Here is a 726,810-nt window from a genome sequence, read left to right as displayed (position 1 = left end):
GGACCATATCGAAGCCTTCCGGGCTGGCTTCGGTGCAGACCACCAGGGGTTTGGCCGAGACGCCAACAGCGACACTCAGCAACGCGGCCGCGATGGCCGCACGTAGGGGAAGCATTTTCATCAAGAACCCTCTGCAATCGGTTGAACAGGAAAAAACCGAACGGCCGACTCTTCATGAGTCAGCCGTTGGGCGGTGTTTTTACAGAATGTTGAACGGGATGGTGGTCACGAGACGGAACTCGTTGATGCTGCCGTCAGCCTGGTTTTCGCTGGCACGGTGAGCGGTGTAGGTCGCGCGAACAGTGGAGGCCTTGAGCGGGCCGCTCTGCACGGCGTACGAAGCACCGATGCCGTATTCGTAGTGATGCTCGCCGTCCATGTTTTTCACGTCATACGCAGTGCCGGTGTAGTGAGTGCCGTCGATGCCCCAGCCGCGAGCCTGGTAGATGTTGAACTTCAGGCCTGGCACGCCGTATTCGGCCATGTTCAGACCATAGGCAATCTGGAAGGATTTCTCGTTCGGGCCGTTGAAGTCCGACAGCAGGGAGTTGGCCAGGTAGATGCCGTTGGTTTCATGCAGGTAGTCGAAGTACTCGTTGCCGTTAATTTCCTGGTACGAGAAGGTCAGGCTATGGGCCTGGTGAGTCAGGCCGAACGACAGGGAGTAGGCGTCGTTGTCGATTTCACCCATCTCTTTTTTGCCGGTATCGACGGTTTTGTAGTAGTTCAGGCCAGTGGTCAGGCTCAGGACATTGCTGTCGCCCAGTTCGTGGGTGGCGCCGAAGTAGTACTGGTTCCAGAAGTCTTCGACTTGGGATGCGTAGAGGCTGGTCTTCAGGCTTTTCAGCGGCTGGTAGTTCAGGCCGACGATGCTCACGCGATCGGTTTCAGCGCCGTTGTTGGTGTACTCGGAGCGGAATTTCGACAGGCTCTCTTCGGTACGCGGCGATACGCGGTCGAAGGTGCCGGCGTCGAACGACAGGTTGTTCAGCTCTTCGCTGTGCAGGCTCACACCTTCAAAGCTCGAAGGCAGTGGACGGTTGCCGATGGTGTCGACGATTGGCGTGCTGAAGTTCTGGCGACCGGCGGTCAGGGTGGTGTTCGACACGCGGAACTTGACGTTGGCCAGGCCCAGTTTGCTCCACTGGCCTTCAGCGTCGCCGCCTTCGGTGGTCAGGGTACGGTTGTTACCGGCACCTGGACGGGAACCCGGTGCGCCACCGTTGTTGGCGGCCAGGCTCTTGCGATCACGCTCCAGGGCAACGGCGTTGTACGCGGCCACTTCGGTGCTGACACCGACGGTGCCCTGAGTGAAACCGGAGGTGAAATTGACGATGGTGCCCTGAACCCAGTTGATCCGGCGATCAGTCGGGGTTGCTACACCGTCTTTACGGTAGGTGAACTTGCCGCCACGTTTCAGTTGCTCGTTGGCGTACCAGTTACGGGTGGTGCCTTTGACGGTTGTACCTTCGACAAAGCCAGGTGCATCGGCCTGGGCGCTGGCGGTGTTGACGGTCACCGGGGTGAAATCCTGGCTCTGGGTTTCCGCATACGCCGTGGCGGTGATGCTGCTGATGGCCAAGGCCAGGATCGCGGTGCTGCTCAGTTTCATGGGTGAAGCTCCTTTACTTTCTTTTTTTTAGTGCCGGTTTTTTTGTGGCCCGGCTATTGGTTTTGAACTCATTCAGCGCTTCGCAAACGTTTGCTGTAGGCCTGATTGACGAATTACGGCAATACGCTTGCGTGAGGGCGAAATCCGCCCCCAGCGTTTTTGGCTTATCGGTTATTGATCGATACTGACACCCGAGAACACGTTGCGACCGAAGGGGCTCACCTTGAACCCTTCGATTTTGGCGCTTAACGGCTGGTTGACCGTCGAGTGAGCGATGGGCGTGATCGGCACTTGCTGCTTGAGCAATTGCTGCGCCTGTTTGTACAACACGGTGCGCTGGTCACGGTCGGTGACGACCTTGGCCTGCTTGACCAGCTTGTCGTATGCCGGATCACACCACATGGAGTAGTTGTTGCCGCCAATGGCGTCGCAGCTGTATAGCGTGCCGAGCCAGTTGTCCGGGTCCCCGTTGTCACCGGTCCAGCCGATCAGGCTGATGTCGTGCTCGCCATTCTTGGTGCGCTTGATGTACTCGCCCCATTCGTAGCTGACGATCTTCACTTTGAGACCGATCTTCGCCCAGTCAGCCTGGAGCATCTCGGCCATTAACTTGGCGTTAGGGTTGTACGGGCGCTGGACCGGCATGGCCCAGAGGGTGATTTCGGTGCCTTCCTTTACGCCGGCAGCCTTGAGCAGCTCTCGGGCTTTTTCCGGATCGTAGGCGGCATCCTTGATGGTTTCGTCGTAGGACCACTGGGTCGGCGGCATGGCGTTGACCGCCAACTGACCTGCGCCCTGGTACACGGCGTTCAAAATGCTTTGCTTGTTCACCGCCATGTCCAGCGCCTGACGCACTTCGAGCTGGTCGAACGGTTTGTGCCGCACGTTGTAGGCGATGTAGCCGAGGTTGAAGCCAGGCTTCTCGATGAGCTTGAGTTTCGGGTCGTTCTTCAGTGCGGTTACATCGGCAGGGCGAGGGTGCAGGGTGATCTGGCATTCGTTGGCCTTGAGCTTCTGCACGCGCACCGACGCGTCGGTGTTGATGGCGAAAATCAGGTTGTCGAGCTTGACCCGACTCGGGTCCCAGTACTGCTTGTTGCCGGTGTAGCGGATGTTGGAGTCTTTCTGGTAACTCTTGAACACGAACGGCCCGGTGCCGATCGGCTTCTGGTTGATCTCGCTCGGCTTGCCTTCGGCTAACAGTTTGTCGGCGTATTCGGCCGACAGGATGGCGGCGAAGCTCATGGCGATGTTCTGGATGAACGCGGCGTCCACGCTGTTGAGCGTCATGACCACGGTCAGCGGCCCGGTCTTCTCGACCTTGGCGATGTTCTTGTTCAGGCTCATCCCGTTGAAATACGGGAACTCGGTTGGATAAGCCTTACGGAAAGGTTGTTGCGGGTCGAGCATGCGATTGAACGTGAACAGCACGTCATCGGCATTGAAATCACGGGTTGGCGTGAAGTAAGGCGTGGTGTGGAACTTCACCCCTTCGCGCAGGTGGAAGGTGTACGTGAGGCCGTCTTCGGAAATATCCCAGTTCGTTGCAAGGCCCGGTACGACATTGGTCGCGCCTTTTTCAAACTCTGCCAATCGGTTGTACAGCGGCTCGGCGGCGTCGTTATCGGTCGCAGTGGTGTACTGCGCCGTGTCGAAACCGGCGGGACTGCCCTCGGAGCAGAATACCAGGCTGTTGTTGGCGGCCTGGCTGATGGCAGTGGCGGCCAACAGGCCGGTGCCCAGCAATGCGGATAAAACCAAGGTATGGCGCATGACGCTCCCTCTTTTTAGTGTTTAACAATGAGCCGCCGTCCCGTCCAGGGACGTGGGGCTTCATTGAGCTCAAGCCATTGCATGCAGCAAACCGAGGGCCCACGCATGCACTGGTCAGATCCCGACGGTATGAGCCGCGGGTCTGGCAGTAAATGCGCAAAGGCCTGAAATACTCGCAGGAAAAGCCAACACGTCCGAAACCTCTGCCGGGGGTGCGCAGTGGATTTGGCTGTCAGAGAATTCCTACTTTCCAGGCAGGTAAAGCAACGGCGACGTTAAAAACGTCGCCGTTGCCAAACCTTATTTGCTGACGCTGACGCCGTAGAAGGAGTTCAAGCCGAATGGGCTGATCTTGAAGTCCTGCACGTTGGCGCGCATGGGTTGATACACCGTCGAGTGTGCGATAGGTGTCATTGGAACTGCATCTTTGAGGATGTGTTGTGCCTGTTTGTACAGTTCGATGCGCTTGGCCTGGTCAGGTGTAGCCTTGGCTTGCTTGATCAGGGCGTCGTACGGCTTGTCGCACCATTTGGAGAAGTTGTTGCCGTTCAGCGCATCGCAGCCGAACAGGGTGCCGAGCCAGTTGTCCGGGTCCCCATTGTCACCGCTCCAGCCGATGATCATCGCCTGGTTCTCGCCACCTTTGGAACGCTTGATGTACTCGCCCCATTCGTAGCTGACGATGTTCACGTTCAGGCCGATTTTCTTCCAGTCGGACTGCAGCATTTCAGCCATCAGTTTGGCGTTCGGGTTGTACGGACGCTGAACCGGCATGGCCCACAGGGTGATCTGGGTGCCTTCCTTGACGCCAGCTTCCTTGAGCAGCTCTTTGGCTTTCTCAGGGTCGTACTTGGCATCTTTGATGGTGGTGTCGTAGGACCACTGGGTCGGTGGCATGGCGTTGACGGCCAGTTGGCCGGCGCCCTGGTAAACCGAGTCGATGATCTGAGGCTTGTTGACGGCCATGTCCAGCGCCTGACGGACCTTGAGGTCCGCCAGCGGGTTTGGAGTGGTTTGGCCTTTGAGCACTGGCATCACGTTGTAGGCGATGTAACCCAGGTTGAAACCGGCCTGGTTTGGCAGTTTCAGGTCTTTGTCTTCACCCAGTGCCTTGAGGTCGGCTGGACGTGGGAACAGCGTGACCTGGCATTCGTTTTTCTTCAGCTTCTGAATACGTACCGACGGGTCGGTAGTGATAGCGAAGATCAGGTTGTCGATCTTCACGTCTTCAGGCTTCCAGTAGTCCTTGTTCCCGGTGTAGCGGATGTTGGAGTCTTTCTGGTAGCTCTTGAACACGAACGGGCCAGTGCCGATCGGCTTCTGGTTGATGTCGCCCGGCTTGCCTTCCTTGAGCAGCTTGGCAGCGTACTCGGCGGACTGGATGGACGCGAAGCTCATCGCCATGTTCTGAATGAAAGCCGCGTCAACGGTGTTCAGGACAAACTTGACCGTGTGATCGTCGACCTTCTCGATCTTGGCGATGTTGGTGTCCATCCCCATGTCGGTGAAGTACGGGAATTCGGTCGGGTACGCTTTGCGGAACGGATCATCCTTGTTAATCATGCGATTAAAGGTGAACAGCACGTCATCAGCGTTGAAATTGCGAGTCGGGGTGAAATACGGGGTGGTATGGAACTTCACACCTTCACGCAGGTGGAAAGTGTATTCCTTCACGTCCGGGGAAATATCCCAGCTGGTCGCCAAGCCAGGAATCACGGCGGTGCCGCCGCGCTCGAACTGGGTCAGGCGGTTGAACATGGTTTCTGCAGAGGCGTCGAAGTCGGTTCCGGTGGTGTACTGACCAGGATCAAAACCGGCCGGGCTCCCTTCGGAGCAAAACACCAGGTTAGTCGCCGCTTGGGCGAAAGGTGCGCTAGCTAACAAGCTTGCGCCGACTAAAAACGGAATGACCGCGTGTTTAAGCATGGTGGCCTCATGATTTGTTGTCATTTTTGGAATTAGAGGACGACCTCGTGAGTCGTGCCTGCGGATACTTATGCAGGGGCCATACCCATTGCAAGATCCAGAGCGGCCACAAGTCTTAAACAGTGGCACGAACGTACCTTAATGTCGCATATGTATAAATACTGACGCATTTGACCGTTTGCGCACGTTTTTTACGGTGCAAATGGCGCCCCACAAGAGGGCATTCGGGGCGCCTGGTGCACCCGGTTGGCGCGCGGTGTTACTTATTTATACCCACGCCATAGAAGGGTGTGAGGCCAAAAGGGCTGATCTTGAAGTCGGTCACTTCCTTGCGCAAAGGCTGGAACACCGTCGAGTTGGCGATCGGGGTGATAGGCACTTGTTGCTTAAGGATTTTCTGCGCCTGTTGGTAGAGTTTTATCCGCTCGTCACGGTCGGTTGAAACCTTGGCTTGCTGAACCAGTTTGTCGTACGCCGGATCACACCACTTGGCGTAGTTGCTACCTTTCACCGCAGCGCAGCTGTAGAGCACGCCGAGCCAGTTATCCGGGTCACCGTTGTCGCCGGTCCAGCCGTAGATCATCGCGTCATGCTCACCGTTCTTGGCGCGCTTGATGTACTCGCCCCACTCGTAGCTGACGATGTTGGCCTTGATTCCGACCTTCTCCCAATCCTGCTGGATCATCTGTGCCGACATCCGCGCATTCGGGTTGGAGGCGCGCTGCACGGTCATCGCCCACAAATTAATCGTCGTACCGGGTGCAACCCCGGCTTCTTTGAGTAGCGCCTTCGCTTTGGTCGGGTCGTAGGGCGCGTCTTTAATCGTCGGGTCATACGACCATTGCGCCGGGGGCAGGGCGTTCTGCGCGAGTTGACCAGCGCTCTGGTACACGGCTTTGATGATCGCCGGCTTGTCGATGGCCATGTCCAGGGCCTGGCGGACCTTGAGCTGGTCCAGCGGTGGATGCGTCACGTTGTAAGCCAGAAAACCGAGGTTGAATCCGGCCTGCTTCAGTACCGTCAGGTTCGGGTCTTTCTCCATCACCTCGATGTCGGCCGGGCGCGGGTAGCCACTGACCTGGCATTCGCCGGTCTTGAGCTTCTGCAAGCGCACCGCGGCGTCCGGTGTGATCGAGAACACCAGGTTGTCGATTTTCACATCCTCGGGTTTCCAGTACGCCTTGTTGCCGGCGTAGCGGATCTGCGAGTCCTTCTGGTAGCGCTTGAACACGAACGGGCCAGTGCCGACCGGCTTCTGGTTAATGTCCGCGGCTTTACCTTCCTTTAATAGCTGCGCGCCGTACTCGGCGGACTGGACCGAGGCGAAGCTCATGGCCAGGTTCTGGATGAAGGCAGCGTCGGTGTTGTTCAGGCTGAAGCGCACGGTGTGCTCGTCGGTCTTGTCGACGCTCTTGATCGTTTTGTTCAGGTCCATGTCGGTGAAGTACGGCGATTCGGCGGGGTAGGCCTTGCGGAACGCATTCTGAGGATCGAGCAGACGCTGGAAGGTGAACAGCACGTCGTCGGCGTTGAAATCCCGGGTCGGGGTGAAGTAGTCGGTGGTGTGGAACTTCACACCGTCGCGCAGGTGGAAGGTGTAGCTGAGGCCGTCCTTGCTCACGTCCCAACGGGTCGCCAGCCCCGGTTCGACTTCGGTGCCGCCGCGTTTGAACTGGGTGAGGCGGTTGAAGACGGTTTCCGCCGAGGCATCGAAGTCGGTGCCGCTGGTGTATTGGCTGGGGTCGAAACCGGCGGGGCTGGCTTCGGAGCAGTAGACCAGGGTGGTGGCGGCTTGGGCGAACGGGGCGGTAGTGGCTAAAGCGAGGGCGAGCAGCAGTGGTTTGACGGTGGTTCTTTCCATGGAGTCCCCGGGGATTTGGGTAGCGGTGTATTCCTGAGAGTAGCGTTGTTGACGGGGTGGGCGGAAATATCGTTTTTTGAGGGGGACCCCTCTGTCTGGGCATAGTTGGCCGTTTTCCTTCGGATGTACTCGGTCAAAAGTGTAGGAGCGAGGCTTGCCCGCGAAGGCGGCCTGACAGCCGACCTATCTCTACCGGATGTACTCGGTCCAATTGTGGGAGCTGGCTTGCCTGTGAAGGCGGCCTGACAGCCGACCTGTTTCTCCCGGATGTGCTTGGTCCAATTGTGGGAGCTGGCTTGCCTGTGAAGGCGGCCTGACAGCCGACCTGTTTCTCCCGGATGTGCTTGGTCCAATTGTGGGAGCTGGCTTGCCTGTGAAGGCGGCCTGACAGCCGACCTGTTTCTCCCGGATGTGCTTGGTCCAATTGTGGGAGCTGGCTTGCCTGTGAAGGCGGCCTGACAGCCGACCTGTTTCTCCCGGATGTGCTTGGTCCAATTGTGGGAGCTGGCTTGCCTGCGATGGCGGCCTGACAGCCGACCAATCTCTCCCGGCTGAACTCGGTCCAACTGTGTGAGCGAGCCTGCTCGCGAAAGCGGCAGATCAGTCACCACAAACCTGACTGCTTTACGGCGGGCAATAAAAAACGGCGATCACTTCAGTGATCGCCGTTTGTGTGTCCGGGTCTATAGCATCAAGGCGTCATCAATACTTCAATCGACCCATCCGCCGTCATGCTGACCTGGCTGGTGCCGGCTTCAACATCCGGCGTTACCGGTGCCGAGTCCATGCCTGCTGCCGCTTTCATCATCATCGGCGCGCGCATGAAGGGTTGTGGATAACCGTTGCTGTTCAAATTCAGGTTAACGATTTTATAGCCCTTGCCACCCAACGCATCGGTGGCCAGTTGCGCGCGGGCCTTGAATGCGGTGACGGCTTCTTTAAGCAGCGCGTCTTCGCTGGCCTTGCGGGTCGGGGTGGCGATGGCGAAGTCCATGCCGCCCATTTTCAGGTCGGTCAGCAGTTCGCCGGTCAATTTCGACAGGGCGGCGAAGTCGGAGCTTTCCAGGCGCAGTTCGGCGCGTTCACGCCAGCCGGTGATTTTCTGGCCCTTGGTGTCGTAGATCGGGTAGCTGTTGCGGCTGCCCTGGCGCAGGGTGATGTCTTTGACTTGTTTGGCCTGGGCCAATGCCTTGTTCATGGTGGTGCTGACGTCGGCGGCGAGTTTGGCCGGGTCGGTGTTTTGATCTTCGGTGTAGAGGGTCACGATCATCAGGTCGCGGGCCACTTCCTGACTGACTTCGGCGCGCAGGGAGATCTGGTTGTAATGCAATTCGTCGGCGGCCAGGGCCGGGAGGCTGGCGACGGTGCCAACGCTAAGGGCGAGGAGGGCGGCGCTGCGGCGAAGTGTGTGCATGGAAAGCTCCTTGAGGGGGCGCAGGGGTTAAGGTCCGAGCCTGCGTGAAACCATCAGACTCTAGCTTTTATGATCCGGTTCGCCCAGTTACAACTTCTATACAGGTAATCAGGGGCTTGTAGCAGCTGCCGAGGTACGAGGCTGCGTTCGCCTGTAGCAGCTGCCGAGCCTGCGAGGCTGCGTTCGGCTGCGAAGCAGTCGTGAAACCTGAGTGCACGGTATGGCAGGAATACCGCGGTGTCTGATTTCACGACTGCTTCGCAGCCGAACGCAGCCTCGTACCTCGGCAGCTGCTACAGGCGAACGCAGCCTCGTGGGCTCGGCAGTTGCTACAGCCGGGCGGGGGCAAGCTCCCTCGCCACAGGGGAATTCGTTGGCAAGTGTGGCTGTTTGCCGCACTTTTGCCTGCCAGCCCCCGTGCTTGGTTATACTCCCTGCGATCCGCCTGGAGCGCTCATCAGGAGAGCTCATGCTCGCCCCCGTTCAAATCACTTCCGCGACTCGCCAGAATCTCTGGCGGCTGACGTTCATCCGCACTTTGGTGTTGGCCGCTCAGGCCGGTTCCGTGGGGCTGGCCTACTGGTTCGATTTGCTGCCATTGCCCTGGTTTCAACTGGCAATGACCCTCGCGTGTTCGATGCTGCTGTGTGCCTTCACGGCCATTCGCCTGCGCACCTCGTGGCCGGTTACCGAACTCGAATACGCCGTGCAACTGGCTTGCGACCTGTTTATCCACAGTGCCTTGCTGTATTTCTCCGGTGGCTCGACCAACCCCTTCGTCTCTTATTACCTGGTGCCGCTGACCATCGCCGCCGTGACGTTGCCGTGGCGTTTTTCGGTGATTCTATCGGGCATCGCCCTGGCCATGTACACCCTGCTGCTGGCGCGGTTCTACCCGTTGCAAACCTTCCCGATCGCTCGGGAAAGTCTTCAGGTTTACGGGATGTGGCTGAGTTTCGCCCTGGCTGCCGCAGTGATCACGTTCTTCGCCGCGCGCATGGCCGAAGAACTGCGCCGTCAGGAAGAATTGCGCGCGATCCGCCGCGAAGAAGGCTTGCGCGATCAGCAATTGCTCGCCGTTGCGACTCAGGCTGCCGGCGCCGCCCATGAACTGGGCACGCCGCTGGCGACCATGAGCGTGTTGCTCAAAGAGATGCAGCAGGATCATCCAGACCCGCTGTTGCAGGATGACCTGAAGGTGCTGCAGGATCAGGTCAAACTCTGCAAAGAGACCTTGCAGCAACTGGTGCGCGCCGCTGAAGCCAATCGCCGCTTGGCGGTAGAGATGCAGGACGTCACCGACTGGCTCGACGAGGCGCTGAACCGCTGGCACCTGATGCGTCCGGAAGCCAGTTACCGCTTCCAGCGTCTGGGCCAGGGCGCGGTGCCACGCATGGCGCCGCCGCCAGATCTGACCCAGGCACTGCTGAATTTGTTGAACAACGCCGCCGACGCTTGCCCCGAAGGGCTGCAAGTGACGCTGGACTGGAATGCCGAGGACTTGACCATCAGCATTCGCGACCACGGCGCCGGTGTGCCGCTGGCCATTGCCGAACAGATCGGCAAACCGTTTTTTACCACCAAGGGCAAAGGTTTCGGCCTGGGCCTGTTTTTGAGCAAGGCCAGCGTGACACGCGCCGGCGGCTCAGTGAAACTCTACAGTCATGAGGAAGGTGGCACGCTTACCGAGCTGCGCCTGCCCCGTGTCGCCCGAGGAGACGAACATGAGTGACGAGATCCAAGTAGAAGGCGAAGAACTGCCGCATTTGCTGTTGGTAGACGATGACGCCACGTTCACCCGTGTGATGGCCCGCGCCATGGCCCGCCGTGGTTTTCGCGTCAGCACCGCCGGTTCCGCCGAAGAAGGCCTGACCATCGCCCAGGCCGACCTGCCGGACTACGCCGCGCTCGACCTGAAAATGGACGGCGATTCGGGTCTGGTGCTGCTGCCAAAACTGCTCGAACTCGATCCGGAAATGCGCGTGGTGATCCTCACCGGTTACTCGAGCATCGCCACCGCCGTCGAGGCGATCAAGCGCGGGGCCTGCAATTACCTGTGCAAACCGGCCGACGCCGATGACGTGCTGGCCGCGCTGCTGTCCGAGCACGCTGACCTCGATACCCTGGTGCCGGAAAACCCGATGTCCGTGGACCGCTTGCAGTGGGAGCACATCCAGCGGGTGTTGACCGAGCACGAAGGCAACATCTCCGCCACTGCCCGCGCCCTGGGCATGCACCGCCGCACCCTGCAGCGCAAACTGCAGAAGCGCCCTGTTCGTCGCTGAACCTGTGCTGAACGAATGCAGGCCACGCCTCGCGACAAACCGAACCGATCATCTATGATCGGTTCGTGCGTGTTCTTTTCTTTATCGAGCCTTATCCATGAATCAGAACGCTGAATATTCCGCGGTCAATGATGCTGTGCGCGGGCAGTTTTTCCGCAAAGTCTGGGCGATGACCACGCCGTATTGGTTCAGCGAAGAGAAGGGCAAGGCCTGGACGTTGCTGATCGCTGTGATCGCGCTGTCGCTGATCAGCGTCGGCATCTCGGTGTGGTTCAACACCTGGTACAAGGATTTCTACAACGCCCTGCAAAAGAAAGACGAGGCGGCGTTCTGGAAGTTGATTCTGTATTTCTGCGCGATTGCCGCCGTGGCGATTGTCGGCGCGGTGTATCGGCTGTACCTGACGCAGATGCTGACCATCCGCTGGCGGGCCTGGCTGACCGAGAAATACTTCGACCGTTGGCTTGGCGACAAAAATTACTATCAGTTGGAGCAGGGTGGTTACACCGATAACCCGGACCAGCGGATTTCCGAAGACCTTAACAACTTCACCTCCAACACCCTGAGCCTGGGCCTTGGGTTGATCCGCAACGTCGTCAGCCTGGTGTCGTTCTCGATCATTTTGTGGGGCGTGTCGGGCAGCATCGAGGTGTTCGGCTATGAGATCCCCGGCTACATGTTCTGGTGCGTGCTGGTGTACGCGGCGGTCGGCAGTTGGCTGACGCACTTGATCGGTCGTCGCTTGATCGGCCTGAACAACCAACAACAACGCTTCGAAGCTGACTTGCGTTTCTCCATGGTGCGGGTGCGCGAGAACGCCGAAAGCATCGCGCTGTACAACGGCGAACCCAACGAGAACCGTCGCCTGAGCAACCGCTTCGGGATGGTCTGGCACAACTTCTGGGACATCATGAAGGTGTCCAAGCGTTTGACGTTCTTCACCTCCGGTTACAGCCAGATCGCGATCATCTTCCCGTTCATGGTCGCCGCGCCGCGTTACTTCGCCGGCAAGATCGAACTCGGTGAACTGATGCAAATCAGCTCGGCGTTCGGCAACGTGCAGGAGAGTTTCAGCTGGTTTATCAGCGCGTACTCGGACCTCGCCTCGTGGCGCGCCACCTGCGATCGTCTGCTGAGTTTCCGCCAGGCCATGACCGAAAACGAAGAGCGTGCGCCAGCCATCGACGTGCAGAATCAGGGTTCGGACCTGAAAATCCACAACCTGGGCCTCGATCTGGCCGACGGTCGCCACTTGCTGACCAGCGGCAATATGACCGTGGAGGAGGGCGAACGCGTCATGCTCAGCGGTCGTTCCGGCAGCGGCAAATCCACCTTGCTGCGGGCGATGGGGCATCTGTGGCCGGCGGGGCACGGCAACATTCGACTACCGGCGGCACGTTACCTGTTCCTGCCGCAGAAGCCGTATCTGCCGATTGGCAGCTTGCGCGAAGCCTTGAGTTATCCACAGCCCGGCGATACGTATACGCCGCAGCGTTATGTGGAGGTGTTGGAAACCTGCCGGTTGCCGCACCTGGTGTCGCGCCTGGACGAAGCCAATCACTGGCAGCGCATGTTGTCGCCGGGTGAACAGCAACGTCTGGCCTTCGCCCGGGCGCTGCTGTATGCGCCGCAATGGCTGTACATGGACGAAGCCACCTCGGCAATGGATGAAGAGGACGAAGCGTCGCTGTATCAGGCGTTGATCGATGAATTGCCGGGGCTGAGCATTGTCAGCGTCGGCCATCGCAGCAGCCTGAAGCGTTTCCACCCACGACACATCCGTATCGACAATGGGCATCTGGTGGATCAAGCCGTGACCGCCTGACCACCACAATCCCTGTAGGAGCTGCCGAAGGCTCGGGCCGCGTTCGGACGATCTTTTGACTTTGATTTTCAAGATCAAAAGATCGTCCGAACGCGGCCCGAGCCTTCGGCAGCTCCTACAGGGGTTGAGTGTGATCCATAGCTCAACGGTGATCGTACAACCCGCTTGCGCTATGATGCGCTTTCAGCCGAATTTTTCGAGACAGACGTTCACCATGGAAAACCCGATCGACGCACCTCGCCTCCCTCGCAAGCGCCGCAGCCTCGCTCAGGAATTGGTGACGGTGCTGTCCGAGCAGATCCGCGACGGTCAGCTCAAGCGCGGCGACAAGTTGCCCACCGAGTCGGCGATCATGGATGCCCATGGCGTCAGCCGCACCGTGGTGCGCGAAGCGATTTCCCGTTTGCAGGCCGCCGGGCAGGTTGAAACCCGTCACGGCATTGGCACCTTCGTGCTCGACACGCCGAGCCCGAGCGGTTTTCGCATCGACCCGGCCACCGTCGTCACCCTGCGTGATGTGCTGGCCATTCTGGAGCTGCGCATCAGCCTGGAAGTGGAGTCCGCCGGCCTCGCCGCCCAACGCCGCAGCGCCGAGCAGTTGGGTCTGATGAGGGCAGCGCTCGACGCCCTCAACGAAAGCGCTTCCCACGCCAGCGATGCGGTGGCCTCGGACTTCCAGTTCCACCTGCAAATCGCCCTGTCCACCGGCAACCGCTACTTCACCGACATCATGACTCACCTGGGCACCAGCATCATTCCACGCACGCGCCTGAACTCCGCGCGCCTGGCCCACGACGACCAGCAGCACTACATGAACCGCCTGAGCCGTGAGCATGAAGAGATCTACGACGCGATTGCCCGCCAGGACTCCGATGCGGCGCGGGCGGCGATGCGTTTGCACCTGACCAATAGCCGCGAGCGGCTGCGCCACGCGCATGAAGAGGCTGAGGCGCAGCGGGGGTAGGTTTCCAGGTTAGAAGGTTTGTCGCCTGACAGACCGCCTTCGCGAGCAAGCCCGCTCCCACATTTGATCTGCGGCGTTCACAAATAGTGTGTTCACCGAAGATCCACTGTGGGAGCGGGCTTGCTCGCGAAGAGGCCAGTGGCCGTGACGCAGTAACCTCAGCCAGCCTTCAGAATCGACCGATCCACCCGCACCGCCAATTCAGCAGCCCCAGGCAGGGCATCAAAAACCACTTGTCCCTGAGCATCCACCACCGCCCGTGCAATCGGCACACCCTTGGACAACAACTCCAGCGGTGCACCCTTCAGTGATTGGCCCGAGGCCAGTTCCAGTTTCAATTTAATTGTCATCTTTTGATCTCCTTATCAGGCAACGTTGCCAGTTGGGTGGTAGTCCTTGAGCAGCAGATAAGTGCTCCAGCCCCACCAGTCATCGACGGTGGCGGTGTCATTCAAGTTGTTCACATCCTTGCGTCGCAGCACTTTACTGCCCTCGAGCCGGAACAGCGGCGAGAAGTTGGTCGCCAGGTTCTGCACGGCTTGCAGGTCAGGCAGTTGTTTCAGCGCCGCAAAGCTGCTGGATGCTGGAACAGTCCCGCTGAGGTAAGTCGCGAACACCTCATCCACTGACACCTGAACCGCTTTGTTGACGTGAATACGGTTGGCACTGTCGATAGCATCGAAGTAGCGCTTGTCCCCATACGCACGCCATTGCTCGCCGTTACCATTGCGCACATTGAGGCCGAACTTGCTGTCTTCGTCGTGCATGAAGCGGGTAATCAGCGAGCCCAGATCACTCGGCGTCACCGCTGCTGCCATTGCTTTACGCGGCACCCGCAAGTGGCCGGCGGAAAACAGGTCAGTCAGGAAGTGATCGGCAAAGGCATTCATCGCATAGGCGACTTCCAACTGTTTTTCATCTTGAGCGGTGCGGGCCGCTGCGGCGTGCTGAAGCGCGGCGGTGTGGCCGGCGATGTAAGCCTGCTGCGCCCATTCGCCAAAATGGTCGGCGTTGTTCGCCGCCAGTTTCAGGTAACGCCCCAACGGGATCAGTGCCGAGACAAAACTGCCGCCACCGGTGATTTTGTTCCACTCTTCCGACAACGTATCTCCGAGGGCGTCATAGGCTTCGTGGGGCTGTTTACCGTCCTTGATCGCCTGGTTCACGGCGTCGATTTCTTTTTGCATCACGGCGAGGATGTTCACCGCCTCGACTTTTGAGGCGGACAACACTGCCAGCGTGTCGAAAGCGGCGATAAAGCGGTTCAGGCTATCCGCCGGGGTGGTGCCGTCGCTGATCGGGCGATCCGGGACGCCATAGAAATCACCACCCAATGCCAGCACCTGGCCGTAAGTCGGCGCCAGCCCGTTGGTCAGATGCAGTTGCACGTTGTGGGCGAGGATCGGTTCGGCATTTTCGGCGAAGCGCAGCAGGGTGTTGTCGCCAATGGCGGTGTGTTCGCCGCCCTCGAACTTCAGCGGTGGCTTGCCGATCAAGGCTTTGCCTGCGGCAGAAGTTGGCTGCTGCGGATGACCGTGATGCTCGGCAATGTGCAGCACCAGGTGATCGTTGTCCCCGGTAATGGCGATGCCGTGTTCAGAAAAAAGATCATCAAAACGGGCGATGACCTGCTTCGGTTGGTCCTGCGGTTGCGTGTGTAGACCTGACATTTCTAGCTCCTTGATATGTCGTAGGTTGATTTCAATTTAACTGTATATATATACAGTTAAGCCACCTTAGATCGAGAATATTCCTACGTCAAGGGATTACCTTTCCTGGCTCAAATTCGACGATGGCGATGAAATGCAGTTGACGGTTATATTTTAAGTTGTACGATGACCTACAACTTCAGCGAAGGCTGAACGGCTTCCTCACACGCACATACGTTGCTATCCAGGGTGTTCGAATAATGAATCCACAAGAACTGAAGTCCATCCTCTCCTCCGGACTGCTGTCTTTCCCGGTCACCGATTTCAATGCCCAGGGCGATTTCCATCGCGCGGGCTACATCAAACGTCTTGAGTGGCTGGCCCCATACGGCGCCACGGCACTGTTCGCCGCGGGCGGCACCGGTGAGTTCTTCTCTCTGGCGGCCAGCGAATACTCGGAAATCATCAAGACCGCCGTCGACACCTGCGAAACCAGCGTGCCAATCCTGGCCGGTGTGGGCGGTTCGACCCGTCAAGCCATCGAATACGCACAAGAAGCCGAGCGCCTGGGCGCCAAAGGCCTGCTGCTGCTGCCGCACTACCTGACCGAAGCCAGCCAGGACGGCGTTGCGGCCCACGTTGAAGCGGTCTGCAAATCGGTAAAAATCGGCGTCGTGGTCTACAACCGCAACGTCTGCCGCCTCACCGCGCCGCTGCTGGAACGCCTGGCCGAGCGCTGCCCGAACCTGATCGGCTACAAGGATGGTCTGGGCGATATCGAATTGATGGTGTCGATCCGTCGCCGCCTCGGTGATCGCTTCAGCTACCTCGGTGGTTTGCCGACCGCCGAAGTCTATGCCGCTGCTTATAAGGCACTGGGCGTACCGGTTTACTCTTCGGCGGTGTTCAACTTCATCCCGAAAACCGCGATGGATTTCTACCACGCCATTGCTCGCGACGATCACGCCACCGTCGGCAAGATCATCGACGACTTCTTCCTGCCGTACCTGGACATCCGCAATCGCAAAGCCGGTTATGCGGTGAGCATCGTCAAGGCCGGGGCAAAAATTGCCGGTTATGACGCAGGTCCTGTGCGTGCACCGCTGACCGACCTGACCGGCGAAGAGTACGAAATGCTTGCCGCGCTGATCGACAAGCAAGGTGCGCAGTAACAATCCCGATTAAACAAGGCCGCTGCAATCAGCGGCTTTTTGTGTGAGGTCTTTTTGTTTCGAGGGTAAGCCAGTGACAGATGCAAAGCGTTTTGATAACTACATCAACGGTGAGTGGATTGCGGGCAGTGAGTACTGCGCCAACATCAACCCGTCCGAACTGACCGATACCATCGGCAACTATGCCAAGGCTGATCTGGCTCAGGTCCACGCCGCCATCGACGCCGCGCGCGCCGCGTTCCCGGCCTGGTCGACCTCGGGCATCCAGGCTCGCCACGATTCGCTGGATAAAGTCGGCACTGAAATCCTCGCCCGCCGCGAAGAACTCGGCACCTTGCTGGCCGGGAAGAGGGCAAGACCCTGCCGGAAGCCATCGGCGAAGTGACTCGCGCCGGCAACATCTTCAAGTTCTTCGCCGGTGAATGCCTGCGGCTGTCCGGCGACTACCTGCCGTCGGTGCGTCCGGGCGTCAACGTCGAAGTCACTCGTGAAGCGCTGGGCGTGGTCGGTCTGATCACGCCGTGGAACTTCCCGATCGCGATCCCGGCGTGGAAAATCGCCCCGGCCCTGGCCTACGGCAACTGCGTCGTGCTGAAACCGGCGGACCTGGTTCCAGGGTGCGCCTGGGCCCTGGCTGAAATCATCTCCCGCGCAGGCTTCCCGGCGGGCGTGTTCAACCTGGTGATGGGCAGCGGTCGTGTGGTTGGCGATGCGCTGGTGCAGAGCCCTAAAGTCGACGGCATCAGCTTCACCGGTTCCGTCGGTGTCGGTCGTCAGATCGCCGTCAGCTGTGTCTCGCGCCAAGCGAAAGTCCAACTGGAAATGGGCGGCAAAAACCCGCAGGTCATTCTTGACGACGCGGACCTCAAGCAAGCGGTCGAGTTGTCGGTACAGAGCGCGTTCTACTCCACCGGCCAGCGCTGCACTGCCTCGAGCCGCTTTATCGTGACCGCGGGCATTCACGACAAGTTCGTCGAAGCCGTGGCCGAACGCATGAAGTCGATCAAGGTGGGTCACGCGCTGAAAACCGGCACCGACATCGGTCCCGTGGTGTCCCAGGCTCAGCTTGAGCAAGACTTGAAGTACATCGATATCGGCCAGTCCGAAGGTGCGCGCCTGGTCAGCGGCGGCGGCTTGGTGACGTGCGACACCGAAGGCTACTACCTCGCGCCAACGCTGTTTGCCGACAGCGAAGCCGCGATGCGCATCAGCCGCGAAGAGATCTTCGGCCCAGTAGCCAATGTGGTTCGCGTGGCGGATTACGAGGCGGCTCTGGCCATGGCCAACGACACCGAGTTCGGTCTGTCGGCGGGCATCGCCACGACCTCGCTTAAGTACGCCAACCACTTCAAACGCCACTCCCAGGCCGGGATGGTGATGGTCAACCTGCCGACCGCCGGCGTGGATTACCACGTTCCGTTCGGTGGCCGTAAAGGTTCATCCTATGGCTCACGTGAGCAAGGTCGTTATGCGCAAGAGTTCTATACCGTGGTGAAGACCTCTTACATCGGTTCCTGATACATCGCGGTAACCGGCGCCACCTCGGTGGCGCCGACACCGCAACCCCCCGTAGGAGCTGCCGAAGGCTGCGATCTTTTGATCTTGATCCCGGTGCCCGTGAAGGCGCTAAAGATCAAAAGATCGCAGCCTCGTTTCACTCGGCAGCTCCTACAGGGAACACCACGTTTCACCCGCGCATAAAAATAATCAGTGGGAGTACATCTACATGCCATCGACCAAGCCGACTCACGTCCGCTATTTGATCCTGCTCATGCTGTTTCTGGTGACCACGATCAACTACGCCGACCGGGCTACGATCGCTATCGCCGGCTCCAGCCTGCAAAAAGACCTCGGCATCGACGCGGTCACCCTCGGCTATATCTTCTCTGCGTTCGGTTGGGCCTACGTGGCCGGGCAAATTCCTGGTGGCTGGTTGCTCGACCGTTTTGGCTCGAAAAAAGTCTACGCACTGAGCATCTTCACCTGGTCGCTGTTCACCGTGATGCAGGGGTATGTCGGTGAGTTCGGCGTCTCCACCGCCATCGTCGCGCTGTTCATGCTGCGCTTCCTGGTGGGCCTGGCTGAAGCGCCATCGTTCCCTGGCAATGCGCGCATTGTGGCGGCCTGGTTCCCGACGGCGGAGCGCGGTACGGCTTCGGCAATCTTTAACTCGGCGCAATACTTCGCCACGGTGATCTTCGCGCCGCTGATGGGCTGGATCGTCTACACCTTCGGCTGGCAGCACGTGTTCGTGGTCATGGGCGGCATCGGCATCGTGTTCTCGCTGATCTGGCTGAAACTTATCCACAGCCCGCGCCAACACCCGATGATCAACAGCGCCGAGTTCCAGCACATCGCCGACAACGGCGGCCTGGTGGACATGGATCAGGACAAAGGCAAAGGCCAAAAGGTTGATGGTCCGAAGTGGGACTACATCCGCCAGTTGCTGACCAACCGCATGATGCTTGGCGTGTACCTGGGCCAGTACTGCATCAACGGCATCACCTATTTCTTCCTGACCTGGTTCCCGGTGTACCTGGTGCAAGAACGCGGCATGACCATTCTCAAGGCCGGTTTCATCGCGTCGTTGCCGGCGATCTGCGGCTTCATCGGCGGTGTGCTCGGCGGGATCATTTCCGACTACCTGCTGCGCAAGGGCCACTCGCTGACCTTCGCCCGCAAGGCGCCGATCATAGGCGGCCTGTTGCTCTCGACCACCATCGTCGCCTGCAACTACGTGGACGTGGAATGGATGGTCGTCGGCTTCATGGCCCTGGCGTTCTTCGGCAAAGGCGTCGGTGCGCTGGGCTGGGCCGTGGTGTCCGACACTTCGCCGAAACAGATCGCCGGTCTGAGTGGCGGCCTGTTCAACATGTTCGGCAACATCGCTTCGATCACCACGCCGATCGTCATCGGCTACATCATCGCCACCACCGGTTCGTTCAAGTGGGCGCTGGTGTTTGTCGGTTGCAACGCGTTGGTGGCGGTGTTCAGTTATCTGGTGATCGTCGGCCCGATCAAACGCGTCGTGTTGAAAGAGCCTCCCGTCAATGGTCCTGAAGTGACCAACAAATTATCTCAAGCGCATTCCTGAGGAGCGGCGTCATGCAGTTGATTGAACATTCCGACTCGCCGCGCTACATCCGCCTGCACGAGCGGGACAATGTGGTGATCGTGGTCAATGACCAGGGCGTGCCGGCCGGCACCGAGTTTCCCGATGGCCTGGTGACGGTGGACTTCGTGCCGCAGAGCCATAAAGTCACCCTTGAGGACATTCCCGAGGGCGGCCAGGTGATTCGCTATGGTCAGACCATCGGCTACGCCTTGCAGCCGATTCCGCGCGGCAGTTGGGTCAAGGAAGATCAACTGCGCATGCCCACTGCGCCACCGCTGGACAGCCTGCCACTGTCCACCGAAGTGCCGGCGGCGCAGGCACCGCTGGAAGGCTTTACGTTCGAGGGTTATCGCAACGCCGACGGTACCGTTGGCACGCGCAATATTCTCGGGATCACCACCACTGTGCAGTGCGTCACTGGCGTGCTCGATCATGCGGTCAAGCGCATCAAGGACGAATTGCTGCCGCGCTATCCGAATGTCGATGACGTGGTGGCGCTGACCCACAGTTACGGCTGTGGCGTGGCGATCACTGCCACCGACGCGTACATTCCGATTCGTACCGTGCGCAACCTGGCGCGTAACCCGAACCTGGGTGGTGAAGCGCTGGTGATCAGCCTCGGTTGCGAAAAATTGCAGGCCGGGCAGGTGATGCACGAGAACGACAGCTCGGTGGATTTGAGCGAGCCGTGGCTGTATCGCTTGCAGGATTCGAGTCACGGTTTCACCGAGATGATTGAGCAGATCATGGCGCTGGCCGAAATCCGTTTGAAGAAACTCGATCAACGTCGCCGGGAAACCGTGCCAGCGTCCGAGCTGATCCTGGGCATGCAGTGCGGTGGCAGCGATGCGTTCTCCGGCATTACCGCCAACCCGGCGCTGGGCTATGCCTCGGACTTGCTGCTGCGAGCCGGTGCGACGGTGATGTTCTCCGAAGTCACCGAAGTGCGCGACGCGATTTACCTGCTGACCTCCCGGGCGCAAACCAAAGAAGTCGCCGAGGAACTGGTGCGGGAAATGGACTGGTACGACGGTTACCTGGCCAAGGGCGAAGCCGATCGCAGCGCCAATACCACGCCGGGGAACAAGAAGGGCGGGTTGTCGAACATTGTCGAGAAGTCGTTGGGCTCGATCGTCAAATCCGGCAGCAGCGCGATCAATGGCGTGCTTGGCCCTGGCGAGCGGTTCAAGCGCAAAGGCCTGATCTTCTGCGCGACCCCGGCCAGTGATTTTGTCTGCGGGACGTTGCAACTGGCGGCGGGGATGAACCTGCATGTGTTCACCACCGGGCGTGGCACGCCCTATGGTCTGGCGATGGCGCCGGTGGTGAAGGTGTCGACCCGGACCGAGTTGGCGCAGCGCTGGCCGGACTTGATTGATATCGATGCCGGGCGGATTGCGACGGGCCGGGCTTCGATTGAAGATTTGGGCTGGGAGTTGTTCCACTACTACCTGGATGTGGCCAGCGGCAAGAAGCAGACGTGGGCGGAGCGGCATAAGCTGCATAACGACATCACCTTGTTCAACCCGGCGCCGATCACGTAAGACCGCGTCGCCTGTAAAAGATCGCAGCCTTCGGCAGCTCCTACAGGGGAGTGCGTACTCTGTAGGCGCTGCCGAAGGCTGCGATTTTTTGATCTTAAAGCGTTCCCGGTGGCTTATCATTCGCCCCTTAATGACGCCCACCCAAGGTTCCTCCCGGCATGCTGGCAATTTTCCTCGAAACCCTGAATATCACCGCGCCGGTGTTTGCCATGCTGTTTCTGGGTGTGCTGCTCAAGCGCATCAACTGGATCAACGACAACTTCATCCATACCGCGTCGGCCCTGGTGTTCAACGTCACCATGCCGGCGCTGCTGTTTCTGGGCATCCTGCACGCGGATCTGCACGCCGCGCTGCAACCGGCGCTGCTGATTTACTTCTGCGTTGCCACGCTGGTGTGTTTCGCCATCGCCTGGGGCTGGGCGATCTGGAAGTGTCCGCGCGAAGACCGGGGCATCTACACCCAAGGCGCGTTTCGCGGCAATAACGGTGTCATCGGCCTCGCGCTGGCAGCGAGCATGTACGGCGACTACGGGATTTCCCTCGGGGCGATTCTCGCGGCGCTCGTCATCCTCTTCTACAACACTCTCTCGACCATCGTGCTGGCGGTGTACAGCCCGGTGATCAAGTCTGATCCGTGGAGCATCTGCAAAAGCGTGATGGCCAACCCGCTGATCATCAGCGTGATTGCGGCGGCGCCGTGCGCCTATTTCAAGATCAGTTTGCCGGGTTGGCTGGAGGCGTCCGGTCAGTACCTGGCGCAAACCACCTTGCCGTTGGCGCTGATCTGCATTGGCGGCACGCTGTCGCTGGCGGCGTTGCGCAAAAGCGGCAACATGGCGCTGAGTTCAAGCCTGGTGAAGATGATCGGCCTGCCACTGCTGGCGACCGCTGGTGCCTGGCTGTGGGGCTTTCGTGGGGCGGAGCTGGGGATTCTGTTTCTGTACTTCGGCAGCCCGACGGCGGCGGCGAGTTTTGTCATGGCGCGTCAGGCCAATGGCAATCATGAACTGGCGGCGGCGATCATTGTGATCACCACGTTGATGGCGGCGGTGACCACCAATCTGGGGATCTTTGTGTTGCAGTGGGGCGGGTGGATGTAGGAGCTGCCGAAGGCTGCGATCTTTTGATTTTCGGCGTGCTCGAAGGTGGTAAAGATCAAAAGATCGCAGCCTTCGGCAGCTCCTACAGAGGCTGCGATCTTTCAAAGCGCCAAATTTATTCCGGCTTCTGGTACGTATCAATCACTTCCTGCGCCGCCCGAAACGCATCAATCGCCGCCGGCACCCCTGCATACACCGCGCAATGCAGCAGCGCTTCACGGATCTCTTCCACGGTGCAGCCATTGTTCAGCGCGCCGCGCACGTGACCTTTCAGCTCTTGCGGGCACTTCAACGCGGTCAGCGCGGCGAGGGTGATCAGGCTGCGGGTTTTCAGCGGCAGACCTCCACGATTCCAGACGCTGCCCCAGGCATGTTCGTTGACGAAATCCTGCAGCGGTTGACTGAACTCGGTGGCATTGCCCAGCGCCCGGTCGACGAAAGCATCGCCCATCACTTGGCGTCGAACTTCAATGCCGGGCTTTTTGTGGTCGGTCATGGCACATCCCTCTTGTGGTGTTGGCGACGCCAGGCGCGCAGCGACGTGAACAGCAGGAACGCCAACAGCGCCGGCAAGACGAAAAACAGCATCAGGTGTTCAAGCTTGCCGGCCAGTGGCATCCCGGTGGTGAACGACACCATGTGCAGGCCGTACGCCAGGTACAAACCCAGGCACAGCAATCCTTCGGCCCGGGTTATCCGGTAGCCGGTATAAAACAGCGGCAGGCAGAGCACGGCGACGCCGAGCATGACCGGCAAATCGAAGTCCAGGGCATTGGGCGAGACCGACAGCGGCGATGGCGCCACCAGCGCGGTAAAGCCGAGTACGCCCAACAGGTTGAACAGGTTGCTGCCGATCACGTTACCCACGGCGATGTCCCGTTGGCCACGCAGCGCGGCGATCAGCGAGGTGGCGAGTTCGGGCAGGGAGGTGCTGATGGCGACGACGGTCAGGCCGATGATCCGCTCCGACAGCCCGAGGTCGCTGGCGACGGAAACCGCCGCCCCCAACAACAAGTGACCGGCGTATACCAACATTGCCAGCCCGGCGAAGATCATCAGCAGGCTGCTGAACCACGGGGCTTGTGAAGTGGCTTCGTGGCTTGTTTGCGGACGGGCCGAGTGCCGTGACTGGCGCAGCAACAGGCCGAGGTACAACACCAGCGCGGCCAGCAGGATCACGCCGTCGAGGCGGGTCAGTTTTTCGTTCCAGGCCAATACGCACACCAGCAGGCTGGCGCCGATCATCAGCGGAATGTCCAGACGCACCAACTGACGCGACACCCGCAACGGAATGATCAGTGCCGACAGGCCAAGGGTGACGAGGATGTTGAAAATGCTGCCGCCGATCACGCTGCCGACGGCAATGTCGGCGTTTTGCGCGAGCATGGCTTGCAGGCTGACGGCCATCTGCGGGGCACTGCTGCCGAGGGCGACGATGGTCAGGCCAATGATCAGCGGCCGCACATGCAGGCGCGCGGCCAGGCGCACGGCGGCGCGCACCATCAGTTCGGCGCCGACGATCAATAGAAACAGGCCGCTGAGCAGTTCGATCACGCTCAGCAGAGGGATGTCGGCTAATCCGTAGATGGTCGGGGCTCCATCAGTTATCGAGGGCTTGCACGCGAACCCGTGCGGTGCCGCTGCTGACCATGCCCAACTGCGCGGCGGCGGCACGGGACAGGTCGATCAAGCGTCCGCGAGTATGCGGGCCGCGATCATTGATGCGCACCACGCAGGATTTGTCGTTGTTCAAATTCGTGACCTTCACCCGTGTGCCGAACGGCAACTGGCGATGGGCGGCGGTCAGGGCATTCTGGTTGAACGGCTCGCCACTGGCGGTCCGTTTGCCGTGGTGCTTGGCGCCGTAATACGAGGCTGTGCCGGTCTGGTCGTAACCGTGCGGGTCGATGATGTCGTTGCTGGCGCAACCGGCCAGCAGAGAGAGCAGGGCGCAGGCGCCGAGTAGACGCTTCATAAAAGATTTCCCTGAAACAAATGTGGGAGCGGGCTTGCTCCCACAGGGAATGGAGCCAGGTTTGAGATCTGGCCCCATGGCAATCAGCCTTCGAGCTTGCTTTTCAGCAGTTCGTTGACCTGTTGCGGGTTGGCCTTGCCTTTGGAGGCTTTCATGGCCTGGCCGACGAAGAAGCCGAACATCTTGCCGCGTTTGGCTTCGTCTGCCGCGCGGTACTGTTCAACCTGTTCGGCATTGGCCGCGAGCATTTCGTCCAGCACCGCGGAGATCGCACCGCTGTCGGTCACTTGCTTGAGGCCGCGCTTGTCGATGATCTCGTCCGCGCTGCCTTCGCCGTTGGCCATCGCTTCAAACACAACCTTGGCGATTTTGCCGGAGATGGTGTTGTCGGTGATGCGCAGCAGCATGCCGCCCAGTTGCTCGGCCGAGACCGGCGACTGCTCGATGTCCAGGCCCTGTTTGTTCAACAGGCTGCCCAGCTCAACCATAACCCAGTTGGCCGCCAGCTTGGCGTCGCCGCCGATGCTCGCGACTTTTTCGAAGTAATCGGCTTGCTCGCGGCTGGTGGCCAGGACGCTGGCGTCATAGACCGACAGACCGAACTGCGCCTGGAAGCGCTCGCGTTTCTGCGGTGGCAATTCTGGCAGGGTGGCGCGTACGTCATTGAGGAACGAGTCCTCGATCACCACCGGCAGCAGGTCCGGATCGGGGAAGTAACGGTAGTCGTTGGCTTCCTCTTTGCTGCGCATCGGACGGGTCTCGTCCTTGTTCGGATCGTACAGGCGGGTCTGCTGGATCACCTTGCCGCCGTCTTCGATCAGCTCGATCTGACGACGCACTTCGCTGTTGATCGCCTTCTCGATAAAGCGGAACGAGTTGACGTTCTTGATCTCGCAGCGCGTGCCGAATTCAACCTGGCCTTTCGGACGGATCGACACGTTGCAGTCGCAACGCAGCGAACCTTCGGCCATGTTGCCGTCGCAGATGCCCAGATAGCGCACCAGCGCGTGGACGGTCTTGACGTAGGCCACGGCTTCCTTGGCGCTGCGCATGTCCGGCTCGGAAACGATCTCCAGCAGCGGCGTGCCGGCACGGTTCAGGTCGATGCCGGTGGCGCCGTTGAACTCTTCGTGCAGGCTTTTACCGGCGTCTTCTTCCAGGTGCGCACGGGTCACGCCGACACGTTTGATTGTGCCGTCGTCCATGGCGATGTCCAGGTGGCCCTTGCCGACGATCGGCAATTCCATCTGGCTGATCTGGTAGCCCTTGGGCAGGTCCGGGTAGAAATAGTTTTTGCGGGCGAACACGTTGTGCTGGCCTATCTCGGCATCGATTGCCAGGCCGAACATCACCGCCATGCGCACTGCTTCCTGGTTCAGCACCGGCAGTACGCCGGGCATGCCCAGGTCTACCAGGCTGGCCTGGGTGTTCGGCTCGGAACCGAAGGTGGTGGAACTACCGGAAAAGATTTTCGACCGGGTGGTGAGCTGGGTATGAATCTCCAGCCCGATCACGACTTCCCATTGCATATGTTTCTCCTCAGAAGCCGGTTGGGGTGCGGGTGTGCCAGTCAGTGTGTAACTGATACTGGTGGGCAACGTTCAACAGGCGACCTTCCTGGAAATACGGGGCGAGCAATTGCACGCCGACCGGCAGACCGTCGACAAAACCGGCTGGCATGGACAAGCCCGGCAGACCCGCGAGGTTGGCGGTGATGGTGTAGATATCTTCCAGGTACTCGGCGATCGGATCGTTTTTGTTGGCGCCAATCTTCCAGGCCGGGTTCGGCGTGGTTGGGCCGAGGATGATGTCGACCTCAGTGAAGGCGGCCATGAAGTCGTTCTTCACCAGGCGACGAATCTTCTGCGCCTTCAGGTAGTAGGCGTCGTAGTAGCCGGCCGACAGCGCATAGGCGCCGACCATGATCCGGCGCTGCACTTCCGGGCCGAAACCTTCGCCACGGGAGCGCTTGTACAGGTCTTCCAGGTTTTTCGGATCGGCGCAGCGATGGCCGAAACGCACGCCGTCGAAACGTGACAGGTTGGAGGACGCTTCTGCCGGCGCGATCACGTAGTACGCAGGAATCGCGTGCTGCATGTTCGGCAGGCTGATTTGCTTGATCACGGCGCCGAGCTTTTCCAGCTCCTTGACGCTGTTGTGGATCAGCTCGGCGATGCGCGGGTCGAGACCGGCGCTGAAGTATTCCTTCGGCACGCCGATGCGCAGGCCTTGCAGCGACGTATTGAGGCTGGCGCTGTAATCCGGAACGGGTTCGTCGATGCTGGTGGAGTCATTCGTATCGAAACCGGCCATGCCTTGCAGCAGGATTGCGCAGTCTTCGGCAGTACGCGCCAACGGGCCGCCCTGATCGAGACTGGAGGCGTAAGCGATCATGCCCCAGCGCGATACACGACCGTAGGTCGGTTTCAGGCCGGTGAGGTTGGTGAACGCTGCCGGCTGACGGATCGAGCCGCCGGTATCGGTGGCAGTCGCGGCAGGTAACAGACGAGCGGCAACCGCGGCTGCCGAACCACCGGACGAGCCGCCCGGTACGTGTTCGAGGTTCCACGGGTTTTTCACCGCGCCGTAGTAGCTCGACTCGTTGGCCGAACCCATGGCGAACTCGTCCATGTTGGTCTTGCCCAGCGTCACGGCGCCGGCAGCGGCCAGTTTGGCGACCACGGTGGCGTCGTACGGTGCCTTGAAGTTGTCGAGCATCTTCGAACCGCAGCTGGTGCGGATGCCTTGCGTGCAGAACAGGTCTTTGTGGGCAATCGGCGCGCCGAGCAGGGCGCCGCTCTCACCATTGGCCCGGCGTGCGTCAGCGGCTTTCGCCTGCTGGAGCGCCAGGTCTTCGGTGAGGCTGATGAAACTGTTGAGCTGTGGATCGAGCTGGGCGATACGCGCCAGCAGGACTTTGGTCAGCTCTTCGGAAGAAAACTTTTTATCGGCGAGACCGCGGGCGATCTCGGCCAGAGTCAATTGATGCATTGCAGGCTCTTTCCCTTTAGTCGATGACTTTCGGAACCAGGTACAGGCCGTTTTCGACCGCTGGTGCGATGGACTGATAGGCCTCGCGATGATTGGTCTCGGTCACGACGTCTGCACGCAGGCGCTGGCTGGCTTCCAGTGGGTGGGCCAGCGGCTCGATACCATCGGTATTGACCGCCTGCATTTCGTCGACCAGCCCGAGAATGCTGTTCAGGGCCGAAGTGATGTGTGGAAGATCGGCATCATTCAGGCCAAGACAGGCCAGATGTGCGATTTTTTCCACGTCGGAGCGTTCAAGCGCCATTGCGATTCTCCAGTGGAAAACAGAACGGACGGCGTCCGTGTGTTAGATTGTCGGAACACTACCGCATTTCTACGGTCATAAGGCCGCGATTGTGGGGGTTGGTGCACAGAAAAGCGGCCAATTTAACATATTGGCGCCTTGCCCAAAATCCCTGTCGTTGTTAGAGTTTGCCGCACTTTTTTACCCACGCGTTGCCTAGGGTCCCTTTCCCATGTTCAAGAAACTGCGTGGCATGTTTTCCAGCGATCTTTCCATTGACCTGGGCACTGCCAACACCCTTATTTACGTGCGCGAGCGCGGAATCGTCCTGAATGAGCCCTCCGTTGTGGCTATTCGGACACACGGTAACCAGAAAAGTGTCGTTGCTGTCGGCACCGAAGCCAAGCGCATGCTCGGCCGTACGCCGGGCAACATTGCTGCCATTCGTCCGATGAAAGACGGCGTCATTGCCGACTTCAGCGTTTGCGAAAAGATGCTGCAGTACTTTATCAACAAGGTTCACGAAAACAGCTTCCTGCAGCCTAGCCCTCGTGTGCTGATCTGCGTTCCATGCAAATCCACCCAAGTGGAGCGTCGCGCCATCCGTGAATCGGCCCTCGGCGCCGGTGCTCGTGAAGTGTTCCTGATCGAAGAGCCAATGGCTGCTGCGATCGGTGCTGGCCTGCCAGTTGAAGAAGCACGCGGTTCGATGGTTGTCGATATCGGTGGCGGTACCACTGAAATCGCGTTGATTTCCCTGAACGGTGTGGTTTACGCCGAATCCGTACGAGTTGGTGGCGACCGTTTCGACGAAGCGATCATCACCTACGTGCGTCGCAACTACGGCAGCCTGATCGGCGAATCCACCGCCGAGCGCATCAAACAGGAAATCGGTACGGCCTACCCGGGCGGCGAAGTGCGTGAAGTCGACGTTCGTGGCCGTAACCTGGCCGAAGGCGTTCCACGTGCATTCACCCTGAACTCCAATGAAGTGCTGGAAGCTCTGCAAGAGTCCCTGGCCACCATCGTTCAGGCTGTTAAAAGCGCGCTGGAGCAATCGCCTCCGGAACTGGCTTCCGATATCGCCGAGCGTGGCCTGGTACTGACCGGTGGTGGCGCCTTGCTGCGCGACCTCGACAAGTTGCTGGCCCAGGAAACCGGTTTGCCGGTAATCGTTGCCGAAGATCCGCTGACCTGTGTGGCTCGTGGCGGTGGCCGTGCCCTGGAAATGATGGATAAACACACCATGGACCTGCTGTCGAGCGAGTGATCTCGCCTGATGCATCTATGCTGTGAGCGCGCAGGCAGCACTTTGCAGTGCTGCCTGTTGCGTTTATCTTCTGTCAGTCTGCATCCAGGCCGGTCTGCCGTATGATTAAAGAGAACATATGCCTGGGAGGAGCGGCTTATTAAACCGCTTTTCGCCAAGGGCCCCTCACTGGGCGTGCGCTTGTTGGTGCTGGTCGTGCTATCGGTCGCGCTGATGGTGGTCGATGCCCGCTTCACACTGCTCAAGCCAGTGCGTAGTCAGATGTCGCTGGTGTTGATGCAGTCTTACTGGATCACCGACCTGCCACAGCGGCTATGGCAAGGTGTGGCCAGCCAATTTGGCAGCCGGACCGAGCTGGTTGCCGAGAACGAAAAACTCAAGACCGAAAACCTGCTGTTGCAGGGCCGCATGCAAAAGCTTGCCGCCCTCACCGAGCAGAACGTTCGGCTGCGCGAGTTGCTCAATTCCTCCGCGCTGGTCAACGAGAAGGTCGAAGTGGCCGAGTTGATCGGCATGGACCCCAACCCCTTCACCCATCGCATCATCATTAATAAAGGTGAGCGCGACGGTGTGGTCCTCGGTCAGCCGGTGCTCGATGCCCGTGGCCTGATGGGCCAGGTGGTGGAGTTGATGCCGTATACCTCCCGCGTATTGTTGCTGACGGATACGACCCACAGCATTCCGGTGCAAGTGAACCGTAACGGTCTGCGGGCGATTGCCAGCGGCACCGGCAATCCGGAACGCCTGGAACTGCGTCATGTCGCCGACACCGCCGACATTAAAGAAGGCGACCTGTTGGTCAGCTCCGGCCTCGGTCAGCGTTTCCCGGCGGGTTACCCGGTAGCAACGGTCAAGGAAGTGATCCACGATTCCGGCCAGCCGTTTGCCATCGTGCGGGCCGTACCGACCGCAGCCTTGAACCGCAGCCGTTATCTGCTGCTGGTGTTCAGCGATGGGCGCACCGCAGAAGAACGCGCCAACGATGCAGCCCAGGCCCAGGAGGCTCTGGATCAGCACGGCGGCGGGCCGATCATCCCGGCAACCGTGCCGAAGCCGATTCCTGCGGTCGTGCCAGCTCCAGCCGTTGCTGCGCCGGTCGCCGCACCAGTGGTCACAACGCCTGCCAAGCCTGCGGCAACCACCCATCCGGGCAAGCCTGTCGCCAAGCCGCCTGCTGTGAAACCTGCTGCCAAACCGCCTGTCTCTGCACCGGCCACCACTGGGGGACGAGAATAATGGCCGGTGCGACTGCATCCCGAAACGTCTGGATCGTCTGGCTGACCTTCGCCATCGGTCTGTTGCTCAGCGTTTCGCCGTTGCCACAATTCATGGAAATCCTGCGCCCACTCTGGCTGGCCTTGCTGCTGGCATTCTGGGCCCTGGCCATGCCGCAAAAAGTCGGCATGGTGACCGCTTTTTGCCTGGGGCTGGCTGAAGACGTGCTCTATGGCACATTGCTTGGCCAGAACGCGTTGATCCTGACACTCATCACCTTCCTGGTGCTGTCGCTGCAACAGCGTCTGCGGATGTTCCCGATGTGGCAGCAGTGCCTGGTGCTGCTGGTGATCTTCGGCCTGGCCCAACTGGTTCAACTGTGGCTCAGCGCCCTGACCGGCAACCGTCAGCCGACCTTGGCGCTGGTGCTGCCGGCGTTGGTGAGTGCGTTGCTCTGGCCGTGGGTCAGCTTCGGTTTGCGTGGTTTGCGTCGACGTTACAAAATCAATTAATACGGTCAGGCATTAGCCCGCACGGTGCCTTGCCTCGCAAATACGTTTCTTTTTTGGCGAGTGGCTGTTGTTGCCAGACAAGGCGCCGCGACGAGTCATAGCTGGCTATGGCGAGGAGCGGCAACGCAGTATGGCAACAACGGACGCCGCCAAAAAGGAACAGTATTTGTGAGGCAGGGCACTAAACAGGGAGATGTCTTGATGAAAAAACTGTATCTGGCCTCAGGCTCGCCACGCCGGCGTGAACTGCTCACGCAGATCGGCGTGCCGTTCTCCGCCATCAGTGCGGACATCGATGAAACCCCTTTGAACGACGAAACCCCGTCGGCTTATGTCGAGCGCCTGGCGCGCGGCAAGGCCGAAGCCGGGCGCGCTACAGTCGTGTCTGATGCGTCGTTTTGCGTGTTGGGCGCCGACACGGCGGTGGTGCTGGATGGAAAAATTCTCGGCAAACCGGTGGACGAAGCCGACGCGTGCGCCATGCTTGAAATGTTGTCCGGTCATGAACATGAAGTCCTGACGGCCATCGCGCTGCTCGACGGCGAGCGCTGTGAGTCTTTGGTGGTGCGTAGTCTGGTACGTTTTCGCCCGATCAGCGCCCAGGAAGCGGCGGCCTACTGGGCCAGCGGTGAACCCCGGGACAAGGCCGGCGGCTATGGTATTCAGGGACTGGGCGCAGTGTTTGTCGCCGGGCTCGATGGCAGCTATTCGGCGGTGGTCGGACTGCCGCTGTGCGAAACCGCAGAACTACTCGGCCGTTTCGGCATACCCTGTTGGCAAACCCTTAACGCGCGCTAAGCGTCGTACTGACAAGATGCGGCCATTATCGTGAACATGCCTGAACGAGACCCTGCCATGAGTGAAGAGATTCTGATCAACATCACGCCGATGGAATCGCGCGTGGCGGTGGTCGAAAACGGTGTTCTGCAAGAGGTTCATGTCGAACGCACGCAAAAGCGCGGGATCGTCGGCAACATCTATAAAGGCAAAGTCGTACGTGTTTTACCGGGCATGCAGGCGGCCTTCGTCGACATCGGCCTGGACCGTGCAGCGTTCATTCATGCCTCGGAAATTTCCCTGCGTGAAGGCCCGGCTGTAGAAAGCATCAGCAGCCTGGTGCACGAAGGCCAGAGCCTGGTGGTGCAAGTCACCAAGGACCCGATCGGCTCAAAAGGCGCGCGCCTGACCACGCAGCTGTCGATTCCGTCGCGTTATCTGGTGTACATGCCGCGCACGGCCCACGTCGGCATTTCCCTGAAGATTGAAGACGAAGCCGAGCGCGAACGCCTCAAGCAAGTGGTCACCGACTGCGTGGCCACAGAAGGCATCAAAGAAGCCGGCGGCTTCATTTTGCGTACCGCCGCCGAAGGTGCCGGGGCCGATGAAATTCTCATGGACATCCGCTACCTGCGCCGTCTGTGGGACCAGATCAACGCCCAGATCCAAACCATCGGTGCCCCGAGCGTGATCTACGAAGACCTCGGCCTGGCCCTGCGGACTTTGCGTGACCTGGTGAGCCCGAAGATCGAAAAGATCCGGATCGACTCCCGGAAACCTTCCAGAAAACCACGCAATTCGTCGCCGAGCTGATGCCGGAAATCGCTGATCGCCTTGAGCATTACCCCGGCGAGCGGCCGATTTTTGACCTGTACGGCGTCGAAGATGAAATCCAGAAAGCCCTGGAACGCAAAGTACCGCTCAAGTCCGGTGGTTATCTGGTGGTGGACCCGGCGGAAGCCATGAGCACCATCGACGTCAACACCGGCGCATTCGTGGGCCATCGCAACCTCGAAGAAACCATCTTCAAGACCAACCTCGAAGCCGCCACCGCTATTGCCCGTCAGCTACGCCTGCGCAACCTGGGCGGGATCATCATCATCGACTTCATCGACATGGAAGACGAAGAGCACCAGCGTCAGGTGCTGCGCACGCTTGAGAAGCAACTGGAGCGCGATCACGCCAAGACCAACATCATCGGTATCACCGAATTGGGCCTGGTGCAGATGACACGCAAGCGCACCCGGGAAAGTCTCGAACAGGTGCTGTGCGAACCGTGCAGCAGTTGCCAGGGGCGCGGCAAGCTCAAGACCCCGGAAACGGTCTGCTACGAAATTTTCCGCGAAATTCTCCGCGAAGCCCGCGCCTATCAAGCGGAGGGCTATCGTGTCTTGGCGAATCAGAAAGTGGTGGATCGTTTGCTCGATGAAGAGTCCGGCAATGTCGCCGAGCTGGAAGGCTTTATCGGTCGCACCATACGGTTCCAGGTAGAAACCATGTATTCCCAGGAACAATACGACGTGGTGCTGCTCTGAATCTCCAGGTTTCACCGCTACTAGAACGGCTGGCCTCAGCTTTTTGCAGTATTTATGCCATGGGAGCCAACTGACATGGACCGTCTGACACGCATTTTGGCTGCAATGACCCGCTGGGGGCTGGGCCTGTGTGCGTTGGTACTGGTGCTGATGGCGTTGTACGTCAGTCTCGGTCGGGAACTGACGCCGCTGGTGGCCGAATACCGCGCCGACATCGAGACCAAGGCCAGTGACGCGTTGGCCATGCCCCTGCAAATCGGCAGGCTGGAAGGTAGCTGGAGCGGTTTTGCGCCGATTCTGCTGGCTCACGACGTGACGGTCGGCGAGGGCACCAATGCCCTGCGCCTGGATAACGTGCGCGCCGTGCCGGACCTCTGGGCCAGCCTGATGGCCCGGCAAGTGCGCATTGCTCACCTGGAACTCAATGGTCTGAAGATCAGCCTCAAGGAAAGCGAGGACGGTCAATGGGCGCTGGAAGGTTTGCCGGTGCAGCAGGACCAGCCGCTCGACCCGGAACAACTGCTCAATAGACTGCAAATGATCGAACAGCTGTCGGTACTCGATAGCCAGATCACCTTGCAGCCCGTGGACCATGAACCGCTGACGTTGACCTACGTCGGCCTGAACCTGAAAAGCGGCGCTTCCCGCCAGCGACTCGACGCGCGCCTGACCTTGCCCGATGGTCAGCCAGTGGCAATGAGCCTGCGTACCCGCGTGCGTGCCAGTGGGTGGAAGGACGGCGAAGCCGAGGCTTACCTGAGTCTGCCGCAAAGCGACTGGTCGAAATGGTTGCCGGGCGCCTGACCCGGCAATGGAATTTCTCCGAGATCAAGGCCGGCGGCGAGCTTTGGCTGAGCTGGGGCGAGGGCGCGGTGCAAAGCGCGGCGATTAGCCTCAACGCCCCGCAACTCAAAGGCGCCTACGCCGAGCGCAAGCCAATCCAGATCAACAACCTGGCGCTGAACGGTTACTTCCAGCGCAGTAGCGAAGGCGCCGTGGTGACCTTCGATTCCCTGGCCATGAGCCTGGGCGACACTCGCTGGGAAACCCACCTGCAACTCAAACAAAGCGAAGCCACCGACAAGACCGAAGAGCTTTGGCATCTGCAAGCCGATCGTCTGGACCTGGCGCCGCTCACGCCGCTGCTCAATGCCTTGGGGCCACTGCCTGAAGGTGTGGCCACCGCTGTCGAGAAGCTCAAGGTCACGGGTGCATTGCGCAACGTGTTGATCGACCTGCGGCCCAATGCCACCGATGACAGCCAATTCAGTTTCGCCGCCAACCTGGAACAGGTCGGCTTCGATGCTTATCACGGTGCACCGGCCGCGCGTAATGTCAGCGGCAGCATCAGCGGTGACCTCGGTCACGGCGAGTTGCGCATGGACAGCAAGGATTTTGTCCTGCACCTGGACCCGATTTTCGCCAAGCCATGGCAGTACATCCAGGCCAATGCCCGGCTGACCTGGACACTCGATAAAGAAGGCTTCACGTTGATCGCGCCGTACCTGAAGGTGCTGGGCGAAGAGGGCAAGATCGCCGGCGACTTCCTGATTCGCCTGCATTTCGATCACACCCAGGAAGACTACATGGACCTGCGGGTCGGCCTGGTGGACGGCGACGGCAAATACACCGCCAAGTACTTGCCCGAAGTCCTCAGCCCGGCGCTGGACGAATGGCTGCGCACGGCGATTCTCAAAGGTGCCGTGGACCAGGGTTTCTTCCAGTACCAGGGTTCGCTGAACCACGGCGCGCCTGAGCACGCTCGCAGCATCAGCCTGTTCTTCAAGGTTCATGACGCCGAACTGGCGTTCCAGCCGGGTTGGCCGCACGTCAGCAAGGTCAGTGGTGATGTGTTTATCGAAGACAGCGGTGTGCGGATCCTGGCCAGCAAAGGTCAGTTGCTCGACACACAGGTCAGCGATGTCTACGTCAACATCCCGCATACCCCTGCCGGGCAAAACGTCCACCTGTTCCTCGACGGTGCGTTCGCCGGAGGCTTGGGCGATGGCCTGAAAATTCTTCAGCAGGCACCGATCGGCACCGCCGACTCCTTTGCCGGTTGGGAAGGCGATGGCGACCTGCAGGGCAAGCTGAAGCTGGACATCCCGCTGGCCAAAGGCGATCTGCCGAAGATTCTCGTCGACTTCAAGACCGCCAAGGCCCGGCTGAAATTGGCCGAGCCGACCCTGGAACTGACTCAGCTCAAAGGCGATTTCCGCTTCGACAGCAGCAAGGGTTTGAGCGGTCAGAACATCAGCGCGCGGGCCTTCGACAAACCGGTGACCGCGCAGATTTTTGCCGATGGCAGCCCGGCAAACTCAACACCCGGGTCAGCGCTTCCGGTCAGGTCGAGGTGAAGAAACTCACCGACTGGCTCAACGTGACCCAGCCGTTGCCGGTGTCCGGCGTGGTCCCTTACCAATTGCAACTGAACCTCAATGGGCCGGACAGCCAATTGATGGTCAGCTCCAACCTCAAAGGCGTTGCCGTCGATTTGCCGGCACCGTTCGGCATGGCCACCGATGTGGGGCGTGACACGGTGTTCCGCATGACGCTGCAAGGGCCGGAGCGGCGTTATTGGGTCAGTTATGGCGACCTGGCGAATTTCACTTTCGCGGCGCCGCCGGGTAATTTCGGCGACGGTCGCGGTGAATTGTTCCTCGGTGGCGGCAATGCCGTGCTGCCGGCCACCAAGGGCTTGCGCGTCAGTGGGGTGCTGTCGGAACTGGACGTCGGCCCATGGAAAGACCTGGTGGACAAGTACGCCGGTCAGGACCCGGGAGGTAGCGCCAAGCAGTTGCTTAGCGGCGCGGACTTCAAAGTCGGCAAGCTCAGTGGCTTCGGTACGACACTGGATCAGGCATCGGTGCAGTTGACCCGCCAACCGTCAGTCTGGGCCTTGCAACTCGACAGTCAGCAGGCCAAGGGCAGCGTGACTATCCCGGACGCGAAAGCCACGCCGATTGCGATCAATCTGCAATACGTGAAATTGCCGGCCCCCGACCCGACCGTGCTGGCCGATGAAAACTCGCCGGACCCGCTGGTCTCCGTGGACCCGACGAAAATTCCCGCGCTGGATATCCTCATCAATCAGCTGTTCCAGGGCGATGACCTGGTCGGCGCCTGGTCGCTGAAAGTCCGCCCGACGGCCAAAGGCATCGCTCTCAATACGCTGGACATGGGCCTCAAGGGCATTCTGTTGCAGGGCAACGGGGGCTGGGAAGGCACGCCGGGTGCCACCAACAGTTGGTACAAGGGCCGAATCAGCGGCAAGAACCTGGCCGATGTACTCAAGGGCTGGGGCTTTGCCCCGAGCGTCACCAGTCAGGACTTTCACATGGATGTCGATGGCCGATGGCCGGGATCCCCGGCCTGGTTGGCCACCAAGCGCTTCTCTGGCAGCCTCGATGCATCGTTGAACAAAGGTCAGTTTGTCGAAGTCGAGGGCGGCGCCCAGGCATTGCGGGTATTTGGTCTGCTTAACTTCAACTCGATTGGTCGGCGCCTGCGCCTGGACTTCTCCGATCTGTTTGGCAAAGGTCTGAGCTACGACCGGGTCAAAGGCCTGTTGGTGGCGAGTAACGGGGTTTATGTCACTCGCGAGCCGATCGTGCTGACCGGTCCGTCGAGCAATCTGGAGATCAACGGCACGCTGGATCTGGTGGGCGATAATGTCGACGCCAAGTTGCTGGTGACGTTGCCGCTGACGAACAACCTGCCGATTGCCGCACTGATTGTCGGCGCGCCAGCCATTGGCGGTGCGCTGTTCCTGATCGACAAACTGATCGGCGACCGCGTGGCGCGATTCGCCAGCGTCAAATACACCGTCAAAGGCCCATGGAAGGAGCCGAAGATCACTCTGGATAAACCTTTTTGATGCTCTTTTTCAAAAGCCACTCTCAAGAGCTATGGAGTAGCATGGCCGTAAGTCCCCTGTAGGAGCTGCCGCAGGCTGCGATCTTTTGATCTTGCTTTTGATTTTGCAAAGATCAAAGTCAAAAGATCGCAGCCTGCGGCAGCTCCTACGAGTATGTGTTGATTCCAGATAAGGAAATGGCCATGTCTGTAGCGGTGATTCAAATGGTCAGCCAGAGCGATGTGCTGGCCAATCTGGCCCAGGCCCGTCGCTTGCTTGAGCAAGCGGCGAACGCTGGCGCTCGGCTGGCGGTGCTGCCGGAAAACTTCGCCGCCATGGGCCGTCGCGACATCGCCGACATCGGCCGCGCCGAAGCCTTGGGCGAAGGTCCGATCCTGCCGTGGTTGAAACAGACCGCCCGCGCCCTCAAGTTATGGATAGTAGCCGGCACCTTGCCGTTACCGCCGGCTGACCAGCCGACGGCGAAAGTGCATGCCTGCTCGCTGCTGGTGGATGATCAGGGCGAAACCGTTGCACGGTATGACAAGTTGCACTTGTTCGACGTCGATGTGGCGGACAATCGCGGGCGTTATCGCGAATCCGATGACTATGCTTATGGCAGTGGGGTAGTCGTGGCAGACACACCCGTCGGCCGAGTCGGCCTGACGGTGTGTTATGACCTGCGTTTCCCGGAGCTCTACAGCGAATTGCGGGCTGCCGGTGCGCAACTGATCACCGCGCCATCGGCCTTCACCGCCGTGACTGGCGCAGCCCATTGGGATGTGCTGATTCGCGCACGGGCTATTGAGACCCAATGCTACCTACTCGCGGCCGCTCAGGGTGGCACCCATCCGGGGCCGCGAGAGACTTATGGACATGCCGCCATCGTCGACCCGTGGGGGCGCGTGCTGGCGCAACAGGATCAAGGCGAGGCCGTGTTGCTGGCCGAACGCGATAGCAGCGAACAGGCGTCCATCAGGGCGCGGATGCCGGTGTCCAGTCACCGGCGCTTTTTCTCGCAGGGCGCGCAGCGACCTGCCTCAGAACGATGAATTTAAGGCGTAAAGCATATGAGCGAGTTGTTGTCCTCAGTCAGTGACCACCTGTTAGCGCCCGGCGGCGTGACCATCGAGAGCCTGCAAAGTGTGCTCGGCGATCTGGCCGGCCGGGTATCGATGCTGCCGACCTGTATTTCCAGGGCCAGATCTCCGAGTCCTGGGCGCTGGAAGACGGCATCGTCAAGGAAGGCAGCTTCAACCTCGACCAGGGCGTCGGCGTGCGGGCGCAATCGGGTGAGAAAACCGGGTTTGCCTACAGCAACGCCATCACCCTCGAAGCACTCGGCGCGGCGGCTCGTGCCGCGCGTTCGATCTCCCGCGCCGGGCAGAACGGCACAGTGCAAGCGTTCACCACCCAGGATGTTGCCCAGTTGTACGGGCCGGACAACCCGCTGGAAGTGATGACCCGCGCCGAAAAAGTCGAACTGCTCAAGCGCATCGACGTCGCGACCCGCGCCCTCGACCCACGCATCCAGCAAGTCACCGTGAGCATGGCCGGTGTTTGGGAGCGCATTCTTGTCGCCTCCACTGACGGCAGCCTGGCGGCGGATGTACGGCCGCTGGTGCGCTTCAACGTCAGCGTGATCGTTGAACAAAACGGTCGCCGCGAGCGCGGTGGTCATGGTGGCGGCGGTCGTACCGATTACCGATATTTCCTCAGCGACGACCGTGCCATGGGTTATGCCCGGGAAGCGCTGCGTCAGGCACTGGTGAACCTGGAAGCGATTCCGGCACCGGCCGGTACGTTGCCGGTGGTGCTGGGTTCGGGCTGGTCCGGCGTGCTGTTGCACGAAGCCGTCGGCCACGGCCTGGAAGGCGACTTCAACCGCAAGGGCAGTTCGGCCTACAGCGGGCGCATGGGCGAGATGGTTGCGTCCAAGCTCTGCACCATCGTCGATGACGGCACCCTGGCGGGTCGTCGTGGCTCGTTGAGCGTCGATGACGAAGGCACCCCGACCGAGTGCACCACGCTGATCGAAAACGGCGTGCTCAAAGGCTACATGCAGGACAAGCTCAACGCGCGCCTGATGGGCGTGGCCCGCACCGGTAACGGTCGTCGCGAATCCTACGCGCACCTGCCGATGCCTCGGATGACCAACACCTACATGCTGGCGGGCGAAAGCGACCCGGCAGAAATCATCGCCTCGGTGAAACGCGGCATCTACTGCGCCAACCTTGGCGGCGGTCAGGTGGACATCACCAGCGGCAAGTTCGTGTTCTCCACCAGCGAGGCGTACCTGATCGAAGACGGCAAGATTACCGCCCCGGTCAAAGGCGCGACGTTGATCGGCAATGGGCCGGAAGCCATGAGCAAGGTGTCGATGGTCGGTAACGATCTGGCGCTGGACAGCGGCGTGGGGACGTGTGGCAAGGATGGGCAGTCGGTGCCGGTGGGTGTCGGCCAGCCAACGCTGAAAATCGATGCGATCACTGTGGGTGGCACAGGGTCTTGAGGATATCCTCTGTAGGAGCTGCTGCAGGCTGCATCTTTTGATCTTGCTTTTGATTTTGCAAAGATCAAAGTCAAAAGATCGCAGCCTGCGGCAGCTCCTACACGGGATGCCGTTGGACGTTAACGCAGACCGCGTTGAGCCTCGTCCAGCTCACGGATGTACTTGAAGATTTTACGGCTCGATGCCGGTGGCTTGTTGGTCGCCAGTTCGTGCTGGGCCTGACGGATCAGGGAGCGTAACTGTTGACGATCAGCCTCCGGGTAATCGACAACGAATTTCTCCAGGACGCCGTCGTCGCCTGCGATCAATCGATCGCGCCAGCGTTCCAGGCCGTGGAAACGTTCGTTGTACTGCCGGGTGGAGGCATCAAGTTGATCGAGCAAGGTCAGAATGGCGTCAGTGTCCTGGTCGCGCATCAGTTTGCCGATGAACATAAGGTGCCGTTTACGCGCGATATTCGCGGTGTGCTTGGGCGCATCGGCCAGGGCCCGGCGCATGGCGTCGGTCAACGGCAGTTTTGCCAGCAAGTCAGGCTTGAGCGTTGTAAGGCGCTCGCCGAGGTCAACCAGAGCATGCAGCTCGCGTTTAACCTGGGATTTGCTTTTTTCTCCCGTATCGAGGGAGTCGTCGTAAGAATCAACCATGGTGGCCGTCCGCAAAGAAACGCCGCCATGATAACCAGTCGGGGGCCGCTTGTCCGGCCCGGTCGCTCGAAGGCCCTAGCCGAAAGCAGAATTTGAGTGGAGAACAGCATGAGTGCAGTTGAAAGCGTCGGCCCACAAGCGTTGCCGGCACTGCAAGAGCAAGTCGAGCAGATCATTGCTGAAGCCAGGCGCCAGGGCGCCAGCGCCTGTGAAGTCGCGGTATCGCTGGAGCAGGGCCTGTCGACATCGGTGCGTCAGCGGGAAGTCGAAACCGTCGAATTCAACCGCGACCAGGGCTTTGGCATCACCTTGTACGTTGGCCAGCGCAAAGGCTCGGCCAGCACATCGGCCAGCGGTCCGGAAGCGATTCGCGAAACCGTCGCTGCCGCACTGGCCATCGCCAGGCACACCTCGGAAGACGAAGCCTCGGGCCTGGCCGATGCAGCGCTGATGGCCAGGGATCTGCACGATTTCGACCTGTTCCACCAATGGGACATCACCCCTGAGCAAGCCATCGAGATGGCCCTGACCTGTGAAGCGGCGGCGTTTGCCACCGACAGTCGGATCAAGAACGCCGACGGCACCACCCTCAGCACTCACCAGGGCTGCCGCGTCTACGGCAACAGCCACGGCTTTATCGGCGGTTACGCGTCTACTCGCCACAGCCTGAGCTGCGTGATGATCGCCGAGGCCGAAGGCCAGATGCAGCGCGATTACTGGTACGACGTGAGCCGGCAGGGTAACTTGCTGGCCGACCCGGTAAGCATCGGCCAACGTGCCGCGCAACGGGCGGCGAGCCGTTTGGGCGCGCGTCCGGTGCCGACTTGCGAAGTGCCGGTGCTGTTTTCGGCCGAGTTGGCCGGTGGGTTGTTCGGCAGCTTCCTGTCGGCGGTGTCTGGCGGCAGTCTGTATCGCAAGTCATCGTTCCTGGAAGGCACGCTGGGGCAGAAACTGTTCCCGGAATGGCTGACCCTTGATGAGCGTCCGCACTTGATGCGCGCGATGGGCAGTTCGGCGTTCGATGGCGATGGCTTGGCGACCTATGCCAAACCGTTCGTCGAGAACGGTGTGTTGGTGTCGTACATCCTCGGCACCTATTCCGGACGCAAGCTGGGCATGCCGAGCACTGCCAACGCGGGCGGCGTACACAACCTGTTCGTGACCCATGGCGATGAGGATCAGGCCGCCCTGTTGCGTCGCATGGGGCGTGGTTTGCTGGTCACCGAGCTGATGGGCCACGGCTTGAACATGGTCACTGGCGATTATTCCCGTGGCGCGGCAGGTTTCTGGGTCGAGAACGGTGAAATCCAGTTCGCGGTCCAGGAAGTGACCATCGCCGGCAACATGCGCGACATGTTCAAGCAGATTGTCGCAGTGGGGAATGATCTGGAACTGCGCAGCAACATTCGCACGGGTTCGGTGTTGATTGAGCGGATGACGGTGGCGGGTAGCTAAGCCCTACCGTTACACAAAAGGCGCGCCACCCAATCGGGTGGCGCTTTTTTTTAAGATCAAAAGATCGCAGCCTTCGGCAGCTCCTACGAGAGCAGGGTAGGAGCTGCCGAAGGCTGCGATCTTTTGATCTGTGTGTCCGGGGTTGTCTTGGTTATCATTATCATATAATAATAAATCTCATTATCGAATGAGCCCGGATCATGAGTCCTGCCTTGCATGAGCAGCCTTACCTCGAAAGCTGGCGCTGGATGAGTCGTCAGATCCGTTGCGCGATGGATCCCGATGAGCCTCGCCTGATCGACCATTACCTGGCCGAAGGCCGGTATCTGGCCTGTTGCACGGCAACGTCTCCCTGGACCATCGCTGAAACCTCCTTCCGTTTGTTGCTCGACACCGCCGCCGATGTCGCACTGCCGTGGCACTGGCGCACCTTCTGCCTCGACCAGGCCTGGCGCCCCTTGCGCGAGCTGGAACGCCTCTCCTTGTGTAAGTGCCGCCTCAAGCGCTGGCAAAGCTACACCTGGCAACTGGCGGCCTGCGAGTTGCAGCCCTCGATTCCCCTCCTAGAACTGGTGCAAGGATTTCCCGATGAGTAACACGCGTATCGAACGTGACAGCATGGGCGAGCTTCAAGTCCCGGAAGACGCCCTCTATGGCGCGCAAACCCAGCGAGCAGTGGATAACTTCCCGATCAGCGGCAAGACGATGCCGGTGCAGTTCATCCGTGCATTGATCCTGGCCAAGGCCGCTGCCGCCGGGCCAACGTCGAGCTCAAGCAAATCAGCGAATCCCAGGGCAAAGCCATCGTCGACGCGGCGCAAGGGCTGCTTGAAGGCGACTTCATGCAGCACTTCCCGGTGGATATTTTCCAGACCGGCTCTGGCACCAGCTCCAACATGAATGCCAACGAAGTGATTGCCACCCTGGCCAGCCGACTGCTCGGCGAGCCGGTGAACCCCAATGATCACGTCAACTGTGGCCAAAGCAGCAACGACATTATCCCGACGACCCTCCACGTCAGCGCCGCACTGGCGCTGCATGAGCAATTGTTGCCGGCGCTGGTGCATCTGGTGCAGGTGATCGAGCGCAAGGCCGAACAGGTTCATCACCACGTCAAAACCGGTCGTACACACCTGATGGACGCGATGCCGGTGCGCATGAGCCAGGTGCTCAACGGTTGGGCGCAACAGCTCAAGGCCAATATCGGCCACCTGCAAGACTTGCTGCCGAGCCTGCAATCCCTGGCTCAGGGCGGCACCGCGGTGGGCACCGGTATCAACGCGCATCCGGAGTTCGCGGTGCGATTCAGTCAGCAGTTGAGCAAACTGACTCAGGTGCAATTCAAGCCGGGCAAGGATCTGTTCGCGCTGATCGGCTCCCAGGACACGGCGGTCGCGGTCTCCGGTCAGCTCAAGGCCACCGCCGTGTCGCTGATGAAAATCGCCAACGACCTGCGCTGGATGAACTCCGGCCCGTTGGCCGGCCTCGGCGAAATCGAACTCGAAGCCTTGCAGCCTGGCTCCTCGATCATGCCGGGCAAGGTCAACCCGGTGATCCCGGAAGCCACCGCGATGGTTGCCGCGCAGGTGATCGGAAACGACACGGTGATCACCATCGCCGGCCAGTCGGGCAACTTCGAATTGAACGTGATGCTGCCGATCATCGCCCAGAACCTGCTGAGCAGTATCGAGTTGCTGGCCAACGCCAGCCGTCTGCTGGGTGACAAGGCCATCGCCAGCTTCAAGGTCAACGAGGCCCGGCTCAAGGAAACGCTGTCGCGCAACCCGATTCTGGTTACCGCACTCAACCCGATCATTGGTTACCAAAAAGCCGCTGAGATCGCCAAGCAGGCTTATCAGCAGGGTCGCCCGGTGATTGATGTCGCCCTGGAACACACCGACCTGACACGCAGCCAGCTTGAGGTTTTGCTTGATCCAGAAAAACTCACCGCAGGCGGCGTGTAATCACCGCTACCGCTTTGGAGGCTCACCATGGAGCACTGGAAACGCACGATCGAAAGGGCTAATCGCTGTTTCATGCGGGGCGAATTCGTCGATGCCCGCGAGGCTTACTTGCAGGCACTGGCGCTGGCCCAGGTGTTGTTCGGGCGCTGGGCGGATGCCGACGAAGCGGTGGCTGCTTGCGTGATTTCCCACCATAACCTCGCGGACCTGCACCTGCGCCTGAATCAGCCGGAGGAAAGCGCCGAGTACCTGTGCGCCATCCATCAACGGTTGTTGCAGACCCTGCAGGACACGCGACTGGCTCCGGCGCTGCGCGAGGCGGCGCTGCGCCAGAGCAGCAAAACCTATGTCGAACTGCTGAATTTCATCAGTGAATACGGTGAATACCCACGTACTCATCGGCTGTTGCACATGGATGCTGCATCGCCCCGGCATCCGCCGGCCTCTCATCAACATGGAGTCCATTGAACATGGCTTTTACCTTGCCTGCCTTGCCCTACGCCTACGATGCCCTGGAACCGCACCTCGATGCGCAGACCATGGAAATCCACTACACCAAGCACCACCAGACCTACATCAACAACCTCAACGCGGCCGTCGAAGGCACAGAGTTTGCCGAATGGTCGGTGGAAAAACTGGTGGCCAGCGTCCAGCAACTCCCGGAAAAGCTTCGCACCGCGGTGATCAATCAGGGCGGCGGCCATGCCAACCATTCGCTGTTCTGGGAAGTCATGGCGCCCAACGCCGGCGGCGCGCCTGACGGTCTGTTGGCCAAGGCCATCGATGAACAGCTGGGCGGTCTCGACAGTTTCAAAGAGGCGTTCACCAAAGCCGCACTGACGCGTTTCGGCAGTGGCTGGGCATGGTTGAGCGTCACGCCGCAAAAGACCCTGGTCGTGGAAAGCAGTGGCAACCAGGACAGCCCGTTGATGAATGGCAACACGCCCATCCTCGGTCTCGATGTCTGGGAGCACGCTTATTACCTGCGCTATCAGAACCGTCGTCCGGAATACATCAACGCGTTCTACAACGTGATCAATTGGCCCGAAGTCGCAGCACGCTATCAGGCTGCGCTGGTTTAAGTCATCGATAACAAGAATCCAAGGCCGATTATGGGCACTGAAATACTGGCGATCGGCAGCGGACGAATGTTTCGTTACGCGCTGGGATCGTTGTTACTGCTGGCGGGTATGACGTTGCTGGCAGCCCAGGGATTGGCATGGCTGGACCTGGAACCGAAGCTGTCGCGTGCCCTGCAAGGAGGGGCGATCTGCGCCTTGGGCACCGCGCTGGGGGCGGTGCCGGTGCTGGTGATTCGGCGCATGCCACAGACGCTCAGCGATACCCTGCTCGGTTTCGGTGCCGGGGTGATGCTCGCGGCGACCGCGTTCTCGCTGATCGTCCCGGGTATCTCTGCGGCCGAAAGCCTGGGGCTGACGCCTTGGGCGGCCAGTGGTCTGATCAGCTTCGGTATCATGCTCGGCGCGTTCGGGTTGTTTCTGGTGGATCGCAAGGTTTCCGGGGCCTGTCCGCAAATGCTGGCTGGCACCTTGGAACGGCCGGTGATCCCTGCGCGGATCTGGCTTTTTGTGTTCGCCATCATCGCCCACAACATTCCCGAGGGCATGGCGGTCGGGGTGTCGGCTGGCGGTGGTATGCCCGACGCCGACAGCCTGGCCATGGGCATTGCCTTGCAGGATGTGCCCGAGGGCCTGGTGATCGCATTGGTGTTGGCCGGGGCCGGGATGTCGCGGATCAAGGCGTTCCTGATCGGTGCTGGGTCAGGGCTGGTAGAGCCGGTCTTCGCACTGTTGTGTGCTTGGTTGGTGAGCCTGGCTGAATTGTTGTTGCCATTGGGTTTGGCGCTGGCGGCCGGGGCGATGCTGCTGGTGGTGACCCATGAAATCATCCCTGAGTCGCGGCGTAATGGTCACGACAAACTGGCGAGTCTGGGGTTGCTGATGGGGTTTTGTTTGATGATGGTGATGGATACGGCGCTCGCCTGAAAATCAAAAGATCGCAGCCTTCGGCAGCTCCTACATGGATCGCGTTCCCCTGTAGGAGCTGCCGAAGGCTGCGATCTTTTGATCTTGATTTTTACTCGCCTTCGCCGAAGTAGTCGTTGATCAGTGCCACCAATGCCTGCAGCGCCTCCTCAGCCTGTTCGCCTTCAGTGCTCAGGTGGATCCTGGTGCCCTTGCCAGCCGCCAACATCATCATGGCCATGATGCTTTTACCGTCGACTGTGGATTCCGGCGTGCGCCCTACTCTGATCGAGCAATCCTTGAATTCACCGGCAACGCCAACGAATTTCGCTGAAGCACGGGCATGCAGGCCCAGTTTGTTGATGATTTCAATTTCCAGAGCAGGCATCGCGTTGTGAATCCTTTAGCTGAGGTCGCGGTGGCGAACCTGGACGTTCTTCAGGGATTGTTGCAGGGCCTGGCCCAGACGCTCGGTCAGGTAGACGGAGCGGTGATGACCGCCGGTACAGCCAATGGCGATGGTGACGTAAGCGCGGTTGCTGGCAGCAAAACGCGGAAGCCACTTGAAGAGATAACTATAAATGTCCTGGAACATTTCTTCGACGTCCGGCTGCGCTGCCAGGTATTCGGCCACCGGTTGATCGAGCCCGGACTGAGCGCGCAGCTCCGGTTTCCAATAAGGATTGGGCAGGCAACGCACATCGAACACCACGTCGGCATCTACTGGCATGCCACGCTTGAACCCGAAAGACTCCACCAGGAACGCCGTGCCGGGCTCAGGCTGATTCAACAGCCGCAGCTTGATGGTGTCGCGCAGTTGGTACAGGTTCAGGTTGGTGGTGTTGACCTTGAGGTCGGCCAGGTCTGCAATCGGCCCCAGCAATTGGGTTTCGTCTTCTATCGCCTCGGCCAATGAGCGGTTGGCGCTGCTCAGCGGGTGACGGCGGCGGGTTTCCGAGAAACGCTTGAGCAGGGTTTCTTCATCGGCGTCCAGATACAGCACATCGCACTGGATATGCCGGCTGCGAACTTCTTCAAGTAGTTCGGGAAAACGCGTCAGGTGGCTGGGCAGGTTGCGGGCGTCGATGGACACGGCGACCAGCGGCTGGGCCAGTTCTGTATGAATCAGTGCGCGTTCAGCCAGCTCCGGCAGCAGGCCGGCCGGCAGGTTGTCGATGCAGTAGTAGCCGTTGTCCTCAAGGACATCGAGTGCAGTGCTTTTACCTGAGCCGGAACGGCCACTGACAATGATCAAACGCATGATTAGTGACCGTTTTGCTCGCTCAGGACAACCTGATACAAGGCTTCGTTGCTCGGGGCACTGCGCAGTTTTTCGCGTACTTCCTTGCGATCAAGCATGCTGGCGATCTGGCGCAGTAATTCCAGGTGCGCATCGGTGGCGGCTTGCGGGACCAGCAGCACGAACAGCAGGTCAACCGGAGCGCCATCGATGGCGTCGAAATCGATAGGTGCGTCAAGGTGCATCAGGGCACTGATGGGTGAGGTGCAGCCCTTCAGGCGACAGTGGGGGATAGCAATGCCGTTGCCAAAACCGGTGGAGCCGAGTTTTTCACGGGCAATCAGAGCCTCGAAGACATCTTGCATCTCCAGATCCGGGACTTCCCGGGCGATCAGGTTGGCAATTTGTTCGAGGGCTTTCTTTTTACTGCCGCCCGGCACGTTCACGAGGGAACGGCCGGGGGTCAGGATACTTTCAAGTCGGATCATGGGTTGGGAGTGTTAACGACCGGTTGCGCCCTGAAGGAGGCTCTGGGTCTTTTCCTTATGCTTTTTAAGTTGGCGATCCAGCTTGTCGGTCAGTAAGTCAATAGCGGCATACATGTCGTTATGCTCGGCATTGGCGACCACTTCTCCGCCGGGGATATGCAGCGTGGCTTCGATTTTCTGCAGCAGCTTCTCGACGGTCATCGTGACTTGCACGTTGGTGATCTTGTCGAAATGCCTCTCTAATCGGTCGAGTTTTTCGCCGATGTAGGTGCGCAGGGGTTCGGTCACTTCCAGTTGGTGTCCACTGATGTTGACTTGCATACAGCTTCTCCTTCGTTGCCAGTGCATAAAGCGGCAGGTAAAGGTACCTGCCACTGGAACGCTGTGGCGTGGCTTACATCAACCGCTTGCGTTCGCTCGAAGGCGCGATCCCTAAGGACTCGCGGTACTTGGCGACGGTGCGGCGAGCCACCTGAATGCCTTGTGCCTCCAGTAAACCAGCGATCTTGCTGTCACTCAACGGCTTTTTCTGATTTTCCGCGGCAACCAGTTTTTTGATGATCGCGCGGATCGCTGTGGACGAGCATTCGCCGCCTTCAGAGGTGCTGACATGGCTGGAGAAAAAGTATTTCAGTTCATAAATGCCCCGTGGGGTATGCATGAACTTTTGGGTGGTCACCCGTGAAATCGTCGATTCGTGCATGCCCACCGCTTCAGCGATGTCATGCAGGACCAGCGGTTTCATGGCTTCGTCGCCGTACTCCAGGAAACCGCGCTGGTGTTCGACGATCTGGGTGGCCACTTTCATCAGGGTTTCGTTACGGCTTTGCAGGCTCTTGATGAACCAGCGGGCTTCCTGCAACTGATTGCGCATGAAGGTGTTGTCGGCGCTGGTGTCAGCGCGGCGCACGAAGCCGGCGTACTGGGCGTTTACCCGCAGCTTGGGCACCGACTCCTGGTTCAACTCCACCAGCCAGCGCTCGTTGTCCTTGCGCACGATCACGTCGGGCACGACGTATTCGGCTTCGCTGGATTCGATTTGCGAGCCCGGACGCGGGTTGAGGCTCTGGACCAGTTCGATCACCTGGCGCAGTTCATCTTCCTTGAGCTTCATGCGGCGCATCAACTGGCTGTAGTCGCGACTGCCGAGCAGGTCGATGTAATCGCTGACCAGGCGCTTGGCCTCGGCCAGCCAAGGTGTCTTGGCGGGCAGTTGACGCAATTGCAGCAACAGGCACTCGCCCAGGTTGCGGGCGCCGATGCCGGCCGGCTCGAATTGCTGGATGCGGTGCAGGACGGCTTCGATTTCGTCCAGCTCGATGTCCAGTTCCGGATCGAAGGCTTCGAGGATTTCCTCGAGGGTTTCGTCCAGGTAGCCCTGATTGTTGATGCAATCGATCAAGGTCACGGCGATCAGGCGATCGGTGTCGGACATCGGCGCCAGGTTCAGCTGCCAGAGCAGGTGGCTTTGCAGGCTTTCGCCGGCGGATGTACGGGTGGTGAAATCCCACTCGTCGTCATCGTTGCTCGGCAGGCTGCTGGCGCTGGTCTGGTAAACGTCCTCCCAGGCGGTATCGACGGGCAGTTCGTTGGGGATGCGCTCGTTCCAGTCACCTTCCTCGAGGTTATCTACCGTCGGGGCGGTTTCCTGGTAGGAGGGTTCCTGAATATCGGCATTGGGTGGTTGTTCGGCTTTGTCGGCCAAGGGGTCGGCGTTATCGAAGTCGTCGCCTTCTTCCTGGCGTTCGAGCATCGGATTGGACTCCAGGGCCTCCTGGATTTCCTGTTGCAGGTCCAGGGTCGACAATTGGAGCAGGCGGATGGCCTGTTGCAGCTGAGGTGTCATCGTCAGCTGCTGGCCCATTCTCAAGACTAGCGATGGTTTCATGGCAGGGGCTTAACACCTTATTCGCCGGCGCGCATGCGCCATCCACTACAGGGCGCCGAAGCGCCAAACTTAAGCAAATTATATGCCTGAAACTGAAGTGTTTGCCTAGAGCGCCGTAACAATAAAAAGCTTTATCGGTACTCACGCTTAGGCAACTGCCAGGCACTCAGTGCTTACAGGCGGAACTCGTGGCCCAGATACACTTCCTTGACCAGTTCGTTGGCCAGGATGGTGGCGGAGTCACCTTCGGCAATCAGTTGGCCATCGTTGACGATGTAGGCGGTTTCGCAGATATCCAGGGTTTCACGGACGTTGTGGTCGGTGATCAGCACGCCAATGCCCTTGGCCTTGAGGTGATGGATGATCTGCTTGATGTCGCCTACCGAAATCGGGTCTACACCGGCGAAAGGTTCGTCGAGCAGGATGAATTTCGGGTTGGTGGCCAGGGCCCGGGCGATTTCCACCCGGCGTCGTTCACCGCCGGACAGGCTCATGCCGAGGTTGTCACGGATGTGGCTGATGTGGAATTCCTGCAGCAGGCTTTCCAGCTCTTTGCGGCGAGCGGCCTTGTCGAGTTCCTTGCGGGTCTCGAGGATGGCCATGATGTTGTCGGCGACCGAGAGTTTGCGGAAGATCGACGCTTCTTGCGGAAGATAGCCGATACCGGCCTTTGCACGACCGTGCATCGGCTGGTGGCTGACGTCCAGATCGTCGATCAGTACGCGACCCTGGTCGGCCTGTACCAGGCCTACGATCATGTAGAAACAGGTGGTCTTGCCGGCGCCGTTCGGGCCAAGCAGGCCGACGATCTGACCGCTGTCGATGGACAGGCTGACGTCACGTACGACCTGGCGGCTCTTGTAGCTCTTGGCCAGATGCTGGGCTTTCAGAGTTGCCATTACTGGGCCTTCTGCTTCGGCGGGATCACCATGTCGATCCGTTGGCGCGGCGTGGTGATCGGCGAGCCAGTGGCGCGGCCGGCCGTAGCCACCTGTTTCACCGTGTCGTAGACGATTTTCTCGCCTTCGGTGGTGCTGCCATCGTCGCTGATGACTTTGGCTTGGTCGATCAGCACGATGCGGTTTTGCTGGGCATGGTACTGGACAGTCTTGCCATAGCCTTTGACCGGCTGTGGAGAGGTGGTTTTTGCAACTGTTCGAAGTACGCCAGGTTGCCCACCGAGGTGACGACATCGATCTGGCCATCCTTTGTACGAGTGATGGTCACGGTGTTGCCGGTGACCTTCATCGAACCCTGGGTGATGATCACATCACCTTTATAGGTGGCGATACCTTGCTTGTCATCGAGCTGGGCATCGTCGGCCTGGATGCGGATCGGTTTCGTACTATCGTCCGGCAGAGCCCAGGCGCTCACGCTTCCCAGTGCTGCGCCCAGACTGAGCAAAATAGGGAGGGTTTTAACGAGCCTCATACTGTCCTCTTACGTTCGATAGCAGGTGTATCCTGCTTTCTTTCAGATACGCTTTCATTCCGTTGCCAGTCGATACACCGCCAGCGCCGTCGATTCTAACGGGTTGCTCGGTCTGCGCATATTGCTGCTGCGGGAACACTGTCATGCGAGTACTGGTAATAATCATCTCGCGATTCTTTTCATCGGTCCGTGCGATACGTACCGAGTCGATCAGCTCTACCTGAGTGCCGTCCGGATTCACCTCGCCACGCAAGCTGGTGACATGCCACGGAAACTCGGTGCCGCGGTACATGTTCAGGTCAGGGTTGGTCAGCAGTGACACATCGCTCGCCTTGAGGTGTTCGACCTTGTCGGACGTCAAGTCGTACTGCAAACCGCCGTCCGGCAGGTACTGCACGCTGTGGGCGTTGAGTGCGTAATAGTCGATCTGGCTGACATCGACCTTGGCCACTGGCTTGTCGAGGAAGCGTTCCGGGCTGATGTTCCAGTAGCCGACCGCGGCGAATATCGCGGCGATGCAACAGAACATCAAGAAATTGCGAAACTTTTTGCTCAGCATAATGGGCTCACAGGTACGCGGCGTTAGCCGCATCGAGGCGGCCCTGGGCGCGCAGGATCAGTTCGCAGAATTCGCGGGCAGCACCTTCGCCGCCACGGGCCAGGGTGATGCCGTGGGCGTGTTCGCGCACGAAACTGGCGGCATTGGCCACCGCCATGCCCAGGCCGACGCGGCGAATCACCGGCAGGTCAGGCAGGTCGTCACCGAGGTAGGCAACTTGTTCATAGCTTAGGTTGAGTTGGGCAAGAAGCTCGTCGAGTACCACCAGTTTGTCTTCGCGACCCTGGTAGAGGTGTGGAATGCCGAGGTTTTTTGCCCGCCGTTCGACCACCGGGGTCTTGCGGCCGCTGATGATAGCGGTCTGCACGCCGGCTGCCATCAACATCTTGATGCCTTGGCCGTCGAGGGTGCTGAATGTCTTGAATTCACTGCCGTCTTCGAGGAAGTACAGGCGCCCGTCGGTCAGGACGCCATCGACGTCGAACACGGCCAGTTTGATTTGTTTGCCGCGTTGCAGCAGGTCGTTGCTCATTACATTACTCCTGCACGCAGCAAATCGTGCATGTTCAAGGCGCCGACCGGACGGTCTTCGCTGTCGACCACTACCAGTGCGCTGATTTTGTTGTCTTCCATGATCTTCAGGGCTTCGGCGGCAAGCATTTCGGCGCGTGCGGTCTTGCCGTGGGCGGTCATCACTTCATCGATGGTCGCCCGGTGAATGTCGATGGTGCGATCCAGGGAGCGGCGCAAGTCGCCGTCAGTGAAAATCCCGGCCAGCTTGCCGTCGGCTTCCAGAATGACGGTCATGCCCAGGCCCTTGCGGGTCATTTCCATCAGGGCATCCTTAAGCAGCGTGCCACGCTGGACTTGCGGCAACTCTTCGCCAGCGTGCATGACGTTTTCCACTTTCAGCAGCAAACGTCGGCCGAGCGCACCGCCGGGGTGGGAAAATGCGAAGTCTTCCGCGGTAAAACCCCGGGCCTCGAGCAGCGCCACGGCCAGGGCATCGCCCATGACCAGCGCGGCGGTGGTCGAGGAGGTCGGCGCCAGGTTCAGCGGGCAGGCTTCGTGCTCCACGTGAACGTTGAGGTTGACCTCGGCAGCCTTGGCCAATGGCGAGCCAGGATTGCCGGTCATGCTGATCAACTGGATGCCCAGACGCTTGATCAGCGGCAGCAGCGTAATGATCTCATTGGTAGAGCCGGAATTCGACAGCGCCACGATGATGTCGTCGCGGGTGATCATGCCCATGTCGCCATGACTGGCTTCGGCCGGGTGTACGAAAAACGCCGTGGTGCCGGTGCTGGCCAGGGTGGCGGCAATTTTGTTACCGATATGCCCCGACTTGCCCATGCCGACCACAACTACGCGGCCTTTGCTGGCCAGAATCATCTCGCAAGCGCGTACGAAATCTGCGTCGATATGGGGCAGCAAGCCTTGTACGGCTTCCACTTCGAGGCGGATGGTGCGTTGTGCCGATTGAATCAGGTCGCTTGATTGGCTCATGTCAGAATCGTATAGCCCGATGAAAAGGCGGCGATTATAGCGGTAATGATCGAAACCCTCACGTTAGTTCGTCGTGCTTTGTTAATACCTGTTACCGAAATACTCCAAATGCGGCTTTTTGCCTGTCCTCTTGCTGAACATGCCCCGGCTTGGGCCTTGGGCGCTTGGCTATTGCAGTGATATAGTTCGCCGCCAGTTCGGCCTGCCCGGGGAGGTATGTGCTTTCGTCAGAAAGCCAGGCGTCCGAGTGAGAGGCTGCATCGCAAGGAGTTTAGATGAGTGCCGATAACGCCTACGCGGTCGAGCTGAAGGGACTGACCTTCAAGCGCGGTGCGCGCAGCATTTTCAATAACGTCGATATCCGTATCCCGCGCGGTAAGGTCACCGGCATCATGGGGCCCTCCGGGTGTGGCAAGACCACCCTGTTACGGCTGATGGGCGCACAGTTGCGACCTAGCAGCGGAGAAGTCTGGGTCAACGGTCAGAACCTGCCTAAATTGTCACGCAGCGACTTGTTCGATGCGCGCAAGCACATGGGTGTGCTGTTCCAGAGCGGGGCATTGTTTACCGATCTGGATGTGTTCGAGAACGTCGCCTTCCCGCTGCGGGTTCATACCGAGCTGCCGGAAGAAATGATCCGTGACATCGTCCTGCTTAAATTGCAGGCCGTTGGCTTGCGCGGCGCCATCGATCTCATGCCCGACGAACTGTCCGGTGGCATGAAGCGTCGTGTCGCGCTGGCGCGGGCGATTGCCCTCGATCCGCAAATCCTCATGTATGACGAGCCCTTTGTGGGGCAGGACCCGATCGCCATGGGCGTGCTGGTGCGCCTGATCCGCCTGCTCAACGATGCGTTGGGCATCACCAGCATCGTGGTCTCCCACGATCTGGCAGAGACCGCGAGCATTGCCGATTACATTTATGTCGTGGGTGATGGGCAAGTGCTGGGGCAGGGCACGCCTGACGAATTGATGAATTCTCAGGAACCGCGTATCCGTCAATTCATGACAGGCGATCCCGATGGTCCGGTCGCCTATCACTTTCCAGCGACGGATTACCGCGCAGATCTTCTGGGAAGCGCTGATGCGCAAGATTTCACTGATAGAAAAAGTGCGCCGGTTCGGCCAGGGGGCCATCGATGCCGTCGGGGTGTTCGGGCGGGCGACGATTTTCCTGTTTCACGCATTGTTTAGCCGCGGCGGTATTGGCGGTGGTTTCGGTTTGCTGATCAAACAATTGCATTCGGTCGGCGTGATGTCCCTGGTGATCATCGTCGTCTCCGGGGTGTTCATCGGCATGGTGTTGGCGCTGCAAGGCTTCAATATCCTGTCCAGCTACGGTTCGGAACAGGCGGTCGGGCAGATGGTTGCCCTGACGTTGCTGCGTGAACTGGGGCCGGTGGTGACCGCATTGCTGTTTGCCGGGCGTGCAGGTTCGGCCCTGACTGCCGAAATCGGCAACATGAAGTCCACCGAGCAGTTGTCCAGTCTGGAAATGATTGGGGTCGACCCGCTCAAGTACATCATTGCCCCGCGCCTGTGGGCCGGTTTCATTTCCCTGCCGGTGCTGGCGATGATTTTCAGCGTCGTCGGGATCTGGGGTGGTTCGTGGGTGGCAGTCGACTGGCTGGGTGTCTATGACGGCTCCTACTGGGCGAACATGCAGAACAGCGTGACGTTCAACGGTGATGTGCTCAACGGCATCATCAAAAGTATCGTCTTCGCCTTTGTCGTGACCTGGATTGCCGTATTCCAAGGCTATGATTGCGAGCCTACTTCCGAGGGGATCAGTCGTGCCACAACCAAGACCGTGGTGTATGCCTCTTTGGCAGTACTCGGCCTGGACTTTATTTTGACCGCCCTGATGTTTGGAGATTTCTGATGCAAAACCGCACCCTGGAAATCGGTGTCGGCCTTTTCCTGCTGGCTGGCATCCTGGCTTTGTTGCTGCTTGCGCTGCGGGTCAGTGGCCTGTCCCCGACCGCAAACACCGATACCTATAAACTTTATGCCTACTTCGACAATATCGCCGGTTTGACTGTCAGAGCTAAAGTGACCATGGCCGGTGTGACCATCGGCAAGGTCACGGCGATCGATCTGGATCGCGACAGTTTCACTGGTCGGGTGACCATGCAATTGGAAAAACGCGTAGATAATCTGCCGACTGACTCCACTGCATCTATCCTGACGGCTGGCCTGTTGGGCGAGAAGTACATCGGTATCAGCGTGGGCGGGGAACAAGCCTTGCTCAAGGATGGTGGAACCATCCACGACACCCAGTCGTCGCTGGTGCTCGAGGACCTGATCGGTAAATTCCTGCTCAATACCGTTAGCAAAGACGCCAAATGAGGAGCTTTTGAATGATTTCTACCTTGCGACGTGGCCTGCTGGTACTGCTTGCAACATTGCCGCTGATGGGCAACGCCGTGGCGGATTCTTCCGCGCACGCGCTTGTGCAGGACACCACGACCCGGATGCTTGCTGACCTGTCGGCCAATAAAGAGAAGTACAAGCAGGACCCGCAGGACTTCTACACGGCGCTGAACACCATCGTCGGGCCTGTGGTGGATGCCGAGGGCATTTCCAAAAGCATCATGACGGTCAAATACTCGCGCAAGGCCACGCCTGCGCAGATGCAGACCTTCCAGGAAAACTTCAAGAAAGGCCTGTTCCAGTTCTATGGCAACGCCTTGCTGGAGTACAACAACCAGGGCATCGTCGTTGACCCTGCCAAGGACGAGTCGGGCGACCGCACCAGCGTTGGCATGACGGTCAAGGGCAGCAACGGCGCGATTTATCCGGTGCAGTACACACTCGAGAAGATCAATGGCGAGTGGAAGCTGCGCAACGTGATCATCAATGGCATCAACATCGGCAAGCTGTTCCGCGATCAGTTTGCCGACGCGATGCAGCGCAATGGCAACGACCTGGACAAGACCATCAACGGTTGGGCCGGGGAAGTCGCCAAAGCCAAGGAATCGACTGAGAAGCCATCCACCCAGAAGCAGTCTCAATGAGTGTCTCGGCCATTCGCATGACCGAGTCCGGCGAGCTGCGCTTGAGCGGCATGCTGGATTACCGCACCGGCCCGGGTCTGCGCAAGCAGGGCCAGGCGCTGATCAAAGCCAGTGCGGCCCCGGCCGTGGTGGTCGATTGTTCGGCAGTGTTGAAATCCAGCAGTGTCGGCTTGTCGCTGCTGCTGTGTTTCATGCGTGATGCAGAGGCGGCCGGCAAGGCCGTGAGCATCCGCGCAATGCCCGAAGACATGCGCGAAATCGCTCAGGTCAGCGAATTGACCGAGCTGTTGGCGCACCCCTAACCGGCATCTATAAAGAAGCCCCCGTCAGAGTCCTGTGAATGCGGGGTTCGCAGGCGCGGGGCTTTTTTGTATGATGTCCGACCCGCGCGCACAGGGCGCCGATTGAGGTTGAGCATGCAGGCCACCGAAGTGAAGAGCTTTCTCGAAGGAAAGCTGTCCGAGACTTTTTTATCAGTACAGGTTGAAGTCGAGGGCGAAGGCTGCAACTTTCAGCTGAACGTGATTAGCGATGAACTGGCGGCGTTGAGCCCGGTGAAGCGTCAGCAGCAGATCTATGCCCATTTGAACCCATGGATCACCGATGGCAGCATCCATGCGGTCACTATGAAATTTTTCAGCAGCGCGGCCTGGGCCGAGCGCACCTGAGCCCAAGGGCGTCGAGATTCTTATGGATAAATTGATTATTACTGGTGGCGTTCGTCTTGATGGCGAAATCCGCATCTCCGGGGCAAAGAACTCTGCCCTGCCGATCCTTGCTGCGACCCTGCTGTGCGACGGCCCGGTCACCGTGGCCAACCTGCCGCACCTGCATGACATCACCACCATGATCGAGCTGTTCGGGCGCATGGGCATCGAACCGGTGATCGACGAGAAGCTGAGCGTCGAAATCGACCCGCGCACCATCAAGACCCTGATCGCGCCGTACGAACTGGTGAAAACCATGCGTGCGTCGATCCTGGTGCTGGGCCCGATGGTTGCCCGTTTCGGTGAAGCCGAAGTCGCGTTGCCTGGCGGTTGCGCCATCGGTTCGCGTCCGGTTGACCTGCACATCCGTGGCCTCGAAGCCATGGGCGCGATCATCGACGTCGAAGGCGGCTACATCAAGGCCAAGGCACCAGAAGGTGGCTTGCGCGGTGCGCACTTCTTCTTCGACACCGTCAGCGTGACCGGTACCGAAAACATCATGATGGCCGCCGCTCTGGCCAAGGGCCGCAGCGTCCTGGCTAACGCCGCGCGCGAACCTGAAGTCATCGACCTGGCGAACTTCCTGATCGCCATGGGCGCCAAGATTACTGGCGCCGGCACCGACACCATCACTATCGATGGCGTTGAGCGTCTGCACCCGGCCACCTACAAAGTAATGCCGGACCGTATCGAGACCGGCACCTACCTGGTGGCAGCTGCCGTGACCGGCGGCCGCGTAAAGGTCAAGGATACCGATCCGACCATCCTCGAAGCCGTTCTGGAAAAACTCCGTGAGTCGGGTGCCGAAATCACCTGCGGCGAAGACTGGATCGAGCTGAACATGCACGGCAAGCGGCCGAAAGCCGTCAACGTGCGTACCGCTCCATACCCGGCGTTCCCGACCGACATGCAAGCGCAGTTCATCTCCCTCAACGCCATTGCCGAAGGCACCGGTGCGGTGATCGAGACGATCTTCGAAAACCGCTTCATGCACGTGTATGAATTGCACCGCATGGGCGCCAAGATCCAGGTCGAAGGCAACACTGCCATCGTGACCGGCACCGAGAAGCTCAAAGGCGCGCCAGTCATGGCTACCGACCTGCGTGCTTCGGCCAGCCTGGTGATCTCGGCGTTGATCGCTGAAGGTGACACCCTGATCGACCGCATCTACCACATCGACCGTGGTTACGAGTGCATCGAAGAGAAACTGCAGATGCTCGGCGCCAAGATCCGCCGCGTACCGGGCTAGTTTCTGCTGCATGGGCGCAGGGACGCGCCCGTTGGTTTTGTTCCAAATCGAGCCTTTTCAGGCTCGATGTGTGTCCGGCGCCGTTTGCGACCGGGCATGAGTACCTTGATAAGGACTGACGTTTCCCATGTTGACCATTGCACTGTCCAAGGGCCGCATCCTTGACGACACCCTGCCGCTTCTGGCTGAAGCAGGCATCGTGCCGACCGAGAATCCGGACAAGAGCCGCAAGCTGATCATCCTCACGACCCAGCCCGACGTACGTCTGCTGATCGTTCGCGCCACCGATGTGCCGACTTATGTCGAACATGGTGCCGCGGACTTGGGCGTCGCCGGTAAAGATGTGCTGATGGAATACGGTGGCCAGGGTCTCTACGAGCCACTGGACCTGCGAATTGCCCTGTGCAAGCTGATGACTGCCGGCAAGGTCGGTGCCGTCGAGCCCAAGGGCCGTCTGCGCGTGGCTACCAAGTTCGTCAACGTTGCCAAGCGTTATTACGCCGAACAGGGTCGTCAGGTCGACATCATCAAGCTCTACGGCTCGATGGAACTGGCACCGCTGATCGGTCTGGCCGACAAGATCATCGACGTGGTCGACACCGGCAACACGCTGCGGGCCAATGGCCTGGAGCCACAGGATTTCATCGCTGACATCAGCTCCCGGCTGATCGTCAACAAAGCTTCGATGAAAATGCAGCACGCCCGTATCCAGGCGTTGATCGACACCCTGCGCAAGGCAGTGGAGTCTCGACACCGCGGCTGATTCACCTGCGCGACCTTAAGTCGCGCCCGTCTATCCGCCTCATAGCCAGAATTCTCAGGTGCCCAAGCGGATCGAATGGTAGCTTCGGGCGCCTGAGTTTTTGCCAACCTATGAGGCTCTCGCTATGACCGCACCGACTGCAATTCGCCGACTCAACGCTGCTGACCCGGACTTCGCACATCATCTGGATCATCTGCTGAGCTGGGAAAGTGTGTCTGACTACTCGGTCAATCAGCGGGTGCTGGACATCATCAAAGCCGTGCGCGAGCGTGGCGATGCGGCGCTGGTGGAGTTCACCCAGAAGTTCGACGGCCTGCAAGTTGCCTCGATGGCGGACCTGATCCTGCCGCGCGAACGCCTGGAACTGGCCCTGACCCGCATCACCGCGCCCCAGCGCGAAGCATTGGAAAAAGCCGCGGCCCGAGTGCGCAGCTACCACGAAAAACAGAAACAGGACTCCTGGAGCTACACCGAAGCCGACGGCACGGTGCTGGGCCAGAAGGTCACGCCGCTGGATCGCGCCGGCTTGTACGTGCCGGGCGGCAAAGCGTCGTATCCGTCGTCGGTGCTGATGAACGCGATTCCGGCCAAAGTCGCTGGCGTGACCGAAGTGGTCATGGTCGTGCCGACTCCGCGCGGTGAAATCAATGAGCTTGTGCTGGCAGCCGCCTGCATCGCCGGCGTGGACCGCGTGTTCACTATCGGTGGCGCGCAAGCGGTTGCCGCGCTGGCTTACGGCACCGAAAGCGTGCCAAAGGTCGACAAAGTGGTTGGCCCGGGCAACATCTATGTCGCCACCGCCAAGCGCCATGTATTTGGCCAGGTCGGCATCGACATGATTGCCGGTCCGTCCGAGATCCTTGTGGTCTGCGACGGCCAGACCGATCCGGACTGGATCGCCATGGACCTGTTCTCCCAGGCCGAGCACGACGAAGACGCCCAGGCGATTCTGGTCAGCCCGGATGCCGAGTTCCTCGACAAAGTCGCCGCCAGCATCAGCAAATTGCTGCCGACCATGGAGCGCGCCGAGATCATCGAGACTTCGATCAATGGCCGTGGCGCGCTGATCCTGGTCCGCGACATGGAGCAAGCCATCGAAGTGGCCAACCGCATTGCGCCGGAGCACCTGGAATTGTCGGTCGCCGACCCGCAAGCCTGGCTGCCGCAGATCCGCCACGCCGGTGCGATCTTCATGGGTCGCCACACTTCTGAAGCATTGGGCGATTACTGCGCCGGTCCGAACCACGTCCTGCCGACCTCCGGCACCGCGCGCTTCTCTTCACCGCTGGGTGTGTACGACTTCCAGAAACGCTCGTCGATCATCTTCTGCTCCGAGCAGGGCGCTTCGGAACTGGGCAAGACCGCTTCGGTACTGGCCCGTGGCGAGTCACTGACCGCTCACGCGCGCAGTGCCGAATACCGCATCGTTGACGAAGACTTTCTACAAGGGCAGGGGGAATGAAGATGAGTAAATTCTGGAGCCCGTTCGTTAAGGATCTGGTGCCTTACGTGCCGGGCGAGCAGCCGAAACTGGCGAAACTGGTGAAGCTCAACACCAACGAAAACCCTTACGGCCCATCGCCCAAAGCCTTGGCCGCGATGCAGACCGAACTGAACGACAACCTGCGCCTGTACCCGGACCCGAACAGCGATCTGCTGAAAAATACCGTCGCCACTTATTACGGTGTGCAGGCGAACCAGGTGTTCCTCGGCAATGGCTCCGATGAAGTCCTGGCGCACATCTTTCACGGCTTGCTGCAGCACGATAATCCGGTGCTGTTCCCGGACATCAGCTACAGCTTTTACCCGGTCTACTGCGGGTTGTACGGCATTGCGTTCGACGCGGTGCCGCTGGACGCACAGTTCCAGATCAACCCGGCGGACTTCGCCAGGCCGAACGGCGGGATCATTTTTCCGAACCCGAACGCACCGACCGGTTGCCTGTTGGCGCTGGACGCCGTGGAGCAGATTCTCAAGGCCAGCCCGGATTCGGTGGTGGTGGTCGATGAAGCGTATATCGACTTCGGCGGCGAAACCGCCATCAGTCTGGTGGACCGTTACCCGAACCTGCTCGTGACCCAGACCCTGTCCAAGTCCCGTTCTTTGGCGGGCTTGCGGGTCGGTCTGGCGGTGGGGCACCCGGACCTGATCGAGGCGCTGGAGCGGATCAAGAACAGCTTCAACTCCTACCCGCTGGATCGTCTGGCGAATGTCGGGGCTGCGGCGGCGTTCGAAGATCGTGAGTACTTCGACAAGACTTGCCGGTTGGTCATCGATAATCGCGAGAAGGTTGTCGCGCAGTTGGCGGCCAAGGGCTTTGAAGTACTGCCATCAGCGGCCAACTTCATTTTCGCCCGGCATCCGCAGCACGATGCGGCCGCTCTGGCAGCGAGGTTGCGTGAGCAGGGTGTGATCGTTCGGCACTTCAAGCAGGAGCGGATTGCCCAGTTCCTGCGGATCTCCATCGGCACGCCGGAGCAGAATCAGGCGTTGATCGACGGCCTTGGCGACCTGTAATCCAGCACCGATCCTGTAGGAGCAAGGCTTGCCCGCGAAGAACGATAACGCGGTTTGCCTGTTGCACCGCGGTGTTCCTATCGCGGGCAAGCCTTGCTCCTACAGGGGGTTGTGGTGTCTGTTTATTCTTCTTCCTTGACCGGTGCCGGCGGCGGACGCAGGCCAATCTCTGCGCTCAGCTTCAACTCCTTGCCGTTACGCATCACCTGAATCGAGACCTTGTCGGTCGGTTTGATCCGCGCCACCTGGTTCATCGAGCGGCGGCCATCGCCAGCCGGTTCACCGTCGATGCTGAGGATCACATCACCCAGTTGCAGGCCGGCCTTCTGCGCCGGACCGTCACGGAAAATCCCCGCCACCACAATTCCCGGACGTCCGGACAGGCCAAACGATTCCGCCAGTTCCTGAGTCAACGGCTGCACTTCAATCCCGAGCCAGCCACGAATCACCTGGCCGTGCTCGATGATCGACTTCATCACTTCCGTGGCCAGTTTGATCGGGATCGCGAAGCCGATGCCTTGCGAGCCGCCGGACTTGGAGAAAATCGCCGTGTTGATGCCGGTCAGGTTGCCGCTGGCATCCACCAGCGCACCGCCGGAGTTGCCAGGGTTGATCGCGGCATCTGTCTGGATGAAGTCTTCGTAGTTGTTCAGGCCCAACTGATTGCGCCCGGTGGCGCTGATGATGCCCATGGTCACGGTCTGGCCGACGCCGAACGGGTTGCCGATGGCCAGCGCAACGTCGCCGATACGAATGTTGTCGGAACGGCCAATGGTGATCGACGGCAGGTTCTTCAGGTCGATCTTCAATACCGCGAGGTCGGTTTCCGGGTCGCTGCCGATCACCCGGGCCAGGGTCTCACGGCCATCCTTGAGCGCCACCACAATCTGGTCGGCCCCGGTGGTCACGTGGTTGTTGGTCAGGATATAGCCTTCCGGGCTCATGATCACGCCGGAGCCCAGGCTCGACTCCATACGCTTCTGCTTGGGCGAATTGTCGCCGAAGAAGCGGCGGAACTGCGGATCTTCGAACAGCGGGTGATTGGGTTTGTTGATGACTTTGGTGGTGTATAGGTTGACCACTGCCGGCGCGGCAATGACCACGGCATCGGCATAGGACACTGGCCCCTGTTGCACGCTGGTGGTTTGCGGAGCTTGCTGCAGGTTGACGTCGAGGCTCGGAAGCCCGACCCACTGCGGGTAACGCTGAATGATCAACATAGCGATAAGCACGCCGGCCAACAACGGCCAGCCGGAAAAACGCAGCGCCTTAAGCATTAAACAAGTCCTACAGAGGTTGCAGGTGGTATGAGACCGCCCATAATGTCGCGCATTATAGAGGTCGCGCGTGCCTCTGAACGGGATATTTAGGAGTCTTTTATGGCCGTCGCCCTGAGCACCCTGGTCGAAGAAGCCGACCGTTACCTGAACAGTTCAAAAATTGCCGACTACTGCCCCAACGGGTTGCAGGTCGAAGGCCGCCCGCAAGTGATGCGCATCGTCAGCGGCGTTACCGCCAGCCAGGCGCTACTGGACGCTGCGGTGGAAGCCAAGGCCGATCTGGTGTTGGTGCACCACGGCTATTTCTGGAAAGGCGAGAACCCGTGTATTACCGGCATGAAGCAACGCCGGTTGAAAACCCTGCTCAAGCACGACATCAGCTTGCTGTCTTATCACTTGCCGCTGGATTTGCACCCGGACGTCGGCAACAACGTGCAGCTTGCGCGTCAGTTGGACATCACCGTCGAAGGCCCGCTGGACCCCGATAACCTGAAAGTCGTCGGCCTGGTCGGCTCGCTGAGTGAGCCGTTGAGCCCGCGTGACTTCGCCCGTCGTGTGCAGGAAGTCATGGGCCGTGAGCCGTTGCTGATTGAAGGCAGCGAGATGATTCGTCGGGTCGGCTGGTGCACCGGCGGTGGCCAGGGTTATATCGATCAGGCGGTGCTGGCGGGTGTCGATCTGTACCTGAGCGGTGAAGCGTCCGAACAGACCTTCCACAGCGCCGGGAAAACGACATCAGCTTCATCGCCGCCGGCCACCACGCCACTGAGCGCTACGGCGTACAGGCGCTGGGGGATTACCTGGCACGGCGGTTTGCCCTGGAACACATCTTCATCGATTGCCCGAACCCGATCTGATTGAAACGCTATGCCTTGTGTAGGAGCTGCCGAAGGCTCGGGCCGCGTTCGGACGATCTTTTGATCTTAAAATCAAAGTCAAAAGATCGTCCGAACGCGGCCCGAGCCTTCGGCAGCTCCTACAGGGGTGGGTTCCAATTGGTCAGGGGTAGTTGTGGCCAAACGAGGGGGTATATTCATATACCCTTTCGATCTAGTTGGCGTCCTGATTAGAAGGGGGCGCTGTGCTAGGATTCCCCGCTCGAACACGGCCCGCTGGCCGTCCATAAGATCGTTTTCGTGAGTAGCCATGGTCGACAAACTGACGCATCTGAAACAGCTGGAGGCCGAAAGCATCCACATCATCCGCGAGGTCGCCGCCGAGTTCGATAACCCGGTGATGCTGTACTCCGTCGGTAAAGACTCCGCCGTGATGCTGCACCTTGCGCGCAAGGCATTCTTCCCGGGCAAGCTGCCGTTCCCGGTCATGCACGTCGACACCCAGTGGAAGTTCAAGGAGATGTACACGTTCCGCGACCGCATGGTCGAAGAACTGGGCCTGGACCTGCTGGTGCACGTCAACCCCGATGGCGTTGCGCAGGGTATCAACCCGCTGACCCACGGCAGTGCCAAACACACTGACATCATGAAAACCGAAGGCCTCAAGCAGGCCCTCGACAAGTACGGCTTCGACGCCGCATTTGGTGGTGCCCGCCGTGACGAAGAGAAATCCCGTGCCAAAGAGCGCGTGTATTCCTTCCGCGACACCAAGCACCGCTGGGACCCGAAGAACCAGCGCCCGGAGCTGTGGAACGTCTACAACGGCAACGTCAACAAGGGCGAATCCATTCGTGTGTTCCCATTGTCGAACTGGACCGAGCTGGACATCTGGCAGTACATCTACCTCGAAGGCATCCCGATTGTGCCGCTGTATTTCGCCGCCGAGCGCGACGTTATCGAGATGAACGGCACCTGGATCATGATCGACGACGAACGCCTGCTCAATCACCTGAGCGATGAAGACAAGGCGCGCATCGTCAAGAAAAAGGTCCGTTTCCGTACGCTGGGCGACTACCCGTTGACCGGTGCGGTCGAGTCCGAGGCCACCAGCCTGACCGACATCATTCAGGAAATGCTCCTGACGCGAACTTCCGAACGCCAGGGCCGGGTCATCGATCACGATGGCGCAGGCTCCATGGAAGAAAAGAAACGTCAGGGTTATTTCTAAGGGGTTGTCATGTCGCACGTATCTGATTTGATCAGCGAGGACATCCTCGCCTACCTGGGCCAGCACGAACGCAAGGAAATGCTGCGCTTTCTGACCTGTGGCAACGTCGACGACGGCAAGAGCACCCTGATCGGGCGCCTGCTGCACGACTCCAAGATGATCTACGAAGATCACCTGGAAGCCATTACCCGCGACTCGAAAAAGTCGGCACCACCGGCGATGACATCGACCTGGCATTGCTGGTCGACGGCCTGCAGGCCGAGCGTGAGCAGGGCATCACCATTGATGTCGCTTACCGCTACTTCTCCACCGCCAAGCGCAAATTCATCATCGCCGATACCCCTGGCCATGAGCAGTACACCCGCAACATGGCCACCGGTGCGTCCACCTGTGACCTGGCGATCATCCTGGTCGATGCCCGTTACGGCGTGCAGACCCAGACCCGTCGCCACAGCTTCATTGCCTCGTTGCTCGGCATCAAGCACATCGTGGTCGCCATCAACAAGATGGACCTCAATGGCTTCGACGAAAGCGTGTTCGAGTCGATCAAGGCCGATTACCTGAAGTTCGCCGAAGGCATCGCGTTCAAGCCGACCACCATGGCGTTCGTGCCGATGTCCGCTCTGAAGGGCGACAATGTGGTGAACAAGTCCGAGCGCTCGCCGTGGTACACCGGCCAGTCGCTGATGGAAATCCTTGAAACCGTCGAAATCGCCAACGACCGCAACTACACCGACCTGCGTTTCCCGGTGCAGTACGTCAACCGTCCGAACCTGAACTTCCGTGGTTTTGCCGGCACCCTGGCCAGCGGCATCGTGCACAAGGGCGACGAAGTCGTGGTGCTGCCGTCGGGCAAGAGTAGCCGCGTGAAATCCATCGTCACCTTCGAAGGTGAACTGGAGCACGCAGGTCCAGGTCAAGCGGTAACGCTGACCATGGAAGACGAGATTGATATCTCTCGCGGTGACTTGCTGGTGCACGCCGACAACCAGCCGCAAGTGACTGATGCTTTCGACGCCATGCTGGTGTGGATGGCTGAAGAGCCGATGCTGCCGGGCAAGAAATATGACATCAAGCGCGCCACGTCCTACGTGCCGGGTTCGATCACCAGCATCGTCAACCGCGTTGACGTGAACACCCTGGAAGAAGGTCCGGCCAGTTCGTTGAACCTGAACGAGATCGGTCGGGTCAAGGTCAGCCTCGATACAGCCATTGCGCTCGACGGCTACGCGAGCAACCGCACCACCGGTTCGTTCATCGTCATCGATCGCTTGACCAACGGCACCGTCGCCGCTGGCATGATCATCGCTCAGCCGTTGAGCCACGACAGCAGCACCCATCATGGCAAATCGGCCCATGTAGCCACCGAGGAGCGTGCCCAACGCTTCGGCCAGCAACCGACCACCGTGTTGTTCAGCGGCTTGTCGGGCGCAGGCAAAAGCACGCTGGCCTATGCGGTTGAACGCAAGCTGTTCGACCTGGGTCGTGCGGTGTTCGTGCTCGACGGTCAGAACCTGCGTCATGACCTGAACAAAGGTCTGCCACTGGATCGCGCCGGCCGTACCGAGAACTGGCGTCGTGCGGCGCACGTTGCGCGTCAGTTCAACGAAGCCGGTTTGCTGACCCTGGCGGCGTTCGTTGCTCCAAGCGCCGAAGGTCGTGAGCAGGCCAAGGACCTGATCGGCAAGGAGCGTTTGCTGACGGTTTACGTCCAGGCCTCGCCAACCGTGTGTGCCGAGCGTGATCCGCAAGGGTTGTACGCTGCCGCTGGCGATAACATCCCGGGCGATGCCTTCCCGTACGACGTGCCGCTGGACGCCGACCTTGTAGTCGATACCCAGTCGCTGTCGCTGGAAGAAAGCGTCAAGCAAGTGCTGGATCTGCTGCGTAGCCGCGGCGTGATTTAAGTAGAGGAGCAGCTACAAGCATTGAGTTTCAAGCTGCAAGAAAAACCCGCCGATGGGTGATCATCGGCGGGTTTTTTGTATCCTTCGGACCGTCAAGATCGCAGCCTTCGGCAGCTTCTACAAGGGCATGTGTACACCCGTAGGAGCTGCCGAAGGCTGCGATCTTTTGATCTTAAATGCCGGGATATTCCCGATGCATCTGCTCCAGCAATGCATCCTTGTCTTCCCACAACCGATTGATCCAACCCTGAAACTCCAATCGGTATTCCCCGTCCTGGTCGTAATTCTTGCCAATAAACTGCGCAGGAATCTTCAGTTCCTGAAAATGCACCACCACATCGGCAACATTTCCACAGAGCAGATCCCAATACCCCGGACGCCCCCGGATAGTGAATGGTCACATTGACGATGGATTCCAGCTGCTCACCCATCGCATCCAGTACAAACGCAATGCCGCCAGCCTTGGGTTTCAGCAGATAGCGAAACGGTGATTTTTGCTGGGCATGCTTGCCCTCGGTGAAGCGCGTACCTTCGACGAAATTGAAAATCCCCACCGGGTTGCTGCGGAACTTGTCGCAGGTCTTGCGGGTGGTTTCCAGGTCTTTGCCTTTCTTCTCCGGGTGTTTTTCCAGGTAGGCCTTGGAGTAGCGCTTCATGAACGGAAAGCCCAGGGTCCACCAGGCCAGGCCAATCACCGGCACCCAGATCAGCTCTTGTTTGAGAAAGAACTTCAGCGGTTGGATACGTCGGTTGAGCACGTATTGCAGCACCATGATGTCGACCCAGCTCTGGTGATTACTGGTAATCAGGTACGAGTGTTGGTAGTCCAGCCCTTCAAGGCCCGTGAGGTGCCAGCGGGTGCGGCAGACCAGGTTCATCCAGGCCTTGTTGTTGCTGATCCAGGCTTCATGGGTATGGCCCATCACCCAGCGCGTGAAGCGCTGGGTGAGGGCGAAGGGCAACACCTTGAAAATCGCCACGCAGAACAGAAACGAGCACAGCAAAATGGTGTTCAGTGCCAGCAGCAGCGAGGCGATCACGCCGCGCACGGGTGCAGGTAGGAATTGCAGCATTTAAAGATCCAGAGGTCGGTTGGCAGCTTGAATCGCGGTCAACGCGATGGTGTAGACGATGTCGTCGACTTGCGCGCCGCGCGGCAGGTCGTTCACCGGTTTGCGCAGGCCTTGCAGCATCGGCCCGAGGCTGACGCAGTCGGCGCTACGCTGCACGGCTTTGTGGGTGGTGTTGCCGGTGTTCAGGTCAGGGAACACGAACACCGTGGCGCGACCAGCCACCTGACTGTTCGGCGCCAGTTGCCGGGCCACGGTTTCGTTGGCGGCTGCGTCGTACTGCAAGGGGCCGTCGATCAGCAGCGAGTTTTGCTGTTCGTGGGCGAGCAACGTCGCTTCGCGGACCTTCTCGACTTCTTCGCCGCTGGCCGACTCACCGCTGGAATAGCTGATCATCGCTACCCGTGGGGTGATGCCAAACGCGGCGGCCGAGTCGGCACTTTGCAACGCGATCTCGGCCAGCTCGGCGGCGCTCGGGTGTGGGTTCATCACGCAGTCGCCGTAGACCAGCACTTCTTCCGGGAACAGCATAAAGAACACCGACGACACCAGCGTGCAGCCCGGCGCGGTCTTGATCAGTTGCAGGGCCGGGCGGATGGTATTGGCGGTGGAGTGGATGACCCCGGAGACGAGGCCGTCGACTTCATCCAGCGCGAGCATCATGGTGCCGATCACCACGGTGTCTTCCAGTTGCTGCTCGGCCATCGGCGCGTTGAGGCTTTTGGTCTTGCGCAGGGCAACCATCGGTTCGATGTAGTTACCGCGAATCAGGTCCGGGTCAAGAATCTCCAAACCTGGCGGTAACTCGATGCCTTGGGCGCGGGCAACCGCTTCGACGTCGGCCGGTTTGGCCAGCAACACGCAACGGGCGATGCCACGGGCCTGGCAGATCGCCGCCGCTTGCACGGTCAGCGGTTCGCTGCCTTCGGGCAACACGATGCGCTTGTTGGCGGCCTGGGCGCGCTGGATCAGTTGATAGCGGAACACGGCGGGCGACAGGCGCATTTCCCGCGGCGTACCGCAACGCTGGTGCAGCCATTTGGCGTCGAGGTGGCTGGCAACGAAGTCAGTGATGATTTCCGCACGCTCGCGGTCGTCGATCGGGATTTCCTTGTTCAGGCCGTTCAACAGGTTGGCGGTTTCATAGGAACCGGTGCTCACCGACAACACCGGCAGGCCCGCCTGCAAGGCACCGCGGCAGAGGTCCATGATCCGTGGGTCGGGCAGGGTGTCGCTGGTCAGCAACAGGCCGGCCAGCGGCACGCCATTCATGGCGGCGAGGCTGACGGCGAGAATGATGTCGTCACGATCGCCGGGTGTCACCACCAGCACTCCGGGCTTGAGCAGCTCCACGGTGTTGCGCATGGTACGGGCGCAGATGATGATTTTGGTCATGCGCCGGGTTTCGTAATCACCGGCATTGAGAATTTGCGCGCCCATCAGGTCGGCGACGTCACGGGTGCGCGGGGCGTTCAGTTCCGGCTGGAACGGGATGCAGCCGAGCAAACGGAAATCGCCACTGCGCAACAAGGGCGAGTGTTCTTTCAGGCGCGAGGCGAAGGCCTCCATGCTTTCGTCGGTCTTGACCTTGTTCAGGATCACGCCGAGAACTTTCGGGTCTTTCGGGCCGCCGAACAACTGCGCCTGCAATTCCACCCGGCCGGAGAGTTCGCTCAGGGCTTCGCTTTCCGGTGCAGAGACCAGGATCACGTCGGCATCGAGGCTCTTGGCCAGGTGCAGATTGACCCGGGCGGCGTAGCTGGCGCTGCGGGTGGGGACCATGCCTTCGACAACCAGCACGTCTTTGCCCACCGCAGCCTGTTGATAAAGGGTGATGATTTCTTCGAGCAGCTCATCCAGCTGGCCGTCGCCGAGCATGCGCTCGACGTGGGCCAGGCCCAGCGGTTGTGGCGGCTTGAGGCCGTGAGTGCGCGCCACCAGTTCAGTGGAACGCTCAGGGCCGGTGTCGCCCGGATGCGGCTGGGCAATCGGTTTGAAAAAGCCGACTTTCAGCCCGGCTCGCTCAAGGGTACGCACCAGCCCGAGGCTGATGGAGGTCAGACCCACACCAAAATCGGTGGGCGCGATAAAAAAAGTTTGCATGCGGATTCTCTGGAGGTGCATGTGGGCAGCCCGTGTGGCCTTTGCTGTCAGTCAACTTAGGCGCCTGAAATCCATACCCTGCGTTGCTGCTCTTCCCCATAGCGAGCTATGACTCGTCGCAGCGCCTTGGCTGTGGACTTCAGGCACTCGAATTTGATCTGACGCAAAGGCCGTACGGGCCGCCAGGCGGTGACCTATAACGGGTTACCTGCCGAAATTCAGTGGCCAAGGTTATCGCTAACCGAGCCTTGAGCGCACCAACCGCAGTCAAAGGGCTGGCCTATTTTTTCAATACGTTGCAATGGGTCGAGGACCCAGGCCCGGGATTGCCAGGGCGGCTGGTGGCGCAGGTGCTGGGTGTGACCGCAGGAAAGCTCGGCCACCCAGTGCCCATCCTCGTCCTGATGAAAGCCTGTGGCCGTCGAGATCTGCGCCGCAATCCGTCTGTCCGGGTTGTGTTCGCTTTCGGGCGATTGCTTCGCTAAACTTGGTCTTTCTATATTCTTCTGCAAAAGGTCTCGCCCCATGCTGATCGCCGCCAATAAGGCTGTCTCCATCGACTATACCCTGACCAACGACGCTGGTGAGGTCATCGACAGCTCCGCCGGCGGCGCGCCGCTGGTTTACCTGCAAGGCGCAGGTAACATCATTCCGGGCCTGGAAAAGGCGCTGGAAGGCAAGAAAGTCGGTGACGAACTGACCGTCGCCGTAGAACCTGAAGATGCTTACGGCGAATACGCTGCCGAACTGGTCAGCACCCTGAGCCGCAGCATGTTCGAAGGCGTCGACGAACTGGAAGTGGGCATGCAGTTCCACGCTTCCGCGCCGGACGGTCAGATGCAAATCGTTACCATCCGTGACCTGGACGGCGACGATGTCACCGTCGACGGCAACCACCCGTTGGCCGGTCAGCGCCTGAATTTCCAGGTCAAGATCATCGACATCCGTGACGCCAGCCAGGAAGAAATCGCTCATGGTCACGTCCATGGCGAAGGTGGCCATCACCACTGATTTCTGCGCTAAGCTTTCGAGTACTGGAGAGGCGCCCGAGGGGCGCCTTTTTAGTCCGCGGCTGTCCCTGGCGGCGCCGCCAAGTGGCTGTTTCGAGAAGAACACGGGAATTTGGAGTTCGTCATGAGTGCTTTCCACGACCTTAAATTGACAGCCCTGGATGGTCAGGAGCTACCTCTGGCGCCCTTCAAGGGGCACGTCGTGCTGGTGGTCAACGTTGCCTCCAAATGTGGTTTGACCCCACAGTACGCGGCGCTGGAAAACCTCTATCAGCAATTCAAGGGTCAGGGCTTCAGCGTGCTGGGTTTGCCGTGCAACCAGTTTGCCGGACAAGAGCCAGGCACCGAGCAAGAGATCCAGGAGTTTTGCAGCCTCAACTATGGCGTGACCTTTCCGTTGTCCAGCAAGCTGGAAGTCAACGGCCACGATCGTCATCAGTTGTACCGTTTGCTGGCAGGCGAGGGCGCGGAGTTTCCGGGCGACATCACCTGGAACTTCGAGAAATTCCTGCTGGGTAAAGACGGGCGTGTGCTGGCGCGGTTCTCGCCGCGGACGGCGCCGGATGATCCGACGATCGTGCATGCGATCGAAAAAGCGCTGAGCTAAGCAGCAAGATCAAAAGATCGTCCGATCGCGGCCCGAGCCTTCGGCAGCTCCTACAGGTGTTCACATTCCCGCGTAGGAGCTGCCGAAGGCTCGGGCCGCGATCGGACGATCTTTTCGTTTCTAATCCTTAATCACCCAAATCAATAGTGCTGTTCACGCCTTGCGACTCTCCATATTATCGCCGTCATAAAGCCTGTTCTTCCCGTGGAGCGTCCCATGCCCGTAAAAGCCCTGTTCAAACCGTTCCACCTCGGCACCCTCGAACTGCCGTCCCGCGTCGTCATGGCGCCGATGACCCGCTCCTTTTCCCCAGGCGGCGTGCCTAATTCCAAGGTGATCGAATACTACCGTCGCCGCGCCGCCGCCGGTGTTGGTCTGATCATCACCGAAGGCACCACCGTCGGCCACAAGGCCTCCAACGGCTACTCGAACGTGCCGCATTTCTATGGTGAAGCAGCGTTGGCCGGCTGGAAAAAAGTCGTCGACGCGGTGCACGCCGAAGGCGGCAAGATCGTTCCGCAGTTATGGCATGTGGGCAGTGTGCGCCGCATCGGCACCGAGCCGGACGCCAGCGTCCCGGGTTACGGCCCGTCGGAAAAACTCAAGGATGGTCAGGTCGTGGTTCACAGCATGACCCAGCAAGATATCCAGGACGTGATCGCTGCGTTTGCCCAGTCTGCCAAGGACGCGCAAAGCATCGGCATGGACGGCGTGGAAATCCACGGCGCCCACGGCTATCTGGTCGACCAGTTCTTCTGGGAAGGCACTAACCAGCGCACCGACGAATACGGCGGCAGCCTGGCCAACCGTTCGCGGTTCGCCATCGAGTTGATTCAGGCGGTACGCGCGGCGGTAGGCGAAGGTTTCCCGATCATCTTCCGTTTCTCCCAGTGGAAGCAGCAGGATTACACCGCTCGTTTGGTGCAAACCCCTGAAGCCTTGGGCGAATTCCTCAAGCCGTTATCCGACGCTGGCGTGGATATTTTCCACTGCTCTACGCGGCGTTTCTGGGAGCCGGAGTTCGACGGTTCCGATCTGAACCTGGCTGGCTGGACCCGCAAGCTCACCGGCAAACCGACCATCACCGTGGGCAGCGTTGGCCTGGATGGCGAGTTCCTGCAGTTCATGGTCAACACTGACAAAATCGCCCAACCGGCCAGCCTGGAAAATCTGCTGGAGCGTTTGAACAATGAAGAATTCGACCTGGTGGCGGTAGGCCGTGCCTTGCTGGTGGACCCGGACTGGGCGCAGAAAGTGCGTGATGGTCGTGAAGAAGACATCCTGCCGTTCAGCCGTGAGGCGCTGATGACACTGGTTTAAGCGGCGACTGTACTGACGCCATCGCGGGCAAGCCTTGCTCCTACGGATTTGAGTCGTGTCGACATTTTGTGACCGACGCATGCCCCGTAGGAGCAAGGCTTGCCCGCGAAGCTTTTAAGGCAACAACGCTGCATCAGGCAAGACTTGCTCTTGTGCACAAGCCCCTCGCAACTGCCCCTCGAACTGCTCGATAATTGCCCCCCACCCCTGACGACTTGCATGCTGGCGCGCATTGAGCCGTACGCAACGCAAGGTCTCGTCCTGCTCCAGCAACCAGCGTGCCGCCTCACAGAACGCCGCCTCATCCCCCGGCATCGCCAGTACCCCGTTGTAGCCGTGGCGAATATGCTGACCGGCAGCCGCCAGATCGTAGGCCACCACCCCCAGCCCCGAGGCCAGAGCCTCAAGCACCACGTTGCCAAAGGTCTCGGTCATACTCGGAAACAGAAACACATCCCCCGACGCATAGTGACTGGCCAGGGCTTCGCCGCGCTGTGAACCGCAGAAAACGGCCTCGGGCAATTCCTTCTCCAACGCCATGCGCAACGGACCATCGCCAACCACGATCAACTTCAGGTTTCGCTGTGGGAATGTGCTCTTCAGCGCGTCGAAACTGCGCTTGAGCAACCCCAGGTTCTTCTCATGCGCCAGACGTCCCACATGGATAACGGCGATGTCATCTTCGCCCAATCCCCAGTGCTCACGCAGCGCGTTCAGACGCTTGCTGGGGTGAAACAACTGGCTATCGACGCCGCGGGACAACAGCGCCAAACGCTCGAAATGCCGACGTTCCAACTCCAGCCGCTGGCTGACGCTGGGCACCAGGGTCAGGGTCGAGCGGTTGTGAAACCAGCGCAGATAGTGGGTCAGCATTCGCGTCAGCAGGCCGAGCCCGTACTGGCTGGAATACTGCTGGAAGTTGGTGTGAAAGCCGCTGACCACCGAAATCCCCAGACGTCGCGCGGCGCGCAACGCCGACAAACCCAGCGGGCCTTCAGTGGCGATGTACAGCACGTCGGGGCGATGGCGTTTCCAGCGCCGCAGCAGTTTGTGCATCGACGACTGACCCCACTGCAACCCGGATACCCCGGCAACGGCCAGCCGCGACAGAGCAACAATTCATCGTCACTGCCCAGTTGCCGATCACAGCCCTGGCGCGGTCGCACCAGTTCCACCTGATGCCCGCGCGCGCGCAAACCGTCGTACAAGCGGCCAAGAGTATTGGCCACGCCGTTGATTTCCGGAGGGAAGGTTTCGGTGATCAGAGTGATATGCAGAGCTGTCGTCATGACCTCAGTGTCGGCTGAGGCCATGTCGTCATTGTGGCGTTTCGATGATGGATTTGTGACCGGCTCAGCGTTGGGGCACCAGGCTCTCTGCGCCGCGTTCGCGCACCCAGAACAAGGTCGCCCCGGCCACGGCCGCCGGCATCATCAAAATGTTGACCACCGGAATCAGCAGTGCGAGGTAAACAATCCCGCCAAAACTCATGCTCTGCCAGCGTTTCTGGCGCAGCCAGGCGAGCATTTCGTTCCAGCCGAGTTTGTGGTTGTCGGCCGGGTAGTCGATGTACTGGATCGCCATCATCCACACCCCGAACAGCAGCCACAGCGGCGCGGCGATGATGTTCACCACCGGGATGAACGACAGGATGAACAGGCCGATGGCCCGCGGCAGGAAATAGCCGAGTTTGCGCATTTCCCGAGCGAGGGTACGGGGGACCATTTCAATCAGTTCGGCCCAGCTGAAGGACGGGAAGTCGTCGGTGCCACGCACCACCACTTCGACTTTCTCCGCCAGGAAGCCGTTGAACGGCGCAGCGATGACGTTGGCCAGCATGGTGAAGGTGAAAAACACCATCAGCGCCACCAGCACCACAAAAATCGGCCAGAGGATGTAACTGAGGAAACTCAGCCAGTCGGGCAGGGACGGCATCAGCGTGTCGACCCACAGACTGAATTGATGGCCAGCCAGGTAAATCAATCCGACGAACAGCACCAGGTTGATCGCCAGCGGCAACAACACGAACAAACGCAGGCCCGGGCTCAGGACCAGCTTGAGGCCTTCGCGCAGATATTGCGGGCCGGACAGAACAGGGGCGGGCATAACGTGCTCCGAGCAGAAGGGAAACGCGCCGACCTTACCGACTTTGCCTCAAGGGGGAAAGCGCGGTCGCAGCATCGACATTCACTGTAACAAAGGCGTCTATAAAATCATCGCTTAGGGATAGAGACCGCCTATGAGCTGGATTGTTAAACCGTATTTCCTTAATCTTCGCCCCCTCGATACGCTGCACCCATTCTTTTTACAGGACTGTCGAGCTCAAGCCTTCCCCAAGTGCTTTCAACAGTCCTTTTTTATTCCCGCCGGCAATCCGGCGTTCCGCGCCAGGAGTTTCGGGCCGGTTAACAGGAGCAGGTCATGTCTGAAGTCCGTCATTCGCGAGTGATTATTCTCGGTTCCGGCCCTGCCGGTTACAGCGCCGCGGTCTATGCCGCCCGTGCCAACCTCAAGCCACTGCTGATTACCGGCATGCAGGCCGGCGGTCAACTGACTACCACCACCGAAGTCGACAACTGGCCGGGCGACGTCCATGGCCTGACCGGCCCGGCGCTGATGGAGCGGATGAAAGAGCACGCCGAACGCTTTGAAACCGAGATCGTGTTCGATCACATCAATGCCGTGGACTTCGCCGCCAAGCCGTACACCCTGACCGGCGACAGCGCGACGTACACCTGCGACGCGCTGATCATCGCCACCGGCGCCAGTGCTCGTTACCTGGGCCTGCCGTCGGAAGAAGCTTTCATGGGCAAAGGCGTTTCGGCCTGCGCAACCTGCGACGGTTTCTTCTATCGCAACAAGCCAGTGGCTGTGGTCGGTGGCGGTAACACCGCTGTCGAAGAAGCGCTGTACCTGGCCAACATCGCCAGCACCGTGACCCTGATCCACCGTCGCGAAACGTTCCGCGCCGAGAAGATCCTGATCGACAAGCTCAATGCCCGGGTTGCCGAAGGCAAGATCATCCTCAAGCTCAACTCGAACCTGGACGAAGTCCTGGGCGACAACATGGGCGTGACCGGTGCTCGCCTGAAAAACAACGACGGCAGCTTCGACGAGCTGACAGTCGACGGCGTGTTCATCGCCATCGGCCACACCCCGAACACTTCGTTGTTCGAAGGCCAACTGACGTTGAAAGACGGCTACCTGGTTGTGCACGGCGGCCGTGAAGGCAACGCTACTGCGACCAACCTCGAAGGCATCTTCGCCGCCGGTGACGTGGCTGACCACGTTTACCGCCAGGCCATCACCTCGGCTGGCGCTGGCTGCATGGCGGCACTGGACGCCGAGCGTTACCTCGACGATCTGCAGAACGCTTCGTTCTGATCGCGTTGAAATGAAAAAACCGGCTTCGGCCGGTTTTTTTGTGCTCACAACAAATACGATGAATCCTGTAGGAGCTGCCGCAGGCTGCGATCTTTTGACCTTGACCTTTTAAAGCAAAGTCAAAAGATCGCAGCCTTCGGCAGCTCCTACAGGGGATGTGTGATCAGGTCAGTTTGGCCAGGCACGCCTCAAGGATATCCAGGCCTTCCTCCAGTACATTGGCCTCGGTGGTCAACGGCGCCAGCAGCCGAATGATATGTCGCGACTTGCCGCTGGGCATCAGCAGCAAACCCGCGTCGCGGGCCAGGGCCAGCAACTGCGTCAACTGCGCCGCTGCCGGTGTGCCGTCGGCGTTGCTCAGCTCAATGCCGCGCATGGCGCCGACGCCGGTCAAGCGGCCCAGATACGGCGAAAGGTTGTGGGTACGCCAAGCCTCGTAGCGACTGACAATCGCTTCTTCCTGCTGCGTACCCCAGGCGTGCAGGTGCGCGTCAGTCATCTCGTCCAGCGTCGCCAGTGCCGCAGCGCAGGCGATCGGGTTGCCCGAATAGGTGCCGCCCAGTCCGCCCTTGGGCAAGGTGTCGAGCAACGCTTTGCGCCCGACCACCGCACCCAGCGGTACGCCGCCGGCGATGCTTTTGCCGAGCAGGATCAGGTCCGGCTCGATGCCCAGTCGCGAGAACGCAAAACGCTGGCCGGTACGACCGAAACCCGACTGGATTTCATCGGCAATCAGCAGGATGTTTTTCTCGTCACAGAAGCGCCGCAGTGCTTGGGCGAACGCCACGTCCATGGCGAGGAAACCGGCTTCGCCCTGCACCGGTTCGACGATAAAACAGGCCACGTCATCGACATCGACCTCGACGCTGAACAACCGATCCATCGCCTTCAGCGCCTCGGCACAGGTCACGTCGTTGTCCTTGCTCGGGAAGGGCAGGTGAAACACCGGGCCCGGCAGCACGCCGACTTTCTGCTTGTACGGGGCGACTTTGCCGTTGAGGTTGAGGGTGGCGAGCGTGCGACCGTGGAAGGCGCCGTCGAACGCGATGACGGCCGTGCGCCCAGTTGCGCCACGGACGACTTTCAAGGCGTTTTCCGCCGCTTCCGCGCCGCTGTTGGTGAGCATGCCGCTGACCGGGTAATCCACCGGAATAAACGCTGTCAGGCGATCCATCAGTTCGATGTAGGGCGCATGTGGGGCGGCGTTGAACGCGTAGTGAGTCAGCCGGGTGGCTTGTTCTCGAATGGCGTCGACGATGCGCGGATGGCAATGGCCGAGGTTCAGCACGCCGATGCCACCGACGAAGTCGATGTAGCGTTTGTCATCGGTATCCCAGACCTCGGCATTTTTGCCGTGGCTGAGCGTGACGGGATGAACGATGTTGATCGACCGACTGATGTTTTCGCTGCTCATGGATGCCTGACTCAGAAGAAGGGTTGCTTCTTTTTATCTAAGCCGCGAGCAGCGGTGCCCGGCAAACGAAATAAAGTCGCCGGGTCAATCTTAAAAGTCGGGATGTGCCGTAGAAGCGAAAAGATCGCAGCCTTCGGCAGCGCCCACAGGCGCGTAGGAGCTGCCGAAGGCTGCGATCTTTTGATTGTGATCCTCCGTGAATCAGCGGCGATTCAGCGGTTGCTGCGAGAACTTCACGCCGGCCAGACCATGGGCAATCAACGCGCGGATATTGCCGTGATCGCTGCCTTCAGGTGTCGCCACTACCGAACGATAATGTTCGCCAAACGCCAACAGCGCTTCTTCATCGCTCAAGCCTTCCAGCAGCGCCAGGCCCAGGGTCTTGCACGAACCTTCGTTCTGCCCGGCGGCGTTTTCCACACCACCGTTGTTGAAGGCCTGTGGCTGATAGTCGTAACCGGCGGCAATGAACGCCAGGGTGTCGGCAAAAACGTGTTCGCCGCTGTTGAGGCTGGCGCGCAGGGTGTTCAAATCACTCATTGGGTTTTCCTTTGGCAAACGCCGCTTGCTGTTCGGCACTGGCTTCTTGCTGGTATTGGGCTTTCCATTCGGCGTACGGCATGCCGTAAACCACTTCGCGGGCGTCGTCGAGGCTGACCTCGATCTGGCGTTCGTCGGCAGCGGCCTTGTACCACTTGGACAGGCAGTTGCGGCAGAAACCCGAGAGGTTCATCAGGTCGATGTTCTGCACGTCCTTGCGGCTGTCCAGGTGGGCGACGAGTCGGCGGAAGGCGGCGGCTTCAAGTTCCAGGCGTTGTTGATCGTTCATGGTTGTCTCTGCGAGACAGCTTTGAGCGGCAAGCTTCAAGCTGCAAGTTGGGTTGCGGTGGCCGTTAGCTTACCGCTTGAAGCTTGAAGCTTGAAGCTTGAAGCTTAGCGGCTCGCCGCCAGCGTAATCGACACCGACTCGGCAAAACGCAGGGCGTGGGGTTTGTCGACTTCGACTTCGGCGTACAGCACCGACTCGTTGGCCATGACCAGGTCCAGCAACTCCTGGGTCAGGCGTTCGAGCAGGGCAAAGCGATTGCCCTCCACGTGAGCGATGATCGCCTTGGTGATGGTGCGGTAGTTCAGCGCGTGATCGATGTCGTTGTCGCGCACCGCTTCTTGCGCCGCATACAGGATGGTCAGGTTGATCAGCACATCCTGCTTGTTGAGGATTTCGTCCTCGTTGATCCCGATGAAGGTGCGCAGGCACAGGTCCTTGACCCGGATGCGCGCCATTCCTGGTTGAAGTTGTGGCATTGCTACTTGCTCCGTCCAATCAATTGCAGGAACTCCTGGCGGGTGTTGCTCGACTCGCGGAAGGCGCCGAGCATCACCGAGGTGTTCATGGTCGAATTCTGTTTCTCGACACCGCGCATCATCATGCACATGTGCTTGGCCTCGATCACCACAGCGACACCGGCGGCGTCGGTGACTTGCTGCACGGCGTCGGCGATCTGCCGGGTGAGGTTTTCCTGAATTTGCAGGCGCCGGGCGAACATGTCCACCAGGCGTGCAATCTTCGACAGGCCCAGCACCTTGCCGGTCGGAATATAAGCCACGTGCGCTTTGCCGATGAAGGGCAGCATGTGGTGTTCGCACAGCGAGTAGAGCTCGATGTCGGCGACGATGATCATCTCGTCGGTGTCGGACGAAAACAGCGCACCGTTGACGATTTGTTCGACACTTTGCTCGTAGCCATGACACAGGTACTGCATGGCTTTGGCCGCGCGCATCGGGGTGTCTTGCAGCCCTTCGCGGTCGGGGTTTTCACCAAGGCCGACGAGAATCTCCCGATAGCTCTGGGACAGGGCGTTCTGGGGCAGGAATAACGTCATGAAATATCCTCGCGGGGCGGCTTACTTGACGTGCCGTCCGCCGTTGACGGTCAGGGTCGTGCCGGTGACATAAGGGTTGTCGAGCAGATAGCGCAGGCTCTGGTAGATCACTTCGCTGCCGGGTTCGATGCCCAGCGCGGACTTGGCCAGGGCCTTGGCGCGGTACGCTGCGTCGTCGTCGGGATTGAACAATAGCAGGGCTGGCGCGATGCCGTTGACCTTGATCGTTGGCGCATATTTCGCGGCGAACGACAGGGTCAGGCTATCGAGCCCGGCTTTGCTGGCGCAGTAGCCGATGTGCTGGCTGCTGCCCTTGCGGGTCACGTCGTCGCTGATGTGCACGATGTCGGCGGGGCTCGAGCGTTCGAGCAAGTCGGCGCAGTGCAGGTTGATCAGGTAGGGCGCGAGCATGTGCACCGTGAACATCCGGGTAAATGCCTGTGCGTCGGTGTCCGGGGTTTCGGCCAGCCATTCGGAGGCGTTGTGGACAATCGCCCGCAGGCTGTCGGTGTGGGTTTTGAGTTCGGTGATGAACGCGAGGATACCGGCTTCGCTGGAGAAATCCGCGAACACCGCCGTCGCGCCCAGATCGCGTAATGTTTGCACGCCCGGACGCTCACTGCGGTAGCTGAAAATCACGCGCTGGCCGTCTTCGAGCAAACGTTGCGCACAGTGCAGGCCGACACGCTGGCCGGCACCGGTGATGAGGATAGGGGCTGCGGAAGAGGTCATGAACGGCTCGCGTCGCGGTTAGAGCAAAACTATACCAGCGACGAAGCGTGAGGTGGCTTTTGTAGGAGCGGGCAAGCCTCGCTCCTACAGAGATCAGCGGTTTTGGGTGGTGGTGGCAGCAGGCAACGGCCGCGTCGGCGCGCTGTGCAGCCAGTTCGCCAACAGATGGGTCGACAACGGAATAAAGAAATAAACCATCAGCGGTGTCAGGCACAGGGTACTGATGAACACCCGAGGCAACAGGCTCATTTCGCCGAGCAACGGCCCCAGCACAAAGTTGAACAGCAGCGACACCGGGAAGAACGCCAGCCAGATCGCCACGGCTTGTTTCCAGCGTGGCGGACGTTGGCCGACCGCGCCGAACCAGCCTTCGATACCGCTGACCCGATGTTCTGTCGGATGGGCGAATAAGTCGCTGCCGCGTCCCAGCCAGGCGGTACGCGAAGCGGAGTGCTCCCAGGCGTGCAGGGTCTGCTCGTCGGCGAAGCGGAAGATAATCTGGAATTCGTTATCATCGGGCGGCGGAGCGAGCACGCCAGAGCCGAGATAGCCGGGAAAGTCGGTGGCCAGTTGTTCGCCTTCACGCAACCAGGCGATCAGGTCCTGATAACGCCCATCGGCAACGCGGCGCGCGACCATCAGCGTGACGGGGAGGTAGACATTTTGTATCTCCGAATAACAATTGCGTTACTCCGGGTAGGAGTTTCGCCAGGCACAGCGCCGGGGTGGTGGGCTGCGTCTTTGGACAAGCAAGGATTATTCCTGAATATGAAAATTACACCAGAGGCATTCGTCGTCCATCAACAAACTTGAGTGATTACTGGGGTTAAGCGCTAGAATGGGATCCAACTTGCCCGTGGACGATCGACGCTAAAATGCCTGTCCTGACTGACGTTTCCCTTGGTTTTTTGCCTGTGGCTTCCCTCGATCAGGAAGAACTTTTTCCGATCCGGGAAGTGTCACGCCTGACCGGTATCAACCCGGTCACACTGCGGGCATGGGAACGTCGTTATGGGCTGATTCAACCGACACGCACCGAAAGTGGGCATCGGCTGTATTCAATGGCCGATATCGAGACGGTCCGCAGCATTCTGGGCTGGATCGAGCGTGGTGTCGCGGTGAGCAAGGTCGGCAAGATCCTGGCGAAGACCGAGCCGCTCAAAGCGCTCTCGCACATCATTCCCAATGAACTTGTGCTGGCGGATTACACCCAGTGGCAGCAGCAGGTTCAGGCCGCTGTCAGTGCCTTCGACGATCTCCAGCTGGAACGGGTCTACGGGCAGATTTTTTCCAGCTACTCACTGCCTGTGGTGTTCCAGGACATTCTGATGCCGCTCTGGAAGCTGCTGCTGCAGCGACAGGATACGTTCGGCCAGACCAGCGAATGGTTGTTCCTCGATGCGTTCCTGCGATCACGGGTGTCGCAGCGCTTGTTGCTGATACGTGATACATCGCCGCGCCGGGTCGTTGTCAGCGCCCTGGCCGGTCAGTGCCGTGAATTGGAACTGCTGGTGGCCGCGCTGTTCCTGAGCGGGGCCGATTCAGGCGTGCGTGTGCTCACGATCGGCCAGCCATTTGATGAGCTGACCCTGGTCTGTGAAAGAATCAAACCCCAGGCACTTGTGTTGTTTTCCAATCACGTGCCTTCACCTGAACTGCCGAGGCGCCTGAACCGCTTGACCATGAGTCTGGATTGTCAGTTGATGCTGGCCGGTGATGCGTCTGACCTGGCGCAGGAAAGCCTGGCCGGATCATCGATCGGTTGTCTGGGTAATGAAGGTTTGTTGATGCGTCAGCGCCTGAAGCAGTTCCTGGCAGGCAATCTGGATACTTGAACTTCAGGCGTGCAGGGCAGGATGAGTCAGGCGATGTTGCTGAAGGATGAACTGACGCAGGCGTTCGGTTTCGTCTTTGTCGCTCTGACTGAGCTGATAAGCGAAGAAGCCTTGCTCGGTTTCCCGCTCGAATGTGCCGCGCAACGCGATTCGCTCATAACCTGACGGGCTGAACCACAACGCGAAATGCTTCGGTGGCTTGGTCTTGTTGCGGACCTCCAGCAAAACCCCTTTGAACGACACTTCGTGGACCCACATCGTGCCGGGCTGCCCCTTGGCATTCTCCAGCGCAACCGGTTCCTCAAGTGCCAGGCGCCAAGGTCGCACCATCGGTCCGTCTTCAAAAATGCTCGGCACGCCCAGGCGCAGATGCAGCGCGTGGAACTCGTCCTCGACCAGATGCAGCGGGAAGGTCATTTGCTGGTTTTCGAAGTTGGCCTGGATGGTGACTTGCTCATGGGCTGCCAGGCGCGTGAGCAGGTCACGGATTTGCGAACCACCGTTAACGAGCAGGCTCGACGTTGCATCCCGCACATTGAGCTGCGGGTTATGCTGCATGGTCTGGATAAAATCCAGCTCATCCTGGGTCAGGAGTGCGTCGCGTTGCATGGCTTGCTCGAAAGATATAGTTACAAAGTCATTGGTGATTGTAGTTAATGACATCTAGTTCGCTGTTTTGTTTGTGCCGTTCGTCGCTTTGAGTGCAGCAAGTTCAGCCTGCAATTCTGTCACCTGCGCTTCCAGTTGGGTGACCCGCTGCAGCGCCTTGACCTGAACCGTTACGTCTTTTTGTACACCGACGAAATACGTTTGTCCGTCGCTTTCGTTTTTAACCGTCGAAAGGGACAGTTCATTCCAGAACGGAGTGCCGTCCTTGCGGTAGTTGCGCAGCACTTGCCGACACGAACCGTCGCTGCCCAACGCTTCACGAATCAGCCCCAGCGCTTCTTGATCGCGATCTCCGGATTGGAGGAAGCGGCAGTCCTGGTAGAGGATTTCTTCGCTGGTGTAACCGGTCAGGCGTTCGAACGCCGGGTTGACGTAAATCAGGATGTTGTCCAGCTCGCCTTCCTTTTCGGCAATCACGATGCCGTCATTGGACGCGTTGATCACCATTTGCAGCAGCTGAGCGTTGATCATCAGAGAATCCTTTCCGAGTTGATTACGCGCTGCATTTTAGAAGAACAATAAGGGCTGTCTACTGGCCATCAGCACTTATCGAGAGGCAATCGCAGATTTTTTGCCGCTGCTGTTAATATCGCCAGTCTTTTTCCCGCTTCAGGATCAGATTGATGAAAGTCGCCATCCTTTCCGGCTCGGTGTACGGCACGGCTGAAGAAGTCGCCCGGCACGCTGCGAATATTTTGAAAGCCGCCGGTTTCGAGGCCTGGCATAACCCGCGCGCCAGCCTTGCCGACGTCCAGGCTTTCGGCCCCGAAGCTTTTCTGGCCGTGACTTCGACCACGGGCATGGGCGAATTGCCGGATAACCTGCAACCGTTGTACTCGATGATTCGCGACCAGTTGCCTGCCGCCTGGCGTGGTTTGCCGGGCGCGGTGATCGGCTTGGGCGATGCGAGCTATGGCGACACCTTCTGCGGTGGCGGCGAGCAGATGCGCGAATTGTTCGGCGAACTGGGCCTGCGTGAAGTCCTGCCGATGCTGCGCCTGGATGCCAGCGAAAGCGTCACCCCGGAAACCGACGCCGAGCCTTGGCTGGCCGAACTGGTCAGCGCTCTGCGCGGCTGACCGGATGCTCGCGCAGTAGTGCGAGCCAGGCTTGGGCGGCTTTTGACAGGTACGCGCCCTGGCGCCAGATAAAGGCAATGTCCCAGCGCAAGTAAGCCGGCGCGTTCAAGGTCAGGCGCACCACGCCTGGCCGCACCAGCCCGCGCGCCACCACGCGGGGCAACAGCACTACGCCTTGCCCGGCAGCCACCAGCGCCGCGAGAAAATCCGCCTGACCGCTGCGTCCGCCTTCCTTGGGCGTAAACCCCAACTGTTGGCAGGCCTGAAGCAATCGGTCGTTGAGCACAAAACTGCGCTGGTACAGCAGGAACGGCGTGTCGGCCAACTCCTGCAGACCAATCACGGTCTTCGTTGCCAATGGATGATCGGCCGGCAACAAGGCGTCCAGCGGTTCGTCGCAGAACGGCTGAAAAGCGAATTGCGGATCCTTCGTCAGCAGGCTGCCACCCAGTTCCAGTTCTCCACTTAATACGGCTTGTTCGATGTTCAGGCTACCGCCTTCGAGCAATTGAATGCTGATGTTCGGGTAGCGCCGCCGGTATTCGGCGAACAGTCCGGCGAACAACGCGTCACTGCCCAGCAGCGGCAAGCCCAGGCGCAACTCCCCACGGGCCAGCTGGCTCAAATCGTCCAGCTCGCTGAGCAATTCATTGCGCAGGCGCAGCATGCCTTCAGCGCGTTGCAACACCACGCTGCCGGCGGCGGTCAGGCGCAACTGCGAGCCCAGGCGTTCAAGCAGCGGGGTACCGAGGCTTTGCTCAAGTTGTGCGACCTGCTTGCTCACCGCCGACTGGCTGATGTGCAGGGTCTTGGCGGCCTGGGTGAAGCCACCTTGGTGCATGACTTCGATGAAGCTGCGCAGCTGTTTGAATTCCATGTGTCTGATTCCATTTTGGAATGGCTTTGAGTCTAACAATTCGCTTCGGGGATAGCAGCCCGCTCCGTAAAATGAGCGCCTGTGAGGACCGAATCCATGAACGCATCAACCCAGAACTCTCCAACGCTGAGAAAGCTTTCCCGACTCGTCGCTGAGCTGGCCGTGCTGCTGGCGATCTACCTGCTCGGCTGCCAATTGGCCGCGTGGTTTGCCTGGCCAATTCCGGGCGGGGTGATCGGCATGGCGTTGTTGCTGCTGGCGTTCGCGTTCGGTTGGGTAAAACCCGCCGCGTTGCAGATGGGGGCCGGATTGTTGATGGCCGAGATGCTGTTGTTCTTTATTCCCGCGCTGATGAGTCTGCTCGATTACGGCGGCCTGCTGCGCGATGACGGCTGGCGGATCTTGTTGGTGATCGGCGTCAGCACGTTGATGGTGATGCTGGTGACGGCGTTTACAGTGGAATTGGTCGTGCGGTTGAGGAGGTCCCATGAAGCTTGAGCTGATGCCGATGTTCTGGCTGGCGTTTACCTTGCTGGCCTATTTGTTCAGTCGCTGGATCTATCGGCGCACCGGACGTTACTTGCTGTCGCCGCTGATTCTGGTCCCGGCCTTGCTACTGGCGCTCGCCGTGCCGCTGCACACTGCCTACGCTGAATATTCAAGCAACACCCATTGGCTGATGGCAGTGCTGGGGCCGGTCACCGTGGCCTTCGCGGTGCCGATCTGGCAGCAGCGGCAAATGCTGGCGCGGCATTGGTCGGCGTTGCTGCTCGGGATGCTGACGGGCAGCGCGGCATCCATCGGCAGTTCGTTCGGGCTGGCCAAGGCGCTGGCGCTGGACAGCTCGGTGACGATGTCGCTGGTGCCCCGTTCGATTACCACACCCTTTGCCATGCCGTTGGCCCACGACCTCGGTGGCGTGCCGGAATTGACCGCGGTGTTTGTGATGTTTACCGGGGTGTTCGGGGCGATGCTCGGCGGCATCCTGCTCAAGTGGTTGCCGCTGCGCAGCGCCCTGGCCCGAGGTGCATTGTTTGGTGTCGGTGCCCACGGTGCCGGGGTCAGCCGGGCCCATGAAGTGGGCGGTGAAGAAGGCTCGGTGGCGGGGCTGGTCATGGTTCTGACAGGGTTGCTGAATCTGTTCGCGGCACCCTTGTTGGCGTCGATCCTTTGAGTCGGTGCCATGGCATGGATCCAAGCCCGGTGCCGCGCTGACTCGCTAGGCCATCAAGCTGGCTGCTAATGCAACTACACGAAGTCCGGGGGCTGACTAGACTGCTGACACGTCAGCAAAACAATAAAAAAGAGAGGTCCTTGCCGTGAGTGTGACCCCCGTTCAATCGCCCCACTGTGTCAAAGACCAGGTCAGTGCCGCCGAGTGGCAGACCCGCGTCGACCTGGCCGCCTGTTATCGGCTGGTGGCCCTGCATGGCTGGGATGATCTGATCTTTACCCATATCTCGGCGAAGGTGCCGGGCACCGAAGACTTCCTGATCAACCCGTTCGGGATGATGTTTCACGAAATCACCGCGTCGAGCCTGGTCAAGGTCGACCAGGCCGGCAACAAGCTGATGGACAGCCCTTACGAGATCAACCCGGCCGGCTACACTATCCACAGCGCCGTGCATGAAGTGCGTCACGACGTCGTCTGCGTGCTGCATACCCACACCGCGGCGGGTGTGGCGGTATCGGCGCAGAAGCAAGGCGTTTTGCCGATCAGCCAGCAATCGTTGTTCGTCCTGTCCAGCCTGGCTTATCACGCCTACGAAGGGGTTGCGCTGAACCACGAAGAGAAGGCACGGCTGCAAGCCGACCTTGGTGAAAACAATTTCCTGATGCTGCACAACCACGGTCTGCTGACCTGTAGCGGCACCATCGCTGACACGTTCCTGATGATGTTCACCTTCCAGCGTGCCTGCGATATCCAGGTGCTGGCGCAGAACGGTGGCGCCGAGTTGATCGTCATCGAACCGCAGATTCTGGCGGGCGCCAAGGCGATGATCGTCGGCGTCACCAAAAGTGCTCAAGGGATGGGCGGCGCACTGGCCTGGCCAGCGCTGCTGCGCAAACTCGATCAACAATCCCCGGGTTATAAACTCTAATGCCACTCGCCGAGATCCCCCTGTGTGTCTGGCGCAAACGCGGCCAGACGTTTGTCTTCCGTGGCCAGGCCATCCGTTACTGGACGGCCGGGCAGGGTGAGCCGCTGTTGCTGATCCATGGCTTCCCGACCGCCAGTTGGGACTGGCATTACCTGTGGCAGCCGCTTGCGCAGCGCTACCGGGTGATTGCCTGCGACATGCTCGGCTTCGGCGATTCGGCCAAACCGGTGAATCACCAGTACAGCCTGCTGGAGCAAACCGATTTGCAACAGGCCTTGCTCAAACACCTGAACATCGAGCAGCCGGTGCACCTGTTGGCCCACGATTACGGCGACAGCGTGGCCCAGGAACTGCTGGCCCGGCATCACGAGGCCCGGGTGAATATTGCCAGTTGCGTGTTCCTCAACGGTGGCCTGTTCCCGGAAACCCATCGTCCGGTACTGATGCAAAAACTCTTGCTCAGCCCGTTGGGCTGGATGATCGGCCGCGCCTTTACCGGGATGGCCTGGTGAAAAGTTTCCGGCAGATCTTCGGTCCGCAGACACGGCCTACTGAAAGCGAAATGGATGATTTCTGGAGCCTGATCGACAGCAATCACGGGCCGCGGGTCATGCATAAGCTCATTGGTTACATTCCGCAGCGCCGGGTACAACGGGAACGCTGGGTGGGTGCCATGCAGCGCGGCGACGTGCCGTTGCGGGTGATCGATGGCGAGGTCGATCCGATTTCCGGCGCACACATGGTCGCGCGCTATCGGGAACTGATCCCCAACCCCGACACGGTGCTGCTCAACGGTATCGGCCACTACCCCCAGACCGAGGCGCCGGTCCAGGTGCTCAAGCACTATCTGGCGTTCCGCGACCGGCTGGTTTCAGCACCGCTAAAGCGGGCGTGTTCGTGAAAAGATCGCAGCCTTCGGCGGCGCCCACAGGCGCGTAGGAGCTGCCGAAGGCTGCGATCTTTTTTAACATTCACCTCATCATCCCCCTGCCTTATCGCGCACCATTCAGCCCCCTCGTCTTGATTGTGACCCGCCGCCCGGTGCCTGACACTCGAGGTCATTGTCCCCTGGCCTGCTGGAGTTCCCCATGAATGAGTCTGTGCGCTTCGAAGATAAAGTCGTGATCATCACCGGAGCGGGTGGCGGACTCGGGCGGGCGCATGCGCTGCTGTTCGCCAGACAGGGCGCCAAAGTGCTGGTCAACGACCTCGGCGGCTCGACTCAGGGTGAAGGTGCCAACGCATCGGCAGCGGACCGTGTGGTCGCTGAAATTCGCGAGGCGGGCGGCACGGCCGAGGCCAACCATGACTCCGTCACTGACGGCGACAAACTGGTGCAAAACGCCCTCGACGTGTTTGGCCGCGTCGACGTGGTGGTCAACAACGCCGGCATCCTGCGGGACAAGACCTTCCACAAAATGGACGACGCCGACTGGGACCTGGTTTACCGCGTCCACGTCGAAGGCGCCTACAAAGTGACCCGCGCGGCCTGGCCGCATATGCGTGAGCAAAATTACGGTCGAGTGATTTTCACGGCTTCGACGTCAGGCATCTACGGCAACTTCGGCCAGTCCAACTACGGCATGGCCAAACTCGGCCTCTACGGCCTGACCCGGACCCTGGCCATCGAAGGTCGCAAGAACAACATCCTGGTCAACGCCATCGCCCCCACCGGCGGCACCCGCATGACCGAAGGCCTGATCCCGCCTCAAGTGTTCGAACAACTCAAACCGGAACTGGTCAGTCCGTTGGTGGTGTACCTGGCCAGTGAGAATTGCCAGGAAACCTCAGGGTTGTTTGAAGTCGGTGGCGGCTGGATGGGGAAAGTTCGTTGGGAACGCAGCCTGGGCGCAGGGTTTGATCCGCGAGTCGGTTTTTCGCCCGAAGATGTGGCGGCGCATTGGCAACAGATTTGCGATTTCGAGGGGGCGGCGCATCCGAAGGACAACATAGAGGCGTTGAAGGAAATGATGGCAAATTTGCAGAAATATGCCCTCTGACAATGCTTCTTTCGCGGGGCTTGCCTGGGTCCTGCGATCCGCTCCGTGACTCCCTCGCTCAACACCATCGCCCATAAAAAAGGCCGCTGCAAACGCAGCGGCCAAAGTAAGACGTTTGATCAAGGAGCAATAAATCAACGTCAGTGAACACAGGGTGATGAGTCGAAGAACGCTTCAATCCATCTGAGATCTTCGCGAATGACGTGGGCTGATCACAGGCCTTCGCTTCGTGCTTTGCGCCGGTTTCCCGTGAAAGCCCGGCAAGAATAAGGCCTTGAGCCCAAAGGAAAAATAGCGAATCCGGACATGCACTGTTACGGGGTATGTAACAGTCAATATTTGTCGGGCACTCCTCCGCCCCGTAGCAGCTGGCGAAGCCTGCGTTCGGCTGCGCAGCAGTCGTGAAACCTGAGCGCGCGGTTTTCCTGACGCACCGCGCCGGCTGATTTCACGACTGCTGCGCCCGAACCGAACGCAGGCTTCGCCAGCTGCTACATGACGAGGACCCTAAAGGTCGGGTGCCGGGTGATAGCCCATCCGCCAACTCACGGCCCGGTTGCCGCCAGTAATCGCTGCGCCGCCGGGCCGTCTTCATCTGCGTGGAACAATGAGGTCGGACCTACGATCGTCAACACCGCCGCCACTTGGCCGACGGCGTTGAACACCGGGGCGGACAACGCGTCCACACCGGGCATCAGCAAGCCGTGAACATGATGCAAACCGCGTTCGCGAATCTGCTCGCACAAGGTCGTATAGACCTGATCGTCTGCCAGGGCATGTGCCGCGCTGGCCTGGATTTCCCGTTGGCGCAATTCCACGGTTTCCCGATTGGGCAGAAAGGCACTGAATACCAGGCCTGTCGAGGAACTCAGCAACGGTAGTACTGACCCCAACTGCGTCACCACCGTCACTGCACGCACCGCCGGTTCGATGTGCACCACGGTCGCGCCCTGATTGCCCCACACCGCCAAAAAACAGGTTTCGTTCAGATCATCGCGCAACTCGGCCAAGGGCAGGGCGGCGACTTTCAACACGTCCATACTGTTGAGTGCAGCGAGGCCTACGCGCAGGGCTTCACGGCCGAGGCCGTAATGGTTGGTGGCGGTATTCTGCTCGGCAAAACCGCTGGCGATCAGCGCCTGTAAATAGCGGTGAACCTTGCTCGCCGGCATCTGCACATGTTCGGCCAGGCGCGACAACGAGGTCGACGGCGACAGTTCGGCCAGGGCCTTGAGGATGTCAGTGCCGACCTCGGCCGAGCGGACTTTCTGTTTATCGTTACTGCGCGGCTTTTCCATGGAGGCGGTGTGATCCCGGGACGAATGGGCGTCTTTATAGCTTGACGGTCAATACCAATCAAATTACGTTATGCGTAATTGGATTACGATAAAAATAACCCAGGCGTGCCGAGACCTCTGAAGCAGAGCGACAGGCCATTGCCTACTCCCTGTTCAGGAGGCTCCATGAACCTCGATTCAACGGCGCCAGCACTGGTTTATCAGTCTGGCTTGGGCAACGAATTCAGCAGCGAAGCATTGCCCGGCGCACTGCCCGTCGGCCAGAACTCCCCGCAAAAAGTCCCGTACGGCCTCTACACCGAACTGTTCTCCGGCACCGCGTTCACCATGGTTCGCAGCGAATCGCGCCGCACCTGGATGTACCGCATTCAGCCGTCGGCCAATCACCCGGCATTCGTCAAACTCGATCGGCAACTGGCCGGCGGCCCCTTGGGTGACGTGACCCCTAACCGGCTGCGCTGGAACCCGTTGGACATCCCGAGCGAGCCGACCGATTTCATCGACGGGCTGGTGAGCATGGCCGCCAACTCCGGCGCGGAAAAACCGTCCGGGATCAGCATCTACAGCTACCGCGCCAACCGCTCCATGGAGCGTGTGTTCTTCAACGCCGACGGCGAATTGCTGCTGGTGCCGGAACAGGGCCGTTTGCGCATCGCCACCGAACTCGGCGTGCTGGACCTGGAACCACTGGAGATCGCCGTACTGCCCCGCGGTCTGAAATTCCGCGTCGCACTGCTCGACCCGCAAGCTCGCGGCTATATCGCCGAGAACCACGGCGCGCCATTGCGCTTGCCGGACCTGGGGCCGATCGGCAGCAACGGCCTGGCCAACCCACGGGACTTCCTGACCCCGGTGGCGCATTACGAAGACCTCAAGCAACCGACCACCCTGGTGCAAAAGTTCCTCGGCCAGTTATGGGGCTGCGAGCTCGATCATTCGCCGCTGAACGTGGTGGCCTGGCACGGCAACAACGTGCCGTACAAATATGACCTGCGCCGTTTCAATACCATCGGCACCGTGAGTTTTGATCATCCGGATCCGTCGATTTTCACCGTCCTGACCTCGCCGACCAGCGTGCATGGCCTGGCGAATCTGGACTTCGTGATCTTCCCGCCGCGCTGGATGGTGGCCGAGAACACCTTCCGTCCACCGTGGTTCCACCGCAACCTGATGAATGAATTCATGGGCCTGATCCAGGGCGCCTACGACGCCAAGGCCGAAGGATTCGTGCCCGGCGGCGCGTCCTTGCACAGCTGTATGAGCGCCCACGGCCCGGACGGCGAGAGCTGCACCAAGGCGATCAACGCCGAACTCGCACCGACGAAAATCGACAACACCATGGCTTTCATGTTCGAGACCAGCCAAGTGTTGCGTCCGAGCCAGTTCGCTCTCGATTGTCCGCAACTGCAAACCAACTACGATGCCTGCTGGGCCACGCTGCCCGTTACATTCGACCCGACCCGGAGATAACCCATGACTCAGACTTCCATCACTCGTAGCTGGGTTGCCTCTGCCAACGGCCACACGGATTTCCCGCTGCAAAACCTGCCTCTGGGCGTGTTCAGCGTGAACGGCTCTGCACCCCGCAGCGGCGTGGCCATCGGCGAACATGTTTTCGATCTGGAAGCGGCCCTCGACGCCGGCTTGTTTGACGGCGCGGCGCGCACCGCCGTCGAAGCGACCCGTGGCGGCCAACTCAATGCCTTCTTTGAACTGGGCCGCGAGGCCCGCGTTGCCATGCGCGAACGCCTGCTGGAGCTGTTCGTCGAAGGCAGCACCCTGCATGGCAAGATCGAAGCCCAAGGCGCCAGACTGCTGCCACTGGCGGCGAATTGCGTGATGCACCTGCCGGCGAAAATCAACGACTACACCGACTTCTATGTCGGCATCGAGCATGCGCAGAACGTTGGCAAACTGTTCCGTCCTGATAACCCGTTGCTGCCGAACTACAAGTACGTGCCGATCGGTTATCACGGCCGCGCCTCGACCATCCGTCCGTCCGGCACTGACGTGCGCCGTCCGAAGGGCCAGACCCTGCCGGCCGGTCAGGCCGAACCGACGTTTGGCCCGTGTGCGCGCCTGGATTACGAGCTGGAACTGGGTATTTGGATCGGCCAGGGCAACGACATGGGCGACGCCATCCCCATCGGCGACGCCGCCGATCACATTGCCGGTTTCTGCCTGCTCAACGACTGGTCGGCGCGGGACATCCAGGCCTGGGAATACCAGCCGCTGGGGCCGTTCCTGTCGAAGAGTTTTATCACCAGCATCTCGCCCTGGGTCGTCACCGCCGAAGCGCTGCAGCCATTTCGTCGCGCGCAACCGGCGCGCCCTGAAGGCGACCCGCAACCGCTGCCATACCTGTTCGACCAGCGCGATCAGGCGGGCGGTGCTTTCGACATCGAACTGGAAGTACTGTTGCTCACCGAAACCATGCGCGAGCAAAACCTGCCGGCCCATCGCCTGACCCTGAGCAACACAAAACACATGTACTGGACCGTGGCGCAAATGGTCGCGCACCACAGCGTCAACGGCTGCCAATTGCAGGCGGGCGATCTGTTCGGTTCGGGCACCTTGTCGGGACCGCAAAGCGGTCAGTTCGGCAGTCTGCTGGAAATCACCGAGGGCGGTAAAAAGCCGATCGAACTGGCCTCGGGCGAGGTGCGCAAGTTCCTTGAGGATGGCGACGAAATCATCCTGCGCGCCCGTTGCAGCCGTGACGGTTTTGCTTCCATCGGGTTCGGCGAATGCCGTGGCAAAGTCGTGCCGACACGCTAAGAGGATCGGGTCATGGAACTCTATACCTATTACCGTTCGACCTCGTCTTACCGGGTACGCATCGCATTGGCGCTCAAGGGGCTGGATTACCAGGCCCTGCCGATTAACCTGATTGCCCCAGCGGGTGGCGAGCATCGACAGCCGGCGTACCTGGCGGTCAACCCGCAAGGTCGGGTGCCGGCATTGCGCACCGATGAAGGTGAATTACTGATCCAGTCGCCGGCGATCATCGAGTACCTGGAGGAGCGTTATCCACAGGTGCCGTTGCTGTCCAAAGACCTCGCTGCCCGCGCTCACGAGCGTGGCGTGGCGGCGGTGATTGGTTGCGATGTGCATCCGCTGCACAACGTCAGCGTGCTCAATAAACTGCGCCAGTTGGGTCACGATGAACCGCAGGTGGTGGAGTGGATCGGTCACTGGATCAGCCAAGGCCTGGCGACGGTGGAGCCGTTGATCGGGGATGCCGGTTACTGCTTCGGCGATCAACCAGGACTGGCGGATGTTTACCTGATCCCGCAGCTGTATGCGGCTGAGCGGTTCAATATTTCACTTGAGGCCTATCCGCGGATTCGCCGGGTGGCGGCATTGGCTGCGACACACCCAGCGTTCATCAAGGCCCACCCGGCGAACCAGCCTGATACGCCTTAAAGCTTCACCGCGATTCTCACTGTGGGAGCCCCGGTTGCATCAAAACCATAAAAACAAAACAGGTACCTTGCGATGCACAACCAGATTGCCAGCTTCCGGGCGGCACTCGACGTCCGTCCTGTGTCTCGATATCAGTGGTTGCTCCTTTTGCTTTTGGCATTGCTGCTGGTGACCGACGGTTACGACGCGCAAGTCCTCGGTTACGTGGTGCCGGCCCTGGCCCAGGATTGGGGCCTGGAAAAAGCCGCGTTCGGGCCGGTGTTCAGCGCCAACCTGTTGGGCCTGACCCTGGGTTCACTCGCTGTCACTCCGCTGGCGGATCGCTTCGGCGTGCGACGGATTCTGCTGTGTTGCGTGCTGATCTACGCCACGCTCACGGTGTTGATGGTGTTCGCCAATTCCCTGAATACCCTGATGGCCGCGCGATTTATTTGCGGGATCGGCATGGGCGGGGCGATGCCCAGCGCGATGGCGCTGATGTCGGAATATTCGCCGCCACGACTGCGCACCTTGATGGTGACGCTGGCCGCTTGCGGGTTTTCATTCGGCGGTGCCGCGGGCGGGTTTGTCGCGGCGGGCTTCATCGACAGCTTCGGCTGGCAAGCGGTGTTCCTCGCCGGGGGTGTCACGCCACTACTGCTGTTCCCGTTTCTGGCCTGGTTCCTTCCTGAATCCCTGCCGCGTTTACTTCGCGATGCACCACCTTACGCACGCTTGCGCAAAGTCACCGCGCGGATGTTGCCGGACTGGCAACCACCCGCTGCTTCGATTGCGCAAAACGAACAGGAGCAGGGCAGCAAATTGACCGTGCTGGAGTTGTTTCGCCATGGTTATGCGCGGCCAACCCTGCTGATCTGGGCAACGTTTTTTGTCAGTCTGATCCTGCTGTATTTCATGATCAGTTGGTTGCCGACGCTGTTGCTGGAAAGTGGCTTGAAACTCAATGAAGCCAACCTGGTAACCTCGATGTTCCTGTTCGCCGGGACCATCGGTGCGATCTGCATGGCCTGGTTCGCCGACCGCCTCAAACGCAAAGTGCGCCTGCTGTCGTGCGTGCTGGCTGCGGCGGCGATGTGCACCATTGTGCTGGGCCTCAATCACGACAATCCGCGTTATCTGGTGGCCAGCGTGTTTGCCGCCGGGTTCTGCATCATCGGCGGGCAACTGACCCTCAACGCTTTCGCCAGTAACTTCTACCCGGCGCAGGTACGTGCCACCGGTACCGGTTGGGCGCTGGGCGTGGGACGTTTCGGTTCGATCCTCGGGCCGCTGTTTGGCAGCATGCTGCTGGCGATGCACATCCCGGTGCAGCAGATTTTCTTCTTCTGCGCGATACCGGCGGTGATTGCAGCGTTGTTCATTATCCAGGTGCGCTCGCCGGTTGATGCGATATCGGGTAATCCGGCGGGGGTGGTGGTTAAACCTTGAAGATCAAAAGATCGCAGCCTTCGGCAGCTCCTACATTGGGACGGCGTACACCCTGTAGGAGCTGCCGAAGGCTGCGATCTTTTGCGTTTAATGAACCACAGAATTTGGTGGCAGGTGCCCCAAGCGTTCAGTGAGGCGAATCCGCTGGATCGGGTCGTCACTGAGCAGCAACGCATGCTCCAGGTCAAAGCGTTCGGCATTCGGGCAATCGAGGCGTTGATAGAGGCTGGCCCGGGCCAGGTAATCGGCGGCGCTGCCGTTGCCGAGTTCCAGAACACGTTCGGCGTCAACCAGGGCGCCGATGTAGTCATCACTGGAAAGGTGCAACTGGCGCAGGTTGCGTGACAGGCGCTGGAGCATGTGCGCCGGTTCCGCCGTCAGCAAATGCTCGGCGTTGAGTTTGATGTTCGGGCCGTACTGACGTTGCAGCAGGTCGCGGCAGTCGTTGGGGTACAACCGGCGCCCGCCGCAGGGATCCAGCAGGTGATCGGCGCCCTGCACCCGCAGCAGGAAATGCCCCGGAAGTTGACCCCGACCAGAGGGATCTCCAGCCTTCTGGCCAGTTCCAGTGCAATTAGCCCCAACGCCAGCGGTTGGCCTCGACGACGTTCAAGCACCTTGTTGATCAACGCCACTTGCGGGCGCAACGGGGTGAAGTCGTCCTGGGCGAACCCCAGGTCATTCATGCGGCGCAACAACGGTTGGGCCAGTTCGCTCACCGGTAGCATCGGCAGGCCTGAGCTGACCCGTTGTTGCAAGTCCTTGAAATCTGCCAGAACGGCCTCGATGTTCATCTCGGCATCGTGTTCGGCCGCAATCCACAGCGCCGCCTCGAACAGGGCGGGTGGCGAACGTTGCAGGCAGGCGAAAAAACGTTGGCGCGGGGTCATCAAAATCTCCGGGGCATGCCTCGTTTTAGCCCCGCCACAGGTTTTCGTCCAGTGCCGTACACAGGCGGTTGCAGGTTATGTCCGAAAGCCCTCAAAGGCCCGCTGCTTATTCCGGTGCGCTTCAGCAATTTTCAGGCGCAAGCCTATACTGGCGACTACAAGAAGTGATTCGGGAGCCCGACGATGTTCGCTCTCATGCAAAGCACTCGCCTTGAATCGCTGCACCTGAGCGTAGACCCGGTCACCGGGTTGAAGGCGGTGATTGCCATTCATAACAGTCGCCTGGGGCCTGCCCTGGGCGGTTGTCGTTACCTTGCCTACCCCAGCGACGAATCCGCAGTCGAGGACGCCATGCGCCTCGCCCAAGGCATGAGCTACAAGGCGGCTTTGGCCGGACTTGCTCAGGGCGGCGGCGTGGCGGTGATTATTCGCCCGGTCCATGTCGAAAACCGTGCGGCGCTGTTCGAAGCCTTCGGGCGTTGCATCAATCAGCTCGACGGCCGCTACATCACCGCCATCGACAGCGGCACCTCGGTGGCGGACATGGATTGCATCGCCCAACAGACCCAGCACGTCACCAGTACCACCTCGGCGGGCGACCCTGCGCCACATGCCGCGATGGGGGTGTTCACCGGCATTCGAGCCACGGCGATGGCCCGGCTCGGCAGCGATAACCTCGAAGGCTTGCGTGTGGCCATCCAAGGCCTGGGCAACGTTGGTTATGCCCTCGCAGAACAGCTGCATGCCGCTGGCGCCGAACTGTTGGTCAGCGACATCGATCACGGCAAGGTGCAATTGGCAATGGAGCAACTCGGCGCGCATCCGATTGCCAACGATGCGCTGCTCAGCACCCCGTGCGACATCCTCGCGCCGTGCGGTCTGGGCGGTGTGCTCAACAGCCACAGCGTGACGCAACTGCGGTGCTCGGCGGTGGCCGGCTCGGCGAACAATCAACTGACGCATCTGGACATCGCCGATCAGCTTGAACGGCGAGGGATTCTGTATGCGCCGGACTATGTGATCAATTCCGGTGGGTTGATCTACGTGTCGCTCAAACATCGTGGTGAAGAGCTGCCGACCATCACGGCGCACCTGTCGAAAATCAGTTCGCGGTTGACCGAAGTCTTTGCCCATGCCCAGGCGGAGAAGCGCTCCCCAGCAAGAGTGGCGGATGAGTTGGCGGAAAAAGTTTTGTATCGGTGATTTTGAAGATCAAGATCAAAAGATCGCAGCCTTCGGCAGCTCCTACAGGTGCACACAAAACACTGTAGGAGCTGCCGAAGGCTGCGATCTTTTGATTTTCGGATATTAAAAAGGCCCTGAGCCATTCGACTCAGGGCCTATTCAATTCGGGTGTTGCTTACTTGACGGCTTTGACTGCCTTCGCAGGCTTGACCGGTTCGGCGGCCTCAGCCACCTCGACAGGTTCCACCACTTCAGCAGGCGCGCTCAGCAACTCGGACAGTGCGTCCGGCTGGCTCTTGAACGCCTTGGCGAACACATCGCGGTTCTTCGCCATGTAGATCCCGGCTTCTTCCACTTGCTGCTCGCTCAGGGACGGAACGGCTTTTTGCAACACTTCAGCCAGCAATTCGGCCAGTTCGAGCATTTTGTCATGACGGTCAGCTTCGGCTTTATCCATGAACAAGCGCTCCAGATCTCGGCTGCTGCGGTATACCACTTCGACGGCCATTCACCACCTCACATGCCTTCACATTAAGTTGTCTTTGCGACTACTGTATCTATATACAGCTAAAAGGATAAGCGAATCCCTGCGCTTTGGGTAGTGGCTTTTTAATGTAGACCGAATTTGGCGTTTGTCAGGGATACCTTGGCGCTCCATTCGCGGGCCCAGACACCGCCGACGTGCCTCATCTCACCTGGCTATCATCTCAATTCACAGCCTCTGGCCTTTTTTCTGCATGCTGAACAACCGTCACGTCCAACCCGCATCATCCGCTCGAACCGAGCTAAGGAAGAATCATCGTGAAAATCAATTGGGCCGAGAACCTGCGGCAGAATGTGCATCAACTGGCCGAGTCCCTGGGCAACCTGTTCGTCGAGACCTTTCACTACGCGGCGTTGTTCGCCATCGGTGCGGTGACCGCATGGGCGGCGGTGATGGAGTTTTTGCAGATGATCGAGGCGGGGCACATCAAGATCGATGACATCTTGCTGCTGTTCATCTACCTGGAACTGGGGGCGATGGTCGGGATCTACTTCAAGACCAACCACATGCCGGTGCGCTTCCTGATCTACGTGGCGATCACCGCACTGACGCGTTTGCTGATCTCCAACGTCTCGCACCACAACCCGCCGGACATCGGCATCATCTACCTGTGCGGCGGGATTCTGCTGTTGGCGTTTTCGATTCTGGTGGTGCGATATGCCTCGTCGCAATTTCCCTCGGTGAAGATCGAACACCCGCAACGCAAGATCGGCGCGGGTTCCGGTGAGCATCCAGAAGTGGAGAAGGGCGAGCTTTAAAGCCCGAACGCGATGCGGGGCTGGCCTTTGACTGGTGGCGGCGGCAGATTGCGATTGTCGCCGTCGGTCATCGCTTCAAGGATCGCCACGGCACTGTGGCCTTGTTCGATGGCGATGCCGAACTGAATACTTTGCACCAGGCGCTTGAGGCGTTTTGGGTCATTGCGCTGTTCGGCGCTGATCATCCGTTTGGCGACCACGCGGCCACTGTTGGACAGGGTCAGCATGATGCTGCCGTCCAGACCCTGAATGCTCAGGTTGATCTGATAATCCGGTGCAAAGGCATCGGTAATGAGCTGAAAAGGGTTGTCCATGGTGCGTCACCGCCTGATTGAACGTGCAGTTGTTGACCGGCCATGATCGGGTTGGTTCGCAATACCGGACCATCGGCATTCCATAGCCATATCGCCATCATCGCTTTTGTAGGAGCTGCCGAAGGCTGCGATCTTTTAAAAGATCGCCCGAACGCGGCCCGAGCCTTCGGCAGCTCCTACATAGGGCAAAGCAAGGGGCATGCCGGGAAAACTGTCGAACAATGATCACGGAAAAAAGCAGGCGGGCACCATGACCCGCCTGCTTTTTGCCTGCCCGATTCAGGGCAGGAATGAATAGATGATCGCTGACAGTGCAATCAAACCGATCAACACCACGAACACGTTCGAGGCCTGTCCGCAGTACTGGCGCAAGGCCGGTACGCGGCGGATGGCGTACATCGGCATCAGGAACAACAGGCACGCGATGATCGGTCCGCCGAGGGTTTCGATCATGCCGAGGATGCTCGGGTTGAACGTGGCCACGGCCCAGCAGCTGAGAATCATGAACAGCGCAGTCGCGCGATTCAGCCAACTCGCCGACATCACCCGGCCGCGGCCGCGCAGGCTCTTCACGATCAGCCCCTGAAAACCTTCGCTGGCACCGATGTAATGGCCGAGGAAGGATTTGGTGATTGCCACCAGCGCGATCAACGGCGCGGCGTAAGCGATGACCGGGGTCTGGAAGTGGTTGGCCAGGTACGACAGGATCGAGATGTTCTGCGCCTTGGCCGCCGCCAGATCCGCCGGGGACAGCGCCAGCACGCAGCTGAAGCAGAAGAACATCACCGTCACCACCATCATTGCGTGGGCGATGGCGAGGATGCCGCTGCTCTTGCGCTCGGCCTGCTCGCCGTAACGCTGTTTCTGATCGACGGCGAACGCGGAGATGATCGGCGAATGGTTGAACGAGAACACCATCACCGGAATTGCCAGCCACAACGTCTTGAAGAACAACGGCAGCGGCATGCCTTCGCTGGCCGTGGCGAAAAACGCGCCGTTCCAGTTCGGGATCAGGCTGAGACCGAGCAGCAGCAATGCCGCGACGAACGGGTAAACCAGCACGCTCATGCATTTGACGATCACGCCCTGGCCGCAACGCACGATGGCCATCAAGCCGAGAATCAACACCAGCGACAGAATCGCCCGGGGCGGCGGCGCGATGTGCAACTGGTGCTCCATGAAACTGCTCAGGGTGTTGGTCAGCGCCACGCTGTACACCAGCAGAATCGGGAAGATCGCGAAGAAATACAGCAGCGTGATCAGTTTGCCGGCACCGACGCCGAAGTGTTCTTCCACCACGTCGGTGATGTCCCCCGAGCGCCCGGACAGGACGAAGCGTGTCAGGCCGCGGTGGGCGAAAAAGGTCATCGGGAACGCCAGTATTGCCAGCACCAGCAGCGGCCAGAAACCACCGACCCCGGCATTGATCGGCAGGAACAATGTGCCCGCGCCAATCGCCGTGCCGTAGAGGCCAAGCATCCAGGTGGTGTCGAATGTGTTCCAGCCTTTGTCGGTTATTTCGGTATTGCGTGTCAGGTCTACAGCAGGATTATCGGCAGCAGGTACATCGGTCATCGTTTCGGCCTCGTTATTATTCTTGCTCGGGCTCACGTTTTAAAAGGTCAGGGAATGCTCCTCAGCACTCCACCCAGCTCACCGCCAGGCCGCCTCGTGAAGTCTCTTTGTATTTGTCATGCATATCGGCGCCGGTATCGCGCATGGTGCGGATCACCCGGTCCAGGGAAATGAAGTGCTTGCCATCGCCGCGCAGGGCCATTTGCGTGGCGTTGATCGCTTTCACCGCAGCAATCGCGTTGCGCTCGATGCACGGCACCTGCACCAGACCGCCGACCGGGTCGCAGGTCAGGCCGAGGTTGTGTTCCAGGCCTATTTCGGCGGCGTTTTCCAGTTGCTCCGGCGTGGCGCCGAGCACGTCAGCCAGACCGGCGGCGGCCATGGCGCACGCCGATCCGACTTCACCCTGGCAGCCGACTTCGGCACCGGAGATCGACGCGTTTTTCTTGCAGAGAATGCCGACAGCCGCCGCGCTCAAAAAGAACGTGATCACGTCATCGTCCGAGGCGTCCGGGTTGAATTTCATGTAGTAGTGCAACACCGCTGGAATGATCCCCGCCGCACCGTTTGTAGGGGCGGTGACCATCCGTCCGCCGGCGGCGTTTTCTTCGTTCACGGCGAGGGCGAACAGGTTGACCCATTCCATCGCCGACAGCGTCGAGGTGATGACATTCGGTTTGCCGATTTCCAACAGGCTGCGGTGCAATTTCGCCGCGCGGCGCGGAACATTCAGACCACCGGGCAGGATGCCTTCGTGGCGCAGGCCTTGCTCGACGCACTCGCGCATCACCGACCAGATATGCAACAGGCCTTTGCGGATTTCGGCTTCGCTGCGCCAGGCGAGTTCGTTGGCCATCATCAACTCGCAAACCCGCAACCCATGCAGGTTGCAGAGCTTGAGCAATTCGGCGGCGCTGGAAAAATCGTATGGCAGCACCACGTCGCTGGTCGGCGCAATGCCGGACTCGGCTTCGGCCGCCTCGATGATGAAACCGCCGCCGACCGAGTAGTACGTTTGCTCGTAGAGTTCGCCGGTTTCGCCGAAGGCTGTCAGAGACATCGCGTTGGGGTGGTAGGGCAGGCTCTCGTCAAGCAGCAGCAGATCGCGTTGCCAGTTGAAGGCAATGTTCGATTTGCCGGCCAGCGACAATTCGCCGGTCTCGCGCAGCGTGTGGATTCTGCTTTCGATGGTGGTCGGATCAATACTGTCCGGCCACTCACCCATCAGGCCCATGACGCAGGCGCGGTCGGTGGCGTGACCGACGCCGGTCGCCGACAGGGAGCCGTAAAGCCGGACTTCTACCCGCCGTACGTCAGCCAGTAAATCCTGGTCAATCAGGGTTTTGGCGAAGGTCGCGGCGGCGCGCATCGGGCCGACGGTGTGGGAACTGGACGGACCGATGCCGACTTTGAAGAGATCGAAAACACTGATAGCCATGCTAAAGCCTATACAAGCAATGGAAGAGAAATCGCTGCCATTTTTGTAGGACAAGCGCAATGTCGGCGATACTGCCCACCTCGGTCCTACGTGACCAACGAAACTTCCTAAGACAGCCTTTAGCAGGACTAAACGATGAGTCGTCAATTGCACGCCCAGACCTACGTCTGGCTGCACGTGTTTTCCTGTGCCGCGCGGCATTTGTCGTTCACCCGTTGCGCCGAAGAACTGCACATCACGCCGGGTGCGGTCAGCCAGCAAATCCGACAGCTGGAAGAGCGCCTCGGCTTCCGGCTGTTTCACCGGCGTGCGCGCGGTGTGGAATTGAGTGCCGAAGGCCAGCGGCTGGCCATCACCGTCAACGAGGCATACGGCAGCATCGATGCAGAATTGCGACGACTGGACGCCGGGATGATCAGCGGGATTTTGCGGCTGCGCTCGATTCCGTCGTTCCTGAGCAAGTGGCTGACCCCGCGTCTGCCCCGGTTGCAGCAACGCTTCCCGGACATTCAATTGCGCCTGGTGGCCGAGGACAGCAGCGTGCCGCTGCACGAAGGCGACTTCGACCTGGCCATCGACCTGAATGACGGCAGTTACCCCGGCTTGTTATCCACAGCCTTGCTCGACGAGCAGATCTTCCCGGTCTGTGCCCCGAGCCTGTTGCGCGGTCGCCCACCGCTGCACGGCCCGGCGGACCTGGTGCATTTTCCGTTGCTGCACGACATCACGGCCTGGCGCGGCAGTTACGAGTACGCAGAGTGGGAGTTCTACCTTAATGCCATCGGCTTCGAAGGCGCCGACGTGCGGCGCGGGCACACCTTCAATCGCAATCACTTGACCATTGAGGCAGCGATTGCCGGGATGGGCGTGGCGATTGCGCGGCGAACATTGCTGAACGATGAGCTGGAGCGGGGCACGTTGATTGTGCCGTTCGGGCTGGCGGTACCGAATCACAAACGCTACGTGCTGCTCTATGCGCCAGGGACGTTGAGCCATCCGGGCGTGCGTGCGGTGCATGATTGGCTGGTGGAAGAGGCGGGAATTTTCAGGAGTCTGCACCCATTGGCGGAGCAGCAGATGTGAGCATTTGTGACAAAGAAGTGAATCGACCCAACTCCCGACCTTAACAGCGCTTTTGCTCCTTGTCCGGCTTTTTTTGCGTATGAAAATTTATCTTTTTTAGGGGTTGAAATGTTCTGCGCACAGACCGATTGTGTAAGTAAGAGGTCACGGCGATGACGCCCAAGGGCTAGCCGACCGGCCTCTCGCGAGCTAGCTGAAATAAGGGATGAACTATGCAAATCCAAGTCAACAGCGATAACCATATTCAAAGCAGCATCCGACTGGAGGAGTGGGTACGTACTACCATTGAGAGCACGCTCGAACGTTATGAAGAGGACCTGACCCGGGTCGAGGTTCACCTGCGGGATGAAAACGGCGACAAGCCCGGACCGCATGACATGCGCTGCCAGCTGGAAGCGCGGCCTAAAGGCCATCAACCAATTTCTGTGACCCATAAAGCCGATACCCTTGAACAAGCGATCGACGGGGCGGCCACCAAACTGGAACATGCGCTGGATCACCTGTTCGGCAAACTGCGGGGCAAACCACGTGCCGCTGTAGTCCCCTTTGAAAGGGGCGCACATGCTGACGTGCTGCTGGAAGAAGAGTTTCTCGAGAACGAACAGGCTGCGCAAAACGGCTGAGGCCTGATTCACTTTTTACCTTTCCACTGACAAACGGGTCTGCTTATGCAGGCCCGTTTTTGTTTCCGGTGTTCTCAGGTCGCCACGGCGAAAGGCGATCTCATCGGACTTTTTTGCGTATGAGAATTTTTATCATTAGTATTGCGGCCTTGTTGGTTCCGTGACATTCACTGGACTTCACCCGGTTTCAAGGTCGAAACATGAAAGGCAAAATCAGCACGCTCCCCGTTTCCTGCAGACTGGCGGTTACTTCGCGGGTATTGGCTGCCGTGCTGGGTGGTTATGTCGTCGCGGCGCTGGCGAGCGTCAGCCTGACGTTGTTATTGCCGATGGCCCGCGCCGAAGCGGTGGTCACCGGGATGATGACCTCGTTTCTGGTGTATCTGGTGGCAGTGCTTTGGTGCTTTGCCGCTCGCAGTGCCTGGCAGGCGTGGTTCGGTCTGATCGTGCCAGGCTTGGTACTGGCCGCCATTTCGGGGCTGGCGTACTGGATGGGCCACCCATGAAAGAGGGCTTTCGTCAGGCCATGGCCTGGTTGCACACCTGGACCGGATTGATTTTTGGCTGGTTGCTGTTCGCGATTTTCCTGACCGGCACCCTTGCGTATTTCAGGGCTGAGATCACCCACTGGATGCAGCCGGAAATCCCGGCGCGTTCGGTGTCCGCCGAAGCCAGCCTGACGCTGGCCCAGGACTATCTCCAGCAACACGCCCCAAGCGCATCGCGCTGGCTTATCGAACTGCCGAGCACCCGCGATCCCGGCCTGTCGCTACGCTGGCAACAAGCCCCGGCCGAACCGGGCAAGCGCGGCCAATTCAGCAAAATAACCCTCGATCCACAAGCCGGCGCCGAAGTGCAGCCGCGGTCTACCTTGGGCGGCGAGTTCTTCTATCGTTTCCACTTCCAGCTGCAAATGCCCTATCCATGGGGCCGCTGGCTGGCGACCCTGGCGGCGATGGTGATGTTTGTCGCGCTGATCAGCGGGATCATCACCCACAAGAAAATCTTCAAGGACTTCTTCACCTTCCGCCCGCGCAAGGGCCAGCGCTCCTGGCTTGACGGGCACAACGCGGTGGGCGTGCTGGTGTTGCCGTTTCACCTGATGATCACTTACAGCAGCCTGGTGATTTTCATGTCGATGGTGATGCCGGCCAGCATCCTCGCGACTTACAAAGGTGACACTGACGCTTTTTTTGGTGAGGTGTACCCCGCGACCAATACGCCGTCAGCCGCCGGCAAGCCGGGTCGACTGCGGCCGTTGGCAACGTTCCTGGAGCCGGCTCGCGAGCAGTGGGCTGGCGGACAGGCCGGGAGCCTGGCGGTGAACAATCCGGGCGATGCGCATGCTTCGGTGACTCTGGAGCGAGATGGCGCTGAAGGTGTGGTCTACGACTTTGGCCGTGAAGTGACCTTCAACGGGGTCTCCGGGGAACTGCTCGGCAAGACACCCGCGCAACCGATTCCGATGGCGATTGCCGGCGCGTTCTATGGTTTGCACATGGGCCATTTCGCCGGTCCGGTGCTGCGCTGGTTGTACTTTATTTGCGGCTTGGCCGGCACGGCGATGATTGGTACCGGGTTGGTGATCTGGCTTGGCAAGCGGCAGCTCAAGCATGCCAAAAGCGCTGTGCTGCCCTTCGAGTTACGCCTGGTGGAAGTGCTGAACATCGCCAGCATGTCCGGACTGCTGGTCGCGGTGGCCGCCTTCTTCTGGGCCAATCGGTTGTTGCCGGCGGGCATGGCTGAACGGGCGGATTGGGAAGTAAACAGTTTCTTCATTGTCTGGGGCCTGAGCATCCTGCATGCGCTGCTGCGCCGTGGCCGCAAAGCCTGGGTTGAACAGTTGGCGCTGGCGGCTGTGTTGTTTTGCTCGGTGCCGTTGCTCAACGCGTTGACCACGCCCAATAGCCTGGGCGTATCGCTCGTACAAGGTGACTGGATGATGGCCGGTTTCGATCTGACGTGCCTGGGCAGTGGCCTGTTCCTGGCTTGGGCTGCATGGAAAATGCAGCGCGCCGGGCAAGCTGGAGTCGTTCCCCGTCAGCGTGCCCGCGCTGTCACCCTTGAGCGAGAGGTGACCTGAATGTTGCTGGCCCTGTTGCTCTGTTACGGCGGTTTCACCGCACTCTGTTTATCGATGGACCGGCATCACGCCGACCTGTTGGGACGCAAGCCTTCGGCCCCGCGTCGGCGAGTCATGAGGTTCGGCGGCTGGCTGGTGCTGGCCTTGTCATTATGGGTGGCGGTGTCCACGACCGGGTGGGGCCTCGGATTGGTGGAGTGGTTCGCGGTGTTGATGATCAGCGCGTTGCTGCTGGTCTTGCTGCTGCCGTATCGCCCGCGCCTGACTTTGTCATTGGCGGCGCTGAGCCTGCTCGCCAGCCCGGTTTGTGCAGTGCTGATTTGATGATCACCGACCCTGCGCAATCCCATGACGATGAACACCGTGGCGCCCGCGCGCATTTTCTTCAGGTGTTCCTGTCCCAGCGTTCGCAAATGGAAGCGTTGGTGAATCGTCGCGTCGGCTGCCGGGCAACGGCGGCGGATCTGGTGCAGGACTTGTTCCTGCGCTTCTGGCGTCGGCCAGTGGTGCAGGTTGAAGAATTGAGCACTTATCTGCTGCGTTGCGCCAGCAACATCGCCATTGATCATCTGCGCAGCGAAGGTACGCGGGTGCGGGTCAACGAAGGCTGGATGCCCGATGCGCCGGACAGCCAAGGCAGCGAACCGCAAGCCGCGCTGGAAGCGGGCAACGATTTACGTCACGTCGAAGCCGCGTTGCGCGCCTTGCCCGAGCGAACGCGGCAGATTTTCCTGCTCAACCGCATTCACGGCCGCAAGTACGCCGAAATTGCCAAGGCCATGGGGTTGTCCCAAAGCGCCGTGGAAAAACATATGATGCGCGCCCTCGACGCCTGCAAGGCCAGCCTGCGGGAACCCGAACCGCGCACGCCAGGGAACGCACCGTGAACCACGCCGAACGGGTCACCCCGACGCCCGCCCAGGAACAGGCCGCTTTCGCCTGGCTGAGATTGCTGCACGATCAACCCGGCAGTGGTGATCAGCTCACGTTCAGTCACTGGCTGCAGGCCGATCCCGCCCACGCCGAGGCGTATGCCCGGGCGCAAGTGCTGTGGGAGTTAAGTGAAGTGCCTGCGAGGACCTTGGCCGACGAAGAGGCGTTTGCCTTGCAGGGCTATCTCAACGCGATGAACCGCTCGCAGCACTCCAGCGTATGGCGGTGGTCCGGTGCGTTGGCGATGGCCGCGTGCCTGTTGTTGATGGTCGGCCTCGGCGCGGGTTGGCAGCCGTTGCGTTGGGCTGATGATCTGGGCGCGGACTACGTCTCGGCGCCGGGGCAAATGCGCACGGTCACCCTGGCCGATCAATCCCAGGTCACCCTCGATGCCGACAGCGCGATTGCCGTGGATTTCAGCCGCGGCGAGCGGCATGTGCAACTGCGTCGCGGCGCCGGGTTTTTCAGCGTGACCCATACCGGCGAACCGTTTGTAGTCGAGGCCGAAAAGGGCCAGGCGCGGGTGCTGGGCACTCAATTTGAAGTGCGCCTGCAACCCCGTGGCGCGCAAGTGACCGTCTTGTCCGGGCGGGTTGGCGTGACGGCGCAGCGCAATGCCGAGCAGCAAATCCTCACTGCTGGCCAGCAAGTGGCGTATGGCGAGGGCTCGGCGGAAAAACTGCATGCGGTGGACAGTGAAGCGCAACTGGCCTGGCGCCAGGGCTGGCTCAATTACTACAAGGCGAGCCTGGCGCAAGTGGTGCAAGACCTGAGGCGCTATTACCCGGGGCGGATTTTGCTGCTCAATGATGAACTGGCGGCGCGGCGGGTCAGCGGGAGTTTTCCGAGCAAGGATCCGCAAGTGGTGTTGAATTCGCTGCAGGGGGTGTTGGGGTTTGAGCAGCACAGCGTCGTGGGGCATTTGATTATTTTGCGGTGAGGCAAAAGCAAAAGATCGCAGCCTTCGGCAGCTCCTACGCGCCTGTGGCCGCCGCCGAAGGCTGCGATCTTTTGATCTTCTAAAAATATTTTCAAAATATTAGTGAGGTAAACCCAAGCGCCATCCGTGTAGTGATTGAAACTGCGAGTCATTCGCATTCCGTAGCGATTCTACACAGGTCATGAGCAATGAAGTCCAGGGCAAAATCGGGTTCGGTCAAACAGTGGTTCGGCGCATCTGCACTGAGTTTTTCGGCATTGGCGTTGCTGCCGCTCAGCGTGGCATTGGCCGCTGAAACCGGCACCACGCAACAGCGCACGCCATTCAACTTTGCCATGGCCGCCAAACCGCTGCCCCAGGCCCTGAGCGACTTCAGCCGCATTACCGGCATCAGCGTGGTCTATACCGACGAAGCGCCCTACGGCCTCAACGCCCCGGCCATCAGCGGGCAGATGAGCGCCGAACAGGCAATGCAGCGTTTTCTCAGCGGTTCGGGCTTCACCTTCCGCCGTACCGACGCGCACACCCTGGCGCTGGAACCCGTCCCCACCGAAGGCACCCTGAACCTGGGCGCGACCACGATTACCTCAGCGATGGACCAAACCCTGAGCTACCAGCCGCCTACCACCAGTTCGGTGATGCGCAGCTCGGCGTTGATTCAGGACATCCCGCAGACCATCAACGTGATCCCGGCCCAGGTCATTCGCGACCAGGCGCCGCGCAATCTGGACGACGCCCTGGCCAACGTCAGCGGCATCACCCAGGGCAACACCCTGGCCAGCACCCAGGATTCGGTGATGACCCGCGGGTTCGGCGACAACCGCAACGGCTCGATCATGCGCGACAGCATGCCGATCGTGCAGGGGCGCGGCATGAACGCCACCGTGGATCGGGTCGAAGTGCTCAAGGGCCCGGCATCATTGCTCTACGGCATCCAGGACCCGGGCGGCGTGGTCAACATGGTCAGCAAAAAACCGGAACTGACCCAATACAATGCCCTGACCCTGCGCGGATCGACCTACGGTGACGGCAAGAACGGCAGCGGTGGCGGCCTCGACAGTACCGGCGCACTGGGCGATTCGGGGTTGGCTTATCGCATGGTTCTGGACCATGAAGACGAAGACTACTGGCGCAATTTCGGCACCCACCGCGAAACCCTGGTGGCGCCGTCCCTGGCCTGGTTCGGCGAAAGCACAAAGCTGTTGTTCTCTTACGAACACCGTGAATTCTTGACCCCGTTCGACCGTGGCACCGTGATCGATCCGCGCACCAACCGCCCGTTGGACATCTCGCGTAATGAGCGTCTCGATGAGCCGTTCAACAACATGGAAGGGCGCTCGGACCTCTATCACTTCGAGGCCGACCACGAACTCAACGACAACTGGAAAGCCCACTTCGGCTACAGCTGGAACCGTGAAACCTACGACGCCAGCCAAGTACGTGTCACCGCCATCGACACAAAAAATGGCACCCTGACCCGGAGCATGGACGGCACCCGGAATGCGATCAGCACCGACCGCTTCACCACCGCCAGCCTCGAAGGCAAAGTGAATGTGCTGGGCATGCAACATGACCTGGTGTTCGGCGTCGACGACGAGTACCGCAAGATCTACCGTGAAGACCTGATCCGCCAGAAAAGCCTGAGCAACTTCAGCTACGTCAATCCGGTGTATGGCCGCGAAGTCGCCGGCACCACGGTCAGCCCGGCCGACAGCGCCCAGACCGATTTGCTGCGCAGCGATTCGATCTTCATGCAGGACTCGATTCACCTCACCGACCAGTGGATTCTGGTGGCGGGCGGGCGCTTCCAGGAATATGACCAGTACGCCGGCAAAGGGGTGCCGTTCCACGCCAACACCGACAGCAACGGCCAGAAATTTGTGCCGCGCGCCGGCCTGGTCTATCGCTACACCGATGAACTGTCGTTCTACGGCAGCTATACCGAATCGTTCAAACCCAACTCGACCATTGCGCCGTTGAGCGGCAGCAGCGTGGTGCTCGACGGCAGCGTCGCGCCGGAAGAAGCCAAGTCCTGGGAAATTGGCGCCAAGCTCGATATGCCGGGGCGTATCACCGGTAACGTCGCGCTGTTCGACATCAAGAAACGCAACGTACTGATCGCCAACTCCGAAGGCCCAACGACCCTTTACAGCGCCGCTGGCGAAGTCCGTTCCCGAGGGCTGGAAGTGGACCTGAGCGGTCAACTCAGCGACCGCTGGAGCATGATCGGCAGCTACGCCTACACCGATGCTGAAGTCACCGAAGACCCTGACTACAAGGGCAAGAAACTGCAAAACGTCGCCAAGAACAGCGGCTCGCTGTCGGCGGTCTACGACTTCGGCACCCTCGTCGGTGGCGATCAGTTGCGGGTCGGCGCCGGGGCGCGTTATGTCGGCGAGCGGGCGGGTAACGCGGTCAACGATTTCGACCTGCCGGGCTACACCGTGGCCGATGCCTTCGCCACCTACGACACCAAAGTCGAAGGGCAGAAGGTCAAGTTCCAGCTCAACGTGAAGAACCTGTTTGACCGCACCTACTACACCTCGGCGGCGAGCCGGTTCTATGTGTCCATGGGCGATTCGCGGCAGATTTCTTTGTCCAGCACATTGGAGTTCTGACGGTAGACCGCGTCATCGTTCATCGCGAGCAGGCTCGCTCCCACAGGGGAGCGCATTCCAAATGTGGGAGCGAGCCTGCTCGCGATGGCGGCATTCCAGGCGCCGATAATCTTCGGGCCTAACGCAAAAACGCCTGCCGATATTCCCCAGGCGTCCCGCCCAACACCTGCCGAAACCGATGGGTGAAATGACTCGCGCTGGCAAACCCGCAAGCCAGTGCTATTTCCCCCAACGGCTGCGACGTCGAGCGCAATAACTCCCGTGCCCGGCTCAAGCGCCGCGCCAACACGTACTGATGCGGCGGCAAGCCAAAGCTATCGCGAAACATCCGCGCAAAGTGATACTCCGACAGCGCACACAACGCCGCCAACTGCCCCAGACTGATGGCTTCAGCCAACTGACTGTCGATGAACTCCACCAGTTGCCGCCGCTGATGCGCGGCCAGGCCACCCTTGAGTCGCAAGCCTTGGCGCATTCCGACCTGGCTGAGCAGCGCATGGCTGAGCATTTCATGGGCCAGGCTGCTGGTGAGCACGCGTTCGCCAGGTTCATCCCAATTGAGCGTGAGCATCTGCCGAAAGCGCCAGGCTTGTTGTGGGTCGTCGAGAAAGGTGCCTTCGCGCAATTGCAGTTCACGGGGTTCGCGGTCCAGCAGGGTGACGCAGCCGAGGGCGAATTGTTCGGGGCTGAAATACAGATGGGCCAGGCGAATATCGCCGTTGATCACCCAGCCGGACTGATGCTCGGCCGGCAGGATGCACAGTTTGTCCGGGGCGCCCTTGGTGCCTGGCTGGTCACGGCGAAAGGTTCCGGTGCCGCCGGCGATGTAGCAGGAGAGGGTGTGGTGAGTCGGCGCTTCGTAGTCCTGGGCGTCGTGATGATTGCTCCACAGGGCTGCAGCCATGCCGTCACCGAGCTCGGCGCTGTGCTCGAGGCGAGCATTCGGCGAGCGGTTGAGGGCTTGAAAGACTTGCAGCGTTTCCAGTGCGGGCATGATCGTTTTCTCTCCAACGCCTTGCATCCTACTCCGTAGACATTGGCCTGCCAGCCTGTCGGCCGACAAAAGCGCAAGTTTATGCAAGTGCGCCGGGGCCGCGCGCAGGACACTGGGCACCTATTGAGGAGCCTTTGCCATGAACCTGTCGTTGTATTTGTTGACCGTGCTGATCTGGGGCACCACCTGGATTGCCTTGAAATGGCAACTGGGTGTGGTGGCGATTCCGGTGTCGATCGTCTATCGCTTCGGCCTCGCCGCGCTGGTGTTGTTCGTGATGTTGCTGCTCAGCCGGCGCCTGCAAGTGATGAACCGTCGCGGGCACCTGATCTGCCTGGCGCAAGGGTTGTGCCTGTTCTGCGTCAACTTTATGTGCTTCCTGACGGCCAGTCAGTGGATCCCCAGCGGTCTGGTGGCGGTGGTGTTTTCCACAGCCACGCTATGGAACGCCCTCAATGCGCGAGTGTTCTTCGGCCGGAAAATCGCCCGCAATGTATTGATGGGCGGCGCGCTGGGGTTGCTGGGGCTTGGCCTGTTGTTCTGGCCGCAATTGGCTGGCCACACCGCCAGCCCGCAAACCTTGCTCGGCCTGGGTCTGGCCCTGTGCGGCACCTTGTGTTTCTCGGCCGGCAATATGCTGTCGAGCCTGCAACAGAAGGCCGGGCTCAAACCCCTGACCACCAACGCCTGGGGCATGGCTTACGGTGCGGCGATGCTGTCGGTGTGGTGCCTGGTCAAAGGCATTCCGTTCGACATTGAATGGAATACGCGCTACATCGGCTCGCTGATGTACCTGGTGATCCCCGGTTCGGTGATCGGCTTCACCGCTTACCTGACACTGGTCGGGCGCATGGGCCCGGAGCGCGCGGCGTATTGCACGGTGTTGTTCCCGGTGGTGGCGCTGAACGTCTCGGCGTTTGCCGAAGGCTATCAATGGACCGCGCCGGCGCTGATGGGGTTGGTGCTGGTGATGCTGGGCAACGTGCTGGTGTTTCGCAAGCCCAAGGCGCCGCTGGTGCAGGGCAACGGCAAACTGGCCTGAAGCGATAGCACGGTCGAGCGCCGAAGTACCTGGCGCTCGATCTTCAGTGTCAGGTCAATCCACCTGCCCGTTTTTTAGCCGTTCCAGACCTGGGGGTTAACCAGGTCCTGCGGTCGTTCGCCCAGCAGGGCGCTGCGCAAGTTGGCCAGGGCGCGATTGGCCATGGCTTCGCGGGTTTCATGGGTGGCGGAGCCAATGTGCGGCAGGGTCACGGCGTTTTTCAATTGGAACAATGGCGACTCGGCCAGCGGTTCTTTCTCGTAGACATCCAGGCCTGCGCCGCGAATCCGGTTGTTTTGCAGCGCTTCGATCAATGCCGGTTCGTCCACCACCGGGCCGCGAGCGATGTTGACCAGGATTGCACTCGGCTTCATCAGCGCCAGTTCGCGGTGGCTGATCAGGTGTCGGGTTTTCTCGCTGAGCGGCACCACCAGGCAGACGAAATCGGCTTCGGCCAGCAACTGGTCGAGGCTGCGCAACTGCGCGCCGAGCTGTTGTTCCAGTTCCATCTTGCGGCTGTTGCCGCTGTAGATAATCGGCATGTTGAAACCCAACCGGCCACGACGGGCGATGGCCGCGCCGATGTTGCCCATGCCGACGATGCCCAGCGTTTTGCCGTGCACATCGCTGCCGAACAACGCTGCTCCGACGGTCGCCTGCCACTGGCCGGCCTTGGTCCAGGCGTCCAGTTCGGCGACGCGACGGGCGCTGCTCATCAGCAGGGCGAAGGCCAGGTCGGCGGTGCTTTCGGTGAGCACGTCGGGCGTGTTGGTGAGCATGATCCCGCGTTCATTGAAGTAAGCGAGGTCATAGTTGTCGTAGCCGACGGAAACGCTGGAGACCACTTCCAGTTTGGCGGCGTTTTCCAGCTGCGCGCGACCGAGTTTGCGACCGACGCCGATCAAGCCGTGGGCATGAGGCAGGGCTTCGTTGAACTGGGCGTTGATGTCGCCGTTTTTCGGGTTCGGCACGATCACGTCGAAATCCTGCTGCAGGCGTTCGATCATTGGCGGGGTGACGCGGCTGAAGGCGAGGACGGTTTTTTCATGGTCGCGGGGCTCGGCGTGTCTGGAGAATGCCAGGCACGCTAACATTCTTCTCGGGTTTTGCGCGAGTGCCCAGGATGTACACGATCCAACTGTGGGAGCGGGCTTGCTCGTGAAGGCTGCGTGTCATTCAACATCAATATCGCCTGACCCACCGCCTTCGCGAGCAAGCCCGCTCCCACAGGGGATATAGGTTGTTCGCCGCTGTTGTGTTCGCCGAAGTTTAATTGTGGGAGCGAGCTTGCTCGCGATGGCGGTGGGTCAGCCAGCATCAATGTTGAAGGTTGAACCGCCATCGCGAGCAAGCTTGGCTCCTACAGGTACGGGTCAGTCCTGTGGATCGATGTTGTCCAGTGCCCGGTTCACTGCCAGTTCACCGAGCATGATGACCTGCTGGATGCCGAGCATGGTGTTGCGATGAGTGCCATCGAGAAATCCGGCGAAGTCGGCCGTCATGACACTGGCCGAGGCCAGGGATTCACAGGCGTGGGCCAGCAAGGTTTCGGTGTCGATGTCCGGGGCGATGAGGAACATCTTGCTCGGGGTGTGTGGCGCGATGGCGGCTTTGAGCTGGGCGATGGTGAGGTCAGGGCCAAAGGCGCTGGAGCCGGCTTCTTGGGAGGAATCGTTATCCGCTTCAGGCGGATCAGGTGTTAATTTTTTCATGGCGTAGCCCTCTTGCTAGATGGAGCTGCCAATTTTCGTTTCCAGGCGAAAGGGTGGCAGCTATGCGCGGGCTGGAAAACCGAGGCAAGAGTAAAACCCGGCAGACCCGAAGGTCTCCCACGCACAGCCGCCATAACAATTGCTGCGGGCAGAAAAAAGCGCCGTAGTATGTCATGAAGTCTGGCATCGATACTCTTGAACCTCGGGTTTCCAGTCCCGATCGCTGATTTGGCAGCGACACAAAAGGCTAGCAACTTCGCTTCCTATACAACAACCGTCAAAACACGTCGGAAACGTCCTCAAATATTCGATATTTGTAAGACTGTCTGTAGGAGCTGCCGAAGGCTCGGGCCGCGTTCGGACGATCTTTTGACTTTGTTTTTGAAGATCAAAAGATCGTCCGAACGCGGCCCGAGCCTTCGGCAGCTCCTACAGGGGGATCAAGCGTTCGATAAATGGGCGATCAATTCGCCAGCCGCGCCCCGCCCAAACTCCCGCTCAACTCATACGCCGCCAATTCCGCCTGATGCGCCGCCAATATCTCCGGCAACGACCCGCGCAAGTACTCGACCCAGGTCTTGATCTTCGCATCCAGGTACTGCCGCGACGGGTAGATCGCGTACAGGTTCAATTCCTGCGAGCGGTAGTTCGGCATCACCCGCACCAGCGTGCCGTTGCGCAAGCCTTCAATCGCCGCATACACCGGCAGCACGCCAACGCCCATGCCACTGGTGATCGCGGTTTTCATGGCGTCGGCGGAGTTGACCAAAAACGGTGAGCTATTAATGGTGACCATTTCCTGGCCTTCCGGGCCGTCAAAGGTCCATTTCTCCAGCGGGATCACCGGGCTGACCAGGCGCAGGCAGGCGTGGTTGAGCAGGTCGCTGGGTTTGTGCGCGCAGCCGTTGGCTTTTACGTAGGCCGGCGAGGCGCAAACGATGCTGTAGGTGATGCCCAACCGCTGGGAGACGAAGCCCGAGTCCGGCAGTTCGCTGGCGAGCACGATGGACACGTCGTAGCCCTCGTCCAGCAGGTCCGGCACGCGGTTGGCCATGGTCAGGTCGAAGGTCACGTCCGGGTGGGTCTTGCGATAGCGGGCGATCGCGTCGATCACGAAGTGCTGGCCGATGCCGGTCATGGTGTGCACTTTCAGTTGCCCGGCCGGGCGGGCATGGGCGTCGCTGGCCTCGGCTTCGGCTTCTTCGACGTAGGCCAGGATCTGCTCGCAGCGCAATAGATAGCGCTTGCCGGCCTCGGTCAGGGCGATGCGGCGTGTCGTTCGGTTGAGCAGACGGGTTTGCAGGTGGGCTTCCAGGGTGGAGACCGCGCGCGAGACGTTGGCTGTCGTAGTGTCCAGCTGCACGGCGGCGGCGGTGAAGCTGCCGGCCTGGGCCACGTAGCTGAAGGCGCGCATGTTTTGCAAAGTGTCCATGGGGTGCTCTCGGGTTCGATGGCAAATTGTGACACGAAGTTTCAGGGTCTGAGACCCCGACCAAGGGATTATCGCAGTAACGGTAACAAAGATTCACAGGAATCCCGGCTTATCGCCAACCAGGCCCACCCATAGAATTGCGCCTACCTCTGTAGGAGCTGCCGAAGGCTGCGATCTTTTGATCTTTGTTTCTAAAAGCAAGATCAAAAGATCGCAGCCTTCGGCAGCTCCTACAGGGACCGTATTTCAATCGAATTGAAAGGCGGTCCATACATGAGATATCCCCCACCTCAGGAATTTGCAGCAGTGCCGCGTCGCATCAACAGAGCGCTCAAGACGCTCAGTGTTTTGGCTTTAACCCTGGCAATCAGCGGCTGCGTCGGTACCGGAGGTATTGCCCCACAAGGCAAGGCGCTGGAGGCCGATTCGCTGGCCACCGACGAAGCCATCCAGAACGCGGCACAGGACGCTCACTGGCCCACCGCGCGATGGTGGCAGGCCTATGGCGACCCGCAACTGAATCGCTGGATCGACCTCGCCGTGCAAGGCAGCCCGAGCATGGCCATGGCCACCGCCCGGGTGCGTCAGGCCAAGTCCATGGCCGGCATCACCGAAGCCGCCGAGTCGGTGCAGGTTAATGGCGAAGCGATCCTCAAGCGCCACAACTGGGCGACCGATCAGTTCTACGGCCCCGGCGAGTTGGCGAATACAACCACCTGGGACAACAACGCCTCGCTGGGGTTCAGCTATGCCCTGGACCTCTGGGGCCGCGAAAGCAACGCCACCGAACGCGCCGTGGACATGGCGCACATGACGGCTGCCGAAGCGCGGCTGGCCCAGCTCGAATTGCAGAACAACATCGTGCGTGCCTACATCGAGCTCTCGCTGCATTACGCGCAACGGGACATCGTGCAGGCGACCCTCAAGCAGCAACAACAGATACTCGACCTGGCGCAAAAGCGTCTGGACGGCGGGATCGGCACGCATTTCGACGTCAGCCAGGCACAAACGCCGCTGCCGGAAACCCATCGGCAGATCGATGCCCTGGACGAAGAAATCGCCCTGAGCCGCAACCAACTCGCCGCACTCGCAGGCAAAGGCCCGGGCGAGGGCGCGCAATTGCAGCGGCCGACCCTGGCGTTGGGCGCCGCGCTGAAACTGCCATCGTCGTTACCTGCGCAATTGCTCGGCCAACGTCCGGATGTGGTTGCCAGTCGCTGGCAAGTCGCGGCTCAGGCCCGAGGCATTGATGTGGCCCACGCCGGTTTCTACCCCAACGTCGATCTGGTCGGCAGCCTCGGCTACATGGCCACCGGCGGCGGGGCACTGGAGTTTTTGACCGGCAAGAAGCTCAACTACAGCGTCGGCCCGGCGATCTCGTTGCCGATTTTCGACGGTGGTCGTTTGCGCTCGGAATTAGGGGAGGCCTCGGCCGGGTATGACATCGCAGTGGCCAAATACAACCAGACGCTGGTCAATGCGCTGAAGAACATCTCCGATCAGTTGATCCGCCGCGCGTCGATGGACAAGCAACAGGTGTTCGCCGCCGAGTCGGTGGCCACGGCGCAGAAGACTTACGACATTGCGATGATTGCCTACCAGCGCGGGCTGACTGACTACCTCAATGTGCTGAATGCCCAGACCTTGCTGTTTAAACAGCAGCAGGTTCAGCAGCAGGTTCAGGCGGCGCGCCTCAGTGCTCATGCGGAGTTGGTGACGGCGTTGGGTGGTGGATTGGGTGCCGGTAGCGACGTGCCGACAGACCACCAGACCGTCGCACCAAAAACCCCGGCCCTGCTTAAGAGCCTCTCGAATTGAACACAAGACCTGTGGGAGCGGGCTTGCTCGCGAAGAGGGCGTCTCAGTCAACACTGTCGTCGTCTGACACACCGCTTTCGCGAGCAAGCCCGCTCCCACAGGGGATCGAGTACTCGCCGCACAACCTTCGACCATTGAGCAGGATTTAATGACTCCCTTGCCCGCACCTCTGCGCTGGCTGCATTCCCTTGAATGGCGCCGGGGTTTCTATGACTGGGCGCGCAGCGACGGCGTGACCTGGGTCTACATTTTCAAGGTGCTGCTAGCGGCCTTCCTGACCCTGTGGCTGGCCATGCGCCTGGAATTGCCGCAACCGCGCACGGCGATGATCACCGTGTTCATCGTCATGCAACCGCAAAGCGGCCATGTGTTGGCCAAGAGTTTCTATCGCTTCCTCGGCACGCTCGCCGGGTCGACGGTGATGGTGGCGCTGATCGCACTGTTTGCGCAAAACACCGAACTGTTCCTCGGCTCGCTGGCGATCTGGGTCGGTATCTGCACGGCCGGCGCCGCCCGTTATCGCAACTTCCGCGCCTACGGTTTTGTGCTCGCCGGCTACACCGCCGCAATGGTCGGTTTGCCGGCGCTGGCTCACCCGGACGGCGCGTTTATGGCGGCGGTCTGGCGGGTGCTGGAAATCTCCCTGGGGATTATTTGCTCGACCCTGATCAGCGCCGCGATCCTGCCGCAAACCGCCAGCGCCGCGATGCGCAACGCCTTGTATCAGCGCTTCGGTGTGTTCGCGTTGTTCGTCACCGACGGCTTGCGCGGCCGTAGCCAACGCGAGGCGTTCGAGGCCAGCAACGTGCGTTTCATCGCCGAAGCCGTGGGCCTGGAGGGCTTGCGCAGCGTGACGGTGTTCGAAGACCCGCACATGCGTCGGCGCAACGGTCGACTCAGTCGCTTGAACAGCGAGTTCATGAGCATCACCACCCGCTTCAACGCCTTGCACCAGTTGCTCGAACGCTTGCGTAGCAGCGAGGCGGATCATGTGGTGGCGGCAATCAAACCGGGGTTGCAGGACCTGGCCGAATTGCTCGACGGCTTTAGCGGGCGGGCGTTAACCAACGCCGATGCGGCGCGTTTGGTCACGGCGTTGACCGCTTACAAGGAAGGCTTGCCGGCGCAGGTTCGCAGTCTGCGGGCGACGTTCCAGGAAAGTGCCCCGAGCGATGCCGAGCTGCTGGATTTCCATACCGCGTACGAATTGCTCTATCGCTTCGTCGACGAATTGCACAGTTATGCACAGACCCACGCGTCCCTCGTCGATCACACCCACGCCCGTGAGCAATGGGATGAACCGTTTACCCCGCAAACCAACTGGCTGGCCTCGGCCGCCTCGGGCATTCGCGCAACCTTCATTCTGGTGGTGCTCGGCAGTTACTGGGTGGCCACCGCGTGGCCAAGCGGGGCGACGATGACGATGATCGCTGCCGCCACTGTAGGCCTTTCAGCGGCGACGCCGAACCCGAAACGCATGGCGTTTCAAATGGCCTGCGGCACGTTGCTCGGGGCGCTGATCGGCTTCGTCGAGATGTTTTTCATCTTCCCGTGGATCGATGGTTTTCCGCTGTTGTGCGTGATGCTCGCGCCGGTGATCGTGCTCGGTTCGTTCCTGACCTCGCGCCCGCAATACGCCGGGGTCGGCCTCGGCTTGCTGATCTTCTTCAGCACCGGATCGGTGCCGGACAACCTGACCCTTTACAACCCTTACACCTTCATCAATGACTACATCGCCATGGTGCTCGGCATGCTGGTGTGCGCCGCCGCCGGGGCAATCATCCTGCCACCCAACAGCCGCTGGTTGTGGCGTCGATTGGAGCAGGATTTGCGCGGGCAAGTGGTGTACGCGATCAGCGGCAAACTCAAGGGCCTGGGGTCGAGTTTTGAAAGCCGCACGCGGGATTTGCTGCACCAGGCGTATGGCTTGGCGGTGGGACAGCCGCAGGTGCAACGCAACTTGCTGCGCTGGATGTTCGTGGTGCTGGAAGTCGGCCACGCGATCATCGAGTTGCGCAAGGAACAGGCGATTTTGCCGGTGCACCCGGCGTATGCCCAATCCCAGCCTTGGCGCCAGGCGATCCGCGTGATGGGCCGTTCGCTGGTGCGGCTGTTTCTGCAACCGAGCCAGAGCAACCTCGAACGTAGCCTGATTGCGGTCGACCATGCGATCAGCCGCGTACAAGCCACCGATGAACCGTTTGCCCCGCACTTCGACACCTCGGCGTTGCGCCGGGTCAAGAGCTACCTGCACTTCATCCGCACCTCGCTGCTTGATCCGCAATCACCACTGAGCGCTTACGCAAATACCAAGCCCCAAGGAGTTGCACATGCCGCGTGAAATCGCCTTCCACGGCGTGTACATGCCGACCATGACGTTGATGTTTTTCATCGCCGCGGCGCTGGCCTGGGCGCTGGACCGGTTTTTGTCCGGGTTCGATTTGTACCGCTTCTTCTGGCACCCGGCGCTGCTGCGCCTGAGTCTGTTTACCTGTCTGTTTGGCGCTCTGGCGCTGACTGTCTACCGTTGAGAACGTCCCGATGAAAAAGCTTTTCAGCCTGCTCGCCACCCTGTTGGTGCTGGCCCTCGCGATATGGATCGGCCGGACCCTGTGGGTGCATTACATGGACACCCCGTGGACCCGCGACGGCCGGGTGCGCGCCGACATCATCAACGTCGCCGCCGACGTCACCGGCGAAGTGGTGGACGTGCCGGTGCGCGACAACCAACTGGTGAAGAAGGGCGACTTGCTGATGCAGATCGACCCTGAGCACTACCGCATCGCGGTCAAACAGGCGCAATCAATGGTGGCGTCACGCAAGGCCACCTGGGAGATGCGCAAGGTCAACGCCCATCGCCGCGCCGACATGGACGCGCTGGTGATCTCCAGGGAAAACCGCGACGACGCCAGCAACATCGCCGACTCGGCCCTGGCCGATTACCAACATGCCCAGGCCCAACTGGAAGCGGCGGAACTCAACCTAAAACGCACCGAAGTGCGGGCCGCCGTCGACGGCTACGTGACCAACCTGAACGTCCATCGCGGCGACTACGCGCGCATTGGCGAAGCAAAAATGGCCGTGGTCGATATGAACTCGTTCTGGGTCTACGGCTTCTTCGAAGAAACCAAACTGCCCCACGTGCGGGTGGGCGATAAGGCCGACATGCAACTGATGAGCGGCGAAGTGTTGAAGGGGCATGTGGAGAGCATTTCGCGCGGGATCTACGACCGCGATAACCCGCAGAGTCGCGAGCTGATTGCTGACGTGAATCCGACGTTCAACTGGGTGCGATTGGCCCAGCGGGTGCCGGTGCGGATTCACATTGATGAAGTGCCGGAGGGCGTGCTCTTGGCGGCGGGGATTACGTGCACCGTCGTCGTTAATCAGGCGGCTGCCGAGTAAGCAGAAGATCAAAAGATCGCAGCCTTCGGCAGCTCCTACGGGTTCGGCGTCAAATCGCAATATTTGCGGCGAACGCGGTCACTGTAGGAGCTGCCGAAGGCTGCGATCTTTTGGGGCCGTTCAATTGCAGAAAGTCTCCTGCAAATGCCGCCAAATCACCTTGCCGGATTCGGGTTTTTCAAACACCACCGTCGACCGCCGATCCGAGTGCAGCCCCGTCGCATCGGTCTGCTGCTCGCGATAACTCACGGTCGCGCCGCGCTCGTGCAGCGCAATCCCGCGCAGCTCGCTGAGCTCAATCCTGAACCCGATTTTCTTTCCGCCCGCCATCCGAAACAGCGCACTCAACGCGTCCAGATCCAGCACCTGCCCCAACGGCGAAACCATGGAAAACTGCGGCGAAAAACGCGTCAGCAGTCGTTCGAGTGCGGCGTCGTCTTCCTCCACGGCAAACCACTGCTCAATCGCCACATGGGCCTGGATTACTTCATCAAAGTAGTCGCTGTAGTCAGTCATACGGATTTTTCCTGAAGGGGCGGTGAGGTTAGCAGGGCGAGCACTTTCGTCGAGTCCAGGCGCAGGACGGCGGCCATCGGTACAAGGGTGATCAGCGCGGCGGCGAGAAAGCAGTATTTGAAACCGTCGGCCCCCAATGCGCCCAACAGTGAACTCAACAGCGCCGCGCCGAGGCAGAAACCGAGTTGGCGATTGATGTTCCACAACGCACTGGAGTGCCCCATTTTTTCCGGCGCTATGCCGACAAATGCCAAGGTCTGCGCAGTGATGCTGCACAGGCTGCCGCCCAGGCCCATCACGGCGTAGGCAATGATCAATAACGGGCCGGCAGGCTGCTCAACTCGCATCAGCAGCACAATGCCAAGGCTTTGCAACAGCATGCCAGCGATCAGCAATGGCTTGGGGCCGATGCGGTTGAAGCTGCGTTTGCCCAGCATGATCGCCACGCCGGACCCCACCGCCCATGGCAACATCAGTGCACCGGTTTGCGCCGGGCCGAAATCGAGGCCGTGCAGGTACAACACGGCAATCAGGTGGGTACCGGTAAAAATGCCGGGCACACACAGGTAGATCAGCATCGCCAGGCGCAGTGACGGGTTCTTGATCAGTTGCAGATCGAGGATTGCACCGGGTTTGCGCCAGCCGTCCCGCAGGTACAACCACAGGCTTATGACGCTGAGCATCAGGGCGATGACGCCGAGGTTACGGGTATCGGGCTCGCTCACCAGGCTCACGGCAATCAATAGCAGACTCAGGGCCGACACGGCCAACAGCAGGCCTCGGGCATCCAGCGTCGGGCGTTCGGTGGAGTCTTGATCGTGTTTCAGCCAGAACATGCCGAGCCCGAAAGCGAGCAGCGCCGCCGGCACGTTCAGGTAAAAAACCCAGCGCCAGGACAACGCCTGAACGATCAATCCACCGGCCGCCGGCGACAGCGCCGGCACCATCAGCGCCACCAGCAACACCACGCCGGTGAAATGCGCACGTTGCGCCGGTGGAAACTGTCGATAGGCCAGGGCCTGACCGACCGGGAGCAACAGCCCGCCACCCAGCCCTTGCAGCAGCCGCCAGCCGATCAGGCTTTCGATCGACCCCGCCTGACCCACCAGCCCCGAGGCGATCCCGAACAACAGCAGTGAACCCAGGATCAGCCGCCGCTCGCCCACCCGCGCCGCCAGCCACACGCTCATCGGAATGATTAGCGTCAGCCCGAGCATGTAGGCGTTGCTGATCCACGCCAGTTGGGTCACCGAGGCGTGCAATTGCCCGGCGATCTCGGGGTAGGCAATGCTGGCGACAAACATGTTCAGCAGGTCGAGGGCGAACCCCAACAAATATACCAGCGCGACTTTCGAGCGATAGGCCATGGCAGCCTCCCTGTGATGATACGTGCAGGGTAGGGCGCCTTGAGGGTTAGGAAAACGCTGGTTTGGCTGCTAGTTTGTCAAAATTATTTTGACAAATGCATGTAGAGAAAGGAGCGCCGTGCACATGGTCAGCCTGGACCGTTTTGACACCTTCAAAGCCGTGGTCGAGGCCGGCTCGTTGACCGCGGCTGCCGACACCTTGGGCCAGACCCGCGCCGTGGTGAGCTTCAACCTCAAGCGTCTGGAGGAGGAATTGGGCGTCACCTTGCTCACGCGCAGCACCCGGCAACTGGCCCTGACCGATGCCGGTGAGCGTTTTTATCGGCGCTGTTTGCGCACTCTGGACGAAGCCCGACTGGCCATCGAGGAGGCCCGCTCGGAACATTCGCAGCTCAAGGGCACGTTGCGGATCACCACCACGGTGGAGTTTGCCTTGGCCCAGGTGGTGCCGGCGCTGGAGGTGTTTCGTGAGCAGCAGCCGCAGTTGAACATTCACTTATCCACATCCTCGACCCACGCCGATCTGATCTCTGAACGTTTCGACGTGGCGATTCGACTGGGGCGCATGCTCGATTCCAATCTGCGAGCTGTGCAGTTGTCGACGTTCGAGATTTTTGCGGTGGCGGCGCCGGGGTTGGTCGAGCGCTTTGAACCCGTCGGCACGCTGGCAGTACTGGAATCAATGCCGACGTTGGGGCATGGGCGGGTGCCTGAATTGACGGTGACCGACCCGGCCGGGACCGAGCATCTTTACCAGCCAAAACCTTGGACCACCGCGATTGTCGCGGATAACTCGGCGACGCTGCGGGCCTTTGCGTTGACCGGGCAAGGCGTGGCGATTCTGCCGCAATGGCTGATTCAGGAGGATCTGGATGCGGGGAGGTTACGGCGCTTGTTGGCGGATCACCGGTTTGCCCGGCAAGGGGTGTATGCGTTGTACCCGGACACCCGGCATTTGCCGCTGAAGGTGCGGGCGTTTATTGATTTCATGAAGGAGTGGGGGTGAAGTCGGCGGCCATGGGAAGGGTGCCGAACCTGTAGGCGCTGCCGAAGGCTGCGATCTTTTGATCTTCGGCGACGTTGGTGCCGCCAAGGCAAGATCAAAAGATCGCAGCCTTCGGCAGCTCCTACGGTGCGAGGTATGTCAACTCGGTCTCAGAGCTGCCCACGCAACCCGAACCGCTTCATCAACCCCGACTCCAGCAACCCTTTGGGCAACAACCCCGCCAGCAACGGCAGCGCCCGGCTGCCATTGCCCAACCGCACCAGTCGCGGCGGTTTGCTTTGTTGCACAGCCTTGAGCAGCCCCGCTGCAAATTCAGTGGCCGGGGTCGGGTTGTCTTGCGAGGCCTTGGCCCGCGCACGAATGCCTTCACGCAGCGGCCACCATGGCGATTGTTCGGTGATCAATTGTTCGGCTTCATGGCCGGCATGCCTGGCGAAACTGGTCGCGATGGCGCCGGGCTGGACTTCCATCACGCGGATGCCGAATGGGGCGAGCTCCATGCGCAGCGCATCGCTCAAGGCATGCACCGCCGCTTTCGAAGCGCAATAAGCACCGGCGAACGGTGTGACCAGAACCCCGGACACACTGCCGATGTTCACCACCAAGCCTTTGGCCCGGCGCAACACCGGGAACAGCGCACGGGTCACGCCGACGATGGCAAACACGTTGGTTTCAAACTGGCGCTGCATGGCCGGCACGCCGCCGTCGAGCAACGGCCCCATGGCGCCGTAACCCGCATTGTTGATCAGCACGTCGAGGCCGCCGTGTTGCTGGTTGATCCGCTCGCTCAACGCTTCGAGCGCCGGGCCATCGTTGACGTCCAGTTGCACGGCGGTAAAGCCGGACGCTTCCAGGACGGCCACGTCTTCAGCCTTGCGGGCGCTGGCCCAGACTGTGTAACCGGCCGCTTTGAACACATCAGCCAGGGCGCGGCCAATGCCGCTGGAACAACCGGTAATCAACACAACAGGCATGGCGCGGTCCTTGTGCAATGAGAAGAAAGGGGATCAGTCGGAGAAACTACCCTGCAAACGCTCTGCGCGAAACTCCAGCGTTTGCGGGCGGTAGCCGGGGCGCAGCGGCGGCAGCGGCAAGCAGTCTTCCCAATTGGCGCCGGCCTGCAATTCGCCGGGGCCGCGATAGCGCGGGGCGGCGTATTGATTGTCGGCCAGGTTGACCGTGTCGCCCGGTGCGTAGGCGGCGATGCGCCAGCGCAGTTCGGTCAGCGGCACGTCGTTGCCGTTGTTCATTTTCAGTTGCAACGGGCGATCCGCCGGGCACTGGTCCGGGGCATAACTGATGCGCAACTCAAGGCGCGCCAGTTGCTTGACCTCGCGGTTGTCCAGCCAGATCACCCACGTGGCGACCAGGCCCAGGCCGATGGCGGCTGCCACGGAGACAGGCAAGGCTTTGGCCGGGTAGCGCAGCAACAGGATCAGCCAGGTGATGACCAGCAGGATGCCGATAAACATGCTTGAGAGTCTCCATTGGATAGCTCGAACCAACTACCGAGCATTATCTGCGTGGGTGGTTGATTGATACGGTAACGATTTGTGGATGGTAATGCGCGAATTTTGAGCGTCAGCTGACGCTACACACGAAGAAGGTAGGACTCCGGAATCGTTTGAAGTAGAGGAGGAATGGCGGTGCATAATTTTGCTCATATCAATGCAATCAACCACACGGCTCGGGGCGGGAGCATCAATTGGCAGGGGGATCGAGCCCCGCCAGTATCCTCAGTCGCCGCTCAGTTGATCGAGGTGCTCAACCGCCCGAGCGATGGTCAACTGCGGGTCCTGAATGATCAGCAACGCGAACAATGCGCCGCAAGAATCGAGTCCCTGGCAGAGCGCAGGCAAAACCTGGCGGGGCTGTGTGAGTACGCCGAAGTAGGTAACGGGCGCTCGGATCAAATTAATTGCCACTTGCGCGGTTTTGAAACATCGGACGGCAAAACCAAAGGGATTGTGCAGAGGTTTGAAGACGAAGTAATCCTCCTCAGTCCTTATCAAGGCGAGACCTATCGGGCCATGAGGGTAGATTCAGGCGTTTTTGGCCGACTGATCAAGGTGGGCAACATCGTGACCGACCCAGGTTACGTGTCGACGAGGGTAGCACCCGGTAACGCCGTCGATGACCTGAGGCCCGATGCCCGGAAAGGTCAACAGCGTGTCCTACTGGGTTTCGATGAGCAGATACCGAAAAAATGGCATCGACTGATTTTCTCCCCGATCACGTCCTGATAAAACCGCGGACGCAGCTGCGTGTCACAGACATCCATTCAGTGCAATTGCCACAGCCGGGCCCGGATAGCCAGGTGACGGTTGTGGGCTTGACACTGGCGAATGACTTCAGCAGGCATAAAATCCGCGACATCGGATCAGGTCGGATTTTGTTCCAGGCGCTCGATCGCGGCGTAGGTACATGGTTACAAAATCGGTTCAGCAGGCGCTAGACATCATCCTTTGGCGAAATGGCGTGCCCATGAAAAAGCCTCCGCCCAACCCGCTGCGGATAGGGAACGCAGCGGGCTGGACGGGGGCTTGCTGTTTACAGGTCAATCACTGCGCGATGGTTTTCACCGACACGCCGCGTTCGATCGGGGTGGAGCGACCGTAGATATCTTCAAACCGCTCGATATCGTCTTCGCCCAAATAGCTGCCCGATTGCACTTCGATGATCTCGAGTGGAATCTTGCCCGGGTTGCGCAGACGGTGGACCGAAGCAATCGGAATGTAGGTCGACTGGTTCTCACAGAGCAGGAACACGTTTTCGTCGCAGGTCACTTCCGCGGTACCGCTGACCACGATCCAGTGTTCGGCACGGTGGTGGTGCATTTGCAGCGACAGGCACGCGCCCGGCTTGACCGAGATGTGCTTGACCTGGAAGCGCCCGCCCATGTCCACCGAGTCGTAGGAACCCCACGGACGATAGACTTCGCAGTGGTTCTGGGTTTCGCTGCGGCCCTGCTCGTTGAGGGTGTTGACCATTTGCTTCACGCCTTGGACCGAGTCCTTGTGGGCGATCATCATGGCGTCCTTGGTTTCGACGACCACGATGTTTTCCAGGCCGATCACCGACACCAGTTTGCCGTTGCCGTGGATCATGCAGTTTCGGCTGTCCTGGATAACCACGTCGCCTTTGGAGACGTTGCCGTTGGCGTCTTTTTCATTCACTTCCCACAGCGACGCCCAGCAACCGACATCACTCCAGCCGGCTGTCAGCGGCACGACGCAGGCGCGCTGGGTTTTTTCCATCACCGCATAGTCGATGGAGTTGTCCGGGCAACAGGCGAAGGTGGCTTCGTCAAAGGTGATGGTGTCGGCATCTTGCTCACTGCGCTCAAGCGTCAACAGGCAGGTGTCGTAGATGTCCGGGTCATGCTTTTTCAGCTCTTCGAGGAAGCGGCTGGCGCGGAACAGGAACATGCCGCTGTTCCAGAAATAACCGCCGGACTCAACGTATTCGGTGGCGCGTTTGACGTCGGGTTTTTCAACAAAATGCGACACGCGGCTGACGCCTTCGGGCAGCAGCGAATCATTGGTCGACTTGATGTAGCCGTAACCGGTTTCCGGTTTGGTGGCCGGTACGCCGAACAGCACCATTTCGCCGTTTTCGGCAGCGACGGTGGCCAGGGCCAACGCGCGTTGCAGGGCTTTCTGGTCTTCCAGCACGTGGTCGGCCGGCAGCACCAGCATCAACTCGTCGCGACCTTCATTGACCAGCATCATCGCGGTCAGGGCTACCGCCGGTGCGGTGTTGCGACCGAACGGTTCCATCAGGATGCGCTGCACTTGCAGCTTACGGGCGCTCAGTTGCTCGTTGACGATGAAGCGGTGGTCCTTGTTGCAGACCACGATCGGGGTGTCCATGCCCTCGAACACCAGGCGTTCCAGGGTTTGCTGGAACAGTGTGTGCTCGCCGGTCAAGGCCAGGAACTGTTTGGGGAACTGTTTACGCGAAAGCGGCCAAAGACGTGAGCCGCTACCACCTGACAAGATTACCGGAATCATGTTGTTACTCCTTAAAATCGATTGGTTAGAGCTACTGCGTTCTGTCGTTTCACTCTTGTTCTTATTCCGCATCAGAAGGTCGACGCTGCCCGTGTAGGAGCTGCCGAAGGCTGCGATCTTTTGATCTTCGGCGTCATTGAGGACGCCAAAAGATCGCAGCCTGCGGCAGCTCCTACGGGGACCGTGTTTCAAGGTCGGTCCCGTGGGGCGGTGTTGACCCTCCGAAAATCTTTAGCGCGTCGAAACCGGGCGTTTTACCCAGACTGGCGACAGGCTGCTGCCGCTGCCGGTGACGTACAGCACGGCCGCTTCACCGCGTTCCAGGGCCACCGGTTTTACGTCGCCCACTTTGGTCGCGCCGTCGTACAGGGCCAGGCTGACTTTGACCGGGTTGATTTCACGCTCGCCACGGCCCTTGGCTGCGACCGACGGAATCACTTCAGTCTTGCCGTCGGCGGTTTTCAGGGTCAGGGCCTTGTCGCTCAGGTTCTGCACGCGAACCAGGGATTTCTGCTTGTTCTTGAACGGCGGCTCTTCGATCAGTTGTGGCGCGCCGCTGGCGTTGTTGACCAGGGTGTAATAGTGGTCGCCGGCGAGTTTCACCGGCAGGCTCTGGCTGCCGACTTTGGCGCTGTAGTCGCCGCCCGGCATGAAGCTGAAATCAGTGCTGGCCAGTGGCGCCACATCGCTCAGCGCGGTGGTGCCGACGGTGGCACTGACTTCAGCGTTACCGGCGTTGTAGATCCGCACGAAGGTCGAACCTTTCGGCGCGGTCGGGCCGTAGAGTGCGGCGTCGCCAGCAAAGGCAGACATCGACAACACGCTCATGCCCGCGACGAGAGCAAAGGTCTTGGCGAGACTTTGATACGTAGTAGTGAAAGTCATGGGTGTACCTCTCTTTCAGTTTTGCGCCCGGTCGGGCGTCTCGGATTTAGTGGTTACAGCTACGTTTTGTTGGCGAACGCCGGCTTCTTTAAGCGCTGCGACCCACTGCGGGTCGGCGTCACCGATTTCGTTGTTCACAGGCAGATAACGTTCAGGAAACTCCCAGATCAGCACCTGTGGCGGGCTGTTCTTGAAAGCATCACTTTCCAGGTAGGTGAGCATCGGCAGGATCGGGCCATGACCGTCTTCGGAGTAATTGACCACGTCGCTGTGCAGCGCTTGTTTCAGCGCCCCGACGAAGTTCCAGTTCGGGTTGGCGCTGTAGCTGGTGCCGATCAGGGCCACCGGCACTTCGTTGTTGGCGAACAGGGCGTCATCACCGGCCGGCTGATCGTCAGCCGCCACGGTGTTGCGCTTCTGCAGCGGCTCGGTCGCCGGCATCAGGTTTTCAAACAGCGGATCCAGCGGCAGGAACAGTCGCAGGTCGCCCTTGTGGGTGACTTTCTCCGCCGCTTCGGTGACGAAGTTCTGCGGCTGACCACTGAGCGGAGTTTTCGTGGCGATGGTCCTGGCCAGTTGCTCGGCGGCGATTTGCGCGCCTTCCGGGGTCCAGTGAGTGTCGGTGCGCAGGAACACTTGCTGACCGCTTTGCTTGGCTTGTTGAAACGGGCCGAGAAGGTCGGGGGCGAGGATCTTGTCGGCCGCCACACGTGCATGGAAGTCCTGGTAGAGGTTGGCGTGGATGCTCGCCGGTTTCACTTCACCCAGGTGTTCCGGGTACAGGCGAACCTTGGCCGGGACAATCGCCATCACCAGTTTCACGCCTTTGGCTTTCAAGGTTTGGCGTACGCCTTCGACCAGCGCGTAGTTGCCTTGCAGGTTCAGCTCTTCATTGACGATCGGATTGAATTCTTCATCGCTGTACAACCATTGATCGCGACCGAGCACCACGCCCGGACGGCCTTCGTTGAACAGTTTGAAATCCAGCGCCGCCCAGAGGTTGGTGCCCAGGCGCTTGATCGGGAACTCGGCGTCATAGTGCGTCTCTACGGCTTTGGTCCAGCGACCGTTGAGCACCGTGGTTTCGGCACTGGTGTTGAAACCGAAGAAACTGCGCGTCGACCAAACGCCCAAGGCGAACAGCGTCAGCAGGAACAGGGCGATGTAGAGGATGCGTAATGAGCGGGTCATGGTCAGATCCCTCAGAACTGGAAGTAAAGGAACGGCGAGAAGCTTTGCGCCGAGAGTTTGAAAATCGAGGCGATGAACAACACCAGTACCAGCGTGCGCATCACGTAGCGCGACCAGTCAGCGGTCCAGTAAGCCGGTTGCACGGTGGCTTCAACGCCGACGGTGTAGCCCGGTTCGTGGATGCTGGCCGGGTTGTCGCCCGGTACGGCTTTGATCATTCCAGGGGTTGCGCTTGCCGGGCCATCGGTCTCGACGTTCACGGCAGGCTTGGTTTTTTCCGGCGGACGGTTGGTGTAGAAGTCACGAATGCCGAAGAACGCCAGGGTCATATAGGCCACGATCAGCGTCGCCACTTGCAGGCCGGTGAGGCTGGCCTGGTTGAGTTCCGACAGTGACCATTCGCCGAAGCTGAACATCGCGCCGTACATGCGAGCGGCAACGTGCAGGTTTTCCGAACGGAAGATCACCCAGCCCATCACCACCAGCAGGAAGGTCAGCGCCCAACGGATCGGGTTGATGCTGCGCGGCGAGGTGTTCAGGCCCAGGGCCTTTTCGATTGCCAGCCACATGCCGTGCCACGCACCCCAGACGATGTAGGTGATGTTCGCGCCGTGCCACAGACCACCGAGGAGCATGGTCAGGAACAGGTTGCGATAAGTCATCAACGTCCCTTTACGGTTACCGCCGAGGGTGATGTACAGGTAGTCACGCAGCCAGGTGGACAGGCTGATGTGCCAGCGCCGCCAGAACTCGGTGATCGACTGGCTGATGTACGGCTGCTTGAAGTTTTCCATGAAGCGGAAACCCATCATCAAGCCCAGGCCGATGGCCATGTCGCTGTAGCCGGAGAAGTCGAAATACAGTTGCGCGGTGTAGGCCAGGGCGCCGAGCCAGGCATCACCCGTGGTCGGGGCTTGCAAGGCGAAGCAATGGTCGGCCACCACCGCGAGGGTGTCGGCGATGAAGACCTTCTTGATGAAACCCTGCATGAACCGCGTGCAGCCTTCGGAAAACTTGTCGAGGGTGTGGGTGCGGTTGTTGAACTGGTCGGCGAGGTCGCGGAAACGCAACACCGGGCCGGCAATCAAGTGCGGGAAAATCGCCACGAACGCCGCGAAGTCGATCAGGTTACGGGTCGCCGGGGTATCACCGCGGTAGACGTCGATGATGTAGCTGATGGACTCGAAGATGTAGAACGAGATACCGATCGGCAACAGCACGTGGGTCAGGATGAACGGCGACAGGCCGACCGAGGTCATCATCGCGTTGATGCTGTCGACGCCGAAGTTGGCGTACTTGAAGTAGCCGAGAATGCACAGGTCGACGGCCACGCCCAGCAGCAACCAGCGCTGGGCCGGTTTGGTCCGCACGCCCGCGGCACCGACTTTGAGGCCGATCCAGTAGTTCCACAGCGTGACGGCGGCGAACAGCGCGAGGAAGTCCACGCGCCACCAGGCATAGAACACGTAGCTGGCGACCAGCAGTAGCAGGTTGCGATAGCGAATCCCGCTCAAGTAGTACAAACCGAGAAAGATCGGCAAGAACAAAAACAGGAACACATTGGACGAAAATACCATCCCGATCTCTCCATGTTTAACCAACAGTCAAGGGCCAACGGCCCCCCCAAACCCCCCACCGCAAACCGGGGGGCACATCACACGCGATTCCCTGTAGGAGCAAGGCTTGCCCGCGATGAACGATGACTCGGTTCATCTGCTGTACCGCGTTACTGCCATCGCGGGCAAACCTTGCTCCTACAGGGTTTTGTGTTTGGCTCTAGGAGCCTTTGTTACCTTTCTCGTTGGCCGGGTCGTAGACCTTGGTCAAATCCCCACCCAAACGAAACGTCTTGAACGGCTGCATCTTGTGCTTCTGCGCCAGCACATCCGGCGCGCAGGTGTAGAGCGTGCAGAACGGTTCGAGCCAGGCGAATTTCGAGTCGACCTTGAGGTCTTTCATGTCCTGTTCCTTGCCGTTCTTTTTCTCGAACTCTTGCGGATCTTTCACACCGGAAAGCACACGATCACCCAGGCGTTTAAGCGCGCTGTTGTTTTCCTGACGCAAATCCACCCCGTTGACCAAGGCAAAACTGGCGATCATCGACAGCGGCGGCAGGGCGTAGTTGTGATAGGAGAGGGCGCGTTGCTGGCGCTTGAGTTCGTTCGGCAGGAAGCCATCGGCGTCGACCTGATTGGCGCCGACTTTGTATTCCTTCACCGACCAGTCGAACAGGTCGCGGCGGTTGGTGGCGATGGACGTTGCCATCACCGACCAGGCGGACCAGTACGAGTGATTGTTGGTTTTGTCGAGGGGCAGGTTGTCCCAATCGCTGACGACCTGGTCGGCCATTTTGCTGAACCAGGCTTCGATCAACTGCGACTCTTGCTGGTGGTTCGCCAACGGATGCGAGTCGGAGAACTTAAGGCGAATGTACGAAGACGCCATGCTGCCCAACGCCCATTTACGCATCGACTTGCCGGTGTGGTTGAAGTCCTTGGACATCAACGCATCCGCCTTGGCCCAGGCCGTCAGCCAGTTGAGCGTGCACTCGAGTTGTTCCGGACGACCGTCACGCATGAACTGCATCACGCGCTTGCTGGTGCCGCGTTCCAGTTTGGTGATGTCGGACGTGGTGTCGCGGAAGGCTTTTTCCGACTGCACGTTCAGGGTCGAACGGGCCTTGTCGGAGCCTTCGTATTTGCTGCGAAATTGCAGCGGGCCGGTATACGGCGCCGGCATTGCATCGCAGCCTTCGCTGTCGCCGCCGGTCTTCATTTTTTCAATCGGCGCGAAGTAACCCTGTGGCGGGCGCAGTGGCGCGGCGGCCTGGGTGGCGCCGGCGAACATCGCCAGCGTCAGCAGGGAAGGGGCGAGTAACTTTTTCAGCGTTCGGGTTTGCATGCATGTCATAAGAGGTAGCCTCATTGTCCGGCTTGAGCGGTGTGTTGCTCAGCGCCAGGGAACACGTTGCGTTTGCAGATTTTCGCTTCGACTTTTTGTGGCGCGGCACCCGCTTCAGGGCCTTCGACTTCGACGGCCAGCAAATTCTGCGAGGCCCAGTCTTCGTCGGTGCGTAACTCAAAGGCGAAACGCCCGTCAGTGTCGGAGGTTTCCGGTTTTTCGATTTTGATGTCCTCGTGGCGACCGTTCATGTACCAGAGGGTGGCGTGCAGGACTTTCACCGACGCGTCGGCGAACTGGATGTCGACCTGATGACCGCCGTTCAGCAGGTTCAGGTTCTTGCTGTTGACCATCAATTCGTTTTTGCCCGGCTTCAATGTGGTGCTGCCGGTCATCTGTGTTTCCTTGCCTTCGCAACCGTTGTCCAGCAGCGCCATCATCTGGCGGTAGATGGTTTCCTGGTCGAGGCGATAGAGCGGCGAGAATTCCCAGATCAGAATCTTCGGTGGTTTTTTCTGGAACTCTTCGCTGCCCAGGTACTGCAGCATCGAACCTTCCAGGCCACCGCCAGGGAACGCCACGTTGAGGATGTCGGCACCGATGGCCTCTTCGAGGAAACCGGCGAAGTTGTAGTTCTTGCCACTGTGGCTGGTGCCGACCAGGGTGATCTGCGGGTTGCCGGAGTCACCGAACAGATCGCCATCGGCCGCTTCGCCCTTGGGCTCCGTGGTGAACTGATCCATGTACTGGATCGCGTAGCTCGTGCCACAGAGTTGACCGGCCATGTTGTGCAATGTTCCGGTCTTACCCATGCGACCCGACTTATGGCTCTCGAATTCGCGCTTGGGCACGTCGGCGAAGGCCGGCATTTTCTTGATTTGCTCACCGACGATTTTCGCCGTGCGCTGGGCGCCATACGGCGTCCAGTGTTGGTCACCGCGGAAGTAGAAGTCGTGGGCCGGCAGGGTGTCGGGCAGCGTTTCGTTGGTCAGCGGCGACAGGTCCGGCACGGTGTAGCCCATGGCGGCGAAACGGCCGAGCATGGTCTTGTAATTCTTCAGGGCCTTGTCGAAATCGTACTTGGCCTTGTCTTGCGGGTTGAGCTTGTTGCGATTCACCAAACCACGGGTTGGCTGGTAGACGACCACCAGTTCCACACCTTTGCTCTTGAACGCGTCGTGCAGTTCTTTCATGCGTTTGTAGCCGGCGGGGGAGGTGTCGAACTCGGTGCGCAAGTCTTCTTGCGTACGGAACAACCAGTCACCCTGGGCCTGTACCAGCGTGGTGAAATTCTGCTGATACCGGGTGGTGTAGTTCTTCGCGTCGTGGGCTTCCGGGCACAGGTTGCAGCACGGGTCGGCGGTGAACTTCGGCGCCGTTGCGCTGGCGGCGCCATCGTCGGCACGGGCACCGGCGCTGGCCGCAAGAATGCCGGCGGTCAGGGCCGACAGGCTGAGTAATTTGATCAAGTGTGGGTGCATAAAATTATCCTCAGTCCCGCATTTCGGTCTGGCGTTCGACAGGGTCGATCAGCACGGCTTTCTGCTGGCGCACCAGCAGGTCGAGAATTTCATCCTGACGGTCGCCAAGAATCCCGTTGAAGCTGATGCCGCTGGATTTGGTCGGCGCGAGCATGGACACGCGATACAACTCGACGCTTAGCGGCGAGTCGATGGCCAGCGGTCCGCTGCCGTTACCGGCCAGTTCGCCACCGACCACGATCAGCGACACCTGGGCGTCGAACGGGTCGAGCTTGATGTCCCGGTCGGTGTCGCTCAGGTCCTTGATGTGGCCGTAGACGCCGGTCAGGCCGTTGGCCAGGGCAAGGTTTTCGTAGAGGCGAATATTCACGCTGTTACGAATCCGGATGCCGTGGCGCTTGTTGCTGATCACCTTGTTGCCCCACAACAGGTTGTCGCCACTCTCGTAGAGGGTGATGCCGTCGGTGTGGTTCTTGTAGATCTCGTTGTAGGCGATCAGGTTGTTCACGCTGTTACGGTCGATCACCAGCCCCGAGAGGTGGTTGTCGTAGCTGCGGTTGTTGAAGATGAAGCTGTCGTTGACCTCACGGGAAATAATGATCCCGTGCTTCTTCTTGGTCCCGTGAACGGTGTTGTCGGCAATGATCAAACCGTGGGAACGGTCATGCGGGTCAATGCCGTAGACGATGTTGTCTTTGTAGGTGTTGCCCTTGACCACGAAGTCGCGGGTTTCGTAACAGTAGAAGCCGTACCACATGTCCGAGAACTCGGAGCCGACGATCCAGCCTGTCGGTTCAGGACGCTTGAGCACTTTGGCCATGTTCGGCGTGTATTGGGAAATACTCACGCCGTAGGACTTACTGTTGGCGTAGCCGAAACTGGCGATCTTGCTGTTGACGATGTAGGTCTCGGTGCCGCCCCAGGACAGCAGGAACGGACGGAATTCCTTCGGATCGCGGAAGGCCGCCGGGCCGTTGTTTTTCTCGCTCCACCCAGTGATTTTGGTGTCACGCACAAACAACTGGCCGTCGTTGACCAGAAACGAACCAGCCTCTTGGGACAGGCGCAATTCCTGGGTTTGTTTATCGATTTCGAGGATTCCTTTGCGGCCGACCACGATCGGCAACTTCGCCAGGAACACACCCGGCGAGGTTTCGCTGAAATACTTCGGCTCTTTCTTGGCCAGGTCCTTGAGGTTCATGTAACCGTCGTCGACGAAGATCGCCTGCGGGATGCCGTGCTGACGCACCACCCACTCGGCCATCTTGTTGTCGCCGCCGATGAAGTCCTTCAAGGCGTCTTCCTGCATCATCCGGCGCACGCTGATCTTGCCCGGTTTGGTGCGGACGATTTTTGCGGCAATGGCCTCCGCGGTGTAGCCGGACAGGTCTGGCAGTTTCGGTGCGGCCAGGTCCAGCGGCGCGGTCGGTGCGCTGCTGACGGTGTAGGTCTTGGCTTGCTGCAAGCCCTTGGCCAGGGTCGCCGGTTGGCCTTTTTGCACAGGCGCAGCCGGTTCCGCATTGGCGAAGGCCACCGAGCTGGCCAGCAACATCGCGCCGGCCAGCAAGGTGATCGAGCCTCTCTTCGGATGGGTCATGTCGGGGACTCCCTTCGCGGTTCGCATCAGAAGCGCCAGATCACGTCGATGAACGCGCGGTGCATGTACGAATCAACTTGTTTGCCATAGGCATCGCCGGGCTTGAACACGCCGCCACGGAAACGCACCAGGGCCGAAGGCTCATCGATCGACTGGCTCAAAGCGGCGGGCAACAGCCCTTGCTTGAAGTACTTGGTGACCACCAGGTCCATTTCCTGACCGAGGTCTTTGTTGCCATCTTCCAAGGGCAGCGAGGTGCTGGAGAGGATCGCGCCGGTGGCGTCGTCGGTGTTGTTCTGGACGGCGTTGATGCCGTTGCTGCCCACCGGTTTGTTGCCGTCCACGCGCCAGAACTTGTGGTAGATCAGGCTGGCGTCGTATTCGTCGTTGAGCATCCACGAACCGAACAGGGTTGCGGTTTGCATGTTGTTCATTTCGCCACGGAAGGCTTCGCCGAAACGGTGAACCCGCGAGCGAGTACCGGTGTAGTTCGAGCGGTTGCTTTCCAGGCCGTTCTGTTCGTAATCGGCGCTGGCGCGGGCATACGCTGCACCGACTTGCCATTGCGGATCGAGGCGCAGGCGCACGCCGATATCGGTGGCCCAGCCATTGAGGTCTTCACCACGCTTGGCTTCGGCCGGGCGGGTGCCATCGGCGTTGAGTGCGTTGAGTGCGTTGACCGTGTCGGTGTCGCCGCTCATGCCGGTGATGCTGCCCCAGTAATTAACCGTATTGGTGTTGCGCCAGTTGTAGGCGTCGCTGTCGGCGGTGAGGCCAAGCCAGGTGAGGTCGCCGTTCTGTTTCTTGTCCAGCGAGTCGCCGGCTACGCCCGGTTCCGGGTAGTCGAGCTTGCCGTCATCGTGGGTGTGATGACCGCGAATGCCGACCCAGTTGCCCGGCGTCCACTGGTACGCCGCATCGGCGTAGGTGTGCAGGCGATCCTTGTCTTTTGGTGCCAGCTCTTTCAAGTCGGTGCGGTATTCGCTGAAGCGTTCGGCGACACCGGCGTTGGCGCGCAACAGGGTGGTGTCGAAGGTCCAGTTCAGGGCTTCGATGTTGGTGTCGCGCCATTGGCCGTCGTCATTGCGCAGGCGTTGGCGACCGAACTTGAGCATCTCGCCGGGGTAAGGCGTGAGGCCGCTGTAGCCGACCCAGAACTCGCGCATGGCCAGGTAGTTTTTCTTCGACGTGCGATCACCGCTGTTGCTGGTCTGGTTGACGTCGTCGGCCTGTTGCAGGGTGTCGGTTTCGATGATGTCGGTGGACGTCACGGCTTGACCCATGGCGTAGGCGCTCCAAGCACCGCGTTCACCGTAGACCCATGGACGCAGGTCGAGGCCGATGCCATTGACGTCGCCGCCGGGCGCGGTGCCGAGGTCGGCGTCATCTTCGGACTGGCCGGTGATCTTCACTTCCAGGCCGTAGTTCTTGGCTTCGGTCATGGCTGCCAGGGTCGGACACGACCACAGCAGGGCGAATGTCAGGCCAATGCCGGCCTGTACAAATGGATTCAACTTCATAGGGATTCCTCGCCGTCTTCTTCTTGCAGGGCATGCAAATCCAGCTTGTTCTGGCTCGAGGCACCGCGAACGGCCTGTTCTTGTTTCAACAGGCGTTGGGCCTCGGCGAGCTGGGCAGGCGGCAGTTGGGCTTCTAATGTTGTCGCAAGCTCATTGGCTTGCGGGGTGTCCTGAGCCTTGGCCAACTGACTGAAGACGTAAGCGTTGAGCGGGTTGGGCTTAGTGCCCTTGCCTTGGGAAAACAGTTGGGCGATGGCGAAATCGGCGCTGTTCTGGCCGTTGCGCGCAGCGGTCAGCAGGTGATCCAGGGCCTTCTGCGAATAGACTTTGCCCAGGTATCCACGACGGTAAATCTGGCCGAGGTAGTAATCGGCGGCGACTTCGCGGCCGACGGCTTTCTGGAAGTGTTCTTCGGCGACCTTGGCGTCCGCCGGCACCCATTTGCCTTCGTAGTAGAGCTTGCCCAGCAACAGTTCTGCGCGGGGTTGATCCGCCGCGCGACCGTTGTCCAGGTACTTCATCATCGTGTCGATGTCACCGAGCTCCGGGAAGTCGTAGAGCAACTGCGCCAGGCTGACCCACGACGCGGGGTAGCCAGGAGCGATGCCTTCGAGCAGCGACTGCGCGGTTTTCTCGTCGGTCTTGCCGAGGGTCGCATCACCCAGTACGCGGGCTACGCTGTCCACTCGCTGAGCGGAAACCGTGCCACGCGCATGAGCGGCTTGCATCTGCTTGATCAGCTCGGCTTGTTTTTCTGGCTCGGCTTTTTTCTGATAAACCGTGGCCAGTTCGACGTAGCAGACATCGGTGGTGTTCAGCGCGGCTTTGCAGATGGATTCGACTTCATCCAGGTGCTGGTCGTAAGTGCCTTGGGTGCGATAGAGCAGCACTTGGGCCAGGCCCGCTTCCGGTTTGCCTTCGGCGCGCCATTGGCTGATTTGCTGCTGGGCGTTGATGTTCGGGAAACTGTGGGGATATTGCAGGTACAACATTGCCAGCGGGATCAGGGTGTTGCCTTCGCCATTGGCCGAGGCTTTTTTCAACAGGCCTTCGGCTTCGTGCTGTTCGGCTTCGGTCGAGCCGGGCTTGGCCACCAGCAGACGACCCAGACGAGCCTGGGCGCGGGGCGAGGTGTCGGCCGCGGCGCGGTAAGTCGCCTCGGCCAGTTTCATTTGGACCGGGTCACGGCTGTCGACCTGAATATCCGCGAGCCCGACCTGGGCTTCGGTGTAACCCATGGCCGCCAGTTGCTGGTAATTCTGCTGTGCCAGCGCGGTGTCGCCGCGCTTGAGGGCTTCGTTGGCCAGGCGTTGGTCGGGCAGGCCGGCGCAACCGACCAGGCTCACGGCCAATGCTACGGCACAGAGTGAGCCCATGTGGGAGCGGGCTTGCTCGCGAAGCAGGCGCTGCGGTGTATCAGACAAACCGAGTTGACCCTTTCGCGAGCAAGCCCGCTCCCACAGGGACTGCGGTGTGTTCAGGATTTTTTGGATGGTCACAGGCATGTCCTCGACTTAAAGACCGGCGGCCATGGCTTTGTCGATCAGCCAGTTCAGGTTCGGGCCACGATCGCTGTTCACTTCCACCGGGCGACCGGCGAGGGTGGTGTCCAGCGGCTCGTCAGGCTTGATCTGTACGCGGATGTCGGAGGACAGGTCGGCGCTTTTCAGGCTGGTGCTGCTGACGATCTTGCCGGTGCGGGTCTTGTCTTCGCCGGCGACCTGGAAGGTTACCGGGGCTCCTGGACGCACATCGCCGAACTGGCGATAGGAGAAGCGCGCATCAACGTTGGCTTCGCTGTTGCGCGGCACCAGGTTGAAGATCACATCGCCCTTGCTGGCGTACTGACCGTCGGCGACCAGTTGCTGGGCCACGGTGCAATCGCACGGCGAAGTCAGGGTGCCGGTCATTTGCTTGCCGAACAGTTCTTCAACCTTGGCCGGTTGCAACTGCTCTTCGTCCAGATGGCCCTTGAGTACATCGAGCATGCTGGTGCTGAACGTTGCCAGCGGTGCGCCTTTGGCGGCCACGCCGTCGGCTTTGATCAGGCTCTGCACAGTGCCGTCGCGCGGCATGGTGATGTTCATGCCCGGGACGCTGACGATGCCGGCCTGGGCGTGGCTGACGAAGTACATGCCGTACACCGACTTGAAGATGAAACCGAAAGCGGCGAGGCCGACGAGGAAGATCGCGAAGCTGAAAGTCACGGCTCGCAGACGACCGAACGGGGTCATGCCGTGGCCGCCATCCTTGACCTTGCGCGCCTTGGTGAAGTTGTCACGCTGCAGCGTTGCCAGCACTTCACCCATGCTGACGATGTCGCCGGCCAGGTGCGAGGTGATCAGGTGGCGCAGGGTCGAGATGTCCTGGGTTTCCAGGTTCTGGAACTGGCAACCGGTACGGCCGGTCTGGCGATCGTAGGAGCGGATCTGCAACTCCACGTCCATCGCCAGGCCCAGGTTGTCGATCACGAATTGCAGGCGAGCCTTGTGCACTTCACCGACGGTCAGGGCTTTCTGGGTGCCGGCGTTAAAGCACAGGCCCCCGGCGGAAAGGTCTTCGACCCGCGCTTCGAGCGGTGCACCGGTGGTCCCGAAAAAGCGCAGCTTGGCCGGGAGTTTGACTCGGGCGTGCTGGCGCTGGGCTTCGGATTCATGCACTACGTTAGTGTTCACGGCGGTATTCATATGGGCTATTTCCTGGCTAATTCAATAAGGGGGCGGTCAGACCATCATCAGCAGCACGGCGACAAAAATGCTGCCGGCGGAGAAGGTCATGGTCCGAGACGACCAGGTGTTGAACCAACGTTGAAAGCTGGCGAGATCACGGGTCAGTTTGGTGTCCTGGCGAGTCCAGGATTGTTGGTCGAGACGGAAGAACACGTAGATCTTCACCAGCGCGCCGACGATCTGGTTGTAATAAAGAATGATCGGGTAGGCCGGGCCGATCCGGTGGCCGGAGCACGACAGCAGCAAGGTCAGGATCAGGCGGGTGATACCAATCCACAGCAGGTAGGCGAGGATGAACGCGCCGCCGTATTTGAAGCTGGCGATGATCGCCACGGTCAGGCCCAGCAATGAGGTCCACATCGATACGCGTTGGTCAAACAGCACCACCGAGGTGAACAGGCCGAGGCGTTTCATCCCCAGGCCCAGGGCGCGGGAGTTCTGGCGCAGGTTGTTGCCGTACCAGCGGAACATCAGTTTGCGGCTGGCCTTTAGGAAGCTTTTTTCCGGCGGGTGTTCCACGGTGTGGATCGCGGCGTCCGGTACGTAGAAGGTGTCGTAACCCAGGCGCATCAGGCTGAACCAGCTCGACTTGTCATCACCGGTCAGGAACTTGAAGCGGCCCAGGCGCCAGTGTTGCAGCGAGTCGCTTTCCACGTCGGCGATGAAGTCCGGGTCGGTCACAACGGTGGCGCGGAATACCGACATCCGCCCGGTCATGGTCAGGACGCGCTTGGACAGGGCCATCGAGCACATGTTGATGTGGCGCTGGGCGAACCGCAGTTTGTGCCATTGCGCCATGACGTAGCCGCCGCGCACTTCGCAGAACTCGTTGGTGGTCAGGCCGCCGACATTGCCGAACAGCTGGAACCACGGCACGGTCTTGAGCACGACGCCTGGGGCGAGCACGGTGTCGCCATCGATCACTGCAACCACTGCGCGGTCGTCCGGCAGGTGGCGGGAGATGGCGCGGAAACCGTAGGCCAGGCCATCGCGCTTGCCGGTGCCGGGAATCCGCACGAAGTCGAGCTTGACCCGATCCGGCGGATTCATCCGGGACCAAAGGCTCTTCACCAGCAGCTCATCGGACATTTCGACGATGGAGCAGACCATGGTGGCGGGCAGGCCGCAGTCAATCGCTTCGCGAATCACCGAGCTGTAGACCTGGGCGGTGGTCAGTGCATCGATGCGAAAACTGGTGACCATCAGGTACACATGGGACGGGTCTGCCGCTTTACCCAGCTTGCGCACTTTGCGCCGCAGGTGCGGGTAGACGATGTACAGAAAAATCATGCCGCGCACAAAATGCGTGGCACCCATCGAGTAACGCCAGATCCCGATGAAACCAATCAGGAAGATGAAGTCCTTCGACTCGGAGTCGAACGTCGACGCAGGCAACGCCATGGCGATGCCCATCAATAAACTTAGGTAAAACAGCCAACCGGCGGCCTGAAGTAGGCCGTGCTTTAGCCTGTGCATAATCTGCATCCGTCTCTATCTCGGGCGAGCCTGTGGGGTGGCCCGATGGGGTTAAGGCAGGCTTACAAAAAACTTGCAAGGTCACGGGTAACACCGATCTTTTGATCTTTTCGGGTTCACTCGGAACTCGGTGAACCTGTGTAGGAGCTGCCGAAGGCTGCGATCTTTTGATCTTTGTCTTTGGGTTCACTCAGGACTCAAGTGGCCCGGGAAAGATCGCAGCCTCGTTGCACTCGTCAGCTCCTACGACGGGTTCGCACAGTTGTTGCGCGTCGCCGCACAGCCTTGTGCTTTACCAGCAGATGCCTTCGGTGCGATCGGTGACGCTGGTGGCTTGAGACATGAAACCGACCAGGTCGACCACTTGCTTGCCGTGTGGAGCCTTTTGCGCCAGGGCGCGGAATTTCTCGTCACGGTTGCCGAGGATGATCACGTCGCAGTTGTTGATCACTTCGTCGAAGTCGGAGTTGAGCAAGGACGAGACGTGCGGGATCTTGGACTCGATGTAGTCCTTGTTCGCGCCGTGGACACGGGCGTATTCGACGTTGCTGTCGTAGATGCTCAGGTCGTAACCCTTGCCGATCAGCATTTCCGCCAGATCCACCAATGGGCTTTCGCGCAGGTCATCGGTACCGGCCTTGAAGCTCAGGCCCAGCAGGGCGACTTTGCGTTTGTCGTGGCTGGAAACGATGTCGAAGGCGTTCTGCACTTGCGACACGTTGCTGCGCATCAGCGAGTTGAGCAGCGGCGCGTCAACGTCCAGGGAACTGGCGCGGAAGGTCAGGGCGCGCACGTCTTTGGGCAGGCAAGAGCCGCCGAAAGCAAAGCCCGGACGCATGTAGTACTGCGACAGGTTCAGGGTTTTGTCCTGGCAGACCACTTCCATTACTTCACGACCATCGACGCCGACAGCCTTGGCGATGTTGCCGATCTCGTTGGCAAAGGTCACCTTGGTGGCGTGCCACACGTTGCAGGTGTACTTGATCATCTCGGCAACCGCGATGTCCTTGCGGATGATCGGCGCGTCGAGTTCTTCGTACAGGGCTTGCAGCACGTCGCCGCTGGCGGTGTCGAACTCGCCGATGACGGTCATTGGTGGCAGGTCGTAGTCGGCAATTGCAGTGCTTTCACGCAGGAACTCAGGGTTGACCGCCACACCGAAATCGACGCCTGCTTTCTTGCCAGAGCAGTCTTCGAGAATCGGGATCACTACGTTGGCCACGGTGCCTGGCAGTACGGTGCTGCGAACTACGATGGTGTGGCGGGAGGTCTTGTCACGCAGGACAAAACCGATCTCGCGGCACACGGCTTCGATGTAGTTCAGCTCCAGGTCGCCATTCTTCTTGCTCGGCGTACCGACGCAGATCATCGACACGTCGGTGTCGCGAATCGCTTCTGCGAAGTTGGTGGTACCGCGCAGACGGCCGGTCTCGATACCTTTGGCCAGAAGCTCGCTCAAACCCGGTTCAACGATCGGCGATTTGCCGGCGTTGATCATATCGATCTTGTCTTTGGCGACATCTACGCCAATGACGTCATGGCCACGTGCAGACAGGCAACCGGCACATACTGCACCGACGTAACCCAAACCAAATATGCTGATGCGCATCGCATTTACCTCTGTAATTATCAAGCCATTAGATGGCCGGAGTTAATGGTGTTCAGCGGTGATAGTGCACTCGAAAGTGCGGCTTACAGGTGCCACAGTGCCGCGTGCAGGCAGACTAAGTTTCGAGCGACTAAATAAGTGCACTCAAGAGGTGCGCAACGTGGCCTTATTATTATGGTGTGCCCTGTAATGCCGCCCATCCCCTGTTCAGAAGATGTTCGTGCAAAGGTCTTTCGCACTCGATGCTTGGCTAAAAGCCAGTTAAATCAAGCGTTTCAATACTCAGATGAGCATTTTTATTGGGGCGCAGCCTTGGCCTTGTAGGGGATAGTAATGGTGCATATCTCCTGTCCTTTATGTATTTCCCAAATAAAAGGCTCGGCGGCGAAAGTTAATATGACAACTTTGCTGCATGAGTCTCGTCTCTGCGTAAGTTATCTCTTACAAGCTCTGTGAGAATCGTTACCGGTGGTATGAGCTACGCATTTGGACATAGTTCCAGCCCGCCCATCGCGAATTCTGAAATTTCTTGAAATATTGAAAAAGATGGCACTACTTTCATATTGATAGCACTTACCATTTGGGCCTTTATATAAAGGGTTGTTGTTGAATTAGATGGGTAAGTGCCACTACCGATAAAAAAATCTGGTGCCACTACTGAAAAAAACGAGGGTTGTCGAGTGAAATAAAATTTAAGAATGGGTGTGTTGTATTTTTGACGCCAATAATCCGGCGAAAAGAGGGGGTTGTTATGCGATCAGACGGTGGCGCACGACGAGCGTCGTGCGCCGAATAAGTGCGTTACTCCGGCGCGTGATCGCGCAGGAATACCAGGTTGTCCGGTTTGGACTGTTCGGCGCTGTAGCGATAACCCTGGACATCGAACTGCTTGAGGGCGGCCGGGTCGTTGATGCGCTCTTCGATGACAAAACGGCTCATCATCCCGCGGGCCTTCTTGGCGTAGAAGCTGATGATCTTGTACTGGCCGTTTTTCAGGTCCTTGAACTCGGTATTAATGATGCGTGCGTTCAAGGCGCTGCGTTTGACCGCCGAGAAGTACTCGTTGGACGCCAGATTCAGCAGCACGTCGTCGCCCTGGCCGGCCAGCGCTTCGTTCAACCATTCGCTGATCCGTGTGCCCCAGAAGGCGTACAGGTCCTTGCCACGGGCATTCGCCAGCTTGGTACCCATCTCCAGCCGATAGGGCATCATCAGGTCCAGCGGGCGCAGCAGGCCGTACAGGCCGGACAGCATGCGCAAATGCTGCTGGGCGTAATCGAAGTCGGCTTCGCTGAAGGTCTGGGCGTTCAGGCCGGTGTACACGTCGCCCTTGAAGGCCAGCAGTGCCTGCTTGGCGTTTTGCGCGGTAAATGCCGGGGTCCAGCTGCCGAAGCGCGCGGCGTTGAGCCCGCCGATCTTGTCGGAGACGTGCATCAGCTCGCTGATCTGCGCCGGCGTGAGGTCGCGCAGTTGCAGGATCAGTTCCTGGGAATGGTCCAGGTATTGCGGCTGGGTAAAGCGCTGGGTGGCCGGCGGTGTTTCGTAATCGAGGGTCTTGGCGGGGGAAATCACCATCAGCATGAAGTCGTCTCCTTTAATCGTGGGGGTGATTCTAGGGGGTTGTTCTTGTTGACTCCAGCTATGGGTGTCATAGGTGATCGGTGGTGTCATGGAACAAGATCGCAGCCTCGCTTCGCTCGGCAGCTCCTACGGGACCGGGTTGGCGTGAGAATGGAGTGAAATCGGACTTTGTAGGAGCTGTCGAGCGAAGCGAGGCTGCGATCTTTTGATCTTCCCGCGATATAGTGCCGCGCGGGTTTTGTTATGGAGACATCCCATTGCGTATCGTTTTTTTATTCTCGGCCTGGCTATTGAGCTTTGGTGCCATGGCGGCGCCGGGCGATGTGGCGACCCTTGATCGCAGCACCTGGCCAGAACAACTCACCAGCCCGACCTTGTTCGACGTTGCGTCCCGCGCCGAAATCCTCATGTTCGCCCGTGTCCTGCTGGCCAGCGAATCCCTGGATGAGGCCGGCCTGGCCCAGCGCCTGGCCCTGCGCACGATCAATCTGGACTCGGTCAACAGCCTGCGTGAACGTATGTGGCAGCGTCTGCTGGCCAACTACAACTTCGCCCAGCAGAGTTGTGATCAGGATGCATCGTTCTGTTTCCTGGTCGAGGACCTGCCGACCCTGCGCGAGCAAGCTGCCAAGTTCCAGGTCAGCGATGACAGCTATTACACCAAGTGGGCCGAGCCGAGCCGACTGTTCCATGCCCAGTACCTGGACGAGCAAATGCGCAAGGCCGCGCTGTTCCCGCAAACCAGCAGTGAAATCGATCGTTTTGGCGACTATGAGCGCAACGGCGACGAGATGCATGACCGGTTGTTTTTGCTGACCTTCGACAGCGCGGCCAACGCCATCCCGGACAACACGGCCTGGGCGACCGAGTACCTGCGCAAGTCGAGCATGAACGGCACCTTCTTCGTCCTCGGCAAGGACATTCAGGCCCGTTTGGCCGAGCGTTCGGTGTCTGGCCTGCAAGCGCTGTATTCACAGCAATGCATTGGCGTGCAGGGCTGGGAGTTCCGTTCCCATAGCCATTGGCAAGACTGGCAGGACTCGGTGAGGCGCAGTGTCGAACTGGTGAAAAACAAACTGCCGGAGAATTACGTGCCGCTGTTTCGTCCGCCCGATGGCCAGCGTCGCTCCGATGCGCAGGGCTTCTTCGAGTCGCAGGGGTTGCAGGTGGCGCTGTGGGACATCGATCCCCAGGACGGTGCCGGCAAGCTCAAGGGCAGCCAGAGTGCCCAGCGGGTGCTGACGCTGATGTTGCTGTGGCGCCATGGCGTGATCAATTTCAACGTGAAGCAGGATGCAGTGAAAACGTCGATGCCCTGGCTCATCACGCAAACGGCGCAAAGCGGGATCGGTTGGGAAGACTGTCAGGGTGCGTTTCGCTGAAAACTGAAAAGGCCCGCAAACATTGGGGCAGAGGGCCGGGCGGGGTGATTTTTGAGAGAATTTCGATGCAGGCGGACTTCCGACTTTAACGGCACAATGCCTGCACGCCAAGGGCTATTCGTCACTCTGAAAAATAAACTTCAAAAAAACGTCAAAGTGCTTTTTCCTGTCACAGGTTTTGGAGTATTACGAAGATAGACCGCCGAAACCTGCAACACAGGTGGCGTCTTCCAAGACCCTACTTGTTTGCAGTTCACTTGAATCCTCGCAGGTGAATTCGGTGGCCACTTCGAGGCGCAGCACTGTCACGGTATTGCGTCGACTGGCTCCCACAAAGGTGACCGAGTATGGATGATCACGGACGTAGTTCTTCCTCCAACCAGCCAATCCTTTATGTACTCGATACCAACGTACTGATTCACGATCCAAACGCCCTGCTTAACTTCGAAGAACACCACGTTGCAATCCCGATGACCGTGCTTGAAGAGCTGGACAAGCTCAAGAGCGGGCATCACAGCGTTGCGGCCGAATGCCGTCAGGCCATTCGCCTGATCGACAAGACCCTGGGCGAGGCCAGCCCCGAAGACGTCGAACTCGGTGTACCGATCCAGCGCGGCAAGAGTGGGCCCAAGGGTTTGCTGTCAATTCTGATGAGCAAGCGCGCTGAGCCGAATATCATTCTGCCCGAGCACCTGAACGACAACATCATCATCAACCAGTTGATTGACTTGCACGCGCGCGAACCCAAGCTGCCCGTTGTGCTGGTCACCAAAGACATCAACATGCGCCTCAAGGCCCGGGCCTGCGGGATTGCGGCCGAGGACTACAGCACCGATCAACTGGTTGACGACGTATCGCTGCTGCCCAACGGCTACCACAACATGACCGGCTCCTTCTGGGACCTGGTGAGCAAGGTCGAGACCCGTCAGGATCATGGACGCACCTGGCACCAGGTGAAGCTGATCGACAACCTGCCGGCGGTGCACATCAATGAGTTCATCATCGACGAACAGGGCTTTGTCGGCTGGATCAAGGAGATCGAAGAAGACCGGCTGCTGATTCTCGACCTGCATCAGGAACCCCTGTTGCACCAGGAGGCCTGGGGCCTGAAACCGCGTGACATCTATCAAAGCCTGGCGCTGTACGCCTTGCTCGATCCGGATATCCATCTGGTCAACCTGTCCGGCGCGGCCGGTTCCGGTAAAACCATCCTGGCCCTGGCCGCAGCGATCGAGCAGACCATGGTCAGCAAACGCTATCGCCGGATCATCGCCACCCGCAGCGTGCAGGGCCTGGACCAGGAGATCGGATTCCTGCCCGGCACCGAAGCGGAAAAAATGGAGCCTTGGCTGGGCGCCATCACCGACAACCTCGAAGCCTTGCACATGGATGACGAAAACACCCATGGCAGCGTCGACTACATCCTCAGCAAAGTGCCGTTGCAGTTCAAATCCCTCAACTACATTCGGGGCCGGAGCTTCCAGCAGAGCCTGATCTTGATCGATGAATGCCAGAACCTCACGCCGCACCAGATGAAAACCATCATCACCCGTGCCGGCGCCGGTTCCAAAGTGGTGTGCCTGGGCAACCTGGCACAGATCGACACCCCTTACCTGTCCGCGACCAGCTCGGGACTTACGTACCTGACCGAACGCTTCAAGGATTTCCCCAACGGTGTACACATCACCCTGCAAGGGGTGCCTCGTTCGATTCTGGCCGAATACGCCGAAACCCATTTATAACCGCTTCACCAATACCGGGCGGCCTTAAAAGCCGCCCGGTTTTTTATGCCCCACAAAATCCCCCCATTTTCATGCCTGGCAAAACTCCCCTGTAGGAGCTGCCGAAGGCTGCGATCTTTTGATCTTGCTGTTTAAAGGGCGAAGATCAAAAGATCGCAGCCTTCGGCAGCTCCTACGTGGGTTCTGGGGTGGACACATAATCAAGCGTGCGAAAATTTGACCCGCAGGTTTACAATCGTGGTTCCTGATCAGGAGTAACCCCGTGCTGACTCATCTCGATTCCCAAGGTCGCGCCAACATGGTCGACGTCACTGAAAAAGCCGTGACGTTCCGTGAAGCGACGGCCCAAGCGCTGGTGCGCATGCTGCCCGAAACCCTGCAGATGATCGTCAGCGGCGGTCACCCCAAGGGTGATGTGTTCGCCGTGGCGCGCATTGCCGGCATTCAGGCGGCGAAGAAAACCAGCGATCTGATTCCCCTGTGTCATCCGTTGATGCTGACCGGCGTCAAGGTCGAGCTCAGTGCCGAAGGCGACGACACCGTGCGCATCGTCGCCCGTTGCAAGCTGTCCGGGCAGACCGGTGTCGAGATGGAAGCCTTGACCGCTGCCAGCGTCGCGGCGCTGACCATCTATGACATGTGCAAGGCCGTGGACCGTGGCATGACCATCGAAAGCGTGCGATTGCTGGAGAAGGTCGGCGGCAAGAGCGGCCATTTCCAGGCCGATCCGTCATGAAGCTTACGGTGAAGTTTTTCGCTCGCTACCGTGAAGCGCTGGGCGTGGACTCGGTCAAGGTTGAAGGCGATTTCGCCACCGTGGATGACGTGCGTGCATTGCTGGCCAAGCGCGACGGTGCCGAGGTACTGAGCGAGCAAAACCTGATGTGCGCCCGCAACGAAGACCTCTGCCAGCTCGACGAGCCAGTGGTTGAGGGTGATGAAGTGGCGTTCTTTCCGACTGTGACCGGGGGCTGAGCATGGCGATTCGCGTGCAGTCCACGGCGTTCGACCCGGGCGCTGAAGTCAACGCCATGCACGCCGCCAATGTCGGCGTCGGTGCGGTGGTGAGTTTTGTCGGCTACGTGCGCGACTTCAATGACGGGCTCGATGTCGCCGGGATGTTTCTCGAGCACTATCCAGGCATGACTGAAAAGGCCTTGGGCAAGATCGCCGTCGAGGCCGAGCAACGCTGGCCGTTGCTCAAGCTTGAAGTGCTGCACCGCATCGGCGCCCTGGAACCGGGTGAGCCGATCGTCTTCGTCGGTGCCGCCAGCGCCCACCGTCAGGCCGCATTCGATGCCTGCGCGTTCGTCATGGACTACCTGAAAACCCGCGCGCCGTTCTGGAAGAAAGAAACCACCAGCGACGGGCCGCGTTGGGTGGAGGGGCGGGGCAGCGATCATGCGGCGGCGGATCGCTGGAAGAATTAAGCGGTCAGTTGTTTCTTTGTTGGCTGTCAGTCCGCCTTCGCGAGCAAGCCCGCTCCCACAGGGAAACGCATCCCAATGTGGGAGCGGGCTTGCTCGCGAAGAGGCCATCAGCAACCCCCAAATCCCCCAGGCTCACCTCCCGATCAAAGGCATGGCCGATCTGCGCACACCCGATTGACGATTTATACACAAAAGTCCAGTATGGAATTATAAGTACAAAAAACGCCTCACCCGTTGCTGCTCTTTCTTCTGTCTTGCCAAACCAACAACAACCCGCGAGAGAATGAACATGAAGAAATTCCCCCTCATTACCGGTCTGGCCCTGAGCCTGTTGGCGTGCAGCACTGCGTTCGCCGCCGATCAAACCCTGCGCATCGGCATTGAAGCGGCGTATCCACCGTTCGCTTCGAAAACCGACAAGGGCGAAATCGTCGGTTTCGACTACGACATCGGTAACGCCTTGTGCGCGCAGATGAAGGTCAAGTGCATCTGGGTCGAAGGTGAATTCGACGGTCTGATTCCTTCCCTCAAAGTGAAGAAAATCGACATGGCGCTGTCGTCCATGACCATTAACGAAGACCGCAAGAGGTCCGTGGACTTCAGCCACAAGTACTACTTTACTTCGTCGCGTCTGGTGATGAAGGACGGTGCGGTAGTGGATGACAATTACGCCAGCCTCAAGGGCAAGACGATTGGCGTGCAGCGCGCCACCACCACCGACCGTTACGCCACCGAGGTGTTCGAGCCGAAGGGCATCAACGTCAAGCGCTACGGTAACAACGAAGAAATCTACATGGACCTGGCGGCCGGCCGCCTCGATGCGATTTTTGCCGACACCATTCCGCTGAGTGACTTCCTGTCGATGCCGCGAGGCAAAGGCTATGCGTTTGTCGGGCCGGAGCTAAAGGATCCGAAATACGTGGGCGAGGGCGCGGGGATTGCGGTACGCAAGGGCAATACCGCGTTGGTCAGCGAATTGAACACCGCCATCGACGGGATTCGCGCGAGTGGTGAATACCAGAAGATTTCCGACAAGTATTTCAAGTCCGATATCTACGGCGACTGATCAATAAAAGATCGCAGGCTTCGCCAGCTCCTACATTGGAACGCATTCCCCTGTAGGAGCTGGCGAAGCCAGCGATCTTTTGATCTTCAGCCCTTCAATTCCTTCAAATGCTTGTACACCGTCGCCCGCCCCATGTTCAGCACATTGGCCACATAGTTGGAGGCGCTTTTGCCCTTGAAAGCCCCTTCGGCGTGCAGCGCCAGTACCAGCTCGCGTTTGTGGTCGCGGCTCAGCACATTCAGGCTCAACTGACGTTCGCGCAGCCAGGCATGCAGGAAGGTATTGATTCGTTCCTGCCAGTCATCGCGAAACAGTGAGTCGGGTTGCGGAATCAACTTGGTCGGCGACAGGAATAAATCCAGCGCAGCCTTGGCATTCTCGAACAGCGAAATATTCAGATTGATGCACAGCACCGCCAGCGGATGGCCGTCGCTGTCGCGCAGCACACTGCTGAGGCTGCGAATCTTCTGGCCGTCCCAATTGAGCTTTTCGTAAGGTCCGATGTTTCGTTCGCTGACCTCCTCGCTGAGCATGTCCTCCAGTGCCGCGTCATCGCCGATTTCCCGTTTCGACAGGTTGTTGGCGATGTAATCGATTTTTGCGTGCGCAGATCGTGCAGTACGACCTCGGCGTGCGGAAAGAACAGGGTAGCGATCGCGTCGGCAATCGCCCGGTAGTTGTCCAGGGCCGGGTCTTTTTCGGGGGCGTTCATACAGGGAGCTCCAGGCAACGTCAGCGCCCTATCAAAAAGGGCGCTGGAAGTTTGCCGCAATCGGGTCGACACGTCACCCAAGTCCGGGGTTCAACCCAGGCGCGCAGGGGAGAGCATCGCGGCGTCCAGGCCGAAACGGCTGAGTTGCTCGGGCAAGTCTTCACCGCGAACCAGTGCAGCGCTTGCCTGGCCCATGGCCGGCGAGGTCTGGATGCCGTAGCCGCCTTGTGCGGCGACCCAGAACAGCCCCGGCACCTGCGGATCGAAGCCACAGAGCAAATCGCCGTCACGCACGAAACTGCGCAGGCCGGCCCAGGTGCGGGTCGGACGGCGGATGGTCAGGGTGGTGGCTTCTTCGATCTGGTAGATGCCCATGGCGATGTCCAGCTCTTCGGGCTGTACGTCATGCGGTTCCACCGGGTCGGCGTTGGCGGGCGAGCCGAGGAACATGCCGGCATCGGGTTTCATGTAGAAGGATTCGTCGAGGGCCACCAGCATTGGCCAGTGGTGGATGTCCACGCCTTCCGGGCCGGGGAAGATAAACGCCGCACGGCGCTTGGGTTGCAAACCCAGCGACGTGGCGCCGGCCAGCGCGCCGATTTTATCGGCCCAGGCGCCCGCGGCATTGATGATGACAGGTGCGCTGAAGGTCTGGTCGTTGGTTTGCACGTGCCACAGGCCTTCGGCGTCACGGGTCAGGCGCAGCACTTCATTGTCGGTGTGGACTTCTCCGTTGTGGCGGCGGATGCCTCGCAGATACCCCTGATGCAAGGCATCGGTGTCGATGTCGCTGGCGGTCGGGTCATAGATCGCACCATGGACTTTTTCCCGGCGCAGGATCGGCAGGCGTGCGCAGGCTTCGTCGGCGCTGAGCAATTGCATCTGCGGCACAGTAGCTTTGGCGCTCAGGTATTGATTGTTCAGTTCGGCCGGGTCGCCGGTGAAGTCCACGGTCATCTCGCCGCGCGGAGTCAGCAGCGGGTGTTCGCAGAAACCTGCAGGCGGGGTGTCGAAGAAGTCGCGACTGGCCTGGGTCAGCGCGCGCACCTGTGGCGTGCCGTAAGCGGCGGTGTACAGCGCCGCCGAACGTCCGGTGGAGTGATAGGCCGGATGGGATTCGCGTTCCAGCACAATGACCCGCCCGTGCTGCGACAGCCAGAAACCGGTGGAAGCGCCGGCAATCCCGCCGCCGATAATGATGAAATCTGCCTGGCTCATGAACGTCTCCTGTGGGGCGAAAATGCTGAAATTTCGGAGAAACCTGTGGGACTGTAGGAGCTGTCGAGTGAAACGAGGCTGCGATCTTTTGATTGTGCTTTTGAGGTCAAGATCAAAAGATCGCAGCCTCGTTTCACTCGACAGCTCCTACAGGGTTTGTGGGGTTAGCGGTTTAGTTGGTAGATCGCATTGGCCAGTGCGATGTCTTCCAGGCCCAGGCCGATGGAGCGGAAGAACACATGACGGTCATAACCGGGGCGCAGGACCCTGTCGCTGAGCAACTCGGGCAGGTCGCCAACAATCGCGCTTTTGTCCCAGCCATGTTGTTCGCCGGCTATCAGCATTTCACCGGCCGAGCCGGGGTGGTCTGACGATAGTCGCAGAACACCTGCATGTCATTGAGGCTCTGGGGCGGCACTTCGTGGGCGCGGGGAGCATTGGTACTGATTGAGGTGATCAGCGCCGGTCTGGTCAGTCTCGACGGATCAATCACCGGGCCGGCGGAGGACGTGCAGAGCATGATCACATCGGCGTCATGAATGGCGGCTTCACGACTGTCGACCAGGGTCAGTCGGGAATCGAGGCCCTTGAGTCGTGCCAAGGCTTGCGGTTCCAGTTCGCTCAAGCCGGGCGAGTACAGGCTGATGCTCTGCCAGTCCCGCAGATCCTTCACGTAATGCAGGTGGGCTTGAGCCACTTTGCCGCTGCCGATAATCGCCAGGCGCCGGGCCTTCAGCGGGGCGAGAGCGTCGACGGCCACGGCGGTGGTTGCGGCAGTACGAGCGGTGGTCAGCTCGGCGGCGTCGCAGAGCATCAACGGCTGGCCGGTTTGCATCGACATCAACAACGTCCACGCCGTTACCAGCGGGCCTTGCTCGCGCACGATGTAAGGCGAAGTCTTGACCCCGTAAACCCCATCCTCCGCCAACACCCCCAGGTAGTTGATGAAGTCGCCGGCACCCTTCGGGAATTCCACCAGTTGCTGCGCCGGTTGCACGGCTTGCCCGGCGGCCAGGTCGCGGAACAGCTTGCGCAGGATCTTCGGCACGTCGACCTGTGCCAATAGTTCGCGGGCCTGGGGTTGGGTGATCACGTAAGGCGTACTGGACATGGTCGGCTCCGGGAGTGACAAGTAAACTAATTTGTCCATTATGGACTTTTAGTTGTCTTGGGCAAGCTCCTGTTGAAAAAAGCCGGGCGAAAAAAAGCGCAGTCCGTTGCCGGCTGCGCCTCTTTCAGTACGTTCCGATTTACGGACGCTTGCGCTCAACCGCCCGCAGCAGATGCGTCGGTGGCGTTTCACAGCTGATTTTTTTACCCAGCAGCGCCTCGATGGACGGTAGCTGGTAGGAGTCATCTTCACCGGCAAAGCTGATGGACACGCCATCGGCACCCGCGCGACCGGTACGACCGATGCGGTGTACGTAGTCGTCCGGGACTTCCGGCAGGGTGAAGTTGATCACGTGGCTGATGCCGTCGATGTGGATGCCGCGACCGGCAACATCGGTGGCGACCAGCACGCGGATCTTGCCTTCGCGGAAACCTTCCAGGGTCTTGATCCGCTTGTGCTGCGGCACGTCGCCTGACAGTTGCGCGGCGTTGACGCCATCGCGTACCAGGCGTTCTTCGATGCGCCGCACTTCATCCTTGCGGTTGGCGAAGACCATCACTCGCTCCCAACCGTTGTCGGTGACCAGGTTGTAAAGCAGCTTGTACTTGTCGGCACCCGCTACGGCGTAGATGTGTTGCTCGACGTTTTCGCTGGCCACGTTCTGCGCTTCGATTTCGACGATCGACGGCTCGGTGGTCCATTGCTTGGCCAGGTTCATCACGTCTTCGGTGAAGGTCGCGGAGAACAGCAGCGTCTGACGCTCGTTTTTCGGCGGGGTCTGGCGAATAATCTGGCGCACTTGTGGGATGAAACCCATGTCGAGCATCCGGTCGGCCTCGTCCAGGACCATGACTTCGACCATGTCCAGGTGCACGTCGCCGCGCTGGTTGAAGTCCAGCAAACGGCCCGGGTGGCGACAAGGATGTCGCAGTGACGGGCTTCGAGGTGCTTGAGCTGCTTGTCGAAGTCCATGCCGCCAACAAACGTCATGACGTTGAGGCCGGTGTACTTGGTCAGGTCGGCGGCGTCCTTGGCGATCTGCACCACCAGTTCGCGGGTCGGCGCGATGATCAGCGCCCGCGGTTCACCCATGTAGCGTTCTTTCGGCGGCGGGGTTTCCAGCAGTTGCGTGATGATCGAAATCAGGAACGCTGCGGTTTTGCCGGTGCCGGTCTGGGCGCGCCCGATGGCGTCTTTGCCGGCCAGGGTGAAACCGAGGACTTGCGCCTGGATCGGCGTGCAGTACGGGAACCCGAGGTCCTGGATGGCGTGCATCAGTTCAGGCGCGAGCTTGAAATCGTGGAAGCGGGTCTTGCCTTCCATGGGGTCGACGGCGAAGTCTTCGAGTTTCCAGGGAATAACCGGTGCCTTGGGCTTCGGTTCGCGACGCGGTTTTGCAGGTTTCGGCGCTTCGATGAGCGGTTGCTCTACGGCGATGGCCTCGACAGGTGGGGCGGCCGGTGTGGTCACCGGCTCGTGTTTCGGTGCCGCTGCGGCTGCGGTCCGGCCAGGCTGATGACCGTCGGTGCGGTGGCTGGGTGTGTGAGACGGAGCGCTGGCGACTGGCGCGAGCTGCTCAGCCTCGCTCTTACCGAACATTTTTTTGAGTGCTTTGAGCACGGTCATCTCATCAATTGGTTAAGGAATGTACGCCGGCCAGTGTAATGCAAGAATCGGGCGCGGCGTAGCGGGATGATCAAAGGAGGCTAAAGGAGGTTCGTTTCATATAAAGAGTTAACGCAAACGCTCGGCCAGCCAGACGCCAATGTCGCGAATTTCTTCGGGTAACACTTCGTGACCCATTGGGTATTCCTGCCATGTCACGGTGACACCACGCAGCTTTAAATGCTCGTAAGCGCTGCGGCCCATGGCGTTCTGAACCACGTCATCGTACTGGCCGTGCACGCACAGCACCGGAATGCGCTGCTGGCTGGCTGAAAGCTCCAGTTCATCACTGAATGTCGGTGCATAAGTAGACAGGGCGAGTACGCCACCCAGGGCTCCCTGCCATTTCAGGAAAGCGCTGTGCAACACCACCGCGCCCCCCTGGGAAAAACCGGCCAGGAAGATCCGCGAGGCGTCTATTCCGCTGGCTCGCTGCTCTTCGATCAGTTCAATGACCCTGTTTGCCGACTCATCCAGCTGCTCGCAGCTGATGGCGCGCGCCGGGTTCATGGCCAATATGTCGTACCAGCTCGGCATCTCGTAGCCGCCGTTGATAGTGACAGCGCGAGTCGGCGCCTGGGGCAGAACGAAACGGGTGGTCAACAAGCTTTCCTGCAGGGCTTCGGCCACTGGCAGAAAGTCATAGCGATCGGCGCCCAGGCCGTGCAGCCAGATAACGCAGGCGTCTACGGGCTTGCCGGGCTGAAGAATCAAGGGCTGGGTCATGGTTGCTCCAATAATGTGCGGGCGCTCTCATTAAGTGCGTGATGTGAGTGCGTACCGCGTTGATCAGTTAAGAAGATGTCGCAAGGCTACAAGTTTTGCTATTGACCTGTCGCTGAATCGCTTAAGCGTTCGGTGTGGTACGGGCTTTGCTATGGGAAAACCTGTGCAACCAATCTCGTGCCTGGCGGTAACACTATCAGTGTACTGCTGACGACGGGATAGCAAAGAATCCGGTGATGGATGTTCGCCAGTGGCCGTTACGGGCTTAGCGAACGTGAAAGGGCTACAGCCCGTTCGGCCGATTGGTGAGAAGTGAGTTATCCATGATGTGGATTTTCTCCTACTAGACTCATAGCTAAAGTCTTATGTCGGTTGACCCCAAAAAAAGCCAACACGGGTCAACAACGCCTCAAAAGGGTGCGACGGGACTCACGCTCCGACACAACAAGAGCAAAACTGGAGGTTTGAATGAAAATGTTGAAATCCACCCTGGCCATCGTGACTGCAGCCGCAGTGCTCGGTGTCAGTGGGTTCGCTCAGGCGGGTGCAACCCTGGATGCAGTGCAGAAGAAAGGTTTCGTACAGTGCGGCGTGAGCGACGGTTTGCCGGGCTTCTCGGTTCCGGATTCCACCGGCAAGATCCTCGGGATCGACGCTGACGTCTGCCGCGCTGTGGCAGCTGCCGTTTTCGGCGACGCCACCAAGGTCAAATTCAGCCAGTTGAACGCCAAGGAGCGCTTCACCGCGTTGCAGTCCGGCGAAATCGACATCCTTTCGCGTAACACCACCATGACCAGCTCCCGTGACGCGGGCATGGGCTTGAAATTCCCTGGTTTCATCACTTACTACGACGGCGTGGGCTTCCTGGCCAACAGCAAGCTGGGCGTGAAAAGTGCCAAGGAACTGGATGGCGCGACCATCTGCATCCAGGCCGGTACCACCACCGAGCTGAACGTGTCCGACTACTTCCGCGCCAACGGCCTGAAGTACACCCCGATCACTTTCGACACCTCCGATGAAAGCGCCAAGTCGCTGGAATCCGGTCGTTGCGACGTTCTGACCTCCGACAAGTCGCAGCTGTACGCACAGCGCAGCAAGCTGGCTTCGCCAAAAGACTACGTCGTGCTGCCGGAAACCATCTCCAAGGAGCCGCTGGGCCCTGTCGTGCGTAATGGCGATGACGAATGGCTGGCGATCGTTCGCTGGGTTGGCTACGCGCTGCTGAACACCGAAGAAGCCGGTATCACCTCGAAAAACGTGCTTGAAGAAGCCAAGTCGACCAAGAACCCGGATGTTGCCCGTATGTTGGGTGCTGACGGCGAATACGGCAAAGACCTGAAGCTGCCGAAGGACTGGGTCGTCAAGATCGTTTCCCAAGTCGGTAACTACGGCGAAATCTTCGAGAAAAACCTCGGCAAGAGCACTCCGCTGGAAATCGACCGTGGCCTGAATGCGCTGTGGACCAACGGCGGCATTCAATACGCACCACCAGTGCGCTGATGGTTCTATCACCCGGTGGGCCAACCACCGGGTGATGTTCTGTTCCATTCTTTGCGGGGCACTTCATGCAAAAATCAATCGGCGCACCAAAGCAGAGGCTCAGCCTCAGCGATCCAAAAGTGCGTGCGTGGCTCTTCCAGATCATCACGATTGTCGCGGTCGTCGCGATGGGCTGGTACCTGTTCAACAATACGCAAACCAACCTTCAACACCGGGGGATTACCTCCGGCTTCAGCTTTCTGGATCGCAGTGCCGGGTTCGGCATCGCTCAACACCTGATCGACTACACCGAATCGGACACCTATGCCCGGGTGTTTGTCATTGGCCTGCTTAACACGTTGCTGGTGACCGTCATTGGCGTGGTCCTGGCGACCCTCCTCGGTTTCATCGTTGGCGTGGCACGGCTGTCGCCGAACTGGATCGTCAGCAAGCTGGCGACGGTTTACGTGGAGGTCTTCCGTAACATACCGCCGCTGCTGCAAATCCTGTTCTGGTACTTCGCGGTGTTCCTGACCATGCCGGGGCCGCGTGCCAGCCATAACTTCGGCGACACCTTCTTTGTCAGCAGCCGTGGCCTGAACATGCCGGCCGCGCAAATGTCGAGTGGGTTCTGGGCATTCGCGATCAGCGTCGTGATAGCCATTGTTGCCATCGTGATGATGTGCCGCTGGGCCAACAAGCGTTTCGAAGCCACCGGCGTACCGTTCCACAAGTTCTGGGTGGGGCTGGCGATCATCGTGGTGATCCCGGCGCTCTGCGCATTGATCTTCGGCGCGCCGTTGCACTGGGAACTGCCCAAGCTGCAAGGCTTCAACTTTGTCGGTGGCTGGGTATTGATCCCCGAACTGCTGGCGCTGACCCTGGCCCTGACCGTGTACACCGCGGCGTTTATCGCCGAGATCGTGCGTTCGGGCATCAAGTCGGTCAGCCACGGCCAGACCGAAGCGGCACGTTCCCTCGGGCTGCGCAACGGCCCGACCCTGCGCAAGGTGATCATCCCGCAAGCTCTGCGCGTGATCATCCCGCCACTGACCAGCCAATACCTGAACCTGGCGAAGAACTCCTCGCTGGCGGCCGGTATCGGTTATCCGGAAATGGTCTCGTTGTTTGCCGGTACGGTGCTGAACCAGACCGGGCAGGCGATCGAGGTTATTGCCATCACCATGAGCGTGTACCTGGCGATCAGTATCAGCATTTCCCTGCTGATGAACTGGTACAACAAGCGCATTGCGCTGATCGAGCGGTGAGGAAGCGCACATGACATCCCATACTTTCAAACCTGACATGCCACCCCCTCACAGCAGCATCGGTGTGGTGGCGTGGATGCGCGCCAACATGTTCTCCAGCTGGATCAACACCCTGCTGACCCTGTTCGCGTTCTACCTGATCTACCTGGTGGTTCCGCCGCTGCTGCATTGGGCGATCCTGGACGCCAACTGGGTCGGCACGACCCGCGCCGACTGCACCAAGGACGGCGCCTGCTGGGTGTTCATCCAGCAGCGTTTCGGCCAGTTCATGTACGGCTACTACCCGCCGGAACTGCGCTGGCGTGTGGACCTGACCGTGTGGCTGGCGGTTATCGGCGTGGCCCCCCTGTTCATCTCGCGCTTTCACCGTAAAGCGGTGTACGGGCTGAGCTTCCTGGTGGCGTTCCCGATCATTTCCTACTTCCTGTTGCATGGCGGGATCTTTGGCCTGACCAACGTCGCGACCAGCCAGTGGGGCGGCCTGATGCTGACCCTGGTCATCGCTACCGTCGGTATCGCCGGTGCGCTGCCGCTGGGGATCATCCTGGCGCTGGGGCGTCGTTCGAACATGCCGGCGATTCGAGTGGTCTGCGTGACCTTCATCGAGTTCTGGCGCGGCGTGCCGTTGATCACGGTGCTGTTCATGTCCTCGGTGATGCTGCCGTTGTTCCTGCCTGAAGGCATGAACTTCGACAAACTGCTGCGGGCACTGATTGGCGTGATCCTGTTCCAGTCGGCCTACGTGGCCGAAGTGGTGCGCGGTGGTCTGCAAGCGATCCCTAAAGGTCAGTACGAAGCGGCTGCAGCGATGGGCCTTGGTTACTGGCGCAGCATGGGCCTGGTGATTCTGCCGCAAGCCCTGAAGCTGGTGATCCCGGGCATCGTCAACACCTTCATTGCGCTGTTCAAGGACACAAGCCTGGTGATCATCATCGGCCTGTTCGACCTGCTCAACAGCGTCAAGCAAGCCGCCGCCGACCCGAAATGGCTGGGCATGGCCACCGAAGGCTATGTGTTCGCGGCCCTGGTGTTCTGGATTTTCTGTTTTGGTATGTCCCGCTACTCCATGCATTTGGAACGTAAGCTGGACACTGGCCACAAGCGTTAGGAGCGTAGTTTATGAGTGAAGCGATCAAACAGCCTGTGAGCCCTGAAGGCATTATTCAGATGCAGGGCGTGAACAAGTGGTACGGCCAGTTCCACGTGTTGAAAGACATCAACCTGAACGTCAAGCAGGGCGAGCGTATCGTCCTGTGCGGCCCATCGGGTTCCGGCAAATCGACCACCATCCGTTGCCTCAATCGCCTGGAAGAACACCAGCAGGGCCGCATCGTGGTCGATGGCGTGGAACTGACCAACGACCTCAAGCAGATCGAAGCGATCCGCCGCGAAGTTGGCATGGTGTTCCAGCACTTCAACCTGTTCCCGCACCTGACCATCCTGCAGAACTGCACCCTGGCACCTATGTGGGTGCGCAAGATGCCGAAACGCAAGGCCGAAGAAATCGCCATGCACTACCTGGAACGCGTACGCATTCCGGAGCAGGCGCATAAATTCCCGGGGCAACTGTCCGGCGGTCAGCAACAGCGTGTGGCGATTGCCCGTGCCCTGTGCATGAAACCGAAAATCATGCTGTTCGATGAACCGACCTCGGCACTCGACCCCGAGATGGTGAAAGAGGTGCTGGACACCATGATCGGCCTGGCCGAAGACGGTATGACCATGCTCTGCGTAACCCACGAAATGGGCTTCGCCCGCACCGTGGCCAATCGCGTGATCTTCATGGACAAAGGCGAAATCGTCGAACAGGCTGCGCCGAACGACTTCTTCGACAACCCGCAGAATGATCGGACCAAGCTGTTCCTGAGCCAGATCCTGCATTGATCGACACTTTGCAATGAAAAAACCCGGACTTGCTCCGGGTTTTTTTGCCTGAACCCCGGAGTCAGGCGGGCGTTTTGTCCAGGGCCAAACGCACTGCCTTCAAGGCATTGAGTCTTCCATGGCCGTAATAATGGCTATGGCCATTCTGGTCGTATTTGCCCAGCTCTCCATCCTGAGGGTGCGTGATCTTGTCGCAACAGGCGGCAAGGATCGAGCGAACCTCCTCACGCGTCAGCGCGGGGTTGGCCGACAGGATCAGCGCAGCCACGCCGGCAGCCCCGGGCAGGCACTCGACGTGCCGCCAAAATTCTCTGTGTAGTTGCCCCACGGGTCACCTTGTCCGGGGGATTTGTCGTTGTAGCCATTGCGTCCGCGCAGGTCAGTTGTCCATATGCCCCGGGTGCGAGGGGCAGAACTGGCAGGCTCGAAGTTTGCGTCCGGATGGTGTTCATGATCGCTGGGGAACGCGCACCAGATAGCTTTGCCGTAATCACTGTAGGCGCTGCGGCGATTGTGGTCGTTACAGGCGGCGACGGCGATGACATTGGTATGACTGGCATAACCGTCGTTATCGACACTTTCATTGCCGTTTCCTGCGGCGAAGAAGATCGGGCAGCCTTTGCCCTTGCGTCCCCTGATCGCCGCATAGTCGATAGCCAGGCGAATATTGGCGGGCAAGCGGTGGACTTCGTCATGGGCAGGGTCCGAGGGGTCGGCCCAGTTTCCGTCCGGTGGACCCCAACTGCAACTGATGATGTCCGCGCCGTTGCGGACAGCCCAGACGAATGCGTTGGCTTCGGCTTGTCCTCCGAGGGAGTCGCTATCCCCCAGGCTGATTGGCATTAAGCGGGCTTTCGGCGCCACGCCACTTGCGCCATGCAGACCGTCGGCACAGGCGACGCCGGCGGCTGCGGTGCCATGGCTTTCGTCACTGTCCTGAGGGCGCGGGTCATTGCTGGGTTGTCTGGGGTTTCTGAAGCTCCTGGGGGCAACGATTTTATCGGCTGAGGAAAATTCAGGATGGTCAATATCAAAGGCATCGTCGATGACGGCAATCACCACATTCTCGCCCTGGCTCAAAGCGTGCGCGGCTTCGACGTTGGCGCTGGCATCGATTTCATACTGATAGGTCACGGTAGTTTTTTTCAGGTGCCACTGATTGGGGTGAATGGTGCGTGAGCGGCGTTGAGTCAGCAGTTCCGGATGGCAGTACTCCACGTCCGCGTGTTCGAGCAAGCAAAGCGCTTGGCTGAAGACCTGGGTTCCGCTGCCTTCGCCAGGAGTCACGAAGTAAGCATTTTGTGCGTAGTCGAGCTGTTGCTTGATTGTAAGACCGGCACTTTTAATGACCGTTTCGCAGTCTTGAGAAGTCAGGGCATCCACGAACTTGATGAACATATTCTCGGTATAGATCACCGGTTCCAGTGTGCCCGGCGTCACCAATACGCTGCCGGCAAAGCGCACAACGGGCAAATTGCGCAAACAACGCTTGCAGGCTTGCAGATCGCTTCCTTGGGTGGGCAACTTGAAAACGCTCAGACCTGAGGATTCGAAGCGCATCACCAACTGCGCTTCCTCCATTGACGCGATGGCGCTGGTGTCGGCAAGGGCAGGAGCGCCGGGGAGGGTACGTACGGCGACCAGATCAGGGGCCGGCTCCAGAAAGAACGAGGAGTCGGTTTTGCGGCCATAGTTGACTTCTTGCATAGCGTATTCCTTATCGATAACGAGATCCGAAGGCGTTGAAACGCTCCAAGGCACGCCGTGCCCAGGAGACAAGAAGTCTATTAAGCGAGTACTGCATTGAACTATCGGAATAAGGGACTGGCTGTTGTGGGAAAGGTCTATATCTGAGTTGGAAATAGCCTGGCCTTTTCCTGATTGCAGGTTTGCAGCGGTTGTCTTTTCGGATAAACCTGACTAAGGTGTCAATAAATTCATCCTATGATTGGATGAAATGGTGAGCCTTATGTCCGAAATTTCTCCACTGGTTAAGCGGTCCTTGGTCGATCAGGCCCTGGATCAACTGCGTCTACGTATTAACCAAGGCGTCTGGACAGTCGGCCAACGCCTGCCCACCGAGCCGGAGTTGTCTTCCGAGTTGGGCATCAGCCGCAATACCGTGCGCGAAGCCATGCGCGTGCTGGCGTTTTCCGGGTTGATCGAGATTCGCCAGGGAGACGGCAGTTACTTGCGGGCCGTGCTCGATCCGCTGGACACCCTGAAGGCGTTGTCCCGGTGCACCCACGAACAAGCCCGGGAAACCCGGCACATTCTGGAAGTCGAAGCCATCGGCCTGGCCGCATTGCGCCGCACCGACGAAGACCTGGCGGCGCTGCGCGAGGCCTTGGGCATCAGCGGCAGTCACTACCACGGCGATCTCGACAGTTACATCGCCTGCGACCTGGTGTTTCACCGCCGGCTGGTCGACGCCGCGCACAACCCGACCCTCAGCGAGCTGTATCGCTACTTTTCCAGCATCGTCGGCGCGCAATTGCGCCAGACCCTGAGCATCACTCCACGACGCCAAGAGGTGTTCGATCTTCATATCGAACTGCTGGATGCCGTCGAGCAACGTGACCCGGAACGGGCCAAAGCCCTGTCGAGGCAGTTGATCAATGAACCTTGAAACCGAGAAAACCATGCCTGCCAGTAACCGTAACATCACACAGCCCAAACGCACGGCGGAGCTCGAAGAGCTGCTGATCGATGCCGAGGCCGATGACGAACAGGTCCAGCAAAGTCATCCGATTCTGCGGCGGCCGTGGCTGTTGCTGCTGGGGCTGATCCTGGTGGCGCTGAACCTGCGCCCGGCGCTGTCGAGCATGGCGCCGATGCTCAGCGAAGTGTCGAAGACGCTTGGTCTGTCGGCTGCACAGGCCGGTTTGCTGACGACGTTGCCGGTGCTCTGCCTCGGCTTGTTCGCACCGCTGGCGCCGATTCTGGCGCGGCGTTTTGGTGCCGAGCGAGTGGTGCTCGGGATTCTGCTGGTGCTGGCCGGCGGGATCATCCTACGCAGTTCATTCGGTGAAGTCGGGCTGTTTGCCGGCAGCGTTCTGGCCGGGGCCAGCATCGGTGTGATTGGCGTATTGCTGCCGGGGATCGTCAAGCGCGACTTCCCGAAACAGGCCGGCACGATGACCGGTGTCTACACCATGGCCCTGTGCCTGGGCGCGGCGATGGCGGCGGGCGCGACCGTGCCGTTGAGCGAGCATTTCGACAAGAACTGGGCGTTGGGCCTGGGCTTTTGGGTGGTGCCGGCGCTGGTCGCGGCGATTTTCTGGTTGCCGCAAGTAGGGCAGAAACACGGCTCGCACAACGTTGCCTACCGCGTCCGCGGTCTGCTGCGTGATCCGCTGGCCTGGCAAGTGACGCTTTACATGGGCTTGCAATCGTCGCTGGCCTACATCGTATTTGGCTGGTTGCCGTCGATCCTGATTGGTCGTGGCCTGACGCCGACCCAGGCGGGTCTGGTGCTGTCGGGGTCGGTGATCGTCCAATTGGCCAGCTCCCTCGCCGCACCGTGGCTGGCAACACGCGGCAAGGACCAGCGACTGGCGATTGTCGTGGTCATGCTGTTGACGCTCGGTGGCTTGTTCGGTTGTCTCTACGCGCCGATCGAAGGCCTGTGGGGCTGGGCGATCCTGCTGGGCCTGGGGCAGGGCGGCACGTTCAGCCTGGCGCTGACCCTGATCGTACTGCGCTCGCGCGATGCTCATGTCGCCGCCAACCTGTCGAGCATGGCCCAGGGCTTCGGTTACACCCTGGCGTCCATGGGGCCGTTCGCCGTGGGTATCGTTCATGACTGGACCGGCGGCTGGAATGCGCTGGGCTGGATCTTTGGCGTCATCGGCCTGGGTGCGATCATCGCCGGGCTCGGCGCCGGGCGTTCGCTCTACGTTCAGGTACACAGCGAAAAAGTCTGAGTCCGCGCACTGCTGGCATTCGGTCCACGAATGCCGGTGGTCTTGCGTGCATTTGCAGACTATCGTGCAGGCATTCTTTTGAAGCTTTTTGCAAACGGAGCCTGCCCATGAGTGATGCCCACAACGCCCTGATCACCCGGTTCTACCAGGCCTTCCAGCGGCTGGATGCCGAGGCCATGAGCGCTTGCTACACCGACGACGTGGTGTTCAGTGATCCGGCGTTCGGCGAGTTGCGTGGCCGTGATGCCGGCGACATGTGGCGCATGCTCACCACCCGGGCCAAAGACTTCTCCCTGACCTTCGACAACGTGCGCAGCGACGAACGCACGGGCGGCGCCCACTGGGTGGCGACCTACCTGTTCAGCCAGACCGGCAACATCGTGATCAACGACATCCAGGCGCGTTTCGTGTTTCGCGATGGCAAGATTTGCGAGCATCACGACCACTTCGATCTGTGGCGCTGGTCGCGTCAGGCGCTGGGCACCAAAGGCCTGTTGCTGGGCTGGACGCCACTGGTGCGCAACGCCGTTCGCGCGCAGGCCCTGAAGGGGCTGAAGGCATTCCAGGCCAGTCGCTGATAAGATCACGGCTTGTTTCCTTTCAAGCCTTGATCGTCACGTGAACACCCTCAGCGAAATCCCCGTCGACACCGATGCACCGGTGAGCAAACCCTGGTTTGTCTACCTCGTTCGCGCGGCCAATGGCTCGCTTTACTGCGGGATCAGTGATGATCCGGTGCGCCGCTTTGCCAAGCACCAAAGTGGCAAGGGCGCACGGTTTTTCCTCTCCAGCCCCGCCATGGCGCTGGTCTACACCGAAGTCTGCCGCGACAAAAGCGAAGCGCTGCGTCAGGAACGGTTGATCAAAAAACTCAAGAAAAGCGCCAAGGAGTGTCTGGTAGGCACCTATCAATCTGACTGATCAGTTCCCATCAGACAGATCTGTGGGCTGCTAACCAATTGCGCGCTAAGCTGCGAGCTCCTTATCCGTGGGTTGGAGCCGAGCATGTCAGAGCTGATTCTTCACAATTACCCGACATCCCCTTTCGCTGAAAAGGCCCGCCTGCTGCTGGGTTTCAAAGGATTGTCCTGGCGCTCGGTGAAGATCTCGCCGGTGATGCCAAAGCCTGATCTGACCGCCCTCACGGGGGGCTATCGCAAGACACCGGTGTTGCAGATCGGTGCCGATATTTATTGCGACACCGCACTGATCGCCCGTCGTCTGGAGCAGGAAAAAGCCCTGCCGGCGTTCTTCCCGGACGGTCAGGAGATGATCGCCGCGACCTTCGCCGCCTGGGCGGATACGGTGGTGTTCCAGCATGCGGTCAGCCTGGTGTTCCAGCCGGAGTCGGTGGCCGTGCGTTTCGGTAAGTTGTCGCCCGAAGCGATCAAGGCGTTCCTGGCCGATCGTGCCGGGTTGTTCAGCGGTGGCAGCGCGACGAGGTTGTCGGCGGAACAGGCTCGGCACCAGTGGCCGACGATCATGGGGCGTCTCGAATTACAGCTTCAGCGTGAGCAAGGCGACTTTCTGTTAGGCGAGCCGTCGATTGCTGACTTTTCCCTCGTCCACTGCTTGTGGTTCCTCAAGGCGACGCCTGTGACTTCATCGCTGGTCGATGCTTATCCGGCGGTTTCGGCGTGGTTGGGTCGGGTGATGGGTTTTGGTCATGGCGCGTTCAGCGAGATGACCGCCGAGGAGGCGCTGCAGGTGTCGCGCAATGCCACGCCTGCTGCGTTGCCGGATGAGTCGTTCGATGAACCTAACGGCTTTGGGGTGGGCCAGCAGGTGGTGATTGCTGCCACCGACTATGGCGTTGATCCGGTGACCGGTGAATTGGTGTTTGCGGGGCGTGAGGAATTGATTTTGCGTCGTGAGGACGAGCGGGCGGGCGTGGTGCATGTGCACTTTCCGCGGTTTGGATTCTGTATCGAAGCGCGCTGATCTTTTGGTAATGCGATGGCGGTAGGGTAATTGCCAAGATCGCAGCCTTCGGCAGCTCCTGCATGGGATTGGTGTACATCCTGTAGGAGCTGCCGAAGGCTCGGGCCGCGTTCGGACGATCTTTTGACCTTCAAGTCATTTCAGCGCGGCAAGAATCTCATCCGGGTCATACCCGCGAATCAATGTGCCGTTGACGTCGATCAACGGTATCCCGCGCCCACCCAGCGCTTCATAGGCCTTGCGCGCCTCGGCGTCCTTCTCGATATCGAATTCCTTGTACGGAATGCCTTTCTGATCGAGAAAGCGCCGGGTCAGCTTGCAGTAGCCGCACCAGTCGGTGGCGTAGAGCACGACATTGGCCTTGGCCTGGGTCTGTTCGGACACCACCTGCGCCGGATGGATGTACCGCTCGATCTTGCCCCAGTTCTGGTAAACCACGACCACCAGCAGGATCAGCAGGCATTTCTTCAGGATGCCGTTCAGCATCAGTTGCGCCGCTTGAGCTGGTCAGTCAGTTGGGTCGGCAGGCCTTTGATGATCAGCGTGCCGGCTTCTTCGTCGTATTCGATCTTCGAGCCCAGCAGGTGCGCTTCGAAGCTGATCGACAAGCCTTCAGCGCGGCCAGTGAAGCGGCGGAACTGGTTCAGGGTGCGCTTATCCGCCGGAATCTCCGGGGACAGGCCGTAATCCTTGTTGCGGATGTGATCGTAGAAGGCTTTCGGCCGTTCTTCGTCGATCAGCTCCGAGAGTTCTTCCAGGCCCATCGGCTCGCCGAGTTTGGCCTGGCTGCTGGCGTAATCGACCAGGGTCTTGGTCTTCTCGCGGGCGGACTCTTCCGGCAAGTCTTCGCTTTCGACGAAGTCACTGAAGGCTTTGAGCAAGGTGCGGGTTTCGCCGGGGCCGTCGACGCCTTCCTGGCAGCCGATGAAGTCGCGGAAATACTCCGAAACCTTTTTGCCGTTCTTGCCTTTGATAAACGAAATGTACTGCTTGGACTGCTTGTTGTTCTGCCACTCGGAGATGTTGATCCGCGCCGCCAGGTGCAATTGACCGAGGTCCAGGTGCCGCGATGCGGTCACGTCCAGCGCTTCGGTCACGGCCACGCCTTCACTGTGGTGCAGCAGGGCGATGGCCAGGTAATCGGTCATGCCTTGCTGGTAGTGCGCAAACAACACGTGGCCGCCCACCGACAGGTTCGACTCTTCCATCAGCTTTTGCAGGTGTTCCACTGCCACCCGGCTGAATGCCGTGAAATCCTTGCCGCCATCGAGGTATTCCTTCAGCCAGCCACTGAACGGATGCGCCCCGGACTCGGCATGGAACAAACCCCAGGCCTTGCCTTGTTTGGCGTTATAGCTCTCGTTGAGGTCGGCGAGCATGTTCTCGATGGCTGTGGACTCTGCAAGTTCCGAGTCGCGAGCGTGAAGAACTGCAGGTGTGCCGTCGGGTTTTTTGTCGATCAAGTGGACGATGCAATGACGGATCGGCATGGGCTTCTCGGCTGATTGAAGAGAGGAGGGCGTGCTCCCCAAAAAGTGCCAAGTGTACCGCAAACAGGCGAGCACGCCCCCTTTGTAGGAGCTGCCGAAGGCTGCGATCTTTGGACTTTGATTTTAAAAAACAAGATCAAGAGATCGCAGCCTTCGGCAGCTCCTACGGGGGTGCCAAGGCTAAATCGACGATGTGAAGCGGCCCTTATGCAGTTTTTTCCCGGTTTAGAGCAATAAAGCTGACCAAATGGGTAGCAAGAGGCGGATATTTCCCCGTCTCTGTGCTAGTTTTGCCCCGTCTTACGCGAAGTCACTGCGTTAAGCGTGCATTCAGCATTTGTCAGGTCGAACCAAACCCTGATTTCGGTATCTATAACCCCGACTCGTCGCGGTTATGGCCGAGGGTGCCAGATCCAGAAGATCGGGCTCGATGGCTGACACTGCACTCTGCAATCCACATGAATTTGATAGGGAAGGAACACTACATGGCTCTTACTAAAGACCAACTGATCGCCGACATTGCTGAAGCTATCGACGCGCCAAAAACCACCGCGCGTAACGCTCTGGACCAACTGGGCCAAATCGTTGCCGATCAGCTGGAAAACGGCGGCGAAATCACTCTGCCAGGTATCGGCAAACTGAAAGTGACCGAGCGTCCTGCCCGCACTGGCCGTAACCCTTCGACTGGCGCTGCCATCGAAATCGCTGCCAAGAAAGTTATCAAGCTGGTTGTGGCCAAAGGCCTGACCGACGCTGTTAACAAGTAAGACGCAGTAAAAAAAAGCCGTGCACCGGAGCAATCCGGGCACGGCTTTTTTGTGTCTGCGATTTGGCCCTTAAAACACCTCGAAACCAATGTGGGAGCGGGCTTGCTCGCGAAGGGGCCATAACATTCAACATCAATGTTGAATGTTAGACCGCATTCGCGAGCAAGCCCGCTCCCACAGTTGATCTCCAGCGGTCAGAGACTCAGCCCTTGCGAACCCAGCGCTCGCGCCAGACTTGCTGCTCGGACTTGGTCTGGAAGGTCCAGGCCACAAAGCGACTTTGCTTCTGTCCTTGGGACATTTCCACGACCTGGCTTTCCAGGACGCCGGCCTTTTTCAGCGCGGTCTGAATCGCCGGCAGGTTCGAGGCTTTCGACACCAGGGTGCTGAACCACAGCACTTTGTGCTGGAAGTGCGCGCTCTCGGCGATCAGTTGGGTCACAAAGCGGGCTTCGCCACCTTCACACCACAGTTCGGCCGATTGACCGCCAAAATTCAGCACCGGCAGTTTTCGTTTTGGGTCGGCGCGGCCCAGGGCGCGCCATTTACGCTCGCTGCCCTTGGTCGCTTCATCCATCGACGCGTGGAACGGCGGGTTGCACATGGTCAGGTCAAAGCGTTCGCCGGGTTCGAGCAGGCCGAGCAGAATGTGCTTGGGATTGTTTTGCAGGCGCAGCTGGATGGCTTTGTTCAGCCCGTTGGACTGGACGATGGCTTTGGCGGCGGCCACGGCCGTCGGGTCGATTTCCGAGCCGAGGAAGTGCCAGCGGTAGTCGCTGTAGCCGATCAGCGGATAGACGCAGTTGGCGCCCATGCCGATATCGAGCACCTTGACCGGCGCGCCGCGGGGGATTTCGCCGTCGTTGACGCTGGCCAGCAGGTCGGCCAGGAAGTGCACGTAGTCGGCACGCCCCGGAACCGGTGGGCACAGGTAGTCAGCCGGAATATCCCAATGGGCCACGCCGTAAAACGACTTGAGCAATGCCCGGTTGAACACCCGCACCGCGTCGGGGCTGGCGAAGTCGATGCTTTCCTTGCCGTACGGGTTGAGGATCACGAACTTCGCCAGTTCCGGCGTGCTCTTGATCAGCTCCGGGAAGTCGTAACGACCCTGGTGGCGGTTGCGCGGGTGCAGGCTGGCCTTCGGACGTGGTTCCACGGCGTTGGCCGGGGTGGCGGAGTCAGGCTTCTTGCGCGCAGGGCGGGGTGTGCGGGGGCGTTCATGGGTGTGGTCGATTCGGGTATGGCTGAAAGTGGGAGGCATTGTCCCACATTCGCCCCCTGATGACGCATATCCCCTGCAGGAGCTGCCGAGTGAAACGAGGCTGCGATCTTTTGATGTTGTTTTTTAACAGCAAGATCAAAAGATCGCAGCCTCGTTTCACTCGGCAGCTCCTACGAGGAGATTCGCGGCGGGCATAAAAAAGGGAGGCCGTTGCGGGCCTCCCTCTTCATTGCGATTTACCGTTACAGGCTGGCAATCCGCGCATGCTGCTCCGCCAACTTGCCCAAAGCCTGTTCAGCTTCGGCCAGTTTGGCGCGTTCCTTGTCGATGACTTCGGCCGGGGCCTTGTCGACGAAACCAGCGTTGGACAGTTTGCCGCCCACGCGCTGGACTTCGCCCTGCAAACGCAGGATTTCCTTGTCCAGGCGCGCCAGTTCGGCATCCTTGTCGATCAGGCCGGCCATCGGCACCAGCACTTCCATCTCGCCCACCAGGGCAGTAGCGGACAGCGGCGCTTCCTGGCCAGCCGCCAATACAGTGATCGACTCCAGGCGCGCCAGCTTCTTGAGCAACGCTTCGTTCTCGGTGAGACGACGCTGGTCTTCGGCGCTGACGTTTTTCAGGAACAGGTTCAGCGGCTTGCCCGGACCGATGTTCATCTCGGCGCGAATGTTGCGCGTGCCGAGCATCAGCGTCTTCAGCCACTCGATGTCGTCTTCGGCGCCCTGATCGATGCGTGCTTCGTTGGCCACTGGCCAGGGTTGCAGCATGATCGTCTTGCCTTCGATACCGGCCAGCGGCGCGATGCGCTGCCAGATTTCTTCGGTGATGAACGGCATGAACGGGTGCGCCAGGCGCAACGCGACTTCCAGTACCCGAACCAGTGTGCGGCGAGTGCCGCGCTGGCGTTCAACCGGGGCGTTTTCGTCCCACAGCACCGGCTTGGAGAGTTCCAGGTACCAGTCGCAATATTGGTTCCAGATGAACTCGTACAAGGCTTGTGCCGCCAGGTCGAAGCGGAACTGGTCGAGCTGACGGGTCACTTCGGCTTCGGTGCGTTGCAGCTGCGAGATGATCCAGCGATCCGCCAGGGACAGCTCATAGGCTTCGCCGTTCTGGCCGCAGTCTTCGCCCTTGTCCAGAACGTAACGCGCGGCGTTCCAGATCTTGTTGCAGAAGTTGCGATAGCCTTCGACGCGGCCCATGTCGAACTTGATGTCGCGACCGGTGGATGCCAGCGAACAGAAGGTGAAGCGCAGCGCGTCGGTGCCGTAGCTGGCGATGCCGTCGGCGAACTCGTCGCGGGTCTGCTTCTCGATCTTCTTCGCCAGTTTCGGCTGCATCAGGCCGTTGATGCGTTTGTGCACCAGGTCTTCCAGCTCGATACCGTCAATGATGTCCAGCGGGTCGAGGACGTTGCCCTTGGACTTGGACATCTTCTGGCCCAGGCCATCACGCACCAGGCCATGAACATAAACGGTCTTGAACGGGACCTGCGGCGTGCCGTCTTCGTTCTTCACCAGATGCATGGTGAGCATGATCATCCGGGCAACCCAGAAGAAAATGATGTCGAAACCGGTGACCAGCACGTCGGTGGAGTGGAATTTCTTCAGGAACTCGGTCTGCTCAGGCCAGCCGAGCGTGGAGAACGTCCACAGGCCCGAACTGAACCAGGTGTCGAGCACGTCGTTGTCCTGTTGCAGCGCAACGTCCGGGCCGAGGTTGTGCTTGGCACGCACTTCGGCTTCGTCGCGACCGACGTAGACTTTGCCCGACTCGTCGTACCAGGCCGGAATCCGGTGGCCCCACCACAGCTGACGGCTGATGCACCAATCCTGGATGTCGCGCATCCACGAGAAGTACATGTTTTCGTATTGCTTGGGCACGAACTGGATGCGGCCGTCTTCAACGGCAGCAATCGCAGGCTCGGCCAATGGCTTGGTCGATACGTACCACTGGTCGGTCAGCCACGGCTCGATGATCGTGCCGGAGCGGTCGCCTTTCGGCACTTTCAGGTTGTGATCGTCGACGCTGACGAGCAGGCCGGCAGTATCGAACGCAGCAACGATCTGTTTGCGCGCTTCGAAGCGGTCGAGGCCAGCGTATTCAGCCGGGATCTTGCCGTCGATGCTTTCGTTCAGCGTGCCGTCGAGGTTGAACACCTGACAGGCCGGCAATACAGCGGCGTTCTTGTCGAAGATGTTCAGCAGCGGCAGGTTGTGGCGCTTGCCGACTTCGTAGTCGTTGAAATCGTGGGCCGGGGTGATTTTCACGCAGCCGGTGCCGAATTCAGGGTCGCAGTAATCGTCGGCGATGATCGGGATGCGGCGGCCAACCAGTGGCAGCTCGACAAACTTGCCGATCAGGGCTTTGTAGCGCTCATCGTTCGGGTTAACCGCGACGGCGGAGTCGCCGAGCATGGTTTCCGGGCGAGTGGTCGCGACGATCAGGTAATCGTTGCCTTCAGCAGTCCTGGCGCCGTCGGCCAGCGGGTACTTCAGGTTCCACAGGAAACCTTTCTCGTCGTGGTTTTCCACTTCGAGGTCGGAAATCGCCGTGTGCAACTTGGTGTCCCAGTTGACCAGGCGCTTGCCGCGGTAGATCAGGCCGTCTTCATGCAGGCGCACGAAGGCTTCTTTCACCGATTCCGACAGGCCGTCATCCATGGTGAAGCGCTCGCGGCTCCAGTCGACGGACGAGCCAAGGCGACGGATCTGACGGCTGATGTTGCCGCCGGATTCATCTTTCCATTCCCAGATTTTCTCGAGGAACTTCTCGCGACCCAGGTCGTGGCGGCTCTGGCCTTTGGCTTCGAGCTGGCGTTCCACCAGCATTTGCGTGGCGATACCGGCGTGGTCGGTGCCCGGCTGCCACAGGGTGTTGCGACCCTGCATGCGGCGGAAACGGATCAGGGCGTCCATGATCGCGTTGTTGAAGCCGTGACCCATGTGCAGGCTGCCGGTGACGTTCGGCGGCGGGATCATGATGGTGTAGGACTCGCCCGCGCCTTGCGGGGCGAAGTAATTCTCGGACTCCCAGGTGTTGTACCAGGAAGTTTCAATGGCGTGCGGCTGGTAGGTCTTATCCATGCGCGGCGGGACCCTATTGGCATTTATTCAGGAAAAGCCGGCAAGTATAGCGGGGCATGGGGCCGAGGGCGAGCAGGGGCGGACCGGGCACACATCAAATGTCGATGGTGCACCCTGTAGGAGCTGCCGCAGGCTGCGATCTTTTGGCGTCTTCAAAAACACTGAAGATCAACGTCAAAAGATCGCAGCCTGCGGCAGCTCCTACATAGGAATGGCGGGGTTACTCGTACTGGCTGAGCAGCCGCTCCATCCGCGCATCCAGTCGGCGCTTGATCTCGGTTTCAATATGCGGGGCGAAGTCGTCGATCACGTCTTGCAGGATCAATTGCGCGGCGGCGCGCAGTTCGCTGTCCAGGTGCAGCAGGGCGTCGGGGCCTTTGCTGGCGGCAGGTAAAGGTTGGGCGGCAGGGGCGGGGGCCGGTTCGATGGCTACAGGCGTGGCGCCTGCGGGTTCGAACAGCATCGGAATCTGTTCCTGATCACCGTCATGGACCGTGTCGGTCAGCAACGGCGGTTGCAGGTTGTCATCACCGAGCAGTTGGCGGATCGACTCAAGGTCATCCAGCAGATGCGCGGACTTTTGCTGCGGTTTTGGAGTGTCCATCGGAATGCTCAGAGTCGCTGTAAACGGTGATCTTGCAGAGGATAGCCCTGTTCGCGGTAGAAACGGAAACTCTCCCGCGCAGCCGCACGAATCGTCGGATCTTCCACCACCACTTCCGCCACCCGGGCGAATTTGTTGGCGAAGGCCGGGACTTTCAGGTCGAGATTGACCAGCAGATCCTGGTGCGGACCGCAGTCATCGCCAAGCCCCAGGACAATCAAACTGTCCGGTTCGCTTTCAGCGGGACCGTGAGGGACGAAGGTTTCACCCTTGAACGTCCACAGGCGCGCATCGAGGTCGTCACGCTGGGCGGCATCGCTGCAATGCAGGTAGATGCGGTGCCCCATGCGCCAGGCTTTTTCGCTGAGCTTGCAGGCAAAGTCCAGCCGCGCTGATGGATCGGCGCTGGGCAGGATATAGAAGTCGACTTTGGTCATTGCGGTTCCTGAGCCAGGGGCGGCATCACTGGAAAGTGATACCGCCCAAGGTCATCGGTTTCAGGCTTTGGCGCGGTCCAGCAGGTATTGGGTCAGCAATGGAACCGGACGGCCAGTGGCGCCCTTGTCCTTGCCGCCGCTGGTCCAGGCCGTGCCGGCGATGTCCAGGTGTGCCCAGTTCAGGTTCTTGGTGAAGCGCGACAGGAAGCAGGCCGCCGTGATGGTGCCGGCTTTCGGGCCGCCGATGTTGGCGATGTCGGCGAACGGGCTGTCCAGTTGCTCCTGGTACTCATCGAACAGCGGCAGTTGCCAGGCGCGATCGTCAGCCACTTGGCCGGCGCTCAGCAGTTGACCGATCAGTTCGTCATTGTTGCCCAGCAGGCCCGACGTGTGAGCACCCAGCGCAACGACGCAAGCACCGGTCAGGGTCGCGATGTCGATCACGGCTTGTGGCTTGAAGCGCTCGGAGTAGGTCAGTGCATCGCACAGCACCAGACGGCCTTCGGCGTCAGTGTTGAGGATTTCCACGGTCTGGCCGCTCATGGTGGTGACGATGTCGCCAGGGCGCGAAGCGTTGCCGCTCGGCATGTTCTCGGCGCAAGCCAGGATGCACACCAGGTTGATCGGCAGTTTCAGTTCGAGCACGGCACGCAGGGTGCCGAACACGCTGGCCGCGCCGCCCATGTCGTACTTCATCTCGTCCATGCCGGCGCCCGGTTTCAGGCTGATGCCGCCGGTGTCGAAGGTGATGCCTTTGCCGACCAGTGCGTACGGTTTCTCGGATTTCTTGCCGCCGTTGTATTGCATGACGATCAGGCGCGGTGGCTGGGCGCTGCCCTGGCCAACGGCGTAGAACGAGCCCATGCCCAGGTCCTTGATCTTCTTCTCATCGAGGACTTCGACTTTCAGGGTCTTGAATTCTTTGCCCAGGTTCTTGGCTTGTTCGCCCAGGAACGTCGGGTGGCAGATGTTCGGCGGCAGGTTGCCCAGGTCGCGGGTGAAGGCCATGCCGTTGGCGATAGCGGTGGCGTGGGAGACGGCGCGCTCGACTTCAGCCTGGGCAGCCTTGATGGTCACCAGGGTGACTTTCTTCAGGGCGCGAGGTTCGGCTTTCTGGCTCTTGAACTGGTCGAAGCTGTATTCGCCGTCCACCAGGGTTTCGGCCAGCAGACGGGTCTTGCCGTAGCTGTCGCGACCCTTGACCACCACTTCATCCAGCGCCAGCACGGCGTCAGTGCCGCCCAGGCCTTTGAGGGTGTTGAGGACGCCAGCGATGATTTTACGGAATGGGCGGTCGCCCAGTTCTTCATCCTTGCCCACGCCAACCAGCAGCACGCGCTCGGCCTTGAGATTTGGCAGGCTATGCAGCAACAGGCTCTGGCCGACTTTGCCGGCCAGGTCGCCGCGCTTCAAAACGGCGCTGATGGCACCGCCGCTCAGTTCGTCGAGTTGTTTGGCAACGGCGCCGAGCTTGCGGTTTTCGCCGACGGCGACCACCAGAGTGGCGGTTTTCAACGTTTCTGGGCTAACGCTTTTTACAACCAGTTCCATGTCCGGGTCCCTGAATTAATGGTCAACACGCAGCGTTCGACAGTGTGCGCAAACGCCTGCTTATATAGTTAGAAAGACGCAGGTCACGGCCCGCGACAAAGGCCGCAGTTTGAACCTCGCTACCGGCGCCTGACAACCCTCGGTTGTACGATCTTCAGTGCTTTGACCACCGGCTTGAGCATGCGCAGTGACAGGCGCACCCAATCACAGGATAATGCGCCATCTTTTTCGGTGGCTCTGCCCTGCGGGCCGCCCGATACGTTTGCTTGTTTGGCCGCCTTAGCCTGACAACCCTGGAGTGTCTGGTTTGATTGTCTTCCGTTATCTGTCCCGCGAAGTCCTGTTGACCTTGAGCGCCGTCAGCGCCGTGCTGCTGGTCATCATCATGAGCGGTCGCTTCATTAAATACCTCGCACAGGCGGCTTCGGGCCAATTGGACCCGAGTTCACTGTTCCTGATCATGGGCTTTCGCCTGCCAGGCTTCCTGCAGCTGATCCTGCCATTGGGTCTGTTCCTGGGCATTCTGCTGTCCTATGGCCGGCTGTACCTGGAAAGCGAAATGACCGTGCTGTCGGCCACCGGCATGAGCCAGCAGCGTTTGCTTCGCATCACCCTGTTTCCGGCGACCCTGGTGGCGCTGGTCGTGGCCTGGCTGAGCCTGAGCCTGGCACCGCAAGGGGCTAATCAGTTCCAGTTGTTGCTGAACAAGCAGGACGCCCTGACCGAGTTCGATACCCTTGAACCGGGTCGCTTCCAGGCCTTGCGTGACGGTACGCGGGTGACCTATACCGCGCAGTTGTCGGCCGATCGCGTCAATCTGGCCGGCGTATTCATATCGCAGAAGAACATTTCGTCCGATCAAAAGGATCGCGGGATTTCCGTACTGGTGGCCGAAAAGGGTCGTCAGGAAATCCGTCCCGATGGCAACCGCTACCTGATTCTCGACAACGGCTATCGCTACGACGGTAATCCGGGGCAGGCCGACTACCGAGCCATCAAATATGACGAGTACGGCGTTTTGCTGGCCAAGCCGGACGTCAGCGACGAAGTCACGGACCGTGATGCAATGACCACCAACTCCTTGCTGGCTAGTGACGATGTGCGTTCGCGCGCCGAGCTGGAGTGGCGCCTGTCCTTGCCATTGCTGGTGTTCATCGTGACCCTCATGGCTGTGCCGTTGTCGCGGGTCAATCCGCGCCAGGGCCGATTCCTCAAGCTGCTGCCGGCGATTCTTCTTTATATGGCTTACCTGACTATCCTGATTGCCGCGCGCGGTGCCCTTGAGAAGGGCAAGATCCCGACAGCACTTGGCCTGTGGTGGGTGCATGCGATCTTCCTGGTCATCGGTCTTGGGTTGCTCTACTGGGAGCCCATGCGCTTGAAAATGGCGAGTCGCCGCGCTGCGCTGGAGGTGGCTCGTGGTTAAGCTCGATCGCTACATTGGTGGCAGCGTTCTCATGGCCATCCTGGCGGTGCTGGGGATCATTCTCGGTCTGGCGGAGCTGTTCGCCTTCATCGATGAAATGAGTGACGCCAGCGATACCTACACTTTGATGGATGTCTTGAGCTACGTGCTGCTCACGGCGCCGCGACGTCTTTACGACATGTTGCCGATGGCGGCGCTGATCGGTTGCCTGATCGGTCTCGGCAGCCTGGCCAGCAACAGCGAACTGACCATCATGCGCGCTGCCGGTGTATCCATCGGTCGGATTGTCTGGGCGGTGATGAAGCCGATGCTGGTCCTGATGGTCGTGGGTGTGTTGATCGGCGAATACGTGGCACCCGCCACCGAGAATGTCGCTCAGGCCAATCGCTCCCTGGCACAGGGCAGTGGTGATGCACAAAGTGCAAAGCACGGTTTGTGGCATCGCCAGGGTGAAGAGTTCATTCACATCAACTCCGTGCAGCCTAATGGCGTGCTGTATGGCGTGACCCGTTATCGCTTCGACAAAGAGCGCCACATGTTGTCGGCCAGCTTCTCCAAGCGTGCGGAGTTCGACAAGGATCACTGGACGTTGAGCGACGTCACCACCACGCTGTTCCATGAACAGGAAAAGCGCACTGAAGTGGTGAGCGCCCCGGTCGAGCGCTGGGATGTGGCCTTGAGCCCGCAATTGCTCAATACCGTGGTAATGACCCCTGAGACGCTGTCGATCAGCGGTTTGTGGAGTTACATCCACTATCTGGCTGACCAGGGTCTGAACAATGGCCGTTACTGGCTGGCATTCTGGGTCAAGGTATTGCAGCCGTTGGTCACTGCCGCGCTGGTGCTGATGGCCATTTCCTTCATCTTTGGTCCGCTGCGTTCGGTGACCCTGGGTCAGCGGGTGTTTACCGGCGTACTGGTCGGCTTCACCTTCCGTATCGTTCAGGATTTGCTCGGGCCTTCGAGCCTGGTGTTCGGTTTCTCGCCGCTATTTGCGGTGCTGGTGCCGGCCACTGTCTGTGCCCTGGCCGGGGTCTTGTTGTTGCGTCGGGCCGGGTGATTCCGGGTCTTTCCTGACGTTTGCCGTTGCAAAAAACGCCCTTGTCGCAAGACCGGGGCGTTTTTGTATGCGCCGTCTGACCTGCGAACGTGACGCTTGCGCCGCGGATCAGGTACAATTCCCGGCTATTTTTCGGCGGGCTATGCCTGCAGCCTTTTTGAGTGTTGATCCGTGAGTGATTTGAGTCATATCCGCAATTTCTCCATCATCGCCCACATTGACCATGGCAAGTCGACGCTGGCCGATCGCTTCATCCAGATGTGCGGCGGCCTTGCCGAGCGCGAAATGGAAGCCCAGGTGCTGGACTCCATGGACCTGGAACGTGAACGCGGGATCACCATCAAGGCCCACAGCGTTACCCTTTATTACACCGCCAAAGACGGCATCAAGTACCAGCTGAACTTCATTGACACCCCGGGCCACGTCGACTTCACCTATGAAGTCAGCCGGTCGCTGGCGGCGTGTGAAGGTGCATTGCTGGTGGTCGATGCCGGTCAGGGCGTTGAAGCGCAATCGGTTGCCAACTGCTACACGGCGATCGAGCAGGGCCTGGAAGTCATGCCGGTCCTGAACAAGATCGACCTGCCACAGGCCGATCCGGACCGCGTCAAGGAAGAAATCGAAAAAATCATCGGCATCGATGCCACCGATGCGGTCGAGTGCAGCGCCAAGACTGGCCAGGGCGTCGACGAGGTGCTCGAGCGTCTGGTCAAGACCATCCCGGCACCCACCGGCAACTACGAAGATCCGCTGCAAGCGTTGATTATCGACTCCTGGTTCGACAACTACCTGGGTGTTGTCTCCCTGGTTCGCGTGCGCCACGGCCGTGTGAAGAAGGGCGACAAGATCCTCGTCAAGTCCACCGGCAAGATCCACCTGGTGGACAGCGTCGGCGTCTTCAACCCGAAACACACCGCCACTGTCGACCTGAAGGCCGGCGAAGTGGGCTTCATCATCGCCGGTATCAAGGACATTCACGGTGCACCGGTCGGTGACACCCTGACCTTGAGCTCCACCCCCGACGTTGACGTGCTGCCCGGCTTCAAACGCATTCAACCGCAGGTTTACGCCGGCCTGTTCCCGGTCAGCTCCGACGACTTCGAAGATTTCCGTGAAGCCCTGCAAAAGCTCACGCTCAACGACTCGTCCCTGCAGTACACCCCGGAAAGCTCCGACGCCCTGGGCTTCGGCTTCCGTTGCGGGTTCCTCGGCATGCTGCACATGGAAATCATCCAGGAGCGCCTTGAGCGCGAGTACGACCTGGACCTGATCACCACGGCGCCGACGGTTATTTTCGAGCTGTTGCTGAAAACCGGTGAAACGATTTACGTCGACAACCCGTCCAAGCTCCCGGACGTGTCTTCGATCGAAGACATGCGTGAGCCGATCGTGCGGGCCAATATTCTTGTGCCGCAAGAGCACCTGGGCAACGTCATTACCCTGTGCATCGAGAAGCGTGGCGTGCAGCACGACATGCTGTTCCTCGGGACCCAGGTCCAGGTGACTTACGATATTCCGATGAACGAAGTGGTCCTGGACTTCTTTGATCGTCTGAAATCGACCAGTCGCGGCTATGCTTCGCTGGATTACCATTTCGATCGTTACCAATCGGCTAGTCTGGTGAAGCTGGATGTGCTGATCAACGGTGACAAGGTCGACGCCCTGGCGTTGATCGTGCACCGGGATAACGCGCACTACAAAGGTCGCCAGTTGACCGAGAAGATGAAAGAACTGATTCCGCGCCAGATGTTCGACGTCGCGATCCAGGCCGCCATCGGCGGGCAAATCATTGCGCGAACCTCCGTCAAGGCACTCAGAAAGAACGTATTGGCCAAATGCTACGGTGGTGACGTTAGCCGTAAGCGCAAGCTGTTGGAAAAGCAGAAGGCCGGTAAAAAACGCATGAAGCAAGTCGGTAACGTGGAAATTCCACAAGAAGCCTTCCTTGCAGTGCTCAGGTTGGATAGTTAGGTCCTATGTCACTAAATTTCCCGCTGTTGCTGGTCATCGCCGTATTCGTTTGCGGCCTGTTGGCGTTGCTCGATCTGGTTTTCCTGGCGCCGCGTCGGCGTGCTGCCATTGCCTCCTATCAGGGCAGCGTCAGCCAGCCCGATGTGGTGCTGGTCGAGAAACTGAACAAAGAGCCGCTGCTGGTCGAATACGGCAAGTCGTTCTTCCCGGTGTTGTTCATCGTGCTGGTGCTGCGTTCGTTCCTGGTGGAGCCGTTCCAGATTCCTTCCGGCTCGATGAAACCAACCCTGGACGTTGGTGACTTCATTCTGGTGAACAAGTTTTCTTACGGGATCCGCCTGCCGGTGATCGACCAGAAAGTCATCGAAGTCGGTGATCCACAGCGTGGCGATGTGATGGTGTTCCGCTATCCAAGCGATCCGAACGTCAACTACATCAAGCGTGTAGTGGGCCTGCCGGGTGACCAGATTCGCTACACCGCTGACAAGCGTCTGTTCGTCAATGGTGAGTCGATCGCCGAGCAACTGATCGGCTCCGAGCCGGGCACGTTGGGCAGCGCCGAACTCTACAAGGAAAAACTCGGCGCAGCCGAGCACTTGATCCGCAAGGAAATGAGCCGTTACCGCGCAACGCCTGACCATACCTGGACCGTGCCTGCCGGGCACTACTTCATGATGGGCGACAACCGCGACAACTCAAACGACAGTCGCTATTGGGATGATCCGACTATTCCCAAGGATCTGCTGGGCATGGTTCCCGACAAGAATATCGTCGGCAAGGCCTTCGCAGTCTGGATGAGCTGGCCGGAACCCAAACTCAGTCACCTGCCGAATTTCTCGCGGGTTGGCCTGATCAAGTAATCACCCACGGCGCTGTTGAACACAGCGCCGAATGCATTTCTGGCCCCGGCACAATCGGCGCCAGAGGCATGAAGCCAACGATATTCAGGACGTTATTTTTGAACACAGCGTTAATTGTCCCAAGCCTGCGCCGCATCACGGCGATGGCGGTGGAAACCAGCCACGAACTCAGCGTGGGTAAACCGTGAGCGTCTCCTTAAGCCGTCTAGAGCGTCAGCTCGGCTACACCTTCAAGGACCAGGAACTGATGGTTCTGGCCCTGACTCACCGCAGTTTTGCCGGGCGTAACAACGAACGCCTGGAGTTCCTCGGTGATGCCATCCTTAACTTCGTCGCTGGCGAGGCGCTGTTCGATCGCTTCCCGCTGGCCCGCGAAGGCCAGTTGTCGCGTTTGCGCGCACGCCTGGTGAAAGGTGAGACCCTGGCCGTATTGGCCCGTGGTTTCGATCTGGGCGACTACCTGCGTCTGGGTTCCGGCGAATTGAAGAGCGGCGGTTTCCGTCGCGAGTCGATTCTGGCCGATGCCCTGGAAGCGCTGATTGGTGCGATCTACCTCGACGCCGGCATGGACATGGCGCGCGAACGCGTGCTGGCCTGGCTGACCGGGGAGTTCGAGGGCCTGACCCTGGTCGACACCAACAAAGATCCAAAAACCCGCCTGCAGGAATTCCTGCAGTCGCGCGGTTGTGAGCTGCCACGTTACGAAGTGGTGGATATCCAGGGTGAGCCGCATTGCCGAGTCTTCTTCGTCGAATGCGAAATCACCTTACTGAATGAAAAAAGCCGAGGTCAGGGTGTGAGTCGTCGTATTGCCGAACAGGTAGCGGCCGCTGCAGCACTGATTGCCCTGGGCGTGGAGAATGGCCATGACTGATTCAACTGCAACTCGCTGTGGCTATGTCGCCATCGTCGGCCGTCCGAACGTGGGCAAGTCCACGCTGCTGAACCACATTCTGGGCCAGAAGCTGGCGATCACCTCGCGCAAGCCGCAAACCACCCGTCACAACATGCTGGGCATCAAGACCGAAGGCGCCATTCAGGCCGTTTACGTCGACACCCCGGGCATGCACAAAGGTGGCGAGAAAGCCCTGAACCGCTACATGAACAAGACCGCTTCAGCGGCGTTGAAAGACGTCGACGTGGTGATCTTCGTGGTTGACCGCACCAAGTGGACCGACGAAGACCAGATGGTCCTCGAGCGCGTCCAGTACGTGACCGGCCCGCTGATCGTGGCGTTGAACAAGACCGACCGCATCGAAGACAAAGCCGAGCTGATGCCGCACCTGAGCTGGCTGCAGGAACAACTGCCGAACGCGCAGATCATGCCGATCTCGGCCCAGCACGGGCACAACCTCGAAGCGCTGGAGCGAGTCATCGCCGGTTACCTGCCGGAAAACGAACACTTCTTCCCGGAAGACCAGATTACCGACCGCAGCAGCCGTTTCCTCGCCGCTGAACTGGTGCGTGAAAAAATCATGCGTCAGATGGGCGCCGAGCTGCCGTACCAGATCACCGTTGAAATCGAAGAGTTCAAGCAGCAGGGTAAAACCCTGCATATCCATGCCTTGATCCTCGTCGAGCGCGATGGCCAGAAGAAGATCATCATTGGCGACAAGGGCGAGCGTATCAAGCGCATCGGCACCGAGGCGCGCAAGGACATGGAGTTGCTGTTCGACTCCAAGATCATGCTCAACCTCTGGGTGAAAGTGAAAGGCGGCTGGTCCGACGACGAACGCGCCTTGCGTTCGCTGGGTTATGGCGACCTGTAACAGAAACAAAGATCAAAAGATCGCAGCCTTCGGCAGCTCCTTGTAGGAGCTGCCGAAGGCTGCGATCTTTTTGCAATCCCGGACCGGGACACAAGACCACCATGTCGACCACCGCGCCAACCGGCCAACTCGCCTACGTGCTCCACAGCCGCGCCTACCGCGAAAGCAGTGCGCTGGTGGATTTCCTCACGCCGCAAGGTCGGCTGCGGGCGGTGTTGCGCAGTGCGCGGGGCAAGGCTGGAACCTTGGCGCGGCCGTTTGTGCCGCTGGAAGTCGAGTTTCGTGGGCGCGGCGAACTGAAGAATGTCGGGCGCATGGAAAGTGCCGGCCCTTCTACCTGGCTTATCGGTGAGGCGCTGTTCAGCGGTCTTTACCTCAATGAGTTGCTGATTCGCCTGCTGCCCTCCGAAGACCCTCACCCCGGCGTATTCGATCACTACGCCGCGACGTTGCTTGCATTGGCCGAAGGCCGTCCGCTGGAACCGCTGCTGCGCTCCTTCGAATGGCGGCTGCTGGACGATCTCGGGTACGGCTTTGCGCTGAACATCGATATCCACGGCGAACCCATCGCGCCGGACGGGCTGTATCGTTTGCAAGTGGATGCGGGTCTGGAACGGGTCTATCTGCTGCAACCGGGTCTATTCAACGGCACCGAGTTATTGGCCATGGCCGAAGCCGACTGGTCCGCCCCCGGTGCGTTGTCCGCTGCCAAGCGTTTGATGCGTCAGGCACTGGCCGTTCACTTGGGCGGTCGCCCTTTGGTTAGTCGCGAGCTGTTTCGCAAGCCCTGATCACACCGTATGCTGTGCACCGAACTTTCCCCTCTTCAGGAGCGCTTCCGTGACCACCAGCAATCGCATTCTTCTTGGCGTGAACATCGACCACGTTGCCACCCTGCGTCAGGCCCGGGTACGCGTTACCCGGATCCGGTCAAGGCTGCACTGGACGCGGAAGAGGCGGGCGCCGACGGCATCACCGTGCACCTGCGCGAAGACCGCCGGCACATCCAGGAGCGCGACGTGTTGCTGCTCAAGGACGTGCTGCAAACCCGCATGAACTTCGAAATGGGCGTCACCGAAGAAATGATGGCGTTCGCCGAGCGTATCCGCCCGGCGCACATTTGCCTGGTGCCGGAAACCCGCCAGGAACTGACCACCGAAGGTGGCCTCGACGTGGCAGGGCAGGAGGTGCGGATCAAGGCTGCCGTGGAGCGCCTGTCGAAGATCGGTTGCGAAGTGTCGCTGTTCATTGATGCTGACGAGCGGCAGATCGAGGCGTCCCGTCGTGTGGGCGCGCCCGCCATTGAGCTGCACACCGGCCGTTACGCTGATGCGCAAACGCCGACTGACGTGGCTGAAGAGCTGAAGCGTGTGGCGGACGGCGTGGCGTTTGGCCTGACCCAAGGGTTGATCGTCAATGCCGGCCACGGTCTGCACTATCACAACGTCGAAGCAGTGGCGGCGATCAAAGGCATCAACGAGCTGAACATCGGCCATGCGCTGGTGGCGCATGCGTTGTTTGTCGGGTTCAAGTCGGCTGTCTCGGAGATGAAAGCGCTGATCCTGGCCGCCGCTTTGAAGGGCTGAAATCAAAAGATCGTCCGAACGCGGCCCGAGCCTTCGGACGATCTTTTGCTTTAAAGAGGCGGCGTTTCCTGATTCGGCTTGGTCTTGTCGATCCCCGGCACGTGCAGGTTGCCTTCAGCCACCTGATCGCCTTCAAGCTGCGGCTGCGTCACCCACGTCAGGATGTCGTAGTAGCGACGGATGTTCGCCACGAAGTGCACCGGCTCGCCGCCCCGGGCGTAGCCGTAGCGGGTTTTGCTGTACCACTTCTTCTCGGACAGGCGCGGCAGGATCTTCTTCACGTCCAGCCATCGGTTTGGATCGAGCCCTTCCTTGGCCGTCAATTTGCGTGCGTCATCCAGGTGACCGCTGCCAACGTTATAGGCTGCCAGGGCAAACCAGGTGCGATCCGGTTCCTTGATCGAGTCGTCCAGTTGATCCTTCATGTAGGCCAGGTACTTGGCGCCACCCATGATGCTCTGCTTGGGATCGAGTCGATTGGACACGCCCATGGCTTGCGCGGTGTTCTGGGTCAGCATCATCAGGCCGCGCACGCCGGTCTTGGACGTGACCGCCGCTTGCCATAGCGATTCCTGGTAGCCGACCGCCGCCAGCAGGCGCCAGTCGACTTTCTCTTTCTTGGCATACGCCTTGAAGTGCTGTTCGTATTTGGGCAGCCGTTGCTGCAAGTGCTGGGCAAAAGTGGTCGCGCCCATGTAGCCGAGGACATCGACGTGGCCGTAATAACGATCTTTCAGACGTTGCAGGGTGCCGTTTTTCTGCACTTTGTCGAGGTAGGCGTTGATCTCGTTGAGCAGGCTGTTGTCTTCACCGGCGGCCACGGCCCAGCTCTGGTGGCTGGCATCGCCGAGGTCGAAGGCGACCTGGATGTTGGGGAAGTAGACCTGGTTCATCGCCACTTCGTTGGAATCGACCAGGGTCAGGTCAATCTGACCTTCATCCACCATCCGCAGCAGGTCGACGACTTCAACCGCGTCGGACTCTTCGTATTCAATGCCGGGATATTTCTTTTTCAGCTCGGCCAATTGCTCGGCGTGGGTACTGCCCTTGAGCACCATGATCTTTTTGCCGACCAGATCGCCGGCATCGGTGGGCCGTGACTGGCCGTTGCGGTAGATGACCTGTGGGGTGACTTCCAGGTAGGAGTGGGAAAACCGGACCTGCTTTTTGCGTTCCTCGCTGCTGACCAGGCCGGCAGCAGCCAGCACCGGGCCGTCAGGCTTGCCCACCTGATTGAACAGGTCGTCGAGGTTGTCCGCGGTTTCGATTTTGAGCTTGACCCCCAGATCTTCGGCAAAGCGCTTCACCAGCTCGTATTCGAAGCCGGTCTCGCCGTTACGATCCTGGAAGTAGGTGGCGGGGCTGTTTCGGGTGATCACCCGCAGCACGCCATCCTCCTTTATGCGCTCCAGCGTGTTGGGTTTATCAACACAGCCACTGAGCATCAGGAAGAGTCCGGTTGCGATCAGCCATTTGGCATACCGCGGACGCAAAGCCGTTGGGGAAAACATCTGCGCAGTATACGCAAAGGACCGCTAGCGCCATATCTCGACAGCGAGGGGCTTGTCTGCTAGGCAATGGAAAACCCGCCTGAAGCCCGCAGGAATGGGCTCGAGCGGCAAATTATGAGCGTGAAAATAACCCTCGCGCAGGGGCTGTTTGAGGCCCGGATACCCGGCCCGACGTCCGGGTGACACCGCCCGTACCGTTTCGGGTGATGTCGCGGGCGGTTTAGGCTAGAATGCACGGCCTCAAAGCACACCCCTTCCCGAGGCTGTCCCGAAGATGTTGATCCTGCGCGGCGCTCCTGCCCTTTCTGCCTTTCGCCACAGCAAACTCCTTGAGCAACTGAGCCAGAAGGTATCGGCTGTCAGCGGCTTGTATGCTGAATTCGCTCACTTCGCCGAAGTCACCGGCGTCCTGACCGGCGACGAACAGCAGGTGCTTGCGCGCCTTCTGAAGTACGGCCCAAGTGTCCCGGTGCAAGAACCGACCGGTCGTCTGTTCCTGGTGTTGCCGCGTTTTGGCACCATTTCGCCTTGGTCCAGTAAAGCCAGCGACATCGCTCGCAACTGCGGCCTGAGCAAAATCCAGCGCCTGGAACGCGGCATCGCGTTCTACGTGGCCGGCCAGTTCAGCGACGCCGAAGCACAGCTGATTGCTGACGTGCTGCACGACCGCATGACCCAGATCGTCCTGGGCAACCTCGAACAGGCCGCCGGTCTGTTCAGCCATGCCGAGCCCAAGCCCCTGACCGCCATCGACGTGTTGGGTGGCGGTCGCGCCGCGCTGGAAAAAGCCAATACCGAGCTGGGCCTGGCCCTGGCCGAAGACGAGATCGATTACCTGGTCAACGCCTTCGTCGGCTTGAAGCGCAACCCGCACGACATCGAACTGATGATGTTCGCCCAGGCGAACTCCGAGCACTGCCGTCACAAGATCTTCAACGCCAGTTGGGACATTGACGGTCAGAGCCAGGAAAAAAGCCTGTTCGGCATGATCAAGAACACCTACGTGATGCACAGTGAAGGCGTTCTGTCGGCTTATAAGGACAACGCTTCGGTCATCGTCGGCAACGTCGCCGGCCGTTTCTTCCCGGACCCTGAAACCCGCCAGTACGGCGCGGTGCAGGAGCCGGTGCACATCCTGATGAAAGTCGAGACGCACAACCACCCGACCGCGATTGCCCCGTTCCCGGGTGCAGCCACCGGTAGTGGCGGCGAGATTCGCGACGAAGGTGCGACCGGTCGTGGTGCCAAGCCAAAGGCTGGCCTGACCGGTTTCACCGTATCCAACCTGCAAATCCCGGGCTTCGAACAGCCGTGGGAAGTGCCGTACGGCAAGCCTGAGCGCATCGTCACCGCGCTGGACATCATGATCGAAGGCCCACTGGGTGGCGCCGCGTTCAATAACGAATTTGGCCGTCCAGCCCTGACCGGTTACTTCCGTACCTTCGAACAGTCGATCACCACCCCGCGTGGCGACGAAGTTCGCGGTTACCACAAGCCGATCATGCTGGCCGGCGGCATGGGTAACATCCGTGCCGAACACGTACAGAAAGCCGAGATCACCGTCGGCTCCAAGCTGATCGTCCTCGGCGGCCCGGCCATGTTGATCGGCCTGGGCGGCGGCGCCGCTTCCTCCATGGCCACCGGCACCAGCTCGGCAGACCTGGACTTCGCATCGGTACAGCGCGAAAACCCGGAAATGGAACGTCGCTGCCAGGAAGTCATCGACCGTTGCTGGCAGTTGGGTGACAAGAACCCGATCAGCTTCATCCATGACGTGGGCGCGGGCGGCCTGTCCAACGCCTTCCCGGAACTGGTCAACGACGGTAACCGTGGTGGCCGTTTCGAATTGCGCAACATTCCAAACGACGAGCCGGGCATGGCCCCGCACGAAATCTGGAGTAACGAATCCCAGGAACGCTACGTTCTGGCAGTCGGCCCGGCGGACTTCGAACGCTTCCAGGCGATCTGCGAACGTGAGCGTTGCCCGTTTGCCGTGGTCGGCGAAGCCACTGCCGAGCCGCAACTGACGGTCACCGACAGCCACTACGGCAACGATCCGGTCGACATGCCACTCGAAGTGCTGCTGGGCAAAGCCCCGCGCATGCACCGTTCGGCCGTTCGTGAAAACGAACTGGGCGACGACTTCGATCCGTCGACGCTTGAGATTGCCGACTGCGTCGAACGCGTTCTGCATCACCCGGCCGTGGCCAGCAAAAGCTTCCTGATCACCATCGGCGACCGCACCATCACCGGCCTCGTGGCCCGTGACCAAATGGTCGGCCCGTGGCAGGTCCCGGTGGCCGACGTTGCCGTCACCGCCACCAGCTTCGACGTCTACACCGGTGAAGCCATGGCCATGGGCGAGCGTACTCCGCTGGCACTGCTGGATGCTCCGGCGTCGGGCCGCATGGCCATCGGCGAAACCCTGACCAACATCGCCGCTTCGCGCATCAACAAGATCTCCGACATCAAACTGTCGGCGAACTGGATGTCGGCTGCCGGTCACCCGGGTGAAGACGCGCGTCTGTACGACACCGTGAAAGCGGTGGGCATGGAACTGTGCCCGGACCTGGGTATCACCATTCCGGTGGGCAAGGACTCCATGTCCATGGCCACGCGCTGGAACGACGAGGGCGTCGACAAGACCGTTACCTCGCCGATGTCGCTGATCGTGACCGGTTTCGCACCCGTGGCTGACATTCGTCAGACCCTGACGCCGGAACTGCGCATGAACAAAGGCACCACCGACCTGATCCTGATTGACCTGGGTCGTGGCCAGAACCGCATGGGCGCCTCGATCCTGGCCCAGGTTCACGGCAAGCTCGGCTCGCAAGCGCCGGACGTCGATGATGCCGAAGACCTCAAAGCCTTCTTCGCGGTGATCCAGGGCCTCAACGCCGACGGTCACCTGCTGGCTTACCACGACCGTTCCGACGGTGGCCTGCTGACCAGCGTGGTGGAAATGGCTTTCGCCGGTCACTGCGGCCTGAGCCTGAACCTCGACGGTCTGGCGGAGACTTCAGCTGATATCGCCGCGATCCTGTTCAACGAAGAGCTGGGCGCCGTGATCCAGGTTCGCCAGGACGCCACGCCAGATATCCTCGCGCAGTTCAGCGCGGCCGGTCTGGGCGACTGCGTGTCGGTGATCGGTCAGCCGATGAACAACGGCCAGATCAGCATCACCTTCAACGGTGAAACCGTGTTCGAAGGTCAGCGTCGTCTGCTGCAACGGCAGTGGGCTGAAACCAGCTACCAGATCCAGCGTCTACGCGATAACGTCGACTGCGCCGAGCAAGAGTTCGACGTGCTGCTGGAAGAAGACAACCCGGCCTGAGCGTCAAGCTGAGCTACGACGTCAACCAGGACGTCGCCGCGCCTTACATCAAGAAAAACATCCGCCCACAGGTTGCCGTTCTGCGTGAGCAGGGCGTCAACGGCCAGGTGGAAATGGCCGCCGCGTTCGACCGCGCCGGTTTCAACGCGATTGACGTGCACATGAGCGACATTCTGGCCGGCCGTGTCGACCTGAACGACTTCAAGGGCCTGGTCGCTTGCGGCGGTTTCTCCTACGGCGATGTACTGGGTGCCGGCGAAGGCTGGGCCAAGTCCGCGCTGTTCAACAGCCGTGCTCGCGATGCGTTCCAGGGCTTTTTCGAACGTAACGACAGCTTCACCCTCGGCGTGTGCAACGGTTGCCAGATGATGTCCAACCTGCACGAACTCATCCCGGGCAGCGAGTTCTGGCCGCACTTCGTGCGTAACCGTTCCGAGCAGTTCGAAGCCCGCGTGGCGATGGTTCAGGTCCAGGAATCGAACTCGATCTTCCTGCAAGGCATGGCCGGCTCGCGCATGCCAATCGCCATCGCTCACGGTGAAGGTCATGCCGAGTTCGAAAGCGAAGAAGCCCTGCTGGAAGCCGATCTGTCGGGTTGCGTAGCGATGCGCTTCGTCGACAACCATGGCAAGGTCACCGAGAAATACCCGGCCAACCCGAACGGCTCGCCGCGCGGGATCACCGGTTTGACCAGCCGCGACGGCCGCGTCACCATCATGATGCCGCACCCGGAACGCGTGTTCCGCGCCGTGCAGAACTCGTGGCGTTCGGAAGACTGGAACGAAGACGCACCCTGGATGCGTATGTTCCGTAATGCGCGCGTCTGGGTTAACTAAAAGCGGGTGAGCTGAGAGCTATGTACAAGCTTTCCTTTTTGTTCCGGCCAGTCATGTGGAACAGGTCAAAAGTGCCGTGTTCGCCGCCGGTGGCGGGCGGATCGGTGCCTACGACCATTGCGCCTGGCAAGTGCTCGGCCTTGGCCAGTTTCGACCTTTGGATGGCAGTCAGCCGTTTATTGGGGAAGCGGGGCAGGTCGAGCAGGTTGAGGAGTGGAAGGTTGAGCTGGTGGCCAGCGATGAGTCGATTCGGGCGGTGGTGGTGGCTTTGAAAGAAAGCCATCCCTATGAGACGCCGGCTTATGAGGTGTGGCGGTTGGAGGATTTCTGATCCTCCTGGCTGCTGAAACGAGAAACCCGCTGATGAAAATCAGCGGGTTTTTTGTTGTCTGGGCGGGCCTCTTCGCGGGCTAAGCAGCGCCAACCCTCTAAACCTTCGCACTCACCTCGCTACGATTCACTAACGCCTCCAACGCCTCACTCAAACTCGGCGCCTTGTCGCCAATCAACAAATGCCAAACCCCGCCCTCGAATTGGCTGACGCCATGGCATCCCAATTCCTTCAACTGACACTCCGACAACGCCTTGCCATCCGCCAGTTGCAAGCGGATCCGGGTCATGGCGATGCAATCCATCCGCAACACATTTTCCCCGCCTCCCAGCGCACTCAGCCACTGTTGCGCTTCCGGCACCGCGACAGGTTTTATCACCTCGACAACCGCTACGGGCGCAGTGATGACTGTGCGGCCCAGCGCCGGCATCGCCAACCGCATCTCATCAGCAATGCTGTCGGCCAACGGGCCGACCACCACCTGCAAGCTCCCGCCCTTGCCGGGCCGAACTACCGCCATCGCCCCCAGCGCTTTCAACTGCGCATCGTTTGCCTTGTTGCGATCCACCATGTCCAGCCGCAGCCGGGTGGTACATGCACCCACAGTGATCAGATTCTCTGCACCGCCCAGCGCCTTGATATACGCCGCGGCCCTTTCGTTTTCAGCGAACACGACTTTGTCGCCAGTCGGCACATCTTCACGCCCCGGTGTCTTGAGGTTGAAGCGGCGAATGCAGAAATCAAACACCACGTAGTAGATCGCGGCATACGCCAACCCTACCGGAACCACCAGCCAGCCATTGGTGGATTTACCCCAACCCAGCACCATGTCGATGAAGCCACCGGAGAAGGTGAAGCCTAAATGGATATTCAAGGCGTTGGTGATGGCCATCGACAAACCCGTCAGCAGCGCATGCACCAGGTACAACATCGGTGCGAGGAACATGAAGGCAAATTCGATCGGTTCAGTCACTCCGGTCAAAAACGAGGTCAATGCCATCGACAGAAAAATCCCGCCCATCACTTTGCGGCGTTCCGGCAGGGCATTGCGATACATCGCCAGGCACGCGGCGGGCAGGCCGAAGATCATCATCGGGAACATGCCGGTCATGAACTGGCCGCCTTTCGGGTCGCCGGCAAAGTAACGCGACAGGTCGCCGGTGACGATGGCACCGGTGGTCGGGTCGGTGAAGTTACCGAACACGAACCACGCCATGTTGTTGAGGATATGGTGCAGGCCGGTGACGATCAGCAGGCGATTGAACACGCCGAAGACGAACGCGCCGAAACTGCCGCTTTCCATCATCAATGCGCCGAAGCTGTTGATGCCTTGCTGGATCGGCGGCCAGATCAGGCCGAAGACCAGGCCCAGGCCAACGGCGGCAAAACCGGTGACAATCGGCACGAAGCGCCGCCCGCCGAAGAACGCCAGGTACTCCGGCAGCTTGATGTCCTTGAAGCGGTTATACAGCGCGCCGGCCATCAAGCCGCTGACGATCCCGGCGAGCATGCCCATGTTGATGCTTGCATCGAGCACCTTGAGCGTGGAGATCATCACCAGGTAACCAATCACCCCGGCAAGGCCTGCGGTGCCGTTGTTGTCCTTGGCGAAGCCGACCGCGATGCCGATGGCGAAGATCATCGCCAGGTTGGCGAAGATCACCTGACCGGCGTCGTGGATGATCGCGATGTTCAGCAGGTCGGTGTCGCCCAGGCGCAGCAACAGGCCGGCGATCGGCAGGATCGCGATCGGCAGCATCAGCGCGCGGCCGAGGCGCTGCAGGCCTTCGATAAAGTATTGGTACATGGCGGTTCTCCCTGTGTTCTTTTTGTTTTAGAGCTGCTGTTCAGCTCAGAGGCCAATGTTGGTGACAGGCGTGACGCACCGCGCTAGCGCTACTCAACTTGAGCAGGCCCTGGCTGATGCGTCGGCATTCGCTCAGGTCCAGACGACGGACGCGGTCCTTGATTTCACCGATCTGCACCGGGCTGACCGACAACTCGCTGACCCCCAGGCCAATCAATACCGGTGTGGCCAGCGGATCGGAGGCCAGTGCACCGCAAACCCCGACCCAACGGTTATGCACCGCTGCGCCGGCGCAGGTCTGGGCGATCAATCGCAGCAGCGCTGGATGCAGCGCATCGACCCGCGAAGCGAGGCCGGCGTGGTCGCGGTCCATGGCCAACGTGTACTGGGACAAATCGTTGGTGCCGATGGACAGAAAGTCCGCATGCTCTGCAAGCTGCTCGGCCAGGAGTGCGGCGGCCGGGACTTCGATCATCACGCCCAGTTCCGGGCGTTGGGTCAGCTCCAACTCGATGCACAAGGCATCGAGGCGTTGGCGGATGTGCAGCAGCTCATCGACTTCAGTGACCATCGGTAACAGGATCCGGCAGCGCGACAACGGACTGACGTGTAACAGCGCACGCAGTTGCTGATCGAGCAGTTCCGGCCGCACCTGAGCCAGGCGAATGCCGCGCAGGCCGAGTACCGGGTTGGCTTCAATCGGCAGCGGCAGATAGTCGAGTTGCTTGTCGCCGCCGACATCGATAGTGCGGATGATCACCGACTTGTCGCCCATGGCGTCGAGCACGGCTTGGTAGGCGAGGCGCTGCTCCTGTTCGTCCGGCGCGGTGTTGCGGTCGACGAAGAGAAATTCGGTGCGCAGCAGGCCGACGCCATCGGCGCCATTGGCCAACGCATCGGCTGCTTCAGAACTTGATGCCACATTGGCGGCGACTTCAATGAGCACGCCGTCGAGGGTCCGCGCCGGGGTGTGCGCCTGGGCCTGTTGCTCGGTGCGACGTTGTTGCTGATCGAGTTGTGCCTGACGCACCTCGGCCAGGCGCTCGGCGGTCGGCGTCAGTTCGAGGCGACCGCCGTCGGCATCCAGCACCACCGCTTGGCCTTGCTTCTGATCCAGCAGCGCCGAACCCAGCGCAACCATGCACGGCAGACCTTTGCCGCGAGCCAGAATCGCCACGTGAGACGTCGCGCCGCCCGTCGCCATACACAATCCAGCGACACCTTGCTGGCTCAGTTGCAGCAAGTCCGAAGGCGTTAGTTCGTGGGCGACGACGATGGCGCCGGCCGGCACGTCGTAGTGCCAGGCTTCACCCAGCAGGGCACGCAGCACCCGTTGCTTGAGGTCGCGCAAATCGTTGGCGCGTTCGGCCAGCAATGCGCTGCCGAGTTGCTGAAGGACGTCGCATTGCACGTCGATCGATTGGCTCCATGCGTGGGTTGCGGCCATGCCCTGGTCGATTGATTGCGCAGCGGCGTCCAGCAAAGCCGGGTCTTCGAGCAAGGCCAGGTGCGCGGCGAAGATCGCTTCTTCGTCGGTGTTTTTGTGCTTTCTGGCTTGGGTCAGGGTGTGGTCGATGTCGCTGCGCACGACGTTCAGCGCAGTGTCGAGGGCGTGCAGTTGTTGCTCGGGATCGTGGCTGCCGGCGTCCACGGGCAGGCTGATCGCGTTCAGCTGAAACAATGGTCCTGCGACCAGGCCGGGCGACGCGCAAACACCGTGCAACACACCCGCTTCAACTGCGCGATGACGCTGGGCAATCGGTGCCGCCGCCGCCGCGTGACTGTCTTCGGCCAGGGCTGTGGATAGCGCGGTCAACAACGCTTGCAACGCCGCTTTAGCATCCGGGCCCTGAGTGCTGACTTGAACTTCTTCCTGTTCACCGACAGCCAGGCTCATGAGCCCGATCAAGCTGTCGCAAGACGCCGACTTGCCGGCGAAATGCAGCCGCGACTTGCTCTTGAAACCTTGTGCGGTCTGGCGAATCAGCGCCGCTGGCCGAGCATGCAACCCACCGCGATGAGCGACGTGCACGTGGCCGTGAACTTCGATGCCGCAAACCTCGACGTCAGCCTGCGCACCATTGGCCAGTCGCTGAACGATATGCAGCAGTGGATCGCCGACCTTTACCGGTTTCAACGTGATCGGTCGCGCCTGAAAGTCCTGGCTGTTGGTCAGGATCATCAGGCTGACCAGGCTTTTGCACTGTTGCGCGACCTTGTCCAGGTCATAGCGTAATAACGGCTGGCCATTGCTGACCCGCGCGCCTTCCTTGACCAGCACCGAGAAGCCTTCGCCTTGCAGCTCGACGGTGTCGAGGCCCAGGTGCAGGAGCAATTCGGCGCCGTTGTCGGCGCGCAAGGTGATGGCGTGGCCGGTGCGGGCGACGTGCACCACGACACCGGCGCAGGGTGCATGCAGCGTGTCGTTCAGCGGGTCGATGGCGATCCCGTCACCCATGGCGCCGCTGGCGAACACCGGGTCCGGGACTTTGGCGAGCGTGAGCACCGGGCCGCTGAGCGGGGCGCTTAAGGTCAGCTCTTTATTATTGTTGTGCATGGCTCGGTCTCATCAGTAAAAACTACGGTTCGGTACAGCGCCTGCCCGGTCCCCGTAGGAGCTGCCGAAGGCTGCGATCTTTTGATTTTGTTTTTTAAGATCAAAAGATCGCAGCCTCGTTTCACTCGACAGCTCCTACGCAGCTCCTACCGGGTTATTCGGCCGCCATCAAAGATGCGTTGGACTCAATGGGTACGCGTGACTTTGCTCAAATGCCGTGGCTGGTCCGGGTCCATGCCGCGGGCGACGGCCAAACCGGCGGCCATCACGTAGAAACTCTGGATCGCCAGAATCGGGTCGAGGGCCGGGTGCTCGGCGCGGGTCAGGGTCAGGTCACGCTCAGTGATGTCATCCGGCGCGGCCAGCAATACCCGGGCGCCGCGCTGGCGCATGTCGGCGGCCAGACTCAGCAAACCGGCCTGCTCGGCACCGCGCGGAGCGAACACCAGCAGCGGGTATTGCTCGCCAATCAACGCCATCGGGCCGTGACGGACTTCGGCGCTGCTGAAGGCTTCGGCCTGGATCGCCGAGGTTTCCTTGAATTTCAGCGCGGCTTCCTGGGCGATGGCAAAACCGGCGCCACGGCCGATGACCATCAGGCGCTGGCAATCGCGCAAGGCATCGATGGCCAGGCTCCAATCCTGCTGCGCCGCCTCGCGCAGACCTTGGGGCAGTGCGTTGCCGGCCTCGAGCAATTCCACGTCGTCTTTCCAGTGGGCGATCAGTCGGGCACTGGCGCTGAGGGTGGCGATAAAACTCTTGGTCGCGGCGACACTGCTTTCGATGCCGGCCAACAGCGGCAGGCTGAATTCACACGCGGCTTCCAGCGGCGAACCCTCGGCGTTGACCATGGAAATGCTCAGGGCGCCGCGTTTGCGCAACAGACGCAGGCTGTTCACCAGGTCCGGGCTTTGACCCGATTGCGAGAAGGCAAACGCGACCTGGCCACTGACCTTCAACGGCGCCTGTTGCATGGTCACCACCGACATCGGCAACGACGCCACCGGGATGCCCAGTTGTTGCATGGTCAGGTAGGCGAAGTAACTCGCCGCGTGGTCGGAGCTGCCACGGGCGACGGTCATCGCCACTTGCGGCGGCTGACGGCGCAGGCGTGCGGCGATCTCGATCATCTGCGGGTCGAGTTGCTGCAATTGGGCTTGCACGGCCTCGAACGAGGACAGCGCCTCTTCAAGCATTTTTGAAGTCAATGTCTTCTCCTTCGACCATGACGGCGGTCAGTGTGAGTGAGCGATCCAGCCGCACGCAGTCGGCCCAGCTACCGGGTTGCAGGCGGCCGCGTTCGGTGATGCCGAGGTAGTCGGCGGGGAATTGCGAAAGACGTTGCGAGGCTTCGGCGATCGGCAAACCGATCTTCACCAGGTTGCGCAGGGCCTGATCCATGGTCAGGGTGCTCCCGGCGAGGGTGCCGTCGGCCAGGCGCACACCGCCCAGGCATTTGGTCACGGTATGGCTGCCGAGCTTGTATTCACCATCGGGCATACCAGCGGCAGCGGTGGAATCGGTGACGCAATACAGGCACGGGATCGAACGCAGGGCCACGCGCATCGCGCCGGGGTGTACGTGCAGCAAATCCGGAATCAGCTCGGCGTATTTGGCGTGGGCCAGCGCCGCGCCAACGATGCCCGGCTCGCGGTGATGCAGCGGGCTCATGGCGTTGTAGAGGTGGGTAAAACTGGTGGCGCCGGCGTCGAGTGCGGCGACGCCTTCCTCGTAACTGCCGAGGGTATGACCAATTTGCATGCGCACGCCGCGAGCGCTGAGGGCGCGGATCAAACCGTCGTGGCCGGCGATTTCCGGGGCGATGGTGATCACCCGGATCGGCGCCAGCGCCAGGTATTCCTCGACTTCGGCCATCAATGCCGTGTGGGCGAAATTCGGTTGGGCGCCGAGTTTGCCGGGATTGATGTACGGGCCTTCGAGGTGCACGCCGAGCACTCGGGCGCTGCCTTTTGGCCGCTGCTCGCAGTATTCGCCGACGGCTTTGAGCACGCTGGAAATCTCTTCCGACGGCGCGGTCATGGTGGTCGCCAGCAGCGAGGTCGTGCCGAATCGCAGGTGGGTTTTGGTGATGGTTTCGAAGGCTGTCGCGCCTTCCATGATGTCTTTGCCGCCGCCACCGTGAACGTGCAGGTCGATGAAACCCGGTAGCAGGTAAGGCAGGTCGTTGTCGGCCGGATCGCAGGGCACACCTTCGATGGACACGACTTTGCCGTGTTGGTGAATCAGCCGGCCGCGAACCCAGCCGTGGGCAGTAAGGATGTTGTCTTCGGACATGGTCTGTATTCTCGTTTAGCGGCGAGGCCGTTTAGCGGCGCTGCTCTTTATCTACGCAGCTCTGCAACAAAGTCGTAGTAGTCATTGCGGCAATAGGTGTCGGTGACTTCAATCGGGGTGTTGTCTTCCAGATAGCCGACCCGGGTCATCAGCAACATGGCGGTGCCGGGGGCGATGCCGACGAGTGCGGCGAATTCGTCCGAGGCGTTGATCGCCTGGATGTGCTGCAAGGCGCGGACGATCGGTTTGCCGATGCCGTCGAGGAATTCGTAGAGGGAATCGCCCACCGCTTGCGGCTTGGGAATGATCGAGGCGGGCAGGGTGCTCATCTCGATCGCCATCACCGTGTCATCGGCTTTGCGCAGACGTTTGAGCCGCGCGACCTTGTCGTTGGGCGAGAGGCCGAGGCGGATCAGTTCTTCGTGGGTCGGCGGCGTGATGTCCCGCTCCAGCCACTGGGAGCCGGGGACGAAGCCTTTGAGACGGAGCATTTCGCTGAAACCGGAGAGGCGCGACAGCGGTTGTTCCAGGCGTGGAGTGATGAAGGTGCCGGAACCTTGATTGCGGCGGATCAGACCTTGCTCGAACAGCACTTCCAGCGCCTTGCGCGCGGTGACGCGGGAGATGCCCAGCAATTCACTGAGGCTGCGCTCCGACGGCATGGCTTGTTCGGCTTTCCATTGGCCGGCGTGGATCGCCGCTTCCAGGTTGCGCGCCAGTTGCAGGTACAGCGGCGTCGGCTGGGAGTCGTCAGGACGTAGGGCCTGGATGTCATTCATGGTTGTTTCCGATGCGGATATTAGATTGTTGTCGCCCGGTTGTAGGGCGAAACGTAATACCACTTAAATACCATGTCAATGAGACCACTTTGCTCGAGACGTACGGAAACCGGGTCTATTGGCCGGGTTGAGTAGGGGTTGGCTTTAAGTGGTATTACGGGCGGGGACTTTTAAAGCAAAGATCGCAGCCTTCGGCAGCTCCTACAGGTGGGAATGGTATTAATCCTGTAGGAGCTGCCGAAGGCTGCGATCTTTTGATTTATTTTTTTGAGGGCGACAGAAGGTAGCGGTTAAGGTCGAATCTCGATCATCGTGCCATCCGGCACCAGTCCCCAGACCTCGCGCATGTCCATGTTGCGCATGGCGATGCAGCCGTCAGTCCAGTCCAGGGTGTGGAACAGGTTTTCCGGGTAGTCATAGGTGTCGGGCGTGCCGTGGATCATGATCATGCCGCCGGGGTCGACGCCTTCGCGACGGGAGCGAGCGGAATCGGCAATGTTCGGGTAGGAGATGTGCATGGCGAGATTAAAACGGTCACTGACCTTGCGCCAATCCACCCAGTAAAAACCCTCCGGCGTGCGCTTGTCGCCTTCCATCAGCTTCGCCCCCTCGGTTGTTTGCCCAGGGAAATACGGTAGGTTCGTAGCGGTTTGCCATCGGCGATCAATTGCAATTGATGGGCGGATTTGAGCACCAGTACTTTTTCGATGGGTTTGCCATCCAGGGTCACCACGGTAGAGGCCTGGGACACGACAACGAACGACAGGCAAAACAGGGCAAGCAACCAGCGCATTGAAACGATATCCCTAGAGGTGTCGCGACTATTTATAAGTACTGCCAAGAGTTTAGATGATGGCTGGCTGAGTCAAGGGTGGAATCGACTCGGAACGCACCGGGTAGACCTCCGTCTGCCGGTCAGCGAAGAAGCATTCTAAAGTACGGCCCACCGTGCGGAAAGCCAGCTCGGACCAAGGGATATCGGCTTCTTCGAACAACATGACTTCCAGGCTCTCGGGACCGGCGCAAAAGTCCAGGTCCACCAGTTCGGCGCGGAAGAATACATGCACCTGGCTGATGTGCGGCACATCAATCAGCGTATAGATGTTCAGGTTGCGCACCCGGGCACAGGCTTCTTCGGCGGTTTCGCGCACGGCGGCTTGCTCGACGGTCTCACCGTTTTCCATGAAGCCGGCAGGCAGCGTCCAGTAACCGAGTCGCGGCTCGATGGCGCGCCTGCACAGCAACACCTTCGAGCCCCAGGTCGCGACGCAACCGGCGACGATATTGGGGTTCTGATAGTGAATGGTCTGACAGCTGTTACAGACAAATCGCAGGCGCGAATCGCCTTCGGGAATGCGCTGGGTGACCGGGTTGCCGCACTGGCTGCAAAATTTCATGCTTGGGTTCCTGAATGCTGCGCCTATCTTGGCGTGCGGCAGTGTCTGTCGGCAAGTTGTCGTTTCGCGACATGCGCCAGTTCAGGGGTTGGGCGGTCGGTGTGATTGGTGCATGATGCATAGGGTCTGTTGACGTTTGCTGGCGAACCGCGTTGCAGTGCCAACGCGTGCGAGGCAAGGCGCGGGATGCAGCTAATGTCTGTTCCCTTGGCAAGTCCCGCAACGCAGCATCGCGCGCGTTGGCGCGCAACGCGGTCGTCAGCAAACGTCAATAGACCCTACAGGCACAGATCGAGAACACTCATGCTGGACGAGCTACTGCATCGGGTAAGCAACCACACGCCACGCACCCTGGAAACCGACAAGCGTTTCCCCGAGGCGGCGGTACTCGTGCCGATCACCCGCAGTGACGAACCGGAACTGGTTCTGACCCTGCGCGCCAGCGGGCTCTCGACCCATGGCGGCGAAGTCGCCTTCCCCGGCGGGCGCCGCGACCCCGAGGATCCTGACCTTATCTTCACTGCCTTGCGCGAAGCCGAAGAAGAAATCGGCCTGCCGCCAGGGCTGGTGGAAGTGATCGGCCCGCTCAGCCCGCTGATCTCCCTGCACGGCATCAAGGTCACGCCCTATGTCGGCGTCATTCCTGATTACGTTGAATACCTGGCCAACGATGCCGAGATTGCGGCCGTGTTCAGCGTGCCTCTGGAGTTCTTCCGGGAAGACCCGCGCGAGCACACCCATCGCATCGATTACCAGGGGCGCAGTTGGTACGTGCCGAGCTATCGTTATGGCGAGTACAAGATCTGGGGGTTGACGGCGATCATGATCGTCGAGTTGATCAATCTGCTTTATGACGCCGACATCAGCCTGCACCACCCACCCAAAAGCTTTATCAATATTTGAAGCCATCTTTGGTATGGCAAGACTGCGCGGCTGCCTGAGCCTTGAGGACACTAAGATGAAATATCGCCTGGGCGACGCTCGCGTCGAAACCCATCCACAGAGCTGGGTTGCCCCCAATGCCGTACTGGTGGGCAAGGTCAAACTCGAAGAGGGCGCCAATGTCTGGTTCAACGCCGTGTTGCGCGGCGACAACGAGCTGATCCTGATCGGCAAGAACAGCAACGTCCAGGACGGCACCGTGATGCACACCGACATGGGCTACCCGCTGACCATCGGCACCGGCGTGACCATCGGCCACAACGCCATGCTCCATGGCTGCACGGTGGGCGACTACAGCCTGATCGGCATCAACGCGGTGATCCTCAACGGCGCGAAAATCGGCAAGAACTGTATCATCGGCGCCAACTCGCTGATCGGTGAAGGCAAGGAGATCCCGGACGGCTCGCTGGTCATGGGCTCGCCGGGCAAGGTTGTGCGCGAACTCACCGAGCCACAGAAGAAAATGCTCGAAGCCAGCGCCGCTCACTATGTGCATAACTCGCAGCGCTATGCCCGCGATCTGGTTGAGCAGGAAGAATGAACGCGACCGAACGACCTGTGCTATCGCCGTGCGTGAACATTTGCGCACTGGATGATGACGATATCTGCACCGGGTGCCAGCGCACGGTGGAAGAAATCACTCGCTGGAGCCGGATGGACAATGCCGAGCGGCGCAAGGTGTTGGGGTTGTGTCATGAACGCGCCAAATCCAGCGGCCTGCTCTGGATGATGGGCAAAACCCCCGACTTGTAGGAGCTGGTAGGAGCTGCCGAGTGCAACGAGGCTGCGATCTTTTGATCCTGTTTGTATAAAAAACCTCAAAAGATCGCAGCCTCGTTGCACTCGGCAGCTCCTACGGTACTCTGTGCGCCAAATTGACAGGTATTCCCACGCCCCATGCTCTTCCTGATCTCCTACATCAGCAGCGTCGTGCTGATCAACTACGCCTTTTCCACCGCCCCGCACCTGGATATCATCTGGTCGGCCTGGGGTGGTCTGGTATTCGTGCTGCGCGACATGGTGCAAACCCGTTTCGGCCACGGCGCCATCGCCGCGATGCTGGCGGCGCTGGTGCTGTCCTACGCCACGTCCGATCCATCCATCGCCCTGGCCAGCGCCACGGCATTCGCGGTGTCCGAGTGCATCGACTGGCTGGTGTTCAGCATCACCAAGCGCCCGTTGCACGATCGCCTGTGGATAAGTTCGGCCCTGAGCATTCCCCTCGATACGTTCATCTTCTTCGGTATGATCGGCGCGTTTACCCCGGCCGTGATCCTCACCGCCATGGGTTCGAAGTTTGCCGGTGTGACCGCTGTTTGGCTGATCATGGCCTGGCGCCTGCGCAAACAGACCGTCGCCAGCTGAAGCCAAACCCCGCAGTTCATGTAAAATGCGGCGCTTTCTTCCCATGGGAAGCGCGTTGGTAGCCTGTATGGCCAGTTCGTTAGTTCAAGTTCGGATGCAGGAAGTCCATAGCCGGGGCGCTGTGACGAGTCATAGCTTGCTATGGCGAGGAGGAGCAACGCAGGATATGGGCTTGCTGCGCCGAAATTGACTAACAGAACTGGCCACAGGCTACTTTCGTTGCATCCCTCGATGATCCGCTTCTTTGAGGACCTGAGATGACCCGTATCGGAACTCCATTGTCGCCAACCGCGACCCGCGTATTGCTTTGTGGCTGTGGCGAGTTGGGCAAGGAAGTGGTGATCGAGCTGCAACGCCTGGGCGTTGAAGTGATTGCCGTGGATCGCTACGCCAACGCGCCGGCGATGCAAGTCGCCCACCGCAGCCATGTAATCAATATGCTCGACGGCGCTGCCCTGCGTGCCGTGATCGAGGCCGAGAAGCCGCATTTCATCGTGCCGGAAATCGAAGCCATCGCCACCGCGACCCTGGTCGAGCTGGAAGCCGAAGGCTTCACCGTGATCCCGACCGCTCGCGCCGCGCTGCTGACCATGAACCGCGAAGGCATCCGTCGCCTGGCTGCCGAAGAGCTGGACCTGCCGACCTCGCCGTACCACTTTGCCGACACCTTTGAGGATTACAGCAAAGCCGTCGAAGACCTGGGCTTCCCATGCGTGGTCAAACCGGTCATGAGCTCCTCGGGCAAAGGCCAGAGCCTGCTGCGCAGCGCTGCTGACGTGAAAACCGCGTGGGATTACGCCCAGGAAGGCGGCCGTGCCGGTAAAGGTCGGGTGATCATTGAAGGCTTCATCGACTTCGACTACGAGATCACCCTGCTGACTGTGCGTCACGTCGGCGGCACCACGTTCTGCGCGCCGGTCGGTCACCGTCAGGAGAAGGGCGATTACCAGGAATCCTGGCAGCCCCAGGCGATGAGCCCGATTGCCCTGGCTGAATCCGAACGTGTCGCTAAAGCCGTGACCGAAGCCTTGGGTGGCCGTGGTCTGTTTGGCGTCGAGTTGTTCATCAAAGGTGATCAGGTGTGGTTCAGCGAAGTATCGCCGCGCCCGCATGACACTGGCCTCGTCACCCTGATTTCCCAGGACCTGTCGCAGTTCGCGCTGCACGCTCGGGCAATTCTGGGGCTGCCGATTCCGTTGATCCGTCAGTTCGGGCCTTCGGCTTCGGCGGTGATTCTGGTGGAAGGGCAGTCGACTCAGACCGCTTTCTCCAACCTCGGTGCCGCATTGAGCGAACCGGATACGGCGTTGCGTCTGTTCGGCAAACCTGAAGTCAACGGTCAGCGCCGGATGGGCGTGGCGTTGGCGCGGGATGAGTCGATTGAAGCGGCTCGTGCCAAAGCGACCCGTGCTTCTCAGGCTGTTGTTGTAGAGCTTTAAAAGCATCGCGGGCAAGCCTTGCTCCTACAGATTTGTGTCGAACACATAGTTGTGAATCGACACAAATCTGTAGGAGCAAGGCTTGCCCGCGATGGCGGCCTATCAGGCCACCCGATTCAAATCGTTATCACGCGTCTCCTTCAGGCACAGCACCGCAATCAAGCTCAGCACCGCCGCCCCCGACACATACCCGCCGACATAACTCAAGCCCCCCATCGCCACCAGTTTCTGCGCAAGGAACGGCGCCGCCGAGGCCCCGACAATGCCGCCCAGGTTGTAGGCCGCCGACGCACCGGTATAGCGAACGTGAGTCGGAAACAGCTCCGGCAACAACGCGCCCATCGGCGCAAATGTCACGCCCATCAGAAACAGCTCGATGCACAGGAACAGCGCCACGCCCCAGGTCGTACCGTGGGTCAGCAGCGGCTCCATCAAGAACCCGGACAGAATCGCCAGCACGCCCCCGATGACCAGCACCGGTTTGCGCCCGTAGCGGTCGCTGGCCCAGGCCGACAACGGTGTGGCTGCGGCCATGAACAGCACGGCAAAGCACAGCAGCGCGAGGAAGGTTTCCCGGGTGTAGCCCAGCGTTGATACGCCATAACTCAGGGAAAACACCGTCGAGATATAGAACAGTGCGTAGCAGACCACCATCGACCCGGCACCCAGCAGCATCGGCGCCCAGTACTGGCTGAACAGCTCGACCAGCGGAATCTTCACCCGTTCCTGACGGGCCATGGCATTGGCGAACACCGGGGTTTCGTGGAGTTTGAGGCGCACGTACAGGCCGACCATCACCAGCACGGCGCTCAGCAGAAACGGAATCCGCCAGCCCCAGGCCCGGAACTGTTCATCGTTCAGGGTCATGGCCAGTGTCAGGAACAGACCGTTGGCGGCCAGGAAGCCAATCGAAGGGCCAAGCTGCGGGAACATGCCGAACCAGGCGCGTTTGCCCTTGGGTGCATTCTCCGTCGCCAACAGCGCCGCGCCACCCCATTCACCGCCCAATCCCAGGCCCTGGCCGAAGCGCAGCACGCAAAGCAGGATCGGCGCCCAGGCGCCAATGCTGTCGTAACCTGGTAATACGCCAATCAGCGTGGTGCACACGCCCATCAGCAGCAGAGACGCAACCAGTGTCGATTTGCGCCCGATACGGTCACCAAAATGGCCGAACAGTGCCGAACCCAGTGGTCGAGCAAGAAAGGCAATGCCAAAGGTAAGAAACGCCGAGAGCATCTGGGCAGTGCCGGACGTCTGCGGAAAGAACACCGGCCCGATCACCAGCGCGGCGGCGGTGGCGTAGACGTAGAAATCGTAGAACTCGATGGCAGTGCCGATGAAGCTCGCGGTGGCCACGCGGGTGGCGGAGTTCGTCGGTTGGGCAGGCGCGGTGTCGCTGTAGGCGGTGCTGGTGGTCATGCGGTGATCCCTGACAGTCATGCTCCAGTGGAGCGAATTATTATGGTCGAACACCCAGGGATGTGGGTTTAACACTGCGTGCGGGTAGCACTGGGGTAGGGCGGGGCTTGGGTAAGCGGCTCGATTATAGAAAGGCGGCTAACGATCGAACAAGAGGCAGAAAAGATCGCAGCCTGCGGCAGCTCCTACAGGGGAATGCATTCCAAATGCAGGAGCTGCCGCAGGCTGCGATCTTTTAACAATCTAGCGGATGGGCGCAACCGCCGGAACCGAACTGGTGTGCCAGACCATCACCCGCGTAACACGGTTGTCTTCGGTCTCGAGAATCTCCAGCCGATAACGCCCGATCTTCAGGCAGACCGCGCTCTCCGGAATGGTTTCCAGCGCCTCGGTCACCAAGCCGTTCAGGGTTTTTGGCCCATCGCTGGGCAGGTGCCAGCCCAGGCTCTTGTTCAGTTCGCGAATCGACGCCGCGCCCTCAATCACCAGTCGACCATCGGCCTGCGGGTGGATATGCGGGTTGTCCAGGCTGTGTTCGCTTTCGAACTCGCCGACGATTTCTTCGAGGATATCTTCCAAGGTCACGATGCCGAGCACTTCGCCGTACTCGTCCACCACCATGCCCAAGCGCCGTTGCTGCTTGTGGAAGTTGAGCAGCTGCAGTTGCAGCGGGGTGCTTTCCGGGACGAAGTACGGTTCGTGGCTGGCCGCCAGCAACGCTTCAACCGTCAGGCTGGCATCCGGCAGCAGATGGCGGATCTGCCGGGTGTTGAGCACTGCTTCGACCTGATTGATGTCGCTATGGAACACCGGCAGGCGCGTGCGGCGGTTTTTGCGCAGTTGTTCGATGATCTCTTCGATGGAGTCGTCGAGGTTGATCCCGTCGACCTCACTGCGTGGCACCAGGATGTCATTGACCGTGATGTTGTCCAGCGCGTGGATGCCCGACAGTGCGTGGGGGCGGCAGTTGGCGTGTTCCTGATCGTCGTGGCGCTCCGCCGGCGCCTCGTCTTCGCTTTGCTGCACCACGTTGACCTTGCGGGCGAACGGTTGCATCAGCAATTGGCTGGTGCCATTGAGCAGCCAGGCGATGGGGTAGATGATTTTCAGCGGCGCACCGAGCAAGGTGTTGCCCAGGCTCAGAATTGCGTCCGGATAACGCACAGCGAGGGTGCGCGGCAGGTAGTCGGCGAACACTAGCAGAATGGCGCCGACACCGAGGCAGGCGGCCCATGGGCCCTTTTCCGCCCAGGCGAAAATCGCCAGTAAGGTGGCGATGACCATGACCAATGCACGGCACAAGGTGTTGCAGAGGATCAGGCTGTTGAGCGGGAAACTCAGCTTCGCCACGGGTTTGTCACTGGCGCGCGACGCCGTGCGTTGGGCCAGCAGGTGCTGTTGCGCGACTTCGATGGCGGTAAACAGCCCCGACCACAAAATCAGCAGAACCATCACTGCGAGCATCGGCCCTATGGGCAAGTCGTCCATTATTGCCGCCCGTCAGATGTGCAGAATGTATTCACGAACCAGCTTGCTGCCGAAATAGGCCAGCATCAGCAGGCAGAAGCCGGCAAGCGTCCAGCGAATCGCCTTGTGCCCGCGCCAGCCGAGGCGGTTACGACCCCACAGCAATACGCTGAAGACAATCCAGGCCAGGCAGGCCAGTAGCGTCTTGTGCACCAGATGCTGAGCGAACAGGTTCTCGACGAACAGCCACCCGGAAATCAGCGACAGCGACAGCAGCGTCCAGCCGGCCCAGAGGAAGCCGAACAGCAGGCTTTCCATGGTCTGCAGCGGCGGGAAGTTCTTGATCAGCCCGGAGGGGTGCTTGTTTTTGAGCTGGTGATCTTGCACCAGCAGCAGCAACGCCTGGAACACCGCGATGGTGAACATGCCGTAGGCGAGGATCGACAACAGGATGTGGGCGAGAATGCCCGGCTCTTCATCAATGATCTGCACCGTACCCGCTGGGGCGAATTGCGCCAGCAACACGGTCGCGGCCCCGAGCGGGAACAGCAATACCAGCAGGTTCTCGACTGGGATTCGCGAGCAGGCCAGCAGGGTCAGGGCGATGACCGCAGCGGCAATCAGGCTGGCGGCGCTGAAGAAGTCCAGGCCCAGGCCGATCGGCGTCAACAAATGCGTGAACAGGCTGGCGCTGTGGGCCAGCACGGCCAGTACGCCGAGCGTGACCAGCAGGCGCTTGTTCGCCTTGGCGCCAGTGGCCAGACGTGTGCCCTGATAGAGGGTCGCAGCGGCATATAAGCAGGCGGCGGCGAGGGTGGTAAGCAAACTCGGTGACAAGGGGAGCATAAATCCTGTTAGGCAAGCCCGAAAGGCGCTGAGTTTGGCATAGAACCCTCATTGCACGAAAGACCATACAACCTGACAGCGAGGTGTCCGCGAGACGCAGTCTTCGCTATAATCCGCGACCTGCCCACGCCGCAGGCTCGCCGAGCACTTGTTTATCACGGTCTGGGCCGCCATTACCTCGGTCTACATAGGGCCTGAAAGGATCGCGCATGTTTGAAAACTTAACCGACCGTCTCTCGCAGACGCTGCGCCATGTCACCGGCAAGGCCAAGCTGACCGAGGACAACATCAAAGACACCCTGCGCGAAGTGCGCATGGCGTTGCTCGAAGCCGACGTCGCTCTGCCGGTGGTCAAGGACTTCGTCAATTCGGTCAAGGAGCGCGCCGTCGGCACCGAGGTGTCGCGCAGCCTGACGCCGGGCCAGGCCTTCGTGAAGATCGTCCAGGCTGAACTCGAAAGCCTGATGGGCGCGGCCAACGAAGACCTGAACCTGAGCGCCGTTCCGCCAGCCGTCGTGCTGATGGCCGGTTTGCAGGGCGCTGGTAAAACCACTACCGCCGGTAAACTCGCGCGCTTCCTTAAAGAGCGCAAAAAGAAATCGGTCATGGTCGTGTCCGCGGACGTTTACCGTCCGGCCGCGATCAAGCAGCTGGAAATGCTTGCCGCTGAAGTTGGCGTAACCTTCTTCCCGTCCGACCTGAGCCAGAAGCCGGTCGACATCGCGCAAGCCGCTATTAAAGAAGCAAAACTGAAATTCATCGACGTGGTGATCGTCGATACCGCCGGTCGTCTGCACATCGACGAAGAGATGATGGGCGAGATCAAGGCGCTGCATGCCGCGATCAACCCGGTCGAAACCCTGTTTGTAGTCGACGCCATGACCGGCCAGGACGCCGCCAACACGGCCAAGGCCTTCGGTGATGCGCTGCCGCTGACCGGTGTGATCCTGACCAAGGTCGACGGCGACGCCCGTGGCGGTGCCGCACTGTCGGTCCGCGCCATCACCGGCAAGCCGATCAAATTCATCGGTATGGGCGAGAAGAGCGAAGCGCTCGAACCGTTCCACCCCGAGCGTATTGCTTCGCGCATCCTCGGCATGGGCGACGTGCTCAGCCTGATCGAACAGGCCGAAGCGACCCTCGACAAGGACAAGGCCGACAAACTGGCCAAGAAGCTGAAGAAGGGCAAGGGCTTCGACCTCGAAGACTTCCGCGATCAGTTGCAACAGATGAAGAACATGGGCGGCCTCGGTGGCCTCATGGACAAACTGCCGAACATCGGCGGCGTGAACCTGGCGCAAATGGGCAATGCCCAGGGCGCGGCAGAGAAACAGTTCAAGCAGATGGAAGCCATCATCAACTCCATGACCCCGGCCGAACGGCGCGACCCTGACCTGATCAGCGGTTCGCGCAAACGTCGGATTTCGTTGGGTTCCGGCACCCAGGTGCAGGACATCGGTCGCTTGATCAAGCAGCACAAACAGATGCAGAAGATGATGAAGAAATTCTCCGCCAAAGGCGGAATGGCCAAAATGATGCGCGGCATGGGCGGTATGTTGCCCGGCGGCGGCATGCCCAAGATGTAAAGAATTTGCGCAAGGGCTTGCTCTTGCGCTGCCCACAGCAATGTGGGAACTCCAGCAAACCCGCACTTGGCGGGAGCTGACTGGCCGTTTTCAACGACGGCTCTATAGCAAATCTGGATGACGACCGAAAGGCCGTCGGAAAAAGACATTTGCAAAAGTCCGGATATTCCTTAGAATATGCGGCCTTTCGGGCACCTATGCCCGCTGTGCCTTTAGATTTGCAGCACCGACTACAGGAACGATGTTCACATGCTAACAATCCGTCTTGCCCTTGGCGGCTCCAAAAAGCGCCCGTTTTACCACTTGACCGTAACCGACAGCCGCAACCCGCGCGACGGTTCGCACAAGGAACAGGTTGGTTTCTTCAACCCTGTTGCTCGTGGTCAGGAAATCCGTCTGTCCGTGAACCAAGAGCGCGTGGCCTACTGGCTGAGCGTTGGTGCACAACCTTCTGAGCGTGTTGCTCAGTTGTTGAAGGATGCATCTAAGGCTGCGGCCTGAGCAATATGAACGCGACGCCTGCCATTGCTGATGATTTGATCGTTATTGGCAAGATTTATTCTGTTCACGGCGTTCGCGGCGAAGTGAAGGTTTACTCCTTTACTGATCCGACTGAAAACCTGTTGCAATACAAAACCTGGACGCTCAAGCGCGAAGGCAGCGTTAAACAGGTTGAGCTGGTCAGCGGACGAGGGAACGACAAGTTCCTGGTCGCAAAGCTCAAAGATCTTGATGACCGTGAAGAAGCTCGTCTTCTGGCCGGTTATGAGATCTGCGTGCCGCGCAACCTGTTCCCTGAATTGACCGACGGCGAGTACTACTGGTACCAGCTGGAAGGTCTGAAGGTTATTGACCAACTCGGGCAATTGCTCGGGAAAATCGATCATCTTCTGGAAACCGGCGCCAATGATGTAATGGTGGTCAAGCCTTGCGCTGGCAGCCTGGACGATCGCGAACGCCTGTTGCCCTATACGGAGCAATGCGTGTTGGTAGTCGACCTCGCCGCAGGCGAGATGAAGGTGGAATGGGATGCGGACTTCTAAGCGTGGCTAATTTGCGCGTAGAAGTGATCAGTTTGTTTCCCGAGATGTTCTGCGCCATCAGCGAGTACGGCATCACCAGTCGTGCGGTGAAACAGGGGCTGTTGCAGCTCACCTGTTGGAATCCGCGAGACTACACGACGGATCGACATCACACTGTGGACGATCGCCCATTTGGCGGTGGCCCGGGCATGGTGATGAAGATCAAGCCCCTGGAAGATGCTCTGGTTCAGGCCAAGGCAGCAGCCGGGGAGGCGGCGAAGGTTATTTACCTGTCCCCCCAAGGCCGTCAACTGACTCAGTCGGCGGTACGCGAGTTGGCGAATCTGGATGCATTGATCCTGATTGCCGGCCGCTATGAAGGCATTGACGAGCGTTTTATAGACGCACATGTCGATGAAGAGTGGTCGATTGGCGACTATGTACTGTCTGGCGGCGAGCTGCCGGCGATGGTCCTGATCGATGCGGTTACACGGCTGCTGCCTGGAGCTTTAGGGCATGCGGACTCCGCTGAGGAAGATTCCTTTACGGACGGTCTGCTGGATTGCCCGCACTACACCCGACCGGAGGTGTATGCGGATCAGCGTGTTCCCGACGTGTTGCTAAGTGGCAATCACGCGCATATCCGGCGTTGGCGTTTACAGCAGTCCCTTGGTAGGACCTTTGAACGACGCGCCGATCTTCTGGAAAGCCGCTCGCTTTCTGGAGAAGAGAAGAAGCTGCTCGAGGAATACATCCGCGAGCGGGACGATAGTTAACAACGTATCGATGGTAGATCCGACGATTTACCTTAGGAGCACAGCATGACTAACAAAATCATCCTTGCACTCGAAGCAGAGCAGATGACCAAAGAGATCCCTACCTTTGCCCCGGGCGACACCATTGTCGTTCAGGTGAAAGTGAAGGAAGGCGACCGTTCGCGTCTGCAAGCGTTCGAAGGTGTTGTTATCGCCAAGCGTAACCGCGGCGTAAACAGTGCTTTCACCGTTCGTAAAATCTCCAACGGTGTTGGCGTAGAGCGTACTTTCCAGACCTACAGCCCGCAAATCGACAGCATGGCCGTTAAACGTCGCGGTGACGTACGTAAAGCCAAGCTGTACTACCTGCGTGACCTGTCCGGTAAAGCAGCTCGCATCAAGGAAAAACTGGCTTAAGTCCAGCTTCCGATGCAGAAAAAAGCAGCCTTCGGGCTGCTTTTTTGTTGCCTGCGATTTACCCGATACAAGCCTCGCTCCTACAGGAGATCGCGACGTCGTCACCGCAATTGCATCAGGCACTGTGAAGCCATGTCGGGCTATGAAAGACTTACCGTCAGTTTCCCCGCGACCTGAGCCTCTATGCCCGCCATCGATCACCCCCTGATAGACCAATTTCTCGACGCCCTATGGCTGGAGAAAGGCCTTTGCGACAATACCCGCGATGCCTATCGCAGTGATCTGGCGCTGTTCCACGGTTGGTTGCAGGAAAAAAACCTGGCGCTGATCAACGCTGGCCGCGAGTTGATCCTCGACCATTTGGCCTGGCGCCTGGAGCAAAACTACAAACCCCGTTCGACTGCGCGTTTTCTCTCCGGCCTGCGTGGCTTCTATCGCTATCTGTTGCGGGAAAAGCTGATCGCCGTCGATCCGACGTTGCGCATCGACATGCCGCAACTCGGCAGGCCATTGCCCAAATCCCTGTCGGAAGCGGATGTGGAAGCGCTGCTAAAAGCCCCGGACTTGAGCGAGGCCATCGGCCAACGTGACCGCGCCATGCTTGAAGTGCTGTATGCCTGCGGCTTGCGGGTGACCGAACTGATCAGCCTGACCCTGGAACAGGTCAACCTGCGTCAGGGCGTTTTGCGGGTGATGGGCAAGGGCAGTAAAGAACGGCTGGTGCCGATGGGCGAGGAAGCGATCGTCTGGGTCGAGCGTTATATGCGTGACGGCCGTGGCGAACTGCTCGGCGGGCGTCCCAGCGACGTCATGTTTCCGAGCCTGCGCGGCGAACAGATGACCCGCCAGACCTTCTGGCATCGCATCAAGCATCAGGCCAAGGTCGCCGGGATCGGCAAGTCGCTGTCACCGCATACCCTGCGCCATGCCTTCGCGACGCACCTGCTCAACCACGGTGCTGACCTGCGGGTGGTGCAAATGCTGCTGGGGCATAGCGACCTGTCGACCACCCAGATCTACACCCACGTTGCGCGGGCTCGTTTGCAGGACCTGCACGCCAAACACCACCCCCGCGGCTGACATCACTCCAGTACCCTGGAGACTGGCTCGGGACTATGTAGCAGCTGGCGAAGCCTGCGTTCGGCTGCGCAGCAGTCGTAAACCCTGAATTCTCGGTTCTACTGAAACACCGCAGTGTCTGATTTCACGACTGCTGCGCAGCCGAACGCAGGCTTCGCCAGCTGCTACATAACGCGTATGCGCCTAAGCGAGATGTCGGGCGACAGCTGCATTCGGCCACGCCAGCCTTATGTGGTAGGCTTTGCCGGTTTGCACGATGGGCGTTTATGACCCGGTGTTTCGGCACGGGCGTTCTGATCGTCCCATTTGTCCGCCTTCAGGAGTTCTCATGCGTTTGACCCATCTTTTCGCCGCCGCAGCCATTGCGTTGGTCAGCACCTTTGCCGTCGCCGATGACGCGGCTGATAAAGCCATTCGTAAAAGCCTGGAAAGCCTCCAGCTGGATACGCCGATCGACAGCATCAGCGCGAGCCCGCTGGCCGGTCTGTACGAAGTCAAACTCAAGGGCAGTCGCGTGCTCTACGCCAGCGCCGACGGTCAGTACGTGGTTCAGGGCTATCTGTTCCAGCTTCAGGACGGTAAACCGGTCAACCTGACCGAGAAGACCGAGCGCCTGGGCATTTCCAAACTGATCAACGACATCCCGGTCGCAGAAACCGTGGTTTACCCGGCGATTGGCGAAACCAAGTCGCACATCACCGTGTTCACCGACACCACCTGCCCGTACTGCCACAAGCTGCACGCCGAAGTGCCTGAGCTGAACAAGCGCGGCATCGAAGTGCGTTACGTGGCGTTCCCGCGCCAGGGCCTGGGCTCGCCGGGTGACGAACAACTGCAAGCGGTCTGGTGCTCGAAAGACAAGAAAGCCGCGATGGACAAGATGGTCGATGGCAAGGAAATCAAGGCCGCCAAGTGCGATAACCCGGTTTCCAAGCAGTTCGCTCTTGGTCAGTCGATCGGTGTGAACGGCACGCCGGCCATCGTTTTGGCCGACGGTCAGGTCATTCCGGGCTACCAGCCTGCGCCACAAGTCGCCAAACTGGCGCTGGGCGCGAAATAATTCGCATCGTCACGGTCAGCCTTTGACGATCATGGTTCGGCGGTCACTTCGCCGGGCCATTAATAGAGAGCCGCGAGCATGCGGCTGTTTTCACGGCCGACCTTGCGTCGGCCGTTTTATGGGGAGTTCACAGTGAAACCGGTCAAAGTAGGCATCTGTGGGTTAGGGACCGTCGGTGGCGGTACCTTCAACGTACTTCAGCGCAACGCCGAGGAAATTGCTCGTCGTGCCGGGCGTGGAATCGAAGTGGCACAAATTGCCATGCGCACGCCAAAGCCTCAGTTCCAGACGACCGGTATTGCGATTACCAACGATGTCTTCGAAGTGGCCACGAACCCTGAGATCGACATCGTTATAGAGCTGATGGGCGGCTACACCGTTGCCCGCGAGCTGGTACTCAAGGCCATCGAGAATGGCAAGCATGTGGTCACCGCGAACAAGGCACTGATCGCCGTTCACGGTAATGAAATTTTCGCCAAGGCTCGCGAGAAGGGCGTGATCGTTGCGTTCGAAGCGGCGGTGGCCGGTGGCATTCCGGTGATCAAGGCAATCCGTGAAGGTTTGTCCGCCAATCGCATCAACTGGGTCGCCGGGATCATCAACGGCACCGGCAACTTCATCCTCACCGAGATGCGCGAGAAGGGTCGCACCTTCGAAGACGTACTGGCCGAGGCGCAAGCCCTGGGTTACGCCGAAGCCGATCCGACCTTCGACGTCGAAGGCATCGACGCGGCTCACAAGCTGACGATCCTGGCGTCCATCGCATTCGGCATTCCGCTGCAATTTGACAAGGCCTACACCGAAGGCATCACCAAGCTGACCACCGCTGACGTGAACTACGCCGAAGCGCTGGGCTACCGCATCAAGCACCTGGGCGTGGCGCGCAGCACCGCGGCCGGTATCGAACTGCGTGTGCACCCGACGCTGATCCCGGCTGATCGGCTGATCGCCAACGTCAACGGTGTGATGAACGCGGTAATGGTCAACGGTGACGCTGCCGGTTCGACCCTGTTCTACGGCGCTGGCGCCGGTATGGAACCGACCGCTTCGTCGGTGATCGCCGACCTGGTGGACGTGGTTCGTGCGATGACTTCGGACCCGGAAAACCGTGTGCCGCATCTGGCCTTCCAGCCGGATTCGCTGTCGGCGCATCCGATCCTGCCGATCGAAGCCTGCGAAAGCGCTTACTACCTGCGGATTCAGGCCAAGGACCATCCAGGCGTGCTGGCCCAAGTGGCGAGCATCCTGTCGGAGCGCGGCATCAACATCGAATCGATCATGCAGAAGGAAGTCGAGGAACACGACGGCCTGGTGCCGATGATCCTGCTGACCCACCGTGTGCTGGAACAGCACATGAACGACGCGATCGCCGCCCTCGAAGCCCTGGCGGGCGTGGTCGGTCCAGTCGTGCGGATCCGCGTCGAACACCTGAATTAACACAGCGGCAAGCGGCAAGCTCCAAGCGGCAAGTCAAAAGCAGTCCGGCTTTTACTTGCAGCTTGCAGCTTGAAGCTTCAAGCCCAAACCGAAGGTTTGCCCCTATGCGCTATATCAGTACCCGCGGCCAGGCACCGGCCCTGAATTTCGAAGACGTTTTGCTGGCCGGTCTGGCCACTGACGGCGGCCTGTACGTGCCGGAATGCCTGCCACGTTTCACCCAGGAAGAAATCGCTTCCTGGGCCGGCCTGCCGTATCACGAGTTGGCCTTCCGGGTGATGCGCCCGTTCGTCGCCGGCAGCATTCCTGATGCCGATTTCAAAAAGATTCTTGAAGAGACTTACTCTTCATCAGAGCAGGGCGTGTTTTCCCACAGCGCCGTTGCACCGCTGCGTCAGCTGAACGGCAACGAGTGGGTCCTGGAGCTGTTCCACGGCCCGACCCTGGCGTTCAAGGACTTCGCCCTGCAACTGCTCGGTCGTTTGCTCGACTACGTGCTGGAAAAACGCGGCGAGCGCGTGGTGATCGTCGGTGCGACTTCCGGTGATACCGGTTCGGCCGCCATCGAAGGCTGCAAGCACTGCGAAAACGTCGACATCTTCATCCTGCACCCACACAACCGTGTGTCTGAAGTGCAGCGTCGCCAGATGACCACCATCTTCGGCGAGAACATCCACAACATCGCCATCGAAGGCAACTTCGATGACTGCCAGGAAATGGTCAAGAACAGTTTCGCCGACCAGAGCTTCCTGAAAGGCACGCGCCTGGTCGCCGTGAACTCGATCAACTGGGCGCGGATCATGGCCCAGATCGTTTACTACTTCCACGCAGCCCTGCAGTTGGGCGGCCCGGCGCGTTCGGTGTCGTTCTCGGTGCCGACCGGCAACTTCGGCGACATCTTCGCCGGTTACCTGGCGCGCAACATGGGCTTGCCGATCAACCAGTTGATCGTCGCCACCAACCGCAACGACATCCTGCACCGTTTCATGAGCGGCAATCAGTACGTCAAGGAAACCCTGCACGCCACGCTGTCGCCGTCGATGGACATCATGGTGTCGTCGAACTTCGAACGCCTGCTGTTCGACCTGCACGGTCGCAATGGCGCGGCGATTGCCGGTCTGATGGACAGCTTCAAGCAAGGTGGTGGTTTTAGCGTTGAACAGGAACGCTGGACCGAAGCCCGCAAACTGTTCGATTCCCTGGCCGTGGATGATGCACAAACCTGCGAAACCATCGCCGAGGTCTTCGAACAGACGGGCGAGTTGCTGGACCCGCACACTGCCATCGGCGTCAAAGCCGCCCGCGAGTGCCGCCGTAGCCTGGATATCCCGATGGTGATCCTGGGCACCGCCCATCCGGTCAAATTCCCGGATGCAGTGGAAAAAGCCGGTGTAGGAAAAGCGCTCGAACTACCTGCACATCTTTCTGATTTGTTTGAGAGAGAAGAGCGTTGCACCGTGTTGCCGAACGACTTGAAAGCCGTGCAGGCTTTTGTCAGTCAGCATGGCAACCGCGGCAAGCCTCTCTAAACCCGCAGAGCTGTCACCTTTTGAAGCCCGTCTCCTGACGGGCTTTCTGGTTTCCGGGTACCGGACTTGAAAGCTCTGCCGGCCCCCCCGGCGACGTCAAACGCCTGGGGCAGCTGCATACGTTTCTGTAGTGCTGATGCGAAGGCTGCCGGAGGCCTGTCTGCAGGCGTCAACACTTCAAGTCAGGGCCGGCAACCGGCTGTTTTTTCCCTGTCATCTTTGCGGTGCATGCTCTATTTCCCCCAGATGCAGGTACCGCTTGCGGTCGGTATCCAGAACTTTCTTCTCGGGCCAGTGGTCATTTACTGTAGACACGCCCTCCCAGGCACTTTGTTTTCGGACTATTGAGTGGTGATCGAGATGGAAAGTATCAGTCTATTGCTCGGTGAGGCTCTGAGCCCGTATCAGGTTACGTTGACCCCGTCGGGTGCCCATGGTGAATGCCTGGTGACATTGAAAAGTACTGCCGGCGCCATTGTCGTGGAGCGTGCGTTCAATCAGGCGCAGTTGACCGATAAGTGGCTGCTGACGGATGTCGTTGATGGATTACACCGCGATGTGCTGATCGCTGAAGGACGTCTGGAGCCCTGTGTGATCGCAGCGTTGCGCAACGCGGCCCAGGACAAGATCCTGGCCAATCGTAATTGAATTGTTTTTTGTGGGAACCTTCCTGCTCCAAGGTCAGTCAGACCTTATAACAGCAGGATCAAGCATTGTGCTCCGGTGCTTGTAGCTTGCTGCTACTGGTCTTTATGTAGGCCACGTTTAACCCCGAGTCGTCTCCCCACTTCTCGGGGTTTCTTTTTGCCAAAAATTCGTCACTGGTCGGCCTGATGTTCGAAAAAGTCCTTGGTGTCTTCCAGGTAGTCGTTGCGTCTTTGCGGATCAAGCCAGTCGGCATAGGCATGATCCGTTCGCTCGTGGGGCAGAGTGCGCAGCAGTTGGTTGATTTCACGGATGGCTTGGCGGCCCTGAGGGGTATTGGAGCAGCCGATGTACGTGGAGATGTACTTGTCTGCGCCTTTCACCGGGTAAAACGCCAATTCAGCATCGGCAATGTGTTCCCGACTGGCCTGATAGCGGATTTCCGGCCAGTAGCCCATCACCCATTGCAAACGCCCCAGGCGCTGCATCTGTAACAGGCTGCCGAGAGCGTCGTTGCCGTAGTGTGGCGTTAAAACACCGGGCGCGGCCTGTTGCAGCAAACTATCCAGATACGGACCGTAACTTCGCTCGGCGATTACACCGATTTTTTGGCTGCCGTTATTCAACAACGCCGTTAGATCGACTTCACCATTGACCAGAAACGGCTCCAGCACTGACTCATCGACTTTGCGAATGACCAGCCCATTGCCCACGGCCCGGAAGGCAGGAATGGAAAATGCGATCCATTGTTCCCGTTCCTTGGTCCACATCAGCGAGGGATCGCACGTAAACGATTCCTCGTGAAGCATCTGCATGCCGCGCGCCCGGTTGACTCGCATCAGCGTGTGTTCGTACTGCGGCATCCCGGCGATTAACTGCGGCATCAGTTGATCGACGACGCCCTGGCCTTTTTTCGGGCCTTCGAAGATCGTCATGGGCGGGAGGTCGCGCAGCAGCCAGACCAGATTGTCCTTGGGGTGCGCCCAGGCGGGAGGCGCCAGCGCAACCAGAATCCCGACAAACGCCAACACACGCCTGCTAAAGACGGTGTCGAGTACGGATGAACGCAGGCGCCTCAGCTTAGATGGCCCCGTCTTCACGCAGTTTTGCGATCTGTCCCTCGTCATACCCAAGATCGTGAAGTACCTGCGCATTGTGTTCACCCAACTGCGGTCCGACCCATTCGCAAGTGCCGGGTGTCTCAGAGAGTTTCGGCACAATCCCCGGCATCTTGAAGTCCTTGCCGTCCGGCAGTTTGGCCTGCAGGAACATTTCCCGGGCCAGGTACTGCGGATCGCTGAACATGTCTTCGGCACTGAAGATCCGGCTGGCCGGTACGTCGGCCTGGTTCAATTGCCCGATCACGCTGTCGAGCGGCAGCGAATTGACCCAGCGATCAATGACCCCGTAAATCTCGTCGCGACGACTGTCGCGGCCATCGTTGCTGGCAAGCTCAGGGTCGTTGGCCAAATCTTCGCGACCGATGATCAGCATGAAACGTTTGAAAATCGCATCGCCATTGGCGCCGATTTGCACGTGTTTGCCATCAGCACTGGTGTGAATGGAGGAGGGCGTGATGCCGGGCATGATGTTGCCGGTGCGTTCACGGATGAAACCGAATACATCGAACTCCGGCACCATGCTTTCCATCATGGCGAAAATCGCTTCATACAGCGCCACATCCACCACCTGGCCCAGACCGCCGTTCACCTCGCGATGACGCAAGGCCATCAACGCGCCGATCACGCCCCATAGCGCGGCAATCGAATCGCCGATGGAAATCCCGGTGCGCACCGGTGGCCGGTCTTCGAACCCGGTGATGTAGCGCAGGCCGCCCATGGATTCACCGACCGCACCAAACCCCGGTTGGTCTTTCATCGGCCCGGTCTGGCCGAAGCCCGAGAGGCGCACCATCACCAGTTTCGGGTTCAGGGCGTGCAAGACTGCCCAGCCCAGCCCAAGCTTCTCCAGCACGCCGGGGCGAAAATTCTCGATCAGGATGTCGGCTTCACTGAGCAGTTTTTTCAGGACGGCCAGGCCGTCAGGGTGCTTGAGGTTCAGGGTCAGGGACTTTTTGTTACGCGCCTGGACGAACCACCACAGCGAAGTGCCTTCATACAATTTTCGCCATTTGCGCAACGGATCACCGCCGTCCGGGGATTCGATCTTGATCACTTCGGCGCCGAACTCACCGCAAATGCGCGAGGCAAACGGCCCGGCAATCAACGTACCCAATTCGACGACTTTCAGACCTGAGAGCGGTTTTCCGGTGAATGGCATGAGGGATCCTGTAGGACAAAGGGCGATCGATAGAGCGTTTTAACATAGCCGCGTGTCAGTCGCCCAAGGTTGATGGTCGTCAATTCGTTGATTGCCTGCCGCATCGGTTAGACTTGCCGCCTTTCCTCGTATCAAGAAGCCCGTTCATGGCCCAGCCGTCCACGACCTACAAGTTTGAACTGAACCTTACCGACCTCGACCGCAGCGTCTACGAGAGCGTGAAGCAGACCATCGCCCGTCACCCTTCGGAAACCGAAGAGCGCATGACCGTGCGCCTGCTGGCCTACGCCTTCTGGTACAACGAGCAACTGTCGTTTGGTCGCGGTCTGTCAGACGTGGATGAACCTGCCCTGTGGGAAAAGAGCCTGGATGACCGTGTCCTGCACTGGATCGAAGTCGGCCAGCCAGATGCCGATCGCCTGACCTGGTGCTCGCGTCGCACCGAACGCACCAGCCTGCTGGCCTACGGCAGCCTGCGTGTCTGGGAAACCAAAGTGATCCCGGCGATCAAAAACCTGAAAAACGTGCACATCGCCGCCGTGCCGCAAGACGTGCTGGAAACCCTGGCCAAGGACATGCCCCGCGTTATCAAGTGGGACGTGATGATCAGCGAAGGGACGATCTTCGTCACCGACGACCGTGGTCAACACGAAGTCCAGTTGCAGTGGCTGAGCGGCGAGCGCGGCTGATTTTTCGCCGCCCGTTCGCGTTATCCGGTTTTATCCTACGTATTCAAGAGAAGCACCTGTCACCCCATGCGCATCGAACCTCGCCTGTTGCCCGACACCCTGCCATTCCTCGGTGATCTGCCGCCGCTGCTGACCCGCCTGTACGCGGCGCGTGGCGTGCAGACCGAAGCTGAACTGGACAAGAGCCTGGCGCGGCTGATTCCGTTCCAGCAGCTCAAAGGCATCGATGCGGCGGTGGATCTGCTGGTGGCGGCGCTGGAGCAGCGCCAGCGGATCCTGATCGTCGGCGACTTCGATGCCGATGGCGCCACGGCCAGTACCGTCGGCATGCTTGGCCTGCGTCTGTTGGGCGCGGCTCACGTCGATTATCTGGTGCCGAACCGTTTCGAGTACGGCTACGGCCTGACCCCGGAAATCGTTGAAGTGGCGCTGACCCGTACCCCGCAACTGCTGATCACCGTGGACAACGGCATCTCCAGCGTTGAAGGCGTGGCGGCAGCGAAAAAGGCCGGGCTCAAAGTGCTGGTCACCGACCACCACTTGCCCGGTGATGAACTGCCGCTGGCCGATGCCATTGTCAACCCGAACCAGCCCGGTTGCGAGTTTGCGAGCAAGGCGCTGGCCGGTGTTGGGGTGATTTTCTACGTGCTGATGGCCCTGCGCGCGCGCTTGCGCAACTTGGGCTGGTACGAGAGCACGCCACAGCCGAACATCGGCGAGTTGCTGGACCTGGTGGCCCTGGGCAGCGTTGCCGACGTGGTGCCGCTGGATGCGAACAACCGGATCCTGGTGCATCAAGGTCTGGAGCGGATTCGTGCCGGCCGCGCTCGGCCGGGGATCAAGGCGATCCTCGAAGTCGCCAAGCGTGACCCTGCGCGCATCACTTCAACGGACTTGGGTTTTATCGTCGGCCCACGCCTGAATGCGGCGGGACGCCTGGATGACATGAGCCTGGGCATCGAATGCCTGCTCACCGAAGACGCTGCGGCTGCCCGAGAAATGGCGGCGCAGCTCGACGGCATGAATCAGGACCGCAAATCCATCGAGCAAGGCATGCAGCGTGAGGCGCTGGCCCAGCTCAAGGATTTGCCGGTGGAATCGATGCCGTTCGGTTTGTGCCTGTTCGATCCCGAGTGGCACCAAGGCGTCATCGGCATCCTCGCTTCGCGTATGAAAGAGCGCTATTTCCGTCCGACGATTGCCTTTGCCGATGCGGGTGATGGCTTGCTCAAGGGCTCCGGGCGTTCGGTTCAGGGCTTTCATATTCGTGACGCCTTGAGCGTGGTGGCAGCGCAGCATCCGAACCTGATCAGCAAGTACGGCGGCCACGCGATGGCGGCCGGCCTGACGTTGCCGGAAGCGAATTTTCCGCTGTTTGCCGAAGCTTTTGACGCTGAAGTGCGCAGGCAATTGCGCGAAGAAGACCTGACCGGGCGCCTGCTGTCCGACGGCACGCTGGCAGTCGAAGAGTTTCATCTGGAACTGGCCCGCGCCCTGCGCCACGCCGGACCTTGGGGGCAGCACTTCCCGGAGCCGCTGTTTCACGGGGTGTTTCAGTTGGTCGAGCAGCGGGTGGTTGGCGAGCGTCATCTGAAAGTGGTGCTCAAAAGTGAGTGTGGCTCGGTGAAACTGGATGGCATCGCTTTCGGGATTGATCGCGACATTTGGCCGAATCCGACCATCAAATGGGTGGAACTGGCCTACAAGCTCGACCTCAACGAGTTTCGCGGGAATGAGACCGTGCAGTTGATGATTGCCCACATCGAACCGCGTTAAAGATCAAAAGATCGCAGCCTTCGGCAGCTCCTACGCGCTTGTGGGCACCGCCGAAGGCTGCGATCTTTTCTTGAACCCACCGAGATCCCCCGTTGTCGACTAGGCTCTAAGCACTGCTTGATTGGCCTTGTGACGTCTTGTCGAATTTTTTGCCCGCGGGGGCGGGTGCTGCACCTTTTTCCTGTCACTCGTCGACTTTTCAAACAGAACCCTGGAGCCTGCCCACTGATTCGAGAGGTGCCCCATGAGTCTGCTGCTTGAACCCTATACCCTTCGCCAATTGACCCTGCTCAATCGCATTGCCGTATCGCCGATGTGCCAATACTCCAGCGTCGATGGCCTGGCCAATGACTGGCACCTGGTCCACCTCGGCAGCCGCGCGGTTGGCGGGGCCGGTCTGATTTTTACTGAAGCCACGGCGGTGACTGCCGATGGCCGCATCACCGCCGAGGACCTCGGCCTGTGGAATGACGAACAGATCGAACCGCTGCAACGCATCACCCGTTTTATCGCGGCCCAAGGCGCTATAGCTGGCATTCAACTGGCCCACGCCGGGCGCAAGGCCAGCACTCATCGGCCGTGGATTGGCCAGCACGGCAGCCTTAAACCCGAAGACGGCGGCTGGACTCCGGTCGGTCCTTCGCCGATTGCATTCGACCCACAACACACACCGCCTGAACAACTGGATGCAGGGCAGATCGCTGAAGTCATTCAGGCGTTCGTCGAGGCGGCCAAACGCGCACTGACCGCCGGTTTCAAAGTGGTCGAAATCCACGCCGCTCACGGTTATCTGCTGCATCAGTTTCTGTCGCCCCTGAGTAATCAGCGGCGCGATCAATATGGCGGCTCGTTCGAGAATCGCATCCGGCTGGTGTTGCAAGTCACCGAAGCGGTGCGCGCGGTCTGGCCTGAAGAATTGCCGCTATTTGTGCGGTTGTCGGCGACCGATTGGGTGGAAGACGGTTGGAATCCGGATGAAACCGTGGAGCTGGCGCGACGCCTCAAGGACTTGGGCGTGGACTTGATCGACGTATCGTCGGGCGGTACGGCGGCCAACGCGGAAATTCCTATCGGGCCGGGTTATCAAACCCGCTTCGCCGAACGCGTGCGCAAGGAGTCAGGCATTGCCACCGGCACGGTAGGCATGATTACCGAGCCGGCGCAGGCTGAGCATATTCTGCGGACGTGTCAGGCCGACATTATCTTCCTGGCCCGTGAACTGCTGCGCGATCCGTACTGGCCGTTGCACGCGGATGATGATCTGGGCGGGCGCAAGGCTGTCTGGCCGGCGCAGTATCAACGGGCGACCCATCGGGATCAGCCGATTCATGAGTCGGATTTGCGTGACTGAGTGACGCCTTAAAAACGTAAAAGCCCCGATCAGGTTGATCGGGGCTTTTTAACGTCAAAAGATCGCAGCCTGCGGCAGCTCCTACAGAGAAATGCGATTTCTTTGTAGGAGCTGCCGCAGGCTGCGATCTTTTGATTTTGCTATGTCAGGTGTACTTACGCTTGTCCGGCGCCGGCGGGAAATACTGGTACAACCAGGTCTCACTCAACGTCCGGTCATGGGTGCGAATAAACAACCGCAGTTCCACCGGTGCGACGCTGTCATTGGTCGGGTACCAGTCAAACGTAATCCGGTAACCCTTGATGTCATCGAGCACCAGCACGTTGAAGTCCTTCACCTCGCCATTCGAGCAAGTGACCACCGGCTCGATCGCTGCACCCTCCGGCAAGCGGTCCAGACCGCCGCCAGTGAAGTCCACGGCGAACCGGCGAGCCCAGACCTCAGGGTAGTGCTCGCCCGGCGCCCAGCCTTCAACGAAGCCGCCCATGCCCGAGCGGGTCGCATTGACCCGCGCCAGCGGTGTGCCGACCGGCGGCAGGGCGCTCCAGTAGAGCTTGTAGCCGTAATTCAACGAGTCACCGGCGGCCACCGGTTTTTTCGGCGTCCAGAACGCAACGATGTTATCCAGGGTCTCGCCGGTCGTAGGAATTTCCAGCAGATCGATAGAGCCTTCGCCCCACGCGGTTGTAGGTTCTACCCACAGGCTCGGGCGCTTGCTGTACCAGTCGACGGTGTCCTGATAACTGGCGAACTCGTGATCGGTCTGCACCAGGCCGAAACCTTTCGGGTCGGTGTCGGCGAAGGCGTTGAACTGCAAGGTCGCCGGGTTGTTCAGTGGACGGCAGATCCACTCGCCGTTACCGCGCCACATGGCCAGGCGATCAGAGTCATGGATTTGCGGGTGAATGGTGTCGCACATACGCCGCTCGTGGGTGCCGCAGCTGAACATGCTGGTCATCGGCGCGATACCCAGCTGTTCGATGGCGGTACGTGCATTGATGTGCGCGTCGATGGCCATGACCACCTGACTGGCCTGGCAATCGATGTCGAAACGGTAGGCACCGGTGGCGCTCGGCGAATCGAGCAGGGCATAGACCACGAAGCGGGTGCTGTCCTTGTCCGGCGTCTCGAACCAGAACTTGGTGAAGTCCGGGAATTCCTCACGCTTCTTCGCGTAGGTATCGATAGCCAGGCCGCGGGCCGACAGGCCATATTGGCCAGAAGCATCTACCGCACGGAAGTAGCTCGCGCCAAGGAAGGACAGCACGTCGTGCCTGTCCAGCTCGGGCGCCTTGAACAACTTGAACCCGGAAAAGCCCAGGTCGCCCGTGAGCTGCTTGGTGTCGACCGTGGTTTTTTCATAGTTGAACAGCGAAGGACGGAAATGCACTTCCCGCGCCTGTCGCGTCTTGGGATCAACGCTGTACATGCGCACGGGTTGCTTGAAACCCATGCCGACATGGAAAAACTGCACATCCAGCTGACCGTTCAACTCATTCCACAGCGAGTGCTTGCCGTCGTACTGAATCGCGTTGAAGTTCTGCGGCGTCATGGTCGCCAAGGTCGGCGGCAGCACCTGCTTGGTGTCCTGATAGCGACGGGTGGCGAGCTGCTTGGCCTGGATCTTCAGCGCTTCGAAGTCGAACGCCTGCGCGTCGCCATCCGCCGCGCCATTCCCGGCCCAGGCGCGTGCGGCCAGAAGGCCGGTGGCCGACAGACCGGTGTAGGCAGCGATGGCCATGGATGCTTTGAGCAAATTCCTGCGGTGCATAAGTACAACCTGTCGTGAACAATCCCGCGCCGTTCCTGGCACTGCTGGATCAAAAATGGAGGTTCGGACATGCCTTCGGCCAAACGCAACGGACATTAAACAGATGCCAAATAGCTTAAACCGTTCGGTTGCAGAGAAAAAATGATTGATAGCACAACGATGTTGCGGCAATGCAACAAGAGGTGTCGGTTAGCATTTCCCACAGTACTTTCTGATTTATAGGGTATTTCTGCTTTTTTAGACTAATTACTCAAAAAATAGTTTTTCAGCGCCGATTAAGTTCCTATTCTATGGATATGACCGGTTTCGGCCCTTCAGGCCGGTGGGTTCAGCAGGCAAAAAGCGACTGCTGAAAGTAGCAGGGCGATGCGGTTTTCTGGAGTTTTCTTTGACGTATAGAAGGACATCGTCCATGTCGAAAGTACAAGGCATCATCGAACTGTTAGGACTCTTCCAGTACCTGTGGTGCGGGCGGCGCAGGCGTCGGCTCAATCAGGAGGAAATGAAGTTGGTGGAGCGGTATCGGGAGTTGTCGGAGAACGACCGGATTGCGATGCAGTTTCTGGTGGATGCGATGCGCAGTGTTTCGCGGTTTTGAGGTGGGGGATGGATTTGGCCGTGACGCGGTGTTGCGACCGAATCCTGCAGAGCAGCAGAAATAGGTCTGTAGCAGCTGGCGAAGCCTGCGTTCGGCTGCGCAGCAGTCGTAAAACCTGAGTTCGAGGTCTTCCTGAAGCACCGCAAACGCCGATTTCACGTCTGCTGCGCAGCCGAATGCAGGCTCTGCCAGCTGCTACAAAGAGTGTTTTGCGACTAACAAAAGGGGCGGACCGTTAGGTCTGCCCCTTTTCACTGACTCACTCAACCTTCAACTGCAGGTGCCCATGATCTTGAACGGGCGTTGTGCCTGCATCAGCTCAGGCATGTCCCGCCACTTGATCCAGGCCTGATGCTGCCAGTGCAGCAGCGGCACCGAGATGCCGGCCCAGCGCAACGAAGTCAGGCTTGGAATGTTATCCACAGATGCCGCGTTCGACTCACGCAGCATCGGGATGACTTCGTTGCTCAGCCACTGGCGCAGGTTTCGGTTTTCCGGGATGAAATGGTAAATCAGGAGGGCGTATATCCCTGATTCGCTGACCATCAGTGATTCGACGGTGTTACCGCTTTTCAGCAGCCAGACATTTCGGCGCTGGTCGGGATCGAGTTTCAGGGTGAGGCGTTCGTCCATTGGGCGACCCATCAAGCGACCGAGATCCTGGACACAGAACCAGGCCTGGTTGTCCTGCATGAGCGCGTGGAGGAAGCGGTTGTGGCGGGTGAATACTGTGGGGGTGAAGTAAGGCGAATTTTGAGCGTGCTTAGGCATGAGGGTAACTTCCGTTTTGTTTGGGGAAGTCGTCACCAACCCTTCGACAGGTTGGGTGGCGGACCGAGTGGCGTTCGAAGTCGGGATACTTCCTGTCAAAACGGCAAAGCCGGAAGGCCCGCGCCACACGGCCCGCCATAAAGCAGAACTGAAGTTGTAAACAAGCCGCAGTTCAATGGAGGGCATGCAAGCACCGTTTTGACAGTTTTCCGGCTTCGACCCCGGGTCGCTGAATTAGCAGCGACGAGGTAAAGCTTATCGTTCAGGCGCTCGCGGCGGCAAGTCTACTCTGGAGTCACGTGTTGTAGGAATTGGCTTTTTTATTGGAAGGTTCAATCTGTAGGAAATTGCGGTTTTTGCTTGAGCGAAAGCGACATGCGGCGGTCGACTGGCATCTCTGTTTTACATTGCCTATGGTCAAAGAGCGCCAAGGAAATTCGGTGCTTAACGGACAGGCTTAAAATGGAGAATGCCTTGAAAGTATCCCTAAAGCAGATAGACGGCCCTTGGGACCAGGGATGGGTGCTGGACAAGCACATGATAAGTAGTACCTTTCTAGGGGAGGATGAGCACGGAAAACCACGCTTCGATAACCATCGTACCGAGATAGGAGAGGCAACCTACCAGCTCAAATATCAGAAGGATTGGAGCCAAGTGGGCGCTCTTGCTCGAGCTGTAGCGACAAATGTTTTTCCTAAGCTTGCTAACGTGGGGTTCGTAGTGCCTATGCCTGCCTCGAATGTACGGGCACGACAGCCAGTTACGGAGATTGCTGTGGAGCTAGGGCGAATTACAGGAAAGCCTGTTTTCTCGGATTTACTCCGAAAGGCTGCTACAGGGCAATCGCTCAAAGATTTGCATACCAAGGCTGAAAAGGTTGCGGCTATTGGAACTGGCTTCAGTGTGAATGATGAAATTACCAATACAGGCTGTTGGAATGTTTTGGTTGTTGATGATTTATTTGACAGTGGGGCGTCAATGGACGCCGCCTGTGCTGTTTTACGTAAATATCCAAAAGTGGGAAAGATTTACGTCGCGGCATTAACTTGGAAGTGAGCTAAATGACAACTGTGTTTATTGCGGGCTCTATTAATATCAAGCACCTTGATCCGAAGGTGAAAGAGCGTATCAATAATATTGTCGACTCGGAATTTGAGGTCGTGGTTGGCGATGCAGGTGGAGCCGATACATCTATTCAAGAGTATCTGTTGAGCCTGGCTCGATCTAGAACTACCATTTATTGCAGTGGCGTAACCCCGCGAAACAATCTTGGAGAATGGCCCGCTAGAACAGTGGAAACCAAACACTCCAAAGGGTCGCGAGCATTTTTCACCGCGAAGGATGTTGTAATGGCCGAAGCCGCTGATTACGGCTTGATGATATGGGATGCAAAAAGTACTGGGACACTGAGTAACGTCATTGAACTATTGTCTCGAAAGAAAAAGTCTCTCGTTTTTGTTAATAAAGAAAAAGCCTTTAGGGTGGTCGGTAATGTGAGTCAGCTTGAAGAACTTCTGGCGTTTATGTCGGATCATGCTAAACAAAAAGCAGATGAAAAAATCAAGCTTTTCGATCGCATCTCTTTGCTGAAACACGATCAAGCGGAGCTGTTGCTTTGATGGTGTTTTTCAGTCAATAGCCGTAAATCCCCTTTCTCCCGATGTGTGAGAAAGGGGACTATTTCAGCTCAGGCACCCCTAACGGTGCAGGGGAAAATCTTACCGACTAACCTTCCAGGCATCGCCCGCAGGCGCAGTCCCATGGTCATACGGTTTGGCCAGCCACATGTAGATCAACCCCAAGCCAATAACGATGGCGGTACTCAACACCATCGCGTAGTTGATGTACCAGGCCGCATCCGGAGTGCGCGGCCAGGCCATATTGATGATGGCGCCGACGCCGTAGACCAGCGCGCCGATGTTGACCGGCAGGCCCCAGGCGCCAAGGGTGAATTTGCCGCTCGGTTTCCAGCCTTTCATTCGTGCGTACAGTGCTGCCAGGACGATCATCTGGAACGCCAGGTAAATCCCGATCGCCGCGAAGCTGACGATGGTCGCCACCGCGTCTTGCAGGAAGAAGCCGAGGGCGATGATTAGCGCCGGCAGGACGCCGGACACGAATAGCGCTGCAACCGGTACTTGAGTGGTAGGGGAGATCTTCTTCAACAGCGTGCTGCCGATGACCATTTCATCCCGGGCGTAGGAATACAGCAGACGACTTGCTGCCGCTTGCAGGCTGATGACGCAGGAGATGAAGGAAATCATCACCACGCCCATCACCACTTTCGAACCCACCGGGCCAAAGGCGTTGTTGAGGATGGTGGTGACCGGGTCTTTGTCGGTGCCGTTGATCACCGCTTGCATGTCCGGTACGGCGAGGATCAGCGCCAGACAGGCGAACATCGCCGAGATGCCGCCGATGTAGATCGTCATACGCATGGCAATCGGGATTTGCTTGCTTGGGTTCGGGGTTTCTTCGGCCACATCGCCGCAGGCCTCGAAGCCGTAGTACAGGAACATCCCCGCCAGCGAGGCGGTGAGGAAGGCCGGCAGGTACGAGCCGTCGATGCGGATGTCGAAGGTATTGAACAACACGCTGATCGGTTGATGACGCTCGAACACCAGCAGGTAGACGCCGACGATGACCGCGCCAATCAACTCACAGAGGAAGCCGAACATGGCGATCCGCGCCAGCACTTTAGTGCCGCTGAGGTTGACCAGCGTGGCGAACAATGTGAGGAACAACGCGATGATGATATTGGTGTTGTTGCTCGGTTCAAAGCCCATCATCGCGGCCAGGTACGGACCGGCGCCCACGGCAACGGCGGCGATGGTGACGCACAGGGCGATGGAGTAGATCCAGCCGACCATCCACGCCCAGCGCTTGCCCACCAAACGGCGAGCCCAGGGGTAGACACCGCCGGAAATCGGGAATTGCGAAACCACTTCACCGAAGATCAGGCACACCAGCAACTGGCCGCAACCGACCAGTAAATAGGCCCAGAACATCGGTGGCCCGCCAGCGGCCAGACACAGCCCGAATAGGGTATAAACCCCTACGACCGGCGAGAGGTAAGTGAAGCCCAGGGCGAAGTTTTCCCACAGGCTCATGCTGCGATTGAAGTTCGAGGTGTAGCCCAGCTTGCGCAGTTGCTCGGCATCACTGTCGGCAACGGCTGAGGAGAGATCGGGTAATGCACTCATGGTCTGTCAGCTCCGGAAAATCGGCAGATTTCGGATGTCCGAAACCGTGGCGGGGCCTTGGAGGCGCCGCCCGGGTCGGTGGTTATTGTTTTGGATTGTGGTGAGGCCTTGTGGTGAATCGCCGACAACTTCCGTGTGTCTGCTGAAAAGATCGCAGCCTGCGGCAGCTCCTACACCAACCGCACCAACCGCAGATATCGCGCCGGGCGCAATTCCTGTAGGAGCTGCCGCAGGCTGCGATCTTTTCGCTTCTTAATGCTTGAACATCACATGCCGAACGACGGTGTAGTCCTCCAGCCCGTACATGGACATGTCCTTCCCGTAGCCGGACAATTTCTGACCACCATGGGGCATTTCGCTGACCAGCATGAAGTGCGTATTCACCCAGGTGCAGCCGTACTGCAGCCGTGCGGCCAGGCGATGGGCGCGACCGACGTCTGCAGTCCAGACCGACGACGCCAGGCCGTAGTCCGAATCGTTGGCCCAGCCCAGCACCTGCGCTTCATCGGTGAATCTGGTCACTGACACCACCGGCCCGAACACTTCGCGACGAACAATCTCGTCGTCCTGCTGCGCATCGGCCAACACGGTAGGTTCGAAGAAGAAACCATTGCCTTCCACGGCCTTGCCGCCCGTGACCAGACGGATATGCGACTGTGCCACGGCACGCTCGACGAACCCGGCCACGCGGTCGCGATGTTGGGCGGTGATCAGCGGGCCCAGCTCGGTCGCCGGGTCATCCTGCAGGCCGTACTTGATGGTGCTTACCGCCGCGCCGAGCTTCTCGACGAATTTTTCGTAGATGCCTGCTTGCGCGTAGATGCGGCAAGCGGCGGTGCAGTCTTGCCCGGCGTTGTAGAAGCCAAACGTACGAATGCCTTCCACCGCGGCGTCGATGTCGGCGTCGTCGAAGATGATCACCGGCGCCTTGCCGCCCAGTTCCATGTGCAGGCGTTTGACGCTGTCGGCGGTGCTGGAAATGATGTTGGCGCCAGTGGCGATGGAACCGGTCAGCGACACCATGCGCACTTTTGGATGCGTGACCAGAGGACTGCCGACGGTAGGGCCACGACCGAACACCAGGTTGAGCACGCCGGCCGGGAAGATTTGCGACGCCAGTTGCGCCAGGCGCAACGCGGTCAGCGGGGTTTGTTCCGACGGCTTGAGTACCACGGTATTACCCGCGGCCAGGGCCGGGGCGATTTTCCAGGCGACCATCATCAGCGGGTAGTTCCACGGCGCGATGGAGGCGATCACGCCGACTGGATCGCGGCGGATCATCGAGGTGTGACCGGCCAGGTATTCGCCGCCGGCCGAACCACTCATGCAGCGGCTGGCGCCAGCGAAGAAACGGAACACATCGGCAATCGCCGGGATCTCGTCGTTCAGCGCGGCGCTGTAGGGTTTGCCGCAGTTGTCCGATTCCAGTTTGGCCAGCTCTTCGCCGTGGGCTTCGATGGCGTCGGCGAGTTTGAGCAGCAGCAACGAGCGGTCTTTGGGCGGGGTTTGCGACCAGCCTTCGAAGGCGTTGTCGGCAGCGCGTACGGCGGCGTCGACCTGGGCTTCGCTGGCTTCATTGATTTCGACCAGTACACGGCCGAGCGCCGGATTGAACACCGGTTGGGCGGGGCCTTCGCCGTCGATCAGTTGGCCGTTGATCAGGAGTTTGGTTTGCATCTTCATGTCCTCGTTCGGTCTCTTTGCAGGAACTGCCGAAGGCTGCGATCTTTTGATCTTTGGCCGCATCATCGACGCCAAAAGATCGCGGCCTTCGGCAGCTCCTACAGGGATTGTTGTCAGTTATTGATTTACTTCCCGCCACTGCCCGCAACACTTTCACCGCCACGGGTCAGGTAGTAGGCGCCGAGGATCGGCAGCATGGTCACCATCATCACCAGCATCGCGACGACGTTGGTCACCGGCACATCCCGTGGGCGGCTGAGCTGGTTGAGCAGCCACAGCGGCAGGGTGCGCTCATGGCCGGCGGTGAAGGTGGTGACTATGATCTCGTCGAACGACAGCGCAAACGCGAGCATGCCGCCAGCCAGCAACGCCGAACCGAGATTTGGCAGGACGATGTAGCGGAAGGTCTGCCAGCCGTCGGCGCCGAGGTCCATCGAGGCTTCGATCAAACTGTGCGAGGTGCGGCGCAACCGGGCGATGACGTTGTTGTAGACGATCACCACACAGAAGGTCGCGTGGCCGACGATGATGGTAAACATCCCCGGCTCGATCCCCAGCGTCTTGAACGTCGCCAGCAGCGCGATCCCGGTGATGATCCCCGGCAGCGCAATCGGCAGGATCAGCATCAACGAGATGCCTTGCTTGCCGAAGAATTCCCGGCGATACAACGCCGCTGACGCGAGGGTGCCGAGGACCATCGCAATCAGCGTCGCGATGGCGGCGATTTGCGCCGAGAGCTTGATCGCTTCCAGCACGTCGGGGCGCGAAAACGCCACGCTGAACCAGTGCAGGGTCAAGCCCTTGGGCGGAAAGCTGAACGCCGCTTCTTCGGTGTTGAAGGCGTACAGGAAGATGATCAGGATCGGGAAGTGCAGAAACACCAACCCGCCCCACGCGGCGATTTTCAGCCCCAGGGAGGCTTGATCGCCTTGTTTTATTGGCTTAGAGCGCATCGAAGGCCCCCATGCGTTTAACGATGGTCAGGTAAACGGCGATCAACACAATCGGCACCAGCGTGAACGCGGCCGCCATCGGCATGTTGCCGATGGCGCCTTGCTGGGCGTAGACCATGCTGCCGACGAAGTAGCCCGGCGGGCCCACCAGTTGCGGCACGATGAAGTCACCGAGGGTCAGGGAAAAGGTGAAGATCGAACCGGCCGCAATGCCTGGGATCGACAGCGGTAAAATCACCTGCATGAACGTTTGGCGCGGCTTGGCGCCGAGGTCGGCGGAGGCTTGCAGCAGCGACGGCGGCAAGCGTTCCAGCGAGGCCTGGATCGGCAAGATCATGAACGGCAGCCAGATGTAGACGAACACCATGAAACGTCCCAGGTGCGAGGTCGACAAGGTGCTGCCGCCCACGCCGGGAATGCCAAGGACGAATTGCAGCACCGGCTCCAGCCCCAGGTGTTGAACGAACCACTGCGCCACGCCGCCCTTGGCCAGCAGCAAGGTCCAGGCGTAGGCCTTGACGATGTAACTGGCCCACATAGGCATCATCACCGCGATGTAGAAAAACGCCTTGGTCTTGCCGGTGGTGTAGCGCGCCATGTAATAGGCAATCGGGAACGCGACGATGGCACTGGCAATCGACACGACAATCGCCATGCTCAAGGTGCGCAGGATGATGTCGAAGTTCGACGGCTGGAACAGTGCGGCAAAGTTCGCCAGGGTCAGGTCGGGCGTGACCGCCATGGTGAAGTCATCGAAGGTGTAGAAGCCTTGCCACAGCAGCACCAGCAGCGACCCGAGGTAGATCGCGCCGAACCACAGCAGCGGTGGCACCAGCAGCAACGACAGGTAAAAGTTGGGCCGGCGATACAACAGGTTGGAAAACCTGCGCAACGGCGGACCGCCGGCCGACGTTTGAGGGAGCGCCACGCTGTTCATCTCACACCCCGCTCACAACATTGTCGTGCAGCGGGATCATCGCTTCACGTGCCCAGCGTGCGCTGATGCGTTGCCCGGCCTGGTGCTGGGCGCTGGTGTCCAGCCACTGGACGTTGGCCTGGCTGATGTTCAGGGTCTGGCCGTTTTCCAGTTTGACTTCATAGCGGGTGGCACTGCCCTGGTACTGGATGTCGTGCAGCAAGCCGCTGACTTCAATCTCATGGCTGGCCAGCGGGCCTTCGGCGAAACGCACGTGTTCCGGGCGAATCGAAAACGGCTGTGGATTGCCGCTCAACTGCTTCGCCAGATCGCCGCGAATCACGTTGGAGGTGCCGACGAATTCAGCGACGAAGGTGGTTGCCGGTTTCATGTAGAGGTTGCGCGGGGTGTCGACCTGTTCGATGCGACCCTTGTTGAACACGGCCACGCGGTCGGACATCGACAGCGCTTCGGTCTGGTCGTGGGTGACGAAGATGAAGGTGATGCCGAGCTGGCGTTGCAGCTTCTTCAGCTCGCTCTGCATTTGCTCGCGCAGCTTCAGGTCGAGAGCGCCGAGCGGTTCGTCGAGCAGCAGCACCCGTGGGCGATTGACCAGGGCGCGGGCCAGGGCCACACGCTGGCGCTGACCACCGGACAGTTGCACCGGTTTGCGCTCGCCGTAGCCGCCGAGGGCGACCATGTCGAGGGCTTCTTCGGCGCGCTGGCGGCGTTCGGCTTTACCGATGCCTTTGACTTTCAGACCGTAGGCGACGTTGTCGCGAACGTTCATGTGCGGGAACAGCGCGTAATCCTGGAAAACGGTGTTTACGTCACGCTGATACGGCGGCAGCCCGGCAGCCTCTAAGCCATGAATACGGATCGAGCCTGCGCTCGGTTGTTCAAAACCGGCGATCAGGCGCAAACAGGTGGTTTTGCCCGAGCCGGAAGGGCCAAGCATGGAAAAGAACTCGCCGTCCTGGATATCGATGGAAACCCGGTCAACGGCCTTCACTTCGCCGAACTGACGGGAAACGTTGGTGAACTGGACTGCAGGCGTCATGGTGCGGTGCTCCAAAAAGGCGCGCTTTCGATAAAAATTGAATCGGCTGTGGCGTCGAAAAGATCGCAGCCTGCGGCAGCTCCTACGGGATTTGCGGAAGACGCGAGATTGGCGGTGCCTGCGGTCGGCGTAGGAGCTGCCGCAGGCTGCGATCTTTTGATCTTTTTTGATCTTAAGAAGGCTTAACGACCGCCCATAATCGCGATGTAATCCTGGGTCCAGCGGCTGTACGGCACGAACTTGCCGCCTTCAGCCTGCGGGGTTGTCCAGAAGGCGATTTTCTCGAACTGGTCGAAACCGTTGGTCTTGCAACCCTCGGCGCCCAACAGTTCGCTGCCGGTGCACGCCGCCGGCACCGCTGGCAACGAGCCGAACCACGCGGCGACGTCACCCTGGACTTTCGGTTGCAGCGACCAGTCCATCCACTTGTAGGCGCAGTTCGGGTGCTTGGCCTCGGCGTGCAACATGGTGGTGTCGGCCCAGCCGGTGGCACCTTCTTTCGGGATGGTCGAAGCGATCGGCTGCTTCTCGTTCATCAGGCCGTTGACCTGATACGGCCAGGCGCTGGACGCGACCACGCCTTCGTTTTTGAAGTCACTCATCTGCACGGTGGTGTCGTGCCAGTAGCGATGGATCAGCGGCTGCTGGGCGCGCAACAGATCGAGCACGGCTTTGTACTGGGTTTCGGTCAGCTCGTAAGGGCTCTGGATACCCAGTTCCGGCTTGGTGGTTTTCAGGTACAGCGCGGCATCGGCGATGTAGATCGGGCCGTCATAGGCCTGCACGCGACCCTTGTTCGGCTTGCCGTCCGGCAGGTTTTGCGCGTCGAACACCACGTTCCAACTGGTCGGCGCAGTCTTGAATACGTTGGTGTTGTACATCAGCACATTCGGGCCCCACTGGTACGGGGTGCCGTAAGTCTGCTTGTTGACCACGTACCACGGCGCATCTTTGAGGCGCGGGTCGATGCTTTTCCAGTTCGGGATCAACGCGGTGTTGATCGGCTGCACACGCTTGCCGACGATCAAGCGCAGCGACGCATCGCCGGACGCGGTGACCAGGTCGTAACCACCCTTGGCCATCAGGCTGACCATTTCATCGGAGGTGGCGGCGGTTTTTACATTGACCTTGCAACCGGTTTCCTTCTCGAAACCGGTCACCCAGTCGTAGGCCTTGTCGCTCTCGCCACGTTCGATGTAACCGGGCCAGGCGACAATATCCAGCTGACCTTCGCCGGCACCGACGGCTTTCAGCGGTTCGGCGGCCTGGATACTGGCACTGGCGAGCAATGCAGTGGTGATTGCACTGAGCAGTGCGGTCTTGTGCACGAACATGGGGTTTCCCTCTTCTTTAATTATGGTCGGGGCAGTTGTGAACGTGGTGAAGCATGCCGTTGGCGGCTTGTTATTAGCGTAGTCAGAGATGCTGGCCGTGGCGGGCCATGATGTGCCGCACCACGCTGTAGTCCTGAAGCGAATCGCTGGATAAGTCTTTGCCGTAGCCCGAACGCTTCAGGCCGCCATGGGGCATTTCGCTGACCAGCATGAAATGGCTGTTGATCCAGGTGCAGCCGTACTGCAAGCGCGCCGCGACCTGCATGGCTTTGTCGAGGTTCTGGGTCCAGACCGAAGAGGCGAGGCCGTATTCCGAGTCGTTGGCCCAGTCCACGGCTTGTGCCAGTTCATCAAAACGGGTCACGGTGACCACCGGTCCGAACACTTCGCGCTGGACGATCTCATCGCTCTGTTTGCAACCGGCCAGCAGCGTCGGCTGGTAATAGAAGCCGGCGCCGGAATGCACCGCCGCGCCGGTGACGCGTTCGATGTGCGGCTGGCCGAGGGCGCGTTCGACGAAACTGGCGACGCGGTCGCGTTGGCGGGTGCTGATCAGCGGGCCGATTTCGTTGTCGGCATCGCGTTTACCGGCGAAGCGCAGGCTGCTGACCGCTGCGCCCAATTCCGCCACCAAACGATCATGAATCCCGGCCTGGGCATAAATCCGGCACGCGGCGGTGCAATCCTGACCGGCGTTGTAATAGCCGTAGGTGCGCACACCGTCGACCACCGCTTGAATGTCTGCGTCATTGCAGACGATCACCGGGGCCTTGCCACCGAGTTCGAGGTGCGTGCGTTTGAGGGTTTTCGCCGCGGCCTGGAGGATTTTTTGCCCGGTGACGATGTCGCCGGTCAGCGAGACCATGCGTACTTTCGGGTGGCTGACCAAATGGCTGCCAACGCCTTCACCACCCCCGCAGATGATGTTGATCACCCCGTTCGGCAGGATGTCGGCCAGCGCTGGCGCCAGGGCGAGGATCGACAGCGGCGTATGTTCGGAGGGCTTGAATACCAGGGTGTTGCCGGCGGCCAGGGCCGGGGCGATTTTCCAGGCCGCCATCATGATCGGGTAGTTCCACGGCGCGATGGACGCGACGACCCCGATAGGATCGCGGCGGACCATGCTGGTGTAACCCGGCAGGTATTCACCGCTGAGCTGACCGGTCTGGCAGCGCACTGCGCCAGCGAAGAAACGGAACACATCGACCGTGGCGCTCAGGTCGTCCTGACGGGCCAGGTGCAACGGCTTGCCGCAATTCAGGGATTCGAGGCGGGCAAGCAGGTCGGCGTTTTTTTCGATGGCGTTGGCGATGTCCAGCAACAGATTCGAACGTTGCTGCGGCGTGGTGCGCGACCAACTGGCGAAGGCGCGGTGGGCGGCGAGGATCGCGGCTTCGACTTGCTCGGTGCTGGCTTCGGCGATGTGGGTCAGTACTTCGCCGGTGGCCGGGTTGAGAATCGGTTCGACAACGCCCTGGCCTGCGACCAATTCGCCATCGATCAACAACGCGGTGAACAACGGGGTCTGCGCGCCAGCCATTTTTCGGGTTCTCTTTTCTTGTGTGGCCATGGTGCTCCCAGCGACTGGGGCCTGGCCGTCTTATAAAGATGTAACAAGACTAGTGCGCGGGCCCGAGGTCGACAAATACTAAATACTGAAGGTGGCGTTCGATTAAATAGATGGCTTGCGCCCGCCGTGGGGTTGCTCACGGGCAACGGTCAGGAACGGGTCGACCAGCGCCGGACGGGCGGTGCCGCGACGCCAGGCCAGGCCGACGTCGAGGGTCTGGCTGAGGTCGGCAATCGGCCGGGCTTCGATGATGTCGCCCTCCAGTGACCAGGGGCGGTAGGTCATGTCCGGTTGGATCGACACGCCCAATCCCGCCGCCACCAGGCTTCGCACGGCTTCCGTCGACGCGGTTTTAAGGGTGATGCGTGGTTGCAGCGAGGCGGCCGACCACATGCGCTGGGCGTTGCGGTCCATTTCATCGACGTTCAACTGAATCAGCGGCTCGCGGGCTACGTCGGCGAGGTTGATGCTGTCGTGTTCCAGCAACGGATGCTGCGCCGGCAGCCACAAGCGGTGGGGCGAGTGGGTCAGGACTTCAGTCTGCAAGGCATGGCGGTCTTCGAGGTTGGAGAGGATCAGTACGCCGACATCGATTTCACCGCTGACCAGCAAATGCTCGATGTAAGGGCGCTCATCCTCCATCACGCGAATTTCGACGTTGGGGTAGGCACGCTGGAATCGGGTGAGCAAATCCGCCAGGTAATAACCGGCAACGAGGCTGGTCACCCCGACGATTAACTGACCGGCGACTTGGTCGGTGCTTTGCTGGAGGCTGCGTTTGGCGTTGTCCACGGTCGCCAGAATCAGATGCGCCTGGCGCAGGAATTGATGGCCCTGGTGGGTCAGGGTCATGCCCTTGGCGTGACGGTTGAACAGGCTGACGCCGATTTCCTGCTCCAGTTGCTGGATCGCCAGGGTCAGGGTGGACTGGGAAATAAACGCGGTTTGCGCGGCGGCGGAGATCGAGCCGGTCTCGGCCACAGCGATGAAATGACGGATCTGACGCAAGGTCATCATGGGAACGGTACCCGGTGGGCGGTTTTTATAGATTTGTTCGAGTCTATATCTTTTAATCGATGACCCAGCCTGAAGCCTCGGCGAGTCGCAAGGGCCGAGCAACATCTGGAAGCACTCTCGCGGGCAGGTACCGGGCACTTTCGATCTAGGCTGAGGGCCTGAATCATCCGGTTACCCAGAATTCGTGGAGGCAGCAAATGAACACCCGTGGATTGCTCGATCAGCTACTCAAATCCGGCCAGGGCCTGTTGAAGGACAAGGCCGGCGGTCATCAGAACAAGTCATCCGGCGGTGGATTGGGCGGTTTGCTTGGCGGCAGCGGTGGCTCCGGCGGCCTCGGCAGTTTGCTCTCGGGGGCGGGTGGCGGTGCTTTGGCGGCCGGAGCAATGGGCCTGTTGCTCGGTAGCAAGAAGGGTCGCAGTGTCGGTGGCAAGGTCCTGACCTATGGCGGTCTCGCGGCGCTGGGTGTCATTGCCTACAAGGCTTTTGGCAACTGGCAAGCCCAGCAGGGCACGGCGCCGCAGACTGAGCCGCAAACCATCGACCGCTTGCCGGCGGCGCAGGTTGAGCAACACAGCCAGGCGATTCTCAAGGCGCTGGTAGCCGCGGCCAAAGCCGATGGCCACGTTGATGAACGTGAGCGCGCATTGATCGAAGGTGAATTCACCAAACTCGATAACGACCAGGAACTGCAGCACTGGCTGCACGCCGAACTCAACAAGCCCCTCGACCCAAGCGACGTCGCCCGCGCCGCCAGCACCCCGGAAATGGCCGCCGAGATGTACATCGCCAGTGTGATGCTGGTGGATGAGGAAAGCTTCATGGAGAAGTCCTACCTCGATGAACTGGCGCGGCAGTTGAAGCTGGAGCCGGGATTGAAGGCTGAACTGGAGAAGCAGGTGCGCCAGGCTTCGATGTAAGCCTGTCGGCCGCCATCGCGAGCAGGCTCGCTCCCACAGGGGTTTGCTGCGAACTTGGCCTTTGCGTACGACACCGATCAACTGTGGGAGCGAGCCTGCTCGCGATAGCTTTTTCAGCAACCCCACATCACCCAATGACCAATCCACGGTCAATTTCTGCCAAATCACCACTGGCATGTCTCACCCGATCTAGCGGAAAGTCCCTTTCCAGAGCCCGTCCCGGCTATTTGCCATCGGGATGTGGGGCGGCGAGCATCCGTCTTATAAATGAAACACCGCCCTCAGCTATACTCCCCAGCATTTGAAAATGGCCCCGAGGACATACTGTGAAGAACTGGACGTTGCGCCAACGCATCTTGGCGAGCTTTGCGGTCATTATTGCCATCATGCTGCTGATGGTCGTCGTCTCGTATTCACGGTTGCTGAAGGTCGAGGCCAGCGAGGAAAAGGTTCGCACCGACGCAGTGCCAGGGGTGTATTTCAGTTCGATGATTCGCAGTGCCTGGGTCGACGGTTATGTGCTGACGCAACAGATCGTCGGCCTGTCCGAGCATCACGACATCACCCCGGAGCAACTGGTGGCTTACAAGGGCTTTGAAAAGCACCTGAACGACGAAATGGACAATTACCGCACCACCATTTTCGATACGGTCGATCAGCAATCCTTCAACGAGTTTGAGTCTCGCCATCAAGCCTACAATCAGGTTTTGGCCAAGGTCGTCGATCTTTATCAGCGTAAAGAGTTCGAACAGGCCCGCCAGTCGTTATTGCAAGACTTGGGACCCGCCTGGGAGCGTGGCCGCGAACAACTAAACGAAATCATCGAACGCAATCGAGACCTGGCCCAGAGTTCCACGGTAGCCATTGGCGATGCCGTCACGGCGGCCAAAGTCAGCATGGGCGTTTCCCTGCTGATCGCGGTGCTGGCCGCGGGTTTCTGTGGCCTGCTGTTGATGCGCGCCATCATGGCGCCGATGAACCGCATCGTGAAAATCCTCGAAATCATGCGCACCGGCGACCTCAGCAGCCGTCTGAACCTGGAGCGCAAGGATGAGTTCAACGCCGTGGAAACCGGCTTCAACGACATGATGACCGAGCTGACCTCGCTGGTGTCGCAGGCTCAGCGTTCGTCGGTGCAAGTCACCACCTCGGTCACTGAAATCGCCGCCACCTCCAAGCAACAACAAGCCACCGCCACCGAAACCGCCGCCACCACCACTGAAATCGGCGCGACGTCCCGTGAAATCGCCGCGACTTCCCGTGACCTGGTGCGCACCATGACCGAAGTTTCCACCGCCGCCGATCAGGCCTCGGTGCTGGCCGGTTCCGGGCAGCAAGGGCTGGCGCGGATGGAAGACACGATGCACTCGGTGATGGGCGCGGCCGATCTGGTCAATGCCAAACTGGCGATCCTCAACGAGAAGGCCGGCAACATCAACCAGGTGGTAGTGACCATCGTCAAGGTCGCCGACCAGACCAACCTGCTGTCGCTGAACGCGGCGATCGAGGCCGAGAAAGCCGGTGAATACGGTCGCGGGTTTGCCGTGGTCGCCACTGAAGTGCGACGTCTGGCGGACCAGACCGCCGTCGCCACGTATGACATCGAGCAGATGGTCCGCGAGATTCAGTCGGCAGTGTCGGCCGGGGTCATGGGCATGGACAAGTTCTCCGAAGAAGTGCGTCGCGGCATGTCCGAAGTGCAGCAGGTCGGCGAGCAGCTGTCGCAGATCATCCATCAGGTCCAGGCGCTGGCGCCGCGGGTGTTGATGGTCAACGAAGGCATGCAGGCCCAGGCCACCGGCGCCGAACAGATCAACCACGCGCTGGTGCAGTTGGGCGATGCCAGCAGCCAGACCGTCGAGTCCTTGCGCCAGGCCAGTTTCGCCATCGACGAACTGAGCCAGGTGGCCGTCGGGCTGCGTAGCGGCGTCTCGCGATTCAAAGTCTGATGAGCGAACTCACGGCCAAACGCAACGCTGTGGCACCGGCCAGGCAGGCGCTGTTCCTGGTGTTTCGCGTCGGTAACGAGCGTTACGCGCTGCAAGCCATCGAGGTAGCTGAAGTGTTGCCACGCCTGCCGTTGAAGCCGATTGCCCAGGCTCCGGCCTGGGTCGCCGGGGTGTTCGCCTATCGTGGCGCGGTGGTGCCGGTGATCGACCTCAGTGCACTGACCTTCGGCCAACCGGCGCAGGCCCGCACCAGCACGCGGCTGGTGCTGGTGCACTACCGACCGGATGAGGCCACGCCTGCGCAATTGCTCGGCCTGATCCTGGAACAGGCCAGCGATACCCTGCGCTGCAACCTGGCGGATTTTCAGCCTTATGGCCTGGACAACCGCCAGGCGCCGTACCTCGGTCCGGTGCGCAAGGATGCTCAAGGCTTGCTGCAATGGGTACGGGTCGCCGATCTGCTCGATGATCAGGTTCGTGCGCTGCTGTTTCCGTCGCGGCCTCTGGACCTGCTTGAGGAGCGGCCATGAGCAGCGATCAGCGGTTTTTCGATTTCCTCAAGGATCGCATCGGCCTCGATGTCGCCTCCGTGGGCCCAGCCATCATCGAACGTGCCGTGCGTCAGCGCATGACGGCCGCCTATGCGCTGACGGCCGACGAGTACTGGCAGACTTTGCAAGGTTCGCGGGACGAGCAGCAGGCGCTGATCGAAGGGGTGATCGTCCCGGAAACCTGGTTTTTCCGTTACCCGGAATCCTTCGCCACCCTGGCGAAACTGGCAGCCAAACGCCTGGCCGACATCAACAACATGCGCGCCTTGCGGATTCTCAGCCTGCCGTGCTCCACCGGCGAAGAGCCGTACTCCATCGCCATGGCGCTGCTGGACGCGGGGTTCAAACCGCATCAGTTCAAGGTCGACGGCATGGACGTCAGCCCGCTCTCGGTGGAGAAGGCCAAGCGCGGGTTGTATTTCAAGAACTCCTTTCGTGGTCAGGACATCGCGTATCGCGAGCGGCATTTCAGCGCCGAGGAGGAAGGTTATCGACTGAGTGAGCGGGTGCTCGAACAGGTCCGTTTGCAGGTCGGCAATCTGCTTGATCCAACCTTGCTGGCCAGCGAGCCGCCCTATGATTTTGTGTTCTGTCGCAACCTGCTGATCTATTTCGACCAGCCGACCCAGCAACAAGTCTTCGAAGTGCTCAAGCGCCTGACCCACGTCGATGGCGTGCTGTTTATCGGCCCGGCCGAAGGTAGCTTGCTCGGGCGTTTCGGCATGCGCTCGATCGGTATCGCGCAGTCGTTTGCCTTTAGCCGCCAACGCGCGCCGGAGCCCGAGCCTGTTCCGAACTTTGTTCCACCCCGTTGCCGGTGCGTCAACCCGTGCGCAGCATGACCCCGCCGCCAGTGCGCAGTCGCCCGTTCGCCACTGTCGCGCCGCTGCCGAATACCCTTGAATCGGCCAACCCCGACGCGGCCACGCTGCTGGCGAACATCGCCGCCCTGGCCAACGAAGGCAAAAGTGCCGAGGCCCGTGCCGCGTGCGAAAGTTATCTGAGCAGCCACGAACCGGTCGCCCAAGTATTTTATTGGCTGGGACTGCTTAGCGATGTCGCCGGTCGTGCGCTTGAGGCCCAGGGTTACTATCGCAAGGCGTTGTACCTCGAACCGCAACACCCCGACGCTTTGATGCACCTGGCAGCCTTGCTGCAATCGCTGGGCGACACCGCGGGCGCCAGACGATTGCAGGAACGCGCCGCTCGCAGCGAGCGTGCCGCCGACAGTGAGCGTAAACGATGAGCGCCTCCGACACTTTGAGCTTCACCCATGAAGATGCCCAGGCCATCGACGACTGCTGGAACCGCATCGGTATCCACGGCGACAAGTCCTGCCCGCTGCTGAGCGAGCACATCCACTGCCGAAATTGCGCGGTGTATTCGGCCGCCGCCACCCGTTTGCTCGACCGTTACGCCTTGCAGCAGGAAGACCATGCGCAGGTGTCGACGCTGGTCGAAGCCGACGTCAAGACCCGCTCGTTGCTGATGTTCCGTCTCGGCGAAGAATGGCTGGGCCTGGCCACTCGCAGTCTGGTGGAAGTGGCGCCGCTGCAAGCCATTCACTCCTTGCCACATCAACGTTCCCGGGCCTTGCTCGGCGTGGCGAATGTGCGCGGTGCCCTGGTGGCGTGCCTGTCGCTGGTGGAGTTGCTCGGGCTCGATGCCACCAACATTGTGGCCTCGGGTACGCGGGTGATGCCGCGGATGTTGATCATCGCCGCCGGGGTGGCCCGGTGGTGGTGCCGGTGGACGAAGTGGACGGGATTCACGCCATCGACGAACGCATCCTCGATGCCGCGTCGCAATCCGGGACCCAGGCCAGCGCCAGGTACACCCGTGGCGTGTTGCAATTCAAAGGTCGCAGCCTGCGTTGGCTGGATGAAGAACAGTTGCTGTCCGCCGTGTCCCGGAGCCTCACATGACCCCCGAGCAAATGCGCGACGCCTCTTTGCTGGAACTGTTCAGTCTCGAAGCCGAGGCCCAGACCCAAGTGCTGAGCGCCGGCCTGTTGGCCCTGGAGCGCGATCCGACCCAGGCCGATCACCTGGAATCGTGCATGCGCGCAGCCCACTCGCTCAAGGGGGCGGCGCGGATTGTCGGCGTGGATGCCGGGGTCAGCGTATCTCACGTGATGGAGGATTGCCTGGTCAGCGCTCAGGAAGGGCACCTCTATCTGCGGCCCGAGCACATCGACGCGTTGTTGCAGGGCACTGACCTGTTGATGCGCATCGCGACTCCGGGCAATGCACCGTCAGCGGTGGAAATTGATGCCTATGTAGCGTTAATGGGGCGATTGCTGGACCCGATGACACTGGCGCCGCCGATCAGTACACCGATTGCACCATTTATGGCCGAACTTCAGCTGGAGCCACCGTCGGTCGAGCCGCTCGCCCCGGTCGTCGAACCGCTGGCCGTTGCGCCCGTCGAGCCGCCGCGCAAGGTCAAACGCACCACCGAAAACGGTGAGCGCGTGCTGCGGGTCACCGCCGAACGGCTGAACAGCCTGCTCGACCTGTCGAGCAAATCCCTGGTGGAAACCCTGCGGCTCAAACCGCACCTGGCCACCATGCAGCGCCTCAAACGCATGCAGAGCAATGGCTTGCGTGCCCTGGAAAACCTCAACGTCCACCTCAAGGAGCATGCCTTGAGCCTGGAAGCCCAAGAGGCTCTTGAGGATGCCCGCCGGTTGTTGGCGGAATCCCAGCAACTGCTGGTGGAAAAAAACGCCGAACTCGATGAATTCGCCTGGCACGCCAGTCAACGCGCACAAGTGTTGTACGACACCGCGCTGGCCTGTCGCATGCGCCCGTTTGCCGACGTGCTGACCGGGCAGGTGCGGATGGTTCGCGACCTCGGTCGTGACCTGGGCAAACAGGTTCGCCTGGAGATCGAAGGCGAGAAGACCCAGGTTGATCGCGACGTCCTGGAAAAACTCGAAGCGCCGCTGACGCACCTGCTGCGCAACGCCGTGGACCATGGCATCGAAACCCCGGAACAACGGCTGCTGGCGGGCAAACCGGTGGAAGGTTTGATCCGTCTGCGCGCATCCCACCAGGCCGGTCTGCTGGTGCTGGAACTGAGTGACGACGGCAATGGCGTTGACCTGGAAAAGGTCCGTCGCAGCATCATTGAGCGGCAGTTGTCCCCGACCGAAACCGCTGCGCAGTTAAGCGAAGAGGAGTTGCTGACATTCCTGTTCCTGCCGGGTTTCAGCCTGCGGGACAAGGTCACCGAAGTCTCCGGGCGCGGCGTCGGGCTGGACGCGGTTCAGCACATGGTCCGGCAGTTGCGCGGTGCGGTGGTGCTGGAGCAGACAGCGGGCGAGGGCAGCCGCTTCCATCTGGAAGTGCCGTTGACCCTGTCGGTGGTGCGCAGCCTGGTGGTCGAAGTCGGCGACGAGGCCTATGCCTTCCCGTTGGCGCACATCGAGCGGATGTGCGATCTGGAACCCGAAGACATCGTCCAGCTCGAAGGCCGCCAGCACTTCTGGTACGAAGGCCGGCATGTCGGGCTGGTCGCGGCCAGTCAGTTGTTGCAGCGCCCGGCGAGCAAGAACAGCCCGCAAACGCTCAAGGTCGTGGTGATTCGCGAGCGCGATGCAATCTATGGCGTGGCGGTCGAACGCTTTATTGGCGAGCGGACCTTGGTCGTCTTGCCGCTGGATGAGCGGCTGGGCAAGATTCAGGACATTTCCGCCGGGGCCTTGCTCGACGACGGTTCGGTGGTGTTGATCGTTGATGTCGAAGACATGCTGCGATCAGTCGACAAACTGCTCAACACCGGGCGTCTTGAGCGCATTGCCCGGCACAGCAATCAGGTTGCCGAAGTGGCGCGCAAGCGGATTCTGGTGGTGGACGATTCCCTGACCGTTCGCGAGTTGCAGCGCAAGCTGCTGCTCAATCGCGGCTACGATGTGGCCGTGGCGGTAGACGGTATGGATGGCTGGAACGCCTTGCGTTCGGAGGATTTCGATCTGTTGATCACCGACATTGATATGCCGCGCATGGACGGTATCGAACTGGTGTCTTTATTGCGCCGGGACAACCGCTTGCAATCGCTGCCGGTTATGGTGGTGTCCTACAAGGATCGCGAAGAAGACCGTCGTCGTGGACTGGACGCCGGAGCCGACTATTATCTAGCCAAAGCCAGTTTTCATGACGATGCCCTGCTTGATGCAGTGGTTGAGCTCATCGGGGGAGCACGGGCATGAAAATCGCTATCGTCAACGACATGCCCATGGCGGTAGAGGCTCTGCGCCGAGCCTTGGCATTCGAACCGGCACATCAGGTGATCTGGGTCGCCGGCAACGGGGCCGAGGCGGTGCAACGTTGCGCCGAGTACACCCCGGACCTGATCCTGATGGACCTGATCATGCCGGTGATGGATGGCGTGGAAGCGACCCGGCGCATCATGGCCGAAACCCCGTGTGCGATCGTGATTGTCACCGTCGACCGCCAGCAGAACGTACACCGGGTGTTCGAGGCCATGGGCCACGGCGCGCTGGACGTGGTCGATACACCTGCCATCGGTGCCGGCAATGCCGCGGAGGCGGCGGCGCCGTTGCTGCGCAAGATCCTGAACATTGGCTGGCTGATCGGCGACAAGGGTAACCGGGTGCGCTCGGCGCCGAGCCCGTTGCGCCACTCGGGCTCCCGGCAAAAACTGGTCGCCATCGGTTCGTCCGCGGGCGGGCCGGCAGCGTTGGAAATCCTGCTCAAGGGCCTGCCGCGGGATTTTTCGGCGGCCATCGTGTTGGTGCAGCACGTGGATCAGGTGTTCGCCGCCGGCATGGCCGAATGGCTCAGCAGTGCCAGCGGCCTCAATGTGCGCCTGGCTCAGGAAGGCGAGTCGCCACAGGCCGGCACGGTGTTGCTGGCCGGCACCAACCACCATATTCGCTTGTTGAAAAACGGGACGCTGGCCTACACCGCCGAACCGGTCAACGAGATTTACCGGCCCTCGATCGATGTGTTTTTCGAGAGTGTGGCCAGTTACTGGAACGGCGACGCCGTGGGCGTTTTGCTGACCGGCATGGGCCGCGACGGTGCGCAGGGGCTTAAACTCATGCGCCAACAGGGCTACCTGACCATCGCTCAGGACCAGAACAGCAGTGCGGTTTACGGCATGCCGAAAGCGGCTGCGGCCATCGACGCCGCCGTGGAAATTCGCCCACTGGACAAGATAGCGCCACGATTGCTGGAGGTTTTTCCCAAATGAAGGCTTTTCACAGCAATCCTGGCCCAAGTAGTACTCAGGTGAACGCACATGAATGATTTACAGCTCGATGACTTCAAGACCGACGAAAACGCCGCGATGGTGTTGTTGGTGGACGATCAGGCGATGATCGGCGAGGCGGTTCGGCGCGGTCTGGCGAATCAGGAAAACATCGACTTCCACTTCTGCGCCGACCCGCACCAGGCCATCGCCCAGGCGATTCGGATCAAGCCGACGGTGATCCTTCAGGACTTGGTCATGCCCGGTCTCGACGGATTGAGTCTGGTGCGCGAATACCGTAATCACCCGGCGACCAAGGACATTCCGATCATCGTCCTGTCGACCAAGGAAGACCCGCTGATCAAAAGCGCGGCGTTCGCGGCCGGGGCCAACGATTACCTGGTGAAGCTGCCGGACAACATCGAACTGGTGGCGCGCATCCGCTATCACTCACGCTCCTACATGACGTTGTTGCAGCGCGATGCGGCTTACCGCGCATTGCGGGTCAGCCAGCAGCAGTTGCTCGACACCAACCTGGTGCTGCAACGCCTGATGAACTCCGACGGCCTGACCGGCCTGTCGAACCGCCGGCACTTCGACGAATACCTGGAACTGGAGTGGCGCCGTTCACTGCGTGACCAGACTCAACTGTCGCTGCTGATGATCGATGTGGACTACTTCAAGTCCTTCAACGACAGCTTCGGCCACCTCGAAGGCGACGAAGCCCTGCGCAAAGTCGCCACGGCGATTCGCGACGCCAGCGCCCGACCTTCGGACTTACCGGCCCGTTACGGTGGTGAAGAATTCGCGTTGGTGCTGCCCAACACCTCGCCGGGTGGTGCGCGGTTGGTGGCGGAAAAACTCCGTCAGACCGTGGCGGCGCTGAAGATTCCGCATGTATTCCCGGTGCAAGGTTCGAACCTGACCATTAGCATCGGCCTGTCGACCATCACCCCGCAACAGGGCAGCGATTGCCGGCAATTGATCTCGGCGGCGGACAAGGGGCTGTATCTGGCGAAGAACAATGGGCGTAACCAGGTGGGGATTGAGTAACTCACCACGATCCCTTGTAGCAGCTGCCGAGCTGCGCGAGGCTGCGTTCGGCGGCGCAGCCGTCGTAAACTGAAATACGATCCCTCGTAGCAACTGCCGAGCTGCGCGAGGCTGCGTTCGGTGCGGGCCGCGATCGGAAGGAGCCGTCGTAAAACCAGGCAACGCGGTCTTTTAGACACGCCGCGTTCGAAGGCTTGGCGAGGACTTCGTCCTCGAACGCAGCCTCGCGCAGCTCGGCAGCTGCTACAAGCGTCAACGTCTTCATGGCGGCGGCCCAAATCAATCACCCCTAAAGCCGCCAGGCGGGCTGCCGTGACAGCTTGATTACGTTATACTCGCCGGCTTTCAAAAGTTCGCCAACGAGTGCTGCCCGCCATGGAAATCAACCCGATCCTTAACAGTATCAAGGACCTGTCCGAGCGCTCCGAAACTATTCGGGGGTATCTTTGACTACGATCAAAAGCATGAGCGTCTGACTGAAGTCAATCGCGAGCTTGAAGATCCGGCTGTCTGGAACAACCCGTCGTATGCACAGGAACTGGGTCGCGAGCGCTCGCTGCTGGCTCAGATCGTCGAAACCCTCGACGAAATGCACACCGGTCTGGCCGATGCCAAAGACCTGCTGCTGATGTCCGCCGAAGAAGAAGACCAGGCCGCCGTCGATGACGTCGCTGCCGAAGTCGAACGTCTGCGCGAATCCCTGGAAAAACTCGAATTCCGTCGCATGTTCAGCGGTGAAATGGACGCCAACAACGCCTACCTGGACATCCAGGCCGGCTCTGGCGGTACCGAGGCCCAGGACTGGGCCAACATCCTGCTGCGCATGTACCTGCGCTGGGCTGACAAACGCGGTTTCGATGCGACCATCATGGAACTGTCGGCCGGTGAAGTTGCCGGTATCAAAGGCGCCACGATCCACATCAAGGGCGAATACGCCTTTGGCTGGTTGCGTACCGAAATCGGCGTGCACCGTCTGGTGCGCAAGAGCCCGTACGACTCCGGCAACCGCCGTCATACCTCGTTCTCGGCTGTGTTCGTGTCGCCGGAAATCGATGACAACATCGAAATCGACATCAACCCGTCGGACCTGCGCATCGACACCTACCGCTCCTCCGGTGCCGGTGGTCAGCACGTAAACACCACCGACTCGGCCGTACGTATCACCCACGTACCGTCCAACACCGTGGTCAGCTGCCAGAACGAACGCTCCCAGCACGCCAACAAAGACACCGCGATGAAAATGTTGCGGGCGCGCTTGTACGAGCAGGAAGTGCAGAAACGCAACGCCGCCTCCCAGGCCCTGGAAGACACCAAGTCGGACATCGGCTGGGGTCACCAGATTCGCTCCTACGTGCTCGATGCCTCGCGAATCAAGGATTTGCGCACTAACATCGAACGCAGTGACTGCGACAAGGTGCTCGACGGCGACATTGACGAATACTTGGTAGCCAGCTTGAAACAAGGGCTTTAAGGCCCGCTCTACAGGGTCACCACGACCCTGTAGGAGCGAGCGATGCGGCGCCCCGACTTGCCCGCGAACCCCGGCAGACAGCCGGGGGCAACGAACCTGTGATGGAATTTTTAAAGACATGAGCGACCTAGAACTCGACCCGCAAGCCCTGCAACAGGAAGAAAACTCCCTGATCGCCCTGCGCAAGGAAAAGCTGGCTGCCGAGCGCGCCAAGGGCCAGGCCTTCCCGAACGACTTCCGCCGTGATGCCTACTGCGAAGACTTGCAGAAGCAATACGCCGACAAGACCAAGGAAGAGCTGGCAGAGGCTGCAATCCCGGTCAAGGTTGCCGGTCGTCTCATGCTCAACCGTGGCTCGTTCATGGTGATCCAGGACATGTCCGGACGCATCCAGGTTTACGTCAACCGTAAAACCCTGTCCGAAGACACCCTGGCCGCCGTCAAAACCTGGGACCTGGGCGACATCATTGCAGCCGTTGGCACCCTGGCCCGTTCCGGCAAGGGCGACCTGTACGTCGAAATGACCAACGTGCGCCTGCTGACCAAATCCCTGCGCCCACTGCCGGACAAGCACCATGGTCTGTCCGACACCGAGCAACGCTACCGCCAGCGTTACGTTGACCTGATCGTCAACGAGGACGTGCGCAAGACCTTCCGCGTGCGTTCGCAAGTGATTGCGCACACTCGCAGCTTCCTGATGCAGCGTGACTTCCTGGAAGTCGAAACGCCGATGCTGCAAACCATTCCGGGTGGCGCGGCAGCCAAGCCGTTCGAAACGCACCACAATGCCCTGGACATGGGCATGTACCTGCGTATCGCGCCTGAGTTGTACCTCAAGCGCCTGGTTGTCGGCGGTTTCGAGAAAGTCTTCGAGATCAACCGCAACTTCCGTAACGAAGGCGTTTCGACCCGTCACAACCCTGAATTCACCATGTTGGAGTTCTACCAGGCTTACGCCGACTACGAAGACAACATGGACCTGACCGAAGAGCTGTTCCGCGAACTGGCTCAGCTGGTTCTGGGCAGCACCGACGTCCCTTACGGCGACAAAGTGTTCCACTTCGGCGAGCCGTTCGTGCGCCTGTCGGTGTTCGACTCGATCCTCAAGTACAACCCCGAGCTGACCGCAGACGACCTGACCGACATCGACAAGGCTCGCGCCATCGCCAAGAAGGCCGGCGCCAAGGTGCTGGGCTTTGAAGGCCTGGGCAAGCTGCAGGTGATGATTTTCGAAGAGCTGGTCGAGCACAAGCTGGAACAGCCGCACTTCATTACCCAGTACCCGTTCGAAGTGTCGCCACTGGCCCGCCGCAACGATGACAACCCGAACGTCACCGACCGTTTCGAGCTGTTTATCGGTGGTCGCGAAATCGCCAACGCCTACTCCGAGTTGAACGACGCGGAAGACCAGGCCGAGCGCTTCATGGCTCAAGTGGCCGACAAGGACGCTGGTGACGACGAAGCCATGCACTACGACGCCGACTTCGTTCGCGCGCTGGAGTACGGCATGCCGCCAACGGCCGGCGAAGGCATCGGCATCGATCGTCTGGTGATGTTGTTGACCAACTCACCGTCGATTCGCGATGTGATCCTGTTCCCGCACATGCGGCCGCAAGCGTAAGCGTTTCAGTAAAAAAGCCGCCTAAAACAGGCGGCTTTTTATTGCCTGTCTGGTACAAACGTATCAACTGGTTACTTTTGGCGTGAGAGAGGAATACCTGTCGTGAATCGTGCAATGGCTCAAGAAGGTGCAGCGGGTATCGCCACTGCGGTCGCTGAAAGCGTTCAGTACCAGGGCCGCAAGGCCAGCCGACAGGGCAGCGAACAGCGTCGACAGGATATTCTCGATGCGGCCATGCGCATTGTCGTGCGTGATGGCGTGCGGGCGGTGCGGCACCGTGCCGTGGCGGCAGAGGCCGGTGTGCCGTTGTCGGCCACCACTTACTATTTCAAGGATATCGATGACCTGCTCACCGATACCTTCGCCCAATACGTGGAACGCAGTGCGGCCTACATGGGCAAACTGTGGGCCAGCAATGAAGGGCTGTTGCGCGAGATGGTCGTCAGCGGCGATGGCACGCCGGAGTCGCGCTCGCAGTTGGCGGACGATATTGCGCGGCTGATGGCCGACTATGTTCACCGGCAATTGATCAATCGTCGCGAGCACTTGATGGCCGAGCAAGCCTTCCGCCAGGAAGCGTTGCTCAACCCGCGCCTGGCCCTGTTGGTGCGCTCCCATCAGCAAATTCTGCTGCAGGGCACCTGCCAGCTTTTTGAAGTGCTGGGTTCCCGTGAACCCCAACAAGATGCCAAGGTGTTGACGGCGATTATCGGACGGATGGAATATCAGGGCCTGCTCAACGAAGCCGAGCCTGAGGCCGAAGTGCAAATGCTCGGTATCCTTGCGCGGTATATGCATTTGGTACTCGCGTCGGTGTAACCCCGTATCCCCGTAGGAGCTGCCGAAGGCTCGGGCCGCGTTCGGACGATCTTTTGATCTTGATCTTCGACGATACCCGTACCGCTAAAGATCAAAAGATCGCAGCCTGCGGCAGCTCCTACAGAAGCGCTGTGTGATGTCGATAGGGAGTGTTGAATGAAAGCCTGGCGCGTCGTAGTGATCGCCTTGTCGTTCCTGCTGCTCAGTGGCTGTCTGGTGACCTTCAAGGAACCGCTGGCTTCGAGCGAACCCGCGCCCAAAGGGCTGCTCGGCAAATGGACCAGCACCAACGCCTGGGGCGAACCGATGAACCTTGAGCTGACGCGCCTCGGCGACAACCGCTATCAAGCCGTCAGCTACTTCAAGGCCAAGCCCGGTGAGCGCGAGGCCTATCCCTTTACGGTGTCGCGCCACGGCAATCGCTGGTACCTGTCTGCTGCGGTACCGGCCAGATTCGGCGGGCATTTCACGATTGCCGGTTTTGAACTCAACGAACAGCATGAACTGGTGGTCTACAACCTCGACCTTGAGCAGATTAACCAGGCCATGGGGCAAAAAGTCCTCAGTGGCGAAGGCTTCCAGACGGACGACGGCGACGGTGTGTTGATCAACAACAGCCTGGACCGGGTCTTCGCTTACCTCGACGACCCGGCCAATTCCGATGTATTCGTCGAAGCCGTGCGCTATCAGCGCCTGGCCAAAGCCAAAGCTAAAGTCAAATAAATCCAGCACCTAACGGTTTTTCTACAGGAGTTTCGGGTGGACGATTACCAGCAGACGATACGCATTTTGTCCGATCGCATAGTGCTGGCGCAGACGCCGATTCGCGTCCTCGATGCGGTCAAATGGGACGAAAACATCCGCAAGGGCTTTCTCAAGGCCAAGGGCAAGGAAATGCCAGCGGTAGACCGCGACTATTACCTGAACCGGCCGCTGTCCTTTGACTCCAGCAAGGTGAAGCTGGAATTCCAGAACATCGAGCGCGACATCACCCGTCAGCTTGGCCAGTTCAACCCGGTCGGCCAGATCATGCGCCGCATGTGCAAGGAATACCGGATGGTGGTGCGCATGCTCGAAGCGCGCGGCACCGAGGATTTCGGGCTGATTTCCCAGGAATTGTACGGCGCCGCTTCCGACGCGTTCCACGCCGGTGACCCGACCCTGGCCGACCTGGGCCTGATGATGTCCGATTACCTGAACAATATCGACGGCCGTGGCGACCTGAAGGACGAACCGAAAATCCTCACCGCCAAGGACGCCGTTCACTTGCTGCAAACCCGTTTGAACAAGGTGTTTGGCGAGGCCGAGGAAACCATTCGGGTATTCGAGTCCGACGGGATCGTCGCCGATGCGGCGGCGGGTGCCGACTACATCAAGATCCGCGCCGATGCGATGTTTAACGATCGCGACGTTCGGGCGTTGGAAGTCCACGAAGGGCTGGTGCATGTGGGCACGACCCTCAACGGCTTGAACCAGCCAATCTGCACCTTCCTGTCCAAGGGCCCGCCGTCGTCGACGGTGACCCAGGAAGGCCTGGCGATCCTGATGGAAATCATTACTTTTGCCTCGTACCCGAGCCGACTGCGCAAACTGACTAACCGTACCCGCGCGATTCACATGGTCGAGGAGGGCGCAGACTTCTTGCAGGTGTTCGAGTTCTTCCGCGAGCAAGGCTTCGAAATGGCCGAAAGCTACGGCAACGCCAGTCGGGTTTTCCGCGGTTCGGTGCCCAATGGGCTGCCATTTACCAAAGACTTGTCCTACCTCAAGGGCTTTATCATGGTTTACAACTACATTCAGTTGGCCGTGCGTAAAGGCAAGCTTGAGCAGATACCGCTGCTGTTTTGCGGCAAGACCACGCTGGAAGACATGCGGACCTTGCGCCAATTGGTCGATGAAGGCCTGGTGGTGCCGCCCAAGTATTTGCCGGATCAGTTCCGCGACTTGAACGCCCTGTCGGCGTGGATGTGCTTCTCCAACTTCCTCAATCACCTGAGCCTGGACCGGATCGAAGCGGATTACTCGAACATTTTATAACCACCACATTCCATTGTAGGAGCAAGGCTTGCCCGCGATGAACGATGATGCGGTTTACCTGGATTGACGCGGTGTTCCCATCGCGGGCAAGCCTTGCTCCTACAGGTTGGCGGTGTATTCCAACTCCATTTTTCGCGAGGTTTCAACGGATGAGAATCCTCGGCATCTTCTGTCTGCTCCTGACCCTCGGCGGTTGCAGTTCGCTGCTGTTTTACCCCGAACCCGGCCAGCCGTTCACCCCGGACAAAGCCAAACTCGAATTTCGCGACGTCACCCTGGTCACCGCCGACGGCCTGAAGCTGCATGGTTGGTGGCTGCCAGCGGCAAAAGGCGTCGAGGTCAAAGGCACGGTGCTGCACCTGCATGGCAACGGCGGCAACCTGTCTTACCACTTGGGCGGTAGTTGGTGGTTGCCGAAAGAGGGTTACCAGGTGTTGCTGGTGGACTACCGCGGTTATGGCTTGTCCGAAGGCAAACCGTCGCTGCCGGAGATCTATCAGGATATCGACGCCGCCTTCAAATGGCTCGACCAGGCGCCCGAGGTCAAGGGCAAGCCGTTGATCGTTCTGGGCCAGAGCCTCGGCGGCTCGATGGCCGTGCATTACCTGGTCCAGCACCCGGAACGCCAGCCCCAACTCAAGGCCTTGGTCCTCGACGGTGCGCCCGCCAGCTACCGGGATGTCGGTCGATTTGCCCTGACTACCTCGTGGCTGACCTGGCCATTTCAGGTGCCGTTGTCGTGGCTGGTGCCGGACGGCGACAGCGCGATCAACTCCATGGCGCAGCTCAAGGGCGTGCCGAAACTGATCTACCACAGCATCGACGACAACCTCGTGCCCCTTTCCAACGGCATTCGTCTGTATCAAGCTGCGCCGCCGCCGCGGGTGCTGCAACTGACCCGTGGCGGTCATGTGCAGACCTTCGCCGACCCGGTCTGGCGTCAGGTGATGCTGCGCTACCTCGAAGATCCGCAGCATTTCAATGGTCTGCGCCGCCTGGGTGAAATCCCGAATTACCCGGTGCCCCTGAATTCAAAAGATGAACCACCAGAGAGTCCGCAATGAGTGAAGAACGTAACGCCATCCCGATGATCCTCACCGGTATCTGCACCATCCTCGGCACCGTCGGGGTGCTGTGGTACTACGGCTACCTGCACTTCGCCAAGCCTGAGGATGCGTTGCTGCTCAACGAATTCACCATGCTCAAGACCGTGCCGGGCGAAGACTACAAAATCGCCCTGGAACCGGCCGCGCAAGTGGCCCAATGCGTCGATGGCGTGCTGGTGCTGTTCGACACCGAACAGAAAGGCCTGAGCGGCGTATTGATCAATGGCCAGAAAAAGGCCGTGCGCTGCATGGGCCAGGAAACGCCGCAAAAACTCGAGCAGTAGCGTGCCCGAAAAGATCGCAGCCTCGTTGCACTCGACAGCTCCTACAGAAGCACGCGAGCTGTGTAGGAGCTGTGTAGGAGCTGTCGAGTGCAACGAGGCTGCGATCTTTTGATCCTAAAGACAAAAGCCCCGCCTGATCAGATCAGGCGGGGCTTTTGCGTTTCAGCGTAATGCTTAGTTCGAGCTGACTGCCGAACGTGGCACCACGGGCTGGTTGTCGTTGGAAATGGTCACTTCCACTCGACGGTTCATTGCACGACCCGACACGCTGCCGTTTTCGGCAACCGGGTATTCCTTGCCATAACCCTGGGCGACGATGCGCGCGGGATCAACGCCCATTTTTACCAGCGCCGTGCGTACCGAACCGGCACGACGCTCGGACAGCGACTGGTTGTGGCTCGCGGTGCCGGTGCTGTCGGTGTAACCCTCGACAATTACTTTACGGTCCGGGTTTTCCTGAAGGAACTGCGCCAGCTTGTTGATGTTCACCAGGCCGCTGGACTTCAGATCAGCACGGTCGGTGGCGAACAGCACGTCACCGAAGGTGACCAAGGTGCCGCGATCAGTCTGCTTGGCGTTCAGGCTGTCTTGCAGTTGCTTGATCTGCTGGTCACGGGCATCCAGACGCGCCTGGGCACGTTGGGCCGCCGCGTTTTTCAGGTTGTTTTCAGCGGTGCGCAGGGCGATGGTCTGCTTGGCCACCTCCACACGCTGGTTGGTCAGGTAGGCCAGTTGATCAACCTTGGCCTGGTTTTCCCTGTCCTGGTAGGCCTTGTCAGCCTTGTCCAGGTAATCACTGGCGTCTTTGGTCTCAAGGGCCGCGACTTTGCTCGCTTGCGGGTTGGCTTGCAGGCCGGAGTAGTTCACGCGGGCCTGTTCCAGGTTCGCGTTCGGCGGGGTGGAGCAAGCAGCCAGGGCAACGCTTGCGGCCAGGAGAGCGGGGATCATCAATTGTTTACGCATAATGGTTCGTCCTTTCTATCGATAAGAGCTTCAGGCGTGTGGTCCGGATGCGCGCTTACTGCACAGTGCGCTGACTTTCCTGACGCAGTTCCTGAACACCTTTCTGGGAATCCTTCAGCGCCTGTTCGGCCTTCATCGCCTGGGCCTTGCGTTCAGCGACGCGAGCATCCCATTCAGCTTGCTCGGCGAGGGTCCGGGCTTCGTCATACTTTTTGTCGTGCATGGCGATTTCGGCTTGTTTGAGCTTGTCCTGGGCGGACTTCATTTCCACGGCTGCGAACTCGGTACCGCCAGCGCTGACGGCGCTGTTAACGGCCGATTGGGTCACGGCGTACTGCTCGGTCGGCGGGTTGCCAGCGCAACCGGCCAGAACGAAGCTGCTGCCGATCGCCAAGGCAGCCAGTTTCAGACCGCGCAGGTGGGTGAACGAGGATTTGGCGGTGCTGGTCTTCATGGTCTTCAACTCCATTGGATAACTCCTGAAAAACATCAAATTCCATCCTGGTTAAAGGAGCCGTCACCGAACGTTAAAAGCGTGAAATGAAACGGCCGTACCAGGCGTGGTTAATGGGTACGACCCGAGGCGTTTTTCAAAAGTTCAGAGAAGATGGCCTATCGCCTGAAAAAACCTTGATCGAGCGGACAAAGCTCTAAACCGGGAATTTTGGCAATGCGCAGCGATATTCCCGGCCTTTTCGAGACTCGGGAACACGCCATTTTTGAAGGGGAATGCAAGTCAATGTGGAGCGGGCTTGCTCGCGAAAGCGGTCTGACATTCAACATCTTTGTTGCCTGGAACACCGCTTTCGCGAGCAAGCCCGCTCCCACAGGTTTTGCGACGGGATCAATGTTTTTGCTTGTCGCTACCGGCCGATAAATCGTGCAAATGACGACGGGACAATGCCAGAAAACGCGGGGTCGGACCGACGTCTTCGTACAGCGGGTCACCTTCTTCGTCGGTCGCCACCACGGTCTGGCCTCTCACGTAGGGGAAACTTGCCTCGAGCTCCTCAAGCGCCGCGCCGATCAGTTCGCCCAGCAGTTCTTCGGGATGCCGTTTAGGGTACATCTCGGTAATCGCTGCCAGCCGGGCGGCGGCTTCCACGTCCAGGTGAATCGTGTAGCCAGTGTCGGTCAGGCGACCCTTGGCGTTTTCTTCCCAATGCTGGGCCAGCTCGCGAATTTTCATAATGACCTCATGGCGCTCCTGCTCGTGGCAGGCAGGGTGAGTGTCCGGCTTTGGCCGGCGGCAGCCGTTGTGCGGCTTACTGTTGAGACTAGCTTTAACGCCTAAGGTTTAAAGTCCCTTCGTCGTTTGCTTGTAAGAACCGCTTTACGGCGGCACTCTTGATGTTCTTAGCCGCCCGGATTTTTTGCTGGAGAACTGCTGATGACCGATATTGATGCACGCTTGCGCGAGGACGTTCACCTGTTGGGTGAGCTGTTGGGCAACACCATTCGTGAACAGTACGGGGATGGCTTTCTCGACAAGATCGAGCAGATCCGCAAGGGCGCCAAGGCCGACCGTCGCGGTTCGATGGACGCCGAACTCAGCGCCAGCCTCAACCAATTGAGCGAAGACGAGTTGCTGCCGGTGGCGCGGGCGTTCAACCAGTTCCTCAACCTGGCCAATATCGCCGAGCAATATCAGCTGATTCACCGCCGTGAAGAGTCGCAACCGGCGCCGTTCGAAGCCCGGGTGCTGCCGGAACTGCTCGCCCGTCTGCGTGCCGAAGGCCACAGCGCCGAATCCCTTGCGCGGCAACTCGGTCGACTGGAAATCGAGTTGGTGTTAACCGCTCACCCGACCGAAGTCGCCCGCCGCACGCTGATACAGAAATACGACGCCATTGCCGCGCAACTGGCCGCCCAGGATCATCGTGACCTGACCAGCGCCGAGCGCGAGCAGATCCAGGCGAAATTGCAGCGTCTGATCGCCGAAGCCTGGCACACCGAAGAAATCCGCCGCACCCGCCCGACGCCTGTCGACGAAGCCAAATGGGGCTTTGCGGTGATCGAGCATTCGCTGTGGCAAGCCATTCCCAACTATTTGCGCAAAGCCGATCTAGCGCTGCACGCGGCGACTGGCCTGCGTTTGCCATTGGAAGCGGCGCCCATTCGCTTCGCCTCGTGGATGGGTGGCGATCGCGACGGCAACCCGAATGTCACGGCGGCGGTCACCCGCGAAGTGCTGTTGCTGGCGCGCTGGATGGCGGCTGATTTGTACCTGCGCGATGTCGATCACCTGGCTGCCGAGTTGTCGATGCAGCAGGCCAGCGAAGCGCTGAAAGCCAAGGCCGGCGACAGCGCCGAGCCGTATCGTGCGGTGCTCAAGCAATTGCGTGAACGCCTGCGGGCAACTCGCAACTGGGCCCAGGCATCCTTGAAAGTGAGCACGCCAGCCACCGCCGATGTGCTGCAAAACAACCGCGACCTGCTGGATCCGCTCGAACTGTGTTTCAACTCGCTGCATGAGTGCGGCATGGGCGTGATTGCCGACGGTCCGCTGCTCGATTGCCTGCGCCGGGCGGTGACCTTTGGCTTGTTCCTGGTCCGTCTCGACGTGCGTCAGGATTCGTCGCGGCACACCGCTGCCATGACTGAAATCACCGATTACCTGGGCCTCGGTCGTTACGAAGACTGGAGCGAGGAAGAGCGCATCGTCTTCCTGATGCGCGAACAGAACAATCGTCGGCCCTTGCTGCCGGCGTACTTCAAACCTTCTGCCGATACAGCCGAAGTGCTGGCGACCTGCCGGGAAATCGCCGCCGCACCGGGGGCGTCCCTCGGTTCTTACGTAATCTCCATGGCCGGCGCCGCTTCCGATGTGCTCGCGGTGCAACTGTTGCTCAAAGAGGCCGGCGTGTTGCGCCCGATGCGTGTGGTGCCGCTGTTCGAAACCCTCGCCGACCTCGATAACGCCGGCCCGGTGATCGAAAAGCTGTTGCTGCTGCCGGGCTATCGCGCGCGCCTGCAAGGGCCGCAGGAAGTGATGATCGGTTATTCCGATTCGGCCAAGGACGCCGGCACCACGGCGGCGGCCTGGGCGCAGTATCGGGCGCAGGAACGCCTGGTCGATATCTGCCGCGAGCAGCAAGTGGAACTGCTGTTGTTCCACGGTCGCGGTGGCACCGTGGGCCGCGGCGGTGGCCCGGCGCACGCGGCGATTCTGTCGCAGCCGCCGGGGTCGGTGGCGGGGCGCTTCCGTACCACCGAGCAGGGGGAAATGATTCGATTCAAATTCGGCCTGCCGGACATCGCTGAACAGAACCTCAATCTGTATCTGGCCGCGGTGCTCGAAGCGACCTTGCTGCCGCCACCACCGCCGGAACCTGCCTGGCGTCATCTGATGGACGAATTGGCGGCCGATGGCGTCAGTGCTTACCGCGCCGTGGTGCGGGAAAATCCCCAATTCGTCGAGTACTTCCGTCAGTCGACCCCGGAACAGGAACTCGGCCGTTTGCCATTGGGCAGCCGCCCGGCCAAACGCCGCGCCGGCGGGATTGAAAGCCTGCGCGCCATCCCGTGGATCTTCGGCTGGACCCAGACGCGCCTGATGCTGCCGGCCTGGCTTGGATGGGAAGCGGCGCTGAGCAAGGCGCTTGAGCGCGGTGAAGGTGAACTGCTGGGGCAGATGCGCGAGCAGTGGCCATTCTTCCGCACCCGCATCGATATGCTGGAAATGGTGCTGGCCAAGGCTGACGCGGACATCGCGCGGTCTTACGATGAGCGGCTGGTGGAGCCGGATCTGCTGCCTTTGGGTGTGCACTTACGCGACCTATTGTCGCAGGCCTGCGCGGTGGTCCTTGGCCTGACTGGCCAGTCGCAGCTACTGGCACATAGCCCTGACACCCTGGAATTCATTCGCCTGCGCAACACCTACCTCGACCCGCTTCATCTATTGCAGGCCGAGCTGTTGGCCCGTTCCCGGCAACAGGAAGTGGCGCAGGGCAGCCCGGTAGAACAGGCGCTGCTAGTGTCTGTGGCGGGGATTGCCGCCGGTTTGCGAAATACCGGCTAAGGTTTTCCTCTTGGGTCCGGGCACTCGGCACGCCGGCCCGGTGCCCTTGGGCGCAGGCCCGAAAAGGTTTGGCAGGCGACAGTTAATGACGGGGTTGCGACTTGGGGTACCCCGTCCCAAGGTCGCGATGGGCGCGGGTTTCTCCGACTTTCGGCGGCTTGTGTGGGCAGGGCCTGCTGTGTATCTTGATCAGCCTTTGGCCGTTTGGGCGGCCACGACCCTATTTTTGAGATTGGCCCCACGAGGCGAATCTGACGTTATCTATATAAAAATTGAGGAGCACATCGATGCGCGTCATTCTGCTGGGAGCTCCCGGGGCCGGTAAAGGTACTCAGGCTAAGTTCATCACCGAAAAATTCGGCATTCCGCAAATCTCCACGGGTGACATGCTGCGTGCAGCGGTCAAGGCCGGCACCGAGCTGGGCCTGATCGCCAAGAGCGTCATGGACAGCGGTGGTCTGGTCTCCGATGACCTGATCATTAACCTGGTCAAGGAACGCATCAGCCAGGCCGATTGCGCCAACGGTTTCCTGTTCGACGGTTTCCCGCGCACCATTCCCCAGGCTGAAGCCCTGGTGAAGGCCGGCGTCGAACTGGACCACGTGGTCGAAATCGACGTCAAAGACGAAGACATCGTCCAGCGTATCGCCGGTCGTCGTGTTCACGAGGCTTCCGGTCGCGTGTACCACATCGTCTACAACCCGCCGAAAATTGCCGGTAAAGACGACATCACCGGTGACGAACTGGTGCAACGCAAAGACGATACCGAAGAAACTGTGCGTCATCGTCTTTCGGTCTACCACGCTCAGACCGAGCCGCTGGTGAAGTTTTACCAGGAGCTGTCCACCGCTCAGGGCAAACCGAAGTACAGCCACATCGAAGGTGTTGGTTCGGTTGAAGCGATCACCGGCAAGGTGCTTGAAGCGCTGAACTGAAAAGACTGAATCGCTTCATCTTCTACGGCCCGCTTGCGGGCCGTAGTTGTTTATACTGACGTACTTTTTCTGACCTCTCTTACGGAAACATCGATGAGCACCTTGCTGGCCCTGGACACCGCGACTGAAGCTTGCTCCGTTGCCTTGCTGCATAACGGCAAGGTCACGAGCCATTACGAGGTGATCCCGCGCCTGCATGCGCAGAAGCTGCTGCCGATGATCCAGCAATTACTGGCCGACGCCGGTACCAGCCTGCAAGCGGTGGACGCCATCGCATTCGGCCGTGGGCCGGGTGCTTTCACCGGCGTGCGGATCGCCATCGGCGTGGTGCAGGGTTTGGCGTTTGCACTGGAGCGTCCGGTGTTGCCGGTGTCCAACCTCGCGGTATTGGCTCAGCGCGCTTATCGTGAACAGGGTGTGAGCCAGGTCGCATCGGCCATCGATGCGCGGATGGATGAAGTGTACTGGGGTTGCTACCGCGAAACGGCGGGGGAGATGCGGCTTGTCGGTAACGAAGCCGTGTTGCCGCCGGAAGTGGCGGCATTGCCGGCCGATGCCAGTGGCGAGTGGTTCGGCGCGGGCACGGGTTGGGGCTATGCCGAGCGTATCGGCGTCAACCTGATCGGGCAGGATGCCGGGATGTTGCCCCATGCCGAAGACCTGCTGGCGCTGGCGCGGTTTGCCTGGGAACGGGGCGAGGCGATTGTGGCGGATGAGGCGCAGCCGGTTTATTTGCGCGATAAAGTCGCGACGCCGAAAGCGCGGTAATCCGCTAAAAAGATCACAGCCTCCGGCAGCGCCCACAGGCGCGTAGGAGCTGCCGAAGGCTGCGATCTTTTATTTTGAATCCACCAATCGTCAGTTTCTACCCCTGCGCCTTAAACCTTTTTCCTTTTATGTGTTCTAGTTATCACTCGACAGTTTGCGAAGTGGGTAATGCGCCACTAAACTGCCATCATTGATACCGAGCATGCACTTATGCGTATAGACGGCCTTTCCTCTCAGTCCTACCCCATCAAGCGCAAGCCTCGCAAAGGCAATGTCGCGCTGGATGAATCCGTCGATGACATCGACGGCGAGCTGGAATTTCCGTCCGAAGAGCAACTGGCCGCCCGCGCTGCCAAAGCCTGCGCGCAACGCTTGAGTAATCTCCCCGCCCGTCAGCAAGACATGATTTACCACCGCGCCATGAGCAAAAGCGTAGCGATGGCGTTGGCCAGCTACCTGAGCACCGCCGGTTTTGTCGACTGGGACGCTGATGTGCTGGGCCTCGACCTGTACATCTGATGTTGTTGCCTTATTACCTCGGCTGCCCGTCCTGGAGTGAAAACGCCTGGCGCGATTACCTCTATCCACAAGACGCCAAACCCGCCGAGTTTCTGAGTCTCTATTCCCAAGTGTTCAACGCCGTTGAAGGCAACACGACCTTCTACGCGAGCCCGTCTGCCGCCACCGTGCAGCGCTGGGCCGAGACCATGCCCGAACACTTTCGCTTCACCGCCAAATTCCCCGGTGACATCAGCCACGGCGGTGACCTGCGTGAACAACTGACTGCGGCCGAAACCTTCCTTCAACTGCTCAGCCCACTGGGCGAGCGGGTGTCCCCGGTCTGGCTGCAATTGTCCAAAAGCTTCACCCCGCAGCGACTCTCCGAGCTGGCCGGTTTTATCGACGCCGTCGACCGACCGCTGGCGGTCGAAGTTCGGCATGACGCATTCTTTGCCAAGGGCGATGCCGAACGCGTGCTCAATCGCTTGCTGCTGGATCGCGGTGTCGAGCGTATCTGTCTCGACCCGCGAGCGCTGTTCAGTTGTATCTCGACCGATCCTTCGGTGCTCCACGCCCAATCGAAAAAGCCCAAGGTGCCACCGCGCCCGGCGGCATTCACGCAATTTCCGCAGGTGCGTTTCATCGGCCATCCGCAGCTTGAGGCCAATGATCCGTTCCTGGTGCAGTGGGTCGAGAAAATCGCCGTGTGGATCGAAGAGGGCCGCACGCCCTATATTTTCCTGCACACCGCCGACAACCTGCTGGCGGCGAAACTGGCGCAACGTTTTCACGCACAGTTGATGACGCGTTTGCCTGGCTTGCCGCCGCTGCCTGAGCTATACAGAGAACCCGCCGCCGAGCAACTTGGCCTGCTCTGAAGCGGATTTTTTCCTCTTCTCAGGAGCCTGCCAATGGATGCGCAAACCCTTCGAGCCCAGGCGTTCAAAGCGCTGCATGAACGCGTGGGGGCTTTTGTCATTCCCAACCCTTGGGACGCCGGTTCGGCGAAAATGCTCGCCAGCCTTGGTTTCGAGGCGCTGGCGACCACTAGCGCCGGTTATGCCTTTTCTAATGGTCGCGCCGATGGTGCGTTGACCCTCGACGACACCCTGCTGAACGTCGAGGCGATTGTGGCGGCCACGGATTTGCCGGTGGCGGTCGATCTGGAAAACGGCTTCGCAGACGACCCAGCCGAATGCGCGCAGAGCATTTTGCGCGCGGCGGCGGCAGGCGCTGTCGGCGGCTCGATCGAAGATGCCACTGGACGTGAAGAGGCACCGATTTACTGCTTCGAGCACGCCGTGGCGCGCATTGAAGCCTCTGCCGCCGCCGCGCGCAGTCTGCCTTTTCCTTTCATGCTGACGGCCCGGGCCGAGAATTTTCTGCACGGCAATCCGGACCTGGCCGACACCATCCGCCGCTTGCAGGCGTTCGCCGAAGCTGGCGCCGATGTGTTGTATGCGCCGGGTCTGCGCAGTGCCGAGGATGTGTTGGCGGTGGTCCGTGCCGTGGCGCCGAAACCGGTCAATGTGTTGATGTCCGGCGGCCTCAGGTTGACGGTCGAGCAGTTGAGTGAAATGGGCGTCAAACGCATCAGCGTCGGCTCGGCGCTGGCCCTTGCGGCGTATGGCGAGTTCTATCGCGCGGCTGAAGAGATCAAGACGTCGGGCACGTTCAGCTTTACCTCGCGTTCCATGCCGTACGCGCAGGCCAATACGTTTTTCAAAGGCTGAAGATGCGGTTGGCAAAGGGATTGCTGCTGGTGTTGTTGCTCATCGGTGCGGCGGGGCTGGGCGTCTGGGGTGGCTGGATTCCCGTGCCGGCGCAATGGAACCCTTGGGCGCCATTGGATGTGAACGCCGCGCCGAACCTGCTGACCCGCTTCAAGCTGATGCGCCTGCGCGATGATCCGCAATTGTGCGATCAAGCCCTGAGCCGTTCAGGTCTACGCGTCACCCGTCAGGCCGACAGCCCGGGTGGGGACTGCCCGTTGACCAACACCTTGCGCGTTCAGGGTGGTGAGGTGGCCCTGAGCAGCAGTTTCCTCGCCAGTTGCCCGTTGGCGGTGGCGTTTGCCCTGTTCGAGCGCCACGCCTTGCAGCCAGCGTCTCAGGCTGTCTACGGCCAGGCAGTGACGCGGGTCGATCACCTCGGCAGTTTCGCCTGCCGCAACATTTACAACCGCGAGAACGGCACCCGCAGTCAGCATGCCAGCGCGAATGCACTGGATATTGCCGGTTTCCGTCTGGCCGACGGCCGAACCATCAGCGTGCTCAAGGATTGGCCCAGGGATAATCAGGACGCGCGGTTTCTACGGCAAGTGCGCGACGGCGCCTGCGACATGTTCAGTGTGGTGTTGAGCCCGGACTACAACGCCGCCCATCGCAATCACTTTCATCTGGATGTCGGGCCGTGGTGGGTGTGTCGCTGAGGTTTAAGCGGCGATGCGCAGGTTCTGCAGAACGATCGGGCGAGCCCAGCCGTTATCGAAATCGAGTTGTTTCTGTTGCTCCACCAGTTCTGCGGGCGAGAACGGCGGGAACGGTTTGTCCAGCAAATGCAGTTCGAACTCGGCGATTGGCAGGTGCAGCGGACGCGGCTGCGGTGCCGGGCCGGCTTCGGGTACAGGCTGGCCGGCGGTGAGCACGATCGGGCGAACCCAGCCGCTTTCGAAGTTCTGCTGTTGCTGTTGCGCGACGATCTCGTCCGGCGCAAATGGCGGGAAAGGTTTGTCGGCCAGGTCCATTTCGAACTCGGCAATCGGCAGGAACAGCGGCTCTGGTGGTTTGACTTCGGTTTCTTTCACATCGCACTCACGCTGGGAAACGATGTGCGCCAGCAACTCGCTACCGACGGTTGGCTCGACCGGGCTTTCCAGATCAACCGGTGGAAAGGTACCGCACGCAGGCACAACATCACTCGACTGCTCGGCCAGGGCCTGGGCAAAAAAATCTTGCCACAGGTGACTGACGCCGCTCAGTGCCTGGGAGTTTCGCAGGCCATAATCGCCATGACGCGATAGGTAGCCTATGGATGTGCGTTGAATGTCTGACATTTCTCTCGGTCGACGCTCAGGTCTGGCAAAATGCTCGTTAGTTTTGTTATCGGCCGTTTTTGCCGATCATTAATTTTTTGAGCATTTTTTCCCATGATTGAGCAACCTGCGGCCTGCCGCATCCATGTCGAGGCTTCGGCCCCGGCGTTTCAGCCACAGGCCGAGCAATGGGCCGAGCGCCTGGGCTTGCCGATGCACGTGGATGACGGCGAGTTTGCCTTGCAGGTCGGCGAACAGGGCTTGCAACTGCAACAGCTGGGGCCTGATGCACCGGGGCCGGTGCGGGTGGACTTCGTCGAGGGCGGCGCGGCGCATCGTCGGTTGTTCGGTGGCGGTACCGGGCAGATGATCGCCAAAGCGGTCGGCATCGCCCAAGGCGTGCGGCCACGGGTGCTGGATGCCACTGCGGGGCTCGGCAAGGATGCGTTTGTGCTGGCGAGCCTGGGTTGCGAAATGAGCCTGATCGAGCGCCAGCCGCTGATCGGCGCGCTGCTGGAGGATGGCCTGGCCCGTGGCGCGGAAGATTTCGACGTGGCGCCAATCGTCGCGCGGATGCGTTTGCTCAAGGGCAATTCGATTGAAGTGATGCGCAACTGGGAAGGTGAGCCGCCGCAGGTGATCTACCTCGATCCGATGTTCCCGCACCGTGAGAAAACCGCGCTGGTGAAGAAGGAAATGCGCCTGTTCCGCCCGCTGGTGGGGGATGACCCGGATGCGCCGGCATTGCTCGAAGCGGCATTGGCACTGGCCAGCCACCGGGTGGTGGTCAAGCGCCCGCGCAAGGCGCCGTGCATTGCGGGGCCCAAGCCGAGTCATGCGCTGGACGGGAAATCCAGCCGGTATGACATTTATCCGAAGAAGGCGCTCAAACCTTAAGACCGCGTTGTCCCCATCGCGAGCAGCTCGCCCCACATTGGATTCGTAGCGTTCACAAATCCCCTGTGGGAGCGAGCCTGCTCGCGATGGCGTCCTACAAAACACTACAAAATAATCAGGCTGTCTCAGGCCGATAAGCCCGCATAAACAACCCCACCACCTCCCGCACATGGCTCTCGGCCGCGTCCCCGGTCAGTGGTTCGCCGCAGCCATACAGCAAGCGAAAATTCCCCGCGCCCTTGAGCAGGCAAAAGAAATGCTCGGCCGCGTTGCGCGGTTTATCGATGCTCAGTGCCCCGCTCTGATCAACTTTGCTCAGCAACCGCTCCATGCCGCTCAACATGCGCTCTGGCCCGGCTTCGAAGAAGATCAGCGAAAGCTTCGGGTCCTGGCTGCCCAGCGTCATCATCAAGCGGTGCAGGTTCACCGATTCATCACTGTTGATCAATTGATGAAAGCCGCGGGCGATGTTCAGCAGCACCGTTTCCACCGCGATGCCGTCAGGCAATTCGAAAAACAGCGGTGGCAGTTGCTCTTCGCACTTGGCCACCACGGCGGCGGAGAACAGCGTCTCCTTGTCGTTGAAGTGGCTGTAGACCGTCAGCTTCGACACCCCGGCCTCGGCCGCCACGGCATCCATGCTGGTGCTCGCGTAACCCTTGCTCAGAAACAGAATTTTCGCCGCATCGAGGATTGCCTGGCGCTTGGCCAGATCCTTGGGACGGCCCGGACCGTTAGGTGCTGAAAGAGTGTTCGACATTATTCGCTTTTAATACTGGACTGGTGAGTTTGCTATTAATAACATACCGACCAGTATAATTATTCCAAGCACCATTAGCGAAAGGTCCTTCACCATGCTCCGCTATGCCTTGCCCCTCGCATTGCCAGTCAGCCTGGCTTTTTTATTGTCGGCGTGCGGTCACGACGAGGCGCCGCAAGTCAGCGTGCGCCCGGCCATGGTGGTTCAGCCAGAGCCTTCGGCCCAGGCGATGGAAAGCTATCCCGGTGAAGTTCGCGCCCGTTACGAGCCGGATCTGGCGTTCCGCATTGGCGGCAAAGTCAGCCGACGACTGGTCGAGGAAGGCCAGCGGGTCAAGGCCGATCAGCCCTTGGCCGAGCTCGATCCCCAGGACGTACGCTTGCAACTGGAAGCCACTCGCGCCCAGGTGACCGCCGCCGAGGCCAACCTGAGCCTGGTCCGCGCCGAACGGGATCGCTATAAGACCTTGATGGACCGTCAGATGGTTAGCAAGTCTGCGTACGACAATTCCGAAAACCTCTACCGATCCGGTGAAGCACGCCTCAAGCAGATCAAGGCCGAGTTCAACGTCTCGACCAATCAGGCCAGCTACGCCGTGCTGCGTGCGCCTCAGGACGGTGTGGTCGCCAAGCGCGAGGTCGAAGTCGGCCAAGTGGTGGCCGCCGGGCAAACCGTGTTCGCCCTCGCCACCGATGGCGAGCGTGAAGTGTTGATCAGCCTGCCGGAGCAAAGCTTCGGACGCTTCAAGGTCGATCAACCGGTGACGGTGGAGCTCTGGACCCAACCCGATCAGCGTTTTACCGGGCGTATTCGCGAACTGTCGCCGGCGGCCGATCCCAAGTCACGGACCTTCGCCGCGCGTATTTCCTTCACCTCCGGCAAAGTCCCGGCCGAACTCGGCCAGAGCGCCCAGGTGTTTATCCAGACCGCCGCCGTGGTGTCGCTGTCAGTACCGCTGTCGGCGGTCACCGCAGAAAACGGCGCCACCTACGTATGGATCGTTGGCGCCAACAACACCTTGAAAAAAGCCCCGGTGCTGATCGGTGCCTTCGGTGAGAAAACCGTGCCGGTACTCGAAGGCCTGAACGCCAATGACTGGGTGGTGGCCGCCGGCGTTCATGTGCTGCATGACGGGCAGCAAGTGCGCCCGGTGGATCGCTCCAATCGCGTGGTCAGTCTGGCGGCCAAGGAGTAATCCCCGATGGGTTTCAATCTTTCCGAATGGGCGCTGCGTAATCGCCAGATCGTACTGTTCCTGATGCTCTTGCTGGCGATTGTCGGCGCTCTTTCCTACACCAAACTGGGGCAAAGCGAAGACCCGCCGTTCACCTTCAAGGCGATGGTGATTCGCACCAACTGGCCGGGGGCCACGGCCCAGGAAGTGTCGCGCCAGGTGACCGAGCGCATTGAAAAGAAGCTGATGGAAACCGGCGAGTACGAGCGCATCGTCTCGTTCTCACGTCCGGGTGAATCCCAGGTGACGTTCATTGCTCGGGATTCGATGCACTCGGCGCAGATCCCGGACCTCTGGTATCAGGTTCGCAAGAAAATCAGCGACATCCGCCAGACTCTGCCTCCGGGCATTCAAGGCCCGTTTTTCAACGATGAATTCGGCACCACCTTCGGCAATATCTACGCCCTGACCGGCGACGGGTTTGACTATGCGGTGCTCAAGGATTACGCCGACCGTGTGCAGATCCAGCTGCAACGGGTCAAGGATGTGGGCAAGGTCGATCTGCTTGGCTTGCAGGACGAGAAGATCTGGATCGAACTGTCCAACGTCAAGCTCGCGACCCTCGGCTTGCCACTGGCGGCAGTGCAGCAGGCACTTGAAGAGCAGAACGCTGTGTCGACTGCCGGGTTCTTTGAAACCAGTAGCGAGCGTTTACAGCTACGGGTCACCGGGAATTTTCAAACGGTCGACCAGATCAGGAGCTTCCCGATCCGGGTCGGTGATCGTACGTTCCGCATCGCCGATGTCGCCGATGTCCGTCGCGGTTTCAACGATCCACCGGCGCCACGGATGCGCTTCATGGGCGAAGACGCCATCGGTCTGGCTGTGGCCATGAAGGACGGTGGCGACATTCTGGTGCTCGGCAAGGCTCTGGAAGGCGAGTTCGACCGCATCCAGAAAAACCTCCCTGCCGGTATGCAACTGCGCAAGGTTTCGGACCAGCCGGCCGCGGTGAAAACCAGTGTCGGCGAGTTCGTCCAGGTGCTGGTCGAAGCGCTGACGATTGTGTTGCTGGTGAGCTTTTTCTCCCTCGGCGTGCGCACCGGGATGGTGGTGGCATTGACCATCCCACTGGTGCTGGCGATGACCTTCGCCTGCATGTATTACCTCGGCATCGGCCTGCACAAGATTTCCCTTGGCGCACTGGTGCTGGCCTTGGGTTTGCTGGTGGACGACGCGATCATCGCCGTGGAAATGATGGCGATCAAAATGGAGCAGGGCTTCGACCGGATCAAGGCCGCCAGCTATGCCTGGACCAGCACCGCATTCCCAATGCTCACCGGCACGTTGATCACCGCCGCCGGGTTCCTGCCGATTGCCACTGCGCAATCGGGCACAGGCGAATACACCCGCTCGATCTTCCAGGTGGTGACCATCGCGCTGCTGGCGTCGTGGGTGGCCGCCGTGGTCTTCGTGCCGTACCTGGGGGAAAAACTCCTGCCGGACCTGGCGAAAATCCACGCCGCCAAACACGGCACCGGCGACGGTCAGCCCGACCCCTATGGCACGCCGTTCTATCAGCGTGTTCGGCGCTTGGTCGAGTGGTGTGTGCGCTGGCGCAAAACCGTGATCCTGCTGACCGTGGTGTTGTTCATCGGCTCCATCGTGCTGTTCCGCTTCGTGCCGCAGCAGTTCTTCCCGGCCTCGAGTCGCCTGGAGCTGATGGTCGATCTGAAACTGGCTGAAGGCGCTTCCCTGAGCAACACCACCGAGGAGGTTAAACGCCTTGAAGGCCTGCTGAAGGAACACGCCGGGATCGACAATTATGTGGCTTACGTCGGCACCGGTTCACCGCGCTTTTACCTGCCACTGGATCAGCAACTGCCAGCGGCGAGCTTCGCCCAGTTTGTCGTCCTGGCGAAAACCATCGAGGAGCGTGAAAGCCTGCGCACCTGGCTGATCGAAACCCTCGACGAACAATTTCCGGAGCTGCGTTCGCGGGTAACGCGTCTGGAAAACGGCCCACCAGTGGGTTATCCGGTGCAGTTCCGGATAACCGGCGAGCACATCGAAGAAGTTCGTGCGCTGGCGCGCAAAGTCGCGGCCAAGGTTCGGGAGAACCCGCATGTGGTCAACGTCCATCTGGACTGGGAAGAGCCGAGCAAAGTGGTGTACCTGAACGTCGATCAGGACCGCGCCCGGGCACTCGGCGTGAGCACCGCCAATCTGTCGAAGTTTTTGCAAAGCTCGCTGACCGGTTCCAGCGTCAGCCAGTACCGCGAAGACAATGAGTTGATCGAAATCCTGCTGCGCGGCACCGTGCGTGAGCGTACCGAATTGTCGTTGCTGCCGAGCCTGGCGGTGCCGACGGACAACGGCAAGAGCATCGCGCTGTCGCAGATCGCAACCCTGGAATACGGCTTCGAAGAAGGCATCATCTGGCACCGCAATCGCTTGCCCAACGTGACGATTCGCGCCGACATCTACGGCAAGGAACAACCGGCGACCCTGGTTCAGCAGATCATGCCGACCCTCGACCCGATACGCGCCGAACTGCCCGACGGCTACTTGCTGGATGTCGGCGGGACGGTGGAAGACTCGGCGCGCGGGCAGAACTCGGTGAAGGCCGGTGTGCCGCTGTTTATCGTGGTGGTGCTGACCTTGCTGATGTTGCAGTTGCGCAGCTTCTCACGCACCGCGATGGTGTTTCTGACCGCGCCATTGGGGTTGATTGGCGTGACGTTGTTCCTGTTGGTGTTCCGTCAGCCGTTCGGTTTCGTCGCCATGCTCGGGACGATCGCGTTGTCCGGGATGATCATGCGCAACTCGGTGATCCTGGTGGATCAGATCGAGCAGGACATCACCGCAGGGCTCAAGCCTTGGCAAGCGATTATCGAAGCCACGGTGCGCCGGTTCCGGCCGATTGTGCTGACCGCACTCGCCGCGGTGCTGGCGATGATCCCGTTGTCACGCAGCGTGTTCTTCGGGCCGATGGCGGTGGCGATCATGGGAGGGTTGATTGTGGCGACGGCGTTGACGCTGTTGTTCCTGCCGGCGCTGTATGCAGCGTGGTTCAGGATCAAGAAAGACCCTGCGTGAACCGGGCGGCCTTCGGGCCGCCCAGTCTTTTCGGGTGTACATGCCCAGTAGGAGCTGCCGAAGGCTGCGATCTTTTGATCTTAAGTCCAGATCAAAATCAAAGATCGCAGCCTTCGGCAGCTCCTACAGGGGATGGTTCGAAGCTTACAGTGTGCCGAACACTTTTTTGGCGAGGCTGGTCGCCGCAGCCGCCGGGTTCTGGCGAATGGTTTCTTCCTGTTTACCAATCATCTCGAACAAGCCATTCAGCGCCTGCTCGGTCACGTAGTTTTCGATATTGGCATTCTTCGCATCCAGCACACCCAGGGTCGCTGCCTGACCGGCGAACGCGTTGTACTGCTTGGCCAAACCGACCTGGTCGGTGGCTTGTTTAACGATCGGCAAGAACTTGATGCGGATCTGCTCGCGGCTGGATTTGTCCAGGTACTGGGTGGCCGAATCCTTGCCACCACTGAGAATGCCCTTGGCATCGGCCACGCTCATCTTTTTCACCGCATCCACCAGGATCGGCTGGGCCTGCGTCACGGCGCTTTCAGCCGCTTTGTTCATGCTGGTTTCCAGTTGGTCGGCCTGGTCGCCCATCCCGAACTGCTTCATTTTTTTCGCGACTTTGCCCAGTTTGCCCGGCAGTTCGATTTTCACGTCCGGGTTGTTGCTGAAGCCGCCTGGGGCACCCAGTTGCTTGACCGCAATTTGCGCGCCTTGGGTCAGGGCGTCCTTGAGGCCGCCAGTGGCATCGTTTTGCGACAGGTCACTGAGAGACAGCGCCAAGGCACTGGCGGAAATCATCAAGCCTGCACACAGGCCGGCGAAGCGAAGGGTAGGGCGGAACATGGCAGCTTCCTTGATCCAGAGTGGAATTTAACGAACGGCGTCGACGCGGATTTTCAGCGGTTGCGGATCGTTGCCGTCAAGTTGCACGGCGTGGTTTTCGGTGGTGACGAACATCAGTTCGCCGTTGACTTCGATCCGCGCACTGACCGAGTAGCGATGGCCAGGTTTGACTTGCGCCGGATCGTAGCTCAGATGAAACGGCAGCGGCACCTGGCCTTTGACCGGGACTTTGTGTTCATCAAGGATCACGGCGGGGGCGTCGGCCAGGGAAACGTCCTGCAGGCTGACGCTCAACGTGGCGCTTGGCGGCAGGGCGATGCGTTGCAGGTAGAACACTTCGCCATCGAGGCTGGTTTTAGCGGCGGGGTGTATGGATTGGCAGGCGCCCAGCAACGCGGTCATGGCCAATAGAGAGCGTTTTTTCATCGGGCATCTCCAATTAATGTGGGAGCGAGCCTGCTCGCGATAGCGGTTTGACATTCAACATCTCTGTTGTCTGGCACGCCGCCTTCGCGAGCAGGCTCGCTCCCACAGGGATTTCATCAAGTCTCGGGCTGTGTGGCGATCTGATCCGCCGCATCTTCACTGCGATGCAACGCCACCTGACGGATCGACAAACGTATTTCCGCCGGCAATACCCGTTTGGCCGCGCCTTCGGCCAGTTCGCCAAGCAATGGGTGATAGCTCAGCTTGCCGGCTTCGTCGCGACGCAGCACGTCGAGGTCGAGCATGGTCTGGATGAAGTGGCGGAACAGGCTCTTGTCGAAGAATTCCGGGGCGTTCAGGCCATGGAGGATCGACAGGCGCTGGGCCATGACCGTACACAGGTCTTCCAGCTCTTCGGCGCTGAGGCTGTTCTGGCCGCTGTTGAGCAACAGGGAAACGGTCATGTAGAAGCGCTGCAGGGTCTGGGCGATGCTTTTCGATAGCAAGGTCAGCAGTACGAAATGCCGCGAACTTGGCGCCGGGCGCAGGTAGACGTTGTTCTCGAAACGCAGCAGGCCTTGTTCGACGAACGCTTCCAGCCATTGATCGACCACTGCGTCCAGTTCATCCATGGGCCAGCGAATGAACAGTTCCGATTGCAGGTACGGATACAACGCGCGGGTGTAGCGCAGGATCTGTTCGCGGCTCATGCGCGACGCACTCTGGAAGAAACTCGCCAACAGTGCCGGCAAGGCGAAGATGTGCAGCACGTTGTTGCGGTAGTAGGTCATCAGGACCGCGTTCTGCTCGTCCAGATACAGAATCTTGCCCAAGGCATCGCTCTGTTCGGAGAGCAGGTCCATGTCCTTCACATGCTCGATCAGCGCCCGACCATCGCCTTCCGGCAACGTGGTGTGCGGGGAGTACGGGACCTTGCGTAACAGCGCCAGGTACAGATCAAGCACCCGCGCCATGGCACGATCATCCAGGGCCAAACGGCTGGTGGAAAGTAATGCCAGTGCTACCAGGTTCACCGGGTTGATCGCCGCCGCTTCGTTCAGATGCTGGGCGACTTTCTCGCCGAGGCGGTTGGTGGTTTCGTTGAGCCAGGCCGGTTTGAACTGCGGGCCAAGCTCTTGGGAGCGCCAGTCGGGTTGTTCGCTGTCGAGGAACTCCGCCAGTTTGATCGGTTCGCCGAAGTTCACCGCCACTTGGCCGAAGCGCTGCTTGAGTGCGCCGATGACTTTGAAGATGTCGAAGATCGATTCTTTCTTCTTGGTCGCGCCACGCAGTTCGCCGAGGTAGGTCCGGCCTTCCAGTACACGCTCGTAACCGATGTACACCGGGATGAACACGATCGGCATCCGCGACGAACGCAGGAAGCTGCGCAGGGTGATCGCCAGCATTCCGGTTTTCGGTTGCAGCATGCGCCCGGTGCGCGAACGGCCGCCCTCGACGAAGTACTCGACCGGGAAGCCTTTGGTGAACAGGGTGTGCAGGTATTCGTTGAACACCGAGGTGTAGAGCGGGTTGCCCTTGAACGTGCGGCGCATGAAGAACGCACCGCCACGGCGTAGCAGGCTGCCGATCACCGGCATGTTCAGGTTGATCCCGGCGGCAACGTGCGGCGGGGTCAGGCCGTTACGGAACAGCAGATACGAGAGCAGCAGGTAGTCGATGTGGCTGCGGTGGCAGGGCACATAGATCACTTCGTGACCCTGGGCGACTTTCTGCACGCCTTCGATGTGGTTGACCTTCACCCCGTCGTAAATCTTGTTCCAGAACCAGCTCAGTACCACTTCCAGAAAACGGATCGCGGTGTAGGTGTAGTCCGAGGCGATCTCGTTGCCGTAGCGCAGGGCCTGGGCCTTGGCTTTCTCCGGGGAGATGTTTTCGCGCTCGGCTTCATCGAGGATCGCTTGTTTGACCAAGGGCTGATTGAGCAAGCCTTTGACCAGATTGCGACGGTGGGAAATGTCCGGACCGATCACAGCGGCTTTCAGGTTGCGGAAGTGCACCCGCAGGATCCGCTGGGCCATGCGCACGGTGCGCTCGTGGCCCTTGTTGTGCTCGATCAGTTCGCGCAGATGAATCGGCGCCGAGAACTGCACGCGGGTCTTGCGCCCCAGCACGATGATGCTGAGCAAGCGGCGCAGACGCCCGGTGACCGCCCAACTGTCGGCGAACAACAGCTTCCACGGGCTGGATTCGCTGTCCGGTGACTGGCCCCAGAACACGCTGACGGGGATGACCTGCGCATCTTCGGCGGCGTTCTGGCTCAAGGCGCTGACCAGGCGGCTCAGGGTTGGCGGCGCGCCGCGTTTGTCCTGGCGGCCGAGCCAGTCGGGCTCCGGCGTCAGGTAAAAGAACGCGGCGGGCTCCAGCAGATTACCCACCGACACCGGCAGCACCGGGCGCGGCAGGCCGGCCTTGGTGCACTCGGTGTCGACCACAGCGAGGTCGGTCAGCGAAGGGTTTTGCAGGACGTAGAACACCGGACGACTGCGGTCGAGGTTGAGGGTAAGGGACGACTGGTTGATCGTCTCCGAGCGAACCCAGAGGTACAACAGTCGGCGCAGGGCGCCAAACACAAGACGGCGGAACGGGGAGCGGGTCATACGGCTTCTGCATGAGTGAATAAAACCGAGCAATTGCTCGGGGGCTGACAGTGTGCCGGATTCATCGAAAATCGGCAAAAAAGCGCCTAAGTAAACTTGAGTTGAGAGTTTTGGCGGCTGTCATATACTCGACCGCTCAAAATAAAAAGAAGGGGGTAACGAGACATGGCTACGCGCGAAACCGGGAATGTGAAGTGGTTCAACGACGCCAAGGGCTACGGCTTTATTCAACGCGAGGACGGGGTGGACGTGTTCGTGCACTACCGCGCGATCCGCGGCGAAGGCCACCGTTCGCTGGCTGAAGGTCAGCAGGTTGAGTATGCGGTGGTGACGGGTGAGAAGGGTTTGCAGGCTGAGGATGTGGTGGGGCTGTAAGCTTTAAGAGCAAAAGATCGTCCGAACGCGGCCCGAGCCTTCGGCAGCTCCTACGGGTGTACACATGACTCTGTAGGAGCTGCCGAAGGCTCGGGCCGCGCTCGGACGATCTTTTTGGTTTTACACGGTTTTACACGGTTTTCCAGGTGATCTCTTCTTCACCGTCAACGCTGATACGCATCCAGCGATCGGCCGTTTCTTCACCTTCTTCCTCGACCCAGCTTCCAGGCGCGCAACGCACTTCGACGTTCAGCGCGGCAAAGGCTGCGCGGGCGCAGGCGATGTCGTCTTCCCATGGGGTCTGATCGCTGTCCAGGAACAGGCTGTTCCATTTGCCGACGGCTTTTGGCAGCCAGGTCACTGGCACATTGCCGGCCTTGCACTTGTAGGTCTGGCCTTTCTGGACCCAATCAGTGCACGGGCCCAGTGCGACGCCCAGCCAGGCAGCGACGGCTTTGTAGTCGACGTCGGCGTCTTTCAGGTAAATCTCGATATCGGGTTGGCGCATGGATGTCCTCACTGCGGTCTTGAAAAATCCATTCGCGGATTTAGCCGGCCTCAAGCGATTGCTCAAGGCCAAAAAATGATGGGTTACTGAAGAATAAAGTAATCGTAGCGCATCGAAACCGTGACTTCGAACGGCTCGACCTGTTCGATCACGGCCGCCCGGCGTTCAGCGCTGGCGCGCCAGCCGTGAGGCGTCATGGCCAACAGGTTGGCGCGGTCCTGGCCACTTTCCAGCGTCAGTTTGAATTCCAGGGTTTCACTGTGCGCCAACGCCATGCCTTCCGGCACCAGGGCCAGGTGCTTGTCGTCGGTGTATTCACGGACTTCGTCGTACAGGCTTTCGCGCAGTTCCATCAGGTGGCCGCTGGTCGGACCGACCTTCATCAAGCCGCCGCCGGGGCTGAGCAAGCGTTTGGCTTCTTCCCAGTCCAGCGGGCTGAAGACGCTGGCCAGAAACTGGCAACTGCCGGACGCCAACGGCACCCGCGCCATGCTGGCGATCAACCAGGTCAGTTGCGGGTTGCGTTTGCAGGCACGTTTGACCGCTTCCCGGGAGATGTCCAGCGCGTAGCCGTCGGCATTCGGTAAGGCATCAGCGATTTGCGCGGTGTAGTAACCCTCGCCACAACCGATGTCCAGCCAGCGCTGTGGCGAATACTGCGCCGCCAATTCCGCCAGGCGCTTGGCCACCGGCGCGTAATGGCCGGCGTTCAAGAAGTCGCGTCGGGCCTCGACCATCGCCAGGTTATCCCCAGGGTCGCGGCTGTTCTTGTGCTGCACCGGCAACAGGTTCAGGTAACCCTGGCGCGCGCGGTCGAAACGATGCCCGGCGGGGCAGGCCACGCCGTTGTCCACCGCGTTCAGCGGTTCACTGCAGATCGGGCAGGCCAGCATCAGGCGAGCAACTTGATCAGGGTCTGGTAGTAGATTTCGGTCAGCACATCGAGATCGGCGGCCAGCACTCGCTCGTTGACCTGGTGAATCGTCGCGTTGACCGGGCCCAGCTCTACCACTTGGGTGCCCATGGTCGCGATAAAGCGCCCGTCGGAGGTGCCGCCACTGGTGGATGCCTTGGTCTCTCGACCGGTGATGTCCTTGATGCTCGATGCCACCGCATCCAGCAGCGCGCCCGGTTCGGTGAGGAACGGCAGGCCCGACAGCGCCCAATCCACGTGCCAGTCCAGGCCATGCTTGTCGAGGATGTCGGCCACCCGCTTTTGCAGGCCTTCGACGCTGGATTCGGTGGAGAAGCGGAAGTTGAACACTGCCACCAGATCCCCCGGAATCACGTTGGTCGCGCCCGTGCCGGAGTTGACGTTGGAAATCTGGAAACTGGTCGGAGGGAAGAAGTCGTTGCCGTGGTCCCAATGCTCGGCGGCGAGTTCCGCGAGTGCCGGGGCGGCGAGGTGGATCGGGTTCTTTGCCAGGTGCGGATAGGCCACGTGACCCTGAATACCGCGTACGGTCAGCTTGGCGCCGAGGGAGCCGCGACGGCCATTCTTGACCACGTCACCGACCAGGGTGGTGCTCGACGGTTCGCCGACGATGCACCAGTCCAGACGTTCCTTGCGGGCGGCGAGGCGTTCGATCACAGCCTTGGTGCCGTGGTGTGCCGGGCCTTCTTCGTCGCTGGTGATCAGGAAAGCGACCTTGCCCTTGTGATCCGGGTAGTCGCTGACGAAACGCTCGGCCGCCACGGTCATGGAGGCGAGGCTGCCTTTCATGTCTGCCGCGCCACGGCCACAGAGCATGCCGTGTTCGTCGATCAGCGCGTTGAACGGGTCGATCTGCCAGGCGGTTACCGGGCCGGTCGGGACCACGTCGGTGTGACCGGCGAAGCACAGCACCGGACCGTCGTGTTTACCGTGGGTGGCCCAGAAGTTATCCACATCTTCGATGCGCATCGGTTCCAGCTTGAAACCGGCATCGCCCAGGCGCTGCATCATCTGCTTCTGGCAATCGGCGTCGACCGGGGTCACGGACGGACGGCGGATCAGGTCGATGGCGAGTTGGAGGGTCGGCGAAAGGTCGGCGTGGGCCGTCATGTAAAAACTCCGAGGTGCGCACGGTAAACCTGAGGAGCTGCCGAAGGCTGCGATCTTTTGATTTTGCTTTTTGAAAAACCAGATCAAAAGATCGCAGCCTTCGGCAGCTCCTACAGTGGAAAAGGGCGATCATTCTAAAGCAAAACGGCGGCCCGAAGGCCGCCGTTTGACGTTATCCAATAACGGATTACGCCGGCGCCGGCTCAGGCTCGGCGACCGGCTTGGGCAGCGAAGACAGGAACGCCATGATCAGCGCCGCCAGGTACGGCAGCGACTGTACCAGCAACATGATCACCCAGAAGCGCATGTCGTTGCTTGGCAAGCCGTTCACCAGGAAGATCCCCAGCGCCGCGCCCCACAACAGCAGCATGATGAACATCTCTTCGCGAGCTTCCGAAATCGCCACCCAGAAGCCGTGGTTATCGGCGTTTTTCGGCGTTCGGAAGAACGGAATGCTGCTGGTGAAGAAGCCGTACAGCACCGCTTTGGCGATGGTGTGCGACAACGCCAGCCCGGCCAGTGCCGCGCAGAACGCATCCTTCAGGTTGACCCCGACCGCACGACGATAGAGGAAGATGATCTTGCCAACCTTGAACACGAACAACGCCAATGGCGGGATTGCAAAAATCAACAGCGGTGGATCGACCCGTTGCGGCACGATGATCATCGCTGCCGACCACAACAGGGCGCCGACGGTGAAGAAGATGTTCATGCCGTCCGCCACCCACGGCAACCAGCCCGCGAGGAAGTGGTAGCGCTGGCCACGGGTCAGCTCGGTGTCCTTGCCGCGCAGCAAACTGGCGGTGTGACGCTTGATGATCTGAATCGCGCCATAGGCCCAGCGGAAACGCTGTTTCTTGAAGTCGATAAAGGTATCGGGCATCAGGCCTTTGCCGTAGCTGGTGTGGTAATACGCCGCCGACAAGCCTTTTTCGAATACGCGCAGGCCCAACTCGGCGTCTTCACAGATGCACCAGTCAGCCCAGCCGAGCTCCTCGAGCACCGAGCGACGGGTCATGGTCATTGTGCCGTGCTGGATGATCGCGTCACGGTCGTTACGGGTAACCATGCCGATGTGGAAGAAGCCTTTGTATTCCGCATAGCAAAGCTTTTTGAAGGTGCTTTCGTTCTGGTCGCGATAATCCTGTGGCGACTGCACCACGGCGATTTTCGGATCGGCGAAGTGCGGCACCATGTGCTTGAGCCAGTTCGGGTCGACGCAGTAGTCCGAGTCGATCACCGCAATCACTTCGGCATCCTTGGCGGTGTGCGGAATCAGGTAATTGAGCGCGCCACCCTTGAAACCAGCCAACGGGGCTACGTGGAAGAACTTGAAGCGCGGGCCGAGGGTTTCGCAGTAATCGCGCACCGGTTCCCAGACCGCCGGGTCCTTGGTGTTGTTGTCGATGATCAGGACTTCGAAGTCCGGATAGTCGAGGTTGGCCAGGGCGTTGAGGGTCTGTTTGACCATCTCCGGCGGTTCGTTGTAGCACGGTACGTGAATCGAGACTTTCGGTCGGTAGTCTGAATCACCTTCGACCGGCAGGAATTCTCGCCGTCGCTTGTGAGTCCAGACCGCTTCGGCCAGCTCGTGGGCCTCGGTCAGCAGCACGATAAACACCCCGAGCGCACCGAGGGCAAGCAAGAAGCCCACCGTCAGGCTGAACCAGGTGCTGTATTGCTGGCTGTAGTCGTAACCGATCCACACCAGAACCGAACCGCACAGGAACGCGATAAAGGTCAGGAACGTCCGGCCACGTTGACGCAGGGCCGAGCCGTCGATCATCAACAAGGTCAGGGACAGCAAGGCCAGCACCGCTGAGCCGATCGCCAGCACGCGCCATTGCGGGATCGCGACCACCGGGCCTTCGAAGTTGAATTTCTGTTGGCGCGCGGCGTTGAACACACCCCAATACGCGCCCACCGAGCCTTCGTCGCTGGCCTTCCACGGCTGGTCAAATGCTTCGATCACGAAGTAATTGAAGCCCTGGCGGTTCAGCTTGTTGACCAATGTGCGCAGGTAGATCGCCTGATCCGCCGGGCTGGCATCGGTACCGCCACGCATCCGGCCGTTGCTCGGCCAGCCAACCTCCGAGAGCAGCAGCGGTTTTTTCGGGAACATCTTTTTCAGGTCCCGGGCGCGGTCGAGGACGAACTGACCGGCCTTGTCCACCGGGATGAATTCCCAGTAGGGCAGAACGTGCGCGGCGATCAGGTCGACGTGCTTGGCCAGTTCCGGGTGCTCTTCCCAGACGTGCCATTGCTCGGACGTGGTCACCGGTACTTTCACCGCGGCGCGGACGCGATCGAGGATCACGCTCAGGTCCTTGGCGGTGATTTCCTTACGGAAGATCGCCTCGTTACCCACCACCACGCGAACCACACTGCGGGAGGTATTGGCCAGTTCGATGGCGCGCAGGATCTCGCGCTCATTGCGTTCCTGGTCCGGGCTGATCCAGATCCCCAGGGTCACCCGCAGGCCGAACTCTTCCGCCAGTTTGGGGATGTCCTCCAGCGTGCCGTCGACCGAGTAGGTACGGATGTTGTCCGTCAGCTTGCTCATGATCTCCAGGTCGCGACGCATTTCATCGTCGGTCGGGTATTGGTCTTTCTGTGGGTACTGGCCTTGTTGAAACGGCGAGTACGAAAAACCGGAGATCTGTTCGGGCCAGTTGGGGGCGGAGACCGGGCGGTTAATCAGCGCCCAGAAGCCGGTAAACAAGGCGGCGATGGCGAGCACCACGACCAGGTTGAGTCCAAATTTACGCGATGACATAGCTATTTCAGGTTCCAGAGACTTCTGAACGAAGGAACGGTCGGCGGCCGGTTACCAAGGGGCTGGGGCGCGAATCCTACACGTGGTGTTCCAAGTTCGTACAGCATGCAGGGAAATATCCTACATTTGGCAATCGCTTTTCTCTAGAGTTCTCTAACTTTTGCTCGGTGACTTAGATCTTGTTGAAATGTGGCCCTATAATGCGCGCCGGTTTTTGGGGTAATGGTCATGAGTACAGAAGATCCACGGTTTGCCGGCATCGCCCGTTTGTACGGCATCGAAGGCCTTGAGCGCTTGCGTGTGGCCCATGTGGCGATTGTTGGCGTCGGCGGCGTCGGCTCCTGGGCGGCGGAAGCCATTGCCCGGTGCGGCGTGGGCGAAATTTCGCTGTTCGACCTGGACGACGTCTGCGTCAGCAACGCCAACCGTCAGTTGCATGCGCTGGACAGCACCGTCGGCAAGCCCAAGGTCGAAGTGATGGCCGAGCGCCTGCGCGGGATCAACCCGGACTGCACGGTGCACGCGGTGGCGGATTTCGTGACGCGCGAGACCATGGCCGAGTACATCACGCCGAACATCGACTGCGTGATTGACTGCATCGACAGCGTCAACGCCAAGGCCGCGCTGATTGCCTGGTGCAAACGCCGCAAGATCCAGATCATCACCACGGGCGGTGCGGGCGGGCAGATTGACCCGACGTTGATCCAGGTCTGCGACCTCAACCGCACCTTCAACGACCCGTTGGCCTCGAAAGTGCGCTCGACGTTGCGCCGCGACTACAACTTCTCCCGCACCGTGACCCGCCATTACAGCGTGCCGTGCGTGTTCTCGACCGAACAGCTGCGCTACCCGAAACCGGATGGCAGCATTTGCTTGCAGAAGAGTTTTGTCGGCGATGGCGTGAAGCTCGACTGCGCCGGTGGGTTTGGCGCGGTGATGATGGTGACGGCGACGTTCGGCATGGTTGCTGCGACCAAGGCTGTGGATAAGATTGTGGCGGGCGTGCGGCGGCCGGCGGATCGCATCAAGCCTGAGGCTTAAGGTCGAACCCCGGTAGGAGCTGCCGAACGCGGCCTGAGCCTTCGGCAGCTCCTACACGTCGCTTAGGCTCCGCATTCGCTGGAGCACGGCATTGAGGCCATTACTGCGCGAAGGCGAGAGCTGTCGGCTCAGGCCTAACTGATTAAACCAGTCCGGCAGATCCACCTGCTGCAACTCAGCCACCGACAACCCGTTGACCCGCGCCAGCAACAACGCCACCAACCCGCGAATCAGTCGCGCATCGCTGCTCGCCGCAAACAGCCAATGGCCATCATCCAGCGAGCCCACCAGCCACACCTGACTTTCACAGCCATGCACCCGATTAGCGTCGACCTTATCCTCATCGCGCAACGCCGGCAGACGATCGCCCCATTGCATCAGCAATCGCGCCCGCTGCTCCCAGCCGGCAGCCTGTTGAAACGTCTCCAGCGCCGTAACCGCTTCGACGGGCAAGCTCATCGCAACAACTCCAGCGCTTGATCCAACGCTTCAAAGAAGCGTTCCAGATCTTCGGAATCGTTGTACAGCGCCAGCGACACCCGAATCGCCCCGGCCAGCTCAAAGCTCTTGAGTAGAGGCATGGCGCAGTGATGACCGGCGCGCACGGCGATCCCTTGTTCGGTCAGCAAATGCGCCAGGTCCGAGTTATGCACACCCTCGACGATAAAACTGGCCAACGCCAGTTGTGGCTTGCCCAGCAGGCGGATGCCGTTGCGCGCCACAAGGCCTTTGAGCAGATAGTCATGCAACGCCGCTTCGTGGGCGGACACGGCGTCCTGATCCAGCCCCCCGAGGTAATCCAGGGTTGCCCCCAGTCCAATTACGCTGGCGATTGGAGGCGTACCGGCCTCGAAACCCAGCGGTGCCGGCCGAAAGCGCGCGTCGTGGTAGTTGGCGTCCAGCACCATCTCGCCGCCGAATTGCCACGCACGCACTTGTTCAAGGGCTGCGTTACGCCCGAACAACACGCCCAGGCCATCGGGGCCATAGAGCTTGTGGCTGGAAAACACATAAAAGTCGCAACCCAGCGCCTGCACGTCGTGCCGGCCATGAACCACGCCTTGCGCGCCGTCGATCACGGTCAGGGCGTTATGCGCCTTGGCCAGCGTCAGCAACTCGGGCAACGGTTGCCAGGCGCCGAGCACGTTGGACAACTGACTGACCGCCAGCAATCGGGTGCGTGGGCCGATCAACTGTGCGGCGCTCGCAAGGTCGATCACACCGTCGGGATCGAGCGGCAAGATCACCAGTTTCAGCGCGCGGCGCAGGGCCAGTTGCTGCCAGGGCAACAGATTGGCGTGGTGCTCCAGGGCGCTGATGACAATCTCATCGCCCGGATTGAATAGATGTTCCAGGCCATAGGCCAGGAGGTTCAGCGCCGACGTCGCGCCGTGGGTGAAGATAATCTGCCCACAATCGCCGGCGTTAAGCCATTGGGCGACTTTGCTGCGGCTGTCCTCGAACGCCTGGGTGGCATGGGCGCCGGGCAAGTGTTGCGCCCGATGCACGTTGGCCGCGCCATTGGCGTAGTAATGCGCCAGGGCATCCAGCAGGGCTTGAGGTTTTTGCGTGGTGGCGGCGTTGTCCAGATACGTCTGGTCTTGCCGTTGCAGAGCGGCGATGGCCGGAAAATCGGCACGCCAGGGAGAGGGAATCATCATGTTGTTCGGCCCTGGTGAACATGGGCGGGGTGTACGCCTGACCTTGACTTTGTAGGAGCAAAGCTTGCTCGCGAAAGGGCCCTTGAGGCCGCCAAAAGCTTCGCGGGCAAGCCTCGCTCCTACGAGGACAGGTGATCGTGTGACGCTCTGCTTAGTTGTGAGCGTGCAGCGCTGCGTTCAGTTCGATGGCCGATTTGTGGGTTTTGCATTCCACGGCACCGCTCTGCGAATTGCGGCGGAACAGCAGGTCAGGTTGACCGGCCAGTTCACGGGCTTTCACGACTTTGACCAGTGTGTTGTTCTCGTCCAGCAGCGCTACTTTAGTCCCGGCGGTCACGTACAGGCCCGATTCAACGGTGTTGCGGTCGCCCAACGGGATACCGATACCGGCGTTGGCGCCGATCAGGCAGCCTTCGCCAACCTTGATCACGATATTGCCGCCGCCCGACAGGGTGCCCATGGTCGAGCAACCGCCGCCCAGGTCCGAACCCTTGCCGACGAACACGCCAGCCGACACGCGACCTTCGATCATGCCCGGGCCTTCGGTGCCGGCGTTGAAGTTGACGAAACCTTCGTGCATCACGGTGGTGCCTTCGCCTACGTAGGCGCCCAGACGAATACGTGCCGCGTCAGCGATACGCACGCCGGCCGGAACCACGTAGTCGGTCATTTTCGGGAACTTGTCCACCGAAAACACTTCCAGCAGCTCGCCGCGCAGACGGGCTTCCAGTTGATGCTCGGCCAGTTCGGCCAGGTCGATGGCGCCCTGGCTGGTCCAGGCAACGTTCGGCAGCAGCGGGAACACGCCGGCCAGGTTCAGGCCATGTGGCTTGACCAGGCGGTGGGACAGCAGGTGCAGCTTGAGGTAAGCCTCAGGCGTGGACGTCAGTTGAACGTCTTCGGCCAGAATGGTCGCGACCAGCGGCTTGTGGCTCTCAGCCAGACGGGTCAGCAATGCAGCCTGGCCGGCGTCGACGCTTTTCAGCGCTTCAGCCAGTTGCGAGGCTTGAGCGGTGCTGAACGCGATGGCCTGATTGCCTGCGGTGTAGCCCAGGACTGGAGCAATCGCAGCGACCAGTTCAGCCGATGGATTGAGCAGTGGCTGTGCGTAAAACACTTCCAGCCAGGCGCCTTGACGGTTTTGAGTGCCGACACCAAAGGCCAGGCTGAACAGAGTATTGGACATGTTGATACCTCTAACAAAAAGGAACGGGCTGCCTTACTTGAGTGCGGCCGCGTAGATATCTGGCTTGAAGCCAATCAGGGTTCGGTCACCGAGATCAAGCACCGGGCGCTTGATCATCGAGGGTTGTGCGAGCATCAATTCGATGGCTTTCGCTTGGTCGAGATCGGCTTTGCGTTCGTCGTCGAGTTTGCGAAAGGTCGTGCCTGCACGGTTCAACACCACTTGCCAGCCGTGCTCGTCGCACCATTGGGTCAGGTGTTCACGGTCGATTCCGGCCGTTTTGTAATCATGGAAGTCATAGCTGACAGCGTGTTCATCGAGCCAGGTGCGCGCCTTTTTCATGGTGTCGCAGGCTTTGATGCCGAAAAGGTGCAGCGTTTTACTTGAAACGGTCAAGGAATTGCCCCCTTTACAGGTGCTGGAAAAAAAGGTGACGGATTATGCCATGGCCTTCCGGTTAAAACGCAAAACCTGTAGGAGCAAAGCTTGCTCGCGATGACGGAGTGTCAGGCAGCATTCATGGCGACTGACACACCGCTATCGCGAGCAAGCTTTGCTCCTACAGGTTTTGCGGTGGTTGCAGGCGATGCGACATTGGTGTAACGGCCAGCCCTCACTCTAAGCGGCTAATATGGCACTTCAATGCTGTCGATTGCCTGGGAAAAGCGCTTTATGCAAACCGCCTATACCGTTCTGATCATGCTGATGCTGGTCGGCGTTTCACGCCTGATCGGGCGGGTGATCCCGCTGCCGTTGCCGCTGGTGCAAATCGGTGCGGGTGCTTTACTGGCGTGGCCCACATTGGGGCTGCATGTGGCGCTGGATCCGGAATTATTCCTCTTCCTGTTTCTGCCGCCGTTGTTGTTTTCCGATGGCTGGCGTATGCCCAAGCGTGAGTTGTGGCGTTTGCGCGGGCCGATCCTGACCCTGGCGGTGGGTTTGGTGTTGTTCACCGTGGTCGCCGCCGGGTATTTCATTCATTGGTTGCTGCCGAGTATTCCACTGCCGGTGGCGTTCGCGTTGGCGGCCGTGTTGTCGCCGACCGATGCGGTGGCGGTCTCGGCCATTTCCCAGAACCGCTTGCCGACACCGTTGATGCACATGTTGCAGGGCGAGGCGTTGATGAACGACGCCTCGGGCCTGGTGACCTTCAAATTTGCCTTGGCGGCGGCCGTGACCGGCGTGTTCTCTTTGGCCAATGCGAGTCTGACATTCGTGTTGGTGGCGGTCGGCGGTCTTGCCACCGGTGTGGCGCTGAGTTGGCTGGTGGGCCGCTTGCGCTCATGGATGATCGCCCGCGGCTGGGATGACCCGGCGACTCATGTGGTGTTCATGTTGTTGCTGCCGTTCGCCGCTTATGTGCTGGCTGAACGGCTCGGCGCCTCTGGCATTTTGTCTGCGGTGGCGGCGGGGATGATGCAGAGCTGGCTCGACTTGCTGCCGCGCCAGACCAGCACGCGTTTGCTCAATCGCAGTGTCTGGTCATTGCTGGAGTTCGCCTTTAACGGCTTGATTTTCCTGCTGCTGGGCTTGCAACTGCCGGACATCATCAAGGCTGTGGCCAGCCAGGAAACGTCGATGTGGCCGACGTTGCTCTACCGTTGCCTGGACGTGGTGGCGATTTATATGGTGTTGCTGGTGTTGCGGTTTATCTGGGTGCAGAGCACTTGGCGGGTGTCGGGGCTGCTGCGGCGCTGGCGGGGCAAGGGCGAACTGACGCTGGTGCCTACGGCTCGGTCCTGCTGGTTGCTGACGGTCGGCGGCGTGCGGGGGCGGTGACCCTGGCGGGTGTGCTGTCGGTGCCGCTGTTGATGGGGGGCACCGCGTTTCCCGAGCGTGATCTGCTGATTTTCATCGCGGCCGGGGTCATTCTGCTGTCGCTGATTGCCGCGTGCATCGCCTTGCCGCTGTTGCTGCGAGGTATTGAGAAAAGCCCGGACGACAAGCGTCGCCATGAAGTGCGCGACGCCTGGCGCAAAACCGCTGAAGCGGCGATCCATGCGCTGGAAGTCGAAGAGGCCAAGCCCGTAGATGCGGCGGAGGCGGCGTTGGCGGCTGAACTCAAGGCGCGGATCATGTCCGAGTACCGTCATCAACTGGAAGTCTTTAACGATTCCGCCGAAGCCCAGGCCCTGGCGTTTCAGATGGACTTGCTGGAGCGGCGTTTACGCCTGAAAGCACTGCGGGCGCAGCGCCTGGAATTGTACAGCCTCAGCCGTCACCACCAGATCGGCGATGACGTGCTGCGTGAGGTGTTGGGTGAGCTGGACCTGAGCGAGGCAAATCTCGGCCAGGTGAAGTAATACCTGACCCTGTAGGAGCTGCCGAACGCGGCCCGAGCCTTCGGCAGCGCCTACAGAGGGGCCTTTATTTACGGCGCTGGATGAAGGTGCGAATCCGCTCTGCCGCTTCAACGCATTCGGCCAACGGCGCAACCAGCGCCATGCGCACCCGGCCAGCGCCCGGATTGGTACCCTCCACATCGCGGGACAAGTACGACCCCGGCACCACCGTCACATGTTCTTCAACATACAAATCGCGGCAGAACGCCTCGTCATCGCCTTCAACGTTCGGCCACAAGTAGAAACCGCCGTCCGGACGCTGCACATCCATCACCGGGCTGAGGATTTCCAGTACCGCATCGTACTTTTCGCGATACAGCGCGCGGTTGGCGCGCACGTGTACTTCGTCGTTCCATGCCGCAACGCTGGCCAGTTGGGTTTGAACCGGCATCGCGCAGCCGTGGTAGGTACGGTACAGCAGGAAGCCCTTGAGGATGTCGGCATCACCGGCCACAAAACCCGAACGCAGGCCCGGCAGGTTGGAACGCTTGGACAGGCTGTGGAACACCACGCAGCGCTTGAAATCCTTGCGACCCAGTTCCACACAGGCGCTAAGCAGGCCGGCCGGCGGGGTTTGTTCGTCGAAGTACAGTTCGCTGTAGCACTCGTCGGCGGCGATCACGAAGTCGTATTCGTCGGCCAGGGCAATCAGCTTTTTCAGGCTTTCAACCGGGATCAGCGCACCGGTCGGGTTGCCTGGCGAGCACAGGAACAGGATCTGGCAGCGCTTCCAGATGTCTGGCGATACAGCGTCGAAATCCGGGTTGAAGCCGTTTTCGTCCAGGCATGGCAGGTAATGCGGCTTGGCCCCGGCGAGGAACGCGGCACCTTCGTAGATCTGATAGAACGGGTTCGGGCTGACCACCAGCGCGTCGTCGCCACGGTTGACCACGGTTTGGGTGAAGGCAAACAGCGCTTCACGGGTGCCGTTGACCGGCAGCACATTACGCGCCGGGTCGAGCCAGCCGCTCGGGACGTTGAAGCGACGTTCACACCAGGCGGCGATGGCTTCACGCAGGGCCGGGATACCGAGGGTGGTCGGGTACACGGCCATCTGATCCAGATTGTTGGCCAGGGCTTCGGCGACAAAGCTTGGCGAACGGTGCTTCGGTTCGCCAATGGACAGGGCGATGGCACGTTTGTCCGGGTTTGGCGTGACGCCGCCGAGCAGGGCGCGGAGCTTCTCGAACGGGTAGGGCTGCAACTGGTTCAGAGCGTTGTTCATGCGGGGCCTCTTCTATGTGGGAGCGGGCTTGCTCGCGAATGCGCTGGGTCAGTCGACATCAATTTTGACTGACCCGGCGCATTCGCGAGCAAGCCCGCTCCACAGGGGAAATTTGTTAGTTCAAATGCTGATGCGCGACAGTTTGATATCGGGTTCGTGGCTGACGCTCAACTGTTCGACGATCGCATCCTGCAAACGGCTGCACAGCAGCGGGTCGGACAATGGCTGGTTGTTCGCGTCGGTGATGAAGAACACGTCTTCCACGCGCTCGCCCAGAGTGGCGATCTTGGCGTTCTGCAGCGACAGGTCGAACTCGAGGAAGATCGTGCCGATCCGCGCCAGCAGGCCCGGGCGGTCGGGCGCACTCAGCTCCAGTACTGTGACCGGGCGCTGGGCATCGTTGTGGATCGTCACCTGTGGCGCAAACGCGAAATGCTTGAGCTGGCGCGGTACCCGGCGCTGGATGATCGTCGGGTAATCGTCCGGGTTGCGCAGGGCTTCGGTCAGGCCCTCGCGGATCTGCTTGACCCGCGTCGGGTTGTCGCCGATCGAGTCGCCGTCGGTGTCGAGCACGATGTAGGTGTCGAGGGTGAACTGGCTGCTGGAGGTGATAACCCGGGCGTCGTGAATGTTCAGGTTGAGCTGGTCCATCGCGGCCACGGTCACGGCGAAGAAGTCATGCTGGTCCGGCGCATAGATGAAGATCTGCGTGCCACCCTCGAATTCGCGCTGGGTGGTTTCCTTGATCAGCACCAGCGGCCCGCCGTCGGCCGGTTGCTGGAGGATCGCGTCACTGTGCCAGGCCACGTCGCCGGCGGTGTGGCGCAGGAAATAGTCATCGCCCAATTGCGCCCACAACTGCTCGACATCGTCCGGGTCGGTGCCGCCGCGCACCAGGATGTCCAGGGCAGCGCTTTGGGTCTGGCGGATTTGTTCTTCACGGTCCACCGGGTTTTCCAGGCCGCGACGCAAGGCTCGCTTGGTCTCGGTGTAGAGCTGGCGCAACAGGCTGGCACGCCAGGAGTTCCACAGCGTCGGGTTGGTGGCATTGATGTCGGCGACGGTCAGCACGTACAGATAATCGAGGTGGGTTTCATCGCCGACAACCTGTGCGAAATCGTGAATGACCTGCGGGTCGGACAAATCCTTGCGCTGGGCAGTCGTCGACATCACCAGATGGTTTTGCACCAGCCAGACGATCAGGCGGCTGTCCCACACCGGCAACTGATGGCGCTGGCAAAAGGCTTCGGCATCCACGGCACCGATGTCCGAGTGGTCGCCGTGCCGGCCCTTGCCGATATCGTGGTACAGGCCGGCCAGGTAGATCAGCTCGGGCTTGGGCAGTTTGCCCATGAGCTTGCTGGCCAGCGGGAATTTTTCCGACACCTGGGTGTACTGCAATTTACGCAGATGCTTGATCAGGTTCAGGGTGTGAGCGTCGACCGTATAGATGTGAAACAGGTCGTGCTGCATCTGCCCGACGATAAAGCCGAACTCCGGCAAATAGCGCCCAAGGATGCCGTAACGGTTCATCCGGCGCAGGTTGCGGTGAATGCCGATCTTGCACTTGAACAGCTCGATGAACAGGCTGGTGTTGCGAATATCGTTGCGGAAGTCGTCGTCGATCAAGTGACGGTGTTCACGCAGCAGGCGGATGGTATCGGCACGAACGCCCTTGATCTCCGGTTGCTGGGCCATCAACACGAAGATCTCGAGCATGGCGAACGGCGTGCGGCGGAACACGTTGTTGTTGCGTGCCTCGATGTAACCATCGTGCAGCTGGAATCGCGAGTTGATCGGCTGCGGCGGCGCTTCGTCTTCCGGCGCGAGGATGACTTCCTCGAAATGCTGGATGATCAGGTCGCTGAGCTGGGCAATGCTCATGACTACCCGATAATACTGCTGCATGAAGTTTTCGATGGTTTGCTTGGCGTCATCGCCTTTGAAACCCAGCAGCCCGGCGATGGAGCGCTGGTGGTCGAACAGCAAGCGGTCCTCGGAGCGCCCGGCGAGCATGTGCAGGGCGTAGCGGACTTTCCACAAGAACTCCTGGGACGAGGCCAGCAGGGCGTTTTCGCTCTCTACCAAAAAGCCTTCGCCGGCCAGGGCCCGCAGGTTCAGGGTGCCGTACTCGCGACGGGCGACCCAGAGAATCGTCTGAATATCGCGCAAGCCGCCGGGCGAGCCTTTGACGTTGGGTTCCAGGTTGTATTCGGTGTCGTTGTACTTGTGGTGACGGGCCTTTTGCTCGGCACGTTTGGCCAGGAAGAAGTCCTTGCTCGGCCACATGTGCGCGGTGCTGGTAACGTCCAGCATGCGCTGGCGCAAGCGTTCGGGGCCGCAGATGGTGCGGCTTTCCATCAGGTTGGTGACGACCGTCAGGTCGGCGCGGGCCTCAACGGCGCATTCGTCCACCGAGCGCACGCTCTGACCGACTTCCAGGCCGATGTCCCACAACAACGTCAGGAAACGCTCGATGGAATCGCGGAAAACCTCGTGGTCGGCGCTGTCCAGCAGGATCAGCAGATCAATGTCGGAATACGGGTGCAACTCACCGCGACCGTAGCCGCCGACCGCGACCAGCGCGATGTCGGCGTCTTCACTCCAGTCGAACTGCTCCCAGGCCTTTTGCAGGATATTGTCGACGAACCAGGCCCGGTCCTCGATCAGCCGGCGAATATCCCGGCCGCTGCGAAAGCGCTCGTCGAGCACCTCGCGGGCCTGGCGAATCGCCTTCTTGAAGGCCCCGATCGGGCTTGCCTTCAGGGCCAGTTCAGCCTGGAACTGGCCACGGTCGAAGAGTTCGGGGTCCACCTGCGGCATCGATTGGCTTTCCTTTCTATAAGGCTATGGGCGGCGCGGGTCGATCAGGCCGAAACGCGCGCGATAGTGTCATCGGCGCGCAGGGTGAAGATCTCATAACCGGTATCGGTCACCAGCAGGGTGTGTTCCCACTGGGCGGAAAGTTTGCGGTCCTTGGTGATCGCGGTCCAGCCGTCGCCCAGTACCTTGGTGTCGGCCTTGCCCTGGTTGATCATCGGCTCGATGGTAAAGGTCATGCCGGCCTTGAGTTCCATGCCGGTGCCGGCGCGGCCGTAGTGCAGGATCTGCGGCTCTTCGTGGAACACCTTGCCGATGCCATGGCCGCAGAACTCGCGAACCACTGAAAAACCGTTCTTTTCAGCGTGTTTCTGGATCACTTCACCAATGTCACCCAGGCGGCAGCCGGGCTTGACCAGTTCAATGGCCTTATACATGCATTCCTGGGTGATCTGCGACAGGCGCTCGGCCCAGACCGGCACGGTGCCGACGTGGAACATGCGGCTGGTGTCGCCGTGGTAGCCATCCTTGATCACCGTGACGTCGATGTTCAGCGTGTCGCCATCCTTCAGCGCTTTCTCGTTCGGGATGCCGTGGCAGACCACGTGGTTGATCGAGGTACAGATCGACTTCGGGAAGCCTTTGTAGTTGAGCGGGGCAGGGATGGCGTGCTGCTCGTTGACGATATAGTCGTGGCAGATGCGGTCCAGTTCTTCGGTGGTGATGCCCGGTTTGACATGTTCGGCAATCATTTCCAGTACATCGGCGGCCAGTTTGCCGGCGATCCGCATTTTAGCGATGTCCTCCGGGGTTTTGAGGGTGACGGTCATACAGGCTCTCTCTGCGCTCAATGGCGCTTGCAAATTCGGGATGGGCGTCGCGCAATCGGTATCGGCGGCCCTGAAGAACGCGATTCTAACAGACGCTCAGCGCAAATCTGAGCCTCTGTGCATCGCTTCTCTCTATAGATAGGCGCATTCTTGAGCGATTCCAAGGGCACGGTTGAAGGCGCGCGCCGGGAATTGAGAATCCGGGTTCCGTTTTTTACAGCCTTGTGATATAAAATGCGCCGCTTTCCGGGGATACCCCGAGAGGCTTAAATCCACACACGTGTCGACACGATGACCTGGGTGCCTTCAGCTGATGCTGCTGGTTGGTCATTGGGATACGTGGAGGCCAAACCCGACTTATTAAGGAACTATCATGTCCCAAGTCAACATGCGCGATATGCTGAAGGCCGGTGTGCACTTCGGTCACCAAACCCGTTACTGGAACCCGAAAATGGGTAAATACATTTTCGGCGCGCGTAACAAGATCCACATCATCAACCTTGAAAAAACCCTGCCAATGTTCAACGAAGCTCTGACTTTCGTAGAGCGTCTGGCCCAGGGCAAAAACAAGATTCTGTTCGTCGGCACCAAGCGTTCCGCTGGCAAGATCGTTGCTGAAGAAGCAGCACGTTGCGGTTCGCCGTACGTCGATCACCGCTGGTTGGGCGGCATGCTGACCAACTTCAAAACCATCCGTGCTTCCATCAAGCGTCTGCGTGACCTTGAAGTGCAAGCCGAAGACGGTACTTTCACCAAGCTGACCAAGAAAGAAGCGCTGATGCGCACTCGCGATCTTGAGAAGCTCGATCGTTCCCTGGGTGGTATCAAGGACATGGGCGGTCTGCCAGACGCACTGTTCGTTATCGACGTTGATCACGAGCGCATCGCGATCACCGAAGCCAACAAACTGGGCATCCCGGTTATCGGCGTAGTCGATACCAACAGCAGCCCGGAAGGCGTTGACTACATCATCCCAGGCAACGATGACGCAATCCGCGCTATCCAGCTGTACATGGGTTCGATGGCTGACGCTGTAATCCGCGGTCGCAACCACGTTGCTGGCGGCACCGAGCAGTTCGTTGAAGAAGCTCCGGTAGCAGCAGCTGAGTAATTGACGCCTTGGCGTTAACTCAGTAAGCAAAAAGGGGGCTTGGCCCCTTTTTGCCACCTCGGAAACCGTTTGTCGGCAGCGCAGCTACAGCTTTGTAACGTGCAGCGGCTACAAGAAGGTTCGGGAAGAATTGAACGCCCGTTTGATCGGGTGGAATGGTTGATAACCTATCCAAGAGGATTTTTGAAATGGCAGAGATTACTGCAGCGTTGGTTAAAGAACTGCGTGAGCGTACTGGCGAAGGCATGATGGATTGCAAAAAGGCCTTGACCAAGGCCGGCGGCGACATCGAAAAAGCCATTGATGACATGCGTGCTTCCGGCGCTATCAAGGCTGCCAAGAAAGCTGGCAACGTGGCCGCTGAAGGCGCGATCGCTCTCAAGGAAGACGGTAAATCCGCCGTTCTGCTGGAAGTGAACTCGCAGACCGACTTCCTGGCTTTGCAGGATGACTTCAAGGCATTTGTCGCTTCCAGCGTTGAAAAAGCGTTCGCTGACAAACTGACTGACGTTGCTCCGCTGATCGCAGCTCAAGAAGCCGATCGCCTGGTTCTGGTCGGCAAGGTTGGCGAAAACGTCAACATCCGTCGCCTGGCTCGCGTTGAAGGTGATGTTGTTGGTGGTTACCTGCACGGCAACAAGATCGGTGTTGTGGTTGCCCTTAAAGGCGGCAGCGTTGAGCTGGCCAAAGACATCGCCATGCACGTGGCAGCGACCAACCCTGAATTCCTGCTGCCATCGGAAGTGTCCGCTGAAGCGGTCGAGCGCGAGAAAGGCGTGTTCCTGACCCTCAACGCTGACAAGATCGCTGGCAAGCCAGAAAACATCGTTGAAAACATGGTTAAAGGTCGTATCAGCAAGTTCCTGGCTGAAGCGAGCCTGGTTGAGCAGGCGTTCGTCAAGAATCCTGAAATCAAGGTTGGCGAACTGGCCAAGAAAGCCGGTGCTGAAATCGTTTCCTTCACCTACTTCAAAGTAGGTGATGGCATCGAGAAGCCGGTCGACAACTTCGCTGAAGAAGTTGCTGCCCAGCTGGCTGCCGCCAAGCAATAAGACGGTTTTTTAACTGTCGCCCTGAAGAGGCTGCCCGCTTACGCGCGCAGCCTCTTTTCAGATGGGGCACCAATTTTTATTGGTTTCCCTTTGGAACTGGCTTACAAAGCCATGTTCCGATGGCGCTGAAGCAGTGCCAAGCTAGAGTGAACGCCAGCTGTAAACAGCTCGCAAAGAATTTTTAAAATACGCCGCAGGAGAGATTCGCAATGGCTCAGCAGGGCAGTGGTTATCAGGCTCGCTATAAACGCATTCTACTCAAGCTTAGCGGCGAGGCCCTGATGGGCTCGGAAGAGTTCGGGATTGATCCGAAAGTTCTGGATCGCATGGCGCTGGAAGTTGGCCAACTGGTCGGCATCGGTGTACAGGTCGGTCTGGTAATCGGCGGCGGCAACCTGTTCCGTGGTGCAGCGCTGAGCGCGGCCGGTATGGATCGGGTAACCGGTGACCACATGGGCATGCTGGCCACTGTGATGAACGCTCTGGCCATGCGTGATGCGCTGGAGCGTGCCAATATCTCGGCCATCGTGATGTCGGCCATTTCCATGGTTGGCGTGACCGATCACTACGACCGCCGCAAGGCCATGCGCCACCTGAACGCCAAGGAAGTCGTGATTTTCGCGGCCGGTACTGGCAATCCGTTCTTCACCACGGACTCGGCGGCTTGCCTGCGTGCCATCGAAATCGATGCAGATGTCGTGCTCAAGGCGACCAAAGTCGATGGCGTCTACACCGCAGACCCGTTCAAAGACCCGCATGCCGAGAAGTTCGATCATCTGACTTACGATGAAGTACTGGATCGCAAGCTGGGCGTGATGGATCTGACGGCCATTTGCCTGTGCCGCGACCACAAGATGCCGTTGCGCGTATTTAACATGAACAAACCCGGAGCCCTGCTGAACATCGTGCATGGCGGCGCTGAAGGGACCCTGATCGAGGAAGGCCAACAATGATCAACGAAATCAAGAAAGACGCTCAAGAGCGTATGCAGAAATCCCTGGAGTCTCTGTCCCATGCATTTGGTCAGATTCGTACCGGCAAGGCGCACCCGAGCATCCTCGGTAGCGTGATGGTTCCTTACTACGGTGCTGACACCCCATTGAGCGGCGTTGCCAACGTTACTGTGAAAGATTCCCGGACCCTGCAGGTCGTGGCGTTTGAGCGCAACATGCTCGCGGCCGTAGACAAGGCGATCCAGAGTGCTGGCCTGAACCTCAATCCGACCAACCTGGGCGAGTTGCTGCTGATCTCCATGCCTGCCCTGACTGAAGAAACCCGCAAGGGCTTCACCAAGCAGGCGCGTAGCGCAGCTGAAGATGCTCGTGTTGCCGTGCGCAACATTCGCCGCGACGCACTGGGTGACCTTAAGAAGCTGGTCAAGGACAAGGAAATCAGCGAAGACGAAGAGCGTCGTGGCGCTGCCGATATCCAGAAGCTGACCGACAAGGCGGAGGCTGACATCGATGCGGCCACCAAGCAAAAGAAGCGGACCTGATGGCCGTATAAGGGTCCCGTTTTCATGGATAAGACCAAGCAGACTGCGCCGTCCGCGGTGCCGCGCCATGTCGCGATCATCATGGATGGTAACAATCGCTGGGCGAAAAAACGCTTTATGCCGGGTGTTGCCGGGCATAAAGCGGGTGTGGATGCCGTTCGTGCAGTGATCGAGGTGTGCGCCGAGGCCAAGGTCGAGGTGCTGACCCTGTTCGCCTTCTCCAGTGAAAACTGGCAACGTCCGGCCGATGAAGTCAGCGCCTTGATGGACCTGTTCTTCAAGGCGTTGCGTCGTGAGGCCAAGCGCCTCAACGACAACAACATCAGCCTGCGCATCATTGGCGACCGTTCGCGTTTTCACCCCGAGCTTCAAGCAGCCATGCGCGAAGCCGAGGCGATTACTGCCGGTACCAATCGCTTTATCCTGCAGATCGCCGCCAACTACGGCGGTCAGTGGGATATTGCGCAAGCTGCACAGCGTCTGGCGCGTGAAGTCCAGGCCGGGCATCTGCGTCCGGAAGACATTACTCCGCAATTGCTGCAAACCTGTCTGGTGACTGGCGATCTGCCGTTGCCGGACTTGTGCATTCGTACCGGTGGCGAGCACCGCATCAGCAATTTCCTGCTGTGGCAGCTGGCTTACACCGAACTGTATTTCTCCGACCTGTTCTGGCCGGACTTCAAACACGACGCCATGCGCACTGCGCTGGCCGATTTCGCCTCTCGGCAGCGCCGCTTCGGTAAAACGAGCGAGCAGGTCGAGGCTGGAGCCCGGGTTTAATGCTTAAACAACGAATCATCACCGCGCTGATCCTCCTGCCGATTGCCTTGTGCGGGTTTTTCCTGCTTGAAGGCTCCGGTTTTGCGCTATTCATCGGGCTGGTCGTGACCCTGGGTGCATGGGAGTGGGCTCGTCTGGCAGGTTTCACGGCTCAGCCGATTCGTGTGGCCTATGCCGCTGTGGTCGCGCTGATGCTGTTTGTCATGCATATCCTTCCCGGGCTCGCGCCTTGGGTGTTGGGCGCCTCTGTGCTGTGGTGGGCGATGGCGACCTATCTGGTGCTGACGTATCCACGCTCCAGCGAACACTGGGCCAGCGCGGCCTGCAAACTGGTCATCGGCCTGTTGATCCTGCTGCCGGCCTGGCAAGGTCTGGTGCAGATCAAGCAGGAGCCTTTGGGCAACTGGCTGATCATGGCGGTCATGGTGCTGGTCTGGGGCGCCGATATCGGTGCGTATTTTTCCGGTCGGGCTTTCGGCAAGCGCAAGCTCGCGCCGCAGGTCAGTCCCGGTAAAAGCTGGGAAGGCGTCTACGGTGGCCTGGCGCTGAGCCTGGTGCTTACGTTGATTGTCGGCCTGGTTCGCGACTGGACGGTGGCGCAGCTGTTTAAAGGTCTGATCGGCGCCGCATTGATCGTGTTCATTTCGGTGGTGGGCGACCTCACCGAAAGCATGTTCAAGCGCCAGTCCGGGATCAAGGACAGCAGTAATCTGCTGCCGGGTCACGGCGGTATTCTGGACCGTATCGACAGCCTGACGGCGGCGATCCCTGTGTTCGCGGTGCTGTTGTGGATGGCGGCGCCGTGAGCCGCCCACAGCAGATTACCGTTCTGGGGGCGACCGGTTCGATTGGTCTGAGCACCCTGGATGTCATTGCTCGTCACCCCGAGCGCTATCAGGTTTTCGCGCTGAGCGGTTTCACTCGACTGAATGAGCTGCTGGCCTTGTGTGTACGGCACACTCCGCGTTTTGCGGTCGTGCCTGAAGCGGGCGCTGCCCGTGGTTTGCAGGACGACTTGCACGCCGCCGGTCTGTCGACGCGAGTTCTGGTCGGGGAGGAGGGCCTGTGCCAGGTCGCTGCCGACCCTGAGGTCGACGCGGTCATGGCGGCCATTGTTGGCGCTGCGGGCTTGCGCCCGACCCTGGCGGCAGTCGAGGCGGGCAAAAAAATCCTGCTGGCCAACAAGGAAGCGCTGGTGATGTCCGGTGCGCTGTTCATGCAGGCAGTGCGTAAAAGCGGATCGGTGCTGCTGCCGATCGACAGCGAGCACAACGCGATTTTCCAGTGCATGCCACAGGATTTTGCGCGTGGTCTGGGGGCGGTCGGTGTGCGGCGGATTTTGCTGACGGCCTCTGGTGGTCCGTTCCGGCAGACGCCGATGGCTGAGCTGGCGCATGTGACTCCCGATCAGGCCTGTGCCCACCCGAACTGGTCCATGGGGCGCAAGATCTCGGTCGATTCGGCCAGCATGATGAACAAAGGGCTCGAGCTGATCGAAGCCTGCTGGCTGTTCGATGCCAGGCCCTCCCAGGTCGAAGTGGTGATTCACCCGCAGAGCGTTATTCATTCGCTGGTCGATTATGTCGATGGTTCGGTCTTGGCGCAGTTGGGCAATCCGGACATGCGTACGCCAATTGCCAACGCTCTGGCGTGGCCGGAACGCATCGACTCGGGGGTCGCACCGCTGGATCTGTTTGCCATTGCACGCCTGGATTTCCAGGCGCCCGATGAAGATCGTTTTCCATGTCTGCGCCTGGCCCGACAGGCGGCAGAGGCGGGCAATAGCGCGCCGGCGATGCTCAATGCGGCAAATGAAGTGGCGGTTGCAGCCTTTCTCGATGGACGGGTTCGTTACCCGGAAATCGCGAGTATCATCGAGGAAGCCTTGAATCTTGAACCTGTGGTTGCGGTAAACGATCTCGAGGCGGTGTTCACGGCAGACGCCAAGGCGCGTGTGCTGGCCGGACAGTGGTTGAGTCGTCACGGGCGATAAGTGCTGCAGTACGCTGGCCCAATGCAGCACCGGATAGGATTGCGGAGAAAGTAGATGAGCGCGCTCTATATGATTGTCGGCACCCTGGTAGCCCTGGGCGTGCTGGTCACCTTCCACGAGTTCGGCCACTTTTGGGTCGCGCGTCGCTGTGGGGTCAAAGTGCTGCGCTTCTCCGTGGGCTTTGGCATGCCGTTGTTGCGCTGGCATGACAAGCAAGGCACGGAGTTCGTGCTGGCGGCCATTCCGCTGGGCGGCTACGTGAAGATGCTCGACGAGCGCGAAGGCGAAGTACCCGTCGATCAGCTCGATCAATCCTTCAATCGCAAATCTGTCCGCCAGCGTATTGCCATCGTTGCTGCGGGTCCAATCGCCAACTTTCTGCTGGCGATGGTTTTTTCTGGGTGTTGGCCATGCTCGGCAGCGAGCAGGTACGCCCGATTATCGGCGCCGTCGAGTCGGGCAGCATCGCTGCCAAGGCCGGCTTGAGCCCGAATCAGGAAATCGTTGCCATCGATGGCGAGCCGACTACCGGGTGGGCGGCTGTTAATTTGCAGTTGGTCCGTCGCCTTGGCGAGAGCGGTGCCTTGCAGTTGCTGGTGCGTGAGCAGGGTTCAACCACCGATTCACCTCGAGAACTGATGCTGGATCACTGGCTCAAGGGCGCCGATGAGCCGGACCCGATTCGCTCGCTGGGTATTCGCCCGTGGCGTCCGGCGTTGCCGCCGATCCTGGCTGAACTCGATTCGAAAGGGCCGGCACAAGCGGCGGGCCTGAAGACCGGTGATCGGCTGTTGACCCTTGATGGCCAGTCGCTCAACGACTGGCAGCAGGTGGTTGATACCGTCCGTATGCATCCGGATACCAAAATCATGCTGCGCGTTGAGCGCGATGGTGCTCAAATCGACGTCCCTGTGACGCTGGCCGCTCGCGGCGAGAGCAAGGCACCCACGGGTTATCTGGGGGCCGGGGTGAAAGCAGTCGATTGGCCACCAGAGATGATTCGTGAGGTCAGCTACGGTCCGCTGGCCGCGATTGGGGAGGGTGCCCGACGCACCTGGACCATGAGTGTGCTGACCCTCGATTCGCTCAAGAAAATGTTGTTCGGCGAGCTCTCGGTAAAAAACTTGAGTGGACCGATAACCATTGCTAAAGTGGCGGGCGCTTCTGCCCAGTCGGGTGTCGCTGATTTCCTGAATTTCCTTGCTTATCTGAGTATTAGCCTGGGAGTTCTGAATTTGTTGCCCATCCCTGTACTGGATGGGGGGCATTTGTTGTTTTATCTGATCGAGTGGGTGCGTGGTCGCCCCTTGTCAGATCGGGTGCAGGGTTGGGGGATACAGATCGGCATCAGTTTGGTGGTCGGGGTGATGTTGCTTGCTCTGGTCAATGATCTGGGTCGACTGTAACGCTTCGCTGAATTGCGAATCTGCCGCATTTTGCGGCAGTTTGTTTATTGCCAGTTGGAATAAGAAAGGACTTCATGAAACGTCTGCTGCTAACTGCGGTTCTCACCGTATTGATGATCGCCGAAGTTCACGCCGAGTCCTTCACTATCTCTGATATTCGCGTCAATGGCCTCCAGCGGGTCTCCGCGGGTAGTGTCTTTGGTGCCTTGCCGTTGAACGTCGGTGAACAGGCGGATGATCGTCGCCTGGTGGAATCCACTCGTGCGTTGTTCAAAACCGGTTTCTTTCAAGATATCCAGCTGGGTCGCGAAGGCAATGTCCTCGTTATCACGGTAGTCGAGCGTCCTTCGGTCGCGAGTATCGAGATCGAGGGTAACAAGGCCATCTCCACTGAAGACCTGATGAAGGGCCTCAAGCAATCCGGCCTGGCCGAAGGCGAGATCTTCCAGCGTGCCACCCTCGAAGGTGTGCGTAACGAACTGCAGCGCCAGTACGTCGCTCAGGGTCGCTACTCGGCGACTGTCGACACCGAAGTGGTGGCGCAGCCGCGTAACCGCGTCGCGTTGAAGGTCAATATCAATGAAGGCACCGTCGCTGCTATCCAGCACATCAACGTGGTGGGTAACACGGTCTTTGCTGATGAAGACCTGATCGACCTGTTCGAACTCAAGACCACCAACTGGCTGTCGTTCTTCAAGAACGACGACAAATATGCTCGTGAAAAACTTTCCGGTGACCTGGAGCGTCTGCGCTCCTACTACCTGGACCGCGGCTATATCAATATGGATATCGCTTCGACCCAGGTGTCCATCACCCCGGACAAGAAACACGTCTACATCACGGTCAACGTCAACGAAGGCGAGAAGTACACCGTTCGTGACGTGAAGCTCAGCGGCGACCTGAAAGTGCCTGAAGACCAGGTCAAGTCCCTGCTGCTGGTTCAGAAAGGCCAGGTGTTCTCGCGCAAGCTGATGACCACTACCTCCGAACTGATCACTCGTCGCCTCGGCAACGAGGGTTACACCTTCGCCAACGTCAACGGCGTTCCTCAGCCGCACGATGATGACCACACGGTAGACATCACTTTCGCTGTTGATCCAGGCAAGCGTGCTTACGTAAACCGTATCAACTTCCGCGGCAACACCAAGTCCGAAGACGAAGTGCTGCGTCGTGAAATGCGCCAGATGGAAGGCGGCTGGGCTTCGACCTACCTGATCGACCAGTCCAAGACGCGTCTTGAACGTCTGGGCTTCTTCAAGGAAGTCAACGTTGAAACGCCTGCCGTACCGGGCGTGGATGACCAGGTTGATGTGAACTACAGCGTTGAAGAGCAGGCTTCCGGTTCGATTACCGCCAGTGTCGGTTTCGCCCAGAGTGCCGGTCTGATCCTCGGTGGTTCGATTACCCAGAACAACTTCCTGGGTACCGGTAACAAGGTCAGCATCGGCCTGACCAAAAGCCAATACCAGACCCGGTATAACTTCGGTTATGTCGACCCGTACTGGACTGCTGATGGTGTGAGCCTGGGTTACAACGCGTTCTATCGCACCACTGACTACAAAGACCTCGACGTCAACGTTGCAAGCTACGCGGTAGACAGCCTGGGTGCTGGCGTCAGCGTCGGTTATCCGATCAGCGAGACGTCGCGTCTGACCTTCGGCCTGACTGCGCAACAAGACAAGATCAAGACAGGTCAGTACACCGTCGACGAAATCTTCGACTTCGTTAACCGCGAAGGCGATAACTACCTGAACTTCAAGGCTTCGGCCGGCTGGTCCGAGTCCACCCTGAACAAAGGGGTACTGGCGACCCGTGGTCATTCCCAGAGCTTGACCCTGGAAGCCACCACGCCGGGCAGCGACCTGTCGTTCTTCAAGCTCGACTACCGTGGCCAGTTGTTCCAGCCTTTGAGTGAAAACTACACCGTACGCCTGCACACCGAATTGGGTTATGGCGATGGTTATGGTTCGACCGATGGCTTGCCATTCTATGAAAACTACTATGCTGGTGGTTTCAACTCGGTTCGTGGCTTCAAGGACAGCACGTTGGGTCCTCGCAGTACGCCAAGCCGTGGTGTGGGTGTGACGGGTAACCAGGGCACACTGGCTGACCCGGATAACGATCCACTGCCGTTCGGTGGCAACGTCCTTATTCAAGGTGGTGCAGAAATTCTGTTCCCGCTGCCGTTTGTTAAGGATCAGCGATCCCTGCGTACCTCTGTGTTCTGGGATGTGGGTAATGTGTTTGACTCAAAATGCAGTCAGACGGTCAACACCCTCGCGACTTCCAAGTCTCAAACGCAGTGCAACGACATCAGCCTGAGCAATATGGCCAGTTCCGTCGGTGTTGGTCTGACTTGGGTTACCGCACTGGGGCCTTTGAGTTTCGCGTTGGCCATGCCGGTCAAGAAACCGGATAACGCTGAAACCCAGATTTTCCAATTCTCCCTCGGCCAGACGTTCTAAGCGTCTGACCCAAGATAACGACAATGGATTTTGTAGGAGTGCATCGTGCGTAAGTTGACTCAATTGGTTCTCCTGGCGACCGTACTGGTAGCAGGTCCGGCTTTTGCCGACATGAAAATCGCCGTACTGAACTATCAGATGGCCCTGCTGGAATCCGACGCGGCCAAGAAATACGCCGTGGATGCCGAGAAAAAGTTCGGTCCGCAACTGACCAAGCTCAAGACGCTGGAAAGCAGTGCGAAAGGTATCCAGGACCGTCTGGTAGCCGGTGGTGACAAGATGCAACAAGGCGAGCGTGAGCGTCTGGAACTTGAATTCAAGCAAAAGGCTCGTGACTTCCAGTTCCAGTCCAAGGAATTGAACGAAGCCAAAGCCGTTGCCGACCGTGAAATGCTGAAGCAGCTCAAGCCGAAACTGGACAGCGCTGTGGAAGAAGTCATCAAGAAAGGTGCTTTTGACCTGGTCTTCGAGCGTGGCGCAGTGATTGATGTCAAGCCTCAGTACGACATCACTCGCCAGGTTATCGAGCGCATGAATCAGCTGAAGTAATCCATGACAGCGACTATAAAGCTCGGCCAGCTGGCCGAGTTCCTCGGCGCCACCCTGAGTGGCGACCCGGAGAGAGAAATTACTGGGCTAGCCACTTTGCAAGAGGCTGGCCCAGCTCAGTTGAGCTTTCTGGCAAACCCTCAATACCGTAAATACCTGGCGGACAGTCATGCCGCAGCCCTGTTGCTGAAGGCCGCTGATGCTGAAGGTTTTGCCGGTAATGCGCTGATCGTGCCGGATCCGTACCTGGCTTATGCGCGTATTTCCCACCTGTTCGATCCCAAGCCAAAAGCGGTTGCCGGTATTCATCCGACAGCGGTGGTGGCAGCGGACGCAGTGGTCGATCCGGCGGCGAGCATCGGTGCCTTTGCGGTGATTGAAAGTGCGGCGCGTATTGCTGCGGGTGTGACCGTCGGGGCGCATTGCTTCATCGGCGCACGCTGCGAGATCGGTGAGGGCGGCTGGCTGGCTCCACGGGTCACGCTGTACCACGATGTGCGTATCGGCAAGCGAGTAGTGATTCAGTCGGGTGCCGTACTCGGTGGCGAAGGTTTCGGTTTTGCCAACGAGAAAGGTGTCTGGCAGAAAATTGCCCAGATCGGTGGCGTGCTGGTGGGTGACGACGTGGAGATTGGCGTGAATACCGCCGTCGACCGTGGCGCACTCGCCGATACCATCCTCGGCAACGGTGTGAAGCTCGACAATCAGATTCAGATTGCTCACAACGTCCAGGTTGGAGATCACACCGCCATGGCGGCGTGCGTAGGGATCTCCGGCAGCACCAAGATAGGCAAGCATTGCATGCTGGCCGGTGGCGTCGGACTGGTGGGGCATATCGAGGTTTGCGACAACGTTTTCCTGACCGGGATGACCATGGTGACCCACTCGATTACCGAGCCGGGTTCCTATTCTTCCGGTACAGCCATGCAACCGGCTGCCGAGTGGCGCAAAAGCGCGGCACGCATCCGTCAGCTCGATGACATCGCGCGGCGTCTGCGACAGCTGGAAAAGCGTGTAGGGGAAGTGACCCCTGACGGTAATGCTTCATCAGATGGCTGATACCATTTTCCATATCAAGTAAGCACAGCCGCTAGACTGCCTCCTTGATTTGCTAGAGGGGTGCGCGTCAGTCGCGCGCCTCCAATCTTTACATAGGCTTCCCCCCGAAATGATGGACATCAACGAGATTCGCGAATACCTGCCACACCGTTACCCGTTCCTGCTGGTGGACCGGGTTGTGGATCTGGATGTGGAAGGCAAGCGCATTCGCGCCTACAAGAATGTCAGCATCAACGAGCCGTTCTTCAATGGTCACTTCCCTGCGCATCCAATCATGCCGGGCGTGCTGATCATCGAAGCGATGGCCCAGGCTGCCGGGATCCTTGGTTTCAAGATGCTGGACCTGAAACCGGCCGATGGCACCCTGTACTACTTCGTCGGTTCGGACAAACTGCGTTTCCGTCAGCCGGTCAAGCCGGGCGACCAGTTGATCCTGGAAGCCACGTTCATCAGCTGCAAGCGCAAGATCTGGAAGTTTGAATGCCAGGCCTCGGTGGACGGCAAGCCGGTATGCTCGGCCGAGATCATCTGTGCGGAACAAAAAGTATGAGTTTGATTGACCCTCGCGCAATCATCGATCCGACGGCCATCCTGGCCGACGACGTCGAGGTCGGCCCTTGGTCGATTATCGGCGCAGGTGTGGAAATCGGCGAGGGAACAGTGATCGGGCCGCACGTGATTCTCAGGGGGCCGACCCGAATCGGTAAGCACAACCGCATCTACCAGTTTTCCTCGGTAGGTGAGGACACGCCCGATCTGAAATACAAAGGCGAAGAAACTCGCCTGGTCATCGGTGACCACAACGTCATCCGCGAAGGCGTGACGATTCACCGCGGCACCGTGCAGGACCGTTCGGAAACAACGTTGGGTGATCACAACCTGATCATGGCTTATGCCCACATCGGCCACGACAGTGTTATCGGTAACCACTGCATCCTGGTTAACAACACCGCGTTGGCAGGCCATGTGCACGTTGAGGACTGGGCGATCCTGTCCGGCTTCACCCTGGTTCACCAATATTGCCATATTGGCGCCCACAGCTTTTCCGGCATGGGTACCGCCATCGGCAAGGACGTCCCGGCGTACGTCACGGTATTCGGTAATCCTGCCGAAGCCCGGAGCATGAACTTTGAAGGGATGCGCCGTCGCGGTTTCAGCGAAGACGCCATCCACGCCCTGCGTCGAGCCTATAAGGTGGTTTACCGCCAGGGCCTGACGGTCGAGCAGGCGCTCGCCGAACTGGTCGAACCCTCGGCACAGTTTCCGGAAGTCGCGGTATTCCGTGATTCCATCCAGTCTTCGACCCGCGGCATCACTCGTTAATCATGGCTAATCTGCGTATTGCGCTGGTAGCGGGTGAGGCTTCCGGTGACATTCTGGGCGCCGGACTGATGCGTGCACTCAAGGCACAGCACCCGGCGGTGGAGTTCATGGGGGTCGGCGGTCCGCTGATGCAGGCCGAAGGCCTGACCTCGTACTTCCCGATGGAACGCCTTTCGGTCATGGGCCTGGTGGAAGTGCTGGGTCGATTGCGTGAGCTGCTGGCCCGGCGCAAGAAGCTGGTGGCGGACCTGATCGCCGAGAAACCGGATGTGTTCATCGGCATCGATGCCCCGGACTTCAACCTCAATATCGAACTGAAGTTGCGCCAGGCCGGGATCAAGACTGTGCATTACGTCAGCCCGTCGGTCTGGGCCTGGCGGCAGAAGCGGGTGCTGAAGATTCGCGAAGGCTGCGACCTGATGCTGACGCTGTTCCCGTTCGAGGCGAAGTTCTACGAAGAGAAGGGTGTGCCGGTGCGGTTTGTCGGGCACTCCCTGGCCGATGCGATTCCGCTGGAAGCCGATCGAGCCGCCGCGCGGGCCGAGCTGGGTTTGCCTGACGGTCCGTTAGTCGCGCTGATGCCTGGCAGTCGTGGTGGTGAAGTGGGTCGTCTCGGGGCGCTGTTCCTTGATACCGCCCAGCGCCTGCGGGCCCTGCGTCCCGGTGTCCGGTTCGTCATGCCATGCGCCAGCCCAGAACGCCGAGCCCAGCTCGAAGAGCTGCTGGCCGGTCGTGATCTGCCGCTGACCCTGCTCGATGGCAAGTCTCATCTGGCCCTGGCCGCCTGCGATGCGGTGTTGATCGCCTCCGGAACGGCGACGCTTGAAGCGTTGTTGTACAAGCGCCCGATGGTGGTTGCCTATCGCCTGGCGCCGCTGACGTTCTGGATTCTCAAGCGCATGGTGAAAAGCCCCTACGTCTCGTTGCCGAACTTGCTGGCCCAGCGCCTGTTGGTGCCTGAGTTGTTGCAGGACGATGCGACCGTCGAAGCCCTGGCCCAGACCTTGTCTCCGTTGATCGAGGGTGGCGAAGAGCAGACTCGCGGCTTCGATGAAATTCACCGGACCCTGCGCCTGGATGCTTCTAACCAAGCGGCCGACGCCGTACTGAACCTGATCGGCAAAATACAATGAGCAAAACAATGCAGATGGGCCTCGACTTCACACTGGTTGCAGAACTGGAAGAGCTGGTTGCCGGTGTCGACGAAGTCGGTCGCGGTCCGCTCTGCGGCGCGGTGGTCACCGCGGCGGTGATTCTCGACCCGAATCGGCCGATCCTTGGGCTGAACGACTCGAAGAAGCTCACCCAGGCCCGCCGCGAAAAGCTCTACGACGAAATCTGCGAAAAGGCCCTGAGCTGGCACATCGCCCGGGCCGAAGTCGAAGAAATCGACGAACTGAACATCCTGCATGCCACCATGCTGGCCATGCAGCGTGCCATCGAAGGCCTGCACATTCAGCCGAAACTGGCGATGATCGACGGCAACCGCTGCCCGAAACTGTCCATGCGCTCCGAAGCCGTGGTCAAGGGCGACAGCAAGGTCCCGGCCATCGCTGCTGCGTCGATCCTGGCCAAGGTCAGCCGTGACCGTGAAATGGCCGCGTTCGAATTGATTTACCCGGGTTACGGAATCGGCGGCCACAAAGGCTACCCGACGCCCGTTCATCTGGAAGCCTTGGCGCGTTTGGGGCCAACGCCGATTCACCGCCGCTCGTTCGCCCCGGTACGCCTGGCTTACGAGGCGCGGGAAAGTCTGATCGAGAGTTAGTCGCAAGGCTGATGTTTTTCCCAAGGCCCGGTACAATCCGGGCCTTGTTGTCTTCACGTTTCTAGTTTCTAGACAGGATCACTATGCCGGCTTCATTCGTTCATCTACGCCTGCACACTGAATACTCCCTGGTCGACGGTCTGGTGCGGATCAAACCGCTGGTCAAGACCCTGGTCGGCATGAACATGCCTGCCGTGGCGGTCACTGACCAGAACAACATGTGTTCCCTGGTCAAATTCTATAAAGCTTCCATGGGCGCGGGCATCAAGCCGATCTGCGGCGCCGACCTGTGGCTGTCGAACAAGGATCCGGATAACGCCCTGAGCCGGATCAGCCTGCTGGCGATGAACGCCGTGGGTTATCGCAACCTCACCGAACTGATCTCCCGCGGCTTCATCGACGGCCAACGCAATGGCTCGATCATCATCGAGCGTGAGTGGGTGGCCGAGGCCAGCGAAGGCTTGATCATGCTGTCGGCGGCGAAGGAAGGCGAGATCGGCCTGGCCATGCTTGGCGGCAATCCGGCTGAAGCGGAAACCCTGGCGCGTGAATGGATGAAGGTATTCCCGGATCGCTTTTATCTGGAAATCCAGCGCACCAATCGCCCCAATGATGAAGAGCAACTGCACGGCGCGGTAGCCCTGGCCGAGAAAATCGGCGCGCCACTGGTGGCGACCAACGATGTGCGTTTCATCAAGCAGGAAGACTTCGCGGCCCACGAAACCCGTGTTTGCATCGGTGAGGGCCGCGCCCTCGACGATCCGCGGCGTTCGAAGAACTACAGCGATCAGCAGTACCTCAAAAGCGCCGAGGAAATGGCCGAGCTGTTCAGCGACATTCCCGAGGCGCTGGAAAACACCGTCGAGATCGCCAAGCGCTGCAACATCGAAGTGAAGCTGGGCAAGCACTTCCTGCCCAACTTCCCGATTCCCGATGGCATGACCATCGACGAGTATTTTCGCAAGGTGTCCTTCGATGGCCTGGAGGAGCGCCTGAGCGTTCTGTTGCCCAGGGACACCACCGAAGACTACGAGGCCAAGCGTCAGGTCTACGTTGACCGGCTGAATTTCGAACTGGATATCATCATCCAGATGGGCTTCCCCGGTTACTTCCTGATCGTGATGGACTTTATCCAGTGGGCCAAGAGCAATGGCGTGCCGGTAGGTCCGGGCCGGGGGTCGGGTGCCGGGTCGCTGGTGGCCTATGTGCAGAAGATTACTGACCTCGATCCGCTGGAATATGACCTGCTGTTCGAACGTTTCCTTAACCCGGAACGGGTATCGATGCCCGACTTCGACGTCGACTTCTGCATGGACGGGCGTGACCGGGTTATTGAATACGTGGCCGAGAAGTACGGCCGCAACGCGGTCAGCCAGATCATCACCTTCGGTTCCATGGCCGCCAAAGCGGTGGTCCGTGACGTGGCGCGGGTGCAGGGCAAGTCCTACGGCCTGGCGGATCGTCTGTCGAAGATGATCCCGTTCGAAGTCGGCATGACCCTGGAAAAAGCCTACGAGCAGGAAGAGATCCTGCGTGACTTCATCAAGGTCGATGAAGAGGCTGCCGAAATCTGGGAAATGGCCCGCAAGCTCGAGGGTGTTGTACGTAACGTCGGCAAGCACGCCGGTGGTGTGGTTATCGCGCCGACCAAGTTGACTGACTTTTCGCCGATCTATTGCGACGAGGCCGGTGACGGCCTGGTCACCCAGTTCGACAAGGACGACGTCGAGGCTGCCGGGCTGGTGAAGTTCGACTTCCTCGGTCTGCGGACCCTGACGGTCATCGACTGGGCGCTGAAAACCATCAACCGCGATCGCGCCAAGGTTGATGAGCCGCCGCTGGATATCGCGTTCATCCCGCTCGACGACAAACCGACCTACACGCTGCTGCAAAAAGCTGAAACCACGGCGGTGTTCCAGCTCGAGTCCCGAGGCATGAAAGAGCTGATCAAAAAGCTCAAGCCCGACTGCCTGGAAGACTTGATCGCACTGGTAGCCCTGTTCCGTCCGGGCCCGCTGCAGTCGGGCATGGTGGATGACTTTATCAACCGTAAGCACGGTCGCGCCGAACTGGCGTACCCGCACTCGGACTACCAGTACGAAGGCCTCAAGCCGGTATTGGCGCCGACTTACGGCATCATCCTGTATCAGGAACAGGTGATGCAGATTGCCCAGGTCATGGCCGGCTACACCCTCGGCGGTGCGGACATGCTGCGTCGGGCCATGGGTAAGAAAAAACCCGAAGAAATGGCCAAGCAGCGTGGCGGCTTCATTGAAGGTTGCACCGCTAACAATATCGAAGCGGACCTGGCCGGTAACATTTTCGACCTGGTGGAAAAATTCGCCGGTTACGGCTTCAACAAATCTCACTCGGCCGCATACGGTCTGGTGTCGTACCAAACGGCGTGGCTGAAAACCCACTACCCGGCGCCGTTCATGGCCGCGGTACTGTCGGCGGATATGCACAACACCGACAAGGTCGTGACCTTGATCGAAGAAATTCGCACCATGAAGCTGCGTCTCGACGCGCCGGATGTGAATACTTCGGAATTCAAGTTCACGGTGAACGACGAAGGCCGGATTATTTACGGCCTCGGCGCGATCAAAGGTGTGGGTGAAGGTCCGGTGGAGGCGATTACCGAGGCGCGCCAAGCGGGTCCGTTCAAGGATCTGTTCGACTTCTGCGCCCGTGTCGACCTCAAGCGTATCAACAAGCGCACCCTGGACGGTTTGATCCGTAGCGGCGCACTGGATCGTCTGGGACCTTATTTTCATGACGAGCAGAAAGCCTACCAGGCCAACATCGACCGCAACCGGGCGGTCTTGCTGAACGCCATGGAAGGGGCGATCAAGGCGGCGGAACAAACCGCGCGGACCAAAGACAGCGGCCACGTCGATCTGTTTGGCGGCTTGTTCGTCGAAGAAGACGCCGATGTCTACGCCAATCACCGCAAGGCCAAGGAACTGACCCTCAAGGAACGCCTGAAAGGCGAGAAGGACACCTTGGGCCTGTACCTGACCGGTCACCCGATCGACGAATACGAAGGCGAGATCCGCCGTTTCGCCCGTCAACGCATCATCGACCTGAAGCCGGCGCGCGATACCCAGACTGTCGCGGGGATGATTATCGCCCTGCGGGTCATGAAGAACAAAAAGGGCGACAAGATGGGTTTCATCACCCTCGACGACCGCTCGGGCCGGATCGAGGCGTCGTTGTTTGCCGAGGCGTTCCATTCGGCGCAGTCATTGTTGCAGACCGATGCGATGGTGGTGGTCGAAGGCGAAGTCAGCAACGACGACTTCTCTGGTGGCCTGCGGCTGCGGGTCAAGCGGGTGATGAGCATGGAAGATGCGCGCACCAACCTGGCCGAAAGCCTGCGCCTGAAGCTGCAGACCCAGGATTTGAAGGGCGATCAGCTACGCTGGCTCGGTGAGTTGTTCAAGCGTCACCGCGGTGCTTGCCCGATCACCATGGAGTACACCAGCCCTGATGCGAAGGCCTTGCTGCAGTTCGGCGAGACCTGGCGAATCGACCCGGCGGATGCCTTGATTCAAGCCCTGCGTGACCAGTTCGGGCGAGACAACGTCTTCCTCCAATACCGTTGACGGTCAGGTGGCATTCTTTACCATTAAGAGCATGGTCCTGATCTCGACCCAATTTTTAATCTCGACCTGAACGCGCCTCTCCCTTAAGGTAGGGCGCGAATAGACAACCGGCCGGCCCAAGCTCCCTTGGATGTCGACCCAAGACGGACGCCTATGAACCCGAATTTTCTAGATTTCGAACAGCCGATCGCCGACCTGCAAGCCAAGATCGAAGAGTTGCGCTTGGTCGGTAACGACAATTCGCTGAATATCGGCGATGAGATTTCCCGCCTGCAGGACAAAAGCAGCACGCTGACCGAAGACATCTTCGGCAAGCTGACCAGCTGGCAGATCGCGCGTCTGGCGCGTCACCCGCGTCGCCCGTACACCCTGGACTACATCGAACACATCTTCACCGAGTTCGACGAACTGCACGGCGACCGTCACTTCTCCGACGACGCTGCCATCGTTGGCGGTATCGCCCGTCTGGACGACCAGCCAGTGATGATCATCGGTCACCAGAAAGGCCGTGAAGTGCGCGAGAAGGTTCGCCGCAACTTCGGCATGCCGCGTCCGGAAGGCTACCGCAAGGCCTGCCGCCTGATGGAAATGGCCGAGCGTTTCAAAATGCCGATCCTGACCTTCATCGACACCCTGGGTGCTTACCCAGGCATCGACGCTGAAGAGCGCAACCAGAGCGAAGCGATTGCCTGGAACCTGCGCGTCATGGCACGCCTGAAAACCCCGATCATTGCCACCGTGATCGGTGAAGGTGGTTCTGGCGGTGCGTTGGCAATTGGCGTTTGCGATCAGTTGAACATGCTGCAGTACTCGACCTACGCGGTGATTTCGCCGGAAGGTTGCGCCTCGATTCTGTGGAAAACCGCCGAGAAAGCACCGGATGCCGCTGAAGCCATGGGCATCACCGCCGAGCGCCTCAAAGGCCTGGGCATCGTCGACAAGGTGATCGGCGAGCCTTTGGGCGGCGCCCATCGCGACCCGGCTGCTGCCGCTGCATCGATCCGCGCCGAGCTGAGCTCGCAACTGGCGATGCTGAAGAAGTTCGATAACGAAGCGCTGCTGGCTCGTCGTTACGAGCGCCTGATGAGCTACGGTCTGTAACCGAGCTCGCAATACCCTGTAGAGCTGCCGCAGGCTCGGCGTTCGGACGATCTTTTGATCTTTAAATTGCAAGATCAAAAGATCGTCCGAACGCGGCCCGAGCCTGCGGCAGCTCCTACAGAGGATTTATATGAAGTGATCGATCTCTATGAATCCTTCCAGCATCGATCTGTCTGCCAAGCTCCTGCTTAACCTGAGCCCTTGGCGCAACGCGAAAACCTGGCGCATCGCTTTCTCCGGTGGCCTCGACTCCACCGTCCTGCTGCACCTTCTCGCTCATCTCGCAAAAACCGAATCCCTGCCCGCACTCAGTGCCATCCACGTCCATCACGGTCTTCAGGCTGTGGCTGATGCGTGGCCGGAACATTGCCAGTCGATGTGTGATGCGCTGGGAGTGCCGCTTAAGGTTGTTCGCGTCCAGGTTCAACCCGGCGCCAGCCTTGAGCGCGCCGCCCGGAGGCGCGTTATGGTGCCTTCATCGAGGCGATCCAAACCAATGAAGTATTGCTGACCGCCCAGCACCGTGATGATCAGGCGGAAACCCTGTTGTTTCGCCTGTTGCGCGGGGCCGGGGTCAAAGGGTTATCGGGGATGCCTTCCGAGCGAGCGTTGGGGCATGGGCATTTGCTTCGACCGCTGCTGGATGTCACTCGGGCTGAGCTTGAAACCTATGCCGCCGAGCATCAATTGAGCTGGATCGAGGACCCCTCGAACCAGGATCGGCAGTACTCGCGCAATTACCTGCGTCATCAGGTGTTCCCGATCCTGGTCGAGCGCTGGCCTCAAGCGCTGGCGACCATGGCTCGTAGCGCCGCACATTTACGCGAGGCCCAAGGGTTACTGGATGAGTTGGCGCAGATCGATCTGGCCGAGGCCGGCAGTAGCGGTGAGTTCGATTGGCTGGGAGTGCCTTCCCTGGCGCTGGCCGCGCTGGAAAAACTGTCCAGCCCGCGTCAACGCAATGCCTTGAGTCATTGGCTGGCGACGCGTACTCGTCTGCCGGACAGTGACCATTGGTCGGGTTGGCAAAATCTTCGTGATGCCACTGGCGATGCCTGTCCCATCTGGCGACTGGCGGACGGTGAATTGCACCGGGCGGGCGGGCGCATCTGGTGGTTGTCCGGTGCCTGGCTGCGCACGCCACCGGTTGCCGGCAACTGGGCCGACCCCACGTTGCCACTGTCGTTGCCGGAAAATGGCCGGCTTATGCTGAACGGCCAAATCCCCTATGGCCCGTTGCATATCCGCTATCGTGAGGGAGGCGAGGTCATGGATCTGGCCGATCGCGGTCACCGCGACCTCAAGCGTTTGCTCAATGAGCGCGGTGTTCCGCCGTTTGCCCGTGGCAGATTGCCGCTGCTCTATCGCGGCGAGCATTTACTGGCGGTGGCGGGGCTGCGGGGGTTAGACGGCAGTGCGCGGGATGGCTGGGATTTGCAGTGGCAGCCACTGAACGAAGATCAAGGTTTGAGCTGAAAGGGGCTTTCCGGTAGACTACGCTCCCTTCTTGATACAACTTCTGTGGATTCGCCTGAATTGCAGGAGTTGCCGATTACCAAGCAGTCTTTGCTGGGCGATTCCAAAAAATGTGTAGCGAGCAACGCACCGGTGTTTCATCTCCCGGTCTGTCCCAACGCGGCGGTTTTTTGAAAGATGCACTGTGATTAATGCAGGTGATCGGGGGCTTCGGCCTTCCTTCGCTTTCCCCGGCGGCTCGGACCGCTTTAACGCAGACTTCTAGGGTTTTTCATGACGCGCTACATATTCGTCACGGGCGGTGTTGTTTCTTCATTGGGGAAAGGCATTGCCTCGGCTTCATTGGCGGCCATCCTGGAGGCGCGGGGACTTAAGGTCACCATGCTCAAGCTGGACCCGTACATTAACGTTGACCCGGGCACCATGAGCCCGTTCCAGCACGGTGAAGTGTTCGTCACTCACGACGGCGCCGAGACCGACCTGGATCTGGGCCACTACGAGCGGTTCATCCGCACGACCATGACCCAGAACAACAACTTCACCACCGGCCGTGTCTACGAACACGTCCTGCGCAAAGAGCGCCGTGGTGATTACCTGGGCGCAACCATCCAGGTGATCCCGCACATCACCGACGAGATCAAGCGCCGGATCATCAAGGGCGCCGGTGATGCCGACGTGGCCATGGTCGAGATCGGTGGCACCGTGGGCGACATCGAGTCGCAACCGTTCCTCGAAGCGATCCGTCAATTGCGTTTCGAAGTCGGCGCCAAGCGCGCGATGCTGATGCACCTGACTTTGGTGCCATACATCGCCACGGCCGGCGAAACCAAAACCAAGCCTACCCAGCACTCGGTCAAGGAGCTGCGTTCCATCGGCCTGCAACCCGACGTGCTGGTCTGCCGCTCCGATCACCCGATCGACATCTCGTCGCGTCGCAAGATCGCCCAGTTCACCAACGTTGAAGAACGTGCAGTGATCGCGCTGGAAGACGCCGACACCATCTACAAGATCCCGGGCATTCTGCACTCCCAGGGCCTGGATGATTTCGTTGTCGAGCGTTTCGGCCTGCAATGTGGCGGCGCCGATCTGTCCGAGTGGGAAGCCGTGGTCGACGCCAAGCTCAACCCTGAGCACGAAGTCACCATCGCCATGGTCGGCAAGTACATGGAACTGCTGGACGCCTACAAGTCGCTGATCGAAGCGATGAGTCACGCCGGCATCAGCAACCGCACCAAGGTCAACCTGCGCTACATCGATTCCGAAGACATCGAAAACCAGGGCACTGCGCTGCTGGAAGGTGTCGACGCGATCCTCGTACCGGGCGGCTTCGGTCTGCGCGGCGTGGAAGGCAAGATCACTGCCGTTCAATTCGCTCGCGAAAACAAGGTTCCGTACCTGGGCATCTGCCTGGGCATGCAAGTGGCCGTGATCGAGTTCGCTCGTAACGTGATGGGCTGGAAAGACGCCAACTCCACCGAGTTTGATCGCACCAGCGGTCACCCGGTCGTGGGCCTGATCACCGAGTGGGAAGATGCCACCGGCGCCGTTGAAACCCGTACCGAAACGTCCGACCTGGGCGGCACCATGCGTCTTGGCGCACAGGACTGCCTGCTGGAACCGGGTTCGCTGGTTCACGATTGCTACGCCAAGGACGTGATCGTCGAGCGTCACCGTCATCGCTACGAAGTGAACAACAACCTGTTGCCGAAAATCATGGAAGCCGGCCTGAAAATCACCGGTCGTTCCGGTGATGGCGCGCTGGTAGAAGTGGTTGAAGCCCCGGATCATCCATGGTTCGTCGCTTGCCAGTTCCACCCTGAGTTCACCTCGACACCGCGCGACGGTCACCCGTTGTTCACCGGCTTCGTCAAAGCAGCGCTGACTCAACACCAGAAGAAGGCATAAATCCGATGGCGCAGAAGATCATCCGTGTAGGCGATATCGAGATTGCCAACGACAAGCCAATGGTACTTTTCGGTGGCATGAATGTGCTGGAAAGCCGCGACATGGCGATGCAGGTCTGCGAAGAATACGTAAAGGTCACCGAGAAACTCGGTATCCCTTACGTGTTCAAGGCCAGTTTCGACAAAGCTAACCGCTCCTCCGTGACCTCCTACCGTGGCCCCGGCCTGGAAGAGGGCATGCGGATCTTCCAGGACATCAAGCAAGCTTTCGGCGTGCCGATCATCACCGACGTCCACGAGCCTGACCAGGCCGCGGTCGTCGCTGAAGTCTGCGACATCATCCAGCTGCCAGCCTTCCTGTCGCGCCAGACCGACCTCGTGGTCGCGATGGCCAAGACCGGTGCAGTGATCAACATCAAGAAAGCCCAGTTCCTTGCACCTCACGAGATGAAGCACATCCTGAGCAAATGCGTGGAGGCGGGGAACGATCAGTTGATCCTCTGCGAACGGGGTTCGAGCTTCGGCTACAACAACCTGGTCGTCGACATGCTGGGCTTCGGCATCATGAAGCAGTTCGAATACCCGGTGTTCTTCGACGTGACCCACGCGTTGCAAATGCCCGGCGGTCGCTCCGATTCCGCTGGCGGTCGTCGCGCCCAGGTCACCGACCTGGCCAAGGCCGGCATCAGCCAGTCGTTGGCGGGCCTGTTCCTCGAAGCCCACCCGGACCCGGACAACGCCAAATGCGATGGCCCTTGCGCCTTGCGTCTGGACAAACTGGAGCCATTCCTGGCCCAGCTCAAAGCGTTGGACGAACTGGTTAAGAGTTTTCCGACGGTAGAAACCGCGTAATCCTCAATTCTCCGGTAAAGTACCGCACGATTTAATGTTCAGGCCCTCGGGCCTGAGCCTTATCGTCCGCAAGTCTGCCCGCTGCGAACCACTTGCCGACGATAAAAGATTTCCTTCAGCTGCGTCGTTTTCGTCAACTTTGGAGTGTTTACAACAATGGCAAAAATCGTCGACATCAAAGGTCGTGAAGTTCTCGACTCCCGTGGCAATCCCACCGTCGAAGCGGACGTGCTTCTCGATAACGGCATCATCGGTAGCGCTTGCGCGCCGTCCGGTGCTTCCACTGGCTCGCGTGAAGCGCTCGAGCTGCGTGATGGCGACAAGAGCCGTTACCTGGGCAAGGGCGTACTCAAAGCCGTCGGCAACATCAACGGTCCGATTCGCGACCTGCTGTTGGGTAAAGACCCAAGCGACCAGAAAGCCCTCGATCACGCGATGATCAAGCTCGACGGTACTGAAAACAAAGGCTCCCTGGGCGCCAACGCGATCCTCGCCGTTTCCCTGGCTGCGGCCAAGGCAGCAGCGCAGGACCAGGACCTGCCGCTGTACGCTCACATTGCCAACCTGAACGGCACTCCAGGTGTTTACTCGATGCCGGTTCCGATGATGAACATCATCAACGGTGGCGAGCACGCCGATAACAACGTCGACATCCAGGAATTCATGGTTCAGCCAGTTGGCGCCAAGTCTTTCTCGGAAGGTTTGCGCATGGGCACCGAGATTTTCCATCACCTCAAGGCTGTGTTGAAGGCCCGTGGCCTGAGCACTGCTGTTGGTGACGAAGGTGGTTTCGCGCCGAACCTGGCGTCCAACGAAGACGCTTTGAAAGTGATCTCCGAAGCCGTGGCCAACGCCGGTTACAAGCTGGGCACCGACGTGACCCTGGCTCTGGACTGCGCCGCCAGCGAATTCTACGAAGACGGTAAATACAACCTGTCCGGAGAAGGCCAGGTGTTTACTGCTGAAGGTTTTGCTGACTACCTCAAAGGCCTGACCGAGCGCTACCCGATCATTTCCATCGAAGATGGCCTGGACGAGTCCGACTGGGCTGGCTGGAAAGTCCTCACCGACAAGATCGGCGAGAAAATTCAACTGGTAGGCGACGACCTGTTCGTGACCAACACCAAGATCCTGAAAGAAGGCATCGATAAAAAGATCGCCAACTCGATCCTGATCAAGTTCAACCAGATCGGCACCCTGACCGAAACCCTGGAAGCGATCCAGATGGCCAAGGCCGCTGGTTACACCGCCGTCATCTCGCACCGCTCCGGCGAAACCGAAGATTCGACCATTGCCGACCTGGCTGTGGGCACCGCGGCAGGCCAGATCAAGACCGGCTCCCTGTGCCGTTCCGATCGCGTTTCCAAGTACAACCAACTGCTGCGTATCGAAGAGCAGTTGAACGGCAAAGCCAAGTACAACGGTCGCAGCGAGTTCCGCGGCTGAGTGGCAAATAGTAAAAGGCAGCGGATTGTGTCAAAAAAATCGCGACAGCGTCGATTTTGCCACTAATCTGATGCCTTATAAGCACAAGCCTGGGTCTTCCAGGCTTCGTGCTATCAGAAGCTTCAAAGTTTTGGCATGGCAGTCTTTTTTCACTGGATACCTGATTTCGATGCGCAGTCCCAATTGGTTGTTCCTCATCTTGCTTCTGCTGCTGGCTGGCCTGCAGTACCGCCTGTGGGTGGGAAATGGCAGTCTGGCGCAAGTGGCCGAGCTGACTCAGCAGATCGCGGATCAACACGCTGAGAATGAAGGGTTGCTGGAACGCAATCGGGTGATGGACGCCGAAGTCAGCGAGTTGAAAAAGGGCATGGAGACCGTTGAAGAGCGGGCTCGTCATGAGTTGGGCATGGTCAAGGACGGTGAGACCCTTTACCAGTTGGCTCAATGATCCAGTCGTTACCGGCCTTCTGGGCCGTGATTCCTGCTGCGGGCGTCGGTGCCCGTATGGCCGCGGACCGTCCCAAGCAATACTTGCAACTGGGCGGGCGCACTATTCTGGAACACAGCCTCGGCTGTTTCCTTGATCATCCTTCCCTGAAAGGGTTGGTGGTCAGCCTTGCGATTGATGATCCTTATTGGCCGAACCTGGACTGTGCCTCCGACCCTCGCATTCAGCGGATCGAGGGGGGCGCAGAGCGTTCCGGATCGGTGCTCAACGCGTTGCTGCATTTGCATGCGCTGGGGGCTGATGATGAGGATTGGGTGTTGGTGCATGACGCCGCACGGCCGAATCTGGCCCGTGATGATCTCGATAAGTTACTGAGTGAACTGGCGGATGATCCGGTGGGCGGTTTGTTGGCGGTTCCGGCACGGGACACCCTCAAGCGAGTCGACAAGCACGGGCGTGTGGTCGAAACCGTGGATCGCAGCGTGATCTGGCAGGCTTATACGCCGCAGATGTTTCGCCTCGGCGCGTTGCATCGGGCGTTGGCTGATAGTTTGGTGGCCGATGCGGTGATTACAGACGAAGCTTCGGCAATGGAGTGGTCGGGTTTGGCGCCACGCTTGATCGAAGGTCGGGCAGACAACCTCAAGGTTACGCGCCCCGAAGATCTGGAGTGGTTACGTCAGCGTTGGGCTAATCGCCACTAAAAGATCGCAGCCTTCGGCAGCTCCTACAGAGCCCGAGTACAACGACAATTGTGTGGATGCCCACGGCACCGTAGGAGCTGCCGTAGGCTGCGATCTTTTGATCTTCAAACCTTCAAGCTCGATACTCTGGCCGCTCAGCCAACCCCTCCTTCAAATAATCCACCAGCTTGCGCACCTTCGGCGAAAGATGCCGTTGCTGTGGATAAAGCGCCCACACCGCTGTGTTCGGCGGTTGATGCGCTTCCAGCAGCGAAATCAACGCGCCGCTGTGCAAATGCTCCAGCACGTAATAGTCCGGCAACTGACACAACCCCACCCCATGTAGCGCCGCATCCAGTACGGCTTGCCCGCTGTTGCAACGCCAGTTTCCCTGCACCCGTTGGGAAAATTCCCGGCCGTTCTGTTCCAGTTGCCACATGTCCGAACTGCCGATGAGGCAGTTATGCCGGCTCAATTCCGACAAGCTGTGTGGCCGGCCATACCGTTCCAGATAGGACGGTGACGCGCACAGGTACATGCGCCGTGGCGCCAGGCGTGTCGCTACCAGTCGCGAGTCTTGCAGGCGGCCAAGGCGGATCGCCAGGTCCAGGCCTTCATGCACCAGGTCGAGTTGGCGATTGCTCAGTTCAATGTCGATTCGAAGTTGTGGATAGAGCGCCATGAACCGAGTCACCAGCGGCACGATGAACCGTTCGCCGTACGCCACGGCGCAGGTCATGCGCAGCATGCCCTTGGGTTCGCTGGTCAGGTCGCCGACCGCGCGCAAGGCTTCTTCGCGGCCATCCTGTAGACGCTGGCAATGTTGCAGGAAGGTTTGCCCGGCCTCGGTCAGCGTCACTCGACGCGTGCTGCGATACAGCAGGCGCGTTTGCAGGCGCTCTTCCAGGCGTACGATTTGTCGACTGACATGGGAGGAGGAAACCCCAAGGCGTTCAGCCGCAGCGGTGAATTGGCTGCACTCGGCGACAGCCACGAACTCGTCGATCCCTTCCCAGCGATTTTCGGACATCAAGGATTATCCCTGTACGGCAATAATATTTTGCATTTGTCCCGATTATTCATCGTTCGGCCATGTATTACACTTCCTGTCTCGTTTTTATTCACTGGAGAGTCAGCATGATCAAGTCGCGCGCCGCCGTTGCCTTCGAGGCCAAGAAACCCCTTGAGATCGTTGAAGTCGATGTCGCCATGCCCAAGGCCGGTGAAGTCCTGCTGCGCGTCGTGGCTTCCGGTGTTTGCCACACCGACGCCTACACCTTGTCCGGTGCGGATCCGGAAGGCATCTTCCCGTCGATCCTCGGTCATGAAGGTGGCGCTGTAGTTGAAGCCATCGGCGAAGGCGTGACGTCGGTCGCGGTTGGCGATCATGTGATCCCGCTGTACACCCCGGAATGCCGCCAGTGCAAATTCTGCCTGTCGGGCAAAACCAACCTCTGCCAGGCGATTCGTGCCACTCAAGGAAAAGGCCTGATGCCGGATGGCACTTCGCGCTTTTCCTACAAAGGCCAGTCGATTTTCCACTACATGGGCACCTCGACCTTTTCCGAGTACACCGTGCTGCCGGAAATCTCCGTCGCCAGGATTGCGAAAGAAGCACCGCTGGAAAAAGTCTGCCTGCTGGGCTGTGGTGTCACCACCGGCATCGGCGCGGTACTCAACACTGCCAAGGTGAAACCGGGTGATACCGTCGCCATTTTCGGCCTCGGCGGCATCGGTCTGTCGGCGGTGATCGGCGCGGTCAAAGCCAAGGCTGCGCGGATCATCGCCATCGATATCAACCCGGCAAATTCGAGATTGCCAAGCAATTGGGTGCAACCGATTGCGTCAACCCGAAAGACTTCGACCGTCCGATCCAGGAAGTCATCGTCGACATGACCGATGGCGGCGTCGACTTTTCCTTCGAGTGCATCGGCAACGTGCAATTGATGCGTGCAGCCCTTGAGTGCTGCCACAAGGGGTGGGGCGAGTCGGTCATCATCGGTGTGGCCGGTGCCGGCCAGGAAATCTCGACCCGTCCGTTCCAGCTGGTCACCGGTCGCGTCTGGCGCGGTTCGGCGTTCGGTGGCGTGCGCGGTCGCACCGAGCTGCCAAGCTACGTGGAAATGGCCGCGACCGGCGAGATCCCGCTGGATACCTTCATCACCCACACCATGGGCCTGGAAGATATCAACAAGGCGTTTGACCTGATGCATGAAGGCAAGAGCATCCGTTCCGTCATTCATTTCTAAGAAGCAGCTGTAAGCCGCAAGCCATAAGCTGCAAGAGAGCGCGCCTCGACTTGCAGCTTCAAGCTTTTGGCTTGCCGCTGGGAGGATTCCCATGAGCCTGGAAAATATCTCCTGCCAGAAGAGCTTCGGCGGCTGGCATAAACGCTACCGGCACCGCTCCGACGTGCTCGGCTGCGACATGGTGTTCGCCGTGTACCTGCCGCCGCAAGCGGAGCAGGGCGGCAAACTGCCGGTGCTGTACTGGTTGTCCGGCCTGACCTGCACCGATGAGAACTTCATGCACAAGGCCGGCGCCCTGCGCATGGCTGCCGAGCTGGGGCTGATCATCGTCGCGCCGGACACCAGTCCGCGCGGCGCGGATGTGCCGGGTGATCCGGACGGCGCCTGGGACTTTGGCCTGGGTGCCGGTTTCTATCTGAATGCCACGCAGGAACCGTGGTCGCGACACTATCGGATGCATGACTATGTCGTGCAGGAGTTGCCGGCATTGGTCGAAGCGCATTTTCCGGCGTCTGACAAACGCGGCATCAGCGGGCACTCCATGGGTGGCCACGGTGCGCTGGTTTGCGCGCTGCGTAATCCGGGGCGTTATCAGTCGGTGTCGGCATTTTCGCCGATCAACAATCCGATGGATTGCCCGTGGGGCCAAAAGGCCTTCTCCCGCTACCTGGGTGAAGACCGTTCCAAGTGGCGCGAATGGGATGCGTGCGCCCTGATCGCCGAGGCTGCCGAGAAGCTGCCGTTGCTGGTCGACCAAGGTGATCGCGACGATTTCCTCGCCACCCAGCTCAAGCCTGAAGCCCTGCAACAGGCCGCCAAACTGGCCGGTCATCCGCTGACCTTGCGCCTGCAACCGGGCTACGACCACAGCTATTTCTTCATCGCCAGCTTCATTGATGAGCACTTGCAGCATCACGCACGCGCTCTAGGCGCCTAATGTCTGACAAAGCAGGTAGAATCACGCCCTGACAAAAATCGGGGCGTTTTTTTATGCGTATTGGCCACGGCTATGATGTGCACCGTTTCGCTGAAGGCGATTTCATTACTCTGGGCGGCGTGCGCATTGCACACGGCTTCGGGCTGCTCGCTCACTCCGACGGTGACGTCCTGCTGCACGCCTTGAGCGATGCCTTGCTTGGCGCGGCTGCGCTGGGTGATATCGGCAAGCATTTCCCGGACACCGACCCGACATTCAAAGGCGCCGACAGCCGTGTGCTGTTGCGTCACGTCGTCGCACTGATCCACGCCAAGGGCTGGAAAGTCGGCAATGTGGATAACACCATCGTCGCCCAGGCGCCGAAAATGGCCCCGCATATCGAATCGATGCGTGCGCTGATTGCCGCGGATCTTCAAGTTGAGTTGGATCAAGTGAACGTTAAAGCTACCACCACTGAAAAGCTTGGCTTTGTCGGTCGCGAAGAAGGCATTGCCGTGCATTGCATTGCTTTGTTGCTGCGCGCATGAACGAATTGCAATTGCTCGGCCCGCGCGCCTATGGCGAAGCCCTCGGCACGGCGGTACTGAAAGCCACTGCGGAGGATTTCCAGGTCGATGAAGTGCTCAATATCCCGCTCAGCGGCGATGGCGAGCACCTGTGGATCTGGGTTGAAAAACGCGGTCTGAACACCGAAGAAGCCGCACGACGGATTGCCAAGGCTGCCGGCGTGCCGTTGCGCACCGTCAGTTACGCGGGTTTGAAGGATCGTCAGGCGCTGACTCGCCAGTGGTTCAGTGTGCAACTGCCGGGCAAGGCTGACCCTGACTTGTCGGCAGCAGAAAACGACACGCTGAAGATCCTCAAGACCGGCCGGCACAAGCGCAAGCTGCAACGCGGTGCCCACTCGGCCAATGGTTTCACCTTGCGCCTGACCCGGTTTGCCGGCGACAAGGTTGCGATCGAAGAACGCCTGCAACTGATCGCCAAGCAAGGTATTCCCAATTATTTCGGCTCCCAGCGCTTTGGCTTTGACGGCGGTAACGTCGTTGACGCGCGCGGCTGGGCTGCACGCAAGGCGTTGCCGGAACAGCGTAACGTCCGTTCGCGGCTGCTCTCTACCGCTCGCAGTTTTCTGTTCAATCAGGTGCTGGCGGCGCGTGTGGCCGATGGCACCTGGCAGCGTGCTCTGGTCGGTGACCTGCTGGCGTTTACCGACAGTCGCAGCTTCTTTCCGGCAGGTGTTGCCGAATGCAGCGACCCACGCCTGGCGATTCTTGACCTGCATCCGACTGGCCCGCAGTGGGGCGAAGGTGACTCGCCGGCCACGGGCGCTGTCCATGAACTGGAGCAGGAAATCGCCAGCCGCGAAGCAGACTTGCGCGATTGGTTGATTAACGCCGGTATGAGCCACGAACGTCGCATCCTGCGGCTGCCCATTGGTGGGTTGACGTGGCATTATCCCGAGCCTGACATTCTGCAACTGGAATTCGTCCTCCCGGCCGGATGCTTTGCCACCGTATTGGTGCGCGAACTCGTCGATCTGGTGCCGGTGGGGCAGACGGACAGCCCATGCGTATTCTGATATCTAACGACGATGGGGTAACCGCACCCGGTCTCGCCGCGCTTTATGCTGCGCTGGCGGATTACACCGAGTGCGTGGTTATCGCCCCGGACCAGGACAAAAGTGGCGCCAGCAGTTCGCTGACGCTCGACCGTCCGTTGCACCCGCAAACCCTGGCCAATGGCTTTATCAGCCTCAACGGCACACCCACCGATTGCGTGCACCTGGGCCTTAACGGCTTGCTGGAGCGCGAACCGGACATGGTGGTGTCCGGTATTAACCTGGGCGCCAACCTGGGGGACGACGTTTTGTACTCCGGTACCGTGGCGGCGGCCCTTGAAGGTCGCTTCCTGGAGCGGCCTTCGTTTGCCTTTTCGTTGGTCTCACGACAAGTAGAGAACCTGCCCACAGCCGCCTACTTTGCGCGCAAACTGGTCGAAGCCCATGCTGACCTCCTGTTGCCACCGCGCACGGTGCTGAACGTGAATATTCCCAACCTGCCGCTGGACCACATCCGCGGTATACAGTTGACCCGCCTCGGGCATCGCGCCCGCGCTGCGGCGCCATTGAAAGTCGTCGACCCGCGAGGCAAGTCCGGTTATTGGATTGCTGCCGCAGGTGACGCCGAAGACGGTGGCCCGGGCACCGATTTCCATGCGGTGATGCAGGGTTATGTGTCGATCACCCCATTACAACTGGATCGCACCTTCAACGATGCCTTCAGAAGTCTCGATGGCTGGCTGGAGGGGCTGCGCTAATGGGCCGTGAACAAGACGATATGCTGCGTCGCGGCATCGGGATGACCTCTCAACGGACCCGCGAGCGCCTCATTCAGCGGCTGTATGAAGAGGGGATTTCCAACGCCAAGGTGCTGGAAGTCATCCGCCGTACACCGCGTCACCTGTTCGTCGACGAGGCGCTGGCTCACCGGGCCTACGAAGACACGGCGCTGCCGATCGGCAATAACCAGACCATCTCCCAGCCTTATATGGTGGCGCGCATGAGCGAGCTGCTGCTGGAGGCAGGTCCACTGGACAAGGTGATGGAGATCGGCACAGGTTCGGGTTACCAGACCGCCGTGCTGTCGCAACTGGTGGAGCGGGTGTTTTCCGTGGAGCGCATCAAGGTCCTGCAGGACCGGGCCAAGGAGCGCCTGGTCGAGCTGAACCTGCGCAACGTGGTATTCCGTTGGGGCGATGGCTGGGAAGGCTGGCCGGCACTGGCGCCGTATAACGGCATTATTGTCACTGCTGTCGCCACCGACGTGCCCCAGGCACTGCTCGATCAGTTGGCGCCGGGCGGGCGACTGGTGATACCGGTCGGCTCTGGTGAGGTCCAGCAATTGATGCTGATCATCCGTGAAGAACAGGGCTTTTCCAGGCGTGTTCTGGGGGCTGTGCGCTTCGTGCCGTTGCTCCATGGGCCACTGGCCTGAGCATTTGTTTTTGCGCGCTGAATTCTCTTCGATTGTCCGGGTCTTACTCCGGCATCGATTGGTTAAACGGGATTTATCGTCAGGTAGCAAACGTGTGCGCGAAGCAATTTCGCTTCATTAAAGGTAAAGCCTGTACGGCCCGTTATACTTGCGACATTTCGTGCCGGAACACGGCAATCCACAATTTCAGCCACCACAAAGGGAGCGGCGGGTGAGTCTCACAGTCATTGCGCAGCGTATGGGTACAACAAGCTTTCAGCGCCTGGTGACTGGCCTTGTCTTGAGCACGTTGCTGGTCGGTTGCTCCAGTACCAAATCGAATTCCGTAGGCGTGGTGGATCGTAACAATGCCGTCGCTCAGCGGCCGGCAGTGACCACGGGTCAGTACGTCGTTCGGCCGAAAGACACCCTGTTCTCGATCGCTTTTCGCTACGGTTGGGACTACAAAGCCCTCGCAGCGCGGAACAATATTCCTACGCCCTACACGATACATCCGGGTCAGACAATTCGCTTCGATGGGCGTACCGGTTCAACGCCGACGGCGGTGGCCAGTTCGTCCGATTCAACGCCTTCGTCATCGCTGAAAACCACGGTAATCCGACGCCAGGCAAATGGCACAACGACGAGCACGGCGGTGGTTGCACCGTCCGTCGCCAACAAGTCGGCACCCGCTCCGCTGCCTCCAGCGGGCCCGGCCCCGACCGGCTGGGGATGGCCATCTAATGGCATATTAATTGGAAAATTCTCTTCAAACGGTAGTTTGAATAAAGGAATTGATATCGCCGGGGATTTGGGACAGCCTGTTTTAGCTGCGTCTGATGGGACGGTGGTATACGCCGGGAGTGGCTTAAGGGGCTACGGCGAATTAGTCATCATCAAACACAGCGATACCTACGTCAGTGCCTACGGACATAACCGCAGGCTGTTGGTTCGGGAGGGGCAGCAGGTCAAAGTCGGACAGACAATTGCCGAAATGGGGTCAACGGGTACAGACCGGGTGAAACTGCATTTTGAGATTCGCCGACAAGGTAAACCTGTAGATCCGCTGCAATTCCTGCCACGTCGTTGATTTGTTGCCAGCCTGTTCCGTCACGTAGAGGGGACAGGCTCCAGCGTTGCCAAGGATAAAGGCGCCGCTTGAGCTTGAGGTCGAACTCACCAAAGGACTATAACAATGGCTCTCAGTAAAGAAGTGCCGGAGTTTGACATCGACGATGAGGTTCTCCTTATGGAGACCGGCATCGCTACGGATTCGATGTCGAATGATGAAGGGGCTGCTCCACCTTCCGTTCGCGCCAAATCCAAACACTCCGCTTCGCTAAAGCAACACAAGTACATCGACTACACGCGGGCACTTGATGCCACGCAGCTGTATCTCAATGAAATCGGCTTTTCCCCGCTGCTCTCTCCGGAAGAAGAAGTTCATTTTGCGCGCCTGTCGCAAAGTGGCGATCCGGCCGGGCGCAAACGCATGATTGAAAGCAACCTGCGGCTGGTGGTGAAAATCGCCCGACGTTACGTCAATCGTGGCTTGTCGCTGCTGGACCTGATCGAAGAGGGCAACCTCGGGCTGATCCGGGCAGTGGAAAAGTTCGACCCTGAGCGCGGCTTCCGCTTTTCGACCTACGCAACCTGGTGGATTCGTCAGACCATCGAGCGCGCGATCATGAATCAGACCCGGACCATCCGGTTGCCGATCCATGTGGTCAAAGAGCTCAACGTGTACCTGCGGGCTGCACGGGAGCTGACGCAAAAACTCGATCACGAACCTTCACCCGAAGAAATCGCCAACCTGCTGGAAAAACCGGTGGGCGAGGTCAAGCGCATGCTGGGCCTGAACGAACGGGTTTCTTCGGTCGACGTCTCGCTGGGTCCGGATTCGGATAAAACCCTGCTGGACACCCTTACCGACGATCGTCCAACCGATCCATGCGAACTGTTGCAGGACGATGACCTGTCCCAGAGCATCGATCAGTGGCTCTCGGAGCTGACCGACAAGCAGCGTGAGGTGGTGATTCGCCGCTTCGGCCTGCGCGGTCACGAGAGCAGCACGCTTGAAGATGTAGGCCTGGAAATCGGCCTGACCCGGGAGCGGGTCAGGCAAATCCAGGTTGAAGGGCTCAAACGCCTTCGGGAGATTCTCGAGAAGAACGGCCTGTCGAGCGAGTCGCTGTTTCAATAAAGCCCTCACTCAATGGCACCAAAAAGCCCCGACTGGTTCGGGGCTTTTTGTTGCCTGGGAGAAGTGCGGGACACCAACTCAGGTTTGTAGTCTCACGCTGTAAGACTTGGCTTACTCTTTCGTAAGTGTTCGCTATTTTTACAGGTTGGTAGTCGTCTATTTGAATTGTGAGATTAATTTAAATAGCTGATTTGTATAGGTATTTAAATTTATTAATGGCATGTGACAGTGAGTTTCAGCGTCAGGAGCCGATTGCTCTTGCCGGGGAATTCTCTAGTATCTGGGGTGTGTCGACGGATCGACACACCCTTCAAGAAGAGGGGAAAGGACATCGCAGGACGCGGTTCATCAGGACGATGAAAAGGAATACAGGGAATAGGGAAAAAATGTGGGCGGGTCAAACCGCCCCTTTTTTTGCCTTGAAAAAATAAAGATCGTAAAAAACAAAAAAAGGCCCGCAAGGGGCCTTTTTCAAGAACGCGGGGTAATCAGCGTTCGAGGTCTTTGATCTTGCCTTTGACGCCATCCCACTCTTCGGCATCAGGCATCGATTCTTTCTTCTCGGTGATGTTCGGCCAGATTTCGGCCAGATCAACGTTCAGTTGAATGAATTCCTGCATCTCTTCCGGGACTTCATCCTCGGAGAAGATGGCCACGGCCGGGCATTCTGGTTCGCACAGTGCGCAGTCGATGCACTCATCCGGGTGAATCACCAGGAAGTTCGGGCCTTCGTAAAAGCAGTCCACCGGACAGACTTCTACGCAGTCGGTGTACTTGCACTTGATGCAGTTGTCGGTGACGACGAAGGTCATTTCTAATTTTCTCCTCAGGCGGCGGCAGCGGAGCCCCTTCACGTTGGGGTCGCCAGGTTCGGGAGCGATAGTCTGCTGGCCAGGCTATTAGCCAGCAGCATCCCAAACCGCGCGAGATTCTAACAGCTTGCACGCAAGTGCGTTAGATCCGTGTCTTTAGTGTATAGAGCATTTCCAGCGCGCGTCGCGGGCTCATATCGTCCAGATCCAGTTTAGCCAGTTCATCGAGCACCGGATGCGGCAGGCTGGCGAACATGTCGCTCTGCTGCGGTGCGGCCGGCTTGCCTTTGACTGCCTTGGGCACTTCGTGCGGCAGGGCAGTGGCTTCCAGTCGGCCCAGGTGCTCGCGGGCACGCACGATCACTTCACTCGGTACACCGGCCAGTTGCGCAACCGCCAGGCCGTAGCTCTGGCTGGCCGGGCCAGGCAGTACGTGGTGCAGGAACACGATGCGTTCGTTGTGCTCGGTCGCGTTGAGGTGCACGTTGGCCACCAGCGGCTGGGCTTCCGGCAGTACGGTCAATTCGAAGTAGTGGGTGGCGAACAGCGTGTAGGCGCGTAGATACGCCAGACGCTCGGCGGCGGCCCATGCCAGGGACAAACCATCGAACGTGCTGGTGCCGCGTCCGACTTCGTCCATCAGCACCAGGCTGCGTTCGGTGGCGTTGTGCAGGATATTCGCGGTTTCACTCATCTCGACCATGAAGGTCGAACGGCCACCGGCCAAGTCATCACTGGAACCTATCCGGGTAAAGATCCGGTCCACCAGGGACAATTCACAACTGGCCGCCGGCACGAAGCTGCCGATGTGCGCCAGCAATACGATCAACGCGGTCTGGCGCATGTAGGTGGATTTACCGCCCATGTTCGGACCAGTGATCACCAGCATGCGGGTGTTGTCATCAAGGCTCAGGTCGTTGGCCACGAACGGCGTGCTCAGCACTTGCTCGACCACCGGGTGACGACCCTGACTGATACGCATGCAAGGCTCGCTGACGAAGCGCGGGCAGTTCAGGTCGAGGTTCAGCGCACGTTCGGCGAGGTTGCTCAACACGTCCAGCTCGGCCAGTGCGGCGGCGGTGTCCTGCAACGGCGGCAGTTGCGAAATGAGGTCTTCGAGCAGCGCTTCATAGAGCATCTTCTCGCGGGCCAGCGCGCGGCTCTTGGCCGACAATGCCTTGTCTTCGAACGCCTTCAGCTCCGGTGTGATGAAACGCTCGGCGCCTTTGAGCGTCTGGCGACGGATATAGTCTGCCGGCGCGGACTCGGCCTGCTTGCTTGGCAACTCGATGAAGTAACCGTGAATACGGTTGTAGCCGACTTTCAGGTGCGACAGGCCCGTGCGGGCCTTCTCGCGGGCTTCGAGGTCGATCAGGAACTGCCCGGCGTTTTCGCTGAGCGATTGCAGGTCGTCCAGCTCGGCGTCGTAACCGGTTTTCAACACGCCGCCGTCACGGATGACGGCCGGCGGGTTGTCAACAATGGCTTTTTCCAGCAACGCCGCCAGTTCCGGGTAGGTGCTGGTGGTCGCCGCCAGTTGAATGATGTGCGGGGCTTCCAGCTCGGTCATCGCCACTTGCAGCTCGGGTAGTGCACCGAGGGCGTCGCGCAGACGCGCCAAGTCACGAGGACGGGCATTGCGCAGACCGATCCGCGCCAGAATCCGCTCGATGTCGCCGATTTCCTTGAGCTGTGGTTGCAGCTTCTCGAAGCGGTAGCCGTCGAGCAGGCAGGTGATCGAAGTCTGACGCGCGAGCAACACGGTCAAGTCCCGCAGTGGACGGTTCAACCAACGGGTCAGCAAACGGCTGCCCATGGCGGTCTGGCAGCGATCAACCACCGATTGCAGGGTGTTTTCGCGACCGCCGGCCAGGTTGGTGTCGAGTTCCAGGTTGCGACGGCTCGCGCCGTCCAGCACCACGGTGTCGTCCAGACGTTCATGACGCAGGCTGCGCAAGTGCGGCAGGGCGGTGCGCTGGGTTTCCTTGGCGTAGCTGAGCAGGCAGCCGGCGGCGCCGATGGCCAGGGTCAGGTTCTCGCAGCCGAAGCCTTTAAGGTCCTGGGTGGAAAACTGCTGGCAGAGACTTTTGAGCGCCGTATCACGCTCGAAATCCCACGGCGCACGACGACGAACCCCACGGCGTTTTTCCGCCGGCAGATCCTTTGGCCAGTCATCCGGGATCATCAGCTCTACCGGGTTGACCCGCTCCAGTTCCGCCAGCAGGTTTTCCCAGCCTTTGATTTCCAGCACGCTGAAGTTGCCGCTGGTGATGTCCAGCACCGCCAGACCGAACAGACGCTCGTCACCCAGCACCGCCGCGATCAAGTTGTCCCGACGCTCATCCAGCAGCGCTTCATCGCTGACAGTACCCGGCGTGATGATCCGCACCACCTGACGATCCACTGGTCCCTTGCTGGTGGCCGGGTCGCCGACCTGCTCACAGATCACCACCGACTCGCCGAGCTTGACCAGTTTGGCCAGGTAACCTTCGGCTGCGTGGTAAGGAATCCCACACATCGGAATCGCCTGACCAGCCGACTGCCCGCGGGCGGTCAGCGTGATGTCCAGCAACTTGGCGGCCTTCTTCGCGTCTTCATAGAAGATCTCGTAGAAGTCACCCATGCGGTAGAACATCAGCTGGTCAGGGTGCTGGTTCTTCAGGCGCCAGTATTGCTGCATCATCGGCGTGTGCGAGGACAGATCGGAGATAGCTTTATTCATTGGAAATCAGGAAAACTCGTTGAAAGGTGTAGGGCAAAGGAGGGGCATCGGCCCGGCTTTTCCGCGATGGGCGCAAGGTTAACATGAGCGGTCCGCCGGACGCAGGCATCAAAGGCTTGCGGCACATGTCTGCTTTTTATTCGCGTTTCATGCGTTTTATGCGTTTATGCATTTGCTTCCAGAAAAAAGATCAAGCACTATTCGCGTTATGCAAAAACGCAACGTATCTACCGTCTTAAGAGCACTGCTCGATCAGCACGGGATCTCCCCCACGGAGCTTCACCGTCGCACCGGCGTGCCTCAATCCACACTCTCGCGGATCCTCAGCGGGAAGATCGTCGATCCTTCGGATAAACACATCTCGAAGATTGCCGAGTACTTCTGCGTGAGCACCGATCAGTTGCGCGGGCGCGCAGATGTCGCGCCGGCTGCCGCTGGCGCGCGCGATCAACTACATTCCGAACTCAAGGACATAAGCTTGTGGGACGACGATACCCCGGTCGATGATGACGAGGTGTCGGTTCCCTTTCTTCGCGAGGTTGAATTGGCTGCAGGATCAGGAAGATTCGTCATCGAAGAAAGCGAGCGCTCCAGCTTGCGCTTCGGCAAGCGCAGTCTGCGTCACAACGGGGTGCAGTTCGACCAGGCCAAATGCGTGACAGTGCGCGGCAACAGCATGTTGCCGGTCCTGCGCGACGGCGCCACCGTCGGCGTGAATGCCGGCAAATGCGCGATTGGCGACATCGTCGATGGTGACTTGTACGCCATCAACCATAACGGCCAGTTGCGGGTGAAACAGCTTTATCGCCTGCCGACCGGCATCCGTCTGCGCAGCTTCAATCGCGATGAGCATCCGGATGAGGACTACACCTTCCAGGAAATCCAGGAAGAGCAGATTGTCATCCTCGGTCACGTCTTCTGGTGGGGCATGTACGCCCGCTAACCTTACCGCCGTCCGCTAAAACCCGCCCCTCGGCGGGTTTTTTTTCGCCTGCATAAAACCATCCGCGCCAATGCCTGCGGGGCTTTTATGCGGATGTGCATTGCAAGTGCATAAATAAATGCATTTATGCATTGACTGTATATGCATCAACGCATATTCTTTGTCCCAAGCCGCTCAACAAAGCGGCTCGAAACGAAGCTCTTTAGTTCCACCACAAAGGCAGCGATGAACCGGCCTCAACGGTTCAGAGGGTTGGCAACTGACCGGGTGTGCAGCGTAAAGCACCAGAAGCAGTTATCCGGCGGGCAGGGACCGCGGTCGGAAAAACAATTTGAATGGGCTCGTACCGCGCCAGTAGCGCCGAAAAGTCAGCTTCCTTTTTTGTACACAGGACGAAAGGAAGGCAAAGGACCGCATTACTGAAAAGCCCGGCCAAGCGCCGGGCTTTTTGGAATGCCTACCTCAAGAGACAACGTTTGAATCCACTACATACCACTCATCAATCACCCCCAGGAGGCGTGACATGACAAACGAGCAACAAGCGTTAGCGGACATGCCGATCTGGCTGGTCATCGTCCTCGCCCTGGTGGGCGGGGTATCCGGCGAAATGTGGCGGGCCGACAAGGAAGGCGCCCGAGGCTGGGCGCTGTTGCGGCGCCTGGCATTGCGCTCCGGGGCCTGCGTGATCTGCGGGGTCTCCGCCATCATGTTGCTGTACGCCGCTGGCGTGTCGATCTGGACCGCGTGTGCGTTTGGCTGCCTTACGGCGATGGCTGGGGCGGATGTGGCCATCGGGCTTTACGAACGCTGGGCTGCGAAGCGCATCGGTGTCTGTGACGTCCCGCCGCGTCCGGATCAACAATAAAACGGCGGCACAGGAGGTCACTAATGCCCGTTGTCATCGAAAAACCTTCGCAGCTTGTTTCCGCTATTGCCGAAGCATTGCGCATCGCCATTCCCAGCGTGAAGGTCGGCAGTCCTCAAGACTTCGACAGCACCGGCGATTCGCCCCAGGTACTGATTACGATCGAACACGATGCGCCAGGCGAGCGTGCCAATAGCGGACGCATCGCCCATGTCCTGACCGTGTCGCTGCAAGCCGTGTTGCCCTCTGCGGGGTTGGTCACTTGCGACCTGGCCAGTGACTTGAAAAACCTCGTCACCGACAACCGCTGGAAGCTGCCGGGTGATCAATGTGACCTGCCGATGGACATTGATGGCATCGCCTCCACGTTCATCCGCAATACACGGCAATACAACGCCTGGACCGTTTCATTCACCCAGACGCTGTACCTCGGGCCGCTGCTGCTGGAGGACCCGACCGGGATCCCGAAATTCGCCCGTACCTGGGAAGTGTCGAACATCGACGACCCGGATCAATACACCGCACTCGAGGGCTAGCCATGTTTGACGCGCTGCTACGTATGCAACTGGGCCCGATCATCGAACGACTGGCGCAGATGGAGACCGAGCTTGAAGACCTGTATCGGCGCGCCGACAGCTTTTGTCGCATCGGCGTGTGCCAACAGGTCGATGCAGCCAGCAACACCTGCAAGGTCAGCCATGGTGAATTGCTGACCCCGGCGATCCGTTTTTTTAACCCTAGCGCCGGGGCACAGAGCGAGTCGCGGATCCCTTCCGTGGGCGAGCAATGCCTGCTGCTGAACCATGGCGGCGGCGAGGGCGGCGGCCAGTCGGTGGCGCTGTTCGGCCTTAACGGCGGTCAATTTCCGCCGGTCTCGACACAGGCTTCGCTGACGCGTCGCCTCTATCAGGACGGCACGGAAAGCAGCTACGACGACGCCAGCCATGTCTTGCACTGGACGAACGGCCCGGCGGCATTCTCCGGTTCTCGCGAATCGCTGGAGCTGAGCATCGGCCCCGCCCGACTGGCCATGACGCCCCAGGCGATCACCTTGCAACTGGGCGCGGTCGGCTTGCTGCTCGACGCGTCCGGTGTGCACCTGAGCGGCCCGGTGGTGGATCACCAGGGCCGCGTCATCAGTCCGGCATAAAGAGTTTTCCCATGATCGGAATCGATAGAGACACCGGAGCAACGGTCGACGACTGGCTGCAGTTTGTGCAGCGTGCGACCCGGGCGCTGACGACGCCCTTGGGCACCCGTCAGAAGCGTCCTTTGTATGGCTGCCAAATCACTGAGCTGCTGGGGCAGAACCTCGGCGACGATCTGCTGATCCTTGCGCAAAGCCACGCCGCCCAAGCGTTCTACAACAGGCACAACGGCATCGACGATTTTGAGCCCCAGGTCATTGTGGCCAGTCGACACGGTGCCGGTTTGTTGTTGCGCTTCGCCGGTACCTGGAAAAACCGCCAACAAACCTTTGAGGTGGTGGCATGAGTATGTTGATACCTGGCCAGAATCAATTGGCCGAACCTTCGATTGTCACCGTCGAGGTGTTTGAGGACCTGCTCGCAGAGTTCAAGACCTTCGTCGTGGACTACGTTGGCGCCCGCTCCCCCGAGAGTGCGGCAAAGCTTGTGGTCAGCCTGGAAAACCAAAGCGAGTTGCTGACCCTGGCCCTCGAGGCCTTTTGTGTGCGGTTGCAAACCCACGAACGCAAATACAACGCCCGCATCAAGCAGATGCTGGCCTGGTGGGCCACGGGCAGCAACCTCGATGCTCGCCTGGCGGACATGGGGCTTGAGCGTCAGTTGCTGGACCCGGGCGACCCGGCGGCGTACCCATCCATCCCGCCGGTTTTCGAAAGCGACGATGACGCCCGGTTGCGCTACTACCTGGCGCCGCATGCACCGGCAGCCGGTTCGCGGATGCAGTATCGCCGGGAGGTGTTCACCCTCGGCGAACGGCCAGCGGTGAAAGTGGAAAGCGCCGCTGCGGGTGTGGTGACAGTCATCTACACCTTCGACCCGGACGGCTTCGCGGCGCAGGTCAAGGATGGCAACGGACGTCGTACGGCGCCGGGTGAAGTGATGGTCACGGTGCTTGCAAGGGAGGGCGATGGCACGCCGGCCGCCGCGTTGCTCGATGGTGTTCGCCAGCACTTTGCACGACCGGATGTATGCCCGGAAACCGATCACGTCACGGTGCAAGGCGCGCAAATCAAGAACTACAAAATCCGCGTGGTGGCGAAGATCAACGCTGGCCCGGATTCGGGGCTGACCAAAGTCGCCGCGCAACAGCAGTTACAGGCGTATGCCGATGCTTGTCATCGGCTGGAAGGGCGGGTCGACCCGAGCTGGATCGACTACACGCTGCACAGTGCCGGCGCGGTTCAACTGCAAATCCTTGAGCCGCTGGTGCCGATTGTGACCACGGCTTTCCAGGCCCCGTACTGCACGGACGTCGAGGTCGAGGTGGATACGTTATGAGTAACGACACACCTCGTCCTAGCCTGTTGCCGGCCAACAGTTCAGCGCTGGAAAGGGCGCTTGATCTTGGTTTCGGTCGAATGCTTGATCGCATCGATCCGCCATTTCCCGAACTGATGAACCCCGCCTCAACACCGCTGTCGTTCCTGCCGTACCTCGGTGCGGATCGCGGGGTCAGCGAGTGGAGTTCGGAGGCTGGTGAAGCTGAAAAGCGTTTGACGGTAGAGCTCGCCTGGCCCACCGCCCGGCAGGCCGGTACTCGAAAGGCACTGGAGAACGCTGCCAAAGGCTTGCAACTGCAACCCGAAGTGCTCGCCTGGTACGAGCAAACACCGCCCGGCCAACCTTACAGTTTTTCCGTCAGGGCCTTCACCGAGCAGCCCTACAGCGAAGACATCGATGCGCGTCTTGATCGACGCCTGGCCGACGCCAAAAGCGAACGCGACACCTTGATCATCTCTGTGGGCCTGAGCGCCTTCGGCAGTCACGTTATCGGCGCCGCCACCCTGTGCGGCGAACTGACCACGGTGTACCCGATTGTCATCGAAGGGCTTGAAGCCTCGGGCCAGGTCTTTATGGCCGCCGGGCTCTATGCCGTCGAAACCTCCACTATTTATCCTCAGGGGTCCTAAATGGCCGACTATTACACCCTGCTCACCAACGCGGGGATTGCCTACGAAACTGCCTGCAAAGCGGCGGGCCTGCCGATCAAGTTGTCACAGATTTCCGTCGGTGACGGCGCCGGTGCGGTTTACAACCCGGCGGCGACCGACACTGCGCTCAAGCGCGAAGTGTGGCGCGGGCCGCTCAATGCATTGTTCCAGGATGAAAAAAACCCGAGCTGGTTGCTGGCTGAAGTGACCATTCCGCCGGATGTTGGCGGGTGGTATGTGCGGGAGGCCGGGATCTGGACTGATACCGGGATTTTGTACGCCATCGTTAAATATCCGGAGTCGTTTAAACCTGTGTTGGCGACGTCAGGTTCGGGAAAGGAGTTCTACATTCGCTCGATTTTCGAGACCAGTAATGCGGCGTTGGTGACGCTGTTGATCGATGACACGGTGGTCAAAGCGACTCGTGCGTGGGTGACGAATTATGTCGCTGACGAACTCGCGAAGCTGGACACAAAGCAGTCGGCTCGAGTTGCGACCACTGCGAATATCGTTTTAAGCAACGCACAAACTATTGATGGTGTTGCTGTTGTTTCTGGCGATCGGGTGTTGGTCAAGAACCAGACTTTAGCAAAAGATAACGGTATCTATATTGCTTTTGACGATGTATGGGTTCGTGCCAAGGATGCCGATACCGGTTTGAAAGTTACTTCCGGCCTGATTGTTTCAGTCGAAGAGGGGGCTCGCAGGCAGATACGCGGTGGCAACTAGTCACGGATGGCTTGATTGTGCTGGGGGCGACCAATCTGGCATTTCAGAATGTCAGCAACGGATTTGCTCCTCTTGCTTCGCCTGTATTCATTGATCGGCCTAAAGCTCCAACGCCGGATGTGTTTAGCAATGACACAACATTGGCGACCACCGAGTATGTACAGCGGGCACTGGGCAGCTATGCAGGGCAAACCAATTACGATGGTGACAAGCAACTTACTGTTTCAGATATAGGCAAGCTTACTATCTTCACAGTGCCCGCTACTGCGACGCTTCCTGATTGGACAACAGTACCCCCAGGGGGCCTAGTCACCATTTTCAGTACCGCTGGAGTTACTGTAAAAACCAGGAGCAGTGAAACGCTTGGTACTCAAAACGGTACGCAGGGGTTTCTTCCAATCGCGGCACAAACGATGGCTGTCTTTAGACGTTTACTGCTTGCCCCAGGCTGGAGCCTGGATACAGGGGATGCAGCACTCAAATATTCACCACTATTCAAATCGAGTCTAAAGGCTAGCGGGTATCAAGCAAATCCTAGTGGAATGCTGGACCAGTGGGGGATAGGTCAAGCGGATGCCAGTGGGAATGTTTATGTCACGTTTCCCATTTCTTTTCCTGTCGGGTTCAGTTCAATAGTCGGTAACCATGAAGGCGGTGACATTGCTGTCGTCATTCTGGCCTCGGGAAGTCAAACGAAGCAGGGGTGCACTTTAAAAATAAAAAATCTGGCCGGCCAGCCGGGCGTTAACTGGGCTGTGCATTGGCGTGCAGTGGGGTATTAAATGAGTGATCAAGTGATTTTTTTCAGTCCGAGTACCTGTGGCGCTTATCAACCTAGCCTTAATGGCGAAGATATTCCGGATGATGTTTTGGAGGTTCCTTTGGGATATTGGCAGGACATCCTTCATGGCCTATCGGTCAGCCCCAAGAAGGTAGCTGCACGTCAATCTGATGGTTACCCAATATTGGTCGATCCACCACCGTTGTCTGCTGAAGAGCTGGCAGACAACGAGCGAATTTGGCGAGATGTCCAGTTGGCGGGAACTGACTCACTGGTTGTGCGACACCGTGACGAACAAGAGGAAGGTGTCGCAACCACACTTTCTACGACGCAGTACGCGGAGCTGCAAACCTATCGCCGTACGCTTCGAAATTGGCCGGAAGCTGGAGAGTTTCCATTGAGCGAGCACCGCCCTGCGGCTCCGTCCTGGATGTCCGAACACACCCAATAAACGCACCGCCGGGGCGTTTTCTTATCCGCCAATCAACACCCAACAGCCCCTTCCTAAAAAAGGGGCTTTTTCGTCTCTGGAGAAACCCAAATGGCAGAACGCCAAACCTACACCGTCCTCGTCCCGTTCCCCGTTGGACGTGGCCACTGGTCAACCGCTGGCCAGGAGCTCGACCTGCTCGACGTCGAAGCCAACGCACTGCTCAGCGCCGGTCGCCTGGCGCTGAAATCCACATCCACCCCGGCCGAACAGGCCGCTGCCAAGAAGGCTGAATAACATGGCTGAGGTTTTGAACTTCGAGCACAACGGCATCACCGTCAATGCCACTGAATCCCCCGAGGCCATGGGTGGCCTGGGTGACAACGTCATTGGCCTGGTTGGCACTGCGCCGAATGCCGATCCACTGATTCCGCGCAATTCGCCGTTCCGCATCAACAGCTTCACCACTCAGGGGCTGCTCGATCCGACCGGCGCCGAGTCGGGCACGTTGTACCAGGCGGTGTACCAGATCCTGAAAGTGGTGAAGGTCCCGGTTTACGTGGTCATCGTCGAAGAGGGCACGACCCCGGCGGACACCGCGAACAACGTGATCGGCGGTGTCGAGCCGGTGACCGGCCGCAAACTGGGCCTGGCCGCGCTGAGCGGTGTGCCGGAAGACCTGACCATCATTGGTGCACCGGGCTTCACCGGCACCAAGGCGGTGGCCAGCGAATTCGCTTCGTTCGGCAAGCGCATCAAGGCTCGCGTAGTGCTCGACGGCAAGGACGCCGCGGTCGCTGATCAAGTGACGTACAGCAAGGACCTGGGCGGCGATGACCTCGGTTTCGACCGTTGCCTGCTGGTGCACAACATGCCGGCGGTGTACTCCAAGGCGGCGAAGAAAAACGTGTTCCTGGCACCATCGAGCCTGGCCATCGCGGCACTGGCCAAGGTCAAGCAGTGGGAGAGCCGGGCAACCAGGTGACCTACGCCGAGGACGTGTCGCGGGTCGTGGAATACAACATCCTCGACACCTCCACCGAAGGTGATCTGCTCAACCGCTACGGCATCAGCTACTACGCCCGTACTGTCCTCGGCGGCTTCTCGCTGTTGGGTAACCGTTCGATCACCGGCAAGTTCATCAGCTACGTCGGCCTGGAAGATGCGATCAGCCGCAAGCTGGTGAAAGCCGGCCAGAAAGCCATGGCCAAGAACCTGACCAAGTCGTTCATGGACCAGGAGGTCAAGCGCATCAACGACTGGCTGCAAACCCTGGTCGCCGATGAAACCATCCCTGGCGGCAGCGTGTACCTGCACCCGGAATTGAACAGTGTCGAGAAGTACAAGAACGGCACCTGGTTCATCGTCATCGACTACGGCCGTTACGCGCCGAACGAACACATGGTTTACCAACTCAACGCCCGCGATGAAATCATCGAGCAGTTCCTGGAGGATGTTCTCTAATGTTTACCAACCGTGTAAGACAGGCCATCGCGGCCACCCTGCAGGGCCTGCCGTTGTCGGCGACGGTGGAAAGTTTCGCCCCGCCAAAGATCGACTTCGCAATGGAAACGATGACGGGCGGGCGTTTTATCGGCGAGGACATGGTCAAAAGTGCCTCTGTGTTGACAGCCACATTGATGCTGCAAGGCATGGGCCCGGAAGTCATGCTGGCCCTGGGTGTAAAACTGGGTGACGACATTCTGCTGAACGTGCGCGAAGCCGGTCAGGATCAGGACGGCAATACCTGGTTCACCTACCACACCGTTGGCGGCAAGCTGAAGTCCTTGAGCGAATCGGCGGTCAAGATGGCCGATAAGCCGATTACCACGCTTGAACTCACCTGCCGCACCTACAACCGTCTCGAAAACGGCATCCCGGTGATCGACATCGACGTGCGCACCCAGAAGTTCATGCTCAACGGCGTCGACATCCTCGGTGATGCGCGCCGCGCCGTGTTGCTGCCGTAAACCCCGCAACACTCGCCAGTTAAATGCGATCCATGTGGGAGCGAGCCTGCTCGCGAAGAGGCCGGCACATCCAGCATTGATGTTGACTGACCTGCCGCCATCGCGAGCAAGCTCGCTCCTACAGGGTCTTTGCCAGCCCTCAGATCTGCATTCGCTAACCGGCATTACGCAACACCTCCCCACGATCCACCAAGGAATTCATTCATGTCCTGGACGCCTCCCGTTCACGTCTTGCTGTCGCCGATCGCCGCCGACGACCAGTCGCAGATCGAGCAGATCCAACTCAAACCGCTGTTTTACGCCGCGCAGAAAGAAGCCCTGGCCCGTGCCGGCGACGATGAGGACGATCAGTTCTTCGAACTGGCCAAACTGGCCACCGGCCTGTCGGTCAAGGAACTGGATCAGCTCAAACGCCCGGACTACGTGAGCATCGCGCAGTACGTGCACGAAATGTCGACTCGCCCGGCCTCGTACTTCCTGGCACAGGACGCCGAAGCTGGCGAAACAGCGAGCGACCCCGATCAAGTGCAACTGCTGCAACCGCTCAAAGCGGGGGCCGCAGCCTGACCGCGCTGACCCTGGAAATGCCAGTGCTGCGCGCCACCAAAGCGATGAAAAAGCTTAAAACGGCCAAAGAACGCGCCGAGTTCATCACCGCCCATTGCACCGGGCTGATGCTGCCCGATCTGGACCTGTTGACCGTGCCCGACTGGACACAGCTTCAGGTACGCATCGACGATTTTTTAAACAAACCGGCGGACTTCTTTCGGAGCGCGACATCGAAGTAATCCTCGATGTGGTGCCGCTCATTTACCTGGTAAATGAAGCGGAAATTCTGGAATGGGACGTCGGCAAGGCCTTGCGCCGCTACGACATCGCGATCACTCGCCTTGGCGTGAAACAGGAGTAAAGCGGGATGGCAGAGAGTAAGTATTCGCCGCCCGATGCGCAGATAAATCGCATTGAGCGACCGCAACTCGGCAGTGCGTCTGCAACGCCGGGGCTTGCCAGCTCCAATGAACCTTTCTTGGAACTGAACCTGGCGCTGACTACCGCCAGCCTCGACATTCGCCTATTGGTGGTTGAGCAGGAAAAGCTGCGAGAAACGTTGGCATCGCTGAACGGTGCCCTGGCGTCGCAGCAGTCGTTGCTCAAGGCGAATACTTCGGTGCCTGCTGCTAGCAGTGAGCCAAAGTCAAAGCTCAACGCCGAGGTGGATCAGCGTGCACCGCCAGATTTGCTCAAGTCTGCGATGGCCTCCGAGTTGGCGATGGTTGAGCTCAATCAGGTGCTGAAGCTGGACAATATTCAGCTTCAGAAACTGTCGCAAGCCAACCAGATAGTGGCCAGCGACAAGCAAGTTGCTCCAAGTGGGGCAACCGTAGTTCAACTGGCCCAGGTTGAGTTGGCGGCGGCAAAAGCGGGTATCGGGGGCGGGCCCGACCCGGTCAAAAAGCAGGACGATCTACTAAATTTCACCCGCGATAGTGCGGTGACGGCGTCGGCATTCGGTCTCGACGTCAAGGCCGCCAGTGAGATGCTGCTGGGCTGGCGCACGGCGATGAAGCTCGATAGGGGACAAAGCCTGAGCCTGGCGGATGCGACCAACCATCTTGGCAACAGTGGCCTGAATGTCAAAGCGGCCGATATTGGCTCGGTGGTGCAGCAAAGTGGCGAAGCTGGCATCGCCTCGGGCTTGACGCCTGAACAGGTGGCGGCTCTCGCTGCGGCGTTCCTCAATAGCGGCGCAGACAAGGCCGGTGCCGGTGTGGCGTTGAAAAGTTTCACCTCGGGGTTGGCCAAGGGGGATGCGGCTTCACCGGAGCAACGCAAGGCCTGGACAGAACTGGACTCCCGATTCAATCCCACGATGGTGGCCGACGGCCTGCGCACGGATCCATTGGGAACGATTAACCTGGTGCTTGAAGCACTGAAGAAAAAACCTGAGCCAGAACAGCAGTCGCTGACGAAGACTCTGTTCGACGATAACGGGGCAACTCTTGAGTTGCTGAAAAAACCGGAGGATGTCCAAAAACTTTTCTGCAGGTGTCCGAGAGAACTAAAGACGGGGCGTTGCCGAAGTTCGCAGGCTCCGTCGCGCAAACCGCCGAAGCACTAGGAGAAACCTCCCAAGGGCGCTGGAATGCGCTGGATGCGAGTAAAAACCGGATGTTCGCCGCGGGTGGTAATGCCCTGGCACCATTGACTGATGGCTTAATGGTATCGCTCCGCGCGTTGGCCAATGGCTTGAGCGGCGTTGCTGAAGCACAACCCAAAACCACCGCGGGATTGCTGCTGCTCGCAGGGGCTATCGCCTTGGCGCGCGGCGCCGAAATCAAAGTCGCGATGGCGTCAGCCATCACTGCTGCGGCAACAAAGCTTCTGGTTCTGGCCGGTGCGCGACAGATTCCCGAGGCCGGTGATCCGATGGGCACCGCCAAGGGCAGCGGGCGTAAGGGCAAAAAATCACCTCGAGGCGCCAGGACCGGAAAAGTCACGACCGCGAGAAAAGCCGCGATCAACCCCGTCCCCGGAAGCGTTGCCAGTCTGGCACCCATGTCGACCAAGAGCCGCTTGCTGGGTGCGGCCAGAATGGGCTCGGCGGTCACTAAACGCATCGCGCCGCTGGGGCTGCTCAGCGCTGGTTACGATCTCGTCAAAGGGCTGCGCGAGGGCGATACCAAGGCCGTCGGTGGGGCATTGGGCAATGCCGGTGGTGGGCTCGCCGGTACTTATGCTGGCGCGGCTGCCGGCGCCATGATCGGCAGCGTGGTGCCTGTTTTGGGTACGGCGGTTGGTGGCGTGATTGGTGGTTTGCTGGGTGGTATGGCGGGGAGTTGGGGAGGGGAGTGGTTGGGTGAAAAGCTCGCCGCACCTACTGATCAACTTGCCGCTCCGGGTGAGGTCGCAAAGGATCTCAGCAGTGCCCAGACGAGCAACCAACAAAATACGGTTAACGCGAACATCTACATCAACGGTCAGGATCAAGCCAGTGCCACTCAGTTGGCCAATCTGGTCGCGCAACAGATTTCCAGCCAATTCGGACTCATGTCCATGCCCGACTCACTCGCGATGCGCAGTGATGCGGCCCTGACCGACGGAGGTACGTGATGCGTCAGCAAATGGCCTTGGGCAGTTTCATCTTCGGGCTGTCCAGAAACTTCGCTTACAACAACTTGGTTCACACGTCGGATGGCGGCTGGAAGAGCATCGACATCCTTACCAGTAAACCCAAGTCCAGTCAGGTTGGCCAAGGCCTGCAAGTACTGAAGATAACCGGCAAGTCGATGTACGCGACCGCCATGGATCGGCTTGATGAGCTGCGTACGTTGCAGGCCTTGCGCATCCCGTTGCCCCTGGTTGACGGCATCGGCCGCAATTGGGGCTTGTGGCAAATAACCAATGTGTCGGAAACCCAGTCCTTCATCATTGATGACGGCACTGCGATGGTGGTCGATTGGATCATCGATTTGACGGAGTTCGCCAATGCGTAGGGTTCGGAGTATTGCTGGTGATTCAGTGAATCTGTTGCTGTACCGCGAGCTGGAGCGTTGTGACGATGCCGTCGAGGCAGCGCTTTGGCGTCTCAATCCGGGGTTGGCTGAATATGCCCCGGTATTACCGGCGGGGGTGTGGGTTGTGCTGCCGGAAGTGGATTCAAAACCCGTTGCACCCACACCGGTTTCGGCCTGGGATTAAGGAGGCTGCATGTCACTGGGTTTCACTCCTTCGGTGGAAATTTACGGCGCAAATGCTGCGCTGCTCAACGAACGATTGCTTTCCTGGACGCACGTCGATGCGGCGGGGATCGAGTCCGATCAACTGACCCTTACGATCAGTCTGGAAGGGCTTGAAGGGCTACCCAGCCTGGGTGGAAAAATTGGCCTGCAGGTCGGTTATCTGGAGTCTGGGCTGGTGGATAAAGGCCAGTTCGTCATTACCCGGCTGACGCCGACGTTATTTCCCCTGCGACTGACGCTGGTGGCCATGGCGGCGCCGTTCAGTGCGGCGGACCAGACCGGTTTCAAGCAGCGCCGATCAGTCAGTCATGGTCCGACGACCTTGGGCGCGCTATTTCGTGAATTGACATCCAGGCACGGCTTTTCTCCTCGTGTAGCCCCGGAGCTGTCGCTGATGAAAATCGCGCACATCGATCAGTCCAACGAAACCGATATGGGTTTCCTGACCCGGTTGGCCTGGATCCATGACGCCGTCGCCAAGCCAGTCAACGAGCTGTATGTGTTGGCGCGAAAAGGGCAGGCGAAGTCGTTGTCGGGCAAAGTGCTGCCCACCATCAAACTGTCGGTGACGACCAATAATCGCCCAGGTGATAACGCCTTTATCTCCGCCATCCTGGATGAAACCGCCCGGGCGAAATACCAGGGGTGCAAGACCACGTGGTGGGACGCGGCGGCTGGAAAAGTGCGCGAGGAGCAGAGCGGGATCGCGCCGTTCAAGACCCTGCGTCAACGCTATCAGAGTGCCGACGACGCCAAGGCCGCCGCCGAAGGTGAAACCCGCCGGATGATGCGCGAAGCGCTCAAGGTGAAGATCGACTGCCCTGGCAATCCGCAATTGTCCGCCGAAGGCATCGTACTGCTGGACCCCACCTGGCCGGACTTCATGCGCGGTCGCTGGTCGATCGACAAGGTCACCGCCAGCGGCGATCGCAAAGACAGCTATCGCTGCAAGATCGAAGCGACCTGCCTCGACGCCAAGGCCTGACGCAAAGCCGCTGTGGGAGCGAGCCTGCTCGCGAAGACGGCAGCCTATCCAACATCGATATCACCAGACCCACCGCTTTCGCGCGCAAGCCCACAGTTTGCTCCGCGTCAGGCTCAGAACCTGCATTGAACCGAGATCCCCTGTGGGAGCGAGCCTGCTCGCGAAGAGGCCGGCATATCCAGCAGCAATGTCGCCTGACTCACCGCCATCGCGAGCAAGCTCAGCTCCTACACGAGCAGCGCCTTTCATAAAATTATGGAGCACCTCCATGAAGATCACTCCGATCCTCACGCAGTTGCGTGAGCAATGCCCAACCCTGGCCAATCGAATCGCCGCCGGCATCGACCTCGCCACTCTGCAAGCCAACAACCCGCTCACCACGCCTTGCGCCTACGTCGTCCCCATCGCCGACGTGGCCAGCAAAAGCCTGGCGCAAAACCTGTCCCTGCAACCGATCCGCGACCGCTTCGAAGTGACCCTGGTGCTCGACACCACCGACGCTACAAAAGCGCTGGATCTGTTGCACGACCTGCGCGCCGAACTGTGGCGCGCACTGGTGGGTTTCAAGCCCGGAACTGACTACGAGGCCATCGAATACGAAGGCGGCGAGCTGGTTTCCATCAGCAGCCGTGCGTTGTACCGCTTGCGCTTTTTCACTGAATTCCAGCTTGGCCGCAATCTGCCGGGGCAACCCGCGGAGAGCTGGCACGAGCGTGAACTGGACGGTTTGTCGTCCTTTACCGGGGTCACCGTGCGGGTCGATGCGATCGATCCGGCCGACCCCAATCTGAAACGCCCAGGGCCCGACGGGCGCCTGGAACTGACTTTCTCTGGAGATGTAACCCCATGAGCAAACGCATCACCGTGCTGCCGGCCCCTGGCCGTGTCGTGCCGGACCCGGAAGCGGGCGATCTGTTGCCCCTCGAGGGCCGTGAAGTGCCGGACAACGCCTGGTGGCGTCGACGTTTGGCCGATGGCGATATCACTACCAAAGCCGTGAAAGCGGCAAAACCACAGGGAGCCAAATAATGGCGATCGGATTCAGCAACATCCCCGCGGACATTCGTGTTCCGCTGTTCTACGCCGAGATGGACAATTCGGCAGCCAATAGCGCGTCGTCGGCCATGCGCCGGTTGATCGTCGCCCAGGTCAACGACAACATCGCCCCGGCCGACGTCGGCAAGCTGGTGCTGGTGTCCAGCGTTGCACTGGCCAAGAGCATTGGCGGCCAAGGCTCGATGCTGGCCTCGATGTACGAAACCTGGCGCAAGACCGACCCGATCGGCGAGATCTGGTGCCTGCCGCTGCACAACACCACCGGCAGCATTGCCAAGGGTGTGGTGACCCTGACCGGCGCAGCGACCCAAAGCGGAGTGCTCAACCTGTACGTCGGCGGCGTTCGCGTTCAGGCGTCCATCGTCAGCGGTTTCACCGCGGCTCAAGCAGCCACCGCGCTGGCGCTGAAAATCAATGCCTCGGCGGACCTGCCGCTGTCTGCGGTTGCGGCCGACGGTGTCGTGACCCTGAGCGCCAAATGGACCGGCGACAGCGGCAACGACATCAGCCTGCAATTCAATCGCCTGGGCAAGAGCAACGGCGAAGAAACCCCAGCCGGCCTGACCGCTGCTGTTACCGCCATGACCGGCGGCGTCGGTGTGCCGGACCAGGTCGCTGCCGTGGCGGCGCTGGGCGATGAGCCGTTCGAGTTCATCTGCATGCCGTTCTCGGATCTGAGCACCCTCAACACCTGGCAAGCCGTCATGGATGACAGCACCGGTCGTTGGTCCTGGGCCAAGCAACTGTTCGGTCACGTCTACAGCGCCAAGCGCGGCACCCTCGGCACATTGGTTGCCGCAGGCCAGGTGCGCAACGACCAGCACATGACCATTCAGGCGCTGGAGCCGGGCGTTCCACAACCGTTCTGGGTCCAGGCCGCGGCACTGGCTGCGCGCACCTCGGTGTTCATCTCCGCCGACGCCAGCCGTCCGACGCAAAGCGGCAGCCTGCCAGGTCTTGACCCGGCACCGGCCAGCGAACGTTTCACCCTGACCGAGCGTCAGTCGCTGCTCAACTACGGCATCGCCACCGCGTACTACGAAGGTGGCTACGTGCGCATCCAGCGTTCGATCACCACCTATCAGAAAAACGCTTACGGCCAGGCTGACAACTCCTACCTGGACAGTGAAACCATGCACCAGTCGGCGTTTATCGTGCGTCGTCTGCAAAGCGTGATCACCAGCAAATACGGTCGCCACAAACTGGCCTCCGACGGCACCCGTTTCGGCGCCGGCCAGCCAATCGTCACCCCGAGCACCATTCGCGGTGAACTGATTGCCCAGTACGCCAAACTCGAACTGGAAGGCCACGTGGAAAACGCCGAGCTGTTCGCCGAGCACCTGATTGTCGAGCGCGACGTGCAGGACCCGAGCCGGGTCAACGTGCTGTTCCCGCCGGATTACATCAACGGCCTGCGGGTGTTCGCACTGCTCAACCAATTCCGCCTGCAGTACGACGCCGCCGCTTAAAAACTGCGTTTGAGTATGTGATTTCAGCCCACCCCGCGTGGGCTTTTTATTTGAAGGGAGAAACACCATGGGTCAACTGATTGCGGGCACCTGCTACGTCAAAGTGGACGGCGCTCAACTGACCATCAACGGCGGCTGCGAAGCGCCACTGATGTCCACCAAACGCGAAACCGTCGTACCGGGTTTCTACAAGGAAACCGACGTCGCACCGTCGTTCAAAGTGACGGCGCTGCACACCGCGGACTTCCCGCTCAAGCAACTGATCGCCGGCACCGACATGACCGTGACCTGCGAATTCAGCAACGGCAAAGTCTACGTACTGGCCGGTGCCTACCTGATCGAAGAGCCGGTTTCCAAAGGCGATGACGCCACCATCGAACTGAAATTCGAAGGCATCAAGGGGACCTGGCAATGAGCGGCGCCGTGAAGCTTCAGGTTGCGATCGAAGCTCACGGCGAGCCTTTGACCGAACTCAACCTGCGCCGTCCGACGGTGCAGGAAGTGCGGGCAATCAAGGCGCTGCCGTACAAGATCGACAAGAGCGAAGAGGTCAGCCTCGACATGGACGTCGCGGCCAAATACATCGCGGTCTGCGCTGGTATCCCGCCGTCGTCGGTCAACCAGTTGGACCTGGCTGACCTCAACGCATTGAGCTGGGCCGTCGCGAGTTTTTTCATGAGTGCGGCGTCGGAGCCATCACCGACCTGATCGCAGTCGCCTATGACCTGGCCTGGTTCTGGAAGGTTGACCCCGAACAGATGATGGCCAGGCCACTGGATGTGCTCCGCGAATCCCTGGAGCACGCGCAACGGATCAATGCGATGCAGCAGGTGCAGTGATGGCAGACGAAAACACGATAACAAAATCGGTGCTGTTGACCGGCATCGATGAACTGTCACCCAAGCTCAAAGCCCTCGTCTCGAAGGTCGACAGCTTCAAAAACAACCTTGAACGGGCCGGCCTCGGCAAACTGGATATCAGCGGTCTGTTCAAGGGCGGCAGTGTGATCACGCCGTTCGTGGAGGGGATCAAGGCGTCCGACGCGTTCAAGGGCAAGCTGGCCGAGGTCGGTGAGGCTGCAAAAGGCGTCGATATGCCGAATGCTCCCCAAAGCGCTGCGCAATCGATGAATGTCTTCAGCGATTCGATGAGCAAGGTTTCCGCCTCCATTGACGCGGCATTGGCCCCCGCTGTCGGCGCGTTGGTGGTGGGGCTGGAGCCATTGTTGACGGGGGTAGGGCGCCTGGTTGCCGACAACCCGAAACTGGTCGAGACGCTGGCGACTGCCGCCATCGCGTTCTCGGCAATGCAAACGGCGGTCACCGGGGCGACCCAGGTTTTTGATCTGATGAGCTCGGTGCTCAAGGTCAATCCGATCATGCTGATTGCCATGGGTGTTGCCCTGGCCGCCGGTTTGATCATTGCCAACTGGACGCCGATTTCTGCGTTCTTTGTCAACCTTTGGGGCGGCATAAAAAATTTCGCCGCGAGCGCGATGGCGGTACTACGCAAGGTGTTCAGCTGGACGCCGCTGGGCATGGTGATCGCGAATTGGGGGCCGATTACCGGGTTCTTTTCCGGTATATGGGAGGGTATCAAAGCCGTGACCTTGACGGTGGTGGGTTACCTGAAAACGGCTTTTTCCTGGACACCTTACGGGATGATCATCGACAACTGGGCCGGGTTGACCGGCCTGTTCTCGGCGATCTGGGAATTGCTCAAGGTCCTGACGGTGCCGGTGATTGATTTCCTCAAAGGCCTATTCGACTGGACGCCGTTGGGCATGATCATCAACAACTGGGGCGCTATCACCGGTTTCTTCAGTTCGATCTGGACGGCCCTTCAGCCGGCGGCCCAAGTCATCAAGGATTTCTTCGGCACGCTGTTCGACTACTCGCCGCTGGGGATGATCATCAACAACTGGGGCGCTATCACCGGTTTCTTCAGTTCGATCTGGACGGCCCTTCAGCCAGCGGCCCAGGTCATCAAGGATTTCTTCGGCACGCTGTTCGACTACTCGCCGCTGGGGATGATCATCAACAATTGGGGCGCCATCAGTGCGTTCTTCGATCCGCTGTGGGCCGCTCTGCAAGCCTCGGCGCAAGTGGTCAAGGATTTCTTCAGCGGCGTGTTCGAGTGGTCCCCGATGACGCAAATTGCGGCCAACTGGCAGCCGATCAGTGAAGTGTTTTCGGCGCTGTGGGGCGTGTTGCAAGCGCTGGCCGCACCGGTGCTGGACTTTCTGCACGGGATGTTCGAGTGGACACCGCTTGGGCAGATCATCAAGAACTGGGGACCGATCACCGAGTGGTTCGGCGAGCTGTGGCAGAAGCTGCAAACCGTGATCGCACCGATCAAGGCGCTTTTCGACGGCGGCTTCGCCGGGCTGGTGGCGAAGGTCACCGGCAAAGTCGAAGGCCTGACCGAAGCACAGCGTCAGACCAATGCCGAAGGCAAAGGTGAACTGGCGCCGACATTCTTTAGTGCGAGCCCGACGCCAGCGGCGAACGGAGCATTGCAGGGTGGTTCGTTGACCCAAAACTCCAGCGCGCTGATCCAGCAAAGTGCCGCCAACAACCGCACGCAACTCGAGGGTGGCCTGACGGTTCGCTTCGAAAACGCGCCGGCCGGGCTGCGTACCGATCAACCGCAAACCAACCAGGGCTGGCGCTTTCTTCGCGCATCGGCTATCGCTCGCTCTCTGCAGGAGGCTCCAATGAACTGGCGTGACCGTTTGCTGCCGGCATCCTTTCGCGGTGTCGGTTTCTGGATCGACCAGGCGAAAACCCCGGTGGGTCGTAAAGGTCAGTTGCACGAATATCCGCAACGCGACCTGCCGTTTTTCGAGGACCTGGGCCAGCAGGCCAAGACCCATGATCTGACGGCGTTCATTGTCGGCCCCGATTGCCTGGAACAGCGCGACAAGCTGCTCAAGGCGCTGGAGCAGGGCAGTGGTGAGCTGGTGCATCCGTGGTTGGGCCGGTTACAGGTCAAGGTTGGCGAATGCGACATGACCCACACCCGCCAGGACGGCGGGCTGGTGACCTTCGCCCTGAAGTTCTACCCCGATCAGCCGCTGCCGTTTCCGACCGCGACCGTCAGTACGCAAAAGGTGTTGCTGGCCAAAGCCGATACGTTGCTGGGGGCGGCGGTGGCGCGCTTTGAACAGGCGATGACCCTGATCAAGGCGGCGCGGATCGGCATCGCCAATCTACGCAACAGCCTCACCGGAGTGTATGAGGTGATCAAGGAACAGCTCAAACCGCTGATCGAGCAATACCGGCAGGTCACCGAACTGGTCAAAGCGGTCAAGGAGTTGCCCAAGGAGGTGGCGGCGCAATTCAAAGGCTTGCTCGGCGATATCAAGTCGCTCAAGGCGTTCGCGAAGGAGGGTTATCGTGGCGTGATTGCCGACGTCTCCCAACAACTCGAAGACATCCGCAAGGCCGATGCGCCGAAGCTCACCACCGGTAAGGACACCACCGCCGCGGCGCAAGCCGTGGCCGATCTGGTGCAGGACACGCTGTTGGTCAAAGTGGCGCAATTTGTCGCGTCGATGCCGGTGGCCACCAAGCCGGTGAAGACACCGTCGACACCGTCTCTGGAGCAACAGGCGACGCAACCGGTCAACCGTGACGAAGTACCGGTCATTAACGATCTGCAAGTGTTGCAAAAGGCATTGGCCGCAGCGATCAACCCGATGCTGGACAAGGCGGGCCCCGCGCATTACCAAGCCATCGACGATGTGAAGCAGGCGCTGATCGCGCACCTCAAAGCGGTGGCGTCGTCCGGTGTGCGACAGGTCAACAAGTCTTTCCAGGACAGCCTTCCGGCGTTGGTCGTGGCCTACAAGCAATTTGCCGATGCTACACGGGTCGACGAAGTGACCCAGAGCAACGGCATTGCCCATCCGGGGTTCTTGCCGAACGCCGTGAAAGTCTCCGGGGAGTGAGCCATGAACGAGATGGACAACCGCGTCACGCTCACCGTCGGTGGGCTGGAATACGGCGGCTGGAAAAGCGTGGAAATCAGCGCGGATCTGGAGCGCCAGTTCCGCACGTTCAAACTCAACATCACCTGGCAATGGCCGGGGCAGACCGTGGATCAGCGGATCAAGCCCGGGGACGCCTGCGAAGTGCGGATCGGCAAGGATCTGGTCCTCACCGGCTACGTGTTCAAGGCCCCGATCAGCTATGACGGACGGCAGATCAGCCTGAGCATCGAAGGCAGCTCGAACACCCAGGATCTGGTGGATTGCGCCGCGACCAATCGCCCGAATCAGTGGCACGGACAGTCGTTGTTGAGCATCGTCGAAGCGCTGGCGATGAACTACAGCCTGTATGTGGTCAGCGAGATTCCCGAGACCACCCGGCTCAGCAGTCACACGATTGTGCCGGGGGAAACGGTGTTCCAATCCATCGATCGCTTACTGTCATTGTTCCGGGTGTTCTCCACCGATGACGCCCAGGGGCGGCTGGTGCTGGCCCGGCCAGGCAGCGGAGGCCGGGCCAGCGATGCGCTGGAACTGTGCAAGAATATTCTGTCGGCCAACGCGCCGATGGATTACAGCCAGGTGTTCTCCGAATATCGGGTGATCGGTCAGCACAAGGGGACCGACACCAAGAGCGGGGCGGCGGTCAGCGAGGTTGAATCAGTCGCGGCGGACTTGAGCTTCAAGCGTCGGCGCACCACGGTGATCAATGAAGGCACGCAGCTGACGTTCGAACTGGCGCAGCAACGGGCCAACTGGGAAAGCGCCACCCGCATGGGCCGGGCGCTGAGCACCACCTATCAGGTGCAGGGCTGGCGGCAATCGAACGGTGATTTGTGGCGTCACAACACCCTGGTGCGGGTCAAGGATCCGGTACTTGGTTTTGATGACGACATGCTGATCTCCAAAGTGACGTATTCGCTATCGGCACAAGGCTCGGTCACCACCCTGCACGTTGCCCCGCCGCACACCTTTGACGCCAGCCCCGAACCTCCGAAGAAAACCACGGCCTGATGCTGAACCTTGTGTATGCGAACAACACGGTCTAACTGTGGGAGCGAGCCTGCTCGCGATGACGGACTGACATCCCTCTCGATGTCGACTGGCCCACCGCTATCGCGAGCAGGCTCACTCCCACACGGGATCTCCTGTGTAGGCAAATGCTGCAAACAACACCGACCCACTGTGGGAGCGGGCTTGCTCGCGAAAGCGGTTGAGCATTCAACACTGAAGTCACCCGACCCACCGCTTTCGCGAGCAAGCCCGCTCCCACACGGGATCTCCTGCATATGCCAATGCTGTGGACAACACCGTTCAACTGTGGGAGCGAGCCTGCTCGCGATAACGGACTGACATCCACCATTGATGTCGACTGACCCACCGCTCCCACAGTGGTCTGCGTCGGTCCTGATTTAAAGGAAACCCAATGAGCCTACTGACACGCCTCCTGGCGCGCGGCACTGTCGTGCTCGCCAACTCGGCATCCAAGCTGCAATCGCTGCAAATGCGCCTCACCGCCGGTGAAGTGAACGACGACATGGAACACTTCGAACCCTACGGTTTCACCAGCAATCCACTGGCCGGCGCCGAGGGCATCGCCACCTTTCTTGGTGGCGACCGCTCCCACGCCATCGTCCTGGTGGTCGCCGACCGCCGTTACCGCCTCCAGTCCCTGGCCGCCGGCGAAGTGGCGATCTACACCGACGAAGGCGACAAAATTCACTTCAAGCGCGGGCGGATCATCGACATCCAGACCGCCACGCTGAACATCCGCGCCAGCACCGCCGTCAATATCGACACACCGACCCTGACCCAGACCGGCAAGATCGTTTCCCAGGGCGACCAGGTCGCGGGCGGCATCAGTCAGATCAAACACGTGCACGTCGGCGTCCAGGCAGGCAGTGGCCAGACCGGCGTGCCGGCGGGAGGTCAGTAATGTTTATCAGCGAGAACCTCCACGCCGCACTGACCCGATCGGTGCTGATCAGCCTGTTCACCTGGCGCCGTGCCGCCAATGACGATGCCCTCGATGACGAGGAACGTTTCGGCTGGTGGGGCGACACCTTTCCCAGCGTCGCCGATGACCGCATCGGTTCGCGGCTGTGGCTGCTGCGCCGGGTCAAACTGACCCGGCAAACCCAGATGGACGCCGAGTTTTATGCCCGCGAGGCCGTGCAATGGCTGATCGATGACGGCCACTGCAGCGCCATCGACATCATCAGCGAACGCCTCGACGCCCAGCGCCTGAACCTGCGCACGGTCCTGACCCTGGCCGACGGCGAGCGCCTGGACATCAACCCTGATAACAGTTGGCAGGTGATCTATGCCGTTTGAAACCCCTTCGCTGCCGGTGCTGATCAAACGCACCCAAAGCGACCTGGCCAGCGATTCGCTGCGCCAGTCCGATGCGCAAGTGCTGGCCCGAACCCTCGGTGGCGCCGCCTATGGCCTGTATGGCTACCTGGACTGGATCGCCGAGCAGATCCTCCCGGACAAGGCCGACGAGTCGACCCTCGAACGGATCGCCGCCCTGCGCCTGAACCAGCCGCGCAAAGTCGCGCAAACGGCCAGCGGTAGCGTCAGCTTTACCGCCAGCGCCGGCGCGGTGCTGGACGTCGACACGTTGCTGCAATCGAGCGACGGTCGTACCTACAAAGTCACTGCCGCGCGCACCACCAGCAACGGCCTCAACAGCACCACCATCGCCGCGCTCGACGCCGGCAGCCTGGGCAATGCCGATGCCGGGCTGGCGCTGACGCCGGTACAACCGATTGCCGGCATCGTCGGCAGCAGCTTCATCGTGCTGGCGCCGGGACTCAGCGGCGGCGTGGCGCGCGAAAGCCTCGAGTCGCTGCGCTCGCGGGTGATCCGTTCCTATCGTGTCATCCCTCACGGCGGTTCGGCGCAGGACTATGAGACCTGGGCGCTGGAATGCCCCGGCGTCACCCGCGCCTGGTGCCGTGGCGGCCTGTTGGGGCCGGGCACGGTCAGTGTGTTCATCATGCGTGACGACGATCCGCAACCGGTGCCGAACGACGAGCAACTGGCGCAGGTTCAGGCCTATATCGAGCCGCTGCGCCCGGTCACCGCCGAGGTGCATGTGCAGCGGCCGATTCAGGTGCCGGTGGTCTATCGCCTGAGCGTGAGCCCGGACACCACGGCGGTACGCGCGGCCGTCGAAGCGCAACTGCGGGATCTGCACAACCGTGAAGCCGACCTCGGCGTGTCGTTGCTGGTGAGCCATATCCGCGAAGCCATCAGCAGTGCCAGCGGTGAATACGACCACACACTCCTCTCGCCACTCGCCGACGTGCCAGCCAACAAAAGCGATCTGCTGACTTTCGGAGGTTGCGTATGGGGGGCATAAGAACCGCCGCGCAATACCACGCGCAATTGCGCAGCCTGCTGCCGAGCGGTCCGGCGTGGGACCCGGAACAGATGCCGGAACTGGAGGAGGTCCTCGAAGGCATTGCTCTGGAACTGGCCCGACTCGACGCCCGCGCCGCCGACCTGCTCAACGAAATGGACCCGGCCGGCGTCAGTGAATTGGTGCCGGATTGGGAGCGGGTCATGAACTTGCCTGACCCATGCCTGGGCGCCACGCCGCTGTTCGATGACCGTCGCCTGGCCGTGCGCCGTCGCTTGCTGGTGGTCGGCAGCCAAGCGGTTGGCTACTACCTCGAGATCGCCAGAACCCAGGGCTACCCGAACGCCACCATCACCGAGCTCGAGGCCCCACGCATGGGCCGCTCGCGTTTCGGCGCGGCGCACTGGGGCACCTGGGAAGCGCAGTTCATGTGGACGCTCAACACCGGCGGCCGGTTGCTGCTGGGCCGGCGTTTCGGCGCGAGTTACTGGGGCGAACGCTTCGGCGTCAATCCAGGCTCGGCGCTGGAATGCCTGATCCACCGGAGCGCCCCGGCGCATACCAAGGTGCACATTAATTATGACTAGGGAGTAGAGGGATGGATTATCCGAAGAGTGTGCCCAGCGCCGGGTTGGTGAATGGGAAGTTTGTGGATGAAAACCCGATAACTGGCACGGCGGGCTCGTTGATTCCGGCGAGTTGGGGTAACGGGGTCACGAGTGAAGTCCTTGAGGTGATCACCGCGGCGGGCCTGACACCCAGTGAGTCCGATCTGACCCAGCTTTTGGGGGCAATTCGCAATATCAGTCGCTCGTCTGCGGGTCTCGGCATCCAGCGTTTCACTGCCAATGGCAGTTTCACTGTCCCAGTGGGCGTGACGAAGATTTGGCTTAGCGGTTGTGCTGGCGGTGGCGGCGGAGGGGCTTGTCCTGGCGGCACCAGCGCAATTGCTTCAGGTGGTGGTGGCGGCGGTGCCGGTCAACCGGTCATCAAACTGCAAGTTACGGTGACACCTGGACAAGTAGTCCCGATTGTCATCGGCGCAGCGGGAAATGGCGCGAGCGCTGGAGTGGCTGCAACCGCGGGTGGCAATACGCTCGTCGGGCCATCAGGTGCTCTGCTTGTTTTATCCGGTGGCAGCCGGGCCTTCCAGGTGTCAACGCCTCCGGGTTTGTTCCGGGCCCCACGGGAGGGCAGGGTTTTCCTGCCGGCGGGGATGCGACAGACACCGTCGTCAACGTAGCCGCTGGTTATGGTGGGTTGGGGGCTAGCGGGCCGTTCGGCACCGGTGGAAGCTCTGCCCGTTCCGGCACAGGTTCAGGGTATCCCGGTAAACCGGCCTTTGGTTTCGGTGCTGGCGGTGGCGGTGCAGGTGGCTACTACATTTCGGGTGTAGGCAGTTCGCAGCCCGGAGCTCAGGGCGCGCCTGGCCTCATGATCGTTGAATGGTGAAACATGACAAAACAAGTGCTTTATTGCCGTCACTCTGGTGTGGTCATTGAATGGCAAAACACCGAATTTTTCGCCTATGCCGCGCCCGCAATTGATGCGGGCGTATTGCAAATTACCGCTGAACAATGGGTCAAGAAAGAGTCGCCGCACGTGGTTTTCAAGGGCGAGTTAATGAACGTCGTGACCCCTCAGCTCTCTTCAGGGCATTGCTGGGACGGTAACCAGTGGGTGCAGGATCCCGCTGATGCGGTGAGGTTGAAAGATCTGGACGTTGATCAGCTTTGTGCTCGGGTGGACAAGGCGGCTGACAATGCTCGTCAGAGCATCGCTGGCGACCCGTTGCGTGCGATGGAGTACGCCCAAGCCGCCGCAGACGCCAAGGCCTTTATGGAAGAGGGCTATCCGAAAAAGGAAGTACCGCTATCGGTAGCGGCGTGGGTCGTAAAAGGCCGGACCGCCAAACAGGCGACTGATCAGATTATTGCCAAGGCCGCTCAATTCAACGAAAGCCTGCTGACACTTCGAACCCTTCGATTGAAGGCTAAAGAGCAAATCAAAGTTCATATCGCCAAAGGCAAAACGGATCTGGCTAACCAAGTCAGTGAAGAAGCCATTGCGGCGATCCGTAACGTGGTGAGTGAGATGGCTGGCTAGTTCGCTCGAGCTACCCGCTGTACCCAACGCCCACGTACCCGTGGGCGTTTTTGTTTTTATTCAAACATGACCTGCAGTGCGGTTGTGCCAATGGCCATGCAGGGACTTTATTACAGGGAGCAGAACAATGGATTATCCAAAAAGCGTCCCCAGCGTCGGCCTGGTCAATGGCCGGTTTGTCGACGAAAACCCGGTGGCCGGTACGCCCGGTTCATTGATTCCCGCGGTGTGGGGCAATTCGGTTACGCAAGAAATTCTGAGTGTGGTTGCCGGCGCCGGGATGGGGCCTTCGGAAGCAGACAATGGTCAGTTGCTCAAGGCGATCCAGGCGATCATTGGCGTGACCAGCCCGATGCGTTCGGTGATCACTCGAGTAGCAGCATCCAAAGTGCTGGCGGCAGAAGAACTCGGCCTGGTGCTGACTGATGCGTACGCCGCAGCCACTACGATCACGCTACCGCCCTCCAATGCGGCACTGGGCGTTCGGGACGTGATTGTCCGGCGTGTAGAAAACAGTGGCAATCGACTGGTTGTGCAAGCCGCCGGGACTGACCGAATCCGCTTTCATACGCACTTGTCGGCGATCGGTTATCCGTTTCTGGTGCTGTTGGGGGCGGCGACTGGTGGCACCTTCGCAGCGATGGCGAAGGGTGCTGGTGGCCAGTGGGGCGATTCGACAACACCCCGTTGGGTCGGCCTTTTTTCGAAACAACCCTGCAACTGAGTCCGGGCGGTTACGGGGCGCTTAACGGCACCGTCATGAAGCGTGCCGAGTGGCCCTGGCTCTGGGACCACGCACAGCTGTCAGGAATGTTCGGCACCGAGGCTGCGCGGGCGGGCAATGAAGGCCGTTGGACCAGCGGCGATGGGGCGTTGACGTTCCGTGGTCCGGAAGGGCGCGGGGAGTTTCTGAGGGTGCTGGACGAAGGTCGAGGCGTGGATACGGGGCGTGTGGCCGGCGGCTTCCAGCCCGGTACCAGCCACTCCTATGCTTTTGGGGCAAATGGTGCCGGCGCAGTCGGGTCGCGATGGACCGACAGCCTGGCCTCTGTCGCCGCCGACACCCGCGAGGAGCCTCAAACCATAGGCTCGCTGATCAATGGCGGCCCTATCTACCCGGCGGGAACCAGTTTCCAGATGGATGCGGCCGGTACCTTGCTGTCGCTCTACAAATCCCGCCCGCGCAACATCGCCTATCCCGCCCGCATCAAACTTATCTGAGGTGTCCATGTTTAATTATCTGTTTGATAACTCGGGCGTCTTGTCGGGGCCCGTTGAGTTTTTCGTCACGCCGGGGATCGGCATTCAACTGCCCGCTAATGCTGTTGAGCTTTCCTATGAGTTGCCGCTTCCAGAGCACGGTCGCACTTGGGCCCTGGTGAATAATGTTCCGCGCGAAGTGATTGATCGCCGGGGTCCGGTTTATCGCAAGGCTGGCGGCGGTCAGCAGATCTGGAGCGAACTCGGAGAGTTGCCCGAAGACTTTACCGCCGAGCCGTGGCCGGGCGACTACTACGTCTGGCGTGATAATGCCTGGGCACTTGACGATGTAGCTCGGCTGGCCGACATCAAGGCTCAGGCCCTGGCCAAACGCGACAGGCTGCTGAGCGGAGCGGTTCTACGCATTGCCCCTCTTCAATACGCCGAAGACATCGGCGATGCCTCTCACGATGAGCAGTTGGCATTGCTTGAGTGGAAGCTCTACAGCGTTGAGCTCAATCGCCTGGAACAACAAACGGGTTTTCCAAATGAAATCAATTGGCCTGTCGTTCCTGGTTCCTCTGCGAAACCGTAGACGTTCGATATCGCCTGATGCGGAGAAGAAAAAGTGGATTATCCAAAAAGCATGCCCAGTGTTGGCCTGGTCAACGGCTGGTTTGTGGATGAAAACCCTGTTGTTGGAACGCCGGGATCGCTGATTCCTGCCGTCTGGGGCAACAGTGTGACGCAAGAGATTCTGAGCGTGATCAAGGCTGCCGGGCTGACACCCGATGAGGCCAAGACCGACCAATTGGCGATGGCCATTGGCGCCCTGGTCGACTTCACCAAAATGAAAAACACACCGACCACCTTGAGCGGGTATGGCATCACCGATGCCGTGGGTCGGTTGTTGGCAGTCAAGCAATTCGACACGGTCGGCATCACCGTTTACCGGCCCAACCCCAAGACGAAGCGGATTCGAGTGCGGTTGATCGGTGCGGGTGGTTCTGGGGGCGGATGCGGACCTGTCGCGGCGACTTATCAAAGCCTGGGCGGTGGCGGAGGAGCAGGCGCCTATGCCGAAAGCCTGTATGACGTGACGGCGGAAATGCAGGCAGGGGTGCCTGTTTCGTTGGGCGCCGGTGGCAGCCCTCGCAACACGACCGGCCTGGCGGGAGGCGGTGCTTCCTTCGGGTCTTATATGAGTGTCGCGGGAGGTTTTGGCGGGCAAATCCTGACGTTTTTGGTCACGGCAACGTCGTCCGCCTTTATCCAGGGCGGTGCTGGCGGTCAAGCTGTCACGGGAGGGAACCTCGCTAGCGCTCGTGGCATCCCCGGTGGCTATGGGATGAGCAATTCAAACTGGGGCGTTCTCTCCGGAACAGGTGCCGCGAGCCCATTCGACGGCGGAGCTCCTGCAACGGGCGTGAACGGCAATGGCTATACAGGTTTACGGGGCTCTGGTGGTAGCGGCGCATGTTCAACCAATGCGTCGGCCTCGTGTCTTAGTGGCGCTGGCGGTAACGCGTTTTGCGAAATCTGGGAGTACGAATAATGGCTATTTATGCTCGGGTAGAAGACGGCGTTGCGGTTGAATTGATCGATACGGGTGACTATGCAATCACCCAACTGTTTGCTCCGTCTTTCGTGACCTCGATGGTTCGTGTGCCTGACGGTATCGATATCGAATTAGGTTCGGCGATTAGCAGCGTCAATCAGGAATCTGTGCTTCCACCGTTGCAGCAGCATGCGCAGGTGATCGATATGTCAAACACCCGCAACGATGACTCTGTGGAGCCAGAACGCGTTTGGCGACAGTCCACTTTCTCGAATAGCCAATGGTTGTTGAACCGGCACCGTGATGAACAGGAACTTGGCCGTGTGACGACGCTCACGGCCCAAGAGTATCTGGAGTTGCTTGAGTATCGACAGGCATTGCGCGACTGGCCTTCTGCCGCAAGCTTTCCAGAAGTTGTTTCCCGACCTCAGATTCCAGAATGGCTGGCATCTGCTGTTGACGGAGCTTCCAGGTATTAATTGAAAGGATACGGACGATGGATTATCCAAAAAGTGTACCCAGTGCGGGTTTGGTAAATGGAACGTTTGCGGATGAAAACCCTCTGACTGGTGTGCCGGGATCTTTGATTCCAGCCAGTTGGGGAAATGGCGTTACACAGGAAATTCTTGGTGTTATCAACAGCGCTGGCTCTGTCGCAGACGAGAGTGATAACGGTCAATTGAACGCGGCGATCAATACACTGATCACTAAAAAGCAAAATGAAAACCTGGCGAGTCAAGAAGAAGCCGAGTCAGGTGTCAATGCCACTAAGTCGATGACGCCGCTAAGGGTCTTTCAAGCGATTGCGAAGAAGGTGCTACAGGCGACAGAGTCCATTGTAGGCACTGCAAAAATTTCCTCTCAGACCGAAGTCAATGCAGGGGTTAGTGATACGTCTATCGTGACCCCCAAAAAACTCAGGCTTGGATTTATGTTTAGACCGGGGGCCTCTGGCTACATCGTTTTGCCTTCCTGGATGGGCGGATTGATCATCCAATGGATTACCGGCAGTGCAAGCCAGGCTGGCAATAGCAATTATGGTGATCTCAATTTATGGCCATTGGCATTTCCCAATGCGCTGTTTCTTGCGGTAGCCACTCATGAGGGTACAGCGTCTGGAACTTTTCTGACCTGGACCAACAACTTGTCAGTGAGTCGGCTTGTCGGGATTAATGTGCGCTGCCCTGATTGGCCTGCAAATTCCATCGCCGCCAGGGTCATCGGAATAGGATATTGAATATGTATTATTTTTCTCCTGCGACTTCTGGCTTTTATCATTCGAATTTACACGGTGCAACGATACCCTCGGATGCGTTTGAAGTAAGTGAAGGCGAGTACTCGGCGCTGATGTCGAATGCTCCCAAAGGAACAGTTCTTTCCTTAAACAGTGACGGGCGTCCGGAGCGGATTTTACTGGCCGTACAAACCAATGACTCGATTGAGAGGGCCTGGCGAAACAAGGCGCTTGAGCTGACTCAATGGCTGGTCGCCCGTGATGGTGAAGAGCTGGAAATGGGCGAAGGTACCACCTTGAGTTCTGTGGAGTTCAAAGAGTTGCTGGCTTATAGGCAACTGCTGCGGGAATGGCCTTCAGCACAGAACTTCCCTGAAGTCGACTATCGCCCAGTCGAACCGCAATGGCTTGAAGAGACTCTTCTGAAAAGTCACTAACCCTCCTTTAACGCTAAAGAGTGGATAGATGGAAATGTCTGTCACAAATGACCAACTAATAAGCATCATGCCCAACGCCCGCTCCCAAGCGGGCGTTTTCATTTGCGCCCTCAACACCGCCATGAATCACCGCAACATCAACACCCCAAAACGCATCGCCGCTTTCCTCGCGCAAGTCGGTCACGAATCGGGGCAATTGCAGTACGTGCGCGAACTGGGTAACAACCAATACCTGAGCAAGTACGACACCGGTACCCTGGCTTTACGTTTGGGCAACACCCCAGAAGCCGATGGTGATGGCCAGAAATACCGTGGCCGTGGACTGATCCAGATCACCGGGCGCAACAACTACCAGCAATGCAGCCTCGGCCTGTTCGGCGACGAGCGTCTGCTGTCGTTGCCTGAATTGCTGGAGCAACCGCAATGGGCCGCCGAATCGGCAGCGTGGTTCTGGGAGTTGAACGGCTTGAATGAATTGGCCGACCGCGACCAGTTCAACAGCATCACTCGCCGGATCAACGGTGGCTTGAACGGGCTCGAAGATCGTCTGCAACTCTGGGCGCGGGCGAGGGCGGTGCTATGCCAGCCTTCGGCCTGATGTCCTGGCGGGTGATTGGCATCGTCGTGTTAGCCGGCTTTTCGGCAGCGCTGGCCTGGCACTTTCAAGACTGGCGCTATGGCCGGCAATTGGCTGAGCAGGCCAGGTTGCAGGCCGAGACGTTGAACCAGCTAACCCAGGTCGCTGCAATGCAACAACAGGCCGCGCAGGACAAGCGCCTGGCCCTGGAACAACGGCTGTCGGCCAGTGAACAAACCCATTATCGAGCGCTTAGCGATGCCCAACGTGATCAAGGTCGCCTGCGCGATCGTCTTGCCACTGCTGATGTGCGCTTGTCAGTCCTCCTCGACGCCAATGATATTGCCGCAACCTGTGCAGTGCCAGCTGCCTCCGGAGCCAGCGGCGTGGATCATGGCGCCCCGCGAGCCCGACTTGACCCGGCGCATGCTCAACGAATTGTCGCCATCACCGACGCCGGGGACAGCGGATTGATTGCCTTGCAGGCTTGTCAGGCCTATATCAGCGCTATCGTTCGCTAACATTTTGATCGGTACCGCGGCTTGCAAGCGCGATGTGCTCGTGTACGGTGGTTCCATTGAGCTTGATCAGGAGAGGACCGTGAAAGAAATCACCCAGCTGGCCGCTGAACTTGGCCGACGCTTGCAGGTTCTCAATGCCCACGTCACCACCGCAGAGTCTTGCACCGGTGGCGGGATCGCCGAGGCGATCACCCGCATTCCCGGGAGCTCGGCGTGGTTCGAGGCCGGCTACGTGACGTACTCCAACCGCCAGAAAAATCTTCAACTGAATGTACCCGGGAGCTGTTTACGACAGTGGGGGCGGTCAGTCGCGAGGTGGTCGAGGCCATGGTTCGTGGCGCGCAGGACAAAAGCCACGCGCGGTTTGCCGTGGCAGTCAGCGGTGTCGCGGGGCCGGATGGCGGTTCCCCGAGCAAACCGGTGGGTACGGTCTGGCTGGCCTGGGGCGTCGGCGAACAGGTGTTCAGCGAGGTCCAGCACTTCCCCGGCAACCGTGACGAGGTCCGCCGACAAACGGTGAAGGCCGCGCTAGAGGGGCTGCTGCGCCATGCCGCTGGAGAAATCTCAAATCAGGGGTAGGCGATCCTGAATCGCTGTGGAATAATACTGGCTACTTATACAGGTGTTGGCCGTCAGGCCTTATTGATTACGTGAGGACTTTAATGGACGACAACAAGAAGAAAGCCTTGGCTGCGGCCCTGGGTCAGATCGAACGTCAATTCGGCAAGGGTGCCGTAATGCGTATGGGCGATCAGGACCGTCAGGCGATCCCGGCCATTTCCACTGGCTCTCTGGGTCTGGACATCGCGCTCGGCATTGGCGGTCTGCCAAAAGGCCGTATCGTTGAAATCTACGGTCCTGAATCCTCCGGTAAAACCACACTGACACTGTCCGTGATCGCCCAGGCTCAAAAAGCCGGCGCGACCTGTGCATTCGTTGACGCCGAACACGCCCTCGACCCTGAGTACGCCGGCAAACTGGGCGTCAACGTCGACGACCTGCTGGTTTCCCAGCCGGACACCGGCGAGCAGGCCCTGGAAATCACCGACATGCTGGTGCGCTCCAACGCGGTTGACGTGATCATCGTCGACTCCGTAGCTGCCCTGGTGCCTAAGGCCGAGATCGAAGGCGAAATGGGCGACATGCACGTGGGCCTGCAAGCCCGTCTGATGTCCCAGGCGCTGCGTAAGATCACCGGTAACATCAAGAACGCCAACTGCCTGGTTATCTTCATCAACCAGATCCGTATGAAAATCGGCGTGATGTTCGGCAGCCCGGAAACCACCACCGGTGGTAACGCGCTGAAGTTCTACGCTTCGGTTCGTCTGGACATCCGCCGTACCGGCGCGGTGAAAGAAGGTGACGAGGTTGTCGGTAGCGAAACCCGCGTCAAGGTTGTGAAGAACAAGGTGGCTTCGCCGTTCCGTCAGGCCGAGTTCCAGATTCTTTACGGCAAAGGCATCTACCTCAACGGTGAGATGATCGACCTGGGTGTTCTGCACGGTTTCGTCGAGAAGTCCGGCGCCTGGTATGCCTACAACGGCACCAAGATCGGTCAGGGCAAGGCCAACTCAGCCAAGTACCTGGCGGACAATCCGGACATCGCCGCAACGCTCGAGAAGCAACTGCGCGACAAACTGCTGACGCCAGCGCCGGACGTCAAAGCATCGCCAGTCAAAGAGACTGCTGATGACCTGGCTGACGCTGACATCTGATTGATCCGATGACCGCCGTACTCGATACACTCGTCGCGGTGCGGCGAACCGCAATGGACCTGCTCGCACGACGCGAGCACGGTCGAGTCGAGCTGACGCGTAAATTGCGTCAGCGCGGCGCTCTCCCTGAAATGATCGACACCGCACTCGACCGGCTGACGGAAGAGGGGCTGCTGTCCGAATCCCGTTACCTCGAAAGCTTCGTTTCCTACCGTGCCCGTTCCGGTTACGGCCCTTTGCGCATTCGTGAAGAGCTGAGCCAGCGTGGCCTGCAACGTCCCGATATCGAGCTCGCCTTGCGCGAGAGCGGTATCAACTGGCACGAACAACTGGAAGACACCTGGCGACGTAAATTTGCCGGGCATTTACCGATCGACATGCGCGAGCGTGCCAAGCAAGGACGTTTCCTGGCTTATCGGGGGTTTTCCATGGAAATGATCAACCGCTTGTTCAGCGGTCGTGGAATGGACGATTAAATAAAAACGGCCCGCTATTTCGATAGCGGGCCGTTTTTTTGCCTTTAATTCAGGTCACTTTGGACGGTTCCCGAGTGCGCTGCTGTGCCTGGGGTTTGGGCTGTGCCCAGTTCTCCGGCAGGTTGATAAAGTCCACCAACTCCCGCAAGCGCCCATGATCACGAGCGTTGAAGGTGAAGGCCAGTCGCGCCAGATGGCTGAACTGCGGCTCATCGTGCTCCTCACCAGCGTAGGCATGCTGATGGAAGTGGTCGCTCAGGCACAGGTCGGCGAATGCCGTCTGCATATGTTCAAGCGCCCCGTCGCTTAGCTTGTGATTCATGCGAATCACAAACTGATGCTTAAGCCAGCGACTGGAGTGGAAGTTGCTGTAGAACTGGTTGATCTGTTCCACCGCCTCTTCGGCGCTGTAGACCAGGCTCACCAGCTTCATGTCGGTGGGCAGGATGTAGCGATTTTCCTCCAGTTGATGGTGGATGAAGTCCAGTGCGCCTTGCCAGAACTTGCCCCCGGCGTATCCAGCAACACCACTGGCACCAGTGGGCTTTTGCCGGTCTGGATCAGGGTCAGCATCTTCCAGCGCTTCGTCCAGCGTACCGAAACCGCCCGGCACAGGACCAGCGCGTCGGCCTCCTTGACGAAGAACAGCTTGCGGGTAAAAAAGAAGTGGAAGGACAGCAGGTTGCTGGTGCCCTGGACAGTAGGGTTGGCATGCTGCTCGAAGGGCAGCGTGATGTTGAACCCGAGGCTGTGCTCCAGGCCGGCGCCTTCATGGGCTGCCGCCATGATGCCGCCACCGGCACCGGTAATGACCATCAGGTCCGAGCGCGCCAACGCGGCGCCGAGCTCTCGGGCCATGCCATACAACGGATGTTCGACCGGTGTGCGGGCCGAACCGAACACAGTGACTTTGCGCCGGCCCTTGAACTGCTCCAGCACACGGAAAGCGTGCTCCAGTTCGCGCAGGGCTTGCAGGGTGATCTTGGCGTTCCAGCGGTTGTGATCTTCCTGGGCCATGCGCAGCACAGTCAGGATCATGTCGCGGTAAATCGGGATGTTGGGGCTGTTGGGTGAAACCAGGTTGAGTTGCTCTTCGACCTTGCTGGTGAGGTCGTGGCCGCTTTCTTCAAAATGACGGCTGAGGAGGTCGTTCGGTTGGTAAGGCATTCAACTTCTCCTTATGCACAGAACCCTTGGCTCCGACAAAACCGTCGTCGCCGCGACACTCCATGTGTCGTTGTCTGCCCAAGCCCTTGCCTGGGCGTTCCACCTGACCCGAGTTGCAATCGAGTCATCCATACAGGCTCTGTTTTTCCCTTGGATGAAAGAAACATTCGCACAACAAGACGCGAAACGGGCGGCCCCTTTGTGGCCCTGAAAAGTGAACATGACTACTCTGAATCTAGACCTTCGCGGTGATTTGCGCTGGCTTGATCATTGCGCCGCAAAGTCTTTCCTGGCAACTGCTTATTGACGATTCGCAACGTAGTTTCACCGCTCGTCTGAAGGCAAGCCCGGTGGCTGCGGCTCTGATTTACTAAGTGACAGGTGTCACACGGCAACTTTGCGTCAAAGGCGGTACGCAAGGTTCGCGCAGTTCAGGGAATTGAGTGTGCAGGGAGGCGGGAAATCATGGCCAGAGTCATTCTGGAGATCGATGCGCAACTGTATCGATTGTTGAAGTCGTCAGCCGAGGCCAATCATTTGAGTCTTGAAGAGGAGTGCTGCCGGCGTCTGGGCGGCGGCGAGCGCCGTTCGCGGTATTTGCAGGCCTTGCTGGCAGAACTGCGCGCCGAAGATGAACAGCGGCGCGCTAATGCTCGATAGTTACTTCTTCTTCGCAGGTGTGGCTTTCGGGCAATCCGATTCCTGATAGCTGGCGGAACCGACCGAACGGTTGGTCTTCACTTCAGTGAAGTCGTAACGCATGACTGCGCCCTTGGCCATCAGTTTGCGGAACGAAGGGTTGTTGCATACGGAGGCTCCCAACTGGAAGTACACCGCTTTCGGGTCGGCACGCATCTGTTCTGCGTGGCTGCTTTGCACGCTGAGGTGGTTGATCAGCACGTTGCCTTCAACGGTGTAGCCCTGATCAAGAATGTCTTCGTTGATCGCCCGTGGCGTGCCGGCGCTGCTTTGTGCGGCGACGTTTCGCAGCTCTCTGTTGAGATTCTGCTCACTTAAGGAAGCAGCCTGAGCGCTGAAGGACGACGCCAGCAAAATGGCAGCGGTGGGAACGATAAGGCGCAGCATGAAACTCTCCTGGTTCAGTGACTGGTGGTTCGACCAGCCACATGACTGTGCGTTCAGTGGCGGCGAATTATAGGGGAGCAAGCCCGGACGGTACAGGCTTGCACGGGTTGCTCTGGTAAACTGCCGGCACTTTCTGCCTTGCCGAGTGCTTTTTGTGTCGATTTTCCTTACCTGTCGGCGGTGCCTGCGATGACTTGCGTCCCTGCTGACTTTGCGGTAAACGCCGTAGCCCGTTTGCGCGATGAGCGCGAAGAGGCCGGCATCAAGCCGATTCAGGCCCGTGGCTGGCGCGCGACCCGTTGCCGTGCCTGCCGGGTGATCGAGAGCCATTGCCTGTGCGCCTGGCGCCCGCAGGTCGAGACCCGCTCCGGCGTGTGCCTGATCATGACCAACAAGGAAGTGTTCAAACCGAGCAACACCGGCTGGCTGATTGCTGATGTGGTGCGCGACAACCATGCGTTCATCTGGTCGCGTACCGAAGTCGATCAGCAACTGCTGGATCTGCTCGCCGACCCGCAATGGCAGCCTTACCTGGTGTTTCCGGGCGAATATGTCGAGCCTGAGCGGGTAACGAATACGGTCGAAGTCGATAGCGCCAGGCGGCCGCTGTTTATTCTACTGGACGCCACCTGGACTGAAGCGCGGAAGATCTTCCGCAAAAGCCCGTACTTTGACCGGCTGCCGATCCTCAGCCTGCTGCCCGAAAAACTCTCCCGCTACCGCTTGCGCCGCTCGACCCGCAGCGAGCATCTGTGCACCGCCGAAGTGGCGGCGCTGTGCCTGGATCTGGCGGGGGATAGCGACGCGGCATCGGCACTGGACGCTTACTTCGATGTGTTCAGCCAGCATTACCTGGACGCCAAGCGCCAACTGGATATGAACGTTTCAACCCCGGCCCACGCTGAACTGATGCCCTTCGTTCAAGGCGCGGCGCCGGTGATGTGCTGAGAGTCGCCCATACTGCAAACAGCGGGGCGGGCCACGCAACTTGACCACCCCGGCTTCGCTGGGCATGCTTGGCGCCGATTAGGGCGCGGCCAAGGTTTGATACGCCGTATTCTTTACGTGATAGCCACGTGATTGGCGTTGAACGTGCCCTGTTGGTGCAGCTCCGTGGCTGTACCTCGAGTTGTTTTGGCGAGGCCCGAATGCATCGGGCGTCCCATAAAAACAGGATCATTTGAAAAATGGCCACATACGAAATCCTGATTGCCGACGACCACCCTCTTTTTCGTAGTGCCCTGCACCAAGCGTTATCCCTGGGCCTGGGCCCGGACGTCCGTCTGGTTGAAGTAGCGAGCATTGCCGAGCTGGAAACCCGCCTGGACGAAAAGGCCGACTGGGACCTGGTGCTGCTGGACCTGAACATGCCGGGGGCCTACGGTTTTTCCGGGCTGGTGCTGTTGCGCGGTCAGTACCCGCAGATTCCGGTGGTGATGGTCTCGGCCCAGGAAGAAGCCTCGATCATGGTCAAGTCTCGTGAGTTCGGCGCCAGCGGTTTCATTCCCAAGTCGAGCGACCTGAGCGTTATTCAAAAGGCCGTGCGTGCGGTACTCGATGGCGACGTGTTCTGGCCGCCACAGGCGTTTGAAGCGGTCAGCGTTTCGGCCGAGGCGAAGGCTGCCAGTGAAGGCTTGGCGAGTCTGACACCCCAGCAGTTCCGGGTGCTGACAATGGTCTGTGAAGGGTTGCTGAACAAGCAGATTGCCTATGAGCTGAGCGTGTCCGAAGCGACGATCAAGGCTCACGTGACGGCGATTTTCCGCAAGTTGAATGTGCGGACCCGGACCCAGGCGGCGTTACTCTTGCAACAACTTGAGTCAATTTCGAGTCACTAAGGCGTGGCCTGTTCACGCTTTTTTGACTTTCGTTACTCTAGCTTTCCCACTCCTTTTTGGTTCAGTTGCCTACGATATGTCACCTTTTAAAGGCCAGACCGGCCTAAAACGCATCCTTAACGCCTCCGGTTACTCGCTGGATGGCCTGCGCGCAGCCTTTACCGGCGAAGCGGCTTTTCGGCAATTGGTGTTGCTCAATGTCATCCTGATTCCGATTTCATTTTTCCTGAACGTCAGCCGCGTCGAACAGGCGTTGTTGATCGCCGTTTGTCTGCTGGCGTTGATCGTCGAGTTGCTCAATTCGGCGGTAGAAGCGGCCATCGACCGCATTTCCCTTGAATTGCACCCATTGTCCAAGAACGCCAAGGACATGGGCAGCGCCGCGCAGTTCGTGGCGTTGAGCATGATTGCGCTGGTGTGGGCGGTGATTCTGCTTTAAGCGATGGTGGGCAGTACGATCTCGTCGCTGCGCTGAACCCCGGCGGTGAAGGCGCGGCACAGATCGAGGAATTCGCGCATCGCCGACGTCTGATATTTCTGTTTGTGCCAGATGAAATAGAACTGCCGCGCCAGATCCAGATCCGGTGTCTCCACCGCGACCAGACTGCCGCGTCGAAAGGCATCCCGCAGCGCCAGCCGCGAAATACAGCCAATCCCCAAGCCTGATTCCACCGCGCGTTTGATCGCTTCGGTGTGTTCCAGCTCCAGGCGAATGTTCAGCGCGCTGCGATGGTGACGCATGGCCTGGTCAAAGGTCAGTCGCGTGCCAGAGCCCTGTTCACGCAGGATCCAGGCCTCATGGGTCAGCTCTTCCATGCTCGCGGTGCCGCGTTTGGCCAGCGGATGCTGGGGCGCACAGAACACCACCAACTCATCCTCGACCCAGCTCTGCACTTCGATATCGGGGTGGCTGCAGTCGCCTTCGATTAGACCCAGATCAATTTCATAGTGCGCGACTTGCTGCACGATGTTGGCAGTGTTCTGCACATGCAGCTTCACTTGGCTTTCGGGATGGCGCTGCATGAAGCTGCCGATCAGCAACGTCGCCAGGTAATTACCGATCGTCAGGGTCGCACCGACCGCCAACGAGCCGAAACCGGACTTGCCATTAAGCAGGTCTTCGATTTCCTTGGCCTGATCGAGCAGGGCCACCGCCTGGGGCAGCAACTGTTTGCCGAGGGCGTTGAGGCTCAGCCGTTTGCCGGCGCGGTCGAACAGCTGACAGCTGCACTGGCGCTCCAGCTCGGTGATCGAGGTGCTTGCCGCCGACTGCGAGAGGTTGAGCAGGCCCGCAGCACGGGATACGCTTTCCTGCTGAGCGACGGCGACGAAGACTTGAAGTTGACGCAAAGTAAATCGCATATCGATATAACCGATAACCCTTATCTTAATAATCCAGTTAACAGATATTGTGGCTGCCATTAGAATGCGATGCAATTGCGCACAGCCGTTCATTTTTAGCAGAGCACGCGCAGACCAATCTCCAGGAGTCCGACGTACATGAGCAACATGAACCACGAGCGTGTCCTCAGTGTTCATCACTGGAACGACACTCTGTTCAGCTTCAAGTGCACCCGCGACCCGGGCCTGCGCTTCGAGAACGGTCAGTTCGTGATGATCGGCCTGCAACAGCCCAACGGCCGCCCGCTTATGCGCGCTTACTCGATTGCCAGCCCGAACTGGGAAGAGCATCTCGAGTTCTTCAGCATCAAGGTGCCTGATGGCCCGCTGACTTCGCAGTTGCAGCATCTGAAGGAAGGCGACGAGATCATCATCAGCAAGAAGCCTACCGGCACGCTGGTGCTGGATGACTTGAAGCCTGGCAAACATTTGTACCTGCTCAGCACTGGTACCGGTCTGGCGCCGTTCATGAGCGTCATCCAGGACCCGGAAACCTACGAGCGTTTCGAAAAAGTGATCCTGTGCCACGGCGTCCGTTACGTCAACGAAGTCGCTTACCGCGAATTCATCACCGAGCACCTGCCGCAGAACGAATTCTTCGGCGAGGCCCTGCGTGACAAGTTGATCTACTACCCGACCGTGACCCGCGAGCCGTTCGAGAACGAAGGTCGCCTGACCGACCTGATGCGCAGCGGCAAGCTGTTCAGCGACATCGGTCTGCCACCGATCAACCCGCAGGACGACCGCGCCATGCTGTGCGGCAGCCCGAGCATGCTCGACGAAACCAGCGAAGTGCTGAACAGCTTCGGCCTGAAAGTTTCGCCGCGCATGCGCGAGCCAGGTGACTACCTGATCGAGCGCGCGTTCGTCGAGAAGTAAGCACGCCGCATCACTGAAAAGCCCGCGCTGCCTTAAGGTAACGCGGGCTTTTTTATGGCGGGCACAATCCCTGTAGGAGCTGCCGAAGGCTGCGATCTTTTGATTTTGATCCTCTGTCTACAAGAGCAAGATCAAAAGATCGCAGCCTTCGGCAGCGCTACAGGTTGGGAACCGGGATAACTTCGAGGACGCGGATGACCCCGGTTTCGGGGTAATGCCAGCGCACATCCAGATCCCAGAACTGCGCGCCGTATTCCCGCTCAGGCGTAGGAATCTGATACGCCGGACGTGGATCTTGCGCCAGACACTGCTCGATCAACTCAACCAACGGTTCTTCAAGGCGCTGAGCGTGTGCGTGAGCCTGTTGCAGCGCAGAATCCGCCCACTGCACGGGAATCAACTGCGGCGCTGCGCTGGCGATGCTGTTGGAGGCGGTGTCGATGATGTCGGCGTAAGGCACGTAGGGCTTGATGTCGAGAATCGGCGTGCCGTCGAGTAAGTCGATACCGGAAATCCACAGCCGATTGGCTTCGACCTTGTCCAGTTTGACCACTGACTGGCCGATCCCGTTGGGCCGATGCGTCGCGCGGGTGGCAAACACGCCCATGGATTTGTTGCCGCCGAGGCGAGGCGGGCGGACTTTAAGTCGTGGCTTTTCTTCCAGGGCCTGATGGAACAGGAACAGCAGCCAGACATGGCTGACCTGCTCCAGCCCTTGCACCGCATCGCCTTGATCGAACGGTGCCACCAGTTCCAGCACACCGCGAGCGGCCGGGGCCAGTTGCGGTTGGCGCGGGATGGCGAATTTCTCCTTGAAGCAGGAGCGCACGAAACCGATCGGGGAAACGCTGTAGGTCATGGTTTGGGGTCGAGGCGGGGTAGGAGGCGGGCATGATAATCGATGTAAAGATCAAAAGATCGCAGCCTGCGGCAGCTCCTGCAGGGGAATGCGTTCGGCGTAGGAGCTGCCGAAGGCTGCGATCTTTTCAGCAGGCACCAGCGATCTAGAGACTAAACCCACCATCCAGAGGAATAATATTCCCGGTCATGTAAGCCCCAGCCGTACTCGCCAGACTGATCGCCAACGCCGCCATCTCTTCCTCACGGCCCCAACGCTTCATTGGGATCAGCGCCGTATCCTGCGCCAGCGCCTGCTCATCATTGCCGATGTGCTGGGTCATCTTGCTCGGGAAACGCCCCGGTGCGATCACGTTGACGTTGATGTGCTGGCTGACCAATTCCCGCGCCAGAATCCGCGACAATTGATGCAGGGCAGCCTTGCTTGGCCCGTAGGCATAAGCCTGTTCACCGAAGGAAGAAATCCCGGCCACCGAGCCGATGTTGATGATTCGCGCCGGATTTGCCGCCGAACCGGACTTTTTCAACAGGGGCAAGAACTGCTGAATGCAGTTGAATACCGAGGTCACGTTCAGTTGCATGACCTTCTCCCAGCCCTTGATCGGGTAGCTTTCCAGCGGCGCACCCCACGTGGTGCCGGCATTGTTCACCAGAATGTCGAGATGGGTGATCTGCTCGCCCAGCCGCGTGGCCAGTTGCAGCACGCCTTCTTCGGTGGCCAGGTTGGCCGCCAGACCGTGGCAGCGACCAAACGCGCTCAGCTCCTCGGCCGTTTGCAGGCAGGCCTCGGCATCTCGGGCGCAGACGTACACGGTGGCGCCGGCCTCGACATAAGCCTTGGCGATCATTTTGCCGATACCACGGGTGCCGCCGGTCACCAGGGCGGTGCGGCCTTGCAGGGAAAAGTAGGGATGCATGGCAAATCCTGAGCGCTGAGGGTCAATACACCCTAGTCGTCAGCCGCCGGAAGCGGAGCCACTATTTTTGCGAGGAATGGATTGCCATATCGCTCTGTAGGAGCTGTGTAGGAGCTGTCGAGTGAAACGAGGCTGCGATCTTTTGATCTTTCGCTTGGAACTCAAGTGGACACGAAAAGATCGCAGCCTCGTTTCACTCGACAGCTCCTACACAGCTACTACACAGTTCCTACACAGCCCTCCACACCGTTCCTACAGGCCGCGGCGCTTTATTGCGGGCGAACGCGCAGGGTCAGGCCCTTGAGGAAGTTGCGCAGCAACTGGTCGCCACAGGTACGGTAGTTGGTGTGGCCGAACTTGCGGAACAGCGCGCTCAGCTCAGGCTTGGACACCGGGAACTCGGAAGCCTTGAGGATCGCGTGCATGTCGTCTTCTTTCAGTTCGAAGGCCACGCGCAGTTTCTTCAGGATGATGTTGTTGGTCACCGGCGTTTCGATCGGCTGCGGCGGACGGCTTTCGTCCTTGCCACGCTTGAAGATCACCAGGCCATCGAGGAAATGCGCCATGACCTCGTCCGGGCAGCGTACGAAACCTTCCTCGTCTTCCTCTTTTTTATCGAGGTAGGTCAGCAGGTCTTCCATGGACACATCCATGCCGCCGGTCTTGATGATCTCGATGACTTTCTTGTCGCTGATGTCGAGCATGTAGCGCACGCTGCGCAGTACGTCGTTGTGAATCATGGTGTGCAATCCTGATATTCAGCAGTGGGCGCCGCATAAACAGCGGCGCCGAGATGTAGGGCGGCGGGAAAAGTCTTAGAACTTCTCTTTGCCGGACAGGTAGCGCCATTGCCCCAGCGGCACTTTGCCGATGGACACGCCGCCGATACGGATGCGGCGGATGGCGACGACCTTCAGGCCAACGGCCTGGCAGAACAGGGCAATGACGCCCGGTTGTGGGTTCTTCATCGCAAAGCGCAGACGGTTTTCGTTTTGCCAGCTGGCCTTGACCGGCGGCAGTTCCTTACCCTTGTAAGTCAGGCCATGGTTCAGGCGATTGAGGCCGTGAGCCACCATCTCGCCTTCAACTTCGACCACATACTCTTGTTCGATTTTCGCAGAATCGGCGGTGAGCTTGCGCAAGATCTTCCAGTCCTGGGTGAACACCAGCAAACCGCTGGCGTTGGCCTGCAGGTCGGTGCTGGCGGTCAGGCGCAGGAAGTGGCCCTTGAGCGCACGTTTGCTGAAGCGGTGTTCTTCGCTCAGGGTCTCGGCGCTGATGGTCGCCATCGCCGTTTCCGCATCCACGCCAACGGGCACGTTCAGCAGTATGGTCACCGGCTCCGGCGCGGTGGCCTTGGCCTGCGGGTCGAGCTCGACTTTCTGGGTGTCGACCTTGAACTGCGGCTCGTCGATGACTTCGCCGTCCACGGTGACCCAGCCGCCCTCGATGAACAGCTCAGCCTCCCGACGGGAACAGCCGACGAGTTCGATGAGGCGTTTGGAGAGACGAATCGGGTCAGTCATGACAGGGCCGTAACAAAAAGGGGGTGGGCATTGTACCTGCTGGGCGCCGGTTAATCGCGGGTCCATTTGCCTCATGTGGCTTTTTGTGGGAGCGGGCTTGCTCGCGAAAGCGGTAGGTCCGTCAATTTATCTGTTGGATGACACACCGCTTTCGTCGGAGCGCCGCCCGGAGCAAGCCCGCTCCCACACTCGTTCTATGTTGTGTCAGCCATGCCGTGAGTGTTGCTGGTTTTGGCGCATACGCATGTGCAACAGCGGATAGGGCTGGCCCATGCCGTCGACTTCCGAGCGGCCAATCACCTCGAAACCCTGCTTGAAGTAAAACCCCAGCGCTTGCGGGTTCTGTTCGTTGACGTCCAGTTCATCGGCGTTCAGGTGTTCCAGGGCATAGCGCAGCAGTTGCTTGCCCAGCCCCTGGCCGCGATGGGCCGGGTCGATGAAGAGCATTTCGACCTTGCCCGCTGCCACACCCGCGAACCCGGTGATGCGCTGGCGCGAGTCCTTGGTGCAGATCAGCATCACCGCGTCGAGGTAACGGGTCAGCACCAGGTTCTTGAGCAGTTCGATGTAGCTGTCCGGCAGAAAGTCATGGGTGGCGCGCACCGAGGCCTCCCAGACCCGGGTGAGCTCTTCGTAGTCGCTCTGTTTCGGTGTGTGGATGACCGAATGTCGGCGCATGGCCCGATGCCCCTCGTTTTGTGAATGATGCGAATCCTTTCTCCAGAAAACGATAGACGTAAAAAAGCCCCGCATCTCGTCAAGAGAGCGGGGCTTTTGGTATTTTTTGCGTTTAGATCTGTTCAGCCCACAGGTCGTACTCGTCGGCGTCGGTCACTTTGCACCAGACTTTGTCGCCTGGCTTTAAGTTGCTGCCATTGTCGATGAACACGTTGCCGTCGATTTCCGGGGCATCGAAGAAGCAGCGGCCAACCGCGCCTTGCTCGTCGACTTCGTCCACCAGTACTTCGATTTCACGGCCGACGCGCAGTTGCAGGCGCGCCGAGCTGATGGCTTGTTGGTGCGCCATGAAGCGGTCCCAACGGTCTTGCTTGACGTCGTCCGGCACGATGGCCGCGTCCAGCAGGTTGGCCGGAGCGCCTTCGACCGGCGAGTACTGGAAGCAGCCGACGCGATCGAGTTGCGCTTCGGTCAGCCAGTCCAGCAGGTACTGGAAGTCTTCTTCGGTTTCGCCGGGGAAGCCGACGATGAAGGTCGAACGGATGATCAGGTCCGGGCAGATTACGCGCCAGTTCTTGATCCGCGCCAGAGTCTTGTCTTCGAAGGCCGGACGTTTCATGGCTTTCAGGACTTTCGGGCTGGCGTGCTGGAACGGGATGTCCAGGTACGGCAGGATCTTGCCGGCGGCCATCAGCGGGATCAGTTCATCGACGTGCGGGTACGGGTAAACGTAGTGCAAGCGAACCCAGACACCGAGGGAACTCAAGGCTTCGCAGAGTTCGGTCATGCGGGTTTTTACCGGCGCGCCGTTCCAGAAACCGGTGCGGTACTTCACGTCGACGCCGTAGGCGCTGGTGTCCTGCGAGATCACCAACAGCTCTTTGACGCCGGCCTTGACCAGGCGCTGGGCCTCGTCGAGCACATCGCCGACCGGACGGCTGACCAGTTTGCCGCGCATCGACGGGATGATGCAGAAGCTGCAGCTGTGGTTGCAGCCTTCGGAAATCTTCAGGTACGCGTAGTGACGCGGAGTCAGCTTGATGCCTTGCGGCGGCACCAGGTCGATCAGCGGGTTGTGATCCTGGCGCGGCGGCACGGCGTCGTGCACGGCGTTGACTACTTGCTCGTACTGCTGCGGACCGGTCACGGCCAGCACGCTTGGGTGCACTTTGCGAATGGCGCCTTCTTCGACGCCCATGCAGCCGGTCACGATGACCTTGCCGTTTTCCTTGATGGCTTCGCCGATCACTTCCAGGGATTCAGCCTTGGCCGAGTCAATGAAGCCGCAGGTGTTGACCACCACGACGTCGGCATCCTCGTAAGTGGACACAACGTCATAGCCTTCCATGCGCAACTGGGTAAGGATGCGCTCGGAGTCGACCAGTGCTTTGGGGCAACCCAGGGATACGAAGCCAACCTTTGGATTGGCCGGCGCAGGAGTGGTGGACATGTCTAACCTCGGTATTTGTGACGCCTCCAGCCGTGAGCGGCAAGGCGACAAACGGGCGCTTACGTCCTGTCTCGTGAATACGCTGTTTTTTGACGAGTGACTGTTGTTGCCAGGCAACGCAGCATGGCGACAACAGGCGCCGTCAAAAAGCAGCAGTGATTCACGAGACAGGACGTTTTATGCGCCTCTGATCAAAAAGTGCGCAATTCTAGCGATGAGACGCGCACTTGACCAGCATTATGAGGGAAATGCGACGAGTGCTGCGCTATGCTTCGCGCCGTTACGCTTTACCGAATTTTTACAGTCAACAAATCGTCTGTAACCTGAAGTAAAACAGCGCATGCTGCACGGCAAAGCATAGTGCTTCTTATAAGAAGTCCGGGTTCTGAGTAGTAGGAGTTTTGGATGGGGCAGGCAAGTAGTCAGGCGGCGGGCGGCGAGCATTCGACGGCAAAACCGATCGGCATGCTGGTTGCGGCGGTCGGGGTGGTTTACGGCGATATCGGCACAAGCCCGCTGTACACCCTTAAAGAGGTTTTCTCCGGACATTACGGTGTGCCAGTCAACCATGATGGGGTCTTCGGGATTCTGGCGCTGATCTTCTGGTCGTTGGTCTGGGTCGTTTCGATCAAGTACGTGCTGTTTATTCTGCGCGCCGACAACCAGGGCGAAGGCGGGATCATGGCGCTGACCGCTCTGGCTCGTCGTGCCGCTTCGCCTTATCCGAGACTGCGGGCGGTGCTGGTGATTCTCGGGCTGATCGGTGCCTCGCTGTTTTATGGCGACAGCATGATCACCCCGGCGATCTCCGTGTTGTCGGCGGTGGAAGGTCTCGAGTTGGCGTTCGATGGGCTGGAACGCTGGGTCGTGCCGCTATCGCTGGTGGTGCTGGTGGCGCTGTTCCTGATCCAGAAGCACGGTACAGACCGCATCGGCAAGTTGTTCGGCCCGGTCATGGTGTTGTGGTTTGTGGTGCTGGGCGGGCTTGGTGTCAGTGGCATCATTCAGCATCCTGAAGTCCTCAACGCACTGAATCCAGTCTGGGGCGTGCGGTTCTTCACGCTGCATCCGGGCATGGGTTTGGCGATTCTCGGCGCCGTGGTGCTGGCGCTGACCGGTGCCGAGGCCTTGTACGCAGACATGGGCCACTTCGGTCGTAAGCCGATCGCCCGTGCCTGGTTCGCCCTGGTGCTGCCGGCGCTGGTGCTGAACTACTTCGGCCAGGGCGCCTTGCTGCTGGGTGATCCGGAAGCGGCGCGTAACCCGTTCTACCTGTTGGCGCCGAACTGGGCGTTGATTCCGCTGGTGGTGCTGTCGACGCTGGCCACGGTGATCGCGTCCCAGGCGGTGATTTCCGGCGCGTTCTCGCTGACCCGCCAGGCGATCCAGCTGGGTTACATCCCGCGCATGCACATTCAGCACACGTCCAGTGCCGAGCAAGGGCAGATTTACATTGGCGCGGTCAACTGGGCGCTGATGATCGGGGTGATCCTGCTGGTCATTGGCTTTGAATCTTCCAGCGCCCTGGCTTCGGCCTATGGCGTGGCGGTGACCGGGACCATGTTGATCACCAGTATTCTGGTGTCGGCGGTGATGTTGCTGCTGTGGAAATGGCCACCGGTGCTGGCAGTGCCGATTCTGATTGGTTTCGTGCTGGTGGACGGGCTGTACTTCGCCGCGAATGTGCCGAAAATCATTCAGGGCGGTGCCTTTCCGGTGTTGGCGGGGATCGTGCTGTTTATCCTCATGACCACCTGGAAGCGCGGTAAAGAGCTGCTGGTGGATCGACTGGACGAGGGCGGCCTGCCGCTGCCGATCTTCATCAGCAGTATCCGTGTGCAGCCGCCGCATCGGGTCCAGGGCACCGCCGTGTTCCTGACAGCGCGCCCGGACGCCGTGCCCCACGCCTTGTTGCACAACCTGTTGCATAACCAGGTGTTGCACGAGCAAGTGGTGCTGCTGACGGTGGTGTACGAAGACATCCCGCGGGTACCGGCGCAACGGCGTTTTGAGGTCGATTCCTACGGTGAGGGGTTCTTCCGGGTGATCCTGCACTTCGGTTTCACCGACGAGCCGGACGTGCCGCAAGCGCTGAAACTGTGCCACCTCGACGAGCTGGATTTCAGCCCGATGCGTACCACTTACTTCCTCAGCCGCGAGACGGTCATCGCCTCCAAACTCGAAGGCATGGCCCGCTGGCGCGAGGCGCTGTTCGCCTTCATGCTGAAAAACGCCAACGGCAACCTGCGCTTCTTCAAGCTGCCAGTGAACCGGGTGATTGAGCTGGGTACTCAGGTAGAGATGTAAGCCCCATCAAAAAGCCCCCGTTGCCATTAACGCAGCGGGGGCTTTTTTGTGTCAGGAAACATCACTTGAAGGCAATGAAGATCCACTGTGGGAGCGGGCTTGCTCGCGAAAGCGGTGTGTCATTCAGCTTGGATGTTGACTGACACGGCCTCTTCGCGAGCAAGCCCGCTCCCACAAGGAAAATGTGATGTTTGCAGATATGAAAAAGCCGCGTGGTTACGCGGCTTTTTCGTCTCTGTGCCTTCAGTTGCTTTCAGGCCGCTCTGCTTCGGATTCGCTCTTTGTCCGCGCAGGTCGGGGCGTCAGCACCTTCACCACATCATCGATCACGGCCTTGCTCATGGCCGTCAGGTAATACGCGGCCCAGGCGTGACGGTCGGTGTCCGTTGCGTAGGCGGCATCCTCGGCAAGTGATTTGGCGAGGGACAGCAGGTCGGAGGCTTGTGCCAGGGCATCGCCAATCGGCATGCCGGCGCTGACATGGAACAGCGGTTGGTCTGAGCGGTATATGAAAGGCGTGAAGCCGATGGTTTTCAGGTCTGAAGGTGTGGATGGATTTGTTTTGCTCATTGTTTCGCTCCTTAACACGAGGAGCTGCCGCATTCGTTACCACACGAATGGGTGGCAGCTGTACGCAGGGTGGTAAACCGGGGGAGCAAAGGAACCGGCAGACCCGAAGGTCTCCCACGTACAGCCGCCATAACAAGGGATTACAGGCGTAAAAAACGCCTGAAGTCGTGATGGGAGCGTTGTTGCACTTTGCCTGGCCGGGTTACCACACCCGATCACTGCATTTGCAGCGACATCCGGAGCGTATCCCGTCGAAGAGAAAGCCAACAAGGCGGCAAAGTGCTCAAATGCACCCATTACGCAATTCTAGGAGTTTGCCTACAAGCTTGGCGGACGTCATCCGATATTGCGACAGCTTGAGTAAACCAAAGTAAACATGGGGAGTGATTTTGAAAGTTGTTGGAGATCTTGAGCAGATGAACCAAGCGCATGAAATCCACTTAGGCGCTGCCAGTTTTCCAGTGATAGTACGTATTGACCTTGCATTTGGTCTGGGTTAGCCACTGTCCTTTGTCCTGGGACTGAGGACAGTTCAGGCGTTTTTTGTGCCTGACTGATTGCCAAAAGATCCTGCTCATGAAAAAGCCCCCGCAACCATAGGCTGCGGGGGCTTTTTGTTACGCGTCGTTCAGATCACTCTTGAGCCGCGGTGTCCGGGGTCGCCGCATCCTTGGCCTGGCGCTTGACGATGATGTCCACCAGGCGCTGTGCAAGCGCCGGGTAGTTCTCGTCGAAGTGGTGGCCGCCCGGCAGCTTCACCGCTTCGCCCACGGCGGTCTTGTCGGTGCAGCCGCTCTCGTCGACTTCTTCTGCGCCGTAGATGCACACCACTTTTCCGGCGGCAGCTTGGCCATTTCCGGGCCGGTGGCGGCTTCTTTGCCGGCGTTGCCTAACCAGCCTTCAACTTCGATTTCGAAGCTGCCGGTGCGGGCGAAGGCCAGCAGGATGATTGCATCGACCCGCTGCTGTTCCGACTCTGCCAGACGGTTGTAGATCGCCGGCAGTACGTCAGCGCCGAACGAGTAACCGGTCAGGATGAAGCGCTTGGTGCCCCATTTCTGGCGGTAGTGCTGCATCAGCTCGGCCAGGTCCAGCGCGCTTTGCTCCGGGCTCTTGTGCTGCCAGTAGTAGCGCAGGGTGTCGATGCCGACCACCGGGTAGCCGATCTTGGCCATCTCGCCCGCTACATCGCGGTCCAGATCGCGCCAGCCGCCGTCACCGGAGAGGAACAGGGTGACGGTGTCCTTGGCCTGACCGGCCGGGACTTCAACCACCGGAATTTGCAGACCGCCGTTGCCCTTGTCGGTGCCGACGAGGATTTTGCGCAGTTCGTTGTTCAGCACTTGCGGCAGGTTGATGTCGTAGTCGCTGATGCTGGTTTCGGCATTTGGTTGGTCGCGCACGAAACCGGCGCTGGTGTCGTCCGGGTTGTCATTCCAGGCCGCCAGCCAGTGGCCGTGGGCAGCGCTTTTGGGCAGCAGGTGCGTGCAGCCGGGTTTTTCCAGGGCCAGGTCCACCGAAACGGCTTGGGCCTTGTCGTCCTTCTGTTCGGACAACCAGCGCCAGGCCAGTACGGCGCCGGGGCCAATGCCGCTGACCAGGGTCGCCGGGGCTTTAAGCTCGCGCAGGCCTGATTGCAGGGCGCGACTTTGCAGCAGGCAGTCTTTCGGCAGGATCACTTGAACGATCTGCGCCGAGCCGCTGCGGCTCAGGGCCTTCAGTTGCTGGTCATTGAGCTTTTGTTCATCGGTGACCGCCACCAGCACCTGCGCCTTGGGCGGGGTGCCGGGAATGACTCGGGTCATGACTGCGCCGTCAGCCGGCGTCAGCAATTCGAGAGTCGGTTCCGGTGCCGGGCGTTTCAGGTACCAGTAACCACCACCGAGAATCAGGGCCAGCACTACCAGTGTGGCCAGTACGTACCGCAGGGAGCGTTGAATCATCAGCGTTTCACCAATCCAGTCAAGCCGCCCGCAATCAGGGCAGCAGTATCGGCCAGGGCAACGAGCGGATCGAGTCCGGCGGGCACGGCCATATAACGGGGTTCCCAGTCAGGCTGGAATTTGTCTTTGAAGCGACGCAAGCCTTGGAAGTTGTAGAGCTGCTCACCACGGCGGAAAACCATCGAGCCCAGACGCTGGGTCAGCGGCGCACCGCGCCGGGGTTGTAGACCCGACAGTGGCACCATGCCCAGGCTGAAACGCGCGTATCCATGATTTTTATAATGTTGAATCAGGCCGACCATCATGTACTCCATGGTCAGCTTGGGGGCGTCCGGATGCGCGCGCATCAGGTCGAGGCTGGCCAAGTCATGGCCGTAGGTCTCGAGCAGGTTGGCGAATGCTACCGGGCGTCCTTCGAAACGAATCACTGCGACGCGGAAATGCTTGATGTAATCATCACTGAAGCGGCCGAGGGAGAAGCCTTTCTCGCGGACATTCTTGCCGGTCAGCCAGGCATCGGAAATCACCCGCAGCTCATCCATCGGTGCCTGCCCCGGCTCATGGATCTCCAGCGACAAGCCATCGCGGGTGCCACGGTTCCAGGTGTAGCGCAGGTCTTTCATCTCTTTGCCTTTGGCTTCGAGATCAAAGCGATGCAGATCGACCCGGCTTCTTCGCCGAGTTTGATCGCGGTCAGGCCGATGTCCATGTAGTACGGCAGATTCTCGGCGCGCACTTGATAGAACACGGGGCGGGCGTGGTGGATGTCGCAAAGGTCGCGGAACTGCCAGATCATCTCTGCCCGTTGCTGGGTCGGGCCGATCGGGTCGTACAACGCCACCAGGCTGCGGCCACGGCGGGCGTACATCAGAAACGCCTCGTCGTTGGGGTGGAACAGCAACGCCTTGTCACCGGTCAGTGCGAGGCCGCCGTCGGGTTGCGACGAGGACATCAGGATCTTTACCGCGCGATCCAGTTCGTCCGGTGTCGGCAGGTGGATGATCGGGCGCGCGGTCCGCAGCAGCCAGGTCAGCGACACCACCACCAGCAGCACGGCGGCACCCAGCAGCGAACGCAAGCCACGGGGCGCGTCAGCGTCGAGGGTGAACTGCCACCAGAGTTGATGGCTGTAGGGAACGTCCTGATAAGCAAACAGCAGCAGCCAGATCGAAGCGCCGAGTACGCACAGGCTGGAGACCAGATACAGCGGCGAGAACGGCAGTTCGGTCAGGCGACTGGCGCGATAGAACGAACGGCGGAACACCCCGAGCAGGCTCGCGGTCAGGGTCATCAGGCAGGCTTCTTCCCAATCGAAACCCTTGAGCAGCGACAGCACGGCGCCGACCAGCAACAGAATGGTGGTCAGCATCCACGCGGCCGACAGCCGGCGGCGCAGGCCCTGGGCCAGCAACAGGCACAAGACGCCGACCAGGCTGGCGCCGAAGTGGGAGGCGTCAATCAGTCGATGCGGAATCAGAAAGCCGATGTGTTCCAGTCGGGTGTCGATTTCCGGGGTTGCACCGGAGAACAGCAGCACCACGCCGGACATGAACACCAGTAGCGCCAGGATCGGCGCCGCCAGACCCGAGGCCGCCCGAAGCGACTGACGGGACTGGAACAGGCGCTGGCCTTCGTTGATCAGCAAGAACAGGCAGGCGACCAGCAATGGCAGCACCACATAAATCAGTCGATACAGCAGCAGGGCAGCAGCCAAGGGTGCTGCGCCGAGCTTGTCGGCGAACGCGGCCAGCAGAATCGCTTCGAATACCCCGACACCGCCAGGCACATGACTGAGTACGCCGGCGGCCAGCGCCAGCAGATAGATCAGCATGAAGGCGCCGAACGGCGGGGCTTCCGGCAGCAATAGATAGAGCACGGTCGCGGCGGCGGCCACGTCCAGAGCGGTGATCACCAGTTGCAGGAACGTCAGGCGACGCCCCGGCAGGCGCAGTGTGCGACGTCCGGCCTTGACCAGCAGGTTGTCCGGGTAAGGTTGCTCCGGCAGGCGACGGCGATAAATGCCGATCGCCAGCACCGTCGTGAGCAACAGCACCGCAGCGGCAATCACACCCAGCAAGGTCTCCGAGAGGCCCAGGGCGGCAGACGCGGCAGGCAGGTTACTCAGGGTCGCCAATGCCGCCAGCGGGGGCAGGGCGCAACCAAGCGAGAGGCTGGCGAACAGCGTCATGTGGGCGACATCGGAAGCCCCCAGACCGTGACGTGCATATAAACGGTAGCGAACCGAGCCGCCCGACAGCATCGACAGACCGATGGCGTTGCCAATGGCGAATGCGGTAAAGCCGCCCAGCGCCAGGGTGCGTGGCGCCAGCGTGACGCCGGCATAGCGACTGGCGGACCATTCGTAGCCGAGCAAAATGATGAAGCCGACGACGGTCGCGCCCAATGCGCCCATCAATGCCGGTTTCGGAACTTCCAGAATAGAGTCGTGGAGCGCATACAGATCGAGTTCGCTTAATAGATGGCGACAGGCAATCAGCGCGATAGCGAACAACAGCAAAGTGACCGCGAGCCCGATGGGCTGACGGTATTTGCTGACCAGATCAAGCAAGCGCAAACGCTCGGCCTTGATAGGTTGTGTCGCTGTGACAGTGTCTTGTGGATCAGACGAGTTGGCGCGCATCAATCACCTCTTGGATTGTGCGCGACAGGATGGAGGTATCGAGCCAAGTTACCAATCCCTGTAGAAAAAAATAATCACAAATATTAACGCCTCTCACTGGTTTAGGGTGATGGCACGTCATCGGTCGTAGAGGGCCTGCCTGGCACAGAGCATAGTCTGAACTCAGACTGCAGGTGATCCCAAACGGTTCACTGCACAGTGACAGATCATTGTTGCGAAAGGACTTTTTCAACAGATACAAAAAAGGCCACTCTTTCGAGCAGCCTTTTTTGATGTTTGGTTGCGGGAGCCGGATTTGAACCGACGACCTTCGGGTTATGAGCCCGACGAGCTACCAGACTGCTCCATCCCGCGTCTGTGTGGCGGCATTCTACAGCGCAACGCCGGTGTGTCAACGGTTAATCTTGAATCAGGTCAAATAAGCGTGAATTAGTGTCGAACGGTGGTGGGAGAGCGATAAGTTTCGGAATCTGAACGATTTCTTGTTTTTGCCTGGCGCGTGGATGAGCGGTCTGTTTCTGCGTTCGATCGTACAAAACTGACGCGCACAAAAAAGGCCACTCTTTCGAGCAGCCTTTTTTGATGTTTGGTTGCGGGAGCCGGATTTGAACCGACGACCTTCGGGTTATGAGCCCGACGAGCTACCAGACTGCTCCATCCCGCGTCTGTGTGGTGGCATTCTACAGCTCAACGCCGGTGTGTCAGTGGTTAATTTTGAATCAGGTCAAATAAGCGTGAATTAGTGTCGAGCGGTGGTGGGGGGACGATAAGTTTCGATTTCTAGTTTTTGCCTGGTACGTAGATGAGCGGTCTGTTTCTGCGTTCGATCGTACAAAACAGACGCGCACAAAAAAGGCCACTCTTTCGAGTAGCCTTTTTTGATGTTTGGTTGCGGGAGCCGGATTTGAACCGACGACCTTCGGGTTATGAGCCCGACGAGCTACCAGACTGCTCCATCCCGCGTCTGTGTGTCGGCATTCTACAGCGCAGCGCTGGTGTGTCAACCTTCAATTTAGATAAAATCTCTTCCTGTTCAATCGCTTAGCTGCAAAAGGGGAGGGGTGACTGCGCTGTAAGGCACGCGTGGCAAGGCTTTCAGCTCTATCGGTGGGTGCTTTTCGATTGAGAAAATAAATTCATGTGGCCTTTCCTGCGGGAGGATAAGAAGATTCAGAGTACTGGTGCTATATACAGGTGTCAGTGAGATACTGCCGGTCCGGCTCGTCATTACGTCATTTCCTTGCCATGAACACTGCCTTTATATGACTCAGCGTAAAATCATCCACGTCGATTGTGACTGCTTCTACGCCGCCATCGAGATGCGTGATGACCCGCGCCTGGCCGGCAAGCCACTGGCGGTGGGTGGGTCGGCTGACCGGCGTGGGGTGATCGCCACCTGCAATTACGAAGCGCGGGCCTATGGCGTGCGTTCGGCGATGTCTTCCGGGCATGCCTTGAAGCTGTGTCCGGACCTGACCATCGTCAAGCCGCGAATGGACGCCTATAGAGAAGCATCGAAGGAAATTCATACGATCTTCAGTGATTACACCGACTTGATCGAGCCGCTTTCCCTCGATGAGGCTTACCTGGACGTATCGGACTGCGCGCACTTTGGCGGCAGCGCCACGCGAATTGCCCAGGACATCCGGCGCCGGGTCTCCAATCAATTGCACATCACCGTCTCGGCGGGCGTGGCCCCGAACAAGTTTCTCGCCAAGATTGCCAGTGACTGGAAGAAGCCCAACGGTTTATTCGTGATCACGCCGGATCAGGTCGACGATTTTGTCAGTGGTTTGCCGGTGAGCAAACTGCACGGTGTGGGCAAGGTGACCGCCGACAAGCTCAGTAAGCTCGGCATTAATGACTGCGCGCAGTTGCGTGAGTGGAACAAGTTGGCGCTGGTGCGCGAATTCGGCAGTTTCGGTGAGCGACTCTGGAGCCTTGCTCGTGGGATCGATGAGCGGCTGGTGCATAACGACAACCGTCGGCAATCCATCAGCGTCGAAAATACCTACGACGTGGATCTACCGGATCTGGTGAGCTGCCTGGACAAGCTGCCTGAATTGCTGGAAACCCTTAAAGGACGCATGGCGCGTATCGACAGCAGTTATCGGCCGGGCAAGCCGTTCGTCAAAGTGAAATTCCATGACTTTACCCAAACCACGCTGGAGCAGGCCGGGGCGGGGCGGGATTTGGGGAGCTACCAGTTGTTGCTGACCCAGGCGTTCAATCGCGGCGGTAAACCGGTGCGGTTGTTGGGGATCGGGGTGCGGCTGGAGGATTTACGGGGCGGGTTTGAGCAGATGGAGTTGTTTGAGCGGTGAGATTTCAAAGCAAAAGATCGCAGCCTTCGGCAGCTCCTACAGAGGAACGCGTTCCAGTGTAGGGGCTGGCGAAGGCTGCGATCTTTTAAGGCCGGTTAATTCGGCCCCGGATCCGCCACCAGTCGCCCCGCATCCCTGGTCAAGGACTTGAGGAATTCGGTCTGCAGTTCAGGATCGTTGCGAGTCAGTTCGATCAGGCTCTGTTCCAGCTCGCTGGCTTCTTCTTCCAGACCCAGTTCCGACAAGCGTTTGACCCGGTGTACCCACTGGCTCACTTCGTCGTCTTCGAGGTCGTCGTAAATCAGCCCGTGCGCTTCGAGCAGCTTGCTGCGCAAGGTGCTGCTGATCGCCAGGGACGAGTCGGTGTGCACATCGTCCTGGCCATCTTCGACCGTGATCAACAGTCGGGTCAGATGATTGATGTCATGTTCGGCGAATGGGCTGTCCAACAGGTTCAGGCGCAATACGCCGTTCTTGTCGGTGGTCAGTTCGAAGGTGTCCTTGCCGGCCTTGACCTGCACCGGGCGTTCGCTCCAGGGCAGGCTCGAGTATTCCATGCGTTTATCACGCTGGACTTCGTCGATGCCAGCCAGGTTTTGCTGCGCGCGACCGTGGGACTGCACGTTCATGAACGGGTTGATCCCGGCGAAACCGTAGCTCAGCCAGTCCTTCGTCACACTGTCCGGCAAGGTGCCAAAGGCAAACACGTTGGCCACGTTTGCGCCGGCGCCGGCCACTATCGCGACCATGCCCAGCGGGATCTCATAGATTTCTCGCCAGGGCTGGTAGGGCGTATAGCGGTCGTAGCGACGCGTCACTTCGAATTCAGTCACTTCGAAGGTTTTTTGCTCGTGGATTTTCACCCGACGTTGCGGCAGCTCAAGCACCTTGGGCTCACCGACATCGATCTGCAGGCTGTGATCGAGCAATTTGCGCTCGACCCGTTCCTCGTGCTCGCTGCGTTGTGACATCTGATTGGCACAGCCGCTGACCAGCAGGGTGCCGCAAAGTGCGGCACCACCGAGGCCTAAGGTGTTTCGCTTGAACATGACTTCTCTATCTGGTGTCAGCGGCGGATACGGGCCTGGAGGAAGGACAGCACGTCAGCGACCGGCAACGCTTGCGCCTCGGCCTCGGTGCGGCTCTTGTACTCCAGATTGCCATCGGCGAGGCCGCGGTCACTGACCACGATCCGGTGAGGAATGCCGATCAGCTCCATGTCCGCGAACTTGATGCCTGGGCTGGTTTTCTTGTCGCGGTCGTCCAGCAGCACTTCGAAACCGGCCGCAGTCAGTTCTGCATACAGCTTGTCGGTGGCTTCGCGAACCTGCTCGTTATCGTAGCGCAGCGGCACCAAAGCGATCTGGAATGGCGCGAGGGTGTCGCTCCAGATGATCCCTTTGTCGTCGTTGTTCTGCTCGATGGCCGCAGCCACCACGCGGGACACGCCGATGCCGTAGCAACCCATTTCCAGGGTGACCGGCTTGCCGTTCTCGCCCAGCACTTCGCACTTCATCGCTTTGCTGTACTTGTTGCCCAGCTGGAAGATGTGCCCAACTTCGATGCCGCGCTTGATTTCCAGGGTGCCCTTGCCGTCCGGACTTGGGTCGCCGGCCACGACGTTACGCAGGTCGGCCACGGTCGGAACCGGCAGGTCGCGTTCCCAGTTCACGCCGAAGTAGTGTTTGTCGTCGATGTTGGCGCCGATCCCGAAGTCGCTCATCAGCTCGACCGAACGGTCGATGATGATTGGCAGCGGCAGGTTCAACGGGCCGAGCGAACCTGCACCAGCGCCAATGGCATCGCGCAGTTCGGATTCGGAGGCCATGACCAGCGGGCTGGCAACGCCTGGCTGGTTGGCAGCCTTGATTTCGTTCAGCTCATGGTCGCCACGGATGATCAGGGCAATCAACTTGCCTGCTTCTTCGGCGTGAACCACGAGGGTCTTGATGGTTTTTTCGATCGGCAGGCCAAAGCCTTCGACCAGTTGCGCAATGGTCTTGGCGTTCGGGGTGTCGACCAGGCGCAGCTCTTCGGCAGGCGCAGCGCGGGAAGTTTCGCGCGGTACGGCTTCGGCTTTCTCGATGTTCGCGGCGTAGTCGGAGCCATTGCTGAACACGATATCGTCTTCGCCGGACTCGGCCAGTACGTGGAACTCGTGGGAGCCGGCACCGCCAATGGAGCCGTTGTCGGCTTCAACAGGGCGGAACTTCAGGCCCAGGCGAGTGAACACGTTGCAATAAGCCTGGTGCATGCGGTCATAGGTGACCTGCAGCGATGGCTGATCGGCGTGGAAGGAGTAGGCGTCCTTCATGATGAATTCGCGACCGCGCATCAGGCCGAAGCGTGGACGGATTTCGTCACGGAATTTGGTCTGGATCTGATACAGGTTGATCGGCAGCTGTTTGTAGCTGCTCAACTCGTTGCGCATCAGGTCGGTGATCACTTCTTCGTGGGTCGGGCCGGCGCAGAAGTCGCGACCGTGACGATCCTTGAAGCGCAGCAACTCCGGGCCGTACTCTTCCCAGCGACCGGATTCCTGCCACAGCTCAGCCGGTTGAGTGCTTGGCATCAACACTTCAAGCGAGCCGGCGGCGTTCATTTCTTCACGAACGACGGCTTCGACCTTGCGCATGACTCGCAAGCCCATCGGCAGCCAGGTGTAAAGGCCCGAGGCGAGTTTGCGGATCATGCCGGCGCGCAGCATCAGCTGGTGGCTGATCACGACCGCGTCGGAAGGCGTTTCTTTCTGTGTGGCGAGCAAAAATTGACTGGTGCGCATGGTTGGCCGTTGTCGGTTGCTGATGACGAGAAATGACGGAGCATTGTACGGGCGAGATCTGCTGACGTACAGAAGTGCGGCCGGCGGTGAGGCCGCAAGGGCGGATTTCTCCAGCCCTTCGGGACGTTTCCTACGACTCTTCCGCGATCGGGGCTTGTACCCGTTCGGGCGTTGGCGTGGGGCCTGCGCGGCGGTTTTCCTGATACCAGTGCAGCGCGATCAGCAGCAGTGTCGGAACGCCGAGCAGGGCCGTGATGATGAAGAAGTTGTGGTAGCCGAACTTCTCCACCATGACCCCGGAGTAACCGCCGATCAGGCGCGGCAGCAAGAGCATGATCGAGCTGAGCAGGGCGTACTGGGTGGCCGAGAACTTGAGGTTGGTCAGGCTCGACAAATAGGCGACGAACGCCGAGGTCGCCAAGCCCGAGCTGAAATTGTCCAGAGAGATCGTGACAATCAGCATCTGCAGGTTGGCGCCCATGTCGGCGAGCATCACGAACAACAGGTTGGTACCGGCCGAGGCCACGCCGCCGATGAACAGGATCGGCAGGATGCCGAAACGTACGATCAGCAGGCCGCCCATGCCGGCGCCGAGCAGCGTCATGATCAGGCCGAAGATCTTGCTGACGCCGGCGATCTGATCCTTGGTAAAGCCCTGGTCGATATAGAACACGTTGGCCATTACCCCCATGACCGTGTCGGACATGCGATAGGTGGCAATCAGGCCAAGCAGCAGGAAGGCCTGCCAGCGGTAGCGCAGGATAAAGTCGTTGACCGGTGTAAGCACCGGCGCCAGGCCGCGGCGACCCATGGTCGAAAGGCACAGGGCGGTGAGGAGGGTGTAAAGGATCGCGCGCAGGAAGGCGCGGTCTTCGAGCAGCAGGTCAAGCAGGCTTACGCCGCCGAACAGCACGCTGGCAAAGTCAGTGTTATAGATCTGGGTGAACATGGCCGGCACGGATACCAGCAACACGATCAGCACAAACACCGACATCAGTTGATGCGCAAAGCTGTAGCGTCCGGCCTGTAGCTGAGTGCGCAGTGGCACCGGCGGTTCGCGCATAAAAAAGGTGGTGAGCAGCGCCGGGATCATCAAGGCACCAAACAGCACATAGGTACCGGTCCAGGCCGAGTGCTGGTAGTTGAAGCCGGTAGAGCCGAAGCCTTCCGCGAAGAACAGTGCGCCGGCGGTAGCCAGCAACGCCGCGATCCGATAGCCGGACATATAGCTGGCGGCCAGCGCAGCCTGACGACTGTCTTCAGCGATTTCCAGGCGATAGGCGTCTACCGCGATGTCTTGCGTTGCCGAGGCGAAAGCGACGACCACGGCAATGGCAATCAGCCAGGACAGGTGCTTTTGCGGGTCGCAGAAGCCCATGCCGATCAGACCCAGGATCACCAGCGATTGAGCCAGCACCAGCCAGGAGCGTCGGCGGCCGAGTTTTCCGAGTAATGGCAGGCGCCATTGATCGAGCAGCGGGGACCACACCCATTTAAAGGCGTAGGCCAAACCGATCAGGCTTGCATAGCCGATGGTTTCACGGGCCACACCGGCCTCACGCAACCAGACCGACAGCGTCGAAAACACCAGCATATAGGGCAGGCCAGCGGCGAAACCAAGCAGCAACAGCACGAGTGTTGAAGGGCTGGCATAGGCGGCGAGCGCGGCGCGCCAGGTTTTACGGGGCATGGGTTGAAGTCTGCCTCAAGATTACGGAAACAAAGCGCGCACTCTAACCGCTGTGCTCTACCGGGCGCCAGCCATGACGCTGAATATCAACACGATTGTTCAGGATACTGATGCCCTCGGTGCGTAAACGCGCGCGTTGCTCATCCCCTGAAGGGCTGCCGACGGGCAGGCTGATCCGACCGCCGGCACCCAGTACGCGATGCCAGGGCAGCCTGGTGTCTCCGGGCAATTGGCTCAATGTGCGTCCGACCCAGCGAGCGGCACGGCCCAGGCCGGCCAGTTCGGCCAGTTGTCCGTAACTCACGACTTTACCCTCAGGCACTTGAGCCAGCGTCAGGTAGAGTGCCGTGCGTCGGATTTGGGCTGGGCTTTCGGTTTCGGTGGTCGTGTCTGTCACGTCCGAGGTTCCTGAAGAAATTCACTTTGCTGTCAGTAGATTAAGCCCTGGCCTGTCAATTGAGAAATGAACTCAATAGAAATAGTCGGGTCAGTCCTTGCTAGCGCTTTATTCCTTCGGATAATTCCGAATTTTTTCGCAAGCCAGAGCCTTTGATTCGCTTATGTTGTCCAGAACCTTGCTGTGCCTCGCCGTTTTCAGTGCTTCCACTCCTTTGCTCGCCGACACCGTGTGGTTGAAAAACGGTGACAAGTTGAGTGGCAAGATCACCCTGTTCGATGGCGGAAAACTGTTGATCCAGACGGCCTATGCCGGTGCTGTACCGATTGACTGGAAGCAGGTCAAAACCCTGGAAAGCGATCAGGAATTGCTGGTCAAGCAGGATGCCTATAACGGCGAGAAAGCCAAATCATTAAAGGCGGCCGAGGACGGTAAAGTCACCTTGGCCAATGGCGAGGCGCCGAAAACTGTCGAGCTGGCGAGTATCCAGCAGATCCTCAAACCCAAGCCTGTGGTCGAAGACCTGGTGTGGAAGGGCAATGTCGACATGGCGCTGGATTACCAGCGCGCAGAGAAAGACACCGACGACTACGATGTCGGCTTCAAGACCTCGGCCCGGCATGGTCGCTGGCGCCATACGGCGGAGGGCGAGTACAACCGGGAATTCCAGGATGGCGAGGTCACTACCGACAACTGGCGTGCCGAATACTCCCTCGACCGATTCCTGACGGATAACTGGTTCTGGCAAGGTCGACTCAATTACAAAAGCGACCACGTTGAAGAGTTGGCCCGTCAGCGCGTAGTGGGTACAGGTCCGGGGTATCAGTTCTGGGATAACGAGCTGGGTGCATTCTCGCTCGGCTCGCTGCTCAACCGCACCGATTACGAATACAGGGATGGTGGCAAGGACAACTTCTATTCCGTGGCCATGAAGTGGGACTACAACCGCTACCTGATTGGCAAAAAGGTCGAGTTCTTCACCAATGGCGAGCTGGGCAAGCCGCTGTCCGGCGTGGCCGACTACGCGCTCGATGCCGAGATGGGGTTGCGCTACAAGGTGACGGATTGGGCTTCGCTTAACCTGAAGGCCGAGCGGGACATCATCAGCGGGACCAATGATGCTGATTTGAACAAGACCCGTTATACCGCAGGGTTTGGCGTGGCCTGGTAATACGCTGGAAGATCAAAAGGCAAGATCAAAAGATCGCAGCCTTCGGCAGCTCCTACGCGCGTGTGGGTGCTGCCGAAGGCTGCGATTTTTTTGTGTGCCGAAAAAACAAACGGGCACAAAAAAGCCCCGCTTTTAAGGGCGGGGCTTTTTACTAAAGCAAGTACAAGTTAGATAACTTGTACTTCTTCAGCTTGCATGCCTTTCTGACCGCGGGTAGCGATGAAAGAAACCTGTTGGCCTTCTTTCAGGCTTTTGAAGCCGTCGGATTGGATAGCTTTGAAGTGAACGAACAGGTCGTCACCGGATTGTGGAGTGATGAAGCCGAAGCCTTTTTCATCGTTGAACCACTTAACGGTACCAGTTTGGCGATTAGACATGGTGTAACTCCTTGAACAAAGATAACTGCGACGCAGGAAGAACCCTGGCCGAGACTGAGTGCAAAGAGCAGGAAAAATTCTTGTAGATGGTTGGATCGAAATTCAACATATCGTGTAGAGATTCTCAGTGACACAAGCAGCACAGTGGCGCCACCTTAACCCTTTTTCCGGGACGTGCCAATGTTTCCTGCGAAGGTTTCTCTGTTTTCGTGACTGACGGTGCATCGGATCGGCCCAAAGGCCCGGGAATCAGGGGGGATTGCCGAGAATTATGCCTCGCACTTTGAACCCGAGGCGCGCGCCTAGTAAGATGCCGGACAGAATTTTTCCACCTCGCTATTCAGGACACCCCGCCATGAGCATCAAATCGGACAAGTGGATTCGCCGCATGGCGCAAGAGCACGGCATGATCGAACCGTTCGTCGAGCGCCAGATGCGCGGCGAAGGTGCCGAGCGGCTGATTTCCTATGGTGTGTCGAGCTACGGCTACGACGTGCGCTGCGCCGGTGAATTCAAGGTGTTCACCAACATCAACTCGGCGATCGTCGACCCGAAGAACTTCGACGAGAAGAGCTTTGTCGACGTGACCAGCGATGTTTGCATTATCCCGCCGAACTCCTTCGCCCTGGCCCGCACCGTCGAATTCTTCCGCATTCCGCGCAACGTACTGACCATCTGCCTGGGTAAAAGCACTTACGCGCGCTGCGGCATTATCGTCAACGTGACGCCGCTCGAGCCTGAGTGGGAAGGTCACGTGACCCTGGAATTCTCCAACACCACCACCTTGCCGGCGAAAATCTACGCCAACGAAGGCGTGGCACAGATGCTGTTCTTCGAATCCGACGAAGAGTGCGAAGTCTCCTACAAGGACCGTGGCGGCAAGTACCAGGGCCAACGCGGCGTGACCTTGCCGCGCACCTGATCCATTCATCTGGCAGTTCGCGGGAATTCCTGGGCGGGTAGACACTCTATTGGGTGTACTGCCCGGTTCGCGTACAGCGGACCGGGCCATTGCTCAGGAGTGCTCTATGAAGATCGATCCCCGAATAAGTGCCGAACTGGCAAGGCTTGAGCCCAATCAGATTGGCGTTTTGGCCTGGTCCTTGTTGGCACATCCGCCCATCAGCATGGCAGGGGGCATCCCCGGCCAGCCTGATCCCGATACCCCCAACGAACAACCCACCGAGCCCGGCGAGCCCACCCTGCCGGACGAGCCGCCTCCGGCGCCGGTTGCCTGATACCTGTGGTTACCTTGTAGGAGCAAAGCTTGCTCGCGATAGCGGTTTACCATTCACATCGACGGTGAATGTACCGCCGTCATCGCGAGCAAGCTTTGCTCCTACAGGGGGACGTGTTATTTGAGATTACCGCTGAGGAACTGCTTCAACCGCTCACTCTTCGGATTCCCCAACACATCCTCCGGCGCCCCTTCTTCCTCCACCAGACCCTGGTGCAGAAACAACACCTGGCTCGAGACTTTGCGGGCGAAGCTCATTTCGTGGGTCACCATGATCATGGTCCGGCCTTCTTCAGCCAAACCCTGGATCACGCGGAGTACTTCACCCACCAGCTCCGGGTCGAGTGCCGAGGTCGGTTCGTCGAACAGCATGACTTCCGGTTCCATCGCCAAGGCGCGGGCAATAGCCACCCGTTGCTGTTGGCCACCAGAAAGAAACGCCGGGTATTGATCTGCCACACGAGCGGCCAAACCGACTTTGTCCAGATAACGACGCGCGCGATCTTCGGCTTCCTCCTTGCTGCAACCCAACACCCTGCGCGGGGCCATGGTGATGTTTTCCAGGACCGTCATGTGGCTCCACAGGTTGAAGTGCTGGAACACCATGGCCAGGCGCGTGCGGATCCGTTGCAATTCATCGGGATCGGCCACGTGCATGCCGTGGCGATCGCTGATCATGCGGATGTTCTGGCCGTCCAGGCTCATCGCGCCGTCGTTGGGTTGTTCGAGGAAGTTGATGCAGCGCAGGAAGGTACTTTTGCCCGAGCCGCTGGCGCCGATCAGGCTGATGACGTCGCCGGTCCTGGCCTTGAGCGAAACGCCTTTGAGCACCTGATGATCGCCGTAGCTTTTATGCAGGCCTTCGATGGTCAGTTTGTACATGGGGCATGCATCCTCAAGGCGAAAGTAGGTAGCCGCTGCGATAGGCTTCGGTGCCCGCGACGTGGGCGATCACCATGCCGGCGGTGGCCATGCGTCGCAGCGAACGGGCGTACATCAGCCCGGCAGCGGTGCAATGGATAGGGGTGACGCGGTCAAGGATCGGGTCGATGACTTCGGCGATCAGTTGCCCGGCTTCCAGGTATTGCCCAGGCACTGCGGCGAACACCAGCAACCCGCCCACCGGCGTGGCCACCGGTTCCACACCGGCCAGCGGGGTGGCTGGGTAGGGCAGTTCGGGCAAAGACACGGGGTCGCCGGCAATCGTGCCAAAGTGAATCAGGTAATCGATCAACGCCTGGCAGTCGACGCTGGCCAGCGGGTGATAGACGTCGCCCTGGCCGCGCAACTCGACGGTGACCGAGAAACTGCCCAATGGAATATTGAAGTGCTCGCCAAAGCGTTCCTTCAACTGCCACCAGAGCAGGGTGAAACATTCATCGAACGACTGACCGCCAGAGTCGGTGGCCAGCAAACTCGCCTCGGCACCGATGTAGCGCGCCAGCGGCTCGACCTGCGGCCAGGCCTCGGGCGTTGTGTAAAGGTGTGTGACCGCTTCGAAATCGCAATGCAAGTCGAGCACCATGTCTGCGTCACAGGCCAGCCGTTGCAGGGTCAGGCGCTGGGATTGCAGTTGGGTGCCGGCAGTCTGGCGGGCGAGGGCGTTGCGCAGGCTGGTGCGAATCAGTGTGAGGTTGTGCTGCGGATCATCGCCGAGTTGGCCTTCGATCTCATTGCCGACTTCTTCGCTCAAGTCGACGAACCAGCGGTTGAAGTTCTGCCCGCTCTCCAGCTCGTAGCGGCCCAGAGGCACATCCATCAATACCTGTTCCAGGCCGACCGGATTGGCCACAGGCACCAGCACGATTTCGCTGCGCAGGCGGCCGGCGGCTTCCAGCTCCGCCAGACGCTGCTTGAGGTGCCAGGCGACCAGCATGCCGGGCATTTCATCGGCGTGCAGGGACGACTGGATGTAGACCTTGCCCGCGACGTTGGCCGGGCCGAAGTGAAAGCTGTGGATCTGTCGTGCGGTCCCCGGCAGCGGGGCCAGCAAGTCATGTTTCTGGTGGCGCATCTGAAGAAAATCCTAGTGAGTCGGCCCGAGGAAGGCCAGCCATCGGCGCTCGGCGAGGCGGAACAAACCGACCAGCGCAAAGGTAACGCTCAGGTAGATCAGCGCGGCAATGCCAAACGACTGGAAGGTCAGGAAGGTCGCCGAGTTGGCGTCCCGGGCGACTTTCAGGATGTCCGGGATGGTCGCGGTGAACGCCACGGTGGTCGAGTGCAGCATCAGAATCACTTCGTTGCTGTAATAAGGCAACGAGCGACGCAGGGCTGACGGCATGATCACGTAGGCATAGAGCTTCCAGCCTGTCAGACCGTAGGCCTTGGCCGCTTCAACTTCACCGTGGTTCATGCTGCGGATCGCCCCGGCGAAAATCTCCGTGGTGTAGGCGCAGGTGTTCAGGGCGAAGGCCAGGATGGTGCAGTTCATCGCATCGCGAAAGAACGCGTCCAGCACCGGTTGCGCACGGATGGCGGCCAGGCTGTAGATCCCGGTGTAACAAATCAGCAGCTGGATATAGAGAGGCGTACCACGGAACAGATAGGTATAGAACTGCACCGGCCAGCGAATGTAGAAGCTGGGGAAACCCGGCAATGGACAGCGGGATCGACACCAGGAAACCGATGAAGATCGAGGCGCTGAGCAGCCACATGGTCATGGCCAGGCCGGTGATGTGGTAACCGTCGGTATAAAGGAAGGGTTTCCAGTATTCCTGCAAGAGTTCGATCATCGTACGGCCTCCCGGGAGCCGGCGGCGTAGCGGCGTTCAAGCCAGCGCAGGACGAAGTTGGAGGCACTGGTGATTAGCAGGTAGATCAGCGCTGCCAGCACCAGGAAGTAGAACAGTTGATAGGTGCTTTTACCGGCGTCCTGCGCAGCCTTGACCAGATCGGCAAGGCCGATGATCGAGACCAGGGCAGTGGCTTTGAGTATCACCATCCAGTTGTTGCCGATGCCTGGCATGGCGAAACGCATCATTTGCGGGAACACCACAAGACGAAAGCGTTGGCCGCGTTTCAGGCCATAAGCGGTGGCGGCTTCAACCTGGCCACGCGGTACGGAGAGAATCGCCCCGCGGAAGGTTTCAGTGAAGTACGCGCCGTAAATGAAGCCCAGGGTGATGACCCCGGCGCTGAACGGGTTGATTTCGATGTATTCCCAATCCATGTACTCGGTGAGCGTCGTCAGCCAGGTTTGCAGGCTGTAGAAGATCAGCAGCATCAGCACCAGGTCCGGCACCCCACGAATCAGCGTGGTGTAGACCTGCGCGGGTACGCGCAGCAGTTTGACTTTGGACAGTTTGGCACTGGCGCCGAGCAGTCCGAGCAACACGGACACTAAAAGCGACAACACCGATAATTTGATGGTCATCCAGGTGCCTTCCAACAGCAAAGGACCGAAGCCCTTGAGGCTGAAGGCTGAGAGCCCCAGGTTTTGTAAGAGGTTTTCGAACATAAATCAGCAACCTGATCGAGTAAAAAAAGCGCCCATCGCGAGATGGGCGCCGGGCATTATTTGCCGCTGTACAGATTCAGATCGCCAAAGTGTTTCTTCTGAATGGTGGCGTAGGTGCCATCGTCGTGTAACGCTTTGATACCTTTATCAAGAAGTGCCTTGAGGTCTTTGTTACCTTTCGAGATACCGACAGCCGTTTTGGCTGGCAGCAGCGGATCATCAACTGGCTTGCTGACTTCGTAATCGGCGCCTTGTGGCGACTTCAAAAAGCCCAGTTCGGCTTGCAGCATGTCCTGAATCGAGGCATCCAGACGACCAGAGGTCAGGTCCGCATAGACCTGATCCTGGTTGGCGTAGGCCTGAGTGGTCACACCAGCCTTGTCCAGCACGGCTTTGGCGTAGGCTTCCTGGATGGTGCCCTGCTCGTAACCGACCTTTTTGCCCTTCAACGAAGCGATGTCGGCGCTGACGCCCGAACCTTTCTTGAACACGAAGGATGTCGGACCGGAGAACAGCTCGCTGGAGAAGTCGATGACTTTCGAGCGGGCTTCGGTGACGGTCATCGAAGAGATCACGCCGTCGAATTTATTGGCCTTGAGGCCCGGAATCATGCCGTCGAAATCGCTTTCGACCCATTTGCACTTGACCTTCAGCTCGGCGCAGATCGCGTTACCCAGATCGATATCGAAGCCCACCAAGCTGCCGTCGGCCGCTTTGGACTCGAACGGTGCGTAGGAAGGGTCAACGCCAAAACGCAGTTCTTTGTATTCCTTGGCCAGCGCGGAGCCGGCAGCCATGCACAACGCCAGTGCAGAAAGGGTCAGCAATGCTTTTTTCATTATTCAATCCCTAAGAACCAATATGAGCGCTTGTGGCGCAGAATTATTGTTACTGGAAAGCGTAAGACCTAATGAAAGTAGCAATTTCCGAACCAGAGTCCCGAACAAGCGTTTTAAAAGGTGATTAAAGAAAAGGTTATGACGCATTTGTGCACGAAAATGGGCGCCGGAAAAATGCTGCACCATCTTGGTTCAAGCTGGCGCAAAAAACTGTGGGAGCGGGCTTGCTCGCGAAGAGGGTGCGTCAGTCAAAATAATTTTATCTGACACACCCTCTTCGCGAGCAGGCTCGCTCCCACAGGGTATGGGCGTTAAACCTTACTTGCCCGGTGTAAGCGTCAACCGCGCCTTGCCATACACCTTGTCAAAGTTCTGCGGCTGCATTGGCAGGCTCATGTACTGGCCCTTGAGCCACGGATCGATGCTGTCGAGGTAGTTCGGGCTCGCCGGGTTGCCGGACTGGCCCGTACCGTTCTGGCCCATCAGCGGTTCGGCCTGGCCGAAGTCGACGATAAAGCGCATGGACGGCACCAGCGTGGTGCTGAAGTCCTGACCCCAAGCGAATGCCGCTGTGTTCAGCGAGGTGTGATCGCCACCGGCCGCCACTGGCCCGCGCACGGTCTGGCCACTGGCATTTTTCCACTCGTAGCGGTGCAGTTTGCCCCACTGCCAGGCTTTGTGATCGCCGCCCAACTGACTGTCCCCCGCAGTGATCGCTGCCGCCAGGCTACGGGCGAGGACCGCCGGTTTGTCTTCTTTCTGCGGTGTGCGAATGTCATCCCAAAACGGGCTGTCTTCGCGCCCCAGCAAGTGATCGGCCTGAGCCGCATAGGACAACTTGCCGTTGGCGACAAAGGCTTTCCACGCCGGGCTGGTTTCCGGGCCCAGTTCGTCAAGGAAGATTTGCTTCATGCTTTCTTGCAGGAACAGTTCATAAATCGCTGCATCAGCGGAGGTCGGGCTGAGCTTGCCGTCGAACGCCATCAAACGCGTCAACGCCTCGCGTGCCTTGCCACGATCGGCCACCGGCAGCGCTTCGATCGCCTGTTTCAGCGGTTGGGACATGCCCGGAGCCTCAAACATTTTCTTCAGTTTTGCGGCGAAAGTGGTGGTCTGGTCGTATTGCATGGCGATCAGGCTGCGGGTGTCGTGCTTGCCGACGCCGGCCAGTTCCGCCAGACGTTCGCCACGTTCCGGAGCTGCCCAGGAGTTGGACAACTGCATGCCGTAACCATGGGGAATGACCCGCTGGTTGGCAGTACCGAGCCAGCCTTGGGCCGGGTCCTGATCGTACGGGTGCAGCATCGGGTCGGCGTAACCGTCCCAATCGTAGCGACCGTCCCAGCCAGGCGATGGCAGCAAGCCTTCGCCTTCACGGCGGTTCGGGTAACGACCGGTGACTTGCCAGCCAATGCTGCTGGCGTCGGCAAATACCAGGTTCAGGGCGATGGCGCGGATTTCACGGCTGGCGTCCGAGGCTTTCTCTACGGTCTGGGCCCGAGACAGGTCGAAAAACGCGTCCAGGGTCTTGTCGTCGGTGAAACTCGGGGTCTGCAAGGCCAGGCCGAAACCATTGGCCATCGCCAGGCCCTGGGCGCTGTTGAGCAGGGGCCCATGGCGGGTTTCGTACACCGCTTCGCGAATCGGCCGCTGGCCTTTGACGAAGTAGGTTTCGTTACGCACGCCCACCGGCTGCCATTTGCCACTGACTTCGTAGGAAAGACCATTGCCCTGGCGTTTGATTTTTTCCAGGAACAGGTCCTGGTTGTCACCCATGACCGTGGTCATGCTCCACGCCACTTTGCCGTTGAAACCGCCCAGCACCATCGGTAGACCGGCAATGCTGACGCCCGCCGCCTGGTATTTCGGCGCGCGGATCTGCACATAGCTGTACAGCGACGGCACGCCCATCGGCCCGTGACTGTCGCTGGCCAGCAGGCTTTTGCCGCTGCGGCTGCGTTGCGGGCCGATCGCCCAGTTATTCGACGAGGTGGCGCCCAGCAGGTTCAGGTCGGACAGTTGCCCGGTGGCCTTGGTGATTTCGGCCAGGCCCGGATCGCGCCGTTGAGCTTGATGTCCTGGAGTTTTTCCGCTTCGGCCAACGGCAGTTTTTCGTCGGGCGCGGACGGTGTCAGCCATGGGAGCTTGTCGGTACTGACGGTTTGGGCGAGTACCAGCGAGGAAATTTCTTCCGGCAGGTTGGCCGACTGGCTGAAATTCAACAGGCAGAAAATCAGCGCCGAATCTTCCGGCTTCCAGTATTCAGGCTTGTAGCCGGTAGCAGCGAGGTCTGCCGGCAACTTGTCGCGGTAGCGGAACAGGTAAGCGTTGACGCCCCGGGCATAGACTTCGAAGAAGCGCTTGAGCCGTGGCGATGACGCCTTGTACAGCTCGCCGGCGCTTTTCTTCAGATTGACGGCGCGCATGTAGCGGTCGGCGTCGAGCAGGTCCGGGCCGGACATTTCTGCCAGGCGTCCTTCGGCCAGCAGGCGCATGGTCACCATTTGGGTAATGCGGTCGCTGGCGTGTACGTAACCGAGGGTGAACAACGCGTCGTGGAAGCTGTTGCTTTCGATCAACGGCATGCCCATGGCATTGCGTCGAACCGAAACGTTCTGCGCCAGGCCCTTGAGCGGCTGTACGCCAGAGGTCGGCGGGAGGGTGTCCTGGGTGTTCCAGGTCTGACAACCGGTCAGGCTCAAAACACCGGCCACTGCTGCGGCAACGCCGAACCGGGGAAGAAAATGTGTAAGGGCTGGCGAGGCCATGGCAAAGCTCCTGCGGGGGTAGTAACACAATAAAGGCGCTACGTTAGTGAGCAGGAGGTGGCCGCGCAAGCGGGGCGCGGGGTTATTTCAGGTTTTGTCGGATAAACGCAAAGGATCGCAACCTTGGGCAACTCCTACAGGAGGAACACCAATCCCGTGTAGGAGCTGCCGAAGGCTGCGATCTGTTGATCTTCCTGGCCTGAAATCAGGACTTGGGCGGGTTGACCTTCGCCGCAATCGCATACGCCTTCACCGTCGCCGGGCGGTTCTGGATGTGGTTGAACCAGCGCAACACGTTGGGGAAGTCTTCCAGGTCCTGGCTCTGCCACTTGTGGGAAACGATCCACGGGTAAATCGCCATGTCAGCAATGCTGTACTCACTGCCGGCGACGAATTCATGGCTCGCCAGCTGCTTGTCGAGCACGCCATAGAGGCGGGTGGTTTCGTCGATGTAGCGTTTGATCGCGTAAGGGATTTTTTCCGGCGCGAACTGACTGAAGTGATGATTCTGCCCGGCCATCGGCCCCAGGCCGCCCATCTGCCAGAATAGCCATTGCAGCGCTTGCTGGCGCCCGCGCAGGTCCTTGGGCAGGAACTTGCCGGTTTTCTCCGCCAGGTACAACAGAATCGCCCCGGATTCGAACAGCGATAACGGCGCGCCGCCATCGGCCGGCTCATGATCAACGATGGCCGGGATTTTGTTGTTCGGCGAAATCTTCAGGAATTCAGGTTTGAATTGATCGTTCTGGCTGATGTTGATCGGGTGCACGTCGTACTTGAGGCCGGCCTCTTCGAGGAATATCGAGATTTTGTGGCCGTTGGGGGTGGTCCAGTAATACAGGTCGATCATGGAGTGCTCCAAAAAATAGACGTCGTTAGATACGGACAGCAACCGCTCGCATTAGGTCGTCCTGTTTGCACTGGAGAGCTTGCCTGTAGGAGGAGGTGATGCTGAAGTGCGTGAAATTCAATGACCCGACATGAGAAAAGTCAGCATGGAGTTCAACACCAACGCAGCGTTGATCATCATTGATCAACAAAAAGGCATCCTGCATCCGAAGCTGGGGCGTCGGAATAATCCTCAGGCCGAGGCGCGAATCCTCGATTTGCTGGCGTTTTGGCGTCGAACCGGGCGGCCAGTGATTCACGTGCAGCACCTGTCTCGCTCCCCGGAGTCGGTGTTCTGGCCGCAGCAATCCGGCGTGGAATTTCAGGAACGGTTTCAGCCAAAGGCCGGTGAGCAACTGATTCAGAAACAGGTGCCGGATGCGTTTTGTACCACGGGGCTGGAGGCGGTTTTGCGCGAGGCGGGGATTGATCAACTGATCATCGTTGGCGTGGCAACCAACAACTCGGTGGAGTCCACGGCGCGAACGGCCGGCAATCTGGGGTTTGATGCGTGGGTGGTGGAGGATGCGTGCTTTACCTTCGACAAGGCTGATTTTTTCGGCACTGCCCGTTCAGCCGAGGAGGTGCATGCCATGTCTCTGGGGAATTTGCAGGGCGAGTACGCGACAGTCGTCAGCAGCTCACAGATTTTGAAGGCTGACTGAAATCCCTGTAGGAGCAAGGCTTGCCCGCGAAAAGGGCGCCTCGGTCACTCAGTCTCACCGCGTCAACGTTCTTCGCGGGCAAGCCTCGCTCCTACAGGAACCTGTGGTGGCCGCAGATCAAAGGTGGGAGCGGGCTTGCTCGCGAAGGCGCCGGGTCAGTCGACATAAATGTTGAATGATTGACCGTATTCGCGAGCAAGCCCGCTCCCACAGGGGATCTGCTGTGCGCACAACGGCTGTGTACGGCGCCGATCAAATGTGGGAGCGAGCCTGCTCGCGATGGCGATTCAACGGGCGAAGACGATCTTCGCCCGAAGCATCAAGCGCCGTGGCACTTCTTGAATTTCTTGCCGTTGCCGCATGGGCACGGGTCGTTACGACCGACGTCTTTCAGGGCGTTGCGCACCGGTTCCTGGTGGGCATGGCCGCAGTTCGGGCCGTGGACATGGCCATGGTCGTGATCATGCTGGTCGTGGGCATGATCGTCATGATCGTGGTTGCAGTCTGGGCCATGGACATGGGGTTGCTGGGTCATCGGGTTTACTCCGGAATTAAATCGGCGGGGATTATCACGCCATTGCGCGCCAGGTGCACGTAGTGCGCGATGAATAAACCGGTTTCCAATTCACCTTCCAGACGATAGGGCACAGGTTGCCTGGGGTTTTTCAGCATTTTCACCACGTCCCGGACCTTGGGCCACAGGTTGGTGCGAATCGGCACTTTGAAATAGGCGCTGTGCTTGGGGCCGACGGTGAACCAGTGCTCGTGCTCGCCTTCGGTCAGCAGCATGTCGCCCAGATAAATGCGGTATTCGAGGCTGCGCACGGTCAAGTCACTGTCGTTCGGGTTGTCGACGCGAAAGTGCAGCAGGAATTTCTGCTCCAGCAGTTTGGCCCGCACCACCTCGACCTTGACCAGATGTACCTGGGGATCCGGTTCGTCGTTGCTGAACCAGGATGCGCAGCCGCTGAGGTTCAGGAAGGCGAGCAGGGTGAGCAGATATAACGTACGAGGTTGACTGAGCATGGTGGTGTTTCTCCCTTGTAGCAGCTGGCGAAGCCTGCGTTTGGCTCGGGCCGCGATCGGACGGAGCAGTCGCCTATCCTGGCGACTCGAACTAACCGGTATACCGCGGCGCCTGATCCCACGACTGCTCCGTCCAATCGCGGCCCGAGCCGAACGCAGGCTTCGCGAGCGGCTACAGGGGCTCATGACCTCAACCCCCGAAATACCCCGCACAACACTTCTTGAATTTCTGTCCGCTTGCACAGGGGCAGGCGTCATTTCGGCCAGCCTTGAGCTGCACGGTCGGGTCGATGAAGTACCAGTGCCCGGTGTTCTGCACAAACGAAGAACGCTCGCGATGGCTATGTTCACCGGTGCTGTCGTGCCAGCGCGCCGTGAAGGTGACGAAGGCGTGTTCCGGTTGGCCGCCGAACACCTCGGAGCTTTCCACCTCAAGGCCCAGCCAGGTACTTTGCGCGCTCCAGTCACCGATGGACTGACGATCCAGCCCGGCCTGTTGGGCGGGCAGGGTAGTCGCCACCAGATAGTCGATCAGCCCCAACACATAGGCGCTGTAGCGCGAGCGCATCAAGGCTTCGGCGCAGGGGGCCGGATGACCGGCATGGTAATGACCGCAGCAGGCATCGAGCAGGGTGCCGCTGCCGCATGGGCAAATGGATGTACTCATTGCGTTACCACCAGTATTTCCCGAAGTTTTCCGGATTGGCCCAGAACCGTGAGTTGAGCCAGTCGGGTACCTGTTTATAGTCAAGCAAATCATAGGTGAACAACGTCAACACCTGATCGTCGCGCTGGAAGCGTTCGCTGGCTTGCAGGGCCAGGGAAAAAAGTCTGTTTCCTTCCAGCCACTGGCCGGTAAGTCCGCCAGCACGGCGATACGGCTGGCGTTGAGGTTGCGGATCCCGCCCAGCAGGTTCAGGCCGTCGCGTTTGGGCAGGTGCTCCAGGCAATCGACCACCAGCGCCAGATCAAAGCGTTGCGCCGCCAGTTCCGCAGGTAAGGCGCCGGGTGCGGCGTGAGCGACACAACTGTCCGGGTGCGCGAGTTTGAACGCCTCAAGTGCCGGGAATTGGCTGGCGCCAATCAGTAACAGGCGCGCGGGGGCATAGCGGTCAAGCAAAGCGGCCAGCGCTTGCTGGGGCGTGCGCGAAGAAATACCTGCAATCATCGAAGATCCTCAATCAGAGCTGCCAAGACTAGCCTGCCCCAACGTTCGGGCCTAGAGCCATGGTGTGCCAAAAGTGCTGATCTGCCGTGAACACGGGGAAAAACAGCAATGGCCTATTGCTGGCGGAGATTAAAACTCCGGTCTTTACTACCTGAATCGGTTCCAAGCCGATCCCTCAGGAGAAAACTAGATGAGCATAGTTCGGACAGCATTACCCTTGGTTCTGCTAACCAGTGTGTTGACTGGTTGCGCAGGTTTGCAGAAAACCGACTGGCCGACCTGTGCGGCGGTCGGCGGTGTCGTCGGTGCCGGTCTCGGCGCGACCGAAAGTTCGGCGTGGGCGGGGTATGGTGCGCTGCTGGTCGGCGGCACGGCAGCCGCCTATTGCTGGGTGCACGGTGCAGTGCCAGAGAAGTGCCCGGCACACCCAAAGGCGTACCGGTCGATGCTGATGGTTGTCCTGTCGCCGCACCGCCTGCGCCAGTGGTTGAGGAAGTCGTGGTGGTCAAGGAAGAAACCATCGTCATCCGCGATGTTCACTTCCAGTTCGACAAAGCCACGCTCACACCTTCTGACAAACTGGTCCTCGATAAAGTCGCTACTCGCCTGAAACAGGAATCCTCCACTGCACGCCTGACCGTGACTGGCCATACCGACAGCGTGGGCAGCGATGCCTACAACCAGAAACTGTCGGATAAACGCGCACATTCGGTGGTGGAATACCTGATCCACGATGGCGTACCTCGCAGCAGCTTCGTGTCTGTCACCGGTAAAGGCGAAAGCCAGCCAGTGGCCGATAACAAAACTGCGGATGGCCGCGCATTGAACCGTCGTACCGAAATCAAAATCGAGCGTTAATCCCCTTCCGCGCCGCGGCTTGTACAGTCGCGGATGCGGGTCTTTACTCCTGTGTAACCGGTATGGACCGGTAACACAGGAGCATTCACGATGAGCGTTCTCTCAAGGACTGTCCTACCGGTTCTGCTGCTTTTTGCAGCCTCTTGACCGGTTGCGCTACTCACAGCGATGGCACTGCCCCTCTGAATCAACGTACCTGGCCGACTGCAGTGTTATCGGCGGCCTGGTCGGTGGTGGCCTGGGCGCTATTGAAAGTGGCGGTTGGGCAGCTGGTGGAGCGGCGCTCGGTATCTTGACGGGTGGTTTGATCTGTTACGCCCAGGATGGCGATGAAGATGGCGATGGGGTGTTCGACCGTCGCGATCAATGCCCCGGTACACTGCCCAATACGCCGGTCGATCACCGTGGCTGCCCGCTACCGCAATACCCGGCCAGTGTGAAACCCGCCGAACCGGCATCGACCTCCGAAGTGATCACCCTGAGCGATGCCGGCAACGTATTGTTCGCGTTCAACAAGTCCGACCTGACGCCGGCCGCACGCAGTCAGTTGGATACGCTGATGCCCAAATTGCAGAATGCCGACGTGGTCAGCATCAAGGTAGTGGGCCATACCGACAGCAAAGGCTCGGATGCTTACAACCAGGCCTTGTCGGAACGTCGCGCCAGCAGTGTGGCGGGCTACTTGTTGAGTCAGGGCCTGGCACCGAACAAACTCACCAGCGAGGGCAAGGACGAAAGTCAGCCGGTGGCCGACAACGAGACGGAAATAGGGCGGGCACAAAACCGTCGGGTGGAATTGCATATCAATCGCTGATACTTGGCGTAGAACCTCGTTTTAGAGCTGCCGGACGACATTTCTCGTCGAGTCGGCGGTCATTCGGCGGCGTGCAGAAGATTTTTGTGTCGCCCTCTGGCTTATCTCGCGTGGAAGCCGTTACTGTGCGCCCAAAGAATAATGCTGCAAGGGGGCTGTATGAAGGTGTTTTGGGGGCTGGGGAAGGCGCTCACCTGTCTGTTTTGGCTGGTGGTGCTGGTCAATGTTCTGATTCCGTTTATCAAACCGCTGCACCTGTTGGTCAATCTGGCCGGCAGCCTGTTGCTGCTCACTCACCTGCTTGAGTTGTTGCTGTTCAACGGCAGCCTCAAAGGTCGCGCCCACCCTTGGCGTGATCGGCTGCAAATCCTCTTCGTCGGCATTTTCCACCTGCAAACCATTCCGGCCCCGGCCGTCCCAGGGGCATCCCATGCGTAAACTCTGTTTGCTCGCCGCACTCATCAGCCCATTGGCCTGCGCCCAAGTGGTAAGTGTCGAAACCAACTCGCTGATGCGCCTGCCCAACACGACCAGTACGCTGCAGCTGGAACGGCTGGAAGTGGCTGATTACGGCACGTTGCTGATCCCCTCGAACGTGACCGAAGTGACGGTCGGCGAATTGCGCCTCGGGCGAGAAGCGCGCATTGCCATCGTGCCGGGTGAACAGGCGCTGGAACTGAAAGTCAGCCGTGCCGATTTGTCTGAAGGCAGCCTGATCACCTCGCGTGGTGCGCCGGGGACCTACCTCAAGGCTGCCCGCTCCGGGCGAAACCTGAACTTGCTGATCAAGTCGCTGAACGCACCGGTATTAACGGTGGATGCGCGCGGTGGTGCAGGTGCGCCGGGTTTTGTTGGTCTGGATGGCGGCAACGGTGAAGAGCCGGGCTGCACCTGGGGGCAGGCCGGGCACGGGTTCGACGGCAGCAATGGCAGCGACGGACAGCCAGGGGCGGCCGGTGCACTGGTGCGCCTGCAAGTGCCTCGCGAATTTCCGGCAGAGCGAATCAAGGTTCAGGTCGCTGGCGGTGCTGGTGGCTTGGCCGGGCCTGGTGGCAAACCGGGCGCGGGTGGCAAGGCCAAGGGTTGCCTGGTCTACACAACGGATGGCGGCAAGAGTGGCCGTGCAGGGGTTGATGGTCAGCCAGGGCCGGTCGGTGCAGCAGGGGCGGTGACGCTTCAGCGGTTGTAAGCCGTTTCTGAGATTTATGTTGTCTGGTGAGCCGCCATCGCGGGCAAGCCATGCTCCTACAGATTTTGAGTCGTCTGCGATATTCGCGAACAACATCAATCCTGTAGGAGCGAGCGATGCGGCGACCCGACTTGCCCGCGATGCTTTTAAAACATGGGCCGAGCCGCAGCAATCGCCACCAACACCAACCCGACAATCAGATTAATCCCCACCAACCGCCGAATCTTCCCAAGCGTCGCCGCCCCAGCCGGCCAATCCTGCGCCGTCACCGCCGTGCGCAACTCCGGCAGCAACAACGCCTGAATCCGGATAAACAGCGCGGTCATCACCACATACAGCCCCATCATCACCTGCACATAGCGCGGCGCCGCTTCAAAGCCTGCGAATTGCAGATGAATCATGCCCACACCGCTGATCGGCAAAAGCACCACCGCCACCCAGACCCAGCGGAAAAAACCTTGAAATACTTCTACCCACAACTTCAATCGGCCGGGGCCGTCCAGGGCCTTCATCGCCGCCGGGCGCAGGACCATCCAGGCGAAAAACATGCCGCCCACCCACACCAGGGCGGACAGGACATGCAGGGTATAAACGAGGCTAAAAGCGGTCATTGAGGTACTCCGTTCTGCGCGGGATTAATTAGCGCGGTATGATAGCCGCCGATTTAGGGGGCGTTCTCAATTAGTTTCCGCGCCGCGCCGGGTCTGCTGTTGTGCAGGGCAAGGCGCGAGAAGCGTGGTTTGGTCATTCCAAATAAGCTTCGAGCAACGCAGCCCTGCACAACAGCAGGCCCGGCCCTTCGGGTTGTGCCTTAAAGCGGGCCAGCCTGCGTTGCAGGCCTTGGAAAGGGAACAACCATTCCCAGCGGCCTGCGCCTTGCCTGGCCCGCTTTAAGGCGACAACGCGGCGTGGAAACTAATTGAGAACGCCCCCTCAACCACTGAAAATTTATCCAGCGTTTTTTGCGCCCGACTATCCATGATCAGCACCGAACTCAAAACCACGATCCAGGGCGCCTACTCGCGTTTTCTTGAAGCCAAGAGCCTCAAACCGCGCTACGGCCAACGCCTGATGATCGCCGAAATTGCCAAAGTCCTCGGTGACATCGACACCGACGACGAAGGCCGGCGCAGTGGCGACCCCGCGATTGTCGCGGTGGAAGCCGGCACCGGTACCGGTAAAACCGTGGCCTACAGCCTGGCGGCGATCCCGACGGCCAAAGCCGCGGGCAAACGCCTGGTGATCGCCACGGCCACCGTGGCCCTGCAAGAGCAGATCGTCTACAAGGATTTGCCCGACCTGATGCGCAACAGCGGGCTGAACTTCAGCTTCGCCCTGGCCAAGGGCCGTGGGCGCTACATGTGCCTGTCCAAGCTCGACATGTTGTTGCAAGAAGGTCACGCACAAACCGCCACCGCGCAGATGTTCGAAGAAGAAGGCTTCAAGATCGAGGTCGATGAGGCCAGCCAGAAGCTCTTCACCAGCATGATCGAGAAGCTCGCCGGCAATAAATGGGACGGAGACCGCGACAGTTGGTCCACCGCCCTGGAAGATGCCGACTGGGCGCGCCTGACCACCGATCACAGCCAGTGCACCAACCGTCATTGCCCGAACTTCGGCCAGTGCGCCTTCTACAAGGCCCGCGAAGGCATGGGCAAGGTAGACGTGATCGTCACCAACCATGACATGGTTCTGGCCGACCTGGCCCTGGGTGGCGGTGCCGTGCTGCCGGACCCGCGCGACACTATCTACGTGTTCGACGAAGGCCACCACCTGCCGGACAAGGCCATCGGTCACTTCGCTCACTACACGCGCCTGCGTTCCACGGCCGACTGGCTGGAAGCCACCGCCAAGAACCTCACTAAATTGCTCGCCCAGCACCCGTTGCCGGGCGACCTGGGCAAGTTGATCGAACAAGTGCCGGAGTTGGCGCGGGAGATCAAGACTCAGCAGCAGTTCATGTTCACCGCGTGCGAACAGGTCGCCGATTTCAAACCCGGCGAAGACGTCGAAGGCCGTGAGCGGCCGCGTCACCGCTTCGTCGCAGGGGTGATCCCCGAACACATGCGCGAGATGGGCGTGGAGCTGAAGAAAGCCTTTGCCCGCCTGACTGATCTGTTCACCCGCCTCACCGAACTGCTCAAGGAAGGCATGGATGGCGAGGTCAACATCGGCATCGCCAGCAACCAGGCCGAAGAGTGGTATCCGTTGTTCGGCAGCTTGTTGTCCCGCTCTTCGGGCAACTGGGAGTTGTGGACCGCGTTCACCGCCGAAGACCCGGAAGACAATCCGCCGATGGCCCGTTGGCTGACGCTGGCCGAAAGCGGTTCGCTGTTCGACATCGAGGTCAACGCCAGCCCGATCCTCGCGGCAGAAATGCTCCGTCGCAATCTGTGGAACGTGGCCTACGGTGCGCTGGTAACCTCGGCGACACTGACCGCACTCGGCACGTTCGACCGCTTCCGCATGCGCGCCGGCCTGCCAAAAAAGCCGTGACGGCCGTGGTCCCGAGCCCGTTCCATCACGCCGATGCCGGTGTGCTGCGGGTGCCGGATCTCAAAGCCGATCCGCGTGACGCGCCGGCCCACACCGCCGCAATCATTCGTGATTTGCCGGCGCTGGTCGAAGGTTCGCGCGGCACCCTGGTGCTGTTCTCGTCGCGCAAACAGATGCAGGACGTGTTCGATGGCCTCGACCGCGACTGGCGCAAGCAAGTGTTCATTCAAGGCAACCTGTCGAAACAGGAAACCCTGAACAAGCACAAGGCGCGGGTCGATGGCGGGGATTCCAGCGTGTTGTTCGGCCTGGCGAGTTTTGCCGAAGGCGTTGACTTGCCGGGTGCGTATTGCGAGCACGTGGTGATCGCCAAGATTCCATTCTCGGTGCCCGACGATCCGGTGGAAGCCGCACTGGCCGAATGGATCGAAGCCCGGGTGGCAATCCATTCATGGAAATCTCCGTGCCGGATGCCTCGCTGAAACTGGTCCAGGCTTGCGGTCGCTTGCTGCGTACCGAAGAAGACCGCGGCACCATCACTTTGCTGGATCGGCGTCTGGTCACCCAACGCTATGGCAAAGCGATCCTCAATGCGTTACCACCCTTCCGACGTGAAATTTCCTGATACACGGGTGGGCAGTTTTGCCCAACCTGTTGTCTATTTCTGCGCCATCGCTTTTCCACTGGCCCATTGAGGTCGTTAGGGAGAATTTCGTTCTCATGATTCGCCGTTCGTTGCCCGCTGTATTTGCCCTGTTGTTCGCAACGCCCTTGCTGGCTGCTCCCGCAGGCCAGCAAACGCTGTTCAACTTTGTGCGCCCCGCTGATGTGGTTTCGGTGGCGACCCAGGACGCCAGCCTGCCGCAATCCAACGCCGAACAAACGGCTGAAGGCGAAGTGCTGCGCCGGGTGACCTTCAACCCGGCGGCCCAGCCAACCTTGCGCCTTACCCCGCAAACCGGCGCCTGGGACTGGTCACAGTCGGGCGTCATGAGCCTGCGGATCCAGAGCGCGATGAACTGGGCCGTGACCCTCTACGTGAAGATCCAGAGCAACGACGGCAAGACCTTGGTCAGTCGCGTCGATCTGCCGGCCGGCCCGGCGCAAACCCTGCTGGTGCCGTTGGTCGCCAGTTCACCGTTGAGCCAGGGCATGAAGGCCGGCCCGCCAATGCCGATGACTTTCGACGGTCAGCGCGTGCTGCTGGCCAGCAGTGCCGGTGAGCTGGATCGCAGCCAGATCGTGTCGGTGACCTTGTCGATGGATCAGCCAAAAGTCGCCCAGAGCATCTTGCTGGAACGCTTCGGTGTGCAGGACGGAGCAGACGTGACCAAAGCCGCTTATGGCGGCTTGGTCGACGCTTACGGTCAATCGACCCGGGCCAAATGGCCAGAGAAAGTCAGCAACGACGAGCAACTGAAGTCCGCTGCGGCAAAAGAACATCAACAACTGAAAACCTGGCTGGCCGAGCGCGAGAAATCGTCCCTGGACCAATACGGTGGCTGGAGCAAAGGCCCGGCGTTCAAGGCCAGCGGCTTTTTCCGAACCGAGAAACGCGATGGTCGCTGGTATCTGGTAACGCCTGAAGGGCACCCGTTCTATTCCCTGGGCGTGAACACCGTTGCCCCGGACGTCGATCAAACCTACATCGCCGGTCGCGAGTGGATGTTTGAAAACCTGCCAAAACCCGACGAGCCGCTGGCCCGCCAATATGGCGAAGGCGACAACCGTGGCGGCAACGGCGCCGATCAGGGCCGTGCCTACAACGCCGGTCGTTGGTACGACTTTTACGGCGCCAACCTGCAACGCCTCTATGGGCAGCCGTGTGTGGCGACCAGTGAAACCAAGGCCGGCGTTGCGCAAGCGGCCAAAGCCGATGCACAAACCGCCGAGAAACCAGCGCTAGCGCCATGCAAGCCTGAAGCATTCGACGAAAAACGCTGGGCCAGCCATACCCTGGATCGCCTGCAAGCCTGGGGCTTCAACACTATCGGCAACTGGAGCGCCCCGGCGCTGGGCAACGCTGACCGCGTGCCATACACCTTGCCGCTGTCGATCGTTGGCGATTACGCCAGCATCAGCACCGGCACCGACTGGTGGGGCGGCATGCCCGACCCGTTCGACCCGCGTTTCGCCATGGCCACCGAGCGTGCCGTGGCCATCGCGGCCCGGGATCACCGTGACGACCCGTGGCTGATCGGTTACTTCGCCGACAACGAACTGGCCTGGGCCGGTCCCGGCGACGACCCGAAATCCCGTTACGCCCTGGCCTACGGCACCTTGAAAATGACCACCGACGTGCCGGCCAAACGTGCGTTTCTCAAGCAATTGCGCGACAAGTACCGCAATCAGGCGGGTCTGTCGAAAGCCTGGGGCATTGACCTGCCGGCCTGGGAATTGATGGAAGACCCGGGCTTCGAAGCGCCGCTGCCAAGCGCCGATCACCCGGAAATCGAAGCTGACTTCAAATACTTCCAGAAGGTCTTTGCGGACACCTACTTCAAGACCATTTCCGATTCGCTCAAGTGGCACGCACCGAACCAGCTGTTGCTGGGCGGCCGTTTCGCCATCAGCACCCCGGAGGCGGTCGAGTCCTGCGCGCAGTATTGCGATGTGCTGAGTTTCAACATGTACACCCTGCAACCGCAGGACGGTTACGACTTCGCCAAGCTGCGCAGCCTCGACAAACCGGTGCTGATCACCGAGTTCAACTTTGGCTCGGCGGATCGCGGCCCGTTCTGGGGGGGTGTGACGCAACTGATGAAGGAAGAAGATCGTGGCCCGGCTTACGCCAACTTCCTCAAACAGGCGATGAGTGAACCGTCGATTGTCGGCGTGGACTGGTTCCAGTACCTCGATCAACCGGTGACCGGACGTCTGCTGGATGGCGAAAACGGGCACTTTGGTCTGGTGGGCATTACCGATCTGCCGTTCCAGGGCTTTGTCGACAGCGTGCGCAAAAGCAACTTGCTGGCGGTCGACCAACTGGGCAAAGAGGCCGAGAAGGCCAAGGCACAAGCGGATAAAGCCAGCCACGCCGCAACAGAGGGCGGCCGAAAAGGCGAGGCCGGCAAAGGCCCGGGCAGGGCGCTGGGCATGCGGGCGGGCATTCAGGGAATGGCCATTAAAATCTGATAAAGCCAAGATCGCAGCCTGCGGCAGCTCCTATAGGGCGAACACAATTCCACTGAAGGAGTTGCCGCAGGCTGCGATCTTTTGATCTTGACCGTTGGGAGGGCGGGGCAACCGCCCAGCCCGCCCCTGTTCCCAAAAACCTCCGGGGCTGGAACAATGCGGATCACTTTGTAGAGCGTTAATCCGGGGAGTTGCGGGTGCAGATTCAGGGTCATTACGAGCTTAAGTTCGAAGCGGTACGCGAAGCTTTCGTTGCGCTGTTCGACGATCCCCAGGAGCGTGGCGCAGCGCTATGCATCCAGGTCGGCGGTGAAACCGTTCTTGATCTCTGGGCCGGTACCGCCGACAAGGACGGCACCGAAGCCTGGCACAGCGATACCATCGCCAACCTGTTCTCCTGTACCAAGACCTTCACCGCCGTCACTGCGCTGCAACTGGTGGCCGAAGGCAAGCTGCAACTCGATGCTCCGGTTGCGCGCTACTGGCCCGAATTTGCCGCCGCCGGTAAAGAGTCCGTGACGTTGCGTCAATTGCTCTGCCATCAGGCCGGTCTGCCGGCCCTGCGCGAGCTGCTGGCCCCTGAAGCGCTTTATGACTGGCAAACCATGGTTGACGCGCTGGCCGCCGAAGCGCCGTGGTGGACGCCGGGCCAGGGCCACGGCTATGCCGCGATCACTTACGGCTGGCTGGTGGGCGAGTTACTGCATCGTGCCGACGGTCGTGGGCCGGGGGAGTCGATTGTGGCGCGGGTTGCCAAGCCATTGGGCCTGGACTTCCACGTCGGCCTGGCTGACGAAGAGTTTCACCGCGTGGCGCACATTGCCCGTGGCAAGGGTAATGTCGGCGATGCCGCGGCCCAGCGCCTGCTGCAAGTGACCATGCGCGAGCCAACGGCCATGACCACCCGGGCGTTCACCAACCCGCCGTCGATCATGACCAGCACCAACAAACCGCAGTGGCGGCGCATGCAACAACCCGCCGCCAATGGTCACGGCAATGCCCGCAGCCTGGCCGGTTTCTACGCCGGTCTTCTGGACGGCAGCCTGCTGGAAAGCGAAATGCTCGATGAGCTGACCCGCGAACACAGCTTCGGTGAGGACAAGACTTTACTGACCCAGACCCGTTTCGGCCTGGGTTGCATGCTCGATCAACCGGATGTCCCGAACGCCACCTACGGCCTCGGCCCACGGGCGTTCGGCCACCCGGTGCCGGCGGTTCCATCGGTTTTGCTGACCCAGAACACGATGTGGCTTTCGGCTTTGTGACAAATACCTTGGGGCCGTACGTATTGATGGATCCACGCGCGCAAAAGCTCGTACGGGTACTTGCCACTTGTCTGTAAAGCATTGCTGAAGGTTCCTGCACAGGAACCTCGTTACCTTTTTCGATTCAAAGCGTCTGTTTATACGACCCAACGTGGGCCTGTGTTTATTACTTCATTTTGTGGATATCCGATGTCATCCAATAAAACTCTCGCTTTGGCACTGTGCTTCGCCATCACCGGTTGCGCACAAACTCCGCAAAATGACGCTGCTGGCGACAGCCACTGGTGGCAGTTCGGTTCTTCCGACAAAGTCGCGGCCAAGGATTCGGTGCCAGCCGCCAAGCCAGCCGTCAAACCTGCGGCGACGCTTGCCGCTGCGCCGGCTCCACTGAATGCGGCCGCCGTTGCGCCGGTTGCCAAGACTGAAAGCGCCAGCCATTGGTACTGGCCGTTCGGTTCTGATAACAGTGCCGCCAAGCCTGACGTTAAACCTGAAGCCAAGCCAGCCGTTGTGGCAAAAGCCGATGCCGACACCGGTAGCAAGTGGTGGTGGCCGTTCGGTGGCAAAGAGCAAAGCACTGCCAAAGCCGTGCCGATGCCAGACCCGAAAGTCACCCAGGCCTGGCTTGATGACTACGAACCACGTCTGCGCGAAGCGATCAAGGACAGCAACCTGCAACTCGAACGCCGTGAAAACGTATTGGTCGTGATCGCGCCGATTGACAGCTCGTTCAACCCGAAACGTCCGGGCATGCTGCTACCGGTGACCCTCGGCCCGTTCACTCGCGTGGCGAAGATTCTCGAAGTCGATCCGAAAACCGCCGTGCTGGTACTCGGTCACAGTGATACTACGGGCGTCGCCGTGGATAACGTGAAACTGAGCCAGGAGCGTGCGCAATCCGTCGCGTCGATCTTCCGCCTCAGCGGTTTGCAGCGTGATCGCCTGATGCTGCGTGGCATGGGCGGTGACGCACCGCGTGCCGCCAACGACAGCCAGGAAGGTCGAGCCATGAACCGTCGTGTGGAACTGCTGGTGACCCCGCAAAACACCATGGTGGCGTTGCTGAGCAAGTACAACATGCCAGCGCCGGCGCCGATGACCATGATCGCTGCTCAGACCGTCAAGCCTATGGCCGCGCCTGTGCCACCAGCACCTGCCGCGACGAAAGCCGCCGTGCCCGCAACGAAAAAGGCTCCAGCCAAGAAAGCGGCGGCCAAGGCTCCAGCGAAGAAGGCCCCGGTCAAGAAGGCTGCAACCCCGGCCAAGAAAACGGCCCCGGTCAAAGACGCGTCTGACGACGGCAAAGTGGCTGACGCCAGCAAAAAGTAATTCGTTAACCAGAAGGAATGCGCCATGACCCAGGCCCTGGCTGATATGCGTCGCGACTACACCCGTGACGGCTTGACCGAGGCGCAAGCACCGGCCGAGCCGTTCGCGCTGTTCCATCAGTGGTTCGCCGATGCGGTGAAAACCGAGCAGGTGCCGGTCGAGGCCAATGCAATGACCCTGGCCACTGTCGATCCGGACGGTCGACCGCATTGCCGCATTCTGCTGCTCAAGGGTCTGGATGCCCAGGGCTTTACCTTCTTCACCAACTACGAAAGCGCCAAGGGCGAGCAGTTGGCGGCGAACCCGTTCGCCGCCATGACGTTTTCTGGCCGACCCTGGAGCGTCAGGTGCGCATCGAGGGCCGGGTGGTGAAGGTCACGCCGCAAGAGTCCGACGCCTACTATCAGGTTCGGCCCCTGGGCAGCCGCCTCGGTGCCTGGGCGTCGCCCCAGAGCCGCGTGATCGCCGGTCGTGGTGAGTTGGAAGACTTGCTCAAGGCTACCGAGCAGCGTTTCAGCGACACTCAACCGGACTGCCCGGAACATTGGGGTGGTTATCGTTTGCTACCCGAGCGCATCGAGTTCTGGCAAGGCCGTCCGAGCCGCCTGCACGATCGCCTCAACTACCGCTTACAGGGCGCCGACTGGATTCTTGAACGTCTGGCACCCTAATCAGTCTACCGGCAGGGATAGCCTGCTGCAGCGGCTTCAAGCCACTGCGGCAGGTCCCGGCGCTTGATTTTCTGTGCTTGAGCGTTCGCCAGTTGCTGGAGCATGAAGGCTTTTTTCTGCTCGTCCTTCCCGGCCAAGGCTAACGCCAGATCGCGGTCCATCCAGCGTTTGATCCGCACGTACAGCCACCAGTGGAAGTACAAACCGGCCACAGTCGTGACGACGATGATGAAATAATCCATGAAAATCCTTGGTTCAACGGCGCAGCTTTGGTCATTTGACGCTACTGTGTTGTCAGTTCAGAGGCGCCTGTACCGGGCCTGAATGAAAACAATTTTATCCGGGCGATGCCGTGACAGGCGTCAAGCTGCGGAGTTTAATGAATACCTGTCCTTTGGAGTTGATGCTATGCGTAAGTCTGTTCTGCTGGTTGCTTCCTTTTCCACGATGGCGATGTTGCTCACCGGCTGCCAATCGAGCCTGACCGGTGACTCCTACTCCCGTGACGAAGCGCGTCGCGTGCAGACGATTCGTATGGGTACCATCGAATCCCTGCGCCCAGTCAAAATTGAAGGCACCAAGACCCCGATCGGCGGTGTAGCCGGTGCGGTGGTCGGTGGTGTTGGCGGCAGCGCCATCGGCGGTGGTCGCGGCAGCATCGTTGCAGCGGTTATCGGTGCCGTTGCCGGTGGTCTGGTCGGTTCGGCTGCGGAAGAAGGCCTGACCCGCACCCAAGGCGTGGAAATCACCGTTCGTGAAGACGACGGCAGCATGCGCGCCTACGTCCAGGAAGTTCAGCCAAACGAAGTGTTCCGTGTGGGCGAGCGCGTGCGCATTTCCACTGTTGGCGGGACCAGCCGCGTTTCGCACTAAGCGAGAATACGGGCAAAAGAAAACCCCGATCAGGTGACTGGTCGGGGTTTTTTGTTTTGGAGGATTGTTCAGCGCCGGAATGCCGAAGATGCCGGAACCATCGACGGCCGGTGTCCGGATCAGCTCAACGCCATGGTGTGGGGGCGCTTTTGCCCAGGCCTGGTGTCCAGAACAACGCGACTAAACCCGCTAATGCTGCGGTCGGTGCGGCGAGAGCAGGGGCGTGAGGTGCCAGTCGGCCAATGCCCAGTGAGAGGGTAGAGCCACTGATCGTCCTTGTTTGCTTGTTCGTCGACAGCCCTCGGTGAGGGCTGAGCGACGTTAACGAACATGACTGATCGAGGAGTCTTTAATGTCCTTGGGACTATTCTCTATTGCTCAAGAAGGCAGCGCAGGGCTCTTGCGACTTGCCGCCGCCGTCACCGCGTAACCGATCAGTGCCGCCAATATCGAACCGGTCAGAATCCCCATCCGGTCCATCCCGGCGTATTCACTGGCGCCCGGCACAAACGCCAGGGAGCCGACAAACAGGCTCATGGTAAAACCAATCCCGCAGAGGATCGCCACACCCAACACCTGGCCCCAATTGGCACCCTGGGGCAGGGCGGCGATGCCGATTTTCACTGACAGCCAGGTCAGGCCGAACACGCCGACGGTCTTGCCCAGCAGCAGGCCGGCGGCGATACCCATCGGCACGTGGTGGGTGAAGCTTTCCACGGTCACGCCACTCAGGGACAGGCCGGCGTTGGCGAAGGCGAACAGCGGCAGAATGCCGTAGGCCACCCACGGATGCAGGGCGTGCTCCAGCGTCATCAACGGTGAAGGCTCGGCGTTTTTGGTACGCAGTGGAATGCAGAAGGCCAGGGTTACGCCGGCCAGTGTCGCGTGGACCCCGCTCTTGAGCACGCAGACCCACAGGATCAGGCCGATGATCATGTACGGCCCGAGCTTGACCACGCCGAGCCGGTTCATCGCGATTAGCGCGACGATACAGGCGCCGGCCAGTGCCAGGGACAGGGTCGACAGCGTGCCGGAATAGAAGATCGCGATGACGATGATTGCACCCAGGTCGTCAATGATCGCCAGGGTCATGAGGAACAACTTTAGCGAGACTGGCACGCGCTTGCCCAGCAGGGCGAGTACGCCAAGGGCGAAGGCAATGTCGGTCGCCATCGGAATCGCCCAGCCACCCAACGCCACCGGGTCGTCGCGGTTGAGGAACCAGTAGACCAATGCCGGCACGACCATGCCGCCAATCGCCGCGGCGCCGGGCAGAACGATCTGCGACGGTTTCGACAGTTGGCCGTCGAGAACTTCGCGCTTCACTTCCAGGCCGATCAGCAGGAAGAACATCGCCATCAGGCCGTCATTGATCCATAGCAGCAAAGGCTTGGCGATTTTCAGCGCGCCGATCTGGGCCACCACGGGGGTGTCCAGCAGGCCGTTATACAGCCACGACAGCGACGAGTTGTTGATGATTAAAGCCAGGGCTGCAGCGGCGATCAGTAACAGACCGCTGGCAGCTTCCAACTGAAAGAAACGCGTGAAAGTGCTACGCAGAGGCAAGGTCGCTCTCCATCGATAAATTCAAAAGGTGGCACACCCTAACCCGTACCGTTAGTTGTTAAAACAAAAGTTATATTCTTTTTTGTTATATGCCGTTACAGCGCAAGTGCTGGCCACGATCCTGAGCCTAGCAGTTGCCCGACGTATTGGACCTCAGCTGTATCTGTGCGTGATACAGGAATTTTCCTAAGCTTGTAGGCTGAGCCTTGAAACAAGGCCGACTCTTGCCTGATTCAACGAGATCATCACCATGAGCGACAACCGACAGTGGGCCCGCGAAGCCATCCGGATCATCGAAGCTGACTTCCAGCGCAGCGCCGACACTCACCTGATCCCCTTGCCGCTGCCGGGTTTGCCGAGCATCGAGTTGTACTTTAAGGATGAGTCCAGCCATCCCACCGGCAGCCTCAAACATCGGCTGGCCCGTTCGCTGTTCCTCTATGCGCTGTGTAACGGCTGGCTCAAGCCCGGCGCGCCGGTGATCGAGGCATCCAGCGGTTCGACGGCGATTTCCGAGGCGTATTTCGCTCGTTTGCTCGGTTTGCCGTTTATTGCGGTGATGCCGGCGACCACCTCCAAAGAGAAGATCGCGCAAATCGCTTTTTACGGTGGCAAGAGCCACTTGGTGGACGATCCGACCCGGATCTACGCCGAATCCGAGCGCCTGGCGCGCGAAAACGATGGCCACTTCATCGACCAGTTCACCTACGCCGAACGCGCGACCGACTGGCGGGCGAACAACAACATCGCCGAATCGATCTTCCAGCAGATGCGTTTCGAGCAGCACCCGGAGCCGAGCTGGCTGATTTCCAGCCCCGGCACCGGCGGTACCACTGCAACCCTGGGCCGTTACGTGCGCTATCGCCAGCATTGCACCCGAGTCCTGTGTGCCGATGCCGAACGCTCGGTGTTCTTCGATTATTACCTGACCGGCGACGCCAGCCTGCGCCTGGACTGCGGTTCACGTATAGAAGGGATTGGTCGGCCACGGGTGGAAGCGTCGTTCCTGCCCAAAGTGATCGATGCGATGGTCAAGGTACCGGACGCGCTGTCCCTGGCAGCCATGCATTACCTGGCGCAGCGCTTGGGCCGGCGAGTGGGCGGGTCGAGCGGGACCAACCTGATCGGCGCCTTGATGGCGGCCCAACAGATGGTCGCGGCGGGGGAGTCGGGGTCGATCGTGGCGATCCTGTGCGACGGCGGTGAGCGTTACGCCACCACCTATTACGATCAGGATTGGCTCAAGGGCCAAGGGTATGAACTGAGTGGCTTGATCGGTGCCGTGGCGGCGAGTGTCGAGCGCGGCGAGCCACTACCAGCCACCATCCTGCGCGCCAATATCTAAAACCCGCGGCGGCCCCTGTAGGAGCAAGGCTTGCCCGCGATGAACGATAACGCGGTCTTCAAATAGACCGCGGTGCATTCATCGCGGGCAAGCCTGCTCCTACAGGGTTTTGCGTTGTTCCCGGTATCAGGCCTCCAGGCCGAGGATGTCGCGGGCCACGGCTTCGGCAATCCGAATCCCGTCAACACCGGCCGACAAAATCCCGCCCGCATAACCCGCGCCTTCACCGGCCGGGAACAAGCCTTTGACATTCAAGCTCTGCATCGACTCGTTGCGGGTAATCCGCAGCGGCGACGAGGTGCGTGTCTCGATCCCGGTCAACACCGCGTCGTGCAGCGAGTAGCCACGAATCTGCTTCTCGAACGCCGGCAACGCTTCACGAATGGCTTCGATGGCAAACGCCGGCAAGGCCAGGGCCAAATCACCGAAGGCAACGCCGGGTTTGTAGGACGGTTCGACGCTGCCCACCTCGGTGGACGGTTTGCCTGCAATGAAGTCGCCGACCAGTTGCGCCGGGGCTTCGTAGTTGCTGCCACCGAGCACAAAGGCGTGGGATTCCAGGCGCTCCTGCAGCTCGATGCCGGCCAGCGGGCCGCCCAGGTAATCGACTTCAGGGGTGATCCCGACGACGATCCCGGAGTTGGCGTTGCGCTCGTTACGCGAGTATTGGCTCATGCCATTGGTGACGACGCGGCCCGGCTCGGACGTTGCCGCCACCACGGTGCCACCCGGGCACATGCAGAAGCTGTAGACCGAACGACCGTTCTTGGCGTGGTGCACCAGTTTGTAGTCGGCAGCGCCGAGTTTCGGGTGGCCGGCGTATTTGCCCAGGCGCGCGCGGTCGATCAGCGACTGCGGGTGCTCGATGCGGAAACCCACCGAGAACGGCTTGGCTTCCATGAACACGCCACGGCCGTGGAGCATGCGGAAGGTGTCGCGGGCACTGTGGCCGAGGGCCAGAATCACGTGTTTGGAGTGGATCTGCTCACCGCCATTGAGCTCGACGCCGACCAATTGGCCGTCCTCGATCAATACGTCGGTGACCCGCTGCTGGAAGCGCACTTCGCCGCCCAACGCGCGAATCTGCTCACGCATGTTTTCCACCACGCCGGTCAGACGGAACGTACCGATATGCGGTTTGCTGACATAGAGGATTTCTTCCGGCGCGCCGGCTTTTACGAACTCATGCAGGACTTTGCGACCGATGAACTTCGGGTCCTTGATCTGGCTGTAGAGCTTGCCGTCGGAGAACGTCCCGGCGCCACCTTCACCAAACTGCACGTTGGATTCAGGGTCGAGCACGCCTTTACGCCACAGGCCCCACGTGTCCTTGGTGCGCTGACGCACTTCGGTGCCGCGTTCGAGAATGATCGGCTTGAAGCCCATCTGGGCCAGCAGCAGCCCGGCGAAGATCCCGCACGGGCCAAAACCGACGACGATCGGGCGTTGCGCAAGATCGGCCGGAGCCTGGCCGACCACTTTGTAGCTGACATCCGGCGCCACGTTGACGTTACGGTCATCGGCGAACGTGTGCAGCAGCGCCGCCTCATCCTTGGCGGTGAGGTCAATGGTGTAGATGAAGCACAGTTCGGAGGACTTTTTGCGCGCATCGTAGCTGCGCTTGAACAAGGTGAAATCGAGCAAGTCATCACTGGCGATGCCCAGGCGCTGCACGATGGCAGGGCGCAGGTCTTCTTCGGGATGGTCGATCGGCAGCTTGAGTTCGGTGATTCGTAACATGACAGGATCCGGTTCGCGGGGCGCACAACTGCGCCAAGGCGTTTGAAGGCGGAGATTATAAGCCCCAAACGCCGGTCCGGTGAGGCAAAAACGATCAGTCGTTACGCGAGCCGCCGAAATACCCGCAGCCGCGCTGCACCTGGCCGTCGATCCGCAGTTCAGCACTCATGTGCTGGACGCTGCCGGTGCTGCTGTCGACGCAACGTTTGGGTGCAACCCACAGTTCAATGTGCTTGCCGTTGGCTTCGCTGCTGAGGTTGAAACGACCATCGCCCAGTTGCTCTTCAACATACGGCACCGCCAAAGGCGGTTCGCCGGCGCGGTCGATAACCATGCCTTTGCCACTGACTTTGACGTTCCACTCTGGCCCATGACCGGCGGCGCGCAGGATCAGCAGTTTGAAGTTGGGATCGTCGCACGCCGTGCCCGAGCGCTCGACGCGGTACAGCTGTGCAAGATCGAGGCGGCTGCCGTCGATCCGGCCGCGCACGTCGGCAAACAGCTTGCCCTGATCATCGGCCAGGGTCGCGGCTTCTTGCAGGATGCTGGTGCCACCGGTGTCGTTGACCACAAAACTGCGCGATTCATTGCATGGCTGAAACACCAGTTTGCCATCCGCCGCCGTCAGTTGGCCCTGCATGCGGGTTTGCCCCACGTGGGAGGCGCTTTGGCGTGGGCCATCGAGCAACTGGCAGGCGGCGAACAACGGGAGCAGGGCAACGAGGACGAGGGAACGGGCAACACGCATCTTTGGTTCTCCAGACAAGTGCCGCCACGTTACGCAGCCTGACCGTCCATCACAACCCCACCGACGGTTGCCGATTACCCTGTAGGCGCTGCCGAAGGCTGCGATCCTTTGATCTTGATCTTCTCAATGCCACCGAAAATCAAAAGCCAGATCAAAAGATCGCAACCTGCGGTAGTTCCTACAGGTTGCTGCGGTGTTAGCCGACGTGGAATGTCTGACCGGTCTGCAAGCCTTCCACGCTTTTGGCGTAGGCCAATGCCACATCGGCTGCGGGAACCGGCTTGTAGCCGCGGAAGTACGGCGCATAGCTGCCCATTGCTTCCAGCAGTACGGTCGGGCTGATCGAGTTCACCCGCAGGCCGCGCGGCAGTTCGATGGCGGCGGCGCGGACGAAGCTGTCCAGTGCTCCGTTGACCAGCGCTGCCGAGGCGCCGCTGCGAATCGGATCGTGGCTGAGCACACCGGTGGTAAAGGTGAACGAGGCACCGTCGTTGGCGAATTCGCGGCCGATCAGCAGCAGATTCACTTGGCCCATCAGTTTGTCTTTCAGGCCCAAGGCAAAGCTGTCTGCGGTCATTTCGTCCAGAGGGGCAAAGGTCACGTTACCAGCGGCGCAGACCAACGCATCGAACTTGCCGGTTTGTTCGAACAGTTTGCGGATCGAGGCGCTGTTGCTGATATCCACATTGAAGTCACCGCTGTTACGGCCAATGCGGATGACCTCGTGACGCTGTGACAACTCCTTGTCGACCGCCGAACCGATGGTGCCGCCTGCGCCTATCAAAAGAATTTTCATCGTGCTGTTCCTCGAAGTGGTTGAACGAGGCCTAAGTCTAGAGTGGATTTTTCGGTTGATAAGCGTGCTAATAGGCAACTTTTGGTTTTCAAATGGAAACAATCTGTGAGCGAAATGGATGATCTGGCGGCGTTCGCTGTGTTGATCGAAGCCGGGAGTTTTACCCTGGCGGCCCAGCAATTGGGTTGCAGCAAGGGCCAGCTCTCCAAGCGCATAAGTTTGCTGGAAACGCGGTTTTCCGTGGTCTTGCTGCAACGCACCACGCGGCGCTTGAGTCTGACTGCGGCGGGCGCGGCGCTGTTGCCGCAAGCCCAGGCGCTTGTAGTCCAAGTGGAGAGGGCGCGTCAGGCATTGGCGCGATTGAAGGACGACATGGCGGGCCCCGTGCGTATGACCGTTCCGGTATCGCTGGGGGAAACCTTCTTCGATGGCTTGTTGCTGGAGTTCTCCAGCAAGTACCCCGAAGTGCAGATCGAGCTGGACTTGAGCAATAACTACCGTGATTTGTCCCGGGACGGTTTTGACCTGGCAGTCCGTTCCGAGGTGGGCAATGACGAGCGCCTGGTCGCCCGACCATTGCTGGCCTGGCACGAAATGACCTGCGCCAGCCCGGTTTACCTTGAGCAGTATGGCGAGCCGACGACGCCCCTTGCGTTGGCCGAACACCGCTGCCTGCTCAACAGTCACTACAGCGGTCGCGAAGAATGGCTCTATCACCAGCAACACGAATTGCTCCGGGTTCGTGTGTCGGGACCGTTCGCCAGCAATCATTACAGCCTGCTGAAAAAAGCCGCACTGGCCGGCGCCGGCATTGCGCGGTTGCCGTCGTACCTGTTGCAAGCGGAATTGGCCGACGGACGTTTGCGCTGGCTCCTGCGCGATTATCAGACGCGTCGGATGCCGATGTACCTGGTGCATCCGTATCAGGGCGGTTTGCCGAAACGCACCCAGGTGCTGGCGGACTACCTGATTGGTTGGTTCAAGCGCAGCGGCGAGGCGCTTGATCGACTACAGCGCTGACACCACAGTGAATGGGCATAAATCTCTCTGTAGGAGCTGCCGAAGGCTCGGGCCGCGTTCGGCAGCTCCTACAGAGGATCTTCAGTGCTGTTGAGTGTGTAAGGCATAAAAAAACGGCCCGTAAAGGCCGTTTTTTGTTTACCGCAATGGCTCAACCGCCGAGGTACGCCTCACGCACTTTCGGATCAGTCAGCAGCGCTTCACCCGTGCCTTGCATCACCACCCGGCCGTTCTCCAGAACGTATGCGCGGTCAGCAATTTTCAGCGCCTGGTTGGCGTTCTGCTCGACCAGGAACACCGTCACACCGTCCTTGCGCAGTTGTTCGATGATGTCGAAGATCTGCTGGATGATGATCGGGGCCAGACCCAGTGACGGCTCGTCGAGCAGCAGCAGTTTGGGCTTGCTCATCAGCGCACGGCCGATGGCGAGCATTTGCTGTTCGCCGCCGGACATGGTGCCGCCGCGTTGGGCGAAGCGTTCTTTCAGGCGTGGGAAAAGTCCGAGAACCTTGTCCATCTGTTCCTGATAATCGCCCTTGTCGGTGAAGAAACCGCCCATGGCGAGGTTTTCTTCCACGGTCAGGCGGGCAAACACCCGACGACCTTCCGGTACCACGGCAATGCTCTTGCGCATGATCTGCGCCGAGGTCTGCCCCACGAGTTCTTCACCCATGTAGCGGATGCTGCCGCTGTGGGCTTGCGGCGAACCGCACAGCGTCATCAGCAGGGTGGATTTACCCGCGCCGTTGGCGCCGATCAGGGTGACGATTTCGCCCTGGCGGATTTCCACGTTGACGCTGTGCAGGGCCTGGATCTTGCCGTAGAAGGTGGAAACGTTTTCGAATTGCAGCATTTACGCTTCCCCCAGGTAGGCTTTGATCACTTCAGGATTGTCGCGGATCTGTTCCGGCGTGCCGTTGGCCAGGGGCGAGCCCTGGTTGATCACGACGATGTGGTCGGAAATGCTCATGACCAGTTTCATGTCGTGTTCGATCAACAGCACGGTCACGTCGTGCTCTTCGCGGAGCACGCTGATCAGCGCCTTGAGGTCTTCGGTTTCCTTCGGGTTCAGGCCGGCGGCCGGTTCGTCGAGCATGAGGATCCGCGGGCGGGTCATCATGCAGCGAGCGATCTCCAGGCGACGTTGCTGACCGTAGGCCAGGGTGCCGGCCGGACGGTTGGCGAAGGCCTTGAGGTTGACCTTGTCCAGCCAGTACTCGGCGAACTCCATGGCTTCGCGCTCGCTTTTGCGAAACGCCGGGGTCTTGAACAGACCGGCCAGGAAGTTGGTGTTCAAGTGACGGTGCTGGGCGATCAAGAGGTTCTCGACCGCGGTCATGTCCTTGAACAACCGCACGTTCTGGAAGGTGCGCACCACTCCTTTGCGGGCGATCTCGTGGCCGGGCAGGCCTTCGATGGCCTGGCCGTCGAGCAGGATGCTGCCGCCACTCGGCTTGTAGAAACCGGTCAGGCAGTTGAACACGGTGGTCTTGCCGGCGCCATTAGGGCCGATCAGCGCCACGACCTGTTTTTCCAGCACGGTCAGGGCCACGCCGTTAACCGCGAGCAAACCGCCGAAGCGCATGCTCAGATTGTCGACTTTGAGGATCTCGCGGCTCATTTTCGCAGCTCCATGTGAGGACGTTGCATGGGCAGCAGGCCCTGAGGACGCCAGATCATCATCAGCACCATCAAGGCGCCGAACATCAACATGCGGTATTCACTGAACTCACGCATCATTTCCGGCAACAGGATCATCACTGTGGCGGCGAGTACGACGCCCAGTTGCGAGCCCATGCCGCCCAGCACCACGATGGCGAGGATGGTCGCCGACTCGATGAAGGTGAAGGACTCCGGTGTCACCAACCCTTGGCGCGCGGCGAAGAAGCTGCCGGCAAAACCGGCGAAGCAGGCACCCAGGGTAAACGCCGAAAGCTTGATCATGGTCGGGTTCAGACCCAGCGCACGGCAGGCGATTTCGTCTTCACGCAGTGCTTCCCAGGCACGGCCCAGCGGCATACGCAGCAAACGGTTGATGACGAACAATGCGAACAGCGCCAGCACCACAGCAATCAGGTAAAGGAAGATCACCTTGTTGACCGGGTTGTAGGTCAGACCGAAGTACTCGTGGAACGTCTGCAGGCCCTCGGCAGCGGTTTTATCGAAGGTCAGTCCGAACAGCGTTGGCTTGGGAATGTTACTGATGCCGTTCGGGCCACCGGTAATGTCGGTCAGGTTACGCAGGAACAGACGGATGATTTCACCGAAGCCCAGGGTCACGATCGCCAGGTAGTCCCCACGAAGGCGCAATACCGGGAAGCCGAGCAGGAAGCCGAAAGTGGCCGCCATCATCCCGGCGATGGGCAGGCAGATCCAGAAGCTCAGGCCGTAGTAGTGCGATAGCAGCGCATAACTATAGGCGCCGACGGCGTAGAAGCCGACGTAACCGAGGTCGAGCAGGCCGGCCAGGCCGACCACGATGTTCAGGCCCAGGCCGAGCATCACGTAGATCAGCACCAGGGTCGCGATGTCCACCGCGCCGCGAGAACCGAAGAACGGCCACACCAGTGCACCGATGATCAGCGCAATGATGATCCAGCGCTGGGTGGTCGGCAGGGTCAGGAAGGCGCTGGCCTTGGCCGGCATCACCGGCATGCTTGGCGAGGATTTCCACGCCGCGCTGATCTTCTGGTCGAACAGTACCCGCAGGAACATCAGCACCGAACACACGGCGATGGTGATCAGCGTGGCGTTGCTGGTGCCATGGACTTCGAGGTTGATGCCGACGATGGTCAGCTTCAGACCGAGTACCGGGTAGGCAACAGCCCACACCAGCAAGGCGCTGAACAACGCCTGTTTAAGATTCCTAGTCATACTTTTTCAACCTCCGGACGGCCCAGCAGGCCGGTAGGCCGGAACAACAACACCAGAACCAATAGGCCGAACGCCACGACGTCCTTGTACTGGTCGCCGAAGATATCGGCACCGAAGGCTTCCGCCACCCCGAGCACCAGCCCGCCGAGCATGGCTCCGGGGATGCTGCCAATACCGCCCAGTACTGCGGCGGTGAAGGCCTTGAGGCCAACGAGGAAACCGGCGTTGGGGTTGATCACGCCGTATTGCATGCTCAGCAGCACGGCCGCAATGGCCGCCAGCGCAGCACCAATGACGAAGGTCAGGGCGATGATGTTGTTGGTGTTGATACCCAGCAGGTTGGCCATCTTGATGTCTTCGGCACAGGCGCGGCAGGCGCGACCCAGGCGAGAGCGGGAGATGAACAGCGTCAGGCCGAGCATGGCGACCAGGGTCACCACGAACACCACGATTTGCATGTAGGAAATCAGCACTTCGTGTGCACCACCTGGCCCGATGGACACGTTGCCGGGGATCAGGTTGGGGATGGATTTGTCCTTGGAGTCTTGCGCCAGCAGAACCGTGTTCTGCAGGAAGATCGACATGCCGATGGCGGAAATCAGCGGGATCAGACGGTTGCTGCCGCGAAGAGGGCGGTAGGCGATCCGTTCGATGCTGTAACCGTAGGCACTGGTAACGACGATGGTTGCGATGAAGGCGGCGGTCATCAACAGCGGAACACTGTCGAGTCCCATCATGGACAGGCCCGCGATGGCGATGAACGCCACGTAGGAGCCGATCATGTACACCTCGCCGTGGGCGAAGTTGATCATTCCAATGATGCCGTAAACCATCGTATAGCCGATGGCGATCAGGGCATATGTGCTGCCAACGGTCAGGCCGTTAACCAGCTGTTGGAAGAAGTGATAGATGTCAGGCATTACTGCGCTCCTAAAAACCTGATACGCATTTCACTGGTGGAGTCATTTTCCCGCTCGAGCCCCGTGGATCTGCATCCACTTCGAATTCGAGGTTTGCCAGCGAACCGCTGATGACGGTTTTGAGATTTTCAGGTGGGGAGACTGGCGGATCACGCCAGCGCGGCCCAATACGTTCGTAAAACAAAGCCCACGGCACGCCGTGGGCTTTATTGGCAGTCAGTCGGCTACGCCTTACTGAGGCGAAACTTCGGTTTTAGGTTTGCCGAAGTGCCATTCGTAAACCACGAACTTGAAGTCTTTCAGGTCGCCCTTGGCGTCGAAGCTCAGGTCGCCAGTCGGGGTCTTGAAGGAACCTGCGTGGATGGCTGCCGCCACTTTTGCAGGGTCTTCGCTCTTGGCGGCAGTGATACCACCGGCGATGACTTCAACAGCCGAGTAGGAAGGGAACACGAACGGACCGCTCGGATCTTCTTTCTTGGCTTTGAACGCGTCAGCCAGGGCGACGTTGGCCGGATCCTGGTCGAAAGATTTCGGCAGGGTCACCAGCAGGCCTTCGGAAGCGTCTTTGGCGATCTGCGAAATGGAGTCGTTACCCACGCCTTCCGGACCCATGAACTTGGCTTTCAGGCCTTTTTCCTGGGATTGACGCAGGATCAGGCCCAGCTCCGGGTGGTAGCCGCCGTAGTAGACGAAGTCGACGTTGGCTTGCTTGAGCTTGGAAATGATCGAGGAGAAGTCTTTGTCGCCGGCATTGATGCCTTCGAACACGGCAACTTTCACGCCTTTGCTTTCGAGGGTTTTCTTGACGGCAGTCGCGATACCTTCACCGTATTGCTGTTTGTCGTGCAGAACAGCAACGATTTTCGGTTTGACGTGATCAGCGATGTAGTTACCGGCGGCAGGGCCCTGGGCGCTGTCCAGACCGATCGTACGGAAGATCATTTTGTAACCACGGGCGGTGATGTCCGGGCTGGTGGCAGCCGGGGTGATCATGACCACGCCTTCGTCTTCGTAAATGTCGGACGCGGGTTGAGTGGAGCTGGAGCACAGGTGACCGACCACGAACTTGACGCCGTCGTTGACGACTTTGTTCGCGACCGCGACCGCTTGTTTCGGATCACAGGCATCGTCGTATTCAACGGCTTCGAGCTTCTTGCCGTCGACACCGCCCTTGGCGTTGATTTGTTCGATGGCCATTTTGGCGCCACTGAACTGCATGTCGCCGTATTGGGCCACCGGGCCGGTTTTAGGGCCGGCGATACCGATCTTGATGGTGTCAGCTGCGAACGAATGGCTGGCAACCCCGGCCAGAACCATAGCGGCAAACAGTTTGGAAATCTGCTTAGTAGCCTTAGTCATAGTGCTCCACTCTTACTGTTGTAGTTTTTATAGTCCTGGCGCCGTAGCAGCAGAACCGGGTCAGATATCTTGGATATCCTCCGGAAAATGCCCCCGGCAACTGTACCGGTACAGTGTAGAGCGCCGATTGTTAGCCTGGGAAGGCAGCGCCAGGGGGCAAAACCTGAGGGTGTCGCTATTTTGAAAGAAAAAGACAGAATTGCGGCGGGTTGTTAGCTGGCTAATCGCTTGATTCATCAGCATTCCTTGGCGTTCCTGCGAATTTCCTTCGGTGACTCAATTGCATCCGGGTTTTTCTGCCAGACCACCGACGTTATCATTCACGCCGATTTCTTTTCCGGACAGGACCCATGACTCAAGAACCTAGCACCCTCTATGCCAAGCTGCTTGGTGAGACCGCATCTATTACCTGGAAGGAACTGGAACCGTTCTTTGCCAAGGGTGCCCTATTGTGGGTCGACCCAAGCCTGGATTTGATCGCCGCCGCCGAAGCCGTGGCCACGGACGAAGGCGAGAAAGTGGCTGCCTGGCTGGCCGCCGGCACCCTCGCCAAGCTCTCTGAAACGCGGGCGCTGGATCTTTTCGAGCGTGACCCGGAGTTGTGGGCGGTGGTGGTTTCGCCGTGGATTCTGATCCAGGAAAGGGCGACGAGCTGAAGGCTTGCACTAATTAAGTGCGCTGCTTGACCGGGCAAAAGTGTGTAGGCGAGTAGCGTGATGGCATGTTGCCGTAGAGAAAGACCACAGAAGGGTTTTGGCGAAGGTGACGTGCACGTAACGGGAACAGTTTTATGAGCAGCCTGAGGGCTGCTTAATTGTTTCTGGATATTGGGAAACAGAGCAAAAGATCAAGATCAAAAGATCGCAGCCTTCGGCAGCCCCTACAGGGGAATGCGTACATCTGTAGGAGCTGCCGAAGGCTGCGATCTTTTCAGGCATACCCCGTCAGGCAGTCTTGCCCGTGTGGTTATTCAAAGAAATAACCTTGGTCTTGCCAATCCGGTGACGGTAAATCTCACGCAGATACTTGATCGCCTTCTTCACGCAATCGCGCGACAAGCGAATGTCATTGATCGACACGAACTTGTCTTTGTCGTTGATCAGTTCGCGGTACTTCTTCTCGTACATCGGCTTGATCGCGTACCAGTTGGTGTCGAGGATCTTCGCCGGGTTTTCAAATTCGTTGAGCAGGTCGTCGATCCGGTCTTCGTCGAAGTCTTCATGGATGATGAAGTCCAGGATCGAGTTGTCCAGGGTCTCGTCGAAGCGGTACGGGTTCTTCGCAAAGCAGCGCTTGATGAAGGCCACGATCAACGTCAGGAAATCGTCCGACAGGCACGGGCTCTTGGCGATCAGGGTGGTCAGCGACAGGTTGGCCGAGGCACCGATCACCAGCGCGTAACGCTTGAGCGTGGTGTTTGGGAACAGGCTGTTGAGATGCGTCTTCAACCGGTTCAGGTCCATGTAGGACAGTTTGTAGTCTTTGGGCAAGGAAACGATCGACACCACCGACGAGCAATTCTTGAAGAAGTGCAGGTCATGCAATGCGGCTGCGTCGTAACCGGAATTCTTGTACTGCTCAAGCGAGGCGCGGTAGCGCTTGGACTCGATCGGCAACAGACTGATGCCTTCGATGGCCTGGGTGACCTTGTTGAAGTGTGGCAGGTCGATGGAGCGGAAGAACAGGTCGTCGATGTTCAGGCGCTGTGGCTCTTTGTCGAACACCTTGAACTTGTCGCTGCTCGGCGGCGGGGTTTGCGGCACCACGGATTCGGCGTAGGCAATCGCCACCGGGCCGGCCAGGCTCATGAACAGGTCGTTGGCGTCCAGGCGAATGGTTTCGCCGATGTCGATGCCGGCGCGCCGGAAATAGTTCTGGTCGTAGTCAGTCGTGACCGCCTGCGCCGTCAGAATGTTGAAGATCTGCTGCGAGATGTATTGGTTGGCGTGCTTTTCCATCGCATTGACATCAATGTTCTGGATGTTGCCGTCATCGCTCTCTTCGGCGTAACGCACGATGTCGTTGGAGATCAGCATCATCGCGTTCCATGGGCGGATACGGCCCATGACGCTGGCTTCGCTGCTGTCTTCATTGTCGAAGTTGTACGAGAAGTCCCATTCTTCCGACAGGTATTTGCACAGCAGGCGACCGGCGTTGATGTGGAGCGCCTCGGACATTTCGCTGCGGTGATCGGAAATGTTCGGCAGCACGCAAATGCCGCTGGTGAAGATCGGCTCGAAGACAAACGCGTGGCCGCTTTTGCTGTCGTGCTCGTCCATCGGCTTGGTGTCGAACGTCTTGTTCATGTACGAGTGCTGCTGGGCCAGGCCGAATTCCGAGGCCATGCCTGAACCGGTACCGCCGCCGGCGCTGAAAATCGAGAAATACAGGCGCGACTGGTTGGCCTTGATCCCGCAGCTGTCGATCAGGTACGAGTGAATCATCTTCCAGTCAGGGCTGGAGAACCGTTGGGTGTCCTTGTTCAGGATGATCTTGGCCAGGTACTGGCCCAGGATCGGCGCGTTACCGGCGCCACCGGCGTGGACTTCCGACAAGTCCATGATCTTCATTTTGCTGTAGTCGCGCAGGAAGCCGCTTTTTTCGCCCTTGCGCGAGAAGCGGATGCGCCCGGCGATGTCCTTGTCCAGGTCGCCGAGCATTACCAGCGGTTCGACCAGGAACACCGGTTTGGTGGCCTTGTTCGACCCCAGGCGCAAATTGTTGCGAATCCACTGGGCCGGGCCGTAGCCTTTTTCGGCGTAGCGTTTGTCCGGCGAAAGACGGTCTTCGTTGTTGAATTCGTTGAGGTAGAACTTGCGCGCGTTGTACACCAGTTCGGCGACGTCCAACGCGATGTTCGAACCGCATCGGCCGAGGCCGATCAGGCACACCGACGGGAATTCCTGTTCACTGTGCTGTTCGCCGTCGCCTTCCAGATGCGGTGGGCGCGGGAACACCATGTCGCGCAGGCCGTCGAGGTTATCGAGGATGCGGTCGGTATTGGTTTCGGTGAAGTACAGGTACTGCTGGGTCGCCAGTGGGCGCGACGCAATCATTGGCTTCGACGGCGATGGGCTGTTCGCCGCTGGGCTCAGAGTCAGATCGGATACCGCAGTGGTCGGATTGTTTTTAGAAGTCATTGTGCGCCATGTACTTGGACTGGTTGACTCGACGACACGCGGTCATCGAACCTCACGAAATGGGATCTCGCGTCTTGTTGCGCGTGTATTGCCCAGGCGACAGGGCCAAAGCCTGCGTATCGCTCGGGGGAGTCCTTTCCTGAGTCATGATGAATCGGCCAGTATTCGGCGATCTTTAATCAAAAGGAGGCAAAATGATGGCCGCGTTACCTTCACTGGGGTTCGCCGGGATCGGCTTGATGGGCTTGCCGATGTGCCGGCGTCTGCTGGCCGCTGGCTATCCGCTGACGGTGTGGAACCGCAATCCGGACAAGTGCGCGCCGCTGGTCGAGGCCGGTGCACGGCAGGTCGTGACGCCCGCCGAACTGTGCCAACACGCGGATGTGGTGATGCTGTGCCTGGCGGACACGGCGGTGGTACGTGAGGTGGTATTTGGCCCGGGCGGTGTTGCCGGACGTGGGAAAAATGGCCAGTTGCTGGTGGATTTTTCCAGCCTTGAGCCCACCGCCACGCGGGAAATGGCGACAGAACTTGCCAGCAAAACCGGCATGAGGTGGCTGGATACGCCGGTGTCGGGCGGGGTGGTGGGTGCCGAAGCGGGCAGTCTGGCGATCATGGTCGGCGGTGACGCGGCGGATCTTGAACGCGTGCGCCAGGTTTTGCTGACCCTTGGCCAACGCGTGACGCATATGGGTGCTGTCGGAGCCGGCCAGGTGACCAAGGCTTGCAATCAGATGATCGTCGCCTGCAATGCACTGGTGATCGCCGAAGTCGTGGCGTTGGCCGAACGTTCCGGCGTTGACGCCAGCCTGATCGCCGAAGCGCTGGCCGGCGGTTTTGCTGACTCAAAACCGTTGCAGATCCTCGCCCCGCAAATGGCGCAAAGCCGTTTCGAACCGGTGAAATGGCACGTGCGCACGCTGCTCAAGGACCTCGACACTGCGGTGAAGTTCTCGCGCGAACAAGGCTCGGCCACGCCGATCAGCGGATTGGCCGCACAACTGATGCGCCTGCATGGGGGCCAGGGCTTTTTGGAAAAGGATCCGTCAACGTTAGTGCAGTTATACCGCGAGCCAGGTTCAGCGGATTGAACGTGTGCGCATGCTTGCGCTGGTTGATTTCGTCCAGTACCGGGCGTAACTCCTCCAGCGGTACCGGACGGCTGAGCAGGTAGCCCTGGACGAAATCGCAGCCGTGGCGTTCGAGAAACTCGTATTGCTCGAAGGTCTCGACGCCTTCGGTGACCACCTGCAAATGCAGGGTATGCGCCATGACGATAATCGCCTGGACGATTTCCATGTCCTGGGTGGCCTTGGGGATGTCCTGGATGAACGAGCGATCAATTTTCAGGGTGTTCAGCGGCAGGCGCTTGAGGTAAGCCAGGGAAGAATAGCCGGTGCCGAAATCGTCGATCGACAGCGACACGCCGAGGGCGCGGATCTGCCGCAGCAGCACCAGGGTGTTGGCGATATTGCCCATCAGCGCGTTTTCCGTGACTTCCAGCTCCAGACGCTGGGGTTCTACTCCGGTTACGCGCAGGGCGTGCTCGATTTCGTCAGCCAGTTCTTCGCGCGCCAGGTTAATCGGTGAGCAGTTCACTGCAATCTTCAACTCTTCACAGCCGTTGCGGGATAATTCGCCCAAGTCTTCACAGGCTTTGCGCAGCACCCAGTTGTCCAGGTCTGTGATCAATCCGTTGGCTTCGGCAATGGCGATAAACCGGTCCGGCGTGAGCAAACCGTGAGTCGGGTGTTGCCAGCGAATCAGTGCTTCAAGCTTGGTGACCTGGCCGGTTTTCAGATCGTAGATCGGTTGGTAATACAGCATCAGCCCGGTGTCTTCGCGCAGCGCATGGCGCAACTCTTCCTCCAGTTGCAGCTCCAGGGTGGCCCGGGTTCTGAGGTTCGAACTGAAGAAGTGCAGGCTGTTGCGGCCGCCGCCCTTGGATTGATACAGCGCCAGGTCGGCGTTTTTCAGCAGGTCTTCGCAGGTCGTGCCGTCTTCGGGGAACAGGCTGATACCGATGCTGGTGGTCATGACCATGCGCCGTCCCGACAACTCGATGGGGTCCTTCATTTTCAGCATGATGCGCTGGGCCATGTGCCGGGCTTCTTCGCGGTCGTACAGACCGATGAGGATGCAGAACTCGTCGCCGCCGAAACGCGCCACCACATCGTCGTGGCTGCGCACCGCACCCTTGATGTGCCCGGCCAGCACTTTGAGCAACTCGTCGCCGGCGTCGTGGCCGAGGCTGTCGTTGATGCGTTTGAAGTGGTCGATGTCGAGGAACATCACCGCGAGCATGCCGCCCTCGTTGGTTTTCTCGATCAGCTTCTCGGCAAAGATCTGATTGAAGCCGCGGCGGTTGATCAAGTTGGTCAGGGCGTCATAGTGCGCCACCTGTTGCAGCGACATGCGCGCCTGGTCCAGTTGGCTGAGCAGGGCGTTGACCCGGCGCAGGTCGTGTTCCTTGTCTTGCAGTTTCTTGTCGGCCAATGCCGCGCTGATGCAGCTGCCGATGATCAGCAGGGTCATGATCGCCACCGTCAGCCCCAGTTGCAGATGGCTGTTTTCAGTGGGCAGCGTTGGCAGGCTGTTGACGGGCAGCGCCAGACTTAACGCAGCCATGCCGGTGAAATGCATGCTGACGATGCCGGCTCCAAGCACCAGGCTGGCGGTGAGTTTGAGCAGTTGATGAAACGTGCCGTTGCCATCGCGCAGGTGACTGGAAATCAACAGCGCGGCGAGGCTGGCGCCAATCGCGATCACGATGGAAAGCGCAAACAGGGCTGGGTGGTAATAAGCCGTCGCCGCCGAACGCATGGCGGCCATCCCCACATAGTGCATGGTCGCGATGCCCAATCCGATCCAGATCGCGGCTCGCAGGTATTGCCAGAAATTCAGATGCGCACGGCTGAGTGTGTGCATGGCCAGCCACGAGGCGGTCAGGGCGAATAACAGCGAGAGCAAGGTGATGGGCAGCTGGTAGTGAATTTCGATCGGCGCCTGGAACGCCAGCATGCTGATGAAATGCATGGCCCAGATCCCGCCGGCCAGGCACCCGGCACCGACCCAGCGCCAGAGCCGCTGGGATCCGGACTTTTCCACGTGGCCGACCCGTTCGGTCATGTCCAGTGTGGCGAAACCGGCCGCACAGGCCACTACGTAGGCCAACAGCACCAGAAAGGGGTTGTACGTACAGTTGAGGATGACCTGCCCGTTCTGCGGCAGCTCGGTAATGAACTGCAAACCAAGCCACTCCATAGCATGCCCCGTCTCTGCGCCATGAGCGCTGGCGAATGCTTTGGAGTATAGAGGTCATGGGCAGAGCGCAAGGCGTGATGGCACGGTGACTCTAATGATTTTGGCATAGAGTCGATAGCGATTGGCACTAAGCCTCAAGCGCTCAGTTCAAACCGCTATTTCGAACTCGGGTTGCAGCGCCGGCAGGCCGAATGCTGCTCGCGCCGCATCGCAATCCACGTTCGCCTCGCCATTGGCCCAGGACGCATCGAACTCCCGGCAAGTGCTGGAACGCCGGTCGTAAATCGAGCACTGCACGGTACTGCCGACCTCGCCGACCAACCCGATGCAGCGGGTGGGTTTGCAGTCGGTGCCGAGCATGGCGACCCTGCTGGGGCTGATCGGTGCGACTAGCTCGTCGGGCACCGTACCCCCGCCGAGGTGCATTCACCCCAGAAAAAGACACGCGAAAATGAGAACAGCAGGCACCGCAATTCAGACACGGACTGGCTTCGGACATGGGCGATAGTCAAAGAGGGATGGGGGACACGGTGGGGCAGACAAGGCCGCTATTCTAGGCTTCGCCTTGGGGTTTGGAAGGGGGGCGTAGAGGTATTTTCAAGCAACCGGTCGGACTCCTCAAAACACCAAAATCCCCTGTGGGAGCGAGCCTGCTCGCGAAGAAGGCCGGCACATTCAATATAGATGGCGACGGGGCCACCGCTTTCGCGAGAAGGCTCGCTCCCACAGGGTTTGTCGAGTTTGGACGGGCTCGGTTGCGATGGCCTGATATCAGGCTGGCGAATGATCACAGACACGCCGCGCGCGCCTGACTAGATTGCAGATACCGGGGGCAGCGAAGCCTTCATAATAATAAAAGAGACGGACCCCATGCAGAACTCGACCCAAGCGGCGAATGCCTGGCGCATTCTGTTCCTGCTGTTCCTGGCTAACCTGTTCAACTTCTTCGACCGCACCATCCCCGCCATCATCATTGAACCCATCCGTAAGGAATGGCACCTCAGCGACTTTCAGCTTGGGATCATCGGCACCGCGTTCACCATCGTCTACGCCATTGCCGGCCTGCCGTTGGGGCGCATGGCCGATACCGGTTCGCGCAGCAAGTTAATGGGCTGGGGCCTGGCGGTGTGGAGCGGGCTGACGGCGGTCAATGGCCTGGTCGGCAGTTTCTGGGGCTTCCTGCTGGTGCGCATGGGCATCGGCATCGGTGAAGCCAGTTATGCGCCAGCCGCCAACTCGCTGATCGGCGACCTGTTCCCGGCTCACCGTCGGGCGCGGGCCATGGGGATTTTCATGCTCGGGCTGCCGCTGGGGCTGCTGCTGGCGTTCTTCACCATCGGCGCGATGGTCAAGGCTTTCGATAGCTGGCGCGCACCGTTCTTTATCGCGGCGGTGCCGGGGTTGATCCTGGCGATCTTCATGTTCTTCATTAAAGAACCGAAACGCGGTGCGGCGGAAAGCGTGCAAGTGTCCCAGGAGCGCGTGGGCCGGCCGATCCGTCGAGTGCTGGCGGTGCCGACCTTCCTCTGGCTGGTACTGGCGGGGCTGTGCTTCAACTTCGCGACGTATGCCTGCAACTCGTTCCTGGTGCCGATGCTGCAACGCTATTTCCTGATGCCGTTGCAGGAAGCGGCGGTGGCGACCGGGGTGATCGTCGGCGTGACCGGGCTGTTCGGTTTGACCCTGGGCGGCTGGATCGCCGACAAGATTCACCAGCGTGTGGCCAATGGGCGACTGTTGTTTGCCGCGTTCAGTTTGATCATCTCGACGCTGTGCACAGCGTGGGCGCTGCATGCCGGGCGCATTGAAATTGGCGTGTTTGTCGCAGTGTTCAGTCTCGGTTGGCTGTTTGCCTACAACTTCTACACCTGCGTTTATACGGCGATTCAGGACGTGGTCGAACCGCGCCTGCGGGCCACGGCCATGGCGTTGTTCTTTGCCGGGTTGTATTTGTTGGGTGGCGGTTTGGGGCCGGTAGTGGTCGGAGGCTTATCCGATCACTTTGCCCACTCGGCGATGCTGGCGGAAGGTGCCGGGCAGATGACCGAGGTATTCAAGGCTGTTGGGCTGCATGACGCGATGTACCTGATCCCGGTGGCGCTGTTTTTCACCATGGTGTTTCTGTTTATGGCGTCGCGGTGTTTTGTGCGCGATGCCAAGCGGATGAAGGACGGGTTGGTGGCGGTGGTTGAACCGCAGATCGAGGTGGTGACGGCATAAGATCAAAAGATCGTCCGAACGCGGCGTCATCTGTGTCACCGCAAACCTACAGAAACAAATAAGGCCCGCATCGCTGCGGGCCTTATTTGTTTCTACGGGGTAGGCGAGGGCGATTAACCCGCCACCAACACCCGAATCGCTTCCAGTCGCAGCGCAGCCTTGTCGAGCATGGCCAAACCTTGCTCGCGCTGATTGCGCAGGGCCACCAGTTCGCTGTCGCGCACGGTCGGGTTGACCGCTTGCAGCGCGGTCAGGCGCGCCAGTTCTTCGTCGGTATCGGCGGCCAGACGACGTTGCGCCTCAGCCACACGTTCGGCGTGGCGTGGGGCGATTTTCTCTTCGCCGGCGTTGATCCGTGGCGTCAGTTGATCGCGCTGAGCCTGGACGAACTTGTTGGCGCTGGCGCGTGGCACGCTTTCCAGTTGGTCGTTCAGGGTTTCGAACGACACTCGGCCCGACAGGTCGTTGCCATTGGCGTCGAGCAGGCAGCGCAGGGCGGCCGGCGGCAGGTAACGGCCCAGTTGCAGCGAGCGCGGTGCAACCACTTCGCTGACGTAGAGCAGTTCCAGCAACACGGTGCCAGGTTTCAGCGCCTTGTTCTTGATCAGCGCCACGGCGGTGTTGCCCATCGAACCGGACAACACCAGGTCCATGCCGCCCTGCACCATCGGGTGCTCCCAGGTGATGAACTGCATGTCTTCGCGAGACAGCGCCTGGTTACGGTCGTAAGTGATGGTTACGCCTTCGTCGTCGCCCAGCGGGAAACTGGCGTCGAGCATTTTTTCGCTCGGCTTGAGAATCAGCGCGTTTTCCGAGTGGTCTTCGCTGTCGATGCCGAACGCGTCGAACAGGGTTTCCATGTAGATCGGCAGGGCGAACTGATCGTCTTGCTCAAGGATGTCCTCGACCAGCGCATCGCCTTCGCCCGAACCGCCGGAGTTGAGTTCCAGCAAACGGTCGCGACCAGTGTGCAGTTCGGCTTCCAGACGTTCACGCTCGCCGCGGGCCTCGTCGATCAGCGCTTGCCACTCGCCGTCGTCGGCGTTTTCCAGCAGCGGCAGCAGGCGTGGGCCGAACTGATGCTGCAAGGCGTTGCCGGTCGGGCAAGTGTTGAGGAACGCGTTCAGCGCTTCGTGGTACCACTGGAACAGCCGCTCTTGCGGGCTGGTTTCCAGGTACGGCACGTGCAGCTCAATGATGTGCTTCTGGCCGATCCGGTCCAGACGACCGATCCGTTGTTCGAGCAAGTCCGGGTGCGCCGGCAGATCGAACAGCACCAGGTGGTGCGAGAACTGGAAGTTGCGACCTTCGCTGCCGATTTCCGAGCAGATCAGCACTTGCGCGCCAAACTCTTCATCAGCGAAGTAGGCGGCGGCGCGGTCACGTTCGAGGATGTTCATGCCCTCGTGGAACACCGTCGCAGGAATGCCGGAGCGCACGCGCAAGGCGTCTTCCAGGTCCATGGCGGTTTCGGCGTGGGCGCAGATCACCAGCACTTTGGTGCGCTTGAGCATTTTCAGTTGATCGATCAGCCACTCGACGCGCGGGTCGAATTTCCACCAGCGTTCTTCTTCGTTGGCGTCCGGCTGAGCCTGGAAGCTGACTTCCGGGTACAGCTCGGCGTGATCGCCCAGCGGCAGTTCGAGGTATTCGTCCGGGCACGGCAGCGGGTACGGGTGCAGTTTACGTTCCGGGAAACCCTGCACGGCGGCGCGGGTGTTACGGAACAAAACGCGGCCGGTGCCGTGGCGGTCGAGCAGCTCGCGCACCAGACGGGCGCTGGCTTCGGCGTCGCCATCGTTGACGGCGGTCAGCAGCGCTTCGCCTTCGTTGCCGAGGAAACCGTGAATGGTCTTGTGCGCTTCAGGCGACAGGCGCCCCTTGTCCAGTAACTCCTGAACGGCTTCGGCCACCGGGCGATAGTTTTCGCTCTCGGCGCGGAAGGCGTGCAGGTCATGGAAACGGTTCGGGTCGAGCAGGCGCAGGCGGGCGAAGTGGCTGTCCTGGCCGAGTTGTTCCGGGGTGGCGGTCAGCAACAGCACGCCGGGAATGACTTCGGCCAATTGTTCAACCAGCGAGTATTCCGGGCTGGCCTTTTCTTCGTGCCACACCAGGTGGTGGGCTTCGTCGACGACCAGCAAGTCCCAACCGGCAGCGAACAGCGCGTCCTGGGCCTTTTCGTCGTCCACCAGCCATTCCAGTGCAACCAGTGCGAGCTGGGTGTCTTCGAACGGGTTGGCGGCATCGCTTTCGATGAAGCGTTCTTCGTCGAACAGCGCGACTTGCAGGTTGAAGCGGCGGCGCATTTCCACCAGCCACTGGTGCTGCAGGTTCTCTGGAACCAGGATCAGCACGCGGTTGGCGCGGCCCGAGAGCAGCTGGCGATGGATCACCAGGCCGGCTTCGATGGTTTTACCCAAACCTACTTCGTCCGCCAGCAAAACCCGTGGCGCGATACGGTCGGCGACTTCACGGGCGATGTGCAACTGGTGCGCGATGGGTTGAGCGCGCACGCCACCCAGGCCCCAGAGGGAAGACTGCAACTGACGGCTGGTGTGTTCCAGCGTGTGATAACGCAGGGAGAACCAGGCCAGTGGGTCGATCTGCCCGGCGAACAGACGGTCGCTGGCCAGACGGAACTGAATGAAGTTCGACAGTTGGGTTTCCGGCAGGGTGACCGCTTCGTTCTGCGCGTTGAGGCCGTGGTAGACCAGCAGGCCATCGACATCGTCGACTTGCTGTACGGTCAGTTTCCAGCCTTCGAAGTGAGTGATCGAGTCACCCGGCGAGAACCGCACACGTGTGAGGGGCGCATTCCGTAGCGCGTACTGACGAGTGTCGCCAGTGGCCGGATAGAGCACGGTCAACAAGCGGCCGTCCTGTGCCAGAACGGTGCCTAAACCCAGCTCGGCTTCGCTGTCACTAATCCAGCGTTGCCCCGGTTGATACTGCTGCGCCATGCTGCCTGACTCCCACCTTGAAAAAGCGGGCTATCTTAACGGAATGAGACCCTGAGGCCAAAGGATTACGCGCGTAGGAGCTGGCGAAGCCTGCGATCTTTTGATCTTGGGGAACGCTTGAGTTCTATGTTGTCCGATAAAAGATCGCAGCCTTCGGCAGCTCCTACAGTGCCAACCGGTTCACAACTTTGCGACCGATGGCTCAAGTCGCAACCTGCGCAGCCGACAGCCTGAAGACAGGAGACCAATAATTATGCTGCAACCGATGCTCCCCTTGAGTGCCGTGCCGATCACCTCACAGCAGGACCCGATCCGCCAGCGCCCGGACATTCCGCCGGTAGTGCCTGTGCAGGAAAGCTCCAGCGACAGCACGATCGACCTGCAAAAACGCGACCCGGAAGAAGCCGCCCTGCAACTGCGCGAAGAGCAGCGCCGAAAGCAGGAGCAAGATCGCCGCCGTCGTGAGGCCGATGAGGATCCGGAAGAACACCTGGCCATTCCCGGTGACGAACTCAATGCCGACAACACCGTGCCGGTCGCACCGTTGATCGACGATCAGCCGCGCCAAGGGCTTTGGGTCGATATCCAGATCTAGTTCGCCGCTACGCCGATCGTGCGACTGCTGCAACATCAAAATCCACGCAATCCCCCGTAGGAGCTGCCGAAGGCTGCGATCTTTTTCAGACGCCGCTATCCTCGGCCAATTCCTGCAAACGCCCCACCAACACCTCTATCTCCTCCTCGGTGTTCAAATAACTCACTGCAATCCGCGCAATGCTCTCCAGCCCTCTGGCCTGCATATCCAAAGGCGTATAAGCCACGCCATTGGCGCCGATATTGATCCCTCGCTGTGCCAACCGTTGCTTGAGCTCGACACTGTCCCAACCCTTGAGCGTGAACGCGATCAGCCCGGATTGATGATCGGCCGGGCCGAGGTTGTGCAGCGTCAGGCCGGGGATGGTTATGAGCTGTTCGCGCAAACGCCGACTGAGTGAATCGATCCGCTGACGGATGTTTGAAACGCCCAAACGGTTGCATTCTTCCAGCGCATTCGCCAACCCGGCCAGCAACGCCACGGACACTTCGCTGGTTTCAAAGCGCCGGGCATCGTTGCGCAGGGCAAAGCCTTCGCCGTCCCAAGGCGCTGAAAGCACATCGAGTTGGGTCGGTTTCAACCGTGCCAAAAACCCCGGCCTTATATACAGCAGCGCCGTACCCCTTGGCCCACGGAGGAATTTGCGCCCGGCGCCCTTGAGCACATCGCAGTTCAGTGCCTGTACATCACAGGGCAGTTGCCCCAACGCCTGGCCGGCGTCGATGACATAAGCGATGCCATGCTGCTGCGCCACCGCGCCAATCGCCTCGGCGGGATTGATCAGGCCACCGTTGGCGGGCAGCCACGTCAGGGCGATCAACTTCACTTTTGGGTCGATCATTTGCACGAGGGCACTTACGGACACCGCGCCCGTTTCGTCGCAGGGGATGACCTCCAGTTGTGCACCGGCGCTGACGGCCCGGCGATGCAGGCCAGATTGCCGCCCCATTCATGGCGGCCGACCAGAATCCGGTCGCCGGTTTGCCAAGGTCCAAGCGCGTTGAACGCCATGCCCCAGGCCGCCGAGCCGCTGCTGGCGAAGGCGATGGCTTCGGGCCCGGTGTTCAGCAAGGTGGCCGCCGCCGTTCGGGCGCGGGCCTGGATGCTTTGATCGACGGCCTCCATCGGGCCGCCGAGGGCTTCGCGTTGCAATTGCTCGCGGATGGCATCGAGGCTCGCCTGACTGGGCAGCGAGGCGCCCGCGTGGTTGAAGTGAATCACGCGGGCGCAACCCGCAGTGGCCGCTCGCAAACGCTCCACTTCGGCGCGGTTCATGGTTTGAGTTCGAAAATCGCGTCGATTTCCACGGCTACACCGCCCGGCAGGCTGGAAACACCAACCGCCGTGCGTACATGCCGGCCTTTCTCGCCGAGAGCATTGACCAGCAGGTTCGATGCGCCGTTGGCTACCGCGCCTTGGCGCTGGAAGTCTGCGGAACTGGCGATGAACACCCCGAGGCGGATGATGCGTACCAGTTTCGACAAGTCATCGCCCAATGCATCGCCCAATTGCGCCAGCAGGCCCAACGCCGCCAGTTCGGCGGCGTTGACCCTTCTTCTTCGCAGATCGCTTCGCCGAGTCGTCCGACGAAGGCGGGTTTGCCGTCGAGCATCGGAATCTGCCCGGAAATGAACAACTGATTCTGGCTGGCCACATGGTTGACGTAGTTGGCGATCGGCTGGCTCGGGGTTGGCAGCTTCAGGCCGAGTCGCTGGACGCGCAGGGTGAGTGAATCGGTCATGGTGAATCCTCCTGAATGAAGGGCTCAGCATGTTGGCGTCGCGCCAGCGCGACAAACGCATAGATTTAATCCGACGTATTCAAATGGCTCATGTGTCGGCGATTTCACTCAACCATTGCGCGAAGCATTCGGCCGCATGGCTGGGCGGCCGATCCGGAGTGACCAGCCAGTAGCCGATATCGCTGATGAACAGCGGGGTGTCGAAGGCTTCTACCAATGCGCCTTCCTTGAGCCGACGTTCGATCAAGTGTTGGCGGCCCATGGCGATGCCCTGGCCGGTCACGGCGGCTTCGACGACGATGTTGTAGTCGTGGAGCATCATGCTGGGGTAGTGGCTGAGATCGACGGCATTGCGGGCGCTCCAGTCTGTCCACTCGAACGGCTGGTAGGACTTGGCCATGAGCAGCGGCCCTTTGTCGACGCGTTGTGCCTTGAACGCCGGGCTGCACACCGGAGTGAGCGTTTCGACCATGAATCGCCGGGCCTGGACCTTGGGCCAGCCGCCCTTGCCGTAACGGATCGCGAGGTCCACTTCGCCGCCGCTGACGTCGGCCAGTTGCACCGAGGGCAGCAGTTCCACATGAATCCGGGGGTAGCGAGCGTTAAAACCGGCCAGTCGCGGTGCCAGCCACAGGGTGGCGAACGAAGCGAGGAGGCCGATGCGCAGGGTGGTTTCCTGTTGCTCATCGCCGCGTAGTTCACGGGTGGCCGAGGCGATGGATTCCAGCGCGGGTTGAATCTTGCAGTAGTAGCTTTCGCCGGCCGGTGTCAGGTCGATGGCCCGGGTGCGGCGAATAAACAGCCGCTGGTTAAGGAATTGCTCGAGTTTGTGCACCTGATGGCTGATTGCACTTTGGGTCACCGACAGTTCATCGGCGGCCTTGATGAAACTCAAATGGCGGGCCACGGCCTCGAAGGCGCGCAGGGCCATCAAGGGCGGCAGGTCCTGGTGCAATTCCACAGTCGGGTCCTTTGGGTCCGTCGCAAAGCACCGATTGTGCGGTGAAACATCGGCGTGAGCACATATTTGTTAAGCCCTCGCTACGCAGGTGACTGGTCAGCGCGGGCGGCAGACCGCATTATTGGCGCAATCCCGACTGAACGTCCTTTTCAAGCGATGCACTGAACACCATGAGCCAAGACGACAAACTGATCGACCTTAATGCCGAGCGCGCCAAGCGGGTTCATGACCTCAACGATAAGCGCCTGAACGAAGTCCGCCAGGCGTTCGAACAGGCCATGCCGTTGGGTAAAGCGAAGAAAAAGCCGAAAAACAAACCGAAAAAGCGTTGAAACCCCCTGCATCGATTGATGCAGGTCAGTTATTTCCCCTCCTTTACGCCCCGTCTCGGGCGGCATTGATCCCGGTCAATTTTCTTTCCTGCCTGATTGGTTAACTTAGCCCCATCGCAACAGGGCAAGCAGGAGGCCAGTCATGTTTTTCGACAACGTGGTGATCGCCGGAGTGCTGACAGTCGGCCTCATGGTTCTGTTTTTTGCAGGGTTTGGATATTTCATCTGGAAGGATTCGCATAAGCGCAAACCGTAGTTCTTTCCGGAAGCAATGAGCACGCAAGGCATTTTGGGCAACTTCGGTTGCCCTTTTTTTGTCCAAAAAAACGCTATATCCCTTGTAGGAGCAAAGCTTGCTCGCGATAGCGGTCTAACAGTCGACATAGATGTCGAATGTTATGGCCTCATCGCGAGCAAGCTTGGCTCCTACGGTTTTGGGGTGGTTTTGCCATTTTGCAGACATGAAAAAGGCGCGGCTCTTACGAGGCGCGCCTTTTTCGTTGCAGCGCTGTATCAGCTACCCAGCGCCTTCGATGCAAGCCAGAACAGGCCGGCCGACAGGGCCACGGTGGCGGGGAGGGTCAGGATCCAGGCCAGCAGGATGGTTTTCACGGTGCCACCTTGCAGGCCGCTTTTGCTGGCGACCATGGTGCCGGCCACGCCCGAGGACAGGACGTGGGTGGTAGACACCGGCAGGCTGAAGATGTTGGCCAGGCCGATCATGGCGGCGGTGGTGATCTGTGCCGACATGCCTTGTGCGTAGGTCATGCCTTGCTTGCCGATTTTCTCGCCGATGGTCAGTACCACGCGTTTCCAGCCAACCATGGTGCCCAGGCCCAGGGCCAGTGCAACCGCCAGAATCACCCAGAACGGGGCGTATTCAGTGGTGGTGGTCAGGTCTTTGCGCAGTTTGTCCAGGTCAGCCTTTTCACGGGCCTGCAGGCCTGGGAGCTTGGCGACTTTGCGTGCAGTGTCATCCAGGCAGAGCAGGTAGCGACGCACTTCGATGCGGCTTTCCGACGACAGCGAATGGTAGTCGGCTACGCCCTTGAGGGTGTCGAGCAGGGCGCTGATGGTCGGTTCGGTCTGTTGCGGGTTGCAACGGAATTTCTCCGGTAAATCGCCTTCCACGCTTTTGCCCAGCGCCAGGAACTCACCCAGGGTGTCGGCATTGCGCTTGTAGAACTGGCTCAAGTGCAGGGTCGCATCGCGGGTACGTTCGATCTGGTAAGTGGTGCTGCTCAGGTCGAGTACGAACTGCGCCGGCACGATACCGATCAATACCAGCATGATCAGGCCGATACCTTTTTGACCGTCGTTGGAGCCGTGCACGAAGCTCACGGCCATGGCCGAGATCACCAGTACCAGACGGTTCCAGAACGGTGGGTGCTTCTTGTCGTCGAGCTTGCGACGCTGGTCCGGCGTCTTGTGCATCTTCGACAGCGGGCGCCACCATTTAAGGCCGATCAACACCAGCGCGGCAACGATGAAGCCGGCCATTGGCGAGAACACCAGGGACGCGCCGATATCGATCGCCTTCTGCCAGTTCACGCCATCGGCCAACGGAATATCGTTGATCAACGCGTTGGCCAGGCCGACACCGAGGATCGAGCCGATCAGGGTGTGGGAGCTGGAGGCGGGGATACCGAAGTACCAGGTGCCCAGGTTCCAGGTGATGGCGGCGGCAAGCAACGAGAACACCATGGCCAGTCCGTGTCCGGTGTTCACATTGATCAGCAGCTCTACCGGCAGCAAGTGAACGATGGCATACGCCACGCCCACACCGCCCAGCAGCACGCCGAGAAAGTTGAACACACCGGAAAAGAACACCGCCAGATGAGGCGGCATGGCTTTGGTGTAGATAACAGTGGCCACCGCGTTGGCGGTGTCATGAAAGCCGTTGATGAACTCGAAGGCGAGGACAAAGGCCAGGGCGAGCAAGAGGCTCACAAGCACCCAAGCATCTAGTCCGCTGAATAAATCGATCATGAAGGTTTTCTGACCCGGTCGTAAGGGGGCGCGATTATGCCAGAAAAGACTGGAAATCGATGCACTAGCTGCTCGTCGGTAACATTCTTCAACGAATTAGTTTGTAGCGAAGCCAAAAGCCCCAGCTTTTTACTGGGGTTTGCAACTCTTTGATTTTATTTGAAAAGCTAGCAGCCACAAGGGTTTCTCTCGAGGGCGCGAGAGGCTGAAACGCTTGTGTGAAATATCTGAGAAGAGGGTCGGACATGCGCCATTTGCCTCATCCTGTGGGTGAGGTGGCCGCCGCCCGCTTGTAGCGGGCGCGAAAGGCATGGTCGATACACCGCGCTTTTAGCGCGAGCAAACGCAGACCCTTGAAGGATTCAGGCCGGGGCGGTCAAGGCTCTTCGGCTTTGAGTTCCTTTTCCATCTTCTGTAGTTCTTGGGTGAAAGCCTGATCCTGAACGGTGGCGCGTTTACGCCACGGCTTGCGTTCCGGTTCGGGCTGGGCGGCGTAGGTGGTGACTGCCCCGCCGTAAACTTCCTTGTAACGTTGTTCCTGGCGCTCAAGTTCCGCGCGCAGTTCGTCTTTCGTCACAGTGCTACCTGATTGAGTTGAGATAAATTCTGGTGAAACGCGCTGCATCGAATTTATTGACCACGTTGGTTGAAAGGACAATGCCTGAAAGGACATCGGCTTTTTAACGACTGAGTGATCAACAGTTCCATGTTGCAGGCGGCCACGGCACCAGAGAAAAACAGCTGACGTAGCTTCAGTATCCTGTTTCAGCGAGCGCGCTGGCGGTGTCTATCAAATGAGCGTCAGGTGCTTGCTGCGGGCGGCGGCGATGGGACATCGCGCTCCGGGTGGCACAATCGGGAAGTAAAAAACCGACGGGCCACTGAGGTGCATTATAGCGGTCGATTCGAAGAACACTATCTCTTGAGAGTTAAAAGTGGTTCCTGGTACGTGATGATTTTGTTACTCGTAACTTTTAAGGGTAATTAGAGTTTCGCATTGCCACTTTCAGCGACCTGTTTCTGGCGCCAACAACACTGACAAGTTAGGGTTCCTTATATTGCCCCTTAAGTCGACAGTCACTCAACGGCAACCCTGTTTCACAGCGTTACTGAATAGGGATCCGGGAGGGCCTGGTTGTGGTGGTCGTCGATTGCGATTATCGGTCGATGGTTCGATAATCGCCCAATCTTGTTGCCGGTGACTTGTGTACTGGCCAGGAGCCGCATGTAATAGCCACTGATCCGTGTAGGAAAAGGACCTGATATGAACGATCAACTGCGCAACTCCTTCGCTTCAGTGGCGCCGCCGATCGTCGCCTCGCCGGCCAAGCGAATCCAGGCCATGACCGGAGACCCGGACTTCATGACCTCCCTGGCTCGTGGCCTGGCGGTGGTGCAAGCCTTTCAGGAGCGCAAACGCCACCTGACCATCGCCCAGATCAGCCACCGCACGGAAATTCCCCGCGCCGCCGTGCGACGTTGCCTGCACACCCTGATCAAACTCGGCTATGCCACCACGGACGGTCGCACCTATTCGCTGCTGCCCAAAGTCCTGACCCTGGGCCATGCCTACGTGTCCTCGACCCCACTGGCGGTGTCCGCCCAGCCGTACCTGGACCGCATGAGCGAGCAACTCCATGAGGCGTGCAACATGGCCACCCTGGAAGGCGATGACATTCTTTACATCGCCCGCTCGGCGACCACCCAGCGGCTGATTTCCGTGGACTTGTCGGTGGGCGGGCGTCTGCCGGCCTATTGCACGTCCATGGGCCGGATTCTGCTCGCCGCGCTGGACGACACGACGCTGGGCGAATACCTCGAACATGCGGATTTTCAGGCCAAGACCAGCCGAACCTTGCATACCCCCGAAGCCTTGCTCGAATGCCTGCAAGCGGTGCGACAGCAAGGCTGGTGCATCGTCGATCAGGAACTGGAACAAGGCCTGCGCTCGATTGCCGTTCCGGTGTACGACGCTTCCGGCCAAGTGGTTGCCGCGCTCAACGTCAGTACCCACGCCGGGCGTGTCAGCCGCAATGAGCTGGAACAACGCTTCCTGCCGGGTTTGCTGAGCGCCAGCCGCGACCTCAGCGCGCAGTTGTTCGCCTAAGCTGTTCGATAAACGCACAGAGTTGCGTTTATCGAATTGACGCTCTTTCCCTCGGATCATTAATGTCGCGGCAGCGTTTTCCGCCGCTGTTGAGCCTCGGTTTGCCGCCGGACGACGACCCCAATAATAATGAGAAGAGGCCACCCCCATGCGTACGTTTCCCGACTGTCGCTGCTCCTGCCGGTTTTCCTGCCAAAACCAGGTCGCCTGATCCCGACACCTTTCTTCTTGTAACAGCGCCAGCCGTTGGCCGGCACGTGTTCGACTGCGTTCTTTGCGTGGAATAAAAATAATGAACCAGCCTCAGTCTGCTGTAGGACACTGCCTCGACGTGCAGTCCTTCATCAATGCCCAACCCATCTCGCGCTACCAGTGGCGGGTGGTGTTCCTGTGTTTCCTGATTGTCTTCCTCGATGGCCTCGACACCGCGGCCATGGGCTTCATCGCGCCGGCCCTGTCCCAGGACTGGGGCATCGACCGCGCCAGTCTCGGCCCGGTGATGAGTGCTGCGTTGATCGGCATGGTCTTCGGAGCACTGGGTTCCGGCCCGTTGGCGGACCGCTTCGGGCGAAAAGTCGTACTGGTGGGGGCGGTGTTTCTGTTCGGCATCTTCAGCCTCGCCTCGGCCTACAGCAGCAACGTTGATCAATTGCTGGTGCTGCGTTTCCTGACGGGCCTGGGTTTGGGCGCCGGCATGCCGAACGCCACCACGTTGTTGTCGGAATACACCCCGGAGCGCAAAAAGTCCCTGCTGGTGACCAGCATGTTTTGTGGCTTCAACCTCGGCATGGCTGGCGGCGGGTTCATCTCGGCCAAGCTGATCCCGGCGTTCGGCTGGCACAGCCTGTTGCTGATCGGTGGGATTCTGCCGTTGATCCTTGCGGTGGTTTTGCTGTTCTGGCTGCCGGAATCGGCGCGTTACCTTGTGGTCCGTAACCGCGGCACCGACAAAGTGCGCAAAGCCCTGGCACCGATCGACCCGACGGTGGTGGCCCAGGCGTCCAGTTTCAGCGTCCCGGAACAGAAAACCGTGAAGGCGCGCAACGTGTTCGCGGTGATTTTCTCCGAAACCTACAGCACCGGCACCTTGCTGCTGTGGCTGACCTACTTCATGGGCCTGGTGATCGTTTACCTGCTGACCAGTTGGCTGCCGACGCTGATGCGTGACAGCGGCGCGAGCATGGAGCAGGCGGCGTTCATTGGCGCGTTGTTCCAGTTCGGCGGGGTACTGAGCGCGGTCGGTGTAGGGTGGGCGATGGACCGGTTCAATCCGCACAAGGTCATCGGTATTTTCTACCTGTTGGCCGGGGTGTTTGCCTACGCGGTAGGGCAGAGCCTGGGCCACATCACGCTGCTGGCAACGTTGGTATTGGTGGCCGGGATGTGCGTCAACGGCGCGCAATCGGCCATGCCTTCGCTGGCGGCGCGGTTTTACCCGACTCAGGGCCGGGCGACCGGGGTGTCGTGGATGCTCGGGATTGGCCGCTTCGGCGCGATCCTCGGTGCGTGGATGGGCGCGACCCTGCTGGGCCTGGGCTGGAACTTCGAGCAGGTGCTGACCGCGTTGGTGATTCCGGCGGCATTGGCGACCACGGCAGTGGTGATCAAGGGCATGGTCAGTCATGCGGATGCGACCTGATTCCAGGTTGAGATAACGGTGTTGCCCCAAAAAGATCGCAGCCTTTGGCAGCTCCTACAGTGGAATGTGTACGCCTGTAGGAGCTGCCGAAGGCTGCGATCTTTTTGGGGCAACACAGAATGATAGCCAGACAACAATCTGTTCGATAAACGAACACTCAGTCGATTATCGGATTGTTTGGCATTTTTTGCGGGCTTAATCTTCAGTGACTCCGGCGCTGAACCTCGCGCCTTTTTCTTCCACTGTCGGTTCACAACAAAACGGGAGCCTGCCCCATGGCTGAAATCCTTTCGCTGCATGACGCGGTGAAGCAATTCGTCAACGACGGCGATACCGTCGCGCTCGAAGGCTTCACTCACCTGATTCCGACGGCGGCGGGTCATGAAATCATTCGCCAGGGCAAGAAAGATCTGACCCTGGTGCGGATGACGCCTGACTTGATCTACGACCAGTTGATCGGTGCCGGTTGTGCTCGCAAGCTGATTTTCTCCTGGGGCGGCAACCCCGGTGTGGGTTCGCTGCACCGTCTGCGTGACGCCGTCGAGAAACAGTGGCCGCACCCACTGGAAATCGAAGAACACAGCCACGCCGACCTGGCCAATGCCTACGTTGCTGGCGCCTCCGGCCTGCCGTTCGCGGTGCTGCGGGCCTACGCCGGTTCCGACCTGCCAAAGGTCAACCCGCTGATCAAAACCGTTACCTGCCCGTTCACCGGCGAAGTGCTGGCGGCGGTGCCTTCGGTACGTCCGGACATCACCGTGATTCACGCGCAAAAGGCTGACCGTAAAGGCAATGTGCTGCTGTGGGGCATTCTCGGCGTGCAGAAAGAAGCGGCGCTGGCGGCCAAGCGTTGCATCGTCACCGTCGAAGAAATTGTCGACGACCTCAATGCGCCGATGAATGCCTGTGTGCTACCGACCTGGGCCTTGAGCGCGGTTTGCCATGTGCCGGGTGGTGCGCACCCGTCCTACGCGCACGGCTACAACGAGCGTGATAACCGTTTCTATCAGGCCTGGGACCCGATTGCCCGGGACCGCGACACCTTCACCGCGTGGATCAACGAGTACATCCACGGCTGCGCTGACTTCAGCGAGTTCCAGGCCAAGCTGGCCGCTGCTTCGGAGGCCAAGTAATGACTTACACCACCAATGAAATGATGACTGTCGCCGCCGCCCGCCGTTTGAAGAACGGTTCGGTGTGCTTCGTCGGCATCGGCCTGCCGTCGAAAGCCGCCAACCTGGCGCGGCTGACGTCCTCGCCGGATGTCGTCCTGATCTACGAATCGGGTCCGATTGGCGCCAAGCCGAGCGTGTTGCCGCTGTCGATTGGTGACGGTGAGCTGGCGGAAACCGCTGACACGGTCGTGCCGACCGGTGAGATTTTTCGCTATTGGTTGCAGGGCGGGCGTATCGACGTCGGTTTTCTCGGTGCAGCGCAGGTCGACCGCTTCGGCAACATCAACACCACCGTCGTTGGCGACTATCACCAGCCGAAAGTCCGCCTGCCGGGTGCCGGTGGTGCGCCGGAAATTGCCGGCTCGGCCAAGAGCGTGTTGATCATCCTTAAACAGTCGGCGCGTTCCTTCGTCGACAAACTCGACTTTATTACCTCGGTCGGCCATGGCGAGGGCGGTGATTCGCGCAAGCGTCTCGGCCTGCCGGGCGCCGGACCGGTCGGCATTATTACCGACCTGTGCATCATGGAACCGGAAGCCGGCACCCATGAATTCGTGGTCACCGCGCTGCACCCCGGCGTGACCCGCGAGCAAGTCACGGCGGCCACCGGTTGGGCGATTCGTTTTGCCGAGCACGTTGAAAACACCGCCGAGCCCACCGGGATCGAGCTCAAGGCGCTAAGGGATCTGGAAGCCCGCACCGCTGCCGCCCACGGCCAAGCACCCGGAGAAGTCTGATGCGTGACGTCTATATCTGCGACGCGATTCGCACGCCTATCGGCCGGTTTGGCGGTGGCTTGTCGGCGGTTCGCACCGACGACCTGGCCGCCGTCCCCATCAAGGCGCTGATGGAACGCAATCCATCGGTGGACTGGAGCGCGGTGGACGAGGTGTTCCTCGGCTGCGCCAACCAGGCCGGCGAAGACAACCGCAACGTGGCGCGCATGGCGTTGCTGCTGGCCGGGCTGCCGGAAAGCATTCCGGGCGTTACGCTCAATCGCCTTTGCGCGTCGGGCATGGATGCCATCGGCACCGCGTTCCGCGCGATTGCCTGCGGCGAAATGGAGCTGGCGATTGCCGGTGGCGTCGAGTCGATGTCCCGCGCGCCATTCGTGATGGGCAAGGCCGATGCGGCGTTCTCGCGCAACATGAAGCTGGAAGACACCACCATTGGCTGGCGTTTCATCAACCCGTTGATGAAGGCCCGGTACGGCGTCGACGCGATGCCGCAAACCGCTGACAACGTGGCGCACGATTACGAAATTTCCCGCGAGGACCAGGACGCTTTCGCCCTGCGCAGCCAACAGCGGACGGCCGCCGCGCAAGTGGCAGGATTTTTCGCTGAAGAAATCGTTGAAGTGCGGATTGCCCACAAGAAGGGTGAAACGGTTGTCAGCCAGGACGAGCATCCTCGCGCCGACACCACGCTGGAAACCCTGGCCAAACTCAAACCGGTCAACGGTCCCGACAAAACGGTGACCGCCGGCAATGCCTCCGGAGTGAATGACGGCGCAGCAGCGCTGATCCTGGCCTCTGCAGAGGCGGTTCAAAAACACGGTTTGACCGCCCGAGCCAAAGTGCTCGGCATGGCGAGCGCCGGGGTTGCCCCTCGGGTCATGGGCATCGGCCCGGTGCCAGCGGTGCGCAAACTCACCGAGCGTCTCGGCTTGGCCGTCAGCGATTTTGACGTGATCGAACTCAACGAAGCGTTCGCCAGCCAAGGCTTGGCGGTGCTGCGTGAACTGGGGCTGGCGGACGACGCCGCCCAGGTCAATCCGAACGGCGGCGCCATTGCCTTGGGCCATCCGTTAGGCATGAGCGGTGCACGTTTGGTGCTGACCGCGCTGCATCACCTGGAAAAAACCGGTGGCAAGAAAGGTCTGGCGACCATGTGCGTCGGCGTCGGCCAAGGTCTGGCACTTGCGATTGAACGCGTCTGACACGCGGCCGCGACTATAAGAACAGAGGAAAGCTAAATGACTGACAAGCCTGGTTACCGTCGTCCGCAAGAAGGCACTCAGCCGGATTACCTGCACCCGACGTATCAATCCACCAACAAGCGCTCGCCGTCGAAGCCGTTGGTGTTTTTGCCTCATTCGCTGTCGGAAATCACCGGCCCGACCATCGGCGCCGAGCGCATCAACCCGCAGGACAACGACCTGACCGCCCAGCACACCGGCGAGCCATTGGGCGAGCGCATCATCATTCACGGCCGCGTGCTGGATGAAGACGGTTTGCCGGTGCCGGGGATTCTGGTGGAGATCTGGCAGGCTAACGCCGCCGGTCGCTACAACCATGCCCGCGACCTGCACGACGCGCCGCTGGACCCGAACTTCACCGGCACCGGCCGCACCGTGACCGACGCCGATGGCGGGTATCAGTTCCAGACCATCAAGCCCGGCGCCTACCCGTGGGGCAACCACCACAACGCCTGGCGTCCGGCGCACATCCATTTCTCGCTGTTCGGGCCGAGCATCCTGACGCGGCTGGTGACTCAGATGTATTTCCCGGGCGATCCGTTGCTGGCCTACGACCCGATCTACAATTGCGTGCCGGATACGAGCGCCAAAGAGCGCTTGATCGCCAGTTTTGACCTGGAAAAAACCATCCCTTCCTACGCCCTCGGTTACCGTTGGGACATCGTTTTGCGCGGCCGCGAAGCCACGCCGATGGAGAAATAAGATGACGCTGAACGCGACCACGTCCCACACCGTCGGGCCGTATTACCACATTGGCCTGACCTGGCTGAACCGCGAAGACCTGACCGTAGAACAAACCCTCGGCCAGCGGGTGGCGATCACCGGGCAGGTTGTCGATGGCAACGGTGATTTCGTCAACGACGCAATGCTGGAAGTCTGGCAGGCCAACGCCGCCGGCAAGTACGACCACCCGGAAGACGAGCAGGACAAACCCCTGGACCCTAACTTCGAAGGTTTTGGCCGGGTGCCGGTGGATGCCGAAGGGCGTTTCCGTTTCACCACGATCAAGCCTGGGACGGTTGAAGGCTTGAACGGCTCGACCCAGGCGCCGCACCTGGTGGTGCTGGTGTTTGCCCGCGGGTTGGTGAAGCACTTGCTGACGCGGATCTATTTTGATGGCGAGCCGGCCAACGTGGCGGACCCGTTGCTCGAATGTGTCCCGGCTGAGCGTCGCAGTACGTTGCTGGCGAAGGCCGATGCGTCGGGTGTTTATCAGTGGAATGTGATTTTGCAGGGGACGGATGCGGAGACGGTGTTCTTCGATTATTGAGTGAACACGGTGACCCATGTGGAGCGGGCTTGCTCGTGAAGGCGTCGTGTCAGTCGATGTAAATGTTGCCTGACACACCGCATTCGCGAGCAAGCCCGCTCCCACAGGGATTCGCGTCGCTGATGTAACTGTGGAACGGGACTGTTGCGAAGTATGTCTAGACTCTCACTGTCCCCATTGAGTAAAAAAACAATGACAACGACTACCGCTTCAACCGAACACTACACAGGCGAGGAGCGCAGCAAGCGGATCTTCGCGATTGTCGGTGCCTCGTCCGGCAATCTGGTCGAATGGTTCGATTTCTACGTCTATGCCTTTTGCGCGATCTATTTCGCGCCAGCCTTTTTTCCGTCCGATAACCCCACGGTACAGCTAGTAAACACCGCGGGTGTGTTCGCTGCCGGCTTCCTGATGCGGCCCATTGGTGGCTGGATTTTTGGCCGTGTCGCGGACAAGCACGGGCGCAAGAATTCGATGATGATTTCGGTGCTGATGATGTGCTTTGGCTCGTTGCTCATCGCCTGCCTGCCGACTTACAACAGCATCGGCGTCTGGGCGCCGATCATGTTGCTGTTCGCGCGCCTGCTTCAGGGGTTGTCGGTGGGGGGCGAATACGGCACCACCGCGACCTACATGAGTGAAGTCGCCCTCAAGGGCCAGCGCGGTTTCTTTGCTTCGTTCCAGTACGTGACGCTGATTGGCGGGCAGTTGCTGGCGGTGTTGCTGGTGGTGATCCTGCAACAGTTCCTCACCGAAGATGATTTGCGCGCCTACGGCTGGCGGATCCCGTTTGTGGTCGGCGCGGTGGCGGCGGTGATTTCGCTGTTCCTGCGTCGTTCGCTCAAGGAAACCAGCAGCAAGGAAATGCGTGAAAACAAAGACGCCGGCAGCATCCGCGCGCTGTTCCGCGACCACAAAGCCGCGTTCATCACTGTGCTCGGTTACACCGCCGGTGGTTCGCTGATTTTCTACACCTTCACCACCTACATGCAGAAATACCTGGTGAACACCGCCGGCATGCACGCCAAGACCGCCAGCTACATCATGACCGGCGCGCTGTTCCTTTATATGTGCATGCAGCCGTTGTTCGGGATGCTGGCGGACAAGATCGGTCGACGTAACTCGATGCTCTGGTTCGGAGCCCTTGGAACATTGTTCACCGTGCCGATTCTGTTGAGTCTGAAAAGTGTCAGCAGTCCATTCCTGGCCTTCGTGCTGATTACCGTGGCGCTGGCGATTGTCAGTTTCTACACGTCCATCAGTGGCCTGGTTAAAGCCGAAATGTTCCCGCCCGAGGTCCGCGCACTGGGCGTCGGCCTGGCGTACGCGGTGGCGAATGCGATCTTCGGCGGCTCGGCGGAATACGTGGCCCTGAGCCTCAAAGCCGTGGGCATGGAAAACTCTTTCTACTGGTACGTCACGGTGATGATGGCGGTGGCGTTCCTGTTCAGCCTGCGCCTGCCCAAACAAGCGAAATATTTGCACCACGACCTTTGATCTTCACCCGTGGGCCCCAGCGGCCCACGCCCCCAAGGACTGTTTATGAACCAGCGACCGAACAATCAATTGTTCGATGCCTATTTCACTGCCCGCGTTATGCGTGAGGTGTTCTGCGATCAGGGCCGGGTTCAGGCCATGCTTGATTTCGAAGCGGCGCTGGCCCGGGCCGAAGCGCGGGTCGGGTTGATTCCGCAATCCGCTGTCGTCCCAATAGAAGCAGCTTGTCAGGCTGGACATTACGATTTCGCCGCCCTGGGTGAGGCGATTGCCACCGCGGGCAATTCGGCGATTCCATTGGTCAAGGCTTTGGGCAAACGGATTGCCGCGAACGATGCTGAAGCCGAACGTTATGTGCATTTGGGCGCCACCAGCCAGGACGTGATGGATTCCGGTCTGGTGCTGCAATTGCGTCGTGCGCTGGAGTTGATCGAAAGCGATCTGGCGCAACTGGGGGAAATCCTTGCGACCCAGGCTCAACGTTACGCCGCCACGCCGCTGGCCGGACGCACCTGGTTGCAACAGGCGACGCCGGTCACCCTCGGGATGAAAATCGCCGGTTGGCTGGGGGCGGTGACCCGCAGTCGCCAGCGTCTGCGCGAACTGAAACCACGCTTGCTGGTGCTGCAATTCGGCGGCGCCTCCGGAACCCTCGCAGCCCTCGGCGAGCAAGCGATGCCGATTGCCGCTGCCTTGGCCGAAGAGCTGCAATTGTCACTGCCGGAGCAACCTTGGCACACCCAACGTGATCGGCTGGTGGAATTCGGTTCGGTGCTCGGCTTGATCGCCGGCAGCCTCGGCAAGTTCGGTCGCGACATCAGCCTGTTGATGCAGACCGAAGCGGCTGAAGTCTTCGAACCCTCGGCGTCGGGCAAGGGCGGTTCCTCGACCATGCCGCACAAGCGCAACCCTGTGGGTGCGGCGGTGTTGATCGGCGCGGCGACGCGGGTGCCGGGTTTGCTCTCGACCTTGTTCAGCGCCATGCCACAAGAACACGAGCGCAGCCTCGGCCTGTGGCATGCCGAGTGGGAAACCCTGCCGGAGATTTGCTGCCTGGTGTCCGGCAGTTTGCAGCAAGCACTGCTGGTTGCCGAAGGCCTGGAAGTGGACGCGATGCGCATGGCCCGCAACCTCGACTTGACCCAAGGTCTGGTGCTGGCCGAAGCAGTGAGCATCGTGCTTGCGCAACGAGTCGGTCGCGATACCGCGCACCATCTGCTCGAACAATGCTGCAAACGCGCGGTGGCCGAACAGCGTCATCTGCGCGCGGTCCTCGGCGATGAGCCGCAAGTGACCGCCGAGCTTTCACCGGCTGAACTGGATCGCCTGCTGGACCCTGCCCACTACCTCGGCCAGGCCCATACCTGGGTCGAGCGCGCGGTGGCTGAACATTTTGCGTTGACTGCTTGAAGGAGGCTGCTGTGGCATTCGTACAACTCGCCGAGGGCGAACTGCATTACCAATTCGATGGCCCGGTCGATGCGCCGGTGCTGGTGTTGTCCAACTCGTTGGGCACTGACTTGCACATGTGGGACGCGCAAATACCGGCGTTCATCGAACACTTCCGGGTGCTGCGTTTTGACACCCGTGGCCACGGTCAATCGTTGGTCACACCGGGGCCTTACAGCATCGAGCAACTGGGTTACGACGTACTGGCGCTGCTGGATGCGTTGCATATCGAGCGTGCGCATTTCTGTGGCTTGTCCATGGGCGGCTTGATTGGCCAGTGGTTGGGGATCAATGCCGGCCATCGATTGAACAAACTGGTGGTGTGCAACACCGCAGCGAAAATCGGCGATCCGTCGGTGTGGAACCCGCGGATCGAAACCGTGCTGCGCGACGGTCCGGCCGCAATGGTCGCGTTGCGTGATGCGTCGATTGCGCGCTGGTTTACGGCGGACTTTGCCGAGGCCAATCCGACGACGGCGAAAAAGATCACCGACATGCTTGCCGCCACTTCACCTGAAGGTTACGCGGCCAATTGCGCCGCCGTGCGTGATGCCGATTTCCGTGATCAGTTGTCTTCGATCAAGGTGCCGCTGTTGGTGATCGCAGGCACCGAAGATACGGTCACGCCGCCCTCCGGCGGGCACTTTATTCAGGAGCACGTGCAGGGCGCCGAGTACGCCGGGTTCTACGCCGCGCACCTGTCCAACGTCCAGGCGGGCGCTGCGTTCAGCGAGCGGGTGCTGGCATTTCTGTCGAATCATTGAGGTTTTTTTCGTGGACGAGAAACAACGTTATGACGAGGGCTTGAAAGTTCGCCGCGCGGTCCTGGGTGACGCCCATGTCGACCGCAGCCTGAACGCGCTGACCGAATTCAACTCGGAATTCCAGGAGATGATCACCCGTCACGCCTGGGGCGATATCTGGACTCGTCCAGGCCTGGAGCGCCACACCCGCAGCCTGATCACCATCGCCATGCTGATCGGCATGAATCGCAACGAAGAGCTCAAGTTGCACCTGCGCGCCGCCGCCAATAACGGCGTGACCCGTGGCGAGATCAAGGAGGTGATCATGCAGAGCGCGATCTACTGCGGGATACCGGCGGCGAATGCGACGTTCCATTTGGCGGAGTCGGTGTGGGATGAGTTGGGGGTTGAATCTCGGGAGTGATCTTCGGGATTTTCAGTGTTTGGGCTGACGCCATCGCGAGCAGGCTCGCTCCCACATTGATCGGATGTGAACTCCAATCCCGTGTTCACAGAGGATCCCTTGTGGGAGCGAGCCTGCTCGCGATAGCGGATTTACACCCAACATTTATATTGACTGACACCCTGCCATCGCGAGCAAGCTCGCTCCCACATTTAATCGGTGTTTACAGCAGGCTGATCGGGTAGCTGACGATCAGGCGGTTCTCGTCGAACTCGTTGTTGTTGAAGTCTCGACGCAGGCTCGAGTTGCGCCATTTGAAATTCAGGTCCTTGAGCGTGCCGCTTTGCACGGTGTAACCCAGTTCGCTTTCGCGGCCCCATTCCTTGCCGTCGGTGGTGGTGGCGGTATGTACGTTGTCACCGCTGATGTAGCGGTTCATCAGGGTCAGGCCCGGCACGCCGAGGGCGGCGAAGTTGTAGTCGTGGCGCAGTTGCCAGGAGCGTTCCTGGGCGTTGTCGTAGCTGTTGTTGTAACTGTCGTTGGCCAGGGTGCCGCCGCTGGTGCCGTTGACCCGCATCCAGGCGCTGTCACCGGTGAGTTTTTGCAGGCCGACGTAGAAGGTGCTGCCGCCGTACCGGGCCGAGAACAGGCCGGACCAGGTCTTGTTGTCCAGTTCGCCGGCCCGGGCGCTGCCATCATCCTTGCCGTAGAAGAACCCGAGGTTGGCGCCCAGGGTCCAGTCGCCGAGGGGCTGAGTGTGGATCAGGTTGACGAATTGCTGGCTGTAGATGTCCTTGAGTTCAGCGTTCCACAAGCCGATCTGAGTGTGCTTGTCGTTGAACGTGTATTCGCCACCCTCGAAGTTGAAACGGTCCGAGGTGATCGCGGCTTTGCCGACCATCGACATGTCGGTCATGCTGCTGTCGTCCCGGGGACTGTTGGCGCGGAACTGGCCGCCGTAGAGCGTCAGGCCGTCGATTTCCTTCGAAGTGACCTGCCCGCCACGGAAGGTTTGCGGCAGGGAGCGACCGTCGTCCGAGCGCAGGATCGGCAGCACCGGCATCCACTCGCCGACTTTCACTTCGGTCTGGGACAGCCTGGCCTTGAACGCGACGTTGGTGCGGCCAAAGGTGTCCGCCGGGCGCCCGTCGTGGTCCAGCGGCAGCAACTGCGTACCGCCGGTACCTTTGCCGCCGTCGAGTTTCACCGAGTACAACCCCAGCACATCCATGCCGAACCCGACGGTGCCCTGGGTGAAACCGGACTTGGCGTCGAGGATGAAACTTTGCGTCCACTCCTGAGCAATGCCCTGGGCCTTGGTCGGGTTGGTGAAGTTGCGGTTGATGAAAAAGTCGCGCAGGTTCAGGTTGACCTTGGCCCCTTCGACAAAACCCGACTCATCAGCCACGGCGGGCAGGGCGCTGCCGGCCAGTGTGGCGGCAATGAGGCTGGGAAACAGGTACTGCACGGTGGAAGGCTTCATGGGCTCGGGTCTCTCTAATTGTTAGGGGTGAAACGGGGCGCTGCCGCAACCTGGGGGTGCAGACACAAGGTTTGAAACTGGGGTGGGAAACGGGTGAAGTCAGCCGGACAGGGCAGGGCGCGGGGGCATGGTGTCGAACCTGTTGTTATTGGTTTTGTGGAGCGAATGGTGCGGGGGATGGGCGAGGGGATTCAATTGGGGAAAGCGGGTTTTGGGCGATTATCGAACGGCAAAAGATCAAAAGATCGCAGCCTTCGGCAGCTCCTACGCGCCTGTGGGCGCTGCCGAAGGCTGCGATCTTTTGACTTTGCTTTCCTTTAAGCCAACAAAAAGCCCACCAAACGGTGGGCTTTTTGTTTTCACAGCGCTATCAGAACAACTTCAACTTCGGCGCTTCTTCTTTCAACGGCTCGTTCTTCGCCGTCTGCTCGTTCCAGCCACCGCCCAATGCCTTGTACAGATTGACCGCGCTGACCAGTTGCGCCAGACGGTCGGTGATCAGCGCCTGTTGGGCACTGAACAGCTGACGCTGGGCATCGAGGAAGGTCAGGTTGCTGTCGACACCAATGCGGTAGCGACGCTCGGCCAGACGGTAGTAGTCCTGGTTCGCGGTGACGAAATCACGCTGCGCCTGCAACTGCTCGGTGTAGGTCTGGCGGGCGGCCAGGCCGTCGGCGACTTCCTGGAAGGCCGTTTGAATGGACTTCTCGTAGTTCGCCACGCCGATGTCTTTCTGGATTTTCGAGTAATCCAGGCTGGCGCGCAGGCTGCCGGCGTTGAAGATTGGCAGGTTGATCTGCGGCGAGAACAGCCAGGTACCCGACCCCCTTGAACAGACCGGACAGGTCCGGGCTCAGGGTCCCGGCATTGGCGGTCAGGCTGATGCTTGGGAAGAACGCAGCCCGCGCCGCGCCGATGTTGGCGTTGGCAGCCTTCAGGTTGTATTCGGCCTGAAGGATGTCCGGACGACGTTGCAGCAAGTCCGACGGCAAGCCCGGCGGAACGTCGCTCAGCAAGTCGTCAGACAGAGGCTTGGCGGCTTGCAGATTGGCCGGGACGCCGGTGCCGAGCAGCAGCACCAGGCTGTTTTCATCCTGGGCGACCTGACGGGTGTACTTGGCCAGTTGCGCCCGGGCGTTTTCCACCGAGGTACGCGACTGTGCCAGGTCCAGCGCCGAGGCTACACCGACTTCGTTGCTGCGCGCGGTGAGCTTGTAGCTCTCCTCGAATGCACCCAGGGTGTCCTGGGTCAGTTTCAGCAGTTCCTTGTCGGCCTGCCAGGTCAGATAGGCGTTGGCGACACTGGCCACCAGGCTGATCTGGGTACTGCGTCGTGCTTCTTCGGTGGAGAAGTATTTCTGCAGGGCTTCTTCGCTCAGACTGCGAACCCGACCAAACAGGTCGAGTTCATAGGCGCTGATGCCGACCGTGGCCGAGTACGAGCTGCTGATACCCGCTTTACCGCTCGTCGAGGCATCCGCCGGGAGCCGCTGACGGCTGCCGCTGCCATTGGCCGTAACGACCGGGAACAAGTCGGCACGCTGGATGCGGTACTGAGCGGCGTAAGCATCAATGTTCAGGGCCGCGACACGCAGGTCACGGTTGTTTTCCAGGGCCACCTGAATCATCTGTTGCAGCGCCGGGTCATGGAAAAACTGCTTCCAGCCCTGTTCGGCGGCAGCCTGGCTCGGCGCCTGGGCCGACGAATACGCCGGGCCTTGCGGGTATTGGCCGGCCACCGGAGCGGCAGGCTGCTGATAGTCAGGAATCAGCGAGCAGCCGCCAAGCACGAAAGCGGCGACGGCCAGGGAGAGTAGCGACTTGCTCATTGGCCAGCCTCTTTAGGAGTTTCAATGGCGTCATCCTGGTCAGTTTTCTTGCGCTGGCCAATGGACGACACGGTAACGAAGAACAGTGGGACCCAGAAGATCGCCAGGACCGTGGCGGTGATCATACCGCCAATTACCCCGGTACCGATCGCATGCTGGCTACCCGAACCTGCGCCAGTGGAGATCGCCAATGGAACCACACCGAGGACGAAGGCCAGCGAGGTCATGATGATCGGTCGCAGACGCATCCGGCAGGCCTCAATGGCCGCCTCGCGCAGGCTGCGTCCTTGCTCGTGCAAGTCCTTGGCGAATTCGACGATCAGAATGGCGTTTTTCGATGCCAGACCGATGGTTGTCAACAGGCCCACCTGGAAGTACACGTCGTTGGACAGACCGCGCAGGCTGGTGGCCATCAATGCACCGATGATCCCCAGTGGCACCACAAGCATAACCGCGACCGGAATCGACCAGCTCTCATACAACGCCGCCAGACACAGGAACACCATCAGCAGCGACAGCGCATACAACGCTGGCGCTTGCGAGCCGGACAGCCGCTCCTCGTAGGACAAACCGGTCCAGGAAATGCCGACACCGGCCGGTAGTTTCCTGGCGATGGCTTCGACTTCGGCCATGGCTTCACCGGAGGAGTAGCCGGGCGCCGGGGCACCGAGGATTTCCATCGCTTCCACGCCGTTGTAACGGGCCAGTTTCGGCGAGCCGTACACCCACTCGCCTTTGGCGAACGCGGAGAACGGCACCATGGTGCCCGCGCTGTTGCGTACGTACCACTTCTTCAGGTCTTCAGGGCTCATGCGAGCGCCTGCCTGACCTTGCACGTAAACCTTCTTCACCCGGCCACGGTCGATAAAGTCGTTGACGTAGCTACTACCGAAGGAAATCGACAGCGTGCTGTTGATGTCAGCGAGTGTCAGGCCCAGGGCGCTGGCTTTCTCGTCGTCGATTTCCAGTTGGTATTGCGGCTCATCGTTCAGGCCGTTCGGACGCACCTGATACAGCACCTTGCTCTGCGCAGCCATGCCGAGGAACTGGTTACGGGCCGCCATCAGCTTGTCGTGACCGATACCGGCGCGGTCCTGCAGGAACACGTCGAAACCGGTGGCGTTACCCAATTCCAGTACCGCTGGCGGTGCGAAGGCGAACACCATCGCATCACGGAAGGTAAAGAAGTGCTGCTGGGCACGGGCTGCCAGGGCAAACACGCTGTTGCTCGCGTCACGCTCGCCCCACGGTTTGAGCATGATGAACGCCAGGCCGGAGCTCTGCCCACGACCGGCGAAGTTAAAGCCGTTCACGGTAAACACCGAAGCCACCGCACCGGACTCTTTCTCCAGCAGGTAGGAGCGCATCTCGTCGATCACCACTTGGGTGCGTTCGGCACTTGAACCGGCCGGGGTTTGCACCTGGGCGAACAGTACGCCCTGGTCTTCTTCCGGAAGGAACGCAGTCGGAATGCGGGTGAACAGCCAGATCATGCCGACAATGATGAGCAGATAGGCCAGCAGGTACGGGATCTTGTGCGTGAGCATGTTGCCGACACCGCGCTCGTAGCTTTTGACGCCACGGTCGAAGTTGCGGTTGAACCAGCCGAAGAAACCGCGTTTCGGTGTGCCGTGCTCGCCTTTCGGAATCGCCTTGAGCATGGTGGCGCAGAGCGCCGGGGTGAAGATCAGGGCAACCAATACCGACAGGGCCATGGCCGAGACGATGGTGATCGAGAACTGCTTGTAGATCACACCGGTCGAGCCGCTGAAGAACGCCATTGGCAGCAGTACCGCGGACAGCACCAGGGCGATACCGACCAGGGCACCCTGGATCTGCCCCATGGACTTCTTGGTGGCCTCCTTGGGTGACAGGCCTTCCTCACTCATCACCCGTTCGACGTTTTCCACCACGACAATGGCATCGTCCACCAGCAAGCCGATGGCCAGCACCATGCCGAACATGGTCAGGGTGTTGATGCTGAAACCGAATGCCGCGAGGATCCCGAAAGTACCCAGCAGTACTACCGGCACGGTCATCGTGGTGATGATGGTGGCGCGGAAGTTTTGCAGGAACAGGAACATCACCAGGAACACCAGCACGATCGCTTCGACCAGGGTTTGAACCACACCCTTGATCGATTCGGTGACCACTGGCGTGGTGTCGTACGGGAATACCACTTCCATCCCTTGCGGGAAGAACGGCTTCAGGTCGTCGATGGTTTTGCGCAGGGCCTTGGCCGTGTCTAGGGCGTTGGCGCCGTTGGCCAGTTTCACCGCCAGACCGGAAGCCGGCTTGCCGTTGAACTGGGCCGAGATGCTGGAGTTTTCGCCGCCCAGACCGACATCGGCGACATCACCGATACGCACTTGCGAACCATCCTTGTTGACCTTCAACAGAATCGCCTTGAACTGCTCGGCAGTCTGCAGGCGGGTCTTGCCGATGATCGTGGCGTTCAGTTGCTGGCCAGGCAGTGCCGGCAAACCACCGAGTTGACCGGAGGACACTTGAACGTTTTGTGCCGAAATGGCGGCACTGACATCAGCCGGGGTCAGGTTGAAGTTGTTCAGCTTGGCCGGGTCGACCCAGATCCGCATCGCGTACTGGGCACCGAAGACCTGGAAGTCACCGACACCCGCGGTCCGCGAGATCGGGTCCTGCATGTTCGACACGATGTAGTTGGCCAGGTCGTCCTTGGACATGCTGCCGTCTTGCGACACCACGCCGATCACCAGCAGGAAGTTTTTCACGGCCTTGGTCACGCGGATACCCTGTTGCTGCACTTCTTGCGGCAGCAGCGGGGTGGCCAGGTTCAGTTTGTTCTGGACCTGAACCTGCGCGGTATCGGAGTTGGTGCCCTGCTCGAAGGTGGCAGTAATGGTCATGCTGCCGTCGGAGTTACTTTCCGACGACACATAACGCAGGTTATCGATACCGTTGAGCTGTTGTTCGATGACCTGAACCACGGTGTCCTGCACGGTTTGTGCAGAAGCGCCTGGGTAGGTCACGGAGATGGCAATGGCCGGTGGCGCAATGCTTGGGTACTGGTTAATCGGTAGCTTGAGGATCGATAGAGCCCCGACCAGCATGATCACCAGGGCAATTACCCAGGCGAAAATCGGACGGTCGATAAAAAATTTCGACATGGTTTACTCCCCTTTGCCGCTGTAAGCCTTGTCAGCTGTCTGTGCGGCGGCCGGGTTTTTCGCCGTTACGTTGGTCGCTTCAGTCGGTTTCACTTCAATACCCGGCTTGACGAATTGCAACCCTTCGGTGATCAAACGATCGCCGGCTTTCAAACCGTCTTCAATCAGCCACTGGCTGCCAACGGTACGGCTGGCCTTGAGCTGACGCAGTTCGACCTTGTTGTCGGGGCCGACGACCAGTGCGGTCGGCGTGCCTTTGAGGTCACGGGTTACGCCTTGTTGCGGCGCCAGAATGGCGGCAGCGTTAACCCCGGACTGCAATTTGGCGTGAACGAACATGCCCGGCAGCAGGGTGTGATCAGGGTTCGGGAACACGGCACGCAGGGTCACGGAACCGGTGGTCTGGTCGACGGACACTTCTGAGAATTCCAGCTTACCGTCCTGTTTGTACTCGCTGCCGTCTTCCATGGTCAGTTTGACCGCCGCGGAGTTGTCGCCGGCCTTTTGCAGACGGCCGCTTTCCAGTTCGCGACGCAGCTCAAGCAGCTCCACCGAAGACTGGGTCACGTCGACGTAAATCGGGTCCAGTTGCTGAATCACCGCCATGGCATCGGCCTGTCCGTTGCTGACCAGTGCGCCTTCGGTCACGTTGGAGCGACCGATACGGCCGGTCAGTGGCGCGTAAACCTTGGTGTAGCGCACGTTGATCTGGGCGGTCTGCAGCGTTGCTTCGGACTGCAGACGGTTGGCCACAGCGGTGTCGTATTCCTGACGGCTGACGGCTTGCTCGTTGACCAGTTGTTTGTAGCGATCAGAAATCGATTTGGTCTGTTGCAGGCTGGCTTCGGCGCTTTTCAGCGTCGCTTCGTAGACCGACGGATCGATCTGATACAGCTGCTGGCCGGCTTTGACATCGCTGCCTTCCTTGAACAGGCGCTTGAGAATGATGCCGTTGACCTGCGGGCGGACTTCGGCGATGCGGTACGCACTGGTACGGCCCGGAAGCTCGGACGTCAGGGTAAAGGCTTGAGGTTGCAGGGTGACAACGCCAACCTGAGGGGCGGGAGGGGCTGCAGGCGCCTCTTCCTTTTGCATCCGCTGAGCAGTGATGCCAGGGCGACGGCAGTGACCAGAGCGGTAACAGCTGGCTTGAATTGCATGAAAATCCTCGGGTCAGGCGCGCAAAATGCGCACTCGAAAGGTGGAAGGGTAAAAATTAGGCGCTGAGTGGATAAGTAGCTTGCTAAGGAATATACTTACGTTCATGGTTGTTTGTAAATACCTTGGCTGCGTACCCACACTGTTACAAATGCCGCTCAAAGGTTCGAATTGTAGGCCGTAGACGGACCCCAAGAGAGTTCGCTGCACATTTATTCAGCGCATATCCAGACATCGCTGAAGCATCCTGATTTGAGGTTGTACTGCCATGGTCCGTCGTACCAAAGAGGAAGCTCAAGAAACCCGAAGCCAGATACTCGAAGCGGCAGAGAAAGCCTTTTATGAAAGGGGCGTGGCGCGCACGACGCTGGCGGACATCGCCACACTGGCCGGGGTCACTCGCGGGGCCATCTACTGGCATTTCAGCAACAAGGCGGATCTGGTACAGGCCATGCTTGATACCTTGCATGAACCGCTGGATGAGATGGCCAAGGCCAGTGAGAGCGAGGACGAGCTCGATCCGTTGGGTTGCATGCGTAAATTGCTGACTCATTTGTTTCATCAAGTTGCCCTGGATCCGAAAACCCGACGCATCAACGAGATTCTTTTTCATAAGTGCGAATTCACCGATGAAATGTGTGACCTGCGCCAGCAGCGCCGGACGGTCAGTCTCGACTGCAACGTGCGAATTGCCCTGGCCCTGAGTAATGCGGTGAATCGAGGGCAGTTGCCGAACGATCTCGATACGGTCCGTGCTGCGATCAGTCTGCATGCCTACATCGACGGCATCCTGTACCAGTGGTTGCTGGCGCCCGACAGTTTCGAGTTGCACACCGAAGCCGAGCGCTGGGTCGATACAGGGCTGGATATGCTGCGCTTGAGCCCCAGCCTGCGCAAATGAATCAAAATGCGTAAATGGATCCAGTCGTGTCAATGTTTCAGGCAGCAGAAAATCCGTATTGCTCGCCTTGACGCCGTTGAGTGCTTTTATATACGTACTAGTAGCAGGTTGATAGGTAGTGAACTATGTATTTTGTAGGAAATTTGTTTCACCCGTGTGAAGGCGGGTGAAAAATCCCGCTCAAGCTGCCCCTGTCTGCAATCTGTTGAGTGCAATACGCAAAAAGCCCCGGCGCTTTCGAGTCGGGGCTTTTGCGTTTCTGCAGGAGCAGCGCGTGCTCTGAAGGGCCGCTTACAGCGTTGGGTAGTCGATATAACCGACCGGACCCTTGGCATAAAACAGCTCAGGACGCGCCTCATTGAGCGGCGCATCAGCCTTCAGGCGCGCCGGCAAATCCGGGTTGGCAATGAACGGCACACCAAACGCCACTGCGTCAGCCTTGCCGCTGGCCAGCCATTCGTTGGCGCTGTCCTTGGTGAAGCGTTCGTTGGCGATGTACGGGCCGCCGAAGGCTGCTTTCAATTGTGGACCCAGGCTGTCGCCGGCTTCTTTCTCGCGAGAGCAAATGAAGGCGATGCCGCGTTTGCCCAGTTCACGAGCCACGTAAGTGAAGGTCTCGGACAGGTTGTCGTCGCCCATGTCATGGGAGTCGGCGCGTGGTGACAGGTGCACACCCACGCGGCCAGCGCCCCAGACTTCGATCGCGGCGTCGGTCACTTCCAGCAACAGACGGGCACGGTTTTCCAGGGAGCCGCCGTAATTGTCGGTGCGCTGGTTGGTGCTGCTTTGCAGGAACTGGTCGAGCAGGTAACCGTTAGCGCCGTGGATTTCCACGCCGTCAAAACCGGCAGCCTTGGCGTTTTCAGCGCCGACGCGGTAAGCGTCCACGACATCGGCAATTTCGGCGATTTCCAGAGCACGTGGCGTTGGGTAGTCGGACAACGGACGAACCAGGCTGACGTGACCCTTGGGCTGGATGGCGCTCGGTGCAACCGGTGTTTCGCCATTCAGGTACGACGAGTGGGAAACCCGGCCTACGTGCCACAGTTGCAGGAAGATCTTGCCGCCCGCGCCGTGGATCGCCTTGGTTACGTTGGCCCAGCCGCGAACCTGGTCGTTGGACCAGATGCCCGGGTGTCCGGGTAGCCGACGCCCATTGGCGTGACCGACGTCGCCTCGCTGAGGATCAGGCCGGCGGAGGCACGTTGTACGTAGTACTCGGCCATCAGCGCGTTCGGCACTCGGCCTTCGTCGGCGCGGCAGCGGGTCAGTGGCGCCATGATGATGCGGTTGGCCAGCTCGATGTCGCCCAGTTTGATCGGATCGAAAATAGTCGTCATGAATACAATCCTCGTGAGGTAGTGGTTAGTTAGTGGGTAGCAGGGGCCAGGTCGGGATTGGCGCTCTGACGGAAAGTAATCAGGGTCACCAGCAGGGCGAGTACCGCCAGTGCTGCTGCCGCGAGAGGTACGCTGGTCAAACCGAAACCGTGGGCGATGACGCTGCCGCCGACCCAGGCACCGAGTGCGTTGCCGACGTTGAACGCGCCGATGTTCAGGGTCGACACCAGGTTTGGTGCCGCTTTGCCGAAGGTCACCACGTTGATTTGCAGCGCAGGGACGGCGGCAAACGATGCGGTGGCCCAGAGGAACAGGGTGATTTCAGTCGGGATCACCGCGACGCTGGTCCAGGTCAGGACAGTGGAGACCACGGCCATCGAGGCGAACACGCCGATCAGCGTGGCGGCCAGGCGTTTGTCCGCCAGTTTGCCGCCGATGATGTTGCCGACCGTCAGACCGAGGCCGATCAGCAGCAGCGTCCAGGTCACGCCTTTGGGCGAGACGCCGGTGACATCGCCGAGCAGCGGGGCGACGTAGGTGAACAGGGTGAACATCGACGCGGCGAATAACGCGGTCATGGTCAGCGACAGCCAGATCCCGGCACCTTTAAGGGCGCGCAGTTCGGCGCGCATATCGAGTTTTTCTTCATCGCGGTTGGCCGGCAGGAAACGGATCAGGCCGATCAGCGCGATCACGCCGATGACGGTCACCGCCCAGAAGGTCGAACGCCAGCCAGCTTCCTGACCAAGCGCGGTGCCCAGCGGCACGCCGAGGACGTTGGCCAGGGTCAAACCAGTGAACATCAATGCCACCGCTGACGCACGTTTGTTGGCCGGCACCAGTCCTGCCGCCACCACCGAACCGATGCCGAAGAACGCACCGTGGCAGAGGGCGGTGACGACACGGGCAAACATCAGCACGTTGTAGTCGCTGGCCAGGGCGCAGAGCAGGTTGCCGACGATAAAAATCCCCATCAACGCTACGAGGGCGGCCTTGCGCGGGAGCCGGGCGGTGGCCAGTGCCATGAACGGCGCACCGATGGCCACGCCCAGGGCGTAACCGGTCACCAGCCAGCCGGCGCCGGGGATCGACACGCCGAGGTCCGCCGCCACATCGGGCAGCAGGCCCATGATGACGAACTCGGTGGTGCCGATGGCGAAGGCGCTCAAGGCCAGAATGAGTAGCGAGAGGGGCATTGTTAAGTCCTGGTCGGAGCACTGAGCTCTTTGACGATGGCGTCGAGGGCCGCTTGAATCACGTCCTCGTTGCGTTTGAAGAAGTGCCATTGACCGGCTTTCTGGCTGCTGATCAGACCCGCACGTTGCAACGTCGCCAAATGTGCGGACACGGTCGACTGCGACAGGCCGCAGCGTTGATCGATTTGCCCGGCGCAAATGCCGTACTCGTGGTTGTGGATCTGTTCCGGGAACTGAACCTTGGGGTCTTTCAGCCAGATGAGGATGTCTCGGCGTACTGGGTGTGCCAGGGCTTTTATTATTTCGTCGAGGTCGAGGGTCATGGTGGGGGCTCGTGATGAGTAAAACGCTATATCGCGATGAGGCGAACTTTAAATCGTTGAATTGCGATATACCAATATGATTTCGGTCTGACGAACGCACAAATCGGTATATCGAGTTATAACGATATATCAGCGGCAGTGCTAAGCTGCGCGGCATGAACTATCTCGCACATCTGCACCTCGGTGGCCAGCGCCCCGGTCAATGGCTCGGCAGCCTGTATGGCGATTTCGTCAAAGGACGGCTGCAAGGGCAGTTCGACCCGGAGATCGAAGCGGCTATCCAGTTGCATCGCAGCATCGACGTGTTTACCGACCGCCATCCGCTGGTGGACATCGCGTTGTCGCGGTTTTCCATCACCCGCCGGCGTTATGCCGGGATCGTGGTCGACGTTTTTTGACCACTGTCTGGCCCGGGACTGGACGCTCTACGCTGACCAGCCACTGGCGCAGTTCACTTCGGACGTTTACCGGGTTCTCTCCAGCGAGCCGCAGCTACCTGAACGGCTGGCGCAGATCGCGCCGTACATGGTGGCCAATGACTGGTTGGGTTCTTATGAGGATTTCGAAGTGCTGGCGCAGGTGCTGCGGGGGATTTCCCGGCGGCTGAGCAAACCTGAGGAACTGGCCGGGGCGATGCAGGAGTTACGGGTGTTGTATGAGCCGTTGAGTGAGGATTTCCGGTTGTTCTATCCGCAGCTTCAGGCTTTCGCCCAAAATCGCTGACACAACCCCTGTAGGAGCAAAGCTTGCTCGCGATACGATCACCGCAGTTTATCTGATGACCGCATTATCGTTCTTCGCGAGCAAGCTTTGCTCCTACAGAACCGCGGGGTCAGGCGGCGATGAGTTCGCCGGTACGCCGTGGTTCGGCCGGTTTCGCCACTTCGCCAAACAACGCCCTCTGCACCGCCTGCTGTGCCTCGAACGCCAGCGCTGCACGCTCGCGGCCCTGGCACTCGATCGGCTTGAGCACGTGAATTTCCACCTCGCCCCGATCATTGGCAAACAACCGCATCAGGTGCGAGAGCAAATCATCATCCCCAATGAACGGCGCCAGCGTATCGATTTTCCCGTCGCGCAAATAACGAATCGCCACCGGTTGCATCGCCACTTCAGCGTCAATCGCCGCTGACAGCAGGCGACCGTGGAAGGTGCGCAACGACCGGCCGTCAGTGGTCGTGCCTTCCGGGAACATCAGCAGCGGATGCGCTTGCTCCAGGTGACGGGTCATTTGTTTGCGGATCAACTGACTGTCACCCGAGCCACGGCGGATAAACAGGCTGCCGGCCTTGGCCGCCAACCAGCCTGCCACCGGCCAGGTGCGTACTTCGGCCTTGGACAGGAACGACAAGGGAGTGATCATGCCCAGCAACGGAATGTCGGTCCAGGACACGTGGTTGCTGACCCAAAGCATTGGCGTCCTTGGCAACTCACCATAAACAGTCACGCGAAACGGCAGGGCATTGCTCAAGCGGGCCATGAAAAACCGCGACCAGCGCTGTCGCCGGACCATCGAATGGGCAATCCCGGCGCGCTCGAACAAACCGAACACACTGGCCATGGTCAACCCCAGCGCCACCACCACCAGCACTCGCGCAATTCGCGCGTACACCCGAAGACGGCTCATCACATGGCCGCCTTGAAGTGCTTGGCGTAACGCGGGCAGAGTTCGTCGCGCTTGAGCAGGATGAACACGTCGGCCACCTGGAAGTCTTCGTCCCAGCACGGCTCGCCGCAGATCTTCGCGCCCAGGCGCATGTACGCCTTGAGCAGCGGCGGCATTTCGGCGATCACGTTGGAGGGGATATCCAGTGTCGGCAGCGGCTTCTTCGGCTCGGCCCGCAGGTGTTCGGTGCACAGGTAACGTTCGCGCAGGCGCTGCATGATCGCGTGGGCCTGAATGCCGCCGTCCTGCATCGGGATGCTCGCGCAGCCCATCAAATAACTGTAGCCGCCCTGATTGAGGACTTCGGCCAATTCGCCCCACAGCACCGCGATGGTGCCGCCGTTGCGGTAGGCCGGGTCGACGCAGGTGCGGCCGATTTCCAGGATCGGGCCTTTGAGCGCAACCAGACCGTGCAGGCTGAATTCTTCTTCGCTGTAAAACTTGCCCAGGCTGCTGGCGGCGGTGTGGTCGAGCAAACGGGTGGTCGCGACCAGACGCCCGGTGTTCAAGTCACGCACGCCGATGTGGGCGCAATGAACATCATAGTCATCCATGTCCAGACCCAGCTCCGCGCCTTTGAGCCTGGCGTTGAATTCGCCGCTGAACACGTTGAAGCGCAAGGCCTGGGCTTCCTGCAGGGCCTCGGTGCCGATCAGGCGTTCGGCTTGCAGGCGGCGTTCATTGCCGGTGTCGCTGATGCGGGCGATCTGAGTCATTGCGAATCTCCGTACGGGCCGTTCACCCGTCGTGGGTTGCAGCCGATCGACTTTCTTTATGCAGCCGTGTTGTGCAAAGTCAGGCTATGTAGCCCCGGTGTCATCGCCATGAAGCTTTGGTGATGCTTATATGACAGCCCACAAGGAGCCTCTTATGCCCTGGCAAACCCTGTTGAACTGCCGCGAACGCCTGCCCGCCAATCCTGACCTGGCCGAAGGCTATGCGACCTTGTTGCATCAGTTGGGCACGCTCACGCCGTTCGAACTGGCGGTGGCCGGCGCACGCTTGATGGCGACGCCGGGGTTGGCGTTTCTGGTGGGTTATCAGGCGGCGTTGCGCGTGCTGTGGCCGAGCGCGCCGTTGAGCCTCGGCGCCTTGTGCGCGACCGAGCAGCGCAGCCTGCGCCCGGCAGACATGCAGACCCGGCTCCAGGATCTGCGCCTGAACGGGCGCAAGGATTTCGTCACCGCAGGCGACGCCGCCGACTGGTTGCTGATCGCCGCCCGCAGCGAAGCACTCGGCGAAGACCCGCGATTGAGCCTGGCGGTGGTGTATCCCGGTGAGCCGGGCGTGCGCCTGGAGAAACTCCCGGCCACCGCGCTGATGCCGGACATCAGTCACGGCCGGGTGTTTCTCGACAACGCCTTTTGCGAATTGCTGGCCGGCGATGGCTGGGACGCTTACGTCAAACCGTTCCGCACCCTGGAAGACATCTATGTGTTGAGCGCCATGACCGCGTGGCTGTCCGGCGTCGGACAGGACAGCAACTGGCCGCAAACCTTGCAACTGCGGTTGCTGGCGCTATTGGCCGGGTGTGCGGAAGCCAGTCGTCAGGCGCCGAACAATCCGGCTGGGCATGTGCTGTTGGGCGGGTTGTTTGCACAGTTCGAGGGGCTCAAGGTTGAGGTGAATCAGGCCATGGCCGAGGGGTTGCCGCTATGGGCGACGATGTGGCAGCGCGATCAAGCGGTGATGGAGTTGGCGGCGCGCGCGCGGGGAAGCGGTTGACCAAAGCGTTGGCCGGATTATGAGTTGTCCGGTGTAGGAGCTGCCGAAGGCTGCGATCTTTTGATCTTGATTTTGAACAGCAAGATCAAAAGATCGCAGCCTTCGGCAGCTCCTACAGGGGGGATGTGCGTGCCGAAAGATTGTCATTATTTTCGACTAGGCTCAACAGGTTCTGATCCTTGCGAGCCCTCACCATGTTCAAAGGCTTGTCCCTGCTTCTCATGCTGCTGCTCAGTGCCACGGCCCACGCCGAAAACTGGCCCGGCGAGCAGTGGCCACAAGGCCCGAAAGTCACCGGTCCGGCACTCGAATCCCTGGAAACCTACGCCTTCCCAAGCCGCGATGACAGCACTCGAAAAGGCATCCGCACCGACGCCTTGCTGGTCATCCGCGACGGTCAACTGATCTACGAACGCTACGCCGGCCCGACCACTGTCGATACGCCGCACCTGACCTGGTCGATCAGCAAAAGCCTGATGGCCACGGTTCTCGGCGTGGCCTATGGCGAAGGCTTGTTCACGTTGCAGGACCCCGCGGTGAAGTTCTATCCGGCGCTGGAAAATCACCCGGCAATCACCCTCGCCGACCTGCTGCACTGGGCCTCCGGCCTGGACTGGCAGGAAGACTACGAATACGCGCCACTGAAATCCTCGGTGGTGGCCATGCTCTACACCCGCGGTCACGCGAACATGGCCGCATTCACCGCCGGGCACGACGAATACGCCGCGCCAGGCCAGGCGTTCCGTTATTCCAGCGGCGACAGCAACCTGCTCTCGGCAGCGTTGAAAAACATCCTCGGCACGAGCCGTTATCCGGATTATCCCTGGACCGCGTTGTTCGAACCGCTGGGGATTCGCCATGCCGTCTGGGAAACCGACGCCTCCGGGACGTTTGTCGCCTCGTCTTACGCCTATCTCACCGCTCGGGATCTGGCGCGGGTCGGGCTGTTGATGGCCCGCGATGGTCGTTGGGGCGATCGACAATTACTGCCCAAGGACTGGGTCGCTTTCAACCGCGAACCGTTTGCCGGTTATCGCGCCCATCAGGACGAAGCCGTGCCCGGCGGCCAATGGTGGCTCAATCGCGCAGTGGATGGCGCGGCGCGACCATGGCCCGACGTGCCGACCGACACCTTTGCTGCTTTGGGGCACTGGGGGCAGGCGCTTTATGTGATTCCCGGCGAAAAACTGGTGATCGTCCGATATGGCGATGATCGCGACGGTACTTATCGGCACAACGAACTGCTCAAACTCGCGCTCAAGGCGTTTGCCGAGAAGGTGCAACCATGAGTTTTATTCGCCGCCGTCCCCTCAGCAGCATCCTGCTGTTGCTGCTGGTTTTGTTGCTCGGCTGGATCTGGAAAGAGCGGGTGGCGTTGTGGGCGTTCCCGGACATCATCAGCGCCTACACTGCCAAGGAATATTGCTCGTGCCGGTATGTGATGAACAACGACGTCGAGTACTGCCATGGCTACGTGAAACAGTGGTTGCCCTTCAGCGGGTTTATCGATGACGAAGCCGGCAAGCGCGTGACCGTCAGTGGCATGGGGCGCAGCAATAGCGCGCAGTGGATCAGCGAGCGCCAAGGCTGCCGCTTGAATCCCTGAATACGGTTACTGATGTAGCAGCTGGCGAAGCCTGCGTTCGGCGGCGAAGCCGTCGTGAAATCAGGCACCACGGTGTTTCAGGCAGACTCAAGTGGCCGGATTGACGACGGCTTCGCCGCCGAACGCAGGCTTCGCCAGCTGCTACACAGGTTTGCATCTGGCTCAGGGACGGTTAAGGTTCGTGCAGGTTTATCTGCCCCACGGGTTTCTATGTTCAACCGCGTCCTCTCCAAAACCCTCGCCTTCCTGCTGCTGGCCGGTGCCACGCTGTCGGCCCATGCCGATTGGTACCTGGACGGTGAGTCGTCGCGGCTGTCGTTCATCAGCACGAAAAACGCCAACATCTCCGAGGTACAGCGCTTTTTGGTCTTGCACGGTAAGGTCGACCCCACGGGGCTGGCGCAAGTCGAAGTCGAGATGGATTCGGTCAACAGCGGTATCCCGCTGCGTGACGAGCGCATGCGCAAGGACCTGTTCGAGATCCAGACCTTCCCCGACGCCGTGATCACCGCGCAGATCGATCTGCGCCCGATCAACGACCTCGCCCCCGGTGCACAACTGGAATTGCGTTTGCCGCTGACCGTCAGCCTTCATGGTCAACAACATCAATACAACGCCGAACTGCTGGCGACCCGTCTCGATGACCGGCGCTTTCAAGTGGTGACCCTGGAGCCGCTGGTGATCAACGCTGAAGATTTCGACCTGGCCCCGGGCTGGACAGTTTGCGCAAGGTTGCCGGTTTGTCGGCCATCAGTCTGTCGGTGCCGGTGGGTGCGGTACTGATATTCACGGCGCGCTGACATGGCCGGAGCCGTATTTCCGTGGCGTGAAGGCAACCGCTTTGAATTGCTGATCGACGGTCCGCAGTTCTTTCCGCGGATGTTGGTGGCGATTGCCCGCGCCGAGGAGCAGGTCGAACTGGAGCTGTACCTGGTGGAGGCGGGCGCCTGCGCCGAGGCCATGGTCCAGGCATTGGTTCAAGCCGCCGAGCGTGGTGTGCGGGTGCGCTGCCTGTTCGATGACTATGGCAGCCTGGCGTTCACGCTGAACCTGCGCCGGCGGTTGACGGCCGCGGGTGTGGAGCTGCGTTTTTACAATCGCCTGAGCTGGCGGCGTTGGGTCGGCAACTTCTATCGCGATCACCGCAAGCTGTTGCTGGTGGATCAGGGCATGGCAGTGGTCGGCGGCACCGGGGTGACCGATGAGTTCTGGACGCCGGGTGAAGACACCAGCGAATGGCATGAAGTGATGGTGGAAATCACCGGTCCGCTGGTGCTCGACTGGCAATTGCTGTTCGACCGCCAATGGATCGCCAACCGTCACCGCCGCGCCTGGCGACCGGCCTCGCACTTTGGCCTGCCGCGCTTGCCGCGCGTACCGTCCGTGGGCGAGGGTATGGGTCGGGTTGCCTATGCCGATGCCCGTCAACACCGGGACATCCTGCAGTCGTTGTTCCGCGCATTGAACAGTGGGCAGCGGCGAATCTGGCTGGCCACGCCGTATTTCCTGCCTACCTGGAAAGTCCGTCGCTCGTTGCGCAAGGCTGCCGCGCGCGGCATCGACGTGCGCCTGCTGCTGACCGGGCCGCGCACCGATCACCCGTCGGTACGCTATGCCGGGCATCGCTACTACCCGCGACTGCTCAAGGCCGGGGTGAAAATCTTTGAGTACCAGCCGTGTTTCCTGCACCTGAAAATGGTGCTGGTGGACGACTGGGTGAGCATCGGTTCGTGCAACTTCGACCACTGGAATCTGCGCTTCAACCTGGAAGCCAACCTCGAAGCACTGGACCCCGGATTGACGGCGGCGGTGACGGCAAGCTTTGAGAAAGACTTTGCCCTGAGTCAGGAAGTCAGCCTGGAGGCCTGGCAACGCCGACCGCTGTGGCGGCGGGTCAAGCAACGGATTTGGGGGTGGGTGGATCGGGTGGTGGTGAATCTGCTGGATCGGCGGGGGTAGAGCAAGATCAAAGATCGCAGCCTGCGGCAGCGCCTACAGGAAATCGCGTACATCCGTGACTTCACGAATGTACGCGGCCTGTGTAGGAACTGCCGCAGGCTGCGATCTTTTGCTTTTTAGCGTTACAGCAATTCAAAGCTCTGCTGCGTCACGTCCTGAGAGTCCAGGCCGATCTGCACGTTGAACTTGCCCGGTTCCGCAGCGTACTTGAGCTGGGCGTTGTAGAACTTCAGGTCGTCCTCGGTAATGGTGAAGTGCACGACTTTCTGTTCGCCGGCCTTGAGCATTACTTTCTGGAAGTTCTTCAGTTCCTTGACCGGGCGGATCATCGAGCCGGTCACGTCCTGGATGTACAACTGCACCACGGTTTCGCCATCACGCTTACCGGTGTTTTTCAGCATGACGCTGGCGTCGAGCTTGCCGGTCTTGTTCAGCGTGGTCGATGACAGCGCCATGTCGCTCAGGCTGAAATCGGTGTAGCTCAAGCCGAAGCCAAACGGGAACAGCGGCCCGGTGGTGTCATCGAAATACTGCGAGGTGTAGTTGCCCGGCTTGCCCGGCGTGAACGGCCGGCCAATGCTCAGGTGGTTGTAGTAGGTCGGAATCTGGCCCACCGAACGCGGGAAGGTGATCGGCAGTTTGCCCGACGGGTTGTAGTCGCCGAACAGCACATCAGCGATGGCGTTGCCGCCCTCGGTGCCGCTGAACCAGGTTTCCAGGATTGCGTCAGCCTGTTCCTTCTCGTCGACAATCGACAGCGGGCGGCCGTTCATCAACACCAGCACCAGCGGTTTGCCGGTGGCTTTCAACGCCTTGATCAGCTCACGCTGATTGGCCGGGATGTTCAGGTCGGTACGGCTCGACGATTCGTGGGACATGCCACGGGATTCGCCGACGGCTGCCACAACCACGTCAGCGTCCTTGGCGGCTTTTACCGCTTCGTCGATCAGTACTTGGGCCGGGCGTGGATCATCCACCACTTCCGGGGCATCGAAGTTCAGGAAGTTCAGGTAATCGAGGACTTTCTTGTCGCTGGTGATGTTGGCACCGCGCGCATAAATCAGCGTCGCTTTGTCGGCCATGGCGGCGTTCATGCCGTCGAACAGCGTGACCGATTGCGCCGGTTTACCAGCAGCGGCCCAACTGCCCATCATGTCGATTGGCGCTTTGACCAACGGACCGACCAGGGCGATTTTCGCGGTTTTCTTCAGCGGCAGGGTTTCGTTCCGGTTTTTCAGCAACACCAGGCTGCGGCGGGCAACGTCTCGGGCTTGCGGACGGTGCAAACGGCTTTCGGCGTAGGTGTCGACCGGGTCATCCTCGGCCTTGCCGATGCGCAGGTACGGGTCCTTGAACAGGCCCATGTCGTACTTGGCGCCGAGCACTTCGCGAACGGCGTTGTCGATGTCTTTCTGTTCGATTTCGCCAGCCTTCAACAGCCCCGGCAGCTCTTTGCCGTAAAGGGTGTCGTTCATGCTCATGTCGATGCCGGCCTTGATTGCCAGCTTCGCCGCTTCACGACCGTCCGCCGCGACGCCGTGCTTGATCAGCTCGAAAATCGCCCCGTGGTCACTGACCGCCAGGCCCTTGAAGCCCCATTCCTTGCGCAACAGGTCGTTCATCAGCCAGGTGTTGGCGGTGGCCGGCACGCCGTTGATCGAGTTCAGGGCAACCATCACCCCGCCAGCACCGGCGTCGATGGCGGCGCGGTAGGGCGGCAGGTAGTCCTGGTACATTTTGACCGGGCTCATGTCGACGACGTTGTAGTCGCGACCGCCCTCGACCGCGCCGTACAAGGCAAAGTGTTTGGCGCTGGCCATGATGCTGTCGGCGGCGTTGGCGCCCTGGCCCTGAAAGGCCTTGACCATTACGCCGGCAATCCGCGACACCAGATAAGTGTCTTCACCGAAACCTTCGGACGTGCGGCCCCAGCGCGGGTCGCGGGAGATGTCGACCATCGGCGCGAAGGTGATGTCGAGGCCGTCGGCCGCAGCTTCCTGGGCGGCAATGCGCCCGGAGCGGGCGATGGCGTCCATGTCCCAGCTGGACGCCAGGGCCAGGCTGATCGGGAAAATGGTCCGGTGGCCATGGATCACGTCATAGGCGAAGAACATCGGGATCTTCAACCGACTGCGCATGGCAGCGTCCTGCATCGGACGGTTTTCCGGGCGGGTAATGGAGTTGAACGTGCCACCGATGTTGCCGGCGGCGATTTCCTTGCGGATCAGCTCACGCGGCATTTCCGGGCCGATGCTGATCAGGCGCAACTGGCCGATTTTTTCATCGAGGGTCATCTGCTTCATCAGATTGCTGATGAAAGCGTCCTTGTTCTCTAGAGGTGCGGGGGGCGTGGCGGCCAATACGTTATGACTGGCCAGGCTGACGAACAGCCCCAGCAAACACAGCTTCTTCATGAATAGTTTTCTCAAAGGCCTAAACGGCAGTGAATACGCGCCGGTCAGCCAAAATTTAGGGAGCGACTATTGTTGTTCAAGTAAATGCAGCACACTTCTGACGCGTTTTGGTAGTGAGGGCATCTTTTAGCCCATTGGCACGCTGCAATCCAGTGGCGGCGGCAGATTATGCCCCAAGAGCCTGATTCAAATGTTACAGGCAGTTTTTCAACGGATTGTGCACGGGAGCATCACCGACATGAATGTACGACTCAACTATCGCTCGGGCCTGCAAGTCGCAGCGCTGATGCTGCTGACCACGCTGCTGGCCGGTTGTGGCATCAACAACATCCCGGCCCTCGACGAACAGGCCAAGGCTGCCTGGGGCCAGGTGCAGAACCAGTATCAGCGCCGCGCCGACCTGATCCCCAACCTGGTGGAAACCGTCAAGGGCTACGCCAAGCATGAAGAAGATACCCTGACGGCGGTTATCGAAGCCCGGGCCAAGGCGACCTCGATCCAGGTCGATGCCAAGACACTGGATAACCCGGAAAAACTCAAACAGTTCCAGCAGGCCCAGGATCAGCTGACCGGTGCCTTGAGCCGTTTGATGGTGGTGTCCGAGCGCTACCCGGACCTCAAGGCCAACCAGAATTTCCTGGCGCTGCAATCGCAACTTGAAGGCACCGAGAACCGTATCGCCGTGGCGCGCCGCGACTTCATCCTCGCGGTGCAGAAATACAACACCGAAATCCGCACCTTCCCCGGTCGCCTTTGGCATAGCGTGATGTACAGCGACCTGCCGATCCGCGAAACCTTCGAAGCCACCAGCCCGGACGCCGAAAAAGCACCGCAAGTGAAATTTTGAAGTACCACCATTCCTGGTGACGGATGAATAACCCCCGTAGGAGCTGCCGAAGGGGCACGCCAGGTTTGAAAGATGTGTTGGGCTTGTACACGGATGAGGTTGCCAATGCGCGTGTTGAAGATGGGCCTGGTGCTGTTGCTCTGGGTGGTTGCAGTCACGGCCCAGGCCGAGTTGAAGTTCCCGCCACTGACCGGTCGGGTGGTGGACAACGCCCAACTGATCGAGCCGGCGGTGCGCGAGCAGTTGACGCAGCAACTCCAGGCCCACGAAGCCGCTACCGGCGAACAATTGGTGGTGGTGACGTTGCCGGATTTGCAGGGCACCGACATTGCCGACTTCGGCTATCAACTCGGTCGCGCCTGGGGCATTGGCCAGAAGGACAAGAACAATGGCGCGCTGCTGATCGTCGCACGCGATGAGCGCAAGTTGCGGATTGAAGTCGGTTATGGCCTGGAGGATCGCCTGACCGATGCCCAGAGTTCGGTGATCATCAACCAGGTGATCACGCCGGCGTTCAAGACCGGCAACTTCAGCAAAGGCATCAGCGACGGGGTTGCAGCGATGCTGGTGGTGTTGGGCGGCAGTCCGCTGGATGAACCGTCGACGGTGTATGACGCTGGCGGCAATCAGGAAAGCGATTTTGTTTCGCGTCATCCAGGCGTTTTCGTGTTCCTGGTGATGCTGTTCATCCTGACGATTTTTATCCTGCAGATGCTCGGTATCCTGCCCGTTGGCCGAGGCGGCTCGGGTGGTTCTGGCGGCGGGTTCGGCGGTGGTGGTTTTGGTGGCGGGGGCGGTGGCGGGGGCTTCAGTGGCGGTGGGGGCAGTTTTGGGGGCGGCGGTTCGTCGGGCGGCTGGTGATAACACGGTTGGTAAAAACAATAACGAGCAGGCATTCATAACATGGCATTACTGACTGAACACGAACAACGCAAAGTCGCCGAGGCGATTGCCCGGGTCGAGCGCGAGACCGACGCCGAACTGGTGACGGTGCTCGCGGCCCGCGCTGACGATTACGCGTACATCCCGCTGCTGTGGGCCAGTTTGCTGGCGCTGGTGGTGCCGGGTGTCGTGCATTACCTGACCGGCGTGCTGACCATGCACAGCCTGTTGCTGGTGCAGTGGGCCAGTTTTATCGTGCTGTGCCTGGTCTTCCGGATTCCGAAAGTCACCACCCATCTGATCCCGCGTCGGGTCCGTCACTGGCGCGCCTCGAACCTGGCGCGTCGGCAGTTCCTGGAGCAGAACCTGCACCACACCGTCGGCGGCACCGGGATGTTGATCTTTGTCTGCGAGGCCGAGCGCTATGTGGAGATTCTGGTGGATGAAGGAATATCCAAACGCCTGGATAACAAGAGCTGGGATGCGATTGTCGCGGCATTTACCCAGCAGGTGAAACAGGGGAAGACGTTGCAGGGGTTTGTGACGTGTATCGAGGCATGCGGCGAGTTGCTCAAGGTGCATGTGCCGGTGACGCAGGTACGCAATGAACTGCCGAATCGGTTGGTGGTTTTAGGGTAGATCAAAAGATCGCAGCCTTCGGCAGCTCCTACGGGGACCACGTTCAGCGTAGGAGCTGCCGAAGGCTGCGATCTTTTGATTCTGCACCGTTCGGGAAATTACCCGTGCCCTCAATCCCCATCCCCCCTAAAATACCCGCCATTCCCCGATCCGCACCGCCCGAGGCCGTTCTTCCCATGTCTGTCACCGCCACCCCCGCCAGCCTCGCGCCGGATCACCACGCCCAATTCATCGACCTGCTGCAAACCAGCCTCGACCACAACGCCTTCATCAAACTGGTACTGGCCAAGTACGTCGGCGCCGAAGTGGACTTGCAGCGGCTGATCATCAAGCAACTGACGGTCAAGGATCAGCCTTGCCTGTCCTTCGTCTACCGCTACAAGACCCGCGACATCACGAAGAACTTCCCGCTGGCCGAAGGCGTAGCGACCATCGCCGCGCTGCTGCCGGAAGCGTTCAAAAATGCGCATTTGCTGTCGCTGACCGACGAAGCGCAGCTCGAATACAGCAAAAAGGGCAAGCCTTCGCTGTTCAAGAGCAAACCCCAGCAATTGCGCGAAGTGCCATCCGCCGAGCACAACCGTGAGAAAAACCGCTTCCTTGACCTGAGCCGGCCGTTCCTCAAGGACCTGGGCGTGACTAACGCGCAGCAAGAGCTGATCCCGGCGATGTCGCGCAAGTGGAAGCAGATCAACAAGTTCATCGAAGTCTTCAGCCATGCCCTGACCAGCTCGCCGCTGGCGTTGGACAAACCGGTGCGGGTGGCGGATTTCGGTTCGGGCAAGGGCTACCTGACGTTCGCGATCCACGACTACCTGCGCAACACCTTGAAGGCTGAAGGCGAAGTCACCGGCGTCGAGCTGCGCGAAGAGATGGTCAACCTGTGCAACACCGCCGCAGCGAAGCTCGAGCATCCGGGGCTGGTGTTCAAATGCGGGGATGTGCGCAGCGTGGCGCCGAGCGAGCTGGACGTGATGATCGCCCTGCACGCCTGCGACATCGCCACCGACTACGCGATCCACACCGGCATTCGTTCCGGCGCCTCGATCATCATGTGCTCGCCGTGCTGCCACAAACAGATCCGCCTGCAAATCCAGAGCCCGGCGCTGCTCAAGCCGATGCTGCAATATGGTTTGCACCTGGGCCAGCAGGCGGAAATGGTCACCGACAGTCTGCGTGCGTTGTTCCTTGAAGCCTGTGGCTACGAAACCAAGGTGTTCGAGTTCATCTCACTGGACCACACCAACAAGAACAAGATGATCCTGGCGGTCAAACGCGCCGAGCCGGTGGACCCGGCCCAGCTGTTGGTGAAGATTCAGGAATTGAAGGATTTCTACCAGATCACTGAACATTGTCTGGAAACGCTGCTGCGGGCTGACGGTTATCTGAGTTAAGGCAGAAAAGATCGCAGCCTGCGGCAGCTCCTACAGGGTGTACGCCATCCCAATGTAGGAGCTGCCGCAGGCTGCGATCTTTTGATCTTGCTTTACGCCGTGGCCACACGCGCCGGTTTAACCGCAGTCTTGCGGCCCAGCATCACCGTCACGATCACCCCGGCGGCAAACAGCCAGGTGATCGGCTCGATGTGTTCGCCAAAGAACAACGCCGAAAACGCAATCGTGAAGAAGATCTGCAGCAACTGGATCTGACTGACTCGTGCTATACCGCCCATCGCCAACCCGGCGTACCAGGCAAAGAACCCGATGAACTGCGAAAACAGCGAGACGTAGCCAAACGCCCACCAGGTCTTGGCCGAAATCTCGCCCTGATGCTGCAACGCCAAATACACCACAGGCCCGATCAGCAGCGGCGTCGACAGCACCAGCGCCCAGCAGATCACCTGCCAGCCGCCCATCTCCTTGGCCAACCGACCGCCCTCGGCGTAACCCAGCCCACCCACGGCAATCGCCCCGAGCATCAGCAAATCACCGGCCTGAATACTGCCGGCACCACTGATCAACGCATAACCGAGCACCAGCGCACTGCCCAGTGCCGCGCAGGCCCAGAAGGCCTTCGACGGGCGCTCGTGAGACAGCCACGCGGCGTACAGCGCCACGCACAGCGGTTGCAAGCCATTGACCAATGCACCGTGGGATGCCGGTAAGGTTTGCATGGCCCAAGCCGAGAGCACCGGGAAACCGAGAATCACCCCGGCGATCACCAGGGTCAGGCCTTTGACCTGTTTGCAGGTCGGCCATTTCTCCCGCCGCCACAGCAACAATGCCGCCGCCGGCACCGCCGCAAACAGCGCACGGCCGAGGCCGTTGAGCAGCGGATGGAGTTCCTGCACGACGATCCGTGTGAAGGGCAGGGTGAGGCTGAAGATGACGACGCCGAGCAGGCCGAGGGCCATGCCGGTGTTTTCGCGCGAGGACATGATGGCAACCAGAGTTCGGGGTGATTGGACATGGCTTTATCTAGCCATAAACCTTTGATGTTGGCGCTTACAGCTAGGCACAGAAATATCCGTACAGTTGCGAGTAATGCTCGCAACGTAGGAGCTGCCGAAGGCTGCGATCTTTTCATCCGCCGCACCACAAATCTGATTTACTCCATCAAAAACTCAAGACTAAGACCAAGACCAAGACCAAGACCAAGACCAAGATCAAGATCAAGATCAAAAGATCGCAGCCTTCGGCAGCTCCTACAGTCATCGGCGTAGTAGTCGGTTATTACCTGCCATGCCGATTAAGGACTACCTTGAATACTCCTGCACGCCCACGTATTTCCCAGAGGAGTCCTCCCCATGGCTGCGAAAAAAATTCTGATGCTGGTCGGCGATTACGTCGAAGACTACGAAGTGATGGTGCCGTTCCAGGCGCTGCTGATGGTCGGTCACACCGTGCACGCCGTTTGCCCGGAAAAAACCGCTGGCCAGACCGTACGCACCGCGATCCATGATTTCGAAGGCGACCAGACCTACAGTGAAAAACCCGGTCACCTGTTTGCCCTGAACTTCGACTTCGCCAAGGTTGCCGAGGCCGACTACGATGCACTGCTGATCCCGGGTGGTCGTGCGCCGGAGTACCTGCGCCTGAACGAAAAAGTCCTGGAACTGGTGCGCGCCTTCGACAAGGCCGGCAAGCCCATCGCTGCGGTGTGCCACGGCGCGCAATTGCTCGCGGCAGCGGAGATTCTCGAAGGTCGCGAGTGCAGCGCCTACCCGGCCTGCGCCCCGGAAGTCCGTCTGGCCGGCGGTACGTTCATCGATATCCCGGTGACGGAAGGTCACGTTCAGGGCAATCTGGCCACAGCGCCCGCCTGGCCGGCGCACCCGAGCTGGCTCGCCGGTTTCCTCGGGTTGCTGGGCACCAAAATCACGCTGTAACAAGGGGCGTTTCCCATGTGCGAGCTCTACGTCAAAGCCGACCCGATCCTCTACGAATCGCGCTCCCGCTCGCTGCGCATCTGCGGGGTGGTCACCACCCTGCGGCTGGAGAACCAGTTCTGGGACATCCTCAGCGAAATCGCCGAGGTCGACGGCATGACCACCAATCAGTTGATCGCCAAGCTGTATGAAGAGGTGATGGACTACCGCGGGGAAGTGGTGAATTTCGCGTCGTTCTTGCGGGTGAGTTGCATGCGGTATTTGAGTCAGCGGCGGGTGGCGGCACCGGAATTGTCGGTGGTGCGCACGGCGGTGAAATAGCGCAGGCCGCGTCGACCGCTTTCGCGGGCAAGCCTCGTTCCTACAGGGGAACGCATACCCTCGTAGGAGCGAGGCTTGCCCGCGAAGGGGCCGGCCCAGGCGACAGAAACAGCCGGGTGGTCTTTACTCTTTGGCGCGAACCCTCTCAATTGCCAAGGAGAACGAGCATGTCCGGATGGTACGAATTGAGCAAAACCAGCAGCGGCCAGTTTCGGTTTGTGCTGAAAGCGGCCAATGCCGAAACCATTCTGGTCAGCGAGCACTACACCACCCGCAGCGCCGCCGATAACGGCATTGCCTCGGTGCAGACCAACAGCCCGCTGGACGAACGCTACGAGAAAAGACCACCAAGGATGGCCATCCTTACTTCAACCTCACGGCCGCTAACCACGAGATCATTGGCAGCAGCGAAGCTTATTCCTCCGAGGCTGCGCTTGAGAAAGGCATCGCCAGCGTCAAGGCCATTGGGCCGACCAAGGTGATCAAGGACAAGACGTTGCCGGTGCTTTGAGCGCAACCTTCAAATCCACTGTGGGAGCGGGCTTGCTCGCGAAAGCGGTGTGTCAGACAACATTTTTGTTGGCTGACACTCCCTCTTCGCGAGCAAGCCCGCTCCCACATGGGTTTTGGGTATGGCTGAAGTTCAGCGCAGCGCTTTCAACAATCCCTGCAACTGACCACAACCCGCCTCACTCAACGCAAACACCGGCAACCGTGGATCACCGACTTCCAGCCCGGTCGCCCGCAACCCGGCCTTGATCGTCGCCGGCAAGCCGCCCTTGAGGATGAAGTCCAGCAACGGCAACTGGCGATAGAACAACTCACGCGCCTTGCCCAGGTCGTTGGCCAGCACCGCTTCATACAAATCAAGATTGAGCTGCGGGATCAGGTTCGGCGCCGCCGTACACCAACCTTTTGCCCCGGCGGCGAACGCTTCCAGCGCCAACGGATTACAACCGTTGTAGAACGGCACCTGACCTTCGCCGAGCAGTTGCAGTTTGTGCATGCGCTGGATGTCGCCAGTGCTTTCCTTGACCATCGTGACGTTTTCGACAGCGTTGAAAATCCGCAGGATCAGTTCCACCGACATGTCCGTGCCGCTGGTGGCCGGATTGTTGTAGAGCATGATCGGCACGCCGATGCTCTCGCCGATGGCGCGGTAGTGGGCGAGGATTTCCGCTTCGCTGAGTTTCCAGTAGGACGCCGGCAGCACCATCACCACATCGGCACCGTGGGCTTCGGCGAAACGCGCGCGGCGTACGGCTTTGGCGGTGGTCAGGTCGGACACGCTGACGATGGTCGGGACTCGTTTGGCCACGTGCTTGATGCTGAATTCGCTGACCTGATCCCACTCCACGTCGCTCAAATAAGCGCCTTCGCCGGTACTGCCCAGTGGCGCGATGGCGTGGACGCCGCTGTCGATCAGCCGATCGATGGAGCGCCCGAGTGCGTCCAGATCGACACCTTCGCCGTTGGCGGTAAACGGGGTGATGGTGTAACCGATGATGCCGTGAATCGATGGGTTCGACATGCTGTCGCTCCTCTTGAAAATGAGTGGGGTCAGTTCAGGCAATCGGCGTGTTGGCGCAGGTTCTGCCGAGCGTAGTAGTTGAAGGCGGCGGCGTGGCGTTTCGGTTTGGAAATCCAGTCATGGGCTTCGCGGCCCAGCTCCGGCAAGATCGGTTTGATCGTCCCGGCGCTCATAGCCAGCAACTGCAACTTCGCCGCGCGTTCGATCAGTTGCGCAATGACGCAGGCTTCTTCGATGCTCGTGCCAGTGGACAGTTGGCCGTGGTGGGAAAGCAGAATCGCGCGTTTGTCGCCGAGTGCGCCGGCAATGATTTCGCCTTCTTCATTGCCCACCGGCACCCCCGGCCAGGCTTCGAGAAACGCACAATCTTCGTAGAGCGGGCACAGGTCCATGTGCGATACCTGCAGCGGGACTTCGAGCATCGACAGCGCGGCCACATGGGTCGGATGCGTATGAATGATGCAGTTCACATCAGGCCGGGCGCGATACACCCAACTGTGGAACCGGTTGGCCGGGTTCGGCATGCCGTGGCCTTCGAGCACTTCCAGGTCTTCGTTGACCAGCAGCAGATTGCCGGCGGTGATTTCATCGAAACCCAGGCCCAGTTGCTGGGTGTAATAGGTGCCAGGCTGCGGGCCGCGTGCGGTGATTTGCCCGGCGAGGCCGGAGTCGTGACCGTTCTCGAACAGAAAGCGGCAGGTCAGGGCCAGCTTTTGCCGGTCGGTCCACGTATTATCCGCCAGGGTGTTTTGCATCTGGATCAGCGCTTGCTTGACCAGTTGGTCTTTGGGTAGTGCTAAGGTCTTGGCCATATCGGTGTCCTTTGGGTGGTTCAATGGACGTCGGGTTTGCCGTTCACTCGTTGCTTGCAAGGTCATGGGTGAATGCAGATGACACTAAAGAGGCTATATGACACAATGTGTCATTGGCAAGGACAAATCGTCGACTCCTTGATGGATTAATCGCTCTACATGTCTATCCGTTTGAAATTACTCAGGAAAAAACTTGGCGTGACGCTGGAAGCCTTGGCCGAAAAGTCCGGCATGACCAAGAGTTATCTGTCGAAAGTCGAGCGCGGGCTGAACACACCGTCGATTGCTGCTGCGTTGAAACTGGCCAAGGCGCTGAACGTGAAGGTCGAGGAGTTGTTCTCCGAAGACAGCGTCAAACTCGACAGCTACAGCTTGGTGCGCAGCGACGAACGCCAGTCCCTGGCCGCCAACGACCACAGCCCCGGTTACGCGGTGCTGGCCCATCAGGTCAGTGAACGCAGCCTGCTGCCGTTCATCATTTACCCGCCGAGCGAATTCACCGACAAGACCTTCAAGGAGCATTTGGGGGAAGAGTTTCTATTCGTTCACGAAGGGCAGGTGGAGGTGGACTTCATGAACGAGCGGGTGCTGCTCAATCGCGGGGATGCGCTGCACTTCAATGCGCAGAAGCCCCATCGGATACGGTCAGTGGGGGAGGTTCAGGCGCAGTTGCTGGTGGTGGTGCATAGCACCGAAGAATGAGTCGATCCTGAAAGATCGCAGCCTTCGGCAGCTCCTGCAGGTGATCGCATTCCCACGTAGGAGCTGCCGAAGGCTGCGATCTTTTGATCTTGCTGTTGATCTAAACCTCAACTGGAACAGTAAGCTTCGGACTACCCAGCGCATGGGTCTTGGAATCAAAAAACCGCAACTCAACCCCCGTTCCCTCAAACACCTTCGCGTAATGCCGCTTCTGATGCTGGATGAACGCCTTGCTGCGCGGATAAATCGATACCGCCACCACCTTCGGTTTCGCCTGGCGCAACGCATGGATGATGTGGCTGTCCTGCTCGCCCAACGCATGACCAAAGATGCACAACCCGTCGCCATGCCCGAGTAACTGGTCATAACAGAACGACAAATAATCCGAGCTGCGAATGGTCTTCAGTTTGTCCTGGGCCGGCCCTTCGTTGACGAACAGCGGCACGTCATCCAGCGTCTTGATCGTGTTGTTGATCGCGAAACTGCCGAGCAACGTGCCCTCGGTCGACATCAATTTGCGCGCAGTGCCGTCTTGGTTACGGACCAGGTGCAGACCACCGTGCAGATAAAGCAAACGCGGCTTGTCGGTAGCGCTGGCGCTCAAGTCGAAGCTCGGCTCAGTGCCGTGGAACAGGTCGGTGACCACATCAGGCTGGTGCTGGATCGCCCAGTTGTTCAGCAAGTCGTAGTTGGTGCTGAATACCGTCCGATAGTTGCCCAGTTCCTGATTGATCGTCGCCAGGGTCGAAGGCACCACCAGCCGCCATGGGATGTGCACCGCGTGCACGGTATTGATCAGCGCTTCCTTGATCGCGTAGTAGCGATTGCGCGGCGCGGCGGAGCTGACGGCCAGGGCCTTGTTGACGCGGCTGGTGATTTTCAGCGCGCTGAGCACCTGCTCGAAACTGCGGGTTTGCAGGGCGTCGAACACGCTCAGTTCGGACTGGCTCAAGGGCTTTTCTTCGACGGTGCGCGCGTTGTCGAACAGCGAGTCATAGCCGAAGTCGTCCCACACCGCGCGGCTGGCGCCGTTGCCCAGCAGCAGGCCGCTGAACGAAGCGCTGGTGCGCAAGGCGTTCCAGTCTTCAAGTTGGGCGTCGACATCCAGGAAATCGGTCATTGCGTTGGTCGTCTCAAAAAGCAAAAGGTCTGATGGGCGGCGACTTTATCACGACCGGGGGTTGAGCCAGATCAACATGCGCCGTGACTGTTCGGTCGATCCTGTGCGCATCCGCTGAATCGGAGCTGTCGATTCGGCCCCCTTGCAGGAGATTCGCTCATGAGCAGCACGTTTTTCATCCCCGCCGTCAACATCATGGGCATCGGTTGCCTCGACGAAGCGATGGACGCGATTCGCAAGTACGGTTTTCGCAAGGCGCTGATCGTCACCGACTCCGGGCTGGCCAAGGCGGGCGTGGCGGCGATGATTGCCGAGAAGCTGGCCATGCAGGATATCGACTCGGTAATTTTCGACGGCGCCAAGCCGAACCCGAGCATCGCCAACGTCGAGCTTGGCCTGGGCCTGCTCAAGGAAAGTCGCTGTGATTTCGTGGTGTCCCTGGGCGGCGGTTCGCCCCACGACTGCGCCAAAGGCATCGCCCTGTGCGCGACCAACGGCGGGCAAATTCGTGACTATGAAGGCGTCGATCAATCCGAGAAGCCGCAACTGCCGCTGATCGCCATCAACACCACCGCCGGCACCGCCAGCGAAATGACCCGCTTCTGCATCATCACCGACGAGTCGCGCCACGTGAAAATGGCCATCGTCGACCGCAACGTCACGCCGCTGCTGTCGGTCAACGACCCGGCGCTGATGGTCGCCATGCCCAAGGGCCTGACCGCCGCCACCGGCATGGACGCGTTGACCCATGCCATCGAAGCCTACGTCTCCACCGCCGCCACTCCGATCACTGACGCCTGCGCGCTGAAAGCCATCACCCTGGTCAGCAACAACCTGCGCCTGGCCGTGCGCGATGGCAGCGACATGGCCGCCCGGGAAAACATGGCGTATGCACAGTTTCTCGCCGGCATGGCGTTCAACAATGCGTCGCTGGGTTATGTCCACGCGATGGCCCACCAGTTGGGTGGTTTCTACGACTTGCCACATGGTGTGTGCAACGCCGTGCTGCTGCCTCACGTACAGAGCTTCAACGCGCTGGTGTGCGCCGATCGCCTGACCGACGTGGCCCTCGCCATGGGCGCCGATATTCGCGGCTTCAGCCCGGAGGAGGGCGCGCAAGCGGCCATCGCGGCGATCCGCAGCCTGGCCAGAGACGTGGAGATCCCCGGCGGTTTGCGTGACCTCGGCGCCAAGCTCAACGACATCCCGGTGCTCGCCACCAATGCCTTGAAAGACGCTTGTGGCTTGACCAACCCGCGAGCGGCGGATCAGCGGCAGATCGAGGAGATTTTCCGCAGCGCGTTTTAAGCGAAGGACCGCTATCGCGAGCAAGCTCGCTCCCACAGTGGATCAGTGTCGGACACATCCTGTGTATCCACCGCAAATCCCCTGTGGGAGCGAGCTTGCTCGCGATGACTGACTGAAACTCACCATCGCACTACCAGTTATCCCTCAACCCGCCGCAGCCAAAACCTTGGCCGGCGCCGCACTGAACTGAATCAACGCAACGCCACCCATCAACAACACCGCCCCAAACACCCGCGGCAATGTCATCTGCCGCTCCACCAACCCAAACAACCCAAAGTGATCCAGCACCAACGACGCCACCACTTGCCCCGCCAATGCCAACGCAATAAACCCCGAAGCCCCAAGCTTGGGCAGCAACATCAACGCCAGCGAAATAAAACACACTCCGAACGCCCCGCCAGCCCACATCCACAGCGGCGCCTTAGTGATGAACGCCAGTGACGGTAACGGCAAACGCAGCGCCAACATCACCGGCAGCAACACCACAATACTCACCAGCAACGACGCCAGCGTCGCCCACAACGGATGCCCCAGCCCGCGCCCGAGGTTGGCGTTGATCGCGCTCTGAAACGGCACGAGCGCCCCGGCAATCACCGCCAGCACTAACAGGCCGGCCCAATGCAACGTACTCATGATCTTTTCTCCAACAGGTTTTGCTGGACTCTAGGGTATTCGCCGCGCAAATTTAAATTCCAAATAGCTATGTAGAACATGCATCAGATGAATGATCTTCGGCGCATCGACCTCAACCTGCTGGTGATCCTCGACGCCTTGCTCAGCGAGCAACACGTGACCCGCGCCGCCGAGCGCCTGCACCTGAGTCAGCCGGCGGTCAGTCATGCGTTGGCGCGATTACGCGACTTGCTCAGTGATCCATTGCTGGTGCGCGCTGGCGCCAGCCTTGTACCGACCCCGCGTGCGATGGAATTGATCGCGCCACTGACCGAAGCCCTGGCCCAGGTGCAATCACTGTTGGCTCCGAACACCTTCGATCCGGCGACCGCCAAGCGCACGTTTCGCCTGGCGATGTCCGACTACGGCGCCGCCATCGTTCTGCCGGGGCTGATTCGCACCTTGCGCCGGGAAGCGCCGGGCATCGACCTGCAAATCAGCCACGCCAGCCGCGAAGGCATGCTCGATGGCGTGCTCAACGGCGATATCGACGTCGCGGCAGGGGTGTTTCCGGAACTGCCGAACGAGCTGCGCAGCACGCCGCTGTTCGACGAGCACTACGCCTGCCTGCTCGACCGCAACAGCCTGCCCGCCGACGGCGTACTCGACCTGCCAACCTACCTGGCCCGCCCCCATGTCCTGCTGGAAATGCGCGGCAGCGGTACCCCGGAAATCGAACGGGCGCTGACGTCCCTGCGCGAACGCCGTCGCGTGGCCATCAGCCTGCCGCACTGGAGCGTTGCGCCGGAGTTTATTAGCGGTACGGATTTGATTCTGACGGTGGCGTCGCGTGGGTTGCGCAGCGTTGATGAGCAGTCGCTGATTGTTGTTCCGCCGCCATTTCATATTCCATCGTTTACGTTTGTGTTGGCGTGGCATAAGCGGCGGGGTGGGGATCAGGCGTTGAATTGGTTGAATGGGCGGATTGAGGAGGGGATAGTGCGCGCCTGAAATCGTCAGATGTTTTTTTGAAATACGCAGGGAACAGGGAATGACATTGAAGTCTGGCTGGATAGGTTGTGTGGCGTTGTGCGGGTGGATGATGACGGCGCAGGCGTTTGCCGATTGCGAGAAGCCACCGTTTTATGGGGATTTCGGGTATTCAGTATGCAAGGACTGGCCGGCTTATCCGGGGCTTACAATTACGGCGTTGTCGCAGTTTGAGTCGGGATATTCGGCGAGTGATTCTGGCCCTGACGGTAAATATGATTTCAATCTTGCCGTTGTTTCGCGTGACGATTCGCAACCGCTGGCGACGTATCACCAGGCATCCGCCTTTGAGTCAAACGGGTTCGCCTTGCAAGATCTGCAAATCGATACGGCTCGCTACAAACTGACACCCGATCTGCGGGCCTTTGGCGTGGCCGTCACGTTCAAAAGCTCGTCACGTATCAATCCATTGAATGAAGTGTGGCTCTCGCTTTACGTGAAGGAGGGCGACAAGTTGCGTCCCGTCATGGATCGGCTCATCACCTATCAGTACAGTGGTGAATGGGACGGTAATTGCGCCGGTGAGCGCAATGAAACCACCCGAACCCTCGCAATCGGCAAAACCAGCTCACATGGATACGCGGACTTGATCATCAAAACGGTGTCCATGGACACGGTTGGGAAGGGCGAGGGAGAGGCTTGTGTCTCCAACTCCATCATTTCCAAGCCGGTGCTGACAACTCTTCGATATGACGGCAAAAACTACGTTCTACCGGAAGGCTTCAAGGGTTATCAATAGATGAAACGATCAAGGAAGAACATGTCCACCAATACTCGATGGCTTGGCTCAATCTTCGCATTCAGCCTTTTAATCCTGACGGCCCAGGCTCAAGCCGCTTGCGATGAACTGCCATTCGATGGGCATTCACTGGCGCGCTGCAAAGTGTGGCCAGCGTTTAAAGACCAAACCATTGCGGCGAAGTCCACATTTACGCCTGCCTCCGATGACGTCAACGATGGCGGAATGTTTGATCTGGAACTGTCGATCGTCAACTCCACCAACGACCAGACACTAGTCACTTACCGCAAGAATGAAGCTTACAACTCCGACGCAATCGGTTTTGAAGGCTTGGTCATTGATACGGCGCGATACAAACTGGCGCCGGATGTTCGTGCCTTTGGCCTGCGTTCGGACTTTGGCCACCGGTCGAGCACCATGCCTTACTCCAAAACCGATCTGGCACTGTATCTGCGCGAAGGTGAAACCCTGCGTCCAGTGCTGGAGGGCTTGGTGGTTTCCAAGAACACGGGTGAGTGGATGGGCGACTGCACTGGTCAGGGCACAGACATCCGCAGAACCGTCGATATCGGCAAATCCAGCCATAACGGTTTTGCCGATCTGATCGTCACTACAAGCACTACTCTGATGAAAAGCATCAAGTCAGGCGAGGAGTGCGGGGACAAAACCACCGACCTCAAAAAAATACAGATCACGCTGGGCTACGATGGCAAGCAGTACGTCATACCTGAAGAACTGAAAGGTTACTGACAACATGCTCACCGGCCTCAACCACCTGACCCTCGTCGTCACCGATCTGAATCGCAGCGTGGCGTTCTACCAAGGCTTGCTGCAACTGCGCCTCGACGCGAGTTGGGACGCTGGCGCCTATTTCTCGCTGCCGGGTCTGTGGTTGTGTCTGGCCCTCGATCCACTGCGCAACCCCGAACCCGCCGCTGACTACACCCATTACGCGTTCACCGTCAGTGCGGCGGACTTCCCTGTGTTCGTTGAAAAGCTGCGCTCGGCCCAGGTTCAGGAATGGCGCGACAACCGCAGCGAAGGTGCGTCGTTCTACTTCCTCGACCCGGACGGCCACAAGCTTGAAGCCCATGTCGGTGACCTGGCCTCACGCCTGGCAGCCTGTCGACAGCGCCCATATGCCGGAATGAAGTTCTTCGACGTGATCCCCGAAAACCTGAGATAGACTCGCGTCCATTCGCCCAAACGCTTCAACAGGACTCCCCATGACTCCATCGCTGCTAATGGCCGTGCTCGCTTCCGGTTTTATCTACGGCATCACACCGGGCCGGGCGTGCTGGCGGTGTTCGGGATTGGCGCGGCCCGTGGTCGGCGCGCGGGGGCGGGGTTCTTGTGCGGGCATTTGCTCGGGGATGTGGTTTGGTGCAGCACCGCGTTGATCGCGATTGTCGGCGCCCGGGAAATCGGCAGTACCGCGTTCGATGTGTTGGGCGTGCTCAGCGGCCTGTATTTGTTCTGGCTCGGCCTGCGCGCGGTTCGCGCTCGTCGCAGCAGCGCCGAAGCACCGCAAGGGCCGGCGCGGCAGCCGTTCTGGCACGGTATTTTGTTTGGCCTGACCAATCCGAAAGCCTATCCGGTGGCGGTGGCGACCTTCACCGCGCTGTTGTCCAGCCGCGCCGAATTGCTCCATTGGTCGATGCTGCCGTGGCTGATTGCCCTGAGCTTTGTGGGCGGATTGCTGGCGTACGCTATCCTCATTGGCATTGTCGGTGCGCGGCGGGTGCGCACCTTGTATCAACGCCATGAACTGTTGATCACCCGGTTGTGCGGGGTGATGTTTATCGGCTTCGCCATCAATGCCCTCGCGCATGCATTGCCGGGGTTGGTGACGAACAAGGCTTGAGGCTGATTGCAGGGAGGCGTCAGTGACACAGTCATAACGGTCAAGGACGGTTTTTTTATCGCTGCATTCTCCGGACACGCTCCCTGCACCATGGCCACCAGAAATTCCGCGCCTTTGGCGAGTTACATTGACCTGTTGCTGGACGCCGTTTGTGCGGTGGATAAACAAGGTCGCTTTGTATTTGTCAGTGCAGCCTGCGAGCGTATTTTCGGTTACACCCCTGACGAACTGATCGGCCAGCCGATGATCGACCTGGTGCACCCCGCCGACCGTCAGCGCACCCTCGATGCCGCGCGGGAAATCATGGGCGGCGAGCCCAAGCTCAACTTCGAAAACCGTTACCTGCGCAAGGACGGCCGCGTGGCGCATATCCTCTGGTCGGCACGTTGGTCGGAAGTCGATCAACTGCGCATCGCCGTGGCCCGGGACATCACCGAACGCAAACAGGCCGAGTCACGACAAGCGGCGTTGTATGCGATTTCCGAAGCAGCCCATGCAGCGGAAGATTTGCTGGCGCTGTTCAAACGCATCCACTCGATCATCGGCGAATGGTTGCCGGCGCTGAATTTCTCCGTCGCGCTGTACGACGAACACTGTGCGCAGCTGAACTTTCCCTATCACGTCGACGACCGCGAACATCAGCCCGAACTGCCGGGCACCGTCACCGGACGCTTGTGCGCCGAGGTGATTCGCAGCGGTCAGCCGATCCTGTTGACGCCGGACCAGGATGACCCACCCGAGGGCTTCGAAGTGTTGGTGGCGGGGCAGGACTCACCGTGCTGGCTCGGCGTGCCACTGAACTCGCAAAACGGCACCATCGGCGCGCTGATCGTCAAAAGCGTGGCCGGTGGCGAGCGCTACACCGAGCAAGACAAAGAACTGCTGCAATACGTCTGCGCCCAAGTGGCGACTGCCATCGAACGCAAGCAATTGCACGCGCGGCTGCAGCGCATGGCTCAGTACGATCAACTGACCCAGTTGCCCAACCGCGAGTTACTTCGCGACCGGCTCAAGGCGTCGCTGGCGCGGGCCCGTTTGGACAGCGGACGAATGGCGTTGCTGTACGTCGATCTCGACCGTTTCAAACAGGTCAACGACACCCACGGCCATGCGGTCGGAGACATGTTGCTGCAAGCAGTGGCCAATCGGCTCAAGGGTTGCGTGCGCGATAGCGACACGGTGGCACGCATCGGCGGGGATGAGTTCGTGGTGCTGCTGCACAGTATTCATGCAGCCGAAGACGCCGCCAGCGTCGCCGCAAAAATCCGTCAGGTGCTGGTGCAGCCTTTGCGCCTGGACGGCCACAGCCTGAACATCGAACCCAGCATCGGTGCCGCGCTTTATCCCGAGCACGGCACAGAAGAAAAGCAGTTGTTGCGCTACGCCGATGAGGCCATGTACGCAGTCAAACGCCTGCGTCACCCGCCGCTTGAGGTCTGAGCGTTCGCTGCCGTTCGTCGCAGCATCCCCAGCTTTTCTAAACCTTTGGACGGATCTGAATTCAGATCCTTTGCGGGCGTTTGCTCGCCGAAATCATCACCAGGAGGAAGAGAATCATGCCTGCTTCAAGAAACTCGAACTCGGGAAACTTCGCCAACGATCGAACGAAGGCGTCTGAAGCCGGTCGCAAAGGTGGGAAAACCACCACCACGACTGTCGAGAAAGACCCTGCGAAAACCGATATGGGCCGCAAAGGTGGTCAGAAATCTCGGTAGTGGTGGAGGATGTTTTGATTAAGCGACGGGGGCGAAAGCCCCCGTTTGAATTTTTCAGAAGGAGGGCGCGACCATGAGCCGGATGGCCACCCATTTACGCAATGCCAGTTTTGCCACGCTACTGGGCCTGTGTGCCACCAGCGCCTTTGCGCAGTCGCCTGCCGATTTTATCAACGATGCCTCCGCCAAAGGCATGGCCGACATCGAAGCCAGCCGCCTGGCGCATCAAAAAACTGAATCCAAAGAGGTCAAGGACTACACCATCGTAGTCATCAACGACCTGACCACTGCCAACCAGCATCTGGCGAAAATCGCCAAGAAACTCGACCTGCCGGTGGCGCCCCGCGAGGACGTGATCGACAAATCCAAGGCGCTGATTCCACAGGTTAAGGAAGACGCAGCCTTCGATCAGGCTTATGTCGCCAGCCAGGTGAAAACCACCCAGGAAGCCATCGCGCAGATCCAGCAGGAAGCGCAGACCACCGACGTGCCGGAAATCAAAGCGTTTGCCGAAGAAACCCTGCCCAAACTGCAAAATCACCTGCAGATGGCCAAGGCATTGCAAGCCAGCCGCTAGGCTGTTCATGTGTTTCGCGAGTGGCCTGGGCCACTCGCGAATATTCATTTAGTACTGATCCAGATTTGGTTTGCGTTTGTCATCGGCAGCCGCGCTTTCCAGCGAAATCGTCTCGTTCTCGCCAATCGCCCGATACTGCTTTCTCAAGGCTTCCAGTTCCTTGAGGCTCTTGCCATCCAGTCCGAGCATCGCGTTCTGGGCATCGGTGGTGGCGCGCAGCAGCTCATCAATCTTCAGATGCAAAATGTCGTTGTCGCGGTTCTGGGTGTTTTGAATCACAAACACCATCAGGAACGTGATGATCGTCGTCGATGTATTGATGATCAGTTGCCAGGTATCGTTGTAATGAAACATCGGCCCCGTCATCGCCCAGATGACGATCAGCGCCACCGCGACCGACTGCCCGCCCACATCGAAAGAGCCTGAGACATTTTTGCGAATTTCATTGCCGTTTTCCTTTCAGGGGATGCGTCTGAGTTTCAGACCGCGACGGCTTGTTGAAATTTCCTCTTACAACTCAATCGAAGTGAACGCTAAAAGATCGCAGCCTTCGGCAGCTCCTACGTGGAATGCAATCGGCGTAGGCGCTGCCGAAGGCTGCGATCTTTATGGTCTGGAGGAGGATTGTCCCTCGCCCACGACGCTGTTCCTGAGCGGAATCTTTCTTTGTGCCGGTTTGTGTCTAGTATCAATGGCAGTCAAATCGCCAGCATGCGAAATCACGGATCGAAACCAAGTAAGAGGCTACTCATGGAATTCTTTGAAAAGTTAACAAGCCTAGCTGCCAAAGTTCGTTTGCAAAGCGCTGCAATCAAGACCGAAGAGGCGACCAAGAACGCCTTTGTGATGCCCTTTATCAGCACAGTGCTTGGCTACGATGTCTTCGATCCGACCGAAGTAACGCCTGAGTTCGTGTGCGATATCGGAACGAAAAAGGGCGAGAAAATTGACTACGCGATCATGAAGGAAGGCGAGGTTCAGATTCTTATCGAGTGCAAAAAAATCGGTGAGCCACTGCACATCAATCATGCCTCTCAGCTCTTTCGCTATTTCCATGTCACCAGTGCTCGCATCTCTATCCTGACCAACGGCCAGATCTACAAGTTCTTCACCGACCTGGATGCGCCGAACAAGATGGACGAGAAGCCGTTTCTCGAACTTGATCTGCTGGACATCGATGAATACTCCGTTCCGGAACTGGTCAAGCTCACCAAGTCTGCATTCGATGTCGATTCGATCATCAGCGCTGCCGGTGAGTTGAAGTACGTCAGCCAAATCAAAAAGGTCATTGCCGCGCAGGTCAGCAAGCCAGATGACGACTTTGTGAAAGTGTTCGCGTCCCGTGTGTACGACGGGGTGATTACGCAAAAAGTCCGTGAGCAGTTTCATGAACTGACGAGGAAAGCGGTTGTGCAGTTCCTGAATGAGCAAATCAATGACCGGCTAAAATCGGCCATGAGTGGTGCCATTCAACCTGCGTTGGCTTCTCTGTCAGTTTCCTCCAGCGGAGCTGAACAGCCTGATGTACGAGATGAGGCAGAGGACAAGGTTTTGACAACACTGGAGGAACTCGAGGGCTATCACATCGTCCGTGCCGTGGTTCGTTCTGTTGTAGATGCCAAGCGGATCGTTCAACGAGACACCCAGAGTTATTTTGGCATTTTGCTCGACGACAACAACCGCAAACCGATTTGCCGCCTCCACTTCAATCGCTCACAAAAATACATCGGGATCTTCGACGAAGAGAAAAATGAAACCCGGCATCCAATTGGTTCGATCGACGATATCTACAACTATTCGGATCATTTGAAAAAGACAGTCGGCTATTACGATTGATGCAGCGAACAAAAAAACCGGCCCTTGAGGCCGGTTTTTTATGGGATCCGTTCAAGCAGAAAGCTTCGCTTCAACCTTCCAACTGAAATACCCCACCACCTCGCAACTCTTGTCGACCAGCATGAAGCTCAGTTCGCAGGCGGCCACGCCCGGGGCCAGTTGCGAGCACTCCCAATAGTGATCGTCGGCCAGGTGGCTGCCCGGTTGGGTCGGGTTTGTAGCGTCAGGGGCCGGTACGAGGAGATCGGTGTGCACCACCAGTTTCGGTGGTGAAAGTACTTGGGTAGCGCCCACGGCCATGTCGTAGAACACTACGCTGTGCTCAGCGATCAGGCTTACGGTTCTTCCGCGGATATGAAAGGTTATTCCGTTACTGGCAGTCAGTGTTAATTGGCTGTCATTTTTAACGCTTTGTGCTGCGTGTTCCCCATTGATGACAAAGATAAATCCATCGCTGATAGTCGTCGGGTTTTCGGCCTCCAGACTAGGGGTTGGATACTTGGCGAGCAGCGATTCGGCATCAACGACGAGCAGGACATTGTTGGCCGTCGCGACACTGGATGAAGGCGATTTGATCGGTTCGCAAGTCATCATGGATTCCTTTCATGATGTTGGCACAAGACGGCAGCCGCTTCGGTTCATGCAAGACATCCTGTTCCCGCCGAAACGGCAACGAACGGGGGAAGGCCCCTTGTTGCCAAGGGGCCAGCTTTCGTCAGTTGCTGATGGTGATGAACGGATCCCAGGAGCAGCAGCCGACGATTTTGCAGTCGCGATCGACGATCAGGAAATGGAAGTGATAGGTCACGCTACCGCATGACAGTGTTTCCGAAGACCAGTAATGGTTATCGACTTTCTGGCAGCTCGGCACCGATGGGTTGCTGGTGTTTGGGACGGCGACGCAGGCCGTAGCCTTGCGTGGCGAAGGCGGGGTGATCAATTCGTTGCCGACGTTGCCAATGAACTTGTAGAAAATCACAGCCTTCTCGAAGCTTTGCGACAGGCTGGTTTCACGCCAGCGAATCATATCGCCCACGCTGGCTCTCACGTTGAGCTCGCCACCGGCCTGGCCATTTATCACGTTGTCCCGGTTAGTCACCATGTACACATGATTAACGTCGATCATCGTTGGCGAAGCGGGGTTTTTGCTGATGTTCGGATAGTTTTTCAGAATGGTTTCAGTGTCGATAGTGACCAGCACATCCGTGAATCGAGACATGGTAAAGCTCCTTGTTCATAGTGATTGCCTGGCGATTTTCCAGGCACGACAACGGTTGCTTGCCTTGCGGCCGTTGCTCAAATACTACGGGCGGAACCCACCATGCACGGGGCACGAACTGGCCTTGCTCCCTGCGTGCAAATTGACAGGTCGGGTTCCTTCCGACTGGCCGCGATTAGGACTATAGATGCGATCTTTAGGCTGTCAAAATTGCTTTGCCGGTCGCTCGACGAACGGTCGATTTGGTTATGGCTTTCGATGATTTGGCGATTAAAAAGTTTGCATCTAAGCCTCAAGGTTTCGCAGAGGCCAATCGAATCGAGTTCAGGTAATAGACAGATATGACCTGTTACAAAATCAGAAGGCCAGGCAGGAGCATGGTTGTGCAGGGGGCATTTTTTGCTGATTCACTCAATGTGGGCGTCAAGCCTGAGGAGGCAGCATGTTGATACGTTATATGGCGTTGTTGGCGGTGGTTATCGCCGCTTCTGGTTGCGTGCAAGAGCGAGTCGTTCATGACCGGCGCCCGGTGCAACGCGAATACGTAGAAGTCGTCGCGCCGCAGCCACCACCGGAGCGCGTTATCGAAGTCGAGCCAGTGGGGCGGCAGGGTTACGTTTGGTCTCGCGGCTACTGGCGCTGGGACGGTGGGCGTTATGTTGCCGTTCATGGCCATTGGGAGCCGGAACGCCAGGGTTATCGTTATGTGCATCCGCATTGGGAGCAGCATCGCGATGGCTGGCATTGGCAGCGAGGCGGCTGGGTTAACTGACGATACATAAGTCGGATTGGGTAGATGCATCGGTCGGAGTATCGTAGCCAACCGGTTGTCTGCCCAGGCCTGACAACGTACCGCCAGGAGAACGCAATGAGTTGGTCCGCCAAACAATACGTCGCTTTTGAAGATGAACGCACCCGCCCGGCCCGCGACCTGCTCGCGGCCATCCCGCCCGTAGACGCCCGCTCGGCCATCGACATCGGCTGCGGCCCCGGCAACTCAACCGAACTGCTGGTGGAACGCTTCGACAATGCCATCGTGCGTGGCGTGGACAGTTCGACCGACATGATCGAAGCGGCCCGCAAGCGCCTGCCTGAAGTGCAGTTCGATAGCGTAGACATCGGAACCTGGAACGATAGCGGCCCGTTCGACGTGATCTTCGCCAACGCGGTGTTGCAGTGGCTGCCCGATCACGCAACGTTGTTGCCGTCGTTAGCCGCCAGATTGACCAAGGGCGGCAGCCTGGCCATCCAGATGCCCGACAACCTCAACGAACCTTCCCATCGCCTGATGCGCGAGGTCGCCGCCAATGGCCTGTGGGCCGGAAAACTGGCCGACGCCGCCGGGCAACGCACCGACATGGCGAGTGCCAGTGCTTATTACTCGATGCTCCGGCCGCACTGCAAGCGCGTCGATGTATGGCGCACGACCTACCACCATCCGCTGGCGGGCGGCGCTTCGGGCGTGGTGGAATGGTTCAAGGGCAGTGGGTTGCGGCCATTTCTCGATCCGCTGGATGAGGGTGAGCGGGCGCAGTACCTCAAGCAGTATCTGGCGCAAATTGAGCAGGCTTATCCGGCGCTGGAGGATGGGACCGTGTTGTTGCCGTTTCCGCGGTTGTTCATTGTGGCGACCCGGTAAGGCCAAATGAATAGCGTGCAGTGAACACAAAACCTGTGGGAGCGAGCTTGCTCGCCCCCACAAAGATTGTGCTGTTCAGATCCTTGTCTGACAGTCATTAGTCAGATGTCTGCCCCTTTTGTATTTCAGCGCTCCCCCCACCAACATCATCATCGGCCGCTCACGCTCTTCCGCCAGCGCCGGCTGCGCCACCACCTGCGCATCACTCGGCCCCCATTCGTTGACATGCCGAATCGTGAATCCGGCAGCAATCAACGTATTCAACAAAGTCCCCACCGTCCGGTGCGGCTTGATCACCCCTTCCGCCAGCCAGTTAGTCACGCGCTCGCCTTCCAACTGATAACTGTCGAGCGGCCAACGCTTGCGACCTTCGCCATCAATCAACCACCCCGGATTACGCGGAGTCATGAAGACCGGATGCTCAATGGAAAACACAAAGCGTGAACCAGGTTTGAGAGCCGCGTGGAGAGTGGCGAACAACCCCGGCAGATCCTTGATGTAGTGCAGCGCCAGGGAGCTGTAGGCCAGATCGAAACTGCCTGCGGGCAGATCGAGTTGTTCCAGGTCGGCACGGGCGTATTGGATGTTCGCGGCTGAGGTTGTGTTACGGGCCTGCTCCAGCATCTTCTGCGACACATCGAGGCCGAGCACGCTGTCGGCACCTTGTTCACTGGCCCAGCGGCTGAACCAGCCGTAACCGCAGCCGAGGTCCACCACCTTCAAACCTTTCATCGGCGCCAGCATCGACTGGAGCGCCGGCCATTCAGGTGCGGCATCCAGACCACCGATGGAACGGCCCATCTGGCTGTAGCCCTGGAAGAATTGCGGATCGTCGCGGCCGATTGGTTTCCCTCGAAGAGTGATGGCGCGTATTCGTTGATGGCCGCGCAGGGGGAGGGTGGTTGGTGATGGGGCAGATGCTAGCGGGTTGGGCGAGGGGTGAAAATGGGGGCGTTGGCGATTTGTAAGCAAGATCCACATCAACCAAAACCGACACGCTCCTTGTAGCAGTTGGCGAAGCCTGCGTTCGGTTCGGGCCGCGTTCGGACGCAGGCTTCGCCAGCTGCTACAAGGAGCGTGTGTCACCTTGAGATCTTCTTAACTGATCGGCATTAGCCAATCAGGGCCGGTTGGTACACATCTGGTACAAGCGAATCAACTCTGCTGCAACACCTTGAGTGCTGCCGAAGCCAGAAAGCCCGAACGGCTTTTCTCTTCCGGATGATGCAGCACGTATTCATCGATGCGGTTGAGCAAATAGCCAGGCAGTGTGATGTTCAACTTCTGGGCTTTGCCCAAATACTTGGTGACATCGATATCCAGAAGAGCCCAGGTGCAGCCAGCGTATTGCGGATTGGCAGCATGTAGGGTGACTTTGTTGGCGGGTGGAATCGGCGAGCCGTCTTCGGCCAGAATTTCGAACTGGCCCTCAATGGCTTCGCGAGCCATTGCCATCGCATCATCCAGATCTTCACCGGCGGAGAAGCAGCCAGGAATATCCGGTACTTCCACACCCCAGGCGTGTTCGTTATCGCCCATTGAAATCGCAATTGGGTAAAGCATGTTCATTGTCCTCCTGGACGCTGTGCATTCAGATCATCAGAGCAGCGCCTGTTGCAAAATACTCATGGCTGTTTTCTTGAGCAGGTCCTTTTTCGGATGAGGAACTGTCACCAGCCCCGGTTTGGTCGGATGCTTGAAGTGATGATGGCTGCCCCTGATTCAAACGAGATACCAGCCATCCGCAACGATTTGGCTTATCAAAAATCGGCTATTCACATCACCTCCCTGTGGTGTGCTTAGGTGGTTACTATACCTACTGATTTTCCCCGATCAATACTATAACCACCGGGTCTTCTTGAACTCCGATGAGCAGGTGTCAGGAAACGAGTCTAGGAGGTCGTCGGGAGAGAGTTCAGGGATGGCCCCAAATGAGGCGTTTTCTGTAATTCAGGGTTTTGCCGAGGTGAGTTGACCCGCTTGTCGAGCTCAATTTTCAAACATAAAAAAACCGGCCACATCGGACCGGTTTATTTTCTATTTCCAAATCCCCCGTCAAAAAACTTTCAACGTGAGACCAAAATTCGATTGGAGCGGGTGAAGGGAATCGAACCCTCGTTATCAGCTTGGGAAGCTGGAGTAATGCCATTATACGACACCCGCTCAGAGCGGCTGACTTTGTACCAGATGTGCGCGCAGATTTGAAGTTTTTCTTTATGTACGCTGCATTTAGCACGGGTGACACGCAGGCATGGACCGTGTGACGGTCGTTCGCGGGCAAGCCTCGCTCCTACAGGAATGCGTTCAACTCTGTAAGGCGGGGCTTGCTCGCGATGACGCTGTTTCAGATTGCCAGTGCATGTTGGTCCTGGACGTAGTGGTAATGCGGTCGGCTGGTGTGTTGCGCCGGTTTCAGGAAGCCCAGCAGTGCGTTTTGGCTGTCTCGGCAGGCGGCTTTGTGTTCCATGTCGAGAAAGTGCCCGGTGGCCTGCAAGGTGCTGAAGGTGGCGTGTTGCACGTGGTTGGCGAATAGCCGGGCGCCATCGGCGGCGGTGTATTCGTCCCATTCGCCGTTCATGAACAGCACCGGTACGTTGATTTTTTCGGCGGCCTTGAGGAAGCACTGGCGATCGCTATGCAGCAGGTCGCTGATGTGGAAGTGCATCTGCCCGTACTCGTGCTCGGCCAGGCTGCTCACGTGGCGATAGTTGAAGCGCTTGAACAGCGACGGCAAGTGTTTGCCGATGGTGCTGTTGACCAGGTTGCCGACCCGGTCGCCGTCCCGGCTGCCGAGGTAATCGACGCCGCGTTCCAGGTAGTCGCGCATGTGCTCGTTGATCTCCGGGGAGAACGAGCTGATCACGGCTTTTTCGATGCGCCGTGGCCGGTGGGCGAGGGCGACCAGGGTCGCGGCGCCACCCCAGGAAAACGACAGCACGTGTTCGGCGGCGAAGTGGTCGATCAGCTCCAGCAGGATCTGCCCTTCGACTTCCTTGGTCAGCAATTTCTCATGCAGGTTGTGGGCTTTTGACTTGCCCGCGTAGGGCTGGTCATAGCAAACCACGTTGAACTGCGGGTGAAGGTTTTTCACGGTCTGAGCAAACGACGCAGTCGTGGCCATCGAGCCGTTGACCAGAATAATGGTCTTCTCTGCGGCGTCTGCGCGATAGAACTCCGTGTAAACCCGATACTGACCCTGTATATCCAGCACAGCGATTTCTGGCCTCATGTCATAAGACTCCTGGGCAAGCGGGTATGCGCGCAAATGAGATTGCACGAGCTTTGTGACAGGTAGGCATACGCCTGGAATTTGGAGCCCATGTCGATCCATTGAAGGCCGGTCGACGGGTTTTATTATTGGCGGGCAATCTGCCGGTGGAATGCAGAACCTGAGGGTTCTTGGCCGGCAAAGGTTTCTTAGAAGTATGTTGTGACTCGTCGGTCACATTTCGGCCGACGTCCTGATTCAAGCAGGGGGCACGCTATCGCGCAAGTATCATTGGTAAATTGTTCGACAACTTCTGCTCAGCGGTCGCCTGCTTAGATCAATTGGATCTCTTCGGTGCGCAACGCACGGTACTCGCCCGGTTTTAGCGCGTTATCGAGCACCAGCGGGCCCATGCTTTCGCGGTGCAGGCGCAGCACCTTGTTGTTGAAGTGGCCGAACATGCGCTTGACCTGGTGATACCGGCCTTCGACGATGCTCAGCCGCGCGGACTTTGGCCCAAGCAAGACCAGTTCGGCGGGTTGGGTAGTGAGATCCTCGAAGGCGAAATACAGCCCCTCGGTGAATTTGATCGCATACTCCGGGCCAATGTCCTGTTCGGTCTCGACGTAATAGACCTTCGGTAGTTTGGTCCGGGGTTGGGTCAGGCGGCGCGACCAGTTGCCGTCGTTGGTGATGATCATCAGGCCGGTGGTGTTGAAGTCCAGGCGCCCGGCGATGTGCAGGTCGTCCTTGTGCGGCTCCTGGATCAGGTCGAGCACGGTCGGGTGTTGCGGATCGCGGGTGGCGCTGACGCAGCCTGGCGGCTTGTGCAGCATGAAGTAGCGCACCGGTTTACCGACTTGCAGCACTTCATCGTCGACCTCGACGCGGCTGAACTCCAGCACCTCGGCATGCGGGTCGCTGACGACTTTTGCGTCGATCCGCACGCGTTTTTCCACGAGCAACAGACGAACCTGCTGACGGTTGAAGCGTGGCAGGTTGCTGAGGAAACGGTCGATGCGCATGGCTAGAGATCAGAGGGAAAAGGGCCGCGCATCTTACGTGATCGGCCGGGCCGCTGCTTGCAGCTGCGCCTCGACCTGCGCGCAGCGTGGGCACAGGCAGGAAATGTCGCGCAGCTCGGCCGGCAGCGCTTCGAGTACCGCCGGGTCGATGCTGACGCCGTAGCACCAGCAGGCGCGGTCGGCGGTTCGCGGGTCGGCCAGGCTGCAGTCGTTGGGGGCGCCGCAGGCGGGGCAGAGGTCAGGTTTGTTATTCAGTTTCTTATCCATAAACGGAGTGAGGCATTTCCACGCAGGTGCGGTTGCGGCCGGCTTGCTTGGCCCGGTACATCGCATGATCGGCCCGGGACAGCAGCGTGTGCAAGGTTTCATCCGGTTGCAGGGTGGTCAGGCCGATGCTGACGGTCAGTTGCAACGCCTTGCCGTTGTAGGCATAACGCTGTTTTTCCACATGTTGACGAATTTTCTCGGCGATTTTCTGACCGGTCTCAGCGTCGGTGTCCTTGAGCAGCACGATAAATTCCTCACCGCCCCAACGGCAGACGATGTCGGAATGGCGCAGGCAACTCTGCAGATCCCGGGCGAAACCGATCAGCACCTGATCGCCGGCCAAGTGGCCGTAGGTGTCGTTCAACACCTTGAAATGGTCCAGGTCCAGCAGCAACGCGGTCAGCGGTTTCGGTTCGCGCCGGGCTTCGTGCAGCGCTTGTGCGGCCAACAAATCGAAACCCCGGCGGTTGGGCAGTTCGGTCAGGCTGTCGAGGGTGGCTTGAGCCTGGATTTTGCTCTGAAAGCGTTTGATTACCCGGTTGAGCAGGGCCAGCACGATCAACGTAACGACCAGGCAGATCAGCAGGTTGAGGTACAGCGATTGGCGGATTTCGCCGAGGGCGCCGTCTTCGCGTTTGTCGACGAACAGGTACCAGTTCAGCTCGGGAATGAATCGCACATTGAGGAAATGCCCCTGGCCCTGGACGGAATATTCGTAGCTGCCGCTGTGGGGCTTGGGCAACTGGCTGGCCAGGCCTTTCATGCTCTCGAGCTCGCCGAGGTCTTGGCCGGCCCGCGCACCTTGCGGGCCACCGTCGGCGCCAGTGAGCACCAGCCGGCCGAAGGTGTCGACGAAGTACACGCTGCGCTGATAGCGCTGCTGGTACTTGTCGATCAGCTTGATCACCGCATCAACTGTCAGGCCGACGCCGGCGGCGCCGATGAACTGGTCGTTATAGTCATAGACCTTGTAGTTGATGAAAAACGTCAGGTTGTCCTTGTTGGCCATGTCCGGATCGACGTTGATCTCGTAGGGCTCTTTCATGTCGCGAACGCGGAAGTACCAGGCATCCCGCGGTTCGTCGGCCTTGATCTGCTTGAGCACGCCTTTGGCGTGGTAGTAGGTCAGGCTGCTGTTGGAGACGAAAAACGCGGTGTAGGCGCCGTAGTGGGTCATGACCTCGTTGAGGTAGCGGGTCATCTGGTCGGGGTTGTGCTCGCCGCTTACAACCCAGTCGCGCATGAAGGTGTCGCGGGACATCATCGAAGAAATCAGGATCGGTCTGACGAGGTCTTTCTGGATTTCCGAATAGACCGTGTCGGACGTCAGCGGCAGCTCGGTATTGACGATGTTGTCGCGGATCGCCGTTCGCGAGGCGTAGTAGCTGAGGAAGGAGGTGGCGAGGAAACCGGCACCCAGCAACGCGATCAGCGTGAGGACCAACGAACGTTGGGAATACAGCGGCGAGCGAAGCGGCATGGTGATTCCGTTGGCAGTGACCCGATGGCAGCATTCTAGTGGCACTGCGGGCAAATAACCGCAGCATTTGCGCGGTGTCCGGCCATGAGATCTCTTTCGTCCGCTATGGCCTCTTCGCGGGCAAGCCTCGCTCCTACGGGTATGCGCAGTCCCCCTTTAGGAGCGAGGCTTGCTCCGGGCGGCGATCCGACGAATCGTGAGATCACCGTCGATCTGTCAGGCAAGCACGCCACCGTCCTTCACCCGCACCATCCCCGGACGAAACGGCGGACCACCGGCCAGCGCATACAGTTGATAGTCCGGCGAACTGAACGTCGATTCGATCATCCGTTCCCCACGCAGCGTCAGTTGCCAGTTCAACGCCAGCCCCTCCAGATGCGCGCCACAGACCACCAACCTTGCGCGATCACTGCGGGCAACCACCGTTGGCGCAGGCGCTGCGAAACCTTGCAGATGCTGCAATCCATCCGCCACGCTCAACAGATACGGATCGGTAAACGCCCGGCCAAACAGTGTCACGCGACACGGCAAGCCATTGCCCGTGAAACCGCTGGGCACGGCGGCGGCGGTGCAGTCGAGCAGGTTCATGAAGCTCCAGGAATGGCGACAGATCCAACTCCACCGCTTCATCGCCCAAGGCTTCTAGCCGGTGGGGATTGCGGGTTTTGTGCGTTCCGAAGGCGAAGCCCTCGCACATTGTGAGGGTGCGGCTGCGCACCGTAATGGGACGGGTTGGCCGCTGATCTGAAGGTTTGCGTCAGGGCGCACTTGTCGACCGTTTTCGAGTCAAACCTGATGTAAGCCGGCCTGTGCCGACTGCCGAAGTTGGTCTTCCAGGAGGCCGCCATGTTCCGTCGAAAAACGCTTCTTCGATGCCTGCTCAGCGCATCGATCGGTTTGGGTCTTTCAGCTTGTTATTACTACCCGGCGCCTGGTGCGGTATACACTGACCCTTACTACTCACCCGGTTATTACTCGCCTTATTACTACGGCGGCTATTACTCGCCCTGGTACTTTGGTGGTTACTACGGCCCACGTTTTTACGGTGGTTATCACGCCTATTACCACGGTGGCTACGGCTCTCGTTATTCCCGTGGCGGATACCACTACGGCCACCATTAATCAGCGGATGAATACGGCGGCGCCTCCGGCTTTCTGAAGGCGCCGTTTTTTATGGGCCGATGAAAAACCTTTCATCGGCGACTTGTATCAATGTGTTTCATAAACGCACCAGATTCCAAAATCGATGTCTGATCTTTCGACAGTCGCCAACAATGGGCTGTCGCCTGCCAGCGTCGCTGGTGTGGCTCACTCGCGGTCCAGGAGGCCGCTATGTATCGCCGAATTCTGATGCTGGTCGTGTTGAGTTTGTCCCTGGGTGCATGCGTTCCCTATTCCTACGGAGATGGAGGCAGCTACTACAGTTCTGAGGTTTACTCGTCCCCCGCGCCGGCTTACTACTCGGGCGGTGGCAGTTATTACTCGGCTCCACGCTACTACCAACCGGCCCCCGTTACTATTCGGCGCCGCGTTATTACCAGGCGCAACCGCGCTACTACCAGTCCCAGAACCGTGGCTGGCGAGGGCATGACCGAGGCGGTTGGGACGGCCACAATCGCGGCAATTGGGACAATGACCGCCGAGGTCATGATGGGCGAGGTGACCACCGAGGTGGACGTGGCGGTCACGACGGTCGCGATGGCCACCGTTAAGCAGCTACAAAAAAGCGGCGTATCAAGCGCAATGCCGATCAGTCAAGCTAAACGCGACCTGTAGCAGCTGGCGAAGCCGGCGTTCGGCTGCGCAGCAGTCGTAAATCCTGCACACGCGGTTTGCCTGAAAGAACCGGGAGGCTGATCTTAACGACTGCTGCGCAGCCGAACGCCGGCTTCGCCAGCTGCTACAAAGAGCGTGTGTCACCTTGAGGTCTTCTTAACTGATCGGCATTACGCATAAAGCGCCGCTTTTTTGTGCCCGGATTTCAGTATTCCGACAGGTCGGCCAACGGATGGCGACCTTCCCAGACCTTATGGAAGTGCGCTTCCACGACAGCGTCCGGCACGTTATGGATGTCTGGCCAGTGCCAGTGGGGCTTCTGATCTTTGTCGATCAGCCGCGCCCGCACGCCTTCACTGAATTCCGGATGCCGGCAGCAGTTGAGGCTCAGGGTGTATTCCATCTGGAAAACCTGCGCCAGTGACAGGTGCCGGGCCCGGACGATTTGCTCCCAGACCAGATGAGCGGTCAGGGGCGAACCCTCGGTCATGGTCTTCGCCGCGCGGCTGAGCAGCGGATCGGTGTGATCGCGCAGATGGCTGATGGCCTTCCAGGCGCAGCGCACATCGCTGACATCCAGCAGTTCGTCGAGCTGCTGGCGGCGCGGCAGCCATTGCGCTTCAGGCATCTGCGCGACGGCTTCCTGTTGCAATGCCTTGAGCAGACTGTTGAGCTGCATCGAGATCTGTTCCTGCCAGTTCAATTGCAGCAAGCCTTCGACCAGTTCTTCTTGCTGTTCTTCGAGCAGGAAACGATCCGCCAGATCCAGATCGATCGCATCACGGGCATTCATGTGCGCGCCGGTCAGGCCGAGGAACAACCCGAGCTTGCCGGGCAGTCGCGACAGAAACCAACTGGCGCCGACATCCGGGTACAAGCCGATGCTGATCTCCGGCATCGCCAGGCGGCTGGTTGGCGTGACAATCCGGATGCTCGCCCCTTGCAACAGCCCCATGCCACCGCCGAGCACGTAACCGTGACCCCAACAGATCAGCGGTTTGGGGTAGGTGTGCAGCTTGAAGTCCAGGCGATATTCCGCGGCAAAGAATTGCGCGGCCAGCGGTGGTACTTCGCCGGGATGGTTGCGGCAGGCCTCGACCAGGCTGCGCACTTCGCCACCGGCGCAGAAGGCCTTGGCGCCGTTGCCGCGCAGCAATACGCAGACGATTTGTGGCTCTTTGGCCCAAGCGTCCAGTTGATCGCGCAGGGCATTGATCATCGGCAAGGACAAGGCATTCAGCGACTTTTCCGCATCCAGGCTGGCGATGCCGATGCGCGCGCCGTCGGTGCCGGTGAGTTCTTCGAAGTGCAGATTCATCGTGACCTCGATCGGGAATTTGAGCGTTCAGTATGATCGCAATGTAGGAAAGTGCCGGATCTGTGTCAGATCAATTGACAAGCCGGTTGGGGTTTCCTAGGGTTCGCCCCATTGTTTTTGCCGGGTATGACCATGACTGCTGACGACCGTATCAAACTCGAACCGAGCTGGAAGGAGGCACTGCGTGCTGAGTTCGACCAGCCCTACATGGCAGAGTTGCGCTCATTCCTGCAACAGGAGCGGGCGGCCGGCAAGGAAATCTATCCGCCAGGCCCGATGATCTTCAACGCGCTCAACTCCACGCCGCTGGACAAGGTCAAGGTCGTGATCCTCGGTCAGGACCCTTACCACGGCCCCGGCCAGGCCCATGGCTTGTGCTTCTCGGTGCAACCGGGCGTGCCAGCGCCGCCGTCGCTGGTGAACATCTATAAAGAGTTGAAACGCGACCTGAACATCGACATCCCGAGCCACGGCTGCCTGCAGAGCTGGGCTGATCAGGGTGTGCTGATGATCAACACCACCATGACCGTCGAGCGTGCGAACGCCAATGCGCACAAGGATAAGGGCTGGCAGTTTTTCACCGATCGGATCATTGAAGTGGTCAGTCAACAGCAACCGCATCTGGTGTTCATGCTGTGGGGCGCCCATGCCCAGAGCAAACAGAAACTGATCGATGCCACCAAGCATCTGGTGCTGACGTCGGTGCATCCGTCGCCGCTGTCCGCTTATCGAGGCTTCCTTGGTTGCGGGCATTTCAGCCGGACCAACAAGTTTCTGGAACAGAATGGCGAAACGCCGATCGAGTGGCGGTTGCCGCCGGTTTGATATGTTGACCGTGAGGGGCCCTTCGCGAGCAAGCCCGCTCCCACATTGGATCTTCAGTGTTCACAAGATCAATGTGGGAGCGGGCTTGCTCGCGAAGCAGGCGCTTCGGTCCATCAGAATTACTCAGGCATCCGATTCCAGTACTTGAACAACGGCTCCGCCAGAAAACAACACAAACAACAACCGCATCACCTGCATCGCCGTGACCAATGGCACCGACAGCTGCAGGGTTTCGGCCGTCAGGCTCATCTCCGCAATCCCGCCGGGCATCATGCCCAGCGTCAGTGAACGCAAATCCAGATGGGTCAACGCACTCAACCCCAGCGCTGCTGCCGTGGCGATCAGCATGGTCAGCACCGTGCCGATCAACGTCCGCCCCATAAATGACGGTGCCCGCCGGAAGAACTGCCGATTGAAGTGACAGCCCAAGCCGCTGCCAATCAGCCATTGGCCGATCTGGCTGCCGCCGTCAGGCAAGCCGATGTGCAGATCACAACCAATGCTCACCGCCGCACTCACCAACAACGGTCCGAACAACCACGGATTGGGTTGACGCAAACGTTGCCAGCCCCAGGCGAGCAGGGCGCCCGCCGGAAACAACATGGCCAGCCAACGCCAATCGACGGCCGAGGCATGGGAAATCGGCGCACCGTCCCCGAGCAAATACTTGAACGCCGCCGGGACACACAACACGACCACCAGCACCCGTAGACTTTGCCCAGCCGCGACCCGGCTGAGCACCGCGCCATTGCGAGCGCCGAGGTTGACCATTTCACCGGAACCACCCGGCATGCTGGAAAAGAACGCCGTGGCGCGATCCTCCCCGGTGCGCCGCATCAACCAGACCCCGACCACGGCGGACAGGCTGGTCACCAGCGCTCCAAAGAAGATCAAACCCAAATGACTCAGTACCTGCTCCATCACCACCGGGGTGAAGTGCAGGCCGATACCGATGCCGACGATCCACTGACCGCACTTGCGCCCGCCAGGGATTTCAGCCAATTGCCAGGGTGTCAGGCAGCGCACCAGGATGATCGCCAGCAGCGAGCCGACCATCCACGGCAGCGGCCAGCCGATCTGGCTGGCGAGGTAACCGCCAAGCAGACCGACCAGCGGAGTTCCCCACCAGGTTTTGAAGGGACGATCAGACATCGGCGATGGTACGCCGGGCGACCGAACGTTTGCGCCAGATCCGGATGATGGGCATCAGCAACATGATCGCGGTCAGCACCCAGCAGCCGAAGGTGATCGGGCTGGACCAGAGAATCTCCAGCGCGCCGTTGGAAATCGACAGGGCGCGACGCAGGTTCTGCTCCATCAAGCCGCCGAGGATGAATCCCAGCAGGACAGGCGATAACGGAAAGTCCATCTTGCGCAGGATGTAACCGAAGATACCGATGCCGATCATCAGGAACAGGTCGAACGTGGTGGCGTGCACCGCGTAGACGCCGATCCCGGTAATGATCGCGATCACCGGCACCAGCGCCCAGTTCGGCACGGCGAGGATGCGGGTGAAGATGCGGATCATCGGGATGTTGAGGATCACCAGCATGATGTTGGCGACGAACAACGAGGCGATCAGCCCCCAAACGATGTCCGGTTGTTGCTGGAACAGCAGCGGTCCCGGCGTGATGTTGTACAGCGACAGCGCGCCGATCATCACCGCGGTGGTGCCCGAGCCTGGAACGCCGAGGGTCAGCATCGGCACCAGTGCGCCGCAGGCTGCGCCGCCGATGGCGGTTTCCGGTGCCGCCAGGCCACGCATGTCGCCCTGGCCGAAGGTGCCTTTGGCGCCGGCGATGCGTTTTTCGGTCATGTAGGCCACGGCGCTCGCGAGCGTCGCGCCGGCACCCGGCAACACGCCCATGATGAAACCCAGCACGCCGCAGCGAATGTTCACCACGAACACCGCCGAGGCTTCCTTGAAGTTGAACATCATGCGGCCGGTGGCTTTCACCGCTTCCTGGCCGTGGTGGGTTTTTTCCAGCAGCAGGAGGATTTCACTGATGGAGAACAGGCCCAGCACCAGCACCACAAATTGAATGCCGTCGGTCAGGTGGATGTTGTCCCCGGTGAAACGGTACACACCGCTGTTGGCATCGATCCCGACGCTCGACAGGAACAGACCGATCAACGCCGCGATAAAGGTCTTCAGCGGTCGATCACCGGCCATGCCGCCCAGGCAGACAATTGCAAACACCATCAGCACGAAGTATTCGGCGGGTCCGAAGGCAATCGCCCATTTCGCCAGCAGCGGGGCGAACAGCACCATGCCGCAGGTGGCGATGAACGCACCGATGAACGAACTCCACGCCGACAGCGACAGCGCTACACCGGCCAGGCCTTTGCGGGCCATCGGGTAACCGTCGAGGGTGGTCATGACGGTGGACGCTTCACCGGGAATGTTCAGCAAAATCGAGCTGATCCGGCCGCCGTATTCGCAACCCAGGTACACCGCCGCCAGCAGGATCAGTGCTGATTCCGGTGGCAGGCCGAGGGCGAATGCAATCGGGATCAACAGCGCTACGCCGTTGATCGGGCCCAGGCCCGGCAACAGGCCCACCACGGTGCCGATGAGCGTGCCGCACAGCGCGGTCACCAGGTTGTACGGGGTCAGCGCAACGCCAAAACCCTGACCCAAATAGCAAGAGTATCCATATCAGTTCTCCAGAACGTCGAGCACGCCCAAGGGCAGTGGCACGTCCATCAACTTGTCGAACAGCAGATAAAGACCGATCGCCATCAGGCTGATGATCACTGTGCTGGGCAACCAGCGGCCGCCGTACAGGCGTGCCATCGGGATCCCGATCAGGATGCTCGCGACAATGAAACCAAGCGGTTCGAAGGTGCCGGCGAACACCAGTAACAGCACCACACAGAGACCGATTTTGGTCAGGGTCTCGCGGTCCAGCGGCGGTTCGTCAGGGTTTTGCTTGATCGGTGCGGGGCGAAACACCATGTACAACAGCGCCAGGCCCATCAGCCCGAGCATCAACAGCGGGAAGGCCCGTGGCCCCACCGGTTCGTAGGAAAAAGCCGCTTGATACGGCCACGCCATCAGCGCCAGGCCGACACAGGCCAGCAACAGCACCGAAGCAAAAATGCGTTGTAAGAGCATGGGGAACTCCTGTGCCGCAGCCCGTGCAAACGGGGCCGCAGCCGCTAGACAGAGGCGATCACTGGATCAGGCCGAACTCTTTGGCGAGCACTTTGTAGTCCGCTACCTGCTTCTTCACGTAGGTGTCCAGCTCCGGGCCGGTCATGGCGAACGGGAACAGTTCACGCTGATCGCGCAGCTTGGCGAAGTCTTCGGAGGCCAGCAGTTTGTCGAAGGCGTTTTTCCACCAGGCGTAGTCTTCGTCGCTGACTTTTGGCCCGAGGTAGAAACCGCGAACCACCGGCCAGACGATGTCGTAGCCTTGCTCTTTGGCGGTCGGGATGTCCTTCATTTCCGGCTCGTCCAGACGCTTGTCGGCGAATACCGCCAGCAGACGCATGTCACCGCTCTGGATGTGCGGCATGGAGTCGGAGATGTCGGTACTGCCGACCTGGATATGGCCGCCGAGCAGCGCAGTGGCGATTTCACCGCCGCCTTCGAGGGCCACATAACGCAGGTCACGCGGATTGATCCCGGCGGCTTTGGCGATCAGCGCGGTTTGCATCCAGTCCTGGCTGCCGACGGTGCCGCCGGAACCGATCACCACTTTGCTTGGATCTTTCTTCAGCGCCTGAACGAGATCGTCCAGATTCTTGTAAGGCGAATCGCTTTTTACTGCGATGGCGCCGTAGCTGGTGCCGACGGCGGCCAACCAGCGAACGTTGGTTTCATCAAAACGCCCGAACTTGCCCTGGGCCAGGTTCAGCAGCGAACCGCTGGACCACGCCACCAGCGTACCGGCGTCGGCCGGGCGCTGAGCGACCACCGCGTTGTACGCCACCGCGCCGACCCCGCCGGGCATGTAGGTTACGCGCATCGGTTTGGTCAGGATTTTTTCGTTGATCAGCGCGCTTTGCGCCAGTTTGCAAGTCAGGTCGAAACCGCCGCCTGGGGAGGCCGGGGCGATACATTCCGGGCGCTTCGGTTCGGCCATCAGTTGGCCGGCAAACAGCAGGGCGCTGGCGGTGAGAGCAACTTTACGCAGTGACAAATTCATTGGGTTCTCCACAAATTTATTGTTGTATGGATGTGTAGGAGCTGCCGCAGGCTCGGGCCGCGTTCGGACGATCTTTTTGGCCTTCGGCGGTTCAATCAATTACCAAAGTGCAACGCTATAGCTCACCAGCAGACGCACTTCATCGGCATCGCGAGCGGAGTAGTTGGAACGGTAGGTGGCATTACGCAGGCGTACGGCGACGTCCTTGAGCGCGCCGCTTTGTACAACATATTTGATCTCGGTGTTGCGCTCCCACTCTTTGCCTTCTTCACCGTTCTTGAGCTTGATGTTGTCACCGCTCAGGTACCGGCTCATGAAACTCAGGCCAGGAACGCCCAGTTTGGCGAAGTCAAAGTCGTAGCGCGCTTGCCAGGAATGCTCTTGGGCACCGGCAAAGTCGTTGATCTGCACGAAGTTGACCAGGTATGGATCGCTGCCATCGACATACGGGAATGCACTGTCGCCGGACATGTGCTGATAACCGGCGCTGAATTTATGCCCGCTCAAGGCATAGCTCACCAGGCCGTTGAGGGACTTGTTGTCGATCTTGCCGCCACGGGCCGCGCCCTGGTCGTCACTGATGGCCAGTCGCAGGTCGGTGCCGAAGGTGCCGGGGCCGAACGGTTGCGAGGCGACCACGCCGAGGAAGTGTTGGTTGTAGACTTCATCGAGTTGCGCGAAGTGGTAGCTGCCGGTGATTTTGTCGGTGAGCTTGTAGTCCACGCCGCCAAAGTCGAAGTGCTTGCCAGCGACTGTTCCGGCAAAACGGCTGTTCTTGTTGTTGAGGGCAATGTCCTCGAAGTCGGTGCTGTCGCGGTCCTTGGCTTTATTCAGTCGCCCGCCGGTGAAGGTCAGGTTCTTGATCTCTTTGGAGGTCAGCAGGCCGCCTTCGAAGGTCTGCGGCAGGATGCGCCCGTCGTTGGGCTTGAGGATCGGCAGCTCCGGGATCAGGCTGCCGATTTTCAGTTCGGTGGCGGAGATCTTCACTTTGCCGGTCAGGCCAAGTTTGGAGTACTCATTGGCCGCGCGACCGTCATCGTGGGTCGGCAACAGGCCGGTGCCGGTGCGGTCGGGACTCGAATCGAGCTTGACCCCCAGCATGCCCAGCGCATCGACACCGAACCCCACGGTGCCGTCGGTGTAACCCGATTGCAGATTGAGCATGAACCCCTGGGCCCATTCGTCACGCTTGGATTGCTGGGCACTGGTGCCATCGCGAAAGTCGCGGTTGAAATACATGTTGCGGGTTTCCAGTGTTGCCTTACTGTCTTCGAAGAAGGCAGCCTGGCTCAACGGCGAAAAGCCGGCGAAGGCGGCGGCACTGGCAAGGGCGGTCTGGCTGAGGCGGGAAAAACGAACAGGCGGGCGAGCCTGAAGCTGCATGGACAGCATCGTGAAGTACTCCGTTATTGTTCTTATTGGCGAAAACGCTTCGTGGCGTTTTTCGTACTTGCCAGTGGCAATGGCAACGGGCAGTCGAAACTGTCCGTGGCTGGACTCTAACCGGCCAACCTTTCGCTAACCTTTCAGCTGACTTTCACGGTTTTCGGGCTTCACAGCAGCGGTTGCGGCTGTAAACTCCGCGCCAAAGAATGGCGTCGACCATCTCTGAACGAGGTAAAAATCCATGCGTGTCCTGCTCGTCGAAGACCATCTGCAGCTCGCCGAAAGTGTCGCCCAGGCGCTCAAGAGCACCGGCTTGACCGTGGATGTTTTGCACGACGGCGTGGCGGCCGACCTGGCCTTGAGCAGCGAGGAATACGCCATGGCGATCCTCGATGTCGGCCTGCCGCGCATGGATGGTTTTGAAGTGCTGGCGCGTCTGCGGGCCCAGGGTAAAAACCTGCCGGTGTTGATGCTGACTGCCCGCAGCGACGTCAAGGACCGGGTCCATGGCCTGAACCTCGGCGCCGACGATTACCTCGCCAAACCCTTCGAACTGACCGAGCTCGAAGCCCGGGTCAAAGCCTTGCTGCGGCGCAGCGTTTTAGGTGGTGAGCGGCAGCAGCGCTGTGGCGTGTTGGCCTATGACCTGGACACGCGACGCTTCACCCTCGGCGAAGAATTGCTGACCCTGACCTCTCGCGAACAAGCCGTGCTCGAAGCGCTGATCGCCCGCCCCGGTCGGGTGATGAGCAAGGAACAACTGGCGTCCCAGGTATTTGGCCTGGACGAAGAGGCCAGCCCCGACGCCATCGAAATTTACGTTCACCGCTTGCGCAAGAAACTCGATGGCCAACCCGTTGCAATCGTGACCTTCCGTGGCCTCGGTTATTTACTGGAAAGCCGCGATGCATAAGCCCAGCAGCCTGCGCTGGCGGTTGCTGTGGAACCTGGCGCTATTGCTGGTGGTGCTGATGTTGGCCAGCGGTCTGAGCGCGTATTGGAACGGTCGCGAAGCGGCCGACACCGCTTATGACCGGACCTTGCTGGCTTCGGCGCGGACCATCGCCGCGGGCCTGTCCCAGCGCGATGGCAGCCTCAGCGCGAACGTGCCTTACGTCGCCCTAGATACCTTCGCCTACGACAGTGCCGGGCGAATTTATTACCAGGTCAACGACATCCATCAGAAGCTGATTTCCGGTTACGAAAACCTCCCCGGACCGCCGCCGGGAACGCCGCGCACCGACGACTACCCGGCGTTGGCGCGTTTCTACGACGCCACGTACCAGGGGCAGAACGTGCGGGTGGTCAGTCTGCTCAAAGCCGTGATCGAACCGAACATGAATGGCATGGCGGAAATTCGTGTGGCGGAGACTGATGAGGCGCGAGTGCGCATGGCGCGCAGCCTCGCGGCGGATACCTTGCTGCGGCTGGGCATGTTGGCGATTGGCGCACTGATGATCGTCTGGTTTGCGGTCAGCGCGGCGTTGCGTCCGTTGGAGCGTTTGCGCACCGCAGTGGAAGAGCGCCAGTCTGATGACCTGCGGCCATTGCCGCTGGTGGAAGTGCAGCGTGAGTTGTGGCCGCTGGTGCGAGCGCTCAATCACTTTACCGAACGCCTGCGCGGGCAGTTTGAGCGTCAGGCGCAGTTCATCGCCGATGCCGCTCATGAATTACGTACACCGCTGGCGGCGCTCAAGGCACGACTGGAGTTGGGCTTGCGCGCGAGCGAACCCGAAATCTGGCGCAGCACCCTGGAAACCGCCGCCCAAGGAACGGATCGCCTGACGCACTTGGCCAATCAGTTGCTTTCCCTGGCTCGGGTCGAAAACGGCGCGCGGGCGATTGCCGAGGGCGGTGCGCAGTTGCTGGACTTGAGCCAGTTGGCCCGGGAACTGGGCATGGCCATGGCGCCGCTGGCCCATGCACGCGGCGTGGCGCTGGCACTGGAGGCGGACGAACCGGTGTGGCTGCGGGGTGAACCGACACTGTTGAACGAATTGTTGAGCAATCTGGTGGACAACGCGCTGGCTCACACACCGCCGGGCGGCAACGTGATCCTGCGTGTCACGGCGCCAGCGGTGCTGGAGGTCGAGGACGATGGCCCCGGGATTCCCCTTGAAGAGCGCGATCGGGTGTTCGAGCGCTTTTATCGACGCAACCAGCAGGTCGCGGGATCAGGGTTGGGCTTGGCGATTGTCGGTGAGATCTGCCGCGCGCACCTGGCGCAGATCAGCCTGCACGACGGGGAGACGGCGGGGTTGAAGGTTCGGGTGAGTTTTATGGCAGGGGAGTGATCGGCAGGGTGATTGCCCCGTAGGAGCTGCCGAAGGCTGCGATCTTTTGATCTTCAGCGATCCGTCAGGCGCCAGGATCAAAGTCAAAAGATCGCAGCCTTCGGCAGCTCCTACGGAGGGAAGTGTTCACAATCAATAAAACATCGACCGCGACTCTTCCAGATCCCTGCACATCGCCTCATTCTCTGGATCAATCCCCAGCTTCTTGAACGCCGGAACATTGAGCACATCTATGCGGGCCAGCGGGTGGTCGGTGTCCTTGTGGCAATACAGGCTGGCGACCTGTACCAGGTCGACATAATCGACCCGCCCGGAATCACGTTTGAAGTCCAGGTACTGCCCCGGCAATTTCACCAGCATCTCCGGAAATTCCCAGACGCTGAGCAGCTTGTCGCCGAGCAACGGATGAATGCGGTCGATCACATGGTTGAGACTGACCGGGTCCGAGAGCAGTTCATAGTGGTCTTCGGCGTACGTCAGGATCGGCAGTACACCAATTTGATGTACCAACCCGCCCAGCGCAGCCTGATCCGGCTTGAGCTGGGTATAGCTGCGGCACAGCGCGTAACTGATCCCGGCGATTTCCAGGCTTTTGCGCCAGACATCGCGCATTTTCTGTTCCACCACTTCAGAACGGGCGTGGAAAATCTGTTCCATCACCAAGCCGATGGCCAGGTTGCTGCTGTAGTTCACGCCCAGCCGGGTGATGGCCGTGTGCAGGTCGGTGACTTCCTGGGTCGCACGCAGCAACGGGCTGTTGACCACTTTGATCAGGCGCGCCGACAGCGCGGTATCGCGGCCGATTACTTTACTCAGGGTGCTTACGCTGATTTCCGGATCTTCAGCGGCCTTGCGAATTTGCAGGGCCACTTCCGGTAGTGTTGGCAGAACCAGATCATCGTTATCGATGGCCTCAACCAAATCCTGTTGGACCTTATCCGCCAGCTCGCTCATTTCTGTTCTCTAGGGTCTTGCAAAAAAATACTGCTGTTAACGCTGGATTTCTTTATCGCGATCCAGCATGTAGGGCAGGTCGAGCAAGTGCAGGGCAGGGCCTTCGAGCGCTGCCAGGTGAATGTCGCCGCCCTCTGCTGCTTCGGCTTGCAGTACGGCCAGGAGTTCAATGTTTTGTTTGCCGCGTGCGGCAATCACCACTTCACCGATGGAACTGCCGTGGCTCGGGGAAAACAGCTGGGTACCGGGCTCCGGCAATTCACTGCCATCGAGTTGCAAGCGGTACAGCCGGCGCTTGAGTTTGCCCAGGTACTGCATTCGCGCGACGATTTCCTGGCCGGTGTAGCAGCCTTTCTTGAAGCTCACGCCGCCAACGGCTTGCAGGTTGAGCATTTGCGGGATGAACAGCTCACGGGTGCTCGGCATGACCTGGCCGATCCCGGCGCGGATCTGGCCCAGCAGCCATTGATTCAGATCGCCTTCGGCCAGCAGGGCGGACAGCTTGCCCTTGATGACGTCGGCTTGATCGGCGGCAACCCAGAGTTCGGCACGTTCCGGTGAAACACGAATGGCGATCAGGCCGTCGGTGCGCGCAACGCTGTCGGTGTCGGCCGGCAGCTCAAGACCCAGGCTGCGCAGTGCCGCATCGCCATGATCGAGGCCCAGACGCACCCAGGCAGCACTTTCATCGGTCAGTTTGGATTTGGAAAACACTGCGTATTTTTTCAGGTCCGCCAGTTGCGGCTCCAGCAGCTCGGTGGCCATGGCCAGGAGAACGCCGTCGCCTTCCAGCAGAATGCGGAAACTCGACTGCATCCGGCCTTTCTGGGTGCAACGGGCGCCGAGGCTGGCCTGGGAGTCGCTCAGGTAGTTGAGGTTGCAGGTCAATTGGCCTTGCAGGAATTTGCCGGCATCCGCGCCGCGGACCGCGAGAACGCCTTCGTGTGACAGGGTGCAGAAAAAAGCAGAGTCGGCCATGGGTCATCGCAGGGTAAAGAGTCTGGGAGACATCATAAGGGGGCGCCCATGAAATGGGTAGTTTACAAAAGCTCGAGAAGGGCCGACCAAAGCCGACTGTTCGACCGGGCGCGGGGCTGTATACTTGCCGCCTATTTGAGGAGCGCTCCATGGTCGAAGATGTTGAACTGAATCGCCTCTACTGGCACAGCCGCCGCGGCATGCTCGAGCTTGACGTGCTGCTGGTGCCGTTCGTGAGAGAGGTCTATCCGCACCTCAATGATGTCGACCGTGATTGCTACCGCAAGCTGCTCGAATGCGAAGATCAGGACATGTTCGGCTGGTTCATGGAGCGCGCCGAATCGGAAGATCCGGAGCTTCAGCGCATGGTTCGCATGATCCTGGATCGTGTCCAGCCCAAGTAATGCGTTCGAATGCCGCTGGCATGCCTCACGGCAATTGCTGGCGGCGTATCTTGCGGCCCAGCTGTTCGCGCTGGGCTCGCTATTTCTTTTCTCCATACCGCTCTGGGCAAGTTCGCTCGGTGTTTTGTTGTGTCTGGCTCATGGCTTTTGGGCATTGCCACGGCAGATTTTACTGACGCACCCGCAGGCATTTCGCGGTTTACGCCGCGATGCCGATGGCTGGCAGTTGTGGAGTCAGGCCGAGGGTTGGCAGCCGGTCCAGCTAAGGCCGGACAGCCTCGCGTTACCGTTGGTCGTAATACTGCGGTTTCGTCTGCGCGGCGAGCGCCGGGTCAGAACTATTTGTGTGCCGCAGGATTCGCAGGCGGCGGATCTGCACCGACGCCTGCGGGTTCGACTCTGTTTCAGCCGGCGTAGGTGGGCGGCACCAGAATAGTGTCCAGTGCCTCAGGCAACATGTTCGGGTAGTCGAGGGTGTAATGCAGACCGCGACTTTCCTTGCGCTCCATGGCTGACTGGATCATCAATTCCGCTACTTGAGCCAGGTTGCGCAACTCGATCAAATCCCGGCTGACCTTATAGTTGCTGTAGAACTCGTCGATTTCGTCCAGCAGCAGCCGCACCCGGTGTTGTGCCCGTTGCAAGCGCTTGTTGGTGCGCACGATGCCCACGTAGTCCCACATGAAGCGCCGCAGTTCGTCCCAGTTGTGCGCAATGATCACGTCTTCGTCGGAGTCGGTCACCTGGCTCGCGTCCCAGACAGGCAGGGCGGTCGGGATCGAAACCTGCGGCAACTGCTCGAGAATGTCCGCCGCCGCCGAACGGGCGTAGACGAAGCATTCCAGCAGCGAGTTGCTGGCCATGCGGTTGGCGCCGTGCAGGCCGGTGAAGCTGGTCTCGCCGATGGCATACAGGCCCGGCACGTCGGTGCGGCCCTGTTGATCGACCATCACGCCGCCGCAGGTGTAGTGCGCTGCCGGGACTACCGGGATCGGTTGCCTGGTGATGTCGATGGAAAATTCGAGGCAGCGCTCGTACACCGTCGGAAAGTGGGTCTTGATGAATGCTTCGGGCTTGTGGCTGATATCCAGGTAGACGCAGTCGACGCCCAGGCGCTTCATCTCGTGGTCGATGGCCCGGGCAACGATGTCACGTGGCGCCAGTTCGGCGCGCGGGTCGAAACGCTGCATGAAGCGTTCGCCATTGGGCAGCTTCAGGTGCGCACCTTCGCCGCGCAGGGCTTCGGTGATCAGGAAACTCTTGGCCTGAGGGTGATACAGGCACGTAGGGTGGAACTGGTTGAACTCCAGGTTTGCCACGCGGCAGCCCGAACGCCAGGCCATGGCAATGCCATCTCCGCAAGCGCCATCAGGGTTGCTGGTATAGAGATAGACCTTGGCGGCGCCACCGGAAGCGAGGATCACGAAGCGGGCGGCGTAGGTGTCGACTTCACCGGTGGCGCGGTTGAGTACGTAGGCGCCCAGGCAACGGTCGCCTTCCAGGCCCAGGCGTTTTTCGGTGATCAGGTCGACCGCAACGCGCTGTTCCAGCAGTTCGATGTTCGGGCGTTGTCGGGCCTGGAACAGTAAGGTTCTGAAGATCGCCGCACCGGTGGCGTCGGCAGCGTGGATGATGCGCCGATGGCTGTGGCCGCCTTCGCGGGTCAGGTGAAACTCGAAACCGCCGTCCTCCGTGCCAGACTGTTCATCGCGGGTAAACGGAACGCCCTGGTCGATCAGCCACTGGATGGCTTCTTTACTGTGCTCGACGGTAAACCGCACAGCGTCTTCATGGCACAGGCCGCCGCCGGCATTGAGCGTGTCATCGACGTGGGACTCGACGGTGTCGGTATCATCCAGCACGGCAGCGACACCGCCCTGGGCCCAGAAAGTCGAGCCATTGGCGAGGTCGCCTTTGCTCAATACGGCGATGCGCAGATGATCAGGCAAGGTCAGCGCAAGGCTCAAACCGGCAGCGCCGCTGCCAATGACCAGAACATCGTGTTGAAACTGTTGGCTCATTTCAGGATTCCGCTCAAAGCGACCCGGGTCGGGGTTGGCGCAAGACTCCTGGATCGGCGAGTCAGGCAGCCACACAGCCCACTAGTATATAGAGGGGGGAGCGGCACAATAGCCGGGCCTACATGGCATTGTGAAACTACTGTGACGGAAAAGACCGGACGCTTCGTCGGAAGTTTTTTTCACCGGTTCGGCGACAAGGCGACTGTATCGAGGATTTAACAGTCTTTTTCGCTTCGCAGTCGCACAATGTCGGTTGCACCCGGCTATAAATATTTGGAACTTTTGCCAAAGGCCCAAGATCAATAGCTGGTTGTCTGAATCAAGGGACAGTGTCGGCTTCAGAGCGGGACCTGCTGTTTGGTCCTTGCCGGCGAATCCGATGACAAGATTATTCGCGCAGCCGGGTTATCCCGAGCTGCGTTTTTCGTGCGTGCCAAATCAGAGCCCGCAGGAAACTTGCTTGAAGGGGAGAACTTTTGCGAAAAGCCCGAGTCTATGTTTGCAAGTCTGGTCGTTTAGTTATGCACGCCTCCTTCGAGCTTATCGAGGAGTGTTCATGCTAACCCAGGAAGAGGATCAGCAGCTGGTCGAGCGCGTCCAACGCGGCGACAAGCGAGCTTTCGATCTGCTAGTGCTGAAATACCAGCACAAAATTCTCGGGTTGATCGTGCGTTTCGTGCACGACACCCATGAAGCCCAGGATGTCGCACAGGAAGCCTTTATCAAGGCGTACCGTGCACTTGGTAATTTCCGCGGAGACAGCGCGTTTTATACGTGGCTTTACCGCATCGCCATCAACACGGCGAAAAACTATTTGGTTTCACGCGGCCGCCGGCCGCCGGATAGCGATGTCAGTTCCGAAGACGCAGAGTTCTACGATGGCGATCATGGCCTCAAGGATCTCGAGTCGCCAGAACGCGCATTGCTGCGGGATGAGATCGAAGGCACCGTCCATCGAACCATTCAGCAACTGCCAGAAGATTTACGTACGGCCTTAACTTTACGTGAATTCGATGGTCTGAGTTACGAGGACATTGCGGCGGTTATGCAGTGTCCGGTGGGTACCGTGCGTTCCCGGATTTTCCGGGCTCGGGAAGCCATTGATAAAGCCCTGCAGCCGTTGTTGCAGGAAAACTGAGACAGCGGCGACAGCCAAGAGAGGAACGCCATGAGTCGTGAAGCCCTGCAGGAATCGCTGTCCGCAGTGATGGATAACGAAGCGGATGAGCTGGAATTGCGTCGGGTACTGAATGCCTTTGACGATGTTGAAACCCGCGATACCTGGGCTCGTTACCAGATCGCTCGGGCAGTCATGCATAAGGATCTGCTGCTTCCACGTCTGGACATCGCTGCGGCAGTTTCTGCTGCGCTGGAAGACGAAGCCGTCCCGGCCAAGGCATCTCGCGGTCCATGGCGCAGCCTGGGTCGTCTGGCCGTCGCTGCTTCGGTGACCGTCGCTGTACTGGCAGGTGTTCGTCTGTACAACCAGGACGAAATTGCTGGCGTCGAACTGGCTCAGCAATCCAATCAGCCTGCTCTGGCCGTTCCTCAGGTCAAGGGCCCAGCTGTATTGGCAGGCTACAGTGAGAGTTCGGAAGCCACTGGCCCTATGGCCAACGGCGTATTGCAAGGTCAGCCGGGCTGGCACGATCAGCGTCTGCCAGGCTACTTGCGCCAACATGCTCAACAGGCCGCCTTGAAAGGCACTGAAAGTGCTCTGCCTTACGCTCGTGCAGCAAGCTTGGAAAACCGTTAAGGAGGATCATGCGCGCCATACCTCTACTTACGCTCTTGCTTGGTGGCTGGTTTGTTGTTCCAGCCCACGCTGATGAAGCCCAGGACTGGTTGACCCGTCTGGGACAGGCCGAGCAAACGCAAAGCTTTCACGGTACTTTTGTTTACGAGCGTAACGGTAGTTTTTCTACCCATAACATCTGGCACCGCGTCCAGGATGGCAAGGTCCGCGAGCGTTTGCTCCAGCTCGACGGCTCGGCACAGGAAGTCGTGCGCATTGATGGGCATACTCAATGCGTCAGCGGCACCCTGATAGCGGGGCTGGGGGAGTCTCCCAAATCTGCTGCTCGTGCACTCGATCCACAAAAGCTCAAGAATTGGTACGACCTTGCCGTCATCGGCAAGTCGCGTGTGGCTGGGCGTTCGGCGGTGATCGTTTCACTGACGCCGCGTGACCAGCATCGTTACGGTTTCGAGTTGCACCTGGACAAGGAGACCGGCTTGCCCCTCAAGTCATTGCTGCTGAATGACAAGGGGCAGTTGCTCGAGCGATTCCAGTTCACGCAACTGGATACCACCGATGCCCCATCAGACAAAGATTTGCAGGCAGGTCCTGATTGCAAGACAGTATCCCTGGAGCCTGACAAGGCTGAGGCACTTAAAACCGCCGAAGTCTGGCATTCGGACTGGTTACCGCCAGGTTTCGAACTCAGTAGCAGTTCCTCGCGCAAAGACCCTGAGACCAAAACTCAGGTCAGCAGCTTGATGTACGACGATGGGTTGGCCCGCTTCTCGGTGTTTCTTGAGCCGTTGAATGGCGCTACCGTCACCGATACTCGTACCCAGCTGGGTCCAACCGTTGCGGTATCCCGACGCTTGACCACGCCTCAAGGTGAGATCATGGTGACCGTGGTCGGTGAAATCCCTATCGGTACCGCCGAACGCATTGCGCTGTCCATGCGCTCCGATGCTGTTACGGCCAAACAGTGAGCTGAATGGTGATGCTCATGGATCGGCAGTTTGATTGTGCGAGAGGTCAGCGATGCCCATTCCACCATTGAGATGTCGAAATGTTTGGTGAGCATTTCAATTTGCAAATACCCCTGGATTTTTCTATAGGTCAGAGCCTCACGGCTCTGGCCTTGTTTGTTGTTCCCGGAACAAAAATACCGGCGTATCGTTCCCGGTGTTCCTTGCTCCATATCGCTTAACCATGCTCGTCGTAACGGGAGCCGTATGTCGATACCACGCTTGAAGTCTTACCTCTCCATTTTTGCCACCGTGCTGGTGCTCGGTCAGGCGGTCTCTGCTCAAGCGGCCGAATTGCCTGACTTCACGCAACTGGTCGAACAGGCCTCGCCTGCGGTGGTGAACATCAGTACCACGCAGAAACTGCCTGATCGCAAAGTGTCGAACCAGATGCCGGATCTTGAAGGCCTGCCGCCAGCGCTGCGCGAGTTCTTCGAGCGCGGCATGCCGCAACAACGTTCGCCTCGCGGTGATCGTCAGCGCGAAGCGCAGTCCCTGGGATCGGGTTTTATCATCTCGCCTGATGGCTACATCCTGACCAACAACCACGTGATTGCCGATGCCGACGAAATTCTTGTCCGCCTGGCCGACCGTAGTGAGTTGAAAGCTAAACTGATCGGCACCGACCCGCGTTCCGACGTGGCGCTGCTGAAAATCGAAGGCAAGGATCTGCCGGTTCTCAAGCTCGGCAAATCCCAGGACTTGAAGGCCGGCCAGTGGGTTGTCGCCATCGGTTCGCCGTTCGGCTTTGACCACACCGTGACCCAAGGCATCGTCAGCGCCATCGGTCGCAGCCTGCCGAACGAAAACTATGTCCCGTTCATCCAGACCGACGTGCCGATCAACCCGGGCAACTCCGGTGGCCCGCTGTTTAACCTGAACGGTGAAGTGGTCGGGATCAACTCACAAATCTACACCCGTTCGGGCGGCTTCATGGGTGTGTCGTTCGCGATCCCGATCGATGTCGCGATGGACGTATCCAATCAACTGAAAAGCGGCGGCAAAGTCAGCCGAGGCTGGTTGGGTGTCGTGATTCAGGAGGTGAACAAGGACCTGGCTGAGTCATTCGGCCTGGAGAAACCGGCCGGTGCGCTGGTGGCTCAGATCCAGGATGACGGCCCGGCGGCCAAGGGTGGCCTGCAGGTGGGCGACGTGATCTTGAGCATGAACGGTCAACCGATCGTCATGTCTGCTGATCTGCCACATCTGGTCGGCGCACTCAAGGCAGGCGCCAAGGCCAATCTTGAAGTGATCCGCGAGGGCAAGCGCAAGAATGTCGAGCTGACCGTCGGCGCAATCCCGGAGGAAGGCAAAGAGCTGGATGCGAAGGCGAAATCCGGGGTTGAGGGCAGCAGCAACCGCTTGGGTGTTTCCGTTGCCGAGCTGACCGATGAGCAGAAGAAAGCCAACGACCTCAAGGGCGGCGTGGTGATCAAGGACGTCCAGGACGGTCCTGCTTCGCTGATCGGCTTGCAGCCAGGTGATGTGATTACTCACCTGAACAACCAGGCGATCGGCTCCACCAAGGAGTTCACCGAGATCGCCAAGGCATTGCCAAAGAACCGCTCGGTGTCGATGCGGGTTCTGCGTCAAGGTCGTGCCAGCTTCATCACCTTCAAACTGGCTGAATAAACCGGTTGTTGGCTGAATAAAAAACCGCCTCGAAAGAGGCGGTTTTTTTGTGCCTGGGTTTTTTCGACGTCGTCAGCCCATCATGTCCTTGATCATGCGCTCCTGCTCCATCAGCTCTCGTTGCCGTGCATCGATCCGTGACGACAAGGGGAAGTTACTGCCGGCCTTGCGCTTGGCAAAGTCCAGTTGCTGAATAGCCTGGCGGTAATCGCCGACCAGAGCGAAGTATTCGGCGCGAGCCTGGTGCAAGCCGATGATGTTGCCCGACAGGCCGCGAGTCTCCGCCACCATGTACCAGACATCCGGATCATCCGGACGAGACTTGAGCAGGTTTTCCAGGGCTTTTTCAGCATCGGCGGTACGGTTCTGTTTGAGCAGCAAGTCGACACGGACCTGGTTCAGCGGGTAGTTGCCCGGATACTGGGTCAGCAGTCGGTCAACCCGCGTTTGGGCCTCAGGCAGGCGATTGTTGGTGATGTCCAGATCGACCTGAGCCAGGTTGTAGATAATCTCGTTCGGCGCCGTGGCCAGCAGTAGCTTGAGGTTCTCCCGTGCCTCGTTCAATTGGCCACCCTTGATCTGGGCGATGGCCAGGCCGTAGCGCGCGACGTCGTTTTTCGGGTTCTCATCCAACTGGGCTCGGAAGCGTTTGGCGCCCAGGCCAGGGGTTTCTTCGTAGATCAGTTGCACCCGTGCGCGAATCAGTTGGTAACGCATGCTGTCTTCGATGCCGCCCGGTTTGGCCTGTTCGGCACGGTTACGGGTGTCGGCGATTCGCGACTCGGTCACCGGGTGAGTCAGCAGGAATTCCGGTGGCTTGGCGTCGAAGCGGTACTGACGCATCAAGCGCTCGAACATGTTTGGCATCGAGCGCGGATCGTAACCGGCCTTTTCCAGGTTGAGGATGCCGATCCGGTCGGCTTCCTGTTCGTTCTGGCGCGAGAAGCGCCGTTGCTCCTGGATCGCTGCTGCCTGGGTACCGGCAATGGTGGCGATCCCTGCATCACCGGCGCCAGCGGCGGCAATCACGATCCCGGCCAGCAGGGCGGCCATCATCGGCAGTTGCATGCGTTGCGAGGCTTCGACGCCACGGGCGAAGTGGCGTTGCGACAAGTGAGCCAATTCGTGAGCCAGCACCGAAGCATATTCACCTTCGGTCTGGGCATTGAGGAACAAGCCGCCGTTGACCCCGATGATCCCGCCCGGCGCGGCAAAGGCGTTGAGCTGCGGGCTGTTGATCAGGATGAACTCCAGGCGCCGGTCAGTGACCTGGCTGGTTTCCACCAGTTTGTAGACGCTGGATTCGACATAATCCTTGAGCTGCGGATCATTGAGCTGCAATACCTGGCTGCGCAACATTGCCAGCCACGCGCGGCCCAATTGGTATTCCTGTTGCGGCGAGACAATGGCAGAACTGGCGTCACCGAGTGACGGCAGGTCGTCGGCGAAGCCTGGTGAGGCAAGCAGGCAAGCGAGCGTCAGCAGGGTAGGGCGCAAAAAAGTCATGCACAAAGCCTTAGTCGACAAAGACCTTACTGTAGCCGGACACCGGCCTTCGGACCAGATATTCTAGGCCGCTCAACCACCTGATCCGGAGTGATGCAATGACCGATGCTGTAGCCCATGACGCGGAACTGGACGCCAGTGGCCTGAATTGTCCGTTGCCGTTGCTCAAGGCCAAACTTGAGCTCAATCGCATGGCCAGCGGTGCGGTACTCAAGGTCATCGCCACGGATGCGGGTTCTCAGCGCGACTTCCGCACCTTTGCCCGATTGGCCGGTCATACGCTGCTGCTCGAAGAAGACGAGGCGGGTGTTTACCGCTATTGGTTGAAAAAAGCCTGAAACCGGCTGCGTTCGTTCCTAAGGATTATTGATGTTCAAAGTGTTACGCGACTGGATTCAGCGCTACTTCTCCGACGAAGAGGCCGTGGTGCTGGCGGTGCTGTTGATCCTGGGGTTTACCGCGGTGCTCACGTTGGGCGGCATGCTCGCGCCAGTGCTGGCCGGGATGGTGCTGGCGTATCTGATGCAGGGACTGGTCGTTACCCTTGAACGCCTGCGCGTTCCCGGTGGTGTGGCCGTGGGGCTGGTCTTCGCGTTGTTCATGGGGTTGTTGCTGGTGTTCATCGTGGTGGTGGTGCCGTTGCTCTGGCATCAGTTGATCACCTTGTTCAACGAGCTGCCCGGCATGCTCGCCAAGTGGCAGTCGCTGTTGTTGCTGTTACCCGAACGCTATCCGCATCTGGTGTCCGACGAGCAGGTGCTGCAAGCCATTGAAGTGGCCCGGGGTGAAATCGGCAAGTTCGGTCAGTGGGCGCTGACATTCTCGTTGTCGAGCCTGCCGCTGCTGGTCAACATCATGATCTATTTGGTGCTGGTGCCAATCCTGGTGTTTTTCTTCCTCAAGGACCGGGAAATGATCGGGCAGTGGGTTCGCGGCTACCTGCCGCGTGAGCGGGCGCTGATTACCCGGGTTGCGCAAGAGATGAACCGACAGATCGCCAACTACATTCGCGGCAAGGTCATTGAAATCATCATTTGTGGGGGGGTGACCTACATCGCGTTCGTCGCGCTGGGCCTCAATTACGCGGCGCTGCTGGCGTTGCTGGTCGGTGTGTCGGTGGTGGTGCCTTACGTTGGCGCGGTGGTGGTGACCGTGCCGGTGCTGCTGATCGCGTTGTTCCAGTGGGGCTGGAGTGATCAGTTCATCTACCTGATGGCGGTCTACGGGATCATCCAGACGCTGGATGGCAACGTGCTGGTGCCGCTGCTGTTCTCGGAGGCGGTCAACCTGCACCCGGTGGCGATCATCTGTGCGGTGCTGTTGTTTGGCGGCTTGTGGGGCTTCTGGGGGGTGTTCTTTGCGATTCCCCTGGCGACACTGTTCAAGGCAGTGCTGGATGCCTGGCCGCGCAAGGAGCCGGTGGTGGCGCCGCTGCTCTAGAACGATGGTGATGCAAAAAGATCGCAGCCTGCGGCAGCTCCTGCAGAAGCTCCGCGATCGGCGTAGGAGCTGCCGGAGGCTGCGATCTTTTTCGGTATCAAGCCTTATTCAGGGCCTGAGCCGCGGCCAAAACCGCATCCACATGCCCCGGCACCTTCACGCCGCGCCATTCCTGACGCAACACACCGTCCTTGTCGATCAGGAACGTGCTGCGATCAACGCCCATGTATTCCTTGCCGTAGAGCTTTTTCAGCTTGATCACGTCGAACAGTTGGCAGAGCGCTTCTTCCTTGTCGCTGATCAGCTCGAAGGTGAATGCCTGCTTGGCTTTGAAGTTCTCGTGGGACTTCAGGCTGTCGCGGGACACGCCGAAGACTTCGGTGTCGGCCGCTTTAAAGGCATCCAACTGATCGCGAAAACCCTGGCCCTGGGTCGTGCAGCCCAGGGTGCTGTCCTTCGGATAGAAGTAAATCACCACTTGCTTGCCTTTGAGGCTCGCGAGGCTGACGGTCTGCCCGCTGGTGGCGGGTGCTTCGAAGTCGGTAACCGGTTGGTCGATAGCAACGGCCATGAAAGCTTCCTTACATTGGGTTTTGTGGGCGCCACGGTTCGATCAGGGCGTCCAGGTTCAGCGCGTCGGCGAAATCCAGGAACTGATCGCGCAGCCAGCTGATTTGCACGCCGGCCGGCAGCGTCACGGTAAACGTGGCGTTGAGCATGGTGCCGCCGGTTTGCGGCGCCTGATACGTGTCGCAGGTCAGGTTTTCCAGCTCGACGTTGTGGTCCATGAAAAACTGGCACAACTCGTTGATGATGTCCGAGCGGTAAGCCGAGCTGACATAGGCAACGTAAGGCAGGGCTTGAGGGCGGTTCTCCAGCGCCGCACTGCGCACCACGTTGACTGTGAAGGCGTGCTTCTTGGCGAGGGTTGGCAGGCTGCCTTCCAGGCGGGCCAGAGCGTCCCAGCTGCCGGAGATCTCGAGGATCAGGGCACTGCACTCGCCATGACGGGTCAGGCGAGAAGTGACCACGGCGCAGCGGTTTTCATGGCTGGCGCGGCACAGGACGTTAGTCAGCTCCATGGGGTTGGCGCCGAGGGCACTGATGACAAGGAATTGTTCGCGAACTGTGGGGGTGGACATGCAGCATTCCTAAAGCGATGAGCGGTCGATACTTCTACGGGCTTTTTTAGCCGGGGGCGACCCTGCGCAGACGAATTCAGAAAACCCGGGCCGAAGGTTGCAACGTGCTCCAGAGTGGCCGGAGCGAGGGGTGGCAACGCTGGATCGGGGCTTGTGATGCCGAAAATGGAGGCTGGAACCCGGCGTACGAGCTTATCAGTACCGATCAAAGTCTGAAGGGTAGCGAAAAGCAGCGCCAAGGGGAATGGCAGCAGCGCAGTACTTCGCTTGTACAAGCATCTTGGCGCCAGTACCATTACGGCTCTCTTTTTCCGGCAGGAGCGGTTGCATGATTGCGGGCAGTATGGTGGCACTGGTCACACCCATGGATGCACAAGGTCGTCTCGACTGGGACAGCCTGAGCAAACTGGTGGACTTTCACCTGCAAAACGGCACCCACGCCATCGTGGCGGTCGGCACGACAGGTGAATCGGCCACGCTAGACGTGAACGAACACATCGAAGTGATTCGTTACGTGGTCAAGCAGGTTGCAGGGCGCATCCCGGTCATCGCCGGCACCGGTGCCAACTCGACGCGCGAAGCCATCGAACTGACCACCAATGCCAAGGTCGCTGGCGCCGATGCCTGCCTGCTGGTCACGCCGTACTACAACAAGCCGACCCAGGAAGGCTTGTACCAGCACTTCAAGGCCATCGCCGAAGCGGTCGATATCCCGCAGATCCTGTACAACGTGCCTGGCCGCACCGCGTGCGACATGCAGGCCGAGACTGTGATCCGCCTGTCGACCGTGAAAAACATCATCGGTATCAAGGAAGCCACTGGCGACCTGGGCCGTGCCAAGGCGATCATCGACGGTGTCAGCAAAGACTTCCTGGTGATCTCCGGTGACGATGCCACCGCTGTCGAGCTGATCCTGCTGGGCGGCAAAGGCAACATCTCGGTGACCGCCAACGTCGCCCCGCGTGACATGGCCGACCTGTGCAACGCCGCGCTCAAGGGCGACGCCGTGACTGCTCGTGCCATCCACGAAAAGCTGATGCCGCTCAATAAAACCCTGTTTATCGAATCCAACCCTATCCCCGTGAAATGGGCACTGCATGAAATGGGCTTGATGCCGGACGGTATCCGTCTGCCGCTCACCTGGCTCAGCGCTGCCTGTCACGAACCGCTGCGGCAGGCCATGCGCCAGTCCGGCGTCCTGGTTTAATTGAGGAAGTACAACGCATGAAGCGAATGGCCGGACTTTCCGCACTTGCCTTGATTATCTCCAGCACCAGTGGCTGCGGATGGATCTGGGGCCCGGAAGGTTACTTCCGTGACCGTGGTAGCGATTACCTGGAAGCGCAACAGACTGCACCGATGCAACTGCCCCCGAATGTCAGCACCTCCAAACGTCTGGATCCGCTGTTGCCGATCCCGCGTAACGTGGCCGATGACACCGCCAAGGGCGAATACATCGTGCCGCGTCCGCAACCGCTGTCGGCGATTGCTGATGCCAGCGACTACACCCTGCAAAAAAGCGGTGATTCGCACTGGGTCATGGGTCAGCACCCACCGGCCGAAGTCTGGCCAGTGGCTGTTCAGTTCTTCCAGGACAACGGTTTCCGTCTGGACGAACAACGCCCGCAAACCGGTGAATTCACCACCACCTGGCAACATTCCGACGAACTGTCCGCTGCCATGGCCAAGCGCCTGAGCGCGGCTGGCGTCGCCGCCGACAGCGAAACCCGCGTGCGGGTCCGCATCGAGCCGGGCGTGCAGCGCAACACCAGTGAAATCTACGTGGTCAGCGCCCAGCGTCCTGCTGGCAGCACCGCCGACGTCGACTTCACCAGCCGTTCGGTCAACACTGGCCTGGACGCGGCACTGGTGGACGACATGCTCGCGAGCATGAGCCGCATTTCCGAGAAGGGCGGTTCGGTCTCCATGCTGGCTTCCCAGGACTCCGATAAGCCAAACCGTGTCAGCCTGAGCGAAGACGGCAGCGGCAACCCGATCCTGAACGTCGGTCCGGACCTGGATCGCGCCTGGTCGAGCGTCGGTCGTGCGCTGGAACAGGGCGAATGGCGTGTTGAAGACATCAACCGCAGCCTGGGCCTGTACTACATCAACTTGTCGGAAAAAGCCGAGAAGAAAGACGAGAAGCCTGGTTTCTTCAGTAGCCTGTTCGGCAGTGCGCCGACCAAGGAACAAGTTGAAGCCCGTGCCGACCGTTATCAGGTTCGTCTGAGCAAGGTGGGCGAGAACGTCCAGGTCACCGTCGAGAAAAACATCAACACCGTTGCGCCGGCAGAAGTGGCGCGCAAGGTGTTGAGCGTGATTCAGGACAACCTGGGCTGATCACATGCGTTTTGCCGTTCTCGGCAGCGGTAGCCAAGGGAACGGCACGCTGATAGCCAGCGCTGACACGTATGTGCTGGTGGATTGTGGTTTCTCCCTGCGGGAAACCGAAAAACGCCTGCTGCGCCTGGGTGTAAACCCGGCGCAGTTGAGCGCGATACTCGTGACCCACGAACATGCCGACCACGTGCATGGCGTGGGTTTGCTGTCTCGGCGCTACAATCTGCCTGTCTACCTCAGTCGCGGCACCCTGCGCGGGATGCGCAAACCGATTGAACCCGCGGGCTTCCTGGCCGGCGGCGAGCAATTGCAGATCGGCGCCCTGAACATCGAAGTCATTGCCGTGGCCCACGATGCACAGGAACCGACGCAATACGTCTTCAATGACGGTGAGCGGCGCTTCGGCCTGTTGACCGACCTGGGCTCGTATTGCAGCAAGGTGCTGGACGGCTATCGGGACCTCGATGCGTTGATGATCGAGTCCAACCATTGCCGTGACATGCTGGCTCGCGGTCACTACCCGTACTTCCTGAAGCAACGGGTGGGCGGTGAACTGGGACATTTGAACAACCACCAGGCGGCATTCCTGGTGTCCGAGTTGGGCTGGCAAGGCCTGCAACACCTGGTCCTGGCCCATCTAAGCAGCAAGAACAACCTGCCGCAGCTGGCCCGGCAATGTTTTGTCGACACCCTCGGGTGCGACCCGGACTGGCTGCAACTGGCCGATCAAGATTCAGGGCTCGACTGGCGACACATCGCCTAGCCCACCTACTTAGCAAGCGGAGCCCATCATGGAAAAACGTGAAGAACTCTACCGCGGCAAAGCCAAATCGGTTTTCAAGACCGACGACGCTGACCGCTTGATCCTGCTGTTTCGCAACGACACCTCGGCGTTCGACGGCAAGCGTATCGAGCAGCTCGACCGCAAAGGCATGGTGAACAACAAGTTCAACGCCTTCATCATGCAGAAACTCGAAGCGGCCGGCGTGCCGACCCAATTCGACAAACTGCTGGGCGACAACGAGTGCCTGGTGAAGAAGCTCGACATGATCCCGGTCGAGTGTGTCGTGCGTAACTACGCCGCCGGCAGCCTGGTCAAGCGTCTGGGCGTTGAAGAGGGCCTGAAGCTCAACCCTTACACCTTCGAACTGTTCCTGAAAGACGACGCCAAGGGCGACCCGTTCATCAACGAATCCCACGTCGTGGCATTCGGTTGGGGCACCGCCGAGCAGCTGGTTCGCATGAAAGAACTGTCGCTCAAGGTCAACGAAGTCCTGAGCAAACTGTTCGACGACGCCGGCCTGCTGCTGGTCGACTTCAAACTCGAGTTCGGCGTGTTCTCCGACGGCTCCATCGTCCTGGGCGACGAATTCAGCCCGGACGGCTGCCGCCTGTGGGACAAGGCTACCGGCAAGAAAATGGACAAAGACCGCTTCCGCCAGGGCCTCGGTGACGTCATCGAAGCCTACGAAGAAGTCGCCAATCGTCTGGGCGTACCGCTTTAATCGACGCAAGCATCTGATAGCACGGAAAAAATTTCGCCTGGGGGGTTCGCTTCCGGCAAAAGTGTTGTTATGATGCGCGCCGTTGGAGAGATGCCAGAGTGGCCGAATGGGACGGATTCGAAATCCGTTGTACCTTCACCGGTACCTAGGGTTCGAATCCCTATCTCTCCGCCATACATAGAAAAGCCCCATAGATCAAGGTCTTGGGGCTTTTTGCATTCTGGGATTCTACGTAACGATTCTACGTAAAATACCTGTCACTACAGACCTTCTCAGCGCCTCTACAGTGCGTCCCCGTCCTTCATACCCTATTGCGTAGTTAGATTGCCAAGTGCTCGCTTGTGGCGGCCATGGGCTGTCAAAAGTAGATGTCGTTACGCGGGAAGATCTGGAAGGTCTGAAGGGAGCGGGTTGCACCTTTGCTTGCCTTCGAAAGCCGGGTGATGAGGTGCCCATGTTGCCGGTAGGAAGGTGATGAGCTCACCGTTTGTCAGCCTATTAAAATATATCTTGCTATTTCTGACGGAAGGTACTAGGCAGTTCAGGCTTCTCATGGTACAATATGTTGTAAGATAAAGAGAGATTTATTCATCCTCTTTTAGTTCTTGGTCCACCCTCAGATATACCCCCCAACTTCTTAATTATTCACTGACCAGCCTCCAAGCTGATTAGTGTCTCAGGCCGTTCGCTTCGTTCGCGGATTTCCTTACTCCCCATCGAGTGGAGTTGGCCTAAAACTCGACCTAATTACGCGTCAATCTCCATGGTTGCACCTTCTTGGCCAAAGCCTCAAAACTTTGGCCTTTTCTTCATGCGCTGTTTTCTGCGTTACAGCCACATCCTAATACCTGAGGAGCCATTATGGCGAAAGTAATATACCAGTCTTGTGCTGCGTGCAGCACCAAGTTCCCAGTAAGACCCCAAGCACCACATGCAAAGTTCTGTTCTACCAAGTGTCGAGTGCAAAGTCACCGTCAAGATAAGCAACCCGTAACACCCATCGAAACACAAACCATAAAATCAGAAGGAAACAAAACCATGAGTGAGCTATTCCAACCAGATGCAGCACATCTACAAAGACTCAAAGATATTGAAGAGTCGTTCTACCGTGATCGCACCCAGTGCAATATCCAAGGCCGTGAGTTAATGGGCTTGATGGAGACTTTCGAAGTGCAGGGGCTACAACAGGCCCTTGATAAGTATACCGAGCTTCTTGGTCAGGGCTACACGCCATCAGCGGCGGTTATGCACCGCCCCGTTCTCACCGCTGGCCCAACGTTTGACTGGGTAGTGTTGACCTTGCAAAAACCAGCCGAGCAGGTAGAGGCAGAACTCGCCAAAATCATGGTCGACGTTGAAACAAACTACCTTGAGCAATTGGTTCAAGCGAAAGCCGCTGCTGTAGCGAAAGAAGTTGAATCATTGCTCGCTGCTGAGCGCCGTAAGCAACAACAAACTCAGTTGGATGCAAAGGCTGCCGAGGATGCAGCGGAATACGCCAGAGTAGAGGCCGATGTATTGAGAGCATTGGGTGGCTCGAATGACTGATAAGCATCTAATCGACCCGGCTACGCTGTCCGGTACGGAACTCTTGCTGAGACAGAAGTATGCAAGTTCCACTCTCGCTGCTACAGAGGCTCTAACTAAAGAAGCGCTGCCAGTGTATACAGAGGTAGCTAAGAGCGCTGTCGGCTCGCTACGGGAAGCTGTGGAGTTGCTTAAGTTGAAAGTGCGAGCACAAAAATTAATCGAACTCGCTAAGAGAACGAAAGAAGGAAATTAATGGAAAGATCAGTGTCACGTTTCAAGGCCCTTCAAAGTGGCCCATGCTACACACTCCTACGTTTCACCGGTGACGTTAATGTCGGCGCTTTCAACAATGGCTACCGCCAATACCTTCGCCGTGTATCTGGTGAGTTTTTCGCATATCAGTATTTCTGGTGGATTGCCGAGGACGACTCTGTATATCTGGCTGTGACTGGCAATAGGCTAGCCGTCACAATCCTCAACAACTACATCAAGTGCAATCGTGGTCACTACTTCGATGCTTGTGAAGTGCTCCACCTGAGTCGTGGTGTGATTACATTCACTAACCTTGTGTCTGGGTTGTTCGAGCAACGCAAGCGCACTACAGGTCACCGTAGATCGTTTGGGGGTAGTGTCCAATGAGCAGTATTAATGAGGAGATCGCCCGCCTAACCGGTAAGCTGGTATTCGATGTGTCGACAGGCCCGCTTAGCCGTTTCATGCAAATGCTAAAGGCGGCAGAACAGCAAATGACCCAATTGGGTAAATCTGCCGAAGCTCTTCAAAAGAAACTGAATATGAAGTTTGGTGTCACCGCTGCTAAGTCTGAGGGGTTGAAGGTTGATGCGGCTGTTCAGCAGTCTCTAACGAAGCAACTTGCTACAGAAACGAAACTCTCGAAGCTTCGCCGTCAACAGTTCACAACACAACTTGCCGAACAAAAGTTGGTATCGGCAGGCAAGAGGGAAGAAGCCTTCCTTCAATCAGCCTCATTGAAGGATCAGGTACAGCGTGCGGTGCTTGCAAGTAAGCAACACGCCGCCGAGCAAGCGAGTCTCAAGACTGACCTTGGTAGGGCTCGTGTACAGGCAACAGTAGAACAGTCAAAGATTCGAGAGGCACGCCTCGCTGACATCCTGCAACGTCGTCAGGAACGCACTGTGAAACTCCAGCAGCAGGCAGCGACTCACGCCACGGCAATGCAACGTGCTGAGCTTGCAATGGCAGCAGCCCGCCAACGTGGTGAGCGCATGGCTGAGAAGTATGTTCAATCGAAACAGACGGCCAAGCTCAGGGAGGAGCGTGCAGCGGTTAGGGCAGACCAACAAACCAAGCGTTTCGACTTCGCTGCTGAGCGCCATGAAGCTTGGAAGGCTAAACAGGCTGAGCCTGAGGGGCAGGGGTTTGGCGGTCTCACCGTTGGCTTAGGTGCCGCTGCTGCTGGGTTGTACGGCCTTGTGTCCGCTGTCGGGTATCTGAACAAGCGTATTGAACTACGTCAGGAAACAGCCGCTGACAACCAACAGTTTGATAACACCCTGCTGGCCGCTGGGAACAACGACAAAGAACGAGCACGGATCAAAGAAGCCTATATTTCCAACTCGCAAGAGTATGGAATGAAGATTGATCGAGAATCAGCAGTCGCATACAGCAACATGATTCAGGGCTTCCGTGCCCAAGGGAAGAGTCTCGAAGATGCAATCCAGTTGCAGAAAGATCAAGCCGCCGTGTTCCGTATTGGTAACTTGGACAAGACACAACAATACTCGGCTGCATTGCAATTGAATCAAGGGTATTCGAAAGATCGCTTCATGGGCCAGGATCTGAGGCCTCTCACCGACGCCCTAGGTACTCGTCTAACCACGATTCTTTACAAGGCAATCGGCAAGGCTCTTGGTTACAAGGGTGATCAGAACAAACTAGCCGGTTTCGTCCTTGAGGCCCAACACGATGGCAAGGTTAACGGTGCGATGGTTCAACAAGGTCTACGTGACATTGTTGCTCAGTCTCCAGAGTTACTAGATCGTCATAAGCACTCTCTTGATGCTCAAGCTGTGAGGCTTGAGAATGATCGCTACTTGCAGGGTGAGAATGTAAACAGAGACCCTGAGTTGATTGCAGCGCTCGGGGATAGACTGACCGCAGAAAGAGAACTCACCGAAGCATTGAGGCCGCTCAAAGACTCTTTGATGGAGTTTGACAAGGGGCTGACCAAGTTCAATACGAACCTAATCCGCTGGATGATCGGGCATAACGCAGACGGCACCGCCGCCACCACTGCAATGCAGAAAGACCCTAATCCAGCACCCGGAACTGTTGGGGAAGCACTTGGCCCAAGATTAAAACCATCCACGCCGGAACCTGAGCAAGACCGTTTGGATGCTCGTGCTACTGGTGGAATGATGGAAAATCTCCGTCGTTTCTTTACTGGCGCCTCTGTAGAAGACGATCAATCAGCGGCAGACGAGAACAGAGAGCGTTGGGGTGGAGGTAAGCTCAAGATTCGCCCTGTGGAAACAGGGAACTTTGACGCTTACACCATCACCATGAAACTCGAAAACTTTGTTAGTCGACTTTCTGATCAGATGGGGGATGAAAGTAATCAGTGGCATCAGTTTCGCGCTCCTCAACTGCTCAACTCTGAAGACCTGATCCAGAGAATGACTGGGCCTCAGCCTTACTACCCAACTCAACCCGGTGCTTCCGTACAGGAACCTAATACGGTAACCAACTCTAACAACACCGTAACAATCGAGCCGACGTCTGTGAACATCATAGTCAACGCATCGCAGATTAGCGATCCGAAGCAGGTTGCTGATGTAATGGGGCCAGTAGTGAAAGACATGATTGATCAGGGAATTGGAAAGATCTTAAGAGAGACCGGCGTGAACCAGACGGAAGTGCAATGAACGGAATCATCAAAGTAATAATGCTTGGTGCATTTTTACAGATAACGGTGGTCTCTGGTCTCACCGTTTACCTGTCCAATCACACAAGTAACATGGCATTGCAGTACGCTCAGCTTGCAGAACGAAACGCCAATCAACGCACTGTTGACCTGATTCGAATCGAACACAATGAACTTCAGGTTCAGTTCAGTAATGAACGCAGCAGCATGCGTGACTACGTCAATAATCGTGTTGATCAGAAAGTCTCCCAAGCTCTAAGGGAGGGTAAGTAATGGAATACAACGAAATCGCCAACCAAACAGACCATAGGGGCGCTTGCACCCTTTATGTGTCAGAAGTCTACGGTGTGGAGGTTGTACAGCAACTTCCCTCAGTCATTGAGACGCTATGGGATTGCATTTTGTTCGGTATGCCGGAAGGACTAGCGCACATTGCCATCTACAGCGATAACGGACTACCACCACCATCAAAGAAGTAACGAAGCCCGCAGTAGAAGTATCGCATGATACAAAACGCCACACGCCTTGTTCTGTAAGGGGTGTAGCCATTTTCAGTGGACATCAAACCGTGTGCATGAGCACACAACATTACCCATTACATAGGAGACAACTGCATGGCGCTGCCATTCGAATTCAAATCATCAGGGGCGGCGTTAACCGCTGCCATGACCCTGTGCGGAACCACACGTAGAAAGTTTGTGGTTAGCGAAGTGATCAACCGCTTCGGCCAACTCCGTTGGATCGTTACACACCCAGACGGTAACCCCGCCATTCCATACGAGGTATTCACAGCATGAAGACATGCACATGTCGCAACTGCTCCACCAAGTTCCAGACACCGAAGGTGGAAGCCTTCTGTAGCGGCCAATGTCGCCACGCATACAGCGTAACCAACCCTAAGCCTACATACCCTGCTAACCGAGACGGAGCATTCAATGACCTCAGCAACACCGCAAAAGAGTAAACCAGCTGTACATCGCCCAACATGTCCACATTGCAAAACCCGATTTCGCACCACCAGCGCTAAGAAAGTGTATTGCACTCCGAAGTGCCAGAAGGAAGCCAGCAAGGGGAAACGTCGAGTATCCCGAGTGGCCAAAGCAACAACCTCAGCCTTCTTCTACCACCTTGCCTACGAATGTGAACGTGCCGGGACACTCCAGATCCTCACAGGCCACACCGTGGATTCGCTGGTAGCCCTATATGGCGTGTACAAGCTCAAGCTCAAGGCCAACCGTTACGGAGAGACCAAGGATTTCGCTATCTCTCATATTCACCCGGTGCAAGGCCATAATGCTATTGGCCTGTTCCACCCTGACAACTTGGTAGTGGCCCCATCCACGCTGAATCGAGATCACGGCACCAAGTATTGGGGCCACGGCCTGAGCATCAACCGCAATGCCTTGGTCTCTCGCCATTCAGTGGAAAAGGGCGCCCCACGCAAGCAAACAGTGCAACGCGTCATTGCCTTCCTTGGTGCTGACGTAGTGGCTGAGGTCGTGAAGATTGCCAAGATTCAACCAACTCAACGCCACAAGGTGCTGAGCTGGCTACATGATCACCTTGACGCAACAGTGCCAGAACAACGCGCTCACTTGGACGCCCTCGACGACATGTGCACCAAGGCCCTGTCAGCGATGAAAGCAAAGTTAGAAGGGAAGGAGGGGAGTGGATTCCAGATTAAGACAACCATCCTTACGCCATTCAATGTGTTGTCCCAGGAGCTTGAACGTCACGCTCAACACCGCCCAGAGCTAACCGAAGTGCTGGACGTGATTTGCAAGCGTGTCAGCCCCTTCACTGCGTTGCACATGAGTAGAACTACCCTCAACGCTGAAGAGGTACAGGCAGTGTTTGACGTGCTCCACGGCAAGCCTGTTGAAGCCATCCTCCACGTGCTAACCGAGTTCGTAGAGCGTCACACAAGCACCGTGGACAATGGCGAGCGTATCCCGCCATACAGGCCAATCGTGTTTAGGATGGAGCCAGTGCAGCGTCCAAGGGTGTTGGCAACCCGCGAGCGAAGCGAAGTAACCCTGCAAAGCCCTGTCTCATTCCTCGCTAACGCTCGCGAGTTCGCTGCTGAGCTGGACGCTGTAGACGTTCAAGATGTCATTCCTGTGCTGCTACCGGGCCATACGCTGGCGTATGAGGTGGAGCCTCTGCCATGGTGATAACAAGCGGGGCTCTACACCCCGCCAGTTTGGTCGTTACGCTACTTTCACTTCGGCTTGATCAAAGTCTTCTTGCTCAGCCAGTTCCTCAGCTCCATCTGGAGCTGGTGCAGCTACTTTGTTCGCAATCAGTGAAGTTACATCGCTCCACTCTTCCATGCGGAACACGTGAACGCGCTTCACAAACTTGCAGAACTGAGGCGCTTTGTTACTCAGCGTTGACTGTAGCTGCATGATCGCAGTGATAGGATTCTGTTCTGCTTCGGTGTGATACAGCGAGCCTTGTGGATGTGCGGTGAACCCACACGAAGCCAGAGCTAGCGGAATCTCAGTCTGGTAAATCTTGGTTCTTGCGGCATCGCTCAGTCCGTGAGCCTTCATCGCTACGGTGTCGAGATCAAATGCGATTGCGTAATGTGCCATTTCCCGCTCCTTTGGTTTCATGTCGGCGGATGCCTAACCGGCCCATTTTACTATAACGGCAACGACGTTGCTGGCTGATTGCCGCATGCGCCATAACCTCCGTCGAAACTCAAAACAACCGGGGTGAAAGCCTATGAAAACCTATCGTGTCAGTGGTTTTGATAGGTTCTATTGATGATGTGCATTCAGCTACAAGCCAGCATCTACGCTGCCTGTAGCCAAAACGGATAAGCTGGATTCGGTGAGAACGCTTCAACTTGAGGTTTTGGTGCCAAAACGGCAGTTTTGAGCTGGAATCACCGACTTCCGCAAAGGCACACTTTCGCCCGGCCAGGTTGCGTAAAGACCTTCCTGAACTAGCTTTGATGGTGTCGCCGACGTGGCGATAGGCTATTAAGGAGCAGCGCATGGCTAACAAGCGTGGTAGGGACTCAAAGACTGGGGAGTTCATCCCGATCAAAGAAGCTAATCGGCGTCCTAACACAACAACGGTGGAGACAATCCCGCCACCGAAGAAAACGCCTTCAAAGGGTAAATAGCTTTATCGTGAGGGCGTCGCTAGGCTCCCTCACATCCCTCACATCCCTCAAGGACGACCCCCATGCCAGACAACTCAGACGCCAAAATCGCCACAGCAGACGTGCTGACCCTCCTACTTCACAACCAGCACGCCCTAGCCGCCGCAATCGAAGAGTTATCCCTGTGGGTGAGGTTACAGGGTGAGCCTGTTGTTCATTTGAATGTCATGACCGCGCTGAAAACCATCGACAAGAACGCGGCAGCTATCACCGAGGCGATCAATCAGATACGCCAAGCCTGACCCGATACAGATTCTAATTAACAGAATACTATTGTGTAAATTAGCCAGTCCTTTAAAACTCTTGCTGTCGCCATGCATGTCATGCTCTAATTAACACATCGTAGGAAAATCACACGGAGTGTTAATTAGAATGAACATCGTAGAAGCGGTGAAAACAGAGGGGGAGGCCGAGACGATTTCTCGCAAGCTGACCCTCAACGCCAAAGGCAACCCTTTGTATGCAGACATATGGCGATTCGGTATCAATACCGCACTTCGTATCAGTGACTTGCTGAGCCTCACCTTTGAGGATGTCCAAGGCGATAGGCTGGTGATCAAGGAGGCCAAGACGGGCAAGACTCGCTCCATTGATTTGAACAGCTCGGCCAAGACCATCATCGGACGCCGTAGGAAAGCGCACCCAGACCACACGTTCTTGTTTCAGGTGGACAGCAACCGGGCCAAGGGCAAGGCCGTTAGCCGTGTAGCGGTTGCAACTGCGTTCAAGGCTGTCGGTGATGAGATGAGTATCCAGCTCGGCACCCACTCCATGAGGAAGACACGCGGCTGGCTCATGTATAGCGGAGGCGTTTCAATCGAGTTGATTTGCAAGGTGCTGAACCACTCAAGCCCCGCCGTGACGATGGTGTACGTCGGTCTCACTCAGGCTGAGGTTGACGCCACTTACCATGAGTTCGTGTTCTGACGGATCGTTGCTGCACCCAATGCCCGCCTTGAGCGGGCTTTTTCATGCCTGCTGAACGAAGCAGTTGAGTTGAACAGACGCTGAGACAGCGTTGTAGGGCCTCTAGCGGTGAGGTTATTTCTGCTTTTCCAGCGATCAGATAATGGTGTAGTGGCGAGCGTTAAGCAGCGCCAGCATGACGGCCGAAAAAAGGCCATCAGCTTATTTTTCCGTTGCGAAACTCAGAAGCTCAGAGAGGTGTTCGGATTTTTCGGGGCGGGGCCAGGTACTGGAAATATCGGTCTTGCGGGGAGGGCCACCAAATCAGCGCAAGCTTGGTGGCTTGTCGCTACGCCTTAACGAGGCGGACTACGGTGGTGGTGACAGACATCCTCCCACTCGCCGAAACGAAACCGGCGATACTGACGGACAGGGATGGTTTTCTGGCCTACGGTGTTACGTTCGAAGCTATCCATAATGGACGTTCCTTATGCGAGTTAATGAATCGCACAGTTCAAAATCAGGAACGACCACCGATCAAACACCAATTGACGCAATTGCATCAATTCGGTTAAATGGCGTCCTTCTCTTGACCGTGCTAACGCATGTGGAAGAGGGCGAGTAGCTACGTTTATGTCCGGAAAAACGTGACGTAGCTGCTCGTGAACATCTTCAACAGAGCTGCCCACATGGGCGGCTTTTTTGCGTGTGCTCATCTTAGTCTAAGTCAAGATTTCAGTGCAAGCCTCTGCGGGGCATTCTCCGCATCTTTTTTTATCTGCCGCCTACTGACCCCTAATAACTATGTCAAAGAGCCTCTGAGGGCCTTTTGAGGGCCTTAGTGGGGCTTTATTGACGCCATCCGTTGCGTTCTTGAGACGAGCAACTTCCCTCCGATGAAAGAGATTTCTCACGAAATGAGAGTCAGAAGAGGCGTAAACCCCAACATGTAGGGTTTCGTAGGGAGGCGACCACAAGATAGTGCGTTTTGGAGGGGTATTGCAACGTACTGCCTGTGGATAACCCTGTGTAACGAAAGTGAGAAAGCAGTCAATTCGCTGGCGTAAGTCGTTTGTCGCTGCTTTCTGCAATCAAGTCCTTTTTTGCGCAAACGAACCCTACCGCAAATTCCTTCTATATATAGGAGGCGATCAGTGCTCGTTTCACTGGGGGCAAATGCTCACTTCTTTTCGTACGTGTCGTGGGCCTATTTCATCTGTTCCCACTCGTGTTCCGTTTCACCTTGGAGGGGTCACCAAATCCCCAGCGCAATCGCTCATGCTCGTGCTTCAATCCTGTTAACTTTTTGAAACAGTCGTACCTCATGTACGTTGGCTTATCGAGGTTCTGTCTGCCTTGTCGAAGGTCTTGTTGGTGTGGCGTCGAGTCCGGATGGTTTTTAAACAGTCGTTAAGGTAGGCAGCTTCGATATGGCTTTGAGCTTCTGCTTCGGTGATGAACCGTCCGAATACACATCGAAAGTCACCGTGCCGGTTTCATGGCCTACAAGCTCGTTGATTAGCCTGTCCGGCACGTCAGCTCGCACCAACTGGGTGATTACCGTTGCCCTGATGCTGTGGAACACCCGTGTGCGATCAAAACCCATCGTTGTTTTCAGCCTGCCAAACGCCTTGGACAGTGCGTCCGACCGAATCCCATATTTGTTGTTGCTGTCGGTAGGCACCAGATAACCGTCTGTAGAAGCTTTGCTGAGTCGATCCACCAGCGCCGTTAACTTGGGATGCAGCGGCACCTGTCGAATTCCTGCGACGGTTTTTGCATCGACGATATCGAACATCTTCACCCCATCGACAGTAATCAAATGCTCCTTACGAAGCTGACACAGTTCCTCGATGCGAGCCCCGGTATACACCCCCAACAAGATCAGGTCTGGCAGCGCGCCTATGTTCTGTTCCTTCGCAGCTTTGTACAGAGTGCCCACTTCCTCAACGGTTAAAGCCTTTCGTTTTGCCTCAAGTTTGGCCTTGCCTTTGAGTGTGGGTAGCGTGTGTTTTTCGAAGGGATTTACATGTCCTTTGAAAGACTGGCGCCACTGAGGTTCATACGTCATTGCCCATTGCCAAAACTGACTCCCAGCAAGTAAATACTGCTGCTTAGTCTTGCTGCTGAGCTTCATTGCCTGTAGCCAAGCACTCACAGAATCGAAGTCGAGAGAGGTGCCAGTCGTTTGCAGATGCTCCGACAGATTCAACAGCTTCGACTCCTGCTGATCGACCGTCTTGAGTGCGACGTGATGCTCAAGCCTGTAGGTGCGGAATGAGGCTAAACGTACCTTCGTGATGGGAGAGCGAGCTTTGTAGCTGGCCGGGTCTTTTACCAGTGTGTCTAGTTCCTGGGACTGTTCGTTGGTGAGCTTGAAGTCAGCACCAAGACGCTTTTGCAGAATGTCCTTGAGTCGTTTATTCAGTTCGTCCTGAAGCTGGACTCTTCCTCCGATCCCGTCCTTGAGGTGATCGCCAACAAGCATCCGTATCGCTTCCATGAAACGGGGACTGTTCAGCAGCTTTGCTTTGAAGGCTGGGTCGACATCGGGCAGCGGCGGGGCAGTCTCACCGACAAGCGCTCGTTTCTGTCCTTGTGTGATTGCATCCAAATCTTCAAGGGTCTGCACTACGTCTTCTTGCCAACCGTCCCCCAGTAACTTGCCATCGCGAATGGCGTTTATCTGGCTCCACCATGCGTGCAGGATGGGTAATCGCAGGTGTAGCGCTTCCGAGCGCGATCCCGTCTTGAGAGTCTGTGACAGGATACGACGACCGCCGAATGCAGCCTGTACATCTTTTGGGATGTCCAGTCGCACATGATACGTGCCGCCTTGCAGTTGCAGATTGTTGGCCTTGGGCATGGTCGCTTTCTCCGTTTTTCTACGTAAAGATTCTACGTAAAACCACCGGTAAAGCCAGTAGATACAGTGTTTGTTGGGCTTGACGGTTGAGTATGGTGAGTCCCTATCTCTCCGCCATTACATAGAAAAAGCCCCGTAGCTGAATAAGCTACGGGGCTTTTTTGTTTCTGTTGTCTTGTCCTGAATAGGGTTTACACCTTCTGACCTATCTTCAGGAGGACTCAATGGATTCGGGAAAAAGGCGCAGTCAGCGTGATTACACACTGGCTTTTAAAATATCGGTCGTTGTCTCGTCCTGAATAAGATTTACACCTATTGCAGGACAAGACACATTGCAACCGCTAGACCTCTTCCTGGTTAACCCGTACCGGCCATCCCCAGTGCCCGGAGTCGGGCTGCACCAGCCGCTCGAAGTGTCCGCCAACACCCTCGATCAACCCCGCATCCCTGACCGGGTCCAGCCCCGGATAGGGCTTGCCGTTATAGCTTCCCGTGTACGTCAATACCGCCTCTACACTCCCGCTCTCCTCGTAAAGCGTTCTCATCAACTGGCTCTCCTGATCCTTGCTGTCCGTTGAGCGCAGGGCGTAGTGCAGCGCCAGTGCTGTGCCGAATTCCAGGCCGGTGGAGTCGATCCCGTGTTTGCGGGCCAGGTCGATGCTGCGCAGGATGCGTTCGTTGCGTTGCAGTTTGCGCAAAGGGTCGCGGCCGACTCGGGTGCACGGGTCTTTAAAGGATGTGTTGCAGCGTTCGAGGAAGGTTTTGGAAAAACCCGCGACGGCTTCGTACATTTGTGGGTTTTCCGCGACCAGGGCCGGGCCGACTTCTTCCCGGATCAGGCGTTCGGCCAGGGCGCTGACGCGCGGGTCACCCATGCCCTGGCCCAACCACGAATAGCCCAACAGGCTGGCGTACCAGGCAATGATCGCGTGGGGGCCGTTCCACAGGAGATTCTTGATCACCTGGGTCTGGGTGATGTCCTCCACGGTTTTCACTTGGCGCAGTCGCTCAAGCAGGTTGCTGCCGCGCTCGACGTACAGGGGCATGTCCGGCTCGCTGTTGAACAGGATCAGGTGCATCTGGCTAAGGGCGTTGCTGGACTGGGCGAAGGGCCGGAAGCGACCGATCAGTCGTTCGTACTCGGGCGCCTTGGCGGTGGTCGGCGCCTGTGGGGCTGTCGGTTCGTCGCTCAGGCTGTTCTGGAAGATCTTCGATTTGATCCGTAGTTGCCTGAGCAGGGCCTCATTGGAGATCTTCGAGACGATTCGGCTGACGACCGTTTCGGCAAAGTGGGTTTTCTCAAGGATCTGCTGGCAGGTCTCGGGGGACACCAGGAGCAGCAACTGCGTTTCGACGTGGCGGCGCACGAAAGCGGCGCCGCCGACCTTGTTCAGCACGATCAGGATGGTCAGCTCGCGTCGACGGCGTTCAAAGCGGCGAATCAGGCCCTTGGCGATCACGTCGGCCTGTTTGCGGATCGCCGGTTCGGGCAGGCTCAGGCCGACGATCTCCGCGACGTCGTACATATCGATCACCGCTTCGGCGTCGTCCATGTCGATCATCCGCAGGTTTTCGATGGTCTGGTCGAAGGACGTGGCACCGTAGCGCACGCTGAAGCGGCCGAAGGCCTCGACCGTTTCACGCAGCATGCGCGAACGGGTGGCGGCGATGATTTCGCAGGGGCGGGTGTAGCCGTCCCAGTGGGAAAAAATCTGCGTCAGGTAGCCGCCGCCCATGGCGCCGAAGCCGTGGATGCCCACGCGAAACTGGTTGAGCGCCTGGGGGAAGGTTTCGGTCAGCTCGGGCGTGCCGAGGTCGGGCATGCATTCGGTCAGGTCGCCGAGAAACTCCTGCATGTTGCCGTAAGCCTTGAGCGCGCCGGCCTTGACCTCGGGAGCAGGAGGCTTGATGTCCTCGATCAGGATCGGCTGCCCTTCGGCACGGATGGCCGAGAGCAGGCCGTTTTCCGAGTCCTCGACCATAAAGCAGTGTCCCGGCTCGCAATTGAGCGCACTGGCCGCCCGCAGGAAGATCTCCGGATGAGGCTTGCCCTGGCTGACTTCGTCGCCACACACGGTGATGTCGAAATACTTGAGCACGTTGGCGTTGATCAGGTATTCCTCGGCGATCGCCCGACGGCTTGAGGTCGCGACCGCCATGGTCAGGCCGTACTTGCGCAAACGCTCCAGCACTTCCAGCAGGCCTGGCTTGATGGGGACGCCTTCATTGCGCACAAACGCCAGCTCCAGTTCATCGGCGCGCTGGCGGATCTCGGCGTAGGGGAAGTCTTCACCGTTGTGGGCCTTGGCCAGGGCTTCGGCCTTCTTGGCGCTCAAGCCCAGAGAGCCGATCAGGGTTTCCTCGCTCAACGGCTTGCCGAAAATCTCGCTGGAAGCCTGCTTGAGGGTTTTGAAGCGCAGGCGTTCGGTGTCAAACATGGTGCCATCCATGTCGAAGATGGCGCTGAATATTCTTTTTCCCTGGAAAAAAATCATTGATTGATACTCCTTGTACCGTGGGGTGGCTCGACGCAAAGCCGCCTCATGAGGGGCACTGCACCTGCAAAATCGGGTGACCTGGAGCTGACGGGCACGGTTCGAGGCGCGAAGGCCGACCGGCGATGTCTCGCTCAGGAGGTGACGGGTTCAGATAGAAAAGCCAAACGAGCACAAACTCCGCGGAAAAACGGGAGAAGGACGCATCGGTTCAATGGCTAGCGATCAGAAACAGGCGGGCGGAGGGATGGAACGATGGCGCCGATAAGCGCAGCGGTCGAAACAGGGTCGCAAGAGGTGTAAAGCGAGGAGTGCAAAGAGGCGAGAAACCAGCCCTGTGGCTGCGCCAGCGCAGCGTTTGACGTGAGGCCCACAGTGCGCAATCAGGGATGCGGAAAGTGGGCCGGCAAGGCGATCGATACGTGTGATTCCATGCATAAGACGGTGTTATTTCCTGCGGTGTGGCTTAGGGTCTTTTTAGGTATACAGCATGGCAAGCGTCTAGATCAAGGCTGGGGGCGAGGGTATTTGGCGTTTGGATAGGGCGGGTTGATCACTGGAAACGCTGTAAATGTGGGGCCCCATGCCCCTAATGCCGATCAGTTAAGAAGATCTCAAGGTGACACACGCTTTGTAGAAGCTGGCGCAGCCTGCGTCCGGCTGCGAAGCCGTCGTAAAATCTGAGAGCGCGGTCTTTCTGATACACCGCGTCGTCTGGATTGACGACTGCTTCGCAGTCGGACGCAGGCTGCGCCAGCTGCTACAGATCGTGTTTAGCTTAACTGATCGGCACTAGCCCATGCCCCTGCCGTTATTAATAGCTACAACCTGTGTGCCGCATGTGAGCAAGCCTGGACGCGCCGGGTTTTTGGTCATCGGGTATTTTCCCCAATGACTCGAGGGCTTTTCCTGCAGTCAGTAGAGCCTTCGGAGAATGGCCAAAACCGCCGCAGTTTCGCCCTTGCATCACCTTCCTCGCTCCTGCTTAATACGACTCGGCTCATGGCGCTGGATTACACCTCGGCGACCGAAGATTGTTGAACAATCACTATAAAAAAGAGCAGTCAATTGACTCATCAGCACGGAACGCAACTGGCCGGGCACGTGGCGCTTTCGCTCGTTATCCCGGTGTTCAATGAAGCGGCGACCATCGACTTGTTCATCGCGCGGATTACTGACGTCTTCAACGCTGAGGCGCTGGTAAGTCTGGAGATGGTGTTCGTCAATGACGGCAGTACTGACACGACGCTGGACTTGCTGCTTGAGCATCAGCAGTCTGATCCGCGTGTGCGTGTCGTTGATCTGAGTCGCAATTTCGGCAAGGAAGCGGCGTTGACCGCTGGCTTGCAGACCGCCTCCGGCCAGGTGGTGGTGCCGATTGATGCCGATCTGCAGGACCCACCTGAAGTCATCCTGCAAATGATTGCCCTGTGGCGGCAAGGTTATGAAGTGGTGCTGGGTCATCGTGTGAGTCGCAGCACCGACTCCTGGGCCAAGAAAACCTCGGCCAATTGGTTCTATCGCCTGCACAACAAAATCTCTGATCAACCATTGCCCAAAGATGTCGGTGACTTCCGGCTGATGGATCGCTGCGTGGTTGAGGCATTGGAGTCGTTGCCCGAGTCCCGGCGTTTCATGAAGGGCTTGTTCGCCTGGGTCGGGTTTCGCACCACGCATGTCGATTACGAGCGGCCGGAGCGGGTGGCCGGTGAAACCAAGTTCAACGGTTGGCGCTTGTGGAATTTCGCGCTGGAAGGCATTACCAGTTTCAGTACCGACCCGCTCAAGATCTGGACCTACCTGGGCTTGTTCGTGTCGCTGGTGTCGTTCTCGTTCGCCATTTTCATTGTGTTGCGCACCTTGATTTCCGGGATCGATTTACCGGGCTACGCCTCGCTGATGGTGGCGGTGACCTTTCTTGGTGGCCTGCAACTGATCGGCATCGGGGTGCTCGGCGAATACCTGGGCCGCACCTACATCGAATCAAAGCGCCGGCCGGTTTACCTGGTGCGTCGTGTCTATAACGGCAAGGACTGAACCATGGATCTCAAGGAAACCGACATCCTCGGTTCAAGCATTGACCAGCATTGGTATTACGCGTCAAAGGCAGCGGCCACCAAGCGTTTGCTGGGCGATACCCCGATCAAAAAATTCTCGATGTCGGTGCCGGCTCCGGGTTTTTTACCCACCACCTGCTGAGCCATACTGCCGCGAACGAAGCCTGGTGCGTGGACATCAGCTACGACGCGGATTCGGACGCCACCACCTCAGGTAAACCGGTGCACTACCGTCGCGGTATCGATTCGGTGGACGCCGATCTGGTGCTGTTGATGGACGTGCTGGAGCATGTCGACGACGACGTCGGGTTGCTCAAGGCTTACGTTGATAAAGTGCCGTCCGGCAGCCGTTTTTTGATGACCGTGCCGGCGTTCCAGTTTCTCTGGAGCGGGCACGATGACTTCCTCGAACACAAACGTCGCTATACCTTGGCGCAGTTTGAAACCGTGGCCCGGGACGCCGGTTTGACGGTGAAGCAGGGCGCCTATTATTTCGGTGCGGTGTTCCCGATTGCGGCGACGTTGCGGCTTTTGCCCAAAGGCGCGCAGCCGTCGCCGCCGCGCTCGCAGCTCAAGCAGCATCATCGCGTGGTGAACTCGATTCTAAAGACCTTGTGCAGCATCGAGCTGCCGTTCATGGGCGCGAATCGCCTGGCCGGGCTGACGGTGTTTGTGCTGGCGCAGAAGCCGTGACGCCGGCCGAAAAATCAGCGCTGATCAAAAGATCGCTGAGGTTTGCCGTGACCGGGTTGTTTGTCACTGCGCTTCACGCGTTTGTCGCTGTGCTGTTCATCAACTTTGTTATTCCGATGCCGCCCTTGGCCAATGGCGTGGCATTTGCCGTGGCAACGGTGGTGTCGTACGTGATCAACACCACCTGGAGCTTTTCCGCACGGCTGCATGGCCGCACGCTGCTGCGCTTCATGATGGTCTCGGGCGCAGGCTTTTTACTGGCGATGTTCGTGGCCTGGGCCGCGCAAATGGCCGGGCTCAATTATTTGCTGGGGATTGGCGCGGTGGCGTTGACCATTCCGGCCTTCACCTTTGTATTGCACAACTTTTGGACGTATCGATGAAGGATTCTGGAAAGCGCCTGGCTGTGACGCTGCTTCCATTGCTGATTGGGGTGTTGGCGTTTTTTCTCGTCATAGGGCCGCGGGCACTTAACCCACAAAATATTGCCTGGTTGGGCAGCGGCGACCCGGCGACGCATTATCTGGGCTGGGTGTTTTTCCGGCAGTCGCCGTGGACCTTCCCGATAGGCCTGAATCCGACTTACGGGTTGGAGTTGAGCAATGGCATCATTTTCTCTGACTCCAATCCGCTGCTGGCTTTTTTGTTCAAACCGTTTGCTTCGCTATTGCCGGAGCCTTTCCAGTATTTCGGGATCTGGTTCCTGGCCTGTTTTGTCCTCCAGGCATGGTTCGCCTGGAAACTGGTGGGGCTGATTACGCCAAGTGTCGGCATACGCGCTGCAAGCACCGTGTTGTTCCTGTTTGTACCGCCGATGATCATGCGCATGACGGTGCATTTGTCCCTGGGCGGGCATTTTCTGATTCTTGCCTCGTTGTACCTGAGTCTGAACCCGCTCCTGCGTAGGCGACGCTTGGCCTGGGGCGCATTGCTGGCAGCGGCGGCGTTGATCCATGCGTATTTCCTGGCCATGGTCGCGCTGATCTGGATTGCCGATCTTGCCGCCAAGTACTTCAAGCAAAAGCTGACCTTGCGTGCAGTGGGCATCGAGTTGGCGCTGCTGTTTTTGCTGGTCAGTTTCTGTTGCTGGCAAGCTGCATATTTCACCGTCGGGGGGACGGTGCGATTTCGGATGGCTTCGGTCTGTACCGCACCAATCTGTTGACGTTGATTACCCCCGTCACCTGGTCCTATCTATTGAAGGATCTTCCAGGCGCCCTGGGTGATGGCGAGGGGTATGGTTTTCTGGGGCTGGGGCTGCTGTTTTTGGCCATATGTGCCTTGGTTGGCTGGCTGCAAGGCAACACCGGGTTTGGCGCTGCATTGCGCAAACGGCCTTTGCTGCTGCTCGCATTGGCGTGCCTGGGAATTTTTTCGCTTTCAAACCACATCGCTATCGGATCGCTGGAATTTACCTATCCATTGCCTGCGGTGGTCATCAAAATTGCAAACATTTTTCGTGCTTCGGGGCGGATGTTCTGGCCGGTCTACTACGCAGTTATCCTGACGATCATTTTCCTGGTGATTCGGGCCAATCGGCCACGAACCGCGACGTACTTGCTAACGATTGCGCTTTTGCTGCAGGTGATGGATACCCACAGCGGCTGGTCGATTATTCGCAAGCGACTGATGGTGGAGCCGGCTTCTGAGTGGGCAACACCCTTCGTCGATCCGTTCTGGAAAAGCGCGGTTTCCCATTACCGGAAAGTGCGCTGGGTCGTGCCGCAAAATCTGTCTCCGGCGTGGATGCACGTTGCCGCTTTTGCGGGTAAATATGGGTTATCTACCGATGCCGTGTATCTGGGGCGCATGGATCTCAAACAATGGGGGCAGGCCGACCAGAAGGCGAGCCGGGCGTTCGCTACGGGGCAATACGATGCTGACTCGTTGTATCTGCTCGACAATCGCGCACTGCTTCAGGCCGTCGCGACCGTCAATACCCAGACGGATCTCTTCGCCAGAATTGATGGCTTTACGGTGTTGGCACCCGGCTGGAAGCAATGTGCTGATTGCCCGCAATTGATTGCACAGGTTCCGCCAACTGATTTTTTACCTACCATCGAGCCCGGGCAAAAAAACTGTTCAATTTGGGTGGTAATGGAAAGGTGTTGCTGGCCAACGGCTGGTCCGATTCTGAACTCTGGGGCACCTGGTCTGAGGGGACCGTTGCCGAAGTGGTGTTTCGAGTGCCCACATCCACGCGCACGCTGCGACTTGAAACCATGGCGTTTCTACCTCCCGGCCATGCTCGGCAAAGTGCCGTTATCAGCATCAACGGCCTATCAGCATTGACGACGGCTCTGGACAGGACCGATGGCAATGTGATCGACGTGAACCTCACGGCAGCAATGCAACAAAGTGTCTCGAAGCAAGGGATGCTGCGATTGCAATTCCAGTTTGCGGACGCGATCAGTCCATTGGATTCTGGAGTCGGTCAGGACGGACGTAAGCTTGCATGGGGCTTGAAAGCCTTGACGGTGAATTGATCGTTTGTGCACGTAGACGCACCTGCCGCGCCTTTCTACACTGGCCCAAGTCTTGGGGCCCGGGGGCAATGGATGAATCGCAACGAACTACGCAAGGCCGACATTAACCTGATGGTGGTGTTCGAGACATTGATGCTTGAACGCAACGTGACGCGGGTGGCGGAGAAGCTGTTTCTCGGCCAGCCGACCATCAGCTCCGCGCTCAACCGCTTGCGCACGATGTTCAACGATCCACTGTTCATTCGCGTCGGCCATCGCATGGAGCCGACAGCCCGTGCCGAAGAAATCATTCTGCACCTGTCGCCGGCGCTGGATTCGCTGTCGGTGGCCTTGAGCCTGACCCACGATTTCGACCCTGCCAGCAGCACCATGACCTTTCGTATCGGGCTGTCGGACGATGTCGAGTTCGGCTTGTTGCCGCCGCTGCTGCGTGCCTTGCGCCAGGAAGCGCCGAAAGTGGTGTTCGTGGTTCAGCATGTCGATTACTGGCGGATTCCCGACCTGTTGGCCTCTGGCGATATCACCGTCGGCATCAGCCAGACTCGCGGGTTACCGGCCAACGCTAAGCGCAAATTGCTGCGGCACATCCAGCCCAGCGTCTTGCGCGCCGATGCATCCGACACGCCGCTGACCCTCGATGAGTATTGCTCACGCCCTCATGTGCTGGTTTCTCACACGGCCAACGTGGCTGGCTTTGCCGATGAGTGGCTGGCGGAGATAGGCCGCAAGCGGCATGTCGTGCTGTCCGTGCCGCAATACAGTGCCTTGCCGGCCCTGTTGGCCGGGACCGATCTGATTGCCAGCCTGCCGGACTACACCGCAATTGCCATGGCCGCCTCGGGCCATTTGTTCAATGAACCGTTTCCGTTCAAGACCCCGACCCTGGACTTGTCCATGGTCTGGCTCAGCCATGTCGACACCGACCCCGCCGAACGCTGGTTGCGCTCGCGCCTGGAAGCGTTCATGAGCGAGCGCGGTCTGGTCAATATGCAAAGTGCGAGTTCTCACTGAGAGCGGAGGCAATCCGATGAGCCAATCCCGTTCGTTGTTGCGTGGGCGTGGTACCCACGACAGTGGCAAGGTCGGCATGGTCGAGTTGTTTTTCGATTTGGTGTTCGTGTTTGCGGTGACCCAGCTCTCGCATTCCCTGCTGGCGCATCTGTCTATTAGCGGTGCGGTGCAGGTTGCGTTGTTGATGGTGGCGGTGTGGTGGGTGTGGATCTTCACCTCGTGGATCACCAACTGGCTCGACCCGGAAAAACTGCCGATCCGCCTCGGGCTGTTTGGCCTGATGATCGCCGGTTTGCTGCTCTCGTCATCGATTCCCAAAGCCTTCACCGATCACGGGCTGATGTTTGCCGCAGCGTTCGTATTCATGCAGGTGGGGCGCACGCTGTTTGCGATCTGGGCGGTACGCGGCGAACCGCTGAACATGACCCGCAACTTTCAGCGCATCCTCGCCTGGCTGGTGCTGTCCGGGGTGTTCTGGATCGCTGGCGCGTTTGTGCAAGGTGATCAGCGTCTGGCCTGTTGGGCGCTGGCGCTGTTGATCGAACTGGTCTCGCCGTCCCTGTATTTCTGGGTGCCGGGGCTCGGGCGTTCAACGCTGCAGGACTGGAATGTGGAAGGCAATCACATGGCCGAGCGCTGCGGGCTGTTCGTGATCATCGCCCTGGGCGAATCGCTGCTGGTGACCGGCGCGACCTTTGCCGAACTGGAGCCGAGCCTGCAAGGCGTGACGGCGTTTGTGGTGGCCGTGCTCGGCAGCATTGCCATGTGGTGGGTGTATTTCGACAGCGGCGCCGAGCGTGCCCACCATCGCATCGTTCATTCCACCGACCCCGGCCGGCAAGCGCGGATTGCCTACACCTACCTGCATGTCTTGATTGTCGCCGGGGTCATCGTCAGTGCAGTGGCTGATGAGCTGGTACTGGTGCATCCGGATCACGCCAGTGACGCCGGCATCCTCGCGATCATTGCCGGGCCGTGCTTGTTTTTACTGGGTAACGCCCTGTTCAAATGGGTCATGGCCGATCGGCTATTGCCGCCGTTGTCCCATTTGGTCGGCCTGGGGTTGTTGCTCGTGCTGCTGCCGCTGGCGTTGAATCATCTGTTTTCGGCGTTGGTGCTGGGCGCGTTGACCACGGCGGTGGTGATGTTGGTGGCGGCTTGGGAAACCCTCGCGCTGCGTGAATCCCTGGCCGCACCGGAACATTAAAAGCCGCTTCTGGAAGTAGGACGGCTCTGTGTTATATGTAGGCCCTTTCTGCCAACTCCCAGGAGCACCGTCATGCCTCATCTGCACATGGAATACACCGCCAACCTGCCCGAGTTGAACGCCGACATGGCGCTCATCCGGCTCAACAATACGTTGGTGGGTTCCGGTCAGTTTGCGGCGGAGTTCGATATCAAGAGCCGCGCCGTCAAGGTCGAGACCTTTAAAGTCGGCACCAGCCTGGGCGAGCGTGCGTTCGTGCATGTGAAGCTGGCGTTGCTGAGCGGACGCTCGCCGCAGATCAAGAAGCAACTGTCCGAAAGCCTGTTAGCCGTGGTGCAGGAGTTGTGTGAATGGCCGACGGATATCGAGGTCCAGTTGTGCGTGGAAATCCTCGATATCGATCGCGAGTCCTACACCAAGACGGCCATTGGCCACTGAGTCAGGCGGCTTGCTGCTCGGCGCAGGCCTGGACTACTTGCTCTCGCAGCCACGTGTTGGCGCTGTTCTGATCGACGCTTTGACTCCACTGCATATCGAGGGTGAAACCCGGTAAGCCGTTAGGGGCTTCGCGATGATTGAACACCGCTCCGCTGGCCAGCAAACGCTGGATGCGCCGGGGCACGGTCAGGATGAAATCAGTGCCGGTGATCATTTTCAGTGCCGCGCTGTAGCTATTGGAACGGGTGACGATCTGACGCTTTTGCGCCTGTCGCGCCAGCCAGCCATCGACGATGTCGGTGGTGGAGGACCAGGGTGTCGGGAACACATGCCGGCGTGCGGTGAAGGCTTGCAAACTTAAACGCGGTTCCAGTGGTGTCGCGCGTTTGTCGAAGACGCAGACCAGATCGTCTTCGAGCAGCCTCAGGGATTTGAAGTCGTTGTGGCTGCGATGACAGTTCGGGCCGAAACAGATCACCAGGTCGAGGCTGCCGTCACGCAAATCGTCGGCCGGGATATCGGTTTCGAACTTGTGCAGGTTGACCATCACCGGCAGGTCCGCGAAATCGAAGCGCTTCAACAGGCGCGGCAGGATCAACTGCTCGAAGTATTCCGGTGCGCAGATGTTGAAGGTGACCGGCTGTGCCGTCGGGTCGAAGGTCTGGGCGCTGGCATGACACAGGTTGATGGATTCAAGGATCTTCAGCACATGGGGGTACATGATGCCGGCCTTGTGGGTGGGGCGCATTCCGGTGCGAGTGTTGATGAACAACTCGTCTTCGAAACTGGTGCGCAGTTTTTTCAGGCAGTAACTCACGGTGGACTGACTGACGAAGAGTGCCTCAGACACACCGGTGACGCTGCTTTGCTCATACACAGCGATAAACACCATGAGGTCCTGCATGTCGAGCTTTCTAAGCAAGTTACTGTTCAGCATCCGTACTGTCTCGCTGTGCTCCTTGCGCTGACTGTGCGCAAACGTGTGCGAACGATCCTAACGGAACGATGGTGCCAAGAGAATGCCCTGTAGGAAACTTCGGTGTCAGATGTGGGACACATCGTGTAGGTAACACGACCTGCTGCTTGAAAAAGATCAGCGTCGAGCCGGGGAGCGCTGATTATCCAGTCACCAAGTGCCGCAGTGGAGCGGTCGGGCATTTGGACCAGGTCGAAAGTTCATTTTAAGTTGTATCTTAATAATTCCTGTTACAACAAACCGTCCTGCGCGCAAACGCTGACAATCTGTTCGCGAAACCAGCTATTGGCGCTGTCATGCCCCGGTTTCTCGTTCCACAACATGTCCAGGGTAAAGTTGGGTAAACCGCTCGGTGGTTTGCAATGGCTGTATTTTTCTTCGTTGCCGAGCAGCATCTGGATGCGCCGAGGCAGGGTGAGCACGAAATCGGTTCCGGTAATCATATTGAGTGCCGCCATGTAACTGTTGGCCCGTGCGACAATTTGCCGGCTGTAGGCCCATTTGCTGAGCCAGCCATCCACCATGTTGGTATCTGAGGTCCAGGGGGTCGGGAAGATATGCTGGCGTGCGACAAAGCTATCCAGGCTGAACTCGTCCTCTGGTGGTGCGAAGTTTTTATCGACGACGCACACCAGGTCATCTTCCAGCAGTATTTGTGATTTCAAATTTTTAGAACTGCGATGAAAGTTTGGCCCAAAACAAATAACCAGGTCAAAACGGCCGTCGATAAGTTCTTCGGTAGGAATATCTCTATGGAATTTCTGGATGTTTACAATGACCGGGAAGCTACTGCCGATAAAGCGCTTTAATAAATTTGGAAGAATCAGCAGTTCAAAGTATTCGGGTGCGCAAATATTAAAAGTGATCTCTTTTTGCGTCGGGTCGAATGCGTGCAGTCCGGAATGGCATATGTTTATGCTTTTAAGGATTTTAAGAACATGACCGTACATGGTGATGGCTTTGTTGGTTGGCCACATGCCATTGCGGGTATTGATGAATAGCTCGTCATCGAAGCTCGTGCGCAGCTTTTTCAAGCAGTAACTCACGGTGGACTGACTGACACATAGGGTTTCGGAGACCTCAGTGACGCTGCTTTGCTCGTACACCGCCACGAACACCATCAAATCCTGCATATCCAGTTTTCTGAGCAAATTGCTATTAAGCATAAAATCCGTCTCGGTGAAAATCCATGTGCGTCACTGTCCGTAGTGTTTGTGACAGGGTTATTTATTTATATATTAGCGGAAGCAATTGGTTTTTTAAATGGTCTGTCGAATGTTTCCTCAATATATTCTCGCTCACTTTAAAATGAGTCCTGAACAGGGACAGGGAGGTCAAAGTGTTGGTGCGTGTCACGGAGAGTCAGACACCGTTGTGGGTCCAGGCGACTGAAGTTGTGAAGGAGAAGTTTCGCCGCTCTTATAACGCCTCCGTAGAGCCGAGCCCGCAGTATTTTGCGCTCACTCTAGACAGTGAGGAACGTATTCTTTCTTGTGCCGGTATAACGATTGCGGACCACCGCACATTATTCTCTGAACACTACCTGTAGCAACCGATAGAAACGATCAATTGTGGGAGCGAGCCTGCTCGCGATAGCGGAGTGTCATTCAACAATGATGTCGACTGACACGGCCTCATTGCGAGCAGGCTCGCTCCCACCGTTTCAAGCCGTAACGGTTTTTACGTTACGGCTGCTCATCACTAGTGCAAGCATCCCGACCCCCACCAGCAGTGCACCGCCGAGCTCCATCAGCGTCGGTTGCTGCCGCAGCCAGAACCAGTGGAACAGCGTGACAAACAGCGTGTTCAGGTAAACATAGGAAATCACCGTCGACGGTGAAATCACCCCGATTGCCCGATGCAATAGCCAGAAGGTGGCGAGGGTGCCGAACACCGCCAGGTACACCAGCCACAACATATCGCGCACCGACAGCAGCGCAGCACTGCGCCAACCGCCGCTGGACAAACAGAACACCAGCAAAAACACGGCACCGAACAGCATGTTCCAGAAAGTCATCGCCACCGGGTCACGGCCCTTCAAGGTCGTGGCCTTGAAGCGCTGGCTCAATGGCGAATAGAGCGCCATCGCCAGGCAGCCGGCGCCGAATACCAGCACCGGGTAGGGCGAGGGCAGTTCGCCGGGGGCCGACCCCTTGAGAATCAGCAGCACCGCCCCCGTCGCCGCCATCAACATCGGCAACACGCGCGTCTTCAGGGTTGGGCTCGGCAGCAGGAATACCTCGAAGAACAACGTCATCAACGGCACCAGTGTGTACAGCGTCGCGGTGTTGACCGCCGAGGTGTAGCGCAGCGCTTCAAATAGCGAACCAAAATACGTCGCCAGCAACAACCCGAGTACCGCATGGGCCAGCAAGCCTTTGGCCGAAATGGGTGAGGTGCTTTTCAACAACAGCAGCGGCAAGAACATCAAGGCTGAAAACAACAGGCGCAGCCCGGTCAGCAGGATCGGATCGATCGATTGGCCGACCTGCGCCGCGGCAAAAAAAGACGCGGCGATCAGCATCGCCCAAATCAGCATCCCCCAATGGGCTGCTGCAAAACCGACTTGTTTCATGAGTTCTTCCCTTGCGTCTGAATGCACGACGCCATGATCGGTAAGCCGGCCTGAAGGCTCTGGCGAGTTTTTTAAATACACGGCCGCCAATACTTGCAGGCGTTGTGGCGAAAGCGAGAGCCGCTGTTGCGTGAAGCGGTCCTTCCAAGGTCGGCTGATCAGCCCATAGGTGGGCCTTGAAAGGACCGTCGACGACTATTGGATATGCTGCGCGTAACGTTTCGGGTTGAAACGCAGCACCATCACGATCATCACCGCCATCACTGCCGTGAGTGACCACCAGGCCCATTCGAAGCTGCCCAATTGGTCGCGAATCATCCCGGCAATCAGCGGCGAAAGCCCGGCGATCAGGTAGCCGATGCCTTGGACAAAAGCGGTCAGCCCGCCTGCACGGCGCGGGTTGTCGAGGTGATCAAGGGACACGATCAGGCTCATCGGGAACAGACCGCCAATGCCCAGGCCCAGCAGGCATGGCCAGAGCAGGCTGAAGTGTTGCGGGCTGAGGATCAGGCCGCAGAACCCCGCCATGATCAGCGCCAGCAGCGCCACCAGCACCAGACGTTTATCCTGGCTGTGGTTGGCAATCGCGGGGGTGATCAACCCGGAGATCACTTCCATGGCCGTCAGAAACCCCAGCAGCAGGCCAGCGTTCTGTTCGCTCCAACCTTTTTCCACGTAATACGGCGCGAGCCAGGCCAGGACGCAGGTGTAGGACGCCGTGCCCAAGCCGAAGAAAATCGCCAGCAACCAGGCCCGTGAATTTCCGACGAAGGACTCCTGGCGACCGGTGGGTGCCGTCGGCAGTTTCGGGATGGCCGAACGCTGGGCGAACCAGAAGCCCAGGGCCAGCAGTGCCAGCAACGCCCAGATTGCCAGGCCCATGCGCCAACTGCCGGTCTGCGCCAGGACGAAAGGCGAGAACGAAGCCGCAATGGCTGCGCCGCCCATGATCGAGGTGACGTACAAACCCATGAACAGCGAGACGTTGTCGCTGAAGCGCGACTTGATCAGCGCCGGCATCACCGCTTGGATAAGGGCGATCCCGACCCCGGCCAGCACCGCGCTGAGGATCAGTTCAAGGGTGCTGTCGAGGTACAGCCGCGAAACCGTGGCCACGCCGATGATCAGCAACGACACGACGATGGTGCGGTGTTCGCCGAAGCGTTGGGCGACACGCATGCCGAGGAACATGGCCAGGCCCATCGCCATGACCGGCAGCATGGTCAGCAGCGACGCGGTACTGAAACTCAGCGGGATATCCCCGCGAATCGCCGACAACAAGGGGCCGACAGCGGCCATGGACGGACGCAGGTTCAATGCGACCAGAATGATGCTGGCTATTAACCAAAAGGCGGGGCGGGTAGTGGCGCGAACGTTTTCCATGGGCGGACCTTAAAGAGCTAGGACTCGATTAGGCGCGAGGGGTAGGGCAGCGGCAAACTAGAAAGTCCGGGGTGATATCTAGAAATTAAATAAGCCGATGTGAAGCCGAAAAGATCGCAGCCTTCGGCAGCTCCTACATTGGCTCGGCTTACACCCGTAGGAGCTGTCGAAGGCTGCGATCTTTTTGCGTCACAGGCAATGTTTAGCCAAGCCACAACCAAGGTTCTTCAAATCGCGATTTAACCACCCATCCACCCGTGTGACGCTGCTGCACATCTGTTTTCTGCGGTTTTCTCTATGGACGGTTGGCCAGTCGTACTGCACTACCAGGCATCCAGCGGCGCTTGTGCGTCCGGCCTCGGTCGTCGGTTCCTGCCTGCCACCGCGCCAAACCTCTGTGCACTCCCATCCGAACTGGCCTTCTGGGCGCTGTGGCATTGCCGTCATGCGCGCCCACCGGACTCCTGCGTTTCCTGTTGAGTATTCCTACAGGTCCCGGGCGATGCATCGGGATCAAATCGGCAGCGCCTGCGCGTTTGCCTGACACGGAAAAACGAGAATTCCCATGAGTAGCGCCACGACCGCCTTCGCCACGAAGCAAGAAGCCCTGACCTTTCTGGAGCAGAACCCGGATATCGAGATGTTCGAGTTGTTCATCCTCGACAACAACGGCGTGCCACGCGGCAAGTTGCTGCATCGTGATGAACTGTTGGCGGTGTACGAAAGCGGCCGGCCACTGCCCAGCACCATTTTGGGCCTGACCATCAATGGCGATGACGTGGAAAACTCCGGGCTGGTGTGGGATGTCGGCGATATTGACTGCCGCGCCTACCCGGTCAGCGGCAGTTTGCAGCGTATGCCGTGGCGGCTGATTCCGATGGCGGCGGTTCAGGTCAGCATGCACCCCAAGGAAGGGCTGCCGGCGACCATTGCCGACCCACGGCACTTGCTGGCGAAGGTCATCGAGGGCTTGCAGGCGGACGGCTATTACCCGGTGATGGCGGCGGAGCTGGAGTTTTATCTGCTGGATCAACAGCGCGACAGCAACGGTCGGCCGCAACCGGCGCGGGACGTTGATGGCGGGCGACCACGGGCCACCCAGGTCTATGGTTTACGCGAACTGGAGCAGATCGAGCCGTTCCTGGCCGACCTCTATAGCGCCTGCAAACTCCAGGGCATTCCGGCGCGCACGGCGATTTCCGAATATGCGCCGGGCCAGGTCGAAATCACCCTCGAACATCGCACCGACGCCTTGCAGGCGATGGATGAAGCGGTGCGTTACAAGCGGCTGGTCAAAGGCGTGGCCCACAAACACGGGATGGCCGCTTGCTTCATGGCCAAACCCTTCGATGACCTGGCCGGCACCGGGATGCACATGCACGTCAGCCTGGCCGACAAGGACGGCAACAACCTGTTCGCCAGTGCAGCGCCCGACGGCACACCGTTGCTCAGGCACGCAGTGGGCGGAATGCTCAGTACCTTGCTCGATTCGCTGCTGTTGTTCTGCCCGAACGCCAACTCCTATCGCCGTTTCCAGACCAACAGCTATGCGCCACTGGCCGCCACCTGGGGTGTGGATAACCGCACTGTGAGCCTGCGGGTACCTGGCGGGCCGGCGTTCTCCCGGCATATCGAACATCGCATCTGCGGCGCCGATGCCAACCCGTACCTGGCGGCGGCAGCGATCCTGGCCGGTATTCACCGTGGCATTCGCGAGCAACTCGACCCCGGTGCTCCGGTGGAAGGCAACGGTTATGCCCAGGCCACCGAATTGCTGCCCACCGACTGGTTGACCACGTTACGGGCGCTGGAAGGCTCGAGTTGGGCGCGGGATGCGTTCGGCACCGAGTTTTTGGGGGTGTACCTGGCGGTGAAACGCGCCGAGTATCGCCAGTTCATGGGGGAGGTCGGGGAGCAGGACTGGCGCTGGTACCTGAATCAGGCCTGAGCATTTTGCAAATAATTTGAAAGATTTGCGCTAATACCTGAAGCCAACTATTCGTTGGCTTCTTTTTCACGAAAAATTGATGGTCGGCTGATTAAAGTTTGCGTTGTCGCGGAAAATGAAATTTTCACAATTACCGGCGACACTTCTTTTCAGGAACAATCGACCTGCATGTTGAAATTAAAAACCGTGCGCCCTGAGTGGGTGACACTGATTGCCAGTGCCTTTTTACTGGCCGGGTTCAATCTGGTCTTGTGGCAACACCTCTTCGAAATCACCGCATCCGACGCTAAAGGCATCGCCATGCGCGTGGCATTTGGCATCATGGTGTTCGGCGCCTTCAACATCGTCCTGACCGTGCTGGCGTTCCGCCCCGTATTAAAACCGCTGCTGACCTTGATCTTCATGGTCAGTGCCGGGGTGGCTTACTTCATGAGTCAATACGGCGTGCTGATCGATGCCGGCATGTTTCGCAACTTTGCCGAAACCAATGCCACGGAAGTGCGCGACTTACTGTCGATAAAGTTATTTGTCTATATTGTTCTGCTCGGTGTTTTGCCTTCGTGGTTATTATGGAAAACACCGGTCAATTATCGCGCCTGGCACCGTGAGCTACTCAGTAAAGCCTTGGTGAGTGTCGCCTCTGTTGCGGCGATCGGTGGCGTGGCGCTGGTGAATTATCAAGGCCTGTCGTCCCTGTTTCGCAATCACCATGAATTGCATTTGATGGTGGTGCCGAGCAACTACATCGGTGCCTCGGTCGGTTATCTGCGTGAGCAGGTGGTGTCCTCGCAACAACCCTTTGTCAAAATTGGCGAAGACGCCCGTAAAGACCAGGCCTGGCAGTCCCATGAGCGCAAATCCCTGACGGTGCTGGTGGTCGGCGAAAGTGCCCGGGCCGAGAACTTCGGCATCCTCGGCTACAACCGCGACACCACGCCCAAGCTGAGTAAAGAGGCTGGCCTGATCGCCTTCACCGACGTGCATTCCTGCGGCACGGAAACAGCGGTATCGGTGCCTTGCATGTTCTCCAACATGGGCCGCAAGGATTACAACGCCAGCAAGGCAAAGAACCAAGAAGGTTTGCTGGACGTGCTTAAGCGGGCCGGTCTGGACGTGATCTGGCGCGACAATCAATCGGGCTGCAAAGGCACGTGCGATCGGGTCACGATCGACGATGTCAGCAATCTGAAAGACCCGGTGTTGTGTTCCAGCAGCGAGTGCCGCGATGAAATTCTCCTGCAAGGTTTGCAGCACTTCATCGATACCCTCGACAAAGACACCGTGCTGGTCCTGCACCAGATGGGCAGCCACGGCCCGGAATACTTCAAGCGCTACCCCAAAGAATACGAACACTTCACACCGGTGTGTGAAAGCAATGCGCTGAACAATTGCAGCCGCGACAGTATCGTCAATGGTTACGACAACACCCTGGTGTATACCGACCACGTGCTGTCGACCCTGATCGATCTGTTGCGCAGCAACCAGGACAAAGTGGATACCGCGATGCTCTACCTGTCCGACCACGGAGAGTCCCTGGGCGAGTACAACCTGTTCCTCCATGGCACGCCTTACATGATGGCGCCGGAGCAACAGAAGCATGTGGCGATGCTGGCGTGGTTTTCCGACAGTTATCAACAGTCGTTTTCGGTGGACGCCCATTGCCTGCAACAACGTCGCGACAAACCCTTGAGCCAGGACAACCTGTTCCATTCGATGCTCGGCCTGCTGGAAGTCGACAGTAAGGTCTACGACCCGAGTCTGGACATGTTCGCCGGCTGCCGGGGGCCTGTGGTCGACGGCGTGCTGGCTAAAAAGTGAGTGCTTCGACTTATTTTTCACGGGCCGAGCGCTAACCTGCGACCGGTAGATCTTCCAACAAGAGCCCCTGCACATGTCTTCGTTGCCCCCATCTGCCATCGAGCTTGAGTTCGCCCGGCGCTACGACCAGGAACACGCTCGCGTCTGTTTGCAGCCGCAACCGCGTGGCATGGCGGGCCGCCTGGCGTTTCGGCGCGAAAAGCAGTTGGTGCGCAACGCGCTCAAGGCTGCCGGCGAGCCGGGTCTGATCCTCGATGTGGCCTGCGGGGCCGGGCGTTTTTGGCCGGTACTGGCTGAACATGGGAATCGGGTGATCCTGGCGTCAGACCCGTCCCAGGACATGCTTGATCATGCCCGTACCCATCACCCGCAGCCGTTGCTCAAGCGGATCAAGACCTTTCAGAGTTCGGCGTTCACCATCGGTTTGTCGGTGAACGCTGTGGATTGCATTATTTGCATGCAACTGTTCCAGCATCTTTCTCGTCCCGAGCATCGGTTGGCCATGCTCGGCGAGTTCCACCGCGTCAGTCGTGACACGGTGATTGTCGCGGTTCAGCTTGAAAGCCGCCTCGGGCGCCAGCCCGCTGCCGCCGAAGGCACTCAGGCACAAACTCTGGTGAACAAGGCCGAGGTTGAAGCCGAGTTCAGGCAAGCAGGTTTCAGCCTGCTCAGTCACCAGGACTTCTTTCCCGGTTGCTCGCGGATGCGGGTCTACGTGCTGCGTAAGACCGGTTAGTCTCCCTTCGTCAGACATTTCTTGCCTTCCGGCAGGCATTTTCGCTAAAGCTCTTGTTCAGTGCATGCGCGGAAATCGCCGGGGGCGATATATACTGCGCGCCATTCTTCAAGGGAGAGCCGTGTGGCCATCGATATTCACTGGATTCGCGACAACGATAGCCTCGGTCAGTTTTGCGCCGAGTGGCAGCAGCTGCCATTCGTTGCCCTCGACACCGAATTCATGCGGGTCGACACCTTTTATCCGATTGCCGGGCTGCTGCAGATCGGTGATGGCGTGCGCGCTTACCTGATTGACCCGCTGACCATCGACAACTGGCAACCTTTGGCCGCGTTGTTGGAAAACCCGGCTGTGGTGAAAGTCGTTCACGCGTGCAGCGAAGACCTCGAAGTCCTGTTACGCCTGACCGGCAGCCTGCCGGCGCCGCTGTTCGACACCCAATTGGCTGCCGCCTACCTGAACCTGGGTTTCTCCATGGGTTACTCGCGGCTGGTCCAGGAAGTACTCGGCATCGACCTGCCGAAGGGCGAGACCCGCTCCGACTGGCTGCAACGTCCGCTGTCCGATACCCAGATCAGCTACGCCGCCGAAGATGCCCTGCACCTGGCGGAAGTATTCGTACGCCTGCAACCGAAGTTGCCTGAAGACAAATACAGCTTTGTGCTGGAGGATGGCGCCGAACTGGTGGCCAACCTGCGCCGCGAGGTCGACCCGTACGAGGTCTACCGCGAAGCCAAGCTGGCCTGGAAGCTGTCACGCGCCCAACTGGTGGTGTTGCGTGAACTCTGCGCCTGGCGTGAGCACGAAGCCCGCGCTCGCGATCTGCCGCGTAACCGCATCGTCCGTGAGCACTCCTTGTGGCCGCTGGCGCGGACTCAACCGGACAACCTCGCAGCGTTGGCAAAAATCGAAGACATGCACCCGCGTACCGTGCGTCAGGACGGCGAATTTCTGCTTGATCTGATCAAGCGCTCTGGCAGTGTGTCGCCAGATCAATGGCCACCCGCCGTGCCGGAACCATTGCCGGTAGACGCCGCCGCGCTGGTCAAGCAACTGCGTGCCATCGGCCAGGCCGAAGCCGAGCGCTTGAACATTGCGCCAGAGTTGATGCTACGCAAGAAAACCCTGGAAGCCTTGCTCAAGAGCGGCTACCCCAACGGTCCTTACCAATTGCCTGATTCGCTGCGTGGCTGGCGTCGCGAATTGATGGGCCAGGCGCTGCTCGACAGCCTGGCCACCGCCGGAGAACAGCCTTGAAACGTATTTGCTCCATTTATCGAAGCCTGAAGAAAAACGAGATGTACCTCTACGTGCTCAAAAGCGATGCACTGGAGCGCGTCCCGGAATCGCTGATGGCGGCGTTCGGCAAGCCGCATCACGCCTTCGACCTGGTGCTGACCCCCGAGCGCAAACTGTCGCGCGAGGACATCACCGTGGTCCTGGAAAACCTTGAGAAGCAGGGCTACCACCTGCAAATGCCACCGGCCGAGGACGAGTACATCGAACACTTGCCCGAAGAATTGCTGCGCCGCAACGACCCGATGTGATTGGCAGACAGGCTCTGTTCAGAGCCTGTGTGAAAAACTGGAACAATTTTGACGATGGCCGCGACCGATGGAGCGATACTCCGTCCGCGGCTGTCTGCCCTGTTTTTGAAAGGTTTGAACCATGCGCGTTCTGATTGCTGAACACGATCACCCTGTGTACGCCCAACTGTTGCGTCAAGCCGTGCCTGAACTGGAAGTGCTGACCAGCGGCGACTCCGCCGAACTGGCGCGCCAAGCGGCCGATTGCCCGATCTGGCTCGGCCAGCCGGACTTGCTGGCGACCCTGCTGCGTCAGGGCCACCAGCCACAATGGCTGCAATCGACCTGGGCCGGCATCACGCCGCTGCTGGCCGACGGCTTGCCACGCCACTATCGCCTGACCCGGGCAGTGGGGATTTTCGGCCAGGTCATGGCCGAATACGTCCTGACTTACATGCTCGGCCACGAACGCGAAGTGCTGGCGCGACTGGTCAGCCAGGTCGAGCGCAAGTGGGACAATCGCCTGGGCCAAAGCCTGGCGGGGCGCAAGGTGTTGATCGTCGGCACCGGCGACATCGGCCAGACCGTGGCGAAATTCCTCGTGCCGTTTGGCGTCGAGTTGTATGGCATCGCCAGCGAGGCTCGCGAGCAGGCACCGTTTGTCGAAGTGGGCGCGCTGAGCGACTTGCCGCGGCTGGTCGGCGAAGTGGATTACGTGATCAATCTGTTGCCCAACACGCCGAACACCCACGACCTGTACGACGCGGCGCTGTTCAAGCAATTCAAGCCGACCGGGGTGTTCATCAACGTCGGGCGCGGCGTGGCAGTGGTCGATGCTGACCTGGTCGAAGCCTTGAAAGAAGGGCATCTGGCGGGCGCGGTGATCGACGTCTGTCGTCAGGAACCGTTGCCACAACGGCATCCGTTCTGGACCGCCTGGGGCCTGTTGCTGACCGGCCACAGCTCGGCACCGACCTCACCATCAATGATGGTGAACCTGTTTGTCGAAAACCTGCGGGCGTATGAGGCGGGCGAAGCATTGCGCGGCGAAGTGGATTTCAATCGCGGGTATTGAGACGCGACCAAAAAGATCGCAGCCTTCGGCAGCTCCTACAGGTGTACACATAACCTTGTAGGAGCTGCCGGAGGCTGCGATCTTTGCTTTTAGAGGGTAAAGTCGCCTTCAGCCGCCAGTTCGCTCAACGGACGACGCGGGCTGGGTTCTTCGCGCGATTGCAGGTACTCCGCCAGCGTCGCTTTATCGCCCAGCTTGCCCACTGCCACCGCCGCGTGCAGCGCATAGCCCTCGGGGATGTTCAGCTCTTTGCGGGTCAGCTCCTGGTCGAAACCGGCCATGCCGTGGGTATGCCAGCCGCTGATGCTCGCTTGCAGCGCCAGGTGGCCCCAGGCCGAACCGGTGTCGAAGGTGTGCCACAACGCCGGGGTTTCTTCGGTGGCACCGGGCGCCGCGAAGGTGGTTTTCGAGATCACGATCACCAGCGCCGAGGCGTGTTGCGCCCAGCCGCGGTTGAACTCGTTCAGCAGGCCCAGGAAACGCTCCCAGTTCGGCGTGTCGCGGCGCGCGTAGAGAAACCGCCAAGGCTGCGAGTTGTAGGCCGACGGCGCCCAGCGCGCGGCTTCGAAGAAGCTCAGCAGGGTTTCTTCCGGGATGCTTTCGCCGGTAAAGGCCCGTGGCGACCAACGATCGGTGAACTGTGGGTGAATGGCATAATCGGCAACGCGTGGGTTGGCACTCATTCAGAGATTCCTTACTACGTTTGGACAGGGAGTCGAATAAAAACCAGCGGCCGCAGTTGAGCTGAGCGATAAGGTTTTCTTGAGCCGTGACAGTTCACCGGAATGCAACGCGGTTGCGCGTTAATGGCCTTCAGGTTTGGCTCGTTGCGACTGGCAAAGCTACTCGGCGGCGCAAAAACTGACAAGTGAAGTTCTACCGACAGTCGCCGGCGCTTGGCCCGCGAGGCCTGTGGTACTAGACTGGCGGCCTTTTCACCACCTGATGTTGATGCTCGAGCCATGGCCGCCAAAGTCGAACCGTTCTGGATACGCAAAACCCTCGATCAACTCGATCCAGAGGAATGGGAATCGCTGTGCGACGGCTGTGGCCTGTGCTGCCTGCAAAAGCTCGAAGATGAAGACGACAACAGCGTCTACTACACGCGCATCGCCTGCAAACTGCTGGACCTGAAAACCTGTCAGTGCACCGACTACCCGAACCGTCGGGACTTCGTGCCGGACTGCATTCAGCTCACGCCGGGCAAGGCTGAAGAGTTCCGGTGGCTGCCGCCGACCTGCGGTTATCGACTGGTCAGCGAGGGCAAGGACCTGCCGCTGTGGCATCACCTGGTATGCGGCGACCGCGATGCGGTGCACCACGAACGTATTTCCCAGTCCGGGCGCATGCTTGCCGAAGGCAGCGTGGCCGAAGACGATTGGGAAGACCATCTGATTTTTCGCGCGGGTTAACGCCTGATGCTATTTACCGGTGGCGAGGGACCTTGTCGGATCGCCGCACCGTCCCGCTTGAGTGCGTAGCACTCACAAAATTGCCAGTGATTACTAGAATTCGGGCTGTTATGCCGCCCGGTGCGAGCAAGCTCGCCACAAGGAGTGTGTATGGCTGTGCGATTGCGGCTGGCGTTGGCCGTTGGGGCGTTGGTCCTGAGTTCGTCGGTGTGGGCGGCGAAAAAGGTCGATCTGGATTACCACGTGCGTCTGTTGCCGCAAAGCGATCAGGCCGAAGTGCGCCTGACCCTGGCAAAGGGCTCGGCGGTGCGCAGCCTGGACTTTGACCTGGGCGACGGCAGCGACTACAGCGATTTCACGGCCGACGGCCAATGGCAGCTCACGCCGGGCAAAGCGGCCCGTGGCGTCTGGCGCCCGGCCGCCGACAAGGCCAGCCTGACCTACCGCGTTCGCATCAGCCATGGACGCAAGAACGGCAGTTTCGACACGCGCATGACGCCAAACTGGGCGTTGCTGCGCGGCGACGCTCTGGTGCCGGCGGCCAAGCTCGATCAACAGGACGGCACCGAGCTGGTGTCACGCCTTGAGTTCGAATTACCCACTGGTTGGAAAAGCGTCGAAACTGCCTGGCCGCGTATCGGCAAGAATAAATTCCGGGTCAACAATGCTTCCCGGCTGTTCGACCGGCCGACGGGCTGGATGCTCGCCGGCCACCTCGGCAGCCGCCGCACGCGCCTGGGCGAAACCGAGGTCACCGTCGCTTCGCCGCTGGGGCAGGGCATGCATCGCATGGATGTGCTGACACTGCTGACCGTTGTCTGGCCGCAAGTCCAAGCGGTGTTCCCGCGTCACCCGAGCAAGTTGCTGATCGTCGGCGCCAATGACCCGATGTGGCGTGGCAGTCTGGCGGCGCGGGAATCGATCTACCTCAACAGCCATATGCCGCTGGTCAGCGAAAGCGGCAGCAGTGCGCTGGTGCGGGAGCTGGTCCAAGTGTTCGGGCGGATCAATGACCGTGAGCGCAGCGACTGGATCAATGCGGGGTTTGCCGAGTTCTACGCCATCGAACTGCTGCGCCGTGCCGGCGGCATGAGTGATGAACGGTACGAGAGCTTGCAGAAGAAGTTGGCCAGGGACAGCCAGCAGGTCACGACCTTGCGCGGCGAGCGGATCAGCCCGGCGCAGGTTTCAAAAACGGTGGTGTTGCTGGGGGAACTGGATCGCGAGATTCGTTTGAAGACCCGCAATAAACGCTCGCTCGACGATGTGTTGCGTGGGGCGATGCATTTGGGGAGTGTGGATACCAAGGCGTTTGTTCAGCTCAGCGAAAGCGTGATCGGTGAGTCTTCCAAGGTCCTTGATACCGGGTTGTTGCAATAAAAAATCAAAAGATCGCAGCCTTCGGCGGCTCCTACAGGTATATACAAAACCCTGCGTAGGAGCTGCCGAAGGCTGCGATCTTTTGCTCTTAAGCTTGACCGGTTTGGCGGAATCAACCCCCAGCTTTCGGCGACTTCAACGAATCATTCCCGGTCACGGTCGCGGTGTTGGTCGCCGCCTCGGCATTCGCCTTCAACTGGCTCAACTCTTCCCCCGCCCGCTGAATCTTCGCCCGCACGTGGTTCATGTCCTGCCGGCTTTTCTCCAGCAGGCTTTTCACCGAACTGTGCCCGGTGATGCCACGGGCCAGCGCCACGCCGCCAATCGCCACTTGAATCAAACCGAACACGCCGCCACGACGCAGGCCCTTGCCGACCATTACCACGCCGCCGGCCAGGGAACCGATGCGTTCCCAGCCCTCGACGTTCTGGTCAGGGTAAGTCTGGAATGGCGTGGATTGAATGCGCTCTACACGTTTGAGTTCGCTCATGATCTGTCTCCAGGCAGTAATGGATAGTTAAGCTGACTGCCGGGGCGGGCCGCTTGTTCCATCGAATGTGCGGTGAATCAGCGGAATTTCGGACCGGAGCGCGTGTTCAGGCCCTTGGCCATGCGGTCGTAGAGCACGACGTTGACTGTGGCCGCGAGGTTCATGCAGCCGGTGGTCGGGATGTAGATCACGTCTTCGCACCAGTCGCGGATGTCTTGATCCAGTGAGCCGTCTTCCGGGCCGAAAATGTAGAGGGCACGGTCCGGGTGGGTGTATTCCGGCAGCGAACGGGCGCCTTCCACCAGTTCCACGGCAACCGGCGTGCAGCCCAGCGGCAGGATCTTTTTCAGGTCATCGATGCCGATCAGCGGAATGTCGTAGTGCACACGCTTGGTGTCGGTGACGAAGTCGGCGGCGCGTTCATAGCGCTTGCCGGTGTAGAACACCGACGCCGCGCCATAACAGCCAGCGGCGCGCATCACCGAACCGACGTTCTCCGGCGACTTGGGGTTATACAAACCAATGCAGCTGTACCGTTTATCTGCCACGAGCGGGGTGCCTTCGGGGAAAAAGCGCGATTATACGGGGATTGGGCGGGAGTGGTCAGTTTCGGGATTGGCGGTGCCTGCGCAACCGCCATCGCGGGCAAGCCTTGCTCCTACAGGATTTGTGTCGTTCACAAATGCCACGCTCGACACAAGTCCCGTAGGAGCAAGGCTTGCCCGCGATGGGGCCGGGACTGCCACCATCAATGTCGCGCTCAGCTCCCGCTATTCCAACCCCCACCCAGCGCCACGACCAACCCGACACTCGCCTGCAACTGCCGGGTCTGCAACGTCTGCAGCCGCCGCTGGGCCTGAAGCGCCGAGGTTTGCGCGGTCACCACATCCAGATAATTCACCGCCCCGGCTTCATAGCTGTTCATCGCCAGCGCCTGAGTCTGTTGCGCCGCATTGACGGCCGCCTGTTCATCCTCAGCCTCCCGTTGCAGATCGCGCAGTTGCGCAAGGTTGTCTTCAACTTCGCGCACCGCCCGCAGCACCTGGCTGCGGTAATGGGCGGCGGCTTCTTCGAATTCGGCCTTGGCCTGGCGTTCGTTGGCGTCGAGGCGCCCGCCGTCGAAGATCGGCAGATTGACCAACGGCCCCAGCGCCCAATAGCGATTGCCGGCGGCCAGCAGATTGCCGCTGCCGGCGGTTTGCCCGCCGAGCAGGCCGGTCAGGCTGAAGTCCGGGTACCACGCGGCGCGGGCGACGCCGATGTTGGCGTTGGCAGCAAACACCCGACGTTCGGCGGCCGAGATGTCCGGGCGGCGTTGCAGCAGGGTGCTGGGCAATGCGCCGGGGACCGACGGCAAACCGAGCGACTGGTTGCTCGCACTCAGTTGGAAAACACTGGCCGGTTGGCCAACCAGTTCCCCGATCGCATGTTCAGCCAGATCGCGCTGCGCCCGCACATCGTCCAGTTGCGCCCGCGCCTCGGCCAGTTGGCTTTGCGCGCGGGTCAGGTCCAGTTCCGAGGCGATGGCGCCTTCATAGCGGTCGCGGGTCAGTTGCAGTGCCTGGGTGTAATCATCTAGAGAGCTGGCGAGAATCGTTTGCTGGGCATCCAGGCCGTCAAGCTGGATGTACAGCGTTGCCAATTGCTGTTGCAGGCTCAACCGGGCCGCCGCCAAATCGTCCGCAGAGGCTTGGGCCTGGGCATCTCCTGCGGCCACCTGATTGCGAATCCTGCCCCACAGATCAAGGTCGAAGTTCAGCGCAAAACCGGCGGTGTTGCTGTTGTACACCGAAGGCTGATCGCTGCCGCGCAATGGCTTGTCGTCAGACTGACGCTGACGCAACGGCTGCGCGCTGGCGGTGATCTGCGGGAATAGCCCGGCATGCAATTGACCGGCATAGGCCTGCGCCGCATCAAAGTGCGCGAGGGCCGCCGCCAGGTCCGGGTTGGCCTTGAGCAATTGCTGTTGCAGGTCGTTCAGGCGTGAGTCCTGATACAGCGTCCACCATTGCGTCGACAATTGTTTGTCCGGGGTCGCCAGATGCCACGGACCATCGCTGGTCTGCTCGCGATACTGCGCAGGCAAGTCGATGGCTGGCGCCTTGTACACCGGTGCCATGGAACAACCTTGCAGGGCCAGCGCCATCACCAGCAGCTCAAGCCTTGGGCGCATGGGCACCTCCGGCGTCGGCCAGTTGCACGACATCGCCTTCACGCAGGGCATCCGGCGGATTGTCGACTACCCGGTCCGCAGGCTTCAAGCCTTGATCGATGACCAGGCGCTCGCCCAGATCCAGACCGATATGAATATCGCGCAAGTGCACGTGGTTATCCGGGTCAAGCACCGCGACCTGAGTGCCCTGGGCGCGGAAGATCAACGAACTGGCGGGAATACTCACGCCATGGGTGTCGGCCGGAATCTGCAACGTCGCCTCGGCATAGTCGCCGGGCAACAAGGCGCCGTCCGGGTTATCGGCGACAAACTGCGCGAGCAAGGTCCCGGAGCGTCGGTCGACGGCCGTGGAGTCGCCAATCAACCGCGCAGTGAAATGCTGGCCAGGGTGTTCCGGCACGATCAGTTCGGCCTGCATGCCGGGGCGGATCACGCTGGCGTAATTCTGCGGCACCGGCACGTACAGGCGCAGTTGATGAGTGTCGGCGATGTCGAACAGTTCGGGATCGCTGTCGTTGTCAGCCTTGATCAACTGGCCGATGTCGGTGTTGCGCGCGGTGATGGTCCCGGCGAACGGCGCACGGATGGTCTTGTAGTCTTCCAGCGCCGAGAGCCGCGCGTAATCGGCGGCCGCCGCCTGGGCGTTGGCTTTGGCGGCGGCAGCGTTGGAGCGTTTTTCATCGGCTTCCTGACGCGACACCGAATGCGTCGCCAGCAGGTTCTGCCAACGGGTCGCGGTGGTCTCGGCGAGGCGCGCATTGGCCTGTTCCTGGATCAGTCGGGCGTGGGTTTGCGCGACTTGTTGATCAAGGTCCGGACTGTCGATTTCCCCGAGGATCTGTCCGGCCTTCACTTGAGTGCCGATGTCGGTTTTCCAGTCCTTGAGGTAGCCGCTGACCCGCGCATGGATCGGCGCCTTGCTCCACGCCTCCAGGTGCGCCGGTAAGCGCAGGCTGTCGCCGTGCACGTTCTGTTGCGGCTGGAACACACTGACCAATGGCATGGCGGCGGTTTCAGTCCAGGCAGCCACGGCTTTTTCATGGCGAGTACGGGCGGCCAGACCGTTGGCCACCAGCAACGCAGCCAGGGTCAGGCCGCCGACCCCCACCCACATCAGGCGTTTGCGCGACGGTTTTTGATCAGGCGACATGAGAGCTTTCTCCATCAATATTTTCTTGCGCGATAACGCGAGATTGGCGTCCGTGGACCAGGCTGAACACCACCGGGACGAACAGCAGGGTGGCGGTGGTGGCGAGGATCAGGCCGCCGATCACAGCACGGCCCAACGGTGCGTTCTGTTCTTCGGACAGGGCCAGCGGCAGCATGCCAATGATCATCGCCAGGGCGGTCATGCACACCGGGCGGAAACGTGTGTAGCCGCCTTCGAGCGCCGCCTTGAGGGCATCACCGTGTTCCGCGAGGCGTTCACGACAGAAACTCACCACCAGAATCGAGTTGGCCGTGGCCACGCCCATGCAGAGGATGGCCCCGGTCAGCGCCGGCACCGACAGTGAGGTGCCACTGAGAAACAGCATCCAGACAATCCCGGCGAGCGCGGCGGGGAGGGCGGTGATGATCACGAACGGATCGACCCAGGACTGGAAGTTGACCACGATCAGCAAGTAGATCAGCACCACCGCGCCGAGCAGGCCGAAGCTCAAACCGCTGAAGGCTTCGTGCAGCGCATCGATCTGCCCGTGCAGGCTGATCACCGCGCCTTTGGGCCGCATCGAAGCGGTGTCATCGAGGACTTTCTGGATGTCCTTGGCCACGCCGCCGAGGTCACGGCCCTGTACGTTGGCGTACAAATCCAGGGTCGGCATGATGTTGTAGTGGCTGACCACCGCCGGGCTCTGGACTCGGGAAATGCTCGCCAGACCGCCAAGGATCTGCGATTGCCCGTCGCTACCGGTGACCGGCAACGCTTCCAGCGACGGCAGGCTGTCGAGGCGATATTGCGGGGTGGCCGCGACCACCCCGTAAGACACACCGTTGGCCGGGTTGAGCCAGAAGGTCGGGGCGGTCTGCGAGCTGCCGGCCAGGGACGCGACCATGCTGTTGGTCACGTCACGCTCGGTGATACCCAGGCCATTGGCCCGCAGCCGATCAACGTTGACCTGCAGCGACGGATAACCGGTGGACTGCTGGATTCGCAGGTCGGCAATCCCGGCTACATGTTGCAGCCGTCGTTCCAGTTCCACGGCATAGGCGCGGTTCGCATCGCCGTTGGGCCCGGAGATTTTCACGTCCAGCGGTGCCGGGGCGCCGAAGTTGAGGATCTGGCTGCTGATGTCTGCCGGCAAAAACGCAAAGTGGCTGCCGGGGAAACTCTCGGGCAACACTTCACGCAGGCGTTTCACGTAATCGGCAGTAGGACTGTGATCGGCCTTGAGACTGACTTGTATGTCACCGTCCTGCGGGCCGATGGTGCCGCTGTTGCTGTAAGCCATGTCGATGCCGCTCAGCGGGATGCCGATATTGTCGACGATGGTGTCCAGTTGCCTGGCCGGAATGATCTCGCGGATCCGTGCTTCGATGCGATCGAACGCGGCAGCGCTTTCTTCGATACGCGTGCCCAGTGGCAAGCGCACATGCAGCGACAATGCGCCGGCGTCGGTGGCCGGGAAGAAGTCCTGGCCGAGGCTCGGCAGCAGCGCAAACGAGGCCAGCACACAGGCAAGGAAACCCAGCAGGAAGCGCTTGCGGTATTCCAGTGCCAGTTCCAGCAGGCCGAAGTAGCGGTCCCGCAGGTTGGAGAAATGCCGCTCGAAACCCTGCTGGAAATTCAGTACCCGTTGCAGCAGCGGATGGTGCAGCTTGCGGTGCTGTTCGCCCTCGTGATGGTTGATGAACTCATCTTCCGGGTGATGCCCCGGACCTTGTTCCGGCACGTGAGGCTTGAGCAGAAACATCGCCAGGGTCGGCACCAGTGTCCGCGACAGGATGAAGGAACTGGCCATGGCGAAGATCACCGCCAGCGCCATCGGCCGGAACAGGTAACCGGCGATGCCCTGCAGCAGGAACATCGGCACGAACACGATGCAGATGCACAGCAGCGAGACGAAGGCCGGGCCGACGATCTGTTTCGCGCCGTCGAGGATCGCGGTGTTCACCGCTTTGCCTTGTTCCAGGTGCCAGTTAATGTTCTCGATGGTCACCGTGGCATCGTCCACCAGAATCCCCACCGCCAATGCCAGCCCGCCGAGGGTCATGACGTTCAGGGTCTGGCCGCTGGCGGCGAGCAGGGCGATGGCCGACAACACGGCCAGCGGAATCGAGGCGGCGATGATCAGCGTTGAACGCCAGCTGCCTAGAAACAGCAGGATCATCGCACTGGTCAACAACGCGGCGATGATGCCTTCCCTGGCCACACTGCCGACCGACTGTTTGACGAACACCGAAGCGTCGCCGAGTAAGGAAGTCTTGAGCGACGGCGGCAAGGTTTCATTGATGCGCGGCAGCATCTGGCGAATGCCATCGATGATCGACAGCGTGGAGATATTGCCGTTCTTCAGCGCCGGCATCAGTACCGCGCGGCGACCGTCGACTCGCACGATGTTGGTCTGCGGCGGCGAGCCATCACGCACGTGGGCGACCTGGCCGATGGTAATCAAAGCGCCGTCGACGGTCTTGATCGGCAGGTCGTTGAGCTCGTCGATGGCTTTTGGGCTGTTGTTCAACAGCACCGTGTATTCGTTGGGGCCGAGTTTGGCGGTGCCCACCGGGATGATCTGGTTCTGCGCCGCCAGCGCATTGCCGACGTCCTGGGCCGACAGGCCTTTGGCGGCCAGCGCTTGCGGGTCGAGGTCGAGGGTGATCTGGCGTTGCTTGCCGCCCATTGGCGTAGGAATCGCCAGGCCCGGTACCGAGGTCAACGGCAGGCGGATGTTGTTCTGCACCAGGTCGCGGATCTTCGCTTCCGACAGCGTCGGGCTGGAGAACGCCATCTGCAGAATCGGCACGGTCGAGGCGCTGTAGTTGAGGATCAGCGGCGGCGTGATGCCCGGCGGCATTTGTTTAAGCACCGTCTGCGACACCGCCGTGACCTGGGCGTTGGCGGTACGAATGTCGACACCCGGCTGGAAGAAAATCTTGACGATGCCCATGCCCGGAAGCGATTGCGACTCGATGTGTTCGATGTCGTTGACCGTGGTGCTCAGCGAGCGCTCATAGGTGTAGATCACCCGCCCGGCCATGTCTTGTGGCGCGAGGCCGTTGTACTGCCAGACCACTGCGATCACCGGAATGCCGATGTCGGGAAACACATCGGTGGGTGTGCGCAGGGCCGCCATGGGCCCAATGATGCAGATGAAAATTGCCAGCACGATAAACGTGTAGGGCTTGAGCAGTGCAGTCTTTACCAGCCCGAGCATGCCGTAAACCTCCGAGGTCTTGAATTGCAATTCTCGGCAGTCTTGCGCTTGCTACTTAAAGATTTGCCTTCCGCGGAATGAAGAAATTTTTAACGATTACCTGAAAATCCTTTCATGCGGATTCATTTGTCCGAACCGCTCTGGCTCGCCACTCTTAACCTCAAGCCGAGTGCCTACCGTCACTCCTGACGGCGGCATCGGCGTCCACTTGCGAGGTGTTTTTCAATGACGCTTAAACCCCTGTTACTGATCCCGAGCCTGAGCCTGGTGTGCCTGTTGTCGGCATGCGCCGGACCGATGCCCAAGGCTGACCCGAGCGAAGCCTGGATCGGCATGGACCAACCGGCGAGCGCCGATTTGCTGGCGGAGCGCATCGATGGGAAGGCGGTCCAAGACGCTCGTTATTTCGAGGTCAAGCCAGGCGCTCATCGTCTGGACATGACCCTGCTTAGCGGCGCGGATGGCAACTCGACAGACCTCAATTGCATGGGCCGCCTCGACTACAGCGAGTTCAAGGCCGGTGAGCACTATCAGATCAATGCCTCGAGCGAGGGCTTGAAGGCGGCCGTCAGCCTGGTGGATTCCCACGGCAATCAGGTGGCGCAGAGCCACAGCTTCAAGTGCTCGTAGGCCCGCACAGAACCTGTGGGAGCGGGCTTGCTCGCGAAGGGGAAGTGTCAGTCGACATGAATGTTATCTGACACACCGCTTTCGCGAGCAAGCCCGCTCCCACAGGGATTGTGGTGTTTTGAAGTTTTTTACCGGAAGGAAGGTCATTGCAATGACACTTAAACATCTGCTGTTGATTCCGGGCTTGAGCCTGGTCTGCCTGTTGTCCGCGTGTGCCGGCCCGATGCCCAAAGCCGATCCGGGCATGGCCTGGATCGGGCTGCAGGAAGAAGCGCCCAATGACCTGTTGGCCGAACGGGTGGATGGCAAACGTATCGATGACGGCCGCTTCTTTGAAGTAAGCCCTGGCGCACATGACTTGGCGGTGACGCTGTTCGAGCTCCCGAGTGGCGATTCGAATCAGCAGGATTGCGAAGGCAAGGTCCATTACACCCAGTTCAAGGCCGGCGAACATTACCAACTGGTGGAATCGAGCCTGGGCCAGGAAGTCAGTGCGCGACTTGAGGATTCCCACGGCAAGCAAGTGGCGCAGACTGGCGACTTCCAGTGCATGCCCGGTTAAACCGGTTTGCCGACGATGGTGCTTCGAACACCAGCCCGTAGGAGCAAAGCTTGCTCGCGATGGCGGTTTCGAGGACGCCATCGCGAGCAAGCTTTGCTCCTACAGGTCATCATCGTTGACCTTTAGAGCGGTTCAGCAATCACATAGCCCGAGCCGCGCATGGTGCGGATCAACGGCGTTATGCCGGACGGGTCGACTTTTTTGCGCAGCCGGCCGATGTGCACATCGATGAGGTTGGTGCCGGGGTCGAAGTGATAACCCCAGACCTCTTCGAATATCATCATCCGCGACAGAATCTGCCCCGGATTGCGCATCATGAATTCCAGCAGTTTGTACTCGGTGGGCAGCAGGTTCAGCGGCTGATCGGCACGAGTGGCCTGATGGCTGATCAGGTCGAGTTCCAGGTCAGCCACGCGCAGGGTGGTTTCGGTGGCCCGGACCGGGCTTTTGCGCCGCAGCAGCACCTCGACGCGCGCCGCCATTTCGTCGGTGGCGAACGGCTTGGCCAGGTAATCATCGCCGCCGGCACGCAGGCCACGTACGCGTTCATCGACGTCGGAGAGGGCGCTGATCATCAGGATCGGCGTCGCCACCCCAATGGCGCGCAGCGTGGTGACAATGGCCAGGCCATCGAGCTCGGGGAGCATGCGGTCGAGGGTGATCAGGTCGTAATTGCCACTGACTGCGCTCACCAGCCCTTCGCGGCCGTTGCTCACCCAGTCGACTTCAAAACCGTGGCTTTGCAACTCGGCGACGATTTCCTTAGCCGTCACGGCATCGTCTTCGATGGTCAAAATACGGGGCATGTCGGTTTCCTGATGGAAATGGCGGATGCCCGATTTTGCCAACAAACGACGCTCGACTTGCTGATGAAAGTTTCATGTGCGTTACAAACGAAATGCGCTAAGGGTCTAGCGCTATTCATGGACTGCACAATCCCCGGTGGGAGCGGGCTTGCTCGCGAAAGCAATCGGTCAGCCGACATTGATGTTGGCTGATACACCGCTTTCGCGAGCAAGCCCGCTCCCACATGGGTGCTGCATTCGCAGGTAGAGATTGGCGGGTCTTACTGCGTCGCAGGCAACATCGCTTTGATCTTGGCCATCATGGCGGCAGGTGCATCGGTGATCTTCGCGCTTTCCGGGTTTTTACTCCCGGTGCCACTGGTGTCTACGCCCGCCAGGATTTCCGCAAGGTTGTTGAAGTGCCCGTCTTTTTTCTTGTCCGTGGAAGCTGTATCGCCCTTGCCGTACTGATTCAACGCATCCTGCAAGGTCTGGTGCTGGGACAACCATTCGGGCTTGGCTTTTTCCTCGGGGCTCATGTTGTCGAGGAAATTCAGCGCAGCCTTGGCGCGACCAACCGGATCATCGGCAAATGGGTCTTTCCAGTTTTTCTTTTGATCTTCGGGGCCGCTGTAGTGCCCCGACGCCAACCGGGCCTGCTGTTGCATCAGCGCTTTGGCCGCGACTTGCTCATCGTTCGAGAACTTGCCGCCTTCATTGGTGGCCACCGCATTCAGCGAGCGTCGATCCAGATCGCCCATCAACGCATTCTTGTCTTCAACGTTGGCGCTGTAAGGCTTCTCGCCGGCTTTCATCTGCGCGTACTTATTATCCATGCGCTTACGGGCATCGGCGGCCACCTCCGGGAACGACTTGTCCTTGGAACTGGACACGGCGCCGGGTTGGGTGACGCCCAGCACCAGGGCGTCAGCGTTCATGCCTTTGCGCACCGGAAAAAATGGCGCGTTGTGGGTAATCGAACCGCTGTAGTCGGTGGATTTTTTGAAAGGCTGACTGCATCACCTGTCTTGGCGTTTTTAGTCGCCTGCCCGGTGTCATTGGCACTGGCTTTTGCCTTGGCCTCGGCGCTATAAGCCACCATTGCGGCGCTGTTGAAGGTTGAGGTGGAGGTGACGTTCATTGGCTATCCCTGCCCAGGGTTGGCGCAGTTTTCGAAGCGATGTGGGGGATCATCGTCTTTCACTGCCTTAAGTGTATTGATGCTGATACATCGCAAAAACAGTGCCAGAAGGGGTTGGCGGCAGGAGGAGGGCAGGTTTGTATCGGGTTGGACATGTTTATGGCGCGGCAAAAAGCGGGTTGCCTTGCCGGAAGCGGCAGATTTTTGCCGCCATGCACAAAACAAATGTGGGAGCGGGCTTGCTCGCGAAAGCGGTGGGTCAGTCAATATTAATGTCGACTGACACGCCCTCTTCGCGAGCAAGCCCGCTCCCACAGGGAAGACCTCAGTCTTCTTCTTTTTCATCAACCCGGCCAACGCCGCGAACGGGTTGTGCGTGGCCTTGGCGACTTTCGGCGTGCTGAGGGAGCCTTCGCTGAAGTACTGCTGGTCGGTGTAGCGCGAGTGTTCGTTGTCGTGGCAATACAGGCACAACAGTTCCCAGTTCGAGCCGTCTTGCGGGTTGTTGTCGTGGTTGTGGTCGCGGTGGTGCACGGTCAGTTCGCTCAGGCGCTTGCCGGCGAACTCACGGGCGCAGCGGCCGCACACGTGCGGGTACATCTTCAGGGCCTTGTCGCGGTAACCCATTTCCTTGTCGCGCTGGTTGTCGGCGAGGATACGGTCCAGCTTCGAGGTGTTGGTCGGGGTGGACGAACTCATGGGTTCACCTTTGTAAAAGACTAATGACGGTTATGCGCTCAGTTTAGCTCAGCCCTTGAGTTTCTCGGCAATCCAGATGGTGTGGCGCGTACCTTTGTTGCCGTGGGCGAAGACTTGCACTTCCTCGGCCTTGAAACCAGCCTTCTTCAGCTTGTCGGAGAACTGCTTGTCGGCGCTGGCCGACCACACGGCCAGCACGCCTTTGGGCCGCAGGGCCTTGGCGCAGGCGCTCAGGCCACCGGCTGAGTAGAGCCAGCTGTTGGCCCGTTGGGTCAGGCCTTCGGGGCCGTTGTCGACATCGAGCATGATTGCGTCGAAGCCCTGCGGTTCGGCTTGCAACACCTTGGCGACGTCTTCCATGCGGATCACGGTGCGCGGGTCGAGCAGCGGGTTGCCAGCCTTCTCGCCCAGCGCTCCGCGATTCCACTCGACCACGCCTGGCACCAGTTCGGCGACCACCACTTCAGCGGTCTTGCCCAAATGCTTGAGCGCCGAGGCGAGGGTGAAGCCCATGCCCAGGCCGCCGATCAACACACGCGAGTTTGGCCGGCCGGCCACCTTGCGGCATGGAATCTCGGCCAGGGCGTCTTCGGAGCCGTGCATGCGGGTGTTCATCAACTGCCCGCCGTCGCCACCCTGGATCTTGATGACGAAATCCTCACCGTATTCGAACAGGCACAGGGCACCGCCGTTTTCAGGGATAGGGGCGGTGTCGAGCAGAACGAAACGTTTCATGGGAGGCTCTTGAGGAAAATTGGCATAAGGTAATCGGACGCAGTTGGGAGTAGCCTGCAAGCAGACAACAAGGCCAACGGAGCCATTGATGAAGCGCACCATTCTAACGGTCATTGCCTTGGCCGCGCTCTCGATTACTGCAGTGCAGGCCCAGGAGCAGCAAACCATTCCCACCAGCCCCGCGCCGATGCCCGGTTCACCCGGCACCGCGACACCCACGCCGTACCCGCAGATCACTCCCAGCAACGTGCCCCGTGCCGGTTCGGGCAGCGGCAGCCCGCCACTGGTGCCGATCGAAATGCCGAGCCCGCCCAAGGACCAGACCTTGCCGGGCCTTGAGCAGAACAGCAGCAAAATCAAATCGCCGGGTGGATAGTGTCCTGTCTCACAAATACGTTCCTCTTTTGACGAGTGACTGTTGTCGTCAGGCGAGGAGCGGCAACTTAGACCTGTTGCGAGAGTAGTTGCCCGTCCGCCATGCGCAGGCGTCTGGAAAGGGAGACGGCGAGCGCGCGGATGATTTTTGCGGCGATTTTCGGCGCATCGTTGAGCATTTTTTCCAGCGAGTCCTTACCCAGGTTGAGCAACTGACAATGGCTGGCAGCCACGCAACTGGCCGAGCGCCGCTCGCCGTCTAGCACGGCCATCTCGCCGAACGCCCGACCGCTGCGCAGAGTGGCCATGATCACCGTTTGCCCGTCACCGTTGGTCTTTTGCACTGACACCTGGCCGGTGTGGATGATGCACATGAAACTGCCGGCATCGCCCTCGTGGAAAATCTCTGCGCCTTGGGCGATGGTGCTGATGCTGAAATAACCGGAAGCAGCGGCGAAGTCGGCTGGCAGCAGTTGATCGAACAGGCCGCAGTCCATCAGCCAGTCGCGTATTTCGTTGTTCAATAAGGTCGGTTCTGACATGTCGTCACGGTCTTTTTCTTGTGGTGTGTTGCGGGTTTGGGCCTGCTGATAATGCTGGCTATTCACGATCCCTCGTAGCAGCTGGCGAAGCCTGCGTCCGGCTGCGCAGCAGTCGTAAATCCGGACAATGCGGATTAACTGGAAGAGCGCAGCGTCTGATTTTACAACTGCTGCGCAGCCGGACGCAGGCTTCGCCAGTTGCTACAGAGATAGCGTGAAGGGCGGGCCCGGTGTCTGGTCTTAAGACCGGAACCCCGGGCCAAGTTCCTCAGGCGATGCCCAAAACCTTGAAAACAAATGCGTATTCGAGGGCTACGTCACGTAATCCCTGATATCGACCGCTCATCCCGCCATGCCCGGCACCCAGTTCGGTCTTGAGCAGCAGGGGATTGTTGTCGGTTTTGGTTGCACGCAATTTCGCCACCCACTTGGCCGCTTCCCAATACTGCACGCGACTGTCGTTGTAGCCGGCAATCACCAGGGTCGCTGGATAGGCTTGTGCGGTGACGTTTTCGTACGGGGCGTAGGCCTTGATCCGATCATAGACGTCCGGCTCTTGCGGATTGCCCCATTCGTCGTATTCGGTGACGGTCAGCGGCAGGTCCGGGTCGAGCATGGTGTTGAGCACGTCGACGAACGGCACCTCGGCAATCGCCGCGGCGAACAACTCCGGACGTTGATTGAGCACCGCGCCGATCAGCAGGCCGCCGGCGCTGCCACCGCTGATCGCCAATTGCGCTGCGGTGGTGAAGCCGTTGGCAATCAAATGCTCGGCGCAAGCGATGAAGTCGCTGAAGGTGTTGGGCTTGTGTTCCTGCTTGCCGGCGCGGTACCAGGCTTCGCCCAGCTCGCCACCACCACGCACGTGCGCGATGGCAAACGCCACGCCGCGATCCAGCAGGCTCAGGCGTGCATGGGAAAACCACGGGTCGAGGCTTTCGCCGTAAGCGCCGTAGCCATAGAGATACAACGGTGTCGGTTTACCGAGGGCTTCGCGTTTGACCACAAGGCTGATCGGCACCTGCGTACCGTCCGGCGCGGTAGCCCACAGGCGCTGGCTGACGTAGGCATCGGCGTCGAACGGGCCGAGCACCGGGGTTTCCTTCAGGACCTTCTGCTCACCAGTGGCCAATTCCAGCTGACGAACCTGCGCCGGACGGTTCAAGGCCTCGTAGCGCAGGCGAATCTTGTCGCTGACGAATTCCAGGCTGTTCTGCACATGCAGGCTGTAGGCCGCGTCCGGCAATTGCACGCGATAAGGCGCCAGGCCTTGTGGGCGAACCTCGATGATCGGCAAACCACCTTCGCGCAGGCTCAGGGTCACGGCTTCGACGTTCAGGCTCAGGCCTTCGAGCATCACGCTGTCGCTGTGGGGGATCAGGTTCTGCCAGTCCGCCTCGGTCGGCGCCACGCCGGTATCGGCAGCGGTGTACAGGGCGAAGTTGATACCGTCGCGGTTGGTGCGAATAAACCAGGTCCATTGACCGTCGAGCGCGCCGTGGTCGACGTCGTACTCGTGGTCCTCAACCCGAGGCGCCAGGCAGGTAAAGGCCTGGTGCGGCTGGAACGCATCGAGCACCCATACTTCGCTGGTGGTCTTGCTGCCCAGGGACAGCAGCAATTGCTGTTCGGAACTGGAGCGGTAGCAGTGCAGGAAGAACCGGCCGTCCGGCTCATGGAACACTTCTTCGGCGGCCGTGCCGTCCAGTCGATAGCGCATCAACTTGTGCGGGCGGTGGGTGTCGTCCAGTTCGCCGAAAAACAGCGTCAGGCTGTCGTTGGCCCAGGTCATGCTGCCGTCGCAGTCCTCGAATTCCAGCTCGCTGACCTTGCCGTTGGATAACTCCTTCACGAACAGCGTGTAAATCTCATCGCCCGTGGTGTCGAGGCTGTAGGCCAGACGCTGGTGGTCCGGGCTGATGCTGAACGAACCGAGGGAGAAAAAGCCGCCATTGGCCAGCACGTTCGGGTCCAGCAGCAGTTGTTCCTGGCTTTCATCGATGTGCAGGCTGTCATCGGCCGGGCGCGGGGAGCGGTAATGGCGAGCATATTCGTCACCCGCCGTGGTGCGCGTGTAATACAGGTACGGCCCCCACGGCGAGGGCAGGGACAGGTCGGTTTCGAGAATCCGGCCCTTGATCTCTTCGAACAGGGTTTCGCGCAGCCTGGCCTGATCAGCGGTTTGCGCCTCCTGATAGCTGTTTTCTGCCTTCAAGTAGTCGAGCACCGCGTCGGTGTCGCGCTCCTGGAGCCAGGCATACGGGTCGCAACCTTCAGCCTTGCGGGCAATCGGGGCGCTGGTGACGTTGGCAGATAAGGGCATGAAGGGCTCTCGGACAATGTACGGAATAGGGGCTTCGCAGGTCTTGGATGTCTGCGCAGAACCTGTGGGAGCGGGCTTGCTCGCGAAGAGGCCAGCACATTCAACATCTCTGTTGGCTGACACTCCGCTTTCGCGAGCAAGCCCGCTCCCACAGGGATTGGGCATAACCGACTGGTATTGGGACAAGCCTGACGGGCGAAAAGTCGTTACTATAAGCGCCTCTTTGCCTGCCTTGCCATGGACACCATGACCGAGAACGACTATCTGATCGCTTGGGGCCTCTACGCCTTTGCCGCTTTAGGCTGCCTGTTGGTGTGGATGCGCTTGACCCGCTGGATGTGGCGCTACCTGCGCGAGCCACTGCGGCTGCTCGTGGCGGTGTTGCTGTTCAGCCCGACCATTATCGACCCGGTGAAGGAAAAGGTTGCCCCGGCCATCGCCATCACCGCCCTGGACCTGGCGTTCAAGGTGGGCAACAACGCCTGGCGGGCAATTTCCGATCTGTTCATGTACGGCATGATCGCGTTTGGCCTGTACCTGATTTTCGTCCTGATCCGCTGGCCGATCGAGCGCGCGTCCAATGCCCGCAAAGAACAGGCTGCTGCGGCGAAGGCGGCGATCAAGGCTGAGGAACGCGATAACGATCAACCGTTCGGCGTTGCCGGCGATGATCGCTACGGCCGTCCACCGGTCCCGAACAACCCCCAGCGTTCGCGTATCGAACCGCGTTTGTAACCTTGCCCCTGCATTGAAGCGAGAGTCCGAGCATGTGTGAGTTATTGGGCATGAGCGCCAATGTCCCGACCGATATCGTGTTCAGCTTCACCGGGCTGATGCAGCGCGGCGGGCGTACCGGGCCGCACCGTGACGGCTGGGGCATCGCTTTCTATGAAGGCCGGGGCCTGCGCCTGTTCCAGGACCCGGCGGCGAGCTGCGAGTCTGAAGTAGCGAACCTGGTGCAGCGCTACCCGATCAAGAGCGAAGTGGTGATCGGGCACATCCACCAGGCCAATGTCGGCAAGGTCTGCCTGTCCAACACCCACCCGTTCGTGCGTGAGTTGTGGGGCCGGAACTGGTGTTTCGCCCACAACGGCCAGCTCGCGGACTTTGAGCCGATCAAGAGTTTTTACCGTCCGGTGGGTGATACCGACAGCGAAGCGGCGTTCTGCGACTTGCTCAACCGGGTGCGGGCAGCGTTCCCTGAACCGGTAGAGATCGAAGAACTGCTGCCTGACCTGGTGGCAGCCTGCGCCGAATACCGCAGTAAAGGCGTGTTCAACTGCCTGCTCAGCGACGGCGACTGGCTGTTCTGCTATTGCTCGACCAAACTGGCGCAGATCACCCGTCGCGCCCCGTTCGGCCCGGCACGCCTGAAGGATGTCGATGTGATCGTCGACTTCCAGGCCGAAACCACGCCCAACGACGTGGTCACCGTGATCGCCACCGAACCGTTGACCGAAAACGAAACCTGGACCCGCTATGAACCGGGCCAATGGAGCCTCTGGCGACGCGGTGAATGCGTCAGCCAGGGCAAGACCGAATAAGGACTCACCTCAATGTTGCTCAGTTATCTACGGCTGGTGTTGTTTGCGGCGGGCCTGTTGATCGGTGTCCAGGTGCCGGGCTTCATCAGCGACTACGCCAAACGGGTCGAAGCGCATCTGATTGAAGCGCAGACCGGTTTGAGTGGTTTCCAGGGCACGGCCAATCAATTCTTCAAGGGCGATATGCAGGCCTTGGTCGCCCATTACCGTGAAAGTGACGACCCGATCTTTCGCAGCGATGCCGAGAGCCTGAGCACTTTGCTCACCCGGCAGTTGGTCCTCGATAAACAGTTCCAGGCGATGCAAGGCCCGTGGTACATCCGTGTCCTGCAAGTGGCGCTGGCCGCCGACCCGGATATTCGCAAGGAAACCTGGAACGGCTACAGCTATCAGATCCTGCTGACCCCGGAGGCGATGATCTGGGGCATGAGCGGTGCGTTGCTGCTCTCGTTCGGCATTGAATGCCTGTTCCGCTTGATCGACTGGGTGGTGCTGGGCGGCAAACGCCTGCGCCAGAGCCGGCCGATTGAAGATCGGGATGTGCGCGGGTTGTAAGAAAAAAATCACAATCAAAAGATCGCAGCCTTCGGCAGCTCCTACAGTGGGACGCATTCCAATGTAGGAGCTGCCGAAGGCTGCGATCTTTTGATCTTTAACGATTCAAAACCATGTAACCCTCACCCACCTTGCGCGCATACCCTTCCAGCACCTGCTGACACAACGCCACAATCTCCTCGACCCATTCCACCCCTAGCCGCCACGACACCACCACCTGCAGATTCGGTGGCCGTTGATCGATGGCCAGCAAGGTCAGTTCCCCCCGCGCCAGTTCCTCGGCCACCAACACGGGCGGCAGCGCGCCAATCCCGAAGCCGTCGCGCAGCAACCGGGTAATCGCCGACACCGAATTCACGCAGTTCAATCGTGGCGCCAGCACCCCGTTGGCCTGCATCAACGCCAGAATGTCCTGATGTGGATGCGAGTTTTTCGAGTAGGTAATGATCCGCTCCCGCGCCAGATCCGCCACGCCCGAATACTCACGGTTGTAGATGGAATTGCTGGCGACGATCCAGCCCATCGGGTGGCTGGCAAGTTCCAGGCTGCGCACGCTTTCCTGGCGCAACAGGTCGGTTTGCAGGATCAGATCAAGGAAGCCTTTTTGCAGCTGATCGCAGAGGTTGAGCGAGGTATCGGCCACCAGTTCGATTTCCACCAACGGATAGTGATCCATCATCTGGGCCACCAACGGGCTCAACCAGGTGTGAATCACCGTGTCCATCACGCCGATCCTAATCCTGCCGACCTTGCTTGAGCGGGTCTCGATCGACTGCTTGAGCGCCTGCATGGTGTCCAACATCTGTTCGGCGTATTCGAGCACTTTCAAGCCTTCGGGCGTCAGGCTTACCCCGGGAATCGCGCAGGAACAGCTTCACCCCCAGCTCACTTTCGAGCACGGCGATGCGGCTGGAAATCGACGCCTGGGTGGTGAAGAGCTTGTCGGCGGTCAGGCGAAAACTCTTGAGTCGGGCGACCCAGACAAAGGTCTCGAGGAACTTCAGGTTCATGGGATCTGCTCGGGGATAAAGAAATCTTATGTCTAGGGCACGGTTTTATTAGTTGGACGCAGCCGGGCCGGGCGCCCAAAAATCGGCGCATCCGGTTCCCACGATAGGCGTCGTCGGGGCTTCGAACAATACCAATAAAATTTGCACGGAGATTTGCCATGAGTGCGCCCGACACCCTCGACCTCCCCAAGGCCACGACTCGCCCGGGACCGTTCGACTGGTATCGCAACATCAACAAACAGGAACGCCGCACGTTCTGGAGCTGCAAGATCGGCTATGGCCTGGACGGCATGGACACCCAGATGCTCAGCTTCGTGGTGCCGACCCTGATTGCCATGTGGGGCATTACCACCGGGCAGGCCGGACTTATTCACACCAGCACCCTGATCGCTTCGGCCATCGGCGGCTGGGTGGCGGGGATTCTCTCCGACCGCATCGGTCGCGTGCGCACCCTGCAACTGACCGTGCTGTGGTTCGCGGTCTTCACCTTTCTCTGCGGCTTCGCCCAGAATTACGAACAACTGCTGATCAGCCGCACCTTGATGGGCTTCGGTTTCGGCGGTGAGTGGACCGCCGGCGCGGTGCTGATGGGCGAAGTGATTCGCGCCAAGGACCGTGGCAAAGCGGTGGGTATGGTGCAATCGGGCTGGGCGCTGGGTTGGGGGCTGACGGCGATTCTGTATGCGCTGTTGTTCTCGGTTTTGCCACCGGAAGACGCCTGGCGCGCGCTGTTCATCCTCGGCATCGTCCCGGCGATTTTCGTGATCTTCGTCCGTCGGCTGGTCAAGGACCCGGAAATCTACCGCGAAGCCAAAGCCAGGCAAGAGCCGAGCAGCCCGGCGAAGTTCTACGAGATCTTCGCCCCCGGCATCCTCTTCACCACGATCCGCGCCTCGGTGCTGACCACTGGCGCACTGGGCGGTTACTACGCGATTACCTCCTGGCTGCCAACTTTTCTGAAGAACGAAAGGGGTTTGAGCGTCCTCGGCACGGGCGGTTATCTGGCGATGGTCATCGTCGGTTCCTACGTCGGTTATGTCATCAGCGCGTATTTGACTGACATCCTCGGCCGCAAGAAAAACTTCATTCTGTTCGCCGTCGGCTCGTTCACCATCGTGTTGCTCTACACCCAATTGCACGTCAGCAACGGCGTGATGCTGTGGCTGGGCTTTCCGCTGGGCTTCTTCGCTTCGGGGATTTTCAGCGGCATGGGCGCGTTTTTGACCGAGTTGTTTCCGACGCGGATTCGCGGTTCGGGCCAGGGCTTTTGCTACAACATCGGGCGAGCGCTGGCAGCGTTGTTTCCACTGTTGATCGGTTTGCTCAGCCAAAAAGTGCCATTGAGCGTAGGCATCGGGGCGTTTGCGGCGGTGTCCTACGGCGTGGTGATCCTGGCGGCGTTGAGCCTGCCGGAAACCCGTGGCAAGCAACTCGACGCCCAATAGCTTAATAATCAGCAACTGATAATCTGCCGGGCATCAGCCCGGCAGTAAAAGAATATGCCTACAGGAGTGTTCACCGTGAGCCGCCTGCTATTGAACTGCGACATCGGCGAGAGTTTCGGCAACTGGACCATGGGTCTGGACGCCGAGGTCATGCCCTTCATTGATTGTGCCAACATCGCCTGCGGCTTCCATGCCGGCGACCCGAGCATCATGCGCAAGACCGTCAGCCTGGCCCTGAGCCACGGTGTGAAGATTGGCGCGCACCCGGCCTATCAGGACCTGGTCGGGTTCGGTCGACGTTCGATGGCCTACACCGCCCAGGAACTGCAGGACATTCTGCATTACCAGATCGGCGCCCTCGACGGCATCTGCCGGGCCCAGGGCGGGCGGGTGAGTTACGTCAAGCCCCACGGCGCGATGTACAACGACATGATGGCCAATCCGGCGCAATTGCGTGCGGTGATCCAGGCTGTGGCGGCCTACGATCACACGTTGCCGTTGATGCTGATGGCCACCCGCGATAACAGCGCTGCGCAGCAATTGGGCGATGAGTACGGCGTGACCCTGTGGTTCGAAGCCTTCGCCGACCGCGCCTACGACAGCGCCGGCCTGTTGGTTTCGCGACAATTGCCGGGCGCGGTGCATCACGATCCCGAGAAAATCATCGAGCAGGCGTTGATCATTGCCCGTGGCGACAACCTCATGGCCAGCGATGGCAGCGCTTTGCACCTGCAGGCCAATACGCTTTGCGTCCACGGCGACAACGCCAGTTCGGTGGCCGCCGTGCAGCGTATCCGTGAGGCCTTGAATCAGCAGAGCGCCTCATGAAACCTCGGGTGGAAGTGGTCGCGCTGGACTGCCTGATGGTGCGCCTGTTCGATGAAATTGCCGAAGCGAACATGCCGTGGATGCTCGCGGCCAGCGAAAGTCTGCGCGCCGCGTTTGCCGGGCATTTGATCGACCTCGTGCCGTCCTATACGACGTTGATGGTGCATTACGACCTGACTGCCTTGAACCCGGCTCAGGCGCGGGAATTGATCGCTCAAGCGTTGATCGATCTGTCGCCCAATGCCGGTACCAGCGGCAGGTGCCATGTGTTGCCGGTCTGGTATGACTTGAGTGTCGGCCCCGAATTGAGCCTGTTGTCCCAACGCAGCGGGTTGGCGGTGGACGACGTAATCCGCCGCCACAGCGAGCGCGAATATCAGGTGTTCGCACTGGGCTTCGCGCCGGGTTTTGCCTTCATGGGCCTGGTGGAAGAAATCCTCGCCGCGCCGCGCTTGAACACCCCGCGCAAGAAAGTCGCTGCCGGCAGCGTTGGCATCGCCGAGCGGCAAACCGCGGCTTATCCAGTGGTGTCACCCGGTGGCTGGAACCTGATCGGTCGTACCCCGGCCAAACTGTTCGACCGCGAACGCGACGGCTACAGCCTGATGCAACCGGGCGACACGGTGCGGTTTGAAGCCGTCAGTCATGCCGAGTTCATCCACCTGGGCGGCGACGATACGCCATTGGAGGCCCAGGCATGAGCCAACTGAAAATTGAAGCGAGTACGCCGTTGTGCCTGTTGCAGGACGCTGGCCGTTTTGGCGTACGGCACTTGGGTGTGACCCAGGGCGGCGGGCTGGATTGGCGCTCGATGTCGTGGGCCAACTGGCTTCTGGGTAACGGTTTGGATGCGCCGGTGGTCGAAATTACCCTCGGCGGGTTCACCGTGCTGGCTCAGGAGGATTGCGTGCTGGCGCTGGCCGGCGCGGATCTGGGCGCGCAGGTGAATGGCGAAGCGTTGGCGCCGTGGCGCAGTTTTCGGCTGCACAAAGGGCAGCGTTTGCAGTTCACTCAACCGCTGCTCGGGGCTCGGGCTTATCTGGCGGCGCCGGGCGGGTTTGATGCGCCGAAGGTATTGGGCAGCAGCGCGACGGTGGTTCGTGAGGAACTCGGCGGGCTGGATGGCATGGGCCGGCCTTTGGCCAAAGAGGCGCTGCTCAGTTATTCGGGCAGTGACTTGATCTTGCTGCGGGAGCTGCCGCGCGAGCACCTCCCTGATTTCAAACTCGATGCGCCGCTGGACCTGGTGCTCGGCGCGCAGATCGGCGCGTTCAGCGGACAAAGTCTGTTCGATGCGTTCAACAGCGTTTGGAGTCTCGACAGTCGGGCTGATCGAATGGGCATTCGTATGTTGGGCACGCCGTTGGAATATCAGGGCAAACCGATGATTTCCGAAGGCATCCCGCTGGGTGCCGTGCAGGTGCCGCCGGACGGGCAGCCGATTGTGTTGCTCAATGATCGACAGACCATAGGCGGGTATCCGCGTTTAGGGGCGTTGACGCCGTTGGCACTGGCGCGGCTGGCGCAGTGTTTGCCGGGGGCGAAGGTACGGTTGCGGCCGGTGGTGCAGGACGTGGCGCATCGGGAGCAGGTCGGGTATTTGCGGCGATTCAGGTGAAGATCAAAAGATCGCAGCCTGCGGCAGCTCCTACAGAGATCTGCGCAGGCTGCGATCTTTCAGGGCATCACTCAATCATTTGGACAAAAACCGCATCCCTTCCTCCAACCCCCGCAAGGTCAGCGGATACATCTGGTCTTCGATCAAGTCCCGCACGATGTTGGTCGAGGAGGTATAGCCCCAGGTGTCTTTCGGGTACGGGTTGATCCAGATGAGCTTCTTGTATTTCGCCATGAAGCGCTGCATCCACACATATCCCGGTTCTTCGTTCCAGTGCTCGACGCTGCCGCCGGCCTGGGTGATTTCGTAGGGCGCCATCGCGGCGTCGCCGATGAAGATCACTTTGTAGTCGGCGCCGTATTTGTGCAGCAGATCCTGAGTCGAGAAACGCTCGGAGGTGCGGCGCATGTTGTTCTTCCACACCGACTCATAAAGGAAGTTGTGGAAGTAGAAGTACTCCAGGTGCTTGAACTCGGTCTTGCAGGCCGAGAACAACTCTTCGCAGATCTTCACGTGGGCGTCCATCGAACCGCCGATGTCGAACAGCAGCAACAGCTTGACGGTGTTGCGCCGCTCCGGCCGCATCTGGATATTCAGCAGCCCTGCATCGCGGGCGGTGTGGTCGATGGTGCCGTCGATGTCCAGCTCTTCGGCCGCACCCTGCCGGGCGAATTTGCGCAGCCGGCGCAAGGCAACCTTGATGTTGCGCGTGCCCAGTTCCACCGAGTCGTCGAGGTTCTTGTACTCGCGCTGATCCCAGACTTTCACCGCTTTTCCCTGGCGCTTGCCGGCGTCGCCGACCCGGATGCCTTCCGGGTTGAAACCGCCGGAGCCGAACGGGCTGGTGCCGCCGGTGCCGATCCATTTGTTGCCGCCGGCATGGCGTTCTTTCTGTTCTTCGAGGCGTTTCTTGAACGCTTCGATCAGCTTGTCGAGGCCGCCGAGGGACTGGATCTGCGCTCGCTCTTCATCGCTCAGCGAGCGTTCGAATTCCTTGCGCAGCCAGTCTTCCGGAATCAAGGCCTGAAGGTGATCGTCGAGTTTTTCCAGGCCGTTGAAGTAGGCGCCGAAAGCCCGGTCGAATTTGTCGAAATGCTTTTCGTCCTTCACCAGAATCGTCCGGGACAAGTAATAAAACTCGTCCATGTCGGCGAAGACCACGCGCTGTTTCAGCGCGTTGATCAGGTCCAGCAGCTCGCGCACCGAGACCGGCACCTTGGCGGCGCGCATTTCATTGAACAGGTTGAGCAGCATGGCGATCGCCTCTCTCTATCGGGGCTTAGCGAGAGCCGCGACGGCTCATGAACGCCAGGCGCTCAAGCAATTGCACGTCCTGTTCGTTCTTTACCAGCGCACCGGCCAACGGCGGGATAGCCTTGGTCGGATCACGTTCGCGCAGCACCGCTTCGCCGATGTTGTCGGCCATCAGCAGTTTCAACCAGTCCACCAGTTCGGAAGTCGACGGCTTCTTCTTCAGGCCCGGCACCTTGCGCACGTCGAAGAACACGTCCAGCGCTTCGCTGACCAGGTCTTTCTTGATGTTCGGGTAGTGCACATCGACGATCCGCTGCATCGTCACGCGATCCGGGAAGGCGATGTAGTGGAAGAAGCAGCGGCGCAGGAACGCGTCCGGCAGCTCTTTCTCGTTGTTGGAGGTAATGATGATGATCGGGCGGATCCTGGCCTTGATCGTCTCGTCGATCTCGTAAACGTAGAACTCCATCTTGTCGAGTTCTTGCAGCAGGTCGTTCGGGAACTCGATGTCAGCCTTGTCGATTTCGTCGATCAGCAGGATCACCCGCTCCTCGGCTTCGAAGGCCTCCCACAGCTTGCCCTTTTTCAGGTAGTTGCGAACGTCGTGGACCTTTTCTGTGCCCAGTTGCGAGTCGCGCAAACGGCTGACCGCGTCGTACTCGTACAGGCCCTGATGCGCCTTGGTCGTGGACTTGATGTGCCAGGTAATCAGTTTGGCGCCAAAGGATTCGGCCAGTTGCTCGGCGAGCATGGTCTTGCCGGTGCCCGGCTCGCCCTTGACCAGCAGCGGACGCTCCAGGGTGATAGCGGCGTTGACCGCCAGCTTCAGGTCATCGGTGGCGACGTAGGCCTGGGTGCCTTCGAACTTCATCTGCTAATCCTCGAACGGTAACGCCGACCTGAACGGGGCAGGGCGGGACGCAATAAGTGTAGTCCCCGACTATAACGCGCTGCCCGGTCGACTGTGAACGCAGACGGGTTATTCAGTCTCTGAATGGGGCGTCACTTGGTGACTCAGCCCGCATCCGGCTTGGGCTGTTCATAACGGGCATTGAACGCCTGGATGAAACCATTGCGCAAAATCTGCAAAAACGCCTGGAACGCGCTGATATCTTGCTGGTGCACGTTGCCGTTGAGTTCGACCTTGGTTGCGAACTGGTTCTTGCGCTGGTTTTTCAGCACGGTTTCGGTGCCGCCGACGATGGCTTCCCAGACCGAGCGAAAAATGCTCTTGTTCTGGTTTTCGACGTCCTGCTGCCAATTGAACACTTCGACGTCGCGCAGCAGCGGCTTGATGTAGCCCTTGAGCTGGCCCTTTTTGGCCTCGGCTTCGATCACCACGTCGCCATGGCCGGCGTTGAAGTCGAATTTGCCGTAGGCCGAAGCGAAGTCGTTCATGCGTTTGAGCTCGATGTCCTTGACTCGCAGCCGAAATTCGAAGTCTTCGAAGTTGCTCAGCGGATCGAAGGTGGCGGTGGTTTCCAGCGGGGCCTGGCCCAACAGCAGCGCCTTGCCCTCGAAACGGGCGTCACGCTTGCCTTTGGTGTCGACGACGTTGGTCAGGTTATAGAGGCTGGCGTTGACCTGGGTGGCGTTCATGTTTACCGGCGGGGTAGAGCTGAAGTTTCGAAAACTGATTTTTCCGTCGTTGATCCGCACTTCGTTCAGGGTGATCGGCAACAGTTTGCTCAATTGTGCGCGCCAGTCAGTGCCGCGACCGGTCTGGGAATTCTGTTTGTTAGTGCCACCGTCGACGAAGTTCAGCTCGGGTTTGATGAACTGCACCTTGGCCACCACGGCGTGGTCATACCAGAGCGAATGCCAGCTGACAGCGAGGTCGATCAGCGGTGCATTGACGAACGGCACCGGGACTTTGCCATCGACCTTGACGATCTTCAGTCCGTTGATTTTGTAGGCGCCGCGCCACAGGGCCAGGTCCACGTCGGTAATCTGGCCACGGTAGTCGCCCATGTCGGCCAGTTTTTCGTTGAGGTAATTGCGCACCATATAGGGCAGGGCGATGTGCAGGGCAATCAGCAGCACTACGAGGCTGGCGAGGGTCCACAGAGGCCAGCTGTATCGACGCTTCATGGTGGCAATTCCTTGGGTATATAAAGTCATTGACTGCGACCGCCAGCGGACGTTCGACCTGACTGGACGACCACGGGCAACAGGCATACCTTGGACGGCTTATCCAACGCTGCATAAGGACCCAGCCATGAGCCGTATTTTCGCTGACAACGCCCATTCCATCGGCAATACGCCGCTGGTGCAGATCAACCGCATCGCGCCGCGCGGCGTAACCATCCTGGCCAAAATCGAGGGGCGCAACCCCGGTTACTCGGTCAAATGCCGGATCGGCGCGAACATGATCTGGGACGCCGAAAGCACCGGCAAACTCAAGCCAGGCATGACCATTGTCGAGCCGACTTCCGGCAATACCGGCATCGGCCTGGCGTTTGTTGCCGCTGCCCGTGGCTACAAGTTGATGCTGACCATGCCTGCCTCCATGAGTATTGAACGGCGCAAGGTGCTCAAGGCATTGGGGGCCGAACTGGTCCTGACCGAGCCGGCTAAAGGCATGAAAGGCGCGATAGAAAAAGCTGCCGAAATTCTCGCCAGCGACCCGGCCAAGTACTTCATGCCGTCGCAGTTCGACAACCCGGCCAACCCGGCCATCCACGAAAAGACCACAGGTCCGGAAATCTGGAACGACACCGACGGCGCCATTGATGTGTTGGTGGCAGGCGTCGGAACGGGCGGAACCATTACCGGCATTTCGCGGTATATCAAGAATACCCAGGGCAAACCGATTATCTCGGTGGCGGTGGAACCGGTTTCGTCCCCGGTGATTACCCAGGCGATGGCCGGTGAAGAGATCAAGCCTAGCCCGCACAAGATTCAGGGCATTGGTGCCGGTTTTGTGCCGAAGAACCTCGATTTGTCGATTGTTGATCGGGTTGAACTGGTGACTGACGATGAATCCAAGGCCATGGCCCTGCGCCTGATGCAAGAAGAAGGGATTTTGTGCGGTATCTCTTGCGGTGCAGCGATGGCTGTTGCGGTGCGCCTGGCCGAAACCCCGGAAATGCAGGGCAAGACCATCGTGGTGATCCTGCCGGACTCCGGCGAACGTTATCTGTCGAGCATGTTGTTCAGTGATCTGTTTACCGAGGCGGAGAACCAGCAGTAACCGAACAATCAAAAGATCGCAGCGCCCACCGGCGCGTAGGAGCTGCCGAAGGCTGCGATCGCTTGATCCTGTTTTTGATCTTCAACAAAAGGCTTGATTCGGATCAGCCTTCGTTCAGGAACCTTATGTTAATAAGTGCTTTGTTGCGCAATCCTTAACACTGAATGTTCAGTCAGGCGGGTTTTTCCCGGGCCGGTAGTGGTTATCATGGCCGGCTGCCACGTCGGGTAAATGGCGTTGCGCACAGTTGCCTATTCTCAAGGAGTCGTTGATGACCTTTTCCTTTGCCGCGAAGGCGTTGCTGTTGCTGTTGTTCCTCGGCAGTACGCTGTATGTGCATTTGCGCGGCAAGGCGCGTTTGCCGGTCCTGCGTCAGTTCGTCAACCATTCGGCGCTGTTTGCCCCGTATAACGCATTGATGTACCTGTTCTCCGGCGTTCCGTCAAAACCCTACCTGGATCGCAGCAAGTTCCCGGAACTTGATGTGCTTCGCGATAACTGGGAAGTCATTCGCGACGAAGCGATGCACCTGTTCGACGAGGGCTACATCCGCGCCGCCGAAAAGAACAACGACGCCGGTTTCGGCTCGTTCTTCAAGAAGGGCTGGAAGCGTTTCTACCTCAAATGGTACGACAAGCCATTGCCATCGGCCGAAGCCCTGTGCCCGAAAACCGTGGCGCTGGTCAGCAGCATTCCCAACGTCAAAGGCGCGATGTTTGCCTTGTTGCCGGGCGGCAGTCACCTGAACCCGCACCGCGACCCGTTTGCCGGTTCCCTGCGTTATCACCTGGGGCTGTCGACACCAAACTCCGACGATTGCCGCATCTTCGTCGACGGTCAGGTTTACGCCTGGCGTGATGGCGAAGACGTGATGTTCGATGAGACCTACGTGCACTGGGTCAAGAACGAAACCGAAAAGACTCGGGTCATCCTGTTCTGCGACATCGAACGACCGCTGAGCAACCGCATCATGACCCGCATCAACCGCTGGGTCAGTGGCCTGCTGGGCCGCGCCACTGCGCCGCAAAACCTGGACGACGAACGCGTTGGCGGGATCAACCAGGCTTACGCCTGGAGCAAGAACTCCAGTGACAAGTTCAGCGGCGTGGTCAAAAGTGGAAACGCCGTCATCCCAAGGCCTACCGCGTGTTGCGGCCAGTGCTGGCAGTGGTGGTGTTGACGTTGTTGGGGTATTGGTTGTTTGGTTGATTGCGGCCCATGAATTGAAAAACCGCTCTTTTGAGCGGTTTTTTTGCTGGCGTCATGGGCGTCCGGCGAGCACGTCAGGTTCGCCTTCGATGCCCGTCGCGAGGATTTGTAGAAGGCGCCGCTGACTGGCCGTCAGCTCTAAGGCAATCTGTTTTCTTTCCGTCGCGGATGAGCGTTCCTTTGCGCGGGACTTATTAATCAATTCGGACATTGCGTTTTCCTTATGGGGGCTTTCTTCGCATTCGCGCTCTTGCATCCGATGTCCCTCGTCGCGGGTGATTCAAGTTCTTCAGGGTATGCAGCACTTCTTTAGCGGTCTTTAATGGCCCTTTGTCCAAGTCATTGCAATCTGTGTCGCGGGCTGGTTATAGTCGGCGCCCGCCTGCTCTCCCGAGCACGGCCTTCAAAAAAGATCAGCCCATGCCTGCTTCCCTCATCAACGCGGTAGTCGATTCAGCGGTCAACGCTGGCGTCGTGCCGTGCGGGATTCAGCAGCCTGCGCAGATCAGTCATTACCCCCCTCCTGTCCGTAGCACGCCGGTGTGCGCAGTCGTATCACCGCCAGGCGTTGGCATTTAGGGCTGATCAGCTTTTCCTGCTGTTCCCATGCTCGTCTGAAAAGTGTCCGTCTGAAAAAACTACTGAACTTCAGCCTCGGCTGAGTTGGCTTTTTATTTGCCTGATGACAGGTGGTATCCATGTTTGTCCTTTCGAAAAAATCCGCGCTCGCGGCGGCGTCCACGAGCCTGTTCGTCCTGCTGTGGAGCAGCGGGGCGATCTTCTCCAAATGGGGCCTGGCCCACGCCTCACCCTTTGCCTTCCTGCTGATCCGCTTCACCATCGCCTTGTGCGGTTTGCTGCTGCTGGCACCGTTGCTCAAGTTGAAACTACCCAAGGGTGGCAAGCCGATGTTGTATGCGATGGCCACCGGCGTGGTGTTGCTGGGGGCTTATCAGATTTTCTATCTGCTGGCCCTGGACCTGAAGGTCACCCCCGGCGTGATGGCGACGATCATGGGCGTGCAACCGATCCTGACCGTGGTGATCATGGAGCGTCAGCGCTCAACCCGTCGGATGTTCGGCCTGGCGCTGGGTTTGGCCGGTTTGATCATGGTGGTTTACCAAGGTATCGGCCTGGCCGGGATGTCGCTGGCCGGGATGCTCTTTGGTTTGCTGGCGTTGGCGAGCATGACCTTCGGCTCGATCATGCAAAAACGCATCACCGAAAACCCTCTCGGCACACTGCCGGTGCAGTACCTGGCCGGGCTGTTGCTGTGCGGGATTTTCGTGCCGTTCCAGCCGTTCCACTTCGAACACGGCGCAGGGTTTGTCGTGCCGGTGTTGTGGATGGGACTGGTGGTGTCGGTGCTCGCGACGTTGCTGCTGTATCGGCTGATAGCACGGGGTAATCTGGTGAACGTCACCAGTCTGTTTTACCTGGTGCCGGCGGTGACGGCGGTGATGGATTACCTGATCTTCGGTAATCGGCTGGCGATGCTGAGCGTGCTGGGGATGTTGCTGATCATTGTCGGATTGGTGTTTGTGTTCCGCCAATCGCGCTGATGGTGAAGAGGGGGGCAAGGCTGTGGTTTAGCGACGCAGCGACTGGCGCCTTCGCGAGCCGGCTCGCTCCGACAATGTGTGCGGTATGTCTTGAAGGCCTGAGCCTGCGATGAGATGAGACGTCGTTGGCAACGGTGAAAAATAAACATCCTTCGGTCCGTGAAAACTTCAAGATCCCGGCCAGACTTGTCGATAACGTCCTTACACAACCCTGGAGCGTTGAGCATGTACGGTAAGCCTTTGTCGGTCGGGATCAGTCTATTCTTCGCCATGAGTGGTGCTTGCCTGGCGGCCACGTCGTTGGGGCAGGGCGTTATCCGATTTCAAGGCAGTATTGTCGAGTCGAGTTGTGGCTCCCACGTCGGGGCGAATTCGACGGTTGAGCTCAGCGGCTGCTCGACCTCGGCGCAGGGGAGTGCCGTCAGTGCACGCAGCGTCGAACCGGTGAGTTCGGTCAGTGCGCCGGATCATTCCCGCGTGGATGTAAAACTGGTGAAGGAAACGAGGCGCGATGGTCGTTATTACGATCAGCAGTACACCCTGGTCGATGGCGCCGGCAAACCGGTGAACTCCGGGACTTACCTGATTACGCTGACAGCGCCTTGATGGCTGCAAAATAACCCGTAGGAGCTGCCGGAGGCTGCGATCTTTTGATTTTTTTTAAGATCAAGATCAAAAGATCGTCCGAACGCGGCCCGAGCCTTCGGCAGCTCCTACAGGGCAGCTCTGGCTGATGGTTTATCGCGTAGCCACCACCGCCGGCTTCAACACCAGCCACAACGCCGCGGCAATCAACACCCCGCCATAGATATGCGCCATCGACAACGGCTCATCCAGCAACAGTGCGCCCCACAACACGCCGAACGGCGGGATCATGAAGGTCACGGTCATCGACTTCACCGGCCCTATGGAGCTGAGCAACCGGAAGTAAACGATGTACGCAAACGCGGTACACACCAACCCCAATCCCAGCAGCGACAACCAGACATTCCAGCCGCCCCAGCTTGCCGGTGGCTGGCTGATTACGCTGTAACCGAACAGCGGCAACAGGAACAACGTGGCGCCAAGCATGCTGCCCAACGCGGACAAGCGACTGTCGAGACCGCCAGCCTGATCGAGCCAGCGGCGGGCAAGGAATCCGGCGAAGCCGTAGCAGGTCGTCGCCAGCAGGCAGGCGAGGGCGCCCATCAGTAATTGCATATCGAACGCCACCGGGCCGGCACGGGTCAGGACGCCAACACCAAACAGCCCGAGGAACACCCCGCCGAGCTTGGCCGCCGTCAGTTTTTCATGGAAGAACAACCCGCCGATCAGCACGCCCATCAACGGTGTAGTGGCGTTGAAGATTGCCGAGTAGCCAGCCGGCAGCACTTGTGCGGCTACGGAGTACAGGGTCGCCGGGATCCCGGAGTTGATCACCCCGAGTAGCATCACCGTCTTGAGTTTACCTTTGAAATCCCAGCTGATGCGCATCAGCCCGAGGATCACCAGCAAGCCGGCTGCCGCAATCGACACCCGGAAAAACGCCGTGGGAATGGTACCAATCACCGGGGCGATGATGCGCATGAACAGGAAGCTCGCGCCCCAGATTGCCGCCAGCGACAGTAAACGAACAATATCGACAGGGCTCACGGTGCACTCCTTCCTTTAAGGGGACGGAAGTGTTGCCGAGAGCCCTGACGATGGCAACCGCAAATCGGGCATTTAATTGAACAGGTGAGTGAGATTGGCGGTGGGCAGGAGAATCGGTTAAGTGGCACCGACGTGACCAGCGGGGCTGCTTGCTGACCTGGTGGTCGATTAAAAATACGTGGCAAGGTCCGCTCGATTATCGCCATCAATGGCAAAAATTACGCTTCTCCTGCACCCGGTTCACTGGCTAAGCTCAGGCTTCCAGAAATCCCGCAGAGGTCTCACCATGCCGCAGCATTGGCCAGCCGCCGATATCGCTCGAATGATCCTCGATGGCTTTGACGACTACCGCGAGCATTTCCGCCAGATCACCGACGGCGCCGGGCCCGCTTCGAGCAGGCCAAGTGGCAGGAGACACAATCGGCGTCGGCGGCGCGGATCAATCTGTACGAAGATAAAGTCGGCGAGACCGTGGAACGCTTGCGGGTGTCCTTCGAGACCGACACGTTGATGGACGTCAGCAGTTGGCCGCTGGTCAAAAGCGCCTACATCACGCTGATCGACCTGCGGTTCGACGATGAATTGTCCGAGACCTGGTACAACTCGATCTTCTGCGGGCTGTTCAGCCATGACCTGATCAGCGACGGCTGCATGTTCATCCACACCACCCGGCCAAGCCTGCGCCGGGCCCGGGCGGCGCAAACCCGGACCTACAAGCCCCAGGGACACCTGTCGGAAATGTTGGCGAGCATCTTTGCCGACTACCGTTTCAGCGAGGATTACGCCGACCTGGCCGGTGACCTGCGCCGCCTCGAAGCGCAACTGCGTGAAAACCTGCCGGACTGGGTTTGCAAGGACCCGGAGCTGTCCGTCGAGCTGTTCTCCTCGGTGCTTTACCGCAACAAAGGCGCGTACCTGGTAGGGCGCATCTACACCCAGGACGAACAGTGGCCGCTGGTGATTCCGTTGCTGCACCGCGAAGGCCGTGGCATTCAGATCGATGCGTTGATCACCGATGAAGCGGACGTGTCGATCATCTTCTCGTTCACCCGCTCGTACTTCATGGTCGATGTGCCGGTGCCGGCAGAGTTCATCGGTTTCCTCAAACGCATCTTGCCCGGCAAGCACATCGCCGAGCTGTACACCTCGATCGGCTTTTACAAACACGGCAAGTCCGAGTTCTATCGGGCGCTGATCAATCACCTGGCCAACACCGACGACCAATTCATCATGGCTCCCGGTGTGCGCGGCATGGTGATGAGCGTGTTCACCCTGCCGGGTTTCAATACCGTATTCAAAATCATCAAGGACCGTTTCTCACCGTCGAAAAACGTCGACCGGGCCACGGTGATCGAGAAGTATCGACTGGTGAAAAGCGTCGACCGGGTCGGGCGCATGGCCGATACCCAGGAATTCGCGGACTTCCGTTTCCCGCTGAGCAAGTTCGAGCCGGCGTGCCTTGAAGAACTGCTGGATGTGGCGGCGTCCACCGTGTCGGTCGAGGGCGATACCGTGCTGATTCGCCACTGCTGGACCGAACGGCGGATGACGCCGCTGAACCTCTACCTGGAAAACGCCAATGAGGCGCAGGTCCGCGAGGCGCTGGAAGACTACGGCCTGGCGATCAAGCAACTGGCAGCGGCGAACATCTTCCCCGGCGACATGCTGCTGAAGAACTTCGGCGTAACCCGGCACGGGCGCGTGGTGTTTTATGACTACGACGAAATCTGCTTTTTGACTGAGGCCAACTTCCGCCACATCCCGCAACCGCGGACGCCGGAAGATGAAATGGCCTCCGAGCCGTGGTATTCGATCGGGCCGCTGGATGTGTTTCCTGAAGAGTTTCCGCCGTTTTTGTTTGCCGATTCGGGACAGCGGCGGTTGTTTGATCAGTTGCATGGTGAGTTGTACAACGCCGATTACTGGAAGAGCCTGCAGGAGGCCATTCGGGCGGGGAAGATCATCGATGTTTTCCCTTATCGGCGCAAAGGCCTCGATAACGAATAACGCCATGCCCCCTGTAGGAGCTGCCGAGTGAAACGAGGCTGCGATCTTTTGATCTTGATCTTGAAAACCAAAGTCAAAAGATTGCAGCCTCGTTTCACTCGGCAGCTCCTACAGAAGAACCTGCCACGAACACCCGCAATCCATGGCAAATCTGCGACAATCGCCCCCTTGCGCCACTAGACGACTTATTGCGTACCTGATGACTGACGAATCGCCTTCCATCGACAAACTGCTGAAAAACCTCGATCACGCCATGCTCGCCGACCGTCACCGGCTGCGGCGGCAGTTGCTTGAGCTGCGCAAGAAACCCGACGAGGCCAAGCTGGCCCAGTGGGTGACGCGCATGCAGGCGTCCTGTGATCAGGTGTTGGCGCGGCGCGCCAGCCTGCCGGTGATTCGTTACGACGACAGTTTGCCGATCGCCGCCAAGCGCGACGAAATCAAGCAAGCGCTGCTCAAGCATCAGGTGCTGATCATTGCCGGCGAAACCGGCTCGGGTAAAACCACCCAGTTGCCGAAGATTTGCCTGGAAATCGGTCGCGGCCAACATGGCCTGATCGGCCACACCCAGCCACGCCGAATTGCTGCGCGCAGTGTGGCGAGCCGGGTCGCCGAAGAACTGGCGACGCCGCTGGGCGCGCTGGTCGGCTATCAGGTGCGATTCGAGGATCAGAGCGATTCCAACACCCTGATCAAGCTGATGACCGACGGCATCCTGCTGGCGGAAACCCAGAACGACCGCTACCTCGAACGCTACGACACGATCATCGTCGACGAAGCCCACGAGCGCAGCCTCAACATCGACTTCCTGCTCGGTTACCTGAAAACCCTGCTGCCGCGGCGCCCGGACCTGAAAGTCATCATCACCTCGGCGACCATCGACCTGGAACGCTTTTCCAAGCATTTCGATGACGCGCCAATCGTTGAAGTCTCGGGCCGGACCTTCCCGGTGGAGACCTGGTATCGCCCGCTGACCCTTGAGCAGGACGAGGAGGGCAACCGCGTCGAGGACGACTTGACGGTGGACCAGGCGATCCTCGCCACCCTCGACGAAATTGCCGCGTTTGAACGCAGCGAAGGCAAGAGCCCAGGCGACGTGCTGGTGTTCCTGCCCGGGAGCGCGAGATTCGCGATGCGGCGGACATGCTGCGCAAGGCTCAGCTCAAGCACACCGAAATCCTGCCGCTCTACGCACGTTTGTCACCGGCCGAGCAGCAGCGAATCTTCCAGTCGCACCCGGGCCGTCGTGTGGTACTGGCGACCAACGTTGCGGAAACCTCGCTGACCGTGCCGGGCATTCGTTACGTGATCGACAGCGGCACCGCGCGCATCAGCCGTTACAGCTACCGCGCCAAGGTCCAGCGCCTGCCCATCGAAGCGATTTCCCAGGCCAGCGCCAACCAGCGTAAAGGTCGTTGCGGGCGGGTCGAGCCGGGCATTTGCATTCGCCTCTTCAGCGAAGAAGATTTCATTGGTCGCCCGGAGTTTACCGATCCGGAAATCCTGCGGACCAACCTTGCGGCGGTGATTTTGCAGATGCTGCATCTGCGCCTGGGCGAGATCACCGACTTCCCGTTTATCGAGCCGCCGGATGGCAAGGCCATCAGCGACGGTTTCAACCTGCTGCAAGAGCTCTCGGCGGTGGATCGCAACAGCCAGTTGACCCCGCTCGGTCGCAATCTGGCGCGCTTGCCGGTGGACCCGCGCATGGGTCGCATGCTGCTGGAAGCGGCCAAACTCGGCAGCTTGCAGGAAGTGCTGATCGTCGCCAGTGCAATGTCGATTCAGGACCCGCGCGAACGTCCGCCGGAACGCCAGCAAGCGGCGGATCAGGCGCACGCGCAGTGGAAAGACGTGGACTCGGACTTCGCCGGGCTGGTCAATTTGTGGCGTGGTTTTGAAGAGCAGCGCCAGGCGCTGACGGCGAGTCCGCTGCGCAACTGGTGCCGCAAGAATTTCCTGAATTACCTGCGCCTGCGCGAATGGCGCGACTCGCACCGTCAGTTGAGCCTGATCTGCCGCGACATGCAGTTGACCATCAACAAAGAGCCGGCCGATTACCCGAAACTGCACAAAGCCGTGTTGTCCGGTTTGCTCAGCCAGATCGGCCAGAAAACCGAAGACGGCGATTACCTCGGCGCCCGTCAGCGACGCTTCTGGATTCACCCGTCGTCGGGTTTGGGCAAGAAGCGTCCGCAATGGCTGATGACTGCCGAGCTGGTGGAAACCACCAAGCTTTATGCGCGAATGGTCGCCAAGATCGACGCCGACTGGATCGAGCCGCTGGCCGGGCACCTGATCAAGAAAAACCACTTCGAACCACACTGGGAGAAGAAACGCGGCCAGGTCGTGGCGTTCGAACAGATCACCTTGTTCGGGCTGATCATCGTCGGTCGCCGGCCGGTACATTACGGGCCGATCGATCCGGTGGTGTCTCGTGAGTTCTTCATTCGTGAAGGTCTGGTGCGTGGTGAAATTCAGTCCAGGGCCAAGTGCCTGACGGCCAATGCACAACTGCTGGAGCAGCTTGACGAGCTGGAGGCCAAGGCCCGGCGCCGGGACATCCTGGCCGACGAAGAAACCCTGTTGGCCTTCTACGATGCACGATTGCCGGCAGAGATTCACCAGACCGCGACCTTCGACAGCTGGTACCGGGTCAACAGCCAGAAAGACCCGCAACTGCTGATCATGCGCGAAGAAGACGTGCTGGCTCGCGAGGCCAGTGAAGTCACCGCGCTGCATTATCCAGACACCTTGCACATCGGTGACCTGGAGCTGGCGCTGAGTTACCACTTCGAGCCGAACCATCCCCGCGACGGCGTGACCCTGCGCGTGCCGGCGCCGCTGTTGCCGATGCTGCCGCCGGAACGCCTGGAATGGCTGGTGCCGGGCGTCATCGAGGCCAAGTGCGTGGCCTTGGTCCGCAACCTGCCCAAGGCCCTGCGCAAGAATTTCGTGCCGGTGCCGGACTTCGTCAAAGCCGCGTTGCAACGCATGACCTTCGCCGAGGGCTCGTTGCCTCAGGCGCTGGGCCGCGAACTGTTGCGCATGACCGGTGCACGGGTCAGCGATGAAGCCTGGGCGGAAGCGGCGCAACAGGTTGACAGCCATCTGCGGATGAACCTGGAAATCGTCGACGGCCAGGGCAAGTTTCTCGGCGAAGGGCGTGATCTGGCCGAGCTGACCGCACGCTTTGCCGAGGCCAGCCAAGCCGCGCTGGCCGTTCCGCAAACCGCGAAAAACCAGCAGCCGGTGGAGCCGAAAGTCTTTGCCGCTGTCGCGGAGAAAACCCAGCAGAAGATCGCCGGGCTGTCGATGACGGTGTATCCGGCGCTGGTGGAAGAGAGCGGTACGGTCAAGGAAGGGCGTTTCTCGACCCCGGCCGAAGCCGAGTTCCAGCATCGCCGCGCATTGCAGCGCTTGCTGATGCAGCAACTGGCGGAGCCGGCCAAGTTCCTGCGCGGCAAGTTGCCGGGGCTGACGGAACTGGGCCTGATGTATCGCGAACTGGGGCGCATCGATGGCTTGGTCGAAGACATTCTGCTGGCCAGCCTCGACAGCTGCATTCTTGAGGGTGAAGATCCGTTGCCCCGCGATGGCGCCGGTTTGGCATCGCTGGCCGAGCGCAAGCGGGGCGGCTGGACTGAGCACGCCGAACGTCTGGCGAAACTGACGCTGGAAATTCTCAAGCTCTGGCACGGTCTGCAAAAACGCTTCAAGGGCAAGATCGACCTGGCGCAAGCCGTGGCCCTGAATGACATCAAGCAGCAGCTCAGTTATCTGGTGTATCCGGGTTTTGTCCGGGAAACCCCGATGCAGTGGCTCAAGGAACTGCCGCGTTATCTGAAAGCGGTCGAGCAGCGCTTCGAGAAAATCGGCGCGCAAGTGCAAAGGGATCGGGTCTGGAGCGGTGAATTGTCCGGCCTGTGGACGCAGTATCGGACGCGCGCCAACAAACACGCACAGGAAGGCAAACGCGACCCGCAACTGGAGCTGTATCGCTGGTGGCTGGAGGAATACCGGGTTTCCCTGTTCGCCCAGCAATTGGGAACCAGGGTGCCGATCTCCGACAAACGCCTGAACAAGCAGTGGACCCAGGTCGAGCCATAACCTCGATCAATGTGATCACCGCGATCCCTGGGATCATTGCGATCCACTGTAGGAGCTGCCGAAGGCTGCGATCTTTTGATCTTTCTTTGTCGCGCCGCCAGAAGATCAAAAGATCGCAGCCTTCGGCAGCTCCTACAGGAGATCGGGTTAAGCCGTTTGGTCTTGCAAATAGGGCTAAACCCCCGCGTTTATGGCAAACTTCGCGCCTATAAACGCCGGCGCCGCGATTTTGAGCCTTCACAGGCACACGCGGATCGGAATAAAGCGTTGCCAGGTTTGCTTCCTCGGACGGGAAAAAACCCTTTGTGTGTTGGTACGTCGGTGCCAACGCTTTCTGCCTGAACAGATTAGAGAAACGACCATGCATAATGTCGTCATCAGCGGCACCGGCCTGTACACCCCGGCCAACAGCATTTCCAACGAAGAGCTGGTGCAGTCTTTCAACGCTTACGTCGCGCAATTCAACGCCGACAACGCCGACGCCATCGCGCGCGGCGAGCTCGAAGCGTTGACCGAGTCCAGTGCAGCGTTTATCGAAAAAGCGTCCGGCATCAAGAGCCGCTTTGTCATGGACAAGGACGGCATCCTCGACCCGCAACGCATGGCACCACGCCTGCCCGAGCGTTCCAACGACGAATGGTCGGTGCTCTGCCAGATGGCCATCGGCGCTGCCGAGCAAGCCTTGCAGCGCGCCGGCAAGACCGCCGCGGACATCGACGGCGTGATCGTCGCCTGCTCCAACCTGCAACGCGCTTACCCGGCCATCGCTATCGAAGTCCAGGAAGCCCTGGGCATTCAAGGCTTTGGTTTCGACATGAACGTCGCGTGCTCCTCGGCGACCTTCGGCATCCAGGCCGCCACCAACAGTGTGCAACTGGGCCAGGCCCGGGCGATCCTGATGGTCAACCCGGAAGTCTGTACCGGCCACCTGAACTTCCGCGACCGCGACAGCCACTTCATCTTCGGCGACGCCGCGACTGCGGTGATCATTGAGCGTGCCGACCTGGCGACCTCGCCGTACCAGTTCGATATTGTCAGCACTAAACTGCTGACCAAGTTCTCCAACAACATTCGCAACAACTTCGGCTTCCTCAACCGCGCGGCGCAAGAAGGCGTTGGCGCCAGGGACAAACTGTTCGTGCAGGAAGGCCGCAAGGTCTTCCGCGACGTGTGCCCGATGGTCGCCGAGCTGATCGCCACGCACCTGGACGAGAACCAGCTGAATGTCGGTGACGTGAAGCGCTTCTGGCTGCACCAGGCCAACCTCAGCATGAACCACTTGATCGTCAAGAAACTGCTGGGCCGCGAAGCCAGTGAAGCAGAGGCGCCGGTGATCCTCGACACCTACGCCAACACCAGCTCCGCCGGTTCGGTGATTGCGTTTCACAAGAACCAGGATGATCTGGCCAGCGGTTCGCTGGCGGTACTGAGCTCGTTTGGTGCCGGGTATTCGATTGGTAGTGTGATTCTGCGCAAGCGCTGAGTTAACGCTTAAAAGATCGCAGCCTGCGGCAGCTCCTACGGAATCGGGTTTCAACGCAATAGTGCGTTTGGATTCGATCGGCGTAGGAGCTGCCGCAGGCTGCGATCTTTTTCGGTCTGTCAGGAGGAGTGCCGCGGCCGGGTAGACCTCGACACTCTAAAAACAAGCGCAAGTATCGCGATGGTTTATTACAGCGCAGCGGCAAAGTGACGGCGCCTTGATGACGATACAAACGGCGGGTGAATCATTGATCCAGAGCGTTGAGGGCGGATGAAGGGTGTGGAAAGTAGGGTGATAAGCGATACTCGCCAAGCTGTCACGCTAAGCAACAGTGAGAATGTCGATGCCGCTGCAACGTCTGGAAAGTCTGTCCGAAATCGCGCCACACACGTGGGACGCGCTGGTACCTGAGAATCAGCCGTTTCTGCGCCACGCCTTCCTCGGTGCGCTGGAAGACAGCGGCAGCGTTGGCCCTCATTCCGGCTGGCAGCCCGAGCATTTGCTGCACATCGAAGGCGATCGCCTGATCGCTGCATTACCCAGTTACCGCAAATGGCATTCCTACGGTGAGTATGTGTTCGACCACGCCTGGGCCGACGCCTGCGCCCGTGCCGGCATCGAGTATTACCCCAAGCTGTTGACCGCCGTGCCGTTCAGCCCGGTCAGTGGCCCGCGTTTGCTGGCAGCCAATGTCGAGGATGGCTTTGAGTTGCTGAAAAGCCTGCCGGGGTATCTGGAGATCGAAGAGCTTTCCAGCGCGCATATCAACTTCACCGATCCATTTACCGACGCAGCATTGGCCGAACAACCAGGCTGGTTGCAGCGTATCGGCTGTCAGTATCACTGGCAGAACCGCGGTTATCGGGACTTCCAGGACTTTCTCGATGCGCTCAGTTCGCGCAAGCGCAAACAGATGCGCAAGGAGCGCGAGCAAGTGGCGGGACAGGGCATCGAGTTCGAATGGCTGGAGGGTGCGCAACTGACCCAGGTGCAGTGGGATTTCGTCTATGCCTGCTACGCCAATACCTACGCGGTGCGACGACAAACGCCGTACCTGACGCGGGAATTCTTCAGCCTGTTGGCCGAGCGTATGCCGGAGTCGATTCGCGTGGTGCTGGCCAAACAAGGCTCACGGCCAGTGGCCATGGCGTTCAGTCTGGTGGGTGGCAACAGTTTCTACGGTCGTTACTGGGGTTGCCTGGCGGAGTACGACCGTCTGCATTTCGAGACGTGTTTCTATCAAGGCATGGATTACGCGATCGCCAACGGCTTTCAGCGTTTTGACGCCGGGGCACAGGGCGAGCACAAGTTGATTCGCGGGTTTGAACCGGTGATCACCCATTCCTGGCATTACCTGCGTCATCCCGGTTTGAAAGCAGCGGTCAAAGACTTTTTGCAGCAAGAACGTGTCGGGGTCCTGGCGTATGCCGAGGAAGCGAGGACCGCCTTGCCTTATCGGCAAGCCTGATCCTCGCCACGGGCATCAGGTGCCTTCCTTGCCTAACCAGCGATAAGTCACCCCGCCCACCACCGCACCGAGCAACGGCGCGACCCAGAACATCCACAATTGTGCGATGGCCCAGCCGCCGACGATCAGCGCCGGGCCGGTGCTGCGGGCCGGGTTGACCGAGGTGTTGGTGACGGGAATCGAGATCAGGTGGATCAATGTCAGGGCCAGGCCGATAGCGATCGGTGCCAGTCCCGCCGGGGCGCGTTTGTCGGTGGCACCGAGGATGATCAGCACGAACATCGCGGTCATCACCAGTTCACAGACAAAACCTGTGGCCATCGAGTACTTGCCGGGTGAGTGCTCGCCGTAGCCGTTGGAGGCCAGCCCCGCCGACAGATCGAAGCCTTCCTTGCCGCTCGCGATGTAGTAGAGCAATGCCGCAGCGATGATCCCGCCAATCACTTGGGCGATGATGTAGGCGGGCAGTTCACGGGCGGGGAATCGACCACCGACGAACAACCCGACCGAGACAGCGGGGTTGAGATGACAACCGGAAATATGACCGATGGCGAAAGCCATGGTCAGTACCGTCAGGCCAAACGCCAGGGCCACCCCCAGCACCCCGATGCCAAGCGGAGAAGACGCGGCCAGCACCGCACTGCCACAACCTCCCAACACCAGCCAGAACGTACCTAACAACTCAGTAACTGAACGTTTGAACAGAGACATGAGAGCGTCCTTGATAGTTGCCCTATCGAGACTGTAACGAGTTATGCATCCTGCAGATTTACGACAGGCTCATCTCCAGAACCTTGGCTGAGTACAGCAGGCTTTTAGCGGAAATCCAGCAGGCGATAAAAAACCGCCAGAGCCCGTGATTAGTGGGTTGTGGCGGTTTCTGGAGTTTTTTGGGGGCGGCTGGCGCCAAGATCGCAGCCTTCGGCAGCTCCTGCATTGGATCGGTGTACACCTGTAGGAGCTGCCGAAGGCTGCGATCTTTTGATCTTCAGGTCTTAGTCAATCCCGACAAACCCACCTGTCTGGTGCTGCCACAACCGCGCATACAACCCGCCGTGGGCCAGCAGTTCGGCATGGGTGCCGGTTTCGGCGATCTTGCCGTTTTCCAGTACCACCAACCGGTCCATACGGGCGATGGTCGAGAGTCGGTGGGCGATGGCGATCACGGTTTTGCCCTGCATCAGGGTTTCCAGGCTTTCCTGGATGGCCGCTTCGACTTCCGAGTCCAGCGCCGAGGTGGCCTCGTCCATGATCAGGATCGGCGCGTCCTTGAGCAGCACCCGGGCGATAGCGATCCGCTGGCGCTGGCCGCCGGAAAGTTTCACCCCTCGCTCACCGACATGCGCATCGAAACCGCTGCGGCCCTCGGCGTCCGAGAGCAACGGGATGAACTCGTCAGCCGGGCCTTGTGCACCGCTTCCCAGAGTTCGGCGTCGGTGGCGTCGGGCCTGCCGTAAAGCAGGTTGTCGCGAATCGAGCGATGCAGCAGCGAGGTGTCCTGGGTGATCATGCCGATGCGTTCGCGCAGGCTTTCCTGACCGACCTCGGCGATGTTCTGACCATCGATGAGAATCCGCCCGCCCTCGACGTCATAGAGCCGTAGCAGCAGATTCACCAGGGTCGATTTGCCGGCACCGGACGGCCCGATCAGACCGATTTTTTCACCCGGTTTGATGGTCAGATTGAGGCCGCCGATGATGCCTTTCTTCTTGCCATAGTGGAAATCCACTTGCTCGAAACGCACCTCGCCACTCGCCACTGCCAGCGGTTTGGCCTGCTCGCGGTCGGTGATGCTGACCGGTTGGGCGATGGTCTGCAAACCGTCCTGGACCATGCCGATGTTTTCGAAGATGCCGGTGACCACCCACATGATCCAGCCGGACATGTTGACGATGCGGATCACCAGGCCTGTGGCCAGGGCAATCGCGCCCACCGAGATCAGTGACTGGCTCCACAGCCACAAGGCCAGGCCGGTGGTGGCGACGATCAGCAGGCCGTTCATGCTGGTGATAGCCACGTCCATGCTGGTGACCACGCGGCCGGCCAACTGGGCTTTTTCGGTCTGCTCCTTGATGGCTTCCTTGGCGTACTGCTGTTCAAAATTGGTGTGGGCGAACAGCTTCAGGGTGGTGATGTTGGTGTAGCCATCGACGATCCGGCCCATGAGTTTGGAGCGTGCATCGGACGACTGTACCGAACGGTCCTTGACCCGTGGCACGAAGTAATAAAGGGCACCGATGAAGCCCGCGATCCAGGTGATCAGCGGGATCATCAGACGCCAGTCGGCTTCGGCAAACAGCACCAGTGCGCTGATGGCGTAGATCAGCACATGCCACAGGGCGTCCACGGTTTGTACGGCCGAGTCGCGCAGGGCGTTGCCGGTTTGCATGATGCGCTGGGCAATGCGCCCGGCGAAGTCGTTCTGGAAGAAATTCAGGCTCTGTTTGAGTACGTAGCGATGGTTCTGCCAGAGAATCAGGCTGGTCATGCCCGGGGTCAGGGTCTGATGCACCAGCAGGTCGTGCAGACCGAAGAAAATCGGCCGCAGGATCAGGGTTACCACCACCATCCAGGTCAGTTCGAGCGCGTGGTCCTGGAAGAAATTGGGATTCGGCGTGCCCTGCGCCAGGTCGATGATGCGGCTCAAATAGTTGAACAGCGCGACTTCGATCAACGAGGCAAACAGGCCGACGACCAGCAGGGCGGCGAAACTCGGCCAGACCTGCTTCAGGTAATAAGTATAGAAGGGGAGAACCCGATCCGGCGGAGCCGCCGTCGGTGCTTCGCGGAAGATGTCGATCAGTCTTTCAAAACGGCGATAAAGCATGGGTTCTCCGCCCGCACTGGGGCTCTCCTTTGAACAGTGTGAGCGGTGCCGCAAGCGACAGCCGCTCAAAACATCCCAGGATGCTTAGTTGATGACTTTGGCCGATTTGATGAACACTGGATCGGCCGGCACATCTTTCATGCCGCTTTTGGTGGTGGTCTGGGCGTTGACGATGACGTCCACCACATCCATGCCTTTGACCACTTTGCCGAATACGGCATAGCCGTCGCCGCTGTCGAGGAAGTCGTTGTCCTTGACGTTGACGAAGAACTGGCTGGTGGCCGAATCCGGATCGGAAGTGCGGGCCATGGACAGCGTGCCACGGACGTTATGCAAACCGTTCTTGGACTCGTTCTTGATCGGCGCCTTGGTTTCTTTTTGCTGCATTTGTTGAGTGAAACCGCCGCCCTGGATCATGAAGCCCGGGATCACACGGTGGAAAATCGTGTTGTTGTAGAAGCCGCTGTTGACGTAATCCAGAAAATTCTTGGTACTGATCGGCGCCTTGACCGGGTCCAGTTCGATTTCGATGGTGCCGTTGGTGGTGACCAACTCAACGTGCGGCGCCTTGGCAGGCGTTGCAGCCATCAGGTTGGCGGCAAACAGTACGGAGCCGGCGACGAGGGCGATTTTTTCAACATGGGTCAGTGATCCTGAGTAGTGGTGTCGACTGCGGTGAGAAACTCGAGCAGGGTTTGGTTAAAGCGTTCGGGTTGATCCAGCGGGGTGGCGTGGCGCGAATCGGCGATCACCACCAGCCGCGCATCGGGCAGCAGTTTTACATAGGTTTCTTTCAGCGCTACCGGCGTGTAGTCGCGGTCGGCGCTGACGATCAGGGTTGGACAGGTCACATTGGAAAGTCGTTCCTGAACCCCCAGCCAACGATCGCGTCGAAGCTGGCGAGATAAGCATGTTTGTCGTTTTTTGCCCAGCGCTCGGCCATTTTTTGTCGCAAGTCGGCCTGCTCCGGTTTGGGGAACAGCTTGCCACCCAAGGCCTTGCCGATGGTGCCGAGGCTGAGTGCACGCATCAGGCTCCAGCGCTTGAACCACTGCCAGTAATCGTCGCGGCTGCGCAGTTTGACCTCGGGTGCGCTGTTGACGATGCACAGGCTCTTGAGCAATTGCGGCTGATCGGTGGCCAGTTGAAAACCGATCATGCCGCCCATGGACAGGCCCACGTAATGGGTCGGGCCGAGGTTCAGGTGTTCCATCAGTGCAATCAGGTCGGCGCTGAACCCGGCGATGCTGTAGCGCTCGCGAGGTTTGTCCGAGCGGCCGTGGCCGCGCACGTCCGGGACGATCACCCGGTAGTGGGCGGACAACGCCGGGATCTGCATTTCCCAGTCCAGGGTGCTGGAGCCCAGCCCGTGGACCAACAGCAGCGCAGTGCCGTGGCCGTATTCCTCATAGTGCAGGTTGCAACCTTCATGTTCGAAATAGGCCATCGGTACACTCCATGTCAGGCTTGTTCTGGGGCCGCGAACGGTGCATCCAGCGGCGCGGTGTCGAAGGTGCGCAGCAGTTCGATGAGTATCTGCGTCGCCGGGCCCAAGGGTTTGTCCTTGTTCGAGTACAGGTAAAAACTCGGGTTGCGGCTGCCGCCCTGGTCCAACGGTAGCAGCTTGAGCGTGCCTTCCTTCAATTCCCGTTCGATCATGTGCCGAGGCAACCAGGCAAAACCCAGCCCGCTGCCGACAAACGTGGCGGCGGTGGCCAGGCTGCCGACGGTCCAGCGCTGTTCGGCGCCGAGCCAGCCGACGTCCCGTGGCTGCTGGCGGCCGGAGTCGCGGATGACCACTTGCATCTGGGTTTCCAGGTCCTGGAAGTTGATTTCGCGGTTCAGGCGATGCAGCGGGTGTTCGGGGTGGGCGACGGCGACAAACTCCACGTCACTCAACTCCGCGCCGAGGTAGCCGGGAATACTCAGCCCGGTGATGGCCAGGTCGGCCACGCCTTCGAGCAGGACCTCTTCCACCCCCGACAACACTTCTTCACGCAAGCGCACCCGGCAGCCACGGCTTTGCGGCATGAACGCGGTCAAGGCGCGGACGAGGCGGGCGCTCGGGTAAGCGGCGTCGACCACCAGCCGCACTTCCGCTTCCCAGCCTTGTTCCATATGGTGGGCCAGGTCTTCCAGTTGGCTGGCCTGTTTCACCAGCTGCCGGGAGCGACGCAGCAACACACCACCTGCTTCGGTAAGCACCGCTTTGCGGCCGTCGATGCGCAACAGCGGCACGCCGAGCTGGTCCTGCATGCGCGCCACGGTGTAGCTCACCGAGGATTGCGAGCGGTGCAGCGCTTCGGCGGCCTGGGCGAAACCGCCGTGGTCGACCACGGCCTGCAATGTTCGCCATTGATCAAGGGTCACGCGGGGCGCTTTCATGATGAGCTCCTCTTGTCCTAAGCTGGCAGTCCTTATTGGAGACTGCCGAATGAAAAAATTCTGTTGTGTGATGTCGGGTTGTGCGCTGCTGGCGATGTTGCCGCTGACGGCGTTTGCCTATCCGATCGATGTTCAGAAAACACTCAATGGCTTGAGCATCGACTACAACTCGTATGACACCGATAGCGACATCGCCTCCATTCAGGTCAACAACTTCGGCACCACCGACGCGCTCTGTAAGGTGGTGTTCAACAATGGCCCGGAATCACCGCGCACTCGCAATATCGAAGTGCCTGCCGGCAAGCACACCAACGCTACCGCCAAGTTCACCCGGTCCATTATCAAGATGCGCATCACCCTGACCTGTACCCCAAAATGACGTCCGGCGGAGCAAGCCCGCTGGGCATGCTCCGCTTATAAACGAATTTATCGATGCTTTATAGCAGTTATTTGCGCTTTTTCATCGATATAACTCTGTTTAATCTCCACTCCATCGACTTACAGCATTCTCAGATGGAGGCTACATCCCATGTCCCGCGTTCTGATCATCGAAAGCAGCGCCCGTCAGCAAGACTCGGTTTCCCGTCAACTGACCCGGACCTTCATCAGCCAATGGAAAGCCGCACACCCGGCCGACCAGATCACCGTTCGTGACCTGGCCGTCAACCCGGTGCCGCACCTCGACATCAACTTGCTGGGCGGCTGGATGAAACCTGCCGAACAACGCAACGACATCGAACAGGCGTCCCTGGATCGCTCCAACCAGCTGACCGACGAATTGCTGGCCGCTGACGTGCTGGTCATGGCTGCGCCGATGTACAACTTTGCGATCCCTAGCACCCTTAAAGCCTGGCTCGACCACGTGCTGCGTGCCGGCGTGACCTTCAAGTACACCGACACCGGCCCGCAAGGCCTGCTCACCGGCAAACGTGCCTACGTGCTGACCGCTCGCGGCGGGATCTACGCCGGCGGCCCGGCGGATCACCAGGAACCGTACCTGCGCCAGGTGATGGGCTTCGTCGGTATCCACGACGTGACCTTCATTCACGCCGAAGGCATGAACCTGGGCGGCGACTTCCAGGAGAAGGGCCTGAACCAGGCCAACGCCAAGCTTTCCCAAGTGGCTTGAGGCTTTAATCGCCAGATAATCCCTGGATGTTCAAGTGACCTGGCGCAACCCCTTCAAGGCTTTACGCGCATCGAACCTCCCTTTGCACTTGTTGCTCCTGAGTGTGTAGCCCGATTGAACGCTTTAGCGAGATCGGGCTTTTTTTGCCCGGGATTTCTCTGGTTCACCCGTTCCCCTGTAGGAGCTGCCGAAGGCTGCGATCTTTTGATCTTTTAAAAGATCGCAGCCTCGTTTCACTCGACAGCTCCTACAGGGGATTTGTGTGATTCGCAGAGAAGCGCAAAACCCGCTATCGTCGCCGCCATTCGAAACGAGGCGAGCATGGGCTATCTACTTTTTGTCACGCTGATCCAGGCGTTTTCCTTCAGTTTGATCGGCGAATACCTGGCCGGTCATGTCGACAGCTATTTCGCGGTGCTGGTACGTGTGCTGCTCGCGGGGCTGGTGTTCATTCCCCTGACGCGCTGGCGGTCGGTCGAACCGGCCTTTATGCGCGGCATGTTGCTGATCGGCGCATTGCAGTTCGGCGTGACCTACGTCTGCCTGTACCTGAGCTTTCGGGTGCTGACGGTGCCGGAAGTGTTGCTGTTCACCATCCTCACGCCGCTGCACGTGACGTTGATCGAGGATGCGCTGAACCGCCGCTTCAATCCGTGGGCATTGGTCGCGGCGCTGGTGGCGGTGCTGGGCGCAGCGGTGATTCGCTACGACCGGATCAACCCGGACTTCTTCATGGGCTTCCTGCTGCTGCAACTGGCCAACTTCACCTACGCCGCCGGGCAGGTGCTTTATAAGCATCTGGTGGCCCGTCACCCGAGTGATCTGCCGCATTACCGGCGGTTTGGCTACTTCTACCTCGGCGCATTGGCGGTGGCGTTGCCGGCGTTCCTGCTGTTCGGCAAACAGAACTTCCTGCCTGAAGCGCCACTGCAATGGGGCGTGCTGGTGTTCCTCGGACTGGTGTCGACGGCGCTTGGGTTGTACTGGTGGAACAAAGGCGCGTGCCTGGTCAATGGCGGGACGCTGGCGGTGATGAACAACCTGCACGTGCCGGTGGGGTTGCTGATTAATTTGCTGATCTGGAACCAGCATGAGGAACTGGGGCGGTTGTTCCTCGGCGGGTCGGTGATTTTGATGGCGGTGTGGATCAGTCGGTTGGGCGTCAGGCAAAACGCGAAACTCGCGTAGGAGCTGCCGCAGGCTGCGATCTTTTGATTTTAAAGATCAAAAGATCGCAGCCTGCGGCAGCGCCTGCAAAAGAATGTGTGGTCAAGGAGTTATTCACCGTGAAAGTTGACCTTCCACAGGATCTGTTCGCAGCCATCGAGCAGGTCTACAAGCCTGCCGGCATGGCGTTAACAGATGAAGTCCGGCGTGAACGGGAGAGTGGCGAGTACTGCGCCTGTCGTTTTGGACTCGATGGCCAGGTGATTGTCTTTCGCGTGGCGAAAACTACGCCGACCAAGATTGGCCAGTTCGTCACGCTCTGGAAGCGGCCGACGCCGGCCAGCGAGATTGCACCGCTCGACACCGCTGATGGCGTGGCCTTTGTGGTGGTGAGCGTTGCTGATGCAACGCACCGAGGACAGTTTGTGTTTGACCGCAAGGTATTGGCGGCAAAAGGGGTCATGTCGATTGACGGTGAAGGTGGTAAGCGCGCGATTCGCGTTTATCCGCCCTGGGTCAAACCCGTCGCCAAACAGGCGATCAGGACGCAGCAATGGCAGCTCAAGTATTTCCTTGCGCTTGACCAAAGCGGTAGTGCCGACGCCGTTGAAGTGCGCCGACTCTTTGGGCTGAACACAAAACCCCTGTAGGCGCTGCCGAAGGCTGCGATCTTTTGATGTTGTTCTTAAAAGCAAGATCAAAAGATCGCAGCCTTCGGCAGCGCCTACAGGGGATTTTGGTGCTACATGATGTGTTTTTCCGGCTCGGGAATATGGCTCGCCCCGAGAACCGCCGGCAGCAATCCGGACCTTAGATCCCCACCACTCGGCTGCTGATACAAACTCAACCCAAACTCCGGCAGCACCGCCAGCAGGTAATCGAAAATATCCCCCTGGATCCGCTCGTAATCGGCCCATGCGGTGGTGCGGGTGAAACAGTAGATTTCCAGCGGGATGCCTTGGGCGGTGGTCTGCATCTGGCGGACCATGCAGGTCATGTTCGGCTGGATTTGCGGGTGGCTTTTCAAATACGCCAGTGCATAGGCGCGGAAGGTCCCGATGTTGGTCATCCGCCGGCGGTTGGCCGACATGGCCGCGACATTGCCCTGGGCTTCGTTCCAGGCCTTGAGTTCAGCCTGTTTGCGGCTGATGTAGTCGGTCAGCAGGTGCACCTGGACCAGTTTCGACTCTTCGTCATCGCGCACAAACCGCACGCCGCTGGCGTCGATGAACAGGCTGCGCTTGATCCGTCGTCCGCCGGACTGCTGCATGCCGCGCCAGTTCTTGAACGACTCGGACATCAGGCGCCAGGTCGGGATCGACACAATCGTCTTGTCGAAATTCTGCACTTTGACCGTGTGCAGCGTGATGTCCACCACGTCACCGTCGGCGCCGACTTGCGGCATTTCGATCCAGTCACCGACTCGCAGCATGTCGTTGCTGGTCAGTTGCACGCTGGCGACAAACGACAACATCGTGTCCTTGTAGACCAACAGGATCACCGCCGACATCGCACCGAGACCCGAGAGCAGCAACAGCGGCGAACGGTCGATCAACGTGGCGACGATGATGATGGCGCCCAGCACGTACAAGACCATTTTCGTCAGTTGCACGTAGCCTTTGATCGAGCGGGTACGGGCGTGTTCGGTGCGGGCGTAGATGTCCAGCAGGGCATTGAGCAGGGCGCAGACCGCTAAAAGCAGGAACAGGATGGTGAACGCCAGCGCCACATTGCCGAGAAAGATCAGGCTGGGTTTGCTCAGCTCCGGCACCAGGTACAGGCCGAACTGGATCACCAGCGACGGCGTCATTTGCGCCAGCCGATGAAAGACCTTGTTGTGCCGCAGGTCGTTGATCCAGTGCAGCGCCGGCTGGCGGCCGAGCATTTTGGTGGCGTGGAGAATGAGGTAGCGCGCCACTCGTCCGAGGACCAGTGCCCCCACCAAAAGCAGGATCAGCGCCAGGCTGGAATGCAGGAGCGGGTGCTGGTCGAGGGCGCCCCAAAGGTCTTGGGCGTTGAGCCAGAGCTGTTTCATATCCATGGGCAAAAACGATTCTTCTGTAGGTTGCGACGGGGCGATTAGAGCATTTAAGACGTTGCGGATGACGTTAGTGGACAAACCAGGCAACAAAAAAGCCACTGTTTACTGTCGATTGCATAAAGAAACTCGGCCTCGGCGCTCGAAACCGTTACCCTATGCAGCTGTTTTTTTGTATTTCTTCGAGGTAGCACCCGTGTTTTCCCAATTCGCCCTGCACGAACGCCTGCTCAAAGCCGTGGCCGAGCTTAAATTTGTCGAGCCAACGCCAGTGCAAGCAGCGGCTATTCCGCTGGCGCTCCAAGGGCGTGACCTGCGGGTGACAGCGCAAACCGGTAGCGGCAAGACCGCTGCTTTCGTTTTGCCGATCCTCAACCGTCTGATCGGCCCGGCGAAAGTCCGCGTCAGCATCAAGACCCTGATCCTGCTGCCAACCCGCGAGTTGGCCCAGCAGACCATCAAGGAAGTCGAGCGCTTCGCCCAGTACACGTTCATCAAGTCCGGCCTGATCACCGGCGGTGAAGACTTCAAGGTCCAGGCCGCCATGCTGCGCAAGGTGCCGGACATCCTGATCGGTACGCCGGGCCGGATGATCGAGCAACTGAACGCCGGCAACCTCGACTTGAAAGAAGTCGAAGTGCTGGTGCTCGACGAAGCCGACCGCATGCTCGACATGGGCTTTGCCGAAGACGTGCAACGTCTGGTGGAAGAGTGCACCAACCGTCAGCAGACCATGCTGTTCTCCGCCACCACCGGCGGTTCGGGCTTGCGCGAGATGGTCGCCAAAATCCTGAACAACCCTGAGCACTTGCAGCTCAACAACGTCAGCGACCTGAACGCGACCACCCGTCAGCAGATCATCACCGCTGACCACAACCAGCACAAAGAACAGATCGTGAACTGGCTGTTGGCCAACGAGACCTATCAGAAGGCCATCGTGTTCACCAACACCTGGGCCATGGCCGACCGCATCTACGGCCGCCTGGTGGCGCAGGATTACAAAGCGTTCGTGCTGCACGGTGAAAAGGACCAGAAGGACCGCAAACTGGCGATCGACCGCCTGAAACAGGGCGGCGTGAAAATCCTGGTGGCCACCGACGTTGCCGCTCGCGGCCTCGACGTGGACGGCCTGGACCTGGTGATCAACTTCGACATGCCGCGCAGCGGCGACGAATACGTTCACCGCATCGGTCGTACCGGGCGTGCCGGCAACGATGGCCTGGCCATCTCGCTGATCTGCCACGGCGACTGGAACCTGATGTCGAGCGTCGAGCGCTACCTCAAGCAAAGCTTCGAGCGCCGCACCATCAAGGAAGTCAAAGGCACCTACGGCGGACCGAAAAAGGTCAAGGCCTCGGGCAAAGCCGTTGGCGTGAAGAAGAAAAAGTCGACGCCAAAGGCGACAAGAAGAAAACCGGTGCCAAGGCACCGACCAAGCGCAAGATCGCCAACCGCCCGAAGACCGACGCGCTGTCGCTGGTCAGCAAGGACGGCATGGCGCCGCTCAAGCGCCGCAAGCCGGAAGCGCCTGCTGCTGAATAACGCAGCGTAGCGCTCCAATAAAAAACCCGGACAATGTCCGGGTTTTTTATTGGTCAGCGTTTGTCAGCTCCCCAACAGCCCACTGGTATCTGCATCGAAGCGTTGCCTGGCCTGATCAGCCGCTGGCTTGAGCCGGGCGAGCAGGCTGGCTTCGCTGTACAGCTGAGTGACCGCCAGCTCCTTGGGCGTCGGCTCAATCGGGATCAGCACGTCTTCACTGTCTGCATGCAGCCAGATCGCGACCAGGTGAACGGCCGAAACAAACAGCACCCGCAGTTCAACAGTTTTACCCTGCAGTTGCGGCGATTGCTCTGCCAGTTTCAACGCAGCGACCGTGGCGGCCGCCATGGCCCCGTGGTTCAGCGAGGAAAACTCGACGTGGCCGCGGACTTCCGCCAGTTGTGCATCGGCAATCGTCACGCCACCGGAAAACACCAGGTAATGCCAATCGCCAACCTTGGCGTCTTTCAGGCCTTTACCCTGGGTCAGGTCCTCCAGGCTGAGCGAGTAGCCGCGGTAGGCTTCGCTGAGGCTGATTTTGCTGGTCGTCGCGCTGGCGAACTGGCGATTGATGCCGAAGCCTTGGGTTTGCAGGGCGGCTTGAAGCGCCGGACGCAGTGTCTGCACGCCGTTGGAAGGCGCTTTTGGATAAGTCAGTTGCATGATGTGCCCTCCTAGTTTTTACGGGTGAAGTAAGTGTTGGTCCAGTTGCCGCCACCGTTGTACGAACCGGGGAATGCGTTCAGTGCACGGGTCGAGTAACCGTAGATGGAATCCGCGATCAGCAGGTAGTTGCCATTGGTGCCATAGATCGTCAGAAAGTGCGCACCGCCGCCGTACCAGGCACAGCGCAAACTGATCGGTCGGCCCATGTTGATCTGGTTTTCGATGGCCGACAGCTGCAGCGAACCTTGATTCATGCCGTTGAAACTGCGCGTGATCGTCAGGGCTGAATCCAGATAGCCGTAAACGTTGCACGGCCCCGGTTGATTGCAGCAGTTGCGGTCCAGCGCGGCGGTGGCAACGCCGCATTGGGTCCAGGACCCGGTGCCGTAATAGTTGCCGACCGAGGCGGAAACGGCCGCCCAGCACCAGTTGGTCTGGGTTTGTTTCTGCATCGTGAAGTTGAGGCTGGCAGCGGCCGACGCCTTGAGCGGTGCAGCCGATTCGACGTCGGACAATTGCGGGTTAAGCAGGTGACCGGTCAGGCACCTTGGCAGTGTCTCCCCGGTGAGTTGCGTTGCTTCAATGGTTAACATTTTTCAATCCTCCATGAGTGAAAACAAGCGTCCAGCTTGTGGGTTTGTAGCGGTGTTGCTGAGCGATCGGCGTGTGCGTTTTGCCCTGTTTGATGGCCGCTCCGATCCGGGCTCGAGGTAACCTTAGGTATGGATATGCATTTGTGCAAATAATGAAATGCACTAATGCAAATTCCAGAACAAAAGATCGCAGCCTTCGGCAGCTCCTACGGGGATCGGGTACGGCCAGATTTATCGGGCGAACACAAAATCCGTAGGAGCTGCCGAAGGCTGCGATCTCTGATCTTGTTTTTAACCCTCAGCCTTCTTATCCGCCGCATCCAGTTCCTTCAAACGCTGATCGATCAACTGGCACTTGTCCGGCAGATCCGCGCTGGCCGTGCCCAAGTCCATCTTCTGCAACTCATCGTTGATCTCCTTGGCCTTCTTCGGATTCTGTTCAGTGAGCTTGGCCACTTCCTGGGCCAGTTGTTCGCGCTTGGCGGTGGCTTCTTCGGGCGTGCAAGCCCAAGCGGGCAGGGCGCAGACGAGGGTGGCGGCGAGGGTGAGTTTCATCAGGATTTTCATAGGACGGGCCTCAGTTCCGGTTAAGGCGGGTTATCCGGTTGAGAGCCCAAGGATGGGAAAAGTTCACTGATAGCAACGTTCACCGCATTATCAACTCCCCATCCGTCGTCTCCCTGCTGTTTTGAACACAGATCCAGTATTGCGGCGGGGGATTGCTTTGATAATGCGTTAGTATCCGGACGACTTGTTAAGGAACCCATACATAATGCGAGGCAGTGAATACGCCCAGCTTCGGGCCTTTGTCGCGGTGGTCGAGCACGGCAGTTTCGTGCGGGCGGCGGCTCATCTGGGCATGTCGGCGTCGGCACTGAGCCAGACAATCCGTCAACTGGAGGAGCGTCTGGACGTGCGCCTGCTCAACCGCACCACTCGCAGTGTTTCGCCCAGCGATGCCGGCGCGCGGTTGCTGCTGCGGCTGCAGCCGGCGCTCAATGAGGTGGACGCGGCATTGGCCGGCGTCACGCAAGCACCGGGCACGCCGCCCAGCGGGCGCCTGCGCATCAACGCGCCACGGGTTGCCGCGATTCATTACCTGGCGCCACTGATTGGCCCGTTCTTGAATACCTATCCTGGCGTGAGCCTCGACATCGTTACCGACGAGCGCCTGGTGGATATGGTGGCCGGCGGTTTTGACGTCGGCATCCGGCTTGGCGAAAGTCTTGATCAGGACATGATCGCCATGGAGCTGAGCGGACACCTCGAAATGATGGTCGTGGCCTCACCGGCGTACATCGAGCAATTCGGCACGCCGCATACGCCTGACGATTTGAGCGAGCACCAGTGCCTGTCCTATCGCTGGCCCTCCGACGGCAGCCTGTATCGCTGGGAGTTCGAGCGTGCAGGCGAACGGCTCGCGATCTCGGTCAACGGCCCGCTGGTGGTCACCGAGCCGGAAATGCTCACCCGCGTCGCGCTTGAAGGTGCGGGCATCGCGTACCTGTTCGAGCATCAGGTTCGAGAGCACATCAGCGCTGGCCGGTTGGTCCATCTGCTTCAGGACTGGACGCCAGCCTTTCCGGGTTTTTACCTGTACTACCCAAGTCAGCGGCAAATGGCCCCGGCGCTGCGGGCGTTTCTGGATTTTGTGAAGAAGCCTTTGCGGCCGGATTCTTGATACTTGCTATAGCGGTGTATCAGTCGCCATCGAATTTAAAGGGTGGCCAGTCATCGCGAGCAGGCTCGCTCCCACAGGGCATCACATTCCAGTGCTCGATCTCCCGAGCTTATCCCCCATGACAGCAGCTAGAGGGCGATTTGTCTTCATACCGATCGTGATGCCTCACCCACTCCAGACCTTCCTTGGCGAAAAATATCTCGCGAACGCTTGGCCGTGAACAGAGTCTCTCCAGGGGGATAGCGGTAGCTCCCTGATTCGCGCGCCATCGATTCTTTCCCGCTCCACTTAAATTAGCGCCTTGTGGGGTTCTACCGGTTCTTCAAGACATATCCTTCGCTTGTTTGATGTCGCGCCTTTCAGGTTCGAAGATGGGAAAACTGGACGAGGGCGTAGCGAGGCTGTCGCCGATTTTGTTATCGCATCACGCTTCGCGGGTTTGCCACCTGGCAGCGTAGTGCTGCGATCACAAAAACGGCACTTGCGGGCGCAGCTTGGTCAGCGTTGACCACCAAAACACCCATCCCAATACGTGAATGCGCTGTGCATCGATTTGCTCGGCGCGGAAAATCTCGTCCGGGTATTCGGCCCTGTTGTGGCTGCGCAAGCGCAATGCATTGCCCGGCACCCGGTGCAGGTATTTGATCCGTACCATGCCGTCATGCTCGATGGCATAAATCGCCCCATCGACAATCTGCGTAAACCCGCGGTCAATGGCCAGGATAGAACCGTCTTCGATGCGCTCGGCCATGCTGTTGCCGATCATGTGCGCGCAGATGGCGTCCGTGTATTTGATTTCCAGGGAGTCCAGGTAACTGCGGGGCAGGCGCAGGGAATGGCAGCTGTCCACAACGACTTTGGTTGTACTGGCGCCCGCTACAGTGGGGGTTTCCTGGTAGAAAGGTAATTCGACGTCGGTGGGTTCATTAACCTTGTAGACGCCGTTGATGTCCCTGGCATTGAGCACGTTGCCGGACTCATCGAGTCGCTGCAGGTGCCTGGACGCTTTCGGGCCTTCACCGGTTTTTAGCCATTCGCTGTTGACAGACAGAAGCCTGGCAACTTCTTCCATGCGATAGGCGGGTACGCCGCGGCTGTACCAGTTATGGACGTATGGCGCTGCCTTGCCAAAGACGGCGGCAAATTCTGTCGTCGTTACTTCGGCTGTATCGAGAAGCGCTTTAAATCGTGCACCGCATGCTTTTTTATTCATGGCCCCAAGTTTACTGGGGTGTGGAATATTTTAAGTAAACGCTATGTTTAAATAAAATGGTCGAACCGAGTACGAGCGTGAGATTATTTATGGCTTAAATAAACGCGATTAAACATTTTGTTTAATTTATAAACATTTTGTTTGGAGTTGTTTCAAGGTGCCGTCCAAAAATAAGCATCATCCCCAGGCCATGATCTGCTCTGCCTACTCCCACTGGGAACGTCAGATGAACGGCTGCCATCGGCGTCGGTCACACGCTATGAAAGCCATCTTTTTCACGGGCAATGGAGGTTGATCGGATGACCACTTATAACTGGGATTTGATTGAACGCTTGCTGCACGAAGTGCAGAACGGTGCAGGTAGCTTCACCCCCCGGCCCTACGCCGAGCAGTACGCGGCGGAAAAAGCATCGGAAGGCGAGCAGACTGAAAACCTGGACCACCTGAAAGCGGTGGCCGGCGAGTACGAAAAGTTACTGCTGGAACGCGGTTATATCGAACCTCGGCCGGAAGAGCAGGGCGGCACCGGTTCGAACTACATTTTGACGCCGCGGGGCTCGAGTTTGTTGAGCCTGATCGACAGCAGCATTCCGGGTAATGACCATCCGCGGCAGGTGTTGGATGAGCAGCAGGATGCGCTGGATGAGGTGACGTTTGATGAGGTGGCGTCGAAGGCGCAGATTGCCTGATTTCCTGCAAACAGCAAAAGATCGCAGCCTTCGGCAGCGCCTACAGGTGTACATAAAAACACTGTAGGCGCTGCCGAAGGCTGCGATCTTTTGATCTTGTTTTTACCCCTGCTGCATCGCCTTCAAGCATTTCAAATCAGTGAAGTCCTTCCTCACTCCATCAATCTTTTTCAGCAACCGCTGACGCTGGGCCGGTGTGCTTTCAGTCATCAAATCCACCAGCAACCCCCGCGCCTGAGCCTCGGTGTTGGCGTAAGCCTGGCGGTAATCCGCTGTCCACAAACTCTCACGATTGACCAGAAGTGTCTCGATCCGCTGTGGGAATTCGGGACTGTGGCGCTGCGCAACGGCTGCACTGAACTGCTTTTGCCAATGGGCGCGGTTGGCGATCCATTGCTGATTCTGGTCACCCAAGGCGTTCGACCAGGCCACAACCCGTTGCTGCTGAGTGGGGCTGAGCGGGCCGAGCCAGTCGTTCAGGCGTTTGTCCATGCGCACGCCACGTTCCTTGATTTGCTGGTCGAGCGACGGCTTGAGGTATTCCTCCTGGCGTTTGCGCTGGTCCTTGGCGAAGGCATCGTTCATCTGCGCCACCTGCTGGTCATCCAGCCCCTGCAGCAACTCGATGGCGGATGGGGTTATTTCCCGGGCGGTCTGGGCGATGGCTTGTTTGGCTTCCTGGGTGCGGGCCTGTAGCGCTTCGTCGGTGACTTGATTGGTCTCGACCATGGCCTGCAAACGGTCCAGCCAATCCAGGTAGCCCGGCAGTTGCGTGGTGCAGTGCCAACTCAGGTGTTCCCTGAGGCGCTCGTTGAACCAGCCTTTTTGCTCGCCGTTCATGTCCAGGTAGTCGCTGAGCGTCCACGGAATGATCACGTCGAGATTGCGGTAAGCCAGCCCCACGCGGCTGCACGCGCCAAGGGCGAGGGTGATGGTGATGAGGACGGCGATGCGTTTAAACCAGCGCGACATGGGCGAGTCCTTGCGAAGGCCTGGCTTCTTTGAAGCCGTTCTCTATGTGAACGCAAGATAAGCCCGGCAGTTCAAGCCGATCAATAGAAGGCGCGTTCGGCCTTGAGGGTAACCAGCCCGTCGCATTGAGTGTTGTGCCCGGAATAGGCGGAGCATTCGCTACCGCTGAGGTTGGAGTCGCTATAGATCAGGTTCAGGTCGATCCCCATGAATGCGCGGGACAGTTGCAACGACCAATCGTTGAAATTGCTGACCGAACCACCGTCGACGGAGACCGGTGAGTTGAGCTGGTGGGTGGTGTATTTCAGGCTGATCCCGATCCCGAACGGCTGATTGCCACCCAGGTCGGCAAACACGGTGCTGTTCTGTTTGTCCGGGTCGTCGCTGAAGGCTGCGCCGAAACGGCTGCCCAGGAAGGTCAAGCCACCGAACAGCTCCTGGCTGTCGAGCGTGTCCAGTTTTGGATAGCTGTAATGGATCATGCCGACTTCGTAGCCAAGGGTGTGATCGAAAGGCTGTTTAAAGCCCATATAGGAATCGACTTCAAGGTTGCTGCCCGGGCTCAACCCTGCGCTGGGTGACCATTGGCCGACATAGAAACCGCTGTCATGGCTCAAGTCGAGGCCGCCATGGAATGAGCCGTAACTGGCGGGTTTGACCAGCCCCTGAGCCATGCTGCGGCTGGAAGTGGTGCCGAGTTTGAGGTCGAAGTCGCCCAGTTCGCGCTGGAAGATTTGCGCATTGGCGACCGAGCACGACAGCAGAAGGCTGCAGAGCAATAAACAGGAGGGTTTGAACATGCGTCACTCCATGATCAGCGAGGGAGCAGTCATCAAAGTCTGCTGAAACGCTTAATCTAGACGTGTGCAAGCATACCGGCGAATGCTCGGCATCGAGGGCCGTTCGTCGATATTTTGGAATATTGATGGGTTTTTCGGGGTGTTGCGGGAGGGTTCCAGTCCAAGCGCTTCGAAGCTCAAAGCGCTTATGGACCAGTTAAAGCACCGTGTTACTTTTTGCCGAGCGTGATTTGCTTGGACGGGCCGAATGTCTGGCCGCTGACGCCTTTGGCAATTTGCTGGATTTCACCGCCGGACTTGAGGAACGCAGCAATCTGGTTGTTGATCGATTCGCTGGTTTCAACGGCTGGAGCTGGCTTTGCTTTGCTGTTGGATGCTTTTACACGCATGGCGGCCATTAACCTGTAGAAAATTAACTTGGCCAGACATCGTACAGGAAATACTTGACAATTGCTTGGTAAATATCCCCCTGAAATAACCGGGGCCAGCAATCGATTAGTCACAAGTTATTGTTCGAAATACCCGTCTAAGATGCTGTTTTAAATAAGAAGAGGGCTCGGAAAATAGCGCGTTCGGCTCGACGGATGATGGCCATGGGCGCCAGGTCAGTCTGACGAGCGGCCGCGAGCCTGACGCCAAAACCGAGGAAAATTAAGGCCTTCGGAGGATTTTCTCGCGCCACCGGGCTGGCCGGCGAACGCAGCCCGTAAAACCGGGTAGAATGCCGCCCACGCAATGAGGGTATTGGAAATGGCTTTAGTCGGGCGCTACAACAGTTTGCAAGTGGTTAAACACACTAACTTCGGTTTATATCTGGACGGTGGCGCGGACGGTGAAATCCTTCTGCCTAATCGTTATATCCCCAAAGATATTCCCAGCGAAGATGAAGACTGGCTCAACGTTTTTGTTTATCTGGACAGCGATGACAAACTCATCGCAACTACCGAAACGCCGAAAGTTCAGGTCGGTGAATTCGCCAGTTTGAAAGTCGTTGAAGTCAACAGCATTGGCGTGTTCCTGGATTGGGGTCTGCCGAAGGACCTGTTGCTGCCGTACTCCGAAGAAAAACGCCAGATGACCGCTGGCGAGTATGTGGTGGTACACGTCTACCTCGACAAGCACACCCGCCGCATCACCGCGACCGCGCGTCTGGACCGTTACCTGGACAAGACCCCGGCCAGCTACACCCGGGCCAGGAAGTTGATTTGCTGGTTGCCGAAGCCACGGACATGGGCTTCAAGGCCATCATCAACAACAAGCATTGGGGCCTGATTCACAAGAACGAAATCTTCAAGTTCATGCGCGCCGGCAAAGAAGAGAAGGGCTTTATCAAAGAAGTCCGCAGCGACGGCAAGATCAGCCTGAGCCTGCAACCGGTCGGCGAAGAAGCCGCCACCAGCCTGAACTCGAAGATCCTCGCCAAGCTGCGCGACAACAACGGCACGTTGCCGATCAGCGACAAGAGCGATCCGACCCTGATCAGCAGTATGTTCGGCGTCAGCAAAGGCAACTTCAAGAAGGCTATCGGCGCGTTGTACAAGAACGGCCAGATCGTCATTCATGCGGATCGCATTGAACTAAGCTGACCTCGTATCGGCCTCTTGTAGGAGCTGCCGCAGGCTGCGATCTTTTGATCTTGATCTTATGAAAGTCAAAAGATCGCAGCCTGCGGCAGCTCCTACAGGGCGTTCACCTGAATCAGGTGCTATGAAAAAAGCGTTGTTCGCCTACGCCGCTACCTTGCTGGCGTTTCTTGTGCTCGACGGCCTCTGGCTTGGCGTGTTGATGGCGCCGACCTATCGGGCGCTGCTCGGCCCCCTGATGCTCGACCAACCGCTGCTGGCCCCGGCAGCGGTGTTCTATCTCCTTTATGTCTTCGGTTGTGTGGTGTTCGTGGTCTTGCCGGCGCTGAGCTGGCAGCGGACGGCACGACTGGGCGCGTTGTTGGGGGTGGTGGCTTACGGCACTTATGACCTGAGTAACTGGGCGACGCTCACAGGATGGTCGGCGCAGTTGGTGTTGATGGATATGGCGTGGGGCACTTTTGCGACGTGTGTGGCCTGCTCTGCTGGTTACTTTGCAGCGAACAAGATGGCTGGGACCACGCGATAGTTTTCGCTGGCTGGACGAATGTCATCGCGAGCAAGATCCCACAGTGGATTTGTGTTTGGCCGAAGTACTTTTCATCCCGCACAACTCCCTCTGTGTGAGCGAGCTTGCTCGCGATTGACTGCGCAGCAGTCACCCATGGCAACCGGTAGCGCTGATGACGCAACGGGGAATTTAAAGGTCTCTGGCAGGCGGCATTTTCTGGCCATCTGGTTGATAATCGACAGCATGATTTTTCGCCCCCGACTTGGAGTCGGGGGCTTTGCTTTACTGTCGAGTCACTGCCATGGATTGTGTTGTCGAGGTGTTCCGGTGAGCGCCACCCGGCGTAGCGCCGATAAGTTTGCCCTGCAAGTGATGATCGGGCTGTGCCTGATCTGGGGCGTGCAACAAGTGATGATCAAGTGGGCGGCGCCGGACATCGCGCCGGTCATGCAGGCTGCCGGGCGCTCGGGTATTTCTGCACTGCTCGTAGGACTTCTCATCTGCTGGAAGGGCGGTTGGGATCAGGTTGGCCACACGTGGCGCGGCGGACTCCTGGCCGGCGCGCTGTTTGGCCTGGAGTTCTTCTTCATCTCCGAAGGCCTGCAACTGACCACGGCCGCGCACATGTCGGTGTTTCTCTACACCGCGCCGATCTTCACCGCGTTGGGCGTTCACTGGCTGTTGCCGAGTGAACGTTTAAGGCCGGTGCAATGGTTGGGGATTTTCCTCGCATTCGTCGGGATCGCCATCGCATTTGCCGGCGGTGTGTCCTGGGACAACCTCGACCACCGCATGTTGCTGGGCGATGCCTTGGGCGTGCTGGCCGGTGCCAGTTGGGGCGCAACCACGGTGGTGGTGCGTGCTTCGCGCCTGTCGGAAGCGCCGGTGACCCTGACCCTGTTCTATCAACTGATCGTCGGTTTTGTCGGCCTGTTGCTGATCGCCATCCTTAGCGGCCAGGTGACCCACGTCAGCCTGACCAGCGTGGCGGTGGCCAGTGTGCTGTTCCAGGGCCTGGTGGTGTCGTTCTTCAGTTACCTGACCTGGTTCTGGCTGTTACGCCGTTATCTGGCGGCCAACCTTGCGGTGTTCTCGTTCATGACGCCGCTGTTCGGCGTCACCTTCGGCGTAATGTTGCTGGGTGAAGACCTGAGCCTCAACTTCGTGGCCGGCGCGGTGCTGGTGCTGCTCGGCATCACGTTTGTCAGCGCTGAGCAGTGGGTGCGCCGTCGTTTGCGCAAAGCCCTCGGCCAGCACTGAGCGGGCTCAGCAACAGACCGCCGGCGATCAGCAAACCGCTGCCGGCGATCACCAGTGCGGGCTGCAAACCGCCACTGAAATGGCTGCTCAATGCCGCCAGCAATGGCCCGCTAAGCTGACCCGCGGCGAAGCACGCGGTCAGCCACCCGGCGTTGCGCTGGGTGGCGTGGGGCGCCAGTTCCCGGGAACGTTGCATCACCAGTTGCATGCAGGCCAGGAACGGCGTGCCGCACAGGACCACGCCCAACGCCAGGCCCGGGCCGCTGCCCAGCAAGCAGGCGAAAACCCCGATGGCTTGCAGCCACAACGTCGCCATCAACCAGTGCCGTGTGGCGTTCGGGTTGTGCCTGCGCAAACTCACCAGCAACACCCCGGTCGCCGCCGCGAGGCCGAAGCACGGCCAGAACAGATCGGCCATCCACTGACCGTGGAACTGCGCGCTGGCCATTTGCGAGAGAAACGTGGCCGGGATGATGTAGCCCAAACCGTACAAGGCGTAGATCACCCCTAAACGGCCGATGCCTTGATTGCCCGATGAGGTCGCGGCCGGTGCGGCGGTCACTGTGGCGGCCGGCTGCGGCAGGAACGGCAGAATCACCAACAGCATCACCAGCGCAACGCCGGCATACACCAGCCATAAGGTCGCGGAGGTTTGCCCGAGCAGGTTCGAGCCCAAGGCCAATAACCCCGTCAGAAAAATCCCCAACCCCGGTCCGGCAAACACCAGTGCGCCAAGCCGTGGGCGACCGGCCGCCGCTGCCAGCGGCTGACTCAACGCGGTGATCATCACCAACACCCAGGCGCTGGCGACGCCGGTGCCGAAGCGCAGCAGCAGATGCGACCAGAAGCCGTTGGCCCAGAACGACGCCAGGGTCAGCAGTACGCAGAGCCACAAGCCACCGAGCAGGCGCCGGCGGACTTGCTCGGGGCGGCGCGAGAACATCGCGTCCACCGCCCCGACGAGGTAGCCTAGGTAGTTGGCTGCTGCAATCAGACCGGCGGCGGTCAGGTCGATCTGTCCTTCGCTGAGCAGGTGGGGAAGTTGCGGCGTCAGGGCGAAACGCCCGATGCCCATGGCCATCATCAGGGCGATAAAGCTGGCGAGTAAGCGAATCAGAGGGGACATGGTCTGAATTCCATTCGAGGATCAATGACCGTCAGGCTAGGACTGATTGACTTTCTTTAAAAATGAATAATAGTGAGTAACTTGTTCTGCATTGGAGAAAGTCGTGGAGTTCAGCCAATTGCGGATTTTCCAGGCTGTGGCGCAGGAGGGCTCGATCACCCGCGCCGCTGAACGCCTGCACCGGGTGCCGTCGAACCTGTCGACCCGGCTTAAACAACTGGAAGAGCAACTCGGTGTCGAACTCTTCCTGCGCGAGCGTCAGCGTTTGCAGTTGTCTCCTGCGGGAAAAGTCCTGCTGGATTACACCGCCAAGCTGTTTGCCCTGCACGACGAAGCCAGTGCGGCGGTGCAGGGCGGGCAACCGGCCGGTGACTTTGTGCTCGGCACGATGTACAGCACGGCGGCTATCCACCTTCCCGGCTGTTGGCGCGCTATCACCGCACGTACCCGGCGGTGAACCTGCAAGTGCAGTCCGGCCCTAGCGGTGAATTGCTCGAAGGTTTGCTCACCGGGCGTCTCGATGCAGCGCTGGTGGACGGCCCGCTGGAGCTGTCGGGCCTCGATGGCGTGCCGTTTTGCAACGAACGGCTGGTGTTGATCAGCGAGGCTGATCACCCGCGGATTCACAGTGCGCTGGATGTTGAAGGGCGCTCAGTGTTCACGTTTCGGCAAGGATGTTCCTACCGGATGCGCCTGGAAGCCTGGTTCGCCCATTATCACGCGGCCATGGGGCGGGCGATGGAGATTGAGTCTTATCCGGGAATGCTCGCCTGTGTGATCGCCGGCTCAGGCGTGGCGTTGATGTCGGAGTCGATGCTCGCCAGCCTGCCGGGTCGCGAAAGCGTGGCGGTGCACCCGTTGGCCGAGCCGTTTGCCAGCGCCACCACGTGGCTGATGTGGCGCAAAGGCATGCTCGGGGCGAACTTGAACGCGTGGCTTGAGCAGCAGCAAGCGGTCTATCCGGCGACGCCGGGTCAGGCTCGGGCAACGGCTTGAACTAACGGTCAGCTATTTGGATCAATTCAGTAACAGATCATTGCGATCTTGGGCGAGCATTGCGTAGGACTTCGGACTATTATCAGTGCGAAGTGGCTACAGAATTCCGGCCACTCGGCACTACCCTGAAGGGGGCACCATGAAAGAGAAAATCCAAAACTGGCTGCATGACCTGGGTGTCGCACTCGGTTTGATCGAACCGCCTCTGCAGCCTGTGCCTATTCGCACTGACGACGAACAGCGTCGACGCCAGCAGCGCCGCCGGTAATGGTGTTGTTGTAGCAGCTGCCGAGCACCGCGAGGCTGCGTTCGGCTGCGAAGCAGTCGCAATCCGGCCAACGCGGTGTGTATGAAGAGATGAAGTCGCCAACATCACGACGGCTTCGCCGCCGAACGCAGCCTCGCGGTGCTCGGCAACTGCTACAAGGGCTGCGCTACTTCAATCCCGTCCGATCTTCACTAAAAACCGACTCAAGTCATTTGCCGTCCTGGCGGTCTTGAGCATCTGATCTTCCTCTGCCGTAAATGCTGTCAACCCCAGCTCATCTTCCAGATGGAAGATCAGTTCCTCGATATCTTCTTTATCCAATCCCAGCTGCGCCAGGCTGACGTGGTCGTCGAAGTCATTCCGATCTTCCAGCAGGCGGCTGATAAAACGATGCACGGCAGCACGAACGGCAGCTCTTTTCATGGTCGCTCTTCGAGGGCGTTATTGTTGTTGTCCCTGGGCTGAGTACAGCAGGCTTCAGCCGTGCGAGCGCTGCCACTCGTCAATCATTGCGCGTAGATGCTCCCCGGAAAAACTCCCGAAATGCCCGCCATGCACCGTGCGGATCGGCAACGCATGCAAGCGTTGCAGGCTGCGGGCGTAGTCGTCGAGGTTGGAGTGGTAGGCGTCTTCGATCAGCGGCCCGTCGTAGATGATGTCGCCGCTGAACAGTGTCTCGGTGGCCGCTTCATACAGGCTGATACCGCCCGGCGAATGCCCCGGCGTGTGCAGCACTTGCAGGACGCGATTGCCCAGGTCCAGTACGTCGCCTTCTTCGATCATGCCCGTGGCCGGCGCGGCTTTGACCCGGTACTCGGCGTAGCACAGCGGGCAGTCGGGATGTGCTTCGAACATTTCGTCGCCAACAAACGCTGTGCTTAAGGTGTTTTCACCGTCCGGCGCGGCGAGGATCTGCGCTTCCGCCGGGTGCACCAGCCGTTCAGAAAATTCGTGATGCCCGGCGATATGATCGAAATGGCAATGGCTGGCCACCGCCACCAGCGGCCGCTCGGTAATCCACGGCAGTTGCTCGCGCAGGCTCACCAGCCCCGAGCCGCTGTCCAGCAACAAATCCTTGTCGCGACCCTGAATGTGCCAGAGGTTGCAGCGGTAGAACGGGCGGATGTAAGGCTCGTGAATCAGGCGGATGCCGTCACTGAGCTGTTTGACCTCGAACCACTGATCACGAGAAACAATCTTCATCAAAGGTTTTCTCCAGGCGAAAAAAAACGGGTGTGGCAACCGACGCCACACCCGTCGAAGAAAGCATCAAGTCTTTATAGAAAGCTTAGATCGCGCTTGCCACCACTGCCGGGCGGCGGGACATCAGGCTGACCAGCACAAAGGCCACCAGACCCACACCGAGGCTGTAGTAGATCGGCGTGTTTGCATCGAGACCGTCCTTGAACATGAACACCAGCGCAGTGGCGAAGCCCATGCCCATGCTGGCGATAGCGCCGGCGGTGGTCGCACGTTTCCAGAAAATCGCACCGATCAACGGGATCAGCATGCCGCCCACCAACAGGTTGTAGGCCAGTGTCAGGGCGCTGATCACGTCGTTCACGACCAATGCGATGCCGAGCACCACGAGGCCGGTCAGCAGGGTGAACAGACGGTTCATGCCCAGGCTCGACTGTTTGCCGCCACGCAGTTTCGGCAGCAGGTCTTCGGTCAGGGTGGTGGCAGCGGCGAGCAGGCCGGCGCTGGCGGTGGACATCATCGCGGCCAGTGCAGCCGCGATCACCAAGCCACGGATACCGTCCGGCAGGGACAGCTTGACGATGGCGGCGAAGGCGTTGTTGACGTTGTCCAGGTCCGGAATCAGCACGTGAGCGGCCATGCCGATCAGGGCGCAGGCCAGGCCGTAAAGGATGCAGTAGAAGCCTGCAAATGTACCGGCGACCTGAGCCACTTTGGCGCTCTTGACGGTGAACACCCGTTGCCAGATGTCCTGACCGATCAGGATGCCGAAGAAGTAGATCATGAAGTAGGTGATGATCGTGTCCCAGCCGATGGTGGTGAAGCTGAAGGCGCTCGCCGGCAGTTTCAGCACCAACTGATCCCAACCACCGACGCGGTACAGGCAGATTGGCAACAGGATGAACATCAGGCCCACGGTCTTGATCACGAACTGGACGATGTCGGTCAGGGTCAGGGACCACATGCCGCCGATCGCGGAGTAGATCACCACCACGCCACCGCCGAGCAATACCGACAGCCAGAACGGCAGGCCGAACAGCACTTGCAGCACGGTGCCAATGGCCAGGATCGAGACCACGCCGATCATCAGCGCATACGCCAGCATGATCACCGCGCTCGCCGAGCGGGCCATCGGGTTGTAGCGTTTTTCCAGCACCTGGGTAACGGTGTAGATCTTCAGTTTCAACAGCGGTTTGGCGAGGAACAGGTTCAGCGCGACGATCCCGCAACCCAGTGCGGCGCACAGCCAGAAACCGGAGATGCCATGGACGTAGCCCAGGCGTACGGTGCCGACGGTGGACGCGCCGCCCAGCACGGTAGCGGCCATGGTACCCATGTACAGGCTCGGGCCGAGGTTGCGACCGGCGACCAAAAAGTCTTCATTGGTCTTGGCCTTGCGCATGCCGTAGTAGCCGAGTATCAGCATCGCGGCGGCGTAGATGAGTACGACGAATAAATCCAGTGCCATGGTGGCGTGTCTCCGATTGTCTTTTTTATGGTGAAACAAAGGCGTTTCTATGGGGCTGCTCTCTGTGGGAGCGAACCTGCTCGCGAAAGCGGTCTGCCAGACACATCAATGTTGAATGTGCTGCCGTCTTCGCGAGCAGGCTCGCTCCCACAGGTGGATCGGTGTCAGGCCGGCTGACGGAGTTCAGGCTTTGCTGCGGTGTGGGCGCCTTGGCTACGGATATCTTGTGGGCCAAACACTTCCCGCGATTCCGGGAACAAACTCAACAACGCCAGGTACACCAGCGACGCCAGGCCCAGGGTCACCGGCAGGCTGATGTCGATACCGCCGGCCAGGTTGCCCAGCACGCCAACGAACTGCCCCGGCAGGTTCACAAAGCACAGACCCACCAGTGCACTCGGGATCCAGGCACCCAGGCCACGCCAGTTCCAGCCGTGGGTGAACCAGTAGCGGCCACCTTTCTCGCCGCGGGTGAACACTTGCAGGTCATCCGGGCAGTAGAAGCCGCGGCGCACAACCAGGCCGATGATCATGATCACCATCCATGGCGTGGTGCAGGTGATGATCAGCACGGCAAAGGTCGACACGCTCTGCACCAGGTTCGCCGCGAAGCGGCCGATGAAGATGAAGGCAATCGACATCACGCCGATCAGCAACGTCGCCTTGACCCGCGACAGCAGCCGAGGGAACACGCTGGACATGTCCAGCCCGGTGCCATACAGCGAGGTGGTGCCGGTGGACATGCCGCCGATCACCGCAATCATGCACACCGGCAGGAAGAACCAGTTCGGCGACACCGCCAGCAGACCGCCGACGTAGTTGTTGGCCGCGATGTAGTCCGGTGCCTTGATCGCCACGATGGTCGCGGTGGTCAGGCCGAACAGGAACGGGATGAACGTCGCGATCTGCGAAATCACCACCGCCGCCATGATCCGGCCTTTTGGCGTGTCGCGCGGGATGTAGCGCGACCAGTCACCGAGGAACGCGCCGAAGGAAATCGGGTTGCTCATGGCGACCAAGGCAGCGCCGATGAACGCGGCCCAGAAACCCGGTTGCCCCATGCTCACGGTGCCGGCGAAGTTCACATCGAAAGGCCCGGCGAAAGCAAAGATGCCCAGCAGGAACAGCAGGCTGGCGCTCCACACTGCGATCTTGTTAACCCACAACAGGAAACGGAAGCCGTAGATGCACACCGTCAGCACCAGGATCGCGAACAAACCATAGGCAAGGCCCAGAGTCAGGTCGGTTTCCGGCAGACCGATCAAGCGTTTCGCACCACCAATCAGCGCATCACCCGAACTCCACACCGAGAGCGAGAAGAAGGCGATGGCGGTCAACAGCGACAGGAACGAACCAACGATTCGCCCGTGCACGCCGAAGTGTGCACCGGAAGACACGGCGTTGTTGGTGCCGTTGATCGGGCCGAACAAGCCCATCGGCGCGAGGATTAGCGAACCCAGCAACACGCCCAGCACAATCGCCCAGACGCCCGCCTGGAAGGACAGGCCGAACAGCACCGGGAAACTGCCGAGCACGGCGGTGGCAAAGGTGTTGGAACCGCCGAAGATCATCCGGAACAAGTCCGTCGGGGCTGCGGTACGTTCGCTGTCCGGGATCTGCTCGACCCCGTAGGTTTCAATTTGCGTAAGGCTTTGGTCTTTGTCTTTGTTGTTTTTATTCATGATCAGCTCCGATCATAAAGGCGCGCTCATCGTGTGTGAGCGTCACCTGTTTGGCTAAGGGGGTGGCAGCCCTTCCGGCATTGCGGACAAATGTTCATGGCAGGCCAGCCAATGGCCTTGTTGTTCTTGGCCAGACGCTTGTTTCTTGAAAACAATCGTCTCGCGCTCCTGGCTGAAGTGTTGCTCCCCTTGCATGCGCAGCTCGGTGGCCACGTCATGGATGAAAATCGCCACGTCACCCTGCAGGCTGACGAAGGCGTTGCTCGAGGTACACGAGAGCACCTCGAAGCCATCCTCGGCGCGCCAGGTGTCCCACAACGCCTGATAGGCATCGCGCGACAGCAGGGGCTGTTCGAGGGTGTAGAACACGAAGCTCGCGTCGGTGCTGAACGCACCGAAGTAGGCTTCGCGATCGTTACGGGCAAAGGCTGTCACCAGGTCGGCGGCAGCGTTCAAAACCTGATCGCGTTCGTTCATGACCAACCCTCAGCGGTGGGCCACGCCAGGCAGTACGCAGAGCATTTCGTAGAGCAGGTTGGCGGCCAGCAGCGAGGTGTTGCCGGTGGTGTCGTAAGCGGGCGAGACTTCTACCAGATCGCAGCCGACCAGGTCGAGGCCTTGGCAGCCACGGACGATTTCAATCGCCTGAATGGTCGTCAGGCCGCCGATTTCCGGGGTGCCGGTGCCTGGTGCCCAGGCCGGATCGATGCCGTCGATGTCGAAACTCAGGTACACCGGACCGTCGCCGACTTTCTCGCGAACTTCGGCCATCAGTGGCGCCAGGGATTTGTGCCAGCACTCTTCGGCTTGAACCACGCGGAAGCCTTGTTTACGACTCCAGTTGAAATCTTCGGAGGTGTAGCCCTGGGCCCGCAGACCAATTTGCACGACGCGGTCCGGGTCCAGCAGGCCTTCTTCGACAGCGCGACGGAAGGTGGTGCCGTGGGCGATTTTCTCGCCGAACATGTGATCGTTCACATCGGCGTGGGCGTCGATGTGCACCAGACCGACCTTGCCGTGCTTTTTATGGATCGCACGCAGGATTGGCAGGGTGATGGTGTGGTCGCCGCCCAGGGTCAGCGGGATCACATCGTGTTCGAGGATGCTGTGATAGGACTCTTCGATGATTCGAACGGCGTCCAGCAGGTTGAACGTGTTGATCGCCACGTCACCGATGTCGGCGACCGACAGGGAATCGAATGGTGCAGCGCCGGTGGCCATGTTGTACGGGCGGATCATCACCGACTCCGCGCGGATTTCGCGGGGGCCGAAACGGGTGCCAGGGCGCAGCGAGGTGCCGATGTCCAGCGGCACGCCAATGAAGGCAGCGTCCAGGCCGGCAGCGGTAGGCAAATGGGGGAGTCGCATCATGGTGGCGATGCCGCCGAAGCGCGGCATTTCATTGCCGCCCAGTGGTTGGTGAAGAATCTTGTCCACGGGTAAGGCCTCATCGTCGTTGTTTTATTTATGTCGGTTGCACCGGTCGGGGAGATACGGGCGAACCTTGTGACGCCGATTCTGCGAAATGCAGTGGCGGGGAAGAATCGCTACGGGCAAATACTTAGTTCAGATTTTTCTAAACTAATGGTGATGACGGCGATAGACTTCAGCGCATGACCCCGTCGCTACCAGGACGACCCGTGAACCCTGTAGGAGCTGCCGAAGGCTGCGATCTTTTGATCTTGATTTTTTTCGGCCATGAAACCGGCAAAGATCAAAAGATCGCAGCCTTCGGCAGCTCCTACAGGGCAGCCCACGATTCAGCTGAAACCCGACCGGTGATTGGAGTGCCTCCATGGCCAACGCTTTACCCGACCTGAAACTGTTGCGCATCTTCGTCAGCGTGGTCCGCCATCAGGGGTTCGCCAACGCCCAGCAAGAGCTCAACCTCTCGACTTCGGCGATCAGCACTTACATGAGCCAGCTCGAAGCGGCGCTCGGCCTGGTGCTGTGCCATCGTGGCCGTGGCGGGTTCAGCCTGACCAGCAAGGGCGAGTTGTTCCACCAGGAAACCCTGCGCCTGTTGGGCGAACTCGAAGGCTTCGAACAATACGCGGCAGCGCTAAAGGGCGAACTGCGCGGCACCCTGAATCTCGGCGTCATCGACTCCACCGTCAGCGACAAGGCCTTACCCTTCGCCGAAGCCATCGGCGCCTATAGTCAGGAACACCCGGCCGTGCATTTGCACCTGTCGGTCATGAGCCCTTACGAACTGCAACTCGGGGTGCAGGACAACCGCCTCGACCTGGCCATCGGCGCGTTCTCCACGCGCATGAGCGGTCTGGTCTACATGCCGCTGTACCGCGAACAGCACTGGCTGTACTGCAGCAGCCGCCATCCGCTGTTCACCGAACGGCGGATTCCCGAACAAGTCATCACCCAGCAGCGCATGGTCGGTCGCGGTTACTGGAGCCAGGCGGAACTGGCGCGCCACGGTTTCAAACACAGCGCCGCCACCGTGGAAAGTATGGAGGCCCAGCTGATTCTGGTGTTGTCCGGCGCCTACATCGGCTACCTGCCGGAGCACTACGCCCAGGCTTGGGCCGACAAGGGTGATCTGCGGGTGTTGCTGCCGGCGACGTTCGGTTATCAGGCGCCGTTCTCGATGATCGTGCGCCGTGGCCGCAGTCGTGAACCGTTGATCCAGACCTTCCGCGATTTGCTTAAAGCACAGCTCAACCAGGCTGCTTGAAGGAAAAGAAGCATGTCCAGAATCCAATGCCCGCGCTGCCTGCGCCCACAAACCCATTGCCTGTGTCCGCTGATCCCGAGCCTCGACAGCCGTACCCGAGTGCTGCTGTTGCAGCATCCCAGCGAAGTGAACCATGCGCTGAACACCGCGCGTTTGGCGGCGTTGGGGCTGAAGAACTCCGAGTTGATCGTGGGCGAAGTATTCGAGGATTTACCGGCGTTGCTGAATCAGCCGGGGTATCAGGCGCGGTTGTTGTTTCCTGGCGAAGAGGCGCAGCTGTTGCAGGGTTATGCCGAAAATGATCAGCCGCTGTTGTTGGTTGTGCCGGACGGCACCTGGCGCAAGGCGCGCAAGATGCTGCACCTCAACCCGCTGTTGGCAGCGTTGCCGAGAGTGACTTTGGTGGATGGCGGCGTGTCGCGGTATCGGTTGCGCAAAGCACCGGGGCCGGGGGCGTTGTCGACGGTGGAGGCGATTGTGCAGGCGTTACAGACGCTGGAAGCGCCGACGAAGTTCGAGGCGTTGTTGAAGCCGTTTGAGGCGTTGATCGAAGGGCAGATTGCGGCGATGGGGGAGGAGACGTACCAAAAGAATCATGGCGGTTAAAAGCGAAAAGATCGCAGCCTTCGGCAGCTCCTACACCGATCTCGGTAGGAGCTGCCGAAGGCTGCGATCTTTGATCTTATCTCTCGCGCATCGCCTCGGTCCGCGCCTTCAGCACCGGTTTAAGCAGGTAATCCAGCACGCTTTTCTCCCCGGTAATAATGTCCACCGTCGCCACCATCCCCGGAATGATCGGCAACGGTTTGACGTCCCCGCCCAAGTGGTTCTTATCGGTCCTGACCTGAATCAGGTAGAAGCTGTTGCCCTTGTCATCAGTGATGGTGTCTGCCCCGATCAGCTCCAGCTTGGCGCTCAGCCCGCCATAAATTGTGTAGTCACAGGCACTGAACTTGACCATGGCTTTCTGGCCCGGGTGCAGGAACGCCACGTCCTGCGGCCGAACCTTGGCTTCGATCAGCAGGTTGTCTTCCAACGGCACGATTTCCACCATGTCGCTGCCCGGCTGAACCACGCCACCGATGGTGTTGACTTTCAATTGCTTGATCACCACACGGTAATCCGCGACAGGCGAGGGGAATCCTGCAGCGCCGCACCACCTACACCTATGACCCTAAAGGCAACAGCAACCAGGGGGCGCTGACCTTCAGTGGGGGCACCCACCATGGGACCTTTAACACCGTCGACAACACCATCAGCATTGCCACCAACAACAGCGGCACCCTGGTAGTGAACCTCGACGCCGGCGAGTACACCTACACCTCGCAAAAAACCACGGCGGTGGTGCTTACCGAAAACATCGGTTTCACCGTCAGCGACAACGATGGCGACCTGGCGAGCTCGACCCTGACGGTCAAAGTCATCCCCAACGCACCACCGGTGGCGGTCGATGACCACATCATCACCAACGTCCTGTCGGGCACCATCGCGGTCCCGGGCGAACTGCTGCTGGCCAACGACACCGATGCCAATGGCGATCCACTGACGGCGACACCGACCACGTTCAACACCGGTTGGGCAGCCAAGGGCGCGGATTTCATCGGCACCGGCGCAGTCAGTTTCGCCGGCAACGGTAACACCGCTGCCAACCAGAGCCTGGCAGACGTGCGCGCGTCCTTCGCGGCCAACACCGCAGCGATGACGGCGATGCTGGTGATCAGCGGCTACCTGGGCGCCGTCACCATGGCCAACGCCAACGATGAAGACCTCATCATCGTGAAACTGAAACAAGGCGAGACCTTCAACCTGGACCACAACCTGGCGGCCGGTCACATCACCACAGAGTACTCGCTCAATGGCGGTGCGTTCGTGACCATCGCCGACGGCGGGACCATCACAGCGACGGCCGATGGCACCTACCAGACCCACCTCACCTACATCACCAATACCGGTGGCAGCAACACTACGGCGGCGGAAAACTATCAACTGACCATGACCGTCAACTACGCCGGGGCCCACGATGTCACCCAGGACTTCCATGGCACCTACACCGCCAACGACAACCACGGCGGCAGCGACGTGGCGAACGTGAGCATCAGCTACCAGGACGGCCACACCCTCACCGGCACTTCAGGCGATGACGTACTGGTGACCGGCCCCGGCAACAACACCCTCACCGGCGGCCCCGGCGCCGATACCTTCCAGTGGCTGGCCGGCAACAGCGGCCGCGACGTGGCCACGGACTTCACGCCGGGTACCGACAAACTCGACCTGTCCCAACTACTGCAAGGCGAAAACGGCACCGCAGCCTCGCTGGATGACTACCTGCATTCACCGTCACCGGCAGCGGCGCCAGCCTGGTCACCAGCATCAACGTCAGCGCCCAGACCATCGACCTGGCCGGCGTCAACCTGGCCAGCCAATACGGCGTGACGCCGGGGGCGGGCGGGGTGATTGCCGGGGGGCATGACACGGCGACCATCATCAACGGGATGCTCAATGATCATTCGTTGAAGGTGGATACGGTTTGCTGCAGCAGGGCTGAAATGACAACACCCGCCGTCCTCGGTGAAAGAGGATGGCGGGTTTTTTGTGGCCTGGTGTTTAGTCATGCGATGGCTGTTGGAGTGCTTTCGCGAGCGGGCTCGCTCCCACAGGGGATCTGGGTCGTTCACAAATGTTGTGTACAACATCATTCCTTGGCGGAGCGAGCCCGCTCGCGATGAACGATAACGCGGTGCAACTGACGATACTCACATCGGCTCCGGCGGCCCAATCAACCGCCCCATCACGCCAAACAACCCAAGCTCCCTGATTGCCTCCAGCTCCCCTTGCGTCTCGACCATTTCCGCAATCAACGGCAAATCAATGCTGTTAGTCGCCCTGAAAATCGCCTCGATGAACAGCCGTTTATCACTCAGGTCGTCAATCTCTCGAATGTAACTCCCGTCAATCTTCAAGTACGCCAACCCCAGCTGCGTCAGGTTGCCGATCTGGCTGAAGCTGCCCCCAAAATGCTGCAACCCGATGCGGTAACCGGTGCTGAGCAAACTGTGGCTCAGGCGCTGCAATTCGTCCGGGGGCGGCAGCTGGCGTTCGTCGATTTCCAGGGTCAGCAGCGGAGCGAGTTCTGGCAGTGAATCGAGCATGTCGAGGATCAGTCGCAGCTGCGGTTGTTCGCGCAGCGTGCTGCCAGACAGGCTCAGCGCCAAGGGCCAGCGGTTGACGGCGAGGTAGTCGAGGGTGGCCTCGAGCATGGCCAGGTCGAAGCGTGCCGACCAGCCGAGGCGTTCGATCCACGGCAGGAAGTGCCCGGCGGCAATCGCATTGCCTTGCGGGTCGAGCAGGCGGGCGAGGACTTTGTGGTGCAGCACCTGGCTGGTGTCGGCGCATTGCACCACGGGTTGAAAATACAGCTGCAACTTGCCGTGGGTCAGCGCGTCGTCGATCCAGGTGCGCCAATCGTGCTGGGGCTGGTTCGGCGCGGTGTTGGAGTGATCCAGGTGAACCCACGGCCGCTCGGGGTGTTGCTGAGCCTGGGTCAAGGCGTGATCGAGGCGCAGCAGTATATCGCCGGGCGGCTCGCCCGGTTGGTAGGCGACGATGCCCAGGTGTGCCACCGGCATGCTGTCGCTGGCACCGGTCAGGCGCAGATTTTCCAGGGTGGCGCTGATTTCCGTCGCCAGGCGGATAGCGTCCTGACTGTCCAGGCCCGGCGTCAACAGACTGAACTCGCCACCGCGATTACGCGCTGCCAGCCAGGTACGCCGCTCGGGACGTTGCGTCAGGCGTTTGAGCAACTCGCCGACGGTGCTGATCAAGGCATCGGTGCGTTGACCGCCCAGGCGCTGATTGAGGCCCGCCAGGTCGTTGATCCGCAGCATCAGCAAGTGGCCGTCACTGCTCTGTTCGCTGACCAGCAGTTGGTCGGCCAGTTGTTCATCCAGCAAGCGCCGGTTCCCCAGGCCCGTGAGGCTGTCCTGATAGGACTCGGCGCGCAGCTTTTCACTGCGCGCCGCCTCTTCGGCGAACAGCGCCTTGAGCTTTTCGACCATCTGGTTCATCGCCAGCACCACCCGTTTCAATTCAGGTGTACGCGGCAGTTTCGACTGACTGTGGAACTCCCGTTTACTGATCGCTTCGGCCTGTTTGACCATCTTGTCCAGCGGGCGCAATTGCCGGCGCAGCAACCAGCTGCCGAACATCGCGCTGAGCATCCCGCACAGCAGCAACCAGACCAGACTGCCGAGGGTGCTGTCCCAGAGCTTGGCGAGGGCGAATTGTGGATTGCTCAACACTTCGACCCGCGCCACTTGCTCCCAGCCACGCATGATCAGCGCATCGCCACCTTGCGGATGCAGGTTGACCAGGTTGACGAACCAGCCGGGCACGCCATCAATGTGTGCCGGTGCGTCGCGTTCGACCAGAACCTGTTCATCAACGATGTTGACCACCCGGATGCTGCTGAAATAGCCGCTGTCGAAAATCGAGCTGACCATCAACTCGATCATTGCCGGGTCGTCGACTTGCTCGGTCAGGGACAGTCCCAGCGCGGTGGCGGCGTCCTGGGCGTGGGAGCGCAACTGGCCGAGCATCTGCTCGCGGGAGCTTTCAAGGCTGACAAAAAAACTGCCGCTGAACGCCACTAGCAGAAACAGGCAAATGGCGAGAAACAGTTGTTTGCGCAGTGACATAAAAACGCTCCTTGCTGAGGCGGCCAGCTGTCGCCCACGGCGAATCGCCGTCGAAGCGCTGGCCATCCTGGACGATGCCAACTGCAAGACATGTCTGGCTGCTCGGGTGCAGATAACTGGAGTTTAGGTGGTGTTTTTATTGGGGGAGGGCAGGTCGTCGGCCTGCAAGACAAAGATCGCAGCCTCCGGCAGCTCCTGCACCGACCGGGTACACCCACAGGTAGGGGTATGCTCAATCCTGTAGGAGCTGCCGAAGGCTGCGATCTTTACCGCAGACACTTGTATATCAAGCCTTGCGCAGCGTCTTCTGTCGAAGGATGTAGACGGTGACCAACACCGCACTGGTCAACATAAATCCCCGCGCCCACGGCAGCGGCACCAGATAGCAGGAGAACAGAATGCTCGCCCACATCAAGCCAATGGCGTAGACCTTGCCCTTGAGCGGGATGCCGTTGCCGTCCAGGTAGTCGCGAATCCACGGCCCAAGCCGCGGGTGCTCGACCAGCCAGTGATAGAAACGCGGTGAACTGCGGGCGAAACAGGCGGCCGCCAGCAGCAGGAACGGTGTGGTGGGCAATACCGGCAGGAAAATCCCGATCACCCCCAAGGCTACGCTCAGCCAACCGATGGCCAGCAGCACGTAGCGCAACATCAGGGAGCGGTTGCCTATGGGGTGGTCCATAGGCAAAACCTTAGTGGTGACGTGGCTTGAGGATCGCCGGTTTTTCGTCTGGCGCGTTGCACAGCAGGTACAAGGCGGTCAGGGCTTCCGGGATCTGTACGATCATGTCGTCCATCAGGTTGGCGTCGGCGGCGATGTCCGAGAACTCAGGTTGTTCGTCGAACAGACCCGAGCCGACCATGATCGGCAGCAGCATTTCGCTGACTTCGTCTTCGGCGGTTTCGAACCAGGCCGCTTCGCGCAGGAACACGCCTTCCATGAAACCGATGCACCAGCCGCGCAGGTCGGAATCATCCGGTTCTTCGCCCAGGTCCAGGTCACACGGCAATTCGAACTCTTCGTCGGACGCCAGTTGGCGAGCGATGTGAGCCTTGAGGGCCAGCAGCGTGGATTCGATTGCTTCACGCTCGGTGTCGTCGGCGTAGTGCGGCTCTTCAGCGAAGAGGGCGTCGATCCATTCACGGTCGGGAACGCTCTCGGAACAGATCGACAGCGCGGTGAGGTAGCCGTGGGCGGCCACGTAGTCCAGCGCCTCGTCATGCAGCTCGTCGGCGTCGAGGAAAACTTGCAGGCGGGTTAGTTGCTCAGCGAAGGACATTAAAAGCTACCTTGGGAATTAAACAGATGCGCGAATTCTAGGCCTTCTTGAGCACTCAGGCCAGCCGCGCGGCATATTTGCCCCTCATGCACACCACCTCTCCCCGTAGGGGCTGCCGAAGGCTGCGATCTTTTGATTTTGCTTTTTAAAGACAAGATCAAAAGATCGCAGCCTTCGGCAGCTCCTACAGGGGGATCAGTGTTTGTCCTGATGTGTCTTATCAGCGGCACCCTTTGCCGGGGAGGGCTCGGGTATACTCCCGCGTTTTGTGATGCCCTGCTGGCGTTGCGGCTGAGATGTGAAGCGTCATGCAACGCGCACTTACGATTTGTCAGTGCAGCGTGCGTGTTTCTGAACCAGCCTTGCAGGGATGTTTCGGTAGATTTTTGGAGTTTTTATGCTCGAACAGGCTCAACGCGTCCTCAAGGACATCTTCGGCTACGACAGTTTCCGTGGCCGCCAGGGTGCAATCATTGAGCGCGTGGCCAATGGCGGCGACGCCCTGGTGCTGATGCCTACCGGTGGTGGCAAGTCCCTGTGCTTCCAGGTTCCGGCGCTGCTGCGCGAAGGCCTGGCGGTGGTGGTGTCGCCGCTGATTGCCTTGATGGACGACCAGGTCGCGACCCTCGAAGAGCTGGGCGTCGCTGCTGCTGCGTTGAACTCGACCCTGAGCGCCGAGCAACAGCGCGATCTGGCCGCCCGGATCAAACGCGGCGAAGTGAAAATGTTGTATCTCGCGCCCGAGCGTCTGGTGCAGCCGCGCATGCTGGCCTTCCTGCAAAGCCTTGAAATTGCCCTGTTCGCCATCGACGAAGCGCACTGCGTGTCCCAATGGGGCCACGACTTCCGTCGCGAATACCTGCAACTGGGCCAGTTGGCCGAGCTGTTCCCCAACGTCCCGCGTATTGCCCTGACCGCTACCGCCGACAAGCGCACCCGGAAGAAATCGTCGATCGCCTGCATTTGCAGGATGCCGAGCGCTTCCTGTCGAGTTTCGACCGTCCGAACATTTTTTATCGCATCGTCCCCAAGGAACAGCCGCGCAAGCAGTTGCTGGCGTTCCTCGCCGAGCGGCGCAGCGATGCCGGCATCGTTTATTGCCTGTCGCGCAAGAAAGTCGACGAAGTGGCGGTGTTCCTCAGCGAACAAGGCTTCCCGGCGCTGCCGTACCACGCCGGCCTGCCCAACGAGACGCGGTCCCATCACCAGAAGCGCTTCCTCAACGAGGAAGGCTTGATCATGGTCGCCACCGTGGCATTCGGCATGGGCATCGACAAACCCAATGTGCGCTTTGTCGCTCACCTCGATTTGCCGAAATCCCTTGAAGCGTATTACCAGGAAACCGGTCGCGGCGGCCGTGATGGCCTGCCGGCGGACGCCTGGATGGCCTACGGCCTGCAAGACGTGGTGATGCTCAAGCAGATGCTGCAAAACTCCGAAGGCGACGAGCGCCACAAGCGTCTGGAGCAGCACAAACTCGACGCCATGCTCTCGCTGTGCGAAGAAACCCGCTGCCGTCGCCAGACGCTGCTGGCCTACTTCGACGAAGACATGCCCGAGCCTTGCGGCCATTGCGACAATTGCGTCGATGGGGTGCAGACCTGGGACGCCACCGAACCGGCCCGTCAGGCGCTCTCGGCGATCTTCCGCACCGGCCAGCGCTACGGCGTCGGGCATCTGGTGGACGTGCTGCTGGGCAAGGACAACGAAAAAGTCCGCAGCTTCGGCCATCAGCATTTGTCGGTGTATGGCGTCGGCAAGGCGTTGGGGAGAGTGAGTGGCGCTCCCTGTTCCGACAACTGGTTGCCCGTGGTCTGGCGGACATCGACCTTGAAGGCTACGGCGGCCTGCGCCTGAGCGATACGTGCCGGCCGCTGCTCAAGGGGGAAGTGACCCTGGAACTGCGCCGTGACCTCAAGCCGCAAACCACGGCCAAAAGCAGCAAGAGCCAGGCGAGCCAACTGGTCCGTGGCGAGGAACGCGAACAGTGGGAAGCGCTGCGTGCCCTGCGCCGCAAGCTCGCCGAAGAACACGGCGTGCCGCCTTATGTCATTTTCCCCGACTCGACCTTGCTGGAAATGCTCCGCAGCCAGCCGACCTCGCTGGCGGAAATGGCCACGGTCAGCGGCGTCGGCGCACGCAAGCTCGAGCGTTATGGCGAGGCCTTCCTCGAAGTGCTTGGCGGCCAGGTCGAGGCGCCGAAAGTGGTGGCCGACGTGCGCCACGAGCTGATCACCCTGGCCCGGGCCGGCATGACGCCGCTGCAGATCGCCGGTCAACTGCAATGCTCGGAAAAGAACGTGTACACCATGCTCGCCGAGGCGATCGGCAAGCAGCAATTGTCGTTGGAACAGGCGCTGGACCTGCCCGAAGAGCTGATGGGCGAAATCCAGGACGCGTTCCTCGACGGAGAAGGCGAGTTGCCACCAGTGGCGGAGATCGCTGCGTTGTTTGCCGGTCGGGTGCCGGAAGGGGTTTTGTACTGCGTACGGGCTGCGTTGCAATCTGAATTCGAGATTTAACTGACCGAACTCATGGATGTAACGATTCAGTACCGAGCAAGCCTTGCCTATAGCGAAAGGTCATGCTTAGCTGACTAATAATTAGTTTTTCTCTATTTCAGTCTAATCATGAGTTTTTTATGCCGTTAACCGATCAACACCGCTTTGGCATGCAACTGGCCCAGATGTCCCGCGGCTGGCGTGCCGAACTGGACCGCCGTCTGGCTGGGCTGGGTTTGTCTCAGGCGCGCTGGCTGGTGCTGTTGCACCTGGCCCGCTTCGAAGACGCACCGACCCAGCGCGAACTGGCACAAAGCGTCGGCGTTGAAGGGCCGACCCTGGCCCGACTGCTCGATAGCCTTGAATCCCAGGGTTTGGTGCAGCGCCAATCGGTGCTGGAAGACCGCCGGGCAAAAAAAATCGTCCTGTGTGCTCCGGCCCGGCCGTTGATCGAACAAATTGAAACCATTGCCACGCAACTGCGCCACGAGCTGTTCGAAGGTGTTGATGAAGCGGATTTGAAGGTTTGCATGCGGGTTCACGGCCACATCCTGGCCAACCTCGAAAAGTCTTGAGGCAAAACCTTACGCCGTGTTTTTGAGATACCCCGTTGGGCAGACTATAAAGAACTACTAGGCAATATCGTGTTCGTACCGGATGTGCGAACACATACAGGTTGGTTCTGCTTAATCTAAGGGATGCTCATGTTCGAGAGTTGGCACATGGTTTTGCGGTATTGCACTCGGCTGCTACTGGTCGGCGGTGCGGTCACCTACTCGGCATTGGCTCCGGCTCTGGGGTTGGGTGATATCACCCTGCATTCGGCGTTGAACCAGCCGTTCAGCGCCGATATTGCGCTGGTGGATGCCGGCGGTCTGACGGAGGGCGATCTGTCGGTCAGCCTGGCGACGGCTGACGAGTTCAGCCGTGCCGGCGTCGAGCGGGTATTCTTCCTCAATAATCTGAAATTCGCACCGATCCTGCGGGGCAACCGCACGTTGATCCGGGTGACCTCCAGCAAACCGGTCAATGAACCCTTTCTGAATTTTGTGGTGCAGCTTAATCAGCCCAACGGGCGCTTGCTGCGCGAGTACACCGTACTGATCGATCCGCCGGGCTCACCGGGGATTGTGCCGGCGACCGACGAGCCCACGATCACGGCCCCGGCATCCGGGTTCCCTACCGTCGAACCGAGCACTGCGCCATCAGTAGCCTCCCAAGGCAAACGTCCGGCCACGGTGCCTGCGTCAGCCCCGAGTGTTGATCAACCTGCCACTGCGCCGGTGAACGACGAGGTTGCCGAACAACTGGCCGCCAGCGTGCTGCAAAACCAGCAGTTGCAAAAAACCCTCGATGAGTTGAATGCCGGGCTCAAGACCCGGGACGAGCAAATCGCCGACGGGAAAAAACAGATCAGCGACTTGCAGACCCGATTGTCCGAGATTTCACCGACGCCTGCCGCTGCGCCGGTTGCCGTGGCTGCGCCGCCCGTTGTGGTTGAAGAACCTGAGACGAGCCATTGGCTCCTGATTGCCGGGTTACTGGCGTTGGTGCTGCTTGTAATACTGGGGTTGTTTGTTCGTCGTCAGCGCCAGCAAGCATTGATCGAGCCGTTGGCGGTGACGTCGTCACGTGAAGACCCTGTGCTCGATCAAGAGGCTCTGTCACAACCTGTCCGTGTTACGCCGCCCGTCACTCTCCGCGAAGAAGCACCCGCCGGCGATGTGCTGGAAGGCGTCGGTATTTACCTGGCTTACGGTCGGTTTTCCGAAGCTGCCGGCCTGCTGCGAGAGGCGTTGGCCAAAGAGCCCCAGCGCACCGAGCTGGGGTTGCAACTGCTGGAGGTGCTGGGCAAGCAGGGCGATACAGCGGCGTATGACGCACAGGATCGCAGCCTGCGAGAATCCGGGTTTGACCCGCAGCAGTTGGCGGATATACGCGCTAGCTATCCGAAACTGGCGACTGTCGCGCCGGTCGCGGCCATTGCGCCGGTCGCGGCCATTGCGCCGGTCGCCGCCACGGTGATCCCCGAAACGCCAACCGGCGATGAGTTCCAGTTGAATCTGGACGACCTGTCGATGGATTCCAGCTGGGATCTGGTCAGTCCTTTCGAAGACTCGCCATCGTCGGCGGCTAAACCGTCGAGTCAGCCTCCAGTGTCGGATGAGCCTGCATTCACTTCAAATTTGCACGTGATGCCCCATGTCTTCGAAATGCCCGACGAGCCTGCACTGGGCGAGCCTGAATCCGAACAGGAATGGGACGCCGAAACCGCTTCCGAATCGCTGGATGACGACTTTCTCGACGCGTTCAACGAGCCTGGCCAGTCGCTGGAGCTTGAACCACTGGCGCATCCTTTGGCGGACAACGCCGGAAAACTTGAACAAGCCCAGACCTGCATCGATGATGGCGATCTGGACAGCGCCATCGAGTTGCTCAATCAGTTGCTCAAGGACGGCGACGAGCCACTCAAACAGACGGCCCGCAGTTTGTTGGCTGGTATCCGGTAGGAGCAAGGCTTGCCCGCGATGAACGATATGCGGTTTTCCTGATGCACCGCAGTGACTGCATCGCGAGCAAGCTCGGCTCCTACAGGATCAATTGGGTCAGAACGTCTGCCCCAGGTTCAAATACACCGCCTGCTCATCCGCGTCGTTGAAGCCATAGCTGAAGTTCAGCGGCCCCAGCGGTGTGTCGAAACCAATGAACACGCTGGCGGCGTTGATGTAGCCACTGTCGAACTCATTGTCGTTGTTCCACGCCCGGCCACGCTCCAGCGAGCCTCCGATATACAGCGGGAAATCCAGTGGCAGGTAGGAACGCGGCGTCAGGCGCCGGAAGTAAACCCCGCGCATCAGGCTGATGTTCTGCCCGGAAACCGCATCCTCGCGAAAGCCCGACAACTGCCGCGCACCGCCCAGCAGGAAGCTCGAAGTGACCACGTTGGCATTGTCCAGGGTGCGCCCATAGCGCCCACCGAGAATGAATGTGTCCGGGCCGCTGCTCATGGCCTTGTCCAGTTTGAATTCCCATTGCCGATAACGCTTGTCCGAGCCCAGCCCCGGTTCGAACTGGCGGAATGTCAGGCCAATGTCTTTGCCTTCATGGGGGAAGTACACGTTGTCGAAGGAATCGAACGAGTATTTGAGCTGATAGAACCCCTCGTTAAAGCTTTCACTCGGCAGGTTCTGATCGCCAATGCGCACGTCAGCCTTGCCCCAGGCCTCGCCGACGCCGAAACGGATTTCGCCGCTGTTGCCAATCTGTCGACCGACATTGAGGCCAAAACCATAGCGTTCGACGCGGTACTGGGCTATCGGGTCGTTGTCCAGGATTGACTCGACGTTCTGCGCTTCAAACGCAGCGTAGGGCGCGATGAAGTAGCGTGAACCGACGTCCAGCGGTTGATAGAACTCGCTGTAGAGTTCCTGTTTATCGCCGATCTGTGCCGGGTCAGCCACTCGGCGCCGAGGCGGTTGATGCCGTTGACCCGGTAACTGGCGCCGAGGTTGAAAGCGCTGTCGCCGCGCATGTCGTCCGACAGGTTCAAACCGACCCGCAGGTAATCGGTGCCGCTGCGTTTGCCTCGGGCGGTGATCACCAGCGTGTGGTTCTGGCCCTTGTGCACCACGCGGTATTGCACCTGTTCGAAGTAATCGAGGCCGTACAGGGTGCCCATGTCGGTTTGCAGGCGGCCGATGTCCAGCGGTTCGCCGACGTTTTGCCGGATGTAGTAGCGAATCACGTCGTCGCCGACTTTTGAGTCGTTTTCCACTTTGATCGCGGTAATGATTGGCGTGCGCTGGCTCGGTGTGCGGGCGGCGGTCAGATCGGCGTCCAGCGGTTGCACCGGTTTGAGCCGTGCCAGGCGCGCTTCGAGGATCTTGGTCGCGCGGTAACCGGCGTCGATCATTTCCTGGGCACGGCCGAAGTCGGTCACGCCGAAACTCGCCAGCGATGGCTGGATCAACACGTCGTCCTTGTGCAGGGCGGCGAGTTGTTCTTCGGAGTTGCGCCGGGTCATCAGGGTGATGGACTGGTTCAGTACATCGACCACAGTGGTCAATTGTTTGCGGTTACGCAGCGGGGTGCCGATGTCGACCACGATCGCGATGTCGACGCCCATCTCCCGCGCGACGTCGAGCGGGATGTTATCGGTCATGCCGCCGTCCACCAGCAACCGTCCGTCCAGTTCGACCGGCGCGAACACCGCCGGGATCGACATGCTGGCACGAATAACCTGGGGCAAGTGGCCTTTGCGGAACACCACTTTTTCGCCGCTGGCGATGTCCGTTGCCACGGCCCGAAACGGAATCGGCAGCTTGTCGAAATCACGTGTGTCACTGGCGTGGGCCAGCAGGCTTTCCAGCAGCAGCGCCAGGTTCTGGCCCTGAATCACCCCCAGCGGCAGGCCGAGGCTGCCGTCGTCGCGAAAGCTCAGTTTCTGTTTGACCAGGAAGTCGCGGTCATCCTGCTTGCGCCGGAATGGCACGTCTTCGCGCGGAGGGGCGTCGGACAGGGCTTGTTGCCAGTCAATGTTCAGGGCGAGCTTTTCCAACTCATCGATTTTGTAACCCGAGGCATATAGCCCGCCAACCACCGCGCCCATGCTGGTGCCGGCAATCGCATCGATCTTGATGCCTTGTTCTTCAAGCGCCTTGAGCACACCGATGTGCGCCAGGCCACGGGCAGCACCGCCAGACAGCACCAGGCCGATTTTCGGTCGGGGAGCATCGGCGGCCTGGGCAATCAAAGGGAAGAGGCAAAGCAGTAGGCAACACAGTAAACGGCGCATCGTGGATCTCGGGGCAAGCGATAAAGGCGGTTATTATAGCGGCGCCCCTCTGGCTCAGGAGTTTCAACAAACATGACCGTACAAAAACCGGAAATCGTCATCACCTATTGCACCCAATGCCAGTGGCTGCTGCGCGCCGCCTGGCTGGCCCAGGAGCTGCTCAGCACCTTCGGCGATGACTTGGGCAAAGTGTCCCTGGTGCCGGGCACTGGCGGGGTGTTTCATATTTTTTGTAACGAAGTGCAGATCTGGGAGCGCAAGGCTGACGGTGGTTTCCCGGAAGCCAAGGTGCTCAAGCAGCGGGTCCGGGATCAGATCGACCCGGATCGCGACCTCGGGCACAACGATCGCACTCAGTGAGAGGCGGCTTCGGCGGCCACGGCTTTTGCTGGCGCTGCCTGACAGTCGGCTGGACACCACGATCGCTACGATGATCAATGCACCGCCGATCAACATGCGCAGAGTCGGGTTTTCATCGAACAGCAGCCAGGCCATGGTGATGCCGTAGACCGGTTCCAACGCAAACACCACCGCTGCGGTCCGCGCCTTGATCACCGCCAGGCTGGCGACGAACAGGCTGTGGGCCACGCCGGTGCAAAACACCCCGAGCAGGCCGATCCACAACCAGTCGAGGGCACGCACCTCGCTCAATTGCGGCGCCGCCACCGGCAGCAGGCACAGCGCGACCACCACGTTCTGGCACAGCGCGGCCTGCACCGCAGGGATACGCCCGGAGCTGGCGCGATTGGTCAGCGACAGCAGGGCGAACAGCAAGCCGGAACCCACCGCCCAAAGCAGGCCGATAGTGGCGCCGCTGGCGAGGTCGAATTCCGGCGTGACCAGCACCAGACCGACGCTGACCAGCACCACCAAGAGGATTTCATTGACGCGAATTCGCTCGCGGAAAATCAGCCCTTCGAGGATCACGGTAAATGCCGGGAAACTGGCAAAGCCCAAAGTAGCAATCGCCACACCGGCGATTTTTACCGCAATGAAAAAACTGACCCAGTGTCCGGCCAGCAGCAAGCCGCTGAGCAGCAGGCGACGCCAGTCCACGGCTTCGAGCTTTTGCCAGCGGGTGCTACTGGCGAACCGCGCAAAAAACGCCAGCGCCAGCACCGCGAATGCAGCACGACCGAAAACGATGACGGCGGGGAGGCGGCCGCGAGTTTGCCGAACACACCGGTCAGGCCAAACATCAATGCGCCGATATGCAGGGCGCCGAGGGCGGTACGGGGAGTCATTGCAGTCCTTGATAAACGTAGTAGGAGCTGCCGCAGGCTGCGATCTTTTGATCTTGATTTATGGCGGTGCTGGAATCGCTAAAGATCAAAAGATCGCAGCCTTCGGCAGCTCCTACATTGAACCGTGTTAACGCCAGCTATGTCTGTCGGCAAACTATCGTCTTTTGTCGCCAGCCTCGCGCCGCAATTTTCCCGGTGAAGCGCCAAACTCACGCAATACCGCCGCCGCAAACGCACTTTGAGAGCTGTAACCGACCCTGCAGGCAATCTCGCCGATTGGCAATGGTGAATCTCGCAACAAGCGCACCGCAATGTGCAGCCGTCGACTGCGAATGTAGTCCATCGGCGTCTGTCCGCATTCCGCCACGAATCGCGCATGCAAGCGGGCGCTCGATAATCCGGCGACGCGCGCCAGGTCGGCCACTTGCAGTGGATAGGCCGCGTACTGGTCGATGTGCGCATTCAACGCCGCGTAAGGCAGGCGCCGTCCACCGATGACATCGGGGTTGACGTTGTTGAGACTGGCCAACAACAGCACCGCGCCTTGCTGGGCGATCAGCGGATCGTTCACCGGGCTGCCCGCCAGCCAACTGACCAATTGGCTTTGCCCGGCATCCAGCGGCAGGCGCCCGGCGTTGTCGAGCAAGCGGCGGCTGGCGTCGGCGTGCTCTCCCAGCGACTGGGCAATCCATTGATCGCCGGGTACATCCAGCACCAGGCAGCGGCTGCCGTTGGGGCTGCCGCAGGCGTGATGCATGCCGGCCGGGACCACCACGAAACTCTGCTGCACCACCTGGCTGCCATGCCCGTCGACCTCGAAATCCAGCGCACCCGACAGCCCGAACACCAGTTGCGCGTGGGCATGGCTGTGGATAATCAGGTCTTCGGTGTATTGGCGCAGCGTGAGGATCGGTCTCATCGCAGGTCTCCGGGCAAGATGCGGCCAGTCTACACCGGCTGCACGCTGTCACAGGATTGACTCGTCACTGTCATGGGCAATTAACCCGACCGGCGCAAACTTGTAAAAACATCGCAGAGGGTTGTCCATGACCAGCGCCGAGCTCGCCAAACCCAGCCGTAAACAACGTGTGCGCACCTTATGGATTTCCGATGTGCATTTGGGCACAAGGGATTGCCAGGCCGAGCACCTGTCACAGTTTCTCAAGGGCTACCACGCCGACAGGATTTACCTGGTGGGCGACATCATCGACGGCTGGAAACTGCGCGGCGGCATGTATTGGCCCCAGGCCCACACCAACGTGATTCGCCGTCTGCTGACCATGAGCAAGCGCGGCACTGAAGTGATCTACGTCACCGGCAACCACGACGAATTCCTGCGCCGATACTCGAAACTGATCCTGGGCAACATCCAGTTAGTGGACGAAGCGGTGCATGTGACCGCCGATGGCCGTCACTTGCTGGTGATCCACGGCGACCAGTTCGACGTGATCACTCGCTACCACCGCTGGCTGGCCTTTCTCGGCGACTCGGCCTATGAATTCACCCTGACTCTTAACCGCTGGCTCAATCACTGGCGTGCCCGTTATGGCTACGGCTATTGGTCGCTATCGGCGTACCTCAAGCACAAGGTGAAAACCGCGGTCAGCTTCATCAGCGATTTCGAAGAAGCCATCGCCCACGAATGCGTCAAACGCGAGTTGCATGGCGTAGTGTGCGGGCACATTCACCATGCCGAGATCCGCAAGGTCGGCGGGGTGGACTACCTCAATTGCGGGGATTGGGTGGAATCGTGCACGGCGTTGATCGAGCATTGGGACGGCTCGATCGAGTTGTATCGGCTGGCGGATGCCCAGGCGCGGGAGGCGGAGTTGAAAGCGGTGAAGGTAAGCATATAAAAATCAAAAGATCGCAGCCTTCGGCAGCTCCTACGCACCTGTGGGCGCTGCCGAAGGCTGCGATCTTTTGATCTTAAACGGGTAAATGCTCCTCCATCGCCGCCTTGTAGATCGAGTTCTTCGGCTGCGCAAACAACCGCTCCATCATCGGTTCGAAGAAGCTCAGCGGTAAATTCTCGTACCCCGGATCAAACGCCGCCGCATCGTATTTGGCGCAGAACTCGATGGTCGCCTGGTACTGCGGATGCCCGCTGAATTGCTCGCGCAGATGCCGATCCATGCCCAGGTGATGGAAGAAGTAGTACCCCTGGAAAATCCCGTGTTTCTCCACCATCCACAAATTTGCGGCGCTGACGAACGGCCTGAGAATTGCCGCCGCAATGTCCGGGTGATTGTAGGAACCCAGGGTGTCGCCGATGTCATGGAGCAGGGCGCAGATCACATATTCTTCGTCGCGGCCATCACGAAAGGCGCGGGTGGCGGTTTGCAGGGAATGGGTCAGGCGATCCACCGGGAAGCCGCCAAAGTCACCCTCCAGCAGTTTCAGGTGCGCCACAATCCGTGTCGGCAATCGTCGGGCATAGGCACTGAAGTCTGCGGCGATGATTGCCCAGTCTTCCTGCGTGCCGTCCTTCATGTGGGTAAAACGGGCGTTGGCGTTCATCGGCGATCTTCTTGTTTTTGACGAAGTGATGTATCGAGTGTAGGACTTGGATCCACTGGCGCACTGGCTTTGCAGGATGCATTGCTGGCCCGTGAAGCCTAAAACGGCACGCGGCCGAGGATCATGTCGCGGTACATGACGAAATCGCCGAGCAGGCTGTAAAGCGGATGCTGGAAGGTTGCAGGACGATTCTTCTCGAAGAAAAAATGCCCAACCCAGGCGAAGCTGTAACCGGCCAGCGGCAGGGCGATCAGCAGCAGCCATGCACCTTTGCCAATGGTCAGCGCCAAAATGAAAATAACCAGCGAGGTGCCGACAAAGTGCAATCGTCGGCAAGTACTGTTGCTGTGTTCGCTGAGGTAATACGGGTAGAACTCAGCGAAGCTGTTGAAGCGCTTGATGTTTTCCACGACTGCGATCTCTGTGGTTATTGTTCTGACGGCAAGTTGTTCTGCGGGTAGCTTATTTGAGTCTAGAGTGATCAATGGCATCAGCCAGTGACAATAGGCGCCACTTTAGTATCCTTCGGAAATTGGCCGCGTCAGACGGCTCATAAAGTAAGTAAACGCCATGAGCGAACGAACGACTTCTGCAAGCTGGGCGATGGGGATTGTCAAAGCACTGGAGATGGACGGCCTGGATTGCCGGGTTCTGTTCAAGCAACTGGGGCTTGATTACGCATCGCTGGATGATCCGGATGCGCGCTTCCCGCAAGACTCCATGACGCGGCTGTGGCAGCGGGCGGTCGAGCTGTCCGGCAACCCGGCGATCGGCCTGAACATGGGCAAAGTGGTGCGACCGGCGTCCTTTCATGTGGCGGGTTACGCGTTGATGTCCAGCCAGACCCTGGCCGAGGGCTTTCAACGCCTGGTGCGTTATCAACGGATCATTGCCGAAAGCGCCGACCTGAGTTTCCGCTTGCTCGACGAGGGATACGCATTGATTCTGACGGTCCATGGCGACCACCTGCCGCCGACCCGGCAAAGCGCCGAAGCGTCACTGGCCTGCGCGCTGGGCCTGTGCGGTTGGCTGACCGGGCGCACCCTGCAACCGCGCAAGGTGTTGGTGCAGGGAGATGAGCCCGCCGACCTCGAACCCTATAAACAAGCCTTCCACGCGCCGTTGGTGTTCAACGCACCTTACGATGCGCTGATCTTCGAGCGCGCCGACATGGAGGCGCCGCTGCCCACCGCCAACGAGGCCATGGCGTTGTTGCATGACCGGTTTGCCGGCGAATACCTGGCGCGATTTTCCGAAAGCCGCGTGACCCACAAGGCCCGGCAGGTGCTCTGCCGTTTGCTGCCCCAGGGTGAACCCAAACGCGATACGGTGGCGCAGACCCTGCATCTGTCGCAGCGCACCTTGCAGCGGCGGTTGCAGGAAGAAGGCACGAGTTTTCAGACATTGCTGGACGACACTCGACGCGAACTGGCCGAGCAATACCTGGCGCAGCCGAGCATGACCCTGCTGGAAATTGCCTACCTGTTGGGGTTTGCCGACCCGAGCAACTTCTTTCGCGCCTTCCGCCGCTGGTTCGATGCCACCCCAGGCGAGTATCGGGCGCGGTTGCTGGACGCGTCCAACCAGGTCAGTGACGCCAAAACGCCGGAATGCACAGAACAAACACTGTAATGATCTCCAGCCGGCCCAGTAGCATGCCTAACGACAGGATCCACTTGGCGGCATCCGGCAGGGTCGCGAAGTTGCCCGCCGGGCCAATGGTCTCGCCCAGCCCCGGGCCGACGCCGGACACGGTGCTCGCCGCGCCGGTCAGCGCAGTCATCCAGTCCAGGCCTAACAGCGAAAGCATCAGGGCGATGACGCAGATGGTGATGGCGAAGAAGAACGAAAAGGTCAGGATCGACCTTACGATCTCCTCGTCGAGCCGGTGACCGTTGTACTTTTGCTTGATCACCGCGCGCGGGTGAATCAATTGATTCAGGTTGGCCTTGAGCAGGATGTAGGCAACCTGGAAGCGAAATATCTTGATCCCGCCTGCCGTCGAGCCTGAACACCCGCCGACAAAGCCCAGATAAAAGAACAGCATCAGCGAGAAATTGCCCCAGATGCTGTAGTCCCCCAGCGCAAAACCCGTGGTGGTGACCACCGAAGTCACGTTCACGGCCACGTGGCGCAATGCGTCGAGCCAATGCAGGTCGGTGGTCCACCAGTACCAGGTGCCGAGCACCAGCCAGGTCACCAGCAACATGCCGAGCAAGCCTTGAACCTGTTGATCCTTGATCAGGGCTTTACGGTTGCCGCGCAGCATCGCCACGTACAGGGTGAACGGCAGGGCGCCGAGAATCATGACCACCACCGCCACCCAGTGCACCGCCGGTTGTTTCCAATGGGCCAGGGACTCGTCGGAGGTGGAGAAACCGCCGGTGGAAATCGCCGACATGGCGTGGTTGATCGCATCGAACAGGCTCATCCCGGCCCACCAGAACGCCAGGCTACCGACCATGGTGATGCCGACGTAGGCCGCCACGATCAAGCGCGCCACCATGTGTGAACGGGGCATGACCTTTTCGGAACGGTCCGAGGACTCGGTCTGGAACAGCCGCATGCCGCCGATTCGCAGCAAGGGCAGAATCGCTACCGCCATGCCGATGAAACCGATACCGCCGAGCCAGTGCAGCATCGAGCGCCATATCAGGATGCCGGGAGACATGGTGTCCAGGCCGCTGAGCACCGTGGAGCCGGTGGCGGTGATGCCGGACATGCTTTCGAAGAACGAGTCGGTGTAACTGATGTGCTGGGTCAGCAGGAATGGCAGCGCGGCGAAAATGCACACCACCAGCCAACTGCTGACGGTCAGCAGGTACATGTCCCGCGGACGCAGGTGCACGTGTTCAGGGCGACCGGGGATGACCAGTGCCAGGCCGGCGACGAAGGTGATCATGCTGGCCCAAAGGAACGAAGGCATGTCGCTGGTGCGGTCGAAAATCACCAGGGTGGCCATGGGCACGACCATGGCGATGGCCAGGGTTATCAGGAAGATGCCGATGATGAAACCAATGATCCGTAAGGTCGGCAACGCCATGAAGTCCGCTCGGGCTGAAAGGGGGAGGGGCGTCATTCTACCTGCGAGGTCTGCCATGTAAACCGGCAGCCCGGAGCGCTTCTGGCTAGAATAGCCAAACATTTTTACAGGAGGTGGCCGATGCAGGCTCTCGACGCTTTGCTCAACCGTGTTTCCGTTCCACGACTGCTGGACCCAGCGCCGACTGCCGAGCAACGGGAAGTGCTGTTCTCAGCCGCCATGCGCGCGCCGGACCACGGCCATTTGCAGCCCTGGCGCTTCCTGACAGTCGAAGGTGCGGCTCGCGAGCAAATGGGCGAGTTGCTCGCCGAAGCGGCGAAGCTGCAGGACAGCGATGTGGCTGAAGCGGCGCTGGACAAGGCCCGCAACGGTCCGCTGCGGGCGCCGCTGGTGGTCGTGGTGATTGCGCGAGTGCAGGATCACGTCAAGTACCCGAAGTCCGAGCAACTGCTGGCGGCGGGTTGTGCGGCACATGGAATCTTGCTGGCGGCTTATGCGCAAGGCATTGGCGCGGTATGGCGCACGGGTGAACTGGCGTATTCCGCGCATGTCGCCAAAGGCCTGGGACTGGCGGAAGGTGAAGAAGTGATTGCGTTCCTCTACCTCGGCACGCCGCAGAAAGAACCGCGGGTGGCCGAGAAGGTTGATCTGGCTGAATTCGTCAGTGGATGGTCTGGCAAGGCTTAAAGGTCAAGAGATCGCAGCCTCGTTTTACTCGACAGCTCCTACAGGTGCTCACATAACCTTGTAGGAGCTGCCGAGTGAAACGAGGCTGCGATCTTTTGCATCCCCCTGCATTTACGGCTGAACCACCGCCCCCGGCACCAACGGCAATTCCAGGCTGGCAATAAACCCGCCTTCCGGGTGATTGGCCAGCACCAGGCTGCCGCCGTGGCGCTCGGCTGCACGGCGCGCGATCGCCAGCCCCAGGCCATGGCCGGCGGCGGTCTGCCCCGGCGCTCGGTAGAACGGTTCGCCCAACAGGTTCAAGTGCGCTGCTTCGACCCCCGGCCCATGGTCACGCACGCTGACCACCATCCGCTCGCCCTGGCGCGAGGCCTGCATTTCAATCGGTTGACCCACCGGGTTAAAGCGCTGGGCATTGCGCAGCAGATTGTCCACGGCGCGCTCGATCATGGTTGGCCAGCCTTTGAGGTTCAGTTGCGACTCGGCATCCAGGCGCACGGTCTGTTCCGGGAAGCCCAGTTGCGCATCCTTTTGCAGGGTAAGAAGCAAGACGTTGAGATCCACATCCTCGGCGCTGGCGTTATCCGCATCGACCCGAGCCAACACCAGGATTTCGCTGATCAAGGCTTCCAGCCGGTCGCATTCGCGGGTCAGGCGTGGCCAGAGTTTTTCCCGCTCTTCAGGGTTGGCGCGTTCAGCCAGGGCCAAGGCAATACGCAATCGGGCCAGGGGCGAACGCAGTTCGTGGGACACGTCGCGCAGCAGTTGCCGCTGGCTGCCGATCAGGCTTTGCAGACGCGCACCCATGCGGTTGAAATCGTTGGCCAGCACACCGAACTCATCGCGTCGGTTGGCCAGTTTGACCAGGCTATTCTGCTGATAGGTGGTTTGCCCCAGATCATGCACCGCACCGCGCAAACGGCTAAGCGGGCGGGTGATCGAGAGCGTCACCAACAGGCTGAACAAGGTCAGCACCACCAGCGCAATACCCAGCGCACTCAACGGCCAGAGCAGGCTTTCGCGGTGCCATGAGTCCAGTTCCGGGTGCGGGATGCGGTAGATCAGCAGGTAGGTGTTGCCGGTTTTTTCACTGGTGTACTCCGCCGTCAGGCGGCGCCACGGCAGGCGGCGATCATCATCGTTCTGCCGAGCTTCAAACGCTGCGGCCCGACGTGGGAAAGTGCCGCGCACCACCGGGTCGCCGCTCTCGTTGAGCACCTGAACGTCGATGTGATATTGGCGTTTGCGCTGTTCCAGGATGGCTTGTGCCGCGTCTTCGCCTTGGGCTTCGTAAGTTTGCGTCCACTCTTCGGCCAGCGTGTTGAGGCCCGGATGGCGGCTGAGAATCCAAGCGTCCTGGTTGAGCATGTGCCCCAGCAAAAGGGAGAGCCCTGCAACCAGAGCGATGGCCAGCCAGAAGCTGGCCAGAATACGCCAGAACAATGAGCGCACAGTAAATCCTCAACTAACGCAAATCAAGTGGAGCGGGCTTGCTCGCGAAGGCGGTGTATCAGTCGACAAATGCTTTGCCTGATACACCGCCTTCGCGAGCAAGCCCGCTCCCACATTTAAACTGAGTAACATCAGACCCAACAGTGTTGAGCTGTTGGGTCTGGAGTTAACGCATTATTGCGCTTTTTGTGGCTGTTGCGCTTTCCAGGCCTTGAATTCGGCCCACTCGGCGCGGCGTTCAGCCTGTTTTTTCTGGATCTCGTCGAATTTCTTCTGTTGATCCGGTTTCAGAATGGCGCGCACATCGGCTTCGGCTTTCTGATGTTTGGCAGTCATTTCATCTTTCATGGCTTTCTGGTCAGCCGGGGAGAGTTTCTCCAGGTATTTTTCGACCAGTTGCTTACGATCGTGCATTTGCTCGCCAATGATTTTGCGGATCTGCTCACGCTGTTCGCGACTCAGGTCCAGTTGGCTGTACGGGCCTTTGCCGTGCATGCCGTGCATCTGACCGCCGTGGTGCGAGCCGTCCATCGGCCCACCCATCGGGCCGGTACCTTCAGGCATGGCCATGGCAACGGTCGGCAGAGCGGCAGCGAACATCAGAGCGATAAGAGTCTTGCGCATGGTGAATCTCCTTGTCTCGTTCCCGGTACGTTCCGGATGAGTTCAGATTACGGAGATCAAGGTCAGCGGCGGTCAGCGGAGCGTAAAGCTTGGGTAAAGACGGTTTTCAGCGAACCTGACAAATCTGCCACATCCGCCGACCATCACACGATGCCGACCGACTTTACGCGGTCCCCGTAGGAGCTGCCGAAGGCTGCGATCTTTTGATCTTTGGCGATTTCAGCATCGCCGAAGATCAAGATCAAAAGATCGCAGCCTTCGGCAGCTCCTACGGGGATTTTTTTGCGTTCAGCAGATTCCGCAAGGGGATCGCGTTGCAATCAGAGGCTGTAGTAATAACCGCGGCTACGCAGGGCAATGATGCGCGGGCGACCGTCGGGGTGCGGGCCGATCTTTTTGCGCAGGTTGCTGACGTGCATGTCCAGGCTGCGGTCGTACAGGGTCAGCTTGCGCCCGAGAGCGATCTGCGCCAGTTCCTGTTTATCCAGGGGTTCACCAGGTTGCTTGATCAGGGCTTCGAGCAGGCGACTTTCGGAGACGGTGAGGGTGAATTCCTGTTCATCGATGCTGACCACGCCGCGCTGCGGGCTGAAGCACAAGTCGCCCAGTTCGAGCTGGCTGGACACTGCGGCCGGATGACTGCGGCGTAATACCGCGCGCAGCCGGGCTGTCAGTTCCCGTGGGTCGCAGGGCTTGGCCAGGTAGTCGTCGGCACCCAGTTCCAGGCCGAGGATACGGTCCAGCGGTTCGCCGCGGGCCGAGAGCATCAGCACCGGCAAGTCCGGGTGGTCGCTGCGCAATTGCTTGAGCAGTTCCAGGCCGCTGCCATCGGGCAGCATCACGTCCAGCACCACGGCCGCCGGGGAGGATTCAGCCAGCGCACGGCGGGCACTCTGGCCATCGTGACAGGCACGGACCACAAAACCTTCCTGACTCAACCAACTGCTCAGGAGCTCACACAGCTCCTGGTCATCATCAATTAATAACAGCTCGCTCATGACTCACTCAATTTAGCCATTGTCGACGTTTTCGACTTGCCCCACTGGCAAAGATACCGCAGAGCAGAGCCAATAGCGCTACCCCGGCCCCGGTGACGAACCATTGTTGCTGGTCGGTCAGCAGACGCGGCAGCGGACTGCTGGCCTGGGCTTCCTTGAGTTGCAGCTTCAGGCGCTGGTTCTCTTGGCGCAACCGGCTCAACTGGGCGCTTTCACGCTCGCTATCGGCATTTTGCAGTTGTTTGCTCAGTTCTTCTCGTCGCTGCTCGCTTGCTTTCAAACGCTGCTGCAATTCGCTGATCTGGCTACCGGCGCTCAAGGACAACGGCGTGGAGTTGCCACCATTGGCAGCCTCTTCAGCATGCACGGGTCCTACGATCGACAACGTCACCAACATCAGACACAACGGACCCTTGCGCATCACGACTCCTGATTCCAATCGAGTTATTGGGCAAGTTGTCGGCAGGCAAACGAGAATAATGAGCGATTGAGAGCGCGATGAACCGATAAGGTTCATCGCGGGGGAAGAGAGGGTGTCCTGTCTCACGGATACGTTCCTCTTTTGACGACAACAGGCGTCGTCAAAAGAGGAACAGTATCTGTGAGACAGGGCACTAGGGCAGGACTTGCTTGAACGGCTTCACGGAAACGTTGGCGTAGACGCCTGCGACGATGTACGGGTCAGCGTCGGCCCAGGCCTGTGCAGCGCTCAGGGAGTCGAATTCGGCGACGATCAGGCTGCCGGTGAAACCCGCCGCGCCCGGATCATTGCTGTCGACGGCAGGGTTGGGGCCGGCCAGCACGATGCGGCCTTCGCCTTTTAGCACTTGCAGGCGCTCAAGGTGCGCCGGGCGTGCAGCGAGGCGGGCTTCCAGGGAGTTGGCGACGTCTGTAGCAACGATGGCGTAAAGCATGTCAGTCCTCGGTTTTTGGCGTTGTGGTATCGGCGTCATGCAGGTGGCGGGACAGGTAAATGCCCTGCGCGACCAGGAACAGCAGCGTCATGCCCAGGCTGCCGAAGACCTTGAAGTCGACCCAGTAGTTCTGGAAGGTGAAGGCGACGAACAGGTTGGCGGCACCGCAGAACAGGAAAAAGCCGATCCAGGCGATGTTCAAACGGGTCCAGACTTGATCCGGCAGGGTCAGCGCGTGGCCCATGATGCGTTTGATCAGCAATTGGCCACCGATGAAGTGGCTGCCAATGAACGCCAGGGCGAACAGCCAGTTCACCACCGGGGCTTTCCATTTCAGGAAGGTTTCGCTGTGGAACGCCAGGGTCAGGCTACCGAAGACCAGGCAGGCGATGAGGGTCAGCCACTGGCTCTTCTCCAGCTTGCGCTGCTTGATGAAGAGCGTGCCGTAAACCACCAGGGAACTGATGATCAGCATCGCGGTGGCACTGTAAATACCGCCTACAGTGACCTCGTGACCGGCGATCTCGACGACCCGTGGATCGATTTTGAAGACGATGAAAAACAGCAGAAGCGGGATGAAGTCGATGAATTGTTTCACAGTGGCAGCCAGAAGCAGGATGTGTCGGCATAATAACAAACATATTGGCGCGCGATAGCGCCAGCTGATTTGAGGTTACAAAGCCCTGTGAATGTTGATTTGCACTGCCATAGCACGGCCTCCGATGGCGCCCTGGCGCCTGCGGTACTGGTTGCGCGTGCGTTCGAGAAAGGCGTGCGAGTCCTGGCCTTGACCGATCACGACACCCTTGAGGGCCTCGATGAGGCCCGCAGCGCCGCTACGGCGTTGGGGATGCAACTGGTCAACGGCGTCGAATTGTCCTGCACCTGGGGCGGCGCGACCATTCACGTGCTGGGCTACGGTTTCGACGTCAATGCCGCACCGTTGGTCGAGGCGATCGCCCGATTGCACGATGGCCGTTGGCTACGGTCCGAAGAAATAAGTCGCAAACTGGCGTTGAAAGGCATGCCCGGTGCGATGGAAGGCGCCCGAGCAATGCAACAGGCGCTGGGTGACAGCGGCAACGCGCCGGCCCGTCCGCACTTTGCCGACTGGATGGTGCGTGAAGGTTTCGTCAAGGATCGCGCCGAAGCGTTCCGCAAATGGCTGGGCGCCGGCAAGCTGGGCGATGTCAAGCAACACTGGCCGACCCTGGAAGACACCGTCGCGACCCTGCGCGCGGCGGGTGCCTGGGTCAGCCTGGCGCACCCTTGGCATTACGATTTCACTCGCAGCAAGCGTCGCCGCCTGATTTCTGACTATATTCAAGCAGGGGGCCACGCTATCGAAGTGGTCAATGGTCATCAGCCCGCAGAACAGGTGGGCAGCCTGGCCATTCTCGCTCGCGAGTTCGGTCTGCTGGTCAGCGCCGGCAGTGATTTTCATGGCCCTGGAGGCTGGTCGGAAATCGGTGAATACCGCCCGGTTCCGGAGGATCTGCCACCGCTTTGGTGTCGATTCAAACATGACCCAATTATTGCCGCCGTCTGAACAGGTAGAAAATGTGAGTCAATTTTTCCAGATTCATCCGGAAAACCCGCAAGCGCGCCTGATCAAACAGGCGGTCGAGATCATCCGCAAAGGCGGGGTGGTGATTTATCCCACGGACTCGTCCTATGCCATTGGTTGCCAGATCGGCGACAAGAATGCCGTGGAGCGCGTACGCCGCTTGCGTCAGCTGGACGACAAGCACAACTTCGCGCTGATTTGCAGCGACCTGTCGCAACTGGGGCTGTTCGCCAAGATCGACACCGGCACCTTCCGTATCCTCAAGGCCCATTTACCTGGGCCTTATACGTTTATCCTCAACGCCACTCGCGAAGTGCCGCGCCTGTTGCTGCACGCCAAGAAGCGCACCATTGGCCTGCGGGTGCCGAGCCATCCGATTGCCCTGGCGCTGCTGGAAGAGCTGGGCGAGCCGCTGATGAGCGTGACGCTGATCATGCCCGGCGACACCGATCCGTTGAGTGACCCTCACGAAATGCGCCAATTGCTGGAGCACCAGGTCGACCTGATCATCGACGGCGGTTTCGGCGGGATCAAGGCGTCCACGGTAATCAACCTTGCCGACGGCGAGCCGCAGGTGATCCGCGTCGGTTGCGGCGACCCTGCGCCGTTCATGGCCGAGGCCTAGATGTCTGCAGTAGAACCCGTTGACAGTCAGGCCGGAGCCCAGCAAGAGCTGCCCTTCGCCATGGTCTATGGCCAGGCGGTCATGGAAATGCCGCTGGACCTGTACATCCCGCCGGATGCCCTCGAGGTGTTCCTTGAAGCTTTCGAAGGCCCGCTTGACCTGCTGCTGTACCTGATCCGCAAACAGAACATCAACATCCTGGACATCCCTGTGGCGGAAATCACCCGTCAATACATGGGGTATGTCGAGTTGATGCAGTCGGTGCGCCTGGAACTCGCCGCCGAGTACCTGGTGATGGCCGCGATGCTGGCCGAGATCAAGTCGCGGATGCTGCTGCCGCGCGCCGAATCCATCGAAGCCGAGGAAGACGATCCCCGGGCCGAACTGATCCGTCGCTTGCAGGAATACGAGCGCTTCAAGGCAGCAGCCGAAGGCATCGACGGCTTGAGCCGGGTTGGTCGCGATGTGGTGGTGCCCAAGCTGGATGCCCCGCAAGCCCGGGCACGCAAGCTGGTGCCGGACGTGAGCCTGGAAGAGTTGCTGATGTCCATGGCCGAGGTCCTGCGCCGTGGCGACATGTTCGAAAGCCATCAGGTCAGTCGCGAGGCATTGTCCACTCGCGAGCGCATGAGCGATGTGCTGGAACGGCTCAAGGGCGGCGGTTTCGTGCCGTTTGTCGAGCTGTTCACCGCTGAAGAGGGACGGCTGGGCGTGGTCGTGACCTTTATGGCCATCCTCGAACTGGTCAAGGAATCTTTGGTCGAGCTGGTACAGAATGAGCCGTACGCGCCGATCCACGTGCGGGCCCGAGCCGAATAACGAGTTGAATCATGAACCTGACTGAACCCCGCGAGCTGGCGCCACTGCTTGAAGCCTTTCTGTTGGCCTCGGGAAAACCGCAATCGCTTGAACGCCTGTTCGAACTCTTCGAGGAAGGCGAACGGCCAGAGCCGCCGGTCTTCAAGAAAGCCCTGACGATACTCGCCAAGTCCTGCGACGGCCGTGCTTTTGAGCTCAAGGAAGTCGCTTCCGGCTATCGCTTGCAGATCCGCGAGAAGTTCTCGCCATGGGTCGGCCGCTTGTGGGAAGAACGCCCGCAACGCTATTCCCGCGCCATGCTCGAAACCATCGCGTTGATCGCCTATCGCCAGCCGATCACCCGGGGCGAGATCGAAGACGTGCGCGGTGTGGCGGTCAACAGCCACATCGTCAAGACCTTGTTGGAGCGTGAGTGGATTCGCATCGTCGGTTACCGCGACGTACCCGGAAAACCGGCGATGTTCGCCACCACCAAGGCGTTTCTTGATCACTTTAACCTGAAAAACCTCGACGATTTGCCACCGTTGGCTGAGCTGCGGGAGATGGAACCGGACCCGGTGCTCGACTTCGACGACGCGCCGGTCCCGGCCGGATTGCAGGAACTGGCCGACGCCAGTGCCGAGCCGGAAGAGCCCAAGGAAGAAACCAGTTTCCATACGCTGTTGCTGGAACTGGACACCATGGAGGAGGGGATCAAGACCGACTTTGACGATTTGTTGCGTGATGGTGCGGTGATTGAAACCGAAGAGGTTTTGGAGCCGCCAGCGCCGGAAATCGACGTTGAACTTCAGTCTGAGCCCGAAGCCACAATCGAAGAAGAGCAGGAAGAAGAGCAGGAAGAAGAGCTGGAAGATGACGTGCTGGGCGTTGCCGAAGCCCGCGAAAAACTCCTCGCTGCTGTCGCCGCACTCGAAAAGCCAAAACCCGAACTCAGCGACGAAGAAGCCGAAGCCCGGGCCCTGGCCGAAGCGATTGAAGCCGAACGCCGCGAATTCGACGACTGAGGGAACGCCAAAAGATCGCAGCCTTCGGCAGCTCCTACAGGTCCGTGCTCGACGCCGAAGCAGGGATGTCAATAGGGGCTGCGTAGGAGCTGCCGAAGGCTGCGATCTTTTGATCTTGATATTCAAAAGGCATCCGATGAGCTCAACCAAAGACCCCTGCATCAGCGTCTGCAAATTCACTGACGACATCTGCCTTGGCTGCGGCCGCAGCAAGCGCGAGATCAGGGCCTGGAAGAAGCTCGACAAGACCGACAAGCGCACCGTACTCGCCGAAGCGGCGCTGCGTTTGATCAAACTCGGTGCCACCGGTCGGCGGAAAGGCAAGTAAGTCGCCATTGATCAGCTAGTCTCTGATGCGCGAACGCTCGCATGAGCGTATGATTCGCGACCCTCCGGCGATCCCTTCGCCCGAGACCCTGCTTTCAACTCTTCAGGCCCCTCACTTCAGAGCTGCCTGAACAGACCACACCGGGAGGTGCCCAGATGAGTATCAACGACCAGAAAGACGACCAGGAAATCGGCCCAGCAGGCGAAAAGCTGCAGAAAGTCCTCGCCCGTATCGGCGTCGGCTCGCGCCGTGACGTAGAAGCCTGGATCAGCCACGGCCGCATCAAGGTCAATGGCAAAGACGCCACCCTCGGGCAGCGCGTCGACATGCACGACGCCATCACCATTGATGGCAAGGTGATCAAGCGCGAAGAAGCCGCCGAGTCGGTACGCCGCGTGATCATGTACAACAAGCCCGACGGCGAAATCTGCACCCGCCTTGACCCGGAAGGCCGTCCGACGGTTTTTGACAAGATGCCGCGCCCCAAAGAAGGTCGCTGGATCAACATCGGTCGTCTCGACATCAACACCACCGGTCTGCTGATGTTCACCACTGACGGTGAATTGGCCAACCGCCTGATGCACCCTTCCTACGAAATGGACCGTGAATACGCGGTACGTGTCCGTGGCGAAGTCGACGACGAGATGATCGAGCGTCTGAAGGCCGGCGTCGTCCTCGAGGACGGCCCGGCCAAGTTCACCGACATCAAGCAAGCGCCGGGCGGCGAAGGTTTCAACCACTGGTATCACTGCGTGGTGATGGAAGGTCGCAACCGCGAAGTTCGTCGTCTGTGGGAATCCCAGGGCCTGGTGGTCAGCCGTCTGAAGCGCGTGCGTTTCGGTCCGGTGTTCCTTAACTCCGACCTGCCGATGGGGCGCTGGCGCGAAATGAGCCAGTTCGAAGTCGACATTCTGAGTGCTGAAGTCGGTTTGACACCTGTGGCGATGCCGCAGATGAACGCCAAGAGCAAAGACAAGCTCGACCGTATGCAGCGTAAATCTTCGCGTCCGATGGGCAAGACCGAGCGCGTGCGTTCGTTGCGTCCAGCCATCGGTAACCAGACCGCTGCTACGCCGCGTGACTCCCGTGAGCCGCAAATCGAAGGCGAGCGTCCAGCCCGCAAACCAGCAGCGCCACGCGCTGATGGCGAGCGCGGCCCACGCACGCCGCGTCCGGCCAACGGTCGCACCGAACGTGGCGAAGGCCGTGGTGCTCCGTCCGGTGGTCGTAGCGATCGTGGTGCTCCAGCCGGTCGTGGCGAATCTCGTGGTGAGTCGGGTCGCGGTACCCCAGTGGCCGACCGTCCGGCTGACACCAAGCGTCCGGCCAAGGCGCCAGCGAAGAAACGCCCAGGTATCGTTCTGGTCAACAAGGACGCGCCATCGGGCAAGCGTCGCGGCGCACCAGCCGGTTCGGGCCAGCGCCCGGGCTTCGGTCGTCGCAAGCCGGAATGAAGCAGCGGTAAGTTTTTAGCTGCAAGCTGCAAGTAAAAAACGCCAACCTTAGGGTTGGCGTTTTTTTTGTGTCTGGCTTTAGTGATGTAGCGTTTGTAAGTCAGTCATCGCGAGCAAGCTCGCTCCCACAGGTGACCGAGCTCTTTCAGGGAAACGCGATCAATTGTGGGAGCGAGCCTGCTCGCGATGAGGTCGGTCGCCTCACCGTCATCTAAAGGCCTAAAAAACAAACCGCCCATCAAACACCGGCTCATCATCCAGCGCCAACACGCCACTGGAGAAGATCAGGTCCAGGTGATGGCTGCCCTTGGCCCCGCCGCCCAACCCCAGGTGCAAGCCGCAATGACGCTCCTCGAACCCGGCGTTGCGCGCATAGAGCTCCTTCACGCCTTCGTTGGTGCCAATGCCCAGCTCCTCGATCCGCCGATTCGACGGATTGGCATCCAGGTATTTGTTGAAGTCGTGCTCAAGCCCCGGCACATCCGTGGCGATTTTGCTGATGGTCGAGTTCTCGATCCACAACTCCAGTGGCGACTCCAGTACCCCGTACTTGCGGGCGAAGGGGATCGTACTGAGGAATGTCCCCATGAACTTCACCTGGCCATTAATCGCCTCGCTGTGGGTCGCGATTTCGCCGGGCGCCAGGTCAAAGTTGCCGATGCCGTTGATGTCGGTCCACTTCTTGATACTGTTCAACGGTGTTTCAAACCACGAGCCGTGGTCATCCTTGAAACTTAGTGTTGTGGCGTGGGACATGCGCTGAATCAGATGGCTATTGAGCCCGGCAATTCGCTGCGGGGTGACACTGAAAGTGTCGTAGAAGTAATCACCGTAATCCTTGAACAACAGCGACTTCTTCCAGTTTTGCGCCATGATCCCTTGCAGCGCACGGACAAACTCCGGGCCGTCGGGGCGTGGGTTGGGCAGGGTGGAAGAGTCGTAGAAGAAAATGTACAGGTCGCTGTCGGCAATCGCCAGGGCCAGCAAATCCGTGGGTTCCAGGTCCAGGCGCATGGCGCTGAAGCTGAATTGTTGGCTGTTGCCGGCCTGTTCGGCGATGGCGCAGGTGTGTGCCTCGTAATCAGCGGTGTGGCCGAGCAAGACCTTCGCCGGGTTGATGCCGACAAGGGCCGGGTGGTGTTCGAGGTAGTAAAGGAAATGCGAAATGGCGCGTTGCTTATCCATGTAGTCCTCCCTGACAAACCGAGAAAATGTGGCAGGCACGACCGGCCGGATCGTACCTGCCGGGATATCTTACAGAGGCCACATCGCCGTGCCGAACGGCACAATCGCGTCGGCTTGCATCATTTCAATGGCGGCTTCATGGGTCGGTGCTTCAAACCAATCGTCCAGTTGCAGTTCAGTTTCCAAGTCTTTTTCAAGTGCTTGCATTGTGAATCTCCTAGATGACTTCGAGTAAGAACAGCGGCGTGCTTTTCAATCAGTGAATAACCCGCCAACTTGCCGGTCGATGCGGCTCGGCAAGTCGCTGAAAACCTAGTTCATCGATTTTTAAAATGCAAAAAAATAATTAAATAAGATTTATTTGAACTTTTTATTCTGTTTTTAAAGGGCAAATTCTTATTTAAAAACAAAAAACTAACTCGACCTTTTCCTTAGGAAGCTTCCTACCGTCAATTTGCAGTCATCCTACAGTGATATCTGATTTGGAAAGTTTACGTTACGGCATGTAAAGGAATGTTGACTAAATATGTCGCCAAACCCATTGAAATGCTCCCTGCACAGCGGCTGTAAGGAAAACCTTCCGTCAACTCGTCCATCTACGCTGCTGCAAGGCTCTGGCGCGCTTGTTTCAGCGGCGTTTGAAGGGTGTGATGCGCCCCATGCCTGTCGTGCAGGTGCATAACAAGAAGGAGGCGCAATGAACGCCGTGACTCATCTCCATCTCCCCCCGTGGGCGAATTTTTTGATCGCCGGCGTCGATGACCTGCAAAGGTCTGACTTCCTTTTTGCAGCCGCCTTCGACCTTCGAAGCGGACACAGGCAATCCCGGCAACCGACGCGCTGATCCAGCAGAGTCTGGCAGCAGGGGGTTAGCGGTGTACAATGCGCCGCGTTTTAACTGTGACCTCCTGCGCACCTGCGCAAACTTCAAGGCTACCCGTCTTGTTCACTCCGCCGCGCCACAAGCGTGTCGGGTTCGATTTCGTCACAGATAAAAACAAACAGGTGACGCATGACCGTTGTAAATACGCTGAACTCCTGGTGCTTGCGCTGGGGTTTGATCGGCGCTGCTTGAAATTGCAACTGAGCAGCAACGTCTACTGAACATCATCAAACCTTGCGTGAGACCCTTTTCATGAGTGGACAAAACTCGCATTCAGGTACGCTTCAACGCGGCCTGAAAAATCGCCACATTCAACTGATCGCCCTCGGTGGCGCGATCGGTACCGGGCTGTTCCTCGGCTCGGCCGGGGTGCTGAAATCCGCCGGCCCGTCGATGATCCTCGGCTATGCCATCTGCGGTTTCATTGCCTTCATGATCATGCGCCAGTTGGGCGAAATGATCGTCGAAGAGCCGGTGGCCGGCTCCTTCAGCCACTTCGCCCACAAATACTGGGGCGGTTTCGCCGGTTTCCTGTCGGGCTGGAACTGCTGGATTCTGTACATTCTGGTAGGCATGTCGGAGCTGACCGCGGTCGGTAAGTACATCCACTACTGGGCGCCGGACATCCCGACCTGGGTCTCTGCTGCCGGTTTCTTCGTGCTGATCAACCTGATCAACCTGGCCAACGTCAAAGTGTTTGGCGAGGCCGAGTTCTGGTTCGCGATCATCAAGGTCGTGGCGATTGTCGGCATGATTGCCCTGGGCAGCTATTTGCTGGTCAGCGGTAACGGCGGCCCGCAAGCGTCGGTGAGCAACCTGTGGTCCCACGGCGGCTTCTTCCCGAACGGTGTCAGTGGTCTGGTGATGGCCATGGCGATCATCATGTTCTCCTTCGGCGGCCTGGAAATGCTCGGTTTCACCGCCGCCGAAGCCGACAAGCCGAAAACCGTGATCCCGAAAGCGATCAACCAGGTGATTTACCGGATCCTGATTTTCTACATCGGCGCCCTGGTCATTCTGCTGTCGCTGACGCCATGGGACAGCCTGTTGGCCACCCTGAATGCGTCCGGCGATTCCTACAGCGGTAGCCCGTTCGTGCAGGTGTTCTCGATGCTGGGCAGCAACACCGCTGCGCACATCCTCAACTTTGTGGTCCTGACGGCGGCATTGTCGGTGTACAACAGCGGCACCTACTGCAACAGCCGCATGCTGCTGGGCATGGCCGAGCAGGGCGATGCGCCGAAGGCGCTGGCGAAGATCGACAAGCGCGGCGTGCCGGTGCGTTCGATCCTGGCGTCGGCAGCGGTGACATTGATCGCCGTATTGCTGAACTACCTGATCCCGCAAAACGCGCTGGAACTGTTGATGTCGCTGGTGGTGGCTACCCTGGTGATCAACTGGGCGATGATCAGCTTCTCGCATTTCAAGTTCCGCCAGCACATGAACAAGACCCACCAGACGCCGCTGTTCAAGGCCCTGTGGTACCCGTACGGGAACTACATCTGCCTGGCGTTCGTGGCGTTCATCCTGTGTGTGATGCTGCTGATCCCGGGGATCCAGATCTCGGTGTATGCGATCCCGGTGTGGGTGGCGTTCATGTGGATTTGCTACGGCATCAAGAACAAGCGTCGTGCCCAGCACGCGCTGCAGACTGCCGTGAAATAACGCAGCCTGCTGAAACAACCAACCCGGCCATGTGCCGGGTTTGTTGTTTTGTCGTTTTGTTTTTCGTAGGAGCTGCCGAAGGCTGCGATCTTTTGATCTTTTGGGGAGTAAGTCCGCCGAAGATCAAAAGATCGCAGCCTTCGGCAGCTCTACAGGAGTCCGCACATCATTCGCGGTATCCTGTGCCTTCTGAATACGGACGCTTTTTTCCATGCTGGTGATTTCCAACAACGTGCATCTGCCGGATGCCGAGATCGAATTGACCGCCATTCGTGCGCAAGGCGCGGGTGGGCAGAACGTCAACAAGGTCTCAAGCGCCATGCACCTGCGCTTCGATATTCCGGCCTCGTCCTTGCCCGAGTTCTACAAGGAACGGTTGCTGGCGCTGCGTGACAGTCGCATCACCAGCGAAGGCGTGCTGATCATCAAGGCCCAGCAATACCGCACGCAGGAAGCCAACCGCGCTGATGCGCTGGAACGGCTGACCGAGTTGATTCTTAGCGCCACCAAAGTGGAAAAGAAGCGCCGCCCGACCAAGCCGACCCTCGGTTCGAAGAAGCGTCGGCTCGAATCCAAGACCAAGCGCGGCAGCATCAAGGCCGGGCGCGGCAAGGTTGATTTCTAACGAGCGTCGCGTTCTTCGCGATACTTTGGCGCCTGGCGGTACAAGTAGACGCTCAAAGCCAAACCGCTCAGGGCGGCGAGGGCGGCAAACAGGAAGATCGAAGCAAAGCCAAACCCCGCCGCAATCGCACCGGCCAATGGCCCGGTAATCCCCAGCGACAAATCGATGAACAGCGAATAAGCCCCGACCGCCGCGCCACGGCTTGAGGCCGGCACCAGGTTGACCGCTTCCACACCCAGCGCCGGGAACACCAGCGAGAAGCCGAAGCCGCTCAGCGCCGCACCGGCCAGTGCCCAATGGGCATCCGGTGCCAGCCACAACAGCAGTAATCCCAAGGTTTCTACCGACAGGCAGGCAATCGCCACGCGAAATCCGCCGAGGCGGTTGATCAGGTTGCCGAACAGCAGCCGGGCACCAATGAAACTGGCACCGAACAGGCTCAGGCAGAGCACCGCGTTCGACCAATGCTGCGTGGCGTAATACAGGGTGATGAAGGTGGCAATGGTGCCAAAACCGATGGAGCCCAACGCCAGGCCGCAGCCGTGCGGCAGCACCCGCCCCAGCACGTGCATGAACGGCAGGCGTTCACCGACGACAATCGGAGCGGCGGTTTTCGGCCAGGCCAGCGCCAGGCCCAGCACGGCCAGCAGCACAATGCTGACGCCCATGCTCCACAAGCCCAACGCATTGACGAGCAACACGCCCAGCGGCGCGCCGATGGCGATGGCGCCGTAGCTGGCGATGCCGTTCCAGGAGATGACTTTGGCGGTATTCGCCGCGCCGACCCGGCCGATGCCCCAGCCGATCGAGCCCGACCCCACCAGGCTTTCCGCGCTGCCGAGCACCAGTCGGCCGATCAGCAAGCTGATCAGGCTGAGCATCGGCAGGCTTTGGGTCCAGGCCGAAATCAGCATGAACACACCGCTCAAACCGCAGCCGGCGAGGCCATACATCACTGCCAGTTTGCTGCCCTTGTTGTCGATGATCCGCCCGGCGTACGGGCGACTGAGCAGGGTGGCCAGGTATTGCACGCTGATCACCAGCCCGGCGATCACCGCGCCGAAGCCCAGGTCGCTGTGGACGTAGCCCGGCAATACGGCCAGGGGAATGCCGATATTCAGGTAGCCGATGAAGGTGAACAGGACGATGGAGACAACTTGCAGCGTGACCGCCAGGGGGCGCTGGTTTTCTGACATGGGTAAAGGTCCACGGGGCAGCAGGATAGATAGGCTGCTTATGATAGCGGCGCTAGGGGTTGGCGGTCGTGAAAAAGTAAAACTATTTGCCGGGCGGGCGGTGAATCAGGGTTTTGCGGGGGCGACCAGTTGCGTGGTGACCAGGGCAGCCAGCGCATTTTCTTCACTGCCAAAACGGGCCAGCAGGGCGGCTTGTTTCTCGGGGGAGAGGCGATTCCAGATCTCGATCATTTTCTCGGCAGTGCCGATGAGAACGCTGGCTTGGGTTTCGCTGAAGTCGTCGGTCATGGAGTGAGGCTCGGGGTTTCAGGCGGTGTGGAAAGCGCATGTTAGCGCTTTCCACACGGTCTGGCATTGCAGGTGTTTCAGTCTTCGCTGTCAGCCTTGCGACTGTCAGTGGCTTCTTTCGGCACAGGCTGTTGGGCACTGGCTTGTTGCGGGGTTGTCTGCTCAGTTTCGTGCAGGCTTGGGAAGGGGAGATTAGGAATCTCGTGCATGTTTCGCGCTCCTCGCAAAGTCTGGTGACAGATCTGGTAGATCCGCGCTTTTTCAAAGCTTGGGCAGGATACAGCAGGAGAAACGACAAAAAGACTTTTATCTGGGATTTCTGCGACCAATGGCCGCAGGGGAGCACGATCCCTGTAGCAGCTGCCGAGCCGCGCGAGGCGGCGTTCGGCGGCGCAGCCGTCGTGAAATCAGGCGCTTCGGTCTATCAGGTAAACCGAATGCTCAGGGTTTACGACGGCTTCGCCGCCGAACGCAGCCTCGCGCTGCTCGGCAGCTGCTACAACGGTACCGGTTACTTGCAGACTTGGGCGATGGCCTCGGCCAACAGGTCCAGGCGCGTCGCATCAATCCCCGCCACGTTCGCCCGGCCCGAGCTGACCATGTAGACGCTGTGGTGATCGCGCAGTTGCTTGACCTGTTCCGGCGTCAAGCCGGTGTAGGAGAACATCCCGCGTTGCACACCGATGTGTGCAAATCGTTCGCGCAAGCCGTGCGGCTCAAGGGCCTCCACCAGACCGCTGCGCAGTTGGGCGATGCGCAAGCGCATGGCTTCCACTTCGTCGGCCCAGAGGCTTTTCAGTTCCGGGTCGCCAAGGATGGTTGCGACCACAGCGGCCCCGTGATCTGGTGGCGTCGACCACAGGTTGCGGGCAATGTTGGCCAGTTGACTGCGGATATCCACCAACTTCTCGGCGGTTTTCGCGCAAACAATCAGCGCCCCGGTACGATCGCGGTACAGGCCGAAGTTCTTCGAACAGGAGCTGGTAATCAACACTTCCGGCAACGCGTCGGCGAACAACCGGGTCGACCAGGCGTCCTGTTCCAGTCCATCGCCGAAACCTTGGTAGGCGAAGTCGATCAGCGGCAACAGCTCACGGCGGCGAACCACCTCCAGCACCCGGCGCCAATCGTCATGGGACAGATCGAAACCGGTCGGGTTGTGGCAGCAGGCGTGCAGCAATACGACGTCGCCCTTGGGGGCTTCGTTCAGCACCGCGAGCATTGCTTCGACATCGAGACGGTTGTCGCTGCCCACGTACGGGTAGTGACTGACCTTGACCCCGGCGGTGGCGAAAATCGTTTCGTGAATCGGCCAGGTCGGATTGCTCAGCCAGACGCCACGGCCCGGCAGCATTTGGGCGATGAAGTCGGCGCTCAAGCGTAGCGCGCCAGTGCCGCCCGGAGTTTGGGTGACGCCGGCCCGTTGCTCGGTGATCAGCGCCGAGTCGGCGCCGAGTACCAGCTCGTTCATCACTTTGCCGAACGCCGGTTCGCCGTGACCACCGATGTAAGTCTTGGTGGTCTGGCGATCTACCAGGCGCGCCTCGGCGAGTTTCACCGACTGAGGAATCGGCGTCAGGCCCTGGGCGTCTTTATAGACACCCACGCCCAGATCGAACTTGCGCGGGTTGGGGTCCTGCGCATAGGCCTCCATCAGGCCGAGAATCGGATCGCCGGGTACTCGGCCGATGGCGTCGAAATGCATTATTTGCGGCCCTCGGCGTCTTTGGCTACGTCGTCAGTGCGTGCGGCCATGATGAAGTCGTTGCGGTGCAGGCCTTTGATGGAGTGGCTCCACCAGGTCACGGTGACTTTGCCCCACTCGGTCAGCAGTCCCGGGTGGTGACCTTCGGCCTCGGAGATTTCACCGACAGCGTTGGTGAAGGCCAGGGCGTGCTTGAAATTCTTGAACAGGAAAATCTTTTCCAGCTGCATCACGCTGTCGCGCACTTCGATGTTCCAGTCAGGGATCTGCTTGATCAGTACCGGCAGTTCTTCGTCGCTGACCTGAGGGGCGCCGGCCTGGCAGGCTTCGCAGTGGGCTTGGTTCAATGTGGACATGGTCTGTTTCCCGATTCGATTCTTGTTGGACGTTACTATTTTTCAGCGCGTACCGCGACTGTCGGTGCGCACTCAGGCCGCTTTTGGCTTTGGCGCAAATTTCGGTGCATGCAGGCCCAGCTGCATGCCTTGCTTGACCATGCCCATGATGTCTTCATGGGCGACGTCGAACAGGCGCTTGAGGTTGGGCAGCACAAAGTACAGCGGTTGCAGGATGTCGATGCGATACGGCGTGCGCATGCACTCCAGCGGATCGAAGGCCTGGTGTTCCGGCTCGTCCGACATGCAATAAACGGTTTCTTTAGGCGAGGACAGAATGCCGCCGCCATAGATGCGCCGGCCCTGCGGGGTGTCGACCATGCCGAACTCGATGGTCATCCAGTACAGGCGCGCCAGGTAGACGCGTTCTTCCTTGGTGGCCTGTAGGCCAAGTTTGCCGTAGGTGTGGGTAAATTCGGCAAACCAGGGATTGGTCAGCAGCGGACAGTGGCCAAAGATCTCGTGGAAAATGTCCGGCTCTTGCAGATAATCCAGTTCTTCGCGGGTACGAATAAACGTTGCCACCGGGAACTGCTTGTTGGCGAGCAATTCAAAAAAGGTCTGGAAGGGGATCAGCGCGGGGACTCGGGCCACTTGCCAACCAGTGGTTTCACCGAGGACCTTGTTGATCTCGCCGAGTTGCGGAATGCGGTCGTGGGGCAGACCGAGTTTTTCGATACCGTCCAGGTATTCCTGGCACGCACGCCCTTCGACCACTTTCAGTTGGCGAGTGATCAGCGTGTTCCACACCGCGTGTTCTTCGGCGGGGTAGTCGATAAAACCTTGCGCATCGGGCTCGCGAGCCACGTATTGCGTCTGCTTCATGCTGCTCTCCTGCTAGGGGAATTCGTTCTTGTTATGTCCAGCCATGGATCTAGAAATACCCCAAGGTGTGCGGCGATGCAGCAGGTGGTTCGGGTCGCGCGTAGGAAAAGTCTGCGGTTTTCGTAAAGTTTTCGTTACGGAATGGCCCGGATGGCGCAGGTGTTGAGATTTTAGGGTTTGAAAAGTCCTCCAGCTGTCACATAATCTTGACGATTAACTTTGCGCCACCGCAGAAAAATACGTCGCTCGGCCAAGGAATGAACACCGTAAACCTTGTGGGGGCGAGCCTGCTCGCGATGACGGCCTTCCAGTTAATGGATATGTCGACTGATACACCGCTATCGCAAGCAGGCTCGCACAGGTTGCATTCCAGGCATTCACCCCATTCACCGCTTTTTCGGGCCTTTTATATGCGTATCAAAGTCCACTGCCAAAACCGCATCGGCATCCTGCGTGACATTCTCAACCTTCTGGTGGAGTACGGGATCAACGTCGCTCGCGGCGAGGTAGGCGGTGAGCATGGCAACGCGATCTATCTGCACTGTCCGAACCTGATCAACATTCAGTTCCAGGCGTTGCGTCCGAAATTCGAGGCGATTGCCGGGGTATTCGGCGTCAAGCGTGTAGGGCTGATGCCCAGCGAACGTCGGCACATGGAACTCAATGCCTTGCTCGGCGCCCTGGAGTTTCCGGTGCTGTCGATCGACATGGGCGGCTCCATCGTTGCAGCCAACCGTGCCGCAGCGCAGTTACTCGGAGTGCGGGTGGACGAGGTGCCGGGGATTGCGTTGTCGCGATATGCCGAGGATTTCGATTTGCCGGAGTTGGTGCGCGCCAATAAGTCGCGGATCAACGGCTTGCGGGTGAAGGTAAAGGGCGACGTGTTTCTTGCCGATATCGCGCCGCTGCAATCGGAGCATGACGACAGCGAGGCCATGGCCGGTGCGGTATTGACGTTGCACCGCGCGGACCGGGTCGGTGAGCGGATCTATAATGTGCGCAAACAGGAATTGCGCGGTTTCGACAGTATTTTCCAGAGCTCGAAAGTCATGGCGGCGGTGGTGCGTGAGGCTCGGCGTATGGCGCCGCTGGATGCGCCGCTATTGATAGAGGGCGAAACCGGCACCGGTAAAGAGCTGCTGGCGCGGGCTTGTCACTTGGCCAGTCCGCGAGGGCAGTCGCCACTGATGGCGCTCAACTGCGCCGGCCTGCCGGAATCCATGGCGGAGACCGAATTGTTTGGCTACGGCCCCGGCGCCTTCGAAGGTGCGCGGGCTGAAGGCAAGCTCGGGCTGCTGGAGTTGACGGCCGGCGGTACGCTGTTTCTCGATGGTGTCGGGGAAATGAGCCCGCGCTTGCAGGTGAAGTTGCTGCGCTTTCTGCAGGACGGCTGCTTCCGGCGTGTAGGCAGTGATGAAGAGGTCTATCTGGATGTGCGGGTGATCTGCGCGACGCAGGTGGACCTGTCCGAGTTGTGTGCCCGCGGCGAGTTTCGCCAGGATCTGTATCACCGCCTGAATGTGCTGTCGTTGCACATCCCGCCGCTGCGCGAATGCCTCGACGGGCTGACGCCGCTGGTAGAGCATTTCCTCGATCAGGCCAGTCGGCAGATCGGATGCCCGCTGCCGAAACTGGCGCCGGCAGCGATGGAGCGGCTCAGTCATTACCATTGGCCAGGCAATGTCCGGCAATTGGAAAACGTGTTGTTCCAGGCGGTTTCGCTGTGCGAGGGCGGGACCGTCAAGGCTGAACACATTCGCCTGCCGGATTACGGCGTGCGTCAGCCCCTTGGCGATTTCTCGCTGGAGGGCGGGCTGGATGCGATCGTCGGGCGCTTCGAGAAAGCAGTGCTGGAGCGGTTGTATTCCGAGCATCCGAGCAGTCGGCAGTTGGGCAAGCGTTTAGGGGTTTCCCATACGACCATTGCCAACAAGTTGCGCGAATACGAAGTAGGCAAAGAGCCGAACGCATAGCCCCGTTGTAGCAGCTGTCGAGCACCGCGAGGCAGCGTTCGGCGACGAAGTCGTCGTAAACCCGGCGTCCGCGGCCCACCTGAAACACCGCAGTGCCTGATTTCACGACGAAGTCGTAAACCCGGCGTCCACGCCCCACCTGAAATACCGCGGTGCCTGATTTCACGACGAAGTCGTAAACCCGGCGTCCGCGGCCCACCTGAAACACCGCAGTGCCTGATTTCACGACGACTTCGTCGCCGAACGCAGCCTCGCCGGGGCTCGACAGCTGCTACGCAAAGCATGATGTCGAGCCAAAGAGGTCGACACTTGCCGTAAGCGGCATAACACCGCCGGTTTTTCGACTTTGACACAATCCCTTCATTCTCTCTGAATCCCCCAAGTCCTTTGTTTGCCGGGCCCCGCGCCGTCAGAAATAAGTTGGTCTGCAAATTGCTTAACGCTCAGCAGTACAGCGGTGGGCGGCAAACGCCCGGCATGCAGAGGAAAGACTGTGGACAAGTACCTTTATGTGGCAATGACCGGCGCCAGTCAGAACGCACTGGCGCAGAAGGCTCATGCCAACAACCTGGCGAACATCTCCACCAACGGTTTTCAAAAGGACCTGGAACAGGCCCGTTCGATGCCGGTGTTTGGTGACAGCTTTCCGGCGCGTGCCTACGCCATGACCGAACGCCCGGCCACCGACTTCTCGCCCGGCTCGATGGTAGAGACCGGCCGTGACCTCGATGTGGCGGTGACCGGCAACGGTTTCATTGCCGTGCAAAGCCCTGACGGCAGCGAAAGTTATGTGCGCACCGGCAGCCTGAACGTTGACGCCCTGGGCGTGCTGCGGGCCGGCAACGGTATGCCGGTGATGGGCAATGGCGGGCCGATTGCCGTGCCGCCCGAGCAGAAAATCGAAGTGGGTGAGGACGGCACCATCAGCATTCGCTCGATGGGTGAAGGCCCGCGAGTGATTGCTCAAATCGACCGCATCAAGCTGGTCAATCCTGACATCAAGACCATGACCAAAGGCCTGGATGGTTCGATCCACACCACGGACGGCAAGCCGGCGCAAGCCGATGCGGGCGTCAAGCTGGTGTCCGGGTTCCTTGAGTCGAGCAACGTCAATGCCGTGGAAGAAATGACCTCGGTGCTGGCCTTGTCCAAGCAGTTCGAGCTGCACATCAAGATGATGAACACCGCCAAAGACGATGACCAGGCCATGGCTCGGGTCTTGCAGATCAGCTAATTATCAGAACGTCGCGCCGTAAAACAGGCGCACGAGGAGAATCGAATGCTTCCGGCTCTATGGGTTGCCAAAACAGGTCTGTCCGCCCAGGACACCAACCTGACCACCATTTCCAACAACCTGGCGAACGTATCGACCACGGGTTTCAAACGTGACCGCGCCGAGTTCCAGGACTTGCTGTATCAGATCAAGCGCCAGCCTGGCGCCCAGTCGACCCAGGACAGCGAACTGCCGTCCGGTCTGCAACTGGGTACCGGTGTGCGCATCGTCGGCACCCAGAAAAACTTCACCGCCGGCAGCCTGCAAACCACCGAGCAGCCGTTGGACCTGGCAGTCGACGGCCGCGGTTTCTTCCAGATTCTGCAACCGGACGGCACCACGTCTTACACCCGTGACGGTACCTTCCACCTCGACTCCAACGGCCAGATCGTGAACGCCAGCGGTTTCGCGCTGGAGCCGGCCATTGTCATCCCGAACAACGCCCAGAGCTTCACGGTCGGTACTGACGGCACAGTGTCCATCACTGTTCCTGGCAACGCGGCCTCCCAGGTGATCGGTAACCTGCAAACCGCCGACTTCATCAACCCGGCCGGTCTGCAAGCCGTGGGTAACAACCTGTTCCTGGAAACCGCTGCCAGCGGCGCGCCGCAAGTCGGCACCCCGGGCCTGAACGGTTTCGGCACCACGCTGCAGAACACCCTGGAAGGGTCCAACGTCAGCACCGTTGAAGAGATGGTCAACATGATCACTACTCAGCGCGCTTACGAGATGAACTCCAAGGTGATCTCCACCGCCGACCAGATGCTCTCGTTCGTAACGCAGAATCTGTAATCAAGTCTATGAGGCGGCATGAAGCCGCCTGCAACACCGTGAGGTAGGGTCATGAATCGCTTTGTATCTGTTCTGGCACTGAGTGGGGTGGTCTCGCTCGCGGGCTGCGTCGCACCGACGCCCAAGCCCAATGACCCTTATTACGCCCCGGTGTTGCCGCGAACGCCGCTGCCGGCTGCCGCCAACAATGGCTCGATCTACCAGGCCGGTTTCGAACAGAACCTGTACAGCGACCGCAAGGCGTTCCGGGTCGGTGACATCATCACCATCACCCTGAACGAGAAGACCCAGGCCAGCAAGGGTGCCAACTCGCAGATCGACAAGACCAGCAAGACCAGCATCGGTCTGACGTCGCTGTTCGGTGGCGGCCTGACCACCAATAATCCGGTGGGCAGTGGTGACCTGAGCCTCAACGCCGGTTACAGCGGCGACCGTGCCACCAACGGCGCCAGCAAGTCCGGACAGAGCAACAGCCTGACCGGTTCGATCACAGTGACCGTCGCTGACGTATTGCCCAACGGCATCATTGCCGTGCGCGGCGAGAAGTGGATGACCCTCAACTCGGGTGATGAGCTGGTGCGTATTGCCGGTCTGGTTCGCGCCGATGACATCGCCACTGACAATACCGTGTCGTCGACCCGCGTCGCCGATGCACGTATCACCTATTCGGGCACCGGTGCGTTTGCCGATGCGAGTCAGCCTGGCTGGTTCGACCGTTTCTTCCTCAGCCCGCTGTTCCCTTTCTAGGTGGCTACGTTGAACTTCAAAAGTCTCATGGTCGGTGCCTTGTTGATGTCCGCAGCCTTCGGTGCTCAAGCCGAGCGGCTGAAAGACATCGCCAGTATTTCCGGCGTGCGGACCAACCAATTGATCGGTTACGGCCTGGTAGTCGGGCTTAACGGCACCGGCGACCAGACGACCCAGACCCCGTTCACCCTGCAGACCTTCAACAACATGCTCTCGCAGTTCGGGATCAAGGTGCCGGCGGGGTCGGGCAACGTGCAGTTGAAGAACGTCGCGGCGGTATCGATCAGTGCCGATTTGCCGGCGTTCGCCAAGCCGGGTCAGTTGGTGGATATCACGGTTTCGTCCATCGGTAACTCCAAGAGCCTGCGTGGCGGTACCTTGCTGCTGACACCTCTTAAAGGTATCGACGGCAACGTCTACGCCATCGCCCAGGGCAACCTGGTGGTCGGCGGTTTCGATGCCGAAGGTCGCGACGGTTCGAAGATCACCGTCAACGTTCCGTCGGCCGGTCGTATCCCTGGTGGTGCGTCGGTGGAGCGTTCGGTGCCCAGTGGTTTCAATCAGGGCAACAGCCTGACCCTGAACCTCAACCGTTCAGATTTCACGACCGCCAAACGCGTGGTCGACAAGATCAATGACCTGCTCGGCCCTGGCGTGGCCCAGGCCATCGACGGCGGTTCGATCCGCGTCAGCGCGCCGCTGGACCCAAGTCAGCGGGTCGATTATCTGTCGATCCTGGAAAACCTTGAAGTCGATCCGGGCCAGGCGGTGGCGAAAGTCATCATCAACTCTCGTACCGGCACCATCGTCATTGGCCAGAACGTGAAAGTGTCGCCAGCCGCCGTGACCCACGGCAGCCTGACCGTGACCATCACTGAAGACCCGATTGTCAGTCAGCCAGGCCCTCTGTCCAACGGCCAGACCGCTGTCGTGCCGCGCTCGCGGATCAATGCCCAGCAGGAAGCCAAGCCGATGTTCAAATTCGGCCCGGCACCACCCTCGACGAAATCGTGCGTGCGGTGAACCAGGTCGGCGCGGCGCCGGGTGACTTGATGGCCATCCTCGAAGCACTGAAACAGGCCGGCGCGCTGCAAGCCGATCTGATCGTGATCTGAGGACGGCGACCATGGACATGCGCAAGGCCGGCACGCTCAGTACCAGCGATTCGGGGTCCTATTCGGACCTCAATCGCCTGAACCAGCTCAAGGTTGGCGACAAGAACAGCGACGCGAACATGCGCAAGGTGGCGCAGGAATTCGAATCGCTGTTTCTCGGTGAGATGCTCAAGTCCATGCGCTCGGCCACCGAAACACTGGGCAAGGACAATCCGCTGAACACCCCGGCAGCCAAGCAATACCAGGAAATGTACGACCAGCAGTTGGCCGTTTCCATGTCTCGCCAGGGCGGTGGTATTGGTCTGGCCGACGTGCTGATGCGTCAGATGTCGAAGAACAAACCGCTGGCGCCAGGTGAGGCAGAGGCTGCCTCCGCGGCCAAGCAGGAAGCGGCGAAAGCGGCCGTGCAAACGCCGATAGCTGCCGGTACGACGGCCACCAATGGTCCGCTGTCGCGCCTCAATGGTCAGCGTCCGTTGTGGGCGTCGCGCTCGGGCAGGGTGCCGGCGCACGCCGCCGATCACACCAATGACGTGGCGATGCTCAATCAGCGGCGTCTGGCTCTGCCGCCGAAACTGGCGGACCGTTTGCTCGCCGGGCTGGTGCCGTCGGTCACGACGACGGCAGCCACCGCAACCACCGCGCTGAACAAGATCCAGGTGCCGCAGGTCGGCAAGACCGGTGTCGGTTCGCTGTACAACGGCGACTGGCTGGCCTCGCAGACGGACACTTCGTCGAGCGGGCAGATGCAGATCTACGGACGCGCCATGGCCCAGATTCCACTGGCGCCCGCAAAGAAAGCCTTCAGTTCCGCCGACGATTTCGTCAACACCATGCTGCCGCTGGCCAAGGAAGCCGCCGACCGCATTGGTGTCGATCCGCGTTATCTGGTGGCCCAGGCTGCGCTGGAAACCGGTTGGGGTAAATCGGTCATGCGCACCCAGGATGGCAGCAGCAGTCACAACCTGTTTGGTATCAAGGCGACCAGCAGCTGGACCGGCGATTCGGCACGGGCGATCACCAGCGAGTTCCGAAATGGCGCGATGGTCAAGGAGACGGCGCAGTTCCGTTCCTATGCCTCGTACAAGGACAGCTTCCACGACCTGGTGACTTTGCTGCAAACCAATAATCGTTATCAAGATGTAGTAAAAGCGGCCGATAACCCAGAACAGTTTGTGCGCGAGTTGCAGAAGGCCGGTTACGCAACCGACCCGGACTACGCAAGCAAGATTTCGCAGATAGCCAAGCAGATGACGAGTTACCAAAACTACGCTGCGGCGGGCGTTTCCACCACGCCTCTATAAGGCACAAGGAATAAGGTCTGAACCATGAGTTTGCTCAATATCGGGATGTCGGGTCTGGCAGCGAGCCAATCCTCTTTGGCTACGACAGGCAACAACATTGCCAACGTCGACACCGCCGGTTATTCACGCCAGCAAACCGTGCAGAGCACCAAGGGCTCGCAGCAGGTCGGCAACGTATTTATTGGTACAGGCACGACCCTGGCCGATGTGCGCCGTGTGTACAACTCCTACCTCGATGCGCAGTTGCGCACCGCCACCTCGCTGGACAGTGAGGCGTCGTCGTACCTGGCTCAGGCCACTCCGCTGGACTCCACGCTGTCCGACACCAACACCGGCATGACCGGCGTGTTGCAGAAATTCTTCACCTCGATGCAGGGCGTCTCGACCTCGGCAACTGACGACACCTCGCGCCAGACCGTGCTGACCGGTGCCCAGGCCCTGAGCGCCCGCTTCAACACCATCGCCCAGCAGTTGAACGATCAGAACACCACGCTTAACGGCAGCCTTGCCGACATGGCCTCCCAGGTGAACAAGCTGGCGACTTCGATTGCCCAGCTCAACCAGAAGATCGGCGAGGCCTCCAACAGCGGCGGCCAGCCTAACGACTTGCTCGACTCCCGCAGCGAAGCGTTGCGTCAGTTGTCCTCGCTGGTCGGTGTACAGGTAGAGACCAGTGGCACCAGCGTCAACATCAACCTTGGCAGCGGCCAGCCGCTGGTCATTGGCAGTGTCGCCAACAGCCTGAGCACCGTGCCGACCAAGGACGATCCGTCGCGCATGGGTCTGCAGATGAACCTCGGCTCCAGCAGCCTCGACGTCACTTCGGTGGTCAGCGGTGGCGAAATCGGTGGCCTGCTCTCCTATCGCAAAGATGTCCTCGATCCGTCGCTCAATGAGCTGGGTCGTGTGGCCCTGGTGATGGCCGATCAGGTCAACAGTCAGCAGGCTCAGGGCATCGACAAGAACGGTGATTTTGGCGCGCCGATTTTCACCAACATCAACAGTGCGGCCCTGATCAGTCAGCGCAGCATTGCTCAATCGGGCAACAGCGTGGGTTCAGGCAACCTGAATGTCACGATCAAGGACACTGGCAAGCTGACCACCAGTGACTATCAGGTGACGTTCACCAGCCCGACCGACTACAGCGTCAAGCGTTCCGATGGCACCGACATGGGGTCGTTCAGCACCACCACGACGCCACCGCCAGTCATCGACGGTATCAGCCTGGCTCTGGATGGCAGTGGCCCTATGGCGGCCGGTGACAGCTTCAAGGTGACCCCGACCCGTGGTGCGGCGGCGAGCATTCAGACCGTGCTGACTGATCCGAAGAAAATCGCCGCGGCAGCGCCGTTGACCGGTGTGAGCAGTGCCAACAACACCGGTACCTACACCCAGCCAGCGCTCACCAGCACCATTGATATCTACAACCCGGCGTCGCAGGCTGAAATGCAGACCGCGCTCAAGTATTCGACGCCGGTCAAAATGATTTTTGGTGCCGCGAGCGGTGGCAGTCAGAGCTACAACCTGGTCGATGCCCAAGGCAACCCGTTGGGCAGCGGCACGATTGTTCCAGGCCAGAGCAACACCGTGAACCTGAACGTGGGCATGGTCGATGCCAGCGGCAACAAGGTCATGGACAACAGCGTCACACCGCCGGTGCAGAAAACTTTCACCGTGCAGACCACTGTCGGCGGCACACCGACCGCCAATGAAAGCTTCAGCATTTCCCTGACGGGCGCGGCGTCCTCGGATAACCGTAACGCGCAAGCCCTGGTCGCGCTGCAAACCAAGCAGACGGTGGACACCGGTTCGGCGAGCAAGGGCATCAGCCTGGTCGACGCCTATGGCACCCTGGTGACCAACGTTGGCGCCAAGGCAGCTCAGGGCAAGTCCGACAGCGATGCGACTACGGCGATTCTGGCTCAAGCCAAAGGCGCCCGCGACTCCCTCTCCGGGGTCAACCTGGATGAAGAAACCGGCAACCTGGTCAAATACCAGCAGTATTACACCGCCTCGTCGCAGATCATCAAGGCTGCACAGGACACTTTCACCACGCTGATCAATGCCCTTTAAGGAGTCGTAATTCATGCGCATTGCTACCGCCCAGTATTACGAGACAACTGCTGCCAACTATCAGCGCAACTTCAACAATGCTATCGCCACCAGCGCCGAAGCCAGCAGCATGCAGCGCATCAACACCGCTGCCGATGATCCGATTGGTGCCGGGCGTTTGCTCAAGCTCGGCCAGCAGAGTGCGGCGCTTGATCAGTACACCACCAACATCAGCACCACCACCAGTGCGCTGAGCCTGCAGGAGACCACCCTGACGTCCATTGGCAACGCCTTGCAGCGCGCCAAGGACATCGGTCTCGCTGCCAATAACGGTAATACCACCGACGCGGACCGCAAGGCCTATGCCTCGGAAATCGGCCAGATCCAGCAACAGGTGCTGGGCCTGATGAACTCCAAGGACTCGAACGGTAACTACCTGTTCTCCGGTTCGAAGACCGACACCGCGCCGTACTCGCAGAACTCCGACGGCACCTACACCTACAACGGTGACCAGACCAGCATCAACCTGGGCATTGGTGACGGCATGTCGGTGGCTACCAACACCACCGGTTGGGCTGCTTTCCAGCAGACCATCAACACCGCCCGGACCCAGACCACCATGACTTCTCCGGCGGTGGATGATGGTCGCGTGGTCTTGTCTAACGGTACGGTTGGCACCAGCGCCACCTACAATTCCAAGTTCACTGGCGGCCAGCCTTACACCGTCAGTTTTGTCAGCAGCACCCAGCTGAAAATTACCGACGCCCTGGGCAACGACGTGACCGGCGAAGCCAGCCAGAACGGCGTGGTCAGCAACAGCAACGGCGCCAACCAGGCGGTCAGTTTCCGTGGCGTTGATCTGCAGCTGAACATCAACCTCAAGTCGGGTGATACCAACCCGGACGCGGTTATCGCCGGTCATAGCTTCCAGCTCTCGGCCACCCCGGACACCTTCAATACCTCGCGCCTGCCTGGCAACTCCTCGACTGCAGTCATCACCGGCTCCAGCGTGACGGACCCGACGGCGTACAACAACGCTTTCCCTGCGGGCGGGGCGGTCCTCAAGTTCACCAGCGCCACCGCCTTCGACCTGTACGCAGCACCGGTCACCGCCGACAGCAGACCGGTATCGTCGGGCACCGTGACAGGCGGTAATGCCACCGCAGCGGGCGTGACTTTTGCCCTGGGCGGCGGTACCCCGGCATCGGGTGACCAGTTCATGGTTCAGTCCAACAACCACCAGACCCAGAACGTGCTCGACACCCTGAGCAAGATGGTGACTGCGCTGAACACGCCGATCGACGGTAACCCGGTGGCCAAGCAGCAGTTTCAGGGCGCCATGGAGGCGGGTCTCGGTAACCTCGACAGCGCCACCGATCAGATTGGTTCTGCCCTCACCTCGATTGGTGCCCGCGGTCAGACGCTGGACAATCAAACCACGGCCAACGAGAGCCTGAGTCTGGCGAACACCACGACCCAGTCGTCGATTCGCGATTCGGACCCTGCCGAAGTGATGACCCGCCTGACCTTGCAGCAGACCATGTTGCAAGCCGCGCAACTGGCCTTCAGCAAGATCACCTCGCTGGGCCTGTTCAACAAGATCTAAAGATTTCCGGGCGCGCAGGCGCCCGTTTTCCTTCAATAGCTATCGTCTTTTGCGGTTTCAAGGGCTCGCTTTCCTGAGCGGGCTCGCACCGCCTGTGAGCCCGCCGTGAATTCACTCCCCCTCGTCAGCCTGGTCATTCCTGCCTTCAATCCGCGTTTTTTTGAGCGCGCATTGCGCAGTGCCGTGGGTCAGGGCTACGGCAATCTCGAGATCATCGTATGCGACGACAGTCGCGGTACTGAGATTGAGGCGATTGTCACCTCGCTGGTCGAGCAGAGCGGCGTGGCGGTGCGTTACGTGCGTAATCCACGGACCCTGGGGCTGGTGGGAAATCTGTCGCAGTGCCTGGAAGAGGCGCAGGGCGAGTTCATCAAGTTTCTGTGTGACGACGATCATCTGTTTTCGACCTGCATCGAGCGTCAGGCCCACGTGCTCGCCAGTCTTGAAGAGGTCAATCTGGTCTTGGCCCAGCGCCTGTTCTGGGACGCTGATGATCTGGCGCTGCCTTCGCGGCTTGAAAACACGCCGCTTTCCCCTATCTGCGGGCTGTTCAAGGGCGAGGACCTGCTGGCGATCTTCGAGAACTTCCCGGTCAATATTCTGGGCGGTTTCAGCAATGCAATGTTCCGTCGCTGTGATGTGCAGGAGCTGCTGCCGGCCCTGACCCAGGCGGGTCATTGTTTTGTCGCGACCCTCGATTTTGCTTTGTACGTGTGTCTGTTGCGACGTGGCAACGTGGTGGTCTCCAATCACGTGCTGAGTGTCGAGCGCTTGTACCCGGAGCGCTTGAGCAGTCAGCAAGCCTTTAGGGATGCCGTAGAAGTCGAGCGCCAGTGGCTATTGCAGATGCTCAAGGCGCGTAGCGGCGAATCGGCTCCGGCACCCGGCTGGGTTCGCTATCTGCCGGTGACCAAGGCTGACGAGTTGCCACGTGTCTGGGAAGAGTTGCCCCTGAGCCGAACCCTGGGCACCAAGCAGAGCAATCAGGAGTGGCATGTCGGCGTCTCCAGCGTCAGTTTTTCCGAGCTTTACGCGCAATGGCTGGCGTGTCGTACCTTGACTGAGGGGCAGCGCAAGCAGTTGCCGGATACCCTGGCGAGTTGGCCGTACAGCCCTAAAATCGTCCCGATCATTATTGATGGGCAGGGCAGCCGCTCGGCCCTTGAACTCACATTGCAGTCGCTCGCGGCACAGGATTACGCACCCGAACTGACCCTGGTGCTGTCCGCATCCTGTACCGAGGCTGAACTGAATCAGCGGGTGTTCCGCTTGCCGCTTCAAGGTGACGGGCAGCAGCAAATCAACGATCTTCTGCCGCAACTCGAAGGGGCCGACTGGTTCTATCTGCTGCGTGCGGGCGACCGTCTGGTGGCGCCGGCCCTTCTGGCAATGGCTGAGCGAATTGCCCTCACGCCTGCGCTGACGTGTCTGTATAGCGACGAAGGCAGCTTGAATCAGGGGGAGTCTGCCACTCCGGCGTTCAAGCCTGACTTTAATCTGGACCTCATGCGCAGCTATCCCTACGTAGGGCGAGCCTTGGCGTTCGAGCGCGAAGGTTTCCTGGCCTTGGGCGGTTTTCAATCCAATTACGGCGAGTTGGCCCCGCACGATGTGCTCTGGCGCATGGTCGAGAATAACGGCCCACAGGTGATCGGCCATGTTGCCGAGGTCTTGCTGGAGTCGACGTTTGATCTGGCCAAGTGGCTTTCACTTCCCGAGGTGATCGATACCAATCCACTGTTGCTGGAGGCGCACCTGCATCGGCTGGGCGTCGCCCATGAGATTCGCAGCGCCGGCTCGACATTGCTCAATCGCGTCGATTATCACCATGCCGATCAACCGCTGGTATCGATCATCATCGTTTGTAAGGACCAGGCCGTTGCCTTGCAGCGCTGCATTGAAAGCCTGCTGGAAAAGACGGTCTATACCGAATATGAACTGCTGCTGGTGGACAATGGCAGCGAGAGTGTCGAGGCGCGTGAATGGCTGGCCGGCATGGCGCAGTTGGGCGGTGAGCGGATCCGTGTGCTCTCGTACCCACAGCAGGGCAATGCCGCCGCAGTGCTCAATTTCGCCGTCGGCCAGGCCCGGGGCGAGTATGTCCTGATGCTCAACCCTTACACGGTGATCGTCGAGGGTGACTGGTTGGGTGAACTGCTCAACCACGCGCAACGTCCGGAAGTCGGCGTGGTCGGCGCCAAACTGTTCAATCCAGATGGTCTGGTGTTGCATGCCGGCCTGATTCTGGGTCTGCAAGGGCCCGCAGGTTTGCCGTTTTTCGGCGAGTCTGTGAGTGCATCGGGCTACATGTACCGGTTGCAGGCCGCTCACGATTTGAGCGCTGTCGGCGGTGATTGCCTGATGATCCGCAAAGTCATTTTTGACGCGGTCGGTGGTCTGGATGAACAGAGCCTTGCTCAGTCTCTCAGTGACGTTGACCTGTGCCTTCGGGTGGGGCGCGACGGTTATCTGGTGGTCTGGACACCTTATGCCCGATTGGCGTTGGGCGCCCGACCGGCGGTAGCGGCTCAGGAGTCAGATGAGGCTTTGCGCAGCCAGGAGCGGGAAGTGTTTTATAAACGCTGGCTCCCCCTGGTTGCGCGTGATCCGGCCTATAACACCAACCTGGCATTAAACGCTCAGGGCGGGACGAGTTTCAGTCTTGACCCGGGTCTGCGCAGCGGTTGGAGTCCGTTTACCAAGCCGCAACTGCCAAGGGTTCTCGCGGTGCCGGCCAACGCCTCTGCCATCGGTCACTATCGAGTGACTCAGCCTATGATTGAGCTGGAAGCGGCAGGGCGGGCTCAGGGGTGTATCCACTACAACTTGCCATCCATTATTGAAATCGAGCGTCAGTCACCTGACGTTATCGTCTTGCAGGGACGCTATTCCGAGGGCTCAATCGAAGAACTGCCCAGCCTGCAAAAATACTCCAGTGCTCGCCGAATTTACGAGCTGGATGACTACGTCATCAACGTTCCACACCGCAATGCCCATATTCGCAATATGCCGGGCAAGGACGACATGGAAAAACTGGTCCGACGTGCCATCGGCATGTGCGATCGCGTCGTGGTGTCCACCGAGTCACTGGGTAATGCGCTGTCGGATATGCACCACGACATTCGCGTGGTCCCGAACATGCTGGCCAAAGACCTGTGGACTGATTTTCACAGTCAGCGCCGGACCTCTAAAAAACCTCGCGTCGGTTGGGGTGGCGGCACCAGTCACCACGGTGACCTGGCAGTGATTGCCGATGTAGTGCGCGAATTGGCCAATGAAGTCGACTGGGTGTTCTTCGGCATGTGCCCAGATGATTTGCGGCCGTACATGCATGAGTTTCACGGCGTGATCGGGCTGGATGTCTACCCGGCAAAATTAGCCAGCCTGAATCTCGACCTTGCACTGGCTCCCCTTGAATTTCACATCTTCAACGACTGCAAGAGCAACCTGCGCCTGCTGGAGTACGGCGCTTGCGGCTACCCGGTGATCTGCACCGATACCGAGGCCTATCGCGGTTACCTGCCGTGCACCCGGATCAAGACCAACAGCACGGACGAATGGTTGCAGGCGATCCGCATGCATCTGGCCGACCTGGATGCGAGCTATCGCATGGGGGATGAGTTGCGCGAAGTGGTCTTGCGTGACTACGTGTTGCGCGGGGACAACTTGCGTTACTGGGAGAACGGCTGGCTGGCGGACTGATCTTCACGTTCCCCCAAGAAACAGGCGACCTTGAGTCCAATGCCGATCAGCTCAGGGCAAACACTGTAACTGTGGCGAGGAGCAAGCTCCCTCGCCACAGGTTTGGCGCCTGGCTTGACTGATCGACATTGCGACCTCGAGTCGCCTTTTTTTGCCTGCGAATCCATGGTTGTCCGGCCACTTCACGCGCACTGCGCCACTCAACCCTTGATCGAAAGAGCTGGCGCGTTTCCTGCAAGTACCCTCCATATCGCCATAAAACGAGCACGGGCGGCGTTGTCGGCAGTGCCCTGCGCGGCGTGGAGCGTTTTATCCAGATGGCCCGCCAAAGCTTGATACAGCTTGGCCTGGCCCTTTGATGAACAAGAGGGAAAGCGGATGAAGGCAGTTATTTTGGCGGGTGGCCTGGGCACTCGCATCAGTGAAGAGTCGCACCTCAAGCCCAAGCCGATGATCGAGATCGGCGGCAAGCCAATTCTCTGGCACATCATGAAGCAGTACTCGGCTCACGGTATTCACGATTTTGTGATTTGCCTGGGTTACAAGGGCTATGCGATCAAGGACTTCTTCGCCAACTATTTCCTGCACACCTCTGACGTCACCTTCGACATGTGCAACAACCGCATGGACGTTCATCAGAACTACAGCGAGCCATGGCGCGTCACGCTGATTGATACCGGCGAAGAAACCATGACAGGCGGCCGTCTGCGCCGTGCTCGTCGTTATGTCGAGGATGAACAGGCATTCTGTTTTACCTACGGCGACGGTGTATCGGACCTGAACATCGGGGCACTGGTGGACTTCCATCTTGCACACGGCAAGTTGGCGACGGTGACGGCGGTTCAGCCACCCGGCCGATATGGCGCGCTCAATCGTGATGGCGATACCGTGCTGGGCTTCACCGAAAAGCCTCGTGGTGACGGCGGTTGGATCAACGGCGGATTTTTCGTTCTGTCGCCCGAGGTCTTGCCGTTGATCGAAGGGGATGACACCTCGTGGGAGTCCGGTCCGCTGGATGGCCTTGCCGAGCGCGGTGAACTGATGGCGTTCCAGCACGACGGCTTTTGGCAACCGATGGACACCCTGCGTGACAAGAATCACCTCGAAGCCCTGTGGCAGAGCGGGGAGGCCCCATGGAAACAATGGGACTGAGCCCGCAGTTCTGGCGCGGCAAACGGGTTCTGGTCACCGGCCACACCGGTTTCAAGGGCAGTTGGCTGACGCTCTGGCTGCAAAGCCTGGGCGCCGAGGTCACGGGTTTTTCCCTCGACCCGTCCACCGAGCCGAGCCTGTTTGAACTGGCGCGGGTGCACGACGGTATCAATGATCAGCGCGGCGACCTGCGTGACCTCGGCGCCTTGCTGGAACTCATCGCCGGCACCGAACCGGAAATCGTCCTGCACCTCGCGGCCCAGCCGTTGGTGCGTGAAGGTTATCGCGACCCGTTGGGCACCTATTCCAGCAATGTCATGGGCACCCTCCATCTGCTGGAAGCGATTCGCCAGGTCGGCTGCGTCCGTGCCTGTGTGCTGGTGACCACCGACAAGGTCTACGCCAACAAGGAATGGCTATGGCCGTACCGCGAGGACGAAGCCCTTGGTGGCCACGATCCTTACAGCAGCAGCAAGGCGTGTTGCGAGTTGCTGGCGCAATCTTACGCGGCGTCGTTCTTCGCGGCTGAGCGTTACGAAGAGCATGGCCTGGCCCTGGCCACGGCACGGGCCGGCAATGTGCTGGGCGGCGGTGACTTTGCGCCGGAGCGTCTGATCCCGGACGTGCTCAAGGCCTGGTCAGCGAACGAACCGGTGACCCTGCGCTACCCGCAAGCCGTGCGCCCCTGGCAGCATGCGCTGGAGCCGCTGGCCGGTTACCTGCAACTGGCCGCCGGTCTCTATCAGCAAGGCCCGGAATACGCCGGTGCGTGGAATTTCGGGCCGAGCGAAGCCGATATGTGCAGCGTCGGTGAAGTGGTCGAACTGCTCGCCAACCGCTGGCCGCAAGCCCCTGGTTTGCGCATCGAACCGAGCGATCTGCATGAGGCCGGCCTGCTGCGTCTCGACAGCAGCCGCGCCCGTCAATTGCTCGGCTGGCAGCCGCGCTGGACGTTGCAGCAGAGCCTGACCCAAACCCTCGACTGGCACCTGGCGTGGCAAAACGGTGACGACATGCGCGAAGTCACCCTGGGCCAGTTGAACCTGTACCGAGGCGTGTCGTGAGCGAATTTCTAGTGAAAGCGTTGCCGCTGCAGGGCTTGTTCAGCGTGCAGCACAAACGCTTCGAAGATGATCGCGGGCACTTCGCCCGGCTGTTCTGCGAAGGCAGCCTGAGTGCGTTCGGCCAGCCGTTTCATATTCGCCAGATCAACCATTCCTGCACCCGCGCGCGCGGCAGTGTGCGCGGTTTGCATTATCAAAACGCCGAGGCGCCGGAAGCCAAGTTGATCACCTGCCTGCGCGGTGAAGTGTGGGACGTGGCGGTGGATCTGCGCCCCGACTCCGAGACCTTCCTGCATTGGCACGCCGAACACTTGCGGGCCGGTGACGGTCGCAGCCTGTTGATCCCGCCCGGATTCGCCCACGGTTTCCAGACCCTCACCGACGATGCCGAATTGCTCTACCTGCACAGTGCCGATTACGCGCCTGAACACGAGGGTGGTGTGTCGGTAAACGATCCACGGCTGGCGATTGCCTGGCCGTTGCCTGTCAATAATCTGTCAGCCCGGGACGCCAGCCATCCCGTGCTCGATGAACACTTCGCCGGAGTGCGTCTATGAACTGCCGTGGTTGCGCTACGCCGCTGGCCTTGCCGCTGATCGACCTCGGCACCTCGCCGCCGTCCAACGCTTACGTGCGTGCCGATCAGTTGGAACAAGCCGAGCAGTGGGTACCGTTGAAAGTCGCAGTGTGTCAGCAGTGCTGGCTGGTACAGACCGAGGATTACACCAGCGCTGACAGCCTGTTCGACGCCGAGTATGCCTATTTCAGTTCGTTCTCCAGCACCTGGCTGGCCCATGCCGAGCGCTATGTGGCCGAAATGGTCGAGCGCTTCGGCTTGACGGCAGACAGCCGTGTGGTGGAAATCGCCGCCAACGATGGTTACCTGTTGCAGTACGTCGCCGGGCGCAGCATTCCGTGCCTGGGTGTCGAGCCGACCCGCAGCACCGCCGATGCCGCGCGGGGAAAAGGCCTGGAAATTCGCGAGCTGTTCTTCGGTCGCGACACCGCCGCGCAACTAGTCAGTGAAGGCTGGTCCGCCGACCTGATGGCGGCCAACAATGTGCTGGCCCACGTCCCGGACATCAATGATTTCCTCGGCGGTTTTGCAACCTTGCTCAAACCGACCGGTGTAGCGACGTTCGAGTTTCCGCAACTGCTGACGCTGATGGCCGGCCAGCAGTTCGACACGTTGTATCACGAACACTATTCCTACCTGTCCCTGACCGCCGTGCAGACCTTGTGCGCGCGCAATGGCCTGGAAGTGTTCGACGTCAGCCAGCTCTCGACCCATGGCGGTTCGCTGCGGGTGTTCGTCCAGCGTGCCGATGGCCAGCGTCGCGAGGTACGGCCAGCCGTTCAACAGCAGTTGCAGGCTGAACTGGCCGCCGGGGTGAAGACCCCTGAGTACTACGCGACTCTCGCGCCGGCCGCCGAATGCATCAAGCATGAACTGCTGCGCTTCCTGTTGCAGGCCAAGGCTGACGGCAAGCGCGTGGTGGGTTACGGCGCCGCCGCCAAGGGCAACACCTTGCTCAACTACACCGGGGTCAAACCGGACCTGCTGGCCTGGGTCGCCGACGCCAACCCGCACAAGCAGGGCAAGTACCTGCCGGGCAGCCGCATTCCGATTGTCTCGCCCGAACGCATTGAAATCGAAAAACCCGATTACGTGCTGGTGCTGCCGTGGAACCTGCTGGAGGAAATCACCCAGGCGTTTGCCGGTATCCGTGCCTGGGACGGTCGTTTTGTCATCGCCATTCCTGAGTTGATTATTCGATGAGCCGAATTCATTACACCAAACCCAGTGTCGGTGAGCTGGAAGCGCGTTACGTCCTCGATGCCGTGCAGAACGGCTGGGGCGAATTCTGCTACCAATACCTGACCCGCTTCGAAAAAGCCTTCGCCGAACACGTGGGCACGACCTACGCGATTGCCACGTCCAGTTGCACCGGGGCGTTGCACATGGGGATGGCAGCGTTGGGCATTGGCGCCGGGGATGAGGTGATACTTGCCGACACCAATTGGATCGCGTCCGCTGCGCCCATCACTTACCTGGGCGCAACCCCGGTGTTTGTCGACGTGCTGGCGGATGGTTGGTGCCTCGACCCACAACAGGTGCGCCGGGCGATTACGCCGCGGACCAAAGCCATTCTGGCCGTTCATATCTACGGCAACCTCTGCGACATGGATGAGCTGCTGGCCATCGGTCGCGAGTTTGGCCTGCCAGTCATCGAAGATGCCGCCGAAGCCATCGGCTCACAATGGCGCGGCCAGGCGGCCGGATCCCTGGGCGCCTTCGGGGCGTTTTCGTTCCACGGCACCAAGACCATGACGACGGGTGAGGGCGGTATTTTCGTCACCTCGGACAAGGCGTTGTATGAGCGCGTGCTGACCCTGTCCAACCACGGTCGGGTCGCCGGCAACAGCAAACAGTTCTGGCCGGATTTCATTGGTTTCAAATACAAGATGAGCAACCTGCAAGCGGCCGTTGGTTGTGCCCAGGTTGAGCGGATTGACGACCTTATCGAGCGTAAGCGCGCGATCTTCGCTAACTACGCCGAGGCGCTGGCCGGGTTCTCGGGCTTGTCCATGAACCCTGAGCCCGAGCATGGGCGTAACGGTTACTGGATGCCCACCGTGGTGTTTGATAACGAACTCGGGATCACTCGGGGGATCTTGATCGCCGCGTTCCAGGCGGCCGACATTGATGCGCGGGTGTTCTTCTGGCCGTTGTCGTCTTTGCCGATGTTCAGCGACGTCACGGCGGACTCGCCAGTGGCGTATTCGCTGCCGGAGCGCGCGATCAACCTGCCGAGTTATCACGATATGACGGACGACGATCAGCGCCGTGTGATCGAGGTGCTGCGCACGCTCTTGCTCAAAAGGACTTCGCTATGAAGGTGTATTTGCTGGGCGCGGCCAATCCTGAAGCGGTACGGATGATCCTCACCCTGCAACGCCATCAGCCGGATGTGCAATTTGCCTTCCTTGATAACGATCCGGCGAAACAAGGCACGCTGTTTCATGGCGTGCCGGTGGTGGGCGGCACCGACAAAGTGGCCGAGTTGAAAGGCTCCGATACGCGGTTCGTCAATCTGATCACCGGCAGCACGGCGCTGCGGTATCAGACCACCTGTGAGATCGTCGAGGCCGGAGGCACCCTGGGCAACTTTATTCACCCGGGGATCGACTTGACGATGATCACCATGGGCGTCGGCACGTATTTGCAAGAGGGCGTGATCATGCAGGCGCAAGTCAGCCTGGGTGATAACACCAGTATCAGCGCCGGTAGCGTGGTCGGCCACGAAGGGCAGATTGGTCACTCGGTGTTCATGGCGCCTGGTGTCTGCATCGCCGGTTGTGTCGAGATTGGCGACGGTACTTTCATCGGCACCAACGCCACGATCCTGCCGCGTTTGCGCATCGGCCGTTGGGTCACCATCGGCGCAGGTGCCGTGGTGATCAACGATATTCCTGACTATGCGGTCGTGGTGGGCAGTCCCGCCAGGACCATCAAGACCAACCCTGTTTCCTATCAAGACGGTCGGGTTTTCAGTAACCGCCGCGACTAATTTCTGGAGCGTTTGTAATGAATCCTCATGAGCAGTTTCGTGAAGAAGTAAAAGAAAACGTCGAAGGCCTGCAACAGGACAAAGCCCTGCAAGCCACGTCGCTGGACTGGGTTGGCACCACCGCCAAGCACAAGTACACCTACAACTTCAGCTGGATGGGCCGCCCGATTATCCAGTTCCCTCAGGACATGGTCGCCATGCAGGAGATCATCTGGTCCCTGCGCCCGGATATCATCGTTGAAACCGGTATCGCCCACGGCGGCTCCCTGGTGTTTTATGCGTCGATGCTGGAGCTGATCGGCCACGGCGAAGTGCTGGGTATCGACATCGATATCCGTCAGCACAACCGTGAGGCAATCGAAGCGCACCCGATGTTCAAGCGGATTGAGATGATCCAGGGCTCGAGCATCGATCCGGCCATCGTCGACCAGGTTCGCCAACGCATCGAGGGCAAGAAAGTCCTGGTGGTGCTGGACTCCAACCACACTCACGAGCACGTGCTCGAAGAGCTGCGCGCCTATGCGCCGATGGTCTCGGTGGGCAGCTACTGCGTGGTCATGGACACCGTGGTTGAAGACATGCCGGAAGATGCATTCCCGGACCGGCCATGGGGTAAGGGCGATAACCCGAAAACTGCCGTGTGGGCCTACCTGGAAGAAAACCGCGATTTCGAAATCGACCAGGCCATTCACAGCAAATTGCTGATCACCGTCGCGCCAGATGGCTATCTGCGTCGCGTGCGTTAATCAACAACATCGTCGAGTTCTTTCGGCTATTGGCCGGTTGTGGGGAGATTTATGCAAGGCAAGAACAATTCTGAACACGGGCTGGCGCTCAACGAACAGTTGACCGTGGTGCTGATCTCTCACGAACGGCCAGCATTTTTGCGCCGGGCGGTACGTTTTTACAGCAGTTTGCCCTGCAGGATTCTCGTACTGGATTCCTCTACCGAAGCTCAGCCAGAGCTGTCGGGTCAATTCCCGAACGTGGACTATCAGCACCTGCCGCAGTTCGGGTACTGGGGGATTCGGGCGAAGTTGGCGTATGGCGTAGAGCAAGTCACGACACCGTTCATGGTGTTCGCCGCTGACGACGACTTCCTGGTACATGACGCGTTGTACGAGGCCACCGAATTCATGGCGGCCAACCCCGATTACAGCCTGTGCCATGGCTACAGCATGATGTATCTGGCACTGGCCAACAGCGTTAGTTACTACCGCCGCGACAAGAAAGTCTGTGAAGATTATTCGGCTGAATGTGCCCAGGACCGGATCCTGGATTACATGTCGCAATACATCCCGCCGTTCTACGCCGTCCAGCGCACCGCACTTCTGCGTGACTGGTACCACGCCATGCCGCAGAACACGATCTTCCAGTGGCAGGAAGTCGGCCATACGTATTACATGCTGGCCCGTGGCAAGGTACGAATCCTGCCGATCGGCTATGTAGTGCGTGAAATCAACTACGAGCAATCCGACCATAAAACCGAGATCTTTCACTCGCTGGCTTTTACCGACGCCAAATCGGTCGCCGAGCGTGAAGAATTCGCCGGTTTTCTGGCCGGGCTGCCCACTCAGATTCGTGATCTGGAGCCTGAGCAGGGTGTGCCGTTCGTGCTCGAAAGCTTCGCGGCGCTGGCCGATAGCCTGCGTACAGGGCGTGCTCTGACCGCCGAACTGATCATCGAATCATCGTGGACCAGTGTCGAGACCGTTCCCCAACGTCGTTTCGGCCCGAAACAGTACATCGAAATGCCGTTTTACAATCAGGCGTTTTTCGATCATTTGGCTCACTTTGAATTCCTGCTGCACGCCATGCCGGCGGGTCGTGTTCAGTTGCAAGGCCTGGAAGGCGTGTGGACACAGCAGGAACACTTGCTGCGCGCGCGCAATAACGATACCCCGGAAAGTGTGGTCGACCGTTTGTGGATGGCCCATGACTGCAATGCGTTCAACCGCTGCGTGGTCAAGCGCCTGGCTGCGCAACTCGAGTTACTGGGCGAGGAAGAGGACGCGCAAACCATGCATGACTGGCTTGGGCGCCTCGAGGCCGTATCGGTCCAGGCCCATCACCCGGCCTTCGACAAGATGCTGTCCGTGCGTCTGCTCAAATGGCTGGCACCCCGTCAGCCTGATGCCGATCAGGCCGAGGCGATTGCCCGGCATCTGGCCGCCAACGGCGGCGGCCCGCAGTTCGGCATCTTTGTCCTCGACCTCGAGAACAATATCGACCAGTTGCAGGTCACCCTCGACAGCCTGGTCGAAGGTCGCAGCAAAGCCTTCAAGATTGTGGTGCTTACCGTCGGTGAACCACCCGCGGCGACCACTGCGCAAAACACCCTGCACTTTGTCCGGGTCACGCAGAGCAACTTCGTCGACAAGCTGAACCAGAGCGCTCGCCAATCGCCGTGTGACTGGCTGCTGCTGGCGCAAGCGGGTGACGAGTTCACTGCCAGCGGCTTGCTGCGCGCCAGCCTGGAGTTGATGTCCGTCGGTGATGTCCGTGCTGTCGCCACCGACGAAATCCAGCGCAAGGCCGACGGCGCGCTGGTGGACGTATTCCGCCCTGGCTTCAACCTCGACCTGCTGCAAAGTCTGCCAGCGCTGATGGCTCGGCACTGGCTGATCCGTCGGGACGTGTTGCTTGAGGTCGGTGGTTATCAGGCCGACTTCAGCAAGGCGCTGGAATTCGACTTGCTGCTGCGTCTCATCGAGCAGGGTGGCCTCAACGGTCTTGCTCATCTCGATGAGCCGCTGCTGATCACCCAGGCGCCTGGTCTGGAAGAAAACGCCGACGAGCGTCAGGCGCTGCTGCGTCACTTGGGCAATCGCGGCTACAAGGCCAAAATTACTTCGGCGTCGCCAGGCACTTATCAGGTCGATTACCGCCATGCCGAGCGTCCGCTGGTGTCGATCATCGTGCCTGCCGGGGATGATCTGCCCGCGCTGCAGCGCTGCCTGGACGGCGTGCTGCTCAGAACCCGTTACACCCGCTATGAAGTGCTGATCGCGGCAAACCCGAATCAGTCGGCTGCCGTCAATGATTGGCTGGGCTCTTTGCAGAACGCCAAGGTGCAGGTGCTGTATGCCGATCAACCGTTGAGCGAAACGGCCTTGTGCAACGCCGCCAGTCAAGAGGCCCAGGGCGAATACCTGGTGCTGATGGCGGCTGACGGTGAAGTGGTCAACCCGAACTGGATCGAGTCGTTGCTCAATCACGCCCAGCGTCCGGAAGTCGGCATCGTCGGCGCCAAGCTGGTTGATCGTGACGGGAATATCTCTCAGGCCGGTCTGATCCTGGGCCTGAACGGCGGTGTCGGCTCGGCCTTCGTCGGGGAAAAACACGACGCCAGCGGGTACATGCAACGACTGCTCGTGGAGCAGAATTATTCAGCCGTATCGAAGGCCTGCCTGATGGTGCGCAAAGAGTTGTTCGACGCCTTGGGCGGTCTGGACGACCAGACCTTCGCCGAAGGTTTCAGTGATGTCGATCTGTGCCTCAAGGCTGGTCACGCCGGTTACCTCACCGTATGGACGCCGCTGGTTCAGGTGCTTCATGCGGGCGAGGTGCCGCAGGCGCCGCAAGCCCTTGCTGCGTTGCATGAAAAATGGTCCGCCGCCTTCGCTCAGGACTCTGCCTACAACGCCAACCTGGCGCTGACGGGTAAAGGTTTCACGCTGGGCGAAAGCACCCCGATCAACTGGGCGCAGTTGCTCGCCTAAAAGGATTCACGGCATGTTCAACGGTAAATCGATTTTCATCTCGGGCGGCACCGGTTCGTTCGGGCGCAACTTTATCCGTCGCTTGCTGGAGCAATACCAGCCCAAGCGGGTGGTGGTGTTCTCCCGTGATGAGCTCAAACAGTACGAGATGCAACAGACGTTCAACGCGCCGTGCATGCGCTACTTCCTGGGTGATGTGCGCGATGCCGAGCGTTTGCGCCAGGCCATGCGCGGCATCGACTACGTGGTGCATGCCGCGGCTCTGAAGCAAGTGCCGGCCGCCGAATACAACCCGACCGAATGCATTCGGACCAACGTCAACGGCGCGGAAAACATCATCGCCGCCGCCATCGATAACGGCGTCAAGCAAGTGGTCGCGCTGTCCACTGACAAGGCGGCCAGCCCGATCAACCTGTACGGCGCCACCAAGCTGCTGTCGGACAAACTGTTCGTGGCCGCCAACAACATTGCCGGTGAACAACAAACCCGTTTTGCCGTGGTGCGCTACGGTAACGTCGCCGGCTCACGAGGCTCGGTGGTGCCGTTCTTCAGCAAGTTGATCAACGAAGGCGCGACCGAACTGCCGATCACCGACGAACGCATGACGCGCTTCTGGATCACCCTCGATCACGGCGTGCAGTTTGTGCTCGACAGCTTTGCCCGGATGCATGGTGGTGAAGTGTTCGTGCCGAAGATCCCGTCGATTCGTATTGTCGACCTGGCGCTGGGCATGGCCGAGCACTTGCCGCACAAAACCGTGGGGATTCGTCCGGGGGAAAAACTCCATGAACTGATGGTGCCGCTGGACGATGCGCGCATGACCCTGGAGTTCGCCGATCACTACACCATCCAGCCGTCGATCCGCTTCACCAGCGTCGACGTGGATTTTGCCGTGGACAAGTCGGGCGAGCAGGGCAAACCGGTGACTGAGGACTTCGAGTACCGCTCCGACACCAACCCGCATTTCCTCTCGGTCGGCCAGATCGCTGATCTGCATGCGGGGCTGCCGGCATGATCCCCTATGGTCGGCAGTGCGTCGATCAGGCCGACATCGACGCGGTAGTCAGCGTGTTGCAGTCCGACTGGTTGACCCAGGGGCCGACCATCGAGCGCTTCGAACAGGCCGTGGCTGAACGTTGCCAGGCTGATTTCGCGGTGGCGGTGTGTAACGCCACGGCGGCGCTGCACATTGCTTGCCTGGCCGCAGGGCTTGGGCCGGGTGATCGTTTGTGGACCACGCCGAATACTTTTTTGGCCTCGGCCAATTGCGGTCGTTACTGTGGCGCCGAGGTGGACTTCGTCGACATCGATCCGCTGACCTGGAACCTCGATGCCTACGCGCTGAAGGCCAGGCTGGAAGCGGCGCAAGACAACGGCACGCTGCCCAAGGTGTTGGTCGCGGTGGCATTCGCCGGGCAGAGCTGCGACATGCGCATGCTCGCTGAACTGGCCGAGCGTTATGGTTTCATGATCATTGAGGATGCCTCTCATGCGGTCGGTGCGTCCTATGCCGGCCGGCCGGTGGGCTGCGGTGATTTCGCGGCGATGACGGTGTTCAGTTTTCACCCGGTGAAAATCATCACCAGTGCCGAAGGTGGCATGGTGCTGACCAATCGCCGGGACCTGGCCGAGCGCCTGCAACGCTTGCGCAGCCACGGCATGACCCGCGACCCCGCGCAAATGACCGAACCCAGCCACGGTCCGTGGTATTACCAGCAAGTGGAACTGGGCTTCAATTACCGGATCACCGACTTGCAGGCCGCCCTCGGGCTGTCGCAACTGAACAAGCTCGATGACTTTATCGAACGCCGACGTGAGCTGGTGGCCCGCTACGACCGCCTGCTGGCGTACTTGCCGCTGACCTTGCCCAGCCCTCAGCCAGAAGCCGAGTCAGCCTGGCACCTGTATGTGGTGCGCTTGCAGCTTGATCGCATCAACCTCAGCCATCGTCAGGTATTCGAAGGCTTGCGAGCGGCCGGGATCGGGGTGAATCTGCACTACATTCCGGTGCACTTGCAGCCTTACTATCGTGACCTGGGTTTCGCTGAAGGCGATTTCCCGGAAGCTGAGCGTTATTACGCCGAGGCGCTCAGCCTGCCGCTGTTTCCGTTGCTCAGCGACGAGCAACAGGACTTTGTGGTCGAGCAGCTGCGACGGCTGACTGAATAAATAACGTTGAAGGTTGTGTAGGAGCTGCCGAAGGCTGCGATCTTTTGATCTTTTGATCTTTTGATCTTTTCGATATGCCGAAAAACAAGATCAAAAGATCGTCCGAACGCGGCCCGAGCCTTCGGCAGCTCCTACGGGGATAGCACCAGGCCTTGGTGATGAGTGAATGGGAACTGTGCAATGCGCGAACTGAGTGAGCAGGAAAAATTCTGGCAGGGCGACTTCGGTAACCAGTACGTTGACCGCAACGTCGGGCAACCATTGGTAGCCGCCAACCTGGCCTTGTTTGCCAAGGCCTTGACCCGCGCCGGGCGAATCGAAAGCCTGGTGGAACTGGGCACCAATGCCGGCAACAATTTGCAGGCGCTGCGTCAGCTGTTGCCGCAATGTGAACTGTTCGGCGTGGAGATCAACGAAAGCGCTTGCGCCCAGGCCCAGGCACTGGGGATCGCCCGGATCTGGCAGGGTTCGCTGTTCGATTTCCCCCGCGAGCGCACCTTCGACCTGACCCTGAGCAAAGGCGTGCTGATCCATCTGGCGCACGAGTTGCTGGCGGCCGCGTATGACCAGTTGTATGCGTTGAGCCAGCGCTACATCCTGATCGCCGAGTACTACAACCCGGCGCCGGTCGAAGTGTCGTATCGCGGCAACAGCGGCAAGTTGTTCAAACGTGATTTTGCCGGTGAAATGCTCGATCGTTACGATGATCTGCAACTGCTCGACTACGGTTTCGGTTACCACCGCGACCCGCAATTCCCGGTGGACGACATCACCTGGTTCCTGTTGGAAAAACGCCCTTGAACAACGTCGCAATCATCCCGGCCCGCGGTGGCAGCAAACGCATACCGCGCAAGAACCTCAAGCCGTTCGACGGCGTGCCGATGATTGCCCGTTCTATTAAAACCGCCCTCGATTCGGGACTGTTCGCTCAGGTGGTGGTCAGCACCGATGACGAGGGAATCGCCGAGTTGGCTCGGGCCTGCGGTGCGCAGGTGCCGTTCATGCGCCCGGCAGCGCTGGCGGATGATTTCACCGGTACGGCGGCGGTGATTGCACATGCCCTGGAAGAACTGCAGCGACAGGGTCGGGACTTTGATCTCGCCTGTTGTATCTATGCCACGGCGCCGCTGTTGCAAGCGCGATTTCTGCAAGAGGGTTTGAGCCTGTTGCAGCAGCATCCGGACAGGTCTTTTGCATTCTCGGTGTGTGATTTCGGTTTCCCGGTGCAGCGTGCGATGACCCTTGATGATCAGGGTGCATTGACCGCTTTGTATCCGGAATTTCGCCAGACACGTTCCCAGGATCTGCCGCCGGCTTATCAGGACGCCGGGCAGTTTTACTGGGGGCGCAGCAGTGCCTGGTTGCATGGCGAGGTGTTGTATTCAAGCCAAAGCCTGCCGGTGATCCTGCCACGTTATCTGGTGCAGGACATCGATACGCTCGAAGACTGGAAGCGCGCCGAATATCTGTACGCCGCGTTGAAGGCTGGTGGTGAGCTGAAATGAGAGTACTGATCCGCGCTGACGCCTCGCCGACCATTGGCAGTGGCCATATTGCCCGCTGCCTGACCCTGGCCAGGGTGTTGCGCCAGCAGGGCGTGCACGTGGCGTTTGCCTGTCGCCAGTTGCCGGGCCATCGGCTCGACAGTCTCGCCGCCGAGGGTTTTGAAACCTTCGCGCTGGCGCAGCGTTACCCCGATGAAGACCCGCAGCAGGCCATCGAAGCCATGCTGCCATGGCAGGCAGATATTGCTGCATTAGGCCAGGCGCTGGAACAGCATCCGGCCTTCGACTGGATCATCGTCGACCACTACGGCCTTGATCATCGCTGGCAGACGGCGGCTCGCCGCTGGGCGCCACGGATCGCGGCGGTGGATGATCTGGCGACGCGCACCTACAGCGTCGACTTGCTGCTTAATCAGAATCTGTCGGGCACGTCAGCGGCTTACGCTACGTTGCTTAAACCGGATTGCCAGACCTTGCTCGGACCACGCTTCGCCATGCTGCGCAATGAATTCTGCTGCCCGGCGATTGCAATCAAGCCGCAGGCCAAACGTGTGCTGGTGAATTTCGGCGGCTTTGATGCGGCGATGCAGACCCATCACGCGATGTTGGCGCTGGCGGATTTTCATGCGCTGGAAGTCGACTTCGTCGCCGGCGCCGACAACCCGGCCTGGGACCAGATGCAAGCACTGGCGATCGATCATCCGAATTGGCGGTTGCACAGTTTTGTCAGCGACTTTTACCGATTGATGACCGAGGCCGACCTGTTTGTCGGTGCCGGTGGCGGTACCAGTTGGGAGCGGGCCGCCATGGGCCTGCCGACGATCTGCATTGCCGTGTCGAATAATCAGCAGGCCAACGGCGAGGTCATGGCGACGTCGGGCGCTCATGTGTTCCTCGGGGCGCGTGAGCAGATCAGCGTCGAGCAGTTGCGCCTGGCCATCGGTTTTGTCGCGGGTAATCAGGGGTTGCGTCAAAGTCTGGCCGAGCGTTCCCGGCAATGGGTCGATGGTCGTGGCGCGCAGCGCGTGGCCGCCGCGTTGGTCGGTGCGGTATTGCCGTTGCGCGAGGCGACGCCTGACGATGCGCGATTGTTGTTTGATGGGCGCAATGCCGAGGCGGTGCGCCGTTGGTCTCTGGATAGGCGCCTGATTGATTGGCCAGCGCATCAAGCCTGGCTGGCCGCCAGCCTGGGCAATCCGCAGCGATTGCTGCTGATTGCCGAAGCGGGCGATGGTCCGGTCGGGGCGCTGCGTTATGACCTTCACGGGTTGAGCGCCGAAGTCTCGATTTATCTGTTCGAAGGCCGTTTCGGCCTGGGCTGGGGCAGGGCGTTGCTGGCTCGTGGCGAAGCCTTCGTGAGCGCCCTCTGGCCGCAACTGCAAAGCATCACCGCTCAGGTATTGCCCGCCAACCAGCCGTCGCTGAGTCTTTTTCGCGACGCCGGTTTCACCCAGAGTGCTTGCGTGTTCACCCGTGTTTTAAAGGATCACCGTAATGACTAGCTTCAAGATAGGCGAGCGTTTGATCGGTGCCGATGCGCCCCCGTTCGTCATTGCCGAAATGAGCGGCAACCATAACCAGTCGCTGGACGTGGCGCTGCAAATCGTCGAAGCCGCCGCCAGGGCCGGCGCCCACGCCTTGAAGCTGCAAACCTATACCGCCGAGACCATGACCCTGGACCTGGATGAAGGGGCATTTTTCATCAAGGACCCCAACAGCCTGTGGGCCGGTTCTTCGTTGTACGCGTTGTACGAGAAGGCCCACACACCGTGGGAATGGCACGCACCGATTTTCGCTCGGGCCAAAGAGTTGGGCATGTTGGCGTTCTCCACGCCGTTCGACGACACCGCCGTGGACTTTCTCGAAAGCCTCGACGTACCGGCCTACAAGATCGCCAGTTTCGAAAACACCGACCTGCCGCTGATTCGCCGGGTTGCCGCCACCGGCAAGCCGCTGATCATCTCCACCGGCATGGCCAGCATCGCCGAACTCGACGAAACCGTGCGCGCCGCCCGCGAGGCTGGTTGCAAGCACCTGGTGCTACTCAAGTGCACCAGCACTTACCCGGCGACGCCGGCCAACAGCAATGTGCGGACGATTCCGCATTTGCGCGAATTGTTTGGCTGTGAAGTCGGGCTGTCCGATCACTCCATGGGTGTCGGTGTGTCTGTCGCGGCGGTGGCGCTCGGGGCTACGGTGGTGGAAAAACACTTCACCCTCGACCGTGCCGCCGGTGGGGTCGACGCCAGTTTCTCCCTGGAGCCGGCAGAACTGGCCAGCCTGGTGATCGAAACCGAGCGCGCCTGGCAGGCGATGGGGCAGGTGCATTACGGCGTGACCGAGGCCGAGCGCAAGTCGCTGGTGTACCGGCGCTCGCTTTACGTCACCCGGGACATGGCCGCCGGTGAACCCTTCACCGCTGAAAATCTGCGGGCCATCCGCCCGGGTCTGGGGTTGGCCCCCAAGCACGCTGAAACCCTGCTGGGCCGCCGTGCGCGCCAGGCCATCAAGCGCGGAACAGCGCTGGACTGGTCGTTGGTCGAATAACCCTTGTAGGGCTGATTCGGCGAAATAGCGTGACCTGTGAGTCATAACGCGCATCTTCACTGTATTGTATTGACCGGGAAGATGGCGCCTGGCCCTTTATCGGGTCCAGTGATAGCCCTTTACGCTTCCCGCTGTCGCCCGTTGCGGGCGACTGAAAATCTCTGTTTGTCGGCGCCCCTCGAATCCTTGCGAGCGGTGGTATTGGGCTGTTTATTATTGGGAAGCCGTAATGATTGGCATAAAAAGCATTGCGAGCTACGTTCCTGTAGCCGGCGTGGACAATTACGCACAAGGTGCAAAATTCGAAAAGGATGAAGAATTCATCCTGGGCAAGATCGGTTCGGCCTTCCTGCCGCGCAAAGACGCCGCGCAAGAAACCTCGGACCTGTGTGTCGAAGCAGTCAACGCGCTGTTCGCCAACAACCCCGATTTGAAACGTGAAGCCATTGATGTGCTGATCGTCGTCACCCAGAACGGTGACGAAGAAGGCCTGCCGCACACCGCTGCGATCGTTCAGGACAAACTGGGCCTGCCGACCACCGTGGCAGCGTTCGATATCTCCCTGGGCTGCTCGGGCTACGTCTATGGCATCTACGCGATCAAGGGCTTCATGGAAGCCACAGGCCTGAAGAACGGCTTGTTGGTGACTGCCGATCCGTACTCCAAGATCGTCGATCCGGAGGACCGTAACACCACCATGCTGTTCGGCGACGCCGCCACTGCGACCTGGATGGGCGAAGACGCGCCATGGCAACTCGGCAAGGCCAAGTTCGGCACCGACGGTTCCGGCGCACCACACTTGAAGGTTACCGATGGCGTGTTCTATATGAACGGTCGTCAGGTCTTCAATTTTGCGCTGCTTAAAGTCCCGGCGCATTTGCATGAGTTGCTCGACGAGTCTGGCCTGAAGGCTGACGATATCGATGCCTTCTGCATCCACCAGGGCAGTGCGGCGATTGTCGATGCGGTGGCCCGCCGGTTCGAAGGCGAGCCGGAGAAGTTCATCAAGGACATGGTCGAGACCGGTAATACCGTGTCGTCGAGTATTCCGTTACTGCTGGAAAAACACGTCCTGGACTCCAACTGGAAGCGCGTAGCACTGAGCGGTTTTGGTGTGGGACTGTCGTGGGGCTCGGCGATTATCTATCGTCCTTGAACCACGCTTCGTAGGAGCTGCCGAAGGCTGCGATCTTTTGATCCTGTTTTTCTGCACTCTGAAAAGAACAGCTCAAGATCAAAAGATCGCAGCCTTCGGCAGCTCCTACAGGGTTGTTCAGCGGTCATTAAAAGTTGTAAGGCCAATACAAAAATAGCGTTCAAGGGTTTACCTTGAACGCTATTTTTTTGCCTGTATGAAAAGCGAGGCAGCATGAGCGAATGCTTTGAAGATAATGCTCAGGTGATAGAGCGCCGCTGGCCGGCGTTGCACACGCGGTTGATGCTGGAGGACAGCACGTCGGTCCAGGCCGAATTGTCCGAGGGCCTGGCTTCGACGCTGAGCATTGGCGGCATCCAGCTCACCAGTCGCCATGACCGTTTCCACGAAGCCCGTGTGCAGGCGACCAGTCTGCCGACTGGCAAGGCGCAGTTGCATGTCTACGGCACCGGCCTTGGGGATTTGCCAACGGTCCTGCTGGAGCGTTCCGAGCTTGAGCGCCTGTACGTGCACATCCTCAACGGCGCGCTGTTTGCGCTGGTGCTGCAATTGCTCGATCAGCGGCACTGGCTCGATGACCCACGGGTGGAGCTGCTGTATGCCGGGGATCATGCGGATATCTACTCGCCGTTTTTCGCCCTGCCGGCGGAAATGCTGCTGGCGGACGACTTCAACGCCAAGATTCGTGATCGGCTGGTCAACGAAGTCCACCTAAGTTTCAACAATCGCGACTTCGACCCGCAATTGCCGGCCATTCAGCAGCGCTTGCAGGATTGCCTGGACGTGCTGCTCGCGGATGCCGATGTGGCGCAGTTGTTTGCCACCTGCACCGGCCGCGAAATCTATGTGATTGGCACCGGACCGACACTGGAAGGACATTTCGCGAGGCTGGCGGCGGTGCGCGGGCAGGCCGAGCGGCCGCTGTTCATCTGTGTCGACACCGCCTATCGGCCTTTGCGCAAGCACGGGATCATCCCCGATCTGGTCGTGACGCTCGACCAGCTCATCAGCTTTCGGCACTTGCCTTTTGAGGAGTCCGACGGCATCCCGTTGGTGTACCTGCCCATGAGCGATCCGGCGGTGCTGAAGGCCTGGAAGGGCAAACGGTATGGCGCTTACACCGCCAGCCCCATCTACGCGATGTTGCGTCAGCAGCATCCCGGGCCGAACTGCATGCGGGCGGCAGCGTGATTCACCCTGCGGTGGACCTGGCCGTGAAGATGGGCGCCACGTGCATTACCCTTTTCGGCGCCGACTTTGCCTTCCCGATGAACAAGACCCACGCCGGGTGGAATGACGGCGACCTGGGGCCAGCCGTGGATCAGGCTCGACATTGGGTCCGTGATGGGCATGGCGAACAGGTCAGGACACAGCTGAATTTTCGCGGCTACCTGTGTGTGCTGGAGCGTTATATCGCCAGGCATCCAGAGGTGACTTTCCTTAACAGCAGCCGGGCAGGGGCAATGATCGTCGGTACGCAATTCAATCAGGAGTTTGTGCAATGAGTGCGCTGGCGAAGTGCATCAGCGCGTGCCGCCACTGCGCCGGATTGTTTCGGTTGGGGCGCGATGTCGAGGCGGCGCTGATCATGGTGGATGTATTCGATGAAGCGCAGCAGCTTTTATCGTCCGCGCCTCAGGATGTTCAGCCGTCGTGGGCGCAGGTACTGACCCACATGCTGGCCTGCCAGGAGCGTCAGGATTGGTTGGGACTGGCCGATTTCATGGAATATGAGCTGATTGATTTGCTGGAAAGTGTTCAGGTCTGAGGGCGACCAACGGCTCTGGCCTACAGGTTGGGGGTGTGGACGGTTTTATGACGTCATTTTTTCGTGGTTGAGAGGGCATCAAGCCCTTGTTTTCCAAGGGATGGCAGGGTGATGGCAAAATTTTTTCAAAAAGCCCTCAAGCAACCTGCCAACCCGACGATAACTATTACGAAGGTTCTCTAGGCCACACCCGGCGGTTGCCAGGGCCGGAAGCCGCAGTACCCAACCAACGAGGAATTCGTCATGGCATTAACAGTAAACACCAACACTACGTCGTTGAACGTTCAGAAGAACCTGAACAATGCTTCCAATGCTCTGTCGACTTCGATGCAGCGCCTGTCCTCCGGCCTGCGTATCAACAGCGCTAAAGACGACGCCGCCGGCCTGCAGATCGCAACCCGCATGACTTCCCAGATCCGTGGTGGCAACCAGGCGATCCAGAACGCCAACGACGGTATCTCCGTTGCTCAGACCGCTGAAGGCGCGCTGCAAGCTTCGACTGACATCCTGCAGCGTATGCGTGAACTGGCTGTTAAAGCACGTACCGGTACCAACGGCAGCGTTGACCAGACCGCTACCAACCTTGAATTCAGTCAGATGTCTGACGAATTGACCCGTATCTCCGCTTCCACCAACCTGAACGGCAAAAACCTGCTGGACGGTTCGGCTGGCACCGTTACCCTGCAAGTGGGCGCAAACACTGGTTCGGCTAACCACATCGACCTGGTACTGAGCTCCAAGTTCGACGCCGTCAGCCTGTCGGTAGGTAGCGGTACTGTTGTTCTGACCGGTGCAAGCGTTTCGGGCGCCGCGGCTAACATCGACAACGCAATCACTGCGATCGATGCTGCAATTGCGACCATCAACAGCACTCGCGCTAGCCTGGGTGCTTCGCAAAACCGTCTGACCAGCACCATCGCCAACTTGCAAAACATCGTGGAAAACACCACTGCTGCACAAGGTCGCGTACAAGATACCGACTTCGCCGCAGAAACAGCTAACCTGACCAAACAGCAAACTCTGCAACAAGCTTCCACCGCTGTTCTGGCCCAGGCTAACCAGCTGCCATCCGCTGTACTGAAACTGCTTCAGTAAGATCGGATTGGGTTTTGGCGGGGGAGTGCGCTTGCGTACTCTCTCGCTTTTTCCGTTTAAGAGGTGATGGTCATGGACATGAGCGTAAAGCTGAACTTGTCTTACCCGGCCGCGCAACCTACGGTCAGCACTACCGATAAGCCGGCCGATAAACTTGGCGCTGAAAGTATCAAGGCTGTCACTGCAGCGGCTAAAAGCTCGGATTCGGACAAGTCGGACAATTCGGATAAGTTGAAAACGGCCGTTCAGGAGATCGAAAAGTTCGTTCAGTCGGTCCAGCGTAACCTGGAGTTTTCCATTGATGAAACCTCTGGCAAGGTCATCGTCAAGGTGATCGCCAGCGAGTCTGGTGAAGTCATTCGGCAGATTCCATCGGCCGAAGCAATGAAACTGGCTGAAAGCCTTCACAATGCCAGTAACGTATTGTTCGACGCCAAAGCCTGATACTGGCATGAAACGTGTTTGCTGGATCATTGGCTACGCATAGTGGTCAAAAGACCGGCGAAACACAGAAAGGGAGATGCACATGGCAAGTCCAATTTTACCGGGTGCGGGTCTAGGGTCCGGTCTTGATATCGGTTCGATCGTGACCGCGCTGGTCAACTCCGACAAATCGGCCAAACAGACGCAAATTGATACCCAGACCAAAACCAACACCCTGAAGATTTCCGGTGTCGGTTCCTTGAAAAGTGCGCTGGCGGCATTTCAGACCGCGCTGGCTAACCTTAACAGCACGACCACTCCAGCATTTGCGGGTTTTACCGCGACTTCGGGGAATACCTCGATCCTGGCTGCAACCTCGGATAACACAGCGGTTGCGGGTAATTACAGCGTAGTTGTGCAGAATCTGGCCACGGGGTCGAAAGTTGCCAGTGCTGCTTTCTCCGGCGGTGCCGCCAGTGCCATTCCGAGTGGTACTCTGAAAATCAGTCAGAATGGCACTGATTACAACGTCACGATTCCGGCCAATGCGACGTTGCAGAGCACCCGGGACGCGATCAACACCGCGCAGGCAGTCAACGGTATTTCGGCCAACATCGTGACCGACAGTAGCGGTTCCTCGCGACTGGTGATCAGTTCGAACAAGACCGGTTCAGGTTCCGACCTGACGGTCAGCGGTATCGCCGGTCTTGAAATCGACGGCACCCAGCCGATGGGAGCTACCCCGACGGCTAGTTCCTCAGGGGCTGTCAACGGGATTGCTACGGATGCGAATCTGACCATCGACGGTCTGGCAGTCAGCAGCAAGAGCAATACCGTGACGGGTGCAATCAGTGGCTTGACGCTGAACCTGGCTTCCGTGAGCCCGGGCTCGGGCGCGAGCCAAACGCCTGCTATCGTCACCGTTGCAACCAACACCACCGGTTTGCAGACCTCGATTCAGGCGTTTGTCGACTCTTACAACACGCTGAAAAAGACCATTGATACCCTCACCACGGCGACGGCGGATGCCGATGGCAACCCGACCGTTTCGGCTGCGTTCACCGGTGATTCCCTGCCGCGCTCGCTGATTTCGGACATGCGTGGCGTGTTGACTGCTCCGGGTGCCGCAGGGCCATTGTCTGTTCTGTCGCAGATCGGTGTGATGACGGACGCGTTTACCGGCAACCTGACGTTCGACAGCGCCTCGTTTACCAAGACCATGAGCAGCAATGGCATGAGTGGTCAGGTGCAGCAGTTGTTCGGTGGTACGGACGCTAACAACGGCTTGCTGTCGCGCATGAGCAAGGCAATCGATCCTTATGTCGCGACAGGCGGGTTGCTCGATCAGCGCAGCACCAACCTGACCAGTGTGGCCAAGAGCATTTCGGCGCAGCAAGCAACACTGGATCTGCACGTCACCAGTCTGACGGCGACCTTGACGGCCAAATACAACGCCATGGACCTGTTAGTCGGGCAGATGAAGGCGACGGCGACCAACATCACCTCGTTCTTCGCTTCCTTGAACGCCCAGAAGTCCTCTAGCTAGTTATGAGCTGACGACAAAAACCCGGCTACGCCTTCTGGCGTGCGCCGGGTTTTTGTCTTTTGATCTAAAGTTTTTTGGCTCGCAGGCGATACACTGGTCATACGAGTCATTGTGGCAATGAGGTAGAACATGAATCCGATGTTAGCCCTTCGGCAATACCAGAAGGTGGGGGCGCAGGCCCAGGCGTCCGAAGCCAGTCCGCACCGGCTGGTGCAAATGCTGATGGAAGGTGGTCTGGACCGCATCGCCCAAGCCAAGGGGGCCATTGTGCGTAAAGACGTTCCTGCCAAGTGTGTGGCGATCAGCAAGGCCGTCGGCATTGTCGGTGGCTTGCGTGAAGGCCTGGACCTGGAAAATTCCGCAGAGGCCGTCAGCGAGCTAGACAGCCTGTACATCTACATGATGAAGCGCCTCGCCGAGGCAAACATCAAAAGCGACCCGCGGATTCTCGATGAAGTCGCCGGGTTGCTGCGCACGGTCAAAGAAGGCTGGGATGCCATCGCCGCGCCAGGTCCGCAGTTTTAAGGAGATCACCATGAGTCTTGTATTGCAGCGAATCGAACAAACCCGTGAAGCGCTGGTCGGTGCCCTGGCCGAGCGCAACTGGGAGGCGATCGGTCAGTTGGACCTGGATTGCCGTTCCTGCATGGAAGATGTCTTGAGTGAGGCTTCGCTGGACGAGGTGGCGTTGCGCGGTAATCTGGAGGAGCTGCTGCATGTCTACAAGCAGCTGCTTGAGGTGGCCATGGGGGAGAGGCAGGCGATAGTCGACGAGATGTCTCAGATCCAGCAAGCGCGCAACGCCGCAAAGGTTTACCATCTGTTTGGTTAATCCCGGGTTAATCCAAACATAGTGCGCCATAAATTTGACTGTGCACGGTTTTTTGACTTAACTAGTGGCTGGTACCAGATTTCAGACGTCTACAGGCATAACGTGTCTGCAAGCGTCTAGCTTGCCCCCTCATTTCGGGCATTGAGTTGACTAGGGAAGTTGCTATTGCATGTGGCGTGAAACCAAAATTCTGCTGATTGATGACGATAGCGTCCGTCGCCGCGATTTGGCGGTGATTTTAAATTTTCTCGGTGAAGAAAATTTACCCTGCGGTAGCCATGACTGGCAGCAGGCGGTCGGCTCGTTGTCATCAAGCCGTGAAGTTATTTGTGTGCTGATCGGGACGGTTAGTGCTCCTGGTGCGCTTCTGGGCCTGTTAAAGACACTCTCGACCTGGGATGAGTTCCTTCCGGTTTTGTTAATGGGTGATAGTTGTTCCGTTGACCTGCCGGATGACCAGCGTCGCCGGGTGCTTTCGACCCTCGAAATGCCGCCCAGCTACAGCAAATTGCTCGACTCTCTGCACCGTGCCCAGGTCTATCGCGAAATGTACGACCAGGCCCGCGAGCGCGGTCGTCACCGTGAACCCAATCTGTTTCGCAGCCTTGTCGGCACCAGTCGGGCGATTCAACACGTCCGTCAGATGATGCAGCAAGTGGCTGACACCGATGCCAGCGTGCTGATCCTCGGCGAGTCCGGCACCGGCAAGGAAGTGGTCGCGCGCAACCTGCATTACCACTCCAAGCGTCGTGATGCGCCGTTCGTTCCGGTCAACTGCGGGGCGATCCCGGCCGAGTTGCTGGAAAGCGAACTGTTCGGTCACGAGAAGGGCGCATTCACCGGGGCAATCACCAGTCGCGCCGGGCGTTTCGAGCTGGCCAACGGCGGCACGCTGTTCCTCGACGAAATCGGCGACATGCCATTGCCGATGCAGGTCAAGCTGCTGCGTGTCCTGCAGGAGCGCACCTTTGAGCGCGTGGGTAGCAACAAGACCCAGAGCGCCGATGTGCGGATTATCGCGGCGACCCACAAAAATCTCGAAAGCATGATCGAGATCGGCGCCTTTCGCGAAGACCTCTACTATCGCCTGAACGTGTTCCCGATCGAGATGGCGCCACTGCGCGAACGTGTCGAAGACATCCCGCTGCTGATGAACGAGTTGATCTCGCGCATGGAGCACGAGAAGCGTGGTTCGATCCGTTTCAACTCGGCGGCGATCATGTCCCTGTGCCGTCACGGCTGGCCGGGCAACGTTCGTGAACTGGCCAACCTGGTGGAGCGCATGGCGATCATGCATCCGTACGGGGTGATCGGCGTGGTCGAGTTGCCGAAGAAATTCCGCTATGTCGATGACGAAGACGAACAACTGGTCGACAGCCTGCGCAGCGATCTGGAAGAGCGGGTGGCCATCAACGGTCATACCCCGGACTTCAGTGCCAATGCATTGCTGCCGCCCGAAGGCCTGGACCTGAAGGACTACCTCGGTGGTCTGGAGCAAGGGCTGATTCAACAGGCGCTGGATGATGCCAACGGCATCGTGGCGCGTGCCGCCGAACGTCTGCGTATTCGTCGCACCACCCTGGTGGAGAAGATGCGCAAGTACGGCATGAGTCGTCGTGAGGGTGATGAACAGGCAGATGATTGACGCCTGTTTTTCAAGTCCTTCATTTATAGGCTGTTTTTTTTAGGCACGGGTATTGCTACATCTCTTGCAACGTTCCGTTTCACTGACGGTCAGCCAAGCGAGAGAGCACGATGCCCCAAGCCGCCCAGATGTCTTCCGTCCCTGACGCTTCGGGGCAACCGTCGTCCGTAGAACAGGCAAGCCGGCTTGGCCTTGAACAGGCGTTTGCCCTGTTCAACCAGATGTCGAGCCAATTGACTGACTCCTACAGCATGCTCGAAGCCCGGGTCACCGAGCTCAAGGGCGAACTGGCGGTGGTCAGCGCTCAACGCATGCAGGAACTGGCGGAAAAAGAACGCCTGGCCAACCGCCTGCAAAACCTCCTCGACCTGTTGCCCGGTGGCGTTATCGTCATCGATGCCCAGGGCATGGTGCGCGAAGCCAACCCGGCGGCCTGCGAGTTGCTCGGCCTGCCGCTCGAAGGTGAGCTGTGGCGTCACGTCATTGCTCGCTGCTTTGCGCCCCGTGAAGACGACGGTCATGAAATCTCCCTGAAGGACGGCCGCCGCCTGTCGATCGCCACTCGCTCGCTGGATGCCGAGCCCGGCCAGTTGGTGTTGCTCAACGACCTGACTGAAACCCGGCAGCTGCAAGGTCAACTGGCCCGCCATGAGCGCTTGTCGTCCCTGGGCCGAATGGTTGCCTCGCTGGCCCATCAGATTCGTACACCGCTCTCGGCCGCTTTGCTCTACGCCAGTCATTTGACTGAGCAGGAATTGCCGGTTGCCACCCAGCAACGATTCGCCGGTCGCTTGAAAGAGCGCCTGCACGAGTTGGAGCATCAGGTGCGCGATATGCTGGTATTCGCTCGCGGCGAACTGCCGCTGACCAATCGTGTGACGCCCAAAGAACTGATGCAATCGCTGCAGGCCGCAGCCCTGACCCATGTTCAGGAGCTGCCGATCCGTTGGCAGTGCGACAGTCATGCCGGGGAGTTGCTATGCAATCGCGACACCTTGGTCGGGGCGATTCTGAATTTGATCGAGAATGCGATCCAGGCGAGCAACGGTGCGGTGCGCCTCAAGGTCCACCTCTATACCCGGGGCAACAACCTGCGCCTGTGCATCAGCGACAGTGGCAGCGGGATCGATGAAGCAGTGTTGGCGCGTCTGGGCGAACCGTTTTTCACCACCAAAACCACCGGTACTGGCCTCGGCCTGACCGTGGTCAAGGCAGTGGCCCGTGCTCATCAGGGAGAATTGCACTTGCGCTCGCGGCTCGGTCGCGGCACGTGTGCGCTGGTGTCCCTGCCGTTGTTTTCCAGCGCATCGGATGCGGAGTGAAGGACATGGCAATCAAGGTTTTACTGGTCGAGGATGACCGCGCGCTGCGCGAAGCACTGGCCGATACGCTGTTGCTGGCGGGGCACGATTTCAAGGCTGTCGGTTCGGCGGAAGAAGCGCTGGCGGCGGTCGGCGGCGAGGCATTCAACCTTGTCGTCAGCGACGTCAACATGCCAGGCATGGACGGCCACCAGTTGCTGGGTTTGCTGCGGGCTCGCCAGCCACAATTGCCAGTGCTGCTGATGACGGCGCATGGCGCGGTGGAGCGGGCGGTCGATGCCATGCGTCAGGGCGCGGCGGATTATCTGGTCAAGCCGTTCGAGCCCAAGGCTTTGCTCGATCTGGTGGCGCGCCATGCGCTGGGCAGTCTCGGTACCGCTGACGGCGAAGGGCCGATCGCGTTCGAGCCGGCCAGTGCACAACTGCTGGAGCTGGCCGCGCGAGTGGCGCGCAGTGATTCCACGGTATTGATCTCCGGCGAGTCCGGCACCGGCAAGGAAGTGCTGGCGCGTTACATCCACCAGCATTCCCATCGTGCCAGCCAGCCGTTCATTGCCATCAACTGCGCGGCGATCCCCGACAACATGCTCGAGGCGACGTTGTTCGGCCACGAGAAAGGCTCGTTTACCGGCGCCATCGCGGCCCAGGCCGGCAAGTTTGAACAGGCTGACGGCGGGACCATCCTGCTCGACGAGATTTCCGAAATGCCCATGGGCCTGCAGGCCAAGTTGCTGCGCGTTTTGCAAGAGCGCGAAGTCGAGCGGGTCGGCGCGCGCAAGCCGATCAGTCTGGATATCCGGGTCGTGGCGACCACCAACCGTGACCTGGCCGGTGAAGTGGCGGCGGGGCGTTTTCGTGAGGATCTTTATTATCGGCTGTCGGTTTTTCCACTGGCCTGGCGTCCACTGCGCGAGCGCACCGCCGACATCCTGCCGCTGGCCGAGCGCCTGTTGGTCAAGCACGTCAATAAAATGAAGCATGCGGCGGCCAGGCTGTCACCCGAGGCTCAGGCATGTCTGATCGGCTATCCGTGGCCGGGCAACGTTCGCGAGCTCGATAACGCCATCCAGCGTGCGCTGATACTGCAACAGGGCGGGCTGATTCAGCCGCAGGATTTCTGCCTGTCAGGGCCGGTCGCCTGCGCGCCGCTGCCGGCATTGGCGCCAACGCCCGTGCGTGCCGCCATGGAGGTCGAAGCCGAATCGGCGGGCGCCCTGGGCGATGACCTGCGCCGGCATGAGTTCCAGATGATCATCGACACCTTGCGCTCCGAGCGCGGCCGTCGCAAAGAGGCTGCCGAGCGCCTGGGCATCAGCCCGCGCACCTTGCGCTACAAACTGGCGCAAATGCGCGACGCCGGAATGGATGTGGAAGCTTATTTGTTTGCCACCTGACTCCATTTTGTAGCAGCTGCCGAAGGTGCGTCCGGTTTGTAGCAGCTGCCGAAGGCTGCGTCCGGCTGCGTAGCAGTCGCAAAACCTGAGCCCCGTGCCTTTCTGAAACACCGCGTTGCCTGATTTCACGGCTGCTGCGCAGCCGGACGCAGGCTTCGCCAGCTGCTACGGATCGCGTTCGACGTAAATCATTGGAGTGAGCGCGCGGATGGGTTTTTGTTTAAAGCGGTCGCCGAGCTGGCACCCTTGTTGCTAACACCTCACTACCCGCCGAGTGAGTGTCAAAAAATTGCGGGTCGCCAGAGAGAGTAGACCATGAGCCAAGGTATTGAATTTAATCGATTGATGTTGGACATGCGCTCCATGCAAATGGATGCCATGTCTGCGCCAAAATCGACTGCCGCAGTCCCTGAATTGGGTGGCAGCAGCTTTGCCGACATGCTCGGTCAGGCCGTCAATAAAGTGAACGACACCCAGCAGGCGTCAAATCAGCTGTCCAGTGCCTTCGAAATTGGCAAAAGCGGCGTTGATCTGACGGATGTGATGATTTCCTCGCAGAAGGCCAGCGTGTCTTTTCAAGCGTTGACCCAAGTGCGTAACAAGCTGGTTCAGGCCTACCAAGACATCATGCAGATGCCGGTTTAAGGACGAGATTGAGTCATGGCAGAAGCAGTCGCCGATAATGTTCCGGCCAAGGCCACTCCGATAGACGGTAAACCGCCGCTGTTCGGGTTGTCCTTCCTGGAAAACCTCTCCGAGATGACCATGTTGCGTCAGGTGGGCCTGTTGGTCGGCCTGGCTGCGAGCGTGGCGATTGGCTTCGCCGTGGTGTTGTGGTCGCAGCAGCCGGACTATCGGCCTTTGTACGGCAGTCTTGCGGGTATGGACGCCAAGCAGGTCATGGAGACCCTGGCCGCCGCTGACATTCCTTATACCGTTGAACCCAACTCCGGCGCCTTGCTGGTCAAGGCCGATGATGTGTCTCGCGCGCGGCTCAAGCTCGCGGCGGCTGGTGTCACTCCCAGCGACGGCAACATCGGTTTTGAAATCCTCGACAAGGACCAGGGCCTGGGGACCAGCCAGTTCATGGAAGCGACCCGTTATCGTCGCGGCCTCGAAGGTGAATTGGCGCGGACTATTTCCAGCCTGAACAACGTCAAGGGTGCCCGCGTGCACCTGGCGATTCCGAAAAGCTCGGTGTTTGTGCGCGATGAGCGCAAGCCAAGTGCATCGATTCTGGTTGAACTGTATTCCGGTCGCTCCCTGGAGCCAGGCCAGGTGTTGGCGATCATCAACCTGGTGGCCACCAGCGTTCCTGATCTGAGCAAGTCGCAGATCACCGTTGTCGACCAGAAGGGCACCCTGCTGTCCGACCAGGCGGAGAACTCCGAACTGACCATGGCCGGCAAGCAATTCGATTACAGCCGCCGCATGGAAAGCATGCTCACCCAGCGGGTGCACAACATCCTGCAACCGGTGCTGGGCAATGACCGGTATAAAGCCGAAGTCTCGGCCGACGTGGACTTCAGTGCCGTCGAATCGACCTCCGAGCAGTTCAACCCGGACCAGCCGGCGTTGCGCAGCGAGCAGTCGGTCAACGAACAACGTACCGCCAGCAGTGGCCCGCAAGGCGTGCCGGGGGCCCTGAGCAACCAGCCACCGTCGCCGGCTTCGGCGCCGCAAAAACCGGCGGCGCTACCGCGTCGGCCGGCATGGTGCAGCCAGGCCAGCCGTTGCTCGATGCCAATGGTCAGCAAATCATGGACCCGGCCACGGGCCAGCCCATGCTTGCACCTTACCCGGCGGACAAGCGTCAACAATCCACCAAGAACTTCGAGCTTGATCGCTCCATCAGCCACACCAAGCAGCAGCAGGGTCGTTTGAATCGCCTGTCGGTGTCGGTGGTGGTGGATGACCAGGTCAAGATCAACGCGGCCAACGGTGAAACCAGCCGCGCGCCTTGGAGCGCCGATGAATTGGCGCGCTTTACTCGCCTGGTGCAGGACGCCGTCGGTTTCGACGCCAGCCGTGGTGACAGCGTCAGCGTGATCAACATGCCGTTCTCCGTTGAGCGCGGTGAGGTGATTGCCGATATTCCGTTCTACTCCCAGCCTTGGTTCTGGGACGTCGTCAAGCAAGTGCTGGGGGTGTTGTTCATCCTGGTGCTGGTGTTCGGTGTGCTGCGTCCGGTGCTCAACAACATCACCGGTGGCGGCAAAGGCAAACAGCTTGCTGGCCTGGGAAGCGACGTAGAGTTGGGTGGCATGGGCGGCCTGGACGGCGAACTGTCCAACGACCGCGTCAGCCTCGGCGGCCCGCAAAGCATCCTGTTGCCGAGCCCGAGCGAAGGCTATGACGCACAGTTGAATGCAATCAAGAGTCTGGTGGCAGAAGATCCGGGTCGCGTGGCCCAGGTCGTGAAAGAGTGGATTAACGCAGATGAGTGATAACCGAGCCGCTGTCGCCAAACTGTCCCGGGTCGATAAAGCCGCGATTCTGCTGCTGTCCCTGGGTTCGACCGACGCCGCCCAAGTGCTGCGCCACATGGGGCCCAAAGAGGTCCAGCGTGTGGGTGTGGCCATGGCGCAAATGGGTAACGTGCACCGCGAGCAAGTCGAGCAGGTGATGAGCGAGTTCGTCGACATCGTCGGCGACCAGACCAGCCTGGGCGTCGGCTCCGACGACTACGTGCGCAAAATGCTCACCCAGGCCTTGGGCGAAGACAAGGCCAACGGCCTGATCGACCGCATCCTGCTGGGTGGCAACACCAGCGGCCTCGACAGCCTGAAGTGGATGGAACCGCGCGCCGTCGCCGACGTGATTCGTTACGAGCACCCACAGATCCAGGCGATCGTCGTGGCGTACCTCGACCCGGACCAGGCCGGTGAAGTACTCGGTAACTTTGACCACAAGGTGCGCCTGGACATTATTCTGCGGGTTTCCTCGCTGAACACCGTGCAGCCAGCGGCCCTGAAAGAACTCAACCAGATTCTCGAGAAGCAGTTCTCCGGCAACTCGAACGCCTCGCGCACCACTCTGGGTGGCATCAAGCGTGCGGCCGACATCATGAACTTCCTCGACAGCTCGATCGAAGGCCAACTGATGGACTCTATCCGCGAAGTCGACGAAGACCTGTCCGGTCAGATCGAAGACCTCATGTTCGTGTTCAACAACCTGTCCGATGTCGACGACCGCGGGATTCAGGCGTTGCTGCGCGAAGTCTCCTCCGACGTACTGGTGCTGGCCCTCAAGGGGTCGGACGAAGGCGTCAAGGAAAAGATCTTCAAGAACATGTCCAAACGGGCGGCCGAACTGTTGCGCGACGACCTCGAGGCCAAAGGCCCGGTGCGTGTCAGCGACGTGGAAACCGCGCAGAAAGAAATCCTCACCATTGCCCGCCGTATGGCCGAAGCCGGAGAAATCGTTCTCGGCGGGAAGGGCGGCGAAGAGATGATCTAAGGTCACTATGTCGTCTAAACATGATGAGTCCAATACCGACCTGATCCGGGGCAAAGGGGTCAGTGGTTTCGACGTCTGGTCGCTGCCAAGCTTCGACCCGCATGTGCCGGAGCCTGAGCCGGAACCAGAGCCCGAACCGCCGGAAATGGAAGAAGTGCCGCTGGAAGAAGTCCAGCCACTGACCCTTGAAGAACTCGAAAGCATCCGCCAGGAGGCCTACAACGAAGGCTTCGCCACGGGTGAGAAAGAAGGTTTCCACAGCACCACGCTCAGGGTCCGTCAGGAAGCCGAGGTAGCCCTGGCCGCCAAGATTGCTGGCCTTGAGCAACTGATGAGTCATCTGTTCGAGCCGATTGCCGAGCAGGACAGCCAAATCGAAAAGTCGCTGGTCGACCTGGTGCAACATATCACCAGGCAGGTGATTCAGCGTGAATTGGCCATCGACTCGACGCAAATCGAACACGTCATGCGTGAGGCCCTCAAGCTGTTGCCGCTGGGCGTGGGCAATGTGCGGCTGTACATCAACCCGCAGGATTTCGAACAGGTCAAAGCCCTGCGCGAGCGCCATGAAGAAACCTGGCGCATCGTCGAGGACGAGGCGCTGTTGCCCGGTGGTTGCCGGGTCGAGACGGAACACAGCCGGATCGATGCCACCGTCGAAACCCGCGTTGCGCGGGTCATGGACAAGCTGTTCGATCAATTGCATGAGCAAGCGCTGCACCCGGCCGAGCCGGACATGAGCCTTGACCTGCCGGTCGACAGCAAGCCTGCGGTCGAGCCGGCCGAGCCAGGTCTGGAGCCAGAGCCGGAAACCCCCGATGCGCCTTGATCGCACCAGTTTCGCCAAGCGCCTGGGTGGTTACACCGAGGCCACGGAACTCGCCGGCGCGCCGATCCTTGAAGGCCGCCTGCTGCGCATGGTCGGCCTGACCCTCGAAGCTGAGGGCTTGCGCGCCGCCATGGGCAGCCGCTGCATGGTCATCAACGACGACAGTTACCACCCGGTGCAGGTTGAAGCCGAAGTCATGGGCTTCTCCGGCAGCAAAGTCTTTCTGATGCCGGTCGGCAGCGTCGCCGGCATCGCACCGGGTGCGCGCGTGGTGCCAATGGCCGATACCGGTCGTTTGCCGATGGGCATGAGCATGCTCGGTCGGGTGCTTGATGGCGCCGGTCGTGCGCTGGACGGCAAGGGCGGGATGAAAGCCGAAGACTGGGTGCCGATGGACGGCCCGACCATCAACCCGCTCAAGCGTGACCCGATCAGCCAGCCGCTGGACGTAGGCATTCGCTGCATCAACGGTTTGTTGACGGTCGGTCGCGGTCAGCGTCTTGGGCTGTTCGCCGGTACTGGCGTCGGTAAGAGTGTGCTGCTGGGTATGATGACCCGCTTTACCGAGGCCGACATTATCGTCGTCGGGCTGATCGGTGAGCGGGGTCGTGAAGTTAAGGAGTTCATCGAGCATATCCTCGGTGAAGAAGGCCTCAAGCGTTCGGTGGTCGTTGCCTCGCCGGCGGACGATGCGCCGCTGATGCGTCTGCGCGCCGCGATGTACTGCACACGCATCGCCGAGTATTTCCGCGACAAGGGCAAGAATGTCCTGTTGCTCATGGATTCGCTGACCCGTTTCGCCCAGGCCCAGCGGGAAATCGCCCTGGCCATCGGCGAGCCGCCGGCGACCAAGGGTTATCCGCCGTCGGTGTTCGCCAAGTTGCCAAAACTGGTGGAGCGGGCCGGTAACGCCGAGAAGGGCGGTGGCTCGATCACTGCGTTTTACACCGTATTGTCCGAAGGCGATGACCAGCAGGACCCGATCGCCGACGCCGCGCGAGGCGTGCTCGACGGGCACATTGTGTTGTCCCGGCGCCTGGCCGAAGAAGGGCATTACCCGGCCATCGACATCGAAGCGTCCATCAGCCGGGTCATGCCGTCGGTGGTCACGCCCGAACACATGATGCGCGCCCAGTATTTCAAGCAATTGTGGTCGCGTTATCAGCAGAGTCGTGACTTGATCAGCGTCGGCGCCTATGTGGCCGGTGGTGATCGGGAAACCGACCTGGCGATTTCCTTGCAGCCGCAATTGGTCAAGTACCTGCGCCAGGGCCTGAACGACAGCATCAGCCTGGGCGAAAGCGAAGCCTACCTCGGCACGATCTTCGCCCCTGCGGCCGGCGGTTAACCGGCCATGGCCCAGAGTCGAGCA

General features: G+C 59.6%; 619 protein-coding genes, 5 tRNA genes and 84 pseudogenes (1 of these 708 running past the window's edge). 416 read left to right on the top strand and 292 right to left on the bottom strand.

Annotated features, from left to right (window positions below):
* Positions 1 to 199: 199 nt before the first annotated feature.
* The 5 genes from JFV26_RS23885 to JFV26_RS23865 all read right to left on the bottom strand — a co-directional run bounded on the left by JFV26_RS23885 (position 200) and on the right by JFV26_RS23865 (position 8,586).
* Positions 200 to 1,612, bottom strand: a complete 1,413-nt coding sequence (locus tag JFV26_RS23885) for an OprD family porin (RefSeq protein WP_201195856.1) — start codon at positions 1,610 to 1,612, stop codon at positions 200 to 202.
* Positions 1,613 to 1,783: 171 nt separating this feature from the next.
* Positions 1,784 to 3,385 carry an ABC transporter substrate-binding protein gene (locus JFV26_RS23880; protein ID WP_201195855.1) on the bottom strand — a complete coding sequence of 534 codons (1,602 nt, stop codon included), beginning with the start codon at positions 3,383 to 3,385 and terminating at the stop codon, positions 1,784 to 1,786.
* Positions 3,386 to 3,685: 300 nt separating this feature from the next.
* Entirely contained in the window at positions 3,686 to 5,311 is a 1,626-nt protein-coding gene (locus JFV26_RS23875) for an ABC transporter substrate-binding protein (protein WP_201195853.1), read from the bottom strand.
* Positions 5,312 to 5,570: 259 nt separating this feature from the next.
* The gene (locus JFV26_RS23870) at positions 5,571 to 7,172 is read right to left on the bottom strand and encodes an ABC transporter substrate-binding protein (protein ID WP_201195851.1); all 1,602 of its coding nucleotides are present in this window, start codon (positions 7,170 to 7,172) and stop codon (positions 5,571 to 5,573) included.
* A gap of 691 nt (positions 7,173 to 7,863) precedes the next feature.
* On the bottom strand, positions 7,864 to 8,586 hold the full coding sequence (locus JFV26_RS23865) for an SIMPL domain-containing protein (RefSeq protein WP_201195849.1): 723 nt from the start codon (positions 8,584 to 8,586) through the stop codon (positions 7,864 to 7,866).
* 469 nt (positions 8,587 to 9,055) lie between these two features.
* On the opposite strand from JFV26_RS23865, the gene JFV26_RS23860 reads away from it, so the two are divergent.
* The 4 genes from JFV26_RS23860 (at position 9,056) to JFV26_RS23845 (ending at position 13,660) form a co-directional block, all read left to right on the top strand.
* Complete coding sequence (locus tag JFV26_RS23860; protein ID WP_201195847.1) at positions 9,056 to 10,318, top strand: ATP-binding protein; 1,263 nt, start codon at positions 9,056 to 9,058, stop codon at positions 10,316 to 10,318.
* Complete coding sequence (locus JFV26_RS23855; RefSeq protein ID WP_007942792.1) at positions 10,311 to 10,871, top strand: response regulator transcription factor; 561 nt, start codon at positions 10,311 to 10,313, stop codon at positions 10,869 to 10,871. The genes JFV26_RS23860 and JFV26_RS23855 overlap by 8 nt, the downstream gene beginning before the upstream one ends.
* A 97-nt stretch (positions 10,872 to 10,968) precedes the next feature.
* Positions 10,969 to 12,696, top strand: coding sequence for an ABC transporter ATP-binding protein/permease (locus JFV26_RS23850; protein ID WP_201195845.1), 1,728 nt, complete (start codon positions 10,969 to 10,971; stop codon positions 12,694 to 12,696).
* A gap of 214 nt (positions 12,697 to 12,910) precedes the next feature.
* Positions 12,911 to 13,660, top strand: coding sequence for a FadR/GntR family transcriptional regulator (locus JFV26_RS23845; protein ID WP_201195843.1), 750 nt, complete (start codon positions 12,911 to 12,913; stop codon positions 13,658 to 13,660).
* A gap of 158 nt (positions 13,661 to 13,818) precedes the next feature.
* Here the strand turns inward: JFV26_RS23845 and JFV26_RS23840 are convergent, their stop codons facing one another.
* Together JFV26_RS23840 and JFV26_RS23835 are read right to left on the bottom strand one after the other, a co-directional pair.
* Positions 13,819 to 14,010, bottom strand: coding sequence for a hypothetical protein (locus JFV26_RS23840; protein WP_201195841.1), 192 nt, complete (start codon positions 14,008 to 14,010; stop codon positions 13,819 to 13,821).
* Positions 14,011 to 14,025: 15 nt separating this feature from the next.
* Positions 14,026 to 15,330 carry a phospholipase gene (locus JFV26_RS23835; protein WP_201195839.1) on the bottom strand — a complete coding sequence of 435 codons (1,305 nt, stop codon included), beginning with the start codon at positions 15,328 to 15,330 and terminating at the stop codon, positions 14,026 to 14,028.
* Between the two features lie 239 nt (positions 15,331 to 15,569).
* Here JFV26_RS23835 and kdgD point away from each other — a divergent pair, with 239 nt between their 5' ends.
* From kdgD to JFV26_RS23810, 5 genes and pseudogenes are all read left to right on the top strand, one after another.
* Entirely contained in the window at positions 15,570 to 16,481 is a 912-nt protein-coding gene (gene kdgD / locus JFV26_RS23830; RefSeq protein ID WP_090175535.1) for a 5-dehydro-4-deoxyglucarate dehydratase, read from the top strand.
* 73 nt (positions 16,482 to 16,554) lie between these two features.
* Positions 16,555 to 17,999 (top strand): annotated as a pseudogene (locus JFV26_RS23825) (aldehyde dehydrogenase family protein).
* A 208-nt stretch (positions 18,000 to 18,207) separates the two neighbouring features.
* A complete protein-coding gene (locus JFV26_RS23820) occupies positions 18,208 to 19,575 on the top strand; it encodes an MFS transporter (RefSeq protein WP_201195837.1) in 1,368 nt (455 codons plus the stop codon).
* Between the two features lie 11 nt (positions 19,576 to 19,586).
* Entirely contained in the window at positions 19,587 to 21,140 is a 1,554-nt protein-coding gene (gene garD, locus JFV26_RS23815; protein ID WP_201195836.1) for a galactarate dehydratase, read from the top strand.
* A 158-nt stretch (positions 21,141 to 21,298) separates the two neighbouring features.
* Entirely contained in the window at positions 21,299 to 22,240 is a 942-nt protein-coding gene (locus tag JFV26_RS23810; RefSeq protein ID WP_201195835.1) for an AEC family transporter, read from the top strand.
* A gap of 115 nt (positions 22,241 to 22,355) precedes the next feature.
* On the opposite strand, the gene JFV26_RS23805 is transcribed toward JFV26_RS23810, so the two are convergent.
* The 6 genes from JFV26_RS23805 to gatC all read right to left on the bottom strand — a co-directional run bounded on the left by JFV26_RS23805 (position 22,356) and on the right by gatC (position 27,510).
* Positions 22,356 to 22,736 (bottom strand): carboxymuconolactone decarboxylase family protein, encoded by a 381-nt coding sequence (locus tag JFV26_RS23805; protein WP_201195834.1) that lies wholly within the window; start codon positions 22,734 to 22,736, stop codon positions 22,356 to 22,358.
* Positions 22,733 to 23,794 carry a calcium/sodium antiporter gene (locus JFV26_RS23800; protein ID WP_201195833.1) on the bottom strand — a complete coding sequence of 354 codons (1,062 nt, stop codon included), beginning with the start codon at positions 23,792 to 23,794 and terminating at the stop codon, positions 22,733 to 22,735. The genes JFV26_RS23805 and JFV26_RS23800 overlap by 4 nt, the downstream gene beginning before the upstream one ends.
* A gap of 46 nt (positions 23,795 to 23,840) precedes the next feature.
* Positions 23,841 to 24,215 carry a septal ring lytic transglycosylase RlpA family protein gene (locus JFV26_RS23795; RefSeq protein ID WP_201195827.1) on the bottom strand — a complete coding sequence of 125 codons (375 nt, stop codon included), beginning with the start codon at positions 24,213 to 24,215 and terminating at the stop codon, positions 23,841 to 23,843.
* Positions 24,216 to 24,298: 83 nt separating this feature from the next.
* Positions 24,299 to 25,744: an Asp-tRNA(Asn)/Glu-tRNA(Gln) amidotransferase subunit GatB gene (gene gatB / locus JFV26_RS23790; RefSeq protein ID WP_201195825.1), complete on the bottom strand. Its 1,446-nt coding sequence runs from the start codon at positions 25,742 to 25,744 to the stop codon at positions 24,299 to 24,301.
* 10 nt (positions 25,745 to 25,754) lie between these two features.
* Complete coding sequence (gene gatA / locus JFV26_RS23785; RefSeq protein WP_201195823.1) at positions 25,755 to 27,206, bottom strand: Asp-tRNA(Asn)/Glu-tRNA(Gln) amidotransferase subunit GatA; 1,452 nt, start codon at positions 27,204 to 27,206, stop codon at positions 25,755 to 25,757.
* A 16-nt stretch (positions 27,207 to 27,222) separates the two neighbouring features.
* Entirely contained in the window at positions 27,223 to 27,510 is a 288-nt protein-coding gene (gatC, locus tag JFV26_RS23780) for an Asp-tRNA(Asn)/Glu-tRNA(Gln) amidotransferase subunit GatC (RefSeq protein ID WP_007901429.1), read from the bottom strand.
* Between the two features lie 211 nt (positions 27,511 to 27,721).
* On the opposite strand from gatC, the gene mreB reads away from it, so the two are divergent.
* The 8 genes and pseudogenes from mreB to tldD all read left to right on the top strand — a co-directional run bounded on the left by mreB (position 27,722) and on the right by tldD (position 39,166).
* Positions 27,722 to 28,759, top strand: coding sequence for a rod shape-determining protein MreB (mreB, locus tag JFV26_RS23775; protein ID WP_002555108.1), 1,038 nt, complete (start codon positions 27,722 to 27,724; stop codon positions 28,757 to 28,759).
* A gap of 138 nt (positions 28,760 to 28,897) precedes the next feature.
* Positions 28,898 to 29,995 carry a rod shape-determining protein MreC gene (gene mreC, locus JFV26_RS23770; RefSeq protein WP_201195898.1) on the top strand — a complete coding sequence of 366 codons (1,098 nt, stop codon included), beginning with the start codon at positions 28,898 to 28,900 and terminating at the stop codon, positions 29,993 to 29,995.
* Positions 29,995 to 30,486: a rod shape-determining protein MreD gene (gene mreD, locus JFV26_RS23765; protein WP_201195821.1), complete on the top strand. Its 492-nt coding sequence runs from the start codon at positions 29,995 to 29,997 to the stop codon at positions 30,484 to 30,486. The genes mreC and mreD overlap by 1 nt, the downstream gene beginning before the upstream one ends.
* Positions 30,487 to 30,687: 201 nt before the next feature.
* Complete coding sequence (locus tag JFV26_RS23760) at positions 30,688 to 31,284, top strand: Maf family protein (RefSeq protein WP_201195819.1); 597 nt, start codon at positions 30,688 to 30,690, stop codon at positions 31,282 to 31,284.
* 57 nt (positions 31,285 to 31,341) lie between these two features.
* Positions 31,342 to 32,798, top strand: a pseudogene (gene rng / locus JFV26_RS23755) (ribonuclease G).
* A 75-nt stretch (positions 32,799 to 32,873) separates the two neighbouring features.
* Positions 32,874 to 36,675 (top strand): annotated as a pseudogene (locus JFV26_RS23750) (YhdP family protein).
* Positions 36,676 to 36,857: 182 nt separating this feature from the next.
* Positions 36,858 to 37,706, top strand: coding sequence for a carbon-nitrogen hydrolase family protein (locus tag JFV26_RS23745; protein ID WP_201195817.1), 849 nt, complete (start codon positions 36,858 to 36,860; stop codon positions 37,704 to 37,706).
* A gap of 18 nt (positions 37,707 to 37,724) precedes the next feature.
* Positions 37,725 to 39,166: pseudogene (gene tldD, locus JFV26_RS23740) on the top strand (metalloprotease TldD).
* A gap of 119 nt (positions 39,167 to 39,285) precedes the next feature.
* On the opposite strand, the gene yjgA reads toward tldD, so the two are convergent.
* Entirely contained in the window at positions 39,286 to 39,810 is a 525-nt protein-coding gene (yjgA, locus tag JFV26_RS23735; protein WP_201195816.1) for a ribosome biogenesis factor YjgA, read from the bottom strand.
* Positions 39,811 to 39,918: 108 nt separating this feature from the next.
* Between yjgA and pmbA the strand changes: the two genes are divergently transcribed.
* The 6 genes and pseudogenes from pmbA to JFV26_RS23705 all read left to right on the top strand — a co-directional run bounded on the left by pmbA (position 39,919) and on the right by JFV26_RS23705 (position 45,235).
* Entirely contained in the window at positions 39,919 to 41,265 is a 1,347-nt protein-coding gene (gene pmbA / locus JFV26_RS23730) for a metalloprotease PmbA (RefSeq protein WP_201195814.1), read from the top strand.
* 200 nt (positions 41,266 to 41,465) lie between these two features.
* On the top strand, positions 41,466 to 41,861 hold the full coding sequence (locus JFV26_RS23725; protein WP_201195812.1) for a FagA protein: 396 nt from the start codon (positions 41,466 to 41,468) through the stop codon (positions 41,859 to 41,861).
* Positions 41,854 to 43,229: pseudogene (locus JFV26_RS23720) on the top strand (class II fumarate hydratase). The gene JFV26_RS23725 and the pseudogene JFV26_RS23720 overlap by 8 nt, the downstream one beginning before the upstream one ends.
* Positions 43,230 to 43,256: 27 nt before the next feature.
* Positions 43,257 to 43,697, top strand: coding sequence for a hypothetical protein (locus JFV26_RS23715; protein ID WP_201195810.1), 441 nt, complete (start codon positions 43,257 to 43,259; stop codon positions 43,695 to 43,697).
* A 2-nt stretch (positions 43,698 to 43,699) separates the two neighbouring features.
* Positions 43,700 to 44,311 (top strand): superoxide dismutase, encoded by a 612-nt coding sequence (locus JFV26_RS23710; RefSeq protein WP_201195808.1) that lies wholly within the window; start codon positions 43,700 to 43,702, stop codon positions 44,309 to 44,311.
* Positions 44,312 to 44,341: 30 nt separating this feature from the next.
* Positions 44,342 to 45,235, top strand: a complete 894-nt coding sequence (locus JFV26_RS23705; RefSeq protein WP_201195806.1) for a ZIP family metal transporter — start codon at positions 44,342 to 44,344, stop codon at positions 45,233 to 45,235.
* A 91-nt stretch (positions 45,236 to 45,326) separates the two neighbouring features.
* On the opposite strand, the gene JFV26_RS23700 is transcribed toward JFV26_RS23705, so the two are convergent.
* From JFV26_RS23700 to JFV26_RS23655, 10 genes and pseudogenes are all read right to left on the bottom strand, one after another.
* Positions 45,327 to 45,602, bottom strand: a complete 276-nt coding sequence (locus JFV26_RS23700; RefSeq protein ID WP_201195804.1) for an HPr family phosphocarrier protein — start codon at positions 45,600 to 45,602, stop codon at positions 45,327 to 45,329.
* A 15-nt stretch (positions 45,603 to 45,617) separates the two neighbouring features.
* Positions 45,618 to 46,475 carry an RNase adapter RapZ gene (rapZ, locus tag JFV26_RS23695; RefSeq protein ID WP_201195802.1) on the bottom strand — a complete coding sequence of 286 codons (858 nt, stop codon included), beginning with the start codon at positions 46,473 to 46,475 and terminating at the stop codon, positions 45,618 to 45,620.
* A gap of 2 nt (positions 46,476 to 46,477) precedes the next feature.
* Positions 46,478 to 46,942: a PTS IIA-like nitrogen regulatory protein PtsN gene (ptsN, locus tag JFV26_RS23690; protein ID WP_201195800.1), complete on the bottom strand. Its 465-nt coding sequence runs from the start codon at positions 46,940 to 46,942 to the stop codon at positions 46,478 to 46,480.
* Between the two features lie 12 nt (positions 46,943 to 46,954).
* A complete protein-coding gene (gene hpf / locus JFV26_RS23685) occupies positions 46,955 to 47,263 on the bottom strand; it encodes a ribosome hibernation-promoting factor, HPF/YfiA family (protein ID WP_093226719.1) in 309 nt (102 codons plus the stop codon).
* Between the two features lie 73 nt (positions 47,264 to 47,336).
* On the bottom strand, positions 47,337 to 48,830 hold the full coding sequence (locus JFV26_RS23680) for an RNA polymerase factor sigma-54 (RefSeq protein ID WP_201195798.1): 1,494 nt from the start codon (positions 48,828 to 48,830) through the stop codon (positions 47,337 to 47,339).
* 173 nt (positions 48,831 to 49,003) lie between these two features.
* The gene (lptB, locus tag JFV26_RS23675) at positions 49,004 to 49,729 is read right to left on the bottom strand and encodes an LPS export ABC transporter ATP-binding protein (protein ID WP_201195796.1); all 726 of its coding nucleotides are present in this window, start codon (positions 49,727 to 49,729) and stop codon (positions 49,004 to 49,006) included.
* A pseudogene (gene lptA, locus JFV26_RS23670) lies at positions 49,729 to 50,261 on the bottom strand (lipopolysaccharide transport periplasmic protein LptA). Before lptA ends, lptB begins: the two are co-directional and overlap by 1 nt.
* On the bottom strand, positions 50,248 to 50,820 hold the full coding sequence (gene lptC / locus JFV26_RS23665) for an LPS export ABC transporter periplasmic protein LptC (protein WP_201195794.1): 573 nt from the start codon (positions 50,818 to 50,820) through the stop codon (positions 50,248 to 50,250). The pseudogene lptA and the gene lptC overlap by 14 nt, the downstream one beginning before the upstream one ends.
* A 7-nt stretch (positions 50,821 to 50,827) precedes the next feature.
* Positions 50,828 to 51,352, bottom strand: a complete 525-nt coding sequence (locus JFV26_RS23660; protein ID WP_201195792.1) for a KdsC family phosphatase — start codon at positions 51,350 to 51,352, stop codon at positions 50,828 to 50,830.
* Positions 51,352 to 52,326, bottom strand: coding sequence for a KpsF/GutQ family sugar-phosphate isomerase (locus JFV26_RS23655; RefSeq protein ID WP_201195790.1), 975 nt, complete (start codon positions 52,324 to 52,326; stop codon positions 51,352 to 51,354). The genes JFV26_RS23660 and JFV26_RS23655 overlap by 1 nt, the downstream gene beginning before the upstream one ends.
* 275 nt (positions 52,327 to 52,601) lie before the next feature.
* Between JFV26_RS23655 and JFV26_RS23650 the strand changes: the two are divergent.
* From JFV26_RS23650 to hisC, 10 genes and pseudogenes are all read left to right on the top strand, one after another.
* A pseudogene (locus JFV26_RS23650) lies at positions 52,602 to 53,402 on the top strand (ATP-binding cassette domain-containing protein); the annotation flags it as partial.
* Between the two features lie 7 nt (positions 53,403 to 53,409).
* Positions 53,410 to 54,207 carry a lipid asymmetry maintenance ABC transporter permease subunit MlaE gene (gene mlaE / locus JFV26_RS23645; RefSeq protein WP_201195789.1) on the top strand — a complete coding sequence of 266 codons (798 nt, stop codon included), beginning with the start codon at positions 53,410 to 53,412 and terminating at the stop codon, positions 54,205 to 54,207.
* On the top strand, positions 54,207 to 54,674 hold the full coding sequence (gene mlaD, locus JFV26_RS23640; RefSeq protein WP_201195787.1) for an outer membrane lipid asymmetry maintenance protein MlaD: 468 nt from the start codon (positions 54,207 to 54,209) through the stop codon (positions 54,672 to 54,674). Before mlaE ends, mlaD begins: the two co-directional genes overlap by 1 nt.
* Before the next feature lie 11 nt (positions 54,675 to 54,685).
* Positions 54,686 to 55,342 carry an MlaC/ttg2D family ABC transporter substrate-binding protein gene (locus tag JFV26_RS23635; RefSeq protein ID WP_201195785.1) on the top strand — a complete coding sequence of 219 codons (657 nt, stop codon included), beginning with the start codon at positions 54,686 to 54,688 and terminating at the stop codon, positions 55,340 to 55,342.
* A complete protein-coding gene (locus JFV26_RS23630; protein ID WP_201195782.1) occupies positions 55,339 to 55,644 on the top strand; it encodes an STAS domain-containing protein in 306 nt (101 codons plus the stop codon). Before JFV26_RS23635 ends, JFV26_RS23630 begins: the two co-directional genes overlap by 4 nt.
* 114 nt (positions 55,645 to 55,758) lie before the next feature.
* Positions 55,759 to 56,010 (top strand): BolA family protein, encoded by a 252-nt coding sequence (locus JFV26_RS23625; RefSeq protein WP_201195781.1) that lies wholly within the window; start codon positions 55,759 to 55,761, stop codon positions 56,008 to 56,010.
* A gap of 22 nt (positions 56,011 to 56,032) precedes the next feature.
* The gene (murA, locus tag JFV26_RS23620; protein ID WP_092273236.1) at positions 56,033 to 57,298 is read left to right on the top strand and encodes a UDP-N-acetylglucosamine 1-carboxyvinyltransferase; all 1,266 of its coding nucleotides are present in this window, start codon (positions 56,033 to 56,035) and stop codon (positions 57,296 to 57,298) included.
* Positions 57,299 to 57,425: 127 nt separating this feature from the next.
* Entirely contained in the window at positions 57,426 to 58,061 is a 636-nt protein-coding gene (hisG, locus tag JFV26_RS23615; RefSeq protein ID WP_201195780.1) for an ATP phosphoribosyltransferase, read from the top strand.
* A 124-nt stretch (positions 58,062 to 58,185) separates the two neighbouring features.
* Complete coding sequence (gene hisD, locus JFV26_RS23610) at positions 58,186 to 59,523, top strand: histidinol dehydrogenase (RefSeq protein ID WP_201195779.1); 1,338 nt, start codon at positions 58,186 to 58,188, stop codon at positions 59,521 to 59,523.
* A gap of 2 nt (positions 59,524 to 59,525) precedes the next feature.
* Positions 59,526 to 60,578, top strand: a complete 1,053-nt coding sequence (gene hisC, locus JFV26_RS23605) for a histidinol-phosphate transaminase (protein ID WP_201195778.1) — start codon at positions 59,526 to 59,528, stop codon at positions 60,576 to 60,578.
* 122 nt (positions 60,579 to 60,700) lie between these two features.
* Here hisC and algW read toward each other — a convergent pair whose 3' ends face one another.
* Positions 60,701 to 61,855 (bottom strand): Do family serine endopeptidase AlgW, encoded by a 1,155-nt coding sequence (gene algW, locus JFV26_RS23600; RefSeq protein WP_201195777.1) that lies wholly within the window; start codon positions 61,853 to 61,855, stop codon positions 60,701 to 60,703.
* A 102-nt stretch (positions 61,856 to 61,957) separates the two neighbouring features.
* Here algW and JFV26_RS23595 point away from each other — a divergent pair.
* From JFV26_RS23595 to cysN, 3 genes and pseudogenes are all read left to right on the top strand, one after another.
* A pseudogene (locus JFV26_RS23595) lies at positions 61,958 to 62,715 on the top strand (Nif3-like dinuclear metal center hexameric protein).
* A 289-nt stretch (positions 62,716 to 63,004) separates the two neighbouring features.
* Complete coding sequence (gene cysD, locus JFV26_RS23590; RefSeq protein ID WP_201114859.1) at positions 63,005 to 63,922, top strand: sulfate adenylyltransferase subunit CysD; 918 nt, start codon at positions 63,005 to 63,007, stop codon at positions 63,920 to 63,922.
* Positions 63,923 to 63,931: 9 nt separating this feature from the next.
* Positions 63,932 to 65,829: pseudogene (gene cysN, locus JFV26_RS23585) on the top strand (sulfate adenylyltransferase subunit CysN).
* Positions 65,830 to 66,001: 172 nt separating this feature from the next.
* On the opposite strand, the pseudogene JFV26_RS23580 reads toward cysN, so the two are convergent.
* From JFV26_RS23580 to JFV26_RS23570, 3 genes and pseudogenes are all read right to left on the bottom strand, one after another.
* Positions 66,002 to 66,902: pseudogene (locus JFV26_RS23580) on the bottom strand (acyltransferase).
* Complete coding sequence (gene pta, locus JFV26_RS23575) at positions 66,903 to 69,002, bottom strand: phosphate acetyltransferase (protein WP_201195776.1); 2,100 nt, start codon at positions 69,000 to 69,002, stop codon at positions 66,903 to 66,905.
* Positions 69,003 to 69,220: 218 nt separating this feature from the next.
* Positions 69,221 to 69,559, bottom strand: coding sequence for a DUF3565 domain-containing protein (locus JFV26_RS23570; RefSeq protein ID WP_201195775.1), 339 nt, complete (start codon positions 69,557 to 69,559; stop codon positions 69,221 to 69,223).
* On the opposite strand from JFV26_RS23570, the gene JFV26_RS23565 reads away from it, so the two are divergent.
* The 3 genes from JFV26_RS23565 (at position 69,528) to JFV26_RS23555 (ending at position 71,939) form a co-directional block, all read left to right on the top strand.
* On the top strand, positions 69,528 to 70,013 hold the full coding sequence (locus tag JFV26_RS23565; protein ID WP_201195774.1) for an FKBP-type peptidyl-prolyl cis-trans isomerase: 486 nt from the start codon (positions 69,528 to 69,530) through the stop codon (positions 70,011 to 70,013). The two genes, JFV26_RS23570 and JFV26_RS23565, sit on opposite strands and share 32 nt — an antisense overlap.
* A 123-nt stretch (positions 70,014 to 70,136) precedes the next feature.
* Positions 70,137 to 70,619: a glutathione peroxidase gene (locus tag JFV26_RS23560; RefSeq protein ID WP_201195772.1), complete on the top strand. Its 483-nt coding sequence runs from the start codon at positions 70,137 to 70,139 to the stop codon at positions 70,617 to 70,619.
* A 216-nt stretch (positions 70,620 to 70,835) separates the two neighbouring features.
* Positions 70,836 to 71,939, top strand: a complete 1,104-nt coding sequence (locus tag JFV26_RS23555) for an NADH:flavin oxidoreductase (protein ID WP_201195770.1) — start codon at positions 70,836 to 70,838, stop codon at positions 71,937 to 71,939.
* A 114-nt stretch (positions 71,940 to 72,053) separates the two neighbouring features.
* On the opposite strand, the pseudogene JFV26_RS23550 reads toward JFV26_RS23555, so the two are convergent.
* Positions 72,054 to 73,252: pseudogene (locus JFV26_RS23550) on the bottom strand (glycosyltransferase family 4 protein).
* Between the two features lie 40 nt (positions 73,253 to 73,292).
* A complete protein-coding gene (cysZ, locus tag JFV26_RS23545) occupies positions 73,293 to 74,045 on the bottom strand; it encodes a sulfate transporter CysZ (protein ID WP_201195769.1) in 753 nt (250 codons plus the stop codon).
* A 315-nt stretch (positions 74,046 to 74,360) separates the two neighbouring features.
* Here cysZ and trxB point away from each other — a divergent pair, with 315 nt between their 5' ends.
* On the top strand, positions 74,361 to 75,323 hold the full coding sequence (gene trxB, locus JFV26_RS23540) for a thioredoxin-disulfide reductase (RefSeq protein WP_201195767.1): 963 nt from the start codon (positions 74,361 to 74,363) through the stop codon (positions 75,321 to 75,323).
* Positions 75,324 to 75,486: 163 nt separating this feature from the next.
* On the opposite strand, the gene JFV26_RS23535 is transcribed toward trxB, so the two are convergent.
* The 7 genes from JFV26_RS23535 to JFV26_RS23505 all read right to left on the bottom strand — a co-directional run bounded on the left by JFV26_RS23535 (position 75,487) and on the right by JFV26_RS23505 (position 79,991).
* Positions 75,487 to 76,737, bottom strand: coding sequence for a 2-aminoadipate transaminase (locus tag JFV26_RS23535; RefSeq protein ID WP_201195765.1), 1,251 nt, complete (start codon positions 76,735 to 76,737; stop codon positions 75,487 to 75,489).
* Positions 76,738 to 76,938: 201 nt separating this feature from the next.
* Positions 76,939 to 77,277, bottom strand: a complete 339-nt coding sequence (locus JFV26_RS23530) for a HopJ type III effector protein (RefSeq protein WP_201195763.1) — start codon at positions 77,275 to 77,277, stop codon at positions 76,939 to 76,941.
* Complete coding sequence (locus JFV26_RS23525; RefSeq protein WP_017336573.1) at positions 77,270 to 77,566, bottom strand: DUF1244 domain-containing protein; 297 nt, start codon at positions 77,564 to 77,566, stop codon at positions 77,270 to 77,272. Before JFV26_RS23525 ends, JFV26_RS23530 begins: the two co-directional genes overlap by 8 nt.
* A gap of 104 nt (positions 77,567 to 77,670) precedes the next feature.
* Positions 77,671 to 78,042 carry a dihydroneopterin triphosphate 2'-epimerase gene (gene folX / locus JFV26_RS23520; RefSeq protein WP_201195761.1) on the bottom strand — a complete coding sequence of 124 codons (372 nt, stop codon included), beginning with the start codon at positions 78,040 to 78,042 and terminating at the stop codon, positions 77,671 to 77,673.
* A gap of 2 nt (positions 78,043 to 78,044) precedes the next feature.
* Complete coding sequence (folE, locus tag JFV26_RS23515; protein ID WP_201195759.1) at positions 78,045 to 78,620, bottom strand: GTP cyclohydrolase I FolE; 576 nt, start codon at positions 78,618 to 78,620, stop codon at positions 78,045 to 78,047.
* 21 nt (positions 78,621 to 78,641) lie between these two features.
* The gene (gene folM / locus JFV26_RS23510; RefSeq protein ID WP_201195757.1) at positions 78,642 to 79,352 is read right to left on the bottom strand and encodes a dihydromonapterin reductase; all 711 of its coding nucleotides are present in this window, start codon (positions 79,350 to 79,352) and stop codon (positions 78,642 to 78,644) included.
* Between the two features lie 93 nt (positions 79,353 to 79,445).
* A complete protein-coding gene (locus tag JFV26_RS23505) occupies positions 79,446 to 79,991 on the bottom strand; it encodes an antibiotic biosynthesis monooxygenase (RefSeq protein WP_201195756.1) in 546 nt (181 codons plus the stop codon).
* A 236-nt stretch (positions 79,992 to 80,227) separates the two neighbouring features.
* On the opposite strand from JFV26_RS23505, the gene JFV26_RS23500 reads away from it, so the two are divergent.
* Positions 80,228 to 81,187 carry a MerR family transcriptional regulator gene (locus tag JFV26_RS23500; RefSeq protein ID WP_201195755.1) on the top strand — a complete coding sequence of 320 codons (960 nt, stop codon included), beginning with the start codon at positions 80,228 to 80,230 and terminating at the stop codon, positions 81,185 to 81,187.
* A gap of 3 nt (positions 81,188 to 81,190) precedes the next feature.
* Here JFV26_RS23500 and JFV26_RS23495 read toward each other — a convergent pair whose 3' ends face one another.
* Positions 81,191 to 81,796, bottom strand: a complete 606-nt coding sequence (locus tag JFV26_RS23495; RefSeq protein WP_201195754.1) for a hypothetical protein — start codon at positions 81,794 to 81,796, stop codon at positions 81,191 to 81,193.
* Positions 81,797 to 81,850: 54 nt separating this feature from the next.
* Positions 81,851 to 82,327, bottom strand: a complete 477-nt coding sequence (locus tag JFV26_RS23490) for a PAS domain-containing protein (protein WP_201195753.1) — start codon at positions 82,325 to 82,327, stop codon at positions 81,851 to 81,853.
* A 152-nt stretch (positions 82,328 to 82,479) separates the two neighbouring features.
* Here JFV26_RS23490 and JFV26_RS23485 point away from each other — a divergent pair, with 152 nt between their 5' ends.
* Positions 82,480 to 82,935, top strand: coding sequence for a flavodoxin (locus JFV26_RS23485; RefSeq protein ID WP_201195752.1), 456 nt, complete (start codon positions 82,480 to 82,482; stop codon positions 82,933 to 82,935).
* Here the strand turns inward: JFV26_RS23485 and JFV26_RS23480 are convergent.
* A complete protein-coding gene (locus JFV26_RS23480) occupies positions 82,916 to 83,812 on the bottom strand; it encodes a LysR family transcriptional regulator (RefSeq protein WP_201195751.1) in 897 nt (298 codons plus the stop codon). The genes JFV26_RS23485 and JFV26_RS23480 overlap by 20 nt on opposite strands.
* Positions 83,813 to 83,908: 96 nt before the next feature.
* On the opposite strand from JFV26_RS23480, the gene JFV26_RS23475 reads away from it, so the two are divergent.
* From JFV26_RS23475 to JFV26_RS23455, 5 genes and pseudogenes are all read left to right on the top strand, one after another.
* Positions 83,909 to 84,310 (top strand): CidA/LrgA family protein, encoded by a 402-nt coding sequence (locus JFV26_RS23475; RefSeq protein ID WP_201195750.1) that lies wholly within the window; start codon positions 83,909 to 83,911, stop codon positions 84,308 to 84,310.
* Positions 84,300 to 84,986 (top strand): LrgB family protein, encoded by a 687-nt coding sequence (locus JFV26_RS23470; RefSeq protein ID WP_201195748.1) that lies wholly within the window; start codon positions 84,300 to 84,302, stop codon positions 84,984 to 84,986. The genes JFV26_RS23475 and JFV26_RS23470 overlap by 11 nt, the downstream gene beginning before the upstream one ends.
* 151 nt (positions 84,987 to 85,137) lie before the next feature.
* On the top strand, positions 85,138 to 85,914 hold the full coding sequence (locus tag JFV26_RS23465) for a class II aldolase/adducin family protein (protein ID WP_201195895.1): 777 nt from the start codon (positions 85,138 to 85,140) through the stop codon (positions 85,912 to 85,914).
* Positions 85,914 to 86,815 (top strand): annotated as a pseudogene (locus JFV26_RS23460) (alpha/beta fold hydrolase). Before JFV26_RS23465 ends, JFV26_RS23460 begins: the two are co-directional and overlap by 1 nt.
* 187 nt (positions 86,816 to 87,002) lie before the next feature.
* Complete coding sequence (locus JFV26_RS23455; RefSeq protein ID WP_201195746.1) at positions 87,003 to 87,914, top strand: SDR family oxidoreductase; 912 nt, start codon at positions 87,003 to 87,005, stop codon at positions 87,912 to 87,914.
* A 507-nt stretch (positions 87,915 to 88,421) separates the two neighbouring features.
* On the opposite strand, the pseudogene JFV26_RS23450 reads toward JFV26_RS23455, so the two are convergent.
* Positions 88,422 to 89,212 (bottom strand): annotated as a pseudogene (locus JFV26_RS23450) (IclR family transcriptional regulator).
* 165 nt (positions 89,213 to 89,377) lie between these two features.
* On the opposite strand from JFV26_RS23450, the gene hmgA reads away from it, so the two are divergent.
* The 4 genes from hmgA to JFV26_RS23430 all read left to right on the top strand — a co-directional run bounded on the left by hmgA (position 89,378) and on the right by JFV26_RS23430 (position 94,066).
* Positions 89,378 to 90,682: a homogentisate 1,2-dioxygenase gene (gene hmgA, locus JFV26_RS23445; protein WP_201195745.1), complete on the top strand. Its 1,305-nt coding sequence runs from the start codon at positions 89,378 to 89,380 to the stop codon at positions 90,680 to 90,682.
* Between the two features lie 3 nt (positions 90,683 to 90,685).
* On the top strand, positions 90,686 to 91,990 hold the full coding sequence (gene fahA / locus JFV26_RS23440; RefSeq protein WP_201195743.1) for a fumarylacetoacetase: 1,305 nt from the start codon (positions 90,686 to 90,688) through the stop codon (positions 91,988 to 91,990).
* A 12-nt stretch (positions 91,991 to 92,002) separates the two neighbouring features.
* Positions 92,003 to 92,638 carry a maleylacetoacetate isomerase gene (gene maiA / locus JFV26_RS23435; RefSeq protein WP_201195741.1) on the top strand — a complete coding sequence of 212 codons (636 nt, stop codon included), beginning with the start codon at positions 92,003 to 92,005 and terminating at the stop codon, positions 92,636 to 92,638.
* Between the two features lie 72 nt (positions 92,639 to 92,710).
* Positions 92,711 to 94,066 carry an MFS transporter gene (locus tag JFV26_RS23430; protein WP_201195740.1) on the top strand — a complete coding sequence of 452 codons (1,356 nt, stop codon included), beginning with the start codon at positions 92,711 to 92,713 and terminating at the stop codon, positions 94,064 to 94,066.
* Between the two features lie 87 nt (positions 94,067 to 94,153).
* On the opposite strand, the pseudogene JFV26_RS23425 reads toward JFV26_RS23430, so the two are convergent.
* Positions 94,154 to 94,956: pseudogene (locus JFV26_RS23425) on the bottom strand (SirB1 family protein).
* Positions 94,957 to 95,139: 183 nt separating this feature from the next.
* Here JFV26_RS23425 and JFV26_RS23420 point away from each other — a divergent pair.
* Positions 95,140 to 96,159, top strand: a complete 1,020-nt coding sequence (locus JFV26_RS23420; protein WP_201195737.1) for a Glu/Leu/Phe/Val dehydrogenase family protein — start codon at positions 95,140 to 95,142, stop codon at positions 96,157 to 96,159.
* A 235-nt stretch (positions 96,160 to 96,394) separates the two neighbouring features.
* On the opposite strand, the pseudogene JFV26_RS23415 reads toward JFV26_RS23420, so the two are convergent.
* Positions 96,395 to 96,649, bottom strand: a pseudogene (locus JFV26_RS23415) (YebG family protein); the annotation flags it as partial.
* Between the two features lie 293 nt (positions 96,650 to 96,942).
* On the opposite strand from JFV26_RS23415, the gene JFV26_RS23410 reads away from it, so the two are divergent.
* Positions 96,943 to 97,443 (top strand): phosphate-starvation-inducible protein PsiE, encoded by a 501-nt coding sequence (locus JFV26_RS23410; RefSeq protein ID WP_201195733.1) that lies wholly within the window; start codon positions 96,943 to 96,945, stop codon positions 97,441 to 97,443.
* Here the strand turns inward: JFV26_RS23410 and JFV26_RS23405 are convergent.
* Positions 97,440 to 97,757 carry a DUF3509 domain-containing protein gene (locus JFV26_RS23405; protein WP_201195732.1) on the bottom strand — a complete coding sequence of 106 codons (318 nt, stop codon included), beginning with the start codon at positions 97,755 to 97,757 and terminating at the stop codon, positions 97,440 to 97,442. The two genes, JFV26_RS23410 and JFV26_RS23405, sit on opposite strands and share 4 nt — an antisense overlap.
* Positions 97,758 to 97,799: 42 nt before the next feature.
* Here JFV26_RS23405 and JFV26_RS23400 point away from each other — a divergent pair, with 42 nt between their 5' ends.
* Positions 97,800 to 97,982, top strand: a complete 183-nt coding sequence (locus JFV26_RS23400; protein WP_201195730.1) for a hypothetical protein — start codon at positions 97,800 to 97,802, stop codon at positions 97,980 to 97,982.
* A gap of 54 nt (positions 97,983 to 98,036) precedes the next feature.
* Here JFV26_RS23400 and JFV26_RS23395 read toward each other — a convergent pair whose 3' ends face one another.
* The gene (locus JFV26_RS23395; protein WP_201195728.1) at positions 98,037 to 99,332 is read right to left on the bottom strand and encodes a serine/threonine transporter; all 1,296 of its coding nucleotides are present in this window, start codon (positions 99,330 to 99,332) and stop codon (positions 98,037 to 98,039) included.
* Positions 99,333 to 99,393: 61 nt separating this feature from the next.
* On the bottom strand, positions 99,394 to 100,770 hold the full coding sequence (locus tag JFV26_RS23390; RefSeq protein WP_201195726.1) for an L-serine ammonia-lyase: 1,377 nt from the start codon (positions 100,768 to 100,770) through the stop codon (positions 99,394 to 99,396).
* Between the two features lie 135 nt (positions 100,771 to 100,905).
* Here JFV26_RS23390 and JFV26_RS23385 point away from each other — a divergent pair, with 135 nt between their 5' ends.
* From JFV26_RS23385 to JFV26_RS23350, 8 genes are all read left to right on the top strand, one after another.
* Positions 100,906 to 101,853, top strand: coding sequence for a LysR substrate-binding domain-containing protein (locus tag JFV26_RS23385; RefSeq protein ID WP_201195724.1), 948 nt, complete (start codon positions 100,906 to 100,908; stop codon positions 101,851 to 101,853).
* Between the two features lie 212 nt (positions 101,854 to 102,065).
* Positions 102,066 to 102,476 (top strand): HPF/RaiA family ribosome-associated protein, encoded by a 411-nt coding sequence (locus JFV26_RS23380; RefSeq protein WP_149418217.1) that lies wholly within the window; start codon positions 102,066 to 102,068, stop codon positions 102,474 to 102,476.
* 200 nt (positions 102,477 to 102,676) lie between these two features.
* Positions 102,677 to 102,982 (top strand): DUF3649 domain-containing protein, encoded by a 306-nt coding sequence (locus JFV26_RS23375; protein WP_201195722.1) that lies wholly within the window; start codon positions 102,677 to 102,679, stop codon positions 102,980 to 102,982.
* Positions 102,979 to 104,559 (top strand): PepSY-associated TM helix domain-containing protein, encoded by a 1,581-nt coding sequence (locus JFV26_RS23370; protein ID WP_201195720.1) that lies wholly within the window; start codon positions 102,979 to 102,981, stop codon positions 104,557 to 104,559. Before JFV26_RS23375 ends, JFV26_RS23370 begins: the two co-directional genes overlap by 4 nt.
* Positions 104,560 to 104,883 carry a DUF3325 domain-containing protein gene (locus JFV26_RS23365; RefSeq protein WP_201195718.1) on the top strand — a complete coding sequence of 108 codons (324 nt, stop codon included), beginning with the start codon at positions 104,560 to 104,562 and terminating at the stop codon, positions 104,881 to 104,883.
* Entirely contained in the window at positions 104,883 to 105,446 is a 564-nt protein-coding gene (locus JFV26_RS23360) for an RNA polymerase sigma factor (RefSeq protein ID WP_201195717.1), read from the top strand. The genes JFV26_RS23365 and JFV26_RS23360 overlap by 1 nt, the downstream gene beginning before the upstream one ends.
* Positions 105,443 to 106,432, top strand: a complete 990-nt coding sequence (locus JFV26_RS23355) for a FecR domain-containing protein (RefSeq protein WP_201195715.1) — start codon at positions 105,443 to 105,445, stop codon at positions 106,430 to 106,432. The genes JFV26_RS23360 and JFV26_RS23355 overlap by 4 nt, the downstream gene beginning before the upstream one ends.
* A 188-nt stretch (positions 106,433 to 106,620) precedes the next feature.
* Entirely contained in the window at positions 106,621 to 109,050 is a 2,430-nt protein-coding gene (locus JFV26_RS23350; RefSeq protein ID WP_201195713.1) for a TonB-dependent siderophore receptor, read from the top strand.
* 118 nt (positions 109,051 to 109,168) lie between these two features.
* Here the strand turns inward: JFV26_RS23350 and JFV26_RS23345 are convergent, their stop codons facing one another.
* Positions 109,169 to 110,044: a helix-turn-helix domain-containing protein gene (locus JFV26_RS23345; protein ID WP_201195711.1), complete on the bottom strand. Its 876-nt coding sequence runs from the start codon at positions 110,042 to 110,044 to the stop codon at positions 109,169 to 109,171.
* Positions 110,045 to 110,183: 139 nt separating this feature from the next.
* Here JFV26_RS23345 and JFV26_RS23340 point away from each other — a divergent pair, with 139 nt between their 5' ends.
* Positions 110,184 to 111,086: a DMT family transporter gene (locus tag JFV26_RS23340; RefSeq protein ID WP_201195709.1), complete on the top strand. Its 903-nt coding sequence runs from the start codon at positions 110,184 to 110,186 to the stop codon at positions 111,084 to 111,086.
* Between the two features lie 74 nt (positions 111,087 to 111,160).
* Here JFV26_RS23340 and JFV26_RS23335 read toward each other — a convergent pair whose 3' ends face one another.
* The 3 genes from JFV26_RS23335 to JFV26_RS23325 all read right to left on the bottom strand — a co-directional run bounded on the left by JFV26_RS23335 (position 111,161) and on the right by JFV26_RS23325 (position 114,230).
* Positions 111,161 to 112,180, bottom strand: a complete 1,020-nt coding sequence (locus tag JFV26_RS23335; RefSeq protein ID WP_201195708.1) for a 2-hydroxyacid dehydrogenase — start codon at positions 112,178 to 112,180, stop codon at positions 111,161 to 111,163.
* A gap of 279 nt (positions 112,181 to 112,459) precedes the next feature.
* Positions 112,460 to 112,798: a DUF6124 family protein gene (locus JFV26_RS23330; protein WP_201195706.1), complete on the bottom strand. Its 339-nt coding sequence runs from the start codon at positions 112,796 to 112,798 to the stop codon at positions 112,460 to 112,462.
* A 463-nt stretch (positions 112,799 to 113,261) separates the two neighbouring features.
* On the bottom strand, positions 113,262 to 114,230 hold the full coding sequence (locus tag JFV26_RS23325) for a LysR family transcriptional regulator (RefSeq protein WP_201195704.1): 969 nt from the start codon (positions 114,228 to 114,230) through the stop codon (positions 113,262 to 113,264).
* Between the two features lie 306 nt (positions 114,231 to 114,536).
* Here JFV26_RS23325 and JFV26_RS23320 point away from each other — a divergent pair, with 306 nt between their 5' ends.
* Positions 114,537 to 116,048 (top strand): efflux transporter outer membrane subunit, encoded by a 1,512-nt coding sequence (locus JFV26_RS23320; protein ID WP_201195702.1) that lies wholly within the window; start codon positions 114,537 to 114,539, stop codon positions 116,046 to 116,048.
* Positions 116,049 to 116,054: 6 nt separating this feature from the next.
* Here the strand turns inward: JFV26_RS23320 and JFV26_RS33740 are convergent.
* A pseudogene (locus JFV26_RS33740) lies at positions 116,055 to 116,183 on the bottom strand (metal ABC transporter ATP-binding protein); the annotation flags it as partial.
* 13 nt (positions 116,184 to 116,196) lie between these two features.
* Between JFV26_RS33740 and JFV26_RS23315 the strand changes: the two are divergent.
* From JFV26_RS23315 to JFV26_RS23305, 3 genes are read left to right on the top strand one after another with little or no spacing between them, the layout of a single operon-like run.
* Positions 116,197 to 118,389 (top strand): FUSC family protein, encoded by a 2,193-nt coding sequence (locus JFV26_RS23315; RefSeq protein WP_201195699.1) that lies wholly within the window; start codon positions 116,197 to 116,199, stop codon positions 118,387 to 118,389.
* Positions 118,379 to 118,579, top strand: a complete 201-nt coding sequence (locus JFV26_RS23310) for a DUF1656 domain-containing protein (protein WP_007896379.1) — start codon at positions 118,379 to 118,381, stop codon at positions 118,577 to 118,579. The genes JFV26_RS23315 and JFV26_RS23310 overlap by 11 nt, the downstream gene beginning before the upstream one ends.
* Positions 118,580 to 118,589: 10 nt before the next feature.
* On the top strand, positions 118,590 to 119,453 hold the full coding sequence (locus tag JFV26_RS23305) for an efflux RND transporter periplasmic adaptor subunit (RefSeq protein WP_201195697.1): 864 nt from the start codon (positions 118,590 to 118,592) through the stop codon (positions 119,451 to 119,453).
* Positions 119,454 to 119,573: 120 nt separating this feature from the next.
* Here the strand turns inward: JFV26_RS23305 and JFV26_RS23300 are convergent, their stop codons facing one another.
* Positions 119,574 to 119,969: a DUF4440 domain-containing protein gene (locus tag JFV26_RS23300; RefSeq protein ID WP_201195696.1), complete on the bottom strand. Its 396-nt coding sequence runs from the start codon at positions 119,967 to 119,969 to the stop codon at positions 119,574 to 119,576.
* Positions 119,966 to 121,336 carry an MFS transporter gene (locus JFV26_RS23295; RefSeq protein ID WP_201195695.1) on the bottom strand — a complete coding sequence of 457 codons (1,371 nt, stop codon included), beginning with the start codon at positions 121,334 to 121,336 and terminating at the stop codon, positions 119,966 to 119,968. Before JFV26_RS23295 ends, JFV26_RS23300 begins: the two co-directional genes overlap by 4 nt.
* A 124-nt stretch (positions 121,337 to 121,460) precedes the next feature.
* Between JFV26_RS23295 and JFV26_RS23290 the strand changes: the two genes are divergently transcribed.
* Entirely contained in the window at positions 121,461 to 122,342 is an 882-nt protein-coding gene (locus tag JFV26_RS23290) for a LysR family transcriptional regulator (RefSeq protein ID WP_201195694.1), read from the top strand.
* Positions 122,343 to 122,491: 149 nt separating this feature from the next.
* Here the strand turns inward: JFV26_RS23290 and JFV26_RS23285 are convergent, their stop codons facing one another.
* Together JFV26_RS23285 and JFV26_RS23280 are read right to left on the bottom strand one after the other, a co-directional pair.
* Positions 122,492 to 123,316: an SDR family oxidoreductase gene (locus JFV26_RS23285; RefSeq protein ID WP_201195693.1), complete on the bottom strand. Its 825-nt coding sequence runs from the start codon at positions 123,314 to 123,316 to the stop codon at positions 122,492 to 122,494.
* A 33-nt stretch (positions 123,317 to 123,349) separates the two neighbouring features.
* A complete protein-coding gene (locus JFV26_RS23280; protein WP_201195692.1) occupies positions 123,350 to 123,814 on the bottom strand; it encodes a multidrug transporter in 465 nt (154 codons plus the stop codon).
* Between the two features lie 168 nt (positions 123,815 to 123,982).
* On the opposite strand from JFV26_RS23280, the gene JFV26_RS23275 reads away from it, so the two are divergent.
* Positions 123,983 to 124,585, top strand: coding sequence for a hypothetical protein (locus JFV26_RS23275; RefSeq protein WP_201195691.1), 603 nt, complete (start codon positions 123,983 to 123,985; stop codon positions 124,583 to 124,585).
* 318 nt (positions 124,586 to 124,903) lie between these two features.
* Here JFV26_RS23275 and JFV26_RS23270 read toward each other — a convergent pair whose 3' ends face one another.
* The 13 genes from JFV26_RS23270 to yaaA all read right to left on the bottom strand — a co-directional run bounded on the left by JFV26_RS23270 (position 124,904) and on the right by yaaA (position 143,325).
* On the bottom strand, positions 124,904 to 126,355 hold the full coding sequence (locus JFV26_RS23270) for a mannose-1-phosphate guanylyltransferase/mannose-6-phosphate isomerase (protein ID WP_201195690.1): 1,452 nt from the start codon (positions 126,353 to 126,355) through the stop codon (positions 124,904 to 124,906).
* Positions 126,356 to 126,586: 231 nt separating this feature from the next.
* Entirely contained in the window at positions 126,587 to 127,240 is a 654-nt protein-coding gene (locus JFV26_RS23265) for an alginate O-acetyltransferase AlgF (protein ID WP_201195689.1), read from the bottom strand.
* A 15-nt stretch (positions 127,241 to 127,255) separates the two neighbouring features.
* Positions 127,256 to 128,431, bottom strand: a complete 1,176-nt coding sequence (locus JFV26_RS23260) for an alginate O-acetyltransferase (RefSeq protein ID WP_201195688.1) — start codon at positions 128,429 to 128,431, stop codon at positions 127,256 to 127,258.
* A gap of 11 nt (positions 128,432 to 128,442) precedes the next feature.
* Positions 128,443 to 130,008: an MBOAT family O-acyltransferase gene (locus tag JFV26_RS23255; protein ID WP_201195686.1), complete on the bottom strand. Its 1,566-nt coding sequence runs from the start codon at positions 130,006 to 130,008 to the stop codon at positions 128,443 to 128,445.
* A gap of 199 nt (positions 130,009 to 130,207) precedes the next feature.
* Complete coding sequence (locus tag JFV26_RS23250; protein ID WP_201195894.1) at positions 130,208 to 131,332, bottom strand: mannuronate-specific alginate lyase; 1,125 nt, start codon at positions 131,330 to 131,332, stop codon at positions 130,208 to 130,210.
* A 20-nt stretch (positions 131,333 to 131,352) separates the two neighbouring features.
* On the bottom strand, positions 131,353 to 132,813 hold the full coding sequence (locus JFV26_RS23245) for an alginate O-acetyltransferase (RefSeq protein ID WP_201195684.1): 1,461 nt from the start codon (positions 132,811 to 132,813) through the stop codon (positions 131,353 to 131,355).
* Between the two features lie 10 nt (positions 132,814 to 132,823).
* Positions 132,824 to 134,410, bottom strand: a complete 1,587-nt coding sequence (gene algG, locus JFV26_RS23240; RefSeq protein WP_201195683.1) for a mannuronan 5-epimerase AlgG — start codon at positions 134,408 to 134,410, stop codon at positions 132,824 to 132,826.
* A 26-nt stretch (positions 134,411 to 134,436) separates the two neighbouring features.
* Positions 134,437 to 135,930 carry an alginate export family protein gene (locus tag JFV26_RS23235; protein WP_201195681.1) on the bottom strand — a complete coding sequence of 498 codons (1,494 nt, stop codon included), beginning with the start codon at positions 135,928 to 135,930 and terminating at the stop codon, positions 134,437 to 134,439.
* Positions 135,927 to 137,429 (bottom strand): alginate biosynthesis TPR repeat lipoprotein AlgK, encoded by a 1,503-nt coding sequence (gene algK, locus JFV26_RS23230; protein ID WP_201195679.1) that lies wholly within the window; start codon positions 137,427 to 137,429, stop codon positions 135,927 to 135,929. The genes JFV26_RS23235 and algK overlap by 4 nt, the downstream gene beginning before the upstream one ends.
* Before the next feature lie 15 nt (positions 137,430 to 137,444).
* Entirely contained in the window at positions 137,445 to 138,617 is a 1,173-nt protein-coding gene (locus JFV26_RS23225; RefSeq protein ID WP_201195677.1) for an alginate biosynthesis protein Alg44, read from the bottom strand.
* Positions 138,618 to 138,653: 36 nt separating this feature from the next.
* On the bottom strand, positions 138,654 to 140,135 hold the full coding sequence (gene alg8, locus JFV26_RS23220; protein ID WP_446739941.1) for a mannuronan synthase: 1,482 nt from the start codon (positions 140,133 to 140,135) through the stop codon (positions 138,654 to 138,656).
* 292 nt (positions 140,136 to 140,427) lie between these two features.
* Positions 140,428 to 141,744, bottom strand: a complete 1,317-nt coding sequence (locus tag JFV26_RS23215; protein WP_201195675.1) for a nucleotide sugar dehydrogenase — start codon at positions 141,742 to 141,744, stop codon at positions 140,428 to 140,430.
* A gap of 801 nt (positions 141,745 to 142,545) precedes the next feature.
* Complete coding sequence (gene yaaA, locus JFV26_RS23210; RefSeq protein ID WP_201195674.1) at positions 142,546 to 143,325, bottom strand: peroxide stress protein YaaA; 780 nt, start codon at positions 143,323 to 143,325, stop codon at positions 142,546 to 142,548.
* 257 nt (positions 143,326 to 143,582) lie between these two features.
* Between yaaA and JFV26_RS23205 the strand changes: the two genes are divergently transcribed.
* From JFV26_RS23205 to JFV26_RS23180, 6 genes are all read left to right on the top strand, one after another.
* Positions 143,583 to 144,707: a polysaccharide deacetylase family protein gene (locus tag JFV26_RS23205; protein ID WP_201195672.1), complete on the top strand. Its 1,125-nt coding sequence runs from the start codon at positions 143,583 to 143,585 to the stop codon at positions 144,705 to 144,707.
* A 347-nt stretch (positions 144,708 to 145,054) separates the two neighbouring features.
* Positions 145,055 to 146,449, top strand: a complete 1,395-nt coding sequence (locus tag JFV26_RS23200; protein WP_201195671.1) for a PhoH family protein — start codon at positions 145,055 to 145,057, stop codon at positions 146,447 to 146,449.
* A 262-nt stretch (positions 146,450 to 146,711) separates the two neighbouring features.
* Positions 146,712 to 147,185 carry a cyclic pyranopterin monophosphate synthase MoaC gene (gene moaC, locus JFV26_RS23195; RefSeq protein WP_077430837.1) on the top strand — a complete coding sequence of 158 codons (474 nt, stop codon included), beginning with the start codon at positions 146,712 to 146,714 and terminating at the stop codon, positions 147,183 to 147,185.
* The gene (gene moaD, locus JFV26_RS23190; protein WP_201195670.1) at positions 147,182 to 147,424 is read left to right on the top strand and encodes a molybdopterin converting factor subunit 1; all 243 of its coding nucleotides are present in this window, start codon (positions 147,182 to 147,184) and stop codon (positions 147,422 to 147,424) included. The genes moaC and moaD overlap by 4 nt, the downstream gene beginning before the upstream one ends.
* A gap of 2 nt (positions 147,425 to 147,426) precedes the next feature.
* Positions 147,427 to 147,879, top strand: a complete 453-nt coding sequence (gene moaE / locus JFV26_RS23185; RefSeq protein WP_201195669.1) for a molybdopterin synthase catalytic subunit MoaE — start codon at positions 147,427 to 147,429, stop codon at positions 147,877 to 147,879.
* Between the two features lie 289 nt (positions 147,880 to 148,168).
* The gene (locus tag JFV26_RS23180) at positions 148,169 to 148,945 is read left to right on the top strand and encodes an ABC transporter substrate-binding protein (protein ID WP_201195668.1); all 777 of its coding nucleotides are present in this window, start codon (positions 148,169 to 148,171) and stop codon (positions 148,943 to 148,945) included.
* Between the two features lie 86 nt (positions 148,946 to 149,031).
* Here JFV26_RS23180 and JFV26_RS34525 read toward each other — a convergent pair whose 3' ends face one another.
* From JFV26_RS34525 to JFV26_RS23155, 6 genes and pseudogenes are all read right to left on the bottom strand, one after another.
* On the bottom strand, positions 149,032 to 149,181 hold the full coding sequence (locus JFV26_RS34525; RefSeq protein WP_342215478.1) for a helix-turn-helix domain-containing protein: 150 nt from the start codon (positions 149,179 to 149,181) through the stop codon (positions 149,032 to 149,034).
* A gap of 192 nt (positions 149,182 to 149,373) precedes the next feature.
* A pseudogene (locus tag JFV26_RS34520) lies at positions 149,374 to 149,657 on the bottom strand (PAS domain-containing protein); the annotation flags it as partial.
* 90 nt (positions 149,658 to 149,747) lie between these two features.
* Entirely contained in the window at positions 149,748 to 150,875 is a 1,128-nt protein-coding gene (locus JFV26_RS23170) for an NAD(P)/FAD-dependent oxidoreductase (protein WP_201195667.1), read from the bottom strand.
* Positions 150,876 to 151,039: 164 nt separating this feature from the next.
* Positions 151,040 to 151,986: pseudogene (locus JFV26_RS23165) on the bottom strand (ornithine cyclodeaminase family protein).
* A 139-nt stretch (positions 151,987 to 152,125) separates the two neighbouring features.
* Positions 152,126 to 153,612 (bottom strand): annotated as a pseudogene (gene rhlB / locus JFV26_RS23160) (ATP-dependent RNA helicase RhlB).
* A gap of 108 nt (positions 153,613 to 153,720) precedes the next feature.
* Positions 153,721 to 154,377 carry an alpha/beta hydrolase gene (locus JFV26_RS23155; protein WP_201195666.1) on the bottom strand — a complete coding sequence of 219 codons (657 nt, stop codon included), beginning with the start codon at positions 154,375 to 154,377 and terminating at the stop codon, positions 153,721 to 153,723.
* A gap of 468 nt (positions 154,378 to 154,845) precedes the next feature.
* Here JFV26_RS23155 and JFV26_RS23150 point away from each other — a divergent pair, with 468 nt between their 5' ends.
* The 4 genes from JFV26_RS23150 to JFV26_RS23135 all read left to right on the top strand — a co-directional run bounded on the left by JFV26_RS23150 (position 154,846) and on the right by JFV26_RS23135 (position 159,008).
* Positions 154,846 to 155,877 (top strand): amino acid ABC transporter substrate-binding protein, encoded by a 1,032-nt coding sequence (locus JFV26_RS23150; protein ID WP_201195664.1) that lies wholly within the window; start codon positions 154,846 to 154,848, stop codon positions 155,875 to 155,877.
* Between the two features lie 65 nt (positions 155,878 to 155,942).
* Positions 155,943 to 157,124 (top strand): amino acid ABC transporter permease, encoded by a 1,182-nt coding sequence (locus JFV26_RS23145; RefSeq protein WP_201195663.1) that lies wholly within the window; start codon positions 155,943 to 155,945, stop codon positions 157,122 to 157,124.
* A 10-nt stretch (positions 157,125 to 157,134) separates the two neighbouring features.
* Positions 157,135 to 158,232 (top strand): amino acid ABC transporter permease, encoded by a 1,098-nt coding sequence (locus JFV26_RS23140; protein WP_201195662.1) that lies wholly within the window; start codon positions 157,135 to 157,137, stop codon positions 158,230 to 158,232.
* 11 nt (positions 158,233 to 158,243) lie between these two features.
* The gene (locus JFV26_RS23135) at positions 158,244 to 159,008 is read left to right on the top strand and encodes an amino acid ABC transporter ATP-binding protein (RefSeq protein ID WP_003171943.1); all 765 of its coding nucleotides are present in this window, start codon (positions 158,244 to 158,246) and stop codon (positions 159,006 to 159,008) included.
* Positions 159,009 to 159,069: 61 nt separating this feature from the next.
* Here the strand turns inward: JFV26_RS23135 and JFV26_RS23130 are convergent, their stop codons facing one another.
* Together JFV26_RS23130 and JFV26_RS23125 are read right to left on the bottom strand one after the other, a co-directional pair.
* The gene (locus JFV26_RS23130) at positions 159,070 to 159,276 is read right to left on the bottom strand and encodes a hypothetical protein (protein ID WP_201195661.1); all 207 of its coding nucleotides are present in this window, start codon (positions 159,274 to 159,276) and stop codon (positions 159,070 to 159,072) included.
* Positions 159,264 to 160,715 (bottom strand): S8 family peptidase, encoded by a 1,452-nt coding sequence (locus JFV26_RS23125; protein ID WP_201195660.1) that lies wholly within the window; start codon positions 160,713 to 160,715, stop codon positions 159,264 to 159,266. The genes JFV26_RS23130 and JFV26_RS23125 overlap by 13 nt, the downstream gene beginning before the upstream one ends.
* A gap of 262 nt (positions 160,716 to 160,977) precedes the next feature.
* Here JFV26_RS23125 and JFV26_RS23120 point away from each other — a divergent pair, with 262 nt between their 5' ends.
* The 5 genes from JFV26_RS23120 (at position 160,978) to JFV26_RS23100 (ending at position 164,875) form a co-directional block, all read left to right on the top strand.
* The gene (locus JFV26_RS23120; RefSeq protein ID WP_201195659.1) at positions 160,978 to 161,637 is read left to right on the top strand and encodes a FadR/GntR family transcriptional regulator; all 660 of its coding nucleotides are present in this window, start codon (positions 160,978 to 160,980) and stop codon (positions 161,635 to 161,637) included.
* Complete coding sequence (locus JFV26_RS23115) at positions 161,627 to 162,934, top strand: CynX/NimT family MFS transporter (protein WP_201195658.1); 1,308 nt, start codon at positions 161,627 to 161,629, stop codon at positions 162,932 to 162,934. Before JFV26_RS23120 ends, JFV26_RS23115 begins: the two co-directional genes overlap by 11 nt.
* A 107-nt stretch (positions 162,935 to 163,041) precedes the next feature.
* Complete coding sequence (locus JFV26_RS23110; RefSeq protein ID WP_201195657.1) at positions 163,042 to 163,512, top strand: nuclear transport factor 2 family protein; 471 nt, start codon at positions 163,042 to 163,044, stop codon at positions 163,510 to 163,512.
* 40 nt (positions 163,513 to 163,552) lie between these two features.
* The gene (locus JFV26_RS23105; protein WP_201195655.1) at positions 163,553 to 163,855 is read left to right on the top strand and encodes a GIY-YIG nuclease family protein; all 303 of its coding nucleotides are present in this window, start codon (positions 163,553 to 163,555) and stop codon (positions 163,853 to 163,855) included.
* Between the two features lie 84 nt (positions 163,856 to 163,939).
* Positions 163,940 to 164,875, top strand: coding sequence for a glutathione S-transferase family protein (locus JFV26_RS23100; protein ID WP_201195653.1), 936 nt, complete (start codon positions 163,940 to 163,942; stop codon positions 164,873 to 164,875).
* 135 nt (positions 164,876 to 165,010) lie between these two features.
* Here the strand turns inward: JFV26_RS23100 and JFV26_RS23095 are convergent, their stop codons facing one another.
* On the bottom strand, positions 165,011 to 165,361 hold the full coding sequence (locus JFV26_RS23095; protein ID WP_201195651.1) for a glutaredoxin family protein: 351 nt from the start codon (positions 165,359 to 165,361) through the stop codon (positions 165,011 to 165,013).
* The gene (yejK, locus tag JFV26_RS23090; protein WP_201195650.1) at positions 165,361 to 166,365 is read right to left on the bottom strand and encodes a nucleoid-associated protein YejK; all 1,005 of its coding nucleotides are present in this window, start codon (positions 166,363 to 166,365) and stop codon (positions 165,361 to 165,363) included. Before yejK ends, JFV26_RS23095 begins: the two co-directional genes overlap by 1 nt.
* 485 nt (positions 166,366 to 166,850) lie before the next feature.
* Between yejK and JFV26_RS23085 the strand changes: the two genes are divergently transcribed.
* Entirely contained in the window at positions 166,851 to 167,132 is a 282-nt protein-coding gene (locus tag JFV26_RS23085) for an HU family DNA-binding protein (RefSeq protein ID WP_007905514.1), read from the top strand.
* Between the two features lie 202 nt (positions 167,133 to 167,334).
* Here the strand turns inward: JFV26_RS23085 and rlmF are convergent, their stop codons facing one another.
* From rlmF to JFV26_RS23060, 5 genes are all read right to left on the bottom strand, one after another.
* The gene (rlmF, locus tag JFV26_RS23080) at positions 167,335 to 168,396 is read right to left on the bottom strand and encodes a 23S rRNA (adenine(1618)-N(6))-methyltransferase RlmF (protein ID WP_201195648.1); all 1,062 of its coding nucleotides are present in this window, start codon (positions 168,394 to 168,396) and stop codon (positions 167,335 to 167,337) included.
* Between the two features lie 203 nt (positions 168,397 to 168,599).
* Entirely contained in the window at positions 168,600 to 171,446 is a 2,847-nt protein-coding gene (locus tag JFV26_RS23075; protein ID WP_201195646.1) for a valine--tRNA ligase, read from the bottom strand.
* A gap of 220 nt (positions 171,447 to 171,666) precedes the next feature.
* Positions 171,667 to 172,050 carry a DNA polymerase III subunit chi gene (locus JFV26_RS23070; RefSeq protein WP_201195644.1) on the bottom strand — a complete coding sequence of 128 codons (384 nt, stop codon included), beginning with the start codon at positions 172,048 to 172,050 and terminating at the stop codon, positions 171,667 to 171,669.
* Between the two features lie 8 nt (positions 172,051 to 172,058).
* Complete coding sequence (locus JFV26_RS23065) at positions 172,059 to 172,487, bottom strand: DNA polymerase III subunit chi (RefSeq protein WP_201195643.1); 429 nt, start codon at positions 172,485 to 172,487, stop codon at positions 172,059 to 172,061.
* Between the two features lie 60 nt (positions 172,488 to 172,547).
* Positions 172,548 to 174,038: a leucyl aminopeptidase gene (locus JFV26_RS23060; RefSeq protein ID WP_201195641.1), complete on the bottom strand. Its 1,491-nt coding sequence runs from the start codon at positions 174,036 to 174,038 to the stop codon at positions 172,548 to 172,550.
* 307 nt (positions 174,039 to 174,345) lie between these two features.
* Between JFV26_RS23060 and lptF the strand changes: the two genes are divergently transcribed.
* The 8 genes and pseudogenes from lptF to pdxJ all read left to right on the top strand — a co-directional run bounded on the left by lptF (position 174,346) and on the right by pdxJ (position 182,710).
* Positions 174,346 to 175,464, top strand: coding sequence for an LPS export ABC transporter permease LptF (lptF, locus tag JFV26_RS23055; RefSeq protein ID WP_201195639.1), 1,119 nt, complete (start codon positions 174,346 to 174,348; stop codon positions 175,462 to 175,464).
* A complete protein-coding gene (gene lptG, locus JFV26_RS23050; protein WP_201195637.1) occupies positions 175,457 to 176,524 on the top strand; it encodes an LPS export ABC transporter permease LptG in 1,068 nt (355 codons plus the stop codon). Before lptF ends, lptG begins: the two co-directional genes overlap by 8 nt.
* 171 nt (positions 176,525 to 176,695) lie before the next feature.
* On the top strand, positions 176,696 to 178,495 hold the full coding sequence (gene lepA / locus JFV26_RS23045; RefSeq protein WP_201195636.1) for a translation elongation factor 4: 1,800 nt from the start codon (positions 176,696 to 176,698) through the stop codon (positions 178,493 to 178,495).
* A gap of 5 nt (positions 178,496 to 178,500) precedes the next feature.
* Positions 178,501 to 179,355, top strand: coding sequence for a signal peptidase I (gene lepB, locus JFV26_RS23040; RefSeq protein WP_201195634.1), 855 nt, complete (start codon positions 178,501 to 178,503; stop codon positions 179,353 to 179,355).
* Positions 179,356 to 179,539: 184 nt separating this feature from the next.
* Positions 179,540 to 180,229: a ribonuclease III gene (rnc, locus tag JFV26_RS23035; RefSeq protein WP_201195632.1), complete on the top strand. Its 690-nt coding sequence runs from the start codon at positions 179,540 to 179,542 to the stop codon at positions 180,227 to 180,229.
* On the top strand, positions 180,222 to 181,124 hold the full coding sequence (gene era, locus JFV26_RS23030) for a GTPase Era (RefSeq protein ID WP_123405550.1): 903 nt from the start codon (positions 180,222 to 180,224) through the stop codon (positions 181,122 to 181,124). Before rnc ends, era begins: the two co-directional genes overlap by 8 nt.
* 101 nt (positions 181,125 to 181,225) lie before the next feature.
* Positions 181,226 to 181,915, top strand: a complete 690-nt coding sequence (gene recO / locus JFV26_RS23025; protein WP_201195630.1) for a DNA repair protein RecO — start codon at positions 181,226 to 181,228, stop codon at positions 181,913 to 181,915.
* Between the two features lie 49 nt (positions 181,916 to 181,964).
* Positions 181,965 to 182,710, top strand: a pseudogene (pdxJ, locus tag JFV26_RS23020) (pyridoxine 5'-phosphate synthase).
* A 50-nt stretch (positions 182,711 to 182,760) separates the two neighbouring features.
* Here pdxJ and mltF read toward each other — a convergent pair.
* A complete protein-coding gene (gene mltF, locus JFV26_RS23015) occupies positions 182,761 to 184,221 on the bottom strand; it encodes a membrane-bound lytic murein transglycosylase MltF (protein WP_201195628.1) in 1,461 nt (486 codons plus the stop codon).
* A 274-nt stretch (positions 184,222 to 184,495) separates the two neighbouring features.
* Between mltF and purL the strand changes: the two are divergent.
* Positions 184,496 to 188,391, top strand: a pseudogene (purL, locus tag JFV26_RS23010) (phosphoribosylformylglycinamidine synthase).
* A 20-nt stretch (positions 188,392 to 188,411) separates the two neighbouring features.
* A pseudogene (locus tag JFV26_RS23005) lies at positions 188,412 to 188,722 on the top strand (NGG1p interacting factor NIF3).
* 97 nt (positions 188,723 to 188,819) lie between these two features.
* On the opposite strand, the gene nagE reads toward JFV26_RS23005, so the two are convergent.
* From nagE to JFV26_RS22970, 7 genes and pseudogenes are all read right to left on the bottom strand, one after another.
* Positions 188,820 to 190,529, bottom strand: coding sequence for an N-acetylglucosamine-specific PTS transporter subunit IIBC (gene nagE, locus JFV26_RS23000; RefSeq protein ID WP_201195626.1), 1,710 nt, complete (start codon positions 190,527 to 190,529; stop codon positions 188,820 to 188,822).
* A gap of 40 nt (positions 190,530 to 190,569) precedes the next feature.
* Positions 190,570 to 193,086 carry a phosphoenolpyruvate--protein phosphotransferase gene (gene ptsP, locus JFV26_RS22995; RefSeq protein WP_201195625.1) on the bottom strand — a complete coding sequence of 839 codons (2,517 nt, stop codon included), beginning with the start codon at positions 193,084 to 193,086 and terminating at the stop codon, positions 190,570 to 190,572.
* 185 nt (positions 193,087 to 193,271) lie between these two features.
* Positions 193,272 to 194,294 (bottom strand): SIS domain-containing protein, encoded by a 1,023-nt coding sequence (locus tag JFV26_RS22990; protein WP_201195624.1) that lies wholly within the window; start codon positions 194,292 to 194,294, stop codon positions 193,272 to 193,274.
* Positions 194,275 to 195,381 (bottom strand): N-acetylglucosamine-6-phosphate deacetylase, encoded by a 1,107-nt coding sequence (gene nagA, locus JFV26_RS22985; RefSeq protein WP_201195623.1) that lies wholly within the window; start codon positions 195,379 to 195,381, stop codon positions 194,275 to 194,277. The genes JFV26_RS22990 and nagA overlap by 20 nt, the downstream gene beginning before the upstream one ends.
* 47 nt (positions 195,382 to 195,428) lie before the next feature.
* Entirely contained in the window at positions 195,429 to 196,160 is a 732-nt protein-coding gene (locus JFV26_RS22980; RefSeq protein WP_201195622.1) for a GntR family transcriptional regulator, read from the bottom strand.
* A 290-nt stretch (positions 196,161 to 196,450) separates the two neighbouring features.
* Positions 196,451 to 196,953 (bottom strand): annotated as a pseudogene (locus JFV26_RS22975) (L,D-transpeptidase family protein).
* A gap of 52 nt (positions 196,954 to 197,005) precedes the next feature.
* Positions 197,006 to 197,557, bottom strand: a complete 552-nt coding sequence (locus JFV26_RS22970; protein ID WP_201195621.1) for an NUDIX hydrolase — start codon at positions 197,555 to 197,557, stop codon at positions 197,006 to 197,008.
* Positions 197,558 to 197,860: 303 nt separating this feature from the next.
* Between JFV26_RS22970 and JFV26_RS22965 the strand changes: the two genes are divergently transcribed.
* The 5 genes from JFV26_RS22965 (at position 197,861) to purT (ending at position 201,303) form a co-directional block, all read left to right on the top strand.
* Positions 197,861 to 198,460 (top strand): CoA pyrophosphatase, encoded by a 600-nt coding sequence (locus JFV26_RS22965; RefSeq protein ID WP_201195620.1) that lies wholly within the window; start codon positions 197,861 to 197,863, stop codon positions 198,458 to 198,460.
* A gap of 55 nt (positions 198,461 to 198,515) precedes the next feature.
* Entirely contained in the window at positions 198,516 to 199,040 is a 525-nt protein-coding gene (locus JFV26_RS22960; RefSeq protein WP_007954617.1) for a gamma carbonic anhydrase family protein, read from the top strand.
* Positions 199,037 to 199,252: a DUF1289 domain-containing protein gene (locus JFV26_RS22955; protein WP_201195618.1), complete on the top strand. Its 216-nt coding sequence runs from the start codon at positions 199,037 to 199,039 to the stop codon at positions 199,250 to 199,252. Before JFV26_RS22960 ends, JFV26_RS22955 begins: the two co-directional genes overlap by 4 nt.
* 144 nt (positions 199,253 to 199,396) lie before the next feature.
* Entirely contained in the window at positions 199,397 to 199,864 is a 468-nt protein-coding gene (locus tag JFV26_RS22950; protein ID WP_201195616.1) for a VUT family protein, read from the top strand.
* A 257-nt stretch (positions 199,865 to 200,121) separates the two neighbouring features.
* Complete coding sequence (purT, locus tag JFV26_RS22945; RefSeq protein ID WP_201195614.1) at positions 200,122 to 201,303, top strand: formate-dependent phosphoribosylglycinamide formyltransferase; 1,182 nt, start codon at positions 200,122 to 200,124, stop codon at positions 201,301 to 201,303.
* Positions 201,304 to 201,405: 102 nt separating this feature from the next.
* Here purT and JFV26_RS22940 read toward each other — a convergent pair whose 3' ends face one another.
* The 3 genes from JFV26_RS22940 to JFV26_RS22930 form a co-directional block, all read right to left on the bottom strand.
* The gene (locus JFV26_RS22940) at positions 201,406 to 202,722 is read right to left on the bottom strand and encodes an MFS transporter (RefSeq protein ID WP_201195612.1); all 1,317 of its coding nucleotides are present in this window, start codon (positions 202,720 to 202,722) and stop codon (positions 201,406 to 201,408) included.
* 243 nt (positions 202,723 to 202,965) lie between these two features.
* The gene (locus tag JFV26_RS22935; protein ID WP_201195610.1) at positions 202,966 to 204,210 is read right to left on the bottom strand and encodes a transporter associated domain-containing protein; all 1,245 of its coding nucleotides are present in this window, start codon (positions 204,208 to 204,210) and stop codon (positions 202,966 to 202,968) included.
* Between the two features lie 12 nt (positions 204,211 to 204,222).
* Positions 204,223 to 205,035, bottom strand: a complete 813-nt coding sequence (locus JFV26_RS22930) for a cytochrome C assembly family protein (RefSeq protein ID WP_201195609.1) — start codon at positions 205,033 to 205,035, stop codon at positions 204,223 to 204,225.
* A 209-nt stretch (positions 205,036 to 205,244) separates the two neighbouring features.
* Between JFV26_RS22930 and ffh the strand changes: the two genes are divergently transcribed.
* From ffh to JFV26_RS22880, 10 genes are all read left to right on the top strand, one after another.
* Positions 205,245 to 206,621: a signal recognition particle protein gene (gene ffh, locus JFV26_RS22925; protein ID WP_201195608.1), complete on the top strand. Its 1,377-nt coding sequence runs from the start codon at positions 205,245 to 205,247 to the stop codon at positions 206,619 to 206,621.
* 249 nt (positions 206,622 to 206,870) lie between these two features.
* The gene (gene rpsP / locus JFV26_RS22920) at positions 206,871 to 207,122 is read left to right on the top strand and encodes a 30S ribosomal protein S16 (protein ID WP_201195607.1); all 252 of its coding nucleotides are present in this window, start codon (positions 206,871 to 206,873) and stop codon (positions 207,120 to 207,122) included.
* A 5-nt stretch (positions 207,123 to 207,127) separates the two neighbouring features.
* Positions 207,128 to 207,664 (top strand): ribosome maturation factor RimM, encoded by a 537-nt coding sequence (gene rimM / locus JFV26_RS22915; RefSeq protein WP_201195606.1) that lies wholly within the window; start codon positions 207,128 to 207,130, stop codon positions 207,662 to 207,664.
* Positions 207,646 to 208,419, top strand: coding sequence for a tRNA (guanosine(37)-N1)-methyltransferase TrmD (gene trmD / locus JFV26_RS22910; RefSeq protein ID WP_201195605.1), 774 nt, complete (start codon positions 207,646 to 207,648; stop codon positions 208,417 to 208,419). Before rimM ends, trmD begins: the two co-directional genes overlap by 19 nt.
* A gap of 45 nt (positions 208,420 to 208,464) precedes the next feature.
* The gene (gene rplS, locus JFV26_RS22905) at positions 208,465 to 208,815 is read left to right on the top strand and encodes a 50S ribosomal protein L19 (protein WP_003175895.1); all 351 of its coding nucleotides are present in this window, start codon (positions 208,465 to 208,467) and stop codon (positions 208,813 to 208,815) included.
* 183 nt (positions 208,816 to 208,998) lie between these two features.
* Positions 208,999 to 209,895 carry a site-specific tyrosine recombinase XerD gene (gene xerD / locus JFV26_RS22900; protein ID WP_201195604.1) on the top strand — a complete coding sequence of 299 codons (897 nt, stop codon included), beginning with the start codon at positions 208,999 to 209,001 and terminating at the stop codon, positions 209,893 to 209,895.
* Positions 209,896 to 210,223: 328 nt separating this feature from the next.
* The gene (locus JFV26_RS22895) at positions 210,224 to 210,955 is read left to right on the top strand and encodes a DsbC family protein (RefSeq protein ID WP_201195602.1); all 732 of its coding nucleotides are present in this window, start codon (positions 210,224 to 210,226) and stop codon (positions 210,953 to 210,955) included.
* Positions 210,956 to 211,087: 132 nt separating this feature from the next.
* A complete protein-coding gene (locus tag JFV26_RS22890; protein WP_092281511.1) occupies positions 211,088 to 212,392 on the top strand; it encodes a homoserine dehydrogenase in 1,305 nt (434 codons plus the stop codon).
* A 104-nt stretch (positions 212,393 to 212,496) separates the two neighbouring features.
* The gene (thrC, locus tag JFV26_RS22885) at positions 212,497 to 213,921 is read left to right on the top strand and encodes a threonine synthase (protein WP_201195601.1); all 1,425 of its coding nucleotides are present in this window, start codon (positions 212,497 to 212,499) and stop codon (positions 213,919 to 213,921) included.
* Positions 213,922 to 214,281: 360 nt separating this feature from the next.
* The gene (locus tag JFV26_RS22880) at positions 214,282 to 214,569 is read left to right on the top strand and encodes a DUF3509 domain-containing protein (protein ID WP_201195600.1); all 288 of its coding nucleotides are present in this window, start codon (positions 214,282 to 214,284) and stop codon (positions 214,567 to 214,569) included.
* Positions 214,570 to 214,739: 170 nt separating this feature from the next.
* On the opposite strand, the gene JFV26_RS22875 is transcribed toward JFV26_RS22880, so the two are convergent.
* Both JFV26_RS22875 and JFV26_RS22870 read right to left on the bottom strand, forming a co-directional pair.
* Complete coding sequence (locus tag JFV26_RS22875) at positions 214,740 to 215,666, bottom strand: TIGR02285 family protein (protein ID WP_342215475.1); 927 nt, start codon at positions 215,664 to 215,666, stop codon at positions 214,740 to 214,742.
* Positions 215,647 to 216,846, bottom strand: coding sequence for a CaiB/BaiF CoA transferase family protein (locus tag JFV26_RS22870; protein WP_201195598.1), 1,200 nt, complete (start codon positions 216,844 to 216,846; stop codon positions 215,647 to 215,649). The genes JFV26_RS22875 and JFV26_RS22870 overlap by 20 nt, the downstream gene beginning before the upstream one ends.
* A gap of 146 nt (positions 216,847 to 216,992) precedes the next feature.
* Between JFV26_RS22870 and JFV26_RS22865 the strand changes: the two genes are divergently transcribed.
* The 3 genes from JFV26_RS22865 to JFV26_RS22855 all read left to right on the top strand — a co-directional run bounded on the left by JFV26_RS22865 (position 216,993) and on the right by JFV26_RS22855 (position 220,662).
* Positions 216,993 to 217,535 (top strand): YaeQ family protein, encoded by a 543-nt coding sequence (locus JFV26_RS22865; protein WP_008151638.1) that lies wholly within the window; start codon positions 216,993 to 216,995, stop codon positions 217,533 to 217,535.
* Between the two features lie 66 nt (positions 217,536 to 217,601).
* On the top strand, positions 217,602 to 219,311 hold the full coding sequence (gene recJ / locus JFV26_RS22860) for a single-stranded-DNA-specific exonuclease RecJ (RefSeq protein WP_201195597.1): 1,710 nt from the start codon (positions 217,602 to 217,604) through the stop codon (positions 219,309 to 219,311).
* A gap of 244 nt (positions 219,312 to 219,555) precedes the next feature.
* Entirely contained in the window at positions 219,556 to 220,662 is a 1,107-nt protein-coding gene (locus JFV26_RS22855) for an NADH:flavin oxidoreductase/NADH oxidase (RefSeq protein WP_201195596.1), read from the top strand.
* Between the two features lie 145 nt (positions 220,663 to 220,807).
* On the opposite strand, the gene JFV26_RS22850 is transcribed toward JFV26_RS22855, so the two are convergent.
* Positions 220,808 to 222,433, bottom strand: a complete 1,626-nt coding sequence (locus JFV26_RS22850) for a glucan biosynthesis protein D (protein WP_201195595.1) — start codon at positions 222,431 to 222,433, stop codon at positions 220,808 to 220,810.
* 412 nt (positions 222,434 to 222,845) lie between these two features.
* Here JFV26_RS22850 and JFV26_RS22845 point away from each other — a divergent pair, with 412 nt between their 5' ends.
* A complete protein-coding gene (locus JFV26_RS22845) occupies positions 222,846 to 223,031 on the top strand; it encodes a hypothetical protein (RefSeq protein WP_201195594.1) in 186 nt (61 codons plus the stop codon).
* 270 nt (positions 223,032 to 223,301) lie between these two features.
* Here JFV26_RS22845 and JFV26_RS22840 read toward each other — a convergent pair whose 3' ends face one another.
* Entirely contained in the window at positions 223,302 to 223,802 is a 501-nt protein-coding gene (locus JFV26_RS22840; RefSeq protein WP_201195890.1) for a BRO-N domain-containing protein, read from the bottom strand.
* Between the two features lie 474 nt (positions 223,803 to 224,276).
* Here JFV26_RS22840 and JFV26_RS22835 point away from each other — a divergent pair, with 474 nt between their 5' ends.
* Entirely contained in the window at positions 224,277 to 224,858 is a 582-nt protein-coding gene (locus tag JFV26_RS22835) for a ComF family protein (protein ID WP_201195592.1), read from the top strand.
* 5 nt (positions 224,859 to 224,863) lie between these two features.
* On the top strand, positions 224,864 to 225,421 hold the full coding sequence (locus tag JFV26_RS22830) for a hypothetical protein (protein WP_201195590.1): 558 nt from the start codon (positions 224,864 to 224,866) through the stop codon (positions 225,419 to 225,421).
* Positions 225,422 to 225,520: 99 nt separating this feature from the next.
* Here JFV26_RS22830 and JFV26_RS22825 read toward each other — a convergent pair whose 3' ends face one another.
* The 8 genes from JFV26_RS22825 to JFV26_RS22790 form a co-directional block, all read right to left on the bottom strand.
* Positions 225,521 to 227,005: an APC family permease gene (locus JFV26_RS22825; RefSeq protein ID WP_201195589.1), complete on the bottom strand. Its 1,485-nt coding sequence runs from the start codon at positions 227,003 to 227,005 to the stop codon at positions 225,521 to 225,523.
* 252 nt (positions 227,006 to 227,257) lie between these two features.
* Complete coding sequence (locus tag JFV26_RS22820; protein ID WP_201195587.1) at positions 227,258 to 228,682, bottom strand: gamma-aminobutyraldehyde dehydrogenase; 1,425 nt, start codon at positions 228,680 to 228,682, stop codon at positions 227,258 to 227,260.
* 131 nt (positions 228,683 to 228,813) lie between these two features.
* The gene (locus JFV26_RS22815) at positions 228,814 to 229,641 is read right to left on the bottom strand and encodes an ABC transporter permease (RefSeq protein ID WP_201195585.1); all 828 of its coding nucleotides are present in this window, start codon (positions 229,639 to 229,641) and stop codon (positions 228,814 to 228,816) included.
* Entirely contained in the window at positions 229,631 to 230,578 is a 948-nt protein-coding gene (locus tag JFV26_RS22810) for an ABC transporter permease (RefSeq protein ID WP_201195583.1), read from the bottom strand. Before JFV26_RS22810 ends, JFV26_RS22815 begins: the two co-directional genes overlap by 11 nt.
* Before the next feature lies 1 nt (position 230,579).
* A complete protein-coding gene (locus JFV26_RS22805; RefSeq protein WP_201195582.1) occupies positions 230,580 to 231,617 on the bottom strand; it encodes an ABC transporter ATP-binding protein in 1,038 nt (345 codons plus the stop codon).
* Between the two features lie 182 nt (positions 231,618 to 231,799).
* On the bottom strand, positions 231,800 to 232,951 hold the full coding sequence (ydcS, locus tag JFV26_RS22800) for a putative ABC transporter substrate-binding protein YdcS (protein ID WP_201195581.1): 1,152 nt from the start codon (positions 232,949 to 232,951) through the stop codon (positions 231,800 to 231,802).
* A gap of 82 nt (positions 232,952 to 233,033) precedes the next feature.
* Positions 233,034 to 234,491 carry a gamma-aminobutyraldehyde dehydrogenase gene (locus tag JFV26_RS22795; RefSeq protein ID WP_201195888.1) on the bottom strand — a complete coding sequence of 486 codons (1,458 nt, stop codon included), beginning with the start codon at positions 234,489 to 234,491 and terminating at the stop codon, positions 233,034 to 233,036.
* Positions 234,492 to 234,623: 132 nt separating this feature from the next.
* Complete coding sequence (locus tag JFV26_RS22790) at positions 234,624 to 235,538, bottom strand: LysR family transcriptional regulator (protein WP_201195580.1); 915 nt, start codon at positions 235,536 to 235,538, stop codon at positions 234,624 to 234,626.
* Between the two features lie 197 nt (positions 235,539 to 235,735).
* Here JFV26_RS22790 and JFV26_RS22785 point away from each other — a divergent pair, with 197 nt between their 5' ends.
* The 8 genes and pseudogenes from JFV26_RS22785 to JFV26_RS22750 all read left to right on the top strand — a co-directional run bounded on the left by JFV26_RS22785 (position 235,736) and on the right by JFV26_RS22750 (position 245,228).
* Positions 235,736 to 236,458 carry a tellurite resistance TerB family protein gene (locus JFV26_RS22785; protein WP_201195579.1) on the top strand — a complete coding sequence of 241 codons (723 nt, stop codon included), beginning with the start codon at positions 235,736 to 235,738 and terminating at the stop codon, positions 236,456 to 236,458.
* Between the two features lie 326 nt (positions 236,459 to 236,784).
* Complete coding sequence (locus JFV26_RS22780; RefSeq protein ID WP_201195578.1) at positions 236,785 to 238,407, top strand: methyl-accepting chemotaxis protein; 1,623 nt, start codon at positions 236,785 to 236,787, stop codon at positions 238,405 to 238,407.
* Positions 238,407 to 238,937 carry a chemotaxis protein CheW gene (locus JFV26_RS22775; RefSeq protein WP_201195577.1) on the top strand — a complete coding sequence of 177 codons (531 nt, stop codon included), beginning with the start codon at positions 238,407 to 238,409 and terminating at the stop codon, positions 238,935 to 238,937. Before JFV26_RS22780 ends, JFV26_RS22775 begins: the two co-directional genes overlap by 1 nt.
* Positions 238,934 to 240,204, top strand: a pseudogene (locus tag JFV26_RS22770) (CheR family methyltransferase). The gene JFV26_RS22775 and the pseudogene JFV26_RS22770 overlap by 4 nt, the downstream one beginning before the upstream one ends.
* A pseudogene (locus tag JFV26_RS22765) lies at positions 240,201 to 240,883 on the top strand (chemotaxis protein CheW). The pseudogenes JFV26_RS22770 and JFV26_RS22765 overlap by 4 nt, the downstream one beginning before the upstream one ends.
* Positions 240,880 to 243,171, top strand: a complete 2,292-nt coding sequence (locus JFV26_RS22760; RefSeq protein ID WP_201195576.1) for a hybrid sensor histidine kinase/response regulator — start codon at positions 240,880 to 240,882, stop codon at positions 243,169 to 243,171. Before JFV26_RS22765 ends, JFV26_RS22760 begins: the two are co-directional and overlap by 4 nt.
* Positions 243,168 to 244,178 carry a chemotaxis response regulator protein-glutamate methylesterase gene (gene cheB / locus JFV26_RS22755; protein WP_201195574.1) on the top strand — a complete coding sequence of 337 codons (1,011 nt, stop codon included), beginning with the start codon at positions 243,168 to 243,170 and terminating at the stop codon, positions 244,176 to 244,178. The genes JFV26_RS22760 and cheB overlap by 4 nt, the downstream gene beginning before the upstream one ends.
* Before the next feature lie 48 nt (positions 244,179 to 244,226).
* The gene (locus JFV26_RS22750) at positions 244,227 to 245,228 is read left to right on the top strand and encodes a diguanylate cyclase domain-containing protein (protein WP_201195572.1); all 1,002 of its coding nucleotides are present in this window, start codon (positions 244,227 to 244,229) and stop codon (positions 245,226 to 245,228) included.
* 1 nt (position 245,229) lies between these two features.
* Here the strand turns inward: JFV26_RS22750 and JFV26_RS22745 are convergent, their stop codons facing one another.
* The gene (locus JFV26_RS22745; protein WP_201195570.1) at positions 245,230 to 245,493 is read right to left on the bottom strand and encodes a hypothetical protein; all 264 of its coding nucleotides are present in this window, start codon (positions 245,491 to 245,493) and stop codon (positions 245,230 to 245,232) included.
* Positions 245,494 to 245,603: 110 nt separating this feature from the next.
* Between JFV26_RS22745 and prfB the strand changes: the two genes are divergently transcribed.
* The 7 genes from prfB to JFV26_RS22710 all read left to right on the top strand — a co-directional run bounded on the left by prfB (position 245,604) and on the right by JFV26_RS22710 (position 252,566).
* Positions 245,604 to 246,699 (top strand): peptide chain release factor 2 gene (gene prfB / locus JFV26_RS22740; protein ID WP_201195569.1). Its coding sequence is split into 2 segments (ribosomal slippage): positions 245,604 to 245,675 and positions 245,677 to 246,699, totalling 1,095 coding nucleotides; the frame shifts between segments, so codons are not numbered across the junction.
* A gap of 118 nt (positions 246,700 to 246,817) precedes the next feature.
* Positions 246,818 to 248,320: a lysine--tRNA ligase gene (lysS, locus tag JFV26_RS22735; RefSeq protein WP_201195567.1), complete on the top strand. Its 1,503-nt coding sequence runs from the start codon at positions 246,818 to 246,820 to the stop codon at positions 248,318 to 248,320.
* A gap of 102 nt (positions 248,321 to 248,422) precedes the next feature.
* Entirely contained in the window at positions 248,423 to 249,139 is a 717-nt protein-coding gene (locus tag JFV26_RS22730) for a TetR family transcriptional regulator (protein WP_201195565.1), read from the top strand.
* 156 nt (positions 249,140 to 249,295) lie between these two features.
* A complete protein-coding gene (locus tag JFV26_RS22725; protein ID WP_201195563.1) occupies positions 249,296 to 249,862 on the top strand; it encodes a hypothetical protein in 567 nt (188 codons plus the stop codon).
* Positions 249,863 to 249,898: 36 nt separating this feature from the next.
* Complete coding sequence (locus tag JFV26_RS22720; protein WP_201195562.1) at positions 249,899 to 251,176, top strand: flavohemoglobin expression-modulating QEGLA motif protein; 1,278 nt, start codon at positions 249,899 to 249,901, stop codon at positions 251,174 to 251,176.
* 149 nt (positions 251,177 to 251,325) lie between these two features.
* Positions 251,326 to 252,240 (top strand): alpha/beta hydrolase, encoded by a 915-nt coding sequence (locus JFV26_RS22715; protein ID WP_201195560.1) that lies wholly within the window; start codon positions 251,326 to 251,328, stop codon positions 252,238 to 252,240.
* Positions 252,237 to 252,566: a hypothetical protein gene (locus tag JFV26_RS22710; protein WP_201195558.1), complete on the top strand. Its 330-nt coding sequence runs from the start codon at positions 252,237 to 252,239 to the stop codon at positions 252,564 to 252,566. The genes JFV26_RS22715 and JFV26_RS22710 overlap by 4 nt, the downstream gene beginning before the upstream one ends.
* 174 nt (positions 252,567 to 252,740) lie before the next feature.
* On the opposite strand, the gene JFV26_RS22705 is transcribed toward JFV26_RS22710, so the two are convergent.
* The 3 genes from JFV26_RS22705 to JFV26_RS22695 all read right to left on the bottom strand — a co-directional run bounded on the left by JFV26_RS22705 (position 252,741) and on the right by JFV26_RS22695 (position 254,718).
* Positions 252,741 to 253,529, bottom strand: coding sequence for an OmpA family protein (locus tag JFV26_RS22705; protein ID WP_201195556.1), 789 nt, complete (start codon positions 253,527 to 253,529; stop codon positions 252,741 to 252,743).
* A gap of 55 nt (positions 253,530 to 253,584) precedes the next feature.
* Complete coding sequence (locus JFV26_RS22700) at positions 253,585 to 253,998, bottom strand: DUF4398 domain-containing protein (protein WP_201195555.1); 414 nt, start codon at positions 253,996 to 253,998, stop codon at positions 253,585 to 253,587.
* Positions 253,999 to 254,373: 375 nt separating this feature from the next.
* On the bottom strand, positions 254,374 to 254,718 hold the full coding sequence (locus JFV26_RS22695; RefSeq protein WP_201195553.1) for a pilin assembly protein: 345 nt from the start codon (positions 254,716 to 254,718) through the stop codon (positions 254,374 to 254,376).
* 201 nt (positions 254,719 to 254,919) lie between these two features.
* Between JFV26_RS22695 and ppc the strand changes: the two genes are divergently transcribed.
* The 7 genes from ppc to JFV26_RS22660 all read left to right on the top strand — a co-directional run bounded on the left by ppc (position 254,920) and on the right by JFV26_RS22660 (position 262,185).
* The gene (gene ppc / locus JFV26_RS22690) at positions 254,920 to 257,550 is read left to right on the top strand and encodes a phosphoenolpyruvate carboxylase (protein WP_201195551.1); all 2,631 of its coding nucleotides are present in this window, start codon (positions 254,920 to 254,922) and stop codon (positions 257,548 to 257,550) included.
* 287 nt (positions 257,551 to 257,837) lie between these two features.
* On the top strand, positions 257,838 to 258,485 hold the full coding sequence (adk, locus tag JFV26_RS22685; protein WP_054047246.1) for an adenylate kinase: 648 nt from the start codon (positions 257,838 to 257,840) through the stop codon (positions 258,483 to 258,485).
* A gap of 93 nt (positions 258,486 to 258,578) precedes the next feature.
* Positions 258,579 to 259,253: a tRNA (adenosine(37)-N6)-threonylcarbamoyltransferase complex dimerization subunit type 1 TsaB gene (gene tsaB / locus JFV26_RS22680; protein ID WP_201195549.1), complete on the top strand. Its 675-nt coding sequence runs from the start codon at positions 258,579 to 258,581 to the stop codon at positions 259,251 to 259,253.
* A gap of 210 nt (positions 259,254 to 259,463) precedes the next feature.
* A complete protein-coding gene (locus JFV26_RS22675) occupies positions 259,464 to 259,772 on the top strand; it encodes a hypothetical protein (RefSeq protein WP_201195547.1) in 309 nt (102 codons plus the stop codon).
* Positions 259,772 to 260,632 (top strand): DUF72 domain-containing protein, encoded by an 861-nt coding sequence (locus tag JFV26_RS22670; RefSeq protein ID WP_201195545.1) that lies wholly within the window; start codon positions 259,772 to 259,774, stop codon positions 260,630 to 260,632. The genes JFV26_RS22675 and JFV26_RS22670 overlap by 1 nt, the downstream gene beginning before the upstream one ends.
* A gap of 33 nt (positions 260,633 to 260,665) precedes the next feature.
* Positions 260,666 to 261,487: an isocitrate lyase/PEP mutase family protein gene (locus JFV26_RS22665; RefSeq protein WP_201195543.1), complete on the top strand. Its 822-nt coding sequence runs from the start codon at positions 260,666 to 260,668 to the stop codon at positions 261,485 to 261,487.
* Between the two features lie 2 nt (positions 261,488 to 261,489).
* Positions 261,490 to 262,185, top strand: coding sequence for an extensin-like domain-containing protein (locus JFV26_RS22660; RefSeq protein WP_201195542.1), 696 nt, complete (start codon positions 261,490 to 261,492; stop codon positions 262,183 to 262,185).
* A gap of 3 nt (positions 262,186 to 262,188) precedes the next feature.
* Here the strand turns inward: JFV26_RS22660 and JFV26_RS22655 are convergent, their stop codons facing one another.
* Entirely contained in the window at positions 262,189 to 262,809 is a 621-nt protein-coding gene (locus JFV26_RS22655) for an energy transducer TonB (RefSeq protein ID WP_201195540.1), read from the bottom strand.
* Between the two features lie 93 nt (positions 262,810 to 262,902).
* Between JFV26_RS22655 and JFV26_RS22650 the strand changes: the two genes are divergently transcribed.
* Entirely contained in the window at positions 262,903 to 263,685 is a 783-nt protein-coding gene (locus JFV26_RS22650; RefSeq protein ID WP_207204002.1) for a class I SAM-dependent methyltransferase, read from the top strand.
* A gap of 115 nt (positions 263,686 to 263,800) precedes the next feature.
* On the opposite strand, the gene JFV26_RS22645 is transcribed toward JFV26_RS22650, so the two are convergent.
* Positions 263,801 to 264,445, bottom strand: a complete 645-nt coding sequence (locus JFV26_RS22645) for a TetR/AcrR family transcriptional regulator (RefSeq protein ID WP_201195538.1) — start codon at positions 264,443 to 264,445, stop codon at positions 263,801 to 263,803.
* 94 nt (positions 264,446 to 264,539) lie between these two features.
* Here JFV26_RS22645 and JFV26_RS22640 point away from each other — a divergent pair, with 94 nt between their 5' ends.
* Positions 264,540 to 265,640, top strand: coding sequence for an efflux RND transporter periplasmic adaptor subunit (locus JFV26_RS22640; protein WP_201195537.1), 1,101 nt, complete (start codon positions 264,540 to 264,542; stop codon positions 265,638 to 265,640).
* Positions 265,641 to 265,646: 6 nt separating this feature from the next.
* Entirely contained in the window at positions 265,647 to 268,718 is a 3,072-nt protein-coding gene (locus tag JFV26_RS22635; RefSeq protein ID WP_201195535.1) for an efflux RND transporter permease subunit, read from the top strand.
* A gap of 144 nt (positions 268,719 to 268,862) precedes the next feature.
* Here JFV26_RS22635 and JFV26_RS22630 read toward each other — a convergent pair whose 3' ends face one another.
* From JFV26_RS22630 to plsB, 3 genes are all read right to left on the bottom strand, one after another.
* Positions 268,863 to 269,552, bottom strand: a complete 690-nt coding sequence (locus JFV26_RS22630) for a DUF4197 domain-containing protein (RefSeq protein WP_201195533.1) — start codon at positions 269,550 to 269,552, stop codon at positions 268,863 to 268,865.
* 27 nt (positions 269,553 to 269,579) lie between these two features.
* The gene (locus tag JFV26_RS22625) at positions 269,580 to 269,978 is read right to left on the bottom strand and encodes a YbaY family lipoprotein (RefSeq protein WP_201195531.1); all 399 of its coding nucleotides are present in this window, start codon (positions 269,976 to 269,978) and stop codon (positions 269,580 to 269,582) included.
* Positions 269,979 to 270,094: 116 nt separating this feature from the next.
* A complete protein-coding gene (gene plsB / locus JFV26_RS22620; protein WP_201195529.1) occupies positions 270,095 to 272,596 on the bottom strand; it encodes a glycerol-3-phosphate 1-O-acyltransferase PlsB in 2,502 nt (833 codons plus the stop codon).
* Positions 272,597 to 272,761: 165 nt separating this feature from the next.
* On the opposite strand from plsB, the gene JFV26_RS22615 reads away from it, so the two are divergent.
* Positions 272,762 to 272,971, top strand: a complete 210-nt coding sequence (locus JFV26_RS22615; protein WP_010462862.1) for a cold-shock protein — start codon at positions 272,762 to 272,764, stop codon at positions 272,969 to 272,971.
* Positions 272,972 to 273,101: 130 nt separating this feature from the next.
* Here the strand turns inward: JFV26_RS22615 and JFV26_RS22610 are convergent, their stop codons facing one another.
* The 4 genes from JFV26_RS22610 to JFV26_RS22595 form a co-directional block, all read right to left on the bottom strand.
* On the bottom strand, positions 273,102 to 273,479 hold the full coding sequence (locus JFV26_RS22610; RefSeq protein WP_201195528.1) for a hypothetical protein: 378 nt from the start codon (positions 273,477 to 273,479) through the stop codon (positions 273,102 to 273,104).
* An 83-nt stretch (positions 273,480 to 273,562) separates the two neighbouring features.
* Positions 273,563 to 274,372: a putative RNA methyltransferase gene (locus tag JFV26_RS22605; protein WP_201195526.1), complete on the bottom strand. Its 810-nt coding sequence runs from the start codon at positions 274,370 to 274,372 to the stop codon at positions 273,563 to 273,565.
* The gene (gene dapE / locus JFV26_RS22600; RefSeq protein ID WP_201195524.1) at positions 274,372 to 275,523 is read right to left on the bottom strand and encodes a succinyl-diaminopimelate desuccinylase; all 1,152 of its coding nucleotides are present in this window, start codon (positions 275,521 to 275,523) and stop codon (positions 274,372 to 274,374) included. Before dapE ends, JFV26_RS22605 begins: the two co-directional genes overlap by 1 nt.
* A gap of 187 nt (positions 275,524 to 275,710) precedes the next feature.
* Entirely contained in the window at positions 275,711 to 278,299 is a 2,589-nt protein-coding gene (locus JFV26_RS22595; RefSeq protein ID WP_201195523.1) for a glycosyltransferase, read from the bottom strand.
* A 228-nt stretch (positions 278,300 to 278,527) separates the two neighbouring features.
* Here JFV26_RS22595 and tcdA point away from each other — a divergent pair, with 228 nt between their 5' ends.
* A complete protein-coding gene (gene tcdA / locus JFV26_RS22590; RefSeq protein WP_201195522.1) occupies positions 278,528 to 279,340 on the top strand; it encodes a tRNA cyclic N6-threonylcarbamoyladenosine(37) synthase TcdA in 813 nt (270 codons plus the stop codon).
* Positions 279,341 to 279,391: 51 nt separating this feature from the next.
* Here the strand turns inward: tcdA and JFV26_RS22585 are convergent, their stop codons facing one another.
* The 4 genes from JFV26_RS22585 to JFV26_RS22570 all read right to left on the bottom strand — a co-directional run bounded on the left by JFV26_RS22585 (position 279,392) and on the right by JFV26_RS22570 (position 282,529).
* Positions 279,392 to 279,799, bottom strand: a complete 408-nt coding sequence (locus JFV26_RS22585; protein ID WP_201195521.1) for a SufE family protein — start codon at positions 279,797 to 279,799, stop codon at positions 279,392 to 279,394.
* On the bottom strand, positions 279,796 to 281,001 hold the full coding sequence (locus JFV26_RS22580; protein ID WP_201195520.1) for an aminotransferase class V-fold PLP-dependent enzyme: 1,206 nt from the start codon (positions 280,999 to 281,001) through the stop codon (positions 279,796 to 279,798). Before JFV26_RS22580 ends, JFV26_RS22585 begins: the two co-directional genes overlap by 4 nt.
* Positions 281,002 to 281,152: 151 nt before the next feature.
* Entirely contained in the window at positions 281,153 to 282,187 is a 1,035-nt protein-coding gene (dapD, locus tag JFV26_RS22575) for a 2,3,4,5-tetrahydropyridine-2,6-dicarboxylate N-succinyltransferase (RefSeq protein ID WP_201195519.1), read from the bottom strand.
* A 33-nt stretch (positions 282,188 to 282,220) separates the two neighbouring features.
* On the bottom strand, positions 282,221 to 282,529 hold the full coding sequence (locus JFV26_RS22570) for an arsenate reductase (RefSeq protein ID WP_229801834.1): 309 nt from the start codon (positions 282,527 to 282,529) through the stop codon (positions 282,221 to 282,223).
* Positions 282,530 to 282,859: 330 nt separating this feature from the next.
* Here JFV26_RS22570 and JFV26_RS22565 point away from each other — a divergent pair.
* A pseudogene (locus tag JFV26_RS22565) lies at positions 282,860 to 284,490 on the top strand (Na+/H+ antiporter).
* Between the two features lie 64 nt (positions 284,491 to 284,554).
* Here the strand turns inward: JFV26_RS22565 and dapC are convergent.
* The 3 genes from dapC to map form a co-directional block, all read right to left on the bottom strand.
* Positions 284,555 to 285,754, bottom strand: a complete 1,200-nt coding sequence (gene dapC, locus JFV26_RS22560; RefSeq protein ID WP_201195518.1) for a succinyldiaminopimelate transaminase — start codon at positions 285,752 to 285,754, stop codon at positions 284,555 to 284,557.
* A 120-nt stretch (positions 285,755 to 285,874) separates the two neighbouring features.
* Positions 285,875 to 288,577 (bottom strand): [protein-PII] uridylyltransferase, encoded by a 2,703-nt coding sequence (locus tag JFV26_RS22555; RefSeq protein WP_201195517.1) that lies wholly within the window; start codon positions 288,575 to 288,577, stop codon positions 285,875 to 285,877.
* A 44-nt stretch (positions 288,578 to 288,621) separates the two neighbouring features.
* The gene (gene map, locus JFV26_RS22550) at positions 288,622 to 289,404 is read right to left on the bottom strand and encodes a type I methionyl aminopeptidase (protein WP_201195516.1); all 783 of its coding nucleotides are present in this window, start codon (positions 289,402 to 289,404) and stop codon (positions 288,622 to 288,624) included.
* A gap of 373 nt (positions 289,405 to 289,777) precedes the next feature.
* Between map and rpsB the strand changes: the two genes are divergently transcribed.
* The 23 genes and pseudogenes from rpsB to ispD all read left to right on the top strand — a co-directional run bounded on the left by rpsB (position 289,778) and on the right by ispD (position 315,941).
* Positions 289,778 to 290,515, top strand: a complete 738-nt coding sequence (gene rpsB, locus JFV26_RS22545) for a 30S ribosomal protein S2 (RefSeq protein ID WP_201195514.1) — start codon at positions 289,778 to 289,780, stop codon at positions 290,513 to 290,515.
* A 188-nt stretch (positions 290,516 to 290,703) separates the two neighbouring features.
* Positions 290,704 to 291,567 carry a translation elongation factor Ts gene (gene tsf / locus JFV26_RS22540; RefSeq protein WP_033056302.1) on the top strand — a complete coding sequence of 288 codons (864 nt, stop codon included), beginning with the start codon at positions 290,704 to 290,706 and terminating at the stop codon, positions 291,565 to 291,567.
* Positions 291,568 to 291,776: 209 nt separating this feature from the next.
* Positions 291,777 to 292,520, top strand: a complete 744-nt coding sequence (gene pyrH / locus JFV26_RS22535) for a UMP kinase (RefSeq protein ID WP_003172271.1) — start codon at positions 291,777 to 291,779, stop codon at positions 292,518 to 292,520.
* Positions 292,517 to 293,073: pseudogene (frr, locus tag JFV26_RS22530) on the top strand (ribosome recycling factor). Before pyrH ends, frr begins: the two are co-directional and overlap by 4 nt.
* Positions 293,074 to 293,086: 13 nt before the next feature.
* Positions 293,087 to 293,842 (top strand): polyprenyl diphosphate synthase, encoded by a 756-nt coding sequence (uppS, locus tag JFV26_RS22525; protein ID WP_201195511.1) that lies wholly within the window; start codon positions 293,087 to 293,089, stop codon positions 293,840 to 293,842.
* Positions 293,842 to 294,648, top strand: a complete 807-nt coding sequence (locus JFV26_RS22520; RefSeq protein ID WP_201195509.1) for a phosphatidate cytidylyltransferase — start codon at positions 293,842 to 293,844, stop codon at positions 294,646 to 294,648. The genes uppS and JFV26_RS22520 overlap by 1 nt, the downstream gene beginning before the upstream one ends.
* Complete coding sequence (gene ispC / locus JFV26_RS22515; RefSeq protein ID WP_201195508.1) at positions 294,645 to 295,835, top strand: 1-deoxy-D-xylulose-5-phosphate reductoisomerase; 1,191 nt, start codon at positions 294,645 to 294,647, stop codon at positions 295,833 to 295,835. The genes JFV26_RS22520 and ispC overlap by 4 nt, the downstream gene beginning before the upstream one ends.
* 54 nt (positions 295,836 to 295,889) lie before the next feature.
* Positions 295,890 to 297,241 (top strand): annotated as a pseudogene (gene rseP / locus JFV26_RS22510) (sigma E protease regulator RseP).
* A gap of 74 nt (positions 297,242 to 297,315) precedes the next feature.
* Positions 297,316 to 299,706 carry an outer membrane protein assembly factor BamA gene (gene bamA / locus JFV26_RS22505; RefSeq protein ID WP_201195507.1) on the top strand — a complete coding sequence of 797 codons (2,391 nt, stop codon included), beginning with the start codon at positions 297,316 to 297,318 and terminating at the stop codon, positions 299,704 to 299,706.
* A gap of 45 nt (positions 299,707 to 299,751) precedes the next feature.
* On the top strand, positions 299,752 to 300,255 hold the full coding sequence (locus tag JFV26_RS22500) for an OmpH family outer membrane protein (protein WP_054047181.1): 504 nt from the start codon (positions 299,752 to 299,754) through the stop codon (positions 300,253 to 300,255).
* Positions 300,256 to 300,258: 3 nt separating this feature from the next.
* Positions 300,259 to 301,314 carry a UDP-3-O-(3-hydroxymyristoyl)glucosamine N-acyltransferase gene (gene lpxD / locus JFV26_RS22495; RefSeq protein ID WP_201195506.1) on the top strand — a complete coding sequence of 352 codons (1,056 nt, stop codon included), beginning with the start codon at positions 300,259 to 300,261 and terminating at the stop codon, positions 301,312 to 301,314.
* A 109-nt stretch (positions 301,315 to 301,423) separates the two neighbouring features.
* Positions 301,424 to 301,864 carry a 3-hydroxyacyl-ACP dehydratase FabZ gene (gene fabZ, locus JFV26_RS22490; RefSeq protein WP_201195505.1) on the top strand — a complete coding sequence of 147 codons (441 nt, stop codon included), beginning with the start codon at positions 301,424 to 301,426 and terminating at the stop codon, positions 301,862 to 301,864.
* The gene (gene lpxA, locus JFV26_RS22485) at positions 301,861 to 302,637 is read left to right on the top strand and encodes an acyl-ACP--UDP-N-acetylglucosamine O-acyltransferase (protein ID WP_201195504.1); all 777 of its coding nucleotides are present in this window, start codon (positions 301,861 to 301,863) and stop codon (positions 302,635 to 302,637) included. The genes fabZ and lpxA overlap by 4 nt, the downstream gene beginning before the upstream one ends.
* Positions 302,638 to 302,639: 2 nt before the next feature.
* Positions 302,640 to 303,770 (top strand): lipid-A-disaccharide synthase, encoded by a 1,131-nt coding sequence (lpxB, locus tag JFV26_RS22480; RefSeq protein WP_201195503.1) that lies wholly within the window; start codon positions 302,640 to 302,642, stop codon positions 303,768 to 303,770.
* 8 nt (positions 303,771 to 303,778) lie between these two features.
* Positions 303,779 to 304,405, top strand: coding sequence for a ribonuclease HII (gene rnhB / locus JFV26_RS22475; protein WP_201195884.1), 627 nt, complete (start codon positions 303,779 to 303,781; stop codon positions 304,403 to 304,405).
* An 83-nt stretch (positions 304,406 to 304,488) separates the two neighbouring features.
* Entirely contained in the window at positions 304,489 to 308,010 is a 3,522-nt protein-coding gene (gene dnaE / locus JFV26_RS22470) for a DNA polymerase III subunit alpha (protein ID WP_201195501.1), read from the top strand.
* Between the two features lie 153 nt (positions 308,011 to 308,163).
* Positions 308,164 to 309,111 carry an acetyl-CoA carboxylase carboxyltransferase subunit alpha gene (locus JFV26_RS22465; RefSeq protein ID WP_201195499.1) on the top strand — a complete coding sequence of 316 codons (948 nt, stop codon included), beginning with the start codon at positions 308,164 to 308,166 and terminating at the stop codon, positions 309,109 to 309,111.
* Positions 309,112 to 309,259: 148 nt separating this feature from the next.
* Positions 309,260 to 310,587 (top strand): annotated as a pseudogene (gene tilS / locus JFV26_RS22460) (tRNA lysidine(34) synthetase TilS).
* A 273-nt stretch (positions 310,588 to 310,860) separates the two neighbouring features.
* Complete coding sequence (locus tag JFV26_RS22455; RefSeq protein ID WP_201195498.1) at positions 310,861 to 312,492, top strand: CTP synthase; 1,632 nt, start codon at positions 310,861 to 310,863, stop codon at positions 312,490 to 312,492.
* Positions 312,493 to 312,497: 5 nt separating this feature from the next.
* Positions 312,498 to 313,343 (top strand): 3-deoxy-8-phosphooctulonate synthase, encoded by an 846-nt coding sequence (gene kdsA / locus JFV26_RS22450; RefSeq protein WP_145252671.1) that lies wholly within the window; start codon positions 312,498 to 312,500, stop codon positions 313,341 to 313,343.
* Positions 313,344 to 313,499: 156 nt separating this feature from the next.
* Positions 313,500 to 314,789 carry a phosphopyruvate hydratase gene (eno, locus tag JFV26_RS22445; protein ID WP_201195496.1) on the top strand — a complete coding sequence of 430 codons (1,290 nt, stop codon included), beginning with the start codon at positions 313,500 to 313,502 and terminating at the stop codon, positions 314,787 to 314,789.
* Between the two features lie 169 nt (positions 314,790 to 314,958).
* Positions 314,959 to 315,237, top strand: a complete 279-nt coding sequence (gene ftsB / locus JFV26_RS22440; protein ID WP_201195494.1) for a cell division protein FtsB — start codon at positions 314,959 to 314,961, stop codon at positions 315,235 to 315,237.
* Positions 315,234 to 315,941: a 2-C-methyl-D-erythritol 4-phosphate cytidylyltransferase gene (gene ispD / locus JFV26_RS22435; protein WP_201195492.1), complete on the top strand. Its 708-nt coding sequence runs from the start codon at positions 315,234 to 315,236 to the stop codon at positions 315,939 to 315,941. The genes ftsB and ispD overlap by 4 nt, the downstream gene beginning before the upstream one ends.
* Before the next feature lie 112 nt (positions 315,942 to 316,053).
* On the opposite strand, the gene JFV26_RS22430 is transcribed toward ispD, so the two are convergent.
* Positions 316,054 to 316,950: a LysR substrate-binding domain-containing protein gene (locus tag JFV26_RS22430; RefSeq protein WP_201195490.1), complete on the bottom strand. Its 897-nt coding sequence runs from the start codon at positions 316,948 to 316,950 to the stop codon at positions 316,054 to 316,056.
* 107 nt (positions 316,951 to 317,057) lie between these two features.
* Between JFV26_RS22430 and JFV26_RS22425 the strand changes: the two are divergent.
* The 8 genes and pseudogenes from JFV26_RS22425 to rpoS all read left to right on the top strand — a co-directional run bounded on the left by JFV26_RS22425 (position 317,058) and on the right by rpoS (position 324,284).
* Positions 317,058 to 318,169: pseudogene (locus JFV26_RS22425) on the top strand (S-(hydroxymethyl)glutathione dehydrogenase/class III alcohol dehydrogenase).
* A gap of 85 nt (positions 318,170 to 318,254) precedes the next feature.
* Positions 318,255 to 319,106 (top strand): S-formylglutathione hydrolase, encoded by an 852-nt coding sequence (gene fghA / locus JFV26_RS22420; RefSeq protein ID WP_201195883.1) that lies wholly within the window; start codon positions 318,255 to 318,257, stop codon positions 319,104 to 319,106.
* Between the two features lie 53 nt (positions 319,107 to 319,159).
* Complete coding sequence (ispF, locus tag JFV26_RS22415; RefSeq protein ID WP_201195489.1) at positions 319,160 to 319,633, top strand: 2-C-methyl-D-erythritol 2,4-cyclodiphosphate synthase; 474 nt, start codon at positions 319,160 to 319,162, stop codon at positions 319,631 to 319,633.
* Positions 319,630 to 320,688 (top strand): tRNA pseudouridine(13) synthase TruD, encoded by a 1,059-nt coding sequence (gene truD, locus JFV26_RS22410; protein WP_201195488.1) that lies wholly within the window; start codon positions 319,630 to 319,632, stop codon positions 320,686 to 320,688. The genes ispF and truD overlap by 4 nt, the downstream gene beginning before the upstream one ends.
* On the top strand, positions 320,676 to 321,425 hold the full coding sequence (gene surE / locus JFV26_RS22405) for a 5'/3'-nucleotidase SurE (RefSeq protein WP_201195487.1): 750 nt from the start codon (positions 320,676 to 320,678) through the stop codon (positions 321,423 to 321,425). Before truD ends, surE begins: the two co-directional genes overlap by 13 nt.
* Before the next feature lie 41 nt (positions 321,426 to 321,466).
* Positions 321,467 to 322,102 (top strand): protein-L-isoaspartate(D-aspartate) O-methyltransferase, encoded by a 636-nt coding sequence (locus tag JFV26_RS22400; protein ID WP_201195881.1) that lies wholly within the window; start codon positions 321,467 to 321,469, stop codon positions 322,100 to 322,102.
* A 211-nt stretch (positions 322,103 to 322,313) separates the two neighbouring features.
* Positions 322,314 to 323,171 carry a peptidoglycan DD-metalloendopeptidase family protein gene (locus tag JFV26_RS22395; protein WP_201195486.1) on the top strand — a complete coding sequence of 286 codons (858 nt, stop codon included), beginning with the start codon at positions 322,314 to 322,316 and terminating at the stop codon, positions 323,169 to 323,171.
* Between the two features lie 105 nt (positions 323,172 to 323,276).
* Positions 323,277 to 324,284 carry an RNA polymerase sigma factor RpoS gene (gene rpoS / locus JFV26_RS22390; RefSeq protein WP_054047143.1) on the top strand — a complete coding sequence of 336 codons (1,008 nt, stop codon included), beginning with the start codon at positions 323,277 to 323,279 and terminating at the stop codon, positions 324,282 to 324,284.
* A gap of 488 nt (positions 324,285 to 324,772) precedes the next feature.
* Here the strand turns inward: rpoS and fdxA are convergent, their stop codons facing one another.
* Positions 324,773 to 325,096 (bottom strand): ferredoxin FdxA, encoded by a 324-nt coding sequence (gene fdxA, locus JFV26_RS22385; RefSeq protein ID WP_201195485.1) that lies wholly within the window; start codon positions 325,094 to 325,096, stop codon positions 324,773 to 324,775.
* Positions 325,097 to 325,238: 142 nt separating this feature from the next.
* Entirely contained in the window at positions 325,239 to 327,806 is a 2,568-nt protein-coding gene (gene mutS, locus JFV26_RS22380) for a DNA mismatch repair protein MutS (protein WP_201195879.1), read from the bottom strand.
* Positions 327,807 to 328,026: 220 nt separating this feature from the next.
* Here mutS and JFV26_RS22375 point away from each other — a divergent pair, with 220 nt between their 5' ends.
* The 44 genes and pseudogenes from JFV26_RS22375 (at position 328,027) to recX (ending at position 361,107) form a co-directional block, all read left to right on the top strand.
* Entirely contained in the window at positions 328,027 to 328,761 is a 735-nt protein-coding gene (locus tag JFV26_RS22375; RefSeq protein ID WP_201195484.1) for a LexA family transcriptional regulator, read from the top strand.
* Positions 328,762 to 329,284: 523 nt separating this feature from the next.
* Positions 329,285 to 329,626, top strand: coding sequence for a phage holin family protein (locus JFV26_RS22370; protein ID WP_201195483.1), 342 nt, complete (start codon positions 329,285 to 329,287; stop codon positions 329,624 to 329,626).
* Positions 329,627 to 329,649: 23 nt separating this feature from the next.
* Positions 329,650 to 330,162 carry a hypothetical protein gene (locus tag JFV26_RS22365; RefSeq protein ID WP_201195482.1) on the top strand — a complete coding sequence of 171 codons (513 nt, stop codon included), beginning with the start codon at positions 329,650 to 329,652 and terminating at the stop codon, positions 330,160 to 330,162.
* A 2-nt stretch (positions 330,163 to 330,164) separates the two neighbouring features.
* The gene (locus JFV26_RS22360; RefSeq protein WP_201195480.1) at positions 330,165 to 330,776 is read left to right on the top strand and encodes a phage baseplate assembly protein V; all 612 of its coding nucleotides are present in this window, start codon (positions 330,165 to 330,167) and stop codon (positions 330,774 to 330,776) included.
* Positions 330,777 to 330,787: 11 nt separating this feature from the next.
* Positions 330,788 to 331,120, top strand: coding sequence for a phage baseplate protein (locus JFV26_RS22355; protein ID WP_201195478.1), 333 nt, complete (start codon positions 330,788 to 330,790; stop codon positions 331,118 to 331,120).
* Positions 331,117 to 332,112, top strand: coding sequence for a baseplate J/gp47 family protein (locus JFV26_RS22350; protein WP_201195477.1), 996 nt, complete (start codon positions 331,117 to 331,119; stop codon positions 332,110 to 332,112). Before JFV26_RS22355 ends, JFV26_RS22350 begins: the two co-directional genes overlap by 4 nt.
* On the top strand, positions 332,109 to 332,744 hold the full coding sequence (locus tag JFV26_RS22345; RefSeq protein ID WP_201195476.1) for a phage tail protein I: 636 nt from the start codon (positions 332,109 to 332,111) through the stop codon (positions 332,742 to 332,744). Before JFV26_RS22350 ends, JFV26_RS22345 begins: the two co-directional genes overlap by 4 nt.
* A pseudogene (locus JFV26_RS33735) lies at positions 332,745 to 333,541 on the top strand (phage tail protein); the annotation flags it as partial.
* A 366-nt stretch (positions 333,542 to 333,907) separates the two neighbouring features.
* Positions 333,908 to 334,276, top strand: coding sequence for a gp53-like domain-containing protein (locus tag JFV26_RS35025; protein WP_446739943.1), 369 nt, complete (start codon positions 333,908 to 333,910; stop codon positions 334,274 to 334,276).
* Positions 334,277 to 334,726: a phage tail assembly chaperone gene (locus JFV26_RS22335; protein WP_201195475.1), complete on the top strand. Its 450-nt coding sequence runs from the start codon at positions 334,277 to 334,279 to the stop codon at positions 334,724 to 334,726.
* A 90-nt stretch (positions 334,727 to 334,816) separates the two neighbouring features.
* Entirely contained in the window at positions 334,817 to 335,002 is a 186-nt protein-coding gene (locus JFV26_RS22330) for a hypothetical protein (RefSeq protein ID WP_201195474.1), read from the top strand.
* 1 nt (position 335,003) lies between these two features.
* Positions 335,004 to 336,169, top strand: a pseudogene (locus tag JFV26_RS22325) (phage tail protein).
* A complete protein-coding gene (locus JFV26_RS22320; RefSeq protein ID WP_201195473.1) occupies positions 336,169 to 336,675 on the top strand; it encodes a phage major tail tube protein in 507 nt (168 codons plus the stop codon). Before JFV26_RS22325 ends, JFV26_RS22320 begins: the two are co-directional and overlap by 1 nt.
* A gap of 204 nt (positions 336,676 to 336,879) precedes the next feature.
* Positions 336,880 to 337,463 (top strand): annotated as a pseudogene (locus JFV26_RS22315) (phage tail assembly protein).
* 128 nt (positions 337,464 to 337,591) lie between these two features.
* Positions 337,592 to 338,794, top strand: coding sequence for a phage tail tape measure protein (locus tag JFV26_RS22310; RefSeq protein ID WP_201195472.1), 1,203 nt, complete (start codon positions 337,592 to 337,594; stop codon positions 338,792 to 338,794).
* Positions 338,749 to 339,786 (top strand): hypothetical protein, encoded by a 1,038-nt coding sequence (locus JFV26_RS22305; RefSeq protein ID WP_201195470.1) that lies wholly within the window; start codon positions 338,749 to 338,751, stop codon positions 339,784 to 339,786. The genes JFV26_RS22310 and JFV26_RS22305 overlap by 46 nt, the downstream gene beginning before the upstream one ends.
* Positions 339,786 to 340,169 (top strand): phage tail protein, encoded by a 384-nt coding sequence (locus JFV26_RS22300; RefSeq protein ID WP_201195469.1) that lies wholly within the window; start codon positions 339,786 to 339,788, stop codon positions 340,167 to 340,169. Before JFV26_RS22305 ends, JFV26_RS22300 begins: the two co-directional genes overlap by 1 nt.
* Positions 340,162 to 340,374, top strand: coding sequence for a tail protein X (locus JFV26_RS22295; RefSeq protein WP_201195467.1), 213 nt, complete (start codon positions 340,162 to 340,164; stop codon positions 340,372 to 340,374). The genes JFV26_RS22300 and JFV26_RS22295 overlap by 8 nt, the downstream gene beginning before the upstream one ends.
* 9 nt (positions 340,375 to 340,383) lie before the next feature.
* A complete protein-coding gene (locus tag JFV26_RS22290) occupies positions 340,384 to 341,400 on the top strand; it encodes a phage late control D family protein (RefSeq protein ID WP_201195465.1) in 1,017 nt (338 codons plus the stop codon).
* Between the two features lie 268 nt (positions 341,401 to 341,668).
* Entirely contained in the window at positions 341,669 to 342,250 is a 582-nt protein-coding gene (locus JFV26_RS22285) for a phage tail terminator protein (protein WP_201195464.1), read from the top strand.
* On the top strand, positions 342,247 to 342,429 hold the full coding sequence (locus JFV26_RS22280) for a DUF2635 domain-containing protein (protein WP_007907211.1): 183 nt from the start codon (positions 342,247 to 342,249) through the stop codon (positions 342,427 to 342,429). Before JFV26_RS22285 ends, JFV26_RS22280 begins: the two co-directional genes overlap by 4 nt.
* Positions 342,429 to 343,925 (top strand): phage tail sheath subtilisin-like domain-containing protein, encoded by a 1,497-nt coding sequence (locus tag JFV26_RS22275; protein WP_201195462.1) that lies wholly within the window; start codon positions 342,429 to 342,431, stop codon positions 343,923 to 343,925. Before JFV26_RS22280 ends, JFV26_RS22275 begins: the two co-directional genes overlap by 1 nt.
* 67 nt (positions 343,926 to 343,992) lie before the next feature.
* Positions 343,993 to 344,340, top strand: coding sequence for a phage tail tube protein (locus tag JFV26_RS22270; RefSeq protein ID WP_201195460.1), 348 nt, complete (start codon positions 343,993 to 343,995; stop codon positions 344,338 to 344,340).
* Positions 344,337 to 344,633 carry a phage tail assembly protein gene (locus JFV26_RS22265; RefSeq protein ID WP_054047093.1) on the top strand — a complete coding sequence of 99 codons (297 nt, stop codon included), beginning with the start codon at positions 344,337 to 344,339 and terminating at the stop codon, positions 344,631 to 344,633. The genes JFV26_RS22270 and JFV26_RS22265 overlap by 4 nt, the downstream gene beginning before the upstream one ends.
* Before the next feature lie 130 nt (positions 344,634 to 344,763).
* A pseudogene (locus tag JFV26_RS22260) lies at positions 344,764 to 346,655 on the top strand (phage tail protein).
* Positions 346,642 to 347,877 carry a DNA circularization protein gene (locus tag JFV26_RS22255; protein WP_201195459.1) on the top strand — a complete coding sequence of 412 codons (1,236 nt, stop codon included), beginning with the start codon at positions 346,642 to 346,644 and terminating at the stop codon, positions 347,875 to 347,877. Before JFV26_RS22260 ends, JFV26_RS22255 begins: the two are co-directional and overlap by 14 nt.
* Before the next feature lie 3 nt (positions 347,878 to 347,880).
* Positions 347,881 to 348,930, top strand: coding sequence for a phage baseplate assembly protein (locus JFV26_RS22250; RefSeq protein ID WP_201195457.1), 1,050 nt, complete (start codon positions 347,881 to 347,883; stop codon positions 348,928 to 348,930).
* 412 nt (positions 348,931 to 349,342) lie between these two features.
* A complete protein-coding gene (locus JFV26_RS22245) occupies positions 349,343 to 349,852 on the top strand; it encodes a phage baseplate assembly protein V (RefSeq protein ID WP_201195455.1) in 510 nt (169 codons plus the stop codon).
* Positions 349,852 to 350,250, top strand: a complete 399-nt coding sequence (locus JFV26_RS22240; RefSeq protein WP_201195453.1) for a phage GP46 family protein — start codon at positions 349,852 to 349,854, stop codon at positions 350,248 to 350,250. The genes JFV26_RS22245 and JFV26_RS22240 overlap by 1 nt, the downstream gene beginning before the upstream one ends.
* Complete coding sequence (locus JFV26_RS22235) at positions 350,240 to 351,283, top strand: baseplate J/gp47 family protein (RefSeq protein ID WP_201195452.1); 1,044 nt, start codon at positions 350,240 to 350,242, stop codon at positions 351,281 to 351,283. Before JFV26_RS22240 ends, JFV26_RS22235 begins: the two co-directional genes overlap by 11 nt.
* The gene (locus JFV26_RS22230; protein ID WP_201195451.1) at positions 351,271 to 351,870 is read left to right on the top strand and encodes a YmfQ family protein; all 600 of its coding nucleotides are present in this window, start codon (positions 351,271 to 351,273) and stop codon (positions 351,868 to 351,870) included. The genes JFV26_RS22235 and JFV26_RS22230 overlap by 13 nt, the downstream gene beginning before the upstream one ends.
* 11 nt (positions 351,871 to 351,881) lie before the next feature.
* Complete coding sequence (locus tag JFV26_RS22225; RefSeq protein WP_242487877.1) at positions 351,882 to 352,526, top strand: glycine-rich domain-containing protein; 645 nt, start codon at positions 351,882 to 351,884, stop codon at positions 352,524 to 352,526.
* Between the two features lie 212 nt (positions 352,527 to 352,738).
* Positions 352,739 to 353,389 (top strand): hypothetical protein, encoded by a 651-nt coding sequence (locus JFV26_RS22220; protein WP_201195450.1) that lies wholly within the window; start codon positions 352,739 to 352,741, stop codon positions 353,387 to 353,389.
* Positions 353,390 to 353,516: 127 nt separating this feature from the next.
* Positions 353,517 to 354,610: pseudogene (locus JFV26_RS22215) on the top strand (phage tail protein).
* A 7-nt stretch (positions 354,611 to 354,617) separates the two neighbouring features.
* Positions 354,618 to 355,184 (top strand): tail fiber assembly protein, encoded by a 567-nt coding sequence (locus JFV26_RS22210; RefSeq protein ID WP_201195449.1) that lies wholly within the window; start codon positions 354,618 to 354,620, stop codon positions 355,182 to 355,184.
* 33 nt (positions 355,185 to 355,217) lie between these two features.
* On the top strand, positions 355,218 to 356,144 hold the full coding sequence (locus tag JFV26_RS22205) for a glycine-rich domain-containing protein (RefSeq protein WP_201195448.1): 927 nt from the start codon (positions 355,218 to 355,220) through the stop codon (positions 356,142 to 356,144).
* On the top strand, positions 356,144 to 356,626 hold the full coding sequence (locus tag JFV26_RS22200) for a phage tail assembly chaperone (protein WP_201195447.1): 483 nt from the start codon (positions 356,144 to 356,146) through the stop codon (positions 356,624 to 356,626). The genes JFV26_RS22205 and JFV26_RS22200 overlap by 1 nt, the downstream gene beginning before the upstream one ends.
* 17 nt (positions 356,627 to 356,643) lie before the next feature.
* Positions 356,644 to 357,384, top strand: a complete 741-nt coding sequence (locus JFV26_RS22195; protein ID WP_201195446.1) for a gp53-like domain-containing protein — start codon at positions 356,644 to 356,646, stop codon at positions 357,382 to 357,384.
* Between the two features lie 2 nt (positions 357,385 to 357,386).
* Positions 357,387 to 357,818, top strand: a complete 432-nt coding sequence (locus tag JFV26_RS22190) for a hypothetical protein (RefSeq protein ID WP_201195444.1) — start codon at positions 357,387 to 357,389, stop codon at positions 357,816 to 357,818.
* Positions 357,819 to 357,852: 34 nt separating this feature from the next.
* The gene (locus JFV26_RS22185) at positions 357,853 to 358,416 is read left to right on the top strand and encodes a glycoside hydrolase family 19 protein (RefSeq protein ID WP_201195443.1); all 564 of its coding nucleotides are present in this window, start codon (positions 357,853 to 357,855) and stop codon (positions 358,414 to 358,416) included.
* Entirely contained in the window at positions 358,398 to 358,916 is a 519-nt protein-coding gene (locus JFV26_RS22180) for a lysis system i-spanin subunit Rz (protein ID WP_201195442.1), read from the top strand. The genes JFV26_RS22185 and JFV26_RS22180 overlap by 19 nt, the downstream gene beginning before the upstream one ends.
* 34 nt (positions 358,917 to 358,950) lie before the next feature.
* Positions 358,951 to 359,495 (top strand): annotated as a pseudogene (locus JFV26_RS22175) (CinA family protein).
* Positions 359,496 to 359,578: 83 nt separating this feature from the next.
* Positions 359,579 to 360,631: a recombinase RecA gene (gene recA, locus JFV26_RS22170; protein ID WP_162439102.1), complete on the top strand. Its 1,053-nt coding sequence runs from the start codon at positions 359,579 to 359,581 to the stop codon at positions 360,629 to 360,631.
* Positions 360,632 to 360,639: 8 nt separating this feature from the next.
* Positions 360,640 to 361,107, top strand: a complete 468-nt coding sequence (gene recX / locus JFV26_RS22165; RefSeq protein WP_201195441.1) for a recombination regulator RecX — start codon at positions 360,640 to 360,642, stop codon at positions 361,105 to 361,107.
* A 49-nt stretch (positions 361,108 to 361,156) separates the two neighbouring features.
* On the opposite strand, the gene JFV26_RS35020 is transcribed toward recX, so the two are convergent.
* From JFV26_RS35020 to JFV26_RS35010, 3 genes and pseudogenes are all read right to left on the bottom strand, one after another.
* Complete coding sequence (locus JFV26_RS35020) at positions 361,157 to 361,540, bottom strand: hypothetical protein (RefSeq protein WP_446739944.1); 384 nt, start codon at positions 361,538 to 361,540, stop codon at positions 361,157 to 361,159.
* 9 nt (positions 361,541 to 361,549) lie between these two features.
* Positions 361,550 to 361,720: pseudogene (locus JFV26_RS35015) on the bottom strand (cytochrome D ubiquinol oxidase subunit II); the annotation flags it as partial.
* A gap of 56 nt (positions 361,721 to 361,776) precedes the next feature.
* A pseudogene (locus JFV26_RS35010) lies at positions 361,777 to 361,965 on the bottom strand (SLOG cluster 4 domain-containing protein); the annotation flags it as partial.
* A 774-nt stretch (positions 361,966 to 362,739) separates the two neighbouring features.
* Between JFV26_RS35010 and JFV26_RS22155 the strand changes: the two are divergent.
* Positions 362,740 to 362,934 carry a hypothetical protein gene (locus JFV26_RS22155; protein ID WP_201195440.1) on the top strand — a complete coding sequence of 65 codons (195 nt, stop codon included), beginning with the start codon at positions 362,740 to 362,742 and terminating at the stop codon, positions 362,932 to 362,934.
* Here JFV26_RS22155 and JFV26_RS22150 read toward each other — a convergent pair whose 3' ends face one another.
* Positions 362,935 to 363,360, bottom strand: coding sequence for a PA3611 family quorum-sensing-regulated virulence factor (locus tag JFV26_RS22150; protein WP_201195439.1), 426 nt, complete (start codon positions 363,358 to 363,360; stop codon positions 362,935 to 362,937).
* 189 nt (positions 363,361 to 363,549) lie between these two features.
* On the opposite strand from JFV26_RS22150, the gene JFV26_RS22145 reads away from it, so the two are divergent.
* The 3 genes from JFV26_RS22145 to JFV26_RS22135 all read left to right on the top strand — a co-directional run bounded on the left by JFV26_RS22145 (position 363,550) and on the right by JFV26_RS22135 (position 365,637).
* Entirely contained in the window at positions 363,550 to 364,308 is a 759-nt protein-coding gene (locus JFV26_RS22145; RefSeq protein ID WP_201195438.1) for a tRNA-uridine aminocarboxypropyltransferase, read from the top strand.
* A 239-nt stretch (positions 364,309 to 364,547) separates the two neighbouring features.
* On the top strand, positions 364,548 to 365,198 hold the full coding sequence (gene erdR / locus JFV26_RS22140) for a response regulator transcription factor ErdR (protein WP_201195437.1): 651 nt from the start codon (positions 364,548 to 364,550) through the stop codon (positions 365,196 to 365,198).
* A 76-nt stretch (positions 365,199 to 365,274) separates the two neighbouring features.
* On the top strand, positions 365,275 to 365,637 hold the full coding sequence (locus tag JFV26_RS22135) for a diacylglycerol kinase (protein ID WP_046029258.1): 363 nt from the start codon (positions 365,275 to 365,277) through the stop codon (positions 365,635 to 365,637).
* Here the strand turns inward: JFV26_RS22135 and JFV26_RS22130 are convergent.
* Positions 365,634 to 366,560 carry a LysR family transcriptional regulator gene (locus JFV26_RS22130; RefSeq protein ID WP_201195435.1) on the bottom strand — a complete coding sequence of 309 codons (927 nt, stop codon included), beginning with the start codon at positions 366,558 to 366,560 and terminating at the stop codon, positions 365,634 to 365,636. The genes JFV26_RS22135 and JFV26_RS22130 overlap by 4 nt on opposite strands.
* Positions 366,561 to 366,698: 138 nt before the next feature.
* Here JFV26_RS22130 and fpr point away from each other — a divergent pair, with 138 nt between their 5' ends.
* Complete coding sequence (fpr, locus tag JFV26_RS22125; RefSeq protein ID WP_003443014.1) at positions 366,699 to 367,478, top strand: ferredoxin-NADP reductase; 780 nt, start codon at positions 366,699 to 366,701, stop codon at positions 367,476 to 367,478.
* Positions 367,479 to 367,635: 157 nt separating this feature from the next.
* Here fpr and tsaA read toward each other — a convergent pair whose 3' ends face one another.
* The 6 genes from tsaA to rimO all read right to left on the bottom strand — a co-directional run bounded on the left by tsaA (position 367,636) and on the right by rimO (position 372,907).
* Positions 367,636 to 368,337 (bottom strand): tRNA (N6-threonylcarbamoyladenosine(37)-N6)-methyltransferase TrmO, encoded by a 702-nt coding sequence (gene tsaA, locus JFV26_RS22120; protein ID WP_201195434.1) that lies wholly within the window; start codon positions 368,335 to 368,337, stop codon positions 367,636 to 367,638.
* 145 nt (positions 368,338 to 368,482) lie between these two features.
* Positions 368,483 to 369,253 carry an SDR family oxidoreductase gene (locus JFV26_RS22115; protein WP_201195432.1) on the bottom strand — a complete coding sequence of 257 codons (771 nt, stop codon included), beginning with the start codon at positions 369,251 to 369,253 and terminating at the stop codon, positions 368,483 to 368,485.
* Positions 369,254 to 369,522: 269 nt separating this feature from the next.
* A complete protein-coding gene (locus JFV26_RS22110) occupies positions 369,523 to 369,993 on the bottom strand; it encodes a DUF1456 family protein (RefSeq protein WP_054615966.1) in 471 nt (156 codons plus the stop codon).
* Between the two features lie 75 nt (positions 369,994 to 370,068).
* Positions 370,069 to 370,779 carry an rRNA pseudouridine synthase gene (locus JFV26_RS22105; RefSeq protein ID WP_201195430.1) on the bottom strand — a complete coding sequence of 237 codons (711 nt, stop codon included), beginning with the start codon at positions 370,777 to 370,779 and terminating at the stop codon, positions 370,069 to 370,071.
* Between the two features lie 204 nt (positions 370,780 to 370,983).
* Positions 370,984 to 371,457, bottom strand: coding sequence for a GNAT family N-acetyltransferase (locus JFV26_RS22100; RefSeq protein WP_201195428.1), 474 nt, complete (start codon positions 371,455 to 371,457; stop codon positions 370,984 to 370,986).
* A 112-nt stretch (positions 371,458 to 371,569) separates the two neighbouring features.
* Entirely contained in the window at positions 371,570 to 372,907 is a 1,338-nt protein-coding gene (gene rimO, locus JFV26_RS22095) for a 30S ribosomal protein S12 methylthiotransferase RimO (RefSeq protein WP_201195426.1), read from the bottom strand.
* 405 nt (positions 372,908 to 373,312) lie between these two features.
* On the opposite strand from rimO, the gene JFV26_RS22090 reads away from it, so the two are divergent.
* Positions 373,313 to 375,214 carry a potassium transporter Kup gene (locus tag JFV26_RS22090; RefSeq protein ID WP_201195425.1) on the top strand — a complete coding sequence of 634 codons (1,902 nt, stop codon included), beginning with the start codon at positions 373,313 to 373,315 and terminating at the stop codon, positions 375,212 to 375,214.
* A 243-nt stretch (positions 375,215 to 375,457) separates the two neighbouring features.
* Here the strand turns inward: JFV26_RS22090 and JFV26_RS22085 are convergent, their stop codons facing one another.
* The 6 genes and pseudogenes from JFV26_RS22085 to JFV26_RS22060 all read right to left on the bottom strand — a co-directional run bounded on the left by JFV26_RS22085 (position 375,458) and on the right by JFV26_RS22060 (position 381,331).
* Positions 375,458 to 375,784, bottom strand: a complete 327-nt coding sequence (locus tag JFV26_RS22085; RefSeq protein ID WP_201195423.1) for a DUF3077 domain-containing protein — start codon at positions 375,782 to 375,784, stop codon at positions 375,458 to 375,460.
* A gap of 633 nt (positions 375,785 to 376,417) precedes the next feature.
* Positions 376,418 to 377,727, bottom strand: a pseudogene (locus tag JFV26_RS22080) (AcvB/VirJ family lysyl-phosphatidylglycerol hydrolase).
* Positions 377,727 to 378,679: pseudogene (locus JFV26_RS35005) on the bottom strand (phosphatidylglycerol lysyltransferase domain-containing protein). Before JFV26_RS35005 ends, JFV26_RS22080 begins: the two co-directional pseudogenes overlap by 1 nt.
* Before the next feature lie 1,966 nt (positions 378,680 to 380,645).
* Positions 380,646 to 380,722, bottom strand: a tRNA-Met gene (locus tag JFV26_RS22070).
* A 233-nt stretch (positions 380,723 to 380,955) separates the two neighbouring features.
* A tRNA-Met gene (locus tag JFV26_RS22065) sits at positions 380,956 to 381,032 on the bottom strand.
* A gap of 222 nt (positions 381,033 to 381,254) precedes the next feature.
* Positions 381,255 to 381,331, bottom strand: a tRNA-Met gene (locus JFV26_RS22060).
* Between the two features lie 299 nt (positions 381,332 to 381,630).
* On the opposite strand from JFV26_RS22060, the gene dinB reads away from it, so the two are divergent.
* Positions 381,631 to 382,692 carry a DNA polymerase IV gene (gene dinB / locus JFV26_RS22055; RefSeq protein WP_201195421.1) on the top strand — a complete coding sequence of 354 codons (1,062 nt, stop codon included), beginning with the start codon at positions 381,631 to 381,633 and terminating at the stop codon, positions 382,690 to 382,692.
* 95 nt (positions 382,693 to 382,787) lie between these two features.
* Here the strand turns inward: dinB and JFV26_RS22050 are convergent, their stop codons facing one another.
* The 4 genes from JFV26_RS22050 to JFV26_RS22035 all read right to left on the bottom strand — a co-directional run bounded on the left by JFV26_RS22050 (position 382,788) and on the right by JFV26_RS22035 (position 387,561).
* Positions 382,788 to 383,741, bottom strand: coding sequence for a hypothetical protein (locus tag JFV26_RS22050; protein ID WP_201195420.1), 954 nt, complete (start codon positions 383,739 to 383,741; stop codon positions 382,788 to 382,790).
* A gap of 17 nt (positions 383,742 to 383,758) precedes the next feature.
* On the bottom strand, positions 383,759 to 385,474 hold the full coding sequence (locus JFV26_RS22045) for a proline--tRNA ligase (protein WP_201195417.1): 1,716 nt from the start codon (positions 385,472 to 385,474) through the stop codon (positions 383,759 to 383,761).
* 130 nt (positions 385,475 to 385,604) lie between these two features.
* Positions 385,605 to 387,164, bottom strand: coding sequence for an AmpG family muropeptide MFS transporter (locus JFV26_RS22040; RefSeq protein WP_201195416.1), 1,560 nt, complete (start codon positions 387,162 to 387,164; stop codon positions 385,605 to 385,607).
* 43 nt (positions 387,165 to 387,207) lie between these two features.
* The gene (locus tag JFV26_RS22035; protein ID WP_201195414.1) at positions 387,208 to 387,561 is read right to left on the bottom strand and encodes an MGMT family protein; all 354 of its coding nucleotides are present in this window, start codon (positions 387,559 to 387,561) and stop codon (positions 387,208 to 387,210) included.
* A gap of 163 nt (positions 387,562 to 387,724) precedes the next feature.
* On the opposite strand from JFV26_RS22035, the gene JFV26_RS22030 reads away from it, so the two are divergent.
* Entirely contained in the window at positions 387,725 to 388,732 is a 1,008-nt protein-coding gene (locus JFV26_RS22030) for a DUF481 domain-containing protein (RefSeq protein ID WP_201195412.1), read from the top strand.
* 167 nt (positions 388,733 to 388,899) lie between these two features.
* Here the strand turns inward: JFV26_RS22030 and JFV26_RS22025 are convergent, their stop codons facing one another.
* Positions 388,900 to 389,109: a cold-shock protein gene (locus JFV26_RS22025; RefSeq protein WP_002554837.1), complete on the bottom strand. Its 210-nt coding sequence runs from the start codon at positions 389,107 to 389,109 to the stop codon at positions 388,900 to 388,902.
* 355 nt (positions 389,110 to 389,464) lie between these two features.
* Here JFV26_RS22025 and dcd point away from each other — a divergent pair, with 355 nt between their 5' ends.
* Together dcd and JFV26_RS22015 are read left to right on the top strand one after the other, a co-directional pair.
* On the top strand, positions 389,465 to 390,031 hold the full coding sequence (gene dcd / locus JFV26_RS22020) for a dCTP deaminase (RefSeq protein ID WP_054047011.1): 567 nt from the start codon (positions 389,465 to 389,467) through the stop codon (positions 390,029 to 390,031).
* 106 nt (positions 390,032 to 390,137) lie between these two features.
* On the top strand, positions 390,138 to 390,347 hold the full coding sequence (locus JFV26_RS22015; protein ID WP_201195411.1) for a hypothetical protein: 210 nt from the start codon (positions 390,138 to 390,140) through the stop codon (positions 390,345 to 390,347).
* A 116-nt stretch (positions 390,348 to 390,463) separates the two neighbouring features.
* Here JFV26_RS22015 and JFV26_RS22010 read toward each other — a convergent pair whose 3' ends face one another.
* The 7 genes and pseudogenes from JFV26_RS22010 to JFV26_RS21980 form a co-directional block, all read right to left on the bottom strand.
* Positions 390,464 to 391,228 (bottom strand): ABC transporter ATP-binding protein, encoded by a 765-nt coding sequence (locus JFV26_RS22010; RefSeq protein ID WP_201195410.1) that lies wholly within the window; start codon positions 391,226 to 391,228, stop codon positions 390,464 to 390,466.
* Between the two features lie 13 nt (positions 391,229 to 391,241).
* A complete protein-coding gene (locus tag JFV26_RS22005; protein ID WP_201195409.1) occupies positions 391,242 to 392,360 on the bottom strand; it encodes a succinylglutamate desuccinylase/aspartoacylase family protein in 1,119 nt (372 codons plus the stop codon).
* A gap of 12 nt (positions 392,361 to 392,372) precedes the next feature.
* Positions 392,373 to 393,081 (bottom strand): annotated as a pseudogene (locus tag JFV26_RS22000) (ABC transporter permease).
* Positions 393,078 to 393,806, bottom strand: a complete 729-nt coding sequence (locus tag JFV26_RS21995) for an ABC transporter permease (RefSeq protein ID WP_201195408.1) — start codon at positions 393,804 to 393,806, stop codon at positions 393,078 to 393,080. The pseudogene JFV26_RS22000 and the gene JFV26_RS21995 overlap by 4 nt, the downstream one beginning before the upstream one ends.
* 56 nt (positions 393,807 to 393,862) lie before the next feature.
* Positions 393,863 to 394,645: a transporter substrate-binding domain-containing protein gene (locus JFV26_RS21990; protein WP_201195407.1), complete on the bottom strand. Its 783-nt coding sequence runs from the start codon at positions 394,643 to 394,645 to the stop codon at positions 393,863 to 393,865.
* A gap of 318 nt (positions 394,646 to 394,963) precedes the next feature.
* A pseudogene (locus JFV26_RS21985) lies at positions 394,964 to 397,413 on the bottom strand (penicillin acylase family protein).
* A gap of 205 nt (positions 397,414 to 397,618) precedes the next feature.
* Positions 397,619 to 398,263 (bottom strand): glutathione S-transferase N-terminal domain-containing protein, encoded by a 645-nt coding sequence (locus tag JFV26_RS21980; RefSeq protein ID WP_201195406.1) that lies wholly within the window; start codon positions 398,261 to 398,263, stop codon positions 397,619 to 397,621.
* Between the two features lie 145 nt (positions 398,264 to 398,408).
* On the opposite strand from JFV26_RS21980, the gene JFV26_RS21975 reads away from it, so the two are divergent.
* On the top strand, positions 398,409 to 398,966 hold the full coding sequence (locus JFV26_RS21975) for a cysteine hydrolase family protein (protein WP_201195877.1): 558 nt from the start codon (positions 398,409 to 398,411) through the stop codon (positions 398,964 to 398,966).
* Positions 398,967 to 399,285: 319 nt separating this feature from the next.
* Here JFV26_RS21975 and JFV26_RS21970 read toward each other — a convergent pair whose 3' ends face one another.
* The 4 genes and pseudogenes from JFV26_RS21970 to JFV26_RS21955 form a co-directional block, all read right to left on the bottom strand.
* Positions 399,286 to 399,501, bottom strand: coding sequence for an SEC-C metal-binding domain-containing protein (locus JFV26_RS21970; RefSeq protein ID WP_201195404.1), 216 nt, complete (start codon positions 399,499 to 399,501; stop codon positions 399,286 to 399,288).
* 5 nt (positions 399,502 to 399,506) lie between these two features.
* The gene (locus JFV26_RS21965) at positions 399,507 to 399,992 is read right to left on the bottom strand and encodes an LEA type 2 family protein (RefSeq protein ID WP_201195402.1); all 486 of its coding nucleotides are present in this window, start codon (positions 399,990 to 399,992) and stop codon (positions 399,507 to 399,509) included.
* 190 nt (positions 399,993 to 400,182) lie between these two features.
* Positions 400,183 to 400,659: a YchJ family protein gene (locus JFV26_RS21960; RefSeq protein WP_201195400.1), complete on the bottom strand. Its 477-nt coding sequence runs from the start codon at positions 400,657 to 400,659 to the stop codon at positions 400,183 to 400,185.
* 4 nt (positions 400,660 to 400,663) lie between these two features.
* A pseudogene (locus tag JFV26_RS21955) lies at positions 400,664 to 401,076 on the bottom strand (DUF6231 family protein).
* Positions 401,077 to 401,350: 274 nt separating this feature from the next.
* Here JFV26_RS21955 and JFV26_RS21950 point away from each other — a divergent pair.
* The 4 genes and pseudogenes from JFV26_RS21950 (at position 401,351) to JFV26_RS21935 (ending at position 404,021) form a co-directional block, all read left to right on the top strand.
* A pseudogene (locus JFV26_RS21950) lies at positions 401,351 to 402,018 on the top strand (OmpA family protein).
* Positions 402,019 to 402,108: 90 nt separating this feature from the next.
* Positions 402,109 to 402,832 (top strand): annotated as a pseudogene (locus JFV26_RS21945) (OmpA family protein).
* A 159-nt stretch (positions 402,833 to 402,991) separates the two neighbouring features.
* Complete coding sequence (locus tag JFV26_RS21940; RefSeq protein WP_201195399.1) at positions 402,992 to 403,270, top strand: DUF1145 domain-containing protein; 279 nt, start codon at positions 402,992 to 402,994, stop codon at positions 403,268 to 403,270.
* The gene (locus tag JFV26_RS21935) at positions 403,263 to 404,021 is read left to right on the top strand and encodes a collagen-like protein (protein WP_201195398.1); all 759 of its coding nucleotides are present in this window, start codon (positions 403,263 to 403,265) and stop codon (positions 404,019 to 404,021) included. Before JFV26_RS21940 ends, JFV26_RS21935 begins: the two co-directional genes overlap by 8 nt.
* Positions 404,022 to 404,167: 146 nt before the next feature.
* Here JFV26_RS21935 and JFV26_RS21930 read toward each other — a convergent pair whose 3' ends face one another.
* Positions 404,168 to 404,632 (bottom strand): CopD family protein, encoded by a 465-nt coding sequence (locus JFV26_RS21930; protein WP_201195397.1) that lies wholly within the window; start codon positions 404,630 to 404,632, stop codon positions 404,168 to 404,170.
* A 367-nt stretch (positions 404,633 to 404,999) separates the two neighbouring features.
* On the opposite strand from JFV26_RS21930, the pseudogene dinG reads away from it, so the two are divergent.
* The 5 genes and pseudogenes from dinG to pdxH all read left to right on the top strand — a co-directional run bounded on the left by dinG (position 405,000) and on the right by pdxH (position 412,917).
* A pseudogene (gene dinG, locus JFV26_RS21925) lies at positions 405,000 to 407,142 on the top strand (ATP-dependent DNA helicase DinG).
* Positions 407,143 to 407,237: 95 nt separating this feature from the next.
* Positions 407,238 to 409,645: pseudogene (locus JFV26_RS21920) on the top strand (beta-agarase).
* 204 nt (positions 409,646 to 409,849) lie between these two features.
* A pseudogene (locus JFV26_RS21915) lies at positions 409,850 to 410,994 on the top strand (serine hydrolase domain-containing protein).
* 112 nt (positions 410,995 to 411,106) lie between these two features.
* Positions 411,107 to 412,246, top strand: a complete 1,140-nt coding sequence (locus JFV26_RS21910) for an OmpA family protein (protein WP_201195396.1) — start codon at positions 411,107 to 411,109, stop codon at positions 412,244 to 412,246.
* Positions 412,247 to 412,270: 24 nt separating this feature from the next.
* A pseudogene (gene pdxH / locus JFV26_RS21905) lies at positions 412,271 to 412,917 on the top strand (pyridoxamine 5'-phosphate oxidase).
* 5 nt (positions 412,918 to 412,922) lie between these two features.
* Here the strand turns inward: pdxH and JFV26_RS21900 are convergent.
* Complete coding sequence (locus JFV26_RS21900) at positions 412,923 to 413,159, bottom strand: hypothetical protein (RefSeq protein WP_201195395.1); 237 nt, start codon at positions 413,157 to 413,159, stop codon at positions 412,923 to 412,925.
* Between the two features lie 166 nt (positions 413,160 to 413,325).
* Here JFV26_RS21900 and JFV26_RS21895 point away from each other — a divergent pair, with 166 nt between their 5' ends.
* Positions 413,326 to 413,790, top strand: coding sequence for a glycine zipper 2TM domain-containing protein (locus tag JFV26_RS21895; RefSeq protein ID WP_201195394.1), 465 nt, complete (start codon positions 413,326 to 413,328; stop codon positions 413,788 to 413,790).
* A gap of 378 nt (positions 413,791 to 414,168) precedes the next feature.
* Here JFV26_RS21895 and nhaA read toward each other — a convergent pair whose 3' ends face one another.
* Complete coding sequence (nhaA, locus tag JFV26_RS21890) at positions 414,169 to 415,356, bottom strand: Na+/H+ antiporter NhaA (protein WP_201195393.1); 1,188 nt, start codon at positions 415,354 to 415,356, stop codon at positions 414,169 to 414,171.
* 250 nt (positions 415,357 to 415,606) lie between these two features.
* Here nhaA and JFV26_RS21885 point away from each other — a divergent pair, with 250 nt between their 5' ends.
* A complete protein-coding gene (locus JFV26_RS21885; protein ID WP_201195391.1) occupies positions 415,607 to 416,701 on the top strand; it encodes a PLP-dependent cysteine synthase family protein in 1,095 nt (364 codons plus the stop codon).
* Positions 416,702 to 416,827: 126 nt separating this feature from the next.
* Here the strand turns inward: JFV26_RS21885 and JFV26_RS21880 are convergent, their stop codons facing one another.
* The 3 genes from JFV26_RS21880 to JFV26_RS21870 form a co-directional block, all read right to left on the bottom strand.
* The gene (locus JFV26_RS21880) at positions 416,828 to 418,441 is read right to left on the bottom strand and encodes an NAD(P)/FAD-dependent oxidoreductase (RefSeq protein ID WP_201195389.1); all 1,614 of its coding nucleotides are present in this window, start codon (positions 418,439 to 418,441) and stop codon (positions 416,828 to 416,830) included.
* 94 nt (positions 418,442 to 418,535) lie between these two features.
* The gene (locus tag JFV26_RS21875) at positions 418,536 to 419,189 is read right to left on the bottom strand and encodes a COG3650 family protein (RefSeq protein WP_201195387.1); all 654 of its coding nucleotides are present in this window, start codon (positions 419,187 to 419,189) and stop codon (positions 418,536 to 418,538) included.
* Between the two features lie 196 nt (positions 419,190 to 419,385).
* Positions 419,386 to 419,985 carry a short chain dehydrogenase gene (locus JFV26_RS21870; RefSeq protein ID WP_201195386.1) on the bottom strand — a complete coding sequence of 200 codons (600 nt, stop codon included), beginning with the start codon at positions 419,983 to 419,985 and terminating at the stop codon, positions 419,386 to 419,388.
* A gap of 105 nt (positions 419,986 to 420,090) precedes the next feature.
* Between JFV26_RS21870 and JFV26_RS21865 the strand changes: the two genes are divergently transcribed.
* Positions 420,091 to 421,005 carry a LysR substrate-binding domain-containing protein gene (locus tag JFV26_RS21865; protein ID WP_201195384.1) on the top strand — a complete coding sequence of 305 codons (915 nt, stop codon included), beginning with the start codon at positions 420,091 to 420,093 and terminating at the stop codon, positions 421,003 to 421,005.
* A 151-nt stretch (positions 421,006 to 421,156) separates the two neighbouring features.
* Here JFV26_RS21865 and JFV26_RS21860 read toward each other — a convergent pair whose 3' ends face one another.
* The 5 genes from JFV26_RS21860 to JFV26_RS21840 form a co-directional block, all read right to left on the bottom strand.
* On the bottom strand, positions 421,157 to 421,858 hold the full coding sequence (locus JFV26_RS21860) for an ABC transporter ATP-binding protein (protein WP_064676186.1): 702 nt from the start codon (positions 421,856 to 421,858) through the stop codon (positions 421,157 to 421,159).
* Positions 421,859 to 422,626 carry a high-affinity branched-chain amino acid ABC transporter ATP-binding protein LivG gene (livG, locus tag JFV26_RS21855; RefSeq protein ID WP_201195383.1) on the bottom strand — a complete coding sequence of 256 codons (768 nt, stop codon included), beginning with the start codon at positions 422,624 to 422,626 and terminating at the stop codon, positions 421,859 to 421,861.
* Entirely contained in the window at positions 422,623 to 423,879 is a 1,257-nt protein-coding gene (locus JFV26_RS21850; RefSeq protein WP_201195382.1) for a high-affinity branched-chain amino acid ABC transporter permease LivM, read from the bottom strand. Before JFV26_RS21850 ends, livG begins: the two co-directional genes overlap by 4 nt.
* A complete protein-coding gene (gene livH / locus JFV26_RS21845; RefSeq protein ID WP_201195381.1) occupies positions 423,876 to 424,799 on the bottom strand; it encodes a high-affinity branched-chain amino acid ABC transporter permease LivH in 924 nt (307 codons plus the stop codon). The genes JFV26_RS21850 and livH overlap by 4 nt, the downstream gene beginning before the upstream one ends.
* A 231-nt stretch (positions 424,800 to 425,030) precedes the next feature.
* Positions 425,031 to 426,158: a branched-chain amino acid ABC transporter substrate-binding protein gene (locus JFV26_RS21840; RefSeq protein ID WP_201195380.1), complete on the bottom strand. Its 1,128-nt coding sequence runs from the start codon at positions 426,156 to 426,158 to the stop codon at positions 425,031 to 425,033.
* 350 nt (positions 426,159 to 426,508) lie between these two features.
* On the opposite strand from JFV26_RS21840, the gene JFV26_RS21835 reads away from it, so the two are divergent.
* Positions 426,509 to 426,814 (top strand): DUF2288 domain-containing protein, encoded by a 306-nt coding sequence (locus JFV26_RS21835; RefSeq protein WP_201195379.1) that lies wholly within the window; start codon positions 426,509 to 426,511, stop codon positions 426,812 to 426,814.
* Between the two features lie 288 nt (positions 426,815 to 427,102).
* Here JFV26_RS21835 and JFV26_RS21830 read toward each other — a convergent pair whose 3' ends face one another.
* Positions 427,103 to 429,298 carry a hypothetical protein gene (locus tag JFV26_RS21830; protein ID WP_201195378.1) on the bottom strand — a complete coding sequence of 732 codons (2,196 nt, stop codon included), beginning with the start codon at positions 429,296 to 429,298 and terminating at the stop codon, positions 427,103 to 427,105.
* Positions 429,299 to 429,492: 194 nt separating this feature from the next.
* Between JFV26_RS21830 and JFV26_RS21825 the strand changes: the two genes are divergently transcribed.
* Positions 429,493 to 430,389 carry an NAD(P)-dependent oxidoreductase gene (locus JFV26_RS21825; RefSeq protein WP_201195376.1) on the top strand — a complete coding sequence of 299 codons (897 nt, stop codon included), beginning with the start codon at positions 429,493 to 429,495 and terminating at the stop codon, positions 430,387 to 430,389.
* On the opposite strand, the gene JFV26_RS21820 is transcribed toward JFV26_RS21825, so the two are convergent.
* Positions 430,280 to 432,562: a putative bifunctional diguanylate cyclase/phosphodiesterase gene (locus tag JFV26_RS21820; protein WP_201195375.1), complete on the bottom strand. Its 2,283-nt coding sequence runs from the start codon at positions 432,560 to 432,562 to the stop codon at positions 430,280 to 430,282. The two genes, JFV26_RS21825 and JFV26_RS21820, sit on opposite strands and share 110 nt — an antisense overlap.
* A gap of 147 nt (positions 432,563 to 432,709) precedes the next feature.
* Positions 432,710 to 433,061: pseudogene (locus tag JFV26_RS21815) on the bottom strand (YkgJ family cysteine cluster protein).
* Positions 433,062 to 433,432: 371 nt separating this feature from the next.
* On the opposite strand from JFV26_RS21815, the gene JFV26_RS21810 reads away from it, so the two are divergent.
* Positions 433,433 to 434,782 (top strand): spinster family MFS transporter, encoded by a 1,350-nt coding sequence (locus JFV26_RS21810; RefSeq protein WP_201195373.1) that lies wholly within the window; start codon positions 433,433 to 433,435, stop codon positions 434,780 to 434,782.
* Positions 434,783 to 434,895: 113 nt separating this feature from the next.
* On the opposite strand, the gene rapA is transcribed toward JFV26_RS21810, so the two are convergent.
* Positions 434,896 to 437,742, bottom strand: coding sequence for an RNA polymerase-associated protein RapA (gene rapA / locus JFV26_RS21805; RefSeq protein WP_201195372.1), 2,847 nt, complete (start codon positions 437,740 to 437,742; stop codon positions 434,896 to 434,898).
* 253 nt (positions 437,743 to 437,995) lie between these two features.
* On the opposite strand from rapA, the gene JFV26_RS21800 reads away from it, so the two are divergent.
* The gene (locus JFV26_RS21800; protein ID WP_201195370.1) at positions 437,996 to 438,337 is read left to right on the top strand and encodes an aspartate-semialdehyde dehydrogenase; all 342 of its coding nucleotides are present in this window, start codon (positions 437,996 to 437,998) and stop codon (positions 438,335 to 438,337) included.
* A gap of 85 nt (positions 438,338 to 438,422) precedes the next feature.
* Here JFV26_RS21800 and JFV26_RS21795 read toward each other — a convergent pair.
* The 3 genes and pseudogenes from JFV26_RS21795 to JFV26_RS21785 all read right to left on the bottom strand — a co-directional run bounded on the left by JFV26_RS21795 (position 438,423) and on the right by JFV26_RS21785 (position 441,039).
* Positions 438,423 to 439,612, bottom strand: a pseudogene (locus tag JFV26_RS21795) (aminotransferase class V-fold PLP-dependent enzyme).
* Positions 439,609 to 440,078 (bottom strand): annotated as a pseudogene (locus JFV26_RS21790) (RidA family protein). The pseudogenes JFV26_RS21795 and JFV26_RS21790 overlap by 4 nt, the downstream one beginning before the upstream one ends.
* A gap of 88 nt (positions 440,079 to 440,166) precedes the next feature.
* The gene (locus tag JFV26_RS21785) at positions 440,167 to 441,039 is read right to left on the bottom strand and encodes a LysR substrate-binding domain-containing protein (protein ID WP_201195368.1); all 873 of its coding nucleotides are present in this window, start codon (positions 441,037 to 441,039) and stop codon (positions 440,167 to 440,169) included.
* A gap of 170 nt (positions 441,040 to 441,209) precedes the next feature.
* On the opposite strand from JFV26_RS21785, the gene JFV26_RS21780 reads away from it, so the two are divergent.
* A complete protein-coding gene (locus JFV26_RS21780; protein WP_008016476.1) occupies positions 441,210 to 441,371 on the top strand; it encodes a hypothetical protein in 162 nt (53 codons plus the stop codon).
* A gap of 142 nt (positions 441,372 to 441,513) precedes the next feature.
* On the top strand, positions 441,514 to 441,627 hold the full coding sequence (ccoM, locus tag JFV26_RS34515; protein WP_054046898.1) for a cytochrome c oxidase subunit CcoM: 114 nt from the start codon (positions 441,514 to 441,516) through the stop codon (positions 441,625 to 441,627).
* A gap of 257 nt (positions 441,628 to 441,884) precedes the next feature.
* Here ccoM and JFV26_RS21775 read toward each other — a convergent pair whose 3' ends face one another.
* A complete protein-coding gene (locus JFV26_RS21775; RefSeq protein WP_201195367.1) occupies positions 441,885 to 443,360 on the bottom strand; it encodes an inorganic phosphate transporter in 1,476 nt (491 codons plus the stop codon).
* 376 nt (positions 443,361 to 443,736) lie between these two features.
* The gene (locus JFV26_RS21770; protein ID WP_064676198.1) at positions 443,737 to 443,937 is read right to left on the bottom strand and encodes a hypothetical protein; all 201 of its coding nucleotides are present in this window, start codon (positions 443,935 to 443,937) and stop codon (positions 443,737 to 443,739) included.
* Positions 443,938 to 444,624: 687 nt separating this feature from the next.
* On the opposite strand from JFV26_RS21770, the gene pcaR reads away from it, so the two are divergent.
* The 11 genes from pcaR (at position 444,625) to pcaC (ending at position 455,642) form a co-directional block, all read left to right on the top strand.
* Positions 444,625 to 445,467, top strand: coding sequence for a pca regulon transcriptional regulator PcaR (pcaR, locus tag JFV26_RS21765; protein WP_201195366.1), 843 nt, complete (start codon positions 444,625 to 444,627; stop codon positions 445,465 to 445,467).
* Positions 445,468 to 445,759: 292 nt separating this feature from the next.
* Positions 445,760 to 447,106 (top strand): MFS transporter, encoded by a 1,347-nt coding sequence (locus JFV26_RS21760; protein WP_201195365.1) that lies wholly within the window; start codon positions 445,760 to 445,762, stop codon positions 447,104 to 447,106.
* Between the two features lie 275 nt (positions 447,107 to 447,381).
* Positions 447,382 to 448,239 (top strand): CoA transferase subunit A, encoded by an 858-nt coding sequence (locus JFV26_RS21755; RefSeq protein WP_201195364.1) that lies wholly within the window; start codon positions 447,382 to 447,384, stop codon positions 448,237 to 448,239.
* Complete coding sequence (locus tag JFV26_RS21750) at positions 448,239 to 449,018, top strand: CoA-transferase subunit beta (RefSeq protein WP_201195363.1); 780 nt, start codon at positions 448,239 to 448,241, stop codon at positions 449,016 to 449,018. Before JFV26_RS21755 ends, JFV26_RS21750 begins: the two co-directional genes overlap by 1 nt.
* Complete coding sequence (pcaF, locus tag JFV26_RS21745; protein ID WP_201195875.1) at positions 449,015 to 450,220, top strand: 3-oxoadipyl-CoA thiolase; 1,206 nt, start codon at positions 449,015 to 449,017, stop codon at positions 450,218 to 450,220. Before JFV26_RS21750 ends, pcaF begins: the two co-directional genes overlap by 4 nt.
* Positions 450,221 to 450,256: 36 nt before the next feature.
* Positions 450,257 to 450,961: a protocatechuate 3,4-dioxygenase subunit beta gene (pcaH, locus tag JFV26_RS21740; RefSeq protein WP_201195362.1), complete on the top strand. Its 705-nt coding sequence runs from the start codon at positions 450,257 to 450,259 to the stop codon at positions 450,959 to 450,961.
* A gap of 1 nt (position 450,962) precedes the next feature.
* Positions 450,963 to 451,529 (top strand): protocatechuate 3,4-dioxygenase subunit alpha, encoded by a 567-nt coding sequence (gene pcaG, locus JFV26_RS21735; RefSeq protein ID WP_201195360.1) that lies wholly within the window; start codon positions 450,963 to 450,965, stop codon positions 451,527 to 451,529.
* A gap of 192 nt (positions 451,530 to 451,721) precedes the next feature.
* The gene (locus JFV26_RS21730) at positions 451,722 to 453,026 is read left to right on the top strand and encodes an MFS family transporter (RefSeq protein ID WP_201195358.1); all 1,305 of its coding nucleotides are present in this window, start codon (positions 451,722 to 451,724) and stop codon (positions 453,024 to 453,026) included.
* Between the two features lie 45 nt (positions 453,027 to 453,071).
* A complete protein-coding gene (locus JFV26_RS21725; RefSeq protein WP_201195357.1) occupies positions 453,072 to 454,436 on the top strand; it encodes a 3-carboxy-cis,cis-muconate cycloisomerase in 1,365 nt (454 codons plus the stop codon).
* Positions 454,437 to 454,447: 11 nt separating this feature from the next.
* On the top strand, positions 454,448 to 455,239 hold the full coding sequence (gene pcaD / locus JFV26_RS21720) for a 3-oxoadipate enol-lactonase (RefSeq protein ID WP_201195355.1): 792 nt from the start codon (positions 454,448 to 454,450) through the stop codon (positions 455,237 to 455,239).
* A 10-nt stretch (positions 455,240 to 455,249) separates the two neighbouring features.
* Complete coding sequence (gene pcaC / locus JFV26_RS21715; RefSeq protein ID WP_201195354.1) at positions 455,250 to 455,642, top strand: 4-carboxymuconolactone decarboxylase; 393 nt, start codon at positions 455,250 to 455,252, stop codon at positions 455,640 to 455,642.
* Between the two features lie 202 nt (positions 455,643 to 455,844).
* Here pcaC and JFV26_RS21710 read toward each other — a convergent pair whose 3' ends face one another.
* From JFV26_RS21710 to emhA, 4 genes and pseudogenes are all read right to left on the bottom strand, one after another.
* Entirely contained in the window at positions 455,845 to 457,104 is a 1,260-nt protein-coding gene (locus tag JFV26_RS21710) for an OprD family porin (RefSeq protein WP_201195352.1), read from the bottom strand.
* A gap of 370 nt (positions 457,105 to 457,474) precedes the next feature.
* Positions 457,475 to 458,933: pseudogene (emhC, locus tag JFV26_RS21705) on the bottom strand (efflux RND transporter outer membrane subunit EmhC).
* A complete protein-coding gene (gene emhB, locus JFV26_RS21700; protein ID WP_201195351.1) occupies positions 458,930 to 462,079 on the bottom strand; it encodes an efflux RND transporter permease subunit EmhB in 3,150 nt (1,049 codons plus the stop codon). Before emhB ends, emhC begins: the two are co-directional and overlap by 4 nt.
* Positions 462,080 to 462,082: 3 nt before the next feature.
* Positions 462,083 to 463,239, bottom strand: a pseudogene (gene emhA / locus JFV26_RS21695) (efflux RND transporter periplasmic adaptor subunit EmhA).
* 266 nt (positions 463,240 to 463,505) lie between these two features.
* Between emhA and emhR the strand changes: the two are divergent.
* The gene (gene emhR, locus JFV26_RS21690) at positions 463,506 to 464,138 is read left to right on the top strand and encodes an efflux system transcriptional repressor EmhR (RefSeq protein ID WP_201195349.1); all 633 of its coding nucleotides are present in this window, start codon (positions 463,506 to 463,508) and stop codon (positions 464,136 to 464,138) included.
* A gap of 291 nt (positions 464,139 to 464,429) precedes the next feature.
* Here emhR and JFV26_RS21685 read toward each other — a convergent pair.
* From JFV26_RS21685 to JFV26_RS21675, 3 genes and pseudogenes are all read right to left on the bottom strand, one after another.
* A pseudogene (locus tag JFV26_RS21685) lies at positions 464,430 to 465,418 on the bottom strand (alkene reductase).
* Positions 465,419 to 465,507: 89 nt separating this feature from the next.
* Positions 465,508 to 466,674 (bottom strand): MFS transporter, encoded by a 1,167-nt coding sequence (locus JFV26_RS21680; RefSeq protein ID WP_201195347.1) that lies wholly within the window; start codon positions 466,672 to 466,674, stop codon positions 465,508 to 465,510.
* A 2-nt stretch (positions 466,675 to 466,676) separates the two neighbouring features.
* A complete protein-coding gene (locus JFV26_RS21675; RefSeq protein ID WP_201195345.1) occupies positions 466,677 to 466,997 on the bottom strand; it encodes an ArsR/SmtB family transcription factor in 321 nt (106 codons plus the stop codon).
* A 155-nt stretch (positions 466,998 to 467,152) separates the two neighbouring features.
* On the opposite strand from JFV26_RS21675, the pseudogene JFV26_RS21670 reads away from it, so the two are divergent.
* A pseudogene (locus tag JFV26_RS21670) lies at positions 467,153 to 467,720 on the top strand (acyl carrier protein phosphodiesterase).
* A 109-nt stretch (positions 467,721 to 467,829) separates the two neighbouring features.
* Here the strand turns inward: JFV26_RS21670 and JFV26_RS21665 are convergent.
* Together JFV26_RS21665 and olsB are read right to left on the bottom strand one after the other, a co-directional pair.
* A complete protein-coding gene (locus JFV26_RS21665) occupies positions 467,830 to 468,624 on the bottom strand; it encodes a lysophospholipid acyltransferase family protein (RefSeq protein ID WP_201195343.1) in 795 nt (264 codons plus the stop codon).
* Entirely contained in the window at positions 468,624 to 469,379 is a 756-nt protein-coding gene (gene olsB, locus JFV26_RS21660; protein ID WP_201195341.1) for an L-ornithine N(alpha)-acyltransferase, read from the bottom strand. The genes JFV26_RS21665 and olsB overlap by 1 nt, the downstream gene beginning before the upstream one ends.
* Before the next feature lie 154 nt (positions 469,380 to 469,533).
* Between olsB and JFV26_RS21655 the strand changes: the two are divergent.
* The 5 genes and pseudogenes from JFV26_RS21655 to JFV26_RS21635 all read left to right on the top strand — a co-directional run bounded on the left by JFV26_RS21655 (position 469,534) and on the right by JFV26_RS21635 (position 473,953).
* A pseudogene (locus JFV26_RS21655) lies at positions 469,534 to 470,411 on the top strand (acyl-CoA dehydrogenase).
* Between the two features lie 171 nt (positions 470,412 to 470,582).
* Positions 470,583 to 471,677: a serine hydrolase domain-containing protein gene (locus JFV26_RS21650; RefSeq protein WP_201195873.1), complete on the top strand. Its 1,095-nt coding sequence runs from the start codon at positions 470,583 to 470,585 to the stop codon at positions 471,675 to 471,677.
* Complete coding sequence (locus tag JFV26_RS21645; protein ID WP_201195337.1) at positions 471,674 to 471,994, top strand: amidase; 321 nt, start codon at positions 471,674 to 471,676, stop codon at positions 471,992 to 471,994. Before JFV26_RS21650 ends, JFV26_RS21645 begins: the two co-directional genes overlap by 4 nt.
* A 210-nt stretch (positions 471,995 to 472,204) precedes the next feature.
* A pseudogene (locus tag JFV26_RS21640) lies at positions 472,205 to 472,794 on the top strand (YceI family protein).
* 1 nt (position 472,795) lies between these two features.
* Positions 472,796 to 473,953: a phospholipase D-like domain-containing protein gene (locus JFV26_RS21635; RefSeq protein ID WP_201195335.1), complete on the top strand. Its 1,158-nt coding sequence runs from the start codon at positions 472,796 to 472,798 to the stop codon at positions 473,951 to 473,953.
* Between the two features lie 122 nt (positions 473,954 to 474,075).
* On the opposite strand, the gene bglX is transcribed toward JFV26_RS21635, so the two are convergent.
* Positions 474,076 to 476,367, bottom strand: a complete 2,292-nt coding sequence (gene bglX / locus JFV26_RS21630) for a beta-glucosidase BglX (RefSeq protein ID WP_201195333.1) — start codon at positions 476,365 to 476,367, stop codon at positions 474,076 to 474,078.
* A 238-nt stretch (positions 476,368 to 476,605) separates the two neighbouring features.
* Between bglX and JFV26_RS21625 the strand changes: the two genes are divergently transcribed.
* The 4 genes from JFV26_RS21625 (at position 476,606) to JFV26_RS21610 (ending at position 480,129) form a co-directional block, all read left to right on the top strand.
* Complete coding sequence (locus JFV26_RS21625) at positions 476,606 to 477,214, top strand: LemA family protein (protein ID WP_201195331.1); 609 nt, start codon at positions 476,606 to 476,608, stop codon at positions 477,212 to 477,214.
* A 105-nt stretch (positions 477,215 to 477,319) separates the two neighbouring features.
* Positions 477,320 to 478,075, top strand: coding sequence for a TPM domain-containing protein (locus tag JFV26_RS21620; protein WP_201195329.1), 756 nt, complete (start codon positions 477,320 to 477,322; stop codon positions 478,073 to 478,075).
* A 42-nt stretch (positions 478,076 to 478,117) separates the two neighbouring features.
* On the top strand, positions 478,118 to 478,735 hold the full coding sequence (locus JFV26_RS21615; protein ID WP_201195328.1) for a TPM domain-containing protein: 618 nt from the start codon (positions 478,118 to 478,120) through the stop codon (positions 478,733 to 478,735).
* 176 nt (positions 478,736 to 478,911) lie between these two features.
* Complete coding sequence (locus tag JFV26_RS21610; RefSeq protein WP_201195326.1) at positions 478,912 to 480,129, top strand: class I SAM-dependent methyltransferase; 1,218 nt, start codon at positions 478,912 to 478,914, stop codon at positions 480,127 to 480,129.
* Between the two features lie 92 nt (positions 480,130 to 480,221).
* Here the strand turns inward: JFV26_RS21610 and JFV26_RS21605 are convergent, their stop codons facing one another.
* Positions 480,222 to 481,112, bottom strand: a complete 891-nt coding sequence (locus JFV26_RS21605) for a DMT family transporter (RefSeq protein ID WP_201195324.1) — start codon at positions 481,110 to 481,112, stop codon at positions 480,222 to 480,224.
* A gap of 369 nt (positions 481,113 to 481,481) precedes the next feature.
* On the opposite strand from JFV26_RS21605, the gene JFV26_RS21600 reads away from it, so the two are divergent.
* From JFV26_RS21600 to JFV26_RS21590, 3 genes and pseudogenes are all read left to right on the top strand, one after another.
* Positions 481,482 to 482,063: a DJ-1/PfpI family protein gene (locus tag JFV26_RS21600; protein WP_201195322.1), complete on the top strand. Its 582-nt coding sequence runs from the start codon at positions 481,482 to 481,484 to the stop codon at positions 482,061 to 482,063.
* Between the two features lie 15 nt (positions 482,064 to 482,078).
* Entirely contained in the window at positions 482,079 to 482,384 is a 306-nt protein-coding gene (locus JFV26_RS21595) for a ribbon-helix-helix domain-containing protein (protein ID WP_201195320.1), read from the top strand.
* A 167-nt stretch (positions 482,385 to 482,551) separates the two neighbouring features.
* Positions 482,552 to 482,895, top strand: a pseudogene (locus tag JFV26_RS21590) (YegP family protein).
* A gap of 132 nt (positions 482,896 to 483,027) precedes the next feature.
* On the opposite strand, the gene JFV26_RS21585 reads toward JFV26_RS21590, so the two are convergent.
* Positions 483,028 to 483,915, bottom strand: coding sequence for a dihydrodipicolinate synthase family protein (locus JFV26_RS21585; protein WP_201195319.1), 888 nt, complete (start codon positions 483,913 to 483,915; stop codon positions 483,028 to 483,030).
* A gap of 29 nt (positions 483,916 to 483,944) precedes the next feature.
* On the bottom strand, positions 483,945 to 484,727 hold the full coding sequence (locus tag JFV26_RS21580) for an aldolase (RefSeq protein WP_201195318.1): 783 nt from the start codon (positions 484,725 to 484,727) through the stop codon (positions 483,945 to 483,947).
* A gap of 159 nt (positions 484,728 to 484,886) precedes the next feature.
* On the opposite strand from JFV26_RS21580, the gene JFV26_RS21575 reads away from it, so the two are divergent.
* Positions 484,887 to 485,429, top strand: a complete 543-nt coding sequence (locus JFV26_RS21575) for a helix-turn-helix domain-containing protein (protein ID WP_201195316.1) — start codon at positions 484,887 to 484,889, stop codon at positions 485,427 to 485,429.
* A gap of 100 nt (positions 485,430 to 485,529) precedes the next feature.
* On the opposite strand, the gene JFV26_RS21570 is transcribed toward JFV26_RS21575, so the two are convergent.
* On the bottom strand, positions 485,530 to 486,549 hold the full coding sequence (locus JFV26_RS21570) for a DUF4917 family protein (protein ID WP_201195314.1): 1,020 nt from the start codon (positions 486,547 to 486,549) through the stop codon (positions 485,530 to 485,532).
* Positions 486,550 to 486,708: 159 nt separating this feature from the next.
* Here JFV26_RS21570 and yiaY point away from each other — a divergent pair, with 159 nt between their 5' ends.
* A complete protein-coding gene (gene yiaY / locus JFV26_RS21565) occupies positions 486,709 to 487,857 on the top strand; it encodes an L-threonine dehydrogenase (protein WP_201195312.1) in 1,149 nt (382 codons plus the stop codon).
* Between the two features lie 144 nt (positions 487,858 to 488,001).
* On the opposite strand, the gene JFV26_RS21560 is transcribed toward yiaY, so the two are convergent.
* On the bottom strand, positions 488,002 to 488,490 hold the full coding sequence (locus JFV26_RS21560; RefSeq protein ID WP_201195310.1) for a DMT family transporter: 489 nt from the start codon (positions 488,488 to 488,490) through the stop codon (positions 488,002 to 488,004).
* 78 nt (positions 488,491 to 488,568) lie between these two features.
* Between JFV26_RS21560 and JFV26_RS21555 the strand changes: the two genes are divergently transcribed.
* The 8 genes and pseudogenes from JFV26_RS21555 to JFV26_RS21520 all read left to right on the top strand — a co-directional run bounded on the left by JFV26_RS21555 (position 488,569) and on the right by JFV26_RS21520 (position 494,414).
* Entirely contained in the window at positions 488,569 to 489,480 is a 912-nt protein-coding gene (locus tag JFV26_RS21555) for a LysR family transcriptional regulator (RefSeq protein ID WP_201195308.1), read from the top strand.
* 40 nt (positions 489,481 to 489,520) lie between these two features.
* Positions 489,521 to 490,258, top strand: coding sequence for a hypothetical protein (locus tag JFV26_RS21550; RefSeq protein ID WP_201195307.1), 738 nt, complete (start codon positions 489,521 to 489,523; stop codon positions 490,256 to 490,258).
* A gap of 21 nt (positions 490,259 to 490,279) precedes the next feature.
* Complete coding sequence (locus JFV26_RS21545; protein ID WP_201195305.1) at positions 490,280 to 491,008, top strand: hypothetical protein; 729 nt, start codon at positions 490,280 to 490,282, stop codon at positions 491,006 to 491,008.
* 4 nt (positions 491,009 to 491,012) lie between these two features.
* Positions 491,013 to 491,444 carry a fosfomycin resistance glutathione transferase gene (gene fos, locus JFV26_RS21540; RefSeq protein ID WP_201195303.1) on the top strand — a complete coding sequence of 144 codons (432 nt, stop codon included), beginning with the start codon at positions 491,013 to 491,015 and terminating at the stop codon, positions 491,442 to 491,444.
* 40 nt (positions 491,445 to 491,484) lie between these two features.
* A pseudogene (locus JFV26_RS21535) lies at positions 491,485 to 492,122 on the top strand (LysE family translocator).
* Between the two features lie 90 nt (positions 492,123 to 492,212).
* Positions 492,213 to 493,562 carry a sensor domain-containing protein gene (locus JFV26_RS21530; protein ID WP_201195301.1) on the top strand — a complete coding sequence of 450 codons (1,350 nt, stop codon included), beginning with the start codon at positions 492,213 to 492,215 and terminating at the stop codon, positions 493,560 to 493,562.
* A 116-nt stretch (positions 493,563 to 493,678) separates the two neighbouring features.
* Entirely contained in the window at positions 493,679 to 493,837 is a 159-nt protein-coding gene (locus tag JFV26_RS21525; RefSeq protein WP_201195292.1) for a KGG domain-containing protein, read from the top strand.
* A 73-nt stretch (positions 493,838 to 493,910) separates the two neighbouring features.
* Positions 493,911 to 494,414: a DUF4142 domain-containing protein gene (locus JFV26_RS21520; RefSeq protein WP_201195290.1), complete on the top strand. Its 504-nt coding sequence runs from the start codon at positions 493,911 to 493,913 to the stop codon at positions 494,412 to 494,414.
* A gap of 48 nt (positions 494,415 to 494,462) precedes the next feature.
* On the opposite strand, the pseudogene JFV26_RS21515 reads toward JFV26_RS21520, so the two are convergent.
* Positions 494,463 to 494,860 (bottom strand): annotated as a pseudogene (locus tag JFV26_RS21515) (low affinity iron permease family protein).
* 304 nt (positions 494,861 to 495,164) lie between these two features.
* Here JFV26_RS21515 and JFV26_RS21510 point away from each other — a divergent pair.
* Positions 495,165 to 496,250 carry a type I restriction endonuclease gene (locus JFV26_RS21510; protein WP_201195289.1) on the top strand — a complete coding sequence of 362 codons (1,086 nt, stop codon included), beginning with the start codon at positions 495,165 to 495,167 and terminating at the stop codon, positions 496,248 to 496,250.
* Positions 496,251 to 496,301: 51 nt separating this feature from the next.
* On the opposite strand, the gene JFV26_RS21505 is transcribed toward JFV26_RS21510, so the two are convergent.
* Together JFV26_RS21505 and JFV26_RS21500 are read right to left on the bottom strand one after the other, a co-directional pair.
* On the bottom strand, positions 496,302 to 496,841 hold the full coding sequence (locus JFV26_RS21505; RefSeq protein WP_201195288.1) for an AidA/PixA family protein: 540 nt from the start codon (positions 496,839 to 496,841) through the stop codon (positions 496,302 to 496,304).
* A gap of 124 nt (positions 496,842 to 496,965) precedes the next feature.
* A complete protein-coding gene (locus JFV26_RS21500) occupies positions 496,966 to 497,469 on the bottom strand; it encodes an inclusion body family protein (RefSeq protein WP_201195287.1) in 504 nt (167 codons plus the stop codon).
* A gap of 442 nt (positions 497,470 to 497,911) precedes the next feature.
* On the opposite strand from JFV26_RS21500, the gene JFV26_RS21495 reads away from it, so the two are divergent.
* Both JFV26_RS21495 and tam read left to right on the top strand, forming a co-directional pair.
* Positions 497,912 to 498,241: a YXWGXW repeat-containing protein gene (locus tag JFV26_RS21495; RefSeq protein ID WP_201195286.1), complete on the top strand. Its 330-nt coding sequence runs from the start codon at positions 497,912 to 497,914 to the stop codon at positions 498,239 to 498,241.
* A 96-nt stretch (positions 498,242 to 498,337) separates the two neighbouring features.
* Positions 498,338 to 499,108, top strand: coding sequence for a trans-aconitate 2-methyltransferase (gene tam, locus JFV26_RS21490; protein WP_201195285.1), 771 nt, complete (start codon positions 498,338 to 498,340; stop codon positions 499,106 to 499,108).
* Between the two features lie 75 nt (positions 499,109 to 499,183).
* On the opposite strand, the gene JFV26_RS21485 is transcribed toward tam, so the two are convergent.
* The 9 genes and pseudogenes from JFV26_RS21485 to JFV26_RS21445 all read right to left on the bottom strand — a co-directional run.
* Positions 499,184 to 499,909, bottom strand: coding sequence for a class I SAM-dependent methyltransferase (locus JFV26_RS21485; protein ID WP_201195871.1), 726 nt, complete (start codon positions 499,907 to 499,909; stop codon positions 499,184 to 499,186).
* Positions 499,910 to 500,263: 354 nt separating this feature from the next.
* Complete coding sequence (locus JFV26_RS21480) at positions 500,264 to 500,671, bottom strand: type II toxin-antitoxin system HicB family antitoxin (protein WP_201195284.1); 408 nt, start codon at positions 500,669 to 500,671, stop codon at positions 500,264 to 500,266.
* 36 nt (positions 500,672 to 500,707) lie between these two features.
* Positions 500,708 to 500,830 (bottom strand): type II toxin-antitoxin system HicA family toxin, encoded by a 123-nt coding sequence (locus JFV26_RS21475; RefSeq protein ID WP_342215477.1) that lies wholly within the window; start codon positions 500,828 to 500,830, stop codon positions 500,708 to 500,710.
* 367 nt (positions 500,831 to 501,197) lie between these two features.
* Positions 501,198 to 501,271 (bottom strand) — tRNA-Gly (locus JFV26_RS21470).
* Between the two features lie 181 nt (positions 501,272 to 501,452).
* Positions 501,453 to 502,337: an alpha/beta fold hydrolase gene (locus JFV26_RS21465; RefSeq protein ID WP_201195283.1), complete on the bottom strand. Its 885-nt coding sequence runs from the start codon at positions 502,335 to 502,337 to the stop codon at positions 501,453 to 501,455.
* Positions 502,338 to 502,648: 311 nt separating this feature from the next.
* Positions 502,649 to 503,341: a pseudouridine synthase gene (locus tag JFV26_RS21460; protein WP_201195281.1), complete on the bottom strand. Its 693-nt coding sequence runs from the start codon at positions 503,339 to 503,341 to the stop codon at positions 502,649 to 502,651.
* A gap of 33 nt (positions 503,342 to 503,374) precedes the next feature.
* The gene (locus JFV26_RS21455; protein ID WP_201195280.1) at positions 503,375 to 503,608 is read right to left on the bottom strand and encodes a cysteine-rich CWC family protein; all 234 of its coding nucleotides are present in this window, start codon (positions 503,606 to 503,608) and stop codon (positions 503,375 to 503,377) included.
* Positions 503,601 to 505,088, bottom strand: coding sequence for a sensor domain-containing diguanylate cyclase (locus JFV26_RS21450; protein ID WP_201195279.1), 1,488 nt, complete (start codon positions 505,086 to 505,088; stop codon positions 503,601 to 503,603). Before JFV26_RS21450 ends, JFV26_RS21455 begins: the two co-directional genes overlap by 8 nt.
* A gap of 225 nt (positions 505,089 to 505,313) precedes the next feature.
* Positions 505,314 to 505,682, bottom strand: a pseudogene (locus tag JFV26_RS21445) (allophanate hydrolase-related protein); the annotation flags it as partial.
* Between the two features lie 252 nt (positions 505,683 to 505,934).
* Between JFV26_RS21445 and JFV26_RS21440 the strand changes: the two are divergent.
* Together JFV26_RS21440 and JFV26_RS33730 are read left to right on the top strand one after the other, a co-directional pair.
* Complete coding sequence (locus JFV26_RS21440) at positions 505,935 to 506,210, top strand: hypothetical protein (protein ID WP_201195278.1); 276 nt, start codon at positions 505,935 to 505,937, stop codon at positions 506,208 to 506,210.
* Between the two features lie 210 nt (positions 506,211 to 506,420).
* A pseudogene (locus JFV26_RS33730) lies at positions 506,421 to 506,800 on the top strand (hypothetical protein).
* Between the two features lie 269 nt (positions 506,801 to 507,069).
* Here JFV26_RS33730 and JFV26_RS21430 read toward each other — a convergent pair.
* A complete protein-coding gene (locus JFV26_RS21430) occupies positions 507,070 to 508,182 on the bottom strand; it encodes an enoyl-CoA hydratase/isomerase family protein (RefSeq protein ID WP_201195276.1) in 1,113 nt (370 codons plus the stop codon).
* A gap of 132 nt (positions 508,183 to 508,314) precedes the next feature.
* Between JFV26_RS21430 and ung the strand changes: the two genes are divergently transcribed.
* On the top strand, positions 508,315 to 509,007 hold the full coding sequence (ung, locus tag JFV26_RS21425) for a uracil-DNA glycosylase (protein WP_201195275.1): 693 nt from the start codon (positions 508,315 to 508,317) through the stop codon (positions 509,005 to 509,007).
* A gap of 119 nt (positions 509,008 to 509,126) precedes the next feature.
* On the opposite strand, the pseudogene JFV26_RS21420 reads toward ung, so the two are convergent.
* From JFV26_RS21420 to JFV26_RS21400, 5 genes and pseudogenes are all read right to left on the bottom strand, one after another.
* A pseudogene (locus JFV26_RS21420) lies at positions 509,127 to 510,159 on the bottom strand (AbrB family transcriptional regulator).
* A complete protein-coding gene (locus tag JFV26_RS21415; RefSeq protein WP_201195274.1) occupies positions 510,152 to 511,648 on the bottom strand; it encodes a tripartite tricarboxylate transporter permease in 1,497 nt (498 codons plus the stop codon). Before JFV26_RS21415 ends, JFV26_RS21420 begins: the two are co-directional and overlap by 8 nt.
* A gap of 18 nt (positions 511,649 to 511,666) precedes the next feature.
* Complete coding sequence (locus JFV26_RS21410; protein WP_201195272.1) at positions 511,667 to 512,125, bottom strand: tripartite tricarboxylate transporter TctB family protein; 459 nt, start codon at positions 512,123 to 512,125, stop codon at positions 511,667 to 511,669.
* A 58-nt stretch (positions 512,126 to 512,183) separates the two neighbouring features.
* Positions 512,184 to 513,161 carry a Bug family tripartite tricarboxylate transporter substrate binding protein gene (locus JFV26_RS21405; protein WP_201195270.1) on the bottom strand — a complete coding sequence of 326 codons (978 nt, stop codon included), beginning with the start codon at positions 513,159 to 513,161 and terminating at the stop codon, positions 512,184 to 512,186.
* Between the two features lie 99 nt (positions 513,162 to 513,260).
* Positions 513,261 to 514,553, bottom strand: a complete 1,293-nt coding sequence (locus JFV26_RS21400; RefSeq protein WP_201195269.1) for an OprD family porin — start codon at positions 514,551 to 514,553, stop codon at positions 513,261 to 513,263.
* Between the two features lie 235 nt (positions 514,554 to 514,788).
* Here JFV26_RS21400 and JFV26_RS21395 point away from each other — a divergent pair, with 235 nt between their 5' ends.
* Positions 514,789 to 515,460: a response regulator gene (locus JFV26_RS21395; RefSeq protein ID WP_201195268.1), complete on the top strand. Its 672-nt coding sequence runs from the start codon at positions 514,789 to 514,791 to the stop codon at positions 515,458 to 515,460.
* Entirely contained in the window at positions 515,453 to 516,841 is a 1,389-nt protein-coding gene (locus tag JFV26_RS21390; protein ID WP_201195267.1) for a sensor histidine kinase, read from the top strand. Before JFV26_RS21395 ends, JFV26_RS21390 begins: the two co-directional genes overlap by 8 nt.
* 132 nt (positions 516,842 to 516,973) lie before the next feature.
* On the opposite strand, the gene JFV26_RS21385 is transcribed toward JFV26_RS21390, so the two are convergent.
* Positions 516,974 to 517,795: an HDOD domain-containing protein gene (locus JFV26_RS21385; RefSeq protein WP_201195266.1), complete on the bottom strand. Its 822-nt coding sequence runs from the start codon at positions 517,793 to 517,795 to the stop codon at positions 516,974 to 516,976.
* 36 nt (positions 517,796 to 517,831) lie between these two features.
* A complete protein-coding gene (gene ygfZ, locus JFV26_RS21380) occupies positions 517,832 to 518,773 on the bottom strand; it encodes a CAF17-like 4Fe-4S cluster assembly/insertion protein YgfZ (protein WP_201195265.1) in 942 nt (313 codons plus the stop codon).
* Between the two features lie 149 nt (positions 518,774 to 518,922).
* Here ygfZ and JFV26_RS21375 point away from each other — a divergent pair, with 149 nt between their 5' ends.
* Both JFV26_RS21375 and JFV26_RS21370 read left to right on the top strand, forming a co-directional pair.
* Positions 518,923 to 519,177, top strand: a complete 255-nt coding sequence (locus JFV26_RS21375) for an FAD assembly factor SdhE (RefSeq protein WP_003212000.1) — start codon at positions 518,923 to 518,925, stop codon at positions 519,175 to 519,177.
* The gene (locus JFV26_RS21370) at positions 519,161 to 519,613 is read left to right on the top strand and encodes a protein YgfX (protein WP_201195264.1); all 453 of its coding nucleotides are present in this window, start codon (positions 519,161 to 519,163) and stop codon (positions 519,611 to 519,613) included. Before JFV26_RS21375 ends, JFV26_RS21370 begins: the two co-directional genes overlap by 17 nt.
* On the opposite strand, the gene nadB is transcribed toward JFV26_RS21370, so the two are convergent.
* Complete coding sequence (gene nadB, locus JFV26_RS21365) at positions 519,582 to 521,198, bottom strand: L-aspartate oxidase (RefSeq protein WP_201195263.1); 1,617 nt, start codon at positions 521,196 to 521,198, stop codon at positions 519,582 to 519,584. The genes JFV26_RS21370 and nadB overlap by 32 nt on opposite strands.
* A gap of 556 nt (positions 521,199 to 521,754) precedes the next feature.
* Here nadB and rpoE point away from each other — a divergent pair.
* The 4 genes from rpoE (at position 521,755) to JFV26_RS21345 (ending at position 525,593) form a co-directional block, all read left to right on the top strand.
* A complete protein-coding gene (gene rpoE, locus JFV26_RS21360; protein WP_007944079.1) occupies positions 521,755 to 522,336 on the top strand; it encodes an RNA polymerase sigma factor RpoE in 582 nt (193 codons plus the stop codon).
* Positions 522,337 to 522,366: 30 nt separating this feature from the next.
* Positions 522,367 to 522,954: a sigma-E factor negative regulatory protein gene (locus tag JFV26_RS21355; RefSeq protein WP_201195262.1), complete on the top strand. Its 588-nt coding sequence runs from the start codon at positions 522,367 to 522,369 to the stop codon at positions 522,952 to 522,954.
* A gap of 8 nt (positions 522,955 to 522,962) precedes the next feature.
* Positions 522,963 to 523,922, top strand: a complete 960-nt coding sequence (locus JFV26_RS21350; protein WP_201195260.1) for a MucB/RseB C-terminal domain-containing protein — start codon at positions 522,963 to 522,965, stop codon at positions 523,920 to 523,922.
* Between the two features lie 246 nt (positions 523,923 to 524,168).
* On the top strand, positions 524,169 to 525,593 hold the full coding sequence (locus JFV26_RS21345; RefSeq protein ID WP_201195259.1) for a DegQ family serine endoprotease: 1,425 nt from the start codon (positions 524,169 to 524,171) through the stop codon (positions 525,591 to 525,593).
* Between the two features lie 72 nt (positions 525,594 to 525,665).
* Here the strand turns inward: JFV26_RS21345 and JFV26_RS21340 are convergent, their stop codons facing one another.
* The gene (locus tag JFV26_RS21340; RefSeq protein ID WP_201195258.1) at positions 525,666 to 527,099 is read right to left on the bottom strand and encodes a M48 family metalloprotease; all 1,434 of its coding nucleotides are present in this window, start codon (positions 527,097 to 527,099) and stop codon (positions 525,666 to 525,668) included.
* 98 nt (positions 527,100 to 527,197) lie between these two features.
* Here JFV26_RS21340 and JFV26_RS21335 point away from each other — a divergent pair, with 98 nt between their 5' ends.
* Both JFV26_RS21335 and JFV26_RS21330 read left to right on the top strand, forming a co-directional pair.
* Positions 527,198 to 527,437 carry a sulfurtransferase TusA family protein gene (locus tag JFV26_RS21335; RefSeq protein WP_201195257.1) on the top strand — a complete coding sequence of 80 codons (240 nt, stop codon included), beginning with the start codon at positions 527,198 to 527,200 and terminating at the stop codon, positions 527,435 to 527,437.
* Between the two features lie 31 nt (positions 527,438 to 527,468).
* Positions 527,469 to 528,539, top strand: coding sequence for an AI-2E family transporter (locus tag JFV26_RS21330; protein ID WP_201195256.1), 1,071 nt, complete (start codon positions 527,469 to 527,471; stop codon positions 528,537 to 528,539).
* A gap of 97 nt (positions 528,540 to 528,636) precedes the next feature.
* Here the strand turns inward: JFV26_RS21330 and JFV26_RS21325 are convergent, their stop codons facing one another.
* The gene (locus tag JFV26_RS21325; RefSeq protein ID WP_201195255.1) at positions 528,637 to 529,110 is read right to left on the bottom strand and encodes a peroxiredoxin; all 474 of its coding nucleotides are present in this window, start codon (positions 529,108 to 529,110) and stop codon (positions 528,637 to 528,639) included.
* A 10-nt stretch (positions 529,111 to 529,120) separates the two neighbouring features.
* A complete protein-coding gene (locus tag JFV26_RS21320) occupies positions 529,121 to 529,681 on the bottom strand; it encodes a glycine cleavage system protein R (RefSeq protein ID WP_017336973.1) in 561 nt (186 codons plus the stop codon).
* Between the two features lie 328 nt (positions 529,682 to 530,009).
* On the opposite strand from JFV26_RS21320, the gene dapA reads away from it, so the two are divergent.
* From dapA to JFV26_RS21270, 10 genes are all read left to right on the top strand, one after another.
* Positions 530,010 to 530,888, top strand: a complete 879-nt coding sequence (gene dapA, locus JFV26_RS21315; protein ID WP_201195253.1) for a 4-hydroxy-tetrahydrodipicolinate synthase — start codon at positions 530,010 to 530,012, stop codon at positions 530,886 to 530,888.
* 17 nt (positions 530,889 to 530,905) lie between these two features.
* Entirely contained in the window at positions 530,906 to 532,021 is a 1,116-nt protein-coding gene (gene bamC, locus JFV26_RS21310; protein ID WP_201195252.1) for an outer membrane protein assembly factor BamC, read from the top strand.
* A gap of 4 nt (positions 532,022 to 532,025) precedes the next feature.
* Positions 532,026 to 532,784: an MBL fold metallo-hydrolase gene (locus JFV26_RS21305; protein WP_201195251.1), complete on the top strand. Its 759-nt coding sequence runs from the start codon at positions 532,026 to 532,028 to the stop codon at positions 532,782 to 532,784.
* A 28-nt stretch (positions 532,785 to 532,812) separates the two neighbouring features.
* Positions 532,813 to 533,526 carry a phosphoribosylaminoimidazolesuccinocarboxamide synthase gene (gene purC, locus JFV26_RS21300; RefSeq protein WP_123507616.1) on the top strand — a complete coding sequence of 238 codons (714 nt, stop codon included), beginning with the start codon at positions 532,813 to 532,815 and terminating at the stop codon, positions 533,524 to 533,526.
* Positions 533,527 to 533,610: 84 nt separating this feature from the next.
* Positions 533,611 to 533,700 (top strand) — tRNA-Ser (locus JFV26_RS21295).
* A gap of 864 nt (positions 533,701 to 534,564) precedes the next feature.
* Positions 534,565 to 535,074 (top strand): hypothetical protein, encoded by a 510-nt coding sequence (locus JFV26_RS21290; RefSeq protein ID WP_201195248.1) that lies wholly within the window; start codon positions 534,565 to 534,567, stop codon positions 535,072 to 535,074.
* Between the two features lie 617 nt (positions 535,075 to 535,691).
* Positions 535,692 to 537,962 (top strand): hypothetical protein, encoded by a 2,271-nt coding sequence (locus JFV26_RS21285; RefSeq protein WP_201195246.1) that lies wholly within the window; start codon positions 535,692 to 535,694, stop codon positions 537,960 to 537,962.
* Positions 537,959 to 538,234 (top strand): hypothetical protein, encoded by a 276-nt coding sequence (locus tag JFV26_RS21280; RefSeq protein ID WP_201195245.1) that lies wholly within the window; start codon positions 537,959 to 537,961, stop codon positions 538,232 to 538,234. The genes JFV26_RS21285 and JFV26_RS21280 overlap by 4 nt, the downstream gene beginning before the upstream one ends.
* Positions 538,234 to 538,440 (top strand): hypothetical protein, encoded by a 207-nt coding sequence (locus JFV26_RS21275; RefSeq protein WP_201195244.1) that lies wholly within the window; start codon positions 538,234 to 538,236, stop codon positions 538,438 to 538,440. The genes JFV26_RS21280 and JFV26_RS21275 overlap by 1 nt, the downstream gene beginning before the upstream one ends.
* Before the next feature lie 612 nt (positions 538,441 to 539,052).
* Positions 539,053 to 540,135, top strand: coding sequence for a hypothetical protein (locus tag JFV26_RS21270; protein ID WP_201195242.1), 1,083 nt, complete (start codon positions 539,053 to 539,055; stop codon positions 540,133 to 540,135).
* 36 nt (positions 540,136 to 540,171) lie between these two features.
* On the opposite strand, the gene JFV26_RS21265 is transcribed toward JFV26_RS21270, so the two are convergent.
* Positions 540,172 to 540,558 carry a hypothetical protein gene (locus JFV26_RS21265; protein WP_201195241.1) on the bottom strand — a complete coding sequence of 129 codons (387 nt, stop codon included), beginning with the start codon at positions 540,556 to 540,558 and terminating at the stop codon, positions 540,172 to 540,174.
* A 601-nt stretch (positions 540,559 to 541,159) separates the two neighbouring features.
* On the opposite strand from JFV26_RS21265, the gene JFV26_RS21260 reads away from it, so the two are divergent.
* Entirely contained in the window at positions 541,160 to 541,378 is a 219-nt protein-coding gene (locus JFV26_RS21260; RefSeq protein ID WP_201195239.1) for a hypothetical protein, read from the top strand.
* Positions 541,379 to 541,508: 130 nt separating this feature from the next.
* A complete protein-coding gene (locus tag JFV26_RS21255) occupies positions 541,509 to 542,063 on the top strand; it encodes a tyrosine-type recombinase/integrase (protein ID WP_201195237.1) in 555 nt (184 codons plus the stop codon).
* A gap of 1,378 nt (positions 542,064 to 543,441) precedes the next feature.
* Here JFV26_RS21255 and JFV26_RS21250 read toward each other — a convergent pair.
* On the bottom strand, positions 543,442 to 544,908 hold the full coding sequence (locus JFV26_RS21250) for a tyrosine-type recombinase/integrase (RefSeq protein ID WP_201195235.1): 1,467 nt from the start codon (positions 544,906 to 544,908) through the stop codon (positions 543,442 to 543,444).
* A 341-nt stretch (positions 544,909 to 545,249) separates the two neighbouring features.
* Positions 545,250 to 547,403 (bottom strand): bifunctional mannitol-1-phosphate dehydrogenase/phosphatase, encoded by a 2,154-nt coding sequence (gene mtlD, locus JFV26_RS21245; RefSeq protein ID WP_201195233.1) that lies wholly within the window; start codon positions 547,401 to 547,403, stop codon positions 545,250 to 545,252.
* A 1,068-nt stretch (positions 547,404 to 548,471) separates the two neighbouring features.
* On the opposite strand from mtlD, the gene JFV26_RS21240 reads away from it, so the two are divergent.
* From JFV26_RS21240 to JFV26_RS21210, 8 genes and pseudogenes are all read left to right on the top strand, one after another.
* On the top strand, positions 548,472 to 549,440 hold the full coding sequence (locus JFV26_RS21240; protein ID WP_201195231.1) for a glycosyltransferase family 2 protein: 969 nt from the start codon (positions 548,472 to 548,474) through the stop codon (positions 549,438 to 549,440).
* A gap of 3 nt (positions 549,441 to 549,443) precedes the next feature.
* Positions 549,444 to 550,153, top strand: a pseudogene (locus JFV26_RS21235) (class I SAM-dependent methyltransferase).
* Positions 550,150 to 550,536 carry a GtrA family protein gene (locus JFV26_RS21230; protein WP_201195229.1) on the top strand — a complete coding sequence of 129 codons (387 nt, stop codon included), beginning with the start codon at positions 550,150 to 550,152 and terminating at the stop codon, positions 550,534 to 550,536. Before JFV26_RS21235 ends, JFV26_RS21230 begins: the two are co-directional and overlap by 4 nt.
* Positions 550,533 to 552,445, top strand: a pseudogene (locus tag JFV26_RS35000) (DUF6311 domain-containing protein). Before JFV26_RS21230 ends, JFV26_RS35000 begins: the two are co-directional and overlap by 4 nt.
* Before the next feature lie 29 nt (positions 552,446 to 552,474).
* A complete protein-coding gene (locus JFV26_RS34500; RefSeq protein ID WP_342215472.1) occupies positions 552,475 to 552,639 on the top strand; it encodes a hypothetical protein in 165 nt (54 codons plus the stop codon).
* A 72-nt stretch (positions 552,640 to 552,711) separates the two neighbouring features.
* A complete protein-coding gene (locus JFV26_RS21220) occupies positions 552,712 to 553,650 on the top strand; it encodes a LysR substrate-binding domain-containing protein (RefSeq protein ID WP_201195227.1) in 939 nt (312 codons plus the stop codon).
* A gap of 16 nt (positions 553,651 to 553,666) precedes the next feature.
* A complete protein-coding gene (locus JFV26_RS21215; RefSeq protein WP_201195226.1) occupies positions 553,667 to 554,857 on the top strand; it encodes a low temperature requirement protein A in 1,191 nt (396 codons plus the stop codon).
* A 72-nt stretch (positions 554,858 to 554,929) separates the two neighbouring features.
* Complete coding sequence (locus JFV26_RS21210; protein ID WP_201195224.1) at positions 554,930 to 555,295, top strand: 5-carboxymethyl-2-hydroxymuconate Delta-isomerase; 366 nt, start codon at positions 554,930 to 554,932, stop codon at positions 555,293 to 555,295.
* A gap of 1 nt (position 555,296) precedes the next feature.
* Here the strand turns inward: JFV26_RS21210 and JFV26_RS21205 are convergent, their stop codons facing one another.
* Positions 555,297 to 556,232, bottom strand: a complete 936-nt coding sequence (locus JFV26_RS21205) for a LysR family transcriptional regulator (protein ID WP_201195222.1) — start codon at positions 556,230 to 556,232, stop codon at positions 555,297 to 555,299.
* A gap of 269 nt (positions 556,233 to 556,501) precedes the next feature.
* Positions 556,502 to 557,437, bottom strand: coding sequence for a LysR family transcriptional regulator (locus tag JFV26_RS21200; RefSeq protein ID WP_201195221.1), 936 nt, complete (start codon positions 557,435 to 557,437; stop codon positions 556,502 to 556,504).
* A 173-nt stretch (positions 557,438 to 557,610) separates the two neighbouring features.
* Between JFV26_RS21200 and JFV26_RS34995 the strand changes: the two genes are divergently transcribed.
* On the top strand, positions 557,611 to 557,820 hold the full coding sequence (locus JFV26_RS34995) for a thermostable hemolysin (RefSeq protein WP_201195219.1): 210 nt from the start codon (positions 557,611 to 557,613) through the stop codon (positions 557,818 to 557,820).
* Positions 557,821 to 557,934: 114 nt separating this feature from the next.
* On the opposite strand, the gene JFV26_RS21190 is transcribed toward JFV26_RS34995, so the two are convergent.
* On the bottom strand, positions 557,935 to 558,846 hold the full coding sequence (locus tag JFV26_RS21190; RefSeq protein WP_201195217.1) for a DMT family transporter: 912 nt from the start codon (positions 558,844 to 558,846) through the stop codon (positions 557,935 to 557,937).
* 195 nt (positions 558,847 to 559,041) lie between these two features.
* Positions 559,042 to 560,229: a cyanate transporter gene (locus JFV26_RS21185; protein ID WP_201195215.1), complete on the bottom strand. Its 1,188-nt coding sequence runs from the start codon at positions 560,227 to 560,229 to the stop codon at positions 559,042 to 559,044.
* A gap of 565 nt (positions 560,230 to 560,794) precedes the next feature.
* Between JFV26_RS21185 and JFV26_RS21180 the strand changes: the two genes are divergently transcribed.
* The 6 genes from JFV26_RS21180 (at position 560,795) to JFV26_RS21155 (ending at position 567,332) form a co-directional block, all read left to right on the top strand.
* Positions 560,795 to 562,177 carry a glutamine synthetase family protein gene (locus JFV26_RS21180; protein ID WP_201195213.1) on the top strand — a complete coding sequence of 461 codons (1,383 nt, stop codon included), beginning with the start codon at positions 560,795 to 560,797 and terminating at the stop codon, positions 562,175 to 562,177.
* Between the two features lie 168 nt (positions 562,178 to 562,345).
* Positions 562,346 to 563,995 (top strand): phosphoethanolamine transferase, encoded by a 1,650-nt coding sequence (locus tag JFV26_RS21175; RefSeq protein ID WP_201195211.1) that lies wholly within the window; start codon positions 562,346 to 562,348, stop codon positions 563,993 to 563,995.
* A 73-nt stretch (positions 563,996 to 564,068) separates the two neighbouring features.
* Entirely contained in the window at positions 564,069 to 564,731 is a 663-nt protein-coding gene (locus tag JFV26_RS21170; RefSeq protein WP_201195210.1) for a class I SAM-dependent methyltransferase, read from the top strand.
* 123 nt (positions 564,732 to 564,854) lie between these two features.
* Positions 564,855 to 565,988, top strand: coding sequence for a ribonuclease D (gene rnd / locus JFV26_RS21165; protein ID WP_201195209.1), 1,134 nt, complete (start codon positions 564,855 to 564,857; stop codon positions 565,986 to 565,988).
* Entirely contained in the window at positions 565,985 to 566,278 is a 294-nt protein-coding gene (locus JFV26_RS21160) for a YcgL domain-containing protein (protein WP_007898694.1), read from the top strand. The genes rnd and JFV26_RS21160 overlap by 4 nt, the downstream gene beginning before the upstream one ends.
* 121 nt (positions 566,279 to 566,399) lie before the next feature.
* Positions 566,400 to 567,332 carry a D-2-hydroxyacid dehydrogenase gene (locus JFV26_RS21155; RefSeq protein WP_201195208.1) on the top strand — a complete coding sequence of 311 codons (933 nt, stop codon included), beginning with the start codon at positions 566,400 to 566,402 and terminating at the stop codon, positions 567,330 to 567,332.
* 89 nt (positions 567,333 to 567,421) lie between these two features.
* Here JFV26_RS21155 and JFV26_RS21150 read toward each other — a convergent pair whose 3' ends face one another.
* Positions 567,422 to 568,015: a nitroreductase family protein gene (locus JFV26_RS21150; RefSeq protein ID WP_201195207.1), complete on the bottom strand. Its 594-nt coding sequence runs from the start codon at positions 568,013 to 568,015 to the stop codon at positions 567,422 to 567,424.
* A gap of 279 nt (positions 568,016 to 568,294) precedes the next feature.
* On the opposite strand from JFV26_RS21150, the gene JFV26_RS21145 reads away from it, so the two are divergent.
* The gene (locus JFV26_RS21145) at positions 568,295 to 568,744 is read left to right on the top strand and encodes a YcgN family cysteine cluster protein (protein ID WP_201195205.1); all 450 of its coding nucleotides are present in this window, start codon (positions 568,295 to 568,297) and stop codon (positions 568,742 to 568,744) included.
* 150 nt (positions 568,745 to 568,894) lie between these two features.
* Entirely contained in the window at positions 568,895 to 570,124 is a 1,230-nt protein-coding gene (locus JFV26_RS21140; RefSeq protein ID WP_201195203.1) for a hypothetical protein, read from the top strand.
* Positions 570,125 to 570,236: 112 nt separating this feature from the next.
* Here JFV26_RS21140 and JFV26_RS21135 read toward each other — a convergent pair whose 3' ends face one another.
* From JFV26_RS21135 to JFV26_RS21115, 5 genes are all read right to left on the bottom strand, one after another.
* The gene (locus JFV26_RS21135; RefSeq protein WP_201195201.1) at positions 570,237 to 570,614 is read right to left on the bottom strand and encodes a YgaP family membrane protein; all 378 of its coding nucleotides are present in this window, start codon (positions 570,612 to 570,614) and stop codon (positions 570,237 to 570,239) included.
* 77 nt (positions 570,615 to 570,691) lie between these two features.
* On the bottom strand, positions 570,692 to 571,162 hold the full coding sequence (locus tag JFV26_RS21130; RefSeq protein WP_201195200.1) for an RNA methyltransferase: 471 nt from the start codon (positions 571,160 to 571,162) through the stop codon (positions 570,692 to 570,694).
* 212 nt (positions 571,163 to 571,374) lie between these two features.
* A complete protein-coding gene (locus JFV26_RS21125; protein ID WP_201195198.1) occupies positions 571,375 to 572,787 on the bottom strand; it encodes an efflux transporter outer membrane subunit in 1,413 nt (470 codons plus the stop codon).
* Positions 572,771 to 573,937 (bottom strand): efflux RND transporter periplasmic adaptor subunit, encoded by a 1,167-nt coding sequence (locus JFV26_RS21120; RefSeq protein ID WP_201195196.1) that lies wholly within the window; start codon positions 573,935 to 573,937, stop codon positions 572,771 to 572,773. Before JFV26_RS21120 ends, JFV26_RS21125 begins: the two co-directional genes overlap by 17 nt.
* On the bottom strand, positions 573,927 to 577,160 hold the full coding sequence (locus JFV26_RS21115; protein WP_201195194.1) for an efflux RND transporter permease subunit: 3,234 nt from the start codon (positions 577,158 to 577,160) through the stop codon (positions 573,927 to 573,929). Before JFV26_RS21115 ends, JFV26_RS21120 begins: the two co-directional genes overlap by 11 nt.
* 225 nt (positions 577,161 to 577,385) lie before the next feature.
* On the opposite strand from JFV26_RS21115, the gene JFV26_RS21110 reads away from it, so the two are divergent.
* Both JFV26_RS21110 and JFV26_RS21105 read left to right on the top strand, forming a co-directional pair.
* Positions 577,386 to 577,790, top strand: a complete 405-nt coding sequence (locus tag JFV26_RS21110) for a PA0061/PA0062 family lipoprotein (protein WP_201195193.1) — start codon at positions 577,386 to 577,388, stop codon at positions 577,788 to 577,790.
* 151 nt (positions 577,791 to 577,941) lie between these two features.
* A complete protein-coding gene (locus JFV26_RS21105) occupies positions 577,942 to 578,352 on the top strand; it encodes a PA0061/PA0062 family lipoprotein (RefSeq protein ID WP_201195191.1) in 411 nt (136 codons plus the stop codon).
* 122 nt (positions 578,353 to 578,474) lie between these two features.
* On the opposite strand, the gene JFV26_RS21100 is transcribed toward JFV26_RS21105, so the two are convergent.
* The 5 genes and pseudogenes from JFV26_RS21100 to JFV26_RS21080 all read right to left on the bottom strand — a co-directional run bounded on the left by JFV26_RS21100 (position 578,475) and on the right by JFV26_RS21080 (position 581,712).
* Positions 578,475 to 579,158 (bottom strand): response regulator transcription factor, encoded by a 684-nt coding sequence (locus JFV26_RS21100; protein WP_201195189.1) that lies wholly within the window; start codon positions 579,156 to 579,158, stop codon positions 578,475 to 578,477.
* A gap of 260 nt (positions 579,159 to 579,418) precedes the next feature.
* Positions 579,419 to 580,075: a hypothetical protein gene (locus JFV26_RS21095; RefSeq protein ID WP_242487876.1), complete on the bottom strand. Its 657-nt coding sequence runs from the start codon at positions 580,073 to 580,075 to the stop codon at positions 579,419 to 579,421.
* Entirely contained in the window at positions 580,072 to 580,278 is a 207-nt protein-coding gene (locus JFV26_RS33725; RefSeq protein WP_242487875.1) for a hypothetical protein, read from the bottom strand. Before JFV26_RS33725 ends, JFV26_RS21095 begins: the two co-directional genes overlap by 4 nt.
* A 333-nt stretch (positions 580,279 to 580,611) precedes the next feature.
* A pseudogene (locus tag JFV26_RS21085) lies at positions 580,612 to 580,977 on the bottom strand (YajD family HNH nuclease); the annotation flags it as partial.
* 48 nt (positions 580,978 to 581,025) lie between these two features.
* Complete coding sequence (locus tag JFV26_RS21080; protein WP_201195187.1) at positions 581,026 to 581,712, bottom strand: spermidine synthase; 687 nt, start codon at positions 581,710 to 581,712, stop codon at positions 581,026 to 581,028.
* Positions 581,713 to 581,800: 88 nt separating this feature from the next.
* Between JFV26_RS21080 and JFV26_RS21075 the strand changes: the two genes are divergently transcribed.
* Positions 581,801 to 582,088, top strand: coding sequence for a hypothetical protein (locus JFV26_RS21075; protein ID WP_201195185.1), 288 nt, complete (start codon positions 581,801 to 581,803; stop codon positions 582,086 to 582,088).
* A gap of 67 nt (positions 582,089 to 582,155) precedes the next feature.
* Here the strand turns inward: JFV26_RS21075 and JFV26_RS21070 are convergent, their stop codons facing one another.
* Positions 582,156 to 582,629: a cyclic nucleotide-binding domain-containing protein gene (locus tag JFV26_RS21070; RefSeq protein ID WP_201195869.1), complete on the bottom strand. Its 474-nt coding sequence runs from the start codon at positions 582,627 to 582,629 to the stop codon at positions 582,156 to 582,158.
* Positions 582,630 to 582,897: 268 nt separating this feature from the next.
* On the bottom strand, positions 582,898 to 584,952 hold the full coding sequence (locus tag JFV26_RS21065) for a S9 family peptidase (RefSeq protein ID WP_201195183.1): 2,055 nt from the start codon (positions 584,950 to 584,952) through the stop codon (positions 582,898 to 582,900).
* A 237-nt stretch (positions 584,953 to 585,189) separates the two neighbouring features.
* Between JFV26_RS21065 and JFV26_RS21060 the strand changes: the two genes are divergently transcribed.
* Genes JFV26_RS21060 through JFV26_RS21050 form a run of 3 tightly spaced genes read left to right on the top strand, consistent with a single transcriptional unit; the run spans position 585,190 to position 587,051 of the window.
* Positions 585,190 to 585,687 carry an MFS transporter gene (locus JFV26_RS21060; RefSeq protein ID WP_201195182.1) on the top strand — a complete coding sequence of 166 codons (498 nt, stop codon included), beginning with the start codon at positions 585,190 to 585,192 and terminating at the stop codon, positions 585,685 to 585,687.
* 32 nt (positions 585,688 to 585,719) lie between these two features.
* Entirely contained in the window at positions 585,720 to 586,496 is a 777-nt protein-coding gene (locus JFV26_RS21055) for a class II glutamine amidotransferase (RefSeq protein ID WP_201195179.1), read from the top strand.
* Positions 586,497 to 586,508: 12 nt separating this feature from the next.
* The gene (locus JFV26_RS21050; protein WP_201195178.1) at positions 586,509 to 587,051 is read left to right on the top strand and encodes a DUF2937 family protein; all 543 of its coding nucleotides are present in this window, start codon (positions 586,509 to 586,511) and stop codon (positions 587,049 to 587,051) included.
* Positions 587,052 to 587,148: 97 nt separating this feature from the next.
* Here the strand turns inward: JFV26_RS21050 and JFV26_RS21045 are convergent.
* A pseudogene (locus JFV26_RS21045) lies at positions 587,149 to 588,061 on the bottom strand (LysR family transcriptional regulator).
* A gap of 158 nt (positions 588,062 to 588,219) precedes the next feature.
* On the opposite strand from JFV26_RS21045, the gene JFV26_RS21040 reads away from it, so the two are divergent.
* The 4 genes from JFV26_RS21040 (at position 588,220) to JFV26_RS21025 (ending at position 591,952) form a co-directional block, all read left to right on the top strand.
* Positions 588,220 to 589,506 (top strand): MFS transporter, encoded by a 1,287-nt coding sequence (locus tag JFV26_RS21040; protein ID WP_201195177.1) that lies wholly within the window; start codon positions 588,220 to 588,222, stop codon positions 589,504 to 589,506.
* Between the two features lie 75 nt (positions 589,507 to 589,581).
* Positions 589,582 to 590,334, top strand: coding sequence for a 5-oxoprolinase subunit PxpA (locus tag JFV26_RS21035; protein WP_201195176.1), 753 nt, complete (start codon positions 589,582 to 589,584; stop codon positions 590,332 to 590,334).
* Positions 590,331 to 591,035: a 5-oxoprolinase subunit B family protein gene (locus JFV26_RS21030; protein ID WP_201195175.1), complete on the top strand. Its 705-nt coding sequence runs from the start codon at positions 590,331 to 590,333 to the stop codon at positions 591,033 to 591,035. Before JFV26_RS21035 ends, JFV26_RS21030 begins: the two co-directional genes overlap by 4 nt.
* Positions 591,032 to 591,952, top strand: a complete 921-nt coding sequence (locus tag JFV26_RS21025) for a 5-oxoprolinase subunit C family protein (protein ID WP_201195174.1) — start codon at positions 591,032 to 591,034, stop codon at positions 591,950 to 591,952. The genes JFV26_RS21030 and JFV26_RS21025 overlap by 4 nt, the downstream gene beginning before the upstream one ends.
* A gap of 75 nt (positions 591,953 to 592,027) precedes the next feature.
* On the opposite strand, the gene JFV26_RS21020 is transcribed toward JFV26_RS21025, so the two are convergent.
* The 3 genes from JFV26_RS21020 to JFV26_RS21010 all read right to left on the bottom strand — a co-directional run bounded on the left by JFV26_RS21020 (position 592,028) and on the right by JFV26_RS21010 (position 595,297).
* Entirely contained in the window at positions 592,028 to 593,206 is a 1,179-nt protein-coding gene (locus JFV26_RS21020) for a vWA domain-containing protein (RefSeq protein WP_201195173.1), read from the bottom strand.
* Between the two features lie 25 nt (positions 593,207 to 593,231).
* Positions 593,232 to 594,077 carry an AAA family ATPase gene (locus JFV26_RS21015; protein WP_201195171.1) on the bottom strand — a complete coding sequence of 282 codons (846 nt, stop codon included), beginning with the start codon at positions 594,075 to 594,077 and terminating at the stop codon, positions 593,232 to 593,234.
* A 143-nt stretch (positions 594,078 to 594,220) separates the two neighbouring features.
* A complete protein-coding gene (locus JFV26_RS21010) occupies positions 594,221 to 595,297 on the bottom strand; it encodes a DUF748 domain-containing protein (protein WP_201195170.1) in 1,077 nt (358 codons plus the stop codon).
* Between the two features lie 127 nt (positions 595,298 to 595,424).
* Between JFV26_RS21010 and cysK the strand changes: the two genes are divergently transcribed.
* Both cysK and JFV26_RS21000 read left to right on the top strand, forming a co-directional pair.
* Positions 595,425 to 596,399: a cysteine synthase A gene (gene cysK, locus JFV26_RS21005; RefSeq protein ID WP_201195169.1), complete on the top strand. Its 975-nt coding sequence runs from the start codon at positions 595,425 to 595,427 to the stop codon at positions 596,397 to 596,399.
* Between the two features lie 271 nt (positions 596,400 to 596,670).
* Positions 596,671 to 597,608, top strand: a pseudogene (locus tag JFV26_RS21000) (aspartyl/asparaginyl beta-hydroxylase domain-containing protein).
* A gap of 52 nt (positions 597,609 to 597,660) precedes the next feature.
* Here the strand turns inward: JFV26_RS21000 and JFV26_RS20995 are convergent.
* Positions 597,661 to 597,819 carry a hypothetical protein gene (locus tag JFV26_RS20995; RefSeq protein WP_201195168.1) on the bottom strand — a complete coding sequence of 53 codons (159 nt, stop codon included), beginning with the start codon at positions 597,817 to 597,819 and terminating at the stop codon, positions 597,661 to 597,663.
* A 487-nt stretch (positions 597,820 to 598,306) separates the two neighbouring features.
* Here JFV26_RS20995 and JFV26_RS20990 point away from each other — a divergent pair, with 487 nt between their 5' ends.
* Positions 598,307 to 599,170, top strand: a complete 864-nt coding sequence (locus tag JFV26_RS20990; protein WP_201195167.1) for a DMT family transporter — start codon at positions 598,307 to 598,309, stop codon at positions 599,168 to 599,170.
* A 225-nt stretch (positions 599,171 to 599,395) separates the two neighbouring features.
* Entirely contained in the window at positions 599,396 to 599,776 is a 381-nt protein-coding gene (locus tag JFV26_RS20985) for a type 1 fimbrial protein (RefSeq protein ID WP_201195166.1), read from the top strand.
* Positions 599,777 to 599,908: 132 nt separating this feature from the next.
* Here JFV26_RS20985 and JFV26_RS20980 read toward each other — a convergent pair whose 3' ends face one another.
* The gene (locus JFV26_RS20980) at positions 599,909 to 600,802 is read right to left on the bottom strand and encodes an EamA family transporter (protein ID WP_201195165.1); all 894 of its coding nucleotides are present in this window, start codon (positions 600,800 to 600,802) and stop codon (positions 599,909 to 599,911) included.
* A gap of 286 nt (positions 600,803 to 601,088) precedes the next feature.
* Between JFV26_RS20980 and aceK the strand changes: the two are divergent.
* The 4 genes and pseudogenes from aceK to JFV26_RS20960 all read left to right on the top strand — a co-directional run bounded on the left by aceK (position 601,089) and on the right by JFV26_RS20960 (position 609,870).
* A pseudogene (gene aceK, locus JFV26_RS20975) lies at positions 601,089 to 602,809 on the top strand (bifunctional isocitrate dehydrogenase kinase/phosphatase).
* A 199-nt stretch (positions 602,810 to 603,008) separates the two neighbouring features.
* Positions 603,009 to 606,919: pseudogene (gene hrpA / locus JFV26_RS20970) on the top strand (ATP-dependent RNA helicase HrpA).
* 361 nt (positions 606,920 to 607,280) lie between these two features.
* Positions 607,281 to 608,402 (top strand): beta-ketoacyl-ACP synthase III, encoded by a 1,122-nt coding sequence (locus tag JFV26_RS20965; protein ID WP_201195164.1) that lies wholly within the window; start codon positions 607,281 to 607,283, stop codon positions 608,400 to 608,402.
* Positions 608,403 to 608,745: 343 nt separating this feature from the next.
* Positions 608,746 to 609,870 (top strand): GNAT family N-acetyltransferase, encoded by a 1,125-nt coding sequence (locus JFV26_RS20960; RefSeq protein ID WP_201195162.1) that lies wholly within the window; start codon positions 608,746 to 608,748, stop codon positions 609,868 to 609,870.
* Positions 609,871 to 609,885: 15 nt separating this feature from the next.
* Here JFV26_RS20960 and aqpZ read toward each other — a convergent pair whose 3' ends face one another.
* The 5 genes and pseudogenes from aqpZ to JFV26_RS20935 all read right to left on the bottom strand — a co-directional run bounded on the left by aqpZ (position 609,886) and on the right by JFV26_RS20935 (position 615,082).
* A complete protein-coding gene (gene aqpZ / locus JFV26_RS20955) occupies positions 609,886 to 610,581 on the bottom strand; it encodes an aquaporin Z (RefSeq protein ID WP_201195160.1) in 696 nt (231 codons plus the stop codon).
* Positions 610,582 to 610,865: 284 nt separating this feature from the next.
* Positions 610,866 to 612,697: pseudogene (locus tag JFV26_RS20950) on the bottom strand (ABC transporter ATP-binding protein).
* Positions 612,698 to 612,781: 84 nt separating this feature from the next.
* Positions 612,782 to 613,285 carry a peptidylprolyl isomerase gene (locus tag JFV26_RS20945; protein ID WP_201195158.1) on the bottom strand — a complete coding sequence of 168 codons (504 nt, stop codon included), beginning with the start codon at positions 613,283 to 613,285 and terminating at the stop codon, positions 612,782 to 612,784.
* Positions 613,286 to 613,341: 56 nt separating this feature from the next.
* Positions 613,342 to 614,144 (bottom strand): annotated as a pseudogene (locus JFV26_RS20940) (alpha/beta fold hydrolase).
* Positions 614,145 to 614,158: 14 nt separating this feature from the next.
* On the bottom strand, positions 614,159 to 615,082 hold the full coding sequence (locus JFV26_RS20935; RefSeq protein WP_201195155.1) for a LysR family transcriptional regulator: 924 nt from the start codon (positions 615,080 to 615,082) through the stop codon (positions 614,159 to 614,161).
* Positions 615,083 to 615,131: 49 nt separating this feature from the next.
* Here JFV26_RS20935 and JFV26_RS20930 point away from each other — a divergent pair, with 49 nt between their 5' ends.
* The 4 genes from JFV26_RS20930 (at position 615,132) to JFV26_RS20915 (ending at position 618,028) form a co-directional block, all read left to right on the top strand.
* On the top strand, positions 615,132 to 615,461 hold the full coding sequence (locus JFV26_RS20930; RefSeq protein WP_201195153.1) for a 3-phosphoglycerate kinase: 330 nt from the start codon (positions 615,132 to 615,134) through the stop codon (positions 615,459 to 615,461).
* 150 nt (positions 615,462 to 615,611) lie between these two features.
* Positions 615,612 to 616,211, top strand: a complete 600-nt coding sequence (locus JFV26_RS20925; protein ID WP_201195151.1) for an FMN-dependent NADH-azoreductase — start codon at positions 615,612 to 615,614, stop codon at positions 616,209 to 616,211.
* A gap of 321 nt (positions 616,212 to 616,532) precedes the next feature.
* Positions 616,533 to 617,399, top strand: coding sequence for a carboxylate/amino acid/amine transporter (locus JFV26_RS20920; RefSeq protein WP_201195149.1), 867 nt, complete (start codon positions 616,533 to 616,535; stop codon positions 617,397 to 617,399).
* Positions 617,354 to 618,028, top strand: a complete 675-nt coding sequence (locus JFV26_RS20915; RefSeq protein WP_342215471.1) for a MepB family protein — start codon at positions 617,354 to 617,356, stop codon at positions 618,026 to 618,028. The genes JFV26_RS20920 and JFV26_RS20915 overlap by 46 nt, the downstream gene beginning before the upstream one ends.
* A 92-nt stretch (positions 618,029 to 618,120) precedes the next feature.
* Here JFV26_RS20915 and JFV26_RS20910 read toward each other — a convergent pair whose 3' ends face one another.
* Complete coding sequence (locus tag JFV26_RS20910) at positions 618,121 to 619,419, bottom strand: mechanosensitive ion channel family protein (protein WP_201195147.1); 1,299 nt, start codon at positions 619,417 to 619,419, stop codon at positions 618,121 to 618,123.
* Positions 619,420 to 619,612: 193 nt separating this feature from the next.
* Here JFV26_RS20910 and JFV26_RS20905 point away from each other — a divergent pair.
* A pseudogene (locus JFV26_RS20905) lies at positions 619,613 to 620,958 on the top strand (DEAD/DEAH box helicase).
* Between the two features lie 63 nt (positions 620,959 to 621,021).
* Here the strand turns inward: JFV26_RS20905 and JFV26_RS20900 are convergent.
* The 3 genes from JFV26_RS20900 to JFV26_RS20890 all read right to left on the bottom strand — a co-directional run bounded on the left by JFV26_RS20900 (position 621,022) and on the right by JFV26_RS20890 (position 622,784).
* Entirely contained in the window at positions 621,022 to 621,621 is a 600-nt protein-coding gene (locus JFV26_RS20900) for a hypothetical protein (RefSeq protein ID WP_201195145.1), read from the bottom strand.
* 11 nt (positions 621,622 to 621,632) lie between these two features.
* Complete coding sequence (locus JFV26_RS20895; protein WP_201195143.1) at positions 621,633 to 622,217, bottom strand: papain-like cysteine protease family protein; 585 nt, start codon at positions 622,215 to 622,217, stop codon at positions 621,633 to 621,635.
* A 291-nt stretch (positions 622,218 to 622,508) separates the two neighbouring features.
* Positions 622,509 to 622,784, bottom strand: coding sequence for a hypothetical protein (locus tag JFV26_RS20890; protein WP_201195141.1), 276 nt, complete (start codon positions 622,782 to 622,784; stop codon positions 622,509 to 622,511).
* A 205-nt stretch (positions 622,785 to 622,989) separates the two neighbouring features.
* Here JFV26_RS20890 and JFV26_RS20885 point away from each other — a divergent pair, with 205 nt between their 5' ends.
* On the top strand, positions 622,990 to 623,898 hold the full coding sequence (locus JFV26_RS20885) for a LysR family transcriptional regulator (RefSeq protein ID WP_201195139.1): 909 nt from the start codon (positions 622,990 to 622,992) through the stop codon (positions 623,896 to 623,898).
* A 466-nt stretch (positions 623,899 to 624,364) separates the two neighbouring features.
* Here JFV26_RS20885 and JFV26_RS20880 read toward each other — a convergent pair whose 3' ends face one another.
* Positions 624,365 to 625,111, bottom strand: a complete 747-nt coding sequence (locus tag JFV26_RS20880) for a helix-turn-helix transcriptional regulator (RefSeq protein ID WP_201195137.1) — start codon at positions 625,109 to 625,111, stop codon at positions 624,365 to 624,367.
* A 299-nt stretch (positions 625,112 to 625,410) separates the two neighbouring features.
* Here JFV26_RS20880 and JFV26_RS20875 point away from each other — a divergent pair, with 299 nt between their 5' ends.
* Positions 625,411 to 625,800 carry a transcriptional regulator gene (locus JFV26_RS20875; protein ID WP_201195135.1) on the top strand — a complete coding sequence of 130 codons (390 nt, stop codon included), beginning with the start codon at positions 625,411 to 625,413 and terminating at the stop codon, positions 625,798 to 625,800.
* Positions 625,801 to 625,902: 102 nt separating this feature from the next.
* Here JFV26_RS20875 and JFV26_RS20870 read toward each other — a convergent pair whose 3' ends face one another.
* The 3 genes from JFV26_RS20870 to JFV26_RS20860 all read right to left on the bottom strand — a co-directional run bounded on the left by JFV26_RS20870 (position 625,903) and on the right by JFV26_RS20860 (position 627,970).
* The gene (locus tag JFV26_RS20870) at positions 625,903 to 626,772 is read right to left on the bottom strand and encodes a DUF6279 family lipoprotein (RefSeq protein ID WP_201195133.1); all 870 of its coding nucleotides are present in this window, start codon (positions 626,770 to 626,772) and stop codon (positions 625,903 to 625,905) included.
* 80 nt (positions 626,773 to 626,852) lie between these two features.
* Positions 626,853 to 627,572 carry a TorF family putative porin gene (locus JFV26_RS20865; protein WP_201195131.1) on the bottom strand — a complete coding sequence of 240 codons (720 nt, stop codon included), beginning with the start codon at positions 627,570 to 627,572 and terminating at the stop codon, positions 626,853 to 626,855.
* Between the two features lie 209 nt (positions 627,573 to 627,781).
* The gene (locus JFV26_RS20860) at positions 627,782 to 627,970 is read right to left on the bottom strand and encodes a hypothetical protein (RefSeq protein ID WP_017337097.1); all 189 of its coding nucleotides are present in this window, start codon (positions 627,968 to 627,970) and stop codon (positions 627,782 to 627,784) included.
* Positions 627,971 to 628,322: 352 nt separating this feature from the next.
* Here JFV26_RS20860 and JFV26_RS20855 point away from each other — a divergent pair.
* The 3 genes and pseudogenes from JFV26_RS20855 to JFV26_RS20845 all read left to right on the top strand — a co-directional run bounded on the left by JFV26_RS20855 (position 628,323) and on the right by JFV26_RS20845 (position 630,926).
* A pseudogene (locus JFV26_RS20855) lies at positions 628,323 to 629,158 on the top strand (CvfB family protein).
* 121 nt (positions 629,159 to 629,279) lie between these two features.
* Positions 629,280 to 629,684, top strand: a complete 405-nt coding sequence (locus JFV26_RS20850; protein WP_201195130.1) for a DUF2177 family protein — start codon at positions 629,280 to 629,282, stop codon at positions 629,682 to 629,684.
* Positions 629,685 to 629,993: 309 nt separating this feature from the next.
* On the top strand, positions 629,994 to 630,926 hold the full coding sequence (locus tag JFV26_RS20845) for an EamA family transporter (protein WP_201195129.1): 933 nt from the start codon (positions 629,994 to 629,996) through the stop codon (positions 630,924 to 630,926).
* On the opposite strand, the gene JFV26_RS20840 is transcribed toward JFV26_RS20845, so the two are convergent.
* On the bottom strand, positions 630,871 to 632,052 hold the full coding sequence (locus tag JFV26_RS20840; RefSeq protein WP_201195128.1) for an MFS transporter: 1,182 nt from the start codon (positions 632,050 to 632,052) through the stop codon (positions 630,871 to 630,873). The two genes, JFV26_RS20845 and JFV26_RS20840, sit on opposite strands and share 56 nt — an antisense overlap.
* Positions 632,053 to 632,155: 103 nt before the next feature.
* On the opposite strand from JFV26_RS20840, the pseudogene ptrR reads away from it, so the two are divergent.
* A pseudogene (ptrR, locus tag JFV26_RS20835) lies at positions 632,156 to 633,048 on the top strand (putrescine utilization regulator PtrR).
* A gap of 139 nt (positions 633,049 to 633,187) precedes the next feature.
* Positions 633,188 to 633,316: a PA1414 family protein gene (locus tag JFV26_RS34260; RefSeq protein ID WP_007914492.1), complete on the top strand. Its 129-nt coding sequence runs from the start codon at positions 633,188 to 633,190 to the stop codon at positions 633,314 to 633,316.
* A gap of 171 nt (positions 633,317 to 633,487) precedes the next feature.
* Here JFV26_RS34260 and JFV26_RS20830 read toward each other — a convergent pair whose 3' ends face one another.
* The 6 genes from JFV26_RS20830 to speB all read right to left on the bottom strand — a co-directional run bounded on the left by JFV26_RS20830 (position 633,488) and on the right by speB (position 639,103).
* Entirely contained in the window at positions 633,488 to 633,739 is a 252-nt protein-coding gene (locus JFV26_RS20830; protein WP_201195127.1) for an acyl carrier protein, read from the bottom strand.
* Between the two features lie 54 nt (positions 633,740 to 633,793).
* On the bottom strand, positions 633,794 to 634,519 hold the full coding sequence (locus JFV26_RS20825; RefSeq protein WP_201195126.1) for an MBL fold metallo-hydrolase: 726 nt from the start codon (positions 634,517 to 634,519) through the stop codon (positions 633,794 to 633,796).
* Between the two features lie 85 nt (positions 634,520 to 634,604).
* Positions 634,605 to 635,984, bottom strand: coding sequence for a sodium:solute symporter (locus tag JFV26_RS20820; RefSeq protein ID WP_201195125.1), 1,380 nt, complete (start codon positions 635,982 to 635,984; stop codon positions 634,605 to 634,607).
* A 164-nt stretch (positions 635,985 to 636,148) separates the two neighbouring features.
* Positions 636,149 to 637,666, bottom strand: coding sequence for a purine-cytosine permease family protein (locus JFV26_RS20815; RefSeq protein WP_201195123.1), 1,518 nt, complete (start codon positions 637,664 to 637,666; stop codon positions 636,149 to 636,151).
* 54 nt (positions 637,667 to 637,720) lie between these two features.
* Positions 637,721 to 638,143, bottom strand: a complete 423-nt coding sequence (locus tag JFV26_RS20810; protein ID WP_201195121.1) for a YybH family protein — start codon at positions 638,141 to 638,143, stop codon at positions 637,721 to 637,723.
* A 9-nt stretch (positions 638,144 to 638,152) separates the two neighbouring features.
* On the bottom strand, positions 638,153 to 639,103 hold the full coding sequence (gene speB, locus JFV26_RS20805; RefSeq protein WP_201195120.1) for an agmatinase: 951 nt from the start codon (positions 639,101 to 639,103) through the stop codon (positions 638,153 to 638,155).
* 358 nt (positions 639,104 to 639,461) lie between these two features.
* Between speB and JFV26_RS20800 the strand changes: the two genes are divergently transcribed.
* A complete protein-coding gene (locus JFV26_RS20800) occupies positions 639,462 to 640,358 on the top strand; it encodes a LysR family transcriptional regulator (protein ID WP_008153227.1) in 897 nt (298 codons plus the stop codon).
* 12 nt (positions 640,359 to 640,370) lie between these two features.
* Positions 640,371 to 640,964, top strand: coding sequence for a tRNA-uridine aminocarboxypropyltransferase (locus tag JFV26_RS20795; protein ID WP_201195118.1), 594 nt, complete (start codon positions 640,371 to 640,373; stop codon positions 640,962 to 640,964).
* A 76-nt stretch (positions 640,965 to 641,040) separates the two neighbouring features.
* On the opposite strand, the pseudogene JFV26_RS20790 reads toward JFV26_RS20795, so the two are convergent.
* Positions 641,041 to 641,493, bottom strand: a pseudogene (locus JFV26_RS20790) (HlyD family efflux transporter periplasmic adaptor subunit); the annotation flags it as partial.
* Positions 641,494 to 641,513: 20 nt separating this feature from the next.
* On the opposite strand from JFV26_RS20790, the pseudogene JFV26_RS20785 reads away from it, so the two are divergent.
* Positions 641,514 to 642,886 (top strand): annotated as a pseudogene (locus tag JFV26_RS20785) (type I secretion C-terminal target domain-containing protein); the annotation flags it as partial.
* A gap of 225 nt (positions 642,887 to 643,111) precedes the next feature.
* Here JFV26_RS20785 and lapD read toward each other — a convergent pair.
* From lapD to JFV26_RS20770, 3 genes are all read right to left on the bottom strand, one after another.
* Entirely contained in the window at positions 643,112 to 645,052 is a 1,941-nt protein-coding gene (lapD, locus tag JFV26_RS20780; protein ID WP_201195117.1) for a cyclic di-GMP receptor LapD, read from the bottom strand.
* A gap of 286 nt (positions 645,053 to 645,338) precedes the next feature.
* Positions 645,339 to 645,734 carry a YbaN family protein gene (locus JFV26_RS20775; RefSeq protein WP_201195116.1) on the bottom strand — a complete coding sequence of 132 codons (396 nt, stop codon included), beginning with the start codon at positions 645,732 to 645,734 and terminating at the stop codon, positions 645,339 to 645,341.
* Between the two features lie 10 nt (positions 645,735 to 645,744).
* Complete coding sequence (locus JFV26_RS20770) at positions 645,745 to 646,332, bottom strand: UPF0149 family protein (protein ID WP_201195115.1); 588 nt, start codon at positions 646,330 to 646,332, stop codon at positions 645,745 to 645,747.
* 397 nt (positions 646,333 to 646,729) lie between these two features.
* On the opposite strand from JFV26_RS20770, the pseudogene recQ reads away from it, so the two are divergent.
* The 3 genes and pseudogenes from recQ to JFV26_RS20755 all read left to right on the top strand — a co-directional run bounded on the left by recQ (position 646,730) and on the right by JFV26_RS20755 (position 651,343).
* Positions 646,730 to 648,854 (top strand): annotated as a pseudogene (gene recQ, locus JFV26_RS20765) (DNA helicase RecQ).
* 119 nt (positions 648,855 to 648,973) lie between these two features.
* Positions 648,974 to 649,408 (top strand): MarR family transcriptional regulator, encoded by a 435-nt coding sequence (locus JFV26_RS20760; protein WP_201195114.1) that lies wholly within the window; start codon positions 648,974 to 648,976, stop codon positions 649,406 to 649,408.
* A gap of 129 nt (positions 649,409 to 649,537) precedes the next feature.
* Positions 649,538 to 651,343, top strand: coding sequence for a FimV/HubP family polar landmark protein (locus JFV26_RS20755; protein ID WP_201195113.1), 1,806 nt, complete (start codon positions 649,538 to 649,540; stop codon positions 651,341 to 651,343).
* Positions 651,344 to 651,439: 96 nt separating this feature from the next.
* On the opposite strand, the pseudogene JFV26_RS20750 reads toward JFV26_RS20755, so the two are convergent.
* Positions 651,440 to 653,628 (bottom strand): annotated as a pseudogene (locus JFV26_RS20750) (patatin-like phospholipase family protein).
* A gap of 72 nt (positions 653,629 to 653,700) precedes the next feature.
* Between JFV26_RS20750 and JFV26_RS20745 the strand changes: the two are divergent.
* The gene (locus tag JFV26_RS20745; protein WP_201195112.1) at positions 653,701 to 653,988 is read left to right on the top strand and encodes a SelT/SelW/SelH family protein; all 288 of its coding nucleotides are present in this window, start codon (positions 653,701 to 653,703) and stop codon (positions 653,986 to 653,988) included.
* On the opposite strand, the pseudogene JFV26_RS20740 reads toward JFV26_RS20745, so the two are convergent.
* Both JFV26_RS20740 and JFV26_RS20735 read right to left on the bottom strand, forming a co-directional pair.
* Positions 653,982 to 654,872, bottom strand: a pseudogene (locus tag JFV26_RS20740) (DMT family transporter). The gene JFV26_RS20745 and the pseudogene JFV26_RS20740 sit on opposite strands and share 7 nt — an antisense overlap.
* 154 nt (positions 654,873 to 655,026) lie before the next feature.
* Positions 655,027 to 655,791, bottom strand: a complete 765-nt coding sequence (locus JFV26_RS20735) for a helix-turn-helix transcriptional regulator (protein WP_201195110.1) — start codon at positions 655,789 to 655,791, stop codon at positions 655,027 to 655,029.
* Positions 655,792 to 655,918: 127 nt separating this feature from the next.
* On the opposite strand from JFV26_RS20735, the gene JFV26_RS20730 reads away from it, so the two are divergent.
* Positions 655,919 to 656,728: a UDP-2,3-diacylglucosamine diphosphatase gene (locus JFV26_RS20730; protein WP_201195108.1), complete on the top strand. Its 810-nt coding sequence runs from the start codon at positions 655,919 to 655,921 to the stop codon at positions 656,726 to 656,728.
* 73 nt (positions 656,729 to 656,801) lie between these two features.
* On the opposite strand, the gene JFV26_RS20725 is transcribed toward JFV26_RS20730, so the two are convergent.
* Positions 656,802 to 657,392, bottom strand: coding sequence for an HD domain-containing protein (locus JFV26_RS20725; RefSeq protein ID WP_201195106.1), 591 nt, complete (start codon positions 657,390 to 657,392; stop codon positions 656,802 to 656,804).
* A gap of 98 nt (positions 657,393 to 657,490) precedes the next feature.
* Complete coding sequence (locus tag JFV26_RS20720) at positions 657,491 to 657,802, bottom strand: Mpo1-like protein (protein ID WP_201195105.1); 312 nt, start codon at positions 657,800 to 657,802, stop codon at positions 657,491 to 657,493.
* Positions 657,803 to 657,962: 160 nt separating this feature from the next.
* Here JFV26_RS20720 and JFV26_RS20715 point away from each other — a divergent pair, with 160 nt between their 5' ends.
* Positions 657,963 to 659,024 carry an AraC family transcriptional regulator gene (locus tag JFV26_RS20715; RefSeq protein ID WP_201195104.1) on the top strand — a complete coding sequence of 354 codons (1,062 nt, stop codon included), beginning with the start codon at positions 657,963 to 657,965 and terminating at the stop codon, positions 659,022 to 659,024.
* Here the strand turns inward: JFV26_RS20715 and JFV26_RS20710 are convergent.
* On the bottom strand, positions 658,981 to 660,435 hold the full coding sequence (locus tag JFV26_RS20710) for a TrkH family potassium uptake protein (RefSeq protein ID WP_201195103.1): 1,455 nt from the start codon (positions 660,433 to 660,435) through the stop codon (positions 658,981 to 658,983). The two genes, JFV26_RS20715 and JFV26_RS20710, sit on opposite strands and share 44 nt — an antisense overlap.
* 120 nt (positions 660,436 to 660,555) lie before the next feature.
* Between JFV26_RS20710 and JFV26_RS20705 the strand changes: the two genes are divergently transcribed.
* Positions 660,556 to 661,122, top strand: a complete 567-nt coding sequence (locus JFV26_RS20705) for an NAD(P)H nitroreductase (protein ID WP_201195102.1) — start codon at positions 660,556 to 660,558, stop codon at positions 661,120 to 661,122.
* A 111-nt stretch (positions 661,123 to 661,233) separates the two neighbouring features.
* Here the strand turns inward: JFV26_RS20705 and JFV26_RS20700 are convergent, their stop codons facing one another.
* The 7 genes from JFV26_RS20700 to JFV26_RS20670 all read right to left on the bottom strand — a co-directional run bounded on the left by JFV26_RS20700 (position 661,234) and on the right by JFV26_RS20670 (position 665,708).
* Positions 661,234 to 662,574, bottom strand: a complete 1,341-nt coding sequence (locus tag JFV26_RS20700; protein ID WP_201195100.1) for an ATP-binding protein — start codon at positions 662,572 to 662,574, stop codon at positions 661,234 to 661,236.
* 174 nt (positions 662,575 to 662,748) lie between these two features.
* A complete protein-coding gene (locus JFV26_RS20695) occupies positions 662,749 to 663,198 on the bottom strand; it encodes a Spy/CpxP family protein refolding chaperone (protein ID WP_201195099.1) in 450 nt (149 codons plus the stop codon).
* A gap of 143 nt (positions 663,199 to 663,341) precedes the next feature.
* Positions 663,342 to 663,518, bottom strand: coding sequence for a hypothetical protein (locus JFV26_RS20690; RefSeq protein WP_201195097.1), 177 nt, complete (start codon positions 663,516 to 663,518; stop codon positions 663,342 to 663,344).
* A complete protein-coding gene (locus JFV26_RS20685; protein ID WP_201195095.1) occupies positions 663,519 to 664,196 on the bottom strand; it encodes a response regulator transcription factor in 678 nt (225 codons plus the stop codon). It lies immediately after the preceding gene.
* Positions 664,197 to 664,203: 7 nt separating this feature from the next.
* The gene (locus JFV26_RS20680; RefSeq protein WP_201195092.1) at positions 664,204 to 664,617 is read right to left on the bottom strand and encodes a translation initiation factor 2; all 414 of its coding nucleotides are present in this window, start codon (positions 664,615 to 664,617) and stop codon (positions 664,204 to 664,206) included.
* A 193-nt stretch (positions 664,618 to 664,810) separates the two neighbouring features.
* Positions 664,811 to 665,110, bottom strand: a complete 300-nt coding sequence (locus JFV26_RS20675; RefSeq protein WP_201195090.1) for a YciI family protein — start codon at positions 665,108 to 665,110, stop codon at positions 664,811 to 664,813.
* Position 665,111: 1 nt separating this feature from the next.
* A complete protein-coding gene (locus tag JFV26_RS20670) occupies positions 665,112 to 665,708 on the bottom strand; it encodes a septation protein A (RefSeq protein WP_201195088.1) in 597 nt (198 codons plus the stop codon).
* A gap of 87 nt (positions 665,709 to 665,795) precedes the next feature.
* Between JFV26_RS20670 and JFV26_RS20665 the strand changes: the two genes are divergently transcribed.
* From JFV26_RS20665 to rluB, 6 genes are all read left to right on the top strand, one after another.
* Entirely contained in the window at positions 665,796 to 666,659 is an 864-nt protein-coding gene (locus JFV26_RS20665) for a PHP domain-containing protein (RefSeq protein WP_201195086.1), read from the top strand.
* A gap of 13 nt (positions 666,660 to 666,672) precedes the next feature.
* A complete protein-coding gene (locus JFV26_RS20660) occupies positions 666,673 to 667,302 on the top strand; it encodes an L-threonylcarbamoyladenylate synthase (RefSeq protein WP_201195084.1) in 630 nt (209 codons plus the stop codon).
* Positions 667,303 to 667,362: 60 nt separating this feature from the next.
* The gene (locus JFV26_RS20655) at positions 667,363 to 668,121 is read left to right on the top strand and encodes a segregation and condensation protein A (RefSeq protein ID WP_201195866.1); all 759 of its coding nucleotides are present in this window, start codon (positions 667,363 to 667,365) and stop codon (positions 668,119 to 668,121) included.
* Positions 668,122 to 668,132: 11 nt separating this feature from the next.
* Positions 668,133 to 669,125 carry an SMC-Scp complex subunit ScpB gene (gene scpB, locus JFV26_RS20650; RefSeq protein ID WP_201195081.1) on the top strand — a complete coding sequence of 331 codons (993 nt, stop codon included), beginning with the start codon at positions 668,133 to 668,135 and terminating at the stop codon, positions 669,123 to 669,125.
* Between the two features lie 136 nt (positions 669,126 to 669,261).
* Complete coding sequence (locus tag JFV26_RS20645; RefSeq protein ID WP_201195079.1) at positions 669,262 to 669,453, top strand: DUF1289 domain-containing protein; 192 nt, start codon at positions 669,262 to 669,264, stop codon at positions 669,451 to 669,453.
* A 155-nt stretch (positions 669,454 to 669,608) separates the two neighbouring features.
* Entirely contained in the window at positions 669,609 to 670,907 is a 1,299-nt protein-coding gene (gene rluB / locus JFV26_RS20640; protein ID WP_201195077.1) for a 23S rRNA pseudouridine(2605) synthase RluB, read from the top strand.
* A 219-nt stretch (positions 670,908 to 671,126) separates the two neighbouring features.
* Here the strand turns inward: rluB and JFV26_RS20635 are convergent, their stop codons facing one another.
* Together JFV26_RS20635 and JFV26_RS20630 are read right to left on the bottom strand one after the other, a co-directional pair.
* Positions 671,127 to 672,092 (bottom strand): leucyl aminopeptidase, encoded by a 966-nt coding sequence (locus JFV26_RS20635; RefSeq protein WP_201195075.1) that lies wholly within the window; start codon positions 672,090 to 672,092, stop codon positions 671,127 to 671,129.
* A gap of 69 nt (positions 672,093 to 672,161) precedes the next feature.
* The gene (locus tag JFV26_RS20630) at positions 672,162 to 672,299 is read right to left on the bottom strand and encodes a hypothetical protein (RefSeq protein WP_201195073.1); all 138 of its coding nucleotides are present in this window, start codon (positions 672,297 to 672,299) and stop codon (positions 672,162 to 672,164) included.
* A 928-nt stretch (positions 672,300 to 673,227) separates the two neighbouring features.
* Between JFV26_RS20630 and JFV26_RS20625 the strand changes: the two genes are divergently transcribed.
* Both JFV26_RS20625 and arfB read left to right on the top strand, forming a co-directional pair.
* Positions 673,228 to 674,640: an amino acid permease gene (locus JFV26_RS20625; protein ID WP_201195071.1), complete on the top strand. Its 1,413-nt coding sequence runs from the start codon at positions 673,228 to 673,230 to the stop codon at positions 674,638 to 674,640.
* 211 nt (positions 674,641 to 674,851) lie between these two features.
* Entirely contained in the window at positions 674,852 to 675,265 is a 414-nt protein-coding gene (arfB, locus tag JFV26_RS20620) for an alternative ribosome rescue aminoacyl-tRNA hydrolase ArfB (RefSeq protein WP_007902485.1), read from the top strand.
* Here the strand turns inward: arfB and JFV26_RS20615 are convergent.
* From JFV26_RS20615 to phhA, 6 genes are all read right to left on the bottom strand, one after another.
* On the bottom strand, positions 675,262 to 676,461 hold the full coding sequence (locus JFV26_RS20615; RefSeq protein WP_201195069.1) for an MFS transporter: 1,200 nt from the start codon (positions 676,459 to 676,461) through the stop codon (positions 675,262 to 675,264). The genes arfB and JFV26_RS20615 overlap by 4 nt on opposite strands.
* 105 nt (positions 676,462 to 676,566) lie before the next feature.
* Entirely contained in the window at positions 676,567 to 676,749 is a 183-nt protein-coding gene (locus JFV26_RS20610; protein WP_008030471.1) for a hypothetical protein, read from the bottom strand.
* Between the two features lie 77 nt (positions 676,750 to 676,826).
* Entirely contained in the window at positions 676,827 to 676,958 is a 132-nt protein-coding gene (locus JFV26_RS34255; protein WP_274610064.1) for a hypothetical protein, read from the bottom strand.
* 302 nt (positions 676,959 to 677,260) lie between these two features.
* The gene (locus JFV26_RS20605) at positions 677,261 to 678,454 is read right to left on the bottom strand and encodes an amino acid aminotransferase (protein ID WP_207203993.1); all 1,194 of its coding nucleotides are present in this window, start codon (positions 678,452 to 678,454) and stop codon (positions 677,261 to 677,263) included.
* The gene (locus JFV26_RS20600) at positions 678,454 to 678,810 is read right to left on the bottom strand and encodes a 4a-hydroxytetrahydrobiopterin dehydratase (RefSeq protein ID WP_201195067.1); all 357 of its coding nucleotides are present in this window, start codon (positions 678,808 to 678,810) and stop codon (positions 678,454 to 678,456) included. The genes JFV26_RS20605 and JFV26_RS20600 overlap by 1 nt, the downstream gene beginning before the upstream one ends.
* 72 nt (positions 678,811 to 678,882) lie before the next feature.
* On the bottom strand, positions 678,883 to 679,674 hold the full coding sequence (phhA, locus tag JFV26_RS20595; RefSeq protein ID WP_201195065.1) for a phenylalanine 4-monooxygenase: 792 nt from the start codon (positions 679,672 to 679,674) through the stop codon (positions 678,883 to 678,885).
* A gap of 410 nt (positions 679,675 to 680,084) precedes the next feature.
* On the opposite strand from phhA, the gene JFV26_RS20590 reads away from it, so the two are divergent.
* The 40 genes and pseudogenes from JFV26_RS20590 to fliJ all read left to right on the top strand — a co-directional run.
* The gene (locus JFV26_RS20590) at positions 680,085 to 681,647 is read left to right on the top strand and encodes a sigma-54-dependent transcriptional regulator (protein ID WP_201195063.1); all 1,563 of its coding nucleotides are present in this window, start codon (positions 680,085 to 680,087) and stop codon (positions 681,645 to 681,647) included.
* Between the two features lie 493 nt (positions 681,648 to 682,140).
* Positions 682,141 to 682,881 (top strand): flagellar basal body rod protein FlgF, encoded by a 741-nt coding sequence (locus tag JFV26_RS20585; protein ID WP_201195061.1) that lies wholly within the window; start codon positions 682,141 to 682,143, stop codon positions 682,879 to 682,881.
* A 45-nt stretch (positions 682,882 to 682,926) separates the two neighbouring features.
* Positions 682,927 to 683,712 carry a flagellar basal-body rod protein FlgG gene (gene flgG, locus JFV26_RS20580; protein ID WP_201195059.1) on the top strand — a complete coding sequence of 262 codons (786 nt, stop codon included), beginning with the start codon at positions 682,927 to 682,929 and terminating at the stop codon, positions 683,710 to 683,712.
* Between the two features lie 51 nt (positions 683,713 to 683,763).
* Positions 683,764 to 684,459, top strand: a complete 696-nt coding sequence (gene flgH / locus JFV26_RS20575; protein WP_201195057.1) for a flagellar basal body L-ring protein FlgH — start codon at positions 683,764 to 683,766, stop codon at positions 684,457 to 684,459.
* A gap of 27 nt (positions 684,460 to 684,486) precedes the next feature.
* Positions 684,487 to 685,574 (top strand): annotated as a pseudogene (locus JFV26_RS20570) (flagellar basal body P-ring protein FlgI).
* An 11-nt stretch (positions 685,575 to 685,585) separates the two neighbouring features.
* Complete coding sequence (gene flgJ / locus JFV26_RS20565) at positions 685,586 to 686,878, top strand: flagellar assembly peptidoglycan hydrolase FlgJ (RefSeq protein WP_201195055.1); 1,293 nt, start codon at positions 685,586 to 685,588, stop codon at positions 686,876 to 686,878.
* 24 nt (positions 686,879 to 686,902) lie between these two features.
* Positions 686,903 to 688,951 carry a flagellar hook-associated protein FlgK gene (gene flgK / locus JFV26_RS20560; protein WP_201195053.1) on the top strand — a complete coding sequence of 683 codons (2,049 nt, stop codon included), beginning with the start codon at positions 686,903 to 686,905 and terminating at the stop codon, positions 688,949 to 688,951.
* A gap of 13 nt (positions 688,952 to 688,964) precedes the next feature.
* Positions 688,965 to 690,536, top strand: coding sequence for a flagellar hook-associated protein 3 (locus JFV26_RS20555; protein WP_201195052.1), 1,572 nt, complete (start codon positions 688,965 to 688,967; stop codon positions 690,534 to 690,536).
* 105 nt (positions 690,537 to 690,641) lie between these two features.
* Complete coding sequence (locus JFV26_RS20550; protein WP_201195051.1) at positions 690,642 to 694,238, top strand: glycosyltransferase; 3,597 nt, start codon at positions 690,642 to 690,644, stop codon at positions 694,236 to 694,238.
* Positions 694,239 to 694,616: 378 nt separating this feature from the next.
* Complete coding sequence (rfbF, locus tag JFV26_RS20545) at positions 694,617 to 695,390, top strand: glucose-1-phosphate cytidylyltransferase (protein ID WP_201195050.1); 774 nt, start codon at positions 694,617 to 694,619, stop codon at positions 695,388 to 695,390.
* Positions 695,372 to 696,454: a CDP-glucose 4,6-dehydratase gene (gene rfbG, locus JFV26_RS20540; protein WP_201195049.1), complete on the top strand. Its 1,083-nt coding sequence runs from the start codon at positions 695,372 to 695,374 to the stop codon at positions 696,452 to 696,454. The genes rfbF and rfbG overlap by 19 nt, the downstream gene beginning before the upstream one ends.
* Entirely contained in the window at positions 696,451 to 697,011 is a 561-nt protein-coding gene (locus JFV26_RS20535; RefSeq protein WP_201195048.1) for a dTDP-4-dehydrorhamnose 3,5-epimerase family protein, read from the top strand. Before rfbG ends, JFV26_RS20535 begins: the two co-directional genes overlap by 4 nt.
* Entirely contained in the window at positions 697,008 to 698,234 is a 1,227-nt protein-coding gene (locus JFV26_RS20530; protein WP_201195046.1) for a class I SAM-dependent methyltransferase, read from the top strand. The genes JFV26_RS20535 and JFV26_RS20530 overlap by 4 nt, the downstream gene beginning before the upstream one ends.
* Positions 698,231 to 699,352: a DegT/DnrJ/EryC1/StrS family aminotransferase gene (locus tag JFV26_RS20525; RefSeq protein ID WP_201195044.1), complete on the top strand. Its 1,122-nt coding sequence runs from the start codon at positions 698,231 to 698,233 to the stop codon at positions 699,350 to 699,352. The genes JFV26_RS20530 and JFV26_RS20525 overlap by 4 nt, the downstream gene beginning before the upstream one ends.
* On the top strand, positions 699,349 to 700,026 hold the full coding sequence (locus JFV26_RS20520) for an acetyltransferase (protein ID WP_201195042.1): 678 nt from the start codon (positions 699,349 to 699,351) through the stop codon (positions 700,024 to 700,026). The genes JFV26_RS20525 and JFV26_RS20520 overlap by 4 nt, the downstream gene beginning before the upstream one ends.
* Positions 700,027 to 700,043: 17 nt before the next feature.
* Positions 700,044 to 700,772: a cephalosporin hydroxylase family protein gene (locus tag JFV26_RS20515; protein WP_201195040.1), complete on the top strand. Its 729-nt coding sequence runs from the start codon at positions 700,044 to 700,046 to the stop codon at positions 700,770 to 700,772.
* A gap of 51 nt (positions 700,773 to 700,823) precedes the next feature.
* Positions 700,824 to 703,748: a TIGR00180 family glycosyltransferase gene (locus JFV26_RS20510; protein ID WP_201195038.1), complete on the top strand. Its 2,925-nt coding sequence runs from the start codon at positions 700,824 to 700,826 to the stop codon at positions 703,746 to 703,748.
* Between the two features lie 13 nt (positions 703,749 to 703,761).
* A complete protein-coding gene (pseB, locus tag JFV26_RS20505) occupies positions 703,762 to 704,763 on the top strand; it encodes a UDP-N-acetylglucosamine 4,6-dehydratase (inverting) (RefSeq protein ID WP_201195036.1) in 1,002 nt (333 codons plus the stop codon).
* Positions 704,760 to 705,917: a UDP-4-amino-4,6-dideoxy-N-acetyl-beta-L-altrosamine transaminase gene (gene pseC, locus JFV26_RS20500; protein WP_201195035.1), complete on the top strand. Its 1,158-nt coding sequence runs from the start codon at positions 704,760 to 704,762 to the stop codon at positions 705,915 to 705,917. Before pseB ends, pseC begins: the two co-directional genes overlap by 4 nt.
* A 180-nt stretch (positions 705,918 to 706,097) precedes the next feature.
* Positions 706,098 to 706,718, top strand: a complete 621-nt coding sequence (locus JFV26_RS20495) for a pseudaminic acid biosynthesis-associated methylase (protein WP_201195034.1) — start codon at positions 706,098 to 706,100, stop codon at positions 706,716 to 706,718.
* Positions 706,715 to 707,422, top strand: a complete 708-nt coding sequence (gene pseF, locus JFV26_RS20490) for a pseudaminic acid cytidylyltransferase (RefSeq protein WP_201195033.1) — start codon at positions 706,715 to 706,717, stop codon at positions 707,420 to 707,422. The genes JFV26_RS20495 and pseF overlap by 4 nt, the downstream gene beginning before the upstream one ends.
* Positions 707,419 to 708,924, top strand: coding sequence for a UDP-2,4-diacetamido-2,4,6-trideoxy-beta-L-altropyranose hydrolase (gene pseG / locus JFV26_RS20485; protein ID WP_201195032.1), 1,506 nt, complete (start codon positions 707,419 to 707,421; stop codon positions 708,922 to 708,924). The genes pseF and pseG overlap by 4 nt, the downstream gene beginning before the upstream one ends.
* Positions 708,917 to 709,969 carry a pseudaminic acid synthase gene (gene pseI / locus JFV26_RS20480; protein ID WP_201195031.1) on the top strand — a complete coding sequence of 351 codons (1,053 nt, stop codon included), beginning with the start codon at positions 708,917 to 708,919 and terminating at the stop codon, positions 709,967 to 709,969. The genes pseG and pseI overlap by 8 nt, the downstream gene beginning before the upstream one ends.
* A gap of 229 nt (positions 709,970 to 710,198) precedes the next feature.
* Positions 710,199 to 711,125 (top strand): ketoacyl-ACP synthase III, encoded by a 927-nt coding sequence (locus tag JFV26_RS20475; protein WP_201195029.1) that lies wholly within the window; start codon positions 710,199 to 710,201, stop codon positions 711,123 to 711,125.
* Between the two features lie 213 nt (positions 711,126 to 711,338).
* Positions 711,339 to 712,630: pseudogene (locus JFV26_RS20470) on the top strand (motility associated factor glycosyltransferase family protein).
* Positions 712,627 to 712,893, top strand: coding sequence for a hypothetical protein (locus tag JFV26_RS20465; RefSeq protein WP_201195027.1), 267 nt, complete (start codon positions 712,627 to 712,629; stop codon positions 712,891 to 712,893). The pseudogene JFV26_RS20470 and the gene JFV26_RS20465 overlap by 4 nt, the downstream one beginning before the upstream one ends.
* 243 nt (positions 712,894 to 713,136) lie before the next feature.
* A complete protein-coding gene (locus JFV26_RS20460; RefSeq protein WP_201195025.1) occupies positions 713,137 to 713,988 on the top strand; it encodes a flagellin domain-containing protein in 852 nt (283 codons plus the stop codon).
* 72 nt (positions 713,989 to 714,060) lie between these two features.
* Positions 714,061 to 714,432, top strand: coding sequence for a flagellar protein FlaG (locus tag JFV26_RS20455; RefSeq protein WP_201195023.1), 372 nt, complete (start codon positions 714,061 to 714,063; stop codon positions 714,430 to 714,432).
* 82 nt (positions 714,433 to 714,514) lie between these two features.
* Entirely contained in the window at positions 714,515 to 715,957 is a 1,443-nt protein-coding gene (gene fliD / locus JFV26_RS20450) for a flagellar filament capping protein FliD (protein WP_201195021.1), read from the top strand.
* A 129-nt stretch (positions 715,958 to 716,086) separates the two neighbouring features.
* A complete protein-coding gene (gene fliS, locus JFV26_RS20445; protein ID WP_201195019.1) occupies positions 716,087 to 716,482 on the top strand; it encodes a flagellar export chaperone FliS in 396 nt (131 codons plus the stop codon).
* 10 nt (positions 716,483 to 716,492) lie between these two features.
* The gene (locus JFV26_RS20440) at positions 716,493 to 716,789 is read left to right on the top strand and encodes a flagellar protein FliT (RefSeq protein WP_201195017.1); all 297 of its coding nucleotides are present in this window, start codon (positions 716,493 to 716,495) and stop codon (positions 716,787 to 716,789) included.
* Positions 716,790 to 716,958: 169 nt separating this feature from the next.
* Entirely contained in the window at positions 716,959 to 718,434 is a 1,476-nt protein-coding gene (locus tag JFV26_RS20435) for a sigma-54 dependent transcriptional regulator (RefSeq protein WP_201195016.1), read from the top strand.
* A gap of 128 nt (positions 718,435 to 718,562) precedes the next feature.
* On the top strand, positions 718,563 to 719,756 hold the full coding sequence (locus JFV26_RS20430) for a sensor histidine kinase (RefSeq protein WP_201195862.1): 1,194 nt from the start codon (positions 718,563 to 718,565) through the stop codon (positions 719,754 to 719,756).
* Positions 719,757 to 719,761: 5 nt separating this feature from the next.
* The gene (locus JFV26_RS20425; RefSeq protein WP_201195015.1) at positions 719,762 to 721,150 is read left to right on the top strand and encodes a sigma-54-dependent transcriptional regulator; all 1,389 of its coding nucleotides are present in this window, start codon (positions 719,762 to 719,764) and stop codon (positions 721,148 to 721,150) included.
* Between the two features lie 315 nt (positions 721,151 to 721,465).
* Positions 721,466 to 721,795: a flagellar hook-basal body complex protein FliE gene (gene fliE, locus JFV26_RS20420; protein WP_054049322.1), complete on the top strand. Its 330-nt coding sequence runs from the start codon at positions 721,466 to 721,468 to the stop codon at positions 721,793 to 721,795.
* Positions 721,796 to 721,810: 15 nt separating this feature from the next.
* A pseudogene (fliF, locus tag JFV26_RS20415) lies at positions 721,811 to 723,597 on the top strand (flagellar basal-body MS-ring/collar protein FliF).
* A complete protein-coding gene (gene fliG / locus JFV26_RS20410; RefSeq protein ID WP_003184041.1) occupies positions 723,590 to 724,609 on the top strand; it encodes a flagellar motor switch protein FliG in 1,020 nt (339 codons plus the stop codon). Before fliF ends, fliG begins: the two are co-directional and overlap by 8 nt.
* Positions 724,610 to 724,616: 7 nt before the next feature.
* Positions 724,617 to 725,438 carry a flagellar assembly protein FliH gene (gene fliH / locus JFV26_RS20405; RefSeq protein ID WP_201195014.1) on the top strand — a complete coding sequence of 274 codons (822 nt, stop codon included), beginning with the start codon at positions 724,617 to 724,619 and terminating at the stop codon, positions 725,436 to 725,438.
* Positions 725,428 to 726,786 carry a flagellar protein export ATPase FliI gene (fliI, locus tag JFV26_RS20400; protein WP_201195013.1) on the top strand — a complete coding sequence of 453 codons (1,359 nt, stop codon included), beginning with the start codon at positions 725,428 to 725,430 and terminating at the stop codon, positions 726,784 to 726,786. Before fliH ends, fliI begins: the two co-directional genes overlap by 11 nt.
* A 6-nt stretch (positions 726,787 to 726,792) precedes the next feature.
* A protein-coding gene (gene fliJ / locus JFV26_RS20395; RefSeq protein ID WP_201195012.1) for a flagellar export protein FliJ crosses the window boundary here: on the top strand, positions 726,793 to 726,810 show its 5' end (the start). It continues 432 nt past the right edge of the window; 18 of the gene's 450 nt are visible here — the first part of the coding sequence; the start codon lies at positions 726,793 to 726,795; the stop codon falls past the right edge of the window.

This window comes from Pseudomonas sp. TH31 (genome assembly GCF_016650815.1).
In the GTDB taxonomy this organism is placed as follows: Bacteria; Pseudomonadota; Gammaproteobacteria; order Pseudomonadales; family Pseudomonadaceae; genus Aquipseudomonas.
This window is presented reverse-complemented; position numbering and strand designations above follow the sequence as displayed.

Bases quoted from the DNA above. Each gene is read 5' to 3' on its own strand.
- JFV26_RS23885 (WP_201195856.1), bottom strand. From the start codon at position 1,612: ATGAAACTGAGCAGCACCGCGATCCTGGCCTTGGCCATCAGCAGCATC.
- JFV26_RS23880 (WP_201195855.1), bottom strand. From the start codon at position 3,385: ATGCGCCATACCTTGGTTTTATCCGCATTGCTGGGCACCGGCCTGTTG.
- JFV26_RS23875 (WP_201195853.1), bottom strand. From the start codon at position 5,311: ATGCTTAAACACGCGGTCATTCCGTTTTTAGTCGGCGCAAGCTTGTTA.
- JFV26_RS23870 (WP_201195851.1), bottom strand. From the start codon at position 7,172: ATGGAAAGAACCACCGTCAAACCACTGCTGCTCGCCCTCGCTTTAGCC.
- JFV26_RS23865 (WP_201195849.1), bottom strand. From the start codon at position 8,586: ATGCACACACTTCGCCGCAGCGCCGCCCTCCTCGCCCTTAGCGTTGGC.
- JFV26_RS23860 (WP_201195847.1), top strand. From the start codon at position 9,056: ATGCTCGCCCCCGTTCAAATCACTTCCGCGACTCGCCAGAATCTCTGG.
- JFV26_RS23855 (WP_007942792.1), top strand. From the start codon at position 10,311: ATGAGTGACGAGATCCAAGTAGAAGGCGAAGAACTGCCGCATTTGCTG.
- JFV26_RS23850 (WP_201195845.1), top strand. From the start codon at position 10,969: ATGAATCAGAACGCTGAATATTCCGCGGTCAATGATGCTGTGCGCGGG.
- JFV26_RS23845 (WP_201195843.1), top strand. From the start codon at position 12,911: ATGGAAAACCCGATCGACGCACCTCGCCTCCCTCGCAAGCGCCGCAGC.
- JFV26_RS23840 (WP_201195841.1), bottom strand. From the start codon at position 14,010: ATGACAATTAAATTGAAACTGGAACTGGCCTCGGGCCAATCACTGAAG.
- JFV26_RS23835 (WP_201195839.1), bottom strand. From the start codon at position 15,330: ATGTCAGGTCTACACACGCAACCGCAGGACCAACCGAAGCAGGTCATC.
- kdgD (WP_090175535.1), top strand. From the start codon at position 15,570: ATGAATCCACAAGAACTGAAGTCCATCCTCTCCTCCGGACTGCTGTCT.
- JFV26_RS23820 (WP_201195837.1), top strand. From the start codon at position 18,208: ATGCCATCGACCAAGCCGACTCACGTCCGCTATTTGATCCTGCTCATG.
- garD (WP_201195836.1), top strand. From the start codon at position 19,587: ATGCAGTTGATTGAACATTCCGACTCGCCGCGCTACATCCGCCTGCAC.
- JFV26_RS23810 (WP_201195835.1), top strand. From the start codon at position 21,299: ATGCTGGCAATTTTCCTCGAAACCCTGAATATCACCGCGCCGGTGTTT.
- JFV26_RS23805 (WP_201195834.1), bottom strand. From the start codon at position 22,736: ATGACCGACCACAAAAAGCCCGGCATTGAAGTTCGACGCCAAGTGATG.
- JFV26_RS23795 (WP_201195827.1), bottom strand. From the start codon at position 24,215: ATGAAGCGTCTACTCGGCGCCTGCGCCCTGCTCTCTCTGCTGGCCGGT.
- gatB (WP_201195825.1), bottom strand. From the start codon at position 25,744: ATGCAATGGGAAGTCGTGATCGGGCTGGAGATTCATACCCAGCTCACC.
- gatA (WP_201195823.1), bottom strand. From the start codon at position 27,206: ATGCATCAATTGACTCTGGCCGAGATCGCCCGCGGTCTCGCCGATAAA.
- gatC (WP_007901429.1), bottom strand. From the start codon at position 27,510: ATGGCGCTTGAACGCTCCGACGTGGAAAAAATCGCACATCTGGCCTGT.
- mreB (WP_002555108.1), top strand. From the start codon at position 27,722: ATGTTCAAGAAACTGCGTGGCATGTTTTCCAGCGATCTTTCCATTGAC.
- mreD (WP_201195821.1), top strand. From the start codon at position 29,995: ATGGCCGGTGCGACTGCATCCCGAAACGTCTGGATCGTCTGGCTGACC.
- JFV26_RS23760 (WP_201195819.1), top strand. From the start codon at position 30,688: ATGAAAAAACTGTATCTGGCCTCAGGCTCGCCACGCCGGCGTGAACTG.
- JFV26_RS23745 (WP_201195817.1), top strand. From the start codon at position 36,858: ATGTCTGTAGCGGTGATTCAAATGGTCAGCCAGAGCGATGTGCTGGCC.
- yjgA (WP_201195816.1), bottom strand. From the start codon at position 39,810: ATGGTTGATTCTTACGACGACTCCCTCGATACGGGAGAAAAAAGCAAA.
- pmbA (WP_201195814.1), top strand. From the start codon at position 39,919: ATGAGTGCAGTTGAAAGCGTCGGCCCACAAGCGTTGCCGGCACTGCAA.
- JFV26_RS23725 (WP_201195812.1), top strand. From the start codon at position 41,466: ATGAGTCCTGCCTTGCATGAGCAGCCTTACCTCGAAAGCTGGCGCTGG.
- JFV26_RS23715 (WP_201195810.1), top strand. From the start codon at position 43,257: ATGGAGCACTGGAAACGCACGATCGAAAGGGCTAATCGCTGTTTCATG.
- JFV26_RS23710 (WP_201195808.1), top strand. From the start codon at position 43,700: ATGGCTTTTACCTTGCCTGCCTTGCCCTACGCCTACGATGCCCTGGAA.
- JFV26_RS23705 (WP_201195806.1), top strand. From the start codon at position 44,342: ATGGGCACTGAAATACTGGCGATCGGCAGCGGACGAATGTTTCGTTAC.
- JFV26_RS23700 (WP_201195804.1), bottom strand. From the start codon at position 45,602: ATGCCTGCTCTGGAAATTGAAATCATCAACAAACTGGGCCTGCATGCC.
- rapZ (WP_201195802.1), bottom strand. From the start codon at position 46,475: ATGCGTTTGATCATTGTCAGTGGCCGTTCCGGCTCAGGTAAAAGCACT.
- ptsN (WP_201195800.1), bottom strand. From the start codon at position 46,942: ATGATCCGACTTGAAAGTATCCTGACCCCCGGCCGTTCCCTCGTGAAC.
- hpf (WP_093226719.1), bottom strand. From the start codon at position 47,263: ATGCAAGTCAACATCAGTGGACACCAACTGGAAGTGACCGAACCCCTG.
- JFV26_RS23680 (WP_201195798.1), bottom strand. From the start codon at position 48,830: ATGAAACCATCGCTAGTCTTGAGAATGGGCCAGCAGCTGACGATGACA.
- lptB (WP_201195796.1), bottom strand. From the start codon at position 49,729: ATGGCAACTCTGAAAGCCCAGCATCTGGCCAAGAGCTACAAGAGCCGC.
- lptC (WP_201195794.1), bottom strand. From the start codon at position 50,820: ATGCTGAGCAAAAAGTTTCGCAATTTCTTGATGTTCTGTTGCATCGCC.
- JFV26_RS23660 (WP_201195792.1), bottom strand. From the start codon at position 51,352: ATGAGCAACGACCTGCTGCAACGCGGCAAACAAATCAAACTGGCCGTG.
- JFV26_RS23655 (WP_201195790.1), bottom strand. From the start codon at position 52,326: ATGAGCCAATCAAGCGACCTGATTCAATCGGCACAACGCACCATCCGC.
- mlaE (WP_201195789.1), top strand. From the start codon at position 53,410: ATGCGCAAGATTTCACTGATAGAAAAAGTGCGCCGGTTCGGCCAGGGG.
- mlaD (WP_201195787.1), top strand. From the start codon at position 54,207: ATGCAAAACCGCACCCTGGAAATCGGTGTCGGCCTTTTCCTGCTGGCT.
- JFV26_RS23635 (WP_201195785.1), top strand. From the start codon at position 54,686: ATGATTTCTACCTTGCGACGTGGCCTGCTGGTACTGCTTGCAACATTG.
- JFV26_RS23630 (WP_201195782.1), top strand. From the start codon at position 55,339: ATGAGTGTCTCGGCCATTCGCATGACCGAGTCCGGCGAGCTGCGCTTG.
- JFV26_RS23625 (WP_201195781.1), top strand. From the start codon at position 55,759: ATGCAGGCCACCGAAGTGAAGAGCTTTCTCGAAGGAAAGCTGTCCGAG.
- murA (WP_092273236.1), top strand. From the start codon at position 56,033: ATGGATAAATTGATTATTACTGGTGGCGTTCGTCTTGATGGCGAAATC.
- hisG (WP_201195780.1), top strand. From the start codon at position 57,426: ATGTTGACCATTGCACTGTCCAAGGGCCGCATCCTTGACGACACCCTG.
- hisD (WP_201195779.1), top strand. From the start codon at position 58,186: ATGACCGCACCGACTGCAATTCGCCGACTCAACGCTGCTGACCCGGAC.
- hisC (WP_201195778.1), top strand. From the start codon at position 59,526: ATGAGTAAATTCTGGAGCCCGTTCGTTAAGGATCTGGTGCCTTACGTG.
- algW (WP_201195777.1), bottom strand. From the start codon at position 61,855: ATGCTTAAGGCGCTGCGTTTTTCCGGCTGGCCGTTGTTGGCCGGCGTG.
- cysD (WP_201114859.1), top strand. From the start codon at position 63,005: ATGGTCGACAAACTGACGCATCTGAAACAGCTGGAGGCCGAAAGCATC.
- pta (WP_201195776.1), bottom strand. From the start codon at position 69,002: ATGCAAACTTTTTTTATCGCGCCCACCGATTTTGGTGTGGGTCTGACC.
- JFV26_RS23565 (WP_201195774.1), top strand. From the start codon at position 69,528: ATGCTGATCGCCGCCAATAAGGCTGTCTCCATCGACTATACCCTGACC.
- JFV26_RS23570 (WP_201195775.1), bottom strand. From the start codon at position 69,559: ATGGAGACAGCCTTATTGGCGGCGATCAGCATGGGGCGAGACCTTTTG.
- JFV26_RS23560 (WP_201195772.1), top strand. From the start codon at position 70,137: ATGAGTGCTTTCCACGACCTTAAATTGACAGCCCTGGATGGTCAGGAG.
- JFV26_RS23555 (WP_201195770.1), top strand. From the start codon at position 70,836: ATGCCCGTAAAAGCCCTGTTCAAACCGTTCCACCTCGGCACCCTCGAA.
- cysZ (WP_201195769.1), bottom strand. From the start codon at position 74,045: ATGCCCGCCCCTGTTCTGTCCGGCCCGCAATATCTGCGCGAAGGCCTC.
- trxB (WP_201195767.1), top strand. From the start codon at position 74,361: ATGTCTGAAGTCCGTCATTCGCGAGTGATTATTCTCGGTTCCGGCCCT.
- JFV26_RS23535 (WP_201195765.1), bottom strand. From the start codon at position 76,737: ATGAGCAGCGAAAACATCAGTCGGTCGATCAACATCGTTCATCCCGTC.
- JFV26_RS23530 (WP_201195763.1), bottom strand. From the start codon at position 77,277: ATGAGTGATTTGAACACCCTGCGCGCCAGCCTCAACAGCGGCGAACAC.
- JFV26_RS23525 (WP_017336573.1), bottom strand. From the start codon at position 77,566: ATGAACGATCAACAACGCCTGGAACTTGAAGCCGCCGCCTTCCGCCGA.
- folX (WP_201195761.1), bottom strand. From the start codon at position 78,042: ATGCCACAACTTCAACCAGGAATGGCGCGCATCCGGGTCAAGGACCTG.
- folE (WP_201195759.1), bottom strand. From the start codon at position 78,620: ATGACGTTATTCCTGCCCCAGAACGCCCTGTCCCAGAGCTATCGGGAG.
- folM (WP_201195757.1), bottom strand. From the start codon at position 79,352: ATGACCTCTTCCGCAGCCCCTATCCTCATCACCGGTGCCGGCCAGCGT.
- JFV26_RS23505 (WP_201195756.1), bottom strand. From the start codon at position 79,991: ATGGTCGCGCGCCGCGTTGCCGATGGGCGTTATCAGGACCTGATCGCC.
- JFV26_RS23500 (WP_201195755.1), top strand. From the start codon at position 80,228: ATGCCTGTCCTGACTGACGTTTCCCTTGGTTTTTTGCCTGTGGCTTCC.
- JFV26_RS23495 (WP_201195754.1), bottom strand. From the start codon at position 81,796: ATGCAACGCGACGCACTCCTGACCCAGGATGAGCTGGATTTTATCCAG.
- JFV26_RS23490 (WP_201195753.1), bottom strand. From the start codon at position 82,327: ATGATCAACGCTCAGCTGCTGCAAATGGTGATCAACGCGTCCAATGAC.
- JFV26_RS23485 (WP_201195752.1), top strand. From the start codon at position 82,480: ATGAAAGTCGCCATCCTTTCCGGCTCGGTGTACGGCACGGCTGAAGAA.
- JFV26_RS23480 (WP_201195751.1), bottom strand. From the start codon at position 83,812: ATGGAATTCAAACAGCTGCGCAGCTTCATCGAAGTCATGCACCAAGGT.
- JFV26_RS23475 (WP_201195750.1), top strand. From the start codon at position 83,909: ATGAACGCATCAACCCAGAACTCTCCAACGCTGAGAAAGCTTTCCCGA.
- JFV26_RS23470 (WP_201195748.1), top strand. From the start codon at position 84,300: ATGAAGCTTGAGCTGATGCCGATGTTCTGGCTGGCGTTTACCTTGCTG.
- JFV26_RS23455 (WP_201195746.1), top strand. From the start codon at position 87,003: ATGAATGAGTCTGTGCGCTTCGAAGATAAAGTCGTGATCATCACCGGA.
- hmgA (WP_201195745.1), top strand. From the start codon at position 89,378: ATGAACCTCGATTCAACGGCGCCAGCACTGGTTTATCAGTCTGGCTTG.
- fahA (WP_201195743.1), top strand. From the start codon at position 90,686: ATGACTCAGACTTCCATCACTCGTAGCTGGGTTGCCTCTGCCAACGGC.
- maiA (WP_201195741.1), top strand. From the start codon at position 92,003: ATGGAACTCTATACCTATTACCGTTCGACCTCGTCTTACCGGGTACGC.
- JFV26_RS23430 (WP_201195740.1), top strand. From the start codon at position 92,711: ATGCACAACCAGATTGCCAGCTTCCGGGCGGCACTCGACGTCCGTCCT.
- JFV26_RS23420 (WP_201195737.1), top strand. From the start codon at position 95,140: ATGTTCGCTCTCATGCAAAGCACTCGCCTTGAATCGCTGCACCTGAGC.
- JFV26_RS23405 (WP_201195732.1), bottom strand. From the start codon at position 97,757: ATGGACAACCCTTTTCAGCTCATTACCGATGCCTTTGCACCGGATTAT.
- JFV26_RS23400 (WP_201195730.1), top strand. From the start codon at position 97,800: ATGATCGGGTTGGTTCGCAATACCGGACCATCGGCATTCCATAGCCAT.
- JFV26_RS23395 (WP_201195728.1), bottom strand. From the start codon at position 99,332: ATGACCGATGTACCTGCTGCCGATAATCCTGCTGTAGACCTGACACGC.
- JFV26_RS23390 (WP_201195726.1), bottom strand. From the start codon at position 100,770: ATGGCTATCAGTGTTTTCGATCTCTTCAAAGTCGGCATCGGTCCGTCC.
- JFV26_RS23385 (WP_201195724.1), top strand. From the start codon at position 100,906: ATGAGTCGTCAATTGCACGCCCAGACCTACGTCTGGCTGCACGTGTTT.
- JFV26_RS23380 (WP_149418217.1), top strand. From the start codon at position 102,066: ATGCAAATCCAAGTCAACAGCGATAACCATATTCAAAGCAGCATCCGA.
- JFV26_RS23375 (WP_201195722.1), top strand. From the start codon at position 102,677: ATGAAAGGCAAAATCAGCACGCTCCCCGTTTCCTGCAGACTGGCGGTT.
- JFV26_RS23370 (WP_201195720.1), top strand. From the start codon at position 102,979: ATGAAAGAGGGCTTTCGTCAGGCCATGGCCTGGTTGCACACCTGGACC.
- JFV26_RS23365 (WP_201195718.1), top strand. From the start codon at position 104,560: ATGTTGCTGGCCCTGTTGCTCTGTTACGGCGGTTTCACCGCACTCTGT.
- JFV26_RS23360 (WP_201195717.1), top strand. From the start codon at position 104,883: ATGATCACCGACCCTGCGCAATCCCATGACGATGAACACCGTGGCGCC.
- JFV26_RS23350 (WP_201195713.1), top strand. From the start codon at position 106,621: ATGAAGTCCAGGGCAAAATCGGGTTCGGTCAAACAGTGGTTCGGCGCA.
- JFV26_RS23345 (WP_201195711.1), bottom strand. From the start codon at position 110,044: ATGCCCGCACTGGAAACGCTGCAAGTCTTTCAAGCCCTCAACCGCTCG.
- JFV26_RS23340 (WP_201195709.1), top strand. From the start codon at position 110,184: ATGAACCTGTCGTTGTATTTGTTGACCGTGCTGATCTGGGGCACCACC.
- JFV26_RS23335 (WP_201195708.1), bottom strand. From the start codon at position 112,180: ATGTTAGCGTGCCTGGCATTCTCCAGACACGCCGAGCCCCGCGACCAT.
- JFV26_RS23330 (WP_201195706.1), bottom strand. From the start codon at position 112,798: ATGAAAAAATTAACACCTGATCCGCCTGAAGCGGATAACGATTCCTCC.
- JFV26_RS23325 (WP_201195704.1), bottom strand. From the start codon at position 114,230: ATGGACACTTTGCAAAACATGCGCGCCTTCAGCTACGTGGCCCAGGCC.
- JFV26_RS23315 (WP_201195699.1), top strand. From the start codon at position 116,197: ATGACTCCCTTGCCCGCACCTCTGCGCTGGCTGCATTCCCTTGAATGG.
- JFV26_RS23310 (WP_007896379.1), top strand. From the start codon at position 118,379: ATGCCGCGTGAAATCGCCTTCCACGGCGTGTACATGCCGACCATGACG.
- JFV26_RS23305 (WP_201195697.1), top strand. From the start codon at position 118,590: ATGAAAAAGCTTTTCAGCCTGCTCGCCACCCTGTTGGTGCTGGCCCTC.
- JFV26_RS23300 (WP_201195696.1), bottom strand. From the start codon at position 119,969: ATGACTGACTACAGCGACTACTTTGATGAAGTAATCCAGGCCCATGTG.
- JFV26_RS23295 (WP_201195695.1), bottom strand. From the start codon at position 121,336: ATGGCCTATCGCTCGAAAGTCGCGCTGGTATATTTGTTGGGGTTCGCC.
- JFV26_RS23290 (WP_201195694.1), top strand. From the start codon at position 121,461: ATGGTCAGCCTGGACCGTTTTGACACCTTCAAAGCCGTGGTCGAGGCC.
- JFV26_RS23285 (WP_201195693.1), bottom strand. From the start codon at position 123,316: ATGCCTGTTGTGTTGATTACCGGTTGTTCCAGCGGCATTGGCCGCGCC.
- JFV26_RS23280 (WP_201195692.1), bottom strand. From the start codon at position 123,814: ATGTTTATCGGCATCCTGCTGGTCATCACCTGGCTGATCCTGTTGCTG.
- JFV26_RS23275 (WP_201195691.1), top strand. From the start codon at position 123,983: ATGGCGGTGCATAATTTTGCTCATATCAATGCAATCAACCACACGGCT.
- JFV26_RS23270 (WP_201195690.1), bottom strand. From the start codon at position 126,355: ATGATTCCGGTAATCTTGTCAGGTGGTAGCGGCTCACGTCTTTGGCCG.
- JFV26_RS23265 (WP_201195689.1), bottom strand. From the start codon at position 127,240: ATGACTTTCACTACTACGTATCAAAGTCTCGCCAAGACCTTTGCTCTC.
- JFV26_RS23260 (WP_201195688.1), bottom strand. From the start codon at position 128,431: ATGACCCGCTCATTACGCATCCTCTACATCGCCCTGTTCCTGCTGACG.
- JFV26_RS23255 (WP_201195686.1), bottom strand. From the start codon at position 130,008: ATGGTATTTTCGTCCAATGTGTTCCTGTTTTTGTTCTTGCCGATCTTT.
- JFV26_RS23250 (WP_201195894.1), bottom strand. From the start codon at position 131,332: ATGCAAACCCGAACGCTGAAAAAGTTACTCGCCCCTTCCCTGCTGACG.
- JFV26_RS23245 (WP_201195684.1), bottom strand. From the start codon at position 132,813: ATGCACCCACACTTGATCAAATTACTCAGCCTGTCGGCCCTGACCGCC.
- algG (WP_201195683.1), bottom strand. From the start codon at position 134,410: ATGACCCATCCGAAGAGAGGCTCGATCACCTTGCTGGCCGGCGCGATG.
- JFV26_RS23235 (WP_201195681.1), bottom strand. From the start codon at position 135,930: ATGAAGTTGAATCCATTTGTACAGGCCGGCATTGGCCTGACATTCGCC.
- JFV26_RS23225 (WP_201195677.1), bottom strand. From the start codon at position 138,617: ATGAATACCGCCGTGAACACTAACGTAGTGCATGAATCCGAAGCCCAG.
- alg8 (WP_446739941.1), bottom strand. From the start codon at position 140,135: ATGCACAGGCTAAAGCACGGCCTACTTCAGGCCGCCGGTTGGCTGTTT.
- JFV26_RS23215 (WP_201195675.1), bottom strand. From the start codon at position 141,744: ATGCGCATCAGCATATTTGGTTTGGGTTACGTCGGTGCAGTATGTGCC.
- yaaA (WP_201195674.1), bottom strand. From the start codon at position 143,325: ATGCTGATGGTGATTTCCCCCGCCAAGACCCTCGATTACGAAACACCG.
- JFV26_RS23200 (WP_201195671.1), top strand. From the start codon at position 145,055: ATGGATGATCACGGACGTAGTTCTTCCTCCAACCAGCCAATCCTTTAT.
- moaD (WP_201195670.1), top strand. From the start codon at position 147,182: ATGAAGCTTACGGTGAAGTTTTTCGCTCGCTACCGTGAAGCGCTGGGC.
- moaE (WP_201195669.1), top strand. From the start codon at position 147,427: ATGGCGATTCGCGTGCAGTCCACGGCGTTCGACCCGGGCGCTGAAGTC.
- JFV26_RS23180 (WP_201195668.1), top strand. From the start codon at position 148,169: ATGAAGAAATTCCCCCTCATTACCGGTCTGGCCCTGAGCCTGTTGGCG.
- JFV26_RS23170 (WP_201195667.1), bottom strand. From the start codon at position 150,875: ATGAGCCAGGCAGATTTCATCATTATCGGCGGCGGGATTGCCGGCGCT.
- JFV26_RS23155 (WP_201195666.1), bottom strand. From the start codon at position 154,377: ATGACCCAGCCCTTGATTCTTCAGCCCGGCAAGCCCGTAGACGCCTGC.
- JFV26_RS23150 (WP_201195664.1), top strand. From the start codon at position 154,846: ATGAAAATGTTGAAATCCACCCTGGCCATCGTGACTGCAGCCGCAGTG.
- JFV26_RS23145 (WP_201195663.1), top strand. From the start codon at position 155,943: ATGCAAAAATCAATCGGCGCACCAAAGCAGAGGCTCAGCCTCAGCGAT.
- JFV26_RS23140 (WP_201195662.1), top strand. From the start codon at position 157,135: ATGACATCCCATACTTTCAAACCTGACATGCCACCCCCTCACAGCAGC.
- JFV26_RS23135 (WP_003171943.1), top strand. From the start codon at position 158,244: ATGAGTGAAGCGATCAAACAGCCTGTGAGCCCTGAAGGCATTATTCAG.
- JFV26_RS23125 (WP_201195660.1), bottom strand. From the start codon at position 160,715: ATGCAAGAAGTCAACTATGGCCGCAAAACCGACTCCTCGTTCTTTCTG.
- JFV26_RS23120 (WP_201195659.1), top strand. From the start codon at position 160,978: ATGTCCGAAATTTCTCCACTGGTTAAGCGGTCCTTGGTCGATCAGGCC.
- JFV26_RS23115 (WP_201195658.1), top strand. From the start codon at position 161,627: ATGAACCTTGAAACCGAGAAAACCATGCCTGCCAGTAACCGTAACATC.
- JFV26_RS23110 (WP_201195657.1), top strand. From the start codon at position 163,042: ATGAGTGATGCCCACAACGCCCTGATCACCCGGTTCTACCAGGCCTTC.
- JFV26_RS23100 (WP_201195653.1), top strand. From the start codon at position 163,940: ATGTCAGAGCTGATTCTTCACAATTACCCGACATCCCCTTTCGCTGAA.
- JFV26_RS23095 (WP_201195651.1), bottom strand. From the start codon at position 165,361: ATGCTGAACGGCATCCTGAAGAAATGCCTGCTGATCCTGCTGGTGGTC.
- yejK (WP_201195650.1), bottom strand. From the start codon at position 166,365: ATGCCGATCCGTCATTGCATCGTCCACTTGATCGACAAAAAACCCGAC.
- JFV26_RS23085 (WP_007905514.1), top strand. From the start codon at position 166,851: ATGGCTCTTACTAAAGACCAACTGATCGCCGACATTGCTGAAGCTATC.
- rlmF (WP_201195648.1), bottom strand. From the start codon at position 168,396: ATGCCTCCCACTTTCAGCCATACCCGAATCGACCACACCCATGAACGC.
- JFV26_RS23075 (WP_201195646.1), bottom strand. From the start codon at position 171,446: ATGGATAAGACCTACCAGCCGCACGCCATTGAAACTTCCTGGTACAAC.
- JFV26_RS23070 (WP_201195644.1), bottom strand. From the start codon at position 172,050: ATGGACACTCCAAAACCGCAGCAAAAGTCCGCGCATCTGCTGGATGAC.
- JFV26_RS23065 (WP_201195643.1), bottom strand. From the start codon at position 172,487: ATGACCAAAGTCGACTTCTATATCCTGCCCAGCGCCGATCCATCAGCG.
- JFV26_RS23060 (WP_201195641.1), bottom strand. From the start codon at position 174,038: ATGGAACTGGTTGTAAAAAGCGTTAGCCCAGAAACGTTGAAAACCGCC.
- lepB (WP_201195634.1), top strand. From the start codon at position 178,501: ATGTCACTAAATTTCCCGCTGTTGCTGGTCATCGCCGTATTCGTTTGC.
- era (WP_123405550.1), top strand. From the start codon at position 180,222: ATGACTGATTCAACTGCAACTCGCTGTGGCTATGTCGCCATCGTCGGC.
- recO (WP_201195630.1), top strand. From the start codon at position 181,226: ATGTCGACCACCGCGCCAACCGGCCAACTCGCCTACGTGCTCCACAGC.
- mltF (WP_201195628.1), bottom strand. From the start codon at position 184,221: ATGTTTTCCCCAACGGCTTTGCGTCCGCGGTATGCCAAATGGCTGATC.
- nagE (WP_201195626.1), bottom strand. From the start codon at position 190,529: ATGTACCAATACTTTATCGAAGGCCTGCAGCGCCTCGGCCGCGCGCTG.
- ptsP (WP_201195625.1), bottom strand. From the start codon at position 193,086: ATGCACAACAATAATAAAGAGCTGACCTTAAGCGCCCCGCTCAGCGGC.
- nagA (WP_201195623.1), bottom strand. From the start codon at position 195,381: ATGTCCGAAGACAACATCCTTACTGCCCACGGCTGGGTTCGCGGCCGG.
- JFV26_RS22980 (WP_201195622.1), bottom strand. From the start codon at position 196,160: ATGAATGACATCCAGGCCCTACGTCCTGACGACTCCCAGCCGACGCCG.
- JFV26_RS22970 (WP_201195621.1), bottom strand. From the start codon at position 197,557: ATGAAATTTTGCAGCCAGTGCGGCAACCCGGTCACCCAGCGCATTCCC.
- JFV26_RS22965 (WP_201195620.1), top strand. From the start codon at position 197,861: ATGCTGGACGAGCTACTGCATCGGGTAAGCAACCACACGCCACGCACC.
- JFV26_RS22960 (WP_007954617.1), top strand. From the start codon at position 198,516: ATGAAATATCGCCTGGGCGACGCTCGCGTCGAAACCCATCCACAGAGC.
- JFV26_RS22955 (WP_201195618.1), top strand. From the start codon at position 199,037: ATGAACGCGACCGAACGACCTGTGCTATCGCCGTGCGTGAACATTTGC.
- JFV26_RS22950 (WP_201195616.1), top strand. From the start codon at position 199,397: ATGCTCTTCCTGATCTCCTACATCAGCAGCGTCGTGCTGATCAACTAC.
- purT (WP_201195614.1), top strand. From the start codon at position 200,122: ATGACCCGTATCGGAACTCCATTGTCGCCAACCGCGACCCGCGTATTG.
- JFV26_RS22940 (WP_201195612.1), bottom strand. From the start codon at position 202,722: ATGACCACCAGCACCGCCTACAGCGACACCGCGCCTGCCCAACCGACG.
- JFV26_RS22935 (WP_201195610.1), bottom strand. From the start codon at position 204,210: ATGGACGACTTGCCCATAGGGCCGATGCTCGCAGTGATGGTTCTGCTG.
- JFV26_RS22930 (WP_201195609.1), bottom strand. From the start codon at position 205,035: ATGCTCCCCTTGTCACCGAGTTTGCTTACCACCCTCGCCGCCGCCTGC.
- ffh (WP_201195608.1), top strand. From the start codon at position 205,245: ATGTTTGAAAACTTAACCGACCGTCTCTCGCAGACGCTGCGCCATGTC.
- rpsP (WP_201195607.1), top strand. From the start codon at position 206,871: ATGCTAACAATCCGTCTTGCCCTTGGCGGCTCCAAAAAGCGCCCGTTT.
- rimM (WP_201195606.1), top strand. From the start codon at position 207,128: ATGAACGCGACGCCTGCCATTGCTGATGATTTGATCGTTATTGGCAAG.
- trmD (WP_201195605.1), top strand. From the start codon at position 207,646: ATGGGATGCGGACTTCTAAGCGTGGCTAATTTGCGCGTAGAAGTGATC.
- rplS (WP_003175895.1), top strand. From the start codon at position 208,465: ATGACTAACAAAATCATCCTTGCACTCGAAGCAGAGCAGATGACCAAA.
- xerD (WP_201195604.1), top strand. From the start codon at position 208,999: ATGCCCGCCATCGATCACCCCCTGATAGACCAATTTCTCGACGCCCTA.
- JFV26_RS22895 (WP_201195602.1), top strand. From the start codon at position 210,224: ATGCGTTTGACCCATCTTTTCGCCGCCGCAGCCATTGCGTTGGTCAGC.
- thrC (WP_201195601.1), top strand. From the start codon at position 212,497: ATGCGCTATATCAGTACCCGCGGCCAGGCACCGGCCCTGAATTTCGAA.
- JFV26_RS22880 (WP_201195600.1), top strand. From the start codon at position 214,282: ATGGAAAGTATCAGTCTATTGCTCGGTGAGGCTCTGAGCCCGTATCAG.
- JFV26_RS22870 (WP_201195598.1), bottom strand. From the start codon at position 216,846: ATGCCATTCACCGGAAAACCGCTCTCAGGTCTGAAAGTCGTCGAATTG.
- JFV26_RS22865 (WP_008151638.1), top strand. From the start codon at position 216,993: ATGGCCCAGCCGTCCACGACCTACAAGTTTGAACTGAACCTTACCGAC.
- recJ (WP_201195597.1), top strand. From the start codon at position 217,602: ATGCGCATCGAACCTCGCCTGTTGCCCGACACCCTGCCATTCCTCGGT.
- JFV26_RS22855 (WP_201195596.1), top strand. From the start codon at position 219,556: ATGAGTCTGCTGCTTGAACCCTATACCCTTCGCCAATTGACCCTGCTC.
- JFV26_RS22850 (WP_201195595.1), bottom strand. From the start codon at position 222,433: ATGCACCGCAGGAATTTGCTCAAAGCATCCATGGCCATCGCTGCCTAC.
- JFV26_RS22845 (WP_201195594.1), top strand. From the start codon at position 222,846: ATGTCGAAAGTACAAGGCATCATCGAACTGTTAGGACTCTTCCAGTAC.
- JFV26_RS22840 (WP_201195890.1), bottom strand. From the start codon at position 223,802: ATGCCTAAGCACGCTCAAAATTCGCCTTACTTCACCCCCACAGTATTC.
- JFV26_RS22830 (WP_201195590.1), top strand. From the start codon at position 224,864: ATGACAACTGTGTTTATTGCGGGCTCTATTAATATCAAGCACCTTGAT.
- JFV26_RS22825 (WP_201195589.1), bottom strand. From the start codon at position 227,005: ATGAGTGCATTACCCGATCTCTCCTCAGCCGTTGCCGACAGTGATGCC.
- JFV26_RS22820 (WP_201195587.1), bottom strand. From the start codon at position 228,682: ATGCAAACCAAACTCCTGATCAACGGCCAACTGATCGACGGCGAAGGC.
- JFV26_RS22815 (WP_201195585.1), bottom strand. From the start codon at position 229,641: ATGCGCTCTAAGCCAATAAAACAAGGCGATCAAGCCTCCCTGGGGCTG.
- JFV26_RS22810 (WP_201195583.1), bottom strand. From the start codon at position 230,578: ATGAACAGCGTGGCGCTCCCTCAAACGTCGGCCGGCGGTCCGCCGTTG.
- JFV26_RS22805 (WP_201195582.1), bottom strand. From the start codon at position 231,617: ATGACGCCTGCAGTCCAGTTCACCAACGTTTCCCGTCAGTTCGGCGAA.
- ydcS (WP_201195581.1), bottom strand. From the start codon at position 232,951: ATGTTCGTGCACAAGACCGCACTGCTCAGTGCAATCACCACTGCATTG.
- JFV26_RS22795 (WP_201195888.1), bottom strand. From the start codon at position 234,491: ATGGCTGGCGCGCAGACCCCGTTGTTCACCGCGTTGTTGATCGATGGC.
- JFV26_RS22790 (WP_201195580.1), bottom strand. From the start codon at position 235,538: ATGATGACCTTGCGTCAGATCCGTCATTTCATCGCTGTGGCCGAGACC.
- JFV26_RS22785 (WP_201195579.1), top strand. From the start codon at position 235,736: ATGAACACCCGTGGATTGCTCGATCAGCTACTCAAATCCGGCCAGGGC.
- JFV26_RS22775 (WP_201195577.1), top strand. From the start codon at position 238,407: ATGAGCGAACTCACGGCCAAACGCAACGCTGTGGCACCGGCCAGGCAG.
- JFV26_RS22760 (WP_201195576.1), top strand. From the start codon at position 240,880: ATGACCCCCGAGCAAATGCGCGACGCCTCTTTGCTGGAACTGTTCAGT.
- cheB (WP_201195574.1), top strand. From the start codon at position 243,168: ATGAAAATCGCTATCGTCAACGACATGCCCATGGCGGTAGAGGCTCTG.
- JFV26_RS22750 (WP_201195572.1), top strand. From the start codon at position 244,227: ATGAATGATTTACAGCTCGATGACTTCAAGACCGACGAAAACGCCGCG.
- JFV26_RS22745 (WP_201195570.1), bottom strand. From the start codon at position 245,493: ATGAAGACGTTGACGCTTGTAGCAGCTGCCGAGCTGCGCGAGGCTGCG.
- lysS (WP_201195567.1), top strand. From the start codon at position 246,818: ATGAGCGACCTAGAACTCGACCCGCAAGCCCTGCAACAGGAAGAAAAC.
- JFV26_RS22725 (WP_201195563.1), top strand. From the start codon at position 249,296: ATGAAAGCCTGGCGCGTCGTAGTGATCGCCTTGTCGTTCCTGCTGCTC.
- JFV26_RS22715 (WP_201195560.1), top strand. From the start codon at position 251,326: ATGAGAATCCTCGGCATCTTCTGTCTGCTCCTGACCCTCGGCGGTTGC.
- JFV26_RS22710 (WP_201195558.1), top strand. From the start codon at position 252,237: ATGAGTGAAGAACGTAACGCCATCCCGATGATCCTCACCGGTATCTGC.
- JFV26_RS22705 (WP_201195556.1), bottom strand. From the start codon at position 253,529: ATGCGTAAACAATTGATGATCCCCGCTCTCCTGGCCGCAAGCGTTGCC.
- JFV26_RS22700 (WP_201195555.1), bottom strand. From the start codon at position 253,998: ATGGAGTTGAAGACCATGAAGACCAGCACCGCCAAATCCTCGTTCACC.
- JFV26_RS22695 (WP_201195553.1), bottom strand. From the start codon at position 254,718: ATGAAAATTCGCGAGCTGGCCCAGCATTGGGAAGAAAACGCCAAGGGT.
- ppc (WP_201195551.1), top strand. From the start codon at position 254,920: ATGACCGATATTGATGCACGCTTGCGCGAGGACGTTCACCTGTTGGGT.
- adk (WP_054047246.1), top strand. From the start codon at position 257,838: ATGCGCGTCATTCTGCTGGGAGCTCCCGGGGCCGGTAAAGGTACTCAG.
- tsaB (WP_201195549.1), top strand. From the start codon at position 258,579: ATGAGCACCTTGCTGGCCCTGGACACCGCGACTGAAGCTTGCTCCGTT.
- JFV26_RS22675 (WP_201195547.1), top strand. From the start codon at position 259,464: ATGCGTATAGACGGCCTTTCCTCTCAGTCCTACCCCATCAAGCGCAAG.
- JFV26_RS22670 (WP_201195545.1), top strand. From the start codon at position 259,772: ATGTTGTTGCCTTATTACCTCGGCTGCCCGTCCTGGAGTGAAAACGCC.
- JFV26_RS22665 (WP_201195543.1), top strand. From the start codon at position 260,666: ATGGATGCGCAAACCCTTCGAGCCCAGGCGTTCAAAGCGCTGCATGAA.
- JFV26_RS22660 (WP_201195542.1), top strand. From the start codon at position 261,490: ATGCGGTTGGCAAAGGGATTGCTGCTGGTGTTGTTGCTCATCGGTGCG.
- JFV26_RS22655 (WP_201195540.1), bottom strand. From the start codon at position 262,809: ATGTCAGACATTCAACGCACATCCATAGGCTACCTATCGCGTCATGGC.
- JFV26_RS22650 (WP_207204002.1), top strand. From the start codon at position 262,903: ATGATTGAGCAACCTGCGGCCTGCCGCATCCATGTCGAGGCTTCGGCC.
- JFV26_RS22645 (WP_201195538.1), bottom strand. From the start codon at position 264,445: ATGTCGAACACTCTTTCAGCACCTAACGGTCCGGGCCGTCCCAAGGAT.
- JFV26_RS22640 (WP_201195537.1), top strand. From the start codon at position 264,540: ATGCTCCGCTATGCCTTGCCCCTCGCATTGCCAGTCAGCCTGGCTTTT.
- JFV26_RS22635 (WP_201195535.1), top strand. From the start codon at position 265,647: ATGGGTTTCAATCTTTCCGAATGGGCGCTGCGTAATCGCCAGATCGTA.
- JFV26_RS22630 (WP_201195533.1), bottom strand. From the start codon at position 269,552: ATGTTCCGCCCTACCCTTCGCTTCGCCGGCCTGTGTGCAGGCTTGATG.
- JFV26_RS22625 (WP_201195531.1), bottom strand. From the start codon at position 269,978: ATGAAAAAACGCTCTCTATTGGCCATGACCGCGTTGCTGGGCGCCTGC.
- plsB (WP_201195529.1), bottom strand. From the start codon at position 272,596: ATGACCCGCTCCCCGTTCCGCCGTCTTGTGTTTGGCGCCCTGCGCCGA.
- JFV26_RS22615 (WP_010462862.1), top strand. From the start codon at position 272,762: ATGGCTACGCGCGAAACCGGGAATGTGAAGTGGTTCAACGACGCCAAG.
- JFV26_RS22610 (WP_201195528.1), bottom strand. From the start codon at position 273,479: ATGCGCCAACCCGATATCGAGATTTACCTGAAAGACGCCGACGTCGAC.
- JFV26_RS22605 (WP_201195526.1), bottom strand. From the start codon at position 274,372: ATGCTGGCCTGCCCGATCTGCAGTGAACCGCTGAACGCGGTGGACAAC.
- dapE (WP_201195524.1), bottom strand. From the start codon at position 275,523: ATGACGGCCCACGCCGACCTTTCGCCGACCCTCCAACTCGCCATCGAC.
- JFV26_RS22595 (WP_201195523.1), bottom strand. From the start codon at position 278,299: ATGTCATCGCGTAAATTTGGACTCAACCTGGTCGTGGTGCTCGCCATC.
- tcdA (WP_201195522.1), top strand. From the start codon at position 278,528: ATGAGTACAGAAGATCCACGGTTTGCCGGCATCGCCCGTTTGTACGGC.
- JFV26_RS22585 (WP_201195521.1), bottom strand. From the start codon at position 279,799: ATGAGCTTGCCCGTCGAAGCGGTTACGGCGCTGGAGACGTTTCAACAG.
- JFV26_RS22580 (WP_201195520.1), bottom strand. From the start codon at position 281,001: ATGATGATTCCCTCTCCCTGGCGTGCCGATTTTCCGGCCATCGCCGCT.
- dapD (WP_201195519.1), bottom strand. From the start codon at position 282,187: ATGTCCAATACTCTGTTCAGCCTGGCCTTTGGTGTCGGCACTCAAAAC.
- JFV26_RS22570 (WP_229801834.1), bottom strand. From the start codon at position 282,529: ATGAAAAAGGCGCGCACCTGGCTCGATGAACACGCTGTCAGCTATGAC.
- dapC (WP_201195518.1), bottom strand. From the start codon at position 285,754: ATGAACAACGCTCTGAACCAGTTGCAGCCCTACCCGTTCGAGAAGCTC.
- JFV26_RS22555 (WP_201195517.1), bottom strand. From the start codon at position 288,577: ATGCCGCAGGTGGACCCCGAACTCTTCGACCGTGGCCAGTTCCAGGCT.
- map (WP_201195516.1), bottom strand. From the start codon at position 289,404: ATGACCGTCACCCTCAAAACCCCGGAGGACATCGCTAAAATGCGGATC.
- rpsB (WP_201195514.1), top strand. From the start codon at position 289,778: ATGTCCCAAGTCAACATGCGCGATATGCTGAAGGCCGGTGTGCACTTC.
- tsf (WP_033056302.1), top strand. From the start codon at position 290,704: ATGGCAGAGATTACTGCAGCGTTGGTTAAAGAACTGCGTGAGCGTACT.
- pyrH (WP_003172271.1), top strand. From the start codon at position 291,777: ATGGCTCAGCAGGGCAGTGGTTATCAGGCTCGCTATAAACGCATTCTA.
- uppS (WP_201195511.1), top strand. From the start codon at position 293,087: ATGGATAAGACCAAGCAGACTGCGCCGTCCGCGGTGCCGCGCCATGTC.
- JFV26_RS22520 (WP_201195509.1), top strand. From the start codon at position 293,842: ATGCTTAAACAACGAATCATCACCGCGCTGATCCTCCTGCCGATTGCC.
- bamA (WP_201195507.1), top strand. From the start codon at position 297,316: ATGAAACGTCTGCTGCTAACTGCGGTTCTCACCGTATTGATGATCGCC.
- lpxD (WP_201195506.1), top strand. From the start codon at position 300,259: ATGACAGCGACTATAAAGCTCGGCCAGCTGGCCGAGTTCCTCGGCGCC.
- fabZ (WP_201195505.1), top strand. From the start codon at position 301,424: ATGATGGACATCAACGAGATTCGCGAATACCTGCCACACCGTTACCCG.
- lpxA (WP_201195504.1), top strand. From the start codon at position 301,861: ATGAGTTTGATTGACCCTCGCGCAATCATCGATCCGACGGCCATCCTG.
- lpxB (WP_201195503.1), top strand. From the start codon at position 302,640: ATGGCTAATCTGCGTATTGCGCTGGTAGCGGGTGAGGCTTCCGGTGAC.
- rnhB (WP_201195884.1), top strand. From the start codon at position 303,779: ATGCAGATGGGCCTCGACTTCACACTGGTTGCAGAACTGGAAGAGCTG.
- dnaE (WP_201195501.1), top strand. From the start codon at position 304,489: ATGCCGGCTTCATTCGTTCATCTACGCCTGCACACTGAATACTCCCTG.
- JFV26_RS22465 (WP_201195499.1), top strand. From the start codon at position 308,164: ATGAACCCGAATTTTCTAGATTTCGAACAGCCGATCGCCGACCTGCAA.
- JFV26_RS22455 (WP_201195498.1), top strand. From the start codon at position 310,861: ATGACGCGCTACATATTCGTCACGGGCGGTGTTGTTTCTTCATTGGGG.
- kdsA (WP_145252671.1), top strand. From the start codon at position 312,498: ATGGCGCAGAAGATCATCCGTGTAGGCGATATCGAGATTGCCAACGAC.
- eno (WP_201195496.1), top strand. From the start codon at position 313,500: ATGGCAAAAATCGTCGACATCAAAGGTCGTGAAGTTCTCGACTCCCGT.
- ftsB (WP_201195494.1), top strand. From the start codon at position 314,959: ATGCGCAGTCCCAATTGGTTGTTCCTCATCTTGCTTCTGCTGCTGGCT.
- ispD (WP_201195492.1), top strand. From the start codon at position 315,234: ATGATCCAGTCGTTACCGGCCTTCTGGGCCGTGATTCCTGCTGCGGGC.
- JFV26_RS22430 (WP_201195490.1), bottom strand. From the start codon at position 316,950: ATGTCCGAAAATCGCTGGGAAGGGATCGACGAGTTCGTGGCTGTCGCC.
- ispF (WP_201195489.1), top strand. From the start codon at position 319,160: ATGCGTATTGGCCACGGCTATGATGTGCACCGTTTCGCTGAAGGCGAT.
- truD (WP_201195488.1), top strand. From the start codon at position 319,630: ATGAACGAATTGCAATTGCTCGGCCCGCGCGCCTATGGCGAAGCCCTC.
- surE (WP_201195487.1), top strand. From the start codon at position 320,676: ATGCGTATTCTGATATCTAACGACGATGGGGTAACCGCACCCGGTCTC.
- JFV26_RS22400 (WP_201195881.1), top strand. From the start codon at position 321,467: ATGACCTCTCAACGGACCCGCGAGCGCCTCATTCAGCGGCTGTATGAA.
- rpoS (WP_054047143.1), top strand. From the start codon at position 323,277: ATGGCTCTCAGTAAAGAAGTGCCGGAGTTTGACATCGACGATGAGGTT.
- fdxA (WP_201195485.1), bottom strand. From the start codon at position 325,096: ATGACCTTCGTCGTCACCGACAACTGCATCAAGTGCAAGTACACCGAC.
- JFV26_RS22375 (WP_201195484.1), top strand. From the start codon at position 328,027: ATGCAAAAACGCAACGTATCTACCGTCTTAAGAGCACTGCTCGATCAG.
- JFV26_RS22370 (WP_201195483.1), top strand. From the start codon at position 329,285: ATGACAAACGAGCAACAAGCGTTAGCGGACATGCCGATCTGGCTGGTC.
- JFV26_RS22365 (WP_201195482.1), top strand. From the start codon at position 329,650: ATGCCCGTTGTCATCGAAAAACCTTCGCAGCTTGTTTCCGCTATTGCC.
- JFV26_RS22360 (WP_201195480.1), top strand. From the start codon at position 330,165: ATGTTTGACGCGCTGCTACGTATGCAACTGGGCCCGATCATCGAACGA.
- JFV26_RS22355 (WP_201195478.1), top strand. From the start codon at position 330,788: ATGATCGGAATCGATAGAGACACCGGAGCAACGGTCGACGACTGGCTG.
- JFV26_RS22350 (WP_201195477.1), top strand. From the start codon at position 331,117: ATGAGTATGTTGATACCTGGCCAGAATCAATTGGCCGAACCTTCGATT.
- JFV26_RS22345 (WP_201195476.1), top strand. From the start codon at position 332,109: ATGAGTAACGACACACCTCGTCCTAGCCTGTTGCCGGCCAACAGTTCA.
- JFV26_RS35025 (WP_446739943.1), top strand. From the start codon at position 333,908: ATGGCTGTCTTTAGACGTTTACTGCTTGCCCCAGGCTGGAGCCTGGAT.
- JFV26_RS22335 (WP_201195475.1), top strand. From the start codon at position 334,277: ATGAGTGATCAAGTGATTTTTTTCAGTCCGAGTACCTGTGGCGCTTAT.
- JFV26_RS22330 (WP_201195474.1), top strand. From the start codon at position 334,817: ATGGCAGAACGCCAAACCTACACCGTCCTCGTCCCGTTCCCCGTTGGA.
- JFV26_RS22320 (WP_201195473.1), top strand. From the start codon at position 336,169: ATGTTTACCAACCGTGTAAGACAGGCCATCGCGGCCACCCTGCAGGGC.
- JFV26_RS22310 (WP_201195472.1), top strand. From the start codon at position 337,592: ATGGCAGAGAGTAAGTATTCGCCGCCCGATGCGCAGATAAATCGCATT.
- JFV26_RS22300 (WP_201195469.1), top strand. From the start codon at position 339,786: ATGCGTCAGCAAATGGCCTTGGGCAGTTTCATCTTCGGGCTGTCCAGA.
- JFV26_RS22295 (WP_201195467.1), top strand. From the start codon at position 340,162: ATGCGTAGGGTTCGGAGTATTGCTGGTGATTCAGTGAATCTGTTGCTG.
- JFV26_RS22290 (WP_201195465.1), top strand. From the start codon at position 340,384: ATGTCACTGGGTTTCACTCCTTCGGTGGAAATTTACGGCGCAAATGCT.
- JFV26_RS22285 (WP_201195464.1), top strand. From the start codon at position 341,669: ATGAAGATCACTCCGATCCTCACGCAGTTGCGTGAGCAATGCCCAACC.
- JFV26_RS22280 (WP_007907211.1), top strand. From the start codon at position 342,247: ATGAGCAAACGCATCACCGTGCTGCCGGCCCCTGGCCGTGTCGTGCCG.
- JFV26_RS22275 (WP_201195462.1), top strand. From the start codon at position 342,429: ATGGCGATCGGATTCAGCAACATCCCCGCGGACATTCGTGTTCCGCTG.
- JFV26_RS22270 (WP_201195460.1), top strand. From the start codon at position 343,993: ATGGGTCAACTGATTGCGGGCACCTGCTACGTCAAAGTGGACGGCGCT.
- JFV26_RS22265 (WP_054047093.1), top strand. From the start codon at position 344,337: ATGAGCGGCGCCGTGAAGCTTCAGGTTGCGATCGAAGCTCACGGCGAG.
- JFV26_RS22255 (WP_201195459.1), top strand. From the start codon at position 346,642: ATGAACTGGCGTGACCGTTTGCTGCCGGCATCCTTTCGCGGTGTCGGT.
- JFV26_RS22250 (WP_201195457.1), top strand. From the start codon at position 347,881: ATGAACGAGATGGACAACCGCGTCACGCTCACCGTCGGTGGGCTGGAA.
- JFV26_RS22245 (WP_201195455.1), top strand. From the start codon at position 349,343: ATGAGCCTACTGACACGCCTCCTGGCGCGCGGCACTGTCGTGCTCGCC.
- JFV26_RS22240 (WP_201195453.1), top strand. From the start codon at position 349,852: ATGTTTATCAGCGAGAACCTCCACGCCGCACTGACCCGATCGGTGCTG.
- JFV26_RS22235 (WP_201195452.1), top strand. From the start codon at position 350,240: ATGCCGTTTGAAACCCCTTCGCTGCCGGTGCTGATCAAACGCACCCAA.
- JFV26_RS22230 (WP_201195451.1), top strand. From the start codon at position 351,271: ATGGGGGGCATAAGAACCGCCGCGCAATACCACGCGCAATTGCGCAGC.
- JFV26_RS22225 (WP_242487877.1), top strand. From the start codon at position 351,882: ATGGATTATCCGAAGAGTGTGCCCAGCGCCGGGTTGGTGAATGGGAAG.
- JFV26_RS22220 (WP_201195450.1), top strand. From the start codon at position 352,739: ATGACAAAACAAGTGCTTTATTGCCGTCACTCTGGTGTGGTCATTGAA.
- JFV26_RS22210 (WP_201195449.1), top strand. From the start codon at position 354,618: ATGTTTAATTATCTGTTTGATAACTCGGGCGTCTTGTCGGGGCCCGTT.
- JFV26_RS22200 (WP_201195447.1), top strand. From the start codon at position 356,144: ATGGCTATTTATGCTCGGGTAGAAGACGGCGTTGCGGTTGAATTGATC.
- JFV26_RS22195 (WP_201195446.1), top strand. From the start codon at position 356,644: ATGGATTATCCAAAAAGTGTACCCAGTGCGGGTTTGGTAAATGGAACG.
- JFV26_RS22190 (WP_201195444.1), top strand. From the start codon at position 357,387: ATGTATTATTTTTCTCCTGCGACTTCTGGCTTTTATCATTCGAATTTA.
- JFV26_RS22185 (WP_201195443.1), top strand. From the start codon at position 357,853: ATGTCTGTCACAAATGACCAACTAATAAGCATCATGCCCAACGCCCGC.
- JFV26_RS22180 (WP_201195442.1), top strand. From the start codon at position 358,398: ATGCCAGCCTTCGGCCTGATGTCCTGGCGGGTGATTGGCATCGTCGTG.
- recA (WP_162439102.1), top strand. From the start codon at position 359,579: ATGGACGACAACAAGAAGAAAGCCTTGGCTGCGGCCCTGGGTCAGATC.
- recX (WP_201195441.1), top strand. From the start codon at position 360,640: ATGACCGCCGTACTCGATACACTCGTCGCGGTGCGGCGAACCGCAATG.
- JFV26_RS35020 (WP_446739944.1), bottom strand. From the start codon at position 361,540: ATGAAGCTGGTGAGCCTGGTCTACAGCGCCGAAGAGGCGGTGGAACAG.
- JFV26_RS22155 (WP_201195440.1), top strand. From the start codon at position 362,740: ATGGCCAGAGTCATTCTGGAGATCGATGCGCAACTGTATCGATTGTTG.
- JFV26_RS22150 (WP_201195439.1), bottom strand. From the start codon at position 363,360: ATGCTGCGCCTTATCGTTCCCACCGCTGCCATTTTGCTGGCGTCGTCC.
- JFV26_RS22145 (WP_201195438.1), top strand. From the start codon at position 363,550: ATGACTTGCGTCCCTGCTGACTTTGCGGTAAACGCCGTAGCCCGTTTG.
- erdR (WP_201195437.1), top strand. From the start codon at position 364,548: ATGGCCACATACGAAATCCTGATTGCCGACGACCACCCTCTTTTTCGT.
- JFV26_RS22135 (WP_046029258.1), top strand. From the start codon at position 365,275: ATGTCACCTTTTAAAGGCCAGACCGGCCTAAAACGCATCCTTAACGCC.
- JFV26_RS22130 (WP_201195435.1), bottom strand. From the start codon at position 366,560: ATGCGATTTACTTTGCGTCAACTTCAAGTCTTCGTCGCCGTCGCTCAG.
- fpr (WP_003443014.1), top strand. From the start codon at position 366,699: ATGAGCAACATGAACCACGAGCGTGTCCTCAGTGTTCATCACTGGAAC.
- tsaA (WP_201195434.1), bottom strand. From the start codon at position 368,337: ATGACCTACAGCGTTTCCCCGATCGGTTTCGTGCGCTCCTGCTTCAAG.
- JFV26_RS22115 (WP_201195432.1), bottom strand. From the start codon at position 369,253: ATGCATCCCTACTTTTCCCTGCAAGGCCGCACCGCCCTGGTGACCGGC.
- JFV26_RS22110 (WP_054615966.1), bottom strand. From the start codon at position 369,993: ATGATTCACAACGACGTACTGCGCAGCGTGCGCTACATGCTCGACATC.
- JFV26_RS22105 (WP_201195430.1), bottom strand. From the start codon at position 370,779: ATGACTGACCCGATTCGTCTCTCCAAACGCCTCATCGAACTCGTCGGC.
- JFV26_RS22100 (WP_201195428.1), bottom strand. From the start codon at position 371,457: ATGCGCCGACATTCGGTCATCCACACACCGAAACAGAGCGACTACGAA.
- rimO (WP_201195426.1), bottom strand. From the start codon at position 372,907: ATGTCCACCACTCCTGCGCCGGCCAATCCAAAGGTTGGCTTCGTATCC.
- JFV26_RS22090 (WP_201195425.1), top strand. From the start codon at position 373,313: ATGGGGCAGGCAAGTAGTCAGGCGGCGGGCGGCGAGCATTCGACGGCA.
- JFV26_RS22085 (WP_201195423.1), bottom strand. From the start codon at position 375,784: ATGAGCAAAACAAATCCATCCACACCTTCAGACCTGAAAACCATCGGC.
- dinB (WP_201195421.1), top strand. From the start codon at position 381,631: ATGACTCAGCGTAAAATCATCCACGTCGATTGTGACTGCTTCTACGCC.
- JFV26_RS22050 (WP_201195420.1), bottom strand. From the start codon at position 383,741: ATGTTCAAGCGAAACACCTTAGGCCTCGGTGGTGCCGCACTTTGCGGC.
- JFV26_RS22045 (WP_201195417.1), bottom strand. From the start codon at position 385,474: ATGCGCACCAGTCAATTTTTGCTCGCCACACAGAAAGAAACGCCTTCC.
- JFV26_RS22040 (WP_201195416.1), bottom strand. From the start codon at position 387,164: ATGCCCCGTAAAACCTGGCGCGCCGCGCTCGCCGCCTATGCCAGCCCT.
- JFV26_RS22030 (WP_201195412.1), top strand. From the start codon at position 387,725: ATGTTGTCCAGAACCTTGCTGTGCCTCGCCGTTTTCAGTGCTTCCACT.
- JFV26_RS22025 (WP_002554837.1), bottom strand. From the start codon at position 389,109: ATGTCTAATCGCCAAACTGGTACCGTTAAGTGGTTCAACGATGAAAAA.
- dcd (WP_054047011.1), top strand. From the start codon at position 389,465: ATGAGCATCAAATCGGACAAGTGGATTCGCCGCATGGCGCAAGAGCAC.
- JFV26_RS22015 (WP_201195411.1), top strand. From the start codon at position 390,138: ATGAAGATCGATCCCCGAATAAGTGCCGAACTGGCAAGGCTTGAGCCC.
- JFV26_RS22010 (WP_201195410.1), bottom strand. From the start codon at position 391,228: ATGTACAAACTGACCATCGAAGGCCTGCATAAAAGCTACGGCGATCAT.
- JFV26_RS22005 (WP_201195409.1), bottom strand. From the start codon at position 392,360: ATGCGCCACCAGAAACATGACTTGCTGGCCCCGCTGCCGGGGACCGCA.
- JFV26_RS21995 (WP_201195408.1), bottom strand. From the start codon at position 393,806: ATGTTCGAAAACCTCTTACAAAACCTGGGGCTCTCAGCCTTCAGCCTC.
- JFV26_RS21990 (WP_201195407.1), bottom strand. From the start codon at position 394,645: ATGAAAAAAGCATTGCTGACCCTTTCTGCACTGGCGTTGTGCATGGCT.
- JFV26_RS21980 (WP_201195406.1), bottom strand. From the start codon at position 398,263: ATGATCGACCTGTATTACTGGACCACCCCCAACGGCCACAAAATCTCG.
- JFV26_RS21975 (WP_201195877.1), top strand. From the start codon at position 398,409: ATGGAGTTCAACACCAACGCAGCGTTGATCATCATTGATCAACAAAAA.
- JFV26_RS21970 (WP_201195404.1), bottom strand. From the start codon at position 399,501: ATGACCCAGCAACCCCATGTCCATGGCCCAGACTGCAACCACGATCAT.
- JFV26_RS21965 (WP_201195402.1), bottom strand. From the start codon at position 399,992: ATGCTCAGTCAACCTCGTACGTTATATCTGCTCACCCTGCTCGCCTTC.
- JFV26_RS21960 (WP_201195400.1), bottom strand. From the start codon at position 400,659: ATGAGTACATCCATTTGCCCATGCGGCAGCGGCACCCTGCTCGATGCC.
- JFV26_RS21940 (WP_201195399.1), top strand. From the start codon at position 402,992: ATGAAGGTGTTTTGGGGGCTGGGGAAGGCGCTCACCTGTCTGTTTTGG.
- JFV26_RS21935 (WP_201195398.1), top strand. From the start codon at position 403,263: ATGCGTAAACTCTGTTTGCTCGCCGCACTCATCAGCCCATTGGCCTGC.
- JFV26_RS21930 (WP_201195397.1), bottom strand. From the start codon at position 404,632: ATGACCGCTTTTAGCCTCGTTTATACCCTGCATGTCCTGTCCGCCCTG.
- JFV26_RS21910 (WP_201195396.1), top strand. From the start codon at position 411,107: ATGTCATCCAATAAAACTCTCGCTTTGGCACTGTGCTTCGCCATCACC.
- JFV26_RS21900 (WP_201195395.1), bottom strand. From the start codon at position 413,159: ATGGATTATTTCATCATCGTCGTCACGACTGTGGCCGGTTTGTACTTC.
- JFV26_RS21895 (WP_201195394.1), top strand. From the start codon at position 413,326: ATGCGTAAGTCTGTTCTGCTGGTTGCTTCCTTTTCCACGATGGCGATG.
- JFV26_RS21885 (WP_201195391.1), top strand. From the start codon at position 415,607: ATGAGCGACAACCGACAGTGGGCCCGCGAAGCCATCCGGATCATCGAA.
- JFV26_RS21880 (WP_201195389.1), bottom strand. From the start codon at position 418,441: ATGTTACGAATCACCGAACTCAAGCTGCCGATCGACCATCCCGAAGAA.
- JFV26_RS21875 (WP_201195387.1), bottom strand. From the start codon at position 419,189: ATGCGTGTTGCCCGTTCCCTCGTCCTCGTTGCCCTGCTCCCGTTGTTC.
- JFV26_RS21870 (WP_201195386.1), bottom strand. From the start codon at position 419,985: ATGAAAATTCTTTTGATAGGCGCAGGCGGCACCATCGGTTCGGCGGTC.
- JFV26_RS21860 (WP_064676186.1), bottom strand. From the start codon at position 421,858: ATGCTGCAATTCGAAAACGTTTCCACCTTCTACGGCAAGATCCAGGCC.
- livG (WP_201195383.1), bottom strand. From the start codon at position 422,626: ATGAGCCGCGAGATCCTCAAAGTCGACAATCTGAGCATGCGCTTCGGC.
- JFV26_RS21850 (WP_201195382.1), bottom strand. From the start codon at position 423,879: ATGACTAGGAATCTTAAACAGGCGTTGTTCAGCGCCTTGCTGGTGTGG.
- livH (WP_201195381.1), bottom strand. From the start codon at position 424,799: ATGCCTGACATCTATCACTTCTTCCAACAGCTGGTTAACGGCCTGACC.
- JFV26_RS21840 (WP_201195380.1), bottom strand. From the start codon at position 426,158: ATGACTAAGGCTACTAAGCAGATTTCCAAACTGTTTGCCGCTATGGTT.
- JFV26_RS21835 (WP_201195379.1), top strand. From the start codon at position 426,509: ATGACTCAAGAACCTAGCACCCTCTATGCCAAGCTGCTTGGTGAGACC.
- JFV26_RS21830 (WP_201195378.1), bottom strand. From the start codon at position 429,298: ATGACTTCTAAAAACAATCCGACCACTGCGGTATCCGATCTGACTCTG.
- JFV26_RS21825 (WP_201195376.1), top strand. From the start codon at position 429,493: ATGATGGCCGCGTTACCTTCACTGGGGTTCGCCGGGATCGGCTTGATG.
- JFV26_RS21820 (WP_201195375.1), bottom strand. From the start codon at position 432,562: ATGGAGTGGCTTGGTTTGCAGTTCATTACCGAGCTGCCGCAGAACGGG.
- JFV26_RS21810 (WP_201195373.1), top strand. From the start codon at position 433,433: ATGCAGAACTCGACCCAAGCGGCGAATGCCTGGCGCATTCTGTTCCTG.
- rapA (WP_201195372.1), bottom strand. From the start codon at position 437,742: ATGGCGCAGCAGTATCAACCGGGGCAACGCTGGATTAGTGACAGCGAA.
- JFV26_RS21800 (WP_201195370.1), top strand. From the start codon at position 437,996: ATGCTGCAACCGATGCTCCCCTTGAGTGCCGTGCCGATCACCTCACAG.
- JFV26_RS21780 (WP_008016476.1), top strand. From the start codon at position 441,210: ATGAGCCAAGACGACAAACTGATCGACCTTAATGCCGAGCGCGCCAAG.
- ccoM (WP_054046898.1), top strand. From the start codon at position 441,514: ATGTTTTTCGACAACGTGGTGATCGCCGGAGTGCTGACAGTCGGCCTC.
- JFV26_RS21775 (WP_201195367.1), bottom strand. From the start codon at position 443,360: ATGATCGATTTATTCAGCGGACTAGATGCTTGGGTGCTTGTGAGCCTC.
- pcaR (WP_201195366.1), top strand. From the start codon at position 444,625: ATGAACGATCAACTGCGCAACTCCTTCGCTTCAGTGGCGCCGCCGATC.
- JFV26_RS21760 (WP_201195365.1), top strand. From the start codon at position 445,760: ATGAACCAGCCTCAGTCTGCTGTAGGACACTGCCTCGACGTGCAGTCC.
- JFV26_RS21755 (WP_201195364.1), top strand. From the start codon at position 447,382: ATGGCTGAAATCCTTTCGCTGCATGACGCGGTGAAGCAATTCGTCAAC.
- JFV26_RS21750 (WP_201195363.1), top strand. From the start codon at position 448,239: ATGACTTACACCACCAATGAAATGATGACTGTCGCCGCCGCCCGCCGT.
- pcaH (WP_201195362.1), top strand. From the start codon at position 450,257: ATGACTGACAAGCCTGGTTACCGTCGTCCGCAAGAAGGCACTCAGCCG.
- pcaG (WP_201195360.1), top strand. From the start codon at position 450,963: ATGACGCTGAACGCGACCACGTCCCACACCGTCGGGCCGTATTACCAC.
- JFV26_RS21730 (WP_201195358.1), top strand. From the start codon at position 451,722: ATGACAACGACTACCGCTTCAACCGAACACTACACAGGCGAGGAGCGC.
- JFV26_RS21725 (WP_201195357.1), top strand. From the start codon at position 453,072: ATGAACCAGCGACCGAACAATCAATTGTTCGATGCCTATTTCACTGCC.
- JFV26_RS21710 (WP_201195352.1), bottom strand. From the start codon at position 457,104: ATGAAGCCTTCCACCGTGCAGTACCTGTTTCCCAGCCTCATTGCCGCC.
- emhB (WP_201195351.1), bottom strand. From the start codon at position 462,079: ATGTCGAAATTTTTTATCGACCGTCCGATTTTCGCCTGGGTAATTGCC.
- emhR (WP_201195349.1), top strand. From the start codon at position 463,506: ATGGTCCGTCGTACCAAAGAGGAAGCTCAAGAAACCCGAAGCCAGATA.
- JFV26_RS21680 (WP_201195347.1), bottom strand. From the start codon at position 466,674: ATGCCCCTCTCGCTACTCATTCTGGCCTTGAGCGCCTTCGCCATCGGC.
- JFV26_RS21675 (WP_201195345.1), bottom strand. From the start codon at position 466,997: ATGACCCTCGACCTCGACGAAATAATAAAAGCCCTGGCACACCCAGTA.
- JFV26_RS21665 (WP_201195343.1), bottom strand. From the start codon at position 468,624: ATGAGCCGTCTTCGGGTGTACGCGCGAATTGCGCGAGTGCTGGTGGTG.
- olsB (WP_201195341.1), bottom strand. From the start codon at position 469,379: ATGACTCAGATCGCCCGCATCAGCGACACCGGCAATGAACGCCGCCTG.
- JFV26_RS21650 (WP_201195873.1), top strand. From the start codon at position 470,583: ATGTTCAAAGGCTTGTCCCTGCTTCTCATGCTGCTGCTCAGTGCCACG.
- JFV26_RS21645 (WP_201195337.1), top strand. From the start codon at position 471,674: ATGAGTTTTATTCGCCGCCGTCCCCTCAGCAGCATCCTGCTGTTGCTG.
- JFV26_RS21635 (WP_201195335.1), top strand. From the start codon at position 472,796: ATGGCCGGAGCCGTATTTCCGTGGCGTGAAGGCAACCGCTTTGAATTG.
- bglX (WP_201195333.1), bottom strand. From the start codon at position 476,367: ATGAAGAAGCTGTGTTTGCTGGGGCTGTTCGTCAGCCTGGCCAGTCAT.
- JFV26_RS21625 (WP_201195331.1), top strand. From the start codon at position 476,606: ATGAATGTACGACTCAACTATCGCTCGGGCCTGCAAGTCGCAGCGCTG.
- JFV26_RS21620 (WP_201195329.1), top strand. From the start codon at position 477,320: ATGCGCGTGTTGAAGATGGGCCTGGTGCTGTTGCTCTGGGTGGTTGCA.
- JFV26_RS21615 (WP_201195328.1), top strand. From the start codon at position 478,118: ATGGCATTACTGACTGAACACGAACAACGCAAAGTCGCCGAGGCGATT.
- JFV26_RS21610 (WP_201195326.1), top strand. From the start codon at position 478,912: ATGTCTGTCACCGCCACCCCCGCCAGCCTCGCGCCGGATCACCACGCC.
- JFV26_RS21605 (WP_201195324.1), bottom strand. From the start codon at position 481,112: ATGTCCTCGCGCGAAAACACCGGCATGGCCCTCGGCCTGCTCGGCGTC.
- JFV26_RS21600 (WP_201195322.1), top strand. From the start codon at position 481,482: ATGGCTGCGAAAAAAATTCTGATGCTGGTCGGCGATTACGTCGAAGAC.
- JFV26_RS21595 (WP_201195320.1), top strand. From the start codon at position 482,079: ATGTGCGAGCTCTACGTCAAAGCCGACCCGATCCTCTACGAATCGCGC.
- JFV26_RS21585 (WP_201195319.1), bottom strand. From the start codon at position 483,915: ATGTCGAACCCATCGATTCACGGCATCATCGGTTACACCATCACCCCG.
- JFV26_RS21580 (WP_201195318.1), bottom strand. From the start codon at position 484,727: ATGGCCAAGACCTTAGCACTACCCAAAGACCAACTGGTCAAGCAAGCG.
- JFV26_RS21575 (WP_201195316.1), top strand. From the start codon at position 484,887: ATGTCTATCCGTTTGAAATTACTCAGGAAAAAACTTGGCGTGACGCTG.
- JFV26_RS21570 (WP_201195314.1), bottom strand. From the start codon at position 486,549: ATGACCGATTTCCTGGATGTCGACGCCCAACTTGAAGACTGGAACGCC.
- yiaY (WP_201195312.1), top strand. From the start codon at position 486,709: ATGAGCAGCACGTTTTTCATCCCCGCCGTCAACATCATGGGCATCGGT.
- JFV26_RS21560 (WP_201195310.1), bottom strand. From the start codon at position 488,490: ATGAGTACGTTGCATTGGGCCGGCCTGTTAGTGCTGGCGGTGATTGCC.
- JFV26_RS21555 (WP_201195308.1), top strand. From the start codon at position 488,569: ATGCATCAGATGAATGATCTTCGGCGCATCGACCTCAACCTGCTGGTG.
- JFV26_RS21550 (WP_201195307.1), top strand. From the start codon at position 489,521: ATGACATTGAAGTCTGGCTGGATAGGTTGTGTGGCGTTGTGCGGGTGG.
- JFV26_RS21545 (WP_201195305.1), top strand. From the start codon at position 490,280: ATGTCCACCAATACTCGATGGCTTGGCTCAATCTTCGCATTCAGCCTT.
- fos (WP_201195303.1), top strand. From the start codon at position 491,013: ATGCTCACCGGCCTCAACCACCTGACCCTCGTCGTCACCGATCTGAAT.
- JFV26_RS21530 (WP_201195301.1), top strand. From the start codon at position 492,213: ATGGCCACCAGAAATTCCGCGCCTTTGGCGAGTTACATTGACCTGTTG.
- JFV26_RS21525 (WP_201195292.1), top strand. From the start codon at position 493,679: ATGCCTGCTTCAAGAAACTCGAACTCGGGAAACTTCGCCAACGATCGA.
- JFV26_RS21520 (WP_201195290.1), top strand. From the start codon at position 493,911: ATGAGCCGGATGGCCACCCATTTACGCAATGCCAGTTTTGCCACGCTA.
- JFV26_RS21510 (WP_201195289.1), top strand. From the start codon at position 495,165: ATGGAATTCTTTGAAAAGTTAACAAGCCTAGCTGCCAAAGTTCGTTTG.
- JFV26_RS21505 (WP_201195288.1), bottom strand. From the start codon at position 496,841: ATGACTTGCGAACCGATCAAATCGCCTTCATCCAGTGTCGCGACGGCC.
- JFV26_RS21500 (WP_201195287.1), bottom strand. From the start codon at position 497,469: ATGTCTCGATTCACGGATGTGCTGGTCACTATCGACACTGAAACCATT.
- JFV26_RS21495 (WP_201195286.1), top strand. From the start codon at position 497,912: ATGTTGATACGTTATATGGCGTTGTTGGCGGTGGTTATCGCCGCTTCT.
- tam (WP_201195285.1), top strand. From the start codon at position 498,338: ATGAGTTGGTCCGCCAAACAATACGTCGCTTTTGAAGATGAACGCACC.
- JFV26_RS21485 (WP_201195871.1), bottom strand. From the start codon at position 499,909: ATGGGCCGTTCCATCGGTGGTCTGGATGCCGCACCTGAATGGCCGGCG.
- JFV26_RS21480 (WP_201195284.1), bottom strand. From the start codon at position 500,671: ATGCTTTACCCAATTGCGATTTCAATGGGCGATAACGAACACGCCTGG.
- JFV26_RS21465 (WP_201195283.1), bottom strand. From the start codon at position 502,337: ATGAGGCCAGAAATCGCTGTGCTGGATATACAGGGTCAGTATCGGGTT.
- JFV26_RS21460 (WP_201195281.1), bottom strand. From the start codon at position 503,341: ATGCGCATCGACCGTTTCCTCAGCAACCTGCCACGCTTCAACCGTCAG.
- JFV26_RS21455 (WP_201195280.1), bottom strand. From the start codon at position 503,608: ATGGATAAGAAACTGAATAACAAACCTGACCTCTGCCCCGCCTGCGGC.
- JFV26_RS21450 (WP_201195279.1), bottom strand. From the start codon at position 505,088: ATGCCGCTTCGCTCGCCGCTGTATTCCCAACGTTCGTTGGTCCTCACG.
- JFV26_RS21440 (WP_201195278.1), top strand. From the start codon at position 505,935: ATGTTCCGTCGAAAAACGCTTCTTCGATGCCTGCTCAGCGCATCGATC.
- JFV26_RS21430 (WP_201195276.1), bottom strand. From the start codon at position 508,182: ATGAATCTGCACTTCGAAGAACTCACCGGCACCGACGGCGCGCGCATC.
- ung (WP_201195275.1), top strand. From the start codon at position 508,315: ATGACTGCTGACGACCGTATCAAACTCGAACCGAGCTGGAAGGAGGCA.
- JFV26_RS21410 (WP_201195272.1), bottom strand. From the start codon at position 512,125: ATGCTCTTACAACGCATTTTTGCTTCGGTGCTGTTGCTGGCCTGTGTC.
- JFV26_RS21405 (WP_201195270.1), bottom strand. From the start codon at position 513,161: ATGAATTTGTCACTGCGTAAAGTTGCTCTCACCGCCAGCGCCCTGCTG.
- JFV26_RS21400 (WP_201195269.1), bottom strand. From the start codon at position 514,553: ATGCTGTCCATGCAGCTTCAGGCTCGCCCGCCTGTTCGTTTTTCCCGC.
- JFV26_RS21395 (WP_201195268.1), top strand. From the start codon at position 514,789: ATGCGTGTCCTGCTCGTCGAAGACCATCTGCAGCTCGCCGAAAGTGTC.
- JFV26_RS21390 (WP_201195267.1), top strand. From the start codon at position 515,453: ATGCATAAGCCCAGCAGCCTGCGCTGGCGGTTGCTGTGGAACCTGGCG.
- JFV26_RS21385 (WP_201195266.1), bottom strand. From the start codon at position 517,795: ATGAGCGAGCTGGCGGATAAGGTCCAACAGGATTTGGTTGAGGCCATC.
- ygfZ (WP_201195265.1), bottom strand. From the start codon at position 518,773: ATGGCCGACTCTGCTTTTTTCTGCACCCTGTCACACGAAGGCGTTCTC.
- JFV26_RS21375 (WP_003212000.1), top strand. From the start codon at position 518,923: ATGGTCGAAGATGTTGAACTGAATCGCCTCTACTGGCACAGCCGCCGC.
- nadB (WP_201195263.1), bottom strand. From the start codon at position 521,198: ATGAGCCAACAGTTTCAACACGATGTTCTGGTCATTGGCAGCGGCGCT.
- rpoE (WP_007944079.1), top strand. From the start codon at position 521,755: ATGCTAACCCAGGAAGAGGATCAGCAGCTGGTCGAGCGCGTCCAACGC.
- JFV26_RS21355 (WP_201195262.1), top strand. From the start codon at position 522,367: ATGAGTCGTGAAGCCCTGCAGGAATCGCTGTCCGCAGTGATGGATAAC.
- JFV26_RS21350 (WP_201195260.1), top strand. From the start codon at position 522,963: ATGCGCGCCATACCTCTACTTACGCTCTTGCTTGGTGGCTGGTTTGTT.
- JFV26_RS21345 (WP_201195259.1), top strand. From the start codon at position 524,169: ATGTCGATACCACGCTTGAAGTCTTACCTCTCCATTTTTGCCACCGTG.
- JFV26_RS21340 (WP_201195258.1), bottom strand. From the start codon at position 527,099: ATGACTTTTTTGCGCCCTACCCTGCTGACGCTCGCTTGCCTGCTTGCC.
- JFV26_RS21335 (WP_201195257.1), top strand. From the start codon at position 527,198: ATGACCGATGCTGTAGCCCATGACGCGGAACTGGACGCCAGTGGCCTG.
- JFV26_RS21330 (WP_201195256.1), top strand. From the start codon at position 527,469: ATGTTCAAAGTGTTACGCGACTGGATTCAGCGCTACTTCTCCGACGAA.
- JFV26_RS21325 (WP_201195255.1), bottom strand. From the start codon at position 529,110: ATGGCCGTTGCTATCGACCAACCGGTTACCGACTTCGAAGCACCCGCC.
- JFV26_RS21320 (WP_017336973.1), bottom strand. From the start codon at position 529,681: ATGTCCACCCCCACAGTTCGCGAACAATTCCTTGTCATCAGTGCCCTC.
- dapA (WP_201195253.1), top strand. From the start codon at position 530,010: ATGATTGCGGGCAGTATGGTGGCACTGGTCACACCCATGGATGCACAA.
- bamC (WP_201195252.1), top strand. From the start codon at position 530,906: ATGAAGCGAATGGCCGGACTTTCCGCACTTGCCTTGATTATCTCCAGC.
- JFV26_RS21305 (WP_201195251.1), top strand. From the start codon at position 532,026: ATGCGTTTTGCCGTTCTCGGCAGCGGTAGCCAAGGGAACGGCACGCTG.
- purC (WP_123507616.1), top strand. From the start codon at position 532,813: ATGGAAAAACGTGAAGAACTCTACCGCGGCAAAGCCAAATCGGTTTTC.
- JFV26_RS21290 (WP_201195248.1), top strand. From the start codon at position 534,565: ATGAGTGAGCTATTCCAACCAGATGCAGCACATCTACAAAGACTCAAA.
- JFV26_RS21285 (WP_201195246.1), top strand. From the start codon at position 535,692: ATGAGCAGTATTAATGAGGAGATCGCCCGCCTAACCGGTAAGCTGGTA.
- JFV26_RS21280 (WP_201195245.1), top strand. From the start codon at position 537,959: ATGAACGGAATCATCAAAGTAATAATGCTTGGTGCATTTTTACAGATA.
- JFV26_RS21275 (WP_201195244.1), top strand. From the start codon at position 538,234: ATGGAATACAACGAAATCGCCAACCAAACAGACCATAGGGGCGCTTGC.
- JFV26_RS21265 (WP_201195241.1), bottom strand. From the start codon at position 540,558: ATGGCACATTACGCAATCGCATTTGATCTCGACACCGTAGCGATGAAG.
- JFV26_RS21260 (WP_201195239.1), top strand. From the start codon at position 541,160: ATGCCAGACAACTCAGACGCCAAAATCGCCACAGCAGACGTGCTGACC.
- JFV26_RS21255 (WP_201195237.1), top strand. From the start codon at position 541,509: ATGAACATCGTAGAAGCGGTGAAAACAGAGGGGGAGGCCGAGACGATT.
- JFV26_RS21250 (WP_201195235.1), bottom strand. From the start codon at position 544,908: ATGCCCAAGGCCAACAATCTGCAACTGCAAGGCGGCACGTATCATGTG.
- mtlD (WP_201195233.1), bottom strand. From the start codon at position 547,403: ATGATTTTTTTCCAGGGAAAAAGAATATTCAGCGCCATCTTCGACATG.
- JFV26_RS21220 (WP_201195227.1), top strand. From the start codon at position 552,712: ATGAATCGCAACGAACTACGCAAGGCCGACATTAACCTGATGGTGGTG.
- JFV26_RS21215 (WP_201195226.1), top strand. From the start codon at position 553,667: ATGAGCCAATCCCGTTCGTTGTTGCGTGGGCGTGGTACCCACGACAGT.
- JFV26_RS21210 (WP_201195224.1), top strand. From the start codon at position 554,930: ATGCCTCATCTGCACATGGAATACACCGCCAACCTGCCCGAGTTGAAC.
- JFV26_RS21205 (WP_201195222.1), bottom strand. From the start codon at position 556,232: ATGCTGAACAGTAACTTGCTTAGAAAGCTCGACATGCAGGACCTCATG.
- JFV26_RS21200 (WP_201195221.1), bottom strand. From the start codon at position 557,437: ATGCTTAATAGCAATTTGCTCAGAAAACTGGATATGCAGGATTTGATG.
- JFV26_RS21190 (WP_201195217.1), bottom strand. From the start codon at position 558,846: ATGAAACAAGTCGGTTTTGCAGCAGCCCATTGGGGGATGCTGATTTGG.
- JFV26_RS21185 (WP_201195215.1), bottom strand. From the start codon at position 560,229: ATGGAAAACGTTCGCGCCACTACCCGCCCCGCCTTTTGGTTAATAGCC.
- JFV26_RS21180 (WP_201195213.1), top strand. From the start codon at position 560,795: ATGAGTAGCGCCACGACCGCCTTCGCCACGAAGCAAGAAGCCCTGACC.
- JFV26_RS21175 (WP_201195211.1), top strand. From the start codon at position 562,346: ATGTTGAAATTAAAAACCGTGCGCCCTGAGTGGGTGACACTGATTGCC.
- JFV26_RS21170 (WP_201195210.1), top strand. From the start codon at position 564,069: ATGTCTTCGTTGCCCCCATCTGCCATCGAGCTTGAGTTCGCCCGGCGC.
- JFV26_RS21155 (WP_201195208.1), top strand. From the start codon at position 566,400: ATGCGCGTTCTGATTGCTGAACACGATCACCCTGTGTACGCCCAACTG.
- JFV26_RS21150 (WP_201195207.1), bottom strand. From the start codon at position 568,015: ATGAGTGCCAACCCACGCGTTGCCGATTATGCCATTCACCCACAGTTC.
- JFV26_RS21145 (WP_201195205.1), top strand. From the start codon at position 568,295: ATGGCCGCCAAAGTCGAACCGTTCTGGATACGCAAAACCCTCGATCAA.
- JFV26_RS21140 (WP_201195203.1), top strand. From the start codon at position 568,895: ATGGCTGTGCGATTGCGGCTGGCGTTGGCCGTTGGGGCGTTGGTCCTG.
- JFV26_RS21135 (WP_201195201.1), bottom strand. From the start codon at position 570,614: ATGAGCGAACTCAAACGTGTAGAGCGCATTCAATCCACGCCATTCCAG.
- JFV26_RS21125 (WP_201195198.1), bottom strand. From the start codon at position 572,787: ATGCGCCCAAGGCTTGAGCTGCTGGTGATGGCGCTGGCCCTGCAAGGT.
- JFV26_RS21120 (WP_201195196.1), bottom strand. From the start codon at position 573,937: ATGTCGCCTGATCAAAAACCGTCGCGCAAACGCCTGATGTGGGTGGGG.
- JFV26_RS21115 (WP_201195194.1), bottom strand. From the start codon at position 577,160: ATGCTCGGGCTGGTAAAGACTGCACTGCTCAAGCCCTACACGTTTATC.
- JFV26_RS21110 (WP_201195193.1), top strand. From the start codon at position 577,386: ATGACGCTTAAACCCCTGTTACTGATCCCGAGCCTGAGCCTGGTGTGC.
- JFV26_RS21105 (WP_201195191.1), top strand. From the start codon at position 577,942: ATGACACTTAAACATCTGCTGTTGATTCCGGGCTTGAGCCTGGTCTGC.
- JFV26_RS21100 (WP_201195189.1), bottom strand. From the start codon at position 579,158: ATGCCCCGTATTTTGACCATCGAAGACGATGCCGTGACGGCTAAGGAA.
- JFV26_RS21095 (WP_242487876.1), bottom strand. From the start codon at position 580,075: ATGAACGCTGACGCCCTGGTGCTGGGCGTCACCCAACCCGGCGCCGTG.
- JFV26_RS33725 (WP_242487875.1), bottom strand. From the start codon at position 580,278: ATGAACGTCACCTCCACCTCAACCTTCAACAGCGCCGCAATGGTGGCT.
- JFV26_RS21080 (WP_201195187.1), bottom strand. From the start codon at position 581,712: ATGAAACGTTTCGTTCTGCTCGACACCGCCCCTATCCCTGAAAACGGC.
- JFV26_RS21075 (WP_201195185.1), top strand. From the start codon at position 581,801: ATGAAGCGCACCATTCTAACGGTCATTGCCTTGGCCGCGCTCTCGATT.
- JFV26_RS21070 (WP_201195869.1), bottom strand. From the start codon at position 582,629: ATGTCAGAACCGACCTTATTGAACAACGAAATACGCGACTGGCTGATG.
- JFV26_RS21065 (WP_201195183.1), bottom strand. From the start codon at position 584,952: ATGCCCTTATCTGCCAACGTCACCAGCGCCCCGATTGCCCGCAAGGCT.
- JFV26_RS21060 (WP_201195182.1), top strand. From the start codon at position 585,190: ATGGACACCATGACCGAGAACGACTATCTGATCGCTTGGGGCCTCTAC.
- JFV26_RS21055 (WP_201195179.1), top strand. From the start codon at position 585,720: ATGTGTGAGTTATTGGGCATGAGCGCCAATGTCCCGACCGATATCGTG.
- JFV26_RS21050 (WP_201195178.1), top strand. From the start codon at position 586,509: ATGTTGCTCAGTTATCTACGGCTGGTGTTGTTTGCGGCGGGCCTGTTG.
- JFV26_RS21040 (WP_201195177.1), top strand. From the start codon at position 588,220: ATGAGTGCGCCCGACACCCTCGACCTCCCCAAGGCCACGACTCGCCCG.
- JFV26_RS21030 (WP_201195175.1), top strand. From the start codon at position 590,331: ATGAAACCTCGGGTGGAAGTGGTCGCGCTGGACTGCCTGATGGTGCGC.
- JFV26_RS21025 (WP_201195174.1), top strand. From the start codon at position 591,032: ATGAGCCAACTGAAAATTGAAGCGAGTACGCCGTTGTGCCTGTTGCAG.
- JFV26_RS21020 (WP_201195173.1), bottom strand. From the start codon at position 593,206: ATGCTGCTCAACCTGTTCAATGAAATGCGCGCCGCCAAGGTGCCGGTC.
- JFV26_RS21015 (WP_201195171.1), bottom strand. From the start codon at position 594,077: ATGAAGTTCGAAGGCACCCAGGCCTACGTCGCCACCGATGACCTGAAG.
- JFV26_RS21010 (WP_201195170.1), bottom strand. From the start codon at position 595,297: ATGAAGCGTCGATACAGCTGGCCTCTGTGGACCCTCGCCAGCCTCGTA.
- cysK (WP_201195169.1), top strand. From the start codon at position 595,425: ATGAGCCGTATTTTCGCTGACAACGCCCATTCCATCGGCAATACGCCG.
- JFV26_RS20995 (WP_201195168.1), bottom strand. From the start codon at position 597,819: ATGTCCGAATTGATTAATAAGTCCCGCGCAAAGGAACGCTCATCCGCG.
- JFV26_RS20990 (WP_201195167.1), top strand. From the start codon at position 598,307: ATGTTTGTCCTTTCGAAAAAATCCGCGCTCGCGGCGGCGTCCACGAGC.
- JFV26_RS20985 (WP_201195166.1), top strand. From the start codon at position 599,396: ATGTACGGTAAGCCTTTGTCGGTCGGGATCAGTCTATTCTTCGCCATG.
- JFV26_RS20965 (WP_201195164.1), top strand. From the start codon at position 607,281: ATGCATAATGTCGTCATCAGCGGCACCGGCCTGTACACCCCGGCCAAC.
- JFV26_RS20960 (WP_201195162.1), top strand. From the start codon at position 608,746: ATGCCGCTGCAACGTCTGGAAAGTCTGTCCGAAATCGCGCCACACACG.
- aqpZ (WP_201195160.1), bottom strand. From the start codon at position 610,581: ATGTCTCTGTTCAAACGTTCAGTTACTGAGTTGTTAGGTACGTTCTGG.
- JFV26_RS20945 (WP_201195158.1), bottom strand. From the start codon at position 613,285: ATGGCTGCAACGCCTGCCAAGGCGCCGCACGTTGAGTTGGTCACCACC.
- JFV26_RS20935 (WP_201195155.1), bottom strand. From the start codon at position 615,082: ATGAAAGCGCCCCGCGTGACCCTTGATCAATGGCGAACATTGCAGGCC.
- JFV26_RS20930 (WP_201195153.1), top strand. From the start codon at position 615,132: ATGAAAAAATTCTGTTGTGTGATGTCGGGTTGTGCGCTGCTGGCGATG.
- JFV26_RS20925 (WP_201195151.1), top strand. From the start codon at position 615,612: ATGTCCCGCGTTCTGATCATCGAAAGCAGCGCCCGTCAGCAAGACTCG.
- JFV26_RS20920 (WP_201195149.1), top strand. From the start codon at position 616,533: ATGGGCTATCTACTTTTTGTCACGCTGATCCAGGCGTTTTCCTTCAGT.
- JFV26_RS20910 (WP_201195147.1), bottom strand. From the start codon at position 619,419: ATGGATATGAAACAGCTCTGGCTCAACGCCCAAGACCTTTGGGGCGCC.
- JFV26_RS20900 (WP_201195145.1), bottom strand. From the start codon at position 621,621: ATGCAACTGACTTATCCAAAAGCGCCTTCCAACGGCGTGCAGACACTG.
- JFV26_RS20895 (WP_201195143.1), bottom strand. From the start codon at position 622,217: ATGTTAACCATTGAAGCAACGCAACTCACCGGGGAGACACTGCCAAGG.
- JFV26_RS20890 (WP_201195141.1), bottom strand. From the start codon at position 622,784: ATGAAAATCCTGATGAAACTCACCCTCGCCGCCACCCTCGTCTGCGCC.
- JFV26_RS20885 (WP_201195139.1), top strand. From the start codon at position 622,990: ATGCGAGGCAGTGAATACGCCCAGCTTCGGGCCTTTGTCGCGGTGGTC.
- JFV26_RS20880 (WP_201195137.1), bottom strand. From the start codon at position 625,111: ATGAATAAAAAAGCATGCGGTGCACGATTTAAAGCGCTTCTCGATACA.
- JFV26_RS20875 (WP_201195135.1), top strand. From the start codon at position 625,411: ATGACCACTTATAACTGGGATTTGATTGAACGCTTGCTGCACGAAGTG.
- JFV26_RS20870 (WP_201195133.1), bottom strand. From the start codon at position 626,772: ATGTCGCGCTGGTTTAAACGCATCGCCGTCCTCATCACCATCACCCTC.
- JFV26_RS20865 (WP_201195131.1), bottom strand. From the start codon at position 627,572: ATGTTCAAACCCTCCTGTTTATTGCTCTGCAGCCTTCTGCTGTCGTGC.
- JFV26_RS20860 (WP_017337097.1), bottom strand. From the start codon at position 627,970: ATGGCCGCCATGCGTGTAAAAGCATCCAACAGCAAAGCAAAGCCAGCT.
- JFV26_RS20850 (WP_201195130.1), top strand. From the start codon at position 629,280: ATGAAAAAAGCGTTGTTCGCCTACGCCGCTACCTTGCTGGCGTTTCTT.
- JFV26_RS20840 (WP_201195128.1), bottom strand. From the start codon at position 632,052: ATGTCCCCTCTGATTCGCTTACTCGCCAGCTTTATCGCCCTGATGATG.
- JFV26_RS34260 (WP_007914492.1), top strand. From the start codon at position 633,188: ATGAAAGAGAAAATCCAAAACTGGCTGCATGACCTGGGTGTCGCACTC.
- JFV26_RS20830 (WP_201195127.1), bottom strand. From the start codon at position 633,739: ATGAAAAGAGCTGCCGTTCGTGCTGCCGTGCATCGTTTTATCAGCCGC.
- JFV26_RS20825 (WP_201195126.1), bottom strand. From the start codon at position 634,519: ATGAAGATTGTTTCTCGTGATCAGTGGTTCGAGGTCAAACAGCTCAGT.
- JFV26_RS20820 (WP_201195125.1), bottom strand. From the start codon at position 635,984: ATGGCACTGGATTTATTCGTCGTACTCATCTACGCCGCCGCGATGCTG.
- JFV26_RS20815 (WP_201195123.1), bottom strand. From the start codon at position 637,666: ATGAATAAAAACAACAAAGACAAAGACCAAAGCCTTACGCAAATTGAA.
- JFV26_RS20810 (WP_201195121.1), bottom strand. From the start codon at position 638,143: ATGAACGAACGCGATCAGGTTTTGAACGCTGCCGCCGACCTGGTGACA.
- JFV26_RS20800 (WP_008153227.1), top strand. From the start codon at position 639,462: ATGGCCAACGCTTTACCCGACCTGAAACTGTTGCGCATCTTCGTCAGC.
- JFV26_RS20795 (WP_201195118.1), top strand. From the start codon at position 640,371: ATGTCCAGAATCCAATGCCCGCGCTGCCTGCGCCCACAAACCCATTGC.
- lapD (WP_201195117.1), bottom strand. From the start codon at position 645,052: ATGTCACTGCGCAAACAACTGTTTCTCGCCATTTGCCTGTTTCTGCTA.
- JFV26_RS20775 (WP_201195116.1), bottom strand. From the start codon at position 645,734: ATGGACCACCCCATAGGCAACCGCTCCCTGATGTTGCGCTACGTGCTG.
- JFV26_RS20770 (WP_201195115.1), bottom strand. From the start codon at position 646,332: ATGTCCTTCGCTGAGCAACTAACCCGCCTGCAAGTTTTCCTCGACGCC.
- JFV26_RS20760 (WP_201195114.1), top strand. From the start codon at position 648,974: ATGCCGTTAACCGATCAACACCGCTTTGGCATGCAACTGGCCCAGATG.
- JFV26_RS20755 (WP_201195113.1), top strand. From the start codon at position 649,538: ATGTTCGAGAGTTGGCACATGGTTTTGCGGTATTGCACTCGGCTGCTA.
- JFV26_RS20745 (WP_201195112.1), top strand. From the start codon at position 653,701: ATGACCGTACAAAAACCGGAAATCGTCATCACCTATTGCACCCAATGC.
- JFV26_RS20735 (WP_201195110.1), bottom strand. From the start codon at position 655,791: ATGAGACCGATCCTCACGCTGCGCCAATACACCGAAGACCTGATTATC.
- JFV26_RS20730 (WP_201195108.1), top strand. From the start codon at position 655,919: ATGACCAGCGCCGAGCTCGCCAAACCCAGCCGTAAACAACGTGTGCGC.
- JFV26_RS20725 (WP_201195106.1), bottom strand. From the start codon at position 657,392: ATGAACGCCAACGCCCGTTTTACCCACATGAAGGACGGCACGCAGGAA.
- JFV26_RS20715 (WP_201195104.1), top strand. From the start codon at position 657,963: ATGAGCGAACGAACGACTTCTGCAAGCTGGGCGATGGGGATTGTCAAA.
- JFV26_RS20710 (WP_201195103.1), bottom strand. From the start codon at position 660,435: ATGGCGTTGCCGACCTTACGGATCATTGGTTTCATCATCGGCATCTTC.
- JFV26_RS20705 (WP_201195102.1), top strand. From the start codon at position 660,556: ATGCAGGCTCTCGACGCTTTGCTCAACCGTGTTTCCGTTCCACGACTG.
- JFV26_RS20695 (WP_201195099.1), bottom strand. From the start codon at position 663,198: ATGCGCAAGACTCTTATCGCTCTGATGTTCGCTGCCGCTCTGCCGACC.
- JFV26_RS20685 (WP_201195095.1), bottom strand. From the start codon at position 664,196: ATGAGCGAGCTGTTATTAATTGATGATGACCAGGAGCTGTGTGAGCTC.
- JFV26_RS20680 (WP_201195092.1), bottom strand. From the start codon at position 664,617: ATGCGCAAGGGTCCGTTGTGTCTGATGTTGGTGACGTTGTCGATCGTA.
- JFV26_RS20675 (WP_201195090.1), bottom strand. From the start codon at position 665,110: ATGCTTTACGCCATCGTTGCTACAGACGTCGCCAACTCCCTGGAAGCC.
- JFV26_RS20655 (WP_201195866.1), top strand. From the start codon at position 667,363: ATGGTCTATGGCCAGGCGGTCATGGAAATGCCGCTGGACCTGTACATC.
- scpB (WP_201195081.1), top strand. From the start codon at position 668,133: ATGAACCTGACTGAACCCCGCGAGCTGGCGCCACTGCTTGAAGCCTTT.
- JFV26_RS20645 (WP_201195079.1), top strand. From the start codon at position 669,262: ATGAGCTCAACCAAAGACCCCTGCATCAGCGTCTGCAAATTCACTGAC.
- rluB (WP_201195077.1), top strand. From the start codon at position 669,609: ATGAGTATCAACGACCAGAAAGACGACCAGGAAATCGGCCCAGCAGGC.
- JFV26_RS20635 (WP_201195075.1), bottom strand. From the start codon at position 672,092: ATGGATAAGCAACGCGCCATTTCGCATTTCCTTTACTACCTCGAACAC.
- JFV26_RS20630 (WP_201195073.1), bottom strand. From the start codon at position 672,299: ATGCAAGCACTTGAAAAAGACTTGGAAACTGAACTGCAACTGGACGAT.
- JFV26_RS20625 (WP_201195071.1), top strand. From the start codon at position 673,228: ATGAGTGGACAAAACTCGCATTCAGGTACGCTTCAACGCGGCCTGAAA.
- arfB (WP_007902485.1), top strand. From the start codon at position 674,852: ATGCTGGTGATTTCCAACAACGTGCATCTGCCGGATGCCGAGATCGAA.
- JFV26_RS20615 (WP_201195069.1), bottom strand. From the start codon at position 676,461: ATGTCAGAAAACCAGCGCCCCCTGGCGGTCACGCTGCAAGTTGTCTCC.
- JFV26_RS20610 (WP_008030471.1), bottom strand. From the start codon at position 676,749: ATGACCGACGACTTCAGCGAAACCCAAGCCAGCGTTCTCATCGGCACT.
- JFV26_RS34255 (WP_274610064.1), bottom strand. From the start codon at position 676,958: ATGCACGAGATTCCTAATCTCCCCTTCCCAAGCCTGCACGAAACTGAG.
- JFV26_RS20605 (WP_207203993.1), bottom strand. From the start codon at position 678,454: ATGCATTTCGACGCCATCGGCCGAGTACCCGGCGATCCGATTCTCGGC.
- JFV26_RS20600 (WP_201195067.1), bottom strand. From the start codon at position 678,810: ATGTCCACATTGAACCAAGCCCACTGCGAAGCCTGCCAGGCCGGCGCC.
- phhA (WP_201195065.1), bottom strand. From the start codon at position 679,674: ATGAAGCAGACGCAATACGTGGCTCGCGAGCCCGATGCGCAAGGTTTT.
- JFV26_RS20590 (WP_201195063.1), top strand. From the start codon at position 680,085: ATGCGTATCAAAGTCCACTGCCAAAACCGCATCGGCATCCTGCGTGAC.
- flgG (WP_201195059.1), top strand. From the start codon at position 682,927: ATGCTTCCGGCTCTATGGGTTGCCAAAACAGGTCTGTCCGCCCAGGAC.
- flgH (WP_201195057.1), top strand. From the start codon at position 683,764: ATGAATCGCTTTGTATCTGTTCTGGCACTGAGTGGGGTGGTCTCGCTC.
- flgJ (WP_201195055.1), top strand. From the start codon at position 685,586: ATGGACATGCGCAAGGCCGGCACGCTCAGTACCAGCGATTCGGGGTCC.
- flgK (WP_201195053.1), top strand. From the start codon at position 686,903: ATGAGTTTGCTCAATATCGGGATGTCGGGTCTGGCAGCGAGCCAATCC.
- JFV26_RS20555 (WP_201195052.1), top strand. From the start codon at position 688,965: ATGCGCATTGCTACCGCCCAGTATTACGAGACAACTGCTGCCAACTAT.
- rfbF (WP_201195050.1), top strand. From the start codon at position 694,617: ATGAAGGCAGTTATTTTGGCGGGTGGCCTGGGCACTCGCATCAGTGAA.
- rfbG (WP_201195049.1), top strand. From the start codon at position 695,372: ATGGAAACAATGGGACTGAGCCCGCAGTTCTGGCGCGGCAAACGGGTT.
- JFV26_RS20530 (WP_201195046.1), top strand. From the start codon at position 697,008: ATGAACTGCCGTGGTTGCGCTACGCCGCTGGCCTTGCCGCTGATCGAC.
- JFV26_RS20525 (WP_201195044.1), top strand. From the start codon at position 698,231: ATGAGCCGAATTCATTACACCAAACCCAGTGTCGGTGAGCTGGAAGCG.
- JFV26_RS20520 (WP_201195042.1), top strand. From the start codon at position 699,349: ATGAAGGTGTATTTGCTGGGCGCGGCCAATCCTGAAGCGGTACGGATG.
- JFV26_RS20515 (WP_201195040.1), top strand. From the start codon at position 700,044: ATGAATCCTCATGAGCAGTTTCGTGAAGAAGTAAAAGAAAACGTCGAA.
- JFV26_RS20510 (WP_201195038.1), top strand. From the start codon at position 700,824: ATGCAAGGCAAGAACAATTCTGAACACGGGCTGGCGCTCAACGAACAG.
- pseB (WP_201195036.1), top strand. From the start codon at position 703,762: ATGTTCAACGGTAAATCGATTTTCATCTCGGGCGGCACCGGTTCGTTC.
- pseC (WP_201195035.1), top strand. From the start codon at position 704,760: ATGATCCCCTATGGTCGGCAGTGCGTCGATCAGGCCGACATCGACGCG.
- JFV26_RS20495 (WP_201195034.1), top strand. From the start codon at position 706,098: ATGCGCGAACTGAGTGAGCAGGAAAAATTCTGGCAGGGCGACTTCGGT.
- pseG (WP_201195032.1), top strand. From the start codon at position 707,419: ATGAGAGTACTGATCCGCGCTGACGCCTCGCCGACCATTGGCAGTGGC.
- pseI (WP_201195031.1), top strand. From the start codon at position 708,917: ATGACTAGCTTCAAGATAGGCGAGCGTTTGATCGGTGCCGATGCGCCC.
- JFV26_RS20475 (WP_201195029.1), top strand. From the start codon at position 710,199: ATGATTGGCATAAAAAGCATTGCGAGCTACGTTCCTGTAGCCGGCGTG.
- JFV26_RS20465 (WP_201195027.1), top strand. From the start codon at position 712,627: ATGAGTGCGCTGGCGAAGTGCATCAGCGCGTGCCGCCACTGCGCCGGA.
- JFV26_RS20460 (WP_201195025.1), top strand. From the start codon at position 713,137: ATGGCATTAACAGTAAACACCAACACTACGTCGTTGAACGTTCAGAAG.
- JFV26_RS20455 (WP_201195023.1), top strand. From the start codon at position 714,061: ATGGACATGAGCGTAAAGCTGAACTTGTCTTACCCGGCCGCGCAACCT.
- fliD (WP_201195021.1), top strand. From the start codon at position 714,515: ATGGCAAGTCCAATTTTACCGGGTGCGGGTCTAGGGTCCGGTCTTGAT.
- fliS (WP_201195019.1), top strand. From the start codon at position 716,087: ATGAATCCGATGTTAGCCCTTCGGCAATACCAGAAGGTGGGGGCGCAG.
- JFV26_RS20440 (WP_201195017.1), top strand. From the start codon at position 716,493: ATGAGTCTTGTATTGCAGCGAATCGAACAAACCCGTGAAGCGCTGGTC.
- JFV26_RS20435 (WP_201195016.1), top strand. From the start codon at position 716,959: ATGTGGCGTGAAACCAAAATTCTGCTGATTGATGACGATAGCGTCCGT.
- JFV26_RS20430 (WP_201195862.1), top strand. From the start codon at position 718,563: ATGTCTTCCGTCCCTGACGCTTCGGGGCAACCGTCGTCCGTAGAACAG.
- JFV26_RS20425 (WP_201195015.1), top strand. From the start codon at position 719,762: ATGGCAATCAAGGTTTTACTGGTCGAGGATGACCGCGCGCTGCGCGAA.
- fliE (WP_054049322.1), top strand. From the start codon at position 721,466: ATGAGCCAAGGTATTGAATTTAATCGATTGATGTTGGACATGCGCTCC.
- fliG (WP_003184041.1), top strand. From the start codon at position 723,590: ATGAGTGATAACCGAGCCGCTGTCGCCAAACTGTCCCGGGTCGATAAA.
- fliH (WP_201195014.1), top strand. From the start codon at position 724,617: ATGTCGTCTAAACATGATGAGTCCAATACCGACCTGATCCGGGGCAAA.
- fliI (WP_201195013.1), top strand. From the start codon at position 725,428: ATGCGCCTTGATCGCACCAGTTTCGCCAAGCGCCTGGGTGGTTACACC.